At 47.9% G+C, this 922746-nt stretch carries 820 protein-coding genes, 19 tRNA genes, 1 other RNA gene, 3 pseudogenes and 1 riboswitch (2 of these 844 cut by a window edge); of the genes and pseudogenes, 476 read left to right on the top strand and 367 right to left on the bottom strand.

Going from position 1 to position 922746, the window contains the following annotated elements; all coding sequences use genetic code 11:
• From rfbB to ACYX4J_RS17385, 13 genes are all read left to right on the top strand, one after another.
• Window positions 1-77, top strand: the end of a protein-coding gene (gene rfbB, locus ACYX4J_RS17445) for a dTDP-glucose 4,6-dehydratase (protein WP_476177188.1). Its footprint begins 994 nt before the window's first position; the window shows 77 of its 1071 coding nt (coding positions 995-1071); its start codon lies off the left edge, out of view; it ends in the stop codon at window positions 75-77.
• A gap of 5 nt (window positions 78-82) precedes the next feature.
• Window positions 83-3841 (top strand): glycoside hydrolase family 99-like domain-containing protein, encoded by a 3759-nt coding sequence (locus tag ACYX4J_RS17440; protein WP_476177187.1) that lies wholly within the window; start codon window positions 83-85, stop codon window positions 3839-3841.
• Complete coding sequence (locus ACYX4J_RS17435) at window positions 3834-4859, top strand: sulfotransferase domain-containing protein (RefSeq protein ID WP_476177186.1); 1026 nt, start codon at window positions 3834-3836, stop codon at window positions 4857-4859. Before ACYX4J_RS17440 ends, ACYX4J_RS17435 begins: the two co-directional genes overlap by 8 nt.
• Window positions 4860-5792, top strand: a complete 933-nt coding sequence (locus tag ACYX4J_RS17430; RefSeq protein WP_476177185.1) for an alginate O-acetyltransferase AlgX-related protein — start codon at window positions 4860-4862, stop codon at window positions 5790-5792.
• 5 nt (window positions 5793-5797) lie between these two features.
• The gene (locus ACYX4J_RS17425; protein WP_476177184.1) at window positions 5798-6628 is read left to right on the top strand and encodes a glycosyltransferase family 2 protein; all 831 of its coding nucleotides are present in this window, start codon (window positions 5798-5800) and stop codon (window positions 6626-6628) included.
• Window positions 6625-7965 carry a UDP-glucose dehydrogenase family protein gene (locus ACYX4J_RS17420; protein ID WP_476177183.1) on the top strand — a complete coding sequence of 447 codons (1341 nt, stop codon included), beginning with the start codon at window positions 6625-6627 and terminating at the stop codon, window positions 7963-7965. Before ACYX4J_RS17425 ends, ACYX4J_RS17420 begins: the two co-directional genes overlap by 4 nt.
• A gap of 170 nt (window positions 7966-8135) precedes the next feature.
• Window positions 8136-9095, top strand: coding sequence for a sulfotransferase family 2 domain-containing protein (locus tag ACYX4J_RS17415; protein WP_476177182.1), 960 nt, complete (start codon window positions 8136-8138; stop codon window positions 9093-9095).
• A gap of 35 nt (window positions 9096-9130) precedes the next feature.
• On the top strand, window positions 9131-11401 hold the full coding sequence (locus tag ACYX4J_RS17410) for a glycosyltransferase family 2 protein (protein WP_476177181.1): 2271 nt from the start codon (window positions 9131-9133) through the stop codon (window positions 11399-11401).
• A 310-nt stretch (window positions 11402-11711) separates the two neighbouring features.
• Window positions 11712-13445 (top strand): SLC13 family permease, encoded by a 1734-nt coding sequence (locus ACYX4J_RS17405; protein ID WP_476177180.1) that lies wholly within the window; start codon window positions 11712-11714, stop codon window positions 13443-13445.
• A gap of 4 nt (window positions 13446-13449) precedes the next feature.
• The gene (locus tag ACYX4J_RS17400; RefSeq protein WP_476177179.1) at window positions 13450-14382 is read left to right on the top strand and encodes a glycosyltransferase family protein; all 933 of its coding nucleotides are present in this window, start codon (window positions 13450-13452) and stop codon (window positions 14380-14382) included.
• Window positions 14373-16418: a capsular polysaccharide biosynthesis protein gene (locus ACYX4J_RS17395; RefSeq protein WP_476177178.1), complete on the top strand. Its 2046-nt coding sequence runs from the start codon at window positions 14373-14375 to the stop codon at window positions 16416-16418. The genes ACYX4J_RS17400 and ACYX4J_RS17395 overlap by 10 nt, the downstream gene beginning before the upstream one ends.
• 679 nt (window positions 16419-17097) lie before the next feature.
• On the top strand, window positions 17098-18333 hold the full coding sequence (locus tag ACYX4J_RS17390) for a capsule biosynthesis protein (protein ID WP_476177177.1): 1236 nt from the start codon (window positions 17098-17100) through the stop codon (window positions 18331-18333).
• Window positions 18334-18542: 209 nt separating this feature from the next.
• Window positions 18543-20309 (top strand): DEAD/DEAH box helicase, encoded by a 1767-nt coding sequence (locus ACYX4J_RS17385; protein ID WP_282934580.1) that lies wholly within the window; start codon window positions 18543-18545, stop codon window positions 20307-20309.
• 94 nt (window positions 20310-20403) lie between these two features.
• Here the strand turns inward: ACYX4J_RS17385 and ACYX4J_RS17380 are convergent, their stop codons facing one another.
• Entirely contained in the window at window positions 20404-20943 is a 540-nt protein-coding gene (locus ACYX4J_RS17380; RefSeq protein WP_282934117.1) for a cytochrome b, read from the bottom strand.
• Window positions 20944-21153: 210 nt separating this feature from the next.
• The gene (locus ACYX4J_RS17375) at window positions 21154-22113 is read right to left on the bottom strand and encodes a LysR family transcriptional regulator (RefSeq protein ID WP_476177176.1); all 960 of its coding nucleotides are present in this window, start codon (window positions 22111-22113) and stop codon (window positions 21154-21156) included.
• 172 nt (window positions 22114-22285) lie between these two features.
• Between ACYX4J_RS17375 and metE the strand changes: the two genes are divergently transcribed.
• Window positions 22286-24520 (top strand): 5-methyltetrahydropteroyltriglutamate--homocysteine S-methyltransferase, encoded by a 2235-nt coding sequence (gene metE, locus ACYX4J_RS17370; protein WP_476177175.1) that lies wholly within the window; start codon window positions 22286-22288, stop codon window positions 24518-24520.
• Between the two features lie 94 nt (window positions 24521-24614).
• Here the strand turns inward: metE and ACYX4J_RS17365 are convergent, their stop codons facing one another.
• Window positions 24615-26666, bottom strand: coding sequence for an amidohydrolase family protein (locus tag ACYX4J_RS17365; protein WP_476177174.1), 2052 nt, complete (start codon window positions 26664-26666; stop codon window positions 24615-24617).
• Between the two features lie 205 nt (window positions 26667-26871).
• On the bottom strand, window positions 26872-28173 hold the full coding sequence (gene pepQ / locus ACYX4J_RS17360) for a Xaa-Pro dipeptidase (protein ID WP_476177173.1): 1302 nt from the start codon (window positions 28171-28173) through the stop codon (window positions 26872-26874).
• 83 nt (window positions 28174-28256) lie between these two features.
• Between pepQ and purU the strand changes: the two genes are divergently transcribed.
• The 5 genes from purU (at window position 28257) to ACYX4J_RS17335 (ending at window position 35023) form a co-directional block, all read left to right on the top strand.
• Window positions 28257-29096: a formyltetrahydrofolate deformylase gene (gene purU / locus ACYX4J_RS17355; protein ID WP_476177172.1), complete on the top strand. Its 840-nt coding sequence runs from the start codon at window positions 28257-28259 to the stop codon at window positions 29094-29096.
• A gap of 70 nt (window positions 29097-29166) precedes the next feature.
• Complete coding sequence (locus tag ACYX4J_RS17350; protein ID WP_476177171.1) at window positions 29167-29583, top strand: hypothetical protein; 417 nt, start codon at window positions 29167-29169, stop codon at window positions 29581-29583.
• An 87-nt stretch (window positions 29584-29670) separates the two neighbouring features.
• Window positions 29671-30402, top strand: coding sequence for an AraC family transcriptional regulator (locus ACYX4J_RS17345; protein WP_413664535.1), 732 nt, complete (start codon window positions 29671-29673; stop codon window positions 30400-30402).
• 380 nt (window positions 30403-30782) lie between these two features.
• Complete coding sequence (locus tag ACYX4J_RS17340) at window positions 30783-33590, top strand: TonB-dependent receptor (RefSeq protein WP_476177170.1); 2808 nt, start codon at window positions 30783-30785, stop codon at window positions 33588-33590.
• Window positions 33591-33703: 113 nt separating this feature from the next.
• A complete protein-coding gene (locus tag ACYX4J_RS17335) occupies window positions 33704-35023 on the top strand; it encodes a glycosyl hydrolase family 18 protein (protein WP_476177169.1) in 1320 nt (439 codons plus the stop codon).
• Window positions 35024-35222: 199 nt separating this feature from the next.
• Here the strand turns inward: ACYX4J_RS17335 and ACYX4J_RS17330 are convergent, their stop codons facing one another.
• From ACYX4J_RS17330 to argS, 10 genes are all read right to left on the bottom strand, one after another.
• The gene (locus ACYX4J_RS17330; protein WP_282934107.1) at window positions 35223-35435 is read right to left on the bottom strand and encodes a hypothetical protein; all 213 of its coding nucleotides are present in this window, start codon (window positions 35433-35435) and stop codon (window positions 35223-35225) included.
• A complete protein-coding gene (locus ACYX4J_RS17325; RefSeq protein ID WP_476177168.1) occupies window positions 35435-35899 on the bottom strand; it encodes a Tse2 family ADP-ribosyltransferase toxin in 465 nt (154 codons plus the stop codon). The genes ACYX4J_RS17330 and ACYX4J_RS17325 overlap by 1 nt, the downstream gene beginning before the upstream one ends.
• 273 nt (window positions 35900-36172) lie before the next feature.
• Complete coding sequence (gene gcvP / locus ACYX4J_RS17320) at window positions 36173-39064, bottom strand: aminomethyl-transferring glycine dehydrogenase (protein WP_476177167.1); 2892 nt, start codon at window positions 39062-39064, stop codon at window positions 36173-36175.
• Window positions 39065-39770: 706 nt separating this feature from the next.
• The gene (locus ACYX4J_RS17315) at window positions 39771-41033 is read right to left on the bottom strand and encodes an MFS transporter (protein ID WP_476177166.1); all 1263 of its coding nucleotides are present in this window, start codon (window positions 41031-41033) and stop codon (window positions 39771-39773) included.
• Window positions 41034-41229: 196 nt separating this feature from the next.
• Window positions 41230-45513, bottom strand: a complete 4284-nt coding sequence (locus ACYX4J_RS17310) for an amino acid adenylation domain-containing protein (protein ID WP_476177165.1) — start codon at window positions 45511-45513, stop codon at window positions 41230-41232.
• A gap of 10 nt (window positions 45514-45523) precedes the next feature.
• Window positions 45524-55261: an amino acid adenylation domain-containing protein gene (locus tag ACYX4J_RS17305; protein ID WP_476177164.1), complete on the bottom strand. Its 9738-nt coding sequence runs from the start codon at window positions 55259-55261 to the stop codon at window positions 45524-45526.
• Between the two features lie 3 nt (window positions 55262-55264).
• On the bottom strand, window positions 55265-60349 hold the full coding sequence (locus tag ACYX4J_RS17300; protein WP_476177163.1) for an amino acid adenylation domain-containing protein: 5085 nt from the start codon (window positions 60347-60349) through the stop codon (window positions 55265-55267).
• Between the two features lie 1248 nt (window positions 60350-61597).
• Entirely contained in the window at window positions 61598-63076 is a 1479-nt protein-coding gene (locus tag ACYX4J_RS17295; protein ID WP_476177162.1) for a nucleoside hydrolase, read from the bottom strand.
• 181 nt (window positions 63077-63257) lie between these two features.
• Window positions 63258-64145, bottom strand: coding sequence for a dTDP-4-dehydrorhamnose reductase family protein (locus tag ACYX4J_RS17290; protein ID WP_476177161.1), 888 nt, complete (start codon window positions 64143-64145; stop codon window positions 63258-63260).
• A gap of 162 nt (window positions 64146-64307) precedes the next feature.
• On the bottom strand, window positions 64308-66044 hold the full coding sequence (gene argS, locus ACYX4J_RS17285) for an arginine--tRNA ligase (protein WP_476177160.1): 1737 nt from the start codon (window positions 66042-66044) through the stop codon (window positions 64308-64310).
• 145 nt (window positions 66045-66189) lie between these two features.
• On the opposite strand from argS, the gene sbcB reads away from it, so the two are divergent.
• The 4 genes from sbcB (at window position 66190) to ACYX4J_RS17265 (ending at window position 71199) form a co-directional block, all read left to right on the top strand.
• The gene (gene sbcB / locus ACYX4J_RS17280) at window positions 66190-67641 is read left to right on the top strand and encodes an exodeoxyribonuclease I (RefSeq protein ID WP_445356330.1); all 1452 of its coding nucleotides are present in this window, start codon (window positions 66190-66192) and stop codon (window positions 67639-67641) included.
• Window positions 67642-67752: 111 nt separating this feature from the next.
• Window positions 67753-68769 carry an aspartate carbamoyltransferase gene (locus tag ACYX4J_RS17275; RefSeq protein ID WP_413664546.1) on the top strand — a complete coding sequence of 339 codons (1017 nt, stop codon included), beginning with the start codon at window positions 67753-67755 and terminating at the stop codon, window positions 68767-68769.
• A gap of 195 nt (window positions 68770-68964) precedes the next feature.
• Window positions 68965-70371: an NfeD family protein gene (locus tag ACYX4J_RS17270; RefSeq protein WP_476177159.1), complete on the top strand. Its 1407-nt coding sequence runs from the start codon at window positions 68965-68967 to the stop codon at window positions 70369-70371.
• Window positions 70372-70434: 63 nt separating this feature from the next.
• On the top strand, window positions 70435-71199 hold the full coding sequence (locus tag ACYX4J_RS17265) for a slipin family protein (protein WP_413664548.1): 765 nt from the start codon (window positions 70435-70437) through the stop codon (window positions 71197-71199).
• A 61-nt stretch (window positions 71200-71260) separates the two neighbouring features.
• Here the strand turns inward: ACYX4J_RS17265 and pgi are convergent, their stop codons facing one another.
• From pgi to nhaC, 4 genes are all read right to left on the bottom strand, one after another.
• Window positions 71261-72886, bottom strand: coding sequence for a glucose-6-phosphate isomerase (gene pgi / locus ACYX4J_RS17260; protein WP_476177158.1), 1626 nt, complete (start codon window positions 72884-72886; stop codon window positions 71261-71263).
• Window positions 72887-73206: 320 nt separating this feature from the next.
• Window positions 73207-73401, bottom strand: a complete 195-nt coding sequence (locus ACYX4J_RS17255; protein ID WP_157533369.1) for a hypothetical protein — start codon at window positions 73399-73401, stop codon at window positions 73207-73209.
• 465 nt (window positions 73402-73866) lie between these two features.
• Complete coding sequence (locus ACYX4J_RS17250; RefSeq protein ID WP_476177157.1) at window positions 73867-74913, bottom strand: DUF3549 family protein; 1047 nt, start codon at window positions 74911-74913, stop codon at window positions 73867-73869.
• A gap of 19 nt (window positions 74914-74932) precedes the next feature.
• Window positions 74933-76399, bottom strand: a complete 1467-nt coding sequence (gene nhaC, locus ACYX4J_RS17245) for a Na+/H+ antiporter NhaC (RefSeq protein ID WP_413665846.1) — start codon at window positions 76397-76399, stop codon at window positions 74933-74935.
• A 313-nt stretch (window positions 76400-76712) separates the two neighbouring features.
• Here nhaC and ACYX4J_RS17240 point away from each other — a divergent pair, with 313 nt between their 5' ends.
• From ACYX4J_RS17240 to ACYX4J_RS17215, 6 genes are all read left to right on the top strand, one after another.
• Entirely contained in the window at window positions 76713-77882 is a 1170-nt protein-coding gene (locus ACYX4J_RS17240) for a 1-acyl-sn-glycerol-3-phosphate acyltransferase (RefSeq protein WP_476177156.1), read from the top strand.
• Window positions 77883-77974: 92 nt separating this feature from the next.
• The gene (dinG, locus tag ACYX4J_RS17235; RefSeq protein WP_444926845.1) at window positions 77975-80110 is read left to right on the top strand and encodes an ATP-dependent DNA helicase DinG; all 2136 of its coding nucleotides are present in this window, start codon (window positions 77975-77977) and stop codon (window positions 80108-80110) included.
• Between the two features lie 91 nt (window positions 80111-80201).
• The gene (locus tag ACYX4J_RS17230) at window positions 80202-80525 is read left to right on the top strand and encodes a YqcC family protein (protein WP_475710654.1); all 324 of its coding nucleotides are present in this window, start codon (window positions 80202-80204) and stop codon (window positions 80523-80525) included.
• A 232-nt stretch (window positions 80526-80757) separates the two neighbouring features.
• Window positions 80758-81441 (top strand): ATP-dependent zinc protease family protein, encoded by a 684-nt coding sequence (locus ACYX4J_RS17225; protein WP_475710653.1) that lies wholly within the window; start codon window positions 80758-80760, stop codon window positions 81439-81441.
• A gap of 55 nt (window positions 81442-81496) precedes the next feature.
• Window positions 81497-83029, top strand: a complete 1533-nt coding sequence (locus tag ACYX4J_RS17220) for an inactive transglutaminase family protein (protein WP_476177155.1) — start codon at window positions 81497-81499, stop codon at window positions 83027-83029.
• Window positions 83030-83037: 8 nt separating this feature from the next.
• Entirely contained in the window at window positions 83038-84033 is a 996-nt protein-coding gene (locus ACYX4J_RS17215; protein WP_444892899.1) for an alpha-L-glutamate ligase-like protein, read from the top strand.
• A 59-nt stretch (window positions 84034-84092) separates the two neighbouring features.
• Here ACYX4J_RS17215 and ACYX4J_RS17210 read toward each other — a convergent pair whose 3' ends face one another.
• Entirely contained in the window at window positions 84093-85256 is a 1164-nt protein-coding gene (locus ACYX4J_RS17210; protein WP_476177154.1) for an acyl-CoA desaturase, read from the bottom strand.
• 470 nt (window positions 85257-85726) lie between these two features.
• Between ACYX4J_RS17210 and ACYX4J_RS17205 the strand changes: the two genes are divergently transcribed.
• Window positions 85727-87766, top strand: coding sequence for an ATP-binding protein (locus ACYX4J_RS17205; protein ID WP_475708657.1), 2040 nt, complete (start codon window positions 85727-85729; stop codon window positions 87764-87766).
• 58 nt (window positions 87767-87824) lie between these two features.
• Here the strand turns inward: ACYX4J_RS17205 and ACYX4J_RS17200 are convergent, their stop codons facing one another.
• Window positions 87825-88628: an inositol monophosphatase family protein gene (locus ACYX4J_RS17200; protein WP_282934081.1), complete on the bottom strand. Its 804-nt coding sequence runs from the start codon at window positions 88626-88628 to the stop codon at window positions 87825-87827.
• A gap of 135 nt (window positions 88629-88763) precedes the next feature.
• Between ACYX4J_RS17200 and trmJ the strand changes: the two genes are divergently transcribed.
• From trmJ to ACYX4J_RS17075, 25 genes are all read left to right on the top strand, one after another.
• A complete protein-coding gene (gene trmJ, locus ACYX4J_RS17195) occupies window positions 88764-89555 on the top strand; it encodes a tRNA (cytosine(32)/uridine(32)-2'-O)-methyltransferase TrmJ (protein ID WP_476177153.1) in 792 nt (263 codons plus the stop codon).
• 106 nt (window positions 89556-89661) lie between these two features.
• Window positions 89662-90138, top strand: coding sequence for a Fe-S cluster assembly transcriptional regulator IscR (gene iscR / locus ACYX4J_RS17190; RefSeq protein ID WP_282934079.1), 477 nt, complete (start codon window positions 89662-89664; stop codon window positions 90136-90138).
• Window positions 90139-90200: 62 nt separating this feature from the next.
• Window positions 90201-91415 (top strand): IscS subfamily cysteine desulfurase, encoded by a 1215-nt coding sequence (locus ACYX4J_RS17185; protein ID WP_444894792.1) that lies wholly within the window; start codon window positions 90201-90203, stop codon window positions 91413-91415.
• 27 nt (window positions 91416-91442) lie between these two features.
• Window positions 91443-91865 (top strand): Fe-S cluster assembly scaffold IscU, encoded by a 423-nt coding sequence (gene iscU, locus ACYX4J_RS17180; RefSeq protein ID WP_108731985.1) that lies wholly within the window; start codon window positions 91443-91445, stop codon window positions 91863-91865.
• Between the two features lie 56 nt (window positions 91866-91921).
• A complete protein-coding gene (gene iscA / locus ACYX4J_RS17175; protein WP_444895049.1) occupies window positions 91922-92233 on the top strand; it encodes an iron-sulfur cluster assembly protein IscA in 312 nt (103 codons plus the stop codon).
• 136 nt (window positions 92234-92369) lie between these two features.
• Window positions 92370-92897 carry a co-chaperone HscB gene (gene hscB, locus ACYX4J_RS17170; protein WP_282934078.1) on the top strand — a complete coding sequence of 176 codons (528 nt, stop codon included), beginning with the start codon at window positions 92370-92372 and terminating at the stop codon, window positions 92895-92897.
• A 63-nt stretch (window positions 92898-92960) separates the two neighbouring features.
• Window positions 92961-94832: a Fe-S protein assembly chaperone HscA gene (gene hscA, locus ACYX4J_RS17165; protein WP_476177152.1), complete on the top strand. Its 1872-nt coding sequence runs from the start codon at window positions 92961-92963 to the stop codon at window positions 94830-94832.
• A 90-nt stretch (window positions 94833-94922) separates the two neighbouring features.
• Entirely contained in the window at window positions 94923-95261 is a 339-nt protein-coding gene (gene fdx, locus ACYX4J_RS17160; protein ID WP_108731989.1) for an ISC system 2Fe-2S type ferredoxin, read from the top strand.
• A 24-nt stretch (window positions 95262-95285) separates the two neighbouring features.
• Window positions 95286-95480 carry a Fe-S cluster assembly protein IscX gene (gene iscX / locus ACYX4J_RS17155; RefSeq protein ID WP_444895047.1) on the top strand — a complete coding sequence of 65 codons (195 nt, stop codon included), beginning with the start codon at window positions 95286-95288 and terminating at the stop codon, window positions 95478-95480.
• A gap of 291 nt (window positions 95481-95771) precedes the next feature.
• A complete protein-coding gene (gene ndk, locus ACYX4J_RS17150) occupies window positions 95772-96200 on the top strand; it encodes a nucleoside-diphosphate kinase (RefSeq protein ID WP_444895046.1) in 429 nt (142 codons plus the stop codon).
• Between the two features lie 63 nt (window positions 96201-96263).
• Window positions 96264-97382: a dual-specificity RNA methyltransferase RlmN gene (rlmN, locus tag ACYX4J_RS17145; RefSeq protein WP_444895045.1), complete on the top strand. Its 1119-nt coding sequence runs from the start codon at window positions 96264-96266 to the stop codon at window positions 97380-97382.
• Window positions 97383-97921: 539 nt separating this feature from the next.
• Window positions 97922-99847 (top strand): cytochrome-c peroxidase, encoded by a 1926-nt coding sequence (locus ACYX4J_RS17140; protein ID WP_476177151.1) that lies wholly within the window; start codon window positions 97922-97924, stop codon window positions 99845-99847.
• A 410-nt stretch (window positions 99848-100257) separates the two neighbouring features.
• The gene (locus ACYX4J_RS17135) at window positions 100258-102198 is read left to right on the top strand and encodes a cytochrome-c peroxidase (RefSeq protein WP_476177150.1); all 1941 of its coding nucleotides are present in this window, start codon (window positions 100258-100260) and stop codon (window positions 102196-102198) included.
• 609 nt (window positions 102199-102807) lie between these two features.
• Window positions 102808-104769 carry a cytochrome-c peroxidase gene (locus tag ACYX4J_RS17130; protein ID WP_476177149.1) on the top strand — a complete coding sequence of 654 codons (1962 nt, stop codon included), beginning with the start codon at window positions 102808-102810 and terminating at the stop codon, window positions 104767-104769.
• 355 nt (window positions 104770-105124) lie between these two features.
• Window positions 105125-105901, top strand: coding sequence for a type IV pilus biogenesis/stability protein PilW (gene pilW, locus ACYX4J_RS17125; protein WP_444906250.1), 777 nt, complete (start codon window positions 105125-105127; stop codon window positions 105899-105901).
• The gene (locus ACYX4J_RS17120; protein ID WP_476177148.1) at window positions 105891-106847 is read left to right on the top strand and encodes a RodZ domain-containing protein; all 957 of its coding nucleotides are present in this window, start codon (window positions 105891-105893) and stop codon (window positions 106845-106847) included. The genes pilW and ACYX4J_RS17120 overlap by 11 nt, the downstream gene beginning before the upstream one ends.
• A gap of 98 nt (window positions 106848-106945) precedes the next feature.
• On the top strand, window positions 106946-108058 hold the full coding sequence (gene ispG, locus ACYX4J_RS17115) for a flavodoxin-dependent (E)-4-hydroxy-3-methylbut-2-enyl-diphosphate synthase (RefSeq protein WP_282934070.1): 1113 nt from the start codon (window positions 106946-106948) through the stop codon (window positions 108056-108058).
• 58 nt (window positions 108059-108116) lie between these two features.
• Complete coding sequence (hisS, locus tag ACYX4J_RS17110; RefSeq protein WP_282934069.1) at window positions 108117-109379, top strand: histidine--tRNA ligase; 1263 nt, start codon at window positions 108117-108119, stop codon at window positions 109377-109379.
• A 70-nt stretch (window positions 109380-109449) separates the two neighbouring features.
• Window positions 109450-110157, top strand: a complete 708-nt coding sequence (locus tag ACYX4J_RS17105; protein ID WP_444895038.1) for a YfgM family protein — start codon at window positions 109450-109452, stop codon at window positions 110155-110157.
• Window positions 110157-111320, top strand: coding sequence for an outer membrane protein assembly factor BamB (bamB, locus tag ACYX4J_RS17100; protein ID WP_444906245.1), 1164 nt, complete (start codon window positions 110157-110159; stop codon window positions 111318-111320). Before ACYX4J_RS17105 ends, bamB begins: the two co-directional genes overlap by 1 nt.
• 146 nt (window positions 111321-111466) lie before the next feature.
• Entirely contained in the window at window positions 111467-112864 is a 1398-nt protein-coding gene (der, locus tag ACYX4J_RS17095; RefSeq protein WP_476177147.1) for a ribosome biogenesis GTPase Der, read from the top strand.
• Window positions 112865-113031: 167 nt separating this feature from the next.
• The gene (locus tag ACYX4J_RS17090; RefSeq protein ID WP_476177146.1) at window positions 113032-114495 is read left to right on the top strand and encodes an NAD-dependent succinate-semialdehyde dehydrogenase; all 1464 of its coding nucleotides are present in this window, start codon (window positions 113032-113034) and stop codon (window positions 114493-114495) included.
• A 209-nt stretch (window positions 114496-114704) separates the two neighbouring features.
• Window positions 114705-115388, top strand: a complete 684-nt coding sequence (tsaA, locus tag ACYX4J_RS17085) for a tRNA (N6-threonylcarbamoyladenosine(37)-N6)-methyltransferase TrmO (protein WP_413664568.1) — start codon at window positions 114705-114707, stop codon at window positions 115386-115388.
• 164 nt (window positions 115389-115552) lie between these two features.
• Window positions 115553-116374 (top strand): MBL fold metallo-hydrolase, encoded by an 822-nt coding sequence (locus ACYX4J_RS17080; protein WP_444906243.1) that lies wholly within the window; start codon window positions 115553-115555, stop codon window positions 116372-116374.
• A gap of 54 nt (window positions 116375-116428) precedes the next feature.
• Window positions 116429-116917 carry a hypothetical protein gene (locus ACYX4J_RS17075; RefSeq protein WP_444906242.1) on the top strand — a complete coding sequence of 163 codons (489 nt, stop codon included), beginning with the start codon at window positions 116429-116431 and terminating at the stop codon, window positions 116915-116917.
• A gap of 7 nt (window positions 116918-116924) precedes the next feature.
• Here ACYX4J_RS17075 and ACYX4J_RS17070 read toward each other — a convergent pair whose 3' ends face one another.
• On the bottom strand, window positions 116925-117713 hold the full coding sequence (locus tag ACYX4J_RS17070; RefSeq protein WP_444906241.1) for a class I SAM-dependent methyltransferase: 789 nt from the start codon (window positions 117711-117713) through the stop codon (window positions 116925-116927).
• A 174-nt stretch (window positions 117714-117887) separates the two neighbouring features.
• Between ACYX4J_RS17070 and ACYX4J_RS17065 the strand changes: the two genes are divergently transcribed.
• Window positions 117888-118373 (top strand): GFA family protein, encoded by a 486-nt coding sequence (locus tag ACYX4J_RS17065; RefSeq protein ID WP_444906240.1) that lies wholly within the window; start codon window positions 117888-117890, stop codon window positions 118371-118373.
• Window positions 118374-118442: 69 nt separating this feature from the next.
• On the opposite strand, the gene ACYX4J_RS17060 is transcribed toward ACYX4J_RS17065, so the two are convergent.
• Window positions 118443-120071, bottom strand: a complete 1629-nt coding sequence (locus tag ACYX4J_RS17060; protein ID WP_444906239.1) for a di-heme oxidoredictase family protein — start codon at window positions 120069-120071, stop codon at window positions 118443-118445.
• A gap of 1374 nt (window positions 120072-121445) precedes the next feature.
• On the opposite strand from ACYX4J_RS17060, the gene ACYX4J_RS17055 reads away from it, so the two are divergent.
• Window positions 121446-122603, top strand: a complete 1158-nt coding sequence (locus ACYX4J_RS17055) for an NAD-dependent epimerase/dehydratase family protein (RefSeq protein WP_476177145.1) — start codon at window positions 121446-121448, stop codon at window positions 122601-122603.
• A 92-nt stretch (window positions 122604-122695) separates the two neighbouring features.
• A complete protein-coding gene (locus ACYX4J_RS17050) occupies window positions 122696-123724 on the top strand; it encodes a glycosyltransferase family 4 protein (protein ID WP_444906236.1) in 1029 nt (342 codons plus the stop codon).
• 31 nt (window positions 123725-123755) lie between these two features.
• On the opposite strand, the gene ACYX4J_RS17045 is transcribed toward ACYX4J_RS17050, so the two are convergent.
• Window positions 123756-124613 carry an alpha/beta hydrolase gene (locus ACYX4J_RS17045; RefSeq protein ID WP_444906235.1) on the bottom strand — a complete coding sequence of 286 codons (858 nt, stop codon included), beginning with the start codon at window positions 124611-124613 and terminating at the stop codon, window positions 123756-123758.
• Between the two features lie 134 nt (window positions 124614-124747).
• Between ACYX4J_RS17045 and ACYX4J_RS17040 the strand changes: the two genes are divergently transcribed.
• The 6 genes from ACYX4J_RS17040 to ACYX4J_RS17015 all read left to right on the top strand — a co-directional run bounded on the left by ACYX4J_RS17040 (window position 124748) and on the right by ACYX4J_RS17015 (window position 133046).
• A complete protein-coding gene (locus ACYX4J_RS17040; protein WP_476177144.1) occupies window positions 124748-126778 on the top strand; it encodes a protein-disulfide reductase DsbD family protein in 2031 nt (676 codons plus the stop codon).
• Window positions 126779-126780: 2 nt separating this feature from the next.
• Window positions 126781-127407, top strand: coding sequence for a thioredoxin family protein (locus ACYX4J_RS17035; protein ID WP_444906233.1), 627 nt, complete (start codon window positions 126781-126783; stop codon window positions 127405-127407).
• Window positions 127408-127422: 15 nt separating this feature from the next.
• Entirely contained in the window at window positions 127423-127926 is a 504-nt protein-coding gene (locus ACYX4J_RS17030) for a protein disulfide oxidoreductase (protein WP_444906232.1), read from the top strand.
• Window positions 127927-128092: 166 nt separating this feature from the next.
• On the top strand, window positions 128093-128914 hold the full coding sequence (locus ACYX4J_RS17025; RefSeq protein WP_282934039.1) for an MBL fold metallo-hydrolase: 822 nt from the start codon (window positions 128093-128095) through the stop codon (window positions 128912-128914).
• A 181-nt stretch (window positions 128915-129095) separates the two neighbouring features.
• Window positions 129096-129803 carry an aspartate/glutamate racemase family protein gene (locus tag ACYX4J_RS17020; protein ID WP_445360313.1) on the top strand — a complete coding sequence of 236 codons (708 nt, stop codon included), beginning with the start codon at window positions 129096-129098 and terminating at the stop codon, window positions 129801-129803.
• A gap of 765 nt (window positions 129804-130568) precedes the next feature.
• Window positions 130569-133046: a TonB-dependent receptor plug domain-containing protein gene (locus tag ACYX4J_RS17015; RefSeq protein WP_413664581.1), complete on the top strand. Its 2478-nt coding sequence runs from the start codon at window positions 130569-130571 to the stop codon at window positions 133044-133046.
• Between the two features lie 115 nt (window positions 133047-133161).
• Here ACYX4J_RS17015 and ACYX4J_RS17010 read toward each other — a convergent pair whose 3' ends face one another.
• From ACYX4J_RS17010 to ACYX4J_RS16920, 19 genes are all read right to left on the bottom strand, one after another.
• Window positions 133162-133620 carry a hypothetical protein gene (locus tag ACYX4J_RS17010; protein ID WP_282934036.1) on the bottom strand — a complete coding sequence of 153 codons (459 nt, stop codon included), beginning with the start codon at window positions 133618-133620 and terminating at the stop codon, window positions 133162-133164.
• 73 nt (window positions 133621-133693) lie between these two features.
• Window positions 133694-135238, bottom strand: a complete 1545-nt coding sequence (locus ACYX4J_RS17005) for an NADH-quinone oxidoreductase subunit N (protein WP_444906230.1) — start codon at window positions 135236-135238, stop codon at window positions 133694-133696.
• Window positions 135235-136833 carry an NADH-quinone oxidoreductase subunit M gene (nuoM, locus tag ACYX4J_RS17000; RefSeq protein ID WP_444906229.1) on the bottom strand — a complete coding sequence of 533 codons (1599 nt, stop codon included), beginning with the start codon at window positions 136831-136833 and terminating at the stop codon, window positions 135235-135237. The genes ACYX4J_RS17005 and nuoM overlap by 4 nt, the downstream gene beginning before the upstream one ends.
• Entirely contained in the window at window positions 136830-138668 is a 1839-nt protein-coding gene (gene nuoL, locus ACYX4J_RS16995) for an NADH-quinone oxidoreductase subunit L (RefSeq protein WP_444906228.1), read from the bottom strand. The genes nuoM and nuoL overlap by 4 nt, the downstream gene beginning before the upstream one ends.
• A gap of 1 nt (window position 138669) precedes the next feature.
• The gene (nuoK, locus tag ACYX4J_RS16990; protein ID WP_444892930.1) at window positions 138670-138987 is read right to left on the bottom strand and encodes an NADH-quinone oxidoreductase subunit NuoK; all 318 of its coding nucleotides are present in this window, start codon (window positions 138985-138987) and stop codon (window positions 138670-138672) included.
• A 4-nt stretch (window positions 138988-138991) separates the two neighbouring features.
• Window positions 138992-139501 (bottom strand): NADH-quinone oxidoreductase subunit J, encoded by a 510-nt coding sequence (gene nuoJ / locus ACYX4J_RS16985; protein ID WP_413664586.1) that lies wholly within the window; start codon window positions 139499-139501, stop codon window positions 138992-138994.
• Between the two features lie 37 nt (window positions 139502-139538).
• On the bottom strand, window positions 139539-140057 hold the full coding sequence (gene nuoI / locus ACYX4J_RS16980; protein WP_282934031.1) for an NADH-quinone oxidoreductase subunit NuoI: 519 nt from the start codon (window positions 140055-140057) through the stop codon (window positions 139539-139541).
• A 31-nt stretch (window positions 140058-140088) separates the two neighbouring features.
• The gene (gene nuoH, locus ACYX4J_RS16975) at window positions 140089-141045 is read right to left on the bottom strand and encodes an NADH-quinone oxidoreductase subunit NuoH (protein ID WP_282934030.1); all 957 of its coding nucleotides are present in this window, start codon (window positions 141043-141045) and stop codon (window positions 140089-140091) included.
• Between the two features lie 2 nt (window positions 141046-141047).
• Window positions 141048-143891: an NADH-quinone oxidoreductase subunit NuoG gene (gene nuoG / locus ACYX4J_RS16970; protein ID WP_476177143.1), complete on the bottom strand. Its 2844-nt coding sequence runs from the start codon at window positions 143889-143891 to the stop codon at window positions 141048-141050.
• A gap of 69 nt (window positions 143892-143960) precedes the next feature.
• The gene (gene nuoF / locus ACYX4J_RS16965; protein WP_413664588.1) at window positions 143961-145235 is read right to left on the bottom strand and encodes an NADH-quinone oxidoreductase subunit NuoF; all 1275 of its coding nucleotides are present in this window, start codon (window positions 145233-145235) and stop codon (window positions 143961-143963) included.
• The gene (gene nuoE / locus ACYX4J_RS16960) at window positions 145213-145779 is read right to left on the bottom strand and encodes an NADH-quinone oxidoreductase subunit NuoE (RefSeq protein ID WP_413664589.1); all 567 of its coding nucleotides are present in this window, start codon (window positions 145777-145779) and stop codon (window positions 145213-145215) included. Before nuoE ends, nuoF begins: the two co-directional genes overlap by 23 nt.
• A 145-nt stretch (window positions 145780-145924) precedes the next feature.
• Entirely contained in the window at window positions 145925-147730 is a 1806-nt protein-coding gene (gene nuoC, locus ACYX4J_RS16955) for an NADH-quinone oxidoreductase subunit C/D (protein ID WP_413664590.1), read from the bottom strand.
• A gap of 36 nt (window positions 147731-147766) precedes the next feature.
• On the bottom strand, window positions 147767-148414 hold the full coding sequence (locus ACYX4J_RS16950) for an NADH-quinone oxidoreductase subunit B (RefSeq protein WP_282934025.1): 648 nt from the start codon (window positions 148412-148414) through the stop codon (window positions 147767-147769).
• An 18-nt stretch (window positions 148415-148432) separates the two neighbouring features.
• Window positions 148433-148846, bottom strand: coding sequence for an NADH-quinone oxidoreductase subunit A (ndhC, locus tag ACYX4J_RS16945; protein WP_282934024.1), 414 nt, complete (start codon window positions 148844-148846; stop codon window positions 148433-148435).
• Between the two features lie 901 nt (window positions 148847-149747).
• Complete coding sequence (locus tag ACYX4J_RS16940) at window positions 149748-150068, bottom strand: hypothetical protein (protein WP_476177142.1); 321 nt, start codon at window positions 150066-150068, stop codon at window positions 149748-149750.
• Window positions 150069-150165: 97 nt separating this feature from the next.
• The gene (locus tag ACYX4J_RS16935; RefSeq protein ID WP_476177141.1) at window positions 150166-150639 is read right to left on the bottom strand and encodes a CYTH domain-containing protein; all 474 of its coding nucleotides are present in this window, start codon (window positions 150637-150639) and stop codon (window positions 150166-150168) included.
• Between the two features lie 107 nt (window positions 150640-150746).
• The gene (locus ACYX4J_RS16930; protein ID WP_444939843.1) at window positions 150747-151151 is read right to left on the bottom strand and encodes an ACT domain-containing protein; all 405 of its coding nucleotides are present in this window, start codon (window positions 151149-151151) and stop codon (window positions 150747-150749) included.
• A 284-nt stretch (window positions 151152-151435) separates the two neighbouring features.
• The gene (locus ACYX4J_RS16925) at window positions 151436-151735 is read right to left on the bottom strand and encodes a hypothetical protein (RefSeq protein ID WP_476177140.1); all 300 of its coding nucleotides are present in this window, start codon (window positions 151733-151735) and stop codon (window positions 151436-151438) included.
• Window positions 151736-152599: 864 nt separating this feature from the next.
• Window positions 152600-153025, bottom strand: coding sequence for a hypothetical protein (locus ACYX4J_RS16920; RefSeq protein WP_476177139.1), 426 nt, complete (start codon window positions 153023-153025; stop codon window positions 152600-152602).
• 405 nt (window positions 153026-153430) lie between these two features.
• Here ACYX4J_RS16920 and ACYX4J_RS16915 point away from each other — a divergent pair, with 405 nt between their 5' ends.
• Entirely contained in the window at window positions 153431-153616 is a 186-nt protein-coding gene (locus ACYX4J_RS16915; RefSeq protein WP_476177138.1) for a hypothetical protein, read from the top strand.
• Window positions 153617-153925: 309 nt separating this feature from the next.
• Here ACYX4J_RS16915 and ACYX4J_RS16910 read toward each other — a convergent pair whose 3' ends face one another.
• The gene (locus ACYX4J_RS16910; RefSeq protein ID WP_476177137.1) at window positions 153926-154795 is read right to left on the bottom strand and encodes a LysR family transcriptional regulator; all 870 of its coding nucleotides are present in this window, start codon (window positions 154793-154795) and stop codon (window positions 153926-153928) included.
• A gap of 112 nt (window positions 154796-154907) precedes the next feature.
• Between ACYX4J_RS16910 and ACYX4J_RS16905 the strand changes: the two genes are divergently transcribed.
• A complete protein-coding gene (locus ACYX4J_RS16905; RefSeq protein WP_476177136.1) occupies window positions 154908-155345 on the top strand; it encodes a DoxX family protein in 438 nt (145 codons plus the stop codon).
• Between the two features lie 300 nt (window positions 155346-155645).
• Here the strand turns inward: ACYX4J_RS16905 and ACYX4J_RS16900 are convergent, their stop codons facing one another.
• The 3 genes from ACYX4J_RS16900 to ACYX4J_RS16890 form a co-directional block, all read right to left on the bottom strand.
• Window positions 155646-156017, bottom strand: coding sequence for a hypothetical protein (locus ACYX4J_RS16900; RefSeq protein ID WP_476177135.1), 372 nt, complete (start codon window positions 156015-156017; stop codon window positions 155646-155648).
• A 143-nt stretch (window positions 156018-156160) separates the two neighbouring features.
• Window positions 156161-156511 (bottom strand): hypothetical protein, encoded by a 351-nt coding sequence (locus ACYX4J_RS16895; protein WP_475708617.1) that lies wholly within the window; start codon window positions 156509-156511, stop codon window positions 156161-156163.
• Between the two features lie 58 nt (window positions 156512-156569).
• On the bottom strand, window positions 156570-157046 hold the full coding sequence (locus tag ACYX4J_RS16890) for a hypothetical protein (protein ID WP_476177134.1): 477 nt from the start codon (window positions 157044-157046) through the stop codon (window positions 156570-156572).
• Between the two features lie 1155 nt (window positions 157047-158201).
• Here ACYX4J_RS16890 and ACYX4J_RS16885 point away from each other — a divergent pair.
• The gene (locus tag ACYX4J_RS16885) at window positions 158202-159611 is read left to right on the top strand and encodes a YdgA family protein (protein WP_476177133.1); all 1410 of its coding nucleotides are present in this window, start codon (window positions 158202-158204) and stop codon (window positions 159609-159611) included.
• Window positions 159612-160395: 784 nt separating this feature from the next.
• Here ACYX4J_RS16885 and gcvA read toward each other — a convergent pair.
• Window positions 160396-161325, bottom strand: coding sequence for a transcriptional regulator GcvA (gcvA, locus tag ACYX4J_RS16880; RefSeq protein ID WP_476177132.1), 930 nt, complete (start codon window positions 161323-161325; stop codon window positions 160396-160398).
• 90 nt (window positions 161326-161415) lie between these two features.
• On the opposite strand from gcvA, the gene ACYX4J_RS16875 reads away from it, so the two are divergent.
• Window positions 161416-162165, top strand: coding sequence for an SDR family oxidoreductase (locus tag ACYX4J_RS16875; RefSeq protein ID WP_476177131.1), 750 nt, complete (start codon window positions 161416-161418; stop codon window positions 162163-162165).
• 44 nt (window positions 162166-162209) lie between these two features.
• Here the strand turns inward: ACYX4J_RS16875 and ACYX4J_RS16870 are convergent, their stop codons facing one another.
• The 16 genes from ACYX4J_RS16870 to ACYX4J_RS16795 form a co-directional block, all read right to left on the bottom strand.
• A complete protein-coding gene (locus tag ACYX4J_RS16870) occupies window positions 162210-162443 on the bottom strand; it encodes a DUF5062 family protein (RefSeq protein ID WP_413664607.1) in 234 nt (77 codons plus the stop codon).
• Between the two features lie 123 nt (window positions 162444-162566).
• Window positions 162567-162893 (bottom strand): low molecular weight protein tyrosine phosphatase family protein, encoded by a 327-nt coding sequence (locus tag ACYX4J_RS16865; RefSeq protein ID WP_444895007.1) that lies wholly within the window; start codon window positions 162891-162893, stop codon window positions 162567-162569.
• 3 nt (window positions 162894-162896) lie between these two features.
• Window positions 162897-163115, bottom strand: a complete 219-nt coding sequence (locus ACYX4J_RS16860; protein ID WP_475710597.1) for a hypothetical protein — start codon at window positions 163113-163115, stop codon at window positions 162897-162899.
• Window positions 163116-163439: 324 nt separating this feature from the next.
• A complete protein-coding gene (locus ACYX4J_RS16855; RefSeq protein ID WP_476177130.1) occupies window positions 163440-164066 on the bottom strand; it encodes a class I SAM-dependent methyltransferase in 627 nt (208 codons plus the stop codon).
• A 174-nt stretch (window positions 164067-164240) separates the two neighbouring features.
• Complete coding sequence (locus ACYX4J_RS16850) at window positions 164241-165797, bottom strand: transposase (protein WP_476177129.1); 1557 nt, start codon at window positions 165795-165797, stop codon at window positions 164241-164243.
• Window positions 165798-166307: 510 nt separating this feature from the next.
• A complete protein-coding gene (locus tag ACYX4J_RS16845; protein ID WP_476177128.1) occupies window positions 166308-167573 on the bottom strand; it encodes an amidohydrolase family protein in 1266 nt (421 codons plus the stop codon).
• A 789-nt stretch (window positions 167574-168362) separates the two neighbouring features.
• Window positions 168363-168713 carry a hypothetical protein gene (locus ACYX4J_RS16840; protein WP_476177127.1) on the bottom strand — a complete coding sequence of 117 codons (351 nt, stop codon included), beginning with the start codon at window positions 168711-168713 and terminating at the stop codon, window positions 168363-168365.
• Window positions 168714-168773: 60 nt separating this feature from the next.
• On the bottom strand, window positions 168774-169184 hold the full coding sequence (locus ACYX4J_RS16835; RefSeq protein ID WP_476177126.1) for a hypothetical protein: 411 nt from the start codon (window positions 169182-169184) through the stop codon (window positions 168774-168776).
• Window positions 169185-169791: 607 nt separating this feature from the next.
• Entirely contained in the window at window positions 169792-169995 is a 204-nt protein-coding gene (locus tag ACYX4J_RS16830) for a cold-shock protein (RefSeq protein ID WP_444919221.1), read from the bottom strand.
• 856 nt (window positions 169996-170851) lie between these two features.
• A complete protein-coding gene (locus ACYX4J_RS16825; protein ID WP_444919222.1) occupies window positions 170852-171364 on the bottom strand; it encodes an SEL1-like repeat protein in 513 nt (170 codons plus the stop codon).
• Window positions 171365-171471: 107 nt separating this feature from the next.
• Complete coding sequence (locus ACYX4J_RS16820; protein WP_444919223.1) at window positions 171472-171954, bottom strand: YcxB family protein; 483 nt, start codon at window positions 171952-171954, stop codon at window positions 171472-171474.
• Between the two features lie 668 nt (window positions 171955-172622).
• Window positions 172623-173021, bottom strand: a complete 399-nt coding sequence (locus ACYX4J_RS16815; protein WP_476177125.1) for a hypothetical protein — start codon at window positions 173019-173021, stop codon at window positions 172623-172625.
• A gap of 178 nt (window positions 173022-173199) precedes the next feature.
• Complete coding sequence (locus ACYX4J_RS16810; protein ID WP_282933998.1) at window positions 173200-173799, bottom strand: DUF6630 family protein; 600 nt, start codon at window positions 173797-173799, stop codon at window positions 173200-173202.
• A gap of 497 nt (window positions 173800-174296) precedes the next feature.
• Window positions 174297-175418 carry an SH3 domain-containing protein gene (locus ACYX4J_RS16805; protein ID WP_476177124.1) on the bottom strand — a complete coding sequence of 374 codons (1122 nt, stop codon included), beginning with the start codon at window positions 175416-175418 and terminating at the stop codon, window positions 174297-174299.
• Between the two features lie 806 nt (window positions 175419-176224).
• Window positions 176225-176809 carry a hypothetical protein gene (locus tag ACYX4J_RS16800; RefSeq protein ID WP_476177123.1) on the bottom strand — a complete coding sequence of 195 codons (585 nt, stop codon included), beginning with the start codon at window positions 176807-176809 and terminating at the stop codon, window positions 176225-176227.
• Between the two features lie 819 nt (window positions 176810-177628).
• Window positions 177629-177901 (bottom strand): hypothetical protein, encoded by a 273-nt coding sequence (locus ACYX4J_RS16795; protein ID WP_476177122.1) that lies wholly within the window; start codon window positions 177899-177901, stop codon window positions 177629-177631.
• Between the two features lie 365 nt (window positions 177902-178266).
• Between ACYX4J_RS16795 and ACYX4J_RS16790 the strand changes: the two genes are divergently transcribed.
• Together ACYX4J_RS16790 and csrA (ACYX4J_RS16785) are read left to right on the top strand one after the other, a co-directional pair.
• Window positions 178267-179253, top strand: a complete 987-nt coding sequence (locus tag ACYX4J_RS16790) for a transposase (protein WP_476177121.1) — start codon at window positions 178267-178269, stop codon at window positions 179251-179253.
• Between the two features lie 387 nt (window positions 179254-179640).
• Entirely contained in the window at window positions 179641-179829 is a 189-nt protein-coding gene (gene csrA / locus ACYX4J_RS16785) for a carbon storage regulator CsrA (RefSeq protein WP_476177120.1), read from the top strand.
• 131 nt (window positions 179830-179960) lie between these two features.
• On the opposite strand, the gene ACYX4J_RS16780 is transcribed toward csrA (ACYX4J_RS16785), so the two are convergent.
• The 8 genes from ACYX4J_RS16780 to ACYX4J_RS16745 all read right to left on the bottom strand — a co-directional run bounded on the left by ACYX4J_RS16780 (window position 179961) and on the right by ACYX4J_RS16745 (window position 188209).
• Window positions 179961-180215 carry a hypothetical protein gene (locus ACYX4J_RS16780; RefSeq protein WP_476177119.1) on the bottom strand — a complete coding sequence of 85 codons (255 nt, stop codon included), beginning with the start codon at window positions 180213-180215 and terminating at the stop codon, window positions 179961-179963.
• 117 nt (window positions 180216-180332) lie between these two features.
• Complete coding sequence (locus tag ACYX4J_RS16775; RefSeq protein ID WP_476177118.1) at window positions 180333-180551, bottom strand: DUF6500 family protein; 219 nt, start codon at window positions 180549-180551, stop codon at window positions 180333-180335.
• Window positions 180552-180666: 115 nt separating this feature from the next.
• Window positions 180667-181071 carry an ABZJ_00895 family protein gene (locus ACYX4J_RS16770; RefSeq protein WP_476177117.1) on the bottom strand — a complete coding sequence of 135 codons (405 nt, stop codon included), beginning with the start codon at window positions 181069-181071 and terminating at the stop codon, window positions 180667-180669.
• Between the two features lie 96 nt (window positions 181072-181167).
• Window positions 181168-181791 carry a suppressor of fused domain protein gene (locus ACYX4J_RS16765; RefSeq protein WP_476177116.1) on the bottom strand — a complete coding sequence of 208 codons (624 nt, stop codon included), beginning with the start codon at window positions 181789-181791 and terminating at the stop codon, window positions 181168-181170.
• A 543-nt stretch (window positions 181792-182334) separates the two neighbouring features.
• Window positions 182335-185109, bottom strand: coding sequence for a valine--tRNA ligase (locus ACYX4J_RS16760; protein WP_476178666.1), 2775 nt, complete (start codon window positions 185107-185109; stop codon window positions 182335-182337).
• A gap of 173 nt (window positions 185110-185282) precedes the next feature.
• On the bottom strand, window positions 185283-186167 hold the full coding sequence (locus tag ACYX4J_RS16755; protein ID WP_476177115.1) for a hypothetical protein: 885 nt from the start codon (window positions 186165-186167) through the stop codon (window positions 185283-185285).
• A 24-nt stretch (window positions 186168-186191) separates the two neighbouring features.
• The gene (locus tag ACYX4J_RS16750) at window positions 186192-186614 is read right to left on the bottom strand and encodes a DNA polymerase III subunit chi (RefSeq protein WP_476177114.1); all 423 of its coding nucleotides are present in this window, start codon (window positions 186612-186614) and stop codon (window positions 186192-186194) included.
• A 128-nt stretch (window positions 186615-186742) separates the two neighbouring features.
• Window positions 186743-188209: a leucyl aminopeptidase gene (locus tag ACYX4J_RS16745; RefSeq protein WP_444892960.1), complete on the bottom strand. Its 1467-nt coding sequence runs from the start codon at window positions 188207-188209 to the stop codon at window positions 186743-186745.
• Window positions 188210-188398: 189 nt separating this feature from the next.
• On the opposite strand from ACYX4J_RS16745, the gene lptF reads away from it, so the two are divergent.
• Entirely contained in the window at window positions 188399-189532 is a 1134-nt protein-coding gene (gene lptF / locus ACYX4J_RS16740; protein ID WP_476177113.1) for an LPS export ABC transporter permease LptF, read from the top strand.
• Window positions 189525-190586 carry an LPS export ABC transporter permease LptG gene (gene lptG, locus ACYX4J_RS16735; protein ID WP_444906182.1) on the top strand — a complete coding sequence of 354 codons (1062 nt, stop codon included), beginning with the start codon at window positions 189525-189527 and terminating at the stop codon, window positions 190584-190586. The genes lptF and lptG overlap by 8 nt, the downstream gene beginning before the upstream one ends.
• Before the next feature lie 13 nt (window positions 190587-190599).
• On the opposite strand, the gene ACYX4J_RS16730 is transcribed toward lptG, so the two are convergent.
• Both ACYX4J_RS16730 and ACYX4J_RS16725 read right to left on the bottom strand, forming a co-directional pair.
• The gene (locus ACYX4J_RS16730) at window positions 190600-191094 is read right to left on the bottom strand and encodes an RDD family protein (protein ID WP_444892962.1); all 495 of its coding nucleotides are present in this window, start codon (window positions 191092-191094) and stop codon (window positions 190600-190602) included.
• An 88-nt stretch (window positions 191095-191182) separates the two neighbouring features.
• Window positions 191183-191671, bottom strand: coding sequence for a hypothetical protein (locus tag ACYX4J_RS16725; protein ID WP_413664649.1), 489 nt, complete (start codon window positions 191669-191671; stop codon window positions 191183-191185).
• 165 nt (window positions 191672-191836) lie between these two features.
• On the opposite strand from ACYX4J_RS16725, the gene ACYX4J_RS16720 reads away from it, so the two are divergent.
• Complete coding sequence (locus ACYX4J_RS16720) at window positions 191837-191989, top strand: hypothetical protein (protein WP_475707573.1); 153 nt, start codon at window positions 191837-191839, stop codon at window positions 191987-191989.
• Window positions 191990-192015: 26 nt separating this feature from the next.
• Here ACYX4J_RS16720 and ACYX4J_RS16715 read toward each other — a convergent pair whose 3' ends face one another.
• Complete coding sequence (locus ACYX4J_RS16715) at window positions 192016-192705, bottom strand: class I SAM-dependent methyltransferase (RefSeq protein WP_476177112.1); 690 nt, start codon at window positions 192703-192705, stop codon at window positions 192016-192018.
• 84 nt (window positions 192706-192789) lie between these two features.
• On the opposite strand from ACYX4J_RS16715, the gene ACYX4J_RS16710 reads away from it, so the two are divergent.
• The 4 genes from ACYX4J_RS16710 to ACYX4J_RS16695 are packed head-to-tail and all read left to right on the top strand — an operon-like array spanning window position 192790 to window position 196143.
• The gene (locus ACYX4J_RS16710) at window positions 192790-194427 is read left to right on the top strand and encodes a GMC family oxidoreductase (RefSeq protein ID WP_444894980.1); all 1638 of its coding nucleotides are present in this window, start codon (window positions 192790-192792) and stop codon (window positions 194425-194427) included.
• Window positions 194424-195227 (top strand): putative RNA methyltransferase, encoded by an 804-nt coding sequence (locus ACYX4J_RS16705; protein WP_413664652.1) that lies wholly within the window; start codon window positions 194424-194426, stop codon window positions 195225-195227. The genes ACYX4J_RS16710 and ACYX4J_RS16705 overlap by 4 nt, the downstream gene beginning before the upstream one ends.
• 36 nt (window positions 195228-195263) lie before the next feature.
• A complete protein-coding gene (gene tadA, locus ACYX4J_RS16700; RefSeq protein WP_413664653.1) occupies window positions 195264-195719 on the top strand; it encodes a tRNA adenosine(34) deaminase TadA in 456 nt (151 codons plus the stop codon).
• A complete protein-coding gene (locus ACYX4J_RS16695; protein WP_192879377.1) occupies window positions 195706-196143 on the top strand; it encodes an ion channel in 438 nt (145 codons plus the stop codon). Before tadA ends, ACYX4J_RS16695 begins: the two co-directional genes overlap by 14 nt.
• An 11-nt stretch (window positions 196144-196154) precedes the next feature.
• Here ACYX4J_RS16695 and ACYX4J_RS16690 read toward each other — a convergent pair whose 3' ends face one another.
• Window positions 196155-197258: a glycosyltransferase family 25 protein gene (locus ACYX4J_RS16690; protein ID WP_476177111.1), complete on the bottom strand. Its 1104-nt coding sequence runs from the start codon at window positions 197256-197258 to the stop codon at window positions 196155-196157.
• 280 nt (window positions 197259-197538) lie between these two features.
• Between ACYX4J_RS16690 and ACYX4J_RS16685 the strand changes: the two genes are divergently transcribed.
• Complete coding sequence (locus ACYX4J_RS16685) at window positions 197539-198744, top strand: multidrug effflux MFS transporter (protein ID WP_444926906.1); 1206 nt, start codon at window positions 197539-197541, stop codon at window positions 198742-198744.
• Window positions 198745-198844: 100 nt separating this feature from the next.
• Here ACYX4J_RS16685 and ACYX4J_RS16680 read toward each other — a convergent pair whose 3' ends face one another.
• The gene (locus ACYX4J_RS16680; RefSeq protein WP_282933974.1) at window positions 198845-199345 is read right to left on the bottom strand and encodes a lactoylglutathione lyase family protein; all 501 of its coding nucleotides are present in this window, start codon (window positions 199343-199345) and stop codon (window positions 198845-198847) included.
• Between the two features lie 90 nt (window positions 199346-199435).
• Here ACYX4J_RS16680 and ACYX4J_RS16675 point away from each other — a divergent pair, with 90 nt between their 5' ends.
• Window positions 199436-200305 (top strand): LysR family transcriptional regulator, encoded by an 870-nt coding sequence (locus tag ACYX4J_RS16675; protein ID WP_444926907.1) that lies wholly within the window; start codon window positions 199436-199438, stop codon window positions 200303-200305.
• A complete protein-coding gene (locus tag ACYX4J_RS16670; protein ID WP_476177110.1) occupies window positions 200296-201171 on the top strand; it encodes a deaminase in 876 nt (291 codons plus the stop codon). Before ACYX4J_RS16675 ends, ACYX4J_RS16670 begins: the two co-directional genes overlap by 10 nt.
• A gap of 11 nt (window positions 201172-201182) precedes the next feature.
• Here ACYX4J_RS16670 and ACYX4J_RS16665 read toward each other — a convergent pair whose 3' ends face one another.
• The gene (locus tag ACYX4J_RS16665; protein ID WP_413664659.1) at window positions 201183-202085 is read right to left on the bottom strand and encodes a LysR family transcriptional regulator ArgP; all 903 of its coding nucleotides are present in this window, start codon (window positions 202083-202085) and stop codon (window positions 201183-201185) included.
• Window positions 202086-202215: 130 nt separating this feature from the next.
• On the opposite strand from ACYX4J_RS16665, the gene ACYX4J_RS16660 reads away from it, so the two are divergent.
• Window positions 202216-202836: a LysE/ArgO family amino acid transporter gene (locus ACYX4J_RS16660; RefSeq protein WP_282933969.1), complete on the top strand. Its 621-nt coding sequence runs from the start codon at window positions 202216-202218 to the stop codon at window positions 202834-202836.
• A 97-nt stretch (window positions 202837-202933) separates the two neighbouring features.
• Here ACYX4J_RS16660 and ACYX4J_RS16655 read toward each other — a convergent pair whose 3' ends face one another.
• The 5 genes from ACYX4J_RS16655 to ACYX4J_RS16635 all read right to left on the bottom strand — a co-directional run bounded on the left by ACYX4J_RS16655 (window position 202934) and on the right by ACYX4J_RS16635 (window position 208394).
• Window positions 202934-204040, bottom strand: a complete 1107-nt coding sequence (locus ACYX4J_RS16655; RefSeq protein WP_476177109.1) for an acyltransferase family protein — start codon at window positions 204038-204040, stop codon at window positions 202934-202936.
• Window positions 204041-204245: 205 nt separating this feature from the next.
• Window positions 204246-205412 (bottom strand): patatin-like phospholipase family protein, encoded by a 1167-nt coding sequence (locus ACYX4J_RS16650; protein ID WP_476177108.1) that lies wholly within the window; start codon window positions 205410-205412, stop codon window positions 204246-204248.
• 549 nt (window positions 205413-205961) lie between these two features.
• Complete coding sequence (locus ACYX4J_RS16645; RefSeq protein WP_476177107.1) at window positions 205962-206981, bottom strand: cytochrome-c peroxidase; 1020 nt, start codon at window positions 206979-206981, stop codon at window positions 205962-205964.
• A 465-nt stretch (window positions 206982-207446) separates the two neighbouring features.
• On the bottom strand, window positions 207447-207824 hold the full coding sequence (locus ACYX4J_RS16640) for a hypothetical protein (protein ID WP_476177106.1): 378 nt from the start codon (window positions 207822-207824) through the stop codon (window positions 207447-207449).
• A gap of 258 nt (window positions 207825-208082) precedes the next feature.
• Complete coding sequence (locus ACYX4J_RS16635; RefSeq protein ID WP_476177105.1) at window positions 208083-208394, bottom strand: cupin domain-containing protein; 312 nt, start codon at window positions 208392-208394, stop codon at window positions 208083-208085.
• A 1701-nt stretch (window positions 208395-210095) separates the two neighbouring features.
• On the opposite strand from ACYX4J_RS16635, the gene ACYX4J_RS16630 reads away from it, so the two are divergent.
• Window positions 210096-210752, top strand: coding sequence for a class I SAM-dependent methyltransferase (locus ACYX4J_RS16630; RefSeq protein WP_476177104.1), 657 nt, complete (start codon window positions 210096-210098; stop codon window positions 210750-210752).
• A gap of 621 nt (window positions 210753-211373) precedes the next feature.
• Entirely contained in the window at window positions 211374-213320 is a 1947-nt protein-coding gene (locus tag ACYX4J_RS16625; protein WP_476177103.1) for an aconitate hydratase, read from the top strand.
• A gap of 56 nt (window positions 213321-213376) precedes the next feature.
• Here ACYX4J_RS16625 and ACYX4J_RS16620 read toward each other — a convergent pair whose 3' ends face one another.
• The 5 genes from ACYX4J_RS16620 to ACYX4J_RS16600 all read right to left on the bottom strand — a co-directional run bounded on the left by ACYX4J_RS16620 (window position 213377) and on the right by ACYX4J_RS16600 (window position 218397).
• The gene (locus ACYX4J_RS16620; RefSeq protein WP_444906164.1) at window positions 213377-214393 is read right to left on the bottom strand and encodes a patatin-like phospholipase family protein; all 1017 of its coding nucleotides are present in this window, start codon (window positions 214391-214393) and stop codon (window positions 213377-213379) included.
• 563 nt (window positions 214394-214956) lie between these two features.
• Window positions 214957-215334, bottom strand: coding sequence for a hypothetical protein (locus ACYX4J_RS16615; protein WP_476177102.1), 378 nt, complete (start codon window positions 215332-215334; stop codon window positions 214957-214959).
• Window positions 215335-215585: 251 nt separating this feature from the next.
• Window positions 215586-216545: a hypothetical protein gene (locus ACYX4J_RS16610; protein WP_476177101.1), complete on the bottom strand. Its 960-nt coding sequence runs from the start codon at window positions 216543-216545 to the stop codon at window positions 215586-215588.
• Between the two features lie 90 nt (window positions 216546-216635).
• Window positions 216636-217109, bottom strand: coding sequence for a LabA-like NYN domain-containing protein (locus ACYX4J_RS16605; protein ID WP_444894959.1), 474 nt, complete (start codon window positions 217107-217109; stop codon window positions 216636-216638).
• A gap of 343 nt (window positions 217110-217452) precedes the next feature.
• Entirely contained in the window at window positions 217453-218397 is a 945-nt protein-coding gene (locus ACYX4J_RS16600) for an alpha/beta fold hydrolase (protein ID WP_476177100.1), read from the bottom strand.
• A gap of 170 nt (window positions 218398-218567) precedes the next feature.
• Here ACYX4J_RS16600 and ACYX4J_RS16595 point away from each other — a divergent pair, with 170 nt between their 5' ends.
• Window positions 218568-219296, top strand: coding sequence for a helix-turn-helix transcriptional regulator (locus ACYX4J_RS16595; protein ID WP_476177099.1), 729 nt, complete (start codon window positions 218568-218570; stop codon window positions 219294-219296).
• A 121-nt stretch (window positions 219297-219417) separates the two neighbouring features.
• On the opposite strand, the gene csrA (ACYX4J_RS16590) is transcribed toward ACYX4J_RS16595, so the two are convergent.
• Window positions 219418-219597, bottom strand: coding sequence for a carbon storage regulator CsrA (csrA, locus tag ACYX4J_RS16590; RefSeq protein WP_476177098.1), 180 nt, complete (start codon window positions 219595-219597; stop codon window positions 219418-219420).
• Window positions 219598-220461: 864 nt separating this feature from the next.
• On the opposite strand from csrA (ACYX4J_RS16590), the gene ACYX4J_RS16585 reads away from it, so the two are divergent.
• The 4 genes from ACYX4J_RS16585 (at window position 220462) to ACYX4J_RS16570 (ending at window position 223108) form a co-directional block, all read left to right on the top strand.
• Window positions 220462-220959 carry an SMI1/KNR4 family protein gene (locus ACYX4J_RS16585; RefSeq protein WP_476177097.1) on the top strand — a complete coding sequence of 166 codons (498 nt, stop codon included), beginning with the start codon at window positions 220462-220464 and terminating at the stop codon, window positions 220957-220959.
• A 434-nt stretch (window positions 220960-221393) separates the two neighbouring features.
• Window positions 221394-221621: a hypothetical protein gene (locus ACYX4J_RS16580; RefSeq protein WP_476177096.1), complete on the top strand. Its 228-nt coding sequence runs from the start codon at window positions 221394-221396 to the stop codon at window positions 221619-221621.
• Window positions 221622-221646: 25 nt separating this feature from the next.
• Window positions 221647-221913, top strand: coding sequence for a hypothetical protein (locus tag ACYX4J_RS16575; RefSeq protein ID WP_444914493.1), 267 nt, complete (start codon window positions 221647-221649; stop codon window positions 221911-221913).
• 517 nt (window positions 221914-222430) lie between these two features.
• A complete protein-coding gene (locus tag ACYX4J_RS16570; RefSeq protein ID WP_476177095.1) occupies window positions 222431-223108 on the top strand; it encodes a DUF7822 domain-containing protein in 678 nt (225 codons plus the stop codon).
• 269 nt (window positions 223109-223377) lie between these two features.
• On the opposite strand, the gene ACYX4J_RS16565 is transcribed toward ACYX4J_RS16570, so the two are convergent.
• The 4 genes from ACYX4J_RS16565 to ACYX4J_RS16550 form a co-directional block, all read right to left on the bottom strand.
• Window positions 223378-224115 (bottom strand): LytR/AlgR family response regulator transcription factor, encoded by a 738-nt coding sequence (locus ACYX4J_RS16565; protein WP_444914491.1) that lies wholly within the window; start codon window positions 224113-224115, stop codon window positions 223378-223380.
• Window positions 224112-225143 (bottom strand): sensor histidine kinase, encoded by a 1032-nt coding sequence (locus ACYX4J_RS16560; protein ID WP_476177094.1) that lies wholly within the window; start codon window positions 225141-225143, stop codon window positions 224112-224114. Before ACYX4J_RS16560 ends, ACYX4J_RS16565 begins: the two co-directional genes overlap by 4 nt.
• A gap of 151 nt (window positions 225144-225294) precedes the next feature.
• Window positions 225295-226671: an amidohydrolase family protein gene (locus ACYX4J_RS16555; RefSeq protein ID WP_476177093.1), complete on the bottom strand. Its 1377-nt coding sequence runs from the start codon at window positions 226669-226671 to the stop codon at window positions 225295-225297.
• Between the two features lie 174 nt (window positions 226672-226845).
• The gene (locus ACYX4J_RS16550) at window positions 226846-226983 is read right to left on the bottom strand and encodes a hypothetical protein (RefSeq protein ID WP_476177092.1); all 138 of its coding nucleotides are present in this window, start codon (window positions 226981-226983) and stop codon (window positions 226846-226848) included.
• Window positions 226984-227894: 911 nt separating this feature from the next.
• Between ACYX4J_RS16550 and ACYX4J_RS16545 the strand changes: the two genes are divergently transcribed.
• Window positions 227895-228794 (top strand): hypothetical protein, encoded by a 900-nt coding sequence (locus ACYX4J_RS16545; protein ID WP_476177091.1) that lies wholly within the window; start codon window positions 227895-227897, stop codon window positions 228792-228794.
• A 516-nt stretch (window positions 228795-229310) separates the two neighbouring features.
• On the opposite strand, the gene ACYX4J_RS16540 is transcribed toward ACYX4J_RS16545, so the two are convergent.
• The 3 genes from ACYX4J_RS16540 to ACYX4J_RS16530 form a co-directional block, all read right to left on the bottom strand.
• On the bottom strand, window positions 229311-229967 hold the full coding sequence (locus tag ACYX4J_RS16540) for a hypothetical protein (RefSeq protein WP_444894947.1): 657 nt from the start codon (window positions 229965-229967) through the stop codon (window positions 229311-229313).
• A 2-nt stretch (window positions 229968-229969) separates the two neighbouring features.
• Entirely contained in the window at window positions 229970-230389 is a 420-nt protein-coding gene (locus ACYX4J_RS16535) for a hypothetical protein (RefSeq protein WP_444894946.1), read from the bottom strand.
• 720 nt (window positions 230390-231109) lie between these two features.
• Entirely contained in the window at window positions 231110-231541 is a 432-nt protein-coding gene (locus ACYX4J_RS16530) for a GFA family protein (protein WP_444912281.1), read from the bottom strand.
• 496 nt (window positions 231542-232037) lie between these two features.
• Here ACYX4J_RS16530 and ACYX4J_RS16525 point away from each other — a divergent pair, with 496 nt between their 5' ends.
• Both ACYX4J_RS16525 and ACYX4J_RS16520 read left to right on the top strand, forming a co-directional pair.
• Complete coding sequence (locus tag ACYX4J_RS16525; RefSeq protein WP_476177090.1) at window positions 232038-232271, top strand: hypothetical protein; 234 nt, start codon at window positions 232038-232040, stop codon at window positions 232269-232271.
• 203 nt (window positions 232272-232474) lie between these two features.
• On the top strand, window positions 232475-232723 hold the full coding sequence (locus tag ACYX4J_RS16520; RefSeq protein WP_476177089.1) for a hypothetical protein: 249 nt from the start codon (window positions 232475-232477) through the stop codon (window positions 232721-232723).
• 172 nt (window positions 232724-232895) lie between these two features.
• On the opposite strand, the gene ACYX4J_RS16515 is transcribed toward ACYX4J_RS16520, so the two are convergent.
• The 3 genes from ACYX4J_RS16515 to ACYX4J_RS16505 form a co-directional block, all read right to left on the bottom strand.
• Window positions 232896-234401, bottom strand: coding sequence for a hypothetical protein (locus ACYX4J_RS16515; protein ID WP_476177088.1), 1506 nt, complete (start codon window positions 234399-234401; stop codon window positions 232896-232898).
• 98 nt (window positions 234402-234499) lie between these two features.
• Complete coding sequence (locus ACYX4J_RS16510) at window positions 234500-235396, bottom strand: hypothetical protein (RefSeq protein WP_476177087.1); 897 nt, start codon at window positions 235394-235396, stop codon at window positions 234500-234502.
• 624 nt (window positions 235397-236020) lie between these two features.
• A tRNA-Leu gene (locus tag ACYX4J_RS16505) sits at window positions 236021-236107 on the bottom strand.
• A gap of 444 nt (window positions 236108-236551) precedes the next feature.
• Here ACYX4J_RS16505 and queA point away from each other — a divergent pair.
• The 4 genes from queA (at window position 236552) to secF (ending at window position 241859) form a co-directional block, all read left to right on the top strand.
• The gene (queA, locus tag ACYX4J_RS16500; RefSeq protein ID WP_476177086.1) at window positions 236552-237625 is read left to right on the top strand and encodes a tRNA preQ1(34) S-adenosylmethionine ribosyltransferase-isomerase QueA; all 1074 of its coding nucleotides are present in this window, start codon (window positions 236552-236554) and stop codon (window positions 237623-237625) included.
• Window positions 237626-237639: 14 nt separating this feature from the next.
• On the top strand, window positions 237640-238758 hold the full coding sequence (gene tgt, locus ACYX4J_RS16495) for a tRNA guanosine(34) transglycosylase Tgt (protein ID WP_476178665.1): 1119 nt from the start codon (window positions 237640-237642) through the stop codon (window positions 238756-238758).
• A 219-nt stretch (window positions 238759-238977) separates the two neighbouring features.
• On the top strand, window positions 238978-240846 hold the full coding sequence (gene secD, locus ACYX4J_RS16490; protein ID WP_476177085.1) for a protein translocase subunit SecD: 1869 nt from the start codon (window positions 238978-238980) through the stop codon (window positions 240844-240846).
• Between the two features lie 11 nt (window positions 240847-240857).
• A complete protein-coding gene (secF, locus tag ACYX4J_RS16485; protein WP_444956940.1) occupies window positions 240858-241859 on the top strand; it encodes a protein translocase subunit SecF in 1002 nt (333 codons plus the stop codon).
• Between the two features lie 105 nt (window positions 241860-241964).
• Here the strand turns inward: secF and ACYX4J_RS16480 are convergent, their stop codons facing one another.
• From ACYX4J_RS16480 to pyrC, 3 genes are all read right to left on the bottom strand, one after another.
• Entirely contained in the window at window positions 241965-242159 is a 195-nt protein-coding gene (locus tag ACYX4J_RS16480; protein ID WP_413664697.1) for a hypothetical protein, read from the bottom strand.
• A 170-nt stretch (window positions 242160-242329) separates the two neighbouring features.
• Window positions 242330-243001 carry a ribonuclease T gene (gene rnt / locus ACYX4J_RS16475; RefSeq protein WP_282931564.1) on the bottom strand — a complete coding sequence of 224 codons (672 nt, stop codon included), beginning with the start codon at window positions 242999-243001 and terminating at the stop codon, window positions 242330-242332.
• 130 nt (window positions 243002-243131) lie between these two features.
• Complete coding sequence (gene pyrC / locus ACYX4J_RS16470; protein WP_413664698.1) at window positions 243132-244163, bottom strand: dihydroorotase; 1032 nt, start codon at window positions 244161-244163, stop codon at window positions 243132-243134.
• 319 nt (window positions 244164-244482) lie between these two features.
• Here pyrC and ACYX4J_RS16465 point away from each other — a divergent pair, with 319 nt between their 5' ends.
• From ACYX4J_RS16465 to ACYX4J_RS16420, 10 genes are all read left to right on the top strand, one after another.
• Window positions 244483-245703, top strand: coding sequence for an argininosuccinate synthase (locus tag ACYX4J_RS16465; protein ID WP_476177084.1), 1221 nt, complete (start codon window positions 244483-244485; stop codon window positions 245701-245703).
• Window positions 245704-245858: 155 nt separating this feature from the next.
• Window positions 245859-247313 (top strand): cytochrome-c oxidase, cbb3-type subunit I, encoded by a 1455-nt coding sequence (ccoN, locus tag ACYX4J_RS16460; protein ID WP_413664700.1) that lies wholly within the window; start codon window positions 245859-245861, stop codon window positions 247311-247313.
• An 11-nt stretch (window positions 247314-247324) separates the two neighbouring features.
• A complete protein-coding gene (gene ccoO / locus ACYX4J_RS16455; RefSeq protein ID WP_413664701.1) occupies window positions 247325-247942 on the top strand; it encodes a cytochrome-c oxidase, cbb3-type subunit II in 618 nt (205 codons plus the stop codon).
• An 18-nt stretch (window positions 247943-247960) separates the two neighbouring features.
• Window positions 247961-248194 carry a cbb3-type cytochrome oxidase subunit 3 gene (locus ACYX4J_RS16450; protein ID WP_413664702.1) on the top strand — a complete coding sequence of 78 codons (234 nt, stop codon included), beginning with the start codon at window positions 247961-247963 and terminating at the stop codon, window positions 248192-248194.
• Complete coding sequence (gene ccoP / locus ACYX4J_RS16445) at window positions 248194-249102, top strand: cytochrome-c oxidase, cbb3-type subunit III (protein WP_444906137.1); 909 nt, start codon at window positions 248194-248196, stop codon at window positions 249100-249102. Before ACYX4J_RS16450 ends, ccoP begins: the two co-directional genes overlap by 1 nt.
• A gap of 139 nt (window positions 249103-249241) precedes the next feature.
• A complete protein-coding gene (gene ccoG / locus ACYX4J_RS16440; protein WP_413664704.1) occupies window positions 249242-250660 on the top strand; it encodes a cytochrome c oxidase accessory protein CcoG in 1419 nt (472 codons plus the stop codon).
• 85 nt (window positions 250661-250745) lie between these two features.
• The gene (locus ACYX4J_RS16435) at window positions 250746-251270 is read left to right on the top strand and encodes a FixH family protein (RefSeq protein WP_444891804.1); all 525 of its coding nucleotides are present in this window, start codon (window positions 250746-250748) and stop codon (window positions 251268-251270) included.
• Window positions 251267-253699, top strand: coding sequence for a heavy metal translocating P-type ATPase (locus tag ACYX4J_RS16430; RefSeq protein ID WP_476177083.1), 2433 nt, complete (start codon window positions 251267-251269; stop codon window positions 253697-253699). The genes ACYX4J_RS16435 and ACYX4J_RS16430 overlap by 4 nt, the downstream gene beginning before the upstream one ends.
• 34 nt (window positions 253700-253733) lie before the next feature.
• A complete protein-coding gene (gene ccoS, locus ACYX4J_RS16425) occupies window positions 253734-253919 on the top strand; it encodes a cbb3-type cytochrome oxidase assembly protein CcoS (protein ID WP_108732140.1) in 186 nt (61 codons plus the stop codon).
• On the top strand, window positions 253920-254669 hold the full coding sequence (locus ACYX4J_RS16420) for a sulfite exporter TauE/SafE family protein (RefSeq protein ID WP_444932469.1): 750 nt from the start codon (window positions 253920-253922) through the stop codon (window positions 254667-254669).
• 27 nt (window positions 254670-254696) lie between these two features.
• Here ACYX4J_RS16420 and nadC read toward each other — a convergent pair whose 3' ends face one another.
• Window positions 254697-255551: a carboxylating nicotinate-nucleotide diphosphorylase gene (gene nadC / locus ACYX4J_RS16415; RefSeq protein WP_444932470.1), complete on the bottom strand. Its 855-nt coding sequence runs from the start codon at window positions 255549-255551 to the stop codon at window positions 254697-254699.
• Between the two features lie 433 nt (window positions 255552-255984).
• On the opposite strand from nadC, the gene ACYX4J_RS16410 reads away from it, so the two are divergent.
• The 8 genes from ACYX4J_RS16410 to ACYX4J_RS16375 all read left to right on the top strand — a co-directional run bounded on the left by ACYX4J_RS16410 (window position 255985) and on the right by ACYX4J_RS16375 (window position 266481).
• Window positions 255985-258462 carry a DUF1631 domain-containing protein gene (locus tag ACYX4J_RS16410; protein WP_476177082.1) on the top strand — a complete coding sequence of 826 codons (2478 nt, stop codon included), beginning with the start codon at window positions 255985-255987 and terminating at the stop codon, window positions 258460-258462.
• Between the two features lie 190 nt (window positions 258463-258652).
• A complete protein-coding gene (ampD, locus tag ACYX4J_RS16405; RefSeq protein ID WP_444912294.1) occupies window positions 258653-259210 on the top strand; it encodes a 1,6-anhydro-N-acetylmuramyl-L-alanine amidase AmpD in 558 nt (185 codons plus the stop codon).
• A gap of 89 nt (window positions 259211-259299) precedes the next feature.
• Entirely contained in the window at window positions 259300-260175 is an 876-nt protein-coding gene (gene ampE / locus ACYX4J_RS16400) for a regulatory signaling modulator protein AmpE (protein ID WP_444894887.1), read from the top strand.
• Window positions 260176-260413: 238 nt separating this feature from the next.
• The gene (locus tag ACYX4J_RS16395) at window positions 260414-261841 is read left to right on the top strand and encodes an aldehyde dehydrogenase family protein (RefSeq protein ID WP_476177081.1); all 1428 of its coding nucleotides are present in this window, start codon (window positions 260414-260416) and stop codon (window positions 261839-261841) included.
• Window positions 261842-261953: 112 nt separating this feature from the next.
• Window positions 261954-262940, top strand: coding sequence for a threonine ammonia-lyase (locus ACYX4J_RS16390; RefSeq protein ID WP_444894885.1), 987 nt, complete (start codon window positions 261954-261956; stop codon window positions 262938-262940).
• A 15-nt stretch (window positions 262941-262955) separates the two neighbouring features.
• The gene (locus ACYX4J_RS16385; RefSeq protein ID WP_413664714.1) at window positions 262956-263528 is read left to right on the top strand and encodes a YbhB/YbcL family Raf kinase inhibitor-like protein; all 573 of its coding nucleotides are present in this window, start codon (window positions 262956-262958) and stop codon (window positions 263526-263528) included.
• A gap of 71 nt (window positions 263529-263599) precedes the next feature.
• Window positions 263600-264973, top strand: a complete 1374-nt coding sequence (locus tag ACYX4J_RS16380; RefSeq protein WP_476177080.1) for an AmpG family muropeptide MFS transporter — start codon at window positions 263600-263602, stop codon at window positions 264971-264973.
• A gap of 236 nt (window positions 264974-265209) precedes the next feature.
• Entirely contained in the window at window positions 265210-266481 is a 1272-nt protein-coding gene (locus ACYX4J_RS16375; RefSeq protein ID WP_413664716.1) for an AmpG family muropeptide MFS transporter, read from the top strand.
• A gap of 20 nt (window positions 266482-266501) precedes the next feature.
• Here the strand turns inward: ACYX4J_RS16375 and ACYX4J_RS16370 are convergent, their stop codons facing one another.
• Window positions 266502-266807: an MGMT family protein gene (locus ACYX4J_RS16370; RefSeq protein WP_413664717.1), complete on the bottom strand. Its 306-nt coding sequence runs from the start codon at window positions 266805-266807 to the stop codon at window positions 266502-266504.
• A gap of 241 nt (window positions 266808-267048) precedes the next feature.
• Here ACYX4J_RS16370 and ACYX4J_RS16365 point away from each other — a divergent pair, with 241 nt between their 5' ends.
• Window positions 267049-268080, top strand: coding sequence for a DUF481 domain-containing protein (locus ACYX4J_RS16365; protein ID WP_476177079.1), 1032 nt, complete (start codon window positions 267049-267051; stop codon window positions 268078-268080).
• An 84-nt stretch (window positions 268081-268164) separates the two neighbouring features.
• Window positions 268165-268926: an SDR family oxidoreductase gene (locus ACYX4J_RS16360; protein ID WP_476177078.1), complete on the top strand. Its 762-nt coding sequence runs from the start codon at window positions 268165-268167 to the stop codon at window positions 268924-268926.
• 90 nt (window positions 268927-269016) lie between these two features.
• Here ACYX4J_RS16360 and cfa read toward each other — a convergent pair whose 3' ends face one another.
• Window positions 269017-270165 carry a cyclopropane fatty acyl phospholipid synthase gene (gene cfa, locus ACYX4J_RS16355; RefSeq protein ID WP_476177077.1) on the bottom strand — a complete coding sequence of 383 codons (1149 nt, stop codon included), beginning with the start codon at window positions 270163-270165 and terminating at the stop codon, window positions 269017-269019.
• Window positions 270166-270309: 144 nt separating this feature from the next.
• On the opposite strand from cfa, the gene ACYX4J_RS16350 reads away from it, so the two are divergent.
• The 7 genes from ACYX4J_RS16350 (at window position 270310) to ACYX4J_RS16320 (ending at window position 275317) form a co-directional block, all read left to right on the top strand.
• Window positions 270310-270795 carry an FxsA family protein gene (locus ACYX4J_RS16350; protein ID WP_444912303.1) on the top strand — a complete coding sequence of 162 codons (486 nt, stop codon included), beginning with the start codon at window positions 270310-270312 and terminating at the stop codon, window positions 270793-270795.
• 215 nt (window positions 270796-271010) lie between these two features.
• Window positions 271011-271304: a co-chaperone GroES gene (locus ACYX4J_RS16345; protein WP_020412315.1), complete on the top strand. Its 294-nt coding sequence runs from the start codon at window positions 271011-271013 to the stop codon at window positions 271302-271304.
• A gap of 48 nt (window positions 271305-271352) precedes the next feature.
• Entirely contained in the window at window positions 271353-272993 is a 1641-nt protein-coding gene (gene groL, locus ACYX4J_RS16340; RefSeq protein ID WP_108732154.1) for a chaperonin GroEL, read from the top strand.
• A gap of 171 nt (window positions 272994-273164) precedes the next feature.
• Complete coding sequence (locus ACYX4J_RS16335; RefSeq protein WP_476177076.1) at window positions 273165-273566, top strand: hypothetical protein; 402 nt, start codon at window positions 273165-273167, stop codon at window positions 273564-273566.
• Window positions 273567-273629: 63 nt separating this feature from the next.
• Entirely contained in the window at window positions 273630-274121 is a 492-nt protein-coding gene (locus tag ACYX4J_RS16330) for an NADAR family protein (RefSeq protein WP_444912305.1), read from the top strand.
• Window positions 274122-274216: 95 nt separating this feature from the next.
• Window positions 274217-274867: a hypothetical protein gene (locus ACYX4J_RS16325; RefSeq protein ID WP_476177075.1), complete on the top strand. Its 651-nt coding sequence runs from the start codon at window positions 274217-274219 to the stop codon at window positions 274865-274867.
• Between the two features lie 33 nt (window positions 274868-274900).
• Window positions 274901-275317: a PaaI family thioesterase gene (locus ACYX4J_RS16320; RefSeq protein ID WP_476177074.1), complete on the top strand. Its 417-nt coding sequence runs from the start codon at window positions 274901-274903 to the stop codon at window positions 275315-275317.
• A 201-nt stretch (window positions 275318-275518) separates the two neighbouring features.
• Here the strand turns inward: ACYX4J_RS16320 and ACYX4J_RS16315 are convergent, their stop codons facing one another.
• Window positions 275519-275800: a hypothetical protein gene (locus ACYX4J_RS16315; RefSeq protein WP_445363502.1), complete on the bottom strand. Its 282-nt coding sequence runs from the start codon at window positions 275798-275800 to the stop codon at window positions 275519-275521.
• A gap of 34 nt (window positions 275801-275834) precedes the next feature.
• Here ACYX4J_RS16315 and ACYX4J_RS16310 point away from each other — a divergent pair, with 34 nt between their 5' ends.
• The 3 genes from ACYX4J_RS16310 (at window position 275835) to ACYX4J_RS16300 (ending at window position 278141) form a co-directional block, all read left to right on the top strand.
• Window positions 275835-276218, top strand: coding sequence for a zinc ribbon domain-containing protein (locus tag ACYX4J_RS16310; RefSeq protein ID WP_476177073.1), 384 nt, complete (start codon window positions 275835-275837; stop codon window positions 276216-276218).
• 132 nt (window positions 276219-276350) lie between these two features.
• Window positions 276351-277124, top strand: coding sequence for an SDR family NAD(P)-dependent oxidoreductase (locus ACYX4J_RS16305; protein WP_476177072.1), 774 nt, complete (start codon window positions 276351-276353; stop codon window positions 277122-277124).
• Window positions 277125-277142: 18 nt separating this feature from the next.
• Complete coding sequence (locus tag ACYX4J_RS16300) at window positions 277143-278141, top strand: AraC family transcriptional regulator (protein ID WP_476177071.1); 999 nt, start codon at window positions 277143-277145, stop codon at window positions 278139-278141.
• A gap of 99 nt (window positions 278142-278240) precedes the next feature.
• On the opposite strand, the gene ACYX4J_RS16295 is transcribed toward ACYX4J_RS16300, so the two are convergent.
• The 4 genes from ACYX4J_RS16295 to ACYX4J_RS16280 form a co-directional block, all read right to left on the bottom strand.
• A complete protein-coding gene (locus tag ACYX4J_RS16295) occupies window positions 278241-278546 on the bottom strand; it encodes a hypothetical protein (protein ID WP_413664728.1) in 306 nt (101 codons plus the stop codon).
• A 149-nt stretch (window positions 278547-278695) separates the two neighbouring features.
• Window positions 278696-280141: a coniferyl aldehyde dehydrogenase gene (locus tag ACYX4J_RS16290; protein ID WP_476177070.1), complete on the bottom strand. Its 1446-nt coding sequence runs from the start codon at window positions 280139-280141 to the stop codon at window positions 278696-278698.
• 237 nt (window positions 280142-280378) lie between these two features.
• Entirely contained in the window at window positions 280379-280645 is a 267-nt protein-coding gene (locus ACYX4J_RS16285; protein ID WP_282931601.1) for a PepSY domain-containing protein, read from the bottom strand.
• Between the two features lie 130 nt (window positions 280646-280775).
• The gene (locus ACYX4J_RS16280) at window positions 280776-281183 is read right to left on the bottom strand and encodes a hypothetical protein (RefSeq protein ID WP_476177069.1); all 408 of its coding nucleotides are present in this window, start codon (window positions 281181-281183) and stop codon (window positions 280776-280778) included.
• A gap of 149 nt (window positions 281184-281332) precedes the next feature.
• Here ACYX4J_RS16280 and ACYX4J_RS16275 point away from each other — a divergent pair, with 149 nt between their 5' ends.
• Both ACYX4J_RS16275 and ACYX4J_RS16270 read left to right on the top strand, forming a co-directional pair.
• Window positions 281333-282364 (top strand): Fe(3+) ABC transporter substrate-binding protein, encoded by a 1032-nt coding sequence (locus ACYX4J_RS16275; RefSeq protein WP_282931603.1) that lies wholly within the window; start codon window positions 281333-281335, stop codon window positions 282362-282364.
• A gap of 122 nt (window positions 282365-282486) precedes the next feature.
• Complete coding sequence (locus ACYX4J_RS16270) at window positions 282487-284172, top strand: ABC transporter permease (protein ID WP_444956971.1); 1686 nt, start codon at window positions 282487-282489, stop codon at window positions 284170-284172.
• Window positions 284173-284178: 6 nt separating this feature from the next.
• Here the strand turns inward: ACYX4J_RS16270 and ACYX4J_RS16265 are convergent, their stop codons facing one another.
• From ACYX4J_RS16265 to ACYX4J_RS16210, 12 genes are all read right to left on the bottom strand, one after another.
• Window positions 284179-285222 carry an ABC transporter ATP-binding protein gene (locus ACYX4J_RS16265; RefSeq protein WP_476177068.1) on the bottom strand — a complete coding sequence of 348 codons (1044 nt, stop codon included), beginning with the start codon at window positions 285220-285222 and terminating at the stop codon, window positions 284179-284181.
• A 127-nt stretch (window positions 285223-285349) separates the two neighbouring features.
• Window positions 285350-285811 (bottom strand): hypothetical protein, encoded by a 462-nt coding sequence (locus tag ACYX4J_RS16260; RefSeq protein WP_476177067.1) that lies wholly within the window; start codon window positions 285809-285811, stop codon window positions 285350-285352.
• Window positions 285812-285859: 48 nt separating this feature from the next.
• Window positions 285860-286171 carry a hypothetical protein gene (locus ACYX4J_RS16255; protein ID WP_476177066.1) on the bottom strand — a complete coding sequence of 104 codons (312 nt, stop codon included), beginning with the start codon at window positions 286169-286171 and terminating at the stop codon, window positions 285860-285862.
• 163 nt (window positions 286172-286334) lie between these two features.
• Window positions 286335-286661 carry a hypothetical protein gene (locus tag ACYX4J_RS16250; RefSeq protein ID WP_476177065.1) on the bottom strand — a complete coding sequence of 109 codons (327 nt, stop codon included), beginning with the start codon at window positions 286659-286661 and terminating at the stop codon, window positions 286335-286337.
• A 145-nt stretch (window positions 286662-286806) separates the two neighbouring features.
• The gene (locus ACYX4J_RS16245; RefSeq protein ID WP_445363508.1) at window positions 286807-287205 is read right to left on the bottom strand and encodes a hypothetical protein; all 399 of its coding nucleotides are present in this window, start codon (window positions 287203-287205) and stop codon (window positions 286807-286809) included.
• A gap of 94 nt (window positions 287206-287299) precedes the next feature.
• The gene (locus ACYX4J_RS16240; protein WP_476177064.1) at window positions 287300-287857 is read right to left on the bottom strand and encodes a hypothetical protein; all 558 of its coding nucleotides are present in this window, start codon (window positions 287855-287857) and stop codon (window positions 287300-287302) included.
• Window positions 287858-288931: 1074 nt separating this feature from the next.
• Window positions 288932-289612 carry a DUF6629 family protein gene (locus ACYX4J_RS16235; protein WP_476177063.1) on the bottom strand — a complete coding sequence of 227 codons (681 nt, stop codon included), beginning with the start codon at window positions 289610-289612 and terminating at the stop codon, window positions 288932-288934.
• Between the two features lie 903 nt (window positions 289613-290515).
• On the bottom strand, window positions 290516-290920 hold the full coding sequence (locus ACYX4J_RS16230; RefSeq protein ID WP_476177062.1) for a putative signal transducing protein: 405 nt from the start codon (window positions 290918-290920) through the stop codon (window positions 290516-290518).
• A 1398-nt stretch (window positions 290921-292318) separates the two neighbouring features.
• The gene (locus tag ACYX4J_RS16225; protein ID WP_476177061.1) at window positions 292319-293203 is read right to left on the bottom strand and encodes a TolB-like translocation protein; all 885 of its coding nucleotides are present in this window, start codon (window positions 293201-293203) and stop codon (window positions 292319-292321) included.
• Between the two features lie 637 nt (window positions 293204-293840).
• Window positions 293841-294254 (bottom strand): DUF2314 domain-containing protein, encoded by a 414-nt coding sequence (locus ACYX4J_RS16220; protein WP_445363513.1) that lies wholly within the window; start codon window positions 294252-294254, stop codon window positions 293841-293843.
• A 576-nt stretch (window positions 294255-294830) separates the two neighbouring features.
• Window positions 294831-295355 (bottom strand): hypothetical protein, encoded by a 525-nt coding sequence (locus ACYX4J_RS16215; protein WP_476177060.1) that lies wholly within the window; start codon window positions 295353-295355, stop codon window positions 294831-294833.
• A 465-nt stretch (window positions 295356-295820) separates the two neighbouring features.
• Window positions 295821-296498 carry a hypothetical protein gene (locus ACYX4J_RS16210; RefSeq protein WP_476177059.1) on the bottom strand — a complete coding sequence of 226 codons (678 nt, stop codon included), beginning with the start codon at window positions 296496-296498 and terminating at the stop codon, window positions 295821-295823.
• 66 nt (window positions 296499-296564) lie between these two features.
• Here ACYX4J_RS16210 and ACYX4J_RS16205 point away from each other — a divergent pair.
• Window positions 296565-297506 (top strand): annotated as a pseudogene (locus ACYX4J_RS16205) (IS1595 family transposase).
• Between the two features lie 765 nt (window positions 297507-298271).
• Here the strand turns inward: ACYX4J_RS16205 and ACYX4J_RS16200 are convergent.
• The 13 genes from ACYX4J_RS16200 to ACYX4J_RS16140 form a co-directional block, all read right to left on the bottom strand.
• Window positions 298272-298727 (bottom strand): GNAT family N-acetyltransferase, encoded by a 456-nt coding sequence (locus tag ACYX4J_RS16200; RefSeq protein WP_476177058.1) that lies wholly within the window; start codon window positions 298725-298727, stop codon window positions 298272-298274.
• Window positions 298728-298958: 231 nt separating this feature from the next.
• A complete protein-coding gene (locus ACYX4J_RS16195) occupies window positions 298959-299591 on the bottom strand; it encodes a hypothetical protein (protein ID WP_476177057.1) in 633 nt (210 codons plus the stop codon).
• A 124-nt stretch (window positions 299592-299715) separates the two neighbouring features.
• Window positions 299716-300051 carry an Imm8 family immunity protein gene (locus ACYX4J_RS16190; protein WP_476177056.1) on the bottom strand — a complete coding sequence of 112 codons (336 nt, stop codon included), beginning with the start codon at window positions 300049-300051 and terminating at the stop codon, window positions 299716-299718.
• A gap of 274 nt (window positions 300052-300325) precedes the next feature.
• On the bottom strand, window positions 300326-300697 hold the full coding sequence (locus tag ACYX4J_RS16185; protein ID WP_476177055.1) for a hypothetical protein: 372 nt from the start codon (window positions 300695-300697) through the stop codon (window positions 300326-300328).
• Window positions 300698-300720: 23 nt separating this feature from the next.
• Complete coding sequence (locus ACYX4J_RS16180) at window positions 300721-301113, bottom strand: hypothetical protein (RefSeq protein ID WP_476177054.1); 393 nt, start codon at window positions 301111-301113, stop codon at window positions 300721-300723.
• Between the two features lie 66 nt (window positions 301114-301179).
• Window positions 301180-301518, bottom strand: coding sequence for a hypothetical protein (locus tag ACYX4J_RS16175; RefSeq protein ID WP_476177053.1), 339 nt, complete (start codon window positions 301516-301518; stop codon window positions 301180-301182).
• 186 nt (window positions 301519-301704) lie between these two features.
• Window positions 301705-302112 carry a hypothetical protein gene (locus ACYX4J_RS16170; RefSeq protein ID WP_444942483.1) on the bottom strand — a complete coding sequence of 136 codons (408 nt, stop codon included), beginning with the start codon at window positions 302110-302112 and terminating at the stop codon, window positions 301705-301707.
• A gap of 159 nt (window positions 302113-302271) precedes the next feature.
• On the bottom strand, window positions 302272-302709 hold the full coding sequence (locus ACYX4J_RS16165; RefSeq protein WP_476177052.1) for a hypothetical protein: 438 nt from the start codon (window positions 302707-302709) through the stop codon (window positions 302272-302274).
• Between the two features lie 69 nt (window positions 302710-302778).
• Window positions 302779-303177, bottom strand: a complete 399-nt coding sequence (locus ACYX4J_RS16160) for a hypothetical protein (protein ID WP_444942481.1) — start codon at window positions 303175-303177, stop codon at window positions 302779-302781.
• A gap of 109 nt (window positions 303178-303286) precedes the next feature.
• Window positions 303287-303643 carry a hypothetical protein gene (locus tag ACYX4J_RS16155; RefSeq protein WP_476177051.1) on the bottom strand — a complete coding sequence of 119 codons (357 nt, stop codon included), beginning with the start codon at window positions 303641-303643 and terminating at the stop codon, window positions 303287-303289.
• A 128-nt stretch (window positions 303644-303771) separates the two neighbouring features.
• Complete coding sequence (locus ACYX4J_RS16150; RefSeq protein WP_444942479.1) at window positions 303772-304074, bottom strand: hypothetical protein; 303 nt, start codon at window positions 304072-304074, stop codon at window positions 303772-303774.
• A gap of 633 nt (window positions 304075-304707) precedes the next feature.
• Complete coding sequence (locus tag ACYX4J_RS16145; RefSeq protein WP_476177050.1) at window positions 304708-305406, bottom strand: hypothetical protein; 699 nt, start codon at window positions 305404-305406, stop codon at window positions 304708-304710.
• 383 nt (window positions 305407-305789) lie between these two features.
• The gene (locus ACYX4J_RS16140) at window positions 305790-306125 is read right to left on the bottom strand and encodes a hypothetical protein (RefSeq protein ID WP_444942477.1); all 336 of its coding nucleotides are present in this window, start codon (window positions 306123-306125) and stop codon (window positions 305790-305792) included.
• Window positions 306126-306417: 292 nt separating this feature from the next.
• Here ACYX4J_RS16140 and ACYX4J_RS16135 point away from each other — a divergent pair, with 292 nt between their 5' ends.
• Window positions 306418-306663, top strand: a complete 246-nt coding sequence (locus tag ACYX4J_RS16135; protein WP_476177049.1) for a hypothetical protein — start codon at window positions 306418-306420, stop codon at window positions 306661-306663.
• A gap of 3 nt (window positions 306664-306666) precedes the next feature.
• Window positions 306667-306879 carry a hypothetical protein gene (locus ACYX4J_RS16130; protein ID WP_476177048.1) on the top strand — a complete coding sequence of 71 codons (213 nt, stop codon included), beginning with the start codon at window positions 306667-306669 and terminating at the stop codon, window positions 306877-306879.
• Between the two features lie 308 nt (window positions 306880-307187).
• On the opposite strand, the gene ACYX4J_RS16125 is transcribed toward ACYX4J_RS16130, so the two are convergent.
• The gene (locus ACYX4J_RS16125; RefSeq protein ID WP_476177047.1) at window positions 307188-308240 is read right to left on the bottom strand and encodes a hypothetical protein; all 1053 of its coding nucleotides are present in this window, start codon (window positions 308238-308240) and stop codon (window positions 307188-307190) included.
• Window positions 308241-308919: 679 nt separating this feature from the next.
• Window positions 308920-309810 carry a LysR family transcriptional regulator gene (locus ACYX4J_RS16120; protein ID WP_413664753.1) on the bottom strand — a complete coding sequence of 297 codons (891 nt, stop codon included), beginning with the start codon at window positions 309808-309810 and terminating at the stop codon, window positions 308920-308922.
• A 102-nt stretch (window positions 309811-309912) separates the two neighbouring features.
• Between ACYX4J_RS16120 and ACYX4J_RS16115 the strand changes: the two genes are divergently transcribed.
• Window positions 309913-310356 carry an SRPBCC family protein gene (locus ACYX4J_RS16115; RefSeq protein WP_444942473.1) on the top strand — a complete coding sequence of 148 codons (444 nt, stop codon included), beginning with the start codon at window positions 309913-309915 and terminating at the stop codon, window positions 310354-310356.
• 1100 nt (window positions 310357-311456) lie between these two features.
• On the top strand, window positions 311457-312395 hold the full coding sequence (gene rho / locus ACYX4J_RS16110; protein WP_444915783.1) for a transcription termination factor Rho: 939 nt from the start codon (window positions 311457-311459) through the stop codon (window positions 312393-312395).
• A 724-nt stretch (window positions 312396-313119) separates the two neighbouring features.
• Here the strand turns inward: rho and ACYX4J_RS16105 are convergent.
• The 17 genes from ACYX4J_RS16105 to ACYX4J_RS16025 all read right to left on the bottom strand — a co-directional run bounded on the left by ACYX4J_RS16105 (window position 313120) and on the right by ACYX4J_RS16025 (window position 327945).
• Window positions 313120-313977 carry a PA4780 family RIO1-like protein kinase gene (locus tag ACYX4J_RS16105; protein ID WP_444915784.1) on the bottom strand — a complete coding sequence of 286 codons (858 nt, stop codon included), beginning with the start codon at window positions 313975-313977 and terminating at the stop codon, window positions 313120-313122.
• 524 nt (window positions 313978-314501) lie between these two features.
• On the bottom strand, window positions 314502-315221 hold the full coding sequence (locus ACYX4J_RS16100; protein ID WP_444915785.1) for an NYN domain-containing protein: 720 nt from the start codon (window positions 315219-315221) through the stop codon (window positions 314502-314504).
• A gap of 803 nt (window positions 315222-316024) precedes the next feature.
• Entirely contained in the window at window positions 316025-316420 is a 396-nt protein-coding gene (locus ACYX4J_RS16095; RefSeq protein ID WP_444915786.1) for a hypothetical protein, read from the bottom strand.
• A gap of 69 nt (window positions 316421-316489) precedes the next feature.
• The gene (locus ACYX4J_RS16090) at window positions 316490-316975 is read right to left on the bottom strand and encodes a hypothetical protein (protein WP_476177046.1); all 486 of its coding nucleotides are present in this window, start codon (window positions 316973-316975) and stop codon (window positions 316490-316492) included.
• A 39-nt stretch (window positions 316976-317014) separates the two neighbouring features.
• The gene (locus ACYX4J_RS16085) at window positions 317015-317860 is read right to left on the bottom strand and encodes an IS3 family transposase (RefSeq protein WP_282933833.1); all 846 of its coding nucleotides are present in this window, start codon (window positions 317858-317860) and stop codon (window positions 317015-317017) included.
• Between the two features lie 8 nt (window positions 317861-317868).
• Window positions 317869-318177, bottom strand: a complete 309-nt coding sequence (locus ACYX4J_RS16080; protein WP_444895975.1) for a transposase — start codon at window positions 318175-318177, stop codon at window positions 317869-317871.
• 142 nt (window positions 318178-318319) lie between these two features.
• On the bottom strand, window positions 318320-318697 hold the full coding sequence (locus ACYX4J_RS16075; protein ID WP_476177045.1) for a hypothetical protein: 378 nt from the start codon (window positions 318695-318697) through the stop codon (window positions 318320-318322).
• A 103-nt stretch (window positions 318698-318800) separates the two neighbouring features.
• A complete protein-coding gene (locus tag ACYX4J_RS16070) occupies window positions 318801-319133 on the bottom strand; it encodes a hypothetical protein (RefSeq protein ID WP_476177044.1) in 333 nt (110 codons plus the stop codon).
• Window positions 319134-319198: 65 nt separating this feature from the next.
• Window positions 319199-319603 (bottom strand): ester cyclase, encoded by a 405-nt coding sequence (locus tag ACYX4J_RS16065; RefSeq protein ID WP_445360205.1) that lies wholly within the window; start codon window positions 319601-319603, stop codon window positions 319199-319201.
• A gap of 778 nt (window positions 319604-320381) precedes the next feature.
• Window positions 320382-320825, bottom strand: coding sequence for a hypothetical protein (locus tag ACYX4J_RS16060; protein WP_476177043.1), 444 nt, complete (start codon window positions 320823-320825; stop codon window positions 320382-320384).
• Between the two features lie 1609 nt (window positions 320826-322434).
• Complete coding sequence (locus ACYX4J_RS16055) at window positions 322435-323067, bottom strand: DUF1294 domain-containing protein (protein ID WP_444915794.1); 633 nt, start codon at window positions 323065-323067, stop codon at window positions 322435-322437.
• A 758-nt stretch (window positions 323068-323825) separates the two neighbouring features.
• On the bottom strand, window positions 323826-324500 hold the full coding sequence (locus ACYX4J_RS16050; protein WP_444915795.1) for a penicillin-insensitive murein endopeptidase: 675 nt from the start codon (window positions 324498-324500) through the stop codon (window positions 323826-323828).
• An 80-nt stretch (window positions 324501-324580) separates the two neighbouring features.
• Window positions 324581-325252, bottom strand: coding sequence for a hypothetical protein (locus ACYX4J_RS16045; protein ID WP_444915796.1), 672 nt, complete (start codon window positions 325250-325252; stop codon window positions 324581-324583).
• Between the two features lie 593 nt (window positions 325253-325845).
• Entirely contained in the window at window positions 325846-326133 is a 288-nt protein-coding gene (locus ACYX4J_RS16040; RefSeq protein ID WP_475708520.1) for a hypothetical protein, read from the bottom strand.
• Between the two features lie 552 nt (window positions 326134-326685).
• Window positions 326686-326931, bottom strand: a complete 246-nt coding sequence (locus ACYX4J_RS16035; protein ID WP_444912339.1) for a hypothetical protein — start codon at window positions 326929-326931, stop codon at window positions 326686-326688.
• A gap of 2 nt (window positions 326932-326933) precedes the next feature.
• Window positions 326934-327398, bottom strand: coding sequence for a Tse2 family ADP-ribosyltransferase toxin (locus tag ACYX4J_RS16030; protein ID WP_476177042.1), 465 nt, complete (start codon window positions 327396-327398; stop codon window positions 326934-326936).
• A gap of 280 nt (window positions 327399-327678) precedes the next feature.
• Window positions 327679-327945: a hypothetical protein gene (locus tag ACYX4J_RS16025; protein WP_476177041.1), complete on the bottom strand. Its 267-nt coding sequence runs from the start codon at window positions 327943-327945 to the stop codon at window positions 327679-327681.
• A 128-nt stretch (window positions 327946-328073) separates the two neighbouring features.
• On the opposite strand from ACYX4J_RS16025, the gene ACYX4J_RS16020 reads away from it, so the two are divergent.
• The gene (locus ACYX4J_RS16020; RefSeq protein WP_476177040.1) at window positions 328074-328661 is read left to right on the top strand and encodes a transposase; all 588 of its coding nucleotides are present in this window, start codon (window positions 328074-328076) and stop codon (window positions 328659-328661) included.
• Window positions 328662-328850: 189 nt separating this feature from the next.
• On the opposite strand, the gene ACYX4J_RS16015 is transcribed toward ACYX4J_RS16020, so the two are convergent.
• The 4 genes from ACYX4J_RS16015 to ACYX4J_RS16000 form a co-directional block, all read right to left on the bottom strand.
• Window positions 328851-329390, bottom strand: a complete 540-nt coding sequence (locus ACYX4J_RS16015) for a hypothetical protein (protein WP_476177039.1) — start codon at window positions 329388-329390, stop codon at window positions 328851-328853.
• Between the two features lie 568 nt (window positions 329391-329958).
• A complete protein-coding gene (locus tag ACYX4J_RS16010; protein ID WP_476177038.1) occupies window positions 329959-331938 on the bottom strand; it encodes an AAA family ATPase in 1980 nt (659 codons plus the stop codon).
• On the bottom strand, window positions 331931-332437 hold the full coding sequence (locus ACYX4J_RS16005; RefSeq protein ID WP_444927006.1) for an ABC-three component system middle component 4: 507 nt from the start codon (window positions 332435-332437) through the stop codon (window positions 331931-331933). The genes ACYX4J_RS16010 and ACYX4J_RS16005 overlap by 8 nt, the downstream gene beginning before the upstream one ends.
• A gap of 10 nt (window positions 332438-332447) precedes the next feature.
• Entirely contained in the window at window positions 332448-333656 is a 1209-nt protein-coding gene (locus ACYX4J_RS16000; RefSeq protein ID WP_444927007.1) for an ABC-three component system protein, read from the bottom strand.
• Between the two features lie 2428 nt (window positions 333657-336084).
• On the opposite strand from ACYX4J_RS16000, the gene csrA (ACYX4J_RS15995) reads away from it, so the two are divergent.
• The gene (csrA, locus tag ACYX4J_RS15995; protein ID WP_476177037.1) at window positions 336085-336273 is read left to right on the top strand and encodes a carbon storage regulator CsrA; all 189 of its coding nucleotides are present in this window, start codon (window positions 336085-336087) and stop codon (window positions 336271-336273) included.
• A gap of 135 nt (window positions 336274-336408) precedes the next feature.
• Here csrA (ACYX4J_RS15995) and ACYX4J_RS15990 read toward each other — a convergent pair whose 3' ends face one another.
• The 4 genes from ACYX4J_RS15990 to ACYX4J_RS15975 form a co-directional block, all read right to left on the bottom strand.
• Complete coding sequence (locus tag ACYX4J_RS15990) at window positions 336409-336825, bottom strand: DUF6746 family protein (protein WP_413664776.1); 417 nt, start codon at window positions 336823-336825, stop codon at window positions 336409-336411.
• A gap of 404 nt (window positions 336826-337229) precedes the next feature.
• Entirely contained in the window at window positions 337230-338534 is a 1305-nt protein-coding gene (gene bioA, locus ACYX4J_RS15985) for an adenosylmethionine--8-amino-7-oxononanoate transaminase (protein ID WP_476177036.1), read from the bottom strand.
• Between the two features lie 7 nt (window positions 338535-338541).
• Window positions 338542-340992, bottom strand: coding sequence for an ABC transporter permease (locus tag ACYX4J_RS15980; RefSeq protein WP_476177035.1), 2451 nt, complete (start codon window positions 340990-340992; stop codon window positions 338542-338544).
• The gene (locus tag ACYX4J_RS15975) at window positions 340992-341714 is read right to left on the bottom strand and encodes an ABC transporter ATP-binding protein (RefSeq protein WP_476177034.1); all 723 of its coding nucleotides are present in this window, start codon (window positions 341712-341714) and stop codon (window positions 340992-340994) included. Before ACYX4J_RS15975 ends, ACYX4J_RS15980 begins: the two co-directional genes overlap by 1 nt.
• Window positions 341715-341759: 45 nt before the next feature.
• Here ACYX4J_RS15975 and ACYX4J_RS15970 point away from each other — a divergent pair, with 45 nt between their 5' ends.
• Together ACYX4J_RS15970 and ttcA are read left to right on the top strand one after the other, a co-directional pair.
• Complete coding sequence (locus ACYX4J_RS15970; protein ID WP_282931664.1) at window positions 341760-342428, top strand: arylesterase; 669 nt, start codon at window positions 341760-341762, stop codon at window positions 342426-342428.
• A gap of 120 nt (window positions 342429-342548) precedes the next feature.
• On the top strand, window positions 342549-343466 hold the full coding sequence (ttcA, locus tag ACYX4J_RS15965; protein WP_444912358.1) for a tRNA 2-thiocytidine(32) synthetase TtcA: 918 nt from the start codon (window positions 342549-342551) through the stop codon (window positions 343464-343466).
• Here the strand turns inward: ttcA and ACYX4J_RS15960 are convergent.
• Entirely contained in the window at window positions 343351-343878 is a 528-nt protein-coding gene (locus tag ACYX4J_RS15960) for a hypothetical protein (protein ID WP_445354862.1), read from the bottom strand. The genes ttcA and ACYX4J_RS15960 overlap by 116 nt on opposite strands.
• Before the next feature lie 288 nt (window positions 343879-344166).
• On the opposite strand from ACYX4J_RS15960, the gene putP reads away from it, so the two are divergent.
• The 3 genes from putP to ACYX4J_RS15945 all read left to right on the top strand — a co-directional run bounded on the left by putP (window position 344167) and on the right by ACYX4J_RS15945 (window position 346870).
• Window positions 344167-345633 carry a sodium/proline symporter PutP gene (gene putP, locus ACYX4J_RS15955; protein ID WP_476177033.1) on the top strand — a complete coding sequence of 489 codons (1467 nt, stop codon included), beginning with the start codon at window positions 344167-344169 and terminating at the stop codon, window positions 345631-345633.
• Between the two features lie 152 nt (window positions 345634-345785).
• A complete protein-coding gene (locus ACYX4J_RS15950) occupies window positions 345786-346298 on the top strand; it encodes an O-acetyl-ADP-ribose deacetylase (RefSeq protein ID WP_476177032.1) in 513 nt (170 codons plus the stop codon).
• A gap of 107 nt (window positions 346299-346405) precedes the next feature.
• Window positions 346406-346870 (top strand): Mpo1 family 2-hydroxy fatty acid dioxygenase, encoded by a 465-nt coding sequence (locus ACYX4J_RS15945; RefSeq protein WP_444894669.1) that lies wholly within the window; start codon window positions 346406-346408, stop codon window positions 346868-346870.
• Between the two features lie 50 nt (window positions 346871-346920).
• Here ACYX4J_RS15945 and ACYX4J_RS15940 read toward each other — a convergent pair whose 3' ends face one another.
• Window positions 346921-347406 carry an Lrp/AsnC ligand binding domain-containing protein gene (locus ACYX4J_RS15940; protein WP_282931670.1) on the bottom strand — a complete coding sequence of 162 codons (486 nt, stop codon included), beginning with the start codon at window positions 347404-347406 and terminating at the stop codon, window positions 346921-346923.
• A gap of 195 nt (window positions 347407-347601) precedes the next feature.
• Here ACYX4J_RS15940 and ald point away from each other — a divergent pair, with 195 nt between their 5' ends.
• Entirely contained in the window at window positions 347602-348747 is a 1146-nt protein-coding gene (gene ald, locus ACYX4J_RS15935) for an alanine dehydrogenase (RefSeq protein WP_413664782.1), read from the top strand.
• Window positions 348748-349039: 292 nt separating this feature from the next.
• Here the strand turns inward: ald and ACYX4J_RS15930 are convergent, their stop codons facing one another.
• From ACYX4J_RS15930 to ACYX4J_RS15920, 3 genes are all read right to left on the bottom strand, one after another.
• Entirely contained in the window at window positions 349040-350395 is a 1356-nt protein-coding gene (locus tag ACYX4J_RS15930; RefSeq protein ID WP_444906090.1) for a substrate-binding domain-containing protein, read from the bottom strand.
• A gap of 259 nt (window positions 350396-350654) precedes the next feature.
• Entirely contained in the window at window positions 350655-351371 is a 717-nt protein-coding gene (locus ACYX4J_RS15925) for a 16S rRNA (uracil(1498)-N(3))-methyltransferase (RefSeq protein ID WP_444906089.1), read from the bottom strand.
• Between the two features lie 54 nt (window positions 351372-351425).
• Entirely contained in the window at window positions 351426-352286 is an 861-nt protein-coding gene (locus ACYX4J_RS15920) for a 6-carboxytetrahydropterin synthase (protein ID WP_444906088.1), read from the bottom strand.
• A 134-nt stretch (window positions 352287-352420) separates the two neighbouring features.
• Here ACYX4J_RS15920 and ffs point away from each other — a divergent pair.
• Together ffs and ACYX4J_RS15910 are read left to right on the top strand one after the other, a co-directional pair.
• Window positions 352421-352518, top strand: an RNA gene (gene ffs / locus ACYX4J_RS15915) — signal recognition particle sRNA small type.
• A gap of 250 nt (window positions 352519-352768) precedes the next feature.
• Window positions 352769-354628: a M2 family metallopeptidase gene (locus ACYX4J_RS15910; RefSeq protein ID WP_444906087.1), complete on the top strand. Its 1860-nt coding sequence runs from the start codon at window positions 352769-352771 to the stop codon at window positions 354626-354628.
• A gap of 80 nt (window positions 354629-354708) precedes the next feature.
• Here the strand turns inward: ACYX4J_RS15910 and ACYX4J_RS15905 are convergent, their stop codons facing one another.
• The 6 genes from ACYX4J_RS15905 to purM form a co-directional block, all read right to left on the bottom strand.
• On the bottom strand, window positions 354709-356025 hold the full coding sequence (locus ACYX4J_RS15905) for a YlbE family protein (RefSeq protein WP_444906086.1): 1317 nt from the start codon (window positions 356023-356025) through the stop codon (window positions 354709-354711).
• Window positions 356026-356027: 2 nt separating this feature from the next.
• A complete protein-coding gene (locus ACYX4J_RS15900) occupies window positions 356028-356801 on the bottom strand; it encodes a type IV pili methyl-accepting chemotaxis transducer N-terminal domain-containing protein (RefSeq protein ID WP_444906085.1) in 774 nt (257 codons plus the stop codon).
• 506 nt (window positions 356802-357307) lie between these two features.
• Window positions 357308-358711 (bottom strand): outer membrane protein transport protein, encoded by a 1404-nt coding sequence (locus tag ACYX4J_RS15895; RefSeq protein WP_444906084.1) that lies wholly within the window; start codon window positions 358709-358711, stop codon window positions 357308-357310.
• Window positions 358712-358955: 244 nt separating this feature from the next.
• Complete coding sequence (locus ACYX4J_RS15890) at window positions 358956-359660, bottom strand: DUF3108 domain-containing protein (protein ID WP_282931679.1); 705 nt, start codon at window positions 359658-359660, stop codon at window positions 358956-358958.
• Window positions 359661-359761: 101 nt separating this feature from the next.
• Complete coding sequence (gene purN, locus ACYX4J_RS15885; RefSeq protein ID WP_444906083.1) at window positions 359762-360406, bottom strand: phosphoribosylglycinamide formyltransferase; 645 nt, start codon at window positions 360404-360406, stop codon at window positions 359762-359764.
• Window positions 360406-361467 (bottom strand): phosphoribosylformylglycinamidine cyclo-ligase, encoded by a 1062-nt coding sequence (gene purM, locus ACYX4J_RS15880; RefSeq protein ID WP_444906082.1) that lies wholly within the window; start codon window positions 361465-361467, stop codon window positions 360406-360408. The genes purN and purM overlap by 1 nt, the downstream gene beginning before the upstream one ends.
• A gap of 277 nt (window positions 361468-361744) precedes the next feature.
• On the opposite strand from purM, the gene ACYX4J_RS15875 reads away from it, so the two are divergent.
• The 5 genes from ACYX4J_RS15875 to ACYX4J_RS15855 all read left to right on the top strand — a co-directional run bounded on the left by ACYX4J_RS15875 (window position 361745) and on the right by ACYX4J_RS15855 (window position 367377).
• Complete coding sequence (locus tag ACYX4J_RS15875; RefSeq protein WP_282931682.1) at window positions 361745-362842, top strand: DUF2066 domain-containing protein; 1098 nt, start codon at window positions 361745-361747, stop codon at window positions 362840-362842.
• Between the two features lies 1 nt (window position 362843).
• Window positions 362844-363557, top strand: a complete 714-nt coding sequence (gene hda, locus ACYX4J_RS15870) for a DnaA regulatory inactivator Hda (protein ID WP_282931683.1) — start codon at window positions 362844-362846, stop codon at window positions 363555-363557.
• A gap of 274 nt (window positions 363558-363831) precedes the next feature.
• Window positions 363832-364764, top strand: a complete 933-nt coding sequence (locus ACYX4J_RS15865; RefSeq protein ID WP_413664792.1) for a universal stress protein — start codon at window positions 363832-363834, stop codon at window positions 364762-364764.
• A gap of 127 nt (window positions 364765-364891) precedes the next feature.
• Window positions 364892-366709, top strand: a complete 1818-nt coding sequence (locus tag ACYX4J_RS15860) for a DUF885 domain-containing protein (protein WP_444906081.1) — start codon at window positions 364892-364894, stop codon at window positions 366707-366709.
• 272 nt (window positions 366710-366981) lie between these two features.
• Entirely contained in the window at window positions 366982-367377 is a 396-nt protein-coding gene (locus tag ACYX4J_RS15855; RefSeq protein WP_444906080.1) for a cupin domain-containing protein, read from the top strand.
• A gap of 117 nt (window positions 367378-367494) precedes the next feature.
• Here the strand turns inward: ACYX4J_RS15855 and ACYX4J_RS15850 are convergent, their stop codons facing one another.
• The 3 genes from ACYX4J_RS15850 to sodB form a co-directional block, all read right to left on the bottom strand.
• Window positions 367495-369381 carry a DUF885 domain-containing protein gene (locus ACYX4J_RS15850; RefSeq protein WP_444906079.1) on the bottom strand — a complete coding sequence of 629 codons (1887 nt, stop codon included), beginning with the start codon at window positions 369379-369381 and terminating at the stop codon, window positions 367495-367497.
• Between the two features lie 428 nt (window positions 369382-369809).
• Complete coding sequence (locus ACYX4J_RS15845; protein ID WP_444906078.1) at window positions 369810-371687, bottom strand: DUF885 domain-containing protein; 1878 nt, start codon at window positions 371685-371687, stop codon at window positions 369810-369812.
• Window positions 371688-371922: 235 nt separating this feature from the next.
• Entirely contained in the window at window positions 371923-372504 is a 582-nt protein-coding gene (sodB, locus tag ACYX4J_RS15840) for a superoxide dismutase [Fe] (protein ID WP_108732228.1), read from the bottom strand.
• Window positions 372505-372836: 332 nt separating this feature from the next.
• Between sodB and ACYX4J_RS15835 the strand changes: the two genes are divergently transcribed.
• Both ACYX4J_RS15835 and ACYX4J_RS15830 read left to right on the top strand, forming a co-directional pair.
• Window positions 372837-373595, top strand: coding sequence for a coiled-coil domain-containing protein (locus ACYX4J_RS15835; protein ID WP_282931689.1), 759 nt, complete (start codon window positions 372837-372839; stop codon window positions 373593-373595).
• Window positions 373596-373747: 152 nt separating this feature from the next.
• Window positions 373748-375256, top strand: a complete 1509-nt coding sequence (locus ACYX4J_RS15830; protein WP_476177031.1) for a fumarate hydratase — start codon at window positions 373748-373750, stop codon at window positions 375254-375256.
• A 42-nt stretch (window positions 375257-375298) separates the two neighbouring features.
• On the opposite strand, the gene ACYX4J_RS15825 is transcribed toward ACYX4J_RS15830, so the two are convergent.
• Window positions 375299-377122, bottom strand: coding sequence for a DUF885 domain-containing protein (locus ACYX4J_RS15825; RefSeq protein ID WP_444906077.1), 1824 nt, complete (start codon window positions 377120-377122; stop codon window positions 375299-375301).
• A 208-nt stretch (window positions 377123-377330) separates the two neighbouring features.
• Between ACYX4J_RS15825 and ACYX4J_RS15820 the strand changes: the two genes are divergently transcribed.
• The 6 genes from ACYX4J_RS15820 to ACYX4J_RS15795 all read left to right on the top strand — a co-directional run bounded on the left by ACYX4J_RS15820 (window position 377331) and on the right by ACYX4J_RS15795 (window position 381036).
• Entirely contained in the window at window positions 377331-377675 is a 345-nt protein-coding gene (locus tag ACYX4J_RS15820) for a 4a-hydroxytetrahydrobiopterin dehydratase (RefSeq protein WP_108732232.1), read from the top strand.
• A gap of 154 nt (window positions 377676-377829) precedes the next feature.
• A complete protein-coding gene (locus tag ACYX4J_RS15815; RefSeq protein ID WP_444906076.1) occupies window positions 377830-378303 on the top strand; it encodes an OsmC family protein in 474 nt (157 codons plus the stop codon).
• An 85-nt stretch (window positions 378304-378388) separates the two neighbouring features.
• Window positions 378389-378784 (top strand): GNAT family N-acetyltransferase, encoded by a 396-nt coding sequence (locus ACYX4J_RS15810; protein ID WP_444906075.1) that lies wholly within the window; start codon window positions 378389-378391, stop codon window positions 378782-378784.
• A 120-nt stretch (window positions 378785-378904) separates the two neighbouring features.
• Window positions 378905-379645, top strand: a complete 741-nt coding sequence (locus ACYX4J_RS15805; protein WP_444906074.1) for an NUDIX domain-containing protein — start codon at window positions 378905-378907, stop codon at window positions 379643-379645.
• Between the two features lie 204 nt (window positions 379646-379849).
• Window positions 379850-380716, top strand: coding sequence for an alpha/beta hydrolase (locus ACYX4J_RS15800; RefSeq protein WP_444906073.1), 867 nt, complete (start codon window positions 379850-379852; stop codon window positions 380714-380716).
• 53 nt (window positions 380717-380769) lie between these two features.
• Entirely contained in the window at window positions 380770-381036 is a 267-nt protein-coding gene (locus ACYX4J_RS15795) for a tetratricopeptide repeat protein (RefSeq protein WP_444906072.1), read from the top strand.
• Between the two features lie 113 nt (window positions 381037-381149).
• On the opposite strand, the gene ACYX4J_RS15790 is transcribed toward ACYX4J_RS15795, so the two are convergent.
• Complete coding sequence (locus tag ACYX4J_RS15790) at window positions 381150-381653, bottom strand: thermonuclease family protein (RefSeq protein WP_444906071.1); 504 nt, start codon at window positions 381651-381653, stop codon at window positions 381150-381152.
• A gap of 374 nt (window positions 381654-382027) precedes the next feature.
• Here ACYX4J_RS15790 and ACYX4J_RS15785 point away from each other — a divergent pair, with 374 nt between their 5' ends.
• Window positions 382028-383719, top strand: a complete 1692-nt coding sequence (locus ACYX4J_RS15785) for a DUF885 domain-containing protein (protein ID WP_444906070.1) — start codon at window positions 382028-382030, stop codon at window positions 383717-383719.
• Window positions 383720-384092: 373 nt separating this feature from the next.
• Here ACYX4J_RS15785 and ACYX4J_RS15780 read toward each other — a convergent pair whose 3' ends face one another.
• Window positions 384093-384782, bottom strand: a complete 690-nt coding sequence (locus ACYX4J_RS15780) for a pirin family protein (protein ID WP_476177030.1) — start codon at window positions 384780-384782, stop codon at window positions 384093-384095.
• 136 nt (window positions 384783-384918) lie between these two features.
• On the opposite strand from ACYX4J_RS15780, the gene ACYX4J_RS15775 reads away from it, so the two are divergent.
• Window positions 384919-385821 (top strand): LysR family transcriptional regulator, encoded by a 903-nt coding sequence (locus ACYX4J_RS15775; RefSeq protein WP_476177029.1) that lies wholly within the window; start codon window positions 384919-384921, stop codon window positions 385819-385821.
• A 150-nt stretch (window positions 385822-385971) separates the two neighbouring features.
• On the opposite strand, the gene ACYX4J_RS15770 is transcribed toward ACYX4J_RS15775, so the two are convergent.
• Window positions 385972-386733, bottom strand: a complete 762-nt coding sequence (locus tag ACYX4J_RS15770) for a TlyA family RNA methyltransferase (RefSeq protein ID WP_476177028.1) — start codon at window positions 386731-386733, stop codon at window positions 385972-385974.
• Between the two features lie 126 nt (window positions 386734-386859).
• Between ACYX4J_RS15770 and nhaA the strand changes: the two genes are divergently transcribed.
• The 5 genes from nhaA to ACYX4J_RS15745 all read left to right on the top strand — a co-directional run bounded on the left by nhaA (window position 386860) and on the right by ACYX4J_RS15745 (window position 391518).
• On the top strand, window positions 386860-388335 hold the full coding sequence (gene nhaA / locus ACYX4J_RS15765; RefSeq protein ID WP_444906066.1) for a Na+/H+ antiporter NhaA: 1476 nt from the start codon (window positions 386860-386862) through the stop codon (window positions 388333-388335).
• A gap of 103 nt (window positions 388336-388438) precedes the next feature.
• Window positions 388439-389815 (top strand): hypothetical protein, encoded by a 1377-nt coding sequence (locus ACYX4J_RS15760; RefSeq protein ID WP_476177027.1) that lies wholly within the window; start codon window positions 388439-388441, stop codon window positions 389813-389815.
• Between the two features lie 2 nt (window positions 389816-389817).
• Window positions 389818-390198 (top strand): MmcQ/YjbR family DNA-binding protein, encoded by a 381-nt coding sequence (locus tag ACYX4J_RS15755; protein WP_413664809.1) that lies wholly within the window; start codon window positions 389818-389820, stop codon window positions 390196-390198.
• Window positions 390199-390243: 45 nt separating this feature from the next.
• Window positions 390244-391098, top strand: coding sequence for a thioredoxin (trxA, locus tag ACYX4J_RS15750; protein WP_413664810.1), 855 nt, complete (start codon window positions 390244-390246; stop codon window positions 391096-391098).
• Window positions 391099-391170: 72 nt separating this feature from the next.
• A complete protein-coding gene (locus ACYX4J_RS15745; protein WP_413664811.1) occupies window positions 391171-391518 on the top strand; it encodes a YqfO family protein in 348 nt (115 codons plus the stop codon).
• Here ACYX4J_RS15745 and ACYX4J_RS15740 read toward each other — a convergent pair.
• Window positions 391515-392054 carry a DUF4124 domain-containing protein gene (locus ACYX4J_RS15740; protein ID WP_413664812.1) on the bottom strand — a complete coding sequence of 180 codons (540 nt, stop codon included), beginning with the start codon at window positions 392052-392054 and terminating at the stop codon, window positions 391515-391517. The genes ACYX4J_RS15745 and ACYX4J_RS15740 overlap by 4 nt on opposite strands.
• A gap of 48 nt (window positions 392055-392102) precedes the next feature.
• The gene (locus ACYX4J_RS15735; protein WP_413664813.1) at window positions 392103-392642 is read right to left on the bottom strand and encodes an NUDIX hydrolase; all 540 of its coding nucleotides are present in this window, start codon (window positions 392640-392642) and stop codon (window positions 392103-392105) included.
• A 69-nt stretch (window positions 392643-392711) separates the two neighbouring features.
• Here ACYX4J_RS15735 and ACYX4J_RS15730 point away from each other — a divergent pair, with 69 nt between their 5' ends.
• The 3 genes from ACYX4J_RS15730 to ACYX4J_RS15720 all read left to right on the top strand — a co-directional run bounded on the left by ACYX4J_RS15730 (window position 392712) and on the right by ACYX4J_RS15720 (window position 397966).
• Window positions 392712-394034 carry an efflux RND transporter periplasmic adaptor subunit gene (locus tag ACYX4J_RS15730; RefSeq protein ID WP_413664814.1) on the top strand — a complete coding sequence of 441 codons (1323 nt, stop codon included), beginning with the start codon at window positions 392712-392714 and terminating at the stop codon, window positions 394032-394034.
• Between the two features lie 12 nt (window positions 394035-394046).
• Window positions 394047-397220, top strand: coding sequence for an efflux RND transporter permease subunit (locus ACYX4J_RS15725; RefSeq protein WP_444915834.1), 3174 nt, complete (start codon window positions 394047-394049; stop codon window positions 397218-397220).
• Window positions 397221-397354: 134 nt separating this feature from the next.
• Complete coding sequence (locus ACYX4J_RS15720; RefSeq protein ID WP_444915835.1) at window positions 397355-397966, top strand: NUDIX hydrolase; 612 nt, start codon at window positions 397355-397357, stop codon at window positions 397964-397966.
• Between the two features lie 24 nt (window positions 397967-397990).
• On the opposite strand, the gene ACYX4J_RS15715 is transcribed toward ACYX4J_RS15720, so the two are convergent.
• Window positions 397991-398506, bottom strand: coding sequence for a nuclear transport factor 2 family protein (locus ACYX4J_RS15715; protein ID WP_444915836.1), 516 nt, complete (start codon window positions 398504-398506; stop codon window positions 397991-397993).
• 396 nt (window positions 398507-398902) lie between these two features.
• On the opposite strand from ACYX4J_RS15715, the gene ACYX4J_RS15710 reads away from it, so the two are divergent.
• Window positions 398903-399196, top strand: coding sequence for a hypothetical protein (locus ACYX4J_RS15710; protein WP_413664818.1), 294 nt, complete (start codon window positions 398903-398905; stop codon window positions 399194-399196).
• Between the two features lie 284 nt (window positions 399197-399480).
• Here ACYX4J_RS15710 and ACYX4J_RS15705 read toward each other — a convergent pair whose 3' ends face one another.
• Window positions 399481-400365 (bottom strand): LysR family transcriptional regulator, encoded by an 885-nt coding sequence (locus ACYX4J_RS15705; protein ID WP_444906062.1) that lies wholly within the window; start codon window positions 400363-400365, stop codon window positions 399481-399483.
• A gap of 111 nt (window positions 400366-400476) precedes the next feature.
• Between ACYX4J_RS15705 and ACYX4J_RS15700 the strand changes: the two genes are divergently transcribed.
• The 8 genes from ACYX4J_RS15700 (at window position 400477) to ACYX4J_RS15665 (ending at window position 408895) form a co-directional block, all read left to right on the top strand.
• A complete protein-coding gene (locus tag ACYX4J_RS15700) occupies window positions 400477-400854 on the top strand; it encodes a Cif family virulence factor (RefSeq protein WP_476177026.1) in 378 nt (125 codons plus the stop codon).
• Between the two features lie 11 nt (window positions 400855-400865).
• Complete coding sequence (locus tag ACYX4J_RS15695) at window positions 400866-401777, top strand: alpha/beta hydrolase (protein WP_476177025.1); 912 nt, start codon at window positions 400866-400868, stop codon at window positions 401775-401777.
• 225 nt (window positions 401778-402002) lie between these two features.
• A complete protein-coding gene (locus ACYX4J_RS15690) occupies window positions 402003-403820 on the top strand; it encodes an ABCB family ABC transporter ATP-binding protein/permease (protein ID WP_476177024.1) in 1818 nt (605 codons plus the stop codon).
• Between the two features lie 66 nt (window positions 403821-403886).
• The gene (locus ACYX4J_RS15685) at window positions 403887-405608 is read left to right on the top strand and encodes a dipeptidyl-peptidase 3 family protein (RefSeq protein WP_444942422.1); all 1722 of its coding nucleotides are present in this window, start codon (window positions 403887-403889) and stop codon (window positions 405606-405608) included.
• A gap of 220 nt (window positions 405609-405828) precedes the next feature.
• Window positions 405829-406653 carry a right-handed parallel beta-helix repeat-containing protein gene (locus ACYX4J_RS15680; RefSeq protein ID WP_444894624.1) on the top strand — a complete coding sequence of 275 codons (825 nt, stop codon included), beginning with the start codon at window positions 405829-405831 and terminating at the stop codon, window positions 406651-406653.
• A 406-nt stretch (window positions 406654-407059) separates the two neighbouring features.
• On the top strand, window positions 407060-407716 hold the full coding sequence (locus ACYX4J_RS15675) for a glutathione S-transferase family protein (RefSeq protein WP_476177023.1): 657 nt from the start codon (window positions 407060-407062) through the stop codon (window positions 407714-407716).
• Window positions 407717-407981: 265 nt separating this feature from the next.
• On the top strand, window positions 407982-408536 hold the full coding sequence (locus ACYX4J_RS15670; protein ID WP_444916413.1) for a hypothetical protein: 555 nt from the start codon (window positions 407982-407984) through the stop codon (window positions 408534-408536).
• 20 nt (window positions 408537-408556) lie between these two features.
• On the top strand, window positions 408557-408895 hold the full coding sequence (locus ACYX4J_RS15665; protein ID WP_444898250.1) for a YnfA family protein: 339 nt from the start codon (window positions 408557-408559) through the stop codon (window positions 408893-408895).
• A gap of 83 nt (window positions 408896-408978) precedes the next feature.
• Here the strand turns inward: ACYX4J_RS15665 and ACYX4J_RS15660 are convergent, their stop codons facing one another.
• Window positions 408979-409959: an alpha/beta hydrolase family protein gene (locus ACYX4J_RS15660; protein ID WP_476177022.1), complete on the bottom strand. Its 981-nt coding sequence runs from the start codon at window positions 409957-409959 to the stop codon at window positions 408979-408981.
• Window positions 409960-410324: 365 nt separating this feature from the next.
• On the opposite strand from ACYX4J_RS15660, the gene ACYX4J_RS15655 reads away from it, so the two are divergent.
• The 7 genes from ACYX4J_RS15655 to ACYX4J_RS15625 all read left to right on the top strand — a co-directional run bounded on the left by ACYX4J_RS15655 (window position 410325) and on the right by ACYX4J_RS15625 (window position 420053).
• Window positions 410325-411713, top strand: coding sequence for an SWIM zinc finger family protein (locus ACYX4J_RS15655; protein ID WP_476177021.1), 1389 nt, complete (start codon window positions 410325-410327; stop codon window positions 411711-411713).
• Window positions 411707-413206 (top strand): DUF5691 domain-containing protein, encoded by a 1500-nt coding sequence (locus ACYX4J_RS15650; protein ID WP_476177020.1) that lies wholly within the window; start codon window positions 411707-411709, stop codon window positions 413204-413206. Before ACYX4J_RS15655 ends, ACYX4J_RS15650 begins: the two co-directional genes overlap by 7 nt.
• A 105-nt stretch (window positions 413207-413311) precedes the next feature.
• Window positions 413312-414391 carry an ATP-binding protein gene (locus tag ACYX4J_RS15645; RefSeq protein WP_444898200.1) on the top strand — a complete coding sequence of 360 codons (1080 nt, stop codon included), beginning with the start codon at window positions 413312-413314 and terminating at the stop codon, window positions 414389-414391.
• Window positions 414392-414401: 10 nt separating this feature from the next.
• Entirely contained in the window at window positions 414402-416705 is a 2304-nt protein-coding gene (locus tag ACYX4J_RS15640; protein WP_476177019.1) for a DUF5682 family protein, read from the top strand.
• A complete protein-coding gene (locus tag ACYX4J_RS15635; RefSeq protein WP_476177018.1) occupies window positions 416693-417916 on the top strand; it encodes a VWA domain-containing protein in 1224 nt (407 codons plus the stop codon). The genes ACYX4J_RS15640 and ACYX4J_RS15635 overlap by 13 nt, the downstream gene beginning before the upstream one ends.
• Before the next feature lie 249 nt (window positions 417917-418165).
• On the top strand, window positions 418166-418987 hold the full coding sequence (locus tag ACYX4J_RS15630; RefSeq protein ID WP_444957041.1) for a right-handed parallel beta-helix repeat-containing protein: 822 nt from the start codon (window positions 418166-418168) through the stop codon (window positions 418985-418987).
• A 223-nt stretch (window positions 418988-419210) separates the two neighbouring features.
• Window positions 419211-420053, top strand: coding sequence for a right-handed parallel beta-helix repeat-containing protein (locus ACYX4J_RS15625; RefSeq protein WP_444898195.1), 843 nt, complete (start codon window positions 419211-419213; stop codon window positions 420051-420053).
• 309 nt (window positions 420054-420362) lie between these two features.
• Here the strand turns inward: ACYX4J_RS15625 and ACYX4J_RS15620 are convergent, their stop codons facing one another.
• The gene (locus tag ACYX4J_RS15620) at window positions 420363-421175 is read right to left on the bottom strand and encodes a NosD domain-containing protein (RefSeq protein WP_476177017.1); all 813 of its coding nucleotides are present in this window, start codon (window positions 421173-421175) and stop codon (window positions 420363-420365) included.
• 713 nt (window positions 421176-421888) lie between these two features.
• On the opposite strand from ACYX4J_RS15620, the gene ACYX4J_RS15615 reads away from it, so the two are divergent.
• Complete coding sequence (locus ACYX4J_RS15615) at window positions 421889-422773, top strand: hypothetical protein (protein ID WP_476177016.1); 885 nt, start codon at window positions 421889-421891, stop codon at window positions 422771-422773.
• Window positions 422774-422864: 91 nt separating this feature from the next.
• Here ACYX4J_RS15615 and ACYX4J_RS15610 read toward each other — a convergent pair whose 3' ends face one another.
• Window positions 422865-424919 carry a TonB-dependent receptor gene (locus tag ACYX4J_RS15610; RefSeq protein WP_476177015.1) on the bottom strand — a complete coding sequence of 685 codons (2055 nt, stop codon included), beginning with the start codon at window positions 424917-424919 and terminating at the stop codon, window positions 422865-422867.
• Between the two features lie 494 nt (window positions 424920-425413).
• On the opposite strand from ACYX4J_RS15610, the gene ACYX4J_RS15605 reads away from it, so the two are divergent.
• The 8 genes from ACYX4J_RS15605 (at window position 425414) to ACYX4J_RS15570 (ending at window position 435557) form a co-directional block, all read left to right on the top strand.
• Window positions 425414-425728: a hypothetical protein gene (locus tag ACYX4J_RS15605; protein ID WP_476177014.1), complete on the top strand. Its 315-nt coding sequence runs from the start codon at window positions 425414-425416 to the stop codon at window positions 425726-425728.
• Between the two features lie 4 nt (window positions 425729-425732).
• Entirely contained in the window at window positions 425733-427367 is a 1635-nt protein-coding gene (locus tag ACYX4J_RS15600; RefSeq protein ID WP_476177013.1) for a PepSY-associated TM helix domain-containing protein, read from the top strand.
• 493 nt (window positions 427368-427860) lie between these two features.
• On the top strand, window positions 427861-428655 hold the full coding sequence (locus ACYX4J_RS15595; RefSeq protein ID WP_444916427.1) for a right-handed parallel beta-helix repeat-containing protein: 795 nt from the start codon (window positions 427861-427863) through the stop codon (window positions 428653-428655).
• A 388-nt stretch (window positions 428656-429043) separates the two neighbouring features.
• Window positions 429044-430132 carry a hypothetical protein gene (locus ACYX4J_RS15590; RefSeq protein ID WP_476177012.1) on the top strand — a complete coding sequence of 363 codons (1089 nt, stop codon included), beginning with the start codon at window positions 429044-429046 and terminating at the stop codon, window positions 430130-430132.
• Window positions 430133-430235: 103 nt separating this feature from the next.
• Window positions 430236-431258 carry a hypothetical protein gene (locus tag ACYX4J_RS15585; protein ID WP_476177011.1) on the top strand — a complete coding sequence of 341 codons (1023 nt, stop codon included), beginning with the start codon at window positions 430236-430238 and terminating at the stop codon, window positions 431256-431258.
• 111 nt (window positions 431259-431369) lie between these two features.
• Window positions 431370-432395 (top strand): hypothetical protein, encoded by a 1026-nt coding sequence (locus ACYX4J_RS15580; RefSeq protein ID WP_476177010.1) that lies wholly within the window; start codon window positions 431370-431372, stop codon window positions 432393-432395.
• A 33-nt stretch (window positions 432396-432428) separates the two neighbouring features.
• Window positions 432429-433454, top strand: coding sequence for a hypothetical protein (locus ACYX4J_RS15575; protein WP_476177009.1), 1026 nt, complete (start codon window positions 432429-432431; stop codon window positions 433452-433454).
• A 585-nt stretch (window positions 433455-434039) separates the two neighbouring features.
• The gene (locus ACYX4J_RS15570; RefSeq protein ID WP_476177008.1) at window positions 434040-435557 is read left to right on the top strand and encodes an MFS transporter; all 1518 of its coding nucleotides are present in this window, start codon (window positions 434040-434042) and stop codon (window positions 435555-435557) included.
• A gap of 463 nt (window positions 435558-436020) precedes the next feature.
• On the opposite strand, the gene ACYX4J_RS15565 is transcribed toward ACYX4J_RS15570, so the two are convergent.
• The 5 genes from ACYX4J_RS15565 to ACYX4J_RS15545 form a co-directional block, all read right to left on the bottom strand.
• Entirely contained in the window at window positions 436021-439038 is a 3018-nt protein-coding gene (locus ACYX4J_RS15565) for a thrombospondin type 3 repeat-containing protein (protein WP_476177007.1), read from the bottom strand.
• A gap of 755 nt (window positions 439039-439793) precedes the next feature.
• Window positions 439794-440252: a GNAT family N-acetyltransferase gene (locus ACYX4J_RS15560; protein ID WP_476177006.1), complete on the bottom strand. Its 459-nt coding sequence runs from the start codon at window positions 440250-440252 to the stop codon at window positions 439794-439796.
• A 356-nt stretch (window positions 440253-440608) separates the two neighbouring features.
• Window positions 440609-441670, bottom strand: a complete 1062-nt coding sequence (locus tag ACYX4J_RS15555) for a HupE/UreJ family protein (protein ID WP_476177005.1) — start codon at window positions 441668-441670, stop codon at window positions 440609-440611.
• Window positions 441660-442574, bottom strand: coding sequence for a peptidyl-prolyl cis-trans isomerase (locus ACYX4J_RS15550; protein WP_476177004.1), 915 nt, complete (start codon window positions 442572-442574; stop codon window positions 441660-441662). The genes ACYX4J_RS15555 and ACYX4J_RS15550 overlap by 11 nt, the downstream gene beginning before the upstream one ends.
• A 105-nt stretch (window positions 442575-442679) precedes the next feature.
• Window positions 442680-444596: a DUF3604 domain-containing protein gene (locus ACYX4J_RS15545; RefSeq protein WP_476177003.1), complete on the bottom strand. Its 1917-nt coding sequence runs from the start codon at window positions 444594-444596 to the stop codon at window positions 442680-442682.
• Between the two features lie 178 nt (window positions 444597-444774).
• Between ACYX4J_RS15545 and ACYX4J_RS15540 the strand changes: the two genes are divergently transcribed.
• Window positions 444775-445818: an AraC family transcriptional regulator gene (locus ACYX4J_RS15540; RefSeq protein ID WP_476177002.1), complete on the top strand. Its 1044-nt coding sequence runs from the start codon at window positions 444775-444777 to the stop codon at window positions 445816-445818.
• A gap of 169 nt (window positions 445819-445987) precedes the next feature.
• Here the strand turns inward: ACYX4J_RS15540 and ACYX4J_RS15535 are convergent, their stop codons facing one another.
• Together ACYX4J_RS15535 and ACYX4J_RS15530 are read right to left on the bottom strand one after the other, a co-directional pair.
• Window positions 445988-446398 carry a DUF4288 domain-containing protein gene (locus tag ACYX4J_RS15535; protein ID WP_476177001.1) on the bottom strand — a complete coding sequence of 137 codons (411 nt, stop codon included), beginning with the start codon at window positions 446396-446398 and terminating at the stop codon, window positions 445988-445990.
• 38 nt (window positions 446399-446436) lie between these two features.
• Window positions 446437-446742 (bottom strand): hypothetical protein, encoded by a 306-nt coding sequence (locus tag ACYX4J_RS15530; RefSeq protein WP_476177000.1) that lies wholly within the window; start codon window positions 446740-446742, stop codon window positions 446437-446439.
• Window positions 446743-448040: 1298 nt separating this feature from the next.
• Between ACYX4J_RS15530 and csrA (ACYX4J_RS15525) the strand changes: the two genes are divergently transcribed.
• Window positions 448041-448229, top strand: a complete 189-nt coding sequence (gene csrA / locus ACYX4J_RS15525; RefSeq protein WP_444906029.1) for a carbon storage regulator CsrA — start codon at window positions 448041-448043, stop codon at window positions 448227-448229.
• 706 nt (window positions 448230-448935) lie between these two features.
• On the opposite strand, the gene ACYX4J_RS15520 is transcribed toward csrA (ACYX4J_RS15525), so the two are convergent.
• The 14 genes from ACYX4J_RS15520 to ACYX4J_RS15455 form a co-directional block, all read right to left on the bottom strand.
• Complete coding sequence (locus ACYX4J_RS15520) at window positions 448936-449355, bottom strand: hypothetical protein (protein ID WP_444906028.1); 420 nt, start codon at window positions 449353-449355, stop codon at window positions 448936-448938.
• A 75-nt stretch (window positions 449356-449430) separates the two neighbouring features.
• The gene (gene lepB / locus ACYX4J_RS15515; protein WP_444906027.1) at window positions 449431-450264 is read right to left on the bottom strand and encodes a signal peptidase I; all 834 of its coding nucleotides are present in this window, start codon (window positions 450262-450264) and stop codon (window positions 449431-449433) included.
• A gap of 66 nt (window positions 450265-450330) precedes the next feature.
• Window positions 450331-450690, bottom strand: coding sequence for a hypothetical protein (locus ACYX4J_RS15510; RefSeq protein WP_444906026.1), 360 nt, complete (start codon window positions 450688-450690; stop codon window positions 450331-450333).
• Window positions 450691-450944: 254 nt separating this feature from the next.
• Window positions 450945-451307 carry a hypothetical protein gene (locus ACYX4J_RS15505; protein WP_444906025.1) on the bottom strand — a complete coding sequence of 121 codons (363 nt, stop codon included), beginning with the start codon at window positions 451305-451307 and terminating at the stop codon, window positions 450945-450947.
• A gap of 127 nt (window positions 451308-451434) precedes the next feature.
• On the bottom strand, window positions 451435-451857 hold the full coding sequence (locus tag ACYX4J_RS15500; RefSeq protein ID WP_444906024.1) for an FxsA family protein: 423 nt from the start codon (window positions 451855-451857) through the stop codon (window positions 451435-451437).
• A 100-nt stretch (window positions 451858-451957) separates the two neighbouring features.
• The gene (locus ACYX4J_RS15495; protein WP_476176999.1) at window positions 451958-452659 is read right to left on the bottom strand and encodes a hypothetical protein; all 702 of its coding nucleotides are present in this window, start codon (window positions 452657-452659) and stop codon (window positions 451958-451960) included.
• A 205-nt stretch (window positions 452660-452864) separates the two neighbouring features.
• On the bottom strand, window positions 452865-453239 hold the full coding sequence (locus ACYX4J_RS15490) for a hypothetical protein (protein WP_476176998.1): 375 nt from the start codon (window positions 453237-453239) through the stop codon (window positions 452865-452867).
• 905 nt (window positions 453240-454144) lie between these two features.
• On the bottom strand, window positions 454145-454390 hold the full coding sequence (locus ACYX4J_RS15485) for a VF530 family protein (protein ID WP_444906021.1): 246 nt from the start codon (window positions 454388-454390) through the stop codon (window positions 454145-454147).
• Window positions 454391-454510: 120 nt separating this feature from the next.
• The gene (locus ACYX4J_RS15480) at window positions 454511-454837 is read right to left on the bottom strand and encodes a hypothetical protein (RefSeq protein WP_476176997.1); all 327 of its coding nucleotides are present in this window, start codon (window positions 454835-454837) and stop codon (window positions 454511-454513) included.
• A gap of 124 nt (window positions 454838-454961) precedes the next feature.
• A complete protein-coding gene (locus ACYX4J_RS15475; RefSeq protein ID WP_444906019.1) occupies window positions 454962-455297 on the bottom strand; it encodes a hypothetical protein in 336 nt (111 codons plus the stop codon).
• Between the two features lie 93 nt (window positions 455298-455390).
• Window positions 455391-455771 (bottom strand): hypothetical protein, encoded by a 381-nt coding sequence (locus tag ACYX4J_RS15470; RefSeq protein WP_444906018.1) that lies wholly within the window; start codon window positions 455769-455771, stop codon window positions 455391-455393.
• A gap of 94 nt (window positions 455772-455865) precedes the next feature.
• The gene (locus ACYX4J_RS15465) at window positions 455866-456294 is read right to left on the bottom strand and encodes an MAPEG family protein (protein WP_476176996.1); all 429 of its coding nucleotides are present in this window, start codon (window positions 456292-456294) and stop codon (window positions 455866-455868) included.
• 527 nt (window positions 456295-456821) lie between these two features.
• On the bottom strand, window positions 456822-457193 hold the full coding sequence (locus tag ACYX4J_RS15460; protein ID WP_476176995.1) for a VOC family protein: 372 nt from the start codon (window positions 457191-457193) through the stop codon (window positions 456822-456824).
• Window positions 457194-457344: 151 nt separating this feature from the next.
• Complete coding sequence (locus tag ACYX4J_RS15455) at window positions 457345-457668, bottom strand: hypothetical protein (protein ID WP_476176994.1); 324 nt, start codon at window positions 457666-457668, stop codon at window positions 457345-457347.
• Between the two features lie 1788 nt (window positions 457669-459456).
• Here ACYX4J_RS15455 and ACYX4J_RS15450 point away from each other — a divergent pair.
• The 4 genes from ACYX4J_RS15450 (at window position 459457) to ACYX4J_RS15435 (ending at window position 465784) form a co-directional block, all read left to right on the top strand.
• Window positions 459457-459852 carry a hypothetical protein gene (locus ACYX4J_RS15450; protein WP_444906014.1) on the top strand — a complete coding sequence of 132 codons (396 nt, stop codon included), beginning with the start codon at window positions 459457-459459 and terminating at the stop codon, window positions 459850-459852.
• 216 nt (window positions 459853-460068) lie between these two features.
• Window positions 460069-464769: an RHS repeat domain-containing protein gene (locus ACYX4J_RS15445; RefSeq protein WP_476176993.1), complete on the top strand. Its 4701-nt coding sequence runs from the start codon at window positions 460069-460071 to the stop codon at window positions 464767-464769.
• 248 nt (window positions 464770-465017) lie between these two features.
• Window positions 465018-465341 carry a hypothetical protein gene (locus ACYX4J_RS15440; RefSeq protein ID WP_476176992.1) on the top strand — a complete coding sequence of 108 codons (324 nt, stop codon included), beginning with the start codon at window positions 465018-465020 and terminating at the stop codon, window positions 465339-465341.
• The gene (locus ACYX4J_RS15435) at window positions 465329-465784 is read left to right on the top strand and encodes a hypothetical protein (RefSeq protein ID WP_476176991.1); all 456 of its coding nucleotides are present in this window, start codon (window positions 465329-465331) and stop codon (window positions 465782-465784) included. Before ACYX4J_RS15440 ends, ACYX4J_RS15435 begins: the two co-directional genes overlap by 13 nt.
• Window positions 465785-465966: 182 nt before the next feature.
• On the opposite strand, the gene ACYX4J_RS15430 is transcribed toward ACYX4J_RS15435, so the two are convergent.
• On the bottom strand, window positions 465967-466308 hold the full coding sequence (locus tag ACYX4J_RS15430) for a hypothetical protein (protein WP_476176990.1): 342 nt from the start codon (window positions 466306-466308) through the stop codon (window positions 465967-465969).
• Between the two features lie 110 nt (window positions 466309-466418).
• On the bottom strand, window positions 466419-466904 hold the full coding sequence (locus tag ACYX4J_RS15425) for a hypothetical protein (protein ID WP_476176989.1): 486 nt from the start codon (window positions 466902-466904) through the stop codon (window positions 466419-466421).
• Window positions 466905-467682: 778 nt separating this feature from the next.
• Between ACYX4J_RS15425 and ACYX4J_RS15420 the strand changes: the two genes are divergently transcribed.
• Entirely contained in the window at window positions 467683-468048 is a 366-nt protein-coding gene (locus ACYX4J_RS15420) for a hypothetical protein (RefSeq protein ID WP_476176988.1), read from the top strand.
• Window positions 468029-468880 (top strand): reverse transcriptase domain-containing protein, encoded by an 852-nt coding sequence (locus ACYX4J_RS15415; RefSeq protein ID WP_476176987.1) that lies wholly within the window; start codon window positions 468029-468031, stop codon window positions 468878-468880. Before ACYX4J_RS15420 ends, ACYX4J_RS15415 begins: the two co-directional genes overlap by 20 nt.
• Window positions 468881-468952: 72 nt before the next feature.
• Here the strand turns inward: ACYX4J_RS15415 and ACYX4J_RS15410 are convergent, their stop codons facing one another.
• Both ACYX4J_RS15410 and ACYX4J_RS15405 read right to left on the bottom strand, forming a co-directional pair.
• Window positions 468953-469411: a hypothetical protein gene (locus tag ACYX4J_RS15410; RefSeq protein ID WP_476176986.1), complete on the bottom strand. Its 459-nt coding sequence runs from the start codon at window positions 469409-469411 to the stop codon at window positions 468953-468955.
• A gap of 109 nt (window positions 469412-469520) precedes the next feature.
• Window positions 469521-469964: a hypothetical protein gene (locus tag ACYX4J_RS15405; protein WP_476176985.1), complete on the bottom strand. Its 444-nt coding sequence runs from the start codon at window positions 469962-469964 to the stop codon at window positions 469521-469523.
• 672 nt (window positions 469965-470636) lie between these two features.
• On the opposite strand from ACYX4J_RS15405, the gene ltrA (ACYX4J_RS15400) reads away from it, so the two are divergent.
• Complete coding sequence (ltrA, locus tag ACYX4J_RS15400; protein WP_476176984.1) at window positions 470637-471908, top strand: group II intron reverse transcriptase/maturase; 1272 nt, start codon at window positions 470637-470639, stop codon at window positions 471906-471908.
• A 297-nt stretch (window positions 471909-472205) separates the two neighbouring features.
• Window positions 472206-473147 (top strand): IS110 family RNA-guided transposase, encoded by a 942-nt coding sequence (locus ACYX4J_RS15395; protein WP_445361041.1) that lies wholly within the window; start codon window positions 472206-472208, stop codon window positions 473145-473147.
• 28 nt (window positions 473148-473175) lie between these two features.
• On the opposite strand, the gene ACYX4J_RS15390 is transcribed toward ACYX4J_RS15395, so the two are convergent.
• From ACYX4J_RS15390 to ACYX4J_RS15330, 13 genes are all read right to left on the bottom strand, one after another.
• The gene (locus ACYX4J_RS15390) at window positions 473176-473679 is read right to left on the bottom strand and encodes a hypothetical protein (RefSeq protein ID WP_476176983.1); all 504 of its coding nucleotides are present in this window, start codon (window positions 473677-473679) and stop codon (window positions 473176-473178) included.
• Window positions 473680-473697: 18 nt separating this feature from the next.
• The gene (locus ACYX4J_RS15385) at window positions 473698-474543 is read right to left on the bottom strand and encodes an IS3 family transposase (protein WP_282933833.1); all 846 of its coding nucleotides are present in this window, start codon (window positions 474541-474543) and stop codon (window positions 473698-473700) included.
• Window positions 474544-474551: 8 nt separating this feature from the next.
• Window positions 474552-474860: a transposase gene (locus ACYX4J_RS15380; protein WP_282933834.1), complete on the bottom strand. Its 309-nt coding sequence runs from the start codon at window positions 474858-474860 to the stop codon at window positions 474552-474554.
• Between the two features lie 166 nt (window positions 474861-475026).
• Entirely contained in the window at window positions 475027-475506 is a 480-nt protein-coding gene (locus ACYX4J_RS15375) for a hypothetical protein (RefSeq protein WP_476176982.1), read from the bottom strand.
• 46 nt (window positions 475507-475552) lie between these two features.
• A complete protein-coding gene (locus ACYX4J_RS15370) occupies window positions 475553-475993 on the bottom strand; it encodes a hypothetical protein (protein WP_476176981.1) in 441 nt (146 codons plus the stop codon).
• Window positions 475994-476162: 169 nt separating this feature from the next.
• Window positions 476163-477719 carry a transposase gene (locus ACYX4J_RS15365; protein WP_476176980.1) on the bottom strand — a complete coding sequence of 519 codons (1557 nt, stop codon included), beginning with the start codon at window positions 477717-477719 and terminating at the stop codon, window positions 476163-476165.
• A 169-nt stretch (window positions 477720-477888) separates the two neighbouring features.
• The gene (locus ACYX4J_RS15360) at window positions 477889-478317 is read right to left on the bottom strand and encodes a hypothetical protein (RefSeq protein ID WP_444898111.1); all 429 of its coding nucleotides are present in this window, start codon (window positions 478315-478317) and stop codon (window positions 477889-477891) included.
• Between the two features lie 60 nt (window positions 478318-478377).
• Window positions 478378-478503, bottom strand: a complete 126-nt coding sequence (locus tag ACYX4J_RS15355) for a hypothetical protein (RefSeq protein WP_476176979.1) — start codon at window positions 478501-478503, stop codon at window positions 478378-478380.
• 629 nt (window positions 478504-479132) lie between these two features.
• Complete coding sequence (locus ACYX4J_RS15350; RefSeq protein WP_476176978.1) at window positions 479133-479429, bottom strand: hypothetical protein; 297 nt, start codon at window positions 479427-479429, stop codon at window positions 479133-479135.
• An 88-nt stretch (window positions 479430-479517) separates the two neighbouring features.
• Window positions 479518-479742 carry a hypothetical protein gene (locus tag ACYX4J_RS15345; RefSeq protein WP_444941526.1) on the bottom strand — a complete coding sequence of 75 codons (225 nt, stop codon included), beginning with the start codon at window positions 479740-479742 and terminating at the stop codon, window positions 479518-479520.
• A 191-nt stretch (window positions 479743-479933) separates the two neighbouring features.
• Window positions 479934-480350, bottom strand: a complete 417-nt coding sequence (locus ACYX4J_RS15340) for a hypothetical protein (protein WP_282931106.1) — start codon at window positions 480348-480350, stop codon at window positions 479934-479936.
• Between the two features lie 16 nt (window positions 480351-480366).
• Window positions 480367-480660, bottom strand: a complete 294-nt coding sequence (locus ACYX4J_RS15335) for a hypothetical protein (RefSeq protein WP_476176977.1) — start codon at window positions 480658-480660, stop codon at window positions 480367-480369.
• A gap of 535 nt (window positions 480661-481195) precedes the next feature.
• Window positions 481196-482404: an IS91 family transposase gene (locus ACYX4J_RS15330; protein ID WP_476176976.1), complete on the bottom strand. Its 1209-nt coding sequence runs from the start codon at window positions 482402-482404 to the stop codon at window positions 481196-481198.
• A gap of 1006 nt (window positions 482405-483410) precedes the next feature.
• Between ACYX4J_RS15330 and ACYX4J_RS15325 the strand changes: the two genes are divergently transcribed.
• From ACYX4J_RS15325 to ACYX4J_RS15295, 7 genes are all read left to right on the top strand, one after another.
• A complete protein-coding gene (locus tag ACYX4J_RS15325; RefSeq protein ID WP_476176975.1) occupies window positions 483411-484877 on the top strand; it encodes an AlkA N-terminal domain-containing protein in 1467 nt (488 codons plus the stop codon).
• Window positions 484874-485395, top strand: coding sequence for a methylated-DNA--[protein]-cysteine S-methyltransferase (locus ACYX4J_RS15320; RefSeq protein ID WP_476176974.1), 522 nt, complete (start codon window positions 484874-484876; stop codon window positions 485393-485395). The genes ACYX4J_RS15325 and ACYX4J_RS15320 overlap by 4 nt, the downstream gene beginning before the upstream one ends.
• A 98-nt stretch (window positions 485396-485493) precedes the next feature.
• Complete coding sequence (locus ACYX4J_RS15315) at window positions 485494-486030, top strand: gamma carbonic anhydrase family protein (protein ID WP_476176973.1); 537 nt, start codon at window positions 485494-485496, stop codon at window positions 486028-486030.
• Window positions 486023-486238: a DUF1289 domain-containing protein gene (locus tag ACYX4J_RS15310; RefSeq protein WP_108732299.1), complete on the top strand. Its 216-nt coding sequence runs from the start codon at window positions 486023-486025 to the stop codon at window positions 486236-486238. Before ACYX4J_RS15315 ends, ACYX4J_RS15310 begins: the two co-directional genes overlap by 8 nt.
• A gap of 58 nt (window positions 486239-486296) precedes the next feature.
• The gene (gene dnaE / locus ACYX4J_RS15305) at window positions 486297-489815 is read left to right on the top strand and encodes a DNA polymerase III subunit alpha (protein WP_476176972.1); all 3519 of its coding nucleotides are present in this window, start codon (window positions 486297-486299) and stop codon (window positions 489813-489815) included.
• A 93-nt stretch (window positions 489816-489908) separates the two neighbouring features.
• Window positions 489909-490865 carry an acetyl-CoA carboxylase carboxyltransferase subunit alpha gene (locus tag ACYX4J_RS15300; RefSeq protein WP_476176971.1) on the top strand — a complete coding sequence of 319 codons (957 nt, stop codon included), beginning with the start codon at window positions 489909-489911 and terminating at the stop codon, window positions 490863-490865.
• Window positions 490866-491419: 554 nt separating this feature from the next.
• On the top strand, window positions 491420-492682 hold the full coding sequence (locus tag ACYX4J_RS15295) for a sugar MFS transporter (RefSeq protein WP_413664876.1): 1263 nt from the start codon (window positions 491420-491422) through the stop codon (window positions 492680-492682).
• 146 nt (window positions 492683-492828) lie between these two features.
• On the opposite strand, the gene ACYX4J_RS15290 is transcribed toward ACYX4J_RS15295, so the two are convergent.
• Entirely contained in the window at window positions 492829-493668 is an 840-nt protein-coding gene (locus ACYX4J_RS15290; protein WP_476176970.1) for a LytR/AlgR family response regulator transcription factor, read from the bottom strand.
• Window positions 493665-494837 (bottom strand): sensor histidine kinase, encoded by a 1173-nt coding sequence (locus ACYX4J_RS15285; protein ID WP_444906000.1) that lies wholly within the window; start codon window positions 494835-494837, stop codon window positions 493665-493667. The genes ACYX4J_RS15290 and ACYX4J_RS15285 overlap by 4 nt, the downstream gene beginning before the upstream one ends.
• 524 nt (window positions 494838-495361) lie before the next feature.
• Between ACYX4J_RS15285 and ACYX4J_RS15280 the strand changes: the two genes are divergently transcribed.
• The 3 genes from ACYX4J_RS15280 to ACYX4J_RS15270 all read left to right on the top strand — a co-directional run bounded on the left by ACYX4J_RS15280 (window position 495362) and on the right by ACYX4J_RS15270 (window position 501231).
• Complete coding sequence (locus ACYX4J_RS15280) at window positions 495362-496693, top strand: sugar MFS transporter (RefSeq protein WP_413664879.1); 1332 nt, start codon at window positions 495362-495364, stop codon at window positions 496691-496693.
• Between the two features lie 385 nt (window positions 496694-497078).
• Entirely contained in the window at window positions 497079-499670 is a 2592-nt protein-coding gene (locus ACYX4J_RS15275) for a glycoside hydrolase family 3 protein (RefSeq protein WP_476176969.1), read from the top strand.
• Between the two features lie 793 nt (window positions 499671-500463).
• On the top strand, window positions 500464-501231 hold the full coding sequence (locus ACYX4J_RS15270; protein WP_476176968.1) for an alpha/beta fold hydrolase: 768 nt from the start codon (window positions 500464-500466) through the stop codon (window positions 501229-501231).
• Here ACYX4J_RS15270 and ACYX4J_RS15265 read toward each other — a convergent pair.
• The 4 genes from ACYX4J_RS15265 to ACYX4J_RS15250 all read right to left on the bottom strand — a co-directional run bounded on the left by ACYX4J_RS15265 (window position 501146) and on the right by ACYX4J_RS15250 (window position 505282).
• On the bottom strand, window positions 501146-501973 hold the full coding sequence (locus ACYX4J_RS15265) for a DUF1349 domain-containing protein (RefSeq protein ID WP_476176967.1): 828 nt from the start codon (window positions 501971-501973) through the stop codon (window positions 501146-501148). The two genes, ACYX4J_RS15270 and ACYX4J_RS15265, sit on opposite strands and share 86 nt — an antisense overlap.
• A gap of 56 nt (window positions 501974-502029) precedes the next feature.
• Window positions 502030-502845: a sugar phosphate isomerase/epimerase family protein gene (locus ACYX4J_RS15260; protein ID WP_476176966.1), complete on the bottom strand. Its 816-nt coding sequence runs from the start codon at window positions 502843-502845 to the stop codon at window positions 502030-502032.
• Window positions 502846-502940: 95 nt separating this feature from the next.
• The gene (locus tag ACYX4J_RS15255) at window positions 502941-504677 is read right to left on the bottom strand and encodes a GMC oxidoreductase (RefSeq protein WP_476176965.1); all 1737 of its coding nucleotides are present in this window, start codon (window positions 504675-504677) and stop codon (window positions 502941-502943) included.
• Window positions 504678-504688: 11 nt separating this feature from the next.
• Window positions 504689-505282 (bottom strand): gluconate 2-dehydrogenase subunit 3 family protein, encoded by a 594-nt coding sequence (locus tag ACYX4J_RS15250; RefSeq protein ID WP_476176964.1) that lies wholly within the window; start codon window positions 505280-505282, stop codon window positions 504689-504691.
• 317 nt (window positions 505283-505599) lie between these two features.
• On the opposite strand from ACYX4J_RS15250, the gene ACYX4J_RS15245 reads away from it, so the two are divergent.
• From ACYX4J_RS15245 to rpoS, 13 genes are all read left to right on the top strand, one after another.
• Complete coding sequence (locus ACYX4J_RS15245; protein WP_476176963.1) at window positions 505600-506829, top strand: helix-turn-helix domain-containing protein; 1230 nt, start codon at window positions 505600-505602, stop codon at window positions 506827-506829.
• 68 nt (window positions 506830-506897) lie between these two features.
• Window positions 506898-508208 carry a tRNA lysidine(34) synthetase TilS gene (gene tilS, locus ACYX4J_RS15240; RefSeq protein ID WP_476176962.1) on the top strand — a complete coding sequence of 437 codons (1311 nt, stop codon included), beginning with the start codon at window positions 506898-506900 and terminating at the stop codon, window positions 508206-508208.
• A 125-nt stretch (window positions 508209-508333) separates the two neighbouring features.
• On the top strand, window positions 508334-509968 hold the full coding sequence (locus ACYX4J_RS15235; RefSeq protein WP_252085084.1) for a CTP synthase: 1635 nt from the start codon (window positions 508334-508336) through the stop codon (window positions 509966-509968).
• Between the two features lie 57 nt (window positions 509969-510025).
• Window positions 510026-510871, top strand: coding sequence for a 3-deoxy-8-phosphooctulonate synthase (gene kdsA, locus ACYX4J_RS15230; protein ID WP_444905992.1), 846 nt, complete (start codon window positions 510026-510028; stop codon window positions 510869-510871).
• A gap of 142 nt (window positions 510872-511013) precedes the next feature.
• On the top strand, window positions 511014-512300 hold the full coding sequence (gene eno, locus ACYX4J_RS15225) for a phosphopyruvate hydratase (RefSeq protein ID WP_444898143.1): 1287 nt from the start codon (window positions 511014-511016) through the stop codon (window positions 512298-512300).
• Between the two features lie 95 nt (window positions 512301-512395).
• On the top strand, window positions 512396-512683 hold the full coding sequence (locus tag ACYX4J_RS15220) for a septum formation initiator family protein (protein WP_282931806.1): 288 nt from the start codon (window positions 512396-512398) through the stop codon (window positions 512681-512683).
• Window positions 512680-513399 carry a 2-C-methyl-D-erythritol 4-phosphate cytidylyltransferase gene (gene ispD / locus ACYX4J_RS15215; RefSeq protein ID WP_476176961.1) on the top strand — a complete coding sequence of 240 codons (720 nt, stop codon included), beginning with the start codon at window positions 512680-512682 and terminating at the stop codon, window positions 513397-513399. Before ACYX4J_RS15220 ends, ispD begins: the two co-directional genes overlap by 4 nt.
• Window positions 513399-513884: a 2-C-methyl-D-erythritol 2,4-cyclodiphosphate synthase gene (gene ispF / locus ACYX4J_RS15210; protein WP_476176960.1), complete on the top strand. Its 486-nt coding sequence runs from the start codon at window positions 513399-513401 to the stop codon at window positions 513882-513884. Before ispD ends, ispF begins: the two co-directional genes overlap by 1 nt.
• The gene (gene truD / locus ACYX4J_RS15205) at window positions 513877-514839 is read left to right on the top strand and encodes a tRNA pseudouridine(13) synthase TruD (protein WP_476176959.1); all 963 of its coding nucleotides are present in this window, start codon (window positions 513877-513879) and stop codon (window positions 514837-514839) included. Before ispF ends, truD begins: the two co-directional genes overlap by 8 nt.
• A gap of 49 nt (window positions 514840-514888) precedes the next feature.
• A complete protein-coding gene (locus ACYX4J_RS15200; RefSeq protein WP_282931810.1) occupies window positions 514889-515560 on the top strand; it encodes a protein-L-isoaspartate(D-aspartate) O-methyltransferase in 672 nt (223 codons plus the stop codon).
• A complete protein-coding gene (locus tag ACYX4J_RS15195; RefSeq protein ID WP_476176958.1) occupies window positions 515557-516519 on the top strand; it encodes a DUF368 domain-containing protein in 963 nt (320 codons plus the stop codon). The genes ACYX4J_RS15200 and ACYX4J_RS15195 overlap by 4 nt, the downstream gene beginning before the upstream one ends.
• 194 nt (window positions 516520-516713) lie before the next feature.
• Window positions 516714-517475 (top strand): peptidoglycan DD-metalloendopeptidase family protein, encoded by a 762-nt coding sequence (locus ACYX4J_RS15190; protein WP_476176957.1) that lies wholly within the window; start codon window positions 516714-516716, stop codon window positions 517473-517475.
• A 199-nt stretch (window positions 517476-517674) separates the two neighbouring features.
• The gene (gene rpoS, locus ACYX4J_RS15185; protein ID WP_413664895.1) at window positions 517675-518721 is read left to right on the top strand and encodes an RNA polymerase sigma factor RpoS; all 1047 of its coding nucleotides are present in this window, start codon (window positions 517675-517677) and stop codon (window positions 518719-518721) included.
• 92 nt (window positions 518722-518813) lie between these two features.
• Here the strand turns inward: rpoS and ACYX4J_RS15180 are convergent, their stop codons facing one another.
• The 3 genes from ACYX4J_RS15180 to ACYX4J_RS15170 form a co-directional block, all read right to left on the bottom strand.
• Complete coding sequence (locus tag ACYX4J_RS15180; protein WP_282931814.1) at window positions 518814-519140, bottom strand: YdbL family probable chaperone protein; 327 nt, start codon at window positions 519138-519140, stop codon at window positions 518814-518816.
• A gap of 10 nt (window positions 519141-519150) precedes the next feature.
• Window positions 519151-519345, bottom strand: coding sequence for a YnbE family lipoprotein (locus ACYX4J_RS15175; RefSeq protein ID WP_282931815.1), 195 nt, complete (start codon window positions 519343-519345; stop codon window positions 519151-519153).
• Window positions 519346-519526: 181 nt separating this feature from the next.
• Window positions 519527-522517, bottom strand: a complete 2991-nt coding sequence (locus ACYX4J_RS15170) for an intermembrane phospholipid transport protein YdbH family protein (protein WP_476176956.1) — start codon at window positions 522515-522517, stop codon at window positions 519527-519529.
• A 496-nt stretch (window positions 522518-523013) separates the two neighbouring features.
• Here ACYX4J_RS15170 and pepN point away from each other — a divergent pair, with 496 nt between their 5' ends.
• Complete coding sequence (gene pepN, locus ACYX4J_RS15165; protein WP_476176955.1) at window positions 523014-525665, top strand: aminopeptidase N; 2652 nt, start codon at window positions 523014-523016, stop codon at window positions 525663-525665.
• Window positions 525666-525707: 42 nt separating this feature from the next.
• On the opposite strand, the gene ACYX4J_RS15160 is transcribed toward pepN, so the two are convergent.
• Both ACYX4J_RS15160 and ACYX4J_RS15155 read right to left on the bottom strand, forming a co-directional pair.
• Window positions 525708-526256, bottom strand: a complete 549-nt coding sequence (locus tag ACYX4J_RS15160; protein WP_444905983.1) for a histidine phosphatase family protein — start codon at window positions 526254-526256, stop codon at window positions 525708-525710.
• 10 nt (window positions 526257-526266) lie between these two features.
• Window positions 526267-527826 carry a carboxylesterase/lipase family protein gene (locus tag ACYX4J_RS15155; RefSeq protein ID WP_444905982.1) on the bottom strand — a complete coding sequence of 520 codons (1560 nt, stop codon included), beginning with the start codon at window positions 527824-527826 and terminating at the stop codon, window positions 526267-526269.
• Window positions 527827-528101: 275 nt separating this feature from the next.
• Between ACYX4J_RS15155 and ACYX4J_RS15150 the strand changes: the two genes are divergently transcribed.
• The 5 genes from ACYX4J_RS15150 to ACYX4J_RS15130 all read left to right on the top strand — a co-directional run bounded on the left by ACYX4J_RS15150 (window position 528102) and on the right by ACYX4J_RS15130 (window position 537277).
• Entirely contained in the window at window positions 528102-531332 is a 3231-nt protein-coding gene (locus ACYX4J_RS15150) for a BapA/Bap/LapF family prefix-like domain-containing protein (RefSeq protein ID WP_476176954.1), read from the top strand.
• A 144-nt stretch (window positions 531333-531476) separates the two neighbouring features.
• Complete coding sequence (locus ACYX4J_RS15145; RefSeq protein ID WP_444905980.1) at window positions 531477-532907, top strand: TolC family outer membrane protein; 1431 nt, start codon at window positions 531477-531479, stop codon at window positions 532905-532907.
• A complete protein-coding gene (locus tag ACYX4J_RS15140) occupies window positions 532904-535102 on the top strand; it encodes a type I secretion system permease/ATPase (RefSeq protein ID WP_444898133.1) in 2199 nt (732 codons plus the stop codon). The genes ACYX4J_RS15145 and ACYX4J_RS15140 overlap by 4 nt, the downstream gene beginning before the upstream one ends.
• Window positions 535103-535124: 22 nt before the next feature.
• Window positions 535125-536369: a beta-barrel domain-containing protein gene (locus ACYX4J_RS15135; protein ID WP_444905979.1), complete on the top strand. Its 1245-nt coding sequence runs from the start codon at window positions 535125-535127 to the stop codon at window positions 536367-536369.
• Window positions 536369-537277, top strand: a complete 909-nt coding sequence (locus ACYX4J_RS15130; RefSeq protein ID WP_444905978.1) for a transglutaminase-like domain-containing protein — start codon at window positions 536369-536371, stop codon at window positions 537275-537277. The genes ACYX4J_RS15135 and ACYX4J_RS15130 overlap by 1 nt, the downstream gene beginning before the upstream one ends.
• A 145-nt stretch (window positions 537278-537422) precedes the next feature.
• Here ACYX4J_RS15130 and ACYX4J_RS15125 read toward each other — a convergent pair whose 3' ends face one another.
• Window positions 537423-542180, bottom strand: a complete 4758-nt coding sequence (locus tag ACYX4J_RS15125) for a CapA family protein (RefSeq protein WP_476176953.1) — start codon at window positions 542178-542180, stop codon at window positions 537423-537425.
• A gap of 637 nt (window positions 542181-542817) precedes the next feature.
• Here ACYX4J_RS15125 and ACYX4J_RS15120 point away from each other — a divergent pair.
• On the top strand, window positions 542818-544083 hold the full coding sequence (locus ACYX4J_RS15120) for an MFS transporter (protein WP_444915917.1): 1266 nt from the start codon (window positions 542818-542820) through the stop codon (window positions 544081-544083).
• Window positions 544084-544167: 84 nt separating this feature from the next.
• Here the strand turns inward: ACYX4J_RS15120 and ACYX4J_RS15115 are convergent, their stop codons facing one another.
• A complete protein-coding gene (locus tag ACYX4J_RS15115; protein ID WP_413664906.1) occupies window positions 544168-546204 on the bottom strand; it encodes an oxidoreductase in 2037 nt (678 codons plus the stop codon).
• A gap of 225 nt (window positions 546205-546429) precedes the next feature.
• The gene (locus ACYX4J_RS15110; protein WP_476176952.1) at window positions 546430-547323 is read right to left on the bottom strand and encodes a LysR family transcriptional regulator; all 894 of its coding nucleotides are present in this window, start codon (window positions 547321-547323) and stop codon (window positions 546430-546432) included.
• 108 nt (window positions 547324-547431) lie between these two features.
• Here ACYX4J_RS15110 and ACYX4J_RS15105 point away from each other — a divergent pair, with 108 nt between their 5' ends.
• From ACYX4J_RS15105 to ACYX4J_RS15080, 6 genes are read left to right on the top strand one after another with little or no spacing between them, the layout of a single operon-like run.
• Complete coding sequence (locus ACYX4J_RS15105) at window positions 547432-548106, top strand: histidine phosphatase family protein (RefSeq protein ID WP_475708435.1); 675 nt, start codon at window positions 547432-547434, stop codon at window positions 548104-548106.
• Window positions 548107-548120: 14 nt separating this feature from the next.
• Complete coding sequence (locus tag ACYX4J_RS15100) at window positions 548121-549353, top strand: acyl-CoA dehydrogenase family protein (RefSeq protein ID WP_413664908.1); 1233 nt, start codon at window positions 548121-548123, stop codon at window positions 549351-549353.
• Complete coding sequence (locus ACYX4J_RS15095) at window positions 549346-550398, top strand: phosphotransferase (RefSeq protein ID WP_476176951.1); 1053 nt, start codon at window positions 549346-549348, stop codon at window positions 550396-550398. The genes ACYX4J_RS15100 and ACYX4J_RS15095 overlap by 8 nt, the downstream gene beginning before the upstream one ends.
• Window positions 550399-550422: 24 nt before the next feature.
• Window positions 550423-551199, top strand: coding sequence for an SDR family oxidoreductase (locus tag ACYX4J_RS15090; protein ID WP_282931833.1), 777 nt, complete (start codon window positions 550423-550425; stop codon window positions 551197-551199).
• 2 nt (window positions 551200-551201) lie between these two features.
• On the top strand, window positions 551202-551978 hold the full coding sequence (locus ACYX4J_RS15085; protein ID WP_413664910.1) for an SDR family NAD(P)-dependent oxidoreductase: 777 nt from the start codon (window positions 551202-551204) through the stop codon (window positions 551976-551978).
• A gap of 49 nt (window positions 551979-552027) precedes the next feature.
• Window positions 552028-552486, top strand: a complete 459-nt coding sequence (locus tag ACYX4J_RS15080) for a MaoC family dehydratase (protein WP_476176950.1) — start codon at window positions 552028-552030, stop codon at window positions 552484-552486.
• An 89-nt stretch (window positions 552487-552575) separates the two neighbouring features.
• On the opposite strand, the gene ACYX4J_RS15075 is transcribed toward ACYX4J_RS15080, so the two are convergent.
• From ACYX4J_RS15075 to dinB, 4 genes are all read right to left on the bottom strand, one after another.
• Window positions 552576-553103, bottom strand: a complete 528-nt coding sequence (locus ACYX4J_RS15075; RefSeq protein ID WP_476176949.1) for a hypothetical protein — start codon at window positions 553101-553103, stop codon at window positions 552576-552578.
• A gap of 75 nt (window positions 553104-553178) precedes the next feature.
• Complete coding sequence (locus ACYX4J_RS15070; RefSeq protein WP_444898121.1) at window positions 553179-553643, bottom strand: hypothetical protein; 465 nt, start codon at window positions 553641-553643, stop codon at window positions 553179-553181.
• 13 nt (window positions 553644-553656) lie between these two features.
• The gene (locus ACYX4J_RS15065) at window positions 553657-554184 is read right to left on the bottom strand and encodes an RNA polymerase sigma factor (RefSeq protein WP_444912463.1); all 528 of its coding nucleotides are present in this window, start codon (window positions 554182-554184) and stop codon (window positions 553657-553659) included.
• A gap of 273 nt (window positions 554185-554457) precedes the next feature.
• Complete coding sequence (dinB, locus tag ACYX4J_RS15060) at window positions 554458-555534, bottom strand: DNA polymerase IV (protein WP_476176948.1); 1077 nt, start codon at window positions 555532-555534, stop codon at window positions 554458-554460.
• 82 nt (window positions 555535-555616) lie between these two features.
• Here dinB and ACYX4J_RS15055 point away from each other — a divergent pair, with 82 nt between their 5' ends.
• The gene (locus ACYX4J_RS15055) at window positions 555617-556159 is read left to right on the top strand and encodes a carboxymuconolactone decarboxylase family protein (RefSeq protein ID WP_413664916.1); all 543 of its coding nucleotides are present in this window, start codon (window positions 555617-555619) and stop codon (window positions 556157-556159) included.
• A gap of 25 nt (window positions 556160-556184) precedes the next feature.
• On the opposite strand, the gene ACYX4J_RS15050 is transcribed toward ACYX4J_RS15055, so the two are convergent.
• The 4 genes from ACYX4J_RS15050 to mutS all read right to left on the bottom strand — a co-directional run bounded on the left by ACYX4J_RS15050 (window position 556185) and on the right by mutS (window position 560261).
• Entirely contained in the window at window positions 556185-556343 is a 159-nt protein-coding gene (locus ACYX4J_RS15050; RefSeq protein WP_282931841.1) for a DUF1328 domain-containing protein, read from the bottom strand.
• A 45-nt stretch (window positions 556344-556388) separates the two neighbouring features.
• A complete protein-coding gene (locus ACYX4J_RS15045) occupies window positions 556389-557084 on the bottom strand; it encodes a polysaccharide deacetylase family protein (protein ID WP_476176947.1) in 696 nt (231 codons plus the stop codon).
• A gap of 62 nt (window positions 557085-557146) precedes the next feature.
• The gene (gene fdxA, locus ACYX4J_RS15040) at window positions 557147-557470 is read right to left on the bottom strand and encodes a ferredoxin FdxA (protein WP_108732342.1); all 324 of its coding nucleotides are present in this window, start codon (window positions 557468-557470) and stop codon (window positions 557147-557149) included.
• A 139-nt stretch (window positions 557471-557609) separates the two neighbouring features.
• Window positions 557610-560261 (bottom strand): DNA mismatch repair protein MutS, encoded by a 2652-nt coding sequence (mutS, locus tag ACYX4J_RS15035; RefSeq protein ID WP_476176946.1) that lies wholly within the window; start codon window positions 560259-560261, stop codon window positions 557610-557612.
• A gap of 1218 nt (window positions 560262-561479) precedes the next feature.
• Here mutS and ACYX4J_RS15030 point away from each other — a divergent pair.
• From ACYX4J_RS15030 to ACYX4J_RS14900, 27 genes are all read left to right on the top strand, one after another.
• Window positions 561480-561953 carry a hypothetical protein gene (locus ACYX4J_RS15030; RefSeq protein ID WP_476176945.1) on the top strand — a complete coding sequence of 158 codons (474 nt, stop codon included), beginning with the start codon at window positions 561480-561482 and terminating at the stop codon, window positions 561951-561953.
• A gap of 211 nt (window positions 561954-562164) precedes the next feature.
• Entirely contained in the window at window positions 562165-563529 is a 1365-nt protein-coding gene (locus ACYX4J_RS15025; protein ID WP_476176944.1) for an IS4 family transposase, read from the top strand.
• Window positions 563530-563611: 82 nt separating this feature from the next.
• A complete protein-coding gene (locus ACYX4J_RS15020) occupies window positions 563612-563959 on the top strand; it encodes a hypothetical protein (RefSeq protein ID WP_476176943.1) in 348 nt (115 codons plus the stop codon).
• A gap of 616 nt (window positions 563960-564575) precedes the next feature.
• Window positions 564576-564884, top strand: coding sequence for a transposase (locus tag ACYX4J_RS15015; protein WP_282933834.1), 309 nt, complete (start codon window positions 564576-564578; stop codon window positions 564882-564884).
• An 8-nt stretch (window positions 564885-564892) separates the two neighbouring features.
• On the top strand, window positions 564893-565738 hold the full coding sequence (locus ACYX4J_RS15010; protein ID WP_282933833.1) for an IS3 family transposase: 846 nt from the start codon (window positions 564893-564895) through the stop codon (window positions 565736-565738).
• Between the two features lie 51 nt (window positions 565739-565789).
• The gene (locus ACYX4J_RS15005; RefSeq protein WP_444930258.1) at window positions 565790-566137 is read left to right on the top strand and encodes a hypothetical protein; all 348 of its coding nucleotides are present in this window, start codon (window positions 565790-565792) and stop codon (window positions 566135-566137) included.
• A 522-nt stretch (window positions 566138-566659) separates the two neighbouring features.
• Entirely contained in the window at window positions 566660-566968 is a 309-nt protein-coding gene (locus ACYX4J_RS15000; protein ID WP_282933834.1) for a transposase, read from the top strand.
• Between the two features lie 8 nt (window positions 566969-566976).
• Window positions 566977-567822, top strand: a complete 846-nt coding sequence (locus ACYX4J_RS14995; protein ID WP_282933833.1) for an IS3 family transposase — start codon at window positions 566977-566979, stop codon at window positions 567820-567822.
• Between the two features lie 73 nt (window positions 567823-567895).
• Window positions 567896-568303 (top strand): hypothetical protein, encoded by a 408-nt coding sequence (locus ACYX4J_RS14990; protein WP_476176942.1) that lies wholly within the window; start codon window positions 567896-567898, stop codon window positions 568301-568303.
• Window positions 568304-568420: 117 nt separating this feature from the next.
• The gene (locus tag ACYX4J_RS14985) at window positions 568421-568762 is read left to right on the top strand and encodes a hypothetical protein (protein ID WP_476176903.1); all 342 of its coding nucleotides are present in this window, start codon (window positions 568421-568423) and stop codon (window positions 568760-568762) included.
• Window positions 568763-568861: 99 nt separating this feature from the next.
• Window positions 568862-569146, top strand: coding sequence for a hypothetical protein (locus ACYX4J_RS14980; protein ID WP_444911336.1), 285 nt, complete (start codon window positions 568862-568864; stop codon window positions 569144-569146).
• Between the two features lie 115 nt (window positions 569147-569261).
• Window positions 569262-569615, top strand: a complete 354-nt coding sequence (locus tag ACYX4J_RS14975; protein WP_445356280.1) for a hypothetical protein — start codon at window positions 569262-569264, stop codon at window positions 569613-569615.
• A 102-nt stretch (window positions 569616-569717) separates the two neighbouring features.
• Window positions 569718-570149 carry a hypothetical protein gene (locus ACYX4J_RS14970; protein ID WP_476176941.1) on the top strand — a complete coding sequence of 144 codons (432 nt, stop codon included), beginning with the start codon at window positions 569718-569720 and terminating at the stop codon, window positions 570147-570149.
• Window positions 570150-570248: 99 nt separating this feature from the next.
• Complete coding sequence (locus ACYX4J_RS14965; protein WP_445360529.1) at window positions 570249-570803, top strand: hypothetical protein; 555 nt, start codon at window positions 570249-570251, stop codon at window positions 570801-570803.
• A 168-nt stretch (window positions 570804-570971) separates the two neighbouring features.
• The gene (locus ACYX4J_RS14960) at window positions 570972-571184 is read left to right on the top strand and encodes a hypothetical protein (protein WP_444957421.1); all 213 of its coding nucleotides are present in this window, start codon (window positions 570972-570974) and stop codon (window positions 571182-571184) included.
• 110 nt (window positions 571185-571294) lie between these two features.
• The gene (locus ACYX4J_RS14955) at window positions 571295-571825 is read left to right on the top strand and encodes a hypothetical protein (RefSeq protein ID WP_444932931.1); all 531 of its coding nucleotides are present in this window, start codon (window positions 571295-571297) and stop codon (window positions 571823-571825) included.
• Window positions 571826-571907: 82 nt separating this feature from the next.
• The gene (locus ACYX4J_RS14950) at window positions 571908-572336 is read left to right on the top strand and encodes a hypothetical protein (RefSeq protein WP_445357969.1); all 429 of its coding nucleotides are present in this window, start codon (window positions 571908-571910) and stop codon (window positions 572334-572336) included.
• A 144-nt stretch (window positions 572337-572480) separates the two neighbouring features.
• Window positions 572481-573053, top strand: coding sequence for a hypothetical protein (locus ACYX4J_RS14945; RefSeq protein ID WP_476176940.1), 573 nt, complete (start codon window positions 572481-572483; stop codon window positions 573051-573053).
• 120 nt (window positions 573054-573173) lie between these two features.
• Window positions 573174-573542, top strand: coding sequence for a hypothetical protein (locus ACYX4J_RS14940; protein WP_476176939.1), 369 nt, complete (start codon window positions 573174-573176; stop codon window positions 573540-573542).
• Between the two features lie 229 nt (window positions 573543-573771).
• Window positions 573772-574110: a hypothetical protein gene (locus ACYX4J_RS14935; RefSeq protein ID WP_444958397.1), complete on the top strand. Its 339-nt coding sequence runs from the start codon at window positions 573772-573774 to the stop codon at window positions 574108-574110.
• 166 nt (window positions 574111-574276) lie between these two features.
• Window positions 574277-575641, top strand: coding sequence for an IS4 family transposase (locus tag ACYX4J_RS14930; protein ID WP_476176938.1), 1365 nt, complete (start codon window positions 574277-574279; stop codon window positions 575639-575641).
• Between the two features lie 48 nt (window positions 575642-575689).
• Window positions 575690-575959, top strand: coding sequence for a hypothetical protein (locus tag ACYX4J_RS14925; RefSeq protein WP_476176937.1), 270 nt, complete (start codon window positions 575690-575692; stop codon window positions 575957-575959).
• A 97-nt stretch (window positions 575960-576056) separates the two neighbouring features.
• Entirely contained in the window at window positions 576057-576515 is a 459-nt protein-coding gene (locus ACYX4J_RS14920; protein ID WP_476176936.1) for a hypothetical protein, read from the top strand.
• Between the two features lie 181 nt (window positions 576516-576696).
• Window positions 576697-578253, top strand: a complete 1557-nt coding sequence (locus ACYX4J_RS14915; protein ID WP_476176935.1) for a transposase — start codon at window positions 576697-576699, stop codon at window positions 578251-578253.
• Between the two features lie 169 nt (window positions 578254-578422).
• Window positions 578423-578656 carry a hypothetical protein gene (locus tag ACYX4J_RS14910; protein ID WP_445354759.1) on the top strand — a complete coding sequence of 78 codons (234 nt, stop codon included), beginning with the start codon at window positions 578423-578425 and terminating at the stop codon, window positions 578654-578656.
• 551 nt (window positions 578657-579207) lie between these two features.
• Complete coding sequence (locus ACYX4J_RS14905) at window positions 579208-579630, top strand: hypothetical protein (protein ID WP_444932601.1); 423 nt, start codon at window positions 579208-579210, stop codon at window positions 579628-579630.
• A gap of 10 nt (window positions 579631-579640) precedes the next feature.
• Window positions 579641-579919, top strand: coding sequence for a hypothetical protein (locus ACYX4J_RS14900; protein WP_476176934.1), 279 nt, complete (start codon window positions 579641-579643; stop codon window positions 579917-579919).
• A 36-nt stretch (window positions 579920-579955) separates the two neighbouring features.
• Here ACYX4J_RS14900 and ACYX4J_RS14895 read toward each other — a convergent pair.
• Window positions 579956-580896 (bottom strand): annotated as a pseudogene (locus ACYX4J_RS14895) (IS110 family RNA-guided transposase).
• Window positions 580897-581147: 251 nt separating this feature from the next.
• Between ACYX4J_RS14895 and ACYX4J_RS14890 the strand changes: the two are divergent.
• Window positions 581148-581498 carry a hypothetical protein gene (locus ACYX4J_RS14890; RefSeq protein WP_476176933.1) on the top strand — a complete coding sequence of 117 codons (351 nt, stop codon included), beginning with the start codon at window positions 581148-581150 and terminating at the stop codon, window positions 581496-581498.
• 433 nt (window positions 581499-581931) lie between these two features.
• Here ACYX4J_RS14890 and ACYX4J_RS14885 read toward each other — a convergent pair whose 3' ends face one another.
• A complete protein-coding gene (locus ACYX4J_RS14885; protein ID WP_445361041.1) occupies window positions 581932-582873 on the bottom strand; it encodes an IS110 family RNA-guided transposase in 942 nt (313 codons plus the stop codon).
• Between the two features lie 346 nt (window positions 582874-583219).
• On the opposite strand from ACYX4J_RS14885, the gene ACYX4J_RS14880 reads away from it, so the two are divergent.
• The 6 genes from ACYX4J_RS14880 to ACYX4J_RS14855 all read left to right on the top strand — a co-directional run bounded on the left by ACYX4J_RS14880 (window position 583220) and on the right by ACYX4J_RS14855 (window position 587427).
• Window positions 583220-583558 (top strand): energy transducer TonB, encoded by a 339-nt coding sequence (locus tag ACYX4J_RS14880; RefSeq protein ID WP_476176932.1) that lies wholly within the window; start codon window positions 583220-583222, stop codon window positions 583556-583558.
• A 252-nt stretch (window positions 583559-583810) separates the two neighbouring features.
• Window positions 583811-583969, top strand: coding sequence for a hypothetical protein (locus tag ACYX4J_RS14875; protein WP_476176931.1), 159 nt, complete (start codon window positions 583811-583813; stop codon window positions 583967-583969).
• 20 nt (window positions 583970-583989) lie between these two features.
• Window positions 583990-584505: a ClbS/DfsB family four-helix bundle protein gene (locus ACYX4J_RS14870; protein ID WP_476176930.1), complete on the top strand. Its 516-nt coding sequence runs from the start codon at window positions 583990-583992 to the stop codon at window positions 584503-584505.
• A gap of 496 nt (window positions 584506-585001) precedes the next feature.
• Window positions 585002-585418 (top strand): hypothetical protein, encoded by a 417-nt coding sequence (locus ACYX4J_RS14865; protein WP_475708428.1) that lies wholly within the window; start codon window positions 585002-585004, stop codon window positions 585416-585418.
• Window positions 585419-586014: 596 nt separating this feature from the next.
• Window positions 586015-586509 carry a DoxX family protein gene (locus ACYX4J_RS14860; protein ID WP_475708427.1) on the top strand — a complete coding sequence of 165 codons (495 nt, stop codon included), beginning with the start codon at window positions 586015-586017 and terminating at the stop codon, window positions 586507-586509.
• A gap of 570 nt (window positions 586510-587079) precedes the next feature.
• Window positions 587080-587427: a hypothetical protein gene (locus tag ACYX4J_RS14855; protein ID WP_444957128.1), complete on the top strand. Its 348-nt coding sequence runs from the start codon at window positions 587080-587082 to the stop codon at window positions 587425-587427.
• Window positions 587428-587815: 388 nt separating this feature from the next.
• Here the strand turns inward: ACYX4J_RS14855 and ACYX4J_RS14850 are convergent, their stop codons facing one another.
• The gene (locus tag ACYX4J_RS14850; RefSeq protein ID WP_476176929.1) at window positions 587816-588751 is read right to left on the bottom strand and encodes a TauD/TfdA family dioxygenase; all 936 of its coding nucleotides are present in this window, start codon (window positions 588749-588751) and stop codon (window positions 587816-587818) included.
• Window positions 588744-589514, bottom strand: coding sequence for a class I SAM-dependent methyltransferase (locus ACYX4J_RS14845; protein ID WP_476176928.1), 771 nt, complete (start codon window positions 589512-589514; stop codon window positions 588744-588746). The genes ACYX4J_RS14850 and ACYX4J_RS14845 overlap by 8 nt, the downstream gene beginning before the upstream one ends.
• Window positions 589515-590185: 671 nt before the next feature.
• Between ACYX4J_RS14845 and pcaB the strand changes: the two genes are divergently transcribed.
• Together pcaB and ACYX4J_RS14835 are read left to right on the top strand one after the other, a co-directional pair.
• Window positions 590186-591535 (top strand): 3-carboxy-cis,cis-muconate cycloisomerase, encoded by a 1350-nt coding sequence (gene pcaB, locus ACYX4J_RS14840; RefSeq protein WP_445363683.1) that lies wholly within the window; start codon window positions 590186-590188, stop codon window positions 591533-591535.
• A gap of 320 nt (window positions 591536-591855) precedes the next feature.
• Window positions 591856-592596 carry a carbon-nitrogen hydrolase family protein gene (locus tag ACYX4J_RS14835; RefSeq protein WP_476176927.1) on the top strand — a complete coding sequence of 247 codons (741 nt, stop codon included), beginning with the start codon at window positions 591856-591858 and terminating at the stop codon, window positions 592594-592596.
• Window positions 592597-592635: 39 nt separating this feature from the next.
• Here the strand turns inward: ACYX4J_RS14835 and ACYX4J_RS14830 are convergent, their stop codons facing one another.
• From ACYX4J_RS14830 to ACYX4J_RS14820, 3 genes are all read right to left on the bottom strand, one after another.
• Window positions 592636-593688 (bottom strand): NAD(P)H-dependent flavin oxidoreductase, encoded by a 1053-nt coding sequence (locus tag ACYX4J_RS14830; protein ID WP_476176926.1) that lies wholly within the window; start codon window positions 593686-593688, stop codon window positions 592636-592638.
• A gap of 130 nt (window positions 593689-593818) precedes the next feature.
• Window positions 593819-594556 (bottom strand): TIGR04219 family outer membrane beta-barrel protein, encoded by a 738-nt coding sequence (locus ACYX4J_RS14825; RefSeq protein WP_282931864.1) that lies wholly within the window; start codon window positions 594554-594556, stop codon window positions 593819-593821.
• Between the two features lie 162 nt (window positions 594557-594718).
• Complete coding sequence (locus ACYX4J_RS14820) at window positions 594719-595591, bottom strand: LysR family transcriptional regulator (protein WP_282931865.1); 873 nt, start codon at window positions 595589-595591, stop codon at window positions 594719-594721.
• Between the two features lie 197 nt (window positions 595592-595788).
• Between ACYX4J_RS14820 and leuC the strand changes: the two genes are divergently transcribed.
• The 21 genes from leuC to ACYX4J_RS14715 all read left to right on the top strand — a co-directional run bounded on the left by leuC (window position 595789) and on the right by ACYX4J_RS14715 (window position 621615).
• Window positions 595789-597237 carry a 3-isopropylmalate dehydratase large subunit gene (leuC, locus tag ACYX4J_RS14815; protein WP_444912510.1) on the top strand — a complete coding sequence of 483 codons (1449 nt, stop codon included), beginning with the start codon at window positions 595789-595791 and terminating at the stop codon, window positions 597235-597237.
• Entirely contained in the window at window positions 597237-597884 is a 648-nt protein-coding gene (gene leuD, locus ACYX4J_RS14810) for a 3-isopropylmalate dehydratase small subunit (RefSeq protein WP_476176925.1), read from the top strand. Before leuC ends, leuD begins: the two co-directional genes overlap by 1 nt.
• Before the next feature lie 30 nt (window positions 597885-597914).
• Window positions 597915-598973, top strand: a complete 1059-nt coding sequence (leuB, locus tag ACYX4J_RS14805) for a 3-isopropylmalate dehydrogenase (protein WP_476178664.1) — start codon at window positions 597915-597917, stop codon at window positions 598971-598973.
• A 99-nt stretch (window positions 598974-599072) separates the two neighbouring features.
• Window positions 599073-600188 carry an aspartate-semialdehyde dehydrogenase gene (gene asd, locus ACYX4J_RS14800; RefSeq protein WP_476176924.1) on the top strand — a complete coding sequence of 372 codons (1116 nt, stop codon included), beginning with the start codon at window positions 599073-599075 and terminating at the stop codon, window positions 600186-600188.
• Window positions 600189-600378: 190 nt separating this feature from the next.
• Window positions 600379-601374, top strand: a complete 996-nt coding sequence (locus ACYX4J_RS14795) for an Asd/ArgC dimerization domain-containing protein (protein ID WP_476176923.1) — start codon at window positions 600379-600381, stop codon at window positions 601372-601374.
• Window positions 601375-601571: 197 nt separating this feature from the next.
• Entirely contained in the window at window positions 601572-604955 is a 3384-nt protein-coding gene (locus tag ACYX4J_RS14790) for a motility hub landmark protein FimV (RefSeq protein WP_476176922.1), read from the top strand.
• 131 nt (window positions 604956-605086) lie between these two features.
• Window positions 605087-605980, top strand: coding sequence for a tRNA pseudouridine(38-40) synthase TruA (gene truA, locus ACYX4J_RS14785; RefSeq protein ID WP_444916532.1), 894 nt, complete (start codon window positions 605087-605089; stop codon window positions 605978-605980).
• A gap of 125 nt (window positions 605981-606105) precedes the next feature.
• Complete coding sequence (locus tag ACYX4J_RS14780; RefSeq protein WP_444916533.1) at window positions 606106-606714, top strand: phosphoribosylanthranilate isomerase; 609 nt, start codon at window positions 606106-606108, stop codon at window positions 606712-606714.
• Window positions 606715-607157: 443 nt separating this feature from the next.
• A complete protein-coding gene (trpB, locus tag ACYX4J_RS14775) occupies window positions 607158-608381 on the top strand; it encodes a tryptophan synthase subunit beta (protein ID WP_108732438.1) in 1224 nt (407 codons plus the stop codon).
• Window positions 608382-608473: 92 nt separating this feature from the next.
• The gene (trpA, locus tag ACYX4J_RS14770; protein ID WP_476176921.1) at window positions 608474-609283 is read left to right on the top strand and encodes a tryptophan synthase subunit alpha; all 810 of its coding nucleotides are present in this window, start codon (window positions 608474-608476) and stop codon (window positions 609281-609283) included.
• 160 nt (window positions 609284-609443) lie between these two features.
• Window positions 609444-610298: an acetyl-CoA carboxylase, carboxyltransferase subunit beta gene (accD, locus tag ACYX4J_RS14765; protein WP_282931874.1), complete on the top strand. Its 855-nt coding sequence runs from the start codon at window positions 609444-609446 to the stop codon at window positions 610296-610298.
• 77 nt (window positions 610299-610375) lie between these two features.
• Window positions 610376-611650, top strand: a complete 1275-nt coding sequence (gene folC, locus ACYX4J_RS14760; RefSeq protein WP_476176920.1) for a bifunctional tetrahydrofolate synthase/dihydrofolate synthase — start codon at window positions 610376-610378, stop codon at window positions 611648-611650.
• Entirely contained in the window at window positions 611631-612275 is a 645-nt protein-coding gene (locus tag ACYX4J_RS14755) for an SPOR domain-containing protein (RefSeq protein ID WP_444935390.1), read from the top strand. The genes folC and ACYX4J_RS14755 overlap by 20 nt, the downstream gene beginning before the upstream one ends.
• Window positions 612276-612516: 241 nt before the next feature.
• Window positions 612517-613011: a CvpA family protein gene (locus ACYX4J_RS14750; RefSeq protein WP_282931877.1), complete on the top strand. Its 495-nt coding sequence runs from the start codon at window positions 612517-612519 to the stop codon at window positions 613009-613011.
• A 45-nt stretch (window positions 613012-613056) separates the two neighbouring features.
• Window positions 613057-614544 carry an amidophosphoribosyltransferase gene (gene purF / locus ACYX4J_RS14745; RefSeq protein ID WP_282931878.1) on the top strand — a complete coding sequence of 496 codons (1488 nt, stop codon included), beginning with the start codon at window positions 613057-613059 and terminating at the stop codon, window positions 614542-614544.
• Window positions 614545-614727: 183 nt separating this feature from the next.
• On the top strand, window positions 614728-615909 hold the full coding sequence (locus ACYX4J_RS14740) for an O-succinylhomoserine sulfhydrylase (protein ID WP_282931879.1): 1182 nt from the start codon (window positions 614728-614730) through the stop codon (window positions 615907-615909).
• Between the two features lie 138 nt (window positions 615910-616047).
• Window positions 616048-616959 carry an AAA family ATPase gene (locus ACYX4J_RS14735; protein WP_413664957.1) on the top strand — a complete coding sequence of 304 codons (912 nt, stop codon included), beginning with the start codon at window positions 616048-616050 and terminating at the stop codon, window positions 616957-616959.
• 82 nt (window positions 616960-617041) lie between these two features.
• Entirely contained in the window at window positions 617042-617974 is a 933-nt protein-coding gene (locus tag ACYX4J_RS14730) for a DUF58 domain-containing protein (protein ID WP_476176919.1), read from the top strand.
• The gene (locus ACYX4J_RS14725; protein ID WP_476178663.1) at window positions 617974-620004 is read left to right on the top strand and encodes a transglutaminase TgpA family protein; all 2031 of its coding nucleotides are present in this window, start codon (window positions 617974-617976) and stop codon (window positions 620002-620004) included. Before ACYX4J_RS14730 ends, ACYX4J_RS14725 begins: the two co-directional genes overlap by 1 nt.
• 36 nt (window positions 620005-620040) lie before the next feature.
• Window positions 620041-621249 (top strand): MFS transporter, encoded by a 1209-nt coding sequence (locus tag ACYX4J_RS14720; protein ID WP_476176918.1) that lies wholly within the window; start codon window positions 620041-620043, stop codon window positions 621247-621249.
• A gap of 72 nt (window positions 621250-621321) precedes the next feature.
• The gene (locus tag ACYX4J_RS14715) at window positions 621322-621615 is read left to right on the top strand and encodes a DUF3175 domain-containing protein (protein WP_413664960.1); all 294 of its coding nucleotides are present in this window, start codon (window positions 621322-621324) and stop codon (window positions 621613-621615) included.
• A 30-nt stretch (window positions 621616-621645) separates the two neighbouring features.
• Here the strand turns inward: ACYX4J_RS14715 and sppA are convergent, their stop codons facing one another.
• The 4 genes from sppA to arsC form a co-directional block, all read right to left on the bottom strand.
• Window positions 621646-623511: a signal peptide peptidase SppA gene (sppA, locus tag ACYX4J_RS14710; RefSeq protein WP_476176917.1), complete on the bottom strand. Its 1866-nt coding sequence runs from the start codon at window positions 623509-623511 to the stop codon at window positions 621646-621648.
• Between the two features lie 86 nt (window positions 623512-623597).
• Window positions 623598-623945 (bottom strand): DUF2069 domain-containing protein, encoded by a 348-nt coding sequence (locus tag ACYX4J_RS14705; RefSeq protein ID WP_413664962.1) that lies wholly within the window; start codon window positions 623943-623945, stop codon window positions 623598-623600.
• 10 nt (window positions 623946-623955) lie between these two features.
• A complete protein-coding gene (gene wrbA, locus ACYX4J_RS14700) occupies window positions 623956-624576 on the bottom strand; it encodes an NAD(P)H:quinone oxidoreductase (protein WP_444898064.1) in 621 nt (206 codons plus the stop codon).
• Window positions 624576-624920: an arsenate reductase (glutaredoxin) gene (arsC, locus tag ACYX4J_RS14695; protein ID WP_444916543.1), complete on the bottom strand. Its 345-nt coding sequence runs from the start codon at window positions 624918-624920 to the stop codon at window positions 624576-624578. Before arsC ends, wrbA begins: the two co-directional genes overlap by 1 nt.
• 172 nt (window positions 624921-625092) lie before the next feature.
• Here arsC and ACYX4J_RS14690 point away from each other — a divergent pair, with 172 nt between their 5' ends.
• The 12 genes from ACYX4J_RS14690 to ACYX4J_RS14635 all read left to right on the top strand — a co-directional run bounded on the left by ACYX4J_RS14690 (window position 625093) and on the right by ACYX4J_RS14635 (window position 634315).
• Entirely contained in the window at window positions 625093-626496 is a 1404-nt protein-coding gene (locus tag ACYX4J_RS14690) for a YihY family inner membrane protein (protein WP_444905921.1), read from the top strand.
• Window positions 626414-626875 carry a TlpA family protein disulfide reductase gene (locus ACYX4J_RS14685; RefSeq protein ID WP_444894511.1) on the top strand — a complete coding sequence of 154 codons (462 nt, stop codon included), beginning with the start codon at window positions 626414-626416 and terminating at the stop codon, window positions 626873-626875. Before ACYX4J_RS14690 ends, ACYX4J_RS14685 begins: the two co-directional genes overlap by 83 nt.
• Before the next feature lie 162 nt (window positions 626876-627037).
• Complete coding sequence (locus ACYX4J_RS14680) at window positions 627038-628402, top strand: L-cystine transporter (RefSeq protein WP_413664966.1); 1365 nt, start codon at window positions 627038-627040, stop codon at window positions 628400-628402.
• A gap of 149 nt (window positions 628403-628551) precedes the next feature.
• Window positions 628552-628965 carry a hypothetical protein gene (locus ACYX4J_RS14675; protein WP_476176916.1) on the top strand — a complete coding sequence of 138 codons (414 nt, stop codon included), beginning with the start codon at window positions 628552-628554 and terminating at the stop codon, window positions 628963-628965.
• A 362-nt stretch (window positions 628966-629327) separates the two neighbouring features.
• Window positions 629328-629852, top strand: a complete 525-nt coding sequence (locus ACYX4J_RS14670) for an RNA polymerase sigma factor (protein WP_444898061.1) — start codon at window positions 629328-629330, stop codon at window positions 629850-629852.
• Window positions 629849-630235: a hypothetical protein gene (locus tag ACYX4J_RS14665; protein WP_476176915.1), complete on the top strand. Its 387-nt coding sequence runs from the start codon at window positions 629849-629851 to the stop codon at window positions 630233-630235. The genes ACYX4J_RS14670 and ACYX4J_RS14665 overlap by 4 nt, the downstream gene beginning before the upstream one ends.
• Window positions 630219-630458, top strand: a complete 240-nt coding sequence (locus ACYX4J_RS14660) for a hypothetical protein (protein ID WP_444898060.1) — start codon at window positions 630219-630221, stop codon at window positions 630456-630458. Before ACYX4J_RS14665 ends, ACYX4J_RS14660 begins: the two co-directional genes overlap by 17 nt.
• Complete coding sequence (locus ACYX4J_RS14655) at window positions 630451-631152, top strand: DUF3106 domain-containing protein (RefSeq protein ID WP_476176914.1); 702 nt, start codon at window positions 630451-630453, stop codon at window positions 631150-631152. The genes ACYX4J_RS14660 and ACYX4J_RS14655 overlap by 8 nt, the downstream gene beginning before the upstream one ends.
• A gap of 143 nt (window positions 631153-631295) precedes the next feature.
• The gene (locus ACYX4J_RS14650; protein WP_413664972.1) at window positions 631296-631859 is read left to right on the top strand and encodes a glycine zipper 2TM domain-containing protein; all 564 of its coding nucleotides are present in this window, start codon (window positions 631296-631298) and stop codon (window positions 631857-631859) included.
• Between the two features lie 65 nt (window positions 631860-631924).
• On the top strand, window positions 631925-632242 hold the full coding sequence (locus ACYX4J_RS14645) for a PepSY domain-containing protein (protein ID WP_282931896.1): 318 nt from the start codon (window positions 631925-631927) through the stop codon (window positions 632240-632242).
• A 34-nt stretch (window positions 632243-632276) separates the two neighbouring features.
• On the top strand, window positions 632277-632951 hold the full coding sequence (locus ACYX4J_RS14640; protein ID WP_282931897.1) for a response regulator transcription factor: 675 nt from the start codon (window positions 632277-632279) through the stop codon (window positions 632949-632951).
• On the top strand, window positions 632948-634315 hold the full coding sequence (locus ACYX4J_RS14635) for an ATP-binding protein (protein ID WP_476176913.1): 1368 nt from the start codon (window positions 632948-632950) through the stop codon (window positions 634313-634315). Before ACYX4J_RS14640 ends, ACYX4J_RS14635 begins: the two co-directional genes overlap by 4 nt.
• A 28-nt stretch (window positions 634316-634343) precedes the next feature.
• Here ACYX4J_RS14635 and ACYX4J_RS14630 read toward each other — a convergent pair whose 3' ends face one another.
• From ACYX4J_RS14630 to ACYX4J_RS14610, 5 genes are all read right to left on the bottom strand, one after another.
• A complete protein-coding gene (locus tag ACYX4J_RS14630; protein WP_444898056.1) occupies window positions 634344-636146 on the bottom strand; it encodes an acyl-CoA dehydrogenase in 1803 nt (600 codons plus the stop codon).
• Window positions 636147-636316: 170 nt separating this feature from the next.
• Window positions 636317-637390, bottom strand: coding sequence for an MJ1255/VC2487 family glycosyltransferase (locus ACYX4J_RS14625; protein ID WP_444916549.1), 1074 nt, complete (start codon window positions 637388-637390; stop codon window positions 636317-636319).
• Complete coding sequence (locus ACYX4J_RS14620; RefSeq protein ID WP_444912523.1) at window positions 637387-637872, bottom strand: phosphatase PAP2 family protein; 486 nt, start codon at window positions 637870-637872, stop codon at window positions 637387-637389. Before ACYX4J_RS14620 ends, ACYX4J_RS14625 begins: the two co-directional genes overlap by 4 nt.
• A gap of 406 nt (window positions 637873-638278) precedes the next feature.
• Window positions 638279-638500, bottom strand: a complete 222-nt coding sequence (locus ACYX4J_RS14615; RefSeq protein WP_444916550.1) for a DUF1653 domain-containing protein — start codon at window positions 638498-638500, stop codon at window positions 638279-638281.
• Window positions 638501-638508: 8 nt separating this feature from the next.
• Window positions 638509-638871: a DUF3301 domain-containing protein gene (locus ACYX4J_RS14610; protein ID WP_413664979.1), complete on the bottom strand. Its 363-nt coding sequence runs from the start codon at window positions 638869-638871 to the stop codon at window positions 638509-638511.
• Between the two features lie 13 nt (window positions 638872-638884).
• On the opposite strand from ACYX4J_RS14610, the gene ACYX4J_RS14605 reads away from it, so the two are divergent.
• The 3 genes from ACYX4J_RS14605 (at window position 638885) to tmpT (ending at window position 641328) form a co-directional block, all read left to right on the top strand.
• The gene (locus ACYX4J_RS14605; RefSeq protein WP_444905910.1) at window positions 638885-639580 is read left to right on the top strand and encodes an SDR family oxidoreductase; all 696 of its coding nucleotides are present in this window, start codon (window positions 638885-638887) and stop codon (window positions 639578-639580) included.
• A 359-nt stretch (window positions 639581-639939) separates the two neighbouring features.
• A complete protein-coding gene (locus ACYX4J_RS14600) occupies window positions 639940-640449 on the top strand; it encodes a DUF1097 family protein (protein ID WP_445363705.1) in 510 nt (169 codons plus the stop codon).
• Between the two features lie 240 nt (window positions 640450-640689).
• Complete coding sequence (gene tmpT / locus ACYX4J_RS14595) at window positions 640690-641328, top strand: thiopurine S-methyltransferase (protein WP_476176912.1); 639 nt, start codon at window positions 640690-640692, stop codon at window positions 641326-641328.
• 19 nt (window positions 641329-641347) lie between these two features.
• Here the strand turns inward: tmpT and ACYX4J_RS14590 are convergent, their stop codons facing one another.
• The 3 genes from ACYX4J_RS14590 to ACYX4J_RS14580 form a co-directional block, all read right to left on the bottom strand.
• Window positions 641348-641680, bottom strand: a complete 333-nt coding sequence (locus tag ACYX4J_RS14590; protein WP_445363707.1) for a GIY-YIG nuclease family protein — start codon at window positions 641678-641680, stop codon at window positions 641348-641350.
• Entirely contained in the window at window positions 641655-642746 is a 1092-nt protein-coding gene (locus ACYX4J_RS14585; protein WP_445360055.1) for a PA0069 family radical SAM protein, read from the bottom strand. The genes ACYX4J_RS14590 and ACYX4J_RS14585 overlap by 26 nt, the downstream gene beginning before the upstream one ends.
• A 154-nt stretch (window positions 642747-642900) precedes the next feature.
• Window positions 642901-643356, bottom strand: a complete 456-nt coding sequence (locus tag ACYX4J_RS14580) for a hypothetical protein (RefSeq protein WP_476176911.1) — start codon at window positions 643354-643356, stop codon at window positions 642901-642903.
• 318 nt (window positions 643357-643674) lie between these two features.
• On the opposite strand from ACYX4J_RS14580, the gene ACYX4J_RS14575 reads away from it, so the two are divergent.
• From ACYX4J_RS14575 to ACYX4J_RS14565, 3 genes are all read left to right on the top strand, one after another.
• A complete protein-coding gene (locus tag ACYX4J_RS14575; RefSeq protein WP_444905906.1) occupies window positions 643675-644958 on the top strand; it encodes a hypothetical protein in 1284 nt (427 codons plus the stop codon).
• A 474-nt stretch (window positions 644959-645432) separates the two neighbouring features.
• Window positions 645433-646407 (top strand): hypothetical protein, encoded by a 975-nt coding sequence (locus tag ACYX4J_RS14570; protein ID WP_476176910.1) that lies wholly within the window; start codon window positions 645433-645435, stop codon window positions 646405-646407.
• 50 nt (window positions 646408-646457) lie between these two features.
• The gene (locus ACYX4J_RS14565) at window positions 646458-647702 is read left to right on the top strand and encodes a cation:proton antiporter (protein WP_444905904.1); all 1245 of its coding nucleotides are present in this window, start codon (window positions 646458-646460) and stop codon (window positions 647700-647702) included.
• A gap of 14 nt (window positions 647703-647716) precedes the next feature.
• Here the strand turns inward: ACYX4J_RS14565 and ACYX4J_RS14560 are convergent, their stop codons facing one another.
• The 13 genes from ACYX4J_RS14560 to csrA (ACYX4J_RS14500) form a co-directional block, all read right to left on the bottom strand.
• Complete coding sequence (locus ACYX4J_RS14560) at window positions 647717-648346, bottom strand: LysE family translocator (RefSeq protein ID WP_444905903.1); 630 nt, start codon at window positions 648344-648346, stop codon at window positions 647717-647719.
• Window positions 648347-648437: 91 nt separating this feature from the next.
• The gene (locus ACYX4J_RS14555; RefSeq protein WP_476176909.1) at window positions 648438-649295 is read right to left on the bottom strand and encodes an AraC family ligand binding domain-containing protein; all 858 of its coding nucleotides are present in this window, start codon (window positions 649293-649295) and stop codon (window positions 648438-648440) included.
• 144 nt (window positions 649296-649439) lie between these two features.
• Window positions 649440-649898, bottom strand: coding sequence for a hypothetical protein (locus ACYX4J_RS14550; RefSeq protein ID WP_476176908.1), 459 nt, complete (start codon window positions 649896-649898; stop codon window positions 649440-649442).
• 339 nt (window positions 649899-650237) lie between these two features.
• Window positions 650238-650549 (bottom strand): hypothetical protein, encoded by a 312-nt coding sequence (locus tag ACYX4J_RS14545; protein ID WP_475713266.1) that lies wholly within the window; start codon window positions 650547-650549, stop codon window positions 650238-650240.
• Between the two features lie 93 nt (window positions 650550-650642).
• Window positions 650643-651242 carry a thiamine biosynthesis protein ThiC gene (locus ACYX4J_RS14540; RefSeq protein WP_476176907.1) on the bottom strand — a complete coding sequence of 200 codons (600 nt, stop codon included), beginning with the start codon at window positions 651240-651242 and terminating at the stop codon, window positions 650643-650645.
• Between the two features lie 1281 nt (window positions 651243-652523).
• Entirely contained in the window at window positions 652524-652760 is a 237-nt protein-coding gene (locus ACYX4J_RS14535) for a hypothetical protein (RefSeq protein WP_476176906.1), read from the bottom strand.
• An 80-nt stretch (window positions 652761-652840) separates the two neighbouring features.
• Window positions 652841-653290: an ABZJ_00895 family protein gene (locus ACYX4J_RS14530; RefSeq protein WP_476176905.1), complete on the bottom strand. Its 450-nt coding sequence runs from the start codon at window positions 653288-653290 to the stop codon at window positions 652841-652843.
• Between the two features lie 105 nt (window positions 653291-653395).
• Window positions 653396-653926: an AAA family ATPase gene (locus ACYX4J_RS14525; protein WP_476176904.1), complete on the bottom strand. Its 531-nt coding sequence runs from the start codon at window positions 653924-653926 to the stop codon at window positions 653396-653398.
• Between the two features lie 727 nt (window positions 653927-654653).
• Window positions 654654-655412 carry a tetratricopeptide repeat protein gene (locus tag ACYX4J_RS14520; RefSeq protein WP_444917896.1) on the bottom strand — a complete coding sequence of 253 codons (759 nt, stop codon included), beginning with the start codon at window positions 655410-655412 and terminating at the stop codon, window positions 654654-654656.
• Window positions 655413-655540: 128 nt separating this feature from the next.
• Window positions 655541-655903: a hypothetical protein gene (locus ACYX4J_RS14515; RefSeq protein WP_444905574.1), complete on the bottom strand. Its 363-nt coding sequence runs from the start codon at window positions 655901-655903 to the stop codon at window positions 655541-655543.
• Between the two features lie 93 nt (window positions 655904-655996).
• The gene (locus ACYX4J_RS14510) at window positions 655997-656338 is read right to left on the bottom strand and encodes a hypothetical protein (RefSeq protein WP_476176903.1); all 342 of its coding nucleotides are present in this window, start codon (window positions 656336-656338) and stop codon (window positions 655997-655999) included.
• 109 nt (window positions 656339-656447) lie between these two features.
• Window positions 656448-656831, bottom strand: coding sequence for a hypothetical protein (locus ACYX4J_RS14505; protein ID WP_476176902.1), 384 nt, complete (start codon window positions 656829-656831; stop codon window positions 656448-656450).
• 871 nt (window positions 656832-657702) lie between these two features.
• The gene (gene csrA, locus ACYX4J_RS14500) at window positions 657703-657873 is read right to left on the bottom strand and encodes a carbon storage regulator CsrA (protein ID WP_444916573.1); all 171 of its coding nucleotides are present in this window, start codon (window positions 657871-657873) and stop codon (window positions 657703-657705) included.
• Window positions 657874-658606: 733 nt separating this feature from the next.
• On the opposite strand from csrA (ACYX4J_RS14500), the gene ltrA (ACYX4J_RS14495) reads away from it, so the two are divergent.
• Entirely contained in the window at window positions 658607-659905 is a 1299-nt protein-coding gene (gene ltrA / locus ACYX4J_RS14495; protein WP_444932862.1) for a group II intron reverse transcriptase/maturase, read from the top strand.
• Between the two features lie 611 nt (window positions 659906-660516).
• Here ltrA (ACYX4J_RS14495) and ACYX4J_RS14490 read toward each other — a convergent pair.
• The 9 genes from ACYX4J_RS14490 to ACYX4J_RS14450 form a co-directional block, all read right to left on the bottom strand.
• A complete protein-coding gene (locus tag ACYX4J_RS14490) occupies window positions 660517-661947 on the bottom strand; it encodes an amidohydrolase family protein (RefSeq protein WP_476176901.1) in 1431 nt (476 codons plus the stop codon).
• 90 nt (window positions 661948-662037) lie between these two features.
• The gene (locus ACYX4J_RS14485) at window positions 662038-663114 is read right to left on the bottom strand and encodes a helix-turn-helix transcriptional regulator (RefSeq protein ID WP_476176900.1); all 1077 of its coding nucleotides are present in this window, start codon (window positions 663112-663114) and stop codon (window positions 662038-662040) included.
• Between the two features lie 332 nt (window positions 663115-663446).
• Window positions 663447-663863, bottom strand: coding sequence for a hypothetical protein (locus ACYX4J_RS14480; RefSeq protein ID WP_476176899.1), 417 nt, complete (start codon window positions 663861-663863; stop codon window positions 663447-663449).
• A gap of 408 nt (window positions 663864-664271) precedes the next feature.
• Window positions 664272-665297, bottom strand: coding sequence for an L-threonine 3-dehydrogenase (gene tdh, locus ACYX4J_RS14475; RefSeq protein WP_444915997.1), 1026 nt, complete (start codon window positions 665295-665297; stop codon window positions 664272-664274).
• Between the two features lie 85 nt (window positions 665298-665382).
• Window positions 665383-666582 carry a glycine C-acetyltransferase gene (locus tag ACYX4J_RS14470; protein ID WP_282933632.1) on the bottom strand — a complete coding sequence of 400 codons (1200 nt, stop codon included), beginning with the start codon at window positions 666580-666582 and terminating at the stop codon, window positions 665383-665385.
• Between the two features lie 78 nt (window positions 666583-666660).
• Window positions 666661-666876, bottom strand: coding sequence for a hypothetical protein (locus ACYX4J_RS14465; protein ID WP_108732493.1), 216 nt, complete (start codon window positions 666874-666876; stop codon window positions 666661-666663).
• Between the two features lie 58 nt (window positions 666877-666934).
• A riboswitch (SAM-I-IV-variant riboswitch) is annotated at window positions 666935-667061 on the bottom strand.
• A gap of 65 nt (window positions 667062-667126) precedes the next feature.
• On the bottom strand, window positions 667127-668560 hold the full coding sequence (locus ACYX4J_RS14460) for an aldehyde dehydrogenase family protein (protein ID WP_444915999.1): 1434 nt from the start codon (window positions 668558-668560) through the stop codon (window positions 667127-667129).
• Between the two features lie 28 nt (window positions 668561-668588).
• Window positions 668589-669005 carry a thiamine pyrophosphate-dependent enzyme gene (locus ACYX4J_RS14455; RefSeq protein ID WP_476176898.1) on the bottom strand — a complete coding sequence of 139 codons (417 nt, stop codon included), beginning with the start codon at window positions 669003-669005 and terminating at the stop codon, window positions 668589-668591.
• Between the two features lie 100 nt (window positions 669006-669105).
• A complete protein-coding gene (locus ACYX4J_RS14450; protein WP_476176897.1) occupies window positions 669106-670194 on the bottom strand; it encodes a thiamine pyrophosphate-binding protein in 1089 nt (362 codons plus the stop codon).
• 267 nt (window positions 670195-670461) lie between these two features.
• Between ACYX4J_RS14450 and pdxH the strand changes: the two genes are divergently transcribed.
• The 4 genes from pdxH (at window position 670462) to ACYX4J_RS14430 (ending at window position 675308) form a co-directional block, all read left to right on the top strand.
• Window positions 670462-671100 (top strand): pyridoxamine 5'-phosphate oxidase, encoded by a 639-nt coding sequence (gene pdxH / locus ACYX4J_RS14445; RefSeq protein WP_476176896.1) that lies wholly within the window; start codon window positions 670462-670464, stop codon window positions 671098-671100.
• Between the two features lie 236 nt (window positions 671101-671336).
• Complete coding sequence (locus tag ACYX4J_RS14440) at window positions 671337-673028, top strand: Hsp70 family protein (RefSeq protein WP_476176895.1); 1692 nt, start codon at window positions 671337-671339, stop codon at window positions 673026-673028.
• A complete protein-coding gene (locus ACYX4J_RS14435) occupies window positions 673028-674359 on the top strand; it encodes an RDD family protein (protein WP_413665854.1) in 1332 nt (443 codons plus the stop codon). The genes ACYX4J_RS14440 and ACYX4J_RS14435 overlap by 1 nt, the downstream gene beginning before the upstream one ends.
• 334 nt (window positions 674360-674693) lie before the next feature.
• The gene (locus tag ACYX4J_RS14430) at window positions 674694-675308 is read left to right on the top strand and encodes a hypothetical protein (RefSeq protein ID WP_476176894.1); all 615 of its coding nucleotides are present in this window, start codon (window positions 674694-674696) and stop codon (window positions 675306-675308) included.
• 286 nt (window positions 675309-675594) lie between these two features.
• Here ACYX4J_RS14430 and ACYX4J_RS14425 read toward each other — a convergent pair whose 3' ends face one another.
• The 5 genes from ACYX4J_RS14425 to ACYX4J_RS14405 all read right to left on the bottom strand — a co-directional run bounded on the left by ACYX4J_RS14425 (window position 675595) and on the right by ACYX4J_RS14405 (window position 683050).
• Window positions 675595-676494 carry an alpha/beta hydrolase gene (locus tag ACYX4J_RS14425; protein ID WP_476176893.1) on the bottom strand — a complete coding sequence of 300 codons (900 nt, stop codon included), beginning with the start codon at window positions 676492-676494 and terminating at the stop codon, window positions 675595-675597.
• Window positions 676495-676739: 245 nt separating this feature from the next.
• A complete protein-coding gene (locus ACYX4J_RS14420) occupies window positions 676740-677672 on the bottom strand; it encodes an ROK family protein (RefSeq protein WP_444912552.1) in 933 nt (310 codons plus the stop codon).
• A 198-nt stretch (window positions 677673-677870) separates the two neighbouring features.
• The gene (locus ACYX4J_RS14415; RefSeq protein WP_476176892.1) at window positions 677871-680375 is read right to left on the bottom strand and encodes a TonB-dependent receptor; all 2505 of its coding nucleotides are present in this window, start codon (window positions 680373-680375) and stop codon (window positions 677871-677873) included.
• A gap of 353 nt (window positions 680376-680728) precedes the next feature.
• Window positions 680729-681715, bottom strand: coding sequence for a glycoside hydrolase family protein (locus tag ACYX4J_RS14410; protein ID WP_108732506.1), 987 nt, complete (start codon window positions 681713-681715; stop codon window positions 680729-680731).
• Between the two features lie 114 nt (window positions 681716-681829).
• Window positions 681830-683050: an ROK family transcriptional regulator gene (locus ACYX4J_RS14405; RefSeq protein ID WP_476176891.1), complete on the bottom strand. Its 1221-nt coding sequence runs from the start codon at window positions 683048-683050 to the stop codon at window positions 681830-681832.
• Window positions 683051-683296: 246 nt separating this feature from the next.
• On the opposite strand from ACYX4J_RS14405, the gene ACYX4J_RS14400 reads away from it, so the two are divergent.
• Entirely contained in the window at window positions 683297-684898 is a 1602-nt protein-coding gene (locus ACYX4J_RS14400; protein WP_444932672.1) for a sodium:solute symporter, read from the top strand.
• A gap of 158 nt (window positions 684899-685056) precedes the next feature.
• Window positions 685057-686271, top strand: coding sequence for a hypothetical protein (locus tag ACYX4J_RS14395; protein WP_476176890.1), 1215 nt, complete (start codon window positions 685057-685059; stop codon window positions 686269-686271).
• Window positions 686272-686335: 64 nt separating this feature from the next.
• Here ACYX4J_RS14395 and ACYX4J_RS14390 read toward each other — a convergent pair whose 3' ends face one another.
• The 5 genes from ACYX4J_RS14390 to ACYX4J_RS14370 all read right to left on the bottom strand — a co-directional run bounded on the left by ACYX4J_RS14390 (window position 686336) and on the right by ACYX4J_RS14370 (window position 693546).
• Window positions 686336-686668 (bottom strand): hypothetical protein, encoded by a 333-nt coding sequence (locus tag ACYX4J_RS14390; protein ID WP_444905878.1) that lies wholly within the window; start codon window positions 686666-686668, stop codon window positions 686336-686338.
• Window positions 686669-686880: 212 nt separating this feature from the next.
• Window positions 686881-689982, bottom strand: coding sequence for an efflux RND transporter permease subunit (locus ACYX4J_RS14385; protein ID WP_476176889.1), 3102 nt, complete (start codon window positions 689980-689982; stop codon window positions 686881-686883).
• Window positions 689979-691061: an efflux RND transporter periplasmic adaptor subunit gene (locus tag ACYX4J_RS14380; RefSeq protein WP_476176888.1), complete on the bottom strand. Its 1083-nt coding sequence runs from the start codon at window positions 691059-691061 to the stop codon at window positions 689979-689981. The genes ACYX4J_RS14385 and ACYX4J_RS14380 overlap by 4 nt, the downstream gene beginning before the upstream one ends.
• 576 nt (window positions 691062-691637) lie before the next feature.
• Window positions 691638-691934, bottom strand: a complete 297-nt coding sequence (locus ACYX4J_RS14375) for a hypothetical protein (RefSeq protein WP_475708386.1) — start codon at window positions 691932-691934, stop codon at window positions 691638-691640.
• A 22-nt stretch (window positions 691935-691956) separates the two neighbouring features.
• Window positions 691957-693546: a VCBS domain-containing protein gene (locus ACYX4J_RS14370; protein WP_476176887.1), complete on the bottom strand. Its 1590-nt coding sequence runs from the start codon at window positions 693544-693546 to the stop codon at window positions 691957-691959.
• Between the two features lie 380 nt (window positions 693547-693926).
• On the opposite strand from ACYX4J_RS14370, the gene ACYX4J_RS14365 reads away from it, so the two are divergent.
• The 9 genes from ACYX4J_RS14365 to ACYX4J_RS14325 all read left to right on the top strand — a co-directional run bounded on the left by ACYX4J_RS14365 (window position 693927) and on the right by ACYX4J_RS14325 (window position 703208).
• Window positions 693927-694562 (top strand): CHAP domain-containing protein, encoded by a 636-nt coding sequence (locus tag ACYX4J_RS14365; RefSeq protein ID WP_445358723.1) that lies wholly within the window; start codon window positions 693927-693929, stop codon window positions 694560-694562.
• A 145-nt stretch (window positions 694563-694707) separates the two neighbouring features.
• Window positions 694708-695877 (top strand): hypothetical protein, encoded by a 1170-nt coding sequence (locus ACYX4J_RS14360; protein ID WP_476176886.1) that lies wholly within the window; start codon window positions 694708-694710, stop codon window positions 695875-695877.
• A 206-nt stretch (window positions 695878-696083) separates the two neighbouring features.
• Window positions 696084-696896: a sensor histidine kinase gene (locus tag ACYX4J_RS14355; RefSeq protein WP_476176885.1), complete on the top strand. Its 813-nt coding sequence runs from the start codon at window positions 696084-696086 to the stop codon at window positions 696894-696896.
• Complete coding sequence (locus ACYX4J_RS14350) at window positions 696884-697645, top strand: LytR/AlgR family response regulator transcription factor (RefSeq protein ID WP_444905870.1); 762 nt, start codon at window positions 696884-696886, stop codon at window positions 697643-697645. Before ACYX4J_RS14355 ends, ACYX4J_RS14350 begins: the two co-directional genes overlap by 13 nt.
• Before the next feature lie 760 nt (window positions 697646-698405).
• The gene (locus tag ACYX4J_RS14345; protein WP_445360024.1) at window positions 698406-699293 is read left to right on the top strand and encodes a hypothetical protein; all 888 of its coding nucleotides are present in this window, start codon (window positions 698406-698408) and stop codon (window positions 699291-699293) included.
• A gap of 613 nt (window positions 699294-699906) precedes the next feature.
• On the top strand, window positions 699907-700521 hold the full coding sequence (locus tag ACYX4J_RS14340) for a hypothetical protein (protein WP_476176884.1): 615 nt from the start codon (window positions 699907-699909) through the stop codon (window positions 700519-700521).
• 23 nt (window positions 700522-700544) lie between these two features.
• A complete protein-coding gene (locus ACYX4J_RS14335; protein WP_444896590.1) occupies window positions 700545-701228 on the top strand; it encodes an ABC transporter ATP-binding protein in 684 nt (227 codons plus the stop codon).
• Window positions 701216-702430, top strand: coding sequence for an ABC transporter permease (locus tag ACYX4J_RS14330; protein ID WP_444932680.1), 1215 nt, complete (start codon window positions 701216-701218; stop codon window positions 702428-702430). The genes ACYX4J_RS14335 and ACYX4J_RS14330 overlap by 13 nt, the downstream gene beginning before the upstream one ends.
• A complete protein-coding gene (locus tag ACYX4J_RS14325; protein ID WP_476176883.1) occupies window positions 702423-703208 on the top strand; it encodes an outer membrane lipoprotein-sorting protein in 786 nt (261 codons plus the stop codon). Before ACYX4J_RS14330 ends, ACYX4J_RS14325 begins: the two co-directional genes overlap by 8 nt.
• Before the next feature lie 66 nt (window positions 703209-703274).
• Here the strand turns inward: ACYX4J_RS14325 and ACYX4J_RS14320 are convergent, their stop codons facing one another.
• A complete protein-coding gene (locus ACYX4J_RS14320; protein WP_475708377.1) occupies window positions 703275-704279 on the bottom strand; it encodes a tRNA dihydrouridine synthase in 1005 nt (334 codons plus the stop codon).
• 565 nt (window positions 704280-704844) lie between these two features.
• Between ACYX4J_RS14320 and ACYX4J_RS14315 the strand changes: the two genes are divergently transcribed.
• The 4 genes from ACYX4J_RS14315 (at window position 704845) to ACYX4J_RS14300 (ending at window position 708977) form a co-directional block, all read left to right on the top strand.
• Window positions 704845-705081: an OadG family protein gene (locus ACYX4J_RS14315; RefSeq protein WP_444935452.1), complete on the top strand. Its 237-nt coding sequence runs from the start codon at window positions 704845-704847 to the stop codon at window positions 705079-705081.
• Window positions 705082-705134: 53 nt separating this feature from the next.
• Window positions 705135-706925 (top strand): sodium-extruding oxaloacetate decarboxylase subunit alpha, encoded by a 1791-nt coding sequence (gene oadA / locus ACYX4J_RS14310; RefSeq protein WP_476176882.1) that lies wholly within the window; start codon window positions 705135-705137, stop codon window positions 706923-706925.
• A 19-nt stretch (window positions 706926-706944) separates the two neighbouring features.
• Window positions 706945-708261 (top strand): sodium ion-translocating decarboxylase subunit beta, encoded by a 1317-nt coding sequence (locus tag ACYX4J_RS14305; protein ID WP_444916603.1) that lies wholly within the window; start codon window positions 706945-706947, stop codon window positions 708259-708261.
• Between the two features lie 266 nt (window positions 708262-708527).
• Complete coding sequence (locus ACYX4J_RS14300; RefSeq protein WP_476176881.1) at window positions 708528-708977, top strand: hypothetical protein; 450 nt, start codon at window positions 708528-708530, stop codon at window positions 708975-708977.
• 133 nt (window positions 708978-709110) lie between these two features.
• Here the strand turns inward: ACYX4J_RS14300 and ACYX4J_RS14295 are convergent, their stop codons facing one another.
• Together ACYX4J_RS14295 and ACYX4J_RS14290 are read right to left on the bottom strand one after the other, a co-directional pair.
• Window positions 709111-709758 (bottom strand): type 1 glutamine amidotransferase, encoded by a 648-nt coding sequence (locus tag ACYX4J_RS14295; RefSeq protein WP_476176880.1) that lies wholly within the window; start codon window positions 709756-709758, stop codon window positions 709111-709113.
• Window positions 709759-710409 carry a GAT domain-containing protein gene (locus ACYX4J_RS14290; RefSeq protein ID WP_476176879.1) on the bottom strand — a complete coding sequence of 217 codons (651 nt, stop codon included), beginning with the start codon at window positions 710407-710409 and terminating at the stop codon, window positions 709759-709761.
• 91 nt (window positions 710410-710500) lie between these two features.
• Here ACYX4J_RS14290 and ACYX4J_RS14285 point away from each other — a divergent pair, with 91 nt between their 5' ends.
• Window positions 710501-711382, top strand: coding sequence for a LysR family transcriptional regulator (locus ACYX4J_RS14285; RefSeq protein WP_476176878.1), 882 nt, complete (start codon window positions 710501-710503; stop codon window positions 711380-711382).
• Here ACYX4J_RS14285 and ACYX4J_RS14280 read toward each other — a convergent pair.
• The 3 genes and pseudogenes from ACYX4J_RS14280 to ACYX4J_RS14270 all read right to left on the bottom strand — a co-directional run.
• Window positions 711309-711560, bottom strand: a pseudogene (locus ACYX4J_RS14280) (allophanate hydrolase-related protein); the annotation flags it as partial. The gene ACYX4J_RS14285 and the pseudogene ACYX4J_RS14280 overlap by 74 nt on opposite strands.
• Before the next feature lie 104 nt (window positions 711561-711664).
• Window positions 711665-713083, bottom strand: coding sequence for an allophanate hydrolase (atzF, locus tag ACYX4J_RS14275; protein WP_444932689.1), 1419 nt, complete (start codon window positions 713081-713083; stop codon window positions 711665-711667).
• Window positions 713084-713486: 403 nt separating this feature from the next.
• A complete protein-coding gene (locus tag ACYX4J_RS14270; protein WP_476176877.1) occupies window positions 713487-714092 on the bottom strand; it encodes a hypothetical protein in 606 nt (201 codons plus the stop codon).
• A 236-nt stretch (window positions 714093-714328) separates the two neighbouring features.
• Here ACYX4J_RS14270 and djlA point away from each other — a divergent pair, with 236 nt between their 5' ends.
• The 3 genes from djlA to ACYX4J_RS14255 all read left to right on the top strand — a co-directional run bounded on the left by djlA (window position 714329) and on the right by ACYX4J_RS14255 (window position 716744).
• Complete coding sequence (gene djlA, locus ACYX4J_RS14265; protein ID WP_476176876.1) at window positions 714329-715114, top strand: co-chaperone DjlA; 786 nt, start codon at window positions 714329-714331, stop codon at window positions 715112-715114.
• Window positions 715115-715160: 46 nt separating this feature from the next.
• On the top strand, window positions 715161-715469 hold the full coding sequence (locus ACYX4J_RS14260; protein ID WP_444905860.1) for a BolA family protein: 309 nt from the start codon (window positions 715161-715163) through the stop codon (window positions 715467-715469).
• Window positions 715470-715898: 429 nt separating this feature from the next.
• Window positions 715899-716744 carry an OmpW/AlkL family protein gene (locus tag ACYX4J_RS14255; RefSeq protein ID WP_444932691.1) on the top strand — a complete coding sequence of 282 codons (846 nt, stop codon included), beginning with the start codon at window positions 715899-715901 and terminating at the stop codon, window positions 716742-716744.
• A 113-nt stretch (window positions 716745-716857) separates the two neighbouring features.
• Here ACYX4J_RS14255 and ACYX4J_RS14250 read toward each other — a convergent pair whose 3' ends face one another.
• Complete coding sequence (locus tag ACYX4J_RS14250; RefSeq protein ID WP_444932692.1) at window positions 716858-717100, bottom strand: hypothetical protein; 243 nt, start codon at window positions 717098-717100, stop codon at window positions 716858-716860.
• A gap of 377 nt (window positions 717101-717477) precedes the next feature.
• Here ACYX4J_RS14250 and ACYX4J_RS14245 point away from each other — a divergent pair, with 377 nt between their 5' ends.
• A complete protein-coding gene (locus tag ACYX4J_RS14245; RefSeq protein ID WP_444932693.1) occupies window positions 717478-719403 on the top strand; it encodes a cytochrome-c peroxidase in 1926 nt (641 codons plus the stop codon).
• 72 nt (window positions 719404-719475) lie between these two features.
• Here ACYX4J_RS14245 and ACYX4J_RS14240 read toward each other — a convergent pair whose 3' ends face one another.
• Entirely contained in the window at window positions 719476-720987 is a 1512-nt protein-coding gene (locus ACYX4J_RS14240; protein ID WP_444932694.1) for a CoA-acylating methylmalonate-semialdehyde dehydrogenase, read from the bottom strand.
• Between the two features lie 98 nt (window positions 720988-721085).
• A complete protein-coding gene (gene recQ / locus ACYX4J_RS14235; RefSeq protein ID WP_476176875.1) occupies window positions 721086-722891 on the bottom strand; it encodes a DNA helicase RecQ in 1806 nt (601 codons plus the stop codon).
• A 153-nt stretch (window positions 722892-723044) separates the two neighbouring features.
• On the opposite strand from recQ, the gene ACYX4J_RS14230 reads away from it, so the two are divergent.
• The gene (locus ACYX4J_RS14230; RefSeq protein WP_157953964.1) at window positions 723045-723473 is read left to right on the top strand and encodes a hypothetical protein; all 429 of its coding nucleotides are present in this window, start codon (window positions 723045-723047) and stop codon (window positions 723471-723473) included.
• On the opposite strand, the gene ACYX4J_RS14225 is transcribed toward ACYX4J_RS14230, so the two are convergent.
• The gene (locus ACYX4J_RS14225) at window positions 723457-724269 is read right to left on the bottom strand and encodes a glutaminyl-peptide cyclotransferase (RefSeq protein ID WP_476176874.1); all 813 of its coding nucleotides are present in this window, start codon (window positions 724267-724269) and stop codon (window positions 723457-723459) included. The genes ACYX4J_RS14230 and ACYX4J_RS14225 overlap by 17 nt on opposite strands.
• 9 nt (window positions 724270-724278) lie before the next feature.
• Between ACYX4J_RS14225 and ACYX4J_RS14220 the strand changes: the two genes are divergently transcribed.
• A complete protein-coding gene (locus ACYX4J_RS14220; protein ID WP_108732551.1) occupies window positions 724279-724914 on the top strand; it encodes a DUF502 domain-containing protein in 636 nt (211 codons plus the stop codon).
• Here the strand turns inward: ACYX4J_RS14220 and mnmC are convergent.
• The 4 genes from mnmC to ACYX4J_RS14200 form a co-directional block, all read right to left on the bottom strand.
• Window positions 724907-726895, bottom strand: coding sequence for a bifunctional tRNA (5-methylaminomethyl-2-thiouridine)(34)-methyltransferase MnmC2/FAD-dependent 5-carboxymethylaminomethyl-2-thiouridine(34) oxidoreductase MnmC1 (mnmC, locus tag ACYX4J_RS14215; protein ID WP_476176873.1), 1989 nt, complete (start codon window positions 726893-726895; stop codon window positions 724907-724909). The genes ACYX4J_RS14220 and mnmC overlap by 8 nt on opposite strands.
• A gap of 13 nt (window positions 726896-726908) precedes the next feature.
• Window positions 726909-727448, bottom strand: a complete 540-nt coding sequence (gene fldB, locus ACYX4J_RS14210) for a flavodoxin FldB (RefSeq protein ID WP_444916615.1) — start codon at window positions 727446-727448, stop codon at window positions 726909-726911.
• Window positions 727449-727462: 14 nt separating this feature from the next.
• Complete coding sequence (trmL, locus tag ACYX4J_RS14205) at window positions 727463-727936, bottom strand: tRNA (uridine(34)/cytosine(34)/5-carboxymethylaminomethyluridine(34)-2'-O)-methyltransferase TrmL (protein ID WP_108732553.1); 474 nt, start codon at window positions 727934-727936, stop codon at window positions 727463-727465.
• A gap of 82 nt (window positions 727937-728018) precedes the next feature.
• Window positions 728019-728549, bottom strand: coding sequence for a glycine cleavage system transcriptional repressor (locus ACYX4J_RS14200; RefSeq protein WP_282933559.1), 531 nt, complete (start codon window positions 728547-728549; stop codon window positions 728019-728021).
• Window positions 728550-728680: 131 nt separating this feature from the next.
• On the opposite strand from ACYX4J_RS14200, the gene ACYX4J_RS14195 reads away from it, so the two are divergent.
• The 4 genes from ACYX4J_RS14195 to ACYX4J_RS14180 all read left to right on the top strand — a co-directional run bounded on the left by ACYX4J_RS14195 (window position 728681) and on the right by ACYX4J_RS14180 (window position 730733).
• Window positions 728681-728986 (top strand): MTH1187 family thiamine-binding protein, encoded by a 306-nt coding sequence (locus ACYX4J_RS14195; RefSeq protein WP_444932698.1) that lies wholly within the window; start codon window positions 728681-728683, stop codon window positions 728984-728986.
• A gap of 16 nt (window positions 728987-729002) precedes the next feature.
• A complete protein-coding gene (locus ACYX4J_RS14190; RefSeq protein ID WP_282933557.1) occupies window positions 729003-729815 on the top strand; it encodes a class I SAM-dependent methyltransferase in 813 nt (270 codons plus the stop codon).
• Window positions 729816-729877: 62 nt separating this feature from the next.
• Window positions 729878-730102, top strand: coding sequence for a YheU family protein (locus tag ACYX4J_RS14185; protein WP_444932699.1), 225 nt, complete (start codon window positions 729878-729880; stop codon window positions 730100-730102).
• Entirely contained in the window at window positions 730095-730733 is a 639-nt protein-coding gene (locus ACYX4J_RS14180; protein WP_444927308.1) for an alpha/beta family hydrolase, read from the top strand. The genes ACYX4J_RS14185 and ACYX4J_RS14180 overlap by 8 nt, the downstream gene beginning before the upstream one ends.
• On the opposite strand, the gene ACYX4J_RS14175 is transcribed toward ACYX4J_RS14180, so the two are convergent.
• Window positions 730708-730995, bottom strand: coding sequence for an antibiotic biosynthesis monooxygenase family protein (locus ACYX4J_RS14175; protein ID WP_413665059.1), 288 nt, complete (start codon window positions 730993-730995; stop codon window positions 730708-730710). The genes ACYX4J_RS14180 and ACYX4J_RS14175 overlap by 26 nt on opposite strands.
• Before the next feature lie 118 nt (window positions 730996-731113).
• Between ACYX4J_RS14175 and tusA the strand changes: the two genes are divergently transcribed.
• Window positions 731114-731344, top strand: a complete 231-nt coding sequence (tusA, locus tag ACYX4J_RS14170; RefSeq protein WP_282933554.1) for a sulfurtransferase TusA — start codon at window positions 731114-731116, stop codon at window positions 731342-731344.
• Window positions 731345-731419: 75 nt separating this feature from the next.
• Here tusA and ACYX4J_RS14165 read toward each other — a convergent pair whose 3' ends face one another.
• Window positions 731420-732106 (bottom strand): hypothetical protein, encoded by a 687-nt coding sequence (locus ACYX4J_RS14165; protein WP_108732560.1) that lies wholly within the window; start codon window positions 732104-732106, stop codon window positions 731420-731422.
• Window positions 732107-732399: 293 nt separating this feature from the next.
• Between ACYX4J_RS14165 and ACYX4J_RS14160 the strand changes: the two genes are divergently transcribed.
• From ACYX4J_RS14160 to ACYX4J_RS14140, 5 genes are read left to right on the top strand one after another with little or no spacing between them, the layout of a single operon-like run.
• Window positions 732400-732984 carry an elongation factor P hydroxylase gene (locus tag ACYX4J_RS14160; RefSeq protein ID WP_476176872.1) on the top strand — a complete coding sequence of 195 codons (585 nt, stop codon included), beginning with the start codon at window positions 732400-732402 and terminating at the stop codon, window positions 732982-732984.
• Complete coding sequence (locus ACYX4J_RS14155; protein ID WP_476176871.1) at window positions 732981-733874, top strand: 5'-3' exonuclease; 894 nt, start codon at window positions 732981-732983, stop codon at window positions 733872-733874. Before ACYX4J_RS14160 ends, ACYX4J_RS14155 begins: the two co-directional genes overlap by 4 nt.
• A complete protein-coding gene (locus ACYX4J_RS14150; RefSeq protein ID WP_476176870.1) occupies window positions 733871-734992 on the top strand; it encodes a 4-phosphoerythronate dehydrogenase in 1122 nt (373 codons plus the stop codon). Before ACYX4J_RS14155 ends, ACYX4J_RS14150 begins: the two co-directional genes overlap by 4 nt.
• Window positions 734983-736134 (top strand): ATP-NAD kinase family protein, encoded by a 1152-nt coding sequence (locus ACYX4J_RS14145; protein WP_444894415.1) that lies wholly within the window; start codon window positions 734983-734985, stop codon window positions 736132-736134. Before ACYX4J_RS14150 ends, ACYX4J_RS14145 begins: the two co-directional genes overlap by 10 nt.
• A gap of 3 nt (window positions 736135-736137) precedes the next feature.
• Window positions 736138-737079 carry a class I SAM-dependent methyltransferase gene (locus ACYX4J_RS14140; RefSeq protein WP_476176869.1) on the top strand — a complete coding sequence of 314 codons (942 nt, stop codon included), beginning with the start codon at window positions 736138-736140 and terminating at the stop codon, window positions 737077-737079.
• A 34-nt stretch (window positions 737080-737113) separates the two neighbouring features.
• Here the strand turns inward: ACYX4J_RS14140 and ACYX4J_RS14135 are convergent, their stop codons facing one another.
• Together ACYX4J_RS14135 and ACYX4J_RS14130 are read right to left on the bottom strand one after the other, a co-directional pair.
• Window positions 737114-737515, bottom strand: coding sequence for a hypothetical protein (locus ACYX4J_RS14135; protein ID WP_476176868.1), 402 nt, complete (start codon window positions 737513-737515; stop codon window positions 737114-737116).
• Complete coding sequence (locus ACYX4J_RS14130) at window positions 737515-738729, bottom strand: pyridoxal phosphate-dependent aminotransferase (protein ID WP_108732567.1); 1215 nt, start codon at window positions 738727-738729, stop codon at window positions 737515-737517. Before ACYX4J_RS14130 ends, ACYX4J_RS14135 begins: the two co-directional genes overlap by 1 nt.
• Window positions 738730-738915: 186 nt before the next feature.
• On the opposite strand from ACYX4J_RS14130, the gene msrB reads away from it, so the two are divergent.
• From msrB to cyoD, 19 genes are all read left to right on the top strand, one after another.
• Window positions 738916-739332 (top strand): peptide-methionine (R)-S-oxide reductase MsrB, encoded by a 417-nt coding sequence (gene msrB, locus ACYX4J_RS14125; RefSeq protein ID WP_413665066.1) that lies wholly within the window; start codon window positions 738916-738918, stop codon window positions 739330-739332.
• Complete coding sequence (locus ACYX4J_RS14120) at window positions 739329-740105, top strand: DUF1499 domain-containing protein (RefSeq protein WP_476176867.1); 777 nt, start codon at window positions 739329-739331, stop codon at window positions 740103-740105. Before msrB ends, ACYX4J_RS14120 begins: the two co-directional genes overlap by 4 nt.
• 159 nt (window positions 740106-740264) lie before the next feature.
• Window positions 740265-740340 (top strand) — tRNA-Glu (locus tag ACYX4J_RS14115).
• Between the two features lies 1 nt (window position 740341).
• Window positions 740342-740417 (top strand) — tRNA-Gly (locus ACYX4J_RS14110).
• Between the two features lie 118 nt (window positions 740418-740535).
• A tRNA-Glu gene (locus ACYX4J_RS14105) sits at window positions 740536-740611 on the top strand.
• Between the two features lie 33 nt (window positions 740612-740644).
• A tRNA-Gly gene (locus ACYX4J_RS14100) sits at window positions 740645-740720 on the top strand.
• Window positions 740721-740838: 118 nt separating this feature from the next.
• Window positions 740839-740914: transfer RNA gene (locus tag ACYX4J_RS14095), tRNA-Glu, on the top strand.
• A gap of 33 nt (window positions 740915-740947) precedes the next feature.
• Window positions 740948-741023 (top strand) — tRNA-Gly (locus ACYX4J_RS14090).
• Window positions 741024-741141: 118 nt separating this feature from the next.
• A tRNA-Glu gene (locus ACYX4J_RS14085) sits at window positions 741142-741217 on the top strand.
• A 33-nt stretch (window positions 741218-741250) separates the two neighbouring features.
• Window positions 741251-741326: transfer RNA gene (locus ACYX4J_RS14080), tRNA-Gly, on the top strand.
• A gap of 203 nt (window positions 741327-741529) precedes the next feature.
• A complete protein-coding gene (locus tag ACYX4J_RS14075; RefSeq protein WP_282933543.1) occupies window positions 741530-742465 on the top strand; it encodes an ABC transporter ATP-binding protein in 936 nt (311 codons plus the stop codon).
• Window positions 742462-743235 (top strand): ABC transporter permease, encoded by a 774-nt coding sequence (locus ACYX4J_RS14070; protein WP_476176866.1) that lies wholly within the window; start codon window positions 742462-742464, stop codon window positions 743233-743235. Before ACYX4J_RS14075 ends, ACYX4J_RS14070 begins: the two co-directional genes overlap by 4 nt.
• Before the next feature lie 7 nt (window positions 743236-743242).
• Window positions 743243-744073 (top strand): NADPH-dependent 7-cyano-7-deazaguanine reductase QueF, encoded by an 831-nt coding sequence (gene queF, locus ACYX4J_RS14065; RefSeq protein ID WP_476176865.1) that lies wholly within the window; start codon window positions 743243-743245, stop codon window positions 744071-744073.
• 179 nt (window positions 744074-744252) lie between these two features.
• The gene (locus ACYX4J_RS14060) at window positions 744253-745785 is read left to right on the top strand and encodes a DcaP family trimeric outer membrane transporter (RefSeq protein ID WP_476176864.1); all 1533 of its coding nucleotides are present in this window, start codon (window positions 744253-744255) and stop codon (window positions 745783-745785) included.
• A 34-nt stretch (window positions 745786-745819) separates the two neighbouring features.
• Window positions 745820-746401, top strand: coding sequence for a hypothetical protein (locus tag ACYX4J_RS14055; RefSeq protein WP_444894406.1), 582 nt, complete (start codon window positions 745820-745822; stop codon window positions 746399-746401).
• Between the two features lie 255 nt (window positions 746402-746656).
• Window positions 746657-747622 (top strand): cytochrome c oxidase subunit II, encoded by a 966-nt coding sequence (locus ACYX4J_RS14050; protein WP_476176863.1) that lies wholly within the window; start codon window positions 746657-746659, stop codon window positions 747620-747622.
• On the top strand, window positions 747619-749694 hold the full coding sequence (locus ACYX4J_RS14045; protein ID WP_476176862.1) for a cbb3-type cytochrome c oxidase subunit I: 2076 nt from the start codon (window positions 747619-747621) through the stop codon (window positions 749692-749694). Before ACYX4J_RS14050 ends, ACYX4J_RS14045 begins: the two co-directional genes overlap by 4 nt.
• The gene (locus ACYX4J_RS14040; protein ID WP_444916045.1) at window positions 749695-750321 is read left to right on the top strand and encodes a cytochrome c oxidase subunit 3; all 627 of its coding nucleotides are present in this window, start codon (window positions 749695-749697) and stop codon (window positions 750319-750321) included.
• A complete protein-coding gene (gene cyoD / locus ACYX4J_RS14035; RefSeq protein WP_444912603.1) occupies window positions 750314-750634 on the top strand; it encodes a cytochrome o ubiquinol oxidase subunit IV in 321 nt (106 codons plus the stop codon). Before ACYX4J_RS14040 ends, cyoD begins: the two co-directional genes overlap by 8 nt.
• Window positions 750635-750662: 28 nt before the next feature.
• Here cyoD and ACYX4J_RS14030 read toward each other — a convergent pair whose 3' ends face one another.
• Window positions 750663-752060 carry an adenylate/guanylate cyclase domain-containing protein gene (locus ACYX4J_RS14030; RefSeq protein ID WP_282933535.1) on the bottom strand — a complete coding sequence of 466 codons (1398 nt, stop codon included), beginning with the start codon at window positions 752058-752060 and terminating at the stop codon, window positions 750663-750665.
• An 889-nt stretch (window positions 752061-752949) separates the two neighbouring features.
• Here ACYX4J_RS14030 and ACYX4J_RS14025 point away from each other — a divergent pair.
• Both ACYX4J_RS14025 and ACYX4J_RS14020 read left to right on the top strand, forming a co-directional pair.
• A tRNA-Ser gene (locus ACYX4J_RS14025) sits at window positions 752950-753037 on the top strand.
• Window positions 753038-753923: 886 nt separating this feature from the next.
• Window positions 753924-754011, top strand: a tRNA-Ser gene (locus ACYX4J_RS14020).
• A 128-nt stretch (window positions 754012-754139) separates the two neighbouring features.
• On the opposite strand, the gene ACYX4J_RS14015 is transcribed toward ACYX4J_RS14020, so the two are convergent.
• The 8 genes from ACYX4J_RS14015 to ACYX4J_RS13980 all read right to left on the bottom strand — a co-directional run bounded on the left by ACYX4J_RS14015 (window position 754140) and on the right by ACYX4J_RS13980 (window position 762055).
• Window positions 754140-754391: a hypothetical protein gene (locus ACYX4J_RS14015; RefSeq protein WP_444896630.1), complete on the bottom strand. Its 252-nt coding sequence runs from the start codon at window positions 754389-754391 to the stop codon at window positions 754140-754142.
• A gap of 318 nt (window positions 754392-754709) precedes the next feature.
• On the bottom strand, window positions 754710-755225 hold the full coding sequence (locus tag ACYX4J_RS14010; RefSeq protein WP_444916046.1) for a hypothetical protein: 516 nt from the start codon (window positions 755223-755225) through the stop codon (window positions 754710-754712).
• A 420-nt stretch (window positions 755226-755645) separates the two neighbouring features.
• The gene (locus ACYX4J_RS14005; RefSeq protein ID WP_476176861.1) at window positions 755646-756131 is read right to left on the bottom strand and encodes an HAD hydrolase-like protein; all 486 of its coding nucleotides are present in this window, start codon (window positions 756129-756131) and stop codon (window positions 755646-755648) included.
• A gap of 363 nt (window positions 756132-756494) precedes the next feature.
• Window positions 756495-758303: a hypothetical protein gene (locus ACYX4J_RS14000; protein WP_476176860.1), complete on the bottom strand. Its 1809-nt coding sequence runs from the start codon at window positions 758301-758303 to the stop codon at window positions 756495-756497.
• Between the two features lie 121 nt (window positions 758304-758424).
• Window positions 758425-759042 (bottom strand): LysE family translocator, encoded by a 618-nt coding sequence (locus ACYX4J_RS13995; RefSeq protein ID WP_444927324.1) that lies wholly within the window; start codon window positions 759040-759042, stop codon window positions 758425-758427.
• Window positions 759043-759115: 73 nt separating this feature from the next.
• Window positions 759116-759613 carry a T6SS immunity protein Tdi1 domain-containing protein gene (locus ACYX4J_RS13990; RefSeq protein WP_476176859.1) on the bottom strand — a complete coding sequence of 166 codons (498 nt, stop codon included), beginning with the start codon at window positions 759611-759613 and terminating at the stop codon, window positions 759116-759118.
• 88 nt (window positions 759614-759701) lie between these two features.
• Window positions 759702-760580 (bottom strand): CPBP family intramembrane glutamic endopeptidase, encoded by an 879-nt coding sequence (locus ACYX4J_RS13985; protein WP_476176858.1) that lies wholly within the window; start codon window positions 760578-760580, stop codon window positions 759702-759704.
• Window positions 760581-761455: 875 nt separating this feature from the next.
• Window positions 761456-762055: a hypothetical protein gene (locus ACYX4J_RS13980; RefSeq protein ID WP_476176857.1), complete on the bottom strand. Its 600-nt coding sequence runs from the start codon at window positions 762053-762055 to the stop codon at window positions 761456-761458.
• A 170-nt stretch (window positions 762056-762225) separates the two neighbouring features.
• Between ACYX4J_RS13980 and ACYX4J_RS13975 the strand changes: the two genes are divergently transcribed.
• The 4 genes from ACYX4J_RS13975 (at window position 762226) to hdeA (ending at window position 764553) form a co-directional block, all read left to right on the top strand.
• Window positions 762226-762726, top strand: a complete 501-nt coding sequence (locus tag ACYX4J_RS13975; protein ID WP_476176856.1) for an HNH endonuclease family protein — start codon at window positions 762226-762228, stop codon at window positions 762724-762726.
• Window positions 762727-763105: 379 nt separating this feature from the next.
• Window positions 763106-763786, top strand: coding sequence for a hypothetical protein (locus ACYX4J_RS13970; RefSeq protein ID WP_476176855.1), 681 nt, complete (start codon window positions 763106-763108; stop codon window positions 763784-763786).
• Window positions 763787-763894: 108 nt separating this feature from the next.
• Window positions 763895-764122 (top strand): hypothetical protein, encoded by a 228-nt coding sequence (locus ACYX4J_RS13965; RefSeq protein WP_476176854.1) that lies wholly within the window; start codon window positions 763895-763897, stop codon window positions 764120-764122.
• A 2-nt stretch (window positions 764123-764124) separates the two neighbouring features.
• Complete coding sequence (hdeA, locus tag ACYX4J_RS13960) at window positions 764125-764553, top strand: acid-activated periplasmic chaperone HdeA (protein WP_282933522.1); 429 nt, start codon at window positions 764125-764127, stop codon at window positions 764551-764553.
• 301 nt (window positions 764554-764854) lie between these two features.
• On the opposite strand, the gene ACYX4J_RS13955 is transcribed toward hdeA, so the two are convergent.
• Window positions 764855-764930 (bottom strand) — tRNA-Arg (locus ACYX4J_RS13955).
• A gap of 410 nt (window positions 764931-765340) precedes the next feature.
• Between ACYX4J_RS13955 and ACYX4J_RS13950 the strand changes: the two genes are divergently transcribed.
• The gene (locus ACYX4J_RS13950; RefSeq protein ID WP_108735213.1) at window positions 765341-765520 is read left to right on the top strand and encodes a PA3496 family putative envelope integrity protein; all 180 of its coding nucleotides are present in this window, start codon (window positions 765341-765343) and stop codon (window positions 765518-765520) included.
• A 339-nt stretch (window positions 765521-765859) separates the two neighbouring features.
• On the opposite strand, the gene ACYX4J_RS13945 is transcribed toward ACYX4J_RS13950, so the two are convergent.
• Complete coding sequence (locus ACYX4J_RS13945) at window positions 765860-766552, bottom strand: 2OG-Fe(II) oxygenase (protein ID WP_413665103.1); 693 nt, start codon at window positions 766550-766552, stop codon at window positions 765860-765862.
• A gap of 304 nt (window positions 766553-766856) precedes the next feature.
• On the opposite strand from ACYX4J_RS13945, the gene ccmA reads away from it, so the two are divergent.
• From ccmA to ACYX4J_RS13905, 8 genes are all read left to right on the top strand, one after another.
• Entirely contained in the window at window positions 766857-767525 is a 669-nt protein-coding gene (ccmA, locus tag ACYX4J_RS13940) for a cytochrome c biogenesis heme-transporting ATPase CcmA (RefSeq protein WP_445364773.1), read from the top strand.
• Window positions 767512-768225 (top strand): heme exporter protein CcmB, encoded by a 714-nt coding sequence (gene ccmB, locus ACYX4J_RS13935; protein WP_282933519.1) that lies wholly within the window; start codon window positions 767512-767514, stop codon window positions 768223-768225. The genes ccmA and ccmB overlap by 14 nt, the downstream gene beginning before the upstream one ends.
• A gap of 14 nt (window positions 768226-768239) precedes the next feature.
• On the top strand, window positions 768240-768983 hold the full coding sequence (locus ACYX4J_RS13930; RefSeq protein ID WP_282933518.1) for a heme ABC transporter permease: 744 nt from the start codon (window positions 768240-768242) through the stop codon (window positions 768981-768983).
• Window position 768984: 1 nt separating this feature from the next.
• Entirely contained in the window at window positions 768985-769227 is a 243-nt protein-coding gene (gene ccmD, locus ACYX4J_RS13925) for a heme exporter protein CcmD (RefSeq protein WP_444912610.1), read from the top strand.
• A gap of 87 nt (window positions 769228-769314) precedes the next feature.
• Window positions 769315-769764: a cytochrome c maturation protein CcmE gene (locus ACYX4J_RS13920; RefSeq protein WP_444916637.1), complete on the top strand. Its 450-nt coding sequence runs from the start codon at window positions 769315-769317 to the stop codon at window positions 769762-769764.
• Window positions 769761-771752: a heme lyase CcmF/NrfE family subunit gene (locus ACYX4J_RS13915; RefSeq protein WP_444916638.1), complete on the top strand. Its 1992-nt coding sequence runs from the start codon at window positions 769761-769763 to the stop codon at window positions 771750-771752. Before ACYX4J_RS13920 ends, ACYX4J_RS13915 begins: the two co-directional genes overlap by 4 nt.
• A gap of 15 nt (window positions 771753-771767) precedes the next feature.
• The gene (locus ACYX4J_RS13910; protein ID WP_444896644.1) at window positions 771768-772352 is read left to right on the top strand and encodes a DsbE family thiol:disulfide interchange protein; all 585 of its coding nucleotides are present in this window, start codon (window positions 771768-771770) and stop codon (window positions 772350-772352) included.
• On the top strand, window positions 772315-772914 hold the full coding sequence (locus ACYX4J_RS13905; RefSeq protein ID WP_476176853.1) for an IMPACT family protein: 600 nt from the start codon (window positions 772315-772317) through the stop codon (window positions 772912-772914). The genes ACYX4J_RS13910 and ACYX4J_RS13905 overlap by 38 nt, the downstream gene beginning before the upstream one ends.
• A gap of 5 nt (window positions 772915-772919) precedes the next feature.
• On the opposite strand, the gene ACYX4J_RS13900 is transcribed toward ACYX4J_RS13905, so the two are convergent.
• Window positions 772920-774119, bottom strand: coding sequence for a CaiB/BaiF CoA transferase family protein (locus ACYX4J_RS13900; RefSeq protein ID WP_476176852.1), 1200 nt, complete (start codon window positions 774117-774119; stop codon window positions 772920-772922).
• Between the two features lie 278 nt (window positions 774120-774397).
• Between ACYX4J_RS13900 and ACYX4J_RS13895 the strand changes: the two genes are divergently transcribed.
• The 8 genes from ACYX4J_RS13895 to ACYX4J_RS13860 all read left to right on the top strand — a co-directional run bounded on the left by ACYX4J_RS13895 (window position 774398) and on the right by ACYX4J_RS13860 (window position 780708).
• Complete coding sequence (locus ACYX4J_RS13895) at window positions 774398-775249, top strand: HpcH/HpaI aldolase/citrate lyase family protein (RefSeq protein ID WP_444942191.1); 852 nt, start codon at window positions 774398-774400, stop codon at window positions 775247-775249.
• 56 nt (window positions 775250-775305) lie between these two features.
• Window positions 775306-775833, top strand: a complete 528-nt coding sequence (locus tag ACYX4J_RS13890) for a MaoC family dehydratase (RefSeq protein ID WP_444942190.1) — start codon at window positions 775306-775308, stop codon at window positions 775831-775833.
• A gap of 30 nt (window positions 775834-775863) precedes the next feature.
• A complete protein-coding gene (locus ACYX4J_RS13885) occupies window positions 775864-776382 on the top strand; it encodes a MaoC family dehydratase (protein ID WP_476176851.1) in 519 nt (172 codons plus the stop codon).
• Window positions 776383-776854: 472 nt separating this feature from the next.
• Window positions 776855-777331: a hypothetical protein gene (locus tag ACYX4J_RS13880; RefSeq protein WP_476176850.1), complete on the top strand. Its 477-nt coding sequence runs from the start codon at window positions 776855-776857 to the stop codon at window positions 777329-777331.
• Window positions 777332-777791: 460 nt separating this feature from the next.
• The gene (locus tag ACYX4J_RS13875; RefSeq protein WP_476176849.1) at window positions 777792-778298 is read left to right on the top strand and encodes a GNAT family N-acetyltransferase; all 507 of its coding nucleotides are present in this window, start codon (window positions 777792-777794) and stop codon (window positions 778296-778298) included.
• A gap of 272 nt (window positions 778299-778570) precedes the next feature.
• Window positions 778571-779569: a hypothetical protein gene (locus tag ACYX4J_RS13870; RefSeq protein ID WP_476176848.1), complete on the top strand. Its 999-nt coding sequence runs from the start codon at window positions 778571-778573 to the stop codon at window positions 779567-779569.
• A 55-nt stretch (window positions 779570-779624) separates the two neighbouring features.
• Window positions 779625-780113, top strand: a complete 489-nt coding sequence (locus ACYX4J_RS13865; protein ID WP_476176847.1) for a GNAT family N-acetyltransferase — start codon at window positions 779625-779627, stop codon at window positions 780111-780113.
• 94 nt (window positions 780114-780207) lie between these two features.
• Window positions 780208-780708: a GNAT family N-acetyltransferase gene (locus ACYX4J_RS13860; protein ID WP_476176846.1), complete on the top strand. Its 501-nt coding sequence runs from the start codon at window positions 780208-780210 to the stop codon at window positions 780706-780708.
• A 180-nt stretch (window positions 780709-780888) separates the two neighbouring features.
• Here the strand turns inward: ACYX4J_RS13860 and ACYX4J_RS13855 are convergent, their stop codons facing one another.
• The 3 genes from ACYX4J_RS13855 to ACYX4J_RS13845 form a co-directional block, all read right to left on the bottom strand.
• A complete protein-coding gene (locus ACYX4J_RS13855; RefSeq protein WP_476176845.1) occupies window positions 780889-781992 on the bottom strand; it encodes a 3-deoxy-7-phosphoheptulonate synthase in 1104 nt (367 codons plus the stop codon).
• Between the two features lie 52 nt (window positions 781993-782044).
• Window positions 782045-782767 (bottom strand): 4'-phosphopantetheinyl transferase family protein, encoded by a 723-nt coding sequence (locus tag ACYX4J_RS13850; RefSeq protein WP_476176844.1) that lies wholly within the window; start codon window positions 782765-782767, stop codon window positions 782045-782047.
• Between the two features lie 62 nt (window positions 782768-782829).
• Entirely contained in the window at window positions 782830-783264 is a 435-nt protein-coding gene (locus tag ACYX4J_RS13845) for a hypothetical protein (RefSeq protein WP_476176843.1), read from the bottom strand.
• A 1025-nt stretch (window positions 783265-784289) separates the two neighbouring features.
• On the opposite strand from ACYX4J_RS13845, the gene ACYX4J_RS13840 reads away from it, so the two are divergent.
• Window positions 784290-785999 (top strand): FG-GAP repeat protein, encoded by a 1710-nt coding sequence (locus tag ACYX4J_RS13840; RefSeq protein WP_476176842.1) that lies wholly within the window; start codon window positions 784290-784292, stop codon window positions 785997-785999.
• Between the two features lie 698 nt (window positions 786000-786697).
• Entirely contained in the window at window positions 786698-793240 is a 6543-nt protein-coding gene (locus ACYX4J_RS13835) for an outer membrane protein assembly factor BamB family protein (RefSeq protein WP_476176841.1), read from the top strand.
• A 365-nt stretch (window positions 793241-793605) separates the two neighbouring features.
• Here ACYX4J_RS13835 and ACYX4J_RS13830 read toward each other — a convergent pair whose 3' ends face one another.
• Together ACYX4J_RS13830 and ACYX4J_RS13825 are read right to left on the bottom strand one after the other, a co-directional pair.
• A complete protein-coding gene (locus ACYX4J_RS13830) occupies window positions 793606-793971 on the bottom strand; it encodes a GNAT family N-acetyltransferase (protein ID WP_476176840.1) in 366 nt (121 codons plus the stop codon).
• Between the two features lie 100 nt (window positions 793972-794071).
• Window positions 794072-794482: a rhodanese-like domain-containing protein gene (locus ACYX4J_RS13825; RefSeq protein ID WP_444935503.1), complete on the bottom strand. Its 411-nt coding sequence runs from the start codon at window positions 794480-794482 to the stop codon at window positions 794072-794074.
• 324 nt (window positions 794483-794806) lie between these two features.
• Between ACYX4J_RS13825 and ACYX4J_RS13820 the strand changes: the two genes are divergently transcribed.
• The 6 genes from ACYX4J_RS13820 (at window position 794807) to ACYX4J_RS13795 (ending at window position 803291) form a co-directional block, all read left to right on the top strand.
• Window positions 794807-795805, top strand: a complete 999-nt coding sequence (locus ACYX4J_RS13820) for a helix-turn-helix domain-containing protein (protein WP_476176839.1) — start codon at window positions 794807-794809, stop codon at window positions 795803-795805.
• A 121-nt stretch (window positions 795806-795926) separates the two neighbouring features.
• On the top strand, window positions 795927-796934 hold the full coding sequence (locus ACYX4J_RS13815; RefSeq protein WP_444905801.1) for a tryptophan--tRNA ligase: 1008 nt from the start codon (window positions 795927-795929) through the stop codon (window positions 796932-796934).
• Between the two features lie 80 nt (window positions 796935-797014).
• Window positions 797015-798583 carry an AbgT family transporter gene (locus tag ACYX4J_RS13810; protein WP_444896666.1) on the top strand — a complete coding sequence of 523 codons (1569 nt, stop codon included), beginning with the start codon at window positions 797015-797017 and terminating at the stop codon, window positions 798581-798583.
• Window positions 798584-798930: 347 nt separating this feature from the next.
• Complete coding sequence (locus ACYX4J_RS13805; protein ID WP_476176838.1) at window positions 798931-801066, top strand: TonB-dependent siderophore receptor; 2136 nt, start codon at window positions 798931-798933, stop codon at window positions 801064-801066.
• A 110-nt stretch (window positions 801067-801176) separates the two neighbouring features.
• Entirely contained in the window at window positions 801177-801755 is a 579-nt protein-coding gene (locus ACYX4J_RS13800; protein WP_444905799.1) for a hypothetical protein, read from the top strand.
• 27 nt (window positions 801756-801782) lie between these two features.
• Window positions 801783-803291, top strand: coding sequence for a PepSY-associated TM helix domain-containing protein (locus ACYX4J_RS13795; RefSeq protein ID WP_476176837.1), 1509 nt, complete (start codon window positions 801783-801785; stop codon window positions 803289-803291).
• A 73-nt stretch (window positions 803292-803364) separates the two neighbouring features.
• On the opposite strand, the gene ACYX4J_RS13790 is transcribed toward ACYX4J_RS13795, so the two are convergent.
• The 3 genes from ACYX4J_RS13790 to ACYX4J_RS13780 form a co-directional block, all read right to left on the bottom strand.
• The gene (locus tag ACYX4J_RS13790) at window positions 803365-803823 is read right to left on the bottom strand and encodes a GNAT family N-acetyltransferase (RefSeq protein WP_444912627.1); all 459 of its coding nucleotides are present in this window, start codon (window positions 803821-803823) and stop codon (window positions 803365-803367) included.
• A gap of 84 nt (window positions 803824-803907) precedes the next feature.
• A complete protein-coding gene (locus ACYX4J_RS13785) occupies window positions 803908-804624 on the bottom strand; it encodes an esterase/lipase family protein (RefSeq protein ID WP_476176836.1) in 717 nt (238 codons plus the stop codon).
• Between the two features lie 59 nt (window positions 804625-804683).
• Window positions 804684-805199 (bottom strand): PH domain-containing protein, encoded by a 516-nt coding sequence (locus tag ACYX4J_RS13780; protein ID WP_282933480.1) that lies wholly within the window; start codon window positions 805197-805199, stop codon window positions 804684-804686.
• Window positions 805200-805300: 101 nt separating this feature from the next.
• Here ACYX4J_RS13780 and ACYX4J_RS13775 point away from each other — a divergent pair, with 101 nt between their 5' ends.
• The 3 genes from ACYX4J_RS13775 to ACYX4J_RS13765 all read left to right on the top strand — a co-directional run bounded on the left by ACYX4J_RS13775 (window position 805301) and on the right by ACYX4J_RS13765 (window position 807385).
• Window positions 805301-806191 carry a patatin-like phospholipase family protein gene (locus tag ACYX4J_RS13775; RefSeq protein WP_413665134.1) on the top strand — a complete coding sequence of 297 codons (891 nt, stop codon included), beginning with the start codon at window positions 805301-805303 and terminating at the stop codon, window positions 806189-806191.
• Between the two features lie 62 nt (window positions 806192-806253).
• Complete coding sequence (locus tag ACYX4J_RS13770; protein ID WP_476176835.1) at window positions 806254-806763, top strand: GNAT family N-acetyltransferase; 510 nt, start codon at window positions 806254-806256, stop codon at window positions 806761-806763.
• Between the two features lie 142 nt (window positions 806764-806905).
• Window positions 806906-807385, top strand: a complete 480-nt coding sequence (locus ACYX4J_RS13765; RefSeq protein WP_476176834.1) for a GFA family protein — start codon at window positions 806906-806908, stop codon at window positions 807383-807385.
• 70 nt (window positions 807386-807455) lie between these two features.
• Here the strand turns inward: ACYX4J_RS13765 and ACYX4J_RS13760 are convergent.
• The 6 genes from ACYX4J_RS13760 to ACYX4J_RS13735 all read right to left on the bottom strand — a co-directional run bounded on the left by ACYX4J_RS13760 (window position 807456) and on the right by ACYX4J_RS13735 (window position 808769).
• Window positions 807456-807532, bottom strand: a tRNA-Asp gene (locus ACYX4J_RS13760).
• A 48-nt stretch (window positions 807533-807580) separates the two neighbouring features.
• Window positions 807581-807656 (bottom strand) — tRNA-Val (locus tag ACYX4J_RS13755).
• Window positions 807657-807970: 314 nt separating this feature from the next.
• Window positions 807971-808047: transfer RNA gene (locus tag ACYX4J_RS13750), tRNA-Asp, on the bottom strand.
• 48 nt (window positions 808048-808095) lie between these two features.
• A tRNA-Val gene (locus ACYX4J_RS13745) sits at window positions 808096-808171 on the bottom strand.
• Between the two features lie 396 nt (window positions 808172-808567).
• Window positions 808568-808644 (bottom strand) — tRNA-Asp (locus ACYX4J_RS13740).
• Window positions 808645-808693: 49 nt separating this feature from the next.
• Window positions 808694-808769: transfer RNA gene (locus ACYX4J_RS13735), tRNA-Val, on the bottom strand.
• 175 nt (window positions 808770-808944) lie between these two features.
• Between ACYX4J_RS13735 and ACYX4J_RS13730 the strand changes: the two genes are divergently transcribed.
• The 13 genes from ACYX4J_RS13730 (at window position 808945) to ACYX4J_RS13670 (ending at window position 826220) form a co-directional block, all read left to right on the top strand.
• Window positions 808945-809472, top strand: a complete 528-nt coding sequence (locus tag ACYX4J_RS13730) for a cytochrome c-type biogenesis protein (protein ID WP_413665137.1) — start codon at window positions 808945-808947, stop codon at window positions 809470-809472.
• Complete coding sequence (gene ccmI / locus ACYX4J_RS13725) at window positions 809469-810698, top strand: c-type cytochrome biogenesis protein CcmI (protein WP_476176833.1); 1230 nt, start codon at window positions 809469-809471, stop codon at window positions 810696-810698. Before ACYX4J_RS13730 ends, ccmI begins: the two co-directional genes overlap by 4 nt.
• A 304-nt stretch (window positions 810699-811002) precedes the next feature.
• The gene (smc, locus tag ACYX4J_RS13720; RefSeq protein ID WP_476176832.1) at window positions 811003-814506 is read left to right on the top strand and encodes a chromosome segregation protein SMC; all 3504 of its coding nucleotides are present in this window, start codon (window positions 811003-811005) and stop codon (window positions 814504-814506) included.
• 26 nt (window positions 814507-814532) lie between these two features.
• On the top strand, window positions 814533-815549 hold the full coding sequence (gene zipA, locus ACYX4J_RS13715; protein ID WP_476176831.1) for a cell division protein ZipA: 1017 nt from the start codon (window positions 814533-814535) through the stop codon (window positions 815547-815549).
• Between the two features lie 151 nt (window positions 815550-815700).
• Window positions 815701-817752 carry an NAD-dependent DNA ligase LigA gene (gene ligA / locus ACYX4J_RS13710; RefSeq protein ID WP_476176830.1) on the top strand — a complete coding sequence of 684 codons (2052 nt, stop codon included), beginning with the start codon at window positions 815701-815703 and terminating at the stop codon, window positions 817750-817752.
• A gap of 177 nt (window positions 817753-817929) precedes the next feature.
• Entirely contained in the window at window positions 817930-818364 is a 435-nt protein-coding gene (locus tag ACYX4J_RS13705) for a hypothetical protein (protein WP_282933471.1), read from the top strand.
• Window positions 818365-818616: 252 nt separating this feature from the next.
• Window positions 818617-819063 (top strand): DUF4399 domain-containing protein, encoded by a 447-nt coding sequence (locus ACYX4J_RS13700; protein ID WP_282933470.1) that lies wholly within the window; start codon window positions 818617-818619, stop codon window positions 819061-819063.
• A 58-nt stretch (window positions 819064-819121) separates the two neighbouring features.
• A complete protein-coding gene (locus ACYX4J_RS13695) occupies window positions 819122-820507 on the top strand; it encodes a class II fumarate hydratase (protein WP_413665142.1) in 1386 nt (461 codons plus the stop codon).
• A 261-nt stretch (window positions 820508-820768) separates the two neighbouring features.
• Entirely contained in the window at window positions 820769-820969 is a 201-nt protein-coding gene (locus ACYX4J_RS13690; RefSeq protein ID WP_282933468.1) for a hypothetical protein, read from the top strand.
• A gap of 3 nt (window positions 820970-820972) precedes the next feature.
• Window positions 820973-822043 carry an AraC family transcriptional regulator gene (locus tag ACYX4J_RS13685; RefSeq protein WP_282933467.1) on the top strand — a complete coding sequence of 357 codons (1071 nt, stop codon included), beginning with the start codon at window positions 820973-820975 and terminating at the stop codon, window positions 822041-822043.
• A gap of 178 nt (window positions 822044-822221) precedes the next feature.
• A complete protein-coding gene (locus ACYX4J_RS13680) occupies window positions 822222-824015 on the top strand; it encodes an acyl-CoA dehydrogenase C-terminal domain-containing protein (RefSeq protein ID WP_413665143.1) in 1794 nt (597 codons plus the stop codon).
• 81 nt (window positions 824016-824096) lie between these two features.
• Window positions 824097-824432 (top strand): SCP2 sterol-binding domain-containing protein, encoded by a 336-nt coding sequence (locus ACYX4J_RS13675; protein WP_282933465.1) that lies wholly within the window; start codon window positions 824097-824099, stop codon window positions 824430-824432.
• Window positions 824433-824582: 150 nt separating this feature from the next.
• A complete protein-coding gene (locus tag ACYX4J_RS13670; RefSeq protein WP_413665144.1) occupies window positions 824583-826220 on the top strand; it encodes an AMP-binding protein in 1638 nt (545 codons plus the stop codon).
• A 175-nt stretch (window positions 826221-826395) separates the two neighbouring features.
• Here the strand turns inward: ACYX4J_RS13670 and ACYX4J_RS13665 are convergent, their stop codons facing one another.
• Both ACYX4J_RS13665 and ACYX4J_RS13660 read right to left on the bottom strand, forming a co-directional pair.
• The gene (locus ACYX4J_RS13665; RefSeq protein WP_476176829.1) at window positions 826396-828147 is read right to left on the bottom strand and encodes a M28 family metallopeptidase; all 1752 of its coding nucleotides are present in this window, start codon (window positions 828145-828147) and stop codon (window positions 826396-826398) included.
• A gap of 244 nt (window positions 828148-828391) precedes the next feature.
• Window positions 828392-829591: a phosphatidylinositol-specific phospholipase C domain-containing protein gene (locus ACYX4J_RS13660; RefSeq protein WP_444942168.1), complete on the bottom strand. Its 1200-nt coding sequence runs from the start codon at window positions 829589-829591 to the stop codon at window positions 828392-828394.
• A 288-nt stretch (window positions 829592-829879) separates the two neighbouring features.
• Between ACYX4J_RS13660 and ACYX4J_RS13655 the strand changes: the two genes are divergently transcribed.
• The gene (locus tag ACYX4J_RS13655; protein WP_444942167.1) at window positions 829880-831409 is read left to right on the top strand and encodes an MFS transporter; all 1530 of its coding nucleotides are present in this window, start codon (window positions 829880-829882) and stop codon (window positions 831407-831409) included.
• A gap of 205 nt (window positions 831410-831614) precedes the next feature.
• On the opposite strand, the gene ACYX4J_RS13650 is transcribed toward ACYX4J_RS13655, so the two are convergent.
• Entirely contained in the window at window positions 831615-832739 is a 1125-nt protein-coding gene (locus ACYX4J_RS13650) for a M14 family metallopeptidase (RefSeq protein WP_476176828.1), read from the bottom strand.
• A gap of 507 nt (window positions 832740-833246) precedes the next feature.
• Here ACYX4J_RS13650 and ACYX4J_RS13645 point away from each other — a divergent pair.
• Window positions 833247-833726 carry a hypothetical protein gene (locus ACYX4J_RS13645; RefSeq protein WP_444905786.1) on the top strand — a complete coding sequence of 160 codons (480 nt, stop codon included), beginning with the start codon at window positions 833247-833249 and terminating at the stop codon, window positions 833724-833726.
• A 65-nt stretch (window positions 833727-833791) separates the two neighbouring features.
• Here the strand turns inward: ACYX4J_RS13645 and ACYX4J_RS13640 are convergent, their stop codons facing one another.
• Complete coding sequence (locus tag ACYX4J_RS13640) at window positions 833792-834412, bottom strand: LysE family translocator (RefSeq protein WP_476176827.1); 621 nt, start codon at window positions 834410-834412, stop codon at window positions 833792-833794.
• A 61-nt stretch (window positions 834413-834473) separates the two neighbouring features.
• Here ACYX4J_RS13640 and ACYX4J_RS13635 point away from each other — a divergent pair, with 61 nt between their 5' ends.
• The gene (locus ACYX4J_RS13635) at window positions 834474-835262 is read left to right on the top strand and encodes a TatD family hydrolase (RefSeq protein WP_444942166.1); all 789 of its coding nucleotides are present in this window, start codon (window positions 834474-834476) and stop codon (window positions 835260-835262) included.
• Window positions 835259-836917: an aminotransferase class V-fold PLP-dependent enzyme gene (locus ACYX4J_RS13630; protein ID WP_476176826.1), complete on the top strand. Its 1659-nt coding sequence runs from the start codon at window positions 835259-835261 to the stop codon at window positions 836915-836917. The genes ACYX4J_RS13635 and ACYX4J_RS13630 overlap by 4 nt, the downstream gene beginning before the upstream one ends.
• A 1-nt stretch (window position 836918) precedes the next feature.
• Here ACYX4J_RS13630 and ACYX4J_RS13625 read toward each other — a convergent pair whose 3' ends face one another.
• The gene (locus ACYX4J_RS13625) at window positions 836919-838115 is read right to left on the bottom strand and encodes an acyltransferase family protein (RefSeq protein ID WP_444942164.1); all 1197 of its coding nucleotides are present in this window, start codon (window positions 838113-838115) and stop codon (window positions 836919-836921) included.
• Window positions 838116-838253: 138 nt separating this feature from the next.
• Here ACYX4J_RS13625 and ACYX4J_RS13620 point away from each other — a divergent pair, with 138 nt between their 5' ends.
• Window positions 838254-839138, top strand: coding sequence for a LytR/AlgR family response regulator transcription factor (locus ACYX4J_RS13620; RefSeq protein WP_444912644.1), 885 nt, complete (start codon window positions 838254-838256; stop codon window positions 839136-839138).
• Here the strand turns inward: ACYX4J_RS13620 and tcdA are convergent.
• The 4 genes from tcdA to ACYX4J_RS13600 form a co-directional block, all read right to left on the bottom strand.
• Window positions 839135-839935: a tRNA cyclic N6-threonylcarbamoyladenosine(37) synthase TcdA gene (gene tcdA, locus ACYX4J_RS13615; RefSeq protein ID WP_282933452.1), complete on the bottom strand. Its 801-nt coding sequence runs from the start codon at window positions 839933-839935 to the stop codon at window positions 839135-839137. The two genes, ACYX4J_RS13620 and tcdA, sit on opposite strands and share 4 nt — an antisense overlap.
• Window positions 839922-840371, bottom strand: coding sequence for a thiol-disulfide oxidoreductase DCC family protein (locus ACYX4J_RS13610; protein WP_444894339.1), 450 nt, complete (start codon window positions 840369-840371; stop codon window positions 839922-839924). The genes tcdA and ACYX4J_RS13610 overlap by 14 nt, the downstream gene beginning before the upstream one ends.
• Before the next feature lie 49 nt (window positions 840372-840420).
• Window positions 840421-840885 carry an FKBP-type peptidyl-prolyl cis-trans isomerase gene (locus tag ACYX4J_RS13605; RefSeq protein ID WP_413665157.1) on the bottom strand — a complete coding sequence of 155 codons (465 nt, stop codon included), beginning with the start codon at window positions 840883-840885 and terminating at the stop codon, window positions 840421-840423.
• Between the two features lie 138 nt (window positions 840886-841023).
• On the bottom strand, window positions 841024-841383 hold the full coding sequence (locus tag ACYX4J_RS13600) for a hypothetical protein (RefSeq protein ID WP_444942163.1): 360 nt from the start codon (window positions 841381-841383) through the stop codon (window positions 841024-841026).
• Window positions 841384-841719: 336 nt separating this feature from the next.
• On the opposite strand from ACYX4J_RS13600, the gene ACYX4J_RS13595 reads away from it, so the two are divergent.
• The 4 genes from ACYX4J_RS13595 to ACYX4J_RS13580 all read left to right on the top strand — a co-directional run bounded on the left by ACYX4J_RS13595 (window position 841720) and on the right by ACYX4J_RS13580 (window position 845800).
• Entirely contained in the window at window positions 841720-842142 is a 423-nt protein-coding gene (locus tag ACYX4J_RS13595) for an HIT family protein (RefSeq protein ID WP_413665159.1), read from the top strand.
• Window positions 842143-842273: 131 nt separating this feature from the next.
• Complete coding sequence (locus ACYX4J_RS13590; protein WP_444905779.1) at window positions 842274-843083, top strand: GIN domain-containing protein; 810 nt, start codon at window positions 842274-842276, stop codon at window positions 843081-843083.
• A 138-nt stretch (window positions 843084-843221) separates the two neighbouring features.
• The gene (locus ACYX4J_RS13585; protein ID WP_444916088.1) at window positions 843222-844679 is read left to right on the top strand and encodes a YcjX family protein; all 1458 of its coding nucleotides are present in this window, start codon (window positions 843222-843224) and stop codon (window positions 844677-844679) included.
• The gene (locus ACYX4J_RS13580; protein WP_444896698.1) at window positions 844676-845800 is read left to right on the top strand and encodes a TIGR01620 family protein; all 1125 of its coding nucleotides are present in this window, start codon (window positions 844676-844678) and stop codon (window positions 845798-845800) included. The genes ACYX4J_RS13585 and ACYX4J_RS13580 overlap by 4 nt, the downstream gene beginning before the upstream one ends.
• Window positions 845801-845878: 78 nt before the next feature.
• Here the strand turns inward: ACYX4J_RS13580 and ACYX4J_RS13575 are convergent, their stop codons facing one another.
• Window positions 845879-846379 carry a hypothetical protein gene (locus ACYX4J_RS13575; RefSeq protein WP_444927372.1) on the bottom strand — a complete coding sequence of 167 codons (501 nt, stop codon included), beginning with the start codon at window positions 846377-846379 and terminating at the stop codon, window positions 845879-845881.
• 241 nt (window positions 846380-846620) lie between these two features.
• Here ACYX4J_RS13575 and gorA point away from each other — a divergent pair, with 241 nt between their 5' ends.
• Entirely contained in the window at window positions 846621-847979 is a 1359-nt protein-coding gene (gene gorA / locus ACYX4J_RS13570) for a glutathione-disulfide reductase (protein ID WP_476176825.1), read from the top strand.
• Between the two features lie 87 nt (window positions 847980-848066).
• Here the strand turns inward: gorA and ACYX4J_RS13565 are convergent, their stop codons facing one another.
• Window positions 848067-848423 carry an HPF/RaiA family ribosome-associated protein gene (locus ACYX4J_RS13565; RefSeq protein WP_413665165.1) on the bottom strand — a complete coding sequence of 119 codons (357 nt, stop codon included), beginning with the start codon at window positions 848421-848423 and terminating at the stop codon, window positions 848067-848069.
• A gap of 539 nt (window positions 848424-848962) precedes the next feature.
• Here ACYX4J_RS13565 and ACYX4J_RS13560 point away from each other — a divergent pair.
• Window positions 848963-849892 (top strand): hypothetical protein, encoded by a 930-nt coding sequence (locus ACYX4J_RS13560; protein WP_475708324.1) that lies wholly within the window; start codon window positions 848963-848965, stop codon window positions 849890-849892.
• Window positions 849893-849987: 95 nt separating this feature from the next.
• Here ACYX4J_RS13560 and thpR read toward each other — a convergent pair whose 3' ends face one another.
• Window positions 849988-850572 (bottom strand): RNA 2',3'-cyclic phosphodiesterase, encoded by a 585-nt coding sequence (gene thpR / locus ACYX4J_RS13555; protein WP_476176824.1) that lies wholly within the window; start codon window positions 850570-850572, stop codon window positions 849988-849990.
• 146 nt (window positions 850573-850718) lie between these two features.
• On the opposite strand from thpR, the gene ACYX4J_RS13550 reads away from it, so the two are divergent.
• Both ACYX4J_RS13550 and ACYX4J_RS13545 read left to right on the top strand, forming a co-directional pair.
• Entirely contained in the window at window positions 850719-851195 is a 477-nt protein-coding gene (locus tag ACYX4J_RS13550; RefSeq protein WP_444942159.1) for an Hsp20 family protein, read from the top strand.
• Between the two features lies 1 nt (window position 851196).
• Window positions 851197-851850, top strand: a complete 654-nt coding sequence (locus tag ACYX4J_RS13545; protein ID WP_445358668.1) for a class I SAM-dependent methyltransferase — start codon at window positions 851197-851199, stop codon at window positions 851848-851850.
• Here the strand turns inward: ACYX4J_RS13545 and ACYX4J_RS13540 are convergent.
• On the bottom strand, window positions 851830-852816 hold the full coding sequence (locus ACYX4J_RS13540; RefSeq protein WP_413665170.1) for a GlxA family transcriptional regulator: 987 nt from the start codon (window positions 852814-852816) through the stop codon (window positions 851830-851832). The genes ACYX4J_RS13545 and ACYX4J_RS13540 overlap by 21 nt on opposite strands.
• 139 nt (window positions 852817-852955) lie before the next feature.
• On the opposite strand from ACYX4J_RS13540, the gene ACYX4J_RS13535 reads away from it, so the two are divergent.
• The 11 genes from ACYX4J_RS13535 to ACYX4J_RS13485 all read left to right on the top strand — a co-directional run bounded on the left by ACYX4J_RS13535 (window position 852956) and on the right by ACYX4J_RS13485 (window position 868366).
• Entirely contained in the window at window positions 852956-854812 is a 1857-nt protein-coding gene (locus ACYX4J_RS13535; protein WP_476176823.1) for a beta-ketoacyl synthase, read from the top strand.
• Between the two features lie 76 nt (window positions 854813-854888).
• Window positions 854889-855473 carry a helix-turn-helix domain-containing protein gene (locus ACYX4J_RS13530; protein WP_476176822.1) on the top strand — a complete coding sequence of 195 codons (585 nt, stop codon included), beginning with the start codon at window positions 854889-854891 and terminating at the stop codon, window positions 855471-855473.
• Between the two features lie 299 nt (window positions 855474-855772).
• Window positions 855773-857929, top strand: coding sequence for a fatty acid oxidation complex subunit alpha FadB (gene fadB / locus ACYX4J_RS13525; protein WP_476176821.1), 2157 nt, complete (start codon window positions 855773-855775; stop codon window positions 857927-857929).
• An 11-nt stretch (window positions 857930-857940) separates the two neighbouring features.
• Window positions 857941-859116, top strand: coding sequence for an acetyl-CoA C-acyltransferase FadA (gene fadA / locus ACYX4J_RS13520; RefSeq protein WP_413665174.1), 1176 nt, complete (start codon window positions 857941-857943; stop codon window positions 859114-859116).
• 182 nt (window positions 859117-859298) lie between these two features.
• Window positions 859299-859383: transfer RNA gene (locus ACYX4J_RS13515), tRNA-Leu, on the top strand.
• A gap of 185 nt (window positions 859384-859568) precedes the next feature.
• Window positions 859569-860882, top strand: a complete 1314-nt coding sequence (gene tig, locus ACYX4J_RS13510) for a trigger factor (RefSeq protein ID WP_476176820.1) — start codon at window positions 859569-859571, stop codon at window positions 860880-860882.
• 188 nt (window positions 860883-861070) lie between these two features.
• Entirely contained in the window at window positions 861071-861712 is a 642-nt protein-coding gene (clpP, locus tag ACYX4J_RS13505; RefSeq protein ID WP_282933430.1) for an ATP-dependent Clp endopeptidase proteolytic subunit ClpP, read from the top strand.
• Window positions 861713-861874: 162 nt separating this feature from the next.
• Entirely contained in the window at window positions 861875-863161 is a 1287-nt protein-coding gene (clpX, locus tag ACYX4J_RS13500) for an ATP-dependent Clp protease ATP-binding subunit ClpX (protein WP_444927377.1), read from the top strand.
• A 267-nt stretch (window positions 863162-863428) separates the two neighbouring features.
• On the top strand, window positions 863429-865834 hold the full coding sequence (gene lon / locus ACYX4J_RS13495) for an endopeptidase La (protein ID WP_476176819.1): 2406 nt from the start codon (window positions 863429-863431) through the stop codon (window positions 865832-865834).
• Between the two features lie 199 nt (window positions 865835-866033).
• Entirely contained in the window at window positions 866034-866363 is a 330-nt protein-coding gene (locus ACYX4J_RS13490) for an HU family DNA-binding protein (RefSeq protein ID WP_255422880.1), read from the top strand.
• Window positions 866364-866482: 119 nt separating this feature from the next.
• Window positions 866483-868366, top strand: coding sequence for a SurA N-terminal domain-containing protein (locus ACYX4J_RS13485; protein WP_444916097.1), 1884 nt, complete (start codon window positions 866483-866485; stop codon window positions 868364-868366).
• A gap of 79 nt (window positions 868367-868445) precedes the next feature.
• On the opposite strand, the gene ACYX4J_RS13480 is transcribed toward ACYX4J_RS13485, so the two are convergent.
• The gene (locus ACYX4J_RS13480) at window positions 868446-870008 is read right to left on the bottom strand and encodes a LysM peptidoglycan-binding domain-containing protein (protein WP_444905765.1); all 1563 of its coding nucleotides are present in this window, start codon (window positions 870006-870008) and stop codon (window positions 868446-868448) included.
• Window positions 870009-870204: 196 nt separating this feature from the next.
• Entirely contained in the window at window positions 870205-870984 is a 780-nt protein-coding gene (gene gloB / locus ACYX4J_RS13475; RefSeq protein ID WP_476176818.1) for a hydroxyacylglutathione hydrolase, read from the bottom strand.
• Window positions 870985-871141: 157 nt separating this feature from the next.
• On the opposite strand from gloB, the gene ACYX4J_RS13470 reads away from it, so the two are divergent.
• From ACYX4J_RS13470 to dnaQ, 3 genes are read left to right on the top strand one after another with little or no spacing between them, the layout of a single operon-like run.
• Window positions 871142-871930, top strand: a complete 789-nt coding sequence (locus tag ACYX4J_RS13470) for a class I SAM-dependent methyltransferase (RefSeq protein WP_413665180.1) — start codon at window positions 871142-871144, stop codon at window positions 871928-871930.
• Between the two features lie 42 nt (window positions 871931-871972).
• Complete coding sequence (gene rnhA, locus ACYX4J_RS13465; RefSeq protein ID WP_413665181.1) at window positions 871973-872410, top strand: ribonuclease HI; 438 nt, start codon at window positions 871973-871975, stop codon at window positions 872408-872410.
• A gap of 14 nt (window positions 872411-872424) precedes the next feature.
• The gene (gene dnaQ, locus ACYX4J_RS13460; RefSeq protein ID WP_476176817.1) at window positions 872425-873150 is read left to right on the top strand and encodes a DNA polymerase III subunit epsilon; all 726 of its coding nucleotides are present in this window, start codon (window positions 872425-872427) and stop codon (window positions 873148-873150) included.
• Between the two features lie 116 nt (window positions 873151-873266).
• Here the strand turns inward: dnaQ and nhaB are convergent, their stop codons facing one another.
• Entirely contained in the window at window positions 873267-874802 is a 1536-nt protein-coding gene (gene nhaB / locus ACYX4J_RS13455; RefSeq protein WP_444908425.1) for a sodium/proton antiporter NhaB, read from the bottom strand.
• Between the two features lie 383 nt (window positions 874803-875185).
• On the opposite strand from nhaB, the gene ACYX4J_RS13450 reads away from it, so the two are divergent.
• The 7 genes from ACYX4J_RS13450 (at window position 875186) to ACYX4J_RS13420 (ending at window position 883642) form a co-directional block, all read left to right on the top strand.
• The gene (locus tag ACYX4J_RS13450) at window positions 875186-876892 is read left to right on the top strand and encodes a FimL-related protein (protein ID WP_444942149.1); all 1707 of its coding nucleotides are present in this window, start codon (window positions 875186-875188) and stop codon (window positions 876890-876892) included.
• A gap of 14 nt (window positions 876893-876906) precedes the next feature.
• Entirely contained in the window at window positions 876907-877722 is an 816-nt protein-coding gene (gene nudC / locus ACYX4J_RS13445; RefSeq protein ID WP_476176816.1) for an NAD(+) diphosphatase, read from the top strand.
• Between the two features lie 45 nt (window positions 877723-877767).
• Window positions 877768-878418 carry a cation/multidrug efflux pump gene (locus ACYX4J_RS13440; RefSeq protein WP_413665185.1) on the top strand — a complete coding sequence of 217 codons (651 nt, stop codon included), beginning with the start codon at window positions 877768-877770 and terminating at the stop codon, window positions 878416-878418.
• 48 nt (window positions 878419-878466) lie between these two features.
• On the top strand, window positions 878467-879612 hold the full coding sequence (sohB, locus tag ACYX4J_RS13435; RefSeq protein WP_444896716.1) for a protease SohB: 1146 nt from the start codon (window positions 878467-878469) through the stop codon (window positions 879610-879612).
• A gap of 40 nt (window positions 879613-879652) precedes the next feature.
• Entirely contained in the window at window positions 879653-880666 is a 1014-nt protein-coding gene (locus ACYX4J_RS13430; protein ID WP_476176815.1) for a YhdH/YhfP family quinone oxidoreductase, read from the top strand.
• Window positions 880667-880825: 159 nt separating this feature from the next.
• Window positions 880826-882088: a patatin-like phospholipase family protein gene (locus tag ACYX4J_RS13425; RefSeq protein ID WP_476176814.1), complete on the top strand. Its 1263-nt coding sequence runs from the start codon at window positions 880826-880828 to the stop codon at window positions 882086-882088.
• 660 nt (window positions 882089-882748) lie between these two features.
• Window positions 882749-883642 (top strand): polysaccharide lyase, encoded by an 894-nt coding sequence (locus tag ACYX4J_RS13420; protein WP_476176813.1) that lies wholly within the window; start codon window positions 882749-882751, stop codon window positions 883640-883642.
• Window positions 883643-883680: 38 nt separating this feature from the next.
• On the opposite strand, the gene ACYX4J_RS13415 is transcribed toward ACYX4J_RS13420, so the two are convergent.
• Entirely contained in the window at window positions 883681-884412 is a 732-nt protein-coding gene (locus tag ACYX4J_RS13415; protein WP_476176812.1) for a pseudouridine synthase, read from the bottom strand.
• A gap of 429 nt (window positions 884413-884841) precedes the next feature.
• On the opposite strand from ACYX4J_RS13415, the gene ACYX4J_RS13410 reads away from it, so the two are divergent.
• Both ACYX4J_RS13410 and ACYX4J_RS13405 read left to right on the top strand, forming a co-directional pair.
• Window positions 884842-886050: an RtcB family protein gene (locus tag ACYX4J_RS13410; RefSeq protein WP_476176811.1), complete on the top strand. Its 1209-nt coding sequence runs from the start codon at window positions 884842-884844 to the stop codon at window positions 886048-886050.
• A gap of 79 nt (window positions 886051-886129) precedes the next feature.
• Complete coding sequence (locus ACYX4J_RS13405) at window positions 886130-886318, top strand: hypothetical protein (protein ID WP_413665191.1); 189 nt, start codon at window positions 886130-886132, stop codon at window positions 886316-886318.
• Here the strand turns inward: ACYX4J_RS13405 and ACYX4J_RS13400 are convergent, their stop codons facing one another.
• A complete protein-coding gene (locus ACYX4J_RS13400; protein WP_476176810.1) occupies window positions 886319-886729 on the bottom strand; it encodes a YchJ family protein in 411 nt (136 codons plus the stop codon). It abuts the gene before it with no gap.
• Window positions 886730-886881: 152 nt separating this feature from the next.
• On the opposite strand from ACYX4J_RS13400, the gene ACYX4J_RS13395 reads away from it, so the two are divergent.
• From ACYX4J_RS13395 to ACYX4J_RS13365, 7 genes are all read left to right on the top strand, one after another.
• Window positions 886882-887409, top strand: a complete 528-nt coding sequence (locus tag ACYX4J_RS13395; protein WP_476176809.1) for a TetR/AcrR family transcriptional regulator — start codon at window positions 886882-886884, stop codon at window positions 887407-887409.
• Window positions 887410-887447: 38 nt separating this feature from the next.
• On the top strand, window positions 887448-888512 hold the full coding sequence (locus ACYX4J_RS13390; protein WP_282933408.1) for an efflux RND transporter periplasmic adaptor subunit: 1065 nt from the start codon (window positions 887448-887450) through the stop codon (window positions 888510-888512).
• 43 nt (window positions 888513-888555) lie between these two features.
• Window positions 888556-891663: an efflux RND transporter permease subunit gene (locus ACYX4J_RS13385; protein WP_476176808.1), complete on the top strand. Its 3108-nt coding sequence runs from the start codon at window positions 888556-888558 to the stop codon at window positions 891661-891663.
• A 296-nt stretch (window positions 891664-891959) separates the two neighbouring features.
• Window positions 891960-894161 carry a hypothetical protein gene (locus tag ACYX4J_RS13380; protein WP_476176807.1) on the top strand — a complete coding sequence of 734 codons (2202 nt, stop codon included), beginning with the start codon at window positions 891960-891962 and terminating at the stop codon, window positions 894159-894161.
• A 239-nt stretch (window positions 894162-894400) separates the two neighbouring features.
• The gene (locus ACYX4J_RS13375) at window positions 894401-894952 is read left to right on the top strand and encodes a GmrSD restriction endonuclease domain-containing protein (protein ID WP_476176806.1); all 552 of its coding nucleotides are present in this window, start codon (window positions 894401-894403) and stop codon (window positions 894950-894952) included.
• Window positions 894953-895029: 77 nt separating this feature from the next.
• Window positions 895030-897756, top strand: coding sequence for a DEAD/DEAH box helicase (locus tag ACYX4J_RS13370; RefSeq protein ID WP_476176805.1), 2727 nt, complete (start codon window positions 895030-895032; stop codon window positions 897754-897756).
• An 85-nt stretch (window positions 897757-897841) separates the two neighbouring features.
• The gene (locus ACYX4J_RS13365) at window positions 897842-898144 is read left to right on the top strand and encodes a hypothetical protein (protein ID WP_282933402.1); all 303 of its coding nucleotides are present in this window, start codon (window positions 897842-897844) and stop codon (window positions 898142-898144) included.
• A 123-nt stretch (window positions 898145-898267) separates the two neighbouring features.
• Here the strand turns inward: ACYX4J_RS13365 and ACYX4J_RS13360 are convergent, their stop codons facing one another.
• On the bottom strand, window positions 898268-898582 hold the full coding sequence (locus ACYX4J_RS13360; RefSeq protein ID WP_108732688.1) for a DUF6471 domain-containing protein: 315 nt from the start codon (window positions 898580-898582) through the stop codon (window positions 898268-898270).
• Between the two features lie 148 nt (window positions 898583-898730).
• Here ACYX4J_RS13360 and ACYX4J_RS13355 point away from each other — a divergent pair, with 148 nt between their 5' ends.
• The 7 genes from ACYX4J_RS13355 to ACYX4J_RS13325 are packed head-to-tail and all read left to right on the top strand — an operon-like array spanning window position 898731 to window position 903768.
• The gene (locus tag ACYX4J_RS13355) at window positions 898731-899135 is read left to right on the top strand and encodes a DUF2170 family protein (protein WP_108732689.1); all 405 of its coding nucleotides are present in this window, start codon (window positions 898731-898733) and stop codon (window positions 899133-899135) included.
• On the top strand, window positions 899132-899827 hold the full coding sequence (locus ACYX4J_RS13350) for a PspA/IM30 family protein (RefSeq protein ID WP_282933401.1): 696 nt from the start codon (window positions 899132-899134) through the stop codon (window positions 899825-899827). Before ACYX4J_RS13355 ends, ACYX4J_RS13350 begins: the two co-directional genes overlap by 4 nt.
• Before the next feature lie 4 nt (window positions 899828-899831).
• Window positions 899832-900902, top strand: coding sequence for a potassium channel family protein (locus ACYX4J_RS13345; RefSeq protein ID WP_413665197.1), 1071 nt, complete (start codon window positions 899832-899834; stop codon window positions 900900-900902).
• Window positions 900887-901540: a YjfK family protein gene (locus tag ACYX4J_RS13340; protein ID WP_413665198.1), complete on the top strand. Its 654-nt coding sequence runs from the start codon at window positions 900887-900889 to the stop codon at window positions 901538-901540. Before ACYX4J_RS13345 ends, ACYX4J_RS13340 begins: the two co-directional genes overlap by 16 nt.
• Before the next feature lie 14 nt (window positions 901541-901554).
• A complete protein-coding gene (locus tag ACYX4J_RS13335) occupies window positions 901555-901971 on the top strand; it encodes a DUF350 domain-containing protein (protein WP_282933398.1) in 417 nt (138 codons plus the stop codon).
• 12 nt (window positions 901972-901983) lie between these two features.
• Window positions 901984-902598 carry a DUF1190 domain-containing protein gene (locus tag ACYX4J_RS13330; protein ID WP_282933397.1) on the top strand — a complete coding sequence of 205 codons (615 nt, stop codon included), beginning with the start codon at window positions 901984-901986 and terminating at the stop codon, window positions 902596-902598.
• 3 nt (window positions 902599-902601) lie between these two features.
• Window positions 902602-903768 carry a glutathionylspermidine synthase family protein gene (locus tag ACYX4J_RS13325; RefSeq protein ID WP_444932771.1) on the top strand — a complete coding sequence of 389 codons (1167 nt, stop codon included), beginning with the start codon at window positions 902602-902604 and terminating at the stop codon, window positions 903766-903768.
• A gap of 57 nt (window positions 903769-903825) precedes the next feature.
• Here ACYX4J_RS13325 and ACYX4J_RS13320 read toward each other — a convergent pair whose 3' ends face one another.
• Complete coding sequence (locus ACYX4J_RS13320; protein WP_444916116.1) at window positions 903826-904458, bottom strand: acyloxyacyl hydrolase; 633 nt, start codon at window positions 904456-904458, stop codon at window positions 903826-903828.
• 777 nt (window positions 904459-905235) lie between these two features.
• On the opposite strand from ACYX4J_RS13320, the gene ACYX4J_RS13315 reads away from it, so the two are divergent.
• From ACYX4J_RS13315 to ACYX4J_RS13300, 4 genes are all read left to right on the top strand, one after another.
• Window positions 905236-906711 carry a lytic polysaccharide monooxygenase gene (locus ACYX4J_RS13315; RefSeq protein ID WP_476176804.1) on the top strand — a complete coding sequence of 492 codons (1476 nt, stop codon included), beginning with the start codon at window positions 905236-905238 and terminating at the stop codon, window positions 906709-906711.
• A 1243-nt stretch (window positions 906712-907954) separates the two neighbouring features.
• Window positions 907955-908239, top strand: a complete 285-nt coding sequence (locus ACYX4J_RS13310; RefSeq protein ID WP_476176803.1) for a hypothetical protein — start codon at window positions 907955-907957, stop codon at window positions 908237-908239.
• Between the two features lie 298 nt (window positions 908240-908537).
• A complete protein-coding gene (locus ACYX4J_RS13305; protein ID WP_476176802.1) occupies window positions 908538-910160 on the top strand; it encodes a vanadium-dependent haloperoxidase in 1623 nt (540 codons plus the stop codon).
• Between the two features lie 85 nt (window positions 910161-910245).
• Complete coding sequence (locus ACYX4J_RS13300; protein WP_445359931.1) at window positions 910246-910824, top strand: hypothetical protein; 579 nt, start codon at window positions 910246-910248, stop codon at window positions 910822-910824.
• Window positions 910825-911109: 285 nt separating this feature from the next.
• Here the strand turns inward: ACYX4J_RS13300 and ACYX4J_RS13295 are convergent, their stop codons facing one another.
• Entirely contained in the window at window positions 911110-912741 is a 1632-nt protein-coding gene (locus ACYX4J_RS13295; RefSeq protein WP_444896735.1) for a hybrid sensor histidine kinase/response regulator, read from the bottom strand.
• Window positions 912742-913053: 312 nt separating this feature from the next.
• Between ACYX4J_RS13295 and ACYX4J_RS13290 the strand changes: the two genes are divergently transcribed.
• The 3 genes from ACYX4J_RS13290 to ACYX4J_RS13280 all read left to right on the top strand — a co-directional run bounded on the left by ACYX4J_RS13290 (window position 913054) and on the right by ACYX4J_RS13280 (window position 916305).
• Window positions 913054-914466: an amidohydrolase gene (locus tag ACYX4J_RS13290; RefSeq protein ID WP_476176801.1), complete on the top strand. Its 1413-nt coding sequence runs from the start codon at window positions 913054-913056 to the stop codon at window positions 914464-914466.
• Window positions 914463-915764: an amidohydrolase family protein gene (locus ACYX4J_RS13285; protein ID WP_476176800.1), complete on the top strand. Its 1302-nt coding sequence runs from the start codon at window positions 914463-914465 to the stop codon at window positions 915762-915764. Before ACYX4J_RS13290 ends, ACYX4J_RS13285 begins: the two co-directional genes overlap by 4 nt.
• Window positions 915765-915909: 145 nt before the next feature.
• On the top strand, window positions 915910-916305 hold the full coding sequence (locus ACYX4J_RS13280) for an MAPEG family protein (RefSeq protein ID WP_413665207.1): 396 nt from the start codon (window positions 915910-915912) through the stop codon (window positions 916303-916305).
• 84 nt (window positions 916306-916389) lie between these two features.
• On the opposite strand, the gene ACYX4J_RS13275 is transcribed toward ACYX4J_RS13280, so the two are convergent.
• The 3 genes from ACYX4J_RS13275 to ACYX4J_RS13265 all read right to left on the bottom strand — a co-directional run bounded on the left by ACYX4J_RS13275 (window position 916390) and on the right by ACYX4J_RS13265 (window position 918216).
• Window positions 916390-916689, bottom strand: coding sequence for a YebG family protein (locus tag ACYX4J_RS13275; RefSeq protein WP_108732704.1), 300 nt, complete (start codon window positions 916687-916689; stop codon window positions 916390-916392).
• A 301-nt stretch (window positions 916690-916990) separates the two neighbouring features.
• Window positions 916991-917608, bottom strand: coding sequence for a LysE family translocator (locus tag ACYX4J_RS13270; protein ID WP_282933387.1), 618 nt, complete (start codon window positions 917606-917608; stop codon window positions 916991-916993).
• Window positions 917608-918216: a DUF924 family protein gene (locus ACYX4J_RS13265; RefSeq protein ID WP_476176799.1), complete on the bottom strand. Its 609-nt coding sequence runs from the start codon at window positions 918214-918216 to the stop codon at window positions 917608-917610. Before ACYX4J_RS13265 ends, ACYX4J_RS13270 begins: the two co-directional genes overlap by 1 nt.
• Window positions 918217-918386: 170 nt before the next feature.
• Here ACYX4J_RS13265 and ACYX4J_RS13260 point away from each other — a divergent pair, with 170 nt between their 5' ends.
• The 4 genes from ACYX4J_RS13260 (at window position 918387) to ACYX4J_RS13245 (ending at window position 920468) form a co-directional block, all read left to right on the top strand.
• On the top strand, window positions 918387-918677 hold the full coding sequence (locus ACYX4J_RS13260; protein ID WP_444916123.1) for a hypothetical protein: 291 nt from the start codon (window positions 918387-918389) through the stop codon (window positions 918675-918677).
• Between the two features lie 63 nt (window positions 918678-918740).
• Complete coding sequence (locus tag ACYX4J_RS13255) at window positions 918741-919535, top strand: DUF6249 domain-containing protein (protein WP_476176798.1); 795 nt, start codon at window positions 918741-918743, stop codon at window positions 919533-919535.
• Between the two features lie 11 nt (window positions 919536-919546).
• On the top strand, window positions 919547-920101 hold the full coding sequence (locus tag ACYX4J_RS13250) for an RNA polymerase sigma factor (protein ID WP_413665211.1): 555 nt from the start codon (window positions 919547-919549) through the stop codon (window positions 920099-920101).
• Window positions 920094-920468: a hypothetical protein gene (locus tag ACYX4J_RS13245; RefSeq protein WP_282933382.1), complete on the top strand. Its 375-nt coding sequence runs from the start codon at window positions 920094-920096 to the stop codon at window positions 920466-920468. The genes ACYX4J_RS13250 and ACYX4J_RS13245 overlap by 8 nt, the downstream gene beginning before the upstream one ends.
• A 139-nt stretch (window positions 920469-920607) precedes the next feature.
• Here ACYX4J_RS13245 and ACYX4J_RS13240 read toward each other — a convergent pair whose 3' ends face one another.
• Window positions 920608-921594 (bottom strand): alpha/beta hydrolase, encoded by a 987-nt coding sequence (locus tag ACYX4J_RS13240; RefSeq protein ID WP_476176797.1) that lies wholly within the window; start codon window positions 921592-921594, stop codon window positions 920608-920610.
• Window positions 921595-921981: 387 nt separating this feature from the next.
• Window positions 921982-922746: the 3' portion of an alpha/beta fold hydrolase gene (locus tag ACYX4J_RS13235; protein WP_476176796.1), read on the bottom strand. The gene runs 120 nt beyond the window's last position; only the last 765 of its 885 coding nucleotides appear in the window; its start codon lies off the right edge, out of view — the gene reads right to left on this strand; its stop codon occupies window positions 921982-921984.

Raw genomic sequence — 922746 nt, 5'->3', positions numbered from 1 at the left:
AAACTGGCATACAAAAAACAATTGAGTGGTATTTGAATAATCCGGTTTGGTGGCAAGAACTGCTAAAAGGGAACTAATAGTAATGAAATCTGTAGTAAAGAAGTTTTTCGGAAAGGATTCTAAGTCATTGAATAAGAGCGGTATCGAAGTAGTTTATTTTTCAGGCTTATTTGATCACGTTTGGTACCTAGAGACGAATCCAGATGTTGCTGAATCAGGGGTGAATCCCTTGGAGCACTATTACTTCAATGGATACAAAGAAGGGCGCACACCCAACTATTTGTTTGACCCGGCTTGGTATCTTTCAGCATACCCTGATGTCTTGGACGCTGGTATTGAACCCTTAGAACACTATATTAAAAGTGGAGAGGCAGAGGGGCGTCAACCATCGCTGGCATTTGACCCAGAGTTTTATAGAAGTACAAGTTCATTATCTAAAGATGAGTCTGCGTTAAAGCACTATTTAGAGAATGCAAAACAGCCGACTTGTGCCCCTACAGCATTTTTTGATCCAGCCTATTATTTACAGCAATATCAGGATATCGAAGAGGCAGGACTAGACCCCTATAAACACTTTCTTTTACAAGGTTGTGCGGAGCGCCGTAATCCAAGTGCCAGCTTCGATACTGGATTCTATATAGATAATCATTTAGGTGGTAATGTTTCTGAGCATGCTTATTATCATTACCTTTCTGTTGGAAAGCACAGCGAGCTGAAAACCTTAGCGCCCGCACCTGGAGCGACAACTTCAGATTCTGCTCAAGCTTTAATTAATAGTGCTGATGAGGAGTTCTTAAAAGCGGGTCCTGGTTTTGAGGTTTTCAAGTATGGCTCAAGGCAAGTAGATCCAGAGGTGAAAGCGTTAGCCTACTATCTGCCGCAATTCCATCCGTTTGAGGAAAACAATGAATGGTGGGGGCAGGGTTTTACTGAATGGACTAATGTCACCCGTGCGCGAAGTAGATTTAATGGGCATTATCAACCACACCTACCGCGCGACTTGGGTTTCTATGACCTGCGAGTGAAAGACACCTTGATGGCGCAGGCTAAAATGGCCCGAGATGCTGGACTTGAGGGATTCTGTTTTTATCATTACTGGTTTAATGGCCGCCGTTTGATGGATGGCCCTGTCAATCTTTTATTAGAAAATACGGATATTGAGCTGCCATTTTGCTTAATGTGGGCAAATGAGAACTGGACAAGAACTTGGGATGGTTTTGACAATGATGTTCTAATTGCTCAAGACTATAGAGATGAGGATGATGTTGCGTTCGTTGCGGATATAGCGCGCCACTTTACTGACTCTCGATATATTTCCATTGACGGACGTCCATTATTCTTTATTTACCGTCCCGGTATTATTCCCAAAGCGACAGAGAAGATTGCTTTGTGGAGAAGGCTATTTAGGGATAACCACAATATTGAGCCTCTTATTTATATGGCTCAGGCATTTGGAGACCTAGACCCCAGAGAATACGGATTGGATGGCGTAATTGAATTCCCCCCACATAAAGTGGCCGAGGGACTTCCATCTGTTGCGCAAAGTTTAGGGCTAAAAGATCCTGAGTTTGTTGGGCATTATCCGAGTTATGAGGAAATGTCTACAAAGTCTCTGAATGACTGTTCTTTTGATTACGATGTAATCAAAGCTGTTACCCCTATGTGGGATAATGAAGCTCGAAAACCTAAAAAGGGAATGGGGTTCGTAGGTGCAACACCAGAAAAGTATGAGAGATGGTTAAAAGGTGTCGTAAAGTTTGCTAAAGAAAATCCTATCCAAGGTAAACACAAGTTTGTAGCTATTAACGCCTGGAATGAGTGGGCGGAAGGGGCGCACCTTGAGCCGGATCAGTATTGGGGGAGTGCTTATTTAAATTCAACATATCGAGCCTTGCACGAACAAACCGTTATTCAGGGAAAGTACTCTTTAATACTGGTTGGACATGATGCTTATAAACATGGTGCCCAGTTGCTGACTTTGAATATATTCAAGACACTCAAACAGCAATTTGGGATTGATGTCCGACTGGTGTTACTGGACGGCGGTCCACTAGTCACTGAGTATGAGAAAGTTGGTGAGACCCACGTATGTCATGGAAGCCTTGAAGTTTTTGACAGTGTCGTTAGAAAGTTAAAGGAAGAATCTGGGCTTAACAGAGCAATTTGTAATACTACTGTATCTGGCAAAGTTGCTCCAATCTTGGCAGGTCATGATATTGATTTTATTTCATTGATCCATGAGCTCAAGAACCTTGTTCAAGAGTATAAATTAGAGAAAGCTGCTCAAGATATCGCGGATCATGCACAAAGGGTGGTTTTCGCAGCCGAAGCAGTGAAAGACTCTTTTGTTTCTTGTGTTGACTCAGTAAAAGAAAATAAGTTAGTCATTCACCCTCAAGGTATATATCAGGATCTAGTTAACGACTCAAGCGCTTACAGAAAGATTAGAAAAGAGTTAGGTATATCTAAAAATGCTAAATTGATAGTTAATGTTGGGTATGCTGACTTGAGAAAGGGGTTTGATATCTTTGTGAATGTAGCGAAACTTGTAGTGGAGCAGCATTCTAATTACCACTTTATTTGGATTGGTGATATCGAGCCCTCCCTTAAGCACTGGCTTTCTGAGGATTTGGGAAGCGAATTGCTCAAGAGTAATTTCCATAATATTCCTTTCACTAATGAGATCTCCAGTTATCTATTGGCTGCCGATGCATTTGCTATGACATCGCGAGAAGACCCGTTCCCCTCTGTGGTTATGGAGTCACTTGCTTTAGGTACACCCGTAATTGGTTTTGAAGGTGGCGGTGGTTTTACAGAGCTACTTGAAGACAAGGCCAATGGAGAAGTTGTGCCTATGGCAAATATTGGTGCTATGGCAGAATCGATAATCCGCCAAATAGCAACGGATAGCGATGAGAAAGCTAAGCTAAGAGGAGCAGCTGCTACCAGTCGGTTTAAATGGGATGAGTACGTTTTCTCTTTAGTCGAGTACTTAGATCCAGCTATCAAGCGTGTCAGTGTAGCCGTCCCTAATTACAACTATGAAGATCATATAGAAGAACGCCTGAGATCAATCTTTGATCAGTCTTATCCTGTATTTGAAATTAATGTTTTAGATGATAAGTCTCCAGATAATAGTGTGTCTGTTATCGAGGCGTATGCAAAACATAGAAATCGTAAAATTAATCTTGTAGTTAATAAGAAAAACTCAGGATCTGTATTCAAGCAGTGGAAGAAAGGCGCTGACTTAGCGAGAGCGAAGTATTTGTGGGTTGCTGAAGCCGATGATTCTGCGGATAACTTGTTTTTGCAAAAAATCCTCGAAGGACCGACCAATTTCACGCTTGCTTATACAGATTCGAAGCAAATTGATGAAAAGGATAAACATTTAGCGGATGATTATCGCTATTACTATGATCAAGAGTTTATTGACATATTAGATCGGCCTGGAATATACGATGGCACAACAGTAATTGATCAAGTGCTGTCTATTAAAAACCAGTTTATGAATGTAAGCTCCATGGTGTTTGATACCACTAGTTTTGTAAATTGTCTTGAAAATAATCTCGAGAATATCCTTGAGTTCAAAGTTGCCGGTGACTGGTATATTTACGTAAACCTGTTATCAAAGTCTGACTCTAAAGCTAAGGTGGTTCCTGAAGCGCTAAATACACATCGCAGGCACTCGGGGAGTGTGACCCGAAAAAACTACGATGTTCAATTAAAGGAAATACATAGTATTCAGGTCGAGTCATTAGTTTATTGCGTCGACGAAAATGCTAAAGCTAAACAACAGGGTGAGTACCTAGAAGAAGTTAAAAAGGTGCTAGAGAATGGCTAATTTAAAACGATTAATTTTACATATCGGTACTGAGAAAACGGGAACAACAAGCATCCAAAAATTTCTCTGCTCAAATAGAAAAAAGCTTTTGGATGAATATTCGATTTTGTATCCTAAATTTGGCTATGACAGTTCTGCACAATTCGAATTGGTTGCAGCGCTTCACCCCATGTGTAACTCCGGACGTAAAGCTGAATTTGCTCCAGATCTTGACTTTGATCCAGATAAAACCTGGGACAGATTTTGCGAAGAGCTGGAAAAAACTAGTGCTGAAACTTGTATTGTCAGTGTTGAGCATTTTAGTTCACGGATAAATTCTGAGGGAGTTCAGTTTATTCACAAGAAATTGACTGAACATCTTAAGGAGGTAGATGTAAAAATTTTGGTCTACTTGAGAAATCAAGTTGATATGTTTCAATCTTCCTTCAGCACCTATATTAAGACAGGAGGATGTCAGTCCCATAGAGAACTTGCTGGTAGTATCACCGGGAAGGGATTTTATTATAATTTTTATAACTTATGCCGTATGTGGGTCAATGTATTTGGTGTAGGTAATATAATTGCAAAAAACTACGATGAGGTTTCTTCGGGTCGCGGAATCCTTCAAGACCTTTTAGCTGTTTTGGGTGTTGAGGGTGAACCAAATAGTTTTGATGTGGTTGTTGCAAGGAATAAGTCTTGGAACCCTTTATTTCTTGAGTTTGCAAGAGAGTTAAATAGGACAAAGCTTAAGCATCTCAAGCATGGAGAAAGATACTCGATATTAAGTCATTTGGCCGATTCTATAGATGCTTTTAGTGCATTCGATGGTTATGGGATTCTTCCTGTTTCCTTAGGAAAAGAGATAGAGCAGAAATTTCTTAAAAGCAATCAGGAGTTGGTAGCTCTGCTGGGTATGAAGGGTGTATCTTCTTTTTTTAACCCTTGGGAAGAGAAAAAGCCTGATTATAATTTTGAAAATATAGCCTGTGATTTAAGTGGTATTTTGCTAGACGTTGCTTCCTTGGGGGAATTATAAATGACAGAGAAGGTTTATCAGCAAGGAAGGTCAGGCTGGATATTTCTCACTCACGGAAATAATAAGGTTATTGATGTATTTCAGGGTTTGCACCCTAATACTCGCTGGCTAGATCATTGGGTTTCTTTGCTGTCTAGTCGATATAATTATTTTGAAGCGAGGAATATACAGTATTTACATGTTAACGCTCCAGAGAAGTTGAGTATTTATGGGTGTTATTTGGATACTCCGAAAAATTTTAGTATTAACAATTCTCCCACTCTCCAGTTACTTTCAGCTGTTGATAAGAAGCCGTATTTTGTAAATCCTATATTTTATTTAAGAGAGCAGTCAGCTAAAAGAAAGGTGTATCACAAAACCGATACCCACTGGAATTTTTGGGGTGCATTTGGCGCATATCAACTCGTCATGTCAAGGCTAGGATTAGAGCAGAATGCAGACATATTGAAGCGTCCAATGAGACAAGCTCGATGTGTTATGGACCTTGGCGGGAAACTGGAAAAACCTGTAAAAGAAGAAGTTTACTTTCATAGACACCCGGATTACATAAAAAGGGTGTGGGCTAATAAGTTGGTTGAATTTAAAGAGAAAAATAATTTAGAAAATTCAGCAGGATTGCATGTTGGAAGTTCTGTAGAGTATAAAAATCCTAACGCATTACATAAGAAGCGAGTTCTTCTATTTGGAGATTCATTCAGTGAATACCGCCCGCATCTTTTGACGGGAATTTTGGCAGAGACATTTGATACGGTTAAGTTTGTTTGGGGATTGAACGTGGACTTTGGTATTGTGGAGGATTTTAAGCCCGATATAGTAATAAGCCAGTCGGCAGAAAGATTCCTGCCATTCCAGTTGCCAAATGATGACGTCTGCTATGATTCTTTCTCTTTGAAGAGAATTGAGAGTTATTGTTCTGAGAATTTGAAGGGGTAGTTAGTATGTCTATTGCTATATGTGCAATTGCCAAAGATGAGCTCCAGTATCTATCTGAATGGATTGCTTACTATTTGATGTTAGGTGTGGACTCCATTTACATTTATGATAATGAAAGCACAGATGGTTCAAGGGAGTATTTAGAAAGGTTGGCTACAGATGGCTTTGTTAAGGTTGTTAGTTGGACCACTAGGAATGGAATATCTCCCCAGCTAAGTGCTTACAGACATTTTTTGCGTGAACATTCTTCGAATTTTGAATATGTTGGTTTTTTTGATTTGGACGAATTTCTTGTGGTGCAAGGGGATTCAATTAAAAATCTTACTAAAAATATTGATCCGGATGTTGGTGCGGTTGCAATTAATCAGTTAGTCTTTGGTTCGTCTGGTTTGGAACTGAATTCGCCAGAGCCTGTTATAGAACGTTTTACTCGCTGTTCAGATTTTGATTATGGTGAGCGCCGCTGGTTTAAGAGTCTAGTGCGACCTACTATGGTAAAAGACTTTTTTTCTCCTCATGCTGTAGAACTTTCTGATGGTAGGTATGCTCATGTAGATATGAGTGAAGTTATTCAGGAAGGCGATACGCCAGGTAAATCAAAGAAAATAGTTGATCATCCTGCGCACCTTAATCACTACATGTTGAAATCTAAGCAAGAGTACTTTGAAAAAAAGCAAAAAAGAGGTGGCGGTGCTGCATTATCAAAAGAGTATAGATTGAAAAGATTTAGTGATAGTTACTTTTTTAATAGGGATATGATAGCTAATAGTCAGGACTTTAAATTTTCCAAACATCTTTTGACTGAGTTAAAGGGGAAAATGGAGGATCTAAAGTGAAGGTTGCCATTTTTGGAACTGGTTATGTTGGCCTGGTTCAGGCTGCAGTATTAGCTGAAGTTGGTCATAACGTTGTTTGTGTTGATATCGATATTAAAAAAGTTGAAGCTTTAAAGCTTGGCCATATCCCTATCTATGAGCCTGGTTTAGCCGATCTAGTAAAGTCGTGTTATCAAAGTGGCACCTTGCAATTCACTACTAATGCCAAAGATGGTGTGTTGCATGCTGATATTATATTTATAGCTGTAGGTACTCCCCCGGATGAAGATGGATCTGCGGACTTGCAGTATGTTCTTAAAGTGGCTGAATCAATTGGCACCTATATGGATCGCTATAAAGTAGTAGTTAATAAATCTACGGTACCTGTAGGCACTGCTGACAAAGTTGCTGATCAATTAGCGGCAATGTTGGGGAAGCGAAAAGTAGGGATTGAATACGATGTTGTGTCAAATCCTGAATTTCTAAAAGAAGGGGCGGCACTTTCCGATTGCCGGCGTCCAGATAGGATCGTTATTGGCACCGACAGTGACAAAGCTGAAGTCCAAATGCGCGAACTTTACGCTCCCTTTAATCGGAATCACGAGAAGATAATAAAAATGGGGGTTCGTAGTGCAGAGTTAACGAAGTACGCCGCAAACTGCATGCTAGCAACAAAGATCTCTTTTATGAATGAGATTGCGAACCTTGCGGAAAGACTAGGTGCAGATATTGAGGAGGTTCGCCAGGGAATCGGCTCGGACCAAAGGATCGGTTATCATTTTATTTACCCCGGTTGCGGATATGGTGGTTCATGTTTCCCCAAGGATGTAAAAGCCCTTTGCCGTACTGCGTATGAAGCTGACTATCCGGCGTATTTGTTAAACGCCGTTGAAACTGTGAATGTAAAACAGAAAGAGGCGCTTTTCGAGAGGATTAGGGCAGTTTTACCTGAGGTAAAGGGAAAAACTATTTGCCTTTGGGGGTTGTCATTTAAACCTGAGACCGATGACATGCGCGAAGCCAGTAGTAGAGTATTGATGGAGCAGTTATGGGCCGCAGGTGCCTCTGTTCAAGCATATGACCCGAAAGCCATGGAAGAAGCTCGCAGGATCTATGGGGATCGTGAGGACTTAGCATTGGCACCAACAAAAGAGGCAGCACTAGAGGGGGCTGACCTAATGGTTGTTGTTACCGAGTGGAAGGAGTTCAAGAGCCCTGACTTTGCGTTGATTAAATCCCAATTAAAGTTTCCGGTAATAGTAGATGGACGGAACCTTTATTCGCCCAGCAGATTATCAGCGTTGGGACTTATGTATTTCGGTATTGGCCGGGGTCAATCAATATTTGAAGTCACTTGAAGCGTAAAAGTCGGGTATACAATTTATACTCATTAGTTAGGGTGCTTGAGAGTGTACCTCTAAGTAAATTTAGTTTATTTGAATGAATGACTGAATGAAAGTGTAGTTAGGCACAGCTAAATATTGTTTAGTTATTGTAGTAGTTTACTCGTTAATTTATTGGTTTTTCTTTGAGTAGTTTTTTATTTGTCCATATCCCCAAAACAGCAGGCACGAGTTTTCGGCTGGCAAGTGACGCCTTTTTTGGGCGGGACTTTGTTTGCAAAGATTATGGGCCTAAATCACCTGTGACTAGCCCACTAATAAAGCGGTGGATAGAGAGCTCGCCAGATTATTGGGAGTTCAATAAAGCGCTAACTGCAAGTAATGTTAGGCTAGTTGCTGGGCATTTTCCTGCTGGAAAATATACATCTTTACTGGGTGTAGAGAAGACAATCTCCTTTGTAAGAGATCCATTGCAGCGCTTAGTCTCTGAATACCAGCATATGGTTCGAAATTATGGGTTAGCGAAATCCTTTCCTGAATTCTACAGGTTACCGCACAATGTTAACAGGCAGTTCAAATTGCTAGGGCAGGCTAACTGGTCAACATTAGGGTTTGTAGGGGTTACAGAGCGTTATACTGACTCGCTTAGAATTATAAATAAGAAATATGGTTTGGATATTGGACACGCTATCGAAAATACCGGTAGAAGTGATATTTCAAGCCATTATGATATTGACTTAGAGACAAGGGAAGAGCTTATACAGCTTAACCATCAAGATACTGCTTTGTTTGAGTTGGTGACAGAGCAGTTTAATTGGCGCTTGAAACTTGAGAATATGGGTTGCAGCTTTACTCGTGGTGCGCTGGTACGTGTAGATAGTGGGAAGTTATTTGGTTGGGCTTTAGCTGAAGATAGTGATGAACCCGTCGATATTGAGATAATGGTAAATGGCGAAATACGCTCGAGCTTGAAGGCAATGCAAGATCGGCCGATGCTCAGGGCCTTAGGTATAGGCAGAGGCGGATTTGTAGGTTTTTCGTTCGATATCTCAAAGCTAAAAGTTGGTGATAAGGTCGATTGCGTGGTCGCAAATACAGGGCAGCCACTGGTACACTCTCCATGGACGGTTCAGGGGCAGGTATAGCTCCATTATTACAACAATCCTATATGAAGTGTGCTGTGCTTAATCTTATCAAGTCCATATTCCGGGTGGACCTTGTTTCTTACTTAAGGGTTAAAGCTGCTATTGAGCCGGCTAGCCCTAAAGATGAGGGCTATCAGTGGCTGTCGCTCACCGAGAGTCCTCAATTTCAAGTTTCAGAACGTAGCTTCCTGCCCGGTTGGTACATGCTAGAGCTTCAGGTAGCCTATGATGGAGGCGGGGCGGATGCGTCGCTTTTAGCCTATATGGGCAGCAGCCTGGAGGGCAGTTGGGAGAGAATTTCCCTGCCTCTACGCACTGGACGGGTTGTTAAGCGAATAGTTTATTTTCCGCAAAAAGTGACCCAGCTGGAGCTGTTTCCCATAGATGATCGTGGTTGTTTTTCCGTGGATCACTTTCGTATCGTTCGTCTCGCGTCTTGGTTTGCACGTGATCGTCTTGCACGACGCTTATCGACTATGCACCCCGAATTTAGGGGGTTGGGGAAATTGGGGGTACTTGCAAGCCTCAAATGTAAAGCCAAAACACAAGGGGTTAGTAGATATCAATATGCTTTGGATCGTTATGGAGAAACATTTGTCCGTAGGAGGCATGACAGGGACTATCGGCGGTGGATTGATAAGGTAGAGAGGAGTAGGAAGTTTCCCTCACTTAAAGCGACAGATAGTTCCACGAAGGAAGCGGTACTAATATCAGTGCTGCTACCGACTTATAACTCTAATATTTCCCAACTAAAAGCCTGTATTGAGTCAGTGTTAGCCCAGACATATCAGCACTGGCAACTCTGTATTGCAGATGATGCATCATCTGACCACAAAGTCAAAGACTGCCTTCTAAGATACCAGGCGTTGGACTCCCGAGTTCAAGTGAAGCTCAGAGAAAAAAATGGACATATAGCAGCGGCTAGTAATAGTGCTCTGGAGCTGGTAGAGGGAGAGTTTGTAACCTTTCTTGACCACGATGATACCTTGGCCCCAAATGCTTTGCAGCGGATTTCGGACTTTCTTCTAGAGAACCCGAAGGCGCTTTTAGTTTATAGCGATGAGGATAAGATTGACGAGGTGGGAGAGCGCTTTGCTCCTCATTTCAAACCCAGCTGGAATCCAGACTTACTGCTGTCGCAAAACTATGTTTGCCACATGACGGTCTTAAAGACGGAATTAGTTAGGGATGTTGGTGGTTTTAGGGTGGGGACTGAGGGCAGCCAAGATCATGACCTTTTACTTCGTTGCTTGCCAACACTCGATAGTGAGAATGTAGTTCATATCCCGGAGATTCTGTACCACTGGCGTGCGGTCACGGGTTCTACTGCACAGGATGGAGCTAATAAGGCGTATGCTACTGAGGCGGGATTGCGTGCACTTGGTGGTTATTTGCAGCGTACTGGGCAAGATGCAAAAACCGAGCTGGGAATTGTTCCAAACTCTTATCGAGTTCGCTGGGCCCTGCCGGCGTCCGAGCCATTGGTCAGTCTATTAGTGCCTACTCGTGACGGCTACGATATCCTCAAACCTTGTGTTGATGCGATTCTATCAAAGACCGAATACTCTAATTTCGAGCTTCTCATTCTGGATAACCAGAGTCGCTGTAAAAAGACATTACAGTATTTTCGCGAAATCAGTCGTAATTCGAGAGTCAGTGTGCATCATTGGAATCATTCATTTAACTACTCCTCAATCAATAATTTTGGGGCGAAATTAGCAAAAGGGGATATTCTCGGACTTATTAATAATGACATCGAACCTATCAATGGGGATTGGTTAAGGGAAATGGTTAGCCAAGCTTGTAGGCCCGAGATTGGTTGTGTAGGTGCAAAACTGTATTACCCGAACGATACGATCCAGCACGGTGGGGTAATTTTGGGTATTGGTGGTGTAGCGGGGCATGCTCACAAATATTTCCACCGCAGTGAGTATGGTTATTTTTCACGCCTACAACTGGTTCAAAACTTATCTGCCGTTACTGGGGCTTGCTTATTAGTAAGAAAATCCATCTTTGAACAGGTCGGAGGCTTGGATGAAAAGCACCTCGCTGTAGCGTTCAATGATGTAGATCTATGTCTGAAGGTACGTGAGGCAGGTTACAGGAACCTTTGGACACCCTTTGCAGAGCTCTACCATCATGAATCCGCATCCCGTGGTGCGGACGATACATTAGCGAAGCGACGACGGGCGAAAAGGGAGGCCGACTATTTACGCAGTCGTTGGGGGCGCTTATTAGACACCGATCCCGCCTATAATCCGAACTTGACACTGGTTCATGAGGATTTTTCTCTGATGTCAGTTTGAGCACACTCAAAACCGTGGATGAAGTTGTCCAGAATTAGTTCGAAGCGTTGACCGCTTCCCCCTATTAGGATATGGGGGGGGTACTTTCTTAATGTTATCGCTAGACAGCCGCTGAATCACTCCGCAAGATACCTTCAGCCCTTGAAGACCTAGGATATCATGGATTTATTCAGGGGTTACTTGAGTCAGCGTTCATAGGGAATGACTGCGGGAAGCATAGTTTCGCTGGATTTGGCATGATCGGCATTCACCATTGGTATATAAGTAATACTAATTTTAGCTACCGATAATTAAAGTGGCTTATCATTTTATGACTCTTTCTCAATTTTTTGTCGCTGGAATCTTTGTTTTTGTTATTGTGTTATTGATTCTTACACGCTTCCGTCCCTCATTGATCTTTGCTTCAGCTGCTGGTGCCTGCTTTTTGACTGGACTAGTGCCGGCAGAAATCGTGCTGCAGAAAGCGGTTAACCCAGGATTGGTGACATTAGTTGCATTGATTTTAGTCTCATTAGGGCTAGAAAAAGCCCGATGGTTGCGAGCTATTTCGGAAGGATTGATACAGGGATCTTTAAAAGTTAGTTTATTGCGTCTCTCTGCTGCTACTGCCTTGAGTTCTGCCTTCCTAAACAATACCGCGGTAGTAGCAGCACTCGCTTCTAGTGTTAAAGGGCAGCGACGCTTACCTGCGGCAAAGTTGTTATTACCCCTTTCCTATGCAGCGATTCTTGGGGGTACTCTTACTCTAATTGGCACTTCCACGAATCTAATTGTCAATAGTTTTGTTCTAGACCGGGGGGCTCCTAGCCTTGAATTTTTTGCCTTTATGCCAATAGGACTGGCTGCAACCTTAGTCGGACTTATAGTTCTATTGCTGTGTAACCGATTATTACCTGAAGGCCGTATTACTGAGGAGCCTGTAGATGAATATCTGTTGGAAGCAGAGGTTGTAGGGAATTCTCCTCTAGATGGGAAAAGTGTTGAGCAGAACAATTTGCGACGTTTGGAAACCTTTTATCTGATTGAGATAGTGCGAGGTAATCAGGTAATTAGTCCAGTTGGTCCCTCGGAAGTGATCCGTTGTGGGGATAAACTGATTTTTACTGGCGACGTTCGAGACCTTGGCCGCCTGCAAGATATAGAAGGTTTGCGGTTGTTTGCACTCGAAGATGAGAAATTAGATTTAGATCTAACCGAGGTGGTAGTTACTCCTAGCTCTAGTATCCTTGGGCAGTCCTTAAAAAGTTGTAACTTTCGCACTCGCTTTGATGCGGCAGTGGTCGCTATGCGACGAGGAGGTGACCGGCTGTCAGGTAAGCTTGGTGAAATAGAGTTGCGTGCAGGAGATGCTCTTTTATTGGCCGTGGGTCCGGATTTCCGCCACCATTTAAACATTGATAAAAACTTCTATGTGATTAGCGGGGCAGAAGTACGACGTGACTTACCGAAACGGGATAATTGGCTATTAGGCTTAGGTTTTGCAACAGTTGTAGCGGGAGCGGCTCTAGGTTATTTTTCTCTATTAAAGGGCCTTGTAGTGCTACTTGGCGGTATGATTACTCTTGGTATCGTATCTACTACTGAGTTACAGCGGCGTTTTCCTTTCCAAATTTGGTTAATTATCGCCAGCGCTCTAGTACTTGCAGAGGCGTTCGCGGGCAGTGGATTGGCAGATGCGCTAGCAGAGGGTTTGAGAAGTGCTATCAATGGCTGGGGGCCTATAACGGGATTGGTCGGTATCTTTTTACTCACATTACTTCTAACAGAACTCATGACCAATAATGCAGCCGCGGCCTTGACATTTCCTCTTGCATGGAGCTTAGCTGAGAGCTTTGGGGTAAGCTGGATGCCCTTTGTAATGGCCGTAGCTTATGGAGCCAGTGCCAGCTTTCTCACCCCATTTGGCTATCAGACCAACCTGATTGTGCAAAACTTGGGAGGATATCATTTACGTGATTTCCTCAGAGCTGGATTACCCCTGACGGTTGCTTATTCGATAACAGTTTTGATTTTGATTCCAATCGTGTTTCCGCTAGAGGGGTAGTAATTTGGCACTTGACTCGATTCCCACAGAAAGCTGTATAGTCATTGAAGAGGGGGCAAACCCATCAACAGACTATTTTATTCGGCCATATTTGTATGAGAGGGGAATCAACTTCCGGTGTATAACTTGGTCCAGCTCCCCATTTGAACAGGATATTAAAGAAAAATCCTTAGTCTTTGTTCGTTATATTCCTCGGGAATGGCAGTCATTTATTAATAAAAACAGAGGTCAGTTTCAGAGAATCTACCTATTTATCGATGATGATTTATTTGATTGGTATGCGTTTTCCAGCATGCCACTTCGATATCAAGCAAAAATATTACGGCTTAGTTGGTCTAAGCAGAGGTGGCTGAAATCTGTCGGCGCGCAACTATTGGTATCGACGCCCTATCTTGCGGAAAAGTATCAAAGTTGGTCTCCAGAGTTACTTCAACCTGTTCCCTTGAGTTGTGAGCAGGAGCAGCCTTTGACCGTGTTTTATCATGGTTCTGCGTCACACCTTGAGGATGTTCAGTGGTTGCGGCCGGTGATCGAGGAAGTCCTCAGCCGCAGTCCAATTCTCAATTTTGAGATAATTGGAGATCAGCGTGTCAATCGGCTCTTTCGAGGAATGCCACGGGTGCAGATACTGCACCCGATGAAGTGGCCTACCTATGTGTCGATGCTTCGAGGGCGAGGGCGATCAATTGGTTTGGCACCTTTGCTCGATTTGCCATTTAATCGCGCCAGGTCGCATACAAAGTTTTTTGATATTACCCAGGCTGGTGCCGCAGGTATCTTTGCTCAAGGGGACATATATGGTTCCGTAGTGCGGCATGGGGAAAATGGTCTGTTGTTGCCAATGGAACCCTCAGCTTGGGTTGAGGGAATATTGGATCTTGCCAACGATCATAGCCTTCGGGATGCACTTTCTCTTGAGGCAAGGAAATGCCTGTAATTGGACACTGCTCACTCGGACTTCGGCGTTTATCTAACCTTGATAACTTCCTGGAAGCTGAATGTCGCTATGTAGCTCTCAAGCCCGATAGATCAATTTCCATGATGGCTGGCTGGGGGTTAAAAAAAAGCGCCCTTAAAGCACAGCGCCTTGCCACTCATTTGAGTTTGCCTTATATCGCTATAGAAGATGGGTTTTTACGTTCACTCGGCCTTGGCGTAAATGGCGCTGAACCTCATAGCTTGGTTGTAGACTCGACAGGTATTTATTACGACGCCTCCCGGCCAAGTGACCTGGAAATATTAATTAGTGAGGCTGATTTTTCGCCGGAAGATCTTGCTCGTGCAGAGAAAGGCTTAAAGCTTATACGAGAGAGCCGACTGTCGAAATATAATCAATCGACTGATATCTCACTGGGAATTTTGCCTGGGAAAAAGACCATTTTAGTGGTCGATCAAACATTTGGGGATATCTCCGTTAAAGGTGGGTTGGCTTCTGAGCAGCATTTCTCTCAAATGCTTGAGTCCGCAATTAATGAAAATCCTGATGCTGAAATTCTTGTAAAGATTCATCCCGATGTTATCGCAGGGAAAAAGCGTGGCTATCTAAAGGAACTGGCTGAACTGAGGGGTTGTAGGATTATCTCTGAGGATATCTCCCCCTGGTCAATCCTGGATCGAGTTGAAAAGGTTTATGTGGTCAGCAGCCAGCTGGGTTTTGAGGCGCTGGTCGCCGGTAAGGAGGTCCACTGCTTTGGAATGCCTTTTTATGCGGGGTGGGGTTTATCTCGAGATAGGCAAAACTGTAGTCGCCGTAGTGTGAAGCGAACGTTACTTCAGGTTTTTTGTGCTGCGTACCTAAAATACTCCCGATATATTAATCCGTATACTGGCAATCGGTGTAACTTTGAGGACACTGTGGCATTAATTGCTGAGCAACGCAGGCAATGGAGACGCTTCGATGGCGACTGGGTTGGAGTAGGATTTTCTCACTGGAAAAGGAGTTTTATTCCAGGTTTTGTCGGTGGAAAGGGAAGGATTAAATTTTCTTCTACAAAGATACCAGATGCAAGGGCCGGAACCAATATTCTGATATGGGCAAGTCGGATTACAGATAGTTTGCTTGGTGAGGCTAAGAAATCTGATTTAAATGTCTGGAGGGTTGAAGACGGTTTCTTGCGTTCCGTTGGTTTGGGGGCTGATCTAGTCGTTCCGAATTCACTGGTTTTAGATAGTCGTGGTATTTACTTTGACGCCAGGCAGCCCAGCGATTTGGAGATACTGTTAAATACCTGTAGTTTTCCTGGTCCTCTTCTAGATAGAGCTAGAAAGTTACGAGACAAATTGATCGATAAAGGGATTAGCAAATACAACGTTGTAGAAGATCAACCTACAGTTGATTTTGATTTTTCCTCTGGTAAAAAAATTATTTTAGTTCCCGGGCAGGTAGAAAGCGATGCCTCGATAGCTAATGGCTCCCCAGTAATAAAAAGTAACTTGGCGCTTCTTGAGCGCGTCAGGCTCAATAACCCCGATGCTCATATTATTTATAAACCTCACCCTGACGTAGTTTGTGGTGCTCGCCTAGGTGCTTTGCAGGAGAGCTCTGACTCCCTTTATGACACTTTACTTGAACAGGGTGATATAGTTTCTGCTATTAAAGTCGCTGATGAAATTCACACCATGAGCTCCCTGAGTGGTTTTGAAGCATTACTGAGAGGCAAGCAAGTGGTAACTTATGGGTTACCCTTTTATGCTGGCTGGGGGCTCACAAGGGATACGCTTGTTGAAAATAGAGAAATCCCCACGGGTGAGTTAAGAGATTTTTTATCGAGAAGGCAACGCAATTTAACTTTAAATCAGATGATTGCGGCTACTTTGCTGTTATACCCTGTCTATGTAGATCCCAAAACAGCTGAATTTATCAATGCAGAAACTACCATTGAACTACTTGGGAAGGCACGCTCTTTGGGAAATAAAAAAGGAGCAGTTTTTAAACTCTTCTCCTTGTATCGAAGAATATTTATGAGATATTGAAAGTTGTACCCGTAATTCAGTATAAGGCTATCTCTTCAATTTCTTTTGATGCATGGGTTTAAATTTTTAGACCTCAGGGAATATAGTTTCAGACTTCTACTTTGCTAACTTTTATATTTCCCCCTTCTGCGCTAAGTGTTCGGTAACTGGTTTCCAAGGTTTTGGCTGCAAGCCATTCTTACTCTATTACGCTCGATTACACTTCCGTGATTATAGTACCAATTGTACTGACACCTATTTTTTCCTGGTATAAGATGTGGGATTAAATGGAGCTGGAATTTATTCGGGTTACTACAGGGCCATCCCCATCTTATGTGTCACCAGATGTTAATTTTCTGGTGGGCGGAGTGGTCGTGCTTTTATATGAATTGACTTTATGGTTTGTACCAAATACAAATTGTGTGTTGGCATTTTTTCGCTATACAGTTTGATTTATGGGACGATCCTTGAAGTAAGAAACCATAGTTGAGCAGTTTTTGCTGCCAAATTTACAAAAGTTTCTGCCCTGTTAGTAGCGACTCTAATATCCAGGTTCTATGTTGTTAAATGGCTCGCATAGATGTAAAAAGCAGTTCAATATAATAACTGTGGAGTTTGCCTAATTTCACAGTCATTTCTTTTTTATTCAACGCCTCGTTTCAACGTATCCAGTGACCTTAGCTCAAGGAAAAGCCAATACATGTCTGTGGCAGTATTTTTACAAGGACCTCATGGCCCATTTTTTGCCCAATTGGCAAAGCGCTTGTCACAGAGCGGAGTCATTACTCATAAGATCAACTTTAATGGCGGGGATCGCTACTTCGCTTGGGCTGATTTTCAAGCGGATTTCACCGGGGGAGAAAGTGATTGGAGTGCCTTCTTCTCAGATTATCTATCTAAAAATAATGTAGATACTGTTTTTTGCTATGGGGACTGCCGCCGCCTGCATACCATTGCAAAATCCATCTGCGAGTCCAAGGGGATCGCTTTTGGTGTATTTGAAGAGGGATATTTGCGACCGGATTTTATCACTCTTGAATTTGGGGGGGTTAACGCTCATTCGCGTACGGACTGGTCTCGAGAAGCAATTAATAGTTATCGAGCCAGAGAGCGAAAGCCGGTTAAACCTGTTGGGCAAACTTTTTTTAGGCGAGCACGTTTTGCAATGGCCTATTATCTTGCGATGCGGGTTTCTCAATCGGAATTTCCCCACTATCGGCACCACCGAAGTCTCAGCTGGCTAGGTGAAGGTGTTTGCTGGATCAGGAGTTTCTATCGAAAAGGCCTGTATAAACTGATGGAGCGGGGACTTACGGCCCGTTTGACGGGTGAACTCAGCGGTCGGTACTTTCTTTTTCCACTTCAAACCCGCGATGATTTTCAACTGCGAAAGCACTCTGATCTGTTTTCTATCGAAAATGCGATCGAGGTGGTGGTGCAGTCGTTTGCACAAAATGCGCCACAGGGTTCGGTGATGGTAATAAAGCACCACCCTATGGATCGTGGGTTTTGTCACTATCAAAAGCTGATACGGGAGCTGGAAACTCGCTACCAGATTACCGGAAGGGTTATTTATTGCCATGACCTGCACCTGCCGACTTTGCTCGACCACACCCTAGGGGTTGTAACAATCAACAGTACAGTGGGTATATCTGCACTCTTCCACGAGGTGCCAACTCAAGTACTTGGACGATCACTGTATGACTTACCGGGGCTGACTCACCAAGGGGGACTCTCCAGCTTTTGGAGTCAACCCGACCCGGTAGACACGGAGTTCTTCCAGCGATTTCGGGCCTATCTTTATGATAAGACCCAAGTGGATGGCAGCTTCTCCCGCCATATTGCCGCTACAATCGATGGAGTTTGCAGGCGCTTGACGGAGGCCCGTGCAACGGAGCGAAGGCGGCAGCCTGAGACTGAGGTGGATATGGTCTAAGGAGCGCTGTACTCTTTTTACCTCTAGATCAATGACGCTTTTCTTTTTATCTACCCAATATTGATATCCTATCTGTCGGCGGAGATACATGCTAATCAACTTGCCTAAAAAACAGGCTGATCTGGATCGTCTAACCTGTTAGACTGCGCGGCCTTTTACCCACCGCTCCGGTCCCGCGATAGGGACTTTGGCTTCAAGTGAATTCCGAAATGACCGATACCCCTAAAGCGGCCGGCTTCGACCAGTTGGGTCTGCCGTCTGAAATTCTCAGCGCCATCGAAAAGCTCGGCTATGAGACTCCCTCCCCGATCCAGGCACAAACTATTCCGTCCCTGCTGGAGGGGCGGGATGTGCTAGGCCAGGCCCAGACCGGCACTGGCAAGACCGCAGCCTTTGCGCTGCCGCTACTCTCCCAGCTGGACCTGAAGGATCGTCGCCCTCAGGCACTGGTGCTGGCACCGACCCGCGAACTGGCTATTCAAGTGGCTGAAGCCTGCCAGTCTTACGCATCTAAGTTGAAAGGTTTCCACGTTGCGCCTATCTACGGTGGCGCTGACTACCGCGGCCAGATACAGCAGTTGAAGCGTGGCGTTCAGCTGGTGGTAGGTACTCCCGGGCGGGTGATGGACCATATGCGTCGCGGTTCGCTGGATCTGTCCAATCTGCGCACCCTGGTGCTGGATGAGGCGGATGAAATGCTGCGCATGGGCTTTATCGATGATGTGCAGTGGGTACTGGAGCAAATTCCTGAAGAGCGTCAGATTGCGCTGTTTTCCGCCACTATGCCAAAAGAGATTGCCCGCATCGCCCGCGAGCATTTGGATGAGCCGGTTGAAGTAAAAATCCGTGTTAAGACCGAGACTGCGGAAACCATTCGCCAGCGCTATTGGCCGGTTGGTGGTCTGCACAAACTGGATGCACTGACCCGTATTCTTGAAGCGGAGCCGGTGGACGCCACGATTATCTTCGTGCGCACCAAAAACAGCACCGTGGAACTGGCAGATAAGCTGGCCGCCAGAGGGTTCGCCAGTGCCGCCCTGAACGGTGATATGGCGCAGAACCTGCGTGAAGCCGTGATCGACAAGCTGAAAAATGGCAAGCTCGATATTGTTGTAGCCACCGATGTTGCGGCTCGTGGACTGGACGTAAAGCGTATCAGTCACGTGATTAACTACGATATCCCCTACGATACCGAAGCTTATATTCACCGTATCGGTCGTACCGGCCGCGCCGGTCGCGAAGGCGATGCGATCCTGTTTGTGGCGCCCCGCGAGCGCCGTATGTTGCGAGTCATCGAGAAAGCGACCAAGAAGCCGATCGAAAAACTCGATTTGCCCAGCGCAGATGCGGTTAACAGTGCCCGTATGCAGCGCTTCCGCGAGCGCATCACCGCGACCCTGGAAGGCCAAACTGATCTGGCGCCCTATCGCCAGCTGGTTGAGGAATTCCTGGCGCAGAATGAGGTTGATCCACTGGATGTTGCCGCCGCGCTGGCTGCAATGGCCCAAGGTGATCAGCCCCTGCTGATTCAAGAGAAAGAGCAGAGGCCGCGCAAAGAGCGTCGCGAGCGCGATGATGACTTTGACGGTGGCCGCCGCCGCAAGAAGGAAAGCTTCGAGAAAGATCGCAAGCTGCCGCCGCCCGATGAGGGGCTGGAGCGCTTCCGTATCGAGATCGGCCGCGAGCAGGGCGTGCGTCCCGGCAGCATTGTTGGCGCTATTGCCAATGAGGTGGATCTGGACAGCTCCTATATTGGCCGTATCGAAATCTACAACGATTTCACCACGGTAGATCTGCCTCAGGGAATGCCGAAAGAAGTGTTCCAACACCTGAAGAAGGTGCGTGTTTCCGGTAAGCCGATGAAAATCACTCGCTTCGATGAAGCGGCGGTGAAATCGAAAGGGAAGCCTAAGGGTAAGCCTAAGTTCAAGCCCAAAGGAAAGCCCAAAGCCAAGCGCGGCAATAACGACGAGTAAGTCCTACCTGCTTTAGCTGGTTCTATTCGGGAGAGCGCAGCCTTGCGCTCTCCCATTCAACTCTCCCTGTCTCTCCTCACTTCCCTATCTTGGATTAGCGTTGCGGCAGCATCCGGGTCAAAGTGTTATCGCGGGCAATAAAGTGATGCCACAGGGCCGCAGCGATATGCAGTCCAACCAATACGAGCAGGGCGGGCCACATTACATCTTTGTGCAGGAAAGCGATTTGCTTGCCCAGATCCGGATTTTTGGCGAACAGGTTGGGAACGGCAAACAGGCCAAAAAACTCGGTATCGCGCCCAAACAGTTGGCGCATCACGATGCCAGAAACCGGCATAGCCAGAATCAACAGGTAGAGCCCACCATGGGTCAGGCTGGACAGTGCCTTCTGCCACTTCTTGCCTTCAATCTCTGGGCGCTTGTGACGTGCACGCCAGTAGAGGCGAAGGGCCAGAAGCATCAGGACACCGACTCCCAGGGAGAAGTGCAGCTGCATAAACCAGCCGCGCATGGGGTCGCCGCGCTCGTAAAACTCATGCAGTTCAACCGCTCCCCACACAGAGAGCAGTAGGATTACAAAAAGCCAGTGCAGTCCTTTACTCACTGAGTTCCAACGTTCAACCGGGTTTGACATAGAGGGTCTCCTACAAAGTCCAGGCATTTGGCCGGGTACAGGCCACTGCCGTATATAGTTATTTGTGTGATTTTACCGGCCTCTCCGGCCAGACCAAACCATTGATTTGTTCGATCTGAAAATATTCAGTTTGTTTAATAATTGTGCTGAGGTTGAATAAGTCATTATTTCCGCAAAGGCTTAAGCCGCCCAGTTAACTTTTGTAAGTGGTTAGGCAGGTTCTGCCACACTGGAGCTGGTTTTGGCCGCTCTCACACCTTGCAGATTGGTAAAGCTGGTATCCCGTGCGGTTTTGAGGAAGTCTGTGAGATAAGGTTGCTCGAGCATATCTTCCCGCACTGCCGCATAGAGAGTGCTCCAAAGGCCCTCTTTACCCAGCTGGAGTTGGGAAACAAACCCCTTTTGCAGGTACTCGTGCAGAGCCCAAGTGGGGAGGGCGCAAACCCCTCGGCCGCTGGCTACTAACTGAACCATCATCACGGTCAGTTCTGCGGTTCGAACTTCTGCAGGTTCAATTCCAGCGGGGTCGAGGAAGTGCTGGAAGATATCCAGCCGCTCTCGTTCAACCGGGTAGGTAATCTGGACTTCACCAGCTAACTCCTGCGGTTCTACCCAGCGTCGCTTGCTCTCCTGCGCCAGTGGGTGTTTGCGGCTTATGGCAAGGCACATTTCAAAGCTGAATAGTGGCTCGTAGTGCAGGCCTTTGAGACCCGAGTCCGGGTTGGAAGTGACAACCAGGTCCAGATCGCCGCGCACCAGTGCGGGCAGGGGAGCGAAGTGGAAGCCGCTGCACAGGTCCAGTTCCACTTCTGGCCAGCCGTCTCGATAGGTATTCAGTGCGGGCATCAGCCACTGGTAGCAGCTGTGGCACTCGATAGCGATATTGAGCCTGCCCGCTTGCCCAGATGCCAGCCGGGACAGGTCCCGTTGTGCTATAGCTACCTGGGGCAGTATGTCGTCGCCCAACTGCAGCAGTCTCAGACCGGCACTGGTAAATCGCAGAGGCCGGGATTTACGTATAAACAGTTCTTGGCCGAGCCGGTCCTCCATTTCGCGAAATAAGTGCGAAAGAGCCGACTGGGTCAAGTGAAGGCGCTCTGCTGCGCGTACCAAGCTGCCTGTCTCACGCAAAACACTCAGCGCACGCAAATGGCGCAATTCAATCATCATTAAAATTATTCATGTTATTTGCAAAAAGTATGAAATTGATTGAACAGTACTGTGCGCACACAATCAAGTCAGGACTCTCGCTAATGCGACCGTTACCGAGATCGCAGCTGCGGGGTATTTTTCAATGGGGCAACTTTGTTCCCCTCACAGGAAACAGCTTGGGAAGGCGGCCATGGTGCAAACACATATCCTCGGCTATCCGCGTATCGGAGCCAATCGCGAACTAAAGAAAGCGCAAGAAGCCTATTGGCGCGGTGATATGCCCCAGCAGCAGTTGCTGCAAGTGGGCACAGGGGTACGCCGTGGTAACTGGCAGGCCCAAAGTGAGGCCGGTTTGAGCCGTGTAGCTGTGGGGGATTTCGCCTGGTACGACCAGGTTCTGAATCACTCCCTGATGTTTGGTGTGGTCGGTCAGCGTTTTGCAGAGGGAGCGGCAGACAACAAGCTGGACCAGTACTTCCGCTTGGCCCGTGGTCGCGCTCCATCGGGACAGCCGGTAGCGGCCAGTGCCATGACCAAGTGGTTTGATACCAATTATCACTATCTGGTGCCTGAGTTCTCCAATGATCAGATGTTCTCCCTTGATAGTGAGTGGTTACTTGACGAGGTACGGGAAGCCCAATCCCTGGGCTACAAAGCCAAGCCGGTGGTTATTGGACCACTCACTTACTTATGGCTGGGGCGAGGTGTGGATAGCCCTCTGGATTTAGTGCCAAAACTCCTGCCTTGCTATGCCGAGTTGCTGTCTCAGCTCGCTGACCTCGGAGTTGAATGGGTGCAATTGGATGAACCCATACTAGGCCTGGATCTGCCGGATGAATGGCGTGGGGCTTTTGATAGCACCTACCAGCAGATTGCGGCAGTAGCCCTGGGGGTGAATACACTGCTGGCTACCTATTTCTCACCTTTGCGCGAGAATTTGGAGCTGGTATTTTCCCTCCCGGTGCCTGGGGTACATATTGACTGTGTACGCGCACCTGAAGAACTTGAAGCTGCGGCCCAGCTGGCAGGTAAGAACAAGGTTCTGTCTGCGGGTGTGATTAATGGGCGAAATGTGTGGCGAGCAGACCTCAACCGCTGGCAGGGCACTTTGCAGCCTTTGGCGAAACAGTTGGGAGATCGCCTGTGGCTATCAGCCAGTTGCTCCCTGCTCCATAGCCCTGTGGATCTGGAAACAGAGATCAAGCTGCCCAGTGAGCAAAAACAGAAGCTCGCTTACAGCCGCCAGAAACTTCAGGAGTTGGCTCAATTACAGCAGCTGCTCAATGAGGACACAGAGATCCCTGTCTCAGGCGGAGAGAGTGGTGTAGCCGAGGGCTCCATTGCTGATCAATTACGGGATACCTGGCGTCAACAGTGCTTTCAGGATCGCTCTTTAGTACAGGCCAAGCGTTGGAAATTACCACTGCTGCCCACCACCACAATAGGCTCATTCCCACAGACGGATCTTTTGCGCGGTGTGCGCCGCAAGTACCGCAATAGCGAGATTTCTGAGGCGGATTATTTAGAACATCTAGGCGCTGAAATTGCCGAAGCTATCCGTCGTCAGGAAATACTCGGTCTGGATGTACTGGTGCATGGTGAGGCTGAGCGCAACGATATGGTGGAATATTTCGGGGAGCAACTGGATGGTTTTGTACACACCGGTAATGGCTGGGTGCAAAGTTATGGCTCTCGCTGTGTGAAACCCCCGATTATTTTTGGTGATATCTCCCGACCTAACGCTATGACAGTAGAGTGGAGCAGCTATGCCCAGAGCCTTACTAATAAGCCGGTAAAAGGTATGCTCACCGGCCCGGTCACAATTCTCAACTGGTCCTTCCCGAGGGAGGACATCCACCGCAGTGAGAGCTGTCTGCAAATTGCCAAAGCATTGCGGGAAGAGGTGTTGGATCTTGAGGCGGCCGGTATCGGGATTATCCAGATTGATGAACCGGCTTTGCGTGAGGGAGTTCCCCTTCGAGAGTCTGAGCACCAGGATTATTTTGCCTGGGCGGTAGGGTGTTTCCGCTACACCTGTAGCGAAGTAAAAGCGGAAACCCAGATCCACACCCATATGTGCTACAGCAATTTCAATGCAATTATGGATGCAATTGTTTCCCTTGATGCGGATGTAATTACTATTGAATCTGCTCGCTCCGACTTGCGCCTACTCAGCGCGTTTGCCGACAAGGCCGGTGGTTACCCCAATGAAATTGGACCTGGCGTTTACGATATTCACTCACCCAATGTGCCGGAAAGGGGGGAGTTGGTAGAGCGACTTAAGAAAATTGCACAAGTGGTGCCGGTTGAGAGACTTTGGGTAAATCCGGACTGTGGCCTTAAAACCCGTAACTGGGCTGAGGTCGGGTCATCCTTGCTGAATATGGTAGAGGCTGCGCGCACTGTGCGCACAGAACTGGCCTAGCCAATTTATAAATAAAAAAACCGGCAATCATTTGGATTGCCGGTTTTTCTTTTCAGTTTTTCCCGCTTCTGTTTTTTCCGCTTCTGTTTTTTGCTTACTCGGACTTGGTGGCTACTGTAGTAGTGTTATTTAATTCAAATGGCACTGAAGGGTGGAAAGGTTTAATACCCAAGGCCGTGTAAAGCTCATCCGGGCGATACATATTTTGTCCCTCGAGCACCAGTGCAGTGCGACGTAACGCAGTGATATCCTCAAGGGGATTTCCCTCCAGTAAAACCAGGTCTGCATTTTTACCCACCGCAATACTGCCAGTGTACTCGTCGGCCCCCATAACTTGTGCCGGTACCAGGGTGGCCGTGCGCAGCACATCAATATTGGGAATACCGGCTTTGGCATAGAGCTCCAGTTCACGTAACAGGGTAAATCCGGGGATGCCATCGGAGCCCGCGACCATAGTGACCTTGTGCTCGTGTAGCTTGAGCATCATGGCCAGCAGGGCTTCCGCTGAAAGGTCGTAGTCATCCCGGTGTTCCGGCTTCACATCCAGTTCGGCCCCAACAAAGGCGCGCTGGATATTGACTGGAAGGTGGTCGGTAATATCGGCAAATTCAGGATCTACTTTGCCCGGCTGGCGCAGTAACATCGAACTGAATACGGTGGTGGTTGCGTCTACGACAGTGCCTTTCTTGGCTAGCTTATCCAGGAAAGCAGCCACTTCTTTGCTATCCAGATCCAGCTCGTGGGCGTGCTCTCCGATTTCTGTAAAGCGCAGTCTTTTACGGGTATCTATCTTGCCCATAAAATTCAGAAACAGCATATTGATATGCTGAATTTCATCAAAGCCCGCGTCCACTGCCTCTTCGGCGGTCATAAATGCAGGAATATGACCGGACAAACGCATACCATTTTCGTGGATATGCTTGGCTAACGGAGCGATCCACTCTGGCTCCATCGAGCTGTAAGTTTTAATTTGCTGATAGCCGCGATCGGCATACCACTCGACAATATCCTTGGCTTCTTCCAGGCTATCCGCAGTCTTGCCCATTCGCATGGCATTTTCGCTTTCCCGGTCCATAAAGCCCGCACGGAAAAGGTCGCCGCCAATGATTTGCTCTGACTCAAACATGCCTTCAATACGCATGATACTTTCATGGGTATTACCGATGTCGCGAACATTGACAATGCCAGCGGCCATATTCAGAACACCATCGGTAGGGGATAAGTGGGCGTGCATATCCCAGAGGCCGGGGATCAACGTATGGTTACGGGCATCAATGGTGGTTGCCCCGTTGGCTTTGATCGGTTTTTTACTGATTTTTGCGATCTTTCCATCTTTGATCAGCACATGCTGCTTTTTCTGCAGTTTGCCAGATTCAACATCAACCAGGTTGACGTTGCTGATCAGGATGGGTTGGGTTGATGTGTGGGTATGTTTCTTGGCAATACTTTGCAGGTACTGGTCTGCGGCTGCGACTTGCCTGGATTTTAGTTCTTCGAGGTGAGATTTATCCCAGCCTTTGCGCAGGATGGCGAACCATCCCCCCTCATCGGAGGCAAATAAATCCCCATTGTCATCATACCAGGCGAGATCTGGGGTAAAGCCCAGGCCGCTTACGCCGTAAAGGTGGACCGTTTTCTTTTTCTCGCCTTGTTGCAGGGTCACTTTATCAAGCTTATGGAGGCGTGCTTTTCCTTGCGGCAGTAAATCAATATTTTGATCTGCATCGGCAATCAGTGCTTTTACCAATTGCGTCTGTACGGCAAGGGTACTGTTCTTGGGAATATAAAATTGGGCTTCGGAAGTTTTTGCACTGCCATGTTCATCGGAACCTTTCCAGCGAGAGACACCATTTTCCTGGGAAAATTCTTCGCTGACTGGAGCACCAAATGGGCTGATCCCTTCAATGGATAATTTCTCGGGCATTGCCGCCTCACCGATAGTGAAGCTCTCCTTGAGGTTTAGGCAACGGTTATTCCAGCCGAGCTTTAATTCACCAGATACCTTTGTTCCATCCTGATGAATAACTTCAGAGCCAGCAATGCCCTCTTTATCGTAAAAAATATACTCGATTGGTTTTGCATAAGCGCTATTGGTTGCGGCTAGTACTGTGGCTGCGATAAGCGTTGCCAGTGTTTTTTTTCTCATGAACAGTCCCTTTTCTTGTTGTAATACCGGTGATGGACTTTGGCTTCTTTTCGGTGAGGGGGCAAGCAGCTTAGGGGCGCAAGCGGCGAGAGGAAAAGCGGGAGCGGTAGGGCGTTCTTTAATGTTTTAACTTTCGGAGTAAGGTAAAGGTATTGCGAGAGCGCTTACTTGTAAGCACTCTCACAATATTGCGTTACTCTATGAACTAAGGGGTGCGAGAAAGGTTTTCGTTGCCGGCTGCGTGTACGACAATATTGTCTTCAATACGCACGCCGCCGTAGGGGCGGAAGCTGTCGACCTTATCCCAGTTAACCTCGGCAGCGAGGTCTGAGTCTTTTAGCTCTCCCAATAGGCTATCGATAAAGTAGAGTCCAGGTTCGATGGTAAATACCTGGTTCTCCTCGATAGTTCGGCTGGTACGCAGGAATGGGTACTTGGCCGGTGGGGGTGTCGTGCCTCCATCGGGGCCGGTCTGGTGACCGCCGACATCGTGTACCTGGAGGCCGAGGAAGTGACCCAAGCCGTGTGGCAGGAAGGGGCGAGTTAATCCGGATTCCACGGCATTCTCGGCAGAGGTTTTGATTATGCCAAATTGGGCCAACAGCTCGCCCACGTTTAAGTGGCACTGGCGATGTAGTTCTGGGTAAGGCAGGCCAGGTTTGAGGCCGTCTACCAGCTGCAACTGCTTTTCATCCATGGCCGTTACCAGCTCTGCGAACTCATTATCGGCATAGGCGTAGGTGCGAGTGATATCAGAGCAGTAGCCATTGCAGTCAGCACCCGCATCGATCAGGAAGCTTTTCAGCTGCGGCTCAGGCAGCCGCTCAGTAGACAGGTGGGTGTAGTGCAGGATTGCGGCGTGTTCATTCAGGGCAACAATGTTGCCGTAGGGCATACGGTTCTCGCCCTGGCCAGCAGCGCCCAGGTAGGCTTGATTGATCTCAAATTCACTGGCGCCACTGCGGAAAGCCTGTTCGGCGGCGCGGTGCCCATTGACCGCAATACGGTTCGCCTCACGCAGGGAGGCGACCTCATAAGGCGTTTTATAAGCGCGGGCCCAGTGCAAGCGGTTGATCAGAAGCTCCGGATTTTCCTCCCCCAGTGACCAGCCTTGCAGCTTGTCGCTCTCACCGATAAAAGCGGCATTCTCCGAGCTCAGGAACGCCTGGGCATCGGCCGGCTTGCTCAGTAGCTCGATATCGTAGAAATCGCTCCAGAAGGTCTGGGGTGCCGGCGGTACATAGTGCCAAAAGTCTACTGGGCGGTAGAACAAAAGCTTTGGCTTTTGTCCGCGCTGATAGATAACCCAGCTGTGGGGGTTGTCGGTAATGGGAACCAGTGCCTTAAAGTGGGGATTCATCTTAAACGGGTAATAGTTATCGTCTAGAAACTGCACCCTGGGAGCGCCACTGAATACGTTGAGGGTATCAAACCCGCTCTGCTCGAGGATTTCGTCGTAGCGGCGGCACAGGGTGGCCATATGATCGGCGTAAAGGTTTTTATCCATGTTCTCCCCGGAATGGATCGCTGAATCGTAAAGTCGGCATAGTGTATAGTCTGGACTCTGGATATTTGGCCTGAAATTTGACCATGGAAAAGAAGATACTGCTGACAGACTGCCCCGATGATAAGGGTCTGATCGCAAAGATTACCAATATTTGCTACAAGCACCAGCTGAACATCATCAAGAATGATGAGTTCGTGGACCGGGTTGAGGGGTGCTTCTTTATGCGCACTGCCCTGGAGGGTATCTTTAACGATGCCACCTTCCTGGAAGATCTGGATATGACACTGCCCCAGGGCGCAGAGCGTCGCTTGGTATCCATAGAGCGGAAGAAACGCTTGGTGCTGATGGTTACCCGCGAGCCCCACTGCCTGGGGGATATCCTGATGAAGTGCTATTCCGGCGCTATGGATGTGGAGATCGCGGCTGTTATCGGCAATCACCCGGATCTGGAGGGGCTGGTACAGAAGTTTGATATTCCTTTCCACTGTATTTCTGCTGAGGGGATGGAGCGCGGAGTTCACGAGCAGCAAGTGGCCACCTTAGTGGATGAGTACAACCCGGATTATCTGGTGCTGGCCAAGTATATGCGCGTGCTGACCCCTGATTTTGTTGCTCGCTATAGTGGACGCATTATCAACATCCACCATTCTTTCCTTCCTGCATTTATTGGGGCCAAGCCCTATCAGCAGGCCTACGAGCGTGGAGTAAAAATTATTGGAGCCACAGCGCACTTTGTTACCGACGATCTGGATGAAGGGCCGATCATTGAACAGGATGTAATACATGTGGATCATGCCTATTCTGCAGAAACCATGGCGGAAGCGGGTAGGGATGTCGAAAAATTGGTTTTGACTCGAGCGCTGCAACTAGTTTTGCAGGAACGAGTGTTTATACACGGAAATAAAACAGTGGTATTTAAATAGAAATGCAGTAAACAATACTAACTTTGCGCTCGATGTAGTAAAGCAGGTTAGTATTTAGAGAGGATTTTGAGTGAATAGTAAAAATATTAGCAGTTTTCAGGCCCGCTTATTTACTGCCGCTGGCCTAGCGTTACCTATTTTTCTCAGTGCCTGTTCCAGCAACAAGCCGATTCCCGGAATGAAAGAGTCGTTTGTAACTGAGATTGCTCAAAATGGAGCTAAGCGTTTTACATTTACTCTTGAGAAGGATCGGCAGGATCTTCCTCCCCCGGTTTCAAACCAGCCTAGTTCTCAACGTCGAATGCAGCGGGATACTATCGGTTTGGGAGGCCGTTCAAGTGACCGTGTAGAGCGTTATTTAGATTGGGCCCTAGAACAAAAGATGTTGGAAACCGGTTTCTGTGAGCGTGGCTATTTTGAAATTGAACGAGTTATTTCTGCAGATGGGGGTGAGGTGCGGGGAGAGTGCCGAGAAGGCGCTTTTTAGTGTCTTTTCTGCTTGCTAGACCTGTGCAGTAATTCAAGCCGATGTAAAAAGACAGGGGCTCTTTACCAGCTATTGCAGATAATAATAATGAAGTCTGAATCAATATTGGAAATGGTGTCTACCCAGCAGATTATTGCGGTTTTTGATTTAATATCAGATATTATTTTTTGGGTAAAAGATGATTCTGGTTACGTAGTACATTGTAACCGAGAGTTTATTGAGCATGTTGGATGCAGGTCCCTTAATCAGGTTGTGGGCCGCTCTGATATGGATTTTTCCCCCTCTTATCTCGCAAAAAACTATATGCGTGATGACCAAAGAGTGATGGAGGGTGAAACGATTACAGATCGACTGGAGTTAAATATAGGGAAAAGTGGAGAGTTGGTTTGGTTTACGACATCCAAGCGCCCACTAAAGAATTCCACTGGAAAAATTATTGGTACCTATGGCGTAGCTCGCGATCTTAATGAGACGGTCAAAACGCTCTCCAGAATGGATAAGCTGAAAAAGCCTGTTGAATATATTAAAAATAATTACAGCCAGCCGATTACTGTCGAACAGCTAGCAGAGGTGGCCAGTTTGTCTGTTAGCGCACTTGAGAGGCGATTTAAAAAGTATTTGGAGAAAACTCCAATGCAGTTTGTCAGGGAGGTTAGGTTAGAGAACTCTCGTCGTATGCTGGTGGATACTCAGCGGCCAATTTCTGAAATCGCATACCGTGTCGGATTTCCATCTCACAGTTACTTCAGTAGACATTTCAAGACCATGTTTGGGCAGCTTCCCGCTATTTATAGAGAAGAAGTTCAGTCTCAACTTTGAATGCGATAGGCCATTCCTGAACTACTTAGAGATGGATAATCAATAGAAGTTTTTTGTTGAAATGGTTTGGTGCTGGCTTTCTTCCCTTTAAAAATAGTTTATCTATTTGTTGAATATCCTGTAAATCCATAATCGAATTTTGGCCTTTCATACCTTCTAATACCTTTCCCTTAGTGTCCTCCAAATTTCCAAACGCCGATTTTGTTCTATTCCTGTCTCAGTTTCTATTACCCCCTTATCCCGTTTTTTTCTTAGGGTTTTAGTGCTCAACAAGTGGACTGTCATTACGGGGTTTAGGGTCCCCTGACGGTTTCTCGCCCCTCTCCAATTTGGAGAGGGGCTCTTTTAAAAAACTTATAAGAAAAGAAAGTTGGGATACTATGAAAACAGTCAAGAATAATAGACGAACCACGGTCAAAATCTGGAGCCGGGAGATTAAGCAGAAATCGCTAGTCTCCGCTATTTCATTAGCCATTAGTAGCGTGGCGATTGCTGATGATATCTCTGAGAAAGACAAACCGATGGATCATATTGAGGTAATCGGAATTCTTGAGAGTAATACCAGAAACCTGGAAATTAAGCGGGATTCTAATGCTATTGTAGACGCGATAACCGCCGAGGATGTGGGCAAGTTCCCGGATAAGAATGTTGCAGACTCTCTTCAGCGCGTGCCAGGGATCACAATTACACGCAGTGGTGGAGAGGGTAGTCGAGTCAGTATTCGTGGCACCAGTGCCGAGTGGACCTTGACTCAGTTAAATGGAAACTACATTGCAACCTCTGATGGAGAAGCGCCATCTCGAAGCTTTAATTACACTTTGCTGCCATCCAACATGATTAGCAAAGTAGAAGTTTACAAAAGCCCGGAAGCTAGAATTGATGAAGGAGGAATTGGCGGAACGGTTATTCTACACAGTCGTAAGCCTCTGGAAATGGATTCTGGTGAGGGTGTTATAACTACTGAAACCACTTACTCAGATACTAATGAGCAGTGGGAACCTCAATATAGTGCTTTTTACTCCTGGAAAAATGAGAGTCAAACCTTTGGTATCCTGGCTGGCTATACCAAGCAGGACAGAACCGTAACCTCAATTGAAAACTACGCGAGCCATTGGCGATTCCATTCAGATACAGTTGAAGGTGCTGAGCGTCCGGCAATTGTTGACCAGGAAACTGGTGAAGTTTACAACAATGTTTGGGCGCCCAGAGCTATGGGTATTGGTAATCATGAGCAGGATAGGGCCAGGGACGGTTATCAAATTACCACTCAATGGCGGCCTACTGAGCGCTTGGAATTTTCTCTGAACTATTTCGGTTCCCAGTTGGGATACGATACCCGTAGTCAGAATCTCACCTTAGCTGAATGGAATGATAACCATAACCCTTACTTTGGCGTTGAGCTGGAAGGGGATACCGTGGTCACCTATGGCAACGGTGATAACGGCTTGCTAAATGCTGATAACTGGGGCGATGCTGATGTCAATGGTGGTGTTGAGGTAGAGCGAGGTTTAATGTCTCCGCAATTGACCGGGCAGGATAGCTACGGTGAATCAGAATCTCATACATTCGACCTCGAAATTCTGTATGAAGGTGATTCTTACACAGCAGCAGTGAATATTGGGCGCAGCTCTGCAAAAGGAGGTGTCTCCGAAAGAATCATGGCAAATATGGATGCACGTTATGGTTCCGTAAATAGTTGGCTGTGGTCTATTGCCGACGGGGAACCTAGCTACGAAATCTCTACAGATCTCACCTCGGATCAGGAGGCCTATCCATACTATGACTGGTTTAGTTCTGACGCTACCCAAAATCGGGATAGGGAAGATTATTATCAGCTTGACCTGGGATTTGATACCAATTGGGGAATAGTTAACAAAATCTATGTCGGTACTAAATATCGGGATCATGAAGCCAAGTCCCTAAGAGATACTTTCCTGTGGGATGACGGTATTTCGGATAACGGTGGTTATCGTGGGTGGTTGTCGGGTACCGAATGGTTCCACAACCCGGATTTTCATCCAGACACTTCAATCTTACTTGGCGGCAGCGTAATCGATAATAGCGCAGGCGATACCGGGGCTATTAACTATCTGCCTTTTGATATAGATGCGCTTAAAGCCTACGTTAGTGATAATTTTACCCGGACTGTAGTTCCTGTCTTATCCGGTACCTATACCATCGAGGAGAAAATATTTTCACTTTACGCACAGGCAGATTTTGAATGGGAAGCCTTCCGGGGTAACTTTGGTGTCCGCTATGTTAATACCGACTTAACTACCTCGACGTACGATGACATCATTGGTCAAGAGACAGATATCACCAATGCAAATAACCGAAGCGCTGACAGTGAAAACTTCCTACCAAGTTTGAATATTGCCTGGGATCTAACTGATGACCTTGTAATACGATTTGCTGCAGCAAAAACCATGTCTCGAGTTAGTTATGCTGATTTGGGGCAGGCTGAGTCTTATGGCCCCCCTGTAAATATTAACTCGCCGGATTCTTGGACCGGCCGTGGGACTGGCACTTCAGCAAATACTGGGCTAGAAGCGATGCTCTCCAATCAATTCGACCTGGGAATTGAATGGTATTACTTTGATGCTTCCGCACTTGGGGCAACATTATTTAGTAAGGATATCAGCAACCTTCCTATAACTACAACTGAAGTTGTATTACGTGAGCACAATTGCTGCAATGGACCCATTGAAGTCGACATGACCACAAAAACGGGTGGTGCTGAGGCAACTTCAAGAGGCGTCGAGCTGTTTGCACAACACGCGTTCGAAAGTGGTTTTGGTGTAATGGCAAATTATACCTACACCGACACCAGTACTTCAGGGGTGTTTGTTAATGGTGAAGAAACTGAGGCAGAAATTCCTGGAACGGCTAAGCACCAGTACAATCTTTCCGGTTATTATGAAAATGATTTGTACAGTGTGCGAGCATCTTATAACTGGAAAGATGATCGAGCTGGGGGGCTTCACCAAGGGTATAATTTATACGATAAAGCTTATGGGCAGCTTGATCTTAATGCCAGCTTTACCTTCAATGAAAACCTCAATTTCACGGCATCTATCATTAATTTAACGGAGGAAAAGGCAGAGGGGTTCTGGAAGCAGGAAAACAGAATGACTTATTATAATTACTCTGGGCGCAGACTATATATTGGTGCAAACTATAAATTCTAATACCTCGTTGATCGTAGTATTGGGTGTAGAGTGTAAGCTCTACACCATTTTTTTTGACTATCGATATTAGATTATAGAATTTACATAACCACATAATAAAAATGAGCATAAATATGAAACAATCGACACGTAGAGCAATGCAGGCTGCTTGTGCCACCATTTTATTTCAGACTGGTGCATACGCAGATATTGAAGTCGTCAATTCGGATGACTGTCCCTCGGACACTACAACAGTAAGCTATTCTGAAGCGCTTAATTATCCTAATGAATTTTGTGATCTTCTCAATAATGGTGATTTGGTTGGTTTATCAGACGGGTCCTCAATAGAACATCTGGGAAATAATTGCCAATTGACGAGTAATGAAAGTCGCCAATTATCCATGACACTGTGTAAATCCGAACCTTCAGCGCCTCATGTTGTTAGTGGAAGCAGCTGTGCAACTGATGCAAGCCCGGTCACCTATCTTGAGGCTCAAATCTATAAGGATGAGCTGTGTTCCGTCCTGGGGGACTGGGAAATTGCAAATCTTGCCGATAATGCCTCCATGGATGGCAGCGGGTATGGGTGTGGTTCACGTAAGAATGAAATCCGTGAGCTGGGCTCAACTCTGTGTAAATCTGATACTCCTCAGGAAAGTGTGTCAGCGCCTAAAGTTGCTTACGTAGAAGTTAATAGTAATAACCTGGGCAATGCAGGCTGCTTTACAGAGAGCGATGGCAGCCAGTTGTTTGATATAGCTGTGATCTTCGCGGCAAATATTAATTACGATGGTCAGAAAGCTGTGCTGCATTTTAATGACCAAGTGTCAGACTTGCTCAATAACAATTTGAGTACAGTACAAGAATTGCAAGACAAGGGTACGAAAGTGGTGCTCAGCGTTCTCGGAAATCACCAAAATGCAGGTTGGTCCTGTTTTGCCGATGAGCAGTCCGCTGATGACTTTGCTCAGCAGCTGAAAGATGCCGTGGATCAGTATGGTCTGGATGGTATTGATATTGATGATGAGTACTCACAGTGCAGCCAAACCTATTCTGACTCCCTGGTAAAAGTGACTAGTGCATTGCGAGAGAAAATGCCGAGTAAAATCATTTCTAAAGCACTCTGGAGTGATACCGATGCTTTTCAGGCTGAATGGAATGGCAAGAAACTGGGCGATCAACTAACTTATGGCTGGGAGATGAGCTATTGGTTGGGCTCAAGTTGTACTTCAAGAATCCAGAAGTATATCAACCTGGGTGTTGATAAGTCTAAGCTGGGTGTTGGCGCTTCTACTGTGTTGAATAGTGCTTCTGCAGCGAGCGCTTTAGCATCATGTAATGAGAATAATAACCTTGGTGGCGGTACTATGATATTTAATGTGACTAAAGATTCTAGCAGTTACCTTTCTACAATATGGTCAGGTACTTCAGAGGTCCCGAATTGCCTTAAGTAGTAAAAAATCCCCGTGGAATCTTGTGTGACTTGCTGAAGCGGGGATGTGCTAAAGCTAATCACTCAGTACAGGCAGGAATGTTTATATAATTACTGTTATATGGGGATATCCTATACAGTTATAGGCAGGGAGTGGTATGGATATATTTGTCCAGCTTAATATGCTTCAGGGTGGTTCGACGCCACCCTGAAGGAAAGCTTTATAATAGTTTTTCTAGGGGTATGCCTGTTTCTTTTTCAATTACTTTATATTCCTCTTTAAGGAACTCTAGGAACTGTGTTAGCTGTAAGTGATGCTCCTCATAGTCTGTCTTATCGCCTATGGTCTCACTTCTTAAAAGGCTTTCTTGATACAAAACGGCATCTCTAACAGCAGAAATTAGTAGTGGTGCCCAGGTATTAGGTACTTCCATTATATAGCTTCCTTAATTAAGGATTTTTCTAGTATTTTTAACTTACTCTTAAATTGATTCAGAGGCATGTCGTATGCTGGGGCTATCGTATAGTGTGTTGCCTCAAATCTGGTGTTATATTCATCTTTTACAATTGCAATACCTTCTGGCAAAACTGTCCCTGCAGGAATTTTGTAGTACTCCCAGTTTTTGCCTTTTGGTAATCCTGGTTTATCAAAAGTGCTGAGTCCCCTGGGGCGATCTTTTATGCAAACCCACTCTGTCCCATCGCGGTATTCTATGGTGATATCTGCTGGTCTTGGACGTCCGTTAGACAGAATGAAACCTTTTTCTATAAAGTCGAAGACGCCTTGGTCTGATTTTTTGTTCAGAGCTCTCCATAGATCTATGGGTGTTTGATCGTCAGAGTAAGAGTCTGCTTTTCCCTTCGCAATTAATATTTCTTTTAAGACTTTAATGGTCACTTTCACCTCCGATGTTGAAAGCTTGGGGCGATTAGAAAGTTTGGCTGAATTTTTGCCAAAACGTTCTAATACCGTTTCTTTGTTGTTAGGCGTCGCTTATGTGAGGATTTTTAACTAAGTTAACGCAGAATAATATTGTTGAAAGGTGATGGTTGCAAATACGTAGCTATACAGGACGTGAGAGTTTGTGCCAGTTCGATAAAAGTATTGTGGGTCGAATAAAAAAGCGGGCATTAAGCCCGCTTTTAAATCCACCTGTGAGAGTGTTGAATCTTACTCTGCGTAGCTCTCAATCGGAGGGCAGGAGCAGATCAGGTTGCGGTCGCCGTATACGTTGTCGATACGGTTAGCGGCGGGCCACACCTTATGCTCTTTTAACCACGCCGCTGGGCGCGCAGCGATATCGCGGGAGTAGCTGTGTGTCCACTCATCGCTCATCACGTCCTCAAGGGTGTGAGGGGCATTGTGCAGCGGGTTGTCCTCTGGGGTGTATTTACCGCTGGTTACATCTTCCACTTCCTGGCGAATTGTTGCCATCGCTTCGATAAAGCGATCCAGCTCACCCTTGGATTCGCTTTCGGTAGGCTCGATCATCAGGGTGCCGGCTACCGGGAAGGACATGGTGGGGGAGTGGAAGCCAAAGTCCATCAGACGCTTGGCGATATCCTCTTCAGTGATACCGCTGGCTTCCTTGAGTGGGCGCAGGTCAACCAGGCATTCGTGGGCAATAAAGCCATTGGTGCCCGTGTAAAGCAGGGAGTAGTGCTCTCCCAGTTTCTTGGCCACGTAGTTGGCGTTCAGGATTGCCATTTCGGTAGCTTGCTTCATGCCCTGCTTACCCATCATACGGATATACATCCAGCTGATCGGCAGAATGCTGGCGGAGCCCCAAGGAGCGGCGGATATGGTGCCATTATCCAGCTTGGTTTCCGGTACTTCAGTCACCGGGTGGGCTGCCAGGTAGGGCTTCAGATGCTCGCCAACAGCGATCGGACCCATACCGGGGCCGCCGCCACCGTGAGGAATACAGAAAGTTTTGTGCAGGTTCAGGTGGGATACGTCACCACCGAACTGGCCCGGAGCCGCGACGCCGATCAGGGCGTTCATGTTGGCGCCATCAATATAAACCTGGCCGCCAGCCTGGTGAACCAGATCGCAAACTTCGCGGATACCTTCTTCGAACACCCCGTGGGTGGACGGGTAGGTGACCATCAGTGCGGCAACGCGGTCGCCGTGCTCTTCGATTTTGGCTTTCAGGTCTTCGATATCCACATTGCCTTTATCATCACAGGCAACCACAACCACTTTCATGCTCACCATCATGGCGGATGCCGGGTTGGTGCCGTGGGCAGAGGCGGGAATCAGGCAGATGTCGCGCTGGGCTTCGCCCTTCGCTTCGAAGTACTTCTTGATAGCAACCAGGCCTGCGTATTCACCCTGGGAACCGGCGTTGGGCTGCAGGCTCACCGCATCGTAACCGGTGCAGGCGGACAGCATTTGCTGTAGCTGGCGGAACATTTCCGCGTAGCCTTCCGCTTGATCTACTGGTGCGAAGGGGTGCAGCTTGCCGAACTCGGGCCAGGTGACCGGGATCATCTCGGCTGTGGCATTCAACTTCATGGTGCAGGAGCCCAGGGGAATCATGGAATGATTCAGGGCGATATCCTTGGCTTCCAGAGACTTGAGGTAGCGCAGCATCTCGGTCTCGGAGTGGTAGGTGTTGAACACCGGATGGGTCAGGAATTCAGTATCGCGCGCTAGGGCGGCGGGTACACCCAGAGAGCCCTTGCTGGCAATTTCGCTGTCCAGAGTATGCAGATCGATGCTGTGTTCGGTGCCGATAAAGGCATTGATCAGGTCGGACACATCCTGCAGGGTGGCGGTCTCACTCAGGCTCACACCCAGGGCGTCTTTACCAATTTTACGCAGGTTGATCTCAGCGGCCAGGGCGCGCTGGTAAATCTCTTCCTGCTTGGCGCCAACGGTGACATTCAGGGTATCGAACCAGCTGTCGTGGGCCAGGTTAAAGCCTTCCTGCTGCAGGGCGGAAGCGAGAATGTCTGCCAGGCGCTGGATGCGGGCAGCGATGGTTTTCAGGCCTTCAGGGCCGTGGTAAATCGCGTAGAAAGCGCTCATTACCGCCAACAGCACCTGGGAAGTACAGATGTTGGAGTTGGCTTTCTCGCGGCGAATATGCTGTTCGCGGGTTTGCATGGCCATGCGCAGGGCACGCTTGCCTTTGCTGTCGACGGAAACACCGATAATGCGACCCGGTGCGGAGCGTTTGTAAGCTTCGCGGAAGGCGAAGAAGCCGGCGTGGGGACCACCGTAGCCCATGGGGATGCCGAAGCGTTGGTTACAGCCAACAACCACGTCTGCACCCATATCACCCGGTGCTCGGAGGGCTACCAAGCTCATCAGATCTGCGGCCACTGTTACCAGTGCGTTGGCTTCGTGCACCTTGGTGATGATGTCGGTCAGGTCGCGCACGCGACCGGTGCTGCCGGGGTACTGCAGCAGGGCACCGAACAGCTCGGCGGGAATATCTTTTTCCACATCGCCTACAACTACTTCGAAGCCGAAGTGCTCGGCGCGGGTGTTAACTACGGCTATGGTCTGCGGGTGGCAGTCCTGGTCCACAAAGTAGACGTTGGATTTGTTGCGTTTGACCTGGCGCTTACACATGGCCATGGCTTCAGCTGCTGCGGTACCTTCATCCAGCATGGAGGCGTTGGCCAATTCCATACCGGTGAGGTCCATAATCATCTGCTGGAAGTTCAGCAGGCCTTCCAGGCGGCCCTGGGCAATTTCCGGTTGGTAAGGGGTATAGGCGGTGTACCAACCCGGATTCTCCAGCACGTTGCGCAGGATCACATTGGGGGTAATGGTGTCGTGGTAACCCATACCAATAAAGGTGCGGTAGATCTTGTTGCGCGCCGCGATATCTTTCAGCTCTGCGAGGGCCTCAACTTCATTGATCGCATCGGCCAGATCCAGCTCATCAGTCTTGCGAATGGCTTCGGGCACGGTTTTTGCGATCAGCTCTTCGAGGCTGGCAACTCCGAGGGTTTCCAGCATGGCCTCTACCTGTTTGGCATCGGGGCCAATATGGCGATGGATAAAGGCGTCGTGTTGTTCCAACTGCTGCAGCGATGGTTGGGTCATAAACTTCGTTCCTGTAGTCGCAGGGAGTCGTCGTGGTGCGCTCGCGGTTAAAAATAGCACCTGGCCTCGGTACCGGTTTTCCTGTGGAAAGCCTCGGGCCTCCGCGTTGCGGATAGGCGAGGGTAACGCTTGGGAGAATCGGTTTGCTGGCAGCCCCGGGTCGCAATACGGAACCAGAAGGGGCGCCGGGCCATAGCGGCAGGCGCGCATCTTAGCAACCGGGGCGAGTAGGGGCAATCTGCAGGATTTGAGCGAGGAAACTGCTAAATTTGGGGCCAAAAAGTAGGTTAAATCCTGTGAATTTGGGGTTGGTGAGATTTTGTTCTACGCATGGCTGAACAGATTTGAAGGCTGGCCATTTCCCCTACAGGCCGCTAACTGTTAAAGGAATGTTGTTCATCTTCCCTACGATTTCACAAAAGCTCACCATCTTAGCTGCCTCTCCAATTAACTAACACCTTATTGAGAGCGACGTATCTGCCATCAAGAGTTGCGATCATGGACATAGCTTATGGAATGAGGTCTGCATTAGGTGTCGCTTGACCCGGTTATTGAATCTTTCGATCCACCTAATGAGCTGTTGTCTGGAGTGGGATAGCGGAGTGATTAGGGTAGAAAGAAGTTTCGACGAAATAATTACTCTTGAGGGTATCAATTGCTTCCCTGCAAGTAGGCTATCCCCCCGAAGGGGGGATGGGATTGGAGACTAAGCTTGCTCTATTATTTGCTTGTCTTTATCTATGATCGTGGGGTTGAATTCTGAACTCAAAAATATACAACTACCACAAAGCCCCATGGCTGCTAACAATAACCAAGTATTGTTCAGTCCTATTTCAGCTGCGCCAAAACCACAAACTAGTGAACCGATGACACCACCAAAGCGAGTCGTTAATGAAAAAATGGAGTCAACAGTTGACCTGACCTCGTCCTTGACTGCTTGATGTTGTAACTGAGCGGAGGCAGAAAGACCCAGGCCGATGCTAAAATTAAACAATAAGAATAAACTAACAAACAGTAATAGATCTCCAGATAAAGCCAGTAACATCACCAGAGATAATTTTATCAGGCTGGCTACCAAAAGTACTTTTCCCAATTGCTGGTTAAAAAATTGAGCCATCCAGGTAGTGATTTTTGCTGACAAACTGCCTAGTAGCATAATTAATGCCATTAATAGCCCATACAGCCAACCTACGGGCATATCGTCCGATAAGGCCTCTAAGCGTACTGGCCAATATTTTTCGATAGCACTAGCTATAGGAGTCAATAAAATAACAGTCAACAATAAGCGCCATAGTGATGGTGAATAGCAGGCTTTAATACCTAAACTGAGTTGGCTTGGGATTTGGGCGATATTTGAAATTCGAAAACGATCAAATACACGATTTTCTCTGATTTTTATCTCGGTAAAGGCAAATAAGAGTAAGCTGCTAAATAGGGATAAAGCTAAAAGTCCCCGATATAAGTCCAGGTCATAATGCCCGAAATACTCCCCGCCTCCCACTACCAGGGCACAGCTCATTGCACCAAGCGCCCCAATGAGTCCGGCACGAGTCGCGATACGTGCAAAACCCTCTTGCAGGCTCATTGTACCTTCGGCTTGGTTAAAACACTCTACAAACCAGGCATTTAAAGAGCCAGAAAATAATGCCTGACTAGCTCCCCATAAAAACATTGCTAGTAAAGCTCCATAAAAGCTTTGCCAAACCAATAACACGAGGTAACAAGCCATAGACATCGTCAGGGAAATTAGATATACCTTTTTCCTCCCGATCTGATCCGCCAAGCTACCGGTGGGTAATTCGAAAAGTATCACTGACAACCCCATGACTGCCAGTATTATTCCCAGCTGCGGCATAGACATGCCCATAGCTAAAAAAAAAGGTGTTAATATCGGTAAAACTAAGTAGGTGGAGAAAAATCCCCACCCCATTTGAAATCCGTATAAGCGGATTAATTCTTGTCGTTCCATAAATCCTTCCTGGGAAGCCCCTAAAAAATACCAAATTCCTCAAAAGTTCTATCGTAAATATGTAGATGTAAATTTTTCTTGATAAAATATATTCAAGGAATGTAGGTGTATAAGGAAATAAGTCAGAATCTCCCTCAATTCAACTGTAATTTTGAGCTTTAACAAAGCTAAATCTTAGTTTTCAGCGGATCTTCATTTAACTATAAATTACTTCGCTATGAGTTTCAGTCTCTAGATAATTATCGTAGCTGGAGGACAATTTAAGGTTGATTACGTTGGCCATAGTATTCAGTGTTTCATCTTCTATCATGATTCGCTCATGTTTTGCATCTATGGCAATATAATCGCAATTTAACAATAAACTTTCGAAACCATTTTTAGGCGTTGAGAAGCCCTTGTTGAACAATTCTTGAATGTCAATATAGTCATTGATCACAGCAAGGATTTGTGTTGGGGTTGCCTCATCAGAGACACTACTGCCTTCAAAGAAAACTACTGGTCCGCTATAGGACTGAAGTGATTTGACATATTCGGCATAGAAAAGAAAAGTATCCACCATTTCAGCTTCAAAACGCCCACAATTAGGTAGCCTAGGATCCTGCTTGATGGTGTCAATCAGATTTTGCTCTATATTGATCACCACGGGGTCAACTAAAAATAGCATTTCGACACTCTCGCCTAAAGCTTTCAGTCTTTGGGCGATACCAAGGGAAACCATAGCGCCTTCGCAGTAGCCTCCCAGCAAATAGGGCCCACTTGCCTGCTTCTTACGTATCACAGCAAAATAATAGTCAATCAAATAATTCAGTCTTATTTGCCGCCCACTATACACCTGGATATTTTCCAGCAAGTGGACCGGCCGGTTGATGTCCAGTTTTTCCACCAGTGGAGTAAAAGTTTCAGGACCTGCCGCTGCTGGAATCAGGAATAAACCGGTTTTGTTACTTACTTCGTTAAAGGTCATAAATTTATTAAATTCATTATAACCTGTCAGAAAGTTAACAATTTCGCTCTCGGTGCAGGATGAAAAATCAGGCATGGGTTCTGCTTTGATACTTTCAGCCAAGCCTCTGATAGTGGGTTGTTCATTGAGTAGTTTAGGTGAAACCCGGATATTGCTGCGACTACAATGATGGTAAACTTTAAGTAAAAGTATTGAGTCCCCTCCCAATTCAAAGAAGCTGTCTAGTACTCCGACAGTATCTATACCCAATACCCTTTGCCAAATCTGGCACAACTCCTGCTCCAGTTCATTTTCTGGCGCAACATATTCAACCTTGCTAGTAAATTCTGGAAAGGGCAAGGCCACGCGATTTAATTTTCCGTTTATTGTTAGCGGCAATGTATCCAGGAAGGTAAAGGTGGAAGGCATCATATAATCAGGTAGGAATTCAGAAACAAAAGCTTTTAACTTGCTAGGGTCTGAACTTTTCTTTTCACTGAGGACGACATAGGCGGCAAGGTACTTATTCTTTTCGTGGATCCTATCAATTACCGCTACTTGCTGTACTTGAGGATGTTGGGCTAAGGCAGCTTCAATTTCACCCAGTTCAATACGATAACCTCGAATTTTTACCTGGGCATCATTTCGTCCAAGATACTCAAGTTCACCGTTAGGCAGCCAGCGGACTAAATCTCCAGTTTTATACAGCCGGTTTTTGATGTTTCCCTCTGATGCAATAAAAGGGTTCTCAATAAATCTCTCAGCCGTAAGTTCGGGCCTGTTAAGGTACCCTCTAGCCAACCCTGATCCGCCTACATATAGCTCCCCCGGAGCACCGATTGGTAAAGGTATTAATTTACTATTGAGTACATATGCCTTCATATCCTTTAATGGCCTACCGATATTGGAGTAAGCCGTATTATCGTCGGCTGTTAACTCTTTATAGGTCACGTGCACGGTCGTCTCTGTAATACCATACATATTTACCAGTCGAGTTGATTTATTACCATAGGTATCCCACCAACTTTTAAGTTGTTCAATATTTAGCTTGTCCCCTCCAAAAATCACCAATCGAAGTGCTTCAAGACATTCTCCAGTGATCCTTAATGTATCAACTAGTGCATAAAAGGCAGCTGGTGTTTGGTTTAATACTGTCACTTGCTCTTGCTGACACAAACGGACAAAAGTGGGTAGATCCTTTGTGATTTCTGTCGTTGGGATTACAAGTTTTCCACCTGTAGTCAAAGCGCCCCAAAGTTCCCAAACACTAAAATCGAAGGTATAAGCGTGGTAAAGTACCCAGTTATCGCTGTCATTGAAGCCGAAATCGGCCTGGGTTACCTGTAATAAGCGGATCACATTTTCATGAGTTTGTAATACCCCTTTAGGTTTGCCTGTAGTGCCAGAGGTATAAATCACATAAGCCAGATCCTGAGGGGCTACGGCACTCACAGGCGCTGGTCTGTCGCAATCAGCTTCAGCTAGGGGCGCTAAGGTATCTGCATAAATTAATTTTGGTATCAACTCCAGTTCGCCAGAGAAAGCAGTGAAAGTGTGGGTATATTTTTTTGTGGTGATGACCAAGGAAACTTTAGTATCCTGTAGAATATACAAACTTCTACTTGTTGGGTAATCCGGAGAGATAGGTACATAAGTACCGCCAGCCTTAAGAATAGCTAAAATACTAATTACCATTTCCAGGCTGCGATCAAGGAAAATGCCAATCAAAGTGTCCGGTTCAAGTTGTTTGCCCTGTGCTGATAGATAATCAGCTTGTAGCTTTAGTGCCAGTTGGTTGGCTCTATTGTTCAGCTGTTGATAACTGAGGATTTGTTGCTTAAAAGATATTGCAGGTTTATCGGCAGAGGTCTTAACTTGTTCTTCAAATAGTTGATGAAGACATAAACTCTGAGACGAGCTTTGTGTGGTTTTGACCCAGTCATTTAATAAAATTTGCTTCTCCTGCTTACAAACCAAATCCATAAAAGCGATAGGCTGATGTACATCGGAAACCATCTGAACCAGTATACGTTGGTATAAGTCCGTGAATCTTCCTATTGTCTTTTGATCAAATAAGCTGATAGCAAAATTAAAAACACCGCTAAGTTCGGGTTCCGAGTCATTAATATATAAACTTAAATCAAATTTGGCTGGGGAGTACCCTTGATAATGCTGAATATTTCTCAGCGATTCTTCGGTAATAAGATCTTGTTGATTTAGGTCATTTAAGGATTGTTGAGTAAAAGGTGGCTTTTTATCTTTTTCTAAGTTGGCTGGGGTGCTTTCCAGACTAAACAGAACTTGAAATAAAGGGTGACGGGAGGGGTCTCGTTCCACTTTAAGCAATTTAACCAAACGCTCAAAGGGGAGCTCCTGATGAACTTTGGCTGCCAGGACCAATTGATGAACTTTATCTATCCATTGTGCAATTGAAAATCTCTCGTCTATTTCCCCCCTCAACGCTAACAAATTAACAAAAAAACCTATAACACTTTGGGTTTGTACATGGTGACGATTTTCTGACGGCGTACCGATAACCAGGTCTTTCTGGCCGCTTAAAGTCGAGAGCAACAAATAAAAACCGCTAAGCATTAAACAATACAGAGTCGTCTTCCGATCACGGGCCAATAATCTTAATTGTTGTGAAAGATGTGTATTTAATGAAAAATTGAATACCTGACCACGATAATCTTGCTGGGGTGGACGCGGTCTATCTGTGAATAAGTGTAACGAGCTGTATCCACCCAATTGTTCTAGCCAGTAATTTTCAAGGTTTCGTAGTTCTTCTCCCTGTAAAAATACTTTTTGCCATACGGCATAATCACTATAGCAAATGTCTATCTGAGCAAGGTCAGGTGTCTGCTCAAGACAATAGGATGAATAGGCTTGAGATAATTCGGTGAAAAAAATTTGTGCTGACCAGCCGTCAAATGCAATATGATGCCAAACAAAAAGTACAAACACTCCTTGGGGAGAATCAAATCGAATAACCCTAAATGGTGTTTTTTCGCTTAAATCAAAGTTCTGCTCTATGGCTTCTTGTATCCCATTTAACAGAGCAGCATTGTTATTTTTTGATAGACAACGAATAGTTAAAGGGCTATCAAGGACTTGCTGGTACGTATCACCATTTTCATGAAGGCGATAAACGGTGTTTAGTATTGGATGGCGCCTAACCATATACTGAATAGCATCTACTAAAGCGGGATAGTTAATATCATCAGATAGTCGAATCAGATGTGGGATATGATAGGCATTACTTCCTTGCTGCCACTGATGAATAAATAATAACCTCTCCTGGGCAAAACTAAGTTCAGATTTCTCTTCGGGTACAGAAAATATTATCCTATTGATGAAGTCACTTTTACTGTAAATGTGATTAAATTTTAACAAGCGGATTAATGATGACTTGTGTTCTTTGATTGACTCTAATAGATCGCTGTCTGACAAATCTTTTTTACTACTCAGGCGTAGCTGTTCTCCATCCAGCCAGATTGCGACTTGATTGTTTTTTATTTTGCTGATTAATTGATTCATTTTATTATCCCTATAAGACCATCTCAAATTCTTGAGTTTCATCCTGATTTGATACTGCGTCTTGCTGTAACGAGGTACTTAATTTTTCAATTGTTTGATTTGCAAATAACATTGCTAGTGGGATATCTATACCAATTATCTGGCGACTTTTGGCCCCAAGACTGATGGCTTTGATTGAATCTCCTCCGATACTGAAGTAGTTATCGCGGATACCAACCTGGTCCAATCCCAGGACCTGTTGCCAAACTTCGCACAATTGGCGTTCAAGTTGCGTACGTGGAGCCAGATAATCACTCTGGGAAACAAGCTTGGGAGTTGGCAAGGCCTTTTTATCCAGTTTGCCGCTTAAATTAAGTGGTACTTTATCAATCCAGCTAAAGCTTGCAGGAATCATATACTCGGGCAATACAGACACTAATGTTGCTTTTAATATATCAAGATCTTTGGAGTCCTCGGAATCTGGGACTAAATAGGCTGCCAAGTATTTTTGACCTTGATATTCGTGATCTGTCACTATCGCTTGCCTTACTCCATCTAGGTCATTTAAAGCCGCTTCGACTTCACCTAACTCAATACGGAAACCTCTAATTTTCACTTGCAAGTCATTGCGACCGATATAATCCAGCTCACCGCTGGGTAACCACCTGACCAGATCGCCAGTTTTGTAAAATTTGGTATAACCTCTGGCTTTATCTTCCTCACTGGCAAAGGGGTTTTCTATAAAGCGCTCTGCTGTCAGTTGAGGTTGATTCAAGTAACCCCGGGCAAGGCCGGCTCCGCTTATATGCAACTCACCAATAGCCCCTATTCCTAATAACTGACCTGATTTATCGAGGACATAGCTTTTGTTATTGGCGATGGCCCTGCCTATCGGGATCTGGTTGTCTTCTGATTGAGGTGGACAATGATATTGATGGCTACTGATAGTCGTTTCTGTAGGTCCGTAGACATTAATGAGTTTATCCCCCAAATCACTGGCTAGCTTGGTTGAGGTCACTTCGCCACCCGAGATGACTCGCTTCAAGCCATGTTTTTCCCCAAGTTCCAATGCCAGAAGGAGACTAGATGGTGCATCCAGGTGAGTAATGGACTCTTGCTCAATTAGCCGCTCCAGACGGCTAAAAGACTGGATGTCGGCATCACCGGTAATCACTAGCCGAGAACCACTAAGTAATGCTATAAATATCTGCTCTATCGATGCATCAAAAGTGTAGTTAGCCAGTAATAATAAATTTTCACCAGAAGAAACTTGATACGTTTCTAGGTTATGTTGCATCAAATTTACGCAACTGTGATGCTCAATCATCACACCTTTAGGTGTGCCAGTGGTACCGGATGTATAAATCACATAAGCCAGATCGGATGTTGATGTCAGCGCAGGTAAATTATCCCCACTTATTGCTTCATTCAAAAGTAACTCTTGGGTTACACACACTATGGATTCTTGATGTTCAATACCGACGATTTTCCGGAGTTTATCTTCGTTACTCTCTCCCGTTAGGATCATCGGACATTGACTGTCAGCTAAGATATAACTCAGGCGCTGTTCAGGGTAATCAAGCGAAAGGGGCAAATAAGCTCCACCGGCTTTTAGTACTGCTAAAATAGCAATAACCATATCGATACCGCGCCCAAAATATAATGAAATAACGGTATCTGGAGTTATCGATTGTCCGTGAGCTGATTGATATTGTTTTGACAGGATGCGGGCCAAACGGTTGGCTCTTTTATTAAGTTGACTATAAGTAATCCGTTGCTGCTCAAAGATCAGTGAAATGTGATTTGGCGTTCGCAGGGCTTGCCGTTCAAATAAACCATGTAAGGTTTGTCCCTCAGGGAAGTCAATCCTTGTATCATTCCACTTACCCAGGATTAGTTGACGTTCAATTTCACTAACTCGTTCAATCTTTTCTAAGCATAACTTAGGCGTTGCCAACATACTTGTGAGTAGGTGTTGATACAAGTTGGCAATGCGTATGATGGTCTTTTCATCAAATAGGCTGACTGCATAATTAAACGTTGCGGTAATTTCCTCGTAACCATCATTTAAAAATAAACTTAAATCGAAAATTGCCGGTGAATATAGAGAAGCTTCTCCATCGAGTTCAGAGGGTAAAAACGGGAAATCGTCATTAACACTTTCTTGCTGAACAAAGCTCTGTACACCGAACATGACTTGAAAGAGTGGATGGCGGGAGCTATCACGTTCAACATCAAGTGCCTCGAGCAGGCGTTCAAAAGGCAGTTCCTGATGCACTTTAGCCTGAGTAACGGTCTGATGCACCTGTGCTATCAAATCCTTTACAGTCATTTTAGTATCTAGAACAGTTCTCAATACTAGAGTGTTAACAAAAAAACCAATCAAGTCTTGAGTTTGGGCATGGTGACGATTATCTGAGGGTGTACCTACCAGGATATCTTCCTGCCCTGACAAGGTTGCGAGGCAAAGATAAAATCCAGTTAGTAATATGGTATATAAAGTAGTACCTTCAGATCTTGCAAAAGCGCGTAACTGCGCTGATGTATTTTCGTCTAGGACAAAGTGATAGTGCTTACCCCTTTGATCAGCCTTTGGCGGCCGTTGATGATCTAGTGGCAGTACCAAGGATTCGTAACCGGACAACGTTTTTTGCCAGTAATTCAGCAGATTTTCTAGAGTCTCACCTTTGAGATATTCTCGTTGCCAAACAGCATAATCATGATATTGGATTTCCAGCACCGGTAGTGATGCTTGCTGCCTTTCACAAATAGCATGATAGATTTGTGAAAATTCTTTAATAAAAATGCCAGTAGACCAGCCATCAAAAGCAATATGATGCCAAAGGATCAACAAGTACCGTTGTTCGCCTAACTGGTACATATGTAAGCGGACGGCGCTCTCATGGCTTAGATCAAAGGGCCGATTATTTTCCCTAATCAGGGCAGTCTTCAATTGGGATTCATCTGTAAGCTGGTGCTTGTTTATTGCTATCTCCCTGGGCTGGACTTCTTGTAGGGTGACACCATTTTTGTCCGTGTAGTAGATGCTGTTTAGTATAGTGTGACGTCGTACTACCTCGCTTATTGCCCGCTCAATATTATTTAGCGATGCTTGAGGCCTGAGCCTAACTAAGTAGGGAATATGATATGCACTTGCCCCGGAATCAAATTTCTCGATAAAGAATAAACGCTCCTGGGAAAAAGACAGGGGATAAGGGCCGACTTTTGCTGAAGGAATTCTTAGCAGCGGCTTCTCCTCAAGCCCTTTGGAGAGGGCAGCAATATTTTTTTTCTCAAAGAGAGTTGCTAGGGATAGTTCAATACCTAATTCCCTGCGAATGGTAGCTATGAGTTGTACCGCATTGATCGAATGCCCACCGATTCGAAAAAAGTCATCCGCAATACCTACACGATCAAGTCCCAATATCTGCTGCCAGATCAGGCAGAGATTTTGTTCAAGACTGGTGCGGGGAGGGAGGTAGTTATCATTTATAATCAATTGTGGATTTGGTAACGCGCGATAGTCCAATTTTCCATTAGGGGTTAATGGCAATTTCTCCAACAAAGTATAGCTTTCAGGTACCATGTATCCCGGTAAATTAATAGATAGCATTTGCTTTAGGGTATCCGGTGAAATTTTCTCTCTTGCCTCTGGTACTATATAAGCAACTAATATTGTATTTTCTTCATGGTGAAAAGTGGTCACTAATGCTTGCTTTACTGCTTCGATTTCATGCAAGGCTGACTCGATTTCTCCTAATTCGATCCGGTAGCCCCGAATTTTAACTTGCTTACCAATTCGCTCAAGGTACTCCAAATTTCCGTCTGGTAACCAGCGCACTAAATCCCCAGTTTTATATAGCCGGTCATGTCCCCTTTCTCTATCTTCATCACTGACATAAGGATTATTAATAAAACTCTTAGCTGTCAGCTCTTCCTGATTAAGGTAGCCGCGAGCAATACCTGCACCGCCGATATATAGTTCCCCAGGAGACCCGACAGGTGCCGGTTGGCCATTTTTATCCAAAACATATAATTTTTTATTATGCAATGGGCTGCCAATAGGCAGTTTTCTCATCTTGGTATTTAAGTGACAGGCAGTAGCAAAAACAACCGTTTCAGTTGGCCCATAAACATGTGTAAACGAAATTTCAGGGTGGTCATTAACTAGCTGGTGTAAAGTTCCAGCATCGGCCTTTTCTCCGCCAAATAAAATATTATTTACCTTCAATCTATTTAATAGTCTCTCTTTGGTCAGGACACTCAGTAATGCAGTCGTGATAAAAAATGAATCAATATGATGGCTATTTAGATAATCTATTAAACTTATAGGGGACTGGATTACGTCCTGCGTAACGAGATGCATACTGCAGCCATTTAGCACACTGTAAAATAAGTCAAATACGAAACCATCAAAAGCATAGGAAGACAAACTGGCAATATTGGTCACCTTGGAGGCTTCCAAATAACGATTATTGCAAGCAAAAGCTGTTACTGCATTATGTTGCACTAAAACGCCTTTGGGCTTACCTGTTGTCCCTGACGTGTAAATCACATAGGCAAGATGATTGCTACTTGATGTTTCTGGTAAGTTATCGTGATGATATGCGGTGACTTCCTTTTTATCATCAACTACAAGGATTGATGGAACTTGGTACTTGCCAGCCTGGGATGCGGGTAGTGCCGATAAGCTCTGCTTATCACTTATTACCAGCGAGATTTGTGCATCTTCCAGTATAAATTTGATACGTGCTTGAGGGAGGTCCGGTGCAATTGGCACATAGGCCGCTCCAGCTTTCAGTACCGCCAAAATGGCAACAACCATATCTGCGCTACGTTGAAAACATAATCCTACTAGAGTGTCGGGCTCTATTGTCCTCGCTGTGCTGGCTTCATATTTATTTAAAAGTGCACGTGCGAGACGGTTGGACTTTTGATTAAGCTCCCGATAGCTTAGTCGGCATTGCTCAAAAACCAGGGCAATATGATCAGGTGTCCGGCTGACCTGCTGTTCAAATAGACCATGTATAGTGTTTCTGTCGGGATAATTAACCTGAGTATCATTCCACTGGTACAACATTTTCTGTCGATCAGCGGTACTTAGTTTTTCTATTTGTGCTATCGGAAAGTCTGGTCCAGAAAGGAGACCGGAAAGCATCCTTTGGTAAAGACTGGATATATGTGCTATAGATTCTTCATCAAAAAGACTTACCGCATAGTTAAACCCTGCGGTAATTTCATCGCCATAATCATTTAGCGATAAACTTAGATCAAATTTTGCCGGTACATATAAATTGCTTTCATCAATTAATTTTGTAGGAATAAAAGGTAATTTTTCGGTATCACTGATTTCCTGCCTGTTATTCTGTAGACCAAACATTACCTGGAATAAAGGATGGCGAGAATTATCTCGCTCTATCTTCAGTTCTTCAACTAGACGCTCAAATGGGAACTCCTGATGCACCTTAGCCGAAGTTACGACCTGGTGCACTATGGCTAATAGTTCTTTTATCAACATTTCGGGCTTGATTACAACACGCAAAGCCAGGGGGTTAACAAAAAAACCGATCAAATTTTGAGTCTGGGAATGATGACGATTATCTGACGGTGTGCCCACCAAAATATCTTCTTGCCCAGACAGGGTTGTCAGGCATAGGTAGAATCCACTGAGAAGTACAGTATATAGAGAGATTCCTTGATCTCTTGCTAATCTTCGTAACTGTGCTGAGGTTTGACTACCTAGAGTGAACCGATGGTATTTACCTCGGTGATCAGCCACTATGGGCCTGGGGTAATCAAGTGGTAAAGCCAAAGATTCATATCCGGACAAACGTTGTTGCCAATACTGTAGCTGCTTCTCTAGCTGCTCTCCTTGCAGATAGTCATGTTGCCAGGCAGCATAATCACGATATTGAATATCCAGTTCGGGTAGGAGAGCTTCTCGCTTTTGACATATAGCTTGGTAAATTTCTGAAAGCTCTTTGATGAAAATCCCGCTAGACCAGCCATCAAAGGCGATGTGGTGCCAGAGTATTAGTAGGTAATCTACTTCCCCTAATTGAAATATATGAAGTCGAACTGCCCCTTCCTTTTCAAGGTCAAAGGAACGCATACACTCTTTTCTAACTAAGAGCGTCAATTGTTTTTTGTCCGCAGCTTTGTGCATTTGTAAAGTGACAGGAGTAGATAGTACCTCTTGCCGACTAATTCCGGTGTTATCGGTATAATAGACACTGTTAAGCACAGTATGTCTACGAATCACAGCGTTTAGTGCTTTTTCAAGCTTATCCAGCGATGTCTTTGGCTTTAGTCGGGTAAGATAAGGTATATGATAGGCACTGCTTCCAGATTCAAATTGTTCAATAAATAGAAGTCTTTCCTGAGCAAAAGATAGTGGAAATGCGGTTGCATTTGAGCGCGGGATTGTCAACAACTTTTGTTTTTCTATTCCCGAAATCAGAGTAGCTATATTTTTTCGCTCGAACAATTCTTCCAGTGAAACTTCTATAGCCAGTTCTCGACGAATAGTAGCGGTTAGCTGAACTGCATTAATTGAATGGCCACCTATACGGAAAAAGTCATCCTTAACGCCTATGTTTTCCAGTCCCAGTACACGTTGCCAGATCTGACACATCTGACTCTCTAGTTCGGTTCGGGGTGCAAGGTAGTTATTCTTAGAAATTAGTTCCGGGGTGGGTAAAGCACGATAGTCTACTTTACCGTTGGTGGTTAGCGGGATCTGATCCAGGTAAGTATAGCTCTCCGGCAACATATACTCAGGTAAGCTAAGAGCCAATGTGTCCCGTAAGGCTTCTGATGAAATATCTTGTGCTAGACAAGGTACTATATAGGCTATTAGCAGGGTACTACCCTGATGATGATAAGTTGTCACCAGTGCCTGTTTTACTGATTCTACGTTGGTGAGCGCAGTTTCAATTTCCCCTAACTCAATTCGGTAACCCCGAATTTTAACCTGCTGTCCTATACGTTCCAGATATTCCAAGTTTCCGTTGGGTAACCAGCGCACCAAATCGCCGGTTTTATATAAGCGATCATACCCCCTGCTTTTATCTTCATTATTGGCAAAAGGGTTATTGATAAAATTCTGTGCTGTCAGTGCTTTCTGGTTGAGATAGCCTCGGGCGACTCCTGCTCCACAGATATATAATTCCCCTGGAGCCCCGATGGGTACCGGACAACCTTTTTTATTAAGTACGTAAGCCTTAACATTATTGATAGGGCGACCTATACATCGATTATTATTTTGCTGATAAAAGTTCAGACTTTGAATGGCTGTTACCGTAGCTTCAGTTGGTCCGTATTCATTAATAAGCTTGTCTTTCCAAATATTTACCAACTCTGGTGAACAAGGTTCACCGCCAAATACTACTCTTTTTATTTGCTGTTTGTTTTTGATATCACCTAAAGTCAATAGATGAGAAGGAGATGCTACCAAGTGTGTAACCTGATGTTTGGCTATTAAGCCGATGATTTTTTCCGGTTGTTTTAATATTCCTCTTTCGGGTAATATCAACCTCCCACCATTCAACAGAGCCAAATAAAAGGGCTCAACTGAAGCGTCAAAAACATAAGACAACAGCCAAAGCACACGTTCTTGATTGTCAAAATTAAATGCTTCGCTTTGTGCTTTAATTAGATTGACAACGGATTTATGCTCTACCATTACTCCTTTAGGAGTACCGCTTGTGCCTGAGGTATAGATTAGATACGCCAGGTTGTTTCCTTGCGAACCATGACTTAGGTTTTCGATAGAATACGGCGCAGTTTCTACTTGGTTATCTACTGCAAGTAATAAAGGTGGAGTAGGGATTTCCTTGAGTAAAGAGCGGAGTTTATCAAGCTTGAAACTTTGACTTAATACCAGGGCAGATTTACTGTCTTCTAATTGAAATTTCAGACGTTTTTGAGGTGCATCACAGGCAAGGGGAAGGTAAGCTGCGCCGGCTTTTAGCACAGCTAATATCCCTATAACCATTTCCAGGCTTTGTTCAAAATATAAGGCAACGATAGTATCGGGTCTTATCGTATTTCGGTGTTTATCTTGATAGTTACGCTGTATTGCCCTTGCTAGTTGATTAGCTTTTTCATTTAACTCTTGGTAAGTTAATTGTTGTTCTTCAAAACTAACCGCGATTGAATCATGATTTATTAGGGCTTGAGTTTCAAATAGATGTGATAAACTTAGCTCATTACCACCATGTGAGCTTGTCTGATTCCAATCAATTAAAACTTTTTGGCGATCTCTATCTGACAAACTATCAAAAGTATTGATAGATCGTGAGGGCTGCTCCAGCATCTGTACCAAAAATTTTTGATAGATTCCACTGGCACGGATAATGCTTTCCTCATCAAATAGACTTACTGCATAACTAAACATACCTTTTATCTGGTTCCCACTGTCATCGAGAGTCAGGCGTAAATCCGCTTTTGCAGGCGAATATAATGGGTTTTGAGGATCTGTTTCTACCGGGGTAAACGGCAATTCATATAGGTTTGTCAAACCAAAACTTTGTACCGTAAACATTACCTGAAACAATGGATGGCGGGACAAATCCCTTTCCACTTCCAGTGTGTCAATGAGAGACTCAAATGGTAGATCTTGGTGAGTTTTAGCCGCAGAGACTACCTGATGTACTTGCCTGATTAATTCATCAGCTGTTATATCTGCATTTAACTTTACTCGTAGCGCCAGCGAGTTGACAAAAAAGCCAATTACGTCTTGGGTCTGGGCATGATGACGATTATCTGACGGAGTACCTATCAGGATATCTTCTTGCCCTGATAGGCTAGACAGTGTTGCAAAAAAAGCACTGAGGAGGACGGTATATAGAGTAGTTTCCCTTGATTGGGCATAGTGCCGTAACTTCAGGGATAGTTCAGCCTCTAACGTAAAGTAGATATTTTTTCCTCGGTAATCCATTTTTTTGGGACGAGGACGATCTGTTGGTAAAATTAAAAGTTCATAACCGTATAGGGTATTATGCCAGAAAGACTTTAACTTGGAGAGATTCTCCCCATTTAGATAATCCCTTTGCCATTGGGCGTAATCGCTATATTGGATGGATAGGTCTGGTAAGCCTATTTCCTGGCTATTAAGTAAAGACTGGTAGATGTTAGATAATTCCCGTAAGAAAATATCCATTGACCAGCCATCAAACGCAATATGATGCCACATAATTAGCAAATACAGCTTTTTATTGGCCTCATAATATTTCAGACGCATTGGTGGATCTTGTGACAGATCGAAGGGGCGCACTATCTCATCTTTTACCGCCGGTAGTAACTTTTCTTCTGTGTTTAAGTGGTTTGTCGAAATTTTAACAGGGCCAGATAATATCTGGCTGATATTCCGGTTATCAGACTCAATATAGACTGAATTGAGCACGGGATGACGTATTGCCAAATGTGTAAAAGCACTTTGTAGAATATCTAATCGGGCATCTTGGTCCAATTGCACTAAATATGGAATGTGATATGCACAGGTTTCAGGCTCTAACCGTTCAATAAATAATAGTCGCTCCTGAGCAAAAGACAGACGGTATTGCAAGAGTTCCTCAAGCCTAAAAAATTTTTTCTGTGAGTCAATTTCTCTTCTTTGTAAATACTTAACTAACTGAGGCTTTTCTGCTTTCAATCGTGTTAGCAGTTCTTTCGGTATTTCATCACCGCTACTTGCCAATTTAAGAATATCTCCACTGACCCATACAGCCAGGTTATTTTTTTTGAGCTCTTTTAATAACGCTAACATCAACTAAATCTCCATTACTAACTGATTATTAGCTGTAGGCTTATCAGCCAGCTTGGGAATGACCATGCTTTGTTGGTTTTTTAATGCAAGTGCTAATCTGGCAACGGTGCTGTGCTCTAATAATAGGCGTAAGGGAATATCTATCCCGTTTAACTTTCGGCTGACAGCTGTGAGCTTTACTGCATTGATAGAATTGCCACCGATACGAAAGAAGTTATCCTCAATCCCGACCTTGTCCAGCTTCAAGACTTCTTGCCAAACTGTACATAAATGTCGTTCAAGCTCATTTCTTGGTGCTTCGTAATTATGCTGGGTGACCATTTCTGGCTCAGGTAACAGATTGGGGTCAAATTTTCCATTGATATTAAGGGGGATGACATCTATTAAATTATATGAATCAGGCACCATATAATTTGGTAGGCTCGACTGTAGAAATGACTTTATTGCGTCGCAATCCAGTACTACATCATGTGTTGAAACCAAATAGGCTGCCAAGACTTGATTACCCTTTAACTCCCGTTTAATAACAACTGCCTGTTTTATTTCAGGGTGAGTGCACAAGATGTTTTCGATTTCGCTTGTTTCTATTCGATAACCACGGATTTTTATTTGGCTGTCGTTACGGCCAAAATACTCTAGAGAACCGTCAGGTAACCAGCGGACTAAATCACCAGTTTTATATAATCTATCGTAACCTCTATCGAGATCTTCCTGTGTTGCAAAATAGTTGGGAATAAATCGCTGTTGCGTTAAGGTTTCTCTATTTAAATATCCGCGAGCCAGGCAAGCTCCACCTATATATAATTCGCCAATAACACCAACAGGTGAATAATGTCCATATTCATTTAATACATAAAGCCTCACATTATCGATTGGTTTTCCTATGTTTATTTGGTCAGGCTTCTCTATTTTTTGTTGTGTCACACATACCGTGGCCTCTGTCGGGCCATATTCATTAAATGTGAACTCGGCAGGCAATACTGCTAATGGACTTAAATTGTCACCACCTGTGTGGACTAATGTTAATGTGGAATTTCTTAGTTCTTCTGCAATTTCATTGAGTATTGCAGTTGGAATAAATGCTTGGTTAATATTATTCTCAGTGATATATGAAATTAGCCTTTCACTCTCAACTCTACATTCATCCGAAGCAATATGGAGTTCCGAGCCAGATAAAAGTGCTGGAAATATTTCAAAAACACTGGCATCAAAAACATAGTTGGAGAACTGTAAGATCCGTTTTTCAGTATTCAACTGATGACTTTTGATCATATATTGAGTCAGATTTACTACGCTTTGATGCTCTATCATCACCCCCTTGGGTTTTCCTGTAGTGCCGGAGGTGTAAATCACATATGCAAGAGCTCTGGGATCTAGCTTAATGGCGGGAGATGCTGACGATTGAGTGGATAGCAATTCAGGTATATCAACAGAAATAAGTAATGGAACATTTTTAAATTCTGATAGTTTTTTATCAATAGCAGTAAAGTGGTGCCGTTGCGTCAAAATAATCGGAGCTTGACTGTCTTTAAAAATAAATTGAGTACGTTGCTCTGGGTATTCTGGAGAGATGGGTAAATAGGCTCCGCCAACTTTTAAAACGGCTAACATACTAATAATCATTTCCAGGCTGCGATCTAAATACAACGCTACTATTGTATCTGCCATTAACTCATGGCCGGTTTGAGCTCGATACTGAGTGAGAATAACCTGGGCAAGTTGATTAGCCTTCTTATTAAGCTCCTGATAGCTGATAACACTATCCTGATATACCAGGGCTGTATTTTGGGGGGCTTTACTTACCTGGGATTCAAATAATTCAACCAAAGTTCTGGTCGCTGAATATTCGGTATCGGTATTATTCCATCTGGCAATTTGTTGATTCAATTTAGTATCAGCTATCACTAAATCCGATATTTTACTGGCATCCCCCTGCAGGATTTGTGTCATTACAGACTTAAATGAGGCCATCATATTCTGAATAAACCAAGGGGCATGTCGTTCCTGATTGAACTCCCATAGTACGGTAACGGGATCACCACTGCCTTCCTGCCCCATCCTCGGGATAACCACAATATTTAAATCGAATTTTGCGGATTTGCTGCCGATGGCTTCGACCAATTGTATCTCTGAGATGCCAGGTAATGTCATTTTCGGTAAGGGAGAATCATGAAAACTAAAGCAGACCTGAAATAACGGATTTAGTCCTTTGATGCGTTCAGGATTTACCAAATCAACAACAGTTTCAAATGGAAGTTCCTGATTTTTTTGTATTTCTTGTATCGTATCAAAGCAGGTATGAATAAAATTATTAATTCCTTGTTTTGAGTTTTGTTTTATTCTTGCAACATTGGTTGCCACCATCATTCCGATAGTATTTTCTACTCCTTGATAATTACGGTTCGCAGTACCAGTGCCGACGCAAATATCGGTATCGCCGGAGTACCGAGATAATACTAAGTTGACGGCCGCCAACATAAAGGAAAATGGCGTTACTCCCTGTTTCTGACAATAATTTTGTATTTCATGCCAGAAATTCCGAGGGATCTTCATTTTTTTAGTATCTCCTCCCTTTAAATCTCCTGCGGCGGTCTGAGGTAAATTGATTTTAGTTGGGGCATCTTTGAGTTTTTTATACCAGAATAGCTTCTGTTTTTCAGCTGCTTCGCTCGTTAGCCAATTGTTTTGAAAAACAGCAAAGTCGGCGTACTGCCCAACATGATTAAGAGTTGTTTTTTTTCTGCCCTCGAGTCTTTGCTTATAGCAGGAGAATAAATGCTCAAGAAATATATTTGAGGACCAGCCATCATGGACAAGGTGGTATTCAATGTGAACAAGAATATGTTCTTTGTCTGTTAATTTTACTAATCCCCAGCGTACCAAAGGTAGTTGGGTAATGTCGAATACCTGATTCAGTCCTTCTGCTATTAAATAGTCAACTTGCTGTTGAGCCTGTTGATAATTCATGGAACTAAAATCATATCTGGCTATCTCAACTTGGTAGCTTTCATGGATGTATTGGCAGGGTTCCTCCAAAGAATAGGACGTTCGGTAAATCTCATGTGCATCGACTACATCCTGGATAGAGTGAGCAAGAATGTCTGGATCGATTTCACCTTTTAGAATCAACTTACTCTTTGCATGATATGCTCTATTTCCTGGGTTGGATTTTGTCAAAAACCATATGGCTCGCTGCTGTGAGGATAAAGGTGAAATAGTCCGATATTTATTATCCCTGGTGTTGATACTGAAACTTTGCTGGCAGCGAGGTAATTGCTGCCAGATATTTTCAGGTGTGCGCTCTGTATAAATTAACTCAACTGGAATATTTACAGATGCTTCTCTGGCGAGTTTTGAACATAATCGAATAGCTGAGATTGAGTCGCCACCAGCGGCAAAGAAGTCTTCTTTCCATGCCAAAGGTAACGCTGTGTATTTATTTATCAAGACTAGAAACGTCGCCTGTTCAGAATTAAGATTCACATCCACCATCGCAGATGGATCGTGTGTTGCCATAGATAATAAAATCGATTTATCTATTTTTCCATTCTCTGTCAGCGGAAGCTCAGGTAGAATTAGAAAATGCTCAGGTACCATGTGAAGTGGCAAATGTGCCTTTAGGTGTGATTCGAGCTGTTGTATATCCAACGAGAATTCTTGCTTGAGTACTGCATATGCATACAGCGATTTTTTGTTTCCTGTATCGCTTGCAAGTACGCATGCCAAGGCAATGCCATTTAGAGTTTTTAGGCAATTTTCAATTTCCGAAAGCTCTATTCGGTGGCCTCGTATTTTTACTTGCGAGTCATTCCTACCTATAAACTCAAATTCGTCTCCTTGGAGGCGTCGAACTAAATCTCCTGTTTGGTATATGCGTTTATATCCGTCGCGGCTAATTTTCGATGGTAGTAAACTACCGCTGATAAATTTTTCGGCTGTTAATTCTGGTTTTCTCCAGTAGCCACGGGCAATGCCTGTACCGCCAAGATATAGTTCCCCAATATCTCCGATGGCCACCTGCTGTAAATTGCTATCCAACACCCAAGCTTTAGTATTCTTTAACGCTTTGCCGATATTGTTTGCCGAATCCCCATGCGTAAAAAGGTGTGCGGTAGCGCACACAGTAGTCTCTGTTGGTCCATAGGCATTGAAAATCTTGCTTTGCTTGTTGAGCTTTTGCATCATATTAATGGATGGTGCTTCACCGGCAACAACAATGCTTTGCAAGGAGTGAAGTTTTTCTTCGGGTAACAACGCTAATAGTGATGGTGGTAAAGTGGCAAACTGTATTTGATTGTCTCGGATTAAGTTTGCAAGTTTATTGTGGTCTTTACGTTCTTCTTCATTAGCAATATAAATCGTTTGGCCCAAAAATAGACTGGCAAATATCTCGAATACACTGGCATCAAAAACATAAGATGCAAACTGTAAAGTCCTTTGAAAATTTTCCAGTGAAAACCTTTCAATTTGCGCCGAAGCGAGGTGAAGGATATTCTGATGAGTGATCATAACCCCCTTAGGCTTGCCCGTTGTTCCAGATGTGTATAGTACGTAGGCAAGATCATTAAGGCAGTTCTGATTTACTTCCTCCAATGAAGGGCTGGTTTTAATAGTATCTTTATCGTCAGAAATGAGTAAGATTGGCGAGTTATGATTTGAGTTTAGCCAGCTTGTCAGTTGAAATTTATGATGAGCCTGAGTTACAACCACTTTGGTTTTGGTATCCTGAAAAATGTATAATGCTCTCTCCCGTGGATACTCTGTAGAGATTGGAACATAGGCAGCACCAGCCTTTATTACTGCCAGCATGGCAATTACCATGTCCAAGCCTCGATCTAAATACAGTGCAACTAAATTTTCTTTTGAGTTGTCTTCTTTAGCTAGCGCCTGGCTGATTAAGGTTGAAAGTGATTTTGAGCGCTCATCAAGCTCTTGATAACTAATACTAATCCCTTGATATATGAGAGCTGTTTTATTTGGGTTTATATTGATTTGCTTTTCTAAGCAGCTATAGACGGATCGTGCTTTTGAATTGAAATTCTCACTTTTGATATTCTGTGAGTTAACGATTTCATTGATTTCCATCATCAGTATTCCATTTTTATTTTTTATTAACGATCATTGTAAAAAGTGATAGCTTTGGATGTTGTCTGGTTTATACCCTTCTTGGATGATTTTTCATATGTTGTGAATATGAAATTTTATTATTTATTCTGTAAGTGATGTGCGTCTTGAATTAGTAGTTATTTTTAAGTTTTCAAGTTAGTAAATTATATTTTGTTAAGAGGGTTAGGGTAGGTGACTGAATTAATATCGTGTAATGAAGATCAAAAGGTTTTAGCTGTGGAAAATGATTCTCTATAGCTGGCTTATAATGAAAAGGCTGGCGGGATGTGTGTTGTTTAGATTGAAATTTATTATGTTTCGTCTGCCAATGTTGAAGCATTGGTGAGGTGATAAATGTGGCTAAGTTGTTAGAATAATTTGCATTTTTCATAGTGCCAACTTCCGTGCATGTCTGTCACTACAATACTGCGCTGGGAAGTTATCAAAAATGTTTTTGTGCATCAACAAAAAGGTACTTGCAATATTGGTAGCAGATTTTATGGCGATTATTTATTTGATAGGAGTCTGATGGGGACGGTTTTTGTTTTTTGTGATTGCGCTTTTTTCAGTTCGGAAGCGTGTAAATAGTTCGTTTTTTCTCTGATTTTAAATTTGTAGGGGGAGGTTGTTGTTTGTGTGTTCGATGTTTTTATGATGATTTCAGGTAAATTTTTTGGAGTGTTGTTGGGGGTTTTAAAGTGGGTTGGGGTTGAGAATTATTTTGATTGGCTTTTCTTTTATAGTAGCGTTGGCTGTATGGGTGGTAATTCTAATTAAGAAGTTTGTTCGTGTTTTATCGGTGTTTTCTAGATATATGAAATGTTAACTTTAAATAAAGTTTGCAGTCGTTGCTGTGAGGAGTGAAGTTAGGGTTTTTGGGGATATGTATTTTAGATTGTTCGGTAATGAAGTTTTGGCGCTGTATGAACGATTCTCTATCTTGATGGCATAGGGATTGCTGGCGACATAGTATATGCTCAAACTGAGCGTAAGCAGTTAATCAAAGATAGGGATGTGGAGCATATATATGAGAATTTAAAATAAATTATTCGATTAGATATCGGGGGGGTATGAGTGAGATATTCAATAGTCGATATCAATATAATTTATTTGAATTAAGTTGTTGCAATTTGGTGTGTTTATCGATGTTTTTTGAAAAGAGAACCTTCTAAAATTTCAGTTTCTGAAGAAATGATTTAAGAGGTTCTCTTTTACTAGTTGCAGTAGTAGTTAGTTTAATTTATTCATACATCTAGGTCCCTTCCGCGCAGCATTAAAGCGATCACGCAAGCGCTCAATCATCGCTGAGCGCGCAGCATCGTGGTTAATACCCATAACCACATTTACTGCCAAGCCCTCATCGGCCTCAGTAAAAGTAGTCTTTCCTACTGTTGGATCAAAGGTAATTGGATCATAAGGTGTTGTGCTGTCGGCTAGGCCAGCATCTAGTTGGTCGACAGTGATATAGCCGGGCACTAATTCCATTTCCAAGGTTTCAGGTTCCAGTAGTACCAGCGCAGCAATAATGTCCCAAAGGCGAATAACGGCATCCATGGCGAAGTCACCATTACCCTGGAAATTCCCACCCTCAAATTCACGAATGGAACTGAGGAGTTGGGAGGTGTAGCAGGCTTCCGGGGTTGCACGGCGCTCTGCGAGGGCTTCGATGGTACTGCCTTGTACTTTGGCCATGTCGGTTGAGTTGGTCGGAACCAGATAGGTTTCAATATTATTTTCACTCAGGGCGTCGAAGGCCCATTGTGCGCTCAGTGGGTCGAGCAGAATATTGAATTCCTGATGGGTACTGAAGTCGCTGTCACAGCCGAAGCTGGGGTGGGAGAAAATATTGCCGCCCAGATTTCTAGATTTATCGCCAAAGCAGGCTGCTTCGTGATTCTCTGTAAACGGCTCATAATTCTCAAAGCCACCACCCATCATAATAACGTGGTCAATTTTAGCCAGCTGTTCTTCGCTGGCTTTGCCAAGTACCCGGGCCAGGGTGGTGAGTTTACCGGTGTTGAAAACTATTGGGCGTTGCTCCAGGTTATCCATCGTTTCCAGGATAATGTCTTCGGCCAGCTCAAAATTGAAGGAGACACCATTGTTACCTTGGTAGCGGTAGTGCTCCTGTTTGGCGCGCGGGATTAGGTGGTCAGTTCCATATAAGGTGGAGCCGTTGTCACGCCAGGGGCCGGGTACATACTGGCCGTAGAGATTGATACCCATGGCGTTGCGGCGCTCCAGGTTCCAGGTACCGGTGGAGAAATCGGAGGAGTTGGGTAGTTGATAGTCTTCTCTGCCGAGAACGGCCTTATCGTCATTTACCGGAGATACTGAAGCTTTGCCGTTTGCGCCGTAGGCGACTTCCTCTGTGGCAAAGTAGGCTCCGCGAATAACCTGGGTATCGTTATTTCCCAGCCATTCGAGGATGTTGTAAACAGTGTTGGCCCCGTGCGCTACGGTATTGAAAGAGTCCTCAACGACAGCCAGCTCCAGGGTATAGCGTGGGTCTTTGGCGATTAGCATCAGTGCTACGGCATCATCAAAGTTATTGAAGTCGCCAATCCAGATAATGGGTTGGGCGTTTTCGGTCTTGATGGCCTGGTGTGGTTTCTTGCTGTGAGGTCCGCTATCCGCATTGCAAGAAGCCAATGTGGTTAGGCTGCCCAGTACCAGAGCTCCTGCAGAGAACCAGTGTTTTAATTTCATTTATCCTTCCCTAAATATTCGAGTGGTTTTACTCGGCAATCCAATAGCTCCTCCCTGATCTACTCGATTGCCACCTTGTAGCACCGTTTGTTGTATGAGTTAACGGTATTACACAGGTGTGAGCCGGAACATGGCCGGCAGCGATACTTCCCTGTAGCGCTTTATCTGAAAGCTATTTAAATCAGCCTTCAATAAATGGCTTTAAATTTCGTAATAGCTGTTGCTCCAGGGGTTCACTACCGTTAATTCCCATACCTGTCAGTTTTGATTTATCCAGCTGGCAATTGTAAGGGCGTGGCACTGTAAAATTGGGTTCACTTTCAGCGCTCAGGTGTTCGGCATTCAGGTTACAAGCCTTGGCAATAATGTGTGCGAGCTCGTAGCGTGTGCAGGCCGTATTGCCACTCCACTGGTAAATGCCTTCAAAATTGATGCCACCACGGATTTTCAGCAGGCATTGCTCCAATACTTCGGCCACTTCCTCAACACTGGTGGGAAAACGAATAGCCCAGTGATCCAACGTGACTGGCCTTTGCTCGCGCAAAGTATCTAGTAGGGCGGTGATGCCGGATTCCTCCAGATAGGCAACGGGCCCGAATAACCAGGGCAACCTCAAAACCCAGTGATTGCCGTTACTCAGTACCGCCTCTTCCCCTGCCAATTTACTGCGGCCATAGAAGTTAACCGGGTTGGGATTGTCATCAGCTTTGTAGGGCGGGGTGCTGCCATCAAAAACATAGTCGGTGCTGATATACACTAATTGTGTATCGTTTTCGTTACAGTATTTCGCCAGGAATTCTGTGCTGCTGACATTGAGCTGCCAGGCGGTGCCGGGGCTGTCGGCGCAGCGATCAGGCCAGCGTTCGGCGGCGCAGTGAATGACAATATCGGGATCAACCTGTTGCAGGCAGGCCTTCACCGCTTCGCTATCGGACAAGTCCAGGCGAATTAAATTTTCTCCCGCGCGGGAAAAGGCGGTGCCGGTAACAGAAAAAACCGGATTGCTGGAAAGCTGTTTAAATACACTGCGCCCCAATAGGCCGGAGGCGCCGGTAATCAGTATTTTCACGGGTGATTTCCTTTTGTCAGGCTGGCGGGAAACGTGTGGCCTGAGTGGGATAAAAGATGGTGCAGGATGGTTGGGTAGGCCACAACTGAAGGCCGCCTACCCGGGTGCTGCCCGGTTTGCCTATCTGAAAAGTTACAGAAGGTGATACCGGGCTGGAGCAATTTACATCTGCTCCATCACTTCAATGCCAAGCAGGTCGAGGCCAGTAGCGATAGTGCTGGCCACTAGATTACATAATTGCAGGCGGCTGTGCTTCTGCTGTTCACTTACGCCTTCTTTCAATACTGGGCAGGCTTCGTAGAAGCTCATATAGGCGCTGGCCAGTTCGTACAAGTAGGTGCAGAGTACGTGCGGGAAGGTATCTTTGGCCACCTGGTCCAGTACTTCGCCAAATTGGCTTAGTTTAATTGCCAGGGCGCGTTCCTGTGGGCTTTCCAGTTGGATATCGCCCTTGAGCTCGCTCGGCTCAATACCGGCTTTACGGAAAATACTGCGTACGCGGGTGTAAGCATACTGTAGGTAGGGGGCGGTATTGCCCTCAAAGCTCAGCATGGATTCCCAGCTGAAGATGTAATCGTTAGTGCGGGTCTTGCTTAGGTCCGCATATTTCACCGCGCCGATGCCCACCTTGCGCGCGATTTCTGCACAGGTTTTTTCATCCAGCTCCGGGTTTTTCTCAGCCACCAGTTTCTCTGCACGCTCTACTGCTTCATCCAGGAGGGCTGCCAGTTTTACGGTGCCGCCGGTGCGGGTTTTAAATGGCTTACCGTCGTCGCCCATCATGGTGCCAAAAGCGCAATGCTCTAGAGAAACCGACTCCGGCAGGAAGCTCGCTTTGCGTGAGGCGACAAAGGCCTGCTGTAGGTGCAGGGATTGGCGGGCATCAACAACATATAGGATACGGTCGGCACTGAGTTGGTTGGCGCGGTAGCGGATAGCGGCCAGATCGGTGGTGGCATACAGGTAGCCGCCGCCTTTCTTCTGGATAATCATCGGGCTGGGATTGCCTTCCTTATCGGCCATCTCTTCCAGGAAAACAACGATCGCGCCCTGGTCTTCAACGGCGATTCCATTATCCAGCAGCTCATTTACCAGCACCGGCAGATCATCGTTGTACTGGCTTTCAGCGTAAACGTCTTCCTGCTTGAGGGTGACATTCAGCTTGGAGTAGATTTCTTCGCAGTGGCTGATAGAGATATCAATAAACTGCTTCCACAGTTTCAGGCACTGCTCATCTCCGCCTTGCAGTTTTACAACGTATTCACGGGCGCGATCGGCAAAGCCTTCTTCATCATCAAAGCGAACCTTGGCTTCGCGGTAGAAGACTTCCAGATCGGCCAATGCCACTTCTGCATCACTGTCTGCCAGCTTGTCGGAAAGGTGTGCCAGCAACATGCCGAATTGGGTGCCCCAGTCACCCATATGATTTTGGCGAACTACCTTGTGCCCCTGGAACTCCAACAGGCGTGCCAGGGCATCACCGATAATGGTAGTGCGCAGGTGGCCTACGTGCATTTCTTTGGCCAGGTTGGGGTGGGAATAGTCGATGACTACGGTCTTGGGCTCTTCAACCGAGGCGATATTCAGGCGCTTATCGCCTTGGGCGGACAATAGTTGCTGGCTCAGCCACTGTTCACTCAGATGGATGTTTAAGAAGCCAGGGCCTGCGATCTCGACCTTTTCGATCATATCGCCTTTATCCAGCTGCTCAAGGATCTTGCCAGCCAGCTCGCGCGGGTTGGTGCCCATGCGCTTGGCAGCGCCCATAGCGCCGTTGGCCTGGTAGTCGCCAAACCCGGCCTTTTTCGCAGGTGCCACAATCGGGCCGCATTCTTCGGGGATACCGGCGGCGAGCATGGCGGCCTGGAATTTGTCGGTGAGGAGCTGGCGAATATTCATAGAGTGAAGTGCTGTCTTAAATTCGTGGAAACGCCGAATTTTAATGGGCGGTGGCGGCTTTGCAACCAGCGTTGGCAAAGGAGTTGGTCCGGAGTGCTCGAAATCTCGACTTGGGTGTCCAGACGAGGAGGTTCTCGGTGGTATGATGCCGCCAAATTATGGAGGTACCGTGAGTTCTACCACACTTTATTGGCACGATTATGAAACCTGGGGTACAGACCCGGGTGCCGACAAGCCGGCGCAGTTTGCCGGTATCAGGACCGACGAAGAATTGAATATCGTCGGCGAGCCATTGATGATTTACTGCCGCCCTTCAGTGGACTGCCTGCCGCAGCCGATGGCGAGCCTGGTGACTGGCATTAGCCCGCAGAAAGCCCTGGCCAATGGAGTGCCGGAAATAGAGTTTATCCAGCGCATCCTCGCCGAACTGGGTGCGCCGGGCACCTGTGGGGTGGGCTACAACAGTTTGCGTTTTGATGACGAGGTAACTCGCTACACCCTTTATCGCAATCTGCTCGATCCCTATGAACGGGAATGGCGCTCCGGCAACAGCCGTTGGGACATTATTGACATGGTGCGCCTCACCTACGCCCTGCGCCCAGAGGGAATCCAGTGGCCCACCCGTGAGGACGGTGCGCCGTCCTTCCGCCTGGAAGAATTGACCGCTGCCAATGGGATCTCCCATGAGGGCGCCCACGATGCGCTGTCGGATGTGCACGCCACCATTGATATGGCGAGGCTGATCCGCAAACAGCAACCAAAGCTGTACGACTATGTGTTCCGCCTGCGCCGCAAGCAGGAGGCCGCCAAGATGATCGATATGCGCGAGCGCCGTCCGCTATTGCATATTTCCGGCAAGGTCTCTGCTAATCATGGTCACTTGACCTATGTGATGCCCTTGGCCAGTCACCCGGTTAACCGCAATGCGGTTATTGTTGCCAACCTGGCAATGGACCCCGAGCCATTACTCAGCCTGGATGCAGACACTCTGCGAGAGCGCCTATACACCTCTCGCGACAAGCTGGGTGAGGGTGAGTTGCCGGTAGGGCTGAAACTGGTGCACTTGAACAAGTGCCCGGTATTGGCGCCCGCAAATATGCTGGATGACAAGCGCGCCGCAGAGCTGGGTATCGATCGCACAACCTGTGAGGCGAACTGGCAGAAGCTCAAAGATATCGATTTGACGGAAAAGCTGCACAACGTATTCCTGGATCGGGAATTCCCTGAGAGAGATGTGGAAGCGGACCTTTACGGTGGATTCCTCAGCGACTCTGACCGCGATATCTGCCGTGAACTGCACCGTGGACTGGCGGCCCGAGGTCCGGAAGCTTTGGCGGGTGAAGTGCCTTTCACCGATAAGCGCCTACCCGAGCTGCTATTCCGTATGCGGGCGCGCAATTTCCCCGAGACCCTGTCAGAGGAAGAGCACCAGCGCTGGCAGATCTGGTGTTTCCAGCGCTTAACTGACGCTACTGCCGGGGCCTCAATCACCCTGGAAGATTACTTCCGCCAGCTGTCTGAGCTGCGGGTGCAGCACCCGGAGCGCATCTCCCTGATCACAGAGCTGGAGAACTGGGGCGATAGCTTACTCGCCTAATGTGTCGAATCACGTCAGCGGCCATTCTTCCACTGGGCTCTTTCCTGGTGCCCGAGTAGAATGCCGCTCGCGAATACCCGGCGCCCACAAGGCGCAACCACTGGAGTAACCATGGACTTTATCGGAGCCAATATTCTGTCGGTCAGCCAATTTGAGCGCGCTGACATAGAGCGCGTGTTTGATGTAGCTGACGCAATGACCCCCTATGCACAGCGTGAAAAGGTAACGCGTGTATTGGAAGGGGCGATTCTCGGCAATATGTTTATGGAGCCGAGCACCCGTACTCGCCTGAGTTTTGGAGCCGCCTTTAATCTGTTGGGCGGTACTGTACGTGAAACGGTAGGAATTACTGCCAGCGCTATGGCAAAGGGCGAATCCCTTTACGACACCGCCCGAGTGCTATCGGGCTATAGCGACGTGATTTGTATGCGTCACCCAAAAGAAGGGTCGGTGGCTGAGTTTGCTGAAGCGAGTCGTGTGCCGGTGGTCAACGGCGGCGACGGCGCCAATGAACACCCCACCCAGGCACTGTTGGACCTCTACACCATTCGCAAGGAACTGGCTGCGCACGGTCGCACCCTGGATGATTTTCGTATCGCCATGATCGGCGACCTCAAGCACGGCCGCACGGTGCACTCCCTATGCAAACTGCTGTGTTTGTTTGGCAAGGTGCAGATTACCCTGGTTTCTCCACCGGAACTGGCGATGCCGGAAATGATTGTGGAGATGCTGCGCGGGGCCGGGCACGAGGTGACGGTTACTGATCAGCTGGAATCCTCTATCTCCCATGTGGATATTGTTTACTCCACCCGTATCCAGGAAGAGCGTTTCGCCTCTCAGGAAGAGGCCAACCGCTACCGTGGGCGCTTCCGCCTGAATAAGGCTATTTTTACCCGCCACGCAGAGCCTAACACGGTAATTATGCACCCCCTGCCACGGGATTCACGGGCAGAGGCGAATGAACTGGATACCGACCTGAATGAACATCCGAGCCTGGCGATTTTCCGCCAGACCGACAATGGCTTGCTGGTGCGTATGGCTCTGTTTGCTATGTTGCTGGGTGTTGAGAATCAGGTAGATAAATATTCCCGCGATGTGAACTGGTATAGCCGACGCAATCGGGTATAAAACTACTCAACTGGGCGTAAATCCCGGTGGAAATAAACAGGGCCCCGGCTAATTCTGTTAATCTGATGGAATTAGCCGGGGTTTTTTGTTTCCGGTTTAGGGTGTCGTGAATGCTAAAGTGATTTTGCTTGTTCACTGTGGCACTCAATATCCAAATATTGGCGTTGAGCCAGATGTCGCATCAGGGATGGATGCATGTCGAAGCAGAATTCGCCCGTTTTGTTCTTTCGCAGCCTGGTTTTCCTGGCGCTGCTGCTCAGCCTTTTTGTGTGCAAAAGTGCCGCCCAGGAAGAGCCCTTTCCCCATGTAGCCATACTCAAAATTGATGGCGCCATAGGTCCCGCGACGACTGATTATTTCAAGCGGGCTACGCAGGAGGCTGCAGACCAGGGCGCAGAGTTGGTGATTCTGCACCTGGATACTCCTGGGGGGTTGGATGCGGCCTCCCGGGATATTATCCAGCATATCCTTGCGTCTCCTATCCCTATTGCCACCTACGTTTACCCCTCCGGCGCGCGCGCCGCCAGTGCGGGAACTTATATTCTCTATGCCAGCCAGATCGCCGCTATGGCTCCTGCTACCACCTTGGGAGCGGCTACGCCAGTGCAGATTGGCGGACCTCAGGGCACACCTATGCCGGGGGGAAAGCAGGAGGAAGAGAAAAAAGAAAAGGCGGAAGACAGTGAGGATGGAGAAAAAGAAAAACCGCTTGCGGGGACGGCCATGGAGCGCAAAGTCGTTAATGACTCAGTCGCGTTTATCCGAGGGTTGGCACAGCGCCATGGGCGCAATGCAGACTGGGCGGAAAAAGCTGTACGCGAAGCAGCGACCCTGACGGCTCCAGAAGCGTTAAAAATGAATGTTATCGATATTGTTGCGGATAATGATGATGATTTATTGCGCCAGGTTGCCGGTCGAAAAGTATTGCTCGATACCGGTGATTATACGATTCCGGAGAATATTGCCGAGTTGCAAAGTGAAAGTTACGAGCCGGATTGGCGCAATGAATTGCTGGCACTGATTACCAATCCTCAAGTGGCCTATATTTTGTTATTGGTGGGTATTTACGGGCTTATTTTTGAGGGCTATAGCCCCGGTGCTTTCGTTCCAGGGATTGTTGGTGTTATCTGCCTGTTGCTGGCATTTTATGCCTTGCAAGTTTTACCGATTAATTACGCTGGTCTTGCATTAATTATTGTTGGCGCATTGCTGATTGTGGCAGAGGTTTTTATGCCGAGTTTCGGCGCCTTGGGGATCGGCGGAATTATTGCATTGGTGATTGGCTCTGTAATGCTTATTGACAGTGATGTGCCGGGAATGCAGGTTTCCAAACAGCTGATTGGGGCTATTGCCGGTGTAAGTGGTGTCTTTTTATTGATGTTATTGACCGCTGTTGGACGCAGTTTACGCCAGCCGAAAGTCTCGGCAGACCAGGCTTTTGTGGGACGCTCTGCAGTGGTAAGCGAAGTTAAGGGCACAGAGATCTTGGTGCATCTCGATGGAGAGATTTGGCAGGCGACCTGTAACCAGCCTCTGGAGGTGGGTCAGAAAGTTAGAGTAGTGGCCCAACACGGCATGGTTTTACGGGTAGAGGTGGAATAGGTAGGGCAATCAATTGAGCTAATGACAGCGCTCAACAGTTAAGGTGGGATTAAGGAGAGTCCAATGATGCTCAGTTATTTTTTTGGGATACTAGTAGTCGCACTCATACTGCTACTGATGTATGCCATTCGTATTTTGCGGGAGTATGAGCGCGCGGTGGTATTTTTCCTGGGGCGTTTCCAAACAGTGAAAGGGCCAGGACTGATTATAATCATCCCCATTGTTCAAACTATGGAGCGCGTGGATCTGCGCACTGTGGTTATGGACGTGCCGACCCAGGATGTTATCAGCAGGGATAATGTCTCAGTTAAAGTCAACGCAGTGGTTTATTACCGGGTGATTAATCCACAGTCTGCAATTATTAATGTGGAATTTTATCACGAGGCTGTAAGCCAGTTAGCGCAAACTACATTGCGGTCGGTGTTGGGTAAGCACGAGCTGGATGAGATGTTATGTGAGCGAGACAAGCTTAATGTGGATATCCAAAAAATACTCGATGAGCAAACAGATGCCTGGGGTGTAAAAGTTACTAATGTGGAGATTAAACATATCGATCTTGATGAAAGTATGGTGCGGGCTATCGCACAGCAGGCAGAGGCGGAGCGCGCGCGGCGGGCTAAAGTTATACACGCGGAGGGGGAGGCGCAGGCAGCTTTAAAGCTGACTGAGGCAGCGAATCAATTATCGAAAAATGCCAATGCGATTACTTTGCGCTATATGCAAACCATGATTGATATTGCCGGCGCAAATAACAGCTCTACAATTGTATTTCCGTTGCCACTGGATCTAATTGAACCAATGCTGAAGCGGGGCTCTGCATCCAGTTAACGATGTCCTTAACAAAGACCAAAAAAGGCCGCACTAATTAGTGCGGCCTTTTTTGTAGAGTTTAGAGCAGCTTTTTCATCAGGCTGCGGGTTGAACTATCCCAGTCATCCTGAGGAATTTCACCCTTGGCAGCCTTATGAATTCTTGAACTCAACTGCTTACCCAATTCGACGCCCCACTGATCAAAGGGGTTGATCCCCAGCAGGCAGCCGCCAACGTAGACCTTGTGCTCGTACAGTGCCAGGAGCGAGCCCAGGTGGAAAGGATCTAACTTTTCCAGAATCAGGGTGTTGCTGGAGCGATTGCCAGGAATCACTTTATGTGGGGCCAGGGCGTGGGCCTCACGATGAGTGTGACCAGCTTCCTCCAGCTCTTGGCGGGCCTCATGCAGGCTTTTGCCTCGCAGTAGCGCCTGGCTCTGGCTAATACAGCAGGCCTGCAGCCAGCGGTGCTGTTCAAGGAGTTCAGACGTCGGCTCCTTGACCGCGATAAAGTCTGCTGGAATAAGGTCGGTTCCCTGATGCAATAATTGGTGGAAAGAGTGTTGGCCGTTTGTACCTTCACTGCCCCAGATAACGCTGCCGCTGGGGTAGCCCAGCGCCTGCCCGTCCTTGTCGACACTTTTACCCAGGCTCTCCATATCCAGCTGCTGTAACCAGGCGGGGAATCGGGCCAGGCGCTGCGCGTAGGGCAGCACGACGTGGCTAGTCGTATGCCAGCACTGGCGGTACCAGAACTGGGTCAACGCCATCAGTACGGGTAGATTGGATTCCAATGGAGCCGTGGCGAAGTGCTGGTCCATTGCATTGGCGCCTTGCAGAAGCTGTTCAAAAACTTCATAGCCACAAGCGAGAACTATGGGCAGGCCGATTGCAGACCAGAGTGAGTAGCGACCACCCACCCAATCCCACATTGGGAAAATATTCTCAGGAGCAATTCCGAAATCCTGAGCAGCAGTAATATTACTGCTCACCGCAACAAAGTGTTTGGCCAACTGTGACTCATCGCAACCGGCAGACAATATCCAGCGACGTGCAGACAGCGCATTTTCACGGGTTTCCAAAGTAGAAAAGGATTTGGAAGCAATCACAAAAAGGGTTTCTTCCGCATCGATACCTGCCAGGGTATCACTGAGGTCTGCGCCATCGATATTTGATACAAAGTGCACATCGATAGAGTCTTTGTGCCAAGGACTGAGGGCCTCTACCGCCATGCGCGGACCCAGGTCGGAACCGCCGATACCAATATTTACGATATGGCGGATCGGTTTACCTGAGAAGCTGCGCCAGCTATGGCTGTGCACCGACTCGGCAAACTGTTTCATTTGCTCGCGGCAATCTTTTACCGCGCGCTCTTGTTCAGTTTTCGGTTGCCCCTGAAAGCGCAGCGCGGTGTGCAGGGCAGGGCGGTGTTCGGTATTGTTGACAATGGCCCCGTTCACTAGCGCAGTAATTTGGTTGTTCAGACCCTGCTCTTCGGCATATTCCAACAGCAACTTAAGGGTGTCTTCACGCAAGTGGTTTTTACTGTAATCCAGATAGATTCCGGCTGCGTCTGAGCTGAACTTCTCTGTCCTTTGGGGATCCGTTGCAAACAGCTCTCTCAGCGACCACTTATGTTGGTCAAAATGGGACTTTAACCGTGAGATTGCCGCTACACGGCTTAAAGCCAGGGTTTCACTAGTCATGGTATTCGGTTTGTTCTCTTCTGAGCCTTTTTATTGCCACTTGGCTAAAACGTACACAAATCAAATTTTATTTATTATTTCTGGGCGGCAATGCTAACGGCATTTTCTTTGCCGGGCCAGCGCCGCAGACATCACAGTCTATTACAGGGAGTGTTTCGAGATAAGGAACTGTGTGGGGAAAGACAAATGCCGCTCGTTAGAGCGGCATTTTGTGGTGATCCATACTAAATAAGGCTTTGTAAATCGGGTGTCTGTCAGCGGTGATTTGGTCAAAACTTCATTTAGTATGAATCACCACGCTGTCGGGCAAGAAAAAGATTTTACTTGACCACCTTCATGCAGCGCACTCTGTCGGAAGCCATCCAGCAGTCGGCATCTGCAGGACAAGCCATGGATAGAGGAATTTGTTCAGCGCCGGGTGGGCAGTAAGCTGGAGGTGCCGGAGGGCTACAGCAACCTGCAAGAACCAGTGCACTGATAATTCCAATTAAGTACTTGGCTGGAGTGAAATTCATCCCCTAACTCCTTTCCGTTGATGTTAGCCATTAGCATAGCCAATAAAACGTCACCTGTTGGTCAGCTTTGTAAAATCTGTTCTACAAAGGTACCGCCTATTTGAGTGTAATAGGCGTTGGGTTTAAATGTCTGTCAATGATCAAGTTATGAAAAGAGGTGCGCCAATTTATTTTAAAAAACTACTTAAATAAGGGTTTTTTTTAAAAATGTGGTTTGTGCTGACCATTTTTTGTGGTGAATTCCAGTTATTTAATCTACACGCTGAAACCGATTGCGCCAGTTTTGAGGTGGGCTCTAAGAATTATTGTTGTGGCTGACAATGCCGCTTGATGGATTGGGAATTTTTTTTTGCGATGCAAAAAAAATGGTTTCACGAGTAAGAGTTTTTTCTGTTAAAAATTCTTACTCGTGAACGTAGCTTTAATGGGCGAGGGGACACCAGCAGAGGTGTTATCAATAGGCCTTCAGTGTGTCGGTTTGGGTCCGTGCAAAAAGTTGCCAAAGGCTACTGCGAGACTTTCTTTTCTTGCCGGGTCACGGAGAGCACTCAATAGGGCGATTCGCACTTTCGGAATGAACATTAAATCGGAAAGCAGTAAGTTAAAAGTCTGCTGGTCAGCGGCATCGGCCAGCTTGCCAACCCACTGTGCGGCCAATTCTTGTCCTTCCAAATCTTGGACGCAGCGACTGCCTATTGCGGCCAGGACTTCTTTATTCCGGTTGCTGGCATCTTCAGCCAAAAGTGACTGTATAAATGCCTGTCGCAATCCTGTGGCTGGTGAGTGAGAGATACCCCTGATAGCAGCAGCGGCCACCGAGATATCCGGCGTGTTTGCGGTCAGTTCTTGCTCTGCTCGCTCAATAATGGCTGCTGCAAGACGGTGGTCGACCGGCTGGTTTTCCAGGCAATGGCAAATATTAATAAAAACCGGAGCCGCGACTTTTCCAACCTGGCGCATTAGCAAAGTGCTTTCTTTTTCCCAGCGCACGGCCAAGTCGGCAATCCCTTGCAGCGCAAGGTTGTCCCAGCGGTGATTTTCCGGGTCGCCAAAATAGCGCAGGACAGGCTCGTAATATTCGCTGGGCTGGCTGCCCAGCAGAAGCGCTGTTTGGGAATGAAATGCTGCCTGCCGCTCAGTTGATGGGGTAAAAAGCAAGCCACTTTGCTGCAGCAACTGGTCCAGCTGCGTAGCAGATTCAGAAGCGGGCCCTTGCTTGAGCTCCTGTGTCAGAGCTCGAAGCAACCCATCTCGGGCTTGAAGTTGCAGTTTGCCCTGCTCGTCCAGCGGAAAGCGCAGGAACCAGACGATGGGTTCACCGCCCTCGGCCGGTTGCAGTAGCAGGCCTGTCCAGGCCTGGCGCAAGTATGGGTGTGGCCAGGGAGCCAGACCTGCTTCGAAGGATGCCGCAGTGGATTTCGAAACCGACTGCAAGCGCCGGCCCAGATCGAACCAGCGCAATTTGAAGTCAGCCTGCTCGATCAGGGCGCTTAGGGTACCGCTTTCACTCATAGGGGTTTTGTCTATTTCCTTAAGATGCCGTAGCCGCTACAGAAATGGGCTTCTGTTTAAAGTGCAACCAGCCATAGGCGATCGCCAGCAGAGGGCAGATAATATTGAATAGGGCAAAGGGTAAATACTCCCAGGTAGCAATACCCAGCGTTGCCGCCATAAAGGCACCACAAGTATTCCAGGGAATCAGCACAGAGGTGATGGTGCCGGAATCCTCGAGGGTGCGAGACAAGTTAAGCCCGTGTAGGCCCTTTTCCTTGAAGGCTTCGCGGAACATACGGCCCGGAATAATAATTGCCATGTACTGATCGCCTGCGGCCAGGTTCATTCCAAAGCAGGTGAATACGGTGGCAGTTACCAGGCCGCCCACTGTTTTAACCAGTGACAAAACCCCCTGGACGATGACCTGTAGGAATCCGGCCCGCTCCATAGCGCCGCCGAAGGCCATGGCGGAGGTGATCAGCCATACGGTGTTAAGCATGCTGCTCATACCGCCTTTGGACAGCAATGCAGCCACGTTCTCGTTGGTGGAAGTGGACTTATAGCCATCGAATAGGCTGTACCAGGCGCCCTTCAGGGGGGCGAGTGCACCTTCACCGCCACCGAGGCGACGGGCGGCTTCCGGTTCGAAAATCAGTGCGATGGCACAGCCAACCAGGGAGCCGATGATCAATGTTGGGAAAGCGGGGACTTTGCGCCAAGCCATTGCTAGCAACAAGATCAAAGGCAGCAGGCTAACCAGGGAAATTTTGAACTCACTGCTAAGGGCGGTGAGCAATGATTCGATATCAGTTGCGGAGGCAGAACTGGCTTCAGAGGTAAAACCCAGGAAAGCGAAAACCGCCAGGGCGATCGCGAAGGCCGGGATCGCTGTGGACATCATATGGCGAATATGCTGGAACAGATCATTGGATGTTACCGCTGCGGCCACGTTGGTAGTGTCAGATAGCGGAGACATCTTATCGCCGAAGTAGGCGCCAGAGATTACGGCTCCGGCAGTGACCTCAAGGGATAGGCCCAGAGCGCCGGCAATTCCCATCAGTGCCACACCTAAGGTGCCCGCTGTGGTCCAGCTGGAGCCAATACTCAGTCCTACTACGGCACAAATAATACAGCTGGCGGCGTAGAACCACTGTGGCGATAGAATCTGCACGCCGTAATAGATCATTGAAGGCACTGTGCCGGCCAGAATCCAGCTACCGATAAGTGCACCTACAGACAGCAGGATCAGAATAGCGCCAAATACCAGGCCAATGCCATGGAGCATCCCACCTTCCATGTCGTTCCAGCTGTGTCCGTTCTTCATCCCCATCAGGGCCACAACGCAGGCACAGAGCAGTAGCGCTATTTGATTGGGACCGTAGGAGGAGTCTGCACCGTAGAAATATACGGATAGTGACAACAGGGCGACGAGAATCCCGAGAGGGATCAGGGCGTCCGTTAAGCTGGGAGCGCGCGGCTCTGAGCTGGGGTTGGATTGAGACAAGGTGAACTCCTGCTTGACTGCGTGGCTAGCGCCGTATTCGTTATCGTTGTTTTGCCGTCGGCGGCGGTTAATAGCCTTATTCTCATAGCTTGGGGCGGTGAAGTCCACTTTGTATCATCGCACCATCGCTGTATTTTGGCGTTGACTTGGTCGTCGAAACCGGATTTATCACTGCGGTCAACTATCTGGTCGGGTCCAGTGCTGGCAGTTCGTCGACGCTTCCGGTATGTTCTGCGCCCAGTAGTCCCGGCTGATCCAGCCGCAAAATAAATAAGTGCGGGCCGTCTGAGGCAGGCCCGACAGGTAGTATTTCATGAGAGCAAGTGAGTTAGACCCCTCTCAATTCGAGGATATGCGCCCCTATCGCGATGATGAAGTGCGCGAGGTTATCAAAAGGCTAATTGCCGACCCGGAAATGTCCCACGCAGCTGCGCATTTCCTTGTCCCCAACCTGGCTCAGCTGGAGGGCGCCGTCGCCTGGTTGGTACGTCAGTTTCTGCGCTTTGAACTCCGCAATGTTCGCAATGTGCGGGATCTTCAAGAGATTGTCGGCAAATATATGGAGAAGGTGATCAAGCGCACCACCTCCGGCCTGAGCATTTCTGGTCTGGACACCCTGCCCAGGGATCGCGCCTGCCTGTTTGTCAGCAATCACCGCGACATCGCTATGGACCCGGCGCTGATGATTCAGGCGATGTTCCGCGAAGGGCATGAGACCTCCCGCATTGCGATTGGAGACAACCTGCTCAGCAAGCAGTTTGCCAGCGACCTGATGAAGTTGAACAAGTGCTTCACCGTGGTGCGCAGTTCTGGCAGTCGTCGGGAAAAGCTGCAGGCAGCAACCCAGTTGTCCAATTACATCTATCACTCCATCGTCAACGATAACGAGCATGTGTGGATCGCACAGCGTTCCGGGCGCGCCAAAGATGGCCTGGATCGCACCAATCCAGCACTCTGCGCCATGTTCGCCATGACTAAGGACCGGGAAACGCCCTTTGCCGATTTTTGGCGCAAGTTGCACATTGTTCCGGTGTCTATTTCCTACGAATGGGACCCCTGTGATGCACAGAAGGCCAAGGAAATTTACGTTACCGAGCACAAGGACGAGTACAAGAAGGGTAAAAACGAGGACTTGGCCTCGATTGGTAAGGGCATTGTCGGTCACAAAGGCCGTGTACATGCCGCCTTCGGCACGCCGATTGAAGGTGATTTTAACGATGTAAACAGCCTGGCTGAAGAAATAGATCGCCAAGTTATCGGCAACTACACATTGCATCCATCCAATATGATTGCCTACGAGATGGTTTACGGTGAGGTTCCGCAATTACCGGTGGGATATCCGGCTAAAGCCTGGGACCCCGCTGCACATAAAGAAGAGCGGGAGAAGTTTGAAGCGCGCATGGCTCGGGTCGATGAGCGCTGGCGCGACAAGGCTATTCAGGCCTACGCCAATCCCGTGGTATCTCGCCTCGCCTATGAGTAAGGCCCGCTGAGTTCAGAAGCTGGTGGGGAGAGGGCGCTTAGTGGATAATAGCGCCCCCTGCGCCAGCCACTTAGCGAATAGACCTCACCCCCGTGCTCAACGAAAAACACAAAAGCGCCATTCAGGGCGCCTATAGCCAATTCCTGTCCGGTCGAGGGCTGAAAGCCCGCTATGGGCAGAAGCTGATGGTAGCCGCCATTGCCCGCTCACTGGGTTCCATCACCCAGAATGCCAGTGGTGAGCGCGATAGCGACAAGACTGATGGTGAGCATATCTGTGTAGTTGAAGCGGGTACGGGCACCGGTAAAACCGTTGCTTACCTTCTCGCCTCTATTCCCCTGGCCCAAGCCCAGGACAAGACCCTGGTGATATCCACCGCCACGGTGGCCCTGCAGGAACAGATTATCCACAAGGACCTGCCAGAAGTTGCTCGTCACAGCGGGCTCAAATTTGAGTTTGCCCTGGCGAAGGGCCGTGGTCGCTATCTCTGCCTATCCAAGTTGGATCAACTCTTGTCCAGCTTTTCTACCTCCGGCACCGGCCTTTCCCTTGGTCTCTATGAAGATGAACTCCCGCAGGTGGAAGCGGAGAGTGTCGCTCTCTACCAGAAGATGACGGATAGCCTGACATCGGGTACCTGGGATGGCGATCGGGATAACTGGCCGGATACGATCGAGACGGATGATTGGAGTCGGGTTACCACTGACCATCGCCAGTGCAGTGGCCGCCGCTGCCCCCATGTCACCAATTGCAGCTTCTTCCGAGCGCGAGAGAGCTTGGGCAAGACACAGGTGATCGTTGCTAACCACGACCTGTTGCTGGCGGACCTGGCCCTGGGTGGTGGCGCGATTCTTCCGCCCCCGGAAGAGACTATCTATGTACTTGATGAAGCCCACCATCTACCGGAAAAGGCTCTCAATCATTTCTCTCACCACAGTCGCGTAGGGGCTTCCACCGGTTGGTTGGATCAAACCAATAAGGCCCTGGGGCAGATGCTGGGTGAGATTGGTGACGGCGCCCAGATCGACCGCTGCGGCGAGCAGCTGCCGGCGGTTCTCACCTCTGCCAAGCAGGGGTTGGAGCAGATGTGGCCGCTGATTGAAGAGCTGTGTGAATTTGAAGATGAGCGGGGCAATACCATCCGCCATCGCTTTGAAGGTGGGGTAATCCCCGATTCCATGTCGCAGCTGGCGGAAAAGCTGCGGGAAGACTTTGATGAGTTGGAAAGCCTGCTCAGCAAGATGTTGCAGACCGCCCAACGCATGATGGAGGACGGCCACTCGCCGGTACCCCTGGCAGATCTGGAGCGCTGGTACCCCCAGTTGGGCAGTTGGCATGGGCGCGCTGAGGCCAATCTTCTGTTGTGGGCGAATTACGCCCGTGCCGATGCTGATGGCGCATTGCCCCAGGCGCGCTGGGTCACCCTGGTGGACTGGGGCGGCTCCACAGATTTTGAGGTTTGCAGCTCACCGATACTCGCAGGCAAAACCCTGGAGTACAGCTTGTGGCGCCGCTGTTACGGCGCGGTACTGACTTCGGCCACACTCACAGCTTTGGGGAAATTTGATCGTTTGCAAATGCGTGCGGGTACTCCGGACAATGCCAGCTATCAGGTGGTGCCGAGTCCTTTCGATTTTTCCCGTGCAACACTGCAAGTGCCCCCGGAAGCTGTAGATGCGGGCAATGCAGAGCAACACACAGACGCCATTATCGATGCGTTGCCAGATCTGTTGAAAGGGGAGGGTGGCGCTCTGGTGCTGTTTTCCTCCCGGCGCCAGATGGAGACGGTTTACGAGGCGCTCCCTGGTACCTGGCGCAACCGAATCCTGATGCAGGGGCAGCAATCCCGCCAGCAGTTGCTGGATAGCCACCGTGAGATTATCGATGGCGGTGGCAGCAGTATCCTGTTCGGGCTTGCAAGTTTTGCCGAGGGATTGGACTTGCCTGGTGACTACTGCCGCCACGTGGTTATTGCGAAACTGCCTTTCGCGGTGCCCGATGATCCGATTGAGGCGGCGCTGGCGGAGTGGATTGAAGCTAAGGGCGGCAATCCATTTATGCAAATCACAGTGCCGGATGCAGCCCTAAAATTGGTGCAGGCCTGCGGGCGCTTACTGCGGGCAGAAGGGGACAGCGGCACAGTCACTTTGCTGGATCGCCGGGTGGTTACCCGTCGCTATGGTCAGGCAATACTCAATTCACTGCCGCCCTTTAATCGAAAAATTTAGAAAATCTTTGGTCGTATTTGCGCTGTTACTCAGATTGGGCAGGTGGCTATTGCGTATTATCACGGCTGTAAATGTGAAGGTTCTATGAGTTATGCAACCTATTTATTCTGAAATCGCTGATCAGCTCCTGTTCCTTGAATCCGAACTGCGCGGCCTGCAGGTTTGGCAGGATAATGCGCCACCCGCAGAAGCCCTGGCCAGCACTGAGCCATTTTGTGTGGATACTTTGACCTTGCCCCAGTGGCTTCAATTTATTTTTTTGCCGCGTATGCAGGTCCTGATTGAAGGGGAGATGCCCCTACCGGGCCAGTGTGGTATTGCTCCGGTTGCCGAGGAGTTCTTCAAGGGGCGGGATGATGCTGCGGCATTGCTGGCTATTTTGGAGACTATCGATCAGCGCCTGCAGCAGGGCTAACCGGCTTCTGATTCCCTGAGCCCGGTGCTCCCAATCACTCTGGGCGGCATGTCACATTGTTAGTGTTGAGTCCCGCGACTCGGCGGACATCGCTGTGCAGTGGCCGCGCTCATGAGCTAATATCGACCTTTTGCCTGAGGCGGGGAGCAATTTCTCCGTCAGATAAGCGAACACCGCGCGTTTGTAGCGGTCCGAATGGCATTGCTAATGGGGCTTGAGGTAATTGGTCGGTATGCAGAGATTTTTCCTTCTGTGGTTAATGTTGACGCTTTCGGTGCTCGCCGGTTGTGAGTCACTGATGTATCCGGGGCGGGACAGGGCCGCTCAACCAGCGGAAGATGCACCACCGGTAGAATCACCAGATTCTGCGATGCAGTGCCCAGAGCCTGCGGAAGTGATTTGTGCGGAACCGGAAGTGAAGGTTGTTGAGCGGGTAATCGAACGAACTGTAGAAAAAGTAGTCGAAGTGCCCGTTGCCAAAGATAAGTTGGTTTTGGGATCGGTAGAAGAAGTGGCCATAGAGCCTCCCGGCCTGATCCTGGAATCCGTTGTCGATACAGGTTCACCAACCTCCACACTGCGGGTCAGGAAGCTGACTCCGTTCGAGCGGGATGGCAGGGACTGGATCAGGTTCCAGATTGTTCAGTCGAGCAAAATGGACCCGGTTTCGGTAGAGCTGCCGATAAAACGCCATGTTCGAGTGGAGCGCCTGGGCTTTGATAATCAGCGCAGGCCGGTAGTGGAGCTTAACCTGACCGTTGGGCGTATAACCCACCAAGTCGAAGTTAACCTGACCGATGAGGGCGGCTCTGATTTATTGATGCTGCTGGGACGCAACTTCCTCAAAGATGCCGCTGTTGTCGATGTGAGCCGGCGCAATGTCCAGGGCCAACCCCAAATAGACGGGGTTAAATAGGCCAGTTATCCAATTGGGTTCCTAATTGGGCCCTCAGAGTTACGGGGAATGGCGAATGTCGCCGCGTGTCCAAGTTTATGTAATTGCGGCGTTACTCGCATTGGTAGGAGCAGGCCTGACCGCCTATAAAAACCTTGAGTTGGGTTTTCCGCTGTTGCCGGGTGAGTACCGCACCGTGTGGACCATCGAAGCAAAAGTGGGTTTCGATGCCGATGGCGGTCCGGTAAAGGCCGCACTGACCCTCCCGCGCGAACAGCGCAATATGGAAATACTGGGGGAGACCTTCAGTTCCTCCGGTTTTGGTTTCTATATCGCGAGAGAAGATGATGCCTATCGGGCCATTTGGTCTCGCCGGGCCGCAAGAGGCCCCCAATCTCTCTTCTATCAGCTGGATGTCTACCAGCGTCCCGGTGCTGCGCTGGCGCAGCCTCTGGATCTGAGCACTGAGATACAAAAACCCTTCCTGGGGGCCCGTGAGCAAGAAGCGGTACGCTTGGCGATTTACTCTCTGGTTGAACAGGCCCGTGAGCGCTCTTCCGATGTGGAATCTCTAACTACCCAGTTACTATTCGAACTGAATGACGATGAAAATCAGGATCGCAACCTGATCTTCCGCCATTACGCCGACCGCTCTTTTGTAGATGTCGCTTTGCTTGTACTGGCGACAGCCGATATCCCCGCCCACCGTATTCGCGGCCTCTACCTGGAGGATGATCGACGTCGACTATCTCCAGAAGATCTGCTTGAGGTCTATGATGGCAAGCGTTGGCTCGTGTTTGAACCCAGCAGTGGCCAGCCTGGTGTGCCGGAAAATTTCTTTATTTGGCAGCGCGGTGGCAAGAGTCTTTTGGATCTTGAGGGCGGTCGTAACTCCCAAGTGACCTTCTCTGTGATTGCCAATGATGTCCCAGCTCGCGATGTCTCTATGCGCAGCACCAAGGATGAGAAAGATGCGCTGGTGGATTTCTCGATCTACAGTTTGCCCATTGAGCAGCAGAGTATTTTCAAGCTGATCCTGCTGGTCCCTGTAGGGGCCCTGGTGGTGGTGCTGCTGCGTGTATTCGTGGGCCTGCGCACCTCCGGTACCTTTATGCCGGTACTGCTGGCAATTGCCTTTATCGAAACCCAGTTGATTACCGGTTTAGCCATTTTTACTTTGATCCTGATCCTCGGCCTTTGGGTGAGGTTCTATCTCAGTAGGCTCAATTTGCTATTGGTGTCGAGGATCGCCGCCGTCGTGGTGACGGTGGTGATAATAATGGGGGCAATCAGTGTGGTCAGCTATAAGCTGGGCATTGAGCAGGCTCTCACAGTGACATTCTTCCCGATGATTATCCTTGCCTGGACTATCGAGCGTATGTCGATTGTGTGGGAGGAGGATGGCCCCTACGAGGTGGTGGTGCAGTCCGGGGGCAGTTTGTTAGTGGCGATACTGGCTTGGTGGGTAATGACCAACCGCTATATTGAGCATTGGACGTTCAACTTCCCCGAGTTACTGTTGGTATTGCTGGCCTTTATTCTGGTGGTGGGCAACTACACCGGATATCGACTCAGTGAGTTGATGCGTTTCCGTCCGCTGGTTCGCTAGGGGGTGTTATGCTGCAGTTTTCAGTTAAGCATATCTTCAATAAAGTTCGCGGCGGAGTGGTATCTCCGCTGACCCTGCGCCGCATGGGGGTGTTAGGGATGAACGCGCGTAATATTGACTATATTGCGCGCTACAACGATCGCAAAAAATATCCCATCGTCGACGACAAGCTAAACACTAAGCGCGCGGCTAAAAAAGCGGGAATTCCTGTGCCCGAGTTGATCGAGGCATTTGAAAGCCCTGCCAGCCGCAAGCGAGTTATGGAGGTGATTGACCCTCTATGGCAGTTTGTAATCAAGCCGGCACGGGGCTCGGGTGGTAAAGGTATTCTCGTTATTGCCGGTCGCAATGGCGACAAATATAAAAAGATATCCGGTGCTGAAATTGATGCGCTGGATATCTTGCGGCACGTGAGCAATATTCACAGCGGCCTATACAGTCTCGGTGGCAAACCCGACAGGGTGATGGTGGAGGCCCTGGTGGACTTTGACCCGGTCTTCGATCGCTACTCTGTTGAGGGTGTGCCTGATGTGCGGGTTATTGTTTTTCGCGGTTATCCGGTGATGGCCATGCTGCGCTGCTCAACCCACGCCTCAGATGGTAAAGCCAATTTGCACCAGGGCGCTGTAGGTGTTGGTATCGACCTGGCCACGGGCAAAAGTTGTCATGCGGTAATGCGCGGGTTGCGAATTGACCAGCACCCGGATACTGAAGTGCCTTTCGATGCATTGCAGGTACCGGGTTGGTACGAGTTGGTCCGCTTGGCGGCAAGCTGTTACGAAATGACTGGGCTGGGTTATTTAGGCTGTGACATTGTCCTGGATCGTGAACGTGGCCCCCTCTTATTGGAGGCTAATGCGCGCCCGGGATTGGCAATCCAAATCGCCAATGGTGTTGGCTTGCGCGAGCGCTTGGGCTTTATCGAAAAATTTGATGAAGAAATGTTCAGGAAAAATGTGGATGAACGGGTGGCATTTTCCATGCGCAAATTTGCTAGCGACTAGGAAAGTCCGCTAATAGTTTATCGATTTTATTATCTTGCAAAGCAATACCTATTGCCTGGTTAGGGGGTGGTCGCCCCTTCGATTGGTCGAATTTTTTCAATTAGAGTTTTTAGCCGCTTTCCTTGCATTTTGAGTCCATATTCAAGTTCTTGGATTTTCGTTTGGATCGAAGTGAGTTCCCACTCGCTGGGTGGCTGACCGTGTTTTTCTCCACGGCGTAAAAATTGAAGGGATTTCCAGTTCTTCAATAACTTGGCGAATCCACGAGCCTCACTTTCCAGAATCTCTTGCCAGCTCTCTTTATCTTTAATCTTTTCAATTTTCTCCCTGGCTTGTTTGAAAAGCTGCTCTACCTTTACTTTTTGGATCTGAATAGGTGGGGCAACCCTTAAATTATAGGTGAGTCCAACAAGGCTCAATGATTTGATCAACCACTTGGTAGGGTCATACTGGAACCAGCGAATACCACTTCGATAATCTATCTGAAAGGTGTGGTGATAATTGTGATAACCCTCGCCAAATACAAATAGGTTGAGGAAAGCGTTATCTCTTGCGCTGATTGATTCCTTATAGGGGCGCCGGCCCCATAAATGCCCAAATGAGTTAATCATAAAAGTCGTGTGATGATTAACCACAAGGCGCAATACTCCGGCCAGCAAAACCATACCGAGAACGTCTCCAGTAATGATCCCCAAGATTATCGGTAGGCCAAGGTTCATGGCGATAATGATGGGAACATAGTTATTGTGTTGCCACATTACTAACTTGTCCCTTTGAAGATCCTTAACATTTTTGTAATCGAGATAACTGCTGGGATATTCGTGCATCATCCAGTCCATATGGGAGAACCAGAAGCCGCGCCCTGCTGAATAGGGGTCTCGATTGTTATCGTCGATAAATTGGTGATGGTATCTATGGCTTGCACACCAATTTAAAGTGGTGTTTTGCATGGCTGCCGCACTGAATAAAATAAATAAAAGTCGAATTGACCAGTGGGCTTCGTAGCTTTTGTGTGACCACAACCTGTGATTTCCTGCTGCTATAGAAAAGCTGCAAAGTGCACCAAAAATGGCAAATGCAAGCCATTGATACCAGTGATACCCGTAGACAAATCCATAAATCGGTACTGCGGTAAGTGCTAACAAACCTGTGCTGGCAAATAAAATTGTGGGAATCCAAAAACGTTTTCGCTGATTGCTGGAACTTAGAGGAGTTGCGTTCATAGCAGGCCCCCTTTATTGAGGATTGCCCATGACTATTTTGAGATAGGGGTGGAAGTATTTCCTTTGGCCAGATTTTACTTTTTCTTCGTAGCTTTTCACTTGAATGCATTGTTTTGGTGCATTTTGGCCATCTGAAGGATCGCATTGGTTCGCTATTCCACAGAAGCGCTGGAGTATGAAAGCTAAGGCCTTAAAAAACGCTGTTTTAAAAGTTGGCATAAGGGTTGCATTGGTAAATGTGCGGGGCAAAGGACCCGCATTTCGGGAGAGTTTCTTAGGGTTATGGCAAACCATTAACACTGGGTGACTTCCCGTTTTCTCTCATCATCGCTGATTACGGCCCCGCATTGCGGGGCCTTTTTTTTGCCCGCACTTTGCGCAAAGCTCATAATGCTTTAGTTTAGGGTCTCCCAAGGCGTTCCCAAATTTGACGGCCCCGGGAGAGAGGCTCTCTTTTATGGCAAGGATGCATGAGCCAGGTAATTAATGAGCTAATTTCGATAGTCGAGCCCTGTGTGTCAGAGTCACTAACCCCAAATCCGTCCAGCGCAGTGTTCCAGTTGGCAACCAGCGATGAGCTATCTTCTTTGGATGCATCTCGCCTGCCTCGTCATACCGCTTGTTTGCAAGATTTGTTTTTAGATTCAGATTGCGGGTTGTGGGAGTGGCATCCGGATTCCGGTGCCCAGCGTGCTCAGGGTGAAATTTGGCTCCTGTTTGCAGAAACTGCAGAACTCTCTTTGACTTCCCTGTGGACGGGTGATGAATTGCGTTCTGTTCACTCTGATGAGCGGGATCGAATTATCACTGTGCGGCGTCGTCTTACTAACAAAGGTGGACACTTCGATACTACTTTTCGGGCCTACGACAGTCTCGGTCAGTTGCGCTGGTTACGATTGCGGGGACGCGCAATAAACCTCGAGGATGACAGTGGATTTGTTGTGATTGGAAGTTGCGCTGACTTCACTGAAACTTTGGCCCAGCGCTACCTATCCAACCTGCCTGGCGAGCGCCCCTTACAAACACTGTCTGGAGTTGGCGATGGTTTATGGGAGTGGGATCTACGCGCAGATGAAATGGTGCTTGATGATGCCTGCTGGGGGATTCTGGGTTACGAAGTGAGCCCGATACGCAGTATCGGTATTTCAGCCGCGGAGCAGTGGAAGGCTCGAATTTTAGCGGAGGACTTCCCTCGGGTTGAGCAGTCCATGCGGGATCATGTGCGCGAGGGGTTACCGCTCGATGTGGAATTTCGCATCTGGCGTTCGGATAGCAGTGTGGTTTGGGTTCGCTGCCGCGGCAAGGCCCAATTAAATAGTCGCGGTCAGCCCGTGCGGGTGTTGGGAGTTTTACAAGACGTCAGCCGCAGCCGGGAAAGACTTTCGCAAATGGAGCGGGAGCTGGAGTTGCAGCGGGAGGAAAATGCGCATCGGGCAGATTTATTATTTAGCCTGAGCCATGAATTACGCACGCCACTTAATGCAATTTTAGGTTACAGCCAAATTGTCGAATTAGATCAGAGTCTCAACGCAGACCAGCGTCAGCGCTTATCAGAAATTCGTCGCGCGGGGCAGCATTTATTGCATTTGGTCGGCGATGTATTGGAGCTGGCCAGAATCGACAGTAGGCGTTTGGGCCCCTCGATGGAATTAATTCGTCCGGCCGATTTGGTTGCAGAATGTAAACGTTTGCTCGAGCCCCTGGCTGAAACCCGTCGCGTAAGTTTGATGTTTGAGCCTCTCGGCTGGGAGTCCGCTTATATTTGTGCGGACCCAGTGCGCTATAAGCAAGTTGTATTGAACCTGGCGGGCAACGCGGTGAAATACAATCGTGAAAATGGCCGTGTCATTATTAATTTTACGCCGCAGGCCGATGGCTGGTTGAGACTGAATATTTTGGATACCGGCAAGGGGATTGCAGCAGAGAGACGCAAAGAAGTTTTTGAGCCCTTTAATCGTCTGGGGGAGGAAAAAGGGCATATCGAGGGTACGGGTGTCGGTCTTGCAATTGCCAAGCGTCTGGCGGAGGCGATGGGGGGGCGGATCGATTTTGACAGTCAGGAAGGGCAGGGCTCAGTATTTTGGGTTGAATTCCCAATGGTCGATGCAGCGGAGTCTTTCCTGTCATTTGCAAATTCTGTTGATGCCCCGTCAACATTACCCGACTGTAGATTGCTGCTAGTGGATAACCGTCCTGAAAGTGTGGCTCGGGTGGAAAAACTTTTGCAGGGGGCGCCGCAAGTACAGCTTTCTGTGGCCGCAGATGTTGTTGAGGCCATATTTATGGCGCGTACCCAAGCACCGGATGTAGTGTTGTTTCACAATACCTTACCGGGAATGTCGGTTGGGGATTTGGTAAGTATCCTCAAGCAGGATCAAGTCACTCAAAAAACCTGTTTGGTGGTTATGGGAGGAGAGGCTTCCTCGGGGGTGACAACCGCTTTGCCGGATAACTTTGATCGACCGCAGCTTGCGCGAGTTTTGGTGGAGTGTTTGACGGGGAAGAGGTGAGCTGGGCTCTTGGAATCAGCACCCCGGCATCTTATTTGCCGGAGTGCCGTTCAGGCTTTTAGCGTATGTGCCCCATATGTTTGCCCACGATTTTCACCAGGGGCTTAAATACTTTCGGAGTGGCGCAGACCAGGTGGCCGGAGTCCAGGTAATCTTCACCACCGCGGAAATCGCTGATCAGGCCGCCGGCTTCTTTGACCAACAGGGAGCCCGCTGCGATATCCCAGGTGTTCAGGTACATTTCCCAGAAGCCGTCGAATCGCCCGGCAGCAACATAGGCAAGATCCAGCGCTGCGGCGCCAGGGCGGCGGATTCCCGCAGTTTGCCCAGCGATATCTTTTAGGGCGGCCAGGTAGGCGTCGATGTTATCCAGCGGCAGGCCGTTGAAGGGAATGCCGGTGCCAATCAGAGAGCCGCGCATGCCCTGGCGTGAAGAGACGCGGATACGGCGGCCATTCAGGGCAGCGCCGCGACCGCGACTTGCGGTAAATTCTTCGCGTTTGATGGGGTCCAGTACGACTGCGTGCTCAATGCGGCCGCGATAGCGACAGGCGATAGAAACAGCGAACTGTGGGACTCCGTGGATAAAATTGGTGGTGCCATCGAGAGGGTCGATAATCCACTCGTAATCGGGCTCAGCGCCCTCTTGCAGGCCGCTTTCTTCAGCGCGGATGCTGTGCTTGGGGTAGGCCTTGCGCAGGTGATAGATAATCTCCTGTTCGCTGGCCTTATCCACTTCAGTAACGAAATCGTTGCGCGTCTTTTCTTCGAATTTCATCAGGTCGCCGCGCTCCCAGGCCCGTTCGATCAGTTCTCCTGCCTTACGCGCCGCGCGCAGGGCAATATTTAGCATGGGTTCCATAACTATTCCGCACAAAGTGGTTAAAGGGGTTAAAAAGCAGGCCGCAGGTTAACTGCGACGGACGCGATTGTAGGGATTCCGATTGGTTTTTGCTACACTCGCGCGCCCCCATGACACCGATTTATTACTTTCAGTATGGCCAAGTCACCTTTAGACACGACTCCAATTGCCGCGCTCGACAATGTGCGCGTGGTTCTGGTTAACAGCGCACACCCCGGAAATATTGGTGGTGCGGCGCGCGCGCTCAAGAATATGGGCCTGAGTCAGCTGTACTTGGTAGCGCCTCGGGAATTTCCTGCAGCCAATGCTGTTTGGCGTGCAGCCGGGGCAGCTGAGCTGCTCGATAGCGCCGTTGTGGTGGATACCCTGGAAGAAGCCGTGGCTGATTGTGGTCTTGTTGTGGCCACCAGCGCTCGCGAGCGCCGAATCCCTTGGCCCCTGCTGACCCCGCGCCAGTGTGGAGAGCGTACCGTCGCCGAGGCCGCGTCTCATCCGGTTGCTTTGGTGTTTGGCCGCGAGGATCGAGGGCTTACCAACGAAGAGTTACAGGCCTGTAACTACCATGTGCATATTCCTGCCAACCCGGAATACAGCTCCCTTAACCTGGCGACTGCTGTTCAGGTACTTGCCTACGAAGTGCGTATGGCGGCCCTGGAAGCGGAAAAGGGTGAGCCTTTGAATTACACCGATTGGGATCGTCCACCGGCCAAGGCCAGCGATATGGAGCTGTATTTCGATCACCTGCAACAGGCGCTGGGCGAGCTGGGCTTTATTGACCCGGATAACCCCCGTCAGACAATGACCCGCCTGCGCCGACTGTATAGTCGGGTGCGCCCCGATGATATGGAGCTGGGTATCCTGCGCGGTATGTTGACCTCAATCCAGAATTACATTCATCGCTCTGGTGGTAAGGGGCGACCCGACTAGTTGAGTACCCGAGTGTCCCGCTGGGTTATATACTTGACTACAGTAGTGGGTTATTCCATACTCGCGCCCCGATCGGAAAAGGGCTGTACATCAGTTGGGAGCTGATATGCGTTTGACAACCAAAGGCCGCTACGCGGTGACTGCCATGCTGGACCTGGCGTTGCACGCTGATCGCGGACCGATCAGTCTGGCAGACATATCCAAGCGCCAGGGTATATCGCTGTCCTACCTGGAGCAGCTGTTCTCCCGGTTGCGGCATTCTGGGCTGGTGTCCAGTGTGCGCGGGCCCGGCGGTGGCTATCGCCTGGCGCGGGATGGTGAAGAGATTTTTGTGGCGCAGATCATTGATGCGGTCAATGAGTCTGTAGATGCCACCAGCTGCGGCGGCAATGCGGATTGCGCCAATGGCGAACAGTGCCTGACCCACTACCTCTGGTCAGACTTGAGTGATCAGATTCATAGCTTCCTCAGCAGTATCAGCTTGGCCAACCTGGTTTCCCGAGCTGAGGTGCAGGAAGTTGCGCGTCGGCAAGATATGCGCGAGGCGCCGGAAGAGAGGGTCGCTGTACTCGGCGGCCTGTGATTGGGGCCCAAACGGGCCAGCAGACAGATATTAGAGATTTACTAAGCGGAAACGGTATGACTATGAAGCTTCCCATCTATCTGGACTATTCGGCTACCTGTCCGGTTGACCCACGCGTCGCCAAGAAAATGGCAGAGCAGCTGACGATGGAAGGCAATTTCGGCAATCCGGCCTCCCGCTCCCACCTGTTTGGTTGGAAAGCGGAAGAAGCTGTGGAGAATGCCCGACGCCAGGTGGCGGAGCTGATCAACGCCGATCCGCGCGAAATTGTCTGGACCAGCGGTGCCACCGAGTCCGACAACCTGGGTATCAAGGGTGCGGCCCACTTCTACCAGAGTCGCGGCAAGCACATTATTACCTCCAAAATTGAGCACAAAGCGGTTTTGGATACCTGCCGCCAGCTGGAGCGGGAAGGTTTTGAAGTGACCTACCTGAATCCCCGTGAAGACGGCATCGTCTATCCGGAGCAGGTTGAGGAAGCCATGCGTGAGGACACCACTGTGGTGAGCCTGATGCACGTCAACAACGAGATTGGGGTGATCAACGATATCGCTGCAATCGGCGAACTGTGTCGCTCGCGCAAAGTTATTTTCCATGTGGACGCGGCCCAGAGCGCCGGCAAGTTGCCGATCGACCTTCAGGAAATGAAAGTTGACCTGATGTCCTTCTCCGGCCACAAAATTTACGGCCCCAAAGGTATCGGAGCCCTTTACGTACGCCGCAAGCCCCGCGTCCGTCTGGAAGCCCAGATGCACGGTGGCGGCCACGAGCGCGGCATGCGCTCCGGTACCCTGCCGACTCACCAGATTGTCGGTATGGGCGAAGCCTTTGGTATTGCCAAAGAAGAAATGGCTCAGGAAGCCGAGCGTCTGCGCTCTCTGCGCGACCGTTTCTGGGATCAGATCAAGGATATGGAAGAGGTCCATATCAACGGTTCCGCCGAGAAGAGAATTCCGGGCAACCTGAACGTGAGCTTTGCGTTTGTAGAAGGTGAGAGCCTGATCATGTCGCTGCGCGACCTGGCGATCTCCTCCGGTTCCGCCTGTACCTCTGCGAGCCTGGAGCCCAGCTACGTACTGCGAGCCCTGGGTGTTAACGACGAACTGGCGCACAGCTCACTGCGCTTCAGCTTTGGTCGTTTTACCAGCGAGAGTGATGTCGATACCGCTGCCGCAGAAGTGCGCAAGGCAGTGGAGAAACTACGTGAATTGTCACCGCTTTGGGATATGTACAAAGACGGCGTAGACCTGAACAAGATTGAATGGGCCGCTCACTAAGCGCGCGCAAGAGTTAGGAGAAAAGTCATGGCCTATAGCGATAAAGTAATTGACCACTACGAGCACCCCCGCAATGTTGGACGTATGGACGACAAGGCGGACAATGTAGGCACCGGTATGGTGGGCGCGCCCGCCTGTGGTGACGTGATGCGCCTACAGATTCAGGTAAGCGACGAGGGCGTTATCGAAGACGCGAAGTTCAAGACCTACGGCTGTGGTTCCGCCATTGCCTCCAGCTCCCTCCTGACCGAGTGGGTGAAAGGCAAGACGATCGACGAAGCGGAGCAGATCAAGAACACTGCCATTGCAGAGGAGCTGGCGCTGCCGCCGGTAAAAATCCACTGCTCGGTTCTCGCTGAAGATGCGATCAAGGCTGCGGTTCGCGATATCCGTGAAAAGCGCGGTGAGTCTGATGACGCTGTAGAAGCCAAGGAATCTGCGGCGGGTTAACTTTTCGTCCAAATGTAGCGTCTAAACATAGCGAAGGTGTTGTTTTGGCTATTAGTATGACCGAGGCCGCTGAGGCCCACATTCAAAGTCAATTGGCCAAGCGAGGCAAGGGAATCGGCATTCGTGTCGGTGTCAAGACGGCCGGCTGTTCCGGTCTCGCCTATGTGCTGGAATTTGTCGATTCGTTCGAAGCCGAAGATACGGTATTTGAGCAAAACGGCGTTAAGTTGGTGGTGGACCCCAAGAGTCTGGTTTACCTCGACGGCACCCAGCTGGATTTCGTCAAGGAAGGCCTGAACGAAGGCTTCACCTTCTCGAATCCCAATGTAAAAAATGAGTGTGGCTGCGGCGAGAGTTTCCACGTCTGATTCGCTCTCGCCCCACAAGGCCGGGTGCGCTGCGCATACCGGCCTTTTTATTGGCTCCTCGGACAGTTGGGGGCCGTGCAGCAGTAAGCGGCAACTTCAGCCGCGTTCCAGGCTGTGCCCCAGTAGGTATATTCAGATGGCAACCAACCTGAACCATTTCGAAGTTTTTGGTCTGCAACCCGCGTTCGCGGTCGATCGCAGTGCCCTGGCGACCCGCTACCGGGAATTACAGCGGGAATTCCACCCGGACAAATACGCTTCCCATTCCGAGGGCGAACAATTGTTGGCCATCAAAATGGCGGCTCAGATCAATGAGGCGCACACCGTTTTGCGCGACCCGGTACAGCGCGCCGCCTACCTACTCAAGTTGGCCGGGGTAGATGTGCCACCTGAGCAGACCACCAAAGATACTGAATTTCTGATGCAGCAGATGATGTTGCGCGAGCGCCTGGAAGAAGTGCGCGAGCAGCCCGATCCTGCAGCTGCGCTGGATGAGCTCAGTGCTGAGGCGCGGGGGCTGATCTCCAGTGAGGAACAGCGCTTTGCCGAAACTTATGACGGGGGCGATCTGGGCGCAGCAGAGGACTCGCTGCGCAAGCTTCAGTTCCTGGCCAAGCTTGAGAAACAAATTGACGAGCTGGAAGAAGACCTTTTCAACGACTAGTTGCGAGAGCACTGACTGAGAGGGCCAGACGGTACCGCGCCCCGCTTAAAGAAGAGATAACTAATGGCATTACTGCAGATTTCTGAACCGGGCCAGAGCCCAGCTCCCCACCAGCGCAAGCACGCAGTGGGTATCGATTTGGGGACCACTAACTCACTGGTAGCGACAGTGCGCAGTGGATCGGCAGAGGCCATTGCCGATGAGCAGGGTGAAGTGATCCTGCCATCAGCAGTGCACTACGGAGCCGAGGCGATTACCGTGGGTGCTGAAGCCCGCGCGTGCGCTGCAGAAGACCCCTACAACACCATGATTTCTATCAAGCGCTTGATGGGGCGAGGTGTTGCGGATATCAAAAGTTTTGGTGAGCAGCTGCCCTATCGCCTGGCTGAGAGCAGTGGCGGTATGCCTTCGATTGAAACTGCAGCCGGACCGGTAAACCCGGTGCAGGTATCGGCAGAAATCCTGAAAAAACTAGCCGCGCGCGGCCGCGAAGCGCTCTATGGCAAAGCGGGCGGTGAGCTGGATGGTGCGGTGATCACCGTGCCGGCCTACTTCGATGATGCCCAGCGCCAAGCGACCAAAGACGCCGCCCAGCTGGCGGGCCTGAAAGTCCTGCGCCTGCTCAACGAGCCTACAGCAGCGGCTGTTGCCTACGGCCTGGATAAAGGTGAAGAGGGTGTGATCGCGGTCTATGACTTCGGAGGCGGCACCTTCGATATCTCTATTCTGCGCCTGTCCCGGGGTGTGTTTGAAGTGATGTCTACCGGCGGCGATACGGCCCTTGGTGGCGACGATTTCGATCGCACTATCGCTTCCTGGATCGCCGAGCAAGTGGGATTGGGTACCGATCTCGACGCCGCGACCCAGCGAGTCCTGTTAGACAGCGCCTGTGCTGCGAAAGAATCCCTGTCCAGTGTCGAGCAAGTGGAAGTGCAATACGGCGACTGGTCCGGTGTACTCGATCGCGACACCATGGCTTCACTGCTGGACCCCCTGATCGACAAAACCCTACGCGCCTGTAAGCGCGCCCTGCGCGATGCCGGTATCAGTGCTGATGAGGTGCAGGAAGTGGTTCTGGTGGGTGGCTCCACCCGTACTTTGCGCGTGCGCGAGCGGGTTGAGGGTTATTTTGGTCGTCCCCCTCATGCGGAAATTGATCCCGACCAAGTGGTAGCAATCGGCGCCGCGATTCAGGCTGATGTACTGGTGGGGAATAAGTCCAGCGAAGAACTGCTGCTGTTGGATGTTATTCCCCTTTCCCTCGGGATTGAAACCATGGGTGGCCTCGCGGAAAAACTGATTGATCGCAACACGACCATCCCCGTCTCCAAAGCCCAGGAGTTCACCACTTTTAAAGATGGCCAGACTGCCATGGCGATCCATGTCGTGCAGGGCGAGCGGGAGCTGGTGAGTGACTGTCGCTCACTGGCGCGCTTTGAATTGCGTGGTATACCGCCGATGGTGGCCGGTGCTGCCCATATCCGTGTGACTTTCCAGGTGGATGCTGACGGTCTTTTGTCGGTGACAGCGATGGAAAAAAGCAGTGGCGTCAGTGCCGATATTACGGTTAAACCTTCCTACGGCCTGGAAGACAAGGATATTGCGCGCATGTTGCAGGAGTCCTACACCCACGCCGCTGAGGATATCGCCCTGCGCGCCCTGCGCGAAGCTCAGGTGGAAGCGGAGAGAACCCTGGAAAGCATGTTGGTGGCCCTGCGTGAGAACGGTGCCCAGCTGCTGGATGAAGGTGAGTTAAATGAGCTTGAGCACGCGATGGAAGCTTTGCGCCTGGCCCATAACGGCGGCGACGCAGAGGAAATTCGTCGACGTATCGAAGCCTTGAATAAGTTGTCTGAGCCTTTTGCTGCCAAGCGTATGGATGCCTCCATTAAGCGCGCTATGCAGGGCCATAGCTTGGATGAATTTGATAAATAACCATGATCAGGCGCAGACTCTGCGCTGCCGGCGGCCGGGGAGTCGTTACTTTCTCCCCGTCGGATTGAGACCACAGAGGTTCAGTACCCCATGCCGAAGATAGTATTTTTACCCCATCCGGAAATGTGCCCCGAGGGCAAAGTGGTGGAAGCGGAGAGCGGTGTCAGCGTGATCGACGCGGCCCTGGCCAACGATATCGAAATTGAGCACGCCTGTGAAAAAGCCTGTGCTTGTACCACCTGCCACGTCATTGTGCGCGAGGGCTTCGATTCCCTGGAAGAGCCGGACGAGCTTGAAGAGGACCTGCTGGATAAAGCCTGGGGCTTGGAACCGGAGTCTCGCCTGTCTTGCCAGGCGATTGTTGAGGATGAAGACCTGGTGGTCGAGATTCCCAAGTACACCATCAACCAGGTATCGGAAAAGCACTGACCTGCACGCTGAGGAAGCCGAATCATGAAGTGGACTGATATTCACGATATTGCCATAGAGCTGAGCGAAGCTCACGAGGATGTGAACCCACTGACGGTCAACTTTGTCGACCTGCGCAATTGGGTGATGGCACTGCCCGGATTTGATGACGACCCCGATCGCTGCGGAGAGAAAATCCTCGAAGCGATCCAGGCGGCCTGGATCGAAGAGCAGGAGTAACCGGCCTTGGGGGCAGTATTGGCAAGAGAGTACAAAAGTCGATCAATACCCCGTATAATCCGCCGGCCGCGAAATGCGGTGATCAAAAATTGAGTACCCCCGGTGGGTATGAAAGGAATATCAGGGAAGAGCAACTGAGTAGGTTGCTCTTTCTTTATGTAGGGAGCCTCTGAACAACTCCGCAACAATCCCGCAACACCTCTGCGAGCCTTGAAGGCCCGCTCTGCGGGGCTTACTGAGTTGTTCAGAGATTCCTAAGTTAAGTTACAAAAAATCAATTTGGAGATAACCATGGCCCTGGAGCGTACCCTTTCCATCATCAAGCCGGACGCAGTAGCCAAGAATGTAATCGGTGAAATCGAGAGCCGTTTTGAGAAAGCTGGCCTGAGCATTGTTGCCATGAAGATGGTTCAACTGTCCCGCGAAAAAGCTGAAGGTTTCTACGCTGAGCACAAAGAGCGTCCTTTCTTCAAAGACCTGGTTGACTTCATGACTTCCGGTCCAGTTGTTGTACAGGTTCTGGAAGGCGAGAACGCTATCCTGGCAAACCGCGACCTGATGGGTGCTACCAACCCTAAAGAAGCCGCTGCTGGTACCATCCGCGCTGACTTCGCTGACAGCATCGACGCCAACGCTGTACACGGTTCCGACTCCGCAGAGTCCGCTGCTCGCGAAGTAAGCTACTTCTTCGCCGACGACGAAATCTGCGTGCGCGCTTAATCCGCGCCACAAATCGCACCGGTCTGTCCGGACCGGTGCAATTCTTCCCCCGAGGTGAAATGAATGACCACAGAGAAAACCAACCTGCTCGGCCTTTCGGTAGAAAAGCTGGCCGCCTTTTTTGAATCATTGGGCGAGAAGCGCTTCCGCGCTGTTCAGGTTTTAAAGTGGATTCACCAGAACGGGGTTGATGATTTTGCTGAGATGACCAATGTCAGCAAGGCCCTGCGCCAAAAACTGGCGGAAGTGGCCGAAATCCGTGCCCCGGAAGTATTGAATCAGTGGGATTCCGCCGATGGCACAAGGAAATGGTTAATTAAAGTCTCCGGTGGCAATGCTATCGAGACTGTCTATATCCCCGATGGTGATCGCGGCACCCTGTGTGTCTCCTCCCAGGTAGGCTGTTCTCTGGATTGCAGTTTTTGTGCAACTGGCAAGCAGGGCTTTAACCGAGATTTAACTGCGGCAGAAATTATCGGGCAGGTGTGGATTGCCTGTAAATCTTTCGGTCAATTGGATCCGAAAGGACCGCGCAAGGTCACCAACGTGGTGATGATGGGCATGGGTGAGCCATTGCTCAATTTCGACAATGTGGTCGATTCCATGAACCTGATGATGGAAGACAACGCCTACGGTATTTCCAAGCGCCGCGTCACCCTGTCGACTTCCGGTGTAGTACCTGCACTGGACCGCCTCGCCGATGTGACCGATGTCAGCCTGGCAATTTCCCTGCATGCGCCCAACGATGAATTGCGTAACGAGTTGGTGCCGATCAATAAAAAATACCCTATTGCGGTGCTACTGGATTCCGCTAAGCGCTACATCGATCGCATGCCGGATACGCACCGTAAAATGACGATTGAATACACGCTGATGCGCGAGGTTAACGACCGCCCGGAGCACGCTGAGCAATTGGCAGAGCTGCTTAAAGAGATTCCGGTGAAAATTAACCTGATTCCCTTTAACCCGTTTGAGTTGTCCGACTACCAGCGAGTGAGTAATAACGCACTGCGTCGCTTCCAGCAGGTTTTGCTCGACAAAGGTTATACCGTGACTGTGCGCACTACACGCGGCGATGATATTGATGCGGCCTGTGGTCAGTTGGCAGGCAGTGTTAATGACCGTACCCGCCGCTCCGAGCGCTACCGCAATGCAGAGCGCCCCGTTCGTATTGTTAACTAGTCGCTGGTAATTTTTTGTATAGGTTGCCAAATTGTTGGCAGCCTATTGGCTTCGATTTTCCCCTTCTCAAAAAAACTCTGTTCAGCCTGAAAGTTCCTTTCTATTCTATTTTTCGTGTCAACGAAATTGCTTTATCTAACGTTTAACGCTCGAGGAAAATTTATCCGGGAAGGGAGCGTTGGATATATGCATGAGATTAGGTCAAAACGATCATATTTTTTTAATTTGCATTTTGCCTGCAACATTTTGACTTTGAATGAAGCAGTTGGCCATTGGAGAGAGGTCTTCACTAGACCGTCTGGCACTGGATCTTTGCAGCAGCTACACCCGTATCTCCAACATCCATCAAAACATTATGACGCTATAGCGTGCTATCCAGTCATTTTCATTTGGCCTGGAGCTGTTTCAGCGTGCTTAGGTTCAGGAAAAACAATGTGTAGAAGTGCTTGCACCACTGTGTTGAGAGTTGAAGTGCATGGAGTTCTCTGAGTTGCCTGGCTTAGGAAAAGAAAAGTTATCGACGGGACTGTTCGAACATTATGAACGCGGAAAAAAACCAATTAACCCAATTGCTTGTAGCGCTGAATAAGCTGCTGTTCATTTCTTTATTTCTATTTATGGTGGGCTGTGGGGGCGGTGGTTCCTCTAGCGGTGAGGATGATTCATCGACAGAAACTACTGAAAATGATAGCGGCTCTGGGGATAGCTCTGGCTCAGACGATGGTGACGATTCGGATGGTGATACTGGGTCAGATGATGATACCGATTCAGAGCAGGGGATCTTGGTTGCTGAACTGATTGCAAATCCCTTCTCCGGCACCAGCATAGGACTCTCCTGGGAGGATTCTGAAGAGACCTACAGCATCTATCGCGATGGTGAATTGGTTGCAGAAACTACAGATAACCATTACGTGGATGAAGGTCTCTCAGTTAATACTGAATATAGTTATTGGGTCGGTGTGGGGAGTATTGATAGTGATACTAATAGTGTTACTGCAAAAACACTGGTTAATAACACGAATGATGGCTTGGGCAATGGTACTGAAGCAGAGGCCATTGAAAAGCGCATTGTTGATTTTGATGAATGTCAAAATGAGCGCTCAGCCGTAGATGTTGACGATAGTAGTCTCGACAGTTGCTTGCAGGCTGTGCTGGATGAAGTGGGAATGGCAGAGCAATTGGAGGATATGCGCGCTTTCGCTGCTCGAGTTAGAAGTGAGCAAGACCCGGAGATGGTTGAGTTGGGTATGCGGTTATTCCACAGTAAAAGTCTTAGTGCTAACGGTGATACCGCCTGCTCTTCTTGCCACCACCCGACAATAGGCTGCGCTGGTGATGATCTTTCCATGTCTGTTGGGGTTAATGCCGTTGATCCCGATTTGCTTGGCCCAGGGCGTTCCGATGGTGAAAACGAAGTGCCGTTGGTTGCACGCAATGCCCAGCCTATTTGTAATGTGGCGCTCTGGGATAATGGATTATTCTGGGACAACCGCGTTCTTTTCACGAGCGACGGTGGCCTTAAAACAGACTCCAGGGATGTAACCAATAATACTGAAGCGGCGGTAGGTACCGGTACTTTGGCACTTATGATGGCCCAAGCCCATTTTCCGGTGACTGATGCTGCTGAGATGGGGGATGTTTCTGAATTTGGCTACGACGAAAGTAGCGACGATGACCTTACTGATTACCGTGAGGAATATCTTATACCAAAGCTCAATGAGGAGTCCTGGGGCCCCTTATTTGCTGCCGCTTATGGAGACAACAGTATTGACTACAGTAGGGTCGCACAGGCGATTGCCGCCTATGAAGCGGTATATATTTTCATTGATAACCCCTTCTTTGACTATATCGACGGTGACCTGACAGCGCTGGATGACGATGCGAAGCGGGGAGCAATTACTTATTTTACGCCAGGCTCTGGTTGTACTGCTTGCCATACGGGCGCCTTCTTTACTAACCAGGGTTTGAGGGTCGTTAACTATCCTCAAATTGGTGTCGGAAAAGAGGATGATGGCGCTGATTGGGGAGGGGCAGTACTCGGTGGCTTTCGTGTTCCAACACTGCTCAATGCAGGCATTACTGGTCCCTGGGGGCACGCCGGGCAGTTTGGCTCCTTAGAAAGAAATATTGAGCACTATGCCGGGCAAGCGGATTCGGTGTCCCGGTATTTCGCAGATAGTGAAATGTGCGACCTGGATCAGTTTGCTGAGCTAGAAGACTGCGCAGCGAAAGTTGCGCCCAATGGTCTGGAGTTGACCGAGGCAATTCTGGAGATAGATGGTGATGCAGCACTTCCGATAGACGACGATGAAGTGAAGCTGTTAGCGGCATTTCTTGAGGCGCTCACTGACCCGGATGCTGAGAATGTAAATTCAAATGCAACCCAATCCCTGATTCCTCCCCGTGACGGCGGACCCGATGGAATGCAGCTGGATGCCTGGGATCAGGACGGCAACGAACTTTAACATTCCTGCATTTTATTTGAGCATCTCACTAATATTGACTTACTGGTGAGATGCCAACTCTTCATTAGCGACCTTTATTCGCATTCATCATTCAGGCAACCGCCTTCTGCCTTAAAATTCACCACAGTTTCATTCTTACTTTGCTTCCAGAGCCAGGCCGGAGTTGATTCGAGAGTGAATTCCTACGATCAGGGCTAGGTATAAGTCATCGTCTGGATTGCGAAGTTTTAGTCAGTTGTTGCTGGAAAAAAACTCTATCCCCTGAAATTCTGGTGAGCTGGTCGTTCCCTCCGGGATTCACTCCGGACTTTTGTTCACATTTCTTCCTTAATTGGTCAACCAAATCTATTGGTGTCGCGTTATCACCTATGAACTATTAAAAATATATGGAAGGGACCACTAGGATTCTTATGAGTGCTCAGAAGTTCGATCAAAAAGTCTTTCCCAGAGTCCTACTTAGACTCTTTTTCCTCACGCTGTTTTCGCTGTTAGTTGGTTGCGGCTCCGGGTCATCTGGTAGTGAGGATAATTCGCCTGCAGATACCGTTCAGGGTGATGATGGTTCCGGTTCCGGTTCCGGTTCCGGTTCCGGTTCTGGCTCAGGGACGGGCACCGATCCTGAGCCTGAGCCTGAAGAAGCCGGTGAACCCGCTGAGCTAATTGGCTATGCCCACTCGGGAACCAGTATCGGTCTTAACTGGGAAAGAGATGGTGAGACTTACTTTATCTATCGAAACGGTGAAAAGGTCGCGGAAACCAGCAATAACTATTATGTCGAACAGGGCCTCTCAGTTAACACCGAATATGTTTACTCTGTCAGTACGGTTGATGCCGCAAACGAATCGGAAACTTCGCAGGTTACGGTCAAGACATTAGTTAATGACACCAATGCTGGCCTGAATAACGGTACAGAAGATGATGTTTTAAATGAGCGTATCTCCATGTTTGCAGAGTGTAAAAATACTGCGACGGCACTAGATCTACTCGAAGAGGACTTGGACAATTGTTTGGCAGCCATGCTCGAGTACAATCGCATGGTTTCTCTTGTCGAAGACATTCGGGCTTTTGCCGCACGGGTCCGCAGTGAGCAGGACCCCGCCAAGGTGGAGCTGGGTATGCGTCTGTTCCACAACAAGTCTCTCAGTGCTAATCAAGATGCTTCTTGTTCATCCTGTCACCACCCTGCGATTGGTTGTGGTGGAGATGACCTCTCGATGCCGGTTGGAGTGAATGCTGTAGATACTGCTTTGCTCGGGCCAGGTCGATCTGATGGAATTAACGAAGTGCCTTTGGTGCCGAGAAATTCACAGGCTATTTGTAATGCGTCACTATGGTCTCGTGGACTGTTCTGGGATAACCGGGTCTCACTGAGTCCGAATGGCGTTCTCCGTACGGATTCAAGAGATGTTACCGATAATACGAATGATGCTGTGGGATCTGGTTCGTTAGCCCTACTTATGGCGCAGGCGCATTTCCCGGTAACGGCCCCGCCAGAAATGGGGGACATCGCGGACTTTGGATACGACGATTCTGTCGATGAAAATTTCACTGCATACCGCGAAGATATATTAGCGGCTAATTTGGATGTCGAAGCTTGGGCTCCGCTGTTTACCTCTGCCTTTGGGGATTCTGAAATCAATTTCAGTCGCATTGCTGAAGCAATTGCAGCTTATGAAGCCGTGCAAATATTTATCGATAACCCCTTCTTTGACTATGTGGGCGGTAACCTGGAGGCGCTCGATGTAGAGGAAAAGCGTGGTGCTATTACTTTTATGTCGAAGGATGCTGGGTGCACGTTCTGTCACAAGGGAGCTTTCTTCACGTCTGAAGCCTTGATGGCCGCAAATTATCCGCAGATAGGTATAGGAACCGATGAGAGTGGCAGTGGGGAAGATTTGGGTGGAGAGGGTTCCTTAGGGTTCGGAGCATTCAGGGCACCGACCTTACTGAATGTGGCGATCACTGGTCCCTGGGGGCACAACGGGCAGTTTGGCACGCTGAAGAGAAATGTTGAACACTACAGTGATCATGGAGCCTCCATTTCCAGGTACTTTGAAAATAGTGAGATGTGTGATCTCGCTCAATTCAAGGATCTTGAAAATTGCGCCAGTAAACTGGCTCCCAATGGTTTGGCACACTCTCAGGCGATCTTAGATGGAAATGAGGGTGGGGGTATAAATCGCCTGAGCGAAGAGGAGATGGACCTTATAGTGGTATTTCTGGGGACTCTTACTGACCCCAAGGCCGCGAATACCAACTCTAATGAGATTCAGTTTCTGATTCCTCCTCGGGATGGTGGACCAGATGGAAAGCAGTTAGATGCAAAAGATAGTGATGGTAAAAGTTTATAGCCTTCATTCCATTGACTCTTTGGGAAATGGTTGCGTCAAGAGCGCTTTGCGTTTCCCCTAAGTTGGATTAGCCGGCTATTTGTCGGTAGTCACCGCTAAAAAGCTGTTGGTTATTGCCGGCAGCTTTTTTTAATCTATCTGAAATAATCCTGACACAGTTTGTTTTTACAAACTCTCCTTGCTTGTCCCACCTCTGTTTCAATGGCGCAAAAATATTTTCATTGGGGTTTGGGCGTTAACGCCCAAACTTCAGAGATTGAATTTACATATTCTCTTAAGCAAACACTGAAACTACTAATTTTTATTAAATTTCTGACTATGAGAACGGATGTAGTAGCTTACTGCGACCTTATTAGCAGTTATTCCTGTTTTAAGTCATTACAGTAGGCCCTGGGAGTAATTGGGTATTTTCGCAATGCCGCTGATTTTCAGGACGGTCCGCAATCACTGCGAGGCTCCCTAGATCTTTCATTAGGTTGCAACGCAGAATTTATTCTTAGATATAGTAAGTGTTTCCTTACCCTTTGATGCCAGCGCTGGCACTTAGGTCTGTATTTGCTGTCCAGAACTCGGAATAAGAAAAGGTCATTGACGGGCAGGTCAAGAACTATGAATGTTGATAAAAATCAAATCACACTATCGCTAACGGCTCTGGTAAAGCTGCTGGCCCTACCTCTATTTCTTGTGATGGTGGGCTGCGGAGGAGGTGGTTCCTCAAGTAGTGGCAATGACACGCCTACTGAAACTTCTGATACTGGCAGTGATGGCGATTCTGGTTCAGGTGATGATGATAATGGCGATGGCGATGGCGATGGCGATGGCGATGGCGATGGCGATGGCGATGGCGATGGCGATACAGGCTCAGGTCAGGGAATTATTCCTGCAGAACTGATCGGCAACGCATTTTCCGGTACCAGCATTGGTCTTTCTTGGGAAAGCACCGGTGCGACCTATGTTATCTATCGTGGCAGCGAACGAGTTGCTGAGACGACTAGCGGATACTATGTCGATGAAGGTCTCTCATCAGACACTGAATATACCTACTCAGTAACCACCGGCGATGTCGACAGCGAAGATGAGACCGCCAGCGTCACTGCCAGAACATTGGTAAATAATACTAATGACGGCCTCAGTAATGGTTCTGATGCAGACGGTTCTGATAGCCGAATTTCCGATTTTGATGAATGTCAAAATGCGCGTTCAGCGGTCAATATTGCTGATGGCAGTCTCGATAGCTGCTTACAGGCAGTGCTGGATGACGTTGGCATGGCCGAGCAGTTGGAAGATATGCGCGCCTTTGCCGCCCGGGTCAGAAGTGAACAGGACCCTGCCATGGTAGAGCTGGGTATGCGCTTGTTTCACAATAAAAACCTGAGCGCTGATGGTGATGCATCTTGTTCTTCCTGCCACCACCCGGCAATAGGTTGTGGTGGTGATGACCTGTCCATGCCAGTTGGTGTTGATCCCGTTGATGCTGAATTAGTCGGTCCCGGTCGCTCCGACGGCCAGAATGAAGTTCCGCTGGTACCGCGAAATGCCCAGCCTATCTGCAATGTAGCCCTTTGGGATAATGGCTTGTTCTGGGATAACCGAGTGGCGATCAATGGTAATGGAGGGCTCAGGACAGACTCCCGGGATGTTACTCGCAACACAGAGGCGGCCGTGGGTACTGGTACCCTCGCACTGATGATGGCCCAAGCCCACTTCCCGGTCACAGAAGCTGCTGAGATGGGGGATATTACCCAGTTCGGTTACGACGATACCAGCGATGATGGTTTTACTGATTATCGTGAGGATATTCTCGCTGAAAAATTAGCCCAGGACTCGTGGGGTGCAATGTTTACCGCAGCATTTGGCGATTCGGCAATTAACTTCAGCAGAATTGCAGAGGCAATTGCCTCTTACGAAGCGGTGCAAATTTTTATCGATAACCCCTTCTTTGATTATGTTGATGGAGACCTTGCGGCCCTCAATAACGATGAAAAGCGAGGGGCAATTACCTTTATGACACGAAATTCAGGGTGTACAAATTGCCACTCAGGAGCCTTTTTCTCTAATCAGGGGCTGAGAGCTGTCAGTTATCCACAGATTGGTGTTGGTAAAGATGAGAGTGGCAGTGGCGCTGACCTGGGTGGTAATGGAAGCGGCAGTTTCCGCACGCCAACGCTGCTTAATGTGGCGCTTACTGGCCCCTGGGGGCACGCAGGTCAGTTCGGTACATTGAAAAGAAATGTCGAGCACTACACTGGTCGAGCCGACTCTGTTTCCCAGTATTTCACCAACAGTGAGATGTGCGATTTGGATCAGTTTGCAGAGGTGGATGAGTGTGCCGCGAAAGTTGCGCCCAATGGCCAGGCACTGACTGAAGTACTGTTGGCTGAAAATGGCGACGGCGCTGTGAATTTGGATGACGAGGAAGTTGATTTACTGGTAGCGTTCCTCGAAACCCTAACTGATCCAGATGCGGCAAATACTGACTCCAATGCAGTCCAGTCATTGATTCCGCCGCGGGACACTGGTCCAGATGGCATGCAGCTGGATGCGGTAGACCAGGAAGGTAATCAACTCTAACTCTTCTAAGCCCTTTTTATTTATTCCGCCGGTACACCGGTACTGGCGGATTGACAATACTCGACAAAGTCATCACTAAATGGAATTGATTGGGTTTTAGGGCTGCAACTGGCAAGGCTTTCCGGCAGTATAGGGATTTGGAAAGTGCCAGCTGAGGCGGAATCAGATTTCTCACACAAAATACCGATATGTACTTTTACCACTGCCAGTGGATGCCGGTGGTCGATGTTGGGTTTTGCTGTGTTTTGCGGGCTTGCTTTGTCCAGGGATTGGCGTTAGCACTCATTGGTGTATTGGTGACACCCGCGCAATCTCGCTGGGCCGATAAGTGAAAAATAAAGATACAGGTGATGTAGTGTCCGCGAAATTTAAGAGCCTGTCGCTCCTGGTGCTACTCGGTACTCTGCTGGGGGGGTGTGTAACCTCTGGGATGCCCGAGCGCAAGGAAGTTGACCTGGATAAGGCATTGGAGACCCATGTTCAGTTGGGGCTTCGCTATTTGCGGGACCCCAACAGCAGGGAGCAGTCCCGCCGTCATTTTAATCGTGCTTTGGAATTGGGCAAAAAGAACCCGCTGGCACATCACGGTCTGGCACTGCTTTATCAAGCGGATGGTGAGCTGGATATTGCGGAGTCTCACTTCAAGAAAGCCTTGCGCTATAGCGACGGGTTTTCCATGGCTCACACTAACTACGGCGTTTTTCTCTATAAACAAGAGCGCTACAAAGAGGCCCTCAAACAGTTCGAACTCGCCTCTACAGACCTCACCTATAATCGTCGATCTTTTGCCTTGGTTAACTACGGCCGTACGGCCGCGCGTCTGGGCTTCACTGACAAGGCAGAAGGGGCCTATGCCAGGGCGTTAGCGCTGAACTCCGATTTGCCGCTGGCGTTGATCGAAATGGCTGAGCTTAAATTTAACGCCGGTGATTATGCAAAATCCAAGGCGTACCTGGATCAATTTAGTGAAAAGAATCGCCAGACACCCCAGTCACTGTGGCTTGGGATTCGTATCGAGAAGGTGTTTGGCAATCGTGACAAGGAGCGGAGTTACGCCCTTGCTTTGAAGAATTTGTACCCGTACTCTGCGGAGACACTGAAATATCAGGAGTTGAGTGGTAATGACGGATAGTAGTCCCGAACACTGCGAAGGTGGTGAGGTCGTATCCAATACGCAAACTTCTAAGGGGTCCGCTGGCAATCTTTTGCTGGCGGCTCGGGAAGCGGCCGGGCTGTCCCGAGAGGAGTTATCGCAGCGCCTGTGTATTATTGATAACACAGTTGAGTGGATAGAAAGCGATAATTATGAAAAGCAGCCAGAAGCTGTCTACACGCGAGGCTATATCCGCAATATTTGTCGCGAGTTGAATATTCCTGCTGAGCCGGCTTTGGAAGCCTATGATAGGGATCGGCCGCAGCCAGCACAGCGCAGTGAATCCCGGCGAACCACCAAAGCCGAGGCATTTCGCCCTGAGCGCAAGCGCGGACATGGTGCCCTGGCCCTGATTCCCCTGTTGCTCGCGGGTGGTGTCTTCTGGTGGAAGTACGGTACTCCAGTCAATATTCCCGGTATGCCCATGGGTGAGGATGCTGCGGACCTGGTTGCCGAAGCCCCCGTTGCCAGTGAAGTTGTAACTGATCCGGTTACTGAAGTAGAGGGGCAGGAAGTTGCAGTTGAAGAGTTGAGCTCAGAGCCATTTGCACCAGCATCAAATGGAGTTGCTGATGTTCAGCTTGAGGTTGGCAGTGCTAAAACGGTGGAGAATAAACCCGCTGCTTCTGTGGAAAAAGTGGTTGAGCCTGTTCCCGCCCAAGTAGCCCAGTTGGACCAGGCCCTGAAAGGCGCTTTGCGGCTTCGCTTTGATGAAGATGCCTGGGTTGAGGTGAAAGACGCACAAGGTGTGATTTTACTGGCAGGGGTCCAAGCTGCTGGCAGTGCCAAATCTTTAGATGGAGATGCTCCATTTGAGCTGATGTTGGGAAATGCCCGTGCAACCCATGTGGTTTACCGCGATGAAACTATCGACAGCCAGCCTATTGGCGACCGCCGCACTCGCCGTCTGATTGTCGGCGATTAAGATGATCTTCCCCGTTTGGGCGCGAACCCTGTAGGTTTGCGCCCAATCTCTCTATAATCTCCCCTCGATTTTTATCAGTAATACCACCAGGTCAGCCTATGCAATTTGAATCTCCCATTGTCCGCCGCAAGTCGCGCCAGATCATGGTGGGTGATGTACCGGTCGGAGGGGATGCCCCGATCTCGGTGCAAAGTATGACCAACACCGAAACCTGCGATGTAGCAGCTACTGTTGGCCAGATCCAGCGCCTGGAACAGGCTGGAGCCGATATAGTGCGGGTTTCTGTGCCCAGCATGGATGCCGCAGAGGCGTTTGGAGAAATTAAAAAACAGGTGAATGTCCCGTTAGTCGCAGACATTCACTTCGATTACCGTATCGCCCTGCGGGTTGCAGACCTGGGGGTGGATTGTCTGCGTATTAACCCCGGCAATATTGGCCGAGAGAAGCGTATTCGGGCCGTAGTGGATAAAGCGCGCGATCTGAATATCCCGATTCGTATCGGTGTCAATGCGGGCTCCCTGGAAAAAGACCTGCAGAAAAAGTATGGCGAGCCCACGCCGGATGCTCTGGTAGAGTCGGCGCTGCGCCATGTATCGATCCTCGACAGCCTGGACTTCCAGGACTTCAAAGTCAGTGTAAAAGCATCCGATATCTTTATGGCCACGGCTGCCTATCGCAAGCTGGCCCAGCAGATTGAGCAACCGCTGCACTTGGGTATTACCGAAGCTGGTGGCTTGCGTGCCGGCACAGTGAAGTCGGCGATTGGTCTCGGTGCCCTCCTGCTCGACGGTATCGGTGACACCCTGCGGGTTTCCCTGGCTGCAGACCCAGTAGAAGAGGTCAAAGTGGGCTGGGATCTGCTCAAAAGCCTGCGTCTGCGCAGTAAAGGTATTAACTTTATTGCTTGCCCCAGCTGTTCGCGCCAGAACTTCGATGTGGTGAAAACTATGAATGAGCTGGAGACGCGCCTGGAAGATGTGACCACACCGCTGGATGTGGCAGTAATTGGTTGTATCGTCAACGGCCCCGGCGAAGCGAAAGAAGCCGATGTAGGCCTGACTGGTGGTACCCCGAGCCATGCCATCTATGTGGATGGGCAGCCAGACCGCAAGTTTAAGAATGAAAATCTGGTGGATGATTTAGAGCGTTTGATTCGCGAGAAGGCGGCCGCCAAGGCCGAGCGCGAAGCGGATATCATCGCCAAGGCGTAGAGGGCAACAGCTCCCTGCGCCAGACCCAATTAATTGAGTGAAAAATTAAGGAACAGCGTTGAAACAGCTTCGCGCAATTCGCGGCATGAACGATCTGCTACCGGAACAGTCCCCGGTATGGCAGTACGTGGAAGCCACACTGAGTGAACTTACTAGTCGCTACGGCTACACCGAAATTCGCACTCCCTACCTGGAGTCGACCCAGTTGTTTTGCCGCGCGGTGGGCGAGGCTACCGATATTGTCGAGAAGGAAATGTACACCTTTGATGACAAGAGCGGTGACAGCGTTACCCTGCGCCCTGAGGGCACAGCGGGCACTGTGCGTGCGGCAATCCAGAGCAACCTGCTGAACCAGCCACAGCGCCTGTGGTATTTCGGCCCTATGTTCCGCTATGAGCGCCCACAGAAGGGGCGCCTGCGTCAGTTCCACCAGTTTGGTGTCGAGGTGTTTGGCATTCAAGGGCCGGATATCGATGCAGAAATCCTGATCATGACTGCGCGACTGTGGCGTCAGCTGGGTATTAGCGAACACGTGACTTTACAGCTCAATTCCCTGGGTAACGCCGAGAGCCGTGCTGCTTATCGGGATGCGCTGGTCACTTATTTAAGTGAGCGTCGTGACCAGCTGGATGAGGACAGCCAGCGCCGCCTGGAGCGCAATCCGCTGCGAATTCTCGACAGCAAAAATGCGCAAACCCAGGAACTGCTGGCGGATGCGCCCTGTCTACTGGACTTCCTTGATGAGGAATCCGCCGCCCACTTTAGTCAGTTAAAGGCACTTTTGGACGGGGCAGGCGTTAAGTATGAGATCAATCCCAAGTTGGTGCGCGGTCTCGACTACTACGGAAAAACTGTATTTGAGTGGGTGACCGACAGCCTCGGTGCCCAGGGCACTGTGTGTGCCGGTGGCCGCTATGACGGCCTGGTAGAACAGATGGGTGGCAAAGCCACTCCGGGAGTGGGTTTTGGCCTGGGTGTTGAGCGTCTTGTATTGATGCTGGAAACCCTAGAAGTGTTGCCTGAGTCCCTTTCGCAACAGGTAGATGCCTACCTGGTTGCCGTTGGTGATGTACAATCAGCTGCCATGACAGCCGCCGAGCAATTGCGCGACGAGCTGCCCTGGTTGCGACTGCAGTTGCACTGTGGTGGAGGAAGCTTTAAAAGCCAGATGAAGAAAGCTGATAAGAGCGGCGCCGATTATGCGCTGATTATCGGCGAAGATGAGGCTGCAAGTGGTCAGATAACTGTGAAGTACCTTCGCGCTGACCAACCGCAGCAAACGCTGGCACCGAAAGAGCTGGCAGCACTGCTGCAAGGCTGAAAGAAACACTGAGGGAGGCGGAGGCCCCCGCCGGGAAAGTTAGTAATCTATAGGAAAGGCAAATTACCCAATGGCTGAGCATCTTACCGAACAAGAACAAATAGAAACGCTGAAGCGCTGGTGGGCGGAAAATGGCAAGGGAATTGTGACTGGCGTCGTGCTGGCCCTGGCCGGTTACTTCGGTTATCAGTGGTGGCAGGGAGATCAGCGCACTAAGGCTGAAGCGGCCTCTGACCTGTACCAGACTTTCGTTGAAGCGGTCTCCGCCAACAACAATCAACCGGACAACAAGCAGCTTACCACTGCCAAGAATGTGGCCGAGCAGCTGAAAGATGATTTTGCCAAGCGTATCTACGCCAGCCAGGCTGCACTGCGTCTCGCGGCTATTTCAGCGGAGAGCAATGACCTGGAAGCTGCCGAGCAGCAGCTGCAGTGGGTACTCGACAACACCAGTGAAGCAAGCCTGGAGTTGCTCGCTAAACGCCGCCTGGCCGCTGTTTTGGCGGCCCGTGGTGAGTCCGATGAAGGCCTGAAATTGCTCGAGGGCACTATACCCCCGGCATTCGCGGCCCTTTATTCTGAGACTCGTGGTGATATCCTGAAGCAAAAGGGTGACATCGCCGGTGCGCGTGCCGCGTACGAGCAAGCACTGACAGAGCTTCTGCCAGAGCAAGCGGGCAACACCCAACTTCTGCGCCTGAAGGCTGAAAGCCTGGCGGTAACCGAGAGCAGTGACGCTCAGAACCAAACCGAGCCTGTATCTGAGGGAGACGAGTAATGGGATTTCTGAATCGCGCTGCGGGTCGCACTGCAGCGGTGGCGCTAGCGGTGGCCCTGGCTGCCTGTGCCTCTAATGACGAGAAGGAAGATGTCGACCCCGTCGAACTGGTGGATATTAACTCCACTGTTGCCCTGCAAGAGGTGTGGTCTGCCGATATTGGCGGTATTGACCAAAAGCGTTACGCGATGCTGCAGCCGAGCCTTATCGATGGTCGCCTGATAGCTGCCAGCAGCGATGGTGAAATCAGTGCTTTTGATCGCAGCTCCGGGCGCAAGCTCTGGGAGACAGATCTGGATGTAGATCTGAGCGGTGGTGTGGGCACTGGCCTGGGCATGGCGGTAGTCTCCGACTACCGCGGCCGCGCTGTGGCTCTGGATCTCGAAAACGGCGCTGAGCTATGGAATTACCAGGTCTCCGGCGAAGTAGTTGCCGCTCCAGCGATCGGTGCTGGCGTGGTTGTCCTGCAGACCGTAGATGGCAAGCTGGTTGGCCTCGACGCTACCAGCGGTGAAGAGTTGTGGAGCCACAATACCAATTTGCCAGTACTGACCCTGCGCGGTACTGCAGCACCTGTTATTAGCGGTGGTATGGTGATTGCCGGCCTGGATAACGGCAAACTGCTGGCCCTGGACGCCCGCGATGGCATTCAGCGCTGGGAACAGCGAGTCGCTATTCCCCAGGGCTCTGCGGAGCTGGAGCGGGTAGTTGATATCGACGGTGCTCCAGTAGTGCGCGGTGATTTGGTGTTTGCCGCCAGCTACCAGGGCCGTGTTGTCGCCCTGTCCAAAGATAATGGCCGCGGCCTCTGGGCTCGCGATGCCTCTACCCACCACGAAGTGGCAGTAGGTGGTGGCCATGTCTACCTCAGTGATGCCTCCGGTAGCGTCTATGCCTACAATGTGGGCAGCGGCCAGATCGAGTGGAGTAATAACGAACTATTGCGCCGCGAATTGAGCGGACCGGCTTTCTTCCAGGACGTGGTCGTTGTGGGAGATCTGGAAGGCTACCTGCATGTGCTGGACCCCAATTCCGGACAATTTATTGGCCGCGAGCAGGTGGACGGTGATGCGATTCGCATCCCCATTCTGGTTGATGGCGACCTGATATTTGTGCTGTCGGATGACGGCAAGTTATCAGCTCTGCGCCTCGCTGATACCTGATAATCGCAGCCAACTGACGAGAGGCGGACAGGCTGTCCGCCTTAGGGCTTAGAGCCCGCAAAAGGAGCCTGCTGCGCAGGCAAGTTGAAATCGCCCGCCTCGCGCGGGCTTTTGTATTTTTTTATACGGCTAAAACCAGAATTTGTATGCTGCCAGTAATTGCCCTGGTCGGGCGCCCCAATGTGGGCAAATCCACACTTTTTAACCGGTTGACCAAGTCTCGCGACGCTTTGGTGGCCAACTACGCCGGGCTTACCCGCGATCGCAAGTACGGTGAAGCGGAGATCGACGGGCGCAAGCTGTTACTGGTCGATACCGGTGGTATTTCCGGTGGCGAAGAAGGCATCGATGCGGCTATGGCCGAACAATCTATGCAGGCCATCGAAGAAGCAGACTTCGTACTCTTTTTGGTGGACAGCCGCGCCGGCCTGACCCCAGCCGACGAGATGATTGCCGAGCGCTTGCGCACCCGCTCCAAGCCCACTTTTCTGGTGGCCAACAAAGTTGATGGGGTAAACCCGGATATTGCCCTGGCACCTTTCTATGAGTTGGGTATTGGTGAGCTTTTCCCGACGACTGCTACCCACGGGCGCGGTGTTCGCTCCCTGATGCAGCGGGTCATCGAGGACCTGCCTGAGCAGGAAGTTGAAGAGGAAACCGAGGAAGCGACCGGAATCAAGATTGCCATTGTGGGCCGCCCCAATGTGGGTAAATCCACCCTGGTTAACCGCCTCTTGGGTGAGGACCGGGTTGTTGTCTACGATCAGCCCGGCACAACCCGCGATAGCGTCTATATCAATTATGAACGCGACGAAAAGCCTTACACCCTGATCGATACTGCGGGCATTCGCCGCCGGAAAAATATCAAGGAATCGGTGGAGAAGTTCTCTATCGTCAAAACCTTGCAGGCGGTGGAAGATGCCAACGTGGTGGTGCTGGTGATTGATGCCCGCGAAGGCCTGGTAGACCAGGATATGCACCTGATGGGCAGCGTAGTACAGGCGGGACGCGCGCTGGTAGTTGCCCTGAACAAGTGGGATGGGCTGGAAGCGGATCATCGCGACTATGTGAAAGCCGAGTTGGAGCGCCGCCTGCGCTTTGTGGACTTTGCTGATGTGCACTTTATTTCTGCACTGCATGGCACCGGTGTTGGGCATCTGTACAAGTCCATTGAGGGTGCTTACCAGAGCGCTACAGACAAACTATCCACTAATCACCTCACTCGTATTCTGGAGTGGGCGGTAAGTGAGCACCAACCACCTTTGGTGCACGGACATCGTATCAAATTGCGCTACGCTCACGCCGGTGGACAAAATCCGCCGGTTATTGTGATCCACGGTAACCAGACTGAGCAGGTACCGGCACATTATGTGCGCTACCTGGAGAAGACTTTCCGCAAGGCTCTGGATTTGCACGGTACTCCGGTAAAAATTGAGTTCCGCACCAGCGCTAACCCCTACGCGGACAAAAAGAACAAGCTGAGTGACCGCCAGAAGGCCAAGAAACGCCGCCTGATGAAGTTTGTTAAAAAGAAGAAAAAATAAGAGGCGGTAACTTAGGTTACCTGTAAGCCGGCAAGGGATACTGCCGGTTTGCGCACCACTCCAGCTTCTACAGCCTTAACCCACAGTGGAATGGCATTGTGGGATTTCTATCGTACCAGTGATCCCGTTTTTGACGGGGCCAGGGAAGAAACCACAAGGAGAATACGATGTTGAAGCTGAAGAATCCTGCATTGCTGCGCAACCAGTCCTATATCAATGGCCAGTGGATTGACGCTGATTCTGGCGATACCTTCGATGTGTTGGACCCGGCAACTGGCAAGGCGGTTGCCAGTATCGCCAACTTGGGGGCAGATGAGACTCGCCGTGCTATAGAAGCTGCTGGTAAAGCCTGGCCTGCCTGGCGCGATACTCCGGTAAAAGAAAGAGCGAAAATACTCAGGCGCTGGTATGAGCTGATAATTGCTAACGCCGATGATCTAGCCATTATTTTGACCGCAGAGCAAGGCAAGCCACTGACAGAGTCCCGTACCGAAATTGTATATGGTGCTAATTATGTCGAATGGTTTGCGGAAGAAGCCAAGCGCGTCTACGGGGATGTTATTAGCCCGCCTTCCAGTGATAAACGGCTCTTGGTTATCAAGCAGTCGATTGGTGTGACCTGTTCTGTAACGCCATGGAATTTCCCCAGCGCTATGATCGCACGCAAAATGGCTCCCGCTATTGCCGCAGGCTGTCCATTTATTGCCAAGCCCGCTTCCGAAACACCTCTATCCGCACTGGCACTCGCAGTTCTCGCTGAGGAAGCGGGGATCCCCCCAGGTGTTTTTAATATTGTCGCAGGGGATAAGGCACCGGAGATTGGCGCAGAAATGACGGCCAATCCCTTAGTGCGGAAATTTACTTTTACCGGTTCTACTGCTGTCGGAAAATTGCTGCAAGCCCAGTGTGCAGCAACCATGAAAAAAACCTCTATGGAATTGGGCGGTAATGCCCCACTTATTGTTTTTGATGATGCTGACATTGGCGAAGCTGTAAAGGGCGCAATTGTTTGTAAATATCGCAATGCCGGTCAAACCTGTGTATGCGCCAATCGCATTTTCGTGCAGGAAGGTGTTTACGATGAATTTGCACAGAAATTTTCCGCTGCGGTAAACCAGCTTTCCATGGGCAGTGGTTTTGATAGCGGTGTCGACATGGGCCCTATGATTACCATCAAAGCAGTGAAGAAAACGGAATCTCTGGTGGAAGATGCGCTGCAAAAAGGCGCGCAAACCCTAGTTGCTGGTGGTCCCAGTACTATGGGGGAATGCTTTTATTCTCCCGTAGTATTGGGTGGGGCCACCGATCAAATGCACTTGTTCAAAGAAGAGATCTTCGGTCCGGTAGCTCCGCTATATAAATTCTCCTCTGAAGAGGAAGTCATTAAAATGGCCAACGATACGGAATTTGGTCTGGCTTCTTATTTTTACTCCAGGGATATCGGTCGTATTTGGCGTGTTGCAGAGGGGCTTGAATACGGTATGGTCGGTATCAATGAGGGTATTATTTCCAACGAAATGGCACCCTTTGGCGGTGTAAAAGAATCCGGACAGGGACGCGAGGGCTCAAAGTACGGTATTGAGGATTACCTGGAAATAAAATATCTGTGTGTCGGCGGTATTGATAAGTAGTTTAGGAGCCTCGGAATAACTCTGTGATGTCTCTGGCTTACAGAGCGGCTCACAATCAAGGCGCGGCTTCGCAGGAATGTCTAGACCTTTCAAGAAGTCGCAACGCGGAGTGTGAATCGCTCTGCAAGCCCCGAAGGGCGGGCCTTCAAGACCCGCAGAGGTATTACGGAGTTATTCAGAGGCTTCCTTATAAAGTGTTTGGAATTTAAATGGTTGTAGAGCCTATTGCGCGGGTGCATTCCTGCTTTGGAGAAAAGTTTGGAGTGCCCCGCCAGCCACTATTGGCGGATGCCAGTCGCGCCAGTATTGCGTTGTTACCTCCCCTGGATACGCCAGATGCAGTTGCCGGTCTGGAGCAAAATAGCCATATCTGGGTAGTGTTCCAATTTCACCAAGCCGCTGGGCAGTGGTCAGCTAAAGTGCGCCCGCCTCGTTTGGGCGGCAATAAGAAACTGGGTGTACTAGCCACTCGCTCGCCTTTTCGTCCCAATAATATCGGGCTGTCAGTAGTTCGTCTTCTGGAGGTACGCACCTCTCCTAAAGTGGAGTTGATAGTTGCCGGGGCAGATTTGGTCGATGGTACGCCAGTATTGGATATTAAACCCTATGTTCCCTATGCGGATGCGTTAACGCATGCGCAAAGTGAATTTGCTGACGCAGCTCCAGTGCAAATTCCCGTTACTATCCCCGAGTCAGTTCTGAATAAAGCCAAAGCCTACCGCGATGACTGGGGTACAGATCTCCCCCGTTTAATTGAACAGGTGTTATCCCAGGATCCAAGACCGGCATACCAAAAGACCGATCCACAGCGCACTTATGGCATGCAATTGTGTGAATTCAATTTGCGTTGGCGTTATACCGATGCCGGAATAGAAGTGGTGGCACTAGAATAACCCTCGACCAGCTAGTTTCAGTATTCTGCAGTAAGTCAGGATGTGTCTCCTCCATAACTGTCTAGGGTTCGGAACGGATATGTCATTCATTTTCATGGGAAATACAATTCCCCAAGATACGGCATTCGCCTAAAAATAACGCCTAGCTATCTAAGGGCACAGCTATGCCAGTACGTGAAACCTTTAATTATCAAGGCTTAGATGCTATTCGCGTCGGCCGAGTCAATATGGGTGTTAATACAACCTTTGTTGTTTATCGCCTCAATGGAACCGTAATTGATACGGGTCCCAGCAATCAGTGGAAGTATGTCAAGCCGTTTATACAAAGCGCACCGCTAAAGCAGTTATTGCTGACTCATCACCATGAAGACCATAGTGGCAATGCCGGCGCTATCCAGAAACTTACCGGTGTGCAGGCGGTGGCCCCGGATCTGACTATTGGTATATTAAAAAAAGGCTTCCGAATTCCCCCGATGCAGAAGTTTTTCTGGGGAACTGCGGGAAAAGCGGAGGTAGCACCTCTCCCAGCGGAGGTCTACATTGGTGAAGAAGAAGTATTACCAGTATTTAGTCCCGGGCATGCAAAGGATATGACCTGCTATTTGTTACCTGAGCGTGGCTGGCTGTTTAGTGCTGATTTATTTATTGCCAACTACTTAAAGTTCCTGCGTATTGATGAAGATGTCCCTACATTAATGAAAAGTATAAAGGGAGTCCTGGATCATTCATTTGACGTTATCCTTTGCCCTCATAGAGGTGTGGTAGAGGATGGTTGGCAGCAGTTGAATAAAAAATATGAGTACCTGCTTAATCTATCTGGAGAGGCGCAGGAGTTGACGCAGCAGGGACTGCCCTTAGAAGAGACTACTTTGCGTTTATTAGGTAAAGAAGGATTGTTCAGCGCTTTGACTGGTTATAACTTCTGCAAGAAAAATTTGATTGCTTCATGCTTACAGGTTAACTTGGATGAGATGCCTAGACTCTAGGTTTTCATTACGTACTAGCCAGTAGCCAATTTCGATGCAAAGTTATTTGTTAAGATGATCGTTGCTTCTGGATTAAGAGTTGCAGAAGAAGGGTGTTTTGTGATCAGGGAATCGCTAAGGGTATTTATTTTTGGGTTGCTTGCCTGGCCATTACTAAGCAATATATTGAGTTTTTTAAAACCTTTCCTGATAGCACTAAATTATGATGAATCTTCTGAGGGGCTTGCACCTAGTTTGATAGATATTATCTATCCCTATTTTACATTGATATCTATTGCTTTTGCCTATGCCTTCTTTATATTGACTCGGATGATAACGGGGCGGCTAAAGCGTTGGTTGTGTGTTAGTCTGGTGGTAGCTTATCTAGGTGTATCAATTTATCCACTATTCCCTGAAGAATCTATTGTGTATTTAACTTTAAGTGGCACTCACTACTTGATTGAGTTAATTATGTTAATAATTGGTGCAACTATTATTTATAAAAATATATCAGAACCCTCTGTGGTAGCAGGTGAGAGTGTTGGTGCTATGAGGAAAGCTTGAAGAGAATCTATTTCTCTGCCTCAATAATAAATCGTTTGATTCTTACCCCAGCATCCTTTCTCATTTCCGGGTGGATTTTCTTATAGTATTTGTTCATTACCTGGTCGGCAAACTGCTCTCTTTCTGGGTGGCCTAGATGGCGGAACTGGGGAACCCATGATAGAAAGAAGGTAGTGAGCTTTTCCCAGGTTTGAAAGTTTTCCACATGGTAGATTTCATCGAATCGGGGTAAGTAGAAGCCAGCTTCTTCGGCATAGTTCCGCATTTCCTCTAGCGTATAGTGATTATAAGGATCGTGAAAACTTTCAAAATAGGGTTTCCATGTAGCTGTTTCTTGTTCCTCGTATACAGTCTCCCAGAAATTTTCATGATCAACCTGAAAACCACAAACTACTTTACCGTTAACTTTTAAATATTTATAAAAACTATTCCAGACTTGAGCTTGGTCCGCTACCCAGTGTAAACAACTAAAAGAAAAAATAATGTCGAATTTGCAGTCGAACTGGATTTCGTCTGCGCTCATTTGCTCGAAGGATAGGTTGGGTATATTGGCGTAATTTTTATTAGCATAACAAATCATATCCTCGGTTAGATCAATACCGATAATCCTGCCATTTGTCATACGCTCAGCTAAATAGCGGGTTACCTTGCCATCGCCACAACCCACATCAAGAATAGTGCCAGCTTGGCGATAATCGCAGCGATGTATGGCTTCCATAGCGTGGCGCCACTGCATGTCAGAGGCGTTTACGTACTCTAGAGCCTGCCACTTATCATGCCTGATAGGTTCATTCATTGGTGTGACGCCCTGAGTCTCATTGGGGATGGGTGAAACAGTTTAGCCCGGATACACTTATGATCTGTGTAGCAATCTCAGTCATCGATAAATATGGCACAAGAAACTGTGCAGTTCGTAAAACCGCCATTCTGACCACCTGTCGAACGAAAGGTAAAAGTCTGGGAACCTACTGTGAAACTCAAAGGATCTTGCCACTGCCAATCGGTTAAGTTCAGCCTGAACGCCGGGCAACCTTATCCCTTCAATCGCTGTTATTGCTCAATATGCAGAAAGACAGCTGGAGGAGGGGGCTTTGCCATTAACCTGGGGGCAGATTTCCAAACCCTGAAAGTGGAGGGCGAAGAATATTTAAGTATCTATCAGGCTGTAATTGGGATAACGGGTCAGGAAAATGGCGGGAAAAGTCCGGCACGGCGACATTTTTGTTCAAGATGTGGCAGTGCGTTATGGCTTTGGGACCCGCGTTGGCCAGAACTGGTACACCCCTTCGCTTCTGCGATTGACTCTGAGTTGCCGGTACCGCCGGTTCGTAGCCATATGATGCTGGATTCTGCTCCGGGTTGGGTGCAGCCAGATATACGGGAAGGGGACGAAATGTTTGGAAGCTACCCTGAAGAGTCCCTGGCTGAATGGCACCAGCGAAATGTTCCCGATTAGGGAGGGATAAAGAGAGGCGGGGCGAGCCTGAGGCCGCCCCGCTTCAGGTCTATAGCGGTGACCTAGTGTTTACTCTTCCGCGAGATAGAGCACCAGATTATCCAGGAAGTTGACCAGGTCTGCCTTTTCAGTGTCACTCAGCGCATTAAACTGTTCTTTACTGGATTCAGCTTCACCACCGTGATAGACAATCGCCTCGGTCATAGTGGTAGCGCGTCCATCGTGTAGATAAGGTGGTGTTGAGCCAACGCCCCAGAGGTTTTCGGTGAGGAATACAGAGGCTCCCACATTGCCCTCATCAATTTCCTCGGCCATGGCTGTGCCCATATCGTGACGCTTAAGGTCGCCATACAAGCGGACTATTGCTCCGCCATTTTCCGATTCCTCAAACTGTCCCAGCGTTTGTCCGGATGGAAGCTCCTGGGGGTTATCCATGATCTCTGTGAGCAAGTTAAATTGCAGGGATCTGCTAGGTAGGCCGGCTATATCGCCTGCGGGATAAGTCTCATCGCGGTAGTTGGCGTGCTGAGAGGGTTCATAGAAGACTGGTGATGCAACTTCCATCTCAGGGGAGTGGCAAGAGGCGCAGCCAATAGAGCTAAATAGCTCTTCGCCATTTTCGATACTGGCGATTTCTCCGTCGCTTAGTGGTAAGCCGTAAGTCTCCTGCTCTTCCTCGGTTAGGGAATCGATCACGCTGTTAAGCTCGATTTTTGTCACCGGGCGGGGCTGTGCTGCGTTGTAGATAGTTAACGCGGTAATGTCACCAACGCTGAGCTCGTTAGTGATCGAATCAAAGTCGCTGTCTGCATCACCGACCAGTTCAGTGGCCTGCATGCCCAGCTCCTGGTGTGCCGCGCCGCGAACGAATGCGCGTACAAATCCGGTTAAGCCTTTCCACTCAAAGGGTCTGACTACCAGGTCAGTGTCGAGGCCCTCAACATTATCGTAGTTGACCTCATCACAGGAGACGGAGATCTCACCAAAGCTAACGCCTTTTGCGGTTAGTGCGACAGTCGTATCTGTGCCGGATGAGCAGCTCTCACTGATAGCCTCATCCCGCAAAGTGTGCAGCTCGGTAGTCATTTCTTCCGCTACCAACTGTACAGCCCCCATACCGAACAGGTGGGGCGACTGGCGCTCGATAAAGCCTTTTTGCTTACGTTCAGGGTCCATACGAATCACATTATCGTTCACGCCACCACCGCCATCGGCTACCGGTACGTTGTGACAGCTGATGCAGGAATCACCGTTGGGGCCTGTCGCACGATGGGGCAGGACATTCGCCCATGCATTAGGTCCTTTCAGGTCGGGCCTTGGGAAGCTGGTAAATCTTTTGCCGTTGCCCACATTGACCCCGACCCCGTCGAGAGCGTTGTAATTCATCTCGAATAATTCATCGCCTTCCTCAAAAGCATGAACATAGGCTTCCAGGGTTTCCATGGATTCGAGATCAGATTGCTCCAAATGCCCACCCAGGTGAATTTCAATTGCTCCAGCATGCAATATCTGTACGGTATCGAAGACTTCACTGAAGTCGAAGGGAGTGGTTCTTTGCTGTCTTTGGTTTTTTCTTGCGTGCTTGGGAACTCGGTTTTTATCGTGCTTGGAACCAAAGTCGGCAAGCGCTGGAGTGGCATTAAATGTTAAAGCCGATATTGCCATAGTGACAGGCAATAGGTGTTTTTTAAGTATCATCAGCTATATCTCCGGGTACTGATATTGAGCGGACGTAAGGTGAGTTCTTCTACGAAAATGCACTCGATGCGGAGACACTCGACCACTTTTCTTTTAAGCACGATTCCCCAAAAAACTGATTATCAGTTGTGCTACAAGGAAAAATTGATAGAGATTTTGGTAATAACATTTTTATCTCGCAAAGTGCATCCAGTAAAGGTTTAACAGCATCCTTGCAAGCTTCTTATAGGTAGAACTGTGCCTGTTCTGCCACTTATGGCAGGCGTCAAGACCACGGGAGATACAGTATTGCGATAGCAGATTTTAAAGCTCAGATTAACTGGCCTAAAGATCTAAAATGCGATCCCGATTGTGTCGATTTTGCCCATAACCTACCGCGCTAGTACGCGGCTATGTTTTTGTTTTTCGGCTTTTTTAGTTGCCGTTTGTGATAAATAAGTTCCTTTGAAAGGGTAGGTATTTGCATATTTGCCTTTCGGTGACAGGCTTTCCTGCTTCACGGAAAGTCCCTATTCCTGGTGGTTGTGACATTAGATTTAGGAAAAAGTGCTGGTTATTAACGTTACTGAAGGCAATGGATATTTTGAAAAACTTATAATTATTTTCGATTAAGAGTGAATTCCCCAATTGTGGATTCGTATTGTCTTCAGGTGACACATGGTTTGTAGGCTAATAACTCATCTGTTTGTGGAATTTAATTTCACCTTTGTTGATAGGGTTTATGGAAACGCTTCTTATCTTCGGTGAGTGGCCAGTTCGCTATACCAGATCAAAATTCAGCATGTACTTGTGAGCGTAGACACAGAGATGAAGGGTATTTGATCGCTGTCTTACTTACAGAAAGGTGCTTTGGGGGGGGCGACTAATTTGAACCGTATGATTGTCAAAAAAGTTTAGCTTGATTGAAAACATTATTGGCGTATTTTCCTTTCTAATAGAGGGATAGAGTGATCGGTCTAAAACAATAGTGTTTCCGTTCGAGTGCTCAATGTATTTAGGCTTAAAGTAAAATTGGCGCACTATTCATTTGAATGGCGCGATAAAGATCTTTGTCGCCATATATTTCAATATAGAAACAATGAGATAGTTCTATTATTGCGCCTGTAGGCGAGGAAGCCCCCAACTTACTATCAACTACAAAGCTGCTGAGAGATATTTTAAACGAGTGGTTCATTTTTTCTCATTGTGGCGTACAAGGAACATGGATAGTGATATGGATTGTCACGACAATGTCACAAAAAATCGAATAAATTTGTCTGTATGGCCTCGTTTCACGGCAGTTGGTACTTTTGAATGAGGTAGGTTAATTCGAAGCTGATAAAAATATTAGTGTATTCGAATTGTATAAATTCCTAAGAGTTTTTAGGGGGTAGGGTGAGGAAAATATTGATTTTGGGAGGTGATGGATTTTGTGGTTGGCCTACATCTCTCCACCTTTCAGAGGCGGGTTATGAAGTTATTATTGTTGATAACTTATCACGGCGAAAAATTGATATTGAGCTTGAAGTTGATTCATTGACACCAATCAGGCACCTGTCCGAGCGGCTTCGTGTATGGCGTGAAGTTTCCGGTATGTCCATCAGGCATGTTTATATTAACCTCGGACAGGATTTTGATCGATTGCTCACTCTCTTAAAAGAGGAAAAACCAGACGCGATTGTACATTTTGCTGAACAGCGTGCCGCACCCTATTCGATGAAATCTGTCCGGCATAGACGTTATACACTTGATAATAACTTGAATGCTACCAATGATGTCATAGCGGCTATAGTGGAAAGCGGATTGGATATACATTTGATTCACTTGGGTACTATGGGTGTCTACGGGTATGGAACAGCTGGTCTCACTATTCCCGAAGGATATTTAAAAATCCAGGTAGAGACTGAAGGGTATTTGAGTGAACAGGAGATTCTTTACCCTAGTAATCCAGGTTCTATCTATCATATGACAAAGGCACAGGATCAATTGTTATTTGCCTTCTATAACAAGAACGATCAGGTACGTGTCACTGATTTACACCAAGGGATCGTTTGGGGTACCCAGACCCGACAAACACAGAGGGATGAATCTCTGATTAATCGATTTGATTATGATGGTGATTATGGAACAGTCCTCAATCGATTCCTGATGCAAGCGGCGATTAATTACCCACTTACCGTTCATGGCACTGGTGGCCAGAAGCGGGCATTTATTCATATTCAGGATACCTGTCAATGTATTCAGTTAGCTATTGAAAATCCTCCAGAGATAGGCGATAGAGTCAAAATTCTGAATCAAATGACAGAGACGCATCGTATCAGTGATCTAGCAAATATAATCTCCAGCAAGACAGGGGTAGGAATCACCTACTTGGACAACCCCAGAAAAGAATCAGCAGAAAATGATTTGTTGGTAAATAATGATCAGCTTATCGAGATGGGGCTCAAGCCTATAACCCTGAATGATAATCTTCTCACTGAAGTTGAGGGTATTGCCAAAAAATATTCACATCGATGTGACCAAACTAAAATCCCTTGTGTGTCGAAGTGGTGATTTTTTTATACTTCAATGGTCCTGGTTTTATATGAAATCAAGGCTGCCTGTGGAAGGTGAGGTTTAATGTCTATAGCTGAAGAGTGCAAAATATGAAGATTTTGATTGCTACGGATACTTATCCGGAGCAACTAAATGGTGTTTCCAGAGTACTGGAAAAAACTGAGAAAGAACTCATAGCAAGGGGACACCAAGTAAAAATTGTTTCTGCTAATGATTTTACTAATTTCCCCTGGCCGGGCTATAAAGAGGTGAAAATTGCAGTATTTCCCGGTGGGAAAGCTGCCCGAATTATTGAGGATTTTTCACCGGACGCTATTCACATCATGAGTGAAGGTCCAGTGGGGTGGGCTGTTCGTGGCTACTGCAAACGGAATAATTTGCGTTTTACGACATCTTGGCTATCCCGTCTCTCTGAATATGTATCGATTCGCTATAAAGTTCCACTGAAGTGGTTACACGGTCTCCTGCGTCGCTTTCATAATTCCGCAGCACAAACAATGGTGACTACAGATGGTATGGCAGCGGAAGCTCGAGCCTTGGGGATTGCCCGTGTCACCCGCTGGCGTAGAGGCGTAGAGTTAGAAAAATTCCATCCGGTTGAGACAAAACTTTTTGAGGGCCTAACTCGACCTATCATGCTCAATGTAGGGCGTGTTGCAGTGGAAAAATCACTGGATAAGTTTTTATCGCTTGAGCTACCGGGAACAAAAGTTATCGTAGGGGATGGTCCTCAGCTCAATGAATTAAAGAGGAAGTTTCCACAGGCGGTATATCTGGGAATTAAAGAGGGTAAGGACTTAACTGAATGTTACAGCGCTGCGGATGTTTTTGTATTTCCTTCGGTAACTGATACTTTTGGTCTGGTTAATCTTGAGTCTTTAGCCTGTGGTTTGCCCGTTGCCGCCTACCCTGTGACAGGTCCGAAAGATATCATTGGTGATGCCCCCGTTGGAGCGTTGGATAGCAATCTGCAAGTGGCCATAGAAAAGGCACTATTATTGGACCGATCGGACTGTGTTACTCATGCCAGGACCTATTCCTGGGATGTGGCCACTGAGGATTTTATTTCAAGCCTGGTTCCGGTAAGTGCAGTAGAGGCTTTGCCTGTTGATGGCTAGATAAAAGCGTTGCTCGTAAAGTTCGCAAGGCTTACTTACGAGCTGACTTGAGCAACTCAATCCAGCAGTACTTGTTAACAAAGGCATAGTGTCCCAGCTGGTGCCAGCTTTGAGTTGAGCTATTTGGCATTATACTTGAGAGGTATTCTGGCATTTTAATATCAATTATATCGTCGGCATCACCATAAAATATTTTGGTGGAAGTAGTGATTTCACGAGGATCAAACCCCCAATCCCAAAGCGCCATTATCATTTCAAAAAAACCCTCCCCATGCTGCGTTGCTCCAGCAGAGAATGATTCTTCAAACATTTTCTTAAGTGCCGGGTCTCGAATAAACAGTGCGGCATCAGAGGCGTCTTTCTTTGCAAAGAGCTGAATATAATCTTGTATATTGCTATTGGCTTGGTATGCACTTAATCGGCACAGACAACGAGTAAGAAATTGCCAACGATGGATCTTTGCGATAAGTCTGATATCCGGGTTTTTTAGCAGGTCAGTCATTCCTGGGTAGTCCAGTGGCGCAACAGGGGCTGCAAGGGCAATTTTAGAGACTCTGTGGGGAAGTTTGTTAGCGATAGAAAGTGCATGAGGGGCACCACCTGAATGGCCGACTACCGAAAATGTCTCGATATTTAGACGATTAACCAGTTCTTCAATATCCGCCCCCCAATCAACCATTCGCCGGCCTCTATGGGGAGATGATCCCCCCACACCAGGTTGATCCACAGAGATGATTCTTACGCCAAGAGATGCGGTAAGGTCCTTATCAGGATTGCGAATTAGTCGCGAATCTGAGAAACCATGATTGAAAAGCACAGGCCAGCCATTTGGATCACCATAGTCATCATAAGTAAGGATACGGCCGTCACTTATCTGCAAGGCAGGCATTCTGGGCGCTTCTTTAGGTTAGGTATGATCGGAGTATAGTGAGACTTTGTTTTGTGATGGGTGAGGCCAATGTTGTAACTTGTATCTGACCCAAAGGGGGAGTACCAGTTGATTAGGCGAGAAGGAGAATCACATTGAAAATAAAGACCACGCTGATCAACATCTGCTGTTTAACGTTACTGTTGGTTGTGGGTCTCCCTGTAGCACAGGAGACGGCATCTGGTGATCACGTCAAGTTGCGTTGGCTGGCACCTGATACATTTCGCCAAGGAATGAGAGAGACGGTTGGATTCTACTTTGAGGTAGATCCTGGATGGCATGTGTATTGGCGTAATGCTGGAGATTCAGGGGCGGCTCCACGGTTTGATATGGAGGCTCAGGGCGCTTCATTGGGGCCGATCGAATGGCCATTCCCAACGCGCCTGCGGGTAGAGCATCTTACTAACCTGGGGTACTCCGGGAATGTTGCCTACCTGTTCCAGCTCCTCCCAGATAAGGGCACGCAAGAGGTGACCCTGCATGCGGACCTGGAGTGGTTGGTTTGTAAAGTGGATTGCATACCGGGCTTTGCCACTATGAGCCTTGTACGGCCAGTTGCAGAGCAGGCGGCTTGGCCAGCTACAGATCTGGCGTTAAGGAATTACTTTGCCAACAGGCTTCCAGGGGGACAAAGTGAGAGCCCGTGGCAACCAGTATCCATTTCAGCGCGAGGTAGTGAGCATATTACTTTGCAGCTCAGTGGGAATCGTAGCGATGAAATACCTAGTATTTTCCCCGTAAATGGTGACTTGTACTCTGCGTCTGAGCCAGAAGTTCAGCGCGAAGATGAAACTCTCCTCTACAAGTTCAAGCGTCTGCCAGGTTCTGAGGTTAGTGAAAGCAGCGATTTTGTGATTACAGACTCGAGCCGGGCCTGGAAAGTCTCTGCCCCCCTCTTATCCCAAGAGGGAATTGAGACGAGCGCGACCTCTATATGGCTTTTACTTCTGTCAGCATTTATTGCCGGTATCCTATTGAATCTGATGCCCTGTGTTTTCCCCGTACTGTCCATAAAGCTATTTGGACTGATTAACGGTGGTAATCGTCCAGCCGAACGTTTGCGTGAATCTTTCCTATATAGCGCCGGCATTATGGTGACTTTTCTTGCTCTGGGGCTTGCTTTATTGACGCTACGCTGGGGAGGGTTGGCCGTTGGCTGGGGTTTTCAACTTCAGTCACCGGTTGTGGTAATTGGTTTAATTATGCTCTTCTGGCTGATGGCCCTATCCTTTAGCGGCTTTTTTGAGTTTGGGCACCGATTAATGGGGCTTGCTAGCTCCAATAGCCGTGGCTCCTTTACCACTGGTGTTTTAGCTGTCTTTGTTGCCGCCCCCTGTACCGGTCCTTTTATGGGAGCAGCTCTGGGAGCAGCGGTGGTGATTCCTCCACTTCAGGCTCTACTCATCTTCTTATGCCTCGCTTTAGGGCTCGCTGCGCCATTTATTTTGATGTGTGCAAGTCCTGTAATACTGAGGCATCTGCCAGCTCCAGGTCCATGGATGGAGAAGTTGCGTCAGTTTCTTGCATTTCCGCTTTACGCAACGGTGATATGGCTACTATGGATTTTAGGGCGTCTAGCTGGGGACTCTGGTTGGTTGGCCGGTTTAAGCCTGTTGCTCGTTGTTACTCTTGCAATCTGGCTAGTAAAAAATTTTTCCAAAAAGGGGGGAGCAGTGGGTCTGATTTGTGTCGCTGCTATTTTGCTAATATCTCTACCGGCAATCCGTATGGAGGGTGGTGAGCAACCTGCAGAAATGGCGTATGACTGGCATCGTTATGACAAGGCACTTTTGACGGAAGCCTTGGATAATGGGCGCCCTGTATTTATCGACTATACCGCAGCCTGGTGTATTACCTGCCAGGTAAATAAAAAGCTGGTGCTTGATACCCCAAGTGTACAAGCATTATTTAAAAAGAATAACGTGCTTCTAATTCGGGCCGACTGGACGCGTTATAACCCTGAAATTACCCAAGCTTTGCAGGATTTAGGGAGGAACTCTGTACCTGTATATGCATGGTATCCTGCAGGAGAGAAAAAACCAGAGTTACTTCCACCACTGCTGCAAGAGTCTTTAATTGCAGCACTGTTTAGTAAGCACTTAACTGTTAATAGTGAGGATGGTTAATTATGAAATTATTTTTCAACGTGAATAATTCGATACTTAGAGGAGTTTTGCTTTTATTCCTGATGTTGCCGAGTGTTGTGTTGGCAGCAGCCGTTCCTGGACAAAAAGCGCCAGAATTTTCAGTAGTGGATGCTGCTGGAAGAACTCACAATCTCTCCGATTACACAGGCCAATGGTTGGTTATTGAATGGTTTAATAAAGATTGCCCCTATGTCAGGAAACACTATGGCAGTGGTAATATGCAGTCCCTTCAAAAAAGGTATACAGCACAGAAAGTAAATTGGCTCACGGTTATTTCTTCCGCTAAAGGAAAGCAGGGCTATTTGGAGCCAGAGCAGGCTATGGCAGTTGCACAGAGTCATAACCTCGGCGCAAGCGTACCCTTTTTGCTGGATACCTCTGGAGTTATGGGGCGTGCTTATGGAGCTAAAACTACTCCGCATATGTTTATCATTAATCCTCAGGGGGAAGTCGTATATGCTGGAGCCATTGATGATAATGACTCAGCCAATCCTGCGGTTATAGGCAGTTCACACAATTATGTTTCTGCTGCACTGGATGCTTCACTGAAGGGACTGGCTGTGCCCAAGTCTTCGTCGCGGGCTTATGGGTGTAGTGTGAAGTACTAAAGGAGTTTATTTGGGGTGGAAAAAGCTCGTTATAGCTTCCTGGTTCAGGCGTTGATATTTATCACCTTGGCGGTACTAATGGTTACTGCCGTGGGTTATTTCCACCAAAGAGATATCCCTGAGAACCAGGCCCCTCAGTTAGAGGGGCAATCGCTGCAGGGAAATCTTATTGACCTAAAGCAAATGTACCCCAAAGGGCCAGTATTAATTTACTTTTGGGCAACCTGGTGCCCCTATTGCCGGATAGTTTCCCCCGCTGTGACTGACCTGTCTCGGGATTACCAGGTTGTTGGTGTTGCGATGCAGTCTGGAACAGAAGAGGTGGTTACCGAATACATGCGGAATCACGAACTTGCTTTTCCTTCTCTAAATGATCCACATGGCGTTTTAAGCGCCCAATGGGGCGTGAAAGTGACGCCAACCTTGCTGATTGTCGATACTGACGGGCGTGTTGCCTGGGTCACCACTGGCGCCACATCCAAGTTGGGTCTGCAGCTGCGCTTAAAGATGACAAAGTAGTCTGTCACTATTAAGGTCACTGCGTCGTATTTAAGCTTATATCAAACTCTCTTTCCCTGAGCCTAGGATGGTTGGAGTTAAAATTTCCTAATTGCCGGGGAGGGCTGCCCTTATAGATATGCTTCTATAATTCCTTAAAGGTCTGTCTCTTGCGCTGGAGAGTGGCGTGTCGGTTATTGATTCTTTTGACTATCAAGATCTGGATGCGCAAAGGGTCGGCCGTTTCGACTTTGGTATCAATACAACGTTTATTGTATATCGGTTGGGTGACACTATTATCGATGCCGGCCCCAGTAACCAGTGGAAATACGTCAAGTGGTTTGTAAAAAATAAACCTTTTCGGCAATTAGTCCTCACCCATCACCACGAAGATCATAGTGGTAACGCCGGCGCAATTTATAAGCTTACTGGTATACAGCCAAGAGCCCCTAAGGCGACAGTAGAGATATTAAAGAGAGGTTTTCGGATACCGCCAATACAGATGCTGATTTGGGGGAGGGCCGGGCGTGCGGAAGCTGCGCCACTACCGGAAGATTTAAGGTTCTCCGGCGAAAAGGTAGTTGTTATCCCCGCACCAGGGCATGCCAAAGACATGACCTGTTATCTGGTTCAGGATCGAGGGTGGATATTCACTGCTGATCTGTATGTAGCTAGTAAGTTAAAGCTATTGCGTAAAGATGAAAGTATTCCAACTTTAATGCACAGTATCAAAAAAGTGCTCACCTATGATTTTGATATTATATTTTGTCCTCATAGAGGGATTGTAGAAAAAGGAAAAATCCGCTTACAAGCCAAGTATGATTATTTGTTAAATCTTGCAACTGAAGCACGGGAATTGGACCGGCAAGGATTGCCTCTTGGTGAGATTACCCACCGGCTATTGGGAAGGGAAAACTTGATGAGTGTCGTGTCCGGTTACAACTTCAGTAAGAGAAACTTAATAGCTTCCTGTATGCGGGTTGATCCTACAGAAGTGTCTGATTATTGATCTTTCACTAAGAATAAGAAAAGTATTAAATCTCGTCCGTATGTAATTTATAAGTGAGTACCGATTTTATATAAATTGGTACTTTTAATTAAGTTGTCGCTATTCCTGAATGCCCTCAATTTACAATCAGTCTTTCGACTCTCTCATGTTAGTATTTGCAACATGTATTAAGGGATATTAGATGAGCTCAAAGATGAAGAAGATTGGCCTTTTAGGTGGAATGAGTTGGGAGAGTACAGCAATTTATTATCGCCTGATTAATGAAGGAATTGCTCAAAGGTTAGGAGGGCTGCACTCGGCTGAAATTCTACTTTATAGCGTCGATTTTGAAAAAATTGCACGGTTACAAATGAAGGGTGATTGGGCTCAGGCAAGTAAGCTATTGGTTGAGGCGGCAATATGCCTGGAAAAAGCTGGTGCTGAGGGCATTTTATTGTGCACTAATACTATGCATAAAGTAGCTGGAGATATTATCGAGACTATTGATGTACCTTTTTTACATATCGGTGATGCTACAGCTGAAGCACTTAAGAACAAAGGGATAAAGACAGTCGGTTTGTTGGCGACAGCTTTTACTATGGAGCAAGATTTCTATCGTGGCTACATGCAGGAAAAGTATGGGATTGAGGTTTTGATTCCGGAGCCCAGCGATAGGGAGATAGTCCACCGGGTTATTTACGAAGAGCTTTGTAAGGGGAGAGTCCTTAACAGTTCAAAAATGGAATTTATTCGTATTGTGGATTTGCTATCCAATCAAGGTGCCGAAGGTGTGATCCTAGGGTGTACAGAGATTTGCATGTTACTTTCGCAAGATGATACCTCTACTCCCCTGATGAACTCCACAGAGATTCACGCTCAAGCCGCAGTAAAGTTCGCACTTGATTGTTGAATAGTGTTGCTAGGTTTACTTAGAGATATCTTTGTCAACCAAAAGTTAGACTGACGCTCCACTGTGACGTTTATTAAAGCCACTCTACTAGCTTCGAAGTGTGCCAGTGGGTGGTTTTTTTATAACACAAATCCACTCTTGTTAGGCTTGCTTGTCTCATATTCATTAGTTTTTTAGTATTAATCTCTTTTGTTAAGTGGGTTTTCTGTGGATGTTTGTCTGTGAGTTAGAGCTGACAAGATAAAATATCTTCACAGTATTTGTTTGTGGAAATGATATTTATCATGTTTATTGCAGTAGGTTAAGGTTATTTTTTTACCCCAAATCATCAAATAAGTTTCATTTGTCCTCTGTAGAAGTTATTATTTGGGATATACCCTGCTTGTTCATGAGCGCTCTATTTGGCTTCCCCTTGTACTAAAATTTAATTTAATCATCTAATTAGATTTATTTTATTTTTGGCAGTTTTGTCAGTATCTACATTTTTAGTCGTTCTTAATTTTTAAATTGCCTTTTTTGCTCTTGCAAATTGTAGTTTTTCTGGCATTTTCTCTGGTTGTCACACTTCTTGCAGTGAATGTATTGGTGGTAACCGCCCTCTGCATAAGCGAGCTTTCAAGTGCGTATAAAATTATTATTGATCTCCTGGAGCACTACCTTAATTAGCCAATTTATTTTGCTTTAACGCACAAGTTGGTTTAAGTGAAAGCTGGTTGATTTGGCTCGGAAGAAAATAAGAGATAACTAAAACAGGGTATTTCTCCTATGAATGAAAAAAAGAAGCGCTGGCTTACAGCCTTTGGCGCTCCCTCTCTGCTGGCAGCTTCGATTGCTGCACTAAGCAGTCCCACTTTTGCTGAAGATGCACTCCTTGAGGAAGTGATAACAATCGGTACCCGTGTTGAAGGGCGTTCCGCTACAGATTCCTCCGCTCCCATCGATATCGTGACCGGAGAAGAATTTGTAAACCAGGGTGATGGAGATCTCAGTAACCTGCTTAGAAACGTTGTTCCATCCTACAACGTTAATGCAAAGCCAATTTCTGATGCTGCCTCAATCGTTCGCCCTGCAAACCTGCGTGGACTGCCACCCGATAGCACACTGGTTCTGGTGAATGGCAAGCGTCGCCATCGCGCTGCCGTCATTTCCTTCCTCGGAAGTGGTGTTTCAGATGGTGCCCAGGGGCCAGATATCTCCGCAATTCCGGCGATTGCTCTGAAACAGGTTGAAGTCCTCCGTGACGGTGCCGCGGCCCAATATGGCTCCGATGCGATTGCCGGCGTTATCAACTTTCAGTTAAAGGATGCAGCGGAGGGCGGCACGGTTGAAGCCAAGTATGCAACTACCGCTGAAGGCGATGGTGATCAGAGTACGATAGCGGCGAATTTCGGTCTGCCTCTGACGGATTCTGGTTTTGTGAATGTCAGCCTCGAGTACCGTGAGCAGGACTCTACCAGCCGCAGTGTGCAGCGAGACGATGCAGCCCAGTTGATCGCAGATGGCAATACCTATGTTGCCAATCCTGCGCAGATCTGGGGCCAGCCAGAAGTTAATGACGACACCAAGTTCTTTGTTAACAGTGCCATAGAGATAAATGATACTGCTGAGCTGTATGCCTTTGGTAACTATGCCAGCCGCGAAACAGATGGGGGCTTTTACTTCCGGAACCCGGAAACTCGTCCCGGCGTTTATGCGCTTGATGATGAGCCCTTAATTGGTGATCTGGATGCTAGCAATGGTATCTATGATTGTATTGGCATGACCCATGAGGAAGCACAGTCTAGTGATGAGTGCTTCTCATACACCGAAATGTTCCCAGGCGGATTTACTCCGCGCTTTGGCGGTGAGCTAGAGGACTACTCAGCAGTATTTGGTGTTCGTGGTGAGTTGGCAAATGGCATTGGCTACGACGTAAGTGCCAGTACCGGTCACAACGAAGTAGATTTTTTAATCTACAACACCGTCAACGCCACGCTCGGACCTGACAGCCCGACCAGATTTAGCCCTGGTGGTTATATACAGGAAGAAAACAACTTCAATATCGATTTGACTAAGAGCATTGAACTTGCCGGAATGCCTCTGTTCATGGCCACGGGCTTTGAATGGCGTGAAGAAGAGTTTGAGGTCAAACAGGGTGATACTGCCTCCTGGCAAGTTGGTGATCTGGCAGAGCAGGGTTTCCTGATTGGTTCGAATGGGTTCTCTGGTTTTGGTCCTGAGGTTGTAGGCACATTTGACCGGGATAATATTGCACTTTACACCGACTTCGAACTCGAAGTCGTCGAAGCTCTTCGATTAGGTGCGGCACTGCGTTGGGAAGATTTCTCTGATTTCGGAGATACTTCCAATTTCAAATTGTCAGCCCACTATACAATCAACGATGTGATTGCCCTGCGCTCTACACTGAGCACCGGTTTCCGTGCTCCAACACCAGGTCAGTCCAACATTACCAATGTCACTACGGCTTATACCAATGGCGCATTGGCTAACCGGGGAACTATTCCGGCAACCAACCCCATTGCTGTATTGAAAGGCGGTAAGCAGCTGCAGCCAGAGGAGTCTCAGAGCTTTACTTTCGGTACAATTATTGCCGCAGGTGATTGGGATATTACCCTGGATTACTTCCTCATCGAGGTTACAGATCGAATCACTCAATCTGCTAACCAGGAACTGACTGATGAAGAGCGAGATCAGTTGGTTCAGGATGGCATCAGTGGTGCTGATTCCCTTGAATATTTCCGTTTCTACACCAATGACTTCGATACCCAAACCCAGGGTGTTGACCTGGTGGCGACTTACCCACTCGGTGATGCGACAGATTTCAACCTGGCTTTCAACTGGACGGAAACGGAAGTTACCGATTTCAGTACGGATACCATGGATGAAATGCGTATCAGGCAGCTGGAGGATGGCTTACCAGAGGTGCGCGGTAATGCATCTGTCACCCATAGTGGTGACAGCTGGCGCGGCTTAGTGCGACTCAACTACTACGGTAGCTACTGGGAAGCACATTTGGACGATTACAGCTTGCCCATTGATGCCGGTGATGAATGGACTGTGGATATTGAGGCTGCTTATGACTTCAATGATTCCATGACCTTGATTGCCGGTGCGGAAAACGTATTCAACAACTACCCGGATAAAAACCCCTGGTCCGGTGTTGCTGGAGCGGAATATCCGGAAACGGCACCTATGGGATTCAATGGAGCTCTGTACTACGTAAGAGCGCAGTATGAGTTCTAAGTAATCCCAGCTGTAGCTGGCATTTTGTAGCTGGCTAACCTGGTGTTTCTTAATACCGGGTTAGCCGACTGCAGAATTATGTGACGATTAGATCCCGCTGTAAGTAGCGGGATTTTTACATATCCCACAGTGAATTTGTGGCCATAGATAAGGTAATTCTTTCCTTATCTTGTATTTGCTTTAGGTCTTCAAACACCTCTTTCACCTCCATCGACTCAATTGCACCATACACCGCTTGATAGAGTTCTGAGAAATAGCGATCTACCTCTCGTCCCATATTATTAATTTCACGAATTGTCGGTGGATCACTCAGGTTGAGGCGGCGAATAAAGTCATTGGCACTTTCTTCATGGGTGTATTGCAGCCATGTCTTCATCACCTTATTTTGCGCTACATCATTATAGTTCTGCAGGTTTTTCGCCATTCTCTGCTCATGCTCAAGCATGTGTTTTAATAGCAATTGGGTTCGGTAGTCCTCTGATTTATCCAGTAAGGTCTCGTAAACAGCTGCCATTTCCAGGTGAAATCTCTCAGCATCCTTGATGACTTCAAATGCTTGTTTGAAAGTCTTCATAGTAAGTACCCTCTGATGACCAGGCTATTGCCTGGGCTTTAAAATATTTTTACATCAGCACTCGCTCTCTACTTTATATAGCATTTATCCAGTTAATAAGGATCTGTGGAAATATTCCGAAAAAAACCAGTACGGCAGCGAGAGTTGCAATTAAAAATTGCCCTGAAGTGGTAATTTGTAACGTTTCGCTGTTACTGCTAGTGTCAATGGCATCTCTTTGTACCATCGTAAGTAGAAGACGAAGGTAATAGAAGAGGCCCAATGCACTACCAATAACCACCCCAGCGAGAAGAGCCCACATTTTTCCTTCAACACCTGCGGTAAAGACGTAAAACTTCCCAATAAATCCAATAGTTAAGGGAATTCCAGCCAGAGATAACAGCATTAGAGCAAGACAGCTCGCCAGCCATGGACTACGCCAGAGTAATCCCCGGTAAAAGTCCCTGTGATAAGGATCATCTGCACTGTTGGTCACGTCACTGACATTTGTTCCATGGGTTAGTTGGGCGGCCTCCACTGAATCAGCTATCAGGCCAACGATTGCAAAGGCTCCGAGTGTAGTAATGACATAGGCGACCATATAATAAATAACCGCCTCTGTACCAAACGCACTATTGCCGATGATAAACGCCACAATTAAGTAGCCGATATGGCCGATTGAGGAGTAGGCCAGCAGCCTTTTGATATTGTTTTGCATCAGGGCCAATAAATTTCCTATTAGCATGCTGGCTATGGCAGCGATTGTCAGTAAGTCAATAAGAATAGGGCTCTGGTAGAGATTTAAGGTATTAAAGAATCGCAACAGAAAGGCAATTACGGCTGTTTTTCCCACTGTGGCAATCAACGCCGTCGTAGGCGTAGGTGCGCCCTGGAATACATCGGGTGTCCAGATATGAAATGGAACCAGTGATAACTTGAAAGCAACAGAAATGATCAGCAGAGTGGAGCCGGTTGCAAAAAGAGCAGAAGTCTGTGAAAGATCCTGTATACGTGTAGCGATACTGCCAAAGTCCAGTGCCCCAGACGCCGCATAAATTAATGCGATACCGAATAGCCCGAGAGCGGTAGAAAGTGCTGAAAGGATTAAGTATTTAAAGGCAGATTCCAGGGAATTTACTTGATCTTTGCTTGAGGATAAATTGCCAGTAACCGCAAATCCCAACAGTGGATAAAGTGCGAGGCTAATTAATTCTATACCGAGGAAAAAGGTGGCAAAGTGGCTGGCAAATACCAGGGTGCTTGCTCCCAAAATGGCAAGTAAAAGTAGTATATAAAACTCTTCTGGATAGCTATCCGGGTTTCTATTCAGGTCACACCGAAGTTTTAAGTAGTTGTATCCCATAACGCTGACGGCTATGGCGGTAACTAATATCAGCAGACAGAAGAACAATGAGTTGTAGTCAATCGAGAGTAGGGCAGTCACTTGAATGGACCCGTTATTGCCCGATAGGGTGGCTCCAACCCAGAAACAGGCAATGATAGCGGCTACCAAAGTGATAAGAGTTGTAACCAGAGCGCCCGCATGATTTCTCCAGAAGGATACTTGGAGCAGCAAAATTACAATACCGGCACTAATCAGTAAAAGCGGTAGGATAGAAAATAGTTCTTGGGCACTCATAGAGATGTACCTGTATTAGCGCTTTTAGCAGTAGGAGAGGATAAGCTTGCTGAAGTTTCCGGCCCTGTCTTTTCTATGACGACTTCTTCATTTTCAGGGGCCTGAAATTTTTGCATTGATTTAGCAATCGTAGGCTCGGCGATATCAAAGATAGGCTGGGGGCGGAGCCCGAAGATCACGAGAAGCACCGCCAGTGAAAGAAGCGCAGAGATCTCCCTGAGGCTTAGATCACTGACAGTTTTCCCCTCTGTAGCGGGTTTCAATTTGTCATTAAACTTGCCAAAGAAGACACGCTGCATCATCAATAGTGCATAGAGTGCTGCTCCAATAAGCCCAATTGCTGCAATAACCGTTAACCAGTGATTAGCTTTAAAGCTACCAACAAGCACCAGGAATTCGGCAACAAAATTACCCAGCCCAGGCAGTCCCAGCGAGGCAATGGCAAAGAAGAGTGCAACGGCGGATAGCTTTGGCAGAAGAGGCCAGACACCGCCGAGCTGGCTCATATCCCGAGTATGGAGACGATGCTGTAGTGCGCCTACTAATGCGAAGAGAGCAGCGGTACTCAATCCGTGGGCGATCATTTGCATCACTGCGCCCTGCAGGGCGATAGTATTCAGCGCGTAGAGCCCCAATAGAACAAATCCCATATGGCTCACACTGGAATAGGCCACAAGTCTTTTCATATCCTTCTGAGCGAATGCCAGCGATGCGCCGTAGACCACACTGATGGCTCCAATGGTCATTGCAACCGGTGCAAAAGCTTGTGAACTCTCCGGGAATAAGGGCAGTGTAAAACGTAATAAACCATAGGCTCCTGTTTTCAATAGAATCGCTGCCAGCAGAATACTGCCGGCAGTAGGGGCCTGGGTATGAGCGTCAGGTAACCAGGTATGGAAGGGCAGCGCTGGCAACTTGACGATAAAGGCAATAAAAAATCCGAGCATTAACCAATAAGCTGCTGTTGCAGACAGTTGAGCACCCAACAAATCCATATAGTTAAAGGTCAGTTGTCCGCTATTCCGATAGTGGATAAATGCCAAGGCAACGATGGCAATCAGCATTAACAAGCTGCTTGCCTGGGTGAAAATAAAGAACTTTATCGCAGCGTAGACTCTGCCCTCATAGCCCCAAACTGCAATCAACAGCAGCATGGGAATCAGCATGACTTCCCAGAAGAAAAAGAATAAAAACAGGTCGATAGCGGTAAACACACCGACAATACCGGCCAGTGTCCACAGGTAGTTAAAATAAAAGAAGCCGCGCCGGAAGGTGACATCATTCCAGGTCATTACTAACCCAAAGATTCCCATCCCCATTGTCAGTAGCAGCATAAGAAAGCTGAGTCCATCAATCGCCAGATGGAAGCTGATCCCAAACCTGGGTATCCACGATATCAAAAGGCTATCCCACCACTGACTGTCACCTGTAACAGCTGTGGACTCTGCCTGGGGGAAATAGCTGATCAAGAGCAGGGATGCGATTATCAGGGAAACCAGGCTGATTAAGCGTCCACCCTCATAGAGATGTCTCTCTGCCAGCCAGGCTAATATTCCCCCAACAAATAAAATTATAATTATTGCCAGTAATGTCATAGAGCCACCAACAGGGCTAGGAATAAAATTGATCCGGCTACAAAGGTGGCCAGGTACCAACGTATTTGGCCATTTTGTGAAGAGCTGAGGGCGTTATTTAGATGTGCACTCAGCGAAGCGGTACCCTTGTAGATGCTGTCGATAATATCTTTGTGGTTAAGGGCGGTGATAAATTTAAAAGGTCTTACAAAGACCCGGTCATAGACCCAGTCAAAACCCCATCCCTTAAACCAAAACTGCATTAGTGGAGAGCGCTGCTCCCCAACCTTCTTCTCGAACAGGAACATTTTCCAGGCGATAAACAGGCCGATCAGCGGCATGGCAATGGCAATGGCTTCAATGACCCAGGAGTGGTGTTCGTCGGTTGGGGTGCCAAAGACTCCCTGGAGAGGTGGAGCGAGAATTCCACCAAATAGGGCAAGTACAGCGAGGAGGCCCAAGGGAAGCATCATCACCGTGTTATTGGCGTCTTTACAGTGTGAGGAGGCGCTGCCCTCACTGCCCAGAAATGCAAGAAACAGAACCCGGAAGCTATAAATCCCTGTGACCAGCGCTCCCAATAGACCGGCAAGCCAAAGCAGGTTTACTCCTTGATGATATTCATAAGCACTGAGCAAAATATGATCTTTGCTGTAGAAACCGGATGTAAATGGGAGTGCTGCCAGGCAGGCGCAACCGATGGTAAAGCAGATAAAGGTAAAGGGGATTTTGCGATAGAGGCCGCCCATGGCAAAGATATTCTGCTCGTGATGTACGCTCAGGATTACTGACCCTGCGGAGAGGAAGAGCAGAGCCTTGAAGAAGGCGTGGGTCATCAAATGGAAGATGGCTCCTGACCAGGCACCGACACCCAGGGCCAGGAACATATATCCAATCTGGGAGATGGTTGAATAGGCCAGGACCCGTTTGATATCACTTTGTGCGATAGCACTGAATCCGGAGATTAATAGAGTCAGAGCGCCGACAATGGCTACAGCTGTCATGGCGGTTCCAGACAGCTGATAAAGCGGGTGCATGCGGGCGATCAAGTAGACCCCGGCCGTCACCATGGTGGCAGCGTGGATAAGGGCGCTGACGGGAGTGGGGCCTGCCATCGCATCGGGGAGCCAGGTCTGGAGTGGAATCTGTGCTGACTTACCCACAGCGCCACCCAGTAACAGCAGCATAGCGATAGTGACAATTTGACTGTTGACCCCGGGATTCCCTGCCGCTGTGATGAGCTCCGGTATATTTAGTGTTGAGAACTCAAAGAACAACAGGAACAAGCCGATCGCCATGGCGGTATCGCCGACGCGGGTGACGATAAATGCCTTTTGTGCTGCCGCGCCGTTTGCAGGGTCCTTATACCAAAAGCCAATGAGTAAGTAGGAACAAAGACCAACACCTTCCCATCCCAGATAGAGAAGTACCAGGTTGTCCGCCATTACGAGAATTAACATGGCAGAGACAAATAGATTCAGGTAGGAAAAGTAGCGGCGGAAATCCGGATCTTCACGCATATATCCGGCTGAGTATAAGTGGATAAGGAAGCCCACTCCGGTAATGATCATCAGCATTACCAGGGTTAGCCAGTCCACATGAAAGGTGAAGCCTAGCTGGAGGTCTGATACCCGCATCCACTGCCAAACTGACAGTGTAACGACCGATTCCGGGTTGCCCAGAAAGGTGGAGAGTGCGAGATTAAAAACCAGAATCGCTGCGATTCCCACACTGCCCACACCAATCAGGCTCACTAACTTTTGTGAGGGTTCCTTTTGTGTAAACAGTGGAATACTGATGAGGGTCAGGAAACCAAGAAAGGGAAGTAATGCTATCCAGGCTAGTGATCCGTTCATATTAACCCCTCAATCCATTGAGCTGGTCAATATCGACCGTGTGTTTGCGATAATAGAATTGCAAGACCAGTGCCAGTGCAATGGCTACTTCGGCAGCGGCCAGGGTGACAACAAAAACAAACATCACCTGTCCATCAGCATTGCCCCAGTGTGCACCGGCGACAACAAACATTAATGCTGCGGCATTGGTGCAGATTTCAATACACATCAGCATGAAAATAATATTTCTTCGGATGAGTAATCCGGCTAATCCCAAGCAAAACAGAATGGAGGCCAACAGCACGCCAGCCTCCAAACCAGGTGCAGATTCGATAGGCATAGCTTCACTCCGGTTTGACTGTTCTTCTGTGTCGGGCGAGGTGAAAAGCTCCAACAAGCCCTGCTAAAAGCAGCATTGAAGCGAGTTCGACAGCGAGAACGTAATGGCTAAAAAGTGCGATACCGACCTGTTTGGGCCCGATATAGTGATAGGTTTGCTCTGAAGGAATTTGCCCACTACTAACCAGCAGAAGTAACTGGATTAACAAAATGGCTGATAGAAGGGCTGGGCCAATCCAGGTGTGGGGTTGTAACCAGGCTTGCTCCTGTGCAACTGAAGCGTCTCCCTGATTGAGCATCATGATGACAAAAATAATCAATACCATGATGGCGCCGGCATAAATAATAACTTCCAAAGCTGCTGCCAGGGGAGCGCCAAACTGGTAGAAAATAACGGCAACCGATAAAAGTGAAGTGACAAGATATAGTAGCGCGTGGACCGCGTTCTTGTGAAAGATAACCATGGCGGTTGAGACAATGGCAACCGCAGCGGTTAAGTAGAAAATGTAATTCACTGGGAAAACCTCTTTTTAGTTATTAGCCTTATTGAAATCAGAGATTTAGGCTTTTTACATTAATGGGCTCGGCCTCATTTTGAGCTTCGCCCTTGTCCTTTCCTGAGATGGCCTTTCCTGCAATTTGATAAAAGCTGTAGTCGTGATACTTACCGGGGCCACTGATTAGAAGATCTTCCTTTTCGTACACCATGTTTTGCCGATCGTACTCGCACATCTCAAAGTCAGGCGTTAGCTGAATGGCATAGGTTGGGCAGGCATCTTCACAAAGCCCACACATAATGCAGCGGGAAAAATTGATACGAAAATATTCGGGGCGCCAGCGGCCGTCTGGATCTTCTGTTTTTTGCAGTGAAATACAATCAGGAGGGCAGGCAACGGCGCAGAGATTACAGGCAACGCAGCGCTCGTCACCGTTGGGATCTCGGGTGAGCACGATCCTGCCACGATATCTGGGTGCCAGGTAGGGCTTTTGGTCGGGGTATTGTACGGTAACGTTCTTCCGGAACAGGTGTTTAAATACCAACCACATGCTGCGAATTTGGCTTGAAATCATTTCTTTGGCCTCGCACGCTTATTTTAATTTTCTAGGCAGTCCACAAAAGTACCGCTGCGGTAGCCAGTAGATTGATAAGGGCCAGAGGTAGCATGACCTTCCAGCCGAATTTCATTAATTGGTCGTAGCGGGGGCGTGGAATCGCCGCCCTTAAAAGAATAAAAACACCAACCAGAATGGCAGTCTTCAGGCAAAACCAGATAAATGGGGGCAGTAGGGGGCCGTGCCATCCACCGAGAAACAGGGTGGTGATTAGCGCTGAAATTAGAATCACTGCCAGGTATTCACCCACAAAGAACATGCCGAACTTCATACCGGAGTATTCGGTATGGAATCCCGCTGTCAGTTCGTGCTCAGCTTCCGGAAGATCAAATGGAGTTCTGCGGCTCTCGGCAATACCGGCAATAAAGAAAACAATAAAACCCAGGAATTGAGGGATGATAAACCAACCATCTGCCTGGGCATTAACAATCTCGCGCAGATTGAAACTGCCTGAGAGCATAACAACGCCCATCAGGCTCAAACCCATAAATACTTCATAGGACACGGTTTGAGCGGCAGCCCTTAGCCCACCGAGCAGAGCATATTTATTATTTGATGCATATCCCCCAAGAATTACGCTATAGACCGCAATAGAACTCATAGCCAGCACAAACAGTAAACCGATATTCAGGTCGGTGACCCCAATATTGGGCGATATGGGCACTACGGCAAAGGCAATCAACATGGTTGCCATAACTACAGTGGGTGCCAGTACAAATACGGGAATATCTGCAAATTTCGGAGTGAAGTCTTCCTTGAAGAACAGCTTGATCATATCTGCAATAACTTGCAGGGTGCCAAATTTCCCTACTCGGTTAGGGCCTGGACGATCTTGCCAAAAGCCCAATAGGCGGCGTTCGCCCCAAGTTAAAATGGCTGCTAGCAGCACGGTAACTATCAATACGCCGAAAATATTGAGCAATATGATCCAGATATTTGTGCTCATAATTAGTCCTCTTGCCCGATTGCGGAGCTTTCTTCCACTGGCAACAGATTGGCACCACCCGGTAATACGGGGGCAAGAGTTTCAAGCCCTGGAAGACCATAGGGCACACCCAGGCTGCCCGAAGGTTGGCTATCGGAGATAACCACACTGCCCCGGAAAACACCGCTATTGGTGTCTAATGCCACTGTGTCTCCCTGGTTGAGGTTGGCACTTTCGGCATCACCGCGATTTAAAGTAAAGAATGGCTTATCGATCACTGTAGCGATGGCCATTGCACGGTTGCTGAGCTCTTCCGAACCAAACATTCGGTAAATCGGCAGTGTCGTTAGACTGTGGTTATCGCTATCTGTATCGCCATCGAAGGCTGTGGACAAGGACCACTCTGATAGTGCTTGCTCTCGCCGCTGGATATATTTGCCCGAGGCACCACCACGACGTTCGCCACCTACTTCTTGCTGAAACTTGAAAATCGATTGATTGGAGTTCCATCCGGGAGACCAGATATTGGCTTGCAGCGGTGATCGGTTTGGATTGTGTACACCTTCCATGCTAAAGCTCATAGGAGCATCGGGGTCTTGGTGTGGGGGCTCCTCTGAGACATGTTCCTCTGCGTGAATAGCCGTGCGCCCACTGTAGCGAGCGGTCTGTCGAGCAACCTTCAGCCCTTCAATCCGGAAATTTTCATCCGGCCCTAAATCTTTGATGACCTTGAGTGAAGCAACACTTTCTGCCAGGGAATCGGTGATATCCGGGCAATGATTCCAATTGATAATAGTGTCGATACTCTCGGAGTGTTCTGTGCAAAAACCAGCGGCATCTACCAGCCAGCGCCAGCTCTCCTGGATATACCCAGTGCCTTCATAGACCGCATAAAATCGCTGTGCCAAACCAGTATTGTTAACAAATGTCCCTTGGGATTCGGCCGTTGCGGATACAGGAAAGATTAAGTCGGCATGTTTGGCGGTTTCATTGAGCAGGGTGTCCAGCAGAATAATATGGTCGACGCTGGCAAACAGACTGTTTAACTCTTCACTTGCGATTCTTAAGGAGAGGTCATTCTCCAGAATCACTAGGGTTTTATCGATATTGGTTTTGTCATTCTTGAGTTCAGTGATCAGATGCTCAAGGGAACCGGTTTCGGGCTCAAACAGTTGAATAACTCCCAAGCTATTAGCCTCTTCACAACACAAGTATAGAGAAGTAGGTTTGCCATTTTTTTCTGCCAGTGCACTGGCGATTTTGGCTGCGCTGTGGGTAAGGTGGATATTTTTGCTGCTGGTTCCAGAGATGATCACTGGGTTCTTAGCCGCAGTTAATATTGCTGAGATTCTTTCAGCTTCCTCCAGATTCTCTGCACTCAGTGAAGTTTTGTTGCTTTTAACCTTCAGAATATTATTGGCAATTGCCTGGCCGATTTGGGCGGCCTGTTCCGGCAGGGTATAGATCGCTTTACAGGTAATATCTGAGATCTGATTGAGTTCGGTGCCGATAAAAATAATTGGGCTGGGTTCACCCTCTAATTGTCGAACAGAAGCATCCTGCCACAAGGGTATTCTTAATGATTCAGCCTGTTCTTTTTGGCGGCTCCGTGCTGCTTGGCGAACTGCCAGGGCAACCCTGGGGGCTGTGTTGTAGATATCTTCCCCGAGTATCAATATAACATCTGAATTTTCTATCTCAGGGATAGTCGGGCTGTGGATATTGGCATCGCTCTGAATTCTGTCTACAAGGTGTAGTAGCTGCATATCCCGCTGGTTGAGGCCAGAGAAGAAGTTATCCCGTCCTACAAACTTTAATAGGGCGAAGTTATTTTCCAGCGATGCCCTGGGTGAGCCAATGCCGATTAAGCGGTGCTCACCTCTCTGAGCTGATGCGAGTTTTTCTGAAAGTGAGAACACCGCGTCCTTGGGAGAAACCTCTTTGTGCAGACGTTCATCAGTTTCTGCTGTAGAGCTGATCACGGCATCTTTGCGCGCAGAAAGTACCTGGGTTATCCGGCTCTTACTGTTGACATATTCGTATCCAAAGCGCCCCCGATCACAGAGAAAATAGCCGTTGATATCGTGGTGATATAAGTTGACCACACGACGCAACATCGGGTTCTGGTTGTTGCCGGATTCCCTCGCTCCAGGCGCGGTGTTGCAACCCACGGCACAGTGTTCACAGACTGAGGCGGCTGTTTGCAAATCCCATTTTCGGACAAAGTGCTGGCTGAAAGTCTTATCGGTAAATACTCCGGTGGGGCACACTTCGACAAGGTTCCCACTAAAACCATTTTCCAGCATGCCCTCGGTATTGCGGCCAAAAAAGACTTGGTGATTGCGACCCAGTGCTTGTAAATCCTCGCCACCGGCATAGTCGTGATAGAACCTGACACACCGGTAGCAGGTAATACAGCGATTCATTTCGTGATTGATAAAGGGGCCGAGATACTGGTTTCGGTGGGTGCGCTTGGTACCCTGATAGCGGCGCATGGTATGACCGGACATTTCAGTCATATCCTGTAAGTGGCACTCGCCGCCCTCCTCACAAACCGGGCAATCGTGAGGGTGGTTGGTCATCAAGTCTTCTATCACAGAACCGCGAAAGTCTTTCGCAGCTTCCGAACTGACACTGTAAATACCGCCGTCTTTTATCGGGGTCATACAGCTCATAATCAACCGGCCTCGTTGATCTTCGCTGTCCTTATGCTCGATAACCGCACATTGGCGGCAGGCGCCAACAGAACCCATGGCGGGGTGCCAGCAAAAATAGGGGACATTCAAACCCAGGGACAGGCAGGCAGTGAGCAGGTTTTGATCTCCATCAACCTGGTATTTATTACCGTCTATTGTGATGGTTGGCATTTGAAATCCATTTTCTTTTTATTAATGCTTTCAGGGGCAGGGTTGTTGTACTAATTTAGTCGCGATAATTTATTTATAGGGGCAACAACCGCCTTCAATATGGTCGATAAAATCCTGCTCAAAGAGTTTTAACGCGCTTTGTATAGGCTCTGCAGCGCCGGGAGCCAGGGCGCAAAAGGTATTGCCGGGGCCAATACGCTCGCACTGTTCCCTGAGGAGTTCCAAGTCTTCTTTAGTCCCCTGGCCAGACTCTATTCTCTCCAGAATTTTGACGGCCCAAGGCAAGCCGTCCCGGCAGGGGGTGCACCAGCCACATGATTCCCGCGCAAAGAACTGGGTCAAGTTCAGTACCAGGCCTACGGGGCAGGTTTTATCGTCGAGCACGGTGATCGTGCCGGTCCCCATACGGCTGCCGGCCTTGCCGATAACGTCGTAATCCATGGGAAGATCGAGGTGGTCCGGGCCGAGGAAGTCGGTCGATCCTCCACCGGGAAGAATGCCCTTCAGTTGTAGGCCATCTTTCATGCCACCGGCATGTTGTTCAATAATGTCGCGAATGGGCGTCCCCATTGGGAGTTCCCAAGCCCCTGGATTATTAACCTTGCCGCTAACACCAAATATTTTGCTTCCCGCATCGTCACCCCGGCTAAGGTTTTTGTACCACTCCACGCCGTGGCTAATTAAATGGGGGAGGTTGCACAAGGTTTCTACATTGTTAACGACAGTGGGTTTGCCCCAAAGCCCGCTGACCTGTGGAAAGGGGGGCTTGGCGCGGGGAATGGCCCGCTTGCCTTCAAGGGCGTTTAGCAGTGCGGTTTCTTCACCACAGATATAGTTACCGGCGCTGCGGTGCAGGCAGATCTCCAGATTAAAGCCACTGTCGAAAATATTTTCGCCAATCATGCCCTGCTGCTTGGCTTCATCGATTGCCTGTTCGAGCCGGTTTGCAGCCAGGTGGTATTCACCACGAATAAAAATATAGGCGTGAGAGGCGCCAATGGCATAGGCGGCTATAGCCATTCCCTCAAGAAGGAGGTGAGGGTCTCGCTCCATTAGCAATCGGTCTTTGAAGGCGCCGGGTTCCATTTCATCGGCGTTACAGACGATGTACTTCTGCTTGGGCGAATCTTCACCCCTAGGTACAAAACTCCACTTCAGCCCAGTGTTAAACCCCGCTCCACCGCGTCCGCGCAGGCCTGCATCTTTTACTTCGTTGATAATACTGTCCGGTACCATGGTGATGGCTTTGCGCCAGCCCTGGTAGCCATCGTTTTCCACATATTGCTCAATAGTGGCGGCAATATTTTCACTGGAAATATTTTTAGTCAGTGGATTTGTCAGCATGGTATTTTTTCTTCTTATCGATTAATTCATCAATACCTTTCTCATCCAAATGGCGATGCATCTCTTCGCCGAGCATAAGGACTGGGGCTTTGTCACAATCTCCCAGGCAGGGCGTTTCCAGCAGGGTGAAAATCCCATCTTCGGAGGTTTCTCCAGGCTGGATATTTAAGCGCTCAGATATTTTTTTCTGCAAATTATCGCAACCCATAATCCAGCAGCTGGAGCTTTTACACAGGTAGATCACTTCCTTACCTACTGGTTGGCGGAAAATCAACTGGAAGTAGGTGGCGACACTCTCAAGTTCTGCAACGGGAATATCCAAATAATTGGAAATTGCCTGGAGGCTCTCATCGGAAATCCAGCCGCGATGTTTCTGTACAATCCGCAACGCCTCGAGCCCCACTGAAGTTTTTTCGTGGTAGTGGGTGGCTTCCTGATCAATTTCCTCTTTTTCTTGTACTGTTAAGGTCGCCTGGTTGTCTGCTGAATTGCTATTGCCTTGCTCCATTACTTCAATCAATTCCGGTTCTAATAAGCTGGACATAGTCGCCCCCGAGATAGAACTTGCGGAGGTTTCGTTGAGGCGCTGCCGCCATCTGTGTTTGCGATGGCTGAAACGCTGGGTGTATTTCCGTGCACTTTTCTACTCCGCTGCTGTACGGCCCTGTGCCTGCCGTAATTCTTTATTGTTATCTGTCCACATCCGCCATGACGAAGTCGATGCTGGCAATAATGGCAATAAGGTCAGCAATCAACAGTCCGTTGGACATCAACGGAATCATTTGCAGGTGTGGGAATGAAGGGGTGCGAATTCGGGTCCTGTATGAGGTGGTCCCCCCATCACTAACGATCTGGTAGCTGTTGATTCCTTTAGTGGCCTCAATGGGATAACACACTTCGCCGGCTGGCATTACCGGTCCCCAGCTGTTATTCACAAAGTGCTGAATTAAAGTCTCGATATCCTCCATGGTGCGCCCCTTTCGCGGAGGGGTAGTCAAAGGGTGGTCCGACTTATAAGGGCCTGCCGGCATATTTTCCAGGCACTGGCGGATAATCCGCAGGCTCTGCCATATCTCATCCACCCGGACCCGGCAGCGGTCGAAACAGTCCCCACCATCGTAGCTGGGAATCTCGAACTCGAACTGATCATAGCCGCTGTAAGGGCGCTTTTTACGCAGATCCCAATCCAGGCCCGTGGCGCGAAGCCCTGGCCCGGTAACCCCCCACTCAAACGCCTCCGCCGTATCGTAGACACCAATGCCACGGGTGCGGCGTTGCAGGAGTTTGTTTTTAATTACCATGCCGTCGTAATCGGCTAAGCGTGCGGGCATATAGTCAAGAAATTCCCGCACCATCTTGTCCCAACCTTGGGGTAAGTCCTGCGCTACTCCGCCGATACGGAACCATGCCGGGTGCATTCTGCCGCCGGTAATGGCCTCAACTATTCCAAACAGTTTTTCCCTATCGATAAACATATAGAACACGGGAGACATCTGCCCCACGTCCTGGGCAAAGGTGCCAAAAAATACCAGGTGGCTGGATATGCGGAAGAACTCGCACATCATCACCCGTATCATCTGTGCGCGTTCAGGGACCTTAATGCCGGCGAGTTGCTCCAGTGCCATCACATAGGGCAGGTTGTTCATGACACCGCCGAGGTAATCGATACGGTCGGTGTAGGGCACATAGGTATGCCAGGCCTGGCGCTCGGCCATCTTCTCTGCACCGCGATGGTGGTAACCGATATCTGGCACTGCATCGATAATCTGTTCACCATCCAGCTGAAGGGCTACACGGAATACCCCGTGCACACTGGGGTGATTCGGGCCCAGATTGAGGAACATAAACTCTGAGTCTTCATTACTCCTGGCCATGCCCCAGTCTTCCGGCCGGAACAGCAGGGCGTCTTGTTCTTTGCGCTCCTTCTCTTCTGACAGACTAAATGGGTCGACTTCGGTAGCTCGGGCGTGGTGATCCTTGCGCAGTGGATGCCCCTTCCAGGTCAGGGGCATCATGATTCTCTGTAAATGGGGATGACCGGGAAAGTCGATACCGAATAGATCCCACACTTCCCGTTCATACCAGTTGGCATTCTCCCAAACGGCAGTAATAGTCGGTGCGCTCAGATCACTCTCGGGAAGAGCCACCTTGATACGAATAAATAAATTGCGGGTAAATGAAAGTAGTTGATATACCAGGGTGAAATCGCTGGAAGGCTGTTTTTCGGTTCCCTCCCCACGGTTGACCCGCAGCCGTTCGTCGATAGCACTCAGGTCATACAGCATTTCAAATGGCTGGGTGATATCCCGCTTGAGAAAGAGTAAAAGAGGGATCAAGGCATGTTTCTCGATCCACAGTGTGGGCATATCATCACAGTGTGGCTGCCACCAGAACGAGTGAAGCTTATATCCGGTGTCGAGGTCCCGAATAAATGCCTCTGCTGCTTTCCTGTAGGGAGTTGCTGTGTGGACAGTTTTCGCAATTACGCCAGTCATTGGCTATTCCGTTGTTTTTTTCTTATTCCATGAAGCCTAAACACTGTCGGGCGCACGTAGCATGTCAGCTTTCATACGTTCCTCCCTATGGAGATCACGCTGACTGGGCTTTGGAACCTTGTGAGTTCCTTGATCATCCACAACCCAGCTGAAGGCTCGTCTCTCCGCAGCCACCGACTTTTGCAGCAAGGTCAATCCCTGCAGTAGAGCCTCTGGGCGTGGTGGACAGCCGGGCACATAAACATCGACCGGGAGAAACTTATCGACCCCCTGAACCACACTGTAGATATCGTACATACCGCCGGAATTTGCGCAGGAACCCATGGAGATGACCCAACGGGGCTCGATCATTTGCTCATAGAGTCGCTGTACCACTGGTGCCATTTTCAGGAAAACCGTCCCTGAAATTACAATCAAATCCGCTTGTCGTGGGGTTGCTCGGATGACCTCAGCGCCAAATCGGGAGATGTCGTGGCGGCTGGTGAAGGCGGTGGCCATTTCTACATAGCAACAGGACAACCCGAAGTTAAATGGCCACAGGGAATTTGAACGGCCCCAGGAAACCAGCTCTTCGAGTTTGGTAAGGAGAATATTTTTTTCTAAATCTTGAGTGCTTATTTCTTCAGAAGGATTGCCGTGTTCGGTAGCAATAAGGTCGTCGGCTTTGCTCAGCTTCCAGCGCATTATGAATTCTCATTGTTGTTATCGGGGTTTTTGGCGTTTCTCCAAACTCTTCTGGTATCCGCCCCAGTCAAGTGCACCCAGGCGCCACAGATAAATAAGCCCCACCAGCAGTATCACGATAAATACGGTGGCCTCGATAAACCCGAGCAGGCCAGTTTCATAAAATGCGATGGACCAGCTAAACAGGTAAATCGCCTCCAGGTCGAAGACGATAAACAGGATGGCAACAAGGTAATAGGCGACAGAGAGGCGCAGACGCGCATTGCCCTGGGAAACAATACCCGACTCATAGGGCTCATCGGTAGCCGGGTCTCTGCGTTTCTGACCGAGAAAATAGGAAAGGCTGAGCATTAAGGTAATTAGGGCAAATACGGCCAGACAATAAACAATCAATGGCCAAATCTGAGGAGTGAACTGATCCGGGTAATTCAACTTCGCTCTCCCATGTTTCTGCGGGCGAAGCCCGTATCAATCACTGGTCTTGCAGTAAAAGGGCAAATCAAGAATTCTGATTTTGAGGGTGCTCTCACGCAAGAAGAGATAATTTGAAAAACGATTATTGCTTTTCTGAGAAATTTTTTAGTTGTCGGTAATCCTATTCGCTTGTCTGATTTATAAATCGTTGCGGGAGATAGCGCCAGTGGTGCGAAGGAACGTTTAATTCTTATGTGTATACTTTTTATTCGGTAGGGTTATGTAATGTCTTGCGACAGCTGAATAAATGAAAATGTGCGCCAGTTTTCAGAAGATGAAGGAGGGTCCTATTGCTATTAAACTATTCCTCTGATTAAAAGCAGATCGGTATTTTAGGGATACGCTGTACTGGAATTAGAATGTGATGTTATTGATTTGTTTGGCACCTAATAATTCCATCATAGTGCACTCCACTTGCGGTTCTGTATGGGACCTTCCACTTGTTATGAGTGAGGTAGTTTGGCCAAGCAAGTACATTTATCCAATTCTTCTCGGTATTTCTAACAAGGTACACATCGCTTGCGTTACATTGAAGCTTGTACCTACGGAACCCTTCTTCTATCACGGAATAATCTCGCCCCTTAAACTGAACTTCAGAGTCACCCCAATGGCCATCTGAGCTTTCAAAGCTTACATCGGGGTTGTGGATTTTTATAATGCCAAAGAGGAATGTGATTCCTAAAGCCAAAATTAATAAGCAAATTGCTCTTATTGTGGTGGTAGTCATCGCTTGCTTCTGAGTAACTTTTAGTCTCTTTTTAGGCATGCTTTCGGCGTAGGACTATAGCGCTTAACTTCTATAAGAATTGTAACATACAAGCAGTTTGTTGATTGGCGACAATGATATGCTGTGTGTAGATTACTTGCGAATTACAAGGTCACCACCACTAAACTGAATTTTCTGTCCTTCGAAGATAACTTCCTCCCAGCTATCAGGGTTCGACGATTCGTTTTCATGTACCACTAAATAGCAAAAATTTGGATTTTCAGTTTTGGGTAAGCTACTTACTAGTGAACTTGCACTGATACCATATTTTTCGCAAAGTTCAAGCTGTCCTATCGCCGACTTTATCTGAATTAAAATGCCAATATGCTCAGCTTTAAGTTCTATCGATTCAAAGTCATTCACCGATTCTAGCTCGGTTAAATATCTTTTTAATTCTTCTATGGCTGGGTTCATAGTGATTTACTCATGATGCCTCGCTGAGCCGAGGGCATACAGAATTTATTTTGTGATTAGCTCAGCGAAGCATGTGTCAATGTTGTGTACGTTCTGGTTATGATTTGTCCCAATCTTTAAATGGAAAATATAATAAATTGGAATTGTAATATCTTGGATCTCCAGTAACCTCTTTATCAATCCACTCCGGCAACTCCACACTTTCAGATTCACTTTGCATCTCGACCTCAGCAACAATCAAGCCGTCATTGTCTCCATGAAAGATATCTATTTCCCAGGTGTGTTTTTCGTGCTCTACTATGAATCTCGTTTTATCTATGATGGGACCATCACATAGCTCCGCAATCATTTCATTTGCGTCTTCAAAGGGTATTGGATACTCAAACTCAGTCCGTGTAATTCCTTTACTTTCACCTTTCAATGTTAGATATGCATGCTCTCCGATTACGCGAACTCTGACTACAGCTTTGGGCTCCGTACTTACATAGGCTTGTTTGATTCTCTTTCCACCTGTAAAAGAAGCAATAGCCTTTTTATCTACTAAGAACTTCCGCTCAATTTCCTTTGCCATACTTTCTCAACCCTAAATCTTAACACTTGCTTAATAGGCATATACGAGGTAGTCAAAATCTGACGCGCAGCGTAGTAGTCAGCCAGTATATGCCCTTGTTGGAGCACTTATAAGCCGTTTTTCCCGAATTCTTTCAATGCAATTAACGCTTCCTTTGCTTTTTCTGATTGTACAAAAATATGGTCATGGAAGTATGCTGCAATTACATTTGCGCTAATACCCTTAGAAGCCAGTTTGTTTGAAACAGCGGCTGTTAACCCAACAGCCTCTAAACTAGAATGTACGGTTAAAGTTATTTGCTTGTAAGTATTTTTAAATTGCAAGCCCTCACGGCTTGCGATATCTTTTGTTAAGACAAGTGTTAATCCTTCTTTTTCGTTGAAGCTTGCAAGTGGGTTCCATTCAATATATTGAGCTAATGAGCCTGAAACAGTGCAAAATACAAATTCGTCTTCAATAAGTACGGGGTTCATTTCGCTCAAAAGACGCTCTAGTTCTAGAATTCCTGACATTGCTTGATAATTCCAAGTTCTTACTGATACTGCAAGTGTCTACCAAAATGGTTTGAAGGTGCAAGTCAGCGAAGGTAGAGCAAAATTACCGTGGAAAAATTCAAGTGCTTCACCGATAGATACCGTCCCATCATTTCTGTTGATTGTGAAATGATAACCGTCATTGATATCAGATTATATTAGGTTCAATATGATTTATCTGCTAACGCCTCGTATAAGGGCAGATAAAAAAGTGTTGTGTTTTGGCTATCCCAGCGAACAAGGGGATCGATTGCGTCGGTTTATTAACTGTATGAACCAAAATCATAACGATATATCTCTGGAAACAAAAAACCTATGATTAGTAAAATTAATACAGCAAGCACTCCAATGACCATTGCAATAAATGGGTGAACTTCTTTTCCTTCGTGGTTGTCGACTGCTCCTGGCATATTCTCAGGCATATGCACCATCTCGCCTAACAGCCCCAGAGCTGTAACTATCACTACGGTCATATAGAAGCTGCTTCCAAAGAAAAATGAAATCGCAGCTGCAACTACAGCTACCAATACGAGCCTAAGTGTTATTCCTTTTCCCTTATTCATGATTTTACTAGTCAGTTAACGCCCCGCCAAACGGTAAGCGGAACGCAGTGTATCGATCCCAATGGAGGCCGCGCCTTTTACGATCGGAATAAGTTTGAGCGGCTTGTTAAGTGTTTGTACTTTAGTGCTTTCTGAAATCACGCCTAGGAGCCTCTATACCGTGCCTTTCTTCTCGAATTTCTTCTAACCACACTAGACGTTTGAAAAATGATTTACGTCCCGTAGTGGTACCACCATTTTTTGAGCCCCACATACAGCGCTCAATTTCCTTATTTATGTCAGGGAGAGACATGCTGGAGAATTTCTCCAATTCTTTATCACTCCCTTTTGAGCCTCGTTTCACTCAATTGCTCCTGACGCTTAACGTCTTGCCATGGGGCGTGGACATCCCGCAGAGGTCCAAAGGGCTGCACCTAATGTAAGCAACTTCTTATGCATACATACCTTGGATTATTTGGTATACCTTATATGCTATACCTGAATAAATGGGTATTAGTAGCATTGCAAATGAACCAATACCGTATACTCGTGCACTTAAGTATCCGCTTGGATTTGTCTCAGTACTGAAGAGCTTAGATAGATTTTCCTTGCTTCCATGATCTATAGGAAAATAAAAGTTATTTATGCTTAGTTTAAACTTAATCTTAATTTTTTGCTCCATAAGGATCATCAAAAAGTTCATGCCTAAGAACATATAGATAATTAAGTAACCAAAAATTATAAGTAATACTACCGTATTCATTTAAACCTCTTTGAGTTAACAGGCAATTCCCTTGGAGTGCATAATATTGCCAGCACGGGCAGTCGAAGCCAAGTGTGGTTAGTCCAGTCTAAGTATTTTAAAAATGATTGTACCGCAATTTGTTAAGGCTGATTTCGCTCTGGACTATCCGAAACTTTTACTAATATCACTGGTGGTAATCTTCTTGCTTGATCAAATGCAAATTTATCTGTCTCAGTTAAGAGGAATTCTTTATTGTGATACTTTACATAATAAAATATTTTTTCATCCATAAATTCACTGTCAAAGGTAATCTGGTTTCCCTGTAAAGAATATGAACCTTTATAAGGTTTATAGGGCACTTTATTAAGGTGGCAATTTGGATCACTTTTGTTGCACATCATATCAGTAGTGATTTTATGAATGAAGCCTATATTTTCAATCACTAAAATATGCCCGCCAAATAAGCCAAGGCCTATCGTGGACTCACTTTTATACTTGCCAAGAATTTCATTCCCTAGAGCTGGACTAGCAAGAAGAAAGCATAAAATAGTAATTAGTTTTTGCATGATGTTGCCCTAACAGTATATTCAAAAGCAGCTGAACATTATCATTCGTCAAAATATCCTAAGGATACAAAAATACTATATTTAGTAAAAATATGATATCCAGAGGGTTGGCTGGCATAGTCATAAAGATGCTTTTGTGACTATATGAATCCTACGCTAGAAACCCGCTCTTCTTCAATAAAGTGAAGAACATTCAGCGGCTTGGAGCGACTCTTCAAGCTCTGGAAGCGTTACGCCTACATTTTTTATTTTGCGTCTACGGTCCTCGGGTCCCACATCTATTTCCGCAAGAGTTACCTTCAAATCCTTCAGCTAGGAGAGCTGGATATGGTCCGAGTATCAGAAGAAGTAGATATGTTGATCTGAAAGCATAAGACTGAAGAGAACTTAAGGATTGGAACAAGTGTGTCAATCACCGTGCTGGAAGTTAAAGGCAACCAAGTGAAGAAATTTACCGACAAATTCAAAAGGGACGGGCGCTATGGGGTGGAAATCATTAAGAAACTGGCTGGGTGCCTGGAATGCTGTAATCAGAGACGTGCATTGGTGCGTCCAATTTACAGCATTTTGGTTAATGGCGCTTACGAGTGATTATGTTCTATCGATGTTTAGCTAGCCGCTATCAAGGGCTACTAACTAAAAAAAATCCATAAAAGGTACCATAAATATTTAGTAGCCCTACTGAACTACGGACTGATAATTTCGATCACTGGTCTGTCTAATGCCTGATGTGATTAATTTTCCTAGAAGTCTATCTTTACCATTTTCTATAGACCATTGCATTTCTCAATTAGGTATTGTAGTGCATATTGGCAAAGGGCTTAGTGACTCCGCGATTAGGATACTCATAAAATCAGACGGACCAACTCGGATTTCTTGGGCTGTATAGAAATATTTAAATCATTGAACTTTATAACTTTCCATTTTAGTAATTAAGAAGTCCCAAAAAGCCTTGATACGTGCTGTGTTTCTCAGATCCTTATTAGCCAGAATCCACAAGGATGAGTTGTACTTAGCATCCAATCGATAGAGTTCGACAAGATCATACGAATCATCAGTTGGTAGCAAAGCTATTCCTTGATCATTAAGCGCAGCGTTCAATGCTGTAGTGATAGAATTGCAATATATGGATTTAGCGTTGTGTTTAATTCGTTTCTGATACCAGAGCACTGCTGGGTTATCTAAGTGCACGTAGTCAATAGCTGTTAGGTGTTCAATTTCGGACAACTTGAAAGGAGCGTTATACCCTCTAGCCTTCAAAAAGACTTCAGAGGCATAGATGCTTAAGTTTACATCTCTCATTTTACGTGCAATAAGGTTTTCCGGTGCTGTATGACTTGCCCTAATGGCAATGTCCGCATCGCGATGCTCGATATCCAGAGCCTGCTCACTTTCAAGGATCTCAAACTCAACGTCGGGGAATGGCCTCCGGAATTCACTAACCCACTGGGGCAAAGTGGTCGTTGCCATTGTTGAGGGTGCGGTAACACGAATTAAACCTTGAACTTTGTCATGTTGCAGAGAGCTTTGAATGAGGATGCCATCGGCCAATGACTCCATTCGCTTGGCACTATCCAAAATAGTTCGCCCCGCCTCAGTCAGTTGGTAGCCGCGACGACTAACAATAAATAGCTGCGTTGAAAGCTCGCTTTCAAGCTGCTGGATCCGCCTCCAAACAGTGGTTGAATTAATATTCAACTGGCTAGAAGCCGCCTTTAAGGTTCCTTTCTCTGCAAGCGCGATAACGACCTTCAAATCGTTCCAATCCATGACATTACCCTGACGTTGCATTCATGCAATATAAGTTTGCCTTTTTGTCTATATAACTGCAATAAGAGAACACCTAGTCTGTGCTCGTCATTAACGAAATAGGGTTCCCTTCATGAGAAAACAGGTAGTCATCTTTTACGTGGCCTCATCTATGTTCGCGGTGCTGATGATGATATCAGGCATGGCCAAGCTATCAGGTCAGGAAGCCATTGTTCAGGCAACGGTTGATTTAGGCTACCCGCTTTATTTGTTGAAAATCTTAGGAACCGCCTATTTGATTGGCGCGATTGCAATTCTTCAATCAAAGTTCAAAACACTTAAACAGTGGGGATATGCAGGCTTCTCGATAGCTCTGATCGGGGCTTCGGGGTCGCACCTACTGGCCGGGCAAGCGCTCAGCACCGCTTTACCAGCTACTGTCCTATTAGCCGTCTTAGCGGTTGTTATAACCTTGAATGCGAGACTGACTCGCCTTAATTTTTCTGATGAGGAAGTCAGAAATAATATCTCCTCATCGCAAAGAGCAATGTCAGAGGCCAATGAGATATGACCTGTTACGGTGTATTGGATAGAAATATGTCGGCTTACTCCGTTGATTGATCTGACAAGAGTAGCAATCAACAGGAATACAGTTTTATGGAGGTTGCTAATGTTGGATCACTGGGTAAATAGCCTTACCTGACACTCTTCAGGATACCTTGGAGGATGAGGTAACCGGTTCAGGCCGTATTAGCTGTCGGTCGAGTGAGTGTCCTGAAGAATTTAAGCATTGCATTTACACTCAGGAGTCTCTATCTGTTAGCCTCGATTTGCCTCCAATAAAATTTTCAGGGTCTGCTGGCAATTCTTTTTAAAAATTAGATACATTGAGGACAATCTTACGCCCTCCGTATAAAGGCTCAAGGACCATGCGTGCTTGTTGTAGCTCAAGGATATTGTACGTATATTCTTTTTGTTCTTTCTCATAATATTGATCGTATTCTACATACAGCACAGAGTCTTCTATAGACCAAACAAAATCATAAGTGGGCGGAAAGTGTGGGTGGCCAATATATGTATTAAACTCGCCTTTCTCTCCCTCTTGATAGGTCCAATGTTCTCCGGGCCTACTCCAAGTTTGAATTAACAGGCTTCTGGTAAGGTTGTCGTCACCTTCATAAGGTACCTGAATTGCGCAACTGATAGCAGTAGCTATTACTAAAATAATCAGAACGATACGCATAGTATCCTGGAAAACGCGCTGTTTTGTAAGATTCTAGCAGGCTATCTACTTTTTTAGTTTTCATTAAGTAGTAGTTTCCATCGCTCTTAAAATATACTCCACCTGATTTACCCTCATGCCGCCTGCTTGGTCAGTTAGGCACTTTATCCTCGAATTTTGTAGCTATAGACAGATTCATGGATTTTTTTATAGCTGGGGTCAGAGCCATCAGATTCTACAACAGTGACTCCCTTTGCAGGCATATACAAACCGTACTCTGAAACGAATACACTACCATATTTGATATAAGCACCACTTTGGTCGCAATAGGAATGTCTTTTTCCAATGGGCTCGATATGTTCTACCTCGCTAGAAAAATACTCCCCTTTCTCTGCACATTTTAATAATAGCCGCTCCAAAGACTCAGTCGCTGCTTCTATATTTATGCTGTCTTCATCTATACTTGACGAACAGGAGCATAGAATTAAAACCATAGGTAAAAATACGTTTTTCATTATAGCTATTTTTTATTCCTAACACTTTAATCGACCAGCTGTATTGATTTTTTGGTAATTAGTTGTACTCTGGGCTCAGTACTAGGTACTTGCCCTGAATCCTAAAATTTAGGTTTTGTAGATCGGGCATCCATGTCCCTTTATTGCTCCCCTGTGAATCCCATTGAGCTTGTTCATGCCAACCTTCATGGAGGATGGGATCTTTGCAATAAAAGCCACCTTTTCGAATGAGAAATTTGTTACATGGCAGAAAAGGGTGCTCCCAGGTGGGGTCTGGTAACCAATAGGTCCCATCGGAGTAGGGCACTACGAAAACTGTCATTTCAGGATTTTTGACCACAAGAGCTTTATACCATTGATAATCGACTTCTAGTGCTCCAGCCTCTGGGATCTCGGACAAGTCTATTCTGATTTTTGAGCTGCTCTTAGCAGCTTTATTTGGGTTCATAGAGGCAAAAAATGGTGTTGCGACAAAGACTAAGCCAATTAAGATGCTCAAAGTGGTAACTAGTGATAATAGCTTGCGTCGATTCATAGGATTACTTGCGCCTTTTGCACGTCCTGTTACATAAAGCCTCCACCGGTAAAGTAGACGCTAGCTTATATTCATCTTATGCGGTCATTTTTTCATATTGATCCTAAGGAAGGACACATCACTTGTCCATTAGGAGTCTAGCTCAGACGGTATACTTGATTCTCTTTATAAACTTTCAACCCTAATATAAGAGATCCCAGTAAAGAGAATTAACGAAAGATACTTACTGCTTTACAAAAGGTTTCAGTCTCACTCTTATGGAACTTAACGCATTTGTGGTTTATTAGTGCATCATTAACTTTCGGTTCTAACCAAATTTTGGGTTGCATAACTATCATTGCACTGGGGTTAGGTACCCTGTAATTCGACGGTTTTCTCTGTCTCGCATGCTCTCCTCACGGCTAAGCTGTTTGTAAAAGACGTGAGAGGGTGTAATTGAATATCTATACAGATATATGGTACCAAAGTGCCGTTGTTTGTGAGCAATGAATGTAAATCTTTCAGCTTTTAGAAACGTGTCGCTCTTTTTTGGAGAATCAACTTCCTTATGCGATTTCTCAACTTGTTTTGCTAGATATTCGTCTTCTGTCAGAGGTTGAGGTTTCATCCCTTTTCATACTCATACTACGGCTGGTCTTCTAGACCAACTTTTTCTCTCTACTTTCCCGTTGTTATCTATACTTCATTTCTGGATGTAGTCCGATGATGTCGGAGGTGGTACTCGTATCTACCATTAGTTGATTAATGATAGCGATCACTTTAACTATGAACGCTGTTGAGAATGCAACAAGGTGCTCTTCGCAAGTATTTTCGGCACCTTCTGCCGATATATTCAAAGAGAAGGCGATTATTCAATGGAGCAAAACTTCATCCAAGATTTGATTCGCGATCTTCCAAGTACCACGTAGTAAATTTCTTCCACCATTACCGCGCACCAGTCAAGATAACGTACGCAATAGAATTCATAGAGCTTGCTTTACTTATTGCCATTATAGGTACGCTTGTTTTGTAATTGATATCTATTGCGCCTGAAGTCTTTACTAGAAAAGTATATATTTTGACTTACAGTCGTCTGTAAATATGAGATAATGCTGGAAATAACTCTGTCGATAATAGACCTGTCTTCCATCCCATTTGTAAATTGGATTTATCTCAATGAAAAAAGTATTAACAGTATTGCTTCCAGCAGCAGTGCTTACAGGTGTTGTTGCGCCGAAAATTGTTGGCATTCAACTTGAGTCATCCATTGATGAAATAGTCACTGCCGCGAATGAAAATTCGGCATACACGGTTGAAGTAAAAAGCATGGATTCATCCTGGTTTTCAACCCAGACAACCTTTTTGGTGAGCTTGGATGTCAGTGCTTTCTCGGATGTATCAGGTGCCCCTGAAATTGATCCTTTTTCTGTAGAAGTAGACTTTAGTGCTTCCCACGGCCCCTTCCGTTTCGGCGAGCATGCTGGTTTTGGTTGGCTTGGCTGGACGCTAGAAGTTGCCGGTGATCAATTGCGTGAACATTTGGTTTGGGCTGAGGAAGCTCCTTTTTACCAGATCCATGGCAATATGAATGCCTTAGGTGGTTATTACTATAACGATAGCATTACGCCATTTACTACTGATGTTGAGAATCAAAAAGCTCAGTTAACCTTTAGCGGTTTTCAAGGGAAAGGGCAATATCAGGATGAGCAACTAGCTTATCAGGGGAGTGCCGATAGCCTTACCGTTACTTCCGAGCTAAGGGATTTTAAGGTTGAAAGGTTGACTATGAATATGACCATGCCTTCCTCCCTTGAAGCAATGTTTGAAATTGCTTTTTATGATTCTGATACAACAATTAACTTTGGTGCTGTAAAGTTTAATGATAGAGAGCAAAACGAAAATATTGACATTGCTGATTTATATATAAAGGCCAGTACTGAACTCAACCCAGAAAATCAGCTGGGGAATATGCAAGTTGCCTATGGAACTAAAAAGGTCGATATAGCTGAATTCCACGGTGAAGATCTGGCCCTTGAGCTTGAGGTCACCAATATCAGCCAGGAATTTATGAAGTCTTATCAGGACTTTGCCGTCTCACTTAATAAACTATCTACGGAAGAAGCAACCGCTAAGACAATGGAGTTTATGAGCGAAAACTTGCTATCTTTAGTGGCTGGCGAGCCTCAACTGAACATTACCAGCTTACGTGGCACTTTCCCACAAGGCAGCTTTAACAGTAACCTTCATACTAGCTTAGTTGGCATCAGTGCGTTACCGGAGCAACCGCTAGATCCGGCTTTTTGGCTGTCACACACCTTAGTTGACGGAGAGCTAAGTGGAGATAAAGCTGTGATTGAATTTATTGCCGTACAAGTGATGAAAGCCCAATTGAAAAATAACCCTCAAACTCAAGGTATGAGTGAAGAGCAACTGGAGCAAATAGCTGCTCAACAAGTGCCGACGATATTAGCGTCTCTTGAACAGCAAGGTTTGTTAGTGTCTACCAATGACGGCTACATCTCAAATGTCAGCCTGAAAGACAGCGAGCTTAAGGTGAATGAAAAACCTATGCCGCTACCGCTTTAGTAGATATTAGCCTTTTGTAATAGAAGTGGCTTATCTTAAGCCACTTCATACTTCTCCTTCTCTTGTTACCCTTCCAAGGCTGATGATTTATTTGTTTTCCTGTTTTAACGGTGTTGTCCTGGGTTGCCAATAAGGTTGGACATAGGTTAGTGTTGTAGACGGTATAATCGCAATAATATCTCATCTAAACATTGCTGCCCCGTGGTTATCATGAGCTCATATGTGATTCTCTAAATACTGATGATGTAGTTATTAAATCAAAGCTAAGTAATAATAAGTGTTAAAGCTTGGGGTGCTCTATTTTGAGTTTTATTGTTTTTTTTGGTAAATAATTATCAATATATTTAGATTGCGAAAGATCGCTTTGTTGATATCTTTAGGGTGGGGTATTGTTAGAGCTCTATTTCCAGTTTTTTGATTTCTGATTTGCTAAATTTTCTACCTTCAATATCACATGTATCCCTTACTTTATTCATATGTTCTCCGTTCGGCATTTTACACTTGTGTATATAATGTATGTATTTAGCATTGTTAGCACCTAGCAAAACATGTAGTGCTGACTCTGGTACCTAATCAAGTTACGTTACCGTGACTTTTTACTTTTGCGGATTTTAAACATTATTATTTTCGGAACTCCTTGTATCAATTAGCGCGAGACATCTGGATCAATATTTCCTGATAATATTTTACTTGTAGGTGGATTATTTCTAGAAGACTATTAACGCTTAGGATTATCGGCGAGGCTTTGCCGTGTCCAGCAAATTGATTATTGTTAAGCGATGCCTTATCTCTCTCCTGACTTGCATTGAACAGCTTGATTTACCTCGCTGAGTATAAAGTTACGAAATGCCTGTACTCCAGGAGTATCAAGTTTTTCGTATGGACAGACAAGATAATAAGAGAAGTTGGAATCAATACTTACATCGAATGGTTTTACGATTCTTCCAGATTTTAAGTCATCCTCGATTAGCGATATTCGGCCCAGCGCAACGCCTTGGCAGTTTTCGACTGCAATTGCGAGAGAGTTACTATCATTCATGACGCTACCTGATCGCGGATCGACATCGTCGACCCCGGCTGCTTTGAGCCACGATGCCCAATCGTCAAAATTATCTTCATGCAGTAAGGTTTGATGCTTGAGGTCGGAAGGCTCTTTCAAAGGATTTTTGCCGTTAAGCAGCGAAGGGTGGCAAATCGGGCTTAAATCGAGCGGCAACGAAAGCCTGGTCACTGAGCCTTGCCAGTTTCCATCACCAGCTCGAATGGAAATATCGACGCCATCGTTAGTGAAATTGGCGAGAGCCAGGGTATGGTGAACATTCAACTGTATATCAGGGTAGGCTCTCCAGAAGTTACCTAACCGCTGTATTAACCATTTGCTGGCAAAACTGGGGGTTACGCTCACGGTTACCACCGGAGATTGACTCTCGGCTTTGATGAGGTGGAGCATATTTTCGAGTCGATCAAAACATGCACTGGCTTCGGATAACAGCTTTTTCCCAGCATCGGTCAATGAAATCGACTTTCCCGCACGATGGAACAATTTTACACCCAGTCTCGACTCCAAATTTCTCACTTGGTGACTGATCGCCGTTTGCGTAACGCTCAACTCCTTCGCAGCATCGGTAAAACTCATATGCCTTGCCGCAGCCTCAAACCCACGCAAGCCGGCCAAAGATGGTAAAGATCGTGTTTTGGTATGAATTAAACTCATAAGTACATGTAATTATATCCTTTTGCTACCAATTTTAAAGATCGTATATTGATCTCCACCCATGAATTATTTGCACTAGAGGATAGCGTAATGTCCGAAACAAGAGTTGCTATTATGACTGGAACTGGTCAGGGAATTGGTACCGGCTGCGCCCGCGAAATGGCTAAGGCGGGTTACAAAGTCTCGTTGATGTCCCCTTCCAACCGCAGTGTTGAACTGGCCAAGGAATTAGGTGGTATAGGGCGGCAGGGTTCGGTTCTCGAAACCGCAGATCTGCAAGCAATGGTCGACGACACGATGCAAACCTATGGCCGTATCGACGCCGTCGTTAGCAATATGGGCCATGGTGGCGGGGTGCCGGAAGAAATTAAAACAGTAGGGTTCGATCCTGATTTCAACGGCCCCCTGCTCGAGCTAAGTGATGATCTCTGGCATGAGAGCCTCGATATGTACGTGCTCAATGTCGTCAAGCTTGCCCGTATCGTCACGCCGATTTATATCGAGCAGGGGGGAGGGGCATTCGTCAATATTTCTTCAATGAATACGGTTGAGCCGAGAGCGCCTTATCCGATGAGCATGCTGCGTGGCGCTTTACACAGTTTTGCCAAGCTCTATGGTGATCGTTATGCAAGACACAATATTCGAATGAATAATTTAATGCCGGGCTTCTGTGAAAACGTAAACCTGTCGGAGTTTGCCCGCAGATCCATACCCGCACAGCGCACTGCCACGTTCGAAGAAATCGGGCAGACCTGTGTCTTTCTTGCTTCACATGAAGCCCGATACATCAATGGGCAAAGTATCTTGTCTGATGGCGGTATGAATCGGGCGGTTCGCTAGACACTAGTGACTACTTGATTTAGTTGAAAATCCTATTAGAGCGCTCAGTACTTTGAAGCCCAAATTGCCAACCTATGCATGATTGCCTTCTGTGATATCTTGTCTTCTGGAAGCGGTTGAATTACTTTATCGTGAACTAAAAGACGGTAAATATATTCGAGTTTCTCGTGAGCTGAATCGGTAGCTTCGAACTCGACAACTCCTCGCTTGGTGCCATATGCAGTACCGAGTGCTATAGCCTTTTTCACTAACTCTTTTTCGTTTTTGAGTTTCTTCATTATTATGTCTCAACGAGGTTGTCGATATTACGCACCTACCGTTTTTAGCAGAGGGAAACTGCGGAACCGCAGGTGTAGTAATTTTTCAGCTTACCTAAATTTGTTAAGGACTGAACCTCGGCACTAACTCTCCAAGTATGCCCCAACAACCGATTCTAATTCTTGAACTAACTCTGAGTCCATGTACTTGTATTCATCTGGGATATCTAAGACATGAACTGGCTTATGATCCAGGATTCTAGAGAATTCTGCTATTAGCCTATTTTTATGCTTTTGTTCCATGACGAATATCACGTCAGCCCAGCGAACATCCGCTGAGCTGACTGTTTTTTTAGCTCGCGGGCTGGTACCCGCAGATTTAGCGTTGAAATCAGGGTGTTTTCTCCAAATGGCTTCAGCTGTAGGACTACGCCACTGATTCCGGCTACATATGAATAAGAGATTTCGCATATCTTAATCTTTCTCAGGAAGCTCAGTATTTAGGATTTGAAGCATAGTTCGCTTGGGGTACTCGATCCCTAATTGCTTAGCTCTACGAAGCTTTTCAGAGCGTGTATACATCAACTTCCAGTTTTTCTCCGAAATCCATGGCTTTTCAATTCTAGCACTATTCTTATGGGGCTTAGCTTTGGTCTTGGATCTTCTCGCAGCCCTGCTTCTTAAATCATCCATTATTCTTTCCTCTATCAATTATCGGGTTCAGCAGCCGCGATAAAACGGAGAGGACTCCTAATCTTGCGTGTGTTTAACACTTGGCGCGACGAGGAAGCACATAATGCTGAGTCCAGCAACACCTAGCATGGGCATGGACTAATGGAGTTATAGCCCACTGTAGGAAGATTACCGTTCAATGGATTCCATTAAATGCTAACTACTAGCGAATGGCAACTGCAGCACTGTGAGATCTTGTGGAGAGGAAGCCGCTAGTAAAACGGAGATTCATTACGGATAGGGAACCGCCAATTGCGGAGCTGCACGATGGGTGGCATGGGGGGGCTAGAAACTACCGGCTACCCGATTTAGGTTTTTTTTCACTACGATGGAGAATATATGCCAATGATGCGGTGTACCATCTGTAGTTTCTCCTGAAAGGTCATGTTCAGTCCACTTTAATAGCTCAAAGTTACTGAGGTATTTTCTTATCTTCGATTCATTCATAACTAGAGTATCACTCCAAAATGCTTCCTTATCATACTCAGGCCCTGCCATTGTGTCTTTCGGCCCTAGGAATGAACCACAAAAGATTCCACCCTCTGTCAAAGAGTCAGTTATTTTCAACCAAACTGACTCAAAATCTTTTTCAGGACAAAAGAAAAGACTGGCATCAGCAACTACCAGCGAGGACTCAGGATAGTTAAAAGTATTAAAACTATCCTTTGATAGAATAACCTGCTCATCATCTTTGAATCGTTTACGACATCTAGATATAGATTCATTTTCGATATCAAAGGCATGAACTGTGAAATCTTTACCGCGCAAATAAGCGATATCTGATCCTGCTCCACAGCCACAATCAACAGCAACCTTTCTTCCTTTTACTTCGCTAAGAGCAAAAATTAAATCTTCTCGAGTATCACTGTGTTCTGTTGAGTCATAATATTTGGAGATTTCTCTCGTTGACATTCCCTATCTCCGATGAGCAGAAAATCTAACGAGGCTGTAGAAAAACAGTTTTAGAAAAAGCTGTCATTCTTCAGGTTCCTCCAAACAAAAATTTCGGTCTACATTTAGCGATACCACTAAATTTCTTTCATTGTATTAAATTTAGGGGCCTTGATGCCCTTAACTTATACTCAATCAGTGGATACTGCCATATCTCATCAACTTTTCTATATTATGTACCAAGCAGAACATCTGCCATTGTCCCTGAACCTTAATTTTTCCTCGTAGCGAGAAGCGATTCAATCGCTTGTTGGTACCAATGTTCTCGAACACTGGCTCGACAACAGACATTCGATGTCCATAAATGGTCTTGCCTTCGATACTATCAACCCGCTTTTTCATCCAGTCAGTGGCTGTCCGTCCGTTTGTCCAAGTTAGGGATACTTGCCTTCCGTGTCCTTTTCGAGAGTTGGCAGAATCCGGGTTTCGCATACACTGATTTTTAAGGCTGCATCCCCTGCAGTCAGTGAGGCGCCCTTCGAACAATAGCTTTTTCTTACCTTCACTAACATGCTCTTCCTTTAATAAAAGCATAGATTTTCCTGCCGGACAGATACAGGTTTTCTTTTTCTTATTGAATGTAAATTCACTAGCAGGGAAAGTCTGCTGGACATTAGCCCTACCTTTTTGTTTACGCTTGCCATACTTGGCTTTTTGCTTAGCAAAAGCTTTATCACGTGAACGGAATTTATTGTCAGGTATGTAGGCATTGATGCCGCTCTCTCGCAGGTAGCTGTAGTTAGCGTCGTTGGAGAACCCAGTATCAGCAGTAATGATGACCTGTTTGGCCAAGATGTCTTCATCTATTCCTATATGCTGATAATGGCAACTGATGCCATCGAGAATAGGCTTCAATGTATGATGTTCTTGCCCCTCACCAAAGGCCTGTGCTTCAACAACTATCTGATGCTTCCTATCAACTGCGGCAACGCCGTTATAGCCCTGGATGGTTCCCTTGCTGGTAGTCATCTTGGCTGACTCATTGTCTGTGATATTACTTTTTACTTCTTTAGGGTTTTTACCTTGTCCCATCCTGGGGGAGTGATTCTTTAAGAACTGATCAATTTTATCAAAGTGTTTCTGAAGAGTATCAGCCGCTTTAGCTACCGCTTGTTTTCGCTCTTTTTCTTTAGGCTTCCTGCCATCAAGCCTCTTGTGCTCTTTGAGGCAATATTTGATCTTCTTGCGAATTTTTTCCTGCTTCTGTTCTAGTTCTTTAAAAGTTCCCGAATGTTCTTTGCTGGCATTGGATGGCATCTTGCATCCATCTATTGCAAAAAGTTCGTTGCCAAGCAGCCCCTGCTGATCGCAGACCAGTAACACTTGCTCAAACACCGACTCAATCGCATCAGGATAACTGCTTACGAAACTCGCAATACTAGTAAAATGTGGAACGGTATCGCATGACAGTGCTTTGAAGAGGATATTGTTCTCACATTGCCATTGAATTTCACGGCTTGAGGTAATACCTTTTGAGTAAGCAAACAATATGATTTTCAGGAGGATGGCTGGATCATAAGCGGTTCGCCCGCCGCTATCATTTTGATATTTTTTATGGAAGACAGAGAGGTCGATATGGTCATCAATCAAATGATGAAGTGTAAACTCAAAGGTTTCAGGTTGTAGTTGTTCTTCGAAATTGATGATTACCATTGCATCTTGGTTGTAATCGTAACGTTTGAAATTGGGCATATGGATAATCTCGACATCAAGACCTCCATTTTAACAAAAAAGCTACCTTTTAAGAGTTTTTCTACAGCCTGAACGCCGCCAACAGCGGCCGAGCGTAGCGAGGTCCAGCTCCCGAAGGGGGGATGCTACTTGGCCTTGGTATTCCCAGTATGGGCGTGGACCAATCCCCTGTAGGAATATCACTGCTGAATGGGATCCATTAAATGCTAACTACTAGCGAATGGCAACTGCAATACCGTAAGGTATCGTGGGGAAGAACCGCTGGTAAGACTACGAGCTGACGGACCGAAATATCCTAGAAGGCTTAGCTTGAAGGCGAGGTGGACAGGGATACCGAAGCCATATGATCTAACGGGTAGAGTAAATGATATCGTTGCGTGATCGCTGGGTAGATACTCATTACCGATAGCGAGCCGCCCATTGGAGCCCGCACGATGGGTGGTGTGGAGACCGGTAGATAAAAACTACCGGTTACCCGATTTATAAATCGTTAACGGGGGATCAGGGTATTTAAATCGATGTCAGTTCACGTTTATCCAACGCAATTCGTCCTGATAGAACGACCATCTTGATATTTTTAAGGTCACGAATATCACTCCAAGGCTGACCATCGACAAGTAGTAGATCAGCAGATTTACCAACTTCAATAGTCCCCAGTTGATCAATTAACCCTAAAGCTTCCGCACCATTTCTAGTGGCGGCTATAAGCGCTTTCGCATCAGGTAGTCCAGCATCAACCATACGTGACAATTCATTGTGGTAGCTGTCACCAGCAATCATTTTGCCTTGTGTATCAGTGCCAACACCAAATTGAACTCCAGCCTCGTGTAGGGCGGGTATATTCAGGTGTCCCTTGGGTTCTCGACCTAAAGTTGGCACATAAACTATATTGTGCTCGACAATTAATTGCATTGTTTCTGGGCTAATGAGATTGCCATGTCGCACACCATGCTCAATGGTAGTTATTCCAGCTTTAATAGCTTCATTAGTTTCTTGTGGAGAGCCTGTGTGTACAGCAACCCAAAGACCATGCTTGCGAGCTTCCGTTGTAATAGCCTGCAAGGTTTCCTTTGAGATGCGTGGTAACGTGATTTCGCCTTGTTCATTTGTATGGCCCTGATAGACGGCTTTAATACCGTCAATGCCTTGCTCAACCAGAGCAGCGATTTTCTCCTTTACATATTTTGGATCATCGGATTGCACGACCATTTGCTCGATCATCCGATTTGGTATTCTTTGAACCGGATGTCCACCAGGAGCAGTAAATATTGGCCCTGCAATAAACATATGTGGTCCAGCGACCTCCTGGTCGTCAAGTGATTTTTTTAGCTTATAAATTCCCGAGCTGGGATCGCCGACGGAACGATAACTTGTAATACCTGATTCGATCAGCTTCCGCCTAACATCTGGCTGCAATCGGATCGAATTCCAAATCATTACAGGTAAGCTGCTCTCACTAGAATCAGCTTTACCACTGAAAAAATGACCGTGAAGCTCTATGAGGCCAGGTACAATTGATTTACCTGCTGCATCAACTTGAATAGCATCTATTGGTACTTCACAAGTATCTCCCAGACAAGAAATTTTACCATCCTCTACAAGGATTCCAGGGTTCTCAATGGGCAACGTACCAGTACCATCAAATAAGCTACCATTGCTAATCCACATGCTTCTACTTGGTTGCTCCCAAACATATAGATTATGGTTGTAGGCGACTATAAATGCGATCCCACCAAGTACAACAAAGCTGGCAAAATATTTTAGAAATTTTATCAATGAGAATCTCCCTTATAATTATATCGCCCGATCACCGAGCAAATTTTGATAGCGATTTGTGTGTAATTTCGCTTAAAAAGTGACAGCTAAAATTTATCCCGTGCAGCCACCTGGTACGCCCAGCATGAGCGTGGACTAAGTGGGGTGAAAGTCCCATGTAGGAGGATCACCATTTAGTGGATTCCATTAAATGCTAACTACTAGCGAATGGCAACTGCAACACCGCGAGGTCTTATGGGGAAGAGGTCACTAGCAAAACTACCAGCTGACAAATAGAAACATCCTAAAAGGCTTAGCTTGGAGGCGAGGTGGCCAAGGATACCGAAGCCGGGTGATCTAACAGGTAGAATTAATGATGCAGTTGTGGAGTGAAAGATCACGCTCCTATCTGGGGGGATCTGTTTCACTTGCTGCTGCGAAGCTGTCAGCCCAACCCGTTAGCTGACATCGCGGGGATAGAAAATAAGTGGCGGAACACAGCTGCGCCTCGGTCAGTAATGATCAAGGTAATTAAACAGAAATCAACCGACGGCATAGTAGCTAAGTGCCAATATTAATACCTTGGATATGGTGCAAGCCTGAACCCTAAATCTACGCGCTAAAAGGCAGAGCTAGCGTACCGATATGTTTCCAGTTGGATAAAGTTGAGGTATCGCACTGCCATGATACTCAACTCAATTGAAGAGCTGTTTGAGACTATCGTTCGCCCGTACAGATAGGGAGCCGCCCATTGCGGACCCGAACGATGGGTGGTGTGGGGGCCGGTAACTAGAAGCTACCGGATTTAGATCAATTAACCTTGATGAGCCCACCAAAACACCCCTTTGGCCCACCAACACCATAGGTATACTCGTATATTTCACCTGCTTTGACGGTTAGCTCAAAATCATTTTCATTGTCAGCGCACGACATAGTAATTGTATGTTTGCCTGGGCTGACTGCTACAGGGCCATTTTTTGTATTTGCAGGTAGGCCATCAATGGCAGTCAAAGAAACCGTTGAGCCGCCGCTTGTTATTGACCAAATATTGGTTGAGCCTGCCCTAATAAATGCTGATTTCTCTAGATCTTCCTTTGGGATAGAAGCTGCGCAACCAGCTAGAAAAAATACCAGTGACAATGCTATTAAAATACATCGCATTTTTTTCTCCTTAGATTTTGCGCCCTGTTCCACTTTCGGGGGTTAAATTGCAGCTGTATGTTATGGCTGGAGCTTACCCTGTCGTTGAAGCCAGAGTGCCCGCTCCTGATCTTTTGATAATCTTGGCCTTGTAATTGTTATAACTATAAACATGTTCATTAGACCGATGAAAAAAGTAAATGGATTGCCTGTTTCAAGTAGCAACAACGGTCCAAGTAGAAATATTAACCCAGCAGGGATAAGCCTAAGCTTAATACTATGGGCGCTAATTGCCAACTTAACAAAACCTCCGAGGACTACTCCTGGAATAACCCATCCTAAAACAGAAACAAATAACTCCGGCGCAGCATAGAAGACTGCTAATGTTGGAAAAATTCCAATCAGTGTGGCTATCAACATGCCCCACAGGCTTTCTCGTTTATTCAAGTTTCGTAATATCTCTTTTTCTTCTTGATATTTTTCTATTGTCATCTCTTACTCGATTACCAACTTATCCATAGTGCGTCAATAACCCGCAGCTGAAAAGTAGCGAAGCGGACTGTAAGCTGTTGGCCGCTAAAGTGCGAAGTTGATTGACTTGGTGCGCCCAGCATGGGCGTGAACTAGTGGGGTGAAAGTTCCCTGTAGGAAGATCACCGTTTAATGGGCGCCATTAAATGCTAACTACCAGCGATTGGCAACTGCAATACTGCGAGGTGTTGTGGGGAGAAGCCACTAGCAAAACTACGAGCTGTCTATCAGAAACATCCTGTAAGGCTTAGTCTGGAGGCTAGGTGGCCAAGGATACCGAAGCCGGGTGATCAACGGGCAGAGTCAATGATGCAGTTGTGTAACGAAAGTCCGCGTTCCTATCTGGGAAGATTTGTTCAACTTGCCGCTATGAAGTTGTCAGCGTGGCCGGTGACTCAGAAGTAGCGCATTGCCATGATACTTAGCTCAAATGAAGAGCTGCTCGACACTATCGTTGGGTAGAGATTCATTATGAATAGGGAGCCACCCATTGAGGACCTGCACGATGGGTGGCGTGGGGGCCGGTAGCTAGAAACTACCGGCTACCCGATTTATGCTGTTAACTATCTTACAGCAACTTTACATTGTTGGCGCACGGTCCTTTTTGCCCTTGCCCCACAACATATTCTACTTTTTGCCCTTCATCCAGAGATTTGAAACCACTCATTTGAATTTCAGAATGGTGAACAAATAGATCTTTGCTTCCATCATCTGGAGTAATAAAACCAAAACCTTTGTCACCATTGAACCACTTGACTGTACCTGTACTCATACTAAATATGACTCTTCTTGGGTGATTGCTATTACCTATTTTCGTTATCACCATCACGAAAAAGGTTTCTTAACCATATTTACACATACGCCCAGCACATGGGAGGCCGAAACAGAGCGAAGCGGCGTGTAGGCCGTCCTGCCCATTTTTTTGCTGGGCTTACGTGCTGCTGCTTGGTGCTCCCCGTATGGGTGGGAACTAATGGGGCCCATTAGATGCTAACTGCTATCGAATGGCAACTACAATACCGCGAGGCCTTGTGGGGAGGAAGCCGCTAGTAAAACTACGAGCTTACGAACAGAAACATCTTATAAGGCTTAGTCCGTAGGCGAGGTGGATAAGGATGCCGAAGCTGGGTGATCTAACGGGTAGAGTCAATGATGCAGTTGTGTAGTGAAAGCTTACGTTCTTATCTGGGGAGATCTGTTTAGCTGGCTGCTGTAAAGCTGTCAGTATAGCTGCTGAGTCATAAGTAGGCCTGAGCCGCTAACCACCGTCGTGGGGATAGAAAAAAGTGGTGGGACATGGCGACGCCTCGGTCACCAATGGTCGAGGTGATTAAAAAGAAGTCAGCCGACGGCATAGTAGCCAAATGCCAGGATTAATACCTTGGATAAGGTGAAGGCCTGAACCTAAATCCTTTAGTTGAAAGATAGGGCTAGCCTACCGACATATTTCCAGTCGGATAAAGTTGAGGTATCGCACTTCAATGGTACTCAACTGAAATGAAGAGCTGATCGACACTATCGTTGCGTAGAAATTCATTGCGAATAGGGAATCGCCCATTGCGGAGCCGGATGATGGGCGGTATGGAGGTCGGTAGCTAGAAGCTACCGGATACTCGATTTATGCATTTTTACCCATTTACTTGAGCATTATATTTTTTAAGCGTTGACATTATATCCTTGTCGGGATTTTCCATCCCCTTGTATATCAGCAACGCCTTTTCACAATGCTTCTTTGCCTTGGCAAGGTTATAGGTTAATTGCTCTTTATCCGCATAAGCATGACATAAATGATACTCAGATTCATAATGGCCAAGAGACACAGCTTTTGCCCAGTACGAAACCGCTAGTTTTTGATCTTGTTTAATTCCGAAACCAAAGAACTTTAAGTACCCTAGATTATTTAGCACATCTACTTGTAAGCCCTGAAATTCTGGATCAACCTTTTTCAGATTAGATAGCTCTTCCCAAGACCTAGCTGATAGTTCATAGTCTTTATTTCGATAATGGCATGTACCTGTGTAATACAGTTTTTCGGCAACAGTTGAAGACTTCTCTAAGCCGATAGATTCTAGCCCGCAATCTTCCTTTGATAACACAGGTGCCGAGAATAGAACCAAAATTAATAATATTGAATTTCGCATGATTTTTCCAAAAATTACACAAAGAAAGCTATCTGTTGGAGGCCCGTAGGGTCGGAAAGATCTGATTCGCCTTGGTGCGCTAGGCAAGATTCTAATTTTTATTGAAATCAATGTTTACCCTTAATCTTGGTAACTATCTCATTAATTAATTCAGCTGGTAATAACGATTTAGACAAGTACTGCTGCCCCCCAGATTTAGCCACCAAAATAAGACCTAAATCAGTTTCAATAATACGCTCGATATCTGCCCACGACAGAACTGTTATCGTATAAGGATTCTGTGTCTGGATTCCGTCATTATCTATGGTTAATTTCACTTCACTACCGGCACTTTTCCCAAGCATCTGCCGTGCTAACCACCAAGCTCGTCGATATCGAATGTGAATCAGTTCCAGCGCGCCTAATGCAATTAACGTGCAACTTGCGATCTTAGGTTGCTCAGTAAATAACAGTAATCCCGCACCAGAAGATAATAATAATGTAGGAAGAAGATAATTGGGCTTGACATTTTTCCCATAGGGTAGAGACTGATCATAGCATTCGGCAAGGTAATCTCTAGATAAGGTAAATTGAGTATTAAAAGGCTGCATAAAAACAACTTATTGTGTCTGGTAAATTTGTCGTAGCGCTACAGTGAGTGCCAGGGTGATTCTTTAAGCTAATGTCAATTACGCCACCTCTATCAATAAGCTCTCGACTTAGCCCTACATAACACCTTTAGCAACGGCAAATTACGGAATCGAAGGCCTAGTAATTTGTCCGCTTTCTTAAATTTGGCACACCCAGCATGGGCGTGGACTAATGGAGTGAAAGTCCCGCGTAGGAAGATCACCATTTAATGGGCGCCATTAAATGCTAAGTAGTAGTGAATGGCAACTGCAATACCGCGAGGTCTTGTGAGGAGGAGGCCGCTAGCAAAGACGAACAGATATGTCTTATATGATTTGGCCTAGAGGCGAGGTGGCCAAGGGCATCGAAGTCGGGTGATCATCCGGATAGAGTCAATGGTGCAGTTGTGTAGTGAAAGTTCTCGTTCTTATCTGGGGAGATCTGTTTAGCATGCTACTGTGAAGCTGTCAGGGTGGCCGCTGACTCAGAAGTAGCATACTGCCATGACACTCAGCTCAAATGAAGAACTGCTCGACACTATCGTTGGGTAGAGATTTATTACGGAAAGGGAGCCGCCCAATAACGACTCGCGCGATGGGTGGTATCGGGGGCGGTAGCTAGAAACTATCGGCTATCCGATTTAGTGCATTTATTCCTCATCTGACATGTCGTAACACGATATAGCAAAATCTATATCAAGTTTTGCTATTGACGACAACTCCTCCCTGCTAAAGCCAAAATTGCATTGATCTTTATAGAAGTAACCTGCATAAATTCTTGTCTCTTCAGCACCACATTCATATAGCTGTTTAAGGTTTACTTCGAGGGCTCGAATTATCCACATCAACCTATCTTCATATGGTATTTCGGCGGGAACTTCTAGCTGAGCAGTACCATAGGGTATAGGCTTACCTCGATAGCGCCCCCTCGGAGAAATCTCACCAAGCTCTAATTTGTCTTGAAGTCTAAGCCCTGTGACATTCTCTGCTTCCTTTGGAGAAAACTTCTCTCCTCGAAGTAGAACACTCAATCTAAGTTCTGAGATCATTAATTCAAAACTCCTATCAAAAAAGACCGCAAATGGGTAGGCAAATAACCAGAGTCCACTGCCATGACACTATCGCTGGGTAGAGATTCATTTCGGATAGGGAACCGGCCATTACTGGCCTGAACGATGGGTGGTCTAAGGGCCGGTAGCTAGAAACTACCGGTTACCCAATTTACATTTATTTACTTGAAAAATAGGTCTTAAGTCTTGCCTCTCTAAACGCCTTTAGAATTTCTTGAGATTTCTCAAGTGGCACAAGGATTAATGGCAAAGAATCAGAATCTTCATCAACAGCAAGAAGCTTAAAGCCTGCTTCGTTTGCGCATTTAAACAAAGAGGGCCATTCACCATCCTGTAGGAAAGTTGCAATGCCATACTTACTTGATCTATAGGAATCCATGATCTCATTGTATGAGTCTGCTGTCTGTAGTTTTTCCTTTGAAAGGATGTTTAATTGTAACAATGCATCATTTGGTTCATGATCGCCATCTACGTATATAAGAAATTTATTCTTCAGTAAAATTTCTACTACAACGACGGAATCAGACATCTCATCTACTGATTCAATATCTCTTTCTCTGAGTTCGAACTCATATTTTTTCAAGAATGATTCAGGTGAATTTAAATACAGATTTATATCGGTACTTACCTTCTCACTAGAGTTAGAAATTAATGATGCCAAGCTACTTAATGGATGTGTTGGGTTACCAGCCTTCTTCATGCTGGCATAGAGAGCATAAGAAGCTAAGCATATGCCAATGATTAAGAGTAGTTTCAAGGTTGTACCTCATTGTATATGTAACGCCTCAATCAGCCGAGGCTTTTGCGGTCGGCTGATTGGTACGCCCAGCATGGGTGTGAACTAATGGGATGAAAGTCCTGTGTAGGAAGATCGCCGTTTATTGGGCGCCATTAAATGCTAACTACTAGCGAATGGCAACTGCAATACCGTGAGGTATTGTGGGGAGGAGGCAGCTAGTAAAGCTATGAGCTGACGGACAAAAACATCCTATAAGGCTTAGCCTGGAGGCGAGGTGGCCAAGGACACCGAGACTGGGTGATCTAGCGGGTAGAGTCAAAGATGTAGTTGTGTAGTGATAGTTCACGTTCTTATCTGGGGAGATCTGTTTAACCTACTGTCGTTAACCTTCAGCGTGCTTGGTTGATATCGTTACGTGACGTTGGGTAGAAGATAGGTGGCCGTCCATTGCAGAGCAGCATGATGGCTGGTGTGGGGGACGGTAGCTAGAAACTACCGGCTACCCGATGTTAGCTCTACTGTACAAAATTAGCGGTATATCTGGTGAATACCCATCCGGATATTGACTCACCATCCTCGTACTCATAAATAACTTCTATCCAATTTCTATTTTTAGATAGAACTGTAACTACCTGCCCCAAAACTAATTCATCTAATATTTCTGAGTTGGTTGAGGGTTTTAATCGTAAACGAACATTATTCCCTGTTATAAATCGTAATCCATCTGTATCAACACTCCCTATAGCTAATGGAATTTTTTTGATCCGCTTAATTTTATCCCTATCAGAATCAGATGTTGATTCCAGATGGCTTTCGACAATTGGAGTAAGGAGGTTAGCAGATATACTATTAACTTGAGCTAAAAAAACATTGATTAATAAATAGTACAAAGTGGCTTGAACCAAGGGAGGTAGACTCCTGAAAACATTAACGAATGATTTTCCATCATCTACGTCATCAAGTTGATTGCATGATTCTTCTAGATCCTCTTGAAATGATAAGGTGTCCAATGTGGACATATCAACCGTTGAAATGGTTAAAGCTAGTTCTGATAGATATTTAGGTTCACCTATCAACAAACTACTTGATTTTGCGAAACTTCTAATTGTTTTTTCTATTGCAGACTGCTGGTGTGTGAATGATCCAATCACTTCCTCTATGGCTGACTGTTGCATGGCAAAGGATGCTATGGCTTTATCTATTGTGGACGGCCTAACAAACGCTGCCATTGTTTTATCAATAGCTGATTGTTGTGAGGCAAACGATCCTATCGCCTTATCTATCACAGACTGCTGACGGGCAAAAGAAGCCATGGCTTTGTCAATAGCGGAAGGTCTTGCGAACGTAGCTATTGCTTTATCAATAGCTGACTGCTTAGAGGCAAACGATCCTATCGCCTTATCTATTACAGACTGCTGAGCGGCAAAAGAAGCCATCGCTTTGTCAATTGCGGAAGACCTTGCTAGCGTACCCATTGCTTGATCAATAGCCGATTGCTGTGAGGCAAACGATCCTATCGCCTTATCTATTACTGATTGATGAGGCATTACTGGCAGAGTGTTTTCAAGCCTTCTTATATGCTTCAGGAATGGTGGATTTACTAACCTATCAATCTTTTTTAGAATTTCTTCATCCATATAGAAAACTACACCTTACTGAGAGAAAGCTAACGCCCGCCAGCACAGGCCGGAGCTTTGAAGCAGCGGCGGTCCAGCCCCGAAGGGGCGATTGTGCCTGGCCTTGGTACGCCCAGCATGGGCGTGAACTAATGGGGTGAAAGTCCTCTGTAGGAAGATCACCATTTAATGGATTCTATTAAATGCTAACTACTGGCGAATGGCAACTTCAACACTGGGAGGTCTTGTGGGGAGGGGGCCGCTAGCAAAATACGAGCTGATGAACAGAAACACCCTATAAGGCTTAGCTTGGAGGCGAGGTGGCCAAGGTCACCGAGGCTGGATGATCTAACGGGTAGAGTCAATGATGCAGTTGTGTATTGAAAGTTCACGTTCTTATCTGGGGAGATCTGTTTAGCTTGCTGCTGTGAAGTTGTTGGTGTGGCCGCTGACTTAAAAGTAGGCCCAACCCGCTAGCCACCATCGCGGGGATACACAAAAGTGTTGGGACATAGCAGTGCCTAGGTCATTAATGACTAGGATGATTCAACAGAAGTCAGCCGACGGCATGGTAGCCAAATGCCTAGATTAATACCTTGGATAGGGTGAAGGCCTGAACCCAAAATCGATGAGTTAAAAGACAGGGCTAGCCTACCGATATGTTTCCAGTCGGATAAAGTTGAGGTAGCGCACTGCCATGGCGCTCAATTTAAGTGAAGTGCTGCTCGACACTATCGCTGGGTAGAGACTCATTACGGATAGGGAACCGCCCATTGCGGACTCGCAAAATGGTTGGCAGCTTAAAGCTGCCAACTACTCGATATGTCTTATTTCTTGACTTTGTGTTCCCTTATTATCTCACCTGTTTCAGAATTCTTTATAATAAATTTTATGGGCTCAAATTTTTTCTCTTCTCGCATACATTCAATATATTTCTCCTGAAGCCTATTAATAGTCTTAATCTCAGTCGGCTTCTCCAGAGTCATATATTCTTTCGAATAATCTTCATATGTTTTGGGGCTACCCTTAGACTGATAAGAGGGGGTATTACTTTCAATTGGGATAGATAAAGCCGCACTGGCCAAATTAAATGATCCATTAATGCCTAAACCCAGAGATAATCTATTTTTAATATATTCAGACATGTGTTTGGTGGATATTCCATTTAGCTTTGATCGATCATGTACAAATATATCATTAATTTTGACCCCGTCAGCGTAAACAGTATTTTCACACTCCTTCTGGGCCTTTAAATATTCTGGATGTTTACTAGTCACTTCGCCAAATACAGGATTGAATTGTATACTTTCATATGTATTTTTTACTGGCTTAAATGATTTTTTCAACTCGGTTGAAGCACACCCAGCTAGCCCTAGAAAGGATATTACTAACACCACATTCCTAATAATCACAACTCTTCAATCCCCTGAGATATCACGCCCTACACAAGGGCAGGCAGATAAGCGCAGCGTTTTGGCTGTACCAGCGACCAAGGGAAGTGCTTGGTTCGGCTTGGTACGCCCAGCATGGACGCGGACTAATGAGTGAAAGTCCCCTTTAGGAAAATCACCGTTTACTGGGCGCCATTAAATGCTAACTACCAGCGAATGGCAACTGCAATACCGTACGGTCTTGTGGGGGAGAAGGTCGCTAGCAAAACTACGAGCTGACGGACAGAAACATCATACAAGGCTTAGCCTAGAGGCGAGGTGGCCAGGGGCACCGAAGCCGTGTGATCTTGGGGGTAGAGTCAATGATGCAGTTGTATAGTGAAAGTTCACGTTCTTATCTGGGGAGATCTGTTTAGCTTGCTGCTGTGACACTGTCAATGTGGCCGCTGACTCATAAGTAGGCCCAGCCCGCTAGCCACCATTGCGGGGATAGAAAAATAAGTGTTGGAACACAGCAGTGCCTCGGTCAGTAATGGCCAAGGTGATTAAACAGATGTCAGTCGACGGCATAGTAGCCAAATGCCAAGATTAATACCTTGGACAGGGTGAAGGCCTGAACCTAAATCCACGAGTTAAAAGACAGGGCTAGCCTATTGATATGTTTCCAGTCGGTTAAAGTTAAGGTAGCGCACTGCCATGACACTCAACTCAAATGAAGATCTGCTCGACACTATCGTTGGTAGAGATTTATTACGGATAGGGAAGCGTCCATTGCGGACTAGCACGATGGGTGGTGTGGTAGCAGGTAGTTAGAAACTACTGGCTACCTGACCTATGCATTTAAATTGATAGTTTATTTATGCGCATATACACCCAGACAATAAAAATGGCTATTAAAATACTAGGTAAAGTAAAAATACCAGCGGTCATAATTAACGGAACAACTACATCTATATAGTAACCTGTTGCACAACCACCAAAACCGCCACAAATTGAAGCTACCCCCCAGCTTGTATAGGTCGGAAACGACAGTATGAAGCAGGCAACAGCTAAAAGTTTTATTTCTCTTGATTTGCTACTTCTCAAAATTATTGCCGAAACATAGCTTAACATTATGAAAAGAACCGTATAAGTGACGTACGATGCTATTTTAAGTTCTTTGTCCCATTCAAAATATCCGCATGAGTATGACGATCCATATGCACAACTATTAGTGATGCTAGCAGCTAGAAAACTGATCACGTCATAAGCCAGCTGTCGTGTAACAAAAATCAATATTAACCAGATCGAGAGTGTACCCAATATAAGGCCTATGTATTTAAGTGCTCTCATCGTCCCACCTATAGTAGTTCCACTGCATACTGGTGTTAATCCTGGACACCCACCAAATAGAAAGTATAAACCGTCATCCCTATTGACAAAAGATTGAAATCCCACAAAATGCTGTATGTTTATACATATAAGCATGCGTGCAGCCGATGACTATACCGCGAAGCACCCAGATATCTCTTGATGCAACACCGTACTACCACTGTGTCTCCCGCTGTGTACGGCGTGCATTTCTCTGTGGCAGAGATACTGAATCCGGAAAAGATTACGAGCATCGGCGGGAATGGATTGAAAGCCGTATGCATAAGTTAGCCGAGGTGTTTGCGCTAGATATTGCCGCCTATGCAGTAATGAGTAATCACTACCATATAGTGCTCTATATCGACACAAAATCGGCTAACAAGTGGTCTCTTACAGAGGTAATTACTCGCTGGAAAAAACTCTTCAAAGCCTCTAGCTTGGCCCAGCGCTATCTTCAGGGCGATACTCTCGATTACGCTGAGGAAGACAGGCTAAAAGAGGTCGTTTTCCTATGGCGGGAGCGTCTAATGGATATCAGCTGGTTTATGCGCTGTTTAAACGAATCTATCGCCCGCCAGGCCAATGCTGAAGACAACTGTACCGGCCGTTTTTGGGAGGGCCGGTTTAAGTCTCAGGCTTTACTGGATGAAAGAGCACTCGCCGCCTGTATGGCCTATGTAGACCTTAACCCCATCCGTGCCAATATTGCCCAGACACCTGAAGAGTCTGATTACACTTCGATTCAACAGCGTATTCGTGCGGCAGTCTCAGGTAAGCAGCCCAAAAATCTACTTCCGTTTGTCGGCGGTGAGCGTTTGAATATGCCGAAAGGGCTTCCTTTCCAGCTGGATCACTATTTGGAGTTAGTGGACTGGAGCGGCCGGCATTTAGACCCAAGAAAACGGGGTTGTATTGCCGAAAACATACCTCCTATTCTTGAGCGACTCGGCATTTCACACAAGCACTGGCTCTATCTCAGCCGGAACTTTGAAAGTCGCTTTAAAGGCTTGGTGGGATCGGTAGAGGTTGTACAAAAAGTTTGTGCTCAACTCGATAAACGCTGGGTACACGGTAAAAGCGACTGTCGGCGCCTCCTCTCAGCTACACCCTGCTAATCTACCCCGTCCTCAAGTACTCAACAGCACGATTACCGCCCTTTGATCGAAAAACAGCGATCCCAATAGCCTGAAGACCAATTCCAAGTATTTAATCTCCTTTACCTGTAAACCAAAGAGAAAGAGCCGCCAGAGAGGGAGGTAGTTTTATTGCCGGCACCACCTCCCAGTCTTTGGCTGTCCTAGATCTTTGCACTTGTCTTCAATAAAGTGGAGTCCATTCAGTAGTTTGGGGCATGTCCCTTGGCTCTGGAAGCGTTGCGTCTGCCTTTTCTACTTCTATGCCTACCGTTCTCGCGCTCCACCTGATGCTTCCTTAACAGTTACTTTCAAATCCTTCCATTAAGGGAGGTCTACGTATGGTTTGAGTGTTAATAGGAAGCAAATATGTTGATCTTAAAGCGCAAGACAGGCGAAAACTTACGGATTGGAGCGAACGTCTCAATTACGGTATTGGAAGTTAAGGGTAATCAGGTAAAGATAGGCATACGTGCTCCCAAATCTCTACCCGTTCACCGTGAGGAAATCTATAGACGTTTGCAAAAGGAGGGGGTGTTGGGGGATGGAGTTGGTTGAGATTGCGGAGCGCCCTAAGCAGGGGCGCGCGTTGGCGTGTTCAGTCCGTTAGGCGATTCTAATATCTGGCAGCTGGAGCGTATCGCAAGCTGCCCGGCACGTGTCTTTCACGCGCGAACTTTATTAGCTTGTTATAAGCTACCATGTACCTCTCTCTTATTTTCAAGATCTTCACCACAAAATGGGCAGTATCTTATAAGGAGGTGATGAGAGCACATCTGTGAGCCAACTTCCCCTTCATAACCATCTTCAATATCAAATTCAGTCGCAGATTGCCACTGCGAAAGAATCCAACCCCATTCCACCCGGTTAATTTTTTGATAGAGAATTTCAGCATCTTCGTACTGATTTTTCTTACAACTATGCTTTAATTTTTCTTTACTCATATGGATTTATAGCGCCTAGGGTAGAGCGTGGAGGTGTGAAAGCAACTGATTCCAGCCCGTAGGGCGTCTTTGAGCATATTATTATGATGCTGGATAATTTGACCGGAAGTTACAATTTTAAACACCAGCCTTGATCATAGATTTGATTTTTTCTGCCTTTTCAAAATGATCAAGTTGGTGCGTTTCTATCCACCACCTCGCGGCCTCCATTAGAATTTCTGGCTGATCATTCTTGTTTTTGAAAAATGCATAGAAAGATACCCCTACATTACTACCTTTCTTTTCTATTTTTTGGTCACAAACGTCAATAATCTTTTTTCTAAGATCTGCTCTCAAAAAACTTTTTCCTTAATTTTTACAGCTTCATGTCGTCTACATTTGGGGCCATAGTGTAGTTGCAAGCAGCGGAACGTAGGTTCAAGCGGCTTTGGCATCCCTCGGGCTGGCCTTCTTAACTCTCTATGATCCCTTGTTTAAGTAGCGATTTCTTTACAAACCCTACGAAGAAATAGATAGCGACTGCATGAATAGCTCCGATAATCGAAACTGAGAACAAAAGAACTGAACCGCTTACTTCATGACCAGATTCGGAAAGTGCGATAGCTCCGAAAATAGCTTGAATAAGCATGTTAATTGCGATGAGGCCAATCACTACCCTGGTTTTTTCACTTTTATTGAAATAGCGACGATTCTTATTCGCAAAAGAAGAACATACCCAAAATATCGTGCCTAATAATATTCCGATATTTACGCCGCTACTACTGCTAAGGCCAAAATAGTTAAGTGTAAATCCTACGATGAAAATCAGTGTTATATAAGTTAAAGCAAACCGGGTTAATACTCCTCGAATGCTCATTACTTCTCCTTGTGTAGTTGATGCCCTCAGCATGAGTGAGGAGCGCGGCGACGAGTCCAGCTGGATGGGCGTTTATGGCCGAGCTCGTTATATGATTTATGCCACACTTTCTCGTTCCTTATTTGTGACCAATCCACCTGTGTTACTAATTATTTTTTGTCTTATCTCATCAGATGATGTTTCTTTTGCGGCCTCTAATTCTGATGGTGTGATACCCATAACCTGAATAAGATTGACTGCTCCAGATTTAATGGCAAAGTTTTCTGGGAAATTCACAGGGTGAGTAAACATCATCGTTTTTATGGAAGTAGAAAGTGCAAGGGGAACACGGTGCCCATAATAAAGGGGAGGAAAATTGCCCATCTGACCAGAAATGAGAAGTAAATTATAAGCCATTAAGGTTTGTAAAACTCCAATTGCCCAATCCGCCTCTTCGTCTGTTTCCATGACAAACTCTACGCCCAATCCAGAAAACTCTTCTGGTTCCTCAGCCTCCCAAGGGTTGGACATACCAGATGTAACATAAGCCCAGGTATTCCTTGTTTCGGATGGCTGACTCTTGAAAACTCCATGCGTTAACCAACGAGGATCAACAGCCTTAGCATTCATGCGATCAAAGGTTTCGTTTGATAAAGTATAAATTCCGGGTCCTAGATCACCAAATATTCCCCTGTATATTGTTTCTTCTCGTTCTTTCCAGGAGTCTTCAAGGAAGCTCATACTTTTTCCTTCACATAATATTTATATAGTAATCAATCTGACCACTATTATCATGATTACCATCTTGGAATCAATCTAGCGAAGAAATGCGTAAAACCTTGAGGAATCAATAAATCACACATAAGCTTGAACTCTTGTCCCAAATACAAAAATGATCACTTTGCCCACTATCCCCACGGAATAGACTTTCTCTAACTCCCTAGACCATTCAATCTATCGGGATCTTTATAAAAAATAGCAGTCGAACCGATCGAAAATCATGTTGATTTCTTATCAGGTACTCAGGAGGGTTGAAAGATTGAGCGTAGCTTGAAGCGTTTTCGTGCGCTTTAGGTCGTATATCACTTCGGTAAAGCTGATTTTGGAGCTGACAAACCCATAAGTGATACAGGTACATTGAGCACATATTCGGGTTCTGACCTTGATAGAAAATCAAAAGGCACTAGGGCAAGAAGGGGTTACTTGATTTATATCAAAAAAAGGGGGCAGTGCCCCCTTTTTTAAATCAGACCCGCTCTTCACCAGAGCGGATTATCAGAACCATTAAAGGTTGCTGATTTCCTCAAGCTGCTGTTGCAGACGTTCGTGAGCACCTTTCATTTCTGCGAGCTTGTCCTTTTCCTTGGCAACAACGGCTTCGGGGGCTTTGTCTACAAACTTGGGATTATTGAGTTTGCCTTCGATCCGTGCCAACTCTTTAGATAGTTTATCAATCTCTTTTTGTAGACGCGCGCTTTCGGCTTTAACGTCGATCAGGCCGGCCATGGGTACCAGCAATTCCATATCGCCTACCAGGGCAGTGGCGGAGGCGGGGGCTGCTTCTCCACTTTCCAGCCAGGTGATTTCTTCGAGGCTGGCCAGTTTGATCAGCAGGCTGCGGGCTTGCTCCAGCAGTTCTTGGTCACGGTTGGAACCGCCGCGCAGGATCAGTGGGATTTTCTTCGCTGGGGAAATATTCATTTCACCGCGAATATTACGCACGCCTTCAATAACCTGCTTCAACCAGGCAACGGCCGCTTCCGCTTCTTCGTCGATCTTGCTGCTGTCGGCTTCCGGGTATTGCTGCAGCATAATGGTGTCACCGTTGGAACCGGCGAGGGTTTTTACACGCTGCCAGATTTCTTCGGTGATAAACGGCATCAGTGGGTGAGCCAGACGCAAAATGGTTTCCAGTACGCGGATCAGGGTGCGGCGGGTGCCCTTCTTCACTGCGTCGGACGCGTTGTCGTCCCACAGTACCGGCTTGGACAGTTCCAGGTACCAGCTGCAGTACTCACTCCAGATAAAGTCGTACAGGGCCTGGGAGGCGAGGTCGAAGCGGTAGGTGTCCATGGCTTCGCGTACGGTAATCTCGGTGCGCTGCAGTTGGGAAATAATCCAGCGGTCGGCGATGGTCAGTTCAAAATCCGTGCTGCCGTCCTGTCCACAATCGTGTTCTTCACAGTTTTGCAGAACGTAGCGGGAGGCGTTCCAGATCTTGTTACAGAAATTGCGGAAGCCTTCGATACGGCCCACATCAAACTTGATGTCGCGGCCGGTGGAAGCCAGTGAGTAATAGGTGTAGCGCAGGGCATCGGTACCAAAAGCAGAGAAACCTTCGGGGAAGTCTTTGCGCGTTTGCTTTTCGATCTTCTCGCGCAGGTGCGGTTGCATCAGACCAGAGGTACGCTTCTCTACCAGGGTCTCCAGGTCGATGCCGTCGATCAGGTCGATAGGATCGATCACGTTGCCCTTGGATTTGGACATCTTCTGGCCGTGGTTGTCACGCACCAGGCCGTGTACGTACACGGTGTTAAACGGTACTTCCTTCTTGAAGTAGAGGGTCAGCATCATCATGCGTGCAACCCAGAAGAAAATAATATCGAAGCCGGTGACCAGTACGGAGCTGGGGTGGAAGGCTTTCAGTTCTTCGGTATCTTCTGGCCAGCCCAGGGTGCCGAAGGTCCACAGGCCGGAGGAGAACCAGGTGTCGAGTACGTCGTCGTCCTGGCGCAGGCTGATGTCGGCACCCAGGTTGTGCTTCTCGCGCACTTCCTCTTCGCTGCGGCCAACGTAGACTTTGCCGTCGTTGTCGTACCAGGCGGGGATGCGGTGTCCCCACCACAGCTGGCGGGAAATACACCAGTCCTGGATATCGCGCATCCAGGAGAAGTACATGTTTTCGTAGTTCTTCGGTACGAACTCAACGCGGCCATCTTCAACGGCGGCGATGGCTTCATCGGCCAGGGGCTGGGTTTTTACGTACCATTGATCGGTGAGCCAGGGCTCGATCACGGCGCCGGAGCGGTCTCCGTGAGGTACCTTGAGGGTGTGGGGCTCTACTTTTTCCAGCAGGCCGAGGGCGTCCAGGTCATCGACAATTTGTGTGCGCGCGGCAAAGCGCTCCATGCCCCGGTATTTTTCCGGCACTGCGTCGTTCAGGTGGGCGTCGGCATCGAGGATGTTAATCATCTCGAGGTTGTGGCGCTGGCCCATTTCGTAGTCGTTGAAGTCGTGGGCTGGGGTGATTTTCACACAACCGGTGCCGAATTCACGATCGACGTATTCGTCGGCAATAATCGGGATCTCGCGATCCGCCAGGGGTAGCTTGATGGTCTTGCCAATCAGGTGCTGGTAGCGCTCGTCTTCCGGGTGTACGGCTACGGCGGTATCACCGAGCATGGTTTCCGGGCGGGTAGTGGCGACTACCAAGTGGCCGGAGCCGTCGGAGAGCGGGTAGCGGAAGTGCCACAGGTGACCCTGCTTCTCTTCGTTTAATACTTCCAGGTCGGAGATCGCAGTGTGGAATTTCGGGTCCCAGTTCACCAGGCGCTTGCCGCGATAAATCAGGCCGTCTTCATACAGTTTGATAAAGACTTCCTGCACCGCTTTGTAGAAGCCGTCGTCCATGGTGAAGCGTTCGCGGGACCAGTCGGGGCTCGCGCCCAGGCGACGCAGCTGGCGGGTAATGGTACCGCCGGACTCCTCTTTCCACTCCCAGACCTTCTCAATAAACTTGTCGCGGCCCAGGTCGTGGCGGGATACGCCTTCGGCGCCCAGCAGGCGCTCTACCACCATCTGGGTGGCGATACCGGCATGGTCGGTGCCCACTTGCCACAGGGTGTTGTCTCCTTGCATGCGGTGGTAGCGAATCAGGGCGTCCATGATGGACTCCTGGAAACCGTGGCCCATATGCAGGCTGCCGGTGACGTTCGGCGGCGGGATCATAATGCTGTAGGGCTTGGCCTCAGTATCCCCGGAAGGCTTGAAGTAGCCGTTCTCCTCCCAGGTTTTGTACCACTGCTGTTCGATGGCGTTGGGCTGGTATGTTTTGTCCATGCGGGCGGGAAACCTTGTGTTTAACTGACTGCGTGCACAGCGTTTTGGCTCAGGATAGTCTGGTGCTTGCTCGGGCTGCGCGGAAAAGGCGGCAATTATACCGCCGGGGTCTGGTGGGCAAAAGGCGGTATTTGAGCTTAGGGAGTTATTCAGAGGCTCCCTTAGGCCGTCTCTTAATCCCAAACGCCGAGCTCGTCGACCACGTGTTCTATTTGGGCGCGCAGGCGGCGCTCCAGTTTGGGTAGCTGCTGGGCGACGAGTTGCTCGATCAATTCCTGGCGCTGGCGCTCTTTGGCGGAGGGCTCAGGATCTGCGGCCGGATCTTCTTCGGCGGCTTGGGCCTCAGTGCTTGGAAGTTCAGCTTCTTTCTTTACTTCAGGGGCCACTGTTGTTGGAGCTTCTGTTTCCGGGGGCACTGGGGCTTCGGTTACTTGGGTATTTTCTTCAACTGGCAGGGGCCGTCCACCGGTGAGGCGGGAGCGAATATGATTTGGCAGGAACGGATTTTCCGCCTGGGGCTCCGGCTGCGGTTCGGGCTGTCTCTCCGGTTGGGCCTTTGGGAAAACTTCAGCTTTGGTTTCCCGGGAATTCTGCTCTAACGGTGTTTCAACCGGTTTATCTTCAACGGGCTCTTCTTCGATTTGCCCGGTTTCTGCGGAAGCCTGTGGTTCCTCATCCTCTACAGCCAGCTCTTGAAGCGGGCGCAAAAGAGCCAGGTCAGACTCTGCCAGCGACAGGGATTGCTGGGCCAGCATTTCTTCTTCAACCGGTGAAAATAAAATCGGCAAGTCGATATCTTCCAGTGAGGTGTCGATATCTTCGAACTCACTGGTAGCCGGTGTCCCACTGGGTTTTGGTATGTCGGCAATAGTGGGAAGTGTGGGGGGCTCAGGGGTTACAGGATTACCCTGCTTGGCCACCTGGCTGAGCACGGGGATTTCTTCATTGTTCTCGTCGGTGACAAGCAAGTTGTGCAGTGAATTAAGTTCATCCAGAAATTCACTGGGCTGCTTGCGCTGCTGTCCGCGTTGCTTGTGTTTGTTTTTTTTGCCGGACATGACTCTCGGACGTAGTTAGAGGCTCTAATTGATCTTATGGGATTGTAACGGATATCCGCGATCGCGGAAGTGACCAAATCGCAATCGGGACCGTTTTAATGGTTCCGGTTGTTGGATCACAATTTCTGCCAAGCGTTCAAAGCGGCTAAACCACTTGGGTACTTTGGAGCAGAGATTGATCAGTAAGCCGTGGTGATCTGCGGGGTCTTCGCCGCTGTTAATTTCTATTTGCGCCTGTTGGTTTTCAGTTTGCGGGGCGTGGGGCAGGAAACTGTCCTCGCGAAATGTCCATAGCAGTTGATCCATCTGTTCCGCCCGTTGCGGGTCGTCCACCGCGATTAATACACGCATACCCGCGCGGAAGGCTTTCTCAGCCAGGCGGCAGGCAAAAACATCGGCGTGTTCCGGTTGGTCGGAAGAGAGAATATAGAAATCAATGCGAGTCATTTCAGATACTGGTCAAATAATCCCGGCCATATTGATACGCCGCCAAAAGCAAAAGCGGCCCATTAATTAATGGACCGCCCGGCGGCCGGGCACCGATGGTGCCGGCGGCTATTGTGCGCTTTGGCTACTTATTTGCCCAGTAGATATTCAACCAGTAGAGGAACCGGACGGCCGGTTGCACCTTTCTGTGCGCCGGACTTCCAGGCACTACCGGCAATATCCATATGTGCCCACTTGTAGTCTTTGGCAAAACGCGCCAGGAAGCAGGCAGCGGTTACTGAACCGGCTTCGCGTCCACCGATGTTTTGGATATCGGCAAAATTGGAATCCAGGGAGGACTGGTACTCGTCCCACAGTGGCATTTGCCATGCGCGGTCGCCAGTAGTTTCGCCAGCCTGGAGAAGGCTCTTGGCCAGTTCTTCGTTATTGGCGTAGAGACCGGTGGCGTGATGGCCCAGGGCGATAACACAGGCACCGGTGAGGGTGGCGATATCAATCACTGCGCTGGGCTTGAACTTGGCTGCGTAGGTGATCGTATCGCACAGAACCAGGCGGCCTTCGGCATCGGTGTTGAGGATTTCGATGGTTTTGCCGGACATGGAAGTCACAACATCACCGGGCTTGCTGGCGCGGCCGCTGGGCATATTTTCAGCAGCGGCAACCAGGCCTACTACGTTGATAGAAGGCTGCAGTTCAACCAGGGCGTTCATCACGCCGAAGACACTGGCGGCACCGCCCATGTCGTATTTCATTTCGTCCATAGCCTGGCCCGGCTTGATGCTGATGCCGCCGCTATCGAAGGTGATGCCTTTGCCGACCAATACCACAGGTTTTTCGCTGGCCTTGCCACCTTTGTAGTTCATGGCAATCAGGGCGGGGGGCTCGTCGCTGCCTTTGGAGACGCTGAGGAAAGCACCCATGCCCAGGGCTTTCATTTTCTTTTCGTCCAACACGCTGGTGGTAAGCTTTGCGTGTTTTTTAGCCAGTGCCTTCGCCTGGGCAACTAGGTAGTTGGGGGTACAGATATTGCCTGGGAGATCCCCCAAATCACGGGCGACATTGCTGCCCAGTGCTTGAGCGGCACCCACTTCCATGCCGCCTTGAATAGCTTTCAGCTGCTTTTTCTCTGGGGCGTGGATGGTGAATTTCGCCAGGGGCAGGGGCTTAGCATCGGTGCGGGACAGGGTGTAGCGATAGCTTGCCAGACCGGCGGCCATGGCGATTTGCTGTGCTTTCCAGCGATTATCGGCACCTTCAACCTCTACTTCGCACAGGTAGCTCGCGGCCTCTTTAAAGTTCTTTACCCCATTGGCACTGCTGGCTGCCAGCTTGCGGAAATCCGCCTGGCTGATGGTGCCTTTACCGGTGCGTACGACCAGAACGCGCTCGCTGGGAACGTCGATAAGATTGATCAGCTGGGTGCTGCCGGATTTGGCCCCCAAGTCCCCGCGCTTGAGGATTTTTGCAATCATTCCCCCGGTCAATTTATCCAGGCTTTTTCCACTTTCGCTGAGGTTATTTTTGGCATCTGCTGAAATAATAGAGCAGGCACTGCGTTGTTTACTGATATCTGCAACCTTGGCGGAGAACTGCATTTTTCGCTTTCCTTAAAATCTGACAATAGATTGCATGTCTCTAGGCCGAGACATAGCAAGAATTTTTAGTGATAATGCGTCGCACAAGTTTAACCCGCCTGCCTGTGGATTGCTGTACCTAGAGGGAAACTTGCTCGTTTTTGATTCAGACACCATCACACCGCTGTCACCAAGGAATTTGTTCGCCCTGTGATTATTTTTCGCTATCTCTGCCGCGAGCTGCTGTTTGCCACGCTAGCGGTTAGCGCAATTTTGCTGTTAATTGTGATGAGCGGCCGATTCGTGAAATACCTGGCGGAAGCTGCCGCCGGTGATATTTCGGCGAATATCCTGTTCTCCCTGATGGGATTCCGTTTGCCGGGATTCCTGGAACTGGTATTACCGCTGGGCCTGTTTGTGGGGATTCTCCTCTCCTATGGCCGCCTTTATATAGAAAGTGAAATGACGGTTCTGCACGCCTGTGGCTTTAGCGATTGGCGTTTGCTGGGCTATACCATGATTCCAGCACTGATGCTGGCGCTGGTGGTGGCGTCCATGAGCCTGTATTTCTCTCCGGCGGGTATGGAGCGTTCCACCAGCCTGTTAAATGCAGAAAAGGCGCGCAACGAATTTGATCACCTGGTACCAAAAAGATTTGTGTCCTCCCAGGGCGGCCGCGCGGTTTATTACGCCGATGCGCTGAGCGAAGATAAGTCCACCATGTTGGGGGTATTCCTGGCTGAGTTGGGTGGTGCGGAAGAGGAAACTGAGGCGGATCTGCAGGTTGTAACCCGGGCTCGTGAAGGTGTACAGGAGATAGATCCTGAGACAGGCCTGCGCTATTTGGTGCTGCGCGACGGTTATCGCTATGAGGGTGTTCCCGGTGAGCGGGAATACCGCCAGATGAAATTTGACAGTTACGCCGTGATTCTGGAGGTGCCTCGCGAGCGCAGCCGCTTGCAGGACCAGATGGAATCGGCTTCAACCCTGGATCTCCTTAAAGGCGATGATCCGCAGCAGCGGGCCTACCTCTACTGGCGCTTCAGTCTTCCGATATTGGTATTGGTGGTTGCAGTACTCGCAGTGCCATTATCCCGTACCAATCCTCGCCAGGGGCGTTTTGCGAAGATGATCCCAGCCATTCTGCTGTATATCACCTACCTGGTAATCCTGCAGGGTGTCAGGGGGGCGATTGAGGACGGCAAGATCTCCAATCCGGCAATGATCTGGCTGGTTCACCCGCCGTTCTTACTGCTCGGCTTGCTGTTGTTAGCGGGAAGAAATTGGCGCAAGGCGCCGCCCAAGCGTTTGCCCGAGGGTGTGAAGGAGTCGCCAGGTGAGTAAGCTCGATTTGTATATCGCCCGCACCGTTATTGTTGCTGTGGGTGGCGCGCTGATGATTATTCTTGGCCTCACTGTGGTCTTTGCATTAGTGGACCAGTTGGGGGAGCTGAAGAAGGATTACGGCTTTGTCGATGCCCTGAAGTATGTGGGTTGGACATTGCCAGCGCGTATCTATGAACAGCTGGGCTTTTCCGCCCTGGTTGGATGTCTGGTGGGGCTGGGTTCATTGGCAGGTACCAGTGAGCTGACCGTTATGCGGTCTGCTGGCGTCTCAATCGGTCGGATTACCTGGGCGGTGATGAAGCCCATTATGCTGCTGATTTTACTGGGTTTGGGCCTGGCGGAATTTGTTATTCCCAAGACCAATGTAATTGCCGAGAGTGACAAAGCCCGGGCATTGGGTGAGCTGGAGGCGAGCGGCCTGGAAAGTGGCCTGTGGCTGAAAGACAGCGGCGAGTTTGTTCACTTCAACGCGGCACTGCCGGATGGTGAACTTTACGGTGTTACCCGCTACCACTTCGGTGCCGATCGAGAACTGGAGCAGGTGGAGTTTGCTGAGCGCGGCCATTTTGACGGCAAGCGCTGGGAACTGGAGAATAGCCGCACGACTATCTTCACCGGTGAGCATACCGAGAGTGAGGCGTTACCTACGACCGAATGGAAGGCGGAGATTTCGCCAGAGTTATTCGCCCTGGTGGTGCCTTTGCCAGCGGATCTGTCACCGCGCAATCTGTGGGCTTACGGCAAATTCCTCGATCGCAAGGGTGAAGACTCCAGTCGCTACTGGTTGCAGTTCTGGAAAAAAGTATTGCAGCCTCTCACTATCGCGAGTCTGGTGATGGTGGCGATTTCCTTTATTTTTGGCCCTCTGCGGGAAGTAACCACCGGGCTGCGTGTGTTTACCGGGTTGGTGGTTGGCCTGGTGTTCCAGTTTGTCCAGGATATGCTGGGGCCATCTTCCCTGGTATTTGGTTTCCCGCCTTTCCTCGCGGTGCTACTACCGATATTGCTGTGCTTTGGCGCGGGATGGTATTTACTGCAGCGGGCCCGTTAGGGCCCCTGGCCTTCTACTTTTTCGACTTCTTGGGAAGTACGCGCACCTCGGATTCGGAGATAAGGTCATGCCATGTGGCCTTGTCGGATCTGGCCCAGGCAGAGAAGTAACCGAGTCCCAAACAAGCAATAGATAGCGGCGCTACGATGGCGCGAAGAATACATTGGCGCCAAGTGAGCTGGGCTCCGTTTGGGCTCGCCAGCAGCAGACGCCAGGCGCGCATCCCCACAGTTTGACCCGCAGCCCTCCAGGACCAGAAGTAATACCCTACGATAACCGCTAGAGCGCCCAGCTGGAAGAATGGCCCGCTGACACAGGGGTTGTAGTCATTTGCCGCGGGCTGGCAGTTGAGGCCCACCACGGTAGAGGCAACCATCAGCGCGATAAAGCCGTAAACCACCAGTAGGCCCATCAGTATCAGCAGGTCGTAGAGCAGTGCGGCCAGGCGTGGACCCACCCCGGCAACAGGGAGTTCAGGAAAGGATTTGGGGGTGTTCGAGCTACTCACGGTTATCTCCGCCGGTTTTAAGTGGCGGAGATTCTAACAAACCTGTAAACGGGGAAGGAGAGGTAGCGCGCCTGAGTTCAGGGGCTCCCTAAAACTCCAGCTCAAAAGAGAACTTGAATTTGTCGTCGGACAGAGAGATGCCGTAGTCCACCGAGCTGCCAATCTTGCCCTCGTTGTTGGTGTACCTGAGCAAGCCTGTACGTGCGGCGCGGGAGTTCTGTGTCTTGTAGGTTTCTAGACCCATTCGCAGGATTTTGGATAATGCCTTGCCACCTTTCAGGGGCTTAAACTTATCTGGATTGGTGTGCATCTGCAGCCACTGGTAATTCAGACGTCGCTGTACGTTGCTCATACTATTGGTGCGCAAGTATTCGGCGGCCTGGACCAGGGCTTCGTTATCCATTGCAAATGCACTGTCGGAGAAAAACAGACTGCCGGATTCCATATTCAGGGTTTCATGGGAATCCGGGATAAATAACTCATCGGCAGAACAGACGCAGCACGCGGGCAGAAGAAATAGGCCAACGGTTTTTGGCACTAGTTGATTGGCGCTGAATCGGAAACTGCAGAGTAGCATTCTGTTTACCCCTGGGTGTCAACTTCTCATTTCGATGGCCGCAAGCGGTCGTTGAATTTATTATGGGTCACCCTTAACAAAGCATTTTTTCGAATTAATTAGGCGGCTGATGCAACTCCACTTACTGGACAGTCCGAAAAAGTCATCTCTTTCCTTGGAGGCCGCATGAAATGGATACTTTTTCATTTTTGTCTAAGTGGTCGCGAGCGTGAGCAGGAGCCCGCCAATGTTTTTTTATTATTGTTTTGGTATTTCTGTGCCAATGCTGATGAAAAAATTGTCTTGAATAGCTCCTCTTTCTACCGGATCGGGGCTTAGGTGCCAGGAAAGAGTTCCAAAATGCGCTACCGCAAAATTCTTCCACAAATAATCAGTGAAGATGGGGTTGCTTGGGTATCGGCCCTGGGTTCGTGAATCGCTTCTATGGCAAAGCCGTTGATGCGAAATAGCTGGACCCAACTTTCCAGGGTGCGGAAATACCAGGGAGCGGCCTCTTCAAAATCTCCCTCAATACCTTCCCAAGATCCCGGGCGCCATCCATCTCGATAGGGCTCATTACCGCAGGCTTGATGGGGGTGAAGAGTTTGGATGACAAAGTACCCACCGGGCAGCATTAACTCGCGTGCATTACTGAATAGTTGCTCGACAGATTCCTTTCCGATAAGGGAGAAGTTGCACACGATAAGTTCAAACAGCTGTTCCAGTTTTTCGGCGCAAATTTCTTCGTATTGCAATCGCAGGTAGGACTCATTGGCGCCTGCTCGAGCGCTGGCAATATCCACTAAATCTTTAACGCCATCGACACCACAGACTCGAATACCTTGCTCCGCCAGTTTTCTACTGAGCCAGCCTTCACCGCAACCGATATCTAAAATGCTCGCAGGTTGGTACGCCATGATTGTGCTGACAATGGCAGCATCAGTAACTAGTCGGCGGCTGGGAATGGCGGCATTGTCTACTACTTTAGTCCACTCATGAGCATTCTTATGCCAGCAGGTGAGTACCTGATCATCACTGAATTCGGAATTGGGCATGCTTGGGTGACCTCCAGCCTGTCATTATTCACAGCTTGAGTGTACCGTCAGTGGACCATCCAGCTACAAAGGTGCTGAGGTCCCATGTCCACTCAAATGATTTTTGATTATGTGATCGTAGGTGCCGGCTCCGCCGGTTGTGTTTTAGCAAATCGGCTCAGTGCCGAAGAGCAGAATCGAGTTTGTCTTCTGGAGGCGGGTCCTAAAGACCGGAGCCCCTTGATCTCCATTCCTGTGGGTATTGGCGAGTTGCTACCGGGAACTCGCTATAACCTACACCACCATACCACGCCACAAAAGCACCTGAATGACAGGAAATTGTTTTGGCCGAGGGGCAGGACCCTCGGGGGTAGTAGTTCTATAAATGCCATGGTTTATATCCGTGGTAATAGCGATGACTACGATGCCTGGGAAGCGGAGGGTAATCCCGGTTGGGGTTGGAAGGGCTTGTTGCCTTACTTCTTAATGTCGGAAGGCAATGAACGGGGTACTGATGCGCACCACAGTGGCTACGGCCCTCTGTCGGTCTCGGATTTAAAGTGGAAAACCCGATCGGGCCATGCTTTTTTACGCGCAGCTGAGTCCCTGGGACACCGGCCGAATAATGATTTCAATGGCAGCCAGCAAAATGGCGTGGGTTTTTACCAAGTAACCCAACGGCGCGGCCGCCGCTGCTCTGCGGCTACAGCTTATCTGCACCCAGTTTCCAGCCGCTCTAACCTACATGTTCGTACCAACAGTCAGGTGGCGAGGATTATTCTCAGGGGAGAGAAAGCGACCGGCGTCGAATTGCTTGATGGCACTAAAATCCTGGCGAACAAGGAAGTGATTTTAAGTGCCGGTGCTATCCAGTCGCCACAGCTATTGTTGCTATCCGGTATTGGGGATCAGGACCAATTGCGTAAATCTGGAGTGACTTCGCAAGCGCACCTTCCCGGTGTTGGAAAAAACCTGCAGGACCATCTGGATATCATACAAGTAGTGGAAGCCTCTGAAGCGGTTAGCTTTTCCGAAGCACTATGGCCGAAGCTCCTCACCGCAATGCGCCTGCCAGAACTGATCTTTTTAAATAAAGGGCCCTTAACCAGCAATGTGGCCGAGGCGGGGGGCTTTGCCAGTTCCAGTCTGGCGGGTGGCAATCCGGATATTCAGTTCCACATGACGGCAGTTCCGACTTTCCAACATGGGTTTAATAAGCGCACCTGCTACGGTTACTCCCTTCACGCCTGTGCCCTGAGGCCTAAGAGTCGCGGTGAGATCACTCTGGACTCCACCGATCCACGCAAACTGCCCAGAATTGAACCCAACTACCTGAGTGAGCCCGAGGATCTGCAGGTAATGGTGGAGGCATTTGAAATGGCACAGGATATCCTCGCCCAGGAGGAACTGAGTCGCTACAAGAAAAAGTCCTTGCGTCCAGAGCAGAAGTTGAGTGATAGAGAGTCAATCATCCACTATATTCGCCAGCATGCAGAATCCATCTACCATCCGATAGGTACCTGTCGAATGGGGAGTGATGAATTGGCTGTAGTGGACAGCGAGCTAAAAGTACACGGTGTGGATGGACTGAGGGTTGTGGACGCCTCCATAATGCCCACCCTGATCAGTGGCAATACCAATGCGCCTGTGATCGCTATTGCGGAGAAGGCGGCAGATTTGATTATGCAGCGGTCTTCGCGCTCGTTTGTAAAAGAGAATAGACACACTCAGGAAGTTGAATGATTTGGCAATGCCCGCTTTGTGCTGCCCCCTTAACTTTAGGAAAAGATACTTGGCACTGTACCAATCGACATAGTTTTGATCGCGCGCGTGAGGGCTACGTCAATTTGTTGCCCGTTTATCGCAAGCGCCGCAAAGATCCCGGTGACTCTTCGGAGATGCTTCACGCGCGGCGGCGCTTTCTTCACGCCGGTTACTATCGGCCTCTGGTTGATAGTATTTCGGCGCTCTTGCCCTACAAGCCCGGCCGCCGTTTACTGGATATCGGTTGCGGTGAGGGGTATTACCTGCGAGAGCTTGAGTCCGCTGGCTGGCATGGCCACGGCCTTTCCGGTATCGACATTTCAAAATCCGGCGTGCGTATGGCGGCCAAGCGCGACAGTGGCGCTCAGTTTGTGGTTGCCAGCAATGTGAATTTGCCGGTGGTCTCGGAGTCGGTGGATAACCTGCTGAAGATCTTTGCCCCAGCCCCCGATCATGAAATGGAGCGGGTAATCAAAACCGGTGGCCATTTGGTAGACGTATCCCCTGGCCCCGATCACTTGTGGTCACTAAAGAAGTACCTCTATAAAGAGCCGCGTAAACATCCCGCACCAAAAGTGATTGAGAAGTTGACCCCGGAAGTCGATATGCGTTGCTGTTTCCCTTTCGTATTGAAGGGCAAGCAGGCCATTGCAGATTTTCTCGCTATGACGCCTTTTGCCTGGAAGGGCAACCGTGAAGAACGACAGAAACTCGAAGAGCGCGACAGCCTGGAGCTGGAAGCGGACTTTGTTATTCGTCGTTTTATTAAACATAAATAACAGGCATTTGCTAGGTAGAGGTAATAGAGCAGCGTTATGGCGACTCCCAGAGACTTTGGATTTATGCGGCGAGCCCTGGAGCTTGCACAACTCGCTGCTGAGCGCGGTGAAGTACCGGTGGGTGCGGTTTTAGTCCAGGATGGAAAAATCATAGGGGAGGGCAGTAATCGCCCGATTGGGAATTGTGACCCCAGTGCCCATGCGGAAATCGTAGCCCTGCGGCAAGCGGCAGATAAACAACAAAACTACCGCCTGCCAAACACCACTTTATATGTGACGATTGAGCCCTGTACTATGTGCTTTGGCGCAATGGTACATGCGCGGGTAGGGCGGCTGGTATACGGCGCTACCGAACCCCGGGCCGGTGTTGTTGAGAGTCAGCTGGAATTGGCACAAGCCAACTTTTTCAATCACAAGATTACGGTGGAGTCGGGAGTCATGGCGGAAGAGGCAAGCAATTTAGTGCGCGAGTTCTTTCATGATCGACGCTGATCTGGCATTTGCTTTTGTGGTGAACTCAATAGTTGTCGCCACAGTCGTCCTGATTCACCACGAAGTATTGAGTGCCCTTGCCCGGATTGGCCGCTGGATTCCGATCAAGCATAACCTGGCGATTGTCTTGGGGGTGTTTGGCGCTCTGATCGCCCACGTGGCTGAAATATGGCTGTTTGCCTACTGCTACTACTTTATGGTGAATTCGCCTTATTTTGGTACTTTGGTGGGCAACTTTAATGGCAGCCTGCTGGACTGCGCCTATTTCTCATTCACCACTTATACCTCTCTGGGTTTCGGTGATATTGAGCCCCTGGGGCATCTGCGTTTTACCGCTGGCCTTGAAGCCCTTACGGGACTGGTAATGATTACTTGGACCGCTTCTTTTATGTTTTTAAAAATGCAGCGTTATTGGGAGAATTGATCGCAGGGTTCTTAAGATTTAATTCGCGCCGTACGCCCTGTGCGCTGTGTGGGTTTTTCTGCTGGATAGAACTCTTTTGAGTGGAGCCTTAAATAAAAGTGCCTGCCCACACTGCGCCAAAGTTTTCCGAAAGGGTGCAGCCAATAGAGCCACCGGGCGACTTTCGTGCGGTGGATATTGGATTTAACAATGTTGGAGATGTGTTCGTTTTCCCACAAAAGGTGGGGCTCAACGCCATATAGTTTTAGGTCAAATTGCCAGAAGTGATCGAATACCTTGTCGATGGGTTCGAAAATACGGCTGGCATATTTTAAGACTTTCTCCATACCGCGCCGGTTAATCAAATATCCCTGTGCTCCACACCACCCCCGCTCTGGCCGCACTAACTGATGAACACCGTCATTCAAGGTTTGCACGACTTTTCGCTTGCGGACTTTAAGTCCCATCAGTCGAATCATCTCGATATTTTCAGGGAGTTGCTCTAACTCCGCTAAGACGCGGCCAAATGAGGGTTCTAGCTGTACATCATCTTCCAGAATACAGACCCGGTCCAAGCCGGAGCGGTATGCCCGGCGAATTGCTCTCAAATGGGCGAGATAGCACCCAATTTCGGAGTTCTTGAGTTCGCACAAGTGGCGCCACCGGGTGACGTTACTCGCGATATGCTCACCTTCTTCCAGTTCTGGGGTGCCTGAGCGCCCATCAATCCCTTCAATTGTGTTGATATGCAGTCGCTGCATTTTCCCGGCGCTGAGTAATAGGTCAACGTCATCACTGTTTGGTTGCAGAGTGATAATCCAACAGGGGGTATTGGCGATATAGGGTCGCTGACGGCGGCCACGCGAGGTAATTGGGCGTTTGGAGCTTAAAGGGAGGCGGCGACGTGGTCTTGTTGGTGGGGAAAGCGGGTGTCGCTTGGGCTTGTGGCTGGTAGCAGCCAGCAGGCCAGGCAAAAATTCCTGAGCTATCACAGTTGCTAGAATGACAGGGCTTTTCCACCAAGAGGTGTTGAAGAAGAGCCGGGCACCACAGGAGCCTCCTGGACGCTTGGAGGTCAGGGCTGAAACACCTTTAGTTATACCGTCTGCAGGCGGTATAGAAGCGTCATGGGCCATTAACTCCCCTGATCTTATGGTCCTAAATTAAGTTGCTACGATTGAAGGTTAAGGTTTGACCTGCCAGTCCGGAAAGGATGAGGGAACTTACTGCTGAGGTGGAAGGAAAGAATACACCGCACTCGAGACACGCTGTGAATACATCCCTGTAAGCTCCTAATCGGCATCCATGCCTCATAGGGTCCCAAGCGCGGTGTATTCTTTCCTTCTCCCTTTTTAGTAATTGTGAGAGGTGTCTTGTAGAGGTGCCAAGGTGGAGTTGGTTCAATAGGGGCTGTGGATGAACTCAGGCTTTATAAAAATGGCGTTGATCCTGGGGCTTTTGAGCTCTGTTGGTCCTATGGCCATTGATATGTATCTGCCTGCATTGCCTGCGATGACAAAGGCCCTCGACACCTCAACCCAGGTCGCGTCTTATACGCTGATGGCCTATTTTATTGCGTTCGGGGTGTGTCAGATTTTTTATGGCCCCGCTTCCGATATGTTTGGCCGCAAACCGCCGCTCTATTTTGGTTTGCTGGTTTTTACTTTCGCATCTATTTGTTGTGCCCTGGCAACCACTATCGAGTGGTTAATTGCCTTTCGCTTCCTGCAAGGAGTGGGTGCCGCTTCGGTAATGTCGATTCCCCGAGCAATAATTCGAGATTCTTATACGGGTACTCAAGCAACTCGCCTTCTTACCACAGCAATTCTTGTCCTTTCAATTTCTCCTATGTTGGCGCCATTAATTGGTAGTCTGCTATTAATTTCGTTTGGTTGGCGCAGCATATTTTGGGGGATATCCATTGCTACTTTTTTAAGTCTGATACTTGCTATTACAAGCCTTCATGAAACCTTACCAGTGAATAAGCGCATACCATTTAAAATAGGTGCGCTGCTTGAATCTTATTCGATATTACTACGTGACCCGATCTATATAGGGCTTACTTGTATAGGAGGGTTTGGCTTCGCTAGTGTACTTGCTTTTTTTGCGGCAGCTTCATTCTTATATACGAATTACTACGGATTGACCCCAACCGAATTTAGCCTCGCCTTTGCTCTGAATGCGCTTAGTTTCTTCTTGTCGAGTCAATTTTCGGCAAATTTCGGTGCCCGTTTAGGGATGGTGAAGCTGGTGAAGTGGGGTGTGACTGGATTTGTAATAAGCTCGGTTACCATGTATTTAGTGATAGAGGCCGGTTTTGATCATCTCGTACTACTGATATGCATGCTTATCGTATGTAATATGTTTCTCGGTTTGGTTCTTCCGACGGCATTTATTCTTTCCATGGAAAGACATGGCCCTATAGCGGGAACGGCTTCTGCTCTGGCTGGTACTATGCAGTTGTCAATCGGGGCTGTAGCTATCCTGATAACCAGTTTGGTATTTAATGGAACACCAGGGTCGCTTGCTGGGGTAATTGCGGTGTGTGGAATTTTGGCCTTTGTGGTTTCCTGGTTGGTTTTGCGTAATGTAGTCAGCATCACAGCAGACCAGAGCGATTGAGTAATACCAAAATAAATTAGGGAGCCTCTGAATAACTCTGTGCTGGCATTTCACTCAGCATCGTTCGAGTGATGCTGAGTGAATTCTGGAGTGCTTAATATCAGTAGGCACCAGCACTGTAGATCAGCTCATAGCTGTGGCTGTAAATTTCCAGAATGTTGCCAAAAGGATCTTCCATATAAATCATGCGATAAGGCTTTTCACCGGGATAGTAATAACGGGGCTCCGGCATACGTTTTTTACCACCGGCCGCCACAATCTTATCCGCCAGTTCTTCCAGGTTGGGGTCTTGTACGCAGAAGTGAAAGATCCCGGTTTTCCAGTATTCAAAATTATCTTCTGGGTTTTCCTGATTGCTAAACTGGAATAGTTCTACGCCAATCCGGTCCCCTGTCGATAAGTGAGCAATGCGGAAACTACCCCAGTTTGGGCCAAATACGTCGGTGCACATTTCACCGATAGCGCTTTTGTCCTCTGTGATATCTGTGGGCTTCATAATCAGGTACCAACCAAGTACCTCGGTGTAAAACTTCACAGCTTCTTCAAGGTTTGGCACTGAAATACCGATATGAGAAAAGGTTCTCGGGTATGCGTTACTCATAGCTGTCTCCTTTGTTGAATGCGGTTAAGTTACAGCTTCTGATTCATTACGTATAATTATCATTTGTAATATTTTCAAGTAGCATTCGTAATGATAAATCCAGTGTGGTTAAGAAGCTTCTGTACTTTAGCTGAAGAGGGGCACTTCACTCGTACGGCGGATCGCTTGCATATGACTCAGTCTGGGGTCAGTCAGCATATACGCAAGTTAGAGGAGCACTTAGGTGTCGCTCTGTTAGTCAGGCAGGGTAAACACTTCACTCTCACGGATGCTGGTGATCGGCTCTACCGGGAAGGGCAGGGGATTATTCAGAAGCTTTCCAGCCTGGGGCAAATTGTTGGTGAAGACCCTCCCCACCATGGGGATGTGCGAGTGATGTGCCCTGGGAGTGTGGGGCTGAAGCTCTACCCCAAGTTGTTGTCCCTGCAGAAAATCCACCAGGGTTTATCGATTAGCTGCCGTTTCGCACCCAACCTGGATGTAGAGAAGGCCATTGCGGAAAACGGTGCTGATATTGGATTAATGACCAGCCCGCCACAAGCAGAGGAGATTGACAGTCGGCCGATCGCCAGTGAAAGGTTATTGCTAGTGACGCCGGCTGAAGTGAAAACCCCTGATTGGGAGTCGCTTTTAGCGCTGGGGTACATAGGCCATCCAGACGGTATACACCATGCGAGTCTATTATTGGGAGCGAACTTCCCACAATTTAGAAGTCTTGAAGATTTTCAACAAAAAGGGTTTTCCAATCAGATCAGCTTAATCCTGGAGCCCGTTAGTATGGGATTGGGTTTCACAGTTTTACCCGCCTATGCGGTAAGTGCATTTCGAAAGCCGAAATTGATTAAGGCACATAGCCTTGAAAATCCCGTTAGTGAGACACTGTATTTGGCGCTTAGGCGCACTCAACTTGTACCCGCCAGAGTCAGGTTTATTATTGGTGAAATGGAGAAATGGCTTTAATCGGGCTCCTAAGTATCAAAAAGCTGAACAGTTTTGGTAAAAATACCGGGTTGTTTCGCCTCCTGTTATTTTTCGTTCTATCACAACTCTCTCTTGTGGGAATAGCTAAAGCCGAGAGTGTTAAGGATGAGCAGGATAAGATACTGATGTTGTTGGCTTACTCTTTAGTATTCCAGGACTGGGTCAGACCTACTGATAAAAATAAAAGAGGTCATAATATTGGTGCGGTTTTATTTGATGATATTTCCAAGCACATTGGGGGAGTTCAGCTTAATTCGGTTTCAGTCTGTGAGGATAAGACCCAGCACGCTGAAGTGCGTGTAATGCAAAGATGTCTTGAGACAAAATGCTTAGGGCCTCAGACCAAATACTTAACTAATTCCAATGTCAGTATTTATACAACTCTTGAACCCTGCATGATGTGTAGTGGAATGATGATTTTCTTAGGAGTTTCACGCGTTGTATATGGGCAGACCGATCCCGACTACGGTAAAAGTATAGAGCGATTAAAGCAAAGTTATAATGGAAACTGTGGCAAGGAAAATTCCCAGTGTATCGTGGATAAGCCTGGAAATTATTACACTCGCCGTATAACTTCTGAACCGTCGAAATTAGTACAGAAAGAAAAGCTAGACGGAGCTTACTTCGCTTATGAGTTAAAGCATGGAGACCAAATAGTTAGCTTTTTATTGGGAGGCGATGCGAAAGAAATTTATCAGGAATCCTATCGGGACTTCAAAAATCTAAATGTTCGACATAAGGAAAATCAACCAATATATCATCAAGCACTGTCAATCCTAGAACAGCTGGAAAATGGCGAACTGCAGCTGGACTACTGTCCATACTGGCAGTTGCACCATCACTGAGTATTTGAGCACTACTGACTTAGAGCTTTTCGAGCATGCTCTGTGAGGTTGATAGTGATCTCTTTAATCAATTTCGATTTTAAGTTCCAAACATGCCAGTAAAGAGGAATCTTCAAATACTGGTCTTCAGCGAGTTTCACCAACTTTCCACTTTTTAACAGGCTCGCGATCTGAATATCTGGCGCCATTCCCCAACCCAGCCCCAGAGTTAAGAAACTGAGGAAGCTCTTTGACGAGGGGATTTCATGAGATGGGTACTGACCAGTCTCCACTCCCCAAAACTGTTTAAGGTAACGACTCTGCAATTGATCCTTATAGTTGAACTCCACTGTGGGAGCGTAGTGGAGCTCTTCAACCTTAATCGGGTCTGAAAAAAACTTCTTTTTGAAGGCCTTAGTGCATACCGGGTAATAGGCCATATGACCGAGCAGTACCGATTGGCAGCCCTGGAGGTTACTGGTTGTTGAACTGATACAGCCAATGACTTCACCATTCTTCAGCAGTTCATGGGTAGCGTCCTGGTCGTCGACCTTTAGATCCACGAGCAACTGCTGGGACCGAATCAATGGTGTGATGGCGGCTAGGAACCAGGTATCCAAGCTATCTGCATTCAGTGCGATCCGAACCTTATTCTGGTTGCTATAGCGAGTCTTGCCCCCCTCTGGATCTATATCAGTGAGAAGCTCTTGCTGTAACAAGTGCATTTGCTGGTAGTACCCCAGTACTTTGAGGCCGGCTTCAGTGGGCCGCAAAGGGTTGGAGCGTATCAATAGGGCTTGGCCAACCTGGCTTTCTAAGGCTTTGATTCGTTGGGAAATCGCAGACTGGCTGACATGGAGTAGGGCGGCAGCCTTGTCAAAACTGCGCTCCTCTACGACAAAGGCAAAGGCTTGGAGTTGCTTTAGGTCTAGCATAAGAATTTCTTATGAGGGATCAGTATAATTAAGTTTACTTATTCTAGTTTGACTCTTAATCTCGCGCCACTATTCAGGCCCGCAGCCCTGCGGGCACTTCCAAATTAGAGAATGAAACACAGGAGGCATCGTGTTTTCAGGGTTGTTGCTGGCGCCGCTCGCAAAAGGTTTTTTGACTACCATCAGTTTGATTATGGCGATCGGAGCGCAGAATGCGTTTCTGCTGACGCAGAGTATCCGTCGACAATATCACTTTAGTATCGCGGCTTTATGCGTACTGATGGATATTGCCTTGATTACAGGTGGTGTGTTCCTGGTTGCAAATCTCGCACAAGCGGGTGGCGACTGGATGATCTGGCTGACCTGGCTCGGTGCTGCTTTCCTGTTCTCCTACGGTGCCATGGCTTTCCGTTCGGCCTTCACTAACAAAGGTCTTGGAGAGCAAAAAGAGTGGATGAAATCCCGCCGCTCTGCCTTGATTACCGCAGTAGCCTTAACCCTGCTTAATCCACACGCGTATGTGGACACGGTTGTACTGATTGGCTCTGTAGGGGCGCAGTATGCTGGCAATGGAACCTGGTTTTTTGTGCTGGGGGCATGTAGTGCATCCCTGTTATGGTTCACTCTTCTTTCAGTGGGTGGCAGCATGATGCAGCCGCTATTTAAGAACCCCAGAACCTGGCAGGTACTCGATGTACTGGTGGGCATTATGATGTGGACTATTGCTATCAGCTTGTTGTGGGCGCAGTAGACACTCAATAATGGCTGCTAAAAATAGCTGTAGACTAATAAGTCTACGGCTATTTTTTTGCATCCAGGCCCCTAACTTATTCCGATAGTTTTCCACACTACCTCCCCCTTAATATTTCCCCTGACTTGTTTAACCCGCCGTTTCGATCGCTCAAAAAGCGCCCAAATTGCATGCAAGGCCTCTCCACCAACCAATAAATGGCTGCCGCCAAAGCGAAGCTAAGTAGTGTTACTGCCACAAGCAACGTGGATAGAGAAATACTTATAATCCCTTGTCCCCAAGGTTGGCTTATGGCCCAGCTGACGAGAAAGACAACGATTAAATGAAACAGGTAAATGGAATAGCTGATAGTCCCCAGAGTGGCTAAATGTCGTATTGGCTTTGGTGGAAGTAATACAAAAACGAGGAAGATAGCTAAAGCGATGAAATGAGATGATACAAAGCGGAGGGGAGTTTCGCTGATCGACCTACCTAGTAGGTGCATGGCCATTACGAGTAGTGGTATCGAGAAAGTCGAAACCAGGCCCCAAAGCATATAACGATAACCGCGCCTTGTTTCGTAGCAATACCTGAGTAGGGTTCCGCAGAACATAACTGCGATAGCAAAGGGGAGGTAAGTAGTGGTGGCGGGAAGCTGGGAAATTGGAGAGGATGATTGCCCTAAAAGTTGCATGCTGACAAATACTGATAGCGCCCCCCAGCACACTAAGAGTAGATATCTGGGATTCCCTAGTAGTTGAAGGGTGAACATCAGTGCGCAGAGACAGTAAAAAAGCAGCTCTGCAGTGAGAGTCCAATATAGAATCTGAACACTTTCAAACCCCATAAGACCTTGCAGCATTGTGGTATTGGCAAGAATGGTAGATGCAGAGAATGTTCGGTCAGCGAGCAACCATGTAAGTCCGATAATTGCAGTCAGAGATAACCAGTAAGCAGGATACAAGCGGAAGAAGCGGCGGATAGCAAAGCTCTTAAGAGTATGATTAGATGCAAGAAGACTGTGGGGAATGACAAAGCCGGATATTAGGAAAAAGCAAAGTACACCTATCCTGCCAAAATCCAGTTGACTGATAAATTCAGCCAGTGCCGAGCCGTGCTGGGCGATGGATGGGGTGCGGATAAATACTTCACTACTGTGTTGCCAGACAACCAAAGTTGCAGCCAGCCCCCGTAGTACATCGAGATTAAGAAGGCGTGTGTTCATTGCTAACGACCTATATCCATGGTCAATCCAAGAAGGTATGGGCATGATCTTACCTTGCCTAAGTTGAACACACTATCTGTATTCTGTGTGATTCAACTCAAATCTTCGGGCTTTCATGCATGCAAACCCATTAATGGCTTCTCGCCCAAGGCAACACTGAAAGGCAAGTTCAACTGATCAGGTGGAGTATTCTCCAGCGTTATAGTTACCCTTTGTCCTTGAGGATGTTTACTACCTGATCAACCTCCGTTTTATTTTCCTCAAGAAGCCTATCTGCTAGAACTTTCAGATTCTTACTTGCTGTGTAGTCAAATGGATCAACATATGGATTAACAAGATCTACATTTAAGTAGTTATATTTTATTCTCCCTTTAGGGCTAAGGGATTGTGCGATTTCCAAGGTGTATACTTGTTGATCATCCATGGATCTCTGTACATTAGATATAAGGTCTTTCACCCAATTAATCCTGCCCCAGTTTTTTAAGTTTCTGTAGTTAGCTTCCATTGTACTTAGTGGAGACGTACCGGCCCCGAGAATCAGCACATAGTAGTTTTTTTCAGGGAACTCTCTAATAATTTCGCGTAAAACAATACTGGCTGGATTATTTGCGTATATACCAGCATCGGCATAATAGCGCTGGTGCATATCCCGTCCCGTAGTTACAAAATCGACAGGCGGGTATAGGGTTTCCGCACTAGCTGCCGCTGTTACGAGTTGATAAAGTGTGTCTGTGGGCAGCTTACTGACTGCTTCACCACGGTTTTTGAATAATTGAAGCTGACCCATATGAATATTGAGAGAGGGGATGATTACGTAGTTCTTCAGGCTCGTAAACTTCAATTTTTCAGTGTAATGCTTTTCCATGGTTTCGCTTAAGCGCTCACCGCTAAAGCGAGGAGAGATAAAACCATTAAAGGTTAGTAATTTGTGATACCAGGGTACAGAGAATACGTATCTGCTATCTTGTTTATAAATATCAATAATTTTATCACTTTGGGATTTAAGGTTTTCAATCCCTGGATGATCATCGTCAAATGATTTTTGAGTCACATTGAGACCAGTAGCGATGATAGCGCCAGTGGATACTCCACTAAAAACATCAAACAATTCATCAATAGGCTTGCCGGTCTGCTCTTCGATATGTTGAATGACATAGAGTGGTATCAAACCACGTATTCCACCGCCATCAATAATAAGGATGTTGATAGTATCTTTGTCTTTAAGGGAAGCATTACTTTTGATGAACTCTTTAGCAACAGGGTGGGCATCATACTGAATACTTTGGGTCAGTCGATAATTGTAGACGTACACCAAGCCTAAAAACGCTACGATAACTAGTATGGTGAGGGCTGACGCTAGCCGAAGTTTCATTGATCTTCCTGAACGCTAAACTCTTAATACAGTGAGTGTGGCAAATCAGATTAGTTTTATTTCTTTGGGTTATTTAAAAGTTACTTAAGGCTGTTTTCTTATCTTGCTTTGGGATTGTGATAAGAAATTAAGCACTATTGGGGGTTCTTATTCGAATGAGAAAAAAATCGTAATTTCTATCCTCTTAGTCCCTTATGGAAAATTTCACTATCTATAAAGCGAAAAGCACATAAAGTAATCTGATGACTGAATGCCCAGGTATTGAACAGTAATTTAATGGAACTCTCTCAAGTCGGCGGCTGAAGGCTGTAGATTTCCCTTCGTATTTCATTTTATCGGCTTGATATAAGTATTAGTGGAGCGCTAGACATTATAAGTTGGTCGGTAACCAGGAAACCGTTTAGTCTACTGACTGCTGTGTCTTATACACAAAGTAACCGCAGGGGTGAATGGTTACAAGTTATCAGTGAGCTAGTGATTGGAAACCCGCGAGCATAGCCAAGATTGATTAGAGCGAAAGGGGCCCACCCCGAAGGGTGGGGAAATAGCTTAATGAGCTTGATGTTCTAGAGCGTTTAGGAAAGTTGCAATATCATTTACCTGTTGTGTGCTCAATTTCTGTCCCAATTGGTACCAAGCCATATCGTAAATTGCCTGCTCAATGGTTTCTACACGCCCGTCGTGGAAGTAAGGAGCGCTTCTGCTTACGTCGCGTAACATTGGAACTTTAAACATCATTTTATCATTCTCAAGGCCTGTAACTTTATAACGACCTAAATCTTCTTGGTGTGGATATTGGTTGACCAGCCCCATCTTCTGGTACATGTTTCCACCCAAGGTTGTACCATTGTGGCATGCTGAACAACCAGTGTTGATAAAGGTTTGCAGGCCCTTTAACTCACTTTTTGTCATAGCCTGATCATCACCATTTATAAAATCATCAAAACGATCATTTGTAATCAGTGTGCGCTCAAACGCAGCTATGGCCTCAGCAATATTGTCGTAAGAGATAGCATTCTCTTTACCAAAGGCGTGTTTGAAACTTTCTTGATATTCGGCAATTTTTGAAATCTTTGCCTCAACAGCCTCTTCTGAAGGCATTCCCATCTCTACAGGGTTTAGAATTGGACCTTTGGCCTGTTCCTTCAGGTCCTCTGCGCGACCATCCCAAAATTGAGCCACTTGAAATCCGGAATTCCAGACCGTTGGAGAGTTTCGATCACCCTTGGTGCCAGGTAAAGCTCCCGGTGATGTCGCTTCATTGTCGACACCCGAGCCGTTGTAGTTCCCTACTTGATGGCAGCTGTTACAGGACTGGCTATCATTGACTGAAAGCCGTTCGTCCATGAACAGTGTTCTTCCAAGCTCAACCATCGCAGGGGTGTCATTCTCACTGCCTGGCATAGTTTCTGAGAGAGTGCCGAACATAATTTTTGATTGTTGACGTAATTGATTTATATCAACTTCGGCCGTTGCCGATACAGTTGTTGATAGCAAGCTTGCTACCGCTATCAAGCCGCCAATGATTGGAAGCTTGAGATCTCTTTTCGAAAAAATTTTCCTAATCACTTTGGTATCTCTCCCACATCTCAAAAAACAATGACAACTAACCTATTTTTAATCAAAGCTAGGCGGCGCCACTATATAGGGAAGCTCGTTCGGCTGATACCATGATTTAACAAAAAAAGCTGTGTATTTTTAGAATATCCAGAATCGTTCACAAAATACTTTTTCAGATATTATTCAGAACTCGGACTATACATTGAGTGCACTGGATTTGGAGAGATTGAAGTCTTGCTATTTGCCTTTGAAAATTGCAGGGCAATTTCTGAGATGGCGAGGAAGCGTAGGGTTTAGGGGATAGCTATCAGTATCTCTAAAGAGAAATGATTCGTATTTCTGCTGGTCGGTTGGTGGTGTAATATCTACTCGAACGATAAATGACTCCATAACTATCTGAATGTGGTTAAATTTTTAGGTAGGACCTTTAGGTTTTAGGAAGATTTTAATCTTATTGTTATATCTGGTTAACTTTTATATTGGTCTACGTATTCTAAATAGAGGCGTTTCGCTACCTATCAAGCTACCGGGCTTAATAAGAGTCTCTTCGATTATTCCGCTGCAAGGGCTGGGCAGCTCAATTGTGTAAGTTCCAAAATCAGCAACGAGTATCGTTTGTCCACCGTAAATTGGATAATCAACACCAACCATGACTTCTACTACCTCACCAAGTTCTTTTGGGCGGACTGAGCCGGACAAAGGTTCTTGTTTGTGCGGAATCGAATCAAAAGAGGGGGCGCGTACGATTCCATCGGATGGAAAGCGTTCTTCCTCTAGGGGTATTCTCTCACCACTTTCAATGGAACTTATACCAAGAGCACAATTTATAAAATCAAGTATGAATTTCCACATATATTTCTAGGCTGTTTAGTGTAGTTGCCTATAAATTAACCGGTTATTTTAAATTATTCCCTTATCCAATGATTCAGGGCTGTTTACGGGATAAAGATCCCCGGTGGCTATAGTATTAGGATCATCATCGCGTCTCCAAGTAACATCTTTATCCAAAACGATATCTTAAGCTAATAAACTATATCTACCCTTTAATAGCTTAATTTTCAAGATTTATAGTTTTATACATGTAAATTGATCTGTAGTAGAAATTTAATCCTATTTATCTTTAAACCAAAATTCGATCTCATCGGCTTCGACATCAAATGTCGCAGAGTGTTCTACATGTGCTGGTACATGGTACCACTGTCCAATGCCAATCCGTTGGGTGGCACCATTCATGGTGAGTATTAGTTCCCCCTTTGTGATAACGCCATGATTATCTGTGTCATGAGTATGGGGTGGAATGAACGTTCCAGCTGGATATGATGCGAAAAGAACATCACTGTTTTCTGCCTTAAGCTTGTAAGCATCAAAGCGACCATCGTAGAGAGGTAATTCCTTAATTTTACTTGGATAACTGCCTGACATCTCTGCTTCCTTGTTGAGTGCGTATAAAATAGCTTTGGGTTAAAGGTCCTGTAGGTAGAGTAAATCACCGCCCTTATAGTTCCAAGACTATCTTTATTATCTTTGTAGTTGGATTTTTGATCTGTTCTTTTCTATTGGTATGCGAAAGGATGGAGTTTTGGGAATAGCGTGCTAGTTATTGGTCTAATTAAGAAGTAGCATGCCGTCAATAATGTCCTAATATTTAATGAGATAAATTGTTAGTGGAACAAAATGGAGTCAACATTAAGTGCTCAAAATCCATCTTACCCCACTCTCAAAAAATCCCATATTGACTACCCAATAGGAAGTGATAAATGAGCATGTCGTTACCCCAAGAGCCACTTTTATTTGACCAAATCTCCATTTCTCACGAATTCCTAAGTATATTAGTATTCCTATGGTGGTTAGCATCATAGGCTCGTAAAAATACCTAATAGGAGCATTGAAGGGAAATAGGAATAAACCGTAGATAAGCCTTCCTAGTCCCGGCGGTAGTATAGCTACCAAGCTCAGCATCATGCAGAGCATATGCTTTTGGGGAGACTTTCGGTACTGGAACCCAGATAACAGAGAGAATACAAAAAGTGGTAATAAGAATAAGTCAACCCAATATACAAGTTTAAATATTTCACTCTTCTCTAAGGTTGATTCAATAGTGCTGAAAAATGCCCAGTATGAAGTGCCTATAAATATTGTGGCAACGACAACTGACAGCCAACCTAGATATTTGTGAAGAGATGTGCTCCCTTTGAGCATTAAATAAGACTGTAAGCACATGATTCCAATCCATAGAAGGGAAACTATTCCATGGATGTGATGCATTGTGGATAGGTTTCCGTAGGCCATAACATAACTTGGTGTAAATCCAAGAATAATGATTGCCGATAAGCCGCAGAACCAAAAGAAAAGTGACCTAGGATTCAAATAGCTATCCTCATGTACTTATACCTAAATTAAGAGGATTTTCTGTTTTAGGTGGTAGGGTTAATGGTTGGCAGCATCCTAGCCATACTGTTAGAATTATGCAAATATGTATCTCATTACAGGTCAAGCTAATAGGTCAAACCTAAGGGTTCATTGGGTTTGAACCGTCAATACGTATTGTAAATTTTTCAATTGAATAGCTATTTCCCGTGGTTAAAGATATAGCTTCTTATATATTGTCCTAAGGTAGCGTCCGATAAACTTAAACCAAATTAAGCTGCAGATATTTACTCTTTCTTATTGTTAAACTCAATAAATGAAATTAGCTTTAAACCTTTACTGAAAGCCCGAATACCTTAATCCTGTCACAATAAATACCCACAAGTCCTTACGCAGCCTATCTCAAGAGAGGATGCATCATAGGGAATGGTTAAGGGGCAATCTCTATCCGGAAAAGGGAGGATCGGATGTCAGGTGTGAGAGCTTACTTGCTTATTACAACACCCTCAGAATGCATGCAATACAGGGTACTTATAAAATATATTTTTATTTTGAATTGATTTGCATTGCGCTAAAGGCCCAAAAGTATGTGCAGAATTTCTAAATAAATGTTCTATCTGCGTCTAATTTTTTCCTAAAATAATCAATATAGAGGTTGAGCAATAGCGTAGTGTAGAGTAAGTTGTATTTTATATTTATATTCAAAAAAACCGGTTGTCTGGTTAGTATTCTATTTTTGACGCTGAAGGAATAGTAATGTCAAAAGATCCAAAGCTCATTGCTGAGCAGCTTAGAAAACCATCTGGTACATTGGCCTCAGAAACCGCGCAGCAAATGAACAAAGTGAATGAAGCAACGAATCTTGCCGCTTTAACAGCTCTCAAAGTGGTAGATGGTGATTCTGTTCTAGAAATTGGTCCGGGCAATGGCAAATTTGCAGTCGACGTAATTCGTAAGGGGTCTAGTGTCCGCTATACCGGTATTGATTGGTCGAGCGATATGGTTGCAACCGCAAAGGGTCTAAATTTTAAATATATAGAGTCGGGTCAAATGGATTTTTTAGTTGGTAGCTCAGAAAGCCTGCCATTTGCCGATAAACAGTTCGATAAGGTTCTAGCCGTACACACAATATATTTTTGGGACACCCTAAAAACTCATCTTGCAGAGATCTCCAGAGTACTAGCACCTAAAGGGAAGTTATGCCTGGCTTTTGGCGATAAATCTTTTATGCAAAATCTACCGTTCACTCAATATGGATTCAGGCTGTTTGATGAGGGTGATATTTGTACCCAATTGTCTGACGCTGGATTCAAAGTTGTATCCCGCGGGAAGCACAATGAGTATGGAGAAAGTAATACAGGGCAGCTTGTGGAGAAGAAAATTAATATAATTGTGTGTGAGTTGAATCCATAAGCAATTGCCAATCTTGGGGAATTGTATCTTTCCGAAGAACACTTTTTATTTTGACTGATTAAATAGAACTTCTGGATTGAATTAACTCCCTATCTTCTAGTGATTACTCTCCTATCGAGTATATGTAGCAGCATATACTCAGTCATTTGTCAGAGATTACAAAAATGTGGAAGTCAACAGTTCAGGTAGCTCTAGCGCATGTTAGGGCTACTAAGAGTCCGTGGAAATAGCATTGGCGCTTACATAGTCCTGCAGCTATAACGTTGCTTCAGCCGAGGAAGCTAGGGAGCCTCTGAATAACTCCGTAATGCCTCTGCGGGCCTTGAAGGCTGCAGATGTTAGGCGCAGCTCGCCGGGAATGGCCGTAGCCCTTTGCAAGAGCTGCAACGCAGCAGCCGTGGCCTTCAAGGACCGCCCTTTGGGGCTTGCAGAGCGATTCACACTCCGCGTTGCGACTTCTTGAAAGGTCTAGACATTCCTGCGAAGCCGCGCCTTGATTGTGAACCGCTCTGCATGCCAGAGGTGTCACGGAGTTATTCAGAGGCTCCCTAGAGCTACAATGATCAAGATCTAGTTACATCAATACTAGAAAGCTCCAGCTCACTCACCGGGTATCCCTTTATGCCTATGAATCTTGCGCAGAAACTTATCCAAAGCCACCTCGTGAGTGGATCAATGGAGCCTGGCAGCTCAATAGAGATAAAGATCGATCAGACGCTAGCTCAGGATGGGACGGGAACACTTATCATGTTGGAGCTTGAGGCGCTTGGTTTGTCTCAAATCAAGACCGAGCTTTCAGCACAATATGTAGACCATAACCTGTTACAGACGGATTTTAAAAACGCCGACGATCATATATTCCTGCAAAGTGCCTGTCGTAAATTTGGAATTTGGTTTTCGCGGCCCGGTAATGGTGTCAGCCATCCAGTACAGATGGCTTGTTTCGATGTGCCTGGTAAGACATTACTTGGCGCCGATAGCCATACTTGTGCAGCGGGTTCTATGGGGATGCTGGCGATTGGAGCCGGTGGCTTACAGGTAGCAATGGCCATCGCAGGCGTCCCTTTTGCACTGAAAATGCCCAAAATACTCGGTGTGAAGCTCGAAGGTGAGCTGCCGCCATGGATTAGCGCTAAGAACATCATTCTGGAAATGTTGCGTCGGCAGTCTGTTAAGGGCTGTGTTAACAAGATTGTTGAATATTACGGTCCCGGCCTGGCTAAATTGACAGCGATGGATCGCCATGTGATCGCCAATATGGGGCAGGAAATGGGCGCTACCACCAGCGTTTTTCCTGCCGATGAAGCAGTAAGGGCTTTCCTAAAGCAGCAGCATCGTGAAAACGACTTTGTCGAAATGAAGGCCGATGAAGGCGCGGGTTATGACGAAGAAGATACTATCGATTTATCAAATCTCGAGCCGCTAATTGCTTGCCCATCAAGCCCAGACAAAGTTGTGACGGTCCGTGAAGTGGAGGGCCGCCCTATCTATCAGAGCTATATTGGCTCTTCTGCCAACCCAGGGTTGAGAGACTTTGCGATACCTGCACGCATGGTTTCAGGTCGCCGAATAGCCGATGACGTTTCCTTTGACATCAATCCAACCTCACGTCAGTTACTCGAAGAGCTCAGTCGGAGTGGAGATCTGACAAAATTGCTACAAGCGGGAGCTCGCTTGCATCAAACCGGGTGTGGTGGTTGTATCGGCATGGGGCAGGCCCCTGCCAGTGGTGGTATAAGCTTGCGCACGGTCCCACGTAACTTCCGAGGCCGCTCAGGCACCGCAGACGATCAAGTCTATTTATGCAGCCCCGAAGTGGCTACTGCCAGTGCGTTAAGAGGGGTGATCACTGACCCTCGTGACCTGGATATGGACTACCCCAGCTTCCATGAGCCGGAATATCTACCTGATATACGTCCGTTACTGCAGCCGCCTCAAGAAATCCCAGTAGCAGTTGAGTTGATCAAAGGGCCAAATATCAAGCCCCTCCCTGATTTCGAAAAACTACCGAAAGTTTTAACCGGCCCATTATTGCTGAAAGCAGGGGACAATGTTTCTACTGATGAAATATTACCTGCTGGAGCAGAAATCTTACCGCTGCGCTCCAATATCCCCGCCATCAGCCGCTATACATTTTCAAGAATCGATGAATCGTTTTATGATCGGGCAGTGAAGCTCAATGGAGACTGTTTCGTTGTCGGTGGTGAGAATTATGGACAAGGCTCTAGCCGTGAGCATGCGGCAGTATCTTCACGTTTTCTTGGGGTAAGGTGCATAATTGCAAAAAGTATGGCCCGTATACACCGGCGTAATCTTATTAACTTTGGTGTACTGCCATTGCTATTTGAAGAATTTGATGATTACGATCAGCTTGAGCAGGGTGTAGCTCTTGAAATTGACAACCCAATTGCACAGATAAAGTCAAGCAGTTCAATTAAATTGATAATTAAATCATCTGGAGAATGTATTAACTTGCGGAGTGATTTGGCTAAGGACGAAATTGAAGTGCTGGAAGCAGGGGGTATGATTAACCAGGTTCGAGAAAAATACCTAAGCTCTGATAAGTAGTATGAATTTCTATAGCTGAAATTTGATAAAGTCAGCGCTGGTCCCGATCAGTAGCATTACTGATACCTATGGCTCCCTTGGTTGTTGACTAATATAGTAGCTATTTCTTCCAGCTCTTTATCAAAATACTCTGCATTCCTCTCTCCCGCTTTTTTTAACTTCTTCAGGTTTTCTGGTGTCGAATTGTCCATAGCTGAATCAGCAGTGTAAAGCTTCGGTTGTATCCGGTAGTAATTTGAATTCTCTACGGTAGAAGAAATTTGCTTCATATAGTAATGAACCATTTGCGCGCTTCCATTTACGGCGATATCAATGGCGGGCCTTGCCCAATTGAGTATCCCCCAATCTTTAACCTCCTTGTATTTGTATCCTGAAAGTTGCCTGCCGGTACCCAGAGATACAATAACCATATCCTTCATCCCAGAGACCCCACTGAATTTGATGGCTTCGGAGTAGGCGCATAAAGCAGGATCACTGGCTACCATGCCGCCATCAATTAAGACATATTTATTGTTGGATGGAGGTAGTGAAAAGATGCGTGCTGGCTCAAAATAGGTTGGTACCGCGGTGCTTCCCAGTAGAAGGTCTTTAACCAGAAAGTCTTCATTCTTTACTATGGCACAATGTTGCCTAAAAATGATTTGTTCCCGCTTTTTGATATCATAGGAAACAAAGCAGCAGGGCTTTAATAGATTACTAAGTTTCATTTTCCCAAAGAATTGCGATAAAACCCTGTCCAACTCCATGGAACAGTACTTTTCCTCCTTCAATAACTTTAACTTTTCTAGAAAAGGCCATGAGCCTGAGCCAAATACCTTCTCGCCTTCCTTAAGGTAGAGGCTGACAGCATCCTGGGCAGAAAATTTTGGTTTTCCTTGCTTGTTAGGACAGATGTAGGCGGCACCTAATATCGCACCGGTACTTGTTCCGGCCACCAGGTCGAAGTACTCGCCTATCCTGGCGTCAGGATTGCCTGATTTCACCTTTAGCTTGTGCTCAAGGGACACTAGTATCTGGCCAGGCAAGATTCCCCGGATTCCTCCACCATCGATAGAAAGGATTCTGATAGCCATTGCCGATGCCCTCTGGCTCCGTAGATTGTACGCGACCCTAGAAACATAGCATTTGGTAACAGGGGTAATACTCCATATACCCTGGATACCATCAAAAAAGCTTATAATATCAATAAGTTAGGCGCATCTATCACCATGCTGAGTTTATTAGTATGGTTAAGGTAAAGAAGCTAATATAAGGATTGATAGATATGGGGATTAGTAGGCCTCTGAGCTGAAACCTACAGTTCAAGGGCTAGAGTGTCATGGAGTTAGTCGGAACACAAAAGTAGATTCTTGCGCAACGCCGATTACTGTGCACCGGTGCAGCCGTTTGAAGTCTCTATGGTATATTGGGCGACTCTTAAGCTATTTTTATAAGTGATGCTTGCAATACAAACTGTAATGCCCAGCTTAAATCTATAAAACAACGTAGTCCTTTATTTTCAGAACTTTCAGATTTAATTATATTTAGAATCAAAGTTGCAGTTCTACTGAAGTCATGTTTTCACGTGAGGCAAAAAATACCGATATGTGTATAAAATTTCAATGTAACACGTATTGTCTTTTCTAGTGTTTGCTTATTAAGATAGTGAAGGAATCTTATAGATCACATACTGGCGCCCACGATAGTCGATGCCTTTTGAAAGGTAAAGCCACCTTGATACAGCCACTTTAACGGGTATATTCCACGCTTTATCTGAGGAGCCTTCAATCTTTATATCTCCTGGAACAAGTCCTCCTCCTTCAGATCCCGATTTCTCCACCAACTCAAATGAAACTATTATGCACACTGGTGGGTGCTTGCTGATGCCTAGCGGGCGCATAGGTGCGGTCTTTATTACTGGTTTGGCTTTAGATTCTGGTATATCAAGGTCTAATTGAGGGCAGTTATCAGCGCTTTCGCTCGCCTGCGCGGCCATAAAGAGCACCGTTAGAGTTGGAATAATTAGACTCTTCATTTCGTATAAGCTCTCATATTAATCAAGGTAATAGTAGGCCATTAAAGCTAATTTACAAATTTTAACAAGATGACATTTTAGGAGTGGCTTGGATAGCTATTTGGTAGGCTTTTCGCGTTGACTGATGCTGCTTATATAATATTGCTGAAAATATTAATATAAAATGTCGAATTTGAGCAAGTTGTATCGTTTTAAGGCATAATAGGCGCCAAGTGAATTCTATGGCGCCTTTGTTATTGTTCTTCTAATATCTAAATGGGAGGGTTAGCATTAAACCTGAACTCATAATTGGAGATGTATTCGGGTGCTTTAAAGTCCTCTGGTGTACAGCGAGGTGAGGCTCTGGAGAATTTCTCTGGCATGCTTCTTGGTAGAAAATCATACGAGCTTCCATTGAGTTTATCTTTCATAGATATGTTGCAAACCCAATTCTTATCTGCCACTTTTTGTATGGAGAAATCCATTTCTATACTTTGATTCTCTTCAGGGTTAAACGTAATAAAAGTGGAGCAATAGTATGACTTAGTATAGGTCTCAAAAGGGAGGTAGGATTTTGGCATTGCTGTAAGTAGAAGTGTTACAGGCGCCTTAGTAGGCAAGTTAATCACTTCACCTTTAAAGTCTTCGTGAGTGATTTTTTGTCTTTGATAGTAGCAGTATTCTGGATCATCCATATAGTAAACATCCAGATCAGCCCTGCCACCGTTGAAATTTTCTGATAGATTTATAGATAGTTCAGCTGAGTTTTCTGTTTGATTGTTTTCAAACTCTCTTAAGATGGTATATTCAGCACTTTCATAGTCATTTGATTTTTTGTATCGTGCCGAAGTTAGATCACTCTTGATGTCGTTATAATTTGTTTTTTCGAAAATATTAAAATAGCTATAAGTGCTTTTACTTACTTGATGATACCGGAAATAATGCGTCTCTCCACCTGAAATAGTAATCTTGATTTTTTTTTCAATACCTCCGGCCCTAACTTTGTATGTTCCTGGGGGCAAGTGAATCCACGTGTATCCTTGATCATACAACTTTGCCACAATTCTATCGTTAATAATGAATTTGGTAGGAAAACCGCCGCCGTGATAAACATCACCACGCATTAAATAAAGCAAGCCTTTGCTTTCAGGGGGTGGAGGAGCTGGTGTGAACTTGGGACCAATTGCGCAAGAGCTAATAATAAAAACAAAAAATAAAACAAAAATACGCACTATATTTCCTTACTGCATTGATAGTGTGTTAGTTTGAATGCCTTATACCACCTGATTGGTGGATATATGGGGTTCTTTTGTACATGGTTATTACAGCAATAACCTATCTTCAATTGGAGTGAATTTGCTCGCCGCATTAATTAATGCTCCAGCCGTCAATTCCGGAACACCATATACTTCAACCTTCTTGCCTCTATCTAACCTGAGCTTATGGGCAAGAATGTCAAAGTCGCCATCTCCTGACACTAAAATCACTGTATCTACCGAGCTTGAATATTCCATAGCATCAATAGTTATGCCCACATCCCAGTCGCCCTTGGCTGAGCCGTCGGATCTTTGGGTGAAGGGCTTTAACTTCACTTCGAAACCAATCGACCGTAAGATGTTTTGAAATTCATACTGCTTTCTATCACCACGGTCGATGGCGTAAGCTATGGCTTTAACAACTTTTTTACCCCCTGTCACCTCCCGCCAAAACTTGTTGTAATCAAAGTTTCGTTTATAGATTTGTCGACATGTGTAATAAACATTTTGTACATCAACAAATATGGCAACCTTTTCCATTTGGGAATCCAGTTATTATAAAATTCTGAAATTGACAGTGAAGTTATGATCTGTCTGCATCAGGGTGGATGCATTAAGCCACTAGTTTTACATACTTAAGCGATGATTGTCAGCCAAATTTAGAGGTGAGGAACATCTCGGCAGCAAAGCCAATTTATCAGTAGCTGATGAGTTGTATCGAGATATATAGTGTTGAGCAGTGGCCTTATGAAGTAGTATGTCTCGCTTATATACACATGCTATCCCCAGATGGCCACTTTACAGTGGGTATCCTACCGTGAACGCCCTTTTTGCGGGGTTCTGTGTGGATAAATTGAAAGTGAATTTCCTAGAGAAATGGATACTAAGTAGCGGATTGTTGTTCCAGCCAGTTTAAAATCAATTGAGTGGTTTCTTCCGGTCTTTCCTGTTGAATCCAGTGGCCGCAATTAAGGTTCACCTCATCTACATTGGGAACGAAATCTTTGATATCTGGAGACCTAGGTATCAAATCATGATCGCCGTAAATCATAAGGGTCGGTTTTTGGATAACTGGGTCTACATCTGCCAAGATATGCCAATTGCGATCCAGGTTTCTATACCAGTTTATGCTACTTGCAAAACCCGTTTTTTCAAATGCGGAAACGAATACAGCCAGTTCACTATCATTCAGCAAGGGGGCACCAAGCGGTGATACTGCTCTCGCGAGATTGATCATTACCATACCAGGCTCCGGCGGTGTAGGAGGTACGTCTTTGCGGAGCAAATTACGAAGGAACTGGGAAGCGTTCTTGTCCAACACTGCGTCCGCAACACCTGGCTGCCTGTTGAAGTGCACAAAATAATAATCGCTCCCAAGGAATTCCTCCATAAACTCGATCCAAGGTTTTTCTGTTCGGGCTTGATAGGGCAGTGCGAGGTTTATAATTTTATTTACGCGGTTTGGGTGTAATAGCGCTATTCCCCAAACGACCATTGCACCCCAATCATGACCGATGAAGGTGGCATCTTGATATCCGTAGTGATCCAGAAGTGCAGCTAGGTCGCCGGTTAATTGTTCGATGTCATAGCTGGTTACTTCTGTTGGGCAGGATGAGTTGCCATAGCCTCGCTGATTGGGAACGATAACGTGGTAGCCCGCTGCGGCGAGAGCGGGTATTTGGTGGCGCCAGGAAAAGGCATGTTCCGGCCATCCGTGACAAAGCACAACGGGGTTTCCTGTGTTCTGTTGGCCCGCTTCAAAGACCTCCAGCTCTATGCCATTCACTGAGATAAGAGTAGGTGTGGGGAAATCGGGTATTCTAGACAATTTACTTCCTCTTTTTTGGGGAGGTCTTGAGAGCTGCTATTTACCAACAGGCTCCGCTTTCTATCCTTAAGGGTTGTTCCAACTTCAACATCCCTTTGCTGGATCGTGAGTGCATAGGCTAGAATCTAATGGTGCCAAAAACTGTCACCATTTATTAATGTCTGTGTAAAATGAATGTACGTCTCCGACAAGACGCCATAGTGCGAAGCCTTCGCCGAAAGGGCACTTTGACGATTGCCGATTTAGCCGCTGAAGTTGGCGCATCCAGGCGCACCGTGCTGCGTGATATCAGCTCGTTGCGGGATGAGGGCTTTGTTATCCGTTCTGAACCTGGCCCTGGGGGCGGCCTGCAACTTGATCCGCAATCGGTTCAAACTACAGCTCGGCTCTCGGTCGCTGAGATTTTTGCGTTGCTTATTAGCGTTGCATCCGTGCGTGCAGCAGGGAGTTTGCCCTTTTCAGATCTTGCGGATGCCGGGCTGGCAAAAATAGAGAAGGCTTTACCCGTTGATAAGGTGCGTGATTTACGCAGGTTTATGGATTGCCTGTACATCGGTAAGCTTTCACCGGAGGTAGACATATCTAATGTCGGAGAGATGTCGCCCTTACTACTGCCTACCTTTGAAACGGCTTTTCTTCAGCGACTATACCTGAGCTTCCAATATCGTGATGCGAAAGGGGCAGTAACTAGCCGGGTTGTTGAACCGCAAGCTATGTTGATCTTACCACCCTTATGGTATCTGGTAGCTTGGGACCCTGCTCGCAATGACTTTCGTCATTTTCGAATGGATCGGATTAGCCAACCTGAATACCTTCAGGACAAGAAGTTTCGAAGACGACATATAGTCTTCGAAGATGGCGTATCTCCAATTCGTGATAATCCCAAAGTTTCAAGATGATTGGGTTCTTGACGGTAAGTATGATTGCTTCCGCGAAAGGCCAATAATTGGTGGCAGTGTAACCCATTAGCTTACTCGACTCTGCCCCCAATAATTGGTCCAGGTTTTCCGCTCACAGATTTTACTTGCCTATCTTCTGTTCCTTCTGGATACGGTTATAAATTTCTTCGCGGTGAACCGCTAAAGATTTGGGGGCTTTTATTCCTACTTGTACTTGATTGCCTTTAACATTCAATACAGTGATTGAGACATTAGCCCCAATTCTGAGGTTTTGGCCAATTCGGCGAGTCAAAATCAACATATGTTATTCCCTAATGATACTCAAACCATGGATAGCCTTTCCGCAATGGGAAAGCTTAGAAAGAAAGTTGAAGAGTGAATGCGGGGTGGGGCACGGGAACGGTAGGCATAAAAGTAGAAAAGACGGACACAACGCTGCCAGAACCTGAGTAATTGCCTCAAGTTACTGAATGTGCTCCACTTTATTGAAGACGAGCGGGTTTCTAGCGTATCATCCATACAGCCATCTTGATAGTGAGTGTATCAATTTGGTTAGCTGGCCCCTGGTGTTGGTAGCACCTTGGGTCAGCGACTTTTACTTACTTTTATGTCACGCTACCGTTCTCCTTTGAGGGAATAGGCTATTTATAAAGCTCTTTAATATTTTGCATTCGATTTGCTTACAAATAACGCTGCTCAGCAGCGATCAAAATATCGAGAAATATTCAGTTACCTTACGCAGTTTTGTTACTGAAAACAATCTGAATAAATTCCAATAAGATCATTTCTGCGCCTATCTTTTTAGTTGTATTTGTAATTTTAAAATATGTTAGCTGCTGTTGGAGTTTGATATTGTTGGGCCATAGTTGATATAGATTAAATTGGCTAAATTAAATCACTGGTATACATTGCAAATATCTCTTTTGGTTTTTGTAAGTAGGTATCTTAGTTTAAGGGTGGCTTGTATTTTTCTATTTTATTTTTGGGGCTCTTATGCAGTATTTATGGTCGCGAATTGAAACTTACGAAATGGCACAAATTGAAGTAATCTCACTCTTCGTTAGGTTTCGGTGAGGCGGGATATGGAGGAGGCACTTTAGTCGTTGTGTTAAAAGTTGTAATCTAGGCAATGCTGAAACTTATAAATATTTAAAATATAGACGGTATGAGTACACAAGATATAGAAAGCCGGCTTCTGGGCATCAAACAACAACTTAAACAGCTGAGTGGTTTGGATAAGGATTGTTCTCTCTTTGGTGCAGAGCGCTGGAACTATAACTTCCGTCGGTTTTCGGAGGAAGAAGTTAACGGTATCGAGAAACAGTACAACATTTCTTTACCGCAGGAGTTTCGGGCCTTTCTTCTTGAGATTGGTTTTGGGGCTGGGCATTCTTATGGTGCTAACGTAGAGGGTCTTCCGCACTACTACCAGGATGACGAAGATGAATATCCGATGTCAGAAGGCACCATTGATATTGCAGAAATAGGCTGTGGTATTGAATTTATGTTAGTTATTAACGGTGCTCATAGGGGAGAAGTATGGGTTACTCAGAGTTACCGTGAGCCACAGCCTTGGTCTAGTAGCTATCTTAACTGGTATGAAGACTGGCTGGCTAAAAGCATCGAGAGCTTAGAGGTACCGCAAAACCCTCCTAAAGGCTGACTACCCAAGCATTCCCCAAATACTCCTGGTAGCTAGCAGGATACACATTGTTCTACGACAACCCCTCTGCTTCTCCCTTGCATTGAGTTGAGCGGTGTAGCCTATGTACTACTCACCGGTGTTCCCTCACCTTAAGCCTTGTTAATCATTTTTTAATCAAAAAATAGATCGCTGATCGTTTCTTATACAGTCTATGGCTTGTCCCAGCACTTTATACGACTGGGCTGCCAATACACAGGAAGTGTATATCTGCGGCTATGGCGTAAACGGTGATTACCCTCGTACCAAACTCCTTGATAACACTGGTAATTTCGCGTGCAGAAGGGCGATATGGGCGGAGTGGGCTCTGGACTGGCGGCAATAGTGACTTGACAGTTCCTGAACCTCTTACCGTATACTGTATGCATGTACAGTATTTTGAGTGGGGGGTAGCAATGGGAGCCAGAAATATCACTATTGACGGGGAGCCGATCCGGATCTGCCGTTACCGATCGGGTTATAACAACCGGCCAATGTACGCTATCTGTATCCTTAACTATACAAAATACGTACGCAGCTTTTCGGTATCAGTGGAGATGAATCTACGCGAGGAGCTAGATCTGACCCTGGCGCAAATGCGAGGAGTTGAGCAAAGTATGAATTGGATGGAAGTATCAGCTTAGGAGTGTAAGGGCTTAAGCTGTTTTTATGGATAAGGAGAAAATTATGGGAAGAAAAATCAATCGGTTCGCAATTTTTGCAGAGCGGATTCATTTAATGAATGGAGGTGCAAAAAGCTTTAGGGATTCTGCACCCACAGAAGAAGCCGCAAAGGAACTGGCAGAAGAAATTGCTAAATCTGAAAAAGCGCTGTTTTATTCCTGGCTACAAATTCTCGATATAATGACCGGAAGTTATACAGAATACTCAATCAAGAGGGGTGGGGTATTGGAAGAAAGGGAGTGCCCAGAATAATAGGAGCCTGGTAACTAAGATAGACTTAATGAACGAAGACAGAGGATGGGAAAATTAAGTAACAGTTATATGTATAGCGTGAGTAATTTAAATTTCAGGTTAAGGTAGGTTGTGGTTTGATACTCTCCCGAGTAACCAGAGCTATTTGCAGGTGGTAAAGTTTAATGGCTCTGGCTACAGCACCGTTAGAAAAACTCCAAGCTGAAATTGATTAAAATCAATTTTCTGAAAAATTTCATTAAAATAAAGCCCCTTTGTACATAATCAGGCTTAGTAGTGGTAGAGTCTAGTTCTAACAGAAATAGAACACTGGCGGTCAGTACCTAACTGATCCATCTACTCAATTTTACGAATGAACCGATGGTTATTAGCAACTAACGGGATGGTAGGCACACATAGTTAACTTCACACTCGACTTTCTTAGCCTAGGAAGTTTCCATCTAGTAGTTTTCTTAAGCAGAAAAGGCATGACAACGATAAAGTCGTGCCGTTGGCAGTATTTATAGGGAGCCTTAAAATGGCAAATCGTTCTTATCTTTATAGCCTTAGTAATCAACCTAAATCCTATTCAGACCGCCCCGAGACTATTTCAGGCTTATCTGAATGGCCATATAGTATTCCCTTCACTTACCGTGTACTAATGTCCGGGAATCCCAAACTGTGCGCGTCACTAGTCTCGGATGGCTTTGAGGACGATTCACCTGATGATAAAACTCAACTTTATGCTATTAGTAGTGACTTTGAGGCAGGATTCGCGCGGTTAAAGAAATTTGTTGAAGTTCTGCGAGTTATCAGCAAAGACATTACGGATCTGCCGGATTCAATGCTAAATGAAACGTTAGAATTCCTTCAAGAGCATAAGGATAGGCATCTACTGCTTGAGACTATCGAGCTGGACTGTATGGATGACTCTGAAGGGTCAGTTCTGCGTGGCTACGTTGAATCCGAAATTATCGCTTGCCGTGAAGCTGGAGCAGCTATTGATGCACTTCCTGAAGACCCAGAGGTATCGGCTGATATTGTAAAGAGTGCAGCAGAAAACAATTCAGAATCTGCTTTAAGTCCATTTTATGGGCTCCAGTTCAATGATAAATTTGACAACGTTGAGAGTGAGCCTCCGATGGGTTTGTATTGGAGTGATGTTCTTTATTACGAATTAGAGAGCAAAAAGGAATTTGAAGAGTCTCTTGAATAATTGAATATCGAAACTCTTATTTCCACTTAAAGAAATGCTGGGCTAGTTTTAGAGGCTCCTGTGTCTTTCCCAATGTATTGAATTGGTTCAGCACTTTATTTTTGTCGATATGGTTTATGATTTATGATGTTGGGATGATTACTTGATAGTGCTTATGAGATGGTATCAAAAACGTACTTTCCAGTATTCCATATAAAGCTCAGCCTGATTTCCATTTAAGGTGTAAACACAGTCTAATCGTGTAAGAATAAAGAAATAAATAGCGATTTCTAGCTTCCCTGCTCGAATATCATTTTCAATCTATCGGCTCCGGATCGGCTAGATATTAAAGTGGTTTTCTGTTCATCATCAATAATCACTGCCAATTTTCCGTTTAAGTAACGCTGAATTTCCGAGACTCTGTCCAGGTTAATCAGGTAGCTGCGGTGTAGGCGTAGAAATTGATCTGGGTTAAGCTTTTGCTCCAGTTGATCTAGGCCCATTTGTAAGGGTTTGATGCCTTTCACTGTATGAGCAATAATTGAACCTTGTTCAGACTTAATATAAGAAATATCGTTCAGATCAATAAAGGTCATGCGATCATCGCACTTACTTACGAGGCGCTTTAGTGCTATCGAATCATCCCCTACCCGAGTACTGTTATGAATAAGTTTGATTCGCTTCTCCGCTTTTTCGATGGCAGCTTTTAAGCGTTGCAATGGGAAGGGTTTAAGCAAGTAATCGATTGTATCGTGGTTAAAAGCATCAATAGCAAACTTAGAATACGCTGTTGTGAAAATAATATAGGGTTGGTAAGTTAGGGCATCTAGTACATCCAATCCACTAAGATGAGGCATTTCAATGTCCATCAGTAGTAGTTGTGGTTGATGCTCCTCAATCAATGTTAATGCTTCCAGTCCAGATTTTGCTTCTGCAACCAATTCAATAGAGTTAATAGTTGCCAGCTGAGCTTTTAATTTATTCCTTGCCGGTGCTTCATCTTCGGCAATAATGACCCTTAAATTCATACAGACATCTCAACTTTAACGTGGGCACCGCTTTGATTGCTTAGAGTAAGTTTTCCATTTGGTCGTAGCTCAACGCGCTGGCGCAAATTATGAATTCCAGTTCCCTGTGAGTGGATAAAACTAAGAACGCTTTCCTGAAATCCATATCCGTTATCTGCGACTTCAATAATTACCTTGTCATTCTTTAAGTAGATACGACATTGAATATGTAAGTTTTCTATTGTACGACAATGTTTGAAACAATTCTCAAAAATTGGCTGTAATAATAGGGGCGGGATAGAGATATCACTGGCTCTTGGGTCTACCGTAATCTCTACTTTCAAATTATCACCAAAACGTACTTTTTCTATTTCTAAATACTTATTAATCAGTTCAATTTCTTCTTTGATTGTAGTTTCTTCTAGCTCGCCAGTGTCGAGAGAATGTCTCAAAATATCTGCTAGTTTATGTAGAACTTCATCAGCAAGGTTTGGATTGCTATGAATATAGGAGGAGATTGTATTAAGACTGTTAAACATGAAATGTGGATTTAGCTGATAACGTAATGTTTGTAATTTTGCTTTCTGCATGGCGAGCTTTTGCTCAGAGGCTTTATGGCGGTATTCCAGCATGGCGTAAGAACAGTATAAACAGGTAGCCCACATTAGCCCATTAAAGATAATACCCAGTCCCATATTCAAGCCGCCTTCGACATTTAAGGCATACTCTATAAACCAGCTAACGCACTGGTTGCCAATAGTCATATGGACTACCAGGATCATCCACTCTATTAATAATGAATGATACCCTCTGCGTCTAAGGCGCAATACAATGAGAGCTGTGGACCAGGTGGGTAGCCAATAAAAGAAAACAAACCATATCGGAGCACCAGTAAGAGCACTACTAACCGAGCTTATATCTCCTGATTCAAAAAAAACAAATACGCAAGCTATATCTAGTAATAGAACGAGGACAAATGATTTCGCAAAGAAAGGATGCTTAAGATCTTTTAGTATTGACATAAAATATTGATGAGCAATAGCTATCATAGCTTATTCTGGATTGGTCAATTATATTGGGATTAAATAAGATAAGATAGTTTTAATTCAACCCAGCTTGATGTGTTTTCTTGTTATCTAAAGGTGAGTATCAGCACCCATAAATTACAATTTAAATGGGTGCGGATACTATGAGGTTCTTTTATATTCTATGGTCTTTCTTCTCCGAAGAAGATTCACAACTGGAACCGATAGGGGGAGTGGCGTAACTCTTCTCGATGAGCTGTTTTCTCTCTACCGGCACACCTGCAAGATAGATTTTTTCTGGGTTTGTAATTGCTTGTATGTTCTCAATAGGATTTTTATTTAGCAGAATAAAGTCAGCACGTTTTCCCTGGGATATTGACCCTATATTCTCACTTGCATTCAAAGTTTTTGCTGCAATCTGTGTTGTGGCGAGTAAAATTTGCTGATTAGATAGACCCGCCTTGTGCAAGGCTAATATCTCGCTTATTAAGCCCAGTCCGTGTGGCGAGTAGGGGTTGCCGGAGTCAGAGCCAGCGCCAATTTTAATACCGGCTTTAGCTAGCTTGATCACGTTATTATATGCGATAGATTTTTTCTTCCAGGCTAGTTTTCTACTGGCGGTTGGTGCCTGGACTTCATTAAACAGGCAGTCCTTCATTTTTGGGTGTATAGGTGCCAAGTCTAATTGAGTGATAGATTGATTTTCATGTTCATCAGCCTGATTATGAAGCACTGATAGAGTGGGTATATAGGTAACCTCGTTTTGTAGCATGAGCTTTATAAATTCATTGTCCACTGGTTCAAAATTAATACCGTGGGCTAAAGCAGTAGCCCCGGCCTTGATTGCTCGTTTCCCATCTTCCAGGGTGGAGACATGAACAAAAAACGGTAAGTCGGCGCTTTGGGAGCGTTTTCCAATCTCTTTGAGTACATCATCCGAGAGTGGGACGACAGTACCATCAAAAGTTTCTATGATGGCTTTGGTCAACTTTGGCTGGTAACTTAAATGTGCATCCCAGCTCGCACTGATTTGCTCGATACTGTCAATCTCATGAACTTTCACTCCGAATTGGGTACCGTGACCTCTAGGGTTGGTGAAGGCGGGTCCGGAGGCAAATACTAGTGGAGCCAAATCGTTCAACTGGGATATAGATTGCATCATCTCGCTCGACATCAGAAGGTCAGTGACAGCGGTAACGCCATAATAGAGTTGATTGTTTAAGTTGGTTTCTAGCGGCAGATGCTGATAATTCTTATACGTTGACCCAGATGCACTCAAGTGCACATGTAAATCGATTAAGCCCGGTATTGCATATTTACCCTGTGCGTCGTGGGTATTCTCGGCAGGTAGGGCTGTCCCGGTCATTGGAGTGATTCTGGCTATGCGGTCATCTTGAATGTAAATACGGCTTTTCTCGCTAAAGCCTCCCGCATTTCTGGTTAATATTTGTACATTGTCGATTCTCAAATCGTAGTCATTCTTTTTGGTTTCGAGGGCGAAGCTATTACTTGAGGCTAATAGTAAACAGGAGGCAATGGCTGTAACTTTCATAAGAGTTTCTTTTCCTATTGAGTTTCGACCTAGCTTATAGCGACAGTAATCTCGGTGTTTAAAAAATTGACGAATCGACATATTCGTAGATGAACGAACAGTTTTAGCCTGTGAGTGGTGTGGTATTGAGCTGAGTAGTGAGGACTGCTCCTGGCTTGTCAAGGTTAGCCTTGGCTATGGAGGAGATTTCAGAATGGTCTCTTCATCGATATAGAGGATGGCAGGCTTGCAATTGCTTGTTGCGGTATAAGTTACGAAATCCTGGGAAATCTGCCAACTGGCTTTTGCCTGCTCAACTGAGACGATGTGCATGGCCACTCATGGGATTTGCGCGCTGCGTGGAATAGGTATTGGTTGCCCCCTATTTGGCTGGCTATTTATGCATTGGTTGATTCAGTATTTTATGCGGTATCAATATGGATTGTATTTGAAGCTGCTACTTTTGTGGGTGCCCAGAATTGTTGGGATGAAGGCTTGAGATGCTAGTTGTACTAGTCATCTCAACACTAAGCTGGTTTGTAGAGCTTCTATTTTCAGTTCTTGAATAATGAGTATTGGTACTATTAAGCCTGTTTACTCACTCTACACCATACATCATAGAAGCCTACGGATCGCATATAACCTGATATTTCATATTCGAGGTCAGGTAACATTTCAAGATTGCCTGCGCTGCCCATTACCTCTATTTTGTTTTCCTGGTCATCATGAATGGAATCAACAACCCACCAAATAAAGAGAGAAAACTCTTCTGCTTCACTAGTGCTATTTACCCCTTTCTTAAGTCTTCAATATGAGCATATCTTTTAAATTCAATCATAAATAAACGGCACTTTTGGGTTCTAGTAAAACTATTAATAAAAGATAGACTTATGTGCTTGCTCCCCCATTTGTCTGACGGATAATATGCTCATTCTAGACGCGCGCAAGATAGCTAAGATCTATTGGTGATCATTATCAATGAACAATGATTTCACACTTTGTGAACTTGCTTCAAGAAATTTTTTGGTTGACAAAGAATCCCCTAAAAATACTATTTTTTTCACATTTGTTAATTACCTAGCAATGTGAAAGTTACCCCATTTACTCTAATTAAGTGAACTATATATGATCTCGTGCAAGATTTGCCTGCATGAGTTCACTGCGGGCTATAAGCAGTATTCAATGAGGTAAGAATTATGTGTACACAGGGGAAGTCCTACAGTTGCCTATTAGTGCTAGCTTTTATGGGCTACTTTGCTTCGCCTCCTGCGTGGTCTCATGTACGCTGGTTTGTAGAAAACGGTAGTAATTCAGTTGAGTTTGAGTGGAGTTGGATTTATGCGCTAGTTCTTCTCGGGGGCTTTCTATATTGTATAGCGAATAGATCCTTACAGTCTCTTGAGTCAATAGCTTTTCATAAAGTATCTGATAAATTTCCCTGCCTCTGGTCCGACATTGGTCGTCACAAAATTTGGCATATCACGTCTGCATTGATTGGGTTAACCTTTGTTTTTAATTATTTTTCGGGTGTATTACTGGCCCCTAACCTGGAATTCTCTGCCACGCAAAGTCTTGTTAATGAGTTTCAGCTGGTAATTGGTATTGTGTTAATTTTAGATGTCAGCCTAAGAAGCTCCGGGTATCTAATCTTCGCGCTTTTGCTCTCAATAATGGCTACTTACCCATTCTCAATCTGGATTGATTACGGCTTTGAATTTTTAGGTCTTTCACTAGCATTTATATTGTACCAAAAGCCAGATCTTGGACTGCTTGCTTTACGCTGCGGGCTAGGCCTTCAGCTAATGACTCTGGCAGTTCACAATAAGTGGCTCAATCCTCACTTGGGTCTTGAATTTCTGCAGCACTATCATTGGAACTTCATGTCTAATCTGGGGTGGCATTCTTTCTCCGATTTGACCTTCGTTTTTTCTGCGGGAATGGCTGAGTTCTGCTTTGGTTTGGTTATCTTGTTGGGGTGGTCAACACGGTTGGCAACTATTACGGTATTGAGTTTCTTCATTTTGACCGCATCCATTCTCGGTATTCATGAATTGATAGGGCATTTACCAATACTTGGGGCCGGAATTCTACTGGTTGTATTTGGTGGGGGAGACTTTGAATTCAAATATACTAGAGTATCTTAAAGCCCAGTGTTTTTAACACTAAGAAATATTCAGTGCTTGTTATTTACAAGGGGGTTTTATCCCTTTATGTGGGCGTAATTGATCTGCTAATAGAGATCTAAAGCCTCCATAGAATTGCTGGGCATCTCATCTATGAACTGGATGTTTTTCAACTGAAATTTTAAAGGTTTCTTTTTATAGATTAGTGGGGTAAGTGGAGGCTGCAGAGCGGAGCTAATTCTCCGCTCAATAAATACTGGGTACATGGTGTTCGATATTTCCTATAATCCGCGCCTGGCTGATCTACTCCTTTCGGTAGTTTGAATCTCGCTCTTTTATTCAGGATATGAATATAAATTCAGAGCATTTACTTGTAAATCAAATAGAATGAGTTACCAGATGGGGAGCTAGTTCCCTAAGTTGGATCATACTCCAAATTATGGGGTCATAAATTGTTCCTGGTAACCCAATTTATATACTAGCTGTAAATAATTTACTAACTAGATCGATCAGGCTTTATATTTTATGTCGATATAGTTAAAACTCTAATTTTGCTACATGCATATTGGTTCTAATATTGGCGCCCTTACTACCAAGGTTGTTTCCTGACTTATACTTCATATTTCTAGGGTCTGTAACAACTGAAGAGGCTCCTCCATCTTTCATTGCTTGATGTAAATCTTTCTGAGGAATTTTTGGGTTTATATTGGAGCTATATACATGGAGATTTACTTCACTATTTATACCAAAGTGCCTGCAGGCCTCCATGATAGCCTCAGTTGTTGCTCTATATAAATCTTTATTCAGCTGGACCAAGAAGTTGAGTTCAAGACCGGCTTCTCCTTCGGCATTCAGATTTTTCACATATATATTACTAAGAATATCCCTAGGCTCAATCATATAGAATTGGGAGGCTACTGTTACTGCGTCAATTATATGGTTTGAATTAGTGCCATCTATACCAAAAACCCAGATTTCATTGTCAATTAAAGCTGCCTCTTTAATGCTGGTCTTTAGGCGGGGATAGAATGGCGATACACTGACTGCATATTTGGTTTTCCAAACTGACAGTGAATCAAAAGCAGTACGAAGAACATATTGATGTTCTTGTACTCCGTTTAAAATAAGTGTTGCATCGGTTTTAAATTTTTTGTCCTGACTTCCTTCGGCTATTGTCATGGCTCCCTTTGTCACAATTAATCCTCCATTGATAGCTCTGACGAAAAACAACCGAATGCGATCTCTCCCGTTTGGAGGGCTTCCTCATAAGATTCCTTGGTCTCAAAGTCTTCATCGGCTTCGGTTTCCCACTGCTGACTATCATATGTAGTCACGTTGGAAACCTCCTCAACTAGCATGAAGTCCTCTTCAAGTGCGGCGGTTAATCTAGCTACAGCACTTTCTTTAGATTCGTCTGGAACTATAGATCTTCCAAAGTAGAAGGTACTACCATCTTGAGGTAGCGAGCTTTGTGGTAAAACTCTTACTTTAGTATCAACCACCCAGAAAATAGACATATACATCCCTCTTGATGTTACTGGTTTGGAATTAAAAAACCAAATGGTGCTGGAATTATCTAGTGATGTTATAAATAATTCAATAACATTCACTTTCATATGAATTTCTGGAAATCAATATTTTTCTAATATGATAATGTTTCAACTATCCGGGTAGAATCTTAGAGGTTCATTAGGTAAACCAGTCCGATAACAAATGGACTTAGGTGTCTGCAGTTTAATGAGTAGTCACTACCATATAGCGCTTTATGTGAACACCAAATCTGCAAATAGGCAATCTCCTTCAGGGGTAATTACTCCTGGTAAAATCTATTTAAAGCTTCCAGTTTTTCCCAGTGTTAGCCTCGAGGCAATACCCTTGATCACTGTGAAGTAAAAGTGCTACAAGAAGTCATCTCCCTATGGCGGGAGCGTTTAATAGATATCAGCTGGTTTATGAGCTGTTCAAACGAATCTATCACTCGCCAAGCTAATGCTTAAGACTACTGTGCTGGCGTTTTGGAGGGGGGGCGTTTTAAGCCCTAAGCTTTACTTGATGTGCCTGTATGGCTTATGCAGATCTCAGCTCAATCTGTGGCAGTATCGTCAAGACGCATGAGGAGCCTGTCCACACTTCGATTCAGTCCGGTAGTCTTAGGTAATAATCCCAAAATCTGTTCCATTTGACGGTGGTGAGTATTTGAACATACCGAAAGGGGTGCTTTTCCAGCTGAATCACTATTTGGAACTGGTGGGATGGAGCAGGCGGTATTTAAGCTCTTGAAAACGAGGCCGCATTACCGAAAACATGCCCCTATCACTCTGCCTCAAAAAAATAACCTATTTGTAGTCATTGACTAGTTGCCCATCAGATGACTCCTTGAATTGAGGGTGTTCGTCATCAATTTCGTAAAAATCAGATTTTTCGCCAGTGAAAATATGCCCCATAGTTTTCAACCCGGTTGGGCCATCTAGTGATCCTGCAATAATTCCAGTTGCATCGAGATTAAATGGTTCCCAGAATAGGCTTGAACCACATTGCTGGCAGAAGCCTCTGCGGGCTACTTCTGATGTTTTATACCACGCCAGTCCATCATCTTTTGTTATCTTAATATTGACTTTGCGAGCCTTGGTATGAGGGCCAAAACTCCCATGCAATTTTTGACACATACTACAATGACAGTTAACTACGTTGCGTAGTGGCCCTTTAACCTCATATCGCACAGCTCCACACAAGCAGCCACCGGAAGTGATTTTATTCTTGCTATTCATATAATGAGCCTGTAGAAGCAAATGTTCACTTAAAAATAAGAATCTAAATTAAGAATGCCTTTTTATCATCTATAAGATTTTTTGTTTAAATTATAAATGCTAGTCTAATTAAGTGATGTAAACATAAATATTGATAGCTTGGCTAGTTATTTATCAGTTCTTTGTCGATATAAGTTACGAGATGGTAGTGGTTTGTTACTTGATCGCTTGCCATTTTTCATACTGTTACCGTTGCACTATGCAGGCAATGGCGTATAAGCCATTTATTTGCACGGTGTTATCGCACAGGGTAGGACTCCCAGAGCTCGACCGTGAAGATTTAATTTGGCAGCAATGTGACTCTGTGTGGCAAAAGGTGGACGCCAGTGCAGAATGGAGCCGGGAAACTCACGGTGATATACGGGAGAACTAGTTACGCAGAATTACAAAGGCTGCTGAAGTCAAAGCGAGCTGCGATAGCGAACACCGGCAAGTGCGGGAACACTCCGTAGAAGAGGTGTCCGGCGTAAAAATAATTGAAATCCTTGGAGCTTTACGTTTCTTATCTGCTGACGGCCTGAACTTATCCGCGCTGGATAATCTAAATATTACAACAGCCAGTGATATTAATATTTCAGCGGGCCGCGACATAAAGGAGCAAATCGGAAATATTCGCGAATCGGTAGCCAAGGTCCGCCAAACCATCAAAGTAAAAGACGGCGGCAAGGTTTGGTTAGCAGTGAATCTTTAAACGTGCTGAAAGTGCTAGAGGATTTAATAGGCGTAGTGTCTGCCCTGGCCGCCACCCTGGCGACGCACTCGCACCCAGGGAGCGGGCAGAAGCCAACCCAAGAGGCGGCAATTAATGGGCACAAGAGCAGTGCGGATAGTTTGAAATCTCAGCTTAGCGCGGTTCGGGCTTAAGCTGGTTATTTACTTAAAAGGAGAGAAGTTATGAATAATAGAGTAAACAGGTATGCCATTTTCGCAGAACGCGTTCACTTGATGAATGGCGGAGCAAATAGCTTTAGAGACTCTGCGCCAACTCAAGAGGCGGCAAAAGAGCTGGCAGAGAAGATTGCTAAATCTGAAAAAGCGCTGTTTTATTCCTGGCTGCAAATTCTGGATATTGTGACAGGGAAGTTTACAGAGTATTCGATTGAGAGGGGTGGGGTATTGGTGGAGAGAAAGTGCCCGGCCTAATAGGACTTCATATGTCGTCTCTCTACCCTCTCGATTCACTCCTCCCTGGTAAGCAGGGAGGGGATGACTCAAGAGGGGAGATTGATGTATCGGAAGAAGGTGTAATTTTTATAATTTTTTCTTCCCTAGAAAGTAGAGTAATGGAAACTCTACTTTGCCGACGAATTAGTGCTTACATTATGTGTTTTACTTTTTTCATTTTATCGGTTAAATCTTGCTGTAGTTCTTTGCTCTCATGCCTGTCAAATACAGTAGATGCTTTATCATTCAGAACTGTGAAGTCTATCGTAATTGCAGCTATGAAAATCTGAATTATGATTAATGCAACCACGCCCCATGAATATCTTCTATGGAATCGCAAGTTTTCAACCTGTATTTTTGTGTTTAAGCTATCTAGTCTGCGGTCGATGCTATGTTTTAATTCGGACGAGGTTTCAAATAAGTTCTTCGAAATGGCTTTGGCTTTATTTATGTGAGGGTTAGAAAAGCTAGCCGGGATGGCTTTGTCAATTGCTCGTATTTTTTCTTGTAGTAAGTTAATTTTGTTTGTGGATTTAAATAATATGTCAAAGTTTTTCTCGACTTTGTTTGAGTTCTTTAATAGTGCTGCATTTGCAAATTTTGCTATTTTTTCATATTGCTTTTGTGTGTCGAAAAGCATTGATATGGATAAGTGTGAGCCGTATAGGGAGAGCCCTAGCGGGGAAAAATTGTCAAACCCGCCGATCTCTTCTAGGTGTTTGCTTTTTATGAATAGCGCGTCTAAATTGGTTTTATTTACTGGGTCCCCTGCAAGGAGGTTTTCCGATGGGTCGCTACTCAATTTCACATCATAAAACCCATGCCTTTCACGATGAATAAGTGCATAACTCCCTTCTTTTTTTTCAAAGTCTCGGTTTTTTGTGAAGTACGGTTCGTCATTATTGCAGTATAGATCGGCAATTAATCCTAACTCTGATTTTGTTTTCTTTATGTTCCAGTATTTAAGAATTTTGGTGGCTGTAGAAATTACATCGGAGGAGACGTTGTTTATCTTATTTTTTATTAGGTCATTTAATATGTTGTCTTTGCTTGGGATTCTAATTATCTTGAATCGAGGGGAGAAGGGGTTTATTGAGGATAAACTGTAGTATCTTTTGATTTTACTGACATCTATTTCCCGAACGGTTTCAGTTGCTTTTTCTTTAAGGAAGAAATATAGAGATAGATAATTGACGTCATGTGAGTATGTGGAAACCGAAGCATAACAGGAATCGCAGAAGTTGGTTTTGATTTCCATTCTTGCAGTGGCGGGGGGCGTATCCTCCATTGCGCGAAAGTAAATCATGCCCAGACTTCTTTCACCGCCATTAATGTCATGTCGGCTTTTGAAAAAAGCATCATCTCTAACCGGGTCATAACTCATAAGGAATGCACTTGATTTCAGCCATTGATGTAGTAAAAGCAATTCTTCATGATCGATATTTACAACTACACTGACAGCTGTCCATTTAAAATCACCATCTAACAGGCTGGCCGTCTTAATCTGATTATCTCTCTCATGAAGGGCTTGGCTTGACTGAGTTCCGAATCTGGAATACCTTTTGGCCTTCACTTGAAGCCATTCTGGAAAAATATAGGGGATCTTTCTTGCGAGAAAGAAGATAAATTCAGTACATTTGGCTTTTATAGGTTTCATTCGCTAGTCTTATATCTTGATAACATAATGTTTTATTGCTGTTCCCAGATCGTATCAGAGATTGCCTGGAGTCGTCACGAGTGCAATTTATGGCCTTGTTAGGTGTGAGTTGATCCTTTATCTTCCAGGGCTAAGTTATCTATTTCCATAAGTTCCTGCTCGGTAATTACGCGAACGAGGTCTTTGTCTTTTCTTCCTTCAGATTCTTCATTGAGTCTCCGAAGTAGGCGGTTATATTTATCTTTGTTATATGCTTCTGAATCAATCACTATGAGCAAAAGTGTATTTGGTAGTCTTTTTGTAAATTGAGAGTAAACGCTTTTTGCATAAATGTTTTTCAGATATGCTTCACGTAACCAGCCATAATTGAAGCCCTTTCTTATGTATTTTACTTCCACGATATAGTCTTTAGCTGGCTTATTTTTAGCGCGAAGTAAAATGTCTAATTGGATGCTTGCCACCATCACGTTGTGACTAACAATGTACCTACTTTTGTAATTGTTTAAGAGTTTAGAATAGACTGTTATTTCAATTCTTGAGTATTTTTCCTTAAATGAACGGGCAATATGCGCATCACTAATCAGCCCTTCATTAATTTTAAAAATCTCAAGCTCGGATGATTCTTTCTCTTCTATTTCGTCTTTTGTTGCATCGCGAAGTGATTGTAACCTTATTTCAAGATCGATCCTTGTTTGTTCATCAATATGAGCTTGGTTTCTCTGCCAATTCTTTAGTCCAAAGATGATTGATATAATTCCTATGATAGATCCAACCAAAGAAAACCATGGGATGAATCCAACAATAAACGAGACTGCATTCTGTCTTTTGATAACCACTTTCTTGGCAACTTCTGAGAGTGCATTAATCTCTGTTTCTGGCCGAAACAGGTCAAATGGTTCCTTAAGAAAAAGCCAGGGGGCCATAATGGAGAGCGTGATTAGTACTACACCCAGGGAAACTGTAAATTTATATAAATCCCCAAATTCGAATTTCATTTTCGATCCTTCTGATGCTTGGTAGTAAATCCAGCGGGAGTCTCGTCATATCAGTACTTTGTTTTTACTACTAGACAGATGAAACTGCTCTAGGGTTTTGATAGAGGGAGTGTCACCGCTGAGTGTGATGCTTGAGAAGTGTTGAAGTAGAATATGACAATTTCATTTTCCTTCATTGTGTCCTTGTGGCTAGCTTAAGCTATGAAAGAAGCTCCAGCCTTTATAAACCGCTTAAAATTCGCATAACCGGCTCCTTCTGATTTTCTTTGATTATAAATTGTGCAGTAAAAAGGGCTGCCGGTCACTCCTCCCCACGCCTGCCGATTTTTGGCGTTCTTTTAGTTGATGAAATGAGATTGGCGGCCAGGGCCTGAGCTGGTGCGGGGTTTGGGGATGCTTTGGATTTCACACTTTGAAGAGATTGGAAGAGAAATGAAGAGGAGTTTCACAGGGGGAAAGCAATAGATTGATGGTGTCCACATGTGGGCAAGGGAGAGTCAAAAAAATCTGTGTGGACACAATGTGGACACTTTGGGTCTTTCAAGCGCCAATCTTCAAAATTTAGGGAAGGTAAGCCAGAATTAAAAAACCCGCGAAAGCTAGAGCTGACGCGGGCTTGAGAGATGGTACCAGAGGCCGGACTCGAACCGGCACGCTTTTAAGGGCGGGGGATTTTGAATCCCCTGTGTCTACCAATTTCACCACTCTGGCACTTTCGCTGCTCGACCTTGGGGTCGGTGCGAAGAGGGCGTGATTATAGCAATGCTTTCGCTTGGGTCAACCTGTGATTTCAATAACTTAGCGCATTTTCTGTAGTCCTAGTTGAGGAGCCTCTGAGAAACTCCGTAATGCCTCTGTGGGTCTTGAGGGCTGCAGATGTTAGGCGCAGCTCGCCGCGAATGGCACAGTCCTTTGCTAGAGCTGCAACGTGGCAGCTGTAGCCCTCAAGGCCCACCCTTTGGGGCTTGCAGAGCAATTCACACTCGGCGTTGCGGCTTCTTGCAAGGTCTAGACATTCCTGCAAAGCCGCGCCTTGATTGTGAACTGCTCTGCATGCCAGAGGTATCACGGAGTTTTTCAGAGGCTCCTTAACAGCTCCTAAAATTTCCTATAACCTTCGCGACCTCTCCATAGTTTCTAGATTTCCAGGATTCCATGCAGCGTCAGGACTTTGACTTTCATCTGCCCGATGAGCTGATCGCCCGCGCGCCCACCGAGGAGCGCCGTGGCAGCCGTCTTTTGTGTCTGGATGGGCCCAGCGGGGCCATAGCACATCGGCAGTTCCCAGATATTCTCGATCAGGTCCAAGCTGGTGACCTGATAGTCTTTAACGATACCCGGGTGATCCCGGCGCGTTTGTTCGCGCAGAAGGAGACCGGCGGTAAGTTGGAAATCCTGGTGGAGCGGGTGCTCAACGAGACGGATATCTGGGCCCATGTGCGCTCCAGTAAGTCGCCAAAGCCCGGTTCCACCATCGTCCTTGAAGACGGTACCCGTATAGAGGTGACCGGCCGCAAGGATGCGCTATTTGAATTGTCCTTCCCTAAAGAAGAAGGTGTGCTGGCGATTCTGGACCGCCTCGGCCATATGCCGCTGCCTCCTTATATTGATCGTGAAGACGATGCCAGCGATCGCGAGCGCTACCAAACCGTATACGGCCGCAACGCTGGTGCTGTGGCGGCGCCGACGGCGGGGCTGCACTTTGATGATGAGATGATCGGTGCATTGCGGGATAAAGGTGTCGAGGTTGTCTTCGTTACCCTGCATGTGGGCGCCGGTACTTTCCAGCCGGTGCGCGTGGACAATATTTATGAGCACCAGATGCACAGCGAAGTGCTGGATGTCTCCCAGGATGTGGTGGATGCGGTAGCCGCTTGCCGCGCTCGCAATGGCAGCGTGATTGCGGTGGGTACCACCAGCGTGCGCGCGCTGGAAAGTGCGGCGCGCAGTGGCCAGTTACAGGCCACGGTGGGGGAGACAGATATCTTTATTTATCCCGGTTATGAATTCCAGGTTGTGGATAAGTTGATCACCAACTTCCATCTGCCGGAGTCCACCTTATTGATGCTGGTGAGTGCCTTCGCGGGGTACCAGCATACGATGGCCGCTTATAAGGCCGCAGTTGAGGAGCGCTATCGTTTCTTTAGTTACGGCGATGCCATGTTTATTACCCGCGATCCCAATGCCAAAAAAGAAGAAGTAGCACCAGCGAAAGGAGATACCCAGTGAGCCGCGAATGTTTTATGCAGTTTGAAGTGGATAACACTGATGGCAAGGCCCGTCGCGGCCGCTTGCGTTTCCCTCGCGGTGTGGTGGAAACCCCGGCGTTTATGCCGGTGGGCACTTACGGCACCGTGAAAGGCATGTTGCCGAGGGATATCGAAGGGATCGGTGCACAGATTATTCTCGGCAATACCTTCCACCTGATGCTGCGCCCGGGTACCGAAGTGGTTAAAGCCCACGGCGATCTGCACGACTTTACTCAATGGTCCGGCCCGATCCTTACCGACTCCGGCGGTTTCCAGGTGTTTAGCCTGGGTGAGCTGCGCAAGATTACGGAAGAGGGGGTTTCTTTCCGCTCGCCTATCGATGGCAGCCCGGTATTCCTGGACCCGGAAGAATCCATGCGCGTTCAGCGGGACCTGGGTTCCGATATCGTCATGATCTTCGATGAGTGCACCCCTTATCCGGCCACCACTGACGAAGCTCGCAAATCTATGGAGTTGTCCCTGCGTTGGGCGGAGCGCTCCAAGAAGGCTCACGGCGATAGCCCGTCGGCGCTGTTCGGTATTGTGCAGGGCGGTATGTACCCGGAATTGCGCGATGTGTCCCTTAAGGGGTTAACTGATATTGGTTTCGATGGCTATGCCATTGGTGGCCTGTCTGTGGGGGAGCCGAAAGAGGAGATGATCAAGGTCTTGGATCACCTGGCTCACAAGATGCCGGAAGATAAGCCGCGCTACCTGATGGGCGTGGGCAAGCCGGAGGATATTGTCGAGGCGGTGCGTCGCGGTGTGGATATGTTCGACTGCGTCATGCCCACTCGCAATGCGCGAAATGGCCACCTGTTTACCTTCGAAGGTGTGGTGAAAATCCGCAACGCCAGGCACCGTCACGATACGGGTCCCTTGGAGGAAGAGTGCGATTGCTACACCTGTGAGAATTTCTCTCGCGCTTACCTGCACCACCTGGATCGCTGTGGTGAAATTCTCGGTGCGCAGCTGAATACGATTCACAATTTGCGCCACTACCAGCGCCTGATGCAAAAGCTGCGTGATGCCATTGCCGCCAATGAGTTGGAGGCTTATGTCGCCGAGTTCTACCGTGGTCTGGGCCGCGAGGTTCCAGCGCTGGAGGCCTGATCAGGCGTCGTTTTTACCCTGCCTGGGGTGCTGCCCGTCTCATTGCGGCACCCCTGTAATTTGTCCGTTCCCACGATCCCCGTATAATCAGCCCCCACTTTTATTGGGGGCGGTGTACCTTGCATTCTGCGTATACTGCCCGCATATCCAGGCAAATTGCTTAGGCAGATTGCCAAGATTTACCGGCCCTCGGGGTCACACTAGAACAATGAGAACAGCATGAATCGCTACCCGATCTGGAAGTACTTTCTGATTCTCGCGGTTGTGGCCTTTGGCCTGATGTACGCCGCGCCCAATCTCTATAAGCCGGACCCTGCCGTGCAGATTTCCGGGCAATCCAGTGCACTCACCATCGGCCCCGATGTCCTTGCGAATGCACAAAAAGCCCTGGATGAAGCGGGTATTGCTCACTTCGGCGGCGAAGTTGGGGACAAGTCAGTACTGATCCGCTTGAACTCCATGGAGGAGCAGTTGCCGGCTAAAGAGGCGATTCAAAAAGCGCTTGGTACCACCAACTATGTTGTCGCCCTGAACCTGGCTTCCACCACACCCCAGTGGATGAAAGATATCGGCGCTAGCCCGATGAAGCTCGGTCTGGATCTGGCGGGTGGTGTGCACTTCCTGATGGAAGTCGACACCAACACCATCGTCAAGAACAACATGGAAAGCTACGAGCAGGAAGTGAAGAGCAAACTGCGCGAAGCCAAGGCCCGTTACCGCAATGTGGAGCTGGTGGATGATCGTGAGATTATTGCCCGCTTCCGCAACGATGAGCTGCGCAGCCGGGCGATGTCCACTCTGCGGAAGGAATTCCCGCAGCTTCAGCTGCGCGAGTCCGGCAGTGGTGAAAACCTGGAGATCCGCGCAACCCTGACCGATCAGGAAATCAAGCAGCTGGAAGATTACGCAGTAACCCAGAACCTCACCACCCTGCGCAATCGGGTGAACGAGCTGGGTGTTGCTGAGCCGATCGTACAGCGCCAGGGCCGCAACCGTATCGTTGTGGAGCTGCCCGGTGTACAGGACACCGCAGAGGCCAAGCGTATTATCGGTAAGACTGCCAACCTCGAATACCGTATGGAAGCTCGCCCGGATGAGCTGGTTTCCAACAAGGAATACTTCGAGTACCGCGATGAGCGTCAGGCGCAGATGTACGGTGGTGCCTGGTTGGAGCGCCAGATTATTATCAAGGGTGACAGCGTTACTAATGCCCGCGTCGGTTACGACGAGAGCGGTTTCCCGCAGGTAAATATCACCCTTGACGCCCGTGGCGGCGAGATGATGCACCGGGCTACCTGGAAGAATGTCGGTCGCCGTATGGGCACCCTGTTTATCGAGACTCGCTTTGAGCCGGTAACTGAGATCGACGAAAACGGTAACGAAGTTACCGTGCAGAAGCGCACTGAAGAGAAGAAGATTATTAATCTGGCCACGGTACAGAGTGCCCTTGGCAAGCAGTTCCGCACCACCGGCCTGGACAGCCCGGCTGAAGCCCAGGAACTGGCCCTGCTGCTGCGTGCCGGTGCCCTGGCAGCGCCCATGTACTTTGTGGAAGAGCGTGTGATCGGCCCATCTTTGGGTGCGGATAACATCAAGGTGGGTATTCAGTCGGTGGAGTACGGCTTGTTCGCGGTACTTATCTGTATGCTGATTTCCTATCGCGTATTTGGTTTGGCTGCGAACATTGCCCTGGCAGTAAACCTGATCCTGCTGGTGGCGGTCATGTCGCTGCTGGGCGCAACCCTCACGCTGCCCGGTATCGCCGGTATCGTATTGACCGTGGGTATGGCGGTGGATGCCAACGTGCTTATCTTCTCGCGAATACGGGAGGAGCTCAGGAATGGGATGCCTCCCCAGACAGCGATCAGCGCCGGTTTTGACAATGCTTACAGCACCATTGTGGATGCGAACATCACCACCCTAATTGTGGCGGTGATTCTGTATGCCATCGGTTCCGGCCCGGTACAGGGCTTCGCGGTAACCCTGTCTATCGGTATTCTCACCTCCATGTTCAGTGCCATCATGGGTACGCGAGCAATTGTTAACTTGTTCTACGGCGGTCGCCGTGTGCAGAAGCTCAGGATTTAAGGGAGACGGTCATGAGTGAGACCAAAGTGGATAACGGCAAAATTACCGAGTACATGGGCAAGCGCGTCTACGACTTTATGCGCTGGCGCAAGATCGCCGGGATTGTCTCGGTGGTGCTGGTACTTTCCTCCATCGCCGCACTGGCAATGAACGGCCTGAAGTTTGGCCTGGACTTTACCGGTGGTACCCAGGTTGAGGTGGGCTACGAGGTAACGCCTTTTATTAGCGACGTGCGCGATCAGTTGGATGCTGCTGGCTACGATGGCGCTACAGTAGTGAATTTTGGTTCTGAAAAGGATCTGCTGATCAAGTTGCCCCCTGAGGTGACCGAGGAGGAAACCCAGATCAGCGCTACCGACCAGGAAACAACGACACCGATCGGTGACAAGGTTGTCGCTCTCCTGAGAGAGGGCAGTGAGGGCGATGTTGAACTGCGCCGTGTTGAGATGGTGGGACCACAGGTAGGTGCTGAGCTGCGCGACGACGGCGGCCTGGGCATGATGCTGGCCCTGTTTATGGTGATGATCTACGTTGCCCTGCGCTTCCAGTACAAGTTCTCTTTCGGCGCGGTAGCGGCTCTGGGCCACGATGTGATTATTGTGCTGGGCTTCTTTGCGGTGATGGGATTGGACTTCGATTTAACCGTACTGGCGGCAGTATTGGCGGTGATCGGTTACTCCCTGAACGATACCATTGTGGTATCGGATCGTATCCGCGAGAACTTCCGCAAGGTGCGCAAGGCTGAGTCTGAGGAAATTATCAATATCTCAATCAGCCAGACCTTGGGCCGTACCTTTATGACGTCCTTCACCACCTTGCTGGTGCTGTGGGCGTTGCAGTTCTTCGGTGGCGAATTGATCCACAACTTCTCCCTGGCCTTGATCGTGGGTGTGGTTGTGGGTACTTACTCCTCTGTTTACGTAGCTGCCAACGTGCTGATGGCTTTGAATATCAACAAAGAAGACCTGATGCCGCCGGTGAAAGAGGGTGCGGAACTGGAAGAAATGCCCTGATGTGAATGAGAAGTGGCTGCGTTGACGCGGCCATATTCGAGCGGCCCCGGCCGCGCTTTGCTGCTGGTCAGCGGAGCGCCGTCGGGGTTTTTTATTGCGCGGAGGTTAGGCTCTGGGCTTTTTGCCGAGGGTGATGTGCTTGGGGCCGGAAGTGTTGGTCTGGCCGCTTACCCCTTTGGGCACCTGCTCGATCTCACCGCCACCGGCGAGGAACGCCTTTACCTGCTCCTCGATGCTTTCGCTGGTCTCGAGGGGAGCGGCTTGTTTGCGATTGGAGGAAGAGGAAGGTTTCTTGGCCACGGCGCTATCCGGTTTTTATGTGTAAGCGGGCCATATTAGCACGGCTTGCACAAAAAATCACCCAAGTGGCCAGACTCTGCACATAGCGGGTGTTTTGTCGACAGCTTTCGAATAATTTTGTCGTTTTTGGATAAATCGGGCCGCTTTGAGGCAGCCCGGAAGATAGTGCGTTATTCGGCTTCTTCTGTGGTCTCTTCGGTTTCCAGCGGCCAACCGCCCATCTCTTTCCACTTGTTCACGATGCCGCAAAACAGGGTTGCGGTTTTTTCTGCGTCGTACTCGGCGGAGTGGGCGCAGTTGTTATCAAACTCGATTCCAGCAACCTGGCAAGCTTTGGCTAATACGGTCTGGCCGTAGGCGAGGCCGGCGAGGCTAGCGGTGTCGAAGCAGGAGAACGGGTGGAATGGGTTGCGCTTGATGCCGGTGCGCTCGACGGCTGCATTGACGAAGCCCAGGTCGAAGTGGGCATTGTGGGCAACCACGATGGCGCGGGTGCAGCTGTGCTTTTTCACGGCGCTGCGAATCTTGCGGAACAGCTCGGGGATGGCGATTTCTTCCGGCCAGGCGTCGCGGTCCGGGGATTCCAGGTCGATGCCAATAAAGTCGAGAGCGGATTGCTCAACATTGGCGCCCTCAAAAGGCTCCAGGTGGAAACTGTGGGTCTCCAGCGGGAAGAGGTTGCCGGAGTCATCCATGTCGAGGATAACCGCAGAAATTTCCAGCAGTGCATCGGTACGGGCGTTAAAGCCGCCGGTTTCAAGGTCGATGACCACGGGCAGAAAGCCTCGGAATCGCTGGGCGAGAGAGCTTTTTGGTCCTGTGGGTTCTTCGGCGGGTGTCACGGTGGTTCCTTGTAAATCTTGTCTTCAGGCCAGCAGCATTTGGCGCTGGTGGGGCAGGGTATTGTATTCGAATTGCGGCGCCTGCCGGGAGTGTTCTCCCTGCAGGCGCTGTAATCAGGGCACTCGCCGATTACGCAAGTTGCCAGTTTAAGGTTTCACCGGCTGCGAGGGGAATCAGATTTTCACCACCCATATCCAGTTTTTCCGGCAGGGTCCAGGGGCTCTTGACCAGGGTGATGGTGCCCTCGTTGCGCGGCAGCTCGTAGAAGTCGGGGCCGAACTCACTGGCAAAGCCTTCCAGCTTGTCCAGTTTGCCCGCGCGCTCGAATACTTCGGCGTATAGCTCAATAGCGGAGTAGGCGGTATAGCAGCCGGCGCAACCACAGGAGTGTTCTTTCTTGTGGTGGGCGTGGGGGGCTGAGTCGGTGCCGAGGAAAAACTTCGGGTTACCACTGGTGGCCGCTTCGATCAATGCATTTTGATGGTAGCCGCGCTTGAGGATCGGCAGGCAGTAAAAGTGCGGCTGGATACCACCAACCAGCATATGGTTGCGGTTGTACAGTAGGTGGTGCGCGGTGATGGTTGCGGCAACGCCTTCGCGGGCGCCTTGTACAAACTCTACTGCTTGGGCGGTGGTGATATGTTCAAACACCACTTTCAGCGTGGGGAAATCATCTACCAGGCGGGACAGGGTTTTCTCGATAAAAGCCTGCTCGCGGTCGAAGATATCGATATCGCTGGTGGTCACTTCACCGTGTACCAACAGCTTCATACCGCAGGCCTGCATCTCTTCCAGGGCCGGGTAGATGTTGGCGATATCGGTAACGCCGGAATCGGAGTTGGTGGTCGCGCCCGCTGGGTACAGTTTGGCGGCGATAACACCGGCTTCATGAGCTTTGCGAATAACGGCAGCGTCGGTCTTGTCGGTGAGGTAGATCACCATCAAGGGTTCGAAGTTGGTGTCGGCGGGAACATTGGCGTTGATACGTTCCTTATATGCCACTGCACTTTCGGCATCGGTCACAGGGGGTACCAGGTTGGGCATTACAATCACGCGGCGGAATTGTTTTGCAGCATCGGGCACGGTGCGCCCGAGAGCGGCGCCGTCGCGCAGGTGAATGTGCCAGTCGTCGGGGGCGCGCAGGGTAATTTGCTCCGTCATGGTACTCCGTAAAGCTTCTTAGCGTAGTGAGTCGTTGTGCGGCGCGAATGCTACCCGAAGCTGTACAAAATTGCGATGCACGAAAAGGTTAAAAATCAATCAATTGTGCTTACTCGCGCCTTGACGCTAGTCGATCGCGAGCTTAGGCGCTACAATCGCGCCCCGACAAAGAGTGTGGGTATTGTTGTGCCCGCAATTTACCGATCCTGGGCATATCTCCAAGAATAACTCCCCCAGACCGACACTAGTTTCGCGTAGTGGCATTCCCCGTCTCCGCGTTTTTGTCGCGGCGGCGTATTTCCGGCAGCAGAGGACAGCAATGAGCAAAATCGAAAAGGTGGTACTGGCATACTCCGGTGGATTGGATACGTCAGTAATCGTGCGATGGTTGCAGGAGACTTACGGTTGTGAAGTGGTGACTTTCACCGCTGATATCGGCCAGGGTGAAGAGGTGGAACCGGCCCGTGCCAAGGCCGAGGCCCTCGGGGTTAAAGAGATTTATATCGACGATCTGCGCGAAGAGTATGTGCGCGATTTCGTTTTCCCGATGTTCCGCGCCAATGCGATTTATGAAGGGGAGTACCTGCTGGGTACCTCTATTGCGCGCCCGCTGATTGCCAAGCGCCTGATTGAGATTGCCAACGAGACTGGCGCCGATGCCATTTCCCACGGTGCTACCGGTAAAGGTAATGACCAGGTGCGCTTCGAACTGGGCGCCTACGCGCTGAAGCCGGGCATCCAGGTAATCGCTCCCTGGCGCGAGTGGGACCTGAACTCCCGCGAAAAGCTGATGCAGTACTGCGAGCAGCACAATATTCCGGTGGACTTCTCTTCCAGCAAGAAGAAATCCCCTTACTCCATGGATGCCAACCTGCTGCACATCTCTTACGAGGGCGGCAACCTCGAAGATCCCTGGGCGGAAGCCGAAGAGGATATGTGGCGCTGGAGCGTGAGCCCTGAGGCGGCTCCGGAAGAACCCACCTACATTACTTTGGGTTTTGAGAAGGGCGATCCTGTTTCTATCGACGGTGAGCGCTTAAGCCCTGCTACTTTGCTTGAGAAGCTGAATAAGTTGGGCGGAGCCAACGGTATCGGTCGTCTGGATATCGTGGAAAACCGCTACGTGGGAATGAAGTCCCGCGGCTGCTACGAAACACCGGGCGGCACCATTTTGATGAAGGCGCACCGCGCCATTGAGTCCATTACCCTGGATCGCGAAGTTGCGCACATGAAGGATTCCCTGATGCCGCGCTACGCCGAGCTGGTTTACAACGGTTACTGGTGGTCCCCAGAGCGCCGCATGCTGCAGGCTGCGATCGATGAGTCCCAGGATGTGGTTAACGGCGAAGTTCGCCTGAAACTGTACAAAGGCAGCGTGAGTGCTGTGGGCCGTCGCTCTGCGGACAGTCTCTTCGATGAGCGTATCGCTACCTTCGAAGACGATGCTGGTGCTTACGACCAGAAGGATGCGGAGGGCTTTATCAAGCTCAACGCCCTGCGTCTGCGCATTGCCGCAGGTAAAGGAAGAAAATTGATTTAGTTGATTTAGATCAGCAATCACCGGGCAAGGATGCGCTTAAATCCTTATCCGGCCAATAGTAACCACAGTGCCTCACACATTGTGGTTGCACACCTTCTGTGGTGGGCCAGTCCCGCACAGTGGAACCGAATCTTAAAAGCAACGGAAGTAAAAACATGACGACAACGGTGGCAAAGACCGGCCCTGTGCCGGACTATGACTACAATATCGTGCGCCAGTTCACCATCATGTCCGTGGTCTGGGGCATTTTTGGTATGGGCATGGGCGTATTGATCGCAGCCCAGCTAGCCTGGCCTGAACTCAACGACTTTTGGCAGCCCTTCTCGCACTTCGGGCGCTTGAGGCCCCTGCACACCAACGCGGTAATTTTCGCCTTTGGTGGTAGTGTTCTCTTTGCCACTTCTTACTATGTGGTACAGCGTACCTGTCAGGTCCGCCTTTGGGGTGGCTGGCTGATCCCCTTCACCTTCTGGGGATGGCAGGCCGTTATCGTCGCCGCGGCAATTACTCTGCCGATGGGCTTCACTTCCACCAAGGAATACGCTGAGCTCGAGTGGCCTATCGATATCCTGATTGCCCTGGTTTGGGTTGCTTACGCGCTGGTGTTCTTCGGCACCATCATGAAGCGTAAGACTTCTCACATCTACGTGGCGAACTGGTTCTTCGGTGCTTACATCGTAACTATTGCTGTTCTCCATATCGTTAATAACCTGGAGATTCCTGTTGGCCCGTTCAAGTCCTACTCTATCTATTCGGGCACTAAGGACGCAATGATCCAGTGGTGGTATGGCCACAACGCAGTAGGGTTCTTCCTGACTGCAGCCTTCCTCGGCATCATGTACTACTTCGTACCTAAGCAAGCTGGTCGTCCGGTTTATTCCTACCAGCTGTCTATCGTTCACTTCTGGGCACTGATCTCCCTGTACGTATGGGCTGGTGGTCACCACCTGCACTACTCAGCGCTGCCCGACTGGGCTCAGAGCCTGGCGATGGTTATGTCCCTGATTCTGCTGGCACCTTCCTGGGGCGGTATGATCAACGGCATCATGACCCTGTCCGGCGCATGGCATAAGCTGCGCACCGACCCGACCCTGCGCTTCCTGGTGGTATCCCTGTCCTTCTACGGTATGTCTACCTTCGAAGGTCCGATGATGTCCATCAAGACTGTAAACGCTCTGTCTCACAACACTGACTGGACCGTTGGCCACGTACACTCCGGCGCTTTGGGCTGGGTTGCAATGATCTCTATCGGTGCTCTGTATCACCTGGTTCCGGTTCTGTGGAAACGCCGCGAAATGTACAGCTCCAAGCTGATCAACGCGCACTTCTGGCTGGCAACTGTAGGTACTGTTCTGTACATCGCCGCTATGTGGGTTAACGGTATTACCCAGGGCCTGATGTGGCGTGCATTTAACGCCGACGGCACCCTGACTTACAGCTTCGTAGAGAGTGTTGTAGCCAGCCATCCGGGCTATGTAGTTCGCTGGTTGGGCGGCGCCATGTTCCTGGTGGGTATGCTGCTGATGGCTTACAACGTTTACCGCACGATTACCGAGAAGGTAAACGATGCCGAAGCCGATAACACCGTTCGAGCAGTGCCTGCGGCATAGGAGTTTAGATCGTGAAGAATCATGACCTCGTAGAAAAAAACATCGGCTGGATGATCTTTTTCACCATTATCGCCATCAGTTTCGGCGCCCTGGTTGAGATCGTTCCGCAGTTCTTTACCAAGGATAACTACACGCCGCTGCCGGGGCAGAAGCCGCTGACAGCAATGGAGCTGGAAGGTCGCGATATCTACATTCGCGAAGGCTGCCACGTTTGCCACACTCAGATGATTCGTCCTCTGCGTGCGGAAGTTGAGCGTTACGGCCACTACTCCATGGCTCAGGAATCCATTTACGAGCACCCCTTCTTGTGGGGCTCCAAGCGTACCGGTCCAGACCTGGCGCGCGTAGGTGGACGCTACTCTGATGAATGGCAGCGCGCGCACTTGTACAACCCGCGCAGCGTTGTGCCTGAGTCAATCATGCCTGCTTACCCCTGGTTGTTCGACAATGTGGTAACTGGCGAATACACCGCACGTAAGATGGAAGCGCTGCGCTTCGTCGGTGTGCCCTACACCGATGACGACATCGCCAACGCCGCTGAGCCTTTCAAAGGTGGCAAGGTCAAGGAAATTGACGCGCTGGTCGCTTACTTGCAACAGCTGGGTACCCTGGTTACCCAAAAACGCTAATAGCGAGGAAGGAAACTCGTGACTATTGAAACTTTGCGGGAAATCGGTCTGGTTCTGGGCTCTGTGGCTTTTCTGGCTATCTGCTGGTGGGCCTTCTCTCCGAAGCGCAAGAAGCGCTTCGAAGAAGATGCCAATTTGCCATTTGCCGATGAAGAGCGACAAGCCGACAAGGACAAGTCGGCCGCTCAGCAGGACGAATCCAATTCCGGGGATAAACCCGGAGCCAATCGAAAACAGGGGCAGGATAAGTAATGAGTACATTCTGGAGTGTGTGGGTAATTGTGCTCACCCTCGCCAATCTGGCGTTGATTACCTGGGTGCTGTTCGCCAACCGAAAGGTGGCAGTGGATGACCAGGCTGAACCGGAAAACAAAACCACGGGCCACGTTTACGATGGCATCGAGGAATACGACAACCCGCTGCCCAAGTGGTGGTTCATGTTGTTCATTGCCACCCTGGTGTTCTCTGCGGGATATCTGGTGGTTTACCCGGGTCTGGGTAACTTCAAAGGTGTCGGCAACTGGACTTCTGTCGGTGCATTGGAAGCTTCCCAGGCCAAGGCTCAGGAGCGATTCCACGAGACCTTCGGTAAGTACGAAAATATGCCGATCGAGCAGATTGCGCAGAGCCCCGAAGCCCTCAAGATGGGTTCCCGGATCTTCGCTAACAACTGTGCGGTATGTCACGGTGCAGATGCCGGCGGTAACTTTGGCTTCCCGAACCTGACCGATAACGCCTGGCTGTACGGCGGCACCCCGGAGAAAATCCTGGAAACCCTGTACAACGGTCGTCAGGGCATGATGCCTCCTCAGGGTCCGGTGATCGGTGAAGAAGGTGTTAGAAATGCGACAGAGTATGTTCTCTCCCTGAACGGCCTGGAGCACGACACCGCCATGGCAGCCGAAGGTCAGAAGGTATTCAACACCGTGTGTATGGCTTGTCACGGTATGGATGCCAAAGGCAACCAAATGCTGGGTGCGCCGAACCTGACCGACGACATCTGGCTGTACGGTAGCAATCGCGAACAGATCCAACACACTATTCGCGGTGGTCGTACAAATATGATGCCCGCGCAAAAAGATAAACTGCGTGAAGACAAAATCCGCCTCGTAGCGGCCTATGTCTACAGCCTGTCGCAGCAGGAAGAAGAAAAGCAGTAATTAACTATTGAGGCCCGGCATTTGCTGGGCCTTGTTTTATCAAGGGACTCCGGGCGCTGCAGGGACGGAGAAAAAAGCCTCAACATAAGGGGCTACCTGGCCCACGTACAAGATGTGCCCGTGCGAGAGTGAGGTTTGTGTGAGTGATTTAATTCCAACCCGTGAGGAACAGGAAGGTGATGGCGAAGTTCGCTATCGCATGCTGTATGAGTCGGAAGACAAAGTCTACATCCGACATATCAAGGGTGTTTTCACCCGTGTTCGCAAATATACCGGCCTGCCTTTGCTGCTGGCTTTCTTCTTCCTACCTTGGATCAATATCGACGGGCGCCAGTCGGTCTTCTTTGATCTCCCCACCCGCCAATTCCATATTTTCTGGACTACTTTCGGCCCCCAAGACGGCTTCCTTCTAGGTTGGCTGCTGATCATTGCCGCCTTCGCGCTGTTTGCGGTCACCACTTTGCTGGGCAGGGTGTGGTGTGGCTTCACCTGTCCGCAGACCGTCTGGACCATGATGTTTATCTGGGCAGAAAGGGTTTGTGAAGGCGATCGCAACAAGCGAATGAAGCTCGATAAGGCCCCCTGGAACCTGGAAAAGGTTCTGCGCAAGGGTGGCACACACACCATTTGGCTGTTGATCTCGCTGGCAACTGCACTGGCATTTGTGGGTTATTTCTACGGTGTGCGCGAGCTGGTGGTGGATCTGGCGACGTTTAACGCGCACCCGCAGGGTGTTTTCTGGGTCGCTTTCTTCACTTTTGCCACCTATATGAACGCCGGCTTCCTGCGTGAGCAGGTGTGTAAATACATGTGCCCCTATGCCCGTTTCCAGTCGGTGATGTACGACGAGGATACGCTGGCGGTTTACTACGATGCCAAGCGGGGTGAGACCCGTGGTCCGCGCAAAAAGAACGTGGATTACAAGGCGGAAGGTATGGGCGACTGTATCGACTGCTACTGGTGTGTTCAGGTGTGTCCGGTGGATATCGATATCCGCGACGGCATGCAGTACGAATGTATCAACTGTGGCCTCTGTGTCGATGCGTGTAATAGCGTGATGGACAAGATGGGCTATGAGCAGGGCTTGATTCGCTTCACCTCTGAGGACGAATTGCAGGGTGGAAAGACCCGCTTCCTGCGCCCGCGCCTATTTGGCTACGCGTTGATACTGGTTGCGATGACCGGCCTGTTTGCACAGCAAGTGATGACTCGAAGCCCAATCGAGGCAGAAATCACTCGCGACCGCGGTGCTCGTATGTTCCGTGAGTCCCAGGGACAGGTGCAAAATGTCTACACGGTAAAAATCAACAATATGGATCAGGCTCCCCACGAATTCACCATAAAGGTGGAAGGTAAGCCTGAATACGATTACTCCATTCGCAAGCCGAAGACGATTTACCTGGTGCCTGGAGAGATGTTCTCCGTTCCCATTCGGGTAAGCGTTCCCAGAGACCAGCTGAAGGATACCAAGCACGATATCGAGATTGTTGTCCAAGCAGTCGACAATCCTGAGCTGGTTGATAAGCACCGAACGGTGTTTATTGGTCCAAAGCAGTAGACGGGACGCCAATCCCGTTGCAAAGTACGGGCCCGCCCAGGCGGGCTCGACTTTTGTGCACAAACGGTAACTTTTTGGTAACGCGATGAATGAACCAACCCCAAAACCCTGGTACCGGGAACCTTGGGCGTGGATGGTACTGGCCCCACTGATTACAGTGGTGGTTGTCTCCACAATTACAGTCTCGATAGCGGTGCGCTTTGCTGACGATAAAGTCAGTGATACTTACTACAAAGACAGCCGCATGTATCACTTCAGCGCCGAGCAGGACTTGCGCGCGAAAGAGCTGGGTCTGGCCGCTTTGGTCCAGTTTCAGCCGTCTGAAAAATCGGTTGTCGTGGAGCTGAATGGCGACCTCGACTACCCCAAGGCCCTACTGCTCACATTGAGCCATCCGGTGGAGTCTGACCTGGATAAGCATATCGAGCTCTCCCAGCTCTCCGTGGGCCGCTACCAGGGCACCTTGCCTGAAGGCGTTGGGAATCGCTGGTATCTCCGCTTGATGCCGGAACTCGATCCCGATGCGCATCAGGACGCCAACTGGCGCCTGAAAGGTGAAATCAACTTCGATCTCGGCAATGCCGCGCCACTGAACGCAGTAACTCAATGACTTCGTCTTCCTCCTCCTGTTATCACTGCGGACTCCCAGTCCCTCCCGGCAGCAACCACTCGGTGGTTATCGACGGGGCCGCCCGGGATATGTGTTGTCCAGGCTGTGAGGCGGTAGCCAGCGCTATCGTTTCCGGTGGTCTGGATGGCTTTTATCGCTTCCGGGAGAAGGAGAGCGACAGGCCGGAGGAAGCTCAACCCCAGGACCGCTGGGCGGCATACGATTTGCCGGAAGTGCAGCAGCAGTTTGTCCACGATTGGGATAACGGCAACAAGATAGCCTCGCTGTTGATTAGCGGTATTACCTGTGCGGCCTGTGTGTGGCTGATAGAAAAGCACCTGGGGCAGTTGGACGGGATTGAGAAGGTCTCTGTCAACGCCAGTACCCAGCGTGCCCAGATCGGTTTTAATCCCGACAAGATCAAACCCAGTGAGCTGTTTGGCGAACTGGAACGGATTGGCTACCGGCCGGCCCCGGCTACTGCGGCCAACCAGGAAAGTGTGATCCAGAGCGAGCACCGCGCCGCCCTGCGCCGCCTGGGTGTCGCCGGACTCGGCACCATGCAGGTGATGATGTTTGCCATCGCCCTGTATTTTGGTGCTGCAGCGGAAGAGGGTGTCGGTGAGTTTGAGCGCTACTTCCGCTGGGTTTCCCTGCTGGTGGCGACGCCAGTGGTTTTCTATGCGGCGCGCCCATTTTTCAGTGCCGCTTTGCGCAGTCTGCGCGCCCGACACCTGAGTATGGATGTGCCAGTGTCCCTGGCGATTGGTATGGCCTATGTCGCCAGCTTTTACGCCACGGTATTCGGCACCGGCGAGGTGTACTTTGAATCTATCTCCATGTTCACCTTCTTCCTGCTGTTGGGACGAACGGTGGAGATGCGCGCCCGCCACCGGGCGGGCTTAGCCAGCGGTGGTTTGGCTCAGTTGCTGCCGATGACGGCGGCCAAATATCAAGGGGACGATATTGTCCATGTACCGGTGGCCGCATTGGTCGCTGGGGATAAAGTTTTGTTGCGCCCGGGAGACACTGTCCCCGCCGATGGGGAGGTGCTGGAGGGCGTTAGTGGTGTGGATGAATCCCTGCTCAGCGGTGAATCGGCACTGCAACAGAAGTCTGCTGGCAGCCCGGTTTATGCCGGTAGTGTCAACGGCGATTCCACCCTGACTATTCGAATCACGGCAGCGGGGCAGTCGACTCGCTTGTCCGCTATTGAGCGCCTGGTAGAACGGGCGCAATTAGATAAACCCAACCAAGTGGCCCTGGCAGATCGGGTTGCGGGTATTTTTGTCGGTGTCGTTTTATTCGCGGCACTGGCGGCGTTTGTTGTCTGGTGGCAAATCGACCCCAGTCGCGCTTTTTGGGTATCTCTGTCTGTGCTGGTGGTGACTTGCCCCTGCGCACTGTCGCTGGCAACTCCTGCTGCCCTGGCTTCCGCCACCCTGCGTTTACAGCAGTTGGGGCTTCTTGTGGCTGGAGGCAGTCTACTGGAAACGCTGCCGCGTATCGGCCGGGTGCTGTTCGACAAGACCGGTACTCTGACACGCGGTGAGCCGAGAATCCTGCATATTGATTTGCTGCGGGCCAACTGGAGCGAGCAGCGGGTTAAGGATGTTGCCGCTGCCCTGGAATCCCAGACCAATCACCCCCTGGCCAGGGCCTTCCGCGCCTGGCGTGGCAATCTCATCGCCACTGATCTGAAAGTTCATACCGGGGCCGGCCTGAAAGGGCAGATTGAGGGGGGTAGTTACCGACTGGGTAAGGCGAGCTTTGTCTCCAGTGAGGATATTTCCACGCCCGAAGGGGAGGGGCAGTGGCTACTGCTCGGCGACTCCCTGGGCCCTATTGCCTGGATTGCGTTGGGGGATAAGTTACGGGACTCGGCAACCACCGCTGTTGAGGGTTTGACTGAGCAAGGTCTTTCAGTGGAACTGCTCAGTGGTGACCAGTCTGCGGAAGTTGAGCGGCTGGCAGGGCGAGCGGGTATCGATAACTACCGCGCCGGTGCCTCGCCAGAGGACAAGCTCAGCCATATGAAGCAGCTGCAAAGCGATGGTGAGAAGGTGCTGATGGTAGGGGATGGCATCAATGATGTGCCAGTGCTCTCTGGTGCCGATGCCTCTGTGGCGATGATGTCTGCGGCGGATCTGGCCCAGTCCCGCGCCGATGCCATTTTGCTGAACGGTGATCTCGAAGTGCTGCCCAAAGCTATAGAGCTGGCGCACAAGTGCCGCCGAATTGTGCGGCAAAACCTGGCATGGGCTCTGGGCTACAACGTGATTGCCCTGCCGCTGGCATTTTGCGGTCTGGTGCCGCCCTGGGCTGCGGCAATCGGTATGTCCCTGAGTTCTCTGATCGTAGTGCTAAATGCGTTGCGTCTGTCCCGTGGACAGAAAGTCGACGAAAACCCTGTGAGCGCCGAGGCTTAATCCCGTGCTCACAGAAAGAGAGGAGGTGTAACTGATGGAAAGTCTGTATTTCCTGATTCCCATTGCGGTGATTTTGGTTGGCTTTGCGGTGAAGCTCTTTTTCTGGGCCGTGAATAACGGACAGTACGATGACCTGGAAACGGAAGGTCGTCGCATTTTGTTTGATGACGATGATGTTCAGCAGGACAAATCTGACGCGGAAAGGAAGCAGGAGAAGTAAGTGGGGGACTGGGGTTTTTTAGCGGCGGCACTAGCTATCGGTTTTTTGGGTAGCAGTCACTGCATCGGTATGTGTGGGGGAATCTCCGGAGCGCTGGGTATGGCGGTACCGGGGAAAAAGACTGCTTGGGTGCAGCTGGGCTCTTACCAATTGGGTCGCCTGGGTAGCTATGCGCTGATGGGAGCGCTCGCCGGTGCCCTCGGTGCGGCGATACTGCCGGCACTAACTCCGCTGCGATTTGCTGCAGGGATCATGTTGATCCTGATGGCGCTGTACATCGGCGGTATCTGGCAGGGATTGGCTTGGATTGAAAAAGGGGGCCGCTACCTTTGGCGCTATGTGCAGCCACTATCGGCCAAATTATTACCGGTGCGCTCTGCGGGGCAGGCATTGGCATTGGGATCCCTTTGGGGCTGGTTGCCCTGTGGTTTGGTTTATAGCGCGCTGACGTTCGCCCTGGCCCAGGGCAGTGCCGAGCGGTCTGCCCTGGCGATGTTTGCTTTTGGTTTGGGCACCGTGCCCGCCATGCTGGCTACTGGTGCTGCGGCGGCACAGGTGCGTGGCATAGTGCAAAAGCCGGGGGTTCGCTATGGTTTCGCCGCAGCGATTTTGCTGTTTGGTATCTGGACCATTTGGGGGGCTATGGGCCACGGTGGACACGGAGACCACGCCAACCACGGGCAGATGAGCGGGATGGAAGCTCCCGCAGAAGACACGGAAGAGCAGGGACACCATCATCACCATCACTAAGCGCAGTGATGATGGGTCCTGTGGGCGCTAGAGATCGATCCGCAGGGATAGGTCGATAGCGCGCAGGTGCTTGGTCAGGCTACCGGAAGAGATATAGTCCACTTCCAGTTCAGCTAACTGAGCGATGCGATCCCGGTCGACACTGCCGGAAAGCTCAATTTTGGCTTTGCCTTTGGCCAGTTTCAGGGCCGTTCTAGTGTCTTCATCATTGAATTCGTCGAGCATAATCACGTCCACACCGACGGCGAGCGCCTGCTCCAGCTCTTCAATATTTTCCACTTCGACTTCAATCAAGGCTTCCGGCTTGATCACTCGCGCTTGGGCGACGGCGTGTTCAATGCCTCCGGCGGCGAAGATATGGTTCTCTTTGATCAGGAAGGCGTCGTAAAGACCGATGCGGTGATTGTGGCAGCCACCGCAAAGTACGGCGTACTTCTGTGCGCTGCGCAGACCGGGAATGGTCTTGCGGGTATCGAGAATCTTCACCTCAGTGCCTTCAGCTCGCGCGGCGAACTCCGCAGCGGTTGTGGCAGTGCCGGATAAGGTTTGCAGGAAATTCAGTGCGGCGCGCTCGCCGGTGAGGATAGCGCGGGCATTGCCTTCCAGCTCAAAAATAACGGCATTGGCGCTGATACGGTCGCCGTCCTCGAAGTGCCAGGTGAGGACGAGCTCCGGGTCCAGGGCGTGGAATACAGCCTCTACCCAGGCGCGACCACTCAGAGTGCAATCTTCGCGGGTGATTACCAGGGCCCGCGCATTGCGGTCCTCTGGGATCAGCTGGGCGGTGATATCGCCACTACCAATATCTTCTTCCAGGGCCACCTGAACTGAGCGTTGCAGGTCGGCAGTGATATTGGGAATAGCCGTGTCTTGTGGTCGCATTGGGAAACCTCGAAATTAACGCCGGCGCAGTTTACCAAAACACTCGGGGTTTTGACTGCTGAACTCAGTCATTGGCAAGTAGCAGTTGGCTCTACGAATAGCTGTGACAAGTGTCTCAAATATGTCGCAGAACTGTGTAAAACAGTCCTATAACGCGAGTAGAATGACCGAAGAGTTAGGCTTGATCGCAGCCTGAATTGTTTCAGAGCAGGGCCGGTAAACGCTGTTCTCTCGCGGTCAAAACTTGAGTGAAATCAAGAACTTCGGCAGATTTTTCGCGCATGATCGCGGCGGGATTTCAACAGTTTGGGAATGTGGTTAACGGGGAACAGAAAGCCCCCGTTTCCGCTTGGGAGACCACTTTTCCACTCACTAATTTTTGCTTTTGGCCTCAGCGCTACAAGTCGGACGGCATTCGAAGGACCTCTTGGAAATGAGTGAATCCAGAAAGGTAGTTTCCCTCTCAGAGAAAAGTGGAGCGCGAAATATTTCTGCATCAGGTAAGCCCCCTGTTCTGCCCGCCGCAGTAACAATGCTGAAGGACAAAGCGACGGCACAGCTGCTGGAGCGGATTAAAGCGCTGTTTGGCAAGGTGGATGATTCCCTGTTTGCAATGGCTGAGCGAGCTCATGGCCAGGAGGAGCAGGATGGACTTTTCCAGGCACTGCGCCTGCTGCGCGTTGAGCGCCGCAATATTGCCGAGCACTTTATCCAGAACGTCTCCCGCGCTTTTCAGGTCCGCCAGGAAGAAAAGACGGAAAGCAGTTTCGCATCAGATAACCTGTCGCTGGTTCACAACGATGACCTGGAGCAGTTGGTCGCTGCCGATACCATGGTGGCCAATGCCAAGCGCGATTTCGCTGAGCCCCTTACCGAGCTGTGCATGAGGCTCGATACGCTCTACTCCGTTAAGGTGTACGACAAAAACAACCCTCTGGGGCCAGACGTAATCTGTGACGCCTTTGTAGAAGCGATTCAGGATCTGGACCTCTTTATCCGCGCTCGCCTCACGCTGCTGAAAAAGTTCGAGCAGGTGGTCATGCTGCAGCTGCGGGACTTCTATGAATTCTGTAACCAATTACTTGTAGAGCAGGGCGTACTGCCATCTCTGCGTGAGCAGCAGCGAGTAGCCAGGCAGCGCTCGGCCTACAACGGCGCTCCCCACGCCGCCAGTGCCCCCACTGGTAGTGCCGGCGGTGTAGAGGCTGGCAGCCAGCCAGTACAAGGTGGAGTCGCAGCTACGGGGCACTTCCCTCCAGGATTGGTGCCCGCAGCCGCAGGTGTTACTCCAATGCCTGCAGGGGATCTGCTTTCCCACTTGGGTGCGCTGCAAAGTGGCAGCCACTATCAAGGTGGAAGTGCGGTACAGCTTTTGAATGTGGGCGAATTGCTACAGCAGCGCTTGGTGGATTCCAACCAAGCCGCTTCGCTGGCAAAAGTCGATAGCGATGTGATCAAGCTGGTAGAGATGTTGTTTTCCTTTATCCTGGAGGACCGCAGCCTTGCCACCCAAATCAAATCACTTCTGGGCCGCCTGCAACTGCCGCTGTTGAAAGTAGCCATTGCAGACAAGTCATTTTTCAGTAAAGGCGGCCACCCTGCGCGCAAATTGCTGAACGAGTTGGCCGATGCCGCTACCGGATGGCAGGCGGGGGATAACTACGAATCCGATCCCCTGTATAAAGAGATATCCGAAATTGTTGAGCGCGTGCTTAATGAGTTTGATCGGGATATCAATATCTTTGCCGTTTTGCTGGAATCCCTGCGCGAATTTATCGTCCGCGAGCGCAAGCGTGCCGAGATGTTGGAGCGCCGCGTTGTCGATGAGGCGGATGGTCGGGCTAAAACCCAAGCTGCCCGCGCACGGGTTGCCGCAGTAATGGATGCCTTGGTTGCAGAGCGGGATCTGCCACAGGTGGTACAGGATTGGTTGAACAAAGTTTGGAACAACGTGCTGTTCCTGACCTGTGTTAAAGAGGGAACAGAGAGCGACGCCTGGAACCGCGACGTGCGCACAGCGAGAGATCTCGTGTGGAGTGTGCAGGCCCCAATGCCGGATTCCCGCAAACAGTTATTGAGCTTACTGCCTGTTTTGCAGGAGAGATTGCGCGAGGGAATTGAGGCGCTTTCCTATAACGCTTTCGAAGCGCGTACCCTTTTCACCGGCCTCAAAGAAGTTTATCGCGAGCGCTTTGCCCTGGCCCAGCAATTGGCGGAGCAGCGTGAACGTGAAGTGGCAGAGCAGGTTGCCCGCGAAGTGCGCGCAGCGAAATCTGCTGAGCCTGCGCCTGTTGTTGCTGATAATGTTGCTGACAAGCCTGTTGCCCCTGTCGTGGAGCAGGAAACTGCTACTGATGCCGGACCCGCTGATGTTACTGAAGCTACGGTTGATGAAGCTGCAGTGACTGAAGCGGTTATTGCAGAAGCCGTGGTTACCCGGGAAGTGATTTCAGACACTGCCGAAGACCAACTTCCAGATGAGCCAGCTGAAGTTACTGTTGAAGCTGTCCAAGCCGAACCCCAGGAAGTGGCCGTGCCGCAGATGGAAGAGCTTGAGCAGGCAGTTGCTGAAGCAGAGGTGGCTGCACCGGAGCAGGATGGACTGGCCCCCCTTGACGAAGATGATCCCCACTGGCAGATGACCTTCCGCCTGGCTCAGGGCAGTTGGTTCGAGCTGAAGCGCTCTGAGGACGAGCAGTTCCGTTGTCGTCTGGCGGCGGTAATTCGCGATATCGACCAGTTTATCTTCGTTAATCGCAATGGCGCCAAAGTCGCTGAATTCGCCCGACTAGAGCTGGCCCATGCGCTGCGTTCGGCACAACTGCTGCCGCTGGATGACGGCATGTTGTTTGAGCGGGCGCTGCAGTCCGTAATTGGCAATGTGCGCAAGAAGCGCAGTGAGCAGCGCTAATTTTCAGGAATTTAACGAGCGGACGTTGAGTATTTAGCAGGGATACTCTGTGGCCAGTGGTTTTCCGCAAGTTATGTCGCGATACTGCTCCGATCAGATTGGCATATCGATCAACGCTTCCATAGAATGGTAACTGCTGAAGCCTCGGGCGATACCGGGGCTATCAATAGGTTGCAGCGGAGATCGCAGATTGAAATATCAAGTGGAGTCTGGCTGGTTGGCGGGCGCGCGCCGGGTTCCGAGTCCTCATTGCAATAGCCGCCCGGAAGACTGTGCGGTGGATCTATTGGTGATTCACAGTATCAGCTTGCCGCCCGGACAGTATGGCGGCCCCTACATTGATGCCTTTTTCCTGGGGCAGTTGGATATCGATGCACACCCCTATTTTGCCGATATTGCTGCGTTACAGGTGTCTGCGCATATTTTGATCGACCGCGATGGCCTGGTAACTCAATACGTGCCCCTTGATCGTCGTGCCTGGCACGCGGGCAAGTCCGAGTTTAAAGGTCGCGCTAACTGCAATGATTTTTCCATTGGTATTGAGCTGGAAGGTTTGGATACCGATATTTACACCGACTCCCAATATCACGCACTTGCCGAGGTAAGTGCTGCGATTATGCAAGCTTATCCCGCTATTGATATCGATAGAATTGCCAGTCATTCGGATATTGCTCCCGGAAGGAAATTGGACCCGGGTCCGGGGTTTGACTGGGAGCGCTACCTCAACAAGCTGAAAGAAATCGTCTGATACCCAGTAGCGGACCATAAAAGTGGGAAGGGTTTCTGTAACAGGAGCCGCAGCACGATTTTGATAACTGAAACAGTCTCGGATTATTTATGACTCTGTTAATTGTTCTGATCACCGTTGCCCTGGTGCAAATCTGGGGCTCAGGGGCTCCGTTACATCGCGATGGTTGGTTCAGTCGCTGGAGTCAGTACTTACAGGCATTACCCAGCATTAATGGCAATAGCGGCCTGCTGCTTGGTGTCACTATCCTGGTTCCAGTATTGATCTCTGCAATTGTGATGACGTTGGCAGAGGGCGCTGCGGGTGGTCTGGGCTACTTGCTGTTGGGGGTGCCACTGCTGCTCTATTGTCTCGGTCGCGGCAACTTCAACGATATCGTCGCAAATTACCTGCGCCACTGGTATAGCGGAGACCTGGAAGGTGCCACCAAAGCGGCGGCGCCCATTTTGCGCGAGTTACACGAAGCGCCCTCCGATGACACTTGTCTGCATGAACAGGTATTTCGCGGCGCTGCCTACTGCGCCTTTGAAAGACTCTTCGCTGTGCTGTTCTGGTTTATTTTGCTGGGTATTCCTGGGGCAGTACTCTTCCGCTTGAGTGCTTTATACGCAGAAAATACTCGGGGCTCCTCCGATGAGGCGACGGCGGCGCGTTGGTTGTGGTTGCTGGAATGGCTGCCGGTCCGTGTGATGGGGCTGAGCTTTGCCATTGTGGGTAACTTTGCCGGTTGTTACCGCGCCTGGCGCCGGGTGTTGATGTGTCGTGAGAGCCATACCGATCAGGTTCTCGAGGCTTACCTGGAAGGAGCTCTCGGCGGTATTGACGCCAGTGAGTGCAGTGGTGGTTCCGATCTGTCTCAGATGCAGCGCCAAAGTGGTGCGGAGATTGAGGGGCTTCAAGCGCTGCTATCCAGAACCTTGCTTCTGTGGATCACTGGTTTGGCCCTTCTGGTTCTATTTATCTAAGGAGCCTCTGAATAACTCCGTAATGCCTGTACCATCGCCCCAGAGCTACTTTTGTCTGCTGGGGCGATTGTTGAATTTGTCGCCATTTTCAAAATTTTCTTTCCTTCCTATCTTGACTTATCCCCCCCTTCCTACGAAATTGCGCGCCCCAGCGGCCGGACTTCGGTGCTTTGCCATATCAATAAAGCGAAGCTAGTCATTGCCTGCGACGGCTTATACTCATTGGAGGAAGTAGGGTTTGGAAGTTTCGGTATTGGAACCGCAAATGTTGTCAGATCTGGCTAGGGCAAACGATTGGAACGCAGCCACATTAGTGGCGGGCTTGCGAACCTATTTTCGCAGCGGCAGCACCACTGAATTGAGTTGGCGGCGCAAGCAACTGTCTCAGCTGCGCAAGATGATCTCCGAGAACGAGGCACATTTTGTCCAAGCCCTTCACGATGATTTGCGCAAAGCTCCCCAGGAAAGCTACCTCACTGAAATTTCATTTCTCTACAACGATATCGATCACACCCTGAAGTCCCTGAAGAAATGGGTGCGCCCGCGCAAGGTCCAATCGCCGATGATGACCCAGCCGGCCAAGAGCTATGTGCAACCGGAGCCACTGGGTGTTGTGCTGATTATCGGTGCCTGGAATTATCCGCTGCAATTATTGTTATCGCCGCTGGTACCGGCGATTGCCGCCGGCAATTGCGCGGTGGTAAAGCCCTCTGAATTATCGCCCGCAACCTCCCGGTTAATCGCAGAATTGTTACCGCGTTATCTCGACAACGATGCCTTTGCGTGTGTCGAAGGTGGTGTGGCGGAAACCACGGCGCTGCTGGAGCAGCGCTGGGACCATATTATGTACACCGGCGGTGGCCGGGTTGGCAAAATCATAATGAGTGCGGCGGCTAAATACCTGACTCCGGTAACCCTGGAACTCGGCGGAAAGAGCCCTTGTATTGTTGCCGATGATGCCAACTTGGAAGTGGCTGCACGGCGAATTGCCTGGGGTAAATTTACCAATGCGGGGCAGACTTGTATCGCCCCGGATTATGTTCTCTGTAGTCGGCGGACAGCCGATCGGCTCACCCCCATGTTGCAGCGGGTGCTCTGGGAAATGTATGGGGAGCATCCGCGAGAATCTGCCGACTATGGGCGCATTATTAACAGCCAGCACACCCTTCGCCTGTCGGATTACCTGGGGGATGGAGAGGTGGTATTTGGCGGTGAAGTCGATGTGGACGACTGCTATATGGCGCCCACCATAATGCGCAACGTCAATCTCTCTGCGGGAGTTATGCAGGAGGAGATCTTTGGCCCGATACTCCCCATTATTGAACTGGATGATTTCTCCAAAGCGGAGGAGTTTGTCAATGAGCGAGAGAAGCCCCTGGCCCTGTATGTATTTACCCAGGATGAAGCATTGGCGGATCGGATTCTATCCCGTTGCAGCTCCGGCAACGCCTGCGTGAATGACTGCATGATGTTTATGCTGGCCCAGGACCTGCCTTTTGGAGGCGTCGGTGCCAGCGGTATGGGGTCCTACCATGGAGAGCATGGCTTCCGCGCTTTCAGTCATTACAAGGCCGTAATGCGGCGCAGAAATATCCTCGATATCGATATACGATATGCACCCTTCAACGACAGGAAAATGAAATTCCTGCGTATGCTCAGCAAATAATTCCTTATCGACAGGCATGGTTTCCCCTGTGCCTGCTCCGTAGAACACTGGATGTTATCGGCGGTGGATAAGCTGGATTATTCCCATGTAGTCGAAAAGGATACACAGTGTTATGCCCCTGGATCGCAACGAGATACCTGCCAGTGAGGATGTATTTAGTGCCGCTCAAAATATTGCAGGCATGGTACACGAGACCCCTCTGCTCAGCTCTCGGCAGCTGAACGAGCTGACGGGCGCCAATTTGTGGTTTAAGTGTGAGCACTTGCAGAAAGTGGGCGCCTTTAAAGCGCGGGGCGCGGCTAATGCGCTTTCGCTGCTCCCGGACGGGGTCGAGGAAGTTGCCACCCATTCGTCCGGTAATCACGGTGCGGCGCTCGCCTGGGCAGCAGCCCAGCGGGGATTGGCCTGTACGGTGGTGATGCCCGAAACGGCTCCCAAGACAAAACGCATGGCGGTTGAGGGGTACGGTGCCAAAGTGGTGACTTCGGGCCCCAGCCTGGCTGATCGCGAATCCACTTTGGCAAAGGTACTTGAGGAAACTGGTGCGCACGAAGTCCCGCCCTATGACGATAAGCGCATTATTGCAGGGCAGGGCACCGTAGCCATGGAAGTGCTCAAGCAGAGCCGCGAACAGGGCTTTGCTCCAGACGTTATTGTGGCGCCAGTGGGAGGCGGTGGACTTTTGTCCGGCGTGGGATTGGCTATGGCTGCGCTTGCCCCCGATATCCTGGTAATTGGTGCGGAACCCGCCGGAGCGGATGATGCCCAGCGTTCACTGCGCGGTGGCGTTCATATCACCACACAACAGCCCGATACGATCGCCGATGGTCTGCGCACAACATTGGGCGGCAAAAATTACGCCGTTATTGAGCGCACGGTGCGGGATATTGTGACAGTCAGCGAAGCTGGTATCGTCAATGCGATGCGGCTATTGTGGACGCGAACCAAACAGCTGGTAGAACCGTCGGCTGCGGTGGGTCTCGCTGCGATCATTGAGCACAGCGCGCGCTTTCGCAATAAGAATGTCGTGGTTGTTCTGACCGGCGGAAATATGGATCTGGACAAAGTGGGCCCACTGCTGTCCAGTGAAGAAAACTAAAAGGGGAACTGGGATATGAGCCATTTATTGAAAAAGGGCGGCCGGGGTTTGGCCGGGCTGCTTTGTGCTGCTGCGCTGTCGCTGACTGGAACCAACGCGATTGCTGAGAAGCTGACACTGTCATCCAGCTCCTTACAAGCTGGAAAGAAAATGCCCATGGCTCATGTTTATGGCAGCTGCGGCGGTGAGAACCTGTCTCCCCAATTGAGCTGGAGTGGGGCACCGGAGGGCACAAAGAGTTTTGCTATTACCGCTTACGATCCCGACGCGCCCACCGGCAGTGGTTGGTGGCACTGGGTGGTGTTTAATATCCCAGTGGATACGACCAATCTTCCGGAAGGGGCTGGTGACCTGAAAAACGGCCTGATTCCAGAAGCAGTGCAGGGGCGCAATGATTATGGTAATTCCGGTTACGGTGGTGCCTGCCCGCCCAAGGGGCACGGGGATCATCGCTATCGTTTTCGTGTCTATGCCTTGAAAGTGGAATCCCTGCCGCTGGATGAAAACACTTCTCCTGCTAAAGTTGGCTTCAATATCAATGCCAATAAGTTGGCCGAAGCGGAGCTGGAAGTTTTGTGGGGCCACTGAGTAAATAAATTAATCTAATCCCGCTGCACGGTGATCGCTGTTGCAGCGGCTCAGGCTCTGGAGGCCCGCGCTTGACCAACTCACAAAAACAAATGACATGGGGGCAAGCGCTGGCCGCTTATTTGAAGCCCCGTGTACTCACCATGTTTTTCCTCGGCTTTTCCGCCGGCCTCCCATTACTGCTGGTTTTCTCTACTTTGACTGCCTGGCTGCGGGACTACGGTGTCAGCCGTACCGCCATCGGGTTTTTTGCCTGGGTGGGGATTACCTTTTCGATCAAGGTTCTCTGGGCCCCTATTGTCGATCAGCTGCGTCTGCCTTTTTTTACGGATAAATTGGGCAAGCGTCGGGGCTGGATGCTGGTATCCCAAATCGGGATAGCGATTGGCCTGATAGGTATGGCCAGTGTAAATCCCCAGCTCTCCCTGATGCACGTAGCCCTACTGGCCCTGTGGGTCGCTTTCTGTTCGGCCTCTCAAGATGTGGCGATTGATGCCTATCGAATTGAGGCCATGGATGACGACTACCAGGGCGCTATGGCTGCCAATTATGTATTTGGCTATCGGGTGGCAATGCTGATAGCCGGAGCGGGCGCCCTGTTTATTGCGGATATCTTTAGCTGGTCCGGTGCTTATCTTGCGATGGCTGGATTGATGGGCGTGGGCCTGATTACCACCCTGATTATTGCCGAGCCCGATCACAGCAAGGTAAACAAAGAAGCCGATGAGCTGCAAAGCGAGTGGGCCCAGCGCCTGTTGGGCAAGGGGGAGCATGGTCGCCTGAAGCAGTGGTTTATTCGCGCCGTGGCCTGCCCCTTTATCGAGTTTTTTCAGCGCAATGGTCGCTTTGCAATCATTCTGTTGCTATTTATCGGCATCTTCCGTTTAAGTGATATTGCGATGGGGGTGATGGCCAATCCCTTCTATTTGGATCTGGGCTTTACCAAAACGGAAATCGCTGAAATCAGTAAGCTGTTTGGCTTCTTCTGTACCATTATCGGTTCCTTTCTAGGTGGGCTGTTAGTGGTGCGATACGGTGTTGTGCGTCCGCTGATACTGGGTTCGGTTATGGTCGCCTGCACCAACCTGTTATTTGCCCAACTCGCTGTGATCGGTCCCGATAAAGCCTGGTTGGCGCTGGTAATTAGTGCGGACAACATCAGTGGAGGAATTGCCAATGCGATACTGATCGCGTTTCTCTCCAGTCTTGCCAATAAAGCTTATACCGCCACTCAATATGCTTTGTTTAGCTCCCTGATGACCTTGCCGGGGAAATTTATCAGTGGTTTTTCCGGCATAGTGGTGGATGCTCAGGGTTATGCCTACTTCTTTATTTATGCGGCGCTTATGGGAATACCAGCCATTGTGCTGTCCATTTATTTTTGGCGCCGCGAGCAGCGCGACTGGCCGGGAGAAGAAGTTCAGCCGGGAGCGGGCACTACCTAAGGTTTACAGGGATGCTATTTCCTCTCTAAGAGTACATCTCGAATCCAACTCTTTTCTAAATCCCTATGTCATATCAAAACTCTTCGCCGGGCATTCTGCCCGGCTTGTGTCTATGGTGGTTGTAAAGGTGAAACCCACCCCTCCATAGACTCGCCCTTATGTTTGATTGTGTGTCTGTTGCCTGTTGGGTCGGGTATCACTGGTAGATGATGCTCAGCGAATAAAAGCGACAAACTATGGCCCACGAAACCATCCGGGAGGCGGTGTTTAATCGGCGTATGCTGATTTGTATTGGCACCGGTTTCTCTTCGGGGATGCCTCTTTTTGTATTGATACAGTTGGTGCCCGCTTGGCTGCGTACCGAAGGCGTGGATCTGGCTACTATCGGTATTTTTGCATTGCTCGGATTGCCCTATACGTGGAAATTTATCTGGTCTCCATTGATGGAGCGCTACGCATTCCCGATGCTAGGCCGCCGGCGGGGCTGGATGCTGGTAATGCAGCTGTTACTGATTGTTTCCATTGGCGTCCTGGGGATGTTCAGTCCCCAGTTTGATATTTGGTCAATTGCCGCAATTTGCTTTGCCGTGGCTTTTTTTAGCGCCAGCCAGGATATAGTCCTGGATGCTTTCCGACGCGAGATTCTGCCAGACCAGGAGTTGGGCCTGGGCAATTCCTTTCACGCCAACGCCTATCGTATTTCCGGCTTGATTCCGGGATCCCTCAGCTTGATCCTGTCGGACCACCTGGCCTGGGACCAGGTGTTTATGATTACTGCGGCCTTTATGTTGATTGCCGTCTTTATGACCTTGATGGTGGCTGAGCCAGACCATCCAGCAGGTCGTCCTAAATCTTTGCGCGAGGCCATAGTTTTACCCTTTGTCGAATTCTTTAATCGTAATGGTGTAAAACAGGCGGTACTCGTACTGGCCTTTATGTTTTTGTACAAGCTCGGCGATAGCATGGCTACGGCACTGGCGACGCCCTATTACCTGGATATGGGATATTCCAATACGGATATCGGCATAGTGGCAAAGAATGCTGGTTTATGGCCTGCGGTAATTGGCGGTTTCTTTGGCGGCTTATTAATTGTGAAGATCGGGATTAATAAGTGCCTATGGATTTTCGGGGTAGTACAGCTGGTTTCAATTTTCGGGTTTATGATTTTGTCTGAAGTGAATGGCGAGCTGGTGGGCACACCAGATTTCAATCCTAGCCTCTGGCTATTGGCGATAGTAATTGCCTTTGAGTATCTCGGGGTGGGGTTGGGGACAGCGGTGTTTATTGCATTTATCGCCCGAACTACCAGCAAGTTGCACACCGCCACTCAATTTGCCTTGTTTACAGCATTGACCTCGCTCCCGCGCACCTTCGCCAATGCCTCCACCGGTTATTTGGTGGAGGGAATGGGGTGGACACATTTCTTTCTCCTGTGTGCCGTTCTGGCGGTGCCTGGAATGATCCTGTTATTTTGGGTCGCGCCCTGGGGGGCTGATGAGGTAGCGTAGTTTTCTGTCTGCGATTGGGGCTAAGGTTTCCAGCGGTATTTGCCCATATCCACTCGCCCTTTCAGTAGTATGACCCCCTCTCTTTCCAGTCTTTCACGCTGGCGGCTGGCGCCGGGTTCCGGCAGGGAGATGCGCCCCTGGGCGTTGATTACCCGGTGCCAGGGTAGTTTGGTGCCCCGGGGTAGCTTACGCAGGGTCTGACCTGCAAGTCTTGCAGCGCGTGGGTAGCCGGCCATCTCAGCCAAGTCCCCGTAGGTGACAACCCGCCCTTTGGGGATCGCCGCCAAGGCTTGGCATATTCTTTCCAGGGAGTTCTGTTTTTCCATAAAAAGCTCTAAATATCGGCGAATCACGCCAATTGGGCGCAATTTTTTACTTTGTAATCTCCAGAAAATGAGATTTTTATTCGCCATTTATGGATACTTTACCAGCTCGCAAGGTCACAGTCCCCAGGGCGCGAAAGCCTCTGCTGTGACGGCGTGCCACATGATTCTAGTTGTGGCATCATGGTGCGATTGTTGAAGCTGTTTGCACCGTTCATACTCCTAAAAAGTCCAAGGTTTCTTAGTGGTTTTATCGACACGACTCCCCAGGTTCTTTGCTCGAACTCTCTTATTTCTTGTGCCCTTCCAGGCCTATGCCGGTGTGCTGACCCTGGAAAATGGCGATCGTATTCAGGGCGAGTTGGTGCTGGTAGAGAAGGATCAGGTTACTTGGAAGTCAGAGACTTTTGGTGAGGTTAAAGTCGACAAATCCAAAGTGGTGTCGATGGACATCGATACCGATATCAAAATTGCCGGCAGGGATGAACCCTGTACCTTGGCTGGCCACCGCCAGGAGCGTTGGGAAGTGTACTGTGCTGAAGGGCGCGGTTGGCTGATCGACTTCCCCGGTATTGAGCGGGCAGAACCCTACAGCACATTTACCACCAGTCCAGTGTTATTCAGCGGTAATGTTACCGCCGGAGGCGTATTCGAGAGCGGTAACCGTGAGCGTGAAGACCTCGATGCCAATATTAACTTGGATATCCGCCATGGAGATTTTAACCACCTGATGGGGGCGGTTTACCAGAACCAGGAGAGTGAAGAAGACGGTGACCTGGAAAAATACCAGCTCAATTATGATCTCCGCTGGATCTTTGCTGAGAAGTGGTTTGCCGCGGCTAACAGTGAGTTGGAAAGGGAAGAGGCTCAGAACTTAGACTTGGGAACTACGCTCGGTCTCGGTATGGGTTATCTGTTTTACGATACCAGTAAAACCACTTTTTCCCTCGAAGGTGGTGTGAGTAGCCTGCATGAGAGTTTTATCGACGAAGAGTTGAGTGAAGACCAGGATGAGCGTTATGTCGCCGGTCGAATTGCACTTAACTACCGCTACAAGTTTTCCCTTGGGCCGGAAATTTATTTCGACCAAGAAACCTTACAATCCTTTGATCACAGTAACGACTACGAAGCTAATGCCAAGCTGGGGGTGCGCACACCGCTGGTTGAAGGCGTGCTGATGGAGATCGGTTACGAGTGGCAGTACGACAATACGCCCTCCCTGGAAAGTGAAAAAGAAGATACCAAAGTGACCGTTGGTGTCGGTTACGAATGGTAATTCCCCCTCGAGCCTGCATAGGGCAGGTTCGCAGGCAGTCATAAACGATAAATCTAAAAAATGAGCGACGACGAGGAGTTCAATATGCAAATCGCTGACAGTATTGTTGCGATTACCGGTGCGGGCCAGGGGTTGGGCCGAGCCATGGCCGAGTATCTGGCTGCGCGAGGCGCCCGCCTGGCCCTGATCGATGTTAATAAGGAAGGCCTGAAAGATAGCGTTGCAGCTTGTGAAAAGCTCGGTGCAGAGGCTCGCAGCTACTTGATCAATGTTGCCGATGAGGAAGCGGTGGACTCCGGTTTTGCGAAAATCGCAGCAGACTTTGGCGGGCTCCAGGTTCTGGTTAATAACGCCGGCATTATGCGCGATGGCATGTTGCTCAAGTGTAAAGACGGCAAAGTGACAGATCGTATGTCCCTGGCACAGTGGCAGTCTGTGATCGATGTGAACCTTACCGGTGTATTCCTTTGTGGCCGTGCTGCAGCGGGCATTATGGCGGAAAGCGGCAAGGGTGGGGTGATGGTCAATATCTCCAGTTTGTCCCGTGCGGGCAATATGGGGCAGACCAACTACTCCGCCAGTAAAGCGGGTGTTGCAGCGATGACGGTATCCTGGGCACGCGAACTGGCGCGCTACGGCGTGCGTGTTGCCGGGATTGCTCCGGGTTTTATCGGCACCGATATGGTTGCGCAAATGCGCCCTGAGATTCTTGAGAGTCTGGTAAAACAAGTGCCCCTGCGCAGGTTGGGTGAGCAGGATGAGATCGCCTCGACAGTAGCGTTTATTCTGGAGAACGACTATGTCACCGGTCGAGTGATAGATATTGATGGCGGAGCGCGCTTGTAAGCTTCCCTCTTCCCCAGCATAAAAAGGGTGAACTGAGTTCACCCTTTTTTGATTCTGCAATTAGTTTCTGGATCTACGGCAAATAGTGCTTTAACTCAAGCGGGTAACACCATCGGCGCGGAACTTCGAATACATTAGTTGCCATAGCTGAAGTGTGCGCCCCCGGAATGCACCAGCGTAAGATAGTAGATAGTAGCGCCACATCCTGTAGAAGCGCTGGCCGTAGCGATCGGCAAAGCGCGGCCAGTTTTTCTCAAAGTTTTCATGCCAGGCCATCAGGGTTTTATCGTAGTAGTATCCAAAGTTGTGCAGGTCTTCGCATACTAGCAAGCGATCGGTTGCGTCGCCCAGCTGTCCTACGGAAGGTAGCTCACCACCTGGGAATATATATTTTTCTGTCCACAAGTCCGTAGATGCGGTGCGCTGGTTGTTGCCGATCGTATGTAACATCATCAACCCATCTTTGTTCAGACAGCGCGCCGCTGTTTCCATAAATGTTCGGTAGTTCTTGCGGCCGACATGTTCAAACATCCCTACGCTGGCAATGCGGTCGAAGGGTTCTTTGAGTTCTCGATAGTCCTGAAGGTGAACAGTAATTGGCAGTTCACCATAGCGCTCTGTCACATAGGCTTTTTGCTCTCGGGAAATCGTAATCCCAACACACTCCACTTGATACTTTTGCGCGGCATAGCTAACCAGGCTGCCCCAGCCACAGCCAATATCCAGCAAGCGCATCCCGGGTTTCAATTCCAGCTTGCGGCAAATCAGGTCCAGCTTGGCTTCCTGGGCTTGGTCGAGGGTTTCAGCCTCTTTCCAGTAGCCGCAGCTGTACGTAAGCCGATTGTCGAGCATGGCACTATAGAATTCGTTGCCCAGGTCGTAGTGTTGCTCTCCCACATTAAACGAGCGGTTTTTGCTTTGTAGATTTACCAGATAGCTGCGTGTGGCGCGCCAAAAGTAGCGCCAGTTCTTGATACTGTGATGAATCTCAGCACTGAGTAACCGGTGGAAGAATTGATCCAGGTCTTGGACATCCCAATCGCCGCGCATATAGGACTCACCCAGGCCCAAGCTGTGCCGGGCGATGACCTCATCAAGGGCTGCTTCCCGGTGGAGTTGCAGGTCCCAGGGTCTTTCCCCGTTAATTTGAATGTCCGCTTTCGCCAATATATCGTCCACTAAGTGGCGACTGCGTCCGATGGCTGGCACTTCTATAGCATCCTGTTGCTCGCTTGCCATTCAATCCTTCCTCTCTCCAGTTACTGTGGGGTGGAATAAGGCGCCCTTGAATAATTTGCCTCCCCACTCCATTTACTACAGCATATTGAAAAAACCGTGATCGTCCCGGCTCTCAGCGAAGCTGGTTAACTAGGAATTTCCGCAATGCGCCCATTATTACTTCTATTTATAGCCCTACCTGTACTCGAAATGTGGGTGTTGATTGCCGTAGGGAGTGAAATTGGCGCCTTGCCAACGATCGGCCTGGTCATTTTGACTGCAGTGGTAGGAGTGACACTGCTTCGCCGCCAGGGGATCTCTACCCTGATGCGGGCCCAGGAGAAGATGCAGGCTGGAAATATTCCCGCCAAAGAGATGGTTGAAGGGATATTCCTCGCGGTGGGTGGTGTGCTGTTGCTCACCCCGGGCTTTATCACTGATTTCTTCGGCTTCATCTGCCTGATTCCGGGGCTCAGGAACCTGTTGCTCGGTTTTATCCTTCGCCATGTCAAAGTGGTTCCCCCGCAGAATTTTAACCAGTCACCAAATCACAAGCGTGGTGACGACATTATCGAGGGAGAGTATTCGCGGGATGAAAAGCGTCCGGGAGAAGGTAAACACTCCGTTGAAGACAAGCGTCCCAAGCCCTAATTAGATCAAAAAGTGGACAAAATGCCCGTCGTGAGAATTTGCTTTGTAGTTTTTTCACCTGATGGTGTTGAAATCCTTATTCCCGCCCATAGATAGGGTTCAACTGAGAATTAAGCCCCGCCTCTGGGGATCAGAGAGGGGTGAGGTTACCGGCCCAAAGGGCCAGTGCCGTCCATGTTGGAAACCATTAAAACGACTCAATGGAGAACTTATCCATGAAAATTCGTCCTTTACACGACCGCGTCGTAGTACGCCGTAAGGAAGAAGAAGCGATGTCAGCTGGCGGTATCGTGCTGCCAGGCGCTGCCAAAGAAAAGCCGAACCAAGGTGAAGTGGTAGCCGTGGGTGAGGGCAAGCAGCTGGACAATGGCGACGTTCGCGCACTGTCTGTGAAGGTAGGTGACACTGTTGTTTTCGGTCGCTATGCCGACAGCAATACCCTCAAGGTGGAAGGCGAAGAGCTGATCATCATGAGCGAAGGTGATATCTACGGCGTGTTGGAAGGCTAAGGCCAGCCTTTAACTTTACTCGCAAAAAGAATTTGAGGAATAAGAATCATGGCAGCTAAAGACGTAATTTTTGGTGACGACGCTCGTCAGAAAATGCTGAAAGGCGTAAACATCCTGGCAGACGCTGTAAAAACTACCCTGGGTCCTAAAGGCCGCAACGTAGTTCTGGACAAGTCCTTCGGCGCTCCTACCGTAACCAAAGACGGTGTTTCCGTAGCGAAAGAAATCGAGCTGAGCGACAAGTTCGAGAACATGGGCGCACAGATGGTTAAAGAAGTTGCTTCCAAAGCTTCTGACACCGCTGGTGACGGCACCACCACCGCTACCGTTCTGGCCCAGGCTATCGTAACTGAAGGCCTGAAATCCGTAGCCGCTGGCTTCAACCCAATGGACCTGAAGCGCGGTATCGACAAAGCGGTAACCGCAGCTGTTGACCACATTGCTGGCCTGTCCACTCCTTGTGCTGACACCAAGTCTATTGCTCAGGTAGGTACTATCTCCGCTAACAGCGACGAGAGCGTTGGTACCATCATTGCTGAAGCCATGGAAAAAGTTGGCAAAGAAGGCGTTATTACTGTTGAAGAAGGTTCCGGCCTGGAAAACGAGCTGGACGTAGTAGAAGGCATGCAGTTCGACCGCGGCTACCTGTCTCCTTACTTCATTACCAACCAAGAGAACATGACTGCCGAGCTGGATAATCCGTTCATCCTGCTGGTAGACAAGAAAATCTCCAACATCCGCGACCTGCTGCCCCTGCTGGAGCAAGTAGCTAAAGCTTCCAAGCCGCTGCTGATCATCGCTGAAGACGTAGAAGGCGAAGCACTGGCAACTCTGGTTGTAAACAGCATGCGCGGCATCGTTAAAGTTGCTGCTGTTAAAGCACCTGGTTTCGGTGACCGTCGTAAAGCCATGCTGCAGGACATCGCTATCCTGACTGGCGGCACCGTGATTTCTGAAGAAGTTGGCCTGGAGCTGGAAGGTACCACTCTGGAGCACCTGGGTACTGCTAAGCGCGTAACCCTGTCCAAAGAAAACACTGTAATCGTTGACGGCGCTGGCAATGTTAAAGACATCGAAGCTCGCGTTAGCCAGATCCGTGCACAGATCGAAGAGTCCTCTTCAGACTACGACAAAGAGAAACTGCAAGAGCGCGTAGCCAAGCTGGCTGGCGGTGTTGCGGTAATCAAAGTAGGCGCCGCTACTGAAGTGGAAATGAAAGAGAAGAAAGCCCGCGTTGAAGACGCGCTGCACGCTACCCGCGCCGCAGTAGAGGAAGGCGTAGTACCTGGCGGTGGTACCGCACTGGTTCGCGCTACCCAGGTTATCTCTGTAACTGGCGACAACGAAGACCAGAACCACGGCATCGCAGCAGCCCTGCGCGCTATGGAAATGCCTCTGCGTCAAATCGTTTCCAACGCTGGTGACGAAGCTTCCGTAGTTGTTGACAAGATCAAGCAAGGCGAAGGCAACTTCGGTTACAACGCTGCTACTGGTGAGTACGGCGATATGCTGGAAATGGGTATCCTGGACCCAGCTAAAGTAACCCGCTCTGCTCTGCAAGCGGCAGCTTCTATCGCTGGCCTGATGATCACCACCGAAGCCATGGTTGCAGAAATTCCGGAAGACAAGCCGGCTGCTCCTGACATGAGCGGTATGGGTGGCATGGGCGGTATGGGCGGCATGATGTAAGTCGGCCTTAAGCCTATCTAAAAAGCCCCGCAATTGCGGGGCTTTTTTTTGCCTTGTGGAAAGTGGTTTACTAGGATCTGCTTTTAGTTATCAATTTTATCTTCAGGGTGTAGGCGAGTGACTGGTAGCGATAGGTTCTCTAGTATCAAGACACTCTCTGGGATAAGTGAGTTGATTGAATACCACCGCCAATTTTCTCATGGTGAATATAAGCAATTACAGCAGGGGTTGACTGCGAGAAGTATGGATGAGAAATGGAACGGCTATTTTCATGATGGGCGTTTTTATCTTTGTCGAAGTTGGACGGGTGTTTGTATTTATGAACTTGACTTGGTGGAGACTGAAAGTGGTTGCTCTGCAGAAAATACGCGGGTTAACAGGGATCCGAGTCAATATCGAGAGACTGATAATCGCTATGATGTATTGTTGTTGGATTTCTTGATTTCAAATCTGATTCTGGGAGAGCCAAAGCCCTTCCCTAGGCGCTCAACCGATGATGTTCCTGGTGAAGTTGAGCAATACTCGGTTGCTGGAGTTAGGGTTACAGGGGGAGATATAGGAAAGAAACTTTAGTGCGATGGTAGATCGATTTACTTTCAGCTGATTAATTATGACTTACAGATGGTAAGAAATAGCATGAGAGAAACAGAGAAATACTATTTCTTCTGGAAGCACCAATTTGGACAGTGGACTAAGCGAGATATTACTGATCCAGATGGCGTTAAGTTTAATTGCTGTGAACAATATATGATGTATAAGAAAGCGATATTGTTCGGTGATTTAAAGACTTCAGAGAGAATTCTTGTAGAAACTGACCCAGAGGTTCAGCAGCGATTAGGGCGAAATGTTGTCGGGTATAACTCTAGTGTTTGGAACCTTCATAAGATTGGTATTGTTTGGTACGGTAATTACTTAAAATTTACTCAGCATATTGATTTGGCAGAGCGATTAATAGATACCGGTGATAAGACGTTGGTGGAAGCATCTCCTTATGATCTTGTGTGGGGAGTTGGTTGGAGTTCTGATTCTGTTGAAATTCTAGATGAGGCGAATTGGCGAGGGCAGAATTTGTTGGGCAAAGTCCTTATGTCCGTACGTTCTTCAATCCGCTTGGTGTTAGAATTCTGAGATGGTTTTTTCAGGTTGAAATTCTTCAATTTTTGTTAAGTTAGTGGTTTTAAATATATTGAGAATTTTTTATTGCTTTGTGGTGTAGGCTTTATATGGAAAAATCGTTAAGGTTGGCCGCGTTGGCAAAGGAAAGGCAGCAAGTAAAGAAAGAGGGGTATAAGAATATCGGTGATTTCCATAATGGAATTTATGATTGTGATTATGTCTCTCCTTATACGAAATCCGCTAATAATATCGATGCTTCTGTTATGGTTCTTTTACAGGATTGGCTGGGGGTAGATAAGTTATCCGGGCCTATTATCCAGGATGCTGTAGATCTCGGGCATATTCCCTCGTTGCCCACGAATAAAAGACTTAAGGATCTGTTGCAGCGGCATTTTGACTTATCCCTTAGCGATATTTACGCAACTAATGTTTTTCCACTAATTAAGTATGGGAATTTAAGTGCAGATGTCCCAGCGAAAGATATGGTCTGGGCTGCTCAGAAATTTGCAGTTCCTCAGATTGAAGTGGTGGCACCAACAATTGTTATATGCTTGGGGTTGAAAACCTTTAATGCCATACGAAAAGCAGTTGGTCTAAAATCTTGTAAAAATTTAGTGGAAGCGCTGCAATCTTCATTCGATATTGCCGGTATCAGGGTTTGCTGTCAGGCCCATACCGGAGCCTTAGGCCAAAATAGTCGAGGGCGGGATCGAGTAGAGAAGGACTGGCAGGCGATGGTGAACTCGATTGAAGTTTAAGTAGCAAACATGGGATAGGCTTAGTGAGGAAATATGGACATCTACGAAATGGTAGAGTCAGGAGATCTGCCAGTACCTGAGTGTGCGAAAACTCTGGGATTTGAGTTAATAAGCTATTCACGTGAAAAAATGGAGATGAAAGCCCGATTTTTTGCCAGGGAGTCATTCTTAAACCCTGCGGGAACAATACAGGGTGGGTTTCTATGTGCAATGCTCGACGACGTAATGGGTCCTGCACTTGTATTTTCACTGAATATTGGTCAGTTTGCTCCGACACTAGAGCTAAAGACTCAATTTGTTCGCCCAGCTAAAGTGGGGCCAGTTGAGGGTGTTGGCAGAGTTGTATCTAAAGGTGGAACTGTCTGCTTTCTGGAAGGAGAGCTTCTTCAAGAGGGGAAACTAATTGCTAGGGCAACCGCTACCGTTTTAATAAAGGGACAAAATTTATAAATCCTTGATGAAGGATGTGATGTTTTCTGAGGTGAAAATGAGTTTTGAACAAGGCATATATAGCTCCCCGGAAAGTGAGCTTTGCCCGGAGGGAAATAAGCGGGTTAGGTTGGGGAGCGTTCTTTCTATATTGGGTACTGCTCTTCAAACCCCGATTATTGTGTTCTTTTATTTGGGGATGTTGAGTTTTTGGGAAACTTCTCAGATCGCCCAATCACTTGATACATCCCCTGAAGTAATGGCAGGCATGATGAGCCAATCCCTCTCTAATTTTGTTATAGGAGGTCTATTGTCTGCTCCAGGCTTGTTGATTTCCTGTACTGCTTTGTTTATATCGTCTTTTCGAGCTAAGTGGTTATTCTGGTATTCTTTAATACTCTCACTGATTTGGATTGGCTCTTTTCCGTTTGGGACATTATTTGGTTTGATATATCTGTTAATAATTTTGATTAAACGAAAATCGTAAATGCAGATTTGATCCATTTTTTATTCTGATTTGTTAAGTGAAGTGAAATAAATGTTAGACACTATTTGGGATTATTTTCAGCAGCGAGAAATCGATGTTGCGAGATATCGATCTCAAAATGCAAAGCAGATGGCCGCTAACCTGGAACTGGAAGTCGGTGATATTCAGGGACGTATAGATACATTAGTGTTGGCGAATCAGGCTATGTGGGAGCTTTTATCGGAAAAATTAGGGGTAACCGAGGCCGAACTTATTGAAAAAATGGGGCAGATTGATCTGCGAGATGGTAAGCGCGATGGAAAAATATCCACTGGTAACCTGAAAGAGTGCCCTTCTTGTGGTCATAAGGTGAGAAAGCAAAGGGCCAATTGTTACTGGTGTGGAACAGAGCTGACTTTATCCAGCCCGTTTATGGACTCAAAGCGGACTGATTAATTTCCCATTTGATGGAAGAACTACCAATATGGTTTTTGGCATACTTGGATAGTCACTTGGCATCATCGGATTCTTAGTTGGCGCCTTCTGATCATATACTGATTTCAAGATTAACGCTTGGGAGACAGATAGATGGAAACGGCACTTATTACTGGGGCCTCTGGTGGCATCGGCCTTGAACTGGCCAGGATACATGCATCTAAGGGTGGCAACTTGGTTCTGGTTGCCCGGTCTGAAGGGAGGCTTTCAGCACTCAAACAGCAGCTGGAGAAGGAGTTTGGTATCCAGGCAATGGTTATTGCCGAGGACCTTTCTGACCCCATGTCCGCTCAGAGAATTTTTGAGCGAACCCAAAGTGAGGGTGTGGAGATTGGCACTCTAATTAACAATGCGGGTTTTGGTGGTCATGGTCTTTTCCATCAAAGGGATTTGGAAGCTGAGCAGGGCATGATGCAGGTGAATATGGTTTCCCTTACCAATCTCACCCATCTGTATGTTAAGGGGATGGTTGCCCGCAATAGTGGGCATATTCTTAATGTTTCATCTACAGCCTCTTTTATTCCCGGCCCTTTACAGGCAGTTTACTACGCAACTAAAGCCTATGTAACTTCATTTAGCCAGGCACTGGCTGAAGAGTTGAAAGGCACAGGTGTAACAGTAACGGCTTTGTGCCCCGGTGCTGTTGCAACAGGGTTTGTTGCGGCTGGTGATCTTCAGGGTGTCGATATTTGGAAAAATGCCCGTTCGGCTGAGTCTGTTGCCAGATGTGGCTATCAGGCAATGGAGCGGGGAGATCTGGTTGCTTTTAATGAGACACGGCTCAAGTTGTTTCTGAATTGGATAATGCCTTTACTGCCCCGTAAAATGGTACTGAAGTTTTCCCGTCAGACGATGGAAAAGTCTTAATTGCAGGTAGGTCCGGTAATGATCAAACGTGCAGCGAAATTCCTGGTACCTCCCAGCTGGAAGTTGATATTACACGATATGAATATCGATACAGCGCTGGCTCTTGCCTATGCCGGGTTACCTGCGGATCTGTTACAGCGGGAGGCTGTGACACTCACTCCGGTGGAATATTTCCGTTTTTGGTGTGGTATTGATCGGGCCTCTAAAGATCGGCCACTACCACTTTTACTGGCGGAGCACCTTTCGGCTGAGTCATTTGACCCTCCCATATTTGCGAGCCTGTGCAGTGCAAATCTGAATCAAGCTCTACTGCGGATACAGCAATACAAACCATTGATCGGCCCCATGGAATTGCACTTGGATATTACTGATGAGTACACCAAGCTCAATTTAGAATGCTATGGAAGTGATGGAAATATCCCTGAAGCTTTGGGCCTGAGTGAATTAATTTTTTATATCCGCCTGGCTCGGTTGGGAACCCGGGAGGAAATTCAACCATTGGAATTGGCACTACCGCAGCTGCCTGAAGACCAAATGCCTTATCGGGAGTTTTTTGGTTGTTCAATTAAGCAGTCAGACCGGGTGAGAATTTGTTTCTCAGCGCAAGATGCACAAAAGCCATTTCTGACTGCCAATGCCCCTATGTGGGATTTCTTTGAAGGTAAATTGAGCCAACAGCTCAAGGATCTGGATAGCGAAGCCACAATGGGAGAGCGGGTAGGTTCAGTATTGATAGAGTTACTACCGGCTGGAGAGAGTTCTGTCGAAGCAGTGTCTGAACGCTTGGCTATCAGTAAAAGGACTTTGCAGCGGAAACTGGGTGAGGAAAATCAATCCTTCCAGACAGTATTACAGGGAGTTAGATCAAGTTTGGCTGATCACTACCTCGCCAAATCCAGCCTTCATCTGGGCGAGATTTCTTTTATGTTGGGATTTAAAGAACCCAATTCATTTATTCGGGCCTACCGGGGCTGGAAAGGAATGACACCATTGCAATACCGGGACTCTATTCACTGAATAGATCCGTTAGTAAAAAGCCAATGTTTGCATATCACTGTATATTTTTGTGACCAGTTTGGACCTAGAGGCTCCTTAGTTTTAACATTTAAACAGCCATTAATTGGCTGGTCGGTCAGCAATAATTATTCCGTTGTCCGGATTCACTTCCAAAGCCCTCAATTCTCCTCCGTAGACCGCCTGGATTTTCCATCTTCCGCCTACAAATTCGATATGCGTGATGGGATTAAACCCAAGACCATGCAGTTTCGCTTTAATGGTGGATAAGTCCAAGGCAATGACCGAGGGTTCCGCTCCGTAAAGGTCGGGGCTGTCGTAGATGGGGGCGGGTTTATTGGGATCGAGGCCGGGGGGGATTGGGTTAGTGAGATTGCCAACTAAAGCTATGGCGGTAAGAAAAATCATCTACGGCTCCAAACTGCTAACAAGCCATAGTTTTAGTTTGGACTAGGGATTATCGCAGTGCCAGCGGGCTGTAGTGATTTCGATCTTACCTGAGCGCGATTATAGCAGTGAATGGCCCGGCTACAGGATGTAGCCGGGCCATAAAAATACTAGCGGGTAAGTTTTAGCATAAAGTCGATAACACGAGTTGAGAGTTTGCCATAGGGAGGCCGCAGTAATTTTAATAGATCGATTGGGCCCTGATAGAAGATGGGGCGAAGTTTAGAGAAGGTTAAAAACCCCTCGTAGCCATGGTAGTGGCCCATACCGCTTTCACCAACGCCGCCAAATGGAATATCGTGCTGACCAACGTGCAGTACACAATTATTTACCGACACGCCTCCAGACATTACCTTGTTGATATATAAATCTTGTAAAGTTTTGTCGTGAGTGTAAGGGTAAATCGCCAGGGGTCTGGGGCGAGCATTAATATAATCAATAACTTCCTCTGGCTTGGAATAAGTGATAATCGGCAATAGCGGGCCAAAAATCTCACGCTGCATTGCCAGCATCTCGCTGTCTACGTTGGTCAGGATATGTGGGGGAAATTTTCGCAGTTTATTGTCCCTATCCAATTTGCCAGCACTTAAATCTATGGCATTAGCACCCTTAGCCTTGGCGTCATCCAGGGTTGCCCAGATTCTCTGGTAAGATGTGTCGTCGATAATAGAAGTGTAATCCAGGCCATCTAAGTTGGGGTAGCGCTTCTGAACATAATGTTTTGCGTGCTCGATAAACTCTTCGAGATGCTCCTCCGGCAAGAAAAGATAATCCACGTTGACACAGATCTGCCCGGCGTTTACCAGCTTCCAGTAAATTAGTTGCTCGGCGGCTTTCTTAACCGGGTAATCGGGGCCAACAATTGCCGGTGATTTACCTCCAAGCTCCAATGTGACTGGAGTCAGGTTTTCTGCGGCGGAGCGCATTACTGCACGGCCGGTATTACTGGAGCCAGTAAAGATTAAGTGATCGAATTTAAGGCTGGAAAATACTGGGCCTATTTCATCGGCATCGGGAATAAAAACCAGCTTTTCTTCCGGGAAGTATTGTTCACAGACTTTACTGAGTAATTCTGCAAGGTGCTTGGAATTGGTGGACATCTTGACCATCGCCTGATTGCCTGCGGCGAAAATATTGGTCAGTGGTGAAAAGCTTAAGTTTATTGGGAAGTTCCACGGCACTATGACGCCAATTACCCCCAGAGGTTGTGGGACCACACGATTTTTAGAGAGGGGGTAAGATTTAAAATCCGTATGGCGCCCCCTGGGCTTCATCCACTTCTTTAAGCGCTTGATAGTCTCTTTAATACCGGAGAGCGCTGGGTAGATATCGTAGAGCAGTATCTCTTCCCTGGCTCGATTGCCGTAGTCGTTACTAATTGCCTGGATAATGGATTCCTGCTGTTCACGCAGGAGCAGGGCAAGGGTTCTAAGATCCTGCACACGTTGCTGATAGCTGGGAGCCGGGTCGGCCAGGTAGGCGCTGCGCTGTTTGTCCAGATAGTTTTGCAGTACCGCTTTGTCTGCATCCTGCCGGGTCAGGGTTTGTGTTGTCATTTTATTATCCTGTGGCGTTGATCTCAGAAAGACTAAACGAAATTGAATCGGAGTGATTGACCAATCCGGTAAATTCCTTTGATGATCGGATAACAAATTTTATCCGGGGTATGGCCAAGTTTGTTTTGCCATCGCAATTTATGGCGCGGATTGCATCACTATGTTCAAGCAGAATAGGTTAGGGCCGGCTTTGGCAGCCGGCCCTGGCAGGATAGCTCGGAATGAGGACGCTAATCCTTAATCGTTGTCCGGTTTTTCCGACAAAACTTCCGCAGAGTTGGGGTCTACGTGCAAGTCGTACTTCTGGTCACCCTTATAGGCCTCAATCTTCCACTTACCCTTGTCCAGATCGACCTCAACAATTGGTGTGTAGCCCTGCTGTTCCAATTTGGTCAATACGGTGGAAAGGGCCATAGCTCCGGGTGGGGGCTTTTCTTTGGCGAGTGCATAGGGTAGTGCTGTTGCGGCGATAAAGGCCAGCAACAACTTGCTGATAGGCTGCATGGTGCTATTACCTCGCTGTCTATTTGCTAAATCGCAGTATCCTATGAATCAAATCTTCCCTTAACCGAGCGATCGGTATATCCAAACTGTAAAATAAAAACTGATGCGTCTGCGTTTGGTCTCCAGGCACTTATAACGGGTTTTGTGGACTGCCCTCGGTAAGATGCTTCTGGATAGCCTCGCACCACTCCATTCCTCCGGGTTTGAGACCGTTGGTATTGGCTCCGCTGAGCCGGGTGATGGCTGTGAACCACTCCTCACTACCGGTAGTTGGCATACCGGATGGGTATAGTTTCGCCATATCGCCATTTTGCTGGGCAAGCACTTGCTGTTGAACCCAGGCAAACCATTCCGGGGTGCATATAGCTGCAGCTTTCTTTTCCGCTTCCACTCCATTGCCCGGTGGGGCAATGGGCTCCTTCATGGCGCTGGTAGCCGACTCATCTGCAGGAGGGGTTGCAGGTGACTTGGAGTCCTTCGGGCCCCCACAGCTGCAGAGGACAAAGATCAGTGCTATTAAAGGGCCAAAGCGGTACATAGGACCTCTATGGGTGGCGGTATCAAGCCTAAGCATAGGAGGAAATTGACGACTTTGCCTTATCGCCTTAGGTCATATGTATTTTTATTGACATTGCCATTAAATCAAATGAGAATATTTCTCGTTTAATCCAAGGGTGATCTACGATAATGTCTACCAGAGCTCTATTTCAAAAAGTGCTGGCTGTAGCCGGCTTGTTGGGTGCTGTGGGTGCCAGTGCGGCCGAGCAGGTAAATATCTACTCCTACCGTCAGCCTTTCCTTATAGAGCCGATCTTAAAGGAGTTCACCGAGAAAACCGGTATTGAGGCCAAAGTGGTCTACGCCAGCAAAGGCTTGAACGAGCGTTTGCAAAGGGAAGGACGCAATAGCCCCGCTGACCTGGTCCTGACTTCCAATACCAGCAGCCTGATGGATCTGCTTAATAAGCAGCTGACCCAACCGGTAAGCAGTGAAATCCTGGAAGACAATATCCCATCACAATTTCGCGATAAGGCCGGCAACTGGTTCGGCCTGACCACCCGGGCGCGTTTGATCTACGCCTCCAAAGACCGCGTTAAGCCCGGTGAAATTACTCGCTACGAAGAGTTGGTAGACCCTAAATGGAAGGGACGAATCTGTACTCGTAGCGGCAAACACCCCTACACCCTGTCCCTGATCGCCTCCATGATCGCCCATCACGGTGAAGCAGAAACCAAAGAGTGGCTGCAAGGTGTGAAAGCGAATCTGGCGCGTAAGCCCCAGGGTAATGACCGCGCTCAGGTTAAAGCGATTAGCGAAGGTGTCTGCGACCTTTCCCTGGGTAACAGCTACTACTTCGGTAAAATGATTACCAATAAGGAGCAGCCGGAGCAGGTGGATTGGGCCAAGTCTGTAAATCTGGTCTTCCCTAACCAGAAAGATCGCGGTACCCATATGTTTATTTCCGGTGCGGCGCTGACCAAGCATGCCCCCAACCGTGAAAATGCCGTTAAGCTGCTGGAATTCCTCAGCGGCGCCGATGCTCAATACTCTTACGCCGAGAAAAACTTTGAGTTCCCGGTACGCCCTGGCACTGCCCGCTCTGAGTTGATTAAGGAGTATATGGGTGAGTTTAAGGAAGACGATCTGAGTCTCACGGAGATCGGTTCCTACGTTCCAGCGGCTTCCCGTATGGTTGATGAAGTACGCTTTGACTTTTAGAATGGTTAACTGAATGGGAATTGCTGCCGAGTAAATTGGCAGCACTATCTCAGCCTTATTCGAACGGCCCTGTCGAGAGACCAGGGCCGTTCTTTTATAATGAGCTTTTGATTCCTTAATCCATGCTAAACCGAGCAAACTTATCAGCTTCCCGCTGGCTGCTATTGGTAGCTACTATCTCCCTTCTGGTAGCTCTGCCAGTGCTATCCATTTTTTGGTTGGCATTTTTCCCTGAAGAAAATATCTGGCCGCACCTCGTGGACACGGTGTTGTTTCACTATGTGTCCTCCACATTGATTCTGGCTGGCGGTGTCGGTTTGGTAACGCTGATAACAGGCGTGGGCAGCGCCTGGCTGGTGAGCATGTGCCAGTTCCCCGGGCGTCGTTTGTTTGAGTGGGGGCTGTTATTGCCGTTTGCTGTTCCCGCCTATGTGATTGCCTACGTTTACACGGACTTGCTGGAATATGCGGGCCCTGTGCAAAAGTCCCTGCGCGCCTGGTTTGGTTGGCAGACAGCCAGGGATTACTGGTTCCCGGAGATCCGCAGTATGGGTGGGGCGATTGCCATGCTGTCACTGGTGCTCTTCCCTTATGTCTATATGCTCGCGCGGGCAGCCTTTATCGAGCAGTGCGGCAGTATACGTGCCGCGAGCCGGTCATTGGGCTGTACGCCTTGGCAGAGCTTCTTGCGCGTATCCCTGCCAATGGCACGCCCGGCAATTGCGGTGGGTTTATCACTGGTGTTGATGGAAACCCTGAATGACTTCGGCACTGTGGACTTCTTTGCCGTACGCACCTTGAGTGTCGGGATTTACGATACCTGGTTGAGCCACGGCAATTTAGGAGGCGCGGCGCAAATTGCCTGTAGCACTCTGATTTTTGTTGTTCTGTTAATTACGCTGGAGCGAATGGGGCGGGCGAGACAGAAGCACTTTGTACAATCGCCAAATTCCCAGCGTGAACGCTATGTATTGCGCGGCTGGCGATCCGGTGTCGCCCTGTTGTTCTGCGGGTTACTGTTGGTGGCCGGTTTTATTATTCCCCTGCTGGTTCTGGGAAGTTACGCACTCAGTAATTTCTCCAGTTACTGGAGCGAAGATTTTATACAGATCGCCAGCAATAGCTTGTTGCTGTCAATCGCAGCGGCACTGGTCTCTGTACTGCTGGGCTTGCTGCTGGCTTACGGTAAGCGACTGCAACCCAAAAGATCCGTACGGGTCTTGGTCGGCTTTTCCAAGCTGGGTTATGCAATGCCCGGGGCAGTACTGGCGATTGGTGTCCTGATTCCCCTGGCCGCTTTTGATAATGCGGTGGATGGTTTTTTACGTGAACACTTTGATATCTCCATAGGGCTGCTGTTAAGCGGCAGTATTTTCGCCATTATTTTTGCCTACACGGTGCGCTTCCTGGCAGTGTCCACAGGGGCCATAGAATCCAGCCTGGAGAAAGTAACCCCTTCAATGGACCGCGCTGCCCGCTCCTTGGGGCGCAATAGCTGGCAAACCCTGTGGGCTGTACATCTACCTTTGGTGCGTACAGGTCTATTAACGGGTGGCTTGGTGGTCTTTGTGGATTGTATGAAAGAACTGCCGGCGACTTTGTTACTGCGCCCCTTTGGCTTTGACACCCTGGCGACTTATGTTTACCAGTTTGCTTCCGATGAGATGCTGGAGCGCTCGGCTCTAGGGGCTTTATTGATTGTCCTGGTGGGATTGATACCGGTGATTTTACTAAGCCGTTCCATTGGTTGGCGCAGAGGTGAGGAGCGCACAGCCGTGGCGGACTCAGAAGCGCCCGCCCTGTCCTGATAGCTTTTATCGGGCTTGGTCAAACACCAGAGCAGAGGAAAGGTGCAGGGGAAGTTTATCACCAGGAGCGGCTTGAACGTCTGCATTCAAAGCGGCCTCGACAGTTTCCCCTGCAGCTAACTGAAAGCGATAGCTCACCTGGTTGCCGAGAAAATTCTTTTCCACAACCTGAGCCATCACAGCACCGGGATGTTCGCCTGCGGCAATATCCTCACTGCGCACAAACAGTTCGAGCTGATCTCCACTTTCGTATGCGGCTGTCGGCACCTTCACTTCCCCCAGAGGGGTACTGATCAGGCCATTGCCCACAACAGTACCGGAAATGATATTCCCTTCACTAACAATCCTTGCAACTGCCAAGTTTCTAGGTGTTTGATAAGTGTCTTGAGGGCTGTCCCACTGCTGTAATTGGCCCTGGCTGAGTACTCCCAGCTTATCTCCGGCAATAAAAGCCTCATGGCGGTCGTGGGTAACAATAATTGCAGGGATCTTCTCTTCGCGCAGTATATGGCGGACTTCGGCGGCGAGACTGCGGCGCAACTCGGTATCCAGGTTGGAGAAGGGTTCATCCAGGAGTAACAGCTTGGGACGTGGTGCCAGTGCCCGAGCCAGAGCGACACGCTGCTGCTGACCGCCAGAGAGCTGATGTGGGTACTGTTGCCCAAAGCCTTCCAGACGCACTAACTTTAGCAAAGACTGGGTGCGGGATTGCCGCTTGTTTTTCGGCATTGACTGGATACCGAAGGCAATATTCTGTTCAACGGTAAGGTGTGGGAAGAGGGCGTAGTCCTGAAATACCACCCCAATATTCCGTTGCTCTGCGGGAATCTGTAATTCAGGAGAAGAGATTACTTCTCCAGATAGCTGAATATTCCCCTCAGCGATTGGCTGGAAGCCGGCAATGGCATGTAGCAGAGTTGTCTTACCGCAGCCGCTAGGGCCCAACAAACAGGCAATTTCTCCCGCTTGTAAAGCAAAGGAAACCGATTCGATAACTACCTGCTCACCGTAGCGGCATTGCAGGTTTTCTATAGAGAGTATAGGGAGCACGGGTCTTCCGGTAGTTTGGCCTGTAAACGATTAGGGCAGCTTTCGGGTTCATAGTTATCACTACACTAACCGGTAGCCAGTCCAGAGTGAAGTATACTTTTAGCTGTGCAGTAGTGTTGGATGTTTTTTAGGCGAGTGAATTATCTAAACACTCGGCATTAACCTCGTATACTAAGGTATCCATTCTCGTGGATATTGAAATCTCGCCTGTTCCAGATTTACAGTGCTCAGCTGAATAGTAACGATATTTGATTTTAAGATAAGCCGGCCCAACTCCGATTATACCATCAGCCCCCGCATTTGGTGCATGTATCGGACTATGAGTGATCTCGAGAGAAGATAACAATACATTTCTTACATTGAATTTTTCAGGGAGGGATATCTTCACGGGGCGTTCATCAATACTGAGGTCGATATAACTAACGGAATTATCATCTGGTGTGAGGGAAATTTGCAGTGAAAATTCTTTGAAGGGGCTAATTAAACTTCCGCTTACTCTTGTGTTTAGAATCTCGGCATAGAGATCTTGAGTTGTATGCGCTATAGCAGGTGAAATAGCAAAAATTAATACAGGTAGGTACTTTATCAAGTGAACTGCCTAGCGCTTACTGACAACGATATGTACTAGTGCGTTGCTTTATTGCCAAGCATTTTTGTCACTCTTGGAACTTCCCCCCAGCAATCGCCGAAAAAGCCCGGAGAAAATATCTGCAACGATATCCTCTTTGTTGATAATGTCTTTTTCTCTTAGGTTCTCGGCCTTTCTGTCTAGTTGTGTAGCCATAGAATAGTTATTGCGGACCCTAGCTTCCTCTGCTTGAGCTTCAAGTTCGTTAGCTTTCGCGTTTCTTTCATATATGTTTGGGTTTGAGGCACACCCGGAAATAAATAAAACGGACAGTATAAAAAATAAACTCTTCATGTTCGGTAAAATAAATTCGAGTTTCATAAAATTATGACTGGTAGGTGTTGGCCTGTATAGGATTACCAGCAATATACCATAGTAGCGAACTAAATGCTGGGCTTCTGATAATCAAAGCCCAGTGTAGTTGGCACGCTGACCGCATTTAAAATCCGCGTGCAAGCTATAAGGCGACCCTATTGATTTTCTATTAGCATGGACCTTTATGCATTCTCATTGTACTTCCGCGAACCATTTCAACTTTGCTTGGGGTAACTGATAAAAGTTTATGTGTCCCAACATTTGACATTATCAGCTTGTCGTCTTCAACAGACCAAGTGCCATCCTGCTTCCAAAAACTATCGACCCACTTATAGGAGCCATCTTTCTTGAAAGTAATTGTGACATTTTCAGCGGCGACATTTCCTGCTGCTTCTTGTTCGTAAAAGCACCAAGCACCATTAAGTTCATTTGCCTCGTAGGCATTGGTAACTTGTGAAGTTGAAGCAATAATAATTGCTAGTACAATTTTCTTCATTTTATACTCCTTTTAGTTTAAGGTTTCCAGTTTTCAGGTTTGATTTATATGGCCTTGAGGTTGGTTCCCCGCCTAATTATATACAGCATTAAACTTGACCAAATATTTAACGCGAAGTGACTAGGTGCTGCAATATAGCTTTCTATTATATTTTCCTTTGTCCTATCTCAAGTACTTGCTCATGAGAATAGAATAAAATTTTGTTTGAATCATTGTGCAGAACTATTGCATCATCTCTGGTAGGCATAAATATATCCTGCCAAGCATCAAGGAAGATACTGGTTGCTAGAATAAAAACTTCATTCTCGCTAAATACCACCTGAACTGTTCCCTCAGTGTTGAAATTACTCTTTAGCCAAGCGTCTGTAATGGTATTACTCTCAATCTTAAGTCTAAAAATTGATTCAACGACTTCACTATTTAGCCCATAGAAGTCGGTCGCACAGTATTTGGCTGTAAAATCGTAAGCATTTTTGGCATTCTTAGAATTAAGCCATCGAACACTTAAGTTGAGTCTTTCTATTTCAGCTTTTCGATATTTCATTTCGATGCACAAAATAGTACGAGTGCACTAATACGAGGACGTACTAACGTACAGGGCGGCAAGGAAGTGAATTGGTTGGGCATAACCCGCCTCATCAGGTATTTGATTTTGCTTTTAGAGTAAGAAAGTACCCTGCTATGAACGAAGGTACCAAAACTATATTCGATGCTATTTCATACCAAATGGGGTACTCTTTATCTAGATTCGATGGAGATTGGCCAATATAGTACATAAAACCACCATACATGGCTGCGACTAATATCGCATTTACTATATTTGGACTTCCCGATATTTGAGCCGACAAGTAAATACCAATAACAATACCAACAAATATTGTGAACAATGAATATACCAAAGGCTCAACTGAGGTCATCAGTATATCCATTGGGGCCTTGTCAACAATAAGGTAAGAGAATATAAAAATACTAAAGAATGAGAGAACCATTATTGTAACTAGCGCAACAATAAATCCAACGAATATACCAACTAAACTTTTAAATGCTACTTTCAATTTATCTATCCTAACTAAGGAGCCTCTGAATAACTCCGTAATGCCTCTGCGGGCCTTGAAGGCTGCAGATGTTAGGCGCAGCTCGCCGGGAATGGCCGTAGCCCTTTGCAAGAGCTGCAACGCAGCAGCTGTGGCCTTCAAGGACCGCCCTTTGGGGCTTGCAGAGCGATTCACACTCCGCGTTGCGACTTCTTGAAAGGTCTAGACATTCCTGCGAAGCCGCGCCTTGATTGTGAACCGCTCTGCATGCCAGAGGTGTCACGGAGTTATTCAGAGGCTCCCTAAGAACATATCCATATTTGAAGCAGTAGGAGTATTCTGCTACAAAGTGGTGAAAATTATAGCCTATTTTATCTTCAAAATTCACAAACCAAATGTGACATACTCCAAAAATAAAGAGGTGTCTCTTAATTTCAGATGTTTTTGCTTTCATTCAGGAGTGATTGCGTACATGAAATGTTATCGGGTCACAAGGGAGAAAAAATATCTCCTTTCTGTGATAAGAAAATAAAATATTTCAAGTTCGCAGATTGCTGAGCGGATAGATTGTCATTAGTCAATGATTTATCTCGGAACAAAGAGAAAACTAAGTTTTTGTACTCGCTACTACCAACCTTTGGGTCTCACAGAGTGTCACAAGAGTGCGATCATTGATCTCGAAGGGGCTAATTTATCTCCGATAAAAAGATTGTCCTTACGATACCACTATTATCTTAATTGCTACCTCAGGAGTAATCGCTCTGCTAAACAAAAACATTGTTTTAAAGTAATAGAGATAAACTTATCTAGCTCGGTTGTAAAGAATATAATAACTATCAGTTTGGCTGCTATCTTATTTTCTATATCAAACTGTAACTCTTTCACCTGCAGATTATTTTCCCATATTCCTACGCGGACCTCTGAATAACGGTAGCTGTGACTATAGATTGATCAACATCTGCAATCCCTGTGGGGCTATTGAAGACCCAGAGGATAAGTGTGCCAAAAGAGGACAGGGATTTGGTAGGCAGTCTGAAAATAGATAATTGATGTTTGTCCGTTGGAATTAGCGCTAGTTTAGAGTTTTGGTAGATTGCTCTCTGAGAAGAAAACTTAAATTGGTTCTTAAATTTTGATTTATAGATATTCAACATGAACATATTTAATAATAACTGCTAACTATGGAAAAATTATATATCTCCTAATGCAGTGACTAATATTGGCTTTGTGTGGTAATCATGAGGCTTGTTTTTTCATATTTGCTTTATGATTATTTAGCAATAGAAAATATATCCATAAAGTTGATATTGCAGCAAAGAAACACCAGGTTGATACCCATGTTTCACGCTGGGTAAAGTAGACGATAACACCGAGTGCCATGACAAGTGCCCAAAACTTCCTAAAAATCATATTGCTCGATAATAAAAACAAAAATCCGAGTAAAGAATAAATAATATGTCCAGCTGTAATGGCGAACAAGCTGTAATCGGAAGTGATATAGCATAAACTATGTCCGCATACACTCGTTTTTATCAAGTGTCTTGGTCCTGTTTCTAATAGGATCGGTACCCAAAGATATAAGCCAAAAATAAAACCTATGATTATTAATGTAATAAAGAAAATTCTCTTCCATTTTTTTGTCTCAAGACTAAAAGCAACGGTTGGTATCCAGACAAGCCAAAAAAATAGAGCAAAAAATAAATAAAAAATAGAAGATGCTGCGGTCAGTGACACTAAATTTTCGTTGTATCCAATCCATACTACCCCTTCACTTACTTGCTGTAACGCAAAAAGAAGGGGGGTGACTGCGAGTAATAAATAGGTTTTATCATTTTTTATTGCATGTGTTGTACACAAAGCACCACCGACAATAAGCAGAGCTGCTGATCCGAACGATGCCGTGGCTGAAAAACACATAATGATTTTCTCTATATGTAAGATATTCTAATTAAAACCAAGGTCTTATAACTTGATGTACAACATAACAATACCCTTAACCAAGAAAATCAGTTGACTCCGCTAATTTGTACTAAGCTACTTAATTTATCTGCGAAGACTATATCTGCTTCAATGCTTTCAATTCACCTTATGAGTTAAGCTGAAAAGACTAATAAAGCTATATTGAGATTGTTTATATAGATCGATACCTATATAAGTAGAATCTATGCTGAGAGGGTTAAAGAAGTCAGTGTAATGTTACTGTGGTGGTTGCATTATCTATTTCATTAATCAAAGTGGGTCTCAGTTTTGTCTCTTGGGTGTGGGATTGGCTTTTACGCTTAAGAATCTTAATACGTCCGTTAAATTAAATACATTGGGGGTATTAATCCTAGCGATACTCACCGGTCATTTACGATGAACACATTTATCAGAGAGGGCTATTAAGTCGTTGATACCAGAGTAATAGCCTTTTGCTCAAGACATCTTAGATTTCAGATGTGCATGTCACGAATAAGCCTATCTACCGTAAACGAGAACTGACAGTCATAGGTTTTCAATTCCATAGCCCTCGGTATCCTTGCCATACTTTATGACTCATTTTGGACATTGCGGTTAGGGCTGGCAATCACGTCCATTCGACCCCCTATTTTTCCGGATGACTGGCCATATAAGAATGATTGGGGTGTTTAAAATGGCGTTGTCTTGTTCGCGGTGATTGTAAATGAGGCAACCAAGGTTTAATCCAGCAGCTTGGATGAATGGATATACCTTATTTGTTTAGTCTAAAACACATATTCAAATCAATAGGCTTTTAACAAAGAGTATGGGTGGGGGTATTGGCGCCATGTTCAACATTAAAGGGGTAATATTTTATGATCGCTAATTATCAAGCTTTTGGAAGTGGCCGCAGTCCTTGCACTTAACTCCATGTTGATAGAAAAATAAAGGCATCCCCAAAAGTAGGAAAACCAAAAATGCGGGCTTTTTCCCCTTGGTAAACGGCTCGACATTTGGTGATGAGCAGGACTCGCATACTCTTTCTTCATCATGCCCTAATTCTTGGTCTACAAGAATGGAACGGTCTTGATTTAGTATTTCATTGGCTTCATCAAGGTCTCTTTCCGACACTTGAAGCCTGACTCCACCCATAGCATTAGAATATAGCCACTGCATATTGACTGTGTGCTCATCTGCAATGAAAGCGTGTATTCCTTCAGATTCAAGTCGTGCTTTTGCAATCTGCGCTTCATATGGAAATGAGAATCTAGCAACGGTTACTAGCAAGTGATCACCTTAGCGCTTAACGTCTTGAGATGCGGGGCGAAGTGTCTGAAAATTTAGACGTGTTATGTTTTTATAGCCCACTAAGGAAACCCCACAACTTACCCCACCGTTCTAGCTTTTGATCAGCGCTCAATAGCCTCGGCTGAACTTGAATAGGGTCGCCAAGTTGATCTACACCTTTCAATAGGTTGAGATTTACTGCGCCGCGAAGTTGACCATTTATATTGCAGCCTACAGCTAGCAGTTGATTACAATCTTTGCAATGGTAGAAATCAGCAAGCTGATCCCCATTTTGTTTAGTTGAGATTCCATCGCCAGTGAAAATCGCAGACATAGTTGGGTCACTTATAATTGGGTAAGGATTGGCTTGGCAATAACTGCAATCGCAAATGCGCGGATTCAAAGCTTCGAGCGGCTTTGCTAACTGAACTTCAATATGCCAACGGTGACATTTACACGATCCCTTAAAGAGCATAAAAATTAGTTCCAATTATGATGAAGTATAACGTCTGTATAATGGGCAAGTGCAGCGCCTCGACAGCTATATTGCACCTGCCACTGTAAGGACTGTAGTGACGAATGCCTGGTTCATTTGATTGTATGCCGCTCAGCTTGAACAGGACACATCGTTTGCCAGCCCAACAACAATTACGAAGTTGGTGAAAAACTCACTCGCAGTGAAGTAACCACATTCCCCAGATAAATCCACACCAGAGTTCAAAGCAATTGTGTATTTGTAGCTTCCATTATTTTGCTCAATGACCGGTAAATTGTCCGGGACTCATCTGGTGCTACAGCACCAAACCTAAGTCTATTGCTTGGAAGCTGAACAACTGCCGAGTCTACCTATATTCCACTTTGGTTCTTGATCATCACATTCGGCATCACCCCAAAGAAGCCTATCTAACACCAATAATCAGCAATACAGCGGTAACTAGTAAGCAATATCTTCTCTTCAAAATCGGATACTCCACAGAACGGAATAATACCCGCCAGCAGTGGCCGCAGAGAAGTGGAATTTCCTCTGGCTGAGCTTGGATTACTGGAATGAAAGCCCCTATAGCAAGATCGCCGTTTATGGCTTCCATTAAATGCCAACTACTAACGAATGGCAACTACAAGACAGCGAGATTCTGAGGGAAATACACCCTGGAAAAGTTACGAGCTGACGAACAGAAAACGATATAAGGCTTGACCTGTAGGTGAGGTCGTCAGGGACACCAAAACTACATGATCGTGAATGCGGAGGTTGTATTATGAAATTTCATATTCTTATATAGCGAGCTACTATAAAGCTATCAGTGTGGCCGCTGGCTCATAAGAGAGTAGTGTTGGAGCCGGTAGTTTGAAACTATCGGCTACCCGATTTAGGCTGGCTGTATCTTTGTATTGCGCGGATTAGAATTTGGGTCTGTGTTTTTCGATGATTTGCGCATCTACCCAATAGATATCGCCCTCAGGATCGACACCGTCTTCTCTCTTAATGGGGTTGTGATTGAAGAACAGATACTTACCGTCTGGTGACACATACGCGCTGGCCTCATTACCGGCGGTGTTTATGGTATCTCCCAGGTTTATTGCCTTACCCCAGGAACCATCTTGTTGGCGGAAACTGATGTAGAGATCTTTATCGCCGTAACCGTCGCCTTTTTCGCTGTCCCAGATGAGGTAAGAGCCATCGGCGGCAATGGAGGGGTGGGCTGTCCAGTTACCAGAGTTTATATGCGGCCCCAATAATACAGGTGGCTGCCGCTTGCCGTTGCTAACGGTTGAAATACGTAGCACGTCATCGCTTTTGTAGTCGTCAAATACTATGGTGCCATCAGCTGAAGACGTCAGACGCATGATGCCCCAATCTTTGCGGTCGAACATCGTCCCCATACTTTTAATATCTGACCAGCCTGATTCGGTACGCACCATGTACTTGTTCCCCAAATGCATGGTTTTGCCATCCGGGGCAAGTAGAGGGCGGCCGACCCTTGGGCCAACAACGGATTCGTGCCACTGGTTACCTATCTGCTTGAAACGAATGAGCAACCACTTTTCAGTGTCGACATCCATTCGGCTAAAGTAAAACTCGGTCATATCTGGTGTGAAAGAGCCGCTATAGTCACGATGCCGGGTTGCGACATAGCCCGGCGCGAATATTTTGGGTGTTAGTCCCGGTGGTGTTTGCCCAAGGTAGGGGCCTTCCAGCAGGGGAAGTGCTTCTTGGCTACAACCGTGGCTACTCACCGCAAGAAGAGAGATCAGGAGTATGATAGAACTACAAAAATGCTTCACAGCTTGTCCTTGTTTTTACATCAACGAATAAATGAACTGCGGGCTATTTAATCAGTTCGATATCAAAACACCTGAAGTACTTATGATTTTTAAATGATTTTGAGCTGACGGCACCAAACTTTTAAACCTAAAGTGCACAAAAACCGATACACTTGGCAAAAGTAAAGGCCGGCAGCTGGGTACTGTAGACTGGACAGCTTTCAAATATCTAGGGCAGGAAGGTCATGGGAATCCGTACCAATCAGCTGTCCTTGAAAGAAGGATACTAGATGGAAGCGCTTACTGGACAGAAGTCTTCAGTCTAGGCCATCGCTTAGTGCTTCTACCGAGGCAATAAAGTCGCCTTTCGCTGCTGTGCCGAGAGTACCCACTAAGGATGTTGCAGCGCCAGCACGAAGCTTTAAACACACCAAACTCAACTCTGCCATATCGGTGTAAATCGACCACCAGCTAAAAAAATCAGGTCTGAGAAATCGTTGGGCGAATATGGCTTGGAGGTGTGTGAAAACGGATAGTTGTTCAACGATTCATTGCTGGGTGGTCGATATGAAGTTCGAATTTGCTGTGGCTGAAGTGTGAAGTAAGCTGTCTGGTCGCGATAGCAACGAACGACATTCGCTAGTTAGGCACTTTCCTTCTAAATTGGCTCATATGATGAAATTCCAATATATGAGTCATATTCCTGTTTTTCTTTTTCCGAACCAAGCTGCTCTCTTGTTACCCGCAAGGTGTAAGCACCTTTTACATGCCCATTTTCAATCACCATCCAATCAAATACATCTTCTGGACCGAAACCAAGTCGCTCACCTACTTGATGCCACTTTGTAAGCTCTTCTGGGACTTCGAAGAATACTCCTGAAAGGAAGTTTTCTTCGGCATGGAAATATACATTTGACAGCCAGAGGTATAGAAACCGGTCTTCTCCAAGCTTTTCAGATAAATCTGGATATCTAAACCTTAGCTTTGCTGCGTAAATGGCTTTAGGACTGGATTTCACAAGATCGATGAAATCAGTAATAGTGTTCGATGCTTGAGCGAATGCCTTAAGCATTTCTTGATCTTAATTATGCGTGTTTCTGAATAACGGTTCGATCATTATCGATTTTTCCTTGTCTGCTAGCGCCCAGTATATCAGCGACCAAAACAGGGCGAAGTAGTACGTAGGCAGTCCGACTCAGTGTTTTTTAAGAGTGTACGAGCTATTGTTTGTTATATATTTTGTACATATTAAAACTGTCTGGCAGCAAATAAGCCCGCTATAACTATTGCAACAAGGCCGGTGGCACTACACCAAAAACCATGACTATTGCCGTTATAACTATCTAGATAGAAAGTTTGTTTTGGTGAAGGTTAGCGGCCGAGAGTGATTAGTTTACAGATGGGCCAGCCAATCCAGTAGCAGATGGTGCCGAAGAATATTTCTGCTAAGATATAACCTATACCTCGGAGAAATCCTCTACCTATCTCCCCAATTAACTCATCCATAACTACCTTCCTTGTTGATACGTAAAATGCATTGCTTAGCGGCTCATTGGACGGTAGCGTAGTTTTGGCTACGCTAGAAATTCCCGCCCAAAATAAAGCGGACCTCAAAGCATCCACTGGATTAATTAACTATAATTTCTTACTAGTATTCTCTGTATTTAACATTTGCTTTAAATGCTTCGGCTTCAATAGGGGAATCCTCATACCCATGCTCTAACACACCTAACAAATGGCCAGAAAGGACGTCCTTAAAGCTAGCTCGCTCTACTTGCAAAACATGAACAAGCTCATGTGCCAACTTCGGAGTATCCATCTGGAATCCCTTTCTTATGTATATAGAATAACCAAATACTTGTGCATTATTCACAACTCCGTCGCCTATAAGTCCGGCTGTCTCGCCAATAAACTTTAGAAGTGAATTCTCACGTGGAAATGGCACTTCATCCACATAAACCAGTCTTATTTTTTCAGGGTTCTTAATGCCTATCTCTTTCGCAATATCAAGGTGCTTCTGATCTAGAGGGTGACCAACCTGGAGGCCGTCAGCATCAATTTTTTCAGCCCACTCTGCATATGGATTTACAAAGGTAAATTCAATTATTTTCTGATGAAAAACAAAAGGCAAAGCTAAAACAGCTAAACCACAAAGCAAAAATTTACTTTTCATATTTTACTACCGCTTTATACTATTCAGGGATCAATCTACCATAAAAGCACTCAAAAACCATTAAGAATCAGTGGGTTATATCTAAATTGTAGCGATGGTGTTAAGTGCGATCACAGCGATTTGGTTACTATTCCTTGTGCATGAGCGGCCTCTAAACACTCAGTGATATAAAAGCTTTTCAGGCCTTTTAGTCTTTTATCAAAAAAACGTTCAAGCAGATTAGGTATATATTCTCTAGCTCTACCTAAATCATAAATTCTGAAAGCCATTTCAAACTTTTAGTCTGTTCTGAGTTGGACAAACGCATCGATGTATGGTTTTCTCGGGGGGGATGCCTATTTGCCTCAAAACAGATAATTGTCTGCGAGTCGGAATTCATTATGGATAGAGAATTGCACATTACAGACCTGAATAATGGATAGCGTGGCAGCCGGAAGCTGCCGGCTGCCCGATTTCAATATATTTTTAGCACGGAAGTACCGAAAGTGCCGAGCCCAAGGCGTTTGCTATACCATTTATTAGCTCAGTTGCCACTCGTGCCTTATTAAGTGCGATGTCAACCAGCAAGCCAAAAATGACTGAGATATAGGCCAGGTATCCAAAACCCATATAGTCATTATACAAGATGGTATAAAACCAATCTTGACCATATGTGTATATGGCGGAAGATATGATGGTAGCAACGAACAAAAGAACTGCAGGTAAGAACAAGTGAGCTACTGCTTTTGGTTTAGCGAAAGATACGGCCAAGAGGATAAGAAACATTAGAAAATTTGACCCAAGGAATATACGAAGGTCAAGTTTTAAATTTCCCACTATCTCAAGGTACTTTCCCTTAATAAGATCGCCGAGTGTATGTTGCGCAACTTTAATGCTCTTAAGGCGATCGAGGTAGCCTGCTGTGATAGACTGAGCCAAAGCCTTTTGTCTTTCACAGTCATAACCACACATAGAGGCAATTACACTTGCTATTTTTTGCGGTAGATTGTTATCTAAGTCTTCTTTAATTTTTTCCGATTCCAGTCCAAGTCTATTAGCAATGCTCAGCGCTTGATTTGCAACTGTAGATTCGCTTACAAGATGCTGTTTTTCTCGAACCTCCTTCTCTATTTGGTATTTTACAAATCCTTTCCTAATTACCACCCTTGCTAAGTCACGATTAACTGTATATAAATACAGTTAATCGGCTGATTCATAAGGGAATAGATCATGGCTCGTAATAAGGTGCAGTTCCAGAAAGGTATTAGTTTGACCCAGTTCCTCAAAGAATATGGTACCGAAGAGCAGTGTTTCGAGGCTCTCTGCCAGTGGCGTTGGCCAAACGGATTTTCTTGTCCTCACTGTGGTTATGACAAGTATTGTGATCTATCTCACCGAAAGCTCAAACAATGTAATCGATGTCGGCGCCAGACATCGATCACTTCCCGTACGATCTTCGATTCCACCAAGTTGCCCCTAACTACTTGGTTCCTTGGGATTTTTCTCATCACCCAGGATAAGAAAGGCATCTCTTGTATGGAGTTATCACGTCATTTGGGTATCTCATACAACGCAACTTGGCGAATGAAGCACAAACTAATGCAGGTGATGATGGAGCGAGACCTCCAATACAAGCTATCTGGTTTCATTGAGCTGGATGATGCCTATCTCGGGGGAGAGCGTACAGGATGCAAACCCGGGCGTGGGGCTAAGGGCAAAACGCCTTTTGTGGCTGCGGTCGAAACCACCAAGGAAGGACGGCCAACACGTATCAAGCTCTCTATTGTCAAGTGATTCAGGAGCAGTGAAATTTCTGCCTGGAGCAAAAACCACCTCTGCAACGGCAGTACAGTGATCTCTGATGGTCTTGCGTGCTTCAATGCCGTTACAGCTGCCGGATGTGCACATGACAAGATCGTTTGTGGTGGCGGTCGGAGTTCCGTTGAGGAGCCTGAATTTTATTGGGTGAACACGGTTCTCGGTAATTTAAAGAGTGCTCTACGTAGCACCTACCATGCAATTAGGCCGAAGTATGCACAGCGGTATTTGGCTGAGTTCCAATATCGATTTAATCGGAGATTTGATTTGTCAGCACTTATTCCCCGACTTGCCTTTGTCTCACTTCGGACACCACCGATGCCAGAAAGGTTACTGAAAATTAGCTTAGCATAGGTGGTAATTAGGAATCCTTTTGCGGATTCTTCTATGCTCTCAGGTGACAAGAATGTAATAGAGAATAGAATTCCAAAAAATAGAATTCCAAATAACCCGGTTGAGCGTAATGTAATATTCATAGTTTCCTTAGCATTTAACGCCTTAGTAACCCGTAGCAAAGCGTAAGCTGTCCGGGGCCGAGGGCACACAGTATGCTGTCTTGGTACTGCCGTATGGGTACGAACTAATGAGGTGAAAGCCCGTTGTAAAAAGATCACCGTTTAAGAGAGGTATTAAATGCTAACTACCAGCGAATGGCAACTGAAACACCGTGAGGTCATGTGGGAAGGGAGTCTCAAGCAAAGTTACGAAGTGCGAAAGAGACTGTCATACAGAGCTTAGCCGTGAGGCGAGGTGGCCAAAGGCAACAAAGCAAGTGATAAAATGGGTAGAGTAAATGATGTAGTTGTGTAGTGAAAGTTCACGCTCTTATCTAGGAGGTTATGCTTAGCTTGTTACTATCAAGCTGCCACTGCTGATTATATAAATAGGCACAATCAACTAGCCACGATCACAGGAATAGAAAAAAGTGGTGGAACAATACCGCGTAATAATCAAGGTGATTAAACAGATGTCAGCTGATCGTCTAATGGCCTAATACCGAGACTATTACCCTGGAGATGGTTAAGACCTGCTTGATGCTGTCACCGGATAGAAATTTATTGCGGACCCTATGATGGATGGTGTGGGTAGCCAGTAGCTAGAAACTACCGGCTATTCTTTTTATAGCGCATTTTTTAATGATAATGCCACCTTTTTAATGCCATGAGGCGGAATCCATTGTTTAAACTCAACAAAACCATACTTTTTATATAAATTAATTGCGGGCTCATTTACAGCAGCTGTTTCTACAATTGCTTCTATAAATTCAAATTCATCTAGGATGTAGCTTAGCAATTTACCTGCTATTCCTTTCCTGAAATAATCTGGATCAACAGTTAAACTATTAATTTCTAATCGCTTATCTTCTATAGCAATCTCAATAGTTGCGGCTAGACACTCATTTTCAATAAATCCATAAAATTGCGATTTGGATTTCTCTATATCTTGCGCACTTCGCGATAGTGGAGGAAAGTCAGCGGCACCTATCAATTGAGCTTCAACATTATAGGAGCGTTGAAATATTATGAAAATCTGATTTGCTATTTCTTCGTTTGAATTATCTAGTTTTATTATCATGCTAAACCTAGTCTAAAATTTGGGGGCTCTCTAACTCTTGGCGCAACTGTATGTCTTTGATTTGGGCAGCAAATAGGTTTCAACCTTTTCAGGCATATCTTTGTCTACCATGTTTATGGTTTGAACATTTCCAATCTTGTGATCATTGCTTGATATCTCTTACCCCATAACGTCCGCAGAGGTCCAAAAGGCTAAAGCAAACTGCTCGCGCCAAATTGGCCAATAATCAAACTACTGTATCACCTTTACAAGATAAAATAACCCAGGAATGACAAAAGATGAAAATATTAAAGCTCCAAAAATCGAGCTAAGCAGTGACTTTAGTCTAAACCATAGGGTATATTGCCATTCAGAACTATGACCGTTAATGTTGACTTCAACCACCCTTATACCGTAACATCTATTAATTTTATCTGCGATTTTCTCTTCCGAAAATGGACCAAGGTCAAATGGTCTCTTTAATTCTTTATCATCGTTTTCAGTGTAGATAAACCATTTGTACCATATTCCGTCATCTTCATATGCTTCCCTAGATAATTTATTGACTTTTGTGAAGTCCAAATCGAATGGATCTACCTCATCATCAGGTGTTTCAAATCTGATAGAGTGGCTATTTAGTTCAATATACCAACCTCCTTGTAAGTTGCTAATTCTTCTAATCTGACAAATTAACCCAAAAAGCATTAGGGCCGCGCCAAGAAAACACACACTAGAGAGCAATAGTTTGATTACCTCAGGAGGCTTGCCTGCTGTATCTCCATTAAAAATTATGAGTGAGCCACTGAGAAGTAAAACTGAATTGAGTGCTAGGAACGCACAATCGAAAATTACTTTCCTTAATAGCGAATGACTTTCTTGATACATTTGAAAACCTAGTACGGTAAGCATCTGCTGTTGTTTAGTAGTGGAGCTGTGAAATGGATACCCTGTCCACGTAGTGGGAAATGATGCACTGCTATGTTATGTAGTAACACGGCTAACCCCTTACTTATGGCTTGTAATTTTCATATTCCCAGTGCATAAGATTAGCCAATTGATTGCTAATACCTACCCAGCTCGTACATTGACATTGTTCAAGCATTGACTCTACCGTGCGAAACACCTTCATCCAACTGTATTCATAAAGAATGATGGCGTATTTGGTAGAACCTTTGCTGCAGAGGTTGTTTGGTGTAACGATATGAACTTGAAAGTTATCGCCGCTTTCGGTATCAGGCCCAATTGTACAATTAACCCATATATCCACATCATACGGGTCATTTGGCACCCACTGATCAATTGGATCATGGTCAACACAATCATAGCTGTTGATGGTGGCTTTCATTATTTCTCATAAAGTGTTGGGGCGAAAGTTTCTTGTGGCGAGACTACCGTCTAATGGGCCCCATTAAATGCTATCTACTAGCGAATGGCAACTGTAGCACCGCAAGGTCTTGTGGGAAGAAAGCAGCTAAGGAAACTTTGATCCAACGAAAAGAAACATTCTATAAAGCCTAGTCTGGAAGCGGGGCGTTCAGAGACGGCGAAGCTATGTGCTTTAATAGGTGGAGCAAATAAGGTAGGCATCTATTCGATGGGGAAGGCTTCTTACGGCGTAGCTATAACTTGCTTTGATTGCTTTGTTGATTATCACACTCTTGTAACCCTACGTTTTTCCTATGTGATACTAATTTGGCTTTAGCAGGAAAGACATATTCTTTTGCCACTTTAGGCCATACTGACTTTAGGTTGTACTCCATTCTAAATGCGAGATGACATAACCACTCTTCAGTTTTCGGAGCTTTTGTAATTCTGTCATTTTCGAGCCCATCGATTATCTGGTAGATCGCTAAAGCATTCATGTAAGCTACTTGTGAAGCGACTTCTCGTTTAAGAAAATACAATCCTGATCCTGCAGTAATAGCTATACCTGCTACGAAAGCTAAAACTTGAGGTATATATTTTATATGTCTCTTGAAAAGTAACATCATGTGAAGGCCCAGCCGGTAGTAGATTACTGCTTGCTAGACATTTCTCGGAGTAGAGCCAACCCTTCTTTGCCAATGTCCCCGAGCAAACGAGTGTGTGAGCATGAGTGAATCTTAGGTGTTGAGCCAAATTCTCCAAAAACCAAATATTTGTACCCGACCACCATGTGGGATGCGCACAAATCATCGGCAAAGAGTGTGTTTTTTACTACCAAAGTATCTGCAGTGCCCTTTAATTTCTCAAGTACAAATAATTTGTTGGTGACGACATCATCGTCGCCAAGAGTAGAAGAGCGAACCTGGCCAAGGTAGACATAGTCAGACTCCAGATATCTCTCCTTAAGTGGAGATTCTACACAGTAGCAACCGAGTGCTGCCTGAGCAGAAAACATGATTATTAAAAATACATAGATTCTCAATCTAAAATGACCTTATGGTTATTGTCCCGCGTAGGCCGATGGCTCGGAGTATACTGGCTGGCATTGTTATGGCTGAAGCTTCCCTTGTCTCTGCAACCAAAATGCGCGCTCTTCCTCTTTTGAGAGATTAGGCCTAGTTATCAGCAAAACTATGAACATGTTCATCAAGCCAATGAATAGTGTAAACGGATTCATGGTTACATAGAATAGCATGGGCCCAAGTAGAAATATTAAAATGGCGGGTATTAGGCGTAACTTCAAGCTGTGAGCACTTATTGCCAGACGAACAAATCCGCCTAATACTACTCCAGGAATAACCCAGCCAAATACTGATATGAATAATTCTGGAGCAGAATAGAAGATGGCGATAGTTGGAATAGAGCCAATAATGGTGGCAATTAGCATGCCCCATAAGCTCTCTCTGCTTTCTAGAGTCCTAAGTGTGTCTTGTAATCTGTATTGTCCATATTACGTTCTTTCACTAGTCGCCATGATACCTTGTTCAGCGGCCATCGGAATGGTCCCAATTTTTGCTAGCATAGCGTACAATACAAAATGAGCGGAGTGTGGGTGATCGAGTATAGCTAGTTGTTATAAATTTTGCGAGATCCTTCTAATATGAGTTTCTTTAGATATGCTATTTACGTATTGAATAGCTCCGTACACGTCGATACTGTCTGGATTGTAAAAAATCAAATAGTAAAAATCCTGATTTTTTTCTAGGCGTACCGTAGCACACGGTTGATAGCTAATATCCTTCCACATAGATATAAGATGCTTTGACTGTCTCAAAGCATTATAAATATAGAGTGTAGTTTCATACTGCTCTTCCATGACTTTAATCTTACTTCTAATTGGTCCAAGAAAAGATCTTACTTTTAGCGGAACGTCTTCCTTCGAGTTAATAAGTACTGCGTCCTTGGAAAGTAATTGCAATAAATCTTTCTTGGCAGGAAATTCGGAGTGAATCACTCTATCAAATAGCTGTTTTTTATTCATACTCTCTACGTTGGCCTTGCCCACAAAAAGTAGGCGCTCTAACAATGCGCATTTGTGCTTATGCTCTGCTGGACACTATAGTGCTTAATGCATAGTCTTGGGCCTTATACGGAGGCCCGTAGGGTGGAGCATTTAGCCTGCGTTTGTCATGTGCGCGCACTAGGGCTCCCTCTTAACCAGCATCCGACAACTAAATTTCGATAAAACAAAAATGCTATAAAGACTGATGGAATATATAGAACCGGCAATATATGTATAAAATGATACACCGCTAGCCCCCCCCATAGGCATATCCATAGCCAACAATATCAATACAAATGTGGTTGCCGCTGACAGGTATGTGCGTCGTCTCAAGAACTGCGTAGCAGTTAATCCCCTTTCGATGGCTTCCGGACGATAAACGAGAGTGAGTGGTAATATCTCGAATAATAGCTTGTAGAAGAAAAAGAAGAGAAAAAGTATCAGTATATTTTCTGCGTCTTCCGCTAACCGGCCTCCTATAAATACGTGATCTCCCAGAAAGGTTAAGAGCGAGAGTGTCGCAGATTCACAAGCCAAAATTACAATCAAAGAACCGAATATTTTTAACTTCTTCATAGGCTCACATCCCGTTTCGACGGCATCTTTTTGCCGCCGGAACATACTTGGATTCATTGTTAGGCATTTTTAGTACTCTACACCAACGGCTAAAACTATAGGAAACTCTCTATCTTCCTGACATACACCCAGATAAAGAGTGAAGTCATCAGTAGTCCAGACTGCGGATGAAAACGAGCATGGGATGTAAAACTCTTCGTCGCCTTCTTCGAACTCATCTTCCTCTTCTTCGTCAAAATCTGCATTTAATACGATTTTGGCTGGACCGTACTTATTCTCTAAAACCGATGCCAAACGTTGTAATATTTGGGTGAACTCATGAACTATCGATTTAATTAGATCATCGTCATGCTGCTTGGTTTCATCCTGGAGTACTTGTATCTTTATTACTTCGAATTCTTCTTTACCTGAATCGATAAGATTATCTACAAACTGTACAATATCTTTGGGTATTTCTATGTTTTCCATACTCTTTTTGCTTTGTTGTTTATGCGTTGTGGCTACAACAAGGACGCTGGTGAATAGTGTACACCATCCCGTGAAGGGCCAAAGGACCGTAGCAGCCTGTTTGCAATTGTTATGGATTGCTCCACTTATCTAAAATACTGTCTAACACTTTGATAACTTTCTGACGCTTAACACCTTTATTTATACCCTTGGGCAGTTTTGAATACCAAGGGTGCCAATAATGCTCTAAATCGTGACCTGCTTCTTGGGTAGAAGGGTGTATGGACTTTAAAAAATAGTCCTTGCATTCTTGTACTTGATCAATACTCGAAAACTGGAAGGTGAAATTACACGCGGTTGCGAAGTAAACCCAGTTGTCAATTAAATTATCTCTTGAAGCTTTGACTGTAACACCACCTTCGTTTCGTGTGCTTATGTAGTCAATGTGCTTTTGGGGGTCTGCAGTTTCTCTCCATACTTTGCTCATACTCTAGGACCTATAACGAGGCTATAAAAGGCGGGGGTTGTTTGTACTATTAAGCACAAAATGAGCATTGTAACAGCAGATTCAGTGATCTTCTGTCAATTTTGGTAGCTTTGTTTAGTGCTCTTTAATTATTCATATTCACATACGCTTGATTGGTAATTAAAGTGACCACCACCATCGAGGCATGAGTGAATTTCTATATTCTTAGATACCCAATCTGTAACTAACATTACTGAGATTAATATTACTACCCAAGCTATAAGCCCCATAACAATACAGAAAGCACCATCTATATCTACTTTCTTGAAGGGGCGACAAATTAGATACCCTAGACCTTTTATTAGTACTTCAATAGTGACTTCGAATAATAGCCATCCAAGAAACCTAAATATAGCTCCGAAAATACCTATCCCAATTTCATCAATCGGCATTTTTATCCCTCAATGCATAACATCTTACCCACTGGCGGACCGCACACTGGCGAGCCTACCCCAGCTTTACTCCGTGTTTGCGCGGCAACTTGGTACGGCCAGCATAGCTGTGATCAAATGGAGTGAAAGTTCCCTGTAGGAAGGTCACCGCTTAATGGGGGCTATTAAATGCTAACTACTAACGAATGGCAACTACAACTCCGTGAGGTCTTGTGGGAAGGTAGCCGCTAGTAAAACTACGATCTGACAAATAGAAGCAGTATATAGAGGTTCGTCTGGAGGGGATGTGGTCAAGCATATCGAAGCTACATAATTTAATGAGTAGAGTCAATAATGTAGTTGTGTAGTGTTCTTATCTGGGGAGGTCTGTTTATCTTGGTGCTATGAATATGTCAGGGTCGCTCCTGGCTAATAGTTAGGCCCAGCCCGCGTGTTTTCATTTGGGTATAAGGTTGAGCTAATGTACTGTCATGACACTCAATTCAAATGAAGAATCTCTTGGCAATACCGCTAAGTAGAAGTTCACTAGGGATAAGAAATCTGCCTTTGAGCACCCACACGATGGGTGGGGTAGGGCCGGTAGTTAGAAACTACCGGCTATTCGCTTTAATCCAGCGAGATCAATATAATTAGTTAACTATTGTTTTCGAGCGTAATCATATCCACCCACTCAAGTACCATATTTATGGTGTGACGCTTTTCATCTTGAGGGTAGTCCGTAAATATTGCATTAATTTTTATCGGCCATCCATCAACTAGAATATATCCAATAATCTTAAATGTACGCTCTTCTATTTGATAGCCGTCAAGCTCATACGATACATTCATATCAACTTGCCATAAATAAGTGCTGTTGCTATCTTTTAGAACCCTGGTGCTAACATTGTCAGATCCCGATATGTTGTCCATCGAAATCCCTGTTCTTAGCTGAATATTAGTATTTGAATTGACTTGTTTTTTTGTGAGTTCAATTATTTTTTGATGCTCATCAGAAAAATTATTTTTGACATCAACAAAACTCTGTTTAGATATATCGCCATCTTTATATCGATTATCAAAAAATAACATTACAATACCGCCCGCCCCATCAGATTCGGAGTCTTTAAGGTCAATATCTGAAAAGCATGATAAAAGATGTACACTCCCAGGGCGGCCATATATTGTGTTTAAGTGATCCCAGATTTCAAAATCAGATTCACAAATTGGTTTATACTCATGAAATGTGGGTATCTTTACTTGGTTGCCAAAAATACTTTTTTCAACAAAGCCGTTCGCGATGGAATATTTACTGAAAGTAATCAGAAACAAAAAAGGAAAAATGTACTTTATCATTGCTATCTCTAGGTTTGTAACTCTTAAGGCACTTGATATCAAAGGTTTTGGTATCAGGCACTTCTACTTTGTACGCCCGGTAGGGTCGTGGACTAATGGGGTGAAAGTCCCCTGTAGGGAGATCACCATTTAATGGGTTCCATTAAATGCTAACTACTGGCGAATGGCAACTGCAACACCGAGAGGTCTTGTGGAGAAGAAGCCGCCAGTAAAAAACTGTGAACTGAAGAGCAGAAACTCCTTACAACGCTTAGCTTGGAGATGCGATGGCTAGGGGGCATCTCCAATGGGTAGATATTCATTACGGATAGGGAGCTGCCTATTGCGGACCTGCCCACCTGATGGATGATATGGGGCTGGTATCTAGAAACTATCGACCTGGTTTATGAGATTTCCTCTGGATTAAAAACAAGACGAATTTTGCTAATACGACCCACCTTATAATGAAACGTTTGAGCCATTAATGTACTTCTACAGTTTTTAGTGAATTTATATATGTAACATGTTGAATTCGGATTGTGAAACTCTTCTACCATCTCATACGATACATCAACTGGAGGCGAAGCTTTCAGAGATTCTATATATTCTTTGGCCGATTTACACTTAAACAATGGCCCTTCAAAATCCAGCTTTTCATATAGTATTAGGTCTAATGAATCAAAGTCCTTTGTTTCATAGAATATGTCCATATATTTTCGAGCAAGCTCTACTTTGTTCATATCGATTTCACGTAACGTTTTACTCAGCCGCCACAGAAATGAGCCGGTTTATGTTATCTTAGAAGGCCGTTTCTTTACATCTATCAAAGGTAGAGCTTAAGGCTTCACAACCATTGACACAATACGAAAATCAACAGTTAAGCCCATACCCCATCACCCAGCCTCGCCGCTCACAGATCTCTCTTGATATGACTCCAAACTGTCACTGAGTCTCCCGCTGTGTAAGCAGAGCATTCCTTTATGGAGGTGGGGGAGGGACTATGAGCACCGACGTCAGTGGATTGAGATTGAAATGCAAAGGCTGGCTGTTATCTTTGCGGGAGATATCGCTGCCTATGGGGTAATGAGCAATCACTATCATGTGGTGTTCTATATTGATGCTATAACGGCCAATACTTGGTCTGATACTGAGGTCATTCCCCGCTGGCAAGAACCATTTAAAGCATCTAACTTGGCTCAGCGCTTCATTCATGGTGCCTCTCTGGACCCTTGTGAAGAGAGCAAACTTAAAGAGTTGATTGAGCTATGGCGAAAGTGATTAATGGATATCAGCTGGTTCATGCACTGCCTAAACGAATCTATTGTCCACCAAGCCAACATAGAAGATCACTGTACAGGCTTCTCCTGGCTCAAGTCTAAGGCGTTACTGGATGAAAGAGCCTTGGCTGCCTGCATAGGCTATGTCGATCTCAATCCTATCCGAGCTGACATTGAAAAAACCTCGCTGGACTCTGATCACACTTCCATTCAGTAGCGTATTCGTGCTGCCACCTCAGTTGAGCAATCCAAAGGCCTATTTGACCAAAGTTACGTAATTTTTAAACCTAAAGTACAATTTTTCAGTACTCTACCTTGCCCTACACCAGGCTAGGAGAAATAGTCGTTAAGACAGAAGCGCTGTACTGTTTCTGCTGTCATCTTTCAATAAATGGGTGTCCCAGTGTGTAGCCTGCTCAAATGGTCGGCGTCTACTCAATGGAGGAAGGCTTCCCACCGGAAGTATTGTTACGTAGTATCCATTAGCTTGTCCTGTTATGGTTTTAACTGCCTTGAAAAGGATAGTTAATTTTCCGTGCTGGTTTCAGCTAGCTCTGTTACGTAAACAAAAGTATTCTCTAATCCAGCTTCTTTATGTTCTAAAGCCTCCTGTGCGGCAGGGTTTAAGAAAGCATTTAAAAAGGCATCACGACTGGCGTAGCGCACAATCATAATCTTTTCCCAGTCGATAGTATCTTCAGTCAAAACAATATCAACATCCATTGAATAGGTAGGGCCGCTGTTGTAAGAAAAGAGTATTAGCCCAATGGTTTCACCATAGATGCTATTAGCTTCTTCGCCGGTTAATTCTGTTTCTCGGCCGTCAGAATATTGTGCTGTTTCATAAAAGTCGATGAGGTTCATCATAAAAAATGGGGAGGGTGAGTCGCTGACAATCATATCGATCATGACATCGATATTTGTGTAAAGCGATACCGCATCGCCGCTATCATCCAATACGCCTGTATTGAGAAGTAGTTCAATGGCTTCGTCTTCATCAAGATTATCCAGGCTTGGGTCAGAGAAGGAACCGGAAGGTTCAAACGGAAGATTCCCAGGTATTCCTAATATCCAAGTTTGATCAGTTGAAGCTCCATACAGCGTATTTATAGCGGTTGTAAAATCGTCTGAATTAATAGCTTCTAGTAGTGCATCAATGTTCGGAAATTCGGCGATACGAATCACACTAAATTCCCGTTCAGCGAACATAGTTGCCGCTACTGTACTCGCAAAAATAGTGCCTCCACCTACGTTAGACCATACTGATTCAATCGAGCTCTCGTAGTTGCTAAATCCATAGGTATCACTCACGGCGATAAGCTGCACAAGAGCCAATGTGTTCGACGTATCCTCATATTCTAATAGCGCCTGCATTGTTCCTTTGCTAAAGCGGCCCTGAGCATCGCCAAATTGTGCCAGCAACGATTCACTTGCTGTTGTGGTATCCTTGGGTGTGTCATTGCTGTCAGAACCACTATTATCGCAGCCTAGAGCCAAACACATACACGTGAGAATGAAGCACTTTATAAGTGCCTTATTAGCTGTGTTTAAAAAACTATTTTTATAGCCCCTTTCCATAAATTAACCACCCCATGAAGTATATTATGTAGTTTTACTTAATCAAGCAATTAAGATCCTTACTAAGCTTGCTAATGAAAATAGCAAGGGCTCATAACCTAAGGCAGACTGAAGGGTATCAATGGTGTTTTTTTGCGTATGGAAGGTGATGAAGAACGTTATGCGATATCGAATAATAATTGCTTTAAGGTAATAGTGGGTAGATTCCCATTTAAATCAATCAAGCTTGCACTTAATAATTTAAGATTTATTAAAATACTTAAATTTAAAAAATTTTTTATTAATAACTAGAATAGAGATTTTCTGCGTTTTGATTGATGGCCGCTGAGGCAGAGCAACCAAATATTACCTGTCCCTTTTTTCACGAAACTGAGACCACAGGGAGCCACATAAACTGGGTATCCTTCGGAGACCTGAGGGGTCGAATAAAGCTACCAGTATTTGTTATACATCTAAAGTTGATCGAACCCAGAAAGAATTGCACAACGCCTCTCTCTAGGATAAAGCCATCCATGAGGGGAGGGGCCGCTAGCAAAGCTACAATCTGACGAACAGAAGCATAATATAAGACACTGTTGGCAACATCCCCCAGTCTTTGGTTGCCCCATCGTGGGCTGGTATATGTCGATTATCGTGTGAATTTAGAGCAGAGGAAATATCATTTAGCCCCTCCGCCATCTTATTCTTTATTATATTTCTCGAAAATAAATCGTTTAAAAACTTCGATCTGTTTAGCTTTGTATTGAGATTGACGATATACAAGGCTGAGTTTCTTAGGTGGTAACTTGTTGTTTTGGAAAAGAGGTATTACCAGTCCCGATTCAATTAGCTTAATAATACTCTGATGCAACTGGAACCCAATACAGATATTCTTTAGCGCCATGGTTTGAATGGCGTGAACATCATTTATTCTATGGTGAGCATACGTCTGATTATTAAATTTGTTGTTCTTTAACCACTTTCTTACTTCTGGTGAAAGGTCCTCGAGAGGTGGCATGGCAACGCGATGGGAAGTAAGTTCAGAGATTTGAGTAGGCGTACCATGGGTCGCGAGATATTCTGTCGTTGCAAAAAATGTGGGTCGAACCTCACATAGCTCGCGGGAGATTAAACGTGTACTGTCCGCAATCTCACCAATTCTAAAAGCAAAATCAAGATCAGAATCACTAAAGTTTATAATGGATTCGGAATACTCCAGCCGATATCTAACATTTGGATAACGCTCAGAAAACTCACTTAACCAAGAAGACAAGCTTGAGTCAACCAAAGACCGGGATAACGTTATTTTGAGGTCCCCTTCGACGCGCTCGTTATCATACTGAATGCGCCTTTCTGATTCGCTGATTTGCCTTAGTATTGCAGCACTGCTTTTGTAAAAGCTTGCGCCATGCTCTGTAAGTACCATTTGCTTATTGGAGCGATCAAATAGCTGCACGCCAAGATCATACTCCAGGTTTGTAATCTGCTTACTAAGCGCTGATGGCGTCTTGTTTAGACTGTCAGCGGCAAGCCGAATACTGCCAGAATCAACAACAGCCACAAAAGACTCATACTGGGTAAACTTCGACATATCACTTTCCAAAATGGAAACTCCGATCGCATTATAGGTCACTTTTTGTCATTCAAAAAGAACAATATAGTGGACTCGTAAATAACGAACCCGGAGTAAATAATGATTTTATTAGCGGAAGTCGCGATCACGGTTAAACGTCCGATTAACACGTTCTTTGAGTACGTCACCAACATGGAAAATTACGGAGAATGGTTCCCAGGGGTAACCTCTATTGCCTCTCACAACGAACTTCCCCATGGCATGATCGGAAAAACATATCAAGAAGTGATCGTCATGCCTGAAGGAGAAGCAACCCTTGTTATAGAAGTTAAGAAAAGCCGATTGAATCAAGATTTCTACACTGAGGGTGATCTTCTCCCTCTATTACCCGCCATGCTAATGGAGTTTAATGCTGAAACACCGAAGTCAACCAGGTTCAACCTGAAGTACTTTTCTCGAAGTGACATTCTCGATTCTAACTCTGATGTCATAAAAGAGATGAAATTAAATTTGGGTGGGCGAATATCAATTGCAGTCGATAATTTACAGCGGCGCTTTAGTTAGTCTTACTTGATCCAATAATTGTTCCTTAACTAAGTGGCGCCGATGCGAAGTGATGAAATAAAGAAATCCTCTCTCTATGGCGGGAGCGCCTAACGGATATCAGCTGGTTTATGCGATATTTAAATGAATCTGTCGCTCGCCAAGCTAATGCTGAAGACACTTGTACAGGTTGATTTCGGGAAGGCCGTTTCAGTCCCAAGCCTTACTGGATGAAAGAGCCCAGGCTGCTTCTATGGCTTATGTAGACCTCCTCGATCCGTGCCAATATCGCCAAGACACCTGAGAATCTGATTACACTTCAATTCAACAGCGTATTCGTGCGGCAGCCTCAAATGAGCGGCCCCAAAATCTACTCCCGGTTGTCGGCACTGAACATTTGAATATGCCGAAAGGGCTACCTTTTCAGCTGGATCACTACTTGGAGCTAGTGGACTGGAGTAGCCGACATTTAGACATCGGAAAACGAGGTTATATTGCACAAAAACGCCCCCTGTCCTAGATCGGCTTGGCATTTCGCCCAGGCATTGACTCTATCTCAATCTGAACTTTGAAAGCCGCTTTTAAAGCCTGCTGTGATCAGAAGAGGCTGTACGGCAAGCCTGTATTCAGTTCAATATACGCTGGGTGCATGGCATAGGCGACTGCCAATGCTTCCTTTTGGTGACACGCCACTATTTCCTCCCGGCTTTTCGATGCTATTCCTTTAGGTTGGCTAATTCACGCAATTTTCCAACCTAAAGTATATTTTTTCAGCATTTCACTTCGTCCGAGCCAGACCAGGAGAAATGGCCGTTAACGTGGAAAGCCTGTATCATTTCCAGTGTCATCTTACAATCTGTGGGTGTCCTAGTGTGCACCTTCAATCAGTAGCGGTTCTTCGTTTTTTTCATTCTGATTGGTGTTTCAATGGCTACGGCTGACGTTAATCGGTATTCTAGGGTTTTAATAGGACTATTTGTCTGCCTTGGGTTCGGAAGGGTAATTGCTTAGCCGCAAGTTCTGGCTATAGTATCCAATTTGGGGGAGTACTAATCTTTTGTCCAGCCATCGACAATCATTAATAATCTCCCCGGTCTCGATTGATTTATAAAGAGCATGTTATGTCCAGAAAAATATTATCCTTAAAGGTAAAGAGAAATACGGAGCCTAAGAGGGCTTATAAAAAGGAAGAGGATACTTCTGATCCAAAGAAACGGTTCTTAAATGGAGTAGCTATTAATCCATCTGAGCCTATTCGCCTTGAGTCTGGTTCTCAGCAACTTACGGTAAGGGCGATGGATTTGATTACGCCAATTGGTAAGGGGCAGCGTGGCTTGATTGTGGCTCCACCGGGCTGTGGCAAAACCACTATGCTGAAACATATCTGCCAAGCAGTGGGAGAGGCATACCCCGAAATAAAGCTGTACGCTTTGCTTATTGATGAAAGGCCAGAGGAGGTTACTGACTTTAAGCGAAGTGTACCGGCCGAAGTTTATGCGTCTTCTTCTGATCATAGCTATGAAGAGCATGTGCGAGTAGCTAATGAACTCCATGGTAGGGCCTGCAAGGAAGCCGGTGAAGGCCAGGATGTGATGATCGTGGTTGACTCGTTGACAAGACTTTCACGGGTACATAATGCACAGCAGAGTGGCAGGGGACGTACAATGTCTGGCGGGATAGATGCCAGGGCTATGGAGGTCCCCAGAAAGCTGTTTGGTGCTGCGAGGAAGATTGAAGGTGGTGGTTCACTTACGATTCTGGCAACGATACTCGTGGATACCGGAAGCCGAATGGACCAGGTGATATTTGAGGAGTTTAAGGGGACTGGAAATATGGAGGTAGTATTGTCCAGGGAAGTTGCGAGACAGCGAATTTTCCCTGCCTTGGATATTGCTAAAAGCAGTACTCGCCGTGAAGAAATCCTGTTTAACTCGAAAGATATTGCAACGATAAGAGCTTTACGAAGAACTCTTGCTAACCTAAATCCTGTAGATGGCACTAAAAAGCTTATTGAACTCCTTGAAAAGTACCCGACTAATGCGGAGTTACTTGACCATTAATTTTTAGTTAAGTTTAAGGATAGTATTTAGCCGCTTAGCATTTTTGGAGTTAGTTATTTAGCGACCGAGTTCTTACTGGGACAGCCGTTATTTAGTCGAGGGCTTTACACTTCGATTCTCTGGTGTGTTTTTACAAGATATTGCTCAATGAAGAGCTTAGTGGAAATGTGGCCTTAATATGCCGAAAGGGTTGCCCATTCAGCTGAATCACTATTTGGCGTTAGTAGACTGGAGTGGCCGGCATTTAGCCCCCCCAAAAGCGCTCCTTATCCTTGAGCGGCTGGGCATCTCAGCAAAACACTGGCTTTATCTCAGTTAGAACTTTGAAGGCCGCTTTAAAGGTTTGGTGGGAACAGTGGAGACGGTAAAGCAAGCTTGCATCCAACTCGATAAACGCTGGATACACCGAATAGGGATTGCCGGCGTTTCCTCTCAGCCACACCCTGCTAATCTACTTCTACCCCAAATACTCTATAACACGATTACCACTCTTTTATCCAAAATAGCATTTCCAAAAATCTGCATATCAATTCCCAGAACTTAATCTCTCTTACCTGTAAATCAAAAGGTAGGAACCCCCAGAAAGAGAGCTTGCTCTACAGTTCACAGTATCCTCCAGCCTTTGGGTGTTCTAATGTGTGTGTGCACTAATTTGTGCAATAGGATAATAAACAATACCCACTGCAACCAATAAGTTTACTAAACCGGGTGCTTTCATCTAAATTTATGCATCTTCTGAAGATTCACGTATGCGCTCTTTCCGTTCCAGTTCCTCTTGCATCACCGCTTTGATTTCTTCTAGCACGGCATCGACATCGGCGCTGCCATCGTCATCATCAAACTTGCCGCTGAGCGTTGAGCTAGTCGTTAAGTTACCCTCTTCAAACAGTGCCCACATTTCCTTGGCGTATTGAGTCTGTAATAAAGAGGGGGCAAATCTGCCATAATAACGACGCATATTGTCGACGTCACGAGTGAACATTTCTTGTGCACTGTTATTGGCAGCGGCATTAACAGCTTGGGGTAAATCGATAATCACAGGGCCGGAATCATCCACTAGGACGTTAAATTCGGATAAATCACCATGTACAATTCCCTCGTGAAGCATGAGCATGATGTAATGAATCATTAATGCATGATCTTGAATTGCTTGCTCTTCTGACATTGTCACATCGCCAAGCCGTGGTGCGACATTGCCTGCTTCGTCAGTGATTAACTCCATCAATAATACACCGTCAACACAACCAAAAGTCTTGGGAACTCGTACATGAGCGCGTGCTAAACGGGATAAAGCATCAACTTCGGCATTTTGCCAAATCTCTTCCTGCTGTTGGCGGCCATAATTTGACCGTTTTTGCATGGCACGTGCTTGACGACCACTACGAACTTTACGCCCTTCTTGGTACTGTGCGGCCTTTTTAAAATTGCGCTTAGTTGCGTCTTTATAGACTTTGGCGCAACGAATTTCGCCACGACAACGGACAATAAATATATCGGCTTCTTTGCCGCTCATTAGGCGGCTGATAACTTCATCGATTAAGCCATCATCGATGAGAGGCTGTAGACGTTTGGGAGTTTTCACTAGATACCAGCTTTGAGTGTTCGGCAATTAATCATATATGCTATTGACATATTTCTATGTGTATTTGAGGCAGGAAATCTAATCTTGCTTATGGATAAAGAGCGATTATGGGGCCCTATAATGCCCGCGTAAAGGATGGGGGCAATAAGAATCGCACTTGACATGTGAACGACCCCAGTAGGCAGATCACCGTTTAATGACCTCTAGCTACCAGCGAATAGCTATACCATAAGGTTTTGTGGGGAGGAAGCTGCGAGTAAAACTATGAGTTGGCGAACAGAAACATCCTATGTGGCTTAGTCTGTAGGCCAAGGGTGCCAAAGCCACGTGATCTAATGGATAGGGTTAATGATGCAGCTGATTTGTGAAATTTTATGCTCTTATCTTGGGGAATGTGTGTAATTTGTTTCAGCGATTCTGTCAGCGCGGCTACTGGCTGGTAAGTAGGTCCAACTTGTTAGCATTCATGACTCGCATGATGGGTGGGGTGGGGGCCGGTAGTTAGAAACTACCGGCTACCCGATTTACGCGGACCGCTCTCGAACGTATATATGTACGTTTGATGCCTGCTCATTGAAGCTCCGCTCTTGAAACTCAAGATAGCTCAATGTTCTAACCAATTTTCCAAGTTTGTCATAGCCGTAGTTTCTTGAATCAAATGACGGTGTATTCTTTGTTATATAGCTACCGACGGCAGACAACGAGGACCAACCATCATCTCTAGCTACAGCGTTCACTGCATCGATAACGATTTCTTTCAACTTGGGATTCTTTGACTCATCTTTGATCTTATGGGAATCAGTTTTTCTTAGAACTTCAGTGTGGACAAACTTGTCACAGGCAGCGACAAAGGGCTCCGGCGTTTTCTTCTCACCAAAGCCATATACATAGAGACCACTTTCACGAATCCTATTCGCAAGTCGAGTGAAATCACTATCGGAAGATACTAAACAAAACCCATCCAATCTTCCCTCATGCAGTAAATCCATTGCATCAATAATTAGTGATGAATCGGTCGAGTTTTTTCCTTGCGTATAGCTAAATTGCTGAACAGGCTGTATGGCATGTTTGTGAAGGTGCTGCTTCCACCCTTTCAGGTTTGGAGTAGTCCAATCACCATACGCTCGTTTAACACTAGCAATACCGAACTTTGATATTTCAGCCAGAAGCTTTTGGCAAATAGCGGCTTGTGCATTATCCGCATCAATTAAAACAGCAAGTTTATTATTTTCACTTTCTGACATGTACAGCTATTCCTTTACGCGTAACGTTCACATTTGCGGCGGCTGAAGCATAGCGTAAGCAGTCCGGCCGTGATAGCGGCGAACAACATGCGCTTGGTACGCCCAGCATGGGCGTGAACTAATGGGGTGAAAGTCCCCTGTAGGAGGATCACCGTTTAATGGATTCCATTAAATGCTAACTACTAGCGAATGGCAACTGCAGCATTGTGAGGTCTTGTGGGGAGGAAGCCACTAGCAAAACTACGATCTGACGAACAGAAACATCATATAAGGCTTAGCTTGGAGGCAAGGTAGCTAAGGATGCCGCAGCTATGTAGCTAATGAGCCGAGCTAATGATGTAGTCGTGCATTGAAAGTTCACATTCTTATCTGGGGGGATCTGTTTAGCTTGCTGCTGTGAGGCTGTCAGCATGTCGCTGACTCATAAGTAGGCCTAACCCACTAGCCACCATCGAGGGGTAGAAAAGAGTGGTGGAACACAGCAGCGCCTCGGTCAGTAATGGTCAAGGTGATTAAACAGAAGTTAGCCGACGGCATAGTAGCCAAATGCCAAGATTTATACCTTGGACAGGGTGAAGGCCTGAACCCAAACTCCACGAGTTAAAAGACAGGGCTAGCCTACCGATATGTTTCCAGTCGGATAAGTTGAAGTAGCGCACTGCCATGACACTCAACTCAAAAGTTGCTCGACTCTATCGTTGGATAGAGATTCATTACGGATAGGGAACCGCCCATTGCGGACTCGCATGATGGGTGGTGTGGGGGCCTGTAGCTAGAAACTACCGGCTAGCCGATTATGAGCCTCACTGCTCGTAGACCTGAATAGTAATCGCACGTCTGTCGCCACGTACTCTGAGGATTGTCAAAAGACCATATTGTTTGAAGTACATGATTTTTTCCCATTCTGGAAAGTTACTACTGCCTGGAAGACTAGATTTAGGCTGAAGCTTCCAAGACCCACCCTCCTCAACGATCTTCATGAGTGAAGCATAATCATGCTCTGACATCTCTATATAGAAAATTTCGTTATAGTCACCGAAATACTTTGCAATGTCAGAAGCTTTCTCCCGCGCGACAACTACGAAATCCTCTTTAGGCTTGAAGCCGATAGCTTCATTGACTATTAGCGAAATATCATATCGCTTCGTACAGCTGACAACTAAAAATAGAAAAAAAACAAATGTGGCCCGAGTCTTCATCGTTCATAACGCCCGCATTTACGGCTGGTTTGGAGCACAGCGGAAAACTAGTCCGACAACATGTGCTAGCTAGGCCTTGACAGCATGATAAAAGACTCCCAGCCCCTCGGGATCATAAAACTCCCAGCTAGCATTTTCATACCTAACGAATACCTCATCGGCCTGTAGAGCACCCCACCAACTATTCAAAGCTTCGAAAAAGATCGATGTAGTAAAATCACCGCAAAGATCGTTTGGGAAATACGATATTTCAACAGCTATTTTTTCACCTTCAGACCAATCGAGAAACAGATGAACTTGGCTTACAAAGCTATCTCTAGATTTCAGCTGTCCATGAATACAACCTTCTTCACGTTGTGTGATGTAAGACTCTACACTTTCCGAAGACATTTCAACTACTTCACCGTCTTGATCTAGAAGCTCGCCATCGCTGAATTCCTCGAGAAATAGCTTTATGAACTTTTCGACACAAGCCAAAGTGGCTGGAGTAAACGTAATATCCCTAGTGCTACCATCACTGTCGGTTAAATATTCAAGTACTTCAGCTTCGTTCATATGAGAGCTGGTCTTGCCCACAAAAAGTAGACACTCTAACTATGCGTATTTTCGTTCATACTCTGCTGGACTTACATAGCCCAATGCAGAGTGCCTACGAACCCTATTGTAGAAAATCTCAATGTATTCAAACACTTCAGATTTTGCTTGCTCTTCGCTTTCGAATGTTCCGGCATAGACCAGCTCGACTTTTAGCCTGCTAAAGAATGATTCCATTGCCGCATTATCCCAACAGTTAGCCTGGCGACTCATACTCGGCTTGCACTTACTTTCGGACAAGAGATCCTGGTATTTCTGCGATCGATATTGCACACCCCTGTCAGAGTGAACTAGCAGTCCAGGCTTTATTGGTCGTCGCTCTAGGGCCATTTTCAATGCTCGACGTGTCAATTCATCGGTCATCTGCGAGTCGAATGCCCAACCTACAATACGTCGAGAGTACAGATCCATAACTACCGCGAGGTATAGCCACCTATCCAGAACCCAGATATACGTAATGTCACTGGTCCAGCGGCAATTTGGTCGATCCACATCAAAGCAACGCTTAAGTAAGTTGGCGGAGACGTTAATGCTCCCCTCTACGGGCTGACTATATCGAAAGCCTTTGCCGTTTCTCGCTTTAATATGTTCCTGTTGCATAAGCTTAGCGACGTAGTTCCGCGAGCATGGCTCACCTAACTCTTGAAGCTCGCAAGCAATTCTAGGCGCGCCATAACGACCTTTAAACTCAACAAACGTCTCTCGGATTTTCTCGATTGTTCGTATCTCTCTAATCGTGCGAGCAGATGGCAATCGCCCCCGCCATCGATAATAACCCGATCTTGAGACTTCTAAACACCGACACATCAAGCTAACCGGGAATGACCCTACATGCTCTTGTATCAATGCGTACTTTACTCTTGGTGGTTCGCAAAGTACGCAGCTGCCTTTTTTAGAAACTCAACCTCCTGACGAGCTTCATGCAGCTCCTTCTTGAGTTTGCGAACTTCAGCGCTTTCCTGTTTGGAATAGTCGACACCGTCTAAACTATTGAACTGCTTATCAGACAGTCGATTAAATTGACGACGCCAGTTGTAGATCTGCTGTGCGCTGACGCCTAGCTCTCGCGCCACAGAAGCCGTTGTTGCTCCAGGCTTTTCCGCTCTCTTAACTGCTTCTCTGCGGAACTCCTCCGTATACGCCTGAGTTCTTTTCTTACCCATAATACACCTCCGTGTTAGGCCTAAACCTAACTATACAGGGTGTCTACTAAACGTGGGTAAGTCTTGAGCCTAACGCCGGTAGCAAAGGCGAGAGTTAGCGAGTCCAGCCCGCGTCTTTAGTGGGCGAATTTGCCTACCTTTATTAAGCCCTACATACGATGAAAAACCGTTTTTCATCTACATTTTCCCCAAAGCCAATTACTGGATTATCCATTCTTACCCATGATGAATCATCGAATTCTTTCTCTATTACAGAGACAAGAGAAAACCTGGAATCAATAGTTTCTATTTCTGCATATGCCTCAGATATTTTTAAAGGCTTGCCGCAAGGAGCTATATGAAACAAGCACTCTTCACTATCGATGTCAACACCAATTTTACCGATTGGTTCTATAGATTCAGTTGATGTCACCTCTCCAGAATCATCAATTTTTAATAAAATCATAAACAAACTAAAATCATCATCAGCTATATCTGATTCTTCAAGTTCATTAATAATACAGCCAACGTGCTTGCTCAATGATTGATATTCCTTTGTAGGCTAAACGTCAAGCGAATGGGCCGGCGCTACGAAGCAGTGACAACCCAGTCTAGGTTCCCTTGGCCGAGCATTACGGGCCTGGTTATGTGTTGAGTTTAGCCAGTGCTGTTTGAAAAGCTTGAACACTAGCTGCACGTATTGTTTCATTTCTTTCTTCGGCTGATATCCAGCCGCCAACGTTATTGAGACAAAATTGATTGTCTGAATCTCGAGCCACTTCGCGAACTGCTTGAAAAACGCGGTGTTGAATTTCGTTGCAATCTCTCAGTAGTCTCGGATCGGTAACACCCGACCCTTGAAATTCATAGCCACCACGAGCATGAATTGTTAACTGATGGCCGTAATTACACAACAGCTGAATCTTCTTATCATCAGGAAGTTCGTTTATTACTTTTTGTATTTGGTGTTCTTTCATTTTTTACACATAACTGCCTTGCAGTAGAAGTCGGCACGTAGCGACAGTCCTGCTGGCTGCGACTGTTATATTTCGTTTTTCTTGAGCTGGTTTTCAAGGCTCTTTAAATCACCCAGCACCCATACATCAGAGATTCGATCACCTTCAAAGGTAAACAAGGCGCACCCATTCCAAGTTACGCGTTTATGTGATGGTAAAAAGCCCATAAACTCATCTCTATGAAATCCGGTAAAGGACATCTTTGCAAAAACCTTGTCTCCCTCTTCTACGAGATCTTCAATAATACATTTGTAATCACCCAGTGCTTTGTGAACCATATCGACATATTCAGCGAAACCTTTGTGACCTCGCTTTTCTTGCCCTAATGATCCTCTGAAGGAGAAGCTCTCATGCAGGATCGATGGCATTGCTTTCTTATCGTGGGCATCCCAAAGAACCTCATAAAATCTTCGAACTTGATCTTTATGCACTAGTCATCCTCAGAAACATAACGAAGCGGCGTGTAAGCTGTCGGGCGCCAAAAGCGCGTAGTTAATTGACTTGGTACGCCCAGCATGGGCGTGAACTAATGGGGTGAAAGTCCTCTGTAGGAAGATCACCGTTTAATGAGTTCCATTAAATGCTAACTACTAGCGAATGGCAACTGTAGCACCGCGAGGTCTTGTGGGGAGGAAGCCGCTAGCAAAGCTACGAGCTGACGGACAGAAACATCCTATAAGGCTTAGCTTGGAGGCGAGGTGGCCAAGGACACCGAAGGCATGTGATCTAACGGGTAGAGTAAATGATGCAGTTGTGTAGTGAAAGTTCACGTTCTTATCTGGGGAGATCTGTTTAGCTTGCTGCTATGAAGCTGTCAGCGTGGCCGCTGACTCATAAGTAGGCCCAGCCCGCTAGCCACCATCGCGGGGGTAAAAAAAGTGGTGGAACACAGCAGCGCTCTGCTCAGTAATGAGTAGGGTGATTAAACAGAATTCAGCAGACGGCATAGTAGCCAAATGCCAAGATTAATACCTTGGACAGGGGGAAGGCCTGAGCCTAAATCCACGAGTTGAAAGACAGGGCTAGCCTACTGATATGTTTCCAGTCGGTTAAAGTTGATGTAGCACACTGCCATGACACTCAACTCAAATGAAGATCTGCTCGACACTATCGTTGGGTTGAGATTTATTACGGATAGGAACCGCCCATTGCGGACCCGCGCGATGGGTGGTGTGGGGGCCGGTAGCTAAAAACTATCGGCTACCCGATTTATGGCTTGATGCTGAAAGCGCGCTCAATTGTTGTTTCTTGAACTCTATTTGAAAACTCTTCGGGCATATATATGACTACTTGATACGCTTTATACTCGAAGACTCTTGGGTTGCCGGTAGAGCGAGATTTCAGCTTTGCCAGTTCAAAAGCCATAGGACTTTCAAAGTCATCCTCACGCCTTACACTAGAAACTTCACTACCTGGGTCTGCATAGATAAGTTTTCGAACAGTGATTTCTTTTCCCGAGCCACTCATCTTTTGCAACACTTGCATCTCGGCGAATATTAACCGAGACGAGAATCCCTCTCCAAACTTTTCAGTAAGCTGCCTTTTTGCTTCTACTTTGTAGCTTTCAAAAAGTAAACTTTCACCTTCTGGTAAGCGGAGCGCATTGGTCGTGAAGGAAATCAGAAGGCTACATAAAAGTATCAGATACTTCATTGTTAGTTCCTACGAGAGCCATAACGCCCTGCTCACGGATCAAATTTTTGATGGCGGCTTTTGTGAGCCTTTTCACAAAAGGTGGCAGCGAAAATTTGTCCGGTGCAGCCGATTGTTATGTGTTCCGAATTCATACACTAAATGTTTACTCATTATATTCAATAAAATCCCATGGAATTTCTTTTGAATATATCAATACATTCTTGCATTAGCTCAAGAAATACTGATGCTCTGAAGACTGTGATAGTGCGAGTTTTATCCGTATCATCTCGGAATATCTCTATGGCAAGCTCGTCGTCTCTATAAATTTCGACGCCGATGCCACCTCTTGGGTTTACGTCGCTAGCCACTACAACTCTATCTTTTGGTTGAGGCATCAATACTCCATTGACACATAACCCCCAAAAGACGAGTCGGAACGGAGGTGCCAATTTTGTAGTTCACAAAATTGAGAACCGCAGTGGAGGTCCGGCCAGCTATCTGGCTTTACGTAGTTTTGTTTGCTATGCATTTTTGCATTTATATACTTGGTTTAAATTGAGTTTTAGCTACCAACTAAAGAAAGAGGCAATGCAAGAACAAGAATATAAACAGCTTTTGGATACCTGAAACCCACCCCCCCCCGCGAAAATACCAACAAGAAGAGCTGCGATGTATTGAAGAGTAACTGATTCCGTTGAATTACCTGCTACTAGATATGAAAACATAAAAATCACAACAATGGACAATAGTGCGTAGCAAACTCTCTCCTTCTGTGAATATTCACTATTCCTTTTCTTCAATCCTTTAAACATATCCGTAAAACCCTATTCATGTATAACGCCTCAATAACCGGCAGCTGGAACGAAGCGAAGCGCAGTGTAAGCTGTCCGGCGCCGAAGGCGCGTAGTTGATTGATTTGGTACGCCCAGCATGGGCGTGAACTAATGGGGTGAAAGTCCCCTGTAGGAAGATCACCGTTTAATGGACTTCATTAAATGCTAACTACTAGCGAATGGCAACTGCAATACCGTGAGGTCTTGTGGGGAGGAAGCCGCTAGCAAAACTACGAGCTGACGGACAGAAACATCATATAAGGCTTAGCCTGGAGGCGAGGTGGCCAAGGACACCGAAGCCATGTGATCTAACGGGTAGAGTAAATGATGCAGTTGTGTAGTGAATGTTCACGTTCTTATCTGGGGAGATCTGTTCAACCTGCTGCTGTAAAGCTGTCAGCGTGGCCGCTGACTCATAAGTAGGCCCAGCCCGCTAGCCACCATCGCGGGGGTAAACAAAATTGGTGGAACACAGCAGCGCCTCGGCCAGTAATGGCCAAGGTGATTGAACAGAAGTCAGCCGACGGCATAGTAGCCTAATGCCAAGATTAATACCTTGGATACGGTGAAGGCCTGAACCCAAAATCCACGAGTTAAAAGACAGGGCTAGCCTACTGATATGTTTCCAGTCGGTTAAAGTTGATGTAGCGCACTGCCATGACACTCGACTCAAATGAAGATCTGCTCGAGACTATCGTTGGGTAGAGCTTCATTACGGATAGGGAACCGCCCATTGCGGACCCGCACGATGGGTGGTGTGGGGACCGGTAGTTAAAAGCTACCGGCTACCTGATTTAGCCATTCAATAATGGAACAACTGTGTTATTAAGGAACTTTGTTCCTTTTTCAGTATGAAGCCAAATTAAGCCACCTAAATTCAAAAAGACAGTTACCCAATAAACACTTTTAAATTCTTTTTTACTCGACTTGTGACGTAACTTGTTTTGAGCAAAGTAAGCACCAGGCCAACCACCAAATGTAGAAAACAAATGTAATGTACTTTCTTTTGTTCTCCAACGCCCATTTTGAGCAGCGGACTTATCAATTGCGTAAGCGATAAATGTTATTAAACTCATTGCAACATACAAGCCAGCAACGATTAACGGTAATTTACCGACAACGATCGATGTCGAAAGGCCAATACAAAAAACTATTATAAAAGGTACACCAAAGTTGCCACCACCGTTAGCTTTGCTTCGATTACTTGAAGATTCAGTATCTCGAGCAAATTTGATATTTGTAGCTTTAAACCGATTACTATTTTCTCTGACTAGTTCGTAGATGATGACTTCACCATTAATAGGCCTACGTGAACGAGGCTTAAAAGCTTTAATGTGAACAAAAGCACGATCGCCTCCACCATTAGGCTCAACAAAACCGAAGCCTTTATCATCATTCCAATTTACTACTTTACCTTGAAGCTGCATGCTCCCTCTCGAACCTGATGGCTAACGCCCGTACCTACGCTTGGTACGCCCAGCATGGGCGTGAACTAATGGGGTGAAAGTCCTCTGTAGGAAGATCACCGTTTAATGAGTCCCATTAAATGCTAACTACTAGCGAATGGCAACTGCAACACCGTGAGGTCTTGTGGGGAGGAAGTCGCTAGCAAAACTAGGAACTGACGGACAGAAACATCATATAAGGCTTAGCCTGAAAGTGAGGCGGCCAAGGACACCGAAGCCGGGTGATCTAACGGGTAAAGTAAATGACGCAGTTGTGTAGTGAAAGTTCACCTTCTTATCTGGGGGGACCTGTTTAGCTTGCTGCTATGAAGCTGTTAACGTGGCCGCTGACTCATAAGTAGGCCCAACCCACTAGCCACCATCGAGGGGTAGACAAGAGTGGTGGGACACAGCAGCGCCTCGGTCAGTAATGATCAAGGTGATTAAACAGAAGTCAGCCGACGGCGTAGTAGCCAAATGCCAAGATTAATACCTTGGACAGGGTGAAGGCCTGAACCCAAAATCCACGAGTTAAAAGACAGGGCTATCCTACCGATATGTTTCCAGTCGGGTAAGTTGAGGTAGCGTACTGCCATGACACGCAACTCAAATGAAGAGCTGCTCGACGCTATCGTTGGGTAGAGATTCATTGCGGATAGGGAACCGCCCATAGCGGACCTGCATGATGGGTGATGTGAGGGCCGGTAGCTAAAAACTACCGGCTACCCGATTTAGCACTGTTATTTGCACGGTATAGCAAAATCAACATGGTAGTGTTCATCATGCCTGACCCACGACCGTTTTTTGGAAAACTGGATATATTCCTTCAAATACTGCGCATACTTTGTCTTATATAAATTTGGCTGTAATTTTGGGTCGAAAATCACTCGCCATAAATCATGCCCATGTTCCTTGGCTTGTTTGTGTAAAGCTACAACATGAGCTGCAATCGCTTCGTAATCAATGTACATGCCATCATAATGATCATTAGCATCAAACTCGATATTGTAACCCAACTTATTTAATGCGTTTGTTGGCAAATGGACTGATTTTCCATTCTTATCCTTTACTGGAGTCATGAAATCAACTGAAAGTCCATTTCTGTGGGTTTTATGAGGCTTGAATTGGCCACCATCCTTAAATCCTGTTTCTGCGTATTTGTAGACCTTTGTTGGCTGTTCAGTTTCTAAGTCTTTATATGCAGATACTATGATATCTCTTACTTCTGAATGAACGTAGGTACGACCAGTCAATCTCGCTATAGTGCTATAGCCTACGTAGTTTTCCCCTTCGGATGGCAGTTTCACTCCATTAGTAAGGCTGCCATTGGAAGTCGTCCCAAAGCATGTGCTGGTTTCAGCCAAAGCTATCAGCGGAAACAAAAATGTAATTAATAAAAGATACTTTATGTTCATGTGGTGCTATCGCCTTGCGAGGGGGCGAAGTGCGCAGCACTTTGTCCCGCTTGCGCAATTTGTTATGACAGGGAGCCAATTCATGGCACGAGCTTATAGTCATTGCCGAATTCTTTTGTTTTAAACAAGCGGAATTGCACATTAGTTAGATCGAGGTAAGGGAAGCGGCTAGCGTACTCTTTGACCTGATCATCGAATGCCTCCCTACCATCTGAGTGATACCGCCATAATGTTGGACCATAAGCGCAATCTAGGTAAAAGTTGCCAATAAAAACGGCCTCGCCCGGCTTAACTGTGAATGTACCACCAACGGGTTTGCCAGCAGAATACAGTTTATCTCGTTGCGCCGTAAGAAAACCTACATTGGATACAGACTTTGCTGCCTTGATGCTAAAGGCGCTGATCGCATATTCTCCGGGCTCTAGAGAGTAAGCATAATTTGTAAACACTGGATCAACAGCCAAGCGTGAAGGGCTATGCAGTACAAGGGCTGGCTCGGCTTCATTATTGATAGAGCTCATTGGTAGCTTATCGAATGCCATGCTAATGAGTTGCGCATTTTCATAGCCTCCACAGTCCCACCAACGCCCCCAGTTTACGTCTAGCAGGACAACACCATTTGTTACTTTGGTGGCGTGATAATAGTCCTCTGTTAAGACACTAGAAGCTTTAAACTTTATCGGCTCAGTGACACCCGCGCACGCAGTCAGCACGACAGACATTGCAATTAGGGTATATTTCTTGGTGATCATTCTTCGATCCCTGTGGAGTCATAACGCCGCTAGTAAAGGCGCCGCGGATGCGGTGTCCAATAGAGCGTAGCGTAATGTTTTTGCCTAGCCTTGGTACGCTCAGCATGGGCGTGAACTAATGGGGTGAAAGTCCCCTGTAGGAAGATCATAATGGCCTCCATTAAATGCTAACTACTAGCGAATGGCAACTGCAATACCGTGAGGTCTTGTGGGGAGGACGCCGCTAGCAAAACTACGAGCTGACGGACAGAAACATCATATAAGGCTTAGCCTGGAGGCGGGGTGGCCAAGGATACCGAAGCCATGTGATCTAAAGGGTAGGGTAAATCATACAGTTGTGTAGTGAAAGTTCACGCCCTTATCTGGGGAGATCTGTTTAGCTTGCTGCTATGAAGCTTTCAGGTGGTCGCTGACTCACAAATAGGTCCAATCCGCTAGCCACTATCGTGGGTTAAAAAATGTGGTTGAACACAGTAGTGATCATTGAGTAGAAATTCATTACAGATAGGGAGCTGCCCATTGTGGGCCTGCACGATGGGTGCTGTGGGGGCCGGTAGCTAGATACTACCGGCTACCCATTCAGAGCCTTACTCTTAATCCCACTCTTCTTCATAGCCATTACTCACTAAGTAGCCATTCAGAGAGTGAAAAATATACTCCATCCACTGCTCGATTCCTTCTTTCTCCAGCAGAGGGAATCCAGAACCTTGATCATCAGCAGCAACGTCTATCATTCCCCAATAGAATTGAGAAAGAGCTAATGCCTGCTCTCGATTAGAAACTACGCCTTTCTTAAGAATATCTAGTGCAGTTTCATTCTCCATCTTTTCAGCGTAGTGAATAAGGATCTCGCGTTCTTCTGGGTATTTATATTCAATCATAGTGCGTCTTGAGCCTCTTTAATTACTGACATCCGATCAGCAACCCAAGTTAACTTACTTACCAAGTCTTCAACCCTCATTCTCTTGGTGGCTACAATCAGGTAGACCTCTTATCCGGTAAGGCCTGTTTAACTTGCTGCTATGAAATTGTGTGTGGCCGCTGACTTGCAAGTAGGCCCAACCCGCTTTTCACTATCGTGGGGATAGAAGAAGTGGTGGAACACAGTAGCGCTTCTGTCAGTAATGACCAAAGTGACTAAACGGAAGTCAGCCGACGGTATAGTAGCCTAGCGCCAATATTATTACCTTGGACATGGTGAAGGCCTGGAGCCAAACTCTAAGAGTTAAAAGACAGGGCTAGCCTACCGATATGTTTCCAGCCAGGTAAAGTTGCGGTAGCGTGCTGCCATAATACTCAGTTCAACTGAAGATCTGCTCAAGACTATCGTTGAATAGAAAATCAGTACGGATAGGGAGCCGTCAATTGCGGGCCCATACGATGGGTGGTGTAGGGGCCGGTAGCTAGAAATTACCGGCTACCCGATTTAGAGTTCAGTTCTCCAGTTGGACTGAAGAAACTAAATCTTCATAACTAGGATAATTACAGTTATCGCTCCACTTATGTTTATACAATTCCGCAAGTGCTGTCGAAAGAGATAATAGTTGCATGGAATGCTCTCCACTGGCATCCACTTCCTCTTCTGTTGAAGAGGGATTATCTATTATCAACTTCATTCGATATATTTCTGACTCAGTTAGCTCGATCATGAGTGACAAATGTGAAAGGCTTAGTTCCATAATTAATTCTCGAATACGATTTCTTTAGTAAGTTCATCTAAGAGTATACAAAACTTAGTGACTGGCATATCCCAATGAGGGCGGACTGAGTAATGTGTAGCCTCATAACTTCGATTATATGAATCCTTCGTTATAACTAAGCCATGAGGGATTGCAATGTTTGGCGATAGCCTATAATAATCCCAACGAGAAACCGGTACCCCCAGCACATCAAATAATGAAACACCCCCTGAAGTACAGTTTACCCACCACTCACCATTGCTCCAGTATGTGTCTATATCAGGATTTCTAATTTTTCCATTAGAGAGCCTAAAAGACTTTAGTATAGGGTACAAAACAGGCGATCCTCGATCAGCTTTACGCTGCCCTCTCCACAAATTTACGTCTAAATTAAATTCGGAGTCAAAAAGTTCACCAAGTTCCCTCTTTTTAATAAAGAACTCTTCTTCCTTCTTGCTTTTTTTCATAAATTCAATCCATTGAATATTTGAAATTGGTTTATTCTAACGCGGTAAGTATGGGCACGCAGCGTGGACACAAAGTGCCGAGACGGATAACCAGCCGAAGCTGAATATGCCTTAACTTGGTACGCCCTGCATGAGTGTGAACTAATGAGGTGAAAGTCTACTGTAGGAAGATCACCATTTACTGGACCCTATTAAATGCTAACTATTAGCGAATGGCAACTAAGACACCATGAGGTTTTGTGAAGGGCGGTAGCTAGGAACTACTTGCTATCCGATTTAGCTATACTTCTTCAAACTCTGACTCCCCGCCAGGTGTCGGTTTAAAGTCTATATTCACATTGTCAGCAAAAGGCCATTTAATTGAAATTTGTTGTATAAAACTGCCGGTGTCACAAAAAGCAATTACACTTCCCTCAATACTCTTTTCCCAAGACATACCGTTCCAGTTTGCGAAATCATAACATCCCGCTGCCGGTCCCATTTTAACCGCTACAAAATATAAACCTTCTAGTGAAGGATTTCCGTCCTTCCATTCGATTTCTTGCATAAAACCCTACTAAAATCTTGATCTATTCTTCCGCTAATAATGTGGCTCAGCGCTTCATTTAGACCTAACTATACCTCAGTGAAAAGAACAAGCTTAAAGAGCTGATTGAGCTGTGGCGAGAGCGATTAATGGATATCAGTTGGTTTATGCGCTGCCTAAACGAATCTATTGCTCGCCAAGCCAATGCAGAAGACCGCTGTACAGGCCGCTTCTGGGAGGGGCGTTTCAAGTCTCAGGCGCTATTGGATGAAAGAGCCTTGGCTGCCTGCATGGCCTATGTCGATCTCAACCCTATCCGTGCCGGTATTGCGAAAACCCCGGAGGACTCCGATCACACTTCCATTCAGCAGCGTGTTCGCGCTGCGATCTCAGGTGAGCAGCCTAAAGAGCTACTACCGTTTGTGGGCGGCGAGCGCCTTAATATGCCGAAAGGGTTGCCCTTTCAATTGGATCACTATTTGGCGTTAGTAGACTGGAGTGGCCGGCATTTAGACCCCAAAAAGCGCGGTGTCATTTCTCAAAATGCGCCCCCTATCCTTAAGCGGCTGGGAATCTCAACAAAACTCTGGCTCTATCTTAATCGGAACTTTGAAAGCCGCTTTAAAGGCCTGGTGGGAACGGCAGAGGCTGTACGGCAAGTCTGTATTCAGCTCAATAAACGCTGGGTACACGGCATAGGCGATTGCCAACGTTTCCTTTCTGCAACGCCCCACTAATACCCTCCGAACCTTTCGATACTATTCCTTCTGGTTTTTGGCCAAAATCACTAAATTTTAAAGCTCAAACATAATTTTTTATATTTAACCTCTTCCAGCTCCAGGCAGGAGAAATGGCCGTTAAAGTGGAAGGTCCGTACTACTTTCGGTGTCATCTTTCAATCTGTGGGCGTCCTAGTGTTGGGAGCATTATGTTCTTTGGTAAGAGCTAACATGTTTGCGATACGCAGATCTAAGTTTTTGTAATTGTATATCCACTTTGTTGCGCATGTCTCCCATACTTTTATTAGCCGATATTACTAGCGAATTGGAATCACACTCACTAGAACTATCACGCTGCATGAGATTTAAGATTTTATTTGCACAATCCTCCCATTGCTTTGATATCTCGCCTAGGCAATCTGTCGTTGTTTCATAGAGGCCGTCAGGCAATAGAGCCATCGACTCTTTAATTTCTAGGAAAAATGGCCTTAGCTTACGGGGATCAATTTTTCCAGATTCAACATCGGATGGAAAATCATATCTTAGGTAGCCATCCAATCTTGTGAAAGCGACCCAGATTTTATTTATTGAATTGAAGGAATGGTCAAAATCTTTGTCTTGATATTTCTCCAGACGCTCTATTTGTGTTTTTACACGTGATAACTTTGCCTTGAAGCTTTCCCTAAATATATACATTAATAATCCAGCTATCGTCGAGGAGCTAATCATCGAAATCAGTAGATCCATATATTTTCCTTAAACATAAAAGTGTCTTCAAAAGTAACTGCATTATATCACTTGTCAATATATCCCAGGAGTGAAAAATCACCCAAAACTATTTCAATCTGTGGGTGTCCTAGTGTTGTCGGACTGGAGTGGCCGGCATTTAGATCCCAAAAAGCGTGGTGCCATTTCTCAAAACGCACCGCCTATCCTTGAGCGGCTGGGCATCTCAACAAAACACTGGCTCTATCTTAATCGGAACTTTGAAAGCCGCTTTAAAGGCCTGGTGGGATTAGCAGAGGCCGTACGGCAAGCCTGTATTCAGCTCAATAAACGCTGGGTACATGGCATAGGCGATTGCCAATGTTTCCTTTCTGCGACGCCCCACTAATTCCCTCCCAACCTTTCGATACTATTCCTTCCGGTTTGGCCCAAATCACGCAATTTTCAAACCTAAAGCATAGTTTTTAGCATTTCACCGCATCCTGCATCAGATCAGGAGAAATGGCCGTTAAGGTGGACGGCCTGTACTATTTCCGGTGTTATCTTTCAATCTATGGGCGTTCTTCAATCTGCTGTGTCATATGGTAGGTTACCTAACGGCTAAGCTTACATCATCTATGAGGCCGATCGGGTGCTCTATTCCTGTATCATCAAATTGTGCGACTACAAACCCTAAATGCTCTTCTGCAATTGTAAGTGGGACATCATTATCGACAAGGATAATTTGGCAGCCCTTCCCCTTACCCTCAAATTTTATGGATAGATCAATTAAATGTCTGTAAATATTATTGTATTTATCGGGGTCTGATGTTCCTTCTGCTGCATCAGCTTCTTTGTCGGTTTGCAAAAGATATTTTTCCTTGGTCTTCCCTAGATATTTACCTACGGTATCAATCATCAAAAATGATGGAAGGCGTATATTGTTATTTAGGCTTTCTTCTAATATCGAAGAAAAATATCCTATAGAAACAATTGTACGAAGGCCGCCGGAAGTAATTTTTTCATAATCTCGGTTTCTTACTTTTGGAAGAAGACTTGTCTCGCCTATAGAGATTCCCTCTCTATTCTTTATTTTAATATTTTTTAAATATATATTTAGGGAGTCACCAATGCGGGATAGTACAGCATTGAAGTCTGGAAATTCCTTTCTTATGTTCTCTAGTTTTTCTTTCAGTAGTCTAATGGCAGTTTCTAGTCTTTCTTCATCTTTAACAAGAAGGTTTTGTTGGTTTCGTATTTTTAGAAAGTGAGCATATTTATTTTTCTTTTCTTTTAAAGAAGAAATGGTTGAAACTATAGAGTCTCTTTCTTTGAGGTAAGGGGATACATATTTTGATGCCTCTTCATCAATCATCCCTTTTAGTAGGTTTTTATCTTTATTTCTTGCAGAAATTAACTTCTCTAGTCTTACTATTTCGTCATGCAGATTATCTTCTAAAGTTATTGTATTTTTTAGTTTTGATTTAATTGATTTAATTTCTTTATCTATAGATATACTCTCAGACACTTCTAGCTTGAGGTTTATTTTCTCCATCTCAATTTTTGTGTCACATATAGGGCAGTTTGAAGGGGTGGGGTTCTCTCTACCAATTAGATCTCCAGCTTCTCGAAGAGCTTCCAGTTTCTCTAAATCAAGAGAATAGTCATTTTTAAGGCGAGAGAATTTGTCGAGACTTTCAACGGCTCCGTCTTTTTGTGATTCAAAATAGCTTATTTCAGATAATACCTCTGTGAGGGCATTTTGATATTCGCTGTAGATGTCTGAGTCTTCAGTAATTCTAGAGTTTATGCTGCTTAGTAGTTCTTCAAGATTGCTAATTTCTTCCTCTATAGAAGTCATTTTATTGTCTGAAGATTCAGAGCTTTCAAAGTCAATTTCCCGCAAGAATTCTGAGATTGTTTTATATTTTTCTTGCGCTTTGTTTTTTTCAGATGTTTTTTCAGATATCTCTCTATGTATAGCTGATGCTTCGTCATCCAGAGCGTTGAAGATATATTTAAAGACTTCCTTCGTTAGAGAATATTTTGGCCTGTTTTGTAGGCTCAATATATTTTTGCTGCCGAGGTCATCTTGATTTACGTAGCAGTATTTAAATAAATGTCTAAAGCTAAGGCTAGACATTTTGCTCTGGTCTTTTGTGGGTGACTGCTTGATTTTGATGGAAGGATATCCTAGGCACTCATATATGAAATTTGAAAAATTATCTTCGTTATCTATCCCTCCGGAAACATTTGGAAATAATTTTCTTGGGAAAACCTCATTGATGTTCTTGTAATCAGATAAGTAAATTTCAACTTTTCTTCTCGAGTCAAAAATATCCCGTTTAATGCAGTAAACCTCTCCGCCAAGATATATTTCAAGGATTGCATGGCTTACCGATTCTTCAAGCTCGTCATATAAGTCTAAATCCGATGCGCAAAGACAGTATGATATTAATTGCAATATGCTGGATTTACCTGTTGCAGAATCTCCATATATGATATTAACGCCAGGATTAAAATTGACTCTATAGTCTTTCCTGTGGCCAGCAAGTGTGAGTGATACTACCCTAAAATGATTTTTATCCATGACGTTTTAATTCGCTCCCAATTAGCAAGTTTATTTGATTAATACTTTTGGAGCGTAGGGGTATTACATGTTTTGAAAATTCTTTAACTCGTTTAAAGTGTTCAGATCTCAAGGAGGAAAATACTTCTTGTCCGCGACTCGACAATTGATAAACAGTCTCTGTTTTTATGCTTGATACTTGTATTAAATTTGAACAAACGGCGTACTGTAGTATTTCTTTGAGTTTATGGGTCTTATACAAGCTATCAATATTTACAGATATGGTTCTAACAGAATTTATTTCATTCCTTCTCAGTTTAACTTCCTTCTTATTTAATGATCTTAAGACCCGGTTAAGAATATGTGGATTTTTCACCAGATAAAGCAATGCCTGAATTTTTCCATTATTTAAAGTTGGTTTTTTTCTAGTGTTAAGACTGGTAACACCAAGCAAAATAATTAGCTCAAGAGAGTTTAACAGAAAGTCATTGTCTAATGATAAGAATGGCAATTTATCCATATTGAGATCCTTATTCTTCTAATTTTTCCAGATCTTTGGTTTCAGACCACCATACATTCCCCTTTAGCTCATCTGCTAATTGATGAAGCATTCCTTTCTTGTGCATAACACCAATTTCATAAATTTTTGATTTAAGTGTTTTCTCATTTTCCCTAACAATCTTGTCATGAACTTCGGATAAAAACTGACCTGAATTATCGAATCCACCATGAAGATATTTAGTGTAGCTATCCTGGTATATGGTTTTTATGTTTGTATATATCTCTTGCAGATGTTTCTGGTCAAAGCTACTGGTAAAACGTTTGCTCATATATTCTGCATTCAAAAATAACTCTTTAGCATCTGTAACCGTGGATTTATGGATGTCGGCTATGAGCAATTTTATAACAAATAAAGAGTCGCTGTATTCATCTTCATTCTTTAAGGTAAGAATTTCTAATAAATCTTCCTGCACACCACCGTTAAGATAATCGTGGATATATTGGCTTACGCCTAAGAAAGTAGTGTTGTTGTTATCCTTAGGTTTAGCTATAGACTCGTGATCTTCGGGAACGGTCCTGATATCTTGCTCGATTTTATCAATTGCAATAGCACTATTTTCATCAACTATTTCGTCATATAAGCCTCGAAAATATTTGGTGGCAGGCCTCAGGTTATTTTGCTGCCAAATATTGCAAAGTTTGCTTCCATAATCACTTAATGTTTTCAGTTGTTCTAATTGAACATTGTTGGAAAGAAGCTTTGCAGGGCTGGCTAAACTTGAACCATGATGTGGAACAGCAAGAGATAAAAAAAGTTTTACTTTTGAAACTCTATTTTTCTCAATATCTATTGATATGCTGCCCTTTGTTATAAGGCCGCCCATGCTATGCGCAATCACAATGATTTCTTGATACTTTTGACACTTTACTTCAATTTCGGTATGCAAATGCTTTGCTAAATCTTGAATTGATACGTTCTTCTTTGTAGTAGATACAGGTCTACTTAATATTTTATTTAAAAATTTCTTTACTCTTCCTGCTTGCTCAGTGATATTAAAGAATTTTGAATAGTAATTAAAATAGGCTATATCAAAATTGTCATTTATAGTCTGATCTTGAGAAAGTAGACCGGGGAAGGTTGTCCCATTGCTATTCTTCCATGTATTTTCACTTCCCGTAAGTCCGTGAATAAATAATATAAGGCGACGCTTATGGTCTTGTGTGAAAAACTCTATCATTTTTCCTGTGCATCCATCTGATATTGTTCAGTGACTAGATATTCATAATCTTCTATTTTCATTCATTTACCCGCCTTTTGACTTCATTTAGTTACAACCTAATGTTACCTCCACAAAGTAGCATTCAGGTAAGAAACTAGCCTTTGTGTTCTAATCGAGATACTCAATCATTGGAGTCTATAACGCCAACACAAAAGGGCGGAGTATCAGTAACATTCAATTCGAAGGGTGGTTTTTGATGTTTTGTTTAAGTACTAGCCTACGTACGTTCTTTAACCTTGAAATATCTACCCCGAAACCAGATATGCAGGTATTCAGAATCAACTCTGACCTGAATACTAGGAATAGGAGAACTGCACACTCTGAGCCCGCGGAGCCTAGCATAGGCATGCCCTCCCATGCTTAAAGCGAATACGGACATCTTGCTTACGGTGAGTACATTCATACCAGATGGTTTGATTCTGAGACCAGGAAAATGGGCTTCCCGAGATGGCTGTTTTAAGCACGATGTCCTTATTACAATAGATGCACTTCATAGAGAGTACTTAATACTGAGGTTTGTGGCGGGCAGAGTACAGCTTTGGCTGCCCTATAAAGGTGTTTTTCGGCCAATCTCTTCCAGATCCGAACTTGCTACATCGATTGCAAACATAATCGCCTGTGGCGGACCCGCGATAATACTCCTTTGATAAACTTGAATGATCGCAGTCAGTAGCGTCTCTCTTTTTTATATCACCAATTTTAATGTTTGGCATAGTTTATCCTTAAGGCAACACAATCTTTATATGGTTGTCATTCTGCCCACTATTATCATAATTGTTGCCTTAAAATCAATTTCCACCTCAAAGCAAAAAAAAATTATTTTAAATTGTGGGTTTAAAATATTTTGGCACGGCCGTACAAAGCTACAAAAATTAATACTTTGACTTCTGTCAAGGGTTTCACGCTAACCTGTAAGTTATTGATTTAATTTGATTTTTTCTATATATCTTATGGATTCCAATATAACAGTCAAAATTATCATAAATCCCCAAGCTAGCACTTGTTAACTTTTGTAGGCTAGTGATAGTTTGATGAAAGGTGACGAGGCAGGGGTGTGTACACAAAATTCTTGTAAAAGTTACTTTCCTTCAGTCAGTGAACGCTTCAAGTACCTACGGCAAAACTAAAGCTAAATGAAAAACATTTGGCAAAGAGTGTTTTTACTGAGTAAGAGTATGTTCTCATAAGAGCATATCAGCCAATGTATTCACAATACGATAAGGCCCGTCAATACGTCGGCACCCGCTCGTCCCCTTATGAGTCTTTAAATGCTCAGAACACTCTTTGAAAGATCTGTGCTCTCCAAGTGGTTTGGAATTCTCTGTGTTCACATAATGAACCCATGTTTCATCACTACCTGATAGGTAATCCCAAGTTGAAGTCACAGCTATAACGGAAAGCATGGAAACAAGTGTGATAAATTTTATTTTTCTATTAATGGAATTCAGAATACTTGTATTCTAAATGCTGTACGTAGAGGTGGTTAAAATTCAGTGTAGATTTCCCTTACTTTCAAAATCTTGCCGTCGCGGCTTACTAAAAGTTACCATCAGCAAGCTCCCCATTAAGAACCAGAAAGCGTAAAACGAAATTTTCCCCGATTTCAGCGAACAGCTCCTGGGTAAGCTCAAAATTCCAAAAAATTGTAGCTTCATAGTCATGGCGAGTGAAGAGTGTTTCTCTTCGCTACCCTTTACCTTAGCTATTTGAATTTGAAATATCGTACAGAGCCGACCTAAAGCTGTCTTCGCTTACCCTTTATATAGTGTGCGATCCCCTACATTGAGGGCTCTCCTCAGATTCTAGTTAATGTATTCAAAAGCTGCTGCAATTATATTGCCCATCAACATATTTCAATTTGTAAAAAATATAGGCACAAAAATAATCTTATTAGATTTTATTAGGATTGTTTTAGTGTCAAAGCCACGTAAAATCGATAGATATTTATTGGTAGTTTGGTTGCGGTTAAGAAGCTATCTAAAGGCAACAATCAAAGCAGCTCGGTTCAAGAGTATCGAGAGAATCAAGAACCCAAGAATCTTCTTAAAACCAACCCCTCAAAGGAGAACGGTAGCGTGAAGTAAGAATAAGTAAAAGGCGCTGACCCAAGGTGCTGGAACACCTGGGGCCAGCTAACCAAATTGATACGATACCTATCAAGATGGCTATATGCATAGTACGCTAGAAACCCGCTCGTCTTCAATAAAGTGGAGGACAATCAGCGGCTTGGAGAGATTCCCCAAGCCCTGGGGGCGTTGCGTCTGCCTTTTCTTTTTCTATGCCTACCGTTCTCGCGCACCTCCTCGTAGTTACTCAAAACATTTCTATTCAAGCTTTCCCATTATGGAAGGTCTATCCATGGTTTGAGTATCAGTAGGAAACCAATATGTTGATCTTAAAGCGCCGCACAGGCGAGAACTTACGGATTGGAGCGAATGTCTCAATCACCGTATTGGAAGTTAAGGGCAATCAGGTAAAGGTAGGAATAATTGCTCCAAAATCCCTGCCCGTACACCGCGAGGAGATTTTTAGGCGGATCAAAAGGGAAGGAAATATGGGCATTGGAAATCGTTGAGAATCTGATTGGGATTGTGGCGTGTCGCCATGAACGGGTGGTGTTGCTATGAAAGCGCTAACTACTGTTAGTTAGCGCTTTCAGTCGAGCCTTTCGCTGCGGATAGAGACAGGTTAAGCTCGGAAGTGATCTGTATTAGTGATGTTTATGCTTAAATCCAGCTTCAAACTTTTCTGCTAATTTAAAGTAGTGATTCAGATCCTTGCGGGTTTTTTCTGGGCGGTTGTTTTCGGAGTTAATGTGGATGTTCTCCACAACAACAGCGATGTCTTTTGCAAGCTTCTGTCTTTCACCTTTCAGGTTTTCAGCGAAATACTCAACACTTTTTTCGAGGGTGTAGGTGATGACATGAATCTGGTGAAGCTCAGCAGGGTTCAGCTTTTGCTTGCTTTTAATTTCTGCTGTTTTCTCAATGAAAATCTTCTTGGCATCCTTCATAGAAGTAACGTCCGCTACTTTGAGATGTTGGATGGGCTTTTCGTCTGATGCGGGGCTAGCTTGAGCAGTGGTAGCAAAAGTAACAGCAAAAAGTAACGCAATTAAAGTTCTCATTTTTCCTCTCTAACGCCCAAACGCTAAGGGTTGATAAGGCATTGATCGGGCGAAGTGAATGCCTAACATTTATCAGTGATCATTTTGACCACTTTGATCGCTATCGTAAATGAGGATAACTATCATTAACATTCATGATACAGGAATTTTTAGGTGCTCAAAACACTTCGCGTAAAAATTGCTATCAAGCTGATCGAAATTTGTAAGGAATAAGAAAATTGAATCTGGAAAGGATGCGCAGGGGAGGGGCAACGGAGGTTTTTAGCCCGGAAGAGGCGCCCCCGTGTTATGGAATTCGATCTGTTAACCCTCTCTTCGCGGTAGCAAAGAGAAGGTTACTTATAGGATGAGTCGGTTAGTTCGGGTTTATTGAGACCGGCTTCACAAATTAATTGGTACGGAGGCTAGGAAATCTCTCCCAGTACATCAACCATCGCCGAAGTTAATTGGCTGAGGTCTTCCTTCGAAATCACATAGGGCGGCATGGCGTAGACCAGTTTGCCGAAGGGGCGCAGCCAAACTCCGCGTTCGATTAAAGCTTCCTGCACGTTGGCCGTATTTACCGGCTCGCGCATTTCCACCACGCCAATTGCTCCTAGGGCTCGAACATCGGCGACACCCGGTGCAGATTTTAATGGGGCTAGCCGTTCGGTCAGCTGTTGCTCGATTGCGGTTACTCGCTCCTGCCAAGGGCTGTTGAGTAACAATTGGATGCTGGCGTTAGCGACGGAACAAGCCAGGGGGTTGCCCATAAAAGTGGGGCCGTGCATAAACACACCGGCTTCCCCGCTGCAAATACCTTCGGCTACTTTATCGGTACAGAGGGCGGCAGCCAGGGTCATGGTGCCGCCGGTGAGGGCTTTGCCCAGTGTGAGGATATCGGGGGTGATACTAGCGTGCTCACAGGCAAACATTTTGACGCTGCGACCAAAGCCGGTGGCGATTTCATCGGCGATTAATAGCAGGTCGTGCTCGTCACAGAGCTCGCGTACACGGCGCAAATAATCGGCAGAATAAAAACGCATGCCGCCAGCGCCCTGGACGATCGGCTCTAAAATAATTGCGGCCAGTTGATCGCGGTTTTCTTCCACTTGCTGGCGCAGTTCGGCGATATCACTGTCACTACAGGTGTTGCCAAAGGGGACCTGTGGAGCGGGGGCGAACAGGTGCTGGCTCAGCTGCCCTGCAAACAGGTGATGCATTCCGGTGACCGGGTCACAGGTGGCCATGGCTCCGAATGTATCGCCGTGGTAACCGTTGCGCAGGGCGAGCAGTTTGCTCTTTTGCGGTTTTCCCTGGGAGTGCCAGTATTGAATGGCCATCTTGATAGCCACTTCCACAGACACTGAACCGGAGTCAGCCAGAAATACCCGGTTGAGGCCGGGTGGAGTGATTTCCACTAATTTCTTGCACAGCTCGATTGCGGGCTCGTGAGTTAAACCCCCGAACATCACGTGGGACATCTTGTCCATCTGTTCGTGCATAGCCTGGTTTAGCTCGGGCACATTGTATCCGTGCAGGGCACTCCACCAGGAGGACATACCGTCGATCAGGCCGCGCCCGTCTTCCAGGTAAAGTCTTACCCCCTCGGCCCGCGCTACCGGGTACACCGGCGGCGGGTCGATCAGGGAGGAGTAGGGGTGCCAAATATGTTTGCGATCGAAATCCAGGTCCATAAAAACTACATCTTTATTCTCAAGAGCCGACATTCATCAGTTAGGCCAGTTCGCGCAGTACTCTGAGCGGGGGCTGGCTGATCGAGCTGTAACAGGCCAGGGTACCGGCGGTGCCAACCAGTACTGCACCGGTGAGTGGCCCGGTTAGCCAAAGGACTGGGTGCAATATCACCGGCAGTTCAAAGACCCAATAAGACAGCACGGCCAAGGTGGCTTCAGCACCGATAGCCGCGAGCAAACCGGCGGCAAAACCCAGCAGGCCAAATTCCAGTATCAGGCTTCTCAGCAACAAGCGCCTGCGGCCTCCCAGTGTGCGGATAATTGCCGCTTCCTGCAATCGCTCGGCGATACTGGCGCGCACCCCGGCAATTAATACCAGGACCCCGGCAACCAGCATCAGAGCCATAACCGATTCGATAGCAAAGGACACCTGGTTAATGGTGTCGCGGATACGCTGGATGATCTTATCCAGCTCTATCACGCTGACGCTGGGAAAGGCGCGAACCAGATCGTTGACCAGCAACTTGTCCTCCGGTGGGAGGTAAAAACTGGTGATATAGGTAGCCGGGAAATCATCGATAGTGCCCGGTGCAAATATCATATAGAAGTTGGGGCGCATGCTGTTCCAGTCCAGCGAGCGGAAGCTGGCTACCGGGGCTTCTACTTCCAGTCCGCCGATAGAGAAGCGCAATTGATCTCCCAGTGACAGTTCCAGCTGGGCTGCCAGCTCCACTTCTACGGAAACACCTTCGCTGGCTTTGTCCCACCACTCGCCTTCCAAGATGCGGTTGTCCGGTGCGAGAGTGTCGGTGTAGCTCAGGTTTAACTCCCGGCGAACGCCGCCGGGACGATCTTTTTTCTCTTTAATCGAGACGCCGTTAATCGCTACCAAACGGCCGCGCACCATGGGGTAAAACTCGGTGCTGCTTACCTCGCCCTCTGCCAGCATATTTTCCATGGTTGGAACGTCGTGGGGTGCGATATTCAGGAGGAAGTGATTGGGGGCTTTTTCCGGCAATTGCATCCGCCATTCATCCACCAGGGCGGTGCGGGCAAAGACCATGGCCAGCATGGCCAATAGTCCGGTGCCAAAAGCGGCAATTAGGAGGGTGTTAAACGCGGCGCGGCGTTGCAGGCTGCCCAGGGCAATACGCCAGGCTCCCCCTAGGGAGGCCAACTTACCGCGCACCAGGAGGCGGTTAACCAGGGCGCTGCCGGCTACCAACAGGAGCATGCCGACAAACAGCGCGAGCGTCATAAGCAGGCTGCCGGAAAGCCACCAGATCAGAAGCAGCATGGCGCTGGGGCCGAGAATCAGCCCGAGCCATTCGCGTCTGTCCGGATTACTCCAGTCGTGCCGCAGGGTTTGCATCGGGTCTGTGCGGGCCAAACGGAAAAGTGGCGGCAGGGCGAAGCCCAGGGCGCAGGCGAGGCCGGTGGCGAGTCCAATTAGCAGTGGGCTCCAGCTGGTGGCCGGGGGTTGTACCGGGAAGAACCCTTCCATCAGGTTGACCGCCTGGCTCTGGATAAAGGTGCCCAGTGCGAGCCCGATAGCGGTGGCAATCAGGGTGAGGGCGGCCAGCTGTCCCAGGTAGATGCCAAGGATTTTGTTGCGCCCGGCGCCAAGGCTTTTCATTACAGCTACGTAGGCGCCGTGGCGTAGCCCGTAGCGCCTTGCTGCCAGGCCAACGGCGACGCTGGCGAGGAGAACGGCCAGGCTGGCGGCGAGAAACAGGAAGGACTCGGCTCTATCCAGGGCTGAGGCAACCCGGGGCTGGCCTTCGCGCAGGTCCAATATCCGCTGGTGCTCAGTCAATTGAGGTTTGAGCCAGTCAAAGTAATCCTTCAGGACTTGGTCATCACCGGCAAACAGGTAGCGGTAGCGCACACGGCTGCCGGGCTGGATCACACCTGCGGCGGGCAGGTCGGCGGTATTGGCTAATACTCGCGCACCCATATCAAACAGGCTGGTGCCCCGGTCGGGTTCCCGCTCCAGTATGGCTGTCACTTTTAATTGGGTGTCGCCGAGGGCGATAGGATCACCGAGCTGGATTCCCATCAATGGCAGAAGGCGGGACTCCACCCAGGCTTCTCCCGGGGGAGGTCCTTGCGGTGCCACTTCCCCTGGGCCTTCTGGGGACTTGCTGATTTCCAGTTGTCCCACCAGCGGATAGCCTTTATCGACGGCTTTGACCGAGACAAACTGGAACTGGTCATTGGCGGAGATCATGGATGAAAACTGGACTATCTCGGCCTGTTCCAATCCCTTTTTGTCGGCTTCCTCCAGCCATGCGCTATCCACAGGCTTACTGCTGCGCAGCACCCGCTCTGCGGCCAGGAAGGTGAGGGATTGCTGCTCCATGGCGCGGGTAAGGCGGTCGGTGAAATGGGCGATCGCAGTGACACAGGTAACAGCCAAAACCAGGGCCGAGGCAATCAGCGCCAACTCGCCACCGCGCCAGTCCCTGAACAGCAGTCTGAGTGGCAACATCAGGCGGACACCTCCGATAGGTTGTCTCCGTCGATAAGCGGAGCGTAGGTATCCACGGCACCGGCCGACATATGCAGGTGTGAGGCACAGCGCTCTGCCAGTCGCTGTTCGTGAGTCACCAGCACCAGTGTGGTGTCAGATTCTTCGTTGAGTTTAAACAGCAGGTCGATAATTTTAGCGCCGTTGCCGGCGTCGAGGCTGCCGGTGGGTTCGTCGGCAAAGAGGATGGCATCTTTGCTGCTAAAGCTGGCAAAGGCCCGGGCAATGGCCACCCGCTGTTGCTCACCGCCGGATAACTGGCGCGGGTAGTGGCGCAGTCGCTGTTCCAGGCCCACCCGGGCGAGGAACTCTTCCGCTCGCTTGGCGGCGCCCCGTTCACCGCGCAATTCGCTCGGTAGCATCACATTTTCCAGGGCGGTAAGGCCGGGCAGCAGTTGGAACGTCTGGAATACAAAGCCCACGCAGCGGGCGCGGACTGCTGCGCGCTGCTCTTCGTCCATGGCGGTGATCTCGTCGCCTGCCAGCCAGATCTTGCCTTCGGTAGGTTTGTCCAGTCCTGCCAGCAGGCCGAGCAGTGTGGACTTGCCGGAACCTGAGGCCCCTGTCACAGCGAGGCTCTCGCCACGGGCGACTTGCAGGGAGATATTGTTTAATAGGGTCAGTGGCCCTTCGCTGGTGGAGACCCTGTGATAGAGGTTTTCTGCCGTGAGAATGGCGGACATACTGTATTCCCTTTGCGGATACGCGAGATTTTTGGAGAGTATGACATGACAACAGCCTTTTTTCGGCAGTTACTGACTCGGTTCGGCTTGGTGCTGATGCTGTCGGTCCCCAATCTGGCACTGAGTGCCAACAAGCCCGGCACTCTGCTCGTATTAGGGGATAGCATAAGTGCGGCCTACGGTATCGATGAGGAGCTGGGCTGGGTCAACCTGTTGCAAGAGCGCTTGCAGGAAAAGGGACGCCCGGTGAAGGTGGTCAATGCCAGCATCAGTGGGGAGACCTCCGCAGGCGGCCTGACCCGGCTGCCGCGCCTGATGGAAGAGCACAATCCCCAGTGGCTGATTGTCGAGTTGGGGGGTAACGACGGTCTGCGCGGCTACCCACCCCAGAGTTTGCAGCGCAATTTGCAGCAGATGGTCAAGCTGGCTAAAGATTCCGGGGCCGAAGTCCTGCTGTTGGGGATGCGTATCCCACCGAACTACGGCCGCGCTTATACCGAGGCTTTTGCCGCTGTATTCCCCAAAGTGGCCAAGGCCGAAGAGGTCGCCCTGGTGCCCTTCCTGTTGGAAACCGTGGCCCTGGAGCAGGGCGCTATGCAATCCGACGGTATCCACCCCACCGCCAAGGCGCAGCCGGCCCTGCTGGATCATGTCTGGCCCTGCGTGAAGTCCCTGTTGGGGGAGAAGGCGGCTGGTGAGTCGTGTACTCCGTGATCGAAATGCGTACAATCGCGCCCCCAGGAACAGGAAAGCCTGGCTCTGGTCCCAAAGTTTAAGGTTTTGTGCCGGTACTCTGGGCCCGGTCACTGGTCGCGAATGAGTTAGAGAGACACCATGCCCGAATTGGAAAACCGCCGCGAGCGGCTCGAGTTTAATAAGCTGCAAAAGCGCCTGCGCCGCCATGTGGGCCGCGCCATCGCCGACTTCAACATGATTGAAGAGGGCGACAAGATTATGGTCTGTTTGTCCGGCGGTAAGGATTCCTATGCCATGCTGGACGTGCTGCTGAATTTGCAGAGGACAGCGCCGGTCAACTTTGAACTGGTGGCGGTCAATATGGACCAGAAACAGCCGGGCTTCCCCGAGCATATCCTGCCGGAATACCTGCAGTCCCTGGGTGTTCCCCACCATATTGTCGAGAAAGATACCTACTCGGTAGTGAAGGAAGTGGTGCCTGAGGGCAAGACCACCTGCGGGCTCTGCTCCCGTCTGCGCCGTGGCACTTTGTATGGCTTTGCTGAAGAAATTGGCGCCACCAAGGTGGCACTGGGCCATCACAAAGACGATATCGTCGAGACCCTGTTCCTGAATATGTTTTACGGTGGTCGCCTCAAGGCGATGCCGCCCAAACTGCGCGCCGACGATGGCCGCAATATCGTGATCCGTCCGCTCGCCTATTGCCGCGAAGAGGACATCGCCCAGTACGCTGAGTACAAGCAGTTTCCGATTATTCCGTGCAACCTGTGCGGCAGCCAGGAGAATCTTCAGCGCCAGGCGATCAAGCAGATGGTGCGGGAGTGGGATAAGAAATTCCCAGGCCGCAGTGAGAATATTTTCGCCGCGATTACCCGGGTGTCCCCGTCACAATTGGCGGACAGGGACCTCTACGATTTTGAGAGTCTGGAACTGGATCGCTCTACGCCGTCGGCTGTCGAGCGTCCTGACCATTCAATCCAGCGCCAGGTGAATTCTTGGGAGCCTGAGGATGCTCAGGAAGTGGAGCCCCAGTATATCGAGGCGCTGAATCTGTAGGATCTGCACCGCTGACCAGTTGCGCGTAACTGCATTCAAAGTCCCGGGGGCTGGCACTGGGTCCATGGTGAAAATGCTGATGCCAGAGGCGCGCCATATTGGCCACGTCTGAGGTTTCCTCGTCCTGGATCTTGTGGACTTCGGCCGACCTGTAAATCAGCCAGGCGATGGCTGTGGCATAACGCAGGTTGGTGGTCAGTTCGCTGTGGGGGTGATCGAGAAAATCCCGCTGGCTCGCCAGCCCCCGCACTTTTGAGGCGAGGCTTGGGTGATCGATCAGGTATTGATCCCAGATTTCCCGGTGGGTGTGGGGCTGGATTTGGTAAATACCCAGCCCGTGGCGCCGTCCCTGTTTGAGGTGGAAGCCCAATTGCGACTCCTGGGCGGCGGTTCCCAGAAGGAGATTCTCCATGCCCTGGCTCCAGGCTCTCAAGTGCTTGAGGGTTGGACGGATAACCTGGAGTCGGAGCTCGTCCAGACAAATGCCCATAGTGTTGTCTTTTTTTCTGTAGTTGTATCCAACATATATGTAGTTTGCTGATTGAGTCGGCGCCACCTTATGGGTAGATTTACGCGCAATAAACATAACAATTTTTAGGTGGTGCTCTTTCCATAGCTCAATGCGCTGAAAAATTGAGCAGGAAAACGCAGACTATTCCCGCGCCAAGTACCACCCCACTTTGATCAGAAGGAATCCCTTATGGCCGCCGAGTGGCTGATCGCCCTTACTTTTGTCGCCTATTTGGCGTTGATTGTTGTTATCGGTATTTACGCCTACATGCGTACAAAAAATGCCAGCGACTATTTCCTCGGCGGCCGTTCCCTGCCGCCGGCAGTGGCGGCCCTGTCTGCCGGAGCCTCGGATATGAGTGGCTGGCTGCTTCTGGGTTTGCCTGGCGCGGCCTATGCAGCGGGGCTCTCCGCCGGTTGGATCGCAATCGGCCTTTTCTCCGGCATCGTTCTGAGCTGGGTGACAATGGGCCGGCGCCTGCGCATCTACACCTATGAGCTCGACGACTCCCTGACGGTGCCAGCCTATCTGGATCGTCGGTTTAAGATGGGGCACCCCTATCTGCGCACCGTCTGCGCGATATTCATCCTTCTATTTTTCCTTTTCTATGTGGCTTCGGGCCTGATTGCCGGCGGCAAATTGTTTGAAACGGTGTTTGGCTGGGATTATCGCTGGGCGGTGATTATCGGTGCGGTTGCTGTTATTTCTTACACCCTGTTTGGCGGGTTTTTGGCGGTGTCCTGGACCGATGTGTTCCAGGGACTGCTGATGAGTGGGGCGCTGATTGCGGTGCCTCTCGTTGTTATTTCTGACCAGGGTGGTTTTTCCGCCAGCTGGACTCGCCTGCAAACGGAGATGCCACAGCTGACCCACTGGATGACTGATAACACCGGGCAAACCTTAAGCCTGGTGGCGATACTCAGTTCCCTTGCGTGGGGACTGGGCTACTTCGGCCAGCCGCATATCTTGGCGCGATTTATGGCGGTGCGCAGCCCTAACGATATTCCGGTTGCGGCGACAGTGGCGGCGGTTTGGTCCCTGGCCGGTTTCTTGGGTGCAATGGCGGTAGGCCTGTTTGCCCACCTGGAAATCCAGCAGAGCCTGCCAGATGGCGAAACTGTGTTTATGGAAATGGTGCAGGTGCTGTTCCATCCGCTAGTTGCCGGTGTTCTTTTGGCGGCGATTCTATCTGCCATTATGAGTACGGCAGACTCCCAGCTGTTGGTGTCCTCGGCTGCGCTGGCGGAGGATATTTACCACGTTTGGTTTGGTCGTGAGACCACTCCGGAAGCCATGGTGAAAGTGGGGCGCTGGGCGGTGGTTGCTTTATCACTGGTGGCTGTGTGGATTGCGATGGACCCGGATTCCAAGGTTCTGGATGTGGTGAGTTACGCCTGGGCTGGTCTGGGCGCTGCCTTTGGCCCGGCGTTGTTGATCAGTCTCTACTGGTCCCGTATGACCGGTAGTGGCGCTATTGCCGGTGTTATCGTTGGCGGCCTCACCGTTGTGGTGTGGGAGCAACTCTCCGGTGGCATTTTTGATGTTTATGAGCTGTTGCCGGGTTTTGTTTTCTCTTCAGCTGCTATCGTGTTAGTGAGCGCGCTGACGAAGTGCCCGGAAGCCGTTGCCTCACAGCACCGCAAGTTGCTTGGTTGAGGGGGCAGGGCAGGACTTGAGCCCGAGCGACTCGCTCGGGCCGAGACAGACCAGCCGCGCTAGGGACGCATCTCTGGCAAAGGTGCGACTGTTGTGAAGTGAAATGGATTTCCATCCGCAGCAATTATTCAAATAGCGGTTGGAGATGCTGAGTGATCAAAGTTCATCTCGGTGATATCACTCGATTGCACGTCGATGTAATCGTCAATGCTGCCAACAGCCGTCTCTTGGGAGGCGGTGGTGTCGATGGGGCCATACACCGCGCAGCGGGGCCCAATCTACTGGAGGCCTGCCGCAATCTGGGCGGTTGTCCTGTTGGTGAAGTGCGCGCCACTGGCGCTTATTCCATTCCCGTAAAACGTATCTACCACACAGTTGGGCCGGTTTGGCGCGGCGGTAGTTTGGGTGAGCCCGAGCTGCTCTCCAGCTGTTATCGACACTGCCTGGCATTGGCCCGGCGCGAAAATATGCGCTCAATCGCTTTTCCTGCGATCAGTTGCGGTATCTACGATTATCCCCCAGAGCTGGCCGTAGAAGTGGCTGTGGAGCAAGTGCAGCAATTCCAGGAGAAGGAGGGGGCGCCGCAGCAGGTTGTATTCTGCTGTTTCGATAAATCGATGGCGGATCTCTATTTATCCCAGTTGGATGCCTACGTTAGGCGCTAAAAGCCACGTTTTGTAGGCCTCGTGGTATTTTCGGCCATTGATTGATATCCATGGGTTGGGGATTATTATTGCTCTGACAATAACAATATAAGAATGAGGAGATTGTCATGCGCAGTGCCCAGCAGTGGTTTTCCGAGTATGGTGAGAGTCATCAGAATCCGATCAACAAATCCATTCATTGGATTGCTGTTCCCGTAATTTATGCAACTGTGGCCGGACTTTTGTGGGCAGTTCCGCAGCCGGACTTTATGGCGACAATTCCCTGGCTGAACTGGGCTGTCGTGGTGACAATCCCGATTCTTCTGTTTTATTTCGCGATGTCGTTTCCCATTGCCCTGGGAATGACGGGATTAACTGTTCTGTGTTTGTGGGCTTGGTCGGTATTGGAGCGGCTGGGGGTGCCCATCTGGCAGACGGCACTGGCCCTATTTGTGATCATGTGGGTGTTCCAATTTATCGGCCACCATATCGAAGGCAAGAAACCCTCTTTCTTTAAGGACTTACAATTCCTGTTGATTGGCCCCGCCTGGGTGATCGGGTTTATTTACCGGAAACTGGGCATTCAATACTGATTGCCGGGTTATGCAGATGAGTGGCTGTGGCCACTCATCGATCTATCCTGCTATCGGTTGTAGTGAACCGGTACTTCCAGTGTCTCTTTGACTTCTTCCATCACCACATAGCTGGTGCACTCCTGCACCTCCGGCAGTGTCAAAAGCGTTTCGCCGTAGAACTTGCGATAGGCACTCATATCCGCCACCCGGGCCTTGATCAAGTAATCAAAATTCCCCGATACCAGGTAACACTCCTGCACTTCAGGCAGGGCGGCCACGGCGTTGCGAAATTCCTCAAAAGCGTCCTGTGCGGAGCGGTTCAGTCTGATCTGCACAAAAACGACCAGGGCAGCATCGAGGTACTCCGGGTTGATCAGGGCGGTGTAGCCCTGAATGACGTTGTCACTTTCCAGGCGTTTGACCCGTTCGACGCAGGGGGTCGCGGTCAGACCTACCTGCCGGGCCAGCTCTGCATAGCTGGTTCGTCCATTCTTTTGTAGAACACGCAATATGTTCCGGTCGATGGTACTTAGCTCTCCCGCACGTTTGCGCATAACTGCTGACTCCGAATTGGTCGACATGGTCAAAAAATAGACTTGGCGACAGGGTTATTAGTGGATTCCACTAGTTTTATCAAAAATCTACTAAATATCCACTTCTTATCTGTTCTTATACTGGGGAAAACATAGAAATTAGGTACTCCTATTTGATTAAGGCAGTACCGAGCGCACAGAGCGAGGAGAAGGAAAATGTTGATTGGCGTCCCTAAAGAGATTAAGAACCACGAGTATCGTATTGGCCTGACGCCGTCGAGTGTTCGCGAACTGGTTGGCCACGGCCACCAAGTGATCGTACAGAAGGATGGTGGTGCCGCTATTGGTTTCCCCGATGAGATGTACGTTCAAGCCGGCGCCAAGATTATCGATACTCCGGAAGAGATTTTTGCCACTGCCGATATGATCGTCAAGGTAAAAGAGCCCCAGCCCCACGAGTGCGAAATGCTGCGCCCTGGGCAGGTTCTGTACACCTATCTGCACCTGGCTCCAGACCCCAAACAAACTGAGCTGCTGGTGAAGTCCGGCGCTACCTGCATCGCTTATGAAACTGTAACCGACCGCTTCGGAGGCCTGCCTCTGCTGGCGCCTATGTCTGAAGTTGCTGGCCGTATGTCTGTACAGTGCGGTGCCCACCACCTGGAAAAAGCCCAGGGTGGTCTCGGCGTACTGCTCGGCGGTGTTCCCGGTGTAGCTCCTGCTAAAGTCCTGATTATCGGTGGCGGTGTTGTTGGTACTAACGCAGCGAAGATGGCCCTGGGTATGGGTGCTGACGTTACTATCCTCGACCGTTCCCTACCGCGTCTGCGTCAGCTGGACGATATTTTCGGTGGCGCGGTTCGCACTGAGTACTCCACTAACGATGCTATTGAAAAGCACGCACTGGAAGCTGACCTGGTTGTTGGTGCGGTTCTGATTCCTGGCGCGGCAGCCCCCAAACTGCTGACCCGCGACATTATCAGCCGCATGAAGAAAGGCGCAGTTGTAGCTGACGTTGCTATTGACCAGGGCGGTTGTTTCGAGACTTCCAAGGCGACTACTCACCAAGAGCCTACTTATGTAGTTGATGGTGTGGTTCACTACTGTGTTGCCAATATGCCCGGCGGTGTAGCTCGCACCTCCACTATGGCCCTGAACAATGCCACCCTGCCTTTCGCGGTAGCCCTGGCAAACAAAGGCGCCAAGCAGGCACTGTTGGACGATTCCAACCTGCTGGAAGGCCTGAATGTTCACGCTGGCATGGTGACCTACCAAGCCGTAGCCGACGTATTGGGTTACGAGTTTGTAGATCCCAAACTGGCTCTGCAAAAACAAGCAGTAGCGGAAGACGCTGTAGCTTAATTGCCCCCAGTGGCCGCCTGCGGGCGGCCACATTGTAAATAAGCGGTAACGCGCTTGTTGTTGGGAAGTTTCCCCCGGAGCGCTCTTTGCGTTCCTCTCTGTGAGACCTGGTGGCATAGCCACTAATTGATAGCCGCGTATTTACGCGGCTTTTTTATGCGCGTTATTTATGTTTTGGAGAAAGCTGGGCTTGTTGTTTAGGGAAAAACTGGGGAAGGGGAGGAGGAAAAACAGAAAGGGTGCTGAGGGACTTCCTTGTCGCCTCACGAGGGAGAGGGGTTTAGGGCTAGGGTTAAATAACCCAGATTTCTACCCGGCGATTTTTTATCTTTGAGCTGGAGCTGTTGGAGGCTACCGGCAGATAGGCACCAAAGCCCTGAACCGGTGCTGTATTAATCTGGTGATCCCTTAGAGCTGAGCGAACGGTAACTGCGCGTAGTTTTGATAACACGATTGAGCGTCCCTCGCTCACTTTCTCATCGCCAAATCCGATCAATAGCAGTCGCTTGTGGCTGTTCTCAGGCTTTTGCATAAAGCGGACAAGTCGCTGTATATCCTGTTTTGCCTTGTTATCTAAAGAGGCGCTGCCTTCAGAGAAACGGAAGTTAATACTCAGGCGTTCTGCATTTTCCGTTAACTTCAGGTATTCGCTGGGCCCCTCCCGGTTGGCTTCAGGTTTTACACCGATTGGCGTCTGCGCGACAAATCCAGTGGCCTTTACCAGCTCCTGTCCCTGTTCACTCTGTACAAAGTGCAGGAACTCTTCGGCGACGGGTTTTAAACCGTAAGCAGCGGTATAGAGAAATAGACGGCGGGAGAGGGGGTAGTCTTCAGTTGCAATTGTCAGATGCTCTGGAGCTTGCGGTTGGGTGTTCTGGTCAGATACCGATACGGCCTTGGCCCGTCGAATAGACGCCAAGCCGACAAACCCAATACTGTTGGGATTCGCCGAAACACGGTCTGACAATTGATCATTCGATTCGAAGCGTTTTGCATTAGTAATAAGGGAGTGCTTTTTCCCGAGCACCAAGCTTTTAAACGTATCCCAGGTGCCGGACTGATTATCTCTCGCCAGAACTTTGATACGACCTTTCCGCCCGCCCACTTCAGACCAGTCGGTAATTTTCCCGGAAAATATTGCTGCTATTTGTTGCAGGGTTAATTGAGTAATGGGGTTTTGAGGGTGAACAATAATGGCGAGTCCATCGATGGCAATGACATGTTCTGCACCTTGACCGCGCATATCTCCAAAGCGACTCAGGGCTGCGTGCTCAGCATCTTTTATTGGTCGCGAAGCCATGGCGATATTGGCCTGGGACCGTTCAAGGCCTTTAAATCCCGTGCTCGAACCGTGTGCCGCAATATCGACATATATTTTTTTGCCACCGAGATCCCCTTGCACTCGAACCTCATTTTCTTTCCCTAAAGGGATAATCTCCAGATTACTGCCACCACGGGCTTCGAGGTAATCGCTCACCAGGTTGGGTGCCAGCTTTGCACCGACAGTATTGGAGCCGTGTAGAGTAAAAAGCAGGCCCGTTGTATCGGGAGGGAAACGGGTTTGGGCTGTAGAAGTTGCAGCAGCCAGTGCCCCCCCAAGAAGAAGTAAGGTAAGGGTTTGCTTTAGCCGGCTTAAGAATACGCTCATAGTAATTCGACCGTAAGGTGGTAAAACGAGGGCGCAAAATATGACTTAATTGTGACAAATTGATGAAATATTGATTGCTGAATTACGCAATTGTCTCATCGTGAGAGATAGGTAACTTTAGCGGGGTTTATTTGAACAATTGAAGTATGGGTGGTTAAGCTTTCGTAAAAGCTTGCTCTATGTTTTAAAACACAATAGATCAAACAGGTGTTTAGAGGCCCCCGTGAAGGCGTATTAGAGCCTCTAAAATTTGAGCAATTTAAAAAGCGGGAAATAACCGGCTAATTAGGACTGGCAGTGCAGTTTCTACCCGCAAAATACGTGGACCCAGGTGAACGGATTGAAAGCCTGCTTCCTGGAGCTTCTCGACTTCATAACTGATAAAGCCGCCTTCAGGGCCAATGGCTAAAGTGGTCGGTTGCTTTATGTCCACAGGGCAAGCTGTTCCCCCTACTGGATGAGCCACCAGTTTACGGGAGTCACTGGAGAGGGAAGGGAGTTCGTCTTCGACAAACGGTTTAAAGCGTTTGCGCAACAGAATTTCCGGCAGTTGCGTATCGACAGCCTGCTCTAGTCCGAGCAAGCATTGCTCAAAGAGTTTGTCTTCCTGCAACCAGGGGGTTTGCCAGTAAGACTTTTCGACCCGGTAACTATTAATTAAAACCAGTTTTTTGACTCCGAGTGCAGTCAGGTGCTGGATAACCCGCTTGAGCATTTTGGGTCGAGGCAGGGCCAAAATAAGTGTGAGAGGTAATGGCTGGGGCGGATCGATTGCGAGTGCCACTTCAAGCTCAACGCACTTCTCGTCGAGCGTAACAATCTCGCCACTACCTATTTGCCCGTCGAGCAGTCCGACACGAAGTTGTTGTCCCGGCGCTGCTCTGTGAACCTTGATGATATGCTCCAATTGGCGTCCAGTCAGGCGGACGCGATTGGGGCTAATAAAGTCGTGCTTTTGTAAAACAATCAGGTTCAAAGTCGGGCGCCTTGGTACTTCAATTTATAACGGTGTCGGTGCTATGGGGCTGGGCTAGCTGGTTTGAGCTGAAGCAATCGCGCCTTTGCCAATACCTTCGTAGGCTCTTACGGTAATCGCTTTCCCAGGCTCTTTAGCCGCCAGGGTGTTGGCAATATATTGGGCCAACTGCTCCACCGTGGTATCACAGTCAAGAATTTCACAAACTTTGGCAGGGATGGACAGGGTGAAGTTTCCCTGTTGTGCACTGTAAGCAAAGTTATGGATATCCTCACCGCGATCATCGGCAGTTGTTGAAACCAGATCCTCGCGAGTGCCCAGGTAGATATCTTCCCAGCGCTCAGCCCAGTACTTTTCCAGCTCTGTATCGCGTTGGCCACCCGTCATGACCTGAATACGTGAACGGTGTCCATGGGCGATACGCTGGCAGTTGCCAAGGTGTTTTTTCAGGCCATGGCTGTAGTGGTAGAAAGCATCTTCAATGACTTCACAGTGGAAGCTGAGCTTGAGCTTCTCCACGCTATCGGGGAAGTGGCTGGCCAGCTGCTGGACACACCAGATGGCGACGCTCTCAGGAGTAATTACCTCGGCGTCCACTAAGGCAAAAGCTTGTTCCGGACCTGACACTTTAATAGAGGCCCCGTTTTCCAGTAGCCAGGTCAGGTTAACCTGGTCTCCACTGTGCTCCAGGGTCAGTTGGGGTGAGCGGGTAGGTACCAAGAGGCGGTGGTCGACTTGATCATCCAGCCAATGCCTCAGGGTCTTTTTCACTATGCCAAAGTCGCAAACCATCCCCTGTTCATCCAAGGCGCCATCGAGGGCTGCGTTTGCCAGCCAGGTCTCGCCTACGATGCCTCGTTTTGAGTCGAGGTAGCTGAAGTCAACGTTGGTTAAATTATCGACAAACAAGTGCATGAGTAACTCTTTGCAGGGGGTGAGATAGTAGTCGTTTATTATAACCTGTTAATAGGGCTGGATCTTATTCGTTTATGCCTCTATAATCGCGCCCTCTTCGGATGCACTGACACCGAAGATCGTTGTGGCGGCCCTCCCGGTCCCCTCGCAATGAGCAGCTGTGAACTCCGCCAGGCCCGGAAGGGAGCAACGGTAGCAGTGGTATCATGTGCCGAGGGTGTTGCTGGTTGGGCTGCCTCCAATCTCTCCCTTCTTTGTTTCAAAAATCATCCCCTGAAATTCCCCGTTGAGAGTGTTTTGCTCGACCGTATCCTGGGTTTTTGCTCTTTTCCTCACCAAATTTTTTCTCGCAAAGACGATATAAAAGGGGATTTTGTGTCGATCTGGCTCGATCTTCGGCCTCGTCGTCGCTGATTGTGTGGGGCTTATGCTATAAACGGCGTCAACTATAAGCAGATCTAAAAATGATTCTTGAGGAGAAAATGAAAAAAGTTGCTCTCTCGATAGCGGTTGCCGTTGCACTGTCTGCCTGTGACAGTGGGCAGCAAGCGGTAAAACCGGTTGGTGTAGCCCAGGCGACTGCGGAAAGCCCAGCTGATAATTCCCAGCTGACAGTCAAAGATGCGCAAGCTTTCTTAAAAGATGCCCAGGCTCGCATGGAAAAAATGGGACAAGAGGCAAGCCATGCCGCTTGGCTTGCTTCTACCTATATCAATATTGATTCCCAATACGTAGAAGCTTTGGCTTCAGAGCGATACACCACCCTGGCCGTGGAGCTGGCTTCAGAGGCCGCCAAATTTAACGACTTGGACCTGGACCCGGATACCCGTCGCCAGTTGACCATGTTGAAGCAGGGGTTGGTATTCCCGGCGCCGAAAGATCCGGCACTAACTTCTGAGTTGGCGCAAATTGGCTCAAAAATGCAGGGCATGTACGGTGCCGGTAAATACTGCCGCGAAGATGCCGGTGAAGAAAAGTGCTATACCCTGACCGAGATGGGGCAGGTGATGGCGACTAATCGCGATCCTGAATTGCTTAAGGATTTGTGGGTTGGTTGGCGTAAAGTTTCTCCTCCCATGAAGCCTCTGTATGAGCGCCAGGTGGAGATCGGTAATGCGGGCACCAAAGAGCTGGGTTATGACAACCTGAGTGTTTTCTGGCGCTCCAAATACGATATGGCTCCAGATGCTTTTGCGGCAGATATGGATACCCAGTGGGGTAAAGTGAAGCCGTTGTACGAAGCTTTGCACTGCCATGTTCGCGCCAAGTTGAATGAGCATTATGGCGATGACGTAGTGCCGGCTCAGGGTAAGATTCCTGCACACTTGCTGGGTAATATGTGGGCTCAGGAGTGGGGTAACGTCTACGACATCGTAAAAGACGACGACATGCAGGCGCCCTATGATCTGACTCAGCTGGTGGTTGATTCCGGCATGAGTGAAAAAGACATGGTTAAAGTCGGGGAGAAGTTCTTCACCTCCCTGGGCTTTAAGCCTCTACCGGAAACTTTCTGGGAGCGCTCTCAGTTCACCCAGCCACGCGATCGCGATGTAGTTTGTCATGCCAGCGCCTGGAATATGGACGGGCAGGACGATCTCCGCATCAAGATGTGTATCAATAAAACGGGTGAAGACCTGGTTACCATCCACCACGAGTTGGGCCACAACTTCTACCAGCGCATTTATAAGGATCAGCCTTTCCTCTATAAAAATGGCGCTAACGACGGCTTCCACGAAGCTGTTGGCGACACCATCGCGCTTTCCATCACGCCGAAGTACCTCAAGGAAATCGGTTTGATGAATGAGGTGCCGGATGAGAGTAAAGATATCGGTTACCTGATGCAGCAGGCGCTGGATAAGATTGCCTTCCTGCCATTTGGTCTGCTCGTTGATAAGTGGCGCTGGCAAGTATTCAACGGTGAGGTGAAGCCGGAAGACTACAACAAGGCCTGGTGGAAGCTGCGTGAAGATTACCAGGGCATTGCCGCTCCGGTAGAGCGCTCCGAAGAGAACTTCGATCCGGGTGCCAAGTACCATATCCCCGGTAATACGCCTTACGCTCGCTACTTCCTGGCGCGTATCCAGCAGTTCCAATTCCACCGCGCGCTGTGTGAAGCCGCTGGTGAAACCGGACCGCTGCACCGCTGCTCCATCTACCAGAATGATGAGGCTGGTAAGAAGCTGCGCGCTATGTTGGCAATGGGTGCAAGCAAGCCCTGGCCGGATGCTATGGAAGCGCTCACCGGTCAGCGCGACCTGGATGCTTCCGCCATTATCGATTACTTCCAGCCGCTGATGGCGTACCTGGAAGAGCAGAACCAAGGGCGTCAGTGCGGTTGGTAGTCTGAAGAGTCTTAGCTTTATTTTTGAAGCTAAATGAAGAAGGGGGCTTTGCCCCCTTTTTTTGGCTGGCAGTCTCGTTTCTAATGTAGTTTGGTTTGTTTCTCTTCCTCTTTTAAGAAGCTTGCGGCAGCCTTGGTGAAGGCTTCCATCGGAGGACGAAGAGACCCAATTCCCGCCATATAGCGGTTCATGGTTTTGTTCGCCAAGCTGGAGTTAATGGTTGGTGTAATATTTGCCTTGATGATTTTCAGTAGATCAAAGCCCAAGGGTGGACCCCTGTCATCAATTCCTGGAGTGAGGAAGGTGTCACTCTCTGAATGGGAAAGGTTATACATCTGCAATGTGTTGTTGACCGTTTCTACACTGGAGCCGGAAATAGACCTGACGGTGCCACCCAGTCCCACTGTTTCGGTAATCGCGCTGTCTCCCATGTCCCTGTTGACATCTGCTGGGGTAACGCCCTGTACTAATTGCCCGTGTCCTACTCCTGCAATTCCAGTAAACCAAGTGTTTCCAAGACCAGAGACCTTGATCCCAAACTCTGTTCCATTGCGGGCCATTGTGGTGATGATACTGCTATGGGGAATACCACTTCCTGCGTCGGCTACAGCTTTACAGGTGGCCATAATAGGGTTTAGGGAAAAGGAGCCGTCCTGATAGATTTGAGTCGATATTTTTTCAATATCGTGTTTGTTCGTACAGTTTTTGATGATGCCCGGTAATATGATTCCGGAAAGTAGTAATGTGGCTGCATTCGTCATCAGGTGGCAGTCATCACCCATCAGTAAGCTTCTGCCGATAATGGGCAGGAAATCGATACCGCCTTGCTCTTTGATCACTTGATCGAGGACTGGAGCTATATGATTTTCTATCCAGTGAAGTTGGTCGATTGCATCTTGGTCATAGACACCGAATCGCATCGAGCTTCCCCGGTTGTCACCTCGATCGTCGCTGAGATTGGAGTAAGCTCGATACCCGGTTACCTTGTCTTCTACGATATAAACCGACATTGAGTAGGTGATAATACCCGCCATTGGTCCAACGGCACTGTGATCGTGGCAGGGCTCCAGGTCCACCCCGCCTTCGGCCATAATTTTTTCAGCCTCAGCTTTATTCTTTGCCAGCCCTTCATAAATCAGGCCGGCAATAATGGCGCCCTTTAATGGCCCGGATGCCCGCTGCCAGGTTATTGGAGGGCCGGCGTGGAGCATTAAGTTCTTGCGCATGCCAGGTATATTATCTCCGGCCTTGCCTATGCCGATTAATACCGGAGTGGCCTGCTTCATGCGCTTGACCGTTTCATCATTAGCCTGTTGATTAAGAGCTTGGAAATCAGGGTCGGCCAGTTCGTGCAAGATTTTTTCTGTGCTGGGCCTGAACTCAATGTCCGTTCTCATTGCTACTCCTGTGAATTTAACAATTCGGCGTATTGTTCAGTAATGATGTTCATATTGCGTAGCATTAGATCCGTGGTGCCGGTAATTACCTGAATTTGGCGCTTTTCAGATATTTTCATATTTCCCTCAAACCCCCGGCTGGCGTAACTCAGATGGTCTTTTGCCTTTCGTAGGTTGTCATTGATCTCTGGCGTATTGAGGGGGCTCTCCAATAGCTGATTCAGTCGGTTGGAGTATTCGGAGAGATCTTCTTGCAATCCGGTTTCGGCATCATCCAAGGATACTTCCCAAAGTTTAGCAGCGTAGTTCTTGGCGATTCTCTGGGAGAGCATACGCTGGCGGCCGGCGATATTAATGAGTTCGGCGCTGTTGTGATTGGCGACTTGTTGGAGTTGGACCACATAGGTGTGAGCAGCAGAAAGAAGGGAGTTGCTGCGCTGAAATAATTCGCTGGCGCTTTGTTTATTGACGGGTTGTAAGGCGACAGACTCAAAGGCTTTCCATTCTCTTTCAACTTTAACAAGTTGATCCCTGATCTTTTCTGCGCCATGAAAATTATTTAGTTTCTCGTGATTCTTTTTAAATTCGTGAATTGATCGGGCAAATACCTTTTCGTGGCGCTCTGCATCCGGTTGAATCCCGCGCAAGATGTAAGTCTGGGTGATGCGTTGGGATAGCATTCTTTGTCGACCAGCCGTATTGATGGCGTCTCCCATAGAGAAGGCTGCGACATCCAGGCTTAAAATTAACAAGATAAATACTGCTGACAACTTCATGATTTTACTCTTGTAGTTTGACTTACTTCACAATTTAAGTGGGTTTTATGTTTGCAATGCATGCGTGAGCCCTCTCGGTTAATGAGAGGTTGCAGGGGTATTACGGAGTTATTCAGAGATCCTTGAGTAACAGTGATGTGAGCTTATAGGGGCTGCTTTCTGAATAAGGCGATTTTGAACAATATTGATAAGTTAAACAAATAAGCTCCAAATTCCATTGATTGAGCAAAAATAAATAATTTAAATACGTTGTTAGGAAATATGATTTTGCAAACTCATCTGGTTTTAGGATTTGACGTTCCTTATATCAAATTTAAGGATGGAGATATCTAACCCTTTTTTTCGGTGTTAACGCTTTGGTGGTATTTGGATTGGGGGTGAGGGGGAGTTTTCTGGTGAGTGGATTGTTGTGGGGTTAATGGAGGCTTAGGTGAGGAGGATAATAGCTGGAAATAAAAAAGGCCCTACCAGGGGTAGAGCCTTCTTCTCATCAGATCTAAGGTGACTTAGAACTGGTAATTCAGAGCCAAGCTGAACAGGTAAGCTTCGGTCTTGGTGGTGCCACCATCGAAGTAGGTAATCAGGGTGTCGCTGATGTTGTTAGCTTCCTGGATAACTTCGTCATCACCCCAGATGTAGGCGAAAGCACCATCAACGGTAAGTTTGTCAGTCAGTGAGTAGGTACCGCCAACAGTCAGCCACTGGCGATCAGTGTCAGGAATAGACAGGGTACGCCAGGTAATCGGGAGATCTTCATCTACCAGCTCTGAGAGCTCTTCAGTTTCTTCGCGGTTTAAGCCGTCACGGGCTGCGCCTTGGTCGTAAGCGTAACCAAAGCGGAAGGTCCACTCGTCATTGCGGTAGTATTCACCACCGATGCTGAAGCGAGAACCGCTCTGGAAGTTTTCTTCTTTCAGCAGAAGCGGGTTGTACTCTTCACCAGCGGAGGGGATAAAGGCTTCGAGGCGCTCGAAACGGTCCCAGTTGGTCCACATGTAGCCTACCGCCACACCCCAGTTATTGTTGAAGCGGTGGTAGAAGCCCAGCTCCAGGGTGTCAGGCAGGTTCAGGGTCAGGTTGCCGGAAGTATCGTCAAATGAATCCAGCGGGCTCGGAGCGATGTCGGAGCTTACTTCACCCTTAATTTTGGGGTCGTACTTAGCGTGGTAAGAAATACCTGCGCGAGTGTTGTCGCTGATGCGCCACAGGCCGCCGATGGTCCAGCTCAGGTCCCAGGCATCCCCTTTTACGTCCAACACGGTGGCGCCGGCGGGGTTAAATCCTAAGACGGGTTCTACAACGTCACCGATCAGGAAGTCATCGGGGAAGGTGGTGTTCAGTTCTGCATCAACGTAGAAAATATTCGCTGCCAGGCCAATGCTGAATTGATCGTTAAAATCGTAAGCAACAGATGGCTGGATGTTTACGGTCAGCAGAGAGGTTTTGTTGGCGATTGTAGTTGCAGGGAAGTTATCCGGGAAATCAGTTTCCAGGCCAAAGTCGGTGTACATGGCAAGGCCCCAGGACCACTCATCATTGATGGGGGCGGCCAGGTAGCCGTTGGGGATTACCGCGCTGGTGGCGTAGTCTTTGGCGCTCGCGGGAGTTTCGAATCCCAGGTAGCCAGTTTCCTCACTGCCGACATAGTAGGTGACATCACCATCAACATCGATTTCGGGATCAACGTAAGTCGCACCAAGAGAAATGGTGTAAGTATTGAATAGAGCTGAACCGGCTGGGTTGCGCGCCAGAATTGCAGCGTTGTCGCCGATAGTGTTTTCGGCAGCAAATGCGCGGCCAAGGCCTGTTGCACTGGTTTCCTGCAAGTAGAAACCTGCAGCCATAGCGCCATGGGAAACGGAGCTGATAGCTGCGGCCAGAACTGCGTGTCGCAGGTATTTTTTATTCATGAGAACCCATCTCTAAGTCTGCTGATTACTGAAAGCCATAAACAGGTTGGAAAAAACTCTGCCATGGCAGGAAGGCCTTTAGACTTATATAAGTACCTTCCACTTCCGTAGCAAATCCCTTACTAAAAAGTCTAGCAATACGTCATTGCCCTAGTGAGGGAGAGGAGTGACTTTATAAAGACAATGGGGACAAAAATCTATCCAAGTCGACGGATTTTTTTTCATCAGTCGAAAATGTGGCCATTTATTGGCTGGCAGCGACTTTTTCGCCGTTGATGGATAAATTTGTCAGGTTGATTTGATACCTTTTGCCATTTTCTTCTCTTTGGATAAGTTTCACCAAAGCGTAGTTCCATTGCGGTGCGATCCAGACAGTTGTCTCTCTTCCTGAGTCTTTATCTCTCACTCGAGCGACTTTAATTGTCTCCACCGGGCCCAGAGGTGTTTTTAGGGTTTCAGTGCCAACTTGACTGAATTTGTAATCGCGAATTTTTTTGCCGTCGGCAACTTTGTATTGAAGGTCTGTTTTTCCAGCGGCGACATCGAGTGCTAGTTGGATTTGATAGCTCACCTTGTCAAGAATATTAGGTGGGGCGTCTTTGAGATCCCGCTCCGGATTATGGACGTTAAAGATCATACCTTTTGACGGTTCGAAATTAAGCACCGTGGCGCGATTTCGACCAAGGCCTTTGCGGCGATATTCGTAATGTTGGGGGGTGATATGGCCATCCTGGCTGGTAAAGCGAGAGTACTCTTTAATACTGGCAAAAAGGGCGCTGCTATCGAAGTCCAGGCGCCAGTTGCCGTCCTGTCCGGACAATTCCCGAGTGGCGGTAATGCTGATCCCATTAAATCGGGCGGCGTAGGTGGCTTTGAAAGGTTCCAGCTCAGCAGCAATTGCCTGGCCGGTAATTAAAAAAAGAAACAGAGAGGTAGCAAAAAGGCGCACTGTGATATCCCACAAAAAACTGAACCCTTTTGAATACTAGCTGGCGAGGCGCGCAAAGTACATTGAAGGACTTTTACCCCGCCAGCTATCAAGGGCTGGTTTTATGCGGAAACCTGAACCCCGTGGTGAGGTAGTAATTCACCATCCAGCTGAACTCGATCATCTGCCATTTGCAGGCGCTGTTGAGCAAACCAGGTAACTGCCATGGGGTAAATGATGTGTTCTTGAACCTGCACTCGCTTTGCCAGTAGCTCTGGAGTGTCTCCCTCCTTAATAGGAACAATGGCTTGGACGATAGGTGGTCCGCCATCGAGTTCCTCGGTGACAAAATGCACGGTTACGCCGTGTTCTTTGTCCCCGGCTTCCAGTGCCCGCTTATGGGTATGCAGGCCCTGGTACTTCGGCAGTAAGGAGGGGTGAATGTTGATCAGGCGGCCGTTGTAGTGGCGCACAAAGTCGGGTGTCAAAATACGCATAAACCCAGCCAGTACAACCAAATCTGGTTTGCACTTGTCGATCTCTTCGATCAAGGCGTGATCGAAGGTTTCTCTGCTGGAGAAATCCCGGTGATCCACCACAGAGGTGGGAACGCCTGCCTGTTCTGCGCGAGTCAGCCCATAGGCATCTGCCTTATTGCTGACAACTGCAGTCACGGAAAAAGGCGCGTCCTCTTGTGCGGCGGCATCCAGCAGAGCCTGCAGGTTGCTGCCACTACCGGAGATTAATACGGCAACTCTACAAGACATTACAGCCCCGCCAGCTCTACTGCTTCCGCCCCTTCTTTGGCATCTTCGATAGTGCCAACGACAAAGGCGTCTTCGCCCATTTGCTTGAGAGCGGATAGTGCCGACTCGGATTGCTCTGCAGGCACGCAAATAACCATGCCAACACCGCAGTTAAACGTGCGGTACATTTCGCGGCTATCGATATTGCCTGCATCACGCAGCCAATTAAATACAGGAGGCATTTCCCAGCTGGTGACATCAATACGCGCGCTGCAGCCTTCGGGCAGTACGCGGGGCAGGTTTTCCAGTAAGCCGCCGCCAGTGATATGGCTTAGCGCATTCACCTGGAAGCTCTTCATTAATTGCAGCAGGTTTTTAACGTAAATACGGGTCGGGGCCATCAACGCTTTGGCCAGGGTTTCACCGCCGATGTCCTGCTGGAGATCGGCACCGCTGACTTCTAGAACCTTGCGGATCAGGGAGTAGCCATTGGAGTGGGGGCCACTGGAGGCCAGGCCGATCAATACGTCGCCAGCTTTAACTTTGCTGCCGTCGATGATTTCAGATTTTTCTACGACACCGGTGCAGAAGCCTGCCAGGTCATAATCGTCGCCTTCGTACATGCCGGGCATTTCGGCGGTCTCGCCGCCGACCAGTGCGCAGCCTGACAGCTCACAGCCTTTGCCAATGCCGGTAACTACTTCTGCAGCAATATCGACATTGAGTTTGCCGGTTGCGTAATAGTCGAGGAAGAAGAGGGGTTCAGCTCCTGCTACGATCAGGTCATTCACACACATGGCGACAAGATCGATACCGATGCTGTCGTGAATGCCCAAGTCCATTGCCAGGCGTAACTTGGTACCTACACCGTCGGTGCCGGAAACCAAAACCGGCTCTTTATAGCCGCTTGGAAGTTCACACAGGGCGCCGAATCCGCCCAGTCCGCCCATTACCTCGGGGCGGGATGTGCGTTTGGCGACATTTTTGATGCGCTCTACCAGTGCATTACCTGCGTCGATATCGACACCGGCATCTTTATAAGAGAGGGATGTTTGCGTAGATTGCGGCTTGGAATCGCTCATGATTCTTCCTGCGGTGGGTATTCGAAGGGCGCGTATTCTATCTGGGTCTTGCCTCGGGAGCCACGCCCAGACGGCATCTCGAAGGGGGATTTCGGCATTTTCTCACCATTTGAACTGTGAAATCACTCCGATAGTGAGAACTCGGGGCTGAGAGAAACGTCTGACGCTGATACAATAGCCGCAATTTTTAGTCCGCCCTAAAATCTGGCGTCTTGCACATCGATAATAATTTCTGCAAGCTCAGGGGCGGAAAATAAGAGGTTTGGAGAGAAGTCCTATGCACAAGCTGCTCCGGCAGGGATTGGTGTTGCAGTTGCTGGCTCTGATCATCAGTGTTCTAGCCCTACCGGTCCAAGCTCGAGTCATCTCGGATTTGTACGAAGTTGTCGAGGCTGTGTCGAGTCGCGGAGCCACGGATCGTGCAGCAGCCGGAAGTCGCGGCCTGGAACGGGTGTTCGTACGTGTTACGGGAGATGCCGCTGTCGGTAGTAACCCAAATGTGCAGCCGATATTAAAAAATGCACAGCAGTTTGTTCAAGGGTATCGCTATACCCGTGAGGACAATCAGCTCTACTTGCACCTTTCCTTTGATCCCCAAGCGATCTCCCGGCAAGTTAATCAAATGAACTTGCCCATGTGGCCTAACAATCGCCCCGGCACTTTGGTGTGGCTTGCAGTAGATACCCTGCAAGAGGGCCGCAGTGCTCTGAGTGAAGAAGCGACCCCGGAGCTCTTCTCTGTACTTGAGGCAATGGCTATCGAGCGCGGTGTCCCCCTGGATTTCCCGGTAATGGACCTGAATGATCAGCGCAATATGCCTTTGGGAGCTCTCTGGGCCCAGGATGAGCAAGCAGCTGAGAAGGCGGGTTTTCGCTATAGCCCCGATGCCACTTTGATGGGCCGGGTGCTTCAAGCTTCAGGCCATCGCTGGCAGGCAGATTGGTTGCTAATTCACGGCGGTCGCAGCTATGCCTTCGATACCGCCGGAGGTTCGCTGGAAGAGGTCGCTCTGCGCGGCGTTAACCAGCTGGCCAATATTCTTGCGCAGCGCTATGCGGTGTCCCCGAATGGCCAGGACAATCAGTTGGGCGCGGTGATTGTTGAGTTATCTGGTATCGACAGTTTTGCTGATTATGCCAAGGCATCTGGTTACCTACAGGGGTTGGCACAGGTCAGCAGTGCTAACCTGCTCTCTGTTGAAGGGGACCGAATGCGCCTGGCACTGGTCACTTCGGCAGGGTTGAGCAATTTGCGTGATACCCTGGCTCTAAACCATAAATTGCGAGCACAAGCGGACGGAGACGCCATTAACCTGAATGGATACCGTTCACCCTTGGGCAGCGCTGAGAATCCGTTGCGCTATCACTGGGATTGAGATGAGTATTCCGCAACAATTGCCGCTGGGGGTATCCCTGCGGGATGACGCCACTTTTGATAACTTCTACCTGTCGGATTCAGATCCAAATCGACAGGTAGTTGCCCTGCTGCAGTCTTTTGCCAGTGGCGAGAATCCCGAGTCTGTAATTTACATTTGGGGTGAGGCGGGTAGTGGTATTAGCCACTTGCTTCAGTCTGCTTGTCAGTGCGCAGAGGCCAATGGTCGCTCTTTCCATTATCTCCCTCTCGCAGACCTAATGAACATGGACCCGGCTGTTATTCTCGACGGACTCGAACGACTGGACCTTGTCTGTATAGATGACGTTCATTTGTTGGAGGGGCAGCCCGAGTGGCAGACTGCTATTTTCCACCTCTATAACCGAGTTAAGGATGGCGGCCGGCAGTTATTAATGGGGGCTCGCAAGTCACCCCGAGGTATGGATATTGCCCTGGCTGATCTGCAGTCACGCCTGCACTGGTCCCTGGTGTTCCAGCTCAAAACCCTGAATGACAGCGATAAAGTTGCCGCCCTGCGCCGTCGCAGCCGTCTGCGCGGTTTTGACCTGCCGGAAGATGTGGCCCAGTACATATTGCACCGCGCCCCGAGGGATACTCGAGCACTCTTTCTGTGTCTGGAGGAGCTGGACCGGGCTTCACTTATGGCTAAGCGTAAAATCACCATTCCTTTTGTTAAGCAGGTTTTGGATATCTGACCCCAGCATTGGACTCTGGCCGACCTGCTTTAGCCTCCTGAGCTCATTTGGGCTCCTCTGTCTCGTGTTATAGCGACACTTGACGCTTTTTCCGTCTAATATGGTTGGTGTTTACTCACTTCACCTTCCCTATCTGCTCCTGCGCCATCTCCTTCACCTGTGTATTTCCGTGTGAAATCTGCTCTACTCACGATACCAATTTGAGGCAGCGAGTGGGTTTATGGTGAGTCTTGCCCCTGTTTGCTCCCAAATATCTCTGGTTGAGGGCAGCGTTATGCCAAACATTCATAAAATCCTGTATGTCAGCCATGCTGCTGAGGATGAAAGCAGCGGACTCATGCAGGCTTTTGCAGTGGCGCGCAATCATCAGGCGGAGATTAAGGTTTTACTGGTCTGTCCGAAGGTGCCGGAGGGGTTTGAGGAGTTTAGTCGGCTCTGTGTGAGGACAATGCTTGATAGGGTCAGGAGTGAAATTGAGTCGGCCCGCGTACATATGGAGTTATCGGCGGAAAGGACCAATTTGGAGATTGAGTCAGATTGTGGTGCCCGACCTGCCGAGCGGGTGATCCGCCGGGTATTGGCTGAGGGCTATGACCTGGTGATCAAGAATGTTGAGGGTCGCAGCCAGCTTAAGGGCTTCAAGGCAATGGATATGGATCTGCTGCGAAAGTGTCCCTGCCCGGTATGGCTGTGCCGCCCAATCAAGGAACATCGCAACAAGATTCAGGTGGCTGTAGCTCTCGACCCTGAATGCGAGGATGGCAGCACTTATGACTTGGCGATCCGGTTGCTGCGTTGGTCGCGAGTACTCGCTGACAGTTGCAGTGGGGTGTTGAACGTTATTTCCTGTTGGGACTTCGATATCGATGAATACTTGCGGCGCCATTTTCCCTTGAGCGCTTCTGAGGAAGAGTTGGATGAGGCCACTGAATCAGCGCGGGCCCAACACCGATCAAAACTCGATGTATTGATACGTGCATCCGGAATTGAGGGGGAAATACGTATTCACCATGTGGTTGCCCATCCAGATAACTTTATTCCATTGCTGATTGATGAAGAAGGTCTCGACTTGCTGGTTATGGGCACTGTTGGACGGGCGGGTATTCCCGGTTTCATTATGGGGAATACTGCAGAGAATATATTGCAGAAGGTCAGTTGCTCCCTGCTGGCTCTGAAGCCCAGTGACTTTGTATCGCCGATAAAATAGTTGTGAATTATGGGTCTAATTCAGCTTGGCCCCTGCGCTGATCGCTCTATCGGAATTCTCTGCTGCGGGAGTTGAGGTGATCCTGATACCGGGACAAAATTACAGCTAAGAATTCGGGAGAAATATAATGATTAAGACTATTGCCAAATGGTTTGGCGGCTTATTTTTTGTGGGGGTTTTGGCAGTTTCTGCTTTTGCTATTAATGCAGTTTATTTCAAGCCTTGGTCTATAGATGTATTTTTTGAACGTGTCTTTATAAAAATCGGTAGTAGCAGTCCGGAAATCCTTTCACAAATTAGAATTTTGGAACAATTTGGAATTGATGGACACAATGCGCATCTCGATGATTTGTCTGAAGAAGAGCAGTTGCGTGTTATTGAAATGATGAAGAGCGAGCTGGCGGTATTGCGCAGCTATGATCGCGAAAGTTTGGAAGGGCAGCAGGCCATTTCCTATGATGTGTTAGAGCATCTTCTCAGTATAAAGGCGGAAGTTGAACGCTGGAGGCACCATGATTACCCGCTTAACCAAATGTCGGGTGAGCAGAATAGGTTGCCGGAGTTTCTCGCTGAAGTACATCAGATCAACAATGTAAAAGAAGCTGATTATTACTTGTCTCGTCTGGGAGAGGTCGGACGTAAGTTTGATCAATTGCTGGATGGTCTGAAGATAAGGGAAGAGAAAGATATTCTGCCCCCGCGCTTTGTTGTCGATAGTGTTTTAGAGGAAATGCAGGGTTTTATCGCCGCGCCGGTAAAAGAAAATATACTTTATGCCTCATTACTGGAGCGACTTAACAAAATTGAAAAGCTGGATAAACAGGAGCGGGAACGTATTCTCAGCCAAGCTGAGTTGCTGATTGGTACAGAAGTTTACGCCGCGTATCAAGGGCTAATCGATTATTTCAGTACTCTCCGGTTAAAAGTTGGAGAGAACAATGGTGTTTGGGCATTGCCGGATGGGGATGCCTACTATGCCTATCAGGTACGCAACTTTACCAGTACAGATATTGCACCGGAGGAACTCCATCGTATTGGATTGGAAGAAGTTGCAAGAATTGAAACGGAAATGAATGAAATTTTTTCATCCGTTGGTAGAACCAGTGGCACTATTAGCGAACGTTTCTCTGCACTGAATAATGATCCCCAGTTTCTTTATGAGGATTCAGATTTAGGGCGGGAGAAAATTATTGCCGATTACCAGCTAATGATTGATGAAATTGATGCAGGCCTGGGTGACTATTTTGATTTAAAACCCAAAATGGGTGTTGAGGTGCGCCGAGTCCCAGAGTTTAAAGAGCAAGGTTCGGCGGGAGCCTACTACAACCCTCCAGCAATGGACGGGTCTCGCCCCGGCGTATTTTATGCAAACTTGCGGGATGTTCATGAAACCAAAAAGTTTGGAATGCGTACCTTGGCTTACCATGAAGCGGTGCCTGGGCATCACTTCCAGTTGGCAATAGCGCAAGAACTAAAAGGTGTGCCGACTTTCCGTAAAATGGGGTTGTTTAATGCTTACTCGGAAGGGTGGGCACTGTACTCCGAGAAGCTTGCTAAAGAAGCCGGTTTCCAGGAAAACCCCTATGATGATTTGGGTCGGTTGCAGGCGGAAATGTTCCGGGCTGTGCGGTTGGTCGTGGATACTGGAATGCACTATAAGCGCTGGAGTCGCGAGCAAGCGATTGATTATATGCTGGAAAAGACCGGTATGACTGAGTCCGAAGTCACCACCGAAATCGAGCGATATATGGTTTGGCCCGGTCAGGCACTGGCCTACAAAACCGGTATGCTAAAGATTCTTGAGTTGCGTGAACGCGCTAAAGAAGCGCTTGGTAGCCAGTTTGATATCCGCCAGTTCCACAATGTAGTTCTCACCAATGGCGCTTTGCCATTGGCAGTGTTGGAGCAGCAGGTAGATCAGTGGATAGCAACCAACAAGAGTTAGGATTCACTTTTGCAGAGTATTCGGCTATAGGATCGTCAAAAGAGTAACTTAAAAAGTTGAGCATCTTTACCGCTAGAAAGGGTGAAGGTGCTCGGATTATGTGGTTTTAGTAACTAAAAAGGGAGAAGGGAAGAATACACCGCGCTTGGGACCCTATGAGGCATGGATGCCGATTAGGAGCTTACAGGGATGTATTCACAGCGTGTCTCGAGTGCGGTGTATTCTTTCCTTCCACCCCAGTAGTAAGAGTAGTACTTGTAAGGGGTTGGTAAGTGCCGAAGTCAAAAGCTATTACGATAGATGATGGGTTTTCTAGAGTTAAATTTCTAAAAGGAAGAACTCCCGAAACAACGGATGAGGAAGCTAAAGATGCATTTGCCTTATTGTCCGAGTATAGGGATGGTGGAATATATGTAGCCCACTATTCAGGGAATAGTGAGTGGGAAAGGCACACCAATGGAGATGAGTTTGTTCAAGTTGTAGATGGAGAAACAACTCTAATTCTTCTCGTAAACGGTAAAGAGAAGCAGAACGAATTATCTGCTGGGCAAATATTGGTTATACCAAAAGGTGTCTGGCACCGATTTGAAACGCCTAGCGAAGTAAAAGTTATGACTATTACCCCGCAGCCAACTGAGCACAGTATAGCTAAGCCATGCGATACCTAAGAGATAAGATCATTCTACATACCGGCAGCGGTTTGCAGTATAAGAGTGAGCGCTATTAGCTTAAATTAAAAAAGGCCACAGATAGTGGCCTTTTTTAATTCTGTTTTAACCTTTTAGTTATACTTTTGGAGTTCTGGTGTTTGCTATCCACTCGTCAATAATTTCCTCCAGGGCATCCAGTGGTACTGGGCCGTTGGCCAGAACTGCATTGTGGAATTGACGAATATCAAACTTCTCTCCCAGTTCTTTTTTGGCTTTCTCACGAAGCTGTAAAATTTTGAGCATGCCAATTTTGTAGGCTGTTGCCTGGCCGGGTAATACGATATAGCGCTCGACGGCTTTAATAACATCCCCCTCAGGATTAGGGGTGTTTTCCATCAGGTATTGTATGGCTTGTTCTCGGGTCCACTTCTTTGTGTGAATTCCGGTATCGACTACAAGGCGTCCTGCTCGCCACAACTCCATGGCGAGGCGCCCAAAATCTGAGTAGGGGTCTTGGTAGAGTCCCATCTCTTTTGGCACCATTTCAGAGTAAAGGCCCCAACCCTCGGTATAGGCGGTATAGTGACCATATTTGCGGAACTTAGGGATATCCTGTAATTCCTGGGTGATAGAGAGCTGCATATGGTGGCCGGGGATACCCTCGTGGTATGCCAGTGCTTCCATCTGGTAACTGGGCATATCGTCCATATTGTAGAGGTTGGCGTAGTAGATGCCTGGGCGTGAGCCGTCGGCAGCAGGTTGCAGGTAAAAAGCTTTACCGGCAGATTTCTCCCGGAATGGTTCGACCGCTCTCACATCGAGGTCCGCTCTAGGTTTGGTGATAAATAACTCGTCCAGCCTACCCTTCATGGTATCGATAATGGTAGTAGCCTTCTCAAGATATGCAGCTTTCCCCTGTTCAGTGGTCGGGTAATAAAATTGCTGGTCGGTGCGCATAAATTCGAAGAAGTTTTTCAACTTACCTTCGAATTTTACTTTACGCATAATTTCCCGCATCTCATCATGGATGCGAGTCACTTCTTCAAGGCCAATCCTATGAATTTCTTCGGCTGTCATATCGGTAGAAGTGTAAAAGCCGAGACGAAAATTATAAAAGTCACTGCCATCTGCCAGTTTCCAGGCGCCATCATCAGTAGTTGCGCGTATCTCAAGCTCTTGCAGGTAGTCGATTAGGGTTTTATAGGCGGGGCCAGTGTTGTCTTTTAGTGCTGTTTTAGCTTTATCTATTAAGGACTTTTTCTGTTCTTTACTGATATCGAGGTTTTCTACTTTTCCCTTAAAGTCAGCAAATAGAGGGCTGTCCTTTTTTCTATCAAAAGGAGCACCAGTAATTAGGTTTTGTGCATCTCCAATAACATAGGGGAAAACGAATTTTGGAATAGTGGTGCCAGCTTTGGCCTTTTCTTCCAGTTGGTCTTGCAGCTGTGCGAAATACTGGGGAATTCTATTTAATCGGGAAATATAAGCTTCGGCATCCCTAATGTTATCGATACGGTGCTGGCTGATAAGTGTTGAAGCGGCGCCGGTATGGATGGCGAACATTTGGTTGACTGGGTAATTATGATTTCGCCACTTATAAGCTTCGATCTCTTGTTGCAACGTGCGTTTTGCCAGTCGAAGATTAAGTTGGGTAGGTCGATCCAGTATAGCGGGATCAATTTTATTCAGCTCGGATAATTGACGCTTATTAATTTCATGGGTTTCTTGCGCAAATTCAGGAGTTAGATCATTCCATTTGCCGTACTCCTCTTTCAGACCCAAGAATGTTTTAAATTCAGGGCTGCGGTCTAGATGCTCCTGGAAGAAATTATCGAACAGCAAATTGACCTTCTTGCTGGCCTCGCTCATTTCTTTACTGACCTTCGGGGGAGGTGGCTGATTAAGTGCACTTTCCTCTAAGGGTGCAATCTTTTGTGCATCCGCATTGTTGGTACTGTCGTTGCAGCCTGTGAGAATGAGTGAGCTTACTGCCGCTGCAATCAGAGTTATTTTTAACTTCATGAGTACAATCCTTGCGTTCAAAGAGTAGCTCTTACTTTTTTATCATTATTTTTGCAGTTAATGGACTTTTTTATGTAAAAGCATCCCATTATTTGGTTTTGTGGATATAAATTCAGCAGAAAATAAGAGCGGTGCACTTTTTTGGTATGGGGAATACTGGGTATGTTTTATTTTGGTGCTTTTATACGACAGTGGCGGCTAAGGTGAGCTGAAAATAGGGGGGGGTGAAATAAGACCACAGTGCCATTCATGCTGGGAGCTGGTGATTGCTTAATAAGAAGTCCGGAGTGTCATTCCGGACTTCCCTGTAAAACAATAAATGCCGTATTGTAAAAACTATACAGAATTTTTACTTCTGCAATGCTCTACTGACGATGAGAAAAAGACAGACAAGTAGTTATCAGGTACTTATCTGTCGCTTCTATTATTTATTGTTGGGTTTTTACTTTTGCAACCCACTCATTAACCAGTTCTTCCAGTACATCCAAGGGGACTGGGCCACTGGCCAGGATAGTGTCGTGGAAGCCGCGAACATCAAACTGATCACTCAGTTCTGTTTTGGCTTTTTCACGCAGCTCGACAATTTTCAGCATACCAATTTTGTATGCGGTCGCTTGGCCAGGCATCACAATATAGCGCTCGATCGCTTTAACCACGTCGCCTTTCGGGTTCGGGGTGTTCTCTACGAGGTAGTCGATCGCTTGCTCGCGGGTCCATTTCTTGGCGTGAAGGCCGGTGTCTACCACCAATCGGCCAGCGCGCCACAGTTCCATAGCCAGGCGTCCAAAGTCAGAGTAGGGGTCTTCATAGAAGCCCAATTCTTTGGGCACCAGTTCGGAGTAGAGGCCCCAGCCTTCGGTATAAGCAGTGTAACCACCGTATTTACGGAACTTGGGAATATCCTGTAATTCCTGAGCGATCGAAAGCTGCATATGGTGGCCGGGGATACCTTCGTGGTAGGCCAATGCTTCCATCTGGTAAGACGGCATATCGTTCATATTGTACAGGTTGGCGTAGTAGATACCTGGGCGCGAACCATCGGGGGCCGGGCGCTGGTAGAAGGCCTTACCTGCAGATTTTTCGCGGAAGGCCTCTACGGCTCTTACATCGAGATCGGCTTTGGGCTTGGTGATAAACAGTTCATCCAGGCGGCCCTTCATGGTGTCGATAATTGCGGTGGCCTTTTCCAGGTACTCCGCTTTACCTTCCTCAGTGGTGGGGTAATAGAACTGCTTGTCGGTACGCATGAATTCGAAGAATTCCTGCAAGTTACCTTCGAACTTCACCTTGCGCATAATCTCGCGCATTTCGTCGTGAATACGGGCAACTTCCTTAAGACCGGTTTGGTGGATCTCATCGGCAGTCATATCCGTAGTGGTGTAAACACCGAGGCGGAATTTATAGAACTCTTCGCCGTCTGCCAGTTTCCAGGCGCCGTCGTCAGTGTTGGCTTTTTTCTCAAGCTCTTGCAGGTAGCTGATTAATTTTTCGTAAGCGGGGCCGGCGCTTTCAGTCAGGGCCTGGCTGGCTTTATTGACCAGTGATTTCTTTTGATCTTCACTGATTTCCAGCTTTTCTACTTTGTCTTTAAAGTCTGCAAACAGTGGGCTGTCTTTTTCACCGTTAAAAGGTGCGCCGGTGATCAGGTTGCGGGAATCGCTAATAACGTAAGGGAATACGAACTTAGGTACGATTGTGCCGACTGCAGCATTGGCTTTCAGTTGTTCTTCCAACTGGGAGAAATACTTGGGCATACCATTCAAGCGGGCGATATAGGCTTCTGCATCGCTGACATCATCGATACGGTGCTGGCTGATCAGTAGCGATGCTGCGCTGGTGTGGGTGGCATACATCTGGTTGACGGGGTAGCCGTGATTGCGCCACTTGTAGCCATCGATATCCTGTTGCCAGTTGCGCTTTGCCAGGCGCAAGCTCAAGCGGGTAGCGTCATCCAGAGTGGAAGGATCAATTTTATTCAGTTCCGCCAGCTGGCGCTTGTCGATCTCCAGGGTTTCCTTGGCAAACTCTGGGGAGAGGTCGTTCCACTTATCGTAGTCTTCTTTTTTGCCCAGGAAAGTTTTGTACTCGGGGCTGCGGGCGAGGTGCTCCTGGAAGAAGTCCTCGAACATCTGGTTTACGCGTTTGACTGCGGCTGGGTCCACTTTTCCTGCGACTTCTTGAGTCGCCGTGCTTTCCGTGGCTGTGGCGGTTGCACTCTGCTCGGCTGTGTTCGGGGCGCCGCGGTCACAGCCGCTGATTACCAGCGCGCTTATGGCGGCTGCGATCAGGGTTGGTTTCAACTTCATGAGCATATTCCCAGTGTTCGGTTCTTCGTTGCTAATTTGTGCCACTCCAGTGGCATTCTTTAGGTTGATTGCCTAAATCCCCCATACTTTATGCGGGATGTGTAGTGCAGATCAGCAGGTATTGTGCTGACTGGAGCAGCATTTGGCCAGTAGTGGGGAGAATTTGATTGGGAGGAGGACATTAAAGAAATAAAAAAAGCGGGCACATGGCCCGCTTTTTCTGGTGACTTCGGGATTAAGCGAAGTTCTGGTTTACAAACTCCCAGTTCACCAGGGCCCAGAAAGCTTCCATGTACTTCGGGCGCAGGTTGCGGTAGTCGATGTAGTAAGCGTGTTCCCAAACATCGCAGGTCAGCAGGGGAGTAACGCCTTCTTCAGTCAGCGGGGTTGCTGCGTTGGAAGTGTTTACAATGGCGACTGAGCCGTCAGCATTTTTTACCAGCCAAGTCCAGCCGGAGCCGAAGTTGTTTACAGCACTGGTGGTAAATGCTTCTTTGAACTGGTCGAAGCTACCGAAGGCTGCGTTGATAGCCTCGGCAATCGCGCCAGTGGCTTCGCCGCCACCGTTAGGGCTCAGGCAGTTCCAGTAGAAAGTGTGGTTCCAAACCTGGGCTGCGTTGTTGAACACACCACCGGAAGAGGACTTGATCACGTCTTCCAGAGATTTGTCAGCGTCAGCAGTGCCTTCCAGCAGGCCGTTCAGCTTGTCTACGTAAGTTTTATGATGTTTGCCGTAGTGGTACTCCAAAGTCTCTTCGGAGATATGCGGTGCCAGGGCGTTCTTAGCGTAGGGGAGTTCAGGCAATTCGAAAGCCATGGTGTTTTCCTTCCTTTGTCTGAGGGTTATTGGTGAGGGCATTCTACACGTGCCGCATCTCAGAATTAAGCCGGCGCGATGGATTAGGGAAGTTTGGGACGATTTCCTCAAACACAAGGGGGGAAGCTTTTGCTGTCAGCTCTATTCGACTGTCGTCTATTATTACTGACGACCGCTTACTTTTTCGTCAATTTTTGGTATAACTGCCGCAGAATTCGACGAATCTGAATGGATTCTATTGTCATATATTTCTGAAAATACGGTACCGGAAAGAGCAGCATAGAACTGGCGGGTACCGGACTCATCAGCACAGTTATCGGGTGTATCGAACCATGCAACGCAAAGAGCCCACACTGGGCGGCAGCGCCGCTCTTGAACCATCACTGGATCTCACTACCAGCGAAGAAAGGAGTGATTCACCAGAGCCCCAGGTGATCGTGGAGGAGCGCCGAGGTGGTTTCTCTTTCTTGGGTCTATGTGCCCTGATTATGGCGATGGGTGGCCTGGGTGCCTCGGGTTTCCTGTACCAGCAATGGCAGGACAGCCGGACCCTGTTGAGTGATGCAGAGACTCGTATTGCCGATGCGGAAAACCGTATTGCTGAACTGGAGAAGCGCTTTAGTCTCTCCGATGAGGAATCTACGGCATCGGTTGAAGTACTAAATGCAAAAGCCAAGGAAAACTCCTCAGAGATCCGCAAATTGTGGGGTGTTGCCTATGACACCAACCGCAAGAGTATCTCGGCAAATAAAACAGCAGTCGCAGCTAACAAAAAGCAAGTTGCCGCTCTCAGCACCAAGCTCAGCGGCCTCGAGTCCAGCGTGAAGAAAATCGCTGCTGTAGAGGCTTCGCTGGCAGAGTTGCGCAAGGGCAATACTGATTCCCAGCGTGAGATGACCGATAAGCTTGCTCGCCTGGAACGCCAGCTGGCTTCAGTACGCAGTGACCTGACTATGCGTGTCGGTGCGAATGAAGAGGCTGTAGAGTCTATCGATGCTTACCGCCGTTCGGTGAATAAGGATCTGGTGCAGCTTCGCGATGCGATTCGCTCCCTGCAGTCCAGCGGTGATTCCACAGCTTCATCCATGTAGTTTTCCGGTTGAGTTAAAAAAGGCGGACCTGGTGTCCGCCTTTTTTTATTCCGTTTTCCCTTTAGGTGAATGGGATTTATGGGAATATCTGGGTCAATAACCCTACATTTCGTGTAGAATCGCCGGCCTCGAGACGTTAATCGGAGTTGGCAATGACCACTATCCGCCAGGATGATCTGATCGGCAGCGTGGCTGATGCGCTGCAATTTATTTCTTACTACCACCCACAGGACTTCATTCAGGCCCTGAACAAGGCTTATGAGAAAGAGGTCAACCCGGCGGCCAAGGACGCCATGGCCCAGATCCTGATCAACTCACGCATGTGTGCCGAGGGCCACCGCCCAATCTGTCAGGATACCGGCATAGTCACCGTGAAGTTGAAAATGGGCATGAATGTGCGTTGGGAAGCGGATATGAGCGTTACCGATATGGTTAACGAAGGTGTGCGCCGGGCCTATCAAAATGCCAGCAACGTGCTGCGTGCCTCTATTCTGGAAGATCCAGATGGTGCTCGTAAGAATACCGGAGACAATACTCCGGCGGTGATTCACTATGAAATCGTTCCCGGTGATACCGTAGAAGTTTATGTGGCAGCTAAAGGCGGCGGCAGTGAAGCCAAAACCAAGTTTGCCATGCTGAATCCATCTGACTCGGTGGTTGACTGGGTGCTGAAGATGGTTCCGCAGATGGGCGCCGGCTGGTGTCCGCCCGGCATGCTGGGTATTGGTATTGGCGGTACCGCTGAGAAAGCGATGCTGTTGGCCAAAGAATCCCTGCTCGACCCCATCGACATTCAGGAGCTGCAAGAGCGCGGAGCCTCTAACCGCGCTGAAGAGCTGCGTCTGGAACTCTATGATTCCGTCAACAAACTGGGCATCGGCGCCCAGGGCCTGGGCGGACTGACCACTGTGCTGGATGTGAAGATCAAGGATTATCCCACCCACGCTGCCAACAAGGCTGTGGCGATTATCCCCAACTGCGCAGCTACCCGTCACACCCACTTTACCCTGGATGGCTCCGGGCCTGCGCGCCAGACTCCGCCTAAGCTGGAAGATTGGCCGGAAATTACCCGCGAAGCGGGCAGCAATACCCGTCGGGTAAACCTGGATACCATTACCGCAGAAGATATCCAAAACTGGCAGCCCGGTGAGACCCTGCTGCTGAACGGTAAGATGCTGACTGGTCGCGATGCGGCGCACAAGAAAATGGTAGATATCCTCGCTAAAGGCGAGAAGTTGCCTGTGGATCTCACCGGCCGCTTTATCTACTACGTAGGCCCGGTAGATCCGGTGCGCGATGAGGTTGTTGGTCCCGCTGGTCCAACCACCGCTACCCGTATGGATAAATTCACTCGCACTATGCTGGAAGAAACTGGCTTGGCCGGGATGATCGGTAAGGCGGAGCGCGGCCCCATGGCAATTGAGGCGATCCGCGATAATAAAGCGGTATACCTTATGGCCGTCGGTGGCGCTGCTTATCTGGTTGCCCAGGCGATTAAGGGCTCCGAAGTTATCGCCTTCCCCGAGCTGGGAATGGAAGCGATTTACGAGTTCGAAGTAGAAGATATGCCGGTAACTGTGGCTGTCGACAGTCAGGGTGAGTCAGTACACACTACTGGCCCGCTGATCTGGAAAGCCAAGATTGCCGAAGGTGAGGTGTAACGCTTCCGCCATTTAAAGAAAAGGCCCCAACAGGGGCCTTTTTTATTGGAATTTATTGCCTTGCTTGGCTAAGTCCGCCAGCATCAGTTCGCGAATAATTGGTATTGGTGCACTGCCATAGCTCAGGAACATCTCGTGGAACCCCTTGAGACTAAAGTTGTTGCCCATTTTCTTTTTGATTTCCTCGCGCAGGGCCAAAATATCAGTAAAGCCAGCAAAATAGCTGGTGAGCTGCACTTGGCTTAAGGTCGCCCTGCGCCATTTACCCTCTGCTTCAGCCTGTTGCTGAAAGGCATCCCTGACCATTAACTTCATCGCCTCTGCTTGGCTGATACCCTTTACCTGTACCTCATAATCCAAAATGGTATTAGTGATAGTGCGCAAGTTCCACTTGTAGTACATCAGCCACAGCTCGGGGGAAAAATTACCGTAACCCGCATCCAGCATCATGCGTTCCGCATAGACGGCCCAGCCTTCGATCATGGCAGTATTGCCGAGAATAGTTTTCAGGATACTGGGGGACTGGTTGGCGTAAACCAGTTGAGTGTAGTGCCCGGGGATCGCTTCATGGATATTGAGTATCTGCAGGATATAGTCGTTGTATTCTCGCAGTAAGCTCTCCGCCCGTTGATCGGAGTAGGTCTCTATGGGCATCACGTTGTAATAGGTATTTGCATTTTTATGGTAGGGGCCAGGCGCATTAATGGAAGCTACAGCAAAGCCTTGCATATAGGCTGGAGTTGTTCGAACTACCAGTGGCTTTTCCTTGTCCAGGCTTAACAGGTTTTTTTCGGTCACAAACTCTGCCAGCTCCGGGATCTGTTGCTCTACTTTTTTCTTGAAAGTTTCTTTGGTGGCATGATATTGGGAAAGCTTGTTCAGCAGCTTTTCAATTTTTGCCAGTGGCTCGTTGGGTGGGGAATCAGAAGGAAAGTATTTTGGCCAGAGTTGATCGGCAAGCTTGGTCATTTTATCGTGGGTTACCTGCTTCTCTATGATGGCGCGCTGGTATAGTTCAGCAGCGCTCATTCCAATATTGATATCAAACTGGAATTTTTCTTCGTAGAGTTTTTCACCGATACGAAAATCACGGAATTTTCCGGATTTAGTCAATTTCTTTTGCAAGTTTTGTAGGAAGTGGATATAGCTTTGTATCGCTAAGCGAGAATCGTGCATTCGCCGTAGGAAAATCTCCTTTGCGTCCGCAGGCATCTGACTTTCTTTAACCGTTTTTTCCAGCTCTTCGCCAAAGACTTCCAGTGAGCCTGTACTCTGTTGAATTGCTAATTCAAGCTGTGGCGCTGCCGGACGATAGATAGCTGCCTTAGCGGCCTGATAGTACTCGGGCACTTGCAGCATACGAGTGCTAACGGTATGTAGGCGCTTTAGAAGTGGCGCATAGTCGGTGTTTAGGATCAGGGCAAAAGAATGGGAAACATTATATATGGATGGGTCCCATTGGTATGACTTAAAGCGGGTATATTGCCATTGCAGTCGATGCAGAAAATTTTCTATAAGAGCGAGATTACTGCGTGAATTGATATTGAGCTGGCTTTTATCCAAGGCTGCAAATTTGCGTTCATAGATTTGAGCAAAGTCCAATACAAATTCACGATAACTCTTATCGGGCACCTGAAGCTCTTTGGCTACTTCATAGTAGCCTTCACTGAGCGCCCAGGATGGGAATAGATTCCATAGGCCGTGTATAAATTGCTGACAGAGCTGCTCGAATGCCAGGTTTGTCTCGGAGCGCATTTCCTCCAGGATAACCTTCTCTGGTGGAGGAAGGCGCTCTCTATCCACTTGCTGGCGCTCACAGGCTCCTAGAGATACTAGAAGTAGTAATAGACTGAGGTGTGCTTTCATGACAATCCTCACGTTAATCTGCCGATGTCAACCCAAGGCTGCGGTGGCTATAGATCGTCCAATATTTTTAGCATGCGGTTCCATTTTGTGATGGTAAAACCGGATAAAATGCGTTTTTGAGCCCTGTACTTGTTTCGTTAAGGGGGGGCGGGTAGAGTGAGGCCGGCCCAATTGAGCCGATAATAAACAAGGTTTTGAGGACCGATTCATGACCGAACTAGCTCAACAACAATGTGAAGCCTGTCGTGCCGATGCGCCGCTGGTGAGTGATGACGAACTGCCAGGACTGCTGCGGCAGATCCCTGACTGGACGCCGATGACCCGTGACGGAATTATGCAGCTGGAACGCGTGTTTAAGTTTCGTAACTTCAAGCAGGCTCTGGCGTTTACCAACCGTGTCGGCGCGATTGCTGAAGAGGTGGGGCATCACCCCGCACTGCTGACTGAATGGGGTAAGGTTACGGTTACCTGGTGGAGTCACGAGGCTAAGGGCCTGCACAAAAATGACTTTATCATGGCTGCTCGCACCGATGAGCAGGTGGATGCCGCTTAACTAGTATTTCTTGTGGCGCCTATATCCGGCTTCGGGAGGCGATGGACCATTTGAAATAGCACTCACCGGTTCTTGGTAATCTTAGGGCTGGTGAGCATCCCAATTTAGCCCCTTTTCTCCAAGACTAGGGGTGTCGTCTAAAGGGAGATAAGTCTTGTCAGAGTATACTTCAACGGTGACCTGGAAACGCGACGAGCAGATTTTCACCGATAATCAATACAGTCGAGCCCACACCTGGCAATTTGATGGTGGGGCATCTATCCCAGCCTCCTCTTCCCCCCATGTTGTACCCATTCCCTATTCAGTAGTTGAAAACGTTGATCCAGAAGAAGCTTTTGTAGCGGCTCTGTCCAGCTGCCATATGTTGTTTTTTCTATCGATTGCAGCCAAGCGAGGGTTTGTGGTTGATGAATATTGCGATGAAGCTATAGGAATTATGGGGGCCGATAAGGATGGTCGCATTGCTATGACTAAAGTTACCCTGCGTCCTTCAGTGCGCTTCTCCGGTGAAAAACAACCCAGTCGCGAGCAGTTAGAAAAAATACATCACCTTTCCCACAAACAGTGTTTTATTGCGAACTCCGTGAAAGCTGAAGTGGTGACAGAGATCCAGGAAGTTCCAGTTTAAGTACCTTCCTATAACGATTGGGTTGTCGCTGGGTACTAGGTAGGCTTAGCGGTACTATTTATTTGTTTATTTTATTCGGCAAGGTATGTACACAATTATTGAGAAAGTAGCTTCTACCGAGGATTTCCTCAAACTGCGAGAGATAACAGGCTTAACCCCCAGAAGCCGTGAAGCAGCGGAAAAAGGCCTTCCAAATAGTTTGTATGGTATCCATATAAAAAGACAATCTGAAACTGTCGCTATGGGGCGGGTAGTGGGGGATGGCGCACTTAATTTTGAGATAGTGGATGTTGCTGTCGATCCAAAATTCCAAGGTATTGGCCTGGGGCGTCAGATCATGGAGCACATTATGGCTTACCTGGATCGAGAAGCCCTTCATTCAGCATATATTACGTTGATGGCAGATGTTCCCGAGCTTTATAGAAAATTTGGATTTGAATTGAGCCGTCCAGACACTGAAGGGATGTATCTTATCAAATAATGGCACAGAGCTATTATTGTGGATTCTAAGTTGGCTTTACAGCAATGAACGAATGATTGATTCAGTGTCGGCTATATCGTTTATGGTATTGAAATCATTTAGGTGTTGAATAGGTTGCTTGTGTTTCATCATACAGTTGATTCCTTTAATTGCGTTACTTTGGATCTTGAGAATTTTTCTGGTACGGAAAATCAGTTCTTGGTTGAACTGGTAGCCATTATAGAAGTATCCAGAGTTAACAGCCGAAAGTTGATATGGATAGATCTCCGAGATGCACTTACCCGGTTTATCCCGATATGCCTAAAGCATGGTTTTACATTTCATAGCTGTCGGGATTCTGCTACAAGGCTGGTTCTTAAGCTTCAGGAAGATGCATATGTTCCCTTCTACCCAACCCATACGGTGGGAGTTGGGGGATTCGTACTTCTTGATGGGCAACTGCTCTGTGTCCAGGGCCACAGTGCAGCATCGAGCCCGAAGCTGCCTGGAGGAACCGTTGATCTGGGTGAAAAGATAGCCGATGCGGTGATTCGTGAGGTTTATGAGGAGACCGGTGTGTCCTGCGAGTTTTCCTCAGTACTAGGATTTGCTACCCGATTTCCTACGAATTTAGGCTATACGGATATCTACTTCGTATGTGAATTGAGCGCCTTAAATCGGGATATTGTAATAACAGATACGGAAGAAATTAAGCATGCTTCCTGGGTAGATATTGACCACTATTTAAATGGAGGGCATATCTCAGCATTTAATAGACATGTAGCTGAAATGTCCATGCAAAGGCTTGGTTTAACCCAGGTCAGCCAGGATTCTTACAAGGATCCCTTCGCAAAGCAGGAAATATTTTGGACTAATGCCTAAAAGGTCCAAATGATTGGTTGAGTATATATCGCAGTTTAACCACTTACTTTTGAGGCAGGGGGAAAGACTAAGCTGCATTCTAAACACATTGTGAATTCTTCATTCTCATTGAGCCCAGAACGCGGCGTATGCTTTTCTTTCTCTTATGATTATTAAATTATTAGTGGGTTAAATGGTTAGCTGGTGGAAAGATGGAGTGTTCCTATGAAAGGCAAATTTATAGCAATTTTAATTGCCGCAGTTTGGAGTTTGACTGCTCAATCCAATGAGTTAACTATTGGTGAGCGCAAGGTCATTGTCTCGCAAATTCTCGAAGAGAGAAGGGAGTATTGGATTTCTCTTCCCGCATCCTTTAAAGAAGGTGGATATAAAGATTATCCGGTTCTTTATTTACTTGATGCAGATTTTAATAGTTTCTTTCATGTCTTCACAGGTATGGTTCGGCAGCTGAGTTCTGATGCCACTCCAGTAATTCCTGAAATGATTGTTGTAGGTATCGTAAGTCAAGAGCGTGTAAGAGATAGTTCACCTACTCGATCGCTAACTGAATATGGTGGACGTAAAAATCAGGCGCTATCCAATACAGGGGGCGCTGATCAATTTCTTGAGTTTTTAAGAGAAGAGCTTATCCCAGAGATAAACGCGGAATATCCGACATCTGGGTATCAAATTCTTGCAGGTTACTCATTTACAGGTTTACCTGTTATCCATAGCTTATATTCATCGCCTGAAGACTTTAATGCGTATATCGCTATTGATCCAAGTATGTGGTGGGATGAGCAGATTATGTTAAAGCGGTATTCTGAATTCCTACAAGGTAAATCAACTGAAAAGCGCAGGCTGTTTATCTCTACGTCAAAGAGAGTAGAAGGTGTATATCTTGATGAAAACTATGTTGCAGAATTTATCAGGCTGCGAAATGAGAAGCCTAAGAAAGGGCTGTACGTAGATTCAGTAACCTATGGGACAGAAGAAAATCATCATACAATGCCCGTTATTAGCTTTTATAGAGGGCTTCGATCAATTTTTGATGGTTATATGATCGATGATCAAGCTAGATTTCGCCCCTAGTGAATGTTAAAAATCACTTCGAACAGTTTTCAAGAAAGCTCGGAGGAACGTTCATGTTGAGGGAAGATGTTATTAGTTTCTTTGGCTATGATCGTCTCTATAATGATCAGTTTGGCATAGATGTTGATAAGGCAATAGAGTTTTTCGAATTGAATACACAGTTTTATCCAGGTTCATATAAGACCTGGGATAGCTTGGCTGAAGCTTATATGGTAAAGGGGAAGAAAGAGCTTGCTATAGATTGCTATAGAAAATCATTGTTAATTAATCCTGATAATGAAACAGCAAGAAATAGAATGGCTCAACTTGAGGTCGATTAGATTTATTTTCAGTAGTTATGCTTAACCTGGTGATCTGAAGTGCTGCCGTTGCCCTAAAGTCAGACCCCCAAGTTATTTTATGCTGTATTTTTCTGATTTCTATTGCGTTTGATCTAGTTATCTAAAATTAAGTTGTTCTCTGGATTGTAGTAGCAGTAATCGTAGTCCAAGTTCTTGCGAAAACAGTAGGGGTCTATAGCATCAGTGTTCGACCACAACCCAAGACCGTAGTAGTAAGCAAATTCCTGCTCGAGTTCAAACTCGCTGCCGCAATAGTATTCATAATTCCAGGCAGCTCCCCGTATTACCATTTCTTGATTGATATTGTACCCATTCACATGCAGATACCCAGTTTCCCGACCATAGATGTCTTTCCCTGTAGATTCAAAATCAACTGAACCAAATGACAATAGGTCGCTTAGGGTTTGAGTGGCTTCGGGGCCGTACGTTTGGGTGCTGGGGTTGGTCTCAGGGGCATCAATGCAGTTCAAGCGTATTTTTACATACTCATTGTCGACGTAACCGTGAACTGTATCGCCATCAATAACTTGATAGTTTGTTAGCGGAGCTGCCTGACTAGAAGTGGATAGGACCGCCATGATAAGTAATTTTTTCATTATGTTTATCCTCGATAGAGTTACATGGCGCAGCATAGGTGTGGGTTGTTACGGGGCTATGTAGGAATGGTGATGGAAATATAAAGCTCTTAAATTTCTGATAAGGCGTTTTTTGATTTTTTGTTTTTGCTAAGAAGTGCATAGCGAAGGGGGTGACATTGGTTGGCAAATAACGTGGCTTTTTTGGCTGAATATACCTCGAGCTTAAAATATATTTGAATGAGATCGAGGGGGATGTGGTGGTTATAGAGAAAATTTTAATTCTAAAGTATGAATATCATGTGGGTTAAGTAAATATTATTTCACTTTCTTTTTTCTACTAGGCATTATTATTTTGGTTGCATAACATAACGAAGCGTATTCAAGGAAGCTCTATGAAGAAGTTAAAATATGCCTGGGTTATTCTCTGTGTTTTTATTGGTTTGCCGGCTAAGGCTTATGATCAGGAATTTGATTATTTTATAGAGGTATCTAATGCTGAGCTGCTTAGGCGAGATCCTGAGTTGGCATTGATTCATCAAGTGCATGAAGAAATAGGGCTTTTATCACCTGGCATTACACCAATATCTCTACAGTATAAAGCTAAAACACTTGCGTTATATGTCAAAGTGCTGGCTAAGTTAAAGTCATTTGATAGACGGAAGTTGAGTGAGGTGCAGAAGGTTGATTATGACTATTATTTATGGTTTTTAAAGAATTACTTGTCGGTTGAGGGGCAGCCTCAATTTAGAGTTAATGCATTTACTGCGATTAGTGCTTGGTATGTCTTCCAGAGCTTTAATCTTGATGATGTTAGTGGTGTTGAAAACTATTTAGCACAAATGAAACGCTTGCCTTCATATTATTCTTCAATAAATAGTTGGCTGTCTGTTAGGGCACGATTGGGAATAATTGATGATAAAGAAACAGTGATATGGGTTAGTGATACACTTGAATTTTGGAATGAAGTTCCTGAGCAAGACAACATCTATCTGTTATTTGAGTCAGCCGTAAATGAAATGGCCGTTTCTGACTTGCAAAAAGAAGAGTGGTTGCTCCAGTGTAAAGATATCTTAGCAAATCAGATAGCACCAGCCCGTGCAAAAGTATCTAGTAAGCTCTTGAAGTTGCTACCAAACGCACCCGAAAACCCTGGGTTTTCCCAGTACCCGGGAGGAAATGAATTTTACAATAGGCTGTTAAGTAGGTTTGTCGGTCTTCCACAAGATGCCCATGAAGCACATCAAATTGGGATTGCTGCTCTGAAAGATATTCACACTGAAATATATTCTGAGTTTGAATCACTTGGTTATGATGTCTCAAATGATTTGCCGACGCTATATGAGATGGCTCGCCGGGATTCACCGCAAATTGCCAGGGAAGATGTTCTGAGTGTATTTAAGACGTTGTTAGATGAGGCAGCAGGGAAAAGTGCTGGTCTGTTTCCTGATTTTCAGTACCCTGAATTGGAGTTCATAGAATCGCTTGGCTATGGGTACCGTCAGGCTAGCGGAGGAGAAAGTGCAGTGATCTTTGTAGATACTTCTGTAGATACCACCTTATTGGAATTGCCCGGATTTGTTTACCATGAGGGAATACCTGGCCACCATGCGCAATTTTCATTTACGGGTAATCTAGACCTGCCCCTATTTAGGAGTATTACCAATATTTCAGGTTTCTCTGAAGGTTGGGGGTTGTACGCAGAGCGTTTAGCCTTTGAGCAGGGTTGGCATGACAACAATCCGTATGGAAACTTAGGAAGATTACAAGCAGAGGCCCGCAGGGCAGCCCGCTTAGTGGTAGATACGGGTATAAATGCAAAAGGATGGGATCTAACTGAGGCCGAAGAATATTTTTCTCAAGCTACAGGGCTGGTAGAGTGGGAGGTTTTTAAAGATCTTAATCGCTTTGTTTTTCATCCCGGCCAGGCAAGCTCATATCATATTGGTTTTACACATATTCTTCAGTTGCGTCAGAAAGAGCAGGAGAAGGTCAATTTTGATATCAAAGAATTTCATGGAAAAATTTTGAAAAATGGCGTTATACCACTCAGCTTGCTATCCGATCAGTTTAGTGGTTCACAATAGGTTCTATTAGTTTTATTTATGGTGAGGGGGCTTTATTGAGGTCCCTCGCTTACTATTTTATATCTCTTAAATATCTCATATTAATACAGCATTGGCAGGTGTTACCATAGATAAAATTCTCAGTTTCCATCTCTGTCTTTTTTTGGTCTGCTAATATACTCATTTGCTTCAAATTCCAAATCTTCGCATAAAGCCCTAATGCGCTTGCGCACCTCCGGGAAGTATTTGGCAGTCAGCATCCGTAAAATAGAACTTTATTTGGTTTTGATTTAGGCGCCTTCATCAAAGCGGATAAAGCTCACATTCTAACTAATGGTAGAGTTGTTGCTTGGCCAGTCATATAGTTCAGATTGATATTTCTGTAACTGAGGATTTAATTGTTATAGCTCACAAGAAGCAAGTGCAGCGCTGCTGTACTGGTGAGAGTTAAGTTGTCCCCTCGGATTAAGTCGCCCTCCTTCACCTGCTCTGTGATGTGCCCTGAGGTTACTTTTGCACTTCCACTAATTACATAGATTAAGTGAGTTTCATTTAAAGATAATTGTTCATCTGTTTTTAAGTGTGCAATGTCCATTAAAGTGCTGCTATCAAAAGTACTGCCTTTCTCGTCAATACCTCCATAAATACGAGTGGCGCCATTTAATGCTGGTTTGTAGGTTTTATACCCCGCAGGCTGGCCAGCTTTCTCTGGCAGCGCCCAGACTTGCAGCATTCTATTTTGTTGTTTGTCTGGATTAATTTCATCGTGAGAGAAACCCTCTCCCCCTGCACGTTGTACCTGAACTTCACCTGCGGCTAAATCCTTGCCGTGTTCTAAAGATCCCTCATGGCTGACCCGACCCTCGACAATGATAGAGATAACATCGATTTCACTGTGCGGATGCATACCCGATGAGCCCTGGGGTAAATAGCGTGCATCAGCCAAATACACCATGTTGCCCAGTCCTTCAAAAGCCTCTGCTTTTTTGCGAGCACCAAATACGCGGCTATCAGTCACCAGTCGATGTTCAGTAATACCTGCGAATCCGCCTAACTCCAGTGTGTCTCGGGCTAAAATTTCCATTTTTTTCTCCGGGTGGTTTGTCTGTTGCTGTAGTCGATGGAGTCATTCTAGATATCCCTTTTTGTTTGATATATAGTTATTTTTCGTAATCATTATCCCATTTTTAACAACAATAAAGCTTTGCAGGTTTCATAGAATGGGCCGTAACGTTGATTTGAACGACATGCTGCTTTTTATGGCAGTAGTGGATGCAGGTAGTTTTACCTCAGCTGCGGAAAGGCTTAATTTGCCTAAGGCAAATCTCAGCCGGAAAATTGCCAAGCTGGAACATGCTCTAGGAGTCACTTTGCTAGAGCGAACCACCCGCACACAAAGCTTGACCGAAGCCGGCAGTACCTACTTGCAACATTGCCGTCGAATACAGCATGAAGTCGATCTAGCAGAAAGCAAAGTCGGCAGTTTAGTGAGCAAGGCGTGCGGTAAGCTGCGGGTGGGCGTCTCTGTTGGTGTAGGCCATGCGATATTGAAAGATGTGCTGGGTGAGTTTCTACAGGCCCATCCTGATATTGAATTGGAGTTAACTCTATCTAACAAAAGAGTGGATTTGATCGAGGAGGGCTACGATCTGGTTATCCGCGTGGGAGAGTTGGTTGATTCTCGGTTGATAGCCAAGAAATTAGGGAAAATTAGGCGCCGTTTATACACTAGCCCAAATTACATAGAGCGGCAGAATCTGAATGCCGAGTTAGAATCTTTGGCCGATTGCGAGTTTCTAATTATGAGCAGTGCACAGTATGGTGGCAGGTTGAACTTAACGAATGGCACTGATGTTCGAGAGATAATGATCGAGCCGAGAGTGAGAATCGATGACTTCTTGATGCTAAAGCAGATGCTGGTTGATGGTTGTGGAATCGCAATTCTCCCCGACTATATGTGCCAACAAGAAGTAGCTGCGGATTTATTGGTGCCAGTATTTCCTGAGTGGGAGATGCCACCGGTGGATCTGTATGCGCTCTACCCACAACATCGACAAAAATTGCCAAAGGTGAGCTCTTTTTTGGCCTTTGTTCAGCAGGTGTGTATGAATCGACTGGGCTGAATGCGTTGAGAAATCGTTTCAAGATACATATCAAGCTAAGTAAAGATGTATTTAAATATTAACTCGGTAGATAGCCCTTATTCGTTAGGGCTATCGAAAGCTCAGCAAAGGTTTTTTCTGTAAGGTTTAATTCACCTGAAGAAATTCAGGTTAGCGTGGATGCCGTGTGGCCCAAAGTAAAAACTCCCGGTTGCCATCGCCGCCCTTTATTGGACTGTCAATATACTCTTTCACCTCAAGTCCCAAATCTTCGCATAAGGCAGTGATGCGCTCGCGCACCTCCGGGTAGTATTTGGCATCACGCACCAGACCACCCTTGCCGATCCCCTCCGGGCCCACTTCAAATTGCGGTTTAACCAGACTTAAAAGTTGTCCCGAAGGTTTAAGCAAGGCGGGTAACTGCGGCAGAATGAGTACTTGGGAAATAAAAGAGACATCCATAACGATGGCATCAAAACCTGCGTCTCCGTGGGGGGAGATTTGGGAAGCTTCCAGGTGGCGTGCATTTACCCCTTCAAATAGGTGCATACGGGGGTCATCCAGTAACTTCTGCGCCAACTGATCTCGCCCAACATCAACACCGACAACTGATGCTGCTCCCCGTTGAAGTAGGCAGTCGCTAAAACCGCCAGTAGAGCAGCCAACATCCAGTGCGTGCCACCCAGAGGGGGTTAGTCCTGTCTGGTCGAGGATGGCGGCCAATTTCAGGCCCGCTCGGGAAACATACTGGTCTTCCGGTAGGGGGGTGACTTCAAGGGCGCAATCTTCCGGAATGCTCTGCCCGGCCTTGCGCGCGGGCTGGAGGGTACCGCCATCGGATACCATGACCCTTCCGGCATCAATCAGTTTCTTTGCATGGGTGCGGGAGTTTGCCAGCTCTCTCTGTACAAGCAGTTGATCCAATCGGGTCATGTTTCGCGGTGCAATCCTGGTTACATAATTGAGAATACAGGGCCCATGCTAACCTCTGGCTCCAGCAGGTAGAAGTGCGGCTCCGCAAATTGTGGGACTAATCTTTAGTAAGGAGGATGTTAGCTGATGGCAAAAAGCGTTCTGGATAAGTTCAAAATTCGCAAGGGAAAGGTCTTTGAGGCGCCACTTGAGGGTGCCTTTGGGCGCTTGGTAACTCCCTTTGAAGAGTTTATCCATCGCCAAAGCAGCAGTGGTATTTTGCTGATGCTATCAGCTCTGGCGGCGTTGGTTATTGCCAACTCTCCTTTGCAGGAGGCTTACAAACACCTGTTGCACATGCCCATCAGCCTCAGCGCGGGAAACTGGGAATTCTCTCTCTCCTTACATCACTGGATCAACGATGGCTTGATGGCGATCTTTTTCTTTCTGGTGGGATTGGAATTAAAGCGCGAATTTATGGTGGGAGAGCTGTCCGACCTTCGCCAGGCTGTACTTCCGGTGATGGCGGCAATTGGCGGAATGGTGGTGCCGGCACTTATTTACGCTTCTTTTAATGCGGATAGTGGTGCAGAACGCGGCTGGGGCATTCCCATGGCCACGGATATAGCATTTGCTGTCGGCTGTATTGCCCTTTTGGGGAATCGGGTGCCTCGTGCGGTAGTTACTTTCCTGGTTGCGCTAGCCATTGTGGATGATTTGGGCGCAATTTTAGTGATTGCAATCTGGTATACCGAACAGGTGAATATCACCGCGCTGATTGCGGCGGGTTGCCTGGTAGTGATTATGTGGCTGCTTAAAGCGGCGGGGGTTCGCAGTTCTCCGGCCTATGTATTTGTCGGTGTGCTGCTTTGGTATGAGTTCTACCTGGCGGGGGTACATGCGACTATTGCGGGGGTGATTACGGCAATGGCACTGCCGGCCAAACCCAAATATGACCCGGTGGCCTTTAGTACATTTGTTAAGGATATTATTCGCAGCTTTGACCGCTGTTTCCGGCCAGGCGATAAGATTATTGCTAACGATGCGTTGCGCGCCCGAGTGATGGCGCTGGGAAATGGTGTCAACCTGGCGCAATCACCGCTACAGCGCATGGAAACCCGCCTGCACACACCGGTGGGCTTCGTAATAATCCCTATTTTTGCATTGGCTAACGCCGGTATTCCCTTTAGTAGTTTTACCAGTTCTTCGGCAGTGATAAACCCTGTCACCCTTGGGGTCATTTCCGGCTTGGTTGTGGGTAAGCTGGTAGGTATCGTTGGCGCCACCTGGATTGGCTGGAAGCTTGGCTGGGGCAAGTTGCCTAAGTCCGCCAATTTCCAACATATTGTCGGTGTTGCACTCCTTGGCGGGATTGGCTTCACTATGTCGATCTTCATTGCCGAGCTGGCTTTTAGCTCTGAATATGAGCTGTTGATCCAAGCTAAAGCGGGTATCCTACTGGCATCAGTAATTGCTGGAGTGGCTGGGTTCCTGGTCTTGCGCAAAGCGCCGGTGGCCGATGAGTTTGAAGTTCATGGGGAGGGGGAGCCCCTGGATGAAGGTGGCAGCGATAGCCTTGGGGAAGGGGAGGACGTAGAACAGCAGCCCAGCCGCCAGGGTTAAGTTGTTTTAGCGTTCCTGATGTCACTGCGTCTCGGTCCTGGAGGGGCCTGATTCCATTAGTTTCCAGTTCCCATTGTTAATGTACGTGAGAGAAATAAGAATTATGCATTTGAGAACACTGGCACAGGCGCTACCAGTGCTGGCTATTTCCCTACTGCTCGGGGCTTGTGATGGCCAAACTACAGCTAATAAAAAAGCCGATTCTGAAGTCGGGGTTGATGATCAATCGACTACAACAATTCCCAAATCCGATAGTGGAGATAGTGCGATGGATAGTCTGGCCCAGGCTTATGTCCTTCTAGTACTTGAACTGGGAAATCATGACGACAGCTATGTCGATGCCTATTACGGTCCGGCTGAATTGCGTGAAACTGCCACCAAGAGTAAGGCGAGCGCTGCAGATATCGCCCGGCGTGGTGAGTCTTTACTGGCAGAGCTGCCAGCGGTAATCGACGGCGATGGGTCTATCGAAAACCTGCGCATGCATTACCTGAAGACACAGTTGCGGGCCCTGGTGTTCCATGCTCGTAGTCTGGCAGGAGAGAGCCCGAGAAGCTTCACCAATGAAGCTCGAACCCTCTACGACACCGAGCCCCCGCAGCAGGATTTGGAAAGTTTTGAACCCATGCTGGAGGAGTTGGAAGCATTACTCCCAGGTGAGCAGCCCTTGAGTGAGAGGGTAGCCAGCTTCCGCAAAGCTTATGAAATTCCTGCCGATCGCCTTCAGGCCGTATTTGATGCCGCCATTAAAGAATGCCGCGCGCGCACCAAGCAGTATGTTTCACTCCCAGCGGATGAGAGTTTTGTTCTGGAGTATGTCAGCGACAAACCCTGGAGTGGCTACAACTGGTATAAGGGGCGTTCGCACAGTCTTATACAGGTGAACAATGGCCTGCCTATTACGATAGATAGGGCTATTGATCTGGGCTGTCACGAAGGGTATCCGGGGCATCACACCTATAACGCGCTGTTGGAGCAAACTCTGGTCAAGGAACGGGGTTGGGCAGAGTACAGCGTTTACCCGCTTTTCAGTCCACAGTCACTGATTGCCGAAGGAAGTGCAAACTACGGGATTGAGCTGACTTTCCCCGGTGAAGAGAAAACCCGTTTTGAAATGGAAGTTCTCTACCCCCTAGCTGGCCTGGATCCGAAAACGGCGGAAAAGTATGAGCAGGTAATGGCCCTGGTAGATAAGTTGGGTTTTGCCGGCAATGAGATTGCCCGCCAGTATATCGACGGGGAAATTGAGGGCGCGCAGGTACCTGCGTTGTTTGAGAAATATACCTTGATGAGCCCCGCCAAGGCAGCACAGCGGAAGGATTTTGTAGATGCCTACGGCGCCTACGTAATTAATTACAATTGGGGTAAGACACTGGTTGCTGATTATGTAGAGCAGGGCAGTCAAAATAGTGAAGAGCGCTGGCAGCGCTTTACCCGCTTATTGTCCTCGCCGCGCCTGCCGTCATCCCTGGATTGGTAATCATGCAAAAAGGCACTTTGAGAGAGTATTTACTATCGCGCCCGGAAGCTATCGAGGATTTTCCTTTTGGCCCGGATGTAGCGGTATTTAAGATTAAGGGGCGTATGTTTGCTACCTTAAGCTGTTACCGCGGGGTGAACGCCAGTAATCTCAAGTGCGATCCCGATGAAGCCCAGGCCTTAAGGGACATCTTTTCCGGTGTTATCCCGGGTTACCATATGAACAAGAAACACTGGAATACGGTGTTGTTGGATGGCACAGTGCCCGATTATGAGATTGAGCGAATGGTGGATCGCTCATATGGCTTGGTGGTTAAGGGGCTTCGCAAGCTTGAGCGGGAGTCCCTGGAACTGGCCTATGGAGCGGAGCTGCTCTACCGCTAGAGGCCCCTGAGAATAGAAATACCCAGATTTAGTCTAGGAGAGGATGTGAACGAATTTATTGTCGATGTAACGGCAGAGAACGCCCAGCAAATTCTGATTGAAGAGTCCATGAAGCGCCCGGTAGTGGTGGACTTTTGGGCCGATTGGTGTGAGCCGTGCAAGCAGTTGATGCCGGTGTTGGAAAAACTGGCCAATGAGTATAGCGGTCAGTTTTTATTGGCCAAGGTCAATGCAGATACCGAGCAAATGCTGGCGGGTCAGCTGGGTGTACGCAGTTTGCCCACGGTAATGGTTTTAAAAGATGGCCAGCCGGTAGATGGCTTTGCCGGTGTGCAGCCAGAGACACAGATTCGTGAGATGCTGGATAAGTATCTACCAAAACCCTGGGACATAAAGTTGCAGCAGGCACAGGCGTTAATCGGTGAAGATAAAGTGGCGGAAGCTCTGCCTCTGTTGCGTCAGGCTTATACGGAATCGTCTGAACGCACTGATATCGCCAAGCAACTGGCTGCTATCCTGCTCGACCAAAACCGTGCCCAGGAAGCGGAGACTGTGCTCAGTAAAATTCTGCTGGCAGATCAGGATGCGGAATACCAGCAGCTGATGGCTCAATTGGAGCTGAAGCAACAGGCAGCGGAAACTCCAGAAATTCAGGCTCTGCAAAAGGCGCTGGAAGAAAACCCTGCGGATAGCGATTCTGCTTATCAATTGGCCGTACAGTACAGTCAGGCCAACCGCCATGAAGAAGCATTGGAATTATTGCTGGATATTTTGCGTAAAGACATGGGCTTTGCCGATGGTGCTGCCAAGCAGACGTTCCTGGATATTGTAAAAAGTTTGGGTGCTGGCGACCCTGTTGCCACTCAGTACCAGCGCAAGTTAATGACTATGATGTTTTAAAAAATACTTTACCGGTAAACAAAGGGGCCCAAGAGGCCTCTTTGTTTTTGGGGGAGAGAAGGACGATTATTTATGTATAAGCTATGTGTTTATATTCCCGAGTCTCACTTGGAAGCGGTAAAGCAAGCGCTATTTTCCGTGGGGGCTGGGCGTATTGGTGACTACGATAGTTGTTGTTGGCAAGTCCTGGGAGAGGGGCAGTTCAGGCCGCTGGATGGGAGTCAGCCATTTATTGGTCAGTCGGGACAGGTCGAGACTGTAATGGAATACCGTGTGGAGATGGTCTGTGCCGATGAGCTGGTGGATGCTGCTCTCAATGCAATGCGAGCAGCCCACCCCTATGAAGAACCGGCGTTTGACCTCTGGCGATTGGATGATCGCTGCAGTAGTGCCGGCTTAAATAAAGCAGAGGTCTCTTAAAGGCTATCGAGTACCTTTTGTCGTTCGTGGCTTTTTTGCTCGATCGCTTTCGCATCTTCCAGTAATTTTGAAACACTGGTGTGATGGGTCGGCAGTTTATTTTCGGCGGGGCTACTGTCTTCAACGATCGAGTCGGATCTCAACTCAATAGGGTCATTGGCAGTGACTGTATTTAGAGGCTTGACGCGGTGAATACGCACGTGAGAATCCAACCCCTCCGGCACGGTGTCTGAGAAGTGCCAGTTCCCATCTTTATCTTTCCAGGTAAAAACCTCAGATGTTTGCTTGTCAGAATCCCCTTGAGATACAAGCCCGCTGGAAGTTGCCAACTCTTCAATTTTTGACACTGATTCCTGGGTGGTTTCGCGCACACTTTGCATAGCTCGCTCACCGGTTTCGCGAATCGCTGAAATATCCGGTTTTTGTGGCAGCCAGTCGGAGGGTGACATAATGGGTTTGCCATCTGGGCCCGGTAAGATCATAGGCAGGACAATGCCTACCAGTAACAAGGCACCGAGCATTGGAAAGTATTTCATGCAAACATCCTTTTAATGCAGGGTCATTAACTAACTAAGTAAAGTGGTTTACAGCTTTCGATTGATGACACCGCGGTGTAACTGGTATTGCCCGATACGGGTATCTTCGAAATAGTGCTCCAAAGTGCGGTGCATGATGGGAAATGCAATCTCCCTCCAGGGAATTTCGTCTTCGCGAAATAGCTCAACTTCGAGCGATTCAGGCCCGGGTCCGAAATTCATATCGGTCAATTCACCCCGGTACATCATGTAGACCTGATTGATATGGGGAATATCGTAGACGGAGTAGAGCTCGTCCACGCGGATACTGGCCCGGGCTTCCTCCCAGGACTCTCGCAAGGCGCCCTCTTCGCTAGTTTCGCCACTCTCCATAAACCCGGCAGGCAGAGTCCAGAGCCCCAGGCGCGGCTGTATGGCGCGCTTGCACAGCATCACCTTGTCGCCAACGTAAGGGACAACCCCGACAATAACACGGGGGTTGATGTAGTAAATGGCGCCGCAACTGCCACAGATGTGGCGGGGGCGGTCATCGCCCTTGGGAATGGAAAGTGTTACGGCGTTACTGCCGCATTGGCTGCAAAATTTCATGGCGTCAGTATACCCATGCGAGATTTGAGCGCCAGCTTCCGGACCGGTTGACGCCTATAGTTGTTAGTGATGTTGAAGTATAAAGGCGGTATCTACCCTGCGATGGCGCGTTTTTTTCTGCTCGGACTAGCGCTCCTTGCCCTTTGCGCCTGTGGTGGTAAAGGCGAAGAGGAAAAGGCGCCACCTCCCCCGCCAGTAGAAGTACTGGTTGTTAGGGAGGAGCCTGTTATCCCCCGCTTTGAATTCGTCGGACGGGTAGAGGCAACTGATGAATATCAAGTCCGCCCACGTGTACAAGGATATATCCAGAGTCGCAATTTTACCGAGGGGGAAACCGTCCAGAAAGGGCAGTTACTGTTTGAAATTGACCCGCGCCCTTTTATTGCCGAACTGGCGAATCAGCGCGCCACTCTGGAACAATCCCAAGCCTCCCTGAGAGTTGCTGAACGGAACTTCCAGCGTGGCCGACGTTTGGTGGCCACAGGGGCTATCAGTCAGGTACAGATGGATGAGCTTGAAGGTAATTTTGAGGAAGCGGAATCCCAAGTCGATGCCAATCGCGCCAAAGTTCAAAGCGCTGAGCTGGATCTTTCTTATACCAAAGTTTACGCGCCACTCACTGGAAGAATCGGGCGTACAGAATTTCCAGTGGGTTCCCTGGTAGGGCCAAGCACCGATCCCCTGGCCACCATAGTAAAAATGGATCCCATTTATGTGCTCTTTGAAGTGCCAGAAGAGCAACTTTATGCGGTGCAGGTGGATTCCCAGCGGCGGCAGCGAGAGGGTTTAAGTCCCACTCGCCTGGATGTCCGCATTGAGTTACCCGACGGCAATTACTACCCCCATAAGGGCAAAATCGTATTTATCGATAATCAGATCGATCCCAATACCGGATCGGTAGCGGTGCGCTCCCTGTTTCCCAATCCAGGCCAACTATTAGTACAGGGCCAGTTTGCCCGAGTTTCCATAAGCGTCTACACCGGCAATGACGCCCTGAGGCCGCTGGTACCCCAGTCAGCGGTCATGGAGGATATGCAGGGGCGTTATGTCTTTGTTTTGGGCAAAGATAATATTGCGGAGAAGCGCTACCTGACCTTGGGGCAGAGGGAAGGGGAGTTGTGGGCTGTAGATCGCGGGCTTGTCGCCGGTGAATCTGTAATCGTTAATGGTTTACAGAGGGTTGTCGCAGGGAAGCCGGTGACGCCGCAAAACACCCCTAGAAACCCCTACGATGTTGAAGCGCCACCAGCCCCTCCCGCTGAGCAAAGTAGTAGTTCTGCGGCGAAATCTGGCTCTACAGACAGTCAAGGGGAGAGAGAACTACCGGTAATTGATGGGGAAGCGGCACCAGCAAGCCCTGAATCTGAGGGGCATGACGATGACTACAAATAGCTGTCGCTGCCCATGATTAGCGCCTTTTGTATCCGGCGGCCACGATTCGCCTTTGTTATTTCCATATTGATCACCCTCGCTGGGATACTCTCCTTGCCACAATTACCGGTGTCGCAATTCCCTGAAATAACGCCACCGACCATCAATGTCGCCGCCACGTTTGCCGGTGCCAGCGCCGAAGTAGTGCGCGATAGTGTGGCTGTGCCGATTGAGTCGCAAGTTAATGGTGTGGAGGGCATGGATTATATGTCTTCCACCAGTGGCAATGATGGCTCCTACAGTCTCACGGTGACATTCAAGCCTGGCTACGACGATGACATCGCCCAGGTTAATGTTCAGAACCGGGTGGAGCAGGCCACTCCCCAGCTACCTGAGGATGTGAAAAGAGATGGGGTGGTAGTTTCCAAGCAGAGCACCACGCTGTTACTAGTAGTCAATTTGTTCTCCCCAGATGAAAAGTTTGATGAATTATTTCTGGCAAATTACGCCGAGATTTATTTAAAAGATGAATTGGCGCGGGTGCTGGGGGTGAGCAGTGTTGTTATTTTTGGCTCGCGCAATTACGCCATGCGCCTCTGGCTCGACCCCAACCGGATGGCCTCGTTAGATGTGACCGCCCAGGATGTTATCTCTGCTGTGCAGGCACAGAACGTAGAGGTAGCCGCCGGTCAGATCGGGGCGCCACCGATCCGCCAAGATCAGCAGTTCCAATACAATATTTTGGTGCAGGGGCGCTTGGTATCTCCCAGCGAATTTGAGGACATCACCATCCGCGCCAAGCCCGATGGGGCCATGGTAAAAGTCAGGGATGTGGCGAGGGTGGAGCTGGGAAGTGAATCTTACTCTTCCTATGGGCAATTGGATAACCAGGCTTCAGCAGTGATAGGGGTGTACCAGCTGCCCGAGGCAAATGCGATCGAAGTGGCCGATGGCATAAAGGCCAAGGTTGCTGAGTTGTCGAAGCGCTTCCCGGATGGGCTGGAAGCGGAGATTCTCTACGACACCACATTATTTGTAGAGGCCTCAATTAAAGAGGTTGTGGAAACACTGATTATTGCCCTGATACTGGTAATCCTGGTGGTTTTTTTGTTTCTGCAGGATTGGCGCTCTACGCTGGTACCAGCCATTGCTATTCCCGTATCCCTGATAGGCACCTTTGCCTTAATGCTGGCATTTGGGATGACGATTAACACCATCACATTGTTTGCCTTAATCCTTGCGATCGGCATAGTGGTAGATGATGCGATTATCGTGGTGGAAAACACCCAGCGGTTAATGGCTGATGGCCTCCCGCCAAAGGAAGCCGCGCTGGAATCCATGCGTGAAGTTACCGGCCCCGTTATTGCTACGACCCTTGTTTTGTTTGCAGTTTTTGTCCCGGTAATGTTGATGCCGGGAATTACGGGAAAAATGTATCAGCAGTTTGCTGTCACCATTTCAATGGCGGTGGCCATTTCCTCCCTGAATGCACTGACACTAAGTCCGGCTCTCTGTGCCAGCTTGTTAAAGCCGAGTAAAGACGGGGAAGTTGCCGGTATTAAGGAGACCGGTATTTTTGGTTTCTTTAATAAAGCTCTGCATATTTCTACAGGTTTTTATGTGGGAATGGTGAGGGCTTGTATCAAAATACCGCTTATCGGTATCGCCTCAATTATTCTGATTTTATTATTCTGTTATTTGCTCTTTACCCGAATCCCCACCGGTTTTATTCCCGATGAAGATCAGGGCACGTTTATGTTGCACGTGCAGTTGCCTGATGGATCTTCCCTGGAGCGAACCGGACCCATTGTCAATCAAGTGACCGATGTTCTAATGGAAGAGCCAGGTATGGCTCATGTGGTTGGTGTGCCCGGTTACAACCTGCTTACCAGCAGTGTTTCTTCCAACACGGCAATGATGTTTGCTGTGCTAAAACCCTGGGATGACCGCACGAATAGGGAAGATAGCCAGTTTGCCATTATGGATCGGGTACAGAAAAAATTATCTGCAATTCCCGATGCGCAAGTGCTGCCGTTTGTCATTCCACCACTTCCAGGTATTGGCACTGTTGGTGGATTTGAATTTGTACTCGAAGATCTACAGGGGCGCAGTATTACTGAATTGTCACAGGTCTTGTTTGACCTGCTGGGCAATGCCAATCAGCGCAGTGAAATCTCCCAGGCCTTTACCAGTTTTCAGGCCGCTACACCGCAGCTTGAATTAAAAGTAGATAAAGAAAAATCGCATGTGCTTGGGGTCCCCCTGCCGGATGTGTATTTAACGTTGCAAACCTTTTTGGGTGGCTATTACATCAATGACTTTAACCTATATGGAAAGGTCTTTCGTGTAATCGCTCAGGCCGATGCTCAATTTCGCGATAAAGAGGAAAATCTGGCTGGCTTTTATGTTCGTGCCAATAGTGGCGGTTTGGTACCGCTGACTTCTATCTCAACTATTACCCCGGTGGTCGCGCCACAAACAATAACCCGTTACAACTTATATAACAGCGTCACTATCAATGGATCACCGGCACCGGGGTATTCCAGTGGCCAGGCGATGGATGCTATGGAAGACTTGGCATCAAAGTTGCCAGAAGGTTATGGATACGAATGGACGGGCATCAGCTTACAGGAGGTGACCGCGGGTAATCTGGCCCCAATCCTGTTCTCTTTGGCCGTTATATTTGTCTACTTGTTTTTGGTCGCCCAATATGAGAGCTGGACTATCCCCTTTGCAGTGATGTTGTGCGTCCCCATTGCGATTGGTGGCGCTATGTTTACGGTATTTATCGCGGGGTCCATCAACAATCTCTATACGCAGATCGGCTTGGTATTACTGATTGGGATGGCAGCAAAGAGTGCGATTCTGATAGTAGAGTTTGCCTGCGTGGAACGCGATAAGGGGCGGTCTATTGCGGATGCGGCTCTATCGGCTACGCGCCTGCGATTCCGCGCGGTATTAATGACGGCCATGTCCTTTATTTTAGGGGTAATTCCACTACTGGTCGCCACCGGTGCTGGCGCAGTGAGCCGGGTTTCCCTGGGGCTGGTGGTCTTTGGCGGTATGTTGGCTGCGAGTCTCTTCGCCACTTTGCTAGTGCCTGTGTATTACGCCTTGGTGCAAACGGTGCGGGAAAAGCTGAAAGGGGGCTATACCCCCAAAATTAATGAGGATAAGACCGCGAATGGTGGGTCTGAATCCACCTGAGCCAATCTGTTGATTGTGTGGTAGGGTGGTAAGTCACAAATGGATATTGTGGCATATCGCTCAGTGTTACCGCTGAAAAACGGTATGATGAATGTTATGGAGCCCCCGCAGCGATCGGGGCAGGGCACAGATTTATGCTAGAGATTATTGAACAGAAAATCGTAGGGCAAATTGAGGACTTGGAAGCAAGGGTTCCGGCAGGACCTGACCTGCAAGGCCATGCCGCAGTACTGATTGCCCTGACAGAAGAGCCGGACCCACAAGTAATTCTAACTAAGCGCTCTGCAAATCTCTCTACACATTCCGGTGAAGTTTCTCTCCCTGGGGGGCGCTGGGATGCCACGGACCCATCGCTTCAATTTACCGCCTTGCGTGAGGCGGAAGAAGAAGTCAGCCTACCTATGGATGACGTACGCGTACTCGGCCCCCTTTGGCCGCGGACTACCCGCTGGCAGGTACATGTGACCCCTTGGGTAGGGATAATTTCACCGGATATCCAATTATTCCCAAACCCAGGAGAATTGGATGCAGTATTTCGAGTCCCCCTGTCTTTCTTTCTTGCAGACCCGCGTATTCGCACTGATCGTATTATTATTGATAACCAGGAAATATACCTTCCGGCGTATATGTATGAAGACTTCGAAATTTGGGGCTTTACTGCAGGGGTATTAACCGAATTTTTAGTAAAAATATTAGGGGCATCAATAGGGCGCCGCGATGATGTGCCGCTGCGTGCACTTAATTAGCTCGGCTTACTAATTAGAATTTTTTTATTTTTTGGGAAGCCCTGGTATCGGCTCACCTAAGTCATCCCAAGCATCGATTAGTATTTTCATTATTTTTCCGGCATCGGGATCGGCGCTGAGGATTGGGAAATCAGGGGCTTCAGGAAGTTTAACTTCTTCTCCTCGTCGACATTCGATTAACCAGTTGTCATCGACTTTAACGAGTTTGTCCCGGTACTCTCCAACAGCAGAAATGCGATAGCCGGATCGTGTTGCTATGATTTCTACGGTCGTTGCTTTCCCTGAGGCGGATTGCCCATCTTCAGAAATAAAATGTAGGGGGGAGCTTGTAATATGCCGGCTTCCCAACTTGCTGTGAACCGCTGCGTAGCGCTCCAGTTTTTCTCTTCCCCGAATCATAATATTGCCATGCTCAAATCGGCCATTGGGTGTAAATAATGAGGCCCAGCCTCGGGCATCATTGCTGTCGATAGTTAATGTATAACGGGCGAGTAGATCACTAATCGCTAGTCGATCTTTTAGCTGTTGAATCTCATCCATTTCTTCACCTTGACCTTTATCGCCAGTAGCTATTGAAGAGGATAGTTTCTAGTGATGGTTTTTGGGGGCGCACCTAGGATATTAATTGAGTATTAATCAAAACCTGTTATCTAACCCGGAATCCTGTAAGTAACCTTGAGAGAATTATTAATAAAATTGGGAAGTGTTTGTTTGTGTAAAGTGAAGCAATACCAAGCCCTAAAATCCTTTGTCGTTTGGTGACTATTTCACGGTTTTAGCTAATGGTGGGATTTATTTGAGACGTAAGTACTAGATATACTGTAAGGTTCTTATATCCTTAATTTTTCTTATTATATACGTTATTGGATTGCTTGAATGAGATCTCTCTCTTTTTTCTGTGTGTTGCTGGGAATCGGATTAATCCAGGCTTGTGCAATGTCCACTGTACCTCCTAAGTATCAGGGACAATGGGCTGGAACCGAGGAATCCTGTAACGCTTCTTCATCGGCCGACTCGATGACTCTGGCAGGTAGTCGTATTCAATTTACGGAGTCTTCAGGCCAGTTGATGTCTGCTAGCCAAAGTGATGGCAATCTTCATCTGGTTTTCAATATGCAAGGTGAAGGAGAAGCTTGGAAGTCAGAGGAGGTGTACTCTCTGACATCTGGCGGAAAGGTACTAGTGCGTTATACCCAGGATTCTACGTTTAAGTATTTCCGCTGCAATTGATTGGAATTGAAGGCTGGGTTAGAACTCAGTTGTTTAAATGACTGGAGCTTGCAGCTCTGGTCATTTAAATATGGAGTTGCCTGGTAAAATATCTATTCAGCCTATACCACCAATTCATCTTTGCATTTCTTTGTTAAATGGGTACCCCCCCTTTGTACCCATTGAGTTAACAGGCTGCAGGTAGCTCCCGATAGAGTGAATTTCTAAAGTTTCAAATGCAGGTCTATTTGGGCTGCTATGAGGTTAGCTTGATAGTTATAAATAGACTAAACCTTTCTCTACCATTAATTTTTACTACAGGTTTGCAATTGGGATTTAATAGCCTTAATAAAAGTCTGTACTTTTGTTGGCGGCCTTTTGGAAAACAGATGCATATAATGGATGGGCGCAGCGGCAACAGATGTTATAGGGCAAAGTGTGCCGGTATCCACTTTTTTTCGAGCGATAATATCGGGCAACCTGGCAATCCCAATTCCGGCTTCGGTTAACTGTACTATATCGTGTAAGGAGTTACAGCGAACCTTAGGCGTGGCCTTTACCTGAATCCCATTTTTCAATTCATACTTTAATGGCATGCCCTGCCAATCATTAGCGATATGCGGCCAATTTTGTAGTTCAGTAAGGTCTGAGGGAATGCCACATAGCTTTTCAATAAGCTGCGGGCTGGCGTAGAGGCTTTCTCCTAACAATCCTAACTTTGAAACTTTAGCCGATTGAAGTGCAAGACTGCCTACGCGAATGGCCAGGTCTACCTGCGATTCAATCAAATCCATGGGGGAGTCATTGGCTAACAGCCTGATTCTCAGTTGCGGGTGCTGCTCGGCCAGCTTAATGATTGCAGGAATAATTACTGGCTCGCACAGTGCGTGAGGCGCTGTTACCGATAGGGAGCCCGCCAATTTGTCACCGCTATTCCTAAGACCCGCTATTGCTGAGTTATAAATATCTTTGATCTCCCGGCAATGGGCGTAAAACTCTGAGCCGGCCTCGGTGAGAGATAGGGAGCGGGTACTGCGGTAAAGCAAGCGGGTGCCGATATCAGACTCCAACCGGGTAACTGCTTGGCTTACTGCCGATTTGGTGCGCTCCAGGCGGTCGGCTGCCAGTGTGAAGCTGCGCGCCTCTACAACAGCTAGGAATACCTGCATATCCTCCAGGCTTGGCTTCATTGTTTAATTTTCCTAAACACTAATATCAATTAATGGATGTTTATCACAACCATGGCCATGGGGCAATCTATAGGCACAAGGTCGTTACCTATTACAGAAGAGGATTTTGATATGAGCGACATTCTGATTGAGAAAACAAAAGCTGCCAGTGAACAGTGGAAGTCTTACTTCAATAGTGGCAATGCAGCTGGGTGTGCATCCATGTATGAAGAGCGGGCTCAGATGACTGCCAAACCCTTTGGTCTGTTCGAAGGTCGAAAGAATATACAAGCTTTCTGGCAAAATCTGGTAGATCAGGGTTTTGTAGATGTGACCTATATTGGCGCAAAAATTGAAGTAGTGGATGAAGTCTCAACCGTACTCTCAAGTAATTGGAAAATGAACAACGCAGAAGGTGTCATTACTCGTGAACTCTGGGTCCTTCAGGAGGACGGAACTATGCTACTGCGTGATGACCAGTTCGAAGCTATAAATCCTAGCGAAAAGTAAGGGTGCTAGCCGTGAGTGAATTTTGGAATAGCTTTACCCGTGAGAAAACGGACGAGCAATATAACCCTACGTTGTGGACCCGCCGCCTTCCAACCGATCTGCTGCTGCCTTCTCATGCTGAGTTTACTGGCAGTCGTAGCTCGGCATATCGCAACGCGATTAAGGGTGGTTTGCAAACTGTCAATTTTGGGGAAGGTGATTTAGCTGGCTCGATGGATGTTTTCAGGTCAGACGAAGTTGCTGAGGATGCACCGGTCGTAATTTATATTCACGGTGGCTGGTGGCAGTGGTTTTCAAAAGAGCAGTTTTCTTTTCTGGCCGAGCCTTTTAATAAAGAGGGGTTTGCGGTCTATATGCCGGGTTACCATATGGCCCCGGATTGGGAAAATGATACTCCTATGGAGTCTATTGTCTCGCAGGTACAGTGGGCAGTGGCGAGCGTGCTGAAAGAGGCCGATGAAAAAGGGGCTCCATCTGTCTACATCGTAGGGCATTCGGCAGGTGGCCAACTGGTAGCACTGCTGCATCAGACGGACTGGAGTCAATTTGGCGTACCGGCATCTGCTCAAAGTAAGTTTAAAGGTGCATTTTCCCTAGCGGGACTATTTGACATTCGCCCACTGGTTAATAGTTTTGTCAATGACGCCATTAATATGTCGATGGAATCCGCCGAAAAGGTAAGCCCCCAGCTGGTAGAGCCTGGTATTGACACAACTGAATGCCCGCTACATTTAATTGTGCCTGAATTTGATACGCCAGAGTTTTTTCGGCAGACGAAAGAGTATCAGGAGAAAATGCTAAAAATGGATAACCCCTGTTATTTCAAATTAGCGAACAATCGGGATCATCTTGACCTGATAGAAAAGTTGGTAGATGACCGTGACGAAGTTTTAACTTATATGCTGGAGCATATGAAAGACTAGCAACGATTTATTGCTTTGTGTCTTAGGCAGGTCTGCAATGATGTTTTGTGATTTGGTGGCTTAAGCTGTAGCCTTGACGAAATCATTAGTGTCACGGCCTGCCAGAGGGGTGTGAGGATAGGTGCTTCTAGGTATTACTTTGAGGCGGCGCTTTAGAGACAAGCGTCTATATAAGTTCTATTGACGAATTATAATGGGCGCCTGTTTTCTCCTCCTGGATAGATTATGCCGAGACCCAAATCCACTGTCTCTTTGGATGAGGTGCACTGGGGTGCACTCAAAACCCTCTTCCCCTACCTATTGGAGTTCCGTCGCGCCGTAGTCTTGGCGATCCTCTGCTTGATTGGCGCCAAGGTTGCGGGTGTTACCCTGCCATTTTTGCTCAAACATATTGTCGATGACCTGGATAGTGCTGGGGGCCTGGCCCAGGCAGTGGCATTACCTTTGGGGCTGCTGTTGGCCTATGGGGCTGTGCGCCTCTCCAGCACTCTGTTTGGCGAGCTGCGAGACACGATTTTTGGCCGTGTCACCGAGCGGGCCCAGCGCCGGATCGGGTTGGAAGTGTTCCAGCATTTGCACAAGCTGGACCTGGATTTTCACCTGAACCGCCGTACCGGCGGGCTCTCTCGGGATATTGAGCGGGGCAATAGCGGCATCGGGTTCCTGATGCGGTTTATGGTCTTCAATATCGTACCCACGCTGGTAGAGATAGCCATGGTGGCGGGATTGCTCTGGTGGAATTACAGCGGGTTATTTGCGCTATTAGTGTTGGCCGCAGTGATTATTTATATCGGCTTTTCAGTGGTAGCCACTGAATGGCGTACGCGCTTTGTCAGGGAGTTGAATGAGGCGGAGTCACAGGCCAGCAGTCGTGCAGTTGATAGTCTGCTCAACTATGAGACGGTTAAGTACTTTGCCAATGAGCGACATGAATCCGGTCACTATGACCGGGAGCTGGCCAGTTGGGAGAAGGCCCGGCGTAAGAACAGGCTGTCCCTGTTTGGCCTAAATAGTGGCCAGGCGCTGATTATTGCCAGCGCAATGTGTGCAGCAATGGTTCTTGCCGCGGTAGGAGTCACCAAAGGCACTATGACCATCGGTGACTTCGTATTGGTGAATGCCTTTATGATGCAGATCTTTATACCGCTAAATTTCCTCGGCTTTGTGTACCGGGAGATGAAAGGGGCACTGGCAAATATTGAGAAGATGTTCTCTTTACTGGCGGTAAAACCTGCTGTGGAAGATCTTCCCCAGGCGGCTCCCCTCACTGTGATGGAGGGCCGAATTGAGTTTGATAACGTCCAGTTTGGCTATAAAGATAATCGCCAGATCCTCAAAGGTATCAGCTTTGCTGTGGAACCACGGCAAAAAGTGGCAATTGTTGGCGCTAGCGGTGCAGGTAAGTCCACCCTCTTTAAGCTCCTGTTTCGTTTTTATGACACTAACAGCGGTTCCATTTCCATTGATGGCCAGGATATTCGCAGTGTTTCCCAGGAGTCGCTGCGCAGGGCTATTGGTGTTGTGCCTCAGGATGCAGTGTTGTTCAACCAGTCGATCCGGGAGAACGTGCGTTACGGACGTGTAGATGCCTCAGATACTGAGGTGGATGAGGCGATCCGTCACGCTCAGCTGGAAGGCTTTGTTCAGCAGCTGCCAGAGGGAGCCGATACCCTGGTGGGGGAGCGGGGGCTCAAATTGTCCGGAGGGGAAAAGCAGCGGGTTGCTATCGCTCGGGCCCTGTTGAAAAAGCCTCCGATTATGATCTTTGACGAAGCGACCTCATCTCTCGACAGCCACTCTGAGCAGGGCATAGTGGCATCCCTGCAGGATATTGCCCGCGAGCAGACATCGTTAGTGATCGCTCACCGCCTCTCCACAATTGTGGATGCAGACTGCATTCTGGTAATGGATCAGGGCGGAATAGTCGAGCAGGGAGCCCACCGGGAATTGATGCAGGCTGACGGACACTACGCGGCCCTCTGGCGTATGCAGCAACAGGAGCGTGGAACTGAGACCCAGGCGGCCGAGGTGCCTACGCCATGACGGTTGATAAATCCCTACAGCCAGACTAATGTGGCGCCGATACAAAAAAATGATAGGCAGAGCGATATGACCATTCCTTTTCAGGCTACCAAGATAGCGGCAGCAGTGTTGGCACTGGCCCTTGTTGGCGCTTGTTCCAAAAAAGAGCAGCAGCCCGAAGAAGTTGCCAAAGCGGAAGCTGAGGCTCAGATTGTAGAGTCCAAGACTGTACCTGTGCCCTCAGGCCAAAAGGTAGAAGATGCGGATAAGCGTTTTGATATCTATGTACCGGTTGAGCTCACTGCAAATCTAAGCGGTCTCTCCGACAACCAGCGCAAAATGATTGGCCTGCTGATTGATGCCAGCCAGATTATGGATCGCCTGTTCTGGTTGCAATCCTACGGCCCGGCGGAGGAATTGCTGCCGGATATTGAAGACAACCGCGCTCGTAAGTTTGCCGATATCAACTATGGCCCCTGGGACCGCCTTAACGACAATAAGCCGTTTATTGTTGGTTATGGAGATAAGCCCCTGGGTGCTAACTTCTACCCAGCGGATATGACCCGCGAAGAGTTCGAGAAATGGGACCAGGCAGGAAAAGACGGCTTGTACTCCCTGGTACGCCGCAATGAGTCTGGCAGTCTCGAACTGGTGCCTTACAACGAAGCCTACAATGCGGACCTGAATAAGGCAGCCAGCATTCTGCGCCAGGCAGCTGAACTGGCTGAGAGCAAGGAATTTGCTAACTACCTCACCATGCGTGCCGACGCACTTCTCTCCGATAATTTCCGACCCAGTGATATGGCCTGGATGGATATGAAGGAGAATGATATCGATGTGGTTATTGGTCCTATTGAAAACTATGAAGACCAGTTGTTTGCCTATCGTACCGCTTATGAGTCCTACGTCCTGCTGAAAGACAAAGAGTGGAGTAAAAAACTGGCCAAGTTTGCCGCTCTGCTGCCCGAGCTGCAGAAGGGTTTGCCGGTTGAGGAAAAATACAAATCTGAAGAGCCCGGTACTGATTCAGACTTGAATGCCTACGATGTACTCTTCTACGCTGGCCACAGTAACGCGGGCTCCAAGACTATTGCCATTAACCTTCCCAATGATGAGGAAGTACAGCTGGCCAAAGGCACTCGCCGTTTGCAGCTGAAGAATGCAATGCAGGCCAAGTTTGACAAGATCCTGGTGCCGATCAGCGATGTATTGATTGCAGAAGATCAGCGCAAGAATATTACCTTCCCGGCTTTCTTTGCCAACACCATGTTCCACGAAGTGGCCCACGGTTTGGGAATTAAAAAGACCGTAGAGGGCGGAAATAATGTTCGCCAGGCTTTGAAGGAAACCTCTTCCGCCCTGGAAGAAGGTAAGGCTGATATCCTCGGTCTGTACATGGTTACCCGCTTGCATGAAAAAGGTGAGCTGGAAGAAGGCCAGCTGATGGATAACTATGTTACCTTCCTGGCGGGTATTTTCCGCAGCGTACGTTTTGGTGCAGCCAGTGCCCATGGTAAAGCCAATATGATGCGCTTTAACTACTTTAAGGAGCAGGGTGCCTTCACTCGCGATCCCAAGACTGGTCAATACAGCGTTGATTTTGAAAAGATGCAACAGGCGATGACCAACTTGTCTCGTTTAATCATTACTATCCAGGGTGATGGTGACTACGAGGAAGCCAAATCACTGCTGGAGACTAAAGGCGTAATTGGCCCTGAACTGCAGGCTGATTTGGATCGCTTGGCTGAGGCCAATATTCCGGTTGACGTTACCTTTATTCAGGGTAAAGAAGTACTTGGTTTGAAGTAATTTCCTTACCTTTTGTTTAAAAAAACCCGGCGCCTGCCGGGTTTTTTTGTGCCCCGAAAATTTACCCCCCCTTCGATTTGCTATTTCCCCGCTGATTGCAGCTTAGTACTTTAGGTACTTTTTCTTATGGCGGAATTAATAGTCACGTCCAAACTAAGGAGGCAGTCTGTATCCCAGGCTAGGAATTCCAACTCTTATACAATATTGACAGAGGTTTTACATGGATATTAAGCAGTCAGTTATTAAGTTATTAATATTAGGCGTAATGGGGCTATTTACAGCGTCATACTCTTTTGTAGTATCCGCTCAGGTATCCTGTGGTGATGTTATTACAACCGCCGAAGTGCTTACACAGGATTTACTCTGTGACCTTACTGCTGCTGAGCCTGATGCCCTTACGATAGTTGGTCCTGAAGGCAGTTTGAGTATGGGAGATTTTTCTGTGACCTGTGCTACAGGTGCGGGATTTGGCGGTGCTGGAATACGTATCCTGGGCCAAGGTGCGGTATTGACTGGCGGTGCCATTAATGATTGTTTTGACAATATTTTTATAGACGGTGTGGGTTATCACACGGTCGTCGGAACTGAGCTAGTTGGTAGTGTTGACGATGGTATTGATATTGACAGTATCTTTAACAATATTAGTGGATGCATAATCACTGATAGTGGTCGGGTAGGTGTTGATATGGATGATGATTTTAATACTCTCTCTTCTTGTGTTGTATCGCTCAGTGTCTCTGATGGAATTCAGGTAGATGATAGCTTTTCAAATGTGTTCAATAATATATCTACATTCAATGGTGGAGCAGGAATTCTAATCGAGGGCTCATCCAGTAATATAATCTCCCAAAATTTAGTATCAAGTAATGATGGTGGAGGTATCGTTTTGGAATTCACGAATTCAACTAATAATGTCATAACTGGAAATTTCTCTGAACTTAATCTTTCCTTTGATTTATATGATACGGTTGATCCCGATTGTAGTGGCACCAACATTTGGTACGCTAATGATGCCATTACTAAAAGTCCAAGCTGCCTGGATTGAATTTTTTCGCGATTTGCGAAACTTACTAAAAAGGGAGAAGGAAAGACTACACCGCGCTCGGGACCCTATGAGGCATGGATGCCGATTAGGAGCTTACAGGGATGTATTCACTGCGTGTCTCGAGTACGGTGTAGTCTTTCCTTCCACCCCAGTAGTAAGTTGTGTCTATTAGGCGATTCAATTGAATAGTGAGAGTTAGCCTAAACTTGAGTCGCCTTTTGGTTTTCTTTAAGTTTGTGAGGCGATTCAAAAAATAGCTGTTTGTGATGAGGCATTGATGGCTATGAATCGTAGTGCTGTTAATGCACAATAAATTTGATGCTATATTCTAATTGTTTGGCGGTTAAGCGGTATAAGTGAAGCTCCCAATTGATCAATATAATTCAACTATAACAATGGATTAATTATGTCTCGTGTTCTGTACTCGGGTACTAAAAATGCATCCACTTGGGCCTTTAGGGCTTGGTTGGCATTGCGTGAACAGGAAGTTCAATTTGAGGAAGTGGTTGTAGATATTCGCCGGCCACAGCGATTCCAGAATTTACAGCGTATAGGAGAGCTATCCCCTGCGAGATCAGTACCCGTACTGGAAGAGGGGGATATAATTATTTTTGATTCCTTGGCCATTATGGAATATGCCAATGACATTGGCTCTGGTGAACTGTTACCTCAAGATCCATTGATGCGGGCCCGAGCCCGGGCCATGCTTAGCTGGCAACATTCCGGGTTGTCCGGGTTGTGTCCACGCCTATCCTTTGAAAGTGCATTTTACCCCGACAAACGCCTAATGACCCCCGAAGAAGAGATGGATGCGGAGCGCTTATTTGCCGCCTGGGAAGGAGAGCTTGAGCAAAGTGGTGGCCCTTACTTGATGGGTGCTTTGTCCCTGGCAGATTTAGCCTTTGTACCAACAGTGATAAGAATTTTCTCCCACGCCCCAAATTTGCAGCCCTGGCCGCTTACTAAACAGTGGATAGACCGGTTGCTGGCGCGTGACAGCGTAAAAGAGTGGATGTCAGAGGCCGCTGAACTGCCGCCGGTAGTACTGTCGGATTATCGGTAGGGACTAACTTCCGCAAAGATCAGGATTTTTTTAATTACTAAACCCGTTAGGTGAAGCTGTAACAGCTTCACCTTTTTTACTATTAGTGGCGTAAATTAATCGGAAAAAGAAGCAGGGTACGTATTTTTTATCGTAAGAAAGTTTCAAGCGCAATCACTGGCTAATAGTGATGCCAATGAGGTCTAAACTGTGCTGGGTTAACCAGTGCGCCAGTTGATGTTTGAGGCGATCAATTTATCAAATATTAAGGATAATATTTAGATCAATGAAAAGATTAGCCTTTAGTCTATGTTTCTTGTTGAGTAGTGGGGTGCAGGCATCGTGCCACTTAGAAGAATATGAACGCTTTATCAATACTCAAAGCCTGGTAATGCTTGAAGCATCCGTGAAACTATTTGAGGAGGATAAGGAGAAGTTTAAAATAATTAAACCATTTGTAAAATTGGAAGTGCGCAATAACAAGCTTAAGGTTTATGTGGCGAAGAAATTGAGTGAGAAGGAATCCACCGTTCTTAACTTTGAAGGCCCTATTGCGAATTACGTTCCCAGCGTATCGGTGCAAATTATGCCGGATGGCTCCATACGGGATAAGGTTGATTTGGCGATGTCTGATGATGTTTTTTATCGCACAGAGAAAACTGCCATGGCGCCACTGCAAAGTTTATATATGTTTAACGAGGGAATGAATGCGGCGGAAAAGAGAAAATTCACACGTGCAAGAAACTCCCTGAGTAAGCATATGGAGACCATCGAACAATTTTCATATATGAAAAGAGCCTTCACAATGCGTCTTGAAAATGTTTGTCCGGTAAATAGCTAAATATCTAGACGTTCATGCTGCTGTTTGAAATAAAAACTATAGCTTTGTTCCTGGCTACGGCGCTTGCAGAGATAATAGGCTGCTACACGGCTTACTTGTGGTTAAAGCAGGACAAAAGTATTTGGCTTCTAGTTCCTGGCGGTATAAGTTTGGCGATATTTGCCTGGTTATTGACATTGCATCCGGCTCCAGCGGGCCGGGTGTATGCCGCCTATGGAGGAATTTATATTTTTTCCTCAATAATGTGGTTATGGCTGGTTAACGGTGTTAAACCCACGGTTTGGGATGTGAGTGGTGCCGCTGTAGCAATGCTGGGTATGGCTATTATCATGTTTTCACCGAGGCAGATGATCAATTAGATTTGATAAATCTACGCCCTTATTTAAGGGTGACTTTGTGATTAATCCTTAAGGCTAATAAATTCTTGGATCGCGTAAATATCTTACAGTTTATTAAGCCAGCTGATAATTGCTTCGTGTTCAATATTTCCAATGGTCGATATGCTTGGGTGGCTTCTATTGGGAATTTTCACCAAATTAATATTTGATTGATCTAAAGCTATATAATTACCATAGGGTGCAATTAGATCCGAGGGGGAGGATATTAGCAGTATGGGGAGCTTGGAAGAATAGAGAAGGGGAAGTATATTGGTATCACTCGGTTCAATACCAGACTGCTCCAGAGCCAGATTTGCTCCTTTTCGAATTTTATTTTCGGGTATAACCCGGCTAAGTATGGGATGATTGAGCCTACCGTAGTTATACACGGCTTGATCAAAAGGGACCATTGGGGCAAGTAAAATAATGCCATTTAAGTCAGATCTCATGGCTGAGATATAGAGAGCCGTTAAGGCTCCCATGGAGTTTCCTACAATATATAAGGGCTTGCCCTTGATGTTCCCTTTACTGATTAGTGCATCAATAAGTTTATTGATGATTTCACTATCTCCTACGCCATATTTTTTGGTGCTATTTGATTCCCCGTGACCAAGAAGATCCGGAGCCACAACCTGAAATCCAAGAAAGCGAAAGTACTGAGCAGAATATAACATGAACTCTTTCGATGATCGGAATCCATGTAATAAAATCACTGTTCCAGAATATTTTTCTTTCAGAGCATCTTTTGGTAAATCAAGTTTAACGGTGCTTTCTTTGCCGTCGGTGTCATATTTGACGGAGTAATGAATACCGTCTTGAGATGAGGCGGGAGCGTAATAATACCTGATGTATTCTTTGCTTTTTCCTATATCATAGCTGCCTTTTTTAAATCCTAAGTCTTTAATTTGCTCTGGGGTTATTGTCTCATTGAAAGGAAAGCTTTCAGATTTTTCAATAAGTTTGGCAATTCTCTGAGAGAAGCTGGATAAGCTAAAGCATGTGCTAATGACAGCAAATATCGTATTTAGTTTAATCGCATTTTTCACTGGCCGTTGATATCCAATGGATCTAATCGTATAGAGAAGGATATCTTGTTGCGATTAGGTTTGGCTTGAATTGGTGCCAATATGGCCAGTTCCTGAAAATGGCTTCTCGTTAAGAGAAGCTAAGCGAAATCCCTCTAATACTGGCAGGAGAGAATTCATTGTTCCTTCGGAGATTGTTCGATCGTGCCAAATAAATGCTCGCCGAGTGTACTTCTTGTCCTAAATCAATAAGAGTGACGGCAAAATCAAAATTTAAGCAATTAGATTTTAATCTCTGTGGGCTGCGTGATACTTTATGCGCCACTATAGCTACATAGATACGATTGCTGTATTTATGTACAGTATTGGGCTGTATAAGGCAAGAGATGAATATTTCCCTAGAGGTTGTGCAAGAACTGGCCCCAGACCAGGCTTCTTTAAACGCAGCCAAAAAACTGTTGAAGCCGGCTAAATGGCCTTTGCGCGGTAAAGCGGCTTCTGTAAATTGTATATGGGGGCAATGCCAAGGATCGGGGGCCAATCCCTATTACACCATGGCAGATACAGTAGATCACGGTTACAAGTGTACCTGCCCCTCACGTAAGTTTCCCTGCAAGCATGTTCTAGCCCTTCTGTGGCAATTCGCCGACGGCCCGGATGACTTTATTGAGGCTGAAACACCGGAGTGGGTAGTGGAGTGGTTGGGGCGGCGGCGTAAGAGTAAGCCTGAAGCCCAAGCTGAGACAAAAGTTTCTACCAATAAAAACATTCACGGTATTTCTGAGGAAACCTCGGAAAGTAAAGAGGCGCAGGAAAAAAAGGAAGCGGCCAGGGCTAAGCGGGCAGCGCAGACACGCGCTAAAACCAACAAGAGTATCGCCACTGGGCTAGGTGAATTCCAGCAGTGGGTTGAGGATCAATTGCGCACTGGCATGGTGGGATTTCTCAAGGAACTTCGCCAGCGCTGCCGCTATATCTCTGCGCGCTTGGTAGACGCCAAAGCCGCCGGCCTAGCATCCAGGGTTGATGAGCTTCCAGCCAAGGCCCTGGGGCTTGGACCACAGAAACAGGCGGAAGTGGTATTCAAGGAGCTGGGGCAATTAATGTTACTCAGCAGTGCTTGGCTCACCGATGAGGAAGATGTGGATGCTCGCAGAGCTATTGCCGTTGCCGAGAACCGTGACCAGGTCTTGGAAAACCCAGCCAGCCTCAGACACAGGGGCATTTGGCAGAATGTAGGAGAGAAAGTGAGCACCCGCCGCGATGGTTTGGTGAGCCACGCTTCATGGTTGCTCAAGCTTGATAGTAATACCCCAGTATTTGCCCTGTTGTTGGATCACTATCCGGCTTCTGCGGGGCGCCGGGAGGTGGGCATTGGTATCGGCGCCAGTGTAGAAGGGGAGTTGGTTTTTTATCCCGGTCGCATGCCTCTGAGAGCTTTCCCTGTGGAGTTTAAAGTGGTGCAGGATGGTGTGAATCAGAGATGGCCAGCCCAGCAAGAGAGCGTGTTCTCCCACTACCAAAAGCAGTTGTCTCAGCAACCCTGGATAGAGCAGGTACCGCACCTTCTTGAAGGGGGGCGTCTACTGCGCTGTGCCAACGGCAATTATTGGTGGCGCTGCTCGACTGGGCAGCAAACGCTACCGCTCAACAATGAACAGATTCCCTCTCTACTACTGGGTTCAAGATTACAGGCGGCGTTTATTTTGTGGGATGGAAGCAGCGCTGAATTGCACAGCGCGCGTACAGATGAGTGGGGGACAATCGCATGCTAACGCCTGAGAAAATCCAGGAAGAGCAGTTGTTGGTAGAGCGCCTACAGCAGCGTTGGATGGTGGGCAGTGATTTGCCCTTAGAGCTCGAGGCCCTACCTGAGTCCTGGCGTCCATTGTTTGAAGGCCTGGAAGAGGAGCGCTTGGCATCAGCGGCGGTAGCGCTTCTCAGCCAGCACCAAAGCGCACTCTATCAGCCCCAGGCTCCAGCAGAATTACGCGAATTTCCCTTGTTGCCCGAGTTGAATAAGCCCGTGCTCCCCTACCCAATGCGGGCCCATTTTCGACGGGTGACTGAAAGCGTTCAGTCCCGCTCTATGGAGCAAACCGGATTGCTCCTGAAGTTGCTGTTACAGCGGGGATATATTGCCCATCCTGCGGACTGGCTTCCCTCAAGTAATGATGAAGGCTTGCCGGAAGTATATCTTCCCTGGTCACAATGGGCCGCGAATGAGCGGGGTAGTATTGATGATTCTGAAGCGTTAATCGAGGAAAACTGGGATGATTGGTATCCCGCCAGTCGCTTGGCAAAGCTCAGGGAGTTGCGCTTCAGTAACCCCGCCGCCGCTTTGAATTTGATCCAGACCTGCGCCGGGCGCGAACCCGCTGATAAGCGTTTAAGGATCGTGCGAGTTCTTGCTATCCGGCTGAGTGAGTCCGATGGGGAATATTTACAGTCCCTGCTCAAAGATCGTTCACAAAAGGTGGCACGTCTTGCCAATCAGTATTTATCTCGATTGGGATTGTCATCGGAACTTGAATCTAATACTCAGGAAGAGTTTTCTGCACAGGAATTGGCTGAGTTTTACGAATTAAAAAAAGTGGGCTTGGTAAAGAAGCAGTTGCAACTATTGCCCCGCAAGCTCAAGAGCAAAAAACAGCAAGCCATTCGCTCGGAATTTTTGCAGAAGGTATCTCTGCAAAGCCTTGCGGAAGCACTGGATATCAGCGTGACTGACTTAGCTGAGGCTTGGCAGCTCGATAAAAATCGCGATTATGACAACCACAGTTTTGTTACCAATGCGGTAGATACTTTGCCAGATAAGGCTATTGCCCTGTTGGTCACCAATATTGAGAGCTACCTGGATACCGGTGAGGCCGGTATGTCTCTCTTACACAGTTTATTGCCGCGTCTTGAACAGTCCCGCCGTGCCGAATTGATGTTTGGACTTTTGCGCAATAAAAAGGCCAAAGTGGATTTTCAGGATTTACTCAAGTTTTTGCCCGAACCGTTAACGGAGCTCTCCTGGGATGATTTGAAAAAAACGTCACCCTGGAAGGCGCTGTTAAAGCTCGTTGTCGAGGAATTAAGTGAGAGTGGTTATTTGCAGTCTATTTATCTACAGAGGGAGTTGACTGCGTTGGGCTTGATGTTACCCAGAGAGACCGCTCGACAGTTACTGGAAGCGCTTTTTGAGCAGGGCGTGCTACGGGCAGACCCCGCAACTGACTGTCTTCGATTTAATAGCGAGCTTGCCGGCGTGGATGGCCTTTAGTCCATACACACCCAACACAGATTTAATTTTAAGACCGATCGTTGCCCGGCAAAATTCATAAAATAAGCAGTGAATTTCCGGGCAGGTAAAACAAAAGGATTCCCCATGAGTGACGTACTTCGTCAACCCGCTGAAATTACCTACCAATCAGAACTGGATGCCTTAAAAGCAGAAGACACCGGAAAAAAACCAGAGAATTGGAGTCTGTCTCCGCAGGCAGTCGTGAAATACTTGATGGGCGGCACAACGGCTGAAGGTGCTGAGATCAGTGCAAAATATATCGGCAACCGCCGCTTGATTGAAACTGCTGTTGCCACCCTCGCCACCGATCGTGCACTGCTGTTACTCGGTGTGCCGGGCACGGCAAAGTCCTGGGTGTCTGAACACCTGTCTGCGGCGATCTGTGGCAACAGTACCCGTGTGATCCAGTGTACGGCGGGTACCGATGAAAACCAGATTCGATATGGCTGGAACTACGCTCAGCTGCTGGCAAAGGGCCCCAGCAAAGAAGCCCTGGTGCCAACGCCTTTATATCGCGCTATGGAGCAGGGTACTTTGTGTCGCTTGGAAGAGCTGACTCGTATGGGTTCTGATGTTCAGGATACATTGATTACCGTGTTGTCAGAGAAAATGCTGCCGATCCCCGAGTTGAATGATGCGGTTTATGCGCAGCGCGGTTTTAATGTAATTGCAACAGCCAATAACCGCGATAAGGGCGTTAATGAATTATCCTCCGCATTAAAACGTCGTTTCAATGTTGTGGTATTGCCGCTGCCCGATGATATGAATGAAGAGGTCAGCATTATTTCTCGCCGCGTGGCAGAAATGGGTGAGAGCCTGGAGTTGCCAGTGCCGGCAAATGCCGGCGAAGAGATCGAGAAAATAGTGACCATTTTCCGCGAGCTGCGCGGTGGTGAAACACTCGATGGAAAAATAACCCTGAAAACACCGTCCGGTAACTTGTCTACAGCTGAGGCAATTGCGGTAATGGTGGGTGGATTGAGCCAGGCGAACTGGTTTGGCGATGGTAAATTCAGTGCAGAAGAGCTTTCCAGTAATTTGGTGGGTGCCATTGTCAAAGATCCAGTGCAGGATAAAGCTGTATTGGAAGAGTACTTGGAAACGGTCCTGAAAAAGCGCCGAGACTTTGCCGGTTACTACCACACCATGAACGAAGTACTGTAAGGGATATCCCGTGTCCAAGGTGGATTGTCATTATTTTGGTATTCGGCACCACGGGCCCGGTTCTGCGCGGCGCCTTGTCGCCGCGTTGGATCAGCTGAAGCCAAAAAAAGTATTGATAGAGGGCCCCGCTGATTGCAGTGAATTACTGCCTCTGCTGGCTAGCGCACAGATGCAGCCGCCGGTAGCGCTACTCGGCTATGCTGCAGAGTCGCCCGGCTCCAGCCTTTACTACCCGTTTGTGGAATACTCCCCTGAGTACCAGGCCTGCCTATGGGCTGTACAACAGGGGGTAGAAGTTAAATTCATTGATCTGCCCATTAATATCCAGCTGGCGCAGTTACTCCAATCTGAAGCCCAGGACCCTGAAGCGGAGCAAAACGGCGGAGAGTCTGATTCCCCTGCGGTGGCAGGCGAGCCAGAGCCACCATCTGATACCTCTGATCCTATCGGCCTTTTGGCGAAGCTGGCGGGTTATGAAGATGGTGAGGCCTGGTGGAATGACCTGATCGAGCAGAATAACGATGACAGTGCGGAGATATTTGCCCGGGTAGAGTCGGCGATGACCGTGCTGCGCGGAGAAATAACTGAAACCGCGCCGTTATCGCAAAGGGATTTACTGCGCGAAGCCTATATGCGCCTGGAAATTGCCAAAGAAAAGAAAGGGGTGGAAGGTGAGGTTGCTGTAGTCTGTGGGGCCTGGCACTTACCGGCATTTCGTGAAAAGCACACAGCAAAAGATGACCGCGCACTGATTAAACAGCTGCCGGCGAAATTGCCCAAGAGTAAAGTGAAAACCACCTGGATTCCCTGGACATCGCCGCGATTGGCGATGGCCTCCGGTTACGGGGCTGGGGTTGCTGCACCTATGTGGTATCAGCATATTTGGCGCGAGGGCACCGGCGAGCAGTGGCTGGAGCTTTGGTTTGGGCGGCTGGTGCGCGCATTGCGCGAAAGTGGACAAGTGGTCTCTACGGCTTCGGTTATTGAAGCCGTGCGTCTGAGTCGCAGTTTGGCAGCCGTTAGAAATCGTCCAGCTCCGGGGTTTGAAGAAATTATTGAAGCCGCTGTGGCCTGCCTCTGTTTTGGCGAGCGCCTTATTTGGCAACAGGTAGAAAGAGAGTTGCTACTGGGTGAACAAGTTGGCTCCATCCCCGAGGATGCCCCGCTGGTGCCCCTGCTGGAGGATCTACAGCGCTGGCAGAAAAAGACCAAGCTAAAGCCCACGGCTCTGGATAAAGAAGTTTCCCTGGATTTACGCAGTGATATCGGCCTGAATAAATCTACGTTACTGCACCGTCTTGCTGTGCTGGAAGTGCCTTGGGGTAAACCCTCCCATACCGGAAAAAGTCGCGGTACTTTTCGGGAAAACTGGGTGCTCAGCTGGCAGCCGGAGTATGCAGTTAAGTTGGTGGAAAACTTAGTTTACGGTTCCACCATTGAGCAAGCGGCTAACAATAAACTTATCGAGGCGATTACCGCTGAGAGTCATTTGGGCAAATTAGCAGAAGTGGTTTTGCTGTCCCTCGAATCTCAGTTGCACCGGGCTTCTGAAGCGGGGCTGAAGCGATTGGCCGAGAGAGCGGCTCTGGCCAGTGACGGTATCGAGCTTCTCGACAGCCTGCCGGCGTTAATCCAGGTTCAGCGCTATGGTACCGCGCGAGAATTAGCGTTGGAGCAAGTTGCCGGCCTGGTAGAACGATTAGCCATGCAATCTGCCTTGGCCCTGCCGTACGCCTGTCGCAATCTTAACGATGAAGAGTCCCTACGGCTGCGAAACAGTATTCACAGCGCTCACCAGGCACTGCAATTGGCAGAGTTGGGTGATGAAGTTATGGAGGACTGGTGGCAAGCCTTCGAGCAACTGGTAGATAGCTCTCTTTCCAGTTTGCAAGTTAGCGGCCTTTGTGCGCGTCTTTTGTATCAGGCCGAGAGAATTGATGGGCATCGGTTACAGCAATTACTGGAAAAATCACTGTCTCCAGCGGTAGCTGCCGCTGATGCAGCACGATTTTTCGAGGGCTTTTTTGCTGAAGCGGTTGAGCGTCTGCTGTACGACCCGGTATTGATGGGGGCAGTACAGCGCTGGTTGCTGCACCTGGACGAAGAAATATTTATCGAGTATTTGCCTTTGTTCCGACGCGTATTTTCCAGTCTCGATGCGATGGAGCGTCGGCGCATGATGGAGCTGGTACTCGGTGCCCGGTCTAACCACTCGGTATCCAAAGCCATTAATCCCGAAGTTTTGCCGTTGTGGTCAGAGCATCTATTGCGTATCGGCAAGTTAATCCAGAAGGACAAGACATGGGCGCAGTAAACGAAGTGTCTGAAGGGCAACAACCCGATGAGGTAACGGTCGATAAAGACCAACAAAAGGAGCGCCGTTGGCGCCTGGTATTGGGGGCTGATGAAGGTGAATCCGGGCTTTCTGAGCGGGATATGCGTTTGTCCCAAGCGTTAACTGCGCTTTATGGCGGCGGAGACTCGGAGTCTGGTAAAAAAGGTCGAGGTGGTTTGTCTCGCTCGTCGCCACAAGTTTCCCGTTGGCTGGGTGATATCCGCGAGTTCTTTCCGACTTCGGTAGTACAAGTTGTCCAGCGTGATGCGTTTGAGCGCCTTGGCCTCAAGCAGATGCTCATGGAGCCCGAGTTTTTGTCGGCGATTGAAGCGGATGTTCACCTGGTCGCAGACTTGGTCAGTCTGCGTTCAGTGATGCCTGAAAAGACTATTGAGACTGCTCGCCAGGTCATCAAGAAAGTGGTCGACGAGCTGATGGAGCGCTTGGAGCGAAAGACCACAGAAGCGGTTAGGGGAGCTGTCAATAAATCAAAACGCAGTTTCAGGCCGCGCTTTGCTGATATCGACTGGCATAGAACCATCCAGCAAAACCTCAGGCACTACCAACATGACTACCACACAGTGGTGCCTGAGAAATTGATTGGTTTTATGCGACAAAGTCGCCGACTTGCGGACCTGGATGAAGTTATTCTATGTGTCGATCAGTCCGGCTCCATGGCGACATCGGTGGTGTACAGCTCAATCTTTGCAGCGGTAATGGCTTCAATACCGGCAGTGAAAACCAAACTGGTCTGCTTTGATACCGCAATAGTAGATCTTACTGAGGACCTGGAAGACCCAGTCAGCGTTTTGTTTGGCGTGCAACTGGGCGGTGGCACAGACATTAACCAGGCGGTGGCTTATTGCGAGGATAAAATTGAACGGCCTGGCAAGACACATTTAATCCTGATTACCGACCTGTATGAAGGGGGGAATGAAGAGGAGTTAAAAGCACGGGTTGCTAACCTTGTTCGCCAGGATGTAAATGTGATTACCTTACTGGCACTCAGTGATGATGGGCGTCCATCTTATGACCAGTCGCTGGCGGAAGAGTTTGCTGCGATAGGCTCTCCGGTTTTTGCCTGTACACCGGATCAATTCCCGGACCTAATGGCAACGGCGCTGCGTCGTGAAGACGTTCTTAACTGGGCTGCAGATCAGGATATCAAAGCCGTTCGGCCAAAAGCCTAAATTCTTATCCACTAAATGATGGAGCAGGGGCGACGCCCACTCCATCATTTGGCCATCTCCCTAACTCTCGTTTCTTTAATAAAACCCATAAAATCGTAGCCGTATTGGCGCATATTAAACATAAAACCCAAACTAAATTCCCATTTTATTAGGAATAATTTCTCATGGTTCTTTCTTAATGCTGGATCAAAATCACCTAGGCATGACCCTGGACTATGAATAACGAACACAGCGCTAAGGAAAAATTTGATGAAACTCCCTCGTTCAAGTCTCTATAAAATCGCCATTGTCTCAATGATCGGGATATCCAACATTTCCATTTCCAAGCCAGTGATTGCGGATGATGTTGAATGTGGGGATACGATTACCACATCCGTTACTTTGGATGAGGATCTCACTTGTGATGTCAGCCCTGCTTTAACTGTGATAGGCCCAGATGGACGCTTGAATATGACCGGGTACGAGGTTCAATGTGATGGTAGTGAAGTTGGAGTGCTGTTAGAGGGGCGTGCAGCGCTACTTCGAGGAGGGCAGGTTGCAGATTGTGAGGTGGGTGTTTTAGCGAATGGAGATGGATTCCATAATATTCAAGCGGTATCGACCACTGCAAATGCCAGTGCCGGATTTGAATTAGTGAGCAATAGCAACTATATGACAGCCTGTACCGCTCAAGCAAATACGGGGGTTGGACTAATTGTTAGTGGGGAGAGAAATAATGTCTTCCAGAATACTTTTGAGGAAAATACCCTGAGTGGTATCCAGATAGATGGTGATCGGTCATATATAACAGAGAATTTCTGTTTTGAGAATATGGGCTCAGGAATAGAGATTAATGATTCCAGTAATAGCTGGATCGTTGAAAATGCATCGGAAAATAATGGCACTTCAGGTGCGGGAACGGCAGGAATCTTAATGAATGATTTTGATCAGCAATATAATTTGATCATTTTAAATGTGGGGATTCTCAATGAAGATTTCGATGCGCAAGATTTAAACAGTGATCCCTGCAATGGTACAAATTTATGGCGAAATAATACTTTTGATACTGTAGATCCTAGCTGCCTGGATTGAAATATACGGATATAAAAAGATAGTGCCACTATGGTGGCTTCGGTAGTGGTGTTATCTTTTACAATTTATATTCCTGTAGCTTGTATATCAATATGCTCCATTCCCCGCTTAAACTATTTTACTAAATTTTGCGGACAAATTTCCCATGGCTGTTACCAGTTTTTGACTCAAAATCAGCATGACATATCTTTTCTGTATTTGAGCTTTATTTGGGAGGACTCTCGTGAGCTTTATATCTCGATCTGTGATAAGCAAGGCATTGATAACTTCTTTGGCGGCTTCTTTATTGTCTGCATCTTTGTGTTCACTAGCAAATGGTGCTGTTGAGTGCGGAGACACCATAACCAGTCCGGTAATACTGGATCAAGATTTGCTCTGCAATGTTACCCCGGCTTTGACTGTAACTGGGCCGACCGGATATCTGGATTTGAATGGTTATACGCTGAGTTGTGATGGAACTACAGTGGGAATTTTGGTCGATGGTTTTGCGGCCATAATATCGGGCGGGGTGTTACAGGATGGGTTTGTATCTAATTGCAATACAGGTATTTCTGTGGAAGGTTCCGGTATTCATAATTTGTTCGGCCTGAACACCTCTGGTAATACTTCTTCTGGTATTGAGTTTGTTAGTAGTAATAATACGCTAACCATATCAAATATATCGGATAATGCAGGTACAGGTATTATAATCGCGGGGGGAACAAATAATCTGTTTTCTAATGACATAAGTCGAAATGAAATAACGGGTATACAGGTAGATGGTAGCAGTTCAATAATATCGTCAAATACAGTATCGGATAATACTTTAACTGGAATACAAATTAATAGCGCCAGTAGCTGTCTTATCAGCCAGAATACGGTGGAGAATAATGGCACTCAAGGGTCAAATACTGCAGGAATCTTAATGGAGCTATTTGGCCAGACTGGAAACAATATCGTAGGCAATACTGTCTCTGGCAATGTGGATTTTGACTTGCAAGATGATAATTCTGCCCCCTGTGAGAATAACTGGGTAGGAAATTCACCTGACGCTACTACCTCCGGAGATTGTGTAACGTCAAATTAATAGCGTTTTACGATAAGTTGATAGGCTTGCAGGCAGTTTAATGGTGTCGCCACAGTATTGCGGACACTGCAGCTAGTGTAATTGCTGAAAGCCTGATTTCCCTTTAGATTTTCGTTTTCATATTTATTCCTGAGGGATATCCAGTCGGCCAGTGTGGATTGATGTAGTGAGAGGAGAGTTTGGTTTGCTAGGCTGGTTCAGTTATAGAGAGATATTCTCAGAAGTAAGATATAGATAAGCGTTAATTGTTTTTATACGGGATTCAAAGGCTAGAAGTTTAATGCCTTGAATCCCGCAATTTTTTTTAAGCTAGTTTATGCAGGCGTCATTTGATGAGCTGAAAATATTACCGTACCATGTGGTTCCTACACAGGCAGGAGTATTATCATCAAATAGGTCATCTATGTCGTTGGATTCAGCAGTATTTCCTGTTATGAGATTCCCTACTTGCCCAAAATTACTTACTGAAATACCGTATTCATTATTACTTGATGTAGTGTTTAGTATAATGTTGGTGTAGTTTGCATCTTGGATTGCTATTCCAGAAAAAGTATTATTTCTGGCGGTGCTTTGGAAAACTTGATTGTTATCTCCTGAGATAATAATGCCACCTTCCCCATTGCTGGTGGCGCTTACTTCAAAAAAACTATTCCAGTCGCCGAGAACGATAATGCCATTACCAAAATTAAAGTCATTGATTGAGCCGCTGACAATATTGCGACTGCTACTGACTGACATTCCCAAAGATCCATTTTCTTGCGTTGTAACGCCGATGACATTGTGAAGGCCGCTGCCTTCTACAGATACGCCTATATCACATGATGTAATGATGCCACTGGATGCTTGGCTATTAATAAGTACAGCTGTAGTTCCTTCCAGTAGAATTCCTGTGCCAGCCAGGCCATCACAGGATAATGAAAATCCATTGAGATCGAGACTACCGGTAGGGCCCATTATTGTGATGGCAGGAGAAATCGCACAATTAGATATATCCGCATCCAATACTTCGGCAGTAGAGATTATATCACCACAACTTACGGCTAAAGCAATGCCCGGTGCACTTATTAAGCAGCAGCTTGCTGCTGCGATTATTGATGTTTTAATATTTAAAATCGCCTTCATTGATATATTCCTATTGTGATTGTCTGATATTTGAAGTGGTTGATAGGGTGTAAATATCTCGAATTTTGGTCTTTGTTTGGTTGGTGACAATAGGAAGTTGTTCTCATATTTATGGAGAATAATTCCTATTGATTAACTATGTTGATGGGATATGTGCTGGAGGAGTTGGGTTTTTATTATTTGGTGTTTTATAGATGAGTTTAAAGGTTGGCTTTTCGGTTCAAATATGCGTAGTGTTTCCATAATTGTTCTTTGGTGGCGTGTCAATTAGTGAGGGCGTGATTTTCTAGAGTGGTTTGTGGCCTGGTTGATATTAAGAGAGGGTATGTTTGAGAGGTTTCGTTGTATGTGTGTAGTGATGGCGTTAAAAATAATGGATTCGCCTACAGTATGGCTGTTTTCCTAAATAGGGGGGGAACTTTCTTCCTATATTTTCCGCACTATTCTCCTATTGCTGAAAGTGCCATCGGAGATAAGACTCAACACAGCATCAAGCATAGATTCCTGAAGGAAGCTGGGGATTGAGTCCTTGAGAAGCAAGAGTTTATAAGCATAAATGCTGAAGTTCCGGTATTTGTTTTAGCAAAATTAAGCGCAGCTGATCGTAAATCGCTTTCTCTTAATGTTGTTGCATATGGTGCTAATTAACTTCGTGTGTTGATGCAGTATAAGAATCTTAATTTTGCGACATTTCATATTCTAAGGAGATAAATATGAAAAGGTGTGCCCCGTTGGCGGCTGCGGTCCTGCTTGCTGTTGCAAGTCAGGGTGTTTTTGCCTCCGACAATGTTGCGGTTCAGAACCAAAGTGGAATAGGTAATACCGCGACAGCGGATCAAAGTGATCCATCCGTTACATTTAACTTTATCAGCCAAACCCAGACTGGCGACACTAATACAGTCACTGCTACTCAGGTAAACGGAAATACCGGAAGCACAGTTAATCAGATACAAACAGGGAATTTAAATTCTTCCACGGTTGCTCAGAATTCATCTGATACTGTGGCTGCCGTTATTACTCAAAATGGGAATACTAATGTTGGCGTAATTAATCAGGTGGCGTCTACAACCAGTACTGCAACTATTAATCAGTTTAATCTGGTTAACTTTGCCACTGTTACACAGTCAAGTAGTACTACTGATACAGCAGTTATTAATCAAGTAGGTGACAACAACACCGGTACGGTTGTTCAAACCAATAGCACGACGAGCTCGGCGGTAACTGCCCAGCAAGGGAATTTGAATGTGGCTACTGTGTCGCAATTTGTATCCGACACTAACACTTCCACATTAAGTCAGTTGGGAAATAGTAATAATGCTACTGTGAATCAAACAGATAATAATAATACCAGTGCAATTAGTCAGCAAAATGAATTTAACACTATTATCCACGCTCAATCTGGCAGCTTTAATTTGGCAAGTACCACTCAGATCGGTTTGACTAATATGGGTTCGACTATCCAAAGCGGAGCGAATGGTGTTGCCACGGCATTACAGCAGGGTAACTTAAATATGTTTACCGTTAGCCAGGTTAACGATTTTCAAAATGCTAATGTTTCCCAGATTGGAAACAGCAATATGGTAATAATTGTGCAGTAGGGCGAGGCTTAGGACGATATCGTAATTCCGGTCCCTGTGTGAGATAAACTCAACTAGGGGCCGGATTTTTAGCTGTTGGTAAAGGAGCTAATTAGAAGCGGTAGGTAGCAGAAACACCAATACTGCGGGGCTCAACAATGGCTGCGTAGCCGTCTGGATAACGTGCACTGACCGGTTCAACGGTTAAGTAACCTTCTTCATCCAGGGCATTATTAATATAAGCTGAAACAGTCCAGTCCTGGCCTTCATAGTTCGCATTCAGTCGTGCCAAAACGTAATCCCCAGCAACTCTCTCATCGGTGTTGCTAAAGTCACCGTAGTACTCACCTACATAATTTGCGGAAATACCTACGTTGAACGCATCGGTAACCCAGAATTTCGTACCTAGATTTGCAGTGACGTTGGGCGCTGAGTTGAGCTCATTGCCATTCGTATCGGCGTAGTCAACACCGGCGTCAGTGATTTCGGTTTCCAACAAGCCCAGGCCGGCACGCAATTCCCATTGCGGGGTCAGCATAGCTACGGCTTCAAGTTCAAGACCATAAGTCTCAACTTCATCCATGTTGACGATAACACGGGAAGAGCTTAGAGCTTGGTAGCCGGAGTACTCATTAAAGAAGAGGTTACCGCTCAGGTTGAAAGTACCGTTTGCCAGGGAGCTGCGAACGGTCAGCTCGTAGGTATTAACGGTTTCTTCATCGTAGTAGTAATAGTCGCCTGCGCTGAAGTTAAGGGCACCACCTGCCGCGTTGTAACCTTTACGGGCACTGGCAGAAACAACGGTGTCTTCAGTTAGATCGTATTGCAAGGCAAGCTTTGGAAGAGTGATGGTTTCATCAGTGTCCAGGCCTGCAATCAAGAAACCATTGTTAAAATTGAAATCACGATTTTGTTCTTCATTCTCCACACGCAAACCGCTAATTAGATTCAGTCGGTCTGTCAGTGCGTAAGTTACTTCACCATAAAGTGCAGTAGAGGTACTTTTGTCATCACCGAAATAGGTGGTCGAACCAGTGCTGTGAAATTCTTGCTCTCTTTCGAAGTGAGCAAAGCCAATAAACCCGTGCAGGGTGTCACTGGTGAGACCAAAGTTTAACTTTGCATCGATGGTGGTGTTCTGTTCGTCCATACGAACATACTGTTGGCTGGTGGCTTCTTCTTCATAGGAATCAAAGCCCCACTGGTAATCCATATAAGCTGCCAGGACTTCAATAGATATATCGTCGCTGATTTGATAATCCACTTTAACGCTGGTAGTTGTGGATTCAGTGTCCATGTCGCGATAGAAATAAGTTTCGTAGTCATCAACACCGGTTAGTGTGTAGTACATACGCCCGGTATTTCCCTCTTCACTGTTAGTGGACACAGTAAATAATGTCTTTAACTTTTCAGTGGGGGTCCACAGAAGCTTGCCTTTCAGTCGCTCGGTTTCCAGAGTGTTCAGGTCGAAGTCAGCGGGGTTGCCCTCATACTCTTGGGCATTACTGATAGTGTCGCCGGTGAGTTGCTGGGCCGTCAGGCGGAAGGCGAGGGTATCATCAACAATCGGGCCGGAAATCATGCCAGAAGTATCGATGTAGCCATCCTGGTCGCGGTAACCTACGCGAGCTGCACCTTCCCAGTCGAAGCTGGGATCTTTGGTTTTGATAAATACAGAGCCGGCAATGCTGTTACGGCCATTGCTGGTGGACTGGGGTCCACGAAATACTTCAATTTGTTCTACATCCCAAATACCGGAATCACCCGTGAGGTCTGCGACAAATGGCTCGGCGACACCATCAATTAACGTGGAGACACGGGCTTTGGCACCACCCGTAAAGGAGTTAAAGCCGGTGGCTGAACCATTACCGGACACACCGCGAATATCTGGAGTAGCGCCGGAAAGTACTACCACGTTAGAGATATTGGACACCGCATCGGTGATGCTCAGGTGTTGCATGCTATTTAAGGTTTCTTCGGTAATCACGGATACCGAAGACGTGGTTTCCTTGAGGGAGCGCTCTGTTTTCTCGCCAATAACAATGACATTTTCCATTGCCTGCGGCGCATACTCTTCTTTCTTCTCATCTGCGGCGATCGCAGTCGCACCAATCGAAGCAAGAATAGTGAGTGAAACGGCTTTGCTGAGCAGGTGGCGTTTATACATAGCGTAATCCCTAGCAAGGTAAAGAAGTCAGGCCGACAAGGAAGATCGGCAGCGAATATAATGCTAATCATTCTTATTTGCAAATAGGGAATTGCCGCAATAAACTCTCACTATTATTTGGTCTGGCAACGGCTTAGCTGCACCGATTAATCAGTGCCTGGCAAACAATTTTCTACCACTTTAGTGGTAGTGCTTCTAACCCTTAAGTGAAACTAGAAATGTATTCCTCAGTTTTAACGGGACTCGGCCTATTGAGTTGTCTCCTTGCGTCTTCTGTCTTTTATTTAGGCTGTCCCAATCAGCAGTGGCGTGAGCAGAGACCAATCCAGTTTTACCCCGCTCTTCTCATCAGTTTTGCGCTCCTTGTCATTTCCTGGGCACTTTTCCACCAAAATTTTTCGGCAATGTCAGCTTCCTTTACGCTTCTTAGTACTTTTATGCTAACTCTGGGATTGCTGCCTTTTAGCGGAGTGCTAGATAAGCCAGGCAAAGTCTTGGCAAAGAAAAAGAAGCGAATTGAAAAAGGGTTAGAAGGCTATAAACCTCACTGGTGGGTAAAAAGCCTGTGTGCAGTTTTCTTGGGATTACCCATCGCAATTGCCATTGCTGGATTGATTGCTCTGTGGGGCCCCGGTGATGTAGTGGTCGATGATAAAAGCCAATTCGTGATGTGGCTGATCACACCTGTCTGGCTCACTTTGGTAAGTCTGGTTTACCTGTTTATTAGTGTCAGACGTATGTTGTCTCTCTACCTGGGGCTAAATTTGGTGCTGTTTACCCTGTTGTGGGTAGCGAGATTCGGAGTCTAAGAATATGCGCGTTGAACTGATTAAAACTTATAAGAGCGTGCATACCTGGACCGGTATTGTTGCAGGCTTGTTTCTGTATATCGCTTTTGTCGCTGGTGCCCTGACCATGTTTAAAGGGCCCCTCAATCAATGGGCTCTGCAGCCTGAGACCACCCTGCCAAGTATTTCTGTCGATCAGTATGACAGCCTTATTTCCGAAGTTCTGCAGGCACACCCGGAAGCGGCAAAACAGATGACCGTCCAATTGCCACTGGCGGGTCTGCAGGCGGCACCGGTGAGTTGGGAAATAGAGGATGAAGAAACCCATGACCATACTCTCTGGTATGCCAGCTTCGATGAAAAAAGGCAGCTGATCACTCAAAGTTTTACGGTTTCCGCCATTGGCGAATTTGTCGACCATTTACATCGCACCGCCGGTATTCCCGGTGGTGAGGGCCACGATGCTTTTGGTACTTATGTATTGGGTGTTGTGGCGGCTCTGTATTTTGTTGCGCTAATTTCGGGCCTGATTGTTTTCCTGCCCACTTGGTTCAAAGATTTATTGGTACTCCGAAAGGGTAAAAACCGGAAGCGCTACTGGCTGGATTTTCACAATGTACTGGGCATCACCTCGCTACCGTTTCACTTAATTATTGCTTTTACCGCTTTTGTATTTGCCTTCCATGATCCGCTTTATGGTGCCCTGCGCGTGGTGGTCTACGGTGATTCCCCTATGTTCACTCGCCCGGCGCCAGCAGAGGTGAAGAGCTTCTCTGAGTTGGTGCCTGTCACAGAGTTGGAAGCTGCGATTCAGAAGGGGGAACCCAAATTCCAGATGGCAGAAATCCTCTATTTAAATCTGGATACCCGGGCTCCGCGAATGCGAGTAGGTGGAATCATGCATGGCGAGGTGGTGCGCGGTGCTGAGTACGGCTATGTGCTCGGTAATCCCTATCAAAGGGAGATTCCCTATAGCAGCTTTCTACCCAGCAACTTGAATGGGTACAGTGGCGCAGTAATGAGTTTTTTCTCGCTGCATTTTGGCAGTTTTGGTGGAAATGCCGTGCGCTGGGTGTACTTTATTCTCGGCATTATGGGAGCGCTGATATTCCTCACCGGCAATCTGCTGTGGATTGAAAGCCGCCGCAAAAAACGCAGGGGGCAGGGGGCGCTGCCGGTACAAACAACCTCATCAGTGGTAATGGCAAAGCTCACAGTGGGGGTTGGGCTGGGCACTATCTTGGGGGTCGCCGCTAGTATGCTGGCAGTTAAATGGCTGCCCCATGCGCAGGTGGATATTGAGTTTTGGCAGAAAGCCGCTTATTACACAGGCTTTTTATTTGCGCTGGCATGGGTATTTGTTCGTCGTCCCATGGCAGCTGCTCGGCAGCTCCTTGTCTTCTGTGCCGCCGCTATCTTCCTGATACCAATTAGCTCACTTATAAATGGCGAGTTGCTGGGAGCTGCCACCCAGGTATGGGCGGTTGACGTTGTTGCGCTACTGATAGGTGCATCATTTGTTTTACTCTTGATTCATCTTCGCAAGCGGCAGGCAAAAATCGAAGCGGACAGTGTCTGGTCTGAGCTTGTGGAGAAGCCCTTGGTAGAGAGTAGTATTCAAAATCCTTTACCTGATACCCATCCACAGGCATCAGGATAATAAAAAGGGGCTCTATTTAGAGCCCCTTTTTTGATGATATATGGGTACTATTGGAATGATTATTTTACCTTTAGTTCATGCCTGATGCCTCTATAGGTATTGCTAAATAGGCTGACTCCAATTCTTGTGCTTATGCGCATATGAATAAGTTGAATAGCCTGCCCATTCCTTTTTTATTAGATTTTGATCCTGAGTAGACAGAGAGCGTTTAAAAGCTAATAGGCTTTGCATAGCTACTTGCTAAATAGAAGGCGTTAATTTTAATAAAGGCATTACGTCGTTTGGTGTGCTTGGATTTTATTAGGTCCTAGGCCGAAAGTATTATTTAGTGTCAATTTGTTTTAATTTCAAAATTTAAGGTATGAGAAAATTTTCTTATCGTTAAGTTAATAACCGTAGCTAGACTAAAAAATGCTTCGCCTCCGATAAAAGTAAAATCTTCGGATGCGAACTTTTTTTAATTGTTGTTTTTATAGACTTAAAGGTTTAGCTCATGAAACTAATGGATGTGAAGCTTCTAGTGTCAGCAATATTGGCTCTTCCCTTTGTGTCAGTGGCTGCGGTGGAGTGTGGAGATACTATTACAAGCGCAGAGATTCTCACTGAAGATCTATTAAATTGTAGTGGTACGCCGGCGCTAACGATTGAGGGTCCAACTGGAAGTTTAGATATGAATGGATTCACCTTGGAATGTGGCGGTGGATCCTCTAGAGGTATTGACGTCCTCGGCAGCGCGGCTGTTCTTTCAAATGGAGTGGTGGATGGATGTGCAATAGGTATTTTTGTGGATGGGGATGGCTTTCATAGTATTCAAACGATGACTGTGCAAGATGGTATCGACGTCGGTATTTGGTTAATAAGCGAAAATAATATTGTGAATGGTTCTACTGCTACTGGTTTCTTTAATCGAGGGATTGAAATTCAAGGTTCTAACAGTCAAGTAATTGGAAATTTTCTTATAGATAACCAAGGAGGAACCTCTAGCGGGATATTGATTAACGGTGATAACTCATTTGTTGCTCAGAATATTTGTGATAACAACAATGGTGAGGGAATAGTTATTGACCCATCTTCTGGTGGCTTGGTTGTTCAAAATATAGTGACAAATAATGGACAGACTGGAATATCAATGGAGGGAGGGGGTCAAAGTGATTATTTGATTACCGGAAACATAGCAACGGGTAACCCTGATGGTGACTTGGTTGACTCAAATCCGGATGCCTGTATGTCTACCAATTTATGGTATGGAAATATTTTTGATACGGCTGATCCGAGTTGTTTAGATTAAATAATAATCTATGGAGTAGTCGAAGTGTATGGCTGCTCCTTCATTTTCTAGTAAGAAATACTCACTCTCTGGTTGTTCGCCTGTGTAAACAGGATACTTTCTTCCCACTAGCATACAACTAATCTCTCATAGAAAAACCTCTGTTTCTTATCAATACTGAATTCAGCATCGTTTTATTACTCAAGAAGTATCGCAATATTGATGTTTGTATGCGAAGTAGTATGAGTTTGACTTATGAAGCTAGTCATTCAACTGTCACCGCCCGCCCCTAAGTGGCCCATGCAATGCGCCACGACCTCAATATTTGTTCTACTCAATGATGCTGCTTTCTTGAAAAAATCGTCGTAAAAGCTTTCGAGCTGGACCTGTCATCTTTAAGGAGTATTGGATGAACATGTACAGACCTGTTGTAGCAACTGCTTTTTTTACTCTTATTGGAAGTGCTTCTTTTGCCGCCGATAACACCTATGATGTTCTTCAGGTGGGATCGGGTAATACAGCAAACTCAGAACAAAGTGACCCCTCAGCTATTGGCAACACTGTTATTCAAGTCCAGGTGGGCGATGATAACGAGGTGTATGCAACACAGAATCTGTTTACGTCATTTAGTTTAATTCAGCAATCACAAGTAGGTGACAGTAACTATATTGAAGCAACCCAAGCGGGATCGGTCTTTTCAAGCATCCTGGTAGAGCAAATTGGAGATAATAACTCTGCGGCACCCGGGCAAGAGTTTGCAGAGTTAAGCACTATATTAATTGTGCAGATTGGAGATAACCATGAAGCTTCCTTCATGCAAACAAATACGCTGGGAGAATTTGTAAGTATTGTTCAGATTGGGGATGCAAACGCTGCTACTTTATTGCAAAACGGCACAGCTGGGAATTCTATTTCCATGCATCAGGAAGGTAGTGACCAAAGCACAATCGTTGTACAAAATTCGAGTGTTGGAAACAGTGTTACTACCGAGCAGTACGGGAACTCCAACTCCTTAAACGTTAGCCATACTCTTGCTTTTGATTCCACTGCAATAGTGGTTCAAGATGGAGTTGGTAACAGCGCAGACACGCTGCAGCAATCAATTGGCCACTATAGCGAAATTCGTCAGGAAGGAGAGGGATTGGATGCTCGCCATGAGCAGTCGGGCCTCTATAACGATGCTTATTCCCAACAGTTTGGTGAGTCAAACAGTGTAGAGGTGTTCCAGGTAGGAGGATTTAGTACGGTTCAGGCGGAACAGTATGGTAGCACTAATACTGCCGAAATTGCACAGGCTGGGACCTTTAATGACGCCGATATTTTACAGCTTGGGGGGACAGGTAATTCTGCTGTTGTTGCACAGTTAGCTAGTTTTAACACCAGTTCCACTTCTCAGTTGGGTAACTCCAACCAAATTACTTTTACCCAAACCGCCGCTGGTAATACCGCCTCTGCTACTCAAGTGGGGGATGGAAATGTGGTTTTAGGCTTACAGTAAATCTGAATCAAAGTAATGTAATTAGATCTTGCGCTTACTCTATTTTGCTCGATGGCGCGGATGGTTGTCTATTTCTAAATTATGTTACTCAAAGGAGTTTGTGGTGAATACATTAAAACCTCTTTCAATAGGTTTTTTAATTGCAGTAGCAAGTGCGACTTCTATAGCAGCTGACAATTCTTACATGGTTTTTCAAGTAGGCTCTGGAAATACTGCAACAGGTGAACAAAGTGATCCCAGTGTTACTAATAGCCTTATTAGTCAGACACAGATCGGCGACAATAATCAGATCTTAGGTGAACAGCAGTTGTTTACCGAATTTAGTAGCATTATTGAGATCCAGGTTGGCGATAGTAACTTTATGGAGGTGTACCAAGTTGGAGCTGTGCTATCAGCTGTTATAGTTACGCAAATAGGTGATAATAATGATGGTTTAATTTCTCAATTCAATACATTGGGTAGTACCATTAATGTCAATGAAGTGGGTGATAGCAATAATGTCTCTATGCTGCAGAGAAATAGTGCTAATAATTCAATTAGCGCAACTCAAATAGGCAGCTCTAATAACGGTTCAGCTACTCAAGAAAACAGTCTGGGGGATTCAGCCTTTAGTCTACAGGTTGGGTCGGCGCTGAATTTCGCAATTGATCAGATTGGTGGTGCGGGAAATCAAGCTGTCATTTTTCAGTCAGGTAATGCCTTAGATGGTGGGATTTCACAAATCTCTGCTTTTGATTCCTATTCATTTATTTATCAGAACAACAATAATAATGCATTTCAAAGTAGGCAGGAGAATGTGGGGAATACCAGTGTCGGTATTCAAGATGGAACAAGTTTAGAAGGGATTCAAGAGCAGATCGGTAACTTTAGTAGCGGATTTATTCAGCAATTCGGTGGGCTAAATTTTGCTGAGTTAGCTCAGAGTGGAGATTTTAGTTCTTCAGAGATCCTGCAGTTTAGCGGTCTGTTGAATACTGCACTCGTTGTACAACTAGAGGCTTTTAACACTGCCATTGCGGCGCAAACAGGAGATACCAATCAGACGACACTAAGCCAAACAACAGTAGGAAATTTTGCTACCTCTGCTCAGTTTGGTGATAACAATACGGTCCTGGGGCTTCAGTAATACTTGGGAGTCTTTTGGTTGTTCTTCTGGTAAACAATCTCCCAGAGAAATTCTGGGAGATTGATGGCCTCTGTTTTGTGTGCGGGATTACTCATCTTAAAGGAGTATTAGATGACTAAGTACAGACCTCTCGTTGTTGGTGTCGCTTTAATACTCGTTGGAAGCGTAGCTATTGCGGCTGATAATACCTACGAACTTATTCAAATCGGTAATGGTAATACCGCATCGGCTGATCAGAGTGATTCCGCAGTAGTTGGTAGTACCATTATTCAAGTACAAATTGGTAATAACAATGATGCTATGGCAACACAAGAGGGAGTAACGGTCTCTAGCTCGATTGTTCAGTATCAGACAGGCGATACAAACGAAACAGATGCTGCGCAAGAAGGAACTGTTTTTACTAGCTCTATAATTAATCAAGTTGGAGTTAACAACTTTGGATCTTCGCTTCAGTTTAATGCAGAGGGGACGTCAAGTTCAATTTTGCAGGTTGGATCTGGCAACCTGGCGATGGTAGATCACCGTAATAGTGTTAATGATTATGCGAGAGTGGATCAGGTGGGCATCAATAATGATGGCTCTACATCGCAGAGAGATGGCTTCGGCAATACTGGTGTTATGATCCAGGTTGGGGAAAATCTAACTTACCTGATCAATCAATTTATGGGGTCAGAGAATACCGCCGTAGGTTTTCAGTTAGGTAATCTTCTTAACTTAGCTATCGAGCAAAACTCAGCCTCAGCTTCAAATTCTATTGTGATGCAAGTAGGTGGAAACAACAATTTTGCTCAATCCTCACAAGAGAATGTGGGGCATGACAGTTTTATACTCCAGAACGGCACTAGTCTTGAGGCTGTGCATGATCAAGTTGGTGATTTTAATACTGCATATACAGAGCAGTTTGGTGGAATTAATACTGCCGAAACCGCGCAGAGCGCAGGATTTAATACAGCTGAGACACTTCAATTTAGCGGCTTGCTAAATGAGTCCTTAATTGTACAGTTGGATGTGCTTAATTCAGCCGTCGCCATCCAAACGGGAGCTAGTAATTCTACACGTCTTAGCCAGACTACTGCTGGAAATTTTTCTACTTCTATGCAGTTCGGTGATAACAACACGGTATTAGGACTTCAGTAATTAATATTGTCAGATGAAAGGGAGTATTCGGCAATGAAGTATAGTTCTCTCGTGATAGGCGCTCTACTTTCTATTTCCAGTACCGTGGGAATTGCGGATGATAATACCTATCAGCTCATCCAAATTGGGGAGGGTAATACTGCAGAAGCTGATCAAAGTGATCCTGGCGTAAATGGAAGCACTATTATTCAGCTGCAAATTGGTACCAATAATGAAGTCTCGGCGACTCAGGCTTCGTTTACCGAATTTAGCACTATTATCCAGCGGCAGGTCGGTAGTAATTTGTCCGCTAGTTCAGAGCAACTAGGGACAACAGTTTCTTCAACCTCTATACAGTATCAGTTTGGCTCTGGGAATACAGCTTCTACACTTCAGGTTAGTGCCCAAGATGACTCTGCTTTTATTTTACAGGGCGGAGGAGTGCTACTCGATGCGACGATTATTCAGACCAGTAGTGCTGACAGTTTGGCTGTTATTAACCAGTTAGGTGCTGGTAGTAGTGCTTCAGTTAATCAGAGCGATAGTCTTGGAAATAAGGGAATTATTTTTCAGGTAGGTGAAAATTTAGGGTTCGATATAGGTCAAAGCTCTGCGATAAATAATATTGGTGCTGGGGTTCAGGTTGGGAATTCTATGGATTTGGAGATTACGCAAGATTCTGCTGTGGCCTCTAATTCTTTTGCGCTTCAGGTTGGAAATAATAACTTTGTAGAATCCACTCAAGAAAACTTAGGGCATGATAGTTATATTTTTCAGGATGGTACCAGCCTTGAGGTGATCCATGAGCAGATTGGCGCTTTTAATACGGCTCTAACTGAACAGCGCGGCGGGCTTAATACTGCGGAAACTGTGCAAAGCAATGAGTTTAATTTTGGAGAAACATTACAGTTAAGTGGTCTGCTTAATGATTCCTTGATAGTACAGCTACAGAGTTTTAATACCGCAGTGGCTATACAGGATGGCGATACCAATCAGTTGCGATTGAGTCAGACAACCGTTAATAACCTGGCCGCTGCAGCTCAATTTGGGGATAATAATACAATACTCGGTTTGCAGTAGGTTTTACGCTCCATCTAGGTGGAGCGGTAACCATTATTTCTTTGTATAAATTTTTAGTAGTGATTCAAATAAATCAAATCAGCCAATCAATGTGTCAATGACTGCCGAGGGGTATTCAATGGCGCATTGCCTGGTTGAGCTTTTTTTAAGAACTCTGAATCTCAGAGTTTTCCAGTCTAACATTAGTGATAAAAGAAGTTTTGTGCGTCGAGAAGGCTTTAAAGCGTTAATAAACTTATTTGATAATGAGCAGTTTCAAGAATAAACCGCAGGTAAATAGACTGGTCAGTGCAAACCTGGTTACGTTCTGTGGGTAAGTGCGATCATTGTGGAGTTAATTCGTACTGTCGGTGATTATCTAAGCCACTTCACTGTTCACTAAAGTCCTTGCAGCCTTCAAGGGCTGAAAATAGTAGCTGCCTTATGGTATGTCTTTACCTACAAAAGCATCACGGACCGCCTTAGTCTAATGTAATAACAGACCATGCTTTCGAATCTTTCTTAATGCTGATATTCGATCACTTAGTTGTCATCACTTTATGCTAGTGTTCGCCATAATTCACTGGGGTATTTAAAGAAGTAGTTATGGAGAGAAATGAGCCCGATGGCACTCCAAATCCGTCATTGACTGAAAATGCCCGGTTCAGCGAACACCATTCGGCTGACTATTACATTGACGAAACTCCCGTTTGGTGTGATGGAACCTCGATTCCGCAGAATATTTTTACGCCAATGCAGTGGCGAATTTGGTGGCTTGCGACAGCTGGTAAATTTTTCGAGGGAATGATCGTCTTCATGACTGGGGTATCCCACATTTTAATTGCTAAAGAATTTGGTTTGACCGCCTTTAGTATGGGCTTTGTGACATCGGCGACATTGTTTGGAATTCTGGTTGGAGCGATAACCCTAGGAGGGCTCAGCGATCATTATGGCCGGCGGAAAATGTTCATCGCTGAGATGATCATGTTTATCTTTTTCCTGGTGATATTAACCTTCGCAGATTCTTATCTCGTGATTGTTATTTCATTATTTGGTCTGGGATTGGCGCTTGGATGTGATTATCCCACAGCTCACATGATGATCTCTGAAAGCATGGCATCGCGGATGCGGGGCAGGCTAGTTCTCGGAGCCTTTAGTTTTCAGGCTGTTGGAATTTTGGTGGGGACAGGTCTCGCATTTTTGGTCCTCTCTTGGTACCCCTCCCTGGAAGCTTGGCGGTATATGTATGCTGCGGCGATTGTTCCAGCGATTTTGATCACGATTGGTCGTTTCTATATTCCAGAGAGTGCAATGTGGCTTCTGGCTAAAGGTCGGATGCCTGAGGCGGAGAAATCTATCAGCCAACTGTTGAAAAGAGATCCTCCATACCCGTCCAGATTCTTATTGAAGAATGTTGCCACAGCGGAGACGAATGAGAAAAAGATAGGTGAACTATCGAGTATTAAGCATTTACTTCAGGATAAGAAATCTCGAAAAGCAATCAAACTCTCTTCTATTCCCTGGTTTTTGCAGGATTTGGGAACCTATGGCGTTGGTATCTTCACGCCAGTAATTTTAGCGAATGTGCTTGGATATGCGTCACCCCATGCACACTCCATTTCGGAATTAATCCATAACAAAGTCGAGGCGGCGAAAGGGGCAGTATTAATCGATGTAATGCTGGTAGTTGGCGTTATTCTAGCAATTATATTTGTGGATAGGGTGGGGCGTATCCGATTGCAAGTTCTTGGCTTCCTTGGTTGTGCACTCGGCCTTCTTATTGCCGCCTATGGAGAATCTTTAAATACTAGCCAGCAGTTACCATTCATTTTCGGGGGGGTTATGTTGTTCAACTTGATGAATAATCTGGGGCCAAATTCTCAGACTTATCTAATCGCTGGGGAGGTATTCCCGACCCGCTATCGTGGTGCTGGTGCGGGATTGGCCGCATCCATCTCAAAGTTCGGGGGTGTCGCAATCGCATTTTTTTTTCCAATTTTACTTAGCGACATTGGCGCAAGTATGTTGCTTAGTGCACTAGCGGTGACTTCCTTGATTGGCGCACTGATAACCTGGAAGTACCGGATAGAAATGACGGGGAAGTCACTCGATGACGTTGGCTAATCATTAAAAAAAGCCATGGAGTTCCTCGTCAAGTACTTCACCTCCGAATGTACAGATACATCTGCATGTTATTGATAATGGCAAGCCCATATTTTTTCTAAAGTCTAATTGCAGCTGGAATGGTTTCTGAGAGGCGTTTGAGTAGCTATAAGTTTAATTGTCAATTATGCCTAAAAAATAAGCAGACCGATATATAGTTAACTTACTGGTCAGTAACTATAAGATGCGCCGCTGTCAATTTGATCAGTCCTATCTTGATTGTTTTAAAAAGTATTATTTTTTAGGGTTTTTGATTTTGTAGTTTTTGGTGTGTGGGCAATAGATGGGGGTAAATAAGTTCTTTAGCTTGCGTTCTTTATTGTTTTAAAGGTTGGAATTGGTTTTCTTTATGTGCTTTATTCCTTTCAATTTAATTGTAAATAAAAAGCCCCGGCGTACCGGGGCTTTTTATTTCTTCTTTTAGTTATGGTTGGCCCACAGCTTTTGAGCAGGCCAGGTAAACATCCAGTTGGTTGTTTATAAAGCTCAAGCCGCTCAAAGATAGCCTGACCTGATCAAAGTCACTATTGGTGGTGACTAATAGCAGGCGGTGATTGCGCGCACCGTTGACTTTGAATGGGGCCAGACGATATCCGCTGGTGGACTCCCCTGTGGCTACTCCGTCCAAATAAGTGCTGATTGTGATGGTGTTCAGGTAGATGATATCCAGCAGTGGTGTGGTGTGCTCTACCAGGAAACCGACCACATGGCGTCCCTCTTTAACCGAGTGGTGGTTGATTTGAATATGGGTAGAGCCGCCCGCACCGCTGACAACTTCCATTCTGGCTGCATCAGATAGGACGCCGTTAAATACCCTTTCTACTGCAGTAATAGAACATCCATCACAGGGCTGTTCAATTCCGTAAGTCAGGTCTGCATCTACACCGTTAACGATCTCCAAGTCTTCAAACGCTGCACAGGACAGGCCTGATTCGAGGTCGCAGGCGTCGCCGATACCATCGTTATCAGAGTCCTCCTGGTTGGGATTGGGAGTCTGGGGACAGTTATCGAGATCGTTTTCTACCTCGTCCCCATCCAGGTCTGCATCGCAAACATCTCCCACTCCATCACCATCAGTATCGGTTTGGTTTGGATTTGGAATCGCGGGGCAGTTGTCGACGGTATCATCAAGACCGTCATCGTCGCGGTCGTTATCGCAGACGTCTCCGGCACCGTCGTTATCGCCGTCTTCTTGCCCTGGATTCGGAATCATTGGGCAGTTGTCGACGTCATCATTAACGCCGTCACCATCCAGGTCTTCGTCACAGGCATCCCCAAGACCGTCACCGTCAGTATCGGTTTGGTCGTTTGGCGTTAGTGGACAATTGTCATCGGTGTTGTCCGTGCCATCGCCATCGGCATCGCTATCACACTCATCGCCGACACCGTCACCATCCGTGTCCGTTTGATTCGGATTGGGGATGGCTGGGCAATTGTCTTCACCGTCATCGTGGCCATCATTGTCGGTATCGCTGTCATCGTCACAAACATCACCGATGCCGTCACCGTCCTGATCGGCTTGATCATCATTTGGAATAGCCGGGCAGTTGTCGGAAGTGTCCGGGACTGTGTCGCCATCCCGGTCGCTGTCACAGACATCGCCGATACCGTCCTGATCGATATCCGACTGATCGCTATTGGCAGTATCCGGGCAGTTATCGTTAGCGTTATCTACGCCGTCGTTATCGTTGTCGCCGTCGCAGGCATCGCCGATTCCGTCGTTATCACTGTCTTCCTGTAGTGTATTGCTGACATAGGGGCAGTTATCGTCGTCATTGAAGATACCGTCGCCATCGAGGTCTGGATCACAGGCATCACCGACTGAATCCCCGTCGGTATCTGTTTGATCACTATTGGATGCAGTGGGGCAGTTATCGGCTATGTCATCGATGCCGTCGTTGTCGTCGTCGCTATCACAGATATCGCCACTGCCATCCCCGTCAGTATCGAGTTGGTCTGAATTGGGTATTGATGGGCAATTGTCGGCATCGTTATCGGCGCCATCTCCATCCAGGTCGCTGTCACAGGCATCCCCGACACCATCTCCATCCTGATCAGTTTGATCGGTGTTGGGGATGAGTACACAGTTGTCGACGCTGTCAGGTACCTGATCGCCGTCGACATCGGTGTTGTCATCGCAGGCATCTCCGTAACCGTCACCATCTGTATCTGTTTGATCTGCGTTGGGTACCAGCGGGCAGTTGTCATTTTCATTTTCAACGCCGTCATCATCGCGATCGCTGTCGCAGGCATCGCCGGTGCCGTCGCCGTCGGTATCGGTTTGATCATCGTTGGCAACGGCCGGACAGTTGTCATTACTATCGTCTATACCATCGCCGTCATCATCGCTGTCACAGCTATCGCCTTGCCCATCACCATCGATATCGCTTTGGTCTGAATTGGCGGTAGCAGGGCAGTTGTCATCGTCGTTATCAATGCCATCACCATCCTGGTCGCTATCACAGGCATCGCCGACACCGTCTTCGTCGATATCACTTTGGTCGGTATTGCTATGGCTGGGGCAGTTGTCGACCTCATCATCGACAGAGTCATTGTCGTCGTCGCTGTCACAGGCGTCGCCAATGCCATCTCCGTCGTTATCGTCTTGGCTCGGGTTGTGGGTGGATGGGCAGTTGTCATCTTCGTTATCGATGCCGTCACTGTCCGCATCGTCATCACAGGCATCACCTATACCATCGCCATCCTGGTCGGTTTGTGAGGAGTTGGCTGCGGTTGGGCAGTTGTCGTCTTGATCGTCTACGCCGTCACCGTCGTCATCGCTGTCACAAGCATCGCCAATGCCGTCGCCGTCAAGGTCGGCTTGATCTGGGTTGGATACGGCTGGGCAGTTATCCTGGCCATCGTCGTGGCCGTCATTGTCAGTATCGCTATCTTCGTCACAGGCGTCGCCGATACCGTCATTGTCCTGATCTGATTGGTCTGGGTTGGCTACGTCCGGACAGTTATCCAAACTGTCGGTGTAATTGTCCCCGTCGCGGTCGTTGTCGCACACATCCCCGACGCCGTCGCCATCGATATCACCCTGCTCACTATTTGAATCAGCAGGGCAGTTGTCAGAATCGTTGGGGACATTGTCGCCATCCAGATCACTGTCACAGGCATTGCCTATGCCGTCGCTATCACTGTCGGCTTGGTCCGAATTTGGGGTTTGTGGGCAGTTGTCTGAAGTGTCTGGGTGGGAGTCGCCATCGTCATCAGTATCACAGGCATCACCGCTGCCGTCGCCATCTAAATCATCCTGGTCTGAATTACTAACACTCGGACAATTGTCATTATCATCATCGATACCGTCACCATCTGAGTCTGTGACGCCAGGGGGCGGGAGCAAGTCATCGGCGGCATCGCCCCGGCCTCCATCAGAACCGCAGGCACTTAAAAGCACCAATGAAAATAGTATCGCAATAAGCGAAGGTAGACGCATGGTCATAATCTCCCGAACAAAATCCATTTTTGTTATCTGTCGGACAAGCGCAGTAGACCTATAAAAAATACACCTGCAATAAATCATTTATGCTGGCGCACTTGGACTCCGGCTTATTTTTAGATAGATGTCATTATTTTGGTTGTGCGTATTTCTAATACTAAAGTTATGGCGCACAACCGTTTATGAGTGTGGTAACTATGCGTTCTTTCTAACTAAAAGTGTGATGAATAGCGAAATTTTGGCGGGATAATTTATGGGTGATAAAGCATGTAATTAGTAAGGGTAAATTCACGCCATTAAAAATATCGGAATAGATAATTTGACAGTTTGTTTTGCTATTGGTCTTAACTATCTGTGGAATGGAAACAGATTCTAAGCCTGATTAAATCGCTGTAAAGATGGGGAGTTATACCGCCACTGTTTATTGGGAAAGTGGCCAAATGGCTGAAGGCGATAAGGAAAGTTCATCTTTTGGTAAGTCTGATGCAGATCAGAGAAAACAGGAAGTTATTCCTCGTGTTCATGAGGTTTTATAAAAGTTATCGTTGAGTTTGTCTCAAGCATGTTCGCCAGAAGCGTAGCAGGATGGTTTTTTGTGGAAGTTAATTTTTCTGTTTGATCATGACATTTGCAGCTACGCATTTAAGTCGAGATATATCGGCTAAGCTTTTCTTGAAGAGCATTCTTTGAAGTCATATGGTGTAACCCAGGTGAGCCAAAGACATCACCTGGGTTTATAGATTGTGATCTTTCTATTTAAGGTTTAACTTCATTTCCATAAGTGATGGTTTGAAGCCAACTTTTTCATAGGCTTTTATTGCTGAGCTATTTTGAGAGTAAACGTCAAGGTAGAAATCTTGAACCCCACTCTGTTTTCCCCATGCAATTAATTTCTCTATTAGCTTTGAGTTAATGCCCTTTCCTCGGTGTGCTGGTGATACATACATAAAACCCAGATAAGCATGCCGCTCATGATCAAGAGATATCTTCGAGTTTCGTATCTGGGCATATCCACTTCCAATAATCTCATTTTCGGTTTCAACTACCAGAAGATATGAGTCATCAGATAGTATCAAGTTTTCCATATCATAATAGAATGCTGATTCAGCCTTAATGGATGAATTGTATGGTCTTTCGGCTTCGATAAGGCACTGTTCAAATTTAAGTAAATCAGGAAGGTCTTCTATAAGTGCTTTTCTAAAATTTAACATCTTTATTTTCAGTGGTGATAGGTTTGGTAGTGAAAACTGCTTTAGCTCTACAAAGGCCTGTATCTGACATTGATGTGGGCTAAAAAGGCTCGATGAATTCCTATTGTTTGATGGTCAATTCATACATATATCTGCCCACTACTGTGAGCCGTTATCTGTGTGATTGCGTGAGAATAACAGATTATACTAAAAAGGGAGAAGAAAATAATACACTACGCTCAGGTCCCTATGAGGCATGGATGCCGATAAGGAGCTTACAGCGATGTATTCACAGCGTGTCTTGAGTGCGGTGTATTATTTGCTGTTACCTCAGTAGTAAGTGTTGAAGCAGCTTTTGTGATTCAAGTTTTGCTTGTTTAGGAAATTAGCCCTAGAGCCCTGTCAATTGTCCAATACCCGCTGGCTATTCCAACTGGATAAATAGCGTATTTTGATTGTGTCAGAAGTTGGTTATACAAAGTTGTAATTTTCCACTTAGAGAATATTTGCTGAACTGTAGATGATAAGAAAATCAAAACCAAGACAAATAATATCTGCCCCAGTTCTACACCTATATTAAAGCTAAATAATGCGGTGATTTTATGGTTGTGAGGAAGGCCTAATTCCGCAAGCGCACTGGCAAACCCAAAACCGTGAAGTAATCCAAAGCCAGTGGCAACAATCGCAGGATAGCGTCGGGTTAAACTCGTTTTACTCTGTCCATTGTGTGCGTATACAATTTCTGCTGCTAACAGCATAATACTCAATGGAATCAACACTTCAACAACATCTACTCTTATGGTGAATAAGTCTAAACTTGCGAGCCCTAGAGTGAGAGAGTGGCCTACTGTAAATCCGCTAATCGCTATTAAAATGCCTCTAAATTTTCTGGCGATAAAGACTAAACATAATACAAATAGTAAGTGATCATAGCCCTCTAATATATGTAAGAAACCTGCTTCAATATATTGTTTGACACAATCCCATATAGTTAGGCGGGAAGGTAAATTTATTTCTAAGACCTTGGGGCCATTAAAGAGATTAATAGTTTCACCGTCTGATTTTTCAAAATGAATTAAGCTCGATAAGGCTGGATTGGCAATGGGGTATGTGATTTTTATTGTTAGGGAATTATATAGCCTTGTAAAATTGTTTGGGTGGGGGTTCCTGCATAGGTAACTCTTCACGTTGGGTCCGGTAGGTCCTGATATCTCTGGTTGTATTTGGCAGAATTCGCCCTTTAAGTGTATCTCAGGTTCAGTGCCTGGCTGCATGATAGGCGGGATTTTCCATCGAAGGATATATCTGCTTTCCGTGACTTCTTTTAACTCAATGTATATCGGTCTTCCGTCATGAGCGAAACTAAAATTACTAATTGTTGTAAGTAACAATAAGAATAGAAGAGCTTTAATGATCTTGTGGAAATTATTAGTTGGCATAGGTAATATCCACAGGTACATATGGTATCGAGGCATCCCTCTCTATTCTGTAGCCTGCCAACAGCTCTTGTATCCTAAGTTGTCTGTTTTCTTCCATTTTATTTCGTCGATAATCCTCAAGTACTAAGGGGGAAGCTTCTCTAAAGCTGGGTAGACGGCTTGTTTTGTTTTCACTAACCAAAATTAGATGTAGACCATACGGAGATTCAAATGGACCGGACCAGGTATTCAATGGTAGTTGAAAGATATTTTCTGCGAAATTATCTCCGAAGTGGCTGGCCAATAGACGGGGAGTGCGATCTACATAATTCCGATGAAAGATAAATCTATCTCCGTAGAGGGCGGACTCCTCGAATGGAACTGACTGCTTTATTAAGTGGTTCAAGTTCTTTTTGACAGTCTCCTCTAACTTTTCTGTAGAGTGCCGCCTAAAACCAAAGAAAACATGAGTAAAGGTAATAGATGCTTCAATTCGATATTTTTCGCGATGAAGCTGGAAGTAGTTTTCCAGATCTTCTTCACTAATATCAATGTTACTGGAAAAGCCACGATTTACATAGTCCAGCTTTTGAATAAGGCGTCGTCGTATAATCTGATCATGCTTCTGCAGGCCTAGATTAAGGGCTTCACGGTAAAGTACTTCTTCTTTAATGTAATCATTAATCAAGTTGGACTTCTCTGGCTGAGTCAAGCCCTCCCAATAACGTCGTGCAAAACTCTGGTTAAATGTTTTTTTCTGGAATTGGAGGTGTTCAATTAGAATGTCCTTGCTGATAAGCAAGGTATCTTCATAGTTGGTTCCATTTTCCTCTATTAATAACTCTGCGAAAACGAACAGCAATAAAGCAATAATAGAAAAGTGTACCAGAGGCTCCCTCTTCAGAATCTCTAATTTCCGCTGCATGAAGCTTCCTCCATTGAAACCTGCAGAGAGTATTGATATCAGTATGTAAGCGACTTTTTTAGATATGCTATTTGCTTGCTTTGGCGTCGAGGTTTCCTGCCAGTCTTAGGGGGTATACCAAATTGGGGATGTATAAGCGCGCTCCTGGATAACGGCGGGCCCTTCAGGCGGTACCTGAATATTTCCATTATTGATTTCTTTTGTAGCTATCGCATCGTAGAGTGAATGGCGTGGGGTAGGGATTTGTAATACCCGAACATAGTAAAAGGCTCTTTCGTTCATATTAAACTTTGGATCTTGCCATAGGGTTGATAACTCTATGGAGCCAATGTTGTTAGTGTATTGCCCCGTTTCTCGATTTACCGTATCTCCCACAGGCATTAGCTGCCCTTGGTTATTGAGCGTGCGTTCGCCAGACCAGGCAACATTAAATATTTTTTCTTGACTCTTTCCTGTTGGGTCCAGCCAAGATTTAACCACTTGAATGCGATCCAGATTTGCCCCTTTAGGATCTTTTGTCGCGCGTATAAGTAGTTGAATTGGTTGGTCAGTTCTTTGTGGTTTGACTAAATCACCCCCCATAGGTACTCCATGGGAATAACCTAGTTCAGCAATATTTTCAGCATCGATAGCGTGCTTAGGAAAATTCCAACCTGCAAAGACGCGCACCTGAATTCGAGGACCTGTAGTGGCGTATACTTCACGGCGTTTAAAGGCAGCAAAAAGGCTTTCTCTGGTATTTTCTTCTGCCCAAGCAGCGGCGAGTCCAGAAGCGGACATATTCCAACCTGTAGCCTTGGTTCCGCCAATGACAGTGTTAGTTCGCTTGCTGCTTGGTACTGAGTCATGAGCAAACTTGCCCCAAAAGTTGTTCTCCTCAGCAGTTGACATACCCGTGTGTGAATCTGTGGACCCTACAAACCCCAGCCTATAGGGGTTTACACCAATTTTCTCCTGTATTTCCAGCCCTGACCGTAAGGCGGATCGGACGAAATCACCTTTAGCGACACGGTATGACTCCGGGTCAGCTTGTAGGTAGAATGGATAGTTCTCAAAGTCTGCGAAAGGATCGTCCGGGGAAAGCGTTGAATGGGTTTCTGAATCCCCTTTAATTTGTGTTATTTCAACCAGGGGCTCCCAGCGCATGCGTGTACGCGCATACTGTGTATCAATTGGCTCACCACGCAGAGTGGTTTCTGCAAACATATAACCTTTGGACACATTGGAGTTGTGGGGGATCGCAATGAATTCACTGCCAGTTCGTTTAGATGTCTCATCTAACCACTGCCACAAATCTTCTGGGTACTGGCTCCGATCAGACCCAAAAGGAAGATACTGTTTAGCTTTTTCCGCCCCATCAGGAGAGACAACCACCCGGTGTAAGTTGGCCCCAGTTGGTGTTGAGCTCCATTCCCAGCCAATAAAACTGGTAAAAGTGCCCGGGTTATTATGGCGCTCTGCGGCATCGACTATTGCGCTCCATGCGCTTGTCCGGGTCTTATCCAGATCTCCAAGAACGGGCTCAGGGGGCGTGTTGGCTGGGTCCTGGACAGGGTCAGCGGGAGCTACTGTGTCTAGCGCTTTTTTGGGCAGTAACTCATTGAAAATATCCATACCTTCATCTATTGAGACTTTATATTTAATATGCTGCTTGGCAAACCAGCGCATCATTGACTGGTATAAGGACATATCGCTGTCGAGCTCATCTGTTTCATTCACCACTGCCCTCATAACTCCCAGCCCTTCAGCGTGATCTGAAACCACGAGAAAATCCAACGGGGTGTCTATACGTACTTTTGCATGAGTGTAGGGGTGAATAACCGGTTGTCCCTTGGCCCACCGATAAGCGGTGTCCGGAGTTGCCGAATAATTTTGGCTTAAAAAGGCATCGAATGAGTAGGAGGTATGAAGGTGCATATCTCCCCAGAAAACCTGAGTGGGCTCACTAGCTGCAACACCAAGGTGAGTGATGGATAATGTAAGCCCTACCAGACGTGCTATTCTTTTTATGGGATTTTTCATATTTCCAATTGCCAGCGTCGGCTGGCTATCTTTTAGGTGACTAGATCCTCTTAACATGTCAGGATCGTTAGGATAATCTTGGTAAATAAGGACGTGACTGATTAGATGCTAATCATTTGGCTTTTAGGTTTCTTTGCAAATAAAGCCAATCTCTTGACCAATTAGGACACACTTGTAGATGGCTGAGTATGGACACACGACCATTGCAACCTGGGTATTACCTATTATTGAGGCCCTAAAACCATTCTGTTCTACCCAAGAAATTTTGCAGCGTGCAGAAATTGACCCCAAGTGCATAGAGGATGCGAATCAGAGAATCCCTTTAGAGAATATGAAAAAACTATGGGGGCTCGCTGAATCCATATCAGGTGATGATTGTATCGGCCTGCAAGTCACTAAGTATGTGAATCATACAAACCTTCACGCTCTAAGCTATGCCCACTTGGCCAGTAGCTCCATCAGGGAGAGCTTACTGAGGTCTGCTCGATTCTCGGAAGTGGTTACTACCGCTATGCGAATCAATGTTCATGCTGAACAGCAGCAAGTAGTAGTATCCTGGGAAAAAGTTGACAATTTTTCATATGATCCAAGTATTCATGCTATAGATGCCTTTATGGCTTTGCTAATAAAGTCCATCAGAAAGATATGCCCTGATGTGCATCACCATTTGATTTCTATTAACCTGGAGAGGCCCAGACCTGCCACTCTTGAGCGGCATCAATTGATGTACAAGTGCCCAATTAATTTTTCGTCAGACATTTGTGAGATTAGGTTTAAACAAGAGTTTGTTGATCGAAAGCTCTCTTCGGGAAACGATGAGCTGGTCAGGGTCAACGAGCAAGCCCTAATTGGTTATTTGGAGCGTTTGCAGAAGAATGACATAGTTAGTATGACCAGTAGAGTGCTTGTTGATCTGATGGCTACAGGTAATTTTTCACAAGAGGTCGTAGCCAAGGAACTTGGTATTAGTTGCCGTGGTTTGCATAGAAAACTAAAAGAAAGAGGTTCGAGTTATCAGATTGTCTTAGATGAAATACGCCAGTATCAGGCTGTGCAGTACCTTAAGCAAAACGATACCCCGATCACATCAATCGCCTACAAACTGGGATTCGGTGATACCAGTAGTTTTTCGAGAAGCTTTAAAAAATGGACTGGGCAATCTCCTCGAGAGTTTCGGAATAAGCATAGTAGAGATACCTCAACAGAAATCTGTATAGATTAAGAGCGACTTTATTTATCAATAAAGGATTCGATTTGTTTCCTTTAATTACTCCTAGGGCTATTGGATATTACATACCGCCCAGCCAGGTTTGGTTGGACTATTTTATAGTTATCTAGAGAAAATAGGGGAGGTCTAATCTTTAAAGGGGTTGATAAAGTACTTGAATTTCTCATTCGGCATCATCAAATGCCTCAAGCTCTTCCTTGCTTCGAACCCAAGATTTAACTCTGCCAACTGTAATCCCATTATCATCGTCAAATAGGATTTCAGTGCCTTCAGGATCAAGTTCATCATAGATGGGAATAAGACTGCTTAACCCCTCAAAAATCCATCGACCTCTACGCCCTTTATCATTTGTCCAGTCGCTTTTGTCCTCGATGCCGGACTTCCCGTACTGAATGGCCTTCTGGTAAGCTTGCTCTCTATCATCAGCCTTTAGTATCACAACATTTGAGAATGCCCGACAGCGCCGACGCATATTGTCGAGTTCCTCATCATCAAATTGAAACCTCTCTATAATTGTTACGACCCACCAGCCGTAGGGGCTCTTATTTCTGTCAGGAATTCTCTGGTTACTCATTTTAACTGCCTTGTACTCACCAGTGATGGGGAAGCTTATTATGCATTAATTCCTCCGCTTGCGCTCATGTAAAACAGGAACAAAGCAGCGGCGAGATTTAGGGGTACACGAATAATACCTGCAACTCTGTTTGGGCCCCACTCATCTTTGGCTATGGCTGTCTTGAACTCATTTAGAGTGAAATAACAAAATGCGCAGCCAAGTAAAAAGGAGCCTGCCCGAGTATTGAAAATGGACAGATTTAGCATCTCAGGATTCAAAAACCGGATAGCCAGCAAGCCAAGCATTGCCAGTAGGGTGGTGAGGATAATAAATTCATTAATTCCAAATGCCTTCTTGCTCATAAAATATGACGTTCCAATTAGTGCGGGCTAATAACTAAGGCAACCTGCTAGTGATGGACTTTTCTTTGGGGGCTTGCCGGTTTGTTAAAGTAGTGCATGTCCTTGCAAGCTTGTATGGTTGCTCTCATCCGAGCTTGATCTTAACGCCCCCACCGCGAGGGGATAGATAGGGCCCCACCTTGGGAGCCAATTCTAGACCAAACAAAGGATCAATTGCAGTCTAATTCCCATACTAACCAACACACTTGTCGGTAGTAATGGAAGCTAGCAGTGGACAGGCGTACCCTACACAGACAAGCTAGGGATTCCATAGGTATTTATATCGGCTCGCCGCACCTGGATAAGCGGCACTAGATTGGTGTCGTCAATTGATAGGAGTGCTAGTTCCAAACCGTTGCTTTATATCTCAATTACTCTGCAATCCCACCCCTAGCGAGTTCAATCGATACACGTATATTTCGATTGGGCTTCACTTTCTGAGATACACTACGAACATTTAGAATTTATAGTTTCACCCTATGAGTGAAGTGAGTTCTTAGGGGGTGTCGCATCAAAAAGTCCAAACCCTAAAGGGTTATAAAATAACACCATTGCTATTCCTAATAGACTGATTACCTAAAATCCTCACAATATATTAAAAATACTAAGCAATTTTGACTGTAAGAAGAAGGGGGCTTGCGGTAAGTAGCAGTATTGAAGATCTATTCTTCTGAATTCTTTCGTGTGAGCCTAATGGAAGCATCAGCATAAGTGGCTAATTATATGCGTAACTCAGATTATTCAAATCGCTAAGTTAAAAAATATAGGCACAAAAATAATCTTATTGGATTTTATTAAGTTTGTTTTAGTGTCAAAGCTGCGTAAAATCAATGGATACTTATTGGTATTTTGGTCGGCGTTGAGCTGCCTTTTAAAAAATCTATCTACCAAAGAAGTTTAACCAAGTCAATAATTTTCTAAGAATCAGCCCGTCAAAGGAGAGCGGTATTGTGACGTAAAAGCAAGTAAAAGGCGCTGACCCGAGGTGGTGGAACACCAGGGGCCAGCTAACCAAATTGATAACCGAACTATCAAAATGGCTATATGGATCATACGCTAGAAACCCGCTCGTCTTCAATAAACTGGAGAGTATTGAGCAGTTTGGAGAGGTTCTCCAAGCTCTGGGAGCGTAGTGCCCGCCTTTTCTTTTTCTATGCCTACCGTTCTCGTGCACCACCTCATATATCCTCAAAAAGTTACTTATAAAGCCTTCCATTAAGGGCGGCCAACAAATGGTTTGAGTCTTAGAGGAAACAAATATGTTGGTCTTAAAGCGCCGGACGGGTCAAAATTTAAGGATTGGAGCAAATGTCTCAATTACCGTACTGGAAGTTAAAGGTAATCAAGTGAAGATAGGCATACTTGCTCCCAAATCCCTGCCCGTTCACCGTGAAGAAATATATATACGTGTACAAAAGGAGCGGGCAATTGGAAGAGGAGATCGTTGATAGCCCCGCTGTTGTTACGGATGTCCCAAAGCATCCATGTCAAAACCATGGTGAGGTAGCGGTTTTGATATAGGATGCCTTTGCTAGCGATCCCTATTTGCTGCATGTAATCGCTGGGTTAGTGTTGAACTCACCTACCAATATGCCATAGGTGCCCAATTTATGGGCCCCCAAGATTGTTCCAACTCAAATGAAGAGCTGCTCGACAGTATTGTTGAGTAGAGATTCATTATTGAGAGGGAGCTGCCCATCTCTGACCCGCACGATAGGCGGTGTGGGGGCTGGTAGCTAGAAACTACCGGACACCTGAGTTATGTTTTTTAGCTCTTTCATAAAGACTGAAGGCTATTAGATAACCTAGAGCCTGGATTACCCATACTTCAAAACCTAGAATAGTGTTGCCTATATCCAATAGCTCTTGAATGCCAAGATATATTGATACTGGCCACCAACACACAATCGCTATGGCAAATTCGATTTTATAATACCATTTCAAATATTCGTCACCATCACTTGCCGTCCCAGCGTGCAGAAAAAATAGATACCCGACTATAGATACGATGATTGTGAATATACTTCGCTTAACCCATTTCATTTGAGTGCCTAAGTAAACATACGCTTTGATTTGATGTGCACGTTAGCGCGTCCTGTGGGGCTATACTTTTCATGGTTGGATCGAACAAGACAAACTTATTAAGTATCTCGATTAGTGTTTGTAATTTGACCATTTGATAGTTGTATTTCTAATAACATTACATGATTTTAGTATTACCTTTTTAAATTCAAGTTTAGTATTAAGCTTGTCCTTAGCGCTTAGAGTAATCATAGTACTGTTATTAGACCATATCATGCCAGTATTCTGAAAAAGATAAGCCTTATCATCTAAGGCTATTAATTCTGCGGTAACACATCCTTCAGGGTACTTTCTATCAGCTATTTCACGTGCCTCAAGGATAGCAGAAGCATTAATCTCACTAGATGTATCAATTTTTAGATTTGCCCCCATAGTAACCACATTTAACTTTTGGGCTGGGATAAGTATTACTGGATTGTCATTAACTGTAATTGGATTTTGATTTAGTTGTATTGTTGCACCAAAAAATATTATTTTTAGAAAGGTTGACACGGATTTATCCTGTATACACAACGCTAAAATAACCGACGGCTCTAAGCCGTCTCGCTTGATTGTTTTATTAGGCCTTTACTTGAAGATATGCACGACCTCTCCAATTATGCGATTGCTGGTAACATAGCCCCAAAACCTGCTATCTGCTGAGTTGTCTCGGTTGTCACCCATGAAGAAATAGCTTTTCTCAGGTACTACAATTTCCTCCATATCACTAGCTGGACGCATTTTCATTCGTTGAATCAAATACGTGATACCATTCAAGTGCTGCTCATAGACTGCTAGATGATCTGTTTCGTATAGTAGATTTGTGGTTAATAAAGAGCCATTAATAGTAATGTCATTGCCTTTGATAGCAATCCTATCACCAGGTAGAGCGATCAATCTCTTGATAAAAGGAGTGTCCTTATGAGGCGGATAGAACGCATACAATTTTCCTCTCCGCATTAGATCTGTTGAAGTTATATTCCCGCTGGTTAAAGAAGCACCATACGTTCCATATGTGCGATAGCCTAACTTCTGAACAACGATGTAGTTTCCGTTATCTATTGTTGGTTGCATTGATGCGGAAGGAAAAAGAAAAGGCTCGTATAGGAAAGACCTAAATAGAAAGACTGTTGTAAAAAACGTAATATAGATGGCAGGGATGCCCCACCACTTGGAGTACCAACCCCGCTCACTAGAACTCTCAAAATTCTTTACAACAAAATACGCATGTATTGGGCAGATCAATGAAAAAATGGCCGCAAATAGAGTTTGATACTTCCAGTCAAGTATAGAAACAATACAAGAAAGAAGGACATAGAGCCAAAACAGTTTTGGCCTATTTAAGTACAGAAATGTGAACGCTTGTAGGACTACACCTAACAGTACCGCAATCCATGCCTTCGGTTTCCAATTGATATTCAAACTTTCTCCTTAGTTCCGTATGTCTAATACCACCAACGGTGGTTTTTGTTCCCATGTCTTGGCTTGTTAACAGCTGATGCGACGGGTATAGCCATCAGCTGCGATTGATTCTAATAGCGAATCTAGTGGCTCATACATGTGCCACCGATCCACCGACTGTTGTTGAGCTATGTGATCGATATTCAAGATCTCAAGATCTTCAACTCGATTACCCTTCCATAGCTTGCCCAATAGAGCTATAAGCAGTTCTTCAAGAGAGGATACCATTTCCTGCCAGCGAGGAAATGGCATGCAACATCTTGCCAATCTGGGAGATGTCCCCTTTTCTAACAATAGGTTTTCGCCATCTGGTTCATGTTCAGAGCCAGTCATATCGTGAGTGTGAATGATTTTTCCGATGTCATGGAGTGCTATCCTCATTCTCATTAACTCTCCTTAAACAGGTACCTCCATACCAGATAACCCGCTTAGAAGTAGATCGGCAGCTTCGCCTACAAGAGTAGCGTGCATTTAAAGGTGTTCTGGAGCACCTAAAGCCTTTCTAAGATCAAATGCGTTCTGTCTTGTTTCTAGCTCCATACTTCCTCTAGTCTGTTAACACAGAGTTAATGGGCCACGTTGCTGTGAAGCAGTGCTTTTCGCGGTCCAACCCACGTAGTGGGCGGCCATTGGACGTATTATTATACCTTTTGAGCACTAAACACACCTTGCCAACTAAGTAGCTTATAAATAGCCATTGCAACAAACAAAAAAAGATAGCCAAAGAATATAGTTGCTATAAACAAAAGTTCCATGAACTCAATGGCACTATTGATACTGATGCTTTCTTTACCTAACCATAAAAGTGGATTGATCAGGCTAAATATTTGAAACACACTTGCGATTACAGGAGAGAAAATCAAATATATATTTATCTCTTTGTCGCTCAGGCGATCAACTATGAAAAAACTGAATACTGCAAAGATAATATAGCCAATACCAGCCATCAGCATACCCACAAGTATTGCTGGTATTATCATAGCCAAGAATGGTAGCAATAACATACATTTCCAGTACTTTCTTTTATTCATGTTTAGGTATAACGCTACGCTTAATTATGTAGAAAAAATGGTGTGTTTTTTTGCTCTTTGCAAAAAATGATAGTTTTGTCGAGCCCGGTAAAGTGCATTGTTAAGGCTGTGCCTCCACTTTGGAAATCGCTTTATCTATACTGCGATTAATGAAAAAGCTAATTACAACGGGCAACACCATAACGATGCCAACTATATCAGAGATAACACCCGGAATAAAAATTAGGAAAAAAGCAATCCCATATCTGACCATAAATAAGAAGGGCCTTAGCTTTTCTAATTGCTCCGGTGATAAGTTGTGGCCTTTACCTTCAAATTGCTTGCTTAATTTCTTGCCAATGCTTTTGCTGGCCCTCTTGGATTGTTTGAATTCTGGATACTGTACATATAGAAACACCGCACCAATAGCAGTAGTAACAATATAAAGACCAATTAACGTGTAAAGCCCAAGTATTGAATGAAGCCACCCAATAACTGCCAACTCACTGACTCCAAGAATTATCAGAAACAAAAACCACTTCATAATTTTTCTGCTACCTTAGCGCTGCGAGCAGGAGCTAAAGAACTATACTGAATAGGAGGTTTTTGGTCTCTCTGGCTGGCTTTGTTAGGTGATTCCTCTGCTATATACATATGCTGTCTATTGCGTCTACATAAGTTAGTTTCTGAATTTTAGACTCTGAATCATGAGAGGTGGTGACGAGTATTTCTGATACACACCCACCACAAAATAACTCGCCAACCCCTATAAGGTAGCCATTCATAGTTTTCTCGACTGAATTTACGGAGCCTACACCAAATACTTTGCGATGCCAATCAGGGAGACCTTCAATACCAAGTCTTTCAAAGGCTGATATTACGTCGATGGCTTTCTCATAGCCAAGTATGCCGGCACTGAAATAGATTCCCTTGTATTGGTACTCCCAGTCCGTTTCTACTGGTCGGCAAGAAAGGCCACCACCTACAGGACTACATGAAGCAGACTTTATTTTTACCTGATGAGGTTCATCAGTTTCAGCCACGAATACAATAGACGTGGCTCCACTCATGATAGAGTTCGAGCACAATGATAGCCTTTTGTCGGACTTATTAATCCCGGTCAGGGCTGCTCGAATATCTTCTTCCCTATATGTGAACATACCCCTTCCGTCACCGATGATTTCTTCCACATCGAAATCAGCCCATTCTGGATCGTTTTTGAGTCGTTCTTTTTCCTCTTCAACCTCTTTCTTTGTTAGCGGAGAAGCGGGAATAAAAATAGTCTCTTTTTGCGCGGCACATCCAAAGATATTTAAAGCTAGAAATATGAGTAGTACTATTCGCATGTTCACCTTACGCTATTTGTAATGGACTGCCTTGTGGTTAAACCATGCATAACGTTGTCTATCCTGATAGGCGACCGTTGACAAACTCATTATGTGTTTGTACGACTCCCCTCAACTATTGTTAACCCAAAAAACGCTACATCAGCTAATTTAACTGCGAGCAAAAGTACGCTTTAACACGTCCAGCCCACAGAGCAATTTTGCCTTACTTTGTTAAATATTGCATATATTCAGCTGCGGTAATTCCGGCTGCAATACCAATAATTAATGGTAGTACTGAGTACTGTGCATAGTATAGGTCTATAGCTTGTACTCTAATACAATTTAGAGTCAAAATCAGGGCGGAAATAATTATACCAATATTAAAGACGGCGTATTTGGAAATGCCAACTTTTTTTGCGAGAATCAAGCTCAGAATCCCAGAAAGAAATCCTTGAGCAAAGTAGCTTTTGAGGTTTAGAAAAATATCTAAATAGAGAGGCAGATCAAATACTTTTGGAGGGGCTATATAAAATGCCGACCACAGCATGGTCGCACCCATAACAACCACAAGTATTGAATGTTTTTTAAGCTTATCCATATGATATTTAATGACCTGCGTTTAGACAGCCGGATTGCAATACAGGCTGTCCTAGAGATGCCAAACATGGCGATAACAACGTTTTCTTATGTGTTTTTGACATATCCCCTGCTCAGAACCTTATTGAGTATTATTGTTGATAGCGCGAGGACGAATGACAAAGCTATGCCCCATGTAACCCAGAACGCCATGTATTGGAATCCGTGATTATTTGCATACAAATCTGGAGACGGATTCCTAGCCAGTTCTTCCATCATTTTTGCAGCATATATTTCGCCTAGCAAATGAATACTAACAGTACCCAGAACAATATATATCGAAATACAGATGCGGCTGTCTCTTTTATTCATGTTGCCTCGGGTTATAGGGAACGCCTAGAGCCCTGTGTCAAAACCAAAGTTAAGTGGCGTTTTTGATCTCGGGTACCTTTACTTGGTACGCCCAGCATGGGCGTGAACTAATGAGGTGGAAGCCTCCTGTATGAGGATCACCGTTTAATCGTTTCCATTAAATGCTAACTACTAGCGAATGGCAACCGCAATACCGCGAGGTCTTGTGGGGAGGAGGCCGCTAGAAAAATTACGAGCTGACGAATAGAAGCATCCTATAAGGCTTAGCCTGGAGGCGAGGTGGCCAAGCACACCGAAGCCGGGTGATCTAATGGGTAGAGTAAATGATGCAGTTGTGTAGTGAAAGTTCACGTTCTTATCTGGGGAGATCTGTTTAACTTGTTGCCGTGAAGCTGTCAGCGTGGCCGCTGATTCATAAATAGGACCAGCTAGCCACTATTGCGGATTGGCACGATGGGTAGCTTGGGAGCTGGTAGCTAAAACTACCGACATACCCGATTTATGCGCCTGTCCCTGCCTTGTCACAGAGACATCTATGTGGTTACCAAATAGTGCTTATTTACGATTAGCCCACGGAGAGTTATTTTCAAAAGTTGAGATATACAGATCTTCGACTTTATCTCGTGCCCACTGGGTTTTGCGTAAAAACTTGAGCGAAGACTTAATTGATGGGTCGCTCTTAAAGCAATTGATATTGATCCTATCTGCCAAACCATCCCAGCCATAATGCTCCTGCAAACGTGTAACAACTTTCTCAAGAGTAATACCGTGTAGCAGATTATTTGGTTGTTCTTTACTCATTTTATACTCTATGTTTAATTACGCATAATGCCGTGAATATGGACTGATGAAGCTGGCACGTAATCACAAATAAAATTAGGTGACAGGCTTGCCAGTCCTTTCTCTAAACTTTTTGTGTGTTTAAAGCCCTTTGATGATTATAATTGATATACTAATAAACATGGCTATAAGTAATATAGAGATACATTGTTTGAATCTTTGATTACTTCGCTTTGTTAACTTTTGAGTAAAGGTGGTATCTGTTTCGATAGCATCTTTTAATAGAATGTTTGAGCTAGATTGCAATAGTTCACCTATCTTGTCAGCTTCCTCTGGGCTAATTTCAGCCTTCGATGACATTTCAGATATCCTCTGGTGAATCGATGAGAGCTCATTGTATTCAGCCTTGTTGATTTTACCTGACTGAAAAAACTCTTCCTGCTTTTCTCTCAGTGTAGTTACATCCACGATTCTTCCTTAAGCATAACGCCTTGCACAGGTGCCGCTAGAATGGAGCCGCTTTGTGCTAGCGTAGCGTACAGCACAAAGCGAACGGAGTATAGGTGGTGGGACTCAGCAACTTGTTAAAAGCTTACTGGGACCAGTAACCCAATATATGGTATTTGCCGGACTCTTCAGGTTTTAAACGAACGCCAAGAGCTCTAAAGCCAGGGCAGATAATAAGAGCATGATTGCTAGCGCTACCATCACCTATTGGTTGTTTGGCATCGCCTTCTAGAATGTTGAGGGTGCATGACGAAGCAATATTTCGCTGCTTATTGAATTCTGACTGTGTACTGTTTCCGGTGTGAACGAAGCTATCTGTACTCCCTGATTCTAATAGTGATCTGACCGCTATTGAAACTGCCTGATATGATAAGGCACTAGAAGATAGAGCAAACAAAATAAATGCTGCGATAGTTTTCATAACTTTTAACGCTTTGCACACAGGCGAACGGAACGACGTGTACCGAGTCCAGCCTGTATCCTTTGTGGGCGATTGTGCCACAATTTGTAAGTACTATTTAACAGCATTGATCTGAACTACCGTGACATTAGCAATGCGACCACCGCGCCACCAAGTCCCTTTTGTACCATTCTTAAGCCTTTTATGGTGATATTCACGGCGCTCTTCACTTAATATCCACATATTGGCAAAGCCTTCATTAGGAATATTACCCGGAGTAGTATCTCTTATGACTCTGCCATCTTCATCAAGAATCTCTGGCCAGATCATGTGTATACCTTCAACTTGCGGATCATCCCCGTCATATAGAAAATCCACTCTCATTCCTTGACCCGGCTTGACATTTTTATTCTCTTCAGATAGGTCTATCTTGTACTTGACTACAAAATCTGGATTTCTTCCAGATCTTTCTTCATAAGGTATATGTGCTTTCATATAAGGCGCTATCATGAAGTTGTAGGGCGCCGTAGGCGTCCCGGGCAGCTTGCTATCGAATGCCGACGTCTTGTTATGCCCACCACTGGTTTTATTACATAAACGTGGTTCGCACAGCGTTCACTGTTAAGGCTAATAATGGAATGTTTGATAGAGCAAATATTAAAAACCTGATTTCAATTTTGTTGAAGGTTGCTTGCACAATACTATGAATTACTCGAATACCGACATACGTCCATGCCAGAATAAAATTTATGCCATCTCCTGCGCCAAGGACTGCAAGTGATATTGCCAAAGCATAGAAAATAGTTGGTTGCTCCATGAGATGATTATAATTATCAGCTTTCCAGCGAATATGGGGAGGCAGGGTTGACATTTGCTCTCCGCGAGGAGCATTCGGATCAAGCTTTAATTTAGCTTTCTTTACTGCAGGCAATCGTGTTGCGTACATCCACAACCACATAACCATAGACCAAGCTATCAAGGCAATTACAGGCTGAATTATTTGGGCACTTTCAATCATCCGTTGATTCCTTTTTATTATTTATTGAAGTTAGAGAGCTGAACAGAGCATAATGACCGCAACAGGAGCGTTAGTCGTCCCGCGTAAGGCTGGAGGCCTGGAACAAACTGATCGGCCATTGTTTTAATGGCTATTTTTTCGGTGGAACTCTTGTCGATACAACTTGGATTTCATTCTCGAAATATACTCTCGGATCGGTATCATTCAAGAATATAAAAGATTCGGGTTTAATACTAGGCTCAATAGCACGGGATTCTTCACGCGAGAGAATTAGAGACTTTTAGGATCCACCCATATCTCCTTATAAGTTCCTTCGCAGGTTTCAAGATACCACACATTTCTCCGTGGGTCTCCTTTTTAAAGGGGTTGTCTTGAGGGGAATTCCCTGTTTACTTAGAATATTTGATCCATTTTTTCTCTAAATCTAGTTCTAGAATGCAACCTCTCGTAGCAACATTTCCGTCTACAAGAATATACGTCCAATAGGCCCAGCCAGCATTGGTCGACTAATGTCCTTGGTATGTGTTTTACTCATTAATTACACAAAACCCATTACCAAAAGGATCTGAGCAATATGCAATAGTACCCCAGTCACCTCTTGCTCCTCCTTCATGCTTTCCGCCTAGTTTAACAATTCGCTTAACTATTTCATCTACGTTTCCAGTTAGAAAGTCAATATGAACGGGGGTCCAATGACGAGAATAATTTCGCTCAGCTGTCTCGGTGAGGGCTGCTGCTGATTCAACCTCTTTCTCTTGTAGATAAATATCACAGTTCTCTACTGAAATTACTGACATTCCAGCTTGATCCCTTAGCTTTTTACAACCAAGAGCTTTAATATAAAAATCCTCAGCTTGTTTAATGTTAGAAACATCAATACTTATAGAGAGCTTTATCAAAATATATCCTCTTTTATTGATTTATGATAAATGACAGCTACAACAGGGACGACCAATACTGAATACGTTTGTGCAAAAATGGGAGCGCAGCGACCAGCACATAACTGCTTGTGCTTGCTAGGCTGATGCACTCTAAACGGATCAGAAAAAGTTACGCCTCTACTTTAAATAAAATGGGAATTCTATGCAGCCCTTCACTTGGATTTGGCAGCCATGTAGATAGGTAATAATTTGAATGCTTTGCCAAGCATTCTGCATAAGCGCGTAATTCTTTAGGATTAATGTCCTCTGGTTTAGCATCAATCAATCTTCCATTCTTCGCAATAGTGAGAACCATTACAAAGCTGCCTTCAATATTTAGCTCTCCTAAATACTCCACATGAGGCGTGCAAAAACCGATCGAAGTAGCTGTAGCAGTGGAGATCTCTGTTAAGAGGATGGCCAGCAACATTACTTTAAATATATTGTGAATCATCAAATAAGTCCAACGCCTTGCTAATGAGCAGCCGAAGTAACGCGCAGGCTATCCTGTGGAGGCCGCGCTTTTCGCGGTCGGAACGAAATTGATAAACTTGTTATCATCTTTTACCACGTAACTTTGTACTTAACGCTCGTACACCTACAGGCTTTAAAGAATAGTACTTTGCAAACAGTAACTCGCCCAGAAATGGGGCTAAGATCAGTACTATACCGAACACAACCCAACTCTTACTGGCCAAACCCAATATAACAGCCAGCATTGGAATAATGGCGCCTATAAATGCGAGTGCCCATTTTGACAACGAAGTGTACTCGCACTGAAAGAAGCACTTTTCACAGTGCATGCGGTTTGAAAAAGACAGCATTCTGACTTTTACCGCTTGCTTTCCACATTGTGGGCACTTTCTTATCATGGCTTACAACGCCAAGCTTCGTGACTGCTGTGAAGCGGATGCGTATCAGCGGCTCCAGCCACGGTAGTGCCGAACAAGAGTGCTTTGCTATGCATTTTCCGGCCAATCAGAAAAAAATCCCCATTCAATATCTGCTGCATTTAGGCAAAAACTCCAATTACCTCTCGGCAGTCTTTTGGAGTCAAAGCCAATAATAGGCAATGGATATTCAAGCAAGTCTTCTCCATCAGTTAAATCCTGCTCATATCGTTCTTGAATATTAGCAAATTTAAAGGATTTTCATTCTTTATGATTATATGCAGGAAAAATAGTGATAATCGAGGTTTTGCCGTTTTTTTCTCACGACACAAGATCATGAGCTACATTACCTCTTAATGCAAATTTTTCGATTTTTGATACTGCTAACGCATTGCTCAGTTGCGGCCTGATTGGAGCTTGTGTTGTGCTAATATTTTCTAGCACAATACAAACGGAGTGTAGGATGTAAATTGTAGCAATTCGTTATGGCATTTTTGATGGGTGGGGGAGTTGGAATTCTAGCTTAGCTAAATGCATGTTTGTGCGAATTTTCTGAACATCTGTTCCCAAGTGATTTTCAGGATTGCAAGAAATATAAATTTCCTTTGTATTTGTGAAGAATATCAGATTGGCGGGATGTGGATGACATTATGGCGCCATTATAGATTTAATATACTCCTCAAGACACTTATCTCCGGCCGTATATCTCTATTTAACAAAAATCCAACTATTAAGTAAAAATATCTTTGAATGACTAGGTTGAAGGAAAAACTACAATCTATCTGGTTTGTGGAAGTGGTCTTGAGGTGCTTATTCCTGGTGGTTGTGGATCATTTCTTTTTTAAAACTCTTTGAAATTCAATAATTATTTTGTAGAACGTTAGCAGCCTAAGGGTAAATACCTTGAGGGATTTGCCTTGTGGGAGGGGTAATACTTAAGTATCAATTTCGGCTGAAAAATTCAAATCTAAGTGCTATAAGCTTCAACTAAATGGCTGTAAGTTTTCTTTGCGTTTTCATGACTATCGACATTGAATTTAGAATAGTGTTTACTGGATTCTCCATAGGCGATTTCAGAAAAGTTTTTAAGTGAAGAGCTAAGCTCTCTCAGTGACCGCCTATGGTTTAAATATTTTTTTCTTTAGTATTTTTAATTAACAGGTTTGCTCAAGCGCCAATTACTTTTAAGCTTCTGTCAGTATCTATAAGCAAAAACTGATCGGAAAAGCTTTAGTATTTGGCACTTAAATTACCTTTTATCTTGAAAAATTTTCTGCCGTATTAAGAGGGTTTTTTGTTAAAAATGGGCAGGCCTGTACCTGTATATATCACAAACATTAATGGGAACTAACATGGCTACAAACACTTACATCTATAAATCCTACGCAGACGGTGAGTCAGACAGCGATACTTTGTGGGGGCAGGTACAAAATAGCCTTAATAGCTTAAGCCAGAATGGCCGCGATTCGGTAAAAATCGCAAGTTCAAACGAACATGGCGGCAATTGCAGGAGTGTCATTATTTACACAGACGACGCGGCACCCGCTGGCTCAGTTGACACATTGTCACAGACTTGGAATTACGAAACCTTCGACGATTCAGACGGATATAGCACAATGTATCAAAATGCCGTCAATTTTCTGAATGAAACCCTTAATTCCGTACAGGCATACTACTCGCGACTGTCTATGATCGATGCCAAGAGTCACTCAGCACACCTCGTTGTTTGGTACCGTGGAGGTGCATAAACAGAATTATTATATTTTCGGAATTCATTGATGGCTCATAGTCATCATCTCTTTTTACACCAATGCAAACAATTAGCCAGCCTGTGCTCACGCGCCATAAGAGCGTAGCTCTAAAGTCGAAGTGAGCAGCTGTCAGGTTGTAGGGTAAGGCGTGTGGAGATAACAAGACACAGTTAATCTGTTTGCGTAGCTTTTATATTTATATAAGGTGAGCACGTGTCAAACTTCGACCAGATGGCAAACTTTTCTAGTACCACCAATATCGCTAGCACCTCCACTGGCTCTAACTCATCCTCCGTCGCCAAAAATTATGCGAAGAATTTTCTTACCCAAGTCAATCCCCGTACTGGTTTACTCAGCGTTACGATCCCATCGCCACCTCTAAAAGGGATTCTCTCGATGGATGTGAATCTCGGGATCACATACGCGCAGGAGACCGTAGGTTCCTATGAACAATTGTTTGGTCTACCTGTAGGATGGTCCTATTCGTTAAGTTACATTAATGATGGGATCTTGACTCTCAACGGTAGCCAAACCTATGTTTTGAGTCCGGAAAGTCCTTCTGGCTTGCAGTATTACTACCAGAAAAACCTTGAAATGACGCAGTATAGTCCAGGGCAATACCCTAATTTGCCCTATGACCCAAGTACCCCTTATGCATACCTACTGACCTTTTTAGACGGCCATCATCAGTATTTCGATGCCCAGGGGAAATTGATCTGTTGGGACGACAAAAATGGAAACCATCTGCTTTTTACCTATGATTCAAGCGATGCTTCCATTACACAGGCGAAGCTTATCAGTGTTACCGATGCATACGGACAAAACCTATCGATTTCACTCAGTAGTGATTCCATCGACGTGATTTACCCAAAATCCGATGCCAACCCTAACCCGATCACCTATTCTTACCAGCTACTTGAGGGTGCGCTGGTTTCCTACATTGACCCTATGGGCTTGACCACGCACTTTATTTACAACGGAGGTCTTATAAATAGCAAGCTCCTCTCGAACGTCAACTATCCCAATAAAGTCAGCTCGACGTTTGACTACAGTACAATCTACTACAAAGATAGTTCTGGACAACAAGAGCAACAAGATGTCGTGAGCAAGGTGATCAACACCTATGAAGAAGAAACCCGTAGCACAACCTATAATTATCACCCTGAGCAAAGTGGTCCAGATGGCCACAATTATCTTGGAAACCCTACGTATGAGGTCGCATCTACAACATCAGATACTTTATTTCAAAGTGATGACAATAATTACAGGTATTACACCACGATCAACAATAACAAAACGTTGGTTGTTAATCAGTACAACAATCTGCACCTTCTTCTAAAGTCGACCACCTTCACAGCAGATGGAAGCGAACGCATCCAAGAAATAGCGTACACTTATGTTGGTGAAACGGACGGCGACTTCCCCCCCTACAACCAGCTCGATCCGAATTATCAACTGATTGCAGAAAAGCTAAGCACCTTCTACAACGAGCAAGAAGACACCAGACCCGCTAAAATTATTCGCAGCTACACAGACAATGGTCAAATTGCCTCTATCGAAGAGTACGAACAGATAGAGGGTGAATTACAGCTCGTCAAAAAGGGAGAGGTTGAATACGATATCAGTTTTGGTATGCCCACTTCCGTTAAGGTATACGACTACAAACCCAGAGGAGTACTTAGTCAAACACCAGAGATTATAAGAACGGACAATAAGCTTTCAGATGATAAGAAGCACATCCTCACATCCACCCGCGGGACTGAAGTGAATGGCTTACTTAATCCACTACTCGTGACCTCTGTTGAGTATGACACTGCTGGCCGTCCCAGTTCCTCCACGCGTACCTGGGGTTCAGCAGCACCAGATCATTCTGGAATTGCGAAAACCAACACGACCTTCGAAAATATTCTTGACTCTACCGCACACACATTGACGCATGCGACAACCGATTTCTTTGGCAACACCTCTAATGAGGTTTACGATTTATGTACTGGTTTCCCAATCTCAACCAGCAACGCCGTGGGTGCGATCACTACGTATAACTATGACCTCGCTGAAGCAACCGTAATACGCACTGACTCTATGGGTAATACCACAACATGGAGCTACGATCTTACCAATAACATAATGCGAAAGCTCGATGCCAACGGTTACGAACAGAAGTACTACTACAACGGGTTTGGGCAACTTATCCAGCAAAGTGATTATCCTGTGAAGGGTGGGGCAGAGCGAACCTTAACGACGAATACTTATGATCAGCTTGGGCGTCTCAGCGTACAATTGGGTGTTCTAGGCGAAGCATCAAAAGTCACATACGCCTATAACTCACGCAGCCAATTAGCCTCTAAGACTGATGCCCTTGGCAATATATCGGGATACGAATATGATTCGGTAGCCTGTACGAAAGCAAGCTCCTTTAATTCTCTGAAATCAACTGAAGTGACTTACGGTCCTGAGAAGTCTGGCGGCCCACTTCTTAGTAAATTCAAAAAAAGAGCTAAAAAAGAATATAAACAAAGACTTGTCGCTTCGGCTAAAAAGTTCGATAGGCACAATGCTAATCAGTACGCCTGCGCTACACGCTTGTGGAACGCTTTTCAACTCAATGTACAGACCAGTATTGGGGATCAGCAGACCCCTCAACAGTTTTCTCTAGCGAGATCCTACAATATCCTCCAAAGCCCCACCCAGTATTGTCTAGGTGGTGCAAATCTCAAGCGCACACTAGTGGCCTCGCGAGATCTAAATGGGAATATGCTTCAGAGCACTTGTACACTTGAAGGTACGTCTCAGACAGAAGCGTCGTCAAATCGTAGTTACAATGAACTCGGGGAATTCACACAAGAAGCCACACTGACGGAACAGGCTCGAAAATTTTCTTATGATGCGGTAGGAAATAGGACTCAGATCACCCAGTTTAATGGATCACAGGTAAACAGCACCTATGATTTAAACAAGCGAGTCTCTTCTCATTCGTACACCGAGAATGGTTCGAGCATTGAAATTCATTATGAATACGATGGTGTCGGGCAGCGTACTTCCATCGAGCGCTTCGTGGATGGGGAAAGCGATGCACTGCTCAGCTACACCTACACGCTTGATGGCAATATTTCTTCAATAAGCTATCCAGACGGGAAAACAGTTTCGTGGAACTACGATGTCAATACGGGCCTTCTGACTTCATCCATTGATGCGCTCGGGCATCAGTGTAGCTATTCCTACGATAGTTATGGCCGGCTCGCTAAAATCGCTCGGGACGATGGCTCTGTTTCTGTGGGAATCACCTATATCACCCAGGATATGGACAAAGCTAATGTGGGGAAAATAGCCTCGGTGAGCTACTCAAATGGGGTCAAGCTCGCTTACACCTATAACGGCTTTGGGCGCCCCCAGCAAATCACCGCTACCAGTATGGGTGAAGGCGAGCCGATTACCCTCACCTACAGCTACGATGCAACGACCTCATTCGTAACCGCCATTAGCTACCGACACCCTGGGGGCTCAAGTACACTCAACCGCGATGTTTCATTCGTATATGATGATGTTGGACAAGTCATTGGGGAATCATCTGTAGACCTACAAGGCAACCCACTCGAAACCGTATCTTATAGCTATGATGCGCTAGCCAATATCAAAACTTGCACTCGCTCACTGCCTTCTTCTGAAAGTGCGGAGACAAATTACACCTACGACGCCGATAACCGGCTAAATTCCATCAGCGTGGCTGGCGCTCAAGATCAGGCTTTGAACTACGATGAAAACAACAATCTGATTAAAGATGAAAATGGTAATAGCTACCAATACAATGCATTGAATCAACTCACACAATTCACCTCAAGTGACGGCGAGAATACGACCTACACCTATTATCCCAATGGGCTGCGTGCAACCAAGCAAACCGGTGATGAGGAAATCATTCGCTATTATTACGACAACGCCAGCAATGCCAATATCATCAATGAAGTTCAGGGGGATTCAGAGGCCAGCTACATAATATCAGCATCGTCGCGACTCGCTCGTATGCTGAAGAAAGACTCGTCATCTGAACTCCAGTCTTATCTACTCGATAGACAAAATGTTCTTCTGACTTTCGGTAATTCAGGTTCTATCAGTAGCGAGTATGTCTATAACGCATATGGCAACTGTAGGTCATCCCAGAGCGGAAGCATTGCTGACAATCCATTTGCTTATTGTGGAGAATATGCCGACTCGGAATCGAGCTTGCTCTATCTGAGGGCCCGGTACTACGCGGCGCAACGGATGAGGTTTGTGAGTCGAGATAGCTTCCTGGTTATGAATCCTTACACCTATGCCGATGGGAATCCTGTCATGAAGCAAGATCCTTCTGGGCATCTTTCAACCGCAGCAAAGATTGGTATCGGTGTGGGATCAGCTGTTGGTGCAACCATCTTCGGATTTGGCGCGTGGGGTGCCTGGTCACACTTGGTGCGTGGGCAAATTGCTCAAGATGGGGAGGAAGAGGTATTTAATGATGTTGGTCAAAATTATGGCGCTTTTGGGGATGATGGCGATTTTGATTTTGGAGCGCTGGGAGAGCAAGTTAATGCTTTTGATCAAAGTATTGGCATTATGGGGTCGGCGAATACAGCAGAAGAGATAATGGATCAAGTTGGTTCAAATTCAGAAGTCTTTATCTACTTACAGGACGATGGGCAATATGGTTTCATGACACTAGACATGCCCGATGACGAGTTACCTATTCTGAATGACACTGAAACACTTCGTCAGGAAGCCCCTGAAATACTTCAAGAGGGATTGATCTATCGGACACCCCTTCCAGCTATAAAGCCAGCTAGACGAGATAGAGATGAGGAGTCAGCGGCGGACGACTCTGAATCAGTTGGGATGACAGTATTAGAGGATCCGGAGCTACTAGCGCTTTTTGCATGTTAAACCAATAGAAATAAGAGGCTGACTTAAATTGCAATCCCTGAGTGTAGGGCGCTACTTTATCATTGTGCAATGGCAAAGTAGCGCCCTACAATTATTCATAGCCAGAAAAAAGGTAATGTAAATTTTTTTGTGTATCTGCCCGCTCATTTGCAAATTGATGAAATCTATCATTGTCAATTGGTTGCCAAGCTCCGCAATGCTTTCGGGGCGCAAATTTCGCCAATCAACTTCAGAGCTCTCAAAATATATTGGTATTTCTATTTCGCGAATACTTAAAGCAACTTGCAGAGCTAATTACCCGTTGGGAGAAGCTGTTTCGGGCTCCCTCTCTGGCTCTGCACTATCTCAAAGGCGATACCCTCGATCACTGTGAGCTGAAAAAACTAAGAGAAGTCACCGCTATATGGCGGGAGCGCTTAACAGGTATCAGTTGGTTTATGCGCTGTTTAAACGAGTCTACCGCCCGGCAAGCCAATGCTGAAGACAAGTGCACAGGCCGTTTTTGGGAGGGGCGATTTAAGTCGCAGGCTTTACTGGATGAAAATCCCTCGCCGCTTGCATGGCCTTTGTAGACCTAAACCCTATCCGCGCTAATATTGCCAAAACGCCTGAAGGCTCTGATTACACCTATATTCAACTGCGTATTCGCTCTGCAATCACCGCTGAGCAACCCAAAAGTTTACTACCGTTTGTGGGAGATGAGCGCTTAAATATGCCAAAAGGGTTACCTTTTGAGCTGGGCCACTATTTGGAGTTGGTGGATTGGAGTGGTCGGCATCTAGATCCCAGAAAGCGCGGCGCTATCGCTGAGAATACCCCTCCCATATTTGAACGCTTGGGTATTTCACCTGAGCACTGGCTTTACCTAAACCGAAATTTTGAAAGCCGATTTAAAGGTTTGGTGGGGTCGGTTAAAGCAGTACGGAAAGCCTGTAACTTATTGAATAAACGCTGGGCCCAAGGTGTGCGTGATTGCCAGAAGTTTCTCTCTTACTCCTCATCTCAACTAAATTGAATCATTTTTAATCCCACCGATCGATACCTGTTCGCCCTGTGTGCTGAAAGCTCTGCACACCAAAAATAGACAAAATACTCCGCATATTCGTGCTTCGATGCTCCTCTGGTGAGTATGGATTTTTACTCCGCCGATTTCTTCCTCACCCATGATTCATGGGTGTCCTATTTGTGTTGTGATTGTTAGCTGCCTTTGCGTAATTGCTCATTATATATTTCCTGTATCTCAGCATAGCCAACTGCTCTTGAGCCTTCTAGAACCTCCAGATTAGCACCAGTCTCTAGGCATTTTGGGTATGCCTCTGGCGTGATGAATTTAACAAATGCTAGAGTGCGCCTGTTAGGTTCCGCAATCCCCGCATCAATAAACCAATGAATTGTAGTCGTGAGGTAGTCGGCTTTAACCCTGTAATGAGGTCGGTATCCATTCTTTACGATAATATCTTTACCGGAAAGATATACCTGCACAAGAGCATCAGGCTCCCAGTCTGGATTTTCAATTCTATCGAATTTATCAGATATCACATTTGTCTCTTACAACAGTTAACGCTGGTAGCAAGGGCCGGAGCCGCAACGCGGCGGAGGTCCAGTAAATGCGCAGCATTTACGATCGTGCCTGCCCTTGTTAAAAATTTCTACCAACTATCAGTAACGGTCTCAATTGACCTTGAGACCAGTTTACCTGAATGGAACTCATAAACTACAGCTTCATACTCGATGCCAGATAAACCATGCTCTTTTGGAGATAGAAAAGTTCTCTCACCAATCCTTACGATGATTTTTCCTGTATACCAAGTAGCGGCTATGGGATAGCTTTTACTCGGAAAAATTGCGTCCACATCGATAGATTTTGGAGATTTATCACAAGCATTGGCAACCAAGTGCCTTAGTACAAGCATCCCTTTTTCTAAAGCCCATGATCCACGATACCCTCGCCAATTTGCACTACACATTCGAGGCTTGACCTTTTCATGAAAGGAATTTTGATCAATATAAGAATCCAGCGGTAGCTGAGATATTTCGAATCTGGCTTGGTCAATAGTAAATTCTTCTTTGATTTGTTGTGTAGCTGAAGCCTGCAAGCTCACGAACAATAAGAGGCTTGTAAATAGTAACTTCACTTGAATCATTTCCTATTTTTAATGCTCAGCGCAGGAGCAGCCAGCGCGGAGCGCATTTTGTGTTAATGTTTGAGCGCCAGCGAGTAACACAAAAGGTGCGTAGCGTTGGCTGTCGCTCTGCCGCTGCTTGGTACGCCCAGCATGGGCGTGAACTAATGGGGTGAAAGTCCCCTGTAGGAAGATCACCGTTTAATGGACTTCATTAAATGCTAACTACTAGCGAATGGCAACTGCAATACCGCGAGGTCTTGTGGGGAGGAAGCCGCTAGCAAAGCTACGAGCTGACGGACAGAAACATCATATAAGGCTTAGCCTGGAGGCGAGGTGGCCAAGGACACCGAAGCCATGTGATCTAACGGGTAGAGTAAATGATGCAGTTGTGTAGTGAAAGTTCACGTTCTTATCTGGGGAGATCTGTTTAACCTGCTGCTGTAAAGCTGTCAGCGTGGCCGCTGACTCATAAGTAGGCCCAGCCCGCTAGCCACTATCGCGGGGGTAAACAAAATTGGTGGAACACAGCGGCGCCTTGGTCAGTAATGATCAAGGTGATTAAACAGAAGTCAGCCGACGGCATAGTAGCCTAATGCCAAGATTAATACCTTGGATACGGTGAAGGCCTGAACCCAAAATCCATGAGTTAAAAGACAGGGCTAGCCTACTGATATGTTGCCGGCCGGATATAAAATTGACGTAGCGCACTGCCATGACACTCAACTCAAATGAAAATCTGCTTGAAGCCATCCTCAGCAAAGAAAATCTTAATGCTGCATGGAAACACGTGCGAAGCAACAAAGGTGCCGCAGGCATTGACGGGATTACTGTCGATAATTTTGTGCAGCACTTCAAGGCAGTTGGCGACGACCTCATCGAGACCATTCGACAGGGTCATTACCAGCCGCTTCCCGTCAGGCGCGTCTACATTCGCAAGCCAGATGGTGGCCAGCGTGGTCTCGGGATACCTACGGTCTTTGATCGTGTTATTCAGCAGGCTATCGCCCAAATCATCGGTTCCAGTTTCGATAAAACCTTTTCGGAGTTCAGCTATGGGTTCCGCCCAAAGCGATCGCAGCATCATGCGGTAAAAAAAGCTGCGAAAGTATATCGAGGGAGGGAAACGAATAGCAGTGGATGTCGATTTATCTAAATTCTTCGATCGGGTAAATCATGATTTCCTCATGAGTTTACTTGGCCAAAGAATCAGCGATAAGCGCTTACTCAAACTGATCGCAAGCTACTTGCGTGCAGGAAGAGTAGAAGATGGATGCTGGAAAGCCTGTCATGAGGGGGTGCCACAAGGTGGCCCTTTATCGCCGCTGCTCTCCAACATTGTACTCGACTTGCTCGACAAAGAGCTGGAAAAACGCCGACACAATTTCGTCCATTATGCGGACGATTTTGTGATTGTGGTTTCCTCTAAACGCGCGGGTGAGCGGGTTATGGTGAGTATTAAACGCTTTGTTGAGCGCAAGCTTAAGCTCAAAGTTAACGATACTAAAAGCCAAGTGGTTCCTGTCAGCCGTTGTAAGTTCCTAGGCTTCTCTTTTCGGGGGGCAAAGCTTGTCTGGCATGATAAGTCCCTGCTCCAATTTAAATACTGCGTCCGCCAGATTACAGGGCGATCTCGTGGTATCTCTATGGAAAAGAAACTGAAAGAACTTACCGTATACCTCCGTGGTTGGATCAACTATTTTGGAATAGCGCAAGGCTATCAAAAATGTATAGATCTAGACTGCTGGATACGGCGGCGATTAAGAATGAGCTATTGGAAGAATTGGCGCAGAGTGAGAACGAAAGTTCGAAATTTACTGCGTATGGGTGTGAGTGAATCGCTGGCAGTTACCTGGGGCTCGTCCGGTAAAAGTTACTGGCGAAGCGCAAAAACTGAGGGTATTCATATTGCGCTCAATAATGAGTTCTTCGAAGAGATGGGTTTGATTTCATTGCGAGATCGTTGGGTAGAGATTCATTACGGATAGGGAACCGCCCATTGCGGACCCGCACGATGGGTGGTGTGGGGGCCGGTAGCTAGAAACTACCGGCTACCCGATTTAGGTGCTCCACTGCTTAATTGCAGGTTCCACGTCATCATCCCAGCAATGTTCGGCTAGTGTGCCGATGTAATGATCTTTGAGAATAACCAAGCTGTTTTGCACCGCCTGTCGCTGCTCTTTGGAAAAAAGCGAAAACTGCTTTGCACCGCTGTTTAGGCCAATTTGGTTTATGAATAAGCACATATACGGAGTGCCGCCTTTATCGTTTTGGGCTGTGACAGCGAGCTCTATAAGCCTAGGAATGTAGTACCCCATAGCCTCTGGGGTAAGGAATGATGAGATTCCCCAGCATACAGTGCCAATTTGCTCGGTAGAAAGCTCCCTTCGGCTTGCACCATTAACCTCATTGTTATGGTCTCGGCACTCCTCGCAATGATTTATATCAGTCGCAAGCAGCGGCTTGCTGAAAGATTCGAACAGTATATAAGTGCTCTCTACGAAGTCAGTAATTTCCATGCTTACACCTAACGCTCAGCACACGGGCGGCCGAAATGAAGCGAAGCGCAATGTAGGCCGTCCTGCCCGGCGTCTTTTGCCGGGCATTCGTGCTGCTGCTTGTTAAGTTTTACTGGTACCACTTTACGCCCTTGGTTTTATTCTTGTGTTCAACTGAATACAGATGCTCAATGGTTCCCTTGTATTCACCATGTTGAAACACGAGACGAACGTAACTACGATCATCTGGTGATACCGGTAGTTGCAAATAAAGAATATCATTTGCGCTACCCAATACGAATACTTGGCCAAGATCAATATATGTTACCGGCTTATAATCTATTTTTGGTATTTGGATTTCTTTGCCGCCTAGCTCAAAACTCACTCCCTCAAGTTTATAGTGAGCTCTGTGCGGGTAAGTCGATAACTCTACACTTGAAACCTCCAAGCTCGCCTTATAACTCAGGCCTCTAAATTCGCCAGACATACCAACATGTGTAATGGGGCGAGCCACATCCTCTACTGCATTAGCAGAAAAAGAAACCAAGAATATTAAAACTAAAAATTTACGCATAATCTGATTAAAACTTAACGACTACAACAGGGGCGGCCGGAGCGTAGCGTAGGCTGTCCCGCGAAGGGCCAAAGGCCCGCAGCAACCTGTTTGTACTTGGTACGCCCAGCATGGGCGTGAACTAATGGGGTGAAAGTCCCCTGTAGGAGGATCACCGTTTAATGGATTCCATTAAATGCTAACTACTAGCGAATGGCAACTGCAACACCGTGAGGTCTTGTGGGGAGGAAGCCGCTAGCAAAGCTACGAGCTGACGGACAGAAACATCATATAAGGCTTAGCCTGGAGGCGAGGTGGCCAAGAACACCGAAGCCATGTGATCTAACGGGTAAAGTAAATGATGCAGTTGTGTAGTGAAAGTTCACGTTCTTATCTGGGGAGATCTGTTCAACCTGCTGCTGTAAAGCTGTCAGCGTGGCCGCTGACTCATAAGTAGGCCCAGCCCGCTAGCCACCATCGCGGGGGTAAACAAAATTGGTGGAACACAGCGGCGCCTCGGCCAGTAATGGCCAAGGTGATTGAACAGAAGTCAGCCGACGGCATAGTAGCCTAATGCCAAGATTAATACCTTGGATACGGTGAAGGCCTGAACCCAAAATCCACGAGTTAAAAGACAGGGCTAGCCTACCGATGTGTTGCCAGCCGGATATAAAATTGACGTAGCGCACTGCCATGACACCCAACTTAAATGAAAATCTGCTCGACACTATCCTCAGCAAAGAGAATCTTAATGCTGCATGGAAACACGTTCGGAGCAATAAAGGTGCCGCAGGCATTGATGGGATTACCATCGATGAGTTTGTTCAGCACTTCAAGGTAGTTGGTGATGAGATTGTCGAAACCATTCGGCAAGGTCATTATCAACCGCTTCCCGTTAGGCGTGTCTACATTCGCAAGCCAGATGGTGGTCAGCGAGGGCTAGGGATACCTACGATTTTTGATCGTGTTATTCAGCAAGCTATCGCGCAAATCATCAACCCTATTTTCGATGTGACTTTTTCAGAGTTTAGCTATGGCTTCCGGCCAAAGCGATCACAGCATCACACGGTGAAAAAGCTACAAAAGTATATCGAGGGTGGCAAGCGAATAGCGGCGGATGTCGATCTATCCAAGTTCTTCGATCGAGTGAATCATGACTTTCTCATGAGCTTACTCGGCCAAAGAATTAACGATAAGCGTTTACTCAAACTGATCGCAAGCTACTTGCGCGTAGGCTGGGTAGAAGATGGATGTTGGCAAGCGTGTTATGAGGGGGTGCCGCAAGGTGGCCCTTTATCGCCGCTGCTATCCAATATTGTACTCGATCTGCTCGACAAAGAGCTGGAAAAACGCCGACACAATTTCGTCCGCTATGCGGACGATTTCGTGATTGTCGTTTCCTCTAAACGCTCAGGTGAACGGGTTATGGCCAGCATCAAACGCTTTGTTGAGCGCAAGCTTAAACTCAAAGTTAACGATGCTAAAAGCCAAGTAGTCCCCGTTAGCCGGTGTAAGTTTCTGGGGTTTTCTTTCCGTGGAGCAAAGCTTGTCTGGCATGATAAGTCGCTGCGCCAATTTAAATATCACGTCCGTCAGATTACAGGGCGATCCCGTGGTATTTCGATGGAGAAGAAAATGAAAGAGCTTACCGTATTCCTCCGTGGCTGGATTAATTATTTTGGTATAGCACAAGGCTACCAAAAATGTATTGATCTAGACTGCTGGATACGGCGGCGATTAAGAATGAGCTATTGGAAGAATTGGCGTAGGGTAAGAACGAAAGTTCGAAATTTACTGCGTATGGGTGTGAGTGAGTCGCTGGCAGTTACCTGCGGCTCGTCCGGTAAAAGTTACTGGCGAAGCGCAAAAACTGAGGGTATTCATATTGCGCTTAATAATGAGTTCTTCGAAGAGATGGGCTTGATCTCATTGCGAGATCGTTGGGTAGAGATTCATTACGGATAGGGAACCGCCCATTGCGGACCCGCACGATGGGTGGTGTGGGGGCCGGTAGTTAGAAACTACCGGCTACCCAATTATGATTGCTCTTGTCTGATTCTGATGTTGAAAATCCTTTTCGTTAACGGGTAAATTGAGACCCACCTTCGGCGGCCACCGAAGGCCTTGTTTATCACAGTTCGCTGCTTGACTGGTTCGTAAAAGACCGATAACAAGTATGAACGTGATAAGCACTCACTAGGCATAACTCGGATAGTCATGTGGGCCTCGAGCCCGAATAGCAAGGCGGAGATAGCTTATCTTATGGAACCTCAAGAGATCAATGTCGGTATCGATACCAGCAGTAAACAACTCGATATTTATGTGAGACCTACTGGCCAATTCTTTAGTGTTGCCAATGATAAAAATGGCATTAAGGATGCCATTAAACAATTACAACCTCTTAAACCTCAAAGAGTATTAATAGAGTCTACAGGAAGACTCGAATTAGAGTTTGTTTGCGCCGCTGACAGAGCAGGATTACCTGTTGTTGTTTGCAACCCTTCACAGATAAGAAGCTTCGCTAAATCCGCAGGGCGCCTCGCCAAAACTGACAAGCTAGATGCAATGGATATTGCACATTTTGGTGAGGCCATGAAGCCAAGACTATCGGAGCTAAAGCCAGTAAAGCTTAGGGAGATCAGTGACTTACTGGCTGTAAGAAGTCAGTGTTTAGAGATGAGTACAATGCAAAAGAATCGGCTTCAGAGGATGCCGAAATCAGTACACAAACCTATCCAGACCATTCTAAACACCATCAAGAAAGAGTTACAAGGTATCGACAAGCAACTGGATAAACTGGTTAACAGTGTGTCTGAGTGGCGGCAAAGGCGCGACCTATTGTTGAGTGCCAAAGGGGTCGGAAATGTATTGGCTTATACGCTGATGAGTGAACTTCCCGAACTAGGAAAATTGAACCGTAAAGAAATCGCTGCACTTGTAGGTATCGCTCCGATGAACCGTGATAGCGGCAGCTTCCAGGGAAAGAGATATATTCGAGGAGGAAGGCATCGTGTACGAACAGTTTTGTTTGTCTCCATCATGTCAGCCATTCAGCATCATCCCAAATTGAAGCCGATGTATAAGCGATTAGTCGACGCTGGCAAACCTAAAAAGGTTGCTCTGATTGCCTGCATGAGAAAGCAGATTACCATCCTGAATACGATGGTGAAAAATAACACCTATTGGGATGAAAGTATGGCTTAAAAACTTGACGAGTAACCATAGTCACTTGTTAAGAGCTGCTTGCACTTACTTGCCTTATAATTTTTTGAATAAAACTACGGCCTTGTGACAAAGGCTTGTTAGTAAAATAAGTTATGACATATACCTTATTATTTATATGAAACACATTATGGTAATAATTTAACCTACTTTCACCCGATTCTCGAGCAGCCTCAGCAACTAGAAGAGTACACTTATTATCACACTTTGCCTCACCTAAGCTTTCACCGTACTCTGATAATATTTCATTACTTTCTTGGATTACTGCCTCAAGATTATCAGTGCTAGCCATGTGAATAACGATCATCTCATACGGATGGCCAGTTTTTTTATTAGGGACAAAGGCTGCGAAATCTATTGAAGAGCCTGTTTCTTCAATGTGATAGTTTGAAGGCAAAGAAATCTCAAAGAACTCACTCTTCCAAGAAGCAGAGAACGCTGTTTGTGCGAGAAACAATATTAAAAGTGGTATCAGACGCATAACGTTTTCTCTAAAGGCATTGGTCTTGCCCACAAAAAGTAGACACTCTAACTATGCGTATTTTCGTTCATACTCTGCTGGACTTACATAGCCCAATGCAGAGTGCCTACGAACCCTATTGTAGAAAATCTCAATGTATTCAAACACCTCAGATTTTGCTTGCTCTTCGCTTTCGAATGTTCCGGCATAGACCAGCTCGACTTTTAGCCTGCTAAAGAATGATTCCATTGCCGCATTATCCCAACAGTTAGCCTGGCGACTCATACTCGGCTTGCACTTACTTTCGGACAAGAGATCCTGGTATTTCTGCGATCGATATTGCACACCCCTGTCAGAGTGAACTAGCAGTCCAGGCTTTATTGGTCGTCGCTCTAGGGCCATTTTCAATGCTCGACGTGTCAATTCATCGGTCATCTGCGAGTCGAATGCCCAACCTACAATACGTCGAGAGTACAGATCCATAACTACCGCGAGGTATAGCCACCTATCCAGAACCCAGATATACGTAATGTCACTGGTCCAGCGGCAATTTGGTCGATCCACATCAAAGCAACGCTTAAGTAAGTTGGCGGAGACGTTAATGCTCCCCTCTACGGGCTGACTATATCGAAAGCCTTTGCCGTTTCTCGCTTTAATATGTTCCTGTTGCATAAGCTTAGCGACGTAGTTCCGCGAGCATGGCTCACCTAACTCTTGAAGCTCGCAAGCAATTCTAGGCGCGCCATAACGACCTTTAAACTCAACAAACGTCTCTCGGATTTTCTCGATTGTTCGTATCTCTCTAATCGTGCGAGCAGATGGCAATCGCCCCCGCCATCGATAATAACCCGATCTTGAGACTTCTAAACACCGACACATCAAACTAACCGGGAATGACCCTACATGCTCTTGTATCAATGCGTACTTTACTCTTGGTGGTTCGCAAAGTACGCAGCTGCCTTTTTTAGAAACTCAACCTCCTGACGAGCTTCATGCAGCTCCTTCTTGAGTTTGCGAACTTCAGCGCTTTCCTGTTTGGAATAGTCGACACCGTCTAAACTATTGAACTGCTTATCAGACAGTCGATTAAATTGACGACGCCAGTTGTAGATCTGCTGTGCGCTGACGCCTAGCTCTCGCGCCACAGAAGCCGTTGTTGCTCCAGCCTTTTCCGCTCTCTTAACTGCTTCTCTGCGGAACTCCTCCGTATACGCCTGAGTTCTTTTCTTACCCATGATACACCTCCGTGTTAGGCCTAAACCTAACTATACAGGGTGTCTACTAAACGTGGGTAAGTCTTGCATTTAACGCCTCAATAACCCGCAGCTGAAATATAGCGAAGCGGAGTGTAAGCTGTCGGGCGCCGAAGGCGCGAAGTTCATTGATTTGTTAGATGTGTAGTTACGATTCATCCTGACTGTACCTGTTCAAACAAACCAAGTTATTATGCTGATTGGATTTAAATTCAGTCCATGATGCACGTGTTCCAACCCAAAGTACCACATACGAAATATTCTTAGTGTGATCACCTTCAGTATAAATACCAAACATCGTATCTCTAGGTAGCTTGCGCAATCTTTCACTCTCAGAAGGTTTAGAAAAGTATCTTCTTTTACGATGACTTTTTAGAATATCACCATCAACGACTAAAAGACCATTTTCTTGTATTTCATATCGAGCCACTTCACTTTTGTTTTCATTAGAGCCTGGACGAGAAGTTGCACACACTAAACCTGCAAATCCTTCTGGTATTACTATCTCAATATCTGGTTGAATATATTCTTCAAAACCACCCGAGACCCAAAACGTAAATATCAATAACATAAAAAAAACTACAAAAGTAAAAGATCTCATTAGAAGTTTCATGGATAATTTAGTCATCTAACGCCCAGCGTTGGCTGTCGCTCTGCCGCTGCTTGTTAGGGCATTACCCTTTTGGTACGCACTGAATTTCATTATTACACTGCCCTAACCATGACCTAAACTTGATTATATTTGCGTAAGGATATTCCCCATTTGAGCTTGGTAGTTCTTTCACTGACCATATAGTGGACCCACACCATTGCTCATTGCGCCAGTAGCTTACAACAGCGTAGTCGCTAGAAATAAGCTCCTTAATGAATGAAACTGCATCGTCACCTTCCGGATCGATGAAGTCATAGAAATGTGCATGGTATGCATCAAAAGCTACCGTCACCTCGCCTCGAAACGTGTCAACACTCAACGGACACTCCTCACCGCCTGAAGGACTTGGAACTTTGACTGATAGTACCTCTTCTCCTTCATCCATTGCAGTGAAGCAAAATTTTTCCCAGTCGGGAAATTCCTGGATAAATTGAGTTTTAACTTTTCTTGAGAATTCATCCATAGCTTTGACGTGCCGTAGCCCTAACGAGGCTGTAGAAAAACAGTTTTAGAAAAAGCTGTCATTCCTCAGGTTCCTCCAAACAAAAATTTCGGTCTACATTTAGCGATACCACTAAATTTCTTTCATTGTATTAAATTTAGGGGCCTTGATGCCCTTAACTTATACTCAATCAGTGGATACTGCCATATCTCATCAACTTTTCTATATTATGTACCAAGCAGAACATCTGCCATTGTCCCTTAACCTTAATTTTTCCTCGTAGCGAGAAGCGATTCAATCGCTTGTTGGTACCAATGTTCCCGAACACTGGCTCGACAACAGACATTCGATGTCCATAAATGGTCTTGCCTTCGATACTATCAACCCGCTTTTTCATCCAGTCAGTGGCTGTCCGTCCGTTTGTCCAAGTTAGGGATACTTGCCTTCCGTGTCCTTTTCGAGAGTTGGCAGAATCCGGGTTTCGCATACACTGATTTTTAAGGCTGCATCCCCTGCAGTCAGTGAGGCGCCCTTCGAACAATAGCTTTTTCTTACCTTCACTAACATGCTCTTCCTTTAATAAAAGCATAGATTTTCCTGCCGGACAGATACAGGTTTTCTTTTTCTTATTGAATGTAAATTCACTAGCAGGGAAAGTCTGCTGGACATTAGCCCTACCTTTTTGTTTACGCTTGCCATACTTGGCTTTTTGCTTAGCAAAAGCTTTATCACGTGAACGGAATATATTGTCAGGTATGTAGGCATTGATGCCGCTCTCTCGCAGGTAGCTGTAGTTAGCGTCGTTGGAGAACCCAGTATCAGCAGTAATGATGACCTGTTTGGCCAAGATGTCTTCATCTATTCCTATATGCTGATAATGGCAACTGATGCCATCGAGAATAGGCTTCAATGTATGATGTTCTTGCCCCTCACCAAAGGCCTGTGCTTCAACAACTATCTGATGCTTCCTATCAACTGCGGCAACGCCGTTATAGCCCTGGATGGTCCCCTTGCTGGTAGTCATCTTGGCTGACTCATTGTCTGTGATATTACTTTTTACTTCTTTAGGGTTTTTACCTTGTCCCATCCTGGGGGAGTGATTCTTTAAGAACTGATCAATTTTATCAAAGTGTTTCTGAAGAGTATCAGCCGCTTTAGCTACCGCTTGTTTTCGCTCTTTTTCTTTAGGCTTCCTGCCATCAAGCCTCTTGTGCTCTTTGAGGCAATATTTGATCTTCTTGCGAATTTTTTCCTGCTTCTGTTCTAGTTCTTTAAAAGTTCCCGAATGTTCTTTGCTGGCATTGGATGGCATCTTGCATCCATCTATTGCGAAAAGCTCGTTGCCAAGCAGCCCCTGCTGATCGCAGACTAGTAACACTTGCTCAAACACCGACTCAATCGCATCAGGATAACTGCTTACGAAACTCGCAATACTAGTAAAATGTGGAACGGTATCGCATGACAGTGCTTTGAAGAGGATATTGTTCTCACATTGCCATTGAATTTCACGGCTTGAGGTAATACCTTTTGAGTAAGCAAACAATATGATTTTCAGGAGGATGGCTGGATCATAAGCGGTTCGCCCGCCGCTATCATTTTGATATTTTTTATGGAAGACAGAGAGGTCGATATGGTCATCAATCAAATGATGAAGTGTAAACTCAAAGGTTTCAGGTTGTAGTTGTTCTTCGAAATTGATGATTACCATTGCATCTTGGTTGTAATCGTAACGTTTGAAATTGGGCATATGGATAATCTCGACATCAAGACCTCCATTTTAACAAAAAAGCTACCTTTTAAGAGTTTTTCTACAGCCTGAACGCCCACAGCAGGGGCGGCTGAAGCGAGGCGTAGGCCGTCCCGCAGAGGCCCCAATAGGGGCCGGCGCTAACTGCCTGTGATTGTTAGCATGTGCACTATTTGACTTCAATATCATGACTGTCCCAACTTTCAAAATGGTTAAACCAACTAAGTATGAAAGAGCCACTAGGAGATTTTTTTACAAAGTAGCCAATTCCTTTGCCTGGCTGTTTGTAAAGGTTTACCTCACATGAATACTCTGAAGCTCGGACATATTGTGGCGACAACGACTTTAGCACTTCTGGGATATCCTCATGCATTAAAGTGCGCTCTTCTCCATCCTTTATTAACTTCGAGCACTCATTAATTATTAGCTCGTGCTCGTTACTGCCATGCTTGCTCAGAAGTTCTTTAGCCTCGCCTATTGAGTTGATAGAGTTCATATCCCACAACCAGACAAATCCTATAGTTAGGAATATAAGGATTGCTGAAACTCCAACAGCTCCAAGAAACAACCAACGCAGTATTCTATATAAAAATTTCATATTTACTGAATGCTAACGTTGCCAGCAAGGGCAGCCGAAGCGGAGCGTAGGCTGTCCAGCCTAGCCACCGGCTGGGCGATCTTGCCTGGCCTGGTTATAGCTGGCGCGCACTGAACGACCTACTTGCTCTCTGCCAGCCAACTTTGGCTGGCCACTGCCCGATAAATTTACAGGGGAAAATACCATACTTTCCCCACCGGATAACTATCTAATTGGCACTCCACGATGGCCTAGCTGGCTTGCAGGGCTTGCTGACTGAAAACGAAGGCACTGGAACGGAACTGCGGTACCAGCTTGCAGGAAAACTCTCAGAAAAAATGTGCTCAGATAGAGATTGATGCTTGCAGCAGCTACAAAACATCTAAAAATTGACCGCCACAATAACGCCTGCAGCAACGGCCGTAATGTAGCAGCGGAGCTGCGGAATGAAGGTCCAGCCCCGAAGGGGCGCTGTTGCCTGCATTTGTTAAAGTGCTATTGCTTGAATTCACTGCCTTACCTATTTTTTAATGAAACTATATAAGAGCAAACCAGCGAAGACGCAGGGGTAAACAAAGATAAAGTAATAAATCCCTGTGAAGAAGCCAAGAAGAGGCGCTGCCCATATATCCCGACCAGTAATTGTGTCAGATATTACTGCGTAAATTGTGGCTATGACCATTGCTAGTATGAGCAAGGCCCCACAAATAATAAACGCTCTACTCGCTGCTCTCCTGATCATAGTTGCACTTTAACGCCTCAATAACCCGCAGCTGAAACGCAGCGAAGCGGAGTGTAAGCTGTCGGGCGCCGAAGGCGCGTAGTTAATTGATTTGTTAAATGTAAGACCACACTGCACCTATGATAAGTAGAACTATTATTGCCACTTGGATTTTATTGGCTTTACTTTGTTCAGCTCTGGCTTCAGGTGTATCAGTCACTCCTACCTGATGATCGAACCCTCCTTCATCAAGATCTTCGTTGAAGATGATGAGACCATTAATCAAAACAGCGATCATTACCAGTAACATTGCTGTTAGCCAGTAGAATCCCGTGAAGTACTGGATACCCAAACCAAATAGAAGACAAAAAGTAATCATTATTGCTGCGGGTTTTAGGTCAATGCCATTCATCTTCGAGTACATTTAACGCTGAGTGCAGGGGCAGCTGGAACGCAGTGTAAGCTGTCCCGGCGCGCAGCGCCCTTGCTGCCACGTTTTGTTAGGTGCTTTTGCAGATGACCAATACACTGACATTTCCACCTTCATCATAATATGACAGAGTTTCCTTAATATACTTACAGTCGCCATGCTGTGACATATTTGTATTTATATATCTATCGATGTCGGCATAGTACTTCTCAAAGCCGTCAACATCATCCGCAGATGTGAATCGATGGCGGGTGTATACAAAGTAGTAAGCTCCCTCGCCATGCTTAGTAACCATTCGCTCTTTTTTAGAAATGGAATCAAGCTCAACGTGATACGGGGTATTTGAGCAAGCCATGAGAGCAATCGTTATAAAGAGTAAGAATATTCTTCTAGTCATGATTTACGGTTGCACCTAACGCCGCCAGCACAGGCCGGAGCACGCAGTGCGGAGGTCCAGCCCCGAAGGGGCAATTGTGCCTGGCCTTGTTAAGCGCTTTGCCATTGCTCGATTACCTGATTATATTTTTGGTCTGCTTGCCCCTCAGTATCATCACATGAAAAGTAGGCAATACTTAGAGCGCAATACTGGTCTGTGTGTTTTTCAATTTCTCGCATTAGTTCGATAGCACGAGAAACTGAGATAACTTTGCTTGCTAATAGAGCAGAAGCCGCTTCTTTTATGGGTTCTAGAAGCTCATGGGAGAAACCGTTGCACCAATAATTATATAGGCGCTCTTTTGTTTCTAGCGCCACTTCACTTGGTGCACGAACTATCTCATGAAGAACCATAAACGAAGCATTTGCTGATATTGCTCTCCCTTGTGTGATTAGATCGATTGCTCTCTCTTTATCTTTATAGGGAAAGCTGAAATCAATTGATTCTATAAATTCTTGCTCAGTCATAATTGTCGCTTAACAGCTATATAGCTACCAGCTTGACTCTACCTTTGGCTATTTGAACCTTACTCGCGAAAAGGGAAAAATCATCTCCCTCATTGAGGTTACCAATATGGATTGAGTCATCTAGGAATCGAATTGTGACTTCAACTCGATCCCCATCAAATGCCTCACCTGCTGGCCCAAAATAAAGCTGACAACCAGCAAGGCCATCCAATTTCGGATAGGAAATAAATGGCCAACAACCGTCAATATATCTGTAATTGTATTTTGAGCGGTCGATCTTCAAGAATTCAACGTCTGCTAGAACTTCCATTCTTTTGCCATGTAACGACCACAGCAGGGGCGGCCGAAGCGTAGCGTAGGCTGTCCCGCAGAGGCCTCATAAGGGGCCGGCGCAAACTGCCTGTGATTGTTAGACTGAACATTGCACTCATGACCTAAGCCTACAAATAGCTAACTTTGAAAGGTATACAACTAAACATACCGCCCAAAAAATAGCTAGTACAGGAAATGCAAACCTAAGTTGGCTAGAGCATGCAGAAGGCTCGCTGACGAATTCACTTATCAATAATATTGGGAAAGGTACAAAAGCTGCTGCTCCACACGCAAATACTGTCGGTGCAAAGAAAAAGGTAATTAGACAGGTTCTTAGTGGAATTTTGACTGCGCTTTTGAAGTACTCAAACTTTCTCCAGCCCCACCTTACAGTGATGAAAGACACAAAGAAATACACAGCTAGAACTGCCAGATATATGACCAGGTAAGAAATTTCTTCAGTGTCCATTTATTGCTCTAACGCTTAGATAACCTGCACTGCAGGCGGTAAAAAAAATGACCTGGCATTGAATTTAGGCCGAACTAAAGAGGCCCATTCCTGCAGTGTCTGGTTCATCGCCATGTTGTACATTCCCGCCGGCACTATCTTGCCGAGCCGCCCCCTTTATAAAGGAAATTCCTTTTTTCGCCTTAGACCACACTCGGCCAGTCAACTTTGTAGATTCATGGCACTGCCCACACTCTACCATCAGATCTTGGATTTGCAATCCAGCTGGGAGTCGTTGATCTTTCATTAAACCCACTTGATTACTACATAGATCGTGCTTTTTCTTATTGCACCCAGCATATAATCCATAACTCCGTACCATGTGTTTTCCTATTGGAGGTATGTGCTGCAAGACACGTCTTAAGAACTCCTGAGGCTTTAACCGAAGTTGCTTACGTCGCTGGTCACGGTGATCAAAATAACGAAAATCCAGCCCCTTATGATCCACGTTTAATATCTGCTTTGGCTTAAGCGGGCCACCTTTGATGTAGCGTGAAAAATACAGCAGAACGCCTTGACCATGCTCATATCCTTCTTGAATACGAACCAACCATTCCTTGCGATAGCAAGCTTTAAAGAGGATATCAAACTGGCCAATTGACCAACTGGGAGGAAGCTTGAGTAACCCGGCACGATACTGTTCTAATAAAAGCGCTTGAAATTTTCCCCTATAAAGACTCTTAACCACTCGCACAGGCAATAAATATTCACCTGTTTCTTTCCATTTTTCCCTTAAAGTCAAGCCGCCAGCAGTTATCAAACAGTGTATATGGGGATGTAAAGTTAACTGTCTTCCCCAAGTATGCAGAGCCATAAGCATCCCGGGAGTTACTCCGTGATAGTCTTTACTCGCCATTAATTCAAACAGGGTTTCTTTACTCGACAAAAAGAGTATATCTGTAACCTTCTCTTCGTTGTATTGCCATAACGGCAGATACTCATGAGGTATAGTAAAGACCACATGAAAATGTTCTGTATCAAATAATTTACGACGCTGCTGATCAACCCACTGGAGCTGTTTTCTGCCTGAGCAGAGGGGGCAACTTCTATGCCTACAAGAATGATGCTGTTCAGTGACATGGTTGTGCTTACAACGATAATAACTGCTTCCCATCGATTTTGTACGGCATTCTTGTATCGAGGAGATAGCCTTTAAATTTTTTAGTGGTTGCGCAGTTTTAGATAAATAACCACTGTACGCAGAAAATATATTTTGCAATACCCGGTTATGCATTTTCTAAAATGCCTCTTATAATTTAAAAGTGGCACCACTCCCGCGCAGCGGGTTTGTACAACAGCTATATAGTAATCATTATGATCACTATTATCCTGATTACTATCCTGGAATCAATCTTACGCCTTGGCTAAAAAATGTTATTCAAATCAAAAGATTACTAGCTTTTATGTTAGTCGTACCAAATGTAAAAATGATCACTTTGACTACTATCCCCAAAAAAGACTACCTTTGTAACTCATTGTATTTCATCAAATTTTTTCCTGATAAAGCTATTCTGCAAAAATAACAGTCAAGATGATCAAAAATACCCCTGTATGCCCATTAATTGTTAGCGACCGTTAGTGCAGATAGGGCTGGAATTGAGCAACAGCTATGGCCTGGGTATTTCAAATCTATAGTGCTACTGAATAATTTCATGATACTTCTGGCTAACCGGGCGTTTCCCAATCAAGACGCGGTTCGACGGAAATGTCTGGACCGTTACAACGTCGTGGTGCAGGTTGCTAATAACTCTACAAGCGTCGAAGGGTGTGTCTTGAAGGCGATAGCTGCTGCATTACGGGGTTTGCAAAGGATTAGGTCCATTTGCGGCGAGTTGCGCTTACTACTTGTAGCCTTCAAGGTGCGCATAGAATGAATGGCTCCGTTGCGATTGCCTTGCGTTATAGATTTCCTTGAGCATTTACGTTTCAGGGTTTGTATCAATTAGCGTTCCTGATGGGGAGTAGGGCTATTCCAGGGTTGTTTAATCCACTTATGAATACCTCCCTGGAATGGTCAAAAGCCTCCGTTTTATCAATTTACTTAAAGAATAATCTTTAGTTGAGACTTATCGGCCGAGGGGCTTTTTACGTAAGGTATTCAAGAGCATCTAATTGGCTTCACTCTTTCAGGCCGCGGCTGCCTGACTTATAAGTCTACTGCTCAAAATGGTCAGTTCCGTTTATGACTAGTTCCGATACCGTCCAATTCATACACTGGTAGTCAGAAACGAGAGAGACTTATGAAGATTGATGCAGCAGTTTGCTCCAGTGCGCGATTGGCCCGAGACCGGCGCTTTGATGGGCGCTTCTATACCGCAGTAAAAACAACCGGCATTTTCTGCCGCCCGATCTGTCCCGCTCGGCCTCCGCTTGAGCGCAATGTCACTTATTTTGAGACTGCGGCGGAGGCGGCCAATGCGGGCTTTAGGCCCTGCCTGCGTTGTCGCCCCGATTCTGCGCCGGGCAGCCCAGCTTGGGGATTGGTATCGACCACCGTGCAGCGCGCTTTAAAACTGATGCGCAGTGAGCGCGAGCCTCAATCTGTGGAGCGACTGGCAGAGCGGCTCGGAGTCAGCAGCCGTTATTTACGCCGTCTGTTTTCTGAGCACTTAGGGGTAAGCCCCTTAGCGGTTTGGCAAACTGAGCGGGCACTGTTTGCTTTTCGTTTACTGCGAGATACGGACCTGCCAATTGCTGAAATTGCGTATGAGTCTGGTTTTAACAGTTTGAGACGCTTTAACGGCGTATTCAAACAGATCTACAAACGCACCCCATCCGAGGTGCGCAGGGAGGGACACGCAGCGCGCGCGGAGAAGGCGAGTGCCACACGGGTGCGGTTGTACCTGGATTACCGCCCGCCGTTAGATTGGCAACAACTCCTGGCTTTTTTGGGAACTCGCGCTTTGGCCGGGGTAGAGCAGGTGGAGGGGGAGGTCTATTCACGCAGTTTCGAGCTGGATGCCTGTCGCGGTGTGATGGAGGTTTCCCACGATCCGGAACGCAATCGCCTGGTAGTGGAGATATTTGGCCAGGAAGGTGGGGCAGGGTTATATCTACTGAACCAGCGCCTGCGCCGGTTGTTTGATCTGGATGCGGATATTGAGGAGATCCAGACGGTATTAAATGAAGATCCACTGCTGGCGGATCAGTTGGCGAAGAATCCGGGCCTGCGCTTGCCCGGTGCCTGGGACCCATTCGAATATGCACTGCGGGCGATTCTCGGTCAGCAGATCAGTGTCGCGGCGGCGACCACTATTGCCGGACGTATCGTGGCCCGCTACGGGGAGTCTTTTGTGGACGATGCTGGTAGAGAGCGGTTTTTATTCCCAACGGCGGAGCGTCTCGCTGAGGCGGACTTTGCCGATCTGGGCTTGACCCGCGCTCGAATGAAAACCCTACAGGAGTTTGTCGCCGCAACTTTGGATGGCCGTGTGAGTTTTGCCGATCAGTCCCTGGAGGACTGGTGCAGCCAAGCCACGGCACTGCCGGGTATTGGTGATTGGACAGCGCATTATATTGCTATGCGGGGCCTGTCGATGCCGGATGCTTTCCCCGCGTCGGATTTGGGTATTCTACAAGCCCTGGGCAGTGAAGGTGAAAAGGCAAAACCCAAGCAGGCCCTGGAGCGGGCAGAGCAGTGGCGGCCCTGGCGGGCATATGGAGCCATTTTGTTGTGGCAGTCCCTGAAACCTGGAGAGAAAAAATGATTGTCTATGAGAGTTACACCACGGAATTGGGTGATGTTGCCATCGCGGCCTGCGAGCAGGAGGGAGAGGGCCTCTCCCGAGGGATAGTTGCACTCCAGTTTTATGACGATGAACGACCATTGCGTTTAGGGGCCGGTTGGCAGCGGGGCGCCTCGGAGCTTACGGATTTGGCCGCCCAGCAGTTGCGGGAATATATCGCCGGCCAGCGCAAAAGCTTCGATCTGCCTCTGGCGCCAAAGGGTACTGAATTTCAGCGCCGGGTTTGGGGTGCGCTGTTGCAAATTCCCTTTGGCGAAACCCGCAGTTACAGCCAGCAAGCCCAGTGGCTGGGCCAGCCACGGGCTATTCGCGCGGTGGCGCGGGCCAATGGTGCAAATCCGATTGCCATCGTTATTCCCTGCCACCGTGTAATCGGAGCCAATGGCAGCCTTACCGGCTACGCCGGCGGCCTGTCTTTGAAAGCGCGCTTGCTCACTCTTGAGGGCGCCAACTTTGTCCAGCAGGGCGAGCTGCTCTAGCTGGTCATATTGGGAAAAGCGCAATCATCTCTCCCTAGCCACGGCCTCTTTGGCGCGAGATAATGAGCGGTTCATAATCATATTGAGCCGGAGGCCAAATGCTGTACAGATTGGGGGATAAACAGCCACAACTGGAAGGTGAGGGCCACTATGTTGCGCCCGGTGCCCATGTGATTGGAGATGTGCGTATGCTTGCGCACAGCTCCGTATGGTTTAACGCGGTGGTGCGCGGCGACTGTGCGCCGATCACTATCGGTGAATGCAGCAATGTACAGGATGGCTCGGTATTGCATGCCGATGTGGGTGTGCCATTAACCATCGGCACCGGTGTCACCGTAGGCCATAAAGTGATGCTGCACGGCTGTGACATTGGTGATTACAGCCTGATTGGTATCAATGCCGTGATCTTAAACCGGGCCAAAATCGGCAAGTGCTGTATCATTGGCGCCAATGCGCTGGTGACCGAGGGCACAGAAATCCCCGATTACTCTATGGTGCTGGGCTCTCCCGGCAAGGTAGTAAAATCTCTCGATCCCGCCACCTACGAGCTGCTCAAAGCCAGCAGCGATCACTATGCGGCCAACGGCAAACATTTCGCCAGTGAACTGGTCCCGCTTGAGGCTAAAGATGTCTGAACAACCGGTAAAAACCGTGGAGCCGAAAGAGCGCCCGGTGAAATCCCCCTGTATCTCCGTATGTGCCCTGAATGAGCAGGACCTGTGCGAGGGCTGTTTTCGCAGTGGTAACGAAATCAGCCGCTGGGGCTCCATGAACAATGATGAGCGCCGTGCAGTGTTAAAGCTTTGCACCGAGCGCGCGCGGCAAATGGGCCGAATCTGGTAAACAATCGATAGCGCTTTGTCGGGGCCGGGCCTCGCAGGGCCCGGAACTAAATGCGACTATGACCCAACCCTTTGTCCACCTAAGAATTCACTCAGAATTTTCCCTGATCGATGGCCTGGTAAGAATCAAGCCGGCCATCGCCCGCGCCCAGGAGTTGGAAATGCCAGCCCTGGCGATTACCGACCAGTGCAACCTCTACGGGCAGATTAAATTCTACCGGGCCTGTTTGGGCTCAGGTATCAAGCCGATTACCGCAGCGGATTTTTGGCTCAGCGAAGGCGGCGAGGGCAAGCCGACGCTGATCACGCTCTATGCGATGAACGCCGACGGCTACCGCAATATTACCGAGCTGATTTCCCGCGCCTGGATGGAGGGGCAGTATCACGGTAACGCCTATATCAAGCGCGAATGGGTTAAGGAGTACAGCGAAGGGGTGCTGATGCTGTCCGGTGCCAAGTACGGCGATGTGGGCCGTGCCCTGGTAGCGGGGCGCCGCGCCCAGGCAGAGGAGCTGGCACGGGAGTGGGCAGAGTTATTTCCCGGCCGCTACTACCTGGAATTACAGCGCACCGGTCGCGCCGGCGATGAGGACTACCTGCACTCGGCGGTGAAGTTGGCCCAGAACCTGAACTTGCCCGTGGTTGCCACTAACGACGTGCGCTTTATGGACGAGAGCGAGTTCGAGGCCCACGAGGTGCGCGTTTGTATCCACGAAGGCCGCGCTCTCGATGACCCCCGCCGCGAACGCCGCTATTCCGCACAGCAGTATTTCCGCACACCGGAAGAGATGTGGGAGCTGTTTAGCGATATTCCCGAAGCCCTGGAAAATACCGTGGAGATCGCCAAGCGCTGCTCCGCACCGATCCAGTTGGGTAAATACTTCCTGCCGGAATACCCGATTCCCGAGGGTATGACCGAAGACCAGTTCTTCGAAAAAGTCTCCTATGAAGGTATGGAGCGGCGCCTCGCCACCATCCTCGACAAGTCTGCTGCGGACTATGCCGAGCGTCGCCAAGTCTACGAAGACCGCCTGCGCTTTGAGCTGGATATCATTATCCAGATGGGATTCCCCGGTTACTTCCTGATCGTAATGGACTTTATCCAGTGGGCCAAAGATCACGATATCCCGGTGGGCCCGGGGCGGGGTTCCGGTGCCGGCTCCCTGGTGGCCTACTCGCTGGATATTACCGATCTGGACCCGCTGCAATACGATCTGCTGTTCGAACGATTCCTGAACCCGGAGCGGGTGTCGATGCCCGACTTCGATATCGACTTCTGTATGGAGAAGCGCGACCGGGTAATTGGCTACGTTGCGGATAACTATGGCCGCCAGGCGGTGAGCCAGATTATTACCTTCGGAACCATGGCCGCGAAGGCGGTGGTGCGAGACGTGGCGCGGGTACAGGGCAAGTCCTACGGCCTCGCCGATAAGCTGTCCAAAATGATTCCCCCCGATGTGGGCATGACCCTGCAAAAGGCCTTCGACCAGGAAGAGATCCTGCGGGAATTCCTCGACCACGACGATGAGGGTCAGGAAATCTGGGAGATGGCCCTGCAACTTGAAGGGGTCTCCCGTAACGTGGGCAAGCACGCCGGTGGTGTGGTTATCGCCCCCACCAAGCTCACTGACTTTGCGCCGCTCTACTGTGACGAGACTGGCGCGGGTCTGGTAACCCAGTTCGATAAAAACGATGTGGAAGATGCGGGCCTGGTGAAGTTCGACTTCCTCGGTCTGCGGACGCTGACCATCATCGACTGGGCCAAGCGCATGGTGGACGAGACCCGTGCGCGCGTGGGTGAGGAACCCCTGGATATTGCCGCGCTGCCGCTGGACGATGAAGAAACCTTCAAAATGCTCAAACGGGCAGAGACCACGGCGGTATTCCAGCTGGAATCCCGGGGTATGAAGGACCTGATCAAGCGCCTGCAGCCGGACAACCTGGAAGATATGATCGCCCTGGTGGCCCTGTTCCGTCCGGGTCCACTGCAATCGGGCATGGTTGATGACTTTATTAACCGTAAGCACGGTCGCGCCCAGGTGGCCTACCCGGATGCCAAATACCAGCATGAAAAACTGCAACCGATCCTGGAGCCCACTTACGGGGTTATTGTTTACCAGGAACAGGTTATGCAGATTGCCCAGGAGTTGGCGGGCTATACCCTCGGTGGCGCCGACCTGTTGCGCCGGGCGATGGGTAAAAAGAAACCGGAGGAAATGGCCAAACAGAGGGCCACTTTTGAAAACGGGGCAAAAGAGCAAGGAATTGACCCCGAACTTGCGATTAAGATCTTCGACCTGGTAGAGAAGTTCGCAGGCTATGGTTTTAACAAGTCGCACTCTGCGGCTTACGCACTGGTGTCATACCAGACCGCTTGGCTGAAAGCGCACTATCCCGCCCAGTTTATGGCGGCGACCATGTCTTCGGACATGGACAAGACCGATAAGGTGGTGACCTTTATCGAAGAGTGCCGAGCCATGGAGCTGGTGCTGGTGCCGCCGGATGTGAATCTGGGCAGCTTCCAGTTCTCGGTGGATATCGACAATCGCATTATCTACGGTCTCGGTGCGATTAAGGGCCTGGGTGAAGGTCCGATCGAAAATATTATTGCGGCGCGGGAAGAGGGCGGTCCCTTTACCGACCTGTTCGACTTCTGCTCGCGGGTTGACCCACGCAAGGTGAACAAGCGCGCGCTGGAGGCGCTGGTGCGCTCAGGGGCACTGGACAGCATAGGCCCGGATACCAATGGTGCCGACGGATTGGATTACTCCCGCGCTGTGCTGTTTAACGCGCTGGATGAAGCGGTAAAAGCGGCGGAACAGCAAAAGGCCAATGCCAATGCGGGCATGATGGACCTGTTTGGCGAAGTGGTGCCCCAGGCATCCGAAGGTGATGTGTACGAGGATTTCCGCCGCACACGCTGCTGGAGTATTCGCGAGCGCCTGGAAGGCGAAAAGAATACCCTGGGCCTGTATCTCACCGGGCACCCGATTGATGAGTATGCCGGTGAGTTACAACACCTGGTGAAGGCGCGAATCGCCGATTTGAAACCCGGCCGGGAATCGCAAAAAGTTGCGGGCCTGGTGGTGGCGATGCGGGTAATGAAAACAAAACGCGGTGATTCCATGGCTATTGTTACCCTGGATGACCGCAGTGGCCGTATTGAAGCGGCCATGTTCAGCGAGGCCTTTGGCGAACATAGAGACAAGTTGGCCAAAGATGCATTGCTGGTATTGGATGGACCGGTTGCCACTGACGATTACAGCGGCGGCCTGAAGATGACAGTAAACAGCGTTTCCACGCTCGATGAGCTGCGCCAGAGCCGGGTGACCGGGGTGCGTTTGCGAGTGGATAGCGGCAGTGTGGCACCGGGGCTGGCCAAGCGGCTGGCCGCTTGCCTGCAACCCTATACCGGTGGTCAGTGCGGGGTTAGCCTTGAGGTTTCCCGCCACGATGCCCGGGGCTTGTACCGACTGCCGCCGCAGTGGAACGTAGAACCAAACGACCAGATGGTCCAGTCCCTCAGGGAACTGTTGGGACGTGAGCAGGTGGCGCTTCAATACGCACAACGGCGTTAAAATCTACCGGGCTCGACTGGCTGGTTCTGTACAGTTAAGCTATGCCGCTGTGATAGCCCGGTGGTAACAAAAAGAGTTAAAGGCGCAGATTTCATGAATTTTAATTTTCTCGAGTTTGAGCAGCCAATTGCAGAGCTGGAAGGCAAGATAAAAGAGCTGCAGCTTGTGGGTGATGACAACGAGCTGAATATCGCCGATGAAGTTACCCGGTTGCGGGAGAAGAGTAGAACCCTGACCGAGTCGATCTACTCCGACCTGAGCCCATGGCAGGTGGTACAGGTAGCCCGCCATCCGCAACGTCCCTATTCAAAGGACTATATCGAGCGCTTGTTTACCGATTGGGATGAGCTGCACGGCGACCGTCACTTTGGTGATGACAAGGCGATTATCGCTGGTATCGCGCGCTTAAATGGCAAGCCGGTAGCGGTGATTGGTGAAGAGAAAGGCCGCTCTGTAAACGAGAAGGTTGCACGCAACTTTGGTATGCCGAAGCCGGAAGGTTACCGCAAAGCCCTGCGTGTTATGGAAATGGCCGAGCGCTTTAAAATGCCGGTGCTAACCCTGATCGACACCCCGGGAGCCTATCCGGGTATCGACAGTGAAGAGCGCGGTATCAGTGAGGCCATCGCCCAGAATCTGGCAGTGATGTCCCGCCTGCGCACGCCGATTATTTGTACCGTGATTGGTGAAGGTTCCTCCGGTGGTGCACTGGCGATCGGTGTGGGTGACCAGCTGAACATGCTGCAGTACTCCACCTACTTTGTGATTTCCCCTGAAGGTTGCGCCAACATTATCTGGAAAACGGTCGAGAAAGCGCCTTTGGCCGCTGAGGCGATGGGGGTGACCTCCAGCGTGTTGGAAGAGTTGGGTATTGTGGATGAAACCATCCCCGAACCTCTCGGTGGCGCTCACCGCGATCCGGATACAATGGCCACTAGCCTCAAAGACCGTCTCAGCGAGCAGCTGGACCAGCTGAGCAGCATCCCCATTGATGAGCTGCTGGAGAAGCGCTATCAGCGCCTGATGAGCTACGGCAATATCGTTTCCTAAGCTGCTTTTTTACTCTAGGGAGTTGTTCAGAGGCTCCCTAGATCCTTTCCCTGCCGCGCCAAGTGTATAAATTTATTGCCGTGTGCGCGGTTGGTGTTTCCTTCCTAGTCCCTTCTTTCCCTACTCATAGATACTTGCGCTTGTGTGTCATTTTCCGCGCGATTGAGTTTTCCCTTTCGCTGTCCCTCTGCCTGAAAAAAACCACTATTTACAGAGCTGCCTTGTGGTCAGTCTCCTCTATGTGGCTAGGTTATTGGACTCCCGGGAAGTCTTAGAGGGGAATAAAGTACTCAAACAGGTTGATCTACTCTTTCGGGGGAAGCCGTTGAGAAAGCGCTTCAGCTGGCCCGATAGCAGACAGTCTGGAGCCTGGCGGCCGCTGAATGTCCACGCTGCCCCCATTTTGAACCCCCTTATCGAAAAGCCCTCTGAGGCGGCGCTACCTCCATGATAGAAAGTACCAACAATAAAGATTGGTGCAATAGGCACAGGTTTGCCCGGATAAAAATATCGACCGGAGAGGCCTGTGAGCTGAAGTCTCAGGATTAATAATTATGGCAATAATGCAGAGTAATACAGCAACGGATGCTGCGCAGATACCGACGGGTGACCAGTCGGGGCACAGGTTTGCCCTGGTGGCGCTGACCTCACTATTTTTTATGTGGGGCTTTATCACCTGCTTGAATGATATTTTGATTCCCTACTTGAAAGGAATTTTCGAGCTGAACTATGCCCAGGCAATGCTGGTGCAGTTCTGCTTTTTTGGTGCTTATTTCCTCGTTTCCCTGCCTGCCGGTGCCCTGGTCAGTAAAATTGGTTATCAGAAAGGGATTGTGACCGGCTTAAGTATTTCGGTGGTTGGCTGTTTGCTGTTTATCCCCGCTGAAAGAATGGAAGTCTATGCGCTGTTCCTCGGTGCACTGTTTATTCTGGCTTCCGGTATTACTATTTTACAGGTTTCCGCCAATCCTTATGTAACAGCATTGGGCGATGAGCGCACGGCACCCAGCCGCCTGACCTTGACCCAAGGCTTTAACTCCCTGGGCACGACTATCGCCCCTCAATTTGGAGCATTGCTGATTTTACCCGCTGCCGGTGTTGCAGCGGGTGCTGCCAGCGCTGCTGTTATTGAAGTGCCTTACCTGATCCTGGCCTCCGCGCTGGCGATCCTGGCTATCGTCTTCGCATTTTTGAATTTGCCGGCGATTGTCAGTAGTGCAACTTCTGAGTCTGTTTCCAATACTGAAGCCGCTTCCGCCTGGAGCTACCGTCACTTGGTGTTGGGTGCGATCGCTATTTTTGTCTACGTGGGTGCTGAAGTCTCTATCGGCAGCTTCCTGGTGAACTTTATCGCTGAGGATTCCATCGCCGGTTTGGAAGAGTCTGAAGCCGCCTTCTATATCTCCCTGTATTGGGGTGGCGCTATGGTTGGTCGCTTTGCCGGCGCTTTAATTATGCGCTTTATCTCTGCTGGCAAAGTGCTCGCAATCTGCTCTATCGGCTCCTGTGTATTGTTGTTAATTACTGTTACGGGTAGCGGCTATCTGGCGATGTGGGCGGTACTGGCTGTGGGTCTGTGCAACTCTATTATGTTCCCGACTATCTTTAGTTTGGCGCTGGCCAAGCTGGGCCCATCGACCAGTCAGGGCTCCGGAATCTTATGCCTGGCCATTGTAGGCGGTGCTATTGTGCCGTTGTTACAGGGGCTTCTGGCTGACCAAATTGGTATCCAATTGGCGTTCGTTCTGCCGATCTTCTGTTACCTCTATATTCTCTACTACGGTCTCTCAGGACACCGTACAGATAAACGCGCTTAAGTTTTCTTTTCTTCTCTTCTGAGCTCGTTTGCCGGCATTTTTATGCCGGCTTTTTTGTGTCCGGAATAAATGGCCAATTTGAAATGTATTTGATTGTGGGGGGAGGGGGTACCGGCGATCCCTGCCAGTTTTAGAGAGGTTGGGGGTTAGGAAGCTTGGGGGGCAGTTAGATCAGACTGTTTGTTGGAATCTAGAAACTCTTTGATCGGTAAGCGATAGTTGCGACTTACTTTCAGCTTTGCACCGCTGCTCAGGGTGAGAAAGTATTCGCCTTTGGTTAAAACCTTGATATGTACAATAAAGTTCAGGTTAACCAGTGTGGATCTGTGAATGCGTTTAAAAGTGTCCGGGCAGAGTTGTTTTTGCAGGTCTTTAATGGTGCTGCGCATTACATGGGTTTCCCCTTTGGCATGCACACACATATAGTCCCCCGCCGCATCGATCCACTCGATATCCGGTTGGCTAACCATGGTGATACTGCCCCGGTCTTTAATGGCGAGACGTTGGCTTGAAGCAGCGACGTTCTCTCCGCTTGATGCTTTGCCGGCACTGCTTTCGAAAGATCGCATCAGGCGATTTTTCTCTTCCTGATGGCCATCCCCTCCTTTGGATATCATCTGTGCCTGGCGCTGGCGGGCTCGGTCGAGGGCGGTTTCCAGTCGGCGCGGGTCCAGTGGTTTGAGTACATAGTCAACTGCGTGGACTTCAAAAGCCTTAAGGGCGTATTGGTCGTAGGCTGTGGCAAAGATGACCAGGGGCATGGTGTCTGCCTGTAGGTTGCGCACCACATCAAAACCGTTCATTCCTGGCATCTGCACATCGAGAATGAGTAGGTCTGGGTTGTGCTCTGAAACTGCTTGGACAGCTTCCCGGCCATTGCGACAACAGGCGAGAATATCCAGGTCCTTGCGTTCTTCGAGCATACTTTTCAGTAGTCTTAAAGCCAGGGGCTCGTCGTCCACCAGTACGACGCTGAGCTTGCTCATTGAACTTCTCCCTGTGTCAGGTGGGTTGATTGGTTGGAAATTTCCAGTGGAATATTGATGAGTACTTGCATACCGCCATCAGAATTTTTGTTTTGTTCTATTTTGAAATCTTGCGGGTAGAGCGTCGATAGCCGTTCGCGTACGTTTTTGAGGCCCACTCCCGTTGAGGAGGATTCCGGGTCACATTCGCTGGCAAAGTGATCTGGGCAACCGGTGTCGTAGACTTCCAGCACTAGGCGATCATCGGTGTTGTGCGCGTGGATACCGATAGTGCCCCCCATTTCGTTGGGGGCTATGGCATATTTTACCGAGTTTTCTACCAGTGGTTGCAGCAACATGCTGGGCACTTGTGCGCGGCGTACGGTTTCATCGATCGACAGGTCTACGGACAACCTGTCGGCAAAGCGGGTTTTTTCAATCTCCAAGTAGAGCAATACCGCCTCGATCTCTCGTTCAAGCTCAACTTTCTGCATCGGGTCTTCTTTTAGGGAGAGCCTTAAAAAATCACTGAGACGCACAACCATTTCCCGCGCTTCATCAGCTTGCTGGAATCGAATTAGAGCGTTAATGGAGTTGAGCGTATTGAAGAGAAAGTGGGGGTTGAGCTGGTAGCGCAACATTTTTAGTTGCGCCTCATTGGCGATGGCCTCTGCCTGAAGTCTGCGGAGCTGCTCCCGCTCATGTACTGCTGCAACCTCCAGCATTTTCTTGTGCTCTTCATTGAGTAGGAAGTGATATTTTACCCCGCAGTACAGGGCGCTCCAGAATAAAAATACAAATAAAGAGGCGTAATACCAGCCGCCGAACTCAGACCAGATCGAGTGTTCACCACTGAGGCGTATATAAGCCTCCATTCGAACCAGGGTCCATATTCCGGAAATAACAGCGACAGCCAGAAGGTAGATCACGGTGCGGAAAGCGAGCTCTGATTCCCAGGCAACATCAAAAATTGGTTTTAGAAACAGGGATAATAAAAATGCAATAGCGCACTGGAATACTGTATTGACCGGCTCGAAGTGAGGCCACTCGGTAGGGGAGTGCCACAGGGTCAGTGAAAGAAAAGTGACCAGCAGTATGCCAACCCAGCTGACCAGCTGCAGTTTCCAAAACCAGCGGGTCGACTGAATTTCAGTGTTCGGTCTCGTATCTAGACGGGTCGAGTACTGCATGATTTCCCGCATATTTAGTATTGTGAAAAGGACGGGATAGACGCTCATCGTCGCGTTCATTATTATCCGCAGAATATTACCTTGCAGAAACGTGACCCGCCAGAGGGGTGAGCGCCACACTTCCGACTTATCCCCGAGAAAGTCCTTTTTATCTGATTTCGGGGTGAATAGTCGAGTAATTTTCGGCAATCTCGATTCAGAAGACAACTCCTCTCTATTTTTAAATACGAGTTAATCAGCCCGGACTTCTTTGAGGCTAAAGTTCAGTGGTACTTCTGTTTATCCAGCTCGACACTTTTAGATTGTCTATCTGGTCAAAAACAGTAATTTGAAATTTGGTTGAGTAGATAGGTAGTTGCCAATAATTGTGGTAAAAATGTGCAGGGCCTTTAACGGCTTGAATGAATCCACAGTCGCAGAGGTGATACTAACTTTTGCGCAAAATCATGTGGTGGCGGAAAAAATTCCGGGTGAATGGACCAACCGCTAGAAAGAAATAGTTTAGATTTGGGGATCGGTTTCCGATGAGCCAGATGTTGCCCGAATCGGGGTTCTCCTCGAGCGAGATGGCTAAATATGACACTGATGCCCGTGCCGGAGTAGCGGCCGGCGTTGCCCCGCGTTATATCAACTTAATTGCACTTACGTCCCTATTTCTGATTTGGGGATTTATTACCGGCCTGAACGATGTGCTGGTGCCACACTTAAAAAATGTTTTTGAGTTGAGTTACACCAAGGCTGTCTTGGTGCAGTTTTACTTTTTTGCCGCCTATTTTCTGGTATCTGTGCCGGCAGGCATGTTGTTGAGGCGGGTTGGTTATCAGCTTGGTCTGGTGCTCGGGCTTTTGGTGGCTTGTGCGGGCTGCCTGGTCTTTATCCCCGCTGCCCGCCTACAAATCTACGAAGTGTTTTTGCTGGGGCTGTTTGTTCTGGCTTCCGGGATTACCCTGCTGCAGGTTTCCGCAAACCCCTATGTTATCGCGCTGGGCAGTGCTCGCACGGCGCCCAGTCGACTGAATCTTACCCAGGCTTTTAACTCCCTGGGAACCACCTTGGCACCGGTGATTGGCGGCGCAGTTTTCTTTGCGGGACTTACTATTACCGCTGACCCGGATACAGCGGCGAGTATTATTGAGTTCAGGGCTCGCGAAGCGGCTTTGGTGGAGACCCCTTATTTCTGGTTAGCGGTTCTACTACTGGTGATGGTCGCTTTCTTTTCCTGGATTAGGTTGCCGGCCATTCCCGAGCACCAACAGGGTGGAGGAGCGGATGGTCACGATGTGTTTTCTCTGTGGCGTTTCCCCCGCTTGACCCTGGGGGCTGTAGGTATTTTTGCCTATGTGGGTGCGGAGGTGGCTATTGGCAGTTTTCTGGTGAGTTTCTTTGGTGAGCCATCAGTGGCCAAGATGGCTCCTTTTGAAGCGTCAAAGTATGTCTCTTATTACTGGGGCGGAGCGATGATTGGGCGCTTTGCCGGGGCCTTTTTGCTGCGCTTTGTCTCTGCTGGAAAAACCCTGGCGGTTTGTGGCCTGGGTTCGGTGGTACTAATAGCAATCGCAATGATGACGTCAGGCCCGATCGCGGTCTGGTCCATAGTTGCAGTGGGCCTGTGCAACTCGATTATGTTCCCGACTATATTCAGCCTGGCTTTGCGCGGGCTGGGCAAACATACCAGCCAGGGTAGCGGTATCTTATGCATGGCTATTGTAGGCGGTGCAATTATTCCTCTTTTCCAGGGAATGCTGGCTGATAGCGCCGGTATCCAGTATTCATTTTTGGTGCCTCTGGTGTGTTACTGCTACATCGTTTATTACGGGGCTTTTTCACGAACCCTGCGCGGTAGCGCGGTGGAGTAGAACCTTCATTTATCCTTTCCGCCTTGTCTGCAATTTGGACCAGCCCATCGGATTTCTATTGGCCTGTAGAGACAAGTACTGCAATTTGTTGTCATTGCGAACTGTGCCCACTGGGTAGCCATGACTCAGTTTTATGGCCGATCGGTGAATACGGCATTAGCAGAACTTGATTCCGACGAGAGCTGGATCTGGAGTTATCTCTAATATTTCAGCTCGGTGGAGGCAGACCGTGCACAACTGCCGGGGCAGGTGATGTGCGGCATAATAAATATGGCGATAGTAGGTCGCGCTGGGTGTAGGGCTTTGGAGATATTTCCTCTGAAGTTTGTCTGAGCGCAACTCGTAGAGCCAGTTAACAAGCGTGGAATAATTTTGGGAGTTATTCGTGAATTTTAGTAAGCGATTTTCGCTGGGCTTTGTGCTCTGTGCTTCTGTGCTCGCCGGGTGTCATTCCGAGAGCCAACAAACTGAGCCAAAAGCCGATAAAGCGCAGGCCGATACTGGCACCAGTGCCGCCGAGGGCATCGACAACTGGCCTGAACTCAAGCCAGCCTTACCACGCGATGAAAAGCTGGAAGCCCAAATCACTGAAATCATGTCCCGCATGTCTCTGGAAGAGAAAGTGGGTCAGATGATCCAGGCGGAAATCCGCAGCGTTACTCCTGAAGATGTGAAGACCTATCACCTGGGTTCCGTATTGAATGGTGGTGGCGCCTTCCCGAACAACGATAAGTTTGCCACGCCGCAAGACTGGTTGGCCCTTTCTGACGCCTTCTTTAAGGCTTCTATGGACACTTCCGATGGCGGTGTTGCGATTCCCCTGATCTGGGGTTCCGATGCGGTTCACGGCCACAACAATGTGATCGGTGCGACTCTGTTCCCGCACAATATTGGTTTGGGTGCCGCTCAAGACCCGGAGCTGATTGAGCGTATTGGCAGCGCCACCGCCCGCGAAGTGGCTGTGACCGGTATCGATTGGACTTTCGCTCCCACCGTCGCGGTAGTGCGCGATGATCGCTGGGGTAGAACTTACGAGAGCTACTCAGAAGATCCCAAGATTGTTGCGGATTATGCCGAGGCAATGGTGAAGGGGCTGCAGGGCGAAAAATCCAGCGCTGAATTCCTGCGCGGCGAAAATCTGGTAGCCACTGCCAAGCACTTTGTCGGTGACGGTGGTACGAATCGAGGAATTGACCGAGGTGATAATGCGGTTCCGGAAAAAGAACTGGCAGAAGTCCATGCAGCGGGTTACCTGACATCTCTGCCGGCTGGCGTACAGACCGTTATGGCTTCATTCAATAGCTGGAACGGTGAAAAACTCCACGGCCACAAATACCTTCTGACCACTGTGTTGAAAGAGCGCCTTGGTTTTGATGGCTTTGTGGTAGGCGACTGGAATGGCCACGGTTTCGTGCCCGGTTGCACCGTAGAGAGCTGTGCAGCGGCGATTAATGCCGGCCTGGATATGTTTATGGTACCGGCGGACTGGAAAGCCCTGTATAACAACACCCTGGCCCAGGCCAAGAGCGGTGAAATCGGTGCAGAGCGTATCGATGATGCCGTTCGCCGTATCCTGCGAGTCAAGATCCGCGCAGGTCTGTTTGACCGCAATATGCCGCTGGCAGGCAAAGACGGCATCCTGGGCAACCCAGAGCACCGCGCAATCGCTCGTGAAGCGGTACGCAAATCCCTGGTGTTGCTGAAAAACAACGACCAGCTGCTGCCATTGGCTGCGGACCAGAATATTCTGGTTGCCGGCGATGGTGCGGATAACCTGTCCAAGCAGAGTGGTGGTTGGACGATTTCCTGGCAGGGTACCGGCAACACGCGCGCAGATTTCCCCGGTGCCACTTCCATCTTTGAAGGTATTTCATCGGCGGTTAAAGCGGCTGGCGGTGAAGCGGTGTTGAGTGCGGATGGCAGCTTCTCAGATGCCACTTTTGCCAATGGTAAGGCGCCCAAGGTTGCTATTGTTGTATTTGGCGAAGAGCCCTATGCAGAGTGGCACGGCGATATTACCAACCTGGAATACCAGCGTGGTAACAAGAAGGATTTGGCGCTGCTGAAAAAACTGCGCGAGCAGGGTGTTCAGGTAGTCAGTGTGTTCCTGTCCGGCCGTCCGCTTTGGATTAACAGTGAATTGAATGCGTCCGGTGCCTTTGTTGCTGCCTGGCTGCCTGGCTCTGAAGGTGCTGGTGTTGCGGATGTGCTAATTAAAGGCGCCGATGGGGAAGCCCATTACGACTTTACTGGCAAGCTGCCATTCAGCTGGCCAATGCACAGTTATCAGAATGTCCTAAATCCATACCACGACAATTACGAGCCATTGTTTGAGTTGGGCTATGGCCTGGCTGCGGCACAGGAATCCCTGGTGAGCAACGAATTGCCTGAGACCAGTGAATCCAGTGCCGGTGGCGGTTTGGAAGAAGCCTGGCTGTTGGTATCCCGCCCGCAAGCTCCCTGGGTGTTGAATATTGCTGAAGCTGGGGCAGAGGCTGTACCTGTACACGGTAACTTCGCGGTTAGCGGAGACGATAAAAACATCACTGTCAGCTCCATCGATATGTCTTCCCAGGAAGATGCTCGACTGATTACCTGGAAAGGCCTGCGTCCTGGCGCAGTTCAGTTGTCTGCTGAATATATGCAGGACCTGAATGTCTACCTGGAAGAGAAATCTGCGCTGACACTGAATATTCGTGTCGATCAGCCAATTGAAAAGCCGGTGGTGGCTACCATGAACTGTGGTGATGGTTGTTCTGCCAAGGTACCGCTGGAGCCTGCGCTGAAATCCATGGAGCAGAAAAGCTGGACCCGGGTTTCTGTAGATCTGCAGTGTTTTGTAAAAGCCGGTGCGGATTTCGGCAAGGTGTTTAGCGCCTTTGGTTTGGAGAGTGAAGCTCCGATGGCTATTGCGGTTGCCAACGTTAAGTTGACCCCGGAAGCTGGAGTATCTGCTGATATTCGTTGTGACGGTTAAGTTACAACACACTAAAGGGGCTAATTACCCTCAGTTCTAACCGGAGCCTGTTTTTTGGTTCCGGTTAGCGGCTGAAACAATTTGTTCTCACAGGAACGGTGCCAGTGTGATGTTCTATCCCGTTGGCACTTCTTTGCCCGCCAATCTCTTCTTTCCAGATATTACTATTTCTTTTATCCCATAGATTTACTATTGGAGTGGAAGGAAAGAATACACTTCACTCGAGACACGCTGTGAATATGTCCCTGTAAGCTCTTAATCGGCATCCATGCCTCATAGGGTCCCGAGCGCAGTGTGTTATTTCCTTCTCCCTTTTTAGTATATTGGATAGCGTTATCCCACAGTAAATCTACCTCTCCTGATTTTTGTTATTTCACGCCTTCATAGTATTACTTGTCACAAAATTATTGCCGCTATTGGTGCTGTATTGATTTGTCAGGCACTGCAAACGTGCAAGCGAATAAATAATTCAATAAATTTTATTTTCTAATCTTATTTAAATTTTGGAGTAGGGTAGGCTTTGCGCAGGTTCCATTTTCTCGGGAACAGAAAGGTAATTGATTTGAAATGAAGCTGCCATTCCTCTCTGGTTAGTATGACTTCGCTTTCAAAATTAGGGCTCTTGGATAGTTGGCATTCTTATTGCTGGTTATTTTTCGAGTGTTTACTTTTCAGACCTGGCCTTCCATTGAATTATGGCGGTTATGGTGGGTTGGTTCCCTGTTTGATTTTGTGCATTTTGAGGTCCCCGGTCATGGTAGTGCCGGGGATGGTGCGGATAAATTAACTTGAAATGGAATTGGAGGAACTAATGGCACCTTGTCATATCGTTTTTTTACCAGGACTTTTCGCGCGTGGATGGATCTGGAGCCAGGTTGCAGATGCTTGCCGGCAGCAGGGGCATAAAATAACTGTTATCGAGCCATCTATCCCCGAGGTTTTTATGGGTAAGTTGGATTCGGCGCACGAAATGATTAGAGAGTGTCTCCAGTTAAATGGAGATATGGATAATAACATTCTCGTCGGCAATTCGATGAGTGGGCTTATTACGTTAGATTTTGCCGCAAAATATCCTGAATTGGTAGCTGGGGTGGTTATCAGTGGAGCCCCGGGGCTTGAGGAATTGGAGGCAGGAGTTTCCCTTTCTGATTTACGCGGATCGGTACCTGGAGCAGCAAATATACTTTGTGAGCGGGTCTTCCGAGATATTAACCGCCTGCCGAAACCGGACTACGAAAAGGGCGTCGCCGATATCAATACTATTTTCTCCACTAACGAAACGTTTAAATCAGTGGTTAAATGGCTGAATATAAGTAGGAAGTATGATGTTTATGGCAGTCTGAAGAAAGTGAGATGCCCGATCAAGTTAATATGGGGAGACTTCGATCAAATAACACCGGCTGAATCCTGGCGGTCGCTGGCCTCCCAGAATGATAATTTGGATTATTGTGAAGTGTATGATTGCGGGCACAGCCCTATGCTGGAAAAGCCTGAAGAATTTTATCAGCTTCTCTCTGGGTATCTTCTTGGTATAAGCAGACCCTTGGCTCGGACTGCTTGATGACAAGCATTTCCCGGGTGGTTCGAGATGCATAGCTATGACAGAAGTTGCGCTTGTCATAGCTATGTATCTCGAAGGGTGTTATTAATGTTCTCTCGAATCTTTTTCTTCGAGGCGACAGTCGGGTCGTTAGGTTCCCTGCATATAGTCTGTAATTGTTTTTTTCCTCAAAGTTAATATCAGAAAACAAAGCTTGTACTTTGGGGCCTGTAGGTGATTGGGCGAGAAAACCAATCCTGGTGGACTTGGAGATCTGCAGGGAAAATGATCGAAGGTATGACCAGTGTCTGCTATCCTCTGAGTGATAAAAGAAGTATGTAGTTCCTTTTCTCGCAATTTTTAGATAACTATACTCCCTCTGGGTTTCTATATGATAGGCATCGTCACCACCTTCATAAGCCACGGTAGACGCTATGCCATTTCTGCCAGAGTTAAACCTCTCAAGTAGAAGTTTTGCCCAGTTTCCCTCGTCTACATAAACAATTAAAGCGGCTCCATCAAAGCTTTTCTCAAGGTCTACAGAGACTTTTGCGGAAAAAATAAAGTCAGATTTCGGTGCGAAAATTAATCTTGGGGCATTGTCTATTTGATAAGAGCTGTCGGCATTAGTGAATAAATCGCTGCCTTTTGTGGCGGTGATAGTGATTTTTGAAGGTGCGATGCTTGGTTCTTGAATAGTGTGCTGTTTTTCCAGCGGATAGGGAATTCTTAAATAGTTGTAAGTTTCTGGGGCGGTTGTCATTGCTATGCAATTGCTGGTTTGAAGTATCAAAGTCAATAGGGCGGGGAGTAGGTATTTCATGATTTTATATCCTTTCTAGTGGACATATACGATGAAAGGTATTTCTGAAGATTTGCTTTTGATTTTATAAGTGCCTCTATTGTTTTCATACCCTTTGGCGCAGTCTCCTGCTCAAGAATAATCCACTGGCTGCCGCCGACTTCGATACTGACCTCAATAATTGAAGGCCAATCTATTAGATCCATGCCGACTATAGCTTTATTGTTAATATTCTCATCAGGAACCCAGGATTTAAAGTGAGTGGTATAGGTTCGCCCCGGATATCGTTTTAGATAGTTGATGGGATCTTTGCCTGTCGCAGAAACCCAGCCGATGTCTAACTGCAAAATGAAATTGTCATCAGTAGACTGGGATATATAGTCCCAGAAAGTTGTGTTTTGGTAAGTGGAAAATTCTTTATCGTGATTATGAAATCCCATTTTCAAACCGTACTTGGAAAGAACGGATTGCGCACTGCGAAGCTGCGATATTAACTTGTCTACCCCGTTAGGGTCCCAGCTTCTCGGGTCCCAGCCAACGATTAGGTATTCGGCACTCAGGGTCTGGTAATAAGTGGCCGTTGCATCAATTGATTCCGGGAGCAGCTGGGTAATAGAAACGTGTGCACCGCTCACTTTTAGCTTTAATTGCTCCAGTAGAGAGCGGAGTTCCTTTGGCTTTTCTTTGTACGGACCTAGTTCCGCAGCCAGTTCTATCGGATTAAAACCTGCTGCTTTTAGTCTTTTTAGTGTGCCTGAAAAGTCCCGGTTCAACTCATGGCGAACAGACCATAGTTGAACCCCGAGTTGGGGTTCAATTTTCTCAGTAGTCATATTCACTTCTACTGCGACTGATTTTAAGGTAGGTAAAGTTGTCAAGAGAAGAGCTGTAAACAGATTGCGAGATAAATTTCGTAGGCTTATCACTTTTATAATCTCCCCGCAGAAAGTTCGCTGGCTGCATAGTTTGCGGCTCGAGCAGTTAATGCCATAAAAGTTAGAGAGGGGTTTTGAACTGCTGAAGAGGCGAAGCAGGAGCCATCGGTTACAAAAAGGTTGGGTATATCGTGCGATTGGTTGTGCCCATTTAAAACTGAGTTGGTTTTATCACTACCCATTCGTGCTGTGCCTACCTCATGGATGGCGCTTCCAGGGGGATATTTATCACTAGTGACTTGTCCACTAACGTCATTTAGCCCCAAATTCTTAAGCATAGCTTGCATGGTCTCACAGGCATCCTCCATCATTAGGCGCTCATTTTCAGACCATTGGCAATTGATATGTAGTTGCGGGATTCCCCACTTATCTTTTTTGGTGGAGTGGAGGCTGACCTGGTTTTCGTGCCTCGGTAACATCTCTCCCTGTGCACCGATCCAAAATCCCCAGCGCCCAGGTTGTTGCAGTTTTTCTTTGAAAGATTTTCCAATCCCCTCGGAAGCAGCCATTGTCCGCCAGTCCTGCCGATAGGCGCTTCCTGAAATCTGGTAGCCGCGCTTGTAGTGCTTTCGGTAAAGTTCGGGGCGATATTGGAAATTGGGAATCAGGATGCCGGTTGGTCTCCACCCGGAGAAGTACTCATCTTCATAACCATCAATAAAGCCGTGGGCTGAGGCATTGTAATTGTGATCCATAAGGTAGTGGCCCAGTACACCAGAGCTGTTGGCGAGCCCCTTGGGGAAATGCTTGTTGGCTGAGTTGAGGAGTATTTGGGTTGAGCCCAATGTGGATGCGCAGAGGAAAACGATTCGGCCAAAATACTCTCGTTGTTGCAGGGTTTCGCTGTCGATTACCCTTACGCCAGCTACTCGGTTCTTTTGCGAGTTGTAAATAAGGCTGTGTACCACGCTATTACTGGCAATTTGTAGTTTGCCGGTTCTCATTGCGGCTGGCATGGTGGCGCTTTGTGTAGAAAAGTAGCCGCCGAATGAGCAGCCTCGTTGGCACTGGTTACGAGCCTGGCAGTTGTATCGGCCTAGGGCTACCTGTTCCCGGTTTGGCTTGGTCAGGTGAGCAGCTCTTCCAATAATGAAATGCTTATCACTGTACTGCTTTTCAAACTTGGACTTGATGTCTTGTTCACACTGGTACATCTCAAATGGTGGTTGGTATTCGGAGTCTGGCAGCTGCTCAATATTGTCCGTATTGCCACTGATTCCGGCAAAGCGTTCGACTTTGCTGTACCAGGGTGCAATATCCTTGTAGCGAATGGGCCAATCAACTCCTACGCCATCACGTTTGTTTGCGAGAAAGTCGTGGTTACTAAATCGATATGACTGCCGGAACCAGAGAAGGCTTTTGCCCCCTACTTGATTGCCGCGAATCCAGGTAAAGTCTGAGCCGGGCTCTGTGGAGTAGGGTTGTTCGTTGTCATTGCAGAAAAAATGCTTGGTGCTTTCATTGAGAAAAATACTACGACTTTGTATCGGGTAGATTTCTTTTTTCTCTTTCAGGTTCATTTTAGTACGGAGTGGGAATTCCCAAGGTCCCTTGTTTTCTGTGGGATAGTCCTGACCGTGTTTTACCATTCTGCCCCGATCTATCATCAGGGTATTTAACCCTCGTTCGGTTAGTTCTTTTGCTGCCCAGCCACCGCTAATACCTGACCCTATAACGATTGCGTCAAATACCTGGCTTTCTTTTTGGATCAATAATTCATCATTTTGCATAGTACTTTCCTTTAAATACGTGGCAGTGAACCCCAGGCCTTCCCGGTTTGATCCAAGGGAACTGAACCTTTGAACCCACCGGGAATTGCTTGGTAAGCAAGCTCACGGGTGGCTCCGGTAAAGCTGGTGTAGTAGCCAAGGCACACCAGGAATTTAAGATTCCTAAAATCTTGCTGTAAGTCTGGGTTAAAGGGGGCTATTCCGGTGTCGAGTGATTCGAGTAGAGCAAACGATTGTTCTGGGGCAAGATGAATAAAGGGGTATCCATACCGGGTGGTGGCACGCTCATCCAACTCATGTAAGAGCTTTTTGGTTTTTAGCTGGGTCTGCTCTTCTATGCAGTCGGTCAAATAGTGATCGACAAATAAATGGCACTCTGTTTCAGCTGCGCCGGGAGTATCCGTTGCGGGTATCAGGTAGGAGCAGATTTTGTGCAGGGTGGTGAGTTGCTCAATAGAGAAAAGCCGTGCCCGGTAGGCGTCAGTTCTTTGCGATTTGAAAAAATTATCTGCCGCCGCAAGAGCTTGCTGCTCTGTGCAGATTAAGGCCAGAGAGGTCCCGCCCACAGTGGCCAGCCCTTGAATAAATTTCCGACGGTTTATCATCCCGGTCTCCTCTTGTTGCTTGAAGAGTTAGTTCTTTTCTAGTGAATCGATACTGGTAAGGAGATTTTGTCTTGGGGGCTTAAACTCGTCGTCTTGAATTGTGGTAATACCCAAATCTGGACGTACAAATTCAGGTATTACCTAAAGCTTTACCCCTTATTTGGGCGGGCCGATGGTGGTTTAGTGGTAATATCTTTCTAGGGAGCCTCTGAATAACTCCGTGATACTTCTGGCATGCAGAGCGGTTCACAATCAAGGCGCGACTTCGCAGGAATGTCTAGACCTTTCAAGAAGGTAGAAGGGCTATTTGAGTATCAATGGACGCTTTACTATTCAATTTCCACGATATTGTTCTGATAATGACCAGTTATCAGTGCGCTGTTTTTGCACTGTTGTTGTTAGTGATTCGTCGTGAGCGGCGTTTCAGCAACACCTTGTTGGCGCTATTTCTGTTCTCACAAGCCGCTATTCCCCTGGATATCCTGATTAATTTTGGTGAGGGTTTCCGCAGTTGGTCCATTGAGACTTCCCCGAACTTGTTTTTTGTATTTGGCGCAGCCTACTGGTTAGAAGGCCCCCTGTTACTGTGGTATACCCGCTCCTTAACTCGCGAGGGGTTTAGGATTTCCAGGCGGGACCTTTGGTACTTGCTGCCTTTTTTTCTGGCAGTCGTGTTTGAATATTTCTCCTACTGGCAATTTGATAGCGAAACCAAGACAGCCATGCTGCGTGGGGAGAATTTAACTACTGGCTCAATGTTCGATCACTTGTTGGGATTGGCTCGTGAATCGCTTCGGGTACTTTTCGGTGTTTTGTGTCTTTTTGAGGTGCGTCGATGCCGCAGGCAGATTCGAGATAATCATTCCAGTATTGAGAAAATTGACCTGACTTGGCTGCTGGTGTTGATCTGGGGCTTCTTGCTGGTTCGTATTTGGGCTCTGATGATTAACCTGGCGGTAGGGTTGGCGCAGGAGTGGCAGCTTCAGTTGGATATTGGAGCGATGGGGCTGTTTAGTAACTACGCCGTATTTGTTTTGGTTAGTACCATGATCTTCTTTAGTCTCAGTTACTCCTCAATGTTTGAGGGCGATGGGCATAAAGTGGAGAAGTCCGGGGAAGGTGTAGGTTCTGACCTGGAACAGGATGCTAATGGGGAGCCTGAGATTGACCTGGAGTTGGCAGCCCAAATTGAAAATTATATGCGGGAAGAAAAGCCTTACTTGGTTCCAGCCCTTACCCTAGAGCAGTTGTCCGGGCAGTTACAGGTATCACGCAGGTTGCTTTCACAGACGATTAATCGTCATTTTCAGTGCAACTTCTTCGAGTTTGTAAACCGTTACCGTATAGATGAGGCAAAACGGATGTTGCGGGAGCCGCAAAATGTGGGGCTCACCGTGATGGAGGTAATGTTGTCCTCGGGCTTTAATACCAAGGCTACATTTAACTCCTTTTTTAAGAAAATGGTGGGTATGACGCCGACCGAGTACCGCCGGCTTAATTGCGAAGCCAGGGCTGGCAGTGAGAAGGGTGCTGTAGAGCCCAGCTAAAGGGCTCTAGCCGCCTTTGCTGGGTTTGGCAGTATACTTTTGAAAATTTGATTCTGGCTCGACCCCTTGTGAAACCCGTAGACCTCCCTGAAAAACTCCCAACTCTGATAAAGGGGTTACTAAAGTCCCACCCTGCCAGCGGCCAGTTGTGGGTGGGGTTTTCTGGTGGTCTGGACTCCACTGTTCTCCTGCACCTTCTGGTAACTTGCCAGATTCCCGTGCGTGCGCTTCATATTCACCATGGCCTAAATGCAAATGCGGACATTTGGCTGGCTCACTGTAAAGAGTTTGCTGAAAATCTGGCGGTACCCTTTACAGCCATCCAGGTTACTGTTGATTACAAAGATGGCGGATTGGAGCAGGGGGCTCGCCGGGCGAGATATGCGGCCTTCAATCAGGTGATGTCCGAAGGTGATCAAATTCTTCTCGGTCACCACGCGGATGACCAAGCTGAGACTTTCCTGCTGCGCTTAATGCGGGGCGCGGGCGTGTTGGGATTGGCCAGCATGTCCGAAAGCCGAACTATCGGAGATAATAAGTACTTACTGCGCCCTCTACTCGGAGCGGGGCGAAAAGAGCTAGAGCAGTGGGCTGAGGCTCACGGATTGAGCTGGATTGAAGATGACAGCAATGCGGATGAGGCCTTGGAGCGTAATTTTTTTCGGCATCGAGTTGTGCCACTGCTCAACCAGCGTTGGGGAGCGAGTCGCCAGATCGCTCGGGCAGCGGAGAACCTGAGGGAGTCTGCGGACTTACTGTCTGAGTTGGCACTTGCTGACCTGGAGGAGGCTGATTTAAAGGCGGAGCGATTTGGCGAAAGTCTGGCCCTGCCTCGCTTCTTCAGCCTTAGTGAGGGGCGCCGTAAAAACCTTATGCGGCATTGGGTATTGGGCCAAGGGGGGCAGCCGCCAGAGTCAGCCCTATTAAATCAGGCGCTTTTCCAGGTGACTCATGCTGCAGAGGACGCACAGCTTGAAGTTAATATGGGTGGGCGAGTGGTGCGACGTTTTCGGAATCGCCTTTACCTGACCCCTGAGCTGGCGCCAATTGCCAATAACTCCGATAAAAGTTGGCACTGGGATGGCCGCTCTAATCTCACTCTGCCAGCGGGTGGCATTCTTCGGCCCTTGTCGGATTGGCCAGTGGGCGATTATCGAGTGTGTTATCGCAAAGGAGGGGAGCGTGCGCACCCGGTAAATCGCTCCAGGTCACAAACGCTTAAGAAGCTCTTGCAGGAGTGGGCTCTAGAGCCCTGGCTCAGGGATCGTGTCCCATTGGTATTTTTGGGGGGTGATCTGGTGGCTGTCGCGGGGCTCTTTTCATGCAAAGCAGGCTGCGCCATCCCGGATGAACCACCCGGCTGGCGGTTTTTCGATTGAGTGTTAAGGGGGTTTCTGCTACCCTGGCGCCCCGTCTAAAAGGCACCGGGAGAAGCTGGATTATCCGCCCGGGCCAGCCCTGTAAGCTCGACATTCATCGAGCGCTCAACTGACCAAGGTTTTGCATGACGCGCTATATTTTTGTAACTGGTGGCGTGGTTTCCTCGTTGGGGAAAGGTATCGCCTCCGCCTCTTTGGCCGCCATTCTCGAGGCCCGCGGCCTCAAGGTTACCATCCTCAAACTGGACCCCTACATCAACGTAGACCCGGGTACCATGAGTCCCTTCCAGCACGGCGAGGTGTATGTCACCGAGGATGGTGCCGAGACTGACCTGGACCTGGGTCACTACGAACGCTTTATCCGTACCCGGATGTCCAAGCGTAACAACTTCACCACCGGCCGCGTGTACGAGACCGTACTGCGCAAAGAGCGCCGTGGTGACTACTTGGGTGGCACCGTACAGGTGATCCCCCATATTACCGACGAGATCAAGCGCCGCGTTGTAGAAGGTGGCCGCGATGTCGACGTCGCTATTGTTGAAATCGGTGGCACCGTAGGTGATATCGAATCCCAACCGTTCCTGGAATCTGTGCGTCAGCTGCGTGTGGAAATGGGCACCAATCGCGCCCTGTTGATCCACCTGAGCTATGTGCCTTTCCTTGCCACTGCTGGTGAAACCAAGACCAAGCCGACCCAGCACTCTGTTAAAGAGTTGCGTTCTATCGGCTTGCAGCCGGATATTCTGCTGTGCCGTTCCGAGCGCGAGATCGATGAGGACTCCCGCCGCAAGATCGCACTGTTCACTAATGTGGAAGAGCGCGCTGTTGTACCTCTGCCCGATGCCAAGACCATCTACGGCGTACCGCGTCTTCTGCACAGTTACGGCCTCGACGATATCGTTGTGGAAAAACTGCAGCTGGAATGCCAGGCACCAGACCTTTCCGAGTGGGATGAAGTGGTCGATGGCAAGCTGAACCCGCAGCACGAAGTGAAAATTGCCATGGTTGGCAAATACATGGAGTTGCTGGATGCCTATAAGTCCTTGATCGAATCCCTGACCCATGCGGGTATCAAGCATCGCTGCAAAGTGGATATCGACTTTATCAACGCTGAAGACGTTGAGGGTGAGAACGGCATTGACCTGATCAAGGATGCCGATGCAATCCTGGTTCCCGGTGGGTTTGGTGAGCGCGGTTTAGAGGGCAAGCTTGAATCTGTTCGCTACGCTCGTGAAAACAATATTCCTTACCTGGGCATCTGCCTCGGTTTACAGTCTGTGGTTATCGAGTTCGCGCGCAATGTGCTCGGCCTCGAAGGTGCCAACAGTACTGAATTCAATACTAAAACCCCGCACCCAGTTATCGGCCTGATCACAGAGTGGATCGATAGCGAAGGCAATATCGAGAAGCGCGACGAGCAGTCCGACCTGGGTGGCACCATGCGCTTGGGCGGCCAGGAGTGTCGCTTGGCTAAAGACACTAAGGCTCGCGATATCTACGGCGCAGACGTCATTGTAGAGCGCCACCGCCACCGCTACGAAGTGAACAACAACTACGTTGATCGCCTGCAGCAAGCCGGTTTGAAAATTGGCGGCTGGTCTGCAGACGATACCCTGGTAGAAATGGTTGAATTGCCGAACCATCCCTGGTTCGTTGCTTGCCAGTTCCACCCGGAATTTACTTCAACCCCGCGCGACGGCCATCCGCTGTTCGAAAGCTTTGTTGCCGCCGCAATGAAGCAGCGTGAAAACCAGGGTTAAAAAATAATTCCGCCTTAGCTCTAAGTTAGTTGAGGCGGAGATAACAGGGAGTAAACTGTGAAAACAATTGAAGTCGGAAATATCCAGGTCGCCAACGATAAGCCCTTTGCGCTGTTTGGCGGTATGAATGTATTGGAATCCCGCGACCTGGCGATGCAGGTGGCTGAGCACTATGTAAAAGTCACTGAAAAACTGGGTATTCCCTATGTTTTTAAAGCGTCTTTTGACAAAGCCAATCGCTCTTCCATCAATTCCTATCGCGGACCGGGAATGGAAGAAGGCCTGAAGATTTTTCAGGAAATTAAAGATACCTTTAAAGTTCCCTTGATTACCGATGTCCACGAAGTACATCAGGCTGCTCCGGTTGCCGAAGTCGTGGATATTATTCAGCTGCCGGCCTTCCTGGCCCGCCAGACTGATCTGGTCACCGCTATGGCAGCGACTGGTGCAGTGATCAATGTCAAAAAGCCCCAGTTTATGAGCCCGCCGCAAGTTAAAAATGTGGTGGAGAAATTTGCTGAGTGCGGCAACGAAAATATTCTTTTGTGTGAGCGCGGAGCCTGCTTTGGCTACGACAACCTGGTTGTGGATATGCTGGGCTTCAGTACCATGATCAATGCCTCCGGTGGCGCGCCGCTGATTTTTGACGTCACCCACTCACTGCAAATGCGCGATCCTTCCGGTGCAGCCTCTGGTGGTCGCCGCGCACAGGTCACTGAGCTGGGCCGCGCAGGTTTGGCTATCGGTATTGCCGGCCTGTTCCTGGAAGCACACCCGAATCCAGACAAAGCATTGTGTGATGGTCCCAGTGCATTGCCATTGGAGAAGCTGGAGCCATTCCTGGCGCAGATGAAAGCGGTAGATGACCTGATCAAAGGTTTTGAGCCGCTGGATACGAAATAAAAAAGAGATATTTTTGCGCGCCCTGATCGGGCGCGCAGCACTTTCCTCTCTGCTATTTAGGCTGAGTGCTATAGCAAAAGTGCATAACGTCTGATTTACGAAAACCTATTTTCAGTAAGTACCAATACGGAGCCCATTGTAAATGAGCAAGATTGTCGCTGTTAAAGCCTTTGAAGTAATGGATTCTCGCGGTAACCCTACCGTTGAAGCCGATGTAATCCTGGAGGATGGTTCTATTGGCTCCGCCTGCGCCCCCTCCGGTGCCTCCACTGGCTCCCGTGAAGCGCTGGAACTTCGCGATGGCGATAAAAGCCGTTACTTGGGCAAGGGTGTCCTGAAAGCGGTTGAAAACATCAACACTACTATCGCCGACCTGCTCAAGGGTATGGATGCTACCGATCAGCGCGCCCTGGATAAGGCGATGATCGATGCCGACGGCACTGAAAATAAGGCGAACTTCGGCGCCAACGCTATTTTGGCGGTTTCCCTGGCTGCCGCTAAAGCAGCTGCTGCTTCCAAAAAAATCCCTTTGTACCAGCATATTGCTGAGGTAAACGGCACTCCGGGCGAGTACTCTATGCCGGTGCCGATGATGAATATCCTCAATGGCGGTGAGCACGCTGATAACAATGTGGATATCCAGGAATTTATGGTTCAGCCCGTTAAGGCTGAATCTTTTGCTGAAGCTCTGCGCCAAGGTGCTGAGATCTTTCACTCCCTGAAAAAAGTACTGTCCAGCAACAGCTTGAACACTGCAGTTGGCGATGAAGGTGGCTTTGCTCCGAACCTGCCTTCTAACGAAGCGGCACTGAAAGTCATCGCTGAAGCGGTAGAAAAGGCCGGTTACACCCTGGGCGATGACATTACCCTGGCTCTGGACTGCGCTTCTTCCGAGTTCTACAAAGATGGCAAGTACGATCTGGCTGGCGAAGGCAAGCAGTTCGATAGCGAAGGTTTTGCCAGCTACCTGGCCGATCTGTCCGCCAACTATCCGATCCTGTCTATCGAAGACGGTATGGACGAGAGTGATTGGGACGGTTGGAAAGTGCTCACCGACAAAATTGGTGAAAAAGTACAGCTGGTAGGTGACGACCTGTTCGTAACCAACACCAAGATCCTGAAGGAAGGTATCGAGAAAGGTGTCGGTAACTCTATCTTGATCAAGTTCAACCAGATCGGCTCTCTGTCCGAGACTCTGGATGCGATCAAAATGGCTAAAGATGCGGGCTACACCGCTGTGATCTCCCACCGCTCCGGTGAGACCGAAGATACTACTATTGCGGATCTGGCGGTTGCGACTGCTGCTGGTCAAATCAAGACCGGTTCCCTTTGCCGTTCAGACCGCGTAGCCAAGTACAACCGTCTGCTGCGCATCGAAGCTGAGCTGAATGGCTCCGCTCCTTATCGCGGCCGCGCTGAATTCAAGTAATCAATTATTTGAATTAGCGTGCAAGTACTACAAAGAGGGGCCAGCCCCTCTTTGTAGTACTATAAGTACGAACAAGCGAAATATCGTAATCTCGTATGAAATGGCTGCTGGCAATACTCACCATTATGCTCCTCGCCACCCAGTACCGACTTTGGGTTGGTGAAGGTAGTCTCGCCGAAGTTACCCGTCTCAAGCGTCAATTAGCCCAACAGCAAGAAAAAAATATCGCGCTGGTGCGGGAAAACCGTCAACTATTTAGGGAAGTCCGCAGTTTGAAAGTTGGCACTGATGGTGTGGAAGCGAAAGCCCGTTATGACCTGGGACTGATCAAGGAAGGGGAAACACTGTTTATCTTCCTGGATAAGGAAGAGGCTGAAAATTGATTAAGGATTATTGGGTCATTGTACCCGCTGCCGGCGTTGGCAAACGTATGGGGGCTGATCGCCCGAAACAGTACCTGCCATTGCTCGGGCGACCACTGTTATCCCTGACTTTAAAAAATATTCTTAGGTGGCCGGGTTTGGCTGGCGTTGTAGTATCGCTGTCGGAACAGGATACCTACTTCCCTCACCTGAAAGAAGCAAACCACCCCTTGGTACACACCGTCATTGGTGGAGCTGAGAGAGCAGACTCTGTTCAGTCCGCTCTGGATTTCCTGGCGGTGCGAGAAAGCGGTGATACTCCGGTTTTAGTCCATGATGCTGCACGACCCTGTGTGTCTGAGCGTGATATTTGCGCTTTACTCAGTGACGAAGTCTCACCGATGGCACTTTTGGCGCGCCCCGCAAGCGACACATTAAAGCGCAGTCATGTGACTAGCGGTGTAGCCTGTGTGGAAGAAACGGTTGACCGCGAAAGTATTTGGCTGGCGCAAACCCCGCAACGGGCCCCTCTCAGTACTCTGCACTCATGCCTTGGCAAAGCCCTGGAACAGGGGGTTACTGTAACCGATGAAGCCAGTGCACTGGAGTTTTTTGGCCATTCACCGCAATTGGTTACGGGTGATAGTGACAATATTAAAGTGACGCACCCCGCCGATATCATAATTGCAGAAACTATTTTACGTCTGCGCTACTCCCCGACTGAGGATAAGCGATAGTGAGTTTTCGAATAGGTCAGGGCTTTGATGTGCACGCATTTGGCCCTGGTGGTCATGTAGTGCTCGGAGGAGTACAAATCCCCTATGGGTATGGTTTGGTAGCTCATTCTGATGGGGATGTTTTACTGCACGCCCTATCGGATGCCTTACTGGGTGCTCTGGCCCTGGGAGATATCGGTAAACACTTTCCCGATAACGATGAACAATTTGCCGGAGCGGATAGCAGAAATCTGCTTCGACATGTTGTTGGGTTAATCGATAGTAAAGGGTATCGCCTGGTTAATGCGGATATGACGTTGATTGCCCAGGCCCCCAAAATGGCTCCGCATATCGATGGAATGCGAGTCAATATTGCCGCTGACTGTGGTGTTGATTGCGATGCGATCAGTGTCAAAGCAACCACTACAGAAAAGCTTGGATTTACTGGTCGCGGTGAGGGTATCGCCGCGCAAGCTACTGTTTTATTAGAGCGCAAAGATGTCTGAAGTTTGGAATCTGGATTGGCCCCGAGCGCTTGGGGGTGCGGTAATTTCTGGTGATTTTCGCACAGAACCAGAAGATTTTATTGTCGATGAACTGGCTATGCCACCGGCTGATAAAGATGGTGAGCATGTTTACTTACAGGTTAAAAAGCGTGGGGCAAATACCGCCTGGGTTGCCAAGGAATTGGCGAAGTTAGCCGGGGTGCAAAGCCGGGATGCCAGCTTTTATGGCTTGAAAGACCGACATGCTGTTACCACTCAATGGTTCAGTGTATGGCTCGGACAAAAGCCAGAAGCAGACTGGTCGCAAATTAACAGCGATGAGATTTCATTGCTCCAGGCCTTCCGGGGACCACGCAAGTTGCGTCGCGGCGAGCATATGGGGAATCGCTTCAAGATTCGTCTGCGCAATGTAGAAGGTGATCGGGACAAAGCAGAAAAAGTACTTCAGCTGATTCCCAAAGGGGTGCCCAATTACTTCGGTGAACAGCGCTTTGGGATTGATGGCAATAACCTTAGCCTGGCAAAAAACTTAGCTGAAGAGGACGGTCGCTGCCGCAAAAGCGAAAAGGCCTTCGCCATGTCTGCTGCCCGTAGCTGGCTGTTCAATCAGGTTTTGGCTGAACGAGTCAACACCGGAATCTGGCAGAGCCCTCTCGTTGGAGAGCCTGAAGATTACCCAACCGGGCCTCTTTGGGGGCGTGGCAGAAACCTGTCAACGGATGCCCTGGGGCAGTTGGAAGAGCAAGTGTTGTCTCCGTGGCAGCCTTGGTGCAACTGGCTGGAGCACTGCGGTCTTAGCCAGGAGCGCCGGGCCATGATTTTATCCCCGGAGGCATTTCGCTATGAGTGGGAAGGTGATCATTTAATCGTCGAATTTGCCTTGCCACCGGGTACTTTTGCTACGGCTTTGCTACGGGAGATAGCTCAGCTGGTCAATGTTAAACAGTGCACATAGAATTTTAGGTGACTGGCACTGTTGCACAAATCATGGACAAGAAAAGAATATGGATCGCTTGAGACAAGAAGGTCTGGGGATGACTTCCCAGCGAACCCGTAATCGCTTGATCCAGCGATTGCGGGAAGAGGGGATATCCAACGAGGAGGTACTGGATGTAATGGCATCTACACCTCGACATCTCTTTTTGGATGAGGCCCTGGCTATTCGGGCTTATGAAGATACTGCTTTGCCCATAGGGTATGGCCAAACTATTTCCCAGCCATACATTGTCGCCCGTATGACTGAACTCTTACTGAGTAGAGCCAAGTCTCTACACCGAGTTCTGGAAGTGGGTACGGGCTCTGGCTACCAAACGGCCATTCTTGCTCGTTTGGTTGAACAACTTTATTCCGTCGAGCGTGTCGAACCTCTATTGGAAACCGCTCGCCATCGGTTGGGGGAGCTGGGTTATAGCAATGTAGAGTACAAGCTCAGCAGTGGGGGCTTTGGTTGGAAAGAAGAGGGTCCTTACGATGCTATCCTGGCTGCAGCAGCACCTGCAATGATTCCTGATGAGCTGCGAGAACAGCTGGCTCCCAATGGAGTTTTGGTAATTCCGGTGGGGGCTGAGCAGCAATACCTGACGATGGTGACTCGTCGTGAGGATAGTAATAAGTTTGATGTGGAAAAGTTGGAAGCGGTACGTTTCGTGCCTTTACTCGGTGGCGTGGTTCGATGAGATTTACTGAGGTTCTAAAAAGTCGCTACCCCGGAGTTCTTCTGCGGGGAATGGCAATGGGGGCTGCCGATGTGGTGCCCGGTGTTTCCGGGGGAACTATTGCCTTTATTACCGGCATCTACCAGGAGCTTTTGGACTCCCTCAGTCGAATAGGCCCGCATTGTATTACAGTGTGGCGGAAGGAGGGGTTTCTATCCACTTGGCGCTATATTAATGGGAGCTTTTTGCTCTCTCTTTTCCTTGGGGTATTGTTGAGCGTTTTTAGCTTGGCCCACCTGATTAGTGGCTTACTGCAAAATTATCCAATTGTTGTGTGGTCTTTCTTTTTCGGTTTGGTTCTCGCCTCAATTGTTCCCATTGTGAGAAATATCCCCGGGTGGTCGCCATCTGTTTTGGTTTTTCTTGCACTGGGTATTGCGCTTGCAGTAACAGTGAGCGAGATGCGGCCTTCGGAGATACCGGCAACTCCACTTACGCTGTTTTTATCAGGTGCTTTGGCAATATGTGCGATGGCACTGCCGGGAATTTCCGGCGCTTTCCTGCTGTTATTAATCGGGATATACCCCAAGGTTTTAGCTGCAGTTCATGAACTCCAAATTTCAAACCTATTGTGCTTTGCGGCAGGGGCGGCAATAGGGCTGATGCTCTTCAGTCGCTTGTTGTCTTGGCTGATGCACAAATATGTAGCCAGGACACTGGCATTTCTTGCCGGGGTTTTGTTGGGTAGTTTGAAGATTATTTGGCCCTGGAAACTGCCAATGTCCGGGGAAATCGAAGCATCAAGCAAATTGGCCCCTTTGCTATCCAACACTTCTCCGCTAACTTATGTCGAGCAAACCGGCGACAGTGCTCATTTGGGGGGCGCAATTGTTGCGGCTCTAGTGGCAGCGCTCTTGGTTCTCGCTGTAGACTTCTTTGGCAAGGTGCACAGAGAGAAGTCTTGCGCCACTCCGCAATAAGATCTGGAAAATCTCGGTATGGCAGCGTTTTATCAAACTTTTCCAGAGATTTTTGGAGCTTTTCTTTAGACACTTTTTCCATAAATGCCGTGGTCTGATGTAAAAAGAGAATAATGGAATGTCATCTTTTGCAACCTTTTGAGCGCCGATGTTGGCGGAACAAGCTCCCTAAAATCGGTCATTGTTTGTGGGGGGTGTTTAAAATATTAGGCTTGCTGGTTCTGCTGCAGGCCGTTTCCTCCTGTTCCAGCCATAAGGCTCCCTCAAGCTCCCTACGCCAGCCCCCGAGTATCAAAATTACCCACCACACGGTAGGTAAAGGGGATACCCTTTATTCGATAGCCTGGCGTTACGGCAAGGATTTTCGCCAATTGGCGGCGATAAATGGTATCCGCTCCCCTTATCAAATATATCCTGGGCAGAGAATCAGGCTGACGGGTTCAGTGCCAACCAAGAGCACTGCCGGCACGCAAAAGAAGCAAAAAGCGCCAGTCGCAAAAGCTAAACCGAAAACAACACAAACGACCACTGCTAAAAAATCTTTAACACCAAGCCCAAAGCGCCAATCAACAGCATCTCGCCGGAGCGGATCGGTCAACTGGCGCTGGCCCGCCAAGGGGAAAGTGATTAGTCACTTCCGCTTTGGGGACCCATTGCGTAAGGGAGTTGATATCGCGGGTGAAAAGGGTGAGTCTGTACTGGCAGCGGCTGATGGCACCGTGATCTACGCAGGAAGCGCCTTGAGAGGTTATGGAAAGCTGCTGATCGTCAAGCACAACGAGGTTTACCTCAGTGCCTATGCACACAATCACCGGTTGCTCGTAAAGGAGGGCAGCAGGGTAAAGGCGGGGCAAAGGATAGCGGAACTGGGTTCGAGTGGTACCGACCGCAACAAGCTCCACTTTGAGATTCGCAAAAACGGTCAGCCAGTAGACCCTCTTGCCTACTTACCGTAAGTTCACGGCCGCAGTAAAGCTCTGCAAATAAAAATGGACTTTTAACTAGTACCACTTGAGGTAGTCACTGTAATCGTGGCCATCCCAGGGTCAGCCGATTCAGTGGCTGTCGCCACATACCTGCGGCATTGATAGTTGTGTTATCAATGTCCGAGTGTGTTGTGCGGCTGAAATTGGCAAAGTACAAGGAGCAGGGGAAATGGAAGCACAACGGCAAGACCAGTCTATGGCTGGCCAGGCAGAAGACTTTCCTCCTGAGTTAGACGTTGAAAATGATGAGCAGAAATTAGGTTCAACTGAAGCAGGTGTTAGTCGCACGCGGAAATCTGCGGCTAAAAAGAGTTCCGCACCCTCCCAGGCAGAGAAAAGTAGAGTTTGTAGATTGGATGGCGATGGCCATTTGCAGAAAAATCTCGACGCTACTCAACTCTATCTCAATGAAATTGGATTCTCCCCCCTATTGACCGCAGAAGAAGAGGTGTATTACGCGCGCAAGGCTTTGCGTGGAGATGCTGCGGCAAGAAAACGAATGATCGAGAGCAATCTTCGCCTTGTTGTAAAGATTGCTCGCCGCTACGTTAGCCGAGGTTTGGCACTGCTGGACCTTATTGAGGAAGGCAATCTGGGCCTGATTCGAGCAGTTGAGAAGTTTGATCCAGAGAGAGGTTTTCGCTTTTCCACTTACGCCACCTGGTGGATACGTCAGACGATAGAACGGGCCATAATGAATCAGACCCGGACCATACGCCTGCCCATCCATGTCGTGAAAGAGTTAAACGTGTACTTGCGTGCATCTCGAGAGTTGGCGCAAAAGCTGGATCACGAGCCATCCGCAGAAGAAATTGCGACCCTCCTTGAGAAGCCAGTCGAAGATGTCGAGCGTATGCTGGGGCTCAATGAGCGGGTTACTTCTGTAGATACTCCCATTGGGCCCTCTTCTGAGAAGACCTTGGTAGATACCATCCCCGATCAGCAGGAATCTGACCCAGCAGAGCTTTTACAGGACAGGGACCTTTTTGACAGCATCAACCGCTGGTTGGGAGAGTTACCTGACAAACAGTGTGAAGTGGTCTCTAGGCGGTTTGGTTTGCGCGGTTTTGAAGCGAGCACCCTGGAAGAAGTAGGGCGTGAAATCGGTCTCACCAGGGAGCGGGTCAGGCAGATACAGGTGGATGCACTGAAACGTTTAAGAGAGGTTATGGAGAAGCAGGGGCTCGACGGGCATTCACTATTTGGCAATTTGTAGCCTCTACTCCTTGATAATACCCCACTGCCAGTTTCTGGCTGTGGGGTTTTTTATCATCTCTTCTTGCTGAGCTGAAGTCTTCGGGCTATGAGTTACTTCCTTACCCAGCGTCCCAGGTTGTCCTGGTAGTATTCTCCGGGTGACAAGCGGGCTTCCAACTTTTCAGCGGCGCGTGTTGCCACCTGGGCTATATCAATTTTATTGCGCTCAGCGATTCGAGCGTAAGCAGCTTTTCGCTTGGCATTCACTTCTTTGACCAGTTTTTCCAGTTCTGGTGAGCTGGCATCTACGATAGCGATGTATCCGCTATTGGCTTCACCAACCAGGCCCTTACTTTTGGCTTCATTTAGGGAAATTGCCATTGCAGGCAGGGCGATTAATAAGCTCAGTGCCAAAAAGGCTTTCATTAATGTCTTCATATTTGCCTCCTTAGAAAATCCCTTCCTTGTCTTCAAACAGGTTGTCCAGGTCCTTGTCGACCTTGACCCGAATTTCGTGCTCAATTTTCACATTCAGGTTTACTGTAATTGGCTCACTGGGAGCCTTTACCGCTACAGTGGGTGTACACCCTGTAGCAACCATAGCGTATAGCAGCCCCATAGGAATCAGTCGGCTGGCTTTCATCTGACACTCCTCACAGTACCTCTTTGGTACCCTTTTACTTTTTGTACCTAGCCCGTGTTACCTGCCTGGTTCAGCAGGTGAGTTGGATGCCGGCAGACCCAAGTATTTTATTGAGTCAACCTTAACCGGTGATGAACCAAGCAGGCTTGTACATACCAATAAAGGCTACTTCACTCCTGACCTATTGGTCCAGCTGCTTTTCTAGGGTTTCAGTCAAATCACGACTGGCTTGCAATGAGCGCAACATGTCTGGGATATTGTTTTCAAGGTTCAGGTTGATCACCAGGTCTCGATCAGAATCGATAGCCTCACTTCGCCCAACCAGCTTTAGCTGTAGTTGGAGATCTCCGCTGGCTGGATAGTCTATGCTGCCTTCCAGTGTTTGAAACTCATAATCTTCCAATGCATTGGCTATCAACTTGAGTTGAGGGTTGCTTGCCAGCATCTGCGGAGAAAAGGCTCCGTAGTAGCGCAAGCGTCCGCCTGGAGCTTCACCCTGAAGGTGACCGGCTTCCACAGTGATACCCTCAGGCCCCGTTACAATGGGGATTTCTAAATTAATTAGCCCGCTGGCCTCAAAGTTCTCTGAGTCCGTCTCCTGTGCTAAAGCCTCTAGAGAAATACCTTGTGCATGTACAATGCTTTTTCGAGTCTCTTCAGCGAGATTCCAAATAAGGGCTGATGAAGTAACCTTGCCTTGCAAAAAGTCAGCAGAAAAATTATGCAATGTAATATCTTTCTGTTTATCCAGTTGCAGTGATAACTGGATATTTTTTACTGGTAAACCCGCGTTAATAGATTCTATCGATAGTGAGTATGGTGTAGGTGTGATCCAGTGCCCATCTTCGTTTTCTACTTTTAGATCTCCACTGATTCCGGTGGCAAAACTATCCTTATAGGTTGCTGCAATATCGTCCAATGAAACATGGATACTATCTTTGGACCGGGGGGGCAAAGACACAGAACCACCGGCAGAAAGTCTGCCCGAGACGATATTGAGGGGAAGCCCCTGGATCGTATCGTTTAGAGAGCGATCCGTACTAAAGGTAACTTCAGGAACGGAAAATTCAACTCCACCTGAGGATTTTGATAAGTCGTAAGAGCCGCTTAAATCAATTTTAATTGCACCTGCTTTAATTTGACTATGACTTGTTAGCTTATTGTGTTGCAGGGATAGCTTGCCTTTGGTTGAAGAGTTAACCTTGTACTTTTCCGATGTCTCAATCTCTAAATTGTTACTATTAAATTCACTGTCCAGCGCTGCAGCACCATTTTTGATGGTAACGATACTATCAAGAAAATTGAGGTCTCCAGAAAGGGAAAATTGCTCGGTGTTGATAATTCCAAACTGACTGCTTATTTCTGGGAGAGTGCAGATTGTAGGTTCTGTTACTTCGCAGTGTACTGTTGGTATATCTAAGTTTACTCTGTCAGCCGCCAATGTTTTGGTTGCCATTTTTTCTCCAGATACTTTAATGCTCTCTAGCGTGAATTTTTGACCTTTAAGATTGCTTTCAATCTTTGCCTTGGCCGTTGAGCTCAGATTGGTAACTGCTAATTCTCTGGCCCGCTCATAAAGTTGGGGTACCTTTGTCTTCAGCTCAAAGTTACAGGCACTGATATCAGAGAAGTGACATTGTATGCCGCTAGCGGTTAACTGTACTGTCGAGTCCCCATTGGAGCCTTGTATTGTTGCAGTTAGAGATCCTTGTTCGACCTCAATATCTCTTTTGTTGGGATTGGTCAGGTCACCTGTAATGGAGATAAGATCTTTAATGCTTGCCTGAATCTTGCTTTGATGTAATCCGGTAGTAATTAAAGGCGAGTTTTTCCCTGATGTGGGAGCTGAAATATCCAATTGAATAGTTTGGTTTGGTATTAATTCTAATTGAAAGCTATTTACTTCTGGAGAGTTAATATTGTTAAGCGAACTTAGTTGAAGTTTACCCTTAAATGCCACATCTCCATTAACACTATCTATAGGTAGTACTGGCAAGTGCCTGAGATATAGGGGGGAATTAACTATAGTATTTGCACTTGTTAGATGAAAAGTACCTTCGATATCTAATTCGGGAGATGTCGTCGATGTGCTCGAGCTAAAGTCCGCACTTAATAGCGGGGTATTGGTGTTTTTATCAGTACCTAAAGCTATATCAAGCTCGCCACTCCCCTTGATATGTCGAGGTTTAAATGGAAATAGTGATTCAAGTGTTATTTTTATTGGATTGCTTATAGATAATTGGGCTTTTATATTGGAGTTTAGTTGAGCGTATGGGATTGTGGCCTTTAGGTTATTGCCATTAAGTTGAATGTCAATTTCTCGGTAGCTTGAAATGGATAGCAGATTGTCTGGCAAGCTAATCGCGGTGGTAGCTATAATTTTGCCTGATACTGTCGGCTTAGTTGTAGAGCTAGCTTTAGGTTCAAATATCTCTATCAGTGGGGCTATAGATTCCAGCTCTGATACAAGTTCACTGTTTAAAACCCATGTGTCAGTTTCTAGTTTAGCAATAGTTATATCAGATTCAGACAGAATCTTTGAGTTGTTAGTTAGTATTCTGGGTTTTAGTTTGATTTCTGACAAACCTAAAAAAGCCTCAAAATATAAATTAATCTCGCCAAACTGGGGGTGTTTAAGGGGAGTTTCGGCATGAATTTTTGTGTTGTCGCGAACTATATTTAGTGGGCCGCCAATCAATTGGCCATCGAGTACTATTTGCTTAACGGATATCTTGCCTGGCAAAAAGCGGGTTAGACTTTGGCTTAGGGCACTTAACGATAATGTATTACTTGTCTTGACATTATTTTCCGGGAGCTGCTCGTTGATATGGGCTTTGGTAACGATATCTTCAGCTTCCATGCTCCTGGTTAGCTTCTCTATTGATAGTTCAATTTTTTGAGTGTTATCTCGGTCATAAATAATATGGAAAGGATAGACAATTTTTACTCCCTCAAGGAGGATAATGCTATTTACACTGGACTTTAGGCGAACTTCCTGGATCGAAACTTCTTTAAAACCCAGTCGTAGTCCTGTCAGCTCCTGAATAACTACCTCTCCTGAGAAAATATTGATTAGCTGAGAAGCAACGATATCCTTTTTCCACCAGCTAGCTGCTATGAGCGCAGCTAAAAAACAAGATAGGGTTATGATGGATATACGGAGTTTACGCACACTGAACCTCGGAGTTCTCGCAAGAGATTAGTTCAAACTTAAATCTATTATTCGTTACAAAAGGGCGGAGTAGGAATACTTTAATCCCTTACTTCTACCTTATGGGGAGTTTACCAGATTGGATAATTATACTTGCTGCAATTTCTCGCCATGTTGATGAGTATCTACTGTGCTAAGGGGTGGGGCAGACAATAAGTGCTTTATGTAGATAGATAATCGACCATTAATTAATAGTTTTTATCTATATGAATGGTTGTACTGATAGTTTTTAGCTTCTCCGCCGCTGTTGCCGCCACGTCTGTGGGGGCAGATGTGCCAAGAGTGCCGGTGGGCAAGGCTGCAAGGGCAAGTATTAATCTAACTTATCTATGCGTGGCACCAATCGCGCTGGGAAGCTATAGTCCGGTTTTTAACTTGGGTGATAAATAGTATTAGCCCGGGTAACGATATTGTTGGTCCAATTAATCGAATTCATACTGCCCCGGAAGGGCATAGAATGACTGAAGGTGTTTCAATAATGAATGATAGCCAGCCAAAGACCATTTACCTGAAAGACTATCAAGTACCAGATTACCTGGTGGATGCTACTGATTTACATTTTGAGCTGGAACCCAAGGCAACTTTGGTCAAATCTCGTTTGAATATTCGCAGAAATCCGCAAGCGGACGCAGGGCTGCCGCCTTTAGTGCTGGATGGTGTTGAGCTGGAATTACTTTCGGTTTCTTTGGATGGAGTTTTGTTATCTACATCTGATTATCAGGTTCTACCTGAGGGCCTGTCTATCCCTGTAGAGAAACCAGAATTTCTGCTGGAAATCCGCAATCGGATAAATCCGGAGGAAAACACATCTTTAGAGGGATTATATCTCTCTAATGGTATGTATTGCACTCAATGTGAAGCTGAAGGATTTAGAAAAATTACTTTCTATCCTGATCGGCCGGATGTTATGTCCAAATTTACCACCACCATCATCGCGCCGATGGACCACCCGGTACTACTTTCCAACGGCAATGAAATTGAGAAAGGTAGATATGAAGATGGTCGTCAGTTTGTAACTTGGGAAGATCCATTTGCCAAGCCGGCTTACTTATTTGCGTTGGTAGCCGGGGATTTGGAGCATGTGGAAGATAGCTTCACAACAGCCTCTGGTAGAAAGGTTAAGTTGCAGATCTTTACGGAAGCGAAAAATATTGGGAAGTGTGATCATGCTATGCGATCCCTTAAAAATGCGATGCGTTGGGATGAGGAAACTTACGGAAGGGAATATGACCTAGATATCTTTATGGTTGTTGCTGTTGATCATTTCAATATGGGGGCTATGGAAAACAAAGGATTGAATATTTTCAATTCGGCCTGCGTGCTCGCTAGCCCAGAAACAGCGACGGACTCAGCTTTTCAGCGGATCGAGTCTATTGTAGGGCATGAGTACTTTCACAATTGGTCCGGTAATCGGGTCACCTGCCGGGATTGGTTTCAGTTGAGTCTGAAGGAAGGTTTTACCGTATTTCGTGATGCAGAGTTCTCCGCTGACCTTAATTCCCGAGCGGTTAAGCGTATTGAAGATGTATCCCTTTTGCGTACTACCCAGTTTGCTGAAGATGCCGGCCCTATGGCCCATCCTATCAGGCCAGATTCTTATATAGAAATTTCAAACTTTTACACTCTGACAATTTATGAAAAGGGTGCGGAAGTTGTACGGATGATTCATACACTCTTAGGTGCAGAAGGATTCCGCAAAGGAAGTGACTTGTACTTTCAGCGGCACGATGGCTGCGCGGTAACCTGTGAAGATTTCGTCAAGGCGATGGAAGATGCTAACAAGGTTGAACTGAAGCAATTCCGCAACTGGTATAGCCAAGCAGGCACGCCGATACTTGATGTGACAGATAGCTTTAATGAAACTGATGGCACTTATAGGCTAGCTATTCGCCAGTCTTGCCCTTCATCGCCGGGTCAGGAAGAGAAGTTACCTTTCCACTTACCAATAAGAATTGGATTGCTGGGGGCTGATGGCGCAGAGCTTGTACTCAATGAGCAGGGTGATACTGAAACTGTTTTACAGTTAACAGAAGATGAGCAATCTTTTGAGTTTTCCGGACTTACGGAGAAGCCTTTACCCTCATTGCTGCGGGGCTTCTCTGCTCCAGTAAAAATAAGGTATAACTATAGTAATGAGCAGCTTCAATTTTTAATGAGGAAGGATAAGGACACGTTTAACCGCTGGGATGCAAGTCAGCGCCTAGCATTAAGTGCTTTGTGTGATCTTCAGGTGGCTTTTCGTAAAGGTGAGGAACTACAGGTACAATCAAGTTTAATCAGTGCTTATAAAGAGGTTTTACAGGATGTTGATCTCGATCTAGCGCTGGTTGCAGAGATCTTGCAGTTGCCCAGTGAGCAGTTTATCGCTGAAGAGTCATCATTTATTGATGCGGAAGCAATAATTGTTGCGAGGGATTTTGTAAGGAAGGTAATTGCAGGTGAATTATTTGATGAATTTCGCAAGCGCTATCTAGAATTGAATACGACAAAGCCCTATAGCCCGAATGCGTTAGATGTTGCGCAAAGACGACTCAAAAATACCTGTTTATCCTATATGTGCATAACAGAAACTGAGGAGGTCTTAAATATAGCCCAGGTTCAGTTTGAGAGCGCTAGTAATATGACAGATAGTGCGGCGGCTCTCGCTGTTATTATTAATCATGCACCGGAAGACCGAGCCAGGGGGTTGATTGAGCAATTTTATGAGCGCTGGAAAACCGATACTCAAGTCGTAGAACTATGGCTGAGCCAGCAGAGTTGTAGTCCCAAGCGCGGTACATTGGAAAATATTCGTGCACTTATGGATCACCCTGCTTTTGAAATGAAAAACCCCAATAAAGTAAGGTCTGTAATAGGTGGTTTTGCTAATCGTAATTTTAAGCAATTCCATAAGAGCGATGGTAGCGGGTTTGAGTTTGTTGCCGATCAGGTTCTGGCCTTGGACAAGCTAAATCCACAAATTTCAGCAAGGCTGGTTATACCGATCACACGTTGGAAAAAATACTCTGGTAGCCTGGGTGAGAAGATGAAAGTTGCCCTGCAAAGGGTTGCTGATTCGGGAGACCTATCTAAGGATTTGTTTGAGGTGGTCAGCAAAAGCTTGATTTAAAATAAATACCTGCTTGGGGTATGCTGCACATACCCCATTTTTTTATAGGATTTTGTTAACTTTTTCTTCGCCTAGCTGAACTAAATGTAGCTTGTTCCCATCATTTTTTAGCTCAGTGATTGAAGTGTAATCGGGCCTAAACTGTTGTACTTTTTGGTGGTTTCGGATATGTGCAACAACTGAATTGATGACCATAAAATGGCAGAAGATAAAGGTGTCCTCTGAAAGACTTTCCAAATACCGGATTATTCCCTCGCGCCAGTCTTTTTGTTCTCTGTCGCAGGGGTCCCACTCTCCAGTAAGTAATGTTCGTAACCAGGTTAGGCGTTGAGCTTTGGGTATTTCTTCTGGTGTAGGTATTTCCGTCACTGCATTTTCAATTACAACCTCTATATCCCAAACTTCGGCCAAAGGCTTTGCTGTTTGCTGTGCACGGAGTTTGGGGCTGCTGATTAATTGAACTTTCTCAAGAGAGGAAAGTTTTAGGGCTAGCTCTTCTGCCTGCTTGTAACCTTCGTCTGTGAGTATTGGGTCGGGGATGTGCTCCCCTTTCGCTGCTTCTCCATGCCTGATTAAAAAAATTCTTGCCATCTATGCCAACCTAAAGATAACCATTCAAACTATCGTCGGGTATATGTTGCCATAAACTGAGAAGCTCTGGTGAGTTAAACGCTCTGGCTGAGGGATGATTGCCAAATCGCTTACTGTGTTTTCCTGAAAACTCTGGCCAATCATTGCCGGGGTTCCCTGTTTCAGCAAAATTCAGCCAAGCTTGTTGCATTGAGGCACTTAATAAATGGGGGTTTTCTTCAGCACCATATAGTGTTTTCAAGGAGTGATCGCTATGGGTTCCAAATACATAGCCAAGCTCAACGGCGTGACAAGCCCCTAGCAATGGCTGTGCTGCGAGAGGTTGTGCAAAGTGATAGTGATAGTTTTCCCCCTGATGACTTTGTAGGTGTCTCAGCCCAGGCAAGGTGAATACCATATCAGTGAGCAAAAGGTTCCAGGCTCGGCTCCACTCTGGCCAGGGGTTGTCTGTCATTTTTTTTGCTAGTTGATAGTAATGTCTGAGTAGGGGCTTTAGCTCGGATTCTGAGATAAGCCATTCCAGATGAGTGCATATTTGCCGGTAGTCCATGTTAAAGCTTTCAGGGTTTATCGCGCTAAAGAGATTCCATTCCTCCAAATTGTTCCCTAACAAAAGGGATGTTTGGTGTGTCGGGGAGAGCTTCTTTTCAGGGGAAAAAAGTTCCCTGTCTGCGACAGGTTTAAATGGCAGTTGCCCCCATTTTGCTGTCATCGACGTGTCAGATAGTATTGCTTTTTGGGTTTTCAGAAGAAGTTTGGTTGGACAATTTTGTAGTGAGATGCCACCAGAGATTTTTTCATATTGTTGAATGAAAGTCTTACCAACATGGTTAGCGCTTTGCAGGGAGTGGGAGGCTCTTGGGTGCCCACTCTGGACAATTGCACGGCGTATAAGACCTTTACATTGTGGAGTTTCAAGTAAGGAGGCAATACTCATTGCCCCAGCTGATTCACCGAAAAGAGTGATATTGTTTGGATCTCCGCCAAATGCTGAGATATTTTTTTGAACCCATTGTAGGGCGGCTATTTGATCTAAAAGCCCTTCATTGCCGGTTGATGGTATATCACTAATATCCTTTAGACGTAGAAATCCCAGTGCGCCTAAACGGTAGTTTATAGTGACAACAATTGTCCGACCGCTAGCTGCTAAGTATTTACCATTGTAAATTTCTTGGCATCCTGATCCCATGTAAAAAGAGCCGCCATGAACCCAAAACATTACTGGCAGCTTTTTTCCTTGCGACATTGCGGGAGAAAATACATTCAAATAGAGGCATTCCTCCCTTTCAGGAAGATTCCCGTTTTGATCTCGAACTTCCATTAGGGCGGATGAGTTTTGCGCTGCTGGTGAACCAAAGCTATGCGCTTGGAAAGGATTTTTCCAGGGGTCCAACTCTTGCGGTGGTAGCCAACGTAAATTCCCTACAGGAGGGAGAGCGTAGGGAATACCCAAGAATTTATATACGCCAGTTTCTTCATCTGTGGTTCCGATGATTGGCCCGGCAGGCGTATCAACAACGGGTGTAGGTTTTTTGTTTAAGTGCCTGCCAATTTCCGGGTCTGTAGTCATTTGTAACTTCCTAATCTTGCTGAAGTTAGCACGAAAACTGTTTTTCTCCTGCCGCTGCCTAACTCCTCCTTGAAAACGTTTTGAATTACGTCCATACAAAAGTAGTGCGCGTAAAAACGTACTGGCGTAATTGTTTTTTTATGGAGGGAAATTAGTAAGGCAATGTATTAGTGAATCTAGTCACGGATGGGCTCAAAGTGGGGTATTTTCCGTCTTTAAGCTCAGGCCATGAACTGTGTATTTAGGAAGTTGCACCGTTTGAAGTTGGTGAGAGCATGATTGCGAAAATCTTTGACAAATCCACGGGCTCAATCGACGAGCGATCACTGGAGGGGCTATCTTTGACCTCTCCTGGTCTTGTCGAAATGCCCGCAGATCCTGAGGATATTGCGTCTTTTTCCAAGGACGGATTAGACCTCGTTATTGTTTTAAAATCCGGCCAGATCGTCATTGTTTCAGGGTTTTACCTGTTAGATGAAGATGGCGAGCACAGTGAGCTAGTGCTAACAGGGGCTGGAGAGCCTCTTATGTTAGCTTCTAATGGAGATTTAATCTCTGCCTTTGCTGCGGCTGGTGGCGCTTCTTATCCAGCACCAGCACCAGTCGATCCGGGTATTTCTTGGTGGATTCCTGCATTAATTGCACTTGGAGTTGTTGTTATCGCTGTAGCGGCTAGCGATAACGATGATGACAATCGCGATCAATTTTTTATTCCTGACTCTGATGCTGATGCTGATGCTGATGCTGATGCTGATGCTGATGCTGATGCTGATGCTGATGCTGATGCTGATGCTGATGCTGATGCTGATGCTGATGCTGATGCTGATGCTGATGCTGATGCCGATGCCGATGCCGATGCCGATGCCGATGCCGATGCCGATGCCGACGCGGATGCTGATGCCGACGCAGATGCCGATGCCGATGCCGATGCCGATGCCGATGCCGATGCCGACGCAGATGCGGATGCCGACGCGGATGCCGACGCTGATGCCGACGCGGATGCCGATGCCGATGCCGATGCTGACGCGGATGCCGATGCCGATGCCGATGCCGATGCCGATGCCGACGCAGATGCTGATGCGGATGCCGACGCGGATGCCGATGCCGACGCGGATGCCGACGCGGATGCGGATGCCGATGCGGATGCTGATGCCGATGCCGATGCCGATGCCGATGCCGACGCGGATGCCGACGCGGATGCGGATGCCGATGCTGATGCCGATGCCGATGCCGATGCCGATGCCGATGCCGACGCAGATGCGGATGCCGACGCGGATGCCGACGCTGACGCTGACGCGGATGCGGATGCGGATGCCGACGCAGATGCAGATGCTGATGCCGATGCCGATGCCGATGCCGATGCCGATGCCGATGCCGATGCCGATGCCGATGCCGACGCGGATGCCGACGCAGATGCCGATGCCGACGCCGACGCCGACGCTGATGCCGATGCCGATGCCGATGCCGATGCCGATGCCGATGCCGATGCCGATGCCGACGCAGATGCGGATGCCGACGCGGATGCCGACGCAGATGCCGACGCGGATGCAGATGCCGACGCAGATGCCGATGCCGATGCCGACGCGGATGCCGACGCGGATGCCGATGCCGACGCGGATGCCGACGCGGATGCAGATGCTGACGCGGATGCGGATGCGGATGCCGATGCGGATGCTGATGCCGATGCCGATGCCGATGCCGATGCCGATGCCGACGCCGACGCTGATGCCGATGCCGATGCCGATGCCGATGCCGATGCCGACGCAGATGCGGATGCCGACGCGGATGCCGACGCTGATGCCGACGCTGATGCCGACGCGGATGCCGATGCCGATGCCGATGCCGATGCCGATGCCGATGCCGACGCAGATGCTGATGCGGATGCCGACGCGGATGCCGATGCCGATGCCGACGCGGATGCCGACGCGGATGCCGATGCTGATGCAGATGCCGATGCCGATGCCGATGCCGATGCCGATGCCGATGCCGATGCCGACGCCGACGCCGACGCCGACGCTGATGCCGATGCCGATGCCGACGCAGATGCGGATGCCGACGCGGATGCCGACGCTGACGCGGATGCGGATGCGGATGCCGACGCAGATGCAGATGCTGATGCCGATGCCGATGCCGATGCCGATGCCGATGCCGATGCCGACGCGGATGCCGATGCGGATGCGGATGCCGACGCGGATGCCGACGCTGACGCGGATGCGGATGCGGATGCGGATGCGGATGCCGACGCAGATGCCGATGCCGACGCTGATGCGGATGCCGATGCTGACGCCGATGCCGACGCCGATGCCGACGCCGATGCCGACGCCGATGCCGACGCGGATGCCGACGCGGATGCCGATGCTGACGCGGACGCGGATGCGGATGCCGACGCTGATGCCGATGCCGATGCCGACGCCGACGCCGACGCCGACGCCGACGCGGATGCAGATGCGGATGCAGATGCCGACGCCGATGCCGATGCCGATGCCGATGCCGATGCAGATGCCGACGCCGACGCCGACGCTGATGCTGATGCGGATGCGGATGCCGACGCCGACGCCGACGCCGATGCGGATGCCGATGCGGATGCGGATGCCGACGCGGATGCCGACGTAGATATCGACATAAATATTGATATCGACATTGATATTGATATCGACGTTGACATCATCATTATCAATATCGGACATCATCCGCACGAGCAGAGCGCACTTCATGGAAGTGATGTAGCGACTCTGGGTGGCGACGGAGATATTTTGGCAGATCCGCCGTTATTCACTTGGGAACCGGACGGAGATGCAGATGCAGATGCAGATGCTGATGCTGATGCTGATGCTGATGCAGATGCAGATGCAGATGCCGATGCCGATGCCGATGCCGATGCCGATGCCGATGCCGATGCCGACGCTGATGCCGATGTGGATATCGACATAAATATTGATATCGACATCGATATCGATATCGACGTTGATATCATCATTATCAATATTGGAAGGGACTACCAAGAGCCAGATGCGCTCCCAGATGAAGGTGTCGCTTTCATGGTTGAAAGTATTGGAATGCCAACAGATGAGATATTTGTTTGGGATTCTGACGCGGATGCCGATGCCGATGCCGATGCCGATGCCGATGCCGATGCCGATGCCGATGCCGATACTAGCGTTGACATTGATATCAACATCGACATTTCAGTTGATATCGATATTGATATTGACATTACCATCATCAATATTGGATCAGATGTGGCAATGGACTCTGACGGCATATTGGATGTTGGTACTGCAACTGTGCCTGGTATTGATATGCTGGGTAGTGGCTCTGACTTGACTCTTGATGATCTATTCGAATCTGTGGGTAGCGATACTCAAATATTCGAGTCTGCTGGAGAGGTGGCTGGCGTAGATACGAGCCAAATTTCTAGTGGAGTAATGGATTCGATGGAGATGTCGGCAGCAATTGACGACACTATCGGAGATATGTGGCAACAAAACAGCTTGAGCGACACTTAGATCTGAAAGCGAAAAATTAACTTAAGTACCGGGCCGTAAGGCCCGGTTTTTTTTGGCTAGACTTTTGTGGCCACTCTACAGAATTTATGTAATTAGATGTTAATAGAGTGTTTAACCTCCCGGTAATTATTGAAAGTGAATATAGTGGAAGTGTTTAAACAGAAAATGAAAATATCATTTGTGTTGACTCTGGTGTTTTGGTCAATCACAGGTGACGCCGATATATTAATTTCTCCCCGTTCCTCTGAAGTAATTAGCCCAAGAAGCATGGAAGTAGAGGCTTATGATTCATTAAAAAAGTTTTCCTTTAGGGAGTATGAGGAAGGTATAAAGCGAACTGAATTCAATATGCTTGAAGTGGTGCACCAAGCCGTCGGTTGGCATCCATTAATTGCAGAAGCCGTTGGGAATCTCTATCAGCAGAGGCAAGGCGTCAAAGCTGCACGATCGGGATATTTTCCTCGATTGAATGCTGGAATTGTGGCCGGGAACGACTCCGAGTACAAAAGCGAAGGTGATGGACACGCGTTCCAGGTGAATATTTCCCAGATGGTTTATGACTTTGGCAAAGTATCTAGCAATGTTGACTTTGCAAAGGCTGGTGTACAAAGGTCTCAGGCTGAAGTTCTCCAATCTATTGACGAAGTTGCAAGGAGAACCGCAAAAGCGGCAATTGAGGTTCAGCGCTATCAGTCTCTCCTTTTAACTTCTGATGCACAAGTTAATGGCGTATCTGCTATTGCTGATCTTGTGCAAATTCGAAAGGAGCGTGGAGTTAGTTCCCGCTCAGATGTGTTACAGGCGCAATCAAGAGTTGATGCTGCACAGGCATCTAAACAGCAAGTAGAAGCTTTGTTACGCCGATGGCGTACCACTTTACAGAATCTCACTGGATTCCAATCTCCATTTCGGGTGGCTATGTATGTTCCTGAGGACGTCGCACAAGCATGTGATGTCCAGTCTTTTGATTTGTCGTCAGTACCAGATGTACTTATTGCTGCCGCATCTAGAGCTGAAGCTGAAGCACAGCTTAAATCGGCAAAGGCAAATGCATGGCCAACCTTAACCCTTGATGGAAATGTGAATCAGTACTTGGATCAAAACTATGTTGATGCCAATGCACTTGATAGTAATGAGAAGGCGATTTTCTTTAATGTTTCCATGCCTATTTATCAAGGTGGAAAGATATCTGCCGGAAGAGAGGGGGCGAGTTATGCCTTGCTGTCGGCTGATGCGGCGAGAGACTCGGCACAATTATTTGTAACCCAAAAATATCGTGAGGCACAAGAAGAAGCTGAAGGGTTAATGCGTAGTTTGAGTTCGCTTAGCGCTAGGGAGAGCGCTATAGCTGAAACAAGGGATCTATATAAACAGCAGTATTCCACTCTAGGCACGCGGACTCTAATTGATTTGCTAAATTCAGAACAGGAGCTACACATTGCCCGCCGAGAAAAAAATAATACGATTTTTGATTTGCACCTTCTAAAAATAGATTGTCTACATAGTCGTGGTGGTTTGCGCGAGGCATTTAAACTGGATGGAACCGAGATTCAGGGTGTGGAGGTGTTGCCTTGAATGGAAGCCAATTAGATATTGCGGGTGAAATTGAAAAGCCATTTTCCAGCTCTAAAAATAATGCCGCTAACGTTACTCCTTGGTGTGAGGCAATAATTTCTATTGCTCGACATTATCGAATTGATTGCTCTTATGAAAGGGTCCGAATAGCTGGGAATTGGGGGGGATATAACTCTATAGAAAGCGTTGTTAGGCAGATGGCGCGACAGGCCGGGCTTACGGCAACATTCAGCTCGTTCAATGAGTCTGCGATCAATTCGTGGCGTTTGCCCATTGTTGCCCAATTGGTGGATGGTCAGTTAGTTGTTGTAGAGTCTGTATCTAAAGATATGGAACTGAGTGTTATCTACTGTGGCGATAAAGGTCTAAAGAGTACAGTACATCTGGACGATTTAAAAAATAATGTTCTGAACCTGGCTATATTTCGTCCCAGGAGAACGGCAACAGACTCTCGTATAGATGACTATGTTAAGACTGAAGACAAGCATTGGTTTCGCCGGATTATCCTTAGGGATTTGAAACCCTATTTTCATGTGATGATTGCCACAACAATTGCAAATTCTCTAGCACTAGCTGGAATTGTTTTTTCAAAACAGGTCTATGACAGAGTCATTCCAGCTGAGTCTTTTCCTACCCTTTACGTTCTATTTAGCGGTGTTGTAGTAGCAATTATCTTTGATTTTATTATGCGTACTATGCGAGTCAGGGTAACGGACTTGCTGGGGAAGCGTGCTGATATTCGTATGTCGGATTTGGTTTTTGGGCATGCTATTAGGGTTAAAGATCAAGCCAGACCAAAATCAACCGGTACATTTATCTCTCAGATTAGAGACCTTGAGCGCATAAGAGAATTGTTTACATCTTCCACCGTTTTGGCTCTTGCAGATTTACCTTTTTTTGTACTCTTTCTGTTTGTTATGTGGTGGGTTGCTGGGAGCTTGGCACTAATACCTCTTGTAGCAGTTTTCTTGTTAATTATTCCTGGGTTGCTTCTTCAGCCGAGGCTTGCAAAGTTATCGAAGGAATCTATTAAAGAAGGAGCGCTACGTAATGCAATGCTAATAGAAACGGTTCAAGGGCTGGAAGATATAAAAGCCATGCAGGCGGAACAGCGCTTTCAAGGGCAGTGGAATCATTTCAACGCAGTCACCGCAGATTCCAATCTAAAGCTGCGATATCTGGTTGGTGTTTTACTGAGTTGGACCCATAACGTGCAGTCATCAGTTTTTGCTGTAGTTGTGTTATTTGGAGCTCCGATGGTCATGGCTGGCGACATGACAACGGGCGCACTGGTTGCTGCCTCTATTCTTGGTTCGCGGATGATGTCACCAATGGCAAATATCACCCAGGTTTTAAGCCGCTGGCAGCAAGCCCGGTTTGCGATGAAAGGAATTGATCAGATTATGCAGTTACCGGTTGATAACCCTGAAGATGAAAAGAAAGTGCAGAAGTCCTCGCTTCAAGGAAATTATCACTTTAAACAGTCGGTTTATAACTATGGAGATGATACGTCTGATCCCGCTCTAGTTATTCCTGAATTAAAAATTACTCAAGGTGAACGGATTGCTATATTAGGTCGAAATGGATCCGGTAAGTCAACGTTGCTACATGCACTGTCGGGTTATATTGAGCCCGCTCGTGGTCAGTTACGGTTAGATGATGTCAGCTTGGCTCATATAGATCCCGCTGATGTAAGACGAGATATTTCTCTCCTTAGCCAAAAGACAGGGCTATTCCATGGGACTATTTATGAAAATCTTGTCTTAGGTTCTCCCAATGCCAGCGATGATGAAATTCTCGTCGCACTTAAAATGAGTGGTGCCGAGACTTTTGTGAGTAAGCTCCCGAAAGGCTTGGGATCTATGATTCAAGAAGGTGGCTACGGGCTGTCTGGAGGGCAAAAGCAGTCTCTGCTGATTGCTAGGATTTTATTACGTCAACCAAATGTTCTTTTGCTGGATGAGCCTACTTCAGCACTGGACGAAGCCACTGAGAAAAAATTTATTTGTGCATTATCAGATTGGAGTGTAAACAAAACAGTTGTTATTGCAACTCATAGAACTAGCATCCTTAGCTTTGTAGATCGAATAATTGTGCTGGATAGTGGCCGAGTTGTTCTCGATGAGCCAAAAGAAAAAGCACTCTCTATTCTTTCTCGACGGAAGGATCCTAAGAAGGATGAAGAAGTTTCCTAGAGGTTAGGATGGAGAAGCTGTAATGCCAATTCCAGATGACTTCGGTTTTCGCCGCGAACCAAAACGCATCGCTCTCTTAGATATTGATTCACAAAATGATGAAAAACAATATGAGGATGATATTGATGATGCATCTCTCGTACGCTCAGGAAGAATAGTTTGGGTATTTTTTTTATTGTTAGCCGCGTTGGTTTTTTGGTCTTACTTGGCCAAGGTTGATGAGGTTTCTTCTGGCGCTGGTAAAGTGGTTCCGACTTCGCGTTCACAGATTATCCAATCATTAGAGGGAGGAATACTGGAGGATCTTAAAGTTTCTGAGGGGGATATTGTCGAAAAGGGTGAAGTGTTGGCGCAGTTGGATCCTACAAAATTACGTTCGAATGTAGAAGAAATATTGGCTCGCTACAGAGCTGCTTTGGCTAGTGTCGCGCGATTGAGTGCTGAGGTAAATAGTACATCGATTAAATTTCCAGAGGAACTGTCTTCGCATGCGGAGCTTATTGCTAAAGAAAGAAAACTATTTGATACGCGGCGGAGAGGATTAGCAGAATCGTTGAAAGGTTCAAAGGAAACCCTAGAGTTGGTCAATAAAGAGTTGTCTATCACCAGGTCGCTTGTCGAATCAGGGGCAGCCAGTAGTGTTGATCTTTTACGTCTGCAAAGACAAAAGTCTGAGTTGGAGACAAAGATAAATGAGATAAAATCTATGTACATGGTGAAAGCCCGAGAGGAGTTGGCAAACTTTAGTGCTGAAGTTGAGGCGCTGTCTTCTGTAGTTGAGGGGCGTTCTGACTCACTAATAAGACTTACTCACAAATCTCCTGTAAGAGGCATTGTTAAAGCTATTGAGGTTACAACTATTGGTGGCGTAATCCCCCCAAATGGAAAGATAATGGAGATTGTCCCACTTGATGATCAGCTTTTAGTTGAAGCAAAAATTTCCCCCAGGGATATCGCATTTATTCGTCCTGGGCAGGTAGCTAAAGTAAAAATTACTGCATACGACTATACGATTTATGGTGACTTAAATGGTACAGTGACGACTATATCTCCTGATACGATTCAAGATGAGTTTGTGCCAGGCGAATACTATTATAAGGTTTTCATCCTCACAGATACTGATTCTCTGGAAAATCATGAGGGTAATAAATTTCCGATAGTGCCAGGTATGATTGCAGCGGTAGATATAAAAACGGGTTCGAAAACTGTTTTTGATTATCTTATGAAGCCAATCAATAAGGCGGGTGAGGCGCTACGGGAAAGGTAATGGCGAAATGGTTAGCTAACTCATTGGTGCACATTGTTTTTGGCTTCTTTGGTCTTTCTAGCTTATCTCAAGCTGAATCAAAAATTGTTACTCTTTCGGTTGAGGTCGCAATTACGAACTCTTCGAAGCAGGATATTAATGGTTATGTTCAAAGACTTTCTATGCCTGTAGAGTATAGTTTGCAGCAGTCATTAAAGAAGATTAGATATAATTATCCAGAAAAAATTATTTACAAGAAGCATGGTGTAGGGGGTTCTAAGTACCTTGAGTTTGTGCTGAGTATTCCTGCTGGAAGGACAGTTTCCAGGATTGTTGAGTTTGATTTAATGCTTACTTCATATGATTATACTCAATTGAGCAGGGGGCGAGACTTTTTTCCAAGTGGTACTTACTTAGAGTCAGCGAGGTTTATCGAGTCAGATTCCACTCCAATTAAAAAGTTATCCCTTAAAATACAAAATACTTTTGAAGATGAAGAGAGTCGTTTGAGGGCAGCTTTTTTGATTCCTCAAGCAATAATTAAATATAAAGTTCAGCCTACAAAAGGCGCTCTGGCGGGCCTTGAGTCAGGGGAGGGTGATTGTACAGAGCATGCGGCGCTTTTTGTCGCATTGGCACGCTCTATGGGGTATCCTGCAAGAGTTACTTCAGAGTTTCTTTTTTCCAAGAAAAAAAGATTTGATCGACCTAATCATCATGCCGCTGAAGTTTTTATGGGTGGTCGGTGGGTGCCGGTAGACCCCAATTTGGCGCAGAAGCCTTATCTTGGATATGGTTTCGGTAAGGGTAGTATAAGTAAAATTGTTCTTACTCGAGAGTTTTCATGGGTTTGGTCTAATTTGTTTCCGAAAGATTTTAAAGGTAAAAAAAATAATGTTAGTGTTTCTGTTTTGTGGAGTTTGCAATAAATATTGAATTTCTGGATTCAATTATTTGTTATGGGTGGGTTTAGTAGGGCGTGCAGTGGTATAGCGAATTACATCTGTCGGCCAGATGTGTAAGTTTGATCTGTATCATGTTTTTCTTGAGTTGTCATGTGTTGGATTTTAAGTTTTATTCTACCTCTATGGGTTGTCCGGTTTTTTGAAGTTTTTCTAGTAGGATGGGGATTGAGCCAAAGTCGGAGTCCCTTCTGGATCCTTTGATAAGTATTAGGTCTGAATCCTGGGAGAAATCAGCTAGATAGTCAACGAGAGGTGAAGCCTCTGAAAAATGTGGTCCTAAAATTTCTTCCGGTAATAACTCCCGGAGAAATTTCATTTCCTCACCGTGTGTTATTACCCAGTTAACATTGCTGTTGAGTAAGGGGTGAGTGAGACTTTCATGTAATTCTTGTGCTTTTTTACCTAAATGGACAATGCGACCTAGTACCGCAATTCTTCGTCCATTATTTTTTATTTTACTCTGAGAAAATACTGAGAATGCATTAATCATGGAGCAAACTTCAGCGTTCCAGCTATCATCAATAAGTGTTAGGGATTTACCTTGAATGTTTAAATTTTTTCTTTTTAAATGTCCCTCATCAAGTTCTAGGTCAAGCAATCTATTTGCGCATTGGGCTAGGTCTTTATCTAGCGCGTAAGCTGCACAAATAGCAGCTATGGCATTGTACATCATGCCAGTGCTGGGTGCGGGAACCTTTAATTCTAATCTTTGAGTTGGGAACTGTAGTGTGACATTGCTTCCAGTTTCATCGGCATCAATATTTATTATCTTAACATCTGCCCTTTCTCCTTTGCCAAACACTATTATTTTTTTAGCATATTTTTTTGCTTGCGAAAGAATATAGTCGAAGCACTTTAGGTGGTCCCCTAATATAGCTACTGAAGAATTCGTTAATCCGTCAAAAATGCACGATTTCCATTTCGCAGTGTCTTCAACTGATTTTATGCGATGGTTAGTTTGTGATAGACCAATTTCCGTAATTATAGATATAGTTGGTTTTATCTGTCTTGTGATGGGGCCTCGTTTCATCCATAATGCGCTCTGAGCCACTTCGATAACGGCAGCTTCATGGTCAGGATTTAGACTGGCAAGCATCGAAGGTGCGCCTACACGTGAGTTATAGTTACCTAAACTGGATAATATCTTTTCTTTGGGGCCCAGAATTTGCACAAGCATTTTTAGGGTGCTTGATTTTCCTGCAGTACCTGTAATGGCAATGACATCGCCTTGAAATCGTTTTCTGGCTGCTAATCCGAGCTCAATTATAACTTTTAATGGGTCTTCAACTTGAAGTACAGGCAGTTCCTTAGGTAATCCATCTACAGGGTGGGAAACAATGGCGCCAGCAATACGATGTGCAAATTCAGGAAGGGTTTTATGGCAGTCAAAGTAATTGGCAGATGGCTTTGAGCGCTGTTCGTGAAAATCTCTGTCTTTACTTGTATGAGCAACAAATAAGACAGGCCCCACTGCTTGGTCTAAAAATCCACTCCCAGAAATTACGCTGCGAATGTACCAATTTTCAGGTGGCGGCGTTAGCCATTTTCCTCCAGAAACTAGTTCAAGTTGTTGAGCATTCCAAGTCTGCATAGGCGTATGTTGGTATACAGCCGGAGGAAAATCTGTTTTGTATGTAGGAATTTGTGGCGGCTTCTTAGAAAAGTTTAGCTGTGTAATCATTCCGCCAACAATTACAGGCTTTACTTGTTGTGTGTTGGAAATAATACCTACGGCAAGTTGAAGGTGAACAGGCTTAATTTGATTGGCTGCCGGGGCCCTTAACCCATAAAAGTCACGGTAGATTCTTCCTGGTTCCCATCGAGAAGTGGGTACTTGCCAATCACAAGGATCGTGGTCCATCGCCTTTCCCCAATAAGGCATAGATGTTTCTTTGATTGGGATCGCTCGAAAATCTAAACGGAAATCCTCCTTTACCTTTTTATCGGTAGTCCAAAATGACTCTACCCATAACATTTGTCTAGTCTTTATTTCACGCGGAAAAAATCTTACTCCCAATAGTTTAAGCGGCCCGCATTTTATTGGGGGGATGCGAGCATCTAGGGGGACTTGATCTACAGTCCAATTAGGGTTCAATGGACGCTTTTCTCTAATTACTTCTCGTTTGTAATGGGTTTTAAGAAGATGGGGAAGTTTACGGTATTGCCTGTCTGGAGGTGACAGTAGAATGGTTCCGCTACCATCTGGATTTAAGGTCAGGTGTGTCCCCAGCTCTGAGCAAGCTTTCGAAAATCGTTGCGTAAGATCTTTTGCTACATCTCCACTTAGTTGCTTACTGAAACCAAACCCAACACCTACGGGCACAAAAATGATTTTTTCTATTCCATTTTCGCTTAATTGGAGGCGAAAGATTCCACTATCGGCTAGGTTACGTCGGACCGCATCGAACAAAAGATCCCCAGCATCGTGGATAATAGGTCTGTCCTGATAAATTTCAATACCTTGTAGGTTATGTGCGCTGGTACCTAATATACCATCTGCTCCGGCATCGATAATGGCGTGGCCAATGGTTATTTCATCTTCGCTTGGTTTTGGTTCTCTGTTGTTTCCCCAATGAACAGCGACGAGCACGAGATGTGCTTTTTTGCGCGCTGCTTCAATCCTAGGCTTTAGGTTATCAAGCCAGAGGCTGGGTATGGTAAGTGGTAGATGAGCGCAACCAGGCGTACTTGGACCTGCGGCAAAGCGGGGCTGTGTGGCATCAATAGAGAAAATGGCGACGTTTAGCCGACCGGCGGGACGATATACTGGGGTAAGTGCTTCTTCGATATTAATACCTGATCCAGCGTAACCGATACCGGTTGCATCCAGCCAGTGTTGTTGCTCCAAAAGTGCTTTGCTTCCATAGTCCCCACTATGATTGTTTGCAGTAACAACGACATCAATACCGGCCTCCATTAACACGGATAGCATTTCAGGGCGGGCTCGGTAATAGTATGGGGATGACTCTCCCTTACTGATTCCTTGTTCGCCCTCAGTCCCTATCACACACTCTAGATTCACTACGCTTATATCTGCGTTTTTTAGGGCAATAATTGTGCCGAGCACTTTCTCGGTTCCAAATTGTGCCGTGCGATAATGTTGCCTTCGTGCCAAGTTTACGTCCCCCCCCCAAGCGAGCACAGGCAATGACTTGTGTGAATCGGCAGCTGGTTCGATAAGCATTTCTTGGTATGCCTCCTCAATATCCTCCGGTATATCTTTGGCGGCAATAAGATAATTTCGATAGGCGATAAAACCAGATAGATAGTGCTCGACATCATCAATACGAACTCTGAAAGCATGGTGCCGTATAAAAAAGCTTCCTAAGATTCGTCTGGGATTCTTGAAGTACATGGCTATTTCGGGCCAGAAATAGCCGTTTAGGAGGTACATTGCACGTTTGTGTAACGCTCTGTAAAAGTGCTTTAGATCTACCTGGTCTAGTAGGTACTGAAACTTGGGCTCTTTGCGTAAGCGAGTCACCATCTTTTCAGCAGCCATCATCAATTCAAGCAGAGTTGGGAAGGTGGTGATTCTATTTTCAACAAAATCCAAGTAACTGGAAAAGTTGCGAATACCGAACTGATAATACTTTTCTTCAGGGCGATATAGTGTCAGCTCATTGACACAGTAGCTCAGCCAGTGATCGTGGGCACGCCAGTGCTCAGCTCGGATAAAATAATTGAATGCCTTCTCGACCAATGTCAGCCAGCGGGAATCTTTAGTAAATCCGTAAAGACGCATTAAACCAAAGGCAGCTTCACCATCGTAATAGATGACTCTATGCTTGTCTTTAACTTGAAGTTCAGGATATTCAAGAACATGACAAAATTGCCCAGTGACGGCGTCTTGCATGTACTCCATACCAAGTGCCAGCTGCTCCATTAAATCGGAGTAGTGTTCGGTTTCTGTTACCTCAGAGTACTTTACTAGTGCCAGGAGTGATACAGCGTTGCCCCCTAATTTAATCTCATTATTCGACTCTACTAAAAATGCACCCATCTTCCCTGAAGGAAGGAGCGCGGATTGTATTAGCTTTTCTGTCAGGTACTTTAGTGACCGAAGGATGGAAGTCATCAGTGCTTTATCACCGGTTACCTCCCAGGCTTCAATCATCGCATAGGTACTGCTTGCATGACGCAAATTGTTATAGGTATCTATCTTCCGGTCGAAGCAGGCATGCCAACCATAGTGGAATGCTCCATTGTTTTTGACTTGGCTGCCCAGGTAATGGCTGCTTGTTTTAATTAATTTCGTAACAGTATTAGCATTTAGTTTTTCGATGATACGCCGACCAGCGTCTAATCCTGGACCATAGAGGCAGACGGGTTCACGTTTAGCTTCACAAAAAATCCCCTGAGTTGACAGAAGATATACTGGGCTGTCATCTGAAAAATCTAACTTGGTGTTTAGTCCAAAACGTTTCTTAGCATAGGCAAGGAAATTATTCTCGTTGATGATTACGTGATCGATCTGATTCCCGCCATAAAGCATGGCATTAGCATTGAGTTCCTGTTCAAGGAATGCGACATCACAGTTATCATCCAATGCCAGACCATAGCGAAAGTATGATCGTTTGGTATCTCTAAGTATTTGTTCCAGCCCAGCAAACGTCATTGCACTTTTTTGAGTTACCCAGTCAACTCTCAACCAGCAGGGGTTCACCCTGTGCGATTTTGCTGCACTTTGGATGATCTTTGCTAGGTCTTGCCATACCTCTGCAATATCTGCCGCCGTTTTATGTTTTACGATGGCACGCTTCTTTACATCACTAATTGAAAAAAACAACGTATAAGGAGGGCGTTGGCTCCTCAATGCCTGCTCAACCTGAGCACGCACTTGAACGAGCATGTTGGATAGGGACATGTCGCGACTTATCTCTCTATTAAAAAAGCGTGGCAGTATTTTTTCTGCTGGTCGGCTCGGGTGCTTTTCCTGAACGAGTATAGACGGGGGGGAAGATTCTGCTTTTAGTGGTTTGTACTGAGGTGGTGGTGTGGTAAATATTTTTTTGTTTTATCTGTCAATTTGGGTTTTCAAAACAAATCTTGTCGGATAGTATTGGGTAACCGTATTCAGAATGATTGTTGTGCAACTCACTCAGATTATTCTCTATTAACCTGTAATTAACAGTGTGGGTTAATACCAAGGTTTAGCCGCAGGGCAGGAGCATTTTCTGCCAAGAAGGAAACCCGGGATCTTATCATCTCGGGTTTTTTTGTCGGTAAATATAGGTTGTTTGTCTCAAATTCATCTTGCTTACTGAAACTCTTCTTTGTCTGCCTCTTAATTTTCTGAGGTAGGCTGCTTGCCCTCCCCAGAAAGATGGGCACCTTGGCCGAATAGTGAGAGAACCTTCCGGGTTTGTATTTGTACCAATGTCTTTCGGGCACTCGCCGAGTGGCCTTAGCGCCATTCTTTTATCTGGAACCAGTCAACTTAAACCATACAGGACAGGTGCCTCTATCGAATTGTTGGCAGTGAATCTATTGGAGTAGTAACCATGAATGGGAAGTGGTGGAGAAGCTTGAGGAGCTTCCCTCCGTTAGTTTGGATTATTTTAATTGGCAGTTTTTTTAGCCGTGGAACTTATTTTATGGTCTGGCCTTTCCTGGCCATCCTTCTATTTGAAAAGTTTCACCTCGGCGCGGCTGAAATTGGTTTGATCCTGAGTGCATCTGCCGTTGGTGCTGCTGTGTTGGGCTTCTTTACCGGTGCGCTATCGGATCGCTATGGGCGTCGCAATATGCTATTGCTTGGCTGTATTGTGAGTATTTTTTCCTTTGCCTTGTTGGCTGTGACGCAAACCTTGGCAGGATTTATCTGTGCGATGACCCTGTGTGCTATTGGTCGTGCGGTGTGGGAGCCGCCGGCGAGTGCGCTGATAGGCGACTTAATTGACGATCAAGCCAGCCGTGAATTGGCGCTGCAATTCCGCTACTTCCTGATTAATGTGGGGGCGGCGCTGGGGCCGATTGTAGGTGTCTGGGCCGGTTTGAGTGCACAGCAATCCACCTTTGGGCTCACCTCTCTCAGCTACCTACTCTTAGCCCTGGCCTTTGTTTGGGGTTTTGCCAGAACTGAGAGCGGGCGTTTAGCGAGTAAGCAAAGGGATGCGGGCGTATCTCTGGGAAATACGCTTTCGGTATTGCGCCGTGATCAGGTATTTCTGGTGGTGATTATTGCGAATATTTTAACGCTGTTTATCTATGCGCATATGGATTCAAGCTTGGTGCAATACCTCACCCGCGCTGAAGCGCCGGGATTAGTAGAGCTGATATCCAGCATGATCTTTGTTAATGCGTCGACGATAGTATTACTGCAGTTTCCCATTATGAAGTTAATGGGGCCGCTGGCCATTAACACTCGTATTGTGATTGGGTTGGGTATTTTGTCGATCTCCCAGATTTGGTATGCCCTAAATCCGGTAGATTGGTTTTGGGGTTGGCTCGGAGCGACTTTTATTTTGAGCCTGGCTGAGGCAATTTTGTTTCCAACCATGAGCATTCAAATTGACCGGCTGGCACCATCCCATTTACGCGGTACCTATTTTGGGGCCTCTTCCTTTTATGCCATTGGCTGGTCGATGGCGCCATTAATTGGTGGAGTGATTATTCAATGGTGGAGTGGCCCGGCCTTATACGGCTTGTTAGTGGCGTTATGTGGAGTTGTGTTCGTGCTCTATCGTCTTACCGAGTATCTGTCTCGCCCTGAGTGGCCTGAGCCTGAGGGAACGGTAGTCGCGGATCGAGTTGCCAATGTCTCCTAGCACGGGACACAGAATTTAAGGGCAAAAAAATACCCCCGCCAATTCGAATTGGCGGGGGTATTTTATATTGTGATCGCCGGGAGATTAGATCTCGGCAGCGAGACGAGAGCCCTGGTCGATAGCGCGCTTGGCATCGAGTTCTGCGGCTTCATCAGCGCCACCAATCAGGTGGGTGGTTACGCCGCGCTCTTGCAGAGCTTCGTATAGCTTGCGTGCAGGCTCCTGACCGGCGCAGACAATAATATTGTCGACTTCCAGTACCTTTTCCTCTTCGCCAACGCGGATATGCAGGCCTTTATCGTCAATTTTGTCGTAAAGGGCACCAGCAATCATCTCTACCTTGCGATGCTGCAGGCTGCCGCGATGAATCCAGCCGGTGGTTTTACCCAGGCCCGCGCCCACTTTGGTGGTTTTGCGTTGCAATAGGTATACCTGGCGCGGAGAGCTTACTGCTTCGCGTGGCTTCAGGCCGGAGCGATTCTCCAGGGCAATATCGACACCCCATTCGTTGAAGAACTCTTCCTTATCGCTGGCGACCACTTCATCTTCAGTGGAGTGGGGGCCATCGTGGGTCAGGTACTCCGCTACATCAAAGCCGATGCCGCCGGCACCGATAATGGCAACCTTCTCGCCAACCGGCTTCTTGTGCTTCAGTACATCCAGGTAACCCAGGACTTTATCGCTCTCAATGCCGGGGATCGGTGGAGTGCGCGGCTCGATACCGGTAGCAATAATCACTTCATCAAAAGATTGCAGGTCTTCCGCTGTGGCAATGGTATTAAGTTTTACTTCAACACCGGTGACTTCCAGGCGGCGCTTAAAGTAGCGCAGGGTTTCCTGGAATTCTGCCTTGCCGGGGATCTGCTTGGCGATATTGAACTGGCCACCAATCTTATCGCTGCCTTCGAACAGGGTTACTTCGTGTCCACGCTCTGCGGCAACGGTAGATGCGGCCATGCCCGCAGGGCCGGCGCCGATTACAGCTACCTTTTTCACGTTGTCGGTAGGCAGGTAGTTCAATTCGGTTTCGTGACAAGCGCGGGGGTTTACCAGACAGGAGGTCAGTTTCAGCTGGAAAGTGTGGTCCAGACACGCTTGGTTACAGCCAATGCAAGTGTTGATCTCGTCGGCGCGGCCTTCGGCGGCTTTGTTGACGAACTCAGAGTCTGCCAGGAAGGGGCGTGCCATGGAGATCATGTCAGCCTGGCCGGAGGACAGAACTTCTTCGGCGACTTCCGGCACATTGATACGGTTGCTGGCAACTACCGGGATAGACAGGTGCTTTTTCACCTTGGCGGTGATATCGGTAAATGCCGCGCGGGGAACACTGGTGGCAATAGTGGGAACGCGCGCTTCGTGCCAGCCGATACCGGTATTGATAATTGTAGCGCCAGCTTTTTCGATAGCCTGCCCCAGAGCCACTACTTCATCGAAGTCACTGCCATCTTCCACCAGGTCCAACATGGACAGGCGGTAAATAATAATAAAGTTCTCGCCGACGGCTTCCCGTACGCGGCGCACAACTTCGATCGGCAGGCGGATACGGTTTTCGAAGGAGCCGCCCCATTCATCGGTACGCTTGTTGGTGCGTTTCACGATGAACTGGTTAATAAAGTAACCCTCGGAGCCCATGATCTCCACACCGTCATAGCCGGCTTCGCGAGCCAGGGTGGCGCAGCGTACATAGTCATCGATCTGGCCTTCGATTTCCTCGCTGGTCAATTCGCGCGGGGTGAAGGGGTTGATCGGCGCCTGGATGGGAGAGGGTGCAATCAGGTTTTCGTTGTAGGCGTAACGGCCGGTGTGCAGGATCTGCATACAGATCTTGCCGCCCTCAGCGTGAACAGCATCGGTGACTTCGCGGTGCTGCTGGGCTTCTTCCGAAGTGGTCATCTTCGAAGCGCCCTGGAATACGCCACTCTCTTCGTTTGGGGCAATACCACCGGTTACAATCAGGCCAACGCCACCGCGGGCACGTTCGGCAAAAAAGGCCGCCAAACGGGTGAAGCCATTGGGGTGTTCTTCCAGGTTGGTGTGCATGGAGCCCATCAGCACCCGGTTTTTCAGGGTGGTGAAGCCCAGGTCCAGGGGGGCAAGCATATTAGGGTAGGCTTGGGACATGGCAAATTTCTCTTCTTGTAACCTTTAGGGTTCATTTATGTATATGCAAAAAAGTGCATATCGTTGCCCAGCAGGATAACAAGACGGCCCACTGTGAAACAGTGACTTAACCGGTCGAATTCAGTGATCAATTACGGGCCCTATCTAACCTTGATGCGTCCCATTCTCATCTATAAATAAAGTGTTTTTTAAGGGTTCCCTGTCTCGACGTATACAGAGGCTCATTTACTCCTCTACCAAGCTTACCAACTTGTTTCGCAGCCATTGATTGGCTGGGTCGTCGTGTTGATTTTTATGCCACAGCAGGTGCCAGTCCATTTGAGGTATTTGAAACGGAAGCTCAAACAATCGGGCTGAGTACTGTCGCGCCAGGCTGGCGGGGACTGTCAGTGCCAGGTCGGTTCTCAATACCACTAACGGTGCGACCCGGTAGTGCTGGACCCTCAATTTCACATTGCGACGGCGCCCTAACTTGTTCAGGGCAATATCTTCCAGGCCAGGACCACTGCGACGGCTGGAGACATGGATATGTTCCAGCTTCAGGTACTGTTCCAGGGTAAGGCTGGCGGAATCCGCCAAGGGGTGATCCTGGCGCAACATACACAGGTAGCGATCGTTCATCAGTCGCTGTTGTTTTATCTGTGGGGAAGTGGGTACGGGAACATCCAGGGCAAAGTCCAGCGTGTTGGCGGCCAGTTCCTTGACCAGCTGCTCCCTTGGGACCTGGAAAGACTCGACAGTAATACCTGGGGCCTCCTGCTCCAGCACTTCCAGCAGCCTGGGTAAAAGGAAAGTCTCCGCCATATCGTTCATGGAGAGGCGCAAGGTTTTTCTGGCTTCCTGTGGCACAAAGTGACGCTGCTCGCTAAGGCTTGCCCCCAGTAGAGAAAGAGCTTCCTGGACCTTCGGCATAATACTTTCAGTCAGTGGCGTCGGTGCCATACCGGTGGGACTGCGAGTGAATAGTGGGTCGTCTAACGTACGGCGAAGTCGTGCCAGAGCATTACTGACAGCCGGCTGGGTGATGTGCAGTTGCTCAGCGGCACGAGTCAGGTTTCGGGTTGCGTATATCGCCTCCAGCACGGGAAAGAGGTTCATGTCGATTCGCTGTAATTGCATTGCTGCCACCGTCATCACTCTCATGAATGATTCAATATTCGCATAATAAACTTTGATGATTCAAATGCTGGGGATAGGGTTGGGGAGATCAAAAGGGGAGGGAAATAGGTGGCTGAATTTATTCTGGTACGTCACGGACAGGCTTCATTTGGGGCCGATGACTATGACAATCTCTCCGATACCGGCTGGCAACAGTCGCGCTGGTTGGGTGAATACTGGCGGGATAAGGGTATTCGTTTCGACCGGTTGCTGTGTGGCAACCTAACCCGGCACCGGCAAACTTTGGACGGCATTTGCGAGGGGCTGGAAATCCCCGGTGAAAATACCCGCAGTGTACTCACCCAGCTTAATGAATTTGATTTTCTAGCGGTTGCCAAGCATTACAGCGAACTATACCCGGATCGGGCACCGGGAGCAGGTGCCAGTCGCGCCGATTTTTATCGATTCCTGAAGAAGGGGATGCTGGCTTGGGCCGCCGGTGAGATCAGTCCACCGGAAACCTGGTCGCATTTTGAAGCCAGAATCGCAGATGCGCTTAAAAACATTTGTGATAGCCCCAAAGGCAGCCGAACCTTGGTTGTTAGTTCGGGCGGTGCCATTGCCATGATGTTGACGCAAATATTGGGCGGCTCAATTTCCACCGTCGCCAATCTCAATATGCAAATCCAAAACACAGCCGTTAGCCGTTTATTTTTCAGTGCAGAAAATATCAGTCTGCACAGTTTCAATCATGTGCCGCACCTGGATCGGGATGGGCGTCACGAACATATCACTTACAGTTGATCGGGCAGGTAGCGATGGAATTTGAATACTCAGATAAAGTAAAAGGACTGCTGGAACGCCTGCAAAATTTTATGCAGGAGTATATCTATCCCGCCGAAGCGATATTTATGCAGCAGTTGCAGGAGGATCGCTGGGGAGAGCCGGCGATTTTGGCAGAATTAAAGATTAAAGCCCGGGAAGCGGAACTCTGGAATCTGTTTTTACCAGATTCCCGTTACGGTGCTGGGCTCAATAACCTGGAGTATGCACCCCTGGCTGAGGAAATGGGGAAAGTGCTTTTCGCATCGGAGGTATTTAATTGTAATGCCCCGGATACCGGCAATATGGAAGTTTTGGCTCAGTACGGTTCTGAGGCCCAGCGGGAACAATGGTTAACCCCGCTTTTGGATGGAAAAATTCGCTCTGCATTTGCTATGACCGAACCCCGGGTTGCCTCCTCCGATGCCACTAATATCGAAACGTCGATTACCCGCGATGGCGATAGCTACGTTATTAACGGCCACAAGTTTTATATCAGTGGCCTGATGAATAAACGCTGTAAAGTGATGATCGTGATGGGTAAGACTGACCCGGAAAATCCCAATCGTCACCAGCAGCAATCGCAAATCCTGGTACCCACCGATACGCCTGGAGTCAAAATAGTTCGCCCGATGACGGTATTCGGTTATGACGATGCACCGGAAGGGCATGCGGAAGTGATTTTCGAAAATGTCCGGGTGCCCGCAAGCCATTTAATTCTTGGAGAGGGGCGCGGTTTTGAAATTGCCCAGGGACGCTTGGGGCCGGGCAGGATACACCACTGTATGCGCTTAATTGGCCAGGCTCAAAGAGCGCTGGAGATGATGTCGGCACGCGCGGAGCAGCGCATTGTTTTTGGCCGCCCGATGAGCAAGCAGGGATCGGTGCGGGAAGATATTGCCAAATCTGCTTGCGAAATCGAGCAGGCACGCCTGCTGACTCTGAAGGCCGCTGCGCAAATGGATCGGTTGGGCAATAAGGCGGCCAAAGATTTAATCGCGATGATAAAAATTGTCGCGCCACAGATGGCTTGTAAGGTGATAGATCGCGCCATACAGATTCACGGCGCCGCGGGATTGGGGCAGGATTACAGTCTCGCCCATCACTATGCCTATGCTCGGACCATCCGTCTGGCGGATGGTCCCGATCAAGTCCATATGATGCAGTTGGGCAGGAACCTGGCAGCTCACTATGCCGCCGCAGAAAATCATGGAGGACTCAGTGACTGAGACGGTAAACAATTTGCGCAGCTCTGTGGAAGAGCTGCCTGTTGAGCGACTGCAAGAATATTTGTCCGGCAAAGTCGACGGTTTCAGTGGGCCTGTAACGGTCACCAAATTTCCCGGTGGCCAGTCTAACCCCACGTTCAAGTTGCAGACCCCGGCGCGATCATATGTTTTGCGACGCCAGCCTCCAGGCAAGTTATTGAAATCTGCCCATGCCGTAGATCGGGAGTACCGGGTAATGTCGGCACTCGCCGATACTAATGTGCCGGTGCCCAAGGTATTGCACCTCTGTGAGGACCGGGACCTAATCGGTTCTATGTTTTATTTGATGGAATATTGTGAGGGCCGGATATTTTGGAACGCGGCACTGCCGGAAGTTGACGCCGAGCAGCGAAGTGCTATGTACGATGAAATGAATCGTGTACTGGCGGCCATGCACAGTTTGGATATTAATGCCGTAGGCCTTTCGGATTACGGCCGACCAGGTAATTACTTCCAGCGGCAGCTGGACCGCTGGAGCACTCAATATCGAGCCTCTGAGCTGGAGCCCATTGCCGCGATGGATGAGTTGATGGCCTGGTTGGGTGACGTTTTACCGGATGATGATGGGCGTATCGCATTGGTGCACGGTGATTACCGGCTCGACAATATGATTTTCCATCCTCAGGAGCCCAAGGTCATAGCGCTTTTGGATTGGGAACTTTCCACTCTGGGACATCCCTATGCCGACCTCGCTTACCAGTGTATGCAAATGCGAATGCCCGCTGGCAAAGACAAAATGTCCGGCCTATTAGGCTTGGATATAAAGGCCTTGGGCATCCCCTCCGAAAAAGAGTATGTGGCCAAATACTGCCAGCGAATGGGTATTGATGGGATTGATAATTGGCCGTTTTATCTGGCTTTTAGCTTCTTTCGCCTGGCAGCGATTGTTCAGGGGGTGGTGAAGCGTGCAAAAGACGGCAATGCCTCCAATAAAAATGCGGCAAAACTGGGAGCCCTGGTAGAACCCCTCGCACAAGCTGCATTGGATATCGCTGCTAACGGTTAACTTCTGAAATTATAAGGATAAGAAATGGCAAAGAATATTTTTGATCTCTCGGGAAAAATTGCCCTGGTAACGGGTGCCAGTCGAGGTATTGGTGAGGCCATTGCAAAACTTTTGGCTGAGCAGGGTGCCCATGTTTTGGTTTCCAGCAGAAAAATTGAGGGGTGTCAGGCCGTAGCCGATGCAATTGTGGATGCTGGTGGCTGTGCCGATGCGATCCCCTGCCATATTGGCAACATGGATAATATCCAGCAGGTTATTGGCGATATTCGCGAGCGATTTGGTCGCTTGGATATTTTGGTCAACAATGCGGCGACTAATCCCTATTTTGGCCATATTCTTGATACTGATCTAGCGGCCTTCGAAAAGACGGTAGAGGTCAATATACGCGGTTATTTCTTTATGTCGGTAGAAGCCGGCAAATTGATGCGAGAGCAGGGTGGTGGCGTTATTGTAAATACCGCCTCAGTGAATGCCTTGCAGCCGGGTGTTGGGCAGGGTATTTACTCAATTACCAAGGCGGCGGTGGTCAATATGACCAAAGCGTTTGCCAAGGAGTGTGCGCAATTTAATATCCGGGTGAATGCTTTACTACCAGGGCTTACAAAAACCAAATTCGCCGGGGCATTGTTTTCCCACGAGGATATTTATAAAACTGCGGTTGGCCATATTCCCATGCACCGCCATGCGGAGCCGGAAGAGATGGCGGGTACAGTTTTGTACTTGGTCTCCGATGCTTCCAGTTATACGACCGGCGAATGTGTCGTTGTGGATGGTGGTTTGACTTCTTGTGGGGGGATTTAACCATGCATGATCCAATTCTCGATTTTAGCGATAAAGTCGCATTGATTACCGGCGCTGCCAGTGGATTCGGAAAATTACTAGCAGAGGAACTTGGTTCTCGGGGTGCTCGTTTGGTATTGGGAGATATCAATGAAGAGGCCTTGATGCAGTTGGCGGACAAACTGGGAAGCCAAAATATTGCTGTGCGCGCCCAGCGCTGTGATGTTTCCCAAGAGTCTGATTGCGCTGCTCTGGCGCAATTGGCTCAGTCAGAGTTTGGACAGCTGGATATCGCTGTTAACAATGCTGGAATCGCGCCTCCGATGATGTCTCTCAAGCAGACAGATGAGGCTATGATGGATCTTCAGTACAACGTTAACCTTAAGGGGGTTTTCCTGGGGCTTAAACACCAGTTGCCCCTATTGAAGATGACCAGTGGAGCTGTACTGAATGTTTCCTCTATGGCGGGGCTGGGCGGTGCTCCCAAGATAGCCTCTTACGCAGCGGCAAAACATGGTGTGATCGGCCTGACCAAAACGGCAGCGATGGAAAACGCCAAGTACGGTATCCGTGTAAACGCGATTTGCCCCTTCTATTGTCTGACCCCGATGGTTACCGATATTGCAACTGAAGATGCTAGCCCTGAACAAGTTCAAGCGTTTCTCGCTGAGGGTTGCCCGATGAAACGCCTGGGTAAGCCGGAAGAAGTCGTAGCGGCCATGTTGATGCTGGTTTCCCCAAAAATGACTTACATTACCGGGCAGGCATTGGCGGTAGATGGCGGCCTCTCGGCCTATTGAGGTCGGGAGTCGCTGAGAAAGCGAATAGAGAATCGAAAAGGAGCCTTCGATGCCTGTAGAAATTTCACCTGATAGCCTCGGCTATTACGTTGGTTTTGAAACAGAGCCCACAGACTGGTTTGAAATTGACCAGCAGAGAGTTGATAGCTTTGCTGAGTGCACCTTGGATCGACAGTTTATTCATGTAGACCCAGAGGCCGCTGCGAAAACACCTTTTGGTGGAACGGTTGCCCATGGTTTTCTATCACTGTCACTGCTGCCTTATTTTGTAGGTGCTCTACAGATAACGGTTACAGGTGCTTATATGGGGGTGAATTATGGTTTGGATAAAGTCCGCTTTATCAACCCGGTAAAGACCGGTAGCCGGGTGCGCGTCTCCGGGAAAATACTGGATATTACGGAGAAAAAAGAGTCCCAGTATCAAATTAAGCTGATGGTAACTATGGAAATTGAGGGTGAGGCGAAGCCAGCTTTAGTTGCAGAGTGGATTTTTCTGCAGATTACCTAGTGGGATCAGTATAAGGCCGGACCACCATTTTTCTAAGTCGCAGTGGAAAGTGGTGGTTTCGATCTGTTTGAGAGTTTTTTAAGGCGAGTTTACATAAATGTTTCTTGTTGTTTAAGGGTGTTGAGACCCATGCGAACAATATTCAAGTGAGAAGCGGGAATACCTTTTTTGTAGTACTCGCCAGTAAAGTCAAATTGTTGGACTTCGATAAATGGTGAGAATAGGGTGCATCCCCAGTAGGGGTTTATACCCCACCAGCCATATTTTCCGGCGGTTCTGGGGTTTCTTTGAAAGAAGTTGTAAGCCCTTTTGATATTGTCATATTTGAGTTTGAATTTTCTTTTGTCATTGATGCTGTGGGCATCAAATATCACCAGGCATTGTATAGAGATGCCTTGCCGACCAAGTGCATTGGCGATTTTTATCGCAGCATTTCCCCCTCTGCTGTAGCCAAACAATATCGCTGCTTTTTTGCGCGAAACCCCATTTTTAAGGTAACGGTAAATAGTTAGCTTTCGTGTGTGGGAGAATATCCGCCCTTGAAGTTGGTTTATTACCGACTTTAGTACCGGATTTTCTCCGGCAGAAGGACCACCGGCACCGTAGATGCCTACCACAGTGTAGTGGCTAAGTTGAGACTGTATAGGAAGTGAGAATTCGAACTGGCCGCTTGAACTTGATATCAGTTGTTTCTAGCTCCTTGAAGCCGTGCTCGATAAAATTCGGCAGTGACGCTTAGCACTTTTACGTAATTCATCGGGTAGGGATTCTTCACTTGCATCCTGCTGTTCTGCCCGCCAATAGTGGCACAAGGCAACATACTCGCCACTATTTACCTGATTGCGTAGTGCGAGCCAGGGATCTGGCGCTGGGGTAACTGCCATCACAGTTTCTTTCCAATCCCTTAACGCCGGCTCGTACAAATGCTGCTCGGTGGAATTTGCTTTGTGAGTGAAGGCACCCAGGTGTTGAGCTGGATGAAGAAGCAATAGCAAGGCGGTTACCAGGCTACAACTTACTGTTGCACGAGAGAGTAAATGATTGACGTTTACTTTCGGCTTATAGGTTTGGGCTGTTTTATATAGATCGTCATCCAGCTGCTGCGGGGAAGTCAACGTCTCGGCTTCTTTAAAATATTGATTTTCCCAATTGCTCATAGCATTAACTCGATTACTCTTCGATAACTTCTACTTGCCAAGGTCTTCTCTCCGAACCGTATATCGCTTCGTCCAATGCGGTTCGGGCGCGATGATATAGGGTGCGGCATTTATTGAGAGAGAGCTGCTCGATGTCAGCCACGGTTGCCAGTGGCAGCTTGCATTCCATATGCAGTAATAAAACATTGCGCAATTGAGAAGGTAAATTTTGAATCGCTGCGAGAATTCTATTCTGCTGGGGAGACTCTTGCGCGGATTTCTTCGAACTGGAAAATTCCTCAAGCTTGAGCAATTTATTGACTTGGATGTAAAGCCAACTTTTAAGCAGGCGCCCGTGCAATTCTGGCGGATTTTCCAAAAGACCACGCCAGAGTTTTTGCAAGAGTAAAGTGGATGAAGACGGCGCCATTTGCATACAGTAGCGATACAGGGAGTCTTTATGACGGCCGTAGAGTTGACGGAACACAGCAGGTTTGCGCGACTCCTTGTAGTATTGGAATAGCGCCTCGTCAGATAGCTGGCGTAACTCTTTGAGAGACAATGTCTTGAGCCTCCGTACGCAAATTATCCCGCCTCGAACCACTGGCCGAGTATTGGTTTATGCGGCGTCAATAAAGAAGATTGTAGTATGGTTCTGCGTCGCAATTATTTTCTGGCCAGTACTTATAATTTCAGCCGATGTCACGGTACGACAGATACGAATCTTCGGGCTTGCGAAGTATAGTTGCCCCTGGTTTGAGAGGTGGTTGCTCGGGTAAGGGCCAACGCCAGATTTATCAATAAGTGATGATGCGCCTAATTAAGCAATCAAACGTCAAAAAGAGGCTTGCTCCGGCAAGGGTAGTGGCAATTGAACAGGGCCTTTCCCCGCCCGGAGGTCTGTGAGTCGCAGGCCTACCCCAAGAAGGCGGATGGGAGCAGGGCGTTTTTCTCGACACTCCTGCAGTAGCTGGCGGAATTCAGAAATGCGCCCGGCACGGCTGCTGCGCTCGTGGGTGCTGGTAGTAAAATCTGCGTACTTTAGTTTAACGGTGACACCATTTACTTCGTAACGATCGCCGAGTTTTTCCAGCCGCTCCAGCAGGCGCATATACAGCTCTGTCAGCTGTTCCAGCCATTCGTCAAAACTGGATAAGTCTTCGCGAAAGGTGCGCTCGACACTAACACTCTTGCGGGAGCCATCGCCGCTTACCGGGCGATCGTCAACACCACGGCAAAGGTCGTAAAGGCGGCGGCCAAATTTGCCAAACTTCTTACTCAGTTCAACTTGTGAAAAATTGCGTAAATCCGCGCAAGTGCGAATGCCTTGTCGATGCATTTTCTCTGCGGTCACCCGTCCCACGCCATGTATTTTGTTGATAGGCAGGCGCAAAACAAATTGATCGACCTCGCTCGGCGTAATGACTGTCAATCCGTCAGGCTTCTGCCAATCACTGGCAATTTTGGCCAGGAATTTATTCGGGGCCACCCCGGCAGAAATAGTGATACCCAGGGTATCGCGCACCCGTTGCCGGATTTCCTCAGCGATTAGGGTAGCGCTGCCGTGGCAGCGGCCACTGTCGGTGACATCCAGGAAGGCTTCGTCCAGGGATAGGGGCTCAATATCATCGCAGTAGTCGAGAAATATCTCCCGTATCTGCACGCTGACCTCCCGGTACTTAGCCATGTTGCCGGGTACTACAATCAAATCAGGGCACAGTTTCTTGGCCTGGGCGGTAGGCATTGCGGAGCGAACCCCATAGCTGCGGGCTTCATAGTTGCAGGTAGAGATCACTCCGCGGCGGTCGCTACTGCCTCCAACGGCCAAGGGGCGTCCACGGAGATTGGGATCGTCACGCATTTCGACCGAAGCGTAGAAGCAGTCACAATCACAGTGGATAATCTTTCTCATGCTGTGATTATATACAGTGTTATGTCGTGCCAGAAAGTAATTTATGCCACTCGGACACCCGGCGATGACAGGTAGGTGAATAATGAGCAGTATTCCGTTGGTCGAGCACCCAGCTTCCGATGATGTAGCCAGGGTTTTTGCTGAGATTGATGACGAGCTGGGGGGAATCCCCAGTCTGTTCCGTGTCTACGCCCAACACCCGGGGTTACTTGAGGCAAACTGGTACAAGTTTAAGACAGTGATGATTCACGGCTGTTTGTCGGCGCAGCTGAAAGAAGCCATTGGTCTGGCAGTCTCAGCCGATAACCACTGTGACTATGGCATTTACCATCACAGTATGTCCCTGCAAATGCTTGGGGTGGAAACGGATGAAGTGATGCGGATTCGCACTGACCCCAAGCATGTGCACTTTTCTGAAAAAGAGCACGCCCTGTTTGACTTGGCGCGCAATGCCAACAGCGCCCCTGATGACCATCGCGAGCACCTGATCGCCGCTGCGCGAAAGCTCGGTGCCGGTGATGATGAGATTCTTGAGGCGTTGGGCGTAATGGAGATGGTATTGGGGGCCAATCACATTGCTGAAGTGCTCAGCCTGGCGCCGACCCGAGTGCCTCACAAGAAGTAATAACAGGCGCCCTTGGGCGGCTGTTCTACTTGGGTCTGCCGAAAATCAGTGCCAGCACAAACATCACAAGGAAAATAAAGAAGAGAATCTTGGCTATTTCAGTTGCGGTCGAAGCGATGCCACTAAAGCCAAAGAAGGCGGCGATCAGCGCAATAACCAGAAAGGTGACAGCCCAGCGCAACATAAGAGGCTCCCAATAGAGTGGAGGGAGCCTTGGGCTCCCGTTCCGCTAATTGATAGAGTCCCGCTCCACAGGTTCCAAATGGTCGCCTGCTTTCATCAGGGTTAGTTGCTCCAGTGTGGCAAACTGGAAGCCCTTTTGCCTGAGTTGCGCAGTAATGAGGGGCAGGGCCTCCATTACCTGATGGTGCTGACCATACATGGGATGCAGCAGAACTACACTTCCGTCTTTTGCCTTTTGGGATATATAGTCAGCTGCGACTTGAGCGCCGCCTGCTTGCAGTTGCTCAGTAGGATCGATATCCCAGTGAGCAATCTTGAACTGGTGATCGCTTAAAAGCGTGCCCAACTCGTCAGACATCTTTCCGTGAGGAGGGAGAAACATGGGCTTGCTGGTATAGCCATTTCTTTGTAGTAGCCGACAGGTTTTTTTAATCTCTTCCTTGGCACTACTCAAAGGCATCTGGGAAAGGTTTGTATGTGAGTAACCATGGTTACCTAACTGATGTCCAGCCTGAATGATTGCCTGGGTCTGCTCCGGGTACCTTTCCATTTCCTGCCCTGTAGGGAAAAAAGTGGCGGTCACTTCCAAAGATTCGAGCCGCTTTAACAGTGGCTCGGTTTTGTCGGGGGAGGGCCCCTCATCAAAAATAAGCGCTACCCATTTATCCTTGCCGGTAATTGCCTGGGCACAGGTTGAAAATACAAAAAGCCAAATGCAAATAGCATTAATTATTATTTTCATTTTTTAGGGTTTCCACAGATAGAAAAAAAGCCGTCAATGACGGCTTTTTTCTTTGAACTTGTTTAGCGCTCTAGCTGGTCCAGCTTGCCCTTCTTGCCGTCCCACTCCTCGGCATCCGGTAATGGGTCTTTCTTCTCAGTAATATTGGGCCATACCTCGGCGAGTTCTGCGTTCAACTCGATAAACTCCTGCTGATCGTCCGGAACCTCATCCTCAGAGAAAATCGCGTTGGCGGGGCACTCCGGCTCACACAGGGCGCAGTCGATACACTCGTCTGGGTGAATTACCAGGAAGTTGGGGCCTTCGTAAAAACAGTCTACCGGGCAAACCTCTACACAGTCGGTGTATTTACACTTAATGCAGTTTTCCCCAATTACGAATGTCATGTTTGTCCCTCGATAGTGCCACTGAATTCTTCGTGCAGCGGATTTTATCAATTACTGGCGCGAATTGTAGTGGCTTTTCAGTCGATTTAGTTCACTGTTTATAACAGGATGAATTGGGCGACCAGGGTCGCCCGGTCTTTTACTTCAGTAACTTGCGTAAAGAATAGAGCGCTTCCAGTGCCTGGCGTGGCGTCAAATCGTCCGGATCAAGCTCCTCAAGGGCATCCACGGCCGGGTGGCTCGGGCTGCCAAACAGATCTACCTGCTGGGGGGAACCAGGGCCCGCGGCCATTGGCACAGGGGCTTCTTCCGGCTCCTGTTTGGGGGCCGGTGCAGGCGTAGCAATAGGAGCTGGCACATCTACCGACTGGGCGCCGGCTTCCAATGCTGCCAAGCGCGCGCGGGCCTCGGTCAATACATCACTGGGGATACCGGCCAGTTTGGCCACCTGCAACCCGTAACTTTTAGAGGCGGGCCCTTCCTGGATGCGGTGCAGGAAGACAATTCCCTCGCCGTGCTCGGTGGCATCCAAGTGGATGTTGGCGGCTTCAGGGCACTGGTTGGGCAGGTCAGTCAGTTCAAAGTAATGGGTGGCGAACAGCGTAAAGGCGCGCACTTCCCCTGCCAGGTAGTGGGCACAGGCCCAGGCCAGGGACAGGCCGTCGTAAGTGCTGGTACCACGGCCAATCTCATCCATCAGTACCAAACTGTGCTCGGTGGCATTGCGCAGGATATTGGCGGTCTCGGTCATTTCCACCATAAAGGTGGAGCGGCCACCGGCCAGGTCATCGGCACTGCCGATGCGAGTGAAGATACGATCCAGCAAGCCGATCTGGGCACTGTCGGCGGGTACGTAACTGCCACAGTGGGCCAACAGGGCAATCAATGCTGTCTGGCGCATATAGGTAGATTTACCGCCCATGTTCGGGCCGGTAATTACCAGCATGCGGCGGTCGTCGTGCAACTCAATATCGTTGGCCACAAAGGGCTCGTCCAATACCTGCTCCACCACCGGATGGCGCCCGCCGGTAATATGCAGGCCCGGCTCAGTGCCCAGTTCGGGACGGCACAGGCGCAAATCGTCAGCGCGCTCGGCCAAGCAGGCCAGCACGTCTAATTCGGAGATACCTGCTGCGGCGGCTTGGAGCTCTGCCAGGGACTCATTCAACTGATTGATCAGCTCTTCGTACAGCGCCTTTTCACGAGCTAGCGCGCGGCTCTTGGCGGAGAGTGCCTTGTCTTCAAACTCCTTGAGTTCGGGCGTGATAAAGCGCTCGGCATTCTTTAGGGTCTGGCGGCGAATATATTCAGCTGGCGCCTTATCGCTTTGCCCGCGACTGATTTCAATAAAGTAGCCGTGCACCCGGTTGTAACCCACCTTAAGGGTGGGAATACCGGTGCGCTCTTTTTCCCGCTGCTCCAGTTGCACCAGGTAATCGCCGGCGTTTTCACTGATAGCGCGCAGCTCGTCCAGTTCTTCGTCGTAGCCGGTAGCAATAACGCCACCGTCGCGAATTACTACCGGAGGGTTTTCAATAATGGCATCTTGCAGCAGCTCTACGGTTTCTGGCCACTCGCCGATCTGGCTGCACAATTCATTCAATAACGTTGCGTCAGATTCCGCTAACTGTTGCTGGATTTCCGGGAATTGAGCCAGGGACTGGCCCAGGCGAGCCAAATCCCGAGGACGTGCAGAGCGCAGTGCCAAACGGCCCAGGATTCGCTCCATATCGCCTACAGGTTTGAGGGCATCACGCAGAGGCTCAAAGCCATAATCGGCAATTAATGCTGCGATGGCATCCTGGCGGTTGCGCAAGGTGGTTAGCTGGCGCAGGGGGTTGTTGAACCAGCGGCGCAATAAGCGGCTACCCATAGCGGTTTTACAGCTATCGAAGACCGACAATAGGGTATTGTCATCGCCACCGTTCAGGTTCAGATCAATCTCCAGATTGCGGCGACTGGCACCATCCAAGGCGACTGTCTCATCACCACTTTCCGTCAGCAGGCCGCGAATATGGGGCAGCTCGGTACGCTGGGTGTCCCGTGCGTATTGCAGCAAACAGCCGGCAGCGATCACAGCACCGTGCATATGGCTGCACCCAAAGGCTTCGAGGTTCATGGTGCCGAATTGTTGGTTGAGCAGACGCAAAGCGCTCTCCAGCTCGAACTCCCAAGGTGCACGGCGGCGCACGCCCGCGCGGCGCTCGATTTCAACCGGCAGGCTAAGGTCTTCCGGCGCAAGCAGTTCAGCGGGATTGTGGCGCTGCACCTGCTCGGCCAGAGCTTCCAGAGTATCTGTTTCCTGAACCACAAAACGACCGGTTGCCAGGTCCAGCAGTGCCAGGCCAAATACATCGCCCAAGTGTGAAATAGCAGCCAGAAGGTTATCGCGGCGATCGTTGAGAAGTGCCTCGTCTGTGACTGTGCCCGGAGTAACAATACGTACGACCTGGCGCTCAACCGGCCCCTTGCTGGTGGCGGGATCACCGATTTGTTCACAGATGGCAACGGAAACACCAGCTTTAATTAGCCGCGCCAAGTAGCCCTCAGCTGCATGGTAGGGAATACCGGCCATGGGGATAGGTTCCCCCCCGGACTTGCCACGGGCAGTAAGGGTGACATCCAACAGCTCAGCCGCCTTCTTGGCATCATCAAAGAACAGCTCGTAAAAGTCCCCCATGCGGTAGAACACCAGCTCTTGGGGATGCTGGGCCTTGATGCGCATGTATTGTTGCATCATGGGGGTGTGTTCGGGTTTCGCGGCCTTGGTCTTGTTTGCGGTTTTTGGCATTTTTCTCTAAGAAAATCAGTAAGTTACAAAAGTGTTCGCAAACCCCAAGAGCCCCGCAGGAGTGGCGGCCGGCTCAGATTGGGGTAGGGGGCAGGTTTCCTCGGGGGCTTAATAAGCTGAAGCGTTCGATCAAATAATGAACGGCAAGCCCAAACCTGATGTTCCTGAAGCATACAATCGGGAAAGATCTGAACAGAAAGGTCCAGGCCAAAGTTCGAAGGGCTTCTTTATAGGGGGCGCAGAATAGCAGAGTGGGGGGCAAACCACTATGGATGGCTTATCAACTGCAAGTGGGATGGCCTGCAGCGACCCTGTGATTTTATGAGAGCCTTGTAGGGAAGCGGGACGTTTTCCTCTTTGAGGTAAGGACCGTCACTTTTCTTTCCTCTAATGAATCTGCTGCTGATCTCAACAAAAAAGATTCCTGACTCAGTAAGGTCGAGTACTAAACAAGCCAATTCTTTACGCGGTAGCGCATCCCTCCAGCTGGGACATATGTGCATAGTAGGCTGATGAAATACAGTACTGATAACTAAGTCCTGCTTCGTATATCAGAATTCAAAAGACGCTGCTCCTATTTCTGGGGAAAATTCTATAACTTGTTGATTTTTAAAGGATGTGAAAAATGATATAAAGCAGGGGGAGCGCGGAATTATAAAGACGCTGCTTTATATCTACTTGTTTCGTTTCGTGCCACTCAATGTATTTTTTTGATTTTATTGGGTTTTTAAGCGGGCTTTGATTGAGGGCAGTAGAATTATAGAGAAGGGTGATATATAGAAGCTGCTTTTGAATTAACTGTTATTGGTCGCTCGCTCCAGTTTTGCGGGGGTTCAATAAAGAATAGCAGGTAATTATTAGATTGCTGTATAAAAAAACAGTATTGGCGGGAAAGCCCATAGCCAACGGTTCGACCTTCATGTAAGCTTCGAAGCTTCAGCGACGCTCGCATAACGAAGTTAATGCGGACGGCGCAGCCGCTTCGAAGCAAGGCCGCGAACCTAGTGCTGCTAGTTTCTCTCTCCGAATCGTGGTAGACAATAAAAGAAAGATATTTGTAGTGGATTTGTACACAGTGCCACGAGCAACAAATAACAACCCGATTATGCGGAAACCTAAAAGTTGTCATTCCCTTTGCTTGCACAAAGGCACTGCCAACTTTCTTAACGGTTCCGCATATCTATTTTCGTTAGCAATAATAAGTAATTTGGAGTTTTTATGAATGTGTCAATGGGAAAAACCAAGTGGCAAAAGTTCGAAAATTATGCCCTTTTAATTATCTTGGTGCTGGTAGGCTTGGGTTATGCTGCTTCAAAAATACCATCTTTGTTTTCCCCTGATGAGCGGCAAGTTGCTGTATCCGGTTACATTGCGAATGCACAACAGAAGGGTATTTCTTGTAGTTATTCGGGCTTTGTATTTGATCGTAAATCTGAAGTAGAGAGAACATTTCTTACTTGCAACCCCAATAGTGTTATTCCTGGCGAAGTAAGCTCCAGGGAAGAATTGTTTAGTTCAATTGGTGAGCATGTGATAACTCCAGCTATTGAGTATCTCCCAAAAAATGAAATGGGCTTTGTTATCGCTATTACACAAATTGATCAAAACATGGTCGTTTGTACTAATGTCGAGCGTCAGGAAATCACGCAACAGTGGTTGGACTCTTATGACAATTACTGCATGCCTGGATAAAATTGCTAACAAGGCGTTGCAGTGGACTCCCAAAGCTATGCACCTTTTTTGTGTAATTCGCTGCGCTCACATTATACACAAGGCGGTGCGCCGCTTTGGTCGCCCCTGAACGCGGCGCTAAGTTTTATACACAAGTTTTTTCAGTTTTATTATAAAAATCAATGAGTTACAGTTTGTACGTTATAGGGGCTACAAATTTGGCTGGATAATTATGCAGGACTGGGTCAGGGACGAAGTGAAAAATCAGGTTATGGGTGATACACGATTGAATAAGCGCTTGTCCAATATTCTCAGTAATTTAAGTTCCGACCCAAAGGGTAGCATTCCCTGTGCAAACAAGTCTTGGGCAGAAACCTTTGCAGCCTATCGATTTATCGAAAATGATAAAGTCAGCTTTGACTCCATTATGAGTGGCCATAAATCAGCCACTCTTGAAAGAATCAAGGTTCAACCAGTTGTTCTTATCCCTCAGGATACCACTTTCCTAAATTTTGCTACCGATTTAGAAAGCAAAGAAATGGGAACACTCCGACGCAAAGAGACTAATCAGCAGCTCCTACATACGTCTATCGCTATAACACCATCCAGAGATAATCTGGGTATTATTGAGGGTAGCATGTGGCAGCGAGATAAAGAATCTAGTGCTAATTCTCGCTATACCAAGTCGATACAAGATAAAGAGAGTCGACGCTGGCTAGACCATTATGAATCAGCTTGTGAGATACAAGAGCGCTGCCCTGAAACCACGATTGTGAGCATCGCGGATAGAGAGGGGGATATTCATGAGTGGTTTCAATTAGCTGAAGATCAAAATGAACAGCGGCGTGCAAGCTATATTATTCGAGCCAAGGCTAATCGTAGTTTAGAGATCGAAGGAGAAGATACGACTTTACTTTGGGACTATATGACCAAGCAGAAGTCCATCGGGAAATACTCAGTAGGTATCCCCAAAAGGAATGGACAGCCAGAAAGGGAAGCTAAGGTCAGTGTATCCATTGCAGAAGTAAGATTGCAGGGAAAAGGAAAATCAAAACGACCTCTTTCTCTCTACGCAGTCTTTGCTAAGGAATTAAGCCCACCAGAAGGGGAAAAAGGTATTGAATGGATGCTGCTGACCGAGCTTGCAGTTGAGGACTTTAAGCAAGCGAGGATCATTATTGAGTGGTATCGAAGTCGATGGGAAATTGAAACCTATTTCCGAGTGGTGAAAGGCGGATGCCAGATAGAAAGTAATCGCTTTAGAACCGAGCAGCGAATGCTGAACTGTATTGCAATCTATATGATTATTGGGTGGCGTCTACACTCCATGACAACACGGCCACGAACGCTTCCTGATACGTCGTGTACGAAAGTCTACTCTGAAAAAGAGTGGCGTATGATATGGATAATGCAAGCTAAAACCTCCCCACCAAATGAAGCTCCAAGTATGAGAGATATAACTCGTATGTTGGCAGGACTTGGAGGCTTTCTGGGGCGGAGCGGCGATGGTGAGCCTGGAGTTAAAACCGTTTGGCAGGGGTACACTAAACTTCTCCATTATATGGAGGCAGCAGAGGCTTTAAATGAACTTAAATGATGTGTATAAAACACAGACGCGGCGTTATGCGTAGATTATGATTTGTGAGAAATGTAAGAAAAAATTTAACCCAGGCGTTTCCTTGGGTGAGTCTCGAACAATGTTTGGTGTCTGCGAAGACTGCGGAACCAAATTAAAATATGAAGAAGTTCCTGAAGGTTTTTTATATGGTGCTGTCATGGCAGTGGCCAGTACCCCTTTCATATTCTTTGCGCTTTTTGATTGGGTGTTGCTTCTCCAGATGGGAGCCTTTATTGCTTTGTTAAGTTATGGTGTGTATTACATGACTAAGAAATTTGGTGGCGTCACTTATCATTACTCTTTAAAGGAATTCGAGAAGAACAATATTTTTTTAAAGTTTTTATCTTTTTTGGTGGGTGTAATAGTCGTATTTTTCTTTAGCATGTTGTTGTTGAAGTTTAGTGTGTAGTATACGCATAACAAAGCGTTGCAGCACGACGCCAAAAGCTGTGCGGCTTTTGCGGTCGCTGCGCTTATACCACAAAAACCGCCCAACTTTGGCCGCAGCTGAACGCGGCGTTAGCAATACGAGTGAAGCGAAGTTTCTTTGTGTTGAGTGATATGGACAGAGTTGAGAAAATAAAAAATTACTGCTGTATCGGCCTATTTTCTTCTGTAGAGGAAGCTGAGAGTGGTGATGAAGTTATTGTTAAATTCACCAGTTCATTCCAAAAAGATTCAGTCTGGTACATTGAAGTTCCAGAAAGAGTGATTGGCGGAGGGAATCTCATCTCGTACTGCCCTTGGTGTGGTACTAAGCTCCCTAAGTCACCTTATGGCGCGGGAGGTACCGCAGAGTGAGTGCCACCAAGTTACTAACAATCACAGGCAGTAAAGCTCCGGGCCTTCGGCCCTCCGCAGGACGTCTTACCTTGTGCGCCTATTACGCGGGTCGCTACGCTCCCATTTTCGCGCAAAAGGCGCACAAGGTAAGCCGCCCCTGCTGTGGGCGTTAGGTGTAAGACTTACCCACGTTTAGTAGACACCCTGTATAGTTAGGTTTAGGCCTAACACGGAGGTGTATCATGGGTAAGAAAAGAACTCAGGCGTATACGGAGGAGTTCCGCAGAGAAGCAGTTAAGAGAGCGGAAAAGGCTGGAGCAACAACGGCTTCTGTGGCGCGAGAGCTAGGCGTCAGCGCACAGCAGATCTACAACTGGCGTCGTCAATTTAATCGACTGTCTGATAAGCAGTTCAATAGTTTAGACGGTGTCGACTATTCCAAACAGGAAAGCGCTGAAGTTCGCAAACTCAAGAAGGAGCTGCATGAAGCTCGTCAGGAGGTTGAGTTTCTAAAAAAGGCAGCTGCGTACTTTGCGAACCACCAAGAGTAAAGTACGCATTGATACAAGAGCATGTAGGGTCATTCCCGGTTAGTTTGATGTGTCGGTGTTTAGAAGTCTCAAGATCGGGTTATTATCGATGGCGGGGGCGATTGCCATCTGCTCGCACGATTAGAGAGATACGAACAATCGAGAAAATCCGAGAGACGTTTGTTGAGTTTAAAGGTCGTTATGGCGCGCCTAGAATTGCTTGCGAGCTTCAAGAGTTAGGTGAGCCATGCTCGCGGAACTACGTCGCTAAGCTTATGCAACAGGAACATATTAAAGCGAGAAACGGCAAAGGCTTTCGATATAGTCAGCCCGTAGAGGGGAGCATTAACGTCTCCGCCAACTTACTTAAGCGTTGCTTTGATGTGGATCGACCAAATTGCCGCTGGACCAGTGACATTACGTATATCTGGGTTCTGGATAGGTGGCTATACCTCGCGGTAGTTATGGATCTGTACTCTCGACGTATTGTAGGTTGGGCATTCGACTCGCAGATGACCGATGAATTGACACGTCGAGCATTGAAAATGGCCCTAGAGCGACGACCAATAAAGCCTGGACTGCTAGTTCACTCTGACAGGGGTGTGCAATATCGATCGCAGAAATACCAGGATCTCTTGTCCGAAAGTAAGTGCAAGCCGAGTATGAGTCGCCAGGCTAACTGTTGGGATAATGCGGCAATGGAATCATTCTTTAGCAGGCTAAAAGTCGAGCTGGTCTATGCCGGAACATTCGAAAGCGAAGAGCAAGCAAAATCTGAGGTGTTTGAATACATTGAGATTTTCTACAATAGGGTTCGTAGGCACTCTGCATTGGGCTATGTAAGTCCAGCAGAGTATGAACGAAAATACGCATAGTTAGAGTGTCTACTTTTTGTGGGCAAGACCAGCCCCTGAAATGGATAATTCATGAGTAAGGATAGAGAACAGATAATCGACAAACTGATGGAGCACATTCGGGCAAGAGATTTCTGCCTTGATGATACTGCTCTAGAAGAAATTGATGCATCGTATAATGATGAGCTTGTATCAGGTTGGGTATTTACTTATAGGGCATATGCTTCAACAGAACAAAAAAGAAATGAAATGCTTAAGGCAAATATTTCAAACTCAAACCCAAGAATTCGAGAACAAGTCTGTGACATTATCGGTGATGAATTCATTGGTGAGTTAAGAGATATACTTAAACAATTATTCAACGATCCCATAGATTATGTTTCATCAGCGGCAAGATATAACCATGATGAAATGTTTTAGGCTTAACAAGCGCAAGCACAATCGCCAGCAAGCTGGCTGGACCTTCGTTGCTTCGCAACTCGGCCTGTGTTGCGGGCGTTATTGTGGCGGCCGATTTTCAGATGTTCTGTAGCTGCTGCAAGCATCAATCTCTATCTGAGCACTTTTTTCTGAGAGTTTTCCTGCAATTTGGTACTGCAGTTTCGTTCCAGTGCCATCGTTTTAAGTCAGCAAGCCCTGCAAGCCAGCTGCGCCATCATGGAGTGCCAATCAGATAGTTAACCGGTTGGGAAAGTATGGTATTTTCCCCTTTAAATTTATCGGGCAGTGGCCAGCCAAAGTTGGCTGGTAGAGAGCAAGTAGGTGGTTCAGTGCGCGCCAGCCACAACCAGGCTAGTCAAGCTCGCCCAACCCCTCCGGGGCTGGGCTGGACAGCCTACGCGTTGCTTCGGCTGCCCTTGCTAGCGGCGTTATGTGCAAGACTTACCCACGTTTAGTAGACACCCTGTATAGTTAGGTTTAGGCCTAACACGGAGGTGTATCATGGGTAAGAAAAGAACTCAGGCGTATACGGAGGAGTTCCGCAGAGAAGCAGTTAAGAGAGCGGAAAAGGCTGGAGCAACAACGGCTTCTGTGGCGCGAGAGCTAGGCGTCAGCGCACAGCAGATCTACAACTGGCGTCGTCAATTTAATCGACTGTCTGATAAGCAGTTCAATAGTTTAGACGGTGTCGACTATTCCAAACAGGAAAGCGCTGAAGTTCGCAAACTCAAGAAGGAGCTGCATGAAGCTCGTCAGGAGGTTGAGTTTCTAAAAAAGGCAGCTGCGTACTTTGCGAACCACCAAGAGTAAAGTACGCATTGATACAAGAGCATGTAGGGTCATTCCCGGTTAGTTTGATGTGTCGGTGTTTAGAAGTCTCAAGATCGGGTTATTATCGATGGCGGGGGCGATTGCCATCTGCTCGCACGATTAGAGAGATACGAACAATCGAGAAAATCCGAGAGACGTTTGTTGAGTTTAAAGGTCGTTATGGCGCGCCTAGAATTGCTTGCGAGCTTCAAGAGTTAGGTGAGCCATGCTCGCGGAACTACGTCGCTAAGCTTATGCAACAGGAACATATTAAAGCGAGAAACGGCAAAGGCTTTCGATATAGTCAGCCCGTAGAGGGGAGCATTAACGTCTCCGCCAACTTACTTAAGCGTTGCTTTGATGTGGATCGACCAAATTGCCGCTGGACCAGTGACATTACGTATATCTGGGTTCTGGATAGGTGGCTATACCTCGCGGTAGTTATGGATCTGTACTCTCGACGTATTGTAGGTTGGGCATTCGACTCGCAGATGACCGATGAATTGACACGTCGAGCATTGAAAATGGCCCTAGAGCGACGACCAATAAAGCCTGGACTGCTAGTTCACTCTGACAGGGGTGTGCAATATCGATCGCAGAAATACCAGGATCTCTTGTCCGAAAGTAAGTGCAAGCCGAGTATGAGTCGCCAGGCTAACTGTTGGGATAATGCGGCAATGGAATCATTCTTTAGCAGGCTAAAAGTCGAGCTGGTCTATGCCGGAACATTCGAAAGCGAAGAGCAAGCAAAATCTGAGGTGTTTGAATACATTGAGATTTTCTACAATAGGGTTCGTAGGCACTCTGCATTGGGCTATGTAAGTCCAGCAGAGTATGAACGAAAATACGCATAGTTAGAGTGTCTACTTTTTGTGGGCAAGACCAGTGCCCCACATCGGTTCTAATATGGCAACCTAGAGATAGAATATGACTTCAGGTATCGATGAGTTAATTAATCATCTCAAAGAAAGGGCTGACTTCTACATAAAGCATTATCAGCCAACATATGATTTTTGTGATGAAGTTGTTTTTGGCCTAAGTAAATTCTCTACAGATGACTACAAGCTTCAAGATATTTTTCCTAGAGAAATTATTGAAGAGCATATTCTTGAGCATTGTTTGTCACCTCTTCAGGCTGATGTAATCGGGGGAGGATTAACAAGTTATATGTCTACCAACCAAGGCGGGGCAAAAGAAATCGATTATTCTTCAACGATTTCTATCTACAAAAGGGTCGTAAATGAATGGCGCAAGAAGGATTGGGTTGAAATTGAATATGATGCCGAAAAGCTAAACTTTCCGATTGCGATAAATTTAGTCTCGATCAGAGATTGAGGCATGGCACGAAAGGTTAAAATTAAAGCACATAACAAGCGCAGGCTGTCGGAACGCCTTTTCGCTGCGCTCCAAGTCGTCCGCAGCTGCGGGCGTTAACTGTTGTAAGAGACAAATGTGATATCTGATAAATTCGATAGAATTGAAAATCCAGACTGGGAGCCTGATGCTCTTGTGCAGGTATGTCTTTCCGGTAAAGATATTATCGTAAAGAATGGATACCGACCTCATTACAGGGTTAAAGCCGACTACCTCACGACTACAATTCATTGGTTTATTGATACGGGGATTGCGGAACCTAACAGGCGCACTCTAGCATTTGTTAAATTCATCACGCCAGAGGCATACCCAAAATGCCTAGAGACTGGTGCTAATCTGGAGGTTCTAGAAGGCTCAAGAGTAGTTGGTCATGCTGAGATACAGGAAATATATAATGAGCAATTACGCAAAGGCAGCTAACAATCACAGGCACGTTGCTACGGCCCTTTGGTCCTTCGCGGGACGGCCTACGCTGCGCTCCAGCCGCCCGTGCTGTGGTCGTTATGTGCAAAACCAGATATGAAATTTGAAACGATAAATGTGAGGGATCTAAATCTCTCAGAGGCAAATGAGATTCAGTTTTTATATCCGTCAGAGCCTGATTGGAAGGCAGTTTCAGATGATACTCTGGTGGCTCTTATAAAGGATTATGTCTCAGAGCCAAATTGTGCAACTATCGCACTAGGCAAACTGAGCATTCGAAATCATCCGCTAACGAAGCCTCTTGCTAAATGGTTGCTGCAAGAAAAGCAAGCTGATGAATGGCTAAGGGAATCAGCGCAGGATACATTAGATGATGAGTAGCAGACACATAACAAAACGCTCAACTACACTCCGGCCGCAAGCGGCCTCCGTCGGACTGCCAAAAGCGTGCTTCGCACTGGCTGCCGGTTAGCTCAGCGTTATGTATAAATAGAGTATGGAAAAATTTCGAGTAAGACCTGGCTATAAATCGAAAGAACTTTTAGTAGAGTTCTGGGGGGAGCATCGAAGTAAAAGCTTTCCCGACATACAAGATATATTAGCCGAGGGTTTGAATGCTAAGCCGGTGAAACATCCAACATTAGATACGGCTACTATCTCTATGGCTACGGATGAATTTATCACGCTATGGGAGTACAAAAATGGCGAGTATGAATTGGATGATGATATCTGGGCTTTCTTTATCTATGCTCCCGAAAACAACACTCAAGTAATAGCTGATATCGAGAGTGTTTTATTGGCTAGTGGCCAGTTTATTAAAGAAAAAGCAGATTTCAGTGAGTACACATAACAAGTTGCTCAAGTACACTCCGGCCGCGAAAGGCGCGGCCTCCGCAGGACAGCCTACACTGCGTTTCGGCTGCCCCTTAGCAAGACGTTACATGTGATCACTATGACTAAATATTTCACTTTTCTGGTAGCTTTTTTCCTCCTATATCAAGAGGCCAATGCGTGTTCATTTTCTCGTCCAAATGAGCAAGAAACTTTCGATCGTGCAGAGCGAGTATTTCGGGCAAAGATAATTGCCACCAAATTAGTGGCGGAGAATCATGATGGAGATTCGCATGAGGTTGTAAATGCTACGTATCAGCTTGTCGAGTCTTTCAAGGGTGATAATCCCAAAACGGGTTTGGTAAAAGAAATTCCCTTTTCTCCAGGAAATTGTATGCTTGGCTTGCTAACCGGCATGGAATACGTATTTTTTTTAAAGGACAACCTGTTTGTAACCATGCCAAATGGATCTTGGGCTTATTTCAATGCTGAGGGCACCCAAGTCAAACCTGAGCTGGAGAAGCTTCGCGGTTATGCCGGCAAAAACATGTAACAAGTTGCTCAAATTCGTTCCGGGCGCAAAAAGCGCGCCCTCCACCGGACAGCCTACACTACGTTTCGGCTGCCGTTTAGCAAGGCGTTATATTTATTTATGACCAAAGTGCCAAGTGTTGGAATATTAGTCTTTGCTGACAACGGAAGTTGTTCAATGTATCTCGTTGAGCATTTTTTAGGAGATTTAAATTATCTTGAGATTGCCGAAGGTGTATTTAAAAAAGATTGCATACCAGAAAATGTAAAAATATTTGTCGAAGGAAAACCATGTGACTACGTAGGTAACCCATTGAGTTGGCATATTTGCTCAAATCGGCTTGCAAAGCATTTGGAGACTCATGCGTCCGCTTGTGTGCGTTTAATCGATATACCTTTGTACTACAAAAGTGGTGCTAGAATTGACGGCTACAGTTTGGTAATACCAACAAAAAATGTCGATTGCTTAAATTACGATAAATCGGAATTCCTCGATGGACAGGGTGGCCCTACATGTATGGAGCCAGTAATTAAGCGATCGTCGGTGAAAGATTTGCCGCCGCTATTTCTAGTAGAAGGTTGTCCCTGGACTGTCCTTTTTAGTCAAGGGCTAATCGCTTCATTGGTTGGCAAGGGGTTTACTGGTATTGGGTTTTTAGAGTGTGAAGTATCATAAATATAACAATGCAATCGTAGGGACTTTTGTTGCTACGCTCCGTTTTGGGGTGGCTTCGCCACTGTACCCCAAAACTCCACTACACAACAAAAGCCCCACATAGCGGCGTTATGATTAAGAAAGTTTCTAGATTCACGCTCTTAACTTACTTGGATTTCGGGGGGCTGATTGATTACATTTTTATACGTTGTCCTAATTATCATACTGGCTGTCGGTCTTGAGATGGTCTATGAAAAAACCAGTGGAGTTGATCGAATATATAAAGCAGATGATACAATGGAGGCTATGGCTAATAGCGGTATTAAAACTTCTCTCAGGCTAATTGGCTTTGGTTTGTTATCCATTATGATTGTTGTTGGTCTTACCCAAAGGTTTAACTAAGTGCAAAACATAACAAATACAAGCAGGTTGTTGCGGGTCTTTGACCCTTCGCGGGACGGCCTACGCTACGCTCCAGTCGTCCCTGTTGTAGTCGTTAGAAGGCTTTGAGAATGTCGAGAAAACTCAAAATCACGATCGTTATAGCGTGCGTAGTGGCAGCACTACTTACTGCCACATACTGGTTCCTGATTAAAGCGCTAGAACCTAAAATACCTGAACCAAAATCTGATGTACCCATAACGTATAAAATTGGGTGGTGGGGCTACCAAGACGACCTAGTAATCGACGTATTAGAAACCAAAGAAATATACTCCAACTTGTACTTATTTAATTCCAAGGCTGTTATCGAGTACAGATTGAGAGGAACTATCAAAAACAAACCAATGTGGAAACCTTATATAAAATCAGTATTCCTTAGTGAGCGCTGGCTTGGTAATCCTGAAAGCTTCAAAGGAAATACTGGGGAAGTTATTTTGACTCCTGTTGTAGGCGTGAAGGAAGATCAAGCGTATAGGGGAGAAAGAGTTTCTTTCGATCTTAAAGTACAAGACTATTTACAGGCCGGAGGATGGGGTACAAATACTTATCTGGTAAAAGCACAAGACAAGGAACAAAAAATTGTACTCCAGCAGCGTAAGTAGCCTTCTAACCAGGCCAAGCAACAGGACCCGCGCAAGCGCGGGCTTCTGTTGGCGGCGTTACGCATCGGTATTGAGAGGAGCGATGGCTAAATATATAACTACTTTAGTATTTTTATTATTTTTCACGGGAGCAGAATTAGTGAGTGCTGGTACCGACGATTCAAAGATTGAGTTAAATAACGAAGATGGGGCCATTGAGCTAATTTATCGTTCTTCGAAACCTCAGATTAGCGGTGTAATTGCCTCCAAGGAAGATAATGAGGATGAATGGTACGTATTTGTAAATGCTGCAGAATTTGTTCGTGATGAACCCCTTGAGAGTAAATTGCAGAAGGTTGTTCACGAATCGTTGCTAAATGTAAATGGCGTCAAATCCGTGGAGGAAGCTGACCGGGAGGAATGGTTGGTGATGGGGAACCCTGATGGTAAAGACTTAGTACGTGCGTGTGTAAATGGCTTGAAATCTATTGAGTCAGAAATAGAAGCTTATATCAATAGTTTTTCTGGCTGAAAATGCATAACAAACCAATTAACGCCCGCCAGCAAGCTAGCTCGGACCTCCACTGCGTCGCTCGTTTTTGTGCTGAAATAGCGCAAAAACGGCTCCTGCGTTCCAGCCCGTTATTGGGCCGTTATGCTTCTGGAGGATTAATAGTTGCGCAAATTGTATGATATCGATTCGATTAGATGTTTTAAATGCGGTGAAGAACATTTTTTTCCTCATGGCCCTGGGCGTGTTTACTACTATTTGTTGGTTGAGATTGAATCATCGATGGATAGGTTGGAATATAAAGATTTAATATCTGTAATAATTAAACCTGTCTGGTGTTTTGATTGCGAGGCTGCTTCCGTTGCGGAAGATATACCAACAATTAGAGAGTTTGAGTATATCTATAAGGCTGTTTCAGATGGCGTTGAAATAGAGGTTCCGTTCTGTAGTAGTAATATACCAGTAAAAGAATCACAAGAAATTCTAAAGAGTTACATTTCTTGGAAAATGAATCGGGTAGCAGGAGAAAAGTGTTTACATTGTGGGGGAGCAAATTTTCTAACAATTACTGAGGAAATGAATTTAATCCATGACAGTTGTGAGGATGGAGTTTTTTGTCATCGTCTTGCGGCGAGAGGGCCTTTCAATGGGCCAATATATGCAAGAGTATATAGTGCTGACGGTGAGTTTAAACTAGAGGGTAATGCAAATTATTCTCATGTCTCAGTCAACAAGTAAAGCATGACAAATAGCTGCAGTGGAAAACTTGACCCTGGCTTTAACTTTACGCTGATCGCGCAATACAAATCCAGCCTCAAGTTTCCACTGAGCTTGGGCGTTATGTTTCTTGGGTGGTGAATGGTCAATAGATATTTTGAAATATACCTTGGCTCTCCAGATGGTTTGAAATGCCTGATACAAGGTAATCTCAGTAAGTTACTCCAATTTTACAGGGATAGCTTATGGTATGGCCTGTCTGAAGAAGTGTTGAACTATGTAGACTCTTTAAATTTTGGTTCAGAATTAGAACCTATGGATGTAACGCAAGCTAGATATATCGACAAGTTTATTGAGTATGTATTTGACTTTTATGGTGAACATCATGAGTTCCCAGAAAGTTTGGGAAATGTGTGGTGCACTGAATCAGAGATAGAGCATATTTTTTCCATAACAGGCAGGCGCATATTTGCTGGTTATGGTGCTGATTTTGATACGAGAAATAAATAGACAAAAATAGGGTATTTATCAAATTCTGAATTAAGAGATTTAAAAATATCTGGTGCGAGCGATTTTTTACAATTGTTAACGTCAGCGAGAGATTACGCAAAATCAAAAGGGTGCGGTCTTGTATATACCATCGATTAAACATAACAAGCGCAGGTTGTCGGAACGCATTTCCGCTCCTTCGTCGCTACAAGTCGTCCGCAACTGCGGGCGTTATGTGTAAGACTTACCCATGATCGATTCGAACCAAATTAAAGCCTTGTACGAAAGTGAAAGAAGACAGGACCTTCTTGATCTATTGCTAGAGGAATCCCAATACACGATTCCTTTGGGGGATTATGATGGTGATGAAACAAGGCTGACGTTAGAAGAAAAAGAGTTGCGTGGGTGTGCTATCGATCATTTGCGATTTGTCATCAGCTATGGTTTCGTACAAAGCGTGGTAAATGATAATGGTAAAATATACGCACCACGCTACCAAGAGTTCGAGAATTGGTTAAAAACTGGATGTCCGGGGCTAATCAGTCTAGAAGTAGAAGCGTATTTAAATGATAACTCAGTCAACACATAACATGGTGCAGCACAGCGCGGCTGAGCCGCTCGGACAAGCTGCACTGCGTTTCGCTTGCCCGTATGCACGGCGCTAAGTTTTATACACAAGTTTTTTTAAGTTTTATTATGTAAATCAATAAGTTACAGTTTAGCCCAGTAAGAACTACAGATTTGGCTGGATTATTATGCAGGACTGGGTCATGGACGAAGTAAAAAATCAGGTTATGGGTGATACACGCTTGAATAAGCGCTTGTCTAATATTCTCAGTAATTTAAGTTCAGACCCAAACAATAGCATTCCTTGTGCAAACATAACTTGGGCAGAAACGTTTGCAGCTTATCGCTTTATAGAAAATGATAAAGTCAACTTTGACTCTATTATGAGCGGTCATAAATCGGCAACTCTTGAGAGAATCAAAGCGCAGCCTGTTGTTCTTATCCCACAAGATACTACCTTTCTAAATTTTGCCACTGACCTAGAAAGTAAAGAGATGGGAACTCTTAGGCGTAAAGAGACCAACCAACAACTCTTGCACACCTCCATCGCGATAACACCATCCAGAGTTAATTTGGGTGTTGTTGAAGGTAGTATGTGGCAGAGAGATAAGGAATCAAGTTCTAATTCCCGCTATACCAAGTCGATAAAGGATAAGGAGAGTCGACGCTGGCTAGACCATTACGAAACGGCTTGTCAGATACAAGAGCACTGCCCTGAAAGCACAATTGTGAGTATTGCTGATAGAGAGGGTGATATTCATGAGTGGTTTCAGCTGGCTGAAGAGCAAAGTGAACAGCGGCGGGCGAGCTATATCGTTCGAGCTAAGGCCAATCGCACTTTAGAGCTCGATGGAGAAGAAACGGTTTTGCTTTGGGATCATATGAACGAGCAGAAATCTATTGGTCTATACGCGGTAGACATTCCCAAACGGAATGGGGAACCTGGAAGAAAAGCCAAAGTCAGCGTATCCACTACTGAGATACGGCTACTTGGAAAAGGAAAATCTAAACGACCACTTTCTCTCTATGCTGTATTGGCTAAGGAATTAAACCCACCAGAGGGTGAAAAAGGCATTGAGTGGATGCTGTTAACTGATCTTCCAGTTGAAGACTATAAGCAGGCGAGAGTCATCATTGAGTGGTATCGAAGCCGGTGGGAAATTGAAACCTATTTTCGGGTGGTAAAAGGCGGATGCCAGATAGAAAGTAATCGTTTTAGAACAGAGCAGCGAATGTTGAACTGTATTGCGATCTATATGATTATTGGATGGCGACTACATTCGATAACTACACAAGCAAAAAGTCTTCCTGATGAACCATGTACGAGTGCTTACTCTGAAAAAGAATGGCGCATGGTATGGATGATGCGAGATAAAAGTTCCCCACCGAATATACCTCCAAGCATGAGAGATATAACGCGTATGCTGGCAGGTCTAGGAGGATTTCTAGGGCGTAAAGGCGATGGCGAGCCAGGGGTTAAAACTGTTTGGCAAGGATATGCTAAGTTGCTCCATTATGTTGAAGCAGCAGAGGTTTTAAATGGACTTAAATAATGTGTATAAAACACAGGCACGGCGTTACAGAGCAGCAGGGTTCGAGTAATGGAAGTATCTATATCCCAAGAATTCGTAAAAATCTGTAAGCAAATTAAAGCCAAATCGCATTCAATCTCCCGGTGGTCCAAAATCGAATCCGATGATATGTTTCACTTAGATTCTTTTCGTGGTGGCTTTGATGCAGATGAACAGCAGTTCTGCTTTAGCTTTTATGACCAAGCTGGAGATGAGTATTGGTTTCAAGTAAGTCTTTCTTTAATCATAGAAATAGCTAGTGGTATACAGCTTAAAATTGTAGGTAGGGCTGCAGAGTGAAGGCCTATAACAAGGTGCTCAAACACCGTTCCGGCCGAAAGCGGCCTCCACTGGACGCGCAAAAAGCGCGCGCCGTTTAGCACGGCGTTAGGTGAATATGAGATCAATACTTTTAACTATTTTTTTAGCTCTTGCTTCACAAGCGACTGCTTGTGGTGAGTGTGATCTTGTAGATACTTTGAGCCGGATCTCTGAATTCAAAAATATTTCACGAGAGAAACTTTCGCTAGCCATTGGCCAAGGAAAGTGGAATAAGTGGAAAAGCGCTTATGCGCTTTGCTACAGAGAAGAGTCTTCACAATGTTACTTAATTATCTTCGGGGCGGGTGACCTGCATGTAACCGACATGAGTAAAATCGAACATGCAAATCTCGGTAAATTAGGTGCACCAGGAACTAAGTATGAAAACGTAAAAACAACCGTAACTAAATGGTTTTATTCGGACGAAAGGTTCTTTCAGTTAGAGCTAAAAACCGTTGCTTATAGAGATGGACAGAGACTTACAGTAACAGAACCTGTATTTGTAAAGAAGAATGGCGAACTTATTTATCGGTAAGTCACCTAACCTAACCAGGCAGTACGTTCCGGCGCTGCGCGCCTCCGCAGGACGGCCTACGCTATGCGCTGCGCGCATACACAGCGTAGGCCGCCTCTACTGGCAACGTTCAGGCTGTAGAAAAACTCTTAAAAAGTAGCTTTTTTGTTAAAATGGAGGTCTTGATGTCGAGATTATCCATATGCCCAATTTCAAACGTTACGATTACAACCAAGATGCAATGGTCGTCATCAATTTCGAAGAACAACTACAACCTGAAACCTTTGAGTTTACACTTCATCATTTGATTGATGACCATATCGACCTCTCTGTCTTCCATAAAAAATATCAAAATGATAGCGGCGGGCGAACCGCTTATGATCCAGCTATCCTCCTGAAAATCACATTGTTTGCTTACTCAAAAGGCATTACCTCAAGCCGTGAAATTCAATGGCAATGTGAGAATAATATCCTCTTCAAAGCACTGTCATGCGATACCGTTCCGCATTTTACTAGTATTGCAAGTTTCGTAAGCAGTTATCCTGATGCGATTGAGTCGGTGTTTGAGAAAGTGTTACTGGTCTGCGATCAGCAGGGGCTGCTTGGCAACGAACTTTTCGCAATAGATGGATGCAAGATGCCATCCAATGCCAGCAAAGAACATTCGGGGACTTTTAGAGAGCTAGAACAGAAGCAGGAAAAAATTCGCAAGAAGATCAAAGATTGCCTCAAAGAGCACAAGAGGCTGGATGGCAGGAAACCTAAAGAAAAAGAGCGAAAGCAAGCGGTAGCTAAAGCGGCGGATACGCTGCAGAAACACTTTGATAAAATTGATCAGTTCTTAAAAAATCACTCCCCCAGGATGGGGCAAGGTAAAAAACCTAAAGAAGTGAAAAGTAATATCACGGACAATGAATCAGCTAAGATGACTACCAGCAAGGGAACCATTCAGGGCTATAACGGTGTTGCCGCAGTTGATAGGAAGCATCAGATAGTTGTTGAGGCCCAGGCCTTTGGAGAGGGCCAGGAGCATCATACATTGAAACCTATTCTTGATGGCATCAGTTGCCATTATCAGAATATAGGAATAGATGAAGACATCTTGGCCAAACAGGTCATCATTACTGCTGATACTGGATTCTCCAACGACGCTAACTACAACTACCTGCGAGAGAACGGCATCAATGCCTACATACCTGATAATAAATTCCGTTCACGAGATAAAGCTTTTACAACGCAAAAAACCAAGTATGGCAAGCGCAATCAAAAAGGTAGGGCTAATGTCCAGAAGACTACCCCAGCTAGTGAATTTACATTCAACAAGAAAAAGAAAACCTGTATTTGTCCTGCAGGAAAATCCATGCTTTTGTTAAAAGAAGAGCATGTCAGTGAAGGTAAGAAAAAACTATTGTTCGAAGGGCGCCTCACTGACTGCAGGAAATGCAGCCTTAAAAAACAGTGCATGCGAAACCCAGATTCTGCCGACTCTCGAAAAGGACATGGAAGGCAAGTATCCCTAACTTGGACAAACGGACGGACAGCCACTGACTGGATGAAAAAGCGGGTTGATAGTATCGAAGGCAAGACCATTTATGGGCATCGAATGTCTGTTGTTGAGCCTGTGTTTGGGAACATTGGTACCAACAAGCGATTAAATCGCTTCTCGCTACGAGGAAAAAGTAAGGTTCAGGGACAATGGCAGATGTTCTGCTTGGTACATAACATTGAAAAGTTGATGAGATGTGGCAGTATTCACTGATTGAGGATGAATTAAGGGCGTCAAGACGCCTAAATTTAATACAATGAAAGAAATTTGGTGGTATAGCTAAATTTAGCTCGAAATTTAAATTAGAGGAGCCTGAGGAGTGACAGCTTTTTCTAAAACTGTTTTTCTACAGTCTCGTTAGGTGTACTCGATGGAGTTTGGAATGGAAGCATTATTCGTCGGCGCAGGCACAATCATTCAGGCAATCGGTCCCTGGATGGCTATAGCCCTAGCTATAGGTGCGCCAGTCGCAGTGGGTAGCATTGTATCGAAGCTAACCTTTGGTTCGTATGCTCTCCATCGCAACAAGTACATTTTAGTTTCAACGCTTACTATTGCTGCTTTACTGTTTTTGGTGGTGTCAATATCCGTCGTCGTTTTGGGGCAGTGGGGTTAGCGTCATACAAAAAATCGGGGATGGTTTCATGGCGCTATACTGCGAGTCCGCACACCATACAAGTTTAGGCATGCTCGCCCGGCAAAAAGCCGCCGGGCTGGACGTCCACTATTCCGCTTCGCTCCATAGCGGCCGCCCATGCTAAAGGCATTATATTTAAATCATATGAGAAAAAATTGTAATCTTTGTAGTGTTGTCAATTTCTTATGCTTTTGGGGTGATATGCCTCAAGCAAACTGGAAACGTCCAACACTCTTTATACTCAGCTTTATTGCCCTAGTGGGCGGAGGTTATGGAGTATATTGGGTAGCCCAAAGCGAAGGACCTTTAGATATAGTTACAAAGTCACTTTGTATTTTTCTTGGCTTTCTATTTTTCCTTGGGTTGGTGACTTCAATCTGGGGTTGTAATCGGTGTGTGGCTCGTGTCTTTGGTAGTGCATAAATATAACAAGCGGTTCAATTCGTTCCAGCTGCGAAAAACGCAGCTTTCACTGGGACAGGCTACGCGTTGCTCCGCTTGCCTATTAACCGGACGTTAGCCTCTAAGCCATGAATAAATTCTTAGTAGTCTTAGCTCTATTGATATGCTCGCCAAGTGGGCTGGCAAGCTGCTGGATTGAATATACGAAGAAAACATTATCTGAAAGAATAGAAGAGTCGAATTTTACCTTTCGTGGAGAGGTTCAATATCGAAAGGCTATCGTATCGCAAGAAAAGGGGCATGAAGAAAGAATAGAGTCTATTGAAGTTCTATTTGATAAGGTCGAAGATCTTAATGGAAATAGGATTGAAAAAATCTATCTAAAGCTTGATACAGCCTGTACGTGCAAATACGACTTTCAAGTCGGGGTAAGATATGTGGTTATCGGAGATAAGTCAGGCGCTCGGATTTCGGTTCAGAATTGTAATAATATCCTTACGGAGCAAATCTATGAGTTGCATCAGAAGTTCGAGCTTGGTGGCAAAGGCTAACAAGTAGGTGATGTTCGCTCCAGCCACTGCGTGGCTTCCATATGCCGCTTATGACTATGCCCATTCATATAATAAGAACACGAAGATCAAGCCAGTGAAGGTCGAGTTCTCTGAGTCGGTGGTAATTGATATAACAGGCTATGAGAAAGAACATGCCATCGATTGGCTCCCTGAGCCTTACTACAAATTAGAGGGAAGTTCTGCTGTAGTAGTTTACGGCAACTATATCGATGAGCTGTTTCTTTTGAAGCAAAATGGTATTTTAAAAGCTCGTGGGGACTTTCAGTAAAAAGCTAACAAGTGACTATGGTTGTTCGTCAAGTTATTAAGCCATACTTTCATCCCAGTAGGTGTTATTTTTCACCATCGTATTCAGGATCGTAATCTGCTTTCTCATGCAGGCAATCAGAGCGACCTTTTTAGGTTTGCCAGCGTCGACTAATCGCTTGTACATCGGCTTTAGTTTGGGATGATGTTGTATGGCAGACATAATGGAAACAAATAGAACCGACGTACACGATGCCTTCCACCCCGAATATATCTCTTTCCCTGGAAGCTGCCGCTATCACGGTTCATCGGGGCGATACCGACAATTGCAGCGATTTCTTTACGGTTCAATTTTCCTAGCTCGGGAAGTTCACTCATTAACGTATAAGCCAATACATTTCCGACCCCTTTAGCACTCAACAATAGGTCGCGCCTTTGCCGCCACTCAGACACACTGTTAACCAGTTTATCCAGTTGCTTGTCGATACCTTGTAGCTCTTTTTTGATGGTGTTTAGAATGGTCTGTATAGGTTTGTGTACTGATTTCGGCATTCTCTGAAGCCGATTCTTTTGCATTGTGCTCATCTCTAAACACTGACTTCTTACCGCCAGTAAGTCACTGATCTCCCTAAGCTTTTCTGGTTTTAGTGCCGACAGCCTTGGATTCATGGCCTCACCAAAATGTGCAATATCCATTGCATCTAGCTTGTCGATTTTGGCGAGACGCCCTGCGGATTTAGCGAAGCTTCTTATCTGAGAAGGATTGCAAACAACAATAGGTAATCCTGCTTTGTCGGCGGCGCAAACAAACTCTAACTCGAGTCTTCCCGTAGACTCTATTAATACTCTTTGAGGTTTAAGAGGTTGAAGTTGTTTAATGGCATCCTTAATGCCACTTTTATCATTGGCAACACTAAAAAACTGGCCAGTAGGTCTCACATAAATATCGAGTTGTTTACTGCTGGTATCGATACCGACATTGATCTCTTGAGGTTCCATAAGATAAGCTATCTCCGCCTTGCTATTCGGGCTCGAGGCCCACATGACTATCCGAGTTATGCCTAGTGAGTGCTTATCGCGTTCATACTTGTTATCGGTCTTTTACGAACCGGCCAGGCAGCGAACTGTGATAAACAATTCCTTCGGTGGCCGCCGAAGGTGGGTCTCAATTTACCCGTTAGCGAAAAGGATTTTCAACATCAGAATCGGGCAAGAACAACCATACAAGCAATGGCAGCATTGTCTAGACTATGAGAGATAAACGAGCCATATTTGCGACAGTTGAACTCTGGTATTGCGAACACAAAGGCATTCTGTTCGCAATCTTGGTTACGCTGGGAGTTGGAGTGCTCTTCCTATATGTCGGTTTTCCTAAAAGCACTGAGCTTGTTTCAGGTGTCGCGCATGCTCAGGTTTATGGTGGCAGCCAAACTGGAAATGATCCTAAACTCTTGGTCAAATTAGCTAACGGCAACTTAGCTCATGTGGGGGTAAGCTCTCCTGGCCAAGTAAAAATAGGCTCAGAGCTGTGCCTATATAAAAAGACAAGTCATGCAGGAACAGTACATTTTTCAATTAAGGCAGTAGGTAAATGCACATAATAAAATTAGACATGTGACGTTTGCTGCGCGGCCGCACATATTAAAGGTGTTAAGGTTCTCCATGAATAAGCTCATGACTCTATTGTTACTAAGTACAATACTTGCTTAGCTCAGGATCTAGTAGGCACCTGGGAGGGTAGGAGTGGGGGCATATTTGGTGGTGAGTCAGGCTGGGACGAGTGTGAGTTTACATATAACAACACTTTTAAGTGTACAAAACATCCAAAACTAGGCTGTTTGGTTTTACCTTTTGAAGGAGCTTGGGAGTTAATAGGTAACACTCTCATTCTTCGCTTGGATGGTTCTTATATGGTAAAGGCTCATATTGCCGAGATTGATAAGGGTTTCTTTAGAGGGCTGGTAGAAAATGGCAATAAATTTACGTTTAGCAGGCAAAAGCCTTAACAAGTGACTATGGTTACTCGTCAAGTTTTTAAGCCATACTTTCATCCCAATAGGTGTTATTTTTCACCATCGTATTCAGGATGGTAATCTGCTTTCTCATGCAGGCAATCAGAGCAACCTTTTTAGGTTTGCCAGCGTCGACTAATCGCTTATACATCGGCTTTAATTTGGGATGATGCTGAATGGCTGACATGATGGAGACAAACAAAACTGTTCGTACACGATGCCTTCCTCCTCGAATATATCTCTTTCCCTGGAAGCTGCCGCTATCACGGTTCATCGGAGCGATACCTACAAGTGCAGCGATTTCTTTACGGTTCAATTTTCCTAGTTCGGGAAGTTCACTCATCAGCGTATAAGCCAATACATTTCCGACCCCTTTGGCACTCAACAATAGGTCGCGCCTTTGCCGCCACTCAGACACACTGTTAACCAGTTTATCCAGTTGCTTGTCGATACCTTGTAACTCTTTCTTGATGGTGTTTAGAATGGTCTGGATAGGTTTGTGTACTGATTTCGGCATCCTCTGAAGCCGATTCTTTTGCATTGTACTCATCTCTAAACACTGACTTCTTACAGCCAGTAAGTCACTGATCTCCCTAAGCTTTACTGGCTTTAGCTCCGATAGTCTTGGCTTCATGGCCTCACCAAAATGTGCAATATCCATTGCATCTAGCTTGTCAGTTTTGGCGAGGCGCCCTGCGGATTTAGCGAAGCTTCTTATCTGTGAAGGGTTGCAAACAACAACAGGTAATCCTGCTCTGTCAGCGGCGCAAACAAACTCTAATTCGAGTCTTCCTGTAGACTCTATTAATACTCTTTGAGGTTTAAGAGGTTGTAATTGTTTAATGGCATCCTTAATGCCATTTTTATCATTGGCAACACTAAAGAATTGGCCAGTAGGTCTCACATAAATATCGAGTTGTTTACTGCTGGTATCGATACCGACATTGATCTCTTGAGGTTCCATAAGATAAGCTATCTCCGCCTTGCTATTCGGGCTCGAGGCCCACATGACTATCCGAGTTATGCCTAGTGAGTGCTTATCACGTTCATACTTGTTATCGGTCTTTTACGAACCAGTCAAGCAGCGAACTGTGATAAACAAGGCCTTCGGTGGCCGCCGAAGGTGGGTCTCAATTTACCCGTTAACGAAAAGGATTTTCAACATCAGAATCAGACAAGAGCAATCATACAAGGCAATGTAGCTGACGTTTTACTTTGTGCGTTTTTTATACCGTTACTACGTTCCAATATGCATGTTAAATGTTCACTAAACAAGCCGCCGCTGATCTTAACGTTTTGAGAATAAGAACATGAAGAGCATTCCAATAATATTCACTCTCACTATTTCTCTCATGTCCGGAATTGCGTCGGCAACAATAATTTATGTAAAGTCAAATTATCCTTTAGAGGCACTTAAAAATTGCATAGAGGGTTGGGTAGAGTTCGAAGTGACGGTAATGCCTGATGGTTTTTTTGAAAATGTTAAAATCATAGATTCTAATCCTGAAGGTGTATTTGATGAGGCAGCTAGAAAAGCTCTTATGAAATACAAGTTAGTGCCTAGGGAGTTAATAGGTGTAACTGCCCCAGTTCATGGCGTGAAGCGCAAAATAAGCTACAATCTGGACGGCGAGTGTATACGGAAATAACAATCACAGGCAGCGAGTTTGCGGCCCTATGGGTCTCCGCAAGGTGTTAAGTGGTACAAGGGGAGCAAATGAAATCATTCATAATTAATTTTTTCGGCCTAGTGGGGTCTTGGTATTTGATCGATCTTAGTTCCGAAAATTTGCTTAACTCAGTTTTTGCCCCGTTAGTATTCACTGGCTTCCTAATTTCCAGTGTGCTGTGGTTTATTGTAAAGTTTGGAATAACTCAGGGCTCTAGCTCTGGCGCTTACCTTGGCAGTGGATATTCAGGAAATATTGGTGGTGGAGATGGAGGCGACGGTGATGGTGGGTGTTAAATCACTGAACAAGCACATATTATTCGCCGCTATCGTAGGGCTTAAACTACACTTTACCCACCGTAAATGCGAGCGTTATGTAAATACTCTGTAATCGAGTAACCATTGATAGCTATGTCTTCAATTTCGAAAAATAAAGAAGAATTAATCTCGTCAATTGAAAATTCTTATGAAAATTTATTTGCTGATTATATGGGGGTCCCCAAGGAGCTTTCGAGAGAGATTGGTGTCGAAGGTAATATAAAAAATACAGAAATAAGCGTTTCTGATACTATTTCATACCTGATCGGTTGGGGAAATCTTGTCCTAAAATGGCATGAGCTTAGGGTAAATAATCTCGAAGTAGATTTTCCAGAAAAAGGTTACAGCTGGAATGAGCTTGGGAAGCTAGCGCAGCACTTTCATGCATCCTATAAGGATTGGTCTTATAAACAGTTGCTGACAGAATTCCAGTTTACAATACAAAAAATACTAAAGCTTGTAGACTCATTGAGCAATGATGAACTTTATGGGCACAGTTGGTATAAAAGTTACACTCTTGGGAGGATGATCCAGTTTAATACCTCATCTCCAATGAAAAATATCCGCACAAAGGTGCGCAGGTTTAAGAGGCAGAATAATATCAAGTAAATTCATACAACCTGTAAACCCAGATAACGCCTAAGAAATACCTAATTTAAGTGTTTTGTTCGAGGTGAAGAGTGAATAGTGAAACAAAAAACGTACTGCTAAGTGCATATACAGCTATAGGGCTTCCTATATCAGGTATTTTGCTTTTTTTTTGCATATATTCTTACAGACAAGACAGTGCCTAGCGTTCAAGATTATGTAACTGCTACGATATGTGTATTTGTTAGCTTAAGTAGTATTTATCTATATAAGAAATTGAGCACTAGAGAATCTAACCCACCGTTAACTATTCGTACTGCGATTAATGGTGTTTTGTATATTGTAGCAGTAATAGTAATTACAAGTATCATATGGTAATCCTCCTACACAACAAGGGGTTCCAGTCGACACCCAAAGCTACGCACTTTTGAGTGTAAGGTTACTGCGCTCCCCTTAATACACAAGTGGCGCTTCGCTCCTGGCGCGCCTGAATCCGACATTATGAGCTAAACGAGCTATGTTTAAGCATGTTATAAAATTTTTATTTTTAGCGCTTTGTGGTGAAGCTATGGCCTATGGCCTACCTAAAAATACTGAAGTAACACGAGCAAATGCAGACTTGCTGTCTATTAAGTTGGAAAAAATAGATTCTGGAAGTGTTGATACTTTTCTATATCAGCTTGAGTTTGCTAACAAACTCGAAAGTTGCTTAGCGGGACGGGTTCAAACCTTCCTATTGATTGATAAAAAGGAAATTTCAAGCTCTTCTATGGATTATAAAGTCGGCAGTGAGCAACCCAGTGTTTTACTTCATATGCCCGCATCGGGTTATGATATGGCGATAACTATCCAGTATTGCTGCTCAGAGGGAGTATCCCCCAGCTGTAAACAATCACTCTCAATCAGTTCGCTCATTGGGATTACGTCGCAATGAGAGGTTCTCATAGCAAGTGACAATGGTTGTTCGTCAATTTTTTAAGCCATACTTTCATCCCAGTAGGTGTTATTTTTCATGGTCGTATTTGGGGGGGGAGTCTGCTTTCTCCGTGCACAAAAAAACTCTAATTCGAGTCTTTCTTTAGACTCTGCTAATATTCTTTGAGATTGAGTGGAATCCTTAATGGCTTAATGAAATTTTTATTGGTGACGCTAAAGAATTGGCCTGTAGATCTCACATGAATATCGAGTTATTTATTGCCGGTATCAATTCTGACATTGATCTATTGAGGTTTCATACGATAAGGTATCTCCACCTTGCTATTCGGGTTTGAGGTCCATATAACTATCTGAGTTGTGCCTTGCGGATATCTGTCACGTTCGTACTCTTTAATGGTCTATATAAACTAATCGGTTCAGCAGTGAACTGTGACTAACAAGGTCTTCGGTGGCCACCGAAGATGGCTCCCAATTTACCCGTTAGCGAAAAGTACTTTCAATATCAGAATCGGGTAAGAACAACCACACAAGGCGCTGTCACCGGCTCCAGCGCGAATGTGTCTCTGTGGGTGAACTTAGCGTTATGAGGAAACTATGGTAACTCCAATAATTATTCTTTTACTGTTGTCTAGTCCCTTAGGTATCTCTTTTATTTATTCAAAGTTTAGCGGCAAGCCTCTGAATGTTAAAAAGTACGCCTATTGGGGATTGGGAATAACCTTCATATTCTTCTGCGTTGGGCACTTTGTTAAAACGGAGGGCATGGTGGAAATGTTACCGTCTTGGGTTCCTTTTCGCCTAGCGATAATCTATCTCACCGGATTGATTGAGCTATTGATAGGTATTGCTCTTTTTGTGCCAAGATATCAGCTCCATGCTGCATGGCTTGCTATTGTAGTTTTCGTTATTTTCTTTCCTGCAAATATTTATGCGGCATTAAACGGTATTGGTCTTGGTGGGCATCAATGGGGGCCTGTTTATTTGTTATTACGTGCGCCACTGCAAATCATACTAATTGCGTGGGCATATTTTCTGTGTGCGAAAGGTCATAACAATTTAAGGCTGTCGACCACTAATTCAGTCGGCTGATTGAAGTGTTGTGTGTAAGGTCTGCCCAAGCTTTAGTAAATCAAATCAAATCAAATCAAACAGACGCGCTAAAGCACACATGTGTTTGAATTGTTATATTTTTAAAAAGGTCGGATGAAATATAGAACATTATTTGCGGTAGGTTTTTTTGTTGGGTGTGTAGTTCCGATTTCTTGGTGGGTTGTGATTTTTACTCAACTGAGTGGTTTGATAAAATCAATCATATTGGTTGTCGCTGCTTTGATCATGATAACTTCGATGTTTATTTCAAGTAAGGAAATAGGCGAACCGTTTCGGTTTAGTAAAATTTACAAAAGCAGATGGAAGCCCAAGCTTAAACGTTTTCAAAATTTTGGTGTTTTATCACTAGGAATCAATACTCCTATATTCATGTGGGTTGTTTTTTCAATTATTTGGAGTAAAGCATAACAAATTGCTGAATCCTATGTTCTGTTCGCTTTGTGCTGTAGACCAAAGCAGCTTTATCCCGGTGATGGCCTGAGTAAAGCGTTGCGCTTATGAGTAGGTCTATGCTACAACTCAGATATGTGTAATCGGGAGGAATAAAAGATGATGAGTTCTTTGGAGATAGCAGAGTATTATTTCAAACTCTCAAACGAAAGTAACTTTGATGAAATCACAAAACTATTTTGTGAAAGCTCCACATTCAGGTCAGGAAAAGGAGATCTATTCTTAGGTGTGAATGACATCATGTCTATGCAGAGACTTCATCATGGTATGTTTTCAAAGCTTGAGTGGGAAGTATGCAGTGTTACAGAAACCAAACCCGGGATAGTTCATTTCAACTTTAACTTTACAGGTGAAACACATGCTGGAGAGAAAGTAGAGTATTCCGGTTTGGAAGATGTGGTTGTATATGGTGGTAAAATTCAGCACGTTCAAATACAGCGTCTGTGATGCCTTATAATCCCATGTCATGCAACCTATCTTTTGCTGCATGCATGGGTCAAAATCAGGCAAGTGAAACCATGTAAGTTAAAGCATGAAGCTTTGAAAAGCTGGCCTCGTTTTGCCCACCAAAAGCCTCCAGCTTCATAAGTCCGGTGTTTGAGATGTTAATAAAAAGACTAGCCTGCCTTTAGTAGGTATTCGGTATCGTTAGGTTTAATTGGAAGTTAATAGAAATTTTTGCGGGGAGATCTTTCACCCGTTAAAGCTGGAGAAGTGTTTAAAGTACTTCTCCAGTTTTTCTTAGGCTGCCAATCAGCATTTCGCAAATTATTAGCTCACAAAGTGATGGTGTTCTGCTAAAGAGTATATGGTTTATGGTTTGATTAGATGGAGCCTAATCAATCCATACCCTGGTATAAACCCGCTTCTGATCCGGAGTATCAATAAATCCATCCCGATCATGTAGGACTTTGGTGTTGTCAACGAAGACCATATCTCCAGAGTTCATGTAGAAGCTTAATGTATTCTCCGCACTGTTTAATTCCTTATCTAGTATATCCAGAGCCTTAAGTACTTCTTTTGATAAAGGCTGGTTCACGCGCTGATGGCCTTTCTCAATCCAGTACCGCATATAACGAATACTGAGCTTTTCGTTTGAATATTCGAAAATAGGAAAACAGTTCTCAAGTATGCTTTTTATGTTTTTGTCACTGCCTGGAGTAACTAAATCTCTAATATAGTTTTTGTACAGGATCTCTAGTTTTTGTGGAGCAGTTTTTCGCAAGTTTTCATGAACTTGAGCCGCAGAGACGATTTTCGATTTTCCACCCTCAACTGCCGGAGTAAGGCAGCATAATCCAAGTATCTTTGGTTGTACGGTACGTTGTGAGCTATCAGTATGGACGCCAGTGGGTGAATTTGTCTGAGACACAGGAATAGCTTCGCTAGTGTAGTCTTTTCCTGTGTCGAGAATCCCATAAAGCCGGCCATAAGTATCTATAGTATTGCCCATTGCCAGGCTAAGCTTTAGAAATAGTAGGTTAAGCGTTGGCTTGCTTAATGATTCCTCGCCTTGTATCCATGCCACACCACTACCATGCTCTATTTCATGTTTTATCTGGTTGGCAAGTTGGTCGAATTCAGGTGTGGCAACTGATTCTTGGGTCAGATTTTCAATCGGGTTGTTTTGTTGTTTGGCCCAGCTCTCCAAAGCCTCGACTTCAGATTTCCAGTTTGAAGGCCACAGAAACTTCCAGTTGGAAGTTGCGGTCATATCATTAGCAGTCCAGGCTTGAGTTTGAACTACTTCACTTGGGGCTAAGTTAGTCATTTACTTGCACCTTAAATAATACGTGTAGTGGATAGCCGGCTAGTGGTGAGAAAAAATCTGGATCTAGGTCGAGGTGCTCTTGAGTCACTGAGAGTTCTTGAACAGTTGGCAGGGATTTAAAACCAGCTTGTGCCAGAGCTTCAAAATAGTGTGAAAAATTTTTATGCACGCATCGTACTGAAACTGGCTTGCCGTCTCTGCGCCATATTTTCCCTTCAAATGTTTGATCTATGCCATCTAAATAAGTCAAGTTGCCGTGTTGAAAGTAGAATGGAGGAACTTCTTCCCTCATGAACGGAAGGCAAGGGTGAGGCACTGTAAAAATAAAGGTGCCCCCTTTATTTAATAGACTCTTGACCTTACTTATGGCCTTTGTCATTTCTTCTATGGTTAGATAGTTGAAAAGAAATACAGCAATAGCATGGTCAAACTTTTCTCTAGGAAATTCTGTAAATGTAACGGCATTTCCAACTGCATATTCTGCTTTCGTCAAATTTCCAGCAGAAGCTGTTTCCTTTGCCTGGGAAATCATCTCTGAGGAAGAGTCAACACCAAAGATTGAACCTGCTCCCTTATCAAGTAGCATCCTGGATACATAGCCTTCACCGCAGCCCATATCCAATATGTTTTTCCCGGAGATATCTCCGATTGCTTCCAAAACTTTGGGGCGAGCGGTGAAATCACTGAGTAGGATTTTCTCAGAGCGATTCCAGCTATGAGCTTGTTTGTTATAGATGGTTTCAGTTGATAGTGGTAAGTTCATCCCGAACTGCTCCTTCAATTTTAGGGATAAAGTATGCTATGCAGTGGTGTGTATATTGGTGTTTACTACATGGCTGGTGAAATTTTAGGTATTTGCGGCTTTAATTATTTAAGTTTAATTGCTGTTTTGATAAGGCCGGCGTTTTAAATATATAAAGTTAGTCGTTCCCAGGAAATCCACTTGGTGTTTTGTTGTATTCTGCAGCTTGTTTTGCGTGGGCATGCTGGCAGTTTTTTATTGTTTGATTTTGTTGCTTGGTTAATTGTGCAAAGCTGGAGGAGGAGCCTCAAAGTCTTTTTGTTGAGATAGAATATTCATAGCTCACATTTTATTTATATTATTCATGCCGCTCAGGCTAGCAGTACTTTTGTTTTTAGAATTGATATATGTCAAATAAAACTAATTTTTTGGGGTTGAATTTAATGGATTAAATTCGCTTTAGGATGCTGTTTAGATAGGGGGTAATGTAATCAGGAGTATGTTTTAGCTTGTTGTATTCAATTCTCTTAGGTTGGATTGATGTGCTTGATTAGCGGCGCCTCTAGTTCCCCATATTCTTGGCGCCTCGATTCTTAGGTTAATTTTTTAGAATATCTCTTCCTTAGCTAATCTGATGTTGTTGTGGTTTTGATCCTGTTGGCGTCTAGGCATCTTGTTAAGCGTGATTTGATATGAGAGCAACCGCGATTGATTCTGTCGTTTTTTGCGATATTTTTAGTACTTCAGCAATGCGGAAGATTTTCTCGGATGAACAGCGTGTTCAGCGCTATCTCGATGTTGAAGCGGCGCTGGCCAAAGTACAGGCCCGGTTAAAAATAATCCCTGCAGAGGCTGCAGAGGACATTACTCAACACTGTGACGCCAAGCAGATAGATTTTGTAAAGCTCAAGGAGCAAACGGAGCTGATTGGTTATCCGGTGCTGGGTGTTGTAGAGCAGCTAGTGGCACTGTGTAGTCGAGATTTAGGTCAGTGGTGTCATTGGGGGGCTACTACTCAAGATATTACGGATACGGCAACCGTCTTACAGATTAGGGCGGCGCTTGAAATTGTTGAGACGGAGGTCAATGGGATAGCAGATGCTTTAGCGAGCCTGGCCAAGCGTTTCAGGGATACGCCTATGGTTGGGCGCAGTAATCTTCAACAGGCGGTACCTATAACGTTCGGCTACAAGGCGGCTGTTTGGTTGGCTGGTATTCATCGCCATCAAACGCGCTTAAAAGAGATAAAGTCTCGGGCGTTTGTAGGGGAATTTGGTGGTGCGGCGGGTAATCTTTCTTCCCTGGGGCATCAGGGGCTAGAAGTTCAAAGAGGAATTATGCAGGAACTCGATCTCGGAGTCCCTTGTATCGCCTGGCATACGATGAGAGATCGCGTTACCGAAGTGGCTTGTCTATTGGGGCTGATTACTGGCACCTTGGGAAAAATAGCCTTCGATATAAAACTAATGGCACAGACAGAAGTCGGGGAGGTGGCGGAGCCTCTTATATCTGGCCGGGGAGCGTCTAGTACAATGCCCCAAAAGCACAACCCTCTATCAGCAGTTCTTATCAGCGGTACTGTCCCAGTGGTTAGACAGCAGGTTGCCTCTTTGCTGGAAGCGATGGTTGAAGACCATGAGCGGGCTACGGGCCCGTGGGAGATAGAGTGGATTGTTCTGCCGGAAATATTCTGCCTTACCGCATCGATATTATCCCAGGCACGTTTTGCGCTAGAAGGACTTCAGGTATTTCCTGAAAAAATGATGCGAAACTTGGAAATGACAGGAGGTTTAGTGCTCTCTGAGGCTGTAATGATGGGACTGGGACCGAAACTGGGGCGTGAGAATGCCCACGATTTGGTTTACCAGATTTGCTGCCAGGCAATGGAGACGGGTCGTCCTTTTTCTGACTTGTTAAAGGAAGATAAACAGGTGTCGGGGGCTCTCTCTGATGCGGAGTTAGATCAACTTCTTGACCCTCATAACTATCTTGGATCATGCGGGGAGATGGTTGATGCAACGCTTGCTGGAAAAGAGCGCTGACTCAGTAACCTGCCGTTTCCCAATTGTCACTGCTAGCTGCTGTGGATTGATTCTTGTCTCCGCTGCTCTTAATGCAAACTCTCTAAGATTAGAGTCTAAATCTTTATCTTGGCTGGTTTTTATTTTTTCAGTCAACTATTTTTTTTAAATAGATACCTGAAGAAAATTTAGGTTGTTTATTTAAGGATAGGGATTCTATAGCTGGAAGAAACTTAAAAATTAACACAATCAAGAATCGATGCTTATTACTTGTGGTGTAACATATACAGTAATTTATTCGGTTCATGTTGTATTTAAGTGGTGATCTGAAGGGGGGGGTGATGGGCAGGTTTAAACTGGCATTGGCACAGTTGCCGTCAGTGAAAGGAAATATAGAACGCAATATTGAGTCACATATCCATGCTGTAAAAGTCGCAGTAAGGAGAAAGGCCTCTATTGTGGTATTTCCTGAACTTTCTTTAACTGGTTATGAGCCGGATCTGGCTGAACAATTAGCGCTTAAGATCGACGATCCACAGTTAAGCCCTCTAGCGGAGGTGGCAGCTGACAGTGGTGTTTGGCTAGTTGTGGGTGCGCCTATTCGTCAGAAGAATGGTATTGCGATCGGTTCGCTCGTATTTTCTCCTCAGGGTGAGATTTCTGTTTATTTGAAAATACATTTGCATCCAGGAGAAGAAAAATGGTTCGTTCCCGGATCTGAATATCTATCACTGAACATCGAAGGTGAGACCGTAGCTCTGGTTATTTGTGCAGATGTTTGTAACCCAGGTCATGTTGCCACCTATGAAAAGCAGGGGGCTTCAGTTTATGTGGCAGGGGTATTGATTACTCCGATGGGATACCCGGAGGATAGTCAACAGCTGGCAAATTATGCTTTGGAGCACAATTTATTGGTGGCTATTGCGAACTTTAATCAGCCGACAGGTGGTTATTCCACAGCCGGCTGTAGTGCAGCTTGGGGCCCCGAAGGTGAGATTGTCAGCGCGAGTGATACAGCCAGCCAACTAGTTTGCGTTGAGCGTGACGATGAAGGGTGGTGTTCGGAGATTGTGTCTCTTTAATTGTGCAGCTCTATAAATGGTAGTTGCCAATAGCTCCCCTCATTGACTCGCTTCCAGCTCTGCTACTAAAGCTGTCACCAATCCGGCTGCGGGCAGGGCTCGTGCGAGAGGGGCTCCTTGTCCGGCCCATTGAACGGCATAGTCGTCATTGCCCGCTTTTGTAGCTGCTTGAGCCAGGGCTTTGCCTGCGGAGTAAGCGATCGGGTAATCCGGCAGAGGGGGAGCGCCCTTACTTAGTGCTTTATAGAATTGGTTGCTGATACCGCGAGCGGGGCGCCCGGAAATATTGGCGGTAATCTCTGTGTGCTGTGCGCGCTCACTTTGCAAGGCGCTGCGGTAGCTGTCGGAGGCCGCAGATTCCGGACAGAGGACAAATGCGGTTCCCATTTGCACGGCGCTGGCTCCGAGAGATAGTGCAGCGCGAATGCCAGCGCCATCCATAATGCCACCCGCAGCAACGATTGGTAAGCTGCTGTGGCAACACAGCAATCGCACCAAGGCCAGAGTTCCAATTTCCTGGTCGCTCTCTGGGTGGAAGACCCCCCTATGCCCACCAGCTTCAATACCTTGGGCAATTAAAACATCGATACCAGCATCCTCAGCAAGTTTGGCTTCTTGAGGAGAGGTTGCCGTGGCCATCAAGATAATCCCTGCACCTTTTAGTGAGGCGATAAACTCTTCTGACGGTAGGCCAAAGTGGAAGCTGACAACCGGTGGCTTTTGCTCGAGCAAAACTTCCAGCATGGCCTTATTGCTGATAAATGTTGAGTAGGGTTCATTGATCAGCTTGGGAACCGGTGCATCGAAGGCGGCAAAATGTGGGGCGAGATGGGAAAGCCAGGCTTGTTCCCGTTGGGGATCTTTTGTCGGGGGCTGGTGGCAAAAGAGGTTTACATTAAAGGGGTGCTCGGTCTGGTCGTGAGTACAACGAATTTCATCTGCGGCTTTTTCTACTGAGCAGGCGCCGAGTCCAAGTGAGCCGAGTCCTCCTGCATTGGATACAGCGGCGGCGAGAGCGGGTGTGGATACCCCGGCCATGGGTGCTGCAAAAATAGGATGGGAAATTCCGAGTTTTTCGAGTAATGGATTCATGGCCCTGCCTGTGAGTTGCGCTCCCCTTCTGGGCCACCTTAGTGCAGATTGTGCGAGGTAGCTATACCTCGCAGGCGTTACTGCTGCAAAAGTTTTTGGGGAGCGCGAACAGCAATCCTAGGTGGATTGCTTACAGGTGCAGGTTGAAACCGATGTATGGTCCTTTGATTTCAATATCGCTCTGCAAGTCGTCGAGCTCTTCCAGGTCGAGAGTCATTACGCGGTAACCAGCTTCGATAGCAAAGTCGACAGCCGGTACAAAATCCCAGCGCACTTTAGCTGTCAGGTCGGTATGGGTATCGCCACGGTAGGCCGTTGCATTGCCTTGGGCAATTACAGACCAGCCGGTAAATGGAAGATCAAAGCGGGCCATGCCATAGGCCATTGGCAGGTAGCCCGTGAGGTCGACAGTCTCTGCCTGGGTATCGCTCACTGCGGTAAATTCACCGTCATACATACGCGCAGTTAAACCGACATCCAGGTTTACCCAGTTGTCCAAAATTTCGTAGTAAAGGGTGGCGTCGGTATGGGTGAGGTTCAGATCTGTGCGGATTTCTGAATTGGCAGTGAAGGTTTCATCATCAAAAGTAACGGAGGTGGCCAGGGTATCGTCACCGTCGGTATCGATATTACTGTGGGCCAGAAGCACATTGGGCACCAGGGGAATGGGGTGTTCCAGGGCAACCTGCAGGAAGGTAATGTTATCTTCCGAGAGGGACAGGTTATCCAGCTTGTATTCGTCGGTACCGATATTACCGCTATAGCCTGGCAGCCATGCGCCGGCAGTAGCATCAAGGCCGAGGATAGTATCTGCGCTTGCGGTGCCGCAGGCGAGGAGGGTACTCAAGGCAAGTGCGGATTTCTTCATTGACTTCACTCCGTGATGAATTTGTCGCGGAGTTTACAGATAAATTTTTCCCGTGCCGTGGCTAAGTTGCACATTTTTACAAATCTTTAACGTTTTGCACTGGTAAAAATGGTGCGTTTGGGTATTGCCTGTTAGTAAATTGGTCGCTTTTTTCCTGCCCCACTAAATAGCTGCTTCGAACAACATCTGTTGTAGCGCGCTGGCGGGATTGCTCAATGTTCGGCCCCGGTGACTGATTACGCCAAGGTTTCGCAGTACTTGCAGCTTTTTGACTGGCAGCACTGCCAGGCTGCTGTCCACCAATGTGTGGGGCAGAACACTCCAGCCGAGACCGACACAGGCCATCATCTTAATGGTTTCCAGGTAGTTGGTTGCCAGTTTCGCGGTGAGTTTTAACCCTTGGGCATCAAACTCTCTTTTGATCAGGCGCCCGGTATAGGTATTCATATCCGGCAGTATGGCGGGATAGTTGGCGAGGTCGGTGAGTTCCAGTTCCGGCAATTTTGCCAGGGGATGATCCGGGGCCGCCACCACAACACAGGGGTCGGGCCAGATCACTTCGGCATTCAGGTGCGGATACTCCTTAAGTGCCAGGGTGACCACGGCCAATTCATATTTGGCGGCCATCAGGGCTTCGTAAGCTTGTTCTGAGTCGACAAAATCGATGTCCAAGGCAACCTGTGGATAGCGAAAGCTGAACTCTTTCAGCACTGGGGGTAGATGATGTAGACCCACGTGGTGGCTGGTGGCGATACGCAAGCTGCCGCTGACCGAGTTGCTCAAAGCGCGCAATTCCCGCTCGGTGTCGCTGATTTCATTAAGTATATGGCGGGCACGGGGCAGTAGGGCGCGACCGGCATCGGTGAGCTGCAATCGCCGCCCAATACGATCGAATAGAGGGGAGCCCAGTTGCTGCTCCAGGGCCGCCAGGCGCTTACTCATGGCGGGCTGGGTCAGGTGCAGCAGCTCGGCGCCTTCAGATACCGAACCCTGTTCGGCGATTGCCAGAAATGCCCGCAGCCACTGTAGTTCCAAGCTGTTTCCCCTGAAGCGGTTTGTCGATAAAGGCTCAAATTGAGCCGCTGGATAAATGGCAGAGACGCCAGAAGATGGATATTACTCCAGTTTGGCTTTCGAATTCCATTTAGGAATACTTTAGATAATAAATATAAATTGGTGTTATTTGGTGGGTCTGGGTAGACTCAGGCTCTTAACTACTGAGAGGAATGGCTGTGGCAGGGCAAACACTCTACGACAAACTCTGGCAGGACCACCTGATCAAGAACTGTGATGATGGCTCCTCACTTATCTATATCGACCGCCACCTGATTCACGAGGTGACCTCCCCCCAGGCGTTTGAAGGCCTGCGTCTGGCTGGTCGCAAACCTTGGCGCAAGGATTCGCTAGTCGCCACTCCCGACCACAATGTGCCTTCCGAGGCGGCCGAGCGCGCCGCTGGCGTCAGTGGTATTCGCGATGATATCTCCCGAATCCAGGTGCAGACCCTGGATGAGAACTGCCGTGACTTTGATGTAGTCCAGTTCGGTATCAATGAGCCGGGGCAGGGTATTGTGCATGTGATCGGGCCTGAGACAGGTGCGACACTGCCGGGTATGACGGTGGTTTGTGGCGACTCACATACCTCCACCCACGGGGCACTCGGCGCCTTGGCCCACGGTATTGGCACTTCTGAGGTGGAGCACGTGATGGCTACCCAGTGCCTTACCCAGAAGAAAATGAAGAATATGCTGGTTCGCGTCGACGGCCAGCTGCGCCCAGGTGTCACTGCAAAAGATGTGGTGCTGGCGATCATTGGTAAAATTGGCACTGCTGGCGGTACCGGTTTTGCGATTGAATTTGGCGGCGAAGTGATGCGCAACATGTCCATGGAAGGCCGTATGACCGTGTGCAATATGGCCATTGAAGGCGGTGCTCGCGCGGGGATGGTGGCGGTAGACCAGATCACTCTCGATTACGTGAAAGGCAAGCCCTACGCGCCGAAAGACGAAATGTGGGATCGCGCAGTTGAGGCCTGGAGCCACTTGCACTCCGATGACGATGCGGTATTTGACGAAGTCGTGGTATTGATCGGTGAGGATATTGAGCCGCAGGTCAGCTGGGGCACTTCCCCTGAGATGGTGGCGCCGATCAGCGCCCAGGTGCCTACTCCCAGTGACGAGAGCGATGCCACCAAGCGTACGGGCATGGAGCGAGCGCTGGAATATATGGGGTTGAACGCCGGGCAGAATATCAGTGATATCAAACTGGATCGCGTATTTATCGGCTCCTGCACCAACTCCCGGATTGAAGATCTTCGCGCAGCAGCAGAAGTTGCCAAGGGCCGTTACAAGGCGGATAGCGTCAAGCAGGTGCTGATTGTTCCGGGCTCCCAGGCCGTAAAAGCCCAGGCTGAGCGCGAGGGGTTACACGAGATTTTTGTTGAAGCCGGTTTTGAGTGGCGCGAACCGTCCTGTTCCATGTGTCTGGCGATGAATGCGGACAAGCTGGGGGCGGGAGAGCACTGTGCTTCCACCTCCAACCGCAACTTTGAAGGGCGCCAGGGTTACGGTGGCCGCACGCATCTGGTGAGTCCCAGTATGGCAGCAGCGGCTGCAATTGCCGGCCACTTTGTCGATGTGCGAGAGATGGCACCGGTACAGCTGGAAGAGGAGATGGTTTGATGAAAGCGTTTACCCAGCACGAAGGTCTCGTGGTACCGATGGATCGGGCCAATGTGGATACCGACCTGATCATCCCCAAGCAGTTTTTGAAATCCATTAAGCGCTCTGGCTTTGGCCCGAACCTGTTTGATGAGTTGCGCTATCTGGATGAGGGGGTTCCCGGGCAGGACTGTTCTGGCCGTCCGCTCAATCTGGACTTTCCCCTTAATTTCCCCCGCTACCAGGGTGGTTCAGTGCTGATTGCACGGGAGAATTTTGGCTGCGGTTCCAGCCGTGAGCACGCGCCCTGGGCACTGGAAGATCACGGCTTCCGCGCAATTATCGCGCCCAGCTTTGCCGATATCTTTTTCAATAACTGTTTTAAAAATGGTCTTTTGCCAATTGTCCTGGCGGAAGATGTCGTGCACCAGTTGTTTGAGGAAACACACGGGCAGGAGGGGTATACGCTCACCATCGACCTGGAACAGCAGCATGTGCGCAAGCCCTGTGGCGAGCTGATTCCATTTGAAGTGGATGCCTTCTACAAGCACTGTTTGCTAAATGGTCTCGATCATATCGGTCTGACCCTGGAGCACGCCGACGATATTCGCGCTTATGAGCAGGCGCGCCGAGAGAAAGCCCCCTGGCTTTTTGATGCGGTTCAGTAATTAAAGGAAATTCCTGTGACGAAAAAAGTAATGATTCTGCCGGGTGACGGCATTGGTCCGGAAATTGTTGAACAAGCCATGGCGGTGCTGGAAGTTGCATCGGGAAAATTCAATCTGGGGCTCAGTTTTGAGCAGGGCCTGATTGGTGGCTCGTCTATCGATGCCCACGGTGAGCCTCTGACCGACGCAACGCTGAAGGCGGCGGGTGATTGCGATGCGGTGCTGCTCGGTGCGGTAGGCGGCCCCCAGTGGGATACCCTGGAGCGGGAAAGTCGCCCGGAAAAAGGCCTGTTAAAAATTCGCAGTGGCCTGGGCCTCTACGCGAATCTGCGCCCGGCAATTCTCTACCCGCAACTGGCCGATGCCTCTTCGCTAAAGCCTGAAGTGGTTGCCGGCTTGGATATTCTGATTGTGCGCGAATTGACCGGCGGCATTTACTTTGGTGAGCCGCGCGGTATCAAGACATTGGAAAATGGTGAGCGCCAAGGCTTTAACACCTACGTGTACAGCGAATCAGAAATTGAACGTATTGCCCGCTCTGCCTTTGAGGCGGCACAAAAGCGCAATGGCAAACTCTGTTCTGTAGACAAAGCCAATGTACTGGAAGTAACAGTGCTCTGGCGCGAGGTGTTGGATCGTCTGGCTCCGGAATATCCCGATGTAGAGCTGTCCCATATGTACGTGGACAATGCGGCGATGCAATTGGTGCGGGCGCCCAAGCAGTTTGATGTGATGGTAACCGGCAATATGTTCGGCGATATCCTCTCCGATGCTGCCGCCATGCTTACCGGTTCCATTGGGATGTTGCCCTCCGCCTCCTTGAACGAAAGCGGTTTTGGTCTTTACGAGCCCTGCCATGGCTCCGCTCCGGATATTGCTGGCCAGGGTATCGCCAACCCGCTGGCGACTATTTTGTCTGCTGCCATGATGTTGCGCTATTCCCTCGATATGAATGAGGCCGCAGATGCGATTGAAGCAGCAGTGAGCAAGGTGTTGGAGCAGGGTTTGCGCACTGCCGATATTTATACCGACGGCTGCCAGAAAGTCTCTACCGCAGAGATGGGCGCTGCCGTTGTAGCCGCACTTTAAGTTTCGATTCCACAAGTTTCGAAACCGCAATTTTCGATTCCACTATCGCGCCGCTTTCCCGGCGGCGCACTTTGACCACCTCACATACAGGACACCGCAATGCAAAAAATAGGTTTTATCGGCTGGCGCGGCATGGTCGGCTCGGTATTACTGGAGCGCATGCGAGCAGAGGATGACTTTGCCCATATCGCCGAACCGGTTTTTTTCTCAACTTCCAACGCCGGAGGCACGGCGCCGGACATCGGCAGGCCCCTGCCGCCACTGGGCGATGCTTACGATATTGATGCACTGAGACAGCTGGATGCGATTGTCAGCTGTCAGGGTGGCGATTACACCAAGGAAGTTTTTACCCGCTTGCGCGAGGCCGGTTGGCAGGGTTACTGGATTGATGCGGCTTCCAGCCTGCGAATGCAGGACGATGCTGTGATCGTGCTGGACCCGGTTAATCGCGATGTGATTGATCGCGCGATTGATGCCGGACAGAAAAACTTTATCGGTGGCAACTGCACCGTGAGCCTGATGTTGATGGCTCTGGGTGGGCTGTTTAAGGCGGGCATGGTCGAGTGGGTTACCGCCATGACTTACCAGGCGGCCAGCGGTGCCGGTGCGCGCAATATGCGCGAATTGATTGCGCAGATGGGTGCGCTGCGCGATGGTGTGGCAACAGAGTTGGCCGACCCCGCCAGTGCCATTCTGGAGATTGATCGCAAAGTAGCAGCAGATATGCGCTCAGCAGAATTCCCCACGGCAGAATTTGGCGCGCCACTGGCAGGCAGTTTGTTGCCCTGGATCGATACCCAGTTGGAGAATGGCCAGAGCCGCGAAGAGTGGAAGGCGCAAGTTGAAGCAAACAAAATTTTACAGACCGAAAACCCGATTCCGGTGGACGGCACTTGTGTGCGTATCGGTGCCATGCGCTGCCACAGCCAGGCTTTCACCATAAAATTGAAAAAAGATTTGCCACTTGCCGACATTGAACAATTGTTAAATGGTGCCAGCGACTGGGTAAATGTGGTGCCCAATGAGCGTGAGGCTACGGTGCAGAACCTGACGCCAACAGCAGTTACCGGAAAGTTGGATATTCCTGTTGGTCGACTGCGTAAATTGAGCGTTGGTCCAGAGTACTTAAACGCCTTTACTGTAGGGGATCAGCTGCTTTGGGGCGCCGCAGAACCCCTGCGCAGAATCCTGCTGATTTTACTCGGCAAACTGTAACTGGTACGAACCTGAGTAAGTCCTCTACTAAGAGTGGAAATAGGCCACTTTAGTGGAGGACTTTTTGCCAAGCTGTGAACTTCTTCGCGTAAAAAACGGCTACTGTTTGTCATAGCGCCTTTTTCGAATTTTCCCCACGGGTATAATCGCCCCTCATTTTTCCCTTTCCAATTCAATGAAGTGATTTGCCATGTCCGAAGCCACCCGCGAACTGGTCATTGTCGGTGTTGATAACGCCGCCTTTGGTCCCCTGCTGGAAGTACTCGAAGAGCGTGAAGTAATTTCCGCCGAGCAGCTGAGTTTGCTGGAGACTGACGAACGGGAAGTAGACCCCCAGGTATTTGCCAATCGCAATATTCCGGTGGAGTCCCTGGAGAAATTTACATTTAACAATAAGCAGGTCGTGATTCTGCTGAGCGCCGGCGAAGCCGTTGAAGCTGCCATGGCTGCCGCAGAACAAAATGGCGCCTGGATTGTAGACGTGGCCAACAACACCCGTGGCGATGAAAGTGTTGCCCTGGTACACCCAATGTTTAACAGCGGTGAACTCGCTTCTGCCGAGCGCCGCGTTGTTGCGCTGCCAAGTGCCGGCGCCTCCATGGTGGCGGAAGCCCTGGCGCCCCTGAAAGATAAACTGCAAGCGGTAGAGGTACAGCTCAATCAGCCGGTGTCTGCTCTGGGCAAGGCCGCAATTGATGCTATGGCGGCACAAACCGCGCGGATGTTTAGTGGCCAGGACGCAGAAATTGATCCTGAGATTGGCCACCGATTGGCGTTTAACCAGCTCAGTGCCTGCGAGGCTCTGCTCGCCAGTGGCCACACCCTCAGTGAGCTGACTTTGGTTCACGACCTGCGCCGCTTATTTGGAGACGCGGTAGCAGTCGATGCCAGCATCAATACGGTCTCTGTTTTCCACGGTCAGCTAGCTAATTTGGGCGTCGCTTTAACTGAAGATGTCGATCTGGAAAAAGTGCGTGCGCTGCTGGCAAATGGCGCTGGCCTCAAAATGGCGGAGCAGCCCTCGGCAGAAAGTGCGGTGGGCAGTGACGTGACAATCATCGGCCGCTTGCGCCAAAGTCTACTCAACAAGCGACAGTTAAATCTTTGTGCGGTGTCTGACAACCTGCGTAAAGATGTAGCAATAAACTGTGCACAAATTGCCCACTTGTTGCTAAAAAACTACTGATATTTAATACTTAGCGGCCATAGTGAAGGTGTAATCTTAACTTTGGCCTGGCTGAGACTGGCGAAAAATTCGCCATAGTTGGCGGCTGCCTAAACGGCGGCTAATTAGTTGAACGATTACCGTTCAGTAATGGGGATATTCTGAAGGCGCGCTTTTCGGAAACCCTGGGAAGGTTCTAACAATAAAGGGAATCGGATATGCGTGTGCGTAAGTTGGCACTTGCAGTTGGTCTAGTCGGTGCACTGGGAAGCAACGCGGCTCTGGCGCTTGGACTAGGTGAGATCAAGCTCAACTCGACCCTTAACCAGCCTCTCGATGCGGAAATCGGACTGCTGCAGACTCGCGGTTTGGAAGATACCGAAATTAGGGTTCGCCTCGCAGGTCCTGAAGAATTCGAACGCGCTGGTGTCGAGCGCTCTTACCTCCTTACTTCTTTAAGTTTTGAAGTGGACTACTCCGGTGGCAAACCGGTTATTCGCATTTCCAGTCGCGATGCCATTCGCGAACCTTTTTTGAATTTCCTGGTTGAGACTCGCTGGCCCAGTGGCCGTCTACTGCGCGAATATACGCTGCTGATGGACCTGCCGGCGTTTTCCCCAACGGCTGCGCAACAACCCGTGCGCGCAGCTGAGCGTGAGCGGCAGCAAGTGCGTCGCACTACCCCAGTTCAGCAGCCCCAGCCTCGCACAACACCGGCCCCGGCTGCTCGTCAGGCACCGGCTGAACCAGCCCCAACTAAAAGGGCTGCCCCAGAAACTCGCGAGCCCGCTCGTCCGCAGCCACGTTATACGACTACAGACACCAACGAAAGCAATAGCCAGGTATATGGCCCGGTAAGTTCCTCCGATACGTTGTGGGAAATCGCGCTGCAAAATCGCGCCAGTCGCGAGTTCTCTGTTCAGCAGACCATGCTGGCGATTCAAAGGCTGAATCCAGAAGCCTTTATTAATGACAATATCAACCTGTTGAAGAAAGGTGCCGTACTGCGCCTGCCTAACTCCGAGGATTTGCGCACTCTGACTATGACGGAGGCGATTTCTGAGGTGGCTCAACAGAATGACTCCTGGCGCCAGCGCTCCGAAGTGGAAGTGGCTACCGGCGCACCGCTGGATGCCCGTGCGGTTGAGGAGGAGTCCTTTGTCAGCGAAACGGTTGAAGGACGCGTTAGCTTAGCCGCTCCGGGAGACAATGAGTCCGTTACCTCCGGTTCTGGAGTCGGCACTGATGACAGTGAGGCGCTGGAAGGCGATCTCACAGTAGCTGAGGAAGAGCTGGATAAGTCCAAGCTCGAAAACACTGAATTGCGTGAACGTATCGCCGAGCTCGACGAGCAAATCGATACCATGGATACGCTGATTGATGTTTCCAATGAGGAATTGGCTGCGGTGCAGGCCGCCGCGGAGCAGTCAGACGTGTTGCTCGACCCCACTGAGGCGGATGGCGTTGAAGTAGAGTCTTTAGATGACAGCCTGACTGTTGAAGACAGCGAAGAGTTTGATGTTGCTGCTGATACGGAAGAAGAAACTGTTGAAGCCGAACCAGCTCCAGCAGAGGCGCGTAACCGTGTAGTTGAAGTTCAAACCAAGCCCAAGCCAACCTTTATGGAGCAGCTGGCCGATAACGGAATGCTGATTGGCTTGGGTGGTGCGGGTCTGCTGGCCGCTATATTTGGCCTGTTCACCTGGCGTCGCCGCAAGGCTGAACAAGAGGCGCAGCAGGAACTTGAACAGCAGATGGCTATGGAACAAGAGCCGCTGGATATTCCTGCGGATATTGCCGAACCCGATGAAACTCTCGCTGCAGTTGAGAGCATGGAGGCAGACGATACCTTCGATCTGGGCGATCTCGGCGATGTAGGCACTGATGACCCAATTTCTGAAGCGGAGATTCACCTGTCCCTGGGGCAGTATGAGGAAGCGGAAAGCAAGCTGCTGCTGGGCCTGGAAAAGGACCCGCAGGTAGTCGATGCGCGCCTGATGTTGATGGAGGTTTACGCCCACAACCAGGACGTTGAAAAGTTTGACGATCACTACCGCCAGCTGCTTAGCATCAGCGACGGTCCTGCTGCCGATCGCGCCGCCCGCCTGCGTGAATCCATTGCTGGTGCGCCGGATTTTGAAGCCCCAGCTATGGGTCTTTCCAATGAGTCCTTCGAAGCGGCGCAGCTCGACGATATCGGCGCGGCCCTGGACGATGACTTCACCAGCGCCGAGCCGGGACTGGTTGGTAGCGGTGACGCGCTGGAGCCGGATACCTCTCTCCTCGATGACCTGACTATGGATCTGTCATTGGATGAGGAAAGCTCTGATTCTGAGCAAGAGCTGTCCCTGGATCTGGAGTTGGATAGCAGCTTTGAAGAGCCGTTGCAGGCGAGCGCAGATCAAAGCGAGTCGCTGGATACCGAGTTCAATCTGGATGATTTGGACCTGGACAGTGCTCTAGACGGAGACAGCCAAGAAGTTACTGCTGAGGTATCGGAACCAGAAGTTGAAAGCGATTTAAATCTTGATGAACTTGATTTGGGTGAGTTGGACCTGGGTGATCTGGGCTCAAGTAATCAAGAGCCCGCTTTGATTGAAGACGATTTGGGGCTTGAGCTTTCTGATAACACAGAAGAGAGTGTCGATGCTCCAATAGAATTCGATACCTCTGATTTGGATCTGGATTCCCTCGACTTGGAGCCGGCGGCAGAAGAAAACTCTGAGGCCTCAGTTGAGGCCCAGCTGGAAGAAAAGGCAACTACCAGCGGTGGTTCCGTTCCGGGTTTGGATTTTGAGCTGGATCTTTCCATGATGGAGGAAGAGATTCAGCCCCAGAAAGAAGAAGAGATTTCGGTTGAGCTGGATACGGCCTTTGAATTGGATGATGCTCTGGAGCTGGATTCCGTTGACAGCGGTTTGAGCGAGGAGATCTCCCTGGCAGAAGGAGTCTCCTCTGCCCAGGAGTCTGCAGAAGAGTTATCCATGGATGACTTCTCTGATGGCGATCTGGAGATGATCGGCGGCGACTTGGATTCCGACCTGGATCTTGACGGTATCGACCTGGATGATATTGCTGCGGATCTCAACGCAACTGAGCAGCCCTCGGCAGAGGTAGCCGCGGCCAGCAGTGAGCCGGCGGCAGATTTATCCCTCGATGCTGACCTGGAAACTCTCGATGCGGCAGGTATGGAGCTGGCCGGGGCTAGCGACCTGGACTTCAATGCGGATGCAATCGAAGAGGAGTTCTCCCTGGAGGATGAGCTGGCTCTCATCGATGAATCCACTGAGGGTGATTTGACTCTTGAGCCAGAACCCCTGGTTGAAGCTAAGCCTGAAGCGACAGAGCAGGTTGAGGCGATTGTCGAGAAGCCGTCAGATTCTGACTTTGGTGACCTCGACTTCAACCTGGAAAGCAACCTCAATTCAGAGTTGAGTTTGCTGGAAGGCGGCGATGAGATGGCGACCAAGTTGGAGCTGGCTCAAGCTTATATGGATATGGGTGACGAAGAGGGTGCCAAGGATATCCTCAAAGAGGTAGCCCAGGATGGTGGCGGTGAACACAAAGACCGCGCCGAGGAAATGCTGGAGCGGATGGTGTAAGCTAGCAGCATATTCCGTTTTTGAAAAAACCTCGCACTGGTTGCGAGGTTTTTTTATTTTTACCGGGAAGTTCCCGGCAGTGATTTTTACCCGACGCAGTCGCAGCGGGGAGAGCAAGTGGTTTTGGTGATATGAGTCAGGTGACGCAGAGGGAATATATTTACAAGCCAAATGGGGAGGTCCCTGAAGGTGAGGGGCTGCCCGAAGGACTGCGCCGCATAGCCCTGGGCGTTGAATATTGCGGAGCCAAACTGCACGGTTTCCAGAAGCAGAAGTCTGCATCGGAGACTGTTCAGGCTCATCTGGAGCAGGCTTTATCCACTATTGCAGCGGAGGATGTGACCCTGGTTTGTGCCGGGCGTACCGATGCGGGCGTTCATGCTACCAACCAGGTCATTCACTTTGATACCCGAGCGCAGCGCCCGGACCGCGCCTGGGTGCAGGGAGTTAATACCAAGTTGCCGGATTCTGTGCGGGTGCGCTGGGCGCGGGAAATGCCGGCGCAGTTCCATGCACGTTTTTCCGCTCACGCACGCAGTTATCGCTATTTGATTCACAGTGCGCCGACCCGCTCAGCCCACAGCGCCGCTGAGGTAACCTGGACCCAGCACTCACTGGACTTGGAAGCGATGCGTGAGGGAGCCAGCTACTTGATCGGCCGCCACGACTTCACCAGCTACCGTGCTTCTCAGTGCCAGGCCAAGAGCCCGGTGCGTGAAATTACCCGCCTGGATATTGCTCCAGTGGGTCAGCTGGTTGCCTTGGAAATTAGTGCTAACGCATTCCTTCACCATATGGTGCGTAATATCACCGGGGTTTTGATGGCTGTGGGGCGAGGTGAGCGTCCACCAATTTGGGTAAAAGAGGTGCTGGATCAGCGGGACCGCTCCGCCGGAGGCGTGACTGCGCCGCCGTTTGGCTTGTATCTCGTTGATGTGCGCTATCCGGATCATTTCCAGCTTCCCCAATGTGAGCCTGGGCCACTGCTGGTGCCACAGCCTTTGGGTGCTTTGCTTTCCAGTTAGACTGCTGAATTTTTCGAGGCTAAAGCAAATCTGGGAGAGGGCGTGCATTTCGCGCCTTCTGACTATCTGCTAGTATCCGTCGTTCCCTCTTTTGATCGGCCAGCCGGCTGAGTCCAGGTTACACGATGCAAGTAAAAATATGCGGCATCACTTGTATAGAAGATGCTCTGATGGCTGTAGATGCGGGTGCCGACGCGTTGGGCCTGGTATTTTATAAGCCGAGCCCGCGCTATATCGATCTTGATATGGCAGCTAAAGTTGCAGCAGCAGTTCCCCCATTTGTCACCCTGACGGGGTTATTTGTCGATGCGGCACAGAGTGAGGTGGACGCTGTACTGGAATCGGTGCCGCTCAACCTGTTGCAATTCCACGGCGATGAAAGAGCCCGTTTCTGCGAACAATTCCGGCGCCCCTATATCAAAGCGTTGCGGATGAAAGATGACCTCGATGTCAAAGCCGCAATGACTGAGCACCCCAAAGCCCGGGGTTTTCTATTGGATGCTTACAGGCCCGGTATCCCCGGTGGCACCGGAGAGACCTTTGATTGGGACAGGGTTCCCCAGGATAGCAGTCGCCCGATCGTTCTTGCCGGTGGCTTGAATCCCGCGAATGTAACTGCAGCAGTAGAAGCTGCGCGCCCACAAGGGGTGGATGTGAGCGGAGGTGTAGAGCGTCAGCCGGGACGCAAGGATCGAGAAAAAGTTTTTGCGTTTGTCAGCGCGGCGAAGAGATAGATTTAGAGGCGTTACCGGAAGTGCCGCCCGCCGGCTTGGCCGGCGCGAGCCAGTAAATACCAGTAGATCGACGCATCTGCGCCAGTATTTTCTGGCGACGTTTGAATAGTTCAGGAAGAACTACGGCTAATAGTATTGAAGCGGCACAGGGAAGTGCCGCTCGCCGGCTTGGCCGGCGCGAGCCAGTAAATACCAGCAGATCGACGCATCTGCGCCAGTATTTTCTGGCGACGTTTGAATAGTTCAGGGAGAACTACGGCTAATAGTATTGAAGCGGCACAGGGAAGTGCCGCTTGCCGGCTTGGCCGGCGCGAGTCAGCAAATACCAGCAGATCAACGCATCTGCGCCAGTATTTTCTGGCGACGTTTGAATAGTTCAAGGAGAACTATTCAAACAGTAGGTAAACAGAAAGAAAGTTTTAACCCCACGTGACCCACGGAGTATGAGTGTGAGTAAGCCAGGTGCTATCGATTTTTCCACCTTCCCGGATGCGAGCGGACATTTTGGTCCCTACGGCGGTCGCTTTGTATCGGAGACGCTGATCAGCGCATTGGATGAGCTTCAGGCAATGTATAGCCGCCTGAAAGATGATCCGGATTTTGTCGCTGCCTTTGATCACGATCTGGCGCACTACGTAGGCCGGCCATCGCCGCTGTATCTTGCTGAGCGACTGACTGAGCAGGCGGGCGGTGCGCGAATCTGGCTTAAGAGGGAAGACCTGAACCATACCGGTGCGCACAAGGTAAATAACACGGTGGGCCAGGCACTGCTGGCCAAACACAGCGGTAAAACCCGTGTTATTGCCGAAACCGGCGCTGGTCAACACGGTGTGGCTACGGCAACCGTGGCGGCGCGTCTCGGTTTGCAGTGTACGGTTTATATGGGTGCGGAAGACGTTAAGCGCCAGTCCCCCAACGTATACCGTATGAAACTGCTCGGGGCAGAAGTGGTGCCGGTGGAATCCGGCTCCAAGACCCTAAAGGACGCCATGAATGAAGCCATGCGCGATTGGGTAACCAATGTCGATAATACTTTCTACATTATCGGCACTGTGGCTGGTCCTCACCCTTATCCGCAATTGGTGCGCGACTTCAACTCTATTATCGGCCGTGAAGCCCGTCGCCAGAGTTTGGAGCGCTTTGGCCAGTTGCCCGATGCGCTGGTGGCCTGCGTCGGTGGTGGTTCCAATGCGATCGGCCTGTTCCACCCGTTCCTGAATGACGCTGAAGTGAAAATGTTTGGTGTCGAAGCCGGCGGTGAAGGCCTGGCTTCCGGTAAGCATGCTGCACCACTGAATGATGGTATTCCCGGTGTTCTGCACGGTAACCGCACCTACCTGATGGAAGATGACGACGGCCAGATTATCGAGACTCACTCGGTTTCTGCAGGGCTCGACTACCCGGGTGTTGGCCCTGAGCACTCTTGGCTGAAAGATATCGGCCGGGTGGAATATGTCACCGCCGATGATGATGAAGCCCTGGATGCCTTCCGTCGACTCACTCGCACTGAGGGCATTTTGCCGGCATTGGAATCCAGCCATGCAGTCGCGTACGCGCTCAAGCTGGCGGCTTCCATGAGCCCTGAACAGAATGTCCTCGTGAATCTCTCCGGCCGAGGCGATAAGGATATTTTCACCGTTGCTGCTATCGACGGTATCGAGGTGTAGCAATATCACCGCCCGCCTCTGAGGCGGGCAAAATGGGTGAAGATCAAATAATTGAGCTGGCTTTTTGCCAGGAGTAGCTCAGGGAATAAACTGTGACAGAACAAAATAGAATTGATCGCCGCTTTGCCAAGTTGCGCGATGAGGGCCGCAAGGCACTGGTAACTTATATTGTCGCTGGCGATGGCGGCTTGGAAAATACTGTGCCGCTGATGCATAAGTTGGTGGCCAGCGGGGCCGATGTTATTGAATTGGGGGTGCCGTTTTCCGACCCCATGGCAGAGGGCCCGGTAATTCAGAAGGGGCATGAGCGAGCGCTGGCCAGTGGGGCTTCGCTGCGTAAATGTTTGGCTTTGGTGAAAGAATTTCGTCAGTTGGATAGTGACACTCCGGTAATCCTGATGGGCTATGCCAACCCTATTCAGCGTATGGGTGAATTGGAGTTTGCTGAAGCGGCGTCCACTGCGGGTGTCGATGGTGCCCTGACCGTAGATCTGCCGGCTGAAGAGTCCGATTCCCTGAATGCCTTTTTGGCGGAGCGCAACCTGCGCAATATCTTCCTGCTGACGCCTACCACCACTGAAGAGCGTATTCGTGAAATTACCGATGTTGCCAGTGGCTTTGTTTACTATGTATCCCTGAAGGGGGTTACCGGAGCAGGCCACCTGGATTTGGATTCAGTGCGTAACAATCTGGACCATATTCGCCAGTTTACTGATCTGCCCCTGTGTGTTGGCTTCGGTATCAAAGATGGTACCTCGGCCCGCCAGGTCAGTGCCCATGGCGACGGTGCTGTAGTCGGTAGCGTGCTGGTGTCGGCGGTAGATGCGGCGGCAGACCTGGAAGCCGCTAAAACGGCGGTTGGGGCTATTGTCAGCGAGATGCGCGAAGCCCTGGATCGCTAAAAGCAGCTATAGGTCTAAGCACAAAGCTGGCCAGAAAGCCAAAAATAGCGGCTGATCTGGCCGGGTTTGTTGTTCAGCTTAGTGTTTTAATTCCTAGCCTGAAACCCACTGGTCGGTAAAATGTGCCGGCCCAAAGAAAGCCTCCGGATTTGGAAACGAGATGAGCTGGTTAGAAAAAATTGTCCCTGCGGTAATTCGCACAGAGCGTCGCACCGGCAGCAGCAAGGTCCCCGAGGGGGTTTGGAAGAAGTGCGTCAAATGCGATGCGATGCTTTATCGCCCGGAGCTGGAACGCAATCTGGATGTGTGCCCCAAGTGCGATCACCACTTTAGAATCGGCGCCCGTCGCCGCCTGGATATCTTCCTCGACGAGGAAGGTCGTGAAGAGCTGGCCACCGATGTGCAGCCGGTTGATCGTCTGAAGTTTAAAGACGTTAAAAAATATAAAGACCGCTTGGTACAGGCACAAAAGTCCACTGGTGAGAAGGATGCCCTGATCGCCATGCAGGGCAGCCTGAATGGTGCCCCTCTGGTAGCGGTAGCATTTGAGTTTGCTTTCCACGGTGGCTCCATGGGCTATGTGGTCGGTGAGCGCTTTACCCGTGCCGCTCAGCGTGCCTTGGAGCAGCGTATCCCGCTAGTTTGTTTCTCTGCTACTGGTGGTGCCCGGATGCAGGAGGCCCTGATCTCCCTGATGCAGATGGCCAAAACCTCGGCGGTGCTGGAAAAAATGAAGATGGCCGGTGTGCCTTATATCTCCATTATGACCGATCCGGTTTACGGTGGTGTTTCCGCATCCCTGGCCCTGCTGGGTGATATCAATGCAGCGGAGCCCGGAGCGCGCGCTGGTTTTGCCGGCCCGAATATTATCGAGCAGACCATTCGCCAGAAATTGCCGAAAGGTTTCCAGCGCAGTGAGTTCCTGCTGGAGCACGGCGCAATTGATATGATTATTCCTCGCAAGGAAATGCGCTCTACAGTGTCCCGCATATTGGGTAAACTGACCGGCAACTGATTTCCATTCCCTTGGGGTTATGCTGTGATCAGCTTAATTTCCGCTGATTGCAGCCCCCATCATCGATGTTTTCAACTATGCCTTCACTGCAAGATTGGCTCTCCCGTCTGGAGCAGCTGCACCCTTCCGAAATTGAATTAGGTCTTGAGCGCGTCGCATCTGTGGCCGATGCACTGGGTATCCAGAAACCGGCACCGACAGTGATTACTGTGGCGGGCACCAATGGTAAGGGTTCCTGCGTGGCGACTATGGAGGCGCTGCTGTGTAAGGGGGGGCGCTCCGTAGGCGCTTATAGTTCCCCACACCTTCTGCGCTTTAACGAAAGGGTGCGTATTGGGGGTGAAGAGGTTGCCGATAAAGATCTTGTGCTGGCGTTTGAGGCTATCGAGGTTGCTCGCGGTGAGACCAGCCTGACCTATTTTGAATACACCACCCTGGCGGCGCTCTGGTTATTTCAAAGGGCAGGCGTCGAGTTTGCACTTCTGGAAGTTGGCCTGGGTGGGCGCCTGGATGCAGTTAACCTGGTGGATGCGGATCTCGCCATTATCACCAGTGTTGCCATTGATCACGAGGACTGGCTTGGCAGTGACCGGGAAATTATCGGCCGTGAGAAAGCCGGTATCCTGCGTGCTGGGGCGCCTTTTGTCTGTGCTGATAGCAATCCCACCCAATCTGTGCTGTCTGCGGCAGAAAAATTGTCCAGTTCCAGTTACTTTATAGGTCAGGATTTCTCTCTGAATTTGGGAGAGGGTAAAAAAGAACTTTACCGCTTTGGTGAGTTGGAACTTGCTATCCCCCCGATCAACTTGCCGCGCCCGAGTATCGCTGCTGGGATTACCGCGCTGGCTCTGCTCAATGTATTGCCCCAAGGTGAGGTCGAATCTGCACTGGCTGAAATTGCCCTGCCTGGGCGCTGTCAGCAGGTTCAATGGCAGGGGCGCAACTTGCTATTGGATGTGGGGCACAATCCGGCAGCGGCCGAACACTTGGCTAAATGGCTTGCAGATCACCCTGTAGATGGTGAGACCCATGCGCTGGTAGCGGCTATGGCCGATAAGGATTTGGTGGGACTCTTCGCGCCTTTGCGGGATGTGGTGGATGCTTGGCACCCCGCAGAGTTACCAGGTAATAGCCGCGCTGCGAGCGGAGAGACCTTGCTGGAAGGTCTGGCCGCAGCAGGTGTTGAGGCAACGAACGCCGATAGCCGCTGTCCAAGCGTCGCCGATGGTTTACAACAGCTGCTGCCGACCATTGGTCCACAAGACAGGTTGCTTGTATTTGGTTCCTTCTTTACTGTGGCTGAGGTTCTGCAGCAGATGCGAGACGAAGGTAATGGAGAATTGCGAGGGTAAACCCTCCCGCCGAGGGCGATTGAACGACGGATTTAAGCAGCGCATTGTCGGTGCGCTGGTGTTAGCTGCGCTTGCCGTTATTTTCTTGCCCAGCCTGTTGGACCGGGAGGCCGCAGGCAATATCAGTGAAACCAGCCAGATTCCGGCGGAGCCGGATATACGCCCTATTGAAATTGCCGAGCCGCAACCGGTAGCGGATGCTATGCCTGCACCGGCGCCGGGTGAGGCTTTCCAGCCGGACCTGCCAGAGAACTTCTCCAACCCGAAGGCTCCAGTAGCTGATGAGGGAGAGGAGCGGTCAGAGATCGCCAAGAGTGATGAACCGGAGGAAAAACTGGCCGCGCCGAAAAAGGGGGCCTCGCCCCTTGTGGATGCCTATGGCCTGCCTGTGGCCTGGGTGGTTCAAGTGGCTTCCTACCGGGATGAGTCCAATGCGGACAAGCTGCGTTTGCGCCTGATGAACGAGGGCTACAGTGCCTATACTCGGGCAGTGGATACAGACAAGGGTCGCCTGGTGCGGGTCTTTGTTGGGCCAAAGGTCAACAAGGCTGATGCCCATCAGCTGAAAAAAGAACTGGATACCCTTCTGAAAGCCCAGACTCTCGTGCTTCAGTTCAAGGCCTGATCGGGCCTTTGGCTTCAGGTTGCCACCATTTCAGTCCGAGGAGGATGGCGGCAACTTGCTGGCAGACTTCCACTTTGCACTTTTATTCGCAATTAACCGATTGCCACTGCGCCAAACGTCCAGGGAAAGCGGTACTACAAGTAATAAATTCCAATCGGTTGGCCTACGGCTTCACGCGCTTAGTCCCTTCAGTTAGAATGCGCGCTCTTCGCGGCAGCAGCCGCCACGCAGGTAGGATTGAATGAATTGGGCTGACTGGATCATTCTGGCTATTGTGGGTATCTCCACGCTTATCGGCCTTAGTCGAGGTTTCATCAAGGAAACCTTGTCTCTGCTTACCTGGATTGCCGCCTTTATCGTCGCCATGATGTTTCGCGACCAGCTGGCGCCAATGCTATCCAACCTCGTCGACACCCCCTCCCTCCAAATGATTGCAGCTTTTGGCATCCTGTTTATCGGCACCTTACTCGCTGGCGCCGGTCTCAACATGGTGCTTTCTGCCTTTGTTGAGGCAACTGGGCTATCCGGTACAGATAGAGTGCTGGGAATGGCGTTTGGCTTGGTGCGGGGAGCCATTGTCGTGATGGCGCTGTTGATCCTGGCCCCGGCATTGGTGCCGGTGGAACAGGACAGCTGGTGGAGTCAGTCTGTTCTGATTCCCCATTTCCTCGAGTTTGAGGATAGTGCGCGGGAGCTGGCGGGCTCCGTTAAGGAATTCTTCGTAAAGTTGTTTTAAATAGAGCGCCAAAAGCGCTCTTCTCGAGTCAATAGGGTCAAATATATGTGTGGTATCGTCGGTATCGTCGGTAAGAGTGACGTCAATCTGCAGCTCTATGATGGGCTCACTCTGCTACAGCACAGGGGACAGGATGCCGCCGGTATCGTTACCTGTGACGATGATCGCCTGAACCAGCAGAAAGCCAATGGTCTGGTTCGCGACGTATTCCGCGCGCGCCACATGGAGCGTCTGAAGGGCAATTTTGGTATTGGTCACGTCCGCTACCCCACTGCCGGTAGCTCCGGCCCGGCGCTGGCTCAGCCGTTCTACGTGAACTCCCCCTACGGCATCGCCATGGCTCACAACGGCAACCTCACCAATGTGCACGAGGTGGTCGATGAGATCTTCCAGCAGGATCTGCGCCATATCAATACAGATTCTGACTCGGAAGTGTTGCTGAATGTGTTCGCTCACGAGCTGCACAAGTTGCACAAGCTGCAGCCGAAAGCCGAAGATATCTTCAGTGCGATGCGCTCTGTACACAAGCGCGTGCGCGGCGCCTACGCTTGCGTTGCCCTGATTGTCGGTTACGGTATTGTTGCTTTCCGCGATCCCAACGGAATTCGCCCACTGGTTTACGGCAAGCGTGAAACCGAGAAGGGCACCGAATATATGGTGGCTTCCGAGTCCGTGGCTCTGGACGTACTGGGTTACACCTTGGTGCGCGATGTCGCTCCTGGCGAAGCGCTCTATATCGAGCTGGATGGCACTGTGCACTCCGAGCAGTGTTCAGATAACCCGTCTTTGACTCCCTGTATTTTTGAGCATGTGTACTTTGCCCGTCCTGACTCCATTATGGATGGCGTATCGGTACACAAGGCGCGTTTGCGTCAGGGTGAGCATCTGGCGGACAAAATTCTCAGCATGCGCCCGGATCACGATATCGACGTGGTTATCCCGATCCCGGATTCTGCCCGCACGGCAGGTCAGACGGTAGCCCACCGCTTGGGGGTGAAATTCCGTGAAGGTATGGTGAAGAACCGCTATATCGGCCGGACCTTCATCATGCCCGGTCAAAAGCAGCGCAAGAAGTCGGTTCGCCAGAAGCTCAACGCCATCGAGCTGGAATTCCGTGGCAAGAATGTGTTGCTGGTAGATGACTCCATTGTGCGCGGTACTACCTGTAAGCAGATTATCCAGATGGCCCGCGATGCCGGTGCTGCCAAAGTGTACTTCGCCAGTGCTGCACCAGCGGTAAAATACCCGAATGTCTACGGTATCGATATGCCCTCCGCCACTGAGCTTGTGGCTCACGGTCGCACCACCGAGGAAATCTGTGAGGAGATTGGCGCAGACTGGTTGATCTACCAGGAGCTGGAAGATCTGGTGGTCAGCTCCAGCGGCGGCAAGCAAAAAATTGATCGCTTTGATTGCTCTGTATTCGACGGCAATTACATCACCGGTGATGTGGACGAGGAATACCTGAACGATCTGCACGCTCAGCGCAATGATACGGCGAAGCGTAAAAAGGCCGACGCCAACGCTTTGTAATTCGCCCTTGGGGGAATATCTAAATATCCTTCACCTGATTGGCGGGCGGCAAAAAAACCGTTTTTGTAGCCTGCCAATAGTAAAAAAGCGTAAGCGTCCTTTTCTCGCGGCAGAAGAGGGCGCCAGTTAAGATCGTTTCGGTTAAGATGACTGCTTCCAAAAATACTGACCAGGAAGCGGTATATGTTTGAAGACGACGGTTACGCTCTGGAAACCCTGGCGGTGCGCGCCGGCCAGGTTCGCTCACCGGAAGGAGAGCACTCCGAGGCACTTTACCTCACCTCCAGTTATGTTTTCCCCTCTGCTGCAGAGGCTGCTGCGCGCTTTTCTGGCGAAAGCTCCGGCAACGTCTACTCCCGCTATACCAACCCCACAGTACGCACTTTTGAAGAGCGCATCGCTGCTCTAGAAGGCGGTGAAGCTGCAGTAGCCACTGCTAGCGGCATGGCTGCCATTCTCAGTATTTGTATGGCGCTACTGAAAAGTGGCGACCATGTAATCTGTTCCCGCAGTGTTTTTGGCACAACTACGGCTTTATTTGGCCGCTATATGGAAAAGTTTGGCGTGCGGGTGAGCTATGTCGATTTGACCGATATGGACGCCTGGAAGCAGGCCGTAGATGGTTCCACCAAGCTGCTGTTTATGGAGACGCCTTCCAACCCTCTGTGTGAAGTAGCCGATATCCGCGCGTTGGCACAGGTCGCCCACAGCGCTGGTGCCATGCTGGTGGTCGACAACTGTTTTTGTACTCCGGCACTGCAGCGACCTCTATCCATGGGCGCCGATATTGTGGTGCACTCTGCAACCAAATTCCTCGATGGCCAGGGCCGGGCCCTGGGCGGTGTTGCTGTTGGTCGCAAGGAAGTAATGGATGAGTTGGTGGTTTTCCTGCGCACTGCCGGACCGAGCATGAGCCCGTTTAATGCCTGGGTATTCCTCAAGGGCCTGGAAACTTTAAAGCTGCGTATGCAGGCGCACTGTACCAATGCACTCGACTTGGCTTGGTGGCTTGATGAGCAGGAGATGGTGGAGAAGGTGAATTACACCGGCTTGCCTAAACACCCCCAACACCGCCTAGCGCGGGAACAGCAAGACGCTTTTGGCGCAGTGCTGAGTTTTACTGTGCGCGGTGGTCGCGAAGCTGCCTGGAAAGTGATCGACAATTGTAAAATCCTCTCCTGCACTGCCAACTTGGGGGATGCAAAAACCACTATTGTGCACCCTGCCACGACAACCCACGGCCGCCTTAGTGATGAAGATAAGGCTCGCGCCGGAATTACCGAAAATTTGATTCGTGTTTCGGTAGGGCTGGAAAATGTTGAGGACCTCAAGCGCGACCTGATGCGTGGATTATCCCAGTTATAAGCGCGCCCAGCTACCTATGATTATTAGCGGACAGTGAAATACTGTTCGCTGCTTCCGGTAGTGTTTGCATTTTGTCGCGCCCCTGTCGGTGTGCAGAAATAGCCCCCTTTAGAAAAATTGAGCAGTAATGGATTTGCCGTGCAAAAAATAGTTTCCGCCATAGTGTCTGATATCGGCAGCGTTTTATTGGGTAAAGAGCGCCAGGTGAAGTTGGCGTTGGCCTGTTTGTTATCAAAAGGCCACCTGTTGATCGAAGACCTACCGGGTATGGGTAAGACCACCTTGGCCCATGCACTCGCACAGGTGCTGGGGCTAACTTATAAGCGGGTGCAGTTCACCAGTGATATGTTGCCGGCGGATATTCTTGGTGTTTCGATATTTGATCGGGAGTCCAGCCAATTTCACTTTCACGAGGGACCTGTGTTTAGCCAGGTGTTATTGGCGGATGAGATTAATCGCTCATCGCCAAAGACCCAGAGTGCGCTGTTAGAAGCTATGGAAGAGCGCCAGGTGAGTGTCGATGGCGAGACCCGCACACTGCCCCAGCCATTTTTTGTGATTGCCACGCAAAACCCGATGCAACAATCGGGCACCTTTGCATTGCCGGAATCCCAGTTGGATCGCTTTCTAATGCGTATTAGTCTCGGCTATCCCACCCGGGAGGCGGAACGAGCTTTGTATTTGGGGGCCGATCCGAGGCAGCAGCTGGCAAAGTTAAAGCCCAGAATCGATATCGCCACACTCGGAAAAATGCAAAACCTGGTTACGCAGGTGAAAACTTCTGACAGTCTGTTGGATTACCTTGAGCGACTGGTTTTGCAAACCCGCCAGAGCCCGGATTGCGCAGTGGGTTTATCACCCCGAGGCGCTTTGGCCCTTTTACGCGCAGCCAAAGCCTGGGCGTTGATTCACAATCGCGGCCATGTTTTGCCGGAGGATATCCAGGCTGTGTTGCCGGCGGTGGCAGGACATCGATTACAGAGCGATGGCAGCAACGGCGAGCAGTTGGTTGAGCGTTTGATGCGCCAAGTGGATGTGATCGCGGCCTGAGTCGATGAGTGTAAGTCACCCCCAACGTCGGAACCCTTCCCGCAATCCGATACACCTACTGGTGGAATATTGGCGCAACCTTATGCAGCGCTGGCTTAGTCGCCGGGCACCGCGGGCCCGAGCGATTACCTTGAACCACAGTTGCTTATTTATCCTGCCCACGCGCGCAGGCTTAGGTTTTCTAATAGTGGTGGCATTGTTGTGGTTGCTGGGCACCAATTATGAAAACAATCTGGTTTTCGCTCTGACGTTTTTGTTAGTCAGCATTTTGGCGGTGCTGCCACTACACACCTTTGCCAATTTAAGTGGCGTGCACTTGCGCCTTCTGGATACCCGGGCAGCTTTTGCTGGTGATTTTGCCGAGGCGGAAATTAGTGTCAGTTGTGAGGGTAAGCGGGAGCGGGAATGGCTCGAGCTGAGTTGGCCACCGGAGCAGGGCAGTCGCGTAGATTTGTGCGAGCAGAACAGTGCAAATGTTTGTATCTCTATGCCGGTAGTAAAACGTGGGCGAGTGCAGGCACCTCGATTGAGGGTTGAAAGCCGTTTTCCCCTGGGGTTATTTCGCTGCTGGAGCCGCATTGACCTGGATGTTGAATTTTTGGTTTACCCCCGTCCAATTTCTGCGGGCCCTTTACCGCTAGGAGAGACTGTTGCCGAGGGGGAGTTTGGTGAGGTGAAGCGGGGGGGAGATGATTTTGCAGCGCTAAAACCCTATCAAGCGGGTGACTCGTTACGCCATGTAGCCTGGAAGCAATATGCGGCCGGACGCGATCTTTACAGCAAGGACTATGAGCGCAAAACTGACACGCGCTTGTGGCTCGACTGGGGTTTACTCGATGGTAGGGATATAGAGATGCGCCTGAGCAATCTCTGTGACTGGACCCTACAAGCGGAAAAGCAAGGCATTGCATACGGTTTGTGCCTGCCTGGCATTTCAATAGAGCCTTCGCTCGGTCCCGAGCATCAGCAGCAGGTCTTGCAGGCATTGGCCCTGTACCCAGGGCGAGGCCAGTGATGATTGCGAATAAGGATTTATTGCCCAGGGAAAGTTTGCTGTGGATTTTTGCCGCCCAGTTTGTCGCCCTTTTGCCGCAATTCACAATGCTGCCACTGTGGGTGGCTTTTGCCTGGGCCTTTGCGGTTTATTGGCGCCTGGAAGTCTTTCGCGGGCGCAGGGATTTACCCGGCCGCGCTCTTAAACTGACAGTGATTCTGTTGACGGTGGCGGGACTGGCTCTGTCCTATCGGCGCTTGTTTGCTTTGGAGCCGATGATTGCACTCTTGGCGCTGTCATTCACCCTGAAAAATCTCGAACTGGTCAGCCGCAGGGATGCCTTTGTCAGTCTACTGCTGGCCTACTTCGTAGCCGCCACTCTGTTTGTGCAAGAGCAGACCATTCCCTATGCACTTTACGGTTTACTGAGTGTGTTGGTAATTACTGCAGCCCTGGCGGCGCAGCTGGGACACTTTAGTGCGCGCCCGCGCCGGGCTCTGGGGTTATCCCTGCGGTTGGTGGCACAGGCCACGCCGTTAATGGTGTTGTTGTTTTTGGTTATGCCTAGGCTGGGGCCCCTTTGGTCTGTGCCGCAGAATACCTCCGCTGGGCGTACCGGTGTCAGTGATTCGATGGCCCCGGGAGACTTTACTGAGCTTTCCAAATCCAGCAAGCCGACCTTGCGTATCTCCTTTGATGGACCTGTGCCCCCGCCTGAGCAGCGCTACTGGAGGGGCTTGGTGTACTCGGAATTTGATGGGCGTACTTGGCGCCAGGGCTATGGTGTTGACCCTCGAAATGGCGGGCGAGTGTATTGGAGAAGTGGTGAGCAGGTGCTTCCGCAAGTGGGTCCCCGTTATCGCTACCAGGTTATCCAGGAAGCGAGCCGCAGCCCCTGGCTATTCGCTATGGCAAAACCGGCTTCAGAGAGCGCGGGTGTGGGAGAGGCAACGGATGATCGCCTGGTAAAACGGACCCCGGTTTTCAACCGCTTTTCTTACCAAGTAAGTTCCTGGCCGAGAGAAACCCTGTCGCTCAGTGCTACTCTCAGCAATGCGGAGCGGCGCAGGAATTTGCAACTTCCCAGTTTCGGCAATAGCCGTACTCGTCAGTGGATGGCTTCCCTGCGGGACCAGGGGCTCAGTGCTGAGGCGGTTTCCTCCCAGCTGCTGTCGCACTTCCACAATGCTTTCACTTATACCCTGAAGCCTCCAGCACTGGGCGGCGATACTATTGATGAGTTTCTTTTCGATAGCCAGCAGGGCTTCTGCGAGCACTTTGCCGGTAGTTATGTGTTTGCCATGCGCGCAGCGGGGATACCGGCGCGAGTAGTGGCTGGTTACCAGGGCGGTGAGTGGGTCAGTGGAGAAGAGTACTTATTGGTGCGAGAGTACGACGCCCATGCCTGGGCTGAAATTTGGCTCGACGGCCAAGGCTGGCAACGTGTAGACCCCACAGCGGCAGTAGCTCCGGAGCGGGTGCGCGATGGTCTGGAGAGTGCAGCCGGTGAGGAGTTTATGCAGGACTCCCTATTTCCTCTACACCGTATCGGTATTCTCAGCCAGTTGCGCTTACAGTGGGATATGATCAACTACCGTTGGTATCAAACCGTAGTGAGCTTCGATGCCGATCGACAGCAGAATTTGTTACAGCGGCTATTTGGTGATCTGTCTCCAATGCGTATCGCCCTATTACTGGGGGCACCGATTCTTGTGCTTTTGCTGGGTATCAGTTTATGGGCAGCCCGCTCTGCAAGAGGACCCAAGTTGGCGCCTGCGGAGAAGCTCTACCAGCGCTTTTGCCGGCGCATGGCCCGCAATGGGGTCCAGCGGCATTCCGGTGAGACTGCAGGATCCTATGCCCGCCGGATTGCCGAGGAAAAACCGGAGATGTCTGGTTATGCCGCAGCAGTGACAGAGGCTTTTGAGTCTGCCGCCTATGGTGGTGATGGCTCTGGGCTAAGAACACTTCGGAAGCTATCAAGCTGGTATTTCTGGTTGCGGCACTCGGCAAATATGACGCCGCACAAGCGTGAGTTGGCAGGTTATTAATCATTGAGTTATTTCGTATCTAGAATGCCAACCCAATTGCAAAGGTTTCTGTTGGGCTATAGCGGCACCTCCCTGGCAACCGGGTTGCAGGTGATATTGCTGCCCTGGATTGCGCTGACGATCGTGGATCTTCCCGCCCTGCAATTGGGGTGGATTCAGGCATCAGTATTGCTGCCAAACCTGGTATTCCTGTTGTTTGGCGGTGCTTTGGCGGATAGGCGAGACCCGGCTCTGGTGTCAGCTCTAGCCTGTTTGGGCCTGGCGCTTTGTCATACCGCATTGTTGTTGTATTTCACCTTCCATGTCCTGAATTTATCCACCTTGATGGTTTACGGAATTTGCCTGGGGGTGTGCAGCGCTTTTTTACAGCCGGCACGGGACAATCTGGTGCAGCGCAGTGCCCGCAACCGCAAGGGGCAGGCCACTGAGCGAGGCGTGCAAAAAACCGTAACCTGGATGATGTTGGCGCAGTACGGCGGCCAGGCGGTGGGTATGCTGCTAGCGAGTCGATTTGACCAGTGGGGCTTGCAGCACTTGCTGGGTGTACAGATTGCCGTTGTGCTAGTGGCTTCATTATTGCTTTTCTCCTTGCGCCAGCCTCAAGAGCGTCAAAAGACACCAGAGAAGCGACCCCATACCCTGATTCTGGATGGTCTCAGTCAGGCATGGAAACACCCGGTTTTGCGGGAGCTGACCGCATTGATGGCATTCAATGGCTTTGTGCATATCGGGGTTTTCCTGGTGGTCTTACCGCTGCTGGCGGAGGACTACGGTCGCGGTGCCGGTTACTACGCGACCCTGCAGCTGGCATTTATAGCGGGCACGGTGATCGCGACGGTGACTATGTTGAGACGGGGGCAGGGACAAGAGCCAGGGCGGGGAATTTTGATGTGCTTGCTTTACAGCGCAGCACTCTTGATTGCTATCAGCCTGGGGCCAACAAAGTTTGGCTTGATCCTGTTGTGTCTGTGTTGGGGGGCGGTTGCGGCAGCCTCTGCAGGGCTGGGGCGAGGCATTGTGCAATTGCTGGCGCCGGCGGATTATCGCAGTCGCATTATCTCTATTTATCAATTTGCCCTATTTGGCTCTGCGGCGCTGGGAGCCCTGGCTGCGGGTGTTTTGAGCGAGGTCGCAGCGCCCCTGACGACACTATTGTGGGCGGGAATCCTGAGTTTATTGGCATTCGCACTGGTTGCCCTGAGTGGGGCTCTACGGCAGGTTAAAATTTCCGATAGCGAGGTATAGGAATCCCGTAACGACCAAATCCGGTTGAGCCACCATATATTTAACAGGGAACTGCGGTTATGGAGGTGGGGTTTGGTATCAGTAAAAAGTGCCAAATGGTCACAGAGAGTCACGACAAACAGCCATGCGCTGGACCTTGAAGCCGGTGTATTTAGCCTGGATGATCCAAAAGCGATAGCCAAATCCCTGAAGAGTGCAGCTGAGGCCAGTCAGCAGCGCAAATCAGAGCCTTTCCGTTCAGCCATGTCTATGCTCACTTTTTATATCAATCGTGCGGGTCATCATTTACCTGCGCGCAGGCGCAGAATCCTGGAGGCCGCGAAAAATGAATTGCGTGAGCTTTATGGGCGTCCGCGCCGGCATTGAGCCGGCGCAGGGTAGAGGCGATGAAGTCTTTTAGGGGGCTAGGCAGGGCAGGCAGCGCACGTAGAGTCCGCGCGGGTCGCGGAAGCTCTGCAGTTCGCCGATTGGTGCCAAAACCGGTTGTAAGCTGTTTAACCAGGCGCCGAGTGGCAGGTTTGCCTCAAGGCTGGCGGCGATACGTGCATCCACATTATCGCTCAGGGCGCGCAGGAATCTTTCGCCGGGAGTCAGCTCGCGCTGGATCTCTATTACATCGTATTCTTCGATCTCAGCAAGCTGTGCGGCGTCGGCAATGGCGTCGTTGAGATTGCCCAGATCGTCTACCAGCCCCAGGTTTTTAGCCGCGCGCCCGGTCCAGACCTGGCCCTGGGCAATTTTGTGCACTTCCTTGGGAGTGCTGCCACGGGACTCGGCCACAATTCTCAGGAACCTGGCGTAGGTATTATCCACTCCCTGTTGCAGGATACTGGCGGCTGCCTCGGGTAGGGCTCGATCCAACCGCATGCTGCCGGCCAGGTCTGAAGTGCCCACACCATCGGTATAAATACCCAGTGCCTCAAGGGAATCCTCAAAGGTCGGGAAGGCACCAAATACGCCAATGGAGCCTGTCAGGGTTGCGGGAGAGGCCCAGATTCGATCGCCGCCGGTAGCAATCCAGTAGCCACCAGATGCGGCCAGACTGCCCATGGAGATAACGACAGGGATATCGGCTTCGCGGGTGGCGAGTAACTCTTGTCGAATTGCTTCTGACGCGAAGGCGGAGCCGCCGCCACTGTCAATGCGCAGAACCAGTGCATCAACTTCTTTTTTGCGCGCCTGTGCGATTAGTTCTCCCAGGCTTTCGCTGCCGATCCTGCCGGCGGGAGCGCGGCCATCGACAATGGAACCGCTTGCCGTGATTAAGGCAATCTTATTGGGTTCTTTCTTGGCGGCGACTTCGCTGAGCTTTTGGCTGCGTAAATAGGTGAGGGCATCGATGGCCTTATAACTGCGTTCATCGTTCTCATCTTCACCAATGGTTTTGCGTAGCTCTTGAACAGCCAAGTTGCGGTTGGCGAGTTGGTCGACCAGTTTATTGGCCAGAGCAGTACGTGCCCAGTCGCCCTCATGCTGCTGCAGTTTCTGGGGTAACTCATCGATAAATAGATCGATACTCTCAGTTGGCAGGTTGCGAAGGCCGGTTACCTGTTCGGTGTACTCACCCCAGAGTTCATGTAGCCAGCGCTGGTTATTCTCACGGGAAGCCGGAGACATATCGTCGCGGGTATAGGGTTCGATAAAATCCTTGTAGTCGCCAACGCGGAATACGTGGAAATTGACTTTTAGCTTTTCAAGGGCGCTTTTATAGTAATTTCGATAGACGCCAAAGCCAGTGAGCATCACTGAACCCATTGGGTTCAGGTACACCTTGTCGGCGTGGCTGGCGAGGAAATACTGAGCCTGGGTGTAGTTATCACCCACCGCGTAAATGGGCTTGTCGGCTGCCTTGAAGCGCTGCAGGGCTGCGCCAATCTCGTCTAGCTTGCTGAGGCTGCCGCCGACCATATTGTCGAGCTCCAGCACCAGTGCGGAAATGCGTTTGTCCTGTGCGGCTTTGTCGATAGAGTCGACAAGATCCTTAACCCTGATTTCCGCTGGCCCCTGGGAGCCACCGAAGAAAATCGGTAATCCGCTGGGCTGGCTGAGCTCATCTACCAGAAATCCACTCGGAGCCACTCGAAGGGCCGCGCCTTGTGGGACTACCAGCTGTTCGTCCTTGCCAAAAATTGCGATACCCAGGAATACCAGTATTAACAGGAACACCAGGTTGGTAAACACTCGCCTCAGCCAGGTAATTGAGCCGCCAATGGCACCAAAAAAGCTGCGGAACAGTCCTTTCTCATTGGATGAATCAGTCAAACCTCAAAACTCCTTAGTGCGCTGAGGGGCAAGCGTTGTCTATTTATCAGTTACAAAATCATTAGCAATGTGAGTAGTGCCGGTGGCTATTGCATGCGATGCCAGCGGCTGCTCATCATTGATGAAAAGAATAGGATAAGGCTAAGGACTACCAGTACGCCATCCTGCCAGCCGCGTGTAGGCATCATTACGTCGACAATACTGGCAGTGATATACAGCAAAAGAATAAAACAGAGCCACAGATAGCTGCGATAGTGCTGCTTTAGTAACCCAGGTAGTACCAACAGCAGTGGTATGGTCTGCAAGCACCACAGGAACAATGAGCCGCCTTCGAGGAATAGATTCCAGACGACAAACAGTACGAGCATGCCGATATAACAAATCCAGTTAATTCGCAGCGCTATCTTGAGCTTGCGCTGTACAGAATCGTTCACACTTTATCCTCTAGTTGTCGCCGTTATGCGAATTATCCAGCGTCTGTGCCAGGCTGCCGACTCGTTTGCCCAGTGCCCGGCACAGGGTTACTTCGTCATCGGAAAGCGATGTGGCGTGTTCACCGGACCAGTGTGAGGCACCATAAGGTGTGCCGCCAGTGCGGGTGCGCATTAAGGCGGCTTCGGAGTATGGGATGCCGGCGATTAACATGCCGTGGTGCAGCAGGGGCAGCATCATGGATACCAAGGTAGTTTCCTGACCACCGTGAAGACTGCCAGTGGCGGTAAATACCGCAGCCGGCTTACCGGTAAGGCTGCCATCGAGCCAAATATCACTGGTTTGGTCAAGGAAATAGCGCAGCGGAGAGGCCATGTTGCCAAAGCGGGTGGGGCTGCCCATCAGTAAACCGGAGCAATTGCGCAGGTCCTCGATTGTACAGTAGGGGGCACCTTCGGTGGGTACCGGCGGCTCGCTGGCTTCAGTGTCTGGGGATACGCCGGGTACGGTGCGCAGGCGAGCGGTAATCCCGCTGGCCTCTACGCCGCGAGCCAGTTCGGTGGCCATGCGCGCCGTAGCACCGGTGCGGCTGTAGTAGAGGATGAGGACATAGCCTTCGTTGTCCCGATCCATCAGATCAGCCCCAGTACATTTTCAGGGGGCCGTCCTATCACTGCTTTGTCGCCTTTTATAACGATCGGGCGTTGGATCAAAATAGGGTTTTGAGCCATTGCGTCAATTAACTGGGATTCGGCCAGATCTTTGTCTTTCAGGTTTAACTGCTTATAGGGTTCTTCACCAGTGCGCAACAACTGTCGTGCATCAATATCCAGTTTGTGCAGCAACTTCTGAATATCCTCGGCAGAAGGTGGGGTTTGTAGATAGAGAACCACCTCCGGTTCAATACCGTTATCCTGCAATAGCTGTAGGGTTTGGCGGGATTTTGAGCAGCGGGGGTTGTGGTAAATCGTCCACATTGTGGCGGCATCCTGTTACTGTTTGGCGTATTCTAACCGAAGAATGTTGCGGAGTTCTAAGGCGCTTCTGAATAATTCCCCCAACGCCCTGCGGGGTTTTCGGGAGCTCCTTGGCTATTTGGGGCAGTAATACTGCGGCCTGGGCGAGATGTTCAGGCATAGAGAGATCACAATGAGAAGCACCGTAAAGGATTGGGGAAACCACTGGCTGCGCTTTGCGACGTCACTGTGGAAACTGTTTGATGAAAAGGATTGTCGGCAACGCGCGGCTGCTCTCACTTACCTGACACTGTTTGGCATAGTTCCCCTAGTGACGGTGAGCTACGCCATGTTGTCACTGTTTCCCGACTTTGCCGGCTTGCAGAGTAGGTTACAGGATCAACTGTTCACCCACTTTTTGCCTCAGAGTGGGCGCGAGATCCAAAAATATATCAGCAGTTTTTCCGAACAGGCACAGCGTTTGACTGGCGTTGGTATCGCGATGCTGATCATTACTGCGGGCTTGACCCTTCGCGGTATCGAGGGGACCTTTAACTCTATCTGGGACGTCCAAAAAGGCCGCAGCGGCGTTTCGAGTTTTCTTTTGTACTGGGCGATATTGAGTCTCGGTCCAATCCTATTAGGGGCGGGACTGGCGACAAGTACTTTTGTCTTTTCTCAAAAATTTTTCTTGGGTGGGGCTGATTCCTTTGAAGTAACTTCGTTGTTATTCAGGATTCTGCCGTTTGTTTTCAGCTCCATAGTTTTTACCCTACTGTTCATCGCTGTGCCCAATTGCTATGTCCCGTTGCGCCACGGAATAGAGGGGGGGATCATAATCTCGATTGTTTTCGAGGTTATGAAGTACTTATTCGGCTTGTTGGTAGCGCGGAGTTCGGTCCAGGCAATCTACGGGGCATTCGCTGTTGTTCCCCTGTTCCTGCTTTGGATTTATCTGATGTGGATACTGGTATTGGCCGGCTGTGTGTTGGTGCGCACGCTATCGGTTTATCAAGCTGCGACCCAAGAGCGGGAGCATTCTGACCTGGTTGCCCTCCTTATTGTTCTCTGGCAGATGTATAAGAAATGCGCGAAGGGGAGGCCTCTGAAGGAGCGAGATATTTCCCGTATGGGAATCAAGTTTGTTCAGTGGCGAAGGTTGCGGAATATCCTTCAGGCTAATCGTATGGTGACCCAGACTGATCGCAATGATTATGTTTTGCTGAGGGACCTGAATACGGTGTCCCTGGTTGAATTGGCAGGTTGGCTGAGTTCGGATTGGATGCCCAGTGGAATTCCTGCGAGTCTGGATGGATTGCCCTGGTATGGAGAGGTAGAGCAACGCTTTGCCAATGCCAGAGAGTCAACCCGGGAGCAATTAGGTATCACTGTTGGAGAGTTGTTCCTGGAGGCCGAGCAAAAGGAAGCTGAAGATAAGCCCCTTGAGCTGGGCCACGACGGCGGGACTGATGATAAGCAAACAAACTCTGAAAGCGGGGGAGAAAGTGGGCCTGATGAAAATAGTCAAAGTGAAGATGGCAAGAGCAGCAGCGGTCACCTTTCTTTTGTTGGTATGCGGAATAAGCGCCTGCGCTAAAGACGATAAATCGCTTCTAGCCATTGATGGGGAAGAGTTGGATGTATCGGGTAAGGTTTTGCTGGTTAACTATTGGGCAGAGTGGTGTAAGCCCTGTCGAGAGGAGATCCCGGTCCTTAACCAACTGGCCGACGGTAACAACAATGTCGTTGTTGTTGGGGTGAACTTCGACAATTTACCGATTGCGGAAATACAAAAACAGGCGGATAAGTTGGGTATTACTTTTCCCGTTCTAGTGGCCGAACCGCAAGGGCGCTGGGGGCAGGAGAAGCCGGAGGTGCTGCCTTCTACGTTCATTATTGGTACCGATGGTCGCTGGCATAAAACATTGGTTGGGCCGCAGGATAGAGACGACTTCATTTCGGCTCTCAATCTATAGCGAGTACTAATGGAGTGCTGGTAAAAGCCGGCGGGGTAACAGTGGATTATTAGAAGCTCCCAAACTTTATAAAACTATAACTAACACATCTATAGGCTTGTGGCGGATCGCTGATAGCATGCCGCCACTTTCCCCTTTCGTTCCGGGTGGGACCCAGACCTTATGCATATCAGTTCATTTGCTTTCCTGCTTCTATTTATTGTTTTTATATACGGACTTTTTCGCTGGCAGCGAGGCCGTGACTCCCTCGCACCAGCAGTGCTGGCAGGCCTTATTCTTGGGGTTATCTTTGGAGGCACCCTGCAACTGTCTCGCGGATGGGGGGCTGCACCCGCAGAGGTGATACCTTGGGTAGAGATGATAGGGGACAGTTACGTAAATCTATTGTATTTACTCGTGATGCCCCTGGTGCTGACTTCCATATTAGTGGCGGTAGTTAAAGTCAGCCATACCCAGGCGCTGGGCAAAATCAGTATTTCAGTCCTGGGGGTGCTATTGGGAACAACGGCGGTGGCCGCTTTAATTGGCGTGGCTATGGCCGAGCTATTTGGTTTGTCGGCTGCGGGATTGGTTGAGGGTTCCCGGGAAGCTGCGCGAGTGGAAGTGCTGAATGAGCGCATTGGCAAGGTCACAGACCTTTCCATTCCTGAGATTATTACCTCTTTTGTGCCGCGCAATATTTTTCTGGACCTGACCGGGGCTCGCTCTACTTCTGTTATAGCGGTGGTTATATTCGCGGTGCTTTTAGGATTGGCAGCCTTGGCGGTTCGCCGTGAATTTCCCGAAGAGGGCGCAGCGATTGAGCGCTTCGTTCATGTGGCTCAAGTCTGGGTTATGAAGCTGGTGCGACTAGTGATGGCTTTTACCCCTTACGGCGTGATGGCTTTGGTTACGGGCCTGATCGCTAAATCCAGTATGGGGGATATTCTTAACTTATTGAGTTTTGTGCTGGCCTCCTTTACGGCTATTGGTTTGATGTTCCTGGTGCACGGTCTGCTGCTACTGATTAATGGTATCAATCCGCTGCACTATTTCACCAAGGTATGGCCGGTGCTGGTCTTTGCCTTTAGCTCCCGCTCCAGTGCTGCAACTATTCCCCTGAATGTCGAGACTCAGGTGGACCAGCTGCGTACGTCTCCAGCAATTGCCAATTTCTCTGCATCTTTCGGTGCGACTATTGGGCAAAACGGCTGCGCCGGCATTTATCCGGCCATGTTGGCAGTGATGGTGGCAGTCCCCATGGGGATCAATGTATGGGACCCGGTATGGATTGCTACTTTAGTGGCGGTTGTAATGATCAGTTCTTTCGGTATAGCGGGCGTTGGTGGTGGGGCTACCTTTGCAGCCTTAGTGGTATTGCCGGCGATGGGGTTGCCAGTCACTATCGCGGCTCTGCTGATTTCTGTTGAACCTCTGATTGATATGGCGCGAACCGCGCTGAATGTTAACGGCGCTATGACCGCTGGCACCCTGACACAACGCTGGCTCGGGGATGAAGTGCCCGGCCCGGAAGTTGTAGAGGGTTGAACAGAGAATGGTACTTTGTGCACCGATTATTTTTGTCTTCTTATTTCGCTGATTTTTCATAGGAGTCCTGTCAACCAGCTCCAGTGCCTGACGTTATAGTCAGTGCTGTTAATGCATTGAGTTTTTTGTTCACGGAACTGGAGCAACTTATGAATAAACTGATAGGACTGTCAGTACTGGCGCTTAGCCTTGGTTTTCCCCTCTCGCTGCAAGCTGAAAGTAGTGAGGGTGATGGACATGATCGCGGCGACCGTATTGAAAATCGTCTCGATCGAAAGGGGGATCGCATTGAAGAGCGCCTCGATGATAAAGGTGATCGTATTAATGAGCGCTTGGACCAGCGGTCTGAGCAGGCTGCGGCTAATGGGAGAGATAAATTAGCTGCACATTTAGATAAAAAAGGTGATCGTATCGATAGGCGCCTGGATAACAAAGGTGAGAAAATAAACGAGCGCCTCGATAAAAAAGGCGAACGAATAGATAATAGATACGATCGGAAGAACGAACGCGGCGAGCGGACAAAAAAGCACCATCGTAGATCCCGTGACAACAATAACGATTAGTGATTGTTGGTTGTAGCAGGCATTATCTAGTGGGTTGCGGCAAACTAAGGAGCCTCTGAATAATTCCGTGATATTTCTATAGTCTTGGAAGACTGCAGTCGCTAGGCGCAGCCTGCTGATAAAGGCCTTAGTCCTTTGCAAGAGCTATGCAGTAGCTGGGGCCTTCTAAGTCTGTCCTACGGGGATTTCAGAGTGGTTCATACTCTGTGCTGCGACTTCTCAAAAGGTTTAAACACTCCTGTGAAGCCGCGCCTAGACTGTGAGCTGCCCTGACAGCCAAAGAAATATCACGGAATTATTTAGAGGCTCCGCAATAGCCGTAGAAGGATTGCATCCTCGTCAAGGGACCTCAATCGGCTTTTATGGATCAGTTTCTCGCTTCAGTTGAAAAGCGGGCATTCACTATGGCGAAATATGCTGTAGGGGACCGTGATGATGCGCTGGATATAGTTCAGGACTCTATGCTTGCACTCGTCAAAAGCTATAGCTGCCGAGACAGTGCGGAGTGGCGCCCATTATTTTTTACCATTCTTAATAACCGCATAACCGATTGGCATCGTCGCAAGAAAAACCTGTCCCGGTGGCAGCTGTTGAAAGATAAACTTCCTATTAATAGCGAAGGCGATGAATGGGATCTGAGTGAATTTCCCGACCCCAACGGCCGCAGCCCGGATAGTGTCCTAATCGGTGAACGTACGATTGATGCCATTGACCGCGCCATTGAAAAGTTACCTCTGCGTCAACAGCAGGCTTTTTTGTTGCGCTGCGTTGAAGGCTTTAATGTCAGTGAGACAGCAGGGGCTATGGCTTGTAGCGAGGGAAGTGTGAAGACTCACCTCTCTCGAGCATTGCGCAGCCTGCGGGTTCATTTGGAGGCGATGGAATGAGTAATTTTGAAAACAATTCATCGACTAACGAGAAGCGTATACTCGGAGCGGCCAGTGCCGCTGTTATACGTAGAGAGAGATCGCTCGATACGGAAACCCTGGCTGAGTTGCGGCGAATCCGCTCCGCAGCGCAAGATCAAAATAATAAAAAACGGTACTTTTCACTCAACACCTTGTATCCATACCTTCCAGTTACAGCGGCTTCTGCCGCAGTGCTATTTCTTACTCTATGGTGGCCCAGTTCTGTTATCAATAATGAAAGTCGTACAGAGCTGCTAGTGAGTGGTGATTGGCTGCTGGATGAAGATATGGATATCGAGATGATTGAGGATATGGAGTTTTATCAGTGGTTGGCGGAGGAGTTGGATGGGCACTCTTCGTAGTGTTTTATTCATCATATCTATGTGTGCGCTCGTATTTCCAGGTACTACCGAGGCGGAGGAAGCTGAGCCTCTGCCGGAGGAATTCCTGTTATTCCTGGAAGAGTGGGTCGATGAACAAGGTGATGTCGTTATCCCTGAAGATCCCGAGTTGGTTCAAGGTCCCGGGCAAACCCAAGAAGGCACCAAAAGCAAAGATATATGGCTGGGGGACAGTCATGATTAAAACCCTGGTCGCAACTTGTTTGATGGCAGCCCCTCTGCTTTGGGCTGGTATGGCGTGGTCGGTGGAGTGGAAAAGCCTAAGTGATAGTGATCGCAAGCTGTTACAGGGCATGGAAGAGCGCTGGCCCAACATGTCTGATAGCCAGCAGGAGAGGTTGTTGCGGGGTGCGCGTCGATGGAACTCAATGAGCCCTGAGCAGCGTGACAATGCTCGGCAGCGCTATGAAAAATGGCAGTCTCTGCCCCAGGAACGCCGTAATCAGCTGCGGGAATCTTATCGACAGTACCGTGCCCTGCCGGAAGGCAGGCGTGAGAGTATCCGTGAGGCCCGTGAGAGATATCGGCAGATGTCCCCCGAACAGAGAGAGCAAGTGCGCGAGCGCTGGCGGGAAGCTAGGGGCGATAGGAGTGAACCGCAAAGGCCCAGAGGTGATAGGGCTCGGGGAGAGCGAGCGCAAGGGGATAGACTCAGGGAAGATGGGCCTAGGCGGGATCGGTCCGATGAGAATAGACCTAGAGGAAACCGGCACAGAGAAGACCGACCAAGGGGCGACCGGGCGAGAGGAGATAGGCCCAGAAGGGAGCACGAAAGGGGGAGAAGGCACCAGGATTCTCGGCCTAGGCGTGATCGAGAGGCCAGTGACCGACGAGAGGGTGATGAGGAGACTGATAGTTCATCTGGGGCTCCTGAATAGTGCCCTGCCATTCAAATTCCAATCCTGAGAGGCTGGCTTATCGTTTTACCTCGCTGCTACGCTGGTACGACAGTGTAATTCAGCGTCTATTCAGATCATCTTAAGTAATCTGGCTCCCGTTGATGACTAGCGGGAGATATATCGTGCAACTATACAAACAGCTAATCGCGGGTGCGGCAGTTGCGGCACTGGTGGGTCTAAGTTCTACTGCCAGCGCGGGCCCCCGAGGCTATGCTGCGGGTGGCTATGATTATGCGCGAGTTACCGAGGTTACTCCCGTCTACACCGATGTTCAGGTTGTTACACCGACGACTCAGTGTCGCGATGAACAGGTTGCCTATCGCGAGCCGACTTCCCCGGCAGGTACTGTAGTGGGGGGACTTATAGGTGCTGCAATCGGCAATAACTTAGGCGATCACGGCCACCGTGGACGCTACGGTTATCATCGCAGTCACAATCGTGGCGGCGCCACAATCGCAGGGGCTTTGGTGGGCGCCCTGGTAGGTAACCAGATCAGCCGTGCCAATGCTCCAGTCCACTATGCAACAGAGTCCCGTTGCCATGTTGTAGATGAATACTCTACAAGAAGGGAATTAGTCGGATACGATGTCCGCTATCGGTATAATGGGCAAGTTTACTTGACTCGCACTGACCATCATCCGGGCGATAGAATCCGGGTCCATGTCGACGTCTCACCGGCTCTTTGAGCCCGGTTGAGGGCGGCAGGGAGTTTATAAAGGGTGGAAAATTGGATATCCACAGGAGCCGCACCGTGAAACTGAATCGTACCTTACTTGGCTTTATTGCTTTTACCGCTGTGTTTTTGCCGGCGCTCTGCAGTGCCACGGTACACAGCTACCCCGCTTATGAGCGGGAGAGTTTTCAGCCCCACTTTCTTCGTGTTCAAGGGGGAGAAATCTCAAGGGATCGGGCTGCTTCAATCGTAAAACAACGCTTTGGTGGAAAAATTCTCGCCATTTCTGAGACCAAGAAACAGGGGCGAGCCGTGTATAGGGTGAAAGGACTGTCGGCCAAAAGCCAGGTTTATGTGGTGTTTGTCGATAAACAGAGCGGCCGTATATCCCGCTAGCAGAATAATTGAGAGCCGCAATAAGGTAATTACTATGCGCGCACTACTAGTTGAAGATGAAGCATTACTGCGGCAGCAGCTGGCGGAATCCCTGCGCACGGCCGGGTACACCGTTGACGAAGCCCCCGATGGAGAAGAGGCACTTTATCTGGGGAGGGAATATCCCTACGACGTTGCAGTAATGGACCTGGGTTTACCCAAAATTGATGGTATCCAGGTTATTGAAACACTGCGCCGTGAAGAGAAGCATTTTCCTATCCTGATTTTAACGGCTCGGGGACACTGGCAGGAAAGGGTCTCCGGCCTGGAAGCTGGCGGGGACGATTACCTGGTAAAACCCTTCCATACTGAAGAACTGCTCGCACGGTTGAATGCCTTGGTTCGCCGTTCCGCAGGTTTCTCATCACCGACGATTAAAGCCGGACCTATCGTTCTGGATACCAGTGCGCAACGGGTTAGTGTGGATGAAGTTGAATTGGACCTGACTTCATTTGAGTACAAGGTACTTGAATACCTGATGCTACATCCGGATGAAGTGGTGTCAAAAACCACCCTGACAGAACATATCTATGAACAGGACTGTGACCGGGACAGCAATGTGATAGAGGTGTTTATTGGACGCCTGCGGAAAAAAATTGATGCGGCAGCCAAGCTTAAGCCTATCGAGACTCTGCGCGGGCGCGGCTATCGCTTTGTGATTCCGCAGTGAGATCCATCAATTTCCCCCTGCTTTCCTATATTCTGGGTTCCTTAAAGGGGCGTCTGGCCCTGGTTACCAGTCTTGTGCTGGTCGGCTTTATTCTTCTTATCTCTGGAGTCCTCGAGCACGCCTATCGCACGTCCCTGAATGAAGCCAAGCAGCGGGAGCTGCAGGTCTACATTTACACCCTGCTGGCGGTTGCTGAGCCGGAAGGTAAAACCCTGATTCTGCCCCCGAGTTTGCCCGAGCAACGCTTCAACCAGCCTGATTCCGGTTTGGTGGGCGCTGTTATTGATCGGGAGGGTGAGATTATCTGGCGTTCGGAGTCAGCCCTGGCAATGCCGCAGCTGGAGTTCTATCCGCTTTCCCAGGGGCAGCAGTCCTATTCGCAGGTATCGGTTCCGGGAGAAGAGGGAAGTTATAGCAGTTTCCGCCAAGGGGTTGCCTGGGGGCTGGAAGATGAAAATTTGTTTACCTTTGCAGTGCTCGAGGATGCGGCCCCGCTACAGGCCCAAGTGGGGCAGTTTCGCTCAACCATGTGGCACTGGTTGGGGTTGGGAGCATTGTTATTAATCCTTGCACAGTGGTTGGTTCTGCGCTGGGGGTTTGCCCCGCTGACAGCCCTGGCTAATGCGCTTCAGGAAATGCAGCGTGGGGGTGCTGATCGATTGGAGGGTAATTTTCCTCGGGAGCTGCGCCCACTGACAGATAACTTAAATCTGTTGATTGAAAATGAGCGCCGCCAGAGAGAAAAAACCCGGCATACATTAGCTGACCTGGCCCACAGCCTGAAGACGCCATTAGCGGTATTGAAAGGTCTCAAATTTTCTGGAGATTCAACAACCGCCGGCAAGACGCTAACGGATCAGGTGCAGCGGATGGACAGTATTATCAGCTATCAACTGCAGCGGGCAGTAACCAGTTCGCCGAAATCCATTATACGGGGAACACCGGTCGCGCCACTGCTCCATAAAATACTGGATGCGCTTGAAAAGGTGTATCGCAGTAAGCCGTGTGATGTCGAAAGTTCCTGTGCTGAAAACGCCCTGTTTTATGGTGACGAAGGTGACCTGATGGAAGTCCTGGGTAACTTGCTGGATAACGCTTATAAATATGGTGACGGGAAATTATCGGTTGCCGTTGAGAATATGGAAGATACTCGCAAACTGTCTATTCGGGTTAAAGACAATGGCCCAGGGCTGGACAGTGAGAAATGGCAAGCGGTTACCCAGCGGGGCGTTCGTGCCGATGAACAGCAACCTGGGCAGGGTATTGGACTTGCCGTGGTAGTGGATATTGTTGAGAGCTATGAAGGGCAAATAAATGCGGCCCCTCTTCCTCAGGGAGGTACGGAAATTACGGTACAACTGTAATTTCCGTTTTGCTCGACAAGTCGTTTAACTAGAACCAATTTTCCTGCATGTCGAAAGGAACGCTATTGCCTGATTTCAGCAGTGCGATAGCTGTCTCTGTTTTTGGCAGCTCCCATTCAAAATAGTATTTCGCAGTGTGTAATTTACCCTGGTAAAAACCCTGAGCTTCACTGTTAGGATTTTTTTCCAGTGCTTTTTCTGCGATAACTGCCTGCTGTAGCCACAACCAGGCGACTACGGTACAGCCAAATAAATCCAAGTATAGGGTGGCATTACCCAGGCCGCGATCCACATCTTCCTGAAGCTGGGAGAATAATGCAAAACTTGTCTCATCCAACTTTTCCAGGGCTTCTTCCAGCATTTTGGCCATAGATTCGAGCTTAGGTTTATCCCTGGCCTGCATAATCGTATTGCGGATCTCTGCCTGTAACAGTTGGTAGCCAGCAAGATTTTTTGACGGTACTTTCCGGGCCAGTAAATCCAGGGCATGGATGCCTTCTGTACCTTCGTGAATTGCGTTAAGGCGATTGTCTCGATATAACTGCTCTACCGGATATTCACGAATATAACCCGCTCCCCCCAAAACCTGAATCGCCAATTCATTAGCTTTTAGGCAGTACTTGGAGGGCCAGGATTTTACTACGGGAGTTAGCAGATCGAGCAGTGTTGCAGCACTGTTGCGCTGCTCTTCTGTAGGGGCTGTATGCTCATCCTCGTAAAGTGAGGTGGCATAAACACTCAAGCTTAAGCCACCTTCAGCATAGGCTTTTTGCATCAGTAGCATACGGCGAACATCGGCATGCTGGACGATAGGGACCTGTTTGGATTCAGGATCTCGGTTAGAGGGCATACGCCCCTGCGGGCGGCCTTTGGCGTACTCAAGGGAGTAAGTGTACCCCTGGTATCCAAGTACAGAAGCGCCAGCTCCCACACTGATACGGGCTTCATTCATCATTTGGAACATATACTTCAGGCCCTGGTGGGGTTCACCGATCAGGTAGCCTACAGCGCCACTGTCCTCACCAAAGCTCAATACCGTTGATGTGGTATTGCGGTAGCCCATTTTATGTAGCAGGCCTGCGAGTTTTACATCATTGCGTTTTACTGGTTTCCCCTGCTCGTCCAGAAGGAATTTGGGAACCAGAAAAAGCGATATTCCCTTCACACCTGCGGGTGCGCCTTTAATTTTTGCCAGAACCAGGTGAACGATATTCTCAGTGAGGTTTTGATCGCCACCAGAAATATACATTTTCTGCCCATGAATGCGGTAGCTGCCGTCTTCTTCTGGTAGGGCGCTAGTGCGAATGTCTGACAGCGCGGAGCCCTGATCCGGTTCAGTTAGTGCCATAGTCCCGGCAAAACGCCCGTCCAACATTTGTGGAAGGAATTGCTTTTTAAGCGACTCGCTGGCGAAAGTCCGTACCAGATTGGCCGCGCCTATGGTCAAGAACGGGTAGCTAGCACTGGCAACGTTTGCTGCAGCCATGTAAGCGAGTGCTGTGCGCAGAATAACCTCTGGCAATTGCAGCCCGCCTTCCTCAGCATCACAGTGAGCGGCAAGAAATCCTGCAGAGGCAAAAGCATCCCAGGACTGTTTGGTTTCTTCGATAACGCTGACGTTTTCACCATCAAAGCTCGGTTCAATCTCATCGCCTTTGGCGTTGTGATTAGCGAAAAATTTTTCTGCAATGGTGTGTGCAGTATTCAGTGTTGCATCAAAAATTTCACGGGAATGCTCACTGTACCGAGGGCGATTGATTAGGGCCTCGGTATCTAAAAATTCGTAAAGCAAAAAATCGATTTCACGCTCGTTGAGCAGCTGATGGGCCATGTTTACCTCTTACATTATTCTTTTTGGGTAATCCGTTTAATTTCCAGGTAGTTTTCCATTGAATATTTTTATGCTGGAACACTACGATTCAAGTGTATATGTAAACGTGGAGAGGGTGCACTGGGCAATGACTGATTCTATGAATAGACTTGGCGATTATTAGAGTGCTTTTACTGGGATATTCTTTGAAATACTGGTGCTGCGTCTGCAACGGGCTTTGGTACCACCTTGCGCCACAGCTGGGAGGATAGTTCAGCTGGGCTTTGTCGGCACCCGGAAGCAATCCAGTTGCCCAGTGATTGAGCCACATCAGGCCAAACTATCCGAAGTGGAGGGGGGCAGTTGGTTAGCCACTTGTCGATCGTATGGGCATTTATCTGTTTTACGATTGTGGCCAGTTTGAGCTGATCGAGCGCTTTGGCATTGGCTTCCTGCTCAAATTGATTGGCGAGAGGCCTACTGAGAATGGGTTTTCCCAGAGCCAGGGTTTCAGCCAATAATTCAAATCCGCTATTACAGATTACTGCTTTAGAGGTTGCCAGATCCTTCTGAAAGCCATTAATTGAGGGGGCCTTAACTTGAATATTACTAGAGGTAGGTAAATTGTGGGGTATACCGTAGACGATAAACCGATAGGGCAGCCTGGAAAGTTCGTCCAGCATCGGAATAGGCTGTTCGAAAGGCAAGTAAACTAGAATATGTTCACCCAATTCTTGGGAGAGTCCAGGTTTCTGAGGGACGATTGGCGGTAGTATTGGGTTGCCGAAGTGGTGCCAATGCAAACCGATACTCTCTTGTGTTGGGGCAAATGACTTTAGTACTGTGCGGGATGCCCACTTATTGCGAGGTGCAGGGATCGGGAATTCAAAGGCGTATTGATGGCCGATACCGATGCTGCGTTTTTTCTTAAATTTCGCTGCCCAGGCCGTAACAGGTTCATAGTCACTGATAATTAAATCAAAATTATTAACCGGCAGTGTTCTTATATCCTTGATGAATCTTACTGCATTGATGTTTCGTAGTGTTGCGAAACTATTCAAGCGGCCGTGACTGTGGATAAAAGTCATTCCCTCCCGCCACCAATAGTCTCCAAAAGAAGACATCTCAAATAAGCTTTCTCTTGGACGGCCTGAAAATAACCACTGGACCTCGAGATTTGGATACTTTTCGAATTGCTTAGCCAGCGCACGGGAGCGACTGATGTGCCCATTACCCGTGGATTGAACGCCGTAAAGTATCTTCATAAAAAGGCAGCACTCACAATTAAACTGACACTGGTCCCCAAAATAGCGCCGGCACAAATATCAGACGGGAAATGAACTCCCAGGCCAACCCTGGCGGCTCCGACACCGGTGGCCCAGATATAACCGAAGCTCCACATAGGGCTCACCTGTATAGACATCGCGGTTATAAATAGGAAGGCGCATGAGGTGTGGCCCGACGGTAAGCTGAAACGATCGTGCGCCACAATTACGGGACGCATGCCCGGGATTGCTTGGGGCGGGCGAAGTCGTCGTGTCGTGTTTTTTATCCCCCAGTACAATCCGCGTTCCAAGGCAACTGCGGTACATGCCAAGTACAGCAGTTGAATGGCTGAATTGAGCCATACATAGGTGAATAAAAGTGCCCCGGCTGCCCACCCATCCCCAGATTTAGATAGCCACAGATAGCGCCGGCGAGAGCTGGGGCGTGATGCCCGCTCAACCATATACAGCACTATGGACACATCAAAACTCTTTAGATTCATCGGTAAGCCTCGCATGCCGACAAGTTACAAATCGATTATTGCACGGACTTGACCGATTTATGTCGCAATAATGAAATCTTGACCAGGCGGGAAGAATAGAATGAAAGAGCTTATTTCAAAGGCTGAAAGATCCAACGAATAGTTGGCGCAAAATTATTCCAAATTAAAATTATAAGTAATTCGATTAATAAACACTGGGGGTTTTCGGGGTCAGTTGTAAGCTGATAGTACACCTGAGTACCAGCAAGTTAGACAAAAGATTGAGTTGGATTGGGTGCAGATATAACTGGAGAAAGTTGCTTATCTTATTGGAAAAAATAATAGACAGATAAAGTGACTTTGGAGGAAGCATGGCCCCTCCAAAATTAATTATATTTCAGTCAGGTCAGGCAGCTATGTCAAATGCCTGGACTAATTCAAAGCGTGGAGATTTAACGCCATTTTTAGAAACTGTTTCATTAAATGTTCTTTGGGGTCGCACCCAGACACCATAGCTTCCATAAAGGGCTCGGTACACAACCATAACTTCTTCGGATTCACTATGTTTTGCGGTATGTAAAACCTCGTACAGATTTCCTTTGTAGTGACGATATATGCCGCGTTGCATGGGTACCTCTAACTTACGTGGTGGGGGGCAAGCTGTAGCTGTTGGATGCGATTCCCGTGAAGTACAGCAGTGCCTGAATAGCGATGTTCGCCTGTAGAAGTAAACTCAAACTTGTAACTGCGGTGAAGGCTGAAAAACCCCCTCTTATCCTTTTTGATTCGAGTACGAACCAAAAGCACGGTGTCGTCTAACAGTTGGACACCGAGCTGTCGGCAGTGATCAGAAGCGGCTCGCCGGACGTGCTCTTTAGCGGCCATACTGGCCCAGATATACCAAAGAACCACAAAGAACAGGGAAAGCCACAGTATGTCGCTGAGAGTGTAATACATTGCTATACAGTTGCTATGATCGCTTTCCCGCAAGAATACCATTTAAGGAGCGCCAATGTCCGGCACGATTTTAATTACTGGCTGCAATCGGGGAATTGGACTTGAGTTGTGTGCCCAGTTTGCCGAAATTGGCTGGAAAGTCCTGGCTTGTTGCCGGGAACCGAAGAAAGCCGCTGAGCTCGCGGTGTTGCAAGAACGCTACCCCTCGATACAGTTGATTCGCCTAGATGTGACCGACTACGAACAGATGATCTCTCTAGGTAAGGCCTTTCAAGGAGAGCCGATAGACATATTGCTCAACAATGCAGGTTACTACGGGCCGAAGGGCGTGGGATTTGGCGCTGTTGACCGCGCAGAGTGGCGTCGAGTTTTAGAGTCCAACACTATCGCCCCCTATATGATGGCAGAAACTTTTTGTGACAATGTTGCGGCCAGCGAGCACAAGCTAATCGCGGTGATGAGCAGCAAGGTTGGGAGTATCGCTGATAATCGCTCTGGCGGGGGATATATCTACCGAACTTCAAAGACAGCCGTAAACCAGGTCGTCAAAAGCTTATCTGTCGATTTAGAGCCGAGAGGAATCACGGTTCTCGCTTTGCATCCGGGGTGGGTAAAAACGGCTATGGGCGGCCCCGGAGCACTGATTTCTGCTGAGGAAAGTGTCGGCGGACTAAAAAAGCTGCTTTTATCAGTAACGCCAGCAAAAACGGGTCGATTTTATAACTATGACGGGACAGAAATTCCCTGGTAACGCTTGTAATGGGCTGTGACAAAACTCCTTTGAGAATCTAATAGAATGCAGCTCCCACACTCTGCCGGCCTGAATACGAGGTCGCTTGAGTAGCCTTGATCAGTCGAATTTATGCATTTCAACTTTTTGCACATGGCCGGCGGGTGAGTCTGTTTTGTCTGCTTCGTGCTACTGCCTGCTGATTGCAAGATTGGGCAAGAATACGGAAGAAGTTTTCTATCCCCCAGAGTGGGAACTACCTGAAAATAGCTTCATATCAAGGAATGGTTCTGATAGATCCTTTCAGAGTGTTGGCGGGTTTTACGTTTTAGGCAAGGAATCTTACCTCTTATCAGGGTGTCCTCGAAGGAGTGGAAATCATGAAGTGGCCCAGTGTTTTAACCAAGCGTAAAAGCTTGTCCCCCCAGTTACTGAAGTCACCAATCCTTGCAATTCTCATTGTTGCGGCACTCGTCGGTTATCTGGGCGGAATGCCAATATGGGTAGCGGTGTTGGGTGTTATTGCCTATTACTCCAGGGGGCGTGATTGGCGGGCAGGTGCCTACAATCTCGCATGTGTGGTGACCGGGCTGGGGTTGGGGTTGGGCGCTCAAACAGCGGCACATAAATGGCAAATTGACCCAAGTATCCTGGTTGGGCCGATTGCACTTCTCTTCTCGATTATCAGTGTATGGGCAATGGGAATGGTGACCGGTATTCGGAACGTCACCAGCTATGCCATTGGTATCATTATTGCGTTTCTTGCGCAGTTGGACATTACCTTGGATACCTATTTTCAACTGATTGCAACGGTATCTATCGGTGCAGTATTTGCCGGCCTGATTGATATTTTATGGCCGCGTCAGCAACGAGCAGTAAGGACTTGTTGAAAGATTAATCTGAGTGCTTTAGGGAAAGGGTTGTAAGGGGTTCAGTAAGATTGAATAGAGGTGTAGTTCAATGGTAAAACGTATATTGCTATCTACAGCAATGGTATTTGTTGCGGCTTTGGCGTTTACTGAACCCTATGAGTCTGAAAGTAGTATCGAAATGGAATACTACAGAACACTTCTTCATTGATGTAATTCGTTTCTTATCTATTTTTTTACCTTGGATTGTAGGAGCCAGTTGTGAAGGAAGAATTTTGGCACGATAAGTGGAAAAGAAATGATATTGGCTTTCACGAGGCGGCCGGCAATTCGTTGTTGACCGAATTCTTTTCCAGTCTCTCTCTGTCTCCGGGTGATCGGATTTTCTTGCCGCTATGTGGCAAAACGAAAGATATTGCTTGGTTATTAGAACAGAATATCTCAGTCGTTGGCTGTGAACTCAATGAGGAGGCCGTGAAGCAGCTCTTCAGTGAAATGGCAGTAACCCCACAGGTAAGCCAGGTAGGTAATCTGAAGTGCTACTCTGGTGCCAACATCGATATTTTTGTTGGCAATATATTCGATTTGGGTAGAGAGGAGTTGGGGCCGGTTGTAGCGATTTATGATCGGGCTGCACTGGTAGCCCTCCCCACAGATATTCGTGAGCAATATGTCAGCCACTTAATGGCTATTACCCAAGTCGCACCTCAACTCCTCGTATCCTTCGAGTATGAACAAGCTCAGATGCCTGGCCCACCTTTTTCTGTTGGGAGCCGTTTGATTTATGAATATTACGATGCCGATTATAGCCTACAAGTATTAGCGACAAGAGACGTTGTTGGTGGGCTTAAAGGCAAGGTTCCCGCAAGAGAAGAGGCATGGTTGTTAACACCAAAGTGATAATGGCTTTCTCAACAAGCTAAATTTCTGGCAGGGAATGAGAGCCAAGTATTAGTTTTTCCTTTTTTGATTTTGGCCACTTCTTAATGGCTATTTCCATTTTCAAGGCGGTTGATTTATCGGGTAGCCCCACAGAGAACACGAGCGTAAGGGGCCCCTTACCTCGTAGTGCTTTTGCCGCCTTTGGGCCATCACTACAGTGCTCAGCAAAACGCCTCTCCAAATCATTGGTTATACCGGTATAGAGTGTTCCTCTGGCCGTTCGAATAAGATAGAGAAACCAATTCACCCTCAGCCCTTCCTTCTTTTTTATATAGCCCATAGATTCAAGAGAATAAATCCTGCTGCTCATTAGTGCGAGGCGGTGGCTTGAACTGTGAGCAATCCAAGGTAAGGCGCCGATGATCCAAACCCAGCTTTTTCATTGCCACTTGAAAGCGTCTCTGGAGTAGTTGAGCAAATATGCCAGTGCCAGTTCGCCTTTGGGAAAATTCACTTTGATAGTCCTTACCTGCACGGCTTTGCTGCACCAGGCTCATGACATGCTTTGCTCTTTCTGGGTAGTGTACCTCTAACCATTCCCGAAATAGAGGGGCAACTTCATAGGGGAGGCGCAATAGGATATATGCGGCTCTTACAGCCCCTGATTCCCGCGCAGCTGCAAGAATCGACTCCAATTCACAGTCATTGAGAGCGGGGATCATAGGCGCAGCGAGTACTGCGGTAGGAATGCCCGCTGTACTCAGCTGTTCAATTGTTCGCAGACGAGCAGCAGGGCCAGCGGTCCTTGGCTCAAGCTTACGCTTAAGGGCATTATCTAGTGTGGTCACACTAATGGCGACTTGGGCCAAGTTATCTTGTGCCATTTCTGCCAGCAGTGGGAGGTCTCGCAAGATTAGCTGGCTTTTGGTGACAATGGTTACCGGCTGGCGAAACTCCTGCATAAGCTCCAACAAACTACGGGTTATCTCTTTCTCTCGTTCCAGAGGTTGATAGGGATCGGTATTGGCTCCCAGAGCGATGGGACTGCACTGGTAGCTGCTCTTTCGTAGTGCTTTCTCTAAAAGCTCAGCAGCATTTGGCTTGTAGAAAATCTTGGTCTCGAAATCGAGCCCTGGCGATAAATCCATGTAGGCATGGGCTGGGCGGGCATAGCAATAGATACAACCATGCTCACATCCCCTGTAGGGGTTTATCGATTGGGAGAAAGGGATATCTGGAGATTGATTAGTCGAGATAATAGTTTTCGCCTTTTCCTCAATGGATGAGGTTATTAGTCTCACCGGCTGATCAGGCTCCACTTGCCAGCCATCAGTTTCACGGGAGCTGGAAAGTTCAGCAAAGCGCCCAGGGAGGTTAGAGGCGGTTCCTCGGCCCTTGCATGGGGATGGCGCTTTAGTGGAAGGATGATCTGACATTTTTTTAGCGATAACTGTATTAATGTACAGTTTACGCCTTAATTTTGAAGGATTGCAAGCCTTAGCGGATTTACCTGGAGAGGAAAATAAGTCTGGATTTGGTTTCCCCAAGAGGAAATGCCTCTTAGGGTCTAATTGTGCTCGTAAATACTGCTTAGGCAGTGACTGCGGGGTTATATTTCGATTCCATTGTCAGCCCGGGTCTTTCGTCATCCCAAATCATATGCACTACCTTCCAGGATTCGCCATCGTTCAAAAGTTGGATACTATTTATCCCTCTTTTTAGGAATTGGGTTTTCTCCTTATCGCTCCATGCCTCATAAACACTGAAGACGTGAGCAATATTTCCAAATTGCTCGATAATGTTGTGTATTTCAGCTTCATAGAAAGGGCGATCTGCAATTAGATTTTCAAAATTTTCTGGATATTCTTGGACGCTGAGGATCGTAGACTGGGGCTTGCCATTGCTATCCACAAATGTGCGAATCATTTTCGTATCAGGGGAAAATAATGATGCCTGTCTTTCCCAGTCGCGTTGAAAACCTGAAGGGCCAGAGATTCCACTATATAATTCATCGATAACTTGTTGTATTTCCATATTATTTGTCATATTTCTATCCTTGTCTAATTTCAATTAAAAGCTTTGATTGTCTAGCCGGTGACCCTGAGTTAATATTTAATTCTATTTTGTATATTGAAAATACCCATGCCGACTCGCTTGAATATTTAGTGCTGTCATTAGTGAGCAGATTCAAAGCTGTCATTATGATATCAACTGAAAGTGAGCTTATCTACAAAGCCGCTAGGTGTGCATAGCTACGAGATAGTGTGTCACTTCACTTTTTATGTCGTAATTGTTTGATTTATATGTGGTTTTATTATTTTCTATAATTGGTATGAATGCCTAATAGGTACGGTAGCTTCAACCATGAAATCGGAGATACCCTCTCGGGAGATGGGACGCCAAGAAGCTCTTCATGTAGAGCTGTCTAGGCAGTCAAAAGGGGGCTTGCAACTTATTTCTTTTATTCGAGTTTGTGAGCCTCTAGCAATTGATACGCTACGTTCTGGCCTTAAAATACTACACCAGTATCATCCCCTCTTGCGAGCCCGCGTCGAGAAAGATAATAAATATCGGTGGGTTTGTGATGTGAATTTTTCCGAAATACCTATAGATGTGTACCGGCTAGATAAGGAAATGGATTTTGAGGGAGAGTACTCAAACCAGGCCAAAAAATATATAGACAGTGATAGATATGCATATTGTCTAAGCATATTTTGCAATCATGAAGGTTTAGTGCAGTGGGTTATTGTCAATAATATTCATGCGATTATGGATGGTCGTTCTATTATGACTCTGTTCTTGCAGTTGGATCAGTTAGTACAAAAAAATAAACCCTTTAGAGACAATGAAACGCTACCTCTTGGGGAAAGCATCGCTAAAAATTTAGAAGTTGCTGGATATGTAGGTGAAAAACATATATTTCATGATGCGGATGATCAAAAATTAAACTGGCCTGTTGAGAAGGTTGCACCGGCAAGTAAACGGCAGGCTGGTGCAATAGCGAGACTATTGTGTCCTGAAGATCTCCATCAGCTAGCAAAAATAGGTAAAGACCGAGGAGTAAAGTTAACCGCAATTCTTTGTGCAATTGCTTCCATTGCTTCAGTAGTCCTACCAACCTATAAAAAGGGAGAGGAGATTATTTTAGCTTTAGATGGAAGAGGCTTATGTACCCCCCCGATCCCATTAGAGCATATTGGTTCGTTTTCGCAAACTACTCAGTTATCTATTCCTGAAGACCCTACATCGGTTGATATCATAGATTTTGCTGAAAATTTACAGTCCCAAATATACACGGTACTAACTAAACAACGTCCGATGGCAAAAAAAATTGTGTCTGCATACACTGTTGCTGAGGTGGAAGCTATGGCAAGAGAGACAATCTCTGGCTCAGAATCCTTCTTTGCCGGTATTTGCGTATCTAATGTAGGAAGTTTAAGTAAATTAGGTGGAAGGATGAAATTTTTTGATATTGAAAAAGGAATGGTGACCCAAACTAATGGGCTAAACCCATTGACGGTCATTTCATATACAACCAATAAGAATTCGGTTTTTGTATTTGGTTACTGTGAACCACTTTTGAGTCGAAATAGTGTTCTTCTGTATATAAAGCGGTATATGGATATTATTGGTGGTCTAATTCATTAGTTTTTATACAGGGTTTCTAGAATGCTTTCTTGTTTTTATGTGAGGATTTCAAGGGAAGATTGAATTATTCTTGTGTTGGTTAAGATATCAATTTAAATACATAGATTGCTAGGCGCATTTGCTATTTCTTACTCGGTTGCGATGATTTTCTCCATAGTGGTGATGACGATTTGGTGGAAAGAAATTCTTGTAGAGGTTATTAATAATCGATATTCATACGAAGGTTAGTTGAATTCTATTTAAGTGAGGAATAATAAGATATCTATCCATTAGCAATGTTTTTTAATATTTTATCTGTATAGACGAAGGAATCAATCGATTGTTAACTAGATTGTGATTGTGCTGACTGTCTTAGTGATCTGCTCTCTGTATCAATAGCCAATATCAACAAACAGTTTCTAACTATTTTCCTATACTGAGGAGAGTGCTTCTTGTATCACAGGTGATTTACCAGTTAGCAAATGTGAGGCCTGCATGGAGAATGAGCCACTCTCATGTGAGTTGGGGTCCCAAGAAGCTCTATTTATTGAATTGACTAATGAGTCTTACGATGGAACTCAGCTAATATCGTGTGTTCGCCTCCGCGATTCTGTTACTTTCGAGCAATTTTGCAGAGGTTTTACCTTTATCCATAGAAGACACCCAATGCTTCGGGCGAGGGCCAAGAAGGGCACCAAGGCTTCTTGCATTTGTGATGTTGAATTTGAAAAAGTACCTCTAATCATAAAGCATTTAAATAAATCATTAGAATATGAGATTGAATACCTTTGGCAGCAAAATCAATTTGTTGACATAGAAAATTGCGCCTATGGGATTACCTTGCAAGTTAACGTGAATGATGAAGTTGAGTGGGTCATCATTGTTAGCAATCATACTGCATTGGATGGCCAGTCAAGATTGGTACTTTTTTGCGATCTAGACAGGTTTCAGGAGAGGGAGGGAGACGATATTGGCCAAGAACCTAAACTACTAAGAAAAAGTACGGGTGAGTATTTTAATTTGTCTGGATTCAAGGATGTCGATTTATTTAATGTGCGGAAATCCAATAACTGTAGTAAATGGAAAGTAAAGCAAGCGGTACCCATTATAGGAAGAAAAGGATACTCAACACTTAAATTGATATCCCCTGAAGCTGTTGCCGTTTTTGCTGCGCAATGTATACCTACATTACCAGAAGTCACTGTATTCCCTGTTGGTATTTGTGTTTCTAATACCTGTAATATGCAGCGATTAACTAGTGGGCTTAAATACTTTGAAATTGAGTCAGGCATTGTCGTACAAGTCCACGTTACCCACCTGCTAATAGTTATTACGTATACCACCTGTAGAATTACCATTTTTGTATTTGGATATTGTGAGCCCTTAACTAGCCATGAGAGTGCACATTTGTATGTGGAGTCATACTTAAAACTTGTAAAGTCTCTACTTGTAGATGAGTGTGTTCAATGAGAGTGTGTCTGTATTCGAAGTGCGAATGCACTGGCAATGGGAGTTGACAGGTGAATGATATAGTCACTGTTGTAGGGCAGGGGTTATATCTCGCTGCCGCTGCAGTTATTGGACTGGGCATTGCAAGGATCTTACGTATTGATAATACACTTGGCTGCCTTGTCGCAGGAGTGCTGGCGGCTTTGCTACTTCCCATAATTGACTATGATACAGGTTTGCGTGCAACCAGTATCAGAGAGCTGGTATTCTTTGTTATTTTACCGGTATTAATTTTTGAGTCCGCCTGGCAGCTGGAACCCAAAGTCTTAAAGCGCTGGATTGGACCTGTACTGTTATTCTCTACACTCGGTTTGGTTATTTGTGCAGTTCTTATTGCAGCAATTACTTATTACGGCATTGGTCATCCGGAGGGTTTTCCTTGGGTAGCGGCCATGCTAACCGGGGCTATTTTAGCGGCTACTGACCCTGTTTCTGTAGTTAATAAGTTGCGTCAGGAAAAAACGGGAGAAGATCTCTTAACCTTGGTGGATGGAGAGAGCCTCTTCAATGATGCTGCAGCTGTAGTTCTCTATTCGTTAGTATTAGGGCTAGCTACCTATGGTATCGTTGAAAGCTCATCGATGGGGGCTGCAGCCCCTTCGTTGGACGCGACTTCAGTGACACTATATTTTTGCATGGTATTTTTCGGTGGTGTTGCGATTGGGCTTATTTTTGGCTTGATAACCACTCTTGTCATATTGTTTCTGCGATCTCCCAGTGCGGCTTTAATGACTTTAGTAATCGCTGCATTTGGTAGCTTCTATTTGGCGGAAAGTATTTTTCATGTGTCAGGTATCATTTCGGTAATGATATGTGCAATTGTTGCTCGAGCGTGCTTAAGCAAGCAAAATAGCACCTATTTAATTCATGCGGGTCCAACCTGGGAGTGGATGGGGCTGTTTTTTACCGGTATTATTTTTGTGATTATGGGATTGGTGATTACTTTTGAGATGTTTACCCACCAATGGCTGGCGATGGTTATTGCTACAGCAGCTGCTTTAGGAGCTAGAGCATTATCTGTATTCTTAGTGGCACCTCTGACTCGCTTTGTTGGCCCCCCGATACCGAAATCCTGGCGTCTATTAATGAGTTGGGGCGGGCTGCGAGGGGTTATTGCGGTCGCTCTGGTGCTTTCTCTTCCAGTTGAATTGCCCTATTGGTGGACAATTCAATCTATGGTATTTGGCGTGGTCCTTTTCTCCTTGTTGGTACAGGGGACTACCAGTGGCCGCTTGATTCATAAATTAAACCTTTGAGTTAAGGTTCCAAGTCATACAGCCTTTAGGCTAATAGCGGTTGGGTTATCAGCAATTAACCACACAGCGACAAGAAGCAGGCTGAGTGCAAAAAGCTTGTTTTGCAGATTTCTATTTTTATCGTTGATAAGTGCTTTCGATAAGGTCCGACCAAAAGCGATCCATGAGAAATGTGTCACAAAGTTGAGTATGGTGATCATAATAATCAAGGTGATAACACTGCTTTCATTGCTCTCCTCTTGCTTTGGTGCGAACACAGAGAACATAGTAATTACTATCATCCAAGCTTTAATATTCATACTTTGAATCAGCATTCCCTGCCAAATACTTACCGATTTGGTGGCAGTTTTTCCAGGCTCTTTATTAGGCTTTATAAAAACGTAAGCAAGGTAAATTAAGTAGATAGCACCAGTCCACTGTAAGAAGGTCATTACCATAGGGTAGTGAATTAGCCAGCTCATAAATCCGAAGCCAACTAATAAAGCCTTCATTAGAAATACAATGTCTATGCCTGCCAGTAAAGGTAAGGAGCGACGAATACCCAAGCTGGCTCCGGCTGCTGCAAAGGTGATATTGGCAGGTCCCGGGCTAAAAATTAGTGGGAACATTACTGCCAGCCAGGCTAATAGAAATTCTAAGCTCATATATATTACTCATGTCGCAGAAGAGATATTGCTATGAGAAATGGTTCACACTGTTTAACGGTGCGCTTTGTTTTCCCAGAGATAGGGGAGCTTAAAGGGAGTAGAAGGAAGGTTCTTGTACGAAATTGCGCTGTGCAGACTTTAAGTAGCGAGCAGGTGTGATACCGAAAGCACGCTTGAAGTTTCGACTCAAATGGCTCTGATCAAAAAAACCGCAGTCAATAGCCACCTCAGCCACCTGGGCTCCCGTACGAAATAATGCTCGGGCCCTTTGGGTTTTTAGGAGGATTAGGAATTGATGTGGAGGAACGCCAAACTGGGCATTAAAACTACGAATTAGCTGATATCGACTCATGCCAGTTAATTGGCACAACTCATCCAGTGTCACATTTCTTTGCCAGTTTTCCTGTAAATAAGCACGGGCCTTCAAGACTCCCTGTTTGTTAGACGATGACTTCGGGTAGATCTTTTGGTCGCCGTGACGGGCAAAGAGCTGGCTAATTGCCAGGATGAGTAGAGAGTCTGTTGAAAGGGATAAAGCGTTCATTTCAAGACTGCTATGTAGCTTGTAAAGGAGCTGAAAAAGCTCGGGATCATCCAATAGTGGCCCCTTCAAAAATGGTACGGGTGTTTGGTTAAGTAGAGTGTGTTCCCTGAGGGTTTCCTCAATAAGCGCCGTGTCAAAGTAAAACATACGATAGTGCCAACCAGAGTCACTTCCGGAAAAACCGGTATGAATCTCCCCTGGATTAAGCGCAGCAAGGGTTCCCTGAGGAATAGTCACTGTTTCACCGCGATAATCGAGCTTTTCTACGCCAGAAAGGAAGATTCCAATAGCGAGTTCATCATGCCAATGCTTGGCAAAGGAAAACTTATGGAAGTAGGCGTGAAAAAGCTCTATGCCGCAATGACTCGGACTTCGCCAAGCCTTAGAGAATTCCTTTCGCACTGATAACCCTCGTATGATAAATAACCATTACTTTACAGAAAGAAAGGGTGGTAAAGCAAAGTTACAGATGGGTGTGTAACAATTGAATAGTGGAGAGGTTCGGAGTGGTACTTTTGATATCGAGTGCCTTTGTTTGGTAAGCATTTACCTTACGAAATATAAATTGCCCATTCTTACTTCATAGCTCACTGGTTTTATCCTACCCGTGTACCAGCCAGGATTTGAAACCATTGTTCCTTCCAAAGAAAACCAACCACCTTTACCCTCCTCAACGAAGGCATATTTCTTCCCATTTGAATAAACTCCTGATCTGTATCTGATCAATCTATAGTACTCGGAGTCATCATATTTAACAGAAGCTTCCAATATCACAGGATCACCAGTAGCAGAGGAAATATAAATAAAGACTGGCAATTCATCTCGCCCAAATAACTTTGGCTTATCTACCAATAAGTTATCTATTGGAACAACTCTAAATTGATTTTTCCTTGCGTAATCTATAGGTTTATTTGACCTGAATACAATTGATATATAGAAAACTATACCTGTTAGGAAAATCATTAAAGTGATTTTGGTTAGGATTTTTCTTCGAATTTTATTCATATTGCTTAACGCCATGATTTTGGGTCCCGTGAGGAGGCGAGTTCTTTAATTGAAGCCTTCGAAGCCCAAGAATGGAGATCCAACCCTCATAGTAGGTGGCGTTGACTAGTCTTGTAAAGTGTAACGATATTACTTGAGTAATTTCATTACTAGTATGCCCCTCTTTTTTGTAGATGGCTCCTTAAGAAAGCCTATGATAGGCTGGGAACGATTTTCTTATATATTAACAACCGATCACCTTGCCGAAATTTAACGCATTCGATAAGCGGTTTTTGGAAAGTAGGGTGAGTTGTTCATTGCCGGGGCAGTGTAATCGAATGCATTGCTAAACGCCCTACGCTACGCCTTGCCATTTTTCTTTGCTAGGTACTCCTTAAAAGTCCAATACTGTACCCCCTGCATTTCTCTCTCCAGCTCATCCATATCATCGGGTCCAATTTCACTCGAAAACGGTTTTGAAAGTATTGAGCGTACTTGCGCTAGCCTATCACTTACCCTTGCACTCTGAAAATAATCAATAATTTCATCTTTCCACGCCTCTTCACCAAACTCGTGGTGTACTTTATTCATTTGATCCAGTGATACCACGAATTCATTGATATCTCTAAGAACCGACAGGATCTCTTCTTTGCTATATATTAGTTCATCCACTATAAAGATCTCTTTCTATAAGTCTTAAATGGGCGGCCGAGCAATCTGTTGTGAAGTTACGCCCGACTTGATTGTTAGATTGAATTTCGTATATCAGTCCTCGCGGGCAATAGTCAAAAGACAAATCGCCAAGAGTAAGGTTGCAAGAACACCCGATGCTCCGGCAGCGGAAGAGGGTAAATAGGAATCACGTCCAAACGTAATCGAAATAGCATTAGCAAACATTGCAATAACGCCAACTGAGGCAGTCAAACCTCCCAGCACTTTGGAGCTCCCATTCATTTTGGCAATTCCAAAAATAAGAGCAGCAAAGCCCAGCAAAAATTTCGCCGCGTAATAGATCATAAATGAAAAAGCCACAACGGCCCCCGCTGCAGCTCCAAGCGCCTCTAATTGGCTAGCGACCTCCCGAAATGGCATAAACATAGTGGCGCCAATGCTAACTTGCACCACATTGAATACAGAGCTGAATGCAATAGCGGACCACCCTACATGGTGGTTTTTAGTCTGCACCATGGCCGCTCCAGCAAAAGCTGAAAGAATGGTAAACAGCAAGCCCTCCAGCCCCCAGAAAAGTTGCCGTGAGGGGGTAATCTCTGCAACATACAGCATGGTAAAGAGTGCCTGTGTAACTACTAGCGCCAACAGCAGAAAAGCTATGATTTGGATATTTCGCGCATTGGTGAACTTCATAGTTAGATGCCTTGTATTTTCTATATATGGATCTTGCTTCTAAAGATAGGGGTTGGCCTTATTTATTTTATATCGAAATATTGGGATATGCGGCTTTCTCGAACCTAACTATATATTTATATCGGGTTATAGGAAAGCAAGCGTCCCCAACGAAAATTTTTAGATTGTATGTGTCAAAGTCTACTTTTTTAGGATCGGACCTCGCGATTGAGGTCGCATCATAGCTTAGCAAAATAGTTGTGAAAAAGAAGCGATTGTAAAAAAGAGCAATTTCTTCATTTTATTATCATATTGTTAAATGGGTATGTGAATGGTATTAGCGTAACTATCTGCGCCTAAAGATCTGCAAAAGACAGCTCGAAGTGAAGCATGGCTCGTCTAGCCCGTATGTTTTTTGAACGGTTATTCTGTTCCGGTTGCTGCCTGTTATATGTTTAGCCTTTCTGCCAGCCTTTGATAATTGAAGCAACTAAAGCTATGAAAATAACAAGTAAGAAATAGGTGGTTGCACTCGCCTTATAAATTAATGTTTAATCTGGTATGGTTGGCTCATCATCCCAAGCAGTTGGGCCAGAACGATTTACTGATACGAAAGGGCTGTATATAGATGCACTATGAGTCGAACGAAAAATGAGGCGATCATTTATAATAGTTTCGACATAACGTCCATCAGGGGCAAACACCTTTTCCCCTTTAATTCTTCCGACAGCAGTACCTGATCGACCGTAAATTTTTAGATCCTTACTCCGTAATTTTACTGACATGACAATTGGCCCGGATAGTTCTGTTTTTTGTATTCATCTCCCCTTTTCTAGAAACCCACATGTGGCTGGTAGTGGAAACCTGAGGGATTATGAATCTCTGCATGCAATGTGGCATGTATTCTCGCCAGTGGAGCATGAATTTAACACTTGTTGATCCACTAAGTGGGAACTTCTCATACCAAGAGGCGCGACAACCTTCTACAGCTTCGAACTCTCCAAATATGGCATAGCTATGAGCAATACCGATATTGTCGCCTTGGGCTGTTTCATAAAAGTAACCTTTTACCCGGAAGCTCGTCTCACCTTCAATGGGCTCACAAGAAAACATAACCTTAGTGTCCGCGATACATATTTCAGGTAAGGATAGTAATAAGATGATGAGTAACCTCATGAGCACCTATAACCGTTGGGAACGGAGTTAGTTTAGTTCTGCTGGCGTAGCGATAAAGCACAGCTGAAGCAATGCAGTGTCCGGCCAGCCCACATACGAACGGTGGTTAATGGCTTTATTATGAGGCTAAAAATTGGGTTTAAAGTAGATACCTAAGCCGAGTGCAGCCACAGCCAAACTAATGAAAATCTGAACAAAAAGACTAAAAAAGAAATTTAGAGCACCATGGGTGAGTGTGACTTCGATGATACCATTCATTTTACTTACATAAGTAAAGCTACCATCAATTGAATCTATGGCAGTTAGTATGCATAGCAAGAAGCCTGCTATAGCCAGGGTTGTACCACCGAATTTATCTCTCATAGTGCGTATGCGTCATAATGCCTCAATATGGCGAAGCCATGCTATTGCGGTCCAGCGATAAGGTGACATTGATTGACTTATTAGATTTTTCCTTGCTTAAGCATTGCTTCATACTGTTTTTTTACTAAGTAACCATAGGAAAATGATAGGGCGAGAAAGTAAATAAGTGACAGTACTACAACTATAGCGATGATGATCATTAGATTTGCTGATTTTATAGGTTCTAGTATTTCAGCACCCTGGCTACCCGCCAAAAGTAATATGCTCATCAGTAACAATGATACTATCCAAGATGCTAGTAGCGATATTAAGGCAAGTCTATTCTTCTCTGATTTAGTTGGTGGACGCTTATTATCCTGAACAAATTTTATTGCTGTCGCCATAGCCGAACCCATGAGTGCCCCCATTGTTGCGCCTGAATTTGAGTCAATTTCAAGAATGCTCAACACTATTGCCATGACTACCAACAATAACAAATAGATAACTCCAAAACGAACAGCATATTTACCTAGCTTGACTTGATTTTCCATGCTGGACCTCTTTGTCTTCAATCTAACGCTAAGTTCAGCTGACCGAATCCAGGGACGCGAAGCGGCGGCGGATTTGGGTCAGCAGGAACGACCTGTTAGAAAAATTCAGATTGAGTCTAAAAATGACGTAATTTGCTCGATTCTTTCTTTGGGATTTCCCCTAATCTCAATAACTCGAAAGCCACTAGAATCTTCAAGTTCATATATTAGATCTTGAAGTTGAATATCGACTTCTTTTCTCAGTTCTGGATTTTCCGATTCAGGACATCTTATTCTATCAGGGTTTTCCACCGGGACAAAAATGACAATGTCGATTAGCTCCATCGTTTCTAGAATTTGTTCGCGGTATTCTTCTAGTGATACCGAGTTATTATTTATAGTATTTATATAAGCGACGAAATCTAATGGGCAACGTTCAAACAGTCTATTGCTCTGACTACTTGTTATCAATTCAATGGAGTAGTCTAGCTGAGCTACAAAATCATCTTCACTTGGTGGGTCGCTGAATTCATGCCCCTTCTCTTCAAGCAGAATGTATGGCTCCTCTATAATTTCAAAGTTATCAAGCGAATCACCGAGATCGTCTAAAGTAGTTGTCTTTCCTGTGCAGTGCGAACCTGATATAGCAATTTTCATATTCTATTTTATTCCAATTGTTTTCTAATACGGCAATCAAGGCAGCATAGTTTGAGAGCTTTTTGTATAAAAAGGGGAGCGCAGCAGCTGTGCAAAAAATGCATAAGGTAAGACATCGGCTGCTTTGCGTTGTTATGGCGCAGTTAACTCCGCGTCTATGGAAAACTGGGTGAACAGTTTCTCTTTGCCTTGGGAAATCTTCCCTTCTTTTTCCAGCGCTCAATATCTTTTGATTTTAATGAAGGCTCTGAGATCTGAATTTGTCGTATTGATTCCTTTAACAGTTCTTGCCCGTTTGCATCGGCCATGGATAGACGATCCAGTAAATCTAGAGCGAGATTATTTTTGTTCGGAACAATCCCAATATGTTAAATGCTGATTAAGCCCGATACCTACTTCAAAACTATCTGGTAGATTTTCTACCGCCTGAGTTTAATATCATTCCTGAGCTGATCAAGTGATTAAAATGAGATGTGAATTTTTCACAAATCACGCCTTCATTGTCAGATACTGATATCCCTATATTTTCTAGGACCAAGAATTATCCAGACACTTTCAATCCAACTGTCACTTTCAGATGGGCTATCAGCTTTTCTAGATAGGCCCTATCTATTTCCGTATAACCTCACTAGAATCATAACGCTTGCCGCACAGGCGAGCAACTTGTTGCGAGTCCAGCGCACTACGTGCGCGCTTGTGCCGGCTCTTGTTAAATTCCGTAGCTTGGTTATAAGTACTTAGATCTGGCAATTGCCTGGTTCTTTTGAACCATGTCTATGCATTGCTTTGCGAAAACATGGATCTGTTGACCTTCTGAGCTCGACAAACCGAATTCATTAAATAACTCAGTACTTGACAACCCTTGATTAGCACCTAACTCCAGTCCAGCGACCATCCAAACTATGCCATCGGAGTCCTTTTCGCCATATGCTCCTTCAATCATTGCATAGCCGTAATTGTACATGGACTGTCCATCGCCAATGTAGGCAGCTTGCTTCAAGTAAGCCAGAGCTTTTTGCTCGTTCACTTCTACCCCTACACCGCTCTTATATCTGACCGACAGATCTGCAAGGGCTACCTCGTAATTTTTTTCACTCGCTTTTCCTACAAGAGCAAATGCCTTCTGGCTCGATTGTTCCACTATGAGGCCTTGTTGATAGAAAGCGGCTAGGTTATATTGACTCGGTGCATGTCCCTTATCTGAGGCTTTCTTATAAAAGGTATATGCTGCTTCTTTACTCTCTTTACCACCCAAACCATTAGAATACATTGTTCCTAACGCATACATAGAGTAAGCACTACCCTGATTTGCACTGGCCTCGCAAGCCCCCCTTGCTTCCAAGTAGTTTTCTTTCTTGACCAACTCCCTACATTGAGCCTCTCCTTCACTCTGGCCGATATCCTCAGAGCCAACGCCTACCTTCACCCCACACCCTAGTGTTTGCGACACGGCAAATACTAAAACAGAAAGAGAAACTATTTTCATATTTTTGTCCTGATACTTCGTGATTCAGAATTTAACGCCGCAATTTGCGCGACGGAGTGGGATGGCGACTTGTTTGCGTGTTTTTGCAAACAAGGTGACAGCTCACGGAGTTCCGCAAGATTGCTTGGTTATGCGGCACGCCATACCCCTCTAGTTAAAAGGCCCCCAAGAAGAAACGCAGGAGGAACATAAATTGGCCAATACCACAACAGAGGGTTGCGCCCAAGATGACTAAACCCATGCCATAAGAGAAATAGAAGCATTGGAAGAGCCACCAAACAACCTAATAAGAAAGTTAATGATACTTTTTTGCTAGGAAGTATTGCAGATGTTACAGCACCAGCAACCAGGCTAGCGATTACCGGAGGAATTAACCCAGAAACTTTTAGCTGCATAAATATTGGATGTGAAGTAGCAATAGAAAACCAAAGGATTACAGCTAAAGCTGAGCCCAAAGTGAATGCTAGAATATATCGAAGTTTATGATTCATTTTTACGCATAACGACCACAGCACGGGCGGCTGGAGCGCAGCGTAGGCCGTCCCGCGAAGGACCAAAGGGCCGTAGCAACGTGCCTGTGATTGTTAGCTGCCTTTGCGTAATTGCTCATTATATATTTCCTGTATCTCAGCATGACCAACTACTCTTGAGCCTTCTAGAACCTCCAGATTAGCACCAGTCTCTAGGCATTTTGGGTATGCCTCTGGCGTGATGAATTTAACAAATGCTAGAGTGCGCCTGTTAGGTTCCGCAATCCCCGTATCAATAAACCAATGAATTGTAGTCGTGAGGTAGTCGGCTTTAACCCTGTAATGAGGTCGGTATCCATTCTTTACGATAATATCTTTACCGGAAAGACATACCTGCACAAGAGCATCAGGCTCCCAGTCTGGATTTTCAATTCTATCGAATTTATCAGATATCACATTTGTCTCTTACAACAGTTAACGCTCTAATAACCGGCAGCCGAAGCGTCGCGTAGGCTGTCCGGCGCGCGCCTTTCGCGCGCGAAGTTCATTAGCTTGTTAAGCATGGCTACCTAACAAGCTCCAATGCTCGACGGTTATATGCTTCTGCAAAATTTACATTCTCAGAGCACGTAGATGGATCCAAACTTAACCCTAAAGATTTACACCCTAGAGGGTCCGTGACATACCCGATTTTTACAGAGCTACCTTCCAGTGAGCGTAGAAATTCGAGCGCATCCTTACGATCCAAGCCATAGAGATAGAGCCGACTACTCTCAATACGGCCTTTGAATACTATGAAGCCTTGATCGAAATCTGATTTAGCTTCCTCAGCGCCCATCTCGGCACCAGCTTCATTAGAGGAAACCTCCTCAATAACCTTCTCACTACTTTGTATTTGTGTAAATAACACAGCCGAAAGAGTAAGAAGAACCGCTACCCCCAAAATCACTATATTCTTAGATATATGCTTAACATTTATATAGTAATCATTCTGATCACTATTATCCTGATTACTATCTCGGAATCAATCTAGTTGGAGAGAGATAAATTTTCATTTTAAATCAGAAGGTTATACGAATTTGGGCTAATCGTACAAAATGGAAAAACGATCATCATGACTACTATCAAGCAATATCAGAAAGCTCTTAACTTGTTGAATTATATACTATTTCAGAGTTATTTATCGTTAGTAAGAAAATAACGGTCATGATGATCGAAAATCTGACGAGCTAGCGCTTGCTAACTTTATTTGGGCCTCGTGTAAGATAGGTTGAAACGGCAAAAACATACAGAAAGTGGGCTATAAACAGAGTGGAATTCTAGGAACTGTTGCTCTGGATAACTGATGATTTAGTGGTGGAAGTCTAGTGGGGAAAATTGGCTCTATTTTTGATTGAAGTAGTAATTTGGGTGGGGTTATTTGCTTAAAAGATCAAAGTATTAACTCGGCTAAGGAGAGGTTCTGGCTCTCCTTAGCCGAGTTAAGGACGTGAAGCAGCTAAAGGGCAAGGCTGTGTGTAGTATTGTTGCTTGACACTGATCATTGAGAGCTGGTTGAGCGGCTAGCTTCTATAGTGGCGATGTGAGTACATTATTGAACTTACGTGAAAGCTATTTTTGAGTGTTAGTGATTTTACTGTACGCAGGATGAGGATCTCGATAGATCTTGCTGGCTTTGAAAGCCTGTCAATTCAATCAAGCATGGGATTTGAAATACTGTACACAAAGCCGCTGCTTCAGCTCTTCCCCTTGTAGGGTTTACGAGCTATAGACTCACTAAGTAGTGCAAAATCAAACTTGTGATCAGTAGCTACTATCTATTACCGCTTGTTCTTTTTAATACGCAGATAGACCTCCTCACGGTGCACGGATATTGACTTTGGGGCGTCTATGCCGATGCTTATCTGGTTTCCCTTAACTTCCAATACTGTGATTGAGATCTTTGCCCCAATTCTGAGGTTTTCACCAACTCGGCGGTTTAAAATTAACATATTCCGTTCCTGCTGAATTGCAAAATTGAAGGTGGTCTTCCGCAGTGGGAAGACTCAAGAAGTAATGTGTGGGGTTTGAAAGCGGTGGGGCGCGAGAACGATAGGCATAGAAGAAGAAAAGGCGGGCGCAACGCTCCCAGAGCTTGAGGACACTCTCCAAGCTGCTGAATCTACTCCACTTTATTGAAGACGAGCGGGTATCTAGCGTATGATGCATATAGCCAGTGCGTCCTGAGTATTTTTTTATTTTTTTATTTATTTTTATAAATAAAAAAATACGTGCTATCCAGGAGATGGAGGTCGGCCCTCCGTTATCGCTTTGCAGGAAGTGGTAACAAACCGCCTCAAGGTGATCGGAGTAAAGAGCTTTGGTTAGAAGCGCTTGAGGAAAAGGCGTACGAGATACGTCAGGTATGTTGTGTAGAGACGAATGCAAATGAACCACTGATGAGGTGTCGAAAGCGTATTACCAAGATGATGTCAAAACCCGTGCACTGGCTAAGTGCGGGGATAAGCTTGGAGGTTACCTGTTTACCGACCGAGTGGCATCCGGCATAGAGGTGGCGTGAACACACAACAGGCTTTTGGGTGGAACAGGAGAACCTGTCGTCCAGGTGTTAAGGAAGAGCGTCAAGTAGAGGCCCTACAAGACGTTGAGTACCAAGACTGGTCACAGGGGCGGAACAACCCGTAGTAGTGGAGAAGCGGCTGTAATGGACGTGGAGCGAAGGGGTTGTCGTATTCGGCGACTAACCGTGTAATCAACCCAGATGGGGAGGAATTAACGATTAGCGCAAAGCCATTCAATATTCCCAAGCGAGCGGTTTGGGGAGCGTGGAAGCAGATCAAGGCTAATGGCGGCGGAGCGGGGATTGATGAGATAACGATAGAGCAATACGAATCGAGTCTCGTCAAAAACCTTTACAAGCTATGGAATCGGATGTCATCTGGCAGCTATTTTCCATCAGCCGTCAAACGAGTGGATATTCCGAAACTCGATGGCAGCCTGCGACCACTGGGTATCCCCACAATCGAAGATCGCATTGCACAAATGGTGGCTAAGCAACTGCTGGAGCCAGAATTGGAGAAGGTATTTCACCCTGACTCCTACGGCTATCGGCCAGGCAAATCTGCTATAGACGCAGTGCGTCGAGCTCGACAACGATGCTGGGATAGAATCTGGGTAGTTGATTTAGATATCAAAGGTTTCTTTGACAATATTAATCACGAACTCCTACTGAAGGCATTGGATAAACATAATGATCATCGGTGGGTCAGACTCTATGTGCAGCGCTGGTTGACGGCTCCGGTACAACATCAGGATGGACAGCTTGAAGAGCGAACACAAGGCACTCCACAAGGGGGCGTAATCAGCCCACTGTTGGCGAACTTGTTTTTGCACTACGCGCTGGACGTCTGGATGGTAAGAACGCACAGAGATATTCCTTTTGAGCGTTACGCGGATGATGCTGTTTACCATTGTCGTAATCCCCGGGAAGCGGATCGCTTACTGGCGGCTCTAAAAGCACGCCTGACTACCTGCGGGCTTGAGGCTCATCCAGAGAAAACGCGCAAGGTCTATTGCAAGAACAGTAATCGTAAAGACTCCCACCCAGTGATCCACTTTGACTTTCTGGGGTTTCGATTTGGTCCCAGAAAAGCAAGGAATCGCCAAGGACAGATCTTCACCGCATTTAGTCCTTCAATGAGTCCTAAGGCCTTCAAGAGGATTAAGGATAAGGTCAGGCAATGGCGAGTAATAAACTGGGTGGATCGATCACTATCTGAAATGGCAAAAGTACTTAATCCCGCAATACAGGGTTGGCTGAACTACTATGGTCACTTTGGGCGGAGATATGGTGTTTATCGGCTACAGAAGTATCTTGATCAAACGCTGATGCGTTGGGCCAGGAAGAAGTTTAAACATCTGAAGCGAAGCTGTTTTAAGAGTTGGGTCTTTATTGGAAAGGTTCGTCAACAAATGCGTGGCTTGTTTGCACACTGGAGAATGGGAAGCTTGAAAATGTGCTGAATACGAAGAGCCGTATGAATTGAGAGGTTCACGTACGGTTCTGTGAGAGGTTGAAGGGGAAGTTCCTTTGGTCTACTCGACTTTTGATAGTGTCTGTATCAATTTGGTTAGCTGACCCAGGGTGTTGGTAGCACCTTGGGTCAGCGCCTTTTACTTATTCTTATATTGCTCTAGCGTTCTCCTTTAAGTAGATGAGTCTTTTTCAGACTTCTTAGGTCTCTCTTGTAGCTTATTTGGACCTCATAGAGACTCATTCAAGTAAACTTTATATGCCGATACATATCCATCGATTTTACGTAGCTTTGATATTAAAACAAACTTAATAAAATCTAATAAGATCATTTTTGTGCCTATATTTTGTAAATTTGCACTTCTAACTCATTGAATCACTGGTAGTGAACCTCAGGTTGAAAAATCTACTTTTAAACTTTAGGTTCGAGGTTTGTATGGCTTGCTAGCCGAATTAGGTGGTTCCGAGTTAGGGTGTTAGTAGGTTTGGATGTCTTAATTTTGCGGGATGACTCTACCTGTTAATATGGAGTTCCCTTCTAATTCGGCTGGGCTTTCTCTTTTGTGGGATGCTTTCTTAGTTTATTTAACTGGCAAGGTCGCTAGTAAATATAATTATCCACAATCCACCAAAAATAGAAATTACTTTTCGATCCTGTGCTTTTGGCTAGCTCTTTCATTTCACTAAGGCTATGTCTATCGAAGTAGCTCTGATCCAAAATTACCCCTAGGGGATTGGTTAGGGTGTTCAAGTTTTCTCGTGGATCATCTTCGAGCAACAATAGTTCAGCATTAAAGCCTGTGGAAACGGAGCCCACCTTATCGCTAATACCCAGTGCTTTTGCTGGGTGATGGGTTGCTGCTCGCAATACATCTTGAACAGGAATCCCCACCTCCACTAATCGTTGCATTTCTTGAATAGTGCCCAAGCCGTTGGGCGTATAGAAGGTTCCTCCGTCTGACGCTATCAGTATCTCAACACCGGCTTGGTTTAGCTGCTTGGCCATATCCCCGAAAATGTTGGATTTACCCTGCCAATCCTGTTGCGCTTTAGCGCTATGTATCCCATTAACCTTCTGCTCACCCATTGCTTTTATCGCGGGGTGATTGAGCTTGAGATCACCAGCTACGCTGTGCCAATAATCTGGCCCAAGCTGCGCGACCTGTGCTACGTTGTCATATACGATTAATGTAGGGCTAACTGGTACGTTGCTATCTAATAGTTGCTGCACAATTTCATCGAAGCTCTCCTGCTGATAATCGTAGTTCAAATGTGCCTGAAAGATCATTTCCACATGCTCTAATGACTGCGGTTTAGCCGATAAGTATTCATGGAGAGTAAGACCAAAAGGAGGGTGGCCAGCTAAAGGCATGCCGAGCTTCTGCGCCTCATCGGCTATAGCGAAGAAAACCTCACGGGATAAACCGTCATAAACTTTAACTTGCTGGTACCCCTGTTGATATTGCTGGCGAACCAGCTGGCGAGCCTCTTCTTTACTACCAATAAACTTGTGGTGTCGGCCACTGGCATAGTGGGAATGTTGATTTACAGGTGCACCGGATAACACCATATGCGGGCCGGCTATATCCCCAGTATCGATCCATTTTTTAAGAATACGCTGAGGGGAATTGCCAGCCATAACTCTTGTGCGAGTGACTCCGTGCGCTAACATAGCTAATAGATCGGATCGACCCCATACATGGCTGTGCATATCGATTAAGCCTGGCATCACATATTTACCCAGACCATTAATCCTCAGCTCGCCTTCAATCTCAGGTATTACATCTCTAGTTATTTGGGCAATTCTTCCACCTTGAATGACGAGGTTTTGGTTACTTGCGGCTGTATTATGCTGGGTGTCGATGACTGTGATATCGGTAATTACAATGCGAGCATTCTGTTCAGCTAACCCGTAGGAAGAGGGAGGGATGTACCATGCACATCCCCAAGATCCGAGCGCAGCAACGCTAATGAACACTAAAATAGCTACCGCTGCTTTCCATGAACGAGAAAAATAGGAAGATAACTTCATAATGACCTCTTGCGAATCAAAGAGGCCAAAATGCCAAAATTATCAGCTTCTAGCGTCCGAAATCCAGATTCTGCACGTCCAAAGTAACCATTATTGGGGTTTTGCTACTAAATACTGACTAGGAGTCATCCCAAGGTGGCGTTTAAACAGGCTGTTGAAGCTAGATTTAGAGTTAAAGCCCGCTTCAAGTGCAATATCGAGGAGACGAACTTTTTTGTCCGAATCACTCTCTTTTACTGAATCAAGTTGCGAAACTACATCTGCCAAACGTTGGGCATTAACATAGTCATTAAAGTTACCGCCATAGCCCTGATTGATGGCCCAGGAAATATCTTTCTCTCCAAGCCCTGTATGTTGTGCCAAGTCCCGGAGGGATAGCCTTGGTAGGCGATAGAGCTGTTGACTATGAACCTGTTTGTTAAGCTCCTCGAAAAGCGTATCCGCCTGAGTCGTTTCGTCAGCTTTGCACTTTCCCTTGTCACAACCCCCTATTACGGATAAGCCCAGGGCTTGTTCACCATCTGTTAAACCCGCAAATAGCTGCGGTTCCCTAACTGCGCGAATTACAAGCAAAGCAACAATCAAAAAATAGCTCAGCTGCATAACAAGGTACCATCTGAGCAAAAGAGGAGTGGGTAAGTAAGGTTGCAAGTTATGCCGCACTGCATCCACCAGTGCAACGCAAACCAGAACCCATAGGATACGCTTAACCCAATCAGCTCTCAATTTGTTAGCATCGGAGCGGTTTTGGGGCAAGATATGTTGATATCGAATAAGCGCTTTTATACTTAATGAGAAGTAAACAATCTGACTTAAGGTACCGGCCGCTAAAACCCACTGGGGCCAGTGATTAAATAATAAACTGATTGCTGCTGGTGCTAAGTGCACCCAGTGTTTACTTTGTTGTTGATAACTGGCGGATATTAATTGTGCAACTACGGCAAAAAATAATGGACCCATCAATAATGAGAACGAAGGCGTGATTAAATAGCCAAGATTAACTACTTTTGTTTCTTCTACAAAATTAAATGTCATCAACAATGCAGTGGCGCCTAACAAGTATCGTATTGCTGTAAAACGGTTTTGCGCCCAAAGTAATGCAATACCTAGAATCGATAGGGTGATAAAGGCTATCTGTAAAAAATTAGATGCGGAGTAATTTACCATATTTGCTCAAATAATAATCTATAAGTCGATAAGCAGAATTTCTTAAATGGGAACATCGTTCGAAGCTTCCTGTATTTGATCATACTGGGTGACTACTTATGGAGCCTCTGAACAAGCCTACAGGCCCTAAAGGGGGGGAATGCCACAGCTGCTGCGTTTCAACCAGGTCATTTTCGGTGAGCTGTGCCTAACGTCTGCAGCCTTCAAGATCCGCAGGGGTATTATGGAGCTATTCAGAGTCACTCTAAGTGTAACTTCCCAAAGTATGGGGCGGAGTGAAGCTGAGATCGATTACTTGAAGTACGCGAGTATACCTCTACTTGTTGTGAGTCTTATTCAACACGACAAAAATATTCTCTAAATTCCCATTTTGTTACTGGCAATGAGTAGCAGTTATTTTCGTATTTTAAAATCCGTGTCTCATCAGAAGTGGAGAGTTCGTCGTAATATGTGATACGAATCGTATCGGCACTCAAGACTTCGATCGTATGTGGTGAAAATGTCAATACCCCCGGCTTTTCCCCTATGATGTAAGTTGCAAACGAATCTACTCGAACTACATTCACGAGACGCCCAAAGAAATTGGAGCGGAAGAGCATTTGGGTTTTCTCGGGTATCTCCTCCACGCTGTTCATGCTGGCTAAAGTCTTTTTTTCATTTGATTGCCAAGTTCCCACATAGAAGAGGTTTTCATCTGCTATGACAAATGGTGTAAAAAGAAGTAATGCCAAAGTTAAATATAGTTTCATGTTCTTACTTTTAACATTTGTGCCGCAGTAAATCTGATCTTTATTATCCCGATTGTTATCTTGGAATCAATTGGAGTTGAAACCGGAAGACCTATGTAGGAGTAGAATGTGGTAGCGATCCTGTCCGATCGTACCAGGTTCAGGCGCTATAAATATAAAGATGTACAGTAAAAAAGGCTTCAGAGATGCTGAATGAATCGTGTGTTAGGTCGGCTGGAACCTAATGATCCATGATTTTGAAAAAATAATCGAAGTTTTAGAAGATCTATTTCAGTCGCTAACTGTTTAAGCTGTAGCAACTGCAAATGTGTAGAAGCTGGCAGGTAACGCAAAGATATTTGGGGGCAGGGGGAGTGGTAAATTGAGGGCAGGGAGAATGGCTGCGGGCAATCCCGCAGCCATTGGGACTTATTTCCAGTTCAGGATAACCTTACCGGATTCACCAGATCCCATGGTATCGAAGCCTTGTTGGAAGTCATCGATCGAAAACTGGTGAGTGATAATTGGGGTTAAATCCAGACCGGATTGAATCAGGCTGGCCATTTTGTACCAGGTCTCAAACATCTCACGGCCGTAAATACCTTTGATCATCAGGCCTTTAAAAATAACCTGCCCCCAGTCGATCGCCATTTCACCTGCGGGGATGCCGAGCATGGCAATTTTGCCCCCGTGATTCATTGCGGCGATCATATCGCGGAAGGCAACGGGTACGCCGGACATCTCCAGGCCAACATCAAAGCCTTCGCTCATTCCCAGCTCGTTCATCACATCGCTGAGGTTTTCCTTGGCAACGTTTACGGCGCGGGTAGCGCCCATCTTGCGTGCCAGGTCCAGGCGGTATTCATTGATATCGGTGATAACTACATGGCGTGCGCCAACATGTTTGGCGACTGCTGCAGCCATAATACCGATAGGGCCGGCGCCGGTAATCAGTACATCTTCGCCCACCAGGTCGAAAGACAGGGCCGTGTGTACCGCATTACCGAGGGGATCGAAAATAGAGGCGAGATCGTCAGAAATGTTATCCGGGATCTTGAAGGCATTGAGCGCGGGGATTACCAGATACTCGGCAAAAGCTCCGGGGCGGTCTACACCGACACCGTAAGTGTTGCGGCACAAGTGGCGGCGGCCGGCGCGACAGTTGCGGCAGTGGCCGCAAGTAATATGGCCTTCACCGGAAACACGGTCGCCCATCTGGAAACCTGCAACTTCCTGCCCCATACCGACAACTTCACCCACATATTCGTGGCCAACCACCATAGGGACAGGAATAGTCTTTTGAGACCATTCATCCCAGTTGTAGATATGCATGTCGGTACCGCAAATCGCGGTTTTGTGAATCTTGATCAGCAGGTCGTTGTGGCCCGGTGTGGGTATTTCCACATCGGTAAGCCAGATTCCCACTTCAGATTTCAGCTTGGATAGTGCTTTCATTGTTTTTAAAACTACAAATGGCAGGGCGCGGTGCCGCTCCGGTGAATTCCTTGTGAGAATTACCGTATCAGCACCGCTGTTTGGTTTAGATAATATTCAGTTCGCGGCCAACTTCAATGAAGGCATCGATACACTGGTCGAGCTGCTCGCGGGTGTGGGCGGCGGACATCTGGGTGCGGATGCGGGCCTGGCCCTTGGGCACTACTGGATAGAAGAAGCCCACTACGTAGATGCCGCGCTCCAGCATTTTGTCAGCCATTTTCTGCGCCAGGGCAGCATCGCCAATCATCACCGGGATGATCGGGTGGTCGGCACCAGCCAGGGTAAAGCCGGCTTCGGACATGCGCTTGCGGAAGTATGCGGAGTTGTCGCGCAGCTGTTCACGCAGCTCGCCGCCTTCAGTCAGCATATCCAACACTTTCAGGGAGGCGGTGACGATCGCTGGGGCTACGGAGTTGGAGAACAGATAGGGGCGCGAACGCTGGCGCAGCATATCGATAATTTCCTTGCGACCAGAAGTAAAGCCGCCGGAAGCGCCCCCCAGGGCCTTGCCCAGGGTGCCGGTAATAATATCGACGCGGTCAATCACATCGCAGTATTCATGGGTGCCACGGCCGTGGTCACCGAGGAAGCCCACTGCGTGGGAGTCGTCCACCATTACCAGGGCATTGTACTGGTCGGCCAGATCGCAAACGGCTTTGAGGTTGGCGATAACTCCGTCCATAGAGAAAACGCCGTCAGTGGCGATCAGTTTGGTCTTGGCGCCAGCGGCGTCTGCGGCCTGTAGCTGCTTCTCCAGTTCCGCCATATCGTTGTTGGCGTAGCGGTAGCGCTTGGCTTTACACAGGCGCACGCCGTCGATGATGGAGGCGTGGTTGAGGGAGTCGGAGATGATGGCATCTTCCGGGCCCAGCAGTGTTTCAAACAGGCCGCCATTGGCGTCGAAGCAGGAGGTGTAAAGAATGGTGTCTTCGGTTTCCAGGAATTCAGACAGGCGCGATTCCAGCGCTTTGTGAATGTCCTGGGTGCCGCAGATAAAGCGCACCGATGCCATGCCGAAGCCGTACTGTTCGAGCCCTTCTTTGGCCGCTTCAATCAGGTCCGGGTGGTTGGCCAGGCCCAGGTAGTTGTTTGCACAAAAATTCAGTACCTGGGTGTCGTTGTTCACCTGGATCTCAGCGGCCTGCTGGGAGGTAATAATCCGCTCGCGTTTGTACAGGCCGTCTGCATCGATCTGTTTGAGTTCGCTGCGCAGGTGCTCAAAGAATTGTTCTGGCTTTGACATGGTATTGTTTTTAGCTCCTGTCGGGTGCTCTTGGCACAGGGTAACGGGCGCGAGCTCGCGGCGCCTGTTGGTTCTACTTTATCCCGCCAGTTCGCAGGCCTCATGGGCCGAAATAGGGTGCTCACTGGCGCGGCAACTGGTGGCAAATTTTAATGCCTCTTCGGCAGTGTCGAACAGTAGTTGCCACAACAACTGACGATCACCTCTTCTCACCGCGCGTACTGCCGTGTGGCTTCTTTGGCTGGCGATTTGAATTTCGATAATGTCTTTACTGGAAAACGGTGATTCGGACATGGTCCCTCCAATGGTAAAACTATGGAGGACTGACGTGGAAGCGGCGAAGTGATGTTCGCTAATCCGGTTGGTTTGCTCTGGTAGAGCCCCATCCTCCCTGCAGGCCTTGTGTGCCGCAGAGAGAGAACCACCTTGCCCCGGTCGGCAGGTTGGCGTTGGCGTCAGCCACTCTCGTGATGTGCGAGCAAAGATAACGGGGAGGGGATTAGCAGTCAACAGTACCGCCCCCATTAGAGGGCGGTGCAGAAGTTTATGCGGGAAGCTGCACGGATTTCAGTTCGATAAACTCACCGAGACCGGCCTCACCAAACTCGCGTCCGTTGCCGGAGCGCTTGTAACCGCCGAAGGGGGCGTCGTAGTTAAATTCACCGCCGTTAACAAAGCACAGGCCCGCTTCGATGCGGCGAACGATAGGCATGGCGCTTTCGGCGTCTTTAGCCCATACGCCACTGGACAGACCGTATTCGGTGTCATTGGCAATGGCGACGGCTTCATCCATATCCTTGTAGGGGATCAGGCAAGTCACCGGGCCAAAGATTTCTTCCCGGGCAATGGCCATATCGTTGTGAACGTCGGCAAATACCGTGGGTTTCACATAGAAGCCTTTATCCAGCTCGGTGGGTAGATCGAGGCCGCCAGTCACAAGGCGGGCACCTTCCTCGATACCTTTTTTGATGTAGCCGCGCACGATTTCCAGTTGGCGAGCGGAAGATAGGGGGCCCATAAAGGCATTGGCATCGGTGCCCATGGCCACTTCTTCAGCCACCTGCTTGGCAACTTCCACCGCCTCTTCATAGTGCTCAGCGGGAACCAGCATACGGGTGAGTGCGGTGCAGGTTTGGCCACTGTTGATGAATACATCTTCGCAGCCCCAGCGAACCGCTGCTTTAAGATCCGCGTCCGGGGTGATAATCAGAGGCGATTTACCACCCAGCTCCTGTGTAACCCTTTTAACTGTGGGCGCCGCAGCCTTGGCAACTTCAACACCTGCACGGGTGGAGCCGGTAAAGGACACCATATCGATTCCCGGGTGCGATGACAGCTCTGCGCCGACGACCGAGCCTGCACCGGGGATCAGGTTAAATACGCCCGCAGGAACACCGGCTGCTTCGATAATCTCCGCCATGACGAAATCCTGTAGCGGAGTGGTTTCCGAAGGCTTGGTAATCATGGTGCAGCCCGCTGCGAGAGCCGGGGCCACTTTGCCGACAAATTGGTGCAGAGGGTAATTCCAGGGGGTAATAAAGCCACACACGCCAATCGGCTCCCGGATTAATACCGAGTGGGCCGCCTTTTCGGTCTCTTCCATGATTGAAGTGCGACCGGCGTAGTAACGCATGGCGTAGATAGGGCCATCCACATGCAACCAGCGGGTGATATGGGCGGGGCAACCGAGGGTTTGTGAGATCGCCTGGATCAAGTCTTCCTTGCGCTCTTCCATACCGTCAGCAATGGCATTTAGCAGTGCTGAGCGCTGATCTGCGCTGGTATGGCGCCACTTGCGAAAGGCGCTGCGGGCAGCGGCAACGGCAATATCCACATCCTCAGCAGAGCCTTCCACCACCTGGCAAATCATTTCTTCAGTGGCGGGGTTGATCACAGGATGGGAACTGGTGCCGAGGGGCTCGCGCCACTCACCATTGATAAACAGTTTGTCGGTATGCAGCTTGCTGAAATCTGTCATGTCACGCTTCCGTTTGCTTCGCGCCAGTTCAAGGGGCGGTGATTTCGATAATTGTTGGTGTTTTGCGTTGCAGGGCTTCTGCGACTGCCGTAGCTAATTGCTGTGGTTTGTCGATGCGACAACCTTCAGCGCCAAAAGATTTTGCCAATGCGACAAAATCCGGAGTGCGAAGATTAACACCTTCTTGAGGTACTTCTGCGGCATCCATAAAGTCGCGTATCTCTCCATACCCGCTGTTATTCCAAACCAGTATTGGCAGGGGCAGTTGCTGTTCTACTGCAACGGCCAGCTCACCGAGAGTAAACATCAGGCCGCCATCGCCGATCAAGGCAACTACATCCCGCTCGCTGGATAACTTGGCCCCGATCGAGGCGGGCAGGGCAAAGCCCAGCGTGCCGTAACCGGTGGTGCAAGTAATATGGCTGCGAGGGTGGTACAGCGGCAAGGCGTGGTTAGTGTTATAGGCCAGTTGTGTGGAGTCGGTAACCAGAATTCCCTTATCGGGCAGCGCTTCGCGCAGAGCTTCAACCCAAGGGAAGCGCTCCTCAGAACCTTCCCAGCCATTCTTTGCGGCAGTTACTGATTAATTGTGAAACTTCCTCTTCTGCGCGCTGTTTTGAGCTCTCTTCGCACTGAACCAGGGCTTCGCTTAATTGCTGAAGGCTTTCTGCTGCATCCGCGCAGATGGCCAGGTCCGGCTGGGCGTTACAAACCAGTTGAGCCGGATCAATGTCGATGCGGATCAGCTTGCCTGAGAAAGCGTAATCCTCTTTCACCAGATTGCGATCGGTTTCCGAAAGCTCTGTGCCAACGGCCAAGACCACATCGGCAGCTTCTACTCGCTCACGCACGCAGTCGAAACTGAGATTGGCTCCGCCACACAGAGGAAGTCTTTCATCGACAACGCCTTTGGCGGCCAGAGACAGGAAGACTGGAGCTGCAATTTTTCCTGATACCTGTGTTGCCGCTTTTCCAGCAGATTGCGCGCCACCGCCCAGGAGAATCACCGGGCGTTCGGCAGCTTGCAGCCACTGGGAAGCAGTCGCGATAGCTGTCGCGTTGGCTGCCGGTACCATGGCATTGGGTGCCGCGCGGTAATCGTCCAGATTGCCGGACATAGGCGCCGGGAATAAATCGATAGGGATTTCGATATGGACAGGGCCGGGGCGGCTGGACTGCAACAGCTGGAATGCCCGTGCCATCACTTCCGGTAGTTGTTCTGCCTGGGTCAGGGTGTGCTGCCAGATACAGAAGCCTCGACTGGCATCGCTTTGGCGGGGTAGCTCATGCAGGCGCCCACGGCCCATGCCAAGGTCTTCCCGGCGATTGACGGCGGAAATAACCAGCATAGGAATTGAGTCTGAGTAAGCTTGCGCCATCGCAGTGGCTGCGTTGGTCAGCCCCGGCCCAGTGATCAGGAAACAGACACCGGGTTTGCCGCTGGCACGGGCATAACCGTCTGCCATAAAGGCGGCGCCCTGCTCATGCCTTGGCGTGATATGCATCAAGTCGCTACCGGGCAGGCCGCGATACAGTTCAATGGTATGTACGCCGGGAATCCCGAAAACTTTTTCTACCTGGTATTCGCGCAGCAGGCGCATCAGCACCTGGGCGCATGTGGGCGCAGAGGACATAAGCACCATTTTCCTTATTCGTGTAAAAATGCAGTGAGCCTAGCGGCCCACCAAAAGCCGTGCAAGCACCCGCAGAGTCTGCACCTTCACAGGCAATATCGCAGGAAAATTGAGATTCACCCGGCACTGCGGCAGGAAACTTTGTACGCTTGGGTTACTTTGCCTGCCAGTAGATTTTGAGGAATTTGACGAGGTGGCTGCCGCACAATAGCCTTCCGGCACTTCGCTGAATAAACTTTGAGCTAGAACAACCGAGGAAGTATCACCATGGAAATCGATCAATGGCGTCGGGAATACCAAATGGGTGGTTTAAGGCGCTCTGAATTGAAGCCGACCCCCGTGGAGCAGTTTCGCAAGTGGCTTGCAGAAGCTGTTGAAGCAGAATTAGTTGATGCCAGCGCCATGTGTCTTGCCACCACTAACGCGGACGGGCACCCCTCGCAGCGGATTGTTTTGCTGAAAGGCTTCGATGAGAAGGGTTTCGTTTTCTATACCAATTTACAGAGTGACAAGGCCCGAGATATGGCCGTTAACCCTCAGGTGTCGCTGTTGTTTCCCTGGTGCCGTCTCGAGCGGCAGGTGATTGTTTATGGGAAGGTGGAGCCCGTTTCCCGCGAGCAGGCAGAGGCCTATTTCCAGTCGCGCCCCCTGGATAGCCAGTTGGCCGCATGGGCCTCGCACCAGAGCCGGCCGCTTGCGTCCAGGGAGGAACTGGAGCAGCAGTTTGATAAAGAGAAGGCTCGCTTTGCCGGTAAAACAATTCCGTTGCCAGAATTCTGGGGTGGCTACTGTGTGGTACCCAATGCTGTTGAGTTTTGGCAAGGGGGTGAAAATAGATTGCACGATCGTTTTATTTATCGCCGTGAAGAAAACGAAAACTGGAATATAGAACGTCGCGCCCCCTAATTATTATATTTATCTTTTCGTGGCCCAGCCCTTTGGGCCACAACTAACCGCTTAATCACGCTTCACTTTGTGAGTACCTATCCCCTGATATTGTTTTATAGCGGTGTCTTATCTGGCAATTTGTGGTCAAGGCCGCTTAGAATAATGCGCCATAAATATAGCTAAAACTATTGTCTTAAAAATTCTATAGATTCGATCGTTTTTGTAATTCGAATCCAAGGGTAGGTAGGGGAAATATGGCCATTATTGGTATCGACTTGGGAACCACTAATAGTGCTTGTGGGGTACTGACTGATGAAGGGGTAAAACTAATCCCCAACCGTTTGGGTGAAATTTTGACCCCGTCAGTTGTGGGGCTTGATGATTCTGGCACATTGCTAGTCGGCAAAACGGCTAAAGAACGTCTTATTAATCACAGTAGTACCACTGTGGCTGCGTTTAAGCGTTTAATGGGCACTGACCACAAAGTTTCCCTGGGGAAACAGAAATTTAGTGCAACAGAACTTTCCTCATTAATTTTACGTGCGCTCAAAGAAGATGCAGAAACTTTTCTTGGTGAAGAGGTAACCGAGGCGGTAATCAGTGTCCCAGCTTATTTTAATGATAATCAGCGCCATGCCACCAAGTTGGCAGGAGAGCTTGCGGGATTAAAAGTAGAACGGCTAATTAACGAGCCAACTTCGGCTGCCATTGCTTACGGTTTACATGACAAGCGCGAAGGGAACTTCCTTATTTTAGATCTTGGGGGTGGCACCTTCGATGTTTCCATCCTGGAATTTTTTGATGGCATTATGGAAGTTCATGCCAGTGCCGGAGACAACTTCCTCGGTGGAGAGGATTTCGTTGAGGCAATGATCGATGATGTCCTGGCTGAGTTTGATATTAAGAAAGAGGCTTTAAGCCCTCGCGATTTGCAAAACTTATATATGCAAATGGAAAGCGCCAAACGTCGAGTCAGCCAGCAGCCTGAGCAAAAACTTGAATTACAACTTGATGGACGCTCCCTGCAATTCCAGGTGACCCCAGAGTGGTTTGAAAAACTCAGCACCCCCCTGTTGTTAAGAGCGAAACGGCCAATTGAGCGGGCAATGCGCGATGCAGATTTGCCCCCACAGAAAATTGATGAAGTGGTATTGGTTGGCGGTTCTACGCGCATGGCCCAGTTTCGTTCAATGGTTGGTCGAATGTTTGGCCGTCTGCCAGCCTGTCATTTGGACCCGGACACTGTCGTTGCGATGGGAGCAGCTATTCAGGCTGGCTTAAAAGAAAAGAACTCGGCACTGGATGATATTGTCCTGACTGATGTATGCCCTTACACCTTGGGAACAGGTGTTATCAATGAAGATAATCCGCAGCTCGGTGCCTACTTTATGCCTATTATCGAGCGCAATACCGTTGTACCAGTCAGTGTTGTAAGGCGGGTTTGGACTGCTCGGGATGATCAAACCCAACTTTGTGTAGACGTATACCAAGGAGAGAATCGCCTGGTATCTAAAAATGTGTACCTGGGTGAGATGACGGTTCCTGTGCCGAAAAAGCCTAAAGGGGAAGAATCGGCAGATATTCGCTATACCTACGATATGAATGGGCTTTTGGAAGTGGATGTGACCGTGGTCTCCACGGGTAAAACCTTCAACAAGTTAATCGAGTTTACGCCGGGAGCTCTCTCCGATATACAAAAGGCTGAAGCCCTGCAAAAACTGGCAAAACTGAAATTCCACCCCCGTGAAGATGAAAAAAACCAGGCAATCATTGCTCGTGGTGAGCGCTTGTATGAATCCAGTCTTGGCGAGCAGCGTGAGTATATTGCCAAATTACTGTCATCCTTTGATAGCGTCCTGGAAAGGCAAAACCCTACAGAAATTATTAAGGCTCGAACTGAGGTTAGTGAAATTCTGGATCGCTTGGATGGTGAGGATTGGATTTGATGAATCCCTGGGCCATTCTTGAAATTAATCCCATCACTGATGCTCGGGCGATTAAGCGCGCTTATGCAAAAAAACTAAAGCAAACCCGCCCAGATGAAAAGCCGGAAGAATTCCAGGCACTTCATACTGCTTATAAGCAAGCATTGAAACTGGCTGAGCAATTGCAAGAGGAGACTGCCGGGCATGCGGAAGCCTCCTTGGAAACTCCTTCACTAGGGCAGGCAGGAAGCACAAGCCATGAGAAGGTTAACAGTGAAAGGGTAGCTGTATTAGAAGGGGCGCAGGAAACAGAAGTGCGGCCTTCCACTGATGAAGTGTTAACTCCGCTCGCAGCTGAAGAACACCCAGCGAAGCAAGAGAGCGTTTCTGACCCCTTGGAACAGAGCGAAGGTGTATCCCCTGATACGCAGCCAAGTGAATCTCGGGAGCCGCAAGACCCGGATAGAGATTTGCGTATCGAAGAGTTTCGGCGGGTGCTTAAGCAAGTTGATGAAATGCTTAATAATCACTTGGAAATGAGCCTGGAGAGGAGTTGGGACTTTCTCACCAAGAGTCCCTATATGCTGGATGAGGAGTATAATTGGAACTTAGGTCTTTCTGTATTTGAACGCTTTGCCCAATTTAATCAAAATGCTGTAGAGGGGGGTAAGTCCGCAAGGTTTCGCCCGCAAGTAACGCCGAACATCCTGCAGTACTGTGACGAGCTGTTCGATTGGCGAGGGAATGCGTCTTACCTCTACCAAGCGCTTGATGAAAAGTTGTGCAATAGCATATTTAATAGCTTGGAAACCCATGAGTCCCGTATTGATCCTTTGCAAGGGCTTCGTGGCGGGGGCAAGGTAAAGGCACAAAGTGAGGCTGAATTTGAAGAGCGCTATGAAAAGTACTTTTTTGGTGATGTTGTACCTAGAGGCGTTGCATTCTTTTTAGACTTGGTTATGACTTATATGGCCGTAGGCTCTCTTGCAACTGCGGCGATGATGAAAATCTTTGGATTGCCGGAAGCTGTAGCAGCCGCAAAAGTCATACCTTTTTGTTTTGGAGCCTACCTGTTATTTGCTTGGTTGTTTGAGTGTTCCAAACTTCAGGCAACACCTGGTAAGTATATAATGGGCTATCGAGTAACCAGTCAAAAATTTGGGCGGATTGGATACTTGCGAGGGCTTTGGAGAACTGTGAGCTTTGCTTTCATTAGTGCATTTGGGCTTTTTGCATGGATTATCAACTTCTTCCTGGTTAACAAATTATTGCATGATCGGTTAAGTCGCACTTATGTTATTAATATGCGTAAGACTCATGAAGAGCATTTGCGCCGTTTGGGTAACATCTAACTCTGGGGTGGGGTTTTCCCCACTTTCATTCTATTAGGGTTTATATTCTTCTAAGAGTTATAAAGTCTTGTTTTCAGCTGATAGTAACACTTCCTGAAAACTGGTGAATAAAGCGTTATTGCCCCTTTGATAATGTTGAAAGGATTGTTGAGGTGAAATAAGTGGCGTCATTCTTACTGGAGATCAGAAAGTGTTGTATAGTGCGCAATTGAGGAGTGCTTCTGGTGTAGCTTCTGATTTGTCGCGCTAACGCTGATGAAACATTCCTGGGAGGGGATGATAACCCTGCATGAGTTTATGAAGTAAGACTGTTAGATTTTCCGTTTGACTAAATATGACATTTAAAACAGAAGTACTTAAGGCTGCTAAAGTATTGGAGGCCGATTACCCAGGTTGGAAATTTTTAGCTAGGAGATATAAGTCTCGACCAGCTAAATTTTGTGACTTTCTTATCGTACCTTTCTGGACTTTTTCTAGTCCTCCGGCGTCAGTTTTAATACAGCCAAAAGCTGGCATTTATCTTCGGGAGGTAGAGGATATAGTATCTGAATTAACTGGATTACCTCGGGGTAAGGTGCCAACATTTACTTATCCTATTGATTCTTCATTTATTGATGAATCCTGCTCAAAGAAGAATTATTACCCTAGAGTATATGTTAAGGATTTTGGCTCGCAAGAAGAAGCGGTAGAGGAGGTGATGAGGGGGCTTGATAACATTATTGAGACTGGGCAGGAGTACCTTGACAAACAATTTGCTTTAAGCTCTAAGGAATCTCTATATCAAAGTATACCGGAGATGACTCGTGGCCATCGATGCATTTGCTATTGTGTTGTCCGTGGCTTGCTAGGTGACACCGACTATATAGAAAGGGTGCTTCGTAAAGAGATTGATCCTAAAGGTTATCAAGATCTTGAAATTGTTGGTAAGGTATTAGATTATTTTTCCTGACTTTGATAAAAGTAAGGTATGCCTTCAATTTGTCTAGCCCTTGATTTATAGTGGCACACTGAATCCAATTGCCAGTCCGGTCAGTTCCGTCAAATTAATGTTAAGCTTATTATCATTATCGGATGTGACCTCTGCGTATGTTAAGGTGGGTAATATGCAGGTGAATACTATTTATAGTTTTTTCATCTTTTATTTTGAGCGCGATCGAGAACTGCGAAGGGAGGGGAACATGCCAGAAAAACTTTACTTTTAAAGTGGTTGCTATTTCTGAATTTAATAAAAAGTTCTAGAAAGAATATTTTCTAGGTAGTACCCTAGCCTTAAAGACCTTTTCTATCCCTCGATCATAACCTGGATTAACAACACTACCGTGATTCTCGTTATCAAATACACGTTTTCTTAGGGTAAGGCTATTGTAGTTACGGGACTTAAGTCTTTTTACTAGTTGAGAGAAGTCTTTTACTGCGCAAACTGAGTCGATTTCACTGCAAGTCTCCTCACCACCAATAAATAAATACACACTTTTTCCTAAATCGGCATTGCGTTCTGCATAGGCCAATTCACTATCTAAAATTTGCTTATCGGCCCACCAAATACTGGGGCTTCCAATGATATATCGGTCAAAGCTATTGGTGTGGTTAAAAAGAGCATGGAGAGCCAGAAGCCCACCCAGGGAATGGCCCACTAGGGTTTCGTCTTCTTCGTTACCTTTAAAATTATTATTGATAAAGGGTTTGAGTTCCTCTTCGATAAACTCAAGAAAGTGATCGGCGCCTCCACCTAGTTCAGCACCTTTGATCACACCAGGTACGGGGGTGAAATCCATTACTCGCTGGGCGAAATTCGGACTGTCAAAAGCGTGGGAGATACCTACCAGAATTACAGGGGGTATTTTGATATTGCCAAACTCATCGGGAACCTGTTCCTGAAGAAGGTTAGGGGCTGTCATAGGGAAATGCAGAAAGCCATCGGTCATATAAATGACTGGATAGCGATCGGTGTTTTCCGGGGTGTACGAAAGAGGCAGCATTATGTCAATAACGTACTCACGCTCTAGTAAATCAGAGTAAAAGTTGTATGACAGTATCCCTGGGCGGGTGAAAGTTGTGGGTTCGGCACTGCCGGCTGCTGCCAGCTGGCAACAGGCACTAAGAATACCTATCACTAATAATCTAATTATTTTCATTGCTATCCCTGAGGGGCGCTGAAACTTACCTGTTATCGCCCTGCTTACTAGAGGTATCTATATGGAAGCCTAACAGATAGATAAAGGGAATCGCTAGCTGGGGAGGGGGTTACTGCCGCAGGAATCACTCTGCATCGCAAGTTTTTGCCCAAGAAGTGGTCGTGATCACAGAAATTTGGATATTGCGCGTGGGAACCACGTCCACTTAAAAGAGGATGGCAGGAAGGGGATGTCCCCTCCCTGGTTCAGGCAATGACGTTTTTAGTGTTGTATAGGTGCTGGGCCATCCGTAGGGAGCCGACCTCACCGGATCTTCCCACTAGTTTTGGTGCAACGATATACCGTTCAATATTACTTTCTGAGACTTGGGGAAAGTAACCACCGGCTAAGGCTAGGAATTTTTGTCTTACACGGTTGAATAGGTGCGCCTGTATCATCACTCCACCCCCCAGTATGATCCGCTGTGGTGAATAGCAGCTGGTAAGGTTGACACACATAGTGGCCAGATACTCCGCCTCCAGGTCCCAGGCCGGGTGGTGTTGTTCCAGGTGTTGGCCACGCAGTCCCCAACGCTCCTCTATCGCAGGACCTGAGGCCAGTCCTTCAAGGCAGTTGTTATGAAATGGGCAGTTGCCTTTAAAAGAATCCTTTTGGCTGTCTCTAGGCATCAACATATGCCCAATTTCCGGGTGCATAGATCCATTGATCAGCTGCCCGTCGATCATAATACCGGCGCCGATACCGGTACCGATGGTGACGTAGACAAAGTTCTTAACATCTGTAGCGGCGCCGCAGAGGTGCTCTCCAAGGGCGGCGCCATTAACATCTGTATCGAAAGCAACTGGTACCGACAGGGCTTGGCTGAAGTAGCCAGCCATATTGGTATTGGACCAGCCAGCTTTAGGTGTTTGGGTGATATAGCCATAGTAGGCGGATTCTGGGTCCAGGTTTACCGGACCAAAGCTGGCTATGCCCAGCGCAGAAACAGTGCCGTGGCGCTGACTGCTTTCGTGAAAAAACTGAGCGACCTTGGATAGCGTATGTTCTGGATCGGTGGTTGGGAAGCTGGCTCGCTCACGGATGTCATTAATCCCAGCGGCTACCACACAGTTAAATTTGGTACCACCGGCTTCAATTCCGCCGAGCAAGGTATCTACCGCATTGCCTTGCATTTCCATCCTAATCCGCTCCCCGGGTTACATAAGTTATTCGTATTATCAGTTGATGGTTTCCGAAATTACACTACTGATAGTTTATAGCTGGTTATATTGTTTCTTAAAGAAAAAAACCGAGCGCCGGTGGGGGCCAGACGCTCGGGGTTTGCAAAGCTATGGGCAGAACTGCAAACCACTTACTAGAGTAGGGAAGAACAACGATCAAAAAGCGTAATTGAAACTGACGCTGGTGGAGCGGCCACTGATAGCCCGTCCGCGTACTATGTCTCCAACTTCTGCGTAAGACTCTTCAACTTCGGTAACAACAAATTCATCGGTTAGGTTGTTTACATTAAAGGAAACGGTAAGGTCTTCTGTCAGGTAATAAGAACCAAACAGATTGACCAGGACATAACCTTCCTGTTTCAACTGGTTGGAGTCAGAAACAAAATATTCTGTAGACCCTTGGAGGCTTGCACCAAATGTAAAGTCATCGCCAAAGTTATATTGCGGTGTAATCGTGTAAATGAAATCTGCTTGGCGGCGCGGCGTATTACCTACGACAGAACTGTCGTTGGCATCTTTTGAAATTTCGGCGTCGGTCCAGGTGAGGTTTCCATTTACGGAAAAGTCTCCATAACTGTAGGCTGCTTCCAGCTCGATTCCTTGGGCTTCATACTCGCGTACAAACGTTAAGCCGCTAGTGATTTCTGCATTGGTCTCTTCAGTGACCGTATTGAAGTAAGTTGCAAAGAAATCCAGATCGCCGGTTGAGAGTTTGTATCCAATTTCCAGCTGGTCCACAGAGTCGAAGCCATCGGTGGTGTCGGTTAGGCTTCCGTCACTGTTGAGGGCGCCGCTAATTTGTAGAAGCCGATCGGCAATTGCTCGACCACCCTCGCTGTAGCGGGCAAAAATAGCCATGCTGTCGTTGAGAATATAATTTCCACCGAGAGAGAAAGAGGTGTTGTCTGCATCGTAATCAACGTGCTGGGTGGATCCATTGGCCATTGTGATGACGCCGCCGGTGAATCCAAAGGCATCGGAAGCGCTAGCACTTTCCACGTCGCTGATAATACCATCGCCATTCAGATCGTAGTCTGTATCACCACCGCAGCAGCTGGAAACCAGGGAGCCTTTGGCATTGACCATATCGTGGCGGGCACTGACATCGAAGGTAAAGTCGCCGATGTCGATCGCCACATTCATATAGGGTGCATAAGTTTCATATTCCAGGTCCCAGGCCCAGGAAAGAAAGCTTGCAGACCAGACCCCATCATCTACCAGTACATCTCCGTTGGCATTGGCAGTTATGGTAAGGTTTTCAGAATTGCTGCCGTCAACAGTTTGAACTAGGGCATTCCAACTGTTCCAGCTGGTTTTGATATTTTGGTTGGAGTAATAGAATCCACCGGAAACAACAATATTATCGCCAATTAATTTATCGACTTTAAAGTCGTTAACTATCAGACCCAAATCGTGTATTTCTGTATCAAAGAGCAGGTCGACATAGGCGAGGCCTTCGGCCTCTTCACCATTGGCATAAGTCACCGTTGTGCCGGCGCTACAGTCTATGGCCTCTCCGTTACTGCCTACGGCATTTGCACAAATGGTATCAGCCATATCCTGTGTGGATTGTGGTCCGTAATCGCCGAAAGTATCGGTAAAGGGGGAAATAAAGCTGCCGCTAACATCAGAAATTCTGAATTTGTCGGTAACAGTCCAGCCATCATTAAATTCAAATTTGGTTTCAAAGCCATAGGCTTCCACCAGTGATTCGATACCGTCGGATAGGTCGCGGGTTACCGGATTGCCGTAGGCATCAAAAGTGGAAATGTATCGATAATTATCGGAATGCAGGGTTTGGCTGCTGGCATCGAAGTTGGCAACCGTGCCGAATTCACCATCGCCTTTATAGGTTACAGGGCCAGGAAGATAAGTTGTTACCCGGTCATCGAGATGTTTGTAATAGAGGCGGACATATCCGTTATCAAATTCTTTGGTGAGGTTGGCCTTGAGTTGGCCGCCGGAATCCCCATCAAAGCCGGTCTCGCGGATGCCTTCCCCCTCTCTTAAAAATCCGCCGACATAGAATCGCAAAGAATCATTCAAGTGGTGGCCATAGCCAAAGTCCAGGCGGGATTCATCGTAGTCCGCACCAAACGAAAGCCCTACATTACCACCTTCTTCTTCGCCGGTGTTGCTGATCATATTGATCACACCGCCAGGGGAATTACTGGCAAAGGTGGAGGCAGAGCCGCCGCGTACGCTTTCTATACGTGCGAGAGAGGAGTCGGTGCGAACAAAGTTGTCAGTGTTACCGAAATTAATATCGCCGTATTCTAATACAGGCAATCCGTCTTCCTGGATTTGCATATATTTGGAGCCTCCAGTTGCCAGGGGAATACCTCTAACGGTGATATTTGCATTGCCGCCGCCACCGGAGGATTCCGCCCGAATACCGGGTAAGCTGCGGAACAGCTCTGCGGTAGAGCGCGGGGCGTACTTCGCCATTTCCTCAGTGTCCAGTGCACTAACGGAAACGCTGGATTCCATCTTGGTAACCGGTCGGGCGGTTGCGGTAACCATCACCTCTTCAATTTCCGGCATTTCCTCAGCTGTTGCCGGTACCGCAACGCTGGAGGCCATGGCAACTGCCAGGGCTATGGAGTGTGGTTTAAAGTGTTTCTGTGTCTCTGAACCTGCTTGGAAGCCCTCTGCAATCACGGCGCTCTCCTCAATCATCTCTTATGGTTATTAGATTTTTCACGGCCCGTTCTCTGCGGGCTCGAGACTCTCTTCCTGTTACCGCATGGGTGGGACCTCTCCCCGCGAACACATTTATTAAATCACTGTGGTTTAATAAAGGCAATACGAAAATTTGCAGAATTTACGCAGTGGAATCAGCAAATAGATAAGTAAACCAAGGGGAAGTAGTGATTTTCGCGGTATCGATCTTTGCTTTTGGTGACAGCGCTGCTTGTCTTTCTAAGTAGCACTGGTTGCGGGAGAAGGGGATAAGGGGCAGTAGATGCTTCTGGTGAGCATCTACCTAAGGATTTGGTTGCGATTCCTGCCTGCTAGTCTTTGGCCAATTCCAGTTGTCCATCGTCCATAAACTCGATGCGTTTGGGGTCGCAGATACCGCCGATAAAGTTGCCCTCGGCATCGTCCCTATTAAAAGCCAGCAGATACCAATGTTGGTCCGGCCCCTGGATAACCCGGCCGGAATAGAGTGATCCCTGCTGGTCTGCGCCGATAAAGCCATCTCCAACCACTTCGTATGGGCCATTCAGATCATCGGCGATAAAATATTTTGTGCCAGTCAGTGGTGTACCCTGCATGGATTGTCGATGGGCAGCGCTGTGGAACTTTGTCGATACTGAGCAGAATAAGTAGTAGCGGCCATGGATGTATTCAATTTGCGGTACTTCCATTTCGCCATACCAGCCGGGAGCCAGTACCGGTTGCCCCACTTTCCAGTGAATTAAGTCCGTTGAACTGGCATAGCCAACTGCGCCACGCCCATCAGGGCTGCCCTGGTTACAGCGCGCAGTGAGATACATATGGTAGAGATTCTGCGTGGGGTCTTTAACGATCCATGGGTCACGCCAGGATGCATCGTGCCAATATTCAAGGTTCAGGCCATCGTAGAAATTGGGATCTAATTCCACCAGGGGGTTGTTGGGGTGTTTTTCCCAGTGTAATAAGTCCTTGGAAGTTGCCAGGCAGACCCGCTGAATCAGGCCTTTCTCCGAATATTTAGTACCGGTATAAAACATATACCAGGTATCGCCTTCTCTGTGTACACAGCCGGTCCAGGTAGTGTAAGAGTCTGCAGCTTCCTCACTGGCGGTTGCAGTTCGAGGTGAGGGTTTTAATGCATCCTGGAGCGTTGTCCAATGAATAAGGTCCGTAGAAACGGCATGACCGACAGATACATTCCAATGGCGCAGCTCAGGATCGCCCAGTGATTTATCGGCTTGAAGGTAAAATACATGGTACTGGTCGCCGTCCTGCGCGAACCAAAAATCCCATACCCATTTATTATCGAGATTAAATGCCATGATATTTACCTCATTGGTGCTGATTGGAAATTTGCCGGTGAGTTATTACTTTGATTATTCTTAAGGAGCCCAGAGTTATTTTTATGCTTTTCTGGGGTTCCAATTAAGGCGCAATCAGGTAGATATTCTTCCTGGTATGCCGCCCTTTAATAGAACTGTTTTATCCGGTGCAAAAATTGAGTAAAAAGGCAGAATCGCACCGCCTGTGGCGATAGCGTCGACTCCAATTTTTCCACTGACAATTTTGGGCGCAAATACACCTGAAGGCGCCACCTGCTTTATTCTGCGAGAAATCATTTCGACCAGTTCGTCTAATAAAAAGCGGGGTAAATGCGCATCGACAATAATAGCCTCCAGGTCCAGCACGCTGATTGCCGATAGAAATGCATAAACCAGCGCATCTGCACAGTCGTCCAGCCATTCTTGGATCTGAGGGCGGGCCTGGTCCATCACTGTTTCAAGTTCGGAAGTGCTGGTAATTTCGATGCCGCACTCTCGTAAATGTCTGCGCAGCCCAAATAGTGAAGCGCGATTGAGGAGTAGCTCAAATGCCCCTTGATTTTCAGGGGTGCTGCTAAGTTTTGAGGGGGGCACTGGCAGGGAAACCAGGTTGCCCGCATTGCCATGGACGCCGGTTTCCAGGCTGCCATTTAATACCAGGCCTCCACCGATAAAGGTCCCGACATAAACGTAGAGAAAATTGGATATGTCCTGGCCATTGCCAAACTGCAATTCGGCAACAGCAGCAGCGGAACAGTCGTTCTCGAAGAAGACCGGCAGATGTGTGCGCTGAGCAACTTCTTCAGCAAAATTAATTTCCTGCCATTGGGCGGCAAGTTCTTCACTCATATTGAGCTCTTCGGTCCAGGCGCCGATAAACCAGGGCATAGCGATACCCACGCCCACTAGTTTCCCTCTGTCTTTAGCGGGTAGGGTATCAGTAAGTGCCTGGAGGCCCGATTCAATTTTTGCCAATAAAAATTCGGGCTCCGGGAATTCAAACTCGTGGCAAATTTTCTTTAGTACTGTGCCACCAAAATCCATTAGTAGCAGCTCGATATTGCGCCGTCCCACCTTGATGCCGACAGAGTAAGCACCAGTAGGGTTAATAACGTACATAATCGAGGGTTGGCCTTTGCCGCCCAGCCGGCGTCCCTCTCGCATCACCAGTCCTGCGTTTTCCAAATCATCGACAATCCGGGTAACCGCCTGAGCGGTGAGGTCAGTTTGGCGCGCTAGGTCGGACTTGGAGGCTGCGCCAGTCTTCCGCAGGGTCGTAAGCACCACTCGCTCGTTATAACGGCGTAAACCACTGGAATTGCTACCTTTACCCATCCGTGCCCCCTGAGATGAAACGTGATCTGATCCGGCCACCGATTGTCCGGTTCTATTGTTAAAAGTGTAACTTTAAAGCCTTTGCTTAGTCTATTGACTTCGTTGGTACTAAGATCCGAGTTTATATAACCTGTTGATTAATAAAGCTTTTTTTGTTTATTGAAGCTTAGCTTTACTTAATTAAATCACTGTGATTTAATTTTTGGCCAAGTTCAAGCAAATCATTCTAAAAATACGCTGCTAGCAGTGAACGAGGAAGTTATGCCGGTCGATTTTGGTCTTCACCCAGTCGATGCGACCATTCTGGTCGTCTATTTTGTTTTCACCATCGCCCTTGGGCTCTTCCTAAGTCGCCGCCACGATACTGCAGAGGACTACTTCCTGGCTGGGAGGAAAATGGTATGGCCCTTGATTGGCTTATCCCTGTTCGCTTCCAATATATCGAGTACCACTTTGATCGGCTTGGCCGGAGATGCTTACAGCACTGGCATAGCGGTCTTCAACTATGAGTGGATGGCGGCGGTTATCCTGGTTTTCTTTGCCGTTTTCTATCTGCCCACAATTCTTCGCTCGCGCATTTACACGATGCCGGAAATGCTTGAGCGTCGCTTTAACAGCACCGCGCGCACTTATTTTTCGGGATTGACTATTTTCCTGAATATTGTGGTTGATACTGCAGGTAGCCTCTATGCAGGGGCCCTGGTAATGAAGTTGATATTTCCTGAATTACCAATTTGGACCACGATTTCAATTTTGGCGGTGATCGCGGGTATCTACACCATCTGTGGAGGTTTGGCGGCCGTTATTTATACCGACACCATTCAGGCGCTGCTGCTGATATTTGGTTCAATCCTGATCAGTATTTTTGCCCTGGATCGCGCAGGAGGTTGGGAAAATGTTGTATCCCAGGTCTCGGCGGAACAATTGAGTCTGATACGGCCCATTGGTGATTCGAGCGTACCCTGGTTGGGGCTAATTACGGGAGTCACTTTGCTGGGCTTTTATTTCTGGTGTACTAACCAATTTATGGTGCAAAGGGTACTCAGTGCAAAAGATGTTAATCACGGCCGCTGGGGAGCCTTATTTGCCGGTCTGCTCAAACTTCCCGTGCTGTTTATCATGGTTCTGCCTGGCACTATGGCGATTGTTATTTTCCCCGAGCTAGAGCGCGCAGATATGGTTTATCCCACTCTGTTATTTGAGCTGTTGCCTGTTGGTATCCTGGGGCTAGTGTTGGCAGGTTTTGTTGCTGCACTAATGTCGCAAATTGATTCCACGCTTAATTCAGCTTCCACGCTGGTGACCATGGACTTTGTGCGGAAGTTTTTTCCGGGCCTAAACCAGCACCAGTTAATGCGTGTAGGTCAGCTGGTCACCTTTATCTTTATGATACTTGCCGTACTTTGGGCACCACAAATTGAAAGTTTTGGTTCCTTATTCCAGTATCTGCAGAAGGTGCTTTCCTATGCAGTTCCCCCTGTACTGGCACTTTTCCTGATCGGATTCTTTTGGCGTGGTGCTAACTCCAAGGGAGCCATAGCTACTTTGCTGTTAGGCACCTTGGGCGGTGTTGGCCTCTTTTTTGTCAATGAAGTCTTCGACTGGACAAACTTACATTTCCTCTATATTGCTCCAATTTTATTTGTCTTCTGTTCACTGGTATTGGTGATTGCCAGCCTGCTTTATCCTACTGAGATTAGCGAAGAAGCCAAATCTTTCACTTGGTCTAAAAGCGATTTTGACACTGAGACCGTATCCCTGAAAGCACAGCCACTATGGAAAAACTATCGAGTTCAGTCTGTGCTACTGCTTGTGGTTACTGCGTTGGTGGTTGGTTCGTTCTGGTAGCGCGAAGTCAGATTACTTCTATTTTTCACCCCACAGGATGGAAAACTTAAACAATAAAGGCAATACAGGAGGGTTGGACACGGGCGAAGTTGACAAAAGGTTGTACTCAGATAGTTGTATCCGTTTAAAAGAATAATCTTATAAAGAAGGTGTTGACTATGAAGTATTTCGTCACAGCGATGTTAGGTTTATTGGCTTCTGTGCAGCTTAGTGCAACAGAAAATATTTTGGATCAGTACTTTAATACATCAGATAATGGTGGGACCCTAAGGTACGATACAATATTTCAGTATGGTAAGAGTGGGAATGGTAGCGATTTCGATATGTGCGATAGCTATGTTACCACCCGAATCCCTGGAGACAAGATCACCGCTATAACCAGTTTTAGCGGTGATGAGAGAATCAAAGGGTTAAAACTCGAATACTTATATGCAGGAGATGAGGAGGTTGGTAAAACCACTATCTCCGGGTATCGAAAGTTGCTTGGTGCTACCGAATATATTCAGGGTTGGCGCTTCTATAAAAAGCGCGATGGCAATATTTCCAGGATTCGAGTCTACTTGAAAGACATGGCGGATAACTCAACCCGTGATATTACCTTTGGAGGTAATAATGGCTGGTATAAGTGGGAGGAATACCATCTAAGTATTGGAACCCGGTCAGTAGTTGGGTTTGCTGGTACTGCGAGTGATAGTAAAGTTTGGAGTATCTACCCTTGCGTTGCGGATCGTTTGGAGTTGGTGGAATCTGGAGTAGAGATTCACTGGGATCAGATTGTGGAAACTCCCAACAATACCAGGACATTCTTTGGTGAGAGATTGCTTGAGAACTCCGGCAGTATTGCCCAAAACGACAGTACAGAAGTCTGGTATACCGACGGGAAGAGTGAAACAGATACCTGGACTAATACTATGGGGATTTCGGTTACTGCTGGAGTTAGCTTGACCGAGGGGTACAAAGTCGGTGTTCCCGGTACTGTTGAAAATAGTGGCTCCATTACATTCAGTTTTTCTGAAACTTTTAGTGTTTCAACGACCGTTGGGGAAACATCGACCAAAAGCAACCAGGAAACTGTTAAAGATGCCATGCCATCTAATGTACCCGCTTATGGACTAATGATGGCGCGGATGATGGTGGAAAATAGCGAGGTTGAAGTTCCCTATACCACAACGGTCATGAATCCCCATAATGGTGATGAGTTCGAGTTGTCAGGAGTTATCAAAGGTTCCAGCTATTCCAATGCGCGGAAACGCTGGGATGAAGTGGGGCGGGCCTATCCGACTCGTTATGAGATATACCAGAGTTATGCTTGGGTGATCGAGTACTATGGGTTGGAAAATGCAAGTTTGATAGATGATCCGGATGTTTTCTAGATTGATATTGATAAGAATTGACTGGCCCAAATTATAAAGGGCCAGTCAATCATATGAGATTTGGCTACTCATCATGAAACCGGATTGAGCCTAAGCGAATCCTGTCATCTTCACATCCGTAGTAACTGAACTTTACAGTTTTCTGGGACATATATGCGGAAAGCAGAAAAGATACTTTGGTGTTGTATATGGCAGAGTCGTCATTGATAAGAAAAAAGGTGTTCTTGCTCACGCAGCTCACCTCTGTCTCTGGATTGACAAATCCTCTAAGTCTGACATCTACACCATTCGAGTGTACTTTTAAGTAGTAAATTTGCGCCTTCTCTGTCCAAGCGGCATCGCTGATAAGTGGCAGTGTAAATGGGATACTCAAAAGTAAATATATTAGAGACTTCATCCTTGATTCCTTACCAATTTATAAGTGGTAATTAAACCTTTGCTCTCCATGTTGGTTAACTACATCCTATAAAACTATAGCAAATAAAGTCACTTGAATAAGTGGCGCACTGCGTCGCAAAGTACTTTTCGGAGTAGGTATTAACGCCCATTCTGGCACCAAAATAAGGCTTCCAGTATGGGCGTGAATAAATTGAGGTCAAAAGAGGGATATCACGCAGTAGTGGCTTCTGGCAGTTTCAGGTCATCCTTATGAGTAGTTTGAGATGTATGAGGACTAAACAGTTTCTGTGATAGCAAAGCAGACATAAATGCCAAGACAAATAAGGCGCTAAACACCATTCCGCCGGTAATAACTGTAGCTAGACCGCGATAGATGGCAGCGCTACTTCCGGGGTTGAGCACTAAAGGGATATTGCCAAAGATGCAGGTAATTGTTGTAAGCATAATGGGGCGGACACGCAAGCTGGCAGCCATATATATCGCCTCTAATTGAGTGGCTCCGTTTTGCAATGACTTATGAAATTGGTTGACTAGTAGTATCGCGTTATTAACTACCAATCCCATTAAGATTACAAAGCCGATCATGGTTATTACATCCAGGCTTTGGGGGGTAAATAGATTTAAAATTTGTAAGCTAATCATTCCGCCTGCAAATGATAAGGGTACAGCACAGAGTACTGCTGCTGCTAACTTTGCGGACCTTTGGGCGAAATACATTAATAAGGCCAATACTGCGATAGCTGCTGCAAAAATTTTTAGGAACTCACTGAGGAACAGGTTGAGTTCATTGGCGCTACCTCTAAACTGTGTATGAAGATCATTGTAGGAACTTTCTGATAAAAAATCTGTCACAGATTGGTCAACATCCTCGACAAATGACTTCATAGCAACCCCTTCGGGAGGAGTTAAGTTTATTGATGCACTCACTTCCTGGCCGACACGAAGTATACTGGTTGGCGCCTGAGTGATTTTGGCGTCAGTCAATTCACGTAGAGGAATAAAGCCGTGACTGTTAATCAGTATCTCTGTATTTAGGAGCTTCTCAAGGTTTTGCGGTTCTCTTGCTTTAAGGTAAAAAGGAAGAGTGTTGGTTCCCGTATAGAAGTGCCCAATATATATTCCATCGGTTAAAGCCATCAGATGATGATTTAATTCCGATATCGTAATACCTAAACGAGCTAATTGTACTAGCTTGGGTTGAAATTCAATACGAACCGCTCTATTTTGAAGTGCGCTTCCCTCTTGAATTTGCGCCTCTGGAAACTCTAAGCGTAAATGACTCATCAGCTCACTCCCCGCCATCTGTAGTCGAGATAGCTTTGCCCCTTTGATATCTAACTGGCTAATACGGTTATTGGGTAGGGCAAACCTTAGTAAACCACCTTGTCTGAAATGTATTCGAGTCCCAATTAATCCAAAGAGAGCTTTTTCGTTTAGCCAACTCTTTAGTTCTTCAAAATCCCAGTCCCCTTTTGTGTATAGATAGAGATTGCAATTATTTGGGTTGCAAATTATTCCATAGGTTGAAACTTGGTTCTCTATTTCTTCTCTATTGGCTGTGATTCTATTTACGACCCGTTCCCCAATTTCATTTCTTATGGTCTCTGTGGATAAAGGACTTTCAAAGTTGATATAAACAGAGACCATATTTTGTTTGGGGTCTGGGAGGACATCAATGTCAGGGCTGGAAAAGAAGGTAGCGATGAGTGCGACGGGTAATCCTAACAAAATCACAGTGGAGGCTAGCTTAGGATTGCTTGCAGAACGGATAGAAAGCTTCACCCACCACTCAAGCGCCTTATTGATTTTGATACTACTGGATCCCTCCTCAGAAATTTCTGCTTTTCCAAGTAAGTGTCTGGCCAATGAGGGTAGTATTAGTAGAGCAAACAATAGTGATGCTAATAATGCGCTTGAAATTGTGAAGGCCAGGTCTTGAAAAAGCTGCCCTGTTGCTGACTGCATAGCAATAATGGGCAGGAACACGATAACACTGGAGATTGTAGATGAAACTAGTGAGCCCGAAACTTCTTTGGTTCCCCGCGTGATACTTTCCTGAATATTTATACCCTGCTTGCGCAGTCTTTGAATGTTTTCTACGACAATAATTGCTGCATCGACCATTAACCCGATAGAAAGTGCAATCCCTGCAAGTGAAACAACGTTCATACTTCTATTTCCAAGATACATTCCCAGAACTACCAGAGAGATACAAATGGGAATGCTTAGAAATATTAGGGTTAGAGTTCTGGGGTTACGTAAAAACCAATAAATAACCAGGCAGGCGAGTAGTGATCCCAGCAAGAGGCTTCCGTATACCAGACTGAGGGAATTCCGAATACCCGTGGAGTCATCCCGGCTTATGGCGAGCTTCATCCCCAATCGATTTAACTCGCCGTCATTTAATTCTTCTATTGTTGATTTGAGCTGGGCGATGGTTTCTAGAACATTGACATTTTCGGTAGGGCGTAGATAGAAGTATAGAGATCTATTGCCTTCAAGGGCAAAGTATAACCAATCTGAAGCTACACGCTCTTTTACCAAAGCAATATCCGAGAGTTGAATGATTTGGCTTTCTCGTGTTGCGATAGGTAACGTTGAGAGTTCCTCTAGTGGGATCTGACCTTTGAAATGAAGGGCATAATCTTTTGACCCAATTTTTAGATTTCCTCCCGAGCGATCCGTTAAGTTGTTTAGATTTTCGGTTATCTCACCAATGGTTAAAGAGTACCGAGTCATATTTTCCGGGTCGAACTCAATATCGACCCGTTGGGCAGTGGGTGTGCCGGCTTCTTCAATGGACTGTACACCAGGAACTTTACTAAAGGCTGGCTTAACATGATTTATAAACGCGTCGATTAATTGAAGTTCGCTAGCCGGTTTCTCAGAATATAGGAAAAAGGATCCAAGCGTAGCCCCTGCGCCATTTGCAAAATTGAATACATCCGGTGTGCGAACTTGTGTTGGCCAATTGGGTACTTGGTTGATTTTGGACAGTACCTCAATATACATTTGCTCCATATTTGCCTCCGAATGGAAGTCAATTACGGTCCAAGCCCAGCTACTATTAACATTGGTTTGCAATTCTTTGAGGTGGCTTAGGCTAGAGAGTTCCTGTTCTAGTGGAGCAATTAGTATTTGTTCTATTTCTTCTGCGGTCTTTCCTGGCCAGGAGGTTGCGAGTGCAATTTGTGGACGATTAATGGATGGGAGTAGGGCGTTCGGTAAATTTATCCCGGCTATAACCCCGGCTATTATTAGGGTAAAGGTACAACAGATGATAATTGAGCTGTATTTCTCCAGGGACTTCATGTGTTTTCCCTCTTTGTTGGAGTAACGGCTTCATTGAGTTGTAACCCTTCGTGACCTAGTACAATCAAAAGATCGCCAGGAGCGATGCTTGAACGTACGACAAAGTAATTATCGAGAGTATCTATTATTTGCACCCTGGTACTAACTGCTCTTTGGTCGTTGTCTAGAGTCCAAACCTTATATTGTCGCCCATTCTCAAGAATTACGGCGTCACTAGGAATTCTAGTAATGTATTCTTGCTCGCTATGACCCGCGAAAGGGGTAAACATAGTTATTTCAAATCGCTGTCCAACCAGTAAGGATTTGAATTTTTGTCTGTTTACTTTAAAGTAGAGATTAAAGTTCTGTGTTTCTGGGTTTACTATATGGCTGATATTTCTGAGTTCAATATCTTGCTCCTTAATTTTGAAGGTGCTATTGCTTAGCAGACTTTCTTTATTTATGTGTTCTTCAGGGAGACTACATTCAATTTGGTTTTCAGTTAGTGGGAGTAACTGCATAATTCTTTGTCCTGGGTTGAGGTTTTCTCCAGGATTAGCTTCTATGCTTAAAACTTGACTATCGGTTTTTGCGTAGTGCAGTAGTCGTTTAGAACGATATTCAGCTGTATTTAGTTGTTGTTCGAGTCTTTGCTTGGTTAATTGATAGGTGTCCACATTGAGCTTAAGGTTATTTAAATGAGACTGAGAAACCATGTCGGCGGAGCGAAGTTTCTCCAGTCTACCTAGTTCTTCTTCTGCATAGTTAAGCTGGCTTTGTGTTAATTCAATATCGGTGCGAATGATCTTCATTTGCTGGGAGAGATAAAAGTCATCCTGGGCTGCTACTAGTTCACCAGCTTTGATAATGGAGCCAACAGGCTTTATTTCTATAAGTTCAGCATCTGAGTGACTAGATATTTGATGTAAGGCAGGGGATGATACAGAGCAAAATAACTTTGTTCTAATAGCTTGCTCCCAGGGTTGTGCTGCTTCTACCAGTACTGTGCGGCTATCGTTGGCAAGGCTATTGGAGCCAATAATTAACAGAATAGGTGGGATGCTGCCCATAAAGAGCTTTTTAATTTTACTGTTTCTCATCCTGAGGCTCTGGTCGGTTTTATTTCTGAGTTAATTGCTTAAGCGCGGTAATTAGTATTTAAAATTAAATAGACTGAAGTGCCTTTAGTATTATATTTGACTAAAAGGTATTTGGATGAGCTATTTGCTGCAATCTCGGTGCGGTAAGATGAAATCTACAAGGGGTGAGTTGTTCACGTTCAGAATTTTATAAAATGTCAACTTTCACAATGGATGTCTTTGGCGCCAATAACTAGGTTTTACTGCATATATTGCAGTGCTTATATGCTCAGCTGGAAATGACGGCGGGAGTGGCGTTGTGAATTTCAGAGTGACTTGCCTGCTCGGGTTTTCTATCGGCGTAGTTTGAATAGGTGTGTTTGCAACTTACTTAAATGGTAAAGATGTGCCGATATTATAAGACTTAAATAATTAGCTTTAATAATTTGGTCAGTAAAATGTATCTAGGTCTGAGGTGGCCAGGTGTTAGGCTAATTGGTGTTGTGTTAATCGGGTGCACTGATAATGTTCTGTACACCCGAATTGATCTATGCGGAATTTGTGTGGTAGGAGTTAAAATTATAGTTAGAAAGGGCGTTACTCCTCTCGTCTTAACTCCAGACGTTGAGATTCACGTATACGAAAACGCCGTTTGTTTTCTCGCTCTCCATGAATACGTACTCGCTCACCAGACTGCATACCTTTCTGCTTTGCCTCTTTGGCGTCGATAAAGTAGTACTCACCGCTAGTTTCGTCTTTTACGGAGAAGCGATGATCCACTTCTCCTGTTTGAAAGTTCTCGGAGATCTCTTCCTCTAACACGCCAGTTACGGTCTCTTCGGCAATCGCTGAAGAGGAAAGGGCGAGAAGTAGGGCTAAGGGTAGATTTTTCATTGCGGTCTTACTCCCCATTAAATTATTCATCGTAAGTTACAGAAACAGTTGCAGAGTTGGTGCTGTTGTCAGTGGATAGGAATTCAATAGTGATTCCAGCAGATGAGTCAGTAAAGCTGTCCCCGGTAGTTGACAGTGTGGCTACCTGGTTGGCGGTAACATTGTTATTACTGGTGCCGCTAAGATAGTGAACGGTTACCGCATTTTCGTGGTGTGGATGGGGGTTGAGGGTGTCGTGCTCGACGTGGTATTCGATGTAATAGTAGTTTTCTCCATTCCTGCTACCAATACTTTCGGCCTTTAAGAGTTGAGGTAGATCGCTACTAAGCTCACCGGCAGTAAGTTCTATGGCTTGAAACTCAATATTAGTGGTGCTGCCTGCGACTGCCTCAATAGTTTCAGTGTATCCGGGGAATGAGTCATACCAGCCCATATAGTCACGATGACCGCTTCCAAAGAGTCGTGATTGCCAAGCATTGCCCATTAGGGAGCCGTCACTACCATATTCACTCTCACCGCTATCGTTGGTATCCCCATCATTATTATCGTCATTACCGGCGTGGCTCAGGCCAATATTGTGCCCAATTTCATGGCCCATAATCAGTTGATCACTATCTGCAATTATCATGCTCCAGCGGCCTCCGACAGAGGCGACTCCCGTGCCAACCAGTCCTGCACTGGCCGCAGCTTCCGGGAAAATGTAGACCCGATGACGCCAATCGTTGAGCTCTACGGGCTGGTTGTTGGAGTCTAGGTAATTGCTTTCGATCCAGCTGGTTGCCCTATCTCTCCATGTATAGCCGCTATCGTTATATTCACTGCCCGAGCGAGATTCCGCATCTTCGATGCTCAGTACACCACCATTCTGGCTGTCGGCAATGCTGTAGGTAAAGCAGTCTATAGAAGTGCTCTCATCATTGTCTTCACCGTAGCAGTATTGATCTAGTGAAGTGTCATTGCTTAGATGGCGGCTGAACTTTAGTTGTCCCAGGGAGTTTTCATGGTAGGCATTATCAAGAGAATCTGTGTCATTGAAAGCCATATTTGCAATTTGGGTAATGCTTAGATCATCTTCTACGGCGGCATCTGAGAAGTTCATAAAGATAAAGACAATGCTGCTTTCTGTGGCTTCGATGGTTTGAATAGAGAACACTACAGAGAGGGTGCTGCCATCGGTGAGCTGGAAAGAGATAGTGTCCTCCACGGACTCACCATCATTCAAACTCTGGGAACTGGTGTTTAATTGATATTCCCAGTTTCCACTTTCATAGAGAGTAAAATCTCCATAGCTTCCGGCCACACTGCTGGCTTGAAAGGTGGGGCTATTGCTATCGGTATCCTCGAGGCTGAGAGTGCCACTGGCATACTCTTGTGTCCCTACGATAAGTGATGCCAGGGGACTACTGGGGTTAAAAGTGTAGCCCCCCGTTTCTTCATCACTGTCGTCGTCCCCGTTATCGGAATCATCAGAACCACTGTTGTCTCCGCCGTCGGTACTTGTTTCGGTTTCAGTAGTCTCATCGTTGGAATTACTACTGCCGGATCCTCCTCCACAAGCTGTAAGGAGAACCGATAAACTGAATGCTGTAAGGAATTTTAGGGTATCAGGCATGACAAACTCGACGTATTTCTTAATCTAATTGAGCAAGGCGATTTGTAATTGATGGACAGCTGCTCAGTGGCCCGGTTCCTGCTGATTATTAGTTAAATAACTATATTTGGATTTTGGGTCACCTAAGGCAAAATAGCTATCGCTTTTTTGGCAGGTTGTGACGGTGTTGGACCAATTGCTATTAGCGCCTGTAAGTAATGTGAACCCCGTTTGAGCAATTGATGACAGGGTTCAAAAAGTTAACTAGGTGTAATGAGTAGGATAAAGGAATGAGACCTATATTTGAACGTAGAGTGCACTTAACCCCATTTGCTTTTTTGCACAGGTGGGAGTCTGAAATTGGGGTGTTTTTAGTTGGGGTTGATTAGAGGGAAATATGGATGTTGTCTTTCGTTGAAACAATCAAAGAAGGTGGAAGGAAGGGTAGGTTAATTGTTGTTGTGGCCGGTATAGGACTTTTGATCGCCGTGATATATCAACTGGCTACTCGCCTAAACCTTAATACAGCTTATTCTGTCGGAGAGATTATAGACTCACTTCATGGGGTAGAAGTTTATTACAATGGAGGAGTTAATAATGTTGAAGAGCGCAACACCTCGGAAGACGGTTATAATCTTGGCCTAAGGTACCAGTGTGTTGAGTTTGTTAAGCGCTATTATTACGAGCGATTTGGGCATCGAATGCCGGATACATTTGGACATGCTAGAGATTTTTTTGACCTGACAGTCCAGCACGGGAGTGTGAATACCAAAAGAGGATTACTGCAGTTTCACAACCAAGGTAATACCCCTCCGAATATTGGCGATATCGTTGTTTATAGCCCCTCCCTTTTTAACCCTTATGGCCATGTAGCTATCGTTTCTATGGTAGATATAGAGAATGCTACCCTGGAGATTATTCAGCAGAACGCGGGTCCATTTTCTCCCTCCCGAGAGCGTTACCCACTTATTTTCATGCCCTCAGGGCAATGGTATGTAGAGAATAACCGTATTCTCGGATGGTTGCGCAAAGAGTAATCAACTTTTCAGAGGGTTATTTAATGGATAACCCCCTCCATTAATCTCGGTCAAAAGCCATTTATCTGATTCCAGTACCGTTGGTCTTATCCGATGGTATGGGCCTGGAAGGTTGGTAGTGTGCTTCCCACGAATGGAGGCAACTATGAAACTATATTCTCTTTGGGCGCTACCTCTACTGATTGGTAGTGCTACTAGCCAGGCGGATGCCCTTGAATCACAGTGGGAGCTGGCGATGACAGCCGCTTATGATCGCGCTTCTGATAGCTCACTTTTTGAGGCGCAATCAAGTGTGTCTCGGCAAGCTTTACTACAGGGGGCACTACAGTATGAAGCTTGGGAAGGGCAGATCTCTGCATTCCACCAGGCAGAGCGCGGTGGCAGTGAAGACTTAGAGTTGGTAGTTGAGGAGCTTTTCTGGCAGGGGAGCTGGCAGGACTGGGATTGGTTGCTGGGCAAGCGCCGCCTGGACTTTGGTGTTGGTTATGGACATCGCCCCCTGGATTGGTTTTTACCCATTGAGCGGAATCCGGTATCACTTCAAGTGAGCGAAGGAGTTGGGGTAGTGTCTGCCAGTCGTTTCACTGAAAATGGAGAGCTAAGTGTAATGCTGGTGGATGCCGGTATCAGCCAGGCCTCTGGGGGTGACCACCCGAAGGGATTTGCCATGCGCTGGTATCAGCTTGGAGCTAGTGCCGAGTGGCAGTTACTGGGTTACATGGATGATCAGCGAGGTATGAACTTAGGGGGAAGCTGGGTTAATACTTATGGAGAGCAATGGGAGATTCATACAGAATGGCGCTACCAGCAAGAATACTGGCGCTGGCGAGCCCCAGCTTTGACGGCTATGCCAAAACAGGAGCAGATGGATGATGGCTGGCAAGCTCTTATAGGAATGACTTGGGCAAACAGCATTGGGCATTCGGTTATTTTAGAGTACTGGTTTGATAGTCGGGCCTGGGGGAAAAGCGAATGGGAGCAGGTGCTTGATAACAGCCTATGGTACCAAAATCAGGGAGTGCAGTGGGATGGCCTTCGCCAATCCTCAGCAATGGCCTTTTTAAGTGATAATACCCTGAGGCATAATTTACTTTTACATTGGACGCTTACCAATAATGAGTACCATCCAAAAGTAGATTTAATATACACGCCTGAAGATGGTGGCCTTATTTTAACTATCGGGGGTGAGAGGGAGATGGCGGACGATTGGGTACTTGGAACATCCGTAAGATATTTTGCTGGTCCTGATGAGTCTGCTTTTGCGCAGCTTCAAAACCAGGCTGTATTTACCTTGAGTACGACTATTGTTTTTTGAGTGGAGTTAAGGGTGAATCTGTTAAGAGAGTGCTTACGTACATTGATAATTTGTGTGGTGGTGGCGGTGATCACTCAGGCTATCTGGGGGGGAGCTATGCAGTTCACGGCGTAATTTCTCTGGCGTACGGATTTATAGCGACATCCACGAGGCAGGTAGTCGAGTTTTTCAAGCCCACTTGGCCCTCAAAAGTAAAGTATGCGGTAGTGAGTTTAGCGGCAACTGTACTGGGAACTCTACATGCTTGGTGGTGGGTATCGGGTTTTGGGGAATTTCGGGCACTTGATTTTTTAATTATTGCCATTCTTCTTTCCATTTTTCTCTATCAAGTTCATCTTAACCGGGAGCAATCTCACCAGCTTGAGAGGGAACGTCAGGAAGCTGAATTGTTAAAGCTTGAACAACAAAAGACTCTTGCTCAAAGCCAGCTAAAAGTGCTGCAAAGCCAGATAGAGCCTCATTTTCTTTTCAATACTCTGGCCAATCTAAAAATGCTAATTCGTCACGACCCTCAAAAGGCAGAAGACCTACTGGATAACTTTAGTGATCTCTTGCGAATTAGCTTGAAAAAATCCCGTTCCGATCAGGTATCTTTAAAGGTTGAGCTTAGCAGTTTGAAATGCTATTTAGAGATTCAAAAGATACGCCTGGGGGAAAGGTTAGAGTATGAAGTTGATTTATCAGGGGATGTGAGTTTAGAGGCATTTGTTCCCCCGTTACTTGTGCAACCCTTAGTGGAAAATGCAATTTTTCATGGCATTGAGCCTGCAGCCAAAGGTGGACTGGTCCGGTTGCGGGTGAAACAGAAGGAAGGCCAATGGGTTATTGAGGTGGAAGATAATGGTGTGGGACTCACTGCTGGAGCTAATAAACTTAGCTCCAGCAAACACAATGGGATTGCGCTAAGCAATATTAGGGAGCGACTTTCTACCCTTTACCAAGAGCGTGGTAAGCTACTGATTCAAAGTAATAATCAGGGCGGAGTAACTGCCCGTTTGGAGTTTCCATGCGTGCCATAATTGCAGATGATGAGCCTTTATTGCGTCACCATCTCGACCAAATGCTTGCCGATATTTTTCCTGAGCTTGAGGTTATTGGTAAAGCCTGTGATGGTAACGAAGCGTTAGCTCTGTGCCAGCGAGAGGAGCCTGATGTGGTTTTTCTCGATATTCGTATGCCTGGAATGGATGGTTTGGCTGTTGCTGAGGCTCTTGGCAAATTACAAACAAATCCTATTATTGTTTTTATCACGGCCTATGATGAGTATGCTGTAAGTGCTTTTGAGCATGAGGCAGCCGACTATCTGCTAAAACCTATTGATGACAAGCGATTGGAAAAAGCTTGTGATCGTATTCGGCAGCGCCTGAGAGACCGGGAAGAGGGTAACCTAAAGTCAGGACCTGATATTGAGGCGTTACTGAGGCAGCTTTCCTTAAGCAGACCTGAGTACCTTCGTTGGATTAAGGCAAGCAAGGGAGAAGATATTCATCTGATTGCCTGCGATGAGGTTTCGGCATTTGTGGCAGAGGACAAATATACGACGGTTTACTCTGGTCAGGGTGAGCATATTATTAGAACCCCACTAAAGGAGTTGTTAGCTCAGTTGGAGCCAGATTTATTTTGGCAAATCCACCGTTCTACAATTGTCTGTGTGAAGCGTATTCAAAAAGTATGCCGTGGAATAACTGGCGGTGTATCTGTGGTGATGGATGACGGGCGTCAATATACGGTGAGTCGCAGGGCTGCTTCGTTGTTTAAAACAATGTAGCGATTAACAATTTATATTTATCTTAACTTAGGGGGGGTAAATTAATCCCTCCAATTAAATTGATATGTATGTCAGAGATTCATATCTGCTACCTAAGATTTAATAACTTTATCGCCCCTTATTTTTCATGGCCGGACATTCAGATTGGTTTGGTATCGAGAGATCTTTAGTCTAAATGCTCCAACTGCCACTGATCAAAGGAAGGGTGATAAGGGGGGCGATAAGAGACTATAGCGTTAAAGATGATATTGGCTTTATTGAATTACTATTAAAGCCGTGCTTTAAACTTAATGGGACTTTAATTGCTAAGACTTTAGGATGGTTGCTGTTTGGGTTTGAATTTGGACGCTTGTTTACATGCTATTGCTATATGATTTGACTAATAATCTTGTGCGAACTGGGGGGGTGTTTTTGTAATTGTCGGTAATTTACTTTAGGGGTTTGATTGGCATAATTGCCCGCGACTTGAGGGGTGGAGTGTTTTTTAATTGTAGATTAACTATTTTGGTGGGTTTGAGTTTGTTTGTGCCTGGTGCTTGAGATTCTGCCTGAAGGTCTATTTTCTGCTCATTTGGCTTGTAAAATAGGCTAAGATTTTTCTTTATGGTTTTTCTATTTTAGGACATTTTCTTAAATGGCTGGGAAGGTATATGTGCTGCATTCTTCCCGAAAGTGCCTAATCTATTTTCCTCTTGTAATGGCAGGTATTCTGCTGTGAGTACCTGTGTGTAAATTTTCTCCGATAATTAATGGAATAATTATGTTGGATAGTTTTAAGTTGGATCCTTCTTCTGTAGAAGGAGTTGAGGATCTAATTGAGGTGAAATCTCCCTACTTTGCGCTAGAGGCTTTATATTTTGACGCTGACGGCTGGCTTGTTGCTAAAGTGCCTGTGCAATGTCAAAGTACATATGAAAGTAGTTTAATGGATGTCGCGGAGATTGGTCGACACTTGGCAATTTTGGGCTCTTGTTTTGGCGCTTTGGCCAATCCAGTAAGATCCAAGCATTACTACTTGGCGCGCAAAGCTGATTTGAAAACTTATGATAGCTTTGTTTCTGATATGCGCCCTGATTACCTTCTGGCCCGAACCAAAGCCGTATTTGCCAGTAAGAGAGAGTTAGTTGCTGAGGCAGAATTGTTAGACCCTGCTGGTGAAGTGGCGGCACGACTTAACGTGAAATATCATGTAATGCGGGAGCGATCTTTCCATAAGATATATAGTGATAGTATCCATGATATCACTCCTGTTATTAGCGATATTAATCCTTACTCCAAAAGTATTGATATTAATGTACATAATATTGATCTAATGTCTCTGACGGCAAGTATCGGTAGAGTTACTCCAGAAATGTGCATGGGGCATTTTGATAGGGTGAAAGCGTTGCCCGTTGCTATTGCCTCGCAGAGCCTTATTAAGTCATGTTGTATATTTTTGAGGCGGTTGACAGGTGAAGATAGTGCTCGTTTTATAGTTACTTCTGCGGATTTATGTGCGGACAACTTAGCGCTGGCAGGACAAGATGTAGATATAAAAGTAGAACTCTTAGATGTTGAAAACGATGTTTTTATTGTTCGTACTATAGCTACAAATAATTTGGGACAGTCTGTCGGTGAAATGACCACCCATATTGCAATGGTGGATTAGTCTTTGTAAATTTCATTTGATATTTTATACAGATCAAAGGAACTGCTCTTTTGGTCTGTATCCTCTCTATGTGCATCGCGCACTCTTATTAGTATCAATTTAGATACCAAGTCTTCAATGTTTTGGCGATTATGCAGTCTTTACTAATTGGTACTCTCTCCTGAGTTTAGACACTTTAACGATAGCATCTCTTCGCGTGCAGTAATTTTCCACCTATCCACCCTCTAGGGAGCCTCTGAATAACTCCGTAATGCCTCTGCGGGTCTTGAAGGCTGCAGATGTTAGGCGCAGCTCGCCGGGAATGGCCGTAGCCCTTTGCAAGAGCTGCAACGCAGCAGCTGTGGCCTTCAAGGACCGCCCTTTGGGGCTTGCATAGCGATTCACACTCCGCGTTGCGACTTCTTGAAAGGTCTAGACATTCCTGCGAAGCCGCGCCTTGATTGTGAACCGCTCTGCATGCCAGAGGTATCACGGAGTTATTCAGAGGCTTCCTACAGCCATTTAGCATAAGTTTCTGCCTCTTATCCTCCCCAGAGACAGTTCATCGCACTGTCCTGAATGATACTTGGATGCTAGGTAATCTATTAGAAATTCAGAAGCAAGGAGAAGTGTAATGAAAAGGTTACTTGTAATAATGGCTTTAAATCTTGGGGTGAGCGTTTCATCTCTTGCTGCCCAGGACGCACAAATTGAAGATTTGTACCAAAAAGCGGCAGCACAGGGTGGGGCGGCGATAGAGGAGTCCTATGAGGCTTTTAAGGCGTTACAGAAAGATAATCCTTCTGATCCTATTGCACTTTTTTACCTGGGAGCCAGTGAGACTCTAATGGCAAAAGAAAGCTGGTTGCCCTGGAGAAAGGTCAGTTATGCAGAGAATGGAATTGCCCGTATGGATAAGGCGCTCACCATAATTGAAGAAATGGATAACCCTGGTCGTTCCTCTCAGGGGATGCCTCAAGACTTGTTGCTTAAAGGCATTGCCGCAACAACTTTTACTAAAGTGCCAAAGTTCTTTAATTCTTTTGACCGTGGGTTTGAACTTTATCATGAGTTGATGGGCGATCCACGCATAGGATATATGCCGCCAGACGCTACTCGCTGGATTTACTGTGGCGCATTGCAGGCTGCAGAGCTTGAGAGTGACAAGGCGTTAGTGAATTTATGGGGAGCAAAGGCTGAGAGTCATGGCATATCAAATCCATGTGGTGATGTTAAAAACTCTGACTAATAGTGCGAACAGGTAGTAAATCTATGTTACAGCTCACTCATATTGAAAAGACTTACACTTCCGGTGAGGTTCAACTTAGGGCCCTAAAAGATGTGAATCTGGATATTCGAGCAGGCACTATGGTAGCTCTGTGCGGACCATCGGGGTCTGGTAAAAGTACCTTGTTAAATATTTGCGGGCTACTGGATCATGATTACAGCGGAGAAGTCTGCTTTGCCGGCGAGGTGCTGAGAAAAAGCCATCGGCAGTCAATGAAGATCCGTCGTACCCAGCTGGGTTTTGTATTCCAAAAGTTTAATTTGGTTCCGGTAATGACAGCCTTTGAGAATGTAGCCTTTCCACTTCTTTTGAATGGAATGAAAGAAGGTGAAGTAAGGCGGCGTGTAATGGGCATGTTGGATCATGTCGGGCTGTCCCAGTTTTCCAACTACAGGCCAGATCGACTTTCAGGTGGACAACAGCAGAGAGTAGCAATCGCTCGAGCACTGGTGCATCAGCCCAAACTGGTAATTGCTGATGAACCTACGGCCAGCTTGGATAGTGTTACCGCACAACAAATTATTGAGTTAATGAAAAATTTGGGAGTGGAGCAAAAAACAGCTTTTATTGTTGCCAGTCATGATGATCGAATGACTCGTCATTGCGATAGAGTTGTTGAGTTGAAAGATGGTGTAATTCTGCAGGAGAGTGCTTTATGCGTCGCTTAAAAGTCGCGGTTTTAAATTTATTGCGCAATCGTCGCAGAAGCTTTCTTGCTGTTGCCATTATCTCCATTGTGGTAACGGCCTTGATGACCTCCGGAGGTTTTGGCCTATTTACATATCAATCCCTTAAAGAGAGCGCGGCGCGCAGTGAGGGGCATTTGGTGCTAACACAGCCGGGATATTTCTCTTCTGATGAGGACTTTCCTCTTCAGCTTGGTTTAGATAATGCCAATAAATTACGTAGGGACTTGTTGGTTGAGGAAAATGTGAAGGCCGTGCAGCCTAGAGTTTATCTGCAAGGGTTAATTTCCAATGGTGATAAGTCTTCTATTTTTTTAGGTCAGGGGATATTGCCAAGTGAATTTCGGGTGAAGGGGCCTTTTCTAAATGTCACTGAGGGCAGTATTTTATCAAACCGTGAAGATATCAGTGATCCTGAGATTATGCTGGGTAAAGATCTCGCAAGAAATCTTAATGTAAGGCCTGGGGATTATATTACTTTAATGTCCTCTACAGTTCATGGGGCTCTCAATGCAATGGATTTTAAGGTTAGGGGAGTTTTCGGGACTGGTGTTCCAGATATGGATAAGCGTCAAGTATATATTTCTGTTCAGGCTGCGCAGTTCCTTTTAGATAGTGACAGGGTCTCAACCATGGCAATCTATGGCTACAGCCTTGATAAGACATCGAGCTTGCAGGAAAGGCTGCGTGAGTTAGTTCCAGAGCTGGAAATTACAACTTGGGAGGATCGTGCCTTTTTCTATCAGGGAGTGAAGAGTCTTTATGATCGAATTTTTGGGTTGATGGGAATCATTATGGCACTGGTTATCTTTGTCTCGCTTTTCAATACGCTGGCAATGTCGGTAACAGAGAGAACACGGGAAATAGGTACCTTGTCCGCATTGGGTGCATCCAAAGTGGAATTGATAACAGGGTTTATATTGGAGGCTTTAGTACTTGCTGTAGTGGGGTCTTTAGCAGGTGTTATTTTGGCTGGTCTGATAAGCGCTGGATTGATGATGTTTGACATTACTATGCCGCCACCTCCGGGAAAAACAACGGGATATCCTTTGACTGTTTATTTCTCTATTAACTTGGCTTGGATGATTTCGGTTGCAATAGCTGCGATATGTGTTTTTTCATCCTTCCTTGCGGCACGGAAAGGTGTCAATAAACCGATTACTGAGGCATTGGTCCATGTATAAATTAAGATTAGGCAGAGTTAGCTTGGCGATTGGTTTGTTGCTGATGTTCTCTCCCTTTGTTTCAGCTGGGACTGAGGAGAAGGAAAGTCATTTTTCCGCTGTACAGGTAGAAAGCATGTTGGCCAAAGCCGATTCCTATCGTCTTGGAGAGTCATCTTCAAAAGTTGTCACCAACATCCAGGTTTTTAAACAGGGAGAGTTAGAAAGCGAAGATCGCTACCATGTTTATACTCGCCCTGAGAGAAAATCATTGGTGGTATTTAAAGGTATTGGTGAAGAAGGGCAAAAAATGCTGATGCTGCAGGATAACTACTGGCTATTGATGCCCCGCAGCCGCCGCCCTATCCGCATTACACCGATGCAAAGATTGCTGGGGGAGGCTTCAATTGGTGATATCGCCACTTTGACTTGGAGCCAGGACTATCGGGGGCAGTTCGAGGCAAGTGAAATTCTAAAGGGTAAATTGACCCACAAACTTCAGCTGGAGGCAAAAACCAAAGGAGCCAGCTATCAAAAGATAACATTGTGGCTTGATAGTGAGAGTCTCTTCCCAATCCAAGCGGAGCTTTACTTGAAATCTGGAAAGTTGGCTAAGGTTGCGCATTTTGTATCGGGGATAAAGGATGAAGAGCTATTTGTGGAGGAGATGGTTTTAGTTGATAGCATCAAGGCTACCACTGAAACCAGAGTTCACTACGAAAGTAGCACTGCGCATCAGTTAGCGGAAAAATTCTTCAATCCGGCATACTTGAGTCGACAGTCAAAAATGGATCTGTGAGAGTGGATCTGAGCGGGTAACTTCCTCTGCCAGTATCAATTCCGATACTGGCAGAGGTGCGGAAAATTAGGCTGCCTCAGTTGATGCTATTTGAATTTTCCGCTCTTCGAAAAAAGCTCTATCAAGCTCTTCTGCCTCCCTGAGACGTTTTATTTTATCAAAGAACAATTGGGCTTCAGGAAAAGCCAATTTCAAGTAAGCGAGCCATTGCTTAATACGATTGCCCAGATACTTGGAAGGGTAAACTTCTCGGGTGGTTTGATAGTAACCCCAAAGAATTTCAATAATCTCTTGCCAGCCCATTGCTGTATAGCTCTCACCTGAGCAGTAGGCTTTTATCTGCTTGCCCAAATCTGGCCTGGCTAGCAGGCTGCGACCAAACATAAATGCTTCGCATCCGGTTACTTCACGGCAGCGTTGAAATTCCTCAAGTGTCCAGATATCCCCGTTGGCAATGACTGGGATTTCCAGTGTTTGGCGAATTTCACCGATGTATTCCCAGTAGGCTGGGGGTTTATAGCCATCGACTTTGGAGCGAGCGTGTACTGCCAATTCATTTGCGCCGCCAGCTGCTGCGGCCTGGGCGTTATCCATATAGCTAGAGCGATCATTAAAGCCCAGCCGGATTTTTGCGGTGACCGGGATGTTTACAGGGACAGCGCGGCGAACCGCTCCTACAATAGCTTCCACTCTGTGAGGGCTTTGCAATAGGCAGGCGCCACCGTCGCTGTTATTCACTGATTTTGCAGGGCAGCCGAAATTGAGATCAATTGCTGTAGCACCGAACTCAACTGCTTTTACTGCATTAATTGCCATTGCATTGGGGTTGCCGCCTAACAGCTGTAACCGTACTGGAATCCCGCTTGGGGTCTTTGCACCTTTGTCGACCTCTGGGCACAAGCGGGTGAATACTCTGCGAGGCAAGCGAGTATTAGTGACACGAACAAACTCTGTAACACAGATATCGACTCCTCCAATGGCGGAGAGCAGGGCACGCACGTGATGGTCGATTACCCCCTCCATTGGTGCCTGGTAAATCGTGGGTTCTGGGGTAGGTGTCTTGTCGGTCATAAGTCAGTTGAGAGGTAAATCATAAATCTAAAGGCGCATATTCTATCAGCAAGTTATTGTAATGGCGCAAAAACGATCATTCTTCAGTATATAAAAGTAGGAGAAATAAACTCAGCCTATTGATGTTTCGCACCAAAATTGGGCGTGGTAATTTAGACCCCTCCGTTGCCCCTGAAACCAATAAGTGTTTGATTTTAAAAGCAACTTGTATTGATAATAGAAAAATATCAGCATTTTGGAGCTAACGAATTTTTTCCTGTGTGCCCGCTCTTTTTGGGGGAGGACCAGGTGCAGCGGCGGTTGAAATTACCGGTCTAGGGAATAAGATTCCGATGTGCAGAAATTTGGGACGGCTGGGCTAAGTGAGATTTTCCCGGGCAAGTTTATTGGTTGTACGACATAAATTTGTTTAATTGTGAGCGAAGATTTTACATATGCACAAAATATCAATTGGGGTGTTTCAGCTGTCCTGAATAAATAGGTACGTAAATTCATAGTGTTACGGGGACAGATGAAACCGTCCGGAATGGCTGGTTTTATTGCCTGGTGCCAGGGGGAATAAACAGTGCAAGAAACACTTTTGCAACAGGGGCTAGATATCACCCTGTTTGGTATGGGAATTGTTTTTACTTTTCTGCTATTGCTGGTGATCGGTACCGGTATTATGTCGAGAATCATCTCCCGCTATTTTCCCGAAGCGGAGCCCGTATCCCACACGCCTTCCCCAACCGCAGGGAATGATAAGGCCCATTTACATGCGGTGATTAAAGCGGCGATCGAACAGCATCGCAAAAGACGCTAACCACCAATCGCTTCCAAACAATTTCCAATAATTTCTGCCGAGAGAGATAACCCATGACTGAGGTTAAAAAGCCATTGGGGATTACCGATGTAGTCCTGCGCGATGCCCACCAGTCACTGTTCGCTACCCGACTGCGACTGGACGATATGCTGCCGATTGCTGAGAAGCTCGATAAAGTTGGCTTCTGGTCTCTGGAGTCCTGGGGGGGGGCCACTTTCGACTCCTGCATTCGCTATCTCGGCGAAGATCCCTGGGAGCGTATTCGTGAATTGAAGAAAGCTATGCCGAATACGCCTCAACAGATGCTGTTCAGGGGACAGAATATTCTCGGCTACCGCCACTATGCGGATGACGTGGTTGAGAAGTTTGTAGAGCGCGCTGCAGTCAATGGGGTAGACGTATTCCGCGTGTTCGACGCGATGAACGATATGCGCAACCTGAAAACCGCACTGGCTGCGGTGAAGAAACAAGAGAAGCACGCTCAGGGCACCATCTCCTATACCGTGAGCCCAGTACACACCATGGACTTGTGGGTGGACCTGGGGCGCCAGATCGAGGATATGGGAGCGGATTCCATCGCGATCAAGGACATGGCCGGTCTGCTTCGCCCCTATGAGGGCTACGAGCTGGTGAAACGTTTGAAGGCCGCCGTGGACATCCCCATCCATATGCAGTGCCACGCTACTACCGGTTTATCTACTGCTACCGCTCTCAAGTGTATCGAGGCGGGTATCGACAACGTGGACACCGCGATCAGCTCTATGTCCATGACCTATGGTCACAGCCCAACCGAAGCGTTGGTGGCGATTTTGGAAGGCACTGAGCGGGACACCGGGCTGGATATTAATCTGCTGGAAGAAATTGCGGCTTACTTCCGTAACGTTCGCAAGAAATACGCGAAGTTTGAGGGCTCCTTGAAAGGCGTGGACTCCCGCATCCTGGTGGCCCAGGTGCCGGGTGGCATGCTCACCAATATGGAGAGCCAGCTGCGCGAACAGGGCGCCGGGGATCGCTTGGATGATGTGCTAGAGGAAATCCCGCGGGTGCGTGAAGACCTGGGCTTTATCCCGCTGGTTACCCCCACCTCCCAGATTGTGGGTACCCAGGCGGTGCTCAATGTCCTGACTGGAGAGCGTTACAAATCGATCTCTAAAGAGACAGCCGCCGTCTTGAAAGGCGAATACGGTGCGACACCTGCTGAAGTTAACCAGGAGCTGCAGGTCCGGGTACTGGATGGGGCGAATCCGGTTACCTGTCGTCCGGCAGACCTGTTGGCACCAGAGTTGGACAAGTTAACCCTGGAGCTTCAAGAGAAAGCGGGTGAACAAGATGCGGCCCTGACCGATGGTGAGGGGGAGATCGACGATGTGCTTACCTATGCACTCTTCCCGCAGATTGGCCTGAAGTTCCTGAAGAACCGTGGTAATCCAGAAGCTTTTGAGCCAGTACCTACCGGTAATGAAGGTGCTGCAGTCAAGAACGACAAAGGTGAAGAAGTTTACACCGTGACTGTAGAGGGACAGAGCTACACCGTCACTGTGGCCGATGGTGGCGACTTAACCAATATTGCCCCTGTGTCCGGTGGTACTCCCGCATCTGCAGCTAGTGCACCTTCCGTGCCTGCTACCGGAGGTGAGCCGGTTAATGCGCCTCTCGCTGGAAATATCTTCAAAGTAATGGTGAAGCCTGGGGATCAGGTGAGTGAAGGCCAGGCGGTGTTAGTACTGGAAGCGATGAAGATGGAAACTGTGGTGAGTGCCCCTCGTGCCGGTAACGTCGCCAGTGTGGCAGTAAAAGAAGGCGATTCAGTGGCGGTGGGTGATGCCCTGCTGTCTATTGCATAGCCAAAGGTAGGAGTCACACGTGGATAATCTGATTACTCTTTGGCATTCCTCCGGTGTCGCGCAGATGGCATCGGGCCAGTTCATTATGATTTTAGTGGGCCTGGGCCTGCTGTTTTTGGCCATTCGCAAAAACTTTGAGCCCCTGCTTTTGGTGCCTATCGGTTTCGGCGGAATCCTGGCCAATATTCCCGGTGCTGATTTGGCACTCTCAGCCGCAGAGACAGCCCTTACCCAGGGAGATGGAGCTGTTTTGACGCAAATGGCCCAGATCCTGGGTCTTGATAGTACTTCAGCTTTACCCGCGCTGAAGGAAGCTCTGGCCAGTGCGCCGGCAGCCGTGCAAGTACAAGCAGCTGAGTTTGCCCGGGATGCCGGTTTCAATAACGGTATGCTGTATAACTTCTATTCCGTAGCTATTGCCTCCGGCATTGCGCCGTTGGTGATTTTTATGGGCGTAGGGGCTATGACCGACTTTGGTCCGCTACTCGCCAATCCGCGCACCTTGTTCCTCGGTGCAGCGGCCCAGTTTGGGATCTTTGCCACGGTGCTCGGTGCTGTGGGTCTCTCGGTAGCGGGAATCATGGACTTCTCAATCGCCGATGCCGCTGCGATCGGTATTATCGGTGGAGCAGATGGTCCCACAGCTATCTATGTTTCCAGTCTATTGGCCCCGGACCTGTTGGGGGCTATTGCTGTAGCGGCATATTCGTATATGGCGCTGGTACCTATGATTCAGCCGCCGATAATGCGAGCCCTGACCACTGAGCAGGAACGCAAAATTGAAATGGTGCAATTGCGCCATGTGAGCAAGCGGGAAAAAATTGCCTTCCCGATGTTGCTGCTGATTTTAGTGGCCCTGTTCCTGCCAGCTGCTGCACCGCTGTTGGGTATGTTCTGCTTTGGTAACTTGATGCGTGAGTGCGGAGTCGTTTCCCGCTTGTCGGACACCGCTCAGAACGCGCTGATCAATATCACCACTATTTTCCTGGGACTTTCCGTTGGTTCGAAATTGGCGGCAGACAAATTCCTCGACCCTAAAACTCTGGGTATTTTGGCTTTGGGTATTGTGGCATTTGCGATCGGCACTGCGGCTGGCGTGTTGATGGCTAAGTTGATTAATGTATTCAGCAAGCACAAGATTAACCCATTGATTGGTTCTGCTGGTGTTTCTGCCGTACCTATGGCCGCGCGGGTGTCCAACAAAGTGGGACTCGAATCCAATCCTCACAACTTCCTGTTGATGCACGCAATGGGCCCCAACGTAGCCGGTGTTATCGGTTCTGCGGTGGCTGCGGGTGTGATGATCAGTATGGTGCGGAGCCTCACTGGCGGGTAACCAAAATCCATGGCTTTGGAAGAGAGGGCGAACAGTGTTCGCCCTTTTTTGTTGACCTAAAACAAATGCATTTTGTCCGCTTTTGCTGGTTAAAACAGATCCTTCTGATTTAAATAATGTGAAGAGGCAGTCATAGCTGGAGTAGGTATGTTTATCCGGTCAACAGAGCATCTCCATCGATAGAATTCATTTTGAGTTAAGGTTAGTTGCGCTATATTCCTCCCAAAATTTTTACTGGAATAAAAATTCATTAGGAAGTAACCCCAATGCGTAGTTTGCCATTCTTAATTGCCTTTGCTCTTTTCTCCACCAGTGCATTTGCACATGATAATCATCAAACTGCGGAAGAAGTCCGCCAGTTAAAAAAAGAGGTGGTTAAGCTCCGTAAAGAAGTACACTCTGATCACAAACAGGGTGCTGGAGCTGAAAATGTTCGTGACTTAGAAAAAGAAGTGGTTAAGTTGCGAAAAAATGTCCGTCGGCTTCAGGACCTGATTTTGGAGTTGCAGGCGAGTATTGAAGCTCAGTCTGAATTGGCACATCCAGTTCCGGTGGAGGAGCGCCCTAAGTGGGCTTGTTATATGTCAGATGTAAAAGCTGGCGGTATTCATTCTAAAGGTTTTAGTCGTATTGAGGCGAAGGGGAGATTACTTGAAATTTGCTCCCAACGTGGTGGCCTTTGCTTTGAGAGTGGAATTGAATGCTCCGATGAGTAGTAACTAATAGCCAGTTTAATATGGGGCGGCTACTCTTGGATGAGTTTGCGCCCCTGGCTACCCCTTACAAAGTAAGGACGATAACTAATAGGTGAGAGTACAGCTTTGCACCACTTGTTCATACTTAAGCTTCTTATCTAAGGTTGCCTATTTTACAGAAGTGAGTGTCTAGGATCTTATATAAAAAGTCACGCCCTTGCTGATGGAGCTTCTCTGAGGAACCGTAGGTTTTAAAGTATTCAGGAAATAGTTGGGCAATATCTTCATTGGACCACTCTAGGTGAAACTGCAAACCCATTATTCTTTCGCTGAATAAAAAGGCCTGATGAGGGCACAAGTCAGATTCTGCCAAGCAAATTGCTCCCTCCGGAATTTCAAAGAAATAGCTATGTGCCTGGAATACATTCTCTAAATTGAAATTCAGTGCTGTTGTAGACCTTATAGGTAGCCAGCCCATTTCCTCTTGAGGAAGTTGGCGGACCTCTGCTTCCAATGCATATGCAAGAATCTGTGCCCCAAGGCAGATGCCCAGTATTGGGATCGGAAGTTCAATGCAGTTTTTTACCCATGCAATCTCATTGGCAAGCCAGGGGAGCCTTTCGCGCTCGCAAACGTTCATCATCCCACCAAGGATAATAACTCCGCTAAAGCCGCTTTGAGGAAGTGGTGATTTCTGAGGGTTAATGATAGAAAGCGGTATTCGCTTCTCTGTAGCCCAGTCATAAATATACCCCGGGCCCTCAGTTTCCTCATGTTGGATAATCAGTATCGGTTTGGTCATTTACTGGAAATCCTGATTTTCAAAATACAGTTCTTCCTTATAGTGGATGCCGGCTTTAGTTAGGCTTTTTGGCCAGCTATCTTTCGAAAGCGGTTTTAAACTGCTGCTATGAATGTCGCTGGAAAAATTATGGTCGGTGCTGACCAGCAGTATTTGGTCGAAGCTGGGGGTGGATGCAATTTCATGCACAAGCAAAGTGGAATTTTCAAGAAGTATTAATTGGTAGTGCCCATTTTCTGTACGGGTAAGGGGACTGTCCATTAGTCGAGAGGTTACCCGGAAAGTAACAGCTTGAAGCGCAAGTTTTCCTCCTCGTTCAAAATGCCCTGTAAACAATTCGGCGTTAAAGGCATTGAGTTTTCCCTCGCGTAGTTCGCGTAAAGAAAATTTCTCTGGAAGCAATGTAACTAACTCGTTTAGCTTGAGGAGGTTTTGCACCGCCTCCTGGTCATCAGTCTCCAATTCCAAAATAACTTGATGACTGTGTTTTCCGCCATGTAGTGGCATGTGTGTGGCAATAATTTGCCCGCCGACGGTAAACAGGGCCATGCCATGAATTCCGACCGAATTGTCACTTTGTGCTAATGAAGATTGTGTGAAGCATACGCTTGAGCTGATTGTCAGCGCCAAAAAGAGAAGAATATTTTTCATCGGTTTTGTGTAGCTATGAACTTGGATGCAGGGGATTCTAAGAGTACTCTAGTGAATAATCGATTCAAAAATAGAGATATTTGATTCCACTATGGAAATAGAAGCACTTGAGAAGTTTCTAGTGATTGCTGCGACGGAGAACCTGCAGCGCTCCGCAGACAGGCTGGATACGAGCCCGGGTGGATTGAGTAAAACATTAAAGCGGCTGGAAGGAGAGCTGGGTACTCGCCTGTTTGATCGAGTTGGCAAGCAACTGAAAATCAATGACGCAGGCCGCAGACTGCAAAGTCGGGCGGTTGAGATGGTGGCGATTGCCAGAAGAATTCGCTCTGAAGTTGGCGAGCTAAAGGTAAATCAGGAGTGCCGAATTGCTGCTCCGACCATGCTGCAACTAGCCTGGGGTACATTTATCCACCGCAAATTTACTACTGAGGAAGCAGGGGGGCGGTTGTCATTCACATCGGCCTATGAAGCCTTGGCATTGAAGATGTTATCCAGGGGGGAGGTAGACCTGGCCCTGATAACCGGAGCGGTTTTGGGGCAGTTGTCATCCACAATGGATGCTCGGCCACTTGGCTCAGTATCAATGTGTATTGCTGCAGGGCCTGATCACTCTTTGATCGTGGAGCAGGGGGCTGAGGTGAAGGCTTCACTGTCAGATATCTTGCAATATCCATTTGCCGCACCGAGGATATCACCCTTCTGTGGTGAAGAGCGGGGGATAGGCAGCGATGGCTGGCCAGAAATTAATTATCCTCGCAAGGTGCAGGTCGTTGTAAATGATTATGGGGTTCTTTGCCAGCTAGTAAAAAATAATAGGCTGCTCGCTTTTCTGCCTGAGCCTCTGATAACTGAAATGGGTGGGGTAATCGTTAGGGTGGAGGATGGAGATATAAAATCTAGTGAAGAGCTCTTTGTAGTAGGAAGGAAAATGAATGCCTCCTGGCTAAGTAAATTTGCCGAGTGGGCTTAGTGTTTGGATTGGAGCCAGTTAAGCCAGCTTCCATAGAGGGTATTGCAGCAACTAAACTACCGAAATATTCGCTTGGTAACTGCCATATTTCCGCCTGGATGGCTTGCCCATCTCTTGATTCATCGCGAACCAGAGCGGGGCGCTCCTCCTCGGGGAGAACATAGAGTCGGTATTGGTGACTGGTTGTTGTTTTCTGATATAACTGTTCTCCCCGCTCAGTGAGTTGCCAGTTGAGAGGTTACTCTTTGAGATGTGCACCACAGACTACAATTTTTGCCAGAGCTAATGGCGAGAGCCGCTGTCTTGGTTGGACGTCTCTCCCGGGCGTTCTCCTGTAGCAGCCAATGGGAGATTACAGGCCTGGTGTAAACTATTAGAAAAACTTAGCAGGGACATATCGCAATGTTTCTGGCTAAACAAAGTGACTCCCCAGCTAATTCCGGAACTAAGAAAGCCAACGGGCACTGCGGTCGCAGAATAGTCCAATAAATTCATAAAATTTGTGTAGGTTCCGAGAATAGAATTTCTTTGAATGGGTTGCTCGGATATTTGCTGGCGGGTGTAAGCAGTCGGTATAGTGGGAATAATGATAAAATCGACATTCTCCAGTGTTTTATCACAGGTTCTCTTTAGTGCTTGTAAGCGGTATTGTCCCAAGAAAGCATCAGCTGCAGTTTTTGTTTCCGCGGAGTTAATAACCTTCCGGATTACCTCAAGCATGGATTTCGGTTTTACACCTTGAGTTGCAATCCAGCGCTCGGCTACCCAGGGACCTTCGTATAGTAGCTTTGCCGCTTCTATAAAAGGATTAAAGTCTACAGTTACAGCCCGTCCGCCCAGCACTTTTAATTTTTTGATAGATTGATTAAAGAGTGCCTGGGTTTCTTTGTTCCCTTGAAAATCAAGTTGCTCAGGTATACCAAAAGAAAAACTGATCTTATTGTTAGGGAAGCTTTTCTGGAAATACCGCAGCCTATTTGAAGATGGGGTGGTACGGCTATAGATGTCGGCTGAATCAAACTTCGCCGTAATATCAAGTAGCTTGGCGGCATCTTGACAATTTAGGGCGAATATTGATATGCAGTCGAGACTTTTACAGGCGGGGACAACCCCTGTAGTGCTCAGCAGTCCCCGAGTGGGCTTGTGGCCTATTAAATTATTGAGTGCCGCAGGTACCCGACCAGAACCAGCAGTATCTGTTCCCAAAGCAAAACTGACTTGCCCAAGTGCTGTGGCAATAGCTGATCCCGCACTGCTCCCGCCAGAAATATACTCCTGGTTAAAAGAGTTTTTACCTTCTCCGTAAGGGGAGCGAACACCTACTAGACCGGTGGCGAATTGATCGAGATTGGTTTTGCCGAGCGGCACGGCTCCTGCTTCAATCAATAGCTTTACAACAAATGCGCTTTCGCGAGGGATATAGCTAAAGTCTGGGCAGGCTGCTGTTGTAGGTACTCCAGCAAGATCAATATTATCCTTGATAGCAAAGGGCACTCCGTATAATGGCAGATCGCTGGGCCTTATTCGGTCCAATGCTTCTAGATAGGGCTCTAGCTCTTCTCGCGTTAATAGGGTTATCCAGGCGTTATAATTGGCTTGCTGCAGTGCTTGCTTTAATAGACTGGCAATGAGTTCACGCGGTGTTGTAATACCTTGGGAGTAGGTGTTTCTTAGATGGTCTAGCGTTAAATCGTGGGCCATAAAAGGGTTCCGAGAATAACTTCAGCTAGGGAGCCTCTGAATAACTCCGTGATACCTCTGGCATGCAGAGCGGTTCACAGTCAAGGCGCGGCTTCGCAGGAATGTCTAGACCTTTCAAGAAGTCGCAACGCGGAGTGTGAATCGCTCTGCAAGCCCCGAAGGGCGGGCCTTGAAGGCCACAGCTGCTGCGTTGCAGCTCTTGCAAAGGGCTACGGCCATTCGCGGCGAGCTGCGCCTAACATCTGCAGCCTTCAAGACCCGCAGAGGCATTACGGAGTTATTCAGAGGCTCCCTAGATACCGAACTGTTATTTATTTCGATGTTTGTATTACTAAGATTATATTTTTTCAAGAATTTTTATCTCAATGTAAACCGCATAATATTAGATTTAGCAAATACATAATTAGTTTGATGTCCTCTCCGGTGGACAGGGTGTCCCTGCTGCAATCCAACCTTTCATTGCTTCAATGAACTTATCGTGGGGGATATTTACCGGTTGGCGGCTGTCACCGGGGTGCCATCCCCACAATACCAGTGGGCTGGTACTGACAAACTCCAGTTGACTGGTTGGTGCTCGCCCGCCGTTGTCCTGGGGAGTAGTTAACAGCTTGCAGATTTGAGCGGAGGATTTTTGTGACCAGTTCAACTCAATGGGTGCCATAACCCACCCTGGAGCTCCAGGCGCACCGGTAACAGGGTTGTTTTTATTTGAATGGCAGTTATTGCAACGCATGGTACCTGCCCCCATATTATCTGGACCGCGCTCCACTCTTGGAACATGGGGAGACCCTTCATTTATAAGTGGCATCTCCAACTGGTGGCAATTTAGGCAGCGGGGGTGCAGAAGGACCTCTACGATAGTTTCCCAGTCCTGGTGCCCTGGAGTGCTGCTGGCCTCCTCTTGCTGGGATGTACCTCGATGTTGATCGCAACCGGTTAACGTGAGGAGTGTTATGGCACATAAAGCCAATAGGGGGCGAAAGAGAGCTGTGTCTGGCCGCATTTTCATTCGGCTTGCCTTTAAGTTCGATTTTCACTTTCAAACATAATTGGGCCTGAGGACTAGTGATAGTTTCGAGATTGATTGCCGCGTCAAAAGATAGACCTGGCGGGTTCAGTTCTATTGGGTTGTGACCAGCGATTCATATTTGGGGATTAAGGCGCCGTAGTACGTGGTATGATAGGCGCGTTTTACTTGTTTGATTCTTATATAGCGGGCGCGACTTTTAGCGTCTAGGAGAGTGTATGTCCTGGTTAGGGGCGGGGTTAGGTGCAGGCTTTGGTTTTATGTTTGGCGGCCCAATTGGTGCGGCATTGGGAGCCTGGATCGGCAGTTCATTTGGTTCCAGTTTGCAGCAGCGCTTCGGGAAGGCTGCTTCGGCCCTGAGCAGGGATGGAGCCCAGACAATCTTCATTGTGACTCTATTTTCGATGCTGGCAAAAATGGCTAAGGCAGATGGCCTGGTTTCTAAAGCTGAAGTGGAGTTTATAGAGGGCTTTATTAGAAATAACCTCCGTCTGGGCACTGAGGAGCGCAAGCATGCAATCCGTATTTTTGAAAATGCCAAGACTGATAAGTACAGCATTTACGATTACGCAAAACAGTATCGCCAGCTGGTTCGCGATCAAGCAATGCGGGAAATGGTGTATCGCCTATTATTTGCTGTTGCTTATGCCGATGGTGAATTACACAGCGCAGAAGAAGAAATTTTAAAACGCATCACTATTGATCTTGGGTTGCATGAATCTTTATTTGCGGCAATGCAAAATGAGTTTTTGCACGGGGGGAGGAGTACGGCTGCAAATCTGGAGCAGCATTACGCAGTGCTGGGTTGTACCCCGGAGACTAGCGATAAAGAGCTTAAATTAGCTTATCGCCGAAAAGCAGCAGAGTACCATCCCGATAAAATTGCTTCCAAGGGGTTGCCTGAAGAGTTTATGCGTCATGCTGATGATCAGATGAAAAGTATTACTGTTGCCTATGAAGCGATTGTGGAGGCGAGAAAGCAACAGGCTAAGGTTGTCAGCTAGGTTCAGGAAAGTAGCCTTGCTGTATTGCAAATAAAGGAGTTGATAGATGAGTCTTGCTGAGACAATTAAACATAAACTGACTGCGGAATTTTCCCCTCAGCATATTGAAGTGCAATGCGAAAGTCATATGCACAATGTGCCTGTTGGCTCTGAAATGCACTTTCGGGTCGTTTTGGTGAGTGAGGCGTTCAATTCAGCAAGGAAAGTGCAGCGCCATCAAAAAGTCTATGCGGCTTTGTCTGAAGAAATGGCTGGCCCAATACATGCTCTGGCTTTGCACACCTACAGCCCGGAAGAGTGGGAGGGACAGGCCCCCCAGAGTCCTGAATGCCAGGGTGGTGGAAAAAAGTCGTAATTCAGCGCTTTATTTAAAACAACTCAGACAGGTTCCAGTTCTGGAGCCTGTCGCGTTTTTCATTTAAACAGCCATTCAAAAATTTTCAGTTTCTTTTTGCGTCACGAAAGCCCTCATAAGCTTTTGCTGGTTGTAAGAATCAGTGGTGAAATGGCGTTAATTTTTTGTTTATAAATTTAGATCTCTTCATACCCCTCTTGCTCTGGCGGCCGCTAGAATTCCAAGAGGCGCCTATCCATTTTAAAAATCATACTTTGTTCGGGAAAATTAAACGCCAAAAAGCGGTTTAAGTGCCAGAAAACAATAAATACTTTTTTACACGCCAACATTTGTTTGTTTTTTCTACACCTGTTACTTCGTGCGACTAGACTGACCATTGATTGGGCTGATTGCTGTTTGATCTGCTGAATATCAATGGAGTTACCACAAATGAAGATGACGCGTATTCTGATCCCCGTTATGACGCCCCTAGCCTTAGCAATCTCTAGTGTCGCTTCGGCAGGACCGGCTGGCTATGCCCCTCCCCCACCAAAGACCCAGGAGTTTAAGGTTCGAATTGGTGGGGCCTATATCTCGCCCAATTCGGATAATGTCACGTTTGCGGACAGGTTCTTCGAGGGGCCGGATGATTTTATTGACGATTGGGGTGCATTCCGCTCCAACGTTGATCCCAGTGATGAGTGGGGCTGGTTTATCAATGTAGAGTGGCGGGCCACCGACCATATGAGTGTATCCCTGAGTTACACTGAGGGTGACCGCCATACAGGAGGAGATAACCGGCCCTGGCTACGTCGTTTTAACCCTGACTTTGATGAATTCCATCGTCGACGTGATTTTGCTAGGTGGAAGCCTCAAATCACGGCTGCTTATCTGAATTATTATCCGTTAGACCCTAGCTGCATGGTTCAGCCTTATATGGGAGTGGGTATTAACTATACCGACTTTACCGATGAGCGCCTGAGGAATTGGGGTTGGTGGGTTTTTGATGATGATGTTGAAGTGTTCCGGCCTTGGGATGGTCGTGTAAACCTGGGTGACAACTGGGGTTACACCTGGCAAATTGGTGTCGACTTTAACTTCGGTCACGATAGTAGCTGGCTGATTAATCTCGCGGCTATTTACTATGATGTAGATACCGATATTGAGGCAGACGTATTCTGGTTCGATACCGATAATGACAATGAGTTCTATCGCCATAGATTCGGTGGTGATTATCTCTTTGACCCCTGGTCATTCAATATTGGTGTAGGCTACAAGTTTGATTTCCACTGGTAATCAGTCATGCAGCCAAAAAAGGGCGCTTCGGCGTCCTTTTTTATTTAACGGTCATCTGATATTAAGGGGAAGGCGTTTAACCTTTCTTGGATGCTGCAGTTGCCAATCCTTGATTACAAGTTGTGCTTATATTGATCGCAATTGTATTCTTTAAATTTCTCTCTCAATTTTTTTATCTTGTCTTTCCATTTCTCCATCTGCTCTCCCGATCCGCCATCTTTTCTCTCTTCGCGGAAGTGCTCAATTTTTTGTTGCCACTTTTTACATTTCTTAAAGGATGCATCCTCCTGTGCATGTGCTGGGTTGGCAGAGAGAAGTACAGCAATTAGTGCGACAGTGAGGCCTGTTATTTTCATTGTTTTTCTCGTTTGTTGGTACGCAGATGATCCCATCTTCCAAATATAAAGTAAATAACTTGAAGTCTGGAGGTGTTATCTGTGTGGTAAGTGTTCTCTTAATGGTGCTTGATTGTTCTTGGTGCGATTACTTGTGTTGCTTACATTTTGGGTTTGGTGGATGAGGGTCTGATTTTGGTCACTTTCGAAGTGTGTTTCTTCTTTTTATTTTTTTGGGGATTTTTTAAAAAATAATGCTCGATTGGTTCTCATTCTTTTATGGAGGTTTAATGTTGTTGTTGACTCTGTTTTTTGTGAATTGATAATCCCGCGTAAGAGGCTCCTTGATTGTTGAGTAATTTGGAGCTCGTTTATTTGACCAATAAATAAAACTAAAGATGAATTTATTTTTTAAGAAGTATTTAAAATTATTGTTGTCTGTAAATACGCGTATCCTGGCTGTTTTTGCGGTGCTTCTGCTTTGGGGGTGTGGCGGTGGAGGGAGCAGTGGCAGCTCTGGAGGTGACGATAGCTCTGGTTCCAGTGGGGGGCAGGTGTCTACAGATTTGGAGTCTCCCTCTAACTTAGTAGCCGTCACGACTTCGGCTTCCACTATCCGTATCTCCTGGGAGCCAAATGAGAGTGGTGATGTTTCCTATTTAATATATCGCGATGGTGAAGAGATAGCGGAGACGCAGGCTGAGCGGTTCGAAGATAGTGGTTTGTCCAGCGGTACAAAATATAGCTACAGCGCTGCCGTGAAAGTCAGTGACGGTAGCTACAGTGAGCCGTCAAATGAGGATATTGCAAGGACACTGGATAGCGATCGAGACGATGACTGGTATAACGGCACCTCCGTCGATACAACCTTTGCAGAAGTAAATACAACAATTGCACGTCTCGATGAATGTACGGCGGGTGAGCGAGTTAGCGATGTATGGGATATAGCTACAGAAAACCTCAATGAGTGTCTTAGGGCTGCCGCAGAGGTTATAAGCCTGGGAGATCGAGTAGGCGCATTAAGAGCTTATGTGGCGCGGCTGCGCAGAGAGGAAGATCCCGCACTTATTGAGTTGGGAATGCGCTTATTTCACAGTAAATCCCTGAGTTTAAATAACGATTCTTCGTGCTCATCTTGTCACCACCCCACACTGGGTTGTGGCAGTGATGGTTTGTCGTTACCGATTGGTGTAAATACGGTAAATCCTGACTTATTGGGGCCCGGTAGAAGCGATGGTAATCTGATGCCGCTATTACCGCGTAACTCGCCCCCCACCTGTAATTCTGCTATTTGGTCGGATAGCCTTTTTTGGGATAGGAGAGTCAGTTTCAGAACAGGTATTAACAACATTGAGGATAAAGCTACTTATTTAGCCAATCAGGTCAGAACTGATGATGGAGATGTCTCTGATGACGTAAATAGTTTTTCTGAAGAGATAGCCAGTAATTCCCTGACACTGTTGATGGCCCAGGCCCACTTTCCTGTAGTTACAGCAGAGGAAATGGGTGAGCGGGGAAGCTTTGCCAGTGATAGCGATTATCGCGAGAACATTGCGTCTGGTTTGAGTGATGAGTGGGATTCACTTTTCGAAGACGCTTTTGGGGATAGCGAAAAAACTTTCCTGCGGGTGTCTGAAGCCTTGGCTGCCTACCAGGCTTCCCAGCTATTTATTGATAACCCTTTCTTTGACTTCCTTGATGGCAATGATGATGCCATGACTGAGATGCAGAAACGTGGTGGAATCCTGTTTTACACCAACACTGCTTGTGCACAATGCCATGATGGGCCATTTTTTACTTTGGAAACGTCCAGGGGGTTTCGCTATCCACAAATTGGAGTCGGTACCAATGAAGATGGTAGCGATTTGGAAAGATATAGGGTGCCGTCGCTTCTCAATGTTTCCATTTCCGGTCCATGGGGGCACGCGGGACAGTTTGGCAGCTTAGAGCGAAATATCTCTCATTACTTCAATACTGTGGATTCCATCCAAAGTTATTTTGGTGTTGATGATACTGGCACACCCTTGACCGATACTGTTGCAGATTTGTGTGAGCTGGAGCAATTCGAGTATTTGGGCAGTGGTTGTGTTGATATTGTCGCACCCAATGGTTATCAGCTTACCATGGACTTGGTTGGTGATAGCCCGGCAAATCGTGGCGAGTCCGATGACGAAATCGAAATTTTGGCTGAGTTCCTCCGGGCTTTGACTGATCCCAGTGCGTTACCTGGGACTCCAGAAATCGATGTATTGATTCCGCCGAGAGATGGAGGTCCGGATGGCCGTCAGCTGGATGCGGTAGATCAGGAGGGGAACTCTTTATAGTAAGAAAAAAGTGCCCGACAAAATCGGGCACTTTTTTTGAAGGGGAAACCTGAGGGGCTGCCACCCCAGTGCTTACTGATTTGAGGGGAAACTGAACTGAATACCTTCCCTAACCCCGCTGGCAGGCCAGCGCTGGGTGATGGTTTTGCGTTTGGTGTAGAAACGCACTGAATCGGGTCCATATGCGTGAAGGTCACCAAACAATGAACGCTTCCAACCACCGAAACTGTGGTGTGCTACCGGTACCGGCAGAGGTACGTTGATACCAACCATTCCAACTTTAATATTGTCGCTGAAATAGCGTGCGGCCTCACCGTCGCGAGTAAATAGACAGGTGCCGTTACCGTATTCATGAGCATCGATAATATCCATGGCCTCTTGCATGGTTTCGACACGCATCACACAGAGTACCGGGCCAAATATCTCCCCACTATGAATCGACATTTCCGGAGTGACTTGATCGAACAGACAGGCGCCCAGGTAATTACCATTTTCAAAACCGGAAACGGTTTGGTTGCGCCCATCTACAGCCAACTCGGCACCCTCTTCGATACCAGCGGCAATATAACTCTCCACTTTTTGTAAGTGTTGCCGGGTTACCAGTGGCCCCATATCGCTTTGGCTGTCCATACCATCGCCGATTTTCAGATCAGCAATTTGTACTTTGAGCTTCTCAACAAGGGCATCGGCGGTTTCATTACCTACCGCTACAGCGACAGAGATGGCCATACAGCGTTCACCACAGGAACCATAGGCTGCGCCCATTAGAGCAGCGGCAGCGTTGTCCAGGTCGGCATCGGGCATGATGATCGCATGGTTCTTGGCACCACCAAACGCTTGCACTCTTTTTCCATGGGCGGTGCCTGTGGTGTAGACATACTCTGCGATCGGAGTCGATCCCACAAAGCTCACCGCTTGGACACGTTTATCGGTGAGGAGTGTATCGACGGCCTCTTTACCGCCGTTAACTACATTTAGTACCCCTGTAGGGATGCCGGCTTCTATACCCAGCTCCGCGATAAACAGTGCAGAGGAGGGGGTGCGTTCGGAGGGTTTTAGTACAAAGGTATTGCCGCAGGCAATTGCCATGGGCCACATCCACAGGGGGACCATAGCGGGGAAGTTAAAGGGGGTTATGCCGGCACAAACACCCAGCGGTTGGAATTCGCTCCAGGAGTCTATTGCCGGCCCGACATTTTTACTGTGTTCGCCCTTTAGCATTTCCGGAGTAGAGCAAACGTACTCGATATTCTCGATGCCTCGCTGTAATTCCCCCATCGCATCGTCGAGGACTTTGCCGTGTTCCAGGGTAATCAGCTCACAAATCTTTGTAGCGTTTTCCTGTAGCAGGTCTCGCAGGCGGTACATAATCCGTACTCGCTTGGCCGTCGGAAGGTTTCGCCAAGCGGGGAAGGCTGCTTCAGCTGCACTAATGGCCTCTTCAACCGTCACTTTAGAGGCTAGCGAAACCTGGGCGATCACTTCGTTGGTGGAGGGGTTGGTGACCTCTTGGAGTTCGGAGTTACCTGCGGCACCGGTGTCATTAACCATGTTGCCATTAATCAGGTGGCCGATTACTTTCATAGTTCTCTCTCAGTCGGGTTTATCAATTATTGTTCTACTGCTTTGCCCCTTTGTAACACAGCTCTGTGTTTTGGGGAAAAGCTCCCGACTGTTCGGAGTTATTCGTGTTTGGGAAAATCCCTGAGAACCGCCAAAAATGCATCGCCGAAGCGTTCGAGCTTACTGTCTCCAACGCCGGAGACCGCTAATAGCTCGCTGCGTGTTTGTGGGTGGGCTTGTACCATGCCGCGCAGGGTCGCATCGTGGAAGACGACATAAGGCGGCACGCCGCGCTCTTCTGCCAACTGTTTGCGACAGTTGCGCAGGGCTTCCCAAAGCACTTGGTTTTCTGGGCTGAGATCATCCAGGCTGCGACTGTCACGGCTCTGCGAGCGCGCTGCTTTCGGGGGAAGCTTGCGCAGGTTGAGAGTCTCTTCCCGTCGCAGCAGCGGGCGACAAATTTCAGTGAGCCTCAGCCCCTGGAATTCTCCCTCGACCTCCAGATAGCCGCGAACAATCAGCTGCCGCACGACTGCCCGCCATTCGGCCGCGCTCAGGTCTTTGCCGATGCCATGAGTGGAGAGCTGGTCGTGCTCGAATTTGCGGACTTTCTCGTTCTCGGAGCCGCGTAGTACATCGATCACGTGGCTGGCGCCAAAGCGCTGTCCGGTGCGATAGACACAGGAGAGTAGTTTTACCGCTGCCTCACTGGCATCCCAGGTGGCAGGTGGCTCCAGGCAGGTGTCACAGTTGCCGCAGGGGTTGTCCAGTGGTTCCGCAAAATAGTCCAGCAGGGCCTGGCGGCGGCAGCTGGTGATTTCACACAGCCCGAGCATGGCATTCAGACGGCTGCGTTCCTGGCGCTTGTGCTCTTCGCTGCCCTCTGAGGACTCCACCATCTGGCCGATCTTTACCACATCCTCGAGACCGTAGAGGAGTAAAGCAACTGAGGCCCCACCATCGCGGCCCGCACGGCCCGTTTCCTGATAGTAGGCTTCGATGCTTTTGGGTAGGTCCAGGTGAACAACGAAACGCACATCCGGCTTATCAATCCCCATGCCAAATGCAATGGTGGCGACAACAATGACACCCTCTTCACGCAGGAAGCGGCGCTGGTGCTCGGCGCGGGTCTCGGCGGGTAGCCCGGCGTGATAGGGCAGGGCAGTGAAGCCCTGCTGGCTCAACCACTCCGCAGTGTTCTCCACTTTGGCTCGGGACAGACAGTAAATAACCCCTGCGTTGTCCTGGTGTCCATTCTGTAAGAATTGCAGCAGTTGGCGGCGCTGGTTGTCCTTGGGCTCAATGCGGTACTGGATATTGGGGCGGTCGAAGCTGCTGACAAAGTGGCGGGCCTCTTCCAAGTCCAAGCGGCGAGCAATTTCTGCACGGGTGCGCTTGTCTGCTGTCGCTGTCAGGGCAATACGGGGTACCCGGGGGAATTGCTCGTGCAGGCAGTTGAGTTGCAGATAGTCGGCGCGAAAGTCGTGCCCCCATTGGGAAACACAGTGGGCTTCATCAATGGCAAACAGCGACAGTTCTACCCGTTGCAGTAATGACAGGGTTCGTGGCTGTAGCAACCGCTCCGGGGCTAAATAGAGGAGATCCAGCTCACCGTGTAATAGCTGGCTTTCGATTGCCTGGATTTCGTCGTAGGCCACTGATGAATTCAAGTAAGCGGCGCGGATGCCGGCTTCCTGAAGAGCTTCTACCTGGTCCTGCATCAGGGCAATCAGGGGGGAGATTACAACTCCACACCCGGGGCGCGCCAGGGCGGGAATCTGGTAGCACAGGGATTTACCACCGCCGGTGGGCATTAATACCAGGGCATCATTGCCGGCTACCAGTGTGTCGATAACTGCTTTTTGAGGATCGCGGAAATCGGTATAGCCAAAAACGTGTTCGAGAATATGTTGTGGGGAATTCATGGGCGGGGAGTATACCTTGTGGCTCGATCGCGCGTGGTATGTTTATTGATGAGTATGCCGCTGAAATTGAATGAAATTGACGGCTTTACGCCTGTGACATATTTCGCGGGTTATAATCCTACGCCATCACAGCGGCAAGCTAAGGATAGGGCTATGCGCACATTGATTTTGTCAACTGTGTTGTCGTTGACGGTTCCAGCCGGACTTCTGGGGTGCGCCTCGACCTCCCCACATAATCTGGTTCAATCTGTTGTTGCTGACACTCACCTGGGGTGGCAGACAGCACCGGAAAACCAACTGGCATTTTCCCTGGCGACCGCATCGGGTGTTGCCCAGGTTGAGCTACAGCCTTTGCCGGAAGAGTTCACAGTGGTCACTCTCGAGTTACCCGGCATGCAAAAAGTTGAAAATATTCAGTGGGAAAATGAAGAAGGGAAATTCACCACGCTGTATGACGGCGAGGCGAGTTTGGAAGGCGTCAGCCTACAGAGCCGGGGGCACGGCTATCGCTTGCAGTTGCAGTTGTCTGCGATGGACTATCTCCGGGATGGGGGGGTGCTGACCGTTACGGATCAGCGTTAGAAATTCTACTGGTACGCTCAAAGCCCAGTCCTGCAGGGCGAATCAAATAGAGCTGTTTCCAGTACTTTCCAGTTACCCAGAGCCCATTTTTGGCTTTGTCCCAGGCGATCCCATTGGCCACGGTGTCAGGGTGATTTCTGCCGGCCGGATTGAGAGCGCTGAGATCGATAATGCCGCGCACCTGGCCACTCTCCGGATCGATGGCAATAATCTGTTTTTCTTGCCATATATTTGCCCAAATCAGGCCCTGGGCAAATTCCAATTCATTGAGTCTGGACCAATTTTTACCTCCGCCTTGAACTTTGAGGTGTCGCACTACCTCAAAAGTATCGGGATCGCGGAAAACCAGTTCGCCACTGCCATTACTCATAATCAGCTGCTGGCCATTACTGGTGAGGCCCCAGCCTTCGCCTCGATAGTGCATGACCTTCAAATGTTGGAGCTTGTCTGCGTGGTAGACATGGACCTCTCCCGCCTTGTAGGTCAGCAGGTAAAGTTTATCGTTGAGAACTGTGAGCCCTTCGGCGAAACGATTCCTAGCCAGCCATTTGCGTCTTACTGGATTGGCGCCAGGATCGGTATACTCGGCGAGCCAGGAGCGGCGGTAGCGACCACTGCTCTCCCACCAGCGTTGACCATCGTAGAAAAGCCCCTGGGTGAAATGGTCCCCTCCACGCTGGCGCTCTTCCAGGATGGAAAAAGGGATTGTTTGGAGTTGTGTCTCTGCAGCTGCACTTTGCAGCCACGGGGCGTAAAGCAATAACAGTATCCAGCTGTTCACGAGAAGTCGGTTCATCAATAGCCTATGACCAGAATTAAAACTTTTATCACTTTGACGCTGCTGGGTGGACTCGCAGTGGTGCTGCCTATAGCTATCTTTGTCCTGCTGTTTCAGTGGCTGTTCGGTCAAGTTAGTGATCTTGTCGCTCCCGCTGTGGTGTGGCTTGAGGCGCATACAGAATTTAAGAATACCCTTGCCAGGCTCGTGGTGATAGCCCTGATTCTCGGTGGTTGTTTCGCGATTGGTTTGTTGGTGAAAACCAGTGTTGGCAGCTGGTTGCACCGCCATGTGGATCACTGGTTGGGACGCCTGGCGCCGGGTTACAGCACCATCAAAGATGTGGTGATCCAGTTTATTGGTGGCGGTGGTGAAGGTGTGCTGGCGGGGCCGGTAGCCAAGGTCCGCATTCACGGCATTGATAATCCGCTCACCGTCACCGCAATTGTCACTTCTCAACACCCCAATGGAGATATGACCGTCTATGTGCCCACAGCGCCGGTACCCACCTCCGGGTTTGTGTTTCACGTACCGGCAGAGTGCGTAGAAATACTGCCCGGCGTGAGTGTTGAGGCGGCGATGAAGACGATCGTCGCCTGTGGTTCCGGCAGTGCCAACTTGCTGTCTTCAGAGAAGAAGGAGACTGGAGTCCCCTCTACTTGATATCTCGGTTTCTACCCAGATCGCGAATGGCAAAGCGAGCCGGGTGCAGTGCTTTGGCCAGGGTTGCGCTGACCGGAAGGGGCTCGTTGAGCATCCAGGCAGTCAGTACCTCGGCTGTTAGTGGTGCGTAGGTAAAGCCACGGGAACCCAAGCCTCCCATTACATAGAGGCCTTGCTGGTAGTCAGCCCGCTCGGGAACGTACTGCTTGCGATTCTTGCGCAGTGCGACATAGGTATCGTTGATAGAGTCCCAGTTGGGTAAGGGGCCGGCTAAGGGTAGGTAGTCGGGGGTCGCTGCGCGCAAAGCCGCTCGGCCAGTGAGAGACTGTTGTGAGAACTCATCTGCTATTTGCGGCAGTAGCTCTGCCAGGGTTTGTAGATTCTCGCTGTGCTCGCTAACTCGTAGGTCAGTAGCGGTCTCCTTAAGCTTAAAGGTGGCACCAAAGCTCTGACGCCCTTGATAGGCAGGAGTGATATAACCCTCACCGCACAAAGCCATTTGTAACTGCGAAGAATTCTCAGTGGCCGTTGCTCTGGACACCTGCCCGCAAATTGGCTTCAGGGGGAGGGCCGCCGCAGGGGCAAATTGGCGAATATCATTGGCGCCGCACAGAACTACCGTATCAAATTGAAAGTCACTGCGGTCTGTTCTTACTGACCAACCGCTCGATTCTCGCCCTAACCCTTTTACCAAGCTGTTGCTGTGCAGGTTGATATTTGGGTGCTGTAATAAAGTGGCGCAGACTTTGCGCGGTTCAATCCACCCGGCGTGAGGAAAGTGCAGTCCACCCACGGGTAGGTCGACGCCTGCCAGAGAGCTGGCCGCTCGAGCATCGACAGGTTCAGCCAATAGCTGCCCATCGCTCTCCGCCAGTGTGGCGGCAACCTGACTCTGTAATTGCTGTTCCCGCTCAGTTTGCGCCAATTGAAGCAGACCGCTGAAGTGGCTCACTTTAGAGCAGCGGCTGCGATAGTAGCGTTGGGCAAACATCAAAGCGTGGAGATTGAAGTCTCCGTTGGGGCCGGGCTTGGGAGATAACTTGGCGTATAGAATTCCCTGGTCATTCCCAGAGCCACCAGAGCCGGGTTCCTCACCCTGTTCAAATACCTGAACATCGATGCCGCGCTCTGCCAGTGCCCGGGCAATAGTGGCACTGGCTATTCCCGCGCCGACAATAGCGACGGTTTTAGGGGGCTTGCTTTCCTGGTGAGGCAGGTGCCACGGAGTTTCTCTGGTTTCGCTCACTTGTGGGCTCTCCAGAGTGCCACACAGCATCTCTCTTTTGCGCCCGAAGCCGGGAACCTTGCGCAGGGAAAAACCGGCATCGCGGAGTCCGCGCTTAACCAGCCCGGCACAGGTAAAGGTGGCGAAAGTGGCGCTGGGACTGCTCAGAGCGGCCATGTTGTTAAACAGCTCTGATGTCCACATATCCGGGTTCTTGGCTGGGGCAAAACCATCCAGGAACCAAGCGTCTACCTGGTGATCGCTGTCCCTTTGCAGGCGCAAGCTGTTCAGGGCCTCACTTGCCTCCCCGATAATTAGGGTCAGGCTGACTGGGCCAAAGTGCAGCCGGTGAATGCCGGCGGCCAGCAGGGGAGGGTAGCTATCAATCAAAGGCTGGGCGAACGGGGCCAGTTGTGGCCAGAGATCCAGTGCCCTGCGCAGGTCGTTGGGACGCAGTGGGAACTTCTCGACCGAAATAAAGTGCAAGCGAGCACTTTCCGGGGCCGTTTTCTGCCAAAGCTCTGCGGCGGCGAGAAAGTTCAGGCCGGTGCCGAAGCCTGTCTCGGCAATGGTAAAGGTGCCGTTCTCTGCGAGCTGTTGCCAGCGTTCAGCCAGGGCATTTTGCTGCAGGAAAACGTAGCGGGTTTCCTCCAGGCCGGAGGCGCTGGAAAAATAGATATCGTCGTAGGCGCGAGACAGCGGTTGGCCGTCTTCACGCCATTCAATTTCTGCGTACTTCTTGTCCGGTTCGCTCACAATAAGACTTCCGTCAGCCCCCATCCTGCAAGCCAAACTCGCGCATTACCTGGGCGCACCAGCGCTGGATACGCTCCTCGCTCAGATCGAATTCGTTCTCCTCATCCAGGGCCAGCCCGACAAACTGGCTGCCATCGGCGGTTAGCCCCTTGGACTCTTCAAACTCGTAACCTTCTGCGGACCAATAGCCCACTGCACGGGCACCGCAGGCGAGGAGCTGTGAATGCAAATAGCCCAAGGCGTCCTGGAACCACTGAGGGTAGCCTTCCTGATCACCCAGACCAAACAGCGCGACCTTTTTCTCGTGCAGGTCCAGCGCGGCCAAGTCGTCCCAGATATTTTCCCAGTCCTCTTGCAGTTCGCCGTAGTCCCAGGTGGGAATGCCGAACAAAAGGAAGTCGTAGTCTTCGGCGAGGCCAATATCCGCCTCTGCGATATTGTGGATATCAATCCATTGAGGACCGATACACTGGCGGATCTTCTCCGCAGCCATTTCGGTATAGCAAGTGCTGGAACCGTAAAAGAGTCCGATTGGGGCTTGGGAACTTTGCATAACAGGTGAACTTCTTACTGCTGGGACACGGCGCCACTAAAATCCAATTGTCGCCAAGCCTCGTAGATAACAATGGCGGCGGCATTGGATAGGTTGATACTGCGGCTCTCGGCACGCATGGGGATACGCAAAGTGTTTTCGGCCCCTACTGCTTGCAGGAACTCTGCGGGTAGCCCCCGGGTCTCCGGGCCAAACACAATGGCGTCATCCGCCTGGAATTCGATCGCGGTATGGCTTTTGCTTCCCTTGGTGGAGAGCGCCAGCACCCTGGCGGGTTGCTCGCTATCGATAAAGGTCTGCCAGTCCTTGTGGCGCACCACGCGACTGTACTCGCTGTAGTCGAGGCCGGCGCGACGCAGGCGTTTGTCATCCATATCGAAACCTAAGGGCTCGATAAGGTGCAGCTCTGCCCCGGTATTGGCACAAAGTCGAATAATATTGCCGGTATTTGGCGCTATTTCAGGTTGGTATAGAACAATCTTGAACATGAGGTGGCGTTTGCGCTGGAGAGACTTCTAGCTAGACCGGACAACAGTGCCCGGCCCTGTACGGCTGCGGATTATTCCACAATTAGATGGGGGTGGCGATCTCCTCGCAATCGATCTCGACCCCGAGTTCATTGGCAATCTGGTCCAGATCGTCACGCAGGCCGTCGAGATCTATGTCTTCGGCCACACTGATAGTGCACTCGGCATTAAACAGGGGCTCACCGCTCCAGGGGGTGCTGCCGTAAGTGGTTTCCAGATGCTCCATATTGATATGGTGAGCGGTAAGTGCGCGCGAGATCTCGCGGACTATGCCGGGACGGTCGTTGCCAACCAGTTTCAGCGTCAGCGTCTGCTGGGGTTTGGCGGATACTGCAATGGCATCTTCAATGACCAGGTTGTAGCCTGCGTTTGCCAGGGCTGATAACGCCTCTTTAAGTGTCTCGCTTTTATCTGCGGGCACCGCCACCCGCAGGATTCCGGCAAACTTCCCAGCGAAGTGGGCCATATGGCTGTCTTCCCAGTTGCCGCCGTTATCTGCGATAACTGCTGAAAGCTTTTCCACGACACCGGGCTTGTCATCAGAGATCATGGAGATAACGAGATGCTGTTGCATATAGGGTTCCTTTGCTTCACGAGAGACGTTGAGCTGACATTGTAATAGGATCTCGTCGAATAACTCTATCGGCCAATCTCAAAAGCGTTATTTTGAAACCAATATCCAAGTACTTTAACGAGGGACTGTTGATGAACGTGATTGCTGACTTATGTGTGATCCCTATCGGCGTTGGTGTTTCCGTCAGTAAATACGTTGCTGAGTGCGAGCGGGTGCTGGAAGAGGCGGGGCTTTCCTATCGCCTGCACGCATACGGTACCAATATCGAGGGGGACTGGGATAAGGTGATGGCGGCAGTTAAAGAGTGCCACGAGCGGGTGCATCAAATGGGCGCCGACCGAATCAGTTCCAGCCTGAAATTGGGAACTCGTATTGACCGCGAGCAATCTATGCAGGATAAGATCAACAGTGTGCAAATGAAGTTGGACCAACGATAACAACACAGGAAAAACTATGACGAGCAATTTTAAGAAATCCCTGGTGGCCCTGGCCGGTGCCCTGGCTTTGGCGGGCACAGCCCAGGCCGCAGATTTCTCTGCTGCCATTAAGGGGGATCATCGCAACAAGGATTATGTCGCCCGCGATCAGTACCGCAACCCAGCGGAGACCCTGGAGTTTATGGGGATCGAGCCGGATATGACGGTAGTGGAAATTACCCCGGGCGGCGGTTGGTATACCGAAATTCTCGGGCCCTACCTGAGCAAGAAGGGGACCTTATATGCAGCGCACTTCCCTGAGAATAGTGAGTCCGACTACTTCAAGCGCTCCCTGAAGAACTTCAAAGCAAAGCTGGCTGCTAACGATAAGGCTTACAAGAAAGTAATTGTGACTGAGTTTGCCCCGCAAACCGGTCGCGAGATTGCTCCGGCAGGCAGTGCCGATGCCGTAGTAACTTTCCGCAACGTGCACAACTGGATGTATCGCGATTATGCCGATGAAGCTTTTGCCAGCTTTTTTGCCGCGCTGAAGCCCGGTGGTGTTCTGGGGATCGTTGAGCACCGTGCCAAGCCAGGTACCAGCCTGGAAGATATGGTGAAAAGTGGTTATGTCACCCAGGAGTATGTTATCGACCTGGCTAAAAAGGCGGGCTTTGAATTCGAAGAGGCCAGCGAGGTAAATGCGAACCCCAAAGACACTGCTGACCACCCCAAAGGCGTATGGACCTTACCGCCGGTAATGCGCTTGGGTGAAGAGGACCGTGAAAAGTATCTCGCTATCGGCGAGAGCGATCGTATGACCCTGCGCTTCCGCAAACCCAAGTCCTGATCGTTTTACAATATTCTGGGGGTGGCTATGGCTGCTCCCAGCCTACCTGAATTAGTCGCTGTATGATTATTCCCTTCGAACAACTAGATGCCGATACCCTGCAATCTCTGCTGGAAGAGTACGCCACTCGCGAGGGCACCGAATACGGTGAACGTGAAGTGGAACTGGTGGACAAAGTTGCCGGCCTGCGTCGCCAGCTGCAATCCGGCCAAGTGGTGATCTGGTTTGAGCCCGGTGAAGAAACTGTAAACCTGGTCCTGGCCGAGGACCTGCCCCCCGATGTCTGAGTGGTTGATCGATAGCCCGAGAGAGCCCCTTGCGCGCTTTCTGTTTGCCCATGGCGCCGGGGCGCCGATGGACAGTGAGTTTATGCAGTTCCTGGCGCAGGGGTTGTGTGAGCAGGGTGTGGAAGTTGTCCGTTTTGAGTTTCCCTATATGGCGCAGCGGCGCACCGGGGGAAGTAAGCGGCCACCCAATACCATGCCCCAGCTGCAAGAGTCTTTCCGCGAGCAAATCGTCCAGTTAGGCCCCGAGTTGCCCCTGTTTATCGGTGGTAAGTCCATGGGCGGGCGCGTGGCGAGTCTATTGGCGGATGAATACTGGGGGCAGAAGGCGATTGCCGGTGCCGTATGCCTGGGATATCCGTTTCACCCCCAGGGCAAGCCGGAAAAGCTGCGTACCGAGCACTTGGTGGATATTCGCTGCCAGACCTTGGTGATACAGGGAGATCGGGACCCATTAGGCAGCCGGGCTGAGGTAGAGGGCTACGGTTTGGCGAACACCATTGAGGTCGAGTGGCTGGAAGATGGCGATCACGACTTTAAACCCCGTCGCGCCAGCGGTTTTAACCAGCTTCAGCATTGGCAATCCGCAGTAGAGTTGGCTGCCCAGTTTATGCTGCGATCTCGAGGACAGTAATGCGCTCTTCCCGCACCATCAGTGGGTTGAGTAGATTCATCTGTGCGCGGCGCTCCTGGCTGGTATACCAGTGTTGCCAATGGAGCTCAGATTGCCATTTGGAGAGTGTAAAGCGCCGCAAGGGATTGCCCTTCTCGATATAGGTCTGCCCCTCGATAAAGCCTACTGTGCGGTAGGCGCAAGTGAGGATTTTGCGGGCGGCCTCTTCATAGCTGCCCTGCATTTCTGCCGCAATTTCCCGTTCTATCAACACGTAGATCATTGTCAGCCCGAATTGCGTTAGCCCTATGAGGATTTTAGTGCGGGCGCAGGGGAATTACCGCGCGGCCCTCATGCCTCTGGAGATGACGACGGCGGTAAAATTGCGCACAATGATACCTATGAAGTCAGATCACACCTTAGATGCCCGTGGCCTCCTGTGCCCGGAACCCGTCATGATGCTGCATTCAGCGGTGCGCAATGTCGCCGATGGTGAAGTGTTGAAAATGGTTGCTACCGACCCCTCCACTCAGCGGGATGTGCCCAAGTTCTGCCAATTTCTTGGATATGAGCTGGTACAGCACGCAGAGGAAAATGACGAATTTGTCTACTGGATTAAAAAAGCGGAATAGCGGGTCGCGGTTGCTCCAGCCCCCATGCCATTGGCGGGGGCTGGCACACTCCTGAATATTAAGACCCAACAGTCCCTAGGGAGCTGTCACCAGGGCAGCGATAGCGGCCAGGGCTTCGGGGTCCTCGGATTTAATTTTGTTAGCGATATGGTGTTGGAAAAAGTACCGGAATCCCTCGCTCTCCTGCGCGGGGTACAGGCAGTGATCCCCCGGTAAAACCGGAGTGGTTTCAACAATATCGTGGTCTATTAGCATGCCGTGAATCTCCCCGTCGGCGTGCAACCTCCAGCTGACGACCTCAATCAGTGTCAGGTTCTCGCGCTGTTCATCCATAAACACAGCGTGGGTGCCGATGGTGTCGGGGATCTCCTGGAGTACTTCCTCAGCTTTATTGCTCTCGTATTCAAAGTATTCCGCCGCAGTCTCCAGCTCGACGATCTTGTGAATGGGGGGCTGATGGAAGATTTCCTCAATGCCGGGGTCATAGTAGCCCTCAAAGCGTCCGTCGAGAGGGTCCTTGATGTCGGGACAGGCCACTATGGTGTTTAACCAGGGAACGAGGCCTACGACCTCGCCATTTGCTTTGAGACCCCAGCATAAAACTTTCAGGCTATATAGATCTGTGCCGCTGGAGTTGTTGGAGTAGAGCATTTCCAAGCCGTCTAGCTCCGGCGAAAGACGAATAAAGCGCCTGTCCGCAGAAGTTTCGATGGGCTCGCCGGTGAAGAGGTCAACCACATTGTTGATGCTGTGGTCTGTCATGGAACACCTCCTTGCAGGGCCGGTTGTATACCGTCTCCACGTCAGATGAAGGTGCGACAGCGAAATGCCCTACCTCTGAAGGAAGACTGGGGCAGGAGGGTGTTTGATTGCTTTAATTCCCTCCTCGGGGAGACGCTAGAAGGACACGCCCTCTGCGGCATCCCTGTTCCTAAAGGTATATGTTGATTTGCCGAAATACAACCAGCGCCTTTTGCGCCCCGCAAGCGCCTGCGCTTTGATCGGGGCGCAGGCGTTGATATAGTCCCCGCCTTTGAGGTATCCCGGAGAACGCCTTGCCTGTTGCAACCGCAGAAATGGCTTCTGTTCCTACGAAACTGCCAATGGCTGATCGTATTGTCAGAGTCTTCGATCACTGTTTTTCAGACCCAAATGGGCTCAATACCCGACTTCGCGGGGGCTTTTGCGAGCCCTATTACCGGCCCAGGGGGGAGGGTCAAACCTACCACCAGGTAGAGTTCACCCTGGACTATGCCGCCAGCGCTTTGCATGAAGTGGCGCACTGGTGTGTCGCCGGAGAGGCCCGGCGGCAGTTGCCGGATTACGGTTACTGGTATGCGCCGGATGGTCGCAGTGCCGACCAGCAGGCTGAGTTTGAGCAGGTAGAGGTCAAGCCACAGGCCCTTGAGTGGATCTTTGCACGGGCTTGCGGACTCAAGTTCCGCGTGAGCGCCGACAATCTGGAGAATGGATTGGGCGCCAGCGACCCGTTTAAAAAGGCCATCTGGCAGCAAGTTCTGGACTATTGTGATACCCGGCCCAACCCTCGGGCCTGTGCATTCGCCGAAGCCCTGATGCAGGAATTCGGTTGTCCCAATCCTTTTGATCGGGGTAGCTACCAATTGGCGGATCTCTCTTGAATAGTTATCTCATAGACGCATCGGTATATATTTTTCGCTACTACTTTGCGCTGCCGCCCAACTGGGAGAGTCGCAGTGGCTACTCCACTGAAGCCGTTTACGGCTTTACTAACTTCCTGTTGGATATGTTGGCGCGACAACCGGGCTATATTGCCTGCGCCTTCGACGAATCATTGGGAAGTTGTTTTCGCAATGAGATTTACCCGGACTATAAGTGCAGTCGCGCACTACCAGATGAAGCCCTGGCTTTCCAGCTGGCGGCGTGCCGGGAAATGGCTGAGGTACTGGGTATTGCCAGCTTTTCCAGTGAGCGCTACGAGGCCGATGACATACTGGCCACGTTAACCCGGAAGCTGCACCGGCATAACCCAGTGGTTGTGAGCCGGGACAAGGATCTGGGGCAGCTGCTGGCTCGGGGCGCTGTATCCCTGTGGGATTTTGCCAACGACCGGCACCTGGATGGCGAGGGCGTACGGGAAAAGTTCGGTGTGCGCCCGGAACAGATTCCCGACTATCTGGCCCTGGTGGGAGACACTAGCGATGATATTCCCGGGATACCCGGCGTTGGCCCAAAGACTGCGGCACGCCTGTTAGAGACATTCGACACTATAGAAATGTTGCTGGAGCAGCTCGATACCCTTGCCACAATGCCCTTTCGCGGAGCCAAGGGATTGGTGGCCCGGATAGAGGAATACGAAGAGCAGCTGCACCTAGCCAAGCGCCTGACCAGTCTTGAGGAGCGGGTTCCCCTGGATATGAAGCTGGCAGATTTGCGCCCGCAGCCGGTAGATGTCTACCTGGCCCGTGCCCTGGCGGAGGAATTTGGTATCGGCGGTCTGAGCAAGAAGATTGAACGCACCTTAGCGGGTGTTGATGGAGAACTTACATGACGGATAGCGCTGCACAGAGTGCGGGATTAAAAATTGTTGCCGATGAGAATATTCCTGCGTTGGAGGAGTATTTCGGTGATCTGGGAACGCTGGAGCGCTACCACGGCCGCACCTTGAGCCGAGAACAATTAATTGATGCGGATATTTTGCTGGTGCGCTCGGTCACCCAGGTTGATCAAAGCCTGCTGGAGGGGACCCGGGTGCGCTTTGTTGGCAGCTGCACCATAGGCACTGATCACCTGGATACCCAGTGGTTGGAACGCAATGAGATCTTCTGGAGCGCCGCGCCTGGCTGCAATGCCAACTCCGTGGTGGAGTATGTTTTCTGCACCCTGGCCGCACTGGAAATTGACTGGCATGGGCGCAGCTTCGGCATAGTGGGCTGCGGCAATGTTGGCGGGCTTTTGCAGCAGCGCTTGCATGCTCTCGGGGTTTCCTGCGCAGTTTACGATCCCTGGCTACCGGAAAACCCGGATGCGAGTGAGCTGGAAAAGGTGCTTAGCCAGGATATTGTTTGCCTTCACGCACCGCTGGTTAAGGGCGGCACCTACCCCAGTTTCCATATGATTGGAGCAGAGCAGTTGCGCCAGCTCCGCGATGGCAGCGTCTTGATTAGCGCGGGCCGGGGTGGGGTGGTAGACAACCGGGCACTGCTGGCGGAAATCCAGCGGGGCAAGCGTTTTACTTCCGTACTGGACGTATGGGAGAACGAACCGGATATCGATACTGAATTATTGCAGCATGTTGACCTGGGGACACCGCATATTGCCGGTTACAGCCTGGATGGGAAGCTGGCCGGCACCCGTATGATCCGCGAGGCCCTGTGCCGGGAATTGGGTATTGCGCCTATGTCTGCGGAATGTCAGTCGGCAGTTACATCTAAAGAGATCACAGGAGACTCGGCTGAAGAATTACTGTTGCAGATGTACAACCCCCGCGCGGACGATCGTCGCCTGCGCGCGGCGGCAGCAGGTGATGTGCCGATGGAGAAGGCTTTTGACTTGCTGCGTAAAGAGTACCCCGAGCGCCTGGAGTTCAGTCACTACAAAACTTCAGCCCAGACTTTGGGTGACGAAGAGAAACGGCAACTGGAAGTGTTGGGGTTGGCGTGCAGTTAAGTAAACAAGTAAAAAAGCTTGGTTTAATTATTAACCCCTGGGCTGGCATTGGCGGCCCGGCGGGTCTCAAGGGGAGCGATGGTGCCGAAACGGTGCAACGCGCGCTGGACGCAGGTATCGAACCCCAGGCAAATCAGCGTGCGGCGCTGGCCCTTGAGGAGCTAAAACCCTATAAGGATGAGCTGGAAATCCTGTGCTTTGCCGGCGATATGGGGGCCAGTACAGCGCGTAAACTCGGTTTTTCTGTCTGTGAAGTGGGCGTGGCCGAGTGCTCGCCATCCTCCCCGGAGGATACAGAGCGTGCAGCAGCTACTATCCGCAACAATGGTGCAGACCTCATTGTTTTTATTGGCGGTGACGGCACTGCGAGAAATATCGTCAATGCCCTGGGGGATAATTTCCCGGTGCTGGGTATTCCCGCCGGAGTGAAAATGCACTCCGCCTGTTTTGCGATTTCCCCTAAAGCGGGTGGTGAGGTTTTGCGCCGTCTGATGGCGGGGCAGCTGGTGGACCTCGCTGAGCGTGAAGTGCGGGATATTGATGAGCAGTCATTCCGCAGTGGGCGGGTAACCACGCGTTACTACGGCGAGTTGCTGGTGCCCCAGGAAGGCCAGTTTTTACAGGCGGTAAAAAATGCCGGCCGCGAAGTGGAAGAGCTGGCAGTTGCGGATATCGCCGCAGAGATTACCGAAGACCTGGACCCGCAAACCCTGTATGTCGTTGGCCCAGGCTCTACTACATTGGCAATCCTCAGCGAGTTGGGCTGTGAGGGGACACTGTTGGGGGTGGATTTATTACTGGATGGCCAGTTGTTGCAGTTGGATGTCAGTGCGCCGCAAATTGAACAGGCCATTGCCGATCACAGCGGGCCGGTAAAAATCATTCTCACCGCCATTGGTGGCCAGGGTCACTTAATTGGCCGGGGTAACCAACAATTGTCAGCCAATGTACTGCGGCGCGTTGGGCGCGATAATTTAATCGTGGTTGCGACTAAAACAAAAATTACGGAATTGCATGGGCGCCCGCTATTAATCGATAGCGGTAACCCCAAGCTTGATAAACGGTGGAGTGGTTTTATTCGAGTGGTTACCGGCTACCGGGATGCCATTCTTTATCCACTGAGTAACGGGGATATTCAATAAGCGATGAGTGCAGATTGGCAGTTACTGCTGGAGCAGGTAGAAAATAAACTAGGACAGAATGTTGGCGACAGCCGCCGTTTTTTTCACGGCCGGGGTCGCAGCTATGAGGGTTTGGAGCAGGTTTGCGTCGACAGCTTTTTCCCCGCTTTGTTAGTGACTTTTTTTGAAGAATATGAAGGTGAAGTAGAGCTGTGTGAAAAGCTCTGGCAAATGGCTGAGGCGCGAGGTTATCAAGGAGTTGCTGCGCAGCGACGCTATCTCCCTGGGGCACCTTTACAGTGGCACTTTGGTGAGCCGGTAACAGACCCGGTCGCGCAGCGTGGAAACCTTAAATTCCCCCTCACGTTTGATCGACAAAATGTGGGTTTCTTCCTGGATATTGAGCCGGGCAGGGCCTGGCTTGAAGAGCAGGTGCGTGCAAGAGCTGGGCAGACGTCGGCAAAAATGCTCAATCTTTTCGCTTTCACCTGTGCCTTTTCTGCGGTCGCGCGAGCGGCAGGTGATATCGATATTGTAAATGTGGATGTCAATCGCGGTGTTTTAAATCGCGGACGGGAAAATCACGAGGTTAATGGGCTGTCGCTCAAAGGGGTTCAGTTCCTGCAATTCGATGCACTGCGTCAATTCAAGCGCTTCGACCGTCGCGGCCCCTTTGACCTGGGCATTGTCGACCCGCCGACGCGACAAAAAGGTCGCTTCGATGTCAGCCAGAATTATGAAAAGTTGCTGAGGCAGCTGCCCGCTTGTCTCGCCGCTGAGGCGGATCTTCTGATGGTGATCAACTCGCCCCGGCACAGCGAAGCCCAGTTTAGGGAGTTAATCCTCGGATCTGACAGCGGTTATGAAGTTGTAGCGCGGTTGGAGCAGAACCCGGATTTCCCTGATCGGGACCCGGATGCTGCCTTAAAAATGCTGCACGTTAAATATCGTCGCCAATCCCGGTAATGGCGATTGCCAATGCCGCGCATTAAGGAGCCTCTTACAGCGCGGCAAACTCCCGCATCAAGCACTCCATCAGCGCCTGCAACTGGCCTGATGATCCCTCGCGCACAGCGCTGTTGAGCAACTGGGCGTTGCTCTGCCCGGACTCAGCTCCGGCATTAATCATTAGCAGGAAACCCTTGTGGGTTAATACTGCATCCTCCATCGCCTCCTGGCGCACTAGCTGGGAAAAGTTGATATAGCCACTCTGCTTAAGCCAGGTCATGGACCCCAGGCAGGCTAAATGGCGGGGGGAGTGCAGCCCGTACTCATCCGGTGAGTCAGGGCCGGAAATATCTTCCACGTAAACGGTTGCCGGTACCGGGAATTGATTAAACATGGCCAGCAGTACCCTGCCGGCATCCCGGTAAAAATCGTGAATATGTAAATCGTCCAGCATCAGCAGGAATATCGCTCCAAAAAGTCGCCCAGGCGTTCCATCGCATGCGATAAGTCGTCGGCACGGGGCAGGAAGACAATGCGCAGGTGGTCCGGTGCATCCCAGTGGAAGGCACTGCCTTGAGCCAGTAGTATTTTTTCCTGGCGCAGGAAATCCAGCACCAGCTGCTCGTCATTTTCGATCTTATGATGATCCAGATGCAGCTTGGGAAACAAGTAGATAGCACCGCTAGGTTTGACACAGCTCACACCGGGAATGTCATTGAGCATGCGGTGGGCCATATCTCGCTGTTGGCGCAGGCGCCCGCCGGGCAGGACCAAATCGTTAATACTCTGGTAGCCACCGAGAGCGGTTTGTACTGCGAACATGGCGGGTACATTGCCGCACAGGCGCATGGAAGCGAGTATTTCCATCCCTTGGATAAAACCCTTGGCTCGGTGTTTAGTGCCGCTGATAACCATCCAGCCAGAGCGGAAGCCGGCCAGGCGGTAGGACTTGGACAGGCCGTTAAAACTCAGGCAGAGCACGTCCGGGGCCAGTTTGGCCATCGGGGTAAATTCCGCATCGTCGTAGAGAATCTTGCTATAAATCTCATCGGCGAAGATCACCAGGTTGTGACTGCGGGCAACCTCGACAATATCCTCCAGTAGTTCCCGGGGATAAACGGCGCCAGTGGGGTTATTGGGATTGATAACCACTATGCCCCGGGTTTTTGAAGTGATTTTTGCTTTGATATCCTCAATATCAGGCAGCCATCCGGACTCCTCGTCGCAGCGATAGAGAACTGGCTTGGCACCGGTGAGGTTGGTGGCGGCCATCCACAGGGGGTAGTTGGGCATTGGCAACAGCATTTCATCGCCATTGTTGAGAAGGGCCTGGGTGCTCATGGAAATCAGTTCGGAGACGCCGTTGCCCAGGTAAATATCGTTAATCTCGACGCCCGGGATACCCAGGGTCTGGCACTCTTGCATAATGGCCTTACGCGCAGCGAAGAGCCCTTTGGACTCGACGTAGCCCTGTGCCTCAGAGAGATTGTGAATGACGTCTTGGATAATCTCGTCGGGGGCGTTAAAACCGAAGGGGGCAGGGTTGCCAATATTCAGCTTGAGGATGCGGTGGCCTTCCTCTTCCATGCGCTGGGCCTGCTCCATCACGGGGCCGCGAATTTCGTAGCAGACGCCGTGCAGTTTTTCTGATTTATTGATGTCCTTCATGGTGACCTGGAAGCTCTATTGCAGAGCAGGAGCGGCCCAGGGCCGCGAGTTCAGTGCGCGAAAACTGGGTAATGTCCACCAGCGGTAGGTACCACTCCTGCGGGAAACCGGGAACCGATACACATAGGCATTGCCACAAAGTGACGCCTGACCGGAAACCCCAATTGATTACGGAAACACTAGAGTATGTCAAAACAGATGGATGAGAACTACTGGCGGGATAAGCTTACAGATGAGGAGTTTGAGGTCTGCCGGGAAGGTGGGACAGAGGCGCCGTTTAGCGGCGAATATTGGGATGTTTTTGACGATGGCGTCTATCGTTGTCGTTGCTGTGGCGAGGTTTTATTCGGCTCGCAGTCAAAATTTGAGAGCGGGTGTGGTTGGCCCAGCTTTGATGCAGAGCATTATGAAGGTGCGGTGAAGGAGCTGCCTGACAGCAGCTACGGTATGCAGCGTGTAGAGATTCGCTGCAGTAAGTGCGATGCCCATCTCGGCCATGTATTCGACGATGGCCCCACCGATACGGGACTTCGATACTGTGTGAACTCTCTATCGGTAAAGCTGGACCAGGGCAGCGATGAAACGGAGGATGACACTGAGTGACGGAATCACACTGGAGTAATTGGCTATTGCGGGTGCAGTGGATTCTGTTACTGCTGATCGTCCTTGCGGCTGCCGCCTTGCGTTACGGGTTGCTGCACTTCTCTGTGGTTTTCAAAATATTTGCGTTTTCTGGCGGTGCAGCCTTGGCAATTGCGCTACTGAGCCTGTTTGTTTTTGTCTGGGGAGTGAGCAAGAGCAAGCCGTTGGTGCGCAGTAATGCTCTGTGGGCGGCGTTGCTCGGACTGCTACCGGTGGCAATACCTCTGGTAACCGTAGGCAAGGGCAACTTCGATGTGCCAAGAATTCACGACATCAGTACCGATACCCGCAATCCCCCCCAGTATCAAGAGGTATTGAAGTTGCGCCAGAAAGGCGATAACAGTGCCGAATACGGTGGAGAGAAGGTGGCCGAATTGCAGCGGGAGGCGGATATATATGCCGATATAATGCCGTTGCACGTGGAATTCCCGATAGCTCGTACCACTGAGATCGCTGCTGAAGTGGCCGAAGACCTGGGTTGGAAAGTGGTTTCCTATGAGCCTCAGCGGGGCCACCTGGAGGCTGTAGCGAAAACACCGATCCTCGGTTTTACGGACGATATCGTTGTACGGGTCAGCGCTGACGTGGGTGGTGGCTCCAAAGTCGATGTGCGTTCCAGCTCCCGAGTCGGGGTCAGTGACTTGGGTACCAATGCGAAGCGTATCCGCCAATTTCTGGAAGAGTTGCACCTGCACGCGCTGGTGCTCGAGGGAACTGGCACAGAGCGGTACTAGAATGCACTCCAGAAATGGCTGGGTTTTGTAAGTGTCTGACAACAAAAGAAAAAAAATCAAAAAGAGTGTTGACAGGTTTAGCGGTGATCCATAGAATGCGCCCCACTTCTGACGCAGGGCTACACTCAAAGGTGGAGCGAAACGACAGAAGGTTTCTGGGTCCCCATCGTCTAGAGGCCTAGGACACCGCCCTTTCACGGCGGTAACAGGGGTTCGACTCCCCTTGGGGATGCCACGCGGGAATAGCTCAGTTGGTAGAGCGCAACCTTGCCAAGGTTGAGGTCGCCGGTTCGAACCCGGTTTCCCGCTCCAAATTTCCGCTTTGCGAGATGATCTCTAGTCAACTCGGAAAGCATGCCACCGAGAAATCAGTGGCATTGCCATGGACAGCATGGCAGCACCGGATCGAAAGGTCGAAGTGCAAGTTTCTGTCCCCATCGTCTAGAGGCCTAGGACACCGCCCTTTCACGGCGGTAACAGGGGTTCGACTCCCCTTGGGGATGCCAATACGACCCGGTAGCAATGTTACCGGGTCAATTGCGGGAATAGCTCAGTTGGTAGAGCGCAACCTTGCCAAGGTTGAGGTCGCCGGTTCGAACCCGGTTTCCCGCTCCAAATTTCCGCTTTGCGAGATGATCTCTAGTCAACTCGGAAAGCACGCCACCGAGAAATCAGTGGCATTGCCATGGACAGCATGGCAGCGCCGGATCGAAAGATCGAAGTGCAAGTTTCTGTCCCCATCGTCTAGAGGCCTAGGACACCGCCCTTTCACGGCGGTAACAGGGGTTCGACTCCCCTTGGGGATGCCAATACGACCCGGTAGCAATGCTACCGGGTCAATTGCGGGAATAGCTCAGTTGGTAGAGCGCAACCTTGCCAAGGTTGAGGTCGCCGGTTCGAACCCGGTTTCCCGCTCCAATTTTCTGCTTTGCGAGATGATCTCTAGTCAACTCGGAGAGCACGCCACCGAGAAATCAGTGGCACTGCCATGGACAGCATGGCAGCACCGGATCGAAAGATCGAAGTGCAAGTTTCTGTCCCCATCGTCTAGAGGCCTAGGACACCGCCCTTTCACGGCGGTAACAGGGGTTCGACTCCCCTTGGGGATGCCAATACGACCCGGTAGCAATGCTACCGGGTCAATTGCGGGAATAGCTCAGTTGGTAGAGCGCAACCTTGCCAAGGTTGAGGTCGCCGGTTCGAACCCGGTTTCCCGCTCCAAAAATAAAAAGCCGCTCAATCGAGCGGCTTTTTGTTTTTCCGATATAGTAATTCTTATCTTCTGCACGGTTACTTTTGCCCGGGACTCCTGCAAGTTCCGGTTCATCCCACCAGGTGACGTGTATGAAAAACCCTAGCTCCCCTCAGGTTGAAATTATTCGGGCAAGCGCGTTGAATAACGCTCCCCACTATAGGAGTGCAAGATGAGCGCTGCGCTATCGATCCATAACTTACAGAAAACCTACGACAATGGTTTCCAGGCCCTGAAAGGCATCAGTTTTGACGTGCAGCCGGGAGACTTCTTTGCGCTGCTGGGCCCCAATGGGGCGGGGAAGTCCACTACTATCGGTATCATCTGTTCCCTTGTGCGCAAAAGCGGTGGTTCAGTGTCGATTTTTGGTGAGGATATCGACGTCGATTTTGCTGCGGCCAAGCGCCTGTTAGGTGTTGTGCCACAAGAATTTAACTTCAGCCAGTTTGAGAAAGTGTTCGACATTGTCGTTACCCAGGGCGGTTTTTACGGTATGCCGCGCAAACTGGCTGAAGAACGCACTGAGAAATACCTGAAGCAGTTGGGGCTGTGGGATAAGCGCGCTACCCAGGCGCGCATGCTCTCCGGTGGTATGAAACGCAGATTGATGATTGCCCGCGCGCTGATTCACGAGCCGAAGTTGCTGATTCTGGATGAACCTACAGCCGGAGTGGATATAGAGCTGCGGCGTTCCATGTGGAGTTTCCTGGAAAAAATAAACCAGCAGGGCACCACAATTATCCTCACCACCCACTACCTGGAGGAAGCCGAGAGCCTCTGTCGCAATATAGCGATAATCGACAAGGGCACTATTGTCGAGAACACTTCGATAAAGTCACTACTGAAAACCCTGAACCGGGAAACCTTTATCCTGGATTGCGCGGAATTTTTCACTGAGTGCCCGGACTTGTCCGGTTATGAAGGGCGTTTGCGGGACAATCACTCACTGGAAGTCACTATTGAAAAGGGGCAATCTCTGACCGAGGTATTTGCGTCATTGCAGCGGCAGGGCATCACAGTTACCAGTATGCGAAATCGCGCTAATCGCTTGGAGGAATTGTTCCTGTCCATGTTGTCGGAAGAAAAAATGTCGGGGCTAGAAGAGTGAAGGGCAGATTAATCTGGATATCATTCAGCACTATTTACCGTCGGGAAGTCCGGCGCTTTATGCGTATATGGCCACAGACCCTGGTACCGCCGGTAATCACTATGTCACTGTACTTTGTGATCTTTGGCTCCCTGATTGGTCGGCGAATCGGTGATATGGGGGGGTATCCGTATATCGAGTTTGTTGTACCGGGTTTGATCATGATGTCGGTGATTACCAACTCCTATGCCAACGTAGTTTCGTCTTTTTACAGCGCTAAATTTCAGCGCAGTGTGGAGGAGCTTTTGGTCTCGCCAACGCCGAATTGGGTGATTATGGCGGGCTATGTTCTCGGTGGTGTGTCACGGGGATTAATGGTGGGGTTGATAGTGACTCTCGTAGCGATGTTTTTTACCTCGCTGACGGTAGAGCACGTCTTTGTCACGGTAGCGATTGTATTTTTGACGGCGGTGCTGTTTTCCCTGGCCGGGTTTATCAATGCTATTTTTGCCAATAGTTTTGATGCTATCTCTATTATTCCGACCTTTGTATTAACTCCCCTCACATACTTGGGAGGCGTGTTTTACTCTATCGACCTGCTGTCGCCTTTTTGGCAGGGGTTGTCGAAATTGAACCCAATTCTTTATATGGTGAACTCCTTCCGTTACGGCATTTTGGGTGTTTCCGATATTAATGTTTTCGGGGCATTTTTTGGCGTCCTGGTATTTATTGCGCTTCTGGCATCCTGGGCCATTTATCTGATGAGCCACGGTAAGCGACTGAGACATTGAGAAATTTATGACAAGAGAAGACTGGCAAAACCTCCCCCTGGGGCAGGAGACCACCTACGAATCCACTTACAACCCCGAGTTGCTCCATCCAATTCAGCGCTCAGTATCCCGAGCCCAGTTGGGGCTTTCTGCCGGCGCAATGCCTTTCTTTGGAGAGGACGAATGGTGGGGTTTTGAGCTTTCCTGGCTGAACCCCAGGGGCAAACCACAGGTGGCGGTGGCTCGTTTTAGTTTTCCTGCGGAAAGCCCCTGCATGGTGGAGTCAAAATCCTTCAAGTTGTATTTAAACTCTTTCAACCAGAGCAAGTTTGAATCCTGGAGATTGGTACAGGATGCCCTGGTGCGGGACCTCTCTGCAGCGGCGGGGGCAAATGTCGACGTTACCTTGATGGATGTGGAAGATGCAGCGCTGGCAGTTGAGAAGCCAGAGGGCTACTGTCTGGATCATCTGGATATAGAAGTGAACAATTACGAACCGGACCCCGCACTCCTCGCCCTGGAAGGCGGTGAGGAAGATGTGAGTGAGGTTCTTTATAGCCACTTGCTGCGCAGTAATTGTCCGGTAACGGGGCAACCGGATTGGGCGACAGTGGTTGTGGACTATAAAGGGCCGGCACTGAAGCGAGAGGCACTGTTGGCTTATATTGTCTCCTTCCGCGAACACCAGGATTTTCACGAGCACTGTGTCGAGCGTATCTTTTGCGACTTGCAACAGTTGGCGGAATTTACCGAGTTAACTGTATGTGCTCGCTATACCCGTCGTGGCGGCTTGGATATTAATCCGCTGAGATCGACTCGCATTGAGAAACGTATGCCTCCGCGTTTTGCCCGTCAATAATTTCTTTTCTTAAGTGCCACCGGAGTCCCCGGTGGCACGGCCCTTCAATTCCAATCTTTGCTTGGTGCCGAGCTGGGTTGGCGCTGCTGTCTCTTAAGCTACGCTTTCCAGATAGGCCGGGGAAACCGACAGTGCAGTTGTGTTGGCCGCCCCACAGGAGGTGGAGTTGAGGCTGACAGATGGAGATTAATACCCAGTCCCCAGTAATTCCTGCCGTAGTTATCGGTTTTGCCCCACTTCTTTTTTCTCAACCCTCCACTGCAGAAGTTTATGTTAAAGCTGATGAACTGATACGGGTGATTGAGGCCCAGCAACAGCAGTTGGAAGAGCAGCAGGCCCAGATTCAGCAACAACAGGCAGACCTCGAAGCCCTGCGTCGGCAAATTGAGCAAATGCAACGGGCACCACCATCCCGACCGTCTCTGGAAGTAACTCCTGTACAGCCTGTCGAAGCACCGGTGAGCAAGGAGGACATGAATGATTTACAGCGACAGATTGAGGAAATACGCCAGGAAGTTCCACCTGGTTCGCTGCCTCCGCCGCGGGCTCAGTCTGATCAGGCGGTACCTGACCCCAGTGACATCGAAGATGTGATTGCCAATGCGACAACGGAGTGGCCTGGTTCCATTCCCTTGTTGGGAAATACCATGAAGGCGAAGATCAGTGGCTTTGCGGACTTGGATGTCAATTATGATACCGACGCGATCATCAGCCCCGCACAATTTGTACCTGCCGATATTGTGACTTTCGACAAAACGGCTGCAGAGGGAGCGGACGGGCAGACAGAATTTACCGTGCAGACCTCCAGGTTGGTATTTGAGACCCTGCAGCACTGGGAGGGACGTGAATTTAAAACCCTGATTTCGATGGACTTCCTGCAGGACTCCAGTGTTACCACTCCCAACCCCCGTATGCGCAAAGCTTATGGAGAAGTGAGTAATGCGCTTTGGGGGGGCAGTATTCTTGTGGGGCAGCAGTGGTCAACATTCGCGAACTTGGAAGCGGTCCCCAATACTCTGGATTTCCAGGGGCCTAATTCGGCATTTGGCTTGCGCCATTCAATGGTCCGATGGATTAAGAGGTACGGGCCACAGTATTACTTTAAGGTGGCTATTGAAGCGCCAGATTCACAAATATTCGAGGATGCAACCGAGGTTGCACGCTGGCCTGATGCGGTATTTGCGCTGGAGTCGGACTTGCCTAGGTCCCAGGTACAAGCGGGTTTGGTATTAAGGGATTTGCGCGCGAGTGGCGATCCGGATTCAGCCGTATCGACTACCGGCTGGGGATTAAATTTAAGCGGCACTTTCAATATGCCCGGCGTACTTTCCAAGGATGTCCTTTATTACTCTTTGTCCCTCGGTGCGGGATATAGCGGTCTACTTAATGACGCGCCACCAGATGCAGCTTATGATTTTTTTGATAACTCTGTAGAGGCACTAAACACTACAGCCTGGTATCTGGGGTACCAGCACTGGTGGACTCCTTGCCTGTATACCGTAGCGACCTACGGCAGGGTAAGGCAGGATAATCTGGACTTCCAACCCGGTGAGGCCTACAAAGCAACCCAATATCGCAGTATCAATATTGTCTGGTTACCCTTTCCCCGTTGGTTGACTGGAATCGAGGTGCTCTACGGCGCTCGCAAAGACAAAGATGGAGATAGGGGTTCTTTGGTGCGGACACAATTTACGACCCGAATGACATTTTAAGAAAGTAAAGTGTTTAAACGAGGTGTTCAGGTATATGCGAGTCAAACGAGAGAAGCTATTTCAAGCACGAGTTATTCGGTTGTTATGCAGCCTTTCAGTGATTTCTCTTTTGCTCGGATGGACTTCAGCCAGTACCGTGGTTACGCGGGTATGGCAGTCCCCATATATTGGTATTCAAAGCTTAGGAAAAACCCTGGTACTCGCATATACCCTGGTACCGAGGCCGATAGTCGGTGGGCAGGTAGAAAGGGAGTGGGTCATGCAACTGCAGGATACGGGTATTGATGCGCATTCCTGGAGTGCTCTCGGGGCAATAACTGGTGTTCCCTCAATGGGGGAGATTGCACCCTTACTCCGGGAGAGGGGATTTGACACTTTATTGGTTACCCAATTGTTGGCATTAAAACGGATCAACCCGAATATTCGCAACTCCCAGGTTGCTGTTGTGGAGACACGTTTATATTCGGCGCCTAGTGACGAAGTTTATTGGTCGGTTCAGTCGGATACTTTTTTATACAAGTATTCAGGGGAGGAGCTGCGCCATCCCAATGAGAGAGATTTACGCGAGTTTGTAGAGGTGATGATTCGCACTATGTCTGGCAATGGCGTTTTATAGCCGCTAATTTATCGTGATTTTTATCGAACCTTTCTCCAGGCCAATAAAACTGTTGTATTCAGCTATTCTGGTGAGACAAACCGTTGATGGGCCTATCAAAGAGTGCGCGTTCAATGGTTCGAAAGGGAATTCAAAGCGTTAGCAGGAATAGATGCCAGCTAACTACTTTTGGCGGTAGGCTTTACCATGGATTGGAATCTAAAAGCCCCTGTGGTTTTTTGGCGTGCGTGTCTAAGGTACTGGAGATGTGTTGATGTGCACGCTCCACGATTATTATTTATTCTGCCAGTTTTTCTCTCAATTTTATTAATCCCCTATTCAGCCAGTGCTTCTGAAACTTTTCTGATGCCGTTGGGACCAGTGGCAGAGGAGCAGAAAGTACACTTCTTTTGGGCTATGGCACTCACCATGGTCGCTGTTCTTCCGGTATTTATCTTGGTGCCAGTAATCCTCTTTAAATACCGAAGAAAAAAAGGTCACGGATTCTATGCGCCCAAATGGGAAACCTATGGTCCGCTCGAAGTGATTATGTGGGGTGTGCCATTCCTGGTCATAATTGTGCTGTCAGTGATGCTCTGGCGTGCAACGGCACGGCTCGATCCCTACAAGGAAATACAGGGCGTTGTCCCCCCGGTAAAAGTGCAGGTGGTGGGGCTCGACTGGAAGTGGTTATTTATCTATCCGGAGCTGGATATTGCAACGGTCGGTGAATTGGTTGTACCAGTACACACTCCAGTCTCAATGGTATTAACCAGCGACACGGTAATGCAGTCGTTCTTTATTTCTGCACTGGCTGGGCAGATTTATGTGATGCCGGGTATGACGACAAAGCTCAATTTTATCGGTACAAAAACCGGCGACACCAGAGGGGAGAATACCCAATATACCGGCAATGGTTTTGTCGACCAGAATTTTGCAGTCAAGGTTGTGGCTGATGAGGACTTTGAAGCCTGGGTAAAGCAAGTACGGACGGGTGGGATTGTCCTGAGTCCAGAGAATTATAACCGCCTGGCACAGCGAAACACCAAAAAACAAGCATACAAAGTCTTGGGAAATAGCAAGATGCCAGAAAATACACTGTATTTTAACTTGCCGGGCACAGACCTTTTTCACGAAATAGTAATGCGTTATCACTCCGGTAAACCGCTGAGCATCGAAGAGCAGCCCGGTACCCGAAAATTCGGCCGGGGCGAGAATGATGCCGAGGGAGCGCAGCCATGAACAATTTGGATTACGGTTGGCTGGGTAAGCTCAATTGGGATTCTCTAGTGTTTAGCGGGTTTCTTGAGCGGCCCTCTGTCAGTGAGGCCGTTGCCAGTGTGGCGGGCTCGATAGTAATACTGGCAACAGTGGGAACCCTGTTTTTATTGACCTGGTTTAAAGTCTGGGGAACACTTTGGCGGGATTGGTTGACCAGCACTGATCACAAAAGAATCGGCATTATGTATATTGCTTTTGCGATCGTGATGTTGGTTCGAGGGTTGCTGGAGGGAATGGTAATGCGTGCCCAGCAAGCCGCCGCACCGGAAGGTTTCCTCTATGCAGATCACTTTGCCCAGTTGTTCAGTACGCATGGCACCATAATGGTGTTTTTTGTGGCAGTTCCGTTTTTGGTGGGCCTTATTAATTTCGCTATGCCGCTGCAAATTGGTGCCCGTGATGTGGCCTTCCCGGTACTTAATCAGATCAGCCTGGCGGTGACAGTTTCCTCCGGTATTTTGTTGATGGTCTCTCTGGTGGTGGGGCAGTTTTCTACAGGGGGGTGGTCGGCTTATCCACCTTATACGGGGGCGGATTTTAGTCCCGGGGTTGGGCCTGACTACTGGATATGGGCGATCGTATTTTCTGGGGCGGGGACGACATTAACAGGAATTAATTTCACCGTCACCGTGTATAAATGCCGTGGTCCAGGAATGCATCTATTCCGTATGCCACTGTTTTGTTGGACCGTACTCTGCGCGTCCATTCTAATGATTTTCGCAATGCCGCCTCTCAGCGTTGCCGCACTAATGTTGGGCTTGGATCGCTACCTGGATTTCCACTTCTTCACCAATGACCTTGGTGGAAATATGATGAACTATGCCAATTTGTTTTGGCTCTTTGGTCACCCTGAGGTCTATCTGTTGGTGCTGCCAGCCTATGGTATTTTTTCCGAGGTCTTTTCCACCTATTCGGCAAAAACCCTGTACGGCTATAAATCCCTGGTGATTGCCACCATGTGTATTGCGATCCTGTCCTTTACGGTGTGGTTACATCACTTTTTTACCATGGGGCAGAGTCCGACGATCAATATTGCCTTTGGTATAGCGACTATGCTGATCGCGGTGCCGACCGGGGTGAAAGTTTACGACTGGATGGCGACCATGTATCGAGGTCGAATACGTTTTACCACTCCAATGGTTTATGCCATCGGCTTTTTAATCCTGTTTGTGATTGGTGGTCTATCTGGGGTTATCCTGGCTAACCCTACTGTCGATTTCCAAGTGCACAATACACTGTTCTTGGTGGCGCATTTCCACAATGTTCTGATTCCCGGCGTGCTGTTTGGAATTTTGGCGGGGTACAACTACTGGTTCCCCAAAGCATTTGGTTTTCGCCTTAATGATAAGTGGGGCAAACGCTCAGCCTATCTCTGGTTTGCAGGATTTATGGTGACATTCTTCCCTCTCTATGGCGCCGGCTTATTGGGGATGCCAAGACGATCATTCAGCTATGCCGATCTCACATTCAAGCCGTACATGATCGTTGCTTTTATCGGCGCAATGATTGTTCTGGCGGCCTTAATTTCGCTGGTTATTCAATTTATCGTAAGTATCAGGGACCGAAAGAAAACCCAGGTTCCTGTGGGTGATCCTTGGGATGGACGGTCCCTGGAGTGGAACTCTCCCGCTCCAGTACCGGCTTATAACTTTGTTGAAATACCCAAGGTTACTGATCGGGATGCATTTACTGAGGCTAAGGAGCACGGTGAAGCCTATAAGCGGCCTAAAGTCTATCGAGACATAGAGCTCCCTAAAAATAATCCTCTCGGATTTATTTTGTGCGTTGTCAGTGGAATTTTGATGTTTGCCCTGGTTTGGTACATCTGGTGGCTTGCACTGATCTCCGCATTAACCATTTTGGTTGCAGTTATCGCGGCCACCTTCCGCAAAGAAACGGAATATATTATTCCTGCCAGTCAGTTAGAGAAGGATACGGAAGCTTGGTTGGCCTTGGTCGAGAAGAGCGAGGCAGTGAGCCGGGACCTGGAAGATTCCCCGCGAAATGTCGGCCTTGCGAAGCTGGAGATCTAAATGAATCCCGTCTCTTCACCGAAAAGCCCGGGCAGCATCAATCCCCACGAAGCCATCCACAGAGATCCCGATATGGTGATCTTTGGCTTCTGGGTCTTCATGATGAGCGACCTGATTTTCTTTGGGGTGGTATTTGCGATTTATATCACCATGGTGGGCGCTACCGCCGGAGGGCCGGGCCCGAAAGAGCTTTTTGATTTCGGCAGCTTGTTCGCCCAAACGATGCTTCTTCTAACCAGCAGCCTCACTGCGGGTATTGCGACAGTTATTGTTAAGCATGAACGCAGTCGCTCTGCCTTTCTATTTTGGGTGGTGATAACCCTGTTGCTGGGCATGGGTTTCCTGGCGTTGGAACTTTACGACTTTGCCGGGATGGCCGAGAAGGGAGGGGTGCCACAGCGCAGTGGTTACCTGTCAGCCTTTTTTGGTTTAGTGCCCTTGCACGGTCTCCATGTCACTTTCGGCTGTCTATGGATGATCGTTTTGATCGTTCAGGTTTTCACTATGGGATTGGGGGATGTCGTAAAGCTGCGCTTTCTGCGCCTGGCATTGTTCTGGCATTTCCTCGATTTGATTTGGATCGGAATTTTTTCCGTGGTTTATTTCGGTGGCTGGGTCTATGGCTAAAGAACCGACTTTTGCACAACACCTGCGGCTGTATATCACAGGTTATATCCTGTCTATTGTGCTCACTCTGGCGGCTTTTGCCGCAGTGCTGACGATCGGAAGGGAGAATAAAAGTGTCTTGATTCTCGTTGCGTTACTGGGGGTTGCGCAACTGGTAGTGCAATTAAAATATTTCTTGAACGTAACGACCCAACGGGACCGGAGGGATAACCTGGCGTTAATCCTTTTCTCTAGCTTAATTCTTTTGATTATTGTGTTAGGTACAGTCTGGATTATGGGGAACCTGGCGGTGCGTATGCATACAACTATGTAGCGTTTTACGCTTACCACCTTTTATAAAATTAGATAATAACTTTGCTCTTCAGGTTGGATGCTGCTTTTTGCAGGGACTGTAAGACCTTTTCTTTATCGTAATTTCGGATTTTATCCAGGTCTAAATGCATTGAGAATCCGGGGGCATGCTCCTCCAGGTAACTCTGCTGGCCGCCCAGGTTCTTACGCAGATCAGTAACCTGGTAAACCTTCACCGGGGTACTAATACCTTTTACGGTGATATGCCCTTTGTCCCGGCACATTACCGTGTGTTTGATCATGGCCCAGGTCTCGTGGCTAATCAGGATTTCTCCCGGCTGGGCGGCGCCTTCCAATCGCGAAGCGAGGTTAACGTGGGTACCCATCACCGTGTAAGACTGGTAGTTAGCGGTACCAAAAATGCCGACAGTACAGTAGCCGGTATTAATCCCCATACGAACCTGCAGGGGGCGCGAGATACCTTTGTTATACCATTCCTGCTTCATTTCACGTACGCGTTTACGCATCGCCAGGGCCATAGCTACGCAGCGTAGAGCGTCTGACTTTGGTCCTTTACTCTCATCGTCCCCAAAAACAACCATTACCGCATCGCCGATAAACTTATCGATAGTGCCGCCGTATTGCCCAGCGATGCGTGCCATTTCAGAGAGGTAATTATTGAGCAGCTGGGTAAAGGTCTCTGCCTCTAACTCCTCGGTGAGCTGGCTGAAGTCTTTGATGTCAGAAAAGAAAACGGTGAGGAGCTTTCTCTGGGTCACCAGAGCTTCTTCATCCCCAGTAGTGACAGAGCGCCACAGCTTTTGTGGCAAGTACTTGGAAAGTTTGTAGGAGCGAACCTTGCTAACGCGCTGCTCAACCATCAGGGAGTGATTGGCTTCCTTAAGCTGGCCAATCTGGCGGTGGGTAAAGAATGCATAGGCGCATAAATAGGCCAGAATACAGATCAGGCTTACGGTGCTGATAGTGAGGTCAGCGCTCACCAGAAGGGATGGTTCGTGCATCAGGTACCCGATAACGACCCCAACCAGTAAGCCGGTATTGTGCTCAAACCAAGCGCGACCACCGCCGCCCCCAGTGAGGGCATTCAGCTGGACCATGGTAACCAGCAGCAGCGAGGGCAGCATGCTGAAGTCTGCCAGGGATATGGTGATGCCGATCAGTACTGTATCCAGGAAAGAAAGGCAGCGGCGGGTTTTCAGTGCTTTTTTATCGCCAGTTTTGTAGAGGATAAATTGGGCGAGAGCGGTATAAGCAATGATAAAAAGAGCAGATCCGGTAATAACCAGCTTGTCTGATTGCCATGGCGCATCCCAATTCACCGCGTTTGCCAGGGTACCGGCAGCGGCAAATAAAATCAGGGTGCGAAAATAGGTGGAGTAGCGAGGGTTAACATTCCGCCCCGTGCTCTCCTCAAGCTGGTCCTGCATTTGTGTTGTTCTTTGTCCGTTTGAGCAGAAAGTGAACACCTTGCGCGTTGGCGATAGGGTGGCTCCGATTTCCCCATCCACCGTATAGCCACGCCGTGACTCCAGCAGCGCAGTTTACTCTTCCGAGGAACAGAATGCGAAAAAACTGTGCATGCAAGTGATATTTTTCTCGTTGTTGTTGCCAGTGATATTACCGCACCTCCAGCCTCAGAACCTCCCAATTTTCATGGCAGATTTGCAGTTTAGGCAGGGAGGGTACCTTAGGGCTTTACGTATCAAGGTTTATATAGATAGCGACCACTGACTCTACAGCAGGCCAAGGATTATGACAGGGTGCTTTTCCGACATTATTAACCTAGATCAATCTGAGCTCAGGAATCCGGGCGACTTGTACCAGGTGAAGGGAAAAGGGGGGTGTCAGCAAAAGGCAAGTTTTCCTATAGCTGCTTTAAGGGGGTGGGTATCGGCCTCAGATAAAGCCGGGCTTATATTCACCTTTGAGTCAAGGGGTTACATAAGTTGTACAGCCCTTGTATTGGAGAGCTGGAGGGGCAGAGCAGGCCGGAAAACTAATGCTGGTCGGATTAATATAGAGCCTGGATCAATCGACTCACAGAGTCTAGCCACCAAACCTGCGATAGCTGAGGGGCTCATTTGAAGGGGCAAATAGCCGTGGTGACTTGTAGCGGATAGTCTGAGCTCCCTCATGATGCCCTGTTTTAACAGCCAGAGAGACTTTTTTCGCATTAGTACTTGCACAACAAGGAACATTTGGGTAAAGTGCGCGCTCTCTCGACGACACAGCAGCTATCTTCCTGATTTCCTTGAAGATTTCGCTGAAGAGAGAGACCGCTACAACGCGGAGAGCCCTCACGAAGGGTGACAATTTGGTGAGGTGTCCGAGTGGTCGAAGGAGCACGCCTGGAAAGTGTGTATGTCGCAAGGCATCGAGGGTTCGAATCCCTCCCTCACCGCCATCTTCTAAAAGCCCGGCTTATGACGGGCTTTTTTGATTCTGCCTTTCAATTGGTTTCTCTATGTCTTTTTTGGCGATTCTACTCGTCAGCCCAGAGATTTTTGGGCTTTGCTAAGGGGGGATCTCATCTTAGAAGGGTTTGCCAAATATTACTGCGTTTATAATTGATGAGCTGTTCGATTTAAGGGGGGGGCAAAAAGGCCTCTTTACTCATTCTGCTGTAGTAGTTTTATATAGATCCTCATTTTTGTTGCTATTTTCCCTGCCGCCAAAATTTTGTGGGCTAAGTTGGTTTTGAGAGAATTTTAACTGCAAATTGGCTCTTCTCCTTGCTTTTTTCCTGCAGCCCCACCGTCTACTTTTTTAGGGTTAAACTCATACACATTTATATTTTGGCTCTTATTGAGGTAAATTATCTAAAAAAAATTTGTACCTACTAAGTAAAAACTTCTTATTCAACAACCTTCTCTGCTTCCTATTTTTTCTTTCACTTAGAGTGGCTTGTTGGAAGTTTGTGCCGTCGGTCATATAAGTGAGAGTTACACTGCTGGTATCAATCAGCTATAACGCAATAAACAAACCCTAACAGGGACGGGCGCAAAGCTTTTTCCAAACAAAGTTGGCAGTTTGGCGGTGGTGTAGGAGATGCTTAGGGTGCCCTCCAATGGTTTATGTAGCCCCCCAGGGAAGCCGCTAGTAGCTGAGCATGAGCACTAAGAAAAGGTAAGTACACATTCACCCCAGATTCCACTGGAATTTTCTTCGACATTTGGGTAAAGTGCGCACTCTCTTGACGATATAACAGCTATCCTATTGATTTACTTAAGGGTTTTGCTGGAAAGAGAGGCCGCTTTAAGGCGGAATGCCCTCGCAGAGGGTGACAATTTGGTGAGGTGTCCGAGTGGTCGAAGGAGCACGCCTGGAAAGTGTGTATGTCGCAAGGCATCGAGGGTTCGAATCCCTCCCTCACCGCCATCTTCTAAAAGCCCGGCTTATGCCGGGCTTTTTTATTTCTGAAGCTTTTGTTCTTAAGTCTTGAGTATCAAAGTCCTTAGCTGTCACTGCTTTCTCCTATAGATGGAGGAGGCTGCTAGGCAGAGACCCTATTTATTACCGCAATACTCATCAAAATTGCTGGGAGTGTTAGCAAAGCCAGCCTTCTCTGCAAGTTCCCATGGTCGTTCGCATTCTTTAGTTTTACTACACCAAAGGTAGCCGGCTGAGTTTATACACCCGTGGGCATCCTTGTCTGAACCGACCGGTGTGGTGGGCTTGGGATCCTCTGGAGTATCTGAGGAGCACCCCATCAGGGACGCGACTAGAATAAAAGCGGCGGCTTCTTTGATTTTGAGCATTACAATCACCAGAAAGTTAAGGTTATTGTTAAGTATACGATTTAGTGCAGTACCCTTCACAAGCCGTGCCTAATTGTTACTTCAAGGCCAGTTCAAGTGGGTCTTTTAATATTATTATTAAGTTTGAAAGGGTATGGGGTTGATAAGCCCCTTCAGTCTAGTAGCTTATCTGCAAATCTGGCTATACTTAAAAATCACCCTCTCGATAGCTCTCAAAAGTCCTGGTTACTTTAATATCCTGTCTTAGGGCTGTGATATCTCTATCGCAGGAAAAAATAAGTCCGTAAGTAGTAGCGGATTGCCTAAATTTACAGTATTTCATACTGACTTCACCATACTGGCAAGCAGCTTTTCACATGCTCTATAGAGAATAGGTTCTAGCTCTTTTGCTCCAAAAACAGGCCTATATCTAAGCATCCCTCTTAGGCTGAATACTCCTGAAAAATATTCTCTCCATGGCATTTTCTCTCGAGCCCTATAAGAGGAGTGTGTTTTATTGGAGTCGGCGTAATAGAGTCGAGCTGCGACTTCAATCTTTGGCCGCCAGAATACAGGCATTGCACCAAATTCTCCAAAGTATGCGGTGTCAAACTCACCCCCTCTTACTTTTAAGACTACAACCTCTAGTGCTAAATCATTGGATTTAGGTTCTATTCGACTCGATATATGTGGTAAGGAGAAAATTTCTACCAGCCTATGACGAATGCCCGCCTCTAAATCTTCGCCCTTAAAAGCCCCCCAAGCACCAATCTTGCTAAATTCATTCTGTGAGACGACAATCATTTTATCCAGATAGACTCGTGGTTTACTCTTTTTAAATAACTTTGAGAACATTCTTACTGTAGCCAGATATAGGTTTTGTGAGGATGGGTACAAGGGTTAGTGCTGAAGGTATCGTGTGAAACCGACATCCTATTAGACATGGAATGATAGGTTTTCTGTCTATATTTTGCGCTACTGTTAATGGCTAAATTGTATCTCCCATGGGCAAAGAGCCAAATAGATATTGCTTGCCGGGAACCATCTTTTCTCTGCCGCCCATGATGACCGGTTGTAGCATGAGCTTGAACGAATGATGTTAATAAACTAAAGGTATAGTGTTCTTGGGGGATTAGTTACCTATTAGTTTTGGTAACTCTCTCATCGCTTGAAAGGACACTACACCAACGGTATTAGATTCCTCGTTAAGACGATTTAAAAAGTAAGTTTTCATGCCTGCTTCTATACCAGCCTGAACTCCCACTGGTCCATCATCTATAACGGAGCAGTTCTCAGGATGGTAGCCCATACTTTTGCGGCATGTAGATATATGCCTGGATCAGGCTTCCATATGCCTACTTCATATGAACTGAATAAATTATTTCCGAAATACTTAGATAGCCCGCATATATCTAATGAATGCTTGATTTTTTGCAGGGGGCCGCTAGATACTACTGCTTTCTCACCATCAAGTGCCTCAAGAGCGTCTGCTACACCTTCAACAGGTTTTAACTCTCTGGTAAAGATTTTTGTGACTATATCGCGATAAGCTGCAACAAAATTGCTTTTCAGTTTGATATTATTCTCTTCTTCTAATAGGGATAGAATACTTGCCAGTTTCCAGCCCCTAAATCTTATGACCAGTTCATCAGCATCTAGTTTTATTCCGTAATTTTCGAACATAATAGCTAAGCCAATGCTGGAGAGGTGTTCGCTATCAACTAAGGTGCCATCGTTATCAAAAAGCAGGCATTTACTCACAGATGAAACTCCTATTGATTTCTTTTATGTTACGCTATTTTTCCCATAGTGAGTTTATATAAATGATATATAGAGCCGCCGCCGCAACAGGTATGAAGTGCCACCAATAAGAGGAGGCGTCCCCTCCGAGGTTGTATTGGTATATAACAATACCGGCGGCAAGTATGCTAATTGAGGGTAATAAGTATAGGGAAGCCGCAAGTATCACTGATGAAAGTTTTGATAAATTTCCTCTATTAGCTACGCCACCTCCAGCGAATGCGGCCATCATAAAAAGGAATCCGCAAAAAGACAATTGAAGAAATGAGCCTACAATAACCCAAGTTAAAGACATGTTGATCCGTCTCCTTTGTATAATTCACTCTAAAATCCTGCCGTGCTAACTGACCCTGGTGAGGGTATTGCTGCTTTTTCTTTTTTGTGGCTTATTATTCTAATTATATGATTTATTGCGGGATCTTCTCCTGCGAAATACTCTTCAGATGAGAGTGTTACGGGAACATGTGGTGCAATCCAGATGCGATGATCTTCGGCCTTTGAGGCCTGATGATATTGAGATGAAATAATTCCCCAGACACCGCTGTAAGGAAGTTTAAACCATCCCGCTTCACCTAAATGGTTGGGTCTGCTCCCACTTGGTTCACCGACAATGATGATGTCAGTTAAGCGATCGAGGTCTGCAAGTAACAAATGTGCAGCGGAGAAAGTATTTCGTCCAATAATCACAAATAGATTATTCTCTTCGCTATTTTCTGAAAAATGAATTAACGATCTTGTTAAGGGAGGGATAATAGAACCATTGCCGCCGCTGTTGTGACGCAAATCTAGAACAAGATTTTTGACTTTTCTACCCTTGGTGAATGCTGTGATCTTTTTGCTGAATAGGTCCAGTGGGTGCGACTTATCTTGTGCGACCCTATTAAATTGTAAATATAGGAGATCATTGTCAGAATTGTATTCAAGCCAATAGTTTTCTTTCTTGTTCCTTAGGTAAAGTAAGTTGTCCCTATTATTAGGTGCGGGTAAGGTTGGAAAACCTGTAAAGTTGAAAGGTTTTCCTGATAGAACTATTTGCTCTTTGGCTCCTGATTTTTCTTCCAAAGTTAGTGGGATCTTCGATGCACTTTCTACTATGCCTAAACCCTCGAGAACCTCCGGTAAGGCCAGATAGTAAGGCCCCAGCCAGTATTGTTGCATTTCGTTATCGCGGGCATTTACAGTGGCAATCTTTTTCATTACTGCATCTATCGGCTGGTTGGCTACAGAAAGGAGTTTTTTCCCTACAAGATGCTTATATTCGGTATCGGCACCTACAATGAATATCCCATCATTAAACCAATAGAGCTGGATTGGTAACTTGCTGAATGAGCCATTCCTAGAGTGGGTTGGGACAATAAAGTTGTGTCCATTCCCTAAGCTGGCAAGTAGCGCCATCATTCTAAATACGATTTGTTGGTCGGTTAAGTGGGGGATTTCTGTTTTAATTTCGTTTATGTGTAATGCTAGATCTTCCTTTGATGAGTGATGGTAGGGGTTAACATGTAGGCGTAATATTTCATCAGCTAGGAAGTTTAAATCTGTCATCCAGCGTTCATCTCTCGATAAATTTTCCAGCTGGCTTTCCCCAGAAAGCTCCTTATACATATCGTCTTGAGATATGTGTTGAAAATCACTACTACCAATGAGGCTCTTTCGGTCATCCCATCTGAAATCGAGTGCTTTTTGAATCCAGCCTAGCGCTTGGTCTTTCTCTTCCATTTTGGAATGGCATTGTGCAATTTTGATCATTATATCGTTAGAGGGGGATGAAGCTGATCTTACCCCTGACATGATTGTCCCTAGCTCTAGCGTTCGTTCAAGCGCAGGAATTGCTTTGTTGCATTGGTTCGTCTCAATGTATCCATGCCCGAGTAAAAACCAAGTGTCTCCATCATCTTTATATTGGGCGGTTAGTTTTTCGAGCAAGGGAATAGCTTTTTCCCAGTCATCGGTTTTTGCGAAACTTACTGCTTGTTCTCGCTCTATCCAATATTCGGAGCCGCTAGAGGGAAAGGACCGGGAGGGCATTTGACCAATAGCGCTGTTGGTCATAAGGTCTGCCTTTGAAGCGGCTACTACAGGTGATTGGGTCAAGAAAAATCCGAGTACCGAAAGGGTCAAAAAAATTTTCATGCTTGTTTGTGCTTATGCTTTTACGATTGAGATTCTTAGGGGGAAGCTTGAATAGGGTATGCCTGAAGTAACATTACACCTAACACTAGTAATCGCTTTACTGTTTTTGCTAATGAGGGGCTCACTCCCTGCTCGTAAAGGCGAGTTTGAGTCCTAAAGCTGCGAAGCTGCCAGCAAAGACTCGTTGGATGATAATGCTAATTTTTTCTGAGTGAATAACATAATTTCGAATGACTGTTGCTAGTAAGCCATAAACAATGAAAACCAGAAAGGTTATAGCCATGAAGGCAAGTCCAAGAATCAGCATACTATCTACGGGGTTCTGTATTTGAGAGGGAATAAACTGGGGTAAGAATGCCAGGAAGAAGATGGTTAGCTTTGGGTTCAAGATATTAATCATAAATCCCTTGAAAGCAATTGAGGTTAAGCTCTGTTTCTTTTGACTTTCCTCCAGAGTCAGGGAGCTGCTAGATTTAAGCATTGACCAAGCTAAGTACAATAAGTATGCGACTCCTGCATATTTTACAAACTGGAATGCTAATGCACTGGTATGAATGATTACGGACAGCCCCATGATGCAAGCAAAGATGGAGGGGATGATGCCTAGCGTACAACCTAACGCTGCAGAAATACTTGCCCTTTTACCCTTGAATAGCCCCGCTGCAACTGTATATAGAACTCCCGTTCCCGGTATCAACACAACGATAAAAGAGGTAATTAAAAACTCAATGCTTATCATAAGGACAAGTCCTGACGTGAAATTATAGATTTAAATGCTGGATTTAGGGATAACCCTTTTGAATAGTAACTTCTCAATCTTCTTCAATTTTTAAGCTTACACCAGCTATTGGTGTTCCTGGGGGAAGGCCATTAAGCTGTTCATATATCTGCCCAAGCAGATCCAAATGAACTTCCCAAGATATAGATTGATAATTTTCTGTAATGTACTCCCCGCCCATTATCGGTGGATGGATTGGTGAATAGCAACAACCTTGAGTTAATGGTTGGTCCACTAACTCAAGTAATAATCTGTATTTAAACCAGTTGCCCGGAATATCTTTCATTGCTGCCATCATCTCTCGAAAAGCATTCCAAGATTTTGCGGCAAGTTCCATTTCGCCTGTGCCAGTATCTAGGAAATAGACACGTTCCCTGTTCAGTAGGCCTTCCTTCCTTTTGAAGAATAAATCTCCCATGGAGGTCAGAAGGCACATGGAGGCCTTTTTGCCAACTAGCCATCTCCAGTATTCAAGGGCATCTATTTTTCCTAGATCAGTAACTGGAGCAAAAATATCTACTTCAATATCCATAGTGTATTTCTATATGCCTGCGGTAAAATTGCCCAAAACTCATGATTGATCTTAGTCAAAGCCTCTGTCACACATCCATGGCGCTACGTCAAGATTTTTGTGGAGACAACAGTTCGCTTGCAGGTTGAGCGGAGCCGAACTCTTGTTGGCCCTTTCTCCAGAAATAAATGCTGATACAAAAAATAACTACAGGTAAAACCATACCAAATTCGTTGAGATACCAGCCTGAATCTGTGCTTTGAAGGGTCAATGGATTGAAGAATTTTTGAATAAATACATTGTGGCTCATGTGGAAAATAACGGCAGGCCAAACACTGTTAGTCTTTAATCTTACGTAAGTCATGATGACTGACATTGACATTAGGCCTAGTGTAAAGAAAAACAACTGATAACTGAGAGGAGCTGTTTCATTACCGTAGACACCTGCTATCATCATGGGCCAATGCCAGGCGGCCCATATAAACCCAGAGGTTAGTGCGATCCCTGAGAAGGACATAAGCTTTGAGAGCTCAGGTACAAGCAATCCACGCCATCCAATCTCCTCTCCTAAAACTCCAGGCAGTATCAATAAAAAGCTGATACTTGCAGTAATTAAGAATCTAAAGATGATTACACTGGTATCACTCCAGCCATCTACTTTATACCCTTCTCTTAGTGCCGTAACGTATTCCGAGTTATACCACTCCCCGAAACCTAAGATCCACATAATGAGGTAGGTAGCTGCTACATAACCCAAGGGTACCAAGTAGCTTAACCACTGATATCTCCAGCTTCCCCAAGACCATCCTAAGGAGCCCAGGCTCTTCTTGAATATCAAGCATGTTGTGACCGTGGCAAGCCCAACAGAAAGCATTAAGGGTACTGCGCTTTCCATGTGAAAAATTAGCCGGTATCCGATAGGGTAGAGGCTCGCTGTGAGAATTAAAAAAACAACGATAATTTTGAGCGAACTCAGCGATTCTTTCATCTAGATCGTTAACTCCGTGTTATCTTGAAAATGGCTAATCTGTAGTATGTCTATGTGCGAAATAGGATGTTTCTTGTACTGTTAATGAGTGGGAATTACAAGAGGCGTAAGGTTTTGAAGGTTGCCCTGCAGAGTACTATTGTTGGGGTTAGGTTAAATTTACAGTTTCTGAATCATCTTTTCTAAATGCGGGAGGAATAGGTTATTAACTGTCTCTCGAATTAATATTCCTTGGATTTTTTACTGAGCTATTCGATTATAGTGAATTCGATCAGTTTTTCTCTACTCTTACCTAAGCGGTTTTGATCTTACCAGGCGGGTCATTGTATCTTCTTGTAGATTCGTTCAATGACATTCTGTATGGGATGTTTAGAGCTGTTAAAATAAGTGCGCTAGCCTCAGGTGAGTATTTTGTATTTCATAGAAGTTAGGCAATGACTGTAGCCGCTTGATTAATAACTGCTAACCGAAGTAGTTGAGGTGCTATATATGGTTGAATGTCAGTACACTTGTACAATGATTGGGCTACTTCCTCCTTTCCATAGCTTAATGCTGTTAAGTAACCTAGAGGGTAAAAAATCGCTCGGAAAATGACGTATGGGTAGTGTCCGGCGGTTTAGTTATTGAGCCGTTTAATGCCAAGTGCTGTGCTGCTCCTGAGTTATAAAAGGGCATTGGTTAATGCTGTTTCCATTCTATGGTATCGCCTAAATTTTGCTTTATATTTTCAAACATTGCGACTCTGCTGGAATTGGGAAATTTTTGGATAAAGAAGTCGATTTGCTGTTTTGCTTTGGGGATGTCTTGGCGATAGATATGCAAGAATACATAACCAGATTCGACCTCATCGTTAAGATTGGGACTAAAATGTTCTTTTAGTATGGATAAGCTTTGCTCTGCTCTGCTCTGTCTAAGTATGCGGGGCCAATTGATAGGTAGAAATAGGATGCTGAAAAGTTGCACATCACGGACTTTTTAAAAGTGTGAAGACATGCACTTAAGCTATTGAATGCTTTTTCCGCGCTACCCTCTACATCCATGTTGTGGCCCTGTCGGTAGAGTTCTGATAGTAGGTAAAGTGACTCTTCTGAGCCATTATGTACTGTGTTAAAAGCTTCTGCTTCGGAAACTAATGCAAGCCATTTTTGATAGATCAACTCTCTTTCTTTCTCATTTGTAAAACTGGGTGGGTATCCACCAATAAACTGATTGAGTTTTAATATATTCTGTCTAATCTCCGGAAAGGACATCGTGGGTGAAGCTATTACTGGGGGATTTAGTTCAAATATCCGTTCTTGGAGTGTGGTGCCAGGGATGTTGACTTGAGATGAAGCGTTGGCAGATAGAAATGTGATGAAAATTAGTGCTAAAGATAACTTCATTATTCTGCCTCTTATATCCTTGTTGTAATGGTTCTCGACCTTTATGTAGTATAGGGGATAGCTATTGTTACTACATACCAATTTCTTAACCATCTAAATTTTTTTAGTCGTATATTAGCTTAATGATATTCATTCATTGGGGTGGGTGGATACAGCACACTTGTACCGATTTGTACCCATGTCAAAGTGGATTGGCTTCTTGACGGAGCTCAAAGCTATAATCAAAATGCTCCCCCAGCAGTAATTAGCCGCAGTTTAGTTTTATGCGACTCAAGTCTTTATTAATAGTGTCCATGTTGACCCTCAGCGGGTGTTATGAAGTAACCCCTCAATCTTATGATCGCAATGAGTGGTTGCCACGGTGGTCTGATGTCGATGGTGATTGCCAGAATACTCGCCAGGAGCTATTGATCCGTCTCTCTTTGGCTCCTGTTGCCTTCAGCAATGAGAAGAGCTGTACAGTGATTACAGGCTTGTGGATGGATCCCTATACGGGACAGTTTTTTGAAAAAGCTTCGGATCTGGATGTGGAGCATATAGTACCGCTATCTTGGGCTCATAAGTACGGTGGTGCTAGCTGGAGCCGGGAGCAGCGTAGAGCTTTTGCAGAAGATCCTGCAAATTTGTGGCTGGTTGATGATGGCCACAATCGCAGTAAGGGAGATAAAGGGCCCGATCAGTGGCTACCGCCCTATAAGCCAGCCCAAGCCATTTATATTCGTCAGTTTGAGGTTGTGGCCCGTAAGTATCGGCTTGGTGACTGAATACGACACTCTAGCGTTAGAGCTGACAGTGAGCTGATTTTTAAGTAAATCGGCTCCTGATGGAAATCGCTGATCTCCGGATTATTTAGATCCTTTACTCCTTGTTCCCCATCCTATTATCTCCTTCGGGTTATTTGACAATAGTGATATTTAGCTATCCACCTAACCTACAGGTCCTGGCATGAACGCTAGTCAGAAATGGCATTAATGTACACTTCAGTTAAAGCACTGTGATTTTCTTCTGTTGCTGAATATTCATTTCTGCGATTACTTGCCGCTTAGATAGGGTGGGGTGTTACGAATTTGGCTTCCTTGGGTTACATAATTGAAGCGATATTTACGGGCATTGAATTGAGTTAAAAGATGATAGGGGAGAGCTATGGATAGAGTTGCGGGTATCTCGGCGTTTGGCATGGGGTTAATTTATATTAGTGCTTTTGCATTCTTTGGTGCTTTTTGGTCTTTTCCATCGGATGGGAGCCCCATAGAAAAAATGACGTTCTTGGCAGAAAATCAACTGATTTTTAATATTGCCTATACCCTAATGTACTTGGTCTTTGCGATATTACTGGGCTGTGTGGTAGTTAGCTTATATGAAAAGCTAAAAAGTAAGAGGAGGGAGATTGCTGCATTGGCATCCTTGTTTGGAGCAGTCTGGGTGGGCCTTGTCATAGCGAGCGGTATGATCGCAAATATAGGACTCGCCTATGCTTTGGGGCTTATGGAAGTCAGTGTTCAGCAGGCTTTCGATACCTGGGGAATAATATACTTGATGGTTGAAAGTCTTGGTGGTGGCAATGAGTTGGTGGGTGGACTTTGGGTTCTGTTAATTAGTATTGCTGCAATGCAAGCTGGGCTTTTTCCCCGGCCATTAAACTTTATCGGTGTGCTAGTGGGAGTGGCGGGAATTGCGACTATCTATCCGGACGATATCTTTACAGAAATATTCGGAATTTCCCAAATAGTCTGGTTTATTTGGTTAGGTTTCTCTTTGCTAAGACTGGGTAGGCACAGTCAAAAATGGGAGGCAGCAAACTCTATTCCGAGCGCTAATAGCTAAAGGTGTATATAGGTAAAGCCTGCTCCTTCACATGGAATGTGTCAGAACAATAAAGTTTGTATGCAAGAGGGTAAGAAAGTGTTTTTGATTTTTCCCAAAAAATGAAAAATGCGTCTATCCTTTCAATGGGCCAAGCATTCGTTGATTCAGTGTCTTGGCTTGCGTTTCCGCTGTCGTAAGGCTGGTGAATCCGGGGCTATTCCTTGCCTCGCTGTTTGTCGCAGTCATTTGAGTGACTTGCCGGCCAGTCCTCCCCGGCCCGTGGGTAGCGAGCGGATTGCACATTACCTGCAATTGATTCACGGGGTGATAACCCTGGATATTTTGGAGATCTAATTGTGAAAAGTAAGCAGTTCATTCTTCCTTTGGTAATTGCCAGTCTTGCTGCTTCTGCTGCCTTCGCGGATAACCATCCCAAGAAGCCGGCGAAAGACTGGACCTGTGCGGATTTCCTGGCTATCGACGATGAGTTTAAACCTAAAGCAGTTTATTGGGCTGCCGCCTACGCCAAGAAAGGCACGGAAGAGGGGGATATGCTGGATATTGAAGGCACAGAAAAAGTGACGCCGATGGTGATTACCGCCTGCACCAAAGCGCCAAAAGAATCTTTCTGGGCTAAGTTCAAAGATGAGTGGCACAAGGTGGGGATGCACCACAAGAAGGATAAAGCTGAAAAGCAAATGATGAAGATGCAGAAAAAAATGCAGGATGGCACTCAGATGAACAATAGTAATGGTGGCAGTGGCACAAACGGGACTAACCAGTAGGCGCTGTTCGTCAATACTTGCATTGCTATTGTTCTGGGCCCGGCTTGTGCCGGGCTTTGTCTATCCTGAGATGGAGATTCACCAGCGAAATGGTTTCGGTTAGTATTTGTGGTGAATGGATGAAAAGTAGGCAAATGGATTTGTGATATGGGAAAGACTGTAAGAAATGAAGCCAGGCGCGGGAGAACAATTAGCCGTTCTACCAGGCTCTTCTGGGGTGGGGTGCTGTTGGCTGGGTTATTCCTGGCGCTGTTTATGCATTCGGCAAAGGCAGTCGTCTGTTAATTTGCCTTGATATGTATGGCGCCCCCGGGTGGACTCGAACCACCAGTCCGGACTTAGGAGGTCCGTGGTTTATCCTGTTAACCGACGGGGGCGGGTGTCAGCACTGCTGAAGAGCGGCGCTATTCTAGCCTGTGGAAAGCCCTGTGTCATGTCATGCTTTTCACCATTAACTCACCTTCCATCAAATCGTACCAATTTTCTGTGTCACTGAGGGTAACATTGGCGCCACTCGGTTACTGCTATTCCCGTCGTTCTCTTTTCTTAAAATTTTCGAAAAACTTTCATAAATCTGTCTTTTTTCTTCGCTACTTTGACTTCGAAATGGCGGTTTTTGCGGATAGCTTTGTTCGGGGATCAGCTGGAAAGTTTTGACGTGAAAGCCGCATTTCCACTTGATAAATTATTGCTTGACCACGATTGATTGAGCTGGATAACCTGCAATTGCACCCTTGGTGCGATAAGGATATTTCTGCTTTCTCTAATCAAGATTATGGAGTTTCGTATGAGCGGCCACGTTAACGAAAGACGCCTAGATTTTGATAATGTGGGTATTCCACAAATTGCAACTGAAGTGCTGAAGGAAGCTACTTCTCAGCCACCACGCGACGCACGTCGAATGGTAGAAGACAAATTGGAGGAAAAGCGTTTAAGGCGTGAATTAATGGACTATGATTTCGACTAACGAAATATGCTGAAACTTTAACGGCTACAGCCAGCTATGCAGGGTGCAGATAATAAATAAAAGTAATCTAAAAATAGGGTTGCTTAAACTGTACTCTGCGTAGTTAATAGATTTTATTGAAAATTTGCCTTTCCTGCCCAAGTCACTTCTATTTTTCCCTGGCTTTTCTCTGTGCTTTTAAATCGTTGGGCTCTGTTTCCCCGTATTGTATTTTCCACTAATTAAAGTTGTTAGGTTTATTATTTTTGCAATGGGAGCTATGGAGATAGGGATGAAGATGTGTATGTACAGAGCCCGTTAGGGATGCGGGCTCTATCGTAGGCATTGAGTTGGCTGTAGCTACATATTTTGTGTGGCTGCAGAATTGCCTCCAAACCAGCCCAGCAGACGCTTGAGTTTTGAAGCTAATTTGCCGCGCTTGGCCTTTCTGTTTTTGTCAGCATCGCTGACTAACCAGGCTACCTGGATAACCAATCTTTTACCTTCGAAAGGCAAGTGTCCGTGGAACGAGTTATCGGCTCGCTTGAATGCGGCCAGGGTACCGTACGAAGGTTTTACCTCTGGGGCTGCGGTATCTTCAAAGTTATCGCCGCTTTTTAAGAAGCGCAGGCAGCCTGTGCCGTCCAAGGACCACTCCGGGTTCAGGTAGAGCAGGGCGGTAGCAATTTTTGACTGTCCGTCGGTATGGATGCGGCCGTGGCGTTTCTTGAGTGTACGGCTAATGGAAACATAGGTTGGGTATTGAGAAAGATTCTCAATACCCAGGTTGTTGCCAATAGCATCGGCAAATTCTGGAGCCCTAAACTGTTCAATCAGTTCATTTATTGTGGTGCCACAACTGCTTCTATCGTAGGGAAGGTAACCGGCCCCTTTAAGCTTTGGGAAGTCTTTGATAAAGGATGCCATCAGGTTCTCGGCCAGCAAGTTCTTGGCCACGAAGAAAGGAAATGGCTGTTGGTGAATCTGGCTTTCTTGGCCAATTAAAGTAGTAGCGTCGAGCCAGGGATCGATATGGGTGGCGAGATTGTTCATAGACACGCATCCTTACGAGCAGAAGAATTGGCCCTTTTGGGGGTCCAGCTTTATGTCGACTTCTGAGATTACCCACTTCCTTGAGGGTACAGCGAGAAACAGGTACTGAATCTCACGACGGTGTGAAAATACCAAAACTACAATTCAGTGCCAATTTAAATAGCGCTTTTCAGTGTGAATCAGTGGGCATTCTTGCGAAAGATCAAGGGTTGCTAAAATGTTGCTCGCTGAGACAATGCAATTAGCGCTGGTGCCGGTATAATGCCGTTCAGATTTGTCAGAGCGGTTTTATCCTGGAATGTCTGTGACCCCTAAGTCCCAAGTTGTGCTGCAAGTGAGAGATCTCGCCTGCGAAAGGGATGGTCGGCGCTTGTTTGAGGGCCTTCAGTTTTCTCTTCAAGCCGGCGCTGCAATTCAAATCAAAGGCAGTAATGGCGCGGGTAAAACGACCTTGCTGCGCACTTTGATTGGCAGTAGCAGTGATTTCACTGGGGAGATCCTTTGGTGTGATACCGCCTACCCGCAATCGCTCTCGGTGATGCGTGAATCCTTACTATATATCGGGCACAGGGGCGGAGTGCGCAGTGGCCTGACTCCGCTGGAAAACCTCACCTGGTATGGTGCTGACCATGAGGACGCGCTTAATGCGCTCGATAAAGTCGACCTGACCGGCTTTGAGGACAGCTTGTGCCACTCCCTTTCCGCCGGCCAGAATCGCCGGGTTGCCCTAGCGCGATTATTTCTACCTGATTCCCCTCGATTGTGGATACTCGATGAGCCACTGACCGCCCTCGACGTTGTGGGTGTTGCTGCATTGGAAGAGCAAATGGCGGTCCATCTTTATAGCGGTGGTTCAATTCTGCTGACCTCACACCAACCTCTGTCATTAGCCGGACTCAGTGAGGTTAATTTGTCTGACTATTCAGTCTCTGAGCCTTTTGAGGATTTTGGGGGAGAGCATGTCGACAGTTGATGTCCAAACACCGGTGAGCGAAGTGCGCAGTGGCCCTGGTTTTATGGCGCTGTTCCGGATTGAAATGCTCTTGGCGTTGAGAAAACGAGCAGATATTGCCAACCCCTTATTATTTTTTGTGACGGTTTTAGCACTTTTGCCGTTAGGGGTAGGACCTGAGCCCGAACTTCTGGCAAAGATGGCTCCGGGCATGATCTGGGTAATGGCCCTACTGTCCACCATGCTATCCCAGGAAAGCCTTTTTAAAGGTGATTTCGAAGATGGCACCCTGGAGCAGCTCACCCTGTTACCACAACCGCTTTATTTTGCGGTTCTTGCAAAATCCCTGGTGCACTGGATTGCCACAGGCTTGCCGCTGGCATTGCTGTCGCCGCTGCTCGCCTTAATGCTGAATCTGCCCGTGGATGGTTATGTTTGTTTGCTGGTTTCCCTATTGCTGGGAACTGCGAGTTTGAGTTTGATCGGAGCCATTGGTGCAGCACTCACTGTTGCCTTGCGCCGCCCCGGTTTGCTCTTGGCACTAATTGTTATGCCGCTGTATGTGCCCGTGCTAATCTTCGGCACCGGCGCAGTACAGGCGGCAATTGATGGCTATGCCTACAGCGCCCAACTGGCGATATTGGCAGCACTCCTAGCGGCTGCTGCGGCACTGGCGCCACTCGCTGCTGCGGGTGCAATACGTATTAGCCTGGATAATTGATTTGGAGGTCTTTCTTGGCTTGGCAATGGTTTCACCGCCTGGGTTCGCCCCGCTGGTTCTATCAAAAAACTGAAGCCTGGCTGCCATGGCTGGCGCTGGCTAGTGTTGTATTGCTCGCTGTAGGCAGTGTTTGGGGCCTAGGTTTTGCCCCAGAAGATGCCAAGCAGGGCAATAGTTACCGCATTATCTTTATCCATGTACCCGCCGCCTTCCTGGCTCTGGCCGGTTACTACATTATGGCGATCAGCGGTGCTATCGGCTTGATCTGGAAGATGAAGCTCTCCTTTGCCGTGATGCGCGCTGCCGCGCCGATCGGTGCGGTATTGACCTTTGTCTCGCTATTTACCGGTGCTGTGTGGGGTAAACCTACCTGGGGTGCTTACTGGGTATGGGATGCCCGCATTACTTCAATGCTGATACTCCTGTTTCTCTATGTCGGCGTTATGGCACTTACCCACGCAGTGAACCGGGAGCAAGTCGCCGACAAAGCTTCTGCGCTGCTGGCCCTGGTGGGCACCGTGAATATCCCGATTATTTACAAGTCCGTAGACTGGTGGTTTACCTTGCACCAGCCCGCGACCATTCGCCTGACCGAATCCAGCAGTATTGATCCGAGTATGTTCTACCCGTTGCTGACCATGATTATCGGTTTCTACTGTATGTATGCCTGGACCCTGCTGACTCACACCCGCACTCTGCTGCTCAAGCGCGAGATGCGCACCAAGTGGGTACAGGAAGAACTGGCGGGAGGTCGATAAAGTGGAGTTTCAATTTGCCAACCTGGCTGATTTCCTGACGATGGACGGCCACGGTGTATTTGTGTGGGTGTCCTACGCGGTGACTTTCCTGAGTCTCGCGGGGATGGCTCTCTACCCTTACATTGCCCGCCGCGGCCTGAAGGCAGAGCTGGTGCGACAGCAGAAAATTGCCCAGCGCCGCCGCCAGGCAGTGAGTGAGCGCACAGTAACCACAAAGAAAGAAACAGCAGAGGAACCGGCTTAATTTCAATTTGCCGGGTTCCAGCGGATAGGGCGATGGAGAACCTATCAGCGCAATAGAATTAAATAGTTATGGAGTAGGACTTAGACAATGCACCCTGTACGCAAGCAACGCCTGATACTCGTACTTGTCCTGGTGGTATTGTCCAGTGCAGCAGTAGGTTTTGTAGCCTATGCGATGCGCGGCAATATCGATTATTTCTATGCCCCCAAGGCCTTTGCAGCGGGTGAAGTCCCGGTGGAAAAGCGGATTCGCGCGGGAGGCTGTGTTGTCCCGGGCAGTGTGCAGCGAGCTACTGATAGCCTGGAAGTCCAGTTTGTGATTACTGATGGCGAGGCTCAACTCTCCGTAGTCTTTGACAAAATCCTGCCGGATCTATTTGCCGAAGGCGAAGCAGCAGTGATTACCGGCCAGTTGATGCCAAGCGGTGTTCTGCGTGCGGACCAGGTTCTGGCCAAGCACGATGAAACTTATACGCCACCTGAAGTAGCCGACACCATGGTTTCCCATGAAGGTTGTTCCGATGGAGCGAAAATATGATCCCTGAGCTGGGCCATTTTGCGTTAATTGTCGGCTTGCTGCTTTCGGTTGCTCTCGCAACAGTGCCGATGGCCGGTAGCTATTCATCGCGCCCTGTGTGGATGGATGCGGGGCGTCCGCTGGCTCTGGGTATTTTTGCGTTCGTTCTGATCGCTTTTGCCTGCCTGACCACTTCTTTTGTGCAAAGTGATTTCACGGTTAATTACGTAGCACAGAACTCCAACAGTATCCTGCCGGTTTATTACAAAGTTACCGCTGTATGGGGTGGGCATGAGGGCTCCATTCTGTTGTGGCTTTTGATTCAGGCTGGTTGGGCTGCGGCAGTAGCGCTGTTTGGTAAGCAGCTGCCCCCAGAGCTTTCCGCGCGTGTTTTATCCGTACTCGGTTTTGTACTGATCGGGTTTTTCCTGTTTATTCTATTTACCTCCAACCCATTTGATCGCACCCTGCCATTCCCGCCGATGGAAGGTTCTGACCTGAACCCGCTGTTGCAGGACCCGGGTATGATTTTCCATCCGCCCTTGCTTTATATGGGGTATGTGGGTTTCTCAGTAGCCTTTGCTTTTGCTATTGCGGCATTGCTCGGTGGACAGCTGGATGCGGTGTGGGCCCGTTGGGCAAGACCCTGGACGGCTGTGGCTTGGGGCTTCCTGACCTTGGGTATTGCCCTGGGTAGCTGGTGGGCTTATTACGAGCTGGGCTGGGGTGGCTGGTGGTTCTGGGACCCGGTTGAGAATGCATCCCTGATGCCTTGGTTGGTAGGGACTGCCTTGATGCACTCCTTGGCGGTAACTGAGAAGCGTGGGCTGTTTAAGAGCTGGACTATCCTGCTGGCGATTTTCGCTTTCAGTCTCAGCCTGCTCGGCACCTTCCTGGTGCGCTCAGGGGTGATTACCTCGGTGCATGCATTTGCTACTGACCCACTGCGAGGCAGCTTTATTCTGGGCTTCCTGGCTGTAATTGTCGGCACTTCGCTGCTGTTATTTGCCCTGCGCGCACCGACAGTCAGCGCTCGCAGTGTTTTCTCTTTCCGCTCTTTGGAAACCTTCCTGCTTGGCAATAACATCCTGTTGATGCTGATTATGGGCATGGTTTTGACCGGTACTCTTTACCCGCTTCTGGCCGACGCCATGAACTGGGGCAAGGTGAGTGTGGGTCCGCCCTTCTTTAATCTTTTCTTCGTGCCACTGATGGTTGTTCTCTGCCTGTTGGTGGGTATGGGCGTGCGCGCCAACTGGAAAGACAGCCGCTGGGACAAACTGCTGAGCGCATGGCGTTTGCCATTTGTCGCTTCGTTGGTAGTTGCGTTGCTGTGGACCCTGGCCCTGGGAGACTTCCACTGGGGAGCGGCGCTCGGAATCTTTATTGGTATCTGGGTCTTTGCTTCCAGCATCGCTGATATCGTGGCTAAAACCCGCAACTCCAGCTCATTCTTTGCCGGCCTTAAGCGCCAGAGAGCCAGTTACTACGGTATGCATATCGCACATATCGGCCTGGCAGTTTCGGTGTTGGGGGTAGTACTAACTACCGTTTACAGCATTGAGGAAGATGTGCGTATGGGTGCTGGGGACAGTTTCCAGGTTTCCGGTTACGACTTCAAATTTGACGGTGTTCGTATGGTTCAGGGGCCTAATTACCGAGCCTTTGAAGGTGTACTGCATGTCAGCAAGGACGGGAAGCCGGTTGCAGAGCTGCATCCCCAGAAACGCAATTACCTGTCTGGTGGCAACACCATGACAGAGGCAGCGATCGATACTGGATTCTTCCGCGATATTTATGTGGCCCTCGGTGAGCCGATGGACAGGTCTAACCCAAGCGGTGATTGGGCTGTGCGACTTCAGTACAAAGCCTTTGTGGTTTGGATTTGGCTGGGTTCGCTTTTGATGGCGATTGGTGGAGCTATTGCTGTAGCGGATAAGCGCTATCGCAAAGCGAAAGCCGCTAAACCTGTAGATGTAGAAGTTACAGGCAATGTTGCTACGGCGTAATAGTTGGAAAGGATAATGTCTAGACTCAAACTCTTTTTGCCCCTGGTAATATTTGTCGTGCTGGCCCTGTTATTTTGGCGGGGCCTCTACCTGAATCCACAGGAAATGCCATCGGCCCTGCTGAATAAACCTGTGCCGGAATTCTCTTTGCAAAAAGTGGCGGATAACAGCCAAATTGTAGAGAAGAAAGATCTTCCCAATGGCCCGCATTTGATGAATGTGTGGGCCACTTGGTGTGTAGCTTGCCGGGTAGAGCACCCCTATTTGAATGCTCTGGCTGAGCAGGGTGTGCCGATCGTTGGCGTTAACCTCAAAGATGAGGATGAGGCAGCAATCAAGTGGTTGGAGAAATTCCACAATCCCTATTTGTATAGCCTCGCCGATAGAGATGGCCGTTTGGCTCTGGACCTCGGTGTTTTCGGTGCGCCGGAAACTTTCCTGGTGGATTCCGAGGGGACTATTCGCTGCAAGCACGTTGGCGTTGTCGACAATAAGGTCTGGCAGACCAAGCTCCAGCCTTTGTATGAAAAATTAAAAAACCAGCGCTGGGACGATATTGTCGGTGAGTTATCAGATTCCCTCATCTCCCGTTGTCAGTGAGACAGAAGAAAAGAAGAGCCGTTTTATTTGTTGGCTGGGGCCAGTAGAGAATAAGGCGGCTTTTCAGCAACAGCTGGATACTGTCCGCGCTCAATATCCCGATGCAAGCCACCACTGTACCGCGTTGGTGATCGGCAACCCTTCCAACCCGGAAGTAATGCAAGCAGATGACGACGGCGAGCCCGGTGGTAGCGCGGGGCGACCAATGCTGGAATTGCTGCTGAAACAGGGTGTCGGTAATGTGGGCGCTATAGTGACCCGCTATTTTGGTGGTACCAAGCTTGGGGTGGGTGGCTTGATGCGCGCCTATCGCGGTGCGGTAGGTGCCGCGCTGCAAGATATTCCGTTGCAGCCCTTTGTTCCCCTAATGCATGTTTCGGTTTGCTGTGATTTTGCCCAGGAAGCTCGCCTGCGCTTTTTGGTGGGGCGTCACCAGGGGAGTTGTGGGCAGGCGGAATATGCCAGTGACGTCACCATGCCAGTTTCAATCCCCCAGGATCAGTGGTCGCAATTGCAGGCGCAACTATTGGCGGAGAGCTTTCAGCTTCTCGATGATCAATAGTTCTTTCAAATGATGCCATACTTGGCGAGCTTGGCTATCTCAGCCCCGGAATAGCCAAGCTCAGCCAAGATATCCTTGGTGTCCTCTCCCAGGGTAGGTGCCCGCTTGAAATTAACCATCTCTCCATCGCAGCGAATTGACGGCGCTAGTATTTTAATATCCTTGCCGTGATCACCGGGTATTGTTTGGATGCGGTCGGTATCGGAAACAAAGGGGTTTGTTAGCGCCTGCTCAACGTCATATACCGGGGCGGCTGGCACTTGGCCAGCTAAAATTTTTAGCCACTCTGCGGTATCTTTTTTTGACAGTATCTCATCCAGTATTTCGGTTAACTCCGATTGGTTTTTCCTGCGTTCCCTGAAATTTACAAACTTGGGTGCGTCAGCTAATTCCGGATGTTCAATACATTGACACAGGGATTTCCAGAACTTTTCCTTATTGCACATCAGGTAAATCCAGTCGTCCTTTGTCTTATAAAGTTGACAAGGGCTTAGGGAAAAGTGTGCTGATCGTGGCACCCGCTTTTGGTTGTGCCCTGCATTTAATTGCCACATAGCCACATAACTTAAATTGTATAAAGCGTTATCAAAAAGGCTGACATCGATATCTCGCCCCTTGCCAGTTTCCCTGGCATTGAGTACTCCGGAAACAACGGCCAGTGCCAGAGCTACCCCAGTGGATAAATCCACCAGGGACAGGCCGCATCGGGTGGGTGGACTGTCAGGTTCACCAGTTAGCTTGAAATAGCCTGCCTCTGCCTGCACGGGGTAATCATATCCCGGCCACTTGGCCCTATCGCCGCTGCGGCCGTAGGCAGTCAAGTGGGCGCAAACAATTTTTGGGTTCAGCTTTCCCAGTTGTTTGTACGTAATACCCAACTTGTCTGGAACATCTCCGCGCAGGTTGTCGGTCAGGGCATCTGCACCAAGAATTAGCTTGTGCAAGATTTGCTGGCCTTGGGGAGAGGAAAGATTGAGGGATAAACTGCGTTTGTTGTGGTTGAAAGTCTGGAAAAAAAGGCTGCTATTGTCCCCGGGTTCACCTTCCAGGAAGTAGGGGCCAACCGTACGGCCTACATCTCCTCCACGAGAGATATCTTCGACCTTAATGATTTCCGCTCCAAGATTTGCCAGATACAAGGTACCAAAAGGGCCGGCACCATATTGTTCTACTGCGACAATCCGCAAGCCTGCGAGAGGTAACATGTCGGAATATTCCACTAAATATAGATACGCCGTATTTCTCAGAATAGAGCAAGAGTCGTAAATTAGATGGGATTGGCTGGTAGATATTGGGAATAGTCGGTCACCCGTATTTTGGTGACCCTCTGACAGGCAGGGCTTACTGAAGGTGAGTGTCGCGATTTAATACAGAGTTGCTAGTCTTTTGGTGAGCTACTGGATTGTTCAGAATCCGGGTGCGGAGAAGGGCACCGGAAACGGATATCCGGCTATGTGTCAAATTGTTGAGAGGGTGCCGCCAGATGGGTAGTGCGACTAAGAGAAGCAAGTATTTTCGCAGCGTCCTGTTTGTCCCTGCGACCCGGCCGGATCGCTATGAAAAAGCAATGACCAGCGGAGCAGATATTGCCTGTGTGGATTTGGAAAATGCCGTTTCCCTGGAAGATAAAGATACTGCAAGAGAGCAGGTGGTCAATTTCTTTACAGGAGAGGATATTATTCCCACTCAGCGCGCGTTGAGAATCAACCAGCTCGATAGCGATTGCGGTATCAAGGATATGTTGATGCTGCTAGATCTGCCGCAACTGCCAGATGTTGTGATTCTTCCCAAGGTTCAATCAGCAGAAGAAGTGATTGGTTTTTGCCAGGTTATGGCCCCCTCCCATAAAACGATTCGAATAATAGCCCTGATTGAATCCCCAAAAGGTTTGGAGAATGCGTTGAGTATTGCCCAGGTAGAGGAGGTGGTTTGTTTGGCCTTTGGTGCGGCTGATTACAGTGCAACAGTGGGGTCGGATATGAGCTGGGATGCTCTTTTATATGGCAGGGGGCGGCTGGTTCAGGCTGCTGCATTTGCCGGCATTGATGCTGTAGATGGCCCCTATTTGGAACTGGATGATGAAAGAAGCCTAATTGAGGAAACACAGAGGGTCTCCGCCCTCGGGTTTTCTGGAAAAATAGCCATCCATCCAAAGCAAATTAAACCGATTCACCAAGGGTTGGCACCATCTAGTGAGGCGCTCTCTCATGCTCAGCGAGTACTGAAAGCTTATAAAGAGAATCATGGTGGAGTTCTTGTAGTTGATGGACAGATGGTGGATATGCCCGTGGTTGAGCGGGCACTGAAAACTGTGGCGGCCTCGAAGGGATTGTGACCGTACTGTAGCAGAGCCAAACTCACCGGAGCCTTTCGGTAAGGCAAGAGGTTTCTATGCCCCGCTATCATTTTCCCGCATATATAAAGGCCGGCAAAAATCGCTACCGAGAGCGTTACGGTCTCGATTTTGAAGACTTTAAGGTAGGGCAGGTTTTTCACCATAGGCCCGGCGTTACCATTAGCCAGCACGATAATAAGGAAGAGTGCGTCAAGACCTTAAATCAAGCCATGCTGCATTTTGATGAGTGTTACACCGCCCAAACTGAATTCGGTAAGCCGTTAATCGATACTACTTTAGCGGTTCAACAGCTAATGGGCTTGATCTGGAAGACCTACAATCGACGAAAAAAAATTGTTGGTTGGAGAAAAATTTCCATGGTGGCACCAGCTTATGGCGGTGATACCTTGTATTCTGAGAGTAAGGTTCTTGAAGTCCAGGCAGGTAGTGAGTATGACGACGCGGGGCTAGTAGAAATTGTTATATATGGAAAGAATCAAGACAAGAAGACTATTTGCGAAATGCAGTGTGATATGTTGATTTTCAAGCGCAATCACCTACCTTTCTCTGCGAACGGCTACTAAATTTTCATTTTCCATATTTAGGTGACCTCAATGAAAGAGTCATTTAATTTTTTGCGGGAAGTAGAAGATAACGTTTATATAGAAACGGTTGGAATAGACTTTGAAGATTTTGAAGTGGGGCAAATATTCGAGCATCGTCCAGGTCGAACCTTCACTGAAGCTAGCTGTATCGACTATGCACTTCGCTCATTCGATCTCAGCCCGTTTATCACTGATAAAGTTTATGCGCGTCGAGTTTATGGTGATAGGCAACGAGTATTGGAGACATTTGTTTTAAGCGCAATGGCGCATACAACTAGGACGTTTGGAAAGGTTGTAGCTAACTTGGAGATGAGTGACTGTGAGTTGCAGCCAGTTTATGTAGGAGATACTTTATACTTCGAATCTGAGATACTTTCCAAAAGGGAGTCAAAATCAAGGCCTGAACAGGGGCTGCTCAGCATATATTCCCGCGCTCAAAATCAACATGGTGAATGGGTTTGTGCTTACAAGCGAACGTTACTTGTTTATCGTAAGAACTTTGGTCCCTATAAAGCTGCGGGATATTGACTTGTTAACTTAGCTATTTTTTCATTGAACTCTGAAGTTCAGCCAAATTTTTACTTAATTTTATCGTTGTAAAAGGAACTCATGTCAAAAATCTCTCCAGTAAACGGTAACTCTACAGAACACCCATATATTTCCCTGATTGCAGTCTTATAAATAAAAGTTACACGTGCTTATTACGTAGTATCTCGGGATGCTGATTGTATTCACCTATATATTGCGGCTATAACAACCCAAAGATATGCACATGTACTAGATGGAGACTGAGAGATGAATATATGCTGCCATTCTTGTTGGTTAGCTTTATCTTCTTGAAGTATGTTGCTTGATAATATGGTACAATTACTTTTGAATGAAACCTTAACAATATTGTTAGTAATGTTAAATCGAGGAGATTTAAATTAAATATAATAAATCAGCTTGGGAGGCGATTTTTCTACTAAAAGAAAACGGTCATCTCGATGATCCTGGAGCTATGAACTTAATTCACAAGTATCTTTTCATGTGTTGCCGTAGAATTTGGGTCCTGCTGCCTGATTCGGGAAGCAGGAAAGGTGTTAAAGCGGCAGAAAAATATTGCAATGGTGAAATGTCTTGGGGTGAAACTTGCAGAGTAGACTGGTATTCCGAGGCGTCGGCGTTTTTATTTGAGCATGATGATGAAGCCTGTCCGAAGATATCTCAATATATAAATGAGATAAATGTTCGCCGAGAATCGATAGGGAGTCTTCTTGTTCCCCCCAAGGAGATTAATTCGAGTGAGGTAAAGGAGTTGCTAAAGGAAGCTGCATATTTTGCAAACAACGCTTTAAATTTCCCTTTTACTAGCGGTGGTACGTTTGTATCTCGAAAGCAGTCAATGAAGAATTTTGGGAAATTTCTACCATTGGATTTGTTGGAGGAAATGGTTCCAGAGTCATTATTAAAAGATGTTAGTGAGAGAAGTCCTTAATAATAACTTGCGATATGTATCCAGCCTGTGTTGCCACGAACTTTGGGTAAATGTACTAATTACCTCCATCAGTTTAATAAGACGTAATATATAAATGCTATAAAGAAGTGTCTGCCCCATATACTCATAGTCTTTTTGGTTTTAGTAGCTTTCTGTTTTGGAGCAATCTTCGGTGCGTATACATTTCTAGGAATGGCTTCCTAGAGCTCCCTTCAAGATGAATATATTAAGTTAGCAAGTGGTAATAGAGTGTTAGTAGAATAAGGCGCATAGACAAGATGCGTCACATTCTATGCCTGTTACGTAATGCGTTAAGGTATCAAATCAGGTGAATCAAGAATCGTAGGAATTTACTCAAAAAGTAATATACTTGTGGGAGACAGAAAGAGTGTCAATTTAAAAAAAATTTCAATATAACAAAGCAGGGAAAATAGTTTAAAAAATTTAGAGAGAGAAAAATTTGGATATCCAGATACGCAAAGAGAGTAAAAGAGATATTGAGTCAATCCACAGAGTCACTACCTTGGCTTTTCGGGATGCTCCGTATACTGATCACTCTGAGCAGTTTATCGTGAAGGCCCTTCGCCAGGCTGATGCATTATTTATATCAAAGGTGGCTGAAGTGGATGAAGAAATTATAGGACACATTGCCATTTCTCCAGTTGTTATTTCTGATGGCTCAGCCAACTGGTTCGGGCTCGGGCCGATTTCAGTACTACCTGAGTATCAAGGAAGAGGGGTTGGCTCAAAGCTTGTTCAGAGCGTCCTGGCTGACCTCAAAGAACAAGGTGCGGCAGGTTGCGTTGTACTGGGGGAGCCTACTTATTACGGACGTTTTGGCTTCAAAGTTATTGAAGGGCTGGTTTTACCCGATGTACCCGTAGAGTACTTCCAGGCACTGTCGTTTGATGACGATTTTCCAAGTGGAGAGGTTGTATATCACAAAGCATTCTCGGCACGAGCTTAACTGTCAGCTGCACTGCGATGGACCTTCCACCGTTTTACAGATAGAAAAGGGCGGACGAGTAAAATTGTATTTTTTATAGGCGTGATAATGAATATATGAGAAAATATGAAAAGAGTTAGATCTATCATTAAGTACCAGTAAGCATAGCAAAAAGACTATATGGATATAGTGGATAGCTCGCTTCTCCCAAAGGGGATGCTTGTATGAATTATAATACGCATAAATTTCAAGTTTTATTGCAATGTCAATTATAAAAATTTTATGGAGAAAAAGTGGCTGAACTTCCCTCTAATATTTATTTGAAACTGCCGAAGTCGATTGAGTTTCAAGATTTCTTGTCATTATTGGATAGTGAGTCTGAATCAGACTTTGTAAACGCTGCCACTATATTAAGCCCGGAACACGGACTCGAACTTGCGAAGAAATTACTAGAGCAGCTTAGTGACTTTTTTGAAGTTCGTCCGGAGAGTTTTAAAAAGTACGGCTCCGTAATCGGTATTCGATACGTTCTAGGTATGCAAGCGGAGCAGATACTTGATGAGCTATTGCTATTTTATGGACAGCTAGTTAACCCCATTGATCTTAGGGCATATATATCGGGTGATGATTCGTGGGAGATTTTTTACAGGGTTGAAGATGGTAAATTAATAAAAGAGCATTGCCAGGCCGATGAATCTGAAGTTACGGAGTTGATTCAAACTGTGTATGCTTGGTGGCATCAGGGGCTACCCAAGTCAATTTTTGAAGGCCAATTAATTGATTTTCGTACCGAAGTACCAAAACCAATTAAGCCCATAAAAATCATAACGAAAACAAAAATAAAAGTGCCGGATGACTACTTTTGGGAAATGATATTTTTCAATATGATCCCGGGCAAGAATGAAACACCCCATAATGATGATATTCATTCTTATTGGAGCTATTCCTGGGAGGGAACCGATGATCGGTACCAACAGGTTATGTGTGCATTTAAGCGATTACGGACTGCTTATGTTCGGTGCGGTGTAGATTTTAAGAGGCATGAAGGTTCAGGTTGTGACATAACCTATAATTTTAGTGAAAGTTCAAATAACAGCAGTTATGCACTCACTTATGCTTTGTTTAGTGCGCTTATTGGAGCTGAGGTTAAACAATTTGTTACGATGTATCCAGATTTTGAGAAACATTATATTTGTACAGGTGGGGTCGTGACTGTGGAGGTGCGCCAGAACAAGAAGGTTATCTCTACAGAAATCCATAATGTTAAGAGTATACTCTTGGATGGTGATTAGTTTAAAAGATTAATATATTGGTTAAATTGATATTAAGTGATGCGAGAATCGGCCCATGAGTATAGAAATTAGACATAGTAGAAAAGAAGATATTCCTGAAATTAAAGATATATATGCTCAGTCTTCCTGCTATGCAGGAACACTCCAAGTCCCATACCCTTCAATAGATAAATGGGAGAAGTTTCTGGGGAATATCCCCGATAACTTTTATAGCATTGTAGCTGTTCTGGATGGGATGATCGTCGGCCAAATTGGAATGGAGGTGTTCTCGAATCCAAGGCGAAAGCATGTCTCAAATATAGGTATGGCAGTAAGTGAAGAGCATCAAAAGAGTGGGGTTGGCTCAAAGCTTTTGGAGGCGATGCTCAACTTATCTATTAACTGGCTTGCCGTTCGTCGTATAGAGTTGGAGGTTTATACTGATAATGAACAGGCTATAGGTCTATATAAGAAGTATGGATTTGAGGTCGAAGGCACTGCAAGAAATTATGCATTTAGAAATGGTGAGTATGCGGATGTCTATTTAATGGCTAAGGTGATTTAGCTCAATATAACTGCTGATACGTATACTCTCTGGTATCAGTTACATATAGCGTATTTCTTTATTTTGGTTTATGAACATGGAGTTTTTCTCAAGGATGTCTGAAATTAATATTCGCTCTGCGAATGAGCGGGATCTAGCTAGGTGCTTTGAGATTGAATCTGTATCTTATGCTGGTAACGAGGCAGCAACAAAAGAAAAGATTTTAAAGCGAATTTTGACTTACCCTGAAGGTTTCCTTGTTATAGAGAATAATAAGGAAGTTATAGGTTTTATTAATTCAGGAGCAACTCACGACGTAGAATTATCTAACGAAGAGTTTAAAGAGCTGGTGGGGCATGATTCGAATGGAGAAAATGTTGTTATTATGTCTCTGGTGGTTCACCCCAAATATCAAGGTAAGGGTATGGCAAATAAGCTATTGAATAGCTTTATTAGCTCTATGAGTAAGCTAGGGAAAAAGAAAATTTATCTGATATGTCAGGATGAGCTTGTTGGTATGTATTCTAAATATGGGTTTATTCATCAAGGTAAATCCGATTCTACTCATGGTGGCTTGAGTTGGCATGAGATGTTTCTTACGCTAAAAAGTAAATAAATGGAACATTGTTGGATTTTTCTCATTTTCTTTCTGGAGTCTTTGTAAATTCAAGCCATATCTATTGGGTTGAATTGATTACAAATAGAATCTGCGTCAGAGATTGAAAAAGTTGGCACTGGTTTGACAGTGCCAATATAACCTCAGTGGATTGGCAGCCTAAATATGCCAGAAGTAGTTTTACATAGCACTTTGATTTATCTTTAATTCCATATTGTAGGGTGTGGTAAATAGATGGCGGCGTCTGACAATGGCTTCAGAAAGCATCTCTAACGCCTGACAAGTATCTCCCCAGTCGATACAAGCATCAGTAACCGATTGTCCGTAGGTCATCTTGTCCCAGGGGCAAATTTTTTGGCTTCCTTCTTCGAGGAAGCTCTCAATCATTACTGCTGAGATATTTCTTTGCCCTGTACTGATTTGATCGCAGAGAGATTCCACAACAATCATTTGATTACTATGTATTTTCTGGCTGTTGCCGTGGCTGCAATCAACCATAATGCCGGAGGGGAGCGATGTATAATTAAGCTGAGATATCGCCTGTTCTATGTCCTCAGCATGATAATTGGGCCTTCTTCCTCCACGAAGAATTAAGTGGCAGTTAGGGTTGCCTGTAGACTGAACAGCTTCAAGTTTTCCATTGTGGGTTGTGGTACAGAATATCTGTTGAGATTGAGCTGCCTGAATTGCATCGATTGCAACTTTGACATTTCCGTCAGTACTATTTTTAAATCCGATAGGGCAGGGAAGTGCAGAGGCTAATTCCCGGTGTGTTTGTGATTCCGTGGTACGAGCGCCGATAGCTCCCCAGGAAATCAGGTCTGCTATGTAGAGTGCATTCAGAGGGCACAGGAATTCAGTGGCAGTACCTAGTCCCAGTGCATTGATGTTGAGCAATAACTCCCTGGCTTTGGTGAGCCCGGTATGCATATCGGCACTGCCATCCAGATGAGGATCATAAATAAAGCCTTTCCAGCCTACTGTGGTACGCGGTTTCTCAAAATATGTACGCATGACAAGACAAAGACTGCTTTCAAACCGGTTTTGAATTTCGGACAGTTTTTGCGCATAGTCTAGCGCAGCTTCAGGGTCGTGAATTGAGCACGGACCGACCACAACCAGTAGGCGGTCATCTTCACCGCTTAGTATTCTGGCAACCTGGTGGCGAGTTCGCTCGATCGCTAAAGCGGTATCAGACGGGCAGGGCATTTTTTGGATCAGCTCGTCATTACCCGGGAGTTTCATATGAGTCCGTGCGCTCAGAATAGCTGGAACGTCAGACATAAAATGGTCCTTCTCTTCTTAACGAAAGTGCTGTCGGTATAGTCGGTGGTGATTAATATTCAACGACACTTAATATGCCGCCTTGATGGGGTTGATAGGTGGCTGTATAGGTGCTTCCACTGAGAACTCTGGGGGAGAGGTCCTGCAAAATTCTTAGTTCTAACTTTTGTTGCTGGGGCGATACTGAAGTAATTTCAACATCCAGAAAGTCAAAGTACTTTCCGACTTTTGGGTATAGCGCCTTGAAAAAGCTTTCTTTCACTGAGAAAGCTATTGTTAGCCACTGTTCCAGAGGAAAACCGCTCTCCGATAGTAGGCTTACTTCTGAATTACTGACTATATTGTGTTTGATTTCTTCGGCAGTTTTATCTGAAATAATTGTTTCATAATCAATTCCAAGCCCTTCAGATGTAGTGCTGGCTGCACAGATTGCTCGGTTGCCAGCATGGGTAATAGAAGCTTGCACACCCTTTGGCCATACTGGACAGCGGTTCTTCCCTACAGGGATTTCTTTTACCGGCATACCCAGCTTGCTGAGAGCAAAGTGTGCACAGGCTCGTCCAGCAAGAAATTCGGCCTGTCGGGACGGGACTGCGTTGTTTAATACATCTGAAAAAGGAATATTAAGCAGTTCAAAAAATGAGTCACAATAGTTTCTCACGCTAAAAGTGGTTTCTATCAGGCAACCAGAAAAGTGATTGGACTCGATATTTTGAAACCCACCTAAAAACGCAGATGTTGAGTTGCAACTATCATTAAAAGGGTCCTGGTTCATGATGTCGTAGCTTCTTCAGTATCTATATTTTTTCGTCTTGGGGGAGGTGCTTGGCGGAGAGGTTATTCTCTATGATTTTTTTCATCTGAAGCCCTCTTTAAGCCATTTGATCCTAGAGAGCTAGCGATAACAATACCAACTGTTGCAGAGAAAAAATAAAGAGTCCCGGCCATAGAGACAAGAATTTTATCTAGAATACTAACCCCAAAATTACCAAAGGTATTGCCTGTGAAATATTGGGTAGCCCATAGGTTGTTTGTTCGACCATGGTGTTGTATTTGGTTCTTATTATCAATGTGAGTTAGCGTCGTTTCCCAGTTGGAACCGATCCATATTTTTATGATGGGGATTAAGCGATAGCTGCCTATCCATTGCTTCTTTACCTTCGAACTTTGCGGCTGGCTGCCAAGCTTATAAAGAACTAGAGCGGTGAGAGAAAATAAATTTGAGTGCATGACAGCTGTGATGACAGTCCCTGTGTTTTTAAGCTTGAGCAATATAGACAGGTCTATCCCCGATATTAATTTTTAAGAAGAAGTAATGATGGGTCACTAGACTACCCCAGCTAGACACTAAACGCAAATAAAAATTATTATCATTTGGGGTTTTGGTGAAGTGGCGCCACATTTTCTTCCAAGCCCAAGAATTAGTTGATTTCCAGCTTCTCGTGCTGACTATTTTTCATCCACCATTTCCTGTTTGGGATTGTGAGGCAATGGGTTTTCTGCAGAAATTAACTAGCGGGTAGCTCAGGTTGCTACTTGTGGCATCAAGTGGCTTTATGAGTAAGTGTTATGGGTGGTTTGCCAAGGCTAAGATGGCAGGAATTCGCAACTCTGTGGGAGCGCTCCCCTCTAATCCCCATAGCCGATTTATTTTGTAAAAATAGAGCTTCACTATTTGATTTCTATAGTAAATTCCCATGTGCTGAATATGGTTATTATACCATTTCCATGGATATTATTAATCCTAATGAGTTGCCTGTATTTGTAAGGGATTGCTAACTGATGGCTTGGGGCCGGATATTCTGGTCAATGCAGTGGTATTCAGTAGGTTGGGGTATACCCGACCTGATATTTAATTAACGGGAGGACCGCTTATTGATAGGTGTCACAGCCACTTTACTTGGTGAAAGAGCTGGCTCACTATTTTAAGAGTGTGAAAAAGTTGTCAAAGGCCAAAAATTACCATCTCAATCGTTTTATTTTTACGTATTTAAATTTCTATTACGAATGAGCTAATTTATTTAGCGTTTCTATTTTAATTTACTTTGGCTTATTGCTCGCGTTCGACAGCATGTCTCTTTTTGCTGTATTTTTGTCTTTATATTTTTTGGGGGGGGTAGGAAACTATTTTTCTTGAAATATAGCCTCCCAAGTTATCACGACATCAACCATTGTAACTATAACTTTACTTTTTAATCTCCTTCGCCTCTCACTTTATCTTATTTCTGGTTTTTCTTTTCACTGAAGCTTGGTAGGGTTGCGCGCGATTCAATCCATATTCCTTGGGGAGGGATGTTGTGAAGTTTAAAAGCAGTTCGGTAGTTATTGCATGTGGTGTGATCTTGAGCGCTTGTGGGGGCAGCTCATCTGGAGGAGGAGATGATAGTGGCGGAGGTTCCTCGATCTCAGAAGCGACGACTCCCTACCTATATTTCAATTCAGCAAAAGTGTTCACTTTTGAATGGTCGGATGTTGAAGGGGCTACCTATTATCAACTTCTTGAGAACAAAGATGGGCAATCTGGCTATGAAGTAGTTAGCGATAAAATTTCTGCAGGTTCTGAAATTGTAGAAATTAAGGTGCCTCTATTTGAGCGATTGAATGCTCGCTATATATTGCAAAGCTGTGATGATACAACTTGCCTGGATTCAAATGAAATATCGATTGATGAGGAAGTTGTCGATAGTATTGGTTATTTCAAGGCTGGTAATGCCGAAGCCGGTGACCAGTTTGGTTGGTCCGTTGTGATTAGTGACGACGGCTCTACCATAGCTGTTGGTGCGACTGGCGAAGATAGTAATGAGTTAAACGAATTTAATAATGCAGCTAGCGGGTCAGGGGCTGTATATATTTTTGATTATGGTGAAGATGGTTGGGTTTACCGAGCTGTTTTAAAAGCTTTAGAGGTTGAAAGTGGAGCTGCATTTGGATCTGCAGTGAGTCTCAGTGGCGACGGAAATACGTTGGCTGTTGGTGCCTACAAAGAAAATGGTGAGGATGATAACTTTTCGGCTGGCGCAGTTCATATATTCACCCGTGAGGATTTGGAGTGGACTCACAGCGCTAAACTAAGAGCAGATAATCATGGCTACTATGATTTTTTTGGGCGGGCGTTGAGTTTAAGCGGTAATGGAACAACCTTGGCAGTTGCAGCCCCATCTGAAGATAGTAGTGCTACCGGTGTCAATAGTGGCCCTGATAATGACGACGCTTTGGATTCTGGTGCAGTATATATCTTCCAGTATTCTGGGGTTGAGTGGGGTCAAGAAGCTTATTTGAAGGCAAGTGATAGTAATTCAAATATGGACTTCGGTTCATCCCTTAGCTTGAGTGATGATGGTTCCATTCTGGCGGTTGGTGCTATTGGTGGGCATGGTGGCAGGGGAGCAACTTATATCTTCTCCAATAATGGAGGCTGGGCTCAGCAACAGCTACTTACTGCAGATAGCGCAAGAGTGGGCGATCGTTTTGGTTGGGATGTTAGTTTTAGTAGCGACGGCAACCTGCTCGCTGTGGGCGCCCCACTTCAAGCAGGTGCTTCAGAGGACCCTGATGATCGCGATGGCTTCAATAATGGCGCTGTCTATCTATTTTCATACGAAGAAGATTCTTGGCACCAAAGTGCCTACCTTAAAGCGAGTAACACCGATGAAGATGATGCTTTTGGTACGTCTATTAGCCTGAACAATGATGGCTCACTACTTGCGGTAGGTGCTCAGGAGAGTAGTGCTGGTATAGGTTTCTATGCTGATAGCAATGACAACTCGGCATCTAGGGCGGGCGCGGCCTATATGTATTCGATGGTTGATGGGCAGTGGATTGAGAGCACTTACCTGAAAGCTAATAACACCGATGAGCGTGACTACTTTGGAACTTCAATTGCTTTAAGTGGCGATGGTGATACCCTGGTAGTGGGCGCTCCAGAAGAGCAGGGCTCGGATACTGGGATTATGGCTGATCCAGATTTAAATGATGCGGATGCTGCGGGAGCTATTTATATTTACTAGTTAATTCTTTCCTTTTGTGGGGTTTTATACTTGAAGGGGCTTCAATCCGACAAGACCGTATCCGGCTTGGAGTCCTGATTGTCGGTTCTATTGCGCAATATTCTGACTTTACACATACAGTGGTAAAAGGAAAGGTCCAGTTGCGATTGAGCATTTATCTTGAGTGGTACCTAGGGCTGTTTGGGTTTTGCTAATGTCTAATAAGATCTATGTGCACCTTGGTATTTGATGACACTAACTGGATAGGCAATATTGGGAGCGGCAAGGCGTAACAGTTTAGCCGGAGATGAAAGGGGTTAAGAGGGGGGGGGATATGTAAATAGTGATACCTAAGCAACATCGATAAAGTTTGTTTGGAGTTTTGTAGCTATATAAAACTTTCTGGGATATCAGCGCATTTTTAATTAAAAACTGGGCAGTCAATTTTCAATAACAGCTTCCCCCTCTATATCCTTGGGATCTATTGTCTTCAAGAGATACGCTAAAAAACTTAATCTTCTATTAGGTAAATTAGAATATCTTGCCACCTCTTTAACTGTACCAATCCTAGGCTGGGTTTTGCAGTTCATTTAATACCTGTATATGATTCGCGGCGATTATTGTTAAGAAGTGTAAAATGGCTTAAAGGCCTCAACTTAGATCGCTCAAGAACTATTGGCTCTAAGTATGCCGGCTCGCTGAGTAAAAAGGATTGTGATATGGGATCGCGAACGAAAGTATTTAATCTGAAGCTTGGGCTGGCAGGTCTGGCTGCGGTCTTACTAATAGGTTGCGGAGGAGGCGGAAGCTCTGACTCGTCACCAGAGCCTGATCCTACACCAATACCACCTGTCACATATTCACTTTCGGGGGCCGCAGTAAAGGGTCCACTCAGTTTTGCCGCTTATAAGATTCATGAGGTCTCATTTGAGGCGGAGGACTTAAAGGGAGATGCGGTTGCAAGTGGTGAAACCACAGAGTTAGGTGAATTCACTGAGGAGAGTTTAGATCTTCCAGGTAATGGTTATTACTTAATTGAATTTTTGGCCAGTGATGCCACGATAGACTTGACCACTGGAATGGCCCCAATCCTTCCTAGTTTGTCGACTATTGTTGAATCTGAAGCTCTTGAGAAATCTCAAGATATCTTCGCAACACCTCTAACAACCATCGTTGTTGATCTCATCCGGCGTGCAAATGTTGAAGATAAGGCAGGGTTGAGCGATGCCGTGAAATCTCAGTCTTTAATTGTAAAAAGTCAATTGGGCTTTGACTTACTTGATGAGGTAGACCTTTTCCATACGCCACCTGTTGCCTTTGGGAATGAAGCCGACCTTGATAGCATCTTGAACTATCGTACCGCCTCTGAGGCCGCCGCGTCTCTCGTGTGGGCTCTTAAAAATGAGTCAGATTCAAGCACTTCTACTGCATTAGAGTTGTTAGTTTCAGATCTAACAGATGGGGCATTAGATGGCCTTGCCGAGGGTTTTGATACCGATGTCACGCAGGTAGTACAAGATAATTATGACTTTATATCAAGATTGAACATTGGTAAGTTAGATGTGCCTCACACCTCTGATCCAGAGTCTTCAGACGCTGAAACTCCACTCAAGGTTGGTAGTTTAATCAAGCTTCTTATTCATGAAACACGTCAATATGATACTTCAAGAGAAATCTCAGCTCTGGGGGATAAACCGAAATACACAATTATCAAAGCTATCGGAGCAGATTTAGATGGCGATGGTACCCCTAATGAAGTTGACAATGATATTGACAATGATGGCGTAGAAAATGAGAACGACGCATTCCCTTGGGATGAAACTGAGTCATCAGATTTAGATAGCGATGGAGTTGGTGATAATGCTGACCATTACGATGCTGATGCGTCGTGTTCCCTGCTAGATGAGGGAGATGGTGAGGCCTGTTTCTTTACTCTGACCGAGACGTTAGCTTTAGATGAAACATTTTCCGATGCTAATGGTGTTGTATATCTCGGGTTTACTGAAAATGGAGTTTATGATTTCTACCAGTGGAGTTCAGAGACCCAAAATTTCATTGGAAAACTTGATTTAGTTGTTGAAGGTAAGAGTCCCCAGGTTGTTCGTTATCATGATGTGCATAAAAGGGTATATCTAGCTTATAGCGATGGCTGGATCCGATATTTTTCAATTGATACACCTGAAGAATTAGTTAATCTTATTGAAATGCCTGTTGCTTCAACCGGTCTTGCAGATGCGGGCAACTATCTATTGGTTCAAGATGATCAGGGGGCCCGGAGCTCACATCATGTCGTGTCTAAGGATGGGAATTTATCAGATAGCAAAGATTGGAACCGGTATTCTCATTACTACGCCTGGAACGACGTAAATAGCCGGCTTTATCATTTTAGAGATGGCATTTTCCCTAATGATATACACTTTGAAGAAATCTCTCAGTCGAACGGTTCTATAGGTGCTCAGGGGGAATCCCCCTATCATGGTGATTATATTATCAGAGGCCCGATTCTGATCGTAAACGGTGGCAGCGGAGTACTCCTTGGCACTGGCGACTATTATGAAGCGGGTGACTTGAGTTTTATTGATTCTCCGGTAACTAGTTTCGATTATGGGTTTTCTAGTAACAATGCGGTTGTGACCCTCTCGGCTTCTACTGCTAACAGAAGCGCTCTAGTTGCTTATAATAGTGAATTTGAGGCGATTTTTACTGCCACCTATCCGGGAATTGCTGAGGGCTTGGTGCGCTTAAATGAAGCGGCCTTAGTTATTACTTATTCGGAAAATCTTGGTCGAGAGTATCAGATAGTTGAGATTTCGGATGATATTGATGGCGATGGAGTTCCGAATAGGCAGGATGCATTTCCAAATGATAGGGCCGCATCAGTCGATTCTGACTTCGATGGTGCGCCCGATTCATGGAATGATGAGTATGATCCATCTCTGGGAGATTCTGACTTAAGTCTTGATCAGTTTCCTTCGGATTCTGCTTGCTACATTGCAGATCATGGCGTAAATGGCGTCTGTGATATTCAGGGGCAAGTGCAGGTTAATAATGTAGATGACATTGCCCGCAGAGGAAATGTGCTTTATTTGCTGGATGACAATTCTAACTCTATATGGAGGTGGGATACGGAAGCCGGTGAATATCTAAACCCTTTACTTTTGAATCGTTTTGAGGATAACGGCAAGGCGATGTCCATAACTGTCGCCAATTCATCCTCGGTATTGATTGGTTTTGAGAACGGTAAACTGCTCGAATTCAGTGAGAGTTTACCTATAACAAGTCAGGACGTGGCCTCATTTGACGGAAGTGTGGAGGGGCTTATAAGTACTGGTAATTCCTATGTGGCAGTTGCCGGAGCTAGTCCAGATAGCACCTATTTAGAATATCATTTACTCAATGAGAACTATCTGATTAAGGATAGGTTCAATTGGGTAAGTAAACCAAGCAAGCTATTTTACGAGGAGGAATCTGGCCAATTTTATTATTCCTCTCATAGTAGTTTATATAGCTTTGTTATTAATAGTAATGAAATGGAGTTTTCCGATTATCAATATTCATACTTCGTTGAGTCGTTAGGTTCTTGGCTGTCGCAGTCACCTGATGGTCAATTGTTCGTGACAGGTGAGGGGGGGGTTATCCAGGGGTACCCTACCGATCCCCTTATTAGTCCACTTGATTTGAGCTCTTTAGCTGAGGATATGAATGCGGAGATAGAGCTACTTGATCTCACATGGAGTCAGAGTATTGCTGTTGGTTTGGTTAAGGTAGATCGGGATTATTTTTTAGCAGTTTTCAATCATGATCTTAGAGAGATTCTGTTTAAGCAGTATGTCGATGTCGATACATATATAGATCTTATTGCTGATGAAAACGGCGTAATACTGATTGATCAGTCAATAGACAATGAGTTGAGTATAGTAAATTATCGATATGAATCTGATACCGATGAGGACGGCTTGCCCATGTGGTGGGAGTTGGCTCATGGTTTGGATGATACTGATAGGCTAGATGCTTTGAATGATTCGGATGCAGATGGTCTAAACAATCTTGAGGAGTTTGTAGCCGGTAGTTCGCCTTTGGTAGCAGATACGGATCAGGATGGACTGTCAGACTTTGACGAAGTTATAACTTATTTTTCCAATCCCTCTAACAGTGATACAGATGAGGATGGTATGCCCGATGGCTGGGAAGTGCTATTTGGGCTGGATCCGTTAGATAACTCTGATGCCGATAGTGATTTAGATAATGATTCTTTTTCTAATCTAATTGAATACCTTTTGGGCTCTGACCCAACTGAGGAGTCATCTTTACCTTCACCAATAGATGAATTCTATTTCTCTTTTGAAGATCAGGAGTTGCCGGAGGGCTGGGTTACACAAGGGAGCCCTCAATTTGTTACCCAATCAGCCAGTGATGGGATTGTTAGCTTATTTACCGAGGGTGGTTGGAATATTTCTACAACCAATTACTTTTTCCCTGTAGAATTTTCTCTACAAGCACGGTCTACCTGCTATTCCATCTATGATGCCGAATTGGTTGTTGAGCTAAATGGTGAGAAATTATTAGGTGTACATGTCTCTCAAACATCCTGGGAAAAATTATCTATTCCCATTGCTGAGGGTTATCATACATTAGAGGTAAGGGTTGATTCCTCAGCTAGCGATTGTGGTATTTTGATTGATGAGCTGAAGGGGAGGGCTCTTCCTACCATTTTTGAAATGGGTGCCTCCGGAATTTCTGTTTTTGAAAATAAGCTTTACGTCCTTGATGTTGATGGTCGTGAAATAAAAAGTTTTGATATTCCTAATCCAAACGAAAATGATTACACCTATGCACGAGATGCAGTGATTTTAGATGATGGAAGAGTGGCGATTTTCAATGGGACATTTGAGCCTTATTTAAGTGTGTATTCACCAGGGGCAAATCTATGGGAGCACTATCCAGCGCCTGGTTGGAGTACTGTTAATAATTTAAGTTATGGCGGCATAGATGCTATTGGTGAACAAGTTTTCGTTACCAATCAGTCAACCAGCGGTAGTCCTAGTCAGGGATATGTGAAGTTTGATTTAGCAAGTGGTTCTGTGAATTATTTTGATGCAGATTCATTTATAGATTTAACAGTTGGCGAAGATGGCTATCTCTATGCATTAAGTGGTAACCAGGTTTCTCAATTCAGTCCGGAGTCAGGGATCCTGCTCTCCAATGTATCCATTGAAAATTCCCGGGCAATTGCAGTAGATGAGGCTGGTAATATTTTTTCAGCTACTTGGGATGGTGAGATACATCAGTTTACGGCTGGTGGAGTTCTGAAAGAAACGTTATTCGTTGGTCACAGTTTTAATGATATTAATATCCATAGAAATGGAGAGTTAGTCGCTGCTACGGCATATGAAGGGCTATATCGTGTCGCGGCGGACTTAAGTAGCTTTTTCAAGTTAGATGCGCGAGGTAAATTTGTAGATCTCACGCCAGACTGGGATTCTGATAGCGATGGACTCCCTGATTGGTGGGAGTACGGCTTTGGGTTAGATCCGAAGAATGTTGGTGATGCGGGCTCCGATTTAGATGGAGATGGCTTATCCGCTTTACTGGAGTACACCTTTGGTACTCATGCGAACAATGCTGATACTGATAATGATGGCGTTAACGATGGTGATGAGCTGTTGATTTATGGCTCTAATCCTTTTGTTGACGATACAGATGCTGATGGCTTGTCCGATGGGGTAGAGGCGGAATTAGGTACCAGTTTATTAGCGCAAGATAGTGATAATGATGGTCTAACTGATTTTACAGAGGTAAAGGAACTGGGCTCAAACCCCTTACTTGAAGACTCGGATAATGATGGCATGGAGGATATGTATGAGTTCGAGTATGGTTTGAACTTGTTGGTAGACGATAGCGCGGGTGATATCGATGCTGATGGCCTAACCAATCTACAAGAATATGTTTTGGGGTCTTCCCCGATCAATATAGATACAGATGGTGATTTCCTTTCGGATTTTGAAGAGTCGAATACCTACGGTACATCTCCGGTTTTGGCTGATACTGATGGCGATCGTATGCGGGATGGATGGGAAGTGCTTTATTCGCTAGACCCAATCGACGCTGATGATGCAGCAAATGATGAAGATTTTGACTCTTTTACAAATATTGAAGAGTTCTTCTCAGACACCTCACCTGTTGATAGCAATAGTTACCCTCTACCTGTGGTATGGGCGACATATCAAGGCGGAGCAGCGCATACTGGTTATACACCGCTACAGCTAGATGTAGATAATTTCTCTCACCATTGGTCCGTGACATTACCTAATATGACGAAGTTACACCCGGTAGTGGTGGCTGATGGTAAGGTCTTCGCATCTAATGATTCCTATTTTGCTGAGCATAGAATTGTTGCTCTGGATACAAGCACGGGAGATTTGGCATGGGAGCGCGTTTATGATGGTATACATTCTATAAATCCCCCAGCTTATGATCGTGGAAAAGTCATTTTTCAAACTGGTGGTCATGGAGATTCCTTTATACGAGGGCTTGACATAGATGATGGCTCACTATTGTTTGCTACTAAATATGAAAATCAGTGGACAACTTATATGTCTCCAACTGTATATGATGGAGGGATTTATACTGCGGGGGGGTATTACGGAGGACTTTACTCATTTGATCTGAGTGATGGATCGGAGTCCTGGTTTACATCAACAGCTCGTTATGAAGATTTTACCCCAGCTGTAGATGAAGAGTATGTATATGCATTTATTACTGATCTACAAGTTTTTTATCGTGATTCTGGTGAATTGGCTTATAACATTGAATATCCTAATTTTGACTGGAGAGGATACAGTGTAAATTTGGCTACAGTTTTGACTAGATATAACCATGTCCTGGCAATTCAATCGGGCTCTTTAGTTGTATTTGATCTCGATAAACGCAACATTTTGTGGGAGAAAACTTCTGCTGGATTTTCAGGGCAGCCAGCTTCTAGTGGTGGAATTATTTACGCCTTGCAGTCTGGTATTCTGAAAGCTATTGATGAAGAAGATGGTAGCGAAGTGTGGGCCTGGGAGGCGTCAGAGACGTTAACTTCAAATGTTGTGGTAACCCGAACGCATATTTTTGTAGGAGATTCATCGCATACTTATGCCATAAATATAGGCACTCAAGAGTTGGATTGGAGTTTTGCGTCTTCTGGGCACTTAAGCCTTGGTGATGACGGAACCTTGTATATCGCTGGCTCTGAGTTGACTGCTATTTCCCTACAGTAGCTGAGCTTTTAACTCTTTTGGGTTTGATTGTCTGAGATAGCTGTTGGTATGGTGGATTAATCTACCATGCCAACAGTATTTATTAGTTTGGTGGAAACTGAGATTTTAAAGGTTGGCTATATCAAGTTTGTCACCTCGAGCAAGCTCTTGATTGAGTAGCCGTATAGGTGATGGTGTGGAATAAGAGCTTGCTTTTCTAGCATTTGTTATATTTGTCATAGCTTTAACGTTAATTCAGTCAGTGAGGCACCTAAAATTTATTGTTGGTAGGTTCAGTAAAATTTCTTCAATTTTATTAATTGCCCTTTTAAAGATACTTAAATATGTATCTTTGGTCTGTTAGGAGAATTTTTTTGCTGGTGTTTTCATCGTGTGCCCCACCTTATATCCATGCATTTGTATTTCTCAGCCTCCTTTGCGATTGCGCTCAATAGTGCTTGAGCAATCTCTTCTTTTCGTTTCTCTTCAGAATCCCCGATATATAGCTCACTGATAATAGCCCTGGCCGCCGAGCTTTCATTTTCTGGAATAATATTAAAGCTGATATACCCCTCAAGGTTGTGGTCTTGTTCCACAACCAGCACTTGATGCTCTTTCCTCTGAAACAACCTATTTTGCAATTCAATTTGGGTAATATGGAAAGAGTCAGTTGAGTTATCATGCTTGGCTAAGCAGCGCATCATATTGTAAAGATAGAAACAGTCGGTGGGGTGGGCATGGCGAACAAACATATCAGTACCATTTAATCAGTATTTATTTGAGTCGGCGTTTGATAGCTTGGCACATCCTTGTGCCAAGCTATGTCATCCTGAAAGAGGCTAACAATAGGAATTAAATCGATTTTGCTGTTTCTTGGATGAGGGTAAACCCTTCATCTAGCCATCCGGTGATACCGCCGATCATTTTCTTGACCGGCCTGTTAAGTGTGGCCAGCCTGATAGCTGCTTTTTCTGTCGCATTACAGTGTGGGCCTGCACAATAGACGACAAATAAAGTATCTGAAGGGTATTCGCTCAGCCTGTCTTTATTGATACGGCTGTATGGTAAGGATTCGGCTGTTTGTATATGTCCATTTTTATAAGCCTCTTCACCTCGCACATCTAAAAGTACGAAATCCTTGCGATTTTGGCTGACTGCGTGGTGTACATCCCAGCAGTCTGTTTCAAAAGATAGGAGGTTTTGGAAGTGGTTTAGCGCATCTTGACTGTTGGCAGCGGGTACTCTACTTACGGCTGAACTCATATATTACTCCCGGTGATTTTTCGGTGGTTCGTCAGGTTTCCAAGTGGTGATAGTGTCCCTTTTTGGTTGCTCCCGGGCGATCCGCCTCTGAGCCAGATAGCATTAATTTTGCGCCAATTCTGCGTGCAAACTTGTGGGTCGGTTTTGGCTAGTGGGGTGCGGCTTTACTTATCTAAGGATGATGGTGATTTACCGATTAAATAATGCTTCAAAGGTTGAGGGTTTTATTCCCTGCATTGCTTTCAATAACTGCTCAACTGGGTATGCTGGGTTGGATTTATTCGTTAACCTAATTTAATTAACTGCTGAGGGTTAGGGGTACCTATGTCGACGTTGGCACAAAAGCCTAATAAGAGCCAGAAAGTGGCTGTTCTCGCCCACCGGCAGGTCTCACTCTTCGAACTCGGTTGCGCTACCGAACTCTTTTGCCTACCCCGCCCTGAACTTAGCGAGCTCTACACCGGTGAAATTGTGACTTTTGCTGAGGAAAACCCTCTGGCGACCGGCGGTCTGGCTCTGGCTTGTCGGCGGGTAGAGAGTTTGATGGATTATGATCTGCTGGTGATTCCCTGTTGGTCGACCAATGCACAACCACAAGATGCTTATTTGGAGCGCGTACATAGGGCGGTGGCTGAGTTTGCCGCTGACAGCCGCCAGATTCTTACTTTTTGCTCCGGTGCTTTTCTGCCTGCGGAGTTGGGACTATTTGATGGTCGGCAGGCGACCACCCATTGGTTGTTTGCAGAGCGTTTTCGTGAGCGCTTCCCTGCGGTGGAGTATGTGGGAGATGTTCTCTACGTGTGGGAGGACGCACTGGCTTGCGCTGCGGGCAGTAGTGCGGCCATCGATCTGGGGATTGAGTTTTTGCGGCGCAACCATGGTTATGAATTGGCCAATTCGGTGGCTCGTCGGTTGGTGATGGCACCCCATAGGCAGGGTGGCCAGGCCCAATATGTGGAGATGCCCGTTGCCAAACGGCCGGATCACTTTTCCGCCGCGCTGGATTGGGCGATAGGCAACTTGGATGGCGCTATCAAAATTGATGATATGGCGCAGCGCGCTCATTTATCCCGCCGTAGTTTTGACCGAAAGTTTCGCCAGTCGATGGGAATTGCTCCCAAGGAGTGGCTGATCCAGCAGCGCTTGCGGGCGGCGCAGAAGGCGCTGGAGTCCGGTAAGGAGTCTGTAGATCGGGCAGCCCAAATGGCTGGTTTTGAGAGTAGTGCGACCTTGCGTCACCATTTCCGTCGGGCGTTTGGGATTTCACCCAGTGAATATCAGCGCCAATTCCAGGGTTCCGCCATAGTGGCGGTTGAAGCTTAACGTTGGCCGCGTGTTGGTACGGCTATGGGGAGTCGGTACCTTTGGTTGATACACCCCTGGGCACTAAAGGGGTATGATTCGGTCTCTATTGCCTGATGACAGTACAGACTACGAAGGAATTATGACGAAACAGCGCGTATTAACCGGTATTACAACAACCGGTACTCCACACCTGGGGAACTATGTGGGTGCAATCCGTCCGGCGATCGCCGCGAGTCAGGATGAAAACAACCAATCGTTCTACTTTCTGGCCGATTACCACGCACTGATTAAGTGCCAGGACCCGGCACAGGTCCATCAGTCCACCCTGGAGATCGCTGCAACCTGGCTGGCCTTGGGCCTGAATACCGACAATGTGGTGTTTTACCGTCAGTCCGACGTCCATGAGATTCCTGAGCTAACCTGGCTGCTCACCTGCATGACAGGCAAGGGCCTGATGAACCGCGCCCACGCTTATAAAGCAGCGGTAGATGCCAACCGCGCCGATGGCGAAGATTCCGATTTTGGCGTCACCATGGGGCTGTATAGCTACCCGATCCTGATGGCCGCCGACATTCTGATGTTCAACGCCAATAAGGTGCCAGTGGGTAAAGACCAGGTACAGCATATCGAAATGGCTCGGGATATTGCCCAGCGCTTCAACCACCACTACGGTGAGCACTTCGCTTTACCAGAAGCGGTAGTTGACGACCACGTAGCTGTGTTGCAAGGCCTGGATGGTCGCAAAATGAGTAAGAGTTACGGCAACACTATTCCGCTGTTCCTTCCTGAGAAGAAGCTGAAAAAGCACATTAATAAGATCAAAACCAACCTGCTGGAGCCGGGTGAGCCAAAAGATCCGGATACTTCCACTGTGTTCCAGGTTTGGCAGGCATTTGCCAGCGAAGAACAGACAGCAGAAATGCGTAAAGCTTTTGAAGAGGGCATCGCCTGGGGTGAGGCCAAGAAGCAGTTGTTTGAGCTGGTGAACGGCCAGATCGGTGAAGCTCGCGAGCGCTACAATGAGCTGCTGGCTAACCCGGAACAAATTGAAACGGAGCTGGAGAAGGGGGCTATTAAGGCTCGCGCTTACTCTGCTCCGTTTATCGAGAAGTTGCGTCACGCGGTTGGTATCCGCAAGATAGGTTAGAGCTTTTCCTGAAAAAGCAGGAGGCCATGGAGTATCGGCCTCCTTTTTAATAAAAAATAATAAATGTACAGGGTGCAAACATGGAAAACGTTCAGGCAAATCCTGATGCCGGCAATAGTGCCGATAATAAAAATGGCTGGATTAATCGAGCGCTCAATTTTATTGAGGTTGTCGGTAATAAATTACCCGATCCCGCGGTTCTGTTTTTGATCTTAATGGTGGGAATCTGGGTACTCTCCTGGCTTCTCTCCGGTGTTAACTTCGAAGCCTTACACCCCGCTACCGGTGAGGCGATACAGGTAACCAACCTGCTTTCCAGTAGTGAAATGGCCCGCTTCCTATCTGGTATGGTAACTACCTTTACCAGTTTTGCGCCCTTGGGGGTGGTGTTGGTAGCCATGCTGGGGGTCGGTGTGGCTGAGCAGAGTGGCTTTATCAATGCGGTATTGAAAAAGCTGCTGGCGGTAACGCCGCAGATGCTGCTGACACCTATGTTGATTTTGGTAGCCATCGTCAGCCATACAGCTGTAGATGCGGGTTATGTATTGGTAATTCCTCTTGGAGGGGTGATCTTCTATGCGGCAGGGCGCCATCCTTTAGCGGGTATCGCTGCGGCATTTGCCGGAGTTTCAGGGGGCTTCTCTGCCAATTTTGTTCCCTCAGCGATTGATCCCTTACTGCAAGGCTTTACCCAGACAGCGGCACAAATCGCCAACCCGGAAATGCAGGTAAACCCCCTTAATAACTGGTTCTTCACTTCGGCATCCTGCCTGCTGGTGACCCTGTTGGGGTGGTGGTTGACGGATAAGGTCATCGAGCCCCGCCTCAAGAATGTAGAGGTGGATGGCGATGAAGCGGATATGCCTGTAATGCAGGAGCTGGGCGCCCGCGAGAAAAAAGCCATGTACCTGGCGGTAACTGTGATGGTGGCAGGTATCGTCGGGCTTGTGGCCTGGATGCTGCCGGAAACCTCGGCTTTGCGCGATGCAGAAGGGCAATTAGCCTCCTTTACAGCGCCGATTATGAAGTCGATTGTGCCGCTGATCTTCCTGCTGTTTGTGATTCCCGGTGTGGTATTTGGCTATGCGGCCGGCACCTTCCGCCAGAGTAAGGATGTTATTGATGCGATGTCCAAAACCATGGGCTCCATGGCTTATTACATCGTGATGGCTTTTTTCTGTGCGTTGTTTATCTCTGAGTTTGCCCGCTCCGGCTTGGGCACGCTGCTTTCGGTAGAGGGAGGGAGCTTGCTCGCGGCGATGGAGCTGCCGGGCCCGATTACCCTGATGGGCATTATTGTACTGGTAGCCTTTATCAACTTATTTGTGGGATCTGCCTCTGCCAAGTGGGCGTTGCTGTCCCCCATATTTGTGCCTATGTTGATGCAGATCGGTTTCTCCCCTGATCTCACCCAGGCGGCTTACCGGGTAGGTGATTCCTCCACGAATATTATTACCCCGCTGATGCCTTACTTCCCCTTGGTGGTTGTGTACTGCCAGCGCTATGTGAAGGGAACGGGTATTGGTACACTTGTATCCATCATGTTGCCGTACTCCATTGTGTTCCTGATTTGCTGGTCGCTGTTCCTGGTGGCTTACTGGACACTGGGGATGCCTTTGGGAGTGCAGGCTAGTTATACCTACCCCTAGGAAGTAGGGGATCTTTGTCTGGAACTCCCTAAATCAAATCCCGATATATACAATCCCAATCTGAGTGGTCGCTACTGAGCGGCCACTTAGTATTTTTCCTGCCTTAGAATCTGCTTTTACTCATTCCATCAAGTCATTCTGATGGTACGAAAGTGCAGCTTGAAGGCTGCAATGCTGTCCTTTAATGCCGTATTTCTTGTCCCTAATCATGTCATCGCTCTTTTTAGTAAAAAAATGTTCCAATAATGTTGTAGATGATAACGATTCCTATTAGGATTCGCGCCCAGTTACCTGGGTCACAGTTAGACTGTGATCCATCCAAATTCAGTTGGCGTTGAGGGATCTCCATGAGTACCGCTCGAATTAAAAGTATGCAAAAAGCTTCTCCTGTAATTTCTGGAATCAGCCGCTCTTTATTGGCGCTGGCTATTGCTGCGGGCGGTTCTTCTGTGGCGTTCGCTGCGGATAACACAGATGAGCGTATTGAAGAGGTTAATGTTACGGGACATCTGAACCTTTCCCGTCAGACCTCTGTGGGCAAGCTGGATGTTTCCGTACACGAAACCCCTTTTTCTGTGACTGTACTGGACAATGACTTTTTCAACGATATCGGCTCGAAAACGGTTCAAGATGTTCTGCAATATACGCCAGGGGTGAATGGCGGAACCTACGGCGTTGATGTCCGTGGTGATTGGTCTCTGGTGCGCGGTGTTGATCCTGCGATTTTTATTGATGGCCTTCAGTCTATATTCGGTAGCTACACAAGTGCCCGTGCTAATCTCTACGCCTATGACCGCATAGAAGTTCTCAAAGGTCCTTCCTCTGCACTTTATGGACAGGGTTCTACCGGCGGTATCGTAAACTTAGTATCCAAGCGCCCGCAGAGAGAGTTTGGTGGAGAAGTAGTGGTTCAAGCTGGTAGCTATGACCATCAGGCATTTGCTACGGACGTCACTGGCTCCATGGATAGTGATGGTGAGTGGCTTTACCGAGTTGTAGGTTATAAGCGATCTGCGGATACCCAAGTAGACTATGTCAATAATGACAGCACTTTGCTGATGCCATCTATCTCATGGCGTCCGAGTGAGAACACCGAGATTACTTTCCAGACTACTTACCAAGATGATGAGAGTGGTACCTCTACAGCATTCTTGCCCTGGGGTGGTACCCGTATTGATAACGCCAACGGTGATATCCCAACTGACACTTTCCTCAGTGAGCCAGGTTGGGATAAATATAATACAGAGCAGACCGCTTACAGCATTTGGGCTGATCATCGCTTTAGTGATAACTGGGGTGTAAATGCCAGCATCCGCTATGCCAAAGGTGAAGTAGACTACAACACCATGTATGGCAGCTTCGACTACTCTCGCCTCAACCCTAATATCACTGAGATGCAACGTGTTGCGTTTTCCAGTGAAGCCAGTACAGACATGTTGATTTTTGATTTACGCATGTCTGGTGAGTTAACTACAGGTATTGTCGATCACCAAGTTTCATTCGGCTTGGATAGCCAGGATGCTACTACGGATAATGATTATGGCTACGCTTATGGTGGTGTGATCAATATCTTCGAGCCGGAGTATGGGTATATTCCAGAAGACATAGTGATTGCGAATGGACCGGAGACAGATACCGAGCAGCTGGGTTTTTACTTCCAAGACCATATGACAATTGGAAACCTGATAGTAACTACTGGTGTTCGTAGGGACTCCACCGAGTCGCAAACTGAGGGTTCCCCGGTTACTGTGGATGATGATGCTACCACCATGCGCTTGGGTGTGATGTATGCATTTGATATGGGTATTTCTCCTTACATCAGCTACTCCGAATCCTTTGAGCCTGTAAGCGGTTCAGATCGCCACGGTGACTCCTTCAAGCCAATTGAGGGCGAGCAGGTAGAGGTTGGTGTGAAGTACCAGCCAGAGGGAACCAACTTGCTGGTTACCGCTTCAGCTTACGATATTGTGCAGAAAAACCGCCTTACTACAGACCCGGTTGATATCACTTTTGACACTCAAACCGGTGAAGTTTCAATTGATGGTGTTGAGCTAGAGGTAACTGGTAAATTAGGTAACCTTAGTTTGGTAGCTGGCTACAGCACCACCAACACCGAGATCACCGAGAGTAATGTTGCCGGTGAAGTCGGTATTGCGATTGAGGCCGTTCCAGAGGAGCTAGTGACTATTTGGGGCGACTATGACCTGAGCGCATTGCTTCCGGGGCTGAGTATTGGCATGGGCGCTCGTCATGTTGGCGAGAGCTACACCGGTGTTGAAGATCCCACGGGAACCTTCCCATCGTACAACCCGTCTTACACCTTATATGACGCATCGATCGGATATACCTTGGATAGCTGGCACTTCCAGCTGACAGGAAAAAATTTGTCTGATGAAGTACATACTACAGCTTGCCTGAGTCGCGGTGACTGCTTCTACGGTGAGCGTCGTTATGTAACGGTAGAAGCACATTACATTTTCTAAGTTAGTGTAGACTGGGAGCCTGTCCGCAGGGGGAGTCTGTGGGCGGGCTCCCTTTTTTACGTTTAAGCAACCAGACGAGAGGCGAGTCTCTCGCAGTTATGGTTATGCCAATGTCTTTTTATATGATTGCAGGAGCTTCCAGCGCCTTTGCTCTGGCCGGGATTCTGCTCCTTTATTCCGCCTGGTCCCGCAGAGGGGCAGAGCCCGTGCGCCGTTGGGGTGGTTGGGGAGCCATGGTGTTGTCGGCTTTTGGGTGGAGCTCAATTGTTGGGGTGGAATATGGAATCAGTATTGCCACTTTAATAGTGATGCTCGGAGCCTTTGCTTTATTGGCTCTTAAGGGTGACTGGCCCAGTGGCCCTAGGCCCGTTGAAAAACAGCGCTCGGGAGCACCCGAAACGCAAGCCCTGCTTCCATTGTGGTTGCGGGGCTTCTTGCGTTTTATGGCTGCCTTTCTTTTGCCCGCGGCCAGTGGTTTGATCGCCGGTTTGCTTTTCTTTGGTTTTACCGGGTTTTCTGAAACTGTCCGCTTGGTCGGCGGAGCCTTCCTGTCGGTAATAATCTGGACCCTGGCGATGGTTTGGTGCTGTGCCGATAAAAAGCTTCTGCGCCCTTCGGCTGCCATGTTGGCTTTCTCGGTGGTCAGCGGCTTGTTACTGACCTTTGCGCTTCCCGCTTCGGCAGCATAGATCAACGGACTTGAGTAGGAATTTAACGTGAAATTTTCCTTTAAACCGACCCCTGGCTTTGTCCGTGATATGACCGATGGACACTCAGTTCTCGGCCTGGCGGTATCCACTCTTTTATATATTGTTTGTGTCAGCGGAACACTGGCGGTTTTTTACAATGAGTTCGAACGCTGGGAGCAGGCCTCCGAGTTGGAGAATCTCAATGTTGAAGCCTCTGTGTATCGGACTGCTACAGAAAATGCGATTGCGCTAGCCAAGCAGGAAAAAGAGGATCTCGATTCAATTACCTTCACCATCCCCAATCAGGATAAGCCCAGATTGATGGTTGAAGTTGGCGATATGGAGCGATATGTCGCTGAAGATGGTTCCCTGCTGGGCAAGGTGGAGCATGAGTGGACCCACTTCCTAGCCTACCTGCATTACGCGCTCAACCTTCCTGTTGGTTATGGGGTCATCCTGGTTGGTTTGATCGGGATGGTGATGTCCGCGCTGATCGTCTCCGGTTTGCTGGCCCATCCCAAAATTATTAAAGACGCTTTCTCTTTCCGTCTTTCTGGCTCCAAGCGTCTTCAGCAAGTGGATTTGCACAATCGCCTGGGGGTTTGGGCCTCTCCCTTTCATCTTGCCATAGCCATTACCGGGGCTTTTATCGGGTTGTCCCAGGTAGCCGCTTTTGCAATTGCCGGCGTATTCTTTGAGGGTGATACGGAAAAGGTAGAGCACATGCTTTACGCGGATCATCCGGTGATGGAGGAAAACGCCCCTGAAGTTGATTATCCGGATTATGCTGCAATTCTGGCAACAATGGATCGTATCGCACCGGAAGAAGAGCGCACTCGTTTAGAAGTGGCATTTCCTGGACGTGAAGGCCAGGTTGTTGAGGTGTGGACCCGGGTTCCAGAGCGATTGGTCTGGGGTGAGCGTTACCACTTTAATCCCGATGGCAGCCTGATTGAAAAAGAAGGTTGGTCTGAGGGAGACGCGGCTAAACAAGTTTACCTTTCTACGTACCGTTTACACTTTGGCCACTTTTCCGGTTTCCCAGTGAAAGTTGCTTACTTCTTGCTGGGGGTGGGGATGTGTTTGCTGGTGGTATCCGGCATCAATATCTGGTTCGTTCGCAAGCGTCAGCGCGGCAATCCCGCCGTACGTTTGGAGCGAGTCTGGATGGCTCAGGTATGGGGTGTACCATTTGCGATTGCTCTGAGTGCGGTGACTTATCTGGCGTTTAAGCTAAATGCTGCGCAGGTGTTTTGGCTGGTGACCTTGGCGTTAAGCGTTGCGGCTGCCTTCATGGGGACAGTGGCCAAGTGGTCTATGTCTCTGCGTATTGCCACAATTATCGCCTGCGTCGGTGCAGTTGTAGTGCACGTTGCTCAGTTTGGTGAGGATTCCTTTGTGAGAGCATCACTGGTCGTTAATGTTGTGTGGTTGCTAATTGCTGCTGGAATCGCGGCCTCTTGCCTTTATAGCAGGGCGCGCCAGTCGGATAGTGAGCCTGTATCTGCCGGTGCCAATCCACTGGGTAGCAACTAGATTTTTTTGGGGGGCTCGCAGTGCCTCTGCAGGGCCCCCAAAACTTCCATCGGACCTATAAGATCCCTTTTAATTAATTGGCAGGGCGTAACATCTCGATATGCGGGATGCCGTCTTCCTGATATGGCTCAGACACCTGCTCAAAGCCAAACTCCCCGTAAAATCTATCCAAATGTTGTTGAGCCGAAATGCGAATACCAGTGTTGGGGTATTCCTCGCATGTGTGCATTACGGCTCGGCGAATCAGCTCCTTGCCCAGGCCTGTTCCGCGACTGGCTTCTGCGGTTAATACTCTTCCTATCGAAGGTTCCCGGTATTTAAGGCCTGGGAAAACAACTCTCAGGTAGGCCATAACCTGCGGGTTACTTTCGTCTCCCTCCCAGCAGATCAGGTGCCAGGAGTGTTGGTCTTTGCCATCGGCATCCTGATAGGGGCAATCTTGTTCTACCGTAAAAACTTCCTGCCTTACTCGCAAAACTTCGTAAAGCTGACTGAGCGTAAGCTCTTTAAAGCTGCACCATTGCCACTGCATAAAGGTGAATTCCAAATTATTGTCACTAATTTTGTATTGTGATTGGAGTTAAAGGGTATAGATTATTTATAAGATCGATAAATTTTAATTGGCTGCCTGATTGCCGGCTCTATGAAAGAATCCATGCTTAAGGTAATGGATAACTTGCGAGATAACTTTTTTATCTTTCATCATAAACACATGGGTCACTGGCATTTGCAGATGATCATTCATGCCATCCAGTTTTGTGCTGGATACGGAGACTTTACCATCATCGGTTTCTGGGATAAGGCGGGATAGAATCAGGTTGATGCTGCGAGTGCCGGCAATAATACCTACATCAAAATCTGCACTACCGAGCTTGTTGGGGACGCTCATCTCACCGGTACCCAGCTGTAGCCCAGCATCGCCAAACATAAACTTGAAACCGGGGAATGTTCCCAGTTTATCAACTACTTCGCTGCCTTTATTGGGCGGGCCCAACATGACAACGCGATTCAGGTTTTTGATTTCAGCTGAATGTAGATATTGCCTTACCAGAATGCCGCCCATGGAGTGAGTGACAAAATTGATTTCTTGCGCGTTACCGCACTCCTCGACAGCAGGCGCTATGGCCATGCTGGCCAAGGTTTCAATGGAGTGCTGGGTCGAAGGGTAATCAATATTGACCGTTTGGAAACCTTCGGCATCTATGGCCTTTGCCAGTTTCTCCATTGAGCTATCTGATTTGGCTAGTCCATGCAATAAAATCACACAAGCGGAGTGAGCACTTGCTGATAGCAGCGTAAATGCGGCGGCAATTATAAAAGCGAACTTTTTCATCGGTTTGAACTTCCTGTCGACTTCTTGTACCTATTCGTGTGGCGTTGTTGTCGGAGCAATTAATTTGGGTTGGGTTGAAGTTGGCAGTGTTGGCGGAGAATGTCCGCTGCCCGCTCCGGTTTATCGGGGGTGATCACGATAGTTTGTGTAGCCAGGCGCAGTACGACAGATTTTTGCTGATCGGTAGCAAATGCACGATAGCGCCCCAACTTTTGGTTTTGAAACAGGCCTATATAGCCAAATAAGCCGGAGTTGCCAAAGATGCGGACTGATCCTTGCATGGCGGTTGAGTCGGGGAATGCTTCAGATAGCCCCTCCAAGGAGATGGTGGTTTTCCAGCCCGGGCGCAATATCAAGAGGTTGCCATTTTTGATGGCGTAACCACGGATGGCAAAGAAGGCGCTGAGAGCCAGTATTGCAGGCGGAAGTGCTATGGCAATGCTATAGAGGGTAGATGGAGCAGCTGGTGCTCTCGATGCCAGAAAGAGCGGCAGTCCCAGTAGGAGTAATGTGCATATGGCACTGATAATTTGGAGCTGGCGGCTCCACGGCGCTTTAAACGCGATTGTTGGCATACTTGGTTTAACTCAACGGATTACCTGAATGCCTCAATCATAGTGCTATTGGAATCTGCTTGGCAAAGGTAGAGATGGTTTGGTTTTAACGGTTGCTCGCTATGGAAGACTGTATTTTGATTAACGAGAATTCCCAGTCAGCCCTTGTGGTCGAAGGGGGCGCTATGCGGGGGATTTTCGCTGCAGGCGTATTGGATGCATTTTTGGAGGCGGGCTATCGGCCATTTGATTTTGCGATCGGTGTATCCGCAGGCTCCACCAATTTGATTGGTTATCTGGCGGGAAATCATGGGCGAAGTCGGCAAATACTAATGGATCATGCCCGGCGGGCAGACTTCATTGACTGGCGCCGCTATCTCCGAGGCGGTCATTTTTGTGACATTGGCTGGTTGTGGCATGCGTCATATCAGGATATTCCGCTCAGTGTCGATAGTTATGTTGAGAATGGAATACCGCTTTATGCCGTGACTACCAGTATCAACACCGGTGAGGCTAGATACCTGAAAGTAACTCCGGAAAATATGCACGAGGTTTTCCCGGCCTCTTGCGCCATTCCGGTTGCCTACCGGGGGTTTCCTGAAGTGGATGGGGAACCTATGACCGATGGCGGTCTGGCTGATTCGATACCGATTATTCAGGCCTATCAGCAGGGGGCCAGAAATATAACCGTTATTCTTTCGCGCCCTCTGGGGTATCGGAAAATTAAGGGGCCTGCTCCGAAATTTATCAAACAGTTTTTCCGTGATCATGCCCGGCTATTTGAGGCCGTACTGGAGAGGGGGGAGAAATATAATCGGGCTCTGGAGTTTATCGAGGTGCCTCCAGAGGGATGCCAGGTTTCGGTTATTGCGCCTCCAGACAATTTCCCGGTTAAGCGCTTTACTCAAGAAGCAGAGTTGCTTGAGGAAGGTTATGAGAGCGGCAGGACCCGGGGTTGGGAATTTCTTCGTGAGCTTCCCGGTCAGCGGGACTCTTTGCCGTCAATTGAATAGTAGTGTCGGTAAAGTGGGTTGATTGAGCTTAATCAGAATGTGAATGGTGAGGTAATCGACTGGTGGAAATACGTTTGCTCGGAGTGACATATGCGCCCGCCATATCTGCTTTTTATCTATCTAATGAAGAGCACCTGAAGCGCTGGGAGCCCATTCGCGAGCCCGGTTTTCACAGTTCCGGGTCCTGGATTCGACGCATAAGCTCTGGAGGAATTTTAAAGTTTGCTGCATTAGAGTCCGGGTGTGATCAGTTACTGGGTGTTTGCTCCTTGACGAATATCATCCGAGGCCCATTTCAGGCCTGTAATATGGGATATGCAGTTGACCAGTCCCACGAGGGGCGGGGCTTAATGGGGAGCTTGTGTCGTCATGTCGTTGATTATGCTTTTGACACCTTAAATTTGAATAGAGTGATGGCTAACTACATGCCTGGTAACGATAGGTCGGCAGCTCTGCTGGAGGCATTGGGCTTCGTTGTCGAGGGTAGGGCGGCAAAATACCTGAAGATCAATGGGTGTTGGGAGGATCATATCCTCACGGCGAAACTAAACCCCAGATCTTTGGATATTTAATGATGTTCGTTGAATGAAGCGCCAAATGGCATTTACTTCACTGTGTGTCTATAGGAGTCTTGGGTAGGACTGAGATATTGTTGCTAACCTATTGCGATTTCATGGACGACTTCGAATAACAGTTTTGCGGAAGGAGAAAGGGATGAATGGGAAGTGCCTATGCGGTGGGGTTGAGTTCCAGCTGGAAGAGCCAATTCCAAACCTTTACCAATGCCATTGCTCGCTCTGCCGCAAATTGAGTGGTTCCGCCTCGGATACGGCCATGTTTATTAGCCGGGATCAGTTTCGCTGGGTGCGGGGCTTAGACAGAATCTCTTCATTCCGGACTCCTACGGGCTATCGATCTGACTTTTGCAGTGGATGCGGAAGTACAGTTCCTCACTTAATGAGTAATACAACGCACTTCTGGGCGCCTGCTGGATTGTTGGAAGGGGATATCGATGGGAAAGTCGTGGCCCATCTTTGCACTGAATCCAAAGCATCCTGGGATGAAATTTCTGGTGAAGCGGAGTGCTTTAACGAAATGCCGGAGCTGGAGCGATTGATGCATCTATTGCATGGCGGCGAAGAAACGGTGGGTGGGGAATGGGAGGAGAGCCAGGCGGCTTCAGCTGAAGTTTAAAAACCCAAACTCTTTTCTAATTGGCGCATACAAAAAAGCCCCGCTCTTGCGAGCAGGGCTTTTTTGTATATGGCGGACCGGACGGGACTCGAACCCGCGACCTCCGGCGTGACAGGCCGGCATTCTAACCAACTGAACTACCGGTCCGCATTCCTGCTTCTCTTGATTGCTCTTGCTGGGCAAGAGTAAGAGAAGTGGTGGGTGGTACAGGGGTCGAACCTGTGACCTACGGCTTGTAAGGCCGTCGCTCTCCCAACTGAGCTAACCACCCCGTGTCAGGAGCTGCGTATCATAATGATTTTTTTACTTAGGTCAACAACTTAGGGAAGTTTTTCTAAAAAAGTTTGCGCCTGGCTTTAAGTGTGAGAAGCGGGTGTGTATTTGAAGAAATTGCTGCTCGTCTATTGGCAATATTTGGTAATAAAACAGGGTGCTACTTTCATTGCCCCGGTTTTCTATAAATTTTGTTAGTCGGTCTGCACAGTTTGTGGTGGGGAGTGGGGAGGTGGTTGTGTATTGAAAAGTGGTTTTGAATTTTTCATATACAAAAAAGCCCCGCTCTTGCGAGCAGGGCTTTTTTGTATATGGCGGACCGGACGGGACTCGAACCCGCGACCTCCGGCGTGACAGGCCGGCATTCTAACCAACTGAACTACCGGTCCGCATTCCTGCTTCTCTTGGTTGCTCTTGCCGGGCAAGAGTAAGAGAAGTGGTGGGTGGTACAGGGGTCGAACCTGTGACCTACGGCTTGTAAGGCCGTCGCTCTCCCAACTGAGCTAACCACCCCGTGTCAGGAGCTGCGTATCTTAATGATATTTTTTTTGCGGTCAACAATTTTGTTGGAAGATTTTTAAAAATTTTTTTAAGAATAAAAAACACCCAAAAGTTGTTTAAAAATTAATTAATTAGAGGATTTTTTGAGGGCTTTTTAAGTTGTTTTTATCGGTCAAAATCAGCTGCGTAGAAATTCAGAAAATAAAAATTCAGGCTGGAGAAAATTGTTGCAGGAAAATTTTGTCGGCACTGCGCTCGCACTATTTTTTTACGCTGAGATTTGGTTGTTTTTTTGTGGCTCTTTCAAATTTCCAGCGTAAGCAACTGAAAATAAAATGTTAGAAAAATGAAAAGATGTGAGGCACAAACAAAAAAGCCCCGCTCTTGCGAGCAGGGCTTTTTTGTATATGGCGGACCGGACGGGACTCGAACCCGCGACCTCCGGCGTGACAGGCCGGCATTCTAACCAACTGAACTACCGGTCCGCATTCCTGCTTCTCTTTGGTTGCTCTTGCCGGGCAAGAGTAAGAGAAGTGGTGGGTGGTACAGGGGTCGAACCTGTGACCTACGGCTTGTAAGGCCGTCGCTCTCCCAACTGAGCTAACCACCCCGTGTCAGGAGCTGCGTATCTTAATGATATTCTTCGTGGCGTCAACGCCTTTTTTGAATTTTTTTTTGTCTTTCAATGAGTTAACGCGCTTTTGTGTGAATTCGTGGGCGTGTCCGCCGGGGGGGACACTGTTATAATCGCCCCAATTCCCGTTAGTTAGAGCGTGAGAAAAGCTGTGACACAGAAGACCTGGCTGGCCCAACTTGTACTGGCATTCGGTATGTTTTGTCTGTCTATCGCTGCACATGCGGTAGTGGAGACACAAAAATTGTCCTCTCCCGAGCTGGATGCAAGGTATCGCGTGCTTATTGAAGAGATGCGATGCCCCAAGTGTCAAAACCAGAATTTGGCAGACTCCGATGCTTCTATTTCCTCGGACTTGCGCCGTGAAATCCGCCGTTTGCTGGAGGAGGGATTTACGGACCAGGAAATCGTTGACTACATGGTGGCCCGCTATGGGGATTTTGTGCTCTACCGCCCACCTGTTCAGAAAAATACCTTGATCCTGTGGTTGGCTCCTGGAGTCTTTGCCGTTTTCGGGCTTCTGGCCTTGATTGTGATCGTGATGCGCTCAAAAAGTGGTACCGGGGCTCGCCAGGATGACGGCAGTGGGGAACTCACAGATGATGAGCGGCGTCGATTAAAGCAGTTGTTGGGAGAAGGAGCTGTAGATGAAGGTGATAGCGGGAAGGAAGGTAAATGATTGATATCTGGTTTGGTGTAGCCCTACTGCTACTGTTGGTAGCTTTTGTATTTCTGATTCCTGCTTTGAGAGCTGCAGGCAGACGTCGCAGCGGTAGTAGCAAGCGAGAGGCTATGGCAGCGCTCTACCGGGAGCGCAGTAAAGAACTTCGCGCTGCGGTGCAGAGCGGTGCGATGGATGAAAAGCAGTTTGCCCAGCTGGAGGCAGATCTCGCGCGGGAACTGCTGGCGGCTCAGCAGGAGAGTCAATCTGGTGAAGCCAGGCAGGGTGGCGGCCGATTGCTAATCGGGCTGGCGGTTTTGGTGCCTGCAATTGCAGCGGCTGCCTACGGGTTTTCCGACCGACCGTCCGAAGTAGCTTTGTATCGCGATATGGTGGCGAGCCAAGGTGGGCACACCTCTTCGGAAGAAGAGGCAAAAATTACCCGCCAGTTGCAGGAGCGGGCTAAAACTCACCCAGATGATCTTAGCAGTCGCTATATATTGGCGCAGCGGCTACTGGTGAGTGGCGATTTGGCTGGGGCGGTAGATTCCTATCGCTATGTTGTAGCCCGCGAGCCCCAGGCGGCAAATGTTAAAGCTGAGCTGGCACAAGCGCTGTTTTTTGCCGGCGGTTCCAAGATTACCGATGAGATCCGCTCCTTGATTGAGCAGGTGTTACAGGTGCAGCCATCCAATGGCACTGTGCTGGGCCTGGCGGGTATTGCCGCTTTTGAAGATGAGGACTACCGCAAGGCTCGCCAACACTGGCAGCTAGCGCTTAGCCAGCTTCCCCCAGGATCTGCAGCAGCAGAGGCGCTTCAGGCTGGTGTTGCCAGGGCTGAAAGCGCTTTGGCAGACAGCGGTGAAGTTGTAGCGGTGCAGGCTAAGGTAGAAACGAAAGAGAAAGGCCCGCAGATTCGAGTTCAGGTCAGTTTGGGGGAGGGGGTTGAAGCTCCAGAATCTACCCCGGTATTTATCTATGCACGCAGTGCTGCGAGCCCGATGCCTCTGGCTATCGTGCGCCTCACGGCTGGGCAGTTACCGGCAGAGGTTGTGCTGGATGAGTCCCGAGCAATGATGCCTGGAAGCTCCATCGCCACTGTCGACTCTGTGCAGTTGGTGGCGCGACTGGCCATTAAGGGGGATGCGCGTCCGGCTCCAGGGGATTGGCAGGGAATGATTAGTGAATTACCTAAATCCCGCTGGAGTGAAACTCAGTCAATAGTCATTGATAGTCAGCTGTAACTGGCTGTGACTGTCGAAAATGAGGTCACAGTGTAAGCTGTGGCCTCATTTTTATTTGCGGCCGGATGGCATTCTTGCGTCTAATTGGCCTCAAGCTCACATTGCCCCGATATTTATGAGTTCTATTGGGGTAAGTTGGCATTTGGTAGCGATTGTCATGTTTGACTTGACCGCTGCTTGGTCGGATTGATAATCCCGACTGAACATTACTGTGAAGAATAGCGCTGAATGCTCTGGCGACACCAAGTAAGATTGAAGGTTTGGTGTCCCGCCCGGCAGAGAAAAATATCGAGTTTATAAATACATGCGTCTGAAGTGCATCAAGCTAGCGGGCTTCAAGTCTTTTGTTGACCCTACCACTGTCTATTTTCCGACAAACCTCAACTCGGTGGTGGGTCCCAATGGCTGTGGTAAATCCAACACCATCGATGCGGTGCGCTGGGTAATGGGGGAATCCTCCGCAAAGAACCTGCGCGGCGATTCGATGACGGATGTTATCTTCAACGGCTCCAGTGGCCGCAAGCCCGTGGGGCAGGCCTCGATTGAGTTGGTATTTGATAACTCTGAGGGCAAGCTTTCTGGAGCCTATGCCTCTTTCTCGGAGATTTCCGTCAAGCGCAAGGTAACCCGGGAAGCACAGAACACCTATTACCTGAATGGCGAGAAGTGCCGCCGCCGCGATGTAACCGATCTCTTCTTGGGTACCGGCTTGGGCCCGCGCAGCTACGCCATTATTGAGCAGGGCATGATCTCCAAGTTGATCGAAGCCAAGCCCGAAGAGCTGCGCGTCTATATCGAAGAGGCCGCCGGTATCTCCAAATACAAGGAGCGCCGCCGGGACACCGAAAACCGGATGAGGCGGACCTCTGAAAACCTTGAGCGCCTCACGGATATCCGCGATGAGCTGGATCGCCAGTTGTCCCGACTGGAGCGACAGTCCGCAGCAGCGGAAAAATACAGCCGATTTAAAGAGGAAGAGCGCAGTCACAAGGCCAATCTTCAGGCGCTCAAATACCGCGAACTGGATGACCAATCCAAGGCCAAGCAGCAACAAATAGGTGAGCTTGAACTCACCGTTGAAGAGCTGGTTACCCGCCAGGTCACCTGTGACACAGGCATTGAGCAAAAGCGCGTGGGGTACCACGAGCTATCTGACAGTTTTAACGAAGTCCAGGGGCGCTTTTATGCCGTCGGTGGAGATATCGCCCGTTTGGAGCAGAGCATTGCCCACGCTCGTGAGCGCTCTACTCGCCTGCATTCCGATTTGGCGCAAACCGAACAAGAATACCGCGAGGCAGAGACCAACCTCGAAGTGGATCGCGAAAAAGCGGCCCAGTTTGAGGAGGAACTTGAGATTATTCTGCCGGACCTGGAGATGGTCTTAGCAGCAGAAGAGGAATCTGCTGCGGCGCTGCTCGAATCTGAAGAGCAGATGCGCAATTGGCAGAACGAGTGGGACCAGTTTAACCAGGGTGCCTCTGGCTCCCGTCAGAAAGCTGAGGTGCAGCAATCCCGCATCCAGCACTTGGAAACTTCTGGCCAGCGGCTGCTGGAGCGGGTCAATAAGCTATTGGCGGAGCAGTCCGGCCTCCAGGTCTCTGACGACGATGAAGAGACGCTGCAGCTGAACGAACAGATGGCCGAGCTGGAAATGCAGGCTGAAGAGCGCCGCGAGGAAGCGGCAGAGCGTCGCGAGTCTCTGGACAGTCTCCGTGTGCAGGAGCGGGAGCTGGCTACCGAACTCGATCAGTTACGCTTGCAGCTGCAAACCGGACGAGGCCGTCAGGCGTCTCTGGAAGCCTTGCAACAAGCTGCTTTAGGGCAAGGCAAGGCAGTTGAGAATTGGCTGCAGCAGCAAGCCCTGGCTGACAAGCCCCGGCTCGCCGACCAGATTAAAGCCCAGCCCGGCTGGGAAACCGCAGTTGAAACTATCCTCGGCCCCCAATTGCAGGCGGTATGTGTTGAGCAGCTCGAGTCTGTGGCTGAAGGATTGGCGGCACTGGAAAGCGGTCAAGCGGTTCTGATCGATAACAGTGCTGTAAATAGCTGCACGAAGGGAGCACTTCCTTCGCTGCAGGATATGGTTCAGGGGCCGGCATCTCTCTCCGGCATCTTGGCGGGAATTTATACCGCAGAGGATTTGACAGAGGCGCTGTCCAGGCGAGCGAGTTTGCAAGCTCATGAGTCTATTGTGACTCGCGATGGGCTCTGGCTCGGCCCCAACTGGTTGCGAGTGAATCGTGCCAGTGATGCAGAGGCCGGGGTCCTGGCGCGCAAGCAGGATCTTGAAACCCTGGGGCAGGAGTTGGCCCTATGTGAGGAGCAGATAGAGAGTATTGCCGAGCGACGCGAGTCCCTGCGCACGCAAACGGTCGATCTCGAGCGCTCCATCGAACAGGCTCGCAATGAGTCCGACCAGCTCGGGCGTCGCGAGGCAGAGCTTCGCAGCCAGTTGTCCGCCCGACGGGCGCGTGCGGAGCAGATGAATGAGCGCCGTATCCGAATTGAGCAGGAAATCGATGAGGTGCGTGAGCAGCAGGAGCTGGAAGGGGAGTCCCTGTCGGAAGCTCGTCTAATGCTGCAGGAAGCTGTCGAAGCGATGAGCGATGATACCGATCGTCGCGAAACGCTAATGGCACGCCGGGAGGAATTGCGCGAAGCTTTGGATGCCGTGCGCCAGCGTGCGCGGGAGGACAAAGATCGCGCCCATGAACTGGCTATGCGCGAGCAGTCAGTGCGCACCCAGATGGTGTCTCTCGAGCGCACTTTGCAGGTGATGAGCGAGCAGCTGGAAAGGTTGCGCAGTCGTCGTCAGCAATTGCAGGAGCAAATGGAGGAGACCCAGGATCCCTCCCAGGATTTTCAGGCTGAGTTGGAAGAAAAACTCGGCGAGCGTATTGAGGTGGAAACGGAACTCGCCGATGCGCGCAAAAAGCTGGAAGAGGTTGAGACCGGCCTGCGTGAGCAGGAACAGGAGCGCCACAAAGTGGAGGCGGCTCTTCAGGGAGTGCGCGCCCAGCTTGAGCAGGAGCGTCTCGCTGCGCAGACTCTGGAAGTGCAACGAAACGGATTGGTAGAGCAGCTGCGCGAGAGTGAGCACGATATCGATCAGCTGCTCGAACAGTTACCTGGCGATCTGACGATTAAACAGGTACAGGAAGATTTGGAATTGGTAGCTGCGCGTATCTCGCGTCTCGGGCCGATTAACCTCGCCGCTATCGATGAATACAAGCAGGAGTCTGAGCGCAAGAACTACCTGGATCGCCAGCATGGGGATCTGATGGAAGCGCTGGAGACCCTGGAAAATGCAATTAAGAAAATCGACAAGGAAACGAGAACCCGCTTCAAGGAAACTTTTGATCAGGTAAATGCGGGCCTGCAGGAACTCTTCCCGAAAGTTTTCGGTGGTGGTAATGCCTATCTGGAACTTACCGGTGAAGATCTGCTCGATACTGGTATCGCGATCATGGCCCGCCCGCCGGGCAAGCGCAACAGCACAATCCATCTGCTCTCGGGTGGAGAAAAAGCGCTGACGGCGATCGCATTGGTATTCTCGATTTTCCGTCTGAATCCAGCACCTTTCTGTATGTTGGATGAGGTGGATGCTCCCCTTGACGATGCTAACGTTGGTCGTTACGCACGAATGGTTAAAGAAATGTCAGAACACGTTCAGTTCATCTATATTACCCACAACAAGATCGCAATGGAGATGGCGGATCAGTTGCTGGGGGTTACCATGCACGAGCCGGGTGTATCCCGACTGGTGTCGGTGAATGTGGAAGAAGCAGCCGAGCTGGCTTCTGCATAAGGGCGTAAAGGGAGAGGCGCTAAAAAATGGATAACTGGCTGGTTACAATCCTGGTTGTCGTTCTACTGGTCGTTGTGGTCGATGGCATACGCCGGGCGATCTTGCGGCAGCGCGCGGCAGTTAAGGTCTCCCGCAATCTGTCGCGGGCCATGCAATCTGAAGTAAAAAATGAAGCTGATCCGGTCTCAGAGAAGGCTGAAGAAGAGCCCCCGGTCCGCAAACCCCTGGAGACGCGGGAGCCCAAGCCCGCAAACAGCGAATTGCCCGGGCAGGCTCGCGTTGTTCAGCGCCGTCCGCTAGAGGATGCGCTACATGTGAATCGCCAGGTGCAGGAGAGCTTTATTTCCTCGCGCAAACCGCTCGCTGGCAGCAATCCCCAGAGGAGCCCGGAAGAGCAGGGTATCCTCGATTTGGAAGAGCAAGTCCCCACCCTGATGGAGTCGGTCGGTGAAGAGCAACGCTATGAGCCTGCATTAGATGAGGCTGAAAGCCTAAATGCGATGGATAGCGCTCACAGTCCTGAGCATGAAGCGATGCATGAGGATTCTCAAGCCGAGCGATCTTCTCAATCTCCAAGCTCTGGCAGTGTTGGTGAAGGTGCTCCCACCCGTGAGGTGCTGGTGATTAATGTAATGGCGCCAGAAGGGGATTACTTCGAGGGTAATGACTTACTTCGGGTAATGGTTGCCTGTGGCATGCGCTTTGGTGAAATGAATATTTTTCACTACCATGAGCACGGCGGTGCTGATGGGGCCATTATCTTTAGTCTCGCCAATATTGTTGTGCCCGGCGTTTTCGACCTGGCCCAGATGGAAGAATTTGCCACGCCGGGTGTTAGCCTGTTCCTGACACTACCTGTGGAAGGCGAGGCGATTAAAGCTTTCGATCAACTGCTTTCCACCTCATACAAAATTGCTGAGCTGCTCGGTGGCGAATTGAAGGATGAGAATCGCAGTGTATTTACCGCGCAAACGGCGGAGCATTATCGTCAGCGGGTTGTGGAGTACCAGCGCCGAAGGACTTTAGCGATGGCGCAAAGCTAGCGCGCAATCTCTACATAATTGTTGCCATTTTTAATGCGGCCCGGGATGCCGGCTGATTTTCATTTTGGAAATTAGCCGTAAGCTCGGGCCGTATTTGCATGTAAAATCGAAATAATTTTCTAACTATTATTTTTATTCACTCGAATTGCCGATGACTCATCAAACTATTTCCCCTCAAGTGCGCGAACGTGTTCAGGAATTACATGAAATCCTCCAGCGTGCGAATCACCAATACTATGTGCTTGATGATCCCGAGTTGCCGGATATTGAGTACAACCGGCGCCTGCGCGAGTTACAGGACTTGGAAAGTGAATATCCTCAGCTGCTAACTCCGGATTCTCCCACCCAGCGGGTCGGCGCAGAGCCGCTTTCCTCTTTTCAGGAAGTTCGCCATGAGGTGGCGATGTTGTCTTTGGATAACGCCTTTAATGATGAAGAGTTGCTGGAGTTTGACCGCCGGGTGTGTGAGCGCCTCAACAGTAAAGGGCCGGTGGAATACGCCTGTGAACCCAAGTTAGACGGTATCGCTATCAGCCTTTTGTATCGCGACGGCGTACTTGAGCGAGCGGCAACGCGAGGGGATGGCACGACGGGTGAGGATATCACCCAGAATGTACGCACCGTGGGATCTGTACCTCTGCGTTTGCGTCTAGCAGATGGTATTGAAAAGTATCCGGGTGTATTGGAGGTGCGCGGTGAAATCTATATGCCGAAAGCGGGCTTTGCCGAATTGAATCGCAAAGCGGCTGCGGCGGGCGAGAAGCTTTTCGTAAATCCTCGAAATGCCGCTGCCGGTAGTTTGCGTCAATTGGACTCCCGCATAACAGCGCAGAGACCGCTGGAATTGTGTGTTTATGGCACTGGCCTTGTAGAGGACGGTGAGCTGCCGGAAAAGCACGTTGAGACTTTGCAGCTGCTGGGGCATTGGGGCTTCCGTACAAATCGGGAGATGCGCGTCGCTAAGGATATTCAGGGCTGCATCGATTACTACCGGGAAATCGGCGAGAAGCGCGAGGACCTCGCTTATGATATCGACGGTATTGTTTTTAAGGTCAACAGTATTCCCCTGCAGCGCCGTCTCGGCTTTGTTGCCCGCGCACCCCGTTGGGCCATGGCCTATAAGTTTCCCGCTCAGGAGGAAATGACTGAATTATTGGATGTTGAGTTCCAGGTAGGGCGCACCGGTGCGGTCACCCCGGTTGCTCGCCTGCAGCCGGTGTTTGTCGGCGGGGTTACCGTTTCCAATGCAACTCTGCACAATCGAGATGAGATCGAGCGCCTCGGCGTACAGGTGGGTGATACTGTCATTATTCGCCGTGCCGGAGATGTTATCCCGCAGGTGGTTTCTGTAGTGGAGAGCAAGCGCAAGCCGGGTGGCCACGCTATTGAATTCCCCACGCATTGCCCAGTATGCGGCTCGCCGGTGGAATCCACGCCCGGTGAGGCGGTGGTCCGCTGTAGCGGCGGCCTGATTTGTAGTGCCCAGCGCAAGCAGGCCATCAAGCATTTCGCTTCGCGCAAAGCGATGGACATTGATGGGCTGGGAGACAAGCTGGTAGAGCAGCTGGTAGATGAGGACTTGTTACACTCGGTGTCCGGGCTCTACCACCTCACCTTGGAGCAGGTGGCGGGACTTGAGCGAATGGGGCAAAAGTCTGCCCAGAACCTCCTTGACGCACTGGAGCGCAGTAAAGAGACCACGCTGCCTAAATTCCTCTATGCCCTGGGTATCCGGGAAGTGGGTGAGGCTACAGCGCGCAATTTGGCGCGGCACTTTGGCGAATTGAATCCGCTAATGTCGGCAGATGTCGAAGCTTTGCAGGAAGTTGAAGATGTGGGCCCAGTGGTCGCTCATTTTGTTGCTGAGTTTTTTCAGCAACCTCATGCCCAAGAAGAGGTGGAGGCACTGCAGCAGGCGGGTGTGCATTGGCAAGCGGAGGAGAGTGACGAGCAGGATCAGCCCCTGGCAGGGGAAACCTGGGTGCTCACCGGCAAACTGGAAACCCTGTCCCGCAGTGAAGCAAAAGACTACTTACAGAGGTTGGGTGCGAAAGTTGCAGGAAGTGTTTCCGCCAAGACCGGCACTCTGGTTGCTGGGCCAGGCGCCGGCTCAAAATTGACCAAAGCACAGGAACTGGGTATCACGGTTATGGATGAAGAGGCGCTTCTGGATATGCTGCGCGAAAGGGGCTTTGAGATTTAGTCCTGGTATTTTAGGCGGGGCATCATTAGTAACTGAATAGCCGAACTTTTGAGCACTTTGCAGGTTCGTGTTTTGTTTTGTGGCTTTCTGGTCGCTTCGCCGTTAAAGTTGATACCTTAGATCTGTTTTGCCCTGGGTACCTGATGTCCAGTGGCACTGTGGTAAGGAATGGAATTAATGCTTCAGGGCGATCAGGAATCCATCGTTTACGGATGTATCAAAGACAGCAATAGCCTCGCTGGCGGCAGCGATCGGCGCAGGGTGAACCGCAATGCTGTGCTCGCTCTGCCCAGTGCTGACGAATGGCCATTCCTGTGCCGGGATATGTTTGCTATTCCCACCATTAAAGTGAAGCAATCCCAGTACCAAACCGATGTTATCCACTTTGGCGCTTCCTATCGGGCGGTAGAGTACGAGTGGGATTTGTGGATACAGAAGTTTGAAGAGTTGTTGAAGAGTATGTATTGGGTTTCTGCAACTGTGCATTTGGAAACTGAGCTTTCCGGCGTTCACTCTTTCAGCTGGGAATCTGCTGGCCTTTATCACGAGCCGGGCAGCGGCGATATGCAGGTTCGCTGCGAGTGGACCCAAGAGGGGCGGGTGAGTATCTGATTTTTCTGGCCCGGTTGGTCCGGGCCCTCTCTTGCCTAATTGCCGCAAAGCAGATTTAAATAAGCAGCCCTGTCACAAATCCTATCTCTCTTTTTCTTTCCGCAACTATATTCCCTCATAGTCTCTGGAACTGAAACTTTGGTCTGTTAAAGTGTCTTTGCCGAACGGTACCAAGGTGCCGCGGCCGAGAAGCTGTAAAGCCAGATTATAAGAATTGGCGCGATCTGGGCGCCCTATCAGGAAGGAATACACATGATTAAATCCAGTTCTCTGCTGTTTGCCAGCGCACTGATGCTATCGCCGTTGTTACATGCGTCTGAGCACGAAAGCAAAATGGATATGAGCAGTAAGGCCCCAGCAGATGCCAAGGTCTATATTATCTCGCCGAAGGATGGAGAGAAGGTGCCCCAGACATTTACGGTGAAGTTTGGTTTGTCTGGTATGGGTGTGGCACCGGCGGGTACCAATCAAGAGAATACCGGCCACCATCATCTGCTGATTGATGTGGATGATATGCCGGATATGAGCAAGCCTTTGCCGGCGAGTAAGAACATCATTCACTTTGGTGGCGGGCAAACCGAGACTCAAGTTACCTTGCCACCCGGCAAACATACGCTACAACTGGTTCTGGGCAACTATATGCATGTGCCACATAAAGAGCCTGTGATGTCCAAGAAAATTACCGTCGTGGTCGAGTAGGGCTGCAGCGGCTAAATAACCTTCTGTCGATGCATTAAGCGCATCTGGGGAGAGTGAAATGGGTGGCGAATTCCGCACTGAAAAGGACAGCCTGGGTGAAGTTCAGGTGCCGACTGAGGCGATGTATGGCGCGCAAACCCAGCGCGCCGTGGAGAATTTTCCTGTCAGTGGTCACGGCTTGCCGGCAGAGTTTATCCGCGCCATTGTGCTGATAAAGAAATCTGCCGCGGAGGCCAACCGGGACTTGGGGTTGTTGGATAAAGCGCAGGCTGAGGCCATTATCAATGCCTGCGACAGTCTCGGTGATGAGGAGTATGCCACTCATTTTCCCGTCGATATTTACCAGACAGGTTCTGGTACCAGCTCAAATATGAATGTTAATGAGGTGCTCGCTCACCTCGCAGAAAAGCACAGTGATCAAACCATCAGTCCCAATGATCACGTGAATATGAGTCAGAGCAGTAATGACGTGGTTCCCACCGCAATCCATGTGTCAGCCCTGCTTGCAGTGCGAGACACCCTGCTGCCTGCGTTGCGCCATTTGCACACTGGCTTGTGCGACAAGTCCACGGAACTTGAAAGTATTGTAAAAACCGGCCGCACCCATCTGATGGATGCAGTGCCTATGACAATGGCGCAGGAAGTTGGAGGTTGGGCTGCACAAATAGAAGCGTGCCGGGAGAGAATTCGCGCGGTAATGCCTCGGCTTGCCCAGCTGGCTCAAGGCGGTACGGCGATTGGCACCGGGCTCAATGCTCACCCGGATTTTGCCGAGCTGTTCGCGCAAAAAATCAGCGCCCACACATCTCATCAGTTTCGCCCGGCAGAGAACTTTTTTACCGCAATTTCCAGTCAGGATACGTCGGTGGAGTTGTCCGGGCAGCTCAAGGTGCTGGCAGTTTCCCTGATGAAAATTGCCAACGACTTGCGTTGGATGAACAGCGGTCCCCTTGCTGGCCTCTCCGAAATCGCCCTGGAGGCCTTGCAGCCAGGGAGCAGTATTATGCCGGGCAAAGTGAACCCGGTTATTGCCGAATCAGTTACTATGGTTTGTGCCCGGGTGATGGGTAATGACACCACAGTGACCGTGGCGGGACAGAGTGGCAATTTTCAATTGAATGTTATGTTGCCTTTAGTAGGCAGTACGCTGCTGGAAAGTATTAACCTGCTCGCGAATGCATCGACCCTATTGGCTGATCGAGCCGTTGCCAGTTTCGCGGTGAATCGGGCGCATATTGAGGGAACCCTGGGCCGCAACCCCATTTTAGTGACCTCCCTTAACCCAGTGATTGGCTACCTGAAAGCGGCGGAGATTGCCAAGGCCGCCTATGCCAGCTGTAGGCCAGTGCTGGATGTTGCTGTTGAAATGACGGACCTGGATAGAGAAACGCTTGAGGAATTGTTAGACCCCGCCCATTTGGCTAAGGGTGGGTTGATTAGCTAGGGGCAAAAAAGGCGATTCCCAACAGTATTAAGGATATAATGGCGGTCAGGCACATAAGCCAGTGCAAAAGCCTTATCAGCGTGGCTCGATCCTCTGGTTCCAGCATTCTTCTGCTCATTGGTGCCTCCTGCGGCGTTGACAGGAACCGGCCAATCCCTCACGATTCGACGCCGCGTCGGTACTGGGTGCCGACAATACAATGGTAGCGCCACAAAATGTGGCAGTCTCACCTGTTTTGAAAATCAATGTATCCAGATCGTCATGGCTAAAAGAAGTCGCCGCTCCTTTATTACCAGTGTCCTCGCCTGTGTCGCCTTTGTAGTGGCGGCAGTCTACAGCTGGGACCTGCCCGTTAAGGATGTTGTCACCTATTTCATTCTTCTGTTGGTGATATTGCTTGTCATCATTGCTCTGGCGTTTGGGTGCGGGGCTTTATTGAATTGGTTGCGCAGGCGTAAATAATAGATGGCGTCAACGGAAGAGGATATTCGCATCCCTATCGCCTACCTCGAGCGACTGCTCGAAGAGGCGACCAAACACGGGTGTGATCGCAAGGAGCTTTTGGCTTCTGTCGATATCGATGAGTCTGAATTGCAGGGCGTATCCGCATTTTCAGCAGTGAAGTATGGCCGCTTGTACCAGCGCGTGATGTGGCTGGCGCAAAATGAGTGGTTTGGCATGCTTAGCGGTGGAAGGGTCCGTTCCGGGTCTTTTCGCTTGTTGTGTCTGGCGGTGGTGAATTGTGCAACCCTCCGCCAGGCGATTACGCTTTGTGCCGAATTTATGGAAATCTGCCGAGGTTTTAAGGTGAAGCCGGTACTCGGAGAAGGTGGCCATGGGCGCGAGCGGGTTGAAATTTGCGGGATCAGTTCGCTGGGCAAAGGCGAATTTGAGCAGCTGCTGAATAACACGAGCCCCAGTGTGGTGCGTACAACCTTAGCGGTTTGGCACAGGTTTTATTGCTGGCTGGCAGGGCGGGAGATTCCGCTGGCCAGGCTGCACTTTTCATTTGCTTGCCCGGAAGAGTTTCGCAGTCTCGCGCAGAGTGAGGCCAATGAGTTGTTATTTGAGCAGCCGTTTAATGCGCTCGAATACGATACCCGCTACCTGGAATACCCTGTGGTGCAAAGCCCTCAGATGGTTGAGGACTTTATTCGCACCGCTCCTTACCACCTGGTGATTAGCGACGGCAGTGCCAATAGTATCAAGACCAAAGTGAAAACCATTTTGAACCGGGACGTGAGTGAGTCCATGCCTGCCGCTGAGGCGGTGGCGGAGAGGCTCAATATGTCGGTCACCACGTTGCGACGTCGCCTTCAGCAGGAGGGTACCTCCTACCAGAAGCTCAAAGACGAATGTCGGATGGAAGCGGCTTTTCACTACCTCAGCTGCCCGGATCTTTCCAATGGGCAGATCGCAGAGATGCTTGGGTTCGATGAATCCAGTGCTTTCTTCCGCGCCTTCAAAAAATGGACGGGAATTACGCCAGGCGAGTATCGCCGGGGTGGTCGCGCTGCAGCTGGCCTGGATATTTGACTAGGCCAGTCACCTTTTTTCATCCTCTCGCCTCGATTTGTCACCGCTTTGGACGGGTTTGGCCATAGAGGGGGCTGCTCGCTTACTACTATGATGAACCAATCTTAGAAATTAGTCATAAATATGACTGGATGGTTTTGCCTCCGGTCCCAAACATAAGCGAATTGAGGTTATCAGGATGACCGATATCAAAATGCCACTGCGTGATTTGCGTTTCGTAATGCGCGAGATGCTGGACTCAGAAAAGCATTATGAGTCACTTGGATATGAGGAGGCTACTCCTGATGTCGTGGATGCCATCCTGGAAGAGGGTGCAAAGTTTTGTGAAAACGTTATTGCACCGCTGAACCAAATTGGCGACCAGCAAGGTTGCACCTGGAAAGACGGTGAAGTTACTACCCCGGAAGGCTTTAAAGAAGCCTACCAGCAGTTTGTAGAGGGTGGCTGGGCTGCACTGCCTCACGATCCTGAGTACGGTGGCCAGGGCCTGCCGCCCTCGCTCGGCACTATCATGAGCGAGATGGTTGGCACCGCCAACTGGTCCTGGGGCATGTACCCCGGTTTGTCCCACGGTGCCATGAACACCCTGGAAGAGCACGGTACTGAAGAGCAGAAGCAGGTTTACCTGACCAAGCTGGTTGAAGGTAGCTGGACTGGCACTATGTGTCTGACCGAGCCTCACTGTGGTACCGATCTGGGTATTCTGCGCACCAAGGCCGAGCCAAATGACGATGGCTCCTACGCGATTACCGGCACCAAAATCTTTATCTCCGCCGGTGAGCACGACATGACTGACAACATTGTTCATATCGTACTCGCCCGCCTGCCAGACGCACCTGCTGGCACCAAGGGTATCTCCCTGTTTATCGTACCCAAGTTCCTGCCGAACGCTGACGGCTCTGCTGGTGAGCGCAACGGTGTGGTATGTGGTTCCCTCGAGCACAAAATGGGTATTCACGGCAACGCCACTGCAGTGCTGAACTTTGACGGTGCTAAAGGCTTCCTGATCGGCGAGCAGAATAAAGGCCTGAGCTATATGTTCACCTTTATGAACACTGCGCGCCTGGGCACTGCTCTGCAAGGCCTGGCTCACTCCGAGATCGGTTTCCAGAAGTCCCTGGCTTACGCAAAAGATCGCCTGCAAATGCGTTCTCTGTCCGGCGTGAAAAACCCGGAAGGCCCGGCTGACCCGATTATTGTTCACCCTGACGTGCGCCGCATGCTGATGACCCAGAAAGCCTTCTCCGAAGGTGGCCGCATGCTGGTTGTTAAGTGCGCACAGCTGGTTGATATCACTCACAAAGGCGATGCTGACGCGAAGAAAGCCGCTGACGATATGCTGGCGTTCCTGACGCCGATTGCAAAAGCATTTTTGACAGAAGCTGGTTTCGAATCTGCCAACCTGGGTATGCAGTGTTTCGGTGGCCACGGTTATATTGCCGAGTGGGGCGTGGAGCAGAACGTACGTGATGCGCGTATCTCCACTATCTATGAAGGCACCACTGGTATTCAGGCTCTGGACCTGTTGGGTCGTAAGGTTCTGATGACCCAGGGTGAATTGCTGCGCGGTTTCACCAAGCAGGTTCACAAATTCTGCCAGGCGGAAATTGATAACGAAGCACTGGCGCCATTCGTTGCTAAGTTGCAAGAGCTGAACAAACAGTGGGGCGACCTGACCTTGCACGTTGGCGGCAAAGCTATGGAAAACCCAGACGAAGTAGGTGCTGCTTCTGTAGATTACCTGATGTTCTCCGGTTACACCGTGCTGGCCTTCCTGTGGGCACAGGCGGCTAAAGTTGCCAATGAAAAACTGGCAGCGGGCACTGGAGAAGAAGATTTCTACAAGGCGAAAATTACTACAGCGCGTTTCTTCTTCGAGCGTATCCTTCCTCGCACTTCCAGCCACGCAACGTCCATGTTGAGTGGAGCAGGCAACTTGATGGAATTGGATGCCGAGCATTTTGCATTCTGATCCCGCTCTGAAATTAAAACCGCCGGCAAATGCCGGCGGTTTTTTTGTGAGTAATAAAGCGGCTTAAACGGAGAATTTCCGATGCAATTGCCGGATTCAGTTCAAGAGCGCCTGTGTCACTTAGCTTGTTCGTACCCGCTGGCTCGGGTACAGTTCCGGCTGCCAGATGCCTGTGACTTCTATGTTTATGTCACCGAAGTATCTAAAAATTACAAAGTGATTTCCGAATTTGGTCAGACTGATAATCCAGAACTAACATTGGAAATGGAAAACAGCACTCTCAGTGCTATATTGGACGGTCAATTAAGTGGGCGTCACGCCTTCCTTTTGGGGGATGTTCAATATTCTGGAAATCGCGAATTGGCCGCAGCATTGGCAGGTTTATTTCCTGCGAATAGTGAAGAGGGAGATCGGTAAAGAGAGGTTTTAAACCCTTCTTTTTCACCGTCTCAAAGATACTACAAACAATAAATAAATTCTCGCTCGCCAAGAGATATGGCAGCTTTCGCCTATGGAGACGGAAGGTGTGGGCAAGCGACGACAACAATCAGGAATGGGAGAAGAGAGTTGGACATTGATCGCAGCATACTTGATGTCTTTAAAGGCGCTTGCGCCAAATTCGGTGACCGGCCGGCTTTCACATGCCTGGGGCGTACACTTTCAATCAATGATATTGACACGCTGAGTGGAAAATTCGCCTCTTATTTACAAAATCATACCGACTTGAAGCCCGGCGATCGCATCGCTGTCCAGTTGCCCAACGTGTTGCAGTACCCAGTAGTTGTTTTTGGTGCACTGCGCGCAGGTCTGGTTGTAGTAAATACCAATCCGCTATATACACAGCGCGAGCTTAAGCATCAGTTAAATGACTCAGGAGCCAAAGCATTGGTTGTGCTGGCAAATATTGCCGATACCGCTGCTGCTGTTGTTGCTGAAACCGATGTAAAACAAGTTATTGTTACTGAGATTGCGGATCTGCACAGTCCGCTGAAGCGTACCTTGATCAACAGTGTGGCAAAGTACGTTAAGAAAATGGTGCCTGAATTTTCTTTTGCCAATGAGGTTAGCTTTCGCGATGCCATGGCAAAAGGCGCTGAGCGTCCTCATAAGGATGTTGAGCGCACCAAAGAAGATATTGCGGTTCTGCAGTACACCGGCGGTACTACCGGAGTTGCCAAAGGGGCAATGCTGACAAATGGCAATCTGGTTGCGAATATGGAGCAGGTTCGTATCGCATTTGCCAGTGGTATGAAAGAAGGTGAGGAGTTCTATATTGCACCTTTGCCGCTTTACCATATCTACGCATTTACCATCCACTGCATGTGCCTTTTCTCCACGGGCAACCACTCGTTGTTAGTGCCCAACCCGAGGGATATTCCGGGTTTTGTGAAGATGCTGAAAGGCCTGCGTTTCACCGGATTTGTTGGGCTCAATACCCTGTTCAATGGCCTGATGCGCAACAAGGATTTTGCTGAACTGGACTTCAGCAAATTGCACTCAACAGCTTCTGGTGGCATGGCGTTAACTCGCGATACGGCTAAGCGCTGGGAGGAGATGACCGGCTGTATGATCATGGAAGGTTACGGTATGACTGAAACCTCCCCGGTTGTTTCATTTAACCCTACTGATGGTGTTCAGCTGGGCACAGTGGGTGTTCCTGTTCCCGGTACTGAGGTCAAGGTTGTCGATGAGAATGGCAATGACTTGCCGAACAACTCTCCTGGCGAGCTGTGCGTGCGCGGACCTCAGGTGATGAAAGGCTACTGGCAGCGTCCGGAAGCGACAGCGGATACCATCGACAGTGAAGGTTGGTTGAATACCGGCGATATGGCCGTTATTCAGGATGACGGATACATCAAAATTGTGGATCGCAAGAAGGACATGATTATTGTGTCCGGCTTCAATGTATACCCCAATGAAATTGAAGATGTGATCAGCGCGCATCCGAAGGTCACTGAAGCTGCCGCTATCGGTATCCCGGATGAGAAAAGTGGTGAGCAGGTGAAGCTCTTCCTGGTGAAGGCTGATCCATCTTTGACTGAAGATGAAGTTGTCGCCTACTGCCGTGAGCATATGACGGCTTATAAAGTGCCGAAGCATGTGGAGTTCCGTGAGGACTTACCCAAAACTAATGTGGGTAAAATCTTACGCCGCGAACTTCGCGATGAAGAGTTGAAAAAGCTTGAGGCTACTAGCGCTGCTTAAGTCGCTATTTAGCTAAAGAGCTCAAAAGGCCCTGCTGGAGACAGTGGGGCTTTTTTATTGGTTTCGATTCAGGGAGAGGCACCTGCAGCGAATGCAGGGTTGATGTTTGGGGTGGGAAGTTTGGTGGCACCAAGGAGGTGCCACCAAGGAAAAGCGGGATGTTTATCCTGCTTGGTTATTTGCGACTTTCGGCACTGGCGTCGCGAATAGCGCGGAACTCATTGCCTTCATACCAGTTGGGCCAGTCGCGGCTGTTTGCCAACTTCAGGCCCAATTGCAGGCCCAGCTGCAAGTTCATAGCGGCGCCTTTCAGGTTCCAGTTGGGGTCGTACTCATCTCCCGGCTTGTGGTAGTGCTGGCTGAGATATTCCTTGTCCTTGGATTGTGCCCACTCCCGGCCGTGCTCATGGTTTTCGCTACCGGAATCAAAATACAGCATTGGCACGCCTTCTTTTGCCAGGCTGAAATGATCTGAGCGATAGAAGTAGCCGCGTTCCGGGTGCTCTTCAGCAGCCAGATAGCGGCCCTGCTTTTTGGCGGCTGCTTCTAAGAGATTTTCCAGCTCGCTGCTGCCGAAGCCTACGACGGTGATGTCTTTGGTGGGGCCCAAGACATTCATAGCGTCGAAGTTAAAGCCGGCAACCGTCTTTTCCAGAGGATCAACAGGGTTGGCGGCATAATATTTGGAGCCGAGTAAACCGGACTCTTCAGCAGTTACTGCGACGAATACCAGGGAGCGATCAGCTTGATCCTCTTTTGCTGCTTGGGCTGCAAGAGCAAGTAGTCCAGCGGTACCGGTGGCATTGTCCACTGCGCCATTGAAGATATGGTCTTCGCCAGAAGCGTTTTTGTTGACCCCTAAGTGGTCCCAGTGGGCAGTGTAAACAATGGTTTCATCTGCGTACTTTTTGCCGGGTAACTTAGCAATAACATTGCGAGAGTTGGACTTCTCAAGGCTGTTGCTGAGTTCGATGCTGGCTTTGAGTTCCAGTGACTTAGGCTTGAATCCCGGTGCCTTTGCCGCTGCCATTTCTTCGGTCAAGTCGAGACCTGCTGCCTGGAACAGATCCTTCGCTGCCTGGTTGGTGATCCAGGCCTCAATCGCCACGCGATCGATATTCTTGTTTTCTGCTTCAAGGCTTACCTGGGCGCCAGACCAGGAGCCGCTCACTACCTCCCAGGGGTAACCGGCAGCACCATTCTCATGGATAATAATGGCCCCTGCGGCGCCCTGACGGGCAGCTTCTTCAAACTTGTAGCTCCAGCGACCGTAGTAGGTCATGGCATTGCCATTGAATAGAGCCTCATCTTGGGTGGCATAGCCGGGGTCATTCACCAGAATGACTGCGGTTTTGCCTTCCATATCCAGACCTGCGTAGTCATTCCAGTTGTTTTCTGGAGCTACGATGCCGTAACCGACAAAAACCAATTCGCTCTCATTAAGGCTGGATGCGCTGGTTTGGCGCTGGGTAAACGCGACCATGTCGTCAATCGGTTTTAGAACCTGGCCTACACCTTCGCCCTGAATAGTAAGGGGGGTGGATTGAATATCCATCTCTACAATGGGGACTTCCTGGAACCAGCTGGGGTTACCGTCGGAATCTACAGCACCAGGGGTAAGTCCGAGCGCCTTAAATTGCTTTGCCAGATAGTTTACCGTCAGCTCCTCACCTTTACTGGCGGGAGCGCGGCCTTCGAATTCATCGGAGGCCAATACGGCGACATGCTTGTGCAGGTCGGCAGCGACAATATCAATTTGAGCCTTCTCAGCGGCTTCCAAATTGAGCTTTTCAGTGCCGTGCTCGATATGTTCTTTATGGGAGTGCGCTTGTGAGCTGACTTCTTCGTTGCCCTTGCTACAACCGCTGATAACACCGCCGATGGCTATAGCCAAGCCAAGGCGGCGCCAGGTAGTAGGAATTCGCATAATTTTGTCCTGACAGTCTTGTTAGGAGGCAGATTATGCCTGATCTTGTCTTAACTAACGACATATCAGCGATCAGTTGAGAGTAGAGTGTGACTAGGCCCAGAGCTATATTCCCGTTTTGATAATTTAGTTGAATATGGTGACAGGGTTTGTGTTTGAGAGGGTTCAATAAAACTCGCCTTGGATAGGAGGCTCGGGCTTAGCCTCCTATCCAGCCTAAATCCCCAAGTCGAGATTTTTGAGGTTAATTGTGCTGCCAGTGGCCCTCAGTTATCTGGTCCTGATAGTTAATCCACACCTTGTCATAGCCAGTGGTTTCCTTGGCGCTTTTAAGGGCTTGGTTGTCCTGGCTATTGGTGGGGGCGGAAAACACATAGTCATTGCCCAGTGCCTGGCACACCCCGGCACCATAAGAGAATGGGCCTGTGGAGGCGCTGACCAGCCAGCTACCGTCAGCCGTGTTCTTACATGCGAAGCTATATTGGTTGCTGCAGTTGGCATCATTCCAGCGCCCGTTGCCCCACTGCATAGCGCAATCCTCATTGTTCAAGTTATTTGGCTCATTCTGATCCCATGACCAAATAGCTGCAGCGATGCGGCCATCGGTCGTATTCATATTATCGAGGTTGATTATGTTGTGACCTACAGCAAAGCCATTGCGCACATCGTCGGCTGTGATTCGTTCAATACCACCGCTAAAAATTTCTCCTATGGTGCCAATAGTGGTGCTGTCTTCCCACACTCGACCGATTTCCCCTAATCCGGTGAAGGCCATGTTCTTCATATCACCATTTCCAGAGCAGCCGCTATCTTTCCATACGACGACTTGTTTCCCGGCAGCAAGCACATCATTTTTTGTCAGGTTGCTGGGAATACTCTGGCAGCCGCCGCTGTAGAAAATCTTATCCCCGAATCGATCGGTTATTTGGTTGTAGAGATCTTGATGGCGCCCGTCAGAGTGGTCCTCGATATATAAAATGATGACTTCGTCCTGATTGGCGCTGTCATTTAGCCAATCCTTTATTTCGTTAAATCCTTCAGTCGCATACTTGTCATTGATACTGCAGAGCCCATGGCACAGAAGTAATCTTTTGGGGTAGGAAAAAAGGCTCTCCATTTTCGTTGTCCAATGGACATCCAGCTCTATAAAGCGAGCTCCCATGCGCAATTGATCTTTTATGGAATGCTCCTGTTGAGGGTCCAGGTAGCGGCATCCCACTGAGAAGTTACAGGCGCGATACACTTCTGAGTTGTAAGAATTGTGTGTCCCCAAAATATTGTTTTCACTCATGGGAGTGTGGTTGTCTATTTGACGCTGTAGATCCAAGGCTGTGCCTGTCCAGCTGTTTTGGAAATCAGAAATGCTATCGGCCCAAAGGGGGGGAGAGGCGAAGGAAAGTACAAATAGAATCGATAGGATCATCTGTCTGATAGTGTGTTTCATTATTTTTCTCCGGACTGAGTAGATGCGCTACCTTTGCAGTAGACGCTAGTGAATATTTTTTAATTTTTATTGGTGTGCGGTGCCTTAAGGTACCGTTTTATTATTTTTGCTTTTTACTACGAATTGGACTTTTTTGTCTATGTGATGAGGGTTGGTTTCTTGTTGTTTTCCGGCGACATCTTAATTCTATTGTTAATGGATGGATTGTGTAGCTCTCTCAGCAATAAATGCCGATAAATTATTCAGGATCTTTCCTTGCTTTAATTAACAAGCTGCATAAGGGGAATTATGCGACTAATGAATAAGTGGGTTGTTTTGCTTGGCTCCTTTCCAGCCACCTTTATATTGGGGTTGGACTACACCATTGTCAGTATTGCACTGCCGACAATCCAGCAAAGTTTAGGTGCATCCTTTATTCAAGCCCAGTGGGTTATGAATATATTTATGTTGATGCTATGTATCCTGATGGCCAGTATGGGGAGATTGGGGGATATTGTGGGCTCCCTGAAGATGCTCAATATTGGATGGGTATTACTTGCAGTTAGCTCCCTTTTCGCGGGATTGGCTGAGGATCCACTTTGGTTAATTGTCTGGCGGGCCTTTCAAGGTGTCTCCATTGCCATAATCGTGCCGAATAATATTGCTTTGCTGTCCCACACTTTTGTAGAAAAAGAAGCCGGATTTGCAATGGGATGGTGGATGTCGGTATTGGCTGTCGGCTTTGCTCTTGGTCCGGTATTGGGTGGGGTCCTATGTGAGTATTTATCTTGGAGGTCGATCTTTTTTATTAATATCCCCTTTGTGTTGGTTAGTATGGTGCTTGGTCTTTTTGTGATGCGGAGCCCGCAAAATTTAGATAAAGAAAAAAGTTATATTGATTGGCGTGGAATGATGCTCCTTGCGCTTAGTGTGGGTTCGCTAGTGGTGTTAGTAGTTGAAGGGGCGCAAGTGGGTTGGTTGAGCTGGCCGATACTGTTGTTACTGGTTATTTCTATATTAAGTTTTATTGCCCTTTTTCGTGTTGAGCGAAAACTGGAGCAACCGTTGATCCATTTTGCCTATTTTAAGAATTCGCTATTTTCCGCTTGTGTTTTAACTAATTTCAGCTTGTTGATATTTCTCATTTCTGCTTTCTTTTTATTGCCATTTTATTTGCATATTGTGCGTCAGGATACAACGGTAATGTCCGGCTTGATTTTGCTCCCTATTACCTTGGTAATGGCTTTGGTATCTCCTGTGGCGGGCAGAATGGCAGCTAATTCCGCACCTGCGGCTCCAATCTTAATTGGTGTCATATGTATTTTGATTGCGGCAATCGTAATGACACAATTCTCAGTGGATACCAATTTTTCGATGCTTTTGCTGGCTTTTATACCTTTCGGTGTGGCTTGGGGGTTTGTATTTAGTGCGACAGCCCCAATCGCTATTGGCGCTTTGCCGCCTAATAGTGCAGGTATAGCAACCGGTATGTTGTGGGGCATACAAAACATAGGCGCAGCACTTGGTTTGGCTGTAGTGGGTACTGTATTTCGAATAATGGAAAAACAGAGTTTGCTAAATCAATTGCAGGAAAGTGGGGTGCAGATTACCAGTGCACTGGAAAAATATATCGATGCATTGCTGATTAATCCTGAAAGGATAGAGCGTGGCGCAATGGGGATGTCTGCTGCTCTGCACAGCCGCATCGCTAACATGTTTAATGAGGCTTTTGCCCAGGCTTTTCAGTCGGTGATGTGGGGGTTGGTGGTATTTACTTTTCTTTTGTTGGTTGCTGTAGCTGTATTATTGAAGAAATCACAGCGTAATAAGAAAAGTTAGAGGTGTTGTTTTGATGATCTCTGCAATTTTTGAAATATAGAGGCTGTCCTGTGATTTTTGGCTCAAAAATATACGCCTACTCGGTTTTTATAAATCAATAATTACAATAAGAAAAGTCTCTCTAAAACTGGGCTGCCGTTTGAAACAGCCCAGCTCAAATTAATTTCTCTTGTTGGTAACGGTAATTTGGTTCACCGTATAGAGATTATTTGAGTGTTTTTAACACTTCGCGAATTGGGAAAAGAATATCGCGAGCGAGTTGTTGGCTTCGCGCCGGGGACCAACCTTCGATCAAGTCGGGCAGGTCATCATTGTCTTTAAACGGCATCTCCAATGTTAGAGCCAGGGTGCGGAATTGATGTCCAGCCCAGGCGGTACCAATTGTCAGATTTGCTTCGCCGGGTTTATCCAGCTTATATCCATGCTCCGTTTGGAAGTCGGGGCTGACGGCCTCATAAGCTTGCTTAAATGTCTCTTCCAGCTTGGCGTGGCGCTCGTCATAGCCGGGAATACCTTCACAAGCCGCAACAAAGTTATAGGGCAGGGCTTCATCACCATGAATATCCAGGAAGATATCCCCTCCTAGCTCCAACATTTTCTCCCTGACCAAAAAGACTTCCGGGCTTCGCTCCATTGTGGGGTTGAGCCACTCACGGTTCAGGTTGGCGCCCGCAGCGTTAGTGCGCAGATGCCCGCGAACGCTGCCGTCGGGGTTCATATTGGGTACTACATAAAATACGGTATCTGCCAGCAAGCTTTGCGCAGTAGGATTGGCATGGTCGAGCAAGGTTTCCAGGAAGCCCTCAACAAACCATTCCGCCATGGTCTCTCCTGGGTGTTGGCGGGCAATCATCCAAACACGATGTTTCGCGGTGTCGGCATTGCCAACCGTGAGCATGGTCATATCGCGCTCATCAAGGGTTTTACCGAGAGTTTGCAGTTTGACCAGGTCGTGGCTCTGCGCCCAAGCGAGCAGATCCAGGTGGCGTTCCCAGGAGTAGGGGGCGAAATAGGCGAGATAGATGCTGGGTTCATCCAGGGTTACAGTGAAGTCCAGAGTATTGCCGTCGTAGTTGGCGCCAATTCTGAACCAATTTTGACGATCGTATGAGGCACAGATGCGGTAGTTTTCCCAGCCTTCCGGGTAGGCGGATTTGCCGGCATTAACGATGCGCAAGGGATAGCTGGTGCCAATATCGCCTTCCAGACGAAAGTGAAACCATTGGTAGAAGTCAGAATTGTTGTCCTGACGGATTGCTAGCTCAATTGGATTGCTATCGGTATTGATAACTTCGATATTGCCGCTGTCAAAGGCGCTGCTGATATACATGTAGAGAGCTCCACTCTTGTTCTTGGGCGCAGGATACAGCGGTAGGGGGAATTTTCCAGGAAGAAAGGTAGGGGATCTCGCCAATTTTGGGTGCGATAGGACGAAATCTCCTTTATTTAGTGAAATAGAAAAGCACGGTATCGATAAGGATACCGTGCTTTAGCCAATCCCTGGCGGCACCTGCTACGACTACTGCTCCCTGAAATTTCCGGTGTCGGACCCCAGGCGACTGCTTACTGCCCGGTCAGATCACAAGTGCGTCACTCCACACTGTCAGAAATTAGTAAATCTCCTTAACATCCCGCAGCAAGTGCTGGTTAAAGTTTAGGCAATCGAGCCTGCTTGATGTTGTACGAACGTTTCGATCGGCGTAAATTTGATGATCTTTTTGTCTCAGGGCTATCTGACGTGAATTTGTACAGATAGAGAATAGGTCCCATGGCATTAGTGGGAATAGAAAGAACAAGTAATAGCTCCGCATAGGGGGCTTTCGTGAGAGGTGACACCATGAATAGAGTGATTAAACGAAGTATCGTGGCATCCGCTGCGCTTGTAACAGTGATGAATCTGAGCGCCTGTGGCTATTTCCTGTACCCGGAGCGCAAAGGGCAGGCGGGTGGGCGAGTTGATCCTGCGGTCGTAATCTTGGACGGCGCAGGCCTGCTATTTGGCTTGCTGCCGGGCATAGTGGCTTTCGCTGTCGATATTACCAATGGCACCATTTATTTGCCGCCAGGGCATAGCTCGGTTTTTGATCGCCATTTAAGCAGTACTGACCAGGGGGCACCTGCGGAGGTTACAGACGAAGAGGGGCAGGTCTGGATCCGACTTCCGGTGGAGGGCGTCGATGAGAATACCCGACTAGAAGTACTCAGTGATCAGTTGTCAGGGATAACAGGGCAGCAAGTAGATGCTGAAGATATTGTTTGGTTACAGGACTCAGCCGAGCTTCGTGCAGTAAGCCGTTTTCAGGCTGCGTCTCGCTAGTTTTTCCCAGCTTTGAGCGCCTCGGGAGTTGAAGGCTCCCGAGCTTAAGCTGTAGAAGAGACCTTTCAGGTGGCTGCGCCAAAGGGGGTAAGCCCCTCGAGGGCCAAGGGGATAACGCTTGCAGCAAGCAACAATCCCATAGCAATGTTAAAGCTTCGCAAGTAGCGTGGTTCAGTCAGGAACCGTTTTAGCCCAACGCCAAAGAATAGCCAAATGGCAACGCAAGGCCCGCCAATGGTGATAAATGCCAGTGCAACCTTAACAACTCCCGACCATATTTCTGTGCCGGGACTGGTGAAAGCAGCCAGTGCTCCAGTGGCCATAATCCAGCCTTTAGGATTGATCCACTGAAAAGCCATCGCCTGAGTAAAGCTCAGGGGTTCGCTTGAATTTCCAGAACCCATTTCCCGGGTCGAACCAATTATCCATGCCAGGTAGAGTAAATAGGCAATGCCTGCCCAGCGAATAACTTCATGCAGAAAAGGGAAGTGATTGAAGACGGTTCCCAGTCCCAAGCCAATGGCAACCACCATGGCGGGAAATCCCAGCCAAATTCCCAGTAGGTGAGGTGTTGAACTGTAGATGCCGTGATTGAGTCCTGAGGACATAATCATCAGGTTATTAGGGCCCGGTGTAATACTGGCTGAGAAAGCAAAAAGGGCGATCGGCAAAAGAGGTTCAATCACAGGTGTACCAGAGGAAAAGGCGACTTCATGCTAATATGCGCGCGAATAATGGGTATCACAAGTGAAATTTATAGACAGTCATTGCCACTTTGATTTTGAGGTTTTTTCTCTGGACCGGGACCAGGTGTGGCAAAGATGTCTCAATGCCGGAATAGATAGGGTCATTATCCCCGGCGTTTGCGAGGCTCAGTGGCAGTCGTTGGGCGCTCTGGTATCGGAACAGCCCGGTTGGATGATGGCTGCTGGTGTTCACCCTTGGTGGGTGAAGAAAATCCCGCAAGATTCCCGTTGGCGGGAAAACCTGATGGAGTTGGGAGTACGGCTTAGTGAGAGCCTTGAGAAATACTCATGTGTCGCTGTTGGAGAGTGTGGCTTGGATGCCTCTATCGGCACTGACTTGAATAAGCAGGAAGATATTCTCAAGCTTCATTTGGAGATTGCTAGTAACCATGAACTGCCGATTATTCTGCATGTTCACCGGGCCCACAATGAACTCCTGAGGCTGTTAAAGCAATTCAAGCTCCCGCGGGGAGGTGTGATCCACGCTTTCAGTGGAAGTGAGCAAACGGCGCAAGAGTACTGGAAGCGCGGCTTCTATCTGGGTATCGGTGGAACAATTACTTACCCACGGGCAGCGAAAACCCGACGGGCTGTGTCACGTGCGCCGCTGGAGAGTTTACTGCTTGAGTCGGACGCCCCGGATATGCCTCTTTCAGGTCAGCAGGGTATGCGTAATAGCCCTGAAAACCTTTCTAAAATTGCACAAGCACTGGCTGATTTACGGGGAGTTTCCGTGCGGGAAATCGCCAATGCTACCTGTCGAAATACTGAGAAGTTATTTTCCCTATGAGTTTTTCCGCTGAATCATTCAGGCAGTCATTTCCCCTCTTTGCTCAAGAGGAGAATAAGGAGTTGGTATACCTGGATAATGCTGCAACGACGCAGAAACCAGAGAAAGTGATTAATGCTGTACGCGATTACTATGTGCACAGCAATGCCAATACGCACCGCTCTAGTCACCGTCTAGCCCGTAAGGCTACAGAGATGGTGGAGCGAGTGCGTCGCCAAGCGGCACAATTTGTTAATGCTGCCAGCACAAGGGAAATTGTATTTTGTCGCGGTGCTACTGAGGCACTGAATTTGTTGGCGCACAGCCTGTGCAGTGAGTTGCAGGCTGGGGATGAAATTGTCATCTCAACAGCGGAGCACCATGCAAATATTATCCCTTGGCAGATGGCGGCCAAGCGATTCAATTTGAGTTTACGCTATGTACCCCATGTAGCGGGTGTCCCGGAATTTGATCGCCTGGGAGAAGTGCTGAATGAGCGCACAAGAATTGTATCCCTGACCGGCGGTTCCAACGCACTCGGATTGCGTCCGGACCTGGCTGCAGTGAGGCAATTGCTGCGCAGAAAGCACTTGATGTGGATTGTTGATGGCGCCCAGTTGGCAGCCCATGAAGTGATTGATGTGCAGAAAATTGGCTGTGATTTTTTTGTTTCCTCCGCACATAAGTTTTACGGCCCGTCAGGAATTGGTTTCTTATACGGTAGGGAAACACTTTTGGAATCTATGCCACCATGGCTGGGTGGTGGAGAAATGATCTCCGACGTTGAACTTGAAACGAGTCATTATGCAGGCTTGCCGCACAAATTTGAGGCAGGCACTTCTCCGCTGGCGGCAATAGCGGGTCTTGGAGCGGCACTGGAATTTCTTGAGCAGCAAGATAGGGTCGCAATAGCGGCGCATGAGCAGAAATTGGTGCGATGGATACATCGCGAACTGATAGCGTCCCCCAATTTTAGGGTTATCAGCCAAGTGCGCCACAATCTGGGTATTGTCTCTTTTGTGCCTATTCATGGTAGCGCTGCCGATTTAATGCACTGGCTGGACGAGCGCGATATTGCAGTGAGAGTAGGCCATCACTGTGCACAATTGTTAGGTAAAGAGAGCGGTGATTTGGTGACGGTCCGAGCATCAGTCGCAGCCTACAATACCGATAGTGATATTCAGGCTTTTTTGCAGGCCCTGAAAGAGTACTGTGAGATCCAGAAGTCAATTGAACAGGGGGATAGTATTCAGAGTGATGAATGGGCCAGGGATGATTTTTCCTCGTTATTGCTAGAGAGTTTGGTTTCCCAGCGCAACTGGCAGGGACGTTATAGAGAATTAATGCTGTGGAGTAAAACTATTGCCCGAAAGCCCGAGATACGTACCGAAGAAAACCTGGTGCGGGGTTGTGAGTCTGCAGCTTGGTTAGCGCACCGGACAGAGGGTGGTAGGCACTATTTTGGATTGGAAAGCGACAGCCGGGTTGTAAAAGGCCTGGGTGCGTTATTACTTTCACAAATTGATGGCCGCACGGCTACTGAGATTCGAGAGAGAGATCTTTCTCTGTTATTTGCTGAGCTGGGACTCGGTAAGCACTTAAGTGAATCGCGCAGCAATGGTTTTTACGCATTGCTGCAACGTGCTTTGAATCTGGTGGAGCAGACCTCCTATTAACTTAACTGGAGCGGGGTATGGGGGCCTCCACCTCAATAGGCCCGATATTGGAAATAGGCTTTAAACCAAACAGCGGCCGCAAAACTGGATTTCTTCGGATGATAAATTCATATGAAGCCCAGCAGCCAAAAATAGTGATTAATAATACTAGTAAGGGCTCCAGGATGGGCCCCAGGGCGAGTTGCCCTAATTGATACACAGCGATTACGGTAATGGTTTGATGGAGGATATACCAGGGATAAACCGCTTCAGTGGCATAGGGTAACCAGCGGAATTGCTTATTGAGAAATTGATAAGCGCAGGCTAAAACAGCCAGGATCCATACCCATCGATTTGTATAGATAACAATAAAAAGCAGTATTTTTTGGGCGGGCATACTGCTATCAGGTAGTACTCGATCAAATAATAGATATAGGGCGAAAGTGAGGGGCGCTGCAATAACCAAGTGACTGCGCAATCTTGCCAGTATTTCCCAGGGGGCGTTACTGCTGACCAGCAAGTAGCCGCAGAAGAAATAAGTAAAAAATCTGGCATGGGTGTACCAGTCGTCGACGACGGCATAGTTTATCCCACCAAAGCGCGGAAATAGGACCAGGCCGTATACCATCATGGGTACAAGCGGCAGAATTAGCAGTTGCCAAGATTTAATATTCTCCATGAATCGGCCCAGCCACCGTTGGTGTTTAAACCACAGGGCTAGAGGAATAAGGGCCAGGGTGTAGCATGCCAGATAGGGTAGATACCACAGGTGGTTCCAGGTCAGGCCAAACTCACTTCCAGCAAAGGCATTTTCTGGCCAGGGGCTGAACGAGAAGTACTTCAGCAGGAAAGATAAGTATCCAGGCTCAATAATGCCGTTGCTTAGCGCTTCATAGTAGGCCTGGGGTGGAACCACCACCAGCATTCCAAATGCCAGCGGAATCAATAGCTGCTTCATTCTTCTCAGTAAGTAACCCCCAGTGCCCAGCTTGTGGAAGAGAAAATAGCTGGCTGCACCTGAAATCAGGAACAACAACGGCATCCGCCACTGGTTAACCGCTAGCATTACCAGTTGTAGTGGCTCGCTTTGGTAGCTGCTTTTTACATGCCACCCCCATTCCGCGACATAGGCCATTCCCAGGTGGTAGAGAATAAGTAGGCCAAAGGCTAGTACACGAAGGGCGTCAATATCGTGGCGTCTCTGTGTTATTGAATGCATAGGTTTCGTCGTTCGAGGCTGTTTTAGTCGCTTGCTATGCTCCCGTTAGTATTTGCCATTAGCTATCCCAAAGTGCCGATTTGTAGGGTATTAGGGGCCAGTGGTGGTTTTTGGGGGTGAATCGGGGGTAGACTGCCGATGAATTTTTATACTGGTTCAGGAGCAATGACGGTTCAGCAGTATTTGACGCACCGGCGACAGTTTGAGGTGGGGTTCTGGGTGTTGTTTTTTGTCGGCCAGTGGCTTGTTCAGTTCGCTTTGGCATACTTTGATCACCGCCGCTGGGGTTCTATTTTTCAGCCATGGGAATTTCTGGTGTGGGAGGGAACCAGTATCCTAATGATCGCAATCTTATTTCCGTTGATATTGCTTCTTGATCATTATTTTCCCCTGCGCAAGGGGATAGTTCGGCAGAACTTGGCCATACATTTATTTTTCACTTTGCCTTGGTCCTTGGTCCACGTTTCCGGCATGGTGTTTATGAGGACGGTCATTTACCACCTTAATGACGGTTCCTATAACTTTGGTAACTGGCCTGTAGAATTTTTCTATGAATATCTCAAAGATATTCAAACCTATGCCGCTCTTTTAAGCTCTGTTTATTTGTACCGCTTCTTATTGGTACGTTTACAGGGTGAGGCGCGCTTACTAGAAGAGCCAGATGAGGGAGATGCTGCTGAGCCAGTAGAAAGGCCAGAGCGTCTTCTGGTGAAAAAGCTGGGAAAAGAATTTCTGGTTAATGTGCAGGATATCGAATGGGTAGAAGCTGCTGGCAACTATGTCAATCTGCACTTGGGCGATAGAATTTACCCCCTGCGGGAGACTATGACCAAGTTACTGGAGCGTTTGGATCCAGGATCATTTGCTCGCATCCACCGCTCCTATATTGTGCGCTTGGACTCTATTGCGGAGATTGAACCCCTGGAGAGCGGTGATGCGCGTATTCACTTGGTTGGTGGCCAGCTGATCCCGGTGAGCAGGCGCTACCGCGATCAGCTGAGGGCTCAATTAACCCCGGCTTAGTTTTTTGCCTGGAGAAGTCGCTCGATGGCCCGGTTGGCGGCCAAAAACCCAAAGGTGCCGGTAATCATAGTTGCCGCACCAAAGCCGCCACTGCAGTCTAATTTAACACCGTCCTGCATAGCGCTCTTCTGTTGGCATACTTGCCCATCTGGCTGCGGGTATACCATTGCTTCAGTGGAAAAGATCGCATCGATGCCAAACTGGCGCTTGCGGCTCTTCTGGAAGTTGTGAAAGCGGTATAGATGTTGGCGGACTTTTGCCAGCATCGGATCATTAATTGTACGGCCGAGATCGGCGCACTCAATGCGATCGGGGGAGCGCTTACCTCCTGCGGAACCAACCGTTATCAAGCGTATTTTTCGGGCTTTACAGTAAGCGATCAGGGCGGCTTTTACCCGTGCGGAGTCTATTGCATCAATCACCACATCGATAGGGTGTATATCAGGATTGATCAGCTCTGAGAAATTGTCATTAGCGATAAAGTCCTCTTCCGTATGAACTGTAATCTCCGGGTTAATCTGCCGTAGGCGCTCTGCCATCACCTCGACCTTGATATGGCCTACAGTATCGGCGAGTGCGTGGCTCTGACGATTGGTATTGGTGATGCAGACGTCATCCAAGTCTATTAGCGTCAACTGGCCAATGCCGCTTCGCGCCAAGGCCTCTGCGGTCCAGCTCCCTACGCCACCAATACCGATCACCAATATGTGAGCAGAGGATAAAATTTCGAGGGCCTTATCGCCATACAGGCGAGCAATGCCGCCAAATCGCTGTAAATACTGGTCAGACAAGCTCATCTGGGGTCTCTTCAGGTACATCTTCCAAAAACCGCTGTTTGTCAGCGTCACACGGCAATAGGCAACTTTCCCGTTGACCAAACCAGCGATAGCGGTTTCGAGCAACCAAGTCGTAGAGCCAATCCCTTGCCGGGCGGGGAATGTAGCGCAAAATGGCCAATAAACGCCAGGGTTGTGGTAGGCGGCTGGCAATTCTCAGTGCCGCTTCACTTTTGTAAAAGGATTGGTAAGTGCCACCATGTCGTTCCAGCAAAATCATGGTCTGGTAAGTGTCCAGCGGCAGGTTCAGCTGTTTAAGGAAGTGCTGGCCTGCATTGGACTGCACTCGGCACAGGGTAAAGCGCTGCTCTCTGTCGCGCTTGAGTATTAGTTGACTCCAGCTATTGCACAGGTTGCAGATGCTATCAAACAGGATGATGTTGTTTGGCAATGACATTGGGGAAGGGGGGAACGCCGCGCGGCTGGCGGCGTTTCATATCATGGGATCAGTGCACGTGGCCGTGATCAACTTCTTCGGCAGTCGCTTCGCGTACAGAAACAACTTCAATTTCGAAGTGCAGCTCAACGCCGGCGAGGGGGTGGTTGCCATTGATAGTGACTTCGTCGCCGTCGATGTCGATAATTTCCACTTCAATCGGGTGGCCTTCGGTGCTCTCTGCACGGAATGCCATGCCTACAGATAACTCTTCAACACCACCAAAGGCACTGCGCGGCATGGTTTGGATCAGCTCCGGGTTTTGCTCGCCGTAACCGTCTTCTGGTGCGATTACCGCAGTAAATTTATCACCAGGTGCCTTTTCCAGCATCTCGCGCTCAAGCCCAGGAATGATATTACCAACCCCTTGCAGATATTTGAGCGGCTCTCCATTGGCTGAGGAGTCAATGACTGTTCCGTCAGCATCTTTCAGGGTGTAGTGGATCTCCACAACTGTGTGGTTGGCAATCTTCATGAATAATCTCTGATATAAAAGAGTATGTGAATGAGCGCTTACCGCTGCGCAATAAAACGGGGGGTAAAGGCTGTGAAGCGCAATTGTATTGACAGGGCGGGCGCGCCGCAACTTGTGCGTGCGCGCCGCTGATAAAGATTAGCAAGCGATTGACAGGTCCTGCTCACAACCGCCATAGAGATTGGTTACGATCGCAACCAGTTGTGTGCTGAAGTCAGGGCGATAGCCCAACTCCAATAGGCGACCCTCGAAATACTCCAGCATTGAATCGAATAGCTCTGGGTTTAACCCCCTGGCTAAAAAACGGGCGCGACTACTCCGGTCTGGTTCCGGTGTAGATGACAACGCATGGCTCAAAAACTGAGCTTGACGACTTAATTGTTTGCGGAAATCACAAGTTTCGTAGGCTGAAAGGTGGTAGCTGAGAGCACCGTAAAATTCACTGACTGTACGGTTGACAAATTTAGTACCACCGACCTGATCCAACAGGCTTTCCATATCTCTCCCCCCGGTGAGCAGTTGGCACTGATTTAAAGTTTATCCGCAGAGCCGAAAAAGTATTTTGGTAACGAGAAGCACAATGTGCATTGGCTCAATGGCGGTACTGCATTAATTGGTGTCGAGCCTAAGACATATTCTTTCAGTATGCCAACTTGGTTTAAGAAAATTGTCATTCTGTTCGACAGGTTGTCACATATTGGGGGTTTATTTCGCCAAAGAAGAAAATCTATGTTTGCGCAAGTATTTTCTAAGCCTTTACACTTTATTTTTTCTTCTTGGTGTTAGACTGCACGCTTGCACCAAATAATAAATTTCAACCTTTTGAGATAATTTATGGCAAGTATTTTTACTCAGATAATTAATGGCGATTTACCTGGCAATTTTATTTGGAGAGATGAAAAGGTCGTAGCTATTTTGACCATTTCACCCATTAAGGCTGGTCATTGTTTGGTCATCCCTGTTGAGGAAATTAATCATTGGGATGATGTTCCGGAGGAGCTGGCGAGTCATCTAATGCTGGTTGCGCAAAAGGTGGCGAAAGGGCTGAAAGCAACTTACTCACCGAAGCGAGTGGGCGTGATGATCGCTGGGATTGAAGTGCCACATACCCATATCCACCTGATACCCGTAGATGAATTGTCAGACTTTGACTTCTCTAAGCAAAAGCCTGCTTCTTCAGAGCAGTTGGCACATGAGGCGGAAAAGATCCGACAATCCTTAAAGGAGCTGGGCTTTAGCGAGGCGGAGTGCGGCTAGGTCGTTAAGATTGATTTTTTAGACTTATCGGTCATATGGTGTCCCCAAAATATTTGTGGGACACTGCATCCAAGTCCCCCGCTTACTGAGTCACATAGGTATGAACTGGTAATAACGATGAGATTCCTCTAATGATGATTTTGAAGAAGACACTCTTTGCCCCGCTGGTAGTAGTCCTCGCCACAGTCGCTGCGTTTTGCACTAATGCCCAGGCAGAAGAAATGGAAACTAAGCGTTTCGATATGGAAGGGTTCACTCAGGTGTCTCTCAAGGGGAGTTCTCACTTGAAGTTGATTCAGGGAGACAGTTTTGAAGTTGTCGCTGTCGGCCCTGTCAGCACAATGCCCTACGTCAAAGTTGAGGTAAAAGGGGAAAGGTTGGAGTTATCCGTTGAGGAAAACACCCAGAATCTTTTTGGATTTGTCACCATATCCCGAGGGCAGGGAGATGAAGTTAACTTCACCGTGACGATGCCTAAAATTGAGGCTCTTAAGGTGACTGGCTCTGGTGAGGCTAGATCTTCAAGTGTTGAGAGTGAGGGCCTAACTTTGGGGGTGACGGGCTCAGGAATGATCAATATCGACAAGGTCGCCGCAGAATCCTTGAAAGCGTATGTTACTGGTTCCGGTGATTTGTTCCTCAACAAGGCATTGACTGTCAAAGGGGAAGTAGCGGTGACAGGCTCTGGCGACATGAAGATAAGTACTATTACCGGTGAGAGTTTACTTGCGGAGATACAAGGTTCCGGCGATATGTTGGTTGGCGGGCGAGTTGCCGATGTGAACGTTCGCCTCATGGGTTCAGGTGATTTTATTGGCCGCAGTCTGCGCGCCGATAATGCCAGCGGTTCAATAATGGGATCGGGTGATATTGTCTTGAAACGGCCGGGAACTGACTCCTTCTCAGTGATGGGGTCGGGAGACGTAGCGCTGGTCGACTAAGTGGCGGCTCCTGAGCCCCCTTGCATCTAAGGCGTTCGGCCAGAGGGCTGTGCGCCTATTTCTTTTTGGGGGTATTCTTGAGCCTCCATCATCCTCTCTATCCCCATTTCTGGAAGTCAGCTTTATATGGAGCCCAAAGTGACAGAGTGTGTGTCGCTGGACCGCGAAGATTCTATGTCTCGCGAGAGTCAATCTCGCCCACATTTAAAAGAAAAACTACGGCGCTGGAGCCGAGAGGCCCAGGATAAATCCCACTGGGCCGCCGAGCGCTTGTTGGACCGACGCATCTGTATCGGTATCACTGGGCTCAGTGGTGCTGGCAAGTCCACGTTTCTCACCAGTCTGATATACCAACTCTGCAATCCGGAGAAGTCTCAATTACCTGGTTTTGCCCCTGCGCTCAATGGCGATCTGTTGGGGGCAGAGTTGAAGCCAGCGCTGGACTCTGGTTTGGCGCCATTTGACTATCAGACCTGCCTGTCGGCACTGATGGCTGAGCCACCTAGTTGGCCACAGAGTACTAGAGATGCTTCGGCTATGGAGTTACACATCCATTTACGCAGCCGGCGCCGTTTTCGGGGTAATGGTAGAAAGACGTTGGTAGTGGAGTTGCGTGACTACCCCGGGGAATGGTTGATGGACTTGCCGCTATTGCGTATGGATTACGCAGAGTGGTGTCGTCATCAAGCACACCTATTTTCTACAGATGCGCGATCAATGCTGGCCCCCCGGTTGATAGCTCAGCTGGCAGCACTGTCCCCCCAGGCGAATGCCAGTGAAGTAAATTTGGACGAATTATGGGGGGAATACCGAGCTTATCTTCTGAGTTGCCGAACCAAGTTGAATCTCAGTTATTTACAGCCTGGTAGAGCGCTGCTAGACGAGGAGGCGTACGGGGTAGTCCCACTCCTGGATTTGCGTGGTTTAGATGCTGGGCAGTTAGCTGCTTTGTCTGAGAGTAGTGTTTTTAAGGTTTTGCAGGCGCGTTACGAACGCTATGTGCGGGCGCAGGTAAAACCCTTTGTAGATAGCCATTTTCGACATATCGATCGACAACTGGTACTGGTAGATATGATTGGCACTCTATTTGCTGGTGAACAGTCCCTGGAAGATATGCGTCTGGCATTTGCTCATATTGCCGATACATTCCGCTATGGCGAATCGGGGTTTTTAAGCAAGCTATGGCGCCCAAAGGTTAATCGACTCCTTTTTGCTGCGACTAAAGTCGATCAGGTACTTGCTGCCGACCACGATGCTTTGAGGCAGCTTCTAGGCCAGCAGTTACAACAGACTTTCTCCGATGCCCGTCACCGGGGTTTGCCGGTATTTAGTGAGGCGATTGCCGCGGTTCGCTGCTCTAGAGAGGGGCAGAAGAATGGACGGAGAATGCTGATGGGTTATGACCTCGAAGGGCAGTATTTGGGTTTTGAGAATGCGGAAATTTTTGCCCAGGCGCCCTATGAAGAGCAGGGGTGGAGCCACTATGCGGGAGCTGCACCACCACAGCTGCGGCCTCCAGTGGGAATGCAGGAAGGACATATTCCACATATACGGGTGGATGCTCTTTTGAACCTTCTGTTGGGAGATAAGGTTTGATTAACAGTGATAAAAATACTGAGTACCGTCGCGAAACACGTATCGAGTCGCTAGATGAGCCTGGACAGGAGGTCCCGCACAGAGATGCGACGCGGGTGGAACCGCTTGCGGATGAGTCAGTGGAGATTCCTAGGTCAATAACCACTGGAGAGTCTCTTCCTGATCGGATTGCTTTCTCCGAGTTGCGCCTACCCACTTTCCGGTTTAAGTGGCTAAAGCCAGCAGTGCTCTCTGCGCTTGCAGTAGTGGTGGTCGTGGTCGGATGGGAGTTTTATGGACTTTATCAATGGGCGGTCGATAAACACTGGGGATTGGGACTTTTTGTGGCTGTTTTGATGGCGGGCTTCAGTGCAATCATTGGTAGTTCCGTGTGGGAGTTTTTCCGAGCGGGGCGCCCACTGAACAAGCTTGAAAAAACTCAGGCAATGGCTGCCGAGGCCCGAGACTGCCGCAGTCACCAAGAGGCGCAAGTATTCAGGCGCAATTTGCAGGAGCATTTTGCCGGTAAGCCCCAAGGTGTACTGCTCAATCGAGTTCTAGATGAGGCAGCTGACTATTACGATAGCAGTGAGTTGTTAGAGCATTTAGAGGTTACCTTCTTAAATGCCCTTGACCAAGAGGCTCTAAGGAGAGTCGTGCGCCACTCAACGAGCACTGGTGCACTGGTTGGGCTGAGCCCTTTTGCCAGTATCGATATTCTGGTTGCCCTGAGGCAGTCACTGCGAATGATTGATGATGTGGCGCAGATTTATGGTGTGCAGCCGTCTCTTGTGGTGCGATGGCGCTTGTTCAAGAGGGTTTTGTCTTTGGTCGCCTACACTGGCGCGAGTGAGTATGCGATCAGTGAAATGTGGCCGGAACTTGTTGGCGATAGCATGCTGAGCACAGTATCTGTGCGTTTGGGGCAGGGGGTCGGAGCCAGTCTATTTGTTGCGCGTATCGGCCTGGCGACAATGCAAAGCTGTCGGCCAATCCCTTTTACTGAAAAGCAGCGCCCTCGCCTGAGATCAGTTATGGCCCGTATTGGGGGTGGCCTTAAAGAGAGGATGCCCGAGTTGTTTTCTATGGTTGGGCTTAGCTCGCGAAAGGAAGCAAGGGTTCGGAAGGCGGGTACCGAGTAGCTACTGGGATCGTAAGCAAATCTCTTGGGCTGCCTATTTTATGTAAGGGGGCGAAAATCTGCCCCCTTAGTCAGCAACTTATTGAAACTGTTTTTTCATCAACATGCGGGTGTGATGTCGATCAACCAGCCGGGCCAGGGCTTCATAGCGGCGCTGTATGAAGGGGGCGGGGTTGTTATTTCCCGATTCATCCCGATATTCAACACCAGACCGGACGTGTTGGAGTTCCTTGGCTAACTCTCTGATGGCGGTGAAGATCTTTTGTGTATCGTCTTTGCTGTGAAATACTGAGCTTTTTGTGGTGTCTGTCAAGTAATCATCACACTCGCTCAGCCAGTCCAACCTCTGTTCGAGAAACTGTATTGTATTGCGAATTCCCCCGGTGTATTCGGGGTTGAAGTTATGGTTGATATACTTGTCGAGGCTACGCATGCCCGAGCCGACAAATTGTTCAACCACATCGCCACAGTATTTTTCTGACAGATAGGATGGATGAGACTTTGCGCTGCTTAAATTGCTGATGAGCAGTAGAGAGGTAAGCAATAGGGCGCGCTGCATCACTGCATTTGGGTATTTCATATTATTGCCCATAGGTTTTGCTCTTATTAATGACTGTTATTTTATCCGCCTCAGGTTTTTTTGTTGTGCAATTTCCTCTGGCGGGCTGATATCTGTGACAGCAGTCACATGAATATCCAAAGCGAAGTCAAGTGTCAACGGTTATTAAGTAAGAATTGTCAGCTTGAGATGGTTGTTCACAGAAAACTTATTGTCGGGCTGTTTAAAAATTATTCGAAGCATAGCTGAGTGGGAGTTTATTTTGGCTGAGTATGATTTTGATCTGTTTGTTATTGGTGCCGGCTCTGGTGGCGTGCGTGCAAGTAGGATGGCTGCTGCACAAGGAATGAAGGTCGCTGTGGCTGAAGACCGCTATATGGGGGGGACCTGTGTAAATGTAGGTTGTGTTCCCAAAAAATTATTTGTTTATGCGAGTGGCTATTCCGCAGGCTTTTCTGATGCTCGAGCCTATGGCTGGAATAGCGCGGGAGCTGAGTTTGACTGGCCAACGCTGCGGGATAACAACGCAAAAGAAGTTGCTCGACTCAATGGGATTTATCGCAATTTGCTGGATAACTCTGGGGTGGAAACCCTAAATGGCAGAGCCAGCATCAAAGGTCCTCACAGTGTTGTTGTTAACGGCAAAGAAATTACTGCAGAGCGTATTTTGGTGGCGACAGGCGGATGGCCATTTATTCCGAATATTCCGGGACGGGAATTTGCGCTGACTTCCAATGAAGTTTTCTCAATGGAAAACTTTCCCAAGCGAGTTTTGGTTGTTGGTGGGGGTTATATTGCCGTCGAATTTGCAGGCATCTTTGCTGGTCTCGGCGCGAACGTGCACCTCTCTTATCGAAGAGATTTATTCTTGCGAGGATTCGATCGGGATATTCGCACTTTTGTTCGCGATGAGATGCAGAAGAAAAATATCGATCTAAAGTTTAACCACAACGTTGTTTCTATTGAGAAGCTTCAGGATGGCAGCTTGCTCGCTCATGCCGATGATGGTTCCAGTATTAATGTAGATATGGTGCTTTACGCTACTGGGCGCGTAGCAAATGTTGAAGGGTTGGGGCTAGAGGAGCAGGGTGTTGTCTTGCACAAGGATGGCACAATCTCTGTGGACGATAATTTTAGAACTAGTGTGCAGTCAATCTATGCACTGGGAGATGTAACGGGTGAGCCTCAGCTTACTCCTGTTGCCTTGGCGGAGGCTATGGCCTTGGTTAAGCATTGGCGCACTGGAGAGACGGCTGAAATTGACTATAACAACATTCCTACAGCGGTATTCTGTCAACCGAATATCGGAACTGTGGGGTTGTCCGAAGAAGAGGCGCGGGACTCTGGACTCGACGTCACTATTTATAAGTCGGAATTCAGACCAATGCGTCACACTGTGAGTGGGAATACAGAGCGGACATTGATGAAGCTGGTTGTAGATGCGTCCAACGACAAGGTGATTGGCGTGCATATGGTTGGCGATGACGCAGGGGAGATTATTCAGGGGATGGCCGTAGCACTTAAGGCAGGAGCTACCAAAAGCACCTTTGATTCAACGATTGGAATTCACCCCACCGCTGCTGAGGAGTTTGTAACTATGAGAACTCCAGTTGCAGGTTAGGTGCTGTTGTTACGCTGTAGATATAAGTTGCAGTTGTGAATAATGAAAAAGGCGGCATTTTGCCGCCTTTTTTGTGACTCCCAGTTTTTAGCTGGGTTCTTCTACAACCTCTTGTAGGGCTTGGTGCCGCCGTGTTTTCTTGCGTTCACTACGCTCTTTCAAGCAGCGCTCGGCGGAGGCGAATGTGTCGTTTACCGCTCGGTGTATGGATTCGTTCTCACTACTAATAGTCACGGGATTGCCACTAATCGCAAGCTCTAGTGATGCCTTGAAGTGTCTGCCTTTAGTTTTGTGTTGATGGGGAGCTTCGAGGACTACGCGACTATGTATGATGTCGCCACAATAACGTTCCAGCTTGTTTAACTTCTTGGATACGGTAGTCGCCAGGGCGGCTGACTTGTCGATGTCGCGGAACACAATGTTATCGTTAGGCGCTGATTTCATGGGCACATACCTCCGGTTAAAAGAAACCATGCAGGCCGCTGTTGCGGTTTGCTGTAAAGAAGGTAGGGCGCCCTAGTGGGAGGGTTCGAGGCTGCAGTTGAAGCGCCGAGCTGCCGGAATCGCAACGATTGTTTGCTGACAAAGCAGCTTAGGGTGTTTTACGTCCGGGTCGGGTTTCCGCTGAGTCCAGCGATCTTCTCCCTGGTATCCATAATGCTTCCGCCAAAAAAAAAATCAAGCGCTATCGCAGAAAAATTTCATATAAATTTTGGAGTGGTGTCACTGTGGTGACTCAATATTGTGGATTTGAAGGTTTATTGATCAGCTAGTTGGCTCAGGTGAACGCAAGGTCATTGCTCATAGCTTGCTCCCTGCGTAAAATTGACCATATTGCGCAGTAGCTTCACTCTGTCGTAGATTCAGAGTCGCTGCGCTTCCAAAACACGAAACACATCAATTCGAGAAATGGGTTCACGACGATGGCGGTAAAGCGGTGTTGCTCGCTCCTTTTGGCGGGCTTAGTAGTTATGGGTGGGGCAGTGGCACAAGCACAGACGCCCCTCACGGCGGAGAAGAACCGTCTTGCGCGATTGGAGCAGTCTCTTGAAAATAGGAGTGTTGGGCTCGAGGATGTCGAAAATGAGCTGCTCTCCTATGAATATAAGCTTGAGCAGGCCCAGAAATCTCTCGATGACCTGCGCTTGGAATACGAAGCGAGTCGCCAGGAGCTCAATCAAGCGACCCGGGCTCATGAGTCAACCCCCAATTCAGATACTGAGCGTCGCCTGAAGAAGGCTAAGCATGCCTTCGCTATGGCGGAGAGAGGTGTCGATAGCCGTTCACGTCGTCTCGAGTTTATTAAAGAAAATCATCAGCAGCTTCAACAAAAACTGGCTGAAGAGAAACAGGCAATTGCTGATGCCAAAGCTAAGATTTCTGCCCAGCAGGATAAAATTAGCAAGATGGTTGAGGATATGCTGGCAAAGGCTGAAGCATCCGAGAGAAGGGCGGCTATGGCGCGAGCTGCTGCTACTAATGAGAAACCAAAGCCCCCGCAAATTAAAGCTCAGGTCGAGCCGCCAAAGCGCGAGGAGCCCGCAAAAGTGGAAGCCGTTGCTAAACGTGAGATCGATGCCGACTTATTCGATTATGTAAAGCGGGAAACAGCACGTCTGAGTGATCTCCTGGCTGACGAAGAAGGTAACGATAGAAAAACGTTCCGGGATCTTGAGTTGCGGCCAATTGGGGGGGAAAGAGTGCCCTTTGAGTTTTTGGGGGAAAATCAATATCGCTTGGTGACTACCGTTGAGTCAGGTCGCCAAACTTATAAAATTAACACTTGGAAATTCCGCCGTACAATTCCGGCTGAGGATGATGGGGCTCGCTATGTCTTTATTTTTGATGCGCGTCGTCTGTCTCGACCAAGATTGGTTATGTATCCGGAGTATGTGCTGTCAGAGTTGAATTAATTGTTCAGTGAACAAGTAAATAAAAAAGCGAGCCTTAGGCTCGCTTTTTTGCTTTTGGGGTTCCAGAAAATAGATTTTACCAATGGGGGGGAGTTTTACCGCGACTGTAGAATAGTTGTTAGTAGGGGGGTGTAAAGGCTTCCAGCCGGGCTTGGTTGACTTTGGTAGAGAGTAATATTGTTAATTGTTATTGGGTGTTCTAGGTCGACTGGAGAAAATCCGTGAAATTGTTTCCTGTTTCTGCACAGGGTGATATGTGGGCGATAGCACCGATTTTCTGTCGGTATCGATAGGCTCTCTGCGAGGCGTTTGACGGACATATGCAAGGTCGCCAATTGTTTGGTGACTGTGATTTCTGCGGCGATTAGATGAGCATCATTGCCTGGGAAGGTATCAAGTTTAAATAGGCGAGTTTTCGTCTCAGTTGTGTTTCGAGCGATTGAGGTCAGGCCGGTTTTTAGCGGCGGTATTGTTTTTATTGGAACCTGGCCTAAAAAACAAAGAGTGATATGACGATTCTTACAGGCTATCCAGTGGGCGCTGGCTAAAGATGGGACGCTTAGTTTGTTCGTGATGAGGCTCGCTAAGTAATTCAAAAATTCTTGTGTTGTTTTATCCAGCTGGATGCCAATAAAGATTCGACAAGTGGGCTCATTAGGTTTTTTGTAATTTTTTGGCATAAAATTTATCTGTCACCCTTGAATAAGAAACCTCTGCCCATATCTCTGTAGTACAGGTGGTAGCTTCAATGAAAAGTGCCTCTGAATAGAGTCCGGTCATTTGACGGACGTGGTTTTAAATATTGCTCTGAATTGAGGATATGATAATGCGTAATTTTGATTTCTCTCCACTTTATCGCTCTGCAATTGGTTTTGACCGTATGGCCAGTCTGCTCGATGCAATGACCACAAGCGAGCAAAAGCAGCCTTCCTACCCCCCTTACGATATAGAGCTGACTGGTGAGGATAGCTACAGAATTTCCATGGCTGTCGCTGGCTTTGAGCAGTCTGAACTCGATATTCATGTGGAGCAAAATCGTTTAGTGATTAGCGGTACTAAGCCAGAAAGTAATAGCCAGGGAAATTATTTACACAGGGGTATCGCCGCAAGAAATTTTGAGCGACGCTTTCAGCTTGCCGATCACGTGAAAGTGACCGATGCAAAACTGGCTAATGGGTTGTTGCATATAGAATTGGTACGCGAAATACCCGAAGCGATGAAACCACGAAAAATTTCGATTACAGAAGGTAATGTGCTGCAGCACAGAGAGAATGAGACTAAGTCCACTGCCGCAGTAGCGTAAGTTGTCACTTCATTGCCCGCTGTGCCGCCAAAGTGCGGTACAGCTTTACCATCAGGATAAATTCCGCAGTTATCATCAGTGTGATAACTGCGCGCTCGTTTTTGTGCCGCAGCAATACCATCTGACACCTGAAAAAGAGAGAGCTTATTACGACCTCCATGAGAATTCGATGGAGGATGACGGTTACCATCAATTTCTTAGTCGTTGCGCGCAGCCGTTACTGAAAGAGTTGAATGGAGCCTGTCATGGCCTGGACTTTGGTTGTGGCCCGGCGCCTTTATTGGCCAGAATTATGGCGGAGAGTGGGCACCGGGTGGACCTGTATGATCACTTTTACATGCCGGCCAGAAAGGCGCTGCATAGGAGCTACGATTTTATTGTCGCTACAGAAGTGATCGAACATCTTGTGAGGCCGGGAGAGGAGCTTGAAAACCTTTGGCAAAGGCTTCGCACGGGGGGGGTTATGGCCCTGATGACGAAACTGGTTATTTCTGCAGAGCGCTTCGCCAATTGGCACTACATCAGAGACCCTACACATATTTGCTTCTTTAGCGTGAAGACATTTGAATGGTTGGCTCGGTCACTCGGTGCCGAGCTCCAGTTTGTTCACAGCGATGTTATTTTTCTAAGAAAATTAAGTATTGACCCTGAATAGCTTGGCTCGCACCGTGGTGCGGTATTCACTTGGAGTTGTTGCCAGGAATTTTTTAAATAGCGCTGTGAAATGCCCCATATCCTGGTAACCAACTTTTTCAGCAATTTCATTGACCGATAAATTGCTTGATTGTAAAAGTTCGCGCGCCATGTCAACCCTGACATTTTGCAAATACTGCAGCGGTGTCTGTCCTGTAGCAAGTTTGAATCGGCGATTGAACGATCGCACACTCATATCGAAAAGTTGTGCCACTTCGCTAAGGCGTACCTCGGTATTACAATGTTCTTTGAGCCAGGCCTGGGCTTGAACGATATCTTCGTCTGGGTGTAGGTGAACAGATCCTTCTGAGTAGGCTATCTCTTCAAATGGGCGGCGAATTTCGTGAGAGAAATTGCGCTCCACATGACTGGCGATGGCCGGTCCATACAGTTGACGGATCATATGAACCGTTACGTCGGCGAGGGCATTGACGCTGGCCGCACAGAAAAGTTTGTCTGCCTGGGTAATAAAATACTGACGTTTTAACTTTACCTCTGGATAGTCTGAGCTAAATTGATCAAAATAATGCCAGTGGGTGGTTGCAGGTTTTCCGTTAAGGAGGCCCGCTTCGGCCAAAAAGCAAACTCCGGTACCCACAGCACTAATTGCAGCTCCTTGTTTTTCCTGTTGGCGCAGCCATTCCAATATTTTTCCGCCTCGCTTAAGGGCGGGGCGGGGGTTGCGCCACATGGTCGGGATGTAGATTAGGTCGCTATCTGGTGCATCGCTAAGAGCGACGTCCGGTTGAAGGGTAAACCCGCAGCGGGTATTTACTGGTGCCCCATCCAAACTGGCGGTCACCAGTTTTAGGCTGCCCTTGATGCCCTCAACCCTGGCGCGACTCTCCGCACCGCGGAGCATCTCAAGTGGGAGAACGGTACCGGTTGCCAGCATCTGGTCGATAAGTAGAAAAGTTACTGTTCGCATTACACATCTATGCGCACTTGCGCTATTGGCCAAAACACTCAATTTTGCTGGCCAGTATGCCCATAACTGGACAGAATCGCCACCCCCTACACTCGCATCTCTTATTTTTATAGTGTTAAGTGCTTGGCTGGAGGTCAGGATGCAGCGCCTTCCCGTAATCACCGCATTCGGTGGATTCAACCCTGCTGGACGTAGTTCTTTCCATAGGGGGTACTCTCGCCTCGTGCTAGATAAGCTGGGTAAGGAAGAAAGGGATAGCACTCTTTCTGACCTGGCTGCCCTGATGGGCTTGCGTACCGGAGACAACGCTGAAGGCATTTTGGACCCTGCCCTTGAGCAGCAGGTGTTGGATGGTACTTTGGTGCGCGAGCTAGAGAGTCGCTATTACGACTACCGCAAGTGCCATTTCCATCAGTCTGCCCAGCTCGCAAACCCTCAGGGCCTGACATTCGAAATTTCCACCCGGCAGCTTCCGCAGCCTGTGCCAGCTCATTGGCACTTGGAGCATATCCAGGGCGGCAGGGTTCGGGTCACCACAGCTGAGCTGTCAGTTTTGTTGGATAGCCACCGCGAGATAAGTGTGGCTGCTGCCGGCCAGCTCCCAACCGGATTTGAACCGGGCACTAAATATAACTCTCGATTTCACCCGAGGGGACTGCAGTTAGCCCTCTTGGGTGCATCAGATGCTGTGCAGTCTTTGGGGGTTGATTGGGATACCGTTGTGTCTGCGGCTGGGCCGGGAAATATTTCACTCTATGCCGCCTCGGCAATGAGTCAGCTGGACCCATTTGGCAACGGTGGTCTATTGCAGTCCCGCCTGCGAGGTGGCCGCGTAAGCTCTAAACAACTGGCGCTTGGTTTAAATAGTATGCCAGCGGATTTTGTTAACGCTTATGTGCTCGGAAATGTCGGCTCTACTGGCGCTGTTGCCGGTGCTTGCGCAACCTTCCTGTACAACCTTCGCGCTGGTGTTGAAGATATTCGTTCGGGTAGGGCGCGGGTCGCTGTAATTGGTGCGGCTGAGGCGCCCCTTGTGCCTGAAGTTGTCGATGGCTATTCAACGATGGGTGCTCTTGCCACTACCGAGAATTTACGCAAGCTCTTCCCTGGTGAGATTGATTATCGACGCACCAGTCGCCCGTTCGGTGAGAACTGTGGTTTTACCTTGGGTGAGGGTACCCAGTGGGTCATCTTAATGGATGATGCTCTGGCGCTTGAGTTGGGTGCTTCCGTATATGGTTCGGTTGCCGGTGTGTTTACCAATGCCGACGGTACAAAGAAATCGATTTCTGCGCCGGGTCCCGGGAATTACCTGACGATGGCCAGGGCAACGGCGGAGGCGCGGGCAATTGTGGGCGAGGATAGTTTGCGGCGTCGCAGCTTTGTTCAGGCCCATGGCTCCAGTACGCCGCAAAATCGGGTTACTGAGTCCGCTATTTTTGATCGTTTGGCCGGCGCATTTGGCATTGCCGAATGGCCGATTTGTGCGGTCAAGGCCTTTTTGGGGCATACCGTCGCTTCAGCCAGTGGAGATCAATTAGTTACAGCGTTAGGTGTATTTGATCGCGGCATACTCCCGGGAGTGACCACCGTTGATCACATCGCTGATGATGTTCATTGTAAGCATCTGGATATTTCCCTTGAGCATACCGATAGGGGCAGGGGTGCGCTTGATTTAGCGTTCTTAAACTCGAAAGGTTTTGGCGGAAATAATGCGACGGCAACAATTTTGTCCCCGCAGATCACAAAATCAATGATGGAAAAGCGCCATGGCAAATCGGCCATTGTGACGTCTCAAGCGTTGAACGAGAAGGTTGTAGAGCAGAGCGAAAAGTACAACACCAGGGCTTCTCGTGGTGAGCTTGATGTTATTTATCGATTTGGTGAGGGCATGATCAATGAAAGTGAGATCACTATCTCAGAAGAAGAAATTTGTTTACCCGGAATGCCGCCGGTGAAGTTGCCAAATGGAAATCCCTTTGAAGATATGGTGTGATTGGCTTTTACATAATGCCTCAATTTCGGTGATTTTTACCTGAGGGGAGATTGCACAAAAGGAGCTAATGGGGAGCATGGATGATCCTGAAGAGGATGTTGGCGCCCGCTTGAAAATGGTGCGCCACATTTACGGTATCTCACAGAGGGAGTTGGCGAGACGGGCTGGGGTAACCAACGCAACAATTTCTTTTATTGAATTGGGAAAGGTTAGCCCTTCCGTAAGCTCCTTAAAAAAAATATTGGGCGCCATTCCTATGTCGCTAACCGATTTTTTTTCCTTGGAAATATCGGGCGCAAAGCAAATTTTTTTTCGCGGAAATGAAGTGCCTGAGATCGGTCATGGCTCTGTGTCCTGCCGTTTGTTTGGAGGGGCAAACTCAAACTGCGGCATGTCGCTATTGTGGAAAGTATTTCCCGCTGGGGATGATACCGGCTTTTCTCTCGAGTCTGCTGAGGGGGAGATTGGTGGAGTGGTTGTCAGTGGTGACCTGGAGGTTACGGTTGGCTCCGATTTTGCCCTGCTGAGTACCGGTGATGGGTATTATTTTGATGCTCAGCGTCCGCACCGCTTTCGAAATACAGGTCGCTGTGACTGTGTAGTTGTCAGCGCAATGATGCCGGCTTATGGGCATCCCGACCTTCAAGAGCCTAATTCCTGAAAGGTGGTTTAGAAAAGAGGGAGTTCGTGCCAAGTGGCTGATAAGGCGGCACGATCCGAGATAGACTAGCCCTGCTTTAATTTCATTCCGTTCGCAAACTGGCGAATTTCTGTACTTTGGCACTCCTGGTGCCACTCCATTTGTAAGAAATAGTATTCAAACAATCGTTTGAATCTGGCTATACTACGGCTGACCAAATTGGGCCTAAGTGTCACCGCGCTGTGCGGGGCGGCCCTTGGTTGCACAAAAATTCCGACCCCGGGCCCAGGATCGCGGCCCAGAATAAAAGAGGTCAATCAATGTTATTTAGTGGCAAAGCGCTCACGGTACAGATGCTGGACAACGGCATCGCCGAGCTCAAATTCGACCTGCAAGGCGAATCCGTCAATAAATTTAACCGTCAGACGGTTTCTGAATTCTCCCAAGCGCTGGATGCTATCGAAGCAGCGGATGGTGTAAAAGGTGTACTGCTGACCAGCGGTAAAGGCGTCTTCATTGTTGGTGCTGATATCACTGAGTTTGGTGGTGCCTTCTCTGCAGGTGCAGAGGGCGTTGCTGATCTGATGAATCAGAACAACGAAAATATCAACCGCCTGGAAGACCTTCCGGTACCGACCGTGGTAGCAATTAATGGCTACGCGCTCGGCGGTGGTTTTGAGGTGTGTCTTGGCTGTGACTTCCGCCTGATGGGCGAAGAGGCCAAAGTTGGCCTTCCGGAAGTTAAGCTGGGTCTGATTCCGGGCTGGGGTGGCACTGTTCGCCTGCCGCGTGTAGTGGGTGTTGATGTTGCTGCTGAGTGGATTGCAGCGGGTAAAGAACAGAAGCCTGCCGCCGCTCTGGAAGCTCACGCTGTCGATGCGGTGATCCCCACCGCCAAGCTCAAAGATGCAGCGGTCAAGCTGCTTGAGCGCGCTATTAATGGCGAGCTGGACTACAAAGCCATTCGCGAGCTGAAGAAATCTCCAATCCCCTTGAACGATACTGAAGCGCTAATGGCCTTCTTTACCACCAAGGCATTTGTGGGTCAGCAGGCGGGTAAAAACTACCCCTCTCCCGTAGCTGCGGTTGAGTCAATCGAGCAGGGTTACAAGCTGAGCCGTGATGAAGCGCTGAAAATCGAACAGGAGAAGTTCATTTTCTGCGCGCAGACCGGCACTGCGAAGTCTCTGGTAGGGCTGTTCCTGGCTGACCAGGCAATTGGTAAAGTTGCCAAAGGTTGGGAGAAGAAAGCCGATAAGCCGATTGAGCGTGCGGCAGTATTGGGTGCTGGCATTATGGGTGGCGGTATCGCTTACCAGTCTGCCTACAAAGGCACTCCGATCAAGATGAAGGATATCGACCAGAAGGGTATCGATCTTGGTCTGAATGAGGCGAACAAGCTGCTGTCCAAGCTGGTTGATCGCAAGCGCCTGACCCCCGTTAAAATGGGTGAAGTGCTCAACCGTATCGAGCCTACCTTGAGCTACGACGGCTTCAACGATATCGATGTTGTTGTGGAAGCGGTGGTTGAAAATCCCAAGGTGAAGCATGCAGTATTGAAGGAAGTGGAAACCAAAGTAAGCGAAGACACTGTAATCGCTTCTAATACCTCCACTATTTCTATTAACCAGTTGGCTGAGCCGCTTTCCCGCCCGGAAAACTTCCTCGGTATGCACTTCTTCAACCCGGTGCACAAAATGCCGCTGGTTGAGGTGATTCGTGGAGAGAAAACTTCCGACACAGCTGTAGCTCGCGTTGTTGCCTACGCAAACAAGATGGGCAAGAAAGCTATTGTTGTACGCGACTGTCCTGGATTCCTGGTTAACCGCGTTCTCTTCCCTTACTTTGCCGGTTTTTCCATGCTGGTGCGCGATGGCGCTGACTTCCAGGCCGTTGACAAGGTGATGGAGCGTTGGGGTTGGCCGATGGGCCCCGCTTACCTGATGGACGTTGTCGGTATCGATACCGGTGTTCACGCAGAGAGCGTAATGGCTGAAGGCTTCCCCGACCGCATGGGTAAAACCTTTACCGCTGCTTCCGACGTTATGTATGAAGCGGGTCGTTACGGCCAGAAGAACAACAAAGGCTTCTACAACTACGAGCAGGACAAAAAAGGTCGCCCGAAGAAAGTGGCTACCGAAGAGTCCTACGAGCTGCTTAAGCCGCACGCTGCTGAACGTCGCGAGTTTGAAAGAGACGAAATTATCGAGCGCATGATGGTGCCTATGGCAACCGAGCTGGCTCGCTGCCTGGAAGAGGGTATCGTGGATTCCCCAGCTGAAGCTGATATGGCGCTGATCTACGGCATTGGCTTCCCTCCGTTCCGCGGTGGAATCTTCGCGTGGCTGGACAGCATTGGTCTGGATGAATTCGTGAAGATTGCCGATAAGTACGCTGATCTGGGTGAGTTGTACAAGCCGACCGATCGCATGCGTGAAATGGCCGCAAGTGGCAAAACCTACTACGGCGACAAGTAAGGAGAATAGCGATGAGTTTAAATCCTAGAGATGCCGTAATCGTCGACTACGCGCGTACGGCCATGGGTCGCTCGAAGAATGGTGTATATCGCCATGTTCGCGCCGATGATATGTCCGCTGAGCTGCTGAAAAAGTTCATGCAGCGCAATGATAAGCTCGATCCCGCCGAGATCGATGACCTGATCTGGGGCTGTGTTATGCAGCGCGATGAGCAGGGCTTTAACGTAGCTCGCTTTATCCTGCTGCGCGCTGGTCTGCCACACACTATCCCGGCGCAAACCGTCAACCGCCTGTGCGGCTCTTCTATGTCCTCCCTGCATACTGCAGCTGCCAACATCCAGGCTGGCGTTGGCGATGTGTACGTTGTGGGTGGTGTTGAGCACATGGGTCACCTGAACATGATGGAGCATGTTAGCCCCAACCCAATGCTGGGTCGCTATATGGCTAAAGCTGCCGGCTCCATGGGTATGACTGCTGAATACCTGGCGATGATGCACGGTATCCAACGTCAGCAGATGGATGAGTTCGGTGCACGCTCTCACCATCGCGCTGCTGAAGCTACCAAGGCTGGCAAGTTCAATCGCGAAATTATCGCTATTGAAGGTCATGACGATGACGGCGTACCTTTCCTGGTTGAGACGGATCAAACCATCCGTCCGGACACCACCGTGGAAGGTCTGGCTCAGCTGAAGCCGGCATTCGATCCGAAGCACGGCCAGGTAACAGCCGGCACCTCCTCTCAGATCACCGACGGTGCCTCTGTGATGCTGGTGATGTCCGCTGAGCGCGCTCAGGCTTTGGGTATGACTCCTATTGCCCGCGTGAAAGAAATGGCGCTGGCTGGTGTTGATCCGTCCATTATGGGTTATGGCCCGGTGCCCTCTACCAAGAAGGCGCTCAAGAGAGCGGGTCTAACTGTTGGCGATATCGACAAGTTTGAGCTGAATGAGGCATTTGCGGCGCAGGCGCTGCCGGTGCTGAAAGACCTGGATCTGCTCGAGCAGATGGATGAGAAGGTCAACCTGTACGGTGGCGCTATTGCCCTGGGCCACCCCTTCGGCTGCTCTGGCGTGCGCATTACTGGCACCCTGCTGAGCGTTATGCAGAATGAGGGCGGCAACCTGGGTGTGTCTACCATGTGTATCGGTCTGGGGCAGGGTATTACCACTGTTGTAGAGCGAGTCTAAGGAAATTAGACCCCGAAAAAAGGCGCCTTTGAGGCGCCTTTTTTTATTTTATGAGAAAAGTGTTCAGTAAAGTGTTGAAGCCCCCAAAATGCTGTGGCACAATCTGCACCCCTTGTCGCGATGGGCTCTAAAAAAGTAGCGAAAGCGCTTAAATATCAAAGAGTTAGCGGCAGGTTCGATTTGGGGACGTGGTGAAATTGGTAGACACGCCAGATTTAGGTTCTGGTGCCGAAAGGTGTGGGAGTTCGAGTCTCCCCGTCCCCACCAAATTAAAAGCCTTGAAGTCCGTGTGACTTGCCCTGGAGGGGTAGGTGCGGGCTTCTTGTGTATTTGGCGGCAGCACAAAAGTATTGTTTTGGTGCTGGGCCTACGAGGTTACTGACTAAGTCTCGGTGACCCGGTATTCGTTGGCGCTGCGGCGCGATTACAGAGATAGTCTCACGAGGATAAACATGCAGGTTTCCATCGAAACTACTTCCGGTCTGGAGCGTCGCTTAACGGTCAACTTGCCGGCAGAAATTGTCGACAAAGAAGTGGATAAGCGTCTCCAGCAGGCTGCTAAGACTGTTCGCATCAATGGCTTCCGCAAAGGCAAGGTGCCGATGAAGGTTGTTCGTCAGCGCTTTGGCGCCGGCGTTCGTCAGGAAGTTCTGGGTGAGGTAATGAGCCGTTCTTTCTACGAAGCGGTACAGAAGGAAGAGGTTAAACCTGCCGGCCAGCCTAGCATCGAAGCTAAGCAGACTGCTGCTGGCGAAAACCTGGAGTACGTTGCTACTTTCGAGGTTTACCCTGAAGTTGAACTCGCTGATCTGGCTGAGATCGCTGTAGAGCGTCCTGTTGCAGAAGTTACTGATGCTGACGTGAAGAACATGATCGATGTTCTGCGTAAGCAACAGTCTTCCTGGAAAGATACCAAGCGCAAAGCTCAAAAGGGCGATCGTGTTGTTATCAACTTTGTTGGTCGTAAAGACGGCGAAGAGTTTGAAGGTGGCAAGGCCGAAGGTCACCAGTTGGTACTGGGTTCCGGCCAGATGATCCCTGGCTTCGAAGAAGGTATTCTGGGCATGAAGCCCGGTGAAGAGAAAGACATTGATCTGACCTTCCCGGAAGATTACCAGGCAGAAGAGCTTCGCGGTGCTGCTGTAACCTTTAATATCAAGGTGACCTCTTCCGAGAAGCCTGAACTTCCCGAGCTGAACGAAGAGTTCTTCAAAGCTTACGGTGTTCAGGAAGGTGGCGAAGAGAAATTCCGTGAGGAAGTTCGCAACAACATGCAGCGTGAGCTGAAAAATGCCGCTCTGAACAAAGTTAAGACCCAGATCATGAATCAGCTGTTCGAGAAGCATCCAGTTGAGCTGCCGTCCGCGCTGGTTGCCAGTGAAGTAACTACCCTGCGTGGTCAAATGGTTCAGCAGTTTGGTGGTCAGATCAAGGCTGAAGATGCCGAGCGCATGTTGCCTGACACTATGTTCGAAGAGCAGGCAAAACGCCGTGTAGTTCTCGGTCTGGTAGTCGGTGAGATTGTTAAGCAGAATGAACTTTCTGTTGATGCCGATCGCGTAAAGGCGAAAGTTGAAGAGCTGGCTTCTACCTACCAGCAACCGCAAGAAGTGGTTGACTACTACTACAGCAACCGTGAGCTGCTGTCTGGTGTTGAGTCTGTTGTACTGGAAGACCAGGTTGTTGATCACGTACTGGCTTCAGCTAAAGTATCTGAAGTTGACAGCAGCTACGACGAAGTGATTAAGCCGCAAAAACAAGGCTAATCTCTCACTTCATTCAGGTGTAAGGTGGCGCCCGCTCAAGCGTGACGCCCCTACATCTCCTTCCTTTTTACCGGCTGGCTTTCTCTCGCCTGACCGGTTAAGCTCTGAAAACCAAATTTTTCAGCATGGGCATACGATGCCTATTCGCTGGCCTGCCGAATACGCCACAAAAGGAAGCAATGGTACCTATGGCACGAATTGATTTTCCAAAAGCTTCGATAGAGCCCTCAGCATCAGGTTTAGTTCCCATGGTGGTAGAACAAACCGCCAGAGGGGAGCGCTCATTTGATATTTATTCTCGCCTGTTAAAAGAGCGTGTGATCTTCCTGGTCGGGCCTGTAGAAGACCACATGGCCAACCTGGTTGTTGCGCAGCTGCTTTTCCTCGAGGCAGAAAATCCGGATAAGGATATTCACCTCTACATTAATTCACCGGGCGGTTCGGTAACTGCCGGCATGTCTATCTATGACACCATGCAGTTCATTAAGCCTGACGTCAGCACTATGTGCATTGGGCAGGCCTGTAGTATGGGCGCCTTCTTGTTGACTGCCGGTGCTGAAGGCAAACGCTTCGTAACACCAAACTCCCGTGTGATGATTCACCAGCCCAGCGGTGGGGCCCAAGGGCAGGCGAGCGATATCCACATTCACGCCCAGGAAATTCTCAAGATTCGTCATCGTTTGAATGAGCTCATGGCGCATCACTCTGGACGTCCAGTCAGTGATATTGAGAGGGATACAGAGCGCGACAACTTTATGAGCGCCGATGAAGCCAAGGAATATGGCTTGGTCGATGATGTATTGTCTCGCCGACAGGCATTCGATAAGTAGATTTTTCTACATTAAAAGTTTGCCGGAGGCGGATTTCAGCGAAAGTTAGTTTTTTTGACAGGCTGGCTTTCGTTGGGACTTGAAAATCACGCCAAAAGGCAGCATCTTGCTGGGTAAGCTGAATTTAGGGCCCTGGCCGGCCAGTGACGACGGAGTATTTTGATGACCGACAAAAGCAGCGGAGAAGACAGCGGAAAATTGCTGTACTGCTCTTTCTGTGGCAAGAGCCAACAGGAAGTGCGGAAGTTAATCGCTGGGCCGTCAGTCTTTATCTGCGATGAATGTGTCGAGCTGTGTACCGACATTATTCGTGAAGAAGTACAAGAGACTGCGGAGGGGCCTGAAGGGCGCCTGCCGACACCCCGTGAGATTACTGAAATCCTCGATCAGTATGTGATTGGGCAGGAGAGAGCCAAGCGTGTGCTGGCTGTTGCCGTATACAATCACTACAAGCGTCTGCGCACCAAGTCTGGTGTTAAAAGTAAGGATGAAGTAGAGCTCAGTAAGTCTAATATTTTGCTGGTAGGCCCAACCGGTAGTGGTAAAACCCTTCTTGCCGAGACCCTGGCTCGCCTGCTCAATGTTCCTTTCACTATTGCCGATGCAACCACCCTGACCGAAGCTGGTTATGTGGGTGAGGATGTTGAGAATATCATCCAGAAGCTTTTGCAGAAGTGTGATTACGATGTAGAAAAAGCCCAGCAGGGTATCGTCTATATCGATGAGATCGACAAAATTTCGCGCAAGTCAGACAACCCTTCAATTACCCGTGATGTGTCCGGTGAAGGTGTGCAGCAAGCGCTACTGAAGTTGATTGAAGGCACTGTGGCGTCTGTGCCGCCCCAGGGTGGACGCAAGCATCCGCAGCAGGAATTCTTGCAGGTCGACACCTCCAATATCCTGTTTATTTGTGGCGGCGCTTTTGCGGGGCTGGATAAGGTTATCCGCGATCGTTCGGAGAAGGGTGGAATTGGTTTCAGTGCAGAGGTTAAATCGAAGGATGGCACCAGTAATTTTGGTGAGATCCTGCGTGACCTGGAGCCTGAAGACCTGGTTCGTTACGGGCTGATCCCAGAGTTTGTTGGCCGCCTACCGGTGACCGCAACTTTGGAAGAGTTGGACCGTGAGGCTCTGGTACAGATTCTCACCGAGCCACGCAATGCTTTGACCAAACAGTACGGAAAACTGTTTGAGATGGAAGATGTAGAGCTGGATTTCCGCCCCGATGCGTTGGATGCAGTTGCCACCAAGGCAATGGAGCGGAAAACAGGCGCCCGTGGCCTGCGCTCTATCATGGAGTCCGTATTGTTGGAGACCATGTATGACATCCCATCCACAGATAATGTGGTGAAAGTTGTGATTGACGAGGCGGTCATTAAAGGCGAATCAGCCCCGCTGCTGGTTTATGAGAGTGAGTCCCAGCCGCAGAAGGCGGCGCCGGAAGAGTAGCTCAAATCCCACCTCAAAAAGCCCCAATATTGGGGCTTTTTTTATAGTTTTTTCTGATTACCCGGGTATCTAACAACCTGTCTGGGTATTCCTGGCTCGAATAGCACTCTTAGCTCGGCACAAATTGGTCGCGAGATTAGACTTGTATTTCGGGCCCTTCCCCCCCATTACTAGCATCTGAAGGGCGGTGGCCCAGGTTAAGCTGTCAATTCCAACAGCAGCATGATGCCGCGCCAAATACCCAGTGATAGGGCCGAGAGGAGTTCTATGGATCAGTCATCCGACACCACACTTGAATATCCGTTGTTGCCATTGCGCGATGTTGTTGTTTACCCCCATATGGTGATCCCGCTTTTTGTCGGCAGGGAAAAGTCCATAGAGGCCCTGGAAGAGGCCATGCGCAGGGATAAGCAGGTATTGCTTGTGGCGCAGCGAAAGGCATCTGAGGATGACCCAGGTGCAGACGATATCTATCGCGTGGGCACTATTGCCAGTGTCTTGCAGTTACTCAAACTCCCCGATGGCACTGTGAAGGTGCTAGTAGAAGGGGGAGAGCGCGTAAATATCCACGAAGTGATGGAGAGGGAGAACCATTTTGAGGCGACCGTTTCGCCGATGGAGACGCAGGAGTTGCCGGAAGGCGAAGCAGATGCCCTTGTGCGCTCTGTGATGTCTCAGTTTGAACAGTACGTTTCTGTAAGTAAGAAAGTCCCCAATGAGGTTATTACCTCTCTGTCGGGAATTGATGAACCTGGCCGCTTGGCAGATACCATTTCTGCACATATGTCCCTTGAGTTGGCTCAGAAGCAAGAGCTTCTAGAGACTCTCAGTGTTAAAGAGCGTTTGGAGCATTTGCTGGGCCTTATGGATGCTGAAATCGACCTGATTCAGGTGGAAAAACGCATTCGTGGGCGTGTGAAAAAGCAGATGGAGAAAAGCCAGCGCGAGTACTATCTCAATGAGCAGATGAAGGCGATTCAAAAAGAATTGGGCGAGATCACCGAAGAGCCCAATGAAATTGAAGAGCTGGAAAACAAAATTGCCGAATCCGGCATGAGTGCGGAGGCAGAGAAGAAAACCCGCGCTGAGCTGGCTAAATTGAAAATGATGTCGCCTATGTCTGCGGAAGCTTCGGTTTTACGCAGTTATATCGACTGGATGTTGAGCCTGCCCTGGAAAAAAGCCAGCCGGGTGAGACACGATTTGGTTAAAGCCGAGGAAATTCTCGAGAAAGAACACTACGGCTTGGAAGAGGTTAAAGAGCGGATTCTGGAATACCTCGCGGTACAGAAGCGAGTTAAGAAAGTGAAAGGGCCGATCTTGTGCTTGGTTGGGCCTCCCGGGGTGGGTAAAACCTCCCTCGGTCAATCTATTGCTCGAGCAACAAATCGTCAGTATGTGCGTATGGCCCTGGGCGGCGTTCGCGATGAAGCCGAGATTCGTGGGCATCGACGCACTTATATTGGCTCACTGCCGGGCAAGCTGATTCAGAAAATTTCGAAAGTTGGAGTGAAGAATCCCCTGTTCCTGCTCGACGAAGTCGACAAAATGGGGATGGATCAGCGCGGCGATCCCGCCTCAGCGCTTCTTGAGGTTTTGGATCCGGAGCAGAATAAAACCTTCAATGATCACTACTTGGAAGTGGATTACGACCTTTCCGATGTGATGTTTGTCTGCACCTCTAACTCAATGAATATTCCAGGCCCGTTGCTGGATCGTATGGAAGTTATTCGAATCCCCGGTTATACCGAGGACGAAAAACTGAATATTGCTCAGCGCTATCTTGTGCCGAAGCAGCGCAAGGCCAACGGCCTTAAAGATGATGAGCTGGATCTCTCCGATGACAGCATCCGAGATATTGTCCGCTACTACACCCGTGAAGCGGGTGTGCGTGGCCTGGACCGGGAGATTGCCAAGATCTGCCGCAAGGTAGTAACGGAGCACGTTCGCAACCCTTCAGAGAAGAAGGCTGTAATACAGCCAGAGCAACTTGAAGAGCTTCTCGGTGTTCGCAAGTTTGATTTTGGCCGTGCGGAGGAAGAGGACAAAATCGGAATTGTTACCGGTCTCGCCTGGACCGAGGTGGGTGGTGAGCTTCTTAACATTGAAGCTTCAGCTGTGCCGGGTAAAGGGCGCATGATCAAAACCGGCTCCCTTGGCGATGTTATGCAGGAGTCCATTCAGGCGGCCTTGACGGTTGTGCGTTCTCGCTCCCAGGCGCTGGGAATAGGTCCGGACTTCCACGAGACCCGGGATGTTCATATCCACGTGCCTGAAGGTGCCACCCCCAAAGATGGCCCTTCGGCGGGTATTGCCATGTGCACCGCTTTGGTGTCTGTGTTAACGGATATTCCCGTTCGCTCAGATGTGGCGATGACTGGAGAAATTACTCTGCGTGGAGAAGTTTTAAGAATTGGTGGTCTTAAAGAAAAGTTATTGGCAGCGCATCGGGGCGGTATAAAAACTGTACTGATTCCTGCTGATAATGAGCGAGATCTGAAGGATATTCCCGATAATATTCTTCAGGACTTGGTAGTTAGGCCCGTTAAGTGGATCGATCAGGTACTTGAGCTGGCGCTCGAACACAAGCCTGAATCCCTGTCTGATGAAGAGTATTCCGCCTTACAGAAAAAGGCAGAGGAGCGCTCGCAGCGAGGAATCCAAACTCACTGACTCTTGTAATGGGGTGACTTTTGTCGCCCCTTTACAACTTGCAAGGCCAAAACTTCGCCAATCAGGCTATCTACGCTGCTTGAAAAGTGTGCATCTGCCCGGAAACCCGCATGGTTCCTTGACCCGCTTCTGGGCAGTTGGTATAAAACGGGGCTTATTGCCCGGCGCGTAAATTGCCGAAGGCTAAAAAATTTAAAGTATGGGTGTCTTTTGTAGACCACCCGAAGCATATTTAAAAAGAACAGAGGGATTAAGCGTGAATAAGTCCGAACTGATTGAAGCAATTGCCGCATCTGCAGATATTCCAAAAGCAGCAGCTGGCCGTGCTTTGGACGCAATGGTTGATAGCATCACTGATGCCCTGAAAAAAGGTGATCAAGTTGCCCTCGTTGGCTTTGGTACCTTTGCTGTGAAAGAGCGTGCAGCTCGTACTGGTCGCAATCCTCGCACTGGCGATCCCATTGAAATCGCTGCGGCAAAAATTCCTAACTTCAAGGCCGGTAAAGCCCTGAAAGACGCTGTAAACTAAGTTTTCAGCAGGCTTTGAGACTTTGTAAAAGAGTCTGAATGTCAAAGAGGCGTGTCAGTTGGGATGCGCCTTTTTTGTATCTGATAGTAGTTAAAAACAATTAATTTTCGGAGCTGAGCATGCTTCAGTCCATGCGTGACAACCTGAAAGGGACAGCCGCGATTATTGTCGCAGCCTTTTTCGGTTTTATTATGGTCATTGGGGGAATTGATTTCTTCACCGGTGCCAGTGGAGGTGCTGCCGATGCGGTAGCCGAGGTTAATGGCGAAAAAATTACAAACTTGGATTTGCAGCGTGCAATTCAAAATCGCCGCAATATGATCATTAGTCAGTACGGCGAAGATGTGCCCGCTGATTTAATCAGCGATGAGCAGTTGCGTGAGCCAGTTTTACGCCAGTTGGTTTCCAGTGCTGTGATGCGCCAAGCTGCTCAGGACAGCGGTATGGTGATGAGCTCTGCGGCGGTCGACAGAGCGATCGTAGGAATTCCAGCTTTTCAGGTGAACGGCAGTTTTGATCCGCAAATGTACCGCGATGCTTTGCGTCGTATGGGGTATAGCCCTGCAGGCTTCCGCCAGATTATGGAAAATGATATGGCGCTGGAGCAGTACGCAAATAGTGTGGTTGAAAGTGCTTTTACTACCCAGGCGGATGCAGAACAGATTGTTGCCGCCTCTATGGAAGAGCGTGATTTTGATTACGTGGTGATGCCAGTTGAAGGCCTGTTAGCAGAGACTCAGGTTTCGGATGCTGAAGTAGAACAGTACTACCAGGAGAATCAAGGGCAATACCAGCGTCCAGAGCAGGTGGCGGTTGAGTATATTGAGCTAACTCCTGAAGTATTTGCCGGTAACATTGATATTTCTGAAAGCGATGTTCGCGCTCAGTACGAGCAAGAGTTGAAAGGTTTCGCATCGGAACTTCGCCGTCGTGCTGCACATATTTTGCTTGAAGAAGCTGACGCAGAAAAAATTGCTGAGATTCAGAGCAAACTGGATGCCGGCGAAGATTTCGCCGAGTTGGCAAAGACTTACTCCCAAGACGTAGGCTCTGCGGAGGAAGGCGGTGAGTTGGGTTACACCACAGGTGATGTATTCCCAGAGGCATTCGAGCAGGCCTTGGCCGCGCTGGAAGTCGGTCAGGTTTCTGCTCCAGTGACCACCGATAGTGGAACTCACTTTATCAAGTTGTTGGAAGTAGAGCAGAGTGAACCGCCGAGCTTCGAAGAGCAAAAAGTGGCGATCGAAAAGCGACTGCGTGCGTCCGTTGCCGAGCGCGAGTTTGTTGATGCCTTGTCCCGTCTTGCCGATCTGGCATACAACGCGGACAACCTGGCTGAGCCCGCTGAAGAGTTGGGTGTTCCCCTGAAGACTGCCGATCTGTTTTCGCGTGAGAGCGCATCTGGCGTACTTTCTAACGGGCAGGTTATCGAGGCTGCCTTCTCTGTGGAAGTGAAGGAGGATGGCAATACTTCAGATGTGATCAACCTGAACAATGAGCACTCTGTTGTTTTGCGGGTCACCGACTCTAAGCCCGCGGGTACCTACCCTCTGGAAGAGGTTCGCCAGCAAATTGTTGACCGTTTGAAGCGTGATAAGGCCAGTGAGCAATTGGCTAAGCAAGCGGAAGAGCTAAAAGAGAAACTCGCTACTGGTACTAGTTTTGCGGAACTGGCGGAAGCGCAAGGTTTAACCCTGGAGACCAGTGATAAAACTCGTCGCGGTGGTTTTGCTCAGCGCGGTGAGATTAATGCCAAGGCATTTGCATTGCCTGCACCATCTGCTGGCAAAGATGAAGTGACCAGCTTCGCTACAAATAATGGTGATCTGGTAGTTCTCGATCTGCGCAGCGTGCGCCCGGGCGAACTGTCCAAGCAGAGCAAAGAGCAGCGTCAGGCACTGATGCAGCAATTGGCCTCTGTAAATGGTGGGGCCGAGTTAGCAGCTATCCAACGCTACTTGTCCGATCAGGCAAAAATCGATCTGGCCTCTTCTGCCGAGTAACGGTTGTTATTGAGTCATAAAAAAACCCGGCAATTGCCGGGTTTTTTTATGACTAACTCCCTGTAGGGTAGTGGGCGCTTTAAGTGTTGCTGGCACTATCCACAAATAAGGTTAAGCGCTGTCCGGGTTGTAAATACTTGGACTTGTTTATCTTATTCCAGCGGAGAATATCATCGATTTCGATACTGAATTTATTGGCTATCCGATATAGAGAGTCGCCGCTGCGTACCCGGTAAGAAACCTTGCGGGTAGTGCGGTTGTTCTCTGATACTGCGGGGGAGCCGTTGTAAGCCACCAGGGTGCGTCCAGGGCGCAGGGTGTCTCCCGGTGCCATGCTGTTCCAGCTGGCCAGTTGCTTTACGGTCACATCCAGCTTGCGTGAAATCCCCCAAAGGCTGTCGCCAGGGCGTACAGTGTAATTAACTTTCTGGCCCTTGCCGGAAGACTGCTTGCGTTTAACTCGCTGATCGAGTGCGTAGGCATACTGTCCCGCGGGGCCCGATGCGCTGGGGATTAACAGTGTTTTTCCGGCGCGAATATTATTGCTGCGTAGTTTGTTTGTTTCGCGTATCGCTCCGACGGTGGTCTGGTAGCGGCGAGCGATAGTGGAGAGGGTGTCGCCTCGGGCAATGGTGTAGCGCTGCCAGCTTACCCTCTCTTCCTTGGGAAGTTGTGCCAGGGCGCTCTCAAACTTTTCCTGGGTCTCTATTGGAATCAGTAGTTGGTGGTTTCCGTTGGGGTCGGTTGCCCAGCGGTTATAGCCTGGGTTCAGTAGGTACAGCTCTTCAATCTCAATTTCTGCAAGTTCTGCAGCTTGGGCCAGATCGATCTGACTGCCTACATCGACACGGGCGTAGTAGGGCTCATTGGAGACATCATGCAGTGGGATTTTGTAATGGTCCGGGCGGGATATAACCTCCGCCAGAGCCAGCAACTGGGGTACATAGCGCTTGGTTTCCCGCGGTAGTTTGAGATCCCAATAACTGGTGCCAAGCCCGTTGCGACGATTGCGCTCTACGGCTCTGCGAACCGTTCCCTCACCGGCGTTGTAAGCAGCGAGTGCCAGCTCCCAGTCCCCATCAAAGCGATCGTGCAGGTAGTTGAAGTACTTTGCCGCAGCCTGGGTGGATTCATGGACATCGCGGCGTCCGTCATACCACCAGTTTTGCTCGAGCCCGAAAGAGCGCCCCGTGGCGGGGATAAACTGCCACATACCGGAAGCCCGGGCGTGGGAGTAGGCGAAGGGGTCGTATGCACTCTCGACAATGGGGAGCAGCGCTAATTCAAGTGGGAGATTTGCCTGTTCCAGCTGTTCTGCAACATGGAAAATATATCGACGAGAGCGCTCGGTTACCCGAGCCATATAGCCCTCGTTGCGGGCGAAGTAAGCAATATATTCCTTAACCTTGGGGTCGCTGGTGTGGTGATCCAGGGCGAATCCCTGACGAAGTCTTGCCCAGATGTCTACGGGGGGAGGGACCGCTTCAGAGGGTTCGTGCTTTTTAACAGCTCGGTCACTCGCGACAGAGGTTTCCTCTGCAGGGATATTTTCAGTTTCGGGCGCAGAGGCCTGTTCCGGTAATTGCGAGCAGGCTCCTACCGTAGCGGCTAGTAATGCTACGGCAAAATTCTTGTGAACCATGTGTGATATCCGCGAGTCTTTCTTGTAATTCATCCTGACGCATTTCAGAACAATTATTGGTAAAGCGCCAGGCATTTGGTCAATTACTTTTGATTCTAATTAGGCAAATTAGTTTCGGTCAATATTGGCGGTTAAAAAGTATGCGAATTGCTAGTTTATCACCCAGCCTGAGAGGAGTTTAGGTGAAGTTGGGCGTTTAGAAGTTGTCCTTCCAGCCGCGCAAGCTCGCAAAAATATCTACGTTATCGCTTCCGTCATTTAACTCCGGTCTCGAATTGATAGCTGTCTGCCTAACTTCTGGATACTGACAGCGAAGAAATGGGTTGGTGTCTAGCTCAAGGGCGATAGTTGAAGGCAAAGTTGGCTTGTTTTCTACTCCCAGGGCTTTGCACTGAGCAACCCTTGCCTCAATGGCTTGATTGTTAGGCTCTACCGTTTGGGCAAACTTCAGGTTGGCGAGTGTGTACTCGTGTGCAGGATAAACAAAAGTTGCGGCGGGTAATTTACTGAGCTTTTGCAGAGAATGGTACATCTGCTCTGGAGTGCCCTCGAACAACCTGCCGCAGCCAGCGGAAAAAAGAGTGTCACCACAAAAAAGGTGTAATTGTTCACCGCCTGCTGCTGTGGTTTCATTCAAAACCAAAGCTAAGTGGTCTAGAGTGTGCCCCGGAACAGCGTGTACCTGGAAGGGCATACCAAGGACCTGTAAGGAATCTCCACCGGCAATGGGGTGAGTGACACCAGGTATGTGCTCGGGGCCATAGACAGGGCACTGGTACTGGCGGCAAAGCGATTCGATGCCACCGGTATGGTCATAGTGGTGATGAGTAATGAGAATGCCGCTGAGTCTGGTCCCCTCTAGGGCCTTTTCTACTGGCACAGCATCACCAGGGTCGACTATCCAGTGCTGGCCATCTTTTTGCAGGTGCCAGATATAGTTGTCATTAAAGGCGGGGATTGGCGTGATGGATAGCATAATCGAATCGTCTTTTCGCTGAATAGCAGAACAATATCATGGAAGGCGTGAGACGGTGTGAATTGTTACCTGAGGACTGGTTTACTTAGAGTAAGGCCCTGGAAACATCGCCCGAGTGTAGAATTGAATAGCTGTTAGATTGATCAATGGAGATATGATGACCGGAAAGAGCAGGCCTGGTAATGATGAGGAGCAATCCCCTCTTGGCAAGGTCTGCCCAGCGCTATCCCATTGGTTTTCCAGTTCGCTGGGAGAGGAGATTCTCTCGCAACAGCTGGCGTTGGCCCAACCCTTAGTGGAGGGCTTTTTCGGTTACCACTTTCTACAGGCCAGTGTGACCCAATCCGTTGACTTTGGCGCCTCCAGCCGTATCAATCATCGTTTTCGATTGGGGGCAACTTCTGAGCAGGGCGGGGCTGCGATAGTGGAGTTCGAGCAACTGCCCCTCCCCGCCGATTCAATCGATGTAGTACTGCTGCATCACCTTTTGGACTTTTCCAGTCATCCCCACCAAGTATTGAGAGAGGCGGCCAGGGTTTTGATACCCGGTGGTCATATGCTGCTAATCGGGTTTAACCCGTTTTCCTTGCTCGGCTTGTCCCGCCTGCTATTTTCCAGGGGGGCTTACCAGCGCGGAAATCAACTGCGTGCTGCTCGAATTGCCGACTGGATGAACCTGTTGGACTTGCAGGCTGAGAGGGTAGATCGCGGCTTCTTCCGCTTGCCATTGCAGCAAAAGGAATTGCTATCCAAGACGGCTTGGATGGAGCGCCTTGGCTCCCGCTTGCACTTGCCATGGGGGGGCTTTTACATCATAGTCGCCCGCAAAGAAGTGGCACGTGTTCGCACTATTAAAATCAATTGGCGGGCCGAGAGAAAGCCCGCTTTGGTTGCCACCCCGTCGAGCCCTCGCGTTGCAGCACGCGGGAAGCATCAAAAGCGCTGATTTCGCTGAAAATCGGCCCCATATCTAATTTTGGCGTAAGTTTTGAAACAAATTACTATCTATACAGATGGCGCTTGTCGCGGTAATCCTGGCCCCGGCGGTTGGGGTGCCCTGTTGGTGTACGGTGAGCGGGAGAAAGAGTTGTTTGGTGGGGAGGCGCATACCACCAATAATCGTATGGAATTGTTAGCTGCAATCAAAGCTTTGGAGGCTCTTAAACAGCCGTGCAAAGTTGATTTACATACTGACTCACAGTACCTGCGCCAGGGAATTACCGGCTGGATTAACAACTGGAAAAAGAACGGTTGGAAGACAGCGAGTAAGAAGCCTGTCAAAAATGCAGACCTATGGCGGCAGTTGGATGAGAGCGTCTCCCAGCATGATGTAGAGTGGCACTGGGTTAAAGGTCATGCCGGCCACCCGGGCAATGAGCGGGCCGATCAGTTGGCAAATCGTGGCGTCGATGAACTGGAGTCCTGAGGGGAATATTGCATATGCGTCAAGTGGTTCTCGATACAGAGACAACAGGTCTCGATCCCAAAAGCGGCCATCGTATTATTGAAATTGGTTGCGTAGAGCTGGTTAACCGGAAGTTGACTGGCCGTCACTATCACCAGTACATCAATCCTCAGCGACAAGTGGAAGATGGGGCTATTGAGGTCCATGGAATCACTAATGAATTCCTGGCAGACAAACCCGTATTCGCTCAGATCGCCGATGAATTTATGACCTTCTGTGAAGGTGCAGAGCTGGTTATTCACAACGCGCCCTTCGATGTCGGTTTTATTGATGCTGAGCTGAGGCTGCTGGGTAATCCGCGCTGGCGCAATGTTAATGCGCATTGTGGGGTTTTGGATACCCTGACAATGGCCCGGGAAAAGCACCCCGGGCAGAAAAACAATCTGGACGCCCTTTGTAAGCGCTACTTTGTCGATAACTCCCAGCGGGATTTGCACGGCGCATTGCTGGATGCGGAGATTCTTGCCGACGTCTACCTGATGATGACCGGTGGCCAAACCGATTTGGTGTTGGCACAGGGTGATTCCTCGGAAGGGGAGGAAGGTAAGAAGGCGGAAAATGATGCGGCGGGTGAAGCCATTCGTCGCCTATCGGCAGATCGCGCGCCCCTGCGAGTAGCGCGTGCTACGCCACAGGAAGCTGAAGCGCATCAATCGATGCTAGGTTTGCTGGAGAAATCAGCGGGTAAACACTTCTGGTAGCACATCAATGAAGAGGTGTTCTCTTTAATCTTGATGTTCATTGCGCTTTTCTTTTTCTGAGCGGGTGGGAATTATGAATTCCCACCCATCCAGACAGTCTCTTATACAAGTTCTCTTTAGATCGCGTAGACCACGCAAATCAAAGCAACAATACTCAGTACGATGGTATAGGGCAGAGCCATGATCACCATGCGGCCATAAGATAGGCGTATGAGAGGTGCCAGGGCCGATGTCAGCAGGAACAAAAATGCAGCTTGTCCATTGGGAGTGGCAACGCTGGGTAGGTTGGTTCCGGTATTGATGGCAATGGCCAGCTTGTCAAAATGTTCTCGGGTAATGTCACCTGCGGTGAGGGCAGCTTTAACTTCGTTAATGTAAACCGTTGCCACAAAAACATTGTCGCTAATCATCGATAAAATACCGTTTGCCATGAATAGCAATCCTGGCTGCTGTTCGGGCTTTTGTGCGAGAACGAAGTTAGTTACAGGCTCGAATAGGTGCTGCTGGTGAATCACTGCAACAATTGCAAAGAAAACCACGAGCAGTGCAGTAAATGGCAGTGCCTCTTCAAACGCGTGGCCGATTCTAGCTTCTTGAACAACGCCGTTAAACGAGGTCAGAAGTACGATAATCATCAGGCCAATGATACCGACTTCGGCAACATGAAATGCCAGGGCAAAAACCAGAACCACAGCGACAATGCCCTGAATCCACAGCTCGGCAACCTGTGCCGAGGTGCGCTTCTTTTCTTCCTCTTTGGAAAAATTAACCAGTACCTCACGTACGGCGCTAGGGAGCTGGGCTCCATAGCCAAACATTTTAATTTTCTCCAAAAAGAAACAAGTAGCTAGGCCGGCAAAGAATGTTGGAATGGTCACTGGGGCCATCTGCAGGAAAAACTGTACAAATTCCCATCCAGCTTTCTCAGCGATCAGCAGGTTTTGCGGTTCTCCAACCAAGGTGCAAACACCACCGAGAGCAGTGCCTACGGCGCCATGCATGATCAGGCTGCGAAGGTAAGCTCGAAACTGGTCCAAGTCTTCGCGGTGATACTCCACGACATGCTCATCGTTGGAGTGGTCGTGGTCATTGTGGTGGTGTGGCTGCTGGGAAGCGACCCGGTGATAGACTGAGTAAAAGCCTACGGCAACCGCAATCAGAACAGCAGTTACGGTCAAGGCATCTAAGAATGCTGACAGTACTGCAGATACAGCGCAGAAAAGTAGTGACAGCAGAGATTTTGAATTCACATTAATCAAAATTTTAGTGAATACAAATAGAAGCAGGCTCTTCATGAAGTAAATGCCGGCCACCATAAACATAAGCAGCAGAATAACTTCGATATTCTCAACTACCTCGTGGTAGACGGCATCGGTGCTTGTCATACCCATCAATACGGCTTCAATTGCGAGCAGTCCGCCGGGTTGAAGTGGGTAACACTTCAGGGCCATTGCCAGGGTAAAAATGAATTCACCAATAAGGACCCAGCCTGTTACAAAAGGCCCCGATACATACAGTATTAATGGGTTGAGAAGCAAAAAGGCGGCTATGGTCAATTTGTACCAATCAGGCGCTTCGCCGAGAAAATTTTCGGCAAAGGCGCGACCAAATCCGCCGCCGGATGCCGCAATGGTGTTGTTGTAAGTGTTCATCATTTACTTCCTTGGTTAACCCATATTGGTGTGGGTCAAAATGGAATCTTTGGGAATCGGCGGTGTATGCGAAATAGATACCTGAGCTCAATTATCGCTGCGTGCTTCCCCGGGTTTATTGTGCACAGATTGATTGGTTTTTGTTCTTTAACACAAAAAAACGTACAGCTTTAAACTTGAAAGTAGCAAACGCTACTGGGTTTTCTGGAAAATTCAAGTAATTTAGGGGCTTCAGCCCCGCCGCTAGGTTATTTGTCGATTATTCGGTAGAAATTGTTTGGCGAAAGGTGGACTCTTTTATTTATTGGGGTAAATTGCCCTTAATGAGGCCAGAATCATCCTGATCTGGTTGTTTTTTGTTCGATTATAGGAAGAATGCAGCGGTGCAGCCAAAGACTGAATTGCGCAAGATCAATATCACTTCTGTCAATGTAGTGAAGGATGAGCTGGTAGCTACCATCGATAATGCCGCCTCACACTTGGATAAATTTGCCGCGGATACTTCCCAAAAGCAGGCTCTCGAACAGAGTTTGGCTGCACTCAGGCAGGTTAGTGGAGTATTGCAGATGGTGCAGCTCCAGGCAGCTGAGCTCCTCGCCCAAGAGAAAATCAAAGCGCTTACAGAGGTGTTAGAGGAGAGACAGAGCGCCTCAGAAGAACTGATGGAAGCGCTGGGCACAGGTTTTTACGTAATGGGACGCTACTTGGATTTTGTCCAAAGTCGTGCCATTGCCCGTCCAGAATTGCTGATTCCCTATATCAATAATTTGCGTGCGGCCCGGTCTCAGCCCCCTGTGCCGGAAAGTCATTTTTTCCGTTGTAACTTGGAGGGGGCTGTGCCTGGTGCAGGGGCTTCTGCGGTAATGTCGGAAGACTTGAATAGTTTTGTTCGCCGATTCCGCCATATGTACCAGGTTGGTTTGTTGGCTCTGTTGCGAGGTAAACCTCGGGGCCCAGCGTACACGATGATGTCTCGCGCCCTTGAGAGAATCGCAAGCATCACCATGGGGCGCCCAAATGGGCGTTTATGGGTGGTAGCAGGGGCGGCACTTGCAGGCATGGCCTCCCAGGAAATGCGCATCAGTCGATCCCGGGTGATGGTTTTCAGTATGTTTGATCGCTGGCTGCGAGCATTACAAAAAGAGTGTGATACAGCTTTAGATCAGCCTGCGCCACCGATTTTGCTGAAAGAGTGCCTCTATTGGCTGACTCTTTCCAAGCCCGAGGGCTTTGGTGGCAAGTTGCTGGAGGCCTTCTCCGCAGAGCCACTTGATTACAGTGAAGAGGAATTAGAGCGGGAGCGAGCCACCCTTGGAGGCCCCGGCGCCACGGCAATTACCGCAGTTGCTAACGCCTTAGAGGAGGAGTTGTCCAGTGTGCGCCGGATGTTGGATGACGCTGAGTTAATTGGTACTACTACCTTGGATGCAGAAGATGGCCTCGCTTCTTCTCTACAGAGAGTGGCCGGTACCTTGCAGATGCTCAACTTCAAGCGGGTTGGAGAGAGCCTGCGCAGCGCAGTTGCGGAATACCAGAGTGCCTCCGGCGCGGGTGGTTCCATAGCGGACAGCGCACTGCAGAAACTGACAGGCCAGGTGTTGATGGTCGATAGCACGGTAACAGCGCTCAAGCAGAGTACTTCTATTGATCTGGATGAATACGGTCATGCGGATATTGCCTTTGAGCACAGCCAGTTGGCAGAAGCGGAAGTGGCTGTACTGAAAGAGGCAGAAGCCGGTTTGGCGTTGATTAAGAGAGCGCTGGCGGCCTATGCAGAGTCCGACTTTGATCATGGCCATATTCGCAATGTTTCCACTACTTTGAACTCAGTGCGCGGAGGCTTGATCGTTCTCAACTTAAGTAGAGCGGCGGCCGTAGTTGAAGGCTTGCTGAACTTTGTTGAGACTGTTATCGACCGCCATGATGCCGGTCCTGAAGTAGAGCAATCTTTGCATATTTTTGCCGATGCGATTATCAGCCTTGAGTATTATCTGGGAGAGGTAAAGCTGCATAGGCAAGCAGATATTCAATCCCTCAGTCTCGCTATCGAAAGCTTGACTGCTCTGGGTTATCCCGTTGAGGCCGCATAATTAAGGAGGTCTCCTTGGTAGATAAGTTTGTCCCAGCGGGTAATGTGTGGGCAGTCCCGGAATTTTCCCAGCATATCCTGATTGCTGATGGGCTGATTCTCTGCCGAGGAGATTTTTTCCTCCACGACGCCCAGGTATTGGTGGCGGAGGCTGTTCAATCCAGCCACTACTTGGGAGAATTAAGTGGGCAGGCGTGTGGTGTCCACGTTTTGTCTCGCCAGGTTGAAATTGCCGGCTATGAATGGCGAAACCTGCGCAGCCTGCTGACTTTGGTTGAGGAGCCGATGTTTGCATTGGCTGGGCGGGCGCTACAGATTTCCCATTGGGATAGCCAACATCGATTTTGCGGTCGTTGTGGCACTCCTACCATCTATCACTCCAATGATCGCGCTCGCACCTGTCCGGCTTGTAATCTTACTGTCTATCCCAGAATCTCCCCCTGTGTAATTATGCTTGTTACCCGGGGAGATGAGTGTCTCTTAGCTCGTCACGCCTCGCGGCGAAATGCAACTTATACGGCCCTCGCTGGGTTTATAGAGCCCGGTGAGAGTGCAGAGCAAGCGCTGGTGCGTGAAGTCTATGAGGAAGTGGGGCTCAAAGTGGGTGCCCTGGAGTATGTGGGGAGCCAATCCTGGCCTTTTCCCGGGCAGTTGATGATCGGGTATTTGGCGGAGTGGCAAGGTGGGGGATTGTGCTTGGACCCCAATGAGATAGAAGAGGCAAACTGGTTCCACTACAGTTCATTGCCAGCTATACCGCCCATACAAACCCTGTCCGGCCGCTTGATCCACACTTTTGTCGAAAAGGCTGCAGCGAAGAACCGCCCGTAAGGTTGGTTTAAAGATGTTGCGCAGTATCAGGGAGTAGAAATCATAATGTATATAGCGATTACCTTTATTATTGCCATCCTGGCGTTGTTGTTTGTATTTTGGGGGGCGCGAGTCCTGCTATCAGGAAATTGGTTCCTGGGGTTTATACGTGGCTCCGCCGGTCTTTTCCTTTTTGCAACTGCCCTTTGGATTGTTCTGATTGCTGCAGATGTTTACAGCTATAGAAACCTGGCTGAAGAGCACAGTGTTGGTATTGTTTCGTTTCGTAAAATTGCCGAGCAGCAATTTGAAGTCAAGTTTTCTGATGCGGATGGTATAGCGCAAAAGTTTGAATTGCTTGGGGATCAGTGGCAGTTGGATGCCCGAATGCTCAAGTGGCAGGGTCCATTAGCCCGCTGGGGAATTAAGCCTGCTTATCGTCTGGACAGGTTGAGTGGTCGCTATCTCACGCTACAGGATGAGCGAGCTCGCGAGCGTTCTGTCCATGAAATAGAGGGGGCGAACTATGGCGTGGATGTCTGGCAGTTTGTACGCGGTGTTGATCGCAAGTTGCCCTTTGTCGATGCGGTATATGGCAGTGCCACATTTCTACCTATGGAGGACGGTGCGGTTTACGAGGTGCGTATTAGCCACAGCGGTTTGTTGGCTCGCCCCCTTAATCAGCGAGCAACTTCCGCCCTGGAAGGTTGGCAGTAAAATACTGAAGCTAAATAAAAATTAGTTAAGACGGAAAATGGAGTCTAAGTGGAATTTTTAATTGAATACGGCCTTTTTCTAGCCAAAATTGTTACGGTTGTCGTGGCCTTAATGGTGTTGATAGGTTTTATTTTTGCAAATCGAGAGCAGCTGAAAGAGCGTGTTCAGGGGCATATCACAGTTACACATTTGAATGATCGCTATGAGCAGTTTAAAGAAACACTGCTTGAAGCTGTGATGGATAAGCACGAATTCGCCCGTCGTAAAAAGCAAATGGCGAAAGAAAAGAAGACTCAGGAAAAAGCCCTGGCTAAAAAACATAAAGCTGAGAGCAAAGAGCAGCCTGAAAAAAGTGCTGCTACTTCTTCCGACGTTGCTAAAGAGGAAGGAGAGCATGAGTCCAAGGGTATAAAAGGGGAGTTGGTCTCCGAGCGTAAGCGTGTCTTTGTTATGCAATTTAATGGGGATATCAAAGCGAGTGCGCTTTCCCATTTGCGTGAAGAGGTGACGGCCATTCTTCAAGTGGCAGAGTCCGGAGATGAAGTTCTCCTTTGTCTTGAAAGCCCTGGGGGCATGGTGGCGAACTATGGTTTGGCCGCCAGCCAGTTAACCAGGATTCGCAGTGCAGGTATCCATTTGACTATTGCTGTCGATAAAGTGGCTGCCAGTGGGGGCTATATGATGGCCTGTGTTGCAGACCGTATCCTGGCAGCACCCTTTGCGATGTTGGGCTCTATTGGTGTTTTAGCTCAGATGCCGAATTTTAACCGCCTGCTGAAGCGCAATGATATCGATTATGAACTGTTTACTGCGGGCCAGTACAAGCGCACTGTAACCATGTTTGGTGAAAATACTGAGGAAGGTAAACAGAAGTTCCAAGAAGATTTAGATGAGATCCATATTCTGTTTCAGCACTTTGTCGGGGAGTACCGTCAAAAACTCGACGTTGACAAAGTTGCCACGGGCGAGGTTTGGTTCGGACAAAAAGCCCTATCCTTGGGACTGGTCGATGAGCTGAAAACATCAGATGAATACTTGACCAGTTGTGCTAAGGACTGCGACTTATATCAGGTGGAATTCAAAGAACGGAAAAATATAGCTAAGAAAATAGGGCTGGCGGCAGAAGCCGGTGTGGAATCGGCGGTCACTCGTCTCTTTTCACGGCTGGCAGCTCTGCGTCATCAGGCTCAATAGTTGTAACGTTACAGGTTGATAGTGCTGCGGGATATACCCCATGGAAATAGAAAAGGATGAGAAATTTCGGGCAATTCAGGTTGCTGAAGTAGCATCGGGAAAGTTTGACCAGTCTGTTGTTGAGCGTCAACTTTCTGAGCTTCCCGATAACCCCTTGCTGTTGGCCGTAAGTTATTCATCCTTGAATTTCAAAGATTCTTTATCTGCGTTTGGCAATCGTGGGATTACTAATGCCTACCCCCATACCCCGGGTATTGATGCGGTGGGCAAAGTGCTGTTCGATCGGAGCAAGACGTTTCAACCGGGTGCCGAATTATTGGTCAATGGTTACGATTTGGGCATGAATACTTCTGGTGGACTTGCAGAGCGTATTGCCGTTCCTCCGCAATGGGCCTTGCCAGTCCCCGAGGGCCTAACAGCTTGGGAATCTATGGCACTGGGTACGGCGGGTTTTACCGCCGCGCTTTGTGTTGAAAAGCTCCTGGAGTCCGGCGCATCTCCTGAGGATGGAGAGATTCTGGTAACAGGTTCAACGGGGGGCGTCGGCTCTGTTGCCGTCGCCTTGCTGGCGAAGCTAGGCTTTCGTGTCGCAGCAGTGACGGGAAAGTTGGAGTCTGCTGATTATTTGGCGAGATTGGGCGCATGGAAGGTTCTCGACCGGGATACACTGGCCCCTTTTGCCAATAAAGCGATGGCCAAGCCATTGTGGGCTTGGGCTGTAGATACTGTGGGCGGGGAAACGCTTTTTAATGTCATTAAATCCCTGCGCTACGGCGGCGGAGTGGCTGCTTGTGGTATGGCTTCAGGTGCTCAATTTCACGCCAATGTATTTCCATTTATCTTGCGCGGTATTAGTTTGTTGGGTGTGGATAGCGCTGTTTTGCCGATAGAAAAGAAGGCAGAAGTATGGAAGCGGTTGGCCAGTGAGTGGTATATCGGCGATAAGCTCGACAGTATTGCGGAGAATATTAGCCTTGATCAGGCTCCAGAGTTTCTTGCGCGCTTAAATAGAGGGCATGGAATAGGTCGTTACGTTGTAGATATGGCTCTCTAATAGATCTATCGATTTAGAATAATAAGTACACTTAAAAGATTCTATTTATCTTACCAAATATCCCCGACAACTCTGAATCTGAGTTGTATATGGGCTTTTTTCTCAATAGCCTTTAAGCGGACTCTGTTGTTTGCGGGCTTGTTGTATTGGAAGAAAACTTTGTCGACAAGTAACAGTGAATGTAACAAACCTGGCCAGCGTAACGCTCTGGTTCTCTCTGGGGGAGGTGCGCGTGCTGCCTATCAAGCGGGCGTTTTAAGGGCGCTTGCGGAACTGGTTCCAGAAGATAATCCTCGGCCCTTTCAAATAATCTGCGGCACCTCTGCAGGAGCTATGAACGCGATGCTTCTCGCCTCTCATACAGGCACCTTTAAAGAAGCCGTCGACAGAATGTGCTCAGTTTGGTTGCAGCTTAGTGTTGAGCAGGTTTATCGCACCAGTTGGCGTAGTTTGCTTGGAAATCTGTTTTCTATCAGTCGTTCGCTCTTGAACCAAGGTGTGGGTAGACAAAAACCTTTGGCACTCCTAGATAACAGTCCGCTGCGCAGCTTGGTTGAGCGCGAGATAAACTTTGACAATATTCAAAAAAATATTTCGGCTGGGCATTTGCATGCCACAAGTGTTAATGCGCTTTCTTATAGTGAAGGGCAGTCCGTCAGCTTTTTTCAGGGAGCGGAGAATGTTAAAGGATGGCAGCGGTTTCGTCGCTTTGGAGTGCCCACTCAATTAACCTCGGACCACCTATTGGCGTCAGCAGCAATTCCTGCCATTTTCCCGGCGGTCAAATTGGATGGAGTTTATTTTTGCGATGGTGCCATTCGTCTGATGGCCCCGATTAGTCCGGCACTGCATCTCGGTGCCAAGCGTGTATTTGTGGTGGGTGTGTCGGACAACCGTTCTCCAGCCCATTGGGGGAGTCGCAACAGTCCTGCGCAGATGGAGTCCCCTTCGATGGCGCAAATAGCTGCTCAGTTATTCAATGCCGCATTTATCGATAGCTTGGAGGCGGACCTGGAGCATCTGGATCGAGTAAATATGTTACTTGACTATGTGGATCCAACAGATCATACGGATTTGAAATTGTTACGTTCGGTAGAGTCGGTTGTTATTGAGCCCTCGCAGAGTTTAGGGCGTCTTAGTGGCAGAAAACTTGGTCACCTTCCCTCGGCGCTACGCTGGTTATTCCGCTCTACGGGTGCGACCAATCCCGGTGGCGGTGTTTCCGCAGCCAGTTATCTATTATTTGAAAGGCCATATATCGAAGAACTTATCGATCTCGGCTATCAGGATGCCATGTGGGAAAAAGATAAATTGCGCAGTTTTCTACAGCCGGAGCCGGAAGGTAAAACTGAGCGCAAGGGGCTATTTGGGATTCGCAGTAAATCTCAGGAAGAGGCTTCTCACGGTAATTCTGAACACTAACTTTAGTTTCTGCGCCCCTTATTGGCGTGACTACCGCCTTTCATTTCAGTGAATATTTTTGCATCAAGTTTCTAAAGGGCGTTAAACGCCCTTAAAACCAATATTGTTCCGCCAAGACGGCGGAAGCCTTTAGCATTTAATTTCGCGCTTTCTTATGATTTTCTCGGGCTGCGTGTGCCCTCACTTATCCGAACAAGTAGCTTCTATATTTAATAGTGATGTCAATGCTGTCGGGTATTATTCAAGATGTTTTCTGTGTTTTTACTCGTGACTCTTTTTTCATTTAGTACAGGTAATCAGGATTTCGCCCAGATGATCGGTAGGGTTGATCGGGTTGAATATTTGGGGGGAGGCTTGGTTGTTTCTGGGTGGGCGTGTCAGAAAGGAGTATTCAAGTCAGTTTCTGTTGGTCTTTATCTAGGTGGAGACAGTAGAAGTGGGTTTCCATTAAAAGTTTCCAGAGCTGATCAGAAGTCGTCAAAGGGAATTGCCAATATATGTGATACCCAGGGCGTTCCCCATGGATTCAAGTTTTATTTGAATTATGAGGAAATGAAAAAGTTTGTAAGAAAGAAGATCTATGTATACGGGTTTTCATCAAATCAAGGCAGATTCAGTGCAATTTCAAATTCTGGTAGATATCGGGTTGGGATTCCCTATATGAAATATACCGATATTACCTTGTTGCGAAGAACTTTTGATTTGCAGCCACTGGCTACGTTTGATGATCAGCATTTAAATTTAATTCCAATGCCCGGTGATGGGTATGCTCTGGAAGCTCAGTATATTCCTTATGAAAAGGGTTCTGAGAGAATTAGTACATCAATCCAATTAGCCAAATCTGTTTCATCGGCAACTCTCGCTTACGATGTGAAGTTTCATCGGAACTTCGAGTTTGTTAAGGGAGGTAAGCTACACGGCCTTGCTGGTGGGGGGCAGGCTTCAGGATGCGTACCTATCGATCCGAAGAGTTGGAGTGTGCGGGTTAAGTTTGGTGCGGAGGGTAGGGTCGGGCTCTATACCTATCATCAGGATAGAGTCGCTCGGTGTGGAGATGGGTATCAAGGGAATGACAGCTTTAGATTTGAGCGGGATACTTGGTATCGGATTGAGTTGTTTGTGCAATTAAATAGCAGTGCAAATAATGCTGACGGATATATCGAGCTATTTATAAATGGCAAAAAAATTGTAGAGGAACAAGGGTTACGGCTGACGGGTAGTGATAGGGTAGCTATTGATAAATTTCAGTTCAGTACTTTTCATGGCGGTAGTTCAGCTTTGTGGTCACCCTCCAAAAAAGTCTATGCCTACTTTGACAATATTTCAGTGAAGCAAGGGAGAAAGATATATGGCCTTAAGGGGGCTGTATGCGAAAATGAGAAAGCTGGAATATACAATGGGTCGGGAGCTTGCTGTTCCAGCTCGTGTGGGGCCTGTGGCGGCCCAGGGTGCGGCCAATTAAATGGCGGAAGCTCAGCCTGCTGTACATCGGAAATTATTAATTCAGCGCCATTGTGCTCTTATCCTGGGCAAACCGCCCCATGCACTATGTAAGGCTTGAGGGTTTCTGAGTAACTCAGAGGCTTTATAAATTAAAGTTTCCATTTAAATCGCTGAATTAATTGCAAGAAACTTCCCTGTATTTCGCATTGTATTTTCAGCTGAGAACCGCTCACCGGATGTTCAAGCTTGAGCTCAGATGCATGCAAAAGCAGTCGAGAGCACTCGAGCCTGTTGGCAAAGAAACGATTATGGGTTGACTTCCCATATTTCGGGCAGCCAATTAGAGGGTGGTGGATATGCTTGAAATGCCTTCTTATTTGATGGCGCCGCCCTGTTTTCAATTGGATTTCTACTAGGGAATACCGGCTGGTCGGGTAGCGATCAACCTCATAAGGTAGCTCAATAGTCTCCAAGCGTCGGTACAATGTAACAGCCCGCTGACGTGGCAGATCCGTTTTTGGTCGCTTCCTCTGGTGTTTGAAGTCGGCAACGGGGGGGAGGGCATAGTCAATGGCACCTTCTTCCGGGCTATACCCTCTGCATACAGCAATATATTTTTTTGATGATAAATCACTTTCCAGCTGCTGCTGTACCTGTGCAGCAATCTCACTGCTTTTGGCAAAAATAATAACACCGGAGGTAGGCTTATCCAGTCGATGTACTGGATAAAGAAAGCTGCCACATAGGTTCCTCAAATATTGCAAAAGTACACGCTTTTCATGGCGGTCTATTTCTGACCTGTGAACAAGCCACCCCTCTGGTTTATAAGCGGCAAGCAGGTAGTCGTCTTCAAAGAGAATGGTAGGTTCTTGAGTGGTCATTTGGGGGATGTGGCGATTGGACTGTAATTTCGGTAACACGATTTTATGGCATAGCGAGCCCTCAAGCTATGCTGAAAAGTAAAAGTTGGTTAGTGAATTCAGGGTAGAATTTTTATCGATAGGCAAAAAACAGGCTTGACATGGTACCAAATGAGAATAAACTGCACCTAAATTCCATTGCTGATCTAGTTTCAAGGTTGGCATTCTAATTGGCAGTATTTTTGAAGTGGATCGCACCACTAAGGAGCCGTGAAATGCGAAATGTAGATATTAAGAGTTTATTTGTTTAATCACTTTTCACGCGCTTGAGCTTGGAAAGTGATATTGCTTTCCAAGCCAGACCTTCCAAAAGCCCTGGCAAATGCCGGGGCTTTTTTGTTTTAGCTTGGATTGCCGTTTCAGTTAAGTGGATTAATCCAGGGATAAAATATGCCTGTAAAAACAGTGTTAAATCGAAATGCACCGCCTGGCACGGTACCGGTAAAAATCTATACCGATGATATTGAGCCCAAGGCAATGCAACAGTTAAAGAATATTGCCCAGCTTCCTATTGTGCACTCCCATGTTGCTGCTATGCCGGATGTGCATTTGGGAAAGGGGGCAACGGTAGGATCGGTGATCCCAACGGTAAGTGCGATAATTCCTGCTGCCGTTGGGGTGGATATTGGTTGTGGAATGAATGCGGTGCGAACTTCGCTACAAGCCCATCAGCTGCCAGACAATCTGAAAGCACTGCGGGACGCCATTGAGGTGAAAGTGCCGGTTGGTCAGGGACGACATAAACTGATCAGCGCCAGGGAATCTGCCTGCAAACTTTTAGCTCCCGGTGTGGATAGATTGTTTTCAAAGCATCCAGGGTTACTGAAGAAGCTGCATCAGCCACAAAAAACCTGGGTGACCCAAATGGGTACATTAGGGGGTGGTAATCACTTTATCGAAATATGTATTGATGAGAGTGGTGCTGTCTGGGTGATGTTGCATTCGGGGAGTCGAGGGATTGGCAATGCTATTGGTCAGCATTTTATCCAGTTGGCCCGACGGGATATGGCTGGGCATATGCACAATCTTCCGGATAGGGATCTGGCCTATTTCTCAGAAGGCTGCCAGAATTTTGACGATTATATTGAAGCGGTTAATTGGGCGCAGGAATATGCTCGCTGGAACAGGCAGGAAATGATGAAGCTTGTGCTTGGATGCCTGAAGGTAAGCTTGCCAAAGTTTACTTTGACCACAGAGGCAATTAATTGCCACCATAATTATGTTGTTCGCGAGCGTCATTTTGATAGAGATGTTTTCGTGACTCGCAAAGGGGCTATTAGTGCTCAGAGGGATCAGCTGGGAATTATTCCCGGCTCTATGGGGGCTAAGTCATTTATCGTGCGTGGGCTTGGCAATAAGGAATCTTTTTGTTCCTGCGCCCACGGAGCTGGTCGAAAAATGAGTCGTACAGCGGCTCGCCAGCGTTTTACCAGGCAGGATTTGGAAGAGCAGACCCGAGGCGTGCAGTGCCGTAAAGATAAGGGCGTTCTGGATGAGATTCCTGCTGCTTATAAGGATATTGATCAAGTGATGGAGAACCAGTCCGATCTTGTGGAGGTGGTGCACACACTCCGTCAGGTAATTTGTATCAAGGGATAAATAAGGAGGTATCAATACAAGTTTTGAGTGAGAAGATATTTGGAAGAGTGGATCTACTAAAAGTAAAAGGTGAAGTTTTATGAAAAAGAAAGAAAAAATTCGTAGTTACGTTGCGCGTAATCCGCTAATGAGAAAGGGTGGTGCCCACGTAAAGGCAAAATCTTCGGGGCGTTTCGCTAGCAAGCAGAAGCTGCGTAAAGAGGTGCGGGAGTGCGACTCCCGCCCCCAGGCTTTTGCTGCTATTTTTTCTTTGATATCGCCTCTTTAGCTAGCCGTGTTCTCTGCGAGCCGATTTCCCATTAGGCCAGTTGGGTAGAGCTTCCAAATATACCCAGCGCTTCTTAAATAACTTAAATAGTGAAATTTCGTGAATTAGGTGTTCTTGGTCATTTTCTGTATACCAAGCCTTAAATTCCACAATCGACTTTTTTAGTCCCGCCTTACTCTTAATAACTTCCAATTTTGTCCACTGGGTTTCAATATCCTCAGCTTGCAGTTCTGGGCAGGTGTCGGGATGCCAGGTTTTTTTCAGGTACCGAAAATTTCCGGTTGCAAAGGCCGTATAGCGACTGCGCATAACCGCTTCTGCATTATTGGGGTAAGCCTTTCCCGACAAATAGAGTCCGCAGCAGGTATCAAGGGGCTTGCCCGATCCACAGGGGCAGTACCGATCCGTCATAAATCATCTCTCCAGCGTGAACTTAACGCTCTCGTAACACTTTTTAACCATGTTTTCTGGTGAGGGAGCGTAGCATAGCTTGACCTTTAAAATGTTGCCGCTAAGATACCGACCAACCGGTTGGTTTTGATTGATGGTGCCCAGGAGGTCATGTGTCGAGAGTCGACAAAGCTGCCATTGTTCGAGCAGCAGAAGAAGTAGTCCGGGATCGCGGGGCGCGCAAGTTGACCCTGGATGCGGTGGCTGCACAGTGCGGGCTCAGCAAGGGCGGTTTGATTCATCATTTTCGAACTAAGCAGTCACTCCTGAAGGCGATGCTGGAGGCGGCAATAGCTCGTGAAGATGACAGTGTTGCCACTTTTGTGTCCTCGGGGGACAGCTTGTTGGTGTCGCGCTTGAAGAGCATTTTTGAATTGATGGAGGATGACAAGGGGCTGCCTCGCTCACTGATCGCCGCCGTGGCCGAAGACCCCATGTTGCTGGGGCCGGTAAAAGACAAAGAGGAGCAGCAGCGTCGCGATATATGCGATGCGTATTGTGACCCGGAAATGGCGGAACTGCTAATCCTGGCGGCCCAGGGCATGTTCCTGGGTCGCGTACTCGGTGTGGTTGAGTCCGAAGACCCGATTATTGAACGTTTACAGGGACGTCTGCTGGCGCTCTCTGCCGACCTGAACTAAAGGTCAGCCCCAGTTAATACAGTTTGTGGATGATAAATATGAATATATCGCCAAGATCGCGTTTCTCATTGGCCGTTTTGATCGCAGCAGTTGCAGTTCTGGCAGGATGCTCCGAATCGAAGACGGAGCAGGCGCAAGCAGAGCACGTCTGGCCCGTGAAAGTAGCTACCGTTGCCAGTAATGACCAGGTCAAAGATCGACAGTTTGCCGGTCGTGTTAAGGCAGTGCAGAGTGTCGATCTATCTTTCCAGGTCGGTGGGAAGCTGGACAAGCTCACAATTCGCGAAGGTGAAATTATTCCAAAGGGAACCCTGATAGCAGAGCTTGATCAGCGGGATTACCTGCGCAGGGTAAAAGAAGCCCGATTAAATGTAGAGTTGCTGGAAAAAACCCTCAATCGTCAGCGCTCTCTGGCAGGGTCAAAAGTTATTTCACAGCAGCAGCTGGATGAAACGAAAAGTAACTTTGACTTGGCTAAAGTGACCCTGGAACGTGCTGAGCAGGACCTGGCTTATACACAGCTAAGGGTTCCTTTCGATGCTTTGGCAACTCGCCAGCTGGTAGAGAATTACACCAACGTCCAGGCCGGCCAGGCAATTGTCCGTTTGCAGAATATTTCTGAAGTTCGAATTCAAATCTCCGTGCCTGAAAAGCTGTTGGCCACGGTTAATGAAGAGCAAGTCAACTCCATGACCGCCGAATTTGAATTTTTGCCGGGCAAGGAGTTCCCACTTACTTACCGTGAGCACCAGGCTGAGGCAGACAGCGTTACCCAGACTTACGTTGTCGAGTTTGGAATGCCCCGCCCCGAAAATGTACAGATCCTTCCCGGCATGACCGCTCGCGTTAGTGTGAAGTTGAATAAAGCGAGTGGTGACCTGTGGGTTCCCCTTTCAGCAGTGCAGACTGGCCCGGAAGGTAAGCCCTATGTTTGGCAAATTAATGCAGACCAGTCTGTTTCCAAAGCTTCCGTGACCCTCGGGCGTACTGATGGTGAGTCGGTTCAGATTAAAGATGGCATTAGCCCGGCTATGAAACTGGTTGCTACCGGCGGCCAGCACCTTTATGACGGTGCAAAAGTACGCAATTACGCACAGCACTAATTAGTGTGTTAGCTCTGGCCCTGTTAACAGTAGGGAAAATGTTGTGAAGATTTCTGACATATTTATAGAAAAGCCAGTTTATAGCTGGCTGTTGATGCTGATTTGCTTAATCGGTGGTCTTTGGGGACTTTCAGATATTGGGCGCCTCGAAGATCCTGCGTTTACGATCAAGGAAGCCCGTGTTTACACCTTCTACCCAGGCGCCAGCGCCCAGCGTGTAGAAGAGGAGGTCACCGAAAAGCTTGAGGTGGCCATCCAACAAATGGGACAGCTGGACAAGGTCTCTTCCACCTCAAGTCCGGGAATGTCTGAAATTCGGGTGGAAATCAAAGATCAGTATGCCTCGCAGGAACTTGCCCAGGTTTGGGATGAATTGCGGCGCAAGGTTAATGATGCTCAAAGTGACCTGCCCAGCGGTGCTTTACCCTCCATTGTGAATGATGACTTTGGTGAGGTTTACGGTATTTATTATGCGATTACCGGAGAAGGGTTTTCGCTGACTGAAATGCGTGAAATTACCAAAGCGATTCGCCGGGAGTTACTGGGAGTTGAGGGGGTTGCCAAGGTTTCCCGCTCAGGCATTATCGACGAAGTGGCTTACCTGGATATTGATGAATCCCGCCTGGCCCAGTTTGGTTTTTCCCTGGATGACTTAGCGCAGGTACTGCAATCTGAAAGTTCGACCCAGAAAGTTGGCGAGATTGGAGGTCAGGATTTACGTACCCGCATACTGGTTGATAATCCTGCGAGTGACCTGGAATCCATTCGTAATATTCTCGTCGGCGTGCCCGGTTCTACCGCGATGCTGGCCGTTCGTGATATCGCCGATATTTCTCTCGGTTACGATGAAAGCCCAAGCTTTATTGCCCGATTTGATGGTAAGCAGGCCATTCTGCTGGGTGTGGCCGGTGCGGAAAATACCAATATCGTGAACGTTGGCAAGGCGGTAGAGGCCAGGCTGGAGCAGATTAAGCAGGCATTGCCCCTGGGTGTAGAAATCCATCCTATTTACGAGCAGCATCAGGTAGTAGAGGAGAGTGTTGACGGTTTCCTCTTTAACCTGGTTTCTTCTGTCGTGATCGTTACTCTAGTACTTTGTGTATTTATGGGCTGGCGTTCCGGCGTTGTGGTTGGCACTGTCCTCGGTTTGACCGTTTTGGGCACCGTGTTAATCATGAACCTGTTTGGTTTGAATTTACAGCGGATCTCTCTCGGTGCCCTGATTATCGCCATGGGTATGTTGGTTGATAATGCCATCGTGGTTGCCGAAGGGATGCTGATGGGGGTTCAGAGAAAAGAAGAGCCTAAGAGTGCTGCCAGGCGCGTAGTCCGCCAGACTTTCTGGCCACTGCTGGGTGCGACCATTATCGGTATTATGGCCTTCTCCGGTATCGGTCTGTCCGATGATGCTACTGGTGAATTCCTTTTCTCCCTGTTTGCGGTAATTGGTATCTCCCTGCTACTCAGCTGGATACTGGCAATTACTATTACCCCTTACTTGGGTTATCACCTGTTTAAGCCGGGTAAGCAAGCCGACTCGGATGATCCGTACGATGGCCGCTTCTACAACATGTATTCCGGTGCTTTATCAGGAGCGTTGAAGCGCAGGGGCCTAACCATTGCAGTACTTATTGTGGTGACCCTGGCCAGCTACTTTGCTTTCGGGTTTGTGAAGCAGGGGTTCTTCCCAAATTCAAATGCTCCTCTTTTTTATGTTAACTACTTCATGCCTCAGGGCAGTGATATTAATCGTACTGATAAGGCGCTTCAGGAAGCGACTGCATTCTTCCAGGAACAGGATGAAGTTGTCTCCGTAACGGCGGTAGCTGGTCGCGGGGCCGATCGCTTTATGCTGACCTATGCTCCCGAGCCACCCAATGCGTCTTATGGCCAGTTGATTGTTCGCACTGAAAACCGGGAGCAAATCCCCCAGTTGATAGAGAGTGCCAAGGCGAAGTTGCGTGTAGCGCAGCCGGAAGCATTGATTACTTTCAAACGCCTGGTGTTTGGTCCCGGTGGCGGATCGGATGTTGAAGTGCGTATTTCAGGTCCGGATTACCAGACACTGCGTACCTTGGCGGTCAGTGTAGAACAGCAGTTCCGTGAAAAAGAACTGGAAGATATTCGTCACAACTGGCGCAGCAGAGAGCCTACTCTGCACGCACATCTGGATGATGAGCGGGCGCGAGTTGCCGGGGTTACCAATGCTGATGTCAGTCGTATGATTCAGTTTGCCACTGCGGGTTACACCGTTGGCGACTTTGAAAGCGGTGACCGTATTATCCCTATTGTTGCCCGTATGCCAGAGGGAGATCGCAATCAGGTGGGTTCACTGGAAGACCGCTTGGTATGGAGCCCCAATGAGCAGGGTTATATTCCGGCAGGACAGTTGATTACTGATTTCGAGTTAACCGCTGATGAAGGATTGATCCAAAGACGCAACAGGGTACCGACTATTACCATCAGTGCGGATGCGCCTGAAGGTGTTACGGCAATGGCAGCCTTTGGTCGCATACGTCCCTGGGTTGAAGAGATGAAGTTGCCACCAGGCTTCAAGGTTGAATTCGGTGGTGAGTACGAAAGTTCTACCGATGCACAGAAGTCGTTAGGTAAAGGTTTACCCTTGGGCTTCCTGATTATGATCCTGGTGTCGATACTGCTGTTCGGTACTGTTCGTGAGCCGGTGATCATCTGGCTGGTTGTTCCTATGTGTCTCGTCGGTGTTGTTGTCGGGTTGTTGGCGACGGGATTACCATTTGGATTTATGTCTCTTCTCGGTGTCCTCAGCTTGTCTGGTATGTTGATTAAAAATGCCGTGGTATTGGTGGATGAGATTGAGGTTCAGACCCACGCGGGCCTACCGAGATTGACAGCTATCCAACGGGCCAGCGTTAGCCGTTTGCGTCCGGTATTCCTTGCCGCTGTCACTACTATTTTGGGAATGTCCCCGCTTCTGTTCGACGCTTTCTTTGCGGATATGGCGGTGACAATTATGGGTGGGCTTGGATTTGCTACGGTGTTGACACTGATTGCAATCCCTGTGTTCTATGCGGTATTCCACAAAGTGAGACCCAACGAAGTAATCGGCGGGGAAACTGAAACCAAGGAGCAACGCAAAGAGGCGGCTATTAGCGAACCTGTATCCGTTTAAAACATGTTTGCCCTAATTTGGGGCTGATCTAAGAGTCCCGTACCAAGTTACTATTCACTTGGTACGGGATTTTTTTTGTCTTCGTTTTTTATCCATAAATTATAGGGTTGTTTTCTGATAGGGAGATTTTCATTGAAATATATGAAGACCTTTGTGCAGAAAATTAAATTTATTGAACTAAATTATTCTTCGTCTGTAATCAAACCTTATTAAGTCTGTCATTTAGCACAACTACTCTATGCCGCCTTTATAACTGGAACCGCCTTCGGGTGGGGAATCAACGCATTGGAGTGGCAATGAAAAATCATAAATTTTTCAAAAGAGCAGCGTTAGCTATCACTATACCGGCAATTTTGGCTGGTTGTAGTGACGATAATGATGATCCGGTAGTGGTAACTCCAGATCCGGAAGTGCCAGAGGAAGTCAGTCTATTTGAATCAGTTGCTGGTTCTGAGGCTGCTGCGCATATTGGTCCTTCAACAATGCAGGTACCACATGTTGTCGCCACGGCTGAAAACGTCAAGGTAATTAATCTGCTCAGCAATGGTTATCTCCCCACCGATTACTCCAGTGAAAATGTTCCCCAACAGGATATGCTTCCTATATTCGAGGAGCACCCAAGTCTCGATGCTGCGGATACAGATGGCCTTTATGTATTGTCTGGAGAACCCGATGGTTTGGGGTATCTGGATAATGACGACGATACATTTACCCTGTTTATGAACCAGGAACACTACAACTTTGTTGGCGGTGATGGGGTGGTGCTGGAGAACTCAAATCGCAGTCTCCGATCGACAGGCACCTTCATTTCAAAGTGGGTAATCAATAAAACCACCGGGGAAATTGAGGGTGGTGAGGACCTGATTAAAGGTGTTTATGCCTGGCGGCGTACCCTGTATGACACGGATGGTGAGGTTGCTGAATATCCAGGATATACCTACGTAACACAAATGAAACCCTATTTTGATGCGGATGGGGACCTTGTGAATACGGGAGCATTCGAACGTTTCTGCTCCGCAACTCTGCCAGCTGAAACTGCTTTCTATAATGCGGAAAGCGGCAAAGGTACCCAGGTGCGGATGTTCTTGACCGGCGAAGAGAGTGACGGTGGCGAGAGCCTCAAAACTTATTATGATGGTTTGGTTGAGAAGCGTGGTTATGAAGGCCTTCGATTTGATGCTTTTGGTAGCATCAGTGGTGAGGCGAAAGCCAAGAGTGAGATCGAGTCTGTCTACGAGTACGACAAATCGGAAATTTATATCGGTCGCGGTATCGCTGTTTTGACAACCGGAGACAATGCTGGTGATGCTTATGAATTGCCACTACTCGGTAAATCTCGCTTTGAGAATATCGTACCCAACTATAAAGCACAGGATAAAACCATACTGCTGTCTGTCGATGATGAACGGCCTCGGGGTGATGAAGATGATGCTTATCGCAATGGAGGTTTTCTCACAGTCTATGTTGGTGAAAAAACCAATGAAGGCAGTGAAGTTGATAAGGCTGGCTTGACCAATGGTGAGCTGTATGCGGTTCGGGTTCTGGATAGCGATGGCGCGCCGGTGGTTGATTTTAGTGATAGTAACAATCGAGCGCTGTTTGACGATAACGAATTGATGTTTGAGTTGGTACAACTCTCCAGCCAGGATACCGACGGAGATGGGAAGCCAGAGGATATTCGCGATATGAGCCAGCAGGCCTTCCGCATTCATACCACTGGAATGGAAGTCTCCCAGTGGCGTTCCCCGGAAGATGGTGATTGGGACCCATTAGATCCCAATAGCTTTTATTTTGGAGCCAAGTACGGTGTATACCAGCTTGAGTTTGCGGATATCACCAATCCAACAGATGGTGGAATCATCAAGAGAGTAGTGAGTAGCAAATCCGATGGCGATATAACTGATAACTATGAGAATTTCGACAATATGGCAGCGGTTGCTGGTGTCGATAATAAGACTCGCTTGGTGTTGCAATTTGATAAATCTAATTATTACTCACCAATCTACGTTCTCGACCCTGAAACCGGAGAGATGATCCGTGTTGCCGAATTTAACCCGGAAATTATTGGCGATAGTGAAGACGAGCTCGATCTGAAGATCGAGAAACAGCTGGCAAGTGGAGAATTGGAAGCTGAGCCTACTGAGGAGGAATACCAAATGCTGCTGGAAGAGCATGTGGCGAGTAAGCCCTACCGTCAATACTACTCACAATCCTCCAAGGTTCGCAGTGGGCTGGATGATACCGGGATAGAGGCTGCGCTCTCTACCGATGCTGAAGCATCCGGGGTTATTTATGTGGGCGATATTCTGGGTGATGGTTGGTTCTTGAGTTCAACCCAGTTTCACTATGATTTTGAAGGTCGAGTGGATAGTTACCTGAATTCCTTTAATGTGCGTGACCAAAAAAATGGTCCCACTACACAATTGATTCAGGAAATGATGGCCGGAGGACAGTTGCACGCAATCTATATCCCTCAAGCGGTAGGGCTGGACAAGTAGCAAGATCTATCGTTGATAAATTATGCCCTGTCAAGCGTTAATCAGGCAGGGCATTTTTATCAGGTGTAAAAAAATTGATCGAAATATCCTGCTCTTCATTACCCTTGCTATAGCCCTATTTTTTCATTTGGGGTGTTTTGTATAACGTTTGAACCATTTCTTATTGATTTGAACCGCCGCATACAATTGGTACACACTTTCTTGTAACCTAGCGCTCTGGTTTGATTGGTAGTTGATGTATGAGCGTTCGGTCAGTTTCTAAGCTTTTTTCCATTGCTGTAGTTTTCTCCTTCAGTTTTTCCGCTTTTGCAGCGTCCTATGATCGGGCGGAGTGGCTGCCCAAGTGGTCTGATTCCGATCAGGATTGCCAGGATACCCGCCATGAGTTGTTAATTCGCTATTCACTGTCCCCGGTAACCTATACCCGCTCCAATCACTGCAAAGTAGACACCGGTTTGTGGCTGGATCCTTACACAGGCGGCTTCTTTGTAAAAGCTTCAGATCTTGATGTGGAACATATTGTGCCGCTGAAGTGGGCGCACGATCACGGGGGAGCTGATTGGACGCGCAAGCGAAAGCAGCGGTTTGCTGAGGACATCGAGAATTTATGGCTGGTTGATGACGGTCGTAACCAAAGTAAAGGCCACAAAGGGCCGGACAAGTGGATGCCGCCCTATGGACCGGTCAAGCAAGTTTACCTCAAGCGGTTTATGGCAATCGTAGATAAGTATGGCCTTCAGCTGAGTGTGGGCGAGCGCCGCAAATATCAATCGCTAATGGCGGATGGCTGAGGACAAGTAATCTCCGGGGGGTATAACAAGGTTCCGGCATCCGTTAGAATTTTGTTGTCCCCCAGGAGTTATTTGCAATGCAGCACCACCCCAAGAAGTTAATCGAATACTTTCGGCGCTGCTATCAAGCTGACAGTTACGACCTCTCCCTCAACAATATTCTAAATCTCAAATCGAATCGGCGTCTGTTCTTAGATGAGCGGGACTATTTGGGAGCTGATGAGTTACCACGTGTACCTGTCTCCGCTACTGCGGGAGCAAAACTGCTGGAACAAGTGGATGCTTACCGAAAGGAGCGGCGGCTGATTTATGGTTGCCTGTTTATTTGTGGTAACTATGCTCTCCAATCTGGACTAAGTGCAAAACGCAAGTTCTGTGCACCACTACTTTATTTTCCCGCCAAGCTACATTTTGATGATGATTGTTTTGTAGAGATCAACCCTGCAAACATTCACGTTAATCTCCCTGTTTTACGTCAACTGCTTAAACCTGATGTTGAGTCCTCAATAACAGATAGTTTCCCAGTGCTTGCTTCGCCGCTTTCTTCGACACAGCTGGCTGACGTCGGTCGCTGGCTAACCTATTACACTATTTTGGAAAATGTAGAGGAATTGGGGCGCTGGCCTAACTTGAGTGGTAAGGCAGCTGTTGAAAGTGCATCGAAGGGTGCTCAGTTGTCCTTGGTCTCGGCGGGTGCGGTAATTCTTGCGGATAGATCGAGGGGCTCTCGTGGAGTACTGCACGAATTACAACTTTTAGGCAGGGAAAAAAAATTATCTCCTCCGTTACAGGCATTACTGGGAGAGCGCCACTGGGAAACTGCACAGAAAGCGTGTGAGCCGGATATGCTGCCGGGTCTGTTGAGTGGGGCTCAGGAGAGGGCACTTGAAAATGCGGCTCGCTTTCCTCTTAGTCTTGTTTCAGGTCCGCCCGGTGCGGGAAAGAGTTTTACAATCGCCGCTATGGTTCTCGATCGAGTGCTGCATGGTGAAAGTGTTTTGGTGGTGTCGAAGAACCAGCAAGCATTGGATGTGGTGCGGGATAAGTTGCGAGATGAGTACGGGCTGACTCAGGGGTATGTACATCGAGAGGAGCGGGGTTTTATCCCCAGCTTAAAAGCTCATCTGGATAGGCTGCTGAAAGAGGGGGTGGAACTTCCAGAGAGAAAGCCTGCCCAGGTGAAGAGGGAACTGAAGAGGGCTTATCGAGCCTTGAGGGGCTTGGAGAAGCGCTTCTCCAAAGAGCTGGGATTGGCGCGCGCTGTTAGTGTAGGTCGGTTTGCTCAGTGGGTAGCACGACATGCCTGGAGCTTCTTTGTAAATCGATTGAGTGTTAAAAGTCTGTGGCAATCACAAGGTGCGATTGATGATTGTCGGCGCAACTTTGAAAGCCTGGCAAGTCAGTATTTGAATACTTATCGCCGCGATACATTGCACAGACTGCTGGAAAAGAATCGAGGTACCCTGAGCCAATTCAATCAAGCCTTGCGATCTCGAACTTCAAAAGTACAGGCGGAGCGCTTTGCCCAAACTGATATGCGGGTGGTAATGCAGGCGTTCCCCATATGGCTGGTGGAGGCAGATGAACTCAATGAAGTGCTGCCGTTATCGCCCGCCATGTTCGATTTGGTAGTCTTTGATGAGGCAACCCAGTGTGATATTGCGAGTTCACTGCCGGCTCTGTTTCGAGCTGAGCGGGCAGTGATTGTCGGTGACAGTAAACAACTGCGGCATGTTTCATTTCTTTCCCGCAACCGGCAGCAAAGTATCTGGCAGGGAGTGGTAAAAGATGCCGGGGTGCCGCCAAAACTGAGCTATAGGGATCAATCACTTTTGGATTTGGCTTCAGACGTGATTCCCACTCAACAAGCTGTTGTGATGCTGGATGAGCACTTTCGCAGCCATCCAGAGCTGATCGCATTCAGTAACCATGCTTTTTACTCCGGCCGCTTGAAAGTTATGAGGGCCAGGCCCAAACCATTACCAGAGTCGGCGCTGGAATTTTATCAACTTCCAGGGCGCCGGAGAAAAAATGGGAGAAACACTGTAGAGCGCGACTGGGTTATTGCCCAATTGAAAGCGCATTTCGAGCGCTATGCCGATGCTGCAATTCGGCCGTCGGTCGGTGTTTTGTCTCCCTATCGGGATCAGGTCGATTATTTGGAAGGGGAGTTGATTAAAGTTTTCTCCTCTCAGAAGTTACAGAGTTTTTCTGTACGCGTTGCCACGCCCTATGGTTTTCAAGGAGAGGAGCGAGATTTAATGCTTATCTCCATGGCTATTGATAGCCAATCGTTGCGGGCAGCCAGCTACTTAAACCGGGCGGATGTGTTTAATGTCGCAATTACCAGGGCAAAAGAAAAGCAGTTGGTTGCGTTGTCGATTGAGCCCCAAACTCTCCCCTCGGATCATCTCTTGCGTCAATATGTTGAGTTTCCACACCCCGTTGGCAGTCATTTGCAAGGTGATGAAATCGTATGTCGTTTTGCGAGTGAAGTTAGCCATTTATTAACCCAGCACGAAATTCCCCATTGGGTAGGCTTTCCTGTGGCTGGGCAGATTGTAGATGTGGTTTGTGCTGTGAGCGGGCGTTTTATCGGTATTGACCTGATTGGGTATCCCGGCGACTACGAGTCTTACTTTAGTGTAAAGGTCTACAAGGCATTGTATCGGGCAGGCATTCCGGTTTTTCCCCTGCCGTATATTAACTGGCTAAAAGACCGGCAGGGCTGCATCGAGCAGTTATTGATGATCCTTCAGCAGGAAAAAGTGCCTGTATCTGAAGCTGCTATTCCTGACGGTTAGTGCCGCTGCTTAGGGCTCAGAGATGAAAGTTACGCCGCAGCTGCTAGTCTTCAAGGAGGTTTGAGCAAAATTCCAGAGTAGATCTATGAAATCCTGGTTGCTGATTCTCTCCCTCTCTGTGGTTGCAATTGCCGGAGTCCAAGTTTCTTTGGCTGATCCCCAGCAGGTTCAAGGGGTGCGAAGTCCCACTTTAAGTTTCTGCCAGGCGCGGTTCTATGAGGAAGAGGACGGACGCCTCTACTGTAACTGGGCAGTCAATTTCAGGTATGCCTGCTTTGTTTGGTGGCCAACGAATAAGATTATTCCTGCAGGGGCCAAGCTTTCAGAGCCTGAGGTTGTCGGAAAGTGTGGTAATGGTGAGCCAGTCGTCAAATTGCATCACTACTAACTCACCTGTAAAGGAACTATGCAGGTGAGTCGTGGATACCCCGGTTCTTCAGCGGGTAAGCTTGATTACTGACGACGGAGTCAAAGTGTGATTGCGTGTACTGGTGTCCAAGGAGGTGGCGTGTTAGCTTTTCTCCTGCTCGGCATAGAGTCCTCGATCTTGCAGCTCACGGGCCTGTTTGAGGATTTCAAGCATGGCGCTGTCCTCCACCGACATGGCATCGATGATGGCTGCCAGCAGATCTGCTGAAAACATGCACTTGCTGACTTTGCTGCGCAGGTTTTCCGGTGTCATTGAAATTCCTCTCTCGGCCAGTGCTTGGGCGAGATCCCCGTAACGCATGCCCTTTAGTGCCATTGATGCGCGCACATAGCGAGCAATTGCCTGCTTGTAAGGGGTCAGTGCTTGCTGGTTGCTCAGGCTTTGCTTGTGGTCCATGGGCTCTACTCCGTCCTATTCACTATCACCAATGTGGTAAATATTATCTTTGTGTGTATTATTTGCAACATTAGTTTGTAATAAGTTATTGACCGCAGATTTTTTGGTGCTATATTTGTGACCAATATTCCACAGCGAGGGAGTTGAGATGACCTGGAACAATGAGAACCTGCGCCAATTGGCGGAAAACCACTCCGGATGGGTGGTCGAATCTGAGGGGGATTGCCTCAGTATTTCCAACGATGAAGGCGTCGATGCGTTTGTCTATGTTGGCGAGAAGCAGATAGTTGTAGAGAGCATTCTGTTTCCCGTGAGCCAGGTAGATGATGTGGCAGCGCTCAATGAAATGGTTCTGCAAACACATCAGCTGGTGCCCCTGACAGCCATTGCGATTAAGAATATTGGTGGTGAGAACTACTACGTCGCTTTCGGTGCTCTGTCGGTGTCCAGCAAGGACGAAGTTGTTATCGAGGAGGTTGAGACCCTGTTTTCCAATGTGGGTGACTTCCTGGATTTATTTGCCGATCATTTTGAAACGGAGGGTGTAGCATGAGCCTTAAGAGAATTTGGACTGCTTTGAAAGGCGCTGTTAACGAAGGAACAGAAGCAGTAGCGGATAGCCAATCGATTCGTATTCTTGACCAAGAATTACGCGAGGCGAAGGAAGAATTGAAAGCTTGCGATGAAAACCTAACCAAAATCATGGCGAAGCGCAAACTTACTGAGAGTAAGGTCCAAGCGCTGCAAGCCGACGTTGAAACCTATAGCACTCACGCAATCAACGCGAGTGAAAAGGGCGATAACGAACTCGCTCTTGAGTGTGCAGAGCGTGTTACCGAGCTGGAAAGCCAGCTGGAAACTGAGCGCAGCATCCTGGATGGATTCCTGAGTTCAGAGAGCACCCTGAAAGGTAATATTACCCAGGCAAAAACCAATGTGCGCCGTATGGAGCAGCAGATTGACCAGATCAAAGCGACTGAGTCTGTTCAAAAAGCACAGGTAGCGGTTTCTTCCCGCCACATGGGTGCGAATAGCAAGATCAAAACAGCGCTGGACAGCCTGGATCGCATCAAAAACAAGCAGGAGCAGCGTGCTGCTGAGCTTGAAGCTGCGGAAGAGCTGGCTTCAGAGGAAACCGGTTCCAGCCTGGATGCCAAGCTGAAAGCGGCGGGCATCAAGCCCGGCGGCCAGAAAAGTGGCAGCGATAAGTTGGCTCAACTGTTAGCGGGCCGCGAAAAGGCTTAACACAGTGCTGCTTTATCGAGTGCGACGCCTTCTGGCGTCGCTTTTCATTCGGGCCAATGTAACCACCATTCTCATAGCTGTAGGCAGCTATGTTTTCATCTCCTATTGGCTGCTCAAAATTGCCGGTGAAGCTGATATTGTCGCGGGCGAGAATTTCTTTTACTGGTTGGTCGTTACCGCATCGACAGTAGGTTACGGCGATTTCTCCCCGGTAACCCCTGAGGGTAAAGTCGTAGTTGCCGCTTGGGTGATCCCAGTGGGCCTCAGCCTGTTTGCCATGGTGGTCACAAGAATTGGCTTTGCGGTTTCAGAATTTGTGCATCGCGGCAAGAAGGGCTTGCGTATGACAAACCATATTGATCACACAGTAATTATCGGCTGGAACGGTACCAGAACGCTCCGCTTGATTGAGTTGCTACTCTCCAAAACAAACGGTAGCGCAGCAGAGATTGTCCTCTGTGTTGAAGCCGATATCGAAAATCCGATGCCGGGTAAGATTGATTTTGTCCGGGTGGAATCGTTTTCCCACGGGGAAGGTATGCAGAGGGCAGGGTTGGCCGATGCCGCTCGAATTATTATCGACAACCCTCTGGATGATGTAACCCTTACAACCGCCTTATTCTGCGACAAGCTCAGCCCGAACAGCCATAAAACGGCTTATTTCCAAGATGAAAATGTGGGTGAATTGCTCCGTGCCCACTGTCCCAATATTGAATGTATTCCCTCTGTCGCTGTAGAGATGTTGGCAAAATCCTCGCTTGACCCCGGTTCCGCAAGGTTGCACCGACAGTTGCTCGATAGCACATACGGCATGACCCAATACAGCGTTGAATATCGGGGTGAGAAGCCTCTTCCTGTCGGTGAATTATTTGACCATTTTAAGCGGGATCTCTCCGCGACCTTAATTGCGGTACGTAGAAAGGGCGTGGTTAAAATTGATGTGAACCCGGGGCTTACCGATCAGGTCACCGAGGGCGACATGCTGTATTATATCTCTGCAAAGCGGCTCGATGAAAAAAGCTGTTTCGATATAAAAAGTAATGAAGAAGGTGTTGGTACATGTTTACCAAACTGATAAATAAAATAAAGGGAAAGGACGCTCCAAAGGTCAAGACTCCAGAAATTATGGGCTTGCGAATGGGGGCGAGTTTTGAGCTGGACCCTTTGGCTATTCGCCTGATACTCGATGAACTGACCATTGAATCCTGTTCACCGACCCAGATCATTAAAGCGGCCGGTGTTGTCGAACTAGATGGTACCTGGATTTATCGCTTTTACACTGATGATGATGCCTGGCTGCAAGTGATTGCTGAGGGCGGTCAGCGGGATGAGCATGTTGTCGATGTAAAGCTGTTCCATTTTTATGACACTCTGGATGTCGGTTCGGAGCAGGCTTGGAATAAATTGTTAAAGAGTGATATTGGCGCACCCAGTTATCACCTGCAGGATCGCTCTTATAGCCGTGTATGGACCGCAGCAGGGGACTACCACAACCCAGTGCATATGGCCGAGAAGACTTACGATGAAGATGGTGATTATTCAGTAACGGATCAATTCACCATGCTTTTTGAGCGCGAATTGTCTGATCAGCAAACCGAATCCCTTTTTCTCTCAGCTGAAGAGAAAGAAGAGGATGCAGGCTACTTGAGCCGCAGCTTGGTGATTAGCACCGGCATTACTCTGACCCCCTCACAAATAACAATACACGGATAATAAGGAGATATTTAATGGACCAGCCTTATGATTTACTGACTGGTATCTTGCATTTTGCGGCCTACTTTGGCCTGTCGCTGGTACTTTTGATCGCGTTTAAATTTTTATACGCACTGGTGACCCCTCACGATGAGTGGAAGTTGATCCGCGAAGATAAGAATACGGCTGCCGCCATAGGTTTTGGTGGCGCTGTTTTGGGTTTTGCAATTGCCGTAGGTGGTGCTGCCAGTAACTCTATTTCTATTGTCGATTTCGCCATCTGGGCCCTGGTTGCATTGATCGCCCAGTTAATTGCTTTTGCCATTATCCGCTTTGGGTTTATGCCGCGTATTGTTGAGCGCATCGAAGATGGAGAGGTGAGTGCCGGTGTTATGTTGGCTGCAACTACAATCGCTGTTGGCGTATTGAATGCGGCTTGCATGAGCTACTAATTGGGGGTGGTAATGAAGCGTACCAAGAATATTAACCTGGCAAGGATGCGCAAGGGCGGTGGCTCCAATTTTTTACTGCGCCCACTTGCCTTAGGTGTAGCGGCTGCCCTGGTCGGTTGCTCCTCAGATGAGGAAGTTAAAGTCGTCTCTTCAGTAGATGACTGTGTGGCCAATACCCAGCTGGACGAAGCTCAATGTGAAGCAGCTTATCAGCGCGCGGTTGAGGAAGCGGAGCGCACCGGGCCCAAGTATTCCCGTCTCTCTCAGTGTGAGGCTGAGTTCGGTAGTTGCCAAGAGACCAGTAGCGGCGTCTGGATGCCTCTGATGGCGGGCTTTATGGTTGGCTCCATGCTCAATGACAGGGATCGCCACTACAACTATGGCTACTACAACCCGGTCTACCGCTATTCAGGCTCCCGTTACCGCGACAAGCTGATGACAGCTGACGGCGGCATTATTGGCGACTATGGCCGTTCATCTTATAAGGTGGATAAAAGCGCTACGGCGCCTAAGCCTAAAGTTACCAAAACTGTTTCCCGTGGAGGCTTTGGTGCAGTGGCATCGGCCAAATCCAACTGGGGAGGGGGTCGCTCCAGCAGTGGTGGTTCGCGCGGCTGGGGAGGTTGATTTGTGCTGAGGTTGCCGATTGGTGAGCGCCCGCGTTGGCAAGAGCGAGCGCAGGAGTTTGGGTTTCACTTCCATACCATGTATGGCGAACCCTACTGGGATGAAAGCGCCTACTATCAATTCTCTTTGGAGCAGATAGAAAAGCACATTGAAGATCCCACTGAAGAAATTCACCAGATGTGCCTGGATGTTGTTGCCCGTGTGCTTGAGGATGAGGAGTTGCTGAGGCGGTTCTGTATACCCGAGCAGCACTGGGACTTTGTGCGAACATCCTGGCGTAATGGCGACCCCAGTCTCTATTCTCGCCTGGACTTTGCCTATTCCGGACAGGGGCCGGCAAAGCTCTATGAGAACAATGCTGATACTCCCACTTCTCTGTATGAAACCGGCTTCTGGCAGTGGTTGTGGCTGCAGGACAATGTCGATCGTAGGTCTCTGCCGCTACAGTCTGATCAGTTCAATAGTCTGCAGGAAAAACTGGTTAACCGCTTCCATGATTTACAATTCCTGACCCCGGGGCGGGAGTTGCATTTCGCCTGCTGTAAAGATACGGAAGAGGACCGGGGCACGGTTCAATATTTACAGGATTGTGCCTCCGAAGCGGGGATCAATAATCATTTTGTCTTTATCGAAGATATTGGCCGGGATGAAGCGGGTCAGTTTACCGATTTGAATGATCAGGTAATTACCTGGATGTTTAAGCTGTATCCGTGGGAATTTATGCTCCGAGAGGAGTTCGGGACCCTGTTGGCAGGAAGCAATGTCCGTTGGTTGGAACCGCCCTGGAAGGCGATTATTTCCAATAAGGCGCTTCTGCCAATGTTGTGGAAGCTTTTTCCAGAGCACCCGAATCTGCTTCCCTCTTTTTTTGAGGATGAGCTGGACAAGGCTGCGGATTTCCCGGAATTAGTTAAGAAGCCAATCTTTTCACGAGAAGGGGCGAATATTTCGGTAGTAAAAGGGGCGGATACCACTTTGCTGTCCGATGGCCCCTATGGGCAAGAAGGATTTATCTATCAGGCTCTGCATCCTCTGCCCAAGTTTGGAAAGAACCATACCCTGGTGGGAAGCTGGCTCGTTGATGACTTGGCAGCGGGAATGTCCATCCGGGAAGATTCAAATCTGATTACCCAGGATATGAGCCGTTATCTGCCACATATCATCCTTTAGGGCCCGCCAACGACTGCAGGCGCCGACATCAAGCCGGCGCCTGCTCAATTCTCTTCTTTAAAAGTTATAGTGCAACCGCAGCTCAAAAAAATTCACTCCAGAATTTTCAGAACAGGTTCCTGCATTTGAGTAGTGCAGTGCGTAAGTTGTGACTCCCCAGCGGCGCTCACTCCCAAAGTCAGAGCCCAATCCAATTCGATCCTCAAATTGGAAATGACATCCCAGAGTTGTGTGATTTGTGTTTTTACTCACAATATTGGACTCAGTAATGTAACTGGCCCCCACGGAAAACTCGAAGTAGGGAAAGATAGGCTTGTCCCACTGGGGTAGGTACTCAAGCCTCCATACCGGGCTCACTGACATACCGTGAACTAAATCCTCTCCCCGTTTGGAGACGTCTGGATCGCCATCGTCCAGGCTGGATCGCCATTCAAAGTAACTGGTCTCCAGTCGCGTTTTGAGCGTCCATTTCTCAGCAAGGGACCACTGCCAGGGCAGGTCCTTGGATATGGCAAGGCGATATTGGGTGAGCTCGTTGCGACGATTGGAAAATCCCGGGCCGGCTCCAACAATTGCAGCCCACCGTTTATCCGGGTTTGTTGCCGTTTCAGCCAAAGACCAGGCTGGAAGCAAAAGAGAAGAACATAACAGACACAGGCCGAGCCTGCGGATAATCAAGTACAACATCATCCCTGATCCTACCTTTCCTACTACGAATGGTGACTACAAGAAAATGATTGGTTAGGGAAACTCAAAATCATCCGGGTTCTTTTCCAGTGTAGACAGAGGTGAGCGAATATAGGTCTTTTATCCCAGTGGTAATTTACTAATAGGAATAATTTACTGGTCTGCAGTTGTATTTGTTGCCAGGAAAACACTTGCAGTGACAGTTTAAAAAAAGCGGTGACAGTGATAGTTCTCTGATTTGTAAAGAGGTTTTTTTCTCAGGATGAAATACGTGTTCGTAGGTTGGGGTAGCTGCCAATTTCCGCCCTGCTGGCAACTTTTGCGGGTAGGTAATATCGAGAGATTTATGGTTTTAAGGCAGTCAGGCTTATCTATTTTGAATTGTAATAGGGGGTTGTTCGTGAGAGAGGGGTGTCATCTATTGATAATTAATGAGTATGGGAACTTGTATTAAGTTAAAAATCGTCTGGAAATTTTTCATTCTGTTAAAGGTTTGCCTGTTCTCTATTTTAGGGGTCGTTGTAGTTTTTTCGTCCTTTTTTTTAATTGATTATTTTTCCTTGAAAAAAAATACCCTTTAATATTATTTTTAAGGGAAAATGGTGCGCTGGTAATCTTCTGAGGTTTGTAAATTTATATCAATAATTGTCAGGAACCGTGCTGTTAAGTAGCGGTCCATAATTCTGTCGCCAACATTACACATCGAATATGTGTATTCAGGATAAGGACCTGGTTCAGCTGGGGAAGGAGGTTGGACGAAATTGAATAACAGGCATAGATATGATTTTACGAAAAACCAAACTAGCATCTGCAATTAAACTACCCGTATTAAATAGCGCCCTGATGGCAATAGCACTGGCCGGTATGAGTTCAAATGCACTTAGCCACGGCTATGTAGAGGCCGCTGATGGTGGTGTTGCATCCGCTCGTGGAACCTTGTGTAAATATGCTCTCGATACGGGAGAGATGAATGTTGACTGCGGTGCTGTTCAATGGGAACCGCAAAGTATAGAAGGGAATGAAGGTTTTCCCGAAAGTGGTCCTGCTGATGGGCAGATAGCCAGTGCAGGAGATAGCTCTTGGTCAGAATTAAATGAGCAATCCTCAGATCGCTGGGTTAAGAATTATATTAGCTCCGGTTGGCAAACTTTTAAATGGCGCTTCACAGCCAATCATGTAACCCGGGACTGGAAATATTACATTACCAAAGAAGGTTGGAATCCAAATGCGGTTTTGACCCGCGACCAATTTGATTTAGATCCATTCTGTGAGGTTGATGGCAACTATGAGCAGCCTGCGGTAAATACGACACATGAATGTCAGGTGCCAGAACGTGAAGGTTACCACGTAATTCTTGCAGTTTGGGATGTGGGTGATACGGTTAATGCCTTCTATAATGTTATCGATGTCGAGTTCGACGGTGATAATGTTGTCAATACTGACTGGAGTGTTGCAGGCACTATTAATCCAACTCAAGATTTGAATGTGGGCGATAAAGTTTATACTCGTGTATTTGATAGCTCCGGTGAAAACTCCTCATATTCTACTGTCCTGGAAATTGCTTCAGATGAGCAGGGTATCGCTGAAAACTGGTCTCACGATCTGGCTGAGCTGATTAACCAGGAACAGAGCAGCATCCGCGCCGGTGATTACGATGGAAGCAGTAGTTTTGAGCCTCTATATGGCATCAACAGTATCTACTTGTTAGAAGGTAGCAGTTTAGAGAGTGTTGAAATTGGATACGAGCTTATCCAAGATCAGGATGATGACTCTACCGATGACGACAATAATTCCGGTGACGATAATTCGGATAATAGTGGAGGCAATGGCGACTCTGGAAATTCCGGCAATTCCAGCTGTGAAGCGTTTGTGCAGCAGTATGGTGGTGATCCAGGCTACTCGATTGGCGACGTAGTTGTTTATGACAATGTTGCTTATGAATCTACACATGAGCCAAACTGGTGGTCGCCGAGTGCTGCACCGCAATTCTGGAATGAAACTACCTGCGATGGCTCCGAAAGTGGTTCAGACGATAGCTCTGATAACGGCTCCGATGACAGCTCTGATAGCAATGGTGGAGATGATAGCTCTGCGGTTTCCTGTCCTGAGTTCCAGCAGCCCTACGCCGGTGATAGTGCTTACCAAGTTGGAGATCGGGTAACTTTCAGTGGTCAGGTCTACATTTCAACCTACGGGCCAAACTGGTGGTCCCCATCGGCTGCACCTCAGTATTGGGAAGAGAGTTCCTGCCAATGATGAGTACACTCTGCTTCCTATCTTTTGGTAGTTGATTGAGCTCAGTCCGACCAAAGGGCACAGTTACCTTAGGTCGGACGCATTTGTTAAGCTATCAGGTGTGTTGCTCTTTGCGATACACCAATCTTACTTCCCGCCAGTATTTAGTCCTTTAACTTTCCTGTTGATACATTCAAATGTGAAGGGCTTCTGAATACAGCGCAAAGCGTCACCTGACAATGACTTCCTGAATCTTACTGTCAACTCTGTAACTCTAGAAGGGAATTGCTTTCCCCTCTGGGTCAATACTTTCCAGAACAGTGATCAATTCCTAACTGCCTCTTTGCGGTATCATTCGATCCAGATACGCAAAGTCCACCCTGTTGAACAACTTCCTATAGTCAGATATCGCGCTGTTCGGCACCTGTAATATTAATGGGGCCGTTATTTTTTATTTCAAATCGGGTCTCAGGGTGTGTGCAGATTTTATTAGTGAATTAATTTTTTGGCCTGATAAATTTATTTAATTATGAGGGGCGGAAATTGGCAGGTACAGTTTGAAGTAACTGTATCTTGTTTGCTGCTGAGGTAGGGCATAGTGCCTTTGTGTAAAGATATGATGCCATATAGCTCAGCGGGCTCTCGTGTAGTGTTGTGTTCGTTTTTTGGGTGGTAAAAATGAACCGTTGATTTTGAGGTTTGATTTATTTGAGATACCTTCGACATTATGGTTGATGTAATCAAAAAGGTGCTTATCCGGCAGGTCGTGAAGTTAACGAGGTAAATCGACGTTTCAGTTTGATTGCGGAGGCGCTGTTATTCTAATGGTGGCTCTGGGCGAGCCTCAGTAGGGTGGGGGAGTGTTTTTCCGATCAAAATTGCCTGGGCTGGTGTCAAATTATTTTCCCAAGTCTGAGCATCATTAAAAGGGTCTGTTTATATGTTGAGTCAATAAGGCAGAATCCCTTTTCCTGTGAAGCTCCGGAATTCCTTATTTCTTTAGTGCCTGTTGGTGATTTGATTGTTTTAAGTGTTTAGAAATTTACCTTGTTAGCTGTTTTTTGTTCTATACATTTTTGGTTGCAGATTTCAGCGATTTTATTTTTTGGGGTTTAAGCTTTGAAGGTAATTGTCAGGAACTGTGAAGCCAGGTGGTGGTCTACAACTTTACAATAAATATTATATTTGAGGTTGATCTCGACAGGATAATAACCTGATTAATCTGGGGGAGGAAGTTGGACAAACTCGAATAATAGGCAGAGGTATGATTTCACAAAAAACCAACCTGGCATCTGTATTTAATCAAGTCGCATTAAATCACACGATTATTGCTGTTGTCTCAACTAGAGCCAGATCTAGTGCAACTGACCATGTTTACCTAGAGGCTGGTGATGGAGTTATCACATCTGCAAATGAAGCTCTATGTAAATCTGCTCTCGATCCTGGAGGAATCGATGTTGACTGCGATACAGATCATAGAGAGCCAAAAAGTACTGAGGGCTTCCTCGGAATTGAACTTGGGGATGGGAAAATAGCCAGCGCCCGATAAAAATCTGACTGCTGGAAAAGAAAACCGTTTTAGCATCTACTCATTTTTTGCTATCGACACGAAATGCATTTGGAATTAAGTCGTTGAGGGATTGAAGTGCTAGGGATCACAAGTGTAATAGATGAAGAGACATTCTACTGAAGTCCAGTTTAAGGTCTAGCTGAATCGGTGTATCGACAGGTTGGTACGGCCTCCACAACCCAGTGCGGTCAACAACAGCCAATTTGAAAACAAACTTACGGCCCACTGATAGATTTACTGATTCAGCGCGCCCTTCAATATCAAAGGACGTAATACAATGAACCACATTCTGTTAAAAACATCGGCCTGCTTCCTGGCAGCAGGCTTAATATTGACATCGGGTGCTGTGCAGGCCCAGAAGACGAAGGGTAAGCAGCCTAAGGGACAAACCAGTGCTTATCTAGGAGAAACCAGCAGATCAACTCTTTCCAAAGGTGTACTTGATCGGCTTGAGCGGACATCGGGGAAGTCTGGTGAGCTTAATAGACCTAGAGATCGTGTTGTATTTTGGTTTAACACGATGCTCGACTCATCGGCTATCGATCATACTCCCGACCCTGATACCGGTGAAGTGGATTTCTACCAAGGAGGGCCTACCCGGTCCAGTCGCGCATTCGCCATCGTACAAACTGCTGTGTTTGACGCTCTGAACGCCTTTGACGGTAAATACCAACCTTATAATGATCTCGGTGTGCTCGATACCAGAGATGCATCCAAAGATGCAGCTATCGCTTACGCCGCTTACGAAACCTTGCGCGCACTCTACCCCGATCAGGCAGAGCGATTGCAGGAATTACTGCAATCCGACCTCGACCAGTCAAGAGATAGTGCCGAAAGAATTGCCAAGGGCCAAGTGATCGGCGAAGCCGCCGCTGCGGCCATGCTCGCTGTGCGAAGCAACGATAAGGCCGACCACTTGGAGCCCGCTTATGGTGAGGGCGGCGCTGTTGCGGATGGAGATGACACCTATCACTCTACATCGGTCAACACGGGTGCTACGGTACCGGGAGAATGGCAGCCTGATCCCGTGGATCCAGTTGGCCACGATTCCGTGGCTCTCGGAGCCTATTGGGGCAGTGTGACACCTTTTTCACTAAGTTCAGGTGATCAATTCCGCAGTCCGATTCCGCCTACAATTACGTCTGAGGAATATGCCGAAGCCTATGAGGAAGTGGCGGCCCTCGGCGGGTCCCCAGCCAATACTATTACCCCATCGACATCCACAGCAGAGACACGATTTATCGGAAATTACTGGGGATATGACGGTGTACCGTTATTGGGCATTCCCCCGAGACTATATAACCTTATCGCCCTGCAGGCGGCACTGGATAACAAAGTAGAGAATGAGCTGGATCTGGCCCGGTATTTTGCTTTGATCAATGTGGGGCTGGCGGATTCTGGTATCGCTGCGTGGGACAGTAAATACTATTACAATTACTGGAGACCGGTTACCGGTATTCGCATCGATGACGACAACCCATCGACCTTGCAGGATGAGCAATGGTTGCCGGTAGGGGTGTCCGTCATCAACACCACCATCGCGATTAGGCCAACACCGCCGTTCCCCTCCTACCCATCGGGCCATGCTACCTTCGGTGCTTCCACCTTCGAGATTATGCGCAGTATGTTTGGAGACCAGCCCTTTACTTTTGTATCGGAAGAATACAATGGGGAAGGCTTCGACCCTTTCACGCCGGATACACCGAGGCCTTTGGTACCTGTCCGTTTTGAATCCTATACCGCCGCTCAACAGGAAAATGGCCTCAGCCGCATTTATAACGGAGTGCACTGGGACTTTGACAATATTGCAGGTCAAGTCATGGGCGAGCAGATCGCGCAGAATTTAATGAACAACGTCGAAGCATTTAGCCTGATTAGTAGATCAAGGACTCGCAGGTAAACTATTTTTACGCTATGAGCTAAATTCTCGCTCTCTATCAGGTGCCGCTCCGCAAGGGGCGGCCACACCAAAGGTAACTCACGGTATGAATAGCAAACGATATATTGCAGTGGCAGTGTTCGGAATAATCGCTTTTGGTTTTATAGCTACGCACACATTCAAAGAGCCAGTCGAAAACGAGAAGGTCTGGGTAGGTAAACAGGAGTCGGTACCGGATGTTGAAAGCGTTATCCACCCTGCAAAAACACCCGCTTCAGTGGCACTGGCTAGCAACGACATTAAGGCTGCATTCGAGCGGGATACAGTTATCAAGTTGAACAGTATTGTTCGCCGTTCCCTGGCTACTATTCGTAAGTACGATGCTGAGATAAAGGCCGTTCGAGCAGAGAGTCTTGCGGCGACTCAAGACGGGGTGGATGAGCAGCAAGTGGCATCTGCGAGGGCGAGTCTCGCCAAGCTACAGGAGTGGGACCTGGAAGCATCCATGGCTCTCAAGGATATGAACGCAGCCGTTGAAGAGCTTGAGGCAAGTGGAGAGCACTATAACGCAGCAATTTTAGCGGGCATGGTACGCTTCGTGGAGACTGTGTCCACTGAAATAGGAGACGAGCACACCAAGCTGGCAAGATTGGTGGGGAAGGGGACCGTAGCGGCAAAATTGTGACATACCACTAATAAAGTATCGGCTTCAAAACTATCGAGATTGCACCGAGCAGAAAGGTAATGACATATCGATTGATTTTGGTTTGTGGGAGTCTGCAAACACTAAAATAATGGGAAATTCCACTTGAGCTACTTTTGTGTAGCCTTATCCTGATTACTTTATCACTTCACTTTTTTACAACCGATTATCATAGGGGTCATTCCATTAGCTAACTAATTGGTATCTGAACTCTGTGACGTAGCTGTCAGCTAGGCCGGCTGCGGCGATTTAGATAGAATTTTTTTGTTACCTGGGGAGAGTTATTTTTCCGCTGGCAATCATCTCTTCAATCTTTTTACTGAGATGCTCGAATGTAAATGGTTTCTGGATGCAATCCAGTACCCCGTCAGAAATTACTTCCTGAACTTTACTATCCACGCTGTAACCGGTGGAGAGAATAGCCTTCACTTCGGGGTTAATCCGTTTTAGAAAAGCGAACAATTCTTGCCCATCCATGCCGGGCATAATCATGTCCAGCAGGACCAAATCTACTTCATCACTATATTTTCGGTAGTAAGTTATTGCCTGCTCCGCCGTCGCAAAGGTAACGACGCTATGGCCGTTCATTTCGAACAGGGCTTTAGAGTAGGTGCGGACAATTGCCTCATCGTCGACAACCATAATGCGCAATTTGCGCTCGCGAGCCAGTTTCTTGGCCTGGTAAGTTCTCTTTTTGATTGGAGGCTTGGAAATTGGCAGGTATAGCTTAAAGCTGCTGCCAATTCCCTCACGGCTCTGACACTGTATAGCGCCCTTATGTAAATGAATGGTGCCGTGCACTGCGGCAAGGCCCAGTCCAGCACCACGTCCACTTTCCTTGGTAGTGAAAAATGGTTCAAAGATACGGCGTCGCACTTCGTCAGACATACCAGTGCCATTATCGGTAATCGTTATTAATAGGTACTGGCCTGGCTGGATCTCAAAATCGGCGATAGAAGCCGATTTTTCTATGGTGATGTTGGCAGTGACAAAGCTCAGTGAGCCACCAGAGGGCATAGCATCCTTGGCATTGATTCCGATATTTAGCAAAGCGCTCTTGAGTTGAGCAGGGTCACCCACAATATGTGGACGATTTGCATCTAATTGCTGATCAATCTCGATTCTTCGATCAATAGTGCGAGTTAGCATTGCACAAACATCGCGAATGATTTCGTGGGTATTGCAGCTCTTAAGTTGATAATTTCCCTTGCGGGCAAAAGTGAGTAGCTGTTTGGTCAGCTCTGCGGCATGGCGGGCAGTAGTCAGTATATGGTTGGTATACTCGTTGATTCTGGCATCGGTGGAAATTTGTCGAATAACTTCAGCATAGCCATTGATTCCATGAATCATATTGTTGAAGTCGTGGGCAATACCGCCGGCAAGCTCACCGATAGCTTGCATTTTTTGAGCTTGCCGAAGCTCTTCCTCCAGCAACCGCTGCTTAGTGATATCCGAACCAATACTGAGAATTCCCGCAGGATCTCCCTTCTCATCTGAAATAATTTTATTGGTCCAGGCGATCCATACTCGCTTCCCGCACTTTGTAATATTTTCATTAATATTGTAACGGTGCTCCTCTGGGAACTGGCAAATACGGTCTATCAATTGCCGCAGGTCACGGCCGCTCGTTTCGCTGGCGGGAACAATCGTACCAATTAAATGCCTGCCAATAATCTCGGCTTCGGTATAACCAAATAATTGTTGAGCGTACTCGTTAAAGGATGTGATACGGCCGTGTTGATCGCATCGCATTATGATCGAGTTTGCATGCTCCACCAGCTCCCGGTAGCGCTCCTCACTTTTACGTAAGGCTTCATAGACCTGGGTTGAGTCTCTATCCGAGGTGGTAGCAGTAGATGGTGAAAGGGGAAAAATGGGCATATTACTTTCCTTGATCACCTATTTCTCCTCCTGAGTGCGGCTGCCTGTTTTTCCGCCAGAAATTCCACCATGAAGACGTACAAAAGTATATAGCTGGGGCGGCGTATTTTGACCGTGTAGACATTCTTTGCTGACTGGCTGTTATTTTTAGTTCGTATTGTTATCAAGTGTGCTTTGGTGGTACTGGGGGAACTCTCAGGCTCAGTTATGGCCCCTTGGATTGGGAGATGCATATCTCTAAACAGTCGTTTGTGACAATTTGGATAGTGGCGCTGTCAGCACAAACTGGTAGCATTCACCGCCATATTCAAAACGATTGGATGAATGACTATGCAGCTGCAACCCCGATTTCTCGGGCGCAGTATCGCGGCTCTGTTAAGTGCCTCGCTACTGCTGTCCGCATGCGGTGAGAAGCGTGTTGACAGTGAGCCGAGATCTCTCGACTTCGCTCGTGTGGACGCCTTCCCTTCCACTTATTCTGTAACCCAGTCCCGCCCTGTGTTGATTCAGGGAGCTACCCTGCTAACCGGTACAGGGGAGCAGCAAGAAAATGCGGACCTGTTGTTTGAAAATGGCAAGATCAAGGAGATCGGTAAGGGGTTACTGGCCCCTGAAGGTGCCTTGATTGTCGATGGCAAAGGTAAGTGGGTCACTCCTGGCATTATCGATGTGCATTCTCATCTGGGTGATTATCCGGCTCCGGGGATTGAATCTTCCCAGGATGGCAATGAGATGACCTCGCCAAACACTGCCCAGGTTTGGTCGGAGCACTCTGTCTGGACCCAAGACCCCCAGTTTCCCTTGGCTCTTGCCGGTGGTGTAACAACCCTGCAAATCCTGCCGGGCTCGGCCAACTTGTTTGGCGGCCGCAGTGTCACCCTGAAAAATGTACCCGGCCGCAGTGTTCAGGATATGAAATTCCCCGGTGCTCCCTACGGCTTGAAAATGGCCTGTGGTGAAAACCCCAAGCGGGTTTACGGTGGTAAAGGTAGCTCTCCCTCAACTCGAATGGGTAACGTCGCCGGTTATCGCGATGCTTGGATTAAGGCGAGTGCCTACAAGCAGGAGTGGGCGGATTACGTTGAGAACGGAGGGGATGAGCCCAAGCGCGACCTGCAGATGGAAACTCTGGCGGGCGTACTCAATGGAGATATTCTCGTTCATAATCATTGCTACCGCGGTGAGGAAATGGCGGTAATGATGGACGTTGCCAAGGAGTTTGATTTCAAAATTTCCACTTTCCACCACGCAGTGGAAGCTTACAAGGTTGCTGACCTGCTGGCTGAAAACAATGTTTGTGCGGCAATGTGGGCTGATTGGTGGGGCTTTAAGCATGAGGCCTACGATATGACCGAGGCCAATATCGCCATTGTGGATCAAGCCAAAGCCTGCGCAATGATTCACTCGGACTCCGGTGTTGGCGTACAGCATTTGCACGAGGAGACCGCGAAGGCAATGACTGCAGGACAGCGTGCGGGCTTCGATATTCAGCCAAAGGATGCAGTGGTTTGGATGACCTTGAACCCCGCCAAGGCTCTGGGTATTGCCGATCAAACTGGCAGCCTTGAGAGCGGCAAGATGGCGGATATCGTTGTTTGGTCCGGCAGCCCCTTCAGTGTTTACACCCATGTAGATCAAGTTTTCATCGATGGGGAATTGATGTTCGATCGCGCGGACAAGAAACGTCAGCCACGCACCGATTTCGAGTTGGGTATTCTCGATGCAGAGGGAGAGCGACTGTGAGAAAAGTAGCTGTTTATTGTGCGCTGGCCCTGGGGTTGATGTCAGCCGCTGGCCAGGCAGAGACCATCCTGATCAAGGGTGGCAAGGTACACACCTTGGCGGGGCAGGGCAGCCTGGAGTCCGCAGATATTCTGGTTGTGGATGGCAAGGTCCAGCAGGTAGCCCCCTCACTGGAGGTGAATGCAGATCAGGTAATTGATGCGCGCAACAAGGTGGTGACGCCCGGTGTGATAGCGCCCATTTCTGAACTGGGGTTGGTCGAGATCAGTGCGGCCAGCGCCACCAATGATCACCAGGTGACCGGTGACAGTATCGGTAGTGCCTTCAATCCGGTACCTGCTTACAACCCTAAGTCCACCCTGATCCCATTCAACCGGGCGGGTGGAGTCACCAGTGCCGTTGTTTCACCGGGAATCAGCACTTGGGACAGCGGTGCAATCGATGCTCAGCAGATATTTGCAGGGCAAAGTTTTGCCATCAAGTTGAATGGTGAATTTGATAGCGTCGAAGCAAAGAATGTTGCGCAAAAAGCTTATCTGGGAGAGTCCGGTGGCGAGCTGGCCGGTGGCAGCCGTGCCAACGCTTATGCCAAGGTGGAGAGTGCTCTGCGTGAAGCTCAGGAGTATCGTGATAATCGCGCAGCGATTCACCGTGGAGAGTGGCGAGAGCTGGATTACGATCTGGCAGATCTGCAAGCTCTGCAGCCTGTGATCGATGGCAAGGAGCCTTTGATGGTAACTGCCAACCGGGCCAGTGATATCCTCGCGGTATTAGAACTGGGTGAAGCCTTCAAGGTGAAGCTCATTATAATCGGTGCAGCTGAGGGCTGGATGGTTGCCGATAAACTGGCGCAAGCACAAGTGCCTGTTGTGATCGATGCAATCAACAACATTCCAGCATCATTCTCAAGTTTGGGCGCACGCCTGGATAATGCTGCACTTCTGGCCAAGGCTGGGGTGACGGTAGCTATCAGTGGCCCAGATATGGTGGCTAGCCACAACGTTTACCTCTCGCGCCAATCGGCGGGCAACGCTGTAGCCCATGGTATGCCTTATGAGGAAGCGCTAAAGGCAATCAGTAGCAATGTTGCTGAGATTTTTAACCTTGAGGGCGGTACGTTGGAGAAGGGCGCGGTTGCGGATATTGTGATCTGGAGCGGTGATCCCCTGGAAGTTACCAGCTACGCTGAGCAGATCCTGATTGAGGGTGAGAATCAATCCCTGGTGAATCGCTCAACGCGCCTCAGAGATCGACACCTCAAGCCCGCAAAGGGCCATGAATTTGGTTACAAGCACTAGTATGCAAAGAGCGGGCTTCTAGCCCGCTTTTCTTTTTCCGCCTATTGATCTGAAAGGTCCATTGGCTTGTACAGGATTTGTGTGGCGGAATACTTGCTTTCGGGGATATATTCCCTGGCCAGATTGATAAGAACAAGGAAAAAACATGGCGAATATCACAGCACTCTACACCGGCCTCTGTGCGCTTCTGATTATTTACTTGGCATTCAGGGTAGTCGAGTTTCGTCGCACAAAGAAAGTGGGAATTGGAACCGGAGATGATCGTTTCAATGAGATTAGGGTGCGAGTTCACGCTAATGCGATTGAGTACACTCCGATAGCGTTGCTTCTGTTGCTGGCTGCAGAGTTGGGCGGTTTGCCTGCACTGTGGTTACACCTCTTCGGGGCGCTCTTTTTTATCTCACGGGTATTTCATGCCTATGGACTGACCAAGGGCAAAGGCGGGCTGCACTTTGGGCGCTTCTGGGGAACTTTAATCAGCTGGGTCGTTATCGTTGTGTTAGCGGTCATTAACATTGCTAATGCCGTAATTAATCTTTGAAGTTTATTGGTGAGGCTCAGTATGAGCCCCACGCAAAAAAGCCCGGTAGAACCGGGCAGAGTACAGGGATGAATCTATAAGCGTTTACTGATTGGCGGCGAGCGGAGTTACGCGATCATCTTCGCTCTCCTGCACCATGTTTTCGTCTTCTTCGAGTAGTACTTCAGGCTTCCCTTTACAGGCTTTAGCCAGGGCATCGCGGCGTTTGGCCAACAGCAGGCCGATCTCTTCGCCCACTTGCTCATCAATGCTGTCGATGTGGCGCTCAATCAGCGACGTGATATTAGCTGCGAGCTCCAGCATCTTATCGTGTTCTTCAGCGTCTTTTTTGTTGTCGAACATTGCTCCGTCTCTATCGCATTTCCAAACAGCTACTACGGCCATCGTGTGCCTCCCAATCGTCTATTAGACTGTCCACTTAGTTTGTATGCCGCTACCCTAACTGTATAAATATTCAGTGTCAACGATGCGGTGAAGAAAGGGCTCTATGCGGTCAAAAAACCAGCAGGTGCGATGATTGGTCCGCCATTAAGCGTGAACACTGTCATAATGTGCATACAGCCAGACGCATTCCCCCCGGGGCGACTGGCTGTCTTCACATCATTTAACAGGCCCGCTTGCGGGCCTGTTTTTTATTTGGGTGTGGTGAAACTGAGGTAGTGAAGGTTTCTGCAGGCCTGTGGCTTTAGATGCTAAGGATCAGCCGGGCAGCCAGTCCTATCAGTAAGATCCCGAAAACCTGTTGGATGCGATGGCCAATATGCTTGCTGACCAGCTGGCGTTTACGGCTGGCGTGAACCGCCAGGGCAACGATGCAGTACCAAATTGCATCCACTCCTGAAACCAGCGCCGCCATGCCCAGCTTGGTGCTCAGGGCTTGCTGTTCTGACACAAACTGGCTGAATAGGGCGGTGAAAAATACAGCGATCTTGGGGTTGAAGAAGGCAACACCAAAACCTTGAGCGATAGAGCGCTTCAGGCTCTGGTGAGGAGGTTGTACGGTTGCAGTACTGGTACCCGGTGCGGGCGCACTGAGGGCTTTCCAGCCCAGGTAGACCAGCATTGCTGCACCGGCCCACTGCAGAATGTTAAATAGAAGAGGAGAGCTAGTAATCAGCACCGCCAGGCCAAATGCGGTAAGAATTGCGTATATAGCGACCCCGGCTCCGTGAGCAATAGCACTGGCCAGGCCTTGCTGTAGGCCTGAGGAGGCGCTGCGTAAGACGATAAGAAGACTCGGTCCCGGAGACATAGCGCCGAGGGCACAGATCCCCGCGAGAGATAACCAACTGAGTAAATCCATTATTTAAAGCCGCCCCCTTGAGCCAGCCATTCTTTTTCTGCTTGAGTGGAAGTGCGACCCAAAGCCGCATTGCGGTGAGGGAAGCGCCCAAATCGCTCGATGACCTCTTGATGGGCAAGGGCGTATCGATAATGAGTGTCGAGATAGGGCGAGGCAATTTTGTCTTCTGCGAAGGTTTGCTGCAACTGCCGAAAGTAGTCTACCGAGCGCTGCTGGGTCACGAGGTCTTCGCTGTGCTCTAGCGGCATGCCCAGGAATATCTGCTGGTAGAGCCCAAGATTCGGGGCCTCTCCGCGCTGAATCAGTGACATCGTAATTGCCAGAGCCCGGGAGTCTGCAGCGAATGCCTGGCTGGTGCCCCGGTAAATGTTTCTGGATAATTGGTCACAAACCAGTAGCAAGGCGAGTTCGCCTTCCAAAGTTTGCCGCCAACGGTCCAGCTCTCCACGCTGCGCTGACTCGGTAATAGTTCCAAATCTTGTCTTGATGTCAGCGTCCACTTCCGGAGTAGCGGCAAACCATAAACTCTGCTTCTCTGCAGCAATAGAGTTGCCACGAATATCGGTGCTGCCAAACCAAAAAACCAGGACATCATCAGGGGTTGTCATATCGAAGTTCTCATTCCGTGTTGTGTTCCGAGTTTATCCGATCGTTCCAGCCCAGTGATGACCAGTAGAAGGTGGTTCCAAGTGTTGGCGTAAAAAAAATTATACAGCTGCATCCAAGTGCCCCCCCCGAATCGTCATAGTGGCGTACAAGGGAAAATCGGGAGATCACAATGTTTACTGCGAGATCAACTAAAAAGGTACAATTTTGCGTCGCGCTAACTCTGGTAGTTGCGGCTTTGCAAGTGGGCCAGGTTAATGCCTCTGAGCTGACGCTTTCCCAGGATGGGATTCACCGAGAGCTCACCCAGAAAATTGATCAGCAAGTGCTTAAGAAGCTTGGCGAGTGCACTGATAAGAGTGAAAAGGTTAACCGGCTAGCTCCTGTGCGTATTGCTGAGGAAAAGGAGCCCCGAGGAGGAATGGCTTACCCCTACTCCAAGGCTCGAATGATGGTGATGTAGGTCACCCCCCCCCCCCAATGACGGTTCACACCACTGATAACGAAAATGATTAGAGAGTAAGTAATGAGAGCGAGAAATAAACAATCATTCCAGGCAGTCATCTGCTGTTGGGTCGCCATTGCGGTATCCAGCATAAGTATGGGCAGCTGGGCCCAGGAGGAGGACTCATTTGTTCCAGAGCCCCCGCCGGCGCCAAATGTGGAAGCCCCCGAGTCTGAAACCCGCGTGCGTATATTGCGTGAAGATGGTGTTCTCACGATCAAATCCGAAGGCGAGAATGGCGAGAAAAGTGAAGTGCGGGTTGACTTGGGACAGGACTTTGGCGGCCCTCTAAGTCAGGAAATTATTGAACGGCTGAAGAGTAAGGGCATTCTGGATGTAGACGGAAAGGTTACCGAAGACACTCTGAATAGCGTACCGGACAATGTCAGAATCAGGCTGTCGGAGAGCCGTGACTACCGGGGTGGGCACTGGGATCACCATGATTCACACCACTCTGGAAGTGATGACTCATCGGTAATCCCAATAGTAGCGCTGCTCTGTGTATTTGGTATGCCGGTATTTATTGTCTGGTTGGTAACGCGCAGCAGCTATCGCAAGAAACAACTGGTTATGAGTAATATCAACCAGATGGTTGCTGATGGTCGGGACGTGCCCCCGGAGCTAATTGATCTTTTGGATGAGAGAGAGCCAAATAGCTCCAGTGATCGCGGTATCACTCTGATCGCAATAGGCGCTGCAGTATTCATCTCACTCTCAGCCCTTGCGGGTATTGGAGTAGGCAGTCTCGGCTTGATCCCTCTGTTTATCGGTGTGGCTCGCTATGTGAACTGGAAGCTTGATAACAAGCAGGTGTAGGAAAGGCGAGTATGGACCTCAATGACGAGGAATTAATCAGGCGGGCCGTCAAAGACGGGGACCAGCGGGCTTACGCCCAGCTGGTTCGTCGCTATCAATCTCAGCTGCGATACTCGCTCCGTCAGCTGTGTGATGGTGACCAGGGTCTGGCAGACGATATGGCGCAGGAGGCCTTCATTAAGGCCTATAAGGCGTTGCCGGCGTTCAGGGGGGATGCCCGCTTCAGCACCTGGCTGTACCGTATCGCCTATAATCTCGTCATGAGCCACAAGCGTAAGAATATGCCCGATGTGGATCAGGAGGCGGTGGATAGGGCTCAGGCCGATGAGACTATCGAGGAGTCCCGGCAGTTGGGCATGGCCCGGGATCTCACTGCCGCGATGGATACCCTGAGCGGGCCTCAACGGCAAGCAATCCATCTGTGTATGCACAGGGGCTTTTCTCATGAGGAGGCGGCAAGTATTATGAAATTGCCGCTTGGTACGGTAAAATCCCATGTCAATCGTGCTCGGGCCAAGCTGCGTAGCTTGCTACAGCCCTGGCGTGAGGAGGTGGTAAATGGTTAACTTTGAACAGCGCAACACGAAAGGTAACGCCTTGAGTGAAATGGCATTAGAGGGCAACGACCGGGAGTTTGACGCCTGGCTGAGTGAACAGCTCCAGTTCAATGAGCCCCATTTGGATAACGATGGTTTTTGTGACCGCGTGATGGCCGCGCTCCCTGCGCAGCCTAAACGCTCAAAGCGTCGTTCCAGTTACTCTCAGTACATCGCGGTAGCAGCTGCCTTAGGGATTATTGCCTGGCAGTTCCCTTTCAGTGAGGTAGTTGCCGAGATGGCCAAGCAATCCATTAGCTTGTATAGCTTGGTAGGTGTTGGACTTTTATCTTCTTTAGCGGTAATGACCGGTGGCATTTTCGCCGCACGCCGCTAACGAGAGCCTGCCTTTATGGAAGCCCGTGCCTAAATCATGATAGGGCGGGCAGCTTCCTTTTTTACTTTGCAAACTTTCCGATAAGTTTTAGTGGACTCGCTTCACATTAAGAGTGTGTCTGGCCTTCGAGTAGATTTTGTCAGCCTTTGCAGCGAGCGTGCTCTTCAGCCTGGTTGCACATCTCTTTCAATATGGTTTTCCCCGCCTCTTCATAGCCATTGTTCAGCAGATATTCTGCTGTCTCAACTGTGGCATCGATCCCGCTCGAAACTTCTTTGATGGTATATGCGATATGGAGTTTTAATTCGCTAGCTGCGTTTTCAGAGTCGGAAATGGCATGGTGGGCCATCAAGCGCTGCAGGGTATTGGTGGGAATAACTACTTTGAAGCCAAATTTATCTGATAAATTACGGTAGTGATTTGTCAGTCCATCAAACCCACTTACTTTAAGTTCGTAAGTAGGCTCCCACCCTTTAAAGGTGTGTTGAAGGGCAAATTGCATAGAGTGATGTTTAGTCGTTCTGTGGGATTGCTCTGGGAATTTCTGGAAGGTAAAGGTTGCGCCCGGTACATTTGCGAGAGCTTGGCTCAATTCGTCAAATGGGACTTGCATATGATTCCCCTCGTTAGCGATGGTCACGGTCAGCGGGGAAAGCTCTTTGAGTTGTTTAGGTGCTAAATTGGAAACTCGCCCGGTTATATATTTATCCTCTAATGACGGGCTAAAAGCAAAGTACTGTGAAAATGGTGCTTTGTCGTTTAGCCAGTAGTCCAGTACGAAGCGGCCAGAGTTGGAGTGCCCAGACAAAATACTAAAATCTGCGGCTCGATAGTTTTTATTGACATAGGGCACAACTTCGTTCGCTAGGAACTGAGAAAATGCTGTCGATTTACCTTGATCCGGGCGCAACTCCTTGCCCATTCCCTCTACACCAATCACGATAAAATTGGGCACTTGGCCTTCAAGTAAATCGATAGTAGACAAAGTAGAAAGCATGTCCCACTGAGCATGTAATACGTAAAGCACAGGATTTTCTTTGTCATTATCCTTATATTGTTCGGGAAGTTTCACCAAGAAAATCTGATTTGATTTCCGTCTTTTGTGCGAGAATAAAATCTGAAGCATTTGCTATCAGCGAACAAACACTTATCAAGGCTAAAAATAGAACTCTCATTTTCCACTCTCCATGTAGGTATTATTTTAGGGTGTAGCACTAAAGTTCGGGTTAAATTAACCAGCTAAAACTGGCTGAAGAAAGCTGATTTTGCCTAATTGTCAGGTATTTTCAGTAGAGGGTACTCGTGTCGACGTGCGTCGATGTTTGTGTCGGAAGAAGTTAACAATTTATTGTTATATGACTTAAATCTATTTATTGACCCTTTAGATGTCAAGTGCCTTGGCTGGGAGATATGCCTTGTTGAGCGGGGGTAAGTTGATGAAATAGGGCCTGCAGACTTAAAGCTTAGGGCAGGCTGAAGTCAGTCTGCCCTAAGTTTAACAAAATAGTGAATGCTATTTAGTTTCTATATTCTCCAGAAATTGATCGACCACTGCATTGAATTCATCGGGCCTCTCCCAAAACATCATATGCTTTCCCATATAAGCGGTAGTGGCGGAAGGGGTATTAGCTTTGATCCATTTTTCAGCCACTTCCTTAGCTTCATTTCGTACCACATATAGCATGGGAATCTTCCCTTCAAGGCCGATAAGGTCTTTGCTGTAGTCGAGGTAAAAACCAGTAGCGTTGGTAATTGCGGCGACGCTGCTAGAGGTTTGATTGGCGATATTAGACACCCAGGCAATATTTTCTGCAGTGGGATTTTCAAGCATCCATTTGACGAACTCTGCAATCACATTTTCGCGATCCTCAATAACCCCCTCAGTGAATGAGCGCGAGTATCCGTCTGAATCATCATTCAGATACCAGACCCACTCGTCCCGGCTGGCCCCAGAAATATCCGGGCCAGTGTCGATCATAATCATAGCTTTTATCTTGTCAGTGCCGAACTGGTTGAGATAGGCCAGTTGCTCGGTCACTCCATAGGACCAACCCGCGAGAATCACGCTATCAAGCCCCAGCTTGTCAATCAGTGCAGCTAAGTCTCGAGCGTGTTGCTGATAAGTATGGCCCTCAACAGGCTTGGATGACATGCCCTGGCCACGGGGATCATAAGCTAGCGCGCGATACTGGGTGGAGTCCTTGAAATGGGCAAGTTGATGCTCGAAAACCTTTGTAGACATCATCCAGCCGGGAATAAAGATGATTGTCGTATCGCC

It is taken from the genome of Microbulbifer sp. ABM4_008 (genome assembly GCF_056311705.1).
Note: the sequence above shows the minus strand (reverse complement) of the source record. Positions and strands in the feature narration are given on the sequence as shown.

Coding starts and splice junctions, on each gene's coding strand:
- ACYX4J_RS15135 (WP_444905979.1), top strand. CDS start 535,125: ATGCCAATTCCAGATGACTTCGGTTTTCGCCGCGAACCAAAACGCATC.
- trmL (WP_108732553.1), bottom strand. CDS start 727,936: ATGTTCAAGATTGTTCTATACCAACCTGAAATAGCGCCAAATACCGGC.
- lon (WP_476176819.1), top strand. CDS start 863,429: ATGGATCAGTCATCCGACACCACACTTGAATATCCGTTGTTGCCATTG.
- pepQ (WP_476177173.1), bottom strand. CDS start 28,173: ATGGATAAAAACCTTTACGCCGATCATATGGCCACCCTGTGCCGCCGC.
- ACYX4J_RS17375 (WP_476177176.1), bottom strand. CDS start 22,113: ATGATGATTGAATTGCGCCATTTGCGTGCGCTGAGTGTTTTGCGTGAG.
- ACYX4J_RS14370 (WP_476176887.1), bottom strand. CDS start 693,546: ATGCCTGATACCCTAAAATTCCTTACAGCATTCAGTTTATCGGTTCTC.
- ACYX4J_RS15435 (WP_476176991.1), top strand. CDS start 465,329: ATGGCCTTTGTAGACCTAAACCCTATCCGCGCTAATATTGCCAAAACG.
- ACYX4J_RS16855 (WP_476177130.1), bottom strand. CDS start 164,066: ATGTCAACGAGAGAAATCTCCAAATATTATGACTCAACAGAACACAGT.
- ACYX4J_RS14540 (WP_476176907.1), bottom strand. CDS start 651,242: ATGAAGTTCACCAATGCGCGAAATATCCAAATCATAGCTTTTCTGCTG.
- ACYX4J_RS14885 (WP_445361041.1), bottom strand. CDS start 582,873: ATGGAACCTCAAGAGATCAATGTCGGTATCGATACCAGCAGTAAACAA.
- ACYX4J_RS13830 (WP_476176840.1), bottom strand. CDS start 793,971: ATGTTTGTTCGCCATGCCCACCCCACCGACTGTTTCTATCTTTACAAT.
- ACYX4J_RS17265 (WP_413664548.1), top strand. CDS start 70,435: ATGATGCTCAGTTATTTTTTTGGGATACTAGTAGTCGCACTCATACTG.
- gcvP (WP_476177167.1), bottom strand. CDS start 39,064: ATGACCCAACCATCGCTGCAGCAGTTGGAACAACACGACGCCTTTATC.
- ACYX4J_RS16720 (WP_475707573.1), top strand. CDS start 191,837: ATGAAATGGATACTTTTTCATTTTTGTCTAAGTGGTCGCGAGCGTGAG.
- arsC (WP_444916543.1), bottom strand. CDS start 624,920: ATGTGGACGATTTACCACAACCCCCGCTGCTCAAAATCCCGCCAAACC.
- ACYX4J_RS17225 (WP_475710653.1), top strand. CDS start 80,758: ATGCAGAGATTTTTCCTTCTGTGGTTAATGTTGACGCTTTCGGTGCTC.
- ACYX4J_RS16275 (WP_282931603.1), top strand. CDS start 281,333: ATGTCTACCAGAGCTCTATTTCAAAAAGTGCTGGCTGTAGCCGGCTTG.
- pgi (WP_476177158.1), bottom strand. CDS start 72,886: ATGACTAGTGAAACCCTGGCTTTAAGCCGTGTAGCGGCAATCTCACGG.
- ACYX4J_RS16770 (WP_476177117.1), bottom strand. CDS start 181,071: ATGAGCATTCGAGGAGTATTAACCCGGTTTGCTTTAACTTATATAACA.
- ACYX4J_RS17435 (WP_476177186.1), top strand. CDS start 3,834: ATGGCTAATTTAAAACGATTAATTTTACATATCGGTACTGAGAAAACG.
- ACYX4J_RS16520 (WP_476177089.1), top strand. CDS start 232,475: ATGAATAATAGAGTAAACAGGTATGCCATTTTCGCAGAACGCGTTCAC.
- ACYX4J_RS15970 (WP_282931664.1), top strand. CDS start 341,760: ATGACAACAGCCTTTTTTCGGCAGTTACTGACTCGGTTCGGCTTGGTG.
- ACYX4J_RS16195 (WP_476177057.1), bottom strand. CDS start 299,591: ATGTATCAAGAAAGTCATTCGCTATTAAGGAAAGTAATTTTCGATTGT.
- ACYX4J_RS15615 (WP_476177016.1), top strand. CDS start 421,889: ATGAAAAGGTGTGCCCCGTTGGCGGCTGCGGTCCTGCTTGCTGTTGCA.
- ACYX4J_RS13245 (WP_282933382.1), top strand. CDS start 920,094: ATGGTTAACTTTGAACAGCGCAACACGAAAGGTAACGCCTTGAGTGAA.
- ACYX4J_RS16875 (WP_476177131.1), top strand. CDS start 161,416: ATGTCCGAAACAAGAGTTGCTATTATGACTGGAACTGGTCAGGGAATT.
- ACYX4J_RS15650 (WP_476177020.1), top strand. CDS start 411,707: ATGCTAACGCCTGAGAAAATCCAGGAAGAGCAGTTGTTGGTAGAGCGC.
- nuoE (WP_413664589.1), bottom strand. CDS start 145,779: ATGTCCAGCTTATTAGAACCGGAATTGATTGAAGTAATGGAGCAAGGC.
- ACYX4J_RS16220 (WP_445363513.1), bottom strand. CDS start 294,254: ATGCTTAAGGCATTCGCTCAAGCATCGAACACTATTACTGATTTCATC.
- ACYX4J_RS15810 (WP_444906075.1), top strand. CDS start 378,389: ATGTACACAATTATTGAGAAAGTAGCTTCTACCGAGGATTTCCTCAAA.
- ACYX4J_RS15690 (WP_476177024.1), top strand. CDS start 402,003: ATGCCGAGACCCAAATCCACTGTCTCTTTGGATGAGGTGCACTGGGGT.
- ACYX4J_RS15375 (WP_476176982.1), bottom strand. CDS start 475,506: ATGACTAAATTATCCATGAAACTTCTAATGAGATCTTTTACTTTTGTA.
- ACYX4J_RS14190 (WP_282933557.1), top strand. CDS start 729,003: ATGACGAGCAATTTTAAGAAATCCCTGGTGGCCCTGGCCGGTGCCCTG.
- ACYX4J_RS17295 (WP_476177162.1), bottom strand. CDS start 63,076: ATGAAATTAAAACACTGGTTCTCTGCAGGAGCTCTGGTACTGGGCAGC.
- ACYX4J_RS13300 (WP_445359931.1), top strand. CDS start 910,246: ATGAATAGCAAACGATATATTGCAGTGGCAGTGTTCGGAATAATCGCT.
- ACYX4J_RS16515 (WP_476177088.1), bottom strand. CDS start 234,401: ATGAAACCTATAAAAGCCAAATGTACTGAATTTATCTTCTTTCTCGCA.
- ACYX4J_RS13985 (WP_476176858.1), bottom strand. CDS start 760,580: ATGAAAGAATCGCTGAGTTCGCTCAAAATTATCGTTGTTTTTTTAATT.
- ACYX4J_RS15710 (WP_413664818.1), top strand. CDS start 398,903: ATGTCCACTGTACCTCCTAAGTATCAGGGACAATGGGCTGGAACCGAG.
- ACYX4J_RS15125 (WP_476176953.1), bottom strand. CDS start 542,180: ATGTCCCTATCCAACATGCTCGTTCAAGTGCGTGCTCAGGTTGAGCAG.
- ACYX4J_RS13275 (WP_108732704.1), bottom strand. CDS start 916,689: ATGGCCGTAGTAGCTGTTTGGAAATGCGATAGAGACGGAGCAATGTTC.
- ACYX4J_RS15260 (WP_476176966.1), bottom strand. CDS start 502,845: ATGACTACTGAGAAAATTGAACCCCAACTCGGGGTTCAACTATGGTCT.
- ACYX4J_RS13350 (WP_282933401.1), top strand. CDS start 899,132: ATGAGCCTTAAGAGAATTTGGACTGCTTTGAAAGGCGCTGTTAACGAA.
- ACYX4J_RS13380 (WP_476176807.1), top strand. CDS start 891,960: ATGAAAAATCATAAATTTTTCAAAAGAGCAGCGTTAGCTATCACTATA.
- ACYX4J_RS16650 (WP_476177108.1), bottom strand. CDS start 205,412: ATGAAACTTCGGCTAGCGTCAGCCCTCACCATACTAGTTATCGTAGCG.
- ACYX4J_RS15115 (WP_413664906.1), bottom strand. CDS start 546,204: ATGTCCCAAGCCTACCCTAATATGCTTGCCCCCCTGGACCTGGGCTTC.
- ACYX4J_RS16555 (WP_476177093.1), bottom strand. CDS start 226,671: ATGAAAGTTACAGCCATTGCCTCCTGTTTACTATTAGCCTCAAGTAAT.
- ACYX4J_RS16270 (WP_444956971.1), top strand. CDS start 282,487: ATGCTAAACCGAGCAAACTTATCAGCTTCCCGCTGGCTGCTATTGGTA.
- ACYX4J_RS14270 (WP_476176877.1), bottom strand. CDS start 714,092: ATGAAAATGCGGCCAGACACAGCTCTCTTTCGCCCCCTATTGGCTTTA.
- ACYX4J_RS15345 (WP_444941526.1), bottom strand. CDS start 479,742: ATGGTTACTAAGCATGGCGAGGGAGCTTACTACTTTGTATACACCCGC.
- ccoP (WP_444906137.1), top strand. CDS start 248,194: ATGAGTACATTCTGGAGTGTGTGGGTAATTGTGCTCACCCTCGCCAAT.
- ACYX4J_RS14925 (WP_476176937.1), top strand. CDS start 575,690: ATGGAAGTATCTATATCCCAAGAATTCGTAAAAATCTGTAAGCAAATT.
- ACYX4J_RS16655 (WP_476177109.1), bottom strand. CDS start 204,040: ATGAACACACGCCTTCTTAATCTCGATGTACTACGGGGGCTGGCTGCA.
- ACYX4J_RS13860 (WP_476176846.1), top strand. CDS start 780,208: ATGTCTGAAATTAATATTCGCTCTGCGAATGAGCGGGATCTAGCTAGG.
- ACYX4J_RS14480 (WP_476176899.1), bottom strand. CDS start 663,863: ATGAAACTATATTTAACTTTGGCATTACTTCTTTTTACACCATTTGTC.
- ACYX4J_RS16760 (WP_476178666.1), bottom strand. CDS start 185,109: ATGGACAAAACATACCAGCCCAACGCCATCGAACAGCAGTGGTACAAA.
- ACYX4J_RS15960 (WP_445354862.1), bottom strand. CDS start 343,878: ATGGAGAATCTCCTTCTGGGAACCGCCGCCCAGGAGTCGCAATTGGGC.
- ACYX4J_RS14935 (WP_444958397.1), top strand. CDS start 573,772: ATGATCGATTCGAACCAAATTAAAGCCTTGTACGAAAGTGAAAGAAGA.
- ACYX4J_RS13695 (WP_413665142.1), top strand. CDS start 819,122: ATGGGTGGCGAATTCCGCACTGAAAAGGACAGCCTGGGTGAAGTTCAG.
- ACYX4J_RS15270 (WP_476176968.1), top strand. CDS start 500,464: ATGGAATTGGAGGAACTAATGGCACCTTGTCATATCGTTTTTTTACCA.
- ACYX4J_RS15360 (WP_444898111.1), bottom strand. CDS start 478,317: ATGAAATTTTTATATAGAATACTGCGTTGGTTGTTTCTTGGAGCTGTT.
- ACYX4J_RS13675 (WP_282933465.1), top strand. CDS start 824,097: ATGCAATTGCCGGATTCAGTTCAAGAGCGCCTGTGTCACTTAGCTTGT.
- ACYX4J_RS16040 (WP_475708520.1), bottom strand. CDS start 326,133: ATGATTGAATATAAATACCCAGAAGAACGCGAGATCCTTATTCACTAC.
- ACYX4J_RS15725 (WP_444915834.1), top strand. CDS start 394,047: ATGATTAGCGCCTTTTGTATCCGGCGGCCACGATTCGCCTTTGTTATT.
- iscU (WP_108731985.1), top strand. CDS start 91,443: ATGGCCTATAGCGATAAAGTAATTGACCACTACGAGCACCCCCGCAAT.
- csrA (WP_444916573.1), bottom strand. CDS start 657,873: ATGTTAATTTTAAACCGCCGAGTTGGTGAAAACCTCAGAATTGGGGCA.
- ACYX4J_RS17210 (WP_476177154.1), bottom strand. CDS start 85,256: ATGAACGCAACTCCTCTAAGTTCCAGCAATCAGCGAAAACGTTTTTGG.
- ACYX4J_RS16290 (WP_476177070.1), bottom strand. CDS start 280,141: ATGACAACACAAACCCTGACCCGGCAGGATGCAGACAAAGCGGTACTG.
- folC (WP_476176920.1), top strand. CDS start 610,376: ATGCCTTCACTGCAAGATTGGCTCTCCCGTCTGGAGCAGCTGCACCCT.
- ACYX4J_RS15110 (WP_476176952.1), bottom strand. CDS start 547,323: ATGCAATTACAGCGAATCGACATGAACCTCTTTCCCGTGCTGGAGGCG.
- ACYX4J_RS15160 (WP_444905983.1), bottom strand. CDS start 526,256: ATGGCAAGAATTTTTTTAATCAGGCATGGAGAAGCAGCGAAAGGGGAG.
- ACYX4J_RS16390 (WP_444894885.1), top strand. CDS start 261,954: ATGCCCCTGGATCGCAACGAGATACCTGCCAGTGAGGATGTATTTAGT.
- ACYX4J_RS13310 (WP_476176803.1), top strand. CDS start 907,955: ATGATTTCACAAAAAACCAACCTGGCATCTGTATTTAATCAAGTCGCA.
- ACYX4J_RS13535 (WP_476176823.1), top strand. CDS start 852,956: ATGCAGCGCCTTCCCGTAATCACCGCATTCGGTGGATTCAACCCTGCT.
- ACYX4J_RS16170 (WP_444942483.1), bottom strand. CDS start 302,112: ATGAATAAAAAACAGCTATTTGATAGAGTGATTCACTCCGAATTTCCT.
- ACYX4J_RS15755 (WP_413664809.1), top strand. CDS start 389,818: ATGCAAAAAGGCACTTTGAGAGAGTATTTACTATCGCGCCCGGAAGCT.
- ACYX4J_RS14515 (WP_444905574.1), bottom strand. CDS start 655,903: ATGAATCATAAACTTCGATATATTCTAGCATTCACTTTGGGCTCAGCT.
- ACYX4J_RS16570 (WP_476177095.1), top strand. CDS start 222,431: ATGGCAAATCGTTCTTATCTTTATAGCCTTAGTAATCAACCTAAATCC.
- ACYX4J_RS15560 (WP_476177006.1), bottom strand. CDS start 440,252: ATGTTAAATTTTAGAAAAGCACTTATAGAAGACCTTCCTGATTTACTT.
- ACYX4J_RS13890 (WP_444942190.1), top strand. CDS start 775,306: ATGCCCCGCTATCATTTTCCCGCATATATAAAGGCCGGCAAAAATCGC.
- ACYX4J_RS14405 (WP_476176891.1), bottom strand. CDS start 683,050: ATGGGTAAAGGTAGCAATTCCAGTGGTTTACGCCGTTATAACGAGCGA.
- ACYX4J_RS13405 (WP_413665191.1), top strand. CDS start 886,130: ATGAAAAAGAAAGAAAAAATTCGTAGTTACGTTGCGCGTAATCCGCTA.
- ACYX4J_RS13620 (WP_444912644.1), top strand. CDS start 838,254: ATGAATTTTTATACTGGTTCAGGAGCAATGACGGTTCAGCAGTATTTG.
- ACYX4J_RS13360 (WP_108732688.1), bottom strand. CDS start 898,582: ATGGACCACAAGCAAAGCCTGAGCAACCAGCAAGCACTGACCCCTTAC.
- ccoN (WP_413664700.1), top strand. CDS start 245,859: ATGACGACAACGGTGGCAAAGACCGGCCCTGTGCCGGACTATGACTAC.
- ACYX4J_RS13825 (WP_444935503.1), bottom strand. CDS start 794,482: ATGAGTTCAGCCGTAAGTAGAGTACCCGCTGCCAACAGTCAAGATGCG.
- ACYX4J_RS14630 (WP_444898056.1), bottom strand. CDS start 636,146: ATGGCCCATCAGCTGCTCAACGAGCGTGAAATCGATTTTTTGCTTTAC.
- ACYX4J_RS15090 (WP_282931833.1), top strand. CDS start 550,423: ATGGCAAAGAATATTTTTGATCTCTCGGGAAAAATTGCCCTGGTAACG.
- ACYX4J_RS16930 (WP_444939843.1), bottom strand. CDS start 151,151: ATGTCAGGAATTCTAGAACTAGAGCGTCTTTTGAGCGAAATGAACCCC.
- ACYX4J_RS15025 (WP_476176944.1), top strand. CDS start 562,165: ATGCAGGACTGGGTCAGGGACGAAGTGAAAAATCAGGTTATGGGTGAT.
- msrB (WP_413665066.1), top strand. CDS start 738,916: ATGTCAAAACAGATGGATGAGAACTACTGGCGGGATAAGCTTACAGAT.
- ACYX4J_RS15565 (WP_476177007.1), bottom strand. CDS start 439,038: ATGCGTCTACCTTCGCTTATTGCGATACTATTTTCATTGGTGCTTTTA.
- ACYX4J_RS16765 (WP_476177116.1), bottom strand. CDS start 181,791: ATGAGCTTCCTTGAAGACTCCTGGAAAGAACGAGAAGAAACAATATAC.
- ACYX4J_RS14195 (WP_444932698.1), top strand. CDS start 728,681: ATGAACGTGATTGCTGACTTATGTGTGATCCCTATCGGCGTTGGTGTT.
- ACYX4J_RS14750 (WP_282931877.1), top strand. CDS start 612,517: ATGAATTGGGCTGACTGGATCATTCTGGCTATTGTGGGTATCTCCACG.
- ACYX4J_RS14490 (WP_476176901.1), bottom strand. CDS start 661,947: ATGAAGTTATCTTCCTATTTTTCTCGTTCATGGAAAGCAGCGGTAGCT.
- ACYX4J_RS16550 (WP_476177092.1), bottom strand. CDS start 226,983: ATGCACATCGTCTCAGTTGAGCAGGCAAAAGCCAGTTGGCAGATTTCC.
- ACYX4J_RS16935 (WP_476177141.1), bottom strand. CDS start 150,639: ATGGCAAAGGAAATTGAGCGGAAGTTCTTAGTAGATAAAAAGGCTATT.
- ACYX4J_RS13805 (WP_476176838.1), top strand. CDS start 798,931: ATGAGTACCGCTCGAATTAAAAGTATGCAAAAAGCTTCTCCTGTAATT.
- ACYX4J_RS15730 (WP_413664814.1), top strand. CDS start 392,712: ATGTTGAAGTATAAAGGCGGTATCTACCCTGCGATGGCGCGTTTTTTT.
- ACYX4J_RS16625 (WP_476177103.1), top strand. CDS start 211,374: ATGCCTATGAATCTTGCGCAGAAACTTATCCAAAGCCACCTCGTGAGT.
- ACYX4J_RS15905 (WP_444906086.1), bottom strand. CDS start 356,025: ATGAGAACGGACATTGAGTTCAGGCCCAGCACAGAAAAAATCTTGCAC.
- nadC (WP_444932470.1), bottom strand. CDS start 255,551: ATGCGACCACAAGACACGGCTATTCCCAATATCACTGCCGACCTGCAA.
- iscA (WP_444895049.1), top strand. CDS start 91,922: ATGACCGAGGCCGCTGAGGCCCACATTCAAAGTCAATTGGCCAAGCGA.
- ACYX4J_RS16860 (WP_475710597.1), bottom strand. CDS start 163,115: ATGGATGATTTAAGAAGCAGGGCTGCGAGAAGATCCAAGACCAAAGCT.
- ACYX4J_RS17305 (WP_476177164.1), bottom strand. CDS start 55,261: ATGTTAGCGTTATTAAAAGAGCTCAAAAAAAATAACCTGGCTGTATGG.
- iscX (WP_444895047.1), top strand. CDS start 95,286: ATGAAGTGGACTGATATTCACGATATTGCCATAGAGCTGAGCGAAGCT.
- hscB (WP_282934078.1), top strand. CDS start 92,370: ATGGCAACCAACCTGAACCATTTCGAAGTTTTTGGTCTGCAACCCGCG.
- ACYX4J_RS16305 (WP_476177072.1), top strand. CDS start 276,351: ATGGAAACGGCACTTATTACTGGGGCCTCTGGTGGCATCGGCCTTGAA.
- ACYX4J_RS16870 (WP_413664607.1), bottom strand. CDS start 162,443: ATGAAGAAACTCAAAAACGAAAAAGAGTTAGTGAAAAAGGCTATAGCA.
- ACYX4J_RS16865 (WP_444895007.1), bottom strand. CDS start 162,893: ATGCGAAATCTCTTATTCATATGTAGCCGGAATCAGTGGCGTAGTCCT.
- ACYX4J_RS16245 (WP_445363508.1), bottom strand. CDS start 287,205: ATGAAATATCGAAAAGCTGAAATAGAAAGACTCAACTTAAGTGTTCGA.
- dnaE (WP_476176972.1), top strand. CDS start 486,297: ATGACCCAACCCTTTGTCCACCTAAGAATTCACTCAGAATTTTCCCTG.
- ispG (WP_282934070.1), top strand. CDS start 106,946: ATGCAATTTGAATCTCCCATTGTCCGCCGCAAGTCGCGCCAGATCATG.
- ACYX4J_RS14600 (WP_445363705.1), top strand. CDS start 639,940: ATGAAGTGGCCCAGTGTTTTAACCAAGCGTAAAAGCTTGTCCCCCCAG.
- ACYX4J_RS17010 (WP_282934036.1), bottom strand. CDS start 133,620: ATGAAGACTTTCAAACAAGCATTTGAAGTCATCAAGGATGCTGAGAGA.
- ACYX4J_RS15680 (WP_444894624.1), top strand. CDS start 405,829: ATGGATATTAAGCAGTCAGTTATTAAGTTATTAATATTAGGCGTAATG.
- ACYX4J_RS13895 (WP_444942191.1), top strand. CDS start 774,398: ATGGGTAGTGCGACTAAGAGAAGCAAGTATTTTCGCAGCGTCCTGTTT.
- ACYX4J_RS16325 (WP_476177075.1), top strand. CDS start 274,217: ATGGAAAAATCGTTAAGGTTGGCCGCGTTGGCAAAGGAAAGGCAGCAA.
- ACYX4J_RS16670 (WP_476177110.1), top strand. CDS start 200,296: ATGGCTTTAATCGGGCTCCTAAGTATCAAAAAGCTGAACAGTTTTGGT.
- ACYX4J_RS13305 (WP_476176802.1), top strand. CDS start 908,538: ATGAACCACATTCTGTTAAAAACATCGGCCTGCTTCCTGGCAGCAGGC.
- ACYX4J_RS14245 (WP_444932693.1), top strand. CDS start 717,478: ATGAATTTATTTTTTAAGAAGTATTTAAAATTATTGTTGTCTGTAAAT.
- ACYX4J_RS14185 (WP_444932699.1), top strand. CDS start 729,878: ATGATTATTCCCTTCGAACAACTAGATGCCGATACCCTGCAATCTCTG.
- ACYX4J_RS14680 (WP_413664966.1), top strand. CDS start 627,038: ATGCATATCAGTTCATTTGCTTTCCTGCTTCTATTTATTGTTTTTATA.
- ACYX4J_RS13355 (WP_108732689.1), top strand. CDS start 898,731: ATGACCTGGAACAATGAGAACCTGCGCCAATTGGCGGAAAACCACTCC.
- ACYX4J_RS17365 (WP_476177174.1), bottom strand. CDS start 26,666: ATGAGAAAAAAAACACTGGCAACGCTTATCGCAGCCACAGTACTAGCC.
- ACYX4J_RS15720 (WP_444915835.1), top strand. CDS start 397,355: ATGCTAGAGATTATTGAACAGAAAATCGTAGGGCAAATTGAGGACTTG.
- ACYX4J_RS15325 (WP_476176975.1), top strand. CDS start 483,411: ATGAAGATTGATGCAGCAGTTTGCTCCAGTGCGCGATTGGCCCGAGAC.
- ACYX4J_RS14165 (WP_108732560.1), bottom strand. CDS start 732,106: ATGACAGACCACAGCATCAACAATGTGGTTGACCTCTTCACCGGCGAG.
- ACYX4J_RS14685 (WP_444894511.1), top strand. CDS start 626,414: ATGAAAATAGTCAAAGTGAAGATGGCAAGAGCAGCAGCGGTCACCTTT.
- ACYX4J_RS14790 (WP_476176922.1), top strand. CDS start 601,572: ATGCGTGTGCGTAAGTTGGCACTTGCAGTTGGTCTAGTCGGTGCACTG.
- ACYX4J_RS16940 (WP_476177142.1), bottom strand. CDS start 150,068: ATGAACCCAGCCATAGAAGAATTAAAAAGATATTTAACCGAGCTAGAA.
- ACYX4J_RS13780 (WP_282933480.1), bottom strand. CDS start 805,199: ATGCCAACAATCGCGTTTAAAGCGCCGTGGAGCCGCCAGCTCCAAATT.
- ACYX4J_RS14640 (WP_282931897.1), top strand. CDS start 632,277: ATGCGCGCACTACTAGTTGAAGATGAAGCATTACTGCGGCAGCAGCTG.
- ACYX4J_RS14625 (WP_444916549.1), bottom strand. CDS start 637,390: ATGAAGATACTTTACGGCGTTCAATCCACGGGTAATGGGCACATCAGT.
- ACYX4J_RS16780 (WP_476177119.1), bottom strand. CDS start 180,215: ATGAGTAAAGAAAAATTAAAGCATAGTTGTAAGAAAAATCAGTACGAA.
- ACYX4J_RS15675 (WP_476177023.1), top strand. CDS start 407,060: ATGTCTCGTGTTCTGTACTCGGGTACTAAAAATGCATCCACTTGGGCC.
- ACYX4J_RS14825 (WP_282931864.1), bottom strand. CDS start 594,556: ATGAAGAAATCCGCACTTGCCTTGAGTACCCTCCTCGCCTGCGGCACC.
- ACYX4J_RS16545 (WP_476177091.1), top strand. CDS start 227,895: ATGGGCTACTTTGCTTCGCCTCCTGCGTGGTCTCATGTACGCTGGTTT.
- ACYX4J_RS14990 (WP_476176942.1), top strand. CDS start 567,896: ATGACTTCAGGTATCGATGAGTTAATTAATCATCTCAAAGAAAGGGCT.
- ACYX4J_RS16295 (WP_413664728.1), bottom strand. CDS start 278,546: ATGATTTTTCTTACCGCCATAGCTTTAGTTGGCAATCTCACTAACCCA.
- eno (WP_444898143.1), top strand. CDS start 511,014: ATGAGCAAGATTGTCGCTGTTAAAGCCTTTGAAGTAATGGATTCTCGC.
- ACYX4J_RS14855 (WP_444957128.1), top strand. CDS start 587,080: ATGATGAGTTCTTTGGAGATAGCAGAGTATTATTTCAAACTCTCAAAC.
- ACYX4J_RS16120 (WP_413664753.1), bottom strand. CDS start 309,810: ATGTCGAAGTTTACCCAGTATGAGTCTTTTGTGGCTGTTGTTGATTCT.
- ACYX4J_RS13850 (WP_476176844.1), bottom strand. CDS start 782,767: ATGAACCAGGACCCTTTTAATGATAGTTGCAACTCAACATCTGCGTTT.
- ACYX4J_RS15475 (WP_444906019.1), bottom strand. CDS start 455,297: ATGAAAACTATCGCAGCATTTATTTTGTTTGCTCTATCTTCTAGTGCC.
- ACYX4J_RS13420 (WP_476176813.1), top strand. CDS start 882,749: ATGAAATATACCGATATTACCTTGTTGCGAAGAACTTTTGATTTGCAG.
- rho (WP_444915783.1), top strand. CDS start 311,457: ATGTCCAGAAAAATATTATCCTTAAAGGTAAAGAGAAATACGGAGCCT.
- ACYX4J_RS17140 (WP_476177151.1), top strand. CDS start 97,922: ATGAACGCGGAAAAAAACCAATTAACCCAATTGCTTGTAGCGCTGAAT.
- ACYX4J_RS15920 (WP_444906088.1), bottom strand. CDS start 352,286: ATGCACTTGTTTGTCGATAATTTAACCAACGTTGACTTCAGCTACCTC.
- ACYX4J_RS14530 (WP_476176905.1), bottom strand. CDS start 653,290: ATGGAAAATCAAGTCAAGCTAGGTAAATATGCTGTTCGTTTTGGAGTT.
- ACYX4J_RS16635 (WP_476177105.1), bottom strand. CDS start 208,394: ATGTCAGGCAGTTATCCAAGTAAAATTAAGGAATTACCTCTCTACGAT.
- ACYX4J_RS15590 (WP_476177012.1), top strand. CDS start 429,044: ATGAACATGTACAGACCTGTTGTAGCAACTGCTTTTTTTACTCTTATT.
- ACYX4J_RS13415 (WP_476176812.1), bottom strand. CDS start 884,412: ATGACCACTCAAGAACCTACCATTCTCTTTGAAGACGACTACCTGCTT.
- ACYX4J_RS16155 (WP_476177051.1), bottom strand. CDS start 303,643: ATGAGCAAAGTATGGAGAGAAACTGCAGACCCCCAAAAGCACATTGAC.
- ACYX4J_RS16090 (WP_476177046.1), bottom strand. CDS start 316,975: ATGAACGAAGCTGAAGTACTTGAATATTTAACCGACAGTGATGGTAGC.
- ACYX4J_RS14345 (WP_445360024.1), top strand. CDS start 698,406: ATGTTGGATAGTTTTAAGTTGGATCCTTCTTCTGTAGAAGGAGTTGAG.
- csrA (WP_476177037.1), top strand. CDS start 336,085: ATGTTGATCTTAAAGCGCCGCACAGGCGAGAACTTACGGATTGGAGCG.
- ACYX4J_RS14240 (WP_444932694.1), bottom strand. CDS start 720,987: ATGAAAGTAATCGGCCACCTGATTAATGGCAACATGGTTAATGACACC.
- ACYX4J_RS16385 (WP_413664714.1), top strand. CDS start 262,956: ATGAGCCATTTATTGAAAAAGGGCGGCCGGGGTTTGGCCGGGCTGCTT.
- ACYX4J_RS15175 (WP_282931815.1), bottom strand. CDS start 519,345: ATGAAAGCCAGCCGACTGATTCCTATGGGGCTGCTATACGCTATGGTT.
- fadA (WP_413665174.1), top strand. CDS start 857,941: ATGAGTTTAAATCCTAGAGATGCCGTAATCGTCGACTACGCGCGTACG.
- ACYX4J_RS14690 (WP_444905921.1), top strand. CDS start 625,093: ATGAGAAGCACCGTAAAGGATTGGGGAAACCACTGGCTGCGCTTTGCG.
- ACYX4J_RS15370 (WP_476176981.1), bottom strand. CDS start 475,993: ATGGATGAATTCTCAAGAAAAGTTAAAACTCAATTTATCCAGGAATTT.
- ACYX4J_RS15545 (WP_476177003.1), bottom strand. CDS start 444,596: ATGAAAAATCCCATAAAAAGAATAGCACGTCTGGTAGGGCTTACATTA.
- ACYX4J_RS14060 (WP_476176864.1), top strand. CDS start 744,253: ATGGAGATTAATACCCAGTCCCCAGTAATTCCTGCCGTAGTTATCGGT.
- nuoG (WP_476177143.1), bottom strand. CDS start 143,891: ATGCCAACCATCACAATAGACGGTAATAAATACCAGGTTGATGGAGAT.
- ACYX4J_RS16255 (WP_476177066.1), bottom strand. CDS start 286,171: ATGAAACTCGAATTTATTTTACCGAACATGAAGAGTTTATTTTTTATA.
- ACYX4J_RS17430 (WP_476177185.1), top strand. CDS start 4,860: ATGACAGAGAAGGTTTATCAGCAAGGAAGGTCAGGCTGGATATTTCTC.
- groL (WP_108732154.1), top strand. CDS start 271,353: ATGGCAGCTAAAGACGTAATTTTTGGTGACGACGCTCGTCAGAAAATG.
- ACYX4J_RS14300 (WP_476176881.1), top strand. CDS start 708,528: ATGCGTAGTTTGCCATTCTTAATTGCCTTTGCTCTTTTCTCCACCAGT.
- csrA (WP_444906029.1), top strand. CDS start 448,041: ATGTTGGTCTTAAAGCGCCGGACGGGTCAAAATTTAAGGATTGGAGCA.
- oadA (WP_476176882.1), top strand. CDS start 705,135: ATGACTGAGGTTAAAAAGCCATTGGGGATTACCGATGTAGTCCTGCGC.
- ACYX4J_RS15000 (WP_282933834.1), top strand. CDS start 566,660: ATGGGTAAGAAAAGAACTCAGGCGTATACGGAGGAGTTCCGCAGAGAA.
- ACYX4J_RS15200 (WP_282931810.1), top strand. CDS start 514,889: ATGGATCGCTTGAGACAAGAAGGTCTGGGGATGACTTCCCAGCGAACC.
- ACYX4J_RS14830 (WP_476176926.1), bottom strand. CDS start 593,688: ATGAATCCATTACTCGAAAAACTCGGAATTTCCCATCCTATTTTTGCA.
- thpR (WP_476176824.1), bottom strand. CDS start 850,572: ATGCCAAAAAATTACAAAAAACCTAATGAGCCCACTTGTCGAATCTTT.
- ACYX4J_RS15740 (WP_413664812.1), bottom strand. CDS start 392,054: ATGAAATACTTTCCAATGCTCGGTGCCTTGTTACTGGTAGGCATTGTC.
- ACYX4J_RS14375 (WP_475708386.1), bottom strand. CDS start 691,934: ATGAAAAATCTACCCTTAGCCCTACTTCTCGCCCTTTCCTCTTCAGCG.
- purU (WP_476177172.1), top strand. CDS start 28,257: ATGGAAAAGAAGATACTGCTGACAGACTGCCCCGATGATAAGGGTCTG.
- ACYX4J_RS14580 (WP_476176911.1), bottom strand. CDS start 643,356: ATGACAAATAATATGGAAATACAACAAGTTATCGATGAATTATATAGT.
- ACYX4J_RS17275 (WP_413664546.1), top strand. CDS start 67,753: ATGGACTTTATCGGAGCCAATATTCTGTCGGTCAGCCAATTTGAGCGC.
- putP (WP_476177033.1), top strand. CDS start 344,167: ATGGCCGCCGAGTGGCTGATCGCCCTTACTTTTGTCGCCTATTTGGCG.
- ACYX4J_RS14135 (WP_476176868.1), bottom strand. CDS start 737,515: ATGCTGGACGATTTACATATTCACGATTTTTACCGGGATGCCGGCAGG.
- ACYX4J_RS15620 (WP_476177017.1), bottom strand. CDS start 421,175: ATGAAGGCGATTTTAAATATTAAAACATCAATAATCGCAGCAGCAAGC.
- ACYX4J_RS13970 (WP_476176855.1), top strand. CDS start 763,106: ATGGATAGAGTTGCGGGTATCTCGGCGTTTGGCATGGGGTTAATTTAT.
- ACYX4J_RS13605 (WP_413665157.1), bottom strand. CDS start 840,885: ATGAAGATTGCCAACCACACAGTTGTGGAGATCCACTACACCCTGAAA.
- ACYX4J_RS16890 (WP_476177134.1), bottom strand. CDS start 157,046: ATGAATCGACGCAAGCTATTATCACTAGTTACCACTTTGAGCATCTTA.
- ACYX4J_RS14730 (WP_476176919.1), top strand. CDS start 617,042: ATGCAGCGCTGGCTTAGTCGCCGGGCACCGCGGGCCCGAGCGATTACC.
- ccmB (WP_282933519.1), top strand. CDS start 767,512: ATGTCGACAGTTGATGTCCAAACACCGGTGAGCGAAGTGCGCAGTGGC.
- nuoF (WP_413664588.1), bottom strand. CDS start 145,235: ATGCTGACAAATCCACTGACTAAAAATATTTCCAGTGAAAATATTGCC.
- ACYX4J_RS14325 (WP_476176883.1), top strand. CDS start 702,423: ATGTATAAATTAAGATTAGGCAGAGTTAGCTTGGCGATTGGTTTGTTG.
- ACYX4J_RS13485 (WP_444916097.1), top strand. CDS start 866,483: ATGCTTCAGTCCATGCGTGACAACCTGAAAGGGACAGCCGCGATTATT.
- tsaA (WP_413664568.1), top strand. CDS start 114,705: ATGGTTGTAGAGCCTATTGCGCGGGTGCATTCCTGCTTTGGAGAAAAG.
- ACYX4J_RS16685 (WP_444926906.1), top strand. CDS start 197,539: ATGAACTCAGGCTTTATAAAAATGGCGTTGATCCTGGGGCTTTTGAGC.
- ACYX4J_RS16795 (WP_476177122.1), bottom strand. CDS start 177,901: ATGTTAAGCTATGTTTCGGCAATAATTTTGAGAAGTAGCAAATCAAGA.
- ACYX4J_RS17220 (WP_476177155.1), top strand. CDS start 81,497: ATGTCGCCGCGTGTCCAAGTTTATGTAATTGCGGCGTTACTCGCATTG.
- ACYX4J_RS15940 (WP_282931670.1), bottom strand. CDS start 347,406: ATGCGCAAACGTGCGGGAGAGCTAAGTACCATCGACCGGAACATATTG.
- ACYX4J_RS15235 (WP_252085084.1), top strand. CDS start 508,334: ATGACGCGCTATATTTTTGTAACTGGTGGCGTGGTTTCCTCGTTGGGG.
- ACYX4J_RS13335 (WP_282933398.1), top strand. CDS start 901,555: ATGGACCAGCCTTATGATTTACTGACTGGTATCTTGCATTTTGCGGCC.
- hscA (WP_476177152.1), top strand. CDS start 92,961: ATGGCATTACTGCAGATTTCTGAACCGGGCCAGAGCCCAGCTCCCCAC.
- ACYX4J_RS13785 (WP_476176836.1), bottom strand. CDS start 804,624: ATGAAAAAGTTCGCTTTTATAATTGCCGCCGCATTTACGCTGCTATCA.
- ACYX4J_RS15285 (WP_444906000.1), bottom strand. CDS start 494,837: ATGCAGTACTCGACCCGTCTAGATACGAGACCGAACACTGAAATTCAG.
- cfa (WP_476177077.1), bottom strand. CDS start 270,165: ATGGCAAGCGAGCAACAGGATGCTATAGAAGTGCCAGCCATCGGACGC.
- ACYX4J_RS16790 (WP_476177121.1), top strand. CDS start 178,267: ATGACTATACCGCGAAGCACCCAGATATCTCTTGATGCAACACCGTAC.
- ACYX4J_RS17090 (WP_476177146.1), top strand. CDS start 113,032: ATGTTGAAGCTGAAGAATCCTGCATTGCTGCGCAACCAGTCCTATATC.
- ACYX4J_RS16070 (WP_476177044.1), bottom strand. CDS start 319,133: ATGAAAGAACACCAAATACAAAAAGTAATAAACGAACTTCCTGATGAT.
- ACYX4J_RS14910 (WP_445354759.1), top strand. CDS start 578,423: ATGGAAGCATTATTCGTCGGCGCAGGCACAATCATTCAGGCAATCGGT.
- trmJ (WP_476177153.1), top strand. CDS start 88,764: ATGGCCAAGTCACCTTTAGACACGACTCCAATTGCCGCGCTCGACAAT.
- ACYX4J_RS17240 (WP_476177156.1), top strand. CDS start 76,713: ATGAGAGCAAGTGAGTTAGACCCCTCTCAATTCGAGGATATGCGCCCC.
- ACYX4J_RS15195 (WP_476176958.1), top strand. CDS start 515,557: ATGAGATTTACTGAGGTTCTAAAAAGTCGCTACCCCGGAGTTCTTCTG.
- ACYX4J_RS15835 (WP_282931689.1), top strand. CDS start 372,837: ATGCAACGCAAAGAGCCCACACTGGGCGGCAGCGCCGCTCTTGAACCA.
- ACYX4J_RS14360 (WP_476176886.1), top strand. CDS start 694,708: ATGAAACTATATTCTCTTTGGGCGCTACCTCTACTGATTGGTAGTGCT.
- ACYX4J_RS14655 (WP_476176914.1), top strand. CDS start 630,451: ATGATTAAAACCCTGGTCGCAACTTGTTTGATGGCAGCCCCTCTGCTT.
- ACYX4J_RS17390 (WP_476177177.1), top strand. CDS start 17,098: ATGTCTGTGGCAGTATTTTTACAAGGACCTCATGGCCCATTTTTTGCC.
- fldB (WP_444916615.1), bottom strand. CDS start 727,448: ATGCAAAGTTCCCAAGCCCCAATCGGACTCTTTTACGGTTCCAGCACT.
- ACYX4J_RS15795 (WP_444906072.1), top strand. CDS start 380,770: ATGTTGAGGGAAGATGTTATTAGTTTCTTTGGCTATGATCGTCTCTAT.
- ACYX4J_RS15005 (WP_444930258.1), top strand. CDS start 565,790: ATGAGTAAGGATAGAGAACAGATAATCGACAAACTGATGGAGCACATT.
- ACYX4J_RS16560 (WP_476177094.1), bottom strand. CDS start 225,143: ATGATAGCTATTGCTCATCAATATTTTATGTCAATACTAAAAGATCTT.
- ACYX4J_RS16830 (WP_444919221.1), bottom strand. CDS start 169,995: ATGAGTACAGGTACAGTCAAGTGGTTCAATGGTGACAAAGGTTTTGGT.
- pcaB (WP_445363683.1), top strand. CDS start 590,186: ATGAGAGCAACCGCGATTGATTCTGTCGTTTTTTGCGATATTTTTAGT.
- ACYX4J_RS16925 (WP_476177140.1), bottom strand. CDS start 151,735: ATGAATAAGGGAAAAGGAATAACACTTAGGCTCGTATTGGTAGCTGTA.
- ACYX4J_RS15245 (WP_476176963.1), top strand. CDS start 505,600: ATGGACGCTTTACTATTCAATTTCCACGATATTGTTCTGATAATGACC.
- ACYX4J_RS17270 (WP_476177159.1), top strand. CDS start 68,965: ATGTCGAAGCAGAATTCGCCCGTTTTGTTCTTTCGCAGCCTGGTTTTC.
- ACYX4J_RS16315 (WP_445363502.1), bottom strand. CDS start 275,800: ATGGATCAAATCTGCATTTACGATTTTCGTTTAATCAAAATTATTAAC.
- ACYX4J_RS17045 (WP_444906235.1), bottom strand. CDS start 124,613: ATGCCTGCCTTGCAGATAAGTGACGGCCGTATCCTTACTTATGATGAC.
- ACYX4J_RS15845 (WP_444906078.1), bottom strand. CDS start 371,687: ATGAAGTTGAAACCAACCCTGATCGCAGCCGCCATAAGCGCGCTGGTA.
- ACYX4J_RS13820 (WP_476176839.1), top strand. CDS start 794,807: ATGTCGACGTTGGCACAAAAGCCTAATAAGAGCCAGAAAGTGGCTGTT.
- ACYX4J_RS17120 (WP_476177148.1), top strand. CDS start 105,891: ATGACGGATAGTAGTCCCGAACACTGCGAAGGTGGTGAGGTCGTATCC.
- sbcB (WP_445356330.1), top strand. CDS start 66,190: ATGCCGCCAAATTATGGAGGTACCGTGAGTTCTACCACACTTTATTGG.
- ACYX4J_RS16020 (WP_476177040.1), top strand. CDS start 328,074: ATGGATATCAGTTGGTTTATGCGCTGCCTAAACGAATCTATTGCTCGC.
- ACYX4J_RS13645 (WP_444905786.1), top strand. CDS start 833,247: ATGAATAGAGTGATTAAACGAAGTATCGTGGCATCCGCTGCGCTTGTA.
- ACYX4J_RS16015 (WP_476177039.1), bottom strand. CDS start 329,390: ATGGATCTACTGATTTCGATGATTAGCTCCTCGACGATAGCTGGATTA.
- ACYX4J_RS16345 (WP_020412315.1), top strand. CDS start 271,011: ATGAAAATTCGTCCTTTACACGACCGCGTCGTAGTACGCCGTAAGGAA.
- ACYX4J_RS15280 (WP_413664879.1), top strand. CDS start 495,362: ATGAGCCAGATGTTGCCCGAATCGGGGTTCTCCTCGAGCGAGATGGCT.
- ACYX4J_RS17405 (WP_476177180.1), top strand. CDS start 11,712: ATGACTCTTTCTCAATTTTTTGTCGCTGGAATCTTTGTTTTTGTTATT.
- ACYX4J_RS15120 (WP_444915917.1), top strand. CDS start 542,818: ATGAATGGGAAGTGGTGGAGAAGCTTGAGGAGCTTCCCTCCGTTAGTT.
- rpoS (WP_413664895.1), top strand. CDS start 517,675: ATGGAAGCACAACGGCAAGACCAGTCTATGGCTGGCCAGGCAGAAGAC.
- ACYX4J_RS14860 (WP_475708427.1), top strand. CDS start 586,015: ATGGTAACTCCAATAATTATTCTTTTACTGTTGTCTAGTCCCTTAGGT.
- ACYX4J_RS15350 (WP_476176978.1), bottom strand. CDS start 479,429: ATGAATGGCATTGACCTAAAACCCGCAGCAATAATGATTACTTTTTGT.
- ACYX4J_RS15130 (WP_444905978.1), top strand. CDS start 536,369: ATGGCGAAATGGTTAGCTAACTCATTGGTGCACATTGTTTTTGGCTTC.
- ACYX4J_RS14660 (WP_444898060.1), top strand. CDS start 630,219: ATGGGCACTCTTCGTAGTGTTTTATTCATCATATCTATGTGTGCGCTC.
- ACYX4J_RS15505 (WP_444906025.1), bottom strand. CDS start 451,307: ATGTTATTGCTACCATTCTTGGCTATGATAATACCAGCAATACTTGTG.
- iscR (WP_282934079.1), top strand. CDS start 89,662: ATGCGTTTGACAACCAAAGGCCGCTACGCGGTGACTGCCATGCTGGAC.
- ACYX4J_RS17005 (WP_444906230.1), bottom strand. CDS start 135,238: ATGAGTGCCCAAGAACTATTTTCTATCCTACCGCTTTTACTGATTAGT.
- ACYX4J_RS17135 (WP_476177150.1), top strand. CDS start 100,258: ATGAGTGCTCAGAAGTTCGATCAAAAAGTCTTTCCCAGAGTCCTACTT.
- accD (WP_282931874.1), top strand. CDS start 609,444: ATGAGCTGGTTAGAAAAAATTGTCCCTGCGGTAATTCGCACAGAGCGT.
- ACYX4J_RS16055 (WP_444915794.1), bottom strand. CDS start 323,067: ATGCAGCTTCAAGGTAAAGTAGTAAATTGGAATGATGATAAAGGCTTC.
- ACYX4J_RS14075 (WP_282933543.1), top strand. CDS start 741,530: ATGAGCGCTGCGCTATCGATCCATAACTTACAGAAAACCTACGACAAT.
- ACYX4J_RS15255 (WP_476176965.1), bottom strand. CDS start 504,677: ATGCAAAATGATGAATTATTGATCCAAAAAGAAAGCCAGGTATTTGAC.
- ACYX4J_RS15705 (WP_444906062.1), bottom strand. CDS start 400,365: ATGAAGCCAAGCCTGGAGGATATGCAGGTATTCCTAGCTGTTGTAGAG.
- ACYX4J_RS17015 (WP_413664581.1), top strand. CDS start 130,569: ATGAATGAAAAAAAGAAGCGCTGGCTTACAGCCTTTGGCGCTCCCTCT.
- ACYX4J_RS13945 (WP_413665103.1), bottom strand. CDS start 766,552: ATGAACAATCTCGCCACCCATATCGATCCCTGGCTCGACGCTACTACT.
- purM (WP_444906082.1), bottom strand. CDS start 361,467: ATGAGCGATTCCAAGCCGCAATCTACGCAAACATCCCTCTCTTATAAA.
- nuoL (WP_444906228.1), bottom strand. CDS start 138,668: ATGAACGGATCACTAGCCTGGATAGCATTACTTCCCTTTCTTGGTTTC.
- ACYX4J_RS15830 (WP_476177031.1), top strand. CDS start 373,748: ATGACCACTATCCGCCAGGATGATCTGATCGGCAGCGTGGCTGATGCG.
- ACYX4J_RS13290 (WP_476176801.1), top strand. CDS start 913,054: ATGCAGCTGCAACCCCGATTTCTCGGGCGCAGTATCGCGGCTCTGTTA.
- ACYX4J_RS16285 (WP_282931601.1), bottom strand. CDS start 280,645: ATGCAGCCTATCAGCAAGTTGTTGCTGGCCTTTATCGCCGCAACAGCA.
- ACYX4J_RS15380 (WP_282933834.1), bottom strand. CDS start 474,860: ATGGGTAAGAAAAGAACTCAGGCGTATACGGAGGAGTTCCGCAGAGAA.
- ACYX4J_RS16005 (WP_444927006.1), bottom strand. CDS start 332,437: ATGGATAAATTGCCATTCTTATCATTAGACAATGACTTTCTGTTAAAC.
- ACYX4J_RS17340 (WP_476177170.1), top strand. CDS start 30,783: ATGAAAACAGTCAAGAATAATAGACGAACCACGGTCAAAATCTGGAGC.
- ACYX4J_RS17395 (WP_476177178.1), top strand. CDS start 14,373: ATGCCTGTAATTGGACACTGCTCACTCGGACTTCGGCGTTTATCTAAC.
- ACYX4J_RS15405 (WP_476176985.1), bottom strand. CDS start 469,964: ATGCGTAAATTTTTAGTTTTAATATTCTTGGTTTCTTTTTCTGCTAAT.
- ACYX4J_RS13270 (WP_282933387.1), bottom strand. CDS start 917,608: ATGGATTTACTCAGTTGGTTATCTCTCGCGGGGATCTGTGCCCTCGGC.
- ACYX4J_RS17035 (WP_444906233.1), top strand. CDS start 126,781: ATGAAATTATTTTTCAACGTGAATAATTCGATACTTAGAGGAGTTTTG.
- ACYX4J_RS14525 (WP_476176904.1), bottom strand. CDS start 653,926: ATGAAAATTGCTATATCAGGTTCGCACTGCACAGGAAAGACAACTACT.
- ACYX4J_RS16140 (WP_444942477.1), bottom strand. CDS start 306,125: ATGAACAAAGTAGAGCTTGCTCGAAAATATATGGACATATTCTATGAA.
- ACYX4J_RS14950 (WP_445357969.1), top strand. CDS start 571,908: ATGGCTAAATATATAACTACTTTAGTATTTTTATTATTTTTCACGGGA.
- ACYX4J_RS14045 (WP_476176862.1), top strand. CDS start 747,619: ATGAACAATTTGGATTACGGTTGGCTGGGTAAGCTCAATTGGGATTCT.
- truD (WP_476176959.1), top strand. CDS start 513,877: ATGTCTGAAGTTTGGAATCTGGATTGGCCCCGAGCGCTTGGGGGTGCG.
- ACYX4J_RS15470 (WP_444906018.1), bottom strand. CDS start 455,771: ATGAAAGCACATATACCTTATGAAGAAAGATCTGGAAGAAATCCAGAT.
- ACYX4J_RS13650 (WP_476176828.1), bottom strand. CDS start 832,739: ATGTATATCAGCAGCGCCTTTGACAGCGGCAATATCGAAGTTATCAAT.
- ACYX4J_RS13240 (WP_476176797.1), bottom strand. CDS start 921,594: ATGCTTCAGATTTTATTCTCGCACAAAAGACGGAAATCAAATCAGATT.
- ACYX4J_RS13610 (WP_444894339.1), bottom strand. CDS start 840,371: ATGTCATTGCCAAACAACATCATCCTGTTTGATAGCATCTGCAACCTG.
- ACYX4J_RS14520 (WP_444917896.1), bottom strand. CDS start 655,412: ATGAAAATAGTTTCTCTTTCTGTTTTAGTATTTGCCGTGTCGCAAACA.
- ACYX4J_RS14965 (WP_445360529.1), top strand. CDS start 570,249: ATGACCAAAGTGCCAAGTGTTGGAATATTAGTCTTTGCTGACAACGGA.
- ACYX4J_RS17300 (WP_476177163.1), bottom strand. CDS start 60,349: ATGATGGAAATCAATGAAATCGTTAACTCACAGAATATCAAAAGTGAG.
- ACYX4J_RS14850 (WP_476176929.1), bottom strand. CDS start 588,751: ATGACTAACTTAGCCCCAAGTGAAGTAGTTCAAACTCAAGCCTGGACT.
- ACYX4J_RS14350 (WP_444905870.1), top strand. CDS start 696,884: ATGCGTGCCATAATTGCAGATGATGAGCCTTTATTGCGTCACCATCTC.
- ACYX4J_RS14970 (WP_476176941.1), top strand. CDS start 569,718: ATGACTAAATATTTCACTTTTCTGGTAGCTTTTTTCCTCCTATATCAA.
- ACYX4J_RS14410 (WP_108732506.1), bottom strand. CDS start 681,715: ATGGCATTTAATCTCGATAATAAATGGGTATGGGATTTTTGGTTCGCG.
- ACYX4J_RS14175 (WP_413665059.1), bottom strand. CDS start 730,995: ATGATCTACGTGTTGATAGAACGGGAAATTGCGGCAGAAATGCAGGGC.
- csrA (WP_476177120.1), top strand. CDS start 179,641: ATGTTGATCTTAAAGCGCAAGACAGGCGAAAACTTACGGATTGGAGCG.
- ACYX4J_RS13995 (WP_444927324.1), bottom strand. CDS start 759,042: ATGATAAGCATTGAGTTTTTAATTACCTCTTTTATCGTTGTGTTGATA.
- tadA (WP_413664653.1), top strand. CDS start 195,264: ATGGCGACTCCCAGAGACTTTGGATTTATGCGGCGAGCCCTGGAGCTT.
- nhaB (WP_444908425.1), bottom strand. CDS start 874,802: ATGAACACTTACAACAACACCATTGCGGCATCCGGCGGCGGATTTGGT.
- ACYX4J_RS13400 (WP_476176810.1), bottom strand. CDS start 886,729: ATGACGGATCGGTACTGCCCCTGTGGATCGGGCAAGCCCCTTGATACC.
- ACYX4J_RS15500 (WP_444906024.1), bottom strand. CDS start 451,857: ATGAAGTGGTTTTTGTTTCTGATAATTCTTGGAGTCAGTGAGTTGGCA.
- purF (WP_282931878.1), top strand. CDS start 613,057: ATGTGTGGTATCGTCGGTATCGTCGGTAAGAGTGACGTCAATCTGCAG.
- ACYX4J_RS16300 (WP_476177071.1), top strand. CDS start 277,143: ATGATCAAACGTGCAGCGAAATTCCTGGTACCTCCCAGCTGGAAGTTG.
- ACYX4J_RS16030 (WP_476177042.1), bottom strand. CDS start 327,398: ATGAAAAAAAGCAAGAAGGAAGAAGAGTTCTTTATTAAAAAGAGGGAA.
- ACYX4J_RS16175 (WP_476177053.1), bottom strand. CDS start 301,518: ATGCTAATTGCCACCATTATTGGCTCTATTCCAACTATCGCCATCTTC.
- gloB (WP_476176818.1), bottom strand. CDS start 870,984: ATGCTATCCATCACGCCAATCCCCGCCTTTAATGACAACTATATCTGG.
- ACYX4J_RS16160 (WP_444942481.1), bottom strand. CDS start 303,177: ATGGAAAACATAGAAATACCCAAAGATATTGTACAGTTTGTAGATAAT.
- ACYX4J_RS16950 (WP_282934025.1), bottom strand. CDS start 148,414: ATGCGCTGGAAGCTGAGCAAAGCCGACGACCTTATTGCTACCGAACAC.
- ACYX4J_RS13255 (WP_476176798.1), top strand. CDS start 918,741: ATGAGAGCGAGAAATAAACAATCATTCCAGGCAGTCATCTGCTGTTGG.
- ACYX4J_RS15875 (WP_282931682.1), top strand. CDS start 361,745: ATGCACAAGCTGCTCCGGCAGGGATTGGTGTTGCAGTTGCTGGCTCTG.
- ACYX4J_RS13365 (WP_282933402.1), top strand. CDS start 897,842: ATGAAATCCTGGTTGCTGATTCTCTCCCTCTCTGTGGTTGCAATTGCC.
- ACYX4J_RS15290 (WP_476176970.1), bottom strand. CDS start 493,668: ATGAGCAAGCTCAGCGTCGTACTGGTGGACGACGAGCCCCTGGCTTTA.
- ACYX4J_RS17075 (WP_444906242.1), top strand. CDS start 116,429: ATGATCGTTGCTTCTGGATTAAGAGTTGCAGAAGAAGGGTGTTTTGTG.
- ACYX4J_RS16895 (WP_475708617.1), bottom strand. CDS start 156,511: ATGAAAAACGTATTTTTACCTATGGTTTTAATTCTATGCTCCTGTTCG.
- ACYX4J_RS15630 (WP_444957041.1), top strand. CDS start 418,166: ATGAAACTCCCTCGTTCAAGTCTCTATAAAATCGCCATTGTCTCAATG.
- sodB (WP_108732228.1), bottom strand. CDS start 372,504: ATGGCTTTCGAATTGCCTGAACTCCCCTACGCTAAGAACGCCCTGGCA.
- ACYX4J_RS16605 (WP_444894959.1), bottom strand. CDS start 217,109: ATGGAAAAGGTTGCCATATTTGTTGATGTACAAAATGTTTATTACACA.
- ACYX4J_RS15045 (WP_476176947.1), bottom strand. CDS start 557,084: ATGAAAATAATAATTAATGCTATTTGCATTTGGCTTTTTGTATTTTCA.
- fdx (WP_108731989.1), top strand. CDS start 94,923: ATGCCGAAGATAGTATTTTTACCCCATCCGGAAATGTGCCCCGAGGGC.
- ACYX4J_RS15645 (WP_444898200.1), top strand. CDS start 413,312: ATGAGTGACGTACTTCGTCAACCCGCTGAAATTACCTACCAATCAGAA.
- dinB (WP_476176948.1), bottom strand. CDS start 555,534: ATGAGAAAGATTATCCACTGTGATTGTGACTGCTTCTACGCTTCGGTC.
- ACYX4J_RS16705 (WP_413664652.1), top strand. CDS start 194,424: ATGATTTGGCAATGCCCGCTTTGTGCTGCCCCCTTAACTTTAGGAAAA.
- nuoH (WP_282934030.1), bottom strand. CDS start 141,045: ATGAGCACAAATATCTGGATCATATTGCTCAATATTTTCGGCGTATTG.
- ACYX4J_RS16370 (WP_413664717.1), bottom strand. CDS start 266,807: ATGGAAAAACAGAACTCCCTGGAAAGAATATGCCAAGCCTTGGCGGCG.
- ACYX4J_RS13540 (WP_413665170.1), bottom strand. CDS start 852,816: ATGCGAACAGTAACTTTTCTACTTATCGACCAGATGCTGGCAACCGGT.
- ACYX4J_RS13700 (WP_282933470.1), top strand. CDS start 818,617: ATGATTAAATCCAGTTCTCTGCTGTTTGCCAGCGCACTGATGCTATCG.
- ACYX4J_RS14865 (WP_475708428.1), top strand. CDS start 585,002: ATGTTTAAGCATGTTATAAAATTTTTATTTTTAGCGCTTTGTGGTGAA.
- ACYX4J_RS16530 (WP_444912281.1), bottom strand. CDS start 231,541: ATGAATAGCAAGAATAAAATCACTTCCGGTGGCTGCTTGTGTGGAGCT.
- ACYX4J_RS15535 (WP_476177001.1), bottom strand. CDS start 446,398: ATGAGTAACCAGAGAATTCCTGACAGAAATAAGAGCCCCTACGGCTGG.
- mutS (WP_476176946.1), bottom strand. CDS start 560,261: ATGCCAAAAACCGCAAACAAGACCAAGGCCGCGAAACCCGAACACACC.
- ACYX4J_RS14570 (WP_476176910.1), top strand. CDS start 645,433: ATGGAGAATGAGCCACTCTCATGTGAGTTGGGGTCCCAAGAAGCTCTA.
- clpP (WP_282933430.1), top strand. CDS start 861,071: ATGGCACGAATTGATTTTCCAAAAGCTTCGATAGAGCCCTCAGCATCA.
- ACYX4J_RS15865 (WP_413664792.1), top strand. CDS start 363,832: ATGCCAAACATTCATAAAATCCTGTATGTCAGCCATGCTGCTGAGGAT.
- ACYX4J_RS14425 (WP_476176893.1), bottom strand. CDS start 676,494: ATGAAAATAATTAGATTATTAGTGATAGGTATTCTTAGTGCCTGTTGC.
- ACYX4J_RS15635 (WP_476177018.1), top strand. CDS start 416,693: ATGGGCGCAGTAAACGAAGTGTCTGAAGGGCAACAACCCGATGAGGTA.
- ACYX4J_RS13765 (WP_476176834.1), top strand. CDS start 806,906: ATGAATGGGAAGTGCCTATGCGGTGGGGTTGAGTTCCAGCTGGAAGAG.
- ACYX4J_RS14870 (WP_476176930.1), top strand. CDS start 583,990: ATGTCTTCAATTTCGAAAAATAAAGAAGAATTAATCTCGTCAATTGAA.
- clpX (WP_444927377.1), top strand. CDS start 861,875: ATGACCGACAAAAGCAGCGGAGAAGACAGCGGAAAATTGCTGTACTGC.
- der (WP_476177147.1), top strand. CDS start 111,467: ATGCTGCCAGTAATTGCCCTGGTCGGGCGCCCCAATGTGGGCAAATCC.
- djlA (WP_476176876.1), top strand. CDS start 714,329: ATGTCCTGGTTAGGGGCGGGGTTAGGTGCAGGCTTTGGTTTTATGTTT.
- ACYX4J_RS15775 (WP_476177029.1), top strand. CDS start 384,919: ATGGGCCGTAACGTTGATTTGAACGACATGCTGCTTTTTATGGCAGTA.
- ACYX4J_RS17070 (WP_444906241.1), bottom strand. CDS start 117,713: ATGAATGAACCTATCAGGCATGATAAGTGGCAGGCTCTAGAGTACGTA.
- ACYX4J_RS15575 (WP_476177009.1), top strand. CDS start 432,429: ATGAAGTATAGTTCTCTCGTGATAGGCGCTCTACTTTCTATTTCCAGT.
- ACYX4J_RS14015 (WP_444896630.1), bottom strand. CDS start 754,391: ATGCTCAAAATCAAAGAAGCCGCCGCTTTTATTCTAGTCGCGTCCCTG.
- ACYX4J_RS14040 (WP_444916045.1), top strand. CDS start 749,695: ATGAATCCCGTCTCTTCACCGAAAAGCCCGGGCAGCATCAATCCCCAC.
- ACYX4J_RS13370 (WP_476176805.1), top strand. CDS start 895,030: ATGCAGCACCACCCCAAGAAGTTAATCGAATACTTTCGGCGCTGCTAT.
- ACYX4J_RS17335 (WP_476177169.1), top strand. CDS start 33,704: ATGAAACAATCGACACGTAGAGCAATGCAGGCTGCTTGTGCCACCATT.
- ACYX4J_RS16310 (WP_476177073.1), top strand. CDS start 275,835: ATGTTAGACACTATTTGGGATTATTTTCAGCAGCGAGAAATCGATGTT.
- ACYX4J_RS15465 (WP_476176996.1), bottom strand. CDS start 456,294: ATGATTGAAAGTGCCCAAATAATTCAGCCTGTAATTGCCTTGATAGCT.
- ACYX4J_RS15930 (WP_444906090.1), bottom strand. CDS start 350,395: ATGAGCGTATTCTTAAGCCGGCTAAAGCAAACCCTTACCTTACTTCTT.
- ACYX4J_RS15580 (WP_476177010.1), top strand. CDS start 431,370: ATGACTAAGTACAGACCTCTCGTTGTTGGTGTCGCTTTAATACTCGTT.
- ACYX4J_RS13265 (WP_476176799.1), bottom strand. CDS start 918,216: ATGACAACCCCTGATGATGTCCTGGTTTTTTGGTTTGGCAGCACCGAT.
- nuoI (WP_282934031.1), bottom strand. CDS start 140,057: ATGATTTCAAGCCAAATTCGCAGCATGTGGTTGGTATTTAAACACCTG.
- ACYX4J_RS14220 (WP_108732551.1), top strand. CDS start 724,279: ATGACCAGAATTAAAACTTTTATCACTTTGACGCTGCTGGGTGGACTC.
- ACYX4J_RS15595 (WP_444916427.1), top strand. CDS start 427,861: ATGAAACTAATGGATGTGAAGCTTCTAGTGTCAGCAATATTGGCTCTT.
- ACYX4J_RS14585 (WP_445360055.1), bottom strand. CDS start 642,746: ATGTCAGATCATCCTTCCACTAAAGCGCCATCCCCATGCAAGGGCCGA.
- ACYX4J_RS13375 (WP_476176806.1), top strand. CDS start 894,401: ATGAGCGTTCGGTCAGTTTCTAAGCTTTTTTCCATTGCTGTAGTTTTC.
- ACYX4J_RS15495 (WP_476176999.1), bottom strand. CDS start 452,659: ATGCGAATAGTACTACTCATATTTCTAGCTTTAAATATCTTTGGATGT.
- ACYX4J_RS16885 (WP_476177133.1), top strand. CDS start 158,202: ATGAAAAAAGTATTAACAGTATTGCTTCCAGCAGCAGTGCTTACAGGT.
- ACYX4J_RS13470 (WP_413665180.1), top strand. CDS start 871,142: ATGACCGGAAAGAGCAGGCCTGGTAATGATGAGGAGCAATCCCCTCTT.
- ACYX4J_RS13885 (WP_476176851.1), top strand. CDS start 775,864: ATGAAAGAGTCATTTAATTTTTTGCGGGAAGTAGAAGATAACGTTTAT.
- ACYX4J_RS14295 (WP_476176880.1), bottom strand. CDS start 709,758: ATGACCAAACCGATACTGATTATCCAACATGAGGAAACTGAGGGCCCG.
- ACYX4J_RS14845 (WP_476176928.1), bottom strand. CDS start 589,514: ATGAACTTACCACTATCAACTGAAACCATCTATAACAAACAAGCTCAT.
- ACYX4J_RS15030 (WP_476176945.1), top strand. CDS start 561,480: ATGAATGTGTCAATGGGAAAAACCAAGTGGCAAAAGTTCGAAAATTAT.
- nuoK (WP_444892930.1), bottom strand. CDS start 138,987: ATGCCTATCGAATCTGCACCTGGTTTGGAGGCTGGCGTGCTGTTGGCC.
- hda (WP_282931683.1), top strand. CDS start 362,844: ATGAGTATTCCGCAACAATTGCCGCTGGGGGTATCCCTGCGGGATGAC.
- ACYX4J_RS15980 (WP_476177035.1), bottom strand. CDS start 340,992: ATGTTGCCACTCAGACTGCTGTTCAGGGACTGGCGCGGTGGCGAGTTG.
- ACYX4J_RS15330 (WP_476176976.1), bottom strand. CDS start 482,404: ATGCATAACCGGGTATTGCAAAATATATTTTCTGCGTACAGTGGTTAT.
- ACYX4J_RS15315 (WP_476176973.1), top strand. CDS start 485,494: ATGCTGTACAGATTGGGGGATAAACAGCCACAACTGGAAGGTGAGGGC.
- ACYX4J_RS16535 (WP_444894946.1), bottom strand. CDS start 230,389: ATGAAAGTGAATGTTATTGAATTATTTATAACATCACTAGATAATTCC.
- ACYX4J_RS13390 (WP_282933408.1), top strand. CDS start 887,448: ATGAATATATCGCCAAGATCGCGTTTCTCATTGGCCGTTTTGATCGCA.
- ACYX4J_RS13790 (WP_444912627.1), bottom strand. CDS start 803,823: ATGCAGTGGCAATGGTGCAGCTTTAAAGAGCTTACGCTCAGTCAGCTT.
- ACYX4J_RS16100 (WP_444915785.1), bottom strand. CDS start 315,221: ATGTCAGAAAGTGAAAATAATAAACTTGCTGTTTTAATTGATGCGGAT.
- ACYX4J_RS16060 (WP_476177043.1), bottom strand. CDS start 320,825: ATGAAGTATCTGATACTTTTATGTAGCCTTCTGATTTCCTTCACGACC.
- ACYX4J_RS14470 (WP_282933632.1), bottom strand. CDS start 666,582: ATGTCAAAGCCAGAACAATTCTTTGAGCACCTGCGCAGCGAACTCAAA.
- ACYX4J_RS16280 (WP_476177069.1), bottom strand. CDS start 281,183: ATGTACCGCTTTGGCCCTTTAATAGCACTGATCTTTGTCCTCTGCAGC.
- ACYX4J_RS15900 (WP_444906085.1), bottom strand. CDS start 356,801: ATGAAGTTGTCAGCAGTATTTATCTTGTTAATTTTAAGCCTGGATGTC.
- ACYX4J_RS16130 (WP_476177048.1), top strand. CDS start 306,667: ATGGATATCAGCTGGTTCATGCACTGCCTAAACGAATCTATTGTCCAC.
- ACYX4J_RS14260 (WP_444905860.1), top strand. CDS start 715,161: ATGAGTCTTGCTGAGACAATTAAACATAAACTGACTGCGGAATTTTCC.
- ACYX4J_RS16695 (WP_192879377.1), top strand. CDS start 195,706: ATGATCGACGCTGATCTGGCATTTGCTTTTGTGGTGAACTCAATAGTT.
- ACYX4J_RS15685 (WP_444942422.1), top strand. CDS start 403,887: ATGACCATTCCTTTTCAGGCTACCAAGATAGCGGCAGCAGTGTTGGCA.
- ACYX4J_RS14380 (WP_476176888.1), bottom strand. CDS start 691,061: ATGAGAAACAGTAAAATTAAAAAGCTCTTTATGGGCAGCATCCCACCT.
- ACYX4J_RS17215 (WP_444892899.1), top strand. CDS start 83,038: ATGCTGCAGTTTTCAGTTAAGCATATCTTCAATAAAGTTCGCGGCGGA.
- ACYX4J_RS16750 (WP_476177114.1), bottom strand. CDS start 186,614: ATGACTCGCATTGATTTCTATATTCTCTCTTCCGACCAACCGGAACAC.
- recQ (WP_476176875.1), bottom strand. CDS start 722,891: ATGAATTCCCCACAACATATTCTCGAACACGTTTTTGGCTATACCGAT.
- ACYX4J_RS14255 (WP_444932691.1), top strand. CDS start 715,899: ATGAAGATGACGCGTATTCTGATCCCCGTTATGACGCCCCTAGCCTTA.
- ACYX4J_RS16350 (WP_444912303.1), top strand. CDS start 270,310: ATGCGCCCATTATTACTTCTATTTATAGCCCTACCTGTACTCGAAATG.
- ACYX4J_RS14000 (WP_476176860.1), bottom strand. CDS start 758,303: ATGAAAATTTTTTTGACCCTTTCGGTACTCGGATTTTTCTTGACCCAA.
- ACYX4J_RS14340 (WP_476176884.1), top strand. CDS start 699,907: ATGAAAAGGTTACTTGTAATAATGGCTTTAAATCTTGGGGTGAGCGTT.
- ACYX4J_RS16815 (WP_476177125.1), bottom strand. CDS start 173,021: ATGATCTCAGAACTTAGATTGAGTGTTCTACTTCGAGGAGAGAAGTTT.
- ACYX4J_RS14395 (WP_476176890.1), top strand. CDS start 685,057: ATGAAGTATTTCGTCACAGCGATGTTAGGTTTATTGGCTTCTGTGCAG.
- ACYX4J_RS16585 (WP_476177097.1), top strand. CDS start 220,462: ATGAGTACACAAGATATAGAAAGCCGGCTTCTGGGCATCAAACAACAA.
- ACYX4J_RS15485 (WP_444906021.1), bottom strand. CDS start 454,390: ATGAGTAAAGAACAACCAAATAATCTGCTACACGGTATTACTCTTGAG.
- ACYX4J_RS15300 (WP_476176971.1), top strand. CDS start 489,909: ATGAATTTTAATTTTCTCGAGTTTGAGCAGCCAATTGCAGAGCTGGAA.
- ACYX4J_RS15250 (WP_476176964.1), bottom strand. CDS start 505,282: ATGATAAACCGTCGGAAATTTATTCAAGGGCTGGCCACTGTGGGCGGG.
- ACYX4J_RS16510 (WP_476177087.1), bottom strand. CDS start 235,396: ATGAAATTCGAATTTGGGGATTTATATAAATTTACAGTTTCCCTGGGT.
- tig (WP_476176820.1), top strand. CDS start 859,569: ATGCAGGTTTCCATCGAAACTACTTCCGGTCTGGAGCGTCGCTTAACG.
- secD (WP_476177085.1), top strand. CDS start 238,978: ATGAATCGCTACCCGATCTGGAAGTACTTTCTGATTCTCGCGGTTGTG.
- ACYX4J_RS16665 (WP_413664659.1), bottom strand. CDS start 202,085: ATGCTAGACCTAAAGCAACTCCAAGCCTTTGCCTTTGTCGTAGAGGAG.
- ACYX4J_RS16820 (WP_444919223.1), bottom strand. CDS start 171,954: ATGCAGCCTTTTAATACTCAATTTACCTTATCTAGAGATTACCTTGCC.
- ACYX4J_RS13575 (WP_444927372.1), bottom strand. CDS start 846,379: ATGAAATACCCAAATGCAGTGATGCAGCGCGCCCTATTGCTTACCTCT.
- ACYX4J_RS14890 (WP_476176933.1), top strand. CDS start 581,148: ATGAGAGATAAACGAGCCATATTTGCGACAGTTGAACTCTGGTATTGC.
- ACYX4J_RS15070 (WP_444898121.1), bottom strand. CDS start 553,643: ATGAGCAATTGGGAAAATCAATATTTTAAAGAAGCCGAGACGTTGACT.
- ACYX4J_RS17205 (WP_475708657.1), top strand. CDS start 85,727: ATGAGCCAGGTAATTAATGAGCTAATTTCGATAGTCGAGCCCTGTGTG.
- ACYX4J_RS16850 (WP_476177129.1), bottom strand. CDS start 165,797: ATGCCCAATTTCAAACGTTACGATTACAACCAAGATGCAATGGTAATC.
- ACYX4J_RS14780 (WP_444916533.1), top strand. CDS start 606,106: ATGCAAGTAAAAATATGCGGCATCACTTGTATAGAAGATGCTCTGATG.
- ACYX4J_RS14285 (WP_476176878.1), top strand. CDS start 710,501: ATGGAAATAGAAGCACTTGAGAAGTTTCTAGTGATTGCTGCGACGGAG.
- ACYX4J_RS15600 (WP_476177013.1), top strand. CDS start 425,733: ATGCGCGTTGAACTGATTAAAACTTATAAGAGCGTGCATACCTGGACC.
- ACYX4J_RS15050 (WP_282931841.1), bottom strand. CDS start 556,343: ATGTTGCGCTGGGCTGTCACCTTTCTGGTTATTGCGCTGATCGCCGCC.
- ACYX4J_RS16035 (WP_444912339.1), bottom strand. CDS start 326,931: ATGGAACTAAGCCTTTCACATTTGTCACTCATGATCGAGCTAACTGAG.
- ACYX4J_RS15055 (WP_413664916.1), top strand. CDS start 555,617: ATGAGCAGTATTCCGTTGGTCGAGCACCCAGCTTCCGATGATGTAGCC.
- ACYX4J_RS15450 (WP_444906014.1), top strand. CDS start 459,457: ATGGCTACAAACACTTACATCTATAAATCCTACGCAGACGGTGAGTCA.
- ACYX4J_RS17050 (WP_444906236.1), top strand. CDS start 122,696: ATGAAGATTTTGATTGCTACGGATACTTATCCGGAGCAACTAAATGGT.
- ACYX4J_RS15655 (WP_476177021.1), top strand. CDS start 410,325: ATGAATATTTCCCTAGAGGTTGTGCAAGAACTGGCCCCAGACCAGGCT.
- ACYX4J_RS17310 (WP_476177165.1), bottom strand. CDS start 45,513: ATGAATCAATTAATCAGCAAAATAAAAAACAATCAAGTCGCAATCTGG.
- ACYX4J_RS14320 (WP_475708377.1), bottom strand. CDS start 704,279: ATGACCGACAAGACACCTACCCCAGAACCCACGATTTACCAGGCACCA.
- ACYX4J_RS17130 (WP_476177149.1), top strand. CDS start 102,808: ATGAATGTTGATAAAAATCAAATCACACTATCGCTAACGGCTCTGGTA.
- ACYX4J_RS14535 (WP_476176906.1), bottom strand. CDS start 652,760: ATGAGAGATAAATTCGGTGGTACAACCCTGGCTATAGCAGGCTTCTTG.
- ACYX4J_RS14290 (WP_476176879.1), bottom strand. CDS start 710,409: ATGAAAAATATTCTTCTCTTTTTGGCGCTGACAATCAGCTCAAGCGTA.
- nhaA (WP_444906066.1), top strand. CDS start 386,860: ATGGCAAAAAGCGTTCTGGATAAGTTCAAAATTCGCAAGGGAAAGGTC.
- ACYX4J_RS15150 (WP_476176954.1), top strand. CDS start 528,102: ATGATTGCGAAAATCTTTGACAAATCCACGGGCTCAATCGACGAGCGA.
- ACYX4J_RS17200 (WP_282934081.1), bottom strand. CDS start 88,628: ATGGAACCCATGCTAAATATTGCCCTGCGCGCGGCGCGTAAGGCAGGA.
- ACYX4J_RS13775 (WP_413665134.1), top strand. CDS start 805,301: ATGGAAGACTGTATTTTGATTAACGAGAATTCCCAGTCAGCCCTTGTG.
- ACYX4J_RS15910 (WP_444906087.1), top strand. CDS start 352,769: ATGAAAAAAGTTGCTCTCTCGATAGCGGTTGCCGTTGCACTGTCTGCC.
- ACYX4J_RS14440 (WP_476176895.1), top strand. CDS start 671,337: ATGGCCATTATTGGTATCGACTTGGGAACCACTAATAGTGCTTGTGGG.
- ACYX4J_RS15975 (WP_476177034.1), bottom strand. CDS start 341,714: ATGTCCGCCATTCTCACGGCAGAAAACCTCTATCACAGGGTCTCCACC.
- ACYX4J_RS15790 (WP_444906071.1), bottom strand. CDS start 381,653: ATGAAAAAATTACTTATCATGGCGGTCCTATCCACTTCTAGTCAGGCA.
- gcvA (WP_476177132.1), bottom strand. CDS start 161,325: ATGAGTTTAATTCATACCAAAACACGATCTTTACCATCTTTGGCCGGC.
- ACYX4J_RS16165 (WP_476177052.1), bottom strand. CDS start 302,709: ATGAAGAAGTTAAAAATATTCGGTTCTTTGATTGTAATTTTGGCTTGT.
- tusA (WP_282933554.1), top strand. CDS start 731,114: ATGAAGTCAGATCACACCTTAGATGCCCGTGGCCTCCTGTGCCCGGAA.
- ACYX4J_RS13490 (WP_255422880.1), top strand. CDS start 866,034: ATGGGTGTCTTTTGTAGACCACCCGAAGCATATTTAAAAAGAACAGAG.
- ACYX4J_RS16710 (WP_444894980.1), top strand. CDS start 192,790: ATGTCCACTCAAATGATTTTTGATTATGTGATCGTAGGTGCCGGCTCC.
- ACYX4J_RS16920 (WP_476177139.1), bottom strand. CDS start 153,025: ATGCAAAAACTAATTACTATTTTATGCTTTCTTCTTGCTAGTCCAGCT.
- ACYX4J_RS15800 (WP_444906073.1), top strand. CDS start 379,850: ATGAAAGGCAAATTTATAGCAATTTTAATTGCCGCAGTTTGGAGTTTG.
- ACYX4J_RS16050 (WP_444915795.1), bottom strand. CDS start 324,500: ATGAACATAAAGTATCTTTTATTAATTACATTTTTGTTTCCGCTGATA.
- ACYX4J_RS14180 (WP_444927308.1), top strand. CDS start 730,095: ATGTCTGAGTGGTTGATCGATAGCCCGAGAGAGCCCCTTGCGCGCTTT.
- ACYX4J_RS14905 (WP_444932601.1), top strand. CDS start 579,208: ATGAATAAATTCTTAGTAGTCTTAGCTCTATTGATATGCTCGCCAAGT.
- ACYX4J_RS13250 (WP_413665211.1), top strand. CDS start 919,547: ATGGACCTCAATGACGAGGAATTAATCAGGCGGGCCGTCAAAGACGGG.
- cyoD (WP_444912603.1), top strand. CDS start 750,314: ATGGCTAAAGAACCGACTTTTGCACAACACCTGCGGCTGTATATCACA.
- ACYX4J_RS14975 (WP_445356280.1), top strand. CDS start 569,262: ATGGAAAAATTTCGAGTAAGACCTGGCTATAAATCGAAAGAACTTTTA.
- ACYX4J_RS16410 (WP_476177082.1), top strand. CDS start 255,985: ATGAGTGAATCCAGAAAGGTAGTTTCCCTCTCAGAGAAAAGTGGAGCG.
- ACYX4J_RS16000 (WP_444927007.1), bottom strand. CDS start 333,656: ATGATAGAGTTTTTCACACAAGACCATAAGCGTCGCCTTATATTATTT.
- ACYX4J_RS14675 (WP_476176916.1), top strand. CDS start 628,552: ATGAATAAACTGATAGGACTGTCAGTACTGGCGCTTAGCCTTGGTTTT.
- pdxH (WP_476176896.1), top strand. CDS start 670,462: ATGGAAATCGATCAATGGCGTCGGGAATACCAAATGGGTGGTTTAAGG.
- ACYX4J_RS13810 (WP_444896666.1), top strand. CDS start 797,015: ATGGAAAACGTTCAGGCAAATCCTGATGCCGGCAATAGTGCCGATAAT.
- queA (WP_476177086.1), top strand. CDS start 236,552: ATGCAGCGTCAGGACTTTGACTTTCATCTGCCCGATGAGCTGATCGCC.
- ACYX4J_RS13480 (WP_444905765.1), bottom strand. CDS start 870,008: ATGGTTCACAAGAATTTTGCCGTAGCATTACTAGCCGCTACGGTAGGA.
- ACYX4J_RS16215 (WP_476177060.1), bottom strand. CDS start 295,355: ATGAAAAGTAAATTTTTGCTTTGTGGTTTAGCTGTTTTAGCTTTGCCT.
- ACYX4J_RS14230 (WP_157953964.1), top strand. CDS start 723,045: ATGCGCACATTGATTTTGTCAACTGTGTTGTCGTTGACGGTTCCAGCC.
- ACYX4J_RS14430 (WP_476176894.1), top strand. CDS start 674,694: ATGACATTTAAAACAGAAGTACTTAAGGCTGCTAAAGTATTGGAGGCC.
- ACYX4J_RS13630 (WP_476176826.1), top strand. CDS start 835,259: ATGAGTTTTTCCGCTGAATCATTCAGGCAGTCATTTCCCCTCTTTGCT.
- ACYX4J_RS15310 (WP_108732299.1), top strand. CDS start 486,023: ATGTCTGAACAACCGGTAAAAACCGTGGAGCCGAAAGAGCGCCCGGTG.
- ACYX4J_RS14615 (WP_444916550.1), bottom strand. CDS start 638,500: ATGCAACGCGGCATATATCGTCACTACAAAGGAAATCTGTACGAGGTT.
- ccoS (WP_108732140.1), top strand. CDS start 253,734: ATGGAAAGTCTGTATTTCCTGATTCCCATTGCGGTGATTTTGGTTGGC.
- ACYX4J_RS13530 (WP_476176822.1), top strand. CDS start 854,889: ATGGATGATCCTGAAGAGGATGTTGGCGCCCGCTTGAAAATGGTGCGC.
- ACYX4J_RS13835 (WP_476176841.1), top strand. CDS start 786,698: ATGGGATCGCGAACGAAAGTATTTAATCTGAAGCTTGGGCTGGCAGGT.
- ACYX4J_RS13980 (WP_476176857.1), bottom strand. CDS start 762,055: ATGGTTAAGAAATTGGTATGTAGTAACAATAGCTATCCCCTATACTAC.
- ACYX4J_RS14385 (WP_476176889.1), bottom strand. CDS start 689,982: ATGAAGTCCCTGGAGAAATACAGCTCAATTATCATCTGTTGTACCTTT.
- ACYX4J_RS14335 (WP_444896590.1), top strand. CDS start 700,545: ATGTTACAGCTCACTCATATTGAAAAGACTTACACTTCCGGTGAGGTT.
- ACYX4J_RS13260 (WP_444916123.1), top strand. CDS start 918,387: ATGTTTACTGCGAGATCAACTAAAAAGGTACAATTTTGCGTCGCGCTA.
- ACYX4J_RS15670 (WP_444916413.1), top strand. CDS start 407,982: ATGAAAAGATTAGCCTTTAGTCTATGTTTCTTGTTGAGTAGTGGGGTG.
- smc (WP_476176832.1), top strand. CDS start 811,003: ATGCGTCTGAAGTGCATCAAGCTAGCGGGCTTCAAGTCTTTTGTTGAC.
- ACYX4J_RS17080 (WP_444906243.1), top strand. CDS start 115,553: ATGCCAGTACGTGAAACCTTTAATTATCAAGGCTTAGATGCTATTCGC.
- ACYX4J_RS16190 (WP_476177056.1), bottom strand. CDS start 300,051: ATGAAAGCCACCATCAACAGCTATGATTGTGTTGACCATGATCCAATT.
- ACYX4J_RS15080 (WP_476176950.1), top strand. CDS start 552,028: ATGCCTGTAGAAATTTCACCTGATAGCCTCGGCTATTACGTTGGTTTT.
- truA (WP_444916532.1), top strand. CDS start 605,087: ATGAGTCAGGTGACGCAGAGGGAATATATTTACAAGCCAAATGGGGAG.
- ACYX4J_RS17330 (WP_282934107.1), bottom strand. CDS start 35,435: ATGGAAGTACCTAATACCTGGGCACCACTACTAATTTCTGCTGTTAGA.
- ACYX4J_RS16835 (WP_476177126.1), bottom strand. CDS start 169,184: ATGACAATAGAAAAATATCAAGAAGAAAAAGAGATATTACGAAACTTG.
- ACYX4J_RS14880 (WP_476176932.1), top strand. CDS start 583,220: ATGAAGAGCATTCCAATAATATTCACTCTCACTATTTCTCTCATGTCC.
- ACYX4J_RS13550 (WP_444942159.1), top strand. CDS start 850,719: ATGCGTAATTTTGATTTCTCTCCACTTTATCGCTCTGCAATTGGTTTT.
- ACYX4J_RS15770 (WP_476177028.1), bottom strand. CDS start 386,733: ATGACCCGATTGGATCAACTGCTTGTACAGAGAGAGCTGGCAAACTCC.
- ACYX4J_RS15745 (WP_413664811.1), top strand. CDS start 391,171: ATGTATAAGCTATGTGTTTATATTCCCGAGTCTCACTTGGAAGCGGTA.
- ACYX4J_RS15700 (WP_476177026.1), top strand. CDS start 400,477: ATGAGCGACATTCTGATTGAGAAAACAAAAGCTGCCAGTGAACAGTGG.
- ACYX4J_RS15220 (WP_282931806.1), top strand. CDS start 512,396: ATGAAATGGCTGCTGGCAATACTCACCATTATGCTCCTCGCCACCCAG.
- ACYX4J_RS16690 (WP_476177111.1), bottom strand. CDS start 197,258: ATGGCCCATGACGCTTCTATACCGCCTGCAGACGGTATAACTAAAGGT.
- ACYX4J_RS13280 (WP_413665207.1), top strand. CDS start 915,910: ATGGCGAATATCACAGCACTCTACACCGGCCTCTGTGCGCTTCTGATT.
- fdxA (WP_108732342.1), bottom strand. CDS start 557,470: ATGACATTCGTAATTGGGGAAAACTGCATTAAGTGTAAATACACCGAC.
- ACYX4J_RS17440 (WP_476177187.1), top strand. CDS start 83: ATGAAATCTGTAGTAAAGAAGTTTTTCGGAAAGGATTCTAAGTCATTG.
- ACYX4J_RS13665 (WP_476176829.1), bottom strand. CDS start 828,147: ATGCGAATTCCTACTACCTGGCGCCGCCTTGGCTTGGCTATAGCCATC.
- ACYX4J_RS14940 (WP_476176939.1), top strand. CDS start 573,174: ATGGTCAATAGATATTTTGAAATATACCTTGGCTCTCCAGATGGTTTG.
- ACYX4J_RS13880 (WP_476176850.1), top strand. CDS start 776,855: ATGAACTTAATTCACAAGTATCTTTTCATGTGTTGCCGTAGAATTTGG.
- ACYX4J_RS14485 (WP_476176900.1), bottom strand. CDS start 663,114: ATGGTAAATTACTCCGCATCTAATTTTTTACAGATAGCCTTTATCACC.
- nuoM (WP_444906229.1), bottom strand. CDS start 136,833: ATGACATTACTGGCAATAATTATAATTTTATTTGTTGGGGGAATATTA.
- ACYX4J_RS15335 (WP_476176977.1), bottom strand. CDS start 480,660: ATGGAAGTTCTAGCAGACGTTGAATTCTTGAAGATCGACCGCTCAAAA.
- leuD (WP_476176925.1), top strand. CDS start 597,237: ATGAAAGCGTTTACCCAGCACGAAGGTCTCGTGGTACCGATGGATCGG.
- ltrA (WP_476176984.1), top strand. CDS start 470,637: ATGACACCCAACTTAAATGAAAATCTGCTCGACACTATCCTCAGCAAA.
- ACYX4J_RS14665 (WP_476176915.1), top strand. CDS start 629,849: ATGAGTAATTTTGAAAACAATTCATCGACTAACGAGAAGCGTATACTC.
- ACYX4J_RS16465 (WP_476177084.1), top strand. CDS start 244,483: ATGAGCAAAATCGAAAAGGTGGTACTGGCATACTCCGGTGGATTGGAT.
- ACYX4J_RS15410 (WP_476176986.1), bottom strand. CDS start 469,411: ATGGAAATTACTGACTTCGTAGAGAGCACTTATATACTGTTCGAATCT.
- ACYX4J_RS14550 (WP_476176908.1), bottom strand. CDS start 649,898: ATGAATAAAATTCGAAGAAAAATCCTAACCAAAATCACTTTAATGATT.
- ACYX4J_RS15265 (WP_476176967.1), bottom strand. CDS start 501,973: ATGACAACCGCCCCAGAAACTTACAACTATTTAAGAATTCCCTATCCG.
- ACYX4J_RS15735 (WP_413664813.1), bottom strand. CDS start 392,642: ATGAAATTTTGCAGCCAATGCGGCAGTAACGCCGTAACACTTTCCATT.
- ACYX4J_RS15945 (WP_444894669.1), top strand. CDS start 346,406: ATGCGCAGTGCCCAGCAGTGGTTTTCCGAGTATGGTGAGAGTCATCAG.
- ACYX4J_RS13900 (WP_476176852.1), bottom strand. CDS start 774,119: ATGTTACCTCTCGCAGGCTTGCGGATTGTCGCAGTAGAACAATATGGT.
- ACYX4J_RS16675 (WP_444926907.1), top strand. CDS start 199,436: ATGATAAATCCAGTGTGGTTAAGAAGCTTCTGTACTTTAGCTGAAGAG.
- metE (WP_476177175.1), top strand. CDS start 22,286: ATGGTGCAAACACATATCCTCGGCTATCCGCGTATCGGAGCCAATCGC.
- ACYX4J_RS16010 (WP_476177038.1), bottom strand. CDS start 331,938: ATGGATAAAAATCATTTTAGGGTAGTATCACTCACACTTGCTGGCCAC.
- ACYX4J_RS13690 (WP_282933468.1), top strand. CDS start 820,769: ATGGCTAAAAGAAGTCGCCGCTCCTTTATTACCAGTGTCCTCGCCTGT.
- ACYX4J_RS15715 (WP_444915836.1), bottom strand. CDS start 398,506: ATGGATGAGATTCAACAGCTAAAAGATCGACTAGCGATTAGTGATCTA.
- ACYX4J_RS17105 (WP_444895038.1), top strand. CDS start 109,450: ATGGCTGAGCATCTTACCGAACAAGAACAAATAGAAACGCTGAAGCGC.
- ACYX4J_RS16095 (WP_444915786.1), bottom strand. CDS start 316,420: ATGAAGACTCGGGCCACATTTGTTTTTTTTCTATTTTTAGTTGTCAGC.
- ACYX4J_RS16615 (WP_476177102.1), bottom strand. CDS start 215,334: ATGAAGAGTCTAATTATTCCAACTCTAACGGTGCTCTTTATGGCCGCG.
- ACYX4J_RS15530 (WP_476177000.1), bottom strand. CDS start 446,742: ATGAGCAAGAAGGCATTTGGAATTAATGAATTTATTATCCTCACCACC.
- ACYX4J_RS13320 (WP_444916116.1), bottom strand. CDS start 904,458: ATGATGTTGTACTTGATTATCCGCAGGCTCGGCCTGTGTCTGTTATGT.
- ACYX4J_RS15100 (WP_413664908.1), top strand. CDS start 548,121: ATGGAATTTGAATACTCAGATAAAGTAAAAGGACTGCTGGAACGCCTG.
- ACYX4J_RS13855 (WP_476176845.1), bottom strand. CDS start 781,992: ATGTCTGACGTTCCAGCTATTCTGAGCGCACGGACTCATATGAAACTC.
- ACYX4J_RS13990 (WP_476176859.1), bottom strand. CDS start 759,613: ATGGATATTGAAGTAGATATTTTTGCTCCAGTTACTGATCTAGGAAAA.
- ACYX4J_RS15895 (WP_444906084.1), bottom strand. CDS start 358,711: ATGAATAAAAAATACCTGCGACACGCAGTTCTGGCCGCAGCTATCAGC.
- ACYX4J_RS15570 (WP_476177008.1), top strand. CDS start 434,040: ATGGAGAGAAATGAGCCCGATGGCACTCCAAATCCGTCATTGACTGAA.
- ACYX4J_RS16640 (WP_476177106.1), bottom strand. CDS start 207,824: ATGTGGAAATTCATACTTGATTTTATAAATTGTGCTCTTGGTATAAGT.
- ACYX4J_RS16595 (WP_476177099.1), top strand. CDS start 218,568: ATGAATGTACGTCTCCGACAAGACGCCATAGTGCGAAGCCTTCGCCGA.
- ACYX4J_RS16725 (WP_413664649.1), bottom strand. CDS start 191,671: ATGCTACTCTGCAGTTTCCGATTCAGCGCCAATCAACTAGTGCCAAAA.
- tdh (WP_444915997.1), bottom strand. CDS start 665,297: ATGAAAGCACTATCCAAGCTGAAATCTGAAGTGGGAATCTGGCTTACC.
- tgt (WP_476178665.1), top strand. CDS start 237,640: ATGCAGTTTGAAGTGGATAACACTGATGGCAAGGCCCGTCGCGGCCGC.
- ACYX4J_RS13595 (WP_413665159.1), top strand. CDS start 841,720: ATGGCAAGTATTTTTACTCAGATAATTAATGGCGATTTACCTGGCAAT.
- ACYX4J_RS13410 (WP_476176811.1), top strand. CDS start 884,842: ATGCCTGTAAAAACAGTGTTAAATCGAAATGCACCGCCTGGCACGGTA.
- leuB (WP_476178664.1), top strand. CDS start 597,915: ATGATTCTGCCGGGTGACGGCATTGGTCCGGAAATTGTTGAACAAGCC.
- ACYX4J_RS16250 (WP_476177065.1), bottom strand. CDS start 286,661: ATGAAGAAAATTGTACTAGCAATTATTATTGCTTCAACTTCACAAGTT.
- ACYX4J_RS17315 (WP_476177166.1), bottom strand. CDS start 41,033: ATGGAACGACAAGAATTAATCCGCTTATACGGATTTCAAATGGGGTGG.
- ACYX4J_RS14670 (WP_444898061.1), top strand. CDS start 629,328: ATGGATCAGTTTCTCGCTTCAGTTGAAAAGCGGGCATTCACTATGGCG.
- ACYX4J_RS13440 (WP_413665185.1), top strand. CDS start 877,768: ATGTATATAGCGATTACCTTTATTATTGCCATCCTGGCGTTGTTGTTT.
- ACYX4J_RS16620 (WP_444906164.1), bottom strand. CDS start 214,393: ATGGCTATCAGAATCCTTTCTATCGATGGTGGAGGAATCCGGGGAATC.
- ACYX4J_RS14795 (WP_476176923.1), top strand. CDS start 600,379: ATGTCCGAAGCCACCCGCGAACTGGTCATTGTCGGTGTTGATAACGCC.
- bioA (WP_476177036.1), bottom strand. CDS start 338,534: ATGTCGGCTCTTGAGAATAAAGATGTAGTTTTTATGGACCTGGATTTC.
- ACYX4J_RS13975 (WP_476176856.1), top strand. CDS start 762,226: ATGCGACTCAAGTCTTTATTAATAGTGTCCATGTTGACCCTCAGCGGG.
- ACYX4J_RS16115 (WP_444942473.1), top strand. CDS start 309,913: ATGATTTTATTAGCGGAAGTCGCGATCACGGTTAAACGTCCGATTAAC.
- ACYX4J_RS14420 (WP_444912552.1), bottom strand. CDS start 677,672: ATGGAAATGCAAGGCAATGCGGTAGATACCTTGCTCGGCGGAATTGAA.
- ttcA (WP_444912358.1), top strand. CDS start 342,549: ATGCCCGAATTGGAAAACCGCCGCGAGCGGCTCGAGTTTAATAAGCTG.
- ACYX4J_RS14130 (WP_108732567.1), bottom strand. CDS start 738,729: ATGAAGGACATCAATAAATCAGAAAAACTGCACGGCGTCTGCTACGAA.
- ACYX4J_RS16805 (WP_476177124.1), bottom strand. CDS start 175,418: ATGGATGAAGAAATTCTAAAAAAGATTGATAGGTTAGTAAATCCACCA.
- ACYX4J_RS16135 (WP_476177049.1), top strand. CDS start 306,418: ATGCAAAGGCTGGCTGTTATCTTTGCGGGAGATATCGCTGCCTATGGG.
- ccmI (WP_476176833.1), top strand. CDS start 809,469: ATGATTGATATCTGGTTTGGTGTAGCCCTACTGCTACTGTTGGTAGCT.
- csrA (WP_476177098.1), bottom strand. CDS start 219,597: ATGTTGATTTTGACTCGCCGAATTGGCCAAAACCTCAGAATTGGGGCT.
- ACYX4J_RS16435 (WP_444891804.1), top strand. CDS start 250,746: ATGAATGAACCAACCCCAAAACCCTGGTACCGGGAACCTTGGGCGTGG.
- ACYX4J_RS17060 (WP_444906239.1), bottom strand. CDS start 120,071: ATGATACTTAAAAAACACCTATTGCCTGTCACTATGGCAATATCGGCT.
- trpB (WP_108732438.1), top strand. CDS start 607,158: ATGAGTGTGAGTAAGCCAGGTGCTATCGATTTTTCCACCTTCCCGGAT.
- ACYX4J_RS14250 (WP_444932692.1), bottom strand. CDS start 717,100: ATGAAAATAACAGGCCTCACTGTCGCACTAATTGCTGTACTTCTCTCT.
- dnaQ (WP_476176817.1), top strand. CDS start 872,425: ATGCGTCAAGTGGTTCTCGATACAGAGACAACAGGTCTCGATCCCAAA.
- pyrC (WP_413664698.1), bottom strand. CDS start 244,163: ATGACGGAGCAAATTACCCTGCGCGCCCCCGACGACTGGCACATTCAC.
- ACYX4J_RS14605 (WP_444905910.1), top strand. CDS start 638,885: ATGTCCGGCACGATTTTAATTACTGGCTGCAATCGGGGAATTGGACTT.
- ACYX4J_RS16630 (WP_476177104.1), top strand. CDS start 210,096: ATGTCAAAAGATCCAAAGCTCATTGCTGAGCAGCTTAGAAAACCATCT.
- ACYX4J_RS13685 (WP_282933467.1), top strand. CDS start 820,973: ATGGCGTCAACGGAAGAGGATATTCGCATCCCTATCGCCTACCTCGAG.
- ACYX4J_RS14150 (WP_476176870.1), top strand. CDS start 733,871: ATGACGGATAGCGCTGCACAGAGTGCGGGATTAAAAATTGTTGCCGAT.
- ACYX4J_RS14955 (WP_444932931.1), top strand. CDS start 571,295: ATGTCGAGAAAACTCAAAATCACGATCGTTATAGCGTGCGTAGTGGCA.
- ACYX4J_RS14435 (WP_413665854.1), top strand. CDS start 673,028: ATGAATCCCTGGGCCATTCTTGAAATTAATCCCATCACTGATGCTCGG.
- nuoC (WP_413664590.1), bottom strand. CDS start 147,730: ATGACTGGCGTAATTGCGAAAACTGTCCACACAGCAACTCCCTACAGG.
- ACYX4J_RS16715 (WP_476177112.1), bottom strand. CDS start 192,705: ATGCCCAATTCCGAATTCAGTGATGATCAGGTACTCACCTGCTGGCAT.
- ACYX4J_RS16320 (WP_476177074.1), top strand. CDS start 274,901: ATGGACATCTACGAAATGGTAGAGTCAGGAGATCTGCCAGTACCTGAG.
- ACYX4J_RS14330 (WP_444932680.1), top strand. CDS start 701,216: ATGCGTCGCTTAAAAGTCGCGGTTTTAAATTTATTGCGCAATCGTCGC.
- ACYX4J_RS15365 (WP_476176980.1), bottom strand. CDS start 477,719: ATGCCCAATTTCAAACGTTACGATTACAACCAAGATGCAATGGTAATC.
- ACYX4J_RS15295 (WP_413664876.1), top strand. CDS start 491,420: ATGGCAATAATGCAGAGTAATACAGCAACGGATGCTGCGCAGATACCG.
- ACYX4J_RS14920 (WP_476176936.1), top strand. CDS start 576,057: ATGAGATCAATACTTTTAACTATTTTTTTAGCTCTTGCTTCACAAGCG.
- ACYX4J_RS16185 (WP_476177055.1), bottom strand. CDS start 300,697: ATGATGTTACTTTTCAAGAGACATATAAAATATATACCTCAAGTTTTA.
- ACYX4J_RS16905 (WP_476177136.1), top strand. CDS start 154,908: ATGAGAAAACAGGTAGTCATCTTTTACGTGGCCTCATCTATGTTCGCG.
- ACYX4J_RS14900 (WP_476176934.1), top strand. CDS start 579,641: ATGTTCGCTCCAGCCACTGCGTGGCTTCCATATGCCGCTTATGACTAT.
- ACYX4J_RS15490 (WP_476176998.1), bottom strand. CDS start 453,239: ATGGATAAGCTTAAAAAACATTCAATACTTGTGGTTGTTATGGGTGCG.
- ACYX4J_RS15355 (WP_476176979.1), bottom strand. CDS start 478,503: ATGGTATTTTCCCCTGTAAATTTATCGGGCAGTGGCCAGCCAAAGTTG.
- ACYX4J_RS14140 (WP_476176869.1), top strand. CDS start 736,138: ATGAGTGCAGATTGGCAGTTACTGCTGGAGCAGGTAGAAAATAAACTA.
- ACYX4J_RS15540 (WP_476177002.1), top strand. CDS start 444,775: ATGGCTGAGTATGGACACACGACCATTGCAACCTGGGTATTACCTATT.
- ACYX4J_RS15455 (WP_476176994.1), bottom strand. CDS start 457,668: ATGATTCACAATATATTTAAAGTAATGTTGCTGGCCATCCTCTTAACA.
- ACYX4J_RS13565 (WP_413665165.1), bottom strand. CDS start 848,423: ATGAAATCAGCGCCTAACGATAACATTGTGTTCCGCGACATCGACAAG.
- tcdA (WP_282933452.1), bottom strand. CDS start 839,935: ATGAGCTTGTCTGACCAGTATTTACAGCGATTTGGCGGCATTGCTCGC.
- ACYX4J_RS15820 (WP_108732232.1), top strand. CDS start 377,331: ATGACCGAACTAGCTCAACAACAATGTGAAGCCTGTCGTGCCGATGCG.
- ACYX4J_RS15860 (WP_444906081.1), top strand. CDS start 364,892: ATGATTAAGACTATTGCCAAATGGTTTGGCGGCTTATTTTTTGTGGGG.
- ACYX4J_RS16430 (WP_476177083.1), top strand. CDS start 251,267: ATGACTTCGTCTTCCTCCTCCTGTTATCACTGCGGACTCCCAGTCCCT.
- wrbA (WP_444898064.1), bottom strand. CDS start 624,576: ATGGATCGGGACAACGAAGGCTATGTCCTCATCCTCTACTACAGCCGC.
- ACYX4J_RS16125 (WP_476177047.1), bottom strand. CDS start 308,240: ATGGAAAGGGGCTATAAAAATAGTTTTTTAAACACAGCTAATAAGGCA.
- ACYX4J_RS14755 (WP_444935390.1), top strand. CDS start 611,631: ATGGAGAATTGCGAGGGTAAACCCTCCCGCCGAGGGCGATTGAACGAC.
- ACYX4J_RS14225 (WP_476176874.1), bottom strand. CDS start 724,269: ATGAACCGACTTCTCGTGAACAGCTGGATACTGTTATTGCTTTACGCC.
- ACYX4J_RS13660 (WP_444942168.1), bottom strand. CDS start 829,591: ATGAAACACACTATCAGACAGATGATCCTATCGATTCTATTTGTACTT.
- ACYX4J_RS17380 (WP_282934117.1), bottom strand. CDS start 20,943: ATGTCAAACCCGGTTGAACGTTGGAACTCAGTGAGTAAAGGACTGCAC.
- ACYX4J_RS13815 (WP_444905801.1), top strand. CDS start 795,927: ATGACGAAACAGCGCGTATTAACCGGTATTACAACAACCGGTACTCCA.
- ACYX4J_RS15850 (WP_444906079.1), bottom strand. CDS start 369,381: ATGAAGTTAAAAATAACTCTGATTGCAGCGGCAGTAAGCTCACTCATT.
- ACYX4J_RS15395 (WP_445361041.1), top strand. CDS start 472,206: ATGGAACCTCAAGAGATCAATGTCGGTATCGATACCAGCAGTAAACAA.
- ACYX4J_RS16755 (WP_476177115.1), bottom strand. CDS start 186,167: ATGTCCGGCAAAAAAAACAAACACAAGCAACGCGGACAGCAGCGCAAG.
- ACYX4J_RS15760 (WP_476177027.1), top strand. CDS start 388,439: ATGCATTTGAGAACACTGGCACAGGCGCTACCAGTGCTGGCTATTTCC.
- ACYX4J_RS13655 (WP_444942167.1), top strand. CDS start 829,880: ATGCGACTAATGAATAAGTGGGTTGTTTTGCTTGGCTCCTTTCCAGCC.
- ACYX4J_RS14055 (WP_444894406.1), top strand. CDS start 745,820: ATGCGAGTCAAACGAGAGAAGCTATTTCAAGCACGAGTTATTCGGTTG.
- ACYX4J_RS16200 (WP_476177058.1), bottom strand. CDS start 298,727: ATGATAATAAAACTAGATAATTCAAACGAAGAAATAGCAAATCAGATT.
- ACYX4J_RS13920 (WP_444916637.1), top strand. CDS start 769,315: ATGCACCCTGTACGCAAGCAACGCCTGATACTCGTACTTGTCCTGGTG.
- ACYX4J_RS15785 (WP_444906070.1), top strand. CDS start 382,028: ATGAAGAAGTTAAAATATGCCTGGGTTATTCTCTGTGTTTTTATTGGT.
- ACYX4J_RS16025 (WP_476177041.1), bottom strand. CDS start 327,945: ATGCAAGAAATCGAATGGAAGGACGGAAATCCTTCACTAGAAGGTTTA.
- purN (WP_444906083.1), bottom strand. CDS start 360,406: ATGTCTTGTAGAGTTGCCGTATTAATCTCCGGTAGTGGCAGCAACCTG.
- ACYX4J_RS17385 (WP_282934580.1), top strand. CDS start 18,543: ATGACCGATACCCCTAAAGCGGCCGGCTTCGACCAGTTGGGTCTGCCG.
- ACYX4J_RS17020 (WP_445360313.1), top strand. CDS start 129,096: ATGAGCTCAAAGATGAAGAAGATTGGCCTTTTAGGTGGAATGAGTTGG.
- fadB (WP_476176821.1), top strand. CDS start 855,773: ATGTTATTTAGTGGCAAAGCGCTCACGGTACAGATGCTGGACAACGGC.
- ACYX4J_RS14930 (WP_476176938.1), top strand. CDS start 574,277: ATGCAGGACTGGGTCATGGACGAAGTAAAAAATCAGGTTATGGGTGAT.
- ACYX4J_RS16900 (WP_476177135.1), bottom strand. CDS start 156,017: ATGCGTATCGTTCTGATTATTTTAGTAATAGCTACTGCTATCAGTTGC.
- ACYX4J_RS17345 (WP_413664535.1), top strand. CDS start 29,671: ATGAAGTCTGAATCAATATTGGAAATGGTGTCTACCCAGCAGATTATT.
- rlmN (WP_444895045.1), top strand. CDS start 96,264: ATGACCACAGAGAAAACCAACCTGCTCGGCCTTTCGGTAGAAAAGCTG.
- bamB (WP_444906245.1), top strand. CDS start 110,157: ATGGGATTTCTGAATCGCGCTGCGGGTCGCACTGCAGCGGTGGCGCTA.
- ACYX4J_RS14740 (WP_282931879.1), top strand. CDS start 614,728: ATGTTTGAAGACGACGGTTACGCTCTGGAAACCCTGGCGGTGCGCGCC.
- ACYX4J_RS13800 (WP_444905799.1), top strand. CDS start 801,177: ATGTCTTTTTATATGATTGCAGGAGCTTCCAGCGCCTTTGCTCTGGCC.
- ACYX4J_RS15320 (WP_476176974.1), top strand. CDS start 484,874: ATGATTGTCTATGAGAGTTACACCACGGAATTGGGTGATGTTGCCATC.
- ACYX4J_RS16375 (WP_413664716.1), top strand. CDS start 265,210: ATGGCCCACGAAACCATCCGGGAGGCGGTGTTTAATCGGCGTATGCTG.
- ACYX4J_RS16360 (WP_476177078.1), top strand. CDS start 268,165: ATGCAAATCGCTGACAGTATTGTTGCGATTACCGGTGCGGGCCAGGGG.
- ACYX4J_RS13965 (WP_476176854.1), top strand. CDS start 763,895: ATGCGTCTATCCTTTCAATGGGCCAAGCATTCGTTGATTCAGTGTCTT.
- ACYX4J_RS15825 (WP_444906077.1), bottom strand. CDS start 377,122: ATGAAAGCACACCTCAGTCTATTACTACTTCTAGTATCTCTAGGAGCC.
- ACYX4J_RS17230 (WP_475710654.1), top strand. CDS start 80,202: ATGCAACCTATTTATTCTGAAATCGCTGATCAGCTCCTGTTCCTTGAA.
- ACYX4J_RS16745 (WP_444892960.1), bottom strand. CDS start 188,209: ATGCAGTTCTCCGCCAAGGTTGCAGATATCAGTAAACAACGCAGTGCC.
- ACYX4J_RS16565 (WP_444914491.1), bottom strand. CDS start 224,115: ATGAATTTAAGGGTCATTATTGCCGAAGATGAAGCACCGGCAAGGAAT.
- ndk (WP_444895046.1), top strand. CDS start 95,772: ATGGCCCTGGAGCGTACCCTTTCCATCATCAAGCCGGACGCAGTAGCC.
- ACYX4J_RS15510 (WP_444906026.1), bottom strand. CDS start 450,690: ATGAGAATGAGGATAGCACTCCATGACATCGGAAAAATCATTCACACT.
- ACYX4J_RS13315 (WP_476176804.1), top strand. CDS start 905,236: ATGATTTTACGAAAAACCAAACTAGCATCTGCAATTAAACTACCCGTA.
- ACYX4J_RS14365 (WP_445358723.1), top strand. CDS start 693,927: ATGTTGTCTTTCGTTGAAACAATCAAAGAAGGTGGAAGGAAGGGTAGG.
- ACYX4J_RS13865 (WP_476176847.1), top strand. CDS start 779,625: ATGAGTATAGAAATTAGACATAGTAGAAAAGAAGATATTCCTGAAATT.
- ACYX4J_RS13910 (WP_444896644.1), top strand. CDS start 771,768: ATGTCTAGACTCAAACTCTTTTTGCCCCTGGTAATATTTGTCGTGCTG.
- ACYX4J_RS13430 (WP_476176815.1), top strand. CDS start 879,653: ATGGAAATAGAAAAGGATGAGAAATTTCGGGCAATTCAGGTTGCTGAA.
- ACYX4J_RS14390 (WP_444905878.1), bottom strand. CDS start 686,668: ATGAAGTCTCTAATATATTTACTTTTGAGTATCCCATTTACACTGCCA.
- queF (WP_476176865.1), top strand. CDS start 743,243: ATGACAAGAGAAGACTGGCAAAACCTCCCCCTGGGGCAGGAGACCACC.
- ACYX4J_RS17425 (WP_476177184.1), top strand. CDS start 5,798: ATGTCTATTGCTATATGTGCAATTGCCAAAGATGAGCTCCAGTATCTA.
- ACYX4J_RS15015 (WP_282933834.1), top strand. CDS start 564,576: ATGGGTAAGAAAAGAACTCAGGCGTATACGGAGGAGTTCCGCAGAGAA.
- ACYX4J_RS16150 (WP_444942479.1), bottom strand. CDS start 304,074: ATGCCGATTGATGAAATTGGGATAGGTATTTTCGGAGCTATATTTAGG.
- ACYX4J_RS17185 (WP_444894792.1), top strand. CDS start 90,201: ATGAAGCTTCCCATCTATCTGGACTATTCGGCTACCTGTCCGGTTGAC.
- ACYX4J_RS15610 (WP_476177015.1), bottom strand. CDS start 424,919: ATGTATAAACGCCACCTGCTCAGCAAAGCCGTTTCACTCACTATTCTT.
- ACYX4J_RS15340 (WP_282931106.1), bottom strand. CDS start 480,350: ATGACTGAGCAAGAATTTATAGAATCAATTGATTTCAGCTTTCCCTAT.
- ACYX4J_RS13330 (WP_282933397.1), top strand. CDS start 901,984: ATGAAGCGTACCAAGAATATTAACCTGGCAAGGATGCGCAAGGGCGGT.
- argS (WP_476177160.1), bottom strand. CDS start 66,044: ATGAATATTCGCCAGCTCCTCACCGACAAATTCCAGGCCGCCATGCTC.
- ACYX4J_RS15155 (WP_444905982.1), bottom strand. CDS start 527,826: ATGACTACAGACCCGGAAATTGGCAGGCACTTAAACAAAAAACCTACA.
- ACYX4J_RS16840 (WP_476177127.1), bottom strand. CDS start 168,713: ATGCGATGTATTTTAATAGCATTGTCACTGGTATTTTTTCTAGCTGGT.
- ACYX4J_RS16580 (WP_476177096.1), top strand. CDS start 221,394: ATGGGAGCCAGAAATATCACTATTGACGGGGAGCCGATCCGGATCTGC.
- ACYX4J_RS15550 (WP_476177004.1), bottom strand. CDS start 442,574: ATGCAGCGGAAATTAGAGATTCTGAAGAGGGAGCCTCTGGTACACTTT.
- ACYX4J_RS13625 (WP_444942164.1), bottom strand. CDS start 838,115: ATGCATTCAATAACACAGAGACGCCACGATATTGACGCCCTTCGTGTA.
- ald (WP_413664782.1), top strand. CDS start 347,602: ATGTTGATTGGCGTCCCTAAAGAGATTAAGAACCACGAGTATCGTATT.
- ACYX4J_RS14030 (WP_282933535.1), bottom strand. CDS start 752,060: ATGCAGGACCAGCTTGAGGAGAGCACGGGGCGGAATGTTAACCCTCGC.
- atzF (WP_444932689.1), bottom strand. CDS start 713,083: ATGGCCCACGATTTAACGCTAGACCATCTAAGAAACACCTACTCCCAA.
- ACYX4J_RS14450 (WP_476176897.1), bottom strand. CDS start 670,194: ATGTCCTCTGCGCCCACATGCGCCCAGGTGCTGATGCGCCTGCTGCGC.
- ACYX4J_RS14010 (WP_444916046.1), bottom strand. CDS start 755,225: ATGTTCTCAAAGTTATTTAAAAAGAGTAAACCACGAGTCTATCTGGAT.
- ACYX4J_RS16825 (WP_444919222.1), bottom strand. CDS start 171,364: ATGCGAAATTCAATATTATTAATTTTGGTTCTATTCTCGGCACCTGTG.
- ACYX4J_RS15555 (WP_476177005.1), bottom strand. CDS start 441,670: ATGCCAACTAATAATTTCCACAAGATCATTAAAGCTCTTCTATTCTTA.
- ACYX4J_RS13705 (WP_282933471.1), top strand. CDS start 817,930: ATGCTTCAGGGCGATCAGGAATCCATCGTTTACGGATGTATCAAAGAC.
- ampE (WP_444894887.1), top strand. CDS start 259,300: ATGACTCTGTTAATTGTTCTGATCACCGTTGCCCTGGTGCAAATCTGG.
- ACYX4J_RS17250 (WP_476177157.1), bottom strand. CDS start 74,913: ATGAGTGAAAGCGGTACCCTAAGCGCCCTGATCGAGCAGGCTGACTTC.
- ACYX4J_RS15180 (WP_282931814.1), bottom strand. CDS start 519,140: ATGAAGACATTAATGAAAGCCTTTTTGGCACTGAGCTTATTAATCGCC.
- ACYX4J_RS16330 (WP_444912305.1), top strand. CDS start 273,630: ATGAGAGAAACAGAGAAATACTATTTCTTCTGGAAGCACCAATTTGGA.
- ACYX4J_RS14610 (WP_413664979.1), bottom strand. CDS start 638,871: ATGGTATTCTTGCGGGAAAGCGATCATAGCAACTGTATAGCAATGTAT.
- ACYX4J_RS14590 (WP_445363707.1), bottom strand. CDS start 641,680: ATGAGCAGCAGGATTTATTCTCTTGAATCTATGGGCTATATAAAAAAG.
- ACYX4J_RS14560 (WP_444905903.1), bottom strand. CDS start 648,346: ATGAGCTTAGAATTTCTATTAGCCTGGCTGGCAGTAATGTTCCCACTA.
- ligA (WP_476176830.1), top strand. CDS start 815,701: ATGACTCATCAAACTATTTCCCCTCAAGTGCGCGAACGTGTTCAGGAA.
- ACYX4J_RS15780 (WP_476177030.1), bottom strand. CDS start 384,782: ATGGAAATTTTAGCCCGAGACACACTGGAGTTAGGCGGATTCGCAGGT.
- ACYX4J_RS13950 (WP_108735213.1), top strand. CDS start 765,341: ATGAGCGGCCACGTTAACGAAAGACGCCTAGATTTTGATAATGTGGGT.
- ACYX4J_RS14460 (WP_444915999.1), bottom strand. CDS start 668,560: ATGACAGATTTCAGCAAGCTGCATACCGACAAACTGTTTATCAATGGT.
- ACYX4J_RS14465 (WP_108732493.1), bottom strand. CDS start 666,876: ATGTCCGAATCACCGTTTTCCAGTAAAGACATTATCGAAATTCAAATC.
- ACYX4J_RS16080 (WP_444895975.1), bottom strand. CDS start 318,177: ATGGGTAAGAAAAGAACTCAGGCGTATACGGAGGAGTTCCGCAGAGAA.
- ACYX4J_RS14200 (WP_282933559.1), bottom strand. CDS start 728,549: ATGCAACAGCATCTCGTTATCTCCATGATCTCTGATGACAAGCCCGGT.
- pepN (WP_476176955.1), top strand. CDS start 523,014: ATGACTGAAGGTGTTTCAATAATGAATGATAGCCAGCCAAAGACCATT.
- ACYX4J_RS16145 (WP_476177050.1), bottom strand. CDS start 305,406: ATGATAAAGTACATTTTTCCTTTTTTGTTTCTGATTACTTTCAGTAAA.
- ACYX4J_RS16910 (WP_476177137.1), bottom strand. CDS start 154,795: ATGGATTGGAACGATTTGAAGGTCGTTATCGCGCTTGCAGAGAAAGGA.
- ACYX4J_RS14725 (WP_476178663.1), top strand. CDS start 617,974: ATGATTGCGAATAAGGATTTATTGCCCAGGGAAAGTTTGCTGTGGATT.
- ACYX4J_RS15990 (WP_413664776.1), bottom strand. CDS start 336,825: ATGAGAACTTTAATTGCGTTACTTTTTGCTGTTACTTTTGCTACCACT.
- ACYX4J_RS13600 (WP_444942163.1), bottom strand. CDS start 841,383: ATGGAAAGCCTGTTGGATCAGGTCGGTGGTACTAAATTTGTCAACCGT.
- ACYX4J_RS15085 (WP_413664910.1), top strand. CDS start 551,202: ATGCATGATCCAATTCTCGATTTTAGCGATAAAGTCGCATTGATTACC.
- secF (WP_444956940.1), top strand. CDS start 240,858: ATGAGTGAGACCAAAGTGGATAACGGCAAAATTACCGAGTACATGGGC.
- ACYX4J_RS16575 (WP_444914493.1), top strand. CDS start 221,647: ATGGATAAGGAGAAAATTATGGGAAGAAAAATCAATCGGTTCGCAATT.
- ACYX4J_RS13915 (WP_444916638.1), top strand. CDS start 769,761: ATGATCCCTGAGCTGGGCCATTTTGCGTTAATTGTCGGCTTGCTGCTT.
- ACYX4J_RS13340 (WP_413665198.1), top strand. CDS start 900,887: ATGTTTACCAAACTGATAAATAAAATAAAGGGAAAGGACGCTCCAAAG.
- ACYX4J_RS17255 (WP_157533369.1), bottom strand. CDS start 73,401: ATGAATTTCACTCCAGCCAAGTACTTAATTGGAATTATCAGTGCACTG.
- ACYX4J_RS16045 (WP_444915796.1), bottom strand. CDS start 325,252: ATGATCACCAAGAAATATACCCTAATTGCAATGTCTGTCGTGCTGACT.
- asd (WP_476176924.1), top strand. CDS start 599,073: ATGCAAAAAATAGGTTTTATCGGCTGGCGCGGCATGGTCGGCTCGGTA.
- ACYX4J_RS13590 (WP_444905779.1), top strand. CDS start 842,274: ATGATGATTTTGAAGAAGACACTCTTTGCCCCGCTGGTAGTAGTCCTC.
- ACYX4J_RS13680 (WP_413665143.1), top strand. CDS start 822,222: ATGACCGATATCAAAATGCCACTGCGTGATTTGCGTTTCGTAATGCGC.
- ACYX4J_RS14980 (WP_444911336.1), top strand. CDS start 568,862: ATGAAATTTGAAACGATAAATGTGAGGGATCTAAATCTCTCAGAGGCA.
- ACYX4J_RS16235 (WP_476177063.1), bottom strand. CDS start 289,612: ATGTGTTTTTCAGCCACGGCATCGTTCGGATCAGCAGCTCTGCTTATT.
- ACYX4J_RS14915 (WP_476176935.1), top strand. CDS start 576,697: ATGCCCAATTTCAAACGTTACGATTACAACCAAGATGCAATGGTCGTC.
- zipA (WP_476176831.1), top strand. CDS start 814,533: ATGGATAACTGGCTGGTTACAATCCTGGTTGTCGTTCTACTGGTCGTT.
- ACYX4J_RS14575 (WP_444905906.1), top strand. CDS start 643,675: ATGAAATCGGAGATACCCTCTCGGGAGATGGGACGCCAAGAAGCTCTT.
- ACYX4J_RS16680 (WP_282933974.1), bottom strand. CDS start 199,345: ATGAGTAACGCATACCCGAGAACCTTTTCTCATATCGGTATTTCAGTG.
- ACYX4J_RS14835 (WP_476176927.1), top strand. CDS start 591,856: ATGGGCAGGTTTAAACTGGCATTGGCACAGTTGCCGTCAGTGAAAGGA.